845 protein-coding genes, 6 tRNA genes, 2 other RNA genes, 5 pseudogenes and 1 riboswitch (2 of these 859 cut by a window edge) are annotated in these 896,360 nt (G+C 62.2%); of the genes and pseudogenes, 468 read left to right on the top strand and 390 right to left on the bottom strand.

Features of this window, described 5'->3' with window-relative positions:
• The 5 genes from ACU5AY_RS03130 to ACU5AY_RS03150 all read left to right on the top strand — a co-directional run.
• Positions 1-408 carry the final stretch of an ABC transporter substrate-binding protein gene (locus ACU5AY_RS03130; RefSeq protein WP_446827970.1) on the top strand. It extends 678 nt beyond the left edge of the window, so 408 of the gene's 1,086 nt are visible here — the last part of the coding sequence; its start codon lies off the left edge, out of view; it ends in the stop codon at positions 406-408.
• Between the two features lie 93 nt (positions 409-501).
• Positions 502-1,890, top strand: coding sequence for a sigma-54-dependent transcriptional regulator (locus ACU5AY_RS03135; RefSeq protein WP_446827971.1), 1,389 nt, complete (start codon positions 502-504; stop codon positions 1,888-1,890).
• Entirely contained in the window at positions 1,883-3,883 is a 2,001-nt protein-coding gene (locus tag ACU5AY_RS03140; protein ID WP_446827972.1) for a sensor histidine kinase, read from the top strand. The genes ACU5AY_RS03135 and ACU5AY_RS03140 overlap by 8 nt, the downstream gene beginning before the upstream one ends.
• 291 nt (positions 3,884-4,174) lie before the next feature.
• On the top strand, positions 4,175-5,914 hold the full coding sequence (locus ACU5AY_RS03145) for an OFA family MFS transporter (RefSeq protein ID WP_446827973.1): 1,740 nt from the start codon (positions 4,175-4,177) through the stop codon (positions 5,912-5,914).
• Between the two features lie 142 nt (positions 5,915-6,056).
• Positions 6,057-6,956, top strand: a complete 900-nt coding sequence (locus tag ACU5AY_RS03150; protein ID WP_446827974.1) for a PfkB family carbohydrate kinase — start codon at positions 6,057-6,059, stop codon at positions 6,954-6,956.
• Between the two features lie 6 nt (positions 6,957-6,962).
• Here ACU5AY_RS03150 and ACU5AY_RS03155 read toward each other — a convergent pair whose 3' ends face one another.
• On the bottom strand, positions 6,963-7,424 hold the full coding sequence (locus tag ACU5AY_RS03155) for an Lrp/AsnC family transcriptional regulator (RefSeq protein WP_446823337.1): 462 nt from the start codon (positions 7,422-7,424) through the stop codon (positions 6,963-6,965).
• Between the two features lie 163 nt (positions 7,425-7,587).
• Here ACU5AY_RS03155 and ACU5AY_RS03160 point away from each other — a divergent pair, with 163 nt between their 5' ends.
• From ACU5AY_RS03160 to ACU5AY_RS03185, 6 genes are all read left to right on the top strand, one after another.
• Positions 7,588-8,307, top strand: a complete 720-nt coding sequence (locus ACU5AY_RS03160; protein WP_446827975.1) for an aspartate/glutamate racemase family protein — start codon at positions 7,588-7,590, stop codon at positions 8,305-8,307.
• 285 nt (positions 8,308-8,592) lie between these two features.
• Positions 8,593-9,564 carry a galactofuranose ABC transporter, galactofuranose-binding protein YtfQ gene (gene ytfQ / locus ACU5AY_RS03165; protein ID WP_446827976.1) on the top strand — a complete coding sequence of 324 codons (972 nt, stop codon included), beginning with the start codon at positions 8,593-8,595 and terminating at the stop codon, positions 9,562-9,564.
• Between the two features lie 104 nt (positions 9,565-9,668).
• On the top strand, positions 9,669-11,198 hold the full coding sequence (locus tag ACU5AY_RS03170) for a sugar ABC transporter ATP-binding protein (protein ID WP_446827977.1): 1,530 nt from the start codon (positions 9,669-9,671) through the stop codon (positions 11,196-11,198).
• A complete protein-coding gene (locus ACU5AY_RS03175) occupies positions 11,195-12,202 on the top strand; it encodes an ABC transporter permease (RefSeq protein ID WP_446823341.1) in 1,008 nt (335 codons plus the stop codon). The genes ACU5AY_RS03170 and ACU5AY_RS03175 overlap by 4 nt, the downstream gene beginning before the upstream one ends.
• On the top strand, positions 12,199-13,185 hold the full coding sequence (yjfF, locus tag ACU5AY_RS03180) for a galactofuranose ABC transporter, permease protein YjfF (RefSeq protein WP_446823342.1): 987 nt from the start codon (positions 12,199-12,201) through the stop codon (positions 13,183-13,185). The genes ACU5AY_RS03175 and yjfF overlap by 4 nt, the downstream gene beginning before the upstream one ends.
• Entirely contained in the window at positions 13,178-13,924 is a 747-nt protein-coding gene (locus ACU5AY_RS03185) for a FadR/GntR family transcriptional regulator (protein ID WP_446827978.1), read from the top strand. The genes yjfF and ACU5AY_RS03185 overlap by 8 nt, the downstream gene beginning before the upstream one ends.
• 20 nt (positions 13,925-13,944) lie before the next feature.
• Here the strand turns inward: ACU5AY_RS03185 and ACU5AY_RS03190 are convergent, their stop codons facing one another.
• Both ACU5AY_RS03190 and aroQ read right to left on the bottom strand, forming a co-directional pair.
• The gene (locus ACU5AY_RS03190) at positions 13,945-14,994 is read right to left on the bottom strand and encodes a Gfo/Idh/MocA family protein (RefSeq protein ID WP_446827979.1); all 1,050 of its coding nucleotides are present in this window, start codon (positions 14,992-14,994) and stop codon (positions 13,945-13,947) included.
• On the bottom strand, positions 14,991-15,431 hold the full coding sequence (aroQ, locus tag ACU5AY_RS03195; protein WP_446823345.1) for a type II 3-dehydroquinate dehydratase: 441 nt from the start codon (positions 15,429-15,431) through the stop codon (positions 14,991-14,993). The genes ACU5AY_RS03190 and aroQ overlap by 4 nt, the downstream gene beginning before the upstream one ends.
• Before the next feature lie 97 nt (positions 15,432-15,528).
• On the opposite strand from aroQ, the gene ACU5AY_RS03200 reads away from it, so the two are divergent.
• The 4 genes from ACU5AY_RS03200 to ACU5AY_RS03215 all read left to right on the top strand — a co-directional run bounded on the left by ACU5AY_RS03200 (position 15,529) and on the right by ACU5AY_RS03215 (position 19,231).
• Positions 15,529-16,230 carry a GntR family transcriptional regulator gene (locus ACU5AY_RS03200; protein WP_446823346.1) on the top strand — a complete coding sequence of 234 codons (702 nt, stop codon included), beginning with the start codon at positions 15,529-15,531 and terminating at the stop codon, positions 16,228-16,230.
• A gap of 189 nt (positions 16,231-16,419) precedes the next feature.
• On the top strand, positions 16,420-17,421 hold the full coding sequence (locus ACU5AY_RS03205; RefSeq protein WP_446823347.1) for a sialic acid TRAP transporter substrate-binding protein SiaP: 1,002 nt from the start codon (positions 16,420-16,422) through the stop codon (positions 17,419-17,421).
• Positions 17,422-17,441: 20 nt separating this feature from the next.
• Positions 17,442-17,939, top strand: coding sequence for a TRAP transporter small permease (locus tag ACU5AY_RS03210; protein WP_446823348.1), 498 nt, complete (start codon positions 17,442-17,444; stop codon positions 17,937-17,939).
• Positions 17,936-19,231, top strand: a complete 1,296-nt coding sequence (locus ACU5AY_RS03215) for a TRAP transporter large permease (protein WP_446827980.1) — start codon at positions 17,936-17,938, stop codon at positions 19,229-19,231. Before ACU5AY_RS03210 ends, ACU5AY_RS03215 begins: the two co-directional genes overlap by 4 nt.
• Before the next feature lie 9 nt (positions 19,232-19,240).
• Here the strand turns inward: ACU5AY_RS03215 and ACU5AY_RS03220 are convergent, their stop codons facing one another.
• The 9 genes from ACU5AY_RS03220 to ACU5AY_RS03260 all read right to left on the bottom strand — a co-directional run bounded on the left by ACU5AY_RS03220 (position 19,241) and on the right by ACU5AY_RS03260 (position 29,117).
• On the bottom strand, positions 19,241-20,824 hold the full coding sequence (locus tag ACU5AY_RS03220) for an FGGY-family carbohydrate kinase (RefSeq protein WP_446827981.1): 1,584 nt from the start codon (positions 20,822-20,824) through the stop codon (positions 19,241-19,243).
• 18 nt (positions 20,825-20,842) lie between these two features.
• The gene (locus tag ACU5AY_RS03225) at positions 20,843-21,508 is read right to left on the bottom strand and encodes an HAD family hydrolase (protein WP_446827982.1); all 666 of its coding nucleotides are present in this window, start codon (positions 21,506-21,508) and stop codon (positions 20,843-20,845) included.
• Positions 21,509-21,540: 32 nt separating this feature from the next.
• Complete coding sequence (locus ACU5AY_RS03230) at positions 21,541-23,031, bottom strand: mannitol dehydrogenase family protein (protein ID WP_446827983.1); 1,491 nt, start codon at positions 23,029-23,031, stop codon at positions 21,541-21,543.
• 53 nt (positions 23,032-23,084) lie between these two features.
• Positions 23,085-23,861 carry an L-iditol 2-dehydrogenase gene (locus tag ACU5AY_RS03235; RefSeq protein ID WP_446827984.1) on the bottom strand — a complete coding sequence of 259 codons (777 nt, stop codon included), beginning with the start codon at positions 23,859-23,861 and terminating at the stop codon, positions 23,085-23,087.
• On the bottom strand, positions 23,858-24,856 hold the full coding sequence (locus ACU5AY_RS03240) for an ABC transporter ATP-binding protein (RefSeq protein ID WP_446823354.1): 999 nt from the start codon (positions 24,854-24,856) through the stop codon (positions 23,858-23,860). The genes ACU5AY_RS03235 and ACU5AY_RS03240 overlap by 4 nt, the downstream gene beginning before the upstream one ends.
• Before the next feature lie 12 nt (positions 24,857-24,868).
• On the bottom strand, positions 24,869-25,699 hold the full coding sequence (locus tag ACU5AY_RS03245; protein WP_446823355.1) for a carbohydrate ABC transporter permease: 831 nt from the start codon (positions 25,697-25,699) through the stop codon (positions 24,869-24,871).
• A gap of 4 nt (positions 25,700-25,703) precedes the next feature.
• Entirely contained in the window at positions 25,704-26,576 is an 873-nt protein-coding gene (locus ACU5AY_RS03250; RefSeq protein ID WP_446827985.1) for a carbohydrate ABC transporter permease, read from the bottom strand.
• A 133-nt stretch (positions 26,577-26,709) separates the two neighbouring features.
• Positions 26,710-28,020 (bottom strand): ABC transporter substrate-binding protein, encoded by a 1,311-nt coding sequence (locus tag ACU5AY_RS03255; RefSeq protein ID WP_446823357.1) that lies wholly within the window; start codon positions 28,018-28,020, stop codon positions 26,710-26,712.
• Positions 28,021-28,163: 143 nt separating this feature from the next.
• A complete protein-coding gene (locus tag ACU5AY_RS03260) occupies positions 28,164-29,117 on the bottom strand; it encodes a sugar-binding transcriptional regulator (protein WP_446823358.1) in 954 nt (317 codons plus the stop codon).
• Between the two features lie 226 nt (positions 29,118-29,343).
• Between ACU5AY_RS03260 and ACU5AY_RS03265 the strand changes: the two genes are divergently transcribed.
• On the top strand, positions 29,344-29,982 hold the full coding sequence (locus ACU5AY_RS03265) for a TerC family protein (RefSeq protein WP_446827986.1): 639 nt from the start codon (positions 29,344-29,346) through the stop codon (positions 29,980-29,982).
• A gap of 236 nt (positions 29,983-30,218) precedes the next feature.
• Positions 30,219-30,713, top strand: coding sequence for a hypothetical protein (locus ACU5AY_RS03270; RefSeq protein ID WP_446827987.1), 495 nt, complete (start codon positions 30,219-30,221; stop codon positions 30,711-30,713).
• 4 nt (positions 30,714-30,717) lie between these two features.
• Here the strand turns inward: ACU5AY_RS03270 and ACU5AY_RS03275 are convergent, their stop codons facing one another.
• Positions 30,718-31,689: a LysR family transcriptional regulator gene (locus tag ACU5AY_RS03275; RefSeq protein WP_446827988.1), complete on the bottom strand. Its 972-nt coding sequence runs from the start codon at positions 31,687-31,689 to the stop codon at positions 30,718-30,720.
• A 177-nt stretch (positions 31,690-31,866) separates the two neighbouring features.
• Between ACU5AY_RS03275 and chvE the strand changes: the two genes are divergently transcribed.
• From chvE to ACU5AY_RS03360, 17 genes and pseudogenes are all read left to right on the top strand, one after another.
• Positions 31,867-32,937 (top strand): multiple monosaccharide ABC transporter substrate-binding protein, encoded by a 1,071-nt coding sequence (chvE, locus tag ACU5AY_RS03280; RefSeq protein ID WP_446827989.1) that lies wholly within the window; start codon positions 31,867-31,869, stop codon positions 32,935-32,937.
• Positions 32,938-33,127: 190 nt separating this feature from the next.
• Positions 33,128-34,609 (top strand): annotated as a pseudogene (gene mmsA, locus ACU5AY_RS03285) (multiple monosaccharide ABC transporter ATP-binding protein); the annotation flags it as partial.
• A gap of 1 nt (position 34,610) precedes the next feature.
• The gene (mmsB, locus tag ACU5AY_RS03290) at positions 34,611-35,816 is read left to right on the top strand and encodes a multiple monosaccharide ABC transporter permease (RefSeq protein ID WP_446823364.1); all 1,206 of its coding nucleotides are present in this window, start codon (positions 34,611-34,613) and stop codon (positions 35,814-35,816) included.
• Positions 35,817-35,832: 16 nt separating this feature from the next.
• Positions 35,833-36,798: an AraD1 family protein gene (gene araD1 / locus ACU5AY_RS03295; RefSeq protein ID WP_446827990.1), complete on the top strand. Its 966-nt coding sequence runs from the start codon at positions 35,833-35,835 to the stop codon at positions 36,796-36,798.
• 11 nt (positions 36,799-36,809) lie between these two features.
• Positions 36,810-38,555 (top strand): L-arabinonate dehydratase, encoded by a 1,746-nt coding sequence (gene araD / locus ACU5AY_RS03300; protein WP_446827991.1) that lies wholly within the window; start codon positions 36,810-36,812, stop codon positions 38,553-38,555.
• 16 nt (positions 38,556-38,571) lie between these two features.
• Entirely contained in the window at positions 38,572-39,498 is a 927-nt protein-coding gene (locus tag ACU5AY_RS03305) for a Gfo/Idh/MocA family protein (protein WP_446827992.1), read from the top strand.
• Positions 39,499-39,689: 191 nt separating this feature from the next.
• Positions 39,690-42,158, top strand: a complete 2,469-nt coding sequence (locus tag ACU5AY_RS03310; RefSeq protein ID WP_446827993.1) for a PAS domain S-box protein — start codon at positions 39,690-39,692, stop codon at positions 42,156-42,158.
• Complete coding sequence (locus tag ACU5AY_RS03315; protein ID WP_446827994.1) at positions 42,139-42,570, top strand: response regulator; 432 nt, start codon at positions 42,139-42,141, stop codon at positions 42,568-42,570. The genes ACU5AY_RS03310 and ACU5AY_RS03315 overlap by 20 nt, the downstream gene beginning before the upstream one ends.
• The gene (locus ACU5AY_RS03320; protein ID WP_446827995.1) at positions 42,571-44,160 is read left to right on the top strand and encodes a response regulator; all 1,590 of its coding nucleotides are present in this window, start codon (positions 42,571-42,573) and stop codon (positions 44,158-44,160) included.
• A gap of 94 nt (positions 44,161-44,254) precedes the next feature.
• On the top strand, positions 44,255-45,025 hold the full coding sequence (locus tag ACU5AY_RS03325; RefSeq protein ID WP_446827996.1) for an SDR family NAD(P)-dependent oxidoreductase: 771 nt from the start codon (positions 44,255-44,257) through the stop codon (positions 45,023-45,025).
• A 6-nt stretch (positions 45,026-45,031) separates the two neighbouring features.
• Positions 45,032-45,946 carry a 2-dehydro-3-deoxygalactonokinase gene (locus ACU5AY_RS03330; RefSeq protein WP_446827997.1) on the top strand — a complete coding sequence of 305 codons (915 nt, stop codon included), beginning with the start codon at positions 45,032-45,034 and terminating at the stop codon, positions 45,944-45,946.
• Positions 45,943-46,551 (top strand): 2-dehydro-3-deoxy-6-phosphogalactonate aldolase, encoded by a 609-nt coding sequence (locus ACU5AY_RS03335; protein ID WP_446827998.1) that lies wholly within the window; start codon positions 45,943-45,945, stop codon positions 46,549-46,551. Before ACU5AY_RS03330 ends, ACU5AY_RS03335 begins: the two co-directional genes overlap by 4 nt.
• Positions 46,548-47,411, top strand: coding sequence for an SMP-30/gluconolactonase/LRE family protein (locus ACU5AY_RS03340; RefSeq protein ID WP_446827999.1), 864 nt, complete (start codon positions 46,548-46,550; stop codon positions 47,409-47,411). Before ACU5AY_RS03335 ends, ACU5AY_RS03340 begins: the two co-directional genes overlap by 4 nt.
• A gap of 243 nt (positions 47,412-47,654) precedes the next feature.
• Entirely contained in the window at positions 47,655-48,728 is a 1,074-nt protein-coding gene (locus tag ACU5AY_RS03345; protein ID WP_446826025.1) for an ABC transporter ATP-binding protein, read from the top strand.
• Positions 48,729-48,814: 86 nt separating this feature from the next.
• Positions 48,815-49,909: an extracellular solute-binding protein gene (locus ACU5AY_RS03350; RefSeq protein WP_446823375.1), complete on the top strand. Its 1,095-nt coding sequence runs from the start codon at positions 48,815-48,817 to the stop codon at positions 49,907-49,909.
• Positions 49,910-49,978: 69 nt separating this feature from the next.
• Positions 49,979-51,247 carry an ABC transporter permease gene (locus ACU5AY_RS03355; protein ID WP_446828000.1) on the top strand — a complete coding sequence of 423 codons (1,269 nt, stop codon included), beginning with the start codon at positions 49,979-49,981 and terminating at the stop codon, positions 51,245-51,247.
• A 15-nt stretch (positions 51,248-51,262) separates the two neighbouring features.
• Positions 51,263-52,117 (top strand): ABC transporter permease, encoded by an 855-nt coding sequence (locus ACU5AY_RS03360; RefSeq protein WP_446828001.1) that lies wholly within the window; start codon positions 51,263-51,265, stop codon positions 52,115-52,117.
• Positions 52,118-52,178: 61 nt separating this feature from the next.
• On the opposite strand, the gene ACU5AY_RS03365 is transcribed toward ACU5AY_RS03360, so the two are convergent.
• The gene (locus ACU5AY_RS03365; protein WP_446828002.1) at positions 52,179-53,045 is read right to left on the bottom strand and encodes a carbon-nitrogen hydrolase family protein; all 867 of its coding nucleotides are present in this window, start codon (positions 53,043-53,045) and stop codon (positions 52,179-52,181) included.
• 20 nt (positions 53,046-53,065) lie between these two features.
• Positions 53,066-53,668, bottom strand: a complete 603-nt coding sequence (locus ACU5AY_RS03370) for a GNAT family N-acetyltransferase (RefSeq protein ID WP_446828003.1) — start codon at positions 53,666-53,668, stop codon at positions 53,066-53,068.
• A 148-nt stretch (positions 53,669-53,816) separates the two neighbouring features.
• Between ACU5AY_RS03370 and ACU5AY_RS03375 the strand changes: the two genes are divergently transcribed.
• From ACU5AY_RS03375 to ACU5AY_RS03385, 3 genes are all read left to right on the top strand, one after another.
• Positions 53,817-54,218: a ketosteroid isomerase-related protein gene (locus ACU5AY_RS03375; RefSeq protein WP_446828004.1), complete on the top strand. Its 402-nt coding sequence runs from the start codon at positions 53,817-53,819 to the stop codon at positions 54,216-54,218.
• 94 nt (positions 54,219-54,312) lie between these two features.
• Complete coding sequence (gene ung, locus ACU5AY_RS03380; protein ID WP_446828930.1) at positions 54,313-55,017, top strand: uracil-DNA glycosylase; 705 nt, start codon at positions 54,313-54,315, stop codon at positions 55,015-55,017.
• 159 nt (positions 55,018-55,176) lie between these two features.
• On the top strand, positions 55,177-56,109 hold the full coding sequence (locus ACU5AY_RS03385) for a VOC family protein (RefSeq protein WP_446823381.1): 933 nt from the start codon (positions 55,177-55,179) through the stop codon (positions 56,107-56,109).
• A gap of 9 nt (positions 56,110-56,118) precedes the next feature.
• Here ACU5AY_RS03385 and ACU5AY_RS03390 read toward each other — a convergent pair whose 3' ends face one another.
• Positions 56,119-57,012, bottom strand: a complete 894-nt coding sequence (locus tag ACU5AY_RS03390; RefSeq protein ID WP_446828005.1) for a DMT family transporter — start codon at positions 57,010-57,012, stop codon at positions 56,119-56,121.
• Between the two features lie 302 nt (positions 57,013-57,314).
• On the opposite strand from ACU5AY_RS03390, the gene ACU5AY_RS03395 reads away from it, so the two are divergent.
• Positions 57,315-58,613, top strand: a complete 1,299-nt coding sequence (locus ACU5AY_RS03395) for an adenylosuccinate synthase (RefSeq protein ID WP_446823383.1) — start codon at positions 57,315-57,317, stop codon at positions 58,611-58,613.
• A 55-nt stretch (positions 58,614-58,668) separates the two neighbouring features.
• Positions 58,669-60,534 (top strand): hypothetical protein, encoded by a 1,866-nt coding sequence (locus ACU5AY_RS03400; protein ID WP_446828006.1) that lies wholly within the window; start codon positions 58,669-58,671, stop codon positions 60,532-60,534.
• Between the two features lie 80 nt (positions 60,535-60,614).
• On the opposite strand, the gene rpoH is transcribed toward ACU5AY_RS03400, so the two are convergent.
• Together rpoH and ACU5AY_RS03410 are read right to left on the bottom strand one after the other, a co-directional pair.
• A complete protein-coding gene (gene rpoH / locus ACU5AY_RS03405; RefSeq protein ID WP_446828007.1) occupies positions 60,615-61,529 on the bottom strand; it encodes an RNA polymerase sigma factor RpoH in 915 nt (304 codons plus the stop codon).
• Between the two features lie 166 nt (positions 61,530-61,695).
• A complete protein-coding gene (locus tag ACU5AY_RS03410) occupies positions 61,696-62,724 on the bottom strand; it encodes an RluA family pseudouridine synthase (RefSeq protein ID WP_446828008.1) in 1,029 nt (342 codons plus the stop codon).
• Positions 62,725-62,753: 29 nt separating this feature from the next.
• Here ACU5AY_RS03410 and ACU5AY_RS03415 point away from each other — a divergent pair, with 29 nt between their 5' ends.
• Both ACU5AY_RS03415 and ACU5AY_RS03420 read left to right on the top strand, forming a co-directional pair.
• Positions 62,754-63,134 (top strand): hypothetical protein, encoded by a 381-nt coding sequence (locus ACU5AY_RS03415; RefSeq protein ID WP_446823387.1) that lies wholly within the window; start codon positions 62,754-62,756, stop codon positions 63,132-63,134.
• Between the two features lie 10 nt (positions 63,135-63,144).
• Complete coding sequence (locus ACU5AY_RS03420) at positions 63,145-63,975, top strand: TrmH family RNA methyltransferase (RefSeq protein ID WP_446828931.1); 831 nt, start codon at positions 63,145-63,147, stop codon at positions 63,973-63,975.
• Between the two features lie 30 nt (positions 63,976-64,005).
• Here the strand turns inward: ACU5AY_RS03420 and ACU5AY_RS03425 are convergent, their stop codons facing one another.
• Complete coding sequence (locus tag ACU5AY_RS03425; RefSeq protein ID WP_446828009.1) at positions 64,006-65,136, bottom strand: hypothetical protein; 1,131 nt, start codon at positions 65,134-65,136, stop codon at positions 64,006-64,008.
• Between the two features lie 175 nt (positions 65,137-65,311).
• A complete protein-coding gene (locus ACU5AY_RS03430; protein WP_446823390.1) occupies positions 65,312-65,902 on the bottom strand; it encodes a DUF1134 domain-containing protein in 591 nt (196 codons plus the stop codon).
• Between the two features lie 305 nt (positions 65,903-66,207).
• Here ACU5AY_RS03430 and chpT point away from each other — a divergent pair, with 305 nt between their 5' ends.
• Entirely contained in the window at positions 66,208-66,855 is a 648-nt protein-coding gene (gene chpT / locus ACU5AY_RS03435) for a histidine phosphotransferase ChpT (RefSeq protein ID WP_446823391.1), read from the top strand.
• Positions 66,856-67,006: 151 nt separating this feature from the next.
• Positions 67,007-67,369: a response regulator gene (locus ACU5AY_RS03440; RefSeq protein ID WP_446826027.1), complete on the top strand. Its 363-nt coding sequence runs from the start codon at positions 67,007-67,009 to the stop codon at positions 67,367-67,369.
• 168 nt (positions 67,370-67,537) lie between these two features.
• Here ACU5AY_RS03440 and ctrA read toward each other — a convergent pair whose 3' ends face one another.
• Positions 67,538-68,239 carry a response regulator transcription factor CtrA gene (gene ctrA / locus ACU5AY_RS03445; protein ID WP_261929376.1) on the bottom strand — a complete coding sequence of 234 codons (702 nt, stop codon included), beginning with the start codon at positions 68,237-68,239 and terminating at the stop codon, positions 67,538-67,540.
• 444 nt (positions 68,240-68,683) lie between these two features.
• On the opposite strand from ctrA, the gene ACU5AY_RS03450 reads away from it, so the two are divergent.
• Positions 68,684-69,034: a flagellar export protein FliJ gene (locus ACU5AY_RS03450; protein WP_446823392.1), complete on the top strand. Its 351-nt coding sequence runs from the start codon at positions 68,684-68,686 to the stop codon at positions 69,032-69,034.
• 146 nt (positions 69,035-69,180) lie between these two features.
• Entirely contained in the window at positions 69,181-69,690 is a 510-nt protein-coding gene (locus tag ACU5AY_RS03455; protein ID WP_446828010.1) for a paraquat-inducible protein A, read from the top strand.
• 81 nt (positions 69,691-69,771) lie between these two features.
• Here the strand turns inward: ACU5AY_RS03455 and sciP are convergent, their stop codons facing one another.
• The 12 genes and pseudogenes from sciP to ACU5AY_RS03515 all read right to left on the bottom strand — a co-directional run bounded on the left by sciP (position 69,772) and on the right by ACU5AY_RS03515 (position 80,337).
• Positions 69,772-70,047 carry a CtrA inhibitor SciP gene (gene sciP, locus ACU5AY_RS03460; protein ID WP_261929379.1) on the bottom strand — a complete coding sequence of 92 codons (276 nt, stop codon included), beginning with the start codon at positions 70,045-70,047 and terminating at the stop codon, positions 69,772-69,774.
• A 214-nt stretch (positions 70,048-70,261) separates the two neighbouring features.
• On the bottom strand, positions 70,262-71,302 hold the full coding sequence (locus ACU5AY_RS03465; RefSeq protein WP_446828011.1) for a DUF2793 domain-containing protein: 1,041 nt from the start codon (positions 71,300-71,302) through the stop codon (positions 70,262-70,264).
• Positions 71,303-71,436: 134 nt separating this feature from the next.
• Entirely contained in the window at positions 71,437-72,099 is a 663-nt protein-coding gene (locus ACU5AY_RS03470) for a hypothetical protein (RefSeq protein WP_446828012.1), read from the bottom strand.
• Between the two features lie 80 nt (positions 72,100-72,179).
• Positions 72,180-72,497: pseudogene (locus ACU5AY_RS03475) on the bottom strand (response regulator transcription factor); the annotation flags it as partial.
• Positions 72,498-72,565: 68 nt separating this feature from the next.
• Positions 72,566-73,100: pseudogene (locus ACU5AY_RS03480) on the bottom strand (response regulator); the annotation flags it as partial.
• Complete coding sequence (locus ACU5AY_RS03485; protein ID WP_446828013.1) at positions 73,093-76,479, bottom strand: hybrid sensor histidine kinase/response regulator; 3,387 nt, start codon at positions 76,477-76,479, stop codon at positions 73,093-73,095. The gene ACU5AY_RS03485 and the pseudogene ACU5AY_RS03480, both read right to left, overlap by 8 nt.
• A 140-nt stretch (positions 76,480-76,619) precedes the next feature.
• Positions 76,620-76,961 carry a type II toxin-antitoxin system RelE/ParE family toxin gene (locus tag ACU5AY_RS03490; RefSeq protein ID WP_446828014.1) on the bottom strand — a complete coding sequence of 114 codons (342 nt, stop codon included), beginning with the start codon at positions 76,959-76,961 and terminating at the stop codon, positions 76,620-76,622.
• Positions 76,958-77,218: a CopG family ribbon-helix-helix protein gene (locus ACU5AY_RS03495; RefSeq protein ID WP_446828015.1), complete on the bottom strand. Its 261-nt coding sequence runs from the start codon at positions 77,216-77,218 to the stop codon at positions 76,958-76,960. Before ACU5AY_RS03495 ends, ACU5AY_RS03490 begins: the two co-directional genes overlap by 4 nt.
• 105 nt (positions 77,219-77,323) lie before the next feature.
• Complete coding sequence (locus ACU5AY_RS03500) at positions 77,324-77,911, bottom strand: DUF1007 family protein (protein WP_446828016.1); 588 nt, start codon at positions 77,909-77,911, stop codon at positions 77,324-77,326.
• Positions 77,908-78,675, bottom strand: coding sequence for a hypothetical protein (locus ACU5AY_RS03505; RefSeq protein WP_446828017.1), 768 nt, complete (start codon positions 78,673-78,675; stop codon positions 77,908-77,910). Before ACU5AY_RS03505 ends, ACU5AY_RS03500 begins: the two co-directional genes overlap by 4 nt.
• A gap of 4 nt (positions 78,676-78,679) precedes the next feature.
• The gene (locus tag ACU5AY_RS03510; protein WP_446828018.1) at positions 78,680-79,309 is read right to left on the bottom strand and encodes a HupE/UreJ family protein; all 630 of its coding nucleotides are present in this window, start codon (positions 79,307-79,309) and stop codon (positions 78,680-78,682) included.
• Positions 79,310-79,401: 92 nt separating this feature from the next.
• The gene (locus ACU5AY_RS03515; RefSeq protein WP_446828019.1) at positions 79,402-80,337 is read right to left on the bottom strand and encodes a DMT family transporter; all 936 of its coding nucleotides are present in this window, start codon (positions 80,335-80,337) and stop codon (positions 79,402-79,404) included.
• Between the two features lie 428 nt (positions 80,338-80,765).
• Here ACU5AY_RS03515 and ACU5AY_RS03520 point away from each other — a divergent pair, with 428 nt between their 5' ends.
• The 21 genes from ACU5AY_RS03520 (at position 80,766) to ureG (ending at position 97,424) form a co-directional block, all read left to right on the top strand.
• Positions 80,766-80,975: a cold-shock protein gene (locus tag ACU5AY_RS03520; RefSeq protein WP_446823402.1), complete on the top strand. Its 210-nt coding sequence runs from the start codon at positions 80,766-80,768 to the stop codon at positions 80,973-80,975.
• 126 nt (positions 80,976-81,101) lie between these two features.
• The gene (locus tag ACU5AY_RS03525; protein WP_446823403.1) at positions 81,102-81,407 is read left to right on the top strand and encodes a cold-shock protein; all 306 of its coding nucleotides are present in this window, start codon (positions 81,102-81,104) and stop codon (positions 81,405-81,407) included.
• Positions 81,408-81,457: 50 nt separating this feature from the next.
• Positions 81,458-81,694, top strand: coding sequence for a 30S ribosomal protein S21 (gene rpsU, locus ACU5AY_RS03530; protein ID WP_446823404.1), 237 nt, complete (start codon positions 81,458-81,460; stop codon positions 81,692-81,694).
• 146 nt (positions 81,695-81,840) lie between these two features.
• Complete coding sequence (locus ACU5AY_RS03535; protein ID WP_446823405.1) at positions 81,841-82,059, top strand: hypothetical protein; 219 nt, start codon at positions 81,841-81,843, stop codon at positions 82,057-82,059.
• Between the two features lie 307 nt (positions 82,060-82,366).
• Positions 82,367-83,614: an urea ABC transporter substrate-binding protein gene (gene urtA / locus ACU5AY_RS03540; protein ID WP_446828932.1), complete on the top strand. Its 1,248-nt coding sequence runs from the start codon at positions 82,367-82,369 to the stop codon at positions 83,612-83,614.
• A gap of 79 nt (positions 83,615-83,693) precedes the next feature.
• Complete coding sequence (gene urtB, locus ACU5AY_RS03545) at positions 83,694-85,316, top strand: urea ABC transporter permease subunit UrtB (RefSeq protein WP_446828020.1); 1,623 nt, start codon at positions 83,694-83,696, stop codon at positions 85,314-85,316.
• Positions 85,313-86,476: an urea ABC transporter permease subunit UrtC gene (urtC, locus tag ACU5AY_RS03550; RefSeq protein WP_446828021.1), complete on the top strand. Its 1,164-nt coding sequence runs from the start codon at positions 85,313-85,315 to the stop codon at positions 86,474-86,476. Before urtB ends, urtC begins: the two co-directional genes overlap by 4 nt.
• Before the next feature lie 5 nt (positions 86,477-86,481).
• Complete coding sequence (gene urtD / locus ACU5AY_RS03555) at positions 86,482-87,249, top strand: urea ABC transporter ATP-binding protein UrtD (RefSeq protein ID WP_446828022.1); 768 nt, start codon at positions 86,482-86,484, stop codon at positions 87,247-87,249.
• Between the two features lie 171 nt (positions 87,250-87,420).
• Positions 87,421-88,116, top strand: coding sequence for an urea ABC transporter ATP-binding subunit UrtE (urtE, locus tag ACU5AY_RS03560; RefSeq protein WP_446823409.1), 696 nt, complete (start codon positions 87,421-87,423; stop codon positions 88,114-88,116).
• A 185-nt stretch (positions 88,117-88,301) separates the two neighbouring features.
• Positions 88,302-89,120, top strand: a complete 819-nt coding sequence (locus tag ACU5AY_RS03565; RefSeq protein ID WP_446828023.1) for an urease accessory protein UreD — start codon at positions 88,302-88,304, stop codon at positions 89,118-89,120.
• A gap of 22 nt (positions 89,121-89,142) precedes the next feature.
• Positions 89,143-89,445 (top strand): urease subunit gamma, encoded by a 303-nt coding sequence (locus tag ACU5AY_RS03570; protein ID WP_446823411.1) that lies wholly within the window; start codon positions 89,143-89,145, stop codon positions 89,443-89,445.
• 19 nt (positions 89,446-89,464) lie between these two features.
• Entirely contained in the window at positions 89,465-89,770 is a 306-nt protein-coding gene (locus ACU5AY_RS03575) for an urease subunit beta (protein WP_261929399.1), read from the top strand.
• Between the two features lie 13 nt (positions 89,771-89,783).
• On the top strand, positions 89,784-90,236 hold the full coding sequence (locus ACU5AY_RS03580; protein WP_446828933.1) for a lysozyme inhibitor LprI family protein: 453 nt from the start codon (positions 89,784-89,786) through the stop codon (positions 90,234-90,236).
• A 2-nt stretch (positions 90,237-90,238) separates the two neighbouring features.
• The gene (locus ACU5AY_RS03585) at positions 90,239-90,883 is read left to right on the top strand and encodes a DsbA family protein (RefSeq protein WP_446828024.1); all 645 of its coding nucleotides are present in this window, start codon (positions 90,239-90,241) and stop codon (positions 90,881-90,883) included.
• Positions 90,884-90,886: 3 nt separating this feature from the next.
• Positions 90,887-92,599, top strand: coding sequence for an urease subunit alpha (ureC, locus tag ACU5AY_RS03590; RefSeq protein WP_446828025.1), 1,713 nt, complete (start codon positions 90,887-90,889; stop codon positions 92,597-92,599).
• 121 nt (positions 92,600-92,720) lie between these two features.
• Positions 92,721-93,581, top strand: coding sequence for a GNAT family N-acetyltransferase (locus tag ACU5AY_RS03595; protein WP_446828026.1), 861 nt, complete (start codon positions 92,721-92,723; stop codon positions 93,579-93,581).
• 55 nt (positions 93,582-93,636) lie between these two features.
• On the top strand, positions 93,637-94,245 hold the full coding sequence (locus ACU5AY_RS03600) for a LysE family translocator (RefSeq protein WP_446823415.1): 609 nt from the start codon (positions 93,637-93,639) through the stop codon (positions 94,243-94,245).
• A gap of 436 nt (positions 94,246-94,681) precedes the next feature.
• Positions 94,682-95,515, top strand: a complete 834-nt coding sequence (locus tag ACU5AY_RS03605) for a GGDEF domain-containing protein (protein ID WP_446828027.1) — start codon at positions 94,682-94,684, stop codon at positions 95,513-95,515.
• A gap of 111 nt (positions 95,516-95,626) precedes the next feature.
• Entirely contained in the window at positions 95,627-96,103 is a 477-nt protein-coding gene (gene ureE / locus ACU5AY_RS03610) for an urease accessory protein UreE (RefSeq protein WP_446828028.1), read from the top strand.
• 7 nt (positions 96,104-96,110) lie between these two features.
• On the top strand, positions 96,111-96,782 hold the full coding sequence (locus ACU5AY_RS03615; protein WP_446828934.1) for an urease accessory protein UreF: 672 nt from the start codon (positions 96,111-96,113) through the stop codon (positions 96,780-96,782).
• A gap of 30 nt (positions 96,783-96,812) precedes the next feature.
• Positions 96,813-97,424 carry an urease accessory protein UreG gene (gene ureG / locus ACU5AY_RS03620; RefSeq protein WP_446828029.1) on the top strand — a complete coding sequence of 204 codons (612 nt, stop codon included), beginning with the start codon at positions 96,813-96,815 and terminating at the stop codon, positions 97,422-97,424.
• Positions 97,425-97,444: 20 nt separating this feature from the next.
• On the opposite strand, the gene ACU5AY_RS03625 is transcribed toward ureG, so the two are convergent.
• The 7 genes from ACU5AY_RS03625 to ACU5AY_RS03655 all read right to left on the bottom strand — a co-directional run bounded on the left by ACU5AY_RS03625 (position 97,445) and on the right by ACU5AY_RS03655 (position 107,047).
• Positions 97,445-98,176 (bottom strand): Crp/Fnr family transcriptional regulator, encoded by a 732-nt coding sequence (locus ACU5AY_RS03625; protein ID WP_446828030.1) that lies wholly within the window; start codon positions 98,174-98,176, stop codon positions 97,445-97,447.
• A gap of 312 nt (positions 98,177-98,488) precedes the next feature.
• Complete coding sequence (locus ACU5AY_RS03630) at positions 98,489-101,794, bottom strand: efflux RND transporter permease subunit (RefSeq protein WP_446823421.1); 3,306 nt, start codon at positions 101,792-101,794, stop codon at positions 98,489-98,491.
• 13 nt (positions 101,795-101,807) lie between these two features.
• A complete protein-coding gene (locus ACU5AY_RS03635; protein ID WP_446823422.1) occupies positions 101,808-103,001 on the bottom strand; it encodes an efflux RND transporter periplasmic adaptor subunit in 1,194 nt (397 codons plus the stop codon).
• Between the two features lie 340 nt (positions 103,002-103,341).
• Positions 103,342-104,325 (bottom strand): ABC transporter substrate-binding protein, encoded by a 984-nt coding sequence (locus ACU5AY_RS03640; protein WP_446828031.1) that lies wholly within the window; start codon positions 104,323-104,325, stop codon positions 103,342-103,344.
• A 20-nt stretch (positions 104,326-104,345) separates the two neighbouring features.
• Positions 104,346-105,218, bottom strand: a complete 873-nt coding sequence (locus ACU5AY_RS03645) for an ABC transporter permease (RefSeq protein WP_446828032.1) — start codon at positions 105,216-105,218, stop codon at positions 104,346-104,348.
• A complete protein-coding gene (locus tag ACU5AY_RS03650) occupies positions 105,215-106,099 on the bottom strand; it encodes an ABC transporter permease (protein ID WP_446828033.1) in 885 nt (294 codons plus the stop codon). Before ACU5AY_RS03650 ends, ACU5AY_RS03645 begins: the two co-directional genes overlap by 4 nt.
• 156 nt (positions 106,100-106,255) lie before the next feature.
• Positions 106,256-107,047 (bottom strand): ABC transporter ATP-binding protein, encoded by a 792-nt coding sequence (locus ACU5AY_RS03655; RefSeq protein ID WP_446828034.1) that lies wholly within the window; start codon positions 107,045-107,047, stop codon positions 106,256-106,258.
• A gap of 79 nt (positions 107,048-107,126) precedes the next feature.
• On the opposite strand from ACU5AY_RS03655, the gene ACU5AY_RS03660 reads away from it, so the two are divergent.
• Positions 107,127-107,537, top strand: coding sequence for a cupin domain-containing protein (locus ACU5AY_RS03660; RefSeq protein WP_446828035.1), 411 nt, complete (start codon positions 107,127-107,129; stop codon positions 107,535-107,537).
• A 222-nt stretch (positions 107,538-107,759) separates the two neighbouring features.
• On the opposite strand, the gene hydA is transcribed toward ACU5AY_RS03660, so the two are convergent.
• From hydA to ACU5AY_RS03675, 3 genes are all read right to left on the bottom strand, one after another.
• Positions 107,760-109,214 carry a dihydropyrimidinase gene (hydA, locus tag ACU5AY_RS03665; protein ID WP_446828036.1) on the bottom strand — a complete coding sequence of 485 codons (1,455 nt, stop codon included), beginning with the start codon at positions 109,212-109,214 and terminating at the stop codon, positions 107,760-107,762.
• Between the two features lie 324 nt (positions 109,215-109,538).
• Positions 109,539-110,072 (bottom strand): endonuclease domain-containing protein, encoded by a 534-nt coding sequence (locus tag ACU5AY_RS03670; protein WP_446828037.1) that lies wholly within the window; start codon positions 110,070-110,072, stop codon positions 109,539-109,541.
• Entirely contained in the window at positions 110,006-111,259 is a 1,254-nt protein-coding gene (locus ACU5AY_RS03675) for a Zn-dependent hydrolase (RefSeq protein ID WP_446828038.1), read from the bottom strand. Before ACU5AY_RS03675 ends, ACU5AY_RS03670 begins: the two co-directional genes overlap by 67 nt.
• A gap of 285 nt (positions 111,260-111,544) precedes the next feature.
• Between ACU5AY_RS03675 and rutR the strand changes: the two genes are divergently transcribed.
• On the top strand, positions 111,545-112,237 hold the full coding sequence (gene rutR / locus ACU5AY_RS03680; RefSeq protein ID WP_446828039.1) for an HTH-type transcriptional regulator RutR: 693 nt from the start codon (positions 111,545-111,547) through the stop codon (positions 112,235-112,237).
• A gap of 31 nt (positions 112,238-112,268) precedes the next feature.
• Here the strand turns inward: rutR and ACU5AY_RS03685 are convergent, their stop codons facing one another.
• Entirely contained in the window at positions 112,269-113,201 is a 933-nt protein-coding gene (locus tag ACU5AY_RS03685; protein WP_446828040.1) for a DMT family transporter, read from the bottom strand.
• Positions 113,202-113,316: 115 nt separating this feature from the next.
• Here ACU5AY_RS03685 and ACU5AY_RS03690 point away from each other — a divergent pair, with 115 nt between their 5' ends.
• Entirely contained in the window at positions 113,317-114,087 is a 771-nt protein-coding gene (locus ACU5AY_RS03690) for an ion channel (RefSeq protein ID WP_446828041.1), read from the top strand.
• 49 nt (positions 114,088-114,136) lie between these two features.
• On the opposite strand, the gene preA is transcribed toward ACU5AY_RS03690, so the two are convergent.
• Both preA and ACU5AY_RS03700 read right to left on the bottom strand, forming a co-directional pair.
• Positions 114,137-115,450 (bottom strand): NAD-dependent dihydropyrimidine dehydrogenase subunit PreA, encoded by a 1,314-nt coding sequence (preA, locus tag ACU5AY_RS03695; protein ID WP_446828042.1) that lies wholly within the window; start codon positions 115,448-115,450, stop codon positions 114,137-114,139.
• A gap of 18 nt (positions 115,451-115,468) precedes the next feature.
• On the bottom strand, positions 115,469-116,830 hold the full coding sequence (locus ACU5AY_RS03700; RefSeq protein WP_446828043.1) for an NAD(P)-dependent oxidoreductase: 1,362 nt from the start codon (positions 116,828-116,830) through the stop codon (positions 115,469-115,471).
• Positions 116,831-117,210: 380 nt separating this feature from the next.
• On the opposite strand from ACU5AY_RS03700, the gene ACU5AY_RS03705 reads away from it, so the two are divergent.
• Genes ACU5AY_RS03705 through ACU5AY_RS03720 form a run of 4 tightly spaced genes read left to right on the top strand, consistent with a single transcriptional unit; the run spans position 117,211 to position 118,510 of the window.
• On the top strand, positions 117,211-117,552 hold the full coding sequence (locus ACU5AY_RS03705) for a DUF2325 domain-containing protein (RefSeq protein WP_446826030.1): 342 nt from the start codon (positions 117,211-117,213) through the stop codon (positions 117,550-117,552).
• Positions 117,549-117,803, top strand: coding sequence for a hypothetical protein (locus ACU5AY_RS03710; RefSeq protein ID WP_446828044.1), 255 nt, complete (start codon positions 117,549-117,551; stop codon positions 117,801-117,803). Before ACU5AY_RS03705 ends, ACU5AY_RS03710 begins: the two co-directional genes overlap by 4 nt.
• Before the next feature lie 16 nt (positions 117,804-117,819).
• A complete protein-coding gene (locus ACU5AY_RS03715) occupies positions 117,820-118,134 on the top strand; it encodes an antibiotic biosynthesis monooxygenase family protein (RefSeq protein ID WP_446828045.1) in 315 nt (104 codons plus the stop codon).
• Position 118,135: 1 nt separating this feature from the next.
• Positions 118,136-118,510: a glyoxalase superfamily protein gene (locus tag ACU5AY_RS03720; RefSeq protein WP_446828046.1), complete on the top strand. Its 375-nt coding sequence runs from the start codon at positions 118,136-118,138 to the stop codon at positions 118,508-118,510.
• A 29-nt stretch (positions 118,511-118,539) separates the two neighbouring features.
• Here ACU5AY_RS03720 and ACU5AY_RS03725 read toward each other — a convergent pair whose 3' ends face one another.
• Together ACU5AY_RS03725 and ACU5AY_RS03730 are read right to left on the bottom strand one after the other, a co-directional pair.
• Entirely contained in the window at positions 118,540-118,905 is a 366-nt protein-coding gene (locus ACU5AY_RS03725; protein ID WP_446828047.1) for a DUF423 domain-containing protein, read from the bottom strand.
• Positions 118,906-118,909: 4 nt separating this feature from the next.
• Positions 118,910-119,299, bottom strand: coding sequence for a globin domain-containing protein (locus tag ACU5AY_RS03730; RefSeq protein ID WP_446828935.1), 390 nt, complete (start codon positions 119,297-119,299; stop codon positions 118,910-118,912).
• Positions 119,300-119,479: 180 nt separating this feature from the next.
• Here ACU5AY_RS03730 and ACU5AY_RS03735 point away from each other — a divergent pair, with 180 nt between their 5' ends.
• The 3 genes from ACU5AY_RS03735 (at position 119,480) to ACU5AY_RS03745 (ending at position 122,101) form a co-directional block, all read left to right on the top strand.
• Entirely contained in the window at positions 119,480-120,751 is a 1,272-nt protein-coding gene (locus ACU5AY_RS03735; RefSeq protein WP_446828048.1) for an NAD(P)/FAD-dependent oxidoreductase, read from the top strand.
• A 153-nt stretch (positions 120,752-120,904) separates the two neighbouring features.
• Positions 120,905-121,645: a hypothetical protein gene (locus ACU5AY_RS03740; protein WP_446828049.1), complete on the top strand. Its 741-nt coding sequence runs from the start codon at positions 120,905-120,907 to the stop codon at positions 121,643-121,645.
• A gap of 75 nt (positions 121,646-121,720) precedes the next feature.
• On the top strand, positions 121,721-122,101 hold the full coding sequence (locus ACU5AY_RS03745) for a GFA family protein (protein ID WP_446828936.1): 381 nt from the start codon (positions 121,721-121,723) through the stop codon (positions 122,099-122,101).
• 10 nt (positions 122,102-122,111) lie between these two features.
• On the opposite strand, the gene ACU5AY_RS03750 is transcribed toward ACU5AY_RS03745, so the two are convergent.
• Entirely contained in the window at positions 122,112-122,990 is an 879-nt protein-coding gene (locus tag ACU5AY_RS03750; protein ID WP_446828050.1) for a LysR family transcriptional regulator, read from the bottom strand.
• Positions 122,991-123,086: 96 nt separating this feature from the next.
• On the opposite strand from ACU5AY_RS03750, the gene ACU5AY_RS03755 reads away from it, so the two are divergent.
• Positions 123,087-124,403 (top strand): aminotransferase class I/II-fold pyridoxal phosphate-dependent enzyme, encoded by a 1,317-nt coding sequence (locus ACU5AY_RS03755; RefSeq protein ID WP_446828051.1) that lies wholly within the window; start codon positions 123,087-123,089, stop codon positions 124,401-124,403.
• Between the two features lie 48 nt (positions 124,404-124,451).
• Here ACU5AY_RS03755 and ACU5AY_RS03760 read toward each other — a convergent pair whose 3' ends face one another.
• The 10 genes from ACU5AY_RS03760 to ACU5AY_RS03805 form a co-directional block, all read right to left on the bottom strand.
• Positions 124,452-125,735: a D-tagatose-bisphosphate aldolase, class II, non-catalytic subunit gene (locus ACU5AY_RS03760; protein WP_446828052.1), complete on the bottom strand. Its 1,284-nt coding sequence runs from the start codon at positions 125,733-125,735 to the stop codon at positions 124,452-124,454.
• Entirely contained in the window at positions 125,732-126,679 is a 948-nt protein-coding gene (locus tag ACU5AY_RS03765; RefSeq protein WP_446828053.1) for a sugar kinase, read from the bottom strand. The genes ACU5AY_RS03760 and ACU5AY_RS03765 overlap by 4 nt, the downstream gene beginning before the upstream one ends.
• 105 nt (positions 126,680-126,784) lie before the next feature.
• Complete coding sequence (locus ACU5AY_RS03770; protein ID WP_446828054.1) at positions 126,785-127,771, bottom strand: ROK family protein; 987 nt, start codon at positions 127,769-127,771, stop codon at positions 126,785-126,787.
• A 15-nt stretch (positions 127,772-127,786) separates the two neighbouring features.
• Positions 127,787-128,488, bottom strand: coding sequence for a ribulose-phosphate 3-epimerase (locus tag ACU5AY_RS03775; protein WP_446828055.1), 702 nt, complete (start codon positions 128,486-128,488; stop codon positions 127,787-127,789).
• The gene (locus tag ACU5AY_RS03780) at positions 128,481-129,302 is read right to left on the bottom strand and encodes an alpha/beta fold hydrolase (protein WP_446828056.1); all 822 of its coding nucleotides are present in this window, start codon (positions 129,300-129,302) and stop codon (positions 128,481-128,483) included. The genes ACU5AY_RS03775 and ACU5AY_RS03780 overlap by 8 nt, the downstream gene beginning before the upstream one ends.
• Complete coding sequence (locus tag ACU5AY_RS03785) at positions 129,299-130,132, bottom strand: sugar phosphate isomerase/epimerase family protein (protein ID WP_446828057.1); 834 nt, start codon at positions 130,130-130,132, stop codon at positions 129,299-129,301. The genes ACU5AY_RS03780 and ACU5AY_RS03785 overlap by 4 nt, the downstream gene beginning before the upstream one ends.
• Positions 130,132-131,208 carry a Gfo/Idh/MocA family protein gene (locus ACU5AY_RS03790; RefSeq protein ID WP_446828058.1) on the bottom strand — a complete coding sequence of 359 codons (1,077 nt, stop codon included), beginning with the start codon at positions 131,206-131,208 and terminating at the stop codon, positions 130,132-130,134. The genes ACU5AY_RS03785 and ACU5AY_RS03790 overlap by 1 nt, the downstream gene beginning before the upstream one ends.
• A 19-nt stretch (positions 131,209-131,227) precedes the next feature.
• Positions 131,228-132,373, bottom strand: a complete 1,146-nt coding sequence (locus tag ACU5AY_RS03795) for an ABC transporter ATP-binding protein (RefSeq protein WP_446828059.1) — start codon at positions 132,371-132,373, stop codon at positions 131,228-131,230.
• Positions 132,374-132,682: 309 nt separating this feature from the next.
• Positions 132,683-133,612, bottom strand: coding sequence for a PfkB family carbohydrate kinase (locus ACU5AY_RS03800; RefSeq protein WP_446828937.1), 930 nt, complete (start codon positions 133,610-133,612; stop codon positions 132,683-132,685).
• 4 nt (positions 133,613-133,616) lie between these two features.
• Positions 133,617-134,417 carry an aldolase gene (locus ACU5AY_RS03805; RefSeq protein WP_446828060.1) on the bottom strand — a complete coding sequence of 267 codons (801 nt, stop codon included), beginning with the start codon at positions 134,415-134,417 and terminating at the stop codon, positions 133,617-133,619.
• Positions 134,418-134,631: 214 nt separating this feature from the next.
• Here ACU5AY_RS03805 and ACU5AY_RS03810 point away from each other — a divergent pair, with 214 nt between their 5' ends.
• Entirely contained in the window at positions 134,632-135,393 is a 762-nt protein-coding gene (locus ACU5AY_RS03810; RefSeq protein WP_446828061.1) for a DeoR/GlpR family DNA-binding transcription regulator, read from the top strand.
• Between the two features lie 40 nt (positions 135,394-135,433).
• On the opposite strand, the gene ACU5AY_RS03815 is transcribed toward ACU5AY_RS03810, so the two are convergent.
• Entirely contained in the window at positions 135,434-136,252 is an 819-nt protein-coding gene (locus tag ACU5AY_RS03815) for a sugar phosphate isomerase/epimerase family protein (protein ID WP_446828062.1), read from the bottom strand.
• Positions 136,253-136,523: 271 nt separating this feature from the next.
• Here ACU5AY_RS03815 and ACU5AY_RS03820 point away from each other — a divergent pair, with 271 nt between their 5' ends.
• Positions 136,524-137,672 (top strand): Gfo/Idh/MocA family protein, encoded by a 1,149-nt coding sequence (locus tag ACU5AY_RS03820; protein ID WP_446828063.1) that lies wholly within the window; start codon positions 136,524-136,526, stop codon positions 137,670-137,672.
• Positions 137,669-138,607 (top strand): alpha/beta hydrolase, encoded by a 939-nt coding sequence (locus ACU5AY_RS03825; RefSeq protein ID WP_446828064.1) that lies wholly within the window; start codon positions 137,669-137,671, stop codon positions 138,605-138,607. The genes ACU5AY_RS03820 and ACU5AY_RS03825 overlap by 4 nt, the downstream gene beginning before the upstream one ends.
• Positions 138,608-138,625: 18 nt before the next feature.
• Here ACU5AY_RS03825 and ACU5AY_RS03830 read toward each other — a convergent pair whose 3' ends face one another.
• Positions 138,626-139,660: a LacI family DNA-binding transcriptional regulator gene (locus tag ACU5AY_RS03830; protein WP_446828065.1), complete on the bottom strand. Its 1,035-nt coding sequence runs from the start codon at positions 139,658-139,660 to the stop codon at positions 138,626-138,628.
• A gap of 520 nt (positions 139,661-140,180) precedes the next feature.
• Between ACU5AY_RS03830 and ACU5AY_RS03835 the strand changes: the two genes are divergently transcribed.
• The 3 genes from ACU5AY_RS03835 to ACU5AY_RS03845 all read left to right on the top strand — a co-directional run bounded on the left by ACU5AY_RS03835 (position 140,181) and on the right by ACU5AY_RS03845 (position 143,323).
• Complete coding sequence (locus ACU5AY_RS03835) at positions 140,181-141,428, top strand: ABC transporter substrate-binding protein (protein WP_446823462.1); 1,248 nt, start codon at positions 140,181-140,183, stop codon at positions 141,426-141,428.
• A gap of 98 nt (positions 141,429-141,526) precedes the next feature.
• On the top strand, positions 141,527-142,468 hold the full coding sequence (locus tag ACU5AY_RS03840; protein ID WP_446828066.1) for a carbohydrate ABC transporter permease: 942 nt from the start codon (positions 141,527-141,529) through the stop codon (positions 142,466-142,468).
• A gap of 6 nt (positions 142,469-142,474) precedes the next feature.
• A complete protein-coding gene (locus ACU5AY_RS03845) occupies positions 142,475-143,323 on the top strand; it encodes a carbohydrate ABC transporter permease (protein ID WP_446823464.1) in 849 nt (282 codons plus the stop codon).
• 52 nt (positions 143,324-143,375) lie between these two features.
• Here the strand turns inward: ACU5AY_RS03845 and ACU5AY_RS03850 are convergent, their stop codons facing one another.
• Genes ACU5AY_RS03850 through ACU5AY_RS03860 form a run of 3 tightly spaced genes read right to left on the bottom strand, consistent with a single transcriptional unit; the run spans position 143,376 to position 146,416 of the window.
• Positions 143,376-144,059: an HAD family hydrolase gene (locus ACU5AY_RS03850; RefSeq protein ID WP_446828067.1), complete on the bottom strand. Its 684-nt coding sequence runs from the start codon at positions 144,057-144,059 to the stop codon at positions 143,376-143,378.
• The gene (locus tag ACU5AY_RS03855; RefSeq protein ID WP_446828068.1) at positions 144,056-145,480 is read right to left on the bottom strand and encodes an ROK family protein; all 1,425 of its coding nucleotides are present in this window, start codon (positions 145,478-145,480) and stop codon (positions 144,056-144,058) included. Before ACU5AY_RS03855 ends, ACU5AY_RS03850 begins: the two co-directional genes overlap by 4 nt.
• A gap of 18 nt (positions 145,481-145,498) precedes the next feature.
• Positions 145,499-146,416: a tagatose-bisphosphate aldolase gene (locus tag ACU5AY_RS03860; RefSeq protein ID WP_446823467.1), complete on the bottom strand. Its 918-nt coding sequence runs from the start codon at positions 146,414-146,416 to the stop codon at positions 145,499-145,501.
• 246 nt (positions 146,417-146,662) lie between these two features.
• On the opposite strand from ACU5AY_RS03860, the gene ACU5AY_RS03865 reads away from it, so the two are divergent.
• From ACU5AY_RS03865 to ACU5AY_RS03885, 5 genes are all read left to right on the top strand, one after another.
• Positions 146,663-147,574 carry a sugar-binding transcriptional regulator gene (locus tag ACU5AY_RS03865; protein ID WP_446828069.1) on the top strand — a complete coding sequence of 304 codons (912 nt, stop codon included), beginning with the start codon at positions 146,663-146,665 and terminating at the stop codon, positions 147,572-147,574.
• 236 nt (positions 147,575-147,810) lie between these two features.
• Positions 147,811-148,800, top strand: a complete 990-nt coding sequence (locus ACU5AY_RS03870) for an ABC transporter substrate-binding protein (protein WP_446828070.1) — start codon at positions 147,811-147,813, stop codon at positions 148,798-148,800.
• 106 nt (positions 148,801-148,906) lie between these two features.
• A complete protein-coding gene (locus tag ACU5AY_RS03875; RefSeq protein ID WP_446828071.1) occupies positions 148,907-149,971 on the top strand; it encodes an ABC transporter permease subunit in 1,065 nt (354 codons plus the stop codon).
• Complete coding sequence (locus tag ACU5AY_RS03880) at positions 149,964-150,710, top strand: ATP-binding cassette domain-containing protein (RefSeq protein ID WP_446823471.1); 747 nt, start codon at positions 149,964-149,966, stop codon at positions 150,708-150,710. Before ACU5AY_RS03875 ends, ACU5AY_RS03880 begins: the two co-directional genes overlap by 8 nt.
• 439 nt (positions 150,711-151,149) lie before the next feature.
• A complete protein-coding gene (locus ACU5AY_RS03885) occupies positions 151,150-152,403 on the top strand; it encodes an acyl-CoA dehydrogenase family protein (RefSeq protein WP_446828072.1) in 1,254 nt (417 codons plus the stop codon).
• A gap of 94 nt (positions 152,404-152,497) precedes the next feature.
• Here the strand turns inward: ACU5AY_RS03885 and ACU5AY_RS03890 are convergent, their stop codons facing one another.
• Positions 152,498-153,433, bottom strand: coding sequence for a helix-turn-helix domain-containing protein (locus tag ACU5AY_RS03890; protein WP_446828073.1), 936 nt, complete (start codon positions 153,431-153,433; stop codon positions 152,498-152,500).
• A 110-nt stretch (positions 153,434-153,543) separates the two neighbouring features.
• Complete coding sequence (locus ACU5AY_RS03895) at positions 153,544-154,437, bottom strand: helix-turn-helix domain-containing protein (protein WP_446828074.1); 894 nt, start codon at positions 154,435-154,437, stop codon at positions 153,544-153,546.
• A 189-nt stretch (positions 154,438-154,626) separates the two neighbouring features.
• Here ACU5AY_RS03895 and ACU5AY_RS03900 point away from each other — a divergent pair, with 189 nt between their 5' ends.
• From ACU5AY_RS03900 to moaA (ACU5AY_RS03915), 4 genes are all read left to right on the top strand, one after another.
• Complete coding sequence (locus tag ACU5AY_RS03900) at positions 154,627-156,753, top strand: molybdopterin-containing oxidoreductase family protein (RefSeq protein ID WP_446828075.1); 2,127 nt, start codon at positions 154,627-154,629, stop codon at positions 156,751-156,753.
• Between the two features lie 93 nt (positions 156,754-156,846).
• Positions 156,847-157,095, top strand: a complete 249-nt coding sequence (locus ACU5AY_RS03905; RefSeq protein WP_446828076.1) for a 4Fe-4S binding protein — start codon at positions 156,847-156,849, stop codon at positions 157,093-157,095.
• Positions 157,092-158,432, top strand: a complete 1,341-nt coding sequence (locus ACU5AY_RS03910; protein ID WP_446828077.1) for an FAD-dependent oxidoreductase — start codon at positions 157,092-157,094, stop codon at positions 158,430-158,432. Before ACU5AY_RS03905 ends, ACU5AY_RS03910 begins: the two co-directional genes overlap by 4 nt.
• Entirely contained in the window at positions 158,432-159,442 is a 1,011-nt protein-coding gene (gene moaA, locus ACU5AY_RS03915; RefSeq protein WP_446828078.1) for a GTP 3',8-cyclase MoaA, read from the top strand. Before ACU5AY_RS03910 ends, moaA (ACU5AY_RS03915) begins: the two co-directional genes overlap by 1 nt.
• A 309-nt stretch (positions 159,443-159,751) precedes the next feature.
• Here the strand turns inward: moaA (ACU5AY_RS03915) and ACU5AY_RS03920 are convergent, their stop codons facing one another.
• The 3 genes from ACU5AY_RS03920 to ACU5AY_RS03930 form a co-directional block, all read right to left on the bottom strand.
• Positions 159,752-161,647 (bottom strand): ABC transporter ATP-binding protein, encoded by a 1,896-nt coding sequence (locus ACU5AY_RS03920; RefSeq protein ID WP_446828079.1) that lies wholly within the window; start codon positions 161,645-161,647, stop codon positions 159,752-159,754.
• Positions 161,644-163,467, bottom strand: a complete 1,824-nt coding sequence (locus tag ACU5AY_RS03925) for an ABC transporter ATP-binding protein (RefSeq protein WP_446828080.1) — start codon at positions 163,465-163,467, stop codon at positions 161,644-161,646. Before ACU5AY_RS03925 ends, ACU5AY_RS03920 begins: the two co-directional genes overlap by 4 nt.
• A 170-nt stretch (positions 163,468-163,637) precedes the next feature.
• Positions 163,638-164,399: an SDR family NAD(P)-dependent oxidoreductase gene (locus tag ACU5AY_RS03930; RefSeq protein ID WP_446828081.1), complete on the bottom strand. Its 762-nt coding sequence runs from the start codon at positions 164,397-164,399 to the stop codon at positions 163,638-163,640.
• A 101-nt stretch (positions 164,400-164,500) separates the two neighbouring features.
• On the opposite strand from ACU5AY_RS03930, the gene ACU5AY_RS03935 reads away from it, so the two are divergent.
• Positions 164,501-165,406, top strand: a complete 906-nt coding sequence (locus ACU5AY_RS03935; RefSeq protein ID WP_446828082.1) for a LysR family transcriptional regulator — start codon at positions 164,501-164,503, stop codon at positions 165,404-165,406.
• Positions 165,407-165,527: 121 nt separating this feature from the next.
• Here ACU5AY_RS03935 and ACU5AY_RS03940 read toward each other — a convergent pair whose 3' ends face one another.
• Positions 165,528-166,538: a DAPG hydrolase family protein gene (locus ACU5AY_RS03940; protein WP_446828083.1), complete on the bottom strand. Its 1,011-nt coding sequence runs from the start codon at positions 166,536-166,538 to the stop codon at positions 165,528-165,530.
• A gap of 93 nt (positions 166,539-166,631) precedes the next feature.
• On the opposite strand from ACU5AY_RS03940, the gene ACU5AY_RS03945 reads away from it, so the two are divergent.
• Positions 166,632-167,555: a LysR family transcriptional regulator gene (locus ACU5AY_RS03945; protein ID WP_446828084.1), complete on the top strand. Its 924-nt coding sequence runs from the start codon at positions 166,632-166,634 to the stop codon at positions 167,553-167,555.
• A gap of 301 nt (positions 167,556-167,856) precedes the next feature.
• On the opposite strand, the gene ACU5AY_RS03950 is transcribed toward ACU5AY_RS03945, so the two are convergent.
• A complete protein-coding gene (locus tag ACU5AY_RS03950) occupies positions 167,857-168,744 on the bottom strand; it encodes a LysR family transcriptional regulator (RefSeq protein ID WP_446828085.1) in 888 nt (295 codons plus the stop codon).
• 108 nt (positions 168,745-168,852) lie between these two features.
• On the opposite strand from ACU5AY_RS03950, the gene ACU5AY_RS03955 reads away from it, so the two are divergent.
• The gene (locus tag ACU5AY_RS03955) at positions 168,853-169,191 is read left to right on the top strand and encodes an antibiotic biosynthesis monooxygenase (protein WP_446828086.1); all 339 of its coding nucleotides are present in this window, start codon (positions 168,853-168,855) and stop codon (positions 169,189-169,191) included.
• On the top strand, positions 169,188-170,357 hold the full coding sequence (locus ACU5AY_RS03960) for an MFS transporter (RefSeq protein WP_446828087.1): 1,170 nt from the start codon (positions 169,188-169,190) through the stop codon (positions 170,355-170,357). Before ACU5AY_RS03955 ends, ACU5AY_RS03960 begins: the two co-directional genes overlap by 4 nt.
• 427 nt (positions 170,358-170,784) lie before the next feature.
• Here the strand turns inward: ACU5AY_RS03960 and ACU5AY_RS03965 are convergent, their stop codons facing one another.
• The gene (locus ACU5AY_RS03965) at positions 170,785-171,612 is read right to left on the bottom strand and encodes an oxidoreductase (protein ID WP_446828088.1); all 828 of its coding nucleotides are present in this window, start codon (positions 171,610-171,612) and stop codon (positions 170,785-170,787) included.
• Between the two features lie 95 nt (positions 171,613-171,707).
• Here ACU5AY_RS03965 and ACU5AY_RS03970 point away from each other — a divergent pair, with 95 nt between their 5' ends.
• Positions 171,708-172,598, top strand: coding sequence for an AraC family transcriptional regulator N-terminal domain-containing protein (locus ACU5AY_RS03970; RefSeq protein ID WP_446828089.1), 891 nt, complete (start codon positions 171,708-171,710; stop codon positions 172,596-172,598).
• 161 nt (positions 172,599-172,759) lie between these two features.
• Here ACU5AY_RS03970 and ACU5AY_RS03975 read toward each other — a convergent pair.
• The 4 genes from ACU5AY_RS03975 to ACU5AY_RS03990 all read right to left on the bottom strand — a co-directional run bounded on the left by ACU5AY_RS03975 (position 172,760) and on the right by ACU5AY_RS03990 (position 176,368).
• Positions 172,760-172,836, bottom strand: a tRNA-Arg gene (locus tag ACU5AY_RS03975).
• Positions 172,837-173,012: 176 nt separating this feature from the next.
• On the bottom strand, positions 173,013-173,822 hold the full coding sequence (locus tag ACU5AY_RS03980) for an ATP-binding cassette domain-containing protein (protein WP_446828090.1): 810 nt from the start codon (positions 173,820-173,822) through the stop codon (positions 173,013-173,015).
• A gap of 11 nt (positions 173,823-173,833) precedes the next feature.
• Positions 173,834-175,159 carry a sugar ABC transporter permease gene (locus ACU5AY_RS03985; RefSeq protein WP_446828938.1) on the bottom strand — a complete coding sequence of 442 codons (1,326 nt, stop codon included), beginning with the start codon at positions 175,157-175,159 and terminating at the stop codon, positions 173,834-173,836.
• A 210-nt stretch (positions 175,160-175,369) separates the two neighbouring features.
• Complete coding sequence (locus tag ACU5AY_RS03990) at positions 175,370-176,368, bottom strand: substrate-binding domain-containing protein (protein ID WP_446826033.1); 999 nt, start codon at positions 176,366-176,368, stop codon at positions 175,370-175,372.
• Positions 176,369-176,623: 255 nt separating this feature from the next.
• Here ACU5AY_RS03990 and ACU5AY_RS03995 point away from each other — a divergent pair, with 255 nt between their 5' ends.
• From ACU5AY_RS03995 to ACU5AY_RS04005, 3 genes are read left to right on the top strand one after another with little or no spacing between them, the layout of a single operon-like run.
• Entirely contained in the window at positions 176,624-177,826 is a 1,203-nt protein-coding gene (locus ACU5AY_RS03995; RefSeq protein ID WP_446828091.1) for an ROK family transcriptional regulator, read from the top strand.
• Between the two features lie 24 nt (positions 177,827-177,850).
• A complete protein-coding gene (locus ACU5AY_RS04000) occupies positions 177,851-179,260 on the top strand; it encodes a di-heme oxidoredictase family protein (RefSeq protein WP_446828092.1) in 1,410 nt (469 codons plus the stop codon).
• Between the two features lie 11 nt (positions 179,261-179,271).
• The gene (locus ACU5AY_RS04005) at positions 179,272-180,936 is read left to right on the top strand and encodes a CRTAC1 family protein (RefSeq protein WP_446828093.1); all 1,665 of its coding nucleotides are present in this window, start codon (positions 179,272-179,274) and stop codon (positions 180,934-180,936) included.
• 21 nt (positions 180,937-180,957) lie between these two features.
• Here the strand turns inward: ACU5AY_RS04005 and ACU5AY_RS04010 are convergent, their stop codons facing one another.
• From ACU5AY_RS04010 to ACU5AY_RS04045, 8 genes are all read right to left on the bottom strand, one after another.
• Positions 180,958-181,434, bottom strand: a complete 477-nt coding sequence (locus ACU5AY_RS04010; protein ID WP_446823495.1) for a hypothetical protein — start codon at positions 181,432-181,434, stop codon at positions 180,958-180,960.
• An 80-nt stretch (positions 181,435-181,514) separates the two neighbouring features.
• Positions 181,515-182,342 (bottom strand): transglutaminase family protein, encoded by an 828-nt coding sequence (locus ACU5AY_RS04015; RefSeq protein ID WP_446828094.1) that lies wholly within the window; start codon positions 182,340-182,342, stop codon positions 181,515-181,517.
• Between the two features lie 46 nt (positions 182,343-182,388).
• Complete coding sequence (locus ACU5AY_RS04020; RefSeq protein WP_446823497.1) at positions 182,389-183,327, bottom strand: alpha-E domain-containing protein; 939 nt, start codon at positions 183,325-183,327, stop codon at positions 182,389-182,391.
• Between the two features lie 3 nt (positions 183,328-183,330).
• On the bottom strand, positions 183,331-184,725 hold the full coding sequence (locus tag ACU5AY_RS04025) for a circularly permuted type 2 ATP-grasp protein (protein WP_261931878.1): 1,395 nt from the start codon (positions 184,723-184,725) through the stop codon (positions 183,331-183,333).
• Between the two features lie 332 nt (positions 184,726-185,057).
• Positions 185,058-186,440 (bottom strand): DEAD/DEAH box helicase, encoded by a 1,383-nt coding sequence (locus tag ACU5AY_RS04030; protein ID WP_446828095.1) that lies wholly within the window; start codon positions 186,438-186,440, stop codon positions 185,058-185,060.
• A 302-nt stretch (positions 186,441-186,742) separates the two neighbouring features.
• On the bottom strand, positions 186,743-188,095 hold the full coding sequence (locus ACU5AY_RS04035) for an ATP-binding protein (protein ID WP_446828096.1): 1,353 nt from the start codon (positions 188,093-188,095) through the stop codon (positions 186,743-186,745).
• Entirely contained in the window at positions 188,095-188,760 is a 666-nt protein-coding gene (locus tag ACU5AY_RS04040; RefSeq protein ID WP_446828097.1) for a response regulator, read from the bottom strand. Before ACU5AY_RS04040 ends, ACU5AY_RS04035 begins: the two co-directional genes overlap by 1 nt.
• Entirely contained in the window at positions 188,761-189,072 is a 312-nt protein-coding gene (locus ACU5AY_RS04045) for a PepSY domain-containing protein (protein WP_446828098.1), read from the bottom strand.
• A 178-nt stretch (positions 189,073-189,250) separates the two neighbouring features.
• On the opposite strand from ACU5AY_RS04045, the gene ACU5AY_RS04050 reads away from it, so the two are divergent.
• From ACU5AY_RS04050 to ACU5AY_RS04060, 3 genes are all read left to right on the top strand, one after another.
• Positions 189,251-189,523: a PepSY domain-containing protein gene (locus ACU5AY_RS04050; RefSeq protein ID WP_446828099.1), complete on the top strand. Its 273-nt coding sequence runs from the start codon at positions 189,251-189,253 to the stop codon at positions 189,521-189,523.
• Entirely contained in the window at positions 189,513-190,079 is a 567-nt protein-coding gene (locus ACU5AY_RS04055) for a cytochrome b/b6 domain-containing protein (protein ID WP_446828100.1), read from the top strand. The genes ACU5AY_RS04050 and ACU5AY_RS04055 overlap by 11 nt, the downstream gene beginning before the upstream one ends.
• 182 nt (positions 190,080-190,261) lie before the next feature.
• Positions 190,262-193,564: a response regulator gene (locus ACU5AY_RS04060; protein WP_446828101.1), complete on the top strand. Its 3,303-nt coding sequence runs from the start codon at positions 190,262-190,264 to the stop codon at positions 193,562-193,564.
• On the opposite strand, the gene mnmD is transcribed toward ACU5AY_RS04060, so the two are convergent.
• Complete coding sequence (mnmD, locus tag ACU5AY_RS04065; RefSeq protein WP_446828102.1) at positions 193,553-194,281, bottom strand: tRNA (5-methylaminomethyl-2-thiouridine)(34)-methyltransferase MnmD; 729 nt, start codon at positions 194,279-194,281, stop codon at positions 193,553-193,555. The two genes, ACU5AY_RS04060 and mnmD, sit on opposite strands and share 12 nt — an antisense overlap.
• On the opposite strand from mnmD, the gene ACU5AY_RS04070 reads away from it, so the two are divergent.
• From ACU5AY_RS04070 to ACU5AY_RS04105, 8 genes are all read left to right on the top strand, one after another.
• Positions 194,280-195,458, top strand: a complete 1,179-nt coding sequence (locus tag ACU5AY_RS04070; RefSeq protein ID WP_446828103.1) for an NAD(P)/FAD-dependent oxidoreductase — start codon at positions 194,280-194,282, stop codon at positions 195,456-195,458. The two genes, mnmD and ACU5AY_RS04070, sit on opposite strands and share 2 nt — an antisense overlap.
• Positions 195,459-195,574: 116 nt before the next feature.
• Positions 195,575-196,282 (top strand): DUF1045 domain-containing protein, encoded by a 708-nt coding sequence (locus tag ACU5AY_RS04075; protein ID WP_446823507.1) that lies wholly within the window; start codon positions 195,575-195,577, stop codon positions 196,280-196,282.
• Between the two features lie 81 nt (positions 196,283-196,363).
• Positions 196,364-197,287: an allantoinase PuuE gene (puuE, locus tag ACU5AY_RS04080; RefSeq protein WP_446828104.1), complete on the top strand. Its 924-nt coding sequence runs from the start codon at positions 196,364-196,366 to the stop codon at positions 197,285-197,287.
• Between the two features lie 2 nt (positions 197,288-197,289).
• Complete coding sequence (gene uraD, locus ACU5AY_RS04085) at positions 197,290-197,784, top strand: 2-oxo-4-hydroxy-4-carboxy-5-ureidoimidazoline decarboxylase (protein ID WP_446828105.1); 495 nt, start codon at positions 197,290-197,292, stop codon at positions 197,782-197,784.
• A complete protein-coding gene (gene alc / locus ACU5AY_RS04090) occupies positions 197,784-198,806 on the top strand; it encodes an allantoicase (RefSeq protein ID WP_446828106.1) in 1,023 nt (340 codons plus the stop codon). Before uraD ends, alc begins: the two co-directional genes overlap by 1 nt.
• Positions 198,803-199,303 carry an ureidoglycolate lyase gene (locus ACU5AY_RS04095; protein ID WP_446828107.1) on the top strand — a complete coding sequence of 167 codons (501 nt, stop codon included), beginning with the start codon at positions 198,803-198,805 and terminating at the stop codon, positions 199,301-199,303. Before alc ends, ACU5AY_RS04095 begins: the two co-directional genes overlap by 4 nt.
• The gene (gene uraH / locus ACU5AY_RS04100; protein WP_446828108.1) at positions 199,300-199,656 is read left to right on the top strand and encodes a hydroxyisourate hydrolase; all 357 of its coding nucleotides are present in this window, start codon (positions 199,300-199,302) and stop codon (positions 199,654-199,656) included. Before ACU5AY_RS04095 ends, uraH begins: the two co-directional genes overlap by 4 nt.
• Positions 199,657-199,659: 3 nt before the next feature.
• The gene (locus ACU5AY_RS04105) at positions 199,660-200,400 is read left to right on the top strand and encodes a metallophosphoesterase family protein (RefSeq protein WP_446828109.1); all 741 of its coding nucleotides are present in this window, start codon (positions 199,660-199,662) and stop codon (positions 200,398-200,400) included.
• Between the two features lie 201 nt (positions 200,401-200,601).
• Here ACU5AY_RS04105 and ACU5AY_RS04110 read toward each other — a convergent pair whose 3' ends face one another.
• Positions 200,602-201,576: a quinone oxidoreductase family protein gene (locus tag ACU5AY_RS04110; protein WP_446828110.1), complete on the bottom strand. Its 975-nt coding sequence runs from the start codon at positions 201,574-201,576 to the stop codon at positions 200,602-200,604.
• A gap of 95 nt (positions 201,577-201,671) precedes the next feature.
• Between ACU5AY_RS04110 and ACU5AY_RS04115 the strand changes: the two genes are divergently transcribed.
• Positions 201,672-202,508, top strand: coding sequence for a LysR family transcriptional regulator (locus ACU5AY_RS04115; RefSeq protein WP_446828111.1), 837 nt, complete (start codon positions 201,672-201,674; stop codon positions 202,506-202,508).
• A gap of 112 nt (positions 202,509-202,620) precedes the next feature.
• Here the strand turns inward: ACU5AY_RS04115 and guaD are convergent, their stop codons facing one another.
• The 4 genes from guaD to ACU5AY_RS04135 form a co-directional block, all read right to left on the bottom strand.
• Entirely contained in the window at positions 202,621-203,931 is a 1,311-nt protein-coding gene (guaD, locus tag ACU5AY_RS04120) for a guanine deaminase (protein WP_446828112.1), read from the bottom strand.
• The gene (locus tag ACU5AY_RS04125) at positions 203,928-205,172 is read right to left on the bottom strand and encodes a urate hydroxylase PuuD (protein ID WP_446823517.1); all 1,245 of its coding nucleotides are present in this window, start codon (positions 205,170-205,172) and stop codon (positions 203,928-203,930) included. The genes guaD and ACU5AY_RS04125 overlap by 4 nt, the downstream gene beginning before the upstream one ends.
• A gap of 119 nt (positions 205,173-205,291) precedes the next feature.
• Positions 205,292-206,956: a sulfotransferase gene (locus ACU5AY_RS04130; protein ID WP_446828113.1), complete on the bottom strand. Its 1,665-nt coding sequence runs from the start codon at positions 206,954-206,956 to the stop codon at positions 205,292-205,294.
• A gap of 92 nt (positions 206,957-207,048) precedes the next feature.
• Positions 207,049-207,966, bottom strand: coding sequence for a LysR substrate-binding domain-containing protein (locus ACU5AY_RS04135; RefSeq protein WP_446828114.1), 918 nt, complete (start codon positions 207,964-207,966; stop codon positions 207,049-207,051).
• Positions 207,967-208,062: 96 nt separating this feature from the next.
• Here ACU5AY_RS04135 and ACU5AY_RS04140 point away from each other — a divergent pair, with 96 nt between their 5' ends.
• Positions 208,063-208,296: a hypothetical protein gene (locus tag ACU5AY_RS04140; RefSeq protein ID WP_446828115.1), complete on the top strand. Its 234-nt coding sequence runs from the start codon at positions 208,063-208,065 to the stop codon at positions 208,294-208,296.
• A 3-nt stretch (positions 208,297-208,299) separates the two neighbouring features.
• On the opposite strand, the gene xdhC is transcribed toward ACU5AY_RS04140, so the two are convergent.
• From xdhC to ACU5AY_RS04160, 4 genes are all read right to left on the bottom strand, one after another.
• On the bottom strand, positions 208,300-209,100 hold the full coding sequence (gene xdhC, locus ACU5AY_RS04145) for a xanthine dehydrogenase accessory protein XdhC (protein ID WP_446828116.1): 801 nt from the start codon (positions 209,098-209,100) through the stop codon (positions 208,300-208,302).
• Between the two features lie 9 nt (positions 209,101-209,109).
• Positions 209,110-211,449, bottom strand: a complete 2,340-nt coding sequence (gene xdhB, locus ACU5AY_RS04150; protein WP_446828117.1) for a xanthine dehydrogenase molybdopterin binding subunit — start codon at positions 211,447-211,449, stop codon at positions 209,110-209,112.
• A gap of 11 nt (positions 211,450-211,460) precedes the next feature.
• Positions 211,461-212,927 (bottom strand): xanthine dehydrogenase small subunit, encoded by a 1,467-nt coding sequence (xdhA, locus tag ACU5AY_RS04155; protein WP_446828118.1) that lies wholly within the window; start codon positions 212,925-212,927, stop codon positions 211,461-211,463.
• 84 nt (positions 212,928-213,011) lie between these two features.
• Complete coding sequence (locus tag ACU5AY_RS04160; protein ID WP_446828119.1) at positions 213,012-213,788, bottom strand: 3-hydroxybutyrate dehydrogenase; 777 nt, start codon at positions 213,786-213,788, stop codon at positions 213,012-213,014.
• Between the two features lie 207 nt (positions 213,789-213,995).
• On the opposite strand from ACU5AY_RS04160, the gene glpK reads away from it, so the two are divergent.
• From glpK to sbmA, 7 genes are all read left to right on the top strand, one after another.
• The gene (gene glpK / locus ACU5AY_RS04165) at positions 213,996-215,483 is read left to right on the top strand and encodes a glycerol kinase GlpK (protein ID WP_446828120.1); all 1,488 of its coding nucleotides are present in this window, start codon (positions 213,996-213,998) and stop codon (positions 215,481-215,483) included.
• Between the two features lie 70 nt (positions 215,484-215,553).
• A complete protein-coding gene (locus tag ACU5AY_RS04170) occupies positions 215,554-215,799 on the top strand; it encodes a type II toxin-antitoxin system prevent-host-death family antitoxin (protein WP_261931880.1) in 246 nt (81 codons plus the stop codon).
• Positions 215,796-216,227 (top strand): PIN domain-containing protein, encoded by a 432-nt coding sequence (locus ACU5AY_RS04175; protein ID WP_446826034.1) that lies wholly within the window; start codon positions 215,796-215,798, stop codon positions 216,225-216,227. The genes ACU5AY_RS04170 and ACU5AY_RS04175 overlap by 4 nt, the downstream gene beginning before the upstream one ends.
• A gap of 99 nt (positions 216,228-216,326) precedes the next feature.
• On the top strand, positions 216,327-217,385 hold the full coding sequence (locus ACU5AY_RS04180) for an LLM class flavin-dependent oxidoreductase (RefSeq protein ID WP_446828121.1): 1,059 nt from the start codon (positions 216,327-216,329) through the stop codon (positions 217,383-217,385).
• A gap of 43 nt (positions 217,386-217,428) precedes the next feature.
• Positions 217,429-218,181 carry a type I methionyl aminopeptidase gene (map, locus tag ACU5AY_RS04185; protein WP_446823527.1) on the top strand — a complete coding sequence of 251 codons (753 nt, stop codon included), beginning with the start codon at positions 217,429-217,431 and terminating at the stop codon, positions 218,179-218,181.
• 145 nt (positions 218,182-218,326) lie between these two features.
• Positions 218,327-219,433, top strand: coding sequence for a YbfB/YjiJ family MFS transporter (locus ACU5AY_RS04190; RefSeq protein ID WP_446828122.1), 1,107 nt, complete (start codon positions 218,327-218,329; stop codon positions 219,431-219,433).
• A gap of 131 nt (positions 219,434-219,564) precedes the next feature.
• Positions 219,565-220,815 (top strand): peptide antibiotic transporter SbmA, encoded by a 1,251-nt coding sequence (sbmA, locus tag ACU5AY_RS04195; protein WP_446828123.1) that lies wholly within the window; start codon positions 219,565-219,567, stop codon positions 220,813-220,815.
• Between the two features lie 39 nt (positions 220,816-220,854).
• Here the strand turns inward: sbmA and ACU5AY_RS04200 are convergent, their stop codons facing one another.
• Positions 220,855-221,721 (bottom strand): AraC family transcriptional regulator ligand-binding domain-containing protein, encoded by an 867-nt coding sequence (locus tag ACU5AY_RS04200; protein WP_446828124.1) that lies wholly within the window; start codon positions 221,719-221,721, stop codon positions 220,855-220,857.
• 267 nt (positions 221,722-221,988) lie between these two features.
• Between ACU5AY_RS04200 and ACU5AY_RS04205 the strand changes: the two genes are divergently transcribed.
• From ACU5AY_RS04205 to ACU5AY_RS04215, 3 genes are all read left to right on the top strand, one after another.
• Entirely contained in the window at positions 221,989-223,437 is a 1,449-nt protein-coding gene (locus ACU5AY_RS04205; RefSeq protein WP_446828125.1) for an APC family permease, read from the top strand.
• Positions 223,434-223,616 (top strand): hypothetical protein, encoded by a 183-nt coding sequence (locus ACU5AY_RS04210; RefSeq protein WP_446828126.1) that lies wholly within the window; start codon positions 223,434-223,436, stop codon positions 223,614-223,616. The genes ACU5AY_RS04205 and ACU5AY_RS04210 overlap by 4 nt, the downstream gene beginning before the upstream one ends.
• A gap of 66 nt (positions 223,617-223,682) precedes the next feature.
• A complete protein-coding gene (locus ACU5AY_RS04215; RefSeq protein ID WP_446828127.1) occupies positions 223,683-225,677 on the top strand; it encodes a primary-amine oxidase in 1,995 nt (664 codons plus the stop codon).
• 84 nt (positions 225,678-225,761) lie between these two features.
• Here ACU5AY_RS04215 and ACU5AY_RS04220 read toward each other — a convergent pair whose 3' ends face one another.
• Complete coding sequence (locus ACU5AY_RS04220; protein WP_446828128.1) at positions 225,762-226,736, bottom strand: polysaccharide deacetylase; 975 nt, start codon at positions 226,734-226,736, stop codon at positions 225,762-225,764.
• Between the two features lie 127 nt (positions 226,737-226,863).
• Between ACU5AY_RS04220 and ACU5AY_RS04225 the strand changes: the two genes are divergently transcribed.
• The 3 genes from ACU5AY_RS04225 to der all read left to right on the top strand — a co-directional run bounded on the left by ACU5AY_RS04225 (position 226,864) and on the right by der (position 229,662).
• Positions 226,864-227,451, top strand: a complete 588-nt coding sequence (locus tag ACU5AY_RS04225; RefSeq protein ID WP_446828129.1) for an NnrU family protein — start codon at positions 226,864-226,866, stop codon at positions 227,449-227,451.
• Between the two features lie 107 nt (positions 227,452-227,558).
• The gene (locus tag ACU5AY_RS04230; protein WP_446828130.1) at positions 227,559-228,236 is read left to right on the top strand and encodes a tetratricopeptide repeat protein; all 678 of its coding nucleotides are present in this window, start codon (positions 227,559-227,561) and stop codon (positions 228,234-228,236) included.
• 1 nt (position 228,237) lies between these two features.
• Positions 228,238-229,662, top strand: a complete 1,425-nt coding sequence (gene der / locus ACU5AY_RS04235) for a ribosome biogenesis GTPase Der (protein ID WP_446828131.1) — start codon at positions 228,238-228,240, stop codon at positions 229,660-229,662.
• A gap of 22 nt (positions 229,663-229,684) precedes the next feature.
• On the opposite strand, the gene ACU5AY_RS04240 is transcribed toward der, so the two are convergent.
• Positions 229,685-230,779 carry a glycosyltransferase family 4 protein gene (locus ACU5AY_RS04240; RefSeq protein WP_446828132.1) on the bottom strand — a complete coding sequence of 365 codons (1,095 nt, stop codon included), beginning with the start codon at positions 230,777-230,779 and terminating at the stop codon, positions 229,685-229,687.
• Positions 230,780-230,879: 100 nt separating this feature from the next.
• Positions 230,880-231,791, bottom strand: coding sequence for a sugar kinase (locus tag ACU5AY_RS04245; RefSeq protein WP_446828133.1), 912 nt, complete (start codon positions 231,789-231,791; stop codon positions 230,880-230,882).
• Between the two features lie 168 nt (positions 231,792-231,959).
• Between ACU5AY_RS04245 and bglA the strand changes: the two genes are divergently transcribed.
• Together bglA and aac(6') are read left to right on the top strand one after the other, a co-directional pair.
• Entirely contained in the window at positions 231,960-233,615 is a 1,656-nt protein-coding gene (bglA, locus tag ACU5AY_RS04250) for a beta-galactosidase BglA (protein WP_446828134.1), read from the top strand.
• The gene (aac(6'), locus tag ACU5AY_RS04255) at positions 233,615-234,067 is read left to right on the top strand and encodes an aminoglycoside 6'-N-acetyltransferase (RefSeq protein WP_446828135.1); all 453 of its coding nucleotides are present in this window, start codon (positions 233,615-233,617) and stop codon (positions 234,065-234,067) included. Before bglA ends, aac(6') begins: the two co-directional genes overlap by 1 nt.
• Here aac(6') and ACU5AY_RS04260 read toward each other — a convergent pair whose 3' ends face one another.
• From ACU5AY_RS04260 to ACU5AY_RS04275, 4 genes are all read right to left on the bottom strand, one after another.
• Positions 234,068-234,313 (bottom strand): DUF2442 domain-containing protein, encoded by a 246-nt coding sequence (locus ACU5AY_RS04260; protein ID WP_446828136.1) that lies wholly within the window; start codon positions 234,311-234,313, stop codon positions 234,068-234,070. It abuts the gene before it with no gap.
• Positions 234,294-234,539: a DUF4160 domain-containing protein gene (locus ACU5AY_RS04265; protein WP_446823542.1), complete on the bottom strand. Its 246-nt coding sequence runs from the start codon at positions 234,537-234,539 to the stop codon at positions 234,294-234,296. Before ACU5AY_RS04265 ends, ACU5AY_RS04260 begins: the two co-directional genes overlap by 20 nt.
• Before the next feature lie 61 nt (positions 234,540-234,600).
• Complete coding sequence (gene ade / locus ACU5AY_RS04270) at positions 234,601-236,295, bottom strand: adenine deaminase (RefSeq protein ID WP_446828137.1); 1,695 nt, start codon at positions 236,293-236,295, stop codon at positions 234,601-234,603.
• Positions 236,296-236,375: 80 nt separating this feature from the next.
• Positions 236,376-236,777, bottom strand: a complete 402-nt coding sequence (locus tag ACU5AY_RS04275) for a rhodanese-like domain-containing protein (RefSeq protein WP_446828138.1) — start codon at positions 236,775-236,777, stop codon at positions 236,376-236,378.
• A gap of 221 nt (positions 236,778-236,998) precedes the next feature.
• On the opposite strand from ACU5AY_RS04275, the gene ACU5AY_RS04280 reads away from it, so the two are divergent.
• On the top strand, positions 236,999-238,318 hold the full coding sequence (locus ACU5AY_RS04280; RefSeq protein WP_446828139.1) for a sensor domain-containing diguanylate cyclase: 1,320 nt from the start codon (positions 236,999-237,001) through the stop codon (positions 238,316-238,318).
• Between the two features lie 116 nt (positions 238,319-238,434).
• On the opposite strand, the gene ACU5AY_RS04285 is transcribed toward ACU5AY_RS04280, so the two are convergent.
• The 6 genes from ACU5AY_RS04285 to ACU5AY_RS04310 all read right to left on the bottom strand — a co-directional run bounded on the left by ACU5AY_RS04285 (position 238,435) and on the right by ACU5AY_RS04310 (position 244,160).
• Positions 238,435-239,763 carry an aminotransferase class III-fold pyridoxal phosphate-dependent enzyme gene (locus ACU5AY_RS04285; RefSeq protein WP_446828140.1) on the bottom strand — a complete coding sequence of 443 codons (1,329 nt, stop codon included), beginning with the start codon at positions 239,761-239,763 and terminating at the stop codon, positions 238,435-238,437.
• Between the two features lie 268 nt (positions 239,764-240,031).
• Positions 240,032-240,355 (bottom strand): ArsR/SmtB family transcription factor, encoded by a 324-nt coding sequence (locus ACU5AY_RS04290; protein ID WP_446823547.1) that lies wholly within the window; start codon positions 240,353-240,355, stop codon positions 240,032-240,034.
• A gap of 75 nt (positions 240,356-240,430) precedes the next feature.
• On the bottom strand, positions 240,431-241,189 hold the full coding sequence (locus ACU5AY_RS04295) for a HugZ family pyridoxamine 5'-phosphate oxidase (protein WP_446828141.1): 759 nt from the start codon (positions 241,187-241,189) through the stop codon (positions 240,431-240,433).
• A 14-nt stretch (positions 241,190-241,203) separates the two neighbouring features.
• Positions 241,204-242,259: a choline ABC transporter ATP-binding protein gene (gene choV, locus ACU5AY_RS04300; protein ID WP_446828142.1), complete on the bottom strand. Its 1,056-nt coding sequence runs from the start codon at positions 242,257-242,259 to the stop codon at positions 241,204-241,206.
• Positions 242,256-243,149, bottom strand: coding sequence for a choline ABC transporter permease subunit (choW, locus tag ACU5AY_RS04305; RefSeq protein WP_446828143.1), 894 nt, complete (start codon positions 243,147-243,149; stop codon positions 242,256-242,258). Before choW ends, choV begins: the two co-directional genes overlap by 4 nt.
• A gap of 78 nt (positions 243,150-243,227) precedes the next feature.
• A complete protein-coding gene (locus ACU5AY_RS04310) occupies positions 243,228-244,160 on the bottom strand; it encodes a choline ABC transporter substrate-binding protein (protein WP_446823551.1) in 933 nt (310 codons plus the stop codon).
• A gap of 507 nt (positions 244,161-244,667) precedes the next feature.
• On the opposite strand from ACU5AY_RS04310, the gene ACU5AY_RS04315 reads away from it, so the two are divergent.
• The 6 genes from ACU5AY_RS04315 (at position 244,668) to ACU5AY_RS04340 (ending at position 251,902) form a co-directional block, all read left to right on the top strand.
• The gene (locus ACU5AY_RS04315; protein ID WP_446828144.1) at positions 244,668-245,054 is read left to right on the top strand and encodes a c-type cytochrome; all 387 of its coding nucleotides are present in this window, start codon (positions 244,668-244,670) and stop codon (positions 245,052-245,054) included.
• Between the two features lie 226 nt (positions 245,055-245,280).
• Positions 245,281-246,369 carry a hypothetical protein gene (locus tag ACU5AY_RS04320; RefSeq protein ID WP_446828145.1) on the top strand — a complete coding sequence of 363 codons (1,089 nt, stop codon included), beginning with the start codon at positions 245,281-245,283 and terminating at the stop codon, positions 246,367-246,369.
• Between the two features lie 71 nt (positions 246,370-246,440).
• On the top strand, positions 246,441-247,586 hold the full coding sequence (locus tag ACU5AY_RS04325; RefSeq protein ID WP_446828146.1) for a hypothetical protein: 1,146 nt from the start codon (positions 246,441-246,443) through the stop codon (positions 247,584-247,586).
• Between the two features lie 2 nt (positions 247,587-247,588).
• On the top strand, positions 247,589-249,505 hold the full coding sequence (locus ACU5AY_RS04330; RefSeq protein WP_446828147.1) for an AAA family ATPase: 1,917 nt from the start codon (positions 247,589-247,591) through the stop codon (positions 249,503-249,505).
• Positions 249,502-250,800 (top strand): DUF6638 family protein, encoded by a 1,299-nt coding sequence (locus ACU5AY_RS04335; RefSeq protein WP_446828148.1) that lies wholly within the window; start codon positions 249,502-249,504, stop codon positions 250,798-250,800. The genes ACU5AY_RS04330 and ACU5AY_RS04335 overlap by 4 nt, the downstream gene beginning before the upstream one ends.
• Positions 250,793-251,902, top strand: a complete 1,110-nt coding sequence (locus ACU5AY_RS04340; protein WP_446828149.1) for a DUF2333 family protein — start codon at positions 250,793-250,795, stop codon at positions 251,900-251,902. Before ACU5AY_RS04335 ends, ACU5AY_RS04340 begins: the two co-directional genes overlap by 8 nt.
• Before the next feature lie 74 nt (positions 251,903-251,976).
• Here ACU5AY_RS04340 and ACU5AY_RS04345 read toward each other — a convergent pair whose 3' ends face one another.
• On the bottom strand, positions 251,977-252,447 hold the full coding sequence (locus tag ACU5AY_RS04345) for a diguanylate cyclase (protein WP_446823558.1): 471 nt from the start codon (positions 252,445-252,447) through the stop codon (positions 251,977-251,979).
• A gap of 281 nt (positions 252,448-252,728) precedes the next feature.
• Between ACU5AY_RS04345 and ACU5AY_RS04350 the strand changes: the two genes are divergently transcribed.
• Complete coding sequence (locus ACU5AY_RS04350; RefSeq protein WP_446828150.1) at positions 252,729-253,133, top strand: STAS/SEC14 domain-containing protein; 405 nt, start codon at positions 252,729-252,731, stop codon at positions 253,131-253,133.
• Here ACU5AY_RS04350 and ACU5AY_RS04355 read toward each other — a convergent pair.
• Positions 253,096-253,932, bottom strand: a complete 837-nt coding sequence (locus ACU5AY_RS04355; protein WP_446828151.1) for an extensin family protein — start codon at positions 253,930-253,932, stop codon at positions 253,096-253,098. The genes ACU5AY_RS04350 and ACU5AY_RS04355 overlap by 38 nt on opposite strands.
• A gap of 313 nt (positions 253,933-254,245) precedes the next feature.
• On the opposite strand from ACU5AY_RS04355, the gene ACU5AY_RS04360 reads away from it, so the two are divergent.
• From ACU5AY_RS04360 to ACU5AY_RS04380, 5 genes are all read left to right on the top strand, one after another.
• Positions 254,246-256,441, top strand: a complete 2,196-nt coding sequence (locus ACU5AY_RS04360; protein WP_446828152.1) for a TonB-dependent hemoglobin/transferrin/lactoferrin family receptor — start codon at positions 254,246-254,248, stop codon at positions 256,439-256,441.
• Positions 256,442-256,722: 281 nt separating this feature from the next.
• A complete protein-coding gene (locus ACU5AY_RS04365; protein ID WP_446828153.1) occupies positions 256,723-258,912 on the top strand; it encodes an anthranilate synthase in 2,190 nt (729 codons plus the stop codon).
• Between the two features lie 131 nt (positions 258,913-259,043).
• Entirely contained in the window at positions 259,044-259,976 is a 933-nt protein-coding gene (locus tag ACU5AY_RS04370; protein WP_446823563.1) for a cation diffusion facilitator family transporter, read from the top strand.
• A gap of 68 nt (positions 259,977-260,044) precedes the next feature.
• A complete protein-coding gene (gene queF, locus ACU5AY_RS04375) occupies positions 260,045-260,509 on the top strand; it encodes a preQ(1) synthase (RefSeq protein WP_446828154.1) in 465 nt (154 codons plus the stop codon).
• A 37-nt stretch (positions 260,510-260,546) separates the two neighbouring features.
• The gene (locus ACU5AY_RS04380; RefSeq protein ID WP_446828155.1) at positions 260,547-261,266 is read left to right on the top strand and encodes a gamma-glutamylcyclotransferase; all 720 of its coding nucleotides are present in this window, start codon (positions 260,547-260,549) and stop codon (positions 261,264-261,266) included.
• 63 nt (positions 261,267-261,329) lie between these two features.
• Here the strand turns inward: ACU5AY_RS04380 and ACU5AY_RS04385 are convergent, their stop codons facing one another.
• A complete protein-coding gene (locus ACU5AY_RS04385; protein WP_446828156.1) occupies positions 261,330-261,896 on the bottom strand; it encodes a HupE/UreJ family protein in 567 nt (188 codons plus the stop codon).
• Between the two features lie 141 nt (positions 261,897-262,037).
• Complete coding sequence (locus ACU5AY_RS04390; protein WP_446828157.1) at positions 262,038-262,856, bottom strand: isocitrate lyase/PEP mutase family protein; 819 nt, start codon at positions 262,854-262,856, stop codon at positions 262,038-262,040.
• Positions 262,857-263,073: 217 nt separating this feature from the next.
• Between ACU5AY_RS04390 and ACU5AY_RS04395 the strand changes: the two genes are divergently transcribed.
• The 4 genes from ACU5AY_RS04395 to ACU5AY_RS04410 all read left to right on the top strand — a co-directional run bounded on the left by ACU5AY_RS04395 (position 263,074) and on the right by ACU5AY_RS04410 (position 268,824).
• Complete coding sequence (locus ACU5AY_RS04395; RefSeq protein ID WP_446823568.1) at positions 263,074-263,664, top strand: ATP-dependent Clp protease proteolytic subunit; 591 nt, start codon at positions 263,074-263,076, stop codon at positions 263,662-263,664.
• Positions 263,665-263,868: 204 nt separating this feature from the next.
• Complete coding sequence (locus ACU5AY_RS04400) at positions 263,869-265,623, top strand: alpha/beta fold hydrolase (RefSeq protein ID WP_446828158.1); 1,755 nt, start codon at positions 263,869-263,871, stop codon at positions 265,621-265,623.
• A 339-nt stretch (positions 265,624-265,962) separates the two neighbouring features.
• Positions 265,963-267,696 carry a 2-isopropylmalate synthase gene (leuA, locus tag ACU5AY_RS04405; protein WP_446828159.1) on the top strand — a complete coding sequence of 578 codons (1,734 nt, stop codon included), beginning with the start codon at positions 265,963-265,965 and terminating at the stop codon, positions 267,694-267,696.
• 432 nt (positions 267,697-268,128) lie between these two features.
• Positions 268,129-268,824 (top strand): CerR family C-terminal domain-containing protein, encoded by a 696-nt coding sequence (locus ACU5AY_RS04410; RefSeq protein ID WP_446823571.1) that lies wholly within the window; start codon positions 268,129-268,131, stop codon positions 268,822-268,824.
• 29 nt (positions 268,825-268,853) lie between these two features.
• On the opposite strand, the gene ACU5AY_RS04415 is transcribed toward ACU5AY_RS04410, so the two are convergent.
• Positions 268,854-269,756, bottom strand: coding sequence for a metallophosphoesterase family protein (locus tag ACU5AY_RS04415; protein WP_446828939.1), 903 nt, complete (start codon positions 269,754-269,756; stop codon positions 268,854-268,856).
• A gap of 41 nt (positions 269,757-269,797) precedes the next feature.
• On the opposite strand from ACU5AY_RS04415, the gene ACU5AY_RS04420 reads away from it, so the two are divergent.
• Positions 269,798-270,286 (top strand): NUDIX domain-containing protein, encoded by a 489-nt coding sequence (locus ACU5AY_RS04420; RefSeq protein ID WP_446828160.1) that lies wholly within the window; start codon positions 269,798-269,800, stop codon positions 270,284-270,286.
• Positions 270,287-270,298: 12 nt separating this feature from the next.
• Here the strand turns inward: ACU5AY_RS04420 and ACU5AY_RS04425 are convergent, their stop codons facing one another.
• On the bottom strand, positions 270,299-271,285 hold the full coding sequence (locus tag ACU5AY_RS04425) for a glutathione S-transferase family protein (RefSeq protein ID WP_446828161.1): 987 nt from the start codon (positions 271,283-271,285) through the stop codon (positions 270,299-270,301).
• 268 nt (positions 271,286-271,553) lie between these two features.
• Here ACU5AY_RS04425 and ACU5AY_RS04430 point away from each other — a divergent pair, with 268 nt between their 5' ends.
• The gene (locus ACU5AY_RS04430) at positions 271,554-272,078 is read left to right on the top strand and encodes a GNAT family N-acetyltransferase (protein WP_446828162.1); all 525 of its coding nucleotides are present in this window, start codon (positions 271,554-271,556) and stop codon (positions 272,076-272,078) included.
• A 416-nt stretch (positions 272,079-272,494) separates the two neighbouring features.
• Complete coding sequence (gene purU / locus ACU5AY_RS04435) at positions 272,495-273,379, top strand: formyltetrahydrofolate deformylase (RefSeq protein ID WP_446823575.1); 885 nt, start codon at positions 272,495-272,497, stop codon at positions 273,377-273,379.
• A 156-nt stretch (positions 273,380-273,535) separates the two neighbouring features.
• Here purU and ACU5AY_RS04440 read toward each other — a convergent pair whose 3' ends face one another.
• Genes ACU5AY_RS04440 through ACU5AY_RS04460 form a run of 5 tightly spaced genes read right to left on the bottom strand, consistent with a single transcriptional unit; the run spans position 273,536 to position 280,801 of the window.
• Entirely contained in the window at positions 273,536-273,958 is a 423-nt protein-coding gene (locus tag ACU5AY_RS04440) for a GNAT family N-acetyltransferase (RefSeq protein WP_446828163.1), read from the bottom strand.
• A 4-nt stretch (positions 273,959-273,962) separates the two neighbouring features.
• Positions 273,963-276,032, bottom strand: a complete 2,070-nt coding sequence (locus ACU5AY_RS04445; protein WP_446828164.1) for a hypothetical protein — start codon at positions 276,030-276,032, stop codon at positions 273,963-273,965.
• Positions 276,032-278,854 carry a DUF4159 domain-containing protein gene (locus tag ACU5AY_RS04450; RefSeq protein ID WP_446828165.1) on the bottom strand — a complete coding sequence of 941 codons (2,823 nt, stop codon included), beginning with the start codon at positions 278,852-278,854 and terminating at the stop codon, positions 276,032-276,034. Before ACU5AY_RS04450 ends, ACU5AY_RS04445 begins: the two co-directional genes overlap by 1 nt.
• A complete protein-coding gene (locus ACU5AY_RS04455) occupies positions 278,851-279,771 on the bottom strand; it encodes a DUF58 domain-containing protein (RefSeq protein WP_446828166.1) in 921 nt (306 codons plus the stop codon). The genes ACU5AY_RS04450 and ACU5AY_RS04455 overlap by 4 nt, the downstream gene beginning before the upstream one ends.
• Positions 279,772-279,796: 25 nt before the next feature.
• On the bottom strand, positions 279,797-280,801 hold the full coding sequence (locus ACU5AY_RS04460) for an AAA family ATPase (protein ID WP_446826037.1): 1,005 nt from the start codon (positions 280,799-280,801) through the stop codon (positions 279,797-279,799).
• A 175-nt stretch (positions 280,802-280,976) separates the two neighbouring features.
• On the opposite strand from ACU5AY_RS04460, the gene ACU5AY_RS04465 reads away from it, so the two are divergent.
• Genes ACU5AY_RS04465 through ACU5AY_RS04475 form a run of 3 tightly spaced genes read left to right on the top strand, consistent with a single transcriptional unit; the run spans position 280,977 to position 283,479 of the window.
• Positions 280,977-281,600: a DUF1285 domain-containing protein gene (locus ACU5AY_RS04465; RefSeq protein WP_446828940.1), complete on the top strand. Its 624-nt coding sequence runs from the start codon at positions 280,977-280,979 to the stop codon at positions 281,598-281,600.
• Positions 281,597-282,232 (top strand): CoA pyrophosphatase, encoded by a 636-nt coding sequence (locus ACU5AY_RS04470; protein WP_446823580.1) that lies wholly within the window; start codon positions 281,597-281,599, stop codon positions 282,230-282,232. The genes ACU5AY_RS04465 and ACU5AY_RS04470 overlap by 4 nt, the downstream gene beginning before the upstream one ends.
• Positions 282,229-283,479, top strand: a complete 1,251-nt coding sequence (locus ACU5AY_RS04475; RefSeq protein ID WP_446828167.1) for a CCA tRNA nucleotidyltransferase — start codon at positions 282,229-282,231, stop codon at positions 283,477-283,479. The genes ACU5AY_RS04470 and ACU5AY_RS04475 overlap by 4 nt, the downstream gene beginning before the upstream one ends.
• Positions 283,480-283,503: 24 nt before the next feature.
• Here the strand turns inward: ACU5AY_RS04475 and ACU5AY_RS04480 are convergent, their stop codons facing one another.
• The 4 genes from ACU5AY_RS04480 to hemF all read right to left on the bottom strand — a co-directional run bounded on the left by ACU5AY_RS04480 (position 283,504) and on the right by hemF (position 286,750).
• Positions 283,504-283,689: a DUF1059 domain-containing protein gene (locus tag ACU5AY_RS04480; RefSeq protein WP_446823582.1), complete on the bottom strand. Its 186-nt coding sequence runs from the start codon at positions 283,687-283,689 to the stop codon at positions 283,504-283,506.
• A 70-nt stretch (positions 283,690-283,759) separates the two neighbouring features.
• A complete protein-coding gene (locus ACU5AY_RS04485; protein WP_446823583.1) occupies positions 283,760-284,044 on the bottom strand; it encodes a hypothetical protein in 285 nt (94 codons plus the stop codon).
• A 133-nt stretch (positions 284,045-284,177) separates the two neighbouring features.
• Positions 284,178-285,725, bottom strand: coding sequence for a cryptochrome/photolyase family protein (locus ACU5AY_RS04490; protein WP_446828168.1), 1,548 nt, complete (start codon positions 285,723-285,725; stop codon positions 284,178-284,180).
• Between the two features lie 110 nt (positions 285,726-285,835).
• Positions 285,836-286,750 (bottom strand): oxygen-dependent coproporphyrinogen oxidase, encoded by a 915-nt coding sequence (gene hemF / locus ACU5AY_RS04495; RefSeq protein WP_446828169.1) that lies wholly within the window; start codon positions 286,748-286,750, stop codon positions 285,836-285,838.
• Positions 286,751-286,941: 191 nt separating this feature from the next.
• On the opposite strand from hemF, the gene ACU5AY_RS04500 reads away from it, so the two are divergent.
• Positions 286,942-287,202, top strand: a complete 261-nt coding sequence (locus ACU5AY_RS04500; protein WP_446823586.1) for a hypothetical protein — start codon at positions 286,942-286,944, stop codon at positions 287,200-287,202.
• Positions 287,203-287,482: 280 nt separating this feature from the next.
• The gene (locus ACU5AY_RS04505; protein WP_446823587.1) at positions 287,483-288,436 is read left to right on the top strand and encodes a flagellin N-terminal helical domain-containing protein; all 954 of its coding nucleotides are present in this window, start codon (positions 287,483-287,485) and stop codon (positions 288,434-288,436) included.
• A 73-nt stretch (positions 288,437-288,509) separates the two neighbouring features.
• Here the strand turns inward: ACU5AY_RS04505 and ACU5AY_RS04510 are convergent, their stop codons facing one another.
• Positions 288,510-288,965 carry a tRNA (cytidine(34)-2'-O)-methyltransferase gene (locus ACU5AY_RS04510; protein WP_446828170.1) on the bottom strand — a complete coding sequence of 152 codons (456 nt, stop codon included), beginning with the start codon at positions 288,963-288,965 and terminating at the stop codon, positions 288,510-288,512.
• 107 nt (positions 288,966-289,072) lie between these two features.
• A complete protein-coding gene (locus tag ACU5AY_RS04515; protein WP_446823589.1) occupies positions 289,073-289,381 on the bottom strand; it encodes a hypothetical protein in 309 nt (102 codons plus the stop codon).
• Between the two features lie 14 nt (positions 289,382-289,395).
• Here ACU5AY_RS04515 and ACU5AY_RS04520 point away from each other — a divergent pair, with 14 nt between their 5' ends.
• Together ACU5AY_RS04520 and ACU5AY_RS04525 are read left to right on the top strand one after the other, a co-directional pair.
• Positions 289,396-291,243: an ABC transporter ATP-binding protein gene (locus ACU5AY_RS04520; RefSeq protein ID WP_446828171.1), complete on the top strand. Its 1,848-nt coding sequence runs from the start codon at positions 289,396-289,398 to the stop codon at positions 291,241-291,243.
• Positions 291,244-291,303: 60 nt separating this feature from the next.
• Positions 291,304-291,942 (top strand): HAD family hydrolase, encoded by a 639-nt coding sequence (locus ACU5AY_RS04525; protein WP_446828941.1) that lies wholly within the window; start codon positions 291,304-291,306, stop codon positions 291,940-291,942.
• Between the two features lie 39 nt (positions 291,943-291,981).
• On the opposite strand, the gene ACU5AY_RS04530 is transcribed toward ACU5AY_RS04525, so the two are convergent.
• Positions 291,982-293,466 carry a TadE/TadG family type IV pilus assembly protein gene (locus ACU5AY_RS04530; protein WP_446828172.1) on the bottom strand — a complete coding sequence of 495 codons (1,485 nt, stop codon included), beginning with the start codon at positions 293,464-293,466 and terminating at the stop codon, positions 291,982-291,984.
• Positions 293,467-293,889: 423 nt separating this feature from the next.
• Here ACU5AY_RS04530 and ACU5AY_RS04535 point away from each other — a divergent pair, with 423 nt between their 5' ends.
• The 5 genes from ACU5AY_RS04535 to ACU5AY_RS04555 all read left to right on the top strand — a co-directional run bounded on the left by ACU5AY_RS04535 (position 293,890) and on the right by ACU5AY_RS04555 (position 299,548).
• Positions 293,890-295,776, top strand: a complete 1,887-nt coding sequence (locus tag ACU5AY_RS04535; protein WP_446828173.1) for an ABC transporter ATP-binding protein — start codon at positions 293,890-293,892, stop codon at positions 295,774-295,776.
• Between the two features lie 356 nt (positions 295,777-296,132).
• Positions 296,133-296,711, top strand: a complete 579-nt coding sequence (gene petA, locus ACU5AY_RS04540; RefSeq protein ID WP_446823593.1) for a ubiquinol-cytochrome c reductase iron-sulfur subunit — start codon at positions 296,133-296,135, stop codon at positions 296,709-296,711.
• Positions 296,712-296,725: 14 nt separating this feature from the next.
• A complete protein-coding gene (locus tag ACU5AY_RS04545; RefSeq protein WP_446823594.1) occupies positions 296,726-297,982 on the top strand; it encodes a cytochrome b in 1,257 nt (418 codons plus the stop codon).
• Between the two features lie 29 nt (positions 297,983-298,011).
• Positions 298,012-298,911, top strand: a complete 900-nt coding sequence (locus ACU5AY_RS04550) for a cytochrome c1 (protein WP_446828174.1) — start codon at positions 298,012-298,014, stop codon at positions 298,909-298,911.
• A 94-nt stretch (positions 298,912-299,005) separates the two neighbouring features.
• Positions 299,006-299,548 (top strand): adenine phosphoribosyltransferase, encoded by a 543-nt coding sequence (locus ACU5AY_RS04555; protein ID WP_446823596.1) that lies wholly within the window; start codon positions 299,006-299,008, stop codon positions 299,546-299,548.
• A gap of 6 nt (positions 299,549-299,554) precedes the next feature.
• Here ACU5AY_RS04555 and ACU5AY_RS04560 read toward each other — a convergent pair whose 3' ends face one another.
• From ACU5AY_RS04560 to ACU5AY_RS04570, 3 genes are read right to left on the bottom strand one after another with little or no spacing between them, the layout of a single operon-like run.
• Entirely contained in the window at positions 299,555-300,034 is a 480-nt protein-coding gene (locus ACU5AY_RS04560; protein WP_446828175.1) for a glutathione peroxidase, read from the bottom strand.
• 18 nt (positions 300,035-300,052) lie between these two features.
• Positions 300,053-300,520 (bottom strand): MaoC/PaaZ C-terminal domain-containing protein, encoded by a 468-nt coding sequence (locus ACU5AY_RS04565; protein WP_446828176.1) that lies wholly within the window; start codon positions 300,518-300,520, stop codon positions 300,053-300,055.
• The gene (locus ACU5AY_RS04570) at positions 300,517-300,984 is read right to left on the bottom strand and encodes a MaoC family dehydratase (protein ID WP_446828177.1); all 468 of its coding nucleotides are present in this window, start codon (positions 300,982-300,984) and stop codon (positions 300,517-300,519) included. Before ACU5AY_RS04570 ends, ACU5AY_RS04565 begins: the two co-directional genes overlap by 4 nt.
• Before the next feature lie 206 nt (positions 300,985-301,190).
• Here ACU5AY_RS04570 and ACU5AY_RS04575 point away from each other — a divergent pair, with 206 nt between their 5' ends.
• Together ACU5AY_RS04575 and ACU5AY_RS04580 are read left to right on the top strand one after the other, a co-directional pair.
• Positions 301,191-301,397: a YgaP family membrane protein gene (locus ACU5AY_RS04575; RefSeq protein ID WP_446823600.1), complete on the top strand. Its 207-nt coding sequence runs from the start codon at positions 301,191-301,193 to the stop codon at positions 301,395-301,397.
• Between the two features lie 92 nt (positions 301,398-301,489).
• Complete coding sequence (locus ACU5AY_RS04580; RefSeq protein WP_446828178.1) at positions 301,490-302,677, top strand: hypothetical protein; 1,188 nt, start codon at positions 301,490-301,492, stop codon at positions 302,675-302,677.
• A gap of 111 nt (positions 302,678-302,788) precedes the next feature.
• Here ACU5AY_RS04580 and ychF read toward each other — a convergent pair whose 3' ends face one another.
• Together ychF and ACU5AY_RS04590 are read right to left on the bottom strand one after the other, a co-directional pair.
• Positions 302,789-303,892 (bottom strand): redox-regulated ATPase YchF, encoded by a 1,104-nt coding sequence (ychF, locus tag ACU5AY_RS04585; RefSeq protein WP_261929563.1) that lies wholly within the window; start codon positions 303,890-303,892, stop codon positions 302,789-302,791.
• A gap of 103 nt (positions 303,893-303,995) precedes the next feature.
• Entirely contained in the window at positions 303,996-305,033 is a 1,038-nt protein-coding gene (locus tag ACU5AY_RS04590; RefSeq protein ID WP_446823602.1) for a CorA family divalent cation transporter, read from the bottom strand.
• Positions 305,034-305,274: 241 nt separating this feature from the next.
• On the opposite strand from ACU5AY_RS04590, the gene clpS reads away from it, so the two are divergent.
• Together clpS and ACU5AY_RS04600 are read left to right on the top strand one after the other, a co-directional pair.
• A complete protein-coding gene (gene clpS / locus ACU5AY_RS04595) occupies positions 305,275-305,586 on the top strand; it encodes an ATP-dependent Clp protease adapter ClpS (RefSeq protein ID WP_261929565.1) in 312 nt (103 codons plus the stop codon).
• 113 nt (positions 305,587-305,699) lie between these two features.
• On the top strand, positions 305,700-306,413 hold the full coding sequence (locus ACU5AY_RS04600) for a DUF930 domain-containing protein (RefSeq protein ID WP_446828179.1): 714 nt from the start codon (positions 305,700-305,702) through the stop codon (positions 306,411-306,413).
• 18 nt (positions 306,414-306,431) lie between these two features.
• On the opposite strand, the gene ACU5AY_RS04605 is transcribed toward ACU5AY_RS04600, so the two are convergent.
• The 5 genes from ACU5AY_RS04605 to ACU5AY_RS04625 form a co-directional block, all read right to left on the bottom strand.
• The gene (locus ACU5AY_RS04605) at positions 306,432-306,878 is read right to left on the bottom strand and encodes a GNAT family N-acetyltransferase (RefSeq protein WP_446828180.1); all 447 of its coding nucleotides are present in this window, start codon (positions 306,876-306,878) and stop codon (positions 306,432-306,434) included.
• Between the two features lie 24 nt (positions 306,879-306,902).
• Positions 306,903-307,625 (bottom strand): aminoacyl-tRNA hydrolase, encoded by a 723-nt coding sequence (gene pth / locus ACU5AY_RS04610; protein WP_446823605.1) that lies wholly within the window; start codon positions 307,623-307,625, stop codon positions 306,903-306,905.
• Between the two features lie 92 nt (positions 307,626-307,717).
• Complete coding sequence (locus tag ACU5AY_RS04615; RefSeq protein ID WP_446828181.1) at positions 307,718-308,431, bottom strand: substrate-binding periplasmic protein; 714 nt, start codon at positions 308,429-308,431, stop codon at positions 307,718-307,720.
• 17 nt (positions 308,432-308,448) lie between these two features.
• Positions 308,449-310,836, bottom strand: a complete 2,388-nt coding sequence (locus ACU5AY_RS04620) for an EAL domain-containing protein (protein ID WP_446828182.1) — start codon at positions 310,834-310,836, stop codon at positions 308,449-308,451.
• Positions 310,837-311,179: 343 nt separating this feature from the next.
• Positions 311,180-311,794 (bottom strand): 50S ribosomal protein L25/general stress protein Ctc, encoded by a 615-nt coding sequence (locus tag ACU5AY_RS04625; protein ID WP_446823608.1) that lies wholly within the window; start codon positions 311,792-311,794, stop codon positions 311,180-311,182.
• A 344-nt stretch (positions 311,795-312,138) separates the two neighbouring features.
• Here ACU5AY_RS04625 and ACU5AY_RS04630 point away from each other — a divergent pair, with 344 nt between their 5' ends.
• From ACU5AY_RS04630 to ACU5AY_RS04640, 3 genes are all read left to right on the top strand, one after another.
• Complete coding sequence (locus tag ACU5AY_RS04630) at positions 312,139-313,095, top strand: helix-turn-helix domain-containing protein (protein ID WP_446828183.1); 957 nt, start codon at positions 312,139-312,141, stop codon at positions 313,093-313,095.
• A gap of 240 nt (positions 313,096-313,335) precedes the next feature.
• The gene (adh, locus tag ACU5AY_RS04635; RefSeq protein ID WP_446823610.1) at positions 313,336-314,844 is read left to right on the top strand and encodes an aldehyde dehydrogenase; all 1,509 of its coding nucleotides are present in this window, start codon (positions 313,336-313,338) and stop codon (positions 314,842-314,844) included.
• Between the two features lie 83 nt (positions 314,845-314,927).
• Positions 314,928-315,305, top strand: coding sequence for a DUF779 domain-containing protein (locus ACU5AY_RS04640; RefSeq protein ID WP_446828184.1), 378 nt, complete (start codon positions 314,928-314,930; stop codon positions 315,303-315,305).
• Between the two features lie 107 nt (positions 315,306-315,412).
• On the opposite strand, the gene ACU5AY_RS04645 is transcribed toward ACU5AY_RS04640, so the two are convergent.
• The 6 genes from ACU5AY_RS04645 to lgt all read right to left on the bottom strand — a co-directional run bounded on the left by ACU5AY_RS04645 (position 315,413) and on the right by lgt (position 321,360).
• On the bottom strand, positions 315,413-316,345 hold the full coding sequence (locus tag ACU5AY_RS04645; protein WP_446823612.1) for a ribose-phosphate pyrophosphokinase: 933 nt from the start codon (positions 316,343-316,345) through the stop codon (positions 315,413-315,415).
• A gap of 134 nt (positions 316,346-316,479) precedes the next feature.
• Positions 316,480-317,178 (bottom strand): hypothetical protein, encoded by a 699-nt coding sequence (locus ACU5AY_RS04650; protein WP_446828185.1) that lies wholly within the window; start codon positions 317,176-317,178, stop codon positions 316,480-316,482.
• A 147-nt stretch (positions 317,179-317,325) separates the two neighbouring features.
• Entirely contained in the window at positions 317,326-318,477 is a 1,152-nt protein-coding gene (locus tag ACU5AY_RS04655) for a M24 family metallopeptidase (protein ID WP_446828186.1), read from the bottom strand.
• 1 nt (position 318,478) lies between these two features.
• Positions 318,479-319,273: a peptidoglycan editing factor PgeF gene (pgeF, locus tag ACU5AY_RS04660; protein ID WP_446828187.1), complete on the bottom strand. Its 795-nt coding sequence runs from the start codon at positions 319,271-319,273 to the stop codon at positions 318,479-318,481.
• A gap of 121 nt (positions 319,274-319,394) precedes the next feature.
• Positions 319,395-320,501 (bottom strand): class I SAM-dependent methyltransferase, encoded by a 1,107-nt coding sequence (locus ACU5AY_RS04665; protein WP_446828188.1) that lies wholly within the window; start codon positions 320,499-320,501, stop codon positions 319,395-319,397.
• 10 nt (positions 320,502-320,511) lie between these two features.
• Positions 320,512-321,360 carry a prolipoprotein diacylglyceryl transferase gene (gene lgt, locus ACU5AY_RS04670; RefSeq protein ID WP_446828189.1) on the bottom strand — a complete coding sequence of 283 codons (849 nt, stop codon included), beginning with the start codon at positions 321,358-321,360 and terminating at the stop codon, positions 320,512-320,514.
• A gap of 219 nt (positions 321,361-321,579) precedes the next feature.
• Here lgt and ACU5AY_RS04675 point away from each other — a divergent pair, with 219 nt between their 5' ends.
• The 3 genes from ACU5AY_RS04675 to ACU5AY_RS04685 all read left to right on the top strand — a co-directional run bounded on the left by ACU5AY_RS04675 (position 321,580) and on the right by ACU5AY_RS04685 (position 323,288).
• Positions 321,580-321,840 (top strand): accessory factor UbiK family protein, encoded by a 261-nt coding sequence (locus tag ACU5AY_RS04675; RefSeq protein ID WP_446823617.1) that lies wholly within the window; start codon positions 321,580-321,582, stop codon positions 321,838-321,840.
• A gap of 451 nt (positions 321,841-322,291) precedes the next feature.
• Complete coding sequence (locus tag ACU5AY_RS04680) at positions 322,292-322,792, top strand: YbjN domain-containing protein (RefSeq protein ID WP_446823618.1); 501 nt, start codon at positions 322,292-322,294, stop codon at positions 322,790-322,792.
• Positions 322,793-322,946: 154 nt separating this feature from the next.
• Positions 322,947-323,288 carry a tRNA-binding protein gene (locus tag ACU5AY_RS04685; RefSeq protein ID WP_261929580.1) on the top strand — a complete coding sequence of 114 codons (342 nt, stop codon included), beginning with the start codon at positions 322,947-322,949 and terminating at the stop codon, positions 323,286-323,288.
• Positions 323,289-323,300: 12 nt separating this feature from the next.
• Here ACU5AY_RS04685 and ACU5AY_RS04690 read toward each other — a convergent pair whose 3' ends face one another.
• The 3 genes from ACU5AY_RS04690 to ACU5AY_RS04700 are packed head-to-tail and all read right to left on the bottom strand — an operon-like array spanning position 323,301 to position 325,908.
• The gene (locus ACU5AY_RS04690; RefSeq protein ID WP_446823619.1) at positions 323,301-324,677 is read right to left on the bottom strand and encodes an ATP-binding protein; all 1,377 of its coding nucleotides are present in this window, start codon (positions 324,675-324,677) and stop codon (positions 323,301-323,303) included.
• A gap of 30 nt (positions 324,678-324,707) precedes the next feature.
• Positions 324,708-325,388, bottom strand: a complete 681-nt coding sequence (locus ACU5AY_RS04695; protein ID WP_446823620.1) for a response regulator — start codon at positions 325,386-325,388, stop codon at positions 324,708-324,710.
• A gap of 55 nt (positions 325,389-325,443) precedes the next feature.
• Positions 325,444-325,908, bottom strand: coding sequence for a MarR family winged helix-turn-helix transcriptional regulator (locus ACU5AY_RS04700; RefSeq protein WP_446826040.1), 465 nt, complete (start codon positions 325,906-325,908; stop codon positions 325,444-325,446).
• A gap of 189 nt (positions 325,909-326,097) precedes the next feature.
• Here ACU5AY_RS04700 and ACU5AY_RS04705 point away from each other — a divergent pair, with 189 nt between their 5' ends.
• Positions 326,098-326,739: an MBL fold metallo-hydrolase gene (locus ACU5AY_RS04705; RefSeq protein ID WP_446828942.1), complete on the top strand. Its 642-nt coding sequence runs from the start codon at positions 326,098-326,100 to the stop codon at positions 326,737-326,739.
• Positions 326,740-326,809: 70 nt separating this feature from the next.
• Here the strand turns inward: ACU5AY_RS04705 and ACU5AY_RS04710 are convergent, their stop codons facing one another.
• The 6 genes from ACU5AY_RS04710 to ACU5AY_RS04735 form a co-directional block, all read right to left on the bottom strand.
• Positions 326,810-327,247: a BA14K family protein gene (locus tag ACU5AY_RS04710; protein WP_446823621.1), complete on the bottom strand. Its 438-nt coding sequence runs from the start codon at positions 327,245-327,247 to the stop codon at positions 326,810-326,812.
• A gap of 137 nt (positions 327,248-327,384) precedes the next feature.
• Entirely contained in the window at positions 327,385-327,600 is a 216-nt protein-coding gene (locus ACU5AY_RS04715) for a cold-shock protein (RefSeq protein WP_261929584.1), read from the bottom strand.
• A 411-nt stretch (positions 327,601-328,011) separates the two neighbouring features.
• Positions 328,012-328,902 (bottom strand): DMT family transporter, encoded by an 891-nt coding sequence (locus ACU5AY_RS04720; protein WP_446828190.1) that lies wholly within the window; start codon positions 328,900-328,902, stop codon positions 328,012-328,014.
• 162 nt (positions 328,903-329,064) lie between these two features.
• Positions 329,065-330,219 (bottom strand): PQQ-dependent sugar dehydrogenase, encoded by a 1,155-nt coding sequence (locus ACU5AY_RS04725; RefSeq protein WP_446828191.1) that lies wholly within the window; start codon positions 330,217-330,219, stop codon positions 329,065-329,067.
• Positions 330,220-330,280: 61 nt separating this feature from the next.
• Entirely contained in the window at positions 330,281-330,886 is a 606-nt protein-coding gene (locus tag ACU5AY_RS04730) for a class GN sortase (RefSeq protein ID WP_446828192.1), read from the bottom strand.
• Between the two features lie 37 nt (positions 330,887-330,923).
• Positions 330,924-333,302: a marine proteobacterial sortase target protein gene (locus ACU5AY_RS04735; protein ID WP_446828193.1), complete on the bottom strand. Its 2,379-nt coding sequence runs from the start codon at positions 333,300-333,302 to the stop codon at positions 330,924-330,926.
• Positions 333,303-333,698: 396 nt separating this feature from the next.
• On the opposite strand from ACU5AY_RS04735, the gene ACU5AY_RS04740 reads away from it, so the two are divergent.
• The gene (locus ACU5AY_RS04740; protein WP_446823625.1) at positions 333,699-334,901 is read left to right on the top strand and encodes a pyridoxal phosphate-dependent aminotransferase; all 1,203 of its coding nucleotides are present in this window, start codon (positions 333,699-333,701) and stop codon (positions 334,899-334,901) included.
• Between the two features lie 62 nt (positions 334,902-334,963).
• Here the strand turns inward: ACU5AY_RS04740 and ACU5AY_RS04745 are convergent, their stop codons facing one another.
• Positions 334,964-335,860, bottom strand: a complete 897-nt coding sequence (locus ACU5AY_RS04745) for a LysR family transcriptional regulator (protein WP_446828194.1) — start codon at positions 335,858-335,860, stop codon at positions 334,964-334,966.
• Between the two features lie 98 nt (positions 335,861-335,958).
• On the opposite strand from ACU5AY_RS04745, the gene ACU5AY_RS04750 reads away from it, so the two are divergent.
• Entirely contained in the window at positions 335,959-336,966 is a 1,008-nt protein-coding gene (locus ACU5AY_RS04750) for an NAD-dependent epimerase/dehydratase family protein (protein WP_446828195.1), read from the top strand.
• Here ACU5AY_RS04750 and ACU5AY_RS04755 read toward each other — a convergent pair.
• The 6 genes from ACU5AY_RS04755 to ACU5AY_RS04780 all read right to left on the bottom strand — a co-directional run bounded on the left by ACU5AY_RS04755 (position 336,963) and on the right by ACU5AY_RS04780 (position 343,043).
• A complete protein-coding gene (locus ACU5AY_RS04755) occupies positions 336,963-338,069 on the bottom strand; it encodes a calcium:proton antiporter (RefSeq protein WP_446828196.1) in 1,107 nt (368 codons plus the stop codon). The genes ACU5AY_RS04750 and ACU5AY_RS04755 overlap by 4 nt on opposite strands.
• Before the next feature lie 111 nt (positions 338,070-338,180).
• Positions 338,181-339,308: an alkene reductase gene (locus ACU5AY_RS04760; protein WP_446828197.1), complete on the bottom strand. Its 1,128-nt coding sequence runs from the start codon at positions 339,306-339,308 to the stop codon at positions 338,181-338,183.
• Positions 339,309-339,360: 52 nt separating this feature from the next.
• Positions 339,361-339,654, bottom strand: a complete 294-nt coding sequence (locus ACU5AY_RS04765; RefSeq protein WP_446828198.1) for an ArsR/SmtB family transcription factor — start codon at positions 339,652-339,654, stop codon at positions 339,361-339,363.
• 453 nt (positions 339,655-340,107) lie between these two features.
• Positions 340,108-341,010 carry a LysR family transcriptional regulator VtlR gene (locus ACU5AY_RS04770; RefSeq protein WP_446823631.1) on the bottom strand — a complete coding sequence of 301 codons (903 nt, stop codon included), beginning with the start codon at positions 341,008-341,010 and terminating at the stop codon, positions 340,108-340,110.
• 17 nt (positions 341,011-341,027) lie between these two features.
• Positions 341,028-342,002: a thioredoxin-disulfide reductase gene (trxB, locus tag ACU5AY_RS04775; protein WP_446828199.1), complete on the bottom strand. Its 975-nt coding sequence runs from the start codon at positions 342,000-342,002 to the stop codon at positions 341,028-341,030.
• A 264-nt stretch (positions 342,003-342,266) separates the two neighbouring features.
• Positions 342,267-343,043, bottom strand: a complete 777-nt coding sequence (locus tag ACU5AY_RS04780; protein WP_446828200.1) for a glycosyltransferase family 25 protein — start codon at positions 343,041-343,043, stop codon at positions 342,267-342,269.
• A 292-nt stretch (positions 343,044-343,335) separates the two neighbouring features.
• Between ACU5AY_RS04780 and ACU5AY_RS04785 the strand changes: the two genes are divergently transcribed.
• The 4 genes from ACU5AY_RS04785 (at position 343,336) to ACU5AY_RS04800 (ending at position 347,042) form a co-directional block, all read left to right on the top strand.
• Positions 343,336-344,361 (top strand): glycosyltransferase, encoded by a 1,026-nt coding sequence (locus ACU5AY_RS04785; RefSeq protein ID WP_446828201.1) that lies wholly within the window; start codon positions 343,336-343,338, stop codon positions 344,359-344,361.
• A 90-nt stretch (positions 344,362-344,451) separates the two neighbouring features.
• A complete protein-coding gene (locus tag ACU5AY_RS04790) occupies positions 344,452-345,102 on the top strand; it encodes a hypothetical protein (RefSeq protein WP_446828202.1) in 651 nt (216 codons plus the stop codon).
• Positions 345,099-346,097, top strand: coding sequence for a hypothetical protein (locus ACU5AY_RS04795; RefSeq protein ID WP_446828203.1), 999 nt, complete (start codon positions 345,099-345,101; stop codon positions 346,095-346,097). Before ACU5AY_RS04790 ends, ACU5AY_RS04795 begins: the two co-directional genes overlap by 4 nt.
• A gap of 135 nt (positions 346,098-346,232) precedes the next feature.
• A complete protein-coding gene (locus ACU5AY_RS04800) occupies positions 346,233-347,042 on the top strand; it encodes an FkbM family methyltransferase (RefSeq protein WP_446828204.1) in 810 nt (269 codons plus the stop codon).
• Here ACU5AY_RS04800 and ACU5AY_RS04805 read toward each other — a convergent pair.
• Together ACU5AY_RS04805 and greA are read right to left on the bottom strand one after the other, a co-directional pair.
• Complete coding sequence (locus ACU5AY_RS04805) at positions 347,039-348,097, bottom strand: glycosyltransferase family 4 protein (protein WP_446828943.1); 1,059 nt, start codon at positions 348,095-348,097, stop codon at positions 347,039-347,041. The genes ACU5AY_RS04800 and ACU5AY_RS04805 overlap by 4 nt on opposite strands.
• A gap of 44 nt (positions 348,098-348,141) precedes the next feature.
• Entirely contained in the window at positions 348,142-348,618 is a 477-nt protein-coding gene (gene greA / locus ACU5AY_RS04810; RefSeq protein WP_446823641.1) for a transcription elongation factor GreA, read from the bottom strand.
• Positions 348,619-348,882: 264 nt separating this feature from the next.
• On the opposite strand from greA, the gene ACU5AY_RS04815 reads away from it, so the two are divergent.
• From ACU5AY_RS04815 to ACU5AY_RS04830, 4 genes are all read left to right on the top strand, one after another.
• Positions 348,883-350,637 (top strand): alkaline phosphatase, encoded by a 1,755-nt coding sequence (locus ACU5AY_RS04815; protein ID WP_446828205.1) that lies wholly within the window; start codon positions 348,883-348,885, stop codon positions 350,635-350,637.
• Between the two features lie 96 nt (positions 350,638-350,733).
• The gene (locus tag ACU5AY_RS04820) at positions 350,734-351,201 is read left to right on the top strand and encodes a hypothetical protein (RefSeq protein WP_446823643.1); all 468 of its coding nucleotides are present in this window, start codon (positions 350,734-350,736) and stop codon (positions 351,199-351,201) included.
• 9 nt (positions 351,202-351,210) lie between these two features.
• Entirely contained in the window at positions 351,211-351,897 is a 687-nt protein-coding gene (locus ACU5AY_RS04825) for an ABC transporter ATP-binding protein (RefSeq protein WP_446828206.1), read from the top strand.
• 1 nt (position 351,898) lies between these two features.
• The gene (locus ACU5AY_RS04830; RefSeq protein WP_446828207.1) at positions 351,899-353,233 is read left to right on the top strand and encodes an ABC transporter permease; all 1,335 of its coding nucleotides are present in this window, start codon (positions 351,899-351,901) and stop codon (positions 353,231-353,233) included.
• Positions 353,234-353,289: 56 nt separating this feature from the next.
• Here ACU5AY_RS04830 and ACU5AY_RS04835 read toward each other — a convergent pair whose 3' ends face one another.
• The 5 genes from ACU5AY_RS04835 to ACU5AY_RS04855 all read right to left on the bottom strand — a co-directional run bounded on the left by ACU5AY_RS04835 (position 353,290) and on the right by ACU5AY_RS04855 (position 357,878).
• Positions 353,290-353,775 carry an SRPBCC family protein gene (locus ACU5AY_RS04835; RefSeq protein ID WP_446828208.1) on the bottom strand — a complete coding sequence of 162 codons (486 nt, stop codon included), beginning with the start codon at positions 353,773-353,775 and terminating at the stop codon, positions 353,290-353,292.
• Positions 353,776-353,826: 51 nt separating this feature from the next.
• Entirely contained in the window at positions 353,827-354,804 is a 978-nt protein-coding gene (locus tag ACU5AY_RS04840; RefSeq protein ID WP_446828209.1) for an SRPBCC domain-containing protein, read from the bottom strand.
• Entirely contained in the window at positions 354,788-355,138 is a 351-nt protein-coding gene (locus tag ACU5AY_RS04845; RefSeq protein WP_446828210.1) for an ArsR/SmtB family transcription factor, read from the bottom strand. Before ACU5AY_RS04845 ends, ACU5AY_RS04840 begins: the two co-directional genes overlap by 17 nt.
• A 107-nt stretch (positions 355,139-355,245) precedes the next feature.
• Complete coding sequence (locus ACU5AY_RS04850) at positions 355,246-356,430, bottom strand: permease (protein ID WP_446828211.1); 1,185 nt, start codon at positions 356,428-356,430, stop codon at positions 355,246-355,248.
• An 83-nt stretch (positions 356,431-356,513) separates the two neighbouring features.
• On the bottom strand, positions 356,514-357,878 hold the full coding sequence (locus tag ACU5AY_RS04855; protein WP_446828212.1) for a T6SS phospholipase effector Tle1-like catalytic domain-containing protein: 1,365 nt from the start codon (positions 357,876-357,878) through the stop codon (positions 356,514-356,516).
• A 198-nt stretch (positions 357,879-358,076) separates the two neighbouring features.
• Here ACU5AY_RS04855 and ACU5AY_RS04860 point away from each other — a divergent pair, with 198 nt between their 5' ends.
• Positions 358,077-358,928: a DMT family transporter gene (locus tag ACU5AY_RS04860; RefSeq protein ID WP_446828213.1), complete on the top strand. Its 852-nt coding sequence runs from the start codon at positions 358,077-358,079 to the stop codon at positions 358,926-358,928.
• A gap of 12 nt (positions 358,929-358,940) precedes the next feature.
• Here ACU5AY_RS04860 and ACU5AY_RS04865 read toward each other — a convergent pair whose 3' ends face one another.
• Together ACU5AY_RS04865 and carB are read right to left on the bottom strand one after the other, a co-directional pair.
• A complete protein-coding gene (locus ACU5AY_RS04865) occupies positions 358,941-359,681 on the bottom strand; it encodes an acetoacetate decarboxylase (protein WP_446828214.1) in 741 nt (246 codons plus the stop codon).
• 160 nt (positions 359,682-359,841) lie between these two features.
• Complete coding sequence (gene carB / locus ACU5AY_RS04870; RefSeq protein ID WP_446828215.1) at positions 359,842-363,333, bottom strand: carbamoyl-phosphate synthase large subunit; 3,492 nt, start codon at positions 363,331-363,333, stop codon at positions 359,842-359,844.
• 329 nt (positions 363,334-363,662) lie between these two features.
• Here carB and ACU5AY_RS04875 point away from each other — a divergent pair, with 329 nt between their 5' ends.
• From ACU5AY_RS04875 to ACU5AY_RS04890, 4 genes are all read left to right on the top strand, one after another.
• On the top strand, positions 363,663-363,872 hold the full coding sequence (locus ACU5AY_RS04875; RefSeq protein ID WP_446828216.1) for a hypothetical protein: 210 nt from the start codon (positions 363,663-363,665) through the stop codon (positions 363,870-363,872).
• 22 nt (positions 363,873-363,894) lie between these two features.
• Entirely contained in the window at positions 363,895-364,551 is a 657-nt protein-coding gene (locus tag ACU5AY_RS04880) for an imm11 family protein (RefSeq protein WP_446828217.1), read from the top strand.
• A gap of 32 nt (positions 364,552-364,583) precedes the next feature.
• Entirely contained in the window at positions 364,584-365,240 is a 657-nt protein-coding gene (locus ACU5AY_RS04885; RefSeq protein ID WP_446828218.1) for an imm11 family protein, read from the top strand.
• 508 nt (positions 365,241-365,748) lie between these two features.
• The gene (locus ACU5AY_RS04890; protein WP_446828219.1) at positions 365,749-366,015 is read left to right on the top strand and encodes a hypothetical protein; all 267 of its coding nucleotides are present in this window, start codon (positions 365,749-365,751) and stop codon (positions 366,013-366,015) included.
• A 127-nt stretch (positions 366,016-366,142) separates the two neighbouring features.
• Here the strand turns inward: ACU5AY_RS04890 and ACU5AY_RS04895 are convergent, their stop codons facing one another.
• Positions 366,143-367,651: an MDR family MFS transporter gene (locus ACU5AY_RS04895; protein ID WP_446826044.1), complete on the bottom strand. Its 1,509-nt coding sequence runs from the start codon at positions 367,649-367,651 to the stop codon at positions 366,143-366,145.
• A 174-nt stretch (positions 367,652-367,825) separates the two neighbouring features.
• On the opposite strand from ACU5AY_RS04895, the gene ACU5AY_RS04900 reads away from it, so the two are divergent.
• Positions 367,826-368,344, top strand: coding sequence for a MarR family winged helix-turn-helix transcriptional regulator (locus tag ACU5AY_RS04900; protein ID WP_446828220.1), 519 nt, complete (start codon positions 367,826-367,828; stop codon positions 368,342-368,344).
• Between the two features lie 16 nt (positions 368,345-368,360).
• On the opposite strand, the gene ACU5AY_RS04905 is transcribed toward ACU5AY_RS04900, so the two are convergent.
• Positions 368,361-368,651, bottom strand: a complete 291-nt coding sequence (locus ACU5AY_RS04905) for a Dabb family protein (protein WP_446823656.1) — start codon at positions 368,649-368,651, stop codon at positions 368,361-368,363.
• A 74-nt stretch (positions 368,652-368,725) separates the two neighbouring features.
• Complete coding sequence (locus ACU5AY_RS04910; RefSeq protein ID WP_446828221.1) at positions 368,726-369,568, bottom strand: LytTR family DNA-binding domain-containing protein; 843 nt, start codon at positions 369,566-369,568, stop codon at positions 368,726-368,728.
• Positions 369,569-369,633: 65 nt separating this feature from the next.
• Here ACU5AY_RS04910 and ACU5AY_RS04915 point away from each other — a divergent pair, with 65 nt between their 5' ends.
• The 3 genes from ACU5AY_RS04915 (at position 369,634) to ACU5AY_RS04925 (ending at position 372,821) form a co-directional block, all read left to right on the top strand.
• Positions 369,634-370,119: a DUF2306 domain-containing protein gene (locus ACU5AY_RS04915; protein WP_446828222.1), complete on the top strand. Its 486-nt coding sequence runs from the start codon at positions 369,634-369,636 to the stop codon at positions 370,117-370,119.
• A 70-nt stretch (positions 370,120-370,189) separates the two neighbouring features.
• Positions 370,190-371,119 carry a KPN_02809 family neutral zinc metallopeptidase gene (ypfJ, locus tag ACU5AY_RS04920; RefSeq protein WP_446823659.1) on the top strand — a complete coding sequence of 310 codons (930 nt, stop codon included), beginning with the start codon at positions 370,190-370,192 and terminating at the stop codon, positions 371,117-371,119.
• Between the two features lie 283 nt (positions 371,120-371,402).
• A complete protein-coding gene (locus ACU5AY_RS04925) occupies positions 371,403-372,821 on the top strand; it encodes an MATE family efflux transporter (protein WP_446828223.1) in 1,419 nt (472 codons plus the stop codon).
• Here the strand turns inward: ACU5AY_RS04925 and ACU5AY_RS04930 are convergent.
• Both ACU5AY_RS04930 and carA read right to left on the bottom strand, forming a co-directional pair.
• Positions 372,811-373,131: an antibiotic biosynthesis monooxygenase family protein gene (locus tag ACU5AY_RS04930; protein ID WP_446828224.1), complete on the bottom strand. Its 321-nt coding sequence runs from the start codon at positions 373,129-373,131 to the stop codon at positions 372,811-372,813. The genes ACU5AY_RS04925 and ACU5AY_RS04930 overlap by 11 nt on opposite strands.
• 145 nt (positions 373,132-373,276) lie before the next feature.
• Positions 373,277-374,482 carry a glutamine-hydrolyzing carbamoyl-phosphate synthase small subunit gene (gene carA / locus ACU5AY_RS04935; RefSeq protein ID WP_446828225.1) on the bottom strand — a complete coding sequence of 402 codons (1,206 nt, stop codon included), beginning with the start codon at positions 374,480-374,482 and terminating at the stop codon, positions 373,277-373,279.
• A 404-nt stretch (positions 374,483-374,886) separates the two neighbouring features.
• On the opposite strand from carA, the gene ACU5AY_RS04940 reads away from it, so the two are divergent.
• The 5 genes from ACU5AY_RS04940 to ACU5AY_RS04960 all read left to right on the top strand — a co-directional run bounded on the left by ACU5AY_RS04940 (position 374,887) and on the right by ACU5AY_RS04960 (position 383,008).
• Positions 374,887-375,336, top strand: a complete 450-nt coding sequence (locus ACU5AY_RS04940) for a GatB/YqeY domain-containing protein (RefSeq protein WP_446823663.1) — start codon at positions 374,887-374,889, stop codon at positions 375,334-375,336.
• A 367-nt stretch (positions 375,337-375,703) separates the two neighbouring features.
• Positions 375,704-377,677 carry a DNA primase gene (gene dnaG, locus ACU5AY_RS04945; RefSeq protein WP_446828226.1) on the top strand — a complete coding sequence of 658 codons (1,974 nt, stop codon included), beginning with the start codon at positions 375,704-375,706 and terminating at the stop codon, positions 377,675-377,677.
• A 499-nt stretch (positions 377,678-378,176) separates the two neighbouring features.
• The gene (gene rpoD / locus ACU5AY_RS04950; RefSeq protein ID WP_446828227.1) at positions 378,177-380,234 is read left to right on the top strand and encodes an RNA polymerase sigma factor RpoD; all 2,058 of its coding nucleotides are present in this window, start codon (positions 378,177-378,179) and stop codon (positions 380,232-380,234) included.
• Positions 380,235-380,605: 371 nt separating this feature from the next.
• Positions 380,606-382,693, top strand: a complete 2,088-nt coding sequence (glgX, locus tag ACU5AY_RS04955) for a glycogen debranching protein GlgX (RefSeq protein WP_446828228.1) — start codon at positions 380,606-380,608, stop codon at positions 382,691-382,693.
• Positions 382,694-382,765: 72 nt separating this feature from the next.
• Entirely contained in the window at positions 382,766-383,008 is a 243-nt protein-coding gene (locus ACU5AY_RS04960) for a hypothetical protein (RefSeq protein ID WP_446823667.1), read from the top strand.
• Positions 383,009-383,169: 161 nt separating this feature from the next.
• Here the strand turns inward: ACU5AY_RS04960 and ACU5AY_RS04965 are convergent, their stop codons facing one another.
• Positions 383,170-383,997, bottom strand: coding sequence for an N-acyl homoserine lactonase family protein (locus tag ACU5AY_RS04965; protein ID WP_446828229.1), 828 nt, complete (start codon positions 383,995-383,997; stop codon positions 383,170-383,172).
• Between the two features lie 114 nt (positions 383,998-384,111).
• Here ACU5AY_RS04965 and ACU5AY_RS04970 point away from each other — a divergent pair, with 114 nt between their 5' ends.
• From ACU5AY_RS04970 to ACU5AY_RS04980, 3 genes are all read left to right on the top strand, one after another.
• Positions 384,112-385,056 (top strand): helix-turn-helix domain-containing protein, encoded by a 945-nt coding sequence (locus ACU5AY_RS04970; protein ID WP_446828230.1) that lies wholly within the window; start codon positions 384,112-384,114, stop codon positions 385,054-385,056.
• 133 nt (positions 385,057-385,189) lie between these two features.
• A complete protein-coding gene (locus ACU5AY_RS04975; RefSeq protein ID WP_446828231.1) occupies positions 385,190-386,020 on the top strand; it encodes an EamA family transporter in 831 nt (276 codons plus the stop codon).
• A 64-nt stretch (positions 386,021-386,084) separates the two neighbouring features.
• Positions 386,085-387,128: a DUF930 domain-containing protein gene (locus ACU5AY_RS04980; protein WP_446828232.1), complete on the top strand. Its 1,044-nt coding sequence runs from the start codon at positions 386,085-386,087 to the stop codon at positions 387,126-387,128.
• A 19-nt stretch (positions 387,129-387,147) separates the two neighbouring features.
• On the opposite strand, the gene ACU5AY_RS04985 is transcribed toward ACU5AY_RS04980, so the two are convergent.
• Positions 387,148-387,684 carry a cupin domain-containing protein gene (locus tag ACU5AY_RS04985; protein WP_446828233.1) on the bottom strand — a complete coding sequence of 179 codons (537 nt, stop codon included), beginning with the start codon at positions 387,682-387,684 and terminating at the stop codon, positions 387,148-387,150.
• A 40-nt stretch (positions 387,685-387,724) separates the two neighbouring features.
• Here ACU5AY_RS04985 and ACU5AY_RS04990 point away from each other — a divergent pair, with 40 nt between their 5' ends.
• On the top strand, positions 387,725-388,699 hold the full coding sequence (locus tag ACU5AY_RS04990; RefSeq protein ID WP_446828234.1) for a LysR family transcriptional regulator: 975 nt from the start codon (positions 387,725-387,727) through the stop codon (positions 388,697-388,699).
• Between the two features lie 204 nt (positions 388,700-388,903).
• Here ACU5AY_RS04990 and ACU5AY_RS04995 read toward each other — a convergent pair whose 3' ends face one another.
• On the bottom strand, positions 388,904-389,542 hold the full coding sequence (locus ACU5AY_RS04995) for an MliC family protein (protein ID WP_446828235.1): 639 nt from the start codon (positions 389,540-389,542) through the stop codon (positions 388,904-388,906).
• Positions 389,543-389,552: 10 nt separating this feature from the next.
• On the bottom strand, positions 389,553-390,023 hold the full coding sequence (locus ACU5AY_RS05000) for a heme-degrading domain-containing protein (RefSeq protein ID WP_446828236.1): 471 nt from the start codon (positions 390,021-390,023) through the stop codon (positions 389,553-389,555).
• 127 nt (positions 390,024-390,150) lie between these two features.
• Between ACU5AY_RS05000 and ACU5AY_RS05005 the strand changes: the two genes are divergently transcribed.
• The 3 genes from ACU5AY_RS05005 (at position 390,151) to ACU5AY_RS05015 (ending at position 391,723) form a co-directional block, all read left to right on the top strand.
• The gene (locus ACU5AY_RS05005; protein WP_446828237.1) at positions 390,151-390,573 is read left to right on the top strand and encodes a secondary thiamine-phosphate synthase enzyme YjbQ; all 423 of its coding nucleotides are present in this window, start codon (positions 390,151-390,153) and stop codon (positions 390,571-390,573) included.
• 147 nt (positions 390,574-390,720) lie between these two features.
• Complete coding sequence (locus ACU5AY_RS05010; RefSeq protein ID WP_446828238.1) at positions 390,721-391,089, top strand: hypothetical protein; 369 nt, start codon at positions 390,721-390,723, stop codon at positions 391,087-391,089.
• Positions 391,090-391,390: 301 nt separating this feature from the next.
• Entirely contained in the window at positions 391,391-391,723 is a 333-nt protein-coding gene (locus ACU5AY_RS05015) for a hypothetical protein (RefSeq protein ID WP_446828239.1), read from the top strand.
• Between the two features lie 87 nt (positions 391,724-391,810).
• On the opposite strand, the gene ACU5AY_RS05020 is transcribed toward ACU5AY_RS05015, so the two are convergent.
• Positions 391,811-392,542: an SIMPL domain-containing protein gene (locus tag ACU5AY_RS05020; protein ID WP_446828240.1), complete on the bottom strand. Its 732-nt coding sequence runs from the start codon at positions 392,540-392,542 to the stop codon at positions 391,811-391,813.
• 167 nt (positions 392,543-392,709) lie between these two features.
• Here ACU5AY_RS05020 and ACU5AY_RS05025 point away from each other — a divergent pair.
• The 5 genes from ACU5AY_RS05025 (at position 392,710) to ACU5AY_RS05045 (ending at position 395,659) form a co-directional block, all read left to right on the top strand.
• A tRNA-Ile gene (locus tag ACU5AY_RS05025) sits at positions 392,710-392,785 on the top strand.
• Between the two features lie 66 nt (positions 392,786-392,851).
• A complete protein-coding gene (locus ACU5AY_RS05030; protein ID WP_446828241.1) occupies positions 392,852-394,033 on the top strand; it encodes a hypothetical protein in 1,182 nt (393 codons plus the stop codon).
• A 375-nt stretch (positions 394,034-394,408) separates the two neighbouring features.
• Positions 394,409-394,819: a helix-turn-helix domain-containing protein gene (locus tag ACU5AY_RS05035; protein ID WP_446828242.1), complete on the top strand. Its 411-nt coding sequence runs from the start codon at positions 394,409-394,411 to the stop codon at positions 394,817-394,819.
• Entirely contained in the window at positions 394,816-395,169 is a 354-nt protein-coding gene (locus ACU5AY_RS05040; RefSeq protein WP_446828243.1) for a hypothetical protein, read from the top strand. The genes ACU5AY_RS05035 and ACU5AY_RS05040 overlap by 4 nt, the downstream gene beginning before the upstream one ends.
• A gap of 148 nt (positions 395,170-395,317) precedes the next feature.
• Positions 395,318-395,659 (top strand): helix-turn-helix transcriptional regulator, encoded by a 342-nt coding sequence (locus ACU5AY_RS05045; protein ID WP_446828244.1) that lies wholly within the window; start codon positions 395,318-395,320, stop codon positions 395,657-395,659.
• 61 nt (positions 395,660-395,720) lie between these two features.
• Here ACU5AY_RS05045 and ACU5AY_RS05050 read toward each other — a convergent pair whose 3' ends face one another.
• The 11 genes from ACU5AY_RS05050 to ACU5AY_RS05100 form a co-directional block, all read right to left on the bottom strand.
• Positions 395,721-397,838 carry a UvrD-helicase domain-containing protein gene (locus ACU5AY_RS05050; protein ID WP_446828245.1) on the bottom strand — a complete coding sequence of 706 codons (2,118 nt, stop codon included), beginning with the start codon at positions 397,836-397,838 and terminating at the stop codon, positions 395,721-395,723.
• Entirely contained in the window at positions 397,831-398,163 is a 333-nt protein-coding gene (locus ACU5AY_RS05055; protein WP_446828246.1) for a hypothetical protein, read from the bottom strand. Before ACU5AY_RS05055 ends, ACU5AY_RS05050 begins: the two co-directional genes overlap by 8 nt.
• Before the next feature lie 39 nt (positions 398,164-398,202).
• Positions 398,203-398,586 (bottom strand): hypothetical protein, encoded by a 384-nt coding sequence (locus ACU5AY_RS05060; RefSeq protein WP_446828247.1) that lies wholly within the window; start codon positions 398,584-398,586, stop codon positions 398,203-398,205.
• Positions 398,587-398,787: 201 nt separating this feature from the next.
• Entirely contained in the window at positions 398,788-400,056 is a 1,269-nt protein-coding gene (locus tag ACU5AY_RS05065) for a HipA domain-containing protein (RefSeq protein ID WP_446828248.1), read from the bottom strand.
• Positions 400,053-400,283, bottom strand: coding sequence for a helix-turn-helix transcriptional regulator (locus tag ACU5AY_RS05070; protein ID WP_446828944.1), 231 nt, complete (start codon positions 400,281-400,283; stop codon positions 400,053-400,055). The genes ACU5AY_RS05065 and ACU5AY_RS05070 overlap by 4 nt, the downstream gene beginning before the upstream one ends.
• Positions 400,284-400,438: 155 nt before the next feature.
• Positions 400,439-401,290: a hypothetical protein gene (locus ACU5AY_RS05075; protein WP_446828249.1), complete on the bottom strand. Its 852-nt coding sequence runs from the start codon at positions 401,288-401,290 to the stop codon at positions 400,439-400,441.
• A 95-nt stretch (positions 401,291-401,385) separates the two neighbouring features.
• Positions 401,386-403,236, bottom strand: coding sequence for a type IV secretory system conjugative DNA transfer family protein (locus ACU5AY_RS05080; protein ID WP_446828250.1), 1,851 nt, complete (start codon positions 403,234-403,236; stop codon positions 401,386-401,388).
• Between the two features lie 66 nt (positions 403,237-403,302).
• Complete coding sequence (locus tag ACU5AY_RS05085; protein ID WP_446828251.1) at positions 403,303-403,635, bottom strand: hypothetical protein; 333 nt, start codon at positions 403,633-403,635, stop codon at positions 403,303-403,305.
• Between the two features lie 3 nt (positions 403,636-403,638).
• Positions 403,639-404,112, bottom strand: a complete 474-nt coding sequence (locus tag ACU5AY_RS05090; RefSeq protein WP_446828252.1) for a hypothetical protein — start codon at positions 404,110-404,112, stop codon at positions 403,639-403,641.
• Positions 404,113-404,883: 771 nt separating this feature from the next.
• Entirely contained in the window at positions 404,884-405,366 is a 483-nt protein-coding gene (locus ACU5AY_RS05095) for a MobC family plasmid mobilization relaxosome protein (protein ID WP_446828253.1), read from the bottom strand.
• The gene (locus ACU5AY_RS05100) at positions 405,363-406,124 is read right to left on the bottom strand and encodes a helix-turn-helix domain-containing protein (RefSeq protein ID WP_446828254.1); all 762 of its coding nucleotides are present in this window, start codon (positions 406,122-406,124) and stop codon (positions 405,363-405,365) included. Before ACU5AY_RS05100 ends, ACU5AY_RS05095 begins: the two co-directional genes overlap by 4 nt.
• 658 nt (positions 406,125-406,782) lie before the next feature.
• On the opposite strand from ACU5AY_RS05100, the gene iolG reads away from it, so the two are divergent.
• Positions 406,783-407,775 (top strand): inositol 2-dehydrogenase, encoded by a 993-nt coding sequence (iolG, locus tag ACU5AY_RS05105; protein ID WP_446828255.1) that lies wholly within the window; start codon positions 406,783-406,785, stop codon positions 407,773-407,775.
• Positions 407,776-407,852: 77 nt separating this feature from the next.
• Here iolG and ACU5AY_RS05110 read toward each other — a convergent pair whose 3' ends face one another.
• The 7 genes from ACU5AY_RS05110 to ACU5AY_RS05140 all read right to left on the bottom strand — a co-directional run bounded on the left by ACU5AY_RS05110 (position 407,853) and on the right by ACU5AY_RS05140 (position 417,001).
• Complete coding sequence (locus tag ACU5AY_RS05110; protein ID WP_446828256.1) at positions 407,853-409,100, bottom strand: enolase C-terminal domain-like protein; 1,248 nt, start codon at positions 409,098-409,100, stop codon at positions 407,853-407,855.
• Entirely contained in the window at positions 409,093-410,244 is a 1,152-nt protein-coding gene (locus tag ACU5AY_RS05115) for an enolase C-terminal domain-like protein (RefSeq protein WP_446828257.1), read from the bottom strand. Before ACU5AY_RS05115 ends, ACU5AY_RS05110 begins: the two co-directional genes overlap by 8 nt.
• A 14-nt stretch (positions 410,245-410,258) precedes the next feature.
• Positions 410,259-411,170 carry an alpha/beta hydrolase gene (locus ACU5AY_RS05120; protein WP_446828258.1) on the bottom strand — a complete coding sequence of 304 codons (912 nt, stop codon included), beginning with the start codon at positions 411,168-411,170 and terminating at the stop codon, positions 410,259-410,261.
• The gene (locus ACU5AY_RS05125) at positions 411,171-412,859 is read right to left on the bottom strand and encodes an ABC transporter ATP-binding protein (RefSeq protein WP_446828259.1); all 1,689 of its coding nucleotides are present in this window, start codon (positions 412,857-412,859) and stop codon (positions 411,171-411,173) included.
• An 8-nt stretch (positions 412,860-412,867) separates the two neighbouring features.
• Positions 412,868-414,001 carry an ABC transporter permease gene (locus tag ACU5AY_RS05130; RefSeq protein WP_446828260.1) on the bottom strand — a complete coding sequence of 378 codons (1,134 nt, stop codon included), beginning with the start codon at positions 413,999-414,001 and terminating at the stop codon, positions 412,868-412,870.
• Positions 413,994-414,980 (bottom strand): ABC transporter permease, encoded by a 987-nt coding sequence (locus ACU5AY_RS05135; protein WP_446828261.1) that lies wholly within the window; start codon positions 414,978-414,980, stop codon positions 413,994-413,996. Before ACU5AY_RS05135 ends, ACU5AY_RS05130 begins: the two co-directional genes overlap by 8 nt.
• Positions 414,981-415,069: 89 nt before the next feature.
• Positions 415,070-417,001 carry an ABC transporter substrate-binding protein gene (locus ACU5AY_RS05140; RefSeq protein ID WP_446823684.1) on the bottom strand — a complete coding sequence of 644 codons (1,932 nt, stop codon included), beginning with the start codon at positions 416,999-417,001 and terminating at the stop codon, positions 415,070-415,072.
• 180 nt (positions 417,002-417,181) lie between these two features.
• Here ACU5AY_RS05140 and ACU5AY_RS05145 point away from each other — a divergent pair, with 180 nt between their 5' ends.
• The 4 genes from ACU5AY_RS05145 to ACU5AY_RS05160 all read left to right on the top strand — a co-directional run bounded on the left by ACU5AY_RS05145 (position 417,182) and on the right by ACU5AY_RS05160 (position 421,145).
• Positions 417,182-418,072, top strand: coding sequence for an SMP-30/gluconolactonase/LRE family protein (locus ACU5AY_RS05145; RefSeq protein ID WP_446828262.1), 891 nt, complete (start codon positions 417,182-417,184; stop codon positions 418,070-418,072).
• Positions 418,069-419,247, top strand: coding sequence for a mandelate racemase/muconate lactonizing enzyme family protein (locus ACU5AY_RS05150; protein WP_446828263.1), 1,179 nt, complete (start codon positions 418,069-418,071; stop codon positions 419,245-419,247). The genes ACU5AY_RS05145 and ACU5AY_RS05150 overlap by 4 nt, the downstream gene beginning before the upstream one ends.
• 9 nt (positions 419,248-419,256) lie before the next feature.
• Positions 419,257-420,180 (top strand): alpha/beta hydrolase, encoded by a 924-nt coding sequence (locus ACU5AY_RS05155; RefSeq protein WP_446828264.1) that lies wholly within the window; start codon positions 419,257-419,259, stop codon positions 420,178-420,180.
• Positions 420,181-420,365: 185 nt separating this feature from the next.
• Complete coding sequence (locus ACU5AY_RS05160; protein WP_446823688.1) at positions 420,366-421,145, top strand: FadR/GntR family transcriptional regulator; 780 nt, start codon at positions 420,366-420,368, stop codon at positions 421,143-421,145.
• Positions 421,146-421,199: 54 nt separating this feature from the next.
• On the opposite strand, the gene ACU5AY_RS05165 is transcribed toward ACU5AY_RS05160, so the two are convergent.
• A complete protein-coding gene (locus tag ACU5AY_RS05165) occupies positions 421,200-422,453 on the bottom strand; it encodes an AGE family epimerase/isomerase (RefSeq protein ID WP_446828265.1) in 1,254 nt (417 codons plus the stop codon).
• A gap of 176 nt (positions 422,454-422,629) precedes the next feature.
• Between ACU5AY_RS05165 and metH the strand changes: the two genes are divergently transcribed.
• Positions 422,630-426,400 (top strand): methionine synthase, encoded by a 3,771-nt coding sequence (gene metH / locus ACU5AY_RS05170; RefSeq protein WP_446828266.1) that lies wholly within the window; start codon positions 422,630-422,632, stop codon positions 426,398-426,400.
• A gap of 273 nt (positions 426,401-426,673) precedes the next feature.
• On the opposite strand, the gene ACU5AY_RS05175 is transcribed toward metH, so the two are convergent.
• From ACU5AY_RS05175 to ACU5AY_RS05200, 6 genes are all read right to left on the bottom strand, one after another.
• Entirely contained in the window at positions 426,674-427,594 is a 921-nt protein-coding gene (locus ACU5AY_RS05175; RefSeq protein ID WP_446828267.1) for a PHP domain-containing protein, read from the bottom strand.
• Positions 427,595-427,677: 83 nt separating this feature from the next.
• Complete coding sequence (locus tag ACU5AY_RS05180) at positions 427,678-428,736, bottom strand: ABC transporter ATP-binding protein (protein ID WP_446828268.1); 1,059 nt, start codon at positions 428,734-428,736, stop codon at positions 427,678-427,680.
• 15 nt (positions 428,737-428,751) lie between these two features.
• Positions 428,752-429,540, bottom strand: a complete 789-nt coding sequence (locus ACU5AY_RS05185) for an ABC transporter permease (RefSeq protein WP_446828269.1) — start codon at positions 429,538-429,540, stop codon at positions 428,752-428,754.
• Positions 429,537-430,409 (bottom strand): ABC transporter permease, encoded by an 873-nt coding sequence (locus ACU5AY_RS05190; RefSeq protein ID WP_446828270.1) that lies wholly within the window; start codon positions 430,407-430,409, stop codon positions 429,537-429,539. The genes ACU5AY_RS05185 and ACU5AY_RS05190 overlap by 4 nt, the downstream gene beginning before the upstream one ends.
• 80 nt (positions 430,410-430,489) lie before the next feature.
• Positions 430,490-431,572 carry an ABC transporter substrate-binding protein gene (locus ACU5AY_RS05195; RefSeq protein ID WP_446828945.1) on the bottom strand — a complete coding sequence of 361 codons (1,083 nt, stop codon included), beginning with the start codon at positions 431,570-431,572 and terminating at the stop codon, positions 430,490-430,492.
• Positions 431,573-431,771: 199 nt separating this feature from the next.
• Complete coding sequence (locus ACU5AY_RS05200) at positions 431,772-432,647, bottom strand: MurR/RpiR family transcriptional regulator (RefSeq protein WP_446823695.1); 876 nt, start codon at positions 432,645-432,647, stop codon at positions 431,772-431,774.
• 175 nt (positions 432,648-432,822) lie between these two features.
• Here ACU5AY_RS05200 and ACU5AY_RS05205 point away from each other — a divergent pair, with 175 nt between their 5' ends.
• From ACU5AY_RS05205 to ACU5AY_RS05240, 8 genes are all read left to right on the top strand, one after another.
• Positions 432,823-433,599, top strand: a complete 777-nt coding sequence (locus ACU5AY_RS05205; RefSeq protein WP_446828271.1) for an N-formylglutamate amidohydrolase — start codon at positions 432,823-432,825, stop codon at positions 433,597-433,599.
• Between the two features lie 123 nt (positions 433,600-433,722).
• The gene (locus ACU5AY_RS05210; protein ID WP_446828272.1) at positions 433,723-434,238 is read left to right on the top strand and encodes a TRAP transporter small permease subunit; all 516 of its coding nucleotides are present in this window, start codon (positions 433,723-433,725) and stop codon (positions 434,236-434,238) included.
• Entirely contained in the window at positions 434,228-435,553 is a 1,326-nt protein-coding gene (locus tag ACU5AY_RS05215; protein WP_446828273.1) for a TRAP transporter large permease, read from the top strand. The genes ACU5AY_RS05210 and ACU5AY_RS05215 overlap by 11 nt, the downstream gene beginning before the upstream one ends.
• Positions 435,554-435,668: 115 nt before the next feature.
• Positions 435,669-436,715: a TRAP transporter substrate-binding protein gene (locus tag ACU5AY_RS05220; protein ID WP_446823699.1), complete on the top strand. Its 1,047-nt coding sequence runs from the start codon at positions 435,669-435,671 to the stop codon at positions 436,713-436,715.
• A gap of 89 nt (positions 436,716-436,804) precedes the next feature.
• Positions 436,805-438,172 (top strand): glutamine synthetase family protein, encoded by a 1,368-nt coding sequence (locus ACU5AY_RS05225; protein WP_446823700.1) that lies wholly within the window; start codon positions 436,805-436,807, stop codon positions 438,170-438,172.
• A 48-nt stretch (positions 438,173-438,220) separates the two neighbouring features.
• On the top strand, positions 438,221-439,600 hold the full coding sequence (locus tag ACU5AY_RS05230; RefSeq protein WP_446828274.1) for an aldehyde dehydrogenase family protein: 1,380 nt from the start codon (positions 438,221-438,223) through the stop codon (positions 439,598-439,600).
• Positions 439,601-439,605: 5 nt separating this feature from the next.
• Positions 439,606-440,751 (top strand): iron-containing alcohol dehydrogenase, encoded by a 1,146-nt coding sequence (locus tag ACU5AY_RS05235; protein WP_446823702.1) that lies wholly within the window; start codon positions 439,606-439,608, stop codon positions 440,749-440,751.
• A 333-nt stretch (positions 440,752-441,084) separates the two neighbouring features.
• Positions 441,085-441,831, top strand: coding sequence for an AAA family ATPase (locus tag ACU5AY_RS05240; protein ID WP_446828275.1), 747 nt, complete (start codon positions 441,085-441,087; stop codon positions 441,829-441,831).
• An 80-nt stretch (positions 441,832-441,911) separates the two neighbouring features.
• On the opposite strand, the gene ACU5AY_RS05245 is transcribed toward ACU5AY_RS05240, so the two are convergent.
• On the bottom strand, positions 441,912-443,276 hold the full coding sequence (locus ACU5AY_RS05245; RefSeq protein ID WP_446828946.1) for a L,D-transpeptidase family protein: 1,365 nt from the start codon (positions 443,274-443,276) through the stop codon (positions 441,912-441,914).
• Between the two features lie 184 nt (positions 443,277-443,460).
• Here ACU5AY_RS05245 and ACU5AY_RS05250 point away from each other — a divergent pair, with 184 nt between their 5' ends.
• The 3 genes from ACU5AY_RS05250 to ACU5AY_RS05260 all read left to right on the top strand — a co-directional run bounded on the left by ACU5AY_RS05250 (position 443,461) and on the right by ACU5AY_RS05260 (position 445,137).
• Positions 443,461-444,306: a DUF4432 family protein gene (locus ACU5AY_RS05250; protein ID WP_446828276.1), complete on the top strand. Its 846-nt coding sequence runs from the start codon at positions 443,461-443,463 to the stop codon at positions 444,304-444,306.
• 69 nt (positions 444,307-444,375) lie between these two features.
• Positions 444,376-444,714 (top strand): TIGR01244 family sulfur transferase, encoded by a 339-nt coding sequence (locus ACU5AY_RS05255; RefSeq protein WP_446823705.1) that lies wholly within the window; start codon positions 444,376-444,378, stop codon positions 444,712-444,714.
• 81 nt (positions 444,715-444,795) lie between these two features.
• Positions 444,796-445,137, top strand: a complete 342-nt coding sequence (locus ACU5AY_RS05260; RefSeq protein WP_446823706.1) for a RidA family protein — start codon at positions 444,796-444,798, stop codon at positions 445,135-445,137.
• 133 nt (positions 445,138-445,270) lie between these two features.
• On the opposite strand, the gene ACU5AY_RS05265 is transcribed toward ACU5AY_RS05260, so the two are convergent.
• From ACU5AY_RS05265 to ACU5AY_RS05280, 4 genes are all read right to left on the bottom strand, one after another.
• Complete coding sequence (locus ACU5AY_RS05265; protein ID WP_446828277.1) at positions 445,271-446,929, bottom strand: thiamine pyrophosphate-binding protein; 1,659 nt, start codon at positions 446,927-446,929, stop codon at positions 445,271-445,273.
• Positions 446,930-446,989: 60 nt separating this feature from the next.
• Positions 446,990-447,979: a thiamine pyrophosphate-binding protein gene (locus ACU5AY_RS05270; protein WP_446828278.1), complete on the bottom strand. Its 990-nt coding sequence runs from the start codon at positions 447,977-447,979 to the stop codon at positions 446,990-446,992.
• A gap of 60 nt (positions 447,980-448,039) precedes the next feature.
• A complete protein-coding gene (locus ACU5AY_RS05275) occupies positions 448,040-448,993 on the bottom strand; it encodes a DMT family transporter (RefSeq protein ID WP_446828279.1) in 954 nt (317 codons plus the stop codon).
• A gap of 96 nt (positions 448,994-449,089) precedes the next feature.
• Positions 449,090-450,037: an alpha/beta fold hydrolase gene (locus tag ACU5AY_RS05280; protein ID WP_446828280.1), complete on the bottom strand. Its 948-nt coding sequence runs from the start codon at positions 450,035-450,037 to the stop codon at positions 449,090-449,092.
• Between the two features lie 252 nt (positions 450,038-450,289).
• Here ACU5AY_RS05280 and ettA point away from each other — a divergent pair, with 252 nt between their 5' ends.
• From ettA to metF, 3 genes are all read left to right on the top strand, one after another.
• Positions 450,290-451,939, top strand: coding sequence for an energy-dependent translational throttle protein EttA (gene ettA, locus ACU5AY_RS05285; protein ID WP_446828281.1), 1,650 nt, complete (start codon positions 450,290-450,292; stop codon positions 451,937-451,939).
• Positions 451,940-452,095: 156 nt separating this feature from the next.
• On the top strand, positions 452,096-453,103 hold the full coding sequence (locus ACU5AY_RS05290; protein ID WP_446823711.1) for an ArsR/SmtB family transcription factor: 1,008 nt from the start codon (positions 452,096-452,098) through the stop codon (positions 453,101-453,103).
• A 3-nt stretch (positions 453,104-453,106) separates the two neighbouring features.
• Complete coding sequence (gene metF / locus ACU5AY_RS05295; protein WP_446828282.1) at positions 453,107-454,015, top strand: methylenetetrahydrofolate reductase [NAD(P)H]; 909 nt, start codon at positions 453,107-453,109, stop codon at positions 454,013-454,015.
• Between the two features lie 524 nt (positions 454,016-454,539).
• On the opposite strand, the gene ACU5AY_RS05300 is transcribed toward metF, so the two are convergent.
• Positions 454,540-455,457: a DMT family transporter gene (locus ACU5AY_RS05300; RefSeq protein ID WP_446828283.1), complete on the bottom strand. Its 918-nt coding sequence runs from the start codon at positions 455,455-455,457 to the stop codon at positions 454,540-454,542.
• Between the two features lie 152 nt (positions 455,458-455,609).
• Here ACU5AY_RS05300 and ACU5AY_RS05305 point away from each other — a divergent pair, with 152 nt between their 5' ends.
• On the top strand, positions 455,610-457,016 hold the full coding sequence (locus tag ACU5AY_RS05305) for a cation:proton antiporter domain-containing protein (protein ID WP_446828284.1): 1,407 nt from the start codon (positions 455,610-455,612) through the stop codon (positions 457,014-457,016).
• 18 nt (positions 457,017-457,034) lie between these two features.
• Here the strand turns inward: ACU5AY_RS05305 and ACU5AY_RS05310 are convergent, their stop codons facing one another.
• From ACU5AY_RS05310 to ACU5AY_RS05325, 4 genes are all read right to left on the bottom strand, one after another.
• Positions 457,035-458,234 carry a lytic murein transglycosylase gene (locus ACU5AY_RS05310; RefSeq protein WP_446828285.1) on the bottom strand — a complete coding sequence of 400 codons (1,200 nt, stop codon included), beginning with the start codon at positions 458,232-458,234 and terminating at the stop codon, positions 457,035-457,037.
• A gap of 145 nt (positions 458,235-458,379) precedes the next feature.
• Positions 458,380-459,171: a glycoside hydrolase family 25 protein gene (locus ACU5AY_RS05315; protein WP_446828286.1), complete on the bottom strand. Its 792-nt coding sequence runs from the start codon at positions 459,169-459,171 to the stop codon at positions 458,380-458,382.
• Between the two features lie 134 nt (positions 459,172-459,305).
• Entirely contained in the window at positions 459,306-459,962 is a 657-nt protein-coding gene (locus tag ACU5AY_RS05320) for a class I SAM-dependent methyltransferase (protein ID WP_446828947.1), read from the bottom strand.
• A 41-nt stretch (positions 459,963-460,003) separates the two neighbouring features.
• A complete protein-coding gene (locus tag ACU5AY_RS05325) occupies positions 460,004-461,254 on the bottom strand; it encodes a DUF3419 family protein (RefSeq protein ID WP_446828287.1) in 1,251 nt (416 codons plus the stop codon).
• Between the two features lie 198 nt (positions 461,255-461,452).
• Here ACU5AY_RS05325 and ACU5AY_RS05330 point away from each other — a divergent pair, with 198 nt between their 5' ends.
• A complete protein-coding gene (locus ACU5AY_RS05330; protein ID WP_446828288.1) occupies positions 461,453-462,823 on the top strand; it encodes a serine hydrolase domain-containing protein in 1,371 nt (456 codons plus the stop codon).
• 13 nt (positions 462,824-462,836) lie between these two features.
• Here ACU5AY_RS05330 and ACU5AY_RS05335 read toward each other — a convergent pair whose 3' ends face one another.
• The 3 genes from ACU5AY_RS05335 to ACU5AY_RS05345 all read right to left on the bottom strand — a co-directional run bounded on the left by ACU5AY_RS05335 (position 462,837) and on the right by ACU5AY_RS05345 (position 465,715).
• Positions 462,837-463,661 (bottom strand): transglycosylase SLT domain-containing protein, encoded by an 825-nt coding sequence (locus ACU5AY_RS05335; protein WP_446828289.1) that lies wholly within the window; start codon positions 463,659-463,661, stop codon positions 462,837-462,839.
• A gap of 106 nt (positions 463,662-463,767) precedes the next feature.
• Positions 463,768-464,400, bottom strand: a complete 633-nt coding sequence (locus ACU5AY_RS05340; protein ID WP_446828290.1) for a LysE family translocator — start codon at positions 464,398-464,400, stop codon at positions 463,768-463,770.
• 97 nt (positions 464,401-464,497) lie between these two features.
• A complete protein-coding gene (locus ACU5AY_RS05345; RefSeq protein ID WP_446828291.1) occupies positions 464,498-465,715 on the bottom strand; it encodes a pyrophosphate--fructose-6-phosphate 1-phosphotransferase in 1,218 nt (405 codons plus the stop codon).
• 236 nt (positions 465,716-465,951) lie between these two features.
• Between ACU5AY_RS05345 and ACU5AY_RS05350 the strand changes: the two genes are divergently transcribed.
• The 27 genes from ACU5AY_RS05350 to ligA all read left to right on the top strand — a co-directional run bounded on the left by ACU5AY_RS05350 (position 465,952) and on the right by ligA (position 498,247).
• Positions 465,952-466,662: a TerB family tellurite resistance protein gene (locus ACU5AY_RS05350; protein ID WP_446823722.1), complete on the top strand. Its 711-nt coding sequence runs from the start codon at positions 465,952-465,954 to the stop codon at positions 466,660-466,662.
• Complete coding sequence (locus ACU5AY_RS05355) at positions 466,659-467,423, top strand: N-acetylmuramoyl-L-alanine amidase (protein WP_446828292.1); 765 nt, start codon at positions 466,659-466,661, stop codon at positions 467,421-467,423. Before ACU5AY_RS05350 ends, ACU5AY_RS05355 begins: the two co-directional genes overlap by 4 nt.
• Positions 467,424-467,684: 261 nt before the next feature.
• Entirely contained in the window at positions 467,685-468,212 is a 528-nt protein-coding gene (locus tag ACU5AY_RS05360; RefSeq protein ID WP_446823724.1) for a lytic transglycosylase domain-containing protein, read from the top strand.
• Positions 468,213-468,448: 236 nt separating this feature from the next.
• The gene (locus ACU5AY_RS05365; protein WP_446828948.1) at positions 468,449-469,639 is read left to right on the top strand and encodes an NAD(P)/FAD-dependent oxidoreductase; all 1,191 of its coding nucleotides are present in this window, start codon (positions 468,449-468,451) and stop codon (positions 469,637-469,639) included.
• Positions 469,640-469,688: 49 nt separating this feature from the next.
• An RNA gene (gene rnpB, locus ACU5AY_RS05370) (RNase P RNA component class A) lies at positions 469,689-470,086 on the top strand.
• A gap of 408 nt (positions 470,087-470,494) precedes the next feature.
• Positions 470,495-470,932 (top strand): division/cell wall cluster transcriptional repressor MraZ, encoded by a 438-nt coding sequence (gene mraZ, locus ACU5AY_RS05375; protein ID WP_446823725.1) that lies wholly within the window; start codon positions 470,495-470,497, stop codon positions 470,930-470,932.
• A 17-nt stretch (positions 470,933-470,949) separates the two neighbouring features.
• A complete protein-coding gene (gene rsmH, locus ACU5AY_RS05380; protein WP_446828294.1) occupies positions 470,950-471,975 on the top strand; it encodes a 16S rRNA (cytosine(1402)-N(4))-methyltransferase RsmH in 1,026 nt (341 codons plus the stop codon).
• A gap of 3 nt (positions 471,976-471,978) precedes the next feature.
• The gene (gene ftsL, locus ACU5AY_RS05385) at positions 471,979-472,338 is read left to right on the top strand and encodes a cell division protein FtsL (protein WP_446828295.1); all 360 of its coding nucleotides are present in this window, start codon (positions 471,979-471,981) and stop codon (positions 472,336-472,338) included.
• Positions 472,338-474,074 (top strand): peptidoglycan D,D-transpeptidase FtsI family protein, encoded by a 1,737-nt coding sequence (locus ACU5AY_RS05390; protein ID WP_446828296.1) that lies wholly within the window; start codon positions 472,338-472,340, stop codon positions 474,072-474,074. Before ftsL ends, ACU5AY_RS05390 begins: the two co-directional genes overlap by 1 nt.
• Positions 474,075-474,145: 71 nt before the next feature.
• Positions 474,146-475,609: a UDP-N-acetylmuramoyl-L-alanyl-D-glutamate--2,6-diaminopimelate ligase gene (locus ACU5AY_RS05395; RefSeq protein WP_446828297.1), complete on the top strand. Its 1,464-nt coding sequence runs from the start codon at positions 474,146-474,148 to the stop codon at positions 475,607-475,609.
• Positions 475,606-477,039 carry a UDP-N-acetylmuramoylalanyl-D-glutamyl-2,6-diaminopimelate--D-alanyl-D-alanine ligase gene (locus tag ACU5AY_RS05400; protein ID WP_446828298.1) on the top strand — a complete coding sequence of 478 codons (1,434 nt, stop codon included), beginning with the start codon at positions 475,606-475,608 and terminating at the stop codon, positions 477,037-477,039. The genes ACU5AY_RS05395 and ACU5AY_RS05400 overlap by 4 nt, the downstream gene beginning before the upstream one ends.
• Positions 477,040-477,060: 21 nt before the next feature.
• The gene (mraY, locus tag ACU5AY_RS05405; protein ID WP_446823731.1) at positions 477,061-478,161 is read left to right on the top strand and encodes a phospho-N-acetylmuramoyl-pentapeptide-transferase; all 1,101 of its coding nucleotides are present in this window, start codon (positions 477,061-477,063) and stop codon (positions 478,159-478,161) included.
• A gap of 7 nt (positions 478,162-478,168) precedes the next feature.
• Positions 478,169-479,581 (top strand): UDP-N-acetylmuramoyl-L-alanine--D-glutamate ligase, encoded by a 1,413-nt coding sequence (gene murD, locus ACU5AY_RS05410; protein WP_446828299.1) that lies wholly within the window; start codon positions 478,169-478,171, stop codon positions 479,579-479,581.
• 4 nt (positions 479,582-479,585) lie between these two features.
• Positions 479,586-480,740, top strand: a complete 1,155-nt coding sequence (ftsW, locus tag ACU5AY_RS05415) for a putative lipid II flippase FtsW (RefSeq protein ID WP_446826049.1) — start codon at positions 479,586-479,588, stop codon at positions 480,738-480,740.
• A gap of 3 nt (positions 480,741-480,743) precedes the next feature.
• A complete protein-coding gene (gene murG, locus ACU5AY_RS05420; protein WP_446828300.1) occupies positions 480,744-481,874 on the top strand; it encodes an undecaprenyldiphospho-muramoylpentapeptide beta-N-acetylglucosaminyltransferase in 1,131 nt (376 codons plus the stop codon).
• Positions 481,871-483,286: a UDP-N-acetylmuramate--L-alanine ligase gene (murC, locus tag ACU5AY_RS05425; RefSeq protein WP_446828301.1), complete on the top strand. Its 1,416-nt coding sequence runs from the start codon at positions 481,871-481,873 to the stop codon at positions 483,284-483,286. Before murG ends, murC begins: the two co-directional genes overlap by 4 nt.
• Positions 483,283-484,245: a UDP-N-acetylmuramate dehydrogenase gene (gene murB / locus ACU5AY_RS05430; protein WP_446828302.1), complete on the top strand. Its 963-nt coding sequence runs from the start codon at positions 483,283-483,285 to the stop codon at positions 484,243-484,245. The genes murC and murB overlap by 4 nt, the downstream gene beginning before the upstream one ends.
• A 313-nt stretch (positions 484,246-484,558) precedes the next feature.
• Positions 484,559-485,485 (top strand): D-alanine--D-alanine ligase, encoded by a 927-nt coding sequence (locus tag ACU5AY_RS05435; RefSeq protein WP_446828303.1) that lies wholly within the window; start codon positions 484,559-484,561, stop codon positions 485,483-485,485.
• Between the two features lie 65 nt (positions 485,486-485,550).
• Positions 485,551-486,405, top strand: a complete 855-nt coding sequence (locus tag ACU5AY_RS05440; RefSeq protein WP_446828949.1) for a cell division protein FtsQ/DivIB — start codon at positions 485,551-485,553, stop codon at positions 486,403-486,405.
• Entirely contained in the window at positions 486,402-487,733 is a 1,332-nt protein-coding gene (gene ftsA / locus ACU5AY_RS05445; RefSeq protein ID WP_446823738.1) for a cell division protein FtsA, read from the top strand. The genes ACU5AY_RS05440 and ftsA overlap by 4 nt, the downstream gene beginning before the upstream one ends.
• 60 nt (positions 487,734-487,793) lie before the next feature.
• Positions 487,794-489,554 (top strand): cell division protein FtsZ, encoded by a 1,761-nt coding sequence (gene ftsZ, locus ACU5AY_RS05450; RefSeq protein WP_446828304.1) that lies wholly within the window; start codon positions 487,794-487,796, stop codon positions 489,552-489,554.
• Positions 489,555-489,838: 284 nt separating this feature from the next.
• On the top strand, positions 489,839-490,795 hold the full coding sequence (lpxC, locus tag ACU5AY_RS05455; RefSeq protein ID WP_446828305.1) for a UDP-3-O-acyl-N-acetylglucosamine deacetylase: 957 nt from the start codon (positions 489,839-489,841) through the stop codon (positions 490,793-490,795).
• A gap of 256 nt (positions 490,796-491,051) precedes the next feature.
• Complete coding sequence (locus tag ACU5AY_RS05460; RefSeq protein WP_446828306.1) at positions 491,052-491,921, top strand: outer membrane protein assembly factor BamD; 870 nt, start codon at positions 491,052-491,054, stop codon at positions 491,919-491,921.
• Positions 491,922-491,933: 12 nt separating this feature from the next.
• Complete coding sequence (gene recN / locus ACU5AY_RS05465) at positions 491,934-493,604, top strand: DNA repair protein RecN (protein ID WP_446828307.1); 1,671 nt, start codon at positions 491,934-491,936, stop codon at positions 493,602-493,604.
• Positions 493,605-493,694: 90 nt separating this feature from the next.
• Positions 493,695-495,143, top strand: a complete 1,449-nt coding sequence (gene cls, locus ACU5AY_RS05470; protein ID WP_446828308.1) for a cardiolipin synthase — start codon at positions 493,695-493,697, stop codon at positions 495,141-495,143.
• Positions 495,144-495,176: 33 nt separating this feature from the next.
• The gene (locus ACU5AY_RS05475) at positions 495,177-495,989 is read left to right on the top strand and encodes an endonuclease/exonuclease/phosphatase family protein (protein ID WP_446823744.1); all 813 of its coding nucleotides are present in this window, start codon (positions 495,177-495,179) and stop codon (positions 495,987-495,989) included.
• Between the two features lie 95 nt (positions 495,990-496,084).
• Positions 496,085-498,247, top strand: a complete 2,163-nt coding sequence (gene ligA, locus ACU5AY_RS05480) for an NAD-dependent DNA ligase LigA (RefSeq protein ID WP_446828309.1) — start codon at positions 496,085-496,087, stop codon at positions 498,245-498,247.
• Positions 498,248-498,254: 7 nt separating this feature from the next.
• On the opposite strand, the gene ACU5AY_RS05485 is transcribed toward ligA, so the two are convergent.
• The 3 genes from ACU5AY_RS05485 to ACU5AY_RS05495 all read right to left on the bottom strand — a co-directional run bounded on the left by ACU5AY_RS05485 (position 498,255) and on the right by ACU5AY_RS05495 (position 500,991).
• A complete protein-coding gene (locus ACU5AY_RS05485; RefSeq protein ID WP_446828310.1) occupies positions 498,255-498,566 on the bottom strand; it encodes a type II toxin-antitoxin system RelE/ParE family toxin in 312 nt (103 codons plus the stop codon).
• Positions 498,556-498,837, bottom strand: coding sequence for a ribbon-helix-helix domain-containing protein (locus ACU5AY_RS05490; RefSeq protein WP_446828311.1), 282 nt, complete (start codon positions 498,835-498,837; stop codon positions 498,556-498,558). The genes ACU5AY_RS05485 and ACU5AY_RS05490 overlap by 11 nt, the downstream gene beginning before the upstream one ends.
• A 78-nt stretch (positions 498,838-498,915) precedes the next feature.
• Positions 498,916-500,991 (bottom strand): DEAD/DEAH box helicase, encoded by a 2,076-nt coding sequence (locus ACU5AY_RS05495; protein ID WP_446828312.1) that lies wholly within the window; start codon positions 500,989-500,991, stop codon positions 498,916-498,918.
• Positions 500,992-501,207: 216 nt separating this feature from the next.
• Between ACU5AY_RS05495 and ACU5AY_RS05500 the strand changes: the two genes are divergently transcribed.
• Positions 501,208-501,690 (top strand): CreA family protein, encoded by a 483-nt coding sequence (locus ACU5AY_RS05500; protein WP_446828313.1) that lies wholly within the window; start codon positions 501,208-501,210, stop codon positions 501,688-501,690.
• Between the two features lie 302 nt (positions 501,691-501,992).
• Here ACU5AY_RS05500 and ACU5AY_RS05505 read toward each other — a convergent pair whose 3' ends face one another.
• Both ACU5AY_RS05505 and ACU5AY_RS05510 read right to left on the bottom strand, forming a co-directional pair.
• A complete protein-coding gene (locus tag ACU5AY_RS05505) occupies positions 501,993-502,457 on the bottom strand; it encodes a chemotaxis protein CheW (protein ID WP_446823750.1) in 465 nt (154 codons plus the stop codon).
• A 2-nt stretch (positions 502,458-502,459) separates the two neighbouring features.
• Positions 502,460-504,487: a methyl-accepting chemotaxis protein gene (locus ACU5AY_RS05510; RefSeq protein WP_446828314.1), complete on the bottom strand. Its 2,028-nt coding sequence runs from the start codon at positions 504,485-504,487 to the stop codon at positions 502,460-502,462.
• A gap of 245 nt (positions 504,488-504,732) precedes the next feature.
• Between ACU5AY_RS05510 and ACU5AY_RS05515 the strand changes: the two genes are divergently transcribed.
• The 3 genes from ACU5AY_RS05515 (at position 504,733) to ACU5AY_RS05525 (ending at position 506,787) form a co-directional block, all read left to right on the top strand.
• Positions 504,733-505,335: an SCO family protein gene (locus tag ACU5AY_RS05515; RefSeq protein ID WP_446828315.1), complete on the top strand. Its 603-nt coding sequence runs from the start codon at positions 504,733-504,735 to the stop codon at positions 505,333-505,335.
• Positions 505,336-505,356: 21 nt separating this feature from the next.
• A complete protein-coding gene (locus ACU5AY_RS05520) occupies positions 505,357-506,235 on the top strand; it encodes a 50S ribosomal protein L11 methyltransferase (RefSeq protein ID WP_446828316.1) in 879 nt (292 codons plus the stop codon).
• A gap of 99 nt (positions 506,236-506,334) precedes the next feature.
• Entirely contained in the window at positions 506,335-506,787 is a 453-nt protein-coding gene (locus ACU5AY_RS05525) for a hypothetical protein (RefSeq protein WP_446828317.1), read from the top strand.
• 241 nt (positions 506,788-507,028) lie between these two features.
• On the opposite strand, the gene ACU5AY_RS05530 is transcribed toward ACU5AY_RS05525, so the two are convergent.
• Positions 507,029-507,202: a hypothetical protein gene (locus ACU5AY_RS05530; RefSeq protein ID WP_446823754.1), complete on the bottom strand. Its 174-nt coding sequence runs from the start codon at positions 507,200-507,202 to the stop codon at positions 507,029-507,031.
• 329 nt (positions 507,203-507,531) lie between these two features.
• Between ACU5AY_RS05530 and ACU5AY_RS05535 the strand changes: the two genes are divergently transcribed.
• The 3 genes from ACU5AY_RS05535 to ACU5AY_RS05545 all read left to right on the top strand — a co-directional run bounded on the left by ACU5AY_RS05535 (position 507,532) and on the right by ACU5AY_RS05545 (position 510,814).
• Positions 507,532-507,978, top strand: coding sequence for a GNAT family N-acetyltransferase (locus tag ACU5AY_RS05535; protein ID WP_446828318.1), 447 nt, complete (start codon positions 507,532-507,534; stop codon positions 507,976-507,978).
• Positions 507,979-508,016: 38 nt separating this feature from the next.
• Positions 508,017-509,858 carry an aminopeptidase P family protein gene (locus tag ACU5AY_RS05540; RefSeq protein WP_446828319.1) on the top strand — a complete coding sequence of 614 codons (1,842 nt, stop codon included), beginning with the start codon at positions 508,017-508,019 and terminating at the stop codon, positions 509,856-509,858.
• 116 nt (positions 509,859-509,974) lie between these two features.
• Positions 509,975-510,814: a fumarylacetoacetate hydrolase family protein gene (locus ACU5AY_RS05545; RefSeq protein ID WP_446828320.1), complete on the top strand. Its 840-nt coding sequence runs from the start codon at positions 509,975-509,977 to the stop codon at positions 510,812-510,814.
• Between the two features lie 10 nt (positions 510,815-510,824).
• On the opposite strand, the gene ACU5AY_RS05550 is transcribed toward ACU5AY_RS05545, so the two are convergent.
• Together ACU5AY_RS05550 and ACU5AY_RS05555 are read right to left on the bottom strand one after the other, a co-directional pair.
• The gene (locus ACU5AY_RS05550) at positions 510,825-511,139 is read right to left on the bottom strand and encodes an AzlD family protein (RefSeq protein WP_446828321.1); all 315 of its coding nucleotides are present in this window, start codon (positions 511,137-511,139) and stop codon (positions 510,825-510,827) included.
• Entirely contained in the window at positions 511,136-511,855 is a 720-nt protein-coding gene (locus ACU5AY_RS05555) for an AzlC family ABC transporter permease (RefSeq protein WP_446828322.1), read from the bottom strand. Before ACU5AY_RS05555 ends, ACU5AY_RS05550 begins: the two co-directional genes overlap by 4 nt.
• 142 nt (positions 511,856-511,997) lie before the next feature.
• Between ACU5AY_RS05555 and ACU5AY_RS05560 the strand changes: the two genes are divergently transcribed.
• Complete coding sequence (locus ACU5AY_RS05560; protein ID WP_446823759.1) at positions 511,998-512,240, top strand: DUF2164 domain-containing protein; 243 nt, start codon at positions 511,998-512,000, stop codon at positions 512,238-512,240.
• Positions 512,241-512,247: 7 nt separating this feature from the next.
• Here ACU5AY_RS05560 and panB read toward each other — a convergent pair whose 3' ends face one another.
• The 3 genes from panB to pncA form a co-directional block, all read right to left on the bottom strand.
• Positions 512,248-513,078 carry a 3-methyl-2-oxobutanoate hydroxymethyltransferase gene (gene panB, locus ACU5AY_RS05565; RefSeq protein ID WP_446823760.1) on the bottom strand — a complete coding sequence of 277 codons (831 nt, stop codon included), beginning with the start codon at positions 513,076-513,078 and terminating at the stop codon, positions 512,248-512,250.
• 19 nt (positions 513,079-513,097) lie between these two features.
• A complete protein-coding gene (gene panC / locus ACU5AY_RS05570) occupies positions 513,098-513,967 on the bottom strand; it encodes a pantoate--beta-alanine ligase (protein WP_446828323.1) in 870 nt (289 codons plus the stop codon).
• Between the two features lie 104 nt (positions 513,968-514,071).
• Entirely contained in the window at positions 514,072-514,701 is a 630-nt protein-coding gene (gene pncA, locus ACU5AY_RS05575; RefSeq protein WP_446828324.1) for a bifunctional nicotinamidase/pyrazinamidase, read from the bottom strand.
• Between the two features lie 155 nt (positions 514,702-514,856).
• On the opposite strand from pncA, the gene ACU5AY_RS05580 reads away from it, so the two are divergent.
• Complete coding sequence (locus ACU5AY_RS05580; RefSeq protein ID WP_446828325.1) at positions 514,857-515,603, top strand: polysaccharide deacetylase family protein; 747 nt, start codon at positions 514,857-514,859, stop codon at positions 515,601-515,603.
• Positions 515,604-515,706: 103 nt separating this feature from the next.
• Positions 515,707-517,026 (top strand): KAP family P-loop NTPase fold protein, encoded by a 1,320-nt coding sequence (locus tag ACU5AY_RS05585; RefSeq protein WP_446828326.1) that lies wholly within the window; start codon positions 515,707-515,709, stop codon positions 517,024-517,026.
• Positions 517,027-517,032: 6 nt separating this feature from the next.
• Here the strand turns inward: ACU5AY_RS05585 and ACU5AY_RS05590 are convergent, their stop codons facing one another.
• Positions 517,033-519,486, bottom strand: coding sequence for an ATP-dependent helicase (locus ACU5AY_RS05590; protein WP_446828950.1), 2,454 nt, complete (start codon positions 519,484-519,486; stop codon positions 517,033-517,035).
• Positions 519,487-519,740: 254 nt separating this feature from the next.
• On the opposite strand from ACU5AY_RS05590, the gene ACU5AY_RS05595 reads away from it, so the two are divergent.
• The 5 genes from ACU5AY_RS05595 to ACU5AY_RS05615 all read left to right on the top strand — a co-directional run bounded on the left by ACU5AY_RS05595 (position 519,741) and on the right by ACU5AY_RS05615 (position 530,252).
• Positions 519,741-520,955, top strand: coding sequence for an efflux RND transporter periplasmic adaptor subunit (locus ACU5AY_RS05595; protein WP_446828327.1), 1,215 nt, complete (start codon positions 519,741-519,743; stop codon positions 520,953-520,955).
• Positions 520,956-524,075: an efflux RND transporter permease subunit gene (locus tag ACU5AY_RS05600; RefSeq protein WP_446828328.1), complete on the top strand. Its 3,120-nt coding sequence runs from the start codon at positions 520,956-520,958 to the stop codon at positions 524,073-524,075.
• Between the two features lie 101 nt (positions 524,076-524,176).
• Positions 524,177-524,842: an OmpA family protein gene (locus ACU5AY_RS05605; protein ID WP_446828329.1), complete on the top strand. Its 666-nt coding sequence runs from the start codon at positions 524,177-524,179 to the stop codon at positions 524,840-524,842.
• An 89-nt stretch (positions 524,843-524,931) separates the two neighbouring features.
• Entirely contained in the window at positions 524,932-526,359 is a 1,428-nt protein-coding gene (locus ACU5AY_RS05610) for an FAD-binding oxidoreductase (protein ID WP_446828951.1), read from the top strand.
• Positions 526,360-526,436: 77 nt separating this feature from the next.
• Positions 526,437-530,252 carry an AsmA family protein gene (locus ACU5AY_RS05615; RefSeq protein ID WP_446828330.1) on the top strand — a complete coding sequence of 1,272 codons (3,816 nt, stop codon included), beginning with the start codon at positions 526,437-526,439 and terminating at the stop codon, positions 530,250-530,252.
• A gap of 393 nt (positions 530,253-530,645) precedes the next feature.
• On the opposite strand, the gene ACU5AY_RS05620 is transcribed toward ACU5AY_RS05615, so the two are convergent.
• The 4 genes from ACU5AY_RS05620 to ssrA form a co-directional block, all read right to left on the bottom strand.
• Complete coding sequence (locus ACU5AY_RS05620) at positions 530,646-530,876, bottom strand: ribbon-helix-helix domain-containing protein (protein WP_446823769.1); 231 nt, start codon at positions 530,874-530,876, stop codon at positions 530,646-530,648.
• A gap of 120 nt (positions 530,877-530,996) precedes the next feature.
• Positions 530,997-531,194 (bottom strand): DUF4169 family protein, encoded by a 198-nt coding sequence (locus tag ACU5AY_RS05625; protein WP_446823770.1) that lies wholly within the window; start codon positions 531,192-531,194, stop codon positions 530,997-530,999.
• A 72-nt stretch (positions 531,195-531,266) separates the two neighbouring features.
• Positions 531,267-531,794, bottom strand: coding sequence for an SspB family protein (locus tag ACU5AY_RS05630; RefSeq protein ID WP_446823771.1), 528 nt, complete (start codon positions 531,792-531,794; stop codon positions 531,267-531,269).
• Positions 531,795-531,950: 156 nt separating this feature from the next.
• Positions 531,951-532,321: a transfer-messenger RNA gene (gene ssrA / locus ACU5AY_RS05635) on the bottom strand.
• Between the two features lie 121 nt (positions 532,322-532,442).
• On the opposite strand from ssrA, the gene ACU5AY_RS05640 reads away from it, so the two are divergent.
• The 7 genes from ACU5AY_RS05640 (at position 532,443) to ACU5AY_RS05670 (ending at position 538,303) form a co-directional block, all read left to right on the top strand.
• The gene (locus ACU5AY_RS05640; protein WP_446828331.1) at positions 532,443-532,751 is read left to right on the top strand and encodes a DUF2853 family protein; all 309 of its coding nucleotides are present in this window, start codon (positions 532,443-532,445) and stop codon (positions 532,749-532,751) included.
• Between the two features lie 154 nt (positions 532,752-532,905).
• Positions 532,906-533,700 (top strand): thymidylate synthase, encoded by a 795-nt coding sequence (locus ACU5AY_RS05645; RefSeq protein ID WP_446828332.1) that lies wholly within the window; start codon positions 532,906-532,908, stop codon positions 533,698-533,700.
• A gap of 31 nt (positions 533,701-533,731) precedes the next feature.
• Positions 533,732-534,241 (top strand): dihydrofolate reductase, encoded by a 510-nt coding sequence (locus ACU5AY_RS05650; RefSeq protein WP_446828333.1) that lies wholly within the window; start codon positions 533,732-533,734, stop codon positions 534,239-534,241.
• A gap of 155 nt (positions 534,242-534,396) precedes the next feature.
• On the top strand, positions 534,397-535,491 hold the full coding sequence (gene hflK, locus ACU5AY_RS05655) for an FtsH protease activity modulator HflK (protein ID WP_446828334.1): 1,095 nt from the start codon (positions 534,397-534,399) through the stop codon (positions 535,489-535,491).
• On the top strand, positions 535,491-536,462 hold the full coding sequence (hflC, locus tag ACU5AY_RS05660; RefSeq protein WP_446828335.1) for a protease modulator HflC: 972 nt from the start codon (positions 535,491-535,493) through the stop codon (positions 536,460-536,462). The genes hflK and hflC overlap by 1 nt, the downstream gene beginning before the upstream one ends.
• A 9-nt stretch (positions 536,463-536,471) precedes the next feature.
• Entirely contained in the window at positions 536,472-536,657 is a 186-nt protein-coding gene (locus tag ACU5AY_RS05665) for a DUF2065 domain-containing protein (RefSeq protein WP_446823777.1), read from the top strand.
• A gap of 101 nt (positions 536,658-536,758) precedes the next feature.
• Positions 536,759-538,303, top strand: a complete 1,545-nt coding sequence (locus ACU5AY_RS05670; RefSeq protein WP_446828336.1) for a Do family serine endopeptidase — start codon at positions 536,759-536,761, stop codon at positions 538,301-538,303.
• A gap of 10 nt (positions 538,304-538,313) precedes the next feature.
• On the opposite strand, the gene ACU5AY_RS05675 is transcribed toward ACU5AY_RS05670, so the two are convergent.
• Together ACU5AY_RS05675 and serB are read right to left on the bottom strand one after the other, a co-directional pair.
• Positions 538,314-538,877, bottom strand: a complete 564-nt coding sequence (locus ACU5AY_RS05675; RefSeq protein WP_446828337.1) for a GNAT family N-acetyltransferase — start codon at positions 538,875-538,877, stop codon at positions 538,314-538,316.
• A 45-nt stretch (positions 538,878-538,922) separates the two neighbouring features.
• A complete protein-coding gene (serB, locus tag ACU5AY_RS05680) occupies positions 538,923-539,813 on the bottom strand; it encodes a phosphoserine phosphatase SerB (RefSeq protein ID WP_446828338.1) in 891 nt (296 codons plus the stop codon).
• On the opposite strand from serB, the gene miaA reads away from it, so the two are divergent.
• Positions 539,812-540,711: a tRNA (adenosine(37)-N6)-dimethylallyltransferase MiaA gene (gene miaA / locus ACU5AY_RS05685; protein WP_446828339.1), complete on the top strand. Its 900-nt coding sequence runs from the start codon at positions 539,812-539,814 to the stop codon at positions 540,709-540,711. The genes serB and miaA overlap by 2 nt on opposite strands.
• A 24-nt stretch (positions 540,712-540,735) precedes the next feature.
• Here the strand turns inward: miaA and ACU5AY_RS05690 are convergent, their stop codons facing one another.
• From ACU5AY_RS05690 to ACU5AY_RS05700, 3 genes are all read right to left on the bottom strand, one after another.
• Positions 540,736-542,652, bottom strand: a complete 1,917-nt coding sequence (locus ACU5AY_RS05690; RefSeq protein ID WP_446828340.1) for a putative bifunctional diguanylate cyclase/phosphodiesterase — start codon at positions 542,650-542,652, stop codon at positions 540,736-540,738.
• Between the two features lie 222 nt (positions 542,653-542,874).
• Positions 542,875-543,810 carry a bifunctional helix-turn-helix transcriptional regulator/GNAT family N-acetyltransferase gene (locus ACU5AY_RS05695; protein ID WP_446828341.1) on the bottom strand — a complete coding sequence of 312 codons (936 nt, stop codon included), beginning with the start codon at positions 543,808-543,810 and terminating at the stop codon, positions 542,875-542,877.
• Between the two features lie 94 nt (positions 543,811-543,904).
• Entirely contained in the window at positions 543,905-545,926 is a 2,022-nt protein-coding gene (locus ACU5AY_RS05700) for a helicase HerA domain-containing protein (RefSeq protein WP_446828952.1), read from the bottom strand.
• Positions 545,927-546,401: 475 nt separating this feature from the next.
• Between ACU5AY_RS05700 and ACU5AY_RS05705 the strand changes: the two genes are divergently transcribed.
• From ACU5AY_RS05705 to ACU5AY_RS05725, 5 genes are all read left to right on the top strand, one after another.
• Entirely contained in the window at positions 546,402-548,159 is a 1,758-nt protein-coding gene (locus ACU5AY_RS05705) for an acetolactate synthase 3 large subunit (protein WP_446828953.1), read from the top strand.
• A 16-nt stretch (positions 548,160-548,175) separates the two neighbouring features.
• Positions 548,176-548,748, top strand: a complete 573-nt coding sequence (ilvN, locus tag ACU5AY_RS05710) for an acetolactate synthase small subunit (protein ID WP_446823785.1) — start codon at positions 548,176-548,178, stop codon at positions 548,746-548,748.
• A gap of 402 nt (positions 548,749-549,150) precedes the next feature.
• The gene (locus tag ACU5AY_RS05715; protein WP_446823786.1) at positions 549,151-550,929 is read left to right on the top strand and encodes a methyl-accepting chemotaxis protein; all 1,779 of its coding nucleotides are present in this window, start codon (positions 549,151-549,153) and stop codon (positions 550,927-550,929) included.
• A gap of 176 nt (positions 550,930-551,105) precedes the next feature.
• Positions 551,106-551,696: a DJ-1/PfpI family protein gene (locus tag ACU5AY_RS05720; protein ID WP_446828342.1), complete on the top strand. Its 591-nt coding sequence runs from the start codon at positions 551,106-551,108 to the stop codon at positions 551,694-551,696.
• 124 nt (positions 551,697-551,820) lie between these two features.
• Positions 551,821-552,171 carry a ribbon-helix-helix domain-containing protein gene (locus tag ACU5AY_RS05725; protein ID WP_446828343.1) on the top strand — a complete coding sequence of 117 codons (351 nt, stop codon included), beginning with the start codon at positions 551,821-551,823 and terminating at the stop codon, positions 552,169-552,171.
• Positions 552,172-552,194: 23 nt separating this feature from the next.
• Here ACU5AY_RS05725 and ACU5AY_RS05730 read toward each other — a convergent pair whose 3' ends face one another.
• Positions 552,195-552,548, bottom strand: coding sequence for a DUF1428 domain-containing protein (locus ACU5AY_RS05730; protein ID WP_446828344.1), 354 nt, complete (start codon positions 552,546-552,548; stop codon positions 552,195-552,197).
• An 89-nt stretch (positions 552,549-552,637) separates the two neighbouring features.
• Positions 552,638-553,483: an aldo/keto reductase gene (locus tag ACU5AY_RS05735; RefSeq protein WP_446823789.1), complete on the bottom strand. Its 846-nt coding sequence runs from the start codon at positions 553,481-553,483 to the stop codon at positions 552,638-552,640.
• Positions 553,484-553,692: 209 nt separating this feature from the next.
• Between ACU5AY_RS05735 and ACU5AY_RS05740 the strand changes: the two genes are divergently transcribed.
• Positions 553,693-554,295, top strand: a complete 603-nt coding sequence (locus ACU5AY_RS05740) for a LysE family translocator (protein WP_446828345.1) — start codon at positions 553,693-553,695, stop codon at positions 554,293-554,295.
• A gap of 77 nt (positions 554,296-554,372) precedes the next feature.
• Here the strand turns inward: ACU5AY_RS05740 and ACU5AY_RS05745 are convergent, their stop codons facing one another.
• Positions 554,373-556,325, bottom strand: coding sequence for a methyl-accepting chemotaxis protein (locus ACU5AY_RS05745; protein ID WP_446828346.1), 1,953 nt, complete (start codon positions 556,323-556,325; stop codon positions 554,373-554,375).
• A gap of 280 nt (positions 556,326-556,605) precedes the next feature.
• Here ACU5AY_RS05745 and ACU5AY_RS05750 point away from each other — a divergent pair, with 280 nt between their 5' ends.
• Both ACU5AY_RS05750 and ACU5AY_RS05755 read left to right on the top strand, forming a co-directional pair.
• Positions 556,606-557,445, top strand: a complete 840-nt coding sequence (locus ACU5AY_RS05750; protein WP_446828347.1) for a glycosyltransferase family 25 protein — start codon at positions 556,606-556,608, stop codon at positions 557,443-557,445.
• 127 nt (positions 557,446-557,572) lie between these two features.
• Positions 557,573-558,700 carry an ATP-dependent DNA helicase gene (locus tag ACU5AY_RS05755; protein ID WP_446823794.1) on the top strand — a complete coding sequence of 376 codons (1,128 nt, stop codon included), beginning with the start codon at positions 557,573-557,575 and terminating at the stop codon, positions 558,698-558,700.
• Here ACU5AY_RS05755 and ACU5AY_RS05760 read toward each other — a convergent pair.
• Positions 558,697-559,581 carry an SDR family oxidoreductase gene (locus ACU5AY_RS05760; RefSeq protein WP_446828348.1) on the bottom strand — a complete coding sequence of 295 codons (885 nt, stop codon included), beginning with the start codon at positions 559,579-559,581 and terminating at the stop codon, positions 558,697-558,699. The genes ACU5AY_RS05755 and ACU5AY_RS05760 overlap by 4 nt on opposite strands.
• Before the next feature lie 117 nt (positions 559,582-559,698).
• Here ACU5AY_RS05760 and ACU5AY_RS05765 point away from each other — a divergent pair, with 117 nt between their 5' ends.
• On the top strand, positions 559,699-560,679 hold the full coding sequence (locus ACU5AY_RS05765) for an AraC family transcriptional regulator (protein ID WP_446828349.1): 981 nt from the start codon (positions 559,699-559,701) through the stop codon (positions 560,677-560,679).
• 25 nt (positions 560,680-560,704) lie between these two features.
• Here the strand turns inward: ACU5AY_RS05765 and ACU5AY_RS05770 are convergent, their stop codons facing one another.
• From ACU5AY_RS05770 to ACU5AY_RS05780, 3 genes are all read right to left on the bottom strand, one after another.
• Positions 560,705-561,211, bottom strand: a complete 507-nt coding sequence (locus tag ACU5AY_RS05770; RefSeq protein WP_446828350.1) for a DUF4405 domain-containing protein — start codon at positions 561,209-561,211, stop codon at positions 560,705-560,707.
• A 135-nt stretch (positions 561,212-561,346) separates the two neighbouring features.
• Positions 561,347-562,030 carry a MerR family transcriptional regulator gene (locus tag ACU5AY_RS05775; protein WP_446823798.1) on the bottom strand — a complete coding sequence of 228 codons (684 nt, stop codon included), beginning with the start codon at positions 562,028-562,030 and terminating at the stop codon, positions 561,347-561,349.
• 245 nt (positions 562,031-562,275) lie between these two features.
• On the bottom strand, positions 562,276-562,503 hold the full coding sequence (locus ACU5AY_RS05780; protein ID WP_446829071.1) for a hypothetical protein: 228 nt from the start codon (positions 562,501-562,503) through the stop codon (positions 562,276-562,278).
• Here ACU5AY_RS05780 and ACU5AY_RS05785 point away from each other — a divergent pair.
• Positions 562,463-563,215, top strand: a complete 753-nt coding sequence (locus tag ACU5AY_RS05785; protein ID WP_446828351.1) for a pyridoxine 5'-phosphate synthase — start codon at positions 562,463-562,465, stop codon at positions 563,213-563,215. The genes ACU5AY_RS05780 and ACU5AY_RS05785 overlap by 41 nt on opposite strands.
• Before the next feature lie 80 nt (positions 563,216-563,295).
• Here the strand turns inward: ACU5AY_RS05785 and ACU5AY_RS05790 are convergent, their stop codons facing one another.
• Positions 563,296-564,177 (bottom strand): SDR family oxidoreductase, encoded by an 882-nt coding sequence (locus ACU5AY_RS05790; RefSeq protein ID WP_446828352.1) that lies wholly within the window; start codon positions 564,175-564,177, stop codon positions 563,296-563,298.
• A gap of 179 nt (positions 564,178-564,356) precedes the next feature.
• Between ACU5AY_RS05790 and ACU5AY_RS05795 the strand changes: the two genes are divergently transcribed.
• Positions 564,357-564,746 (top strand): winged helix-turn-helix transcriptional regulator, encoded by a 390-nt coding sequence (locus tag ACU5AY_RS05795; protein ID WP_446828954.1) that lies wholly within the window; start codon positions 564,357-564,359, stop codon positions 564,744-564,746.
• Between the two features lie 105 nt (positions 564,747-564,851).
• Here ACU5AY_RS05795 and ACU5AY_RS05800 read toward each other — a convergent pair whose 3' ends face one another.
• From ACU5AY_RS05800 to ACU5AY_RS05820, 5 genes are read right to left on the bottom strand one after another with little or no spacing between them, the layout of a single operon-like run.
• Positions 564,852-565,103 (bottom strand): hypothetical protein, encoded by a 252-nt coding sequence (locus ACU5AY_RS05800; protein ID WP_446823801.1) that lies wholly within the window; start codon positions 565,101-565,103, stop codon positions 564,852-564,854.
• Between the two features lie 51 nt (positions 565,104-565,154).
• A complete protein-coding gene (locus ACU5AY_RS05805; protein WP_446828353.1) occupies positions 565,155-565,403 on the bottom strand; it encodes a hypothetical protein in 249 nt (82 codons plus the stop codon).
• Between the two features lie 51 nt (positions 565,404-565,454).
• Positions 565,455-565,703, bottom strand: coding sequence for a hypothetical protein (locus tag ACU5AY_RS05810; protein ID WP_446828354.1), 249 nt, complete (start codon positions 565,701-565,703; stop codon positions 565,455-565,457).
• 52 nt (positions 565,704-565,755) lie between these two features.
• Complete coding sequence (locus ACU5AY_RS05815; protein ID WP_446823804.1) at positions 565,756-566,004, bottom strand: hypothetical protein; 249 nt, start codon at positions 566,002-566,004, stop codon at positions 565,756-565,758.
• A gap of 29 nt (positions 566,005-566,033) precedes the next feature.
• The gene (locus ACU5AY_RS05820) at positions 566,034-566,282 is read right to left on the bottom strand and encodes a hypothetical protein (RefSeq protein WP_446823805.1); all 249 of its coding nucleotides are present in this window, start codon (positions 566,280-566,282) and stop codon (positions 566,034-566,036) included.
• A gap of 439 nt (positions 566,283-566,721) precedes the next feature.
• Here ACU5AY_RS05820 and ACU5AY_RS05825 point away from each other — a divergent pair, with 439 nt between their 5' ends.
• From ACU5AY_RS05825 to ilvC, 3 genes are read left to right on the top strand one after another with little or no spacing between them, the layout of a single operon-like run.
• Positions 566,722-566,856: a hypothetical protein gene (locus ACU5AY_RS05825; protein WP_446828355.1), complete on the top strand. Its 135-nt coding sequence runs from the start codon at positions 566,722-566,724 to the stop codon at positions 566,854-566,856.
• A 39-nt stretch (positions 566,857-566,895) separates the two neighbouring features.
• The gene (locus ACU5AY_RS05830) at positions 566,896-567,537 is read left to right on the top strand and encodes a TetR/AcrR family transcriptional regulator (RefSeq protein ID WP_446823806.1); all 642 of its coding nucleotides are present in this window, start codon (positions 566,896-566,898) and stop codon (positions 567,535-567,537) included.
• A gap of 52 nt (positions 567,538-567,589) precedes the next feature.
• Positions 567,590-568,609, top strand: coding sequence for a ketol-acid reductoisomerase (ilvC, locus tag ACU5AY_RS05835; protein ID WP_446823807.1), 1,020 nt, complete (start codon positions 567,590-567,592; stop codon positions 568,607-568,609).
• A gap of 86 nt (positions 568,610-568,695) precedes the next feature.
• On the opposite strand, the gene ACU5AY_RS05840 is transcribed toward ilvC, so the two are convergent.
• The 3 genes from ACU5AY_RS05840 to ACU5AY_RS05850 form a co-directional block, all read right to left on the bottom strand.
• Complete coding sequence (locus tag ACU5AY_RS05840) at positions 568,696-569,436, bottom strand: NYN domain-containing protein (RefSeq protein WP_446828356.1); 741 nt, start codon at positions 569,434-569,436, stop codon at positions 568,696-568,698.
• A 151-nt stretch (positions 569,437-569,587) separates the two neighbouring features.
• On the bottom strand, positions 569,588-569,971 hold the full coding sequence (locus tag ACU5AY_RS05845) for a hypothetical protein (protein WP_446828357.1): 384 nt from the start codon (positions 569,969-569,971) through the stop codon (positions 569,588-569,590).
• Positions 569,972-569,997: 26 nt separating this feature from the next.
• Positions 569,998-570,489, bottom strand: coding sequence for a cupin domain-containing protein (locus tag ACU5AY_RS05850; protein WP_446828358.1), 492 nt, complete (start codon positions 570,487-570,489; stop codon positions 569,998-570,000).
• Positions 570,490-570,558: 69 nt separating this feature from the next.
• Between ACU5AY_RS05850 and ACU5AY_RS05855 the strand changes: the two genes are divergently transcribed.
• Entirely contained in the window at positions 570,559-571,164 is a 606-nt protein-coding gene (locus ACU5AY_RS05855) for a TetR/AcrR family transcriptional regulator (protein ID WP_446823810.1), read from the top strand.
• Between the two features lie 140 nt (positions 571,165-571,304).
• Positions 571,305-572,525 (top strand): aminotransferase-like domain-containing protein, encoded by a 1,221-nt coding sequence (locus ACU5AY_RS05860; RefSeq protein WP_446828359.1) that lies wholly within the window; start codon positions 571,305-571,307, stop codon positions 572,523-572,525.
• 32 nt (positions 572,526-572,557) lie between these two features.
• Here ACU5AY_RS05860 and ACU5AY_RS05865 read toward each other — a convergent pair whose 3' ends face one another.
• On the bottom strand, positions 572,558-573,622 hold the full coding sequence (locus ACU5AY_RS05865) for an aldo/keto reductase (RefSeq protein ID WP_446828360.1): 1,065 nt from the start codon (positions 573,620-573,622) through the stop codon (positions 572,558-572,560).
• A 174-nt stretch (positions 573,623-573,796) separates the two neighbouring features.
• Here ACU5AY_RS05865 and ACU5AY_RS05870 point away from each other — a divergent pair, with 174 nt between their 5' ends.
• From ACU5AY_RS05870 to ACU5AY_RS05885, 4 genes are all read left to right on the top strand, one after another.
• Entirely contained in the window at positions 573,797-574,909 is a 1,113-nt protein-coding gene (locus ACU5AY_RS05870; RefSeq protein WP_446823813.1) for an endonuclease/exonuclease/phosphatase family protein, read from the top strand.
• A gap of 8 nt (positions 574,910-574,917) precedes the next feature.
• Positions 574,918-575,637 (top strand): NUDIX hydrolase, encoded by a 720-nt coding sequence (locus ACU5AY_RS05875; RefSeq protein WP_446828361.1) that lies wholly within the window; start codon positions 574,918-574,920, stop codon positions 575,635-575,637.
• A 70-nt stretch (positions 575,638-575,707) separates the two neighbouring features.
• Positions 575,708-576,628, top strand: a complete 921-nt coding sequence (locus ACU5AY_RS05880; RefSeq protein ID WP_446828362.1) for a PhzF family phenazine biosynthesis protein — start codon at positions 575,708-575,710, stop codon at positions 576,626-576,628.
• 149 nt (positions 576,629-576,777) lie between these two features.
• A tRNA-Lys gene (locus ACU5AY_RS05885) sits at positions 576,778-576,853 on the top strand.
• A gap of 89 nt (positions 576,854-576,942) precedes the next feature.
• Here the strand turns inward: ACU5AY_RS05885 and ACU5AY_RS05890 are convergent.
• The 6 genes and pseudogenes from ACU5AY_RS05890 to ACU5AY_RS05915 all read right to left on the bottom strand — a co-directional run bounded on the left by ACU5AY_RS05890 (position 576,943) and on the right by ACU5AY_RS05915 (position 580,206).
• On the bottom strand, positions 576,943-578,151 hold the full coding sequence (locus ACU5AY_RS05890; protein WP_446828363.1) for a hypothetical protein: 1,209 nt from the start codon (positions 578,149-578,151) through the stop codon (positions 576,943-576,945).
• Positions 578,123-578,401, bottom strand: a complete 279-nt coding sequence (locus ACU5AY_RS05895) for a hypothetical protein (protein WP_446828364.1) — start codon at positions 578,399-578,401, stop codon at positions 578,123-578,125. The genes ACU5AY_RS05890 and ACU5AY_RS05895 overlap by 29 nt, the downstream gene beginning before the upstream one ends.
• Positions 578,398-578,628: a hypothetical protein gene (locus ACU5AY_RS05900; RefSeq protein ID WP_446828365.1), complete on the bottom strand. Its 231-nt coding sequence runs from the start codon at positions 578,626-578,628 to the stop codon at positions 578,398-578,400. The genes ACU5AY_RS05895 and ACU5AY_RS05900 overlap by 4 nt, the downstream gene beginning before the upstream one ends.
• Entirely contained in the window at positions 578,625-579,002 is a 378-nt protein-coding gene (locus tag ACU5AY_RS05905; protein WP_446828366.1) for a DUF4326 domain-containing protein, read from the bottom strand. Before ACU5AY_RS05905 ends, ACU5AY_RS05900 begins: the two co-directional genes overlap by 4 nt.
• A pseudogene (locus ACU5AY_RS05910) lies at positions 578,999-579,160 on the bottom strand (hypothetical protein); the annotation flags it as partial. The gene ACU5AY_RS05905 and the pseudogene ACU5AY_RS05910, both read right to left, overlap by 4 nt.
• 650 nt (positions 579,161-579,810) lie before the next feature.
• Positions 579,811-580,206, bottom strand: a complete 396-nt coding sequence (locus ACU5AY_RS05915) for a hypothetical protein (protein WP_446828955.1) — start codon at positions 580,204-580,206, stop codon at positions 579,811-579,813.
• Positions 580,207-580,238: 32 nt separating this feature from the next.
• On the opposite strand from ACU5AY_RS05915, the gene ACU5AY_RS05920 reads away from it, so the two are divergent.
• Genes ACU5AY_RS05920 through ACU5AY_RS05945 form a run of 6 tightly spaced genes read left to right on the top strand, consistent with a single transcriptional unit; the run spans position 580,239 to position 583,798 of the window.
• Complete coding sequence (locus ACU5AY_RS05920) at positions 580,239-580,772, top strand: phage major tail tube protein (protein ID WP_446828367.1); 534 nt, start codon at positions 580,239-580,241, stop codon at positions 580,770-580,772.
• Between the two features lie 14 nt (positions 580,773-580,786).
• Positions 580,787-581,209 (top strand): hypothetical protein, encoded by a 423-nt coding sequence (locus ACU5AY_RS05925; RefSeq protein WP_446828368.1) that lies wholly within the window; start codon positions 580,787-580,789, stop codon positions 581,207-581,209.
• 3 nt (positions 581,210-581,212) lie between these two features.
• A complete protein-coding gene (locus ACU5AY_RS05930) occupies positions 581,213-582,847 on the top strand; it encodes a phage tail tape measure protein (RefSeq protein WP_446828369.1) in 1,635 nt (544 codons plus the stop codon).
• A 17-nt stretch (positions 582,848-582,864) separates the two neighbouring features.
• The gene (locus ACU5AY_RS05935; RefSeq protein ID WP_446828370.1) at positions 582,865-583,203 is read left to right on the top strand and encodes a hypothetical protein; all 339 of its coding nucleotides are present in this window, start codon (positions 582,865-582,867) and stop codon (positions 583,201-583,203) included.
• A complete protein-coding gene (locus ACU5AY_RS05940) occupies positions 583,187-583,399 on the top strand; it encodes a hypothetical protein (RefSeq protein WP_446828371.1) in 213 nt (70 codons plus the stop codon). The genes ACU5AY_RS05935 and ACU5AY_RS05940 overlap by 17 nt, the downstream gene beginning before the upstream one ends.
• Positions 583,400-583,411: 12 nt before the next feature.
• Positions 583,412-583,798 carry a hypothetical protein gene (locus ACU5AY_RS05945; RefSeq protein ID WP_446828372.1) on the top strand — a complete coding sequence of 129 codons (387 nt, stop codon included), beginning with the start codon at positions 583,412-583,414 and terminating at the stop codon, positions 583,796-583,798.
• Between the two features lie 51 nt (positions 583,799-583,849).
• Here the strand turns inward: ACU5AY_RS05945 and ACU5AY_RS05950 are convergent, their stop codons facing one another.
• The 8 genes from ACU5AY_RS05950 to ACU5AY_RS05985 form a co-directional block, all read right to left on the bottom strand.
• Positions 583,850-585,367, bottom strand: coding sequence for a hypothetical protein (locus ACU5AY_RS05950; protein WP_446828373.1), 1,518 nt, complete (start codon positions 585,365-585,367; stop codon positions 583,850-583,852).
• 138 nt (positions 585,368-585,505) lie between these two features.
• Positions 585,506-585,718: a hypothetical protein gene (locus tag ACU5AY_RS05955; RefSeq protein ID WP_446828374.1), complete on the bottom strand. Its 213-nt coding sequence runs from the start codon at positions 585,716-585,718 to the stop codon at positions 585,506-585,508.
• A 101-nt stretch (positions 585,719-585,819) separates the two neighbouring features.
• Positions 585,820-586,008, bottom strand: a complete 189-nt coding sequence (locus ACU5AY_RS05960) for a hypothetical protein (RefSeq protein ID WP_446828375.1) — start codon at positions 586,006-586,008, stop codon at positions 585,820-585,822.
• Between the two features lie 9 nt (positions 586,009-586,017).
• On the bottom strand, positions 586,018-586,740 hold the full coding sequence (locus ACU5AY_RS05965; protein ID WP_446828376.1) for an SOS response-associated peptidase: 723 nt from the start codon (positions 586,738-586,740) through the stop codon (positions 586,018-586,020).
• A gap of 86 nt (positions 586,741-586,826) precedes the next feature.
• Positions 586,827-587,336, bottom strand: coding sequence for a hypothetical protein (locus ACU5AY_RS05970; RefSeq protein WP_446828377.1), 510 nt, complete (start codon positions 587,334-587,336; stop codon positions 586,827-586,829).
• A 5-nt stretch (positions 587,337-587,341) separates the two neighbouring features.
• Positions 587,342-587,671 carry a hypothetical protein gene (locus tag ACU5AY_RS05975; RefSeq protein WP_446828378.1) on the bottom strand — a complete coding sequence of 110 codons (330 nt, stop codon included), beginning with the start codon at positions 587,669-587,671 and terminating at the stop codon, positions 587,342-587,344.
• Positions 587,640-589,049, bottom strand: a complete 1,410-nt coding sequence (locus tag ACU5AY_RS05980; protein ID WP_446828379.1) for a hypothetical protein — start codon at positions 589,047-589,049, stop codon at positions 587,640-587,642. The genes ACU5AY_RS05975 and ACU5AY_RS05980 overlap by 32 nt, the downstream gene beginning before the upstream one ends.
• Positions 589,050-589,503: 454 nt before the next feature.
• Positions 589,504-589,875: a thermonuclease family protein gene (locus tag ACU5AY_RS05985; protein WP_446828380.1), complete on the bottom strand. Its 372-nt coding sequence runs from the start codon at positions 589,873-589,875 to the stop codon at positions 589,504-589,506.
• Positions 589,876-590,210: 335 nt separating this feature from the next.
• On the opposite strand from ACU5AY_RS05985, the gene ACU5AY_RS05990 reads away from it, so the two are divergent.
• From ACU5AY_RS05990 to ACU5AY_RS06015, 6 genes are all read left to right on the top strand, one after another.
• Positions 590,211-591,023, top strand: coding sequence for a hypothetical protein (locus ACU5AY_RS05990; RefSeq protein ID WP_446828381.1), 813 nt, complete (start codon positions 590,211-590,213; stop codon positions 591,021-591,023).
• A gap of 94 nt (positions 591,024-591,117) precedes the next feature.
• Positions 591,118-591,678, top strand: coding sequence for a DUF924 family protein (locus ACU5AY_RS05995; RefSeq protein WP_446823817.1), 561 nt, complete (start codon positions 591,118-591,120; stop codon positions 591,676-591,678).
• Between the two features lie 93 nt (positions 591,679-591,771).
• Positions 591,772-594,369: a mechanosensitive ion channel domain-containing protein gene (locus tag ACU5AY_RS06000; protein WP_446828382.1), complete on the top strand. Its 2,598-nt coding sequence runs from the start codon at positions 591,772-591,774 to the stop codon at positions 594,367-594,369.
• 131 nt (positions 594,370-594,500) lie between these two features.
• On the top strand, positions 594,501-594,764 hold the full coding sequence (locus ACU5AY_RS06005; protein WP_446828383.1) for a hypothetical protein: 264 nt from the start codon (positions 594,501-594,503) through the stop codon (positions 594,762-594,764).
• Positions 594,765-594,924: 160 nt separating this feature from the next.
• Complete coding sequence (locus ACU5AY_RS06010) at positions 594,925-595,782, top strand: response regulator (protein ID WP_446823820.1); 858 nt, start codon at positions 594,925-594,927, stop codon at positions 595,780-595,782.
• A gap of 133 nt (positions 595,783-595,915) precedes the next feature.
• Positions 595,916-597,253 (top strand): GGDEF domain-containing response regulator, encoded by a 1,338-nt coding sequence (locus tag ACU5AY_RS06015; protein ID WP_446828384.1) that lies wholly within the window; start codon positions 595,916-595,918, stop codon positions 597,251-597,253.
• A gap of 48 nt (positions 597,254-597,301) precedes the next feature.
• Here the strand turns inward: ACU5AY_RS06015 and ACU5AY_RS06020 are convergent, their stop codons facing one another.
• Positions 597,302-598,312: a GlxA family transcriptional regulator gene (locus ACU5AY_RS06020; protein ID WP_446828385.1), complete on the bottom strand. Its 1,011-nt coding sequence runs from the start codon at positions 598,310-598,312 to the stop codon at positions 597,302-597,304.
• A 191-nt stretch (positions 598,313-598,503) separates the two neighbouring features.
• Positions 598,504-598,707, bottom strand: a complete 204-nt coding sequence (locus tag ACU5AY_RS06025; protein ID WP_446823823.1) for a hypothetical protein — start codon at positions 598,705-598,707, stop codon at positions 598,504-598,506.
• 122 nt (positions 598,708-598,829) lie between these two features.
• On the opposite strand from ACU5AY_RS06025, the gene ACU5AY_RS06030 reads away from it, so the two are divergent.
• Both ACU5AY_RS06030 and ACU5AY_RS06035 read left to right on the top strand, forming a co-directional pair.
• On the top strand, positions 598,830-599,732 hold the full coding sequence (locus ACU5AY_RS06030; RefSeq protein ID WP_446828386.1) for a LysR substrate-binding domain-containing protein: 903 nt from the start codon (positions 598,830-598,832) through the stop codon (positions 599,730-599,732).
• A 10-nt stretch (positions 599,733-599,742) separates the two neighbouring features.
• Positions 599,743-600,198, top strand: a complete 456-nt coding sequence (locus ACU5AY_RS06035) for an acyl-CoA thioesterase (RefSeq protein ID WP_446828387.1) — start codon at positions 599,743-599,745, stop codon at positions 600,196-600,198.
• On the opposite strand, the gene ACU5AY_RS06040 is transcribed toward ACU5AY_RS06035, so the two are convergent.
• The 10 genes from ACU5AY_RS06040 to ACU5AY_RS06085 form a co-directional block, all read right to left on the bottom strand.
• Positions 600,199-602,226 carry an ASKHA domain-containing protein gene (locus ACU5AY_RS06040; protein ID WP_446828388.1) on the bottom strand — a complete coding sequence of 676 codons (2,028 nt, stop codon included), beginning with the start codon at positions 602,224-602,226 and terminating at the stop codon, positions 600,199-600,201.
• Positions 602,227-602,286: 60 nt separating this feature from the next.
• On the bottom strand, positions 602,287-602,547 hold the full coding sequence (locus ACU5AY_RS06045) for a BrnA antitoxin family protein (RefSeq protein ID WP_446828389.1): 261 nt from the start codon (positions 602,545-602,547) through the stop codon (positions 602,287-602,289).
• Positions 602,534-602,821 carry a BrnT family toxin gene (locus tag ACU5AY_RS06050; protein WP_446828390.1) on the bottom strand — a complete coding sequence of 96 codons (288 nt, stop codon included), beginning with the start codon at positions 602,819-602,821 and terminating at the stop codon, positions 602,534-602,536. The genes ACU5AY_RS06045 and ACU5AY_RS06050 overlap by 14 nt, the downstream gene beginning before the upstream one ends.
• A 55-nt stretch (positions 602,822-602,876) precedes the next feature.
• A complete protein-coding gene (locus tag ACU5AY_RS06055; RefSeq protein WP_446823829.1) occupies positions 602,877-603,845 on the bottom strand; it encodes a methyltetrahydrofolate cobalamin methyltransferase in 969 nt (322 codons plus the stop codon).
• Between the two features lie 58 nt (positions 603,846-603,903).
• Entirely contained in the window at positions 603,904-605,001 is a 1,098-nt protein-coding gene (locus tag ACU5AY_RS06060) for a methylenetetrahydrofolate reductase (protein WP_446828391.1), read from the bottom strand.
• Positions 604,998-605,591 carry a methylenetetrahydrofolate reductase C-terminal domain-containing protein gene (locus ACU5AY_RS06065; protein WP_446828392.1) on the bottom strand — a complete coding sequence of 198 codons (594 nt, stop codon included), beginning with the start codon at positions 605,589-605,591 and terminating at the stop codon, positions 604,998-605,000. Before ACU5AY_RS06065 ends, ACU5AY_RS06060 begins: the two co-directional genes overlap by 4 nt.
• Positions 605,584-605,886: a virulence factor gene (locus ACU5AY_RS06070; protein ID WP_446823832.1), complete on the bottom strand. Its 303-nt coding sequence runs from the start codon at positions 605,884-605,886 to the stop codon at positions 605,584-605,586. The genes ACU5AY_RS06065 and ACU5AY_RS06070 overlap by 8 nt, the downstream gene beginning before the upstream one ends.
• A gap of 136 nt (positions 605,887-606,022) precedes the next feature.
• Positions 606,023-606,802: a formyl transferase gene (locus ACU5AY_RS06075; RefSeq protein WP_446828393.1), complete on the bottom strand. Its 780-nt coding sequence runs from the start codon at positions 606,800-606,802 to the stop codon at positions 606,023-606,025.
• A gap of 4 nt (positions 606,803-606,806) precedes the next feature.
• Entirely contained in the window at positions 606,807-607,454 is a 648-nt protein-coding gene (locus ACU5AY_RS06080) for an exopolysaccharide biosynthesis protein (RefSeq protein ID WP_446823834.1), read from the bottom strand.
• Between the two features lie 100 nt (positions 607,455-607,554).
• On the bottom strand, positions 607,555-608,196 hold the full coding sequence (locus tag ACU5AY_RS06085) for a DUF1638 domain-containing protein (protein ID WP_446828956.1): 642 nt from the start codon (positions 608,194-608,196) through the stop codon (positions 607,555-607,557).
• A 54-nt stretch (positions 608,197-608,250) separates the two neighbouring features.
• On the opposite strand from ACU5AY_RS06085, the gene ACU5AY_RS06090 reads away from it, so the two are divergent.
• The gene (locus tag ACU5AY_RS06090; protein ID WP_446823835.1) at positions 608,251-608,412 is read left to right on the top strand and encodes an entericidin domain-containing protein; all 162 of its coding nucleotides are present in this window, start codon (positions 608,251-608,253) and stop codon (positions 608,410-608,412) included.
• A 114-nt stretch (positions 608,413-608,526) separates the two neighbouring features.
• Complete coding sequence (locus ACU5AY_RS06095; RefSeq protein ID WP_446823836.1) at positions 608,527-608,688, top strand: entericidin domain-containing protein; 162 nt, start codon at positions 608,527-608,529, stop codon at positions 608,686-608,688.
• A gap of 84 nt (positions 608,689-608,772) precedes the next feature.
• On the opposite strand, the gene ACU5AY_RS06100 is transcribed toward ACU5AY_RS06095, so the two are convergent.
• Positions 608,773-609,474 (bottom strand): corrinoid protein, encoded by a 702-nt coding sequence (locus tag ACU5AY_RS06100; RefSeq protein ID WP_446823837.1) that lies wholly within the window; start codon positions 609,472-609,474, stop codon positions 608,773-608,775.
• Between the two features lie 273 nt (positions 609,475-609,747).
• On the opposite strand from ACU5AY_RS06100, the gene ACU5AY_RS06105 reads away from it, so the two are divergent.
• The 3 genes from ACU5AY_RS06105 (at position 609,748) to ACU5AY_RS06115 (ending at position 612,935) form a co-directional block, all read left to right on the top strand.
• Positions 609,748-611,328 (top strand): trimethylamine methyltransferase family protein, encoded by a 1,581-nt coding sequence (locus tag ACU5AY_RS06105; RefSeq protein WP_446823838.1) that lies wholly within the window; start codon positions 609,748-609,750, stop codon positions 611,326-611,328.
• A 98-nt stretch (positions 611,329-611,426) separates the two neighbouring features.
• A complete protein-coding gene (locus ACU5AY_RS06110; RefSeq protein WP_446828394.1) occupies positions 611,427-612,119 on the top strand; it encodes a ferredoxin in 693 nt (230 codons plus the stop codon).
• A gap of 60 nt (positions 612,120-612,179) precedes the next feature.
• Complete coding sequence (locus ACU5AY_RS06115) at positions 612,180-612,935, top strand: phosphodiester glycosidase family protein (protein WP_446823840.1); 756 nt, start codon at positions 612,180-612,182, stop codon at positions 612,933-612,935.
• Positions 612,936-612,940: 5 nt separating this feature from the next.
• On the opposite strand, the gene ACU5AY_RS06120 is transcribed toward ACU5AY_RS06115, so the two are convergent.
• The 3 genes from ACU5AY_RS06120 to ACU5AY_RS06130 form a co-directional block, all read right to left on the bottom strand.
• Entirely contained in the window at positions 612,941-613,288 is a 348-nt protein-coding gene (locus ACU5AY_RS06120) for a hypothetical protein (RefSeq protein WP_446828395.1), read from the bottom strand.
• Between the two features lie 87 nt (positions 613,289-613,375).
• Positions 613,376-615,094, bottom strand: coding sequence for an O-linked N-acetylglucosamine transferase, SPINDLY family protein (locus ACU5AY_RS06125; RefSeq protein WP_446828396.1), 1,719 nt, complete (start codon positions 615,092-615,094; stop codon positions 613,376-613,378).
• Complete coding sequence (locus ACU5AY_RS06130; RefSeq protein ID WP_446828397.1) at positions 615,091-616,803, bottom strand: O-linked N-acetylglucosamine transferase, SPINDLY family protein; 1,713 nt, start codon at positions 616,801-616,803, stop codon at positions 615,091-615,093. Before ACU5AY_RS06130 ends, ACU5AY_RS06125 begins: the two co-directional genes overlap by 4 nt.
• 160 nt (positions 616,804-616,963) lie before the next feature.
• On the opposite strand from ACU5AY_RS06130, the gene ACU5AY_RS06135 reads away from it, so the two are divergent.
• Together ACU5AY_RS06135 and ACU5AY_RS06140 are read left to right on the top strand one after the other, a co-directional pair.
• Positions 616,964-617,983, top strand: a complete 1,020-nt coding sequence (locus ACU5AY_RS06135) for a hypothetical protein (protein ID WP_446828398.1) — start codon at positions 616,964-616,966, stop codon at positions 617,981-617,983.
• Positions 617,984-618,008: 25 nt separating this feature from the next.
• Positions 618,009-618,923: a hypothetical protein gene (locus tag ACU5AY_RS06140; RefSeq protein ID WP_446828399.1), complete on the top strand. Its 915-nt coding sequence runs from the start codon at positions 618,009-618,011 to the stop codon at positions 618,921-618,923.
• A 21-nt stretch (positions 618,924-618,944) separates the two neighbouring features.
• Here ACU5AY_RS06140 and bmt read toward each other — a convergent pair whose 3' ends face one another.
• A complete protein-coding gene (gene bmt / locus ACU5AY_RS06145) occupies positions 618,945-619,952 on the bottom strand; it encodes a betaine--homocysteine S-methyltransferase (protein WP_446828400.1) in 1,008 nt (335 codons plus the stop codon).
• A 218-nt stretch (positions 619,953-620,170) separates the two neighbouring features.
• Here bmt and serA point away from each other — a divergent pair, with 218 nt between their 5' ends.
• A complete protein-coding gene (gene serA / locus ACU5AY_RS06150; RefSeq protein WP_446828401.1) occupies positions 620,171-621,409 on the top strand; it encodes a phosphoglycerate dehydrogenase in 1,239 nt (412 codons plus the stop codon).
• Positions 621,410-621,436: 27 nt separating this feature from the next.
• On the opposite strand, the gene ACU5AY_RS06155 is transcribed toward serA, so the two are convergent.
• From ACU5AY_RS06155 to ACU5AY_RS06165, 3 genes are all read right to left on the bottom strand, one after another.
• Positions 621,437-622,492 (bottom strand): quaternary amine ABC transporter ATP-binding protein, encoded by a 1,056-nt coding sequence (locus tag ACU5AY_RS06155; protein ID WP_446828402.1) that lies wholly within the window; start codon positions 622,490-622,492, stop codon positions 621,437-621,439.
• Positions 622,485-623,396, bottom strand: a complete 912-nt coding sequence (locus ACU5AY_RS06160; protein WP_446828403.1) for an ABC transporter permease — start codon at positions 623,394-623,396, stop codon at positions 622,485-622,487. Before ACU5AY_RS06160 ends, ACU5AY_RS06155 begins: the two co-directional genes overlap by 8 nt.
• 88 nt (positions 623,397-623,484) lie before the next feature.
• The gene (locus ACU5AY_RS06165; RefSeq protein WP_446828957.1) at positions 623,485-624,483 is read right to left on the bottom strand and encodes an ABC transporter substrate-binding protein; all 999 of its coding nucleotides are present in this window, start codon (positions 624,481-624,483) and stop codon (positions 623,485-623,487) included.
• 669 nt (positions 624,484-625,152) lie between these two features.
• Here ACU5AY_RS06165 and ACU5AY_RS06170 point away from each other — a divergent pair.
• Positions 625,153-626,613 carry a cobyric acid synthase gene (locus ACU5AY_RS06170; RefSeq protein WP_446828404.1) on the top strand — a complete coding sequence of 487 codons (1,461 nt, stop codon included), beginning with the start codon at positions 625,153-625,155 and terminating at the stop codon, positions 626,611-626,613.
• A 221-nt stretch (positions 626,614-626,834) separates the two neighbouring features.
• Here the strand turns inward: ACU5AY_RS06170 and speB are convergent, their stop codons facing one another.
• A complete protein-coding gene (speB, locus tag ACU5AY_RS06175) occupies positions 626,835-627,800 on the bottom strand; it encodes an agmatinase (RefSeq protein ID WP_446828405.1) in 966 nt (321 codons plus the stop codon).
• A 154-nt stretch (positions 627,801-627,954) separates the two neighbouring features.
• Positions 627,955-628,325: riboswitch (cobalamin riboswitch) on the top strand.
• Positions 628,326-628,375: 50 nt separating this feature from the next.
• Here speB and ACU5AY_RS06180 point away from each other — a divergent pair.
• The 7 genes from ACU5AY_RS06180 to ACU5AY_RS06210 all read left to right on the top strand — a co-directional run bounded on the left by ACU5AY_RS06180 (position 628,376) and on the right by ACU5AY_RS06210 (position 636,163).
• Positions 628,376-628,549 carry a CbtB domain-containing protein gene (locus ACU5AY_RS06180; RefSeq protein ID WP_446823852.1) on the top strand — a complete coding sequence of 58 codons (174 nt, stop codon included), beginning with the start codon at positions 628,376-628,378 and terminating at the stop codon, positions 628,547-628,549.
• An 18-nt stretch (positions 628,550-628,567) separates the two neighbouring features.
• On the top strand, positions 628,568-629,320 hold the full coding sequence (locus ACU5AY_RS06185; protein WP_446828406.1) for a CbtA family protein: 753 nt from the start codon (positions 628,568-628,570) through the stop codon (positions 629,318-629,320).
• On the top strand, positions 629,317-629,844 hold the full coding sequence (gene cobU / locus ACU5AY_RS06190; RefSeq protein WP_446828407.1) for a bifunctional adenosylcobinamide kinase/adenosylcobinamide-phosphate guanylyltransferase: 528 nt from the start codon (positions 629,317-629,319) through the stop codon (positions 629,842-629,844). The genes ACU5AY_RS06185 and cobU overlap by 4 nt, the downstream gene beginning before the upstream one ends.
• A 4-nt stretch (positions 629,845-629,848) precedes the next feature.
• Positions 629,849-630,922, top strand: coding sequence for a cobalamin biosynthesis protein CobW (gene cobW / locus ACU5AY_RS06195; RefSeq protein ID WP_446828408.1), 1,074 nt, complete (start codon positions 629,849-629,851; stop codon positions 630,920-630,922).
• A 169-nt stretch (positions 630,923-631,091) separates the two neighbouring features.
• Positions 631,092-635,099: a cobaltochelatase subunit CobN gene (gene cobN, locus ACU5AY_RS06200; RefSeq protein WP_446828409.1), complete on the top strand. Its 4,008-nt coding sequence runs from the start codon at positions 631,092-631,094 to the stop codon at positions 635,097-635,099.
• Entirely contained in the window at positions 635,096-635,725 is a 630-nt protein-coding gene (gene cobO, locus ACU5AY_RS06205) for a cob(I)yrinic acid a,c-diamide adenosyltransferase (RefSeq protein WP_446828410.1), read from the top strand. The genes cobN and cobO overlap by 4 nt, the downstream gene beginning before the upstream one ends.
• 12 nt (positions 635,726-635,737) lie before the next feature.
• On the top strand, positions 635,738-636,163 hold the full coding sequence (locus tag ACU5AY_RS06210) for an EamA family transporter (RefSeq protein WP_446828411.1): 426 nt from the start codon (positions 635,738-635,740) through the stop codon (positions 636,161-636,163).
• Here ACU5AY_RS06210 and ACU5AY_RS06215 read toward each other — a convergent pair.
• Positions 636,160-636,945 (bottom strand): TSUP family transporter, encoded by a 786-nt coding sequence (locus ACU5AY_RS06215; RefSeq protein ID WP_446828412.1) that lies wholly within the window; start codon positions 636,943-636,945, stop codon positions 636,160-636,162. The two genes, ACU5AY_RS06210 and ACU5AY_RS06215, sit on opposite strands and share 4 nt — an antisense overlap.
• Positions 636,946-637,259: 314 nt before the next feature.
• Between ACU5AY_RS06215 and ACU5AY_RS06220 the strand changes: the two genes are divergently transcribed.
• The 8 genes from ACU5AY_RS06220 to ACU5AY_RS06255 all read left to right on the top strand — a co-directional run bounded on the left by ACU5AY_RS06220 (position 637,260) and on the right by ACU5AY_RS06255 (position 645,720).
• Positions 637,260-638,555 (top strand): sirohydrochlorin chelatase, encoded by a 1,296-nt coding sequence (locus ACU5AY_RS06220; RefSeq protein WP_446828413.1) that lies wholly within the window; start codon positions 637,260-637,262, stop codon positions 638,553-638,555.
• Positions 638,556-638,775: 220 nt separating this feature from the next.
• The gene (locus tag ACU5AY_RS06225; protein WP_446828414.1) at positions 638,776-639,423 is read left to right on the top strand and encodes a precorrin-8X methylmutase; all 648 of its coding nucleotides are present in this window, start codon (positions 638,776-638,778) and stop codon (positions 639,421-639,423) included.
• Positions 639,416-640,642 carry a precorrin-6y C5,15-methyltransferase (decarboxylating) subunit CbiE gene (gene cbiE / locus ACU5AY_RS06230; RefSeq protein ID WP_446828415.1) on the top strand — a complete coding sequence of 409 codons (1,227 nt, stop codon included), beginning with the start codon at positions 639,416-639,418 and terminating at the stop codon, positions 640,640-640,642. The genes ACU5AY_RS06225 and cbiE overlap by 8 nt, the downstream gene beginning before the upstream one ends.
• A 126-nt stretch (positions 640,643-640,768) precedes the next feature.
• Entirely contained in the window at positions 640,769-641,518 is a 750-nt protein-coding gene (gene cobI, locus ACU5AY_RS06235; RefSeq protein ID WP_446828416.1) for a precorrin-2 C(20)-methyltransferase, read from the top strand.
• Complete coding sequence (gene cobJ, locus ACU5AY_RS06240; protein ID WP_446828417.1) at positions 641,508-643,376, top strand: precorrin-3B C(17)-methyltransferase; 1,869 nt, start codon at positions 641,508-641,510, stop codon at positions 643,374-643,376. The genes cobI and cobJ overlap by 11 nt, the downstream gene beginning before the upstream one ends.
• Positions 643,373-644,164: a precorrin-4 C(11)-methyltransferase gene (gene cobM / locus ACU5AY_RS06245; RefSeq protein WP_446828418.1), complete on the top strand. Its 792-nt coding sequence runs from the start codon at positions 643,373-643,375 to the stop codon at positions 644,162-644,164. The genes cobJ and cobM overlap by 4 nt, the downstream gene beginning before the upstream one ends.
• A gap of 36 nt (positions 644,165-644,200) precedes the next feature.
• Positions 644,201-644,656 carry a GFA family protein gene (locus ACU5AY_RS06250; RefSeq protein ID WP_446828419.1) on the top strand — a complete coding sequence of 152 codons (456 nt, stop codon included), beginning with the start codon at positions 644,201-644,203 and terminating at the stop codon, positions 644,654-644,656.
• A gap of 110 nt (positions 644,657-644,766) precedes the next feature.
• Positions 644,767-645,720 (top strand): nucleoside hydrolase, encoded by a 954-nt coding sequence (locus ACU5AY_RS06255; protein WP_446828420.1) that lies wholly within the window; start codon positions 644,767-644,769, stop codon positions 645,718-645,720.
• 3 nt (positions 645,721-645,723) lie between these two features.
• Here the strand turns inward: ACU5AY_RS06255 and ACU5AY_RS06260 are convergent, their stop codons facing one another.
• Positions 645,724-646,392 (bottom strand): cobalt-precorrin-6A reductase, encoded by a 669-nt coding sequence (locus tag ACU5AY_RS06260; RefSeq protein WP_446828421.1) that lies wholly within the window; start codon positions 646,390-646,392, stop codon positions 645,724-645,726.
• Entirely contained in the window at positions 646,382-647,512 is a 1,131-nt protein-coding gene (locus ACU5AY_RS06265) for a cobalt-precorrin-5B (C(1))-methyltransferase (RefSeq protein ID WP_446828422.1), read from the bottom strand. Before ACU5AY_RS06265 ends, ACU5AY_RS06260 begins: the two co-directional genes overlap by 11 nt.
• A 94-nt stretch (positions 647,513-647,606) precedes the next feature.
• On the opposite strand from ACU5AY_RS06265, the gene cobA reads away from it, so the two are divergent.
• The 5 genes from cobA to ACU5AY_RS06290 all read left to right on the top strand — a co-directional run bounded on the left by cobA (position 647,607) and on the right by ACU5AY_RS06290 (position 652,250).
• On the top strand, positions 647,607-648,413 hold the full coding sequence (gene cobA, locus ACU5AY_RS06270; protein ID WP_446828423.1) for a uroporphyrinogen-III C-methyltransferase: 807 nt from the start codon (positions 647,607-647,609) through the stop codon (positions 648,411-648,413).
• Positions 648,410-649,717 (top strand): cobyrinate a,c-diamide synthase, encoded by a 1,308-nt coding sequence (locus ACU5AY_RS06275; protein WP_446828424.1) that lies wholly within the window; start codon positions 648,410-648,412, stop codon positions 649,715-649,717. The genes cobA and ACU5AY_RS06275 overlap by 4 nt, the downstream gene beginning before the upstream one ends.
• Positions 649,714-650,718, top strand: coding sequence for a threonine-phosphate decarboxylase CobD (gene cobD / locus ACU5AY_RS06280; RefSeq protein ID WP_446828425.1), 1,005 nt, complete (start codon positions 649,714-649,716; stop codon positions 650,716-650,718). The genes ACU5AY_RS06275 and cobD overlap by 4 nt, the downstream gene beginning before the upstream one ends.
• The gene (gene cbiB, locus ACU5AY_RS06285; protein WP_446828426.1) at positions 650,718-651,692 is read left to right on the top strand and encodes an adenosylcobinamide-phosphate synthase CbiB; all 975 of its coding nucleotides are present in this window, start codon (positions 650,718-650,720) and stop codon (positions 651,690-651,692) included. Before cobD ends, cbiB begins: the two co-directional genes overlap by 1 nt.
• Positions 651,693-651,821: 129 nt before the next feature.
• On the top strand, positions 651,822-652,250 hold the full coding sequence (locus ACU5AY_RS06290; RefSeq protein ID WP_446823876.1) for a L,D-transpeptidase: 429 nt from the start codon (positions 651,822-651,824) through the stop codon (positions 652,248-652,250).
• Between the two features lie 81 nt (positions 652,251-652,331).
• On the opposite strand, the gene ACU5AY_RS06295 is transcribed toward ACU5AY_RS06290, so the two are convergent.
• Positions 652,332-653,054, bottom strand: a complete 723-nt coding sequence (locus ACU5AY_RS06295) for a Crp/Fnr family transcriptional regulator (protein WP_446826058.1) — start codon at positions 653,052-653,054, stop codon at positions 652,332-652,334.
• Between the two features lie 231 nt (positions 653,055-653,285).
• On the opposite strand from ACU5AY_RS06295, the gene hemN reads away from it, so the two are divergent.
• The 7 genes from hemN (at position 653,286) to ACU5AY_RS06330 (ending at position 660,210) form a co-directional block, all read left to right on the top strand.
• The gene (gene hemN, locus ACU5AY_RS06300; protein WP_446828427.1) at positions 653,286-654,632 is read left to right on the top strand and encodes an oxygen-independent coproporphyrinogen III oxidase; all 1,347 of its coding nucleotides are present in this window, start codon (positions 653,286-653,288) and stop codon (positions 654,630-654,632) included.
• Between the two features lie 126 nt (positions 654,633-654,758).
• Positions 654,759-655,043 (top strand): acyl carrier protein, encoded by a 285-nt coding sequence (locus ACU5AY_RS06305; protein WP_003495848.1) that lies wholly within the window; start codon positions 654,759-654,761, stop codon positions 655,041-655,043.
• A gap of 100 nt (positions 655,044-655,143) precedes the next feature.
• Positions 655,144-655,626 carry a beta-hydroxyacyl-ACP dehydratase gene (locus ACU5AY_RS06310; RefSeq protein WP_446823878.1) on the top strand — a complete coding sequence of 161 codons (483 nt, stop codon included), beginning with the start codon at positions 655,144-655,146 and terminating at the stop codon, positions 655,624-655,626.
• Between the two features lie 12 nt (positions 655,627-655,638).
• Positions 655,639-656,844, top strand: coding sequence for a beta-ketoacyl-ACP synthase (locus ACU5AY_RS06315; protein WP_446828428.1), 1,206 nt, complete (start codon positions 655,639-655,641; stop codon positions 656,842-656,844).
• A gap of 13 nt (positions 656,845-656,857) precedes the next feature.
• Entirely contained in the window at positions 656,858-658,144 is a 1,287-nt protein-coding gene (locus ACU5AY_RS06320; RefSeq protein WP_446823880.1) for a beta-ketoacyl-ACP synthase, read from the top strand.
• Between the two features lie 58 nt (positions 658,145-658,202).
• Positions 658,203-659,231, top strand: a complete 1,029-nt coding sequence (locus ACU5AY_RS06325; RefSeq protein ID WP_446823881.1) for a zinc-binding dehydrogenase — start codon at positions 658,203-658,205, stop codon at positions 659,229-659,231.
• Between the two features lie 4 nt (positions 659,232-659,235).
• Entirely contained in the window at positions 659,236-660,210 is a 975-nt protein-coding gene (locus tag ACU5AY_RS06330) for a lipid A biosynthesis lauroyl acyltransferase (protein WP_446828429.1), read from the top strand.
• Between the two features lie 33 nt (positions 660,211-660,243).
• Here the strand turns inward: ACU5AY_RS06330 and ACU5AY_RS06335 are convergent, their stop codons facing one another.
• Positions 660,244-660,780, bottom strand: a complete 537-nt coding sequence (locus ACU5AY_RS06335) for a hemerythrin domain-containing protein (protein WP_446823883.1) — start codon at positions 660,778-660,780, stop codon at positions 660,244-660,246.
• Between the two features lie 203 nt (positions 660,781-660,983).
• Between ACU5AY_RS06335 and ccoN the strand changes: the two genes are divergently transcribed.
• The 4 genes from ccoN to ccoP are packed head-to-tail and all read left to right on the top strand — an operon-like array spanning position 660,984 to position 664,389.
• Positions 660,984-662,603, top strand: coding sequence for a cytochrome-c oxidase, cbb3-type subunit I (gene ccoN / locus ACU5AY_RS06340; RefSeq protein ID WP_446828430.1), 1,620 nt, complete (start codon positions 660,984-660,986; stop codon positions 662,601-662,603).
• Between the two features lie 12 nt (positions 662,604-662,615).
• The gene (gene ccoO / locus ACU5AY_RS06345; protein ID WP_446823885.1) at positions 662,616-663,347 is read left to right on the top strand and encodes a cytochrome-c oxidase, cbb3-type subunit II; all 732 of its coding nucleotides are present in this window, start codon (positions 662,616-662,618) and stop codon (positions 663,345-663,347) included.
• A 13-nt stretch (positions 663,348-663,360) separates the two neighbouring features.
• Positions 663,361-663,513 carry a cbb3-type cytochrome c oxidase subunit 3 gene (locus ACU5AY_RS06350; protein WP_261929849.1) on the top strand — a complete coding sequence of 51 codons (153 nt, stop codon included), beginning with the start codon at positions 663,361-663,363 and terminating at the stop codon, positions 663,511-663,513.
• A 3-nt stretch (positions 663,514-663,516) separates the two neighbouring features.
• A complete protein-coding gene (gene ccoP, locus ACU5AY_RS06355; RefSeq protein ID WP_446828431.1) occupies positions 663,517-664,389 on the top strand; it encodes a cytochrome-c oxidase, cbb3-type subunit III in 873 nt (290 codons plus the stop codon).
• 205 nt (positions 664,390-664,594) lie between these two features.
• On the opposite strand, the gene ACU5AY_RS06360 is transcribed toward ccoP, so the two are convergent.
• Together ACU5AY_RS06360 and ACU5AY_RS06365 are read right to left on the bottom strand one after the other, a co-directional pair.
• The gene (locus ACU5AY_RS06360; protein ID WP_446828432.1) at positions 664,595-667,750 is read right to left on the bottom strand and encodes an efflux RND transporter permease subunit; all 3,156 of its coding nucleotides are present in this window, start codon (positions 667,748-667,750) and stop codon (positions 664,595-664,597) included.
• Positions 667,747-668,898: an efflux RND transporter periplasmic adaptor subunit gene (locus ACU5AY_RS06365; RefSeq protein WP_446823888.1), complete on the bottom strand. Its 1,152-nt coding sequence runs from the start codon at positions 668,896-668,898 to the stop codon at positions 667,747-667,749. The genes ACU5AY_RS06360 and ACU5AY_RS06365 overlap by 4 nt, the downstream gene beginning before the upstream one ends.
• A gap of 315 nt (positions 668,899-669,213) precedes the next feature.
• Here ACU5AY_RS06365 and ccoG point away from each other — a divergent pair, with 315 nt between their 5' ends.
• From ccoG to ACU5AY_RS06410, 9 genes are all read left to right on the top strand, one after another.
• Positions 669,214-670,800, top strand: coding sequence for a cytochrome c oxidase accessory protein CcoG (ccoG, locus tag ACU5AY_RS06370; protein WP_446828433.1), 1,587 nt, complete (start codon positions 669,214-669,216; stop codon positions 670,798-670,800).
• Positions 670,797-671,291, top strand: a complete 495-nt coding sequence (locus tag ACU5AY_RS06375; RefSeq protein WP_446828434.1) for a FixH family protein — start codon at positions 670,797-670,799, stop codon at positions 671,289-671,291. The genes ccoG and ACU5AY_RS06375 overlap by 4 nt, the downstream gene beginning before the upstream one ends.
• A gap of 22 nt (positions 671,292-671,313) precedes the next feature.
• A complete protein-coding gene (locus ACU5AY_RS06380; RefSeq protein WP_446828435.1) occupies positions 671,314-673,629 on the top strand; it encodes a cation-translocating P-type ATPase in 2,316 nt (771 codons plus the stop codon).
• On the top strand, positions 673,626-673,784 hold the full coding sequence (ccoS, locus tag ACU5AY_RS06385; protein ID WP_446823892.1) for a cbb3-type cytochrome oxidase assembly protein CcoS: 159 nt from the start codon (positions 673,626-673,628) through the stop codon (positions 673,782-673,784). Before ACU5AY_RS06380 ends, ccoS begins: the two co-directional genes overlap by 4 nt.
• A gap of 94 nt (positions 673,785-673,878) precedes the next feature.
• Positions 673,879-675,312: an NADP-dependent phosphogluconate dehydrogenase gene (gene gndA, locus ACU5AY_RS06390; RefSeq protein ID WP_446828436.1), complete on the top strand. Its 1,434-nt coding sequence runs from the start codon at positions 673,879-673,881 to the stop codon at positions 675,310-675,312.
• Between the two features lie 46 nt (positions 675,313-675,358).
• The gene (locus tag ACU5AY_RS06395) at positions 675,359-677,779 is read left to right on the top strand and encodes a glycosyl hydrolase 2 galactose-binding domain-containing protein (RefSeq protein ID WP_446828437.1); all 2,421 of its coding nucleotides are present in this window, start codon (positions 675,359-675,361) and stop codon (positions 677,777-677,779) included.
• Between the two features lie 281 nt (positions 677,780-678,060).
• Positions 678,061-678,423 (top strand): RcnB family protein, encoded by a 363-nt coding sequence (locus ACU5AY_RS06400; protein ID WP_446828438.1) that lies wholly within the window; start codon positions 678,061-678,063, stop codon positions 678,421-678,423.
• Between the two features lie 137 nt (positions 678,424-678,560).
• Positions 678,561-679,613 carry an L-glyceraldehyde 3-phosphate reductase gene (gene mgrA, locus ACU5AY_RS06405; RefSeq protein ID WP_446828439.1) on the top strand — a complete coding sequence of 351 codons (1,053 nt, stop codon included), beginning with the start codon at positions 678,561-678,563 and terminating at the stop codon, positions 679,611-679,613.
• 30 nt (positions 679,614-679,643) lie between these two features.
• Entirely contained in the window at positions 679,644-681,254 is a 1,611-nt protein-coding gene (locus ACU5AY_RS06410) for a glycoside hydrolase family 43 protein (protein WP_446828440.1), read from the top strand.
• A 3-nt stretch (positions 681,255-681,257) separates the two neighbouring features.
• Here ACU5AY_RS06410 and ACU5AY_RS06415 read toward each other — a convergent pair whose 3' ends face one another.
• Entirely contained in the window at positions 681,258-682,166 is a 909-nt protein-coding gene (locus ACU5AY_RS06415) for a zinc ABC transporter substrate-binding protein (protein ID WP_446828441.1), read from the bottom strand.
• A 95-nt stretch (positions 682,167-682,261) separates the two neighbouring features.
• Between ACU5AY_RS06415 and ACU5AY_RS06420 the strand changes: the two genes are divergently transcribed.
• The 3 genes from ACU5AY_RS06420 to ACU5AY_RS06430 are packed head-to-tail and all read left to right on the top strand — an operon-like array spanning position 682,262 to position 684,397.
• Entirely contained in the window at positions 682,262-683,170 is a 909-nt protein-coding gene (locus ACU5AY_RS06420) for an ATP-binding cassette domain-containing protein (RefSeq protein ID WP_446828442.1), read from the top strand.
• Positions 683,163-683,981, top strand: coding sequence for a zinc ABC transporter permease subunit ZnuB (gene znuB / locus ACU5AY_RS06425; RefSeq protein WP_446828443.1), 819 nt, complete (start codon positions 683,163-683,165; stop codon positions 683,979-683,981). The genes ACU5AY_RS06420 and znuB overlap by 8 nt, the downstream gene beginning before the upstream one ends.
• Positions 683,982-683,986: 5 nt before the next feature.
• On the top strand, positions 683,987-684,397 hold the full coding sequence (locus ACU5AY_RS06430; RefSeq protein WP_446828958.1) for a Fur family transcriptional regulator: 411 nt from the start codon (positions 683,987-683,989) through the stop codon (positions 684,395-684,397).
• 173 nt (positions 684,398-684,570) lie between these two features.
• Here ACU5AY_RS06430 and ACU5AY_RS06435 read toward each other — a convergent pair whose 3' ends face one another.
• Both ACU5AY_RS06435 and ACU5AY_RS06440 read right to left on the bottom strand, forming a co-directional pair.
• Positions 684,571-685,101 (bottom strand): gamma carbonic anhydrase family protein, encoded by a 531-nt coding sequence (locus ACU5AY_RS06435; RefSeq protein WP_446828444.1) that lies wholly within the window; start codon positions 685,099-685,101, stop codon positions 684,571-684,573.
• A 597-nt stretch (positions 685,102-685,698) separates the two neighbouring features.
• Positions 685,699-688,578 carry a trypsin-like peptidase domain-containing protein gene (locus tag ACU5AY_RS06440; protein WP_446828445.1) on the bottom strand — a complete coding sequence of 960 codons (2,880 nt, stop codon included), beginning with the start codon at positions 688,576-688,578 and terminating at the stop codon, positions 685,699-685,701.
• A gap of 133 nt (positions 688,579-688,711) precedes the next feature.
• Between ACU5AY_RS06440 and ACU5AY_RS06445 the strand changes: the two genes are divergently transcribed.
• From ACU5AY_RS06445 to ACU5AY_RS06460, 4 genes are read left to right on the top strand one after another with little or no spacing between them, the layout of a single operon-like run.
• Positions 688,712-695,938: a hypothetical protein gene (locus ACU5AY_RS06445; protein ID WP_446828446.1), complete on the top strand. Its 7,227-nt coding sequence runs from the start codon at positions 688,712-688,714 to the stop codon at positions 695,936-695,938.
• Positions 695,935-697,701, top strand: coding sequence for a hypothetical protein (locus ACU5AY_RS06450; RefSeq protein WP_446828447.1), 1,767 nt, complete (start codon positions 695,935-695,937; stop codon positions 697,699-697,701). The genes ACU5AY_RS06445 and ACU5AY_RS06450 overlap by 4 nt, the downstream gene beginning before the upstream one ends.
• On the top strand, positions 697,698-698,300 hold the full coding sequence (locus ACU5AY_RS06455; RefSeq protein ID WP_446828448.1) for an SCO family protein: 603 nt from the start codon (positions 697,698-697,700) through the stop codon (positions 698,298-698,300). Before ACU5AY_RS06450 ends, ACU5AY_RS06455 begins: the two co-directional genes overlap by 4 nt.
• Complete coding sequence (locus ACU5AY_RS06460) at positions 698,288-699,223, top strand: hypothetical protein (protein ID WP_446828449.1); 936 nt, start codon at positions 698,288-698,290, stop codon at positions 699,221-699,223. The genes ACU5AY_RS06455 and ACU5AY_RS06460 overlap by 13 nt, the downstream gene beginning before the upstream one ends.
• 123 nt (positions 699,224-699,346) lie before the next feature.
• Here the strand turns inward: ACU5AY_RS06460 and ACU5AY_RS06465 are convergent.
• Positions 699,347-699,637, bottom strand: a pseudogene (locus ACU5AY_RS06465) (IS3 family transposase); the annotation flags it as partial.
• A 139-nt stretch (positions 699,638-699,776) separates the two neighbouring features.
• Here ACU5AY_RS06465 and dusA point away from each other — a divergent pair.
• Positions 699,777-700,772, top strand: a complete 996-nt coding sequence (dusA, locus tag ACU5AY_RS06470; RefSeq protein WP_446828450.1) for a tRNA dihydrouridine(20/20a) synthase DusA — start codon at positions 699,777-699,779, stop codon at positions 700,770-700,772.
• A gap of 82 nt (positions 700,773-700,854) precedes the next feature.
• Here the strand turns inward: dusA and ACU5AY_RS06475 are convergent, their stop codons facing one another.
• Positions 700,855-706,224 (bottom strand): apolipoprotein A-IV repeat region-like domain-containing protein, encoded by a 5,370-nt coding sequence (locus ACU5AY_RS06475; RefSeq protein ID WP_446828451.1) that lies wholly within the window; start codon positions 706,222-706,224, stop codon positions 700,855-700,857.
• Between the two features lie 477 nt (positions 706,225-706,701).
• On the opposite strand from ACU5AY_RS06475, the gene ACU5AY_RS06480 reads away from it, so the two are divergent.
• Positions 706,702-707,070, top strand: coding sequence for an Hpt domain-containing protein (locus tag ACU5AY_RS06480; protein WP_446828452.1), 369 nt, complete (start codon positions 706,702-706,704; stop codon positions 707,068-707,070).
• A 288-nt stretch (positions 707,071-707,358) separates the two neighbouring features.
• Positions 707,359-707,679, top strand: coding sequence for a 2Fe-2S iron-sulfur cluster-binding protein (locus ACU5AY_RS06485; protein WP_446823906.1), 321 nt, complete (start codon positions 707,359-707,361; stop codon positions 707,677-707,679).
• A 283-nt stretch (positions 707,680-707,962) separates the two neighbouring features.
• On the opposite strand, the gene ACU5AY_RS06490 is transcribed toward ACU5AY_RS06485, so the two are convergent.
• Positions 707,963-708,601: a DUF922 domain-containing Zn-dependent protease gene (locus ACU5AY_RS06490; RefSeq protein ID WP_446828453.1), complete on the bottom strand. Its 639-nt coding sequence runs from the start codon at positions 708,599-708,601 to the stop codon at positions 707,963-707,965.
• Between the two features lie 94 nt (positions 708,602-708,695).
• Here ACU5AY_RS06490 and folP point away from each other — a divergent pair, with 94 nt between their 5' ends.
• The 3 genes from folP to folK are packed head-to-tail and all read left to right on the top strand — an operon-like array spanning position 708,696 to position 710,456.
• Positions 708,696-709,580 (top strand): dihydropteroate synthase, encoded by an 885-nt coding sequence (gene folP / locus ACU5AY_RS06495; RefSeq protein WP_446828454.1) that lies wholly within the window; start codon positions 708,696-708,698, stop codon positions 709,578-709,580.
• The gene (gene folB / locus ACU5AY_RS06500) at positions 709,577-709,945 is read left to right on the top strand and encodes a dihydroneopterin aldolase (protein ID WP_446823909.1); all 369 of its coding nucleotides are present in this window, start codon (positions 709,577-709,579) and stop codon (positions 709,943-709,945) included. Before folP ends, folB begins: the two co-directional genes overlap by 4 nt.
• Positions 709,938-710,456, top strand: coding sequence for a 2-amino-4-hydroxy-6-hydroxymethyldihydropteridine diphosphokinase (gene folK / locus ACU5AY_RS06505; protein ID WP_446828959.1), 519 nt, complete (start codon positions 709,938-709,940; stop codon positions 710,454-710,456). Before folB ends, folK begins: the two co-directional genes overlap by 8 nt.
• A 51-nt stretch (positions 710,457-710,507) precedes the next feature.
• Here the strand turns inward: folK and ACU5AY_RS06510 are convergent, their stop codons facing one another.
• The 4 genes from ACU5AY_RS06510 to ACU5AY_RS06525 all read right to left on the bottom strand — a co-directional run bounded on the left by ACU5AY_RS06510 (position 710,508) and on the right by ACU5AY_RS06525 (position 714,352).
• Positions 710,508-711,056 (bottom strand): hypothetical protein, encoded by a 549-nt coding sequence (locus tag ACU5AY_RS06510; protein WP_446828455.1) that lies wholly within the window; start codon positions 711,054-711,056, stop codon positions 710,508-710,510.
• 166 nt (positions 711,057-711,222) lie between these two features.
• Positions 711,223-712,296 carry a YcjF family protein gene (locus ACU5AY_RS06515; RefSeq protein WP_446828456.1) on the bottom strand — a complete coding sequence of 358 codons (1,074 nt, stop codon included), beginning with the start codon at positions 712,294-712,296 and terminating at the stop codon, positions 711,223-711,225.
• A complete protein-coding gene (locus tag ACU5AY_RS06520; protein WP_446828960.1) occupies positions 712,293-713,777 on the bottom strand; it encodes a YcjX family protein in 1,485 nt (494 codons plus the stop codon). The genes ACU5AY_RS06515 and ACU5AY_RS06520 overlap by 4 nt, the downstream gene beginning before the upstream one ends.
• Before the next feature lie 74 nt (positions 713,778-713,851).
• Positions 713,852-714,352 carry a SixA phosphatase family protein gene (locus ACU5AY_RS06525; RefSeq protein WP_446828457.1) on the bottom strand — a complete coding sequence of 167 codons (501 nt, stop codon included), beginning with the start codon at positions 714,350-714,352 and terminating at the stop codon, positions 713,852-713,854.
• A 367-nt stretch (positions 714,353-714,719) separates the two neighbouring features.
• Between ACU5AY_RS06525 and dksA the strand changes: the two genes are divergently transcribed.
• Positions 714,720-715,139, top strand: coding sequence for an RNA polymerase-binding protein DksA (gene dksA / locus ACU5AY_RS06530; RefSeq protein WP_446823914.1), 420 nt, complete (start codon positions 714,720-714,722; stop codon positions 715,137-715,139).
• A 184-nt stretch (positions 715,140-715,323) separates the two neighbouring features.
• Here the strand turns inward: dksA and ACU5AY_RS06535 are convergent, their stop codons facing one another.
• A complete protein-coding gene (locus ACU5AY_RS06535) occupies positions 715,324-716,481 on the bottom strand; it encodes a flagellar biosynthetic protein FliO (protein WP_446828458.1) in 1,158 nt (385 codons plus the stop codon).
• A gap of 290 nt (positions 716,482-716,771) precedes the next feature.
• Here ACU5AY_RS06535 and cckA point away from each other — a divergent pair, with 290 nt between their 5' ends.
• Entirely contained in the window at positions 716,772-719,387 is a 2,616-nt protein-coding gene (gene cckA / locus ACU5AY_RS06540) for a cell cycle histidine kinase CckA (protein ID WP_446828459.1), read from the top strand.
• Between the two features lie 94 nt (positions 719,388-719,481).
• Here cckA and ACU5AY_RS06545 read toward each other — a convergent pair whose 3' ends face one another.
• Together ACU5AY_RS06545 and ACU5AY_RS06550 are read right to left on the bottom strand one after the other, a co-directional pair.
• Positions 719,482-720,405, bottom strand: a complete 924-nt coding sequence (locus ACU5AY_RS06545; RefSeq protein ID WP_446828460.1) for a pseudouridine-5'-phosphate glycosidase — start codon at positions 720,403-720,405, stop codon at positions 719,482-719,484.
• A gap of 29 nt (positions 720,406-720,434) precedes the next feature.
• Positions 720,435-721,379, bottom strand: a complete 945-nt coding sequence (locus tag ACU5AY_RS06550) for a carbohydrate kinase family protein (protein ID WP_446828461.1) — start codon at positions 721,377-721,379, stop codon at positions 720,435-720,437.
• Positions 721,380-721,610: 231 nt separating this feature from the next.
• Here ACU5AY_RS06550 and recA point away from each other — a divergent pair, with 231 nt between their 5' ends.
• The 3 genes from recA (at position 721,611) to ACU5AY_RS06565 (ending at position 727,183) form a co-directional block, all read left to right on the top strand.
• A complete protein-coding gene (gene recA, locus ACU5AY_RS06555; protein ID WP_446823919.1) occupies positions 721,611-722,696 on the top strand; it encodes a recombinase RecA in 1,086 nt (361 codons plus the stop codon).
• Between the two features lie 209 nt (positions 722,697-722,905).
• The gene (gene alaS, locus ACU5AY_RS06560; protein WP_446828462.1) at positions 722,906-725,569 is read left to right on the top strand and encodes an alanine--tRNA ligase; all 2,664 of its coding nucleotides are present in this window, start codon (positions 722,906-722,908) and stop codon (positions 725,567-725,569) included.
• 327 nt (positions 725,570-725,896) lie between these two features.
• Positions 725,897-727,183 (top strand): GGDEF domain-containing protein, encoded by a 1,287-nt coding sequence (locus tag ACU5AY_RS06565; protein ID WP_446828463.1) that lies wholly within the window; start codon positions 725,897-725,899, stop codon positions 727,181-727,183.
• On the opposite strand, the gene ACU5AY_RS06570 is transcribed toward ACU5AY_RS06565, so the two are convergent.
• The 4 genes from ACU5AY_RS06570 to ACU5AY_RS06585 all read right to left on the bottom strand — a co-directional run bounded on the left by ACU5AY_RS06570 (position 727,117) and on the right by ACU5AY_RS06585 (position 731,145).
• Positions 727,117-728,796, bottom strand: a complete 1,680-nt coding sequence (locus tag ACU5AY_RS06570; RefSeq protein ID WP_446828464.1) for a SulP family inorganic anion transporter — start codon at positions 728,794-728,796, stop codon at positions 727,117-727,119. The two genes, ACU5AY_RS06565 and ACU5AY_RS06570, sit on opposite strands and share 67 nt — an antisense overlap.
• A gap of 161 nt (positions 728,797-728,957) precedes the next feature.
• Positions 728,958-729,584 (bottom strand): glutathione S-transferase family protein, encoded by a 627-nt coding sequence (locus tag ACU5AY_RS06575; protein WP_446828465.1) that lies wholly within the window; start codon positions 729,582-729,584, stop codon positions 728,958-728,960.
• A 121-nt stretch (positions 729,585-729,705) separates the two neighbouring features.
• Entirely contained in the window at positions 729,706-730,920 is a 1,215-nt protein-coding gene (locus ACU5AY_RS06580; RefSeq protein WP_446823924.1) for an NADP-dependent isocitrate dehydrogenase, read from the bottom strand.
• Between the two features lie 60 nt (positions 730,921-730,980).
• Positions 730,981-731,145, bottom strand: coding sequence for a hypothetical protein (locus tag ACU5AY_RS06585; RefSeq protein ID WP_446823925.1), 165 nt, complete (start codon positions 731,143-731,145; stop codon positions 730,981-730,983).
• A gap of 82 nt (positions 731,146-731,227) precedes the next feature.
• On the opposite strand from ACU5AY_RS06585, the gene ACU5AY_RS06590 reads away from it, so the two are divergent.
• Both ACU5AY_RS06590 and ACU5AY_RS06595 read left to right on the top strand, forming a co-directional pair.
• Entirely contained in the window at positions 731,228-731,875 is a 648-nt protein-coding gene (locus tag ACU5AY_RS06590; RefSeq protein WP_446828466.1) for a hypothetical protein, read from the top strand.
• A complete protein-coding gene (locus ACU5AY_RS06595) occupies positions 731,868-732,635 on the top strand; it encodes a class I SAM-dependent methyltransferase (protein ID WP_446828467.1) in 768 nt (255 codons plus the stop codon). Before ACU5AY_RS06590 ends, ACU5AY_RS06595 begins: the two co-directional genes overlap by 8 nt.
• On the opposite strand, the gene ACU5AY_RS06600 is transcribed toward ACU5AY_RS06595, so the two are convergent.
• Entirely contained in the window at positions 732,632-733,351 is a 720-nt protein-coding gene (locus ACU5AY_RS06600) for an MBL fold metallo-hydrolase (RefSeq protein ID WP_446828468.1), read from the bottom strand. The two genes, ACU5AY_RS06595 and ACU5AY_RS06600, sit on opposite strands and share 4 nt — an antisense overlap.
• A gap of 101 nt (positions 733,352-733,452) precedes the next feature.
• Here ACU5AY_RS06600 and ACU5AY_RS06605 point away from each other — a divergent pair, with 101 nt between their 5' ends.
• The 6 genes from ACU5AY_RS06605 to ACU5AY_RS06630 all read left to right on the top strand — a co-directional run bounded on the left by ACU5AY_RS06605 (position 733,453) and on the right by ACU5AY_RS06630 (position 738,682).
• Positions 733,453-733,785, top strand: a complete 333-nt coding sequence (locus tag ACU5AY_RS06605; RefSeq protein WP_446828469.1) for a winged helix-turn-helix transcriptional regulator — start codon at positions 733,453-733,455, stop codon at positions 733,783-733,785.
• Between the two features lie 101 nt (positions 733,786-733,886).
• Positions 733,887-734,702: an RNA methyltransferase gene (locus ACU5AY_RS06610; protein WP_446828470.1), complete on the top strand. Its 816-nt coding sequence runs from the start codon at positions 733,887-733,889 to the stop codon at positions 734,700-734,702.
• A gap of 61 nt (positions 734,703-734,763) precedes the next feature.
• The gene (locus ACU5AY_RS06615; protein ID WP_446828471.1) at positions 734,764-736,743 is read left to right on the top strand and encodes an FUSC family protein; all 1,980 of its coding nucleotides are present in this window, start codon (positions 734,764-734,766) and stop codon (positions 736,741-736,743) included.
• Between the two features lie 9 nt (positions 736,744-736,752).
• The gene (gene murI, locus ACU5AY_RS06620) at positions 736,753-737,571 is read left to right on the top strand and encodes a glutamate racemase (RefSeq protein ID WP_446828472.1); all 819 of its coding nucleotides are present in this window, start codon (positions 736,753-736,755) and stop codon (positions 737,569-737,571) included.
• Positions 737,568-738,053, top strand: coding sequence for a hypothetical protein (locus ACU5AY_RS06625; RefSeq protein ID WP_446828473.1), 486 nt, complete (start codon positions 737,568-737,570; stop codon positions 738,051-738,053). The genes murI and ACU5AY_RS06625 overlap by 4 nt, the downstream gene beginning before the upstream one ends.
• Positions 738,054-738,430: 377 nt before the next feature.
• On the top strand, positions 738,431-738,682 hold the full coding sequence (locus ACU5AY_RS06630) for a DUF1127 domain-containing protein (RefSeq protein WP_446828474.1): 252 nt from the start codon (positions 738,431-738,433) through the stop codon (positions 738,680-738,682).
• 103 nt (positions 738,683-738,785) lie between these two features.
• Here ACU5AY_RS06630 and ACU5AY_RS06635 read toward each other — a convergent pair whose 3' ends face one another.
• Positions 738,786-739,253 (bottom strand): MarR family winged helix-turn-helix transcriptional regulator, encoded by a 468-nt coding sequence (locus ACU5AY_RS06635; protein ID WP_446823934.1) that lies wholly within the window; start codon positions 739,251-739,253, stop codon positions 738,786-738,788.
• Between the two features lie 48 nt (positions 739,254-739,301).
• Between ACU5AY_RS06635 and ACU5AY_RS06640 the strand changes: the two genes are divergently transcribed.
• Both ACU5AY_RS06640 and ACU5AY_RS06645 read left to right on the top strand, forming a co-directional pair.
• Complete coding sequence (locus ACU5AY_RS06640; protein WP_446828475.1) at positions 739,302-740,204, top strand: alpha/beta hydrolase; 903 nt, start codon at positions 739,302-739,304, stop codon at positions 740,202-740,204.
• Between the two features lie 68 nt (positions 740,205-740,272).
• Positions 740,273-740,896: a pyridoxamine 5'-phosphate oxidase family protein gene (locus ACU5AY_RS06645; protein WP_446828476.1), complete on the top strand. Its 624-nt coding sequence runs from the start codon at positions 740,273-740,275 to the stop codon at positions 740,894-740,896.
• A gap of 93 nt (positions 740,897-740,989) precedes the next feature.
• On the opposite strand, the gene ACU5AY_RS06650 is transcribed toward ACU5AY_RS06645, so the two are convergent.
• Both ACU5AY_RS06650 and ACU5AY_RS06655 read right to left on the bottom strand, forming a co-directional pair.
• Positions 740,990-742,057: a GGDEF domain-containing protein gene (locus ACU5AY_RS06650; protein ID WP_446828477.1), complete on the bottom strand. Its 1,068-nt coding sequence runs from the start codon at positions 742,055-742,057 to the stop codon at positions 740,990-740,992.
• A gap of 232 nt (positions 742,058-742,289) precedes the next feature.
• Complete coding sequence (locus ACU5AY_RS06655; protein ID WP_446828478.1) at positions 742,290-743,897, bottom strand: fumarate hydratase; 1,608 nt, start codon at positions 743,895-743,897, stop codon at positions 742,290-742,292.
• A 187-nt stretch (positions 743,898-744,084) separates the two neighbouring features.
• Between ACU5AY_RS06655 and ACU5AY_RS06660 the strand changes: the two genes are divergently transcribed.
• Positions 744,085-744,348 carry a type II toxin-antitoxin system ParD family antitoxin gene (locus ACU5AY_RS06660; RefSeq protein ID WP_446823939.1) on the top strand — a complete coding sequence of 88 codons (264 nt, stop codon included), beginning with the start codon at positions 744,085-744,087 and terminating at the stop codon, positions 744,346-744,348.
• Positions 744,348-744,641, top strand: a complete 294-nt coding sequence (locus tag ACU5AY_RS06665; RefSeq protein WP_446823940.1) for a type II toxin-antitoxin system RelE/ParE family toxin — start codon at positions 744,348-744,350, stop codon at positions 744,639-744,641. Before ACU5AY_RS06660 ends, ACU5AY_RS06665 begins: the two co-directional genes overlap by 1 nt.
• 9 nt (positions 744,642-744,650) lie before the next feature.
• On the opposite strand, the gene fumC is transcribed toward ACU5AY_RS06665, so the two are convergent.
• A complete protein-coding gene (gene fumC, locus ACU5AY_RS06670) occupies positions 744,651-746,051 on the bottom strand; it encodes a class II fumarate hydratase (protein ID WP_446828479.1) in 1,401 nt (466 codons plus the stop codon).
• Between the two features lie 171 nt (positions 746,052-746,222).
• On the opposite strand from fumC, the gene ACU5AY_RS06675 reads away from it, so the two are divergent.
• From ACU5AY_RS06675 to ACU5AY_RS06690, 4 genes are all read left to right on the top strand, one after another.
• Positions 746,223-746,558, top strand: coding sequence for an ArsR/SmtB family transcription factor (locus ACU5AY_RS06675; protein ID WP_446823942.1), 336 nt, complete (start codon positions 746,223-746,225; stop codon positions 746,556-746,558).
• A 12-nt stretch (positions 746,559-746,570) separates the two neighbouring features.
• The gene (locus ACU5AY_RS06680; protein WP_446823943.1) at positions 746,571-747,074 is read left to right on the top strand and encodes an arsenate reductase ArsC; all 504 of its coding nucleotides are present in this window, start codon (positions 746,571-746,573) and stop codon (positions 747,072-747,074) included.
• A 175-nt stretch (positions 747,075-747,249) separates the two neighbouring features.
• Positions 747,250-747,915: an MIP/aquaporin family protein gene (locus tag ACU5AY_RS06685; RefSeq protein WP_446828480.1), complete on the top strand. Its 666-nt coding sequence runs from the start codon at positions 747,250-747,252 to the stop codon at positions 747,913-747,915.
• A 436-nt stretch (positions 747,916-748,351) separates the two neighbouring features.
• Positions 748,352-750,253: a L,D-transpeptidase family protein gene (locus tag ACU5AY_RS06690; RefSeq protein ID WP_446828481.1), complete on the top strand. Its 1,902-nt coding sequence runs from the start codon at positions 748,352-748,354 to the stop codon at positions 750,251-750,253.
• Positions 750,254-750,331: 78 nt separating this feature from the next.
• Here the strand turns inward: ACU5AY_RS06690 and ACU5AY_RS06695 are convergent, their stop codons facing one another.
• A complete protein-coding gene (locus ACU5AY_RS06695) occupies positions 750,332-751,006 on the bottom strand; it encodes an HAD family hydrolase (RefSeq protein WP_446823946.1) in 675 nt (224 codons plus the stop codon).
• Positions 751,007-751,159: 153 nt separating this feature from the next.
• On the opposite strand from ACU5AY_RS06695, the gene rpiA reads away from it, so the two are divergent.
• From rpiA to ACU5AY_RS06720, 5 genes are all read left to right on the top strand, one after another.
• The gene (gene rpiA / locus ACU5AY_RS06700; RefSeq protein ID WP_446828961.1) at positions 751,160-751,858 is read left to right on the top strand and encodes a ribose-5-phosphate isomerase RpiA; all 699 of its coding nucleotides are present in this window, start codon (positions 751,160-751,162) and stop codon (positions 751,856-751,858) included.
• Positions 751,859-751,878: 20 nt separating this feature from the next.
• Entirely contained in the window at positions 751,879-752,433 is a 555-nt protein-coding gene (locus ACU5AY_RS06705) for a DUF2059 domain-containing protein (protein ID WP_446823947.1), read from the top strand.
• Between the two features lie 120 nt (positions 752,434-752,553).
• Positions 752,554-753,942: a glutathione-disulfide reductase gene (gor, locus tag ACU5AY_RS06710; protein WP_446828482.1), complete on the top strand. Its 1,389-nt coding sequence runs from the start codon at positions 752,554-752,556 to the stop codon at positions 753,940-753,942.
• Positions 753,943-754,150: 208 nt separating this feature from the next.
• Positions 754,151-755,524, top strand: a complete 1,374-nt coding sequence (locus ACU5AY_RS06715) for a class II 3-deoxy-7-phosphoheptulonate synthase (RefSeq protein ID WP_446828483.1) — start codon at positions 754,151-754,153, stop codon at positions 755,522-755,524.
• Positions 755,525-755,620: 96 nt separating this feature from the next.
• Complete coding sequence (locus ACU5AY_RS06720; protein WP_446828484.1) at positions 755,621-756,031, top strand: GFA family protein; 411 nt, start codon at positions 755,621-755,623, stop codon at positions 756,029-756,031.
• Between the two features lie 6 nt (positions 756,032-756,037).
• Here the strand turns inward: ACU5AY_RS06720 and ACU5AY_RS06725 are convergent, their stop codons facing one another.
• Complete coding sequence (locus ACU5AY_RS06725) at positions 756,038-756,583, bottom strand: DUF1003 domain-containing protein (protein WP_446823951.1); 546 nt, start codon at positions 756,581-756,583, stop codon at positions 756,038-756,040.
• Positions 756,584-756,618: 35 nt separating this feature from the next.
• Positions 756,619-758,547, bottom strand: coding sequence for an LTA synthase family protein (locus ACU5AY_RS06730; protein WP_446823952.1), 1,929 nt, complete (start codon positions 758,545-758,547; stop codon positions 756,619-756,621).
• A gap of 210 nt (positions 758,548-758,757) precedes the next feature.
• Here ACU5AY_RS06730 and ACU5AY_RS06735 point away from each other — a divergent pair, with 210 nt between their 5' ends.
• Together ACU5AY_RS06735 and ACU5AY_RS06740 are read left to right on the top strand one after the other, a co-directional pair.
• On the top strand, positions 758,758-760,437 hold the full coding sequence (locus tag ACU5AY_RS06735) for an NAD+ synthase (RefSeq protein WP_446828485.1): 1,680 nt from the start codon (positions 758,758-758,760) through the stop codon (positions 760,435-760,437).
• A gap of 132 nt (positions 760,438-760,569) precedes the next feature.
• Positions 760,570-762,057: a GGDEF domain-containing protein gene (locus ACU5AY_RS06740; RefSeq protein ID WP_446828486.1), complete on the top strand. Its 1,488-nt coding sequence runs from the start codon at positions 760,570-760,572 to the stop codon at positions 762,055-762,057.
• Between the two features lie 22 nt (positions 762,058-762,079).
• Here ACU5AY_RS06740 and ACU5AY_RS06745 read toward each other — a convergent pair whose 3' ends face one another.
• Both ACU5AY_RS06745 and ACU5AY_RS06750 read right to left on the bottom strand, forming a co-directional pair.
• Entirely contained in the window at positions 762,080-763,174 is a 1,095-nt protein-coding gene (locus ACU5AY_RS06745; RefSeq protein WP_446828487.1) for a DUF2865 domain-containing protein, read from the bottom strand.
• A gap of 170 nt (positions 763,175-763,344) precedes the next feature.
• Positions 763,345-765,657 carry an NADP-dependent malic enzyme gene (locus ACU5AY_RS06750; protein WP_446828488.1) on the bottom strand — a complete coding sequence of 771 codons (2,313 nt, stop codon included), beginning with the start codon at positions 765,655-765,657 and terminating at the stop codon, positions 763,345-763,347.
• 209 nt (positions 765,658-765,866) lie between these two features.
• Between ACU5AY_RS06750 and ACU5AY_RS06755 the strand changes: the two genes are divergently transcribed.
• The 6 genes from ACU5AY_RS06755 (at position 765,867) to ACU5AY_RS06780 (ending at position 771,448) form a co-directional block, all read left to right on the top strand.
• A complete protein-coding gene (locus tag ACU5AY_RS06755; protein ID WP_446823957.1) occupies positions 765,867-766,673 on the top strand; it encodes a UDP-2,3-diacylglucosamine diphosphatase in 807 nt (268 codons plus the stop codon).
• 191 nt (positions 766,674-766,864) lie between these two features.
• On the top strand, positions 766,865-768,016 hold the full coding sequence (locus ACU5AY_RS06760) for an ABC transporter permease (RefSeq protein WP_446828489.1): 1,152 nt from the start codon (positions 766,865-766,867) through the stop codon (positions 768,014-768,016).
• A gap of 10 nt (positions 768,017-768,026) precedes the next feature.
• Positions 768,027-768,827, top strand: a complete 801-nt coding sequence (locus ACU5AY_RS06765; protein ID WP_446828490.1) for an ABC transporter ATP-binding protein — start codon at positions 768,027-768,029, stop codon at positions 768,825-768,827.
• Between the two features lie 29 nt (positions 768,828-768,856).
• On the top strand, positions 768,857-770,224 hold the full coding sequence (locus ACU5AY_RS06770; RefSeq protein ID WP_446828491.1) for an MlaD family protein: 1,368 nt from the start codon (positions 768,857-768,859) through the stop codon (positions 770,222-770,224).
• 38 nt (positions 770,225-770,262) lie between these two features.
• The gene (locus ACU5AY_RS06775; protein ID WP_446828492.1) at positions 770,263-770,853 is read left to right on the top strand and encodes an ABC-type transport auxiliary lipoprotein family protein; all 591 of its coding nucleotides are present in this window, start codon (positions 770,263-770,265) and stop codon (positions 770,851-770,853) included.
• 163 nt (positions 770,854-771,016) lie between these two features.
• Positions 771,017-771,448 (top strand): OsmC family protein, encoded by a 432-nt coding sequence (locus ACU5AY_RS06780; RefSeq protein WP_446828493.1) that lies wholly within the window; start codon positions 771,017-771,019, stop codon positions 771,446-771,448.
• A gap of 91 nt (positions 771,449-771,539) precedes the next feature.
• Here ACU5AY_RS06780 and ACU5AY_RS06785 read toward each other — a convergent pair whose 3' ends face one another.
• The 8 genes from ACU5AY_RS06785 to ACU5AY_RS06820 form a co-directional block, all read right to left on the bottom strand.
• Complete coding sequence (locus ACU5AY_RS06785) at positions 771,540-771,830, bottom strand: GIY-YIG nuclease family protein (RefSeq protein ID WP_446828494.1); 291 nt, start codon at positions 771,828-771,830, stop codon at positions 771,540-771,542.
• 770 nt (positions 771,831-772,600) lie between these two features.
• Positions 772,601-773,101 carry a DUF4145 domain-containing protein gene (locus ACU5AY_RS06790; protein WP_446828495.1) on the bottom strand — a complete coding sequence of 167 codons (501 nt, stop codon included), beginning with the start codon at positions 773,099-773,101 and terminating at the stop codon, positions 772,601-772,603.
• 249 nt (positions 773,102-773,350) lie between these two features.
• Complete coding sequence (locus tag ACU5AY_RS06795; protein WP_446828496.1) at positions 773,351-777,160, bottom strand: vitamin B12-dependent ribonucleotide reductase; 3,810 nt, start codon at positions 777,158-777,160, stop codon at positions 773,351-773,353.
• A gap of 694 nt (positions 777,161-777,854) precedes the next feature.
• Entirely contained in the window at positions 777,855-778,427 is a 573-nt protein-coding gene (locus ACU5AY_RS06800; RefSeq protein ID WP_446823965.1) for a hypothetical protein, read from the bottom strand.
• A 52-nt stretch (positions 778,428-778,479) separates the two neighbouring features.
• The gene (locus ACU5AY_RS06805) at positions 778,480-780,372 is read right to left on the bottom strand and encodes a methyl-accepting chemotaxis protein (RefSeq protein WP_446828497.1); all 1,893 of its coding nucleotides are present in this window, start codon (positions 780,370-780,372) and stop codon (positions 778,480-778,482) included.
• A gap of 295 nt (positions 780,373-780,667) precedes the next feature.
• Complete coding sequence (gpt, locus tag ACU5AY_RS06810; RefSeq protein WP_446823967.1) at positions 780,668-781,165, bottom strand: xanthine phosphoribosyltransferase; 498 nt, start codon at positions 781,163-781,165, stop codon at positions 780,668-780,670.
• A 182-nt stretch (positions 781,166-781,347) separates the two neighbouring features.
• Positions 781,348-782,181 carry a universal stress protein gene (locus ACU5AY_RS06815; RefSeq protein ID WP_446828498.1) on the bottom strand — a complete coding sequence of 278 codons (834 nt, stop codon included), beginning with the start codon at positions 782,179-782,181 and terminating at the stop codon, positions 781,348-781,350.
• Positions 782,182-782,283: 102 nt separating this feature from the next.
• Positions 782,284-782,673: an acyl-CoA thioesterase gene (locus ACU5AY_RS06820; RefSeq protein WP_446823969.1), complete on the bottom strand. Its 390-nt coding sequence runs from the start codon at positions 782,671-782,673 to the stop codon at positions 782,284-782,286.
• Between the two features lie 208 nt (positions 782,674-782,881).
• Between ACU5AY_RS06820 and ACU5AY_RS06825 the strand changes: the two genes are divergently transcribed.
• The 4 genes from ACU5AY_RS06825 to ACU5AY_RS06840 all read left to right on the top strand — a co-directional run bounded on the left by ACU5AY_RS06825 (position 782,882) and on the right by ACU5AY_RS06840 (position 787,059).
• On the top strand, positions 782,882-784,129 hold the full coding sequence (locus ACU5AY_RS06825) for an extensin-like domain-containing protein (RefSeq protein WP_446828499.1): 1,248 nt from the start codon (positions 782,882-782,884) through the stop codon (positions 784,127-784,129).
• A 276-nt stretch (positions 784,130-784,405) separates the two neighbouring features.
• Positions 784,406-785,230 (top strand): sulfite exporter TauE/SafE family protein, encoded by an 825-nt coding sequence (locus ACU5AY_RS06830; protein ID WP_446828500.1) that lies wholly within the window; start codon positions 784,406-784,408, stop codon positions 785,228-785,230.
• A 144-nt stretch (positions 785,231-785,374) separates the two neighbouring features.
• The gene (locus ACU5AY_RS06835) at positions 785,375-786,301 is read left to right on the top strand and encodes an ABC transporter ATP-binding protein (protein WP_446828501.1); all 927 of its coding nucleotides are present in this window, start codon (positions 785,375-785,377) and stop codon (positions 786,299-786,301) included.
• A complete protein-coding gene (locus ACU5AY_RS06840; protein WP_446828502.1) occupies positions 786,298-787,059 on the top strand; it encodes an ABC transporter permease in 762 nt (253 codons plus the stop codon). Before ACU5AY_RS06835 ends, ACU5AY_RS06840 begins: the two co-directional genes overlap by 4 nt.
• Positions 787,060-787,074: 15 nt before the next feature.
• Here the strand turns inward: ACU5AY_RS06840 and ACU5AY_RS06845 are convergent, their stop codons facing one another.
• Genes ACU5AY_RS06845 through cobS form a run of 3 tightly spaced genes read right to left on the bottom strand, consistent with a single transcriptional unit; the run spans position 787,075 to position 788,820 of the window.
• The gene (locus ACU5AY_RS06845) at positions 787,075-787,776 is read right to left on the bottom strand and encodes a retropepsin-like aspartic protease family protein (RefSeq protein WP_446823974.1); all 702 of its coding nucleotides are present in this window, start codon (positions 787,774-787,776) and stop codon (positions 787,075-787,077) included.
• Positions 787,773-788,003: a DUF1289 domain-containing protein gene (locus ACU5AY_RS06850; RefSeq protein WP_446828503.1), complete on the bottom strand. Its 231-nt coding sequence runs from the start codon at positions 788,001-788,003 to the stop codon at positions 787,773-787,775. Before ACU5AY_RS06850 ends, ACU5AY_RS06845 begins: the two co-directional genes overlap by 4 nt.
• 37 nt (positions 788,004-788,040) lie before the next feature.
• Positions 788,041-788,820: an adenosylcobinamide-GDP ribazoletransferase gene (gene cobS, locus ACU5AY_RS06855; RefSeq protein ID WP_446828504.1), complete on the bottom strand. Its 780-nt coding sequence runs from the start codon at positions 788,818-788,820 to the stop codon at positions 788,041-788,043.
• Positions 788,821-788,914: 94 nt separating this feature from the next.
• Here cobS and cobT point away from each other — a divergent pair, with 94 nt between their 5' ends.
• Both cobT and ACU5AY_RS06865 read left to right on the top strand, forming a co-directional pair.
• The gene (gene cobT, locus ACU5AY_RS06860; RefSeq protein WP_446828505.1) at positions 788,915-789,931 is read left to right on the top strand and encodes a nicotinate-nucleotide--dimethylbenzimidazole phosphoribosyltransferase; all 1,017 of its coding nucleotides are present in this window, start codon (positions 788,915-788,917) and stop codon (positions 789,929-789,931) included.
• A gap of 85 nt (positions 789,932-790,016) precedes the next feature.
• Positions 790,017-790,397, top strand: a complete 381-nt coding sequence (locus tag ACU5AY_RS06865) for a diacylglycerol kinase (protein ID WP_446828506.1) — start codon at positions 790,017-790,019, stop codon at positions 790,395-790,397.
• Between the two features lie 45 nt (positions 790,398-790,442).
• Here ACU5AY_RS06865 and ACU5AY_RS06870 read toward each other — a convergent pair whose 3' ends face one another.
• A complete protein-coding gene (locus tag ACU5AY_RS06870) occupies positions 790,443-791,981 on the bottom strand; it encodes a sensor histidine kinase (RefSeq protein WP_446828507.1) in 1,539 nt (512 codons plus the stop codon).
• A gap of 194 nt (positions 791,982-792,175) precedes the next feature.
• On the opposite strand from ACU5AY_RS06870, the gene ACU5AY_RS06875 reads away from it, so the two are divergent.
• Both ACU5AY_RS06875 and ACU5AY_RS06880 read left to right on the top strand, forming a co-directional pair.
• The gene (locus tag ACU5AY_RS06875; RefSeq protein ID WP_446828962.1) at positions 792,176-792,808 is read left to right on the top strand and encodes a uracil-DNA glycosylase family protein; all 633 of its coding nucleotides are present in this window, start codon (positions 792,176-792,178) and stop codon (positions 792,806-792,808) included.
• Positions 792,809-792,875: 67 nt separating this feature from the next.
• Entirely contained in the window at positions 792,876-793,364 is a 489-nt protein-coding gene (locus ACU5AY_RS06880; RefSeq protein ID WP_446823980.1) for an Lrp/AsnC family transcriptional regulator, read from the top strand.
• Between the two features lie 36 nt (positions 793,365-793,400).
• On the opposite strand, the gene ACU5AY_RS06885 is transcribed toward ACU5AY_RS06880, so the two are convergent.
• The 7 genes from ACU5AY_RS06885 to ACU5AY_RS06915 all read right to left on the bottom strand — a co-directional run bounded on the left by ACU5AY_RS06885 (position 793,401) and on the right by ACU5AY_RS06915 (position 800,418).
• Entirely contained in the window at positions 793,401-793,805 is a 405-nt protein-coding gene (locus ACU5AY_RS06885) for a DUF1810 domain-containing protein (protein WP_446828508.1), read from the bottom strand.
• 121 nt (positions 793,806-793,926) lie between these two features.
• Positions 793,927-794,796, bottom strand: coding sequence for an NAD(P)-dependent oxidoreductase (locus tag ACU5AY_RS06890; RefSeq protein WP_446828509.1), 870 nt, complete (start codon positions 794,794-794,796; stop codon positions 793,927-793,929).
• A gap of 79 nt (positions 794,797-794,875) precedes the next feature.
• A complete protein-coding gene (locus ACU5AY_RS06895; RefSeq protein WP_446828510.1) occupies positions 794,876-796,918 on the bottom strand; it encodes a TRAP transporter permease in 2,043 nt (680 codons plus the stop codon).
• 78 nt (positions 796,919-796,996) lie between these two features.
• Positions 796,997-798,010 carry a TAXI family TRAP transporter solute-binding subunit gene (locus tag ACU5AY_RS06900; RefSeq protein ID WP_446823983.1) on the bottom strand — a complete coding sequence of 338 codons (1,014 nt, stop codon included), beginning with the start codon at positions 798,008-798,010 and terminating at the stop codon, positions 796,997-796,999.
• Between the two features lie 147 nt (positions 798,011-798,157).
• Complete coding sequence (locus ACU5AY_RS06905) at positions 798,158-799,066, bottom strand: LysR substrate-binding domain-containing protein (RefSeq protein WP_446828511.1); 909 nt, start codon at positions 799,064-799,066, stop codon at positions 798,158-798,160.
• Between the two features lie 179 nt (positions 799,067-799,245).
• Positions 799,246-800,067, bottom strand: coding sequence for a methyltransferase domain-containing protein (locus tag ACU5AY_RS06910; RefSeq protein WP_446828512.1), 822 nt, complete (start codon positions 800,065-800,067; stop codon positions 799,246-799,248).
• An 84-nt stretch (positions 800,068-800,151) separates the two neighbouring features.
• Positions 800,152-800,418: an usg protein gene (locus ACU5AY_RS06915; RefSeq protein ID WP_446823986.1), complete on the bottom strand. Its 267-nt coding sequence runs from the start codon at positions 800,416-800,418 to the stop codon at positions 800,152-800,154.
• A 351-nt stretch (positions 800,419-800,769) separates the two neighbouring features.
• Here ACU5AY_RS06915 and ACU5AY_RS06920 point away from each other — a divergent pair, with 351 nt between their 5' ends.
• On the top strand, positions 800,770-802,221 hold the full coding sequence (locus ACU5AY_RS06920; RefSeq protein WP_446828513.1) for a diguanylate cyclase domain-containing protein: 1,452 nt from the start codon (positions 800,770-800,772) through the stop codon (positions 802,219-802,221).
• A gap of 47 nt (positions 802,222-802,268) precedes the next feature.
• On the opposite strand, the gene ACU5AY_RS06925 is transcribed toward ACU5AY_RS06920, so the two are convergent.
• The 3 genes from ACU5AY_RS06925 to ACU5AY_RS06935 form a co-directional block, all read right to left on the bottom strand.
• Positions 802,269-803,099 (bottom strand): ABC transporter permease, encoded by an 831-nt coding sequence (locus ACU5AY_RS06925; protein WP_446828514.1) that lies wholly within the window; start codon positions 803,097-803,099, stop codon positions 802,269-802,271.
• A complete protein-coding gene (locus ACU5AY_RS06930; RefSeq protein WP_446828515.1) occupies positions 803,096-803,899 on the bottom strand; it encodes an ABC transporter permease in 804 nt (267 codons plus the stop codon). Before ACU5AY_RS06930 ends, ACU5AY_RS06925 begins: the two co-directional genes overlap by 4 nt.
• Before the next feature lie 94 nt (positions 803,900-803,993).
• Positions 803,994-804,764 carry a transporter substrate-binding domain-containing protein gene (locus ACU5AY_RS06935; protein WP_446823990.1) on the bottom strand — a complete coding sequence of 257 codons (771 nt, stop codon included), beginning with the start codon at positions 804,762-804,764 and terminating at the stop codon, positions 803,994-803,996.
• A gap of 324 nt (positions 804,765-805,088) precedes the next feature.
• On the opposite strand from ACU5AY_RS06935, the gene ACU5AY_RS06940 reads away from it, so the two are divergent.
• Positions 805,089-806,945 (top strand): OmpA family protein, encoded by a 1,857-nt coding sequence (locus tag ACU5AY_RS06940; RefSeq protein WP_446828516.1) that lies wholly within the window; start codon positions 805,089-805,091, stop codon positions 806,943-806,945.
• Positions 806,946-807,016: 71 nt separating this feature from the next.
• Here the strand turns inward: ACU5AY_RS06940 and mobB are convergent, their stop codons facing one another.
• The 5 genes from mobB to moaA (ACU5AY_RS06965) form a co-directional block, all read right to left on the bottom strand.
• Positions 807,017-807,547, bottom strand: coding sequence for a molybdopterin-guanine dinucleotide biosynthesis protein B (mobB, locus tag ACU5AY_RS06945; protein WP_446828517.1), 531 nt, complete (start codon positions 807,545-807,547; stop codon positions 807,017-807,019).
• The gene (gene mobA, locus ACU5AY_RS06950) at positions 807,544-808,176 is read right to left on the bottom strand and encodes a molybdenum cofactor guanylyltransferase MobA (RefSeq protein WP_446828518.1); all 633 of its coding nucleotides are present in this window, start codon (positions 808,174-808,176) and stop codon (positions 807,544-807,546) included. The genes mobB and mobA overlap by 4 nt, the downstream gene beginning before the upstream one ends.
• 28 nt (positions 808,177-808,204) lie before the next feature.
• A complete protein-coding gene (locus ACU5AY_RS06955; RefSeq protein WP_446828519.1) occupies positions 808,205-809,131 on the bottom strand; it encodes a DMT family transporter in 927 nt (308 codons plus the stop codon).
• A gap of 79 nt (positions 809,132-809,210) precedes the next feature.
• On the bottom strand, positions 809,211-809,873 hold the full coding sequence (locus tag ACU5AY_RS06960) for a DUF1176 domain-containing protein (RefSeq protein ID WP_446828520.1): 663 nt from the start codon (positions 809,871-809,873) through the stop codon (positions 809,211-809,213).
• Positions 809,874-809,895: 22 nt separating this feature from the next.
• The gene (moaA, locus tag ACU5AY_RS06965) at positions 809,896-810,885 is read right to left on the bottom strand and encodes a GTP 3',8-cyclase MoaA (RefSeq protein WP_446828963.1); all 990 of its coding nucleotides are present in this window, start codon (positions 810,883-810,885) and stop codon (positions 809,896-809,898) included.
• Between the two features lie 173 nt (positions 810,886-811,058).
• Here moaA (ACU5AY_RS06965) and ACU5AY_RS06970 point away from each other — a divergent pair, with 173 nt between their 5' ends.
• Entirely contained in the window at positions 811,059-811,421 is a 363-nt protein-coding gene (locus ACU5AY_RS06970) for a gamma-butyrobetaine hydroxylase-like domain-containing protein (protein ID WP_446828521.1), read from the top strand.
• An 8-nt stretch (positions 811,422-811,429) separates the two neighbouring features.
• Here ACU5AY_RS06970 and ACU5AY_RS06975 read toward each other — a convergent pair whose 3' ends face one another.
• Positions 811,430-811,642: a DUF1127 domain-containing protein gene (locus ACU5AY_RS06975; RefSeq protein WP_446828522.1), complete on the bottom strand. Its 213-nt coding sequence runs from the start codon at positions 811,640-811,642 to the stop codon at positions 811,430-811,432.
• Between the two features lie 122 nt (positions 811,643-811,764).
• Between ACU5AY_RS06975 and ACU5AY_RS06980 the strand changes: the two genes are divergently transcribed.
• Entirely contained in the window at positions 811,765-812,496 is a 732-nt protein-coding gene (locus ACU5AY_RS06980; RefSeq protein ID WP_446828523.1) for an ArsR/SmtB family transcription factor, read from the top strand.
• On the opposite strand, the gene ACU5AY_RS06985 is transcribed toward ACU5AY_RS06980, so the two are convergent.
• The 3 genes from ACU5AY_RS06985 to ACU5AY_RS06995 are packed head-to-tail and all read right to left on the bottom strand — an operon-like array spanning position 812,478 to position 814,106.
• Positions 812,478-812,939 (bottom strand): EVE domain-containing protein, encoded by a 462-nt coding sequence (locus ACU5AY_RS06985; RefSeq protein WP_446828524.1) that lies wholly within the window; start codon positions 812,937-812,939, stop codon positions 812,478-812,480. The genes ACU5AY_RS06980 and ACU5AY_RS06985 overlap by 19 nt on opposite strands.
• 7 nt (positions 812,940-812,946) lie before the next feature.
• The gene (locus ACU5AY_RS06990) at positions 812,947-813,324 is read right to left on the bottom strand and encodes a VOC family protein (protein WP_446828525.1); all 378 of its coding nucleotides are present in this window, start codon (positions 813,322-813,324) and stop codon (positions 812,947-812,949) included.
• A gap of 47 nt (positions 813,325-813,371) precedes the next feature.
• A complete protein-coding gene (locus ACU5AY_RS06995; protein ID WP_446828526.1) occupies positions 813,372-814,106 on the bottom strand; it encodes a helix-turn-helix transcriptional regulator in 735 nt (244 codons plus the stop codon).
• Between the two features lie 209 nt (positions 814,107-814,315).
• Here ACU5AY_RS06995 and ACU5AY_RS07000 point away from each other — a divergent pair, with 209 nt between their 5' ends.
• Both ACU5AY_RS07000 and ACU5AY_RS07005 read left to right on the top strand, forming a co-directional pair.
• Positions 814,316-815,473 carry an MFS transporter gene (locus ACU5AY_RS07000; protein ID WP_446828527.1) on the top strand — a complete coding sequence of 386 codons (1,158 nt, stop codon included), beginning with the start codon at positions 814,316-814,318 and terminating at the stop codon, positions 815,471-815,473.
• A 141-nt stretch (positions 815,474-815,614) separates the two neighbouring features.
• On the top strand, positions 815,615-817,123 hold the full coding sequence (locus ACU5AY_RS07005; protein WP_446828964.1) for a helicase HerA domain-containing protein: 1,509 nt from the start codon (positions 815,615-815,617) through the stop codon (positions 817,121-817,123).
• Positions 817,124-817,126: 3 nt separating this feature from the next.
• Here the strand turns inward: ACU5AY_RS07005 and ACU5AY_RS07010 are convergent, their stop codons facing one another.
• Both ACU5AY_RS07010 and pepT read right to left on the bottom strand, forming a co-directional pair.
• On the bottom strand, positions 817,127-817,984 hold the full coding sequence (locus ACU5AY_RS07010) for a D-alanyl-D-alanine carboxypeptidase family protein (protein ID WP_446828528.1): 858 nt from the start codon (positions 817,982-817,984) through the stop codon (positions 817,127-817,129).
• Between the two features lie 106 nt (positions 817,985-818,090).
• A complete protein-coding gene (gene pepT / locus ACU5AY_RS07015; RefSeq protein ID WP_446828529.1) occupies positions 818,091-819,323 on the bottom strand; it encodes a peptidase T in 1,233 nt (410 codons plus the stop codon).
• 244 nt (positions 819,324-819,567) lie between these two features.
• Here pepT and ACU5AY_RS07020 point away from each other — a divergent pair, with 244 nt between their 5' ends.
• The 7 genes from ACU5AY_RS07020 (at position 819,568) to ACU5AY_RS07050 (ending at position 826,508) form a co-directional block, all read left to right on the top strand.
• Positions 819,568-820,506: an alpha/beta hydrolase gene (locus ACU5AY_RS07020; protein ID WP_446828530.1), complete on the top strand. Its 939-nt coding sequence runs from the start codon at positions 819,568-819,570 to the stop codon at positions 820,504-820,506.
• Positions 820,507-820,646: 140 nt separating this feature from the next.
• Positions 820,647-821,723 (top strand): glycosyltransferase family 2 protein, encoded by a 1,077-nt coding sequence (locus ACU5AY_RS07025; protein ID WP_446828531.1) that lies wholly within the window; start codon positions 820,647-820,649, stop codon positions 821,721-821,723.
• Positions 821,724-821,975: 252 nt separating this feature from the next.
• Positions 821,976-822,593: a 30S ribosomal protein S4 gene (gene rpsD, locus ACU5AY_RS07030; RefSeq protein ID WP_446824007.1), complete on the top strand. Its 618-nt coding sequence runs from the start codon at positions 821,976-821,978 to the stop codon at positions 822,591-822,593.
• Positions 822,594-822,671: 78 nt separating this feature from the next.
• Positions 822,672-823,622 (top strand): glutaminase, encoded by a 951-nt coding sequence (locus ACU5AY_RS07035; RefSeq protein ID WP_446824008.1) that lies wholly within the window; start codon positions 822,672-822,674, stop codon positions 823,620-823,622.
• 52 nt (positions 823,623-823,674) lie between these two features.
• Positions 823,675-824,547, top strand: coding sequence for a tRNA 2-thiocytidine(32) synthetase TtcA (gene ttcA, locus ACU5AY_RS07040; RefSeq protein WP_446828532.1), 873 nt, complete (start codon positions 823,675-823,677; stop codon positions 824,545-824,547).
• Positions 824,548-824,724: 177 nt separating this feature from the next.
• Positions 824,725-825,927, top strand: coding sequence for a lipase (locus ACU5AY_RS07045; RefSeq protein WP_446828533.1), 1,203 nt, complete (start codon positions 824,725-824,727; stop codon positions 825,925-825,927).
• A gap of 35 nt (positions 825,928-825,962) precedes the next feature.
• Positions 825,963-826,508, top strand: a complete 546-nt coding sequence (locus tag ACU5AY_RS07050; protein ID WP_446828534.1) for a protein-S-isoprenylcysteine O-methyltransferase — start codon at positions 825,963-825,965, stop codon at positions 826,506-826,508.
• Positions 826,509-826,554: 46 nt separating this feature from the next.
• On the opposite strand, the gene ACU5AY_RS07055 is transcribed toward ACU5AY_RS07050, so the two are convergent.
• Complete coding sequence (locus tag ACU5AY_RS07055; RefSeq protein ID WP_446828535.1) at positions 826,555-827,205, bottom strand: thioesterase domain-containing protein; 651 nt, start codon at positions 827,203-827,205, stop codon at positions 826,555-826,557.
• Between the two features lie 146 nt (positions 827,206-827,351).
• Between ACU5AY_RS07055 and ACU5AY_RS07060 the strand changes: the two genes are divergently transcribed.
• Positions 827,352-828,170 (top strand): inositol monophosphatase family protein, encoded by an 819-nt coding sequence (locus tag ACU5AY_RS07060; protein WP_446828536.1) that lies wholly within the window; start codon positions 827,352-827,354, stop codon positions 828,168-828,170.
• 15 nt (positions 828,171-828,185) lie between these two features.
• On the opposite strand, the gene ACU5AY_RS07065 is transcribed toward ACU5AY_RS07060, so the two are convergent.
• The 5 genes from ACU5AY_RS07065 to purL form a co-directional block, all read right to left on the bottom strand.
• Positions 828,186-829,442, bottom strand: a complete 1,257-nt coding sequence (locus tag ACU5AY_RS07065; protein WP_446824014.1) for a multidrug effflux MFS transporter — start codon at positions 829,440-829,442, stop codon at positions 828,186-828,188.
• Positions 829,443-829,641: 199 nt separating this feature from the next.
• Positions 829,642-829,977: a Grx4 family monothiol glutaredoxin gene (gene grxD, locus ACU5AY_RS07070; RefSeq protein ID WP_446824015.1), complete on the bottom strand. Its 336-nt coding sequence runs from the start codon at positions 829,975-829,977 to the stop codon at positions 829,642-829,644.
• Positions 829,978-830,099: 122 nt separating this feature from the next.
• Positions 830,100-830,354: a hypothetical protein gene (locus tag ACU5AY_RS07075; protein ID WP_446828537.1), complete on the bottom strand. Its 255-nt coding sequence runs from the start codon at positions 830,352-830,354 to the stop codon at positions 830,100-830,102.
• A gap of 27 nt (positions 830,355-830,381) precedes the next feature.
• The gene (locus ACU5AY_RS07080; protein WP_261929981.1) at positions 830,382-830,615 is read right to left on the bottom strand and encodes a BolA family transcriptional regulator; all 234 of its coding nucleotides are present in this window, start codon (positions 830,613-830,615) and stop codon (positions 830,382-830,384) included.
• Positions 830,616-830,638: 23 nt separating this feature from the next.
• A complete protein-coding gene (purL, locus tag ACU5AY_RS07085; RefSeq protein WP_446828538.1) occupies positions 830,639-832,876 on the bottom strand; it encodes a phosphoribosylformylglycinamidine synthase subunit PurL in 2,238 nt (745 codons plus the stop codon).
• A 224-nt stretch (positions 832,877-833,100) separates the two neighbouring features.
• Between purL and ACU5AY_RS07090 the strand changes: the two genes are divergently transcribed.
• Positions 833,101-833,550: a DUF5680 domain-containing protein gene (locus ACU5AY_RS07090; protein WP_446824018.1), complete on the top strand. Its 450-nt coding sequence runs from the start codon at positions 833,101-833,103 to the stop codon at positions 833,548-833,550.
• 7 nt (positions 833,551-833,557) lie between these two features.
• Here ACU5AY_RS07090 and ACU5AY_RS07095 read toward each other — a convergent pair whose 3' ends face one another.
• On the bottom strand, positions 833,558-834,979 hold the full coding sequence (locus ACU5AY_RS07095; RefSeq protein ID WP_446828539.1) for an aminotransferase-like domain-containing protein: 1,422 nt from the start codon (positions 834,977-834,979) through the stop codon (positions 833,558-833,560).
• A gap of 127 nt (positions 834,980-835,106) precedes the next feature.
• Between ACU5AY_RS07095 and ACU5AY_RS07100 the strand changes: the two genes are divergently transcribed.
• Positions 835,107-835,349, top strand: a complete 243-nt coding sequence (locus tag ACU5AY_RS07100) for a DUF1127 domain-containing protein (protein ID WP_446828540.1) — start codon at positions 835,107-835,109, stop codon at positions 835,347-835,349.
• Between the two features lie 115 nt (positions 835,350-835,464).
• Here the strand turns inward: ACU5AY_RS07100 and ACU5AY_RS07105 are convergent, their stop codons facing one another.
• From ACU5AY_RS07105 to purC, 4 genes are read right to left on the bottom strand one after another with little or no spacing between them, the layout of a single operon-like run.
• On the bottom strand, positions 835,465-835,866 hold the full coding sequence (locus ACU5AY_RS07105) for a hypothetical protein (RefSeq protein WP_446828541.1): 402 nt from the start codon (positions 835,864-835,866) through the stop codon (positions 835,465-835,467).
• A 25-nt stretch (positions 835,867-835,891) separates the two neighbouring features.
• The gene (purQ, locus tag ACU5AY_RS07110) at positions 835,892-836,563 is read right to left on the bottom strand and encodes a phosphoribosylformylglycinamidine synthase subunit PurQ (RefSeq protein ID WP_446828542.1); all 672 of its coding nucleotides are present in this window, start codon (positions 836,561-836,563) and stop codon (positions 835,892-835,894) included.
• Positions 836,564-836,618: 55 nt separating this feature from the next.
• Positions 836,619-836,861 (bottom strand): phosphoribosylformylglycinamidine synthase subunit PurS, encoded by a 243-nt coding sequence (purS, locus tag ACU5AY_RS07115; RefSeq protein ID WP_446824023.1) that lies wholly within the window; start codon positions 836,859-836,861, stop codon positions 836,619-836,621.
• A 17-nt stretch (positions 836,862-836,878) separates the two neighbouring features.
• Positions 836,879-837,643 carry a phosphoribosylaminoimidazolesuccinocarboxamide synthase gene (purC, locus tag ACU5AY_RS07120; protein ID WP_446824024.1) on the bottom strand — a complete coding sequence of 255 codons (765 nt, stop codon included), beginning with the start codon at positions 837,641-837,643 and terminating at the stop codon, positions 836,879-836,881.
• A 281-nt stretch (positions 837,644-837,924) separates the two neighbouring features.
• On the opposite strand from purC, the gene ACU5AY_RS07125 reads away from it, so the two are divergent.
• The 3 genes from ACU5AY_RS07125 to ACU5AY_RS07135 all read left to right on the top strand — a co-directional run bounded on the left by ACU5AY_RS07125 (position 837,925) and on the right by ACU5AY_RS07135 (position 839,453).
• The gene (locus ACU5AY_RS07125) at positions 837,925-838,248 is read left to right on the top strand and encodes a DUF1476 domain-containing protein (protein WP_446828543.1); all 324 of its coding nucleotides are present in this window, start codon (positions 837,925-837,927) and stop codon (positions 838,246-838,248) included.
• 76 nt (positions 838,249-838,324) lie between these two features.
• Positions 838,325-838,921 (top strand): bifunctional transcriptional activator/DNA repair enzyme AdaA, encoded by a 597-nt coding sequence (locus tag ACU5AY_RS07130; RefSeq protein ID WP_446828544.1) that lies wholly within the window; start codon positions 838,325-838,327, stop codon positions 838,919-838,921.
• A complete protein-coding gene (locus ACU5AY_RS07135) occupies positions 838,914-839,453 on the top strand; it encodes a methylated-DNA--[protein]-cysteine S-methyltransferase (protein ID WP_446828545.1) in 540 nt (179 codons plus the stop codon). The genes ACU5AY_RS07130 and ACU5AY_RS07135 overlap by 8 nt, the downstream gene beginning before the upstream one ends.
• Before the next feature lie 4 nt (positions 839,454-839,457).
• Here ACU5AY_RS07135 and ACU5AY_RS07140 read toward each other — a convergent pair whose 3' ends face one another.
• The 5 genes from ACU5AY_RS07140 to rpe form a co-directional block, all read right to left on the bottom strand.
• On the bottom strand, positions 839,458-840,018 hold the full coding sequence (locus tag ACU5AY_RS07140) for an RBBP9/YdeN family alpha/beta hydrolase (RefSeq protein ID WP_446826064.1): 561 nt from the start codon (positions 840,016-840,018) through the stop codon (positions 839,458-839,460).
• Between the two features lie 173 nt (positions 840,019-840,191).
• On the bottom strand, positions 840,192-841,496 hold the full coding sequence (purB, locus tag ACU5AY_RS07145; RefSeq protein WP_446828546.1) for an adenylosuccinate lyase: 1,305 nt from the start codon (positions 841,494-841,496) through the stop codon (positions 840,192-840,194).
• 63 nt (positions 841,497-841,559) lie between these two features.
• Positions 841,560-842,060, bottom strand: a complete 501-nt coding sequence (locus tag ACU5AY_RS07150; protein ID WP_446828547.1) for a hypothetical protein — start codon at positions 842,058-842,060, stop codon at positions 841,560-841,562.
• A complete protein-coding gene (locus ACU5AY_RS07155) occupies positions 842,061-842,795 on the bottom strand; it encodes a DUF2259 domain-containing protein (RefSeq protein WP_446828965.1) in 735 nt (244 codons plus the stop codon).
• Positions 842,795-843,475 (bottom strand): ribulose-phosphate 3-epimerase, encoded by a 681-nt coding sequence (rpe, locus tag ACU5AY_RS07160; RefSeq protein ID WP_446828548.1) that lies wholly within the window; start codon positions 843,473-843,475, stop codon positions 842,795-842,797. Before rpe ends, ACU5AY_RS07155 begins: the two co-directional genes overlap by 1 nt.
• 113 nt (positions 843,476-843,588) lie before the next feature.
• On the opposite strand from rpe, the gene fosX reads away from it, so the two are divergent.
• A complete protein-coding gene (gene fosX, locus ACU5AY_RS07165) occupies positions 843,589-844,020 on the top strand; it encodes a FosX/FosE/FosI family fosfomycin resistance hydrolase (protein ID WP_446828549.1) in 432 nt (143 codons plus the stop codon).
• Positions 844,021-844,032: 12 nt separating this feature from the next.
• Here fosX and ACU5AY_RS07170 read toward each other — a convergent pair whose 3' ends face one another.
• A complete protein-coding gene (locus ACU5AY_RS07170; RefSeq protein ID WP_446828550.1) occupies positions 844,033-844,494 on the bottom strand; it encodes a carboxymuconolactone decarboxylase family protein in 462 nt (153 codons plus the stop codon).
• Positions 844,495-844,574: 80 nt separating this feature from the next.
• Here ACU5AY_RS07170 and ACU5AY_RS07175 point away from each other — a divergent pair, with 80 nt between their 5' ends.
• Positions 844,575-845,024: a MarR family winged helix-turn-helix transcriptional regulator gene (locus ACU5AY_RS07175; protein ID WP_446828551.1), complete on the top strand. Its 450-nt coding sequence runs from the start codon at positions 844,575-844,577 to the stop codon at positions 845,022-845,024.
• Positions 845,025-845,045: 21 nt separating this feature from the next.
• Here the strand turns inward: ACU5AY_RS07175 and ACU5AY_RS07180 are convergent, their stop codons facing one another.
• A complete protein-coding gene (locus tag ACU5AY_RS07180) occupies positions 845,046-846,116 on the bottom strand; it encodes an ABC transporter substrate-binding protein (protein WP_446828552.1) in 1,071 nt (356 codons plus the stop codon).
• A 199-nt stretch (positions 846,117-846,315) separates the two neighbouring features.
• Here ACU5AY_RS07180 and ACU5AY_RS07185 point away from each other — a divergent pair, with 199 nt between their 5' ends.
• From ACU5AY_RS07185 to ACU5AY_RS07205, 5 genes are read left to right on the top strand one after another with little or no spacing between them, the layout of a single operon-like run.
• The gene (locus tag ACU5AY_RS07185) at positions 846,316-846,810 is read left to right on the top strand and encodes a flavin reductase (protein ID WP_446828553.1); all 495 of its coding nucleotides are present in this window, start codon (positions 846,316-846,318) and stop codon (positions 846,808-846,810) included.
• Positions 846,811-846,847: 37 nt separating this feature from the next.
• Entirely contained in the window at positions 846,848-847,174 is a 327-nt protein-coding gene (locus tag ACU5AY_RS07190; RefSeq protein WP_446824036.1) for an XdhC family protein, read from the top strand.
• A 5-nt stretch (positions 847,175-847,179) separates the two neighbouring features.
• A complete protein-coding gene (locus ACU5AY_RS07195; RefSeq protein WP_446828554.1) occupies positions 847,180-847,866 on the top strand; it encodes an XdhC family protein in 687 nt (228 codons plus the stop codon).
• A 2-nt stretch (positions 847,867-847,868) separates the two neighbouring features.
• Positions 847,869-848,486 carry a nucleotidyltransferase family protein gene (locus ACU5AY_RS07200; protein ID WP_446828555.1) on the top strand — a complete coding sequence of 206 codons (618 nt, stop codon included), beginning with the start codon at positions 847,869-847,871 and terminating at the stop codon, positions 848,484-848,486.
• Positions 848,479-848,802, top strand: coding sequence for a TfoX/Sxy family protein (locus tag ACU5AY_RS07205; RefSeq protein ID WP_446828556.1), 324 nt, complete (start codon positions 848,479-848,481; stop codon positions 848,800-848,802). Before ACU5AY_RS07200 ends, ACU5AY_RS07205 begins: the two co-directional genes overlap by 8 nt.
• A 215-nt stretch (positions 848,803-849,017) precedes the next feature.
• On the opposite strand, the gene ACU5AY_RS07210 is transcribed toward ACU5AY_RS07205, so the two are convergent.
• The 5 genes from ACU5AY_RS07210 to ACU5AY_RS07230 all read right to left on the bottom strand — a co-directional run bounded on the left by ACU5AY_RS07210 (position 849,018) and on the right by ACU5AY_RS07230 (position 853,846).
• The gene (locus ACU5AY_RS07210) at positions 849,018-849,434 is read right to left on the bottom strand and encodes an NUDIX domain-containing protein (RefSeq protein ID WP_446828557.1); all 417 of its coding nucleotides are present in this window, start codon (positions 849,432-849,434) and stop codon (positions 849,018-849,020) included.
• A gap of 2 nt (positions 849,435-849,436) precedes the next feature.
• On the bottom strand, positions 849,437-850,897 hold the full coding sequence (locus tag ACU5AY_RS07215) for a DEAD/DEAH box helicase (protein ID WP_446824041.1): 1,461 nt from the start codon (positions 850,895-850,897) through the stop codon (positions 849,437-849,439).
• A 244-nt stretch (positions 850,898-851,141) separates the two neighbouring features.
• A complete protein-coding gene (locus ACU5AY_RS07220; protein WP_446828558.1) occupies positions 851,142-852,425 on the bottom strand; it encodes a M23 family metallopeptidase in 1,284 nt (427 codons plus the stop codon).
• A 115-nt stretch (positions 852,426-852,540) separates the two neighbouring features.
• Complete coding sequence (locus tag ACU5AY_RS07225) at positions 852,541-853,368, bottom strand: ferritin-like domain-containing protein (protein WP_446828559.1); 828 nt, start codon at positions 853,366-853,368, stop codon at positions 852,541-852,543.
• Positions 853,369-853,375: 7 nt separating this feature from the next.
• Positions 853,376-853,846 carry a peroxiredoxin gene (locus tag ACU5AY_RS07230; RefSeq protein WP_446824044.1) on the bottom strand — a complete coding sequence of 157 codons (471 nt, stop codon included), beginning with the start codon at positions 853,844-853,846 and terminating at the stop codon, positions 853,376-853,378.
• 192 nt (positions 853,847-854,038) lie between these two features.
• On the opposite strand from ACU5AY_RS07230, the gene ACU5AY_RS07235 reads away from it, so the two are divergent.
• On the top strand, positions 854,039-857,368 hold the full coding sequence (locus tag ACU5AY_RS07235; RefSeq protein ID WP_446828966.1) for a hypothetical protein: 3,330 nt from the start codon (positions 854,039-854,041) through the stop codon (positions 857,366-857,368).
• A 54-nt stretch (positions 857,369-857,422) separates the two neighbouring features.
• Here ACU5AY_RS07235 and tyrS read toward each other — a convergent pair whose 3' ends face one another.
• Positions 857,423-858,676, bottom strand: coding sequence for a tyrosine--tRNA ligase (tyrS, locus tag ACU5AY_RS07240; protein ID WP_446828560.1), 1,254 nt, complete (start codon positions 858,674-858,676; stop codon positions 857,423-857,425).
• A 174-nt stretch (positions 858,677-858,850) separates the two neighbouring features.
• A complete protein-coding gene (locus ACU5AY_RS07245) occupies positions 858,851-859,528 on the bottom strand; it encodes an alpha/beta hydrolase (protein ID WP_261930013.1) in 678 nt (225 codons plus the stop codon).
• 221 nt (positions 859,529-859,749) lie between these two features.
• Between ACU5AY_RS07245 and ACU5AY_RS07250 the strand changes: the two genes are divergently transcribed.
• From ACU5AY_RS07250 to ACU5AY_RS07295, 10 genes are all read left to right on the top strand, one after another.
• Positions 859,750-860,916, top strand: coding sequence for a cysteine desulfurase family protein (locus tag ACU5AY_RS07250; protein WP_446828561.1), 1,167 nt, complete (start codon positions 859,750-859,752; stop codon positions 860,914-860,916).
• Between the two features lie 159 nt (positions 860,917-861,075).
• Positions 861,076-862,545 (top strand): Fe-S cluster assembly protein SufB, encoded by a 1,470-nt coding sequence (gene sufB, locus ACU5AY_RS07255; protein WP_446824047.1) that lies wholly within the window; start codon positions 861,076-861,078, stop codon positions 862,543-862,545.
• A 209-nt stretch (positions 862,546-862,754) separates the two neighbouring features.
• Positions 862,755-863,507, top strand: a complete 753-nt coding sequence (gene sufC, locus ACU5AY_RS07260; RefSeq protein WP_446828562.1) for a Fe-S cluster assembly ATPase SufC — start codon at positions 862,755-862,757, stop codon at positions 863,505-863,507.
• A 33-nt stretch (positions 863,508-863,540) separates the two neighbouring features.
• A complete protein-coding gene (gene sufD / locus ACU5AY_RS07265; protein WP_446828563.1) occupies positions 863,541-864,818 on the top strand; it encodes a Fe-S cluster assembly protein SufD in 1,278 nt (425 codons plus the stop codon).
• 16 nt (positions 864,819-864,834) lie between these two features.
• Positions 864,835-866,079, top strand: coding sequence for a cysteine desulfurase (locus tag ACU5AY_RS07270; protein WP_446828564.1), 1,245 nt, complete (start codon positions 864,835-864,837; stop codon positions 866,077-866,079).
• 10 nt (positions 866,080-866,089) lie between these two features.
• A complete protein-coding gene (locus ACU5AY_RS07275; protein ID WP_446824051.1) occupies positions 866,090-866,470 on the top strand; it encodes an SUF system Fe-S cluster assembly protein in 381 nt (126 codons plus the stop codon).
• Positions 866,471-866,546: 76 nt separating this feature from the next.
• Complete coding sequence (gene sufA, locus ACU5AY_RS07280) at positions 866,547-866,933, top strand: Fe-S cluster assembly scaffold SufA (RefSeq protein ID WP_446828565.1); 387 nt, start codon at positions 866,547-866,549, stop codon at positions 866,931-866,933.
• A 175-nt stretch (positions 866,934-867,108) separates the two neighbouring features.
• Positions 867,109-867,184: transfer RNA gene (locus ACU5AY_RS07285), tRNA-Lys, on the top strand.
• A 144-nt stretch (positions 867,185-867,328) separates the two neighbouring features.
• The gene (locus ACU5AY_RS07290; RefSeq protein ID WP_446828566.1) at positions 867,329-868,075 is read left to right on the top strand and encodes a cytochrome c biogenesis CcdA family protein; all 747 of its coding nucleotides are present in this window, start codon (positions 867,329-867,331) and stop codon (positions 868,073-868,075) included.
• 44 nt (positions 868,076-868,119) lie between these two features.
• On the top strand, positions 868,120-869,082 hold the full coding sequence (locus ACU5AY_RS07295) for an AEC family transporter (protein WP_446828567.1): 963 nt from the start codon (positions 868,120-868,122) through the stop codon (positions 869,080-869,082).
• Here the strand turns inward: ACU5AY_RS07295 and ACU5AY_RS07300 are convergent.
• Complete coding sequence (locus ACU5AY_RS07300; RefSeq protein WP_446828568.1) at positions 869,059-870,264, bottom strand: UbiH/UbiF family hydroxylase; 1,206 nt, start codon at positions 870,262-870,264, stop codon at positions 869,059-869,061. The genes ACU5AY_RS07295 and ACU5AY_RS07300 overlap by 24 nt on opposite strands.
• 228 nt (positions 870,265-870,492) lie before the next feature.
• Between ACU5AY_RS07300 and pcsA the strand changes: the two genes are divergently transcribed.
• From pcsA to ACU5AY_RS07330, 6 genes are all read left to right on the top strand, one after another.
• Positions 870,493-871,224 carry a phosphatidylcholine synthase gene (pcsA, locus tag ACU5AY_RS07305; protein WP_446824117.1) on the top strand — a complete coding sequence of 244 codons (732 nt, stop codon included), beginning with the start codon at positions 870,493-870,495 and terminating at the stop codon, positions 871,222-871,224.
• Positions 871,225-871,330: 106 nt separating this feature from the next.
• Entirely contained in the window at positions 871,331-872,401 is a 1,071-nt protein-coding gene (locus ACU5AY_RS07310; RefSeq protein WP_446824118.1) for a BMP family ABC transporter substrate-binding protein, read from the top strand.
• 156 nt (positions 872,402-872,557) lie between these two features.
• Entirely contained in the window at positions 872,558-873,934 is a 1,377-nt protein-coding gene (gene glmU, locus ACU5AY_RS07315; protein WP_446828569.1) for a bifunctional UDP-N-acetylglucosamine diphosphorylase/glucosamine-1-phosphate N-acetyltransferase GlmU, read from the top strand.
• Positions 873,935-874,060: 126 nt separating this feature from the next.
• Complete coding sequence (glmS, locus tag ACU5AY_RS07320; protein ID WP_446828570.1) at positions 874,061-875,887, top strand: glutamine--fructose-6-phosphate transaminase (isomerizing); 1,827 nt, start codon at positions 874,061-874,063, stop codon at positions 875,885-875,887.
• Positions 875,884-876,381, top strand: coding sequence for a GNAT family N-acetyltransferase (locus tag ACU5AY_RS07325; protein WP_446828571.1), 498 nt, complete (start codon positions 875,884-875,886; stop codon positions 876,379-876,381). Before glmS ends, ACU5AY_RS07325 begins: the two co-directional genes overlap by 4 nt.
• Before the next feature lie 123 nt (positions 876,382-876,504).
• The gene (locus ACU5AY_RS07330) at positions 876,505-877,179 is read left to right on the top strand and encodes a DUF502 domain-containing protein (protein ID WP_446828572.1); all 675 of its coding nucleotides are present in this window, start codon (positions 876,505-876,507) and stop codon (positions 877,177-877,179) included.
• Here the strand turns inward: ACU5AY_RS07330 and recG are convergent, their stop codons facing one another.
• Positions 877,180-879,285: an ATP-dependent DNA helicase RecG gene (gene recG, locus ACU5AY_RS07335; RefSeq protein WP_446828573.1), complete on the bottom strand. Its 2,106-nt coding sequence runs from the start codon at positions 879,283-879,285 to the stop codon at positions 877,180-877,182.
• Positions 879,286-879,375: 90 nt separating this feature from the next.
• Between recG and ACU5AY_RS07340 the strand changes: the two genes are divergently transcribed.
• Together ACU5AY_RS07340 and mfd are read left to right on the top strand one after the other, a co-directional pair.
• Positions 879,376-879,675, top strand: coding sequence for a succinate dehydrogenase assembly factor 2 (locus tag ACU5AY_RS07340; protein ID WP_446824124.1), 300 nt, complete (start codon positions 879,376-879,378; stop codon positions 879,673-879,675).
• 18 nt (positions 879,676-879,693) lie between these two features.
• Positions 879,694-883,200: a transcription-repair coupling factor gene (mfd, locus tag ACU5AY_RS07345; RefSeq protein WP_446828574.1), complete on the top strand. Its 3,507-nt coding sequence runs from the start codon at positions 879,694-879,696 to the stop codon at positions 883,198-883,200.
• Here mfd and ACU5AY_RS07350 read toward each other — a convergent pair.
• From ACU5AY_RS07350 to ACU5AY_RS07360, 3 genes are all read right to left on the bottom strand, one after another.
• The gene (locus tag ACU5AY_RS07350) at positions 883,169-884,149 is read right to left on the bottom strand and encodes a DMT family transporter (protein ID WP_446828575.1); all 981 of its coding nucleotides are present in this window, start codon (positions 884,147-884,149) and stop codon (positions 883,169-883,171) included. The genes mfd and ACU5AY_RS07350 overlap by 32 nt on opposite strands.
• A gap of 208 nt (positions 884,150-884,357) precedes the next feature.
• Positions 884,358-885,032, bottom strand: coding sequence for a DsbA family oxidoreductase (locus ACU5AY_RS07355; RefSeq protein WP_446828576.1), 675 nt, complete (start codon positions 885,030-885,032; stop codon positions 884,358-884,360).
• A 95-nt stretch (positions 885,033-885,127) separates the two neighbouring features.
• Positions 885,128-886,930 (bottom strand): extracellular solute-binding protein, encoded by a 1,803-nt coding sequence (locus ACU5AY_RS07360; protein ID WP_446828577.1) that lies wholly within the window; start codon positions 886,928-886,930, stop codon positions 885,128-885,130.
• A 283-nt stretch (positions 886,931-887,213) separates the two neighbouring features.
• Here ACU5AY_RS07360 and ACU5AY_RS07365 point away from each other — a divergent pair, with 283 nt between their 5' ends.
• Positions 887,214-887,852 carry an invasion associated locus B family protein gene (locus ACU5AY_RS07365; RefSeq protein ID WP_446824129.1) on the top strand — a complete coding sequence of 213 codons (639 nt, stop codon included), beginning with the start codon at positions 887,214-887,216 and terminating at the stop codon, positions 887,850-887,852.
• A gap of 300 nt (positions 887,853-888,152) precedes the next feature.
• Here the strand turns inward: ACU5AY_RS07365 and ACU5AY_RS07370 are convergent.
• The 3 genes from ACU5AY_RS07370 to ACU5AY_RS07380 all read right to left on the bottom strand — a co-directional run bounded on the left by ACU5AY_RS07370 (position 888,153) and on the right by ACU5AY_RS07380 (position 888,742).
• Positions 888,153-888,229, bottom strand: a tRNA-Arg gene (locus tag ACU5AY_RS07370).
• Positions 888,230-888,275: 46 nt separating this feature from the next.
• Complete coding sequence (locus ACU5AY_RS07375; RefSeq protein WP_446824131.1) at positions 888,276-888,581, bottom strand: ETC complex I subunit; 306 nt, start codon at positions 888,579-888,581, stop codon at positions 888,276-888,278.
• 84 nt (positions 888,582-888,665) lie between these two features.
• A tRNA-Pro gene (locus ACU5AY_RS07380) sits at positions 888,666-888,742 on the bottom strand.
• 181 nt (positions 888,743-888,923) lie between these two features.
• Between ACU5AY_RS07380 and ACU5AY_RS07385 the strand changes: the two genes are divergently transcribed.
• Positions 888,924-890,210 carry an amidohydrolase family protein gene (locus tag ACU5AY_RS07385; protein ID WP_446828578.1) on the top strand — a complete coding sequence of 429 codons (1,287 nt, stop codon included), beginning with the start codon at positions 888,924-888,926 and terminating at the stop codon, positions 890,208-890,210.
• On the opposite strand, the gene ACU5AY_RS07390 is transcribed toward ACU5AY_RS07385, so the two are convergent.
• Both ACU5AY_RS07390 and ACU5AY_RS07395 read right to left on the bottom strand, forming a co-directional pair.
• Positions 890,211-891,434, bottom strand: coding sequence for an MFS transporter (locus ACU5AY_RS07390; RefSeq protein WP_446828579.1), 1,224 nt, complete (start codon positions 891,432-891,434; stop codon positions 890,211-890,213).
• 91 nt (positions 891,435-891,525) lie between these two features.
• Positions 891,526-892,005 carry a nucleoside deaminase gene (locus ACU5AY_RS07395; protein WP_446828580.1) on the bottom strand — a complete coding sequence of 160 codons (480 nt, stop codon included), beginning with the start codon at positions 892,003-892,005 and terminating at the stop codon, positions 891,526-891,528.
• Positions 892,006-892,135: 130 nt separating this feature from the next.
• Between ACU5AY_RS07395 and ACU5AY_RS07400 the strand changes: the two genes are divergently transcribed.
• From ACU5AY_RS07400 to ACU5AY_RS07415, 4 genes are all read left to right on the top strand, one after another.
• Entirely contained in the window at positions 892,136-893,056 is a 921-nt protein-coding gene (locus ACU5AY_RS07400; protein ID WP_446828581.1) for a LysR family transcriptional regulator, read from the top strand.
• Positions 893,057-893,364: 308 nt separating this feature from the next.
• Entirely contained in the window at positions 893,365-894,930 is a 1,566-nt protein-coding gene (locus ACU5AY_RS07405) for an ABC transporter ATP-binding protein (protein ID WP_446828582.1), read from the top strand.
• Positions 894,920-896,014 carry an ABC transporter permease gene (locus ACU5AY_RS07410; protein ID WP_446828583.1) on the top strand — a complete coding sequence of 365 codons (1,095 nt, stop codon included), beginning with the start codon at positions 894,920-894,922 and terminating at the stop codon, positions 896,012-896,014. The genes ACU5AY_RS07405 and ACU5AY_RS07410 overlap by 11 nt, the downstream gene beginning before the upstream one ends.
• 3 nt (positions 896,015-896,017) lie before the next feature.
• Positions 896,018-896,360, top strand: the 5' portion of a protein-coding gene (locus ACU5AY_RS07415; RefSeq protein WP_446828584.1) for an ABC transporter permease. The gene runs 581 nt beyond the window's last position; the window shows 343 of its 924 coding nt (coding positions 1-343); its start codon is at positions 896,018-896,020; its stop codon lies off the right edge, out of view.

Below are 896,360 nucleotides of genomic sequence, written 5' to 3' on the forward strand. Positions count from 1 at the left end.
GAAATCCTCGACCGGGTCGCCGACGGCCGGCTGCTGTTCGGCTACAACGTGCTTGGTTCCTATGCGCTTGCCCGCCAGAAGACCGATGACCGCATCGGCATCATATTTCCCTCCGACTACACGCTGGTTCTGGCGAGGGCGGCCTATATTCCGCGTGAAGCCCGCGCCGCGGGCGTCGCGAGCCTGTTTCTCGACTATCTCGTGTCCAGCGAGGGGCGTGCGCTGCTCGCCGGACCGCCGCAGCTCTTTTCGCCCGTCGATGGTCCCGCCGTCCTCAGCCAGCTCACATCGGACGGCGAACAGACGCTGCGCACGATCGGCCTCAACCCGACACTTCTGGTGGCGCTCGACAAGCAGAAGAAGAAGAGTTTCATCCAGCAATGGCGTCAGTCGCTGGCGCCGCGGTGAGGTCGTCCACAGTCTCTTCCGGCATTTCGGCAATATGCCTTTTTTGACATCGCGAAATTGCATAGTCTGCCGTTGAAGTGGGAGGAGAGGACCATGCCGCAAAGGGAGAGGGCAGCCGCCACGTTGCCCAACGATCCGGAGTTCGGCCCCTGGCTTGCCCAGGCCAGCATCCTGATCATCGACGACGAGCCGGGGATGCGCAATTTCCTGGTCAGAACGCTTGGGCCGCGCTGCAAGCATCTGGAGGAGGCGGCGGACGCTGCCGAAGCGTCGCGCAAGCTCGACGCGACGCATTTCGACGTCGTCATCCTCGACAACATCATGCCCGGCATGAACGGCGTCGACTGGCTGGCAGAGCAACGCCGCATCGGCTTTTTTGCCAATGCCATTCTCATGACGGCTTACGCCGATCTCGACACCGTCATCCAGGCGCTTCGGGCCGGCGCGGTCGATTTCGTGCTGAAGCCGTTCCGTTCGAACCAGATCCTGAATGCCGTGGCCCGGTGTCTCGACCGCATGCGGCTGCAGAGCGAAAACTTCGTGCTGAAATACGAACTCAAGGCGGCATCGGAGGAGAGGCTGCTGCGTGACCGGCTGATCGGCAGTTCGGCGGAGATCGGCGCCATCCGCGATACGATCGCCCGCGTTGCGCCGCTGCCGACCTCCATCCTGATCACCGGCGAATCCGGGACCGGCAAGGAGATCGCCGCCCGCTCCATCCATTCGCTTTCGGATCGTCAGGAGAAGCCCTTCGTGCCGGTCAATTGCGCAGCCATTCCGAGCGAGATGATCGAGGCGGAGCTGTTCGGCCATGTGAAGGGGGCGTTCACCGGAGCGGCAGCGACCCGCGACGGGCTGTTTCTCCATGCCCAGGGCGGCACGCTGTTTCTCGACGAGATCGGCGAACTGCCGCCGGCAACGCAAAGCAAGCTGTTGCGAGCGATCGAAAGCCGGCGCATCCGCCCGGTCGGATCGGAGCGTGAAATCCCGGTCGACCTCAGGTTCGTCTTCGCGACCAATGCCGATCTGGAGCGCAAGGTCGAAGCCGGCAGCTTCCGCGCCGATCTCTACTATCGGATCAACGTGATGCAGATCGCCATGCCGCCGCTGAAGGATCGCGGCGGCGACGTGGTCGAACTCGCCGCACTGTTCATGGAGCGTCTGTCGAAGCAGCTCGGCATGCCGGAGGTGGCGATCACGCCGGAGGTGCGCGAGGGGCTGCTCGCTTACGACTGGCCAGGCAATGTCCGCGAACTGCGCAATATGGTCGAGCGGACGCTTATCCTCGGCCGCTTTCCGCAGGAACTTTTGCGCGGACAGGTGGCGCTTGCCGGCGGGGACGGGGAATCGCTGGAAGCGCTCGAGCGCCGGCACATCCTGAAGGTCCTTGAGGAATGCGACGGCAACCGGGCGGAGGCGGCACGGCGCCTCGGCATTTCGCGCAAGACCATCGACCGCAAATGTGCGTCCTGGGATGTCTGAAGCCCACTCATCCAAGGCCCCGGAACCCGGAGCGCGGTCCGTCCGCTACCGCCTGCTGGCCATTGCGCTCCTGCCGATGCTGTTCATTGCGCCGCTGCTGCTCGGCATCGCCATGGTGCGCTGGAACGGCAAGTTCGACGCGCTGCTGACGGCAAAGGTCAACAGCGACCTGACGATTGCGCATCAGTATTTCACCCGCCTGCTGGACAAGACCGGAACGGCGATGGATGCGCTCGGCCAGTCGGCGGAGTTTCGCGACACGATCGCTGCCGAGCAGACCGGCGGCGCGGCTTTGGCCGCGTTGCTGGAGGCAAGGCGCAAGGATATGGGGCTCGACTTCCTGATTCTGACGGACGCGGGCGGCGGCAATGCCCGCTCGGACCGCTGGCCGGTGGTCGCGTCGGCGCTTGCCGGCAAGGCCTCGACCATGGTCGATATCTTTTCCGAAGACGATCTGGCGGCGATTTCGCCCGAGCTGCAGCGCAAGGCGCATATCGAACTCATTTCCACCGCTAATGCCGTGCCGACGGAGCGCAAGGCGGAAACGCGCGGCATGGTCATCCATTCGGCAAGCCCGGTGATTCTGCCTGATGGCCGTCATGCGGCGCTCGAAGGCGGCATGCTTTTGAACCGCAACCTCGATTTCATCGATACGATCAACGATCTCGTCTACCAGAAGGCAAGCCTTTCGGAAGGCAGTCAGGGGACGGCGACGCTTTTTCTCGACGACGTTCGCATCAGCACCAATGTCCGCCTGTTCGAGGGCGAGCGGGCGCTTGGCACGCGCGTGTCGGCGGCCGTGCGCGACGAGGTGCTCGACCACGGGACGATCTGGCTCGGCAGCGCCTTCGTCGTCAACGACTGGTACATTTCCGCCTACGAGCCGATCGTCGACAGCTTTGGCAAGCGGGTCGGCATGCTCTATGTCGGCTTCCTCGAAGCGCCGTTCCGCCAGACGAAATACATCACCGTCGCCATTCTTGTCGGTGCGTTCCTGTTGGCGGCCGCCATCAGCGTGCCGGTCTTCATGCGCTGGGCGCGCGGCATCTTCCTGCCGCTGGAGCGCATGACTGCGACGATCGCCAAGGTGGAGGAGGGCGATCTCGCCGCCCGCACGGGGCTGGAGCGCGGCGAGGACGAGATTTCGCGGGTGGCGATGCATCTCGACGAACTGCTGGATGACATCCAGTCGCGCGACAGGCAACTGCGCGCCTGGAACGAGGAATTGAACAGCCGGGTCGAGGAGCGCACGCGCGAACTCCGGCTTGCCAACGACCAGCTGGAAGCGGCGACCAAGCAGCTGATCGTCTCGGAAAAGCTGGCGGCGATCGGCGAGATCACGGCGGGCGTCGCGCACGAGATCAACAATCCGGTTGCCGTCATGCAGGGAAACCTCGATGTCATCCGCTCCGTGCTCGGCAGCCAGATCGACGACGTCCGGACGGAGATCAATCTCGTCGACGAGCAGATCCACCGCATCCACCTGATCGTCACCAAGCTTCTGCAGTTCGCGCGGCCGGAGGAATATGCCGGAGCGGTCGAGCGCCATTCGCCGGCCGAAGTGGTCGCCGATTGCCTGCCGCTCGTCCAGCATCTCCTGAACAAGGCCGAAATCGAAGTCCGGCAGGACCACCGCTCGACGAGGCTCATCCTGATGAACCGGACCGAGCTGCAGCAAGTGCTGGTCAACCTGATCGTCAATGCCATCCATGCCATGCCGGATGGAGGTGTGCTGACGCTTCGCGATTTCGACTGCAGCGAGGAAGGGTGGCCGGGCGTGACGATCGAGGTGGAAGATACCGGCATCGGCATGGACGAGGCGACGCAGGCGCGCATCTTCGACCCGTTCTTCTCCACCAAGAAGAGCGAGGGCACCGGCCTCGGCCTCTCCATCAGCCAGACGCTGATCGCGCGTCAGGGCGGTCACCTGTCGCTTGCGAGCGAGCCCGGCAAGGGAACGACCTTCACCATCGTCCTGCCCGAGGCCGACTGAGCGCGCCGGAAGCGGGACATTCTGTCCGGACAAAATGTCCATGCGGCGGGATGGGTTGGACATTTTGTCCAGTTCGGCTTTCAACAGGGTACGCGAAAAGCCCAGAATGCTTAACAAATGGCAACTGGCACGGAATTTGTCTTTTCCAAGGCATGCCGGAGATCCGGTTCATTCGCATCAGCCCGCCGACCGGCATCACCGGCAAGGCGGGCGCTTCGCCCGGGAGGTTGGTTGGGCGGGCATCGAGGCGAAGGGACTTGGCCGGCGGTCAACACATGGGAGGAAATTGACGTGTTTGACAGCCTGAAGAAAGAACACATTGTTGCGGGGGAAGGGTTCAACCGGTGGAAAGTGCCACCGGCGTCGATCGCCATTCACCTCTGTATCGGCTCGGTCTACGCCTGGAGCATCTTCAATCCTCCGCTCACCAAGCAGTTTGGCGTCGTCGCGGCAGCGCCGGAAGACTGGGGGCTGCAGTCGGTCGTCTGGATCTTCTCCGTCGCCATCGTTTTCCTCGGCCTCGCTGCGGCTTTCGCCGGCAAGTGGCTTGAAGAGGTCGGCCCGCGCATGGTCGGCGTCGTTGCGGCCCTCTGCTGGGGCGGCGGCTTTATCATCGGCGGCTTCGGCATCATGACCCACCAGCTCTGGCTGGTCTATCTCGGCTACGGCGTCATCGGCGGCTGTGGTCTCGGTCTCGGCTATGTCTCGCCGGTCTCGACGCTCATCAGATGGTTCCCTGACCGGCGCGGCATGGCGACCGGCATGGCGATCATGGGCTTTGGCGGCGGTGCGATGATCGCCGCACCGATCAAGGAATGGTTGCTTGGCGTGTTCTACAAGGCGCCGCAGTTCCTCGGGGCCGAAGGCGCCGTCAACCTTGTGACCGAAGGCGGCAAGCGCCTGGCGGAAGTCAACGGCCAGATGGTGGAAGTCGTGGTCGCGACGGCCAAGCAGGTGGCTGCGGCTCCCGTTCCGCTGCAGGAAGGCGTCTATGCGGTCGGCACCGGGAACACGGGTGCTGCGGGCACCTTCTTCACCCTCGGCATCGTCTACTTCTTCGTGATGATGATTGCGGCCTTCTCCTACCGCGTACCGCGCGAAGGCTGGCGTCCGGCTGGCTGGACCCCGCCGACGGCGGATTCCGCGAGCCGCAAGATGATCACCCAGAACAACGTCCATATCGACCAGGCGCTGAAGACCCCGCAGTTCTATCTGCTGTGGATCGTCCTCTGCTTCAACGTGACCGCCGGCATCGGCGTGATCGGGGTCGCGAAGACCATGATGACGGAAATCTTCGGCACGACGCTGCCGCTGATCGTCAACTCCGCCTTTGCGGCGACCTACGTCTTGATGATCTCGGTCTTCAACATGTGCGGTCGTTTCTTCTGGGCGTCGATCTCGGATTATATCGGCCGCAAGAACACTTATCACTGCTTCTTCGTACTCGGAATCATCCTCTACCTGTCGATCCCGTTTGCGGCAGAGCAGGTCAGCGCCAACCCGGCGGTTACCTGGCTGATCATGTTCTACGCGGCCACGATGATCATCTTCACGATGTATGGCGGCGGCTTCGCCACCATTCCGGCCTACCTCGCCGACATCTTCGGCACCAAGTATGTCGGCGGCATCCATGGCCGTCTGCTGACGGCGTGGAGCACGGCGGGCGTTCTCGGCCCGCTGGCGATCACGCAGCTGCGTGACATGTCGCTGACCAGCTCCATCAAGGCGCTCGCCGCCAAGGTGGACCCGGCCGCCTTCCAGGCGAAGTTCGGCGCAGGCATCGATCAGCTCGACCAGCTGGTGGCCGCCAAGACCGTGACGGTTGCCGGTCTCATGTCGATTGCGCCTGCCGGCACGATCGACCCGACGCCGAGCCTTTACAACACGACCATGTACGCCATGGCCGCATTGCTGGTCATCGCCCTGATCGCCAACATGATGGTCAAGCCGGTCGCGGCCCACCACCACATGGAAAGCGATACGGTGCCGGCCAAGGATGCTCCTCGTATGGTGAAGCAGGCAGCTGAATAAGCTGCCTCACAATCCTGACTGACACGACCCGGATCGGCGAAAGCCGGTCCGGGTTTTTCGTTGACGAGTGTCCGGCTGCCCTTTCCCGGTAACCGCCGATATGCGAGAGCGGAGCAAGACTTGCATTCGGGGGAGAGTTTTCATGGTCAATGTTCTGTGCGCCGGGCTCGCCAGCATGGATTTCATCTTCCGTGTCGGCGAGATGCCCACCAAACCGGAGAAATACCGGGCAAAGGATGCCGCGCAGAGCACCGGTGGTGGTGCCGCCGGGCAGGCGCTTGCTGCCACCCGGCTTGGCGGCCAGGGGTTTGCGGTCACCCGTCTCGGCGACGATACGATGGGGGCGCATGTCGTCGAGGGCATGACGGCGAACGGCATCGACTGCCGCTTTGCCCGGCGGTTCGAGGGGCGCAGGTCGTCCTACTCCTCGATCCTGATCGATGCGGCAGGCGAGCGGCAGATCGTCAACTACCGCGACTGGGACCTGCCGGCGGACGCCGGATGGTTGCTCGATGCCGATCATCCGCCAATCGGCGCGACCGTGGCCGATACCCGCTGGCCGGAAGGAGCGGCGGCGCTAATGCGGCTTGCCCGAGAACGCGGGGTTCCCGGCATCATGGACGGGGAGGCGCCGGTCCGGGATGCGCTCGAAGCCCTGCGGCTTGCCTCGCATATCGCTTTTTCCATCCAGGGGCTGCGGGATCTAACCGGCGAGGAGGATGCCCGCGCCGGGCTCCTCGCCGCGCGCAAGGAGTTCGACGCCTGGCTCTGCGTCACCGATGGCGAGAATGGTGTGACGGTGCTGGACGGCGTGGACTTCGGTCATGTGCCGGCGGTGGCCGTGGATGTCGTCGACACGCTCGGCGCTGGAGACATCTGGCACGGCGCCTTCGCGCTGGCGCTCGGCGAAGGGCAGGAGACGGAGACGGCGATCCGTTTTGCCAATGCGGCCGCGTCGATCAAATGCAGCCGGTTCGGCGGTCAGAGCGGTTGTCCAGATAGGCAGGAGGTCGAGGCATTCCTGCGGCGGCATGGCGGCTGAGCGGTCTCAGAGATATTTGAGCGGCACCGACGTCGTGAACTTCAGCTCTTCCATGGAGATGAAGGACGAGACGTCGGTGAAGTCGAGCCGCGAGATCAGCTGCTTGTAGACGGCGTCGTAGACGTCGACGCTGGGGACGACGAGGCGCAGGAGATAGTCCATCTCGCCCGTCAGCCGGTAGGCTTCGACGATTTCCGGTATGTCAGCGATCGCCTGACGGAAACTGTCCAGCCATTCGATCGAGTGCCTGGACGTGCGCACGCCGACGAAGACCGTCATCGCCACATTCGCCTTGCGCCGGTCGACCAATGCGACGCGGCGGGCAATCAGGCCGCTTTCCTCCATGTTGCGGATGCGCCGCCAGCAGGCGGAGACCGAAAGCGCCGCCTGATCGGCGAGGTCCGCCACCGGCGTCGAGGCGTCCTGTTGCAGGGCCTGCAATAATTTTCGGTCTCGATCGTCAAGCATGGAATTCGCTCTTGCTGATATTTTCTATGTCGAAAAATAATAGCGTAAATTTCCATTATTGCAAAATTTAAGGTCGTGAATGGGCAGATCATTCTGCAAACATCAAGCGCATTTTCGATTTTACCGGCGTTATGATTCTGGAAGATCGAAACGGAGGCAGAAAATGCAGAAGACCATTGGGCTGATCGGCGGCATGAGCTGGGAAAGCACGGCTGTTTACTACAGGCTGATCAACGAGATCGTACGTGACCGTCTGGGCGGTCTGCACTCGGCCGATGTGGTCATGCGCTCCGTCGATTTCGACCGCATCGTCAAGTGGCAGAAGGCCGGAGAGTGGGGCAAGGCGGCCGACCACCTGGCCGACATCGGCCGCAAGCTGGAAGCGGCGGACGCCGGCTGCGTGCTGATCTGCACCAACACGATGCACCTGGTCGCCGACGCGGTTGCGGACGGTTGCGGCATTCCGCTGATCCATATCGTCGATGTCACCGGCGAGGCGCTGGTCGCCGCCGGGGCGAAGAAGCCGCTGCTGCTCGCCACCCGCTACACGATGGAACAGTCCTTCTACCGCGACCGGTTGAAGGCGCGTTACGGCCTCGATGCGGTGGTGCCGGATGAAGCCGGACGCACGGTCGTGCACGACACCATCTTCAACGAGCTGTGCTGCGGCAAGGTGGTCGAGCGCTCGAAGCAGGCTTATCTCGATGTGATCGAAAAGGGCCGGGCGGCCGGATGCGATTCCGTCATTCTCGGCTGCACAGAAATCGGTCTGCTGATCTCGGCCGACGATATCGATATGCCGGTTTTCGATTCGACCGAACTGCATGCTGCCGCTGCCGTCGAGTTCGCGCTTGGAAGCCTGCCGCAAGCCAAGGTCGCCTGAATTCACCCCGCTTCGGTGGCGTGGTTTCGGTCCGCGGCTGTTCATGAAAAGGTTTAAGGAGGTCGCCCCGCCGGGCGGCCTCTTTTCGTATTTTGATTCCCTTTTCCGTCTCAAGTCTATGAATTTGAATGGTTATTGAAAGTGCCGTCTCCGCCTGCCCGCGGCCGTCAGGTGCCGTCAATTGGCTGTCATGAAGCCTATTTACATATAATAGTACTTTTGCTAGCGTCCCAATCAGCCAAACCCCGCGGGAGGGCGGGACGGCATTCTTTTTGGGAGGAAATCATGAAAATCTTGTCCAAGCTCGCGCTCGCCGCGGGCCTCGCTACCCTTTTGTCTTCCGCCGCCTATGCCAATGGTCTGGAAGGCAAGACGATCGGTTTCTCGCAGATCGGTTCGGAGTCGGGCTGGCGCGCTGCTGAAACCTCGGTGACGAAGATGGAAGCCGAAAAGCTCGGCATCAATCTGAAGTTCGCCGATGCGCAGCAGAAGCAGGAAAACCAGATCAAGGCCATCCGCGGCTTCATCGCCCAGGGTGTTGACGCCATCCTCGTGGCTCCGGTCGTCGCGACCGGCTGGGACGACGTTCTCGGCGAAGCCAAGGACGCCAACATCCCGGTCGTGCTTCTCGACCGCGGCGTCGATGCCTCGCAGGACCTCTACCTGACCTCGGTCGCGTCCGACCAGGTGAAAGAAGGCCGCGTGGCCGGCGAATGGCTGGTCAAGACCGTCGGCGACAAGGATTGCAAGGTCGTCGAATTGCAGGGAACCGTCGGTTCCACGCCGGCGATCAACCGCAAGAAGGGCTTCGAGGAAGCCATTGCCGGTCATGACAACATCAAGATCGTCCGCAGCCAGACCGGCGACTTCACCCGCTCCAAGGGCAAGGAAGTCATGGAAGGCTTCATCAAGGCGGAAGACGGTGGCAAAGACATCTGCGCCATGTACGCCCACAACGACGACATGGCTGTCGGCGGCATCCAGGCCATCAAGGACGCCGGCCTGAAGCCGGGTTCCGATATCCTGGTCGTCTCGATCGATGCCGTTCCGGACATCTTCAAGGCAATGGAATCGGGCGAAGCCAACGCGACCGTCGAGCTGACGCCGAACATGGCCGGCCCGGCCTTCGAAGCACTTGATGCCTATCTGAACGGCGGCAAGGCCCCGGAGAAGTTCATCATCACCGAGTCCAAGCTCTACACGCCTTCCGATGATCCGGCCGGCGAGTACGAGCGCCGCAAGGGCCTCGGCTACTGATCCCAGGCAGCACGAGAGGGGCCGGCGGTCGAGATCCGCCGGCCCCTTCTTGTCAACCTCTCCAGGAGAGGCAACAATCGCTGCAGATGGCAGGGGGGAAAGACATGCTTGCAGGAGGTCCGGGCACACCATTCGTGCTCGAGGCGCGCGGCGTCACAAAGATATTCGGACAGCACCGGGCGCTTGATGGAGTGAATTTCGGTCTCCGGCCGGGCGAGGTGCATGCGCTGCTCGGCGAAAACGGCGCCGGTAAATCGACGCTGATCAAGATTCTCACGGGCGCCTACCATCCGGATGCCGGGCAGGTGGTCCTCGACGGCAAGACGGTCACGTTCCGCGATCCGCTGCAGGCGCAGTCGCATGGCATCGGCACGGTCTACCAGGAAGTCAATCTCCTGCCGAACCGTTCGGTTGCCGAGAACCTGTTTCTCGGTCACCAGCCGACCCGGTTCGGCTTCGTGCGCAAGTCGCTGATCGAGAAGAACGCCCGCCGGCTTCTGGCCGATTATGGCCTCGACATCGATGTGCAGGCCGAACTCGGCACCTATTCCGTCGCCGTCCAGCAGATCGTGGCGATTGCCCGCGCCGTTGAACTCTCCGGCAAGGTGCTTGTGCTCGATGAGCCGACCGCCAGCCTTGACCGGCATGAGGTCGACAAGCTGTTCGAGGTTATCGCCGGCCTCAAGGCGCGCGGCATGGCCATCGTCTTCATCACCCATTTCCTCGACCAGGTCTTCGCCATTTCCGACCGGGTCACGATCCTGCGCAACGGCAAGCTGATCGGCACCGAGCCGCTGAACGACCTGTCGCGCACCGATGTCGTGCGCATGATGCTTGGCAAGGACATCACCTTTGCCCCCGCCGTCAGCGGCGTCGAGGAGCGCGAGGCCGGTCCGGCCATGGTCGAGTTTTCCAATTGCGGCAAGGCCGGCAAGGTTCGCCCCTTCTCGCTGAAGATCCACAAGGGCGAGGTGGTCGGCGTTGCCGGGCTGCTCGGCTCCGGCCGTACCGAAATGGCGCGTATCATGTTCGGCGTCGACCAGACGGACAGCGGCGACATCCGCATCGCCGACAAGAAGGTCGAGCTGAAGCTGCCGGCCCATGCCGTCGCCCATGGCTTCGGCTTCTGCCCGGAAGACCGCAAGGCCGACGGCATTCTCGGCGACCTGTCGGTACGCGAAAACATCGTCATTGCCCTGCAGGGCAAGCTCGGCTGGTTCAAGGCGCTGAACCGCGACGAGCAGATGGAGATAGCCGGCAAGTTCGCCGAAGACCTCGATATCCGCGCGGCCTCGCACGACATGCCGGTCAAGCTTCTCTCCGGCGGCAACCAGCAGAAGGTGATCCTGGCGCGCTGGCTGGCGACCGATCCGGATTTCCTTATCCTCGACGAGCCGACGCGCGGCATCGACGTCGGCGCGCATGCCGAAATCGTCCGCACCATCAACAGGCTGCGGGAAGACGGGCTGGCGCTTCTGGTCATCTCGTCCGAACTCGACGAGATCGTCGCCTATTCCTCGCGCGTCGTGGTTATGCGCGACCGCGAGCTGGTGGCGGAGCTCAGGGGCGACAACATCACCCCTGCCGTCATCGTCCAGGCCATCGCCGCACAGCCGGAGGGAGCCTCGGCATGAAACTCAAACGACTTCAGCGGATCGTCAATCCGCAGACCATCGCGCTTGCCGGCGTCCTTTTGATCAACTGGATCCTGTTCCCCGGCTTCTTCGACATCACTTGGCAGGACGGGCGCCTGTTCGGCAGCCTGATCGACGTCTTGAACCGCGGCGTGCCGGTCGCCATCCTCGCCATCGGCATGACGGCGGTCATCGCCACCAAGGGCGTCGACCTTTCCGTCGGTGCGGTCATGGCGATCGCCGGCGCAGTCTCCGCCACCCTCGTCGTCAATGGCTATCCGGCCTCGGCCGCGGTCGCCGCGGCGCTTGCGACCGGGATCGTCTGCGGCCTGTGGAACGGCATCCTCGTCACCTTCCTGGAAATCCAGCCGATCGTCGCCACCCTGGTGCTGATGGTGGCGGGACGCGGGATCGCGCAGCTGATCACCGAAGGCACGATCGTCACCTTCTCCAATCCGGTGCTGATCTTCATCGGTACAGGCTCGTTCCTCGGCTTTCCCATGCCGGTTGTCATCGCCGCCGTCCTTCTGGCGCTGTCGATCTTCGTCGTGCGGTCTACCGCGATCGGCCTGTTCATCGAGGCGGTCGGCGTCAACCGCTCGGCGGCAAGCCTCGCCGGCATCCGCAGCCGGCTGCTGCTGCTCTGTGTCTACGGATTCTCCGGCCTCTGCGCCGCCATTTCCGGCATCATCGTCGCCGGCGACATTCGTGGTGCCGACGCCAACAATGCCGGCCTGTGGCTTGAACTCGACGCCATTCTCGCCGTCGTGCTCGGCGGCACCTCGCTCCTCGGCGGGCGTTTCTCGATCGGCATGTCGGTGCTCGGTGCCGTCATCATCCAGGCGATGAACACCGGCATTCTCGTGTCGGGTTTCCCGCCGGAGTTCAACCTCGTGGTCAAGGCCGGCGTCATCATCCTGATCCTCATCATGCAGTCGCCTCTGGCCGGTCGCCTTATCGAAATGCGGCGCAACCTCAGCAGCCTATCCGGGAAGACGTCATGAATCGCAGCTTGAGACCCCTGGCGGCAACCGCAATCATCTTCGCGCTCGCCTATGCCGCCGCCATCACCCAGTTTCCCGGCATGTGGTCGACTCGCGTGCTCGGCAACTTCCTGACCGACAATGCCTTCCTCGGGATTACCGCCGTCGGCATGACCTTTGTCATCATTTCCGGCGGGATCGATCTTTCGGTCGGCGCAGTCATCGGATTTACCGGCGTGCTGATTGCCGTGCTGATCAGCTGGTACGGCTTTCATCCGTTGACGGCATTCGCGGTCGTGCTGGTCGTTTCCGCGCTGTTCGGGGCGTCGATGGGTGCGGCGATCCATTATCTGCAGGTGCCGCCCTTCATCGTGACGCTCGCCGGAATGTTCCTGGCGCGTGGCGCGGCTTCGGTCATCACCCAGGATTCGATCCCGGTCAGCCACGAGTTCTATTCCGCCATCAGCGCGCTCTACTACAAGATGCCCGGCGGCGGACGGCTGAGCGTCATCGGCTGCCTGATGGTCGCGATCTTCGTCATCGGCGCGCTGGTGGCTCATCGCACCCGCTTCGGCTCCTATGTTTACGCGCTTGGCGGCAATGCCACCTCGGCCGAACTGATGGGCGTTCCGGTCGCCCGCACGACGATCATGATCTACATGCTGTCGAGCACGCTGGCCGGCCTTTCCGGCATCGTCTTCTCGCTCTACACATCGGCCGGCTATCCGCTTGCCGCGGTCGGTGTCGAACTCGACGCGATCGGCGCCGTGGTGATCGGCGGAACGCTGCTGACGGGCGGCTACGGCTTCGTCTTCGGGACGTTTATCGGCGTCATGCTGCAAGGGCTTGTGCAAACCTACATCATTTTCGACGGTACACTTTCCAGTTGGTGGACCAAGATAGTAATAGGAGGTCTGCTTTTCATCTTCATCGTCCTTCAAAGGCTGGTCTTCTCCGCTTCCGCGCCGCGGTCCAAGGTATTCTGGAAACTGAAACATGAGTGAACCCGGCAGCCTGATCCGCTCCCTTTCCGGGCGGTCGGCTGCACGCAACTTCCATTCCTTCGTGATCAACGAGATCGGAGTCGGCATCGCCTCCGGACGGTTTCCCGTCGGCTCGATCTTGCCGCGCGACGCGGAGCTGATGGACATGTACGGCGTGTCGCGCACGGTGCTGCGCGAAGCGTTGAAGACGCTGGAGGCGAAGGGCCTCGTGGAAGCGCGCCCGAAGGTCGGGACTCGGGTTTCGCCGAAGAGCCGCTGGGCGCTGTTCGACCAGCAGGTGCTGCTCTGGCATTTCGAGGCCGGGCCGGAGGAAAGCTTCATCCGCAGCCTTTTCGACATTCGCCGGCTTCTGGAAATCGAGGCCGTGGCGCTGGCGGCGCGCCATCGGACGGCGGATCACATCCGCCTCATGCATTACTGGGTGCAGCAGATGGAGATTTCCCGGCCGGTGCCGGAATCCTTCGCGATTGCCGCCCTTGAACTGCACCGCGTGACGGCGGATGCCTCGCACAATCCCCTGATGCGCTCGGTGACAGGGATCGTCGAATTCGCGCTGGCGACCACGATGCCGGGCGGTGCGGGCGGCGAGGGGGAGTATGACGAGACGTCCGTTGCCGCCTATCGCGGGCTGGTGCAGCTGATCGAGAGGGCGGACGCCGAAAACGCAGCCGCCGCGATGAGTGACATCATCGCGGCGGAACTTCATAGCGCCATTGCCAACATGCAGGCGCTGGACTGACTTTAGCCTCAGACGCCGGATTACAGCGGCTCGATGGTGATGGTCCGGCCGGTTTCCGCCGACTGCTTCACCGCTTCTATGACCTGCAGGCTTTTCAAGCCTTCCAGCCCCGAGACGAGTGGCTGTTCCTCACCGCGGATGACGGCGGCGAACTGCGCTATCTGCCGATCAAGCGGATCCTGTTGCGGGGCGGACAGGCTTTCAGGTTCGACCGGTTCCAGCCAGCTGCGCTTGCCGGGATTGGTCCACAGCCGGGCATTCGGCAGTTCCAGCGATCCATGCGTTCCGCCGATCAGGTAGCAGAACTGTCCCGTCGGCACATAGGCGGGGTTTTCCGCCGCCGTCAGCTCCCAGCTCCAGGGCCCGACAATGGTGTCGGACACCGAGAAGGTGCCGATGAGGCCGCTGGCAAAGGTGAGCACGATTGCCGCCGTCTCCTCGACCGGATTGCCGCGTACCGCGTTGGAGGTGACGGCATGGACGCTTTCGACTTCGCCGCAGAAATAGCGCATCAGGTCGACGTCGTGGATCAGGTTCAAGAGAACCGGGCCGGCACCGGGCAGGCGCCGCCATTCGGTCTCGAAATAGTCGTCCGGCTTATAGAGCCAGAACATGCCGTGGGCGGCAACCGGCGTGCCGATGACACCTTCGTCGAGCCGTGCCTTGGCGGCGGCGATCAGCGGATTGTGCCGGCGGTGGTGGCCGGTCAGAACCGGCACGCCGGCCTTCTCGCCGGCATCGACCAGCCGCTTGCCGTCCTCGACGGAGGTGGCCAGCGGCTTTTCGACGAGAACCGGCAGGCCGGCGGCGATGCATTCCATCCCACCGTCGACATGCAGCTGGTTCGGGGTCGCCAGGACGACGCCATCCGGCTTGCCGGCAGCGATCATGTCGGCGAGCGTTTTGTAGTGCGGCACGCCGAGCGACGCCGCATAGGCTGCCGCTTCCGCCGACGGGTCGACGATGGACGCCAGCCGGGTGTCCGGGCATGCGACGATGGCCTCGATGTGCCGACGGCCGATCAGGCCGGCGCCGGCAACCGAAAGCGAGACGGGAGCGGGTCCGGTCATTTGCCGACGAGCTTCGATACGCGCCGCAGCGCCAGCTCGTAGCCCTGGATGCCGAAGCCGGCGATCACGCCATCGGCTCTCAGCGAGACGTAGGAGTGATGGCGGAAGGATTCGCGCTTGTGCACGTTGGAGATGTGAACCTCGAAGACCGGAAACTCGCAGGTGTTCAGCGCATCGAGAATGGCGACGGAGGTGTGGGTGTAGGCGCCCGGATTGATGATGATCGCCGCCGCGGTTTCGCGCGCTTCGTGGATCCAGTCGATCAGCTGATGCTCGGCATTGCTCTGCAGGAAGCGGATTTCCAGGCCGCATTCCGCCGCCAGTGCCTTGCAATTGGCTTCCACGTCGGCCAGCGTTTCGTGGCCGTAGATATGGGGCTGGCGTTTGCCGAGAAGATTGAGGTTCGGTCCGTTCAGGACATAAATTAGCTGCGCCACACGCATCTCCCTGAGATTTATCTAGTTTTCTGTGAAATCGATTCCGATGAGGAGCATTTCATCTGACATAATTGCATTAATCTGATATTTTGACCATATGCTGATCATTCCAAAAGACGCCACCGTTGGCGACAATATCTTCCTGCGGTTGCGGACCGATATCATCTTCGGTCAGTTGCGGCCGGGCGAACGTCTGCGCCTCGAGCGTCTGAAAGAGCGCTACGGCGCCGGTATCTCGACCCTGCGGGAAATCCTGAGCCGGCTCGCATCGGAGGGCTTCGTGGTCGCCGAAGGGCAGCGGGGATTCCAGGTCGCGCCGGTCTCCTTCGAGGACCTGCAGGAGATTGCCGATCTTCGCGCCCTGCTCGAATGTCATGCCATGCAGCTCTCGTTTGCCGCCGGCGACATGGACTGGGAGGGCCAAGTGGTTGCGGCCCATTACAAGCTCAAGCAGATGGAAAACCGGATCATCGCTGGCGATCACTCCTTCCTGGAGGCCTGGAAGCAATATGACTGGGGCTTTCATCAGGCCCTCATCAAGGCCTGCAACTCCGAGCAGCTCCTGCATGTTCATGGCATCGTCTTCGACAAGTATCTCCGCTACCAGATGCTGGCGCTGAATTTCCGCGGCGAGGTCGCCGCCCGCGAGCACCAGATGCTTTTGGATGCGGCGCTGGAGAGGGATGCCGCGAAGGCGCAGTCCATTCTCCGGGCGCATATCAATAGTGGTGTCGAGTACAGCCGTGGCGCGGTCGAGCTGCAGGAAAAGATTTCCGCGTCGCAAAATGACGTCGGATAGGACCGTCAAGAAAATCGCGTTTCGCTGTCAATCCAAATGACATGATAAAACGAAAAATATCATATGATTTAGCTATTTCGTGGCATAGTTCTGTTTGTGTGTTGATTTTGTGTTGAAGTTTCGCCCTTTCTGTGCGAAATGACGTGTTCAAGGCCCGCGGGGAGAGCGGGCCACAGAGGAGGATGACCTGTGACTAAACTCATTACCCGTCGTACCGCGCTTGCCGCTCTGGCTGCCACGTCGCTCGCCGCGATCGTGCCGTTCGGAAGCAGCGTTTTCGCCGCCGAAAAGATCACGCTTCGCATGTCGACGCCTGCCAGCCCGTCCGATCAGCGCAGCGTTGCGTTGGAATCGGTCTTCGGTCCGGCTGTCGCCGAATTCGCGACCTATGAGCCGCACTACAATGCGACGCTCTTCAAGCAGGGCACCGAACTGGAAGCGATCGCCCGCGGTAACCTGGAAATGTCGATCACCTCGGCCCAGGAACTCGCAACGATCTTCCCGGAATTTTCGATCTTCACCGCCGGCTACCTGCACAAGGACGCCGAGCACCAGAAGAAGGTTTTCGCTGCCGACTTCATGGAGCCGCTGAAGAAGAAGGTCGAGGACGAACTCGGCGTGAAACTGCTGACGGTCATGTATCTCGGCCGCCGCCAGCTCAACCTGCGCACGGACAGCAAGGTGATGACGCCTGACGACCTTTCCGGCGTCAAGCTGCGCATGCCGGGCACGGACGCCTGGCAGTTCCTCGGCAAGGCGCTCGGCGCCAATCCGGTGCCGATGGCGTTCACGGAAGTCTATACCGCGTTGCAGACCGGCGCGATCGACGGCCAGGACAACCCGCTGCCGACCGACCGTGACTCCAAGTTCTACGAAGTGACCAAGCAGATCGTGCTGACCAGCCACCTCGTCGACCTCAACTACATCGCCTTCTCCAAGAAGGTCTGGGACGGTCTTTCCGCCGACCAGCAGGCCGCCATCCAGAAGGCTGCCGACGACGCTGCCGAGTCCGGCCGCCAGAAACAGCTCGCGCTCGAAACCGAGCTTGAGCAGTTCTTCAAGGATCAGGGCCTGGAGGTTTACACGCCCGACATCGAGGCGTTCCGCACGCACGTCCAGAAGGCCTACCTCGACTCCGAGTTCGCCAAGGACTGGCCGGAAGGCATGGTCGACAAGATCAACGCCCTCTGATTTGAGAAGGTAGCGGACGGGTGCGCGCGACAATTCAATGGCTGAAGGCAAGGGCGGACAATGTGGCGGTGGCAATGCTCACCGTCATGTTCCTGACGTTCATTTTGCAGATTGTCGCGCGCTACCTGCTCAACTACCCGATCGGCTGGACGGTCGAGCTCTGCCTGACGCTCTGGCTCTGGGGTGTCTTCTGGGGCGCGGCCTTCTGCCTTGACGACAGCGACCATGTGAAATTCGACATCCTCTACCATGCCGGCAGCGCCCGGATGCGGCGGATGTTCGCGCTGGTCTCGGCGGTGGCGATCATCGTCGGTTTCGTCGGCGCGATGCCGGCGACGTGGGATTACATCACCTTCTACAAGATCAAGAAGAGCGGGACGCTGCGGATTCGTCTGGACTATGTGTTCAGCATCTATGCGATCTTCGCGGTTGCCGTCATCACCCGCTATGCGCTGAGGGCGTTTGCCCTGGTGCGCGGCAAGACGCTGGATGAAGGCGACAAGGACACCGCCGCATGAGCACTGCATTCTTCGCCTGTCTTCTGGTGCTATTCTTCCTCGCGGCGCTCGGCACACCGATCGCCCTGTCGATGATCGTCGCCGCGATCGCCTATCTTGCCGTCAACGGGCAGGATCTGGCGCTGGCCGCCGAGCAGATCATCCAGGGCCTCTACGACAGCTTCATCCTGCTTGCCGTACCGCTGTTCATCGTCGCCGCCAACATCATGAATGCCGGCACGATCAGCGACCGGCTCTTGAATTTCTGCGTGGCGGCCGTCGGCCGCTTCCGCGGCGGCCTCGGCCATGTGAACATCGTCGCCAGCCTGATCTTCTCCGGCATGTCCGGTTCGGCGGTTGCGGATGCGGCCGGCATCGGCAAGATCATCATCGAGATGATGACGCGCAACGGCCGCTATTCTCCGGGCTACGCCTCGGCGATCACCGCTGCGTCGGCGACCATCGGCCCGATCATTCCGCCGTCGATCCCGATGGTGATGTACGCGCTCGTTTCCGATACCTCCATCGGCTACCTGTTCCTCGGCGGCATCCTGCCGGGCCTGCTGATGGGTCTCGTGCTGATGGTCATGAACAGCTACATCGCCCGCAAGCGCAACTTTGCGCTGGAAGAGCCGGTGCCGCTGAAGGACATGCCGAAGCTCACCGTCAACGCCTTCCCGGCGCTGCTGATGCCGGTGATCCTGCTTTACGGCATTTACGGCGGTGTCACGACGCCGACCGAAGCGGCCGCCGTCGCCGCGGCCTACGCCTTCATTCTGGCTGCCGTCTTCTACCGGGCGCTCAGCTGGAAGTCGATGTACGAGATCATGTCCTACAGCGCCAAGTCGTCGGCATCCGTCGGCCTGGTCATCGGTGGCGCGCTGATCTTCAACTACATCGTTGCCTCGGAGAACGTGCCGGGCAAGGTTGCCGGCCTGCTGTCGGCCATCGAGATCTCGCCGCTCATCTTCCTGTTTGCGGTCAACGCATTGCTGCTGGTCCTCGGCTGCCTGCTGGATGCCTCGACGATTATCCTCGTCATCATTCCGCTGTTCATTCCCGCCTGCCGGGCGCTCGGGATCGACCTCGTGCATTTCGGCGTCGTCGCCGTGGTCAACTGCATGATCGGCCTGATCACGCCGCCCTATGGCATCCTGCTTTTCGTCATCAATGCGACGACCGGCATTCCGCTGCGCGAGATCATCCGCGAGATCTGGAGCTTCCTGATTGCGCTGATCATTGCGCTGGTGCTCATGATCCTGTTCCCGGACATCGTCCTGTGGCTGCCGCGCATGTTCGGCTACAACGGCTGACCCGTCGTCTCAAGCGATCGCGTCGAGCTCGGCGCGATGGCGGATCATGGCAAGATATTTCCTGAAATCGCGGTCATAGGCCTCGCGCCGGCTGGCATCGGGCCGGATGGTCCGGCCGCCGGCATCCATGGCCTTGCCGGCCGAGGCCAGATCCGGGTAGAGCCCGCCGCCGACGGCTGCCGACATCGCCGTGCCGAGCAACACCGCATCGCCGGTCTCGGCCGCGACGACCTCGCAGCCCGTGACGTCGGCATAAAGCTCCATCAGCAGAGGATTGCGGACATGGCCGCCGGTGATGTGCAGCGTGCCGGGCCGGTAGCCGTAGCCGCCCATCGTCTCCAGCACATGGCGTATGCCGAAGGCGATGGCGACGCATGTGCGCCAATAGAGCCGGCACAGGCCATCAAACGAGGTGTCGAGCGTCAGGCCCGAGATCACCCCGACCGCATGTGGATCGGCAAGCGGCGACCGGTTTCCGTGGAAGTCGGGCAGGAGATGCAGGCGCGGCGCGATGTCCCCCTGTTCCATCTGCCGCAGGTCGCCGATGCGGCGGATGATGCGCTGGTGAAGGGCGCTGTTCGGTTCACCGCCGGCGGCATGCATCTCGATCACATGGTCGAGCAGGGCGCCGGTCGCCGACTGGCCGGCTTCGACCAGCCAGTAGCCCGGGAAGACGGCTTCATAATAGGGACCCCAAAGGCCGCGGCTCGGACGCTTTTCGCTGGAAAAGGCGACGATGCAGCTCGACGTGCCGGCGATCATGGCGAAGTGGCTGTCGAGATCGGTGCCGGGATCGGCATAGCCGCCCAGCACGCCGAGCGCGCCGGCATAGGCATCGATCAGCCCCGCCGTCACCATGCAGCCGGTGTCGAGCCCGAGCTCGCCGGCCGCCTTCTCGCTCAGGTGGCCCATAATACCGCCGACGGGGACCGTCTCGTCCGGCAGCCTGGCCTTGACCAGGAGGTCGCCAAGCCCGGTCATGTTGAGGAAATCCGCCTTCCATGACGGGTTCTCGTGGGCGACATAGTTCCATTTGGCCGTCAGCGTGCAGCGTGACCGCTCAACCGAGCCGGTCGCCTTCCAGGTGAGGAAATCGGCGAGGTCGAAAGCGTAGCCCATGCGCTCCCAGGTGGCGGGCAGGTTCTTCTTCAGCCACATCAGCTTCGGAATTTCCATTTCCGGGGACATGAAATGCCCGGCATATTCCAGAATGGGATGCTCGCTTCCGGTCAGGAAGTCGGCTTCGGCAAGGGCGCGATGATCGAGCCAGACAAGGGTGTCGTAGGCGGGGGCGCCGGTTGCCGAGACGCTGAGCTGCCCGCCGTCGCGGTCGCGGATGACGAGCGAGCAGGTGGCGTCGAAGCCGATGGCGGCGACCCGGCCCGGGGGAATGGAGGCGGCGGCGAGAGCCTGGCGGACGCTCTGGCAGACGGCCGCCCAGATGTTCTCCGAGTCGTGCTCGGCGTGATTTTCTTTCGGACGATGGATGAGGATCGGATTGACGGCGCGGGACAGCAGTTCTCCGCCTTTGTCGAAGACGCCGGCGCGGGCGCTGCCGGTTCCCACATCGACTGCGAGCAGTATGTCCCTCATCCCGATCGTTCCTCTCCCTTATTTTTTCGAGAGAAGGTGTATCAAATCGTCCATCCGGTCAAATGTGACGTCGGGCGCGAGTTCTTCGATCTGCTGACGGTAGGATTGGCGTTGGCCGTGGGTCGCGCCGATGAAGGCGAAGACCCGCATCCCGGCGGCCTTGGCGGCCTGAATGCCCGCCGGACTGTCTTCTATGACGATGCAGTCCTTTGGGTCGGCCTGCATTCTTTCGGCGGCGTAAAAGAAGAGATCGGGCGCCGGCTTGCCGTTCCTGACCATGCTGGCGGAGAAGATGTTCGGCTCGAAGAAGTCGATGAGGCCGGTGACTGTGAGCGACAGGCGGATGCGTTCCGGCTGGCTCGACGAGGCGACGCAGTGACGCGTCCCGAGGGCGGCCAGTGCGGCCTTGATGCCGTCCACCGGCTCCAGCTCCTCGCGAAACCGCTCGTAGAGCGCCACCCGCATGCGGTCTAGAAAGGCCGGACCGGCGACGATCTCGAACTGGGTCTTCAGCGTTTCCACCACGCTCGACAGGCTGCGCCCGAGAAAGAGGTCGAAGGCCTCTTCGTTGCTGATCGTGCCGCCGGCCTTGCGGATCGCGTCCACCAGGACATCGACGGAGATCGGCTCGCTGTCGACCAGTACGCCGTCGCAATCGAAGATGATGAGTTCGCCGCTTTCCATGGCCTGGAGCTAACCGTTGCGCGCGGTCGGCGTCAATCGCCGGCGTTCAGCCGGCCGGCGATATAGTCTTCCAGCGTCTTGCGCGTTCCGTTCGTCCACAGGTGATTGAGCGCATTGGCGAAACGCTTGCGGAAGACTTCCGAGCGGCCGACGTCGCCGAAGATGTCGTCGAGCGCCAGAAACGCCATCGGATCGCTTTTCGCGGCGATGGCCGCCTTCTGTAGCCGTTCGGCGCTTTCGTCGTTGAAGGTGATCGTCTTGCCGCTGTCGCTGGTGCCTTCGAAGTAGCGGCACCAGAGGGCCGAGACGAGGGCGAGGCCCGTGACGTCCAGTCCCTGCCGCAGACGGTCGGCGGTCGACGGCAGGATGAACTTCGGCTGTCGGTTGGAGCCGTCCTGGGCCAGGCGCGGAATGGTGTCGCCAATCTTCGGATTGGAGAAGCGGCGGTCGATGAGGTCGTAATAGGCGTTGAGATCGGTATCCGGAACCGGCGGCACGATCGGAATGATCTCTTCCTTCTCGAGCTTCTCTAGGAACTGGCGGATCAGCGGCTCTTCCATCGCCTCATGGACGAAATGGATGTCGAGGAGCGCGCCTGGATAGGCGATCGCCGCATGGCCGCCATTGAGGATGCGGATCTTCATCAGTTCGTAAGGCGCGACGTCATCGACGAAGGTCACGCCGACCGTCTCCAGGGCAGGGCGCCCGGCCGGGAACTTGTCTTCCAGCACCCACTGCTTGAATTCCTCGCAGAAGACCGGCCAGCCGTCCTCGATCCCGAAAGTGTCGCGAAGGTAGGAAATCTCGCGCTCGCCGGTCGCCGGCGTGATGCGGTCGACCATCGAATTCGGGAAGGCGACGTTTTCGTGGATCCAATGGGCGAAATCCGGGTCGGAGAGTTTCGCCAACCCGTGAACGGCCGCTTCCGTCACTTCACCGTTGCCGGGAATGTTGTCACAGGACATTACCGTAAAGGGGGCGATGCCGGCGGCGCGGCGCTTCTTCAGGCCGGCGACGATCAGGCCGAAGACGGTCTTCGGATCGTCCGGGTTGCGGCCGTCCGCGGCGATGGCCGGATGGGCGGGATTGAACTTGCCGGACGCAGGGTCGATGAAATAGCCGCCCTCGGTAATCGTCATCGAGACGATGCGGATTGCCGGGTCGGCGAGCTTGTCGACGATCGCGCCGAGGTCCGGCGCCGTCATGATGTCGATCATCGGTCCCGTTACGCGGGCGGCGGTCACATTGATGTCCTGCTCGACGACGGTCGTCAGGTAATCCTGTGCCGCGAGCTTTTCCTTCATCCTCTGGTCCGACGGCATGATGCCGGCGCCGATGATCGCCCAGTCGTGGTCGCGACCCGAATTGAAGAGGTCATCGAGATAGATGGCCTGATGCGCGCGATGGAAGTTGCCGACGCCGAAATGCAGGATGCCGGCGCTCAAGCCTTCGCGCCCGTAGGCGGGAACGGCTGCTTTGGAGGCAATCTCGTCCAGCGACGAGAGGGAGAGTTTGGTCGTCATGTTCGCGCATCCTTGCTGCGGCTTTGGCTGTCTGTCCGTCTGTGGCACGAACGTCAGCTCATCCAGTTGCCGCCGTCGACGTTGTAGGTCTGGGCGACGATGTAGTCCGCCTCCTTGGAGGCGAGGAAAATGGCCATGCCGGTGAGGTCTTCCGCCCGGCCCATGCGGCCGAACGGCACTTCCGCGCCGACAAGCCGCTTTTTTTCGCCAAGCGGCCGGTTTTCATACTTGGCAAACAGGGCGTCGACCCCGTCCCAGTGCTCGCCGTCGACGACGCCGGGGGCGATGGCGTTGACGTTGATGCTGTGCTTGATCAGGTCCAGCCCGGCGGACTGGGTGAGCGATATGACCGCCGCCTTGGTGGCGCAGTAGACGGCCACCAGCGCTTCACCACGCCGTCCGGCCTGGCTCGCCATGTTGATGATCTTGCCGCCCTTGCCGCGCTTGATCATCGACTTCGCCGCCGCCTGCATGGTGAAGAGCGCGCCGGCGACGTTGATCGAGAACAGCGTGTCATAGCTCTTGCGGGTGATCTCGACGATGGGGGCGAGATCGAAGAGGGCGGCGTTGTTGATCAGGATGTCGATGCCGCCGGTCCTTTCCTCGACCGTGGCGATTGCCGCATCGATCGAGGCCTGCGATGTGACGTCTATCTCGACGGCGTAGGCCTTCGGGCCGATCTCGGATGCCGTCTGCCTTGCCCGCTCGAGATTGATGTCGGCGATGGCGACGGTGGCACCTTCGTTGACATAGGCTTCCGCGAAGGCTCGACCGATGCCGCGCGCCGATCCGGTGATCAGCGCCGATTTTCCTTCCAGGCGTCCGGTCATATGGCCAGTCCCTTGTCGTCGAAACGATGGATGCGGTTTGCGTCCGGTGTCATGAACACCGTGTCGCCGTGCTTGACCGGGAACTCGCCGTCGGCGCGCACGGTGACGAGGCCGATGCCGTCGACCTGGACGTGCAGGAAGGTGTCGGAGCCGAGATGTTCGGAGACCGTCACCTTGCCGCGCCATTCGCCGCTTTCGGTCGACAGCGTGATGTGTTCGGGCCGGGTGCCGATCGTGTGGGCACCCTTGGCCTTGGCATAGTCGCCGGTGACGAAGTTCATCTTCGGCGAGCCGATGAAGCCGGCGACGAACAGGTTCTTCGGGCTGCGGTAAAGGTCGAGCGGCGAGCCGACCTGTTCGATATTGCCCCTGTTGAGGACGACGATCTTGTCGGCCATCGTCATCGCCTCGACCTGGTCGTGGGTCACGTAGACCATGGTCGTGCCGAGCGTCTGGTGCAGTTCGGAGATTTCCAGGCGCATGTTGACGCGCAACGCCGCATCGAGGTTCGACAGAGGTTCGTCGAACAGGAAGGCCGCCGGCTCGCGGACGATGGCACGGCCGATGGCGACGCGCTGGCGCTGGCCGCCGGAGAGCTGGCCGGGCCGGCGCTCCAGATAGTCGGTGAGGTTCAGGACCTTTGCCGCATCGCGCACCTTGCGGTCGATCTCGGCCTTGTCGATGCCGGCCATCTTCAGCGGAAAGGCGATGTTCTTGTAGACGCTCATATGCGGATAGAGCGCGTAGGACTGGAACACCATGGCCAGGCCGCGCTGGGCGGGACCCTTGTCGGTGGCGTCCTGCCCGTCGATGATGATCTTGCCGCCGGAGACGTCCTCCAGCCCGGCGATCAGGCGCAGAAGCGTGGACTTGCCGCAACCCGACGGGCCGACGAAGACGACGAATTCGCCTTCGTTGATGTCGAGATCGATCGAAGGGATGACCTTCAGTTCGCCGAAGACCTTCGAAACTTGTCTGAGTGAAATGCTGCCCATAGTCGTCGTTCCTTATTTCACCGCGCCAAAGGTCAGGCCGCGAACGAGTTGTTTCTGCGAGAACCAGCCAAGGATGAGGATCGGGGCGATCGCCATCGTGGAGGCGGCTGAAAGCTTGGCGTAGAAGAGGCCTTCGGGGCTCGAATAGGAGGCGATGAAGGCGGTGAGCGGGGCGGCCTTGGAGGCCGTCAGGTTCAGGGTCCAGAAGGCTTCGTTCCACGCCAGGATGATGTTGAGGAGAAGCGTGGAGGCGATACCGGGAACGGCCATCGGCGTCAGCACGTAGACGATCTCCTTGGCGAGAGACGCGCCGTCCATGCGGGCCGCCTCGAGGATCTCGCCCGGGATTTCCTTGAAGTAGGTGTAGAGCATCCAGACGATGATCGGCAGGTTGATCAGCGTCAGCACGATCACGAGGCCGGTGCGGGTGTCGAGCAGGCCGGTGTTGCGGAACATCAGGTAGATCGGCACCAGCACGCCGACGGGCGGCAGCATCTTGGTGGAGAGCATCCACATCAGCACGTCCTTGGTCCGCTTGGTCGGCGAAAACGCCATGGCCCAGGCGGCCGGGATCGCGAGGATCAGGCCGAGGATGGTCGAGCCGAAGGAGATCGTCACCGAGTTGTAGAAGTGCCGGAAGTAATCCGAGCGGCTCTGCACTTCGGCGTAATTCTCCGTCGTCCAGTGAAAGAAGAGGAAAGAGGGCGGGGAGGCGATCGCCTCCGCTTCCGTCTTGAAGCTGGTCAGTACCGTCCAGAGGATCGGGAAGAAGATCAAGAGCCCGAGGGTCCAGACGATGACCGTCATGACCAGTTTGCGACGCAGTGTAACCTGTCTTGCCATTGTCTCAGCCCTCCAGGTTCTTGCCGATCATGCGCATCAGGAAGATGGCAACGATGTTGGCGAGGATGACGGCGACGATGCCGCCTGCGGATGCTCCACCGACGTCGAACTGCAGGAGTGCCTGAGCGTAGACGAGGTAGGTGATGTTGGTGCTCTGGTAGCCGGGCCCGCCATTGGTGGTGACGAGGATTTCGGCGAAGACCGAAAGCAGGAAGATGGTCTGAATCAGGATGACCACGGTGATGGCGCGCGACATGTGCGGAAGCACGATGTAGATGAAGCGCGAGATCGGGCCGGCGCCGTCCATTTCGGAGGCTTCCTTCTGCTCCTCGTCCAGCGACTGCAGGGCGGTCAGCAGGATGAGGGTCGCGAAAGGCAGCCACTGCCAGGCAACGATGATGATGATCGAGGTCAGCGGCGCGCTGGCGAGCCAGTCGATCGGCTGCAGCCCGAAGAGCTTGGCGATCCATGCGAACAACCCGTTCACAGGGTTCATGAACATGTTCTTCCAAACCAGCGCGGAGACCGTCGGCATGACGAAGAAGGGCGCGATCACCAGGATGCGCACGATGCCCTGGCCGAAGACCGGCTGGTCGAGCAGGAGGGCGAAGCCGATGCCGCCGAGAATGGTGATCAGGAGGACGCCGACGACCAGCAACAGCGTGTTGGCGAGCGCGGCGAAGAAGGCCGGATCGGTCAGGAAGTACTGATAGTTCAGGAAGCCTGCCCATTCCTCCATTCCCGGCATCAGAAGATTGTAGCGCAGGAAGGAGAAGTAGATGGTCATTGCCAGCGGCACGATCATCCATGCAAGCAGCAGGAGAACGGAAGGTGCCATCATCAGCCGTGCGGCTGAACGTGTCTGTAGCGTCGCCATGGCTCTTGCCCTTTCGACCGACCTTGTTTTTCAAAGAGAAAGGAAAAAGGGCCGCAGAGCGCATGCTGCGTGATCGGCGGCCCAAGTGGCCACCGGGTTCAAGCTTACCCGGTGGCTAGCACTGTGGAGGATCCTACTTGATGTATCCTGCCTTGGTCATTTCGCGCTCGGTAAGCTGCTGGGCGCTCTGCAGGGCCTGGTCGACACTGAGCTGGCCGGCGAGAGCCGCCGAGAACTGCTGGCCGACTGCGGTACCGATACCCTGGAATTCCGGGATCGCCACGAACTGGACGCCCGTATAGGGAACCGGCTTGACCGTCGGATGTTCAGGATCGGCCGCGTTGATCGACTCGAGGGTCATCTTGGCGAACGGTGCGGCTTCCTGGTACTTCGGATTGTCATAGAGAGACTTGCGGGTGCCCGGAGGGACGTTGGCCCAGCCTTCCTTTTCCGCGACCAGTTCGCTGTAGTGCTTGGAGGTAGCCCAGGCGACGAACTTTTCGGCGGCTTCGGCCTTCTTGGTGCCGGCGGGAATGCCGAGCGACCATGCCCAGAGCCAGTTGCCGCGCTTGCCGAGACCCTTGTCCGGAGCGAGCGCGAAGCCGACCTTGTCGGCAACCGTCGAGTCCTTCGGGTTGGTCACGAAGGAAGCGGCCACCGTCGCGTCGATCCACATGCCGCACTTGCCGGTCTGGAAGAGGGCGAGGTTTTCGTTGAAGCCGTTCGAGGATGCACCGGGCGGTCCGGCGTCGTTCATCAGCTTGACGTAGAAGTCGAGCGTGTCCTTCCATTCCGGCTGGTCGAACTGGGGCTTCCAGTTCTCGTCGAACCAGCGGGCGCCGAAGGAGTTCGACATGGCCGTCAGGAACGCCATGTTTTCGCCCCAGCCGGCTTTGCCGCGCAGGCAGATGCCGTACACTTCATTGGCCTTGTCGGTCATCTTGCGGGCCGCATCGGCAACGAAGTCCCAGGTCGGGGCGTCGGGCATGGTGAGCCCGGCCTTTTCCATGAGGTCCTTGCGGTACATGACCATGGAGCTTTCGCCGTAGAACGGCGCGGCGTAGAGCTTGCCGTCAGCCGTCAGGCCGGAGCGAATGGCCGGAAGCAGGTCGTCGACGTCGTAGTCGGCGCCAAGATTCTCAAGCGGCAGAAGCCAGCCCTGCTTGGCCCAGATCGGAACCTCGTAGGTGCCGATCGTCATGATGTCGTACTGGCCGCCCTTGGTGGCAACGTCGGTGGTGACCTTCTGGCGAAGAACGTTTTCTTCCAGCGTGACCCATTCAAGGTCGATGTCCGGATTGTCCTTCTTGAAGTCGTCCGTCAGCTTCTGCATCCGGATCATGTCGCCGTTGTTGACGGTCGCAATGGTGAGGGTTTCTGCGGATGCCATGCCGGCAAACGCAATTGCTGAGCAGCAGCCCAGCAAAATCGTCTTCAATGTCATATCTTCCTCCCAGAAGAGAAATGAGCATTCGCTTTGCTCGTGGGCAATTACTCACTAAAGCGCACGAAGAGTCAATCGACATTCTATGCTGCGTCGCCGAAAGGAACGGTTATCCTGATGAAATCACACTGAAAATTTTTTGCTCACTCTTTGAGCAAAAAATCAGCCGTCTCTTCGTCGGTGATGACGCCGTTGATCTGGCGGCCGAGCAGGGCGGCGCGAATCGCGGCGTTCTTGCGCTTGCCCTTGGCGACGCCGATGACAGTCGCGGTCTCTCTCGACGGGATCGGAAGACTGGCAACGCGATCGTTGATCGGGTGGTCGAGAAGCCGCCCGTCCTGATCGAAGATCCAACCGCAGATTTCGCCGGCGGCACCGGCCTCCTCGAGTTCCCGGATCTCCTCGCGCTTCAGGAAGCCGTCGACGCAGAGCGGAGCCTCGGGGCCCATCTCGCCGATTCCGAGGAAACAGACGTCGGCCTTGGCGCCGAGCGCCATGGTGGTCTGGATCAGCGCCTGATCGTGCAGCAGGTCGCGCTCTTCGCGGGAGTTGACGTGAACGGGCAGGGGCATGGGGAAATGTCGACCCTTGATCGCGTCGGCCATCGAGAAGATGACATTGTAATAGGCCGCCGAACCGTCCGGACCGACATTGCCGGTGATGGAGACGATGCGATGGTCGGGGCATTCCATCGGCGGCAGCTGGTCGACGGCCGCCTTCAGGGTGCGGCCGGTGCCGACGGCCATGATCACCGGGGTCTCGCGCCGCAGCCAGCGTTCGATTTCTGCGGCCGCCGCCTCGGCGATACCGGTGATGGTGGAGGCGGAGCCCGGGTCGCTCGGCACGATCTCGCAATGGTTCAGGTCGAACTTCTTCTTCAGCGCAGCCGCGCGCTCAAGACAGTCGGCGATCGGATGGTCGAGCCGCATCTTGACGAGCCGCTCGGAGACGGCGAGGGAAACGAGACGCTGGGCGGATTGCCGGGAAATGCCCATGATGGAGGCAATCTCGTCCTGGGTGCGGCCCGCGACGTAATAGAGCCAGCCCGCCCTTGCGGCATCGTCCAGCCGCCCCGATGCGCCCGTCCTTCTGGCCATGATGTCTCCTCGATGGATATCTGCTGCTTCGCGGCAATGTCTTGCAAATGGCGGCAAACGTCCAGCCCGGTTTTCCCCTGCATGACGCGTTCGGCGTCGAAGGGCGAGGAAAACGCAATAAGTTTCAGGGGCGTCTACATTTTCCTTGATCTTGCCACGGTGGCCAATTAGCGATTTGCACTCGGCCACCATTTCAATCCCGCGCGGCCAGCCAACCGGTCTTCTCATGGATCTCTCATTTACACATCTCTTCGATGCCGCTGCCTTCGGAACCTTTCTGCAGGTGGTGATGATCGACCTCGTGCTGGCGGGCGACAATGCCGTTGTCGTCGGCATGGCGGCGGCGGGTCTCGAGAAGAGGGACCGCCGCAAGGCGATCGCGATCGGTATCCTGATTGCCACCGCGCTTCGTATCATCTTCGCGGTGGCGGCCACCTGGCTGCTCGCCATCATCGGCCTGTTGCTCGCCGGCGGCATCCTGCTTTTGTGGGTATGCTGGAAGATGTGGCGCGAGCTGCGTCTGGGCGCAGGCGAAGAGGAGCATGGTGACGGCCTGCTGTCCGGCGAAATTTCGCCGCGCCGCAAGACTTTCGCCCAGGCGACATGGCAGATCGTCGTCGCCGACGTCTCGATGTCGCTCGACAACGTGCTGGCCGTCGCCGGTGCGGCGCACGAGCATCCGACCGTCCTCGTCTTCGGCCTCGCGCTCTCCGTCGTCCTCATGGGGATCGCGGCTTCGCTGATCGCGGCCGTGCTCAACCGTCACCGCTGGATTGCCTATATCGGCCTCGCCATCATCCTGTTTGTTGCTGTCGAGATGATCTATCGCGGCGTCATCGACGTGGCGCAGGCCATGCCCATGTGACGACAGTGCGCCGTGTGACGGGCCTTTGGGCGGGCCAGCGGCGTTCCAGATCAGCACGATCGCCCGGCCGATCAGTTCAGGCCGGAGCCCGAATTCCATACAATTTTACGGAATTTCTTTGCGTTCTGTTCGTCGGGATAATTGGCAATTGTCATTTTATGAATTCGAAATGTCTAAAGTAGAATATACTTGAAGATGCTTACGTTTTGATATCACAATCAAAAGGAGGTGCAGTCATGCGTAACATCCTCAGAGCAACACGACTTGCCATTCCGGTCGCGGTGTTTGCCGCATTGGCATCATCCACCGCTTCTGCCGCCGATCTCGGCGTCAGCGTTTCGCTGGGTCGTTCGACGTCAGCCAATGTCGGTGCGTCTATCGGCGGCGGTTCCGGCGTCAGTGCGAATGCCGATGCGAATGTCGGCGGCAGCAGCGCCAATGTCGACGCCTCCGTTGGCGGCGGCAACGGGATCAACGCAAAGGCCGCTGTCCAGAGCGGCGGTCTTGGCCTTGATGCCGATGTCGGTATCGGTGGCGGATCGGGCGGAAATTCCGGCTCCGGCGCCGGTTCCTCCTCGGGCAACCAGGGCTATCGCGTGCTGATTTCGGACATGTCTTCCGGTCAGGCCGCCGTCTATCGCAAGCGGTGCGTTGGCATTCTTGCGCAGCCCGCAGCCTACGACACGGACCTTGTCGGCCTCTGTCGCGCGCTGAAGTCCTTCAAGCGCTAGTCTGTCAGATGAGGCCTGGCATGTTCGGGTCCGAGACAGCCATGGACGAGGCGGCCTTCAACTGCTCCTGGAGGAGGGAGCGGAGCCGGCTCGCCAGCGGCGACAGGCGCCGTGTCTTCAAAGAGATAAGGTGATAGGGCGAGACGTGGATGTGAGGGAGCTTCAGCGTCGTCAAGCCTGATGTCGCGTGGTCGTTGCAGATCAGCTCACTCACTTCGCTCGCCATCGGCGCAATGGCGTTTGATGCCTGCATCACCGCGATCATGACCAGCAGTGACATCGTGTTGGTGACATTCGTCGGCGGCTGCGCACCAGCTGAGATGAAGGCTTCTTCCACCGCCTTGCGGATCGGCGTTCCGGCGCTCTGCATCACCCACTCAAAGCTCCCCAGCCGATCGTAGGTCAGGTGCTTCTCGAATTCGAGCGGATGCCCACGCCGGACGACGAATTCGATGCGCTCGGCGCGGGCAGGCACGATGTTGAAGTCGCGTATGTCCGAGGTTGGCGGCACGCGGCCGAGAATCAGGTCGAAGGTCCCTGACGTCAGGTCGCGGATCAACTGGTCGCTCGATGCCACCTCGACATGGATTTCGGCCTTTGGCGACAATTGCCGCAGCTTCTTGATGGCCGGCACGACATAGCCGACGGCGCCGCCCGTGACCGCGCCGACCCTGACCGTGCCGCCCACGCCGCGGCGGAAATCCTCCACCTCGGCCGAGGTTTCGCCGAGTTCCGTCAGCACGTTGTGGGCGCGGCGCGCCAGCAGTCTGCCGGCGTCGGTCGGGGTCATGCCTTTCGGATGGCGCTCGAACAGCGTCATGCCGACGATCTTCTCGATTTCCGACAGCATGCGCGAGGCGGCAGGCTGTGTCATGGCCAGCAATCTGGCCGCGTGGCTGATCTGGCCGGACTGGGCGACGGCCGCCACCAACTGCAGGTGGACGAGTTTCAGGCGAAGGGTGGCTTTGGTGAACATGAAATTTCAATATACCAATTCTGGCATGTTGTAAGCGGAAATAATTATTTGCTCGGTATGACGAGAGGCAATAGGGTCGCGGCCGGATCGCTGGGATCCTGATATAGAGCTCCGCGGACATGCTTGGCCCGTTCCATGGGTCGACTGGTCTGCGGTTGTTGTCTGGGAGGACATCAAATGAAAAAAATCGCAACTCTCGTTGCGTCGATTGCGCTCGGCGTGTCGATGTTTGCCGTTCCGTCGTTTGCGGGCGAGAAGGGCCTCGTCGGCATCGCAATGCCGACCAAGTCTTCGACCCGCTGGATTTCGGACGGCGAAAGCATGGTCAAGAGCTTCCAGGAGCTCGGCTATGACACCGACCTGCAGTTCGGCGAAGACGATATCCCGAACCAGCTCGCCCAGATCGAGAACATGGTCACCAAGGGCGCCAAGGTGCTCGTCATCGGCGCCATCGACGGCACGACGCTGTCCGACATTCTCGCTCAGGCACATGATCAGGGCGTCAAGGTCTTCGCTTACGACCGTCTGATCCGCAACTCGCCGAACGTCGACTATTATGCGACCTTCGACAACTTCAAGGTCGGCGTTCTGCAGGCCGAATCGCTCGTCAAGGGCCTGAAGGAACGCTTCCCGGACACCAAGCCGTGGAACGTGGAACTGTTCGGCGGCTCGCCGGACGACAACAACGCCTTCTTCTTCTATGACGGCGCGATGAGCGTTCTGCAGCCGATGATCGACTCGGGCGACATCGTCGTTCCGTCGGGCCAGATGGGCATGGACGTCGTCGGTACGCTGCGTTGGGACGGTGCGGTCGCACAGGCTCGCATGGACAACCTGCTGTCGGCCAACTACACCGACAAGAAGGTTCACGCCGTCCTGTCGCCTTACGACGGTCTGTCGCGCGGCATCATCTCCTCGCTCAAGGGCATTGGCTATGATCCGGCCGGCAAGGACTTCCCGATCGTTTCCGGTCAGGACGCCGAGCTTGCTTCCGTCAAGGGCATGATCGCCGGCGAGCAGTACTCGACTGTCTTCAAGGACACCCGCGAGCTGGCTTCGACGACTGCAAAGATGGTTGACGCCGTCATGCAGGGCAAGGAGCCGGAAGTGAACGACACGAAGACCTACGACAACGGTGCCAAGGTCGTTCCGTCGAACCTGCTGACGCCTTATGTCGTCTACAAGGACGACATCAGCAAGATCCTGGTCGGTTCCGGCTACTACACGCAGGACCAGATCGACAACTAAGTCGATTTTCGCATGGAGGGTCCGGTGTTGCCGGGCCCTCTTTCCATGACGTCGTTTGAAATGGCCTGCCTGCGCTTGACGCATGCATGGCCGGCCCGGTTCGCGAAGGACCGGCCGGACAGAAGGCTCCGGGGTTAGATACATGCAGCCCATCCTAGAAATGCGCAACATCACCAAGACGTTTCCCGGCGTGAAAGCGCTGACGGACGTCAACCTGACGGTGATGCCTGCCGAAATTCATGCCGTCGTCGGTGAAAACGGCGCGGGTAAATCGACGCTGATGAAGGTGCTCAGCGGCGTCTATCCGCACGGCGAGTACACCGGCGAGATCCGCTTCGAAGGCAAGCCGGTGGCGTTTTCCGGCATTCCCGACAGCGAAGACCTCGGCATCATCATCATTCACCAGGAACTGGCGCTGGTGCCGCTCCTGTCGATTGCCGAAAACCTGTTCCTCGGTCACGAGACCGCCAGGTTCGGCGTCATCAACTGGCTCGAAGCCTTCAAGCGGACCAAGGAACTTCTCAAGAAGGTCGGCCTCAACGAGAACCCCGATACGCTGATAACCAATATCGGCACCGGCAAGCAGCAGCTTGTCGAGATCGCCAAGGCGCTCAACAAGAAGGTCAAGCTTCTGATCCTCGACGAACCGACGTCGAGCCTCAACGAGCGCGATTCCGACGCGCTGCTGGCGCTCCTGACCGAGTTCAAGTCGCAGGGCATTTCCTCGATCCTGATCACCCACAAGCTCAACGAGGTGACCAAGGTCGCTGACCGTATCACGGTCATCCGCGACGGATCGACCGTCGACATGATGGACTGTTCGGACGGCACGGTCGACGAGGACCGCATCATCAAGGCGATGGTCGGCCGTGAACTGACCGACCGCTATCCGCAGCGTCACGCCACGATCGGCGAACCGCTGCTCGAGGTGAAGAACTGGACGGTCTTCCATCCGCAGCACGCGGAGCGGAAGGTCATCAAGGGCGTCGATCTCAACGTGCGCGCCGGCGAAGTGGTCGGTATCGCAGGCCTGATGGGGGCAGGGCGGACCGAATTCGCCATGTCGCTGTTCGGCCGCTCCTGGGGGCAGAAGATCTCGGGCGAGGTGTCGATCCACGGCAAGCCCGCCGATGTGTCCAGCATCCCGCGCGCCATGAAGGCCGGGCTCGCCTATGTGACCGAGGACCGCAAGACCTACGGGCTGGTGCTCATCGACCACATCAAGCACAACGTCACGCTGGCCAATCTGAAGGACGTCGCCAACCGCGGCGTCATCGACGACATGCGCGAGCTTCAGGTCGCCAACAGCTATCGTCGCGACCTGGCGATCCGCTCCTCGGGCGTCTACCAGAAGACAGTCAACCTGTCGGGCGGCAACCAGCAGAAGGTGGTGCTGTCGAAGTGGCTTTTCTCGGGCCCGGACGTGCTGATCCTGGACGAGCCGACCCGCGGTATCGACGTCGGTGCGAAATACGAAATCTATGGCATCATCAACAAGCTGGCCGAAGCCGGCAAGGCGGTGATCGTCATCTCGTCCGAAATGCCGGAACTGCTCGGCATGTCGGACCGGATCTATGTGATGAACGAAGGCCGCTTCGTCGGCGAAATGCCCGCTGCAGAAGCCTCGCAGGAGGCGATCATGCGCGCGATTATGAAATCATGGGAGAATTGAAATGACCGAGGCTGCCGAGACAACCCGGGAAAAGGTGGACCTTGCCCACTACATCAAGGCGAATATCCGCGACTACGCGCTGCTGATTTCGCTTCTGGTCATCATGGTGTTCTTCCAGTTCAACACCAACGGCACACTGTTCATGCCGGTGAACATGACGAACATCATCCTGCAGAACAGCTATATCGTCATCATGGCGCTTGGCATGCTGCTGGTCATCGTCGCCGGACATATCGACCTTTCGGTCGGCTCCGTGTCGGGCTTCATCGGCGCGCTTGCCGCCGTTCTGATCGTGCAATGGAAGGTCGACGTGTTCGTCGCGGGTGCCATCTGTATCGCCGTCGGCGGCATGATCGGCGCCAGCCAGGGATACCTGACCGCCTATTTCCGCATCCCGGCCTTCATCGTGACTCTGGCGGGCATGCTGATCTACAAGGGCCTGGCGCTGGCCGTGCTCGGCGGCGCGTCCGTCGGTCCGTTCCCGAAGGAATTCCAGCTGCTGTCTTCGGGCTATGTGCCGGACATCTTCTCGCTCACGCTGTTCGGCCAGCCCTTCAACACGCTGGCTCTGCTGCTCGGCGCGATCGTAACGGCAGTTATTATCTGGTCGAACATGAAGGAGCGCAGCGCGCAGATGGCTCACGGCGTTGCCGAGGAGCCACGTGGCATCTTCATCGCCCGCAACATCCTGATCGCTGTCGGCTTCCTGGGCTTCACCTTCCTGATGGCGCGCTACAAGGGTCTCCCGAACGTGCTGATCGTGATGTTCGCGCTGATCGCTCTCTTCACCTTCATCACCACGCGCACCACCTTCGGCCGCCGCATCTACGCGATGGGCGGCAACGAAAAGGCGGCGAAGCTTTCGGGCATCAACACCGAACGCCTGACGCTTCTGACGTTCACGATCATGGGTGCGCTCGCCGCACTCGCCGGCCTGATCTTCGCGGCACGCCTGAACGTGGCGACCCCGAAGGCCGGTCTCGGCTTCGAACTGGACGTGATCGCGGCCTGCTTCATCGGCGGCGCGGCGACCACCGGCGGCGTCGGCAAGGTCGTGGGTGCCGTCATCGGTGCCTTCATCATGGGCGTCATGAACAACGGCATGTCGATCATGGGCATCGGCATCGACTGGCAGCAGGTCATCAAGGGTGCCGTGCTGCTGCTCGCCGTGGTCTTCGACGTCTACAATAAGAACAAAGCTAGCTAGGGTTAGGAACCGAACCATGCATCTGTCGCAACTGAAATCCGGCGGCGTTGTCTGCCGCCGGGGCGAGGATTCTCATATCGTGAACGGGGCCAAGAGCGTCTATCATCTTGCCCAGGCCGCCATCGCTTCCGGCAAGACCCTTGCCGGTCTGGTCGACCAGTATGGGCTCGGCGACAGTGTCGACCTGATGCAGCTGGCCGATCAGGGCGCACTCGACTGCCCGGTCCGTCATCCGGATCCGGCGCACATGTTCCTGACCGGCACCGGCCTGACCCATACGGGGTCCGCGTCTGCCCGCGACGCCATGCATGCCGATACGGCCGGTATGAGCGACTCGATGAAGATGTTCCGCATGGGCATCGAGGGCGGCAAGCCGAAGGCGGGTGAGGAAGGCGTTCAGCCGGAGTGGTTCTACAAGGGCACCGGCGTCAACGCCGTCGGCCCGGGCGAGCCGCTTGTCTCGCCGTCGTTTGCGCTCGACGGCGGCGAAGAGCCGGAAATCGCCGGCTTCTACGTCATCGGCGAGGACGGCACGCCGTTCCGCCTCGGCTTCACGATCTCGAACGAGTTTTCGGATCACGTGACCGAGCGGATCAACTATCTGTTCCTCGCGCACTCCAAGCTGCGTCCGGCCTCCTTCGGTCCGGAACTGCTCGTCGGTCCGCTTCCGGACGATATCCGCGGCTTCTCGCGCATCCGCCGCAACGGCGAGATCATCTGGGAAAAGCCGTTCCTGTCCGGCGAGGCGAACATGTCCCACACGATCGCCAACCTGGAGCATCATCACTTCAAGTACGGCCTGTTCCGCCAGCCGGGCGATCTGCATGTGCACATGTTCGGCACGGCGACGCTGTCCTTTGCCGACGGCATCCGGACGGAAGCCGGCGACGTCTTCGAAATCGGCGCTCCCGATTTCGGCCTGACCCTGAAAAACCCGCTTGCCGGCAGCGACAAGCTGTCGACAGCCGTCACTGCTCTTTGAGGAGAACGACAATGGCTGCTTTCAAACCTGCCCAATGGCCCCGCAAGCTTCGATCCCAGGAATGGTTCGGCGGTTCGGGCCGCGACCAGATCTATCACCGCGGCTGGATGAAGAACCAGGGCCTGCCGCACCATCTGTTCGACGGACGTCCGGTCATCGGTATCCTGAACACGTGGTCTGAACTGACCCCCTGCAACGCGCATCTTCGCGATCTCGCCGAGCGGGTGAAGCACGGCGTTTACGAAGCCGGCGGCTTCCCGGTCGAAGTGCCGGTGTTCTCGGCCTCCGAGAGCGCCTTCCGCCCGACGGCGATGATGTTCCGCAACCTTGCCGCACTCGCGGTCGAGGAGGCGATCCGCGGGCAACCGATGGACGGCGTCGTGCTGCTGGTCGGCTGCGACAAGACCACCCCGTCGCTGCTGATGGGGGCTGCGAGCTGCGACCTGCCGGCGATCATGGTGTCCGGCGGTCCGATGCTGAACGGCTATTTCCGTGGCGAGCGCGTCGGCTCCGGCACGCATCTGTGGAAATTCTCCGAAGCCGTGAAGGCGGGCGAGATGACCGCTGCGGAATTCGCCGAGGCCGAAGCCTCTATGTCGCGTTCTCCGGGTTCGTGCAACACGATGGGCACCGCTTCGACGATGGCCTCGATGATGGAATCGCTCGGCATGGCGCTCTCCGGCAATGCAGCGATCCCGGCCGTCGACAGCCGCCGCCGCGTCATGGCCTTCATGACCGGCCGCCGCATCGTGCAGATGGTCAAGGACGACCTGAAGCCGTCCGACATCCTGAAGAAGGAAAACTTCGAGAACGCCATCCGCACCAACGGTGCGATTGGCGGCTCCACCAATGCGGTGATCCACCTGCTGGCGATCGCCGGCCGGGTCGGCATCGACCTGACGCTGGACGACTGGGACCGCTGCGGCAAGGACGTCTCGACGATCGTCAACCTGATGCCGTCCGGCAAGTACCTCATGGAAGAGTTCTTCTATGCGGGCGGCCTGCCGGTGGTCATCAAGCGCCTCGGTGAGGCCGGCCTCCTGCACAAGGATGCGCTGACCGTTTCCGGCGGTGCGATCTGGGACGAGGTCAAGGACGTCGTCAACTACAATGAAGACGTCATCCTGCCGGCCGACAAGCCGCTGACCGCTCACGGCGGCATCGCCGTCCTGCGTGGCAATCTCGCTCCCAACGGTGCGGTGCTGAAGCCGTCTGCCGCTTCGCCGCATCTCCTGAAGCACCGCGGCCGCGCCGTGGTCTTCGAAGACATCGACGACTACAAGCGCAAGATCAACGACGAAGCGCTCGACATCGACGAGACCTGCGTGATGGTGCTGAAGAACTGTGGCCCGAAGGGTTATCCGGGCATGGCCGAGGTCGGCAACATGGGTCTGCCGCCGAAGGTTCTGAAGAAGGGCATCACCGACATGGTCCGCATTTCGGATGCGCGCATGTCCGGCACCGCCTACGGTACCGTCGTCCTGCACACCTCGCCGGAAGCCGCCGCCGGCGGTCCGCTGGCCGTCGTTCGTGACGGCGACATGATCGAGCTCGACGTCGAAGGCCGCCGCCTGCACCTCGATATCTCCGAGGAAGAACTGGCAGCCCGTCTCGCCGACTGGCGTCCGACCGCCGACATGCCGGCCTCGGGCTATGCCTGGCTGCACCATAACCACGTGCAGGGTGCCGATACCGGGGCCGACCTCGACTTCCTCAAGGGATGCCGCGGCGCGCCGGTCGGCAAGGACTCGCACTAAGGGAAGACGCAAGACAATGAGCAAGACACCGATTGCGGTCGTCGGCATCGGCAAGATCGCCCGCGACCAGCATCTGCCCTCGATCTCCCGCTCGCCATCCTTCGAGATGGCGGCGGCAGTCAGCCGAAATGCGAGCGTCGACGGCGTGCCGAATTACGCCTCGCTGGAAGCGTACCTGCCGGAGAGCGGTGGCATCCCGGCGATCGCCTTCTGCACGCCGCCGAGCGGCCGCTACGACATGGCGTCGGCGGCGATCGCGGCCGGCAAGCACGTGCTGATCGAGAAGCCGCCGGGCGCCACGCTCGGCGAGGTCGAGGCGCTGGCGGCACAGGCTGCCGCCAAGGGCGTCGTCCTGTTTGCCACCTGGCATTCCCGCTACGCAGCTGCCGTCGCGCCGGCCAAGGCATGGCTTAAGGGCAAGACCATCAGGCGGGCGGAAATCATCTGGAAGGAAGATGTCCGCCGCTGGCATCCGGGCCAGGCCTGGATCTGGGAGCCGGGCGGTTTCGGCGTCTTCGATCCGGGCATCAATGCACTGTCGATCCTGACCGAGATCATGCCGGACGAGGTCTATGTCACCGACGCGTCGCTCGACGTGCCGGAGAACTGCCAGACGCCGATTGCCGCCACCGTCAGCATGCGCGGCGAGGCCGGTTATCCGATCAACATGGAACTCGACTGGCTGCAGACCGGGCCGCAGACCTGGGACATCACCGTCGAGACGGAAAGCGGCACGCTGAAGCTTTCGATGGGCGGCAGCGTGATGTCGGTCGACGGCAAGCCGGTCTCGGAAGCGCCGGACACCGAATATGACGCAATCTATCGTCGGTTCGCGGAGTTGATCGCGCGTGGCGAAAGCGATGTGGACGTCCGTCCGCAGCGCCTCGTCGGCGACTGCTTCTTCCTCGGCAAGCGCAACCTCGTCGAGGCGTTTCACGATTGAGGACGACACTGCCCGGTTGCCAACGGGCAGTGCCGGAATAGGATAAAGATATCTGGACGCGAATCGTGTGGCGGGATTCGCGTCTTTTCGACTTGAGACGGTGGGGCGTTTCCAAAGAAGACATGCCCGCTCCTGACGAAAGGGTGTTGATGTATCGGAGGCAGCTAGCCCGGCCCTCTGCGGTTCTCGCCATGATCACGATCCTGCTCGGCGCGGTCGTCATGGCCGGCTGGCTGATGCAGGACGCGGGGCTGGTGACGGTCTATCCCGGACTGCCCTCGATGGGCTTCAACACGGCGCTCTGTTTCATTCTTTTCGGTTTTGCGCTGGTGATGGCCACATTTGAGGCCAACAGGTCGCGCAGCGTCGTGCTTGTCCCGGCGGTGCTGGTGGTGGTGATATCGGGCCTTCGCTTGTCCGAGTTGGTGACCGGCCTGCCAAGCGGGTGGGGACAGCTGCTGGTCTCCCTGTTCGTCCCGCGTGCGTTCATCGATCTGATCGGCGGTGGGATGGGGCCGAATACCTCGCTGTCCTTCCTCATAGGAGGCTGCGCGCTGATCTTCGACGGAATGCCGGTCAGCAACCGTTACCGCCATGTCGTGCTGGAATTTTCCGGCCTCGCCATGCTGGCGCTGGGCTTCGTTTCTTTGTCCGGGTATGTGGCGGCGCTGGAAGCCGCCTACAGCTGGACCCCGCTTGCCGGCATGGCGCTCCATACCTCCCTCGGAATGGTCATTGCCGGCGCCAGCATCGTGCTGCGCGACCAGAGAATGGGCCTGTTCGAATCTGATCGGGTGCCGTTGTGGGTGCCCGGGTTCCTCTGCATCTTCGCGCTGCTTTTCGACCTTTACACGCCGCTCGGCGTCGCCGCCGGCATTCTCTACGTTCCGCTGGTCGCCTGCGCGTTCTGGTTCAGCGACCGCGCCGCGCCGTTCTTCTTCGCGGTCGTGTGCACGTTGCTGATCGGCATCGGCTACTTCGCGTCAGTTGACGAGGGCGTGGCGTTCTGGAAGGTGATGACCAATCGCGCTCTGTCGGTCGGCACGATCTGGATTGTCGCGTTCCTCGTCTACTGGTTCCGGCAAACCTCCCTGAAGCTCATCGAGGAACAGGTGCGCTTCGGCGCGCTGGTGCGCTCGACGCCCGATGGCGTCATCAGCATTGACGAGCGCGGCACCGTCCGCAGTTTCAATCCGGCGGCGGAGGCGATGTTCGGCTTCAAGGCGAGCCATGTGATCGGGCGCAACATCAAGATGCTGATGCCGGAGCCCTACCACAGCGAGCACGACGGCTATCTCAGCCGCCACCGGAGGACCGGCGAGCGGCGGATCATCGGCACGAACCGGGAAGTCTCTGGCTTGCGCAGCGACGGCAGTTCCTTCCCGCTCGACCTGTCGGTCAGCGCGGTGGAAACGGGCGCGGAGAAGACCTTCGTCGGCATCGTGCGCGACATCACCGAGCGCAGGCGGCAGGAAAACGAACTGCGCACCGCGCTCGCCAATCTGAATGAACGCGAGCAGCGTCTGAGCGCGGTTCTGCGCACGGCTGTCGACGGCATCATCGCGATCGACGAGAACTATATCGTCCGCCATTTCAATCCGGCCGCGGAGCGCATCTTCGGATACCAATCCGAGGAAGTGCTCGGCAGGAACGTCAACCTGCTGATGCCGGAGCCCTATCATTCCGCCCATGACGGCTACGTTTCCGCCTACATGCATACGGGCGAGAAGAAGATCATCGGGGTCGGCCGCGAGGTGCAGGGCAAGCGCAAGGATGGCAGCGTCTTTCCGCTCGATCTCGCGGTCAGCGAAGTGCCGGTCGGCGACGGGCACCGGGCGTTCGTCGGCATGGTGCGCGACATATCCGACCGCAAGCACCAGGAACAGCAGCTGAAGAGCACGCTCGGCCAGCTCGAAGTCTATGCCGCCGATCTCGAGCGCTCCAACCAGGAGCTCGACGACTTCGCCTACATCGCTTCTCACGACCTGAAGGAGCCGTTGCGGGGCCTGCACAATCATTCGCGCTTCCTGCAGGAGGATTACGAGGAACTTCTCGACGAGGACGGCAAGCGGCGCATCAAACGGTTGATTTTCCTGTCCCAGCGGATGGAGCGGCTGGTCAACGATCTTCTCTACTTCTCGCGGATCGGCCGGCAGGAGCTTGCTGTGCAGCCCACCGACATGGGCGCGCTGGTGCAGGATGTCGTGACAACACTGGAGGATTTCCTGCAGGAGCGCGGCGTCACGGTCGAGATTTCCGCCGATCTTCCCGTCTACACCTGCGATTCCGTGCGCGTCGCCGAGGCTTTCCGCAACCTGATCACCAATGCGGCCAAATACAACGACAAGCAGGACAAGCGGGTGGAAGTCGGTTTCCTGCCGCGCTACAACGATGCTTCGGGCCGAAGTGCGAAGGCGGTCTTCTACGTCCGCGACAACGGCAAGGGTATCGCGCGGGAGTTTTTCTCCGATGTCTTCCGTATATTCAAGCGGCTCGAAAAGCGTGACGATGGCGACGAGGGTACGGGCTCCGGTCTGACCTTCGTCAAGAAGATCGTCGGTCGCCACCATGGCGACATCTGGCTGACCTCGGAAGTCGGGGTCGGTACGACATTCTATTTTACACTAGGGAGTGATGCGCATGAACAAGCCGCAGCATGACGTTCAGCCGATCCTGATGGTCGAGGACAGCGAAGACGACTTCGAGGCGACCATGCGCGCCTTCCGCAGGGCCAACCTCCGCAACCCCATCATGCGGGCGGCGTCCGGCGACGAGGCGATCGATCTCCTGGACAAGGCGAAGCAGAAGCCGGGACTCATCCTGCTCGATCTCAACATGCCGGGCATGGATGGCCGGCAGTTGCTCACGCACTTGAAGCAGCGCGAGGACACCCGCAAGACGCCGGTGGTGATCCTGACCACGTCCGATGACGAGCGGGATGTGGATGCCTGTTACCAGCTCGGCGCCAACACATACATCCAGAAGCCTGTAAACCTCGACGGACTATTTGCCGCCGTCCAGCGGCTGAAGGAGTACTGGTTCGAGATCGCGATCCTGCCGAGGGAGGACTAGGTGCCCGAGAAAAGCACGATCCTCATCGTCGATGACAGCTACGACGACCGGGACATGTACAAGCGCTTCATCAGCAGGGGCATCGGCTCCGGTGCGGTGATACTAGAGGCGGGCAATGGCGAAGAGGCGCTGCGGCTGCAAGCCGAGAAGAAGCCGACCTGCATCCTGCTCGATTACTCCCTGCCGGGCCGTAACGGTCTGGTGGTGCTGCAGGATATCCTGAAGGCCGACCCGCATGCGGCGGTCATCATGCTGACGGGACAGGGCAATGAGGCCGTCGCCGTCGAAGTCATGAAGGCGGGCGCGAAGGACTATCTCATCAAGGATGCGGTTACGGCGGATTCGCTGCAGCGCTGCATTTCCAGTGCGATCGACCGGGCACGGCTCGAAAGCCTTGTCGAGCAGAAGCGTCAGTCGCTGGAGATCTTCACCCGCGCCATGGCGCACGACCTGAAGGAGCCGGTACGCGTCATCCGCTCGTTTGCGGGCATCGTCGCCGAGTCCCCCGACCTGCCGGAGCAGGAGCGCGACATGATGAACTTCATCATCAAGGCCGGCGAGAATATGGAGAACCTGATCCAGAGCGTGTCGCGCTACACCCAGCTCGACGCCTATGAGCACCGGGACATGAAGATGGTCTCGGTGCAGGAAGTTATCGTGCGCGCCGAGGCGAGCCTCAGCCAGCAGATCCAGTCCTCCAATGCGGTTGTCGAAACCGGCGAGCTATCCCGCGTCTACGGCGACCAGACGTTGCTGGTCCAACTGCTGCAGAACCTCATCCAGAATGCGATCCGCTACAGCGACAAGCCCGAGCCGCATATCCGCATCTGGACGGAGGCGACGGAGACGCACAATCTCATTCACGTCAGCGACAACGGACCGGGCATTGCCCCCGAATTTCACGCACGGATTTTCGAGCCGTTCAAGCGTCTGGTCGGGCGCGATGTCGAAGGCAGCGGCCTGGGCCTCGCCTTCTGCAAGCGGATTGCCGAAATCCACGACGGTACCATCAGTTGCACCTCTGCTCCGGGGCAGGGAACCACCTTTACCATCGCCCTGCCGAATCCAGACCCGGCGGTGCTCGCCGGAGCCCCCCTGATGCGAAGGCCGCTGGCGTCTCTTCCAGCCGCCGGCTCGGATCCGGATGTCCTGCGTCTCGCCAACGTCCTTCTGGTCGAGGACAACCCGGTCGACGTGACGCTGACCAAGATCAAGCTGATGAAGCGCGAGCAGGTGCATTTCAACCTGCATGTCGCGTCCAACGGTCGGGAGGCGATCACGCTTCTTGAAAAGCTGCTGACCGAGCACGAGGTGCCGCCCATGGATCTGGTCTTGCTCGACATCAACATGCCGATCATGGACGGATTCCAGGTGCTGGAAGTGCTGGGCAGCAATGAAAGACTGAGGCCCATTCCGGTTTGCATGCTCAGCACATCGAGCGACGAGCGCGATATGATGCGGGCCAAGGAGCGTGGCGCGCAGGGCTACATGATCAAGCCTGCGACGATATCGCAGCTGCAGCAGGCGGTTCGCAACATTTCCACCCTCAAACTGGTGACACGAGACAACGGCATCCATCTTTGCGCGTGAGCGCGATCCGACCGGCCGGTTCATTCTGTCGGCCGGCAATAACAACAAAACGCATGGACCCGAAGGCCATGGCTGAGAACAGGGAGTGAATCCGGTGACGGAGTTTGCGACATTTCACGATCTGAAGGGCAAGAGCGTCTTCATCACCGGCGGCGGTTCCGGCATTGGCGCGGCGCTGACGGAGGGGTTTCTTGAGCAGGGGGCGAAGGTCGCCTTCGTCCAGCGGTCCGACGCTTCGCGCTTTGTCGCGGAGATGAAAGAGAAATACGGTGCCGCGCCGCTTTTCATCCCCTGCGACATCACCGATATCGATGCGCTGAGGGTGGCGATCGACAAGGCCGTCGACGCTCACGGGCCGGTGCGCGTGCTCGTCAACAATGCGGCGAACGACACGCGGCACGGCTGGGAGGACCTGACGGTCGAGGAATGGGATGCGGCGCTTGCCGTCAATCTGCGGCCGCAGTTCTTCACCATCCAGGCGGTCGCGCCCGGCATGCGGGCGCTCGGCGGCGGCGCCATCATCAACTTTTCCTCGATCACCTACATGATGGGGCATGACGGCATGCCGGGCTACGTCACTGCCAAGGCGGCGATCACCGGCCTGACGCGTACGATGGCGCGCGAACTCGGCCCCGACAATATCCGGGTGAATGCGGTCATGCCGGGATGGGTGCTGACCGATCGGCAGCTCGATCTCTGGGCAACGCCCGAAGGGCTTGCCGCATTTCTGGAAAAACAATGCCTGAAAGAGCATCTCGGTCCGCGCGACATTGTGGACACGACGCTTTTTTTGGCTTCTGAAGCGAGCCGCATGATGACCGGACAGGCTCTGGTGGTCGATGGCGGCGTGGTTGTAACGGGTTGAAATGACATGATGAATGTAGACTGGATTGCGGCCGATTGGGGCACGACGAACCTGCGCGTATGGGCGATCGGCAAGAATGGCGCCGTCCTCGACCAGGCGAGTTCGAACAAGGGCATGGGCTCGCTCAAACGCGACGAATTCGAAGGGGCGCTGCTCGAGGTCGTGGGGCCATGGCTCACGGAGGGCAAGCGCCTGCCGGTGATTGCCTGCGGCATGGTCGGTGCCCGTCAGGGCTGGCTGGAGGCTCCCTATGCCAAGGTGCCGTGCCCGCCGCTGCACGCCGACAGCATGGTGGCGGTGCCGGTCAAGGATCCGCGTATCACCGTCAGCATCATTCCCGGCCTCTGCCAGATGCAGCCTGCCGACGTGATGCGCGGCGAGGAAACGCAGATCGCCGGATACCTGTTCGACAAGCCGGACTTCGACGGCGTGCTCTGCCTTCCCGGCACGCATACCAAGTGGGCGCAGATCAGCGCCGGCGAAGTCGTCAGCTTCCGCACCTTCATGTCGGGCGAACTGTTCTCGCTGATTTCGACGCAATCGGTGCTTCGCCATTCCATTCCCGCCGATGGCTGGCATGAGGACGCCTTTGCCGCAGCCGTCGACGATGCTATGTCGAAGCCGGAAGCGGTCGCCTCGCGTCTCTTTTCACTCAGGGCGGAATCGCTTCTGACCGAGGCCGACCCGGCGGCCGCCCGTGCGCGGCTTTCCGGCCTTCTGATCGGCATGGAACTCGCCGCTTCCAAGCCCTACTGGCTGGGCCAGAACATCGCCATCATCGGCGCCCGCGCTCTCTCCGACCTCTATGCCAGGGCGCTGTCCGCGCAGGGCTGCCGGCCGGTGATCACGGACAATGACACGCTTACTCTCGGCGGGCTGAAGGCGGCCCGCGCTCAAATGGAAAAGGACAAGGCACAATGAGCCGCAAACTGATCGCTATTCTGAGAGGCATACGCCCCGAAGAAGCGAAGGATGTCGCAGCCGCGCTGATCGAGGCCGGCATCGACCGTATCGAAGTACCGCTCAACTCTCCGGAGCCATTCGAAAGCATCCGGATCATGACGGACGCTTTCGCCGACAAGGCGCTGATCGGCGCCGGCACCGTTCTGACGGTGAAGGATGTCGAAGGCGTTGCGGCCGCCGGCGGCAAGCTCGTCGTTTCGCCAAATTGCAACACCGACGTCATCCGCGCGACCAAGGCCGCCGGCCTGCAGTCCTTCCCGGGTGTTCTGACCCCGACCGAGTGCTTCGCCGCGCTTGAGGCCGGTGCTGACGGTCTGAAGATCTTTCCGTCCGTCATGCTCGGGACCGAGGGATTGAAGGCCATCCGTGCCGTGCTTCCGAAGGAGACGGAAGTCTACATCGTCGGTGGCGCGGGACCGGACAATTTCGCGGACTGGTTTGCCGCAGGCGCGGACGGCTTCGGTATCGGAACCGCGCTCTACAAGCCAGGCCGTTCGGTCGAGGATGTCGCTTCGGTGGCGAGGAAGATGGTCGAAGCCTATGATGCAGGGAGCAGCAAATGAGTGCCAGCGTATACGACAACCGCAGTTGCTTCCTCGGCGAAGGACCGCTCTGGCATCCGGAACGCGGCCAGCTCTTCTGGTTCGACATCATCAATTGTACGCTGATGACGGTCGAAAATGGCGAGCAGAAGCAGTGGACCTTTGACGAGAAGGTTTCGGCGGCTGGCTGGGTCGACAGGGATACGCTGTTGATCGCCAGCGAAACGTCGCTTTCCCGCTTCGATCTCACATCCGGGGAGCGTCAGAAACTTTGCGACCTCGAGGCAGACAATCCCGTCACCCGGTCGAATGACGGGCGGGCCGACCCGTGGGGTGGCTTCTGGATCGGCACCATGGGCAAGAGTGCGGAAGCCGGTGCCGGCTCGATCTACCGCTACTACAAGGGCGAGTTGCGCCGCCTCGTCCCGAACGTCACCATCACCAATGCGATCTGCTTTTCGCCGGACCGCCGGTTTGCCTATTATGCCGACACCGATCGACAGATCGTCTGGAAACGGGCGCTTGCCGATTCGGACGGCTGGCCCGTCGGTGAGGCGGAGGTATTCCTCGATTTGAGCGGGGAGGGCCTCTATCCCGATGGCGCGGTCGTCGATTCGCAAGGCAATTTCTGGAGCGCGCAGTGGGGTGCATCGCGGGTTGCCTGCTACGCACCCGACGGCACCTTCCTGCGGGCGATCGATGTCCCGGCCGCCCACACCAGTTGCCCGGCCTTCGGAGGGCCTGATTTCAACCGGATGTTTGTAACGACTGCTCAGCAGGGGCTTTCATCCGAAGAACTCGCGGCGCAGCCATCGGCCGGCATGGTGCATGCGGCGGAGTGTGATGTGACCGGACAGGCGGAACATCGCGTCCTTCTCTGAGGCACAAGGTCTCTCGCGAACAGGCGCTCGACAGTCGCTCACGGCAAACTTTGTCGCAAATTCGACATAAACTGCCGTGAGCGGCGTTTTTCTCCACTTGTGGGAATAAATTTTTATCCTCTTTGACAGTGGCTGTTGCGTCGCCGCAAAGAGTCGTGCTTGTATGCCATCAACTAAGGACAGGATGAACCTGCCAGGGGAAAACAGTAGCTAGACGGGGTAGTTGTGCCAGCCACCGATCTTATGGTGCGCTTTGATAGCGTACAAAAGAGCTATGACGGCGAGACGTTAGTCGTCAAGAATCTTAACTTGGATATTGCTCGTGGCGAATTCCTGACCATGCTCGGACCGTCCGGGTCGGGAAAGACGACAAGCCTCATGATGCTTGCCGGTTTCGAGCCGGCCACGCATGGCGAGATTTATCTCGACGGCAAGCCGATCAACAACGTACCGCCTCACAAGCGCGGCATCGGCATGGTTTTCCAGAACTATGCGCTTTTCCCGCATATGACGGTTGCGGAAAACCTGGCGTTTCCGCTGCAGGTGCGCAAGATGAGCAAGGCCGATACCGAGGCACGCGTCAAGCGCGCCCTCGAAATGGTCGAGTTGCCCAAGTTCGGCTCCCGCCGACCCGCGCAACTGTCCGGCGGTCAGCAGCAGCGCGTCGCCGTGGCACGCGCTCTGGTCTTCGATCCGAAACTGGTGCTGATGGATGAGCCGCTCGGTGCGCTCGACAAGCAGCTGCGTGAGCAGATGCAGTATGAAATCAAGCACATACATGAGAGCCTCGGCGTGACGATCGTCTACGTGACGCACGACCAGACCGAGGCGCTGACCATGTCGGACCGCGTCGCGGTGTTCAACGACGGCGTCATCCAGCAGCTGTCCGCCCCTGATATGCTCTACGAAGAGCCGCAGAACTCCTTCGTCGCCCAGTTCATCGGCGAGAACAACAAGCTCACCGGCGATGTCATCGAAGTGAACGGCGGCGAATGCAGGGTCCGCCTGCCTGACGGCACCGAACTCGTGGCCGACAAGGTCAACGTGAAGGGCATCGGCGACAAGACCACCATCTCGCTCCGTCCGGAGCGCGTCGAGATCGTCCCGACCGACTCCCACCAGAACCAGGTCCAGGGCAAGATCGAAGAGCTCATCTATCTGGGCGACCACATCCGCATTCGCATGAACGTCTGCGGCAACGACGAATTCGTCGTCAAGGTGCGTAACCGCGGCGAGCGCTGGGACCTCAAGGTCGGGGATTCGCGCATGATCGGCTGGTCGCTGAAGGACTGCAAGGCACTCGACGCCGTTGCATGACAATCTGCAGATGGCAGGGCCGCCATCTGCAAGCTATCGCCGGTGAATCCGGCAAAACCTCAAAGAAGGGGAGAATAACAATGAAAATGCTCAAGACTATTCTGACAACCACGGCCGTCGTCGCTCTGGCGTCGTCCGCAATGGCGACGGACCTGACGGTCGTATCCTGGGGGGGCGCCTATCAGGCTTCTCAGAAGAATGCCTATGCTGATCCTTATCATGCAGAGCATCCGGACGTTAACTTCATCTGGGACGAGTCTTCTGCTGAAGCCGTCGCCAAGCTGCGCGCGATGAAGGAAGCCAACAACCTGACCTGGGATCTCGTCGACGTCGACGCGGCCGACTCCTTCCGTCTCTGCGACGAAGGTCTTGCCATGGAAGTCGATCCGGACAAGCTGCTCGCTCCGGCTCCGGACGGCACGCCGGCTTCCGAAGATTTCGGCGCCCAGCTGGTGAACTCCTGCTACATCCCGCAGATCGTCTATTCGACCACGTTCGGCTATCGTTCCGACGTTGCCGAATGGGGTGGCAAGGAGCCGTCCAGCATCTGCGACGTCTTCGACCTGAAGACCTTCCCCGGCAAGCGCGCGCTGGAAAAGCGCCCGATCAACAACGTCGAATGGGCACTGCTCTGCGACGGCGTGCCGAAGGATCAGCTCTATGACGTTCTCGCCACCGACGAAGGCGTCGAGCGCGCTCTGAAGAAGCTCGACACCATCAAGGACCAGACTGTCTGGTGGTCGGCTGCTGCCGAAACGCCCCAGCTGCTGGCCGACAAGGAAGTCGTGATCGGTTCGACCTACAACGGCCGTCTGTTCTCGGCGATTGCCGAACAGAAGCAGCCGATCAAGATGCTCTGGGACGCCCAGGTGTTCTCGTTCGACGGCTGGATCATCCCGGCCGGCCTGCCTGAAGACCGCCTGAAGGCTGTCGAGGACTTCGTGAAGTTCGCGACCGACACGCAGCGCCTTGCCGACCAGTCGAAGTACATCTCGTACGGCCCGGCTCGCGCTTCGTCCGCTCCGCTCGTCGGCAAGCACGCCACGCTCGGCATCGACATGGCTCCGCACATGCCGACCGATCCGGCAAACTCGAAGAACGTCATCTACTATAACTTCGAGTTCTGGGCCGACCATCGCGACGACATCGACGCGAAGTTCCAGGCTTGGCTCGCCAAGTAATCCGACGATGGGGGACGGGGCTTATGCTCCGTCCCTTTTCCTGAATTTCTACGACTGGGCGCGGGGCTAATGAGTGCAACGACGACAACTGACGGACCGGTTCTGACCGTCGACGGAAAGCCGCTGAAGGCGAGCTTGGCCAAGGCGCTGCGGCGCGAGAAACTGCGCTCCTTCATCCTGATCGCACCCTTGCTGGTCTTCATCATCCTGAGCTTCGTTGCTCCGATCGCCGACATGCTGATGCGTTCGATCGACAACAGCATCGTGCCAGAGACGCTGCCAAAGACCGTTGTTGCCCTGAAGGACTGGGATCCGAAGACCGGCGAAGCGCCGGGCGAGCCCGTCTACGCCGCTCTTGCCGACGACCTGAAGGTCGCGGTCAAGGAAAAGGCGCACACCCGTCTCGGTTCACGCCTCAACTACGACATGCCGGGCGCATCGAGTCTCATGCGCCAGACCGGCCGCGAGGTCCGCAAGCTTAAGGACAATGGCGACTACAAGGGCCAGTTCCTGGCGATGGACAAGGAATGGGGCGATGTCCAGTTCTGGAGCATGCTGAAGGTCCTGTCGTCCGAATATACGCCCAACTATTTCCTGGCGGCGCTCGACATGAAGCGTGACGCCAGCGGCATCCACCTGGCGCCGCCCAGCGAACGCATCTATCTTTTCCTGTTCGCCCGCACCATCTTCCTCAGCCTGGCCATCACGTTCAGCTGTCTTCTGCTCGGCTATCCGATCGCCTGGTTGCTCGCCAACCTGCCGGCCCGGAGCTCGAACCTCCTGATGATCCTGGTGCTGCTGCCTTTCTGGACCAGTCTTCTGGTGCGCACCTCGGCATGGAAGATCCTGCTGCAACAGCAGGGCGTCATCAACGATCTGCTCGTCTGGGCGCACATCATCTCGAACGACAACCGCCTTGTGATGATCAACAACCAGACCGGCACGATCATCGCCATGACGCACATCCTGCTGCCGTTCATGATCCTGCCGCTTTACTCGGTGATGAAGACCATTTCCCCGTCCTATGTCCGCGCGGCGAAGAGCCTTGGCGCAAACGACTGGACGGCCTTCTGGCGGGTCTATTTCCCGCAGACGGTTCCGGGCATCGGCGCCGGTTCCATCCTCGTCTTCATCCTGGCCATCGGCTACTACATCACGCCGGAACTGGTCGGCGGCACTTCGGGCGTCTTCATCTCGAACCGAATTGCCTACCACATTTCCAGCTCGCTCAACTGGGGCCTGGCGGCCGCGCTTGGCACGCTGCTTCTGCTGGTCGTGATGGTGCTGTTCGTCCTCTATGACAAGATTGTCGGCATCGACAACGTAAAGCTCGGCTAAGGAGGAGCGTTCAACATGTCAGGTCTTCCTCCCTATGCATCGGTGCCGCAGCGGATCTGGTACTATGCCTTCCGCGTGATCTGCGGGTTGATCTTCTTCTACCTGATCTTCCCGATCATGGTGATCCTGCCGCTGTCCTTCAATGCGGAGAACTTCTTCACCTTCACGCCGGCCATGCTGCATCTCGATCCGGCCGGCTATTCGCTGAAGCATTACGTGGATTTCTTCACCAATCCCGACTGGCAGCAGTCGCTCAAGAACTCCGTGCTGATCGCGCCGATGGCGACGATCCTGGCGACGGCGTTCGGAACGCTGGCCGCCATCGGCCTGTCGCAGAGCCATGTGCCGTTCCGCGGAGCGATCATGGCGGTGCTGATCTCGCCGATGATCGTGCCGCTGATCATTTCGGCCGCCGGCATGTACTTCTTCTATTCGCGCATCGGCCTGCAGGGCACCTATTGGGGCGTCGTGCTGGCGCATGCGGCCCTCGGCACACCCTTCGTCATCATCACGGTGACGGCGACCCTGGTCGGTTTCGACCGGTCGCTGGTGCGCGCATCGCTTTCCATGGGCGCCGATCCGATCACCACCTTCTTCAAGGTGCAGATGCCGCTGATCATCCCGGGCGTCGTCTCCGGCGCGCTGTTCGCCTTCATCACCTCGTTCGACGAAGTGGTCGTGGTGATCTTCCTCGGCTCCGCGGCGCAAAAGACGTTGCCATGGCAGATGTTCACCGGTCTGCGCGAACAGATCTCACCGACCATCCTTGCCGTCGCGTCGATCATGGTCGTCATCTCGATCGCGCTGCTGACGGTGCTCGAAATGCTGCGCCGGCGCTCCGAGCGGCTGCGCGGCCTGACGCCCGGTTGATCGATCCGGATTGCATCAATTGAGAAAAGGCGGCTCTCGGGCCGCCTTTATCATTTCCGCGTCAGTGTTCGCCGAACTGATCCGGCCAGTCACGTCGGGTGAAGACCTGTCCCTCGCGACGCAACCGCCGCACGGTTTCTAGATCGATGTCGAAGAACGACCAGCGACTTTCCTCGGTGAAAACGCTCTCGCTTTCGCCGATGACACCGCTTGGCGGCATGCCGTAGTCGGACGGGACATAGAGCGCCGACTTGCCGAAATTCTCGTCGACCGCCGGCGACCACGGCGCCCGGCCTGCGGTCGGGGACACGAGTACGGCAATCTGGTTTTCCAGCGCCCGGGCCTGCGCGCCGATCCTCACCCGATAGTAGCCGGCCTCGGCATCCGTGCAGCTCGGAGCGAGGATGAGGTCGGCGTCGCGTTCGGCCAGCGTGCGGGCCAGCATCGGGAATTCGTTGTCGTAGCAGATGAGGATGCCGAGCCTGCCGAGGGGAGTATCGAAGGCCGTCAGCCCTTGGCCTGAGGAAATACCCCATTGCTCCTTCTCGAAGCGAGTCATCATGATCTTGTCCTGATGGCCGATCATGCCGTCCGGGCCGAAGAGCCAGGAGCGGTTGCGGTAGTGTCCGTCTGGATCCTTCACCGGCGCCGAGCCGGGGCAGAGGACGATGCCGAGATTGCGGGCAATCTCTTCCGAAAGCTCCAGCCAGCGCGGCAGAAACTGCTGCAGCCCGGCAATCGAGGCATGGAGATCGGACCGGATGTCGGGCGCCAGCAGGCCGGTCATCACCATGGCCGCATATTCGGGCAGAAGCAGAAGCTCGGCGCCGGCGTCCTTCGCCTCCCGGCAATGGTCGATCAGGTTTTCGGCGAAGGCGTCGAAATCCTCAAACAGCGTCATCGCATATTGGCTGGCGGCAAGCTTCATGGGGCGCAGGCTCCTATCCGTCAGATCGTCTTCATCCAGAAGGACATGGGTTTCGGGCTTTCCTGGGGCTCGTCCAGATCCTTCCAACTGAAGGTGGTGGCGAGTTCCGGATGGTGGGTGTAGCCGCGCTTTGCCCAGAAGGCGTTCAGCGGCTGGTAGTCCTTTGGCCGGCGCGCGTGGTCCCCGGGCCGCTCGACGGCGCAGAAGGCGCAGGCGTGAAAACGGCCGAGCCTCTTTGCATAGGCTTCGCGTTCATCAAAGAACCGGACGCCGATGCCGAGGCCGCGATAGCGGTCGAGCAGTACGGATTCCCCGAAATAGAAGATCGTCTCCGGATTGAGGCCTGCTGCGAGGAAGGGCCGTTTCACCTCGTCCGTCTCGTCTGCCATCGGCATGCCGGTCGATGCGCCGATGACTTCATCGCCGTCGAAGGCGAGGACGAACAGGCTTTTCGACGCCTGCGCATAGGTCGAAAGATACTTTGCCTCGTAGTTCTCCGATCCGTCGTAGAGATAGGGAAACGCGCGGAAGACGGTGATCCGCAGCCGTGCGAGATCGGCGATATAGGGCGCGATCGCGTCGCCGTGGAAAGTCTCGATACGGATGCCGTCTGTCTCGTTCATGGCGGCGATATTCCATGGACGAAGGGGCGCGATCAAGCCGTTTGCGGACGTTTTCGGTCTGGCGCGATCTATCCATAGGTTGCTAGTGGAAGATGGACCGGCGGATGATTCCGCCAGACAGAGAGACAGCACGAACCGGGGAAAAGAGATGACAGCTGCCGAAACCATCGCCGCCTATTACGACGCCTTCAACCGGCAGGACATGGAACGTTTCCTGTCGCTGCTTGCCGACGACGTCGTGCACGATATCAACCAGGGCGAACGGCAGGTCGGCAAGCAGGCGTTCGCCGCGTTCATGGAGCACATGAACCGCTGCTACCGCGAAGAGCTCACCGACATGGTGATCATGGCGCATCCGGAAGGCGGCCGGGCTGCCGCCGAGTTCATCGTCAACGGAACGTACCTGGCAACAGACGAAGGCCTGCCGGAAGCGAACGGCCAGACCTACCGTCTGCCGGCCGGCGCCTTCTTCGAACTTGCGGACGGCAAGGTCACGCGGGTGACCAACTACTACAATCTCAACGACTGGATCGCCCAGGTCGGCGCCTGACGCGGTTCCTGTGGAAAGCCCGGGCAAGGGTTGACCTTGCTTCAGCCTACGCCTTCAATCGCCGGACTTTGAGATGGACGGAAGCGAGCAGGACATGGCCGAGGCAGGGATCAAGCTGGAAGAAAGCTGGAAGGCGCGGCTGGCGGGCGAATTCGCCAGCCCGTACATGCAGTCGCTCAAATCCTTCCTGACGGAGGAGAAGGCGGCAGGAAAGCAGATCTTCCCCAGGGGCGCGGAGTATTTCCGTGCGCTGGACCTGACGCCGATCGACAATGTCCGCGTGGTCATCCTCGGCCAGGACCCCTATCATGGGCCGGGGCAGGCGCACGGCCTCTGCTTCAGCGTGCAGCCCGGCGTGCGTATCCCGCCGTCGCTCGTCAACATCTACAAGGAACTGAAGAGCGATCTCGGCATCGAGCCTGTCCGGCACGGCTTCCTCGAAAGCTGGGCGAAGCAGGGCGTACTTCTGCTCAACAGCGTTTTGACCGTCGAACAGGCCCGTGCGGCATCGCATCAGGGCAGGGGATGGGAGAAGTTCACCGATGCGGTCATCCGCATCGTCAATGACGAATGCGAGAACGTCGTCTTCATCCTCTGGGGCTCCTACGCGCAGAAGAAGGCGGCATTCGTCGATACGTCGCGCCATCTCGTGCTGAGATCGCCGCATCCGTCGCCGCTTTCGGCCCATAACGGCTTTTTCGGCTCAAGGCCGTTTTCCAAGGCGAACGCGTATCTCTCTTCGCATGGCCGCCAGCCGATCGACTGGCAGCTTCCGGCGGACGCAAACGCCGCCGCCTGACCGCGCCAATTCGTCTTCCGAAGGTCTGCGGCCCGCCATCATCCGTCCACAAGTTTGCCATTGATGCCGGTTAGCCTCCGCAAATCGGGGTGAGGACGCATTGATTTGGAGTTGGACCCACAGGCCGCTCGGGTCGGCCTGCACGCGGAGGATGGCAGCATGCTGGATCAGATCAGAGGACTGCATCATGTAACGTCGTTGGCGAACGACGCGGCGGTGAACAACCGCTTCTTCACGCGTACGCTCGGACTTCGACGGATCAAGAAGACCGTCAATTTCGACAAGCCGGACATCTATCACCTCTACTACGGTGACGAGACAGGGACGCCCGGCAAGGTGATGACCTATTTTCCCGATCCGGCGCGCAAGCGATGCCGTCACGGCTCGGGCGAGGGCGGCTTCACCCGGTTCTCGGTGCCGCGCGGCTCCATCGAATTCTGGCGGCGGCGCCTGCTGGACGCCAATGTCGCGCTCCATCCCCACACGGACGCCTTCGGCGAGCGGCAGATCAACTTCATCGGCCCCGACGGCGAGGACCTGGCGTTGGTCGAGGCACCGGTCGACGACCGTAGCGCCTGGCTGGCGGGCGGCGTTGCCGCCGACCGGGCCATCCACGGGTTCCATTCCGTCACCCTTCGGCTGGCCGATGGCGGCGCGATGTCGGAGCTCCTGCTTTTCATGGGGTACGATCCGGTCGAGCGGCACGGGAATATCGTCCGCTACGCGCTGGCAAACAGCAATGGCGCCTCGATCGTCGATATCGAAATGGTGCCCGATGCCGCCGAGGCGGAGCAGGGGGCGGGATCCGTCCACCACATCGCCTTTGCCGTGGATGACAGGGATGCGCAGGACGAGGTGCGCGCAGCACTTGCGAATGCCGGCTTCAAGGTGACGCCGGTGTTCGACCGCGACTATTTCTCCGCCATCTACTTCCGCGCGCCGGGCGGCATCCTGTTCGAGGTCGCGACCAGCGAACCGGGCTTCGACAGGGACGAGGATCCGGCCGAGCTTGGCCGCAACCTCATGCTGCCGATCCAGCATCGTCATTTGCGGGCCGTGCTGGAGGCCAGCCTGCAGCCGATCGAGGACTGATCTGCGTCCTTACACCGGCTGCTTGCGTCGCCATTCGGCAATGGCGATGCCGGCCAGCACGAGGATGATCGCGACGATGTGGAAGACTTCGAGCCGCTCCCCGAGGATGGCGATCGACAGGATGGTGGCGAAGGCCGGTATCATGTTGATGAACAGGCCGGCGCGGTTCGGACCGATGCCCTCGACGCCCTTGATGAACAGGATCTGCGAGACCAGCGACGGAAAGATGCCGGCAAAGACGGCGATGCCCCAGCCGCGCGTGTCTGGCCATTGCACGCCGATGCGCGATACTTCCCACGCCGCGACGGGAATGCTGGCGAGCAGCGCGCCGACGGCGGTCGCCGCCATCAGGCTCTTCCAGTGCACCTGTGGCTTCCAGCGCAGCGCGACCGTGTAGCCGGCGTAGATGATGACGCAGACCAGCATCAGCGTGTCGCCGAAGTTGACCGTGAGGTTGACGAGCCGCATCAGGTCGCCGTGCGATGCCGTGACGGCGACGCCGACGAGGGTCAGCGCAAAGCCGATGATCTGGGCGGCGGCGACACGGGTGCGGAACAGGATGTAGTTGAACACGAAGATCAGCATCGGAATGCCGGCCTGCTCGATCGCGGCATTGACCGCGCTGGTATATTGCAACGCCGAGTAGAGAAAGAAGTTGAAGCCGGTGAAGCCGATCGCGCCGTAGCCGAGCAGCAGCAGGCGATGCTGGCGGAGAACGGGCCAGTCGCGCTTGATCTGCGGCACGGAGATCGCGAAGATCAGGGCGACGGCAAGCACCCAGCGCGACAGCGTCAGCATCGACGGCGTGATATGACCGACGGCGAACTTGCCGGCAACCGTGTTGCCGCCCCAGCTGAGCGTCGCGATGATCAGCGCCAGATAGGCCTTCTGTACCGCGCTCATGCCCTTGTCTTCCGGCAATTGGCGGCGAAACGGGACTGGCGAGCCCCTGTCCGGCAGGAACGTGTGGTCACGATGTCCTCTCCCTGAAAACGGCGGCTTCTGTGGAGGCGGAGCCTCATGGCGGGATGATCGGCCGCTGGTTTTTGCTCTAGCCCGGCTCCCTCTTGCTTGTCACGTGAAAAAGCCGGCTGAAGTGTCATATCGGAGTCGCAATATGGGAAACAACTCATTATACATGCGCGGGTTTGTAAAGATTGGCGTCGCAGTGGAATGCAAGCGCCGCCGCAGCTAGGGACATTGAAATGGCGAACGTCGTTGTTGTTGGATCGCAGTGGGGTGACGAAGGAAAGGGCAAGATTGTCGACTGGCTCTCCGAGCGCGCCGATATCGTCGTGCGCTTCCAGGGCGGCCACAATGCGGGCCATACACTCGTCATCGACGGCGTTTCCTACAAGCTGTCGCTGCTGCCGTCGGGCGTCGTGCGCGAAGGCAAGCTTGCCGTCATCGGCAATGGCGTCGTGGTCGATCCGCACGCCTTGATCGCCGAAATCGACCGGCTGGAGAAGCAGGGCGTCAAGATTTCGCCGGAAAATCTCCGTATCGCTGACAATGCGACGCTGATTCTGTCGCTGCACCGCGAGCTGGACGGACTTCGCGAAGATGCGGCCTCGAACAGCGGCACGAAAATTGGAACGACGCGCCGGGGCATCGGCCCTGCATACGAGGACAAGGTCGGCCGCCGCGCAATCCGCGTGATGGACCTGGCCGACAAGGACAGTCTGGCACTGAAGGTGGATCGAATTCTGACGCATCACAATGCGCTGCGTCGCGGTTTCGGCGAGCCGGAAATCGCGCATGCGACGATCATGGAAGAGTTGACTTCGGTCGCCGACCGCATCCTGCCCTACCGCGAAACCGTTTGGCTGCTGCTCGACAAGGCGCGCCGTCGCGGTTCGCGCATCCTGTTTGAAGGCGCGCAGGGCACGCTCCTGGATATCGACCACGGCACCTATCCGTTCGTCACCTCGTCGAACACCGTTGCCGGTCAGGCCGCTGCGGGTTCGGGCATGGGACCAGGCGCCGTCGGCTATATCCTCGGCATCACCAAGGCCTATACGACCCGCGTCGGCGAAGGGCCGTTCCCGACCGAACTCACCGATGAAGTCGGCCAGTTCCTCGGCGAGCGCGGCCGCGAATTCGGCACGGTGACGGGCCGCAAGCGCCGTTGCGGCTGGTTCGACGCGGCGCTGGTGCGCCAGTCGGTCGCCACCAACGGCATTCACGGGATCGCGCTGACGAAGCTCGACGTGCTCGACGGTCTCGACGAGATCAAGATCTGCGTCGGCTACATGCTGGACGGCGAGCAGATCGACCATCTGCCGGCGAGCCAGGGTGCGCAGCAGCGGGTCGAACCGATCTATGTGACGCTCGAAGGCTGGAAGGAATCGACCGTCGGCGCACGCAAATGGGCCGACCTGCCGGCCCAGGCGATCAAATACGTCCGCCAGGTGGAAGAGCTCATCGGTGCGCCGGTGGCATTGCTCTCGACCAGCCCCGAGCGTGACGACACGATACTTGTGACGGACCCCTTTGAAGACTAATCTCTAACGGGGACTGTGTTTTAGCCGGGATTCCGGCGCGAATGAGAAGGTGCTGATGTCGGATTTTGTTGAGGTCATTCGGCGTGCTGTCGACGGGTTGAAGGAGAATACGCCGGAACGACGGGCCAAAGTGTATGAAAAGGCCCGGACGGCGGTCGTCCGTCAGCTCGAGAACATGAAGCCGGCGCCTCCGCCCGCCATGCTGGAGCGGCAGATCGAAAAGCTCGATCAGGCGATCCAGGCGGTCGAGTTGGAACATACCGAGGCGTTGCCGGAGCCGGAGCCCGAACCCATCGTGGCGCCGCCGCCGGTGCAGCCGCGTGCCGCGCCGTCATCCGACGGCTCGCGGGAAGCGTTCGCACGGCAGGCGAGCGAGGCAAAGGCTGCGCTTTCGAAGCGTAGCCCGGAGCCGCATATGCCGCCGGACGAACCCGCCTATGACGAGCAGGTCGCCGCCACACCCAAGCGGACCGACTACAATCTCGATCAGGCCCACAACAATCTCGAAGACATCATCAATGACCTGACGGGCCGCAAGGCGCCGCAGAGCGCGCCTCCGGCCGCGAAGGCTCCGGCGCAGCCGGCGCCGGCGGCAAATGCCGGACCGCGCATGCCGAAGGCGTCCGACGAGCTCGACCTCGATTTCCAGGACGAACCGGCGCACAAGCCGGCGCCGACGGGCAGGTATGCCGCCGGGTCGGCGGAGGACATCTTTGGCGAGGAGGATTATTACTCCGACGAGCTGGATGTCGAACCGGCAACCCAGCGCCGTGGTGGAACAGCCGCCCCGGCGCAATCCCACAGCTATTCGAACGGCCAGTACAACGGCAGCTACAACGGCGATTTCGACAGTGAAGTCGATGAGGCCGACGAGCCCGCATCCATCGATCGCATGGCGTCCCGCCGCAAGAGCAGGGCGTCGGCATCGGAGGAAGCTTCGAGCGGCAATCTCCGCAAGATCATCATTGCCGCCGTCTGTATCGTCGTTCTGGCGGGTGCAGGCGTCGCCGCCTGGATGTCGATGAGCGGGGAGAGCGGCACGAAGACCGCGGAGGCTGTCAACACGAGCGCACCGGCCGAGACGACGCCGGCTGCAACGGAAGAACAGAAGCCGGCTGCGGAAGCCACTCCGGCTGCCGAGGAAGCCAAGCCGGCTGCGACGGCTCCGGCAAGCGATGCTCAGGATGCAGGGCCGCAGAAATTTACCCAGCGCCTGATGGCCGACGGCAGCGAGGTCAATTCCGGACCCGCCAGCGCGGACGGCAGCGATGGCGGCGCGGAGGGGCGCTCGGTCTCCGAGCAGTCTCCCGGCGCACAGGCAAACGCCGATACCGGCTCCAGTGCGACGCCTGCGGCGACGACCAGTGGCGCGCAGAAGATGCTGCTCTACGAGGAAAAGCTCGGCCAGAGTGCACCGACCGCGATCGCCGGCACCGTGACCTGGACGCTGCAACAGGAAGCGAGCGACGACGGACGTCCCGAACCGACGATCCAGGGCCAGCTGTCCGTTCCGGACAAGGGTCTTTCCGCCTTGCTGACCATCAAGAAGAACGACGACGCCTCGCTGCCGGCAAGCCATCTCATCGAGCTGGTCTTCTCGCTGCCGGACAATTTCGAAGGCGGCGGCATCGATTCGGTACAGCGGATCGCCATGAAGAAGTCGGAACAGGATCGCGGCAATGCGCTCGTCGCCGTGCCGGCCAAGATCACTGACGACTTCCACATGATCGCGCTCAACGATTTCGACGAGGCGAAGAAGGCGAACCTGGAGCTTTTGCGCACGCGTGACTGGATCGATATTCCGATCACCTACCGCAACGGCCGCCGCGCGCTGTTGACGCTCGAGAAGGGCCCGACCGGCAAGCAGGTGTTCGACGAGGCGCTCAACAAGTGGGCGGCGATGGGCAACAGCGGCAACTGACGCCTTACGCGAGATGCAAAACAAAACCGCCCGGCGCGATGCACGCCGGGCGGTTTTTTATATCTGCAATTTCGCAGCGATCAGAGGCTGGCGTCGGCATCCACCACGCGAACGGCCTTGGCGCGGTCCCGAGCTTCCTTCTGGACCGCGTCCTGCACCTTCTCGAAGGCGCGGACTTCGATCTGGCGGACGCGCTCGCGGCTGATGTCGAACTCGGCCGACAGCTCTTCCAGCGTCACCGGATCTTCCGACAGGCGGCGGGCCTGGAAGATGCGCTTTTCGCGATCGTTCAGCGATTTCATCGCGTTGACCAGCATGGAGCGGCGGGTTTCCAGCTCGTCCTGCTCGATCAGCACCTGTTCCTGGCTTTCGTGGTCGTCGACCAGCCAATCCTGCCACTGGCCGGATTCACCCTCCGTCGCCCGGATCGGTGCGTTCAGCGATGCATCACCGGACAGCCTCCGGTTCATCGAGACGACTTCTTCCTCGGAGACGTTCAGCTTGGTGGCGATTTCGCTGACCTGATCGGGCTTCAGATCGCCGTCCTCGATGGCTTGCAGCTTGCCCTTCAGGCGGCGCAGGTTGAAGAACAGGCGCTTCTGGTTGGCGGTGGTGCCCATCTTCACGAGGGACCAGGAGCGCAGGATATATTCCTGGATCGAGGCCTTGATCCACCACATGGCGTAGGTCGCCAGGCGGAAGCCGCGTTCCGGGTCGAATTTCTTCACGGCCTGCATGAGGCCGACATTGCCTTCGGAAACGACCTCGCCAATCGGCAGGCCGTAGCCGCGATAGCCCATGGCAATCTTGGCAACGAGACGCAGGTGGCTCGTGACAAGTTCATGGGCGGCGTTGCGGTCGCCATGCTCCTGGTACCGCTTGGCAAGCATGTATTCCTGCTGCGGTTCCAGCATGGGAAATTTGCGGATTTCGTCCAGATACCGGCTGAGGCCGGCTTCGCCCGAGGCGATGACTGGCAATGATGCGCGGGCCATAAGCACCCCTCCTTCTTTCTCGATGACCCCTCGCGCCGCGGCGGCGGCGCTTTTGAGCGGGCCAAAAACGCGTGTGTTCCTATCGAACCCCACACTGATAGATATCACAGATAAGTACGGCAAAACCGTGTTTCAAGCGGTTTTCGCCTTCACGCTTTGGTGAATTTCAGACGGCTCTCAGAACCTCTGCCAGCTCGGCCATGTCGGGGGGCAAGGGGGCTTCGAAATGCATGACTTCGCCGGTCGAGGGATGCTCGAACTGCAGCATGAAGGCGTGTAGCGCCTGACGCGGGAAACGGTTGACGACGGCCTTGGCCTCGTCCGGAAGCAGGTTCGCCTTGGTGCGGTAGCCGCCGCCATATTGTGCGTCGCCGATCAGCGGATGGCCGATATGGGCCATGTGGACGCGGATCTGGTGGGTGCGGCCGGTTTCCAGGTGGCATTCGACAAGCGAGGCGAGCGAGGTGGCGTCCGGCCGCTCCTGAAAGCGCTCCAGCACTTCGAAATGGGTGACGGCGTGGTCTGCGTCGACGGCGCCCTCGCGCTTGACCGCGCGCTTGGTGCGGTCCGAAATCGATCGGCCGAGCGGCAGGTCGATCGTTCCGCGCATCTGCGGCGGACGACCCCAGACGATCGCCTTGTAGGCACGGGCAAGCTCTGTCGTCTGCCCATGGTCGGCGAACTGCGCCGACAACGAGCGGTGCGCGAGGTCGTTCTTGGCGACGATCATGACGCCGGTTGTATCCTTGTCCAGCCGGTGGACGATGCCAGGGCGCTTGACGCCACCGATGCCCGACAGGCTGTCGCCGCAGTGATGGATGAGGGCGTTGACCAGCGTTCCCGTCCAGTTGCCGGCGCCCGGATGGACGACCAGGCCCGCGGGCTTGTTGATGACGATGACATCATCGTCCTCGTAGAGAATGTCGAGCGGGATGTCCTCGCCCTGGGGTTCCGGGTCTTCCGGCTCCGGCAGCGTGATCTCCACGATGTCGCCGGGGCGGATCTTGCGGTGCGCACCGTCGACGACGCTGCCATTGACGGTGAGGTTGCCGCCCTCGATCAGGCTCTTGATGCGGCTTCGCGAGAATTCCCCCTCCAGGCCGGCCGCAAGCCAGGTGTCCAGCCGCCCGGATGCCGTTTCATCCGCCGTGAGGACTTTCTTATTGTCGTGACCTTGTTTAAAGGGGGCTTTCATTTCCAGTTCCCGTGTGAAAGGCGAATTACATGGCTCATATCGAGCAAGACGAAGACGAAAAGCCGCTCGATCCGGCGATGGAAAACGTCCGCCGCAAGATGGTCCGCCTTCAGCTCGTATCGGCCGGCATCATGGGCGTGATGCTTATGGCGGTATTGGCGGCCGTTGTCTACAAGGTGACGCAGACGCCGGGCAAGCCGGCGACCGTCTCCGGCCCGCTTTCCGTGCCGTCCGACCAGCCGCTGACCGCAAGCGTTGCCCTGCCGGAAGGCTTCACGGTTGACGACACGTCGCTTTCGGACGGCCAGGTGCTGTTCTTCGGCCGTATGGCCGATGGCGCGCGCAAGGCCTTCGTGTTCGACATTGCCACCGGTCGCATCATTGCCGACATCAACGTCGGCAGCCGCTGATCCCATGTCCATCGATCGTTCCGTCATCGTCGTCGATGATCCGCAGGATCCTCGGATCGCCTATTTCCGCGACATCCGCGAAAAGGACATGACGCACCGCGAGGGCCGGTTCATCGCCGAGGGTACCGTCGTCCTCAGGATGCTGGCCGATGCGCACCGCCGCGGCGAGGGCATTGTCTGCGAGGCGGTGCTGGTGCTCAGGAACAGGCTCAACGGCATCGAGGACATTCTCGAAACCTTCCCGACGGATGTTCCGGTCTATGTCGCCGAGCAGGCGGTGATCGATGCGATTGCCGGCTTTCACCTGCATCGCGGCATCCTGGCGCTGGGACGGCGGCAGAATGCGCCCGACTTCGAGGCGCAGCTTTCGGTTCTGCCGGAAAATGCGCTGGTGGTCGTCGCCTGCGGCATTTCCAACCACGACAATATCGGCTCAATCTTCAGGAATGCGGCCGCCTTCGGCGTCGATGCCGTCCTCCTGGACCAGACCAGCTGCGATCCGCTCTATCGCAAGGCGCTGCGGGTCTCCGTCGGGGCGGTGCTGTCGGTGCCATACGTGCGCGGCGGCTTGGATACCGACCTCGTCGCGCGCCTTGCAGACGCCGGCTTCGACATATTCTGCCTGTCGCCCTCCGGTCAGCGGCGTATCACCGATGTGGCGCCACAGGGACGAACTGCCCTTGTGCTCGGCACCGAGGGGGACGGGCTTTCGCCCGAAATCCTGTCACGCTTCACCGTGGTCAGCATCGCCCAGGCGCCGGGCCTCGACAGCCTGAACGTCGCGACGGCGGCCGGCATCGCGCTCCACGAAATCGCCTCGGCGGCCGGGCGACTGAGCTAAACGCCTACATTTACGGGAAGCAGGGGTGGCTTATTCGGCGGCTTCGCCGGAGAGCATCTTGCGGGCGCGCTCGGCCAGGCTGCCGGGCACGGGATCACCGTCATCGAATGAAATGTCGGAGAGCAGGCTGCGGATCGGCGAGGCGGCGCCTTCCTCGCTGGCGGTCAGCGCCACCACCTTGGCCGCCATCGTGGCGATCTCCGTGCGCAGGGCGTCGTCCTTGTCGGCGGAGCCGGCCTTCATCAGCCGCTCGGAGAGGGCGGTATTCTGATGATAGAGTTCCTCGCGCAACCGGCTCATTTCGTCTGGCGACAGCATTTTCACGGCAGACTGTTCTCCTGCATGGGGCGATCCGTTGGCATTCGGCGCGGCATTGCTTCCCGGCGTCTGCATTCCGGTGGCGGCATTGCCGTTTCTCGCATCAGCATTGGCGGCCTTCAGCCGCTCCGTCAACTGGCGGATGTCCTGTATGCGCTGTCTGAGTGCCGTCTGCGAATCGGCATTCTTCGCCGCTTCCTCTTCCAGCCGGTTCTCCAGCTTCGCCACCTTGCTTTCCTGGCGGTTGGCCTGGAACTCGGCTTCCTTGGCGCGGTGCGTCATTTCCTTCAGTTCATGACGCAGCGCTTCCCGTTCCTCACGGATGGTTGACAGGCGGTATTTCAGGTTCTCGATTTCGGTATCGCGGCTGGCGATCTCGATCTTCAGCGTGTCGAGGTTGGAGGCAACCAGATCCACGCGCTTCTGTAGCGTCTCGGCGCTGAAGCCCTTGGCGGCCATCGCCCGCTCCGCTTCATTGAGGTGCTGCTTGAGACGCATCACGTAGCCGTCCTCGTCGCGGATCTTCGAGCGCAGGTCGGCGGCCTCGACGCTCATCTCCTCGACCTGCATCTTCAGCTCGCGGTTTTCCGACAGCAGCTTGCGTGCCTCTTCCGACAGGCTGTTGTTGCGCACTTCGAGATGGGTCGCCTTCTCGCGCTGTTTCGTCAGCTCGATGCTGGCCTTGGCGTTCTCGGCGGCATAGGTGGCGCGCGCCATGTCGCGCTGCGCGGATATCTCCTGGGGGGAAAGCGGCATGGTCGCCTGAAGGCGCCTTTCGGTGTAACGGACGATACGGCGGTGGATTGCGGGAGCCAGCAGAAGGAACGCCAATGCGGCGCTCAAGAAGCCCAATCCAAACAAGAGAGCAAATTCAATCACGGTCGGCCGTTTCGTCTGTTCCGTTGCGGTACTTAAAGCACCTTATACTGACAGCGGCAAGTTGTTGACCGCCGGCGGAAATAGAAAGGCGGCCCGCAGGCCGCCTGAATTCTCTGTCGTGGTTAACGCGGGAACCGGATCAGAAGGGGTTCCAGGTCGGCTGGCGGGTCAGCTTCAGGTAGCCGACATTGATGCCCAGCCGCGCGCCGATGCCGGTGCGGATCGGGACCAGCAGCACGTCGCGGTTTCTCAGAACCGTCATGCCGACGCCGGCGACGACGTAGGCCGAGCCGTTGACGCCGCCGAAACGGTTATAGAGGTCGTCGACATTCGGCAGATCATAAACCAGCATCATCGTGCGGTCGCCATTGCCGCCATAGTCGAGGCCGAGGGACGGGCCCTGCCAGAAGACGGTGTGTTCGCCGACATTCTTGGTATAAAGCGCACCTTCGCCGTAGGTCAGGCCGGCAATCAGGGCTCCGGAGCCTTCCTGGCCGAGAATATAGCCATTCGGCAGGCCGTATTTGGAAAACGCCGTCTCGATCACCTTGGCGAGGCCGCCGCTCGTTTCGCCGAAGAAGGAATGACCGGCATCGACGATTTCCTGCATCGAATATTCGGAGTTCGTGGCGGCGTAAGTAGAACTGGAAGGCACGGTCAGGCTCATGAAAGCCAAAAGGGCGGTGACGAGCCGCAAGTGTGCCCAGGTGCGCAATTTTTTCAGAAACATGGCTTCACCCGTTCATCGGTAATTCGGATGTAAGCATTTTCCACCTTTCCCCTTAACAATCGGTTTACCAAATATGGTGTCATTATGGCACCGTCGATTTGCCTTTATTACTTGCGTCTCGGGCGGACTATTTGGGCCGCCGATGTGATATCGGTGAAGCTGATACGGGAAAATGACGCATTGTCGCGAGACAAGCGCCACGCCATTTTCCTGTGCCAGGGACACGGCAACCCATTGACGCGCGCCCGGCGGCAGGCAACACCGTGCCACGCGCGCCGCGACCATTCATCAGGAGACTTTCGACCATGAGCAATCCGAACCTCACCCTTTCCGGCCCGGACCTGGCCGCTCTCCTGTGCAGCCGCGTCTGCCATGACGTGATCTCGCCGGTGGGTGCGATCAACAACGGTCTCGAGCTTCTCGACGAGGGTGGCACCGACGAGGATGCACTCGATCTCATCCGCACCAGCGCTCTGAACGCCTCGGTGCGTCTGAAGTTCGCGCGGCTCGCCTTCGGTGCGTCCGGATCCGTCGGCGCCTCGATCGACACCGGTGAGGCGGAAAAGGCCGCGAAGGACTTCGCCCAGGCGGAGAAGAAGGTCGAAGTCAGCTGGAACGGTCCGCGGGCCATCGTCGCCAAGAACCGCGTCAAGCTGCTCCTCAACCTGTTCCTGGTCAGCTACGCATCGATCCCGCGCGGCGGTTCGATCGACGTGACGCTGGAGAATCCGGAATTCGACGCCAAGTTCTCGCTCGTCTCCAAGGGCCGAATGATGCGCGTTCCGGCGAAAATGGTCGAGCTGCTGAACGGCACGCTGTCGGAAGCCGTCGATGCACATGCGGTGCAGCCCTACTACACGGTGCTGCTCGCCGAGGAAGCCGGCATGAAGATCGAGTACCAGGTCACCGAGGACTCGATCATCTTCACCGCAGAAGTTGTGCCGGCGGCGTAACCATTCCTTAGCGCACTGGTTCTATATCTTGTTGGGAGCGTTACAGGTCCGCGTCAGGCGGGCACGTGGCGCTCCTATTTGCTTGAGCCAGCCCGTGCCGTTCTGAGGCCCGGAATGGTGGACCTGGGACCGCAAGGAGATCGCCATGGCCATGCCGAGACTGATGATCGTCGATGGATCGGACATCGTCCGCAAGGTCGGCAAGCGCATCCTGTCCGAAATAGGCTATCTGGTCATGGAAGCATCGAGCGCCCGCGAGGCGATCGTACGCTGTGAAGCGGACCTTCCGAAGATTCTCGTCGTCGATGCCGCCATGGAAGGCGCTCTCGACCTGATCGCCAATGTCCGCGCTCTGCCCAACGGGCCGGACGTGCGCATCTACTACTGCGTCATCGAGGCCGATCTGAAGACGATGATGCCCGGCAAGCGCGCCGGCGCCGACGATTTCCTGATGAAGCCGTTCGACCGGCGCATCCTGACCGAGAAGTTCGGCCACCTCATCGTCGCGGCCTGATCATCTGAGCACCGAAATTCGAGGCAATGCGCCCGGCTCCTCCGGGAAGCGAGGCTCCATGTCGCTCGTCTTTACCCGTTCTTCCCAATTGCGGACATGGAAAAGCCGCCGGAACGTTTCCGTCCTGGCGGCTGATCGCGGATAAGGGGGCTCTGGCTTGGCCTTGGATCAGGCGGTTTCCATGTACTCGCTGCCGTCGGGCTCGCGCAGCACGTAGCCGCGACCCCATACGGTCTCGATGTAGTTGGCTCCACCGGCCGCATTGGCGAGCTTCTTGCGAAGCTTGCAGATGAAGACGTCGATGATCTTCAGTTCCGGTTCGTCCATGCCGCCATAAAGGTGGTTGAGGAACATTTCCTTGGTGAGCGTGGTACCCTTGCGGAGCGAAAGCAGCTCCAGCATCTGGTATTCCTTGCCGGTCAGGTGAACGCGCTGGCCACCGACTTCGACAGTCTTGGCATCCAGGTTGACGACCAGATCGCCGGTGGTGATCACCGACTGGGCGTGTCCCTTCGAGCGACGAACGATCGCATGAATGCGGGCCACCAGCTCGTCCTTGTGGAACGGCTTGGTCATGTAATCGTCGGCGCCGAAGCCGAGGCCCCGGACCTTGTCTTCAATGCCGGCCATGCCGGAGAGAATCAGGATTGGTGTCTTAACCTTGGACAAGCGAAGCGTACGAAGCACTTCGTAGCCCGACATGTCGGGAAGGTTAAGGTCGAGCAGGATGATGTCATAATCATACAGCTTGCCGAGATCGACGCCTTCTTCACCGAGATCGGTGGTGTAGACGTTGAAATTTTCCGATTTGAGCATCAGTTCGATGCTCTGTGCTGTCGCACTATCGTCTTCGATGAGTAGAACCCGCATATTTATCCCCTTTTCCGCCGCTAAAAGGTTTGACAGCCCCTAGAAGCGCCCGGTCCAGTCGTTGCCTGTTAGGAAAGCTGCCACGTAATGGTTAACAAATTCTAATTCCTTCTGGCAAGGAGTATCGAATTTATTAAATATTTTTAGCAGGCTCCTGTTTTTCCGCGTGAATCTGACATCGCCATTTGTGAATCAGTACGTGAAGAAATCCCGCTAACTGATTCTTTCGACTCATCATTGTCGAGACCTAAAAATCGGCCCTGGCATTTACTGACCCTTAAATGATCACCCCTATGATTAACCATGCCCGTAAACGAAAGGTTACCAGCGGTAGGTTTTTGTTAACGCCGTCGATTTTTTTTCGTTAACCGATTCGTTTCGATTGGGTCGGTAGGGTGTTTTTGTGAATGAGCCGGGGTCTCGGTATCCACGGGAGTATTGCGTATGAAGTCACGTGAGAGCCTTACACGCCTGAAGGAATTTCAGGTCAAGGAAAAGCGCCGTCAGTTGCAGCAGTTGCAGATGATGATGGCCGAGTTCGAGCGGATGGCCGACGAACTTGAAAACCAGATTGCCTTCGAAGAGAAGAAGTCCGGCATCAGCGATCCGTCGCATTTTGCCTATCCAACCTTCGCCAAGGCGGCGCGGCAGCGCGCCGACAATCTTCAGGGATCCATCAAGGAACTGAAGATCCAGCAGGATGCGGCCGAACTGGCGCTGGAAGAGGTCGAGGCGGAATACGCCAAGGCCGCGGCGCTTGAGGAGCGGGACAGCTCGCAGCGCCTGCGCGCCTGACGCGGACCGGCCGTCTAGCCTATTTGCTCCCGGGACCGTTTTTAAACGGGCGTCCGCCGGCTTCTGCCGGCCGGTGCCCGCGCGTCGTTCCACATAACAGATATCCGGCCCGCATATTGCGGAGGGCGCAAGGCGTCGCTACATCGATGGTTGCGCCTTTCTGTAGGGGAGGCGGGAGACCCAGAAGGCGGAGCGGCACAATATTGAAGTTTCTGAGATCACTCTGCCTTTTCGCCGCGCCCTTCATGCTGGCGCTCGGCCTGGTGCTGCCGCTCATCGAACTCAACAAGCTGCACTTCTTTTCCGAAACGCCGTCGCTGATCGGTCTGCTGTTCGAACTCTGGGGGAACGGCGACGCGCTGCTGGCCGTCATCGTCGGCCTGTTTTCCGTCGTCTTCCCGATCGTCAAGCTGATCGTACTGACGGCGGAATTCGTGGACGGCAAGCCGCGGGAGGGCAAGGGGCTTCTGGTCGCGATCTTTCCCTATCTCGCCAAGTGGTCGATGATGGACGTGATGCTGGTTGCAATCGTCATCTTCGCGGCCAAGACGTCGGGTTTCGCGACGGCCTTCACCCAGCCGGGACTGTGGTTCTATGCGGGATCGGCGATCCTGTCGGGTATCCTGCCGCAGATAGCGCCAAAGCCGGGCGCGTGAGAAGCAAGGCCCGGATTTAAAATACCGACAAGGATTGGGGAAGAGAAGGAAAGGCTGTGAAAGGGGCTGATGCCCCTTCCATCAATGGCGGTACTGCTGGATGCGAGTGGTTCTCAGACCAGCAAGGCCATGGCTGTTGATGGAAGACTGCCAGGACAAAAATTCTTCAACTGTAAGGGTATAGCGCTCGCAGGCTTCTTCCAGACTGAGGAGGCCACCGCGAACGGCGGCGACGACTTCGGCCTTGCGGCGGATCACCCAACGACGGGTGTTGGCGGGTGGCAAATCAGCAATAGTAAGCGGGCTGCCATCGGGACCGATGACATATTTTACACGTGGACGCATTAACTCGGTCATTGGACTCTCTACTAAACACAAGACCATATGGGGCAACACTAGCCCGCCACATTTAAAATTTGCCTAAAGGCCAAGTAAGAATTTGATAAGAATTGAAAATACCTTGGCCCGATTTGCGCCATAATCGGCCTGAATCCGCCGTTTGGCGGGGCAAACGGGTGCTTTTGGACGGTCCGCAGAAAGAATCTTTTTCTCAAACATTTTCGTCGGATGTTCACAGCATCACCAATATCGCCTCGGTTTTCGTCACATCGAACTCGTATGTCGCCGTGCCGTAATGCTTCAGGCTGAGCGTATCGCCGGCGGAAAGATAGGTGAGGGCGCCGGCAAACTGGCTGTAGCCGTCGGCAACCGTTGCGAAATCGTTAACGGCCACAAGGCCGGTCGAGCCGTTGGCCGTCAGTACGGCCATGTGGCCGGACGTCGAGACGATGCGGGTGGAGAGGCCGACGAGATAAAAGCCCGATGCCGGGATAACGAGCGTCTTGCCGTAACCGCTGGCAAGCGAGGCTCCGAGCGAGACGCCGCCTTGGTTGATATGCAGCGTGTCGAAGCCGGTCTCCTCGCTATCGGCGGGCGTTGCCGTCAGCGGCGAGAGCGCGGCGCGGGCAAGCGGCCGGTTCGGCAGCCGGACGATGCCGCCGGGCGCGATCGAAAAGCCCGTCGCCCAGTTCGCCCCGTCGGGGCTCACCTTGACGGAGAATTCGTCGTTGCCGGCCAGTCCCATCTCGGCGCGGCCCGACCAACCGGTCTGGAGGAGGAGGGATGCCGTATCGCCGGCCGCCGCCTTGTTGACTTTGATCTGGTGTCCGCTGCCGGCATTGTTGAAGAGGCTCGCCGGAGAGGAGACCGCCAGGCGGTTGCTCGCGTCCGCCGTGGCGTTGACGCCGAGCTTCGAGAAGTTCGTCTCATCCGGCAAGGGCAGTTCGACCCAGTCCGTGCCGGTGCAATAGCGCTGCCGGCCGTCGGCCTTGAACCAGGCGCGCCAGCCTTCGAGCGGTTCGATGAAGATCCAGGCGCCATCCTGCCTGAAGGCGAGGCGGTCCGCCTTGCCTGTCCACGCGCCCGTCGGACTGTCGCCGACGCGATAACATTCCCCTTCCTCCGGCGCCTCTGGCTCATCGTCCAGCGTGTCCGCGATCGTCAACTGCACGACCGCGTCGATCAACTGCAGCGCCTCGTTATGCGTCACATGCTTCTGCGCCTGCGAGGGCAGGATATAGGGCATCTTCAGATTGGCGGTGGTCTCGGACATGGGCATCGTCTCCGGCAAAGCAACAACTGCCGGAGAGTATGGGTGTGATGCCAAGGGGGTGGAGACGCGGGATCAGGTGTCGTTGAAAAAGAACCGAAAACAGCGACGTGCGTCCTCCAGTTTTCCGCTCTCACTCAGTCCGATCGACTTGCCTTGTTTTCAGCGACAAGCAGTTCGAACACCTTCGCGAGCACGGGAGCCGTCGCTGCGCCGCCATCAAGATGGGTGAGCGGAACCGTGACAGTGTGCGTTCCTGATCCTCGGAAGAGCCGTTTGATTCTGATATCAAGCCGAAATGCGCGATAATTTATCTCTTCCGCCTTGATCTTTAGATGGATCCCGTAACAAGCGCCCGTTCGTGCCCAGGCCAATTCACAGGCTTGCACCTTGCTCCAGAAAATCTTCTGTTCGGAGGTTCTCTTTTCGATAAAGCCCTCTTCGTCCAGCAGAAGCATGAGTGGTTCTTCGGCAAAGATCGGGTACAGGCTGAACATTGCGAAGATGGTCATCATCACCGCCGTTGTGACCGTCCATATGAGCGCAATTGTCATTACCAATACGTGGCTGACCTCGCCGGACTGAAGTGCCTCAAACTCTGCGTAAGAGCAGACGGCAATGAGTGTAAGTAGAATAAGATAGGCAGGCGACAGGCGCAGTATTTCCAGACGCGGGTGCTTTACATGGGCTCCGCAAATCAGTGGCAAACTGATGCTTATGGCAACCGGCGGCCAGGTCTTGCGGCCAGAAGCCGGCCCCTGAATTGTTATAATCCTGCGATCTTCGTCTTTCGGTTGCATTTGAAAATTCGATTGCTGACGGGGTTATTGGGTCTGGATTTTGGTATTGGTGTTGCTATCGAAGCAGTATTCGCCCGAGCTCACATTTCCAGCAAGACTTGCGCTGCCTTGACGGCTGCGGAGGCGCGGTTTTCGACGCCGAGCTTGATGTAGATCTGTTCGAGGTGCTTGTTGACCGTACGGGCGCTAAGCCCCAGGATTTCGCCGATGTCGCGGTTGGATTTGCCCTTGGCGATCCATTGCAGGACTTCCGATTCCCGGTTCGTCAGCGGGAAGTGTTGACGCAGGATCTCGTCGTCGCTGCTTTCGTTCGCGGCCGTCAGCCGGAAGAGATATTCGTCGCCGCCGATTGCGCCCAGGAAGGTGAGCTGCAGCGCGGCGCGGCCGTTATGCGAGATGGTCAGGGCGCTGTCGCCGCCATCTGCCTTCTCGCGCGCCTCCAGCCAGCGGCCGACGTTCTCGGTGATGATCTCCAGCCCGTCGTCGCTGCCGGTCGCGGCGTTGACGAGGCGGGTTGCCTGCGGCGTCGACCAGTGGATCTTGCCGTCGTTCTTGACCGCCAGCAGGTGACGGCCGGCGGCATCGAGCGCCACGCGGGCGCTTTGCGCGGAGCGGGCGTTGGAGAGATGCACGCGGATGCGGGCGCGGAGCTCGTCGATGTTGATCGGTTTCGTCAGATAGTCGACGCCGCCCGATTCGAGCGCGTGGACGATATGCTCGGTTTCCGAAAGGCCGGTCATGAAGATGACGGGGATCTGCGCGACCGCCGGATTGGCCTTCAGCCGCCGGCAGGTCTCGAAACCGTCCATGGAGGGCATCACGGCGTCGAGCAGCACGAGATCCGGGGTGATGCGGTCGACGATGTTGAGCGCAGCGGCGCCCGATGTGGCAATCAGCACGGAGAAGCCTGACTGTTCGAGCGCATCCGTCAGGAAGCCCAGAGCGTCCGGGGAATCGTCGACCAGGAGGACAATGTCTCTCGGGAGCCCGCTGCTAACCACTGGCCTTGATGCCTTTCTCTTCGAACTGGCTGAGGAAATCCATGTAGCCGGTCATGTCGAATGCTTGCACATAGGCGCGCAGGGCCTCGACGAAGGGCCGGTGGGTCTCATGCTTCTCCATCTCGGCAAGTTTCGCCTCGATGCCGCGAACATAGCCAATTTCGCCGAGCTGCCGCAATTCCCGCACATGCGAAAGGCCGGGATTGGCGATCGCCGAGTGCCGGTCGGTCTTTTCCTCGACGCGCTCCTCCTCGTAGATCCATTCAAGACCGAGATAGGCGGCCAGCTTGTCGATCATCTGGCGGATGTTGACCGGCTTGGCCAGCGTGTCGTTGTGGGCGTCGGTGCCGCCTTCCAGATAGGAGCCGTCGCCGATATTGGCGGACACCATCAGCATCGGCGCGGTCTGGCCGGCGTCGCGCAGCCTTGTTGCCAGCGTCCAGCCGGTCATGCCGGGCATCAGGATGTCGATCATGAACAGATCGGGCTTCAGCTCCGAGACGAGCTGCAGGCATTCCTCGCCGCTTTCGGCCGTCAGCACGACGAAGTCCATCGGTTCGAGAACTTCACGCATCAGGCTGCGGTGATCCTCGTTGTCGTCGACGATGACGATGGTGCGGCGCGGGCCGGTGTAGGAGATGATGCGCTTTTCCGCCGCCGGCGCGGTGCTCGGCCGGTCGATGGCGGCGAGCATCAGCCGTACCTTGAACGTCGAGCCTTCGTCCTTGACGCTGGAGACCGAGATTTCGCCGCCGAGCGTGTTGGTGAGCAACTGCGTGATCGTCAGGCCCAGGCCCAGGCCGGGGCGGGGCTGCACGGTCTCCGCCTCGCCGCGCTGGAAGGGCTCGTAGATGTGGGCGATGTCCTTCTCGGAAATGCCGCGGCCGGTATCGGCGACAGTAAAGGTGGCCACTTGGCTGCGATAGGCGACCGTGAAGCGGACCTCGTCGCGGTCGGTGAACTTGATGGCGTTGGATAGCAGGTTGACGAGGATTTGGCGCAGCCGCTTGTCGTCGGTGCGGACATATTGCGGCAGGTGGGCGGGCCGTTCATGCACGAAGGACAGGCCCTTTGCCTGCGCCTGCGGGCGGAACATGTCGACGATCTGGTCGAGGAAATCCTGGATGTTGATTTCCTTGGAATAGACCTGCAGCCGGCCGGCCTCGATCTTGGAAATGTCGAGCAGGCCGTCGATCAGGCCGGAGAGATGGTCGGCGCTGCGCTTGATCACCTTGATCGCCGACTGGCGCGGGGCGGGGATGGTGTCGTCGCGCTCGAGGATCTGCGCATAGCCGAGCACCGCGTTGAGCGGCGTCCTGAGTTCATGCGACAGGCCGACGACATAGCGGCTCTTGGCGCGGTTGGCGGCTTCGGCGTCTTCCTTGGCCTTCTGCAGCGCCGCGTCGGTCTTCTGGTGGGCGGCGATTTCCTTCAGCAGCAGCGTGTTCTGGCGCGAGGATTCCTCTTCCGCGACCACGCGGCTGTCATGGGCGAGCACGTAGAACCAGCAGGCGACGCCGGTCAGGATGGCGAAGACGAAGAAGACGACAAGGATCGTCCGGTTGACCACCTCGGCGACTTCCGGCGCGGAAATGCCGACCTGATGGGCGATCATCGCCAGGATCGCGCCGATGGCGGAGACGGCAAGGACGACCGCGATGCCGTAGCGCCCGAGCCGCGTCGTCAGGCGGGTGACGATCTCGTCGGAGAGCAGGCGACGGGCGACCGCGCCGACCTGCGCGTTGAAGCGCGCCTTCGGCTTGCAGAGATCGTGGCAGCGGCTGTCGAGCGAACAGCAGAGCGAGCAGATCGGCGCGGCATAGGCCGGGCACCAGGCCATGTCTTCCGGCTCGAAGGGATGTTCGCAGATCGAGCAGGTGATGGTCGACATCTCCTGCCATTTCCGTCGCGGCTTGCGGGCGAGGTAATATTTGCCGCCGGTCGCAAAGGCCATCAGCGGCGAGACGATGAAGGCGACGATCAGCGCGATATAGGGCGCAAGCGAGGCGGCGGTCGGTCCCATGGCGCCGAAATGGGCGATCAGCGCCAGCGTCGCTGACGAGCCCATCGAGACGAGGCCGACCGGGTTGATGTCGTAGAGATGGGCGCGCTTGAACTCGATGCCGGGCGGCGACAGGCCGAGCGGCTTGTTGACGAAGAGATCGGCCGAGATCGTGCAGAGCCAGGCCATGGCGATGATCGAGAAGATGCCGAGCGTTTCCTCGAGCAGCTTGTAGATGCCGAGCTCCATCAAGAGCAGGGCGATCGCAACGTTGAAGAACAGCCAGATGACGCGGCCGGGATGGCTGTGGGTCAGGCGCGAGAAGAAGTTCGACCAGGCGAGCGAGCCGGCATAGGCGTTCATCACATTGATCTTCAGCTGCGAGACGACGACGAAGGCGGCCATCAGCAGAAGGGCGGCATTGTGCCAGGGGATCATGTAGCCGAAGGCGGTGAGGTACATCTGTGACGGATCGGCGGCGCGATCGGCCGGAACGCCGGAACTCAGCGTCAGCACGACGAGGAAGGAACCGGCGAGCAGCTTCGGCGCGCCGACGATCACCCAGCCGGGGCCGGCGAGGAAGATGGCGATGCGGTGGCGCAGCTTTCGCGTACCTTCCGGCGGCAGGAAGCGCAGGAAGTCGACCTGTTCGCCGATCTGCGCCATCAGTGCCAGGATGACGGCAGACGCGGCGCCGAATTCGACGAGATCGAAGGGGGCGGTGCCGGAGGCCGCCGGCGGATGATGAATGCCGGCAAAGGCGCGCCAGAGGTCGAATTTCTGCCAGTCCGACAGCGCGATGAAGACGAAGGGCAGGACGTTCAGGATGATCCAGAACGGCTGGGTCAGGAGCTGGAAGCGGCTGATCAGCTGCACGCCGTGGGTGACGAGCGGGATCACCACGGCCGCCGAAATAATGTAGGAAATCCAGAGCGGTATGCCGAAAGCCAGCTCCAGCGCCCCCGACATGATCGACGCCTCGATGGCAAACAGCATGAAGGTGAAGCTGGCATAGATCAGCGAGGTGATCGTCGAACCGATATAGCCGAAGCTCGCGCCGCGGGTCAGAAGATCGATGTCGACGCCGTGGCGGATCGCATAACGGCTGATCGGCAGGCCGACCGTCAGCATGGCGATCGAGGCGACGACGATCGCGAAGAAAGCGTTGGTGGTGCCGTAGGACAGCGTAATTGCCCCGCCGATCGCTTCCAGCGCCAGGAAGGAAATGGCGCCGATCGCCGTCTGCGAAATGCGTTCGGAGGAAAAACGGCGCGCGCTCTTGGCGGTAAACCGCAGCGCGTAATCCTCAAGCGTCTGGTTCGCCACCCAGCGGTTATACTCGCGCCGGACGGGTATGATGCGTTGGCGTGCGGCCATAGGGCTCGTCTGCTGTTCCCGTGTGACGGTCGTGGGAGGTCGCCGTCTTCTTTGAAATTGTGGCGAGTGTCTGCGGATTGCGGGTAATTTGCAAGGGGAGTGAGAGAAGGCAGCGTCGGGCTGTTGCCAAGCCAACGCACTTACTTTGCTCGAAGATCGGGGGCATCCGGATGCTCGAAGTCGAAATCCTCTTCCAGCTCGAGCCGTGGTGGCCTTTCCCTTCCGTGGCGGATCGTGAAAATTGAGATTTCGTCTTTCAAGACTTGATAGTCGACAAGGTACTCGCCCATGACGAAGCGCAGGATGCCTGGAACCGGAATATCGGCGTTGAACTTTCCCATTTCCGGGAAGCGTGACAGTTCCTGTCTCAGTCGCTTCAGATCACCGAGGAATTGCTGGGCGGCTCTCGGACTTCTTGATTTCAGATAACTTGCTTCGCTCCTCACATAGTCTCGTGCGCGAGGCGCGACGGTGACTTTCAAGCTGCCGCTCCTTTGACGATGGCATCCACCTCATCAATGAGTTCATCAAGATCATGACCCTGTCCATCATCAATATCCCGCTTTGCCTCTGCAAGTTCGATGATCTCGCGTCCCTCCGCCGCCAGATAGGATTTCAAGGCGCGAACGAAAACCCAACTTCGGCTTCGGTTGCAGATTTCAGCGATCTCTTCGATTTCGGACAGTACGTCCTTTGGCAGACGCATCGTGATCGGATCTGAAAGCTTATGTTCTGACATCGCTTTTTCCTTCATTTGTAATACAAATGATACCTCGACGCAGGATTTGGGTCAAACTCAATTGCCTGTGCCGCTCAATCTCTGGCAGGAAATGGAAGCGCTGCCCTACTGGCAGGTAAGCGTGATCTTCTCCGGGATCACCAGTCCGCCGAAATAGGCATTGTCCGATGCCGGGCTGATGGTTGTCGTGCAGTTGGTTGCGGCGTCGTCGCCGCGGATCATCGCCGGCCGGTCGTCGGCAAGCCGCATGTCGGCGATATAGCCGGTGTCGGCAACGATTGCCGAGAGGGATCTTCCGGCAAGGGGAATGGCCTCAGGCGGCGTCAGCCCCAGCGAGACCGTCACATCGCCGTCGCGGATCTCCGCGTGAAAGGCTGCGAGCGTCAGCGCAAACCGCGTGCCGTCTTCCGCCGAAAGCCGTGTCAGGTAGTCGAGGCCGGAGAGGTCGGCTTTCATCTTCGCCGCGAGAGCCTGGATTTCTTCCTGATCGAAGGTACCGTCCGCATTGGCGTCGAATGCCTTGACCAGATAGGTGCTGTAGGCCTTGTCGAAGGTCCAGGTTTCGGCCAGCGCGGCAAGGTTTCCGCCTTTCACGTCGAAGAGAACGCGAACGGTGACGGCGACGTCGGGATGGGCGAATGCCGGCAGCGCGCCTGCGGCGAGAAGTGCCAGAGCAAGGAGCGACCGTCTCATGGCTTGCCAACTCCGCTGGCGTCCAGTTCTCCCAGCACCGGTCCGAAGCCGGGATAGTCTCCTTCTCCGGCGGGGACGGCGGAAAAGGCCGGCGGATGAAATTCCTGGTCTTTCGAGACAGCGAAGGCTCCGCCATAGAGAAGGCTGATGGCGATCAGCCAGCTTCCCATGATCTGCGTCGCCGTTCCCGCCCAGGCAAAGCGTGCCAGCAGGCCAAGGGCGGCCGCCAATGCGACGGTCCAGAGCGATGCGGCGAGGTTTTGCGGCACGAAGAAGCGATCGTGCAGCGTGAGATCCGAAAGGCTGACGAGAATGGCCAGCAGCATGCCGGTCAGAAAGGAGACCGGCAGGGCCGGCCAGGTCCGCCATCTGACGGGCAGGACGAGACAGAGCCCGACGACAAGCGTCGCCAGCGGCCCGGCATAGAAGAAGTGCGTGCCGGCACCCGGAAGCGGGGCCACCACCTTCAAAAAGATGTCACGCGCGCCAAACCCCGCCGCCATGCCGGCCATGAGCAGGGCGGTAGCGACAAGCCTTGGTCGGGTCGGCAGTTGCGCCAGCAGAAAGCCGAAGCCGATCAGCGGCAGAAGACGGTCGAAGGACAGGGAGGGCTGCAGCGCCCATCGCAACAGGTCGCCCTGGACGTCCGTTTCGCTGATCGCCGAGAGGACGATCAAGCCGGTCCCAGCTATAAAGAGGGCGAGGGTAAGCGCGACATGCCGGCGCCAGCCGCCGGTGCGTGCAACCGATCCGACGGGCTTCACCGGGTCAGCTCATCAGGAAGTAGACGCCGCCCGGCGCAATCATGGCGCCGAGAATGCGGGCGAGTTTTCCATTGTATAGCCGTCCGGCGTAGAGGCCGACGAGAATGCCGAGGATGTGGATCATTCCCGTCGCGACGACGAAACCGATGGCGTAATCAGCCGGATCTGTGGCGATCGGCAGTTCCGCGCCGTGCGCGTAGCCGTGGCAGATGGCGAAGACGGAAATGATGGCGAGCGCCACCCATTCCTGCGGCTTCCAGGAAAAGGCGATCGCCGCGCCAAGCACGAGGATCGAAAGCGCAATGCCGATCTCGACGCCGGGGAGGGGAACGCCGGCAATGCCGAGCACGCCGCCGATGACCATGATCAACGGGAAGGTGATCGGCAGGCTCCAGACCGAGCGGCCGCCCATCTGCGCGCCCCACAGGCCGACGGAAAACATCGCCAGCAGGTGATCGGCACCGGACAGAGGATGCAGGAAGCCGTGGACGAAGCCGCCTGCGCTATCCTGGGTGATGTGGGCTTCGGCAATGGCCGGAAGGCCGGCTACGAACACGGCCGCGAGCGCAAGCGTCAAAAGGCTGCTGCCTGCGCCGCCCGTCGCGGTGCGTTTCCCGTCCGCCTGTCTTGTCATGGATCGCCCTTCCTGATCTCGCCTGCCGGAATCTTTATCCCACCATGACAAGCGGTCAAGTCCGGCAAGATTGTGTCGATTGGCTGCCGATTTCATGCGGCCTGTGGCCGCGATACCAGCCAGACGCCGAAGCCGGCGATCACCATCCCGGCGATCGCGATCAGGGTGAGCTGCTCGTCAAGCAGCACCCAGCCGAAGACCGCGGCCACGGGCGGAATGAGGAAGAACAGCGCCGAGACCTTGGAGGCTTCGGAGCGGCTGAGCATGAAGAGCAGCAGCGAGATCGAGATCAGCGAATTGGCAACGACCAGCCAGCCGAGCGCGACGAAAAGGCCGGCACTCCAGTCGACCGGGCCGCTTTCGAAGGTGAGCGCCATGGGGGCGATGGTGACGAGGCCGACCACATACTGGATCAGGTTGACGGTGACCGGATGGGCTTTGACCGGAAAACGCTTCTGGTAGAGCGTGGCTGCGGCCATGCCGATGGTGGAACCGACGCAGAGGATGAGGCCGATGTCGAGCGCCGCGCCCATTTCCTCCGTCTGGCTGCCGACGATGACGATGATGGCGCCGGCGGCGCCGAGGATGAGGCCGACCCATTTGACGAGGTTGATCCGCTCGCCGGTGACGAAGGGGGAGGCAAGCGCAACGAGTAATGGCTGCATCGAGGCGATTACCGCCGTCACTCCCGCCGAGACGCCGAGGTTCATGCCGCCATAGGCAAGCCCGAAATAGACCGACTGGATGAGGAAACCCACGACGGCAATGTGCAGCCAGCCGATCGCCTTTGCCGGCGCCTGGGCGCGCATGATGAAGAAGAGCGGCAGGAAGACGACCACGATGATGCCGTAGCGTAGCGCCAGGAAGGTCAGCGGTGGCGCGTGCTGCAGGCCGACCTTGGCGAAACCGAAACCGGACGACCAGAAGACGAGAAAGAGCACGGGCGCGATCCTGGCGATCAGGGCGCCGTGGCGGTGCTCATCGGCGGGCGGGGGCGATTGCGTCCCGGTCTGGTTCTGGGTGCTCATTCCGGCCTTCGACAGAGAAGAGGGAGAGGGAAGGATGGGATCATTGGAGTGCTGGCCGAGACGTTTCCGGGACGAGTCGAAAGGAAAACGCGGACCGCATGCTTTTGTGTCACCACGCGGCGCCAGTGGCAAGTCGGCACGGCGCGGGCCGTGGCGTAGATGTCGGCAGGCGAAGAAAATTTATTTTAATATAGGCAATGGTTTCAAGCTGTTGATGAAAAAGTATCGCTCTGATCCGGGGTGGTCGAGGAACTAAATTACCGATTGTGATTGATTGTTTCTCCACAACGGCTATATATGGGGCATCGAACTTTGCTTGTGACTTTTGCTTCCGGAGCTTTTGCTCCTCTTCAGATCTCCTTTCAAAACATCGAGCTTTTCCTGGCGAGCTACAGCCGGGCAACACCAGCGATTGAAAGGTAATCGTTATGAACACAGGCACAGTTAAGTGGTTTAACAGCACCAAGGGTTTTGGTTTCATTCAGCCGGACGACGGATCGACGGACGTTTTCGTTCACATCTCCGCCGTTGAGCGTGCGGGTATCCGTTCGCTGGCCGAAGGCCAGAAGGTTGAGTTCGAAGTTGTTCGCGACCGCAAGTCCGGCAAGAACTCGGCTGACAACCTCAAGGTTGCCTAATTGTCATTCGCGCCTGCTGACCACGGATGTACTGGCAGTGTGGCGCTTGAATGACCTGGAGAGGTCGGGGTAACCCCCGGCCTTTTTATTTATTTCCCCCGGGCTTTGCCCGATGAAGGAGCGACGATGAAGAGCAGAAGCGGAAAAGGCTTTGCCGCTGGCGATGTCGTCATATTGCATTCCGGCCTGGTCAAGACATCGACTGACCTCAGGACATGCACAATTGTCAGCGTCTTGCCGGCAGCCGATCGCGGCGAGCGGCAGTATCGCGTGCAGTTTGAAAACGAAAATTTCGAACGGCGCGTGGTGGAATCGGACATCGAGACGCTGAAGAAGGCTGTGGCTGTAGAGGGCGGTGGCATTGTCGCCGGCAGCGGCAACTCCTGGTTGAAACCACTTCGGTCGAAGGCCAGCAGATCTCTGCCCCGTTGAAATAAAATGCGGTGCCTCGCCGCGCAGACAGACAAAAGGAAGGAATTGTTTTGCAGGTTCTCGTCAGGGACAACAACGTCGATCAGGCACTCCGCGTACTGAAGAAGAAGATGCAGCGCGAAGGCGTGTTTCGGGAAATGAAACAGCGCAGCGCCTATGAGAAGCCTTCTGAGAAGAGAGCCCGCGAAAAAGCAGAAGCCATCCGTCGCCACCGCAAGCTGGCGCGCAAGAAATTGCAGCGTGAAGGCCTGATCCCGGGCCCCAAGAAGGTCGTGCGCGCGCGCTGACCCGATTTGCCCGTCACGCCGGTTTTCCGGCGTGAGGGCTGTCCTCGCCTTCTGGCAGGTCCCGGTCCACAGGGTTGGCTCCGCCGATTGGCGCGGAGCAACGGCCCGACCGACATCTCCATTGCATGTGCCGAAAGGAAGAAGACATGGCTGCCAGCAAAGACAAATTCTTCGATCCCGCCAAGATGAAATCGAAGGACAAGGCGACCGTGACGGACGATACCGCCCGCGCCATCATCGCGGCCGAAGCGACGGCCCGCGACAAGAAGACCGAAAAACTCCGCGCCCTGCGCATGGCCCAGGACGCCGAAGCGCCGGCCGAGCCGGTCAAGGCGAAACGTACCCGCAAGACTGCGGCGCGCTGATCCTTCCAGAACGGCCGCATCTCAATGCCGGCCACAATCCCCCGAACTGACATACTCGCCACCCGACATTATAGATGTCCGCTGCCGGCAATGTTTTGCCGCGGCGTGACGCTGGTGCATCCAGCGTACATTTGCCCCCTCTGCCTACGTCAATTGACGTATATCGCAACGCACAATCCCGTCGGATAGTCGCCTGCAGCAGCGGTTGACGTTTTTCTCCCGCGCCGTTGCGGAGTGAACGAGAAGAGGGGTTCAAACCAAAATGTCTATCACCAGCAAAATTTCTGGTGCGCTTCTGGCTGCGGCCATGTCGGCTTCGGCCTTCACCAGCGCACTTGCCGCCGACGACACGATCAAGGTCGGCATCCTGCACTCGCTGTCGGGCACGATGGCGATTTCCGAAACCACGCTGAAAGACGCCATGCTGATGCTCATCGACGAGCAGAACAAGAAGGGCGGCCTTCTCGGCAAGAAGCTCGAGGCCGTCGTCGTCGACCCGGCTTCCGACTGGCCGCTGTTTGCCGAAAAGGCACGCGAGCTGATCGAAAAGGACAAGGTTGCCGCCGTGTTCGGCTGCTGGACCTCGGTTTCGCGCAAGTCGGTGCTGCCGGTCTTCAAGGAACTCGACAACATCCTGTTCTACCCGGTCCAGTATGAAGGCGAAGAGTCCGAGCGCAACGTGTTTTACACGGGTGCTGCGCCGAACCAGCAGGCCATTCCTGCCGTCGACTACCTGATGAAGGAAGAAGGCGTCGAGCGCTGGGTTCTGGAAGGCACGGACTACGTCTATCCGCGCACGACCAACAAGATCCTCGAAGCCTATCTGAAGGCCAAGGGCGTTCCGGCCGAAGACATCATGGTCAACTACACGCCGTTCGGCTTCTCCGACTGGCAGACCGAAGTCGCCGCGATCAAGAAGTTCGGCTCCGCCGGCAAAAAGACCGCCGTCGTCTCTACCGTCAACGGTGACGCCAACGTTCCATTCTACAAGGAACTCGGCAACCAGGGCATCAAGGCCGAAGACATTCCGGTCGTCGCCTTCTCCGTCGGTGAAGAAGAACTCGCCGGCATCGACACCAAGCCGCTCGTCGGCCACCTCGCTGCCTGGAACTACTTCGAATCCGTCGATACGCCCGAAAACAAGGCCTTCATCGAGGAGTGGAAGAAGTTCACCGGCAACGACAAGCGCGTGACCAACGACCCGATGGAAGCCCACTATATCGGCTTCAACATGTGGGTTAAGGCCGTAGAAGCGGCCGGCACCACCGATCCGGACGCCGTCATCGACGCTCTGCCGGGCATTGCGGTCCCGAACCTCTCGGGCGGCTACTCTGCCATGATGCCGAACCACCACATCACCAAGCCTGTCCTCATCGGCGAAATCCAGGACGACGGCCAGTTTGACATCGTCTCGCAGACCTCCGGTCTCGTTCCGGGCGATGCCTGGTCCGACTACCTGCCGGATAGCAAGGACCTGATCTCCGATTGGCGCAAGCCGATGTCCTGCGGCAACTTCAACGTTGCCACCGGCAAGTGCGGCGGCAAGGGCTCCTAAGCTCCTGCCTCTCGCTTGAACCGAACATGCCGCAGGCGGGATTCCTGCCTGCGGCTTCATGAAAAGGGGCGGGCCGATCATGTTCAAAAGACATTTTCTTCATCTATTCAGAGTTATCGCGGCGGTCTTCGTTCTTGCCGCTGCCAGCGGGCCGCTGCATGCGGAAGACTTGAAGACGCTGATCAATTCCTTCGCGGGCGCCAATTTCAACAAGGTGGAAAAGATCGTTACCGATCTGGCTGCAACGGGAGACACGGCGGTCGTGCCGGCCCTGAATGCGCTGTCGAACGGTGATCTCTATGTCCGTACCTCCGACAATCAGGTGTTCATCACCAAGAAGGCCGGTTCCAATCTGGCGCTGATCGACCCCTTGAGTGGGGAAAAGGTCGGCGAGGAAGCGGAAGGCGCGCTCACCAAGATCAAGGTGAAGAACAGCATCCGCCGGACGATCCGTTCGGCGATCGGCACGCTTACGCTGCAGAGCCCCAAGCGCGAGGTCAGGCTGTCGGCGGCGAAGTCGCTCCTGCAGTCGCCGGACCAGGAAGCGCTCGAGCCCGTCGAGACGGCGCTCGCGGCTGAACAGGATCCGGAAGTCCGTGCCGCGCTTCAGGAGGCGCATGCCTTCCTGATCATGAGTTCCGACCGGCCGCTCGCCGAAAAGCAGGCCGCGGTTGAAATTATTCGCGACATGGGCGGCCAGGATGCGGTCTCCGTCCTGATGGCGGCGCAGGGCGCTGCCGGCGACGAGCTGAAGCCCGACATCGACAAGGCGATCGCCCACATCCAGAACGCCCAGCAGCTCTGGAACGTCGTGCAGAACATCTGGTACGGGCTGTCGCTCGGCTCGGTGCTGCTGCTTGCCGCCATCGGCCTTGCCATCACCTTCGGCGTGATGGGCATCATCAACATGGCGCATGGCGAAATGGTCATGCTCGGCGCCTATTCCACCTTCGTCGTCCAGCAGGCCATCCGCACCTCCGCGCCGTGGCTGTTCGACTGGTCGCTGGCGATCGCCCTGCCGGTGGCCTTCGTCGTCGCCGGGTCCGTCGGGCTCGTCATCGAACGGCTGGTCATCCGCTTCCTCTATGGCCGGCCGCTGGAAACGCTGCTTGCCACCTGGGGCATCTCGCTCATCCTGCAGCAGGCGGTGCGCTCGATCTTCGGGCCGACCAATCAGGAAGTCGGCAATCCGAGCTGGATGTCCGGCGCCTTCCCGCTCGGCGGGCTGACGATCACCTGGAACCGCATGTGGATCATCGTCTTCTCGCTTGCTGTCTTCGTCTCGCTGCTGATGCTTTTGAAGCGCACGCCGTTCGGACTGCAGATGCGGGCGGTCACCCAGAACCGGCGCATGGCCTCCTCGATGGGCATCCGTACCGCCTGGGTCGATGCCTTCACCTTCGCGCTCGGCTCCGGCATTGCCGGCATGGCGGGCGTGGCGCTGTCGCAGATCGATAACGTCTCGCCCAATCTCGGGCAGGGCTACATCATCGACAGCTTCATGGTCGTCGTCTTCGGCGGCGTCGGAAACCTCTGGGGCACGCTGGTCGGGGCCTTCTCGCTCGGCATCCTCAACAAGTTCCTTGAGCCCTATGCGGGTGCGGTGCTCGGCAAGATCATCGTCCTCGTGCTCATCATTCTCTTCATCCAGAAACGTCCGCGCGGCCTGTTCGCGCTGAAGGGAAGGGCGGTGGAAGCATGATCACCTCGTTTGTCCTCCGCGCCCTCGACAGAAAAATCGTCTTTGCCGCAGTCATCCTGCTCGCTCTTGCGGTTCTGGTTCCTGTCCTGAACCTCATGACCGACCCGCAAAGCGCCATGCACATCCCGACCTACATCATGGCGCTTTTCGGGAAATACCTGACCTATGCTCTACTCGCCCTGGCGCTGGATCTGGTCTGGGGTTTCTGCGGTATTCTTTCTCTCGGCCACGGCGCCTTCTTCGCGCTCGGCGGCTATGCCATGGGCATGTACCTGATGCGGCAGATCGGTTCGCGCGGGGTCTATGGCGACCCGATCCTGCCGGACTTCATGGTCTTCCTCAATTGGAAGGAACTGCCCTGGTTCTGGTACGGCTTCGACCAGTTTTGGTTCGCCATGCTGATGGTGCTTTTGGTGCCGGGCCTACTTGCCTTCGTGTTCGGCTGGTTCGCCTTCCGCTCGCGCGTCAACGGCGTCTACCTGTCGATCATCACCCAGGCGATGACCTACGCGCTGCTGCTCGCCTTCTTCCGCAACAATATGGGCTTCGGCGGCAACAACGGCCTGACCGATTTCAAGGACATCCTCGGCTTCGACATCCAGGCCGACGGCACGCGTGCGGTCCTGTTTGCCGCCTCGGCGATCTTCCTCGCGCTGTCGCTGATCCTCGCCTCGGCCATCGTCCGGTCGAAATACGGCAAGATCCTCGTCGGCATCCGCGACGCCGAAAGCCGCACGCGCTTCCTCGGCTTCCGGGTGGAGCACATGAAGCTCTTCATCTTTGTTGTCTCGGCGATGATGGCGGGCATTGCCGGCGCGCTCTACGTGCCGCAGGTCGGCATCATCAATCCCGGCGAGTTCGCGCCGGCCAACTCGATCGAAGTCGTCATCTGGACGGCGATCGGCGGGCGCGGAACGCTGATCGGGCCGATCATCGGCGCGGTCCTCGTCAATGGCGGCAAGACGATCTTCACCGGCCTATTCCCGGAGGTCTGGCTGTTCGCGCTCGGCGGACTGTTCGTCCTCGTCACCCTCTTCCTGCCGAAGGGTATTGTCGGGACGGTGCAGCAGTATTTTGTCACCCGCAAGGAATACCGGGACGCGGCAAAGGCTGAAGACAATCGCGGTGGCGGCGAAGCCGAACCGCAAGCGGCGGAGTGAGACGCATGCAGGTCAGTGATACGTCAGTCGAACGGCCCTCGAGCCTTCTCTATCTCAACGGCGTCTCCGTCTCCTTCGACGGGTTCAAGGCGCTGAACAGCCTCTCTCTCGTCATCGCGCCGGGGGAACTGAGGGCCATCATCGGTCCGAACGGCGCCGGCAAGACGACGATGATGGACATCATCACCGGCAAGACCCGGCCGGATTCGGGCGAGGTTTACTTCCAGGGCGATATCGACCTGACCAAGCGCGACGAGGCCGACATCGCCCAGCTCGGCATCGGCCGCAAGTTCCAGAAGCCGACCGTGTTCGAAAGCCATACGGTCTGGGACAATCTGGAACTGGCGCTCAACCGCGACCGCGGCGTCTTCGCGACGCTTTTCTACACGCTGACGTCGGGCGACAAGGCCCGTATCGAGGAAATCCTCGAAACGGTGCGCCTGACGGATCGCAAGGACGATCTGGCGGCAAACCTGTCGCACGGGCAGAAGCAGTGGCTGGAGATCGGCATGCTGCTCGCCCAGGAGCCGAAGCTTCTCCTGGTCGATGAGCCGGTCGCCGGCATGACGGATGCCGAAACCGTCGAGACGGCGGCACTGCTGCGTGAAATCGCCAAGACCCGCTCGGTCGTGGTCGTCGAGCACGACATGAGCTTCATCCGCGATCTCGGCGTCAAGGTCACCTGCCTTGCGGAAGGCTCGGTGCTCGCCGAAGGCTCCATCGATTTCGTCTCGAATGACCAGAAGGTCATCGAGAACTATCTCGGGAGGTGAGGGGATGATGTTGCTTGGTTTTGCACCCCCCTCTGCCCTGCCGGGCATCTCCCCCACAAGGGGGGAGATCGACGAGAGGCAAGCCGCGGAGACCCAATCTCCCCCCTTGTGGGGGAGATGTCACGAAGTGACAGAGGGGGGTGAAGCCTCCCCGCATGAAGGAGAAACCCCATGCTGACCGTTGAAAACGCCAATCTTCACTACGGCGCGGCGCAGGCGCTGCGGGGGATTTCGATCAAGGCGGAGATGGGCAAGATCACCTGCGTGCTCGGGCGCAACGGGGTCGGCAAGACGTCGCTCTTGCGCGCCGTGACCGGCCAGCATCCGCTGTCGAAGGGCAAGATTACCTTCAACGGCACCCCGCTTGACGGCATGGCGCCCTATGCGCGGGCCAAACAGGGGATCGGTTTCGTGCCGCAGGGCCGCGAGATCTTTCCGCTGCTCACAGTCAAGGAAAACCTCGAAACCGGATTTGCGCCGCTGGCTCGCAAGGACCGCAGCATTCCGGACGACATCTTCAGTCTGTTTCCTGTTCTGGAAACGATGCTATCGCGACGGGGTGGGGACCTCTCCGGTGGCCAGCAACAACAGCTGGCCATCGGACGTGCGATGGTGACCCGGCCGAAAATCCTGGTGCTCGACGAGCCGACCGAAGGCATCCAACCGTCGATCATCAAGGATATCGGCCGGGCTATCCGTTACTTGCGGGATTCGACCGGCATGGCGATCCTGCTGGTCGAGCAGTATCTCGACTTCTGCCGGGAGCTTGCCGATCACGTCTACATCATGGACCGCGGCGAGATCGTTCATGAGGGCGCTGCCGAAACGCTGGATACGCCGGAGGCGCGCCGCCACCTGACCGTTTGATGGGCACGCCTGCCGCCAAAAGCGGCAGGCGTATTTCTGGTGGCGGACGCGATGTGGCAAACACGGCGCTTGAAGGCGGGCATGAAAATTGCTTACCTGCAAAGCGTTGAAAGATAAGAACAACGCCTGAACGGCGTGACAGGCTGCAAGCCGCGTGGATGCGCTGGCGACGAGGGGAGAGACATTTGTCTGCACTGGCGGAGACACTGCCGCAGCGGGCGCGGGGCACGGGCCGGCTGGTCGCCAAGCCGCTGGCCGGGCGCACCCGCATTGCCGAGCTTTATCAGGAGGGTGCTGCCAAGATCCGCCTGCCGACCACCTTCGACGCCAGCATGGAAGCCGTGCTCATCAACACCTCCGGTGGACTGACGGGCGGCGACCGCATGGACTGGACGATTGCCGCCGGTCCCGACACCCATCTCACCGTCACCACGCAGGCCTGCGAGAAGCTCTACAAGGCGTCTTTCGGCACGGCCGAGGTCACGACGCGGATCGAGGCGGGCGAGGGGGCGCGGCTTTCGTGGTTGCCGCAGGAAACCATTCTCTTCGACCGCGCGTCGCTCACGCGCTCGCTCGAGGTCGATTTGGCCGAGACGGCGGAATTCGTCGCCGTTGAAGCCGTGCTTCTCGGCCGCAAGGCGATGGGCGAGACGATGCGCGAGGGCTTCTTTCGTGACCGCTGGCGCATCCGTCGGGCCGGTCGGCTGATCCATGCGGAGGACCAGCGACTGGAGGGCGACATCGCGGCGCTGACGGCGCGGGCGGCATCCCTTTCCGGCGAGGTCGCGTTTGCGACGGCGCTTTATTGCGGCCCGATGGCGGAGGCCTATCTGCCCAAGGTGCGGGCACTGATCGGCGATGCCGCCGGCGGGGCCAGCCACTGGGGCGACAAGCTGATCGTCCGGCTGGTCGCGCCCGACGGCTTCGCTTTGAGAAAAATCCTGATCCCGGTGATTTCGGCCTTGCGCGGCGGCGCGTCCGTGCCGAAAGTCTGGAACCTATAGATCGCAAACGAGTGGAACGACAATGAACCTCAGCCCGAGAGAAAAAGACAAGCTGCTGATTTCCATGGCGGCGATGGTGGCCCGGCGGCGGCTGGAGCGCGGCGTCAAGCTGAACTATCCCGAAGCGATCGCGCTGATCACCGACTACGTCGTGGAAGGGGCGCGTGACGGCCGCACGGTCGCCGATCTCATGGAGGCGGGCGCGCATGTGATTACCCGCGACCAGGTGATGGAAGGCATTGCCGAGATGATCCACGACGTGCAGGTGGAAGCGACATTCCCCGACGGCACCAAGCTCGTCACCGTGCACGAACCGATACGTTAAGTGGTTGGGAGACTGATTCATGATTCCGGGCGAACTGATTGCCGCTGAAGGCGAAATCGAACTGAACACCGGTCTTCCGACCGTCACGCTGGAGGTCTCCAACACCGGCGACCGGCCGATCCAGGTCGGCAGCCATTATCATTTCGGCGAGACCAATCCCGGCCTTTCCTTCGACCGCGACAAGGCACGCGGCATGCGGCTCGATATTCCGTCGGGCACCGCCGTGCGTTTCGAGCCGGGTCAGACGCGGCAGGTGACGCTGGTGCCGATGTCGGGCAAGCGCGAGGTTTACGGCTTCCGCCAGTCCGTCATGGGCAAGCTCTAGGAGAGTGCGCGTGTTGAAGTTTCTTGCCGTTCTCGCCGTCGTCGGCCTGCCGCTCGCGGCCAGTGCTTCCGCTCAGCAGAATCCCGATGTCGACTGCAGCGATCCGACGACGCAGACGGACATGAACATCTGCGCCTATCAGGACTGGCAGGCCGCCGACAAGGAACTAAACGCCGTCTACAAAGAGGCCGTCGCCTATGCGAAGGACGAGGACACCCAGTTTGCCGACATCGACAAGAACCTGGTCGGCGCGCTCGATGCGCTGAAGAAGGCGCAGCGCGCCTGGGTGGAGTATCGCGACGGGCATTGTGACGGCATGGGGTTCCAGGCGCGGGGCGGCTCCATGGAGCCGCTGCTTGTCGGCTCCTGTCTGGCTGTCCTCACGCGCCAGCGCACCAAGGAACTGAAGGAACTGATGACCGGGCTGGAATCGCAGCAGGTCGACGAGGGCGAGGAACAGAAATAGCCATGGCCCGCCGGATCGCCATAGTCGGAAACGGTGACGTGCCGCAAGACGCGGCAGAGCGCGTCGACGCCTGCGACTTTGTCATCCGTTTCAACGACTGCCGCTCCTTGGCAGGCAAGCGCGGTCGGACGGATGTCGTTGCGGTCTGCAATACCGGCCGGCCGGGCAGGGAGATGCTCTACGAGAGCGACTGGCGCGAAATCTCTGCCGTGCGTGCTGCCACATCCATCTGGTGCGTGCGCGACCCGAAGAAGTTCGAGGACATGCGCGCCGCGCTTGCCGAAAGCCATCCCGATCTCGATGATTTCTGCGACGACTATACCGACGGCTTCGCGGCCTTCGCGGCAGAAACCGGCAAGGGTTTCCGGGTCATCGACAGGCGGGTGCACGAGCAGCTCGACGCCGATCTCGCCAGTGCCGGTGCAGGCGCCTATGTGGTGCCGTCGTCCGGCGTGGTAGTGGTCGCCGAGGTGTTGGCCCATCACGCAAAATCCGAAGACTCGATCCTGCTTGCCGGCTTCGGCCATCAGGGCTGGGACGGGCATCCCTTCGCCGCCGAAAAGGGTCTGGTCGACCGTTATGCCGGCGAAGGCCGGCTTATCCGTATTTCCGATATCTCCGTAATCTCCCCGCTTGAAGGAGTGTGAACCATGCCGTTCAAAATGTCCCGCGCCGCCTATGCCAACATGTTCGGTCCGACGACCGGCGACAAACTGCGGCTCGCTGACACCGAACTCTTCATCGAGGTGGAGAAGGACTACACCTCCTATGGCGACGAGGTGAAGTTCGGCGGCGGCAAGGTCATCCGCGACGGCATGGGGCAGAGCCAGGTGACGCGCGCCGACGGCGCTGTCGACACGGTCATCACCAATGCGCTGATCGTCGACCATTGGGGGATCGTCAAAGCCGATATCGGGCTCAAAGACGGGCGGATCGTGGCGATCGGCAAGGCCGGCAATCCGGACACGCAGCCGGGCGTCGACATCATCGTCGGTCCGGGTACGGAAGCGATCGCGGCGGAAGGCAAGATCATCACCGCCGGCGGCATGGACGCGCATATCCACTTCATCTGCCCGCAGCAGATTGAGGATGCGCTGATGTCCGGCCTCACCACCATGCTGGGCGGCGGCACCGGTCCGGCGCACGGGACGCTCGCGACCACCTGCACGCCCGGTCCCTGGCACATCGCCCGGATGATCGAGGCGGCGGACGCCTTCCCGATGAACCTCGCCTTCGCCGGCAAGGGCAATGCCTCGCTGCCGGGCGCGCTCGAGGAAATGGTGCTCGGTGGCGCCTCGTCGCTGAAGCTGCATGAGGACTGGGGCACGACGCCGGCGGCCATCGACTGCTGCCTGTCGGTCGCCGACCAGTATGACGTGCAGGTGATGATCCATACCGACACGCTGAACGAATCCGGCTTCGTGGAAGACACGATTTCGGCGATCAAAGGCCGCACCATCCACGCCTTCCACACGGAAGGGGCGGGCGGTGGTCATGCGCCGGATATCATCAAGGTCTGCGGCAGCCCGAACGTCATTCCATCGTCGACCAACCCGACGCGGCCCTACACGGTCAACACGATCGCCGAGCATCTCGACATGCTGATGGTCTGCCATCACCTGTCGGCGTCGATCCCGGAGGACATTGCCTTTGCCGAAAGCCGCATCCGCAAGGAAACGATCGCTGCGGAAGACATTCTCCACGACATCGGTGCCTTTTCGATTATCTCGTCCGACAGCCAGGCCATGGGCCGTGTCGGCGAAGTGTCGATCCGCACGTGGCAGACGGCCGACAAGATGAAGCGCCAGCGCGGCCGCTTGAAGGAAGAGACGGGCGAGAACGACAATTTCCGCGTCAAGCGCTACGTCGCCAAATACACGATCAACCCGGCCATCGCCCACGGGCTTTCCCATGAGATCGGTTCGGTCGAGATCGGCAAGCGCGCTGACCTCGTCATGTGGTCGCCGGCCTTCTTCGGCGTGAAGCCGGACATGGTGATCCTCGGTGGTGTGATCGCGGCGGCGCCGATGGGCGATCCGAACGCCTCGATCCCGACGCCGCAGCCGGTCCACTACCGGCACATGTTCGGCGCCTACGGCAAGGCGAGGACCAATTCGTCCGTCACCTTCGTTTCGCAGGCCTCGCTCGACGCCGGGCTTGCCGGACGCCTCGGCGTCGCCAAGCAGCTGGTGGCGGTGAAGAACACCCGCGGCGGGATCGGCAAGGCATCGATGATCCACAATGCGGCGACGCCGAAGATCGAGGTCGATCCGGAAACCTACGAAGTGCGTGCCGACGGCGAACTCCTGACCTGCGAGCCGGCAAAGGTGCTGCCGATGGCGCAGCGATATTTCCTGTTCTGAGACCCATCAGAAGTTTTCATCGATAGGATGACCGGAACGGCATGTATCCGGTTGTCTTGTGGTGACAGGATGAGGGCCGTTGATTTCTACGCGAGGCCCCATGTCTGACATACGCCTGCTGGTGCAGACCGATACGCCGTTCCTGTCATCCTTTCTTGCGACGCATGCCGATACGAGCATGTTTCTGCGATCGAATGTTCTGCGATCGGGACTGGATTACAGGGACGCCGCCTATCATGGGCAATATTTCGGGGCCTGTGGTCCGGATGGTGAAATCCTTGGCGTGATCGCGCATTTCTGGAACGGCAACATCATGCTGCAGGTGCCCGACCGGGATATCCGTTCGGCGCTGATCGTCCGTCTGATGGCAGAGATCGAGCGACCGGTCTGCGGCATTCTCGGTGTTCCCGAGCAGGTGGACGACGTTATCGAGGCTTTCGGTCTGCTACGTCAGCAGTTCGCGTTGTATGCGGATGAGGATCTCTATGCGCTTCCGCTTTCCGATCTGATCGTCCCAGCGAATGCCGGTTTTCTCGTGCCGGCATCCGAGTTCGATCAAAACATCCTTATTTCGTGGCTGAGGGCCTACAACATCGAGGCGCTTGGCGCCCAAGATGACGAGGATTTGGACAAGCGGTTGCACCGCGAGTTTGATAGTGGGCAGGCGATTGCGGAGCGTTGGGCGTGGATCGTCGATGGACTGCCGGTCGCGCTCAGTGGCTTCAATGCCCGGCTGCTGGACGTCGTGCAGGTCGGTCCGGTCTGGACGCCGCCGCAATTCCGCAACAGAGGATATGCCCGCCGCGTGGTCGCGGCAACGCTCGAGCGGGCTCGAGCCGAAGGTGTGTCGCGGTCTATCCTCTTTACAAACAACCCGTCTGCGGCGAAAGCATATGAAGCCATCGGCTTCCGCAGGACTGGGAAATATCGTCTGGCCCTGCTGTCGAAGCCTCATCTGGTCGCTCCGGGTCGGGCTAGCTGATCGTCGGTGGTGTCGGGATCCGTTTCGCGACATGATGTTTTGGAGGAATTCTGCGATGATCGCTTGGTCCATTTTCATACCGGCCTGCTTCGCGCTCAATTGTGCGCCGGGGCCGAACAACATGCTGGCGTTTGCCAATGGCGCGCGGCTCGGTTTTGCCCGGGCAATGCTCGGCGGGCTCGGGCGGATGCCGGCCTTCACCTTGCTGATTCTGGTCACCGTGATCGGTCTCGGGACGGTGCTCGCGGCTTCCGCGACGGCCTTTACCGCGATCAAGCTGATCGGTGCGGTCTATCTCGTCTATGTGGGCGTGCAGATCTGGCGGAAGGCGCGGACGCTGGCGCGCATGGAGGCGAAGGACACGTCGGTCCGCGCGTTGATGCGCCGAGATTTCAGCATCGCGATCACCAATCCCAAGGCGATCGCCATCTTCACCGCCTTCTTTCCGCAATTCATCGATGCGACGAATGCGGCCTGGCCGCAGCTCGTCAAGATGGGCGGCGCGTTCCTGATCATGGAAGTGGTGGCCGTCATCCTCTACGTGCTCGCCGGCGTGGTGCTCGGCCGCTTCATCCGCTCGGAGCGCATCTTCGTCTACCTGAACCGGCTGGTGGCGACCGCGCTGGTCGCGTCCGGCGGCACCATGGCGCTGTCGCGGCATTGAAAGGCAGGCCTGGGTGGCCAGCTATTACCCTGATGCATAGCCGCTATGCACGGACAATTTCAAAGCGCTTTGATGGTGCGCTGCAGCAATCTCTCGTGTATACACGATCCAACGGTTGATCGCGGATTTTCCTCCCAAGACTTGCTGCGGTCCCGTTGAAGCGGCGGCAACGGTCGTGGTGTTTGCGAGGTGCAGCATCAATGGCGAGCCACTGGAATTGAAAAGCCCGGCCCCCGTGCCGGGCTTTTCTGTATGTTCGCCGGTCTTGAGCAGGGGCCGCCGCACTGCTTGTCTCCCGGCATTCAAATATCGGAATGTTTCAAACTTTAGCGGACAGCTTAGCGAAGCCGCAAAATGGTTGCTGTAAGGTCTCCGCCAATCGGACTTGCCCATCCCAAGCAGTCGCAAGCCCTCGGTATTCTGGAGACCGCCGTCAATGAATGCAGAAGCCATCGCACAGCCGGAAGACATGTTCGCCTCACCGATCAACACGCTGAGGCAGGTCTGGCTTCACGCCATCAAGCAGGCCTGCCTTGCCGCCATCTTTTCCCCGCTGCTTATCCTGGCCTTTCTGCCGGTGCTCAAGAGCTTCGATCTCATGCCGCACGAGCTCGATGCGCCCTTCGTCTCGCTCTTCGTGACGGCGTGGCTTGCAGGCTCGGCGGTCACCGGCGTCCTCGCCTATGGCTCCGGCTCCACCGTCTATCAACTGTCGAAAGCCAGCAAGCAGATCCAGCGCGTGCACGGCACGGACACGCGCTCCGGCCTTCTGAACCGCCGCGGCTTCCAGGAGGCCATGCGGGACATAACGGGCGAGGCGACCCTTGCGGTTCTCGATATCGATCGGTTCAAGAGCATCAACGAGCGCTATGGCCATGCGGTCGGCGACACCGTCATCGAGCGGGTCGGTACGGCGATTGTTGACGGTCTGGGCGATGCCCGGGCCGTGGCGCGCCTGAACGGCGAGGAATTCGCGGTGATCATTACCTCTGGTGATGCCAGGGAGCGTTTAACGCGACTGGAGGAACTTTGCCGGCATATCGGTGAGACCGTCTTCCATCTCGGACAGTCGAGCATCCGCCTGACTGTGTCTGCAGGCGTGGCCGAGATGGGCGGCGGGCGCGAGCCCGACGCCGCCTACCGGGCCGCCGACAAGGCGCTGTATCTTGCAAAGAGCGCTGGCCGCAACCGGGTCCTGCATGAGCGGGACCTGCTGCAGGATGATGCCGCCGACGGGATGCCGCTGGCATTGCAGCGAGGCGCGGCCTGAGGGCAGGGCGCAGCTCTGCGGGCACCGGCGGGGGTGTCCAAACGACGTATTGTCCTTGCGCCTGCCGCATCTATTTTGCATGGTGAACGTCTACTTCAGTCAGGCATCACCATGCAGCGCATAAACTCCTACAGTCCGGCCGGAAGCGTTGACGCAACGCCCGCCAACACGGTCACCCTTGCCCATGACGCCCGCCATCTGCGGCGCAAGCTCCTTCATCTCGCCGATGGCTCCATGGCCATGCTCGATCTCAAGGAGGCCGTGCTGTTTGCCGACGGCGACATGCTGTTGACGGATGGGGGCAGCTATATCCGCATCGTTGCCGAGCAGGAGGACCTCTACGAGGTGACCGCCCGCAACACTCTGCATCTCATGGAAATCGCATGGCACCTCGGCAACCGGCACCTGCCGGCCCAGATCGACGAGGACCGCATCCTGATCGGCCGCGATCACGTCATCCGGGCGATGCTTGAAGGGCTTGGCGCGAATGTGCGCGAAGTGTGCGAGGCTTTCCAGCCGGTGCGCGGCGCCTATCACGCCCATGGCGGTCACGGTCATGGCGGACATGCGCATCACGCCCATGACTGATGTCACTCTGCCGAATGCAGCCGGCACGCAATCGCTGCTGCGGCTGATGACATGGCTGTCGCCGGCCTTTCCGGTCGGCGCATTCGCCTATTCGGCCGGCCTGGAGAATGCCGCGGGCGAGGGGCGCGTGAAGGATGGAGATGGACTGGCCGACTGGATCAGCCTGTCGATCACCTCCGGCCCCGCCTGGAACGACGCCGTTCTGCTGGCCGAGAGCTTTCGCCGGCTGGACGATCCGGCGAGTCTCGAAGAGCTGGCCGAACTCGCGGCCGCGCTTGCCGGCTCCGCCGAGCGTTACCGGGAGACGCGGCTCGTTGGCGAAGCCTTCCTGGAGGCGGCGGGGGCCTGGCCGCAGCCGGCGCTCGACCATCTGCCGGCCGACGCGCCGTATCCGGTTGCCGTCGGCGTGGTTGCGGCGGCAAACGGGGTCGACCTCACAGCCGCGCTTGCCGCCTATCTGCATGCTGCCGCCTCGCAGGCCGTCTCGGCCGGCATAAGGCTGTCGCTTTGCGGACAGAGACAGGGTGTCGCCATTCTCGCCGCGCTGGAACCCCTGATCGGGGCGACGGCGGAGAAGGCGGCCCATTCCACCATCGATGCGCTCGGCTCGGCGACCTTTTTCGCCGAGATATCGAGCCTCAGACATGAAACACAGATGGCACGCCTCTTCCGGTCGTAAGGGGCGGTGCGACAGATGACGGGGAACAGCATGGCATCGGGAAATGGCCCATTGCGCGTCGGTATCGGCGGACCGGTCGGGTCCGGCAAGACGGCGCTGACGGAAAAGCTCTGCAAGGCGTTGCGCGACGACTATTCGGTCGCCGTCGTGACCAACGATATCTACACAAAGGAAGACGCCGAGGCGCTGGTGCGCATGCAGGCGCTGACCTCCGACCGCATCATGGGCGTTGAGACCGGTGGCTGTCCGCACACCGCGATCCGCGAAGACGCGACGATCAACCTGCAGGCGATCGCATCACTCAACGAACGCTTCCCCGATCTCGATATCGTGTTCATCGAATCGGGCGGCGACAATCTGGCGGCGACCTTCTCGCCGGATCTGGCCGACCTGACGATCTATGTGATTTCCGTCTGCCAGGGTGAGGAGATCCCGCGCAAGGGCGGGCCGGGGATCACCCGTTCGGATCTGCTGGTGATCAACAAGAAGGATCTTGCGCCGCATGTCGGCGCGGATATCGGTGTGATGGACCGCGATGCCGAGCGCATGCGGACGTCGCGTCCCTACGTGTTCACCGACATGAAGCGCGGCGATGGCATAGACAGGGTGGTCGCGTTCCTGAAGGCGCAGGGCGGCCTCTAGCAGCGCCTGTCGCTTGTCCGTCAGATGGTTTCGAGCGCGCCGGTGTTTTCCACATGGATCAGCCGGCCGCGGACGACGACGCCATTGTCTCTCAGCGTTGAAAACGCGCGGGACAGGGCCTCCGGCGCCAGACCAAGCTTGCCAGCCAGCAGGCTTTTCTGGAAGGGCAGGCGCATGGTCGCCGACTTGCCGGCATCGTCCTTCCTGCAATGGGTCAGGATATAATGGGCCACCCGCTGCGGCGCGGTTTGCAGGCGGTCGTTGGCGATGCAGTCGGTGGCGTTCAAGAGATTGGTCGAGAGCGAGCGGATGACCGCGCGGGCCACATCCGGCTCCTCGCCGATCAGCTTGCGGATATGTTCGAGGCTGAAGGCGACGATCATCGCCTTTTCCGCCGCCTGGACGTCGAAATGCTGTTTCAAGCTGTTGAACAGCATGCTGTGGCCGAAGCAGTCGCCCGGACCGTAGAGCATCACATCGGCCGTCCGGCCGTCCCGGTCCGTCCGGTAGGCGCGAAGATGGCCGGAGACGACGCAGAAGAAATGATCGGCGGCCTGGCCTTCGCTGTAGAGGACTTCCTTCGCCTCCAGCCGGCGAACCTCGGCCGTCGCCAGCAGTTTCCTCAGCGCCGGCTGGCTCATGCCAAGGAGGAACGGAAGGCCCGTGACCGCGCTGACCTCACGCGGCTCCAGTTTCAACAGCGGCCCCAGCAGGATGGCTGTTTCGTTGTTCCCGTGCATTTGAAGTCCCATTTTTTCCTTCGGCGGGCAAATCCGGCGTGAACACCGTTATGACAGCCGTCCCAGTTCCAGTGCCTCGACAGGGAGTGGGGACCTTTCCCTCGTCACGTGGCGGGTGCGGAGTTGTCGGCGGATGCAACCCGGTCACGTTTCCATCTGCTTAGCGCGTTCGGTGCTGGAACCATTTGATTTCAGTCAATTCATCCCGGTGGACAGGCAAAAAAGTTTGCATGACCCGGACGCGTCGGCTGGAATGCGGCGGACAACAAAAAGGCGCCGGAAATTCCGGCGCCTTTTTCGTCAGTCTTATGGGATGCGGGCTGCCTATTCGGCGGCGAGTGGAGGCAACTTGATGATGTTGCTGCCGCCGCTGCGTTCCTTTTCCAGCCGGGAGACCTTATCCGCGAGGTTGGAAATGGCGGCCTGGCTGCTTTCCACTGCCTGGGCAATGTCTTCGGCCGATCTCGGCTCGGGCTCTTCCTCCTTCGGTCCGACCAGCCGGCCGAAGATCCAGCCGAAGAAGCGGGACACGTCGTCCATGATCAGGAAGAAGGAGGGCACGACCACAAGGCTCAGCACCGTCGAGACGATAATGCCGCCGATCACCGCGATCGCCATCGGTGCGCGGAAGGTGCCGCCTTCGCCGACGCCCATGGCGGATGGCAGCATGCCGGCGGACATGGCGATCGAGGTCATGATGATCGGCCGGGCGCGCTTGCGGCCCGCCTCGACCACGGCTTGCAATCGGTGCATGCCCTGATGGCGCATCTCGATGGCGAAGTCGACCAGAAGGATGGCGTTCTTCGTCACGATGCCCATCAGCATCAGGATGCCGATCAGCACGGGCATGGAGAGCGGATTGTTGGTCACGATCAGCGCTACCGCCACGCCGCCGATCGCCAGCGGCAGCGAGAACAGGATGGTGAAGGGCTGGATGACGTCCTTGAAGAGCAGGATCAGCACGCCGAGAACCAGAAGCAGGCCCATCAGCATGGCGTTGACGAAGCTCTGCTGCATTTCCGCCTGCACCTTCGCATCGCCGCTTTCGGCAAGCTGTACGCTCTTCGGCAGCTCTGTGTTGGCGAAGATATCCTTGAAGGCCGCCGTTGCTGTATCCAGCGCTACGCCCTTGGGCAGGTCGGCGCCGATGGTGACGACCCGGTTGCGGTTGTTGCGCTTGATGGAGCTTACGCCTTCCGAATAGTCGACGTCGGCGACGCTCGAGAGCGGTACCATGACCCCGGAGGACGTCCGGATCTTCAGCGCCCGGATTTCAGCGAGGTTACGCCGCATGTCGAGCGATTCCTGCACGCGGATCGGGATCTGGCGATCGTCGAGCGACATTTTCGGCAGGGCTGCATCCACGTCGCCGATTGTCGCGATGCGGACGACCTCGGAGATCTGCTGCGGCGTAATGCCGAGGCGTGCCGCCTGGTCCTTGCGCGGGCGGATCTGCAACTCGGGCCGGGGCAGGGAGCCTTCGGCGCTGACATTGGCGAGCGAAGGCTCGTTGCGAAGCTTGGACTCGAGGATTGCTACGGCCTCGTTCAGATCCTTCTCGTTCTTGGAGAGGAAGTTGAACGACAGGTCGCGCTCGCCACGGTCGTTGAGCTTCAGGATGTGAACGTCGGGAATGTCCTTCAGCCGTGCGAAGACTTCCGTTTCCACATCCCATTGCGGCTTGACGCGGCCGTGCACTTCCATCTTCGGCAGGTAGGGGCCGATCAGCGGCAGCCGACCGAAGACATCGTTGACGACCATCTTGAGCAGCGAATGCTCGATCTTGTGCAGGTTGAGCGTCACGGTCGCGCGCCGCAGCTCCAGGTCACCCTTCGGCGATGCGCCGTCGAGGACGAAGACGTTCTCGACCTCGGGGATCGTGTGCAGCCGGTCGTACATCAGGTCGGTGACCTTCTCCGTATCCTCGAGCGAGGCGTTCGGAGGCAGTTCCACCGAGAGCGTGATGCGCGAGGCGTCTTCCGGCGGCAGGAAGCTGCCCGGTACCTGGGCGAGCAGCATCAGCGAACCGACGAGGAAGGCGACGGCGCCGATCAGCGTGCCGAAACGGGTATACCAGCGGCCGGTGGTCGCCTTGATCATCCGCGTGTAGGCGCGCATCAGCCTGCCGTCATTGCCCTCGTGATCGTCCATCGTGTCGGTGGAGCGCATCAGGTAGGCGGCCATCATCGGCGTGATCAGGCGGGCGACGGCCAGCGAGAAGAATACCGCGAAGGCCACCGTCAGGCCGAACTGAATGAAGTACTGGCCCGGAATGCCCGGCATGAAGGACACCGGCACGAAGACGGCGATGATGGTGAACGAGGTGGCGATGACGGCGAGGCCGATTTCGTCGGCGGCCTCGATCGCCGCCCGGTACGGCGTCTTGCCCATCTTGATGTGGCGGGCGATGTTCTCGATTTCCACGATCGCGTCGTCGACGAGAATGCCGGTCGCCAGCGTCATGGCGAGGAAGCTCACCAGGTTGAGCGAGAAGCCGATCATGTCCATGACCCAGAAGGTCGGGATGGCCGAGAGCGGCAGGGCGACCGCGGCAATCAGGGTGGCGCGCCAGTTCTTGAGGAACAGGAAGACCACGATGACGGCCAGCAGCGCGCCTTCGAGCAGCGTGTCGATGGCGGATTCGTAGTTGCCGTAGGTGTAATAGACGGAATCATTGACCAGCGAGATATCGACGCCGGGATTGTCGGCGCGGACCTTGTCCAGCGCTTCGCCAACCGTTTCGGCAACGGAGATCTCACTCGCACCCTTGGAGCGGAAGACGCCGAAGGTGACGACGGGGGTGTCGTTGAACAGCGAGAAGGATTTCGGCTCCTCGTATGTGTCCTTGATGACGCCGAGATCGGAGAGCTTGACGAACAGGCCGTTGCCGACGGAGATCGTCGTGTCGGCGAGCGCTGCGACGCTGCGGGCATCGCCGAGCGTGCGGATCGCCTGTTCGGCACCGCCGACCTGTCCGCGGCCGGAGCCGAGGTCGGTGTTGACGCCCTTCAGCTGCTTGCTGACATCCGCGGCGGTGATGCCGTAGGCGCCAAGCTTGTCGGGGTTGAGTTCGATGCGGACCTCGCGGTCGGCGCCGCCGTAACGGTCGACGCGGCCGACGCCGGGCTGGCCCTGCAGCGCCCGCTTGACCGTATCGTCAACGAACCAGGACAGTTCCTCTAGCGTCATGTTGGGGGCGGAGACCGCGAAGGTCTGGATCGCCTGTCCTTCGACGTCGACCTTCGAGACGATCGGCTCGTCGACGGCGGCGGGCAGCGAGCCGCGAATGCGGTCGATGGCGTCCTTGACGTCCTGTACGGCCTGATCGGTCGGCACTTCCATGCGGAAGACGACGGCAGTCTGCGAGGAGCCGTCGGAGACGGTCGACTGGATTTCATCGACCCCGGAAATGCCGGAGACGGCGTCCTCGATCTCCTTCGTCACCTGCATTTCGAGTTCAGCCGGGGAGGCGCCGCTCTGGGTGACGACGACGGACACGATAGGCACGTCGATGTTCGGGAACCGGGTGATCGGGAGGTTCATGAAGGACTGGTAGCCCAGGAACATGAGCATGCCGAAGGCAAGCAGCGGGGCGACCGGATTGCGGATGGACCAGGCAGAGAAATTCATCGTTCCAGCCTTCTCAGTTCGATGCCGTCGGCATGTCTTCGACCGGCGTGATGCGGTCGCCGTTGCGGACATAGGCACCGGCCTTGGCGACCACCGTATCTCCGGTCGTCAGCCCGCTCAGCACCTGAATGTAGTCGCCGTCCTGGACGCCTGTGTCGATCTTCACCAGTTCGATGCGGTCGTCCTTGACCTTGCGGGCCGTGGAACCGGTCTCGCCGCTGTTGACGGCGGTCAGCGGCAGGGCCATGCCGTTGACTTCCTTGATGATGATCTCGGCGCTGCCGTACATGCCGGCGCGTGCCTTTGCCGGGTCGTCGATGGCGATATGGACCGAGGCAAGCCGGGTGGTCGGATCTATGGTCGGGTCGATCAGGCGGATCGAGCCGTCCAGCACGTCGGAACCGCCAGCAAGCGTGATGCGGGCCTTCAGGCCGGGCTTGAGGCGCAGGACGTCGCCCTCGGCGACGTCGGCGACAAGTTCGACCGCACCGTCGCGGATGACGGTGAAGAGCGGCTGGCCGGCGGCGCTGGCGATCGCGCCGACCTTGGCGTTCTTGGCGGATACGACACCCGACACTGGTGCCTTGACGTCGGTGCGGGCTAGCTTCAGATCAATGTCGGCGATCTGGGCGTCGACGACCTTCATGTCGGCCTTGGCGACGACAATCGCCTGTTCGGCGGCGGTGACACGAGCATTGGCACCGGCCGCGGACGCGGTCAGCTGGTCCACCTGCGAGGTGGAGACCGTGCCGGAGGTCTTCAGCTTGCGCGCCCGCTCCCGCTGGTTGACGGCTTCGTCGGCATTGGCCTTGGCCTCGATCAGCTGCGCCTGCAGCTGGGCGAGGGATGCTTCCGCCTTTGCCTTGTTGGCTTCCAGCTGGCTCTTCTGCAGGAGAAGCGCGTCGGTCGACAGCACGGCCATGACCGCACCCTTTTCGATGCGGTCGCCGATGTCGGCGCCCAGGCTCTGGATTGCGAGGCCATCGACCTGCGGCTGGATGTAGACTTCCTCGACGGCCTTGACCGTACCGGTGGCGATCAGGCGATCCGTGAGGTTCCTGTCTTCAACCTTGGTGACGATGATTGCCGGGAATTGCCGCGTTTCCTTGGTGGCCGCCGGGGCCTCCTCGGCATGGCCGGCGAGCGGGGCTGCAAGGGCAACGGCCGAAATTGCCGCACTCAGGATCAAACGCTTAAATCGGGTCATGTGACGGTTCCGGAAAGGTCGCTCAACAACCACAACGACAGCCGGGGCGGACTGAGGCAGGATTGTTCAAAATGGTTGCTCATTGACGCATTTCATGCAGCCTTTGCGACGTCAGAAAGCCCCCTTCATATCGCAAGCCGCAACAACATGGGATCTGCGAAAGACGCTTACAAGGCAGCGCATCCATTTAATTCCACTGTTTGCTTGATTTTATTCTGTGCGCTGCAAAAGGCGCTGTCAATCGGGGCGTGTACACATCTTGATCGAATCCGCCCAAATGCGAAGCCGCGCGGGAGGTCTCTTCCCGCGCGGCTTCTTTAGAATATCCGAAAAAGCGATTTTATTTCAGTGCTTCGTCGGTGATCTCATGCGTCCAGGCGCCTTCCGGCTTCTTGGTGATGATTTTCTGGTCGAGCACGGCCTTCTCGGTGCGGTCGTAGGCGGCTTCATCGAGAACGCCGGTGGAATCGCCCAGAAGCTTGGCCACTTCGGTCATCATGTAGACCTGGTGTTCCTTGGTCTGCGCACCCGTCGTGTCGTTTTCGAGAACGATGTCGGCTGCTTCTTCCGGGTTGTCCTTGGCATAGGCCCAGCCCTTCATCGAGGCACGGACGAACTTGACCATGTTGGCCTTGAAGGCCGGGTCTTCGAGCTTGTCGCCCAGAACGTAGAGACCGTCTTCGAGAAGGTTGGCGTTCATCTCGGCGTAGTTGAAGACCGTCAGCTTGTCGAGCGTGTAGCCGGCATCGATCGCCTGGCCGAGTTCGTTGTAGGTCATGACGTGGATGCAGTCGGCCTGCTTCTGGATGAGTGGCTGAACGTCGAAGCTCTGCTGCAGGACCTTCACTTCGTCGGCACCTTCACCGGTCTTCAGGCCTTCGCGGTTCATCAGCGCGAAGAAGGGCACTTCATTGCCGTAGAACCAGACGCCGATCGTGTGTCCCTTGAAGTCGGCAATGGTCTTGATCGGGCCGTCCTTCGGGCAGATGATTTCCAGACCGCCATTCTTGTACGGCTGGGCGATGTTGACGAGCGGCACGCCCTTTTCGCGGGCGGCAAGTGCTGCGCCCATCCAGTCGACGATCACGTCGGCGCCACCGCCGGCGATCACCTGTTCCGGCGCGATGTTCGGTCCGCCCGGCTTGATTTCGACGTCGAGGCCTTCCTCGTCGTAGAAGCCCTTGTCCTTGGCGACGAAGTAACCCGCGAACTGCGCCTGGGTGACCCATTTCAGCTGCAGGGTGATCTTGTCGGCGGCCTGAGCCTGGAGGGCCGAGAATGCCAGCGCGGTCGCGGCCAGCAATGTCGCAATCTTCAGTTTCATGTTTCAGTTCCCTCTTTTTGTTACGCCTGTCCACCACGGACAGACGGATGCCAGAACGTGACCTTGCGCTCGATGAGCGCGACGATCCCGTAGAACAATGATCCGGTGACGGCAGCCACCAGGATTTCGGCCCACACCATGGCGGTGTTCATGCGCCCCATCTCGACCGAGATGCGGAAGCCGATGCCGACCGACGGCGAGCCGAAGAATTCGGCGACGATAGCGCCGATCAACGCCAAGGTCGAATTGATCTTCAGCGCGTTGAAGATGAACGGCCAGGCAGCGGGCAGGCGAAGCTTGACCATGGTCTGCCACCAGCTGGCGGCATAGGTGCGCATCAGGTCGCGCTCCATGTGGCCGGCGGCGGATAGGCCGGCGACCGTGTTGATCAACATCGGAAAGACGATCATCAGGACGATGACGGCGGTCTTCGACGGCCATTCGAAGCCGAACCACATGATCATGATCGGCGCGATGCCAATGATCGGCAGCGCCGAGATGAAATTGCCGAGCGGCAGAAGGCCGGCTTTCAGGAAGGGCGACCGATCGATCAGCAGGGCGGCGGCGAAACCGAGGCCGCAGCCGATGACATAGCCGGTCAGGACTTCCTTGAAGACCGTCTGGACGAGATCGAGCCAGAGGGTCGGGAAGGCCGTGACCGCTTCGGCAAGGATGGCGCTTGGAGCCGGCAGCAGGATCTCCGGTACGTTCAGCCCGCGCGTGATGAGTTCCCAGAGCACCAGAAGCGTCAGGCCGAAAATGGCCGGGACGGCGAGGTTGATGCGCCGGGCGCTCGCCTGGTTCGCCGGCGTGATGCTCACGAGCTTCTCGTTGAGGGCCCAGGCGCCGAGCCAGATGACAAGGGCGGCGATAATGGTGATCGTCGTCGTCATGCGAGCGCCTCCGGTTTGGCGCCCATGGACTTCATCACCAGCTTCTCGACGGCGGCGACGATGAAGACCAGGCCGCCGGCGACGATCGCCGAGACGAAGAGGGCGGACCAGATCTGGATCGTCTGGCCGTAATAGGACCCCGACAGGAGCCGCGCGCCGAGCCCGGCAACGGCGCCCGTTGGCAGTTCGCCGACAATCGCGCCAATCAGCGAGATGGCGACCGCCACCTTCAGCGAGGCGAACAGGAACGGGACGGCCGACGGCCAGCGCAGCTTCCAGAAGAGCTGGCTGCGGCTGGCATTATAGGTGTGCATCAGGTCGAGCTGGATCGTTTCCGGCGAGCGCAGGCCCTTCACCATGCCGACGACGACGGGGAAGAAGGAGAGATAGGTCGAGATCAGCGCCTTCGGCAGCAGGCCGGATATGCCGATGGCATTCAGCACCACGATCAGCATCGGCGCGACGGCCAGGATCGGGATCGTCTGGGATGCGATGATCCATGGCATCAGCGACTTGTCCATCGCCCTGTTGTGGACGATGCCGACGGCGAGCAGGACGCCCGTGATCGTGCCGAGCGCGAAGCCGAGCAGAGTGGCCGACAGCGTCACCCAGGCGTGATAGACGAGCGAACGCTTGGACGTCACCTTCATCTCCGCCGTCGTCTTCCAGATTTCGGCGACGATCTGATGCGGCGCGGGCAAGAGCGGTTTGTCCATCGCATAGGACTTCAGCCAGACCTCGCCCGCCGTCAGGTTCTCGTTCTTGCGGATCGCTTCCTCGGCGGCAAGCGTGTGGTTCATGAAGAGCGCGGCGACATACCAGATCGCGACGATGGCGAGGACGACGGTGAGGATGGGGAGGAGTTTGGTGCGGAGGGTCATGGGCGGACCTCCGTCGAAGAAGCGATCTCCCCCCTTGCGGGGGAGATGTCCCGGAGGGACAGAGGGGGGTAATCCATGAGATTGGTGGCCAGCACCCCCCTCTGTCTGCTGCGCAGACATCTCCCCCGCAAGGGGGGAGATTGGAGTTCGATCGCCTTACTCCTCATAGCTATGCCCCGCCTTCAGGCCCTCGCGGACGCGGTGGGCGATTTCGAGGAATTCGGGGGTCTCGCGGATGTCGAGCGGGCGCTCCTTCGGCAGGGTGGATTCGATGATGTCGGTGACGCGGCCGGGGCGGGGGCTCATGACCACGATCTTCGTCGAGAGATAGACGGCTTCCGGGATCGAGTGGGTGACGAAACAGATGGTCTTGTTGGTGCGCTCCCAGAGTTCCAGCAGCTGCTGGTTCAAGTGGTCGCGAACGATCTCGTCGAGCGCGCCGAAGGGCTCGTCCATCAAAAGGAGATCGGCGTCGAAGGCGAGCGCGCGGGCGATCGAGGCGCGCTGCTGCATGCCGCCCGACAGCTGCCAGGGGAATTTCTTGCCGAAGCCCGACAGGTTGACGAGGTCGAGCGTCTGCTCGACGCGCTTCTTCTTCTCGGCATCCGAATAGCCCATGATTTCGAGCGGCAGTGCGACGTTGCGCTCGATGGTGCGCCATGGATAGAGGGCGGCGGCTTGAAAGACATAGCCGTAGGCGCGGTTCCTGCGGGCGTCCTCCGGCGTCGTGCCGTTGACGGTGATCGTGCCGGACGTGTGCTTTTCGAGATCGGCGATGACGCGCAGGAAGGTGGTCTTGCCGCAGCCGGACGGACCGATGAAGGAGACGAAATCGCCCTTCTTCACCTCCAGATTGACATCCGACAGCGCGTGCACCGGCCCGTCATTGGTCTGGAATGTCAGGCCCAGCCCCTTCGCCTCGACGACCGTTTTCGATTGTTCAGCCATGTGATCCCAGTTTGTTGTAAAATCTGTCCCCGTGACGGTATATCCGTCCTTCTTGTCTCATGTCAGGGAATTTCCGCTCATGTCATCGTCGACGTATCCCCAATGCAAGACCATCCGCCCCTCCGAGACCTATGACGGCAAGCAGGGCTTTTCCTATATTGAGGGCATCTCCGCCGAAAGCGTCGGCTCGACGGGCATCGCCATGATGCTCCTGACTATTCCGCCCGGCGCGCGCGCCAAGGCGCATTTCCATGAAAGCCACGAGACGGCGATCTATATCGTGGCTGGCGAGGCGACGACCTATTTCGGCGAGAAGCTTGAGCACGTCCAGGTGCAGCGCGCCGGCGACATGTTCTACATCCCGGCAGGCGTGCCGCATGTGCCGGTCAATACCGGGACAGTGCCCTGCACGGCGGTCATCGCGCGGACAGACCCGAACGAACAGGAAAGCGTTGTCCTTACGCCTGAGCTGGATGGGCTGGTGCCGTGAGGCTATGGGCGAGCTGACACCCCCCTCTGCCCTGCCGGGCATCTCCCCCGCAAGGGGGGAGATCGACTCGATGAGGCGCCTTGCATTGTCGCTGTCGTCTGCAGGAATTTCACCAGAGACGGTGTGTCCCGCAGCGATTGCCACGCGCGTCCAATCTCCCCCCTTGTGGGGGAGATGTCCCGAAGGGACAGAGGGGGGTGCGCGTCGCGTCATTGGTTTGCCTTAAACTCCCGAGGCCGGAATGCCCGTGCGCTGGACCTTGCGCGGGGCGGTGATTTCCTTCCAGGTGGACAGCGCCGTGCTGACGGCCGGGAAGGGCTCGCGCTTGACGAACTGGCCGTGGCCCTCGCGCGTCTTGATGGTCGATTCCTCGATCGCCACGACGCCGCGGGTGAGCGTGTAGCGCGGCAGGCCCTTGACCTTCTTGCCCTCGAAGACGTTGTAGTCGATCGCCGACTGCTGGTTTGAAGCCGAGATCGTCTTCTCGCGTGTCGGATCCCAGACGACGAGGTCGGCGTCGGCGCCGACGAGGATCGCGCCCTTCTTCGGGTACATGTTGAGGATCTTGGCGATGTTGGTGGAGGTCACCGCCACGAACTCGTTCATGGTGATGCGGCCGGTCGCGACACCATAGGTCCACAGCATCGGCATGCGGTCTTCAAGCCCGCCGGTGCCGTTCGGGATCTTGGTGAAATCGCCCACACCGTAGCGCTTCTGGTCGGTGGTAAACGCGCAGTGGTCGGTTGCGACCACCTGCAGTGAGCCGCTTGCAAGGCCTGCCCAGAGGCTGTCCTGATGGCGCTTATCGCGGAAGGGGGGCGACATGACCCGGCGGGCGGCATGATCCCAGTCGGCATTGGCGTACTCGCTCTCATCCAGCGTCAGGTGCTGGATCAACGGTTCGCCATAGACGCGCATGCCGTTCTGGCGGGCACGGCGGATCGCTTCATGCGCCTGTTCGCAGGAGGTGTGCACGACATAGAGCGGGACGCCGGCCATGTCGGCGATGATGATGGCGCGGTTGGTGGCTTCGCCCTCGACGGAGGCCGGACGGGAATAGGCGTGCGCCTCGGGGCCGTTATTACCTTCGGCCAAGAGCTTGGCCTGCATCTGCGCAACGATGTCGCCGTTTTCCGCATGAACCAGCGGCAGGGCGCCGATCGCGGCACAGCGCTGGAAGGAGGAGAACATCTCGTCGTCATCCACCATCAGCGCGCCCTTGTAGGCCATGAAGTGCTTGAAGGTGTTGATGCCCTTGTCCTTGACGACGGTCTCCATCTCGTTGAAGACCTGCTCGCCCCACCAGGTGATTGCCATGTGGAAGGAGTAGTCGCAATTGGCGCGGGTCGACTTGTTGTCCCAGCGGTTGAGCGCGTCGAGCAGCGACTGACCGGGATCGGGCAGGCAGAAGTCGACGACCATGGTGGTGCCGCCGGCAAGGCCCGCGCGCGTGCCGCTCTCGAAATCGTCGGAGGAATAGGTGCCCATGAAGGGCATTTCGAGGTGGACGTGCGGATCGATGCCGCCCGGCATGACATAACAGCCGGTCGCATCCAGCGTCTCGTCGCCGGACAGGTTCGGGCCGATCTCGACGATCTTGCCGCCATCGATCTTGACGTCCGCCTTGTAGGTCAGGTCGGCGGTAACGATGGTGCCGTTCTTGATGACTGTGGACATTTTGAATACTCCCCTTCGGAATCCTGCGCTTTGTTGCTGTGATGCATGGGGTTTAGAGGTGTCGGTGCGGAACTTTGTTCCCGGATCTTTGATGCCGCGACCGGAATGACGGTGTGCTTCCCATGGCGATTGGAACCCCTCATCCGGCGCTTTGCGCCACCTTCTCCCCAAGGGGAGAAGAGGGAGGGCGCGGTTTCTGTCTTCTGCGCCATTTGATGGCGTGCGTTACTGGCTGTCGGGTGCGGCGGTCTCGCCTTCTCCCCCTGGGGAGAAGGTGCCCGAAGGGCGGATGAGGGGTTCCCATGAAGGGGGTGCAAACTGCTCTCATTCTTGCCGTTCCCCTCGAGCAGCCGCTGTCGCGGGATAGAAACGCAAAGTGTCACATCGTTCGAAGATCTTGCCTTCCAGAACGGCCAGTATGGTTTCCAGCACCGTGCGGCGTTCCTTCAAAACCTCGTCATTCCAGAAGCGCAGGACTGAATAACCGTTGGCGTTGAGCCAGTCTGTCCGGATATCGTCAACCTGGCTTTCGGCATGTTGCGCGCCATCAAGCTCGACCACCAGGTTCTTTTCCCGGCAGATGAAGTCCACGATGTAAGGCCCCAGCGGGATCTGCCGTGAAAACTTATGTCCGTTCAATCTCCGGCCCCGAAGATCGCTCCACAGACGATATTCCGGTTCCGTATCGTTTGCGCGCAGTATTCTGGCCCGTGCTGTTGCGCCGGGTTTTCGAAGCCATGCCTCGGACTTCGCTGCCATCCAGATACTCCCACTTTCCCGTGGAGAAAGCATCACTCGACAATCTCCGCAGCTTCGAGCACGGCGTGCAGCAGCACGTCGGCGCCGGCGGTGGCCCATTCCTTGGAGATCTCCTCGGCCTCGTTGTGGCTGAGGCCGCCGACGCAGGGGCACATGACCATGGTGGCGGGCGCCACCTTGGCGGCCCAGCAGGCGTCGTGGCCGGCGCCGGAAATCAGGTTCATGTGGGAGTAGCCTAGCCGCTCGGCAGCGTCGCGGACCATGGTGACCAGCTTGGGGTCGAAGGTGATGGGATCGAAATGGCCGACGGCCTCGACCGAGCATCCGACGCCGAGATCCTCGCAGATCTTCGCCGCCTTCGCCTCGATCCTGGCGCGCATGCGGTCGAGCTTTTCCTGGCTCGGCGTGCGGATGTCGACGGTGAAGACGACCTTGCCGGGCAGGACGTTGCGGGAATTGGGCGAGAAGAACATCTGGCCGACGCCGCCGACGGCGCCCGGCTGTTCGCTCATGGCGACGTCCTGCACCATTTCCAGGATGCGGGACATGGCGAGCCCGGCATTGACGCGCATGTTCATCGGCGTCGAGCCGGTATGGGCTTCCTTGCCGGTCAGGGTGAATTCCAGCCACCAGAGGCCCTGACAGTGGGTGACGACACCGATCTGCTTTTCCTCCGCCTCGAGGATCGGGCCCTGCTCGATATGGTATTCGAAATAGGCGTGCATCTTGCGGGCGCCGACTTCCTCGTCGCCGACCCAGCCGATGCGCTTCAGCTCGTCGCCAAACTTCTTGCCCTCGGGGTCCGTGCGGTTATAGGCGTAGTCTTGGCTGTGGACGCCGGCGAAGACGCCGGAGGCAAGCATGGCGGGCGCGAAGCGGGCGCCTTCCTCGTTCGTCCAGTTGGTGACGACGATCGGGTGCTTGGTCTTGATGTTGAGGTCGTTCATCGAGCGGACGATTTCCAGCGCGCCGAGCACGCCGAGCACGCCGTCGAACTTGCCGCCGGTCGGCTGGGTGTCGAGGTGCGAACCGACGTATACGGGCAGGGCGTCCGGGTCGGTGCCGGGCCGCGTCATGAACATGTTGCCCATCGTGTCGACGCCCATTGTCAGGCCGGCATTTTCGCACCAGGTCTGGAAGAGCTTGCGGCCTTCGGCGTCGGCATCCGTCAGGGTCTGGCGATTGTTGCCGCCGGCAATGCCGGGGCCGATCTTCGCCATCTCCATCAGCATGTCCCACAGGCGGTCGCCGTTGACGCGCATGTTTTCGCCGGGTGCAGCCACCATGATTTCATCCTCGCCATTTTCGCCGGCGGTCTGCCGGTCTCGTTCCCATTGTCGGTGCGGCGCTTATTGTTTTTGTTCGCCGCCGGATATCAGTTGCCTTCACGACATTTCTGTCTGATAATTTGACCGATTGGTAAACATTACAATTTCCGCAGCGCCACTCAAGTCGGAAAAGCCAAAAAAGAAGTGTCGGCGCGAAGATTTTGCATAGGTTTTCCGCATGCGCATTCTTGCGGCACTTTTTGCCGCAGGTCATGAATTTTTGAGGCGAGGAGACAGGCTTACATGGTGAAGGCCAGGGCGGCGAAAACGCAGCGCAGGACCCGCATTCAGGAAGAGAAGGAGGAGGTCATCCTCCAGGCCGCGCTGGATGTCTTTTCCTCCTACGGGTTCAAGGGCGCGACGATCGACCAGATCGCCGAGGTCGCCGAGATGTCGAAGCCGAACCTGCTTTACTATTTCCGTACCAAGGAGGCGATGCACCGGGCCCTGATCGACCGGGTGCTGCAGACCTGGCTCGAGCCGCTGAGGGCCTTCGACGCGGCCGGCAATCCGGAGGCCGAGATCCGCTCCTATATCCGCCGCAAGCTGGAGATGGCGCGCGACTTCCCGCGGGAGAGCCGGCTGTTTGCCAACGAGGTGCTGCAGGGCGCGCCGCATATCGAGGATGAGCTCGCCGGCCCGCTGAAGGAGTTGGTCGACGAGAAGGCGGCGGTGATCCGCGCCTGGGCCAAGGCCGGCAAGATCGCCAAATGCGATCCCTATCACCTGATCTTCTCGATCTGGGCGACGACGCAGCACTATGCCGACTTCGACGTCCAGGTGCGGGCGGTTCTCGGCCAGAAGCTTTCGGGTGATGGCCGGTTCGAGGATGCCGCCCGGTTCCTTGAGCAACTCTTCATCGAAGGGCTCAGGGTGAAATCTTCAGACGCTGCGATCGCGCAGAATCAGGGTGGACTTGCCTCGGGTGCTGTCTGAGCGAGCCGGCGTGCCGGTCGCTTGAGTGACGTCAATCCGGCAGCAGCCCGGTGACGATCAGGCCACAGGCGGTGACCAAGGCGCCGGCGAAGACGGCCGGGCTTGCCCAGCCATGGCCGATCAGTCCTTCGAGAATGATGATGAAGCTCGGCGTCAGGTAATTGTAGGCGAGCACTTTCGGCGCCGGCAGGCGCATGGAGCCGTACTGGATCAGCAGGAAGGTGATGGCCGTGGTGACCACCGACAGATAGGCGAGCGCCGTCCAGACGATCGGCGGCATGGCCGAAAAATCGGTCACAGCGATCTGCGGGGCGGCGGGAAACAGCAGATAGATGCTGACGGCGACGGAGAGCCAGAAGCCGATGACGGTCGGATGCTCACGGCGATCGAGCTTGCGCAAGAGCGGCACGTAGGCGGCATGGCAGAGCACGCCGACGAAATAGATCAGCTCGCCCCTGCCGATGTCGAAGCGCAGGATCGCCTGCACGTCGCCGCGGAAAATCACCCAGATCGCGCCGCTCGCCGCAATCACGAGGCTCAAGAAAACGCCGGGCCGGGTATGCTGCTTCAGGATCACGAAGGCAAAGGCGGCGCTCGCCAGCGGCATGAGCGTGAAGACTGCGCCCGTCTGCACCGGGCTGGTGATTTCCAGCGCCAGGAACATGGTCAGCATATAGGTGCCCATCAACATGCCGTAGATGGCGAAGCGCCAGGGCTGGACCGGAATGGTCAAGCGCTGGCGGAACATGATGAAGGCCATGCCCGCCATCACGACGATGCTGATCATGTAGCGGATGAACTGCAGTTCGGCCGCCGGCATATGCTGCGCCGCCATGCCGCCAAGCGAAAACGATCCGGCCACCAGCAGCGAGAAGGACAGCATCGCCAGGTGCGCGCGAAGCTTCACAGCACCCGTGGCATGGGTGTTGTGGATCGATTTTTGCGGTTGAACATCCTGCTTCAAGGTTCTGCCCCTGGCTGTGAGGTTGAAACGTGCTTTAGCCTTAAAGTGGCGGGTTGTCTTGCCGCAATCGTCCAAAACTGCCAAGCAGGGGGATGAAAACAAACGGAGCGGCATATTGCAGAGGCTGAAAGCGCGGATCTACGAACTGTACGAAGGCGACAGCGATGCCGCACACCGGTTTCGATACACGCTTCTCGGCATCGATGTCCTGACGATCCTGTTTCTCGTCGTCTCGACCTTCTATTACGGTTCGGCGCTGATCGAAGCGCTGGATGTGGTCTTCGGCCTCTACCTCCTGGCCGATTATGTGGCGCGGTTCTGGATCGCGAAGAAGAAGCCGGCCTTTCTCATTCATCCGCTCAATCTTGCCGACCTGGTCGCCATGCTGTCGTTTCTCGCGCCCATTCTCGGCGAGAACTTCGCCTTTCTGCGCGGTCTGCGGGTTTTGAGGCTGCTGCGCTCCTACCGGCTGCAGAACAAGCTCCGGCATGACTTTCCCTATTTCAAGCGCAACGAGGAGGTGATCCTCAGCGCCACCAACATGTTCATCTTCATCTTCGTCATGACCGAAGCGGTGTTCGTGACCCAGGTGGGCGTCAATCCGAACGTCCGGCATTTTCTCGACGCGATGTATTTCACCGTCACGACACTGACGACGACGGGGTTCGGCGACATCACGCTGCAGGGCCAGACGGGACGGCTGCTGTCGATCCTGATCATGGTGTTCGGCGTGTCGCTGTTCCTGCGACTGGTGCAGACGATCTTCCGCCCGTCGAAGGTGAAATATCCCTGTCCGCAATGCGGTCTCTCCCAGCATGAGCGCGATGCGGTGCACTGCAAGCATTGCGGCACCGTGCTGAACATTCCCAACGAGGGCGACGTCTGAACAAAAAAACGCCCGGACGAACCGGGCGCTTGGAGTTTGAGGAGGACACTTATTCCGCGGCCTGACGGGACATCGGGTTGTTGGGATGGGTCGTCCAGTTGGCGTAGTTCGGGTCGACCGGCTTGCCGGTGCGCTCGTCCATCGCTCCGGCTTCGAGCGGCACCATGGTGATGCAGCCCTCGACGGGACAGACGTTGACGCAGAGGTTGCAGCCGACGCATTCGTCTTCCATGACCTCGAACTTGCGGGCGCCGTCAACGAGGGCCGTGATTGCCTGATGCGAGGTGTCCTCGCAGGCGATGTGACAGCGGCCGCACTTGATGCACTGGTCCTGGTCGATGCGGGCCTTGGCGATGTAGTTGAGGTTCAGGTACTGCCAGTCGGTGACGTTGGGCACGGCGCGGCCGACGACGTCGTCGAGCGTCGCATAGCCCTTTTCGTCCATCCATGCGGAAAGGCCGGTGATCATCTCTTCGACGATCTTGAAGCCATAGGTCATGGCGGCGGTGCAGACCTGGACGGTGCCGGAGCCGAGCGCCATGAATTCGGCCGCGTCGCGCCAGGTGGTGATGCCGCCGATGCCGGAGATCGGCAGGCCGTAGGTTTCCGGATCGCGGGCGATCTCGGCGACCATGTTCAGCGCGATCGGCTTGACCGCCGGGCCGCAATAGCCGCCATGGGTGCCCTTACCGCCGACGGTGGGCGATGGGGCCATGTTGTCGAGGTCGACGGAGACGATCGAGTTGATGGTGTTGATCAGCGACACCGCGTCGGTGCCGCCGGCCTTGGCGGCACGGGCCGGCTTGCGGATGTCGGTGATGTTCGGCGTCAGCTTGGTGATGACCGGCATGCGCGTGTACTGCTTGCACCAGCGCACGACCATCTCGATATATTCCGGCACCTGGCCGACCGCAGCACCCATGCCGCGCTCGGACATGCCGTGCGGACAGCCGAAATTGAGTTCGATGCCATCGGCGCCGGTTTCTTCGACCAGCGGCAGGATCGCCTTCCATTCCTCTTCCACGCAGGGGACCATGATCGAGGCGACGAGCGCCCGGTTGGGCCACTTCATCTTCACCTCTTTCATCTCCCGCAGGTTCACGTAGAGGTCGCGGTCGGTGATGAGCTCGATGTTGTTGAGGCCGAGCAGACGGCGGTCGGCCCCCCAGATCGCGCCGTAGCGCGGGCCGTTGACGTTGACGACCGGCGGGCCTTCCGAGCCGAGCGTCTTCCAGACGACGCCGCCCCAGCCGGCCTTGAAGGCGCGCTCGACATTGTAGGCCTTGTCGGTTGGCGGCGCGGAGGCGAGCCAGAAGGGGTTCGGCGATTTGATGCCGACGAAGTTCGTGCGAAGATCAGCCATTGTCCCTCATCCCTTCCTTCAAGCCACGGCGCTGGCGCGGACGGTGCCGGCGGCCAGGGCCTTGTTGATCGATTCTGCGGCATCGCGACCCTGCGCGACCGAAGTCACCGTCAGGTCTTCGCCGAGCTTCACGCAGTCGCCGCCGGCCCATACGCCGGAGACGGAGGTGCGGCCTTCACTGTCGATGGCGATGCGTCCGCCTTCGATCTTGAGGGCGCCGAGCCCGGTCGCCTCGAAGGTCTGGCCGATCGCCTTGAAGATCTGGTCGCAGGCAATGAGGCCAGTCTCGCCGGTGCCCGACAGTCTGCCGTCCTTCAGTTCGGTGTATTCGACTTCGATGCCGGCGACGTTGCCGTCCTTGGCGATCACATTTTTCGGCTGCAGCCAGTGGCGGATCATGACGCCCTTGGAGGCGGCGAGGTCCTGCTCGAATTCCGAGGCGTTCATGTTTTCCTTGCCGCGGCGGTAGCAGATGGTGACTTCCTCGGCGCCGAGCAGCTTTGCCTGAACGGCGGCATCGATGGCGGTCATGCCGCCGCCGATGACGACGACGCGGCGGCCGATGGCAAGGGTCGATAGATCGGTGGACTGGCGCAGTTCGGCGATGAAGTCGACGGCGTCCATGACGCCTGACGTTTCCTCGCCTTCGGCGCCAAGCGCGTTGACGCCGGCCAGCCCCATGCCGAGGAAGACGGCGTCATAGTCCGAGGCGAGGTCGGAGAGCGAGAAGTCCCGGCCGAGCATCTGGCCGTTCTTGACCTCGATGCCGCCGATCGACAGGACGTAGTCGACTTCCTTCTGCGCGAAGCCGCCGGTCGATTTGTAGCTGGCGATGCCGTATTCGTTCAGCCCGCCGGCCTTTTCCTTCGCCTCGTAGACGACGACGGAATGGCCGCGCATGGCGAGGCGATGGGCGCAGGCGAGCCCGGCCGGGCCGGCGCCGACAACGGCCACCGTCTTTCCGGTCGAGGCGGGACGGCTGTAGAACTGCTTGTCTTCGGCCATCGCCGCGTCGGTCGCGTAGCGCTGCAGGCGGCCGATCTCGACCGGCTTCTCCTCGGCCGTGTTGCGCACACAGGCCTCCTCGCAGAGCGTTTCGGTGGGACAGACGCGGGCGCACATGCCGCCTAGGATGTTCTGGTCGAAGATGGTCTTTGCCGCGCCGATCGCATTTCCGGTTCCGATCTGGCGGATGAACATCGGAATGTCGATCGAGGTGGGACAGGCCGTCATGCACGGCGCGTCGTAGCAGAAGTAGCAGCGGTCGGAGGCGACCAGTGCCTCATGCTTGTCGAGCCGCGGGTGCAGGTCGGAGAAATTCGTCTCGTATTCGGCAGGCTGAAGCCTGCCGGCGGCAATGCCGGAATCCAGTCGTCCCATGAACGTTCCCTCTTTTTTGGTATGGCGACTGGGATAACGGTAACTCAGCTTAAAAATTTTATCAAACGGTAAATATTTGACTGTCTGACGGCGTGTCGTCGGTCTTTGCAAGTCAATGATTTGAATCAGTTATTCTGGTTAGCTGATGCTGAGTTGCATGGTCTTCACACTCTGATTCAGGCGTTCTCATCGGCCGTTTTCCGGCGTGAAAAAACATGAGTTATTTGATCATATTTATAGTTGATTATAAAAATCAGGTTTTATATGGTTCCGGCATCAAAGGGGCTTGAAGCCCTTATGCTTGCAAGGAGGGAAATCTGCCAATGGCGAAGAAGATCAAGAAGCGCGACCGGAGCAATCAGCCGCAGGTGCAGAACGAGATGTCTTCGGGAGAGCGCCAGGGACTTGGCGGCCGCAGCTTCCTCTATGTGGGTGGCCGTGACTGTCAGGTTGCGCATCTCAGGGAGCTCGCGGAGAGCTACGGTGCCGAATTGCTCCATCACGACGGCGGCCTGCGCGAGGCGGTGTCCCGTATCGATACGGTCCTGCCGTCTGTCGACTGCGTGTTCTGCCCGGTCAACTGCATCAGCCATGATGCGTGCCTGCGTGTGAAAACCGGCTGCAAGAAGTTCGGCAAGGCCTTCATTCCATTGCGAAACGGCTCGAAATCAAGCCTTGAGCGGGCGCTGGCCGACCTGCATGAGCGGGATGGGCTGCAGTGATCATCGAAGCCGGAGAAAGGTCGACGCTGATCGGCCTTCACAAGCTGATGCAGGCGGAAAACGGCGGTTTTGTCGTCGAACTCCATCAGATTGTCGAGGATGAGCGCGAGCGGCGGGCGGCATTATCGAACGTTTTACCATTGCCTCAGAAAAGGCAGTTTGCCGGGCAGGGGGGCATGCAATCGAATGTGGAGGCCGCAGGACGCGTGATTGCGTTTGTCCGGTCATTTCGGCAGAGTGCCCGCACATGACGAGGGGGACATTCGAGTGTATGTAGCAATGAACCGTTTCAAGGTCGCCTGCGGCGCGGAAACGACATTCGAGAATGTCTGGAAGAACCGCGATTCGAGCCTGGCGAGCGTGCCGGGCTTCGAGGGTTTCAGGCTGTTGCGCGGCAAGACATTCGCGGAAGAGGGATATACCCTCTTTGCATCGCACTCGCTCTGGAAGAGCGAGGCCGATTTTCTGAACTGGACGAAGTCGGAGAATTTCCGGCAGGCCCACAGGCAAGCCGCCGACCACAAGGGAATGTATCTGGGACCGCCGGTGTTCGAAGGATTTACGGACGTCGAAGGAGCATGACGTGACTGCCGAACATGCAACGAGCGACGACTGTCTGGTGGAGGTCCTGCCGGTGCTGCCGTCGCTGGACCTCGACGTGACGCTGGCCTTCTACCGGGACAAGCTTGGATTTGAACAGATTCCTCATGACGAGAAGTCCTATCTCGTCGTTCGCCGTGGCTGCATGGAATTGCATTTCTGGCAGGTCGAGGATCCCAAACTCTGCGAAAACTCCTGCATCTTCCTGCGCGGCAGCGGCATTCGTGGCCTTTACGAGGAGTTCAACGAAGCGGGTCTCGATCATCTGAGCCCTTTATGCGAACGCCAGCCGGACGTGGTGGAGTTCTTCGTTCACGATCCGCACTGGAACCTGCTGCGCTTCAGCAGCACGCCCTGACCGGGCACATCGCCCGAGGCGCAGGCGCGTCAGCGCTCTGATTTCGCCAGGAAGAACGCGCCGAGGCTGATCAGCACCCATCCTGCCATCATCAATACGCCGCCGGATGGTGCTGCCATCGGAAACAGAGCCGCGCCGGTGAAGTGGCGGCTGACGAGATCTCCCGAAAAAAGCAGGATGCCGACGAATAGCACGACGGCTGCTGCCGGGATTGTCCGCGCCTTCGTCCACAGCGCCACGAGGCCGATGAGCACCGGCGCATGGCTGAGGCAGATCAGCGAGGCGTTGCCGAGCAGGTAGCGGTCGCCGAGATGGCTGGCGGCGGCGGCAAGCGCGACGCCGGAAAGGCCCGTCAGCCCGGCAAGAAACAGGATGATATTCTGGAGTCTCGGCAAGGGCTTATTCCCGGTTCTGCATATGATAGGCGAGGCGCTCGATCGGCGGCCAGATGATGGCCCTGAGTTTCTCGTTCTCGATCGTTTCATCCATGGCACGGCGGAAGCACAGGAGCCATTCGTCGCGCTCCTTTGGTCCGATCTCGGCCATGAAATGCCGCCGGCGCAGCATGGGGTGTCCGTGTTTTTCGACATAGACGGGCGGACCGCCGAGATAGCCGGTCAGATAGTCGTAGAGCTTCTGTTCGGAGCCGGACAGATCGGCCGGATGGATGGCGCGGCAGCGGGATGCTTCCGGCAAGGTGTCCATCAGTTCATAGAAGCGGCGGGCGAGGGCCTTGACGGTGGCGTCGCCACCGATGGCCTCGTAAAGCGTGATCGTTTCGTTGCTCATCATTACCAACCCTTGTCCCAATGTCATATTCGCAACCGTGCAAAGACCGCAAGCGCACGGCCCGTCATGCGGCGTTTCGGCGCGCCCGTGTGGCCGGCCTGCATCGCGGGGCTTGATTGCTTCTCCGGCCGGTGATTGGGTGCGGCGGCTAAATCTGGGGACGTGGATTCGGGGGCGGGGATGACGGACGGTATGGAACAGGCGGCAGGGACGGTATCGACCGAAATCGCCATCATCGGCGGCGGCACGATCGGCATGACGATCGCGCTAAGGCTCAGGAGCGAGGGTCATGAGGTCGTGATCATCGAACCCGGCGAGCCGGGCATGGGCGCCTCCTACGGCAATGCCGGGACGATCGCCGACTATGCCATCATGCCGGTCGGAACGCCGGCGGTCTTGAAGAGCCTGCCGTCGCTGCTCTTCGATCGCGACAGCCCGCTCGCCATCCGCAAGGCCTATCTGCCCGCGCTGTTTCCCTGGCTTGTGCGGTTCGCCTGGCAATCGCTGCCGGCCAATGCGGCGCGCAATACCGCGACCATTGCCGGCCTGCTGTCCGGCGCGGCCTCGTCCTGGCGGGAACTCGCGGCGGAAATCGGCGGCGAGGGTCTCATTCGCGAGAACGGCGCGCTTTACCTCTATTCCTCGAAAAAGGATTTTCTGGGCGCGCAGAAAGGGTTCGCTGAGCGGCGCAATTACGGCGTGTCGCAGGCCTTGGTCGGCCCGGACGAGGTGGCGGCGCTGGAACCGGCACTGCCGCCGATCGAGGGTGGCGGCGTTCATTTCCGTGATGCGATCCATCTGGCCGATCCCGGCGGAATGATGCGGCTGCTTGCGGCGAAGCTCGCGGCCGAGGGGGTTCCGTTCCTGAAGGCGAGCGCAAAGACGCTGACACGGGTCAATGGCGGCGTGGAGATTGGGGCGGGGCAACTTCGCGTCAAGGCTCAGCGCGTGGTGATCGCCGCCGGTGCTCATTCGCGCGCGCTTGCCGCCCAGGCGGGCAGCCGCGTGCCGCTGGAGACCGAGCGCGGCTATCATCTCGAATACGACCTGGACGATGTGCCGCTGACCCGGCCGACCTGCCCGACCGAGCGCGGCTTCTACTTCATTCCGATGAACGGACGTCTGCGGGTTGCCGGAACGGTCGAACTCGGCGGAACGACGGCGCCGGCGAGCCCGCATCGCCTGGCGGCGCTGGAGCGCGGTGCGCGCGAGGTCTTTCCGTTCCTGAAAGACAGGACGCCGGACCGGACGTGGTTGGGCTTTCGGCCGTCGATGCCTGATTCCGTGCCAGTGATCGGTCCGTCCGGCGGCGGCGACGATGTCATTCTCGCCTTCGGCCATGGGCATATCGGGCTGACACTCTCTCCGGTCACCGCCCGCATCGTCTCCGGCCTCATCTCACGGCGCGGCAACAGCAATGACATCGCAGCCTATTCGCCGGCACGGTTGTGACGGACGCCTGCCGATCCCATCTCTTATTTTGTTTCGCCTGGCGGCCTGCACGCACAGGTTTTTCAGCGCGTCGTATTTCAATTTATGGTTTATTTATGTAGCCTGCTCCCCTGAAGGTTGTGTGGCCTTCACTACAGAAACCGGGGAACGAATATGAAGCATATCATTGCAATGGCCCTGCTGGGGCTTGGGCTTTCCGGCTGCGCGCGCACGGCGTCGGTCGATTTGGAAAATGCAATTGTCAGCAACGGGAACATCAATTCACGCAGGGTCGCCTTCGGTGATGTGCTCCTGTGGGACAGGCAGTCCGGCACGGTGAACTATCTGCGCAACCTGCTCGATGAACAGGTGCCAAAGGATGGTAAGTTGTTGGGGGTCAACACGATAAGGACAGGCAACTATACCGCATCTTCGTCTCGCGACCTGAAGATCACCTTTAGTGGCGACTTCTCGAAGATCAAGGCGTCCGCCGAGGCCGAGATCGCCTCCTCCCTGAGGTTCGAAATGAAGGATACGCGACAGAAGCGCTTCGCCTATCCGAATGACGTTCTGAATGCGGCTCAGGTTGCGGCATTCAGGGCGGATGTCGCCAACTATGACTCGGATCGCTATCGCTTCCTGTTCGTCTACGAGATCTACTCCGGCCAGGCGATTACCTACAGCTTCAACGGGGCGGAAAATGATGGCGGTCGGTTCACGCTCGACGTAGCGGGCAAGAAAGTCGAGGTGAAGTTCAAAAATGGCGGCTCCGTCCAATGCGAAGGTGAAGACAACGCGTGTATTGTTGCCACCCAGATCTGGCGGCTGAAGCCGAATCCCGATGGCGCTACAGGATATAAGTTCGTCCTCGACACGGCGCAGAGTGCTCAAGTCATCTTCCGAGACAAACTCTGAACCTTCCACATTTTCCGGATGCATTCGATGGCCATCCGTCTACGATGCATCCGGTCCATTGGAACGGAGGGAATGATGCATCGTGGTTCATGTCTGTGCGGAGCCGTCCGCTTCAAGGTGGCGGGTGAGCTCGGGGCGCCGGATGCCTGTCATTGTTCGATCTGCCGCAAGCATTCCGGCCACTATTTCGCCTCGGCCAATGTGCAGAAGGACAGCCTGACGGTTGAAGGTGAAGCGAACGTCACGTGGTATCAGTCGTCGGCGAAGGTGCGCCGCGGCTTCTGCTCGGTCTGCGGCTCCTCGCTGTTCTTCGATCCGCCGCACCGCGACTGGATCGCCATTGCCATGGGCGCTTTCGATGGCCCGACCGGGACGCATCTGGAGATGCATATCTTCGTCGCCGACAAGGGCGACTATTACGAGATCGCCGACGGCCTGCCTCAGAACGCGCAGTAGGCGAGCTGTGTCATTCCCTTAGCAGTCGAACGATCTCGACCACATCGCTGACGGCGCTCTTGCCGGGCAGGGTTTCCAGGACCAGCGCCTTGCCGGTACTGCAGACATGTTCGAACGGGCAGACGAGATCGCCGGCGGCAATGGCCGGAGCGACCAGGCTCTGATGGCCGATCAGGACGCCGGCGCCGGCCTTGGCTTCCTCCAGCGCCAGGCTGTAGAGCGAATAGCGCGGGCCCTGTGGCCCGCCCGGCAGCGTCACGCCGCAGCTTGCGAGCCAGAGCTCCCAGTCCTCCTCCCACGACCGGTCGAACAGCAGCGGCAGGCCGGCGAGATCCTCCGGACTGGAGACGCGGTCGAGGAGGGCGGGCGCGCAGACCGGATAGATCAGGTCCTCCTCCAGCACGGTCTCCGATGGCAGGCCCATGGGCTTGCGGATGAACAGCGACAGGTCGAAGAGTTCGCGCTTCAGGTTCGGGGCGTTTTCCAGCGCCGTGACCGACAGCCTTATGCCGGTCAGATGCCGGCGGATGCCGCTCAGCCGCGGCGACAGCCACAATTGCGCGATGCTGGGCATGGTGGCGATGTGGATGTCGGTGACTGGCCGGATGCCCTGCAGCGCCCTGACGGCTTCGCCGAGGTGATCGAAGGCGGCAACGAATTTCGGCAGCAGCGACTTGCCGACCGCTGTGAGCCGCACGCCTTGTGCGTGGCGGATGAAGAGGTCGGCTCCGGTCCAGTCCTCCAGCGTGCGGATGTGCTGCGACACCGCGCCGGGGGTGACCGACAACTCTTCGGCGGCTTCGGCAAAGCTTTCCAGCCGGGCGGCGGCCTCGAAGGCGCGGAGCGCGTTGAGCGGCGGGCCCTTGGGGCGCGGAGGCGAGACCGGCATTTTCTACCCTCAGTTTTTCTAAACTCAAAAATAGCAAATCTGATTTGCCCGGTCTTGCGGAAAATCGGATGCTCGCGCCAACAAAGGAGATCGGCCATGACATTGTCCCGCAGAAACTGGGTTCCCGAACAGTGTGAAACGCGCGTGCTGGAGATTGCCGGCGAGGTTGCCCGGCAGGCATCCGGCGACGTGCTCGCCCGCGTCGAAGCGCTTGCCGAGCGCAACCGCGAGATCCACGAGAAGGAATGCTTCAATCTCAACCCGGCGACGAACGTCATGAACCCGAAGGCCGAGGCGCTGCTGGCTTCGGGTATCGGCACGCGCCCGTCGCTCGGCTATCCCGGCGACAAGTACGAGATGGGGCTGGAGGCGATCGAGGAGATCGAGGTGATCGCCGCCGAACTGGCGGCGGAAGTGTTCGACGCGAAATATGCCGAAATCCGCGTGCCGTCGGGCGCGCTTGCCAATCTCTTCGGCTTCATGGCGATCTGCAAGCCGGGCGACACGATCATCGCGCCGCCGGCCTCGATCGGCGGCCATGTCACCCACCACATTGCCGGCTGCGCCGGTCTCTACGGCCTGCGCACCGTTCCGGCACCCGTCCGCGCCGACGGCTACACCGTCGATGTCGACGCCTTGCGCGAACTTGCCCGCCGCGAACGGCCGCGGCTGATCACCGTCGGCGGCAGCCTCAATCTCTTCGAACATCCGGTCGCGGAAGTGCGGGCGATTGCCGACGAGGTTGGCGCCAAGGTGATGTTCGATGCCGCGCATCAATGCGGCATCATCGCCGGCAAGGCCTGGACGAACCCGCTTGCCGCCGGCGCGCATTTCATGACGATGAGCACGTACAAGAGCCTCGGCGGTCCGGCCGGCGGGCTGATCGTCACCAACGAGGCCGAGATCGCCAAGGCGCTCGACGCCATCGCCTTCCCCGGCATGACCGCCAATTTCGATGCGGCCAAGTCCGCGGCGCTCGCCGTCACCATGCTCGACTGGCGCGATTTCGGACAGGTCTATGCGGCGGAAATGATCCGCATGTCGATGGCGCTCGCAGAAGCGCTGGCGCAGGAAGGCCTGCCGGTCTTTTCCGGCGCGGACGGCTATACCCGTTCCCACCAGTTCGCCATCGCGGCGGCTGAGTTCGGCGGCGGACAGGCGGCGTCGAAGACGCTGCGTCTCGCCGGCTTCCTCGCCTGCGGCATCGGCCTGCCGATCGCCGAGGTCAAGGGTGACATGAACGGTCTTCGTATCGGCACGCCGGAGCTGGTGCGCTGGGGCATGACGGCGGCCGACGCACCCCGTCTCGCCAAGCTGATCGCCGCCGGCCTGAAACGCAACGACCCGGAAGCGCTCGCCCCCGAGGTCGCCGAATGGCGCCGGACCTTCGACACCGTGCATTTCGTCAACTGACGACCGGCAATGGCTCCAGAAACGTGGCGGATCGATCTCCGCCACGTTTCAGTCGATGGCGTCGGCGTAGACGTCCAGAATGCGTTCGATACTGGCGAGGATGAGGTCGCGCGCCATCGGCCTGACCTTTCCACTCTCGACGAGTGGCTGCAGATGGCCGAGATACTGGCTGATGAGCGGTCGCGGTATACGAACTCCCTCGAGACACGCAAGCAGTGCCGAAACGGCCGCTTGCGCGGCGGGGTCGGGCCAGTAATAGCGGATCCGGTCCGAAAACGAATAGTGCCTCTGCACATACTGTTCCGTGCCGGTGCCGTGATAGTACTTGCGCCAGTTGCCCGGCTTTTCCTGCATCAGGCGTTCCATGCTCGCGGGGAGGGCTTCCCGGTCGCTGTCACGAACAAGAATGCCGGCGATGCTGTCGAGGCCGTAGAGCGCTTCTCGTAGCGCGAAGGTGAGCCATGGGCCGACCTTCAGGATGGCGAAGCCATCGTCGACCAGGCGACGTCGCGCCTCAGCGCTCTGATAGTCCGTCGAATGCGCCTCGAAGACGAATTGCGGCATGTCGTTCAATGCTGCGGACAGGCTGACTGCCTTGTCTGGCGCGTATTCCACGACCTCGGCATTCCCGAATTCGACGCCGGGCTGGACGACGACGCCGGTCACACGTTCGAAGGCGCTCTCCAACCCGAGCTTTGAAAATGCGTCCCGGTGGATTTCGACGGTCCGCAATGCGTCTTCGGGCTTCGTCACCTCCAGATGGTCCAGCGCTTCCGACGCGCCGCCTGGAACGGGCACCTCGGTGCCGATGATATAGGCGGGCAGGGTGCCGCCGATTGCCTGGACCGAACGTTCGGCGGCGGCGGCAAGCGTTGCCGCGCGCTGGGCAATCACTTCGTCCGGCAGCGGCGTGGGGTCGCCGGCGCAGCTCATGCTGGTGTCTAGATGCAGCTTCGTGAAGCCCGCCGCGGCGAAGGCTTCGATCATCGTCACGGCCTTTTCCATGGCCGTTTCCGCATTGAGAGCGGTCCACGGATTGGGGCCGAGATGATCACCGCCCAGCAGCAACCGGTCGAGCGGAAAGCCGACCTTGCCGGCGATGCCCTCGACGAAGCGGCGGAAGTCGGCGGGCGTCATGCCGGTATAGCCGCCGTCCTGGTTCACCTGATTGCAGGTCGCTTCGATCAGCACCGGTCCTTCGCGACGCAGGCCGTGGCGAAAGGCCGCCTCGATCACCATCGGATGGGCCGAGCAGACGGAGACGATGCCCGGCCGCCGGCCAGCGCTGCGCGCTGCGGGCATTTCGGCGAATTGTCTGGTGACGCTGGTCATGCCCGATGCTCCCGGCTTGCAATGAACGCTTCGATCTCGGCCATGGCGTGTATACCTTCCATTGGGCCCTTGCGTGTCACGGCCAGCGCGCCCGCGGCCGAGGCGATGCGCATGGCCTGTTCGGGTTCGGCGCCGCGCAGCCACATCGAGACGAACGCTGCCCCGAAGCAGTCGCCGGCTCCCGTCGGGTCGACTTCCTCGACCGCAAATGCGGTGCTCGCGACAGTTCTGTCCCGATCGAAATAGACTGCACCGGCTGCGCCCTTCTTCAGAACGACCACTGTAGGCCCTCGGGCTAGAATGGACCGGATGGCTTCGGCTTCGGATTTTTCGTCCGTGAACAGGAAGAGTTCGTCGCCGCTCGGCAGGAAGACGTCGGTCAACTGGAAAACTTTCGCCAGCGCCTCGCGCATGCCCGGCAGCGAGAGAATCTCGCGTCGGATATTGGGATCGAATGACACGGTACCGCGCCGTTCCTTGATGGCGGCGATCCCCTGAAGCGCCACGTCGGTCGCTTCCGGCGAAAACAGGGAGGAGCCCATCACATGCATATGTTCGGCGCCCTGAACCAGCGCACGCGCTGCGTCGCCAAAGGCAAGCGCGCCCGCGGCGCTGTGCTTGATGTTGAAGACGAAATGCCGGCTTGCGTCGCTCCGGTAGGTGACGAATGCAGTGCCGGTGGGCAATTCCGGATGGGTCGTGATCGCCGAAACGTCGGCGCCCAGCGCTTCCAGCCGGCGAATGTTCAGCGTTCCGAAATCATCGCTGCCGACACATCCGATCAGCCCGGCCGGTTGGCCGAGGGCCGCCGCCTGACCGATGAAAATGGCGGGCGCGCCGGAGGGAAATGGTCCGACGAGCGGGCCGGCGGTCAGGAAGCTCTGGTCCAGCCTTTCCGCCATGATCTCGACGAGAATCTCTCCCGAAGTGACGATTTTCTTCACTGGCTCTCCCTCGTCCAAGTTTTGTGCGGGCACCGCCCCAAGCAGCTATTCTGGCTCATGCCGGATGTATTACCCCTGTCTCGCGAATACGTCGAACGGCGAGCGTCAAAATTCCAGAACGCCCGGTTTCGCCACGGGATGAAATGCGAGATCTCGTCCCGGCAAGGCAAGAGCCGCGGCGCCGACGAGACCGGAATTCTGGCCAAGCGCGGCCCGTACCACAGGAACTTCGCGAAATGCCGGCATGGCGCGTCGTGCGATATGGTCCGCAATGCCGGCATGAAGCCGGTCGAATTCGTTCGACAGGCCGCCGCCCATGACCACGATCTCCGGACTGAGAATGTGGATGAGGTTGGTGATCCCCCGTCCAAGCGTCTCGGCTTCCTCGTCGATCAATTGATTGGCGAAGGTGTCGCCCTCCCGGGCAGCGCGGAATATCGCCCGGCTGTTGATCGGGCTGCCGTCCCGGCCGAGAACCGTGTCTGTGCGTCCGGCTGCACGCTGGTGCGCGCGGCGGGTGAAGGCCGTTCCGGACGCATAGGCCTCGAAACAACCACGGTTGCCGCAAGGGCAGGGTTCTCCATCCGGCGTGATCGTCATATGGCCGACATGGCCGGCCATGCCCATGCGGCCGCGAACGACGCGTCCGTCGGCAATGATGCCGCCGCCGATGCCGGTGCTGACCGTCACGTAGACGAGGCTGTCATATCCCTTTCCAGCGCCAAACTGCCATTCCCCGATCGCCGCGGCGATGCCGTCGTTTTCCAGCGATACGCTGAGGTCGAACTGCCGTTCCAGTTCGGCGCGCAGGGGAAAGCCGTCAAAGCCCGAAAGGGTCGGAATATCGCTTGCTATGCCCACAATCGTATCGACCGGCCCCGGCGTCGAAACGCCGACGCCTGCCGGCACGAGGTTCGGCCGCGAGGCGATCAGGCCACGGGCCAGGCCGAGTATCTGGGAGAGCACCCGCTCGGGGCCGCCGGTCGCATCGGTTTCGTCCTCGTCCTGCGCAAGGATGTTGCCGCGTTCATCGACAAGCGCCGCGCGAACCGAGGTTCCACCGAGATCGACACCTATGGCGAAATGCTCCATCGGAACTGGGCCTTCTCAAAGGGCGCGGAGCCATGCCATGCGATCGGCGAGCGATGGCGCGTTGAAGGCCAGCGACCCGAGCACGACCGTTTCGGCACCTGCCTCACGCAGCAACGGCACCGTATGTTCGCGGATGCCGCCGTCGGCGGCGAGCACGATGCGGTGGTCGGCACCGCAATCGGCAATGATCTTCTTGGCTTCAGACAGACGGTCACCGGCCTTTTCGTCGAGGCCTTGCCCCTTCACGCCGATCGCGGTGCCGAGCAAGGTGATGAAATCGAGATGGGCGGCATACTTCCGGATCCGCTCCACCGGCGTCTCGACCCTAAGCACCATGCCGGCGGCAATGCGCCGCTGGTCCAGAAGTTTGAGGGCCTTTTCGGCGACGCTTTCGTTTTCGACGTGCAGGCTGATCAGGTCGGCGCCAGCGTCGGCAAACTGTTCAATCTGCGGAAGGATGATCGCGTCGGCGACCATGAGATGGACGTGGATCGGGTGCTTCGACGCCTTGCGAACGCCCGCGACAAGGTCCGGGAAGAACAGCATGGCCGGCGCGAAGTGACCGTCGGCGACATCGACATGCAGGACGTCGACATATTGTTCGACGCGGGCGAGGTCGTCGGCAAGCCGCATGAGATCGGCGGACCAGACGGAGAATTCGGCGATCAACCGGTCCTTCGGCAGCTCAGCGATCCAGGTCTTGTGTTGATCACTCATTGTCTTCGATCTCCTTGAGAAATTGTCCCAGCGCCTCATGGAAGTCCGACACGTAGCGTGTCCGGTCTTCCGCCTTGGGCGTGATCTTGGCGAGGCGTGCGCCCGGAATCGCCGCGGCCAGCGCTTCGGCATGGGAAAAGGGGTGGATGATGTCGCGGTCATGGCCGATGACCAGCGTTGGCACGGTGATGGCGGCGATTTCAGCCTCGCTGACGCCGGGACCGTCATTCGAGATCGCCGTCAGCAAGGCGGCTGTCACGGCGATGGGCTCTCTCGAAAAGAAACCGGTGAGCGAGGCGAGATTGTCGGGGGCTTCCTTGGCGAGCCGCTGTCCGGTCTCGCTGGTGAGGAAGGCGGTCTTGGCCTCTTCCAGCGGCAGGGTTTGCAGCAGATGGCCGACTTCGGCATTCGGCCGCATGTTGTCCGGTGCGGCCGCCGCGATCCAGGCGGGGCGGGCGAGGATCAGGCCGCGGACGAGATCGGGTCTTGTCACGGCAAGCCTCAGGGCGATCGCCGCGCCCATCGATATGCCGCCAACCACCACCGGTGCCGTCAGCCGCGTTTCGATATAGGCGGCGATATCCTCGGAAAAGGTCGCGATCGACAGGCGGGAAAGGTCTCCAGCTCCGGAGCCGCCGTGGCCACGCGCTTCGATCGTGATGCGGCGATAGCCCGGCAGGGGCGGGAAGGCTTCGGCGGTCTGGTTCGCATCGCCACAGAGTCCGTGCTGGAAGACGACCGGGATACCCGCCTCGTCGCCATCGACGTTCAGGACCGTTCCGTCATCGGTTTCGAACGTTGCGAGGCTCGTCATGCGGACTTGGCCTTCAGATGGTCGGTGAGGAAGGTCGCGACGTCCCTTGCCTCTGTGGCCGCAAGGCCATGGGTGACGAGACTGCCGGAAAAGCCGATGTCCTTGAGCTTGCCCAGATAATGTCCGTAGTCGAGGACGCCCTTGCCCGCAGTTGCGAAACGGCCGTCCTGGGTGCGATCCTTGGCATGCGCCATGACGATGCGATCGGCGAGGAGGTCGATGGCGGCGGATACCGTTCGCCTCTGCTCCTCAGGCGTCGCCACCTCGAAAAGGTTCGCCGGGTCGAGCACGATCTTCAGTCGCGGGCTCTGCATTTCGGCGATCAAGCGGCGTGCCTTTTCGGCGGAGTTGATGACGTTGGCCAGTTCCGGCTCGATGCCGAGGTCGACATCGTGGCGATCGGCGATTTCGACGGCGATGGCCATCGCGTCCAGAAGATCGCGCCAGGCCTCCGGCGTGTTGTTGTCGGGATGCTCCTTCCATTGATCGAGCGGATCGCGGGTGCCGGTGCACAGCGTGATGAGCCCGGTCGACATCGCTGCAGAGCTTGCGGCAATTGCCTCAAGCCTCCGGTGTCCGGCCGCCCGTACGGCCGGATCGGGGTGGATCATGTTGTAGGTGCCGGAAACCGCGACGATCTCGACGCCCGTGCGTGCGGCCGCATCGGCCACGCTCCGCGCGTCGGCCTCGTCGATGACGTCGGGCATCGAGGCAAGGCCGGAGCAGGCCATGTTGTACTGAGCCGCGCCGAAGCCGGCCGCGGCAACCGCTTTAAGGACCGTCAGCGGGTCCTTGCCGTCGAAGGTCTTGGCGAAGATCCCGAGCTTCATCAGACACCGCCCGAGGCATCGGCAAGGGCGACCGGCTTGCGGCTTTCCACGGAGCGTGCGATCGCCACCATCGCCTGCACCGAGGCGAGCCCGTCGTCGATATCGGCGCCTTCCATGGCGGCGCCATCGAGAATGGTGCGGGCAAAGCCCTCGAGCTGGCGGCGGTAGAAATGGCCGTCCGCACCCAGCACCCGGTGGGTGGCACCATCCGCCTCGCGGAAGATGTCGACCTCGCTCGACTTGTAGTACCAGGGGTTATAGGTCTTGCCGAGAATGCTGCCGTTCTGACCGTAGATCTGAAAACCCTCGTGCCAGTCCATACGGACCTGAACCGTCAAGTCGAGATGGCCGAGCGTGCCGGAAGCGAATTCCACGTCAACGAACCAGCACCAGATCCCGGCCCGTTCGGAAAGCCTTGCATCGACCGAAACGATGTCGCCGGCAAAATAGCGTGCCGTGTCGATCAGGTGGCTGCCGTGGGCGAGCATGTAGTAGCGACGCAGATCCGCCTTGGGATTGGTCGACGGCTTCCTGGCCTTGGCGCTGGTGACGATCAGCGGCTGCACCGCGTCGGTCATTGGATAGCGGTGCGTGCTGTCGCAATACCAGGCCTTGAGCGCGACCAGTTCCCCCATCTCGTCTCGAATGAAGGATTTGGCGGCCTGAAGGCCAGGATCGAAGCGCTTCATGTGGCCGACCTGAAAGACCTTGCCGGAGCGGTTCACCGCCGCCTTCAGCTCGCGGCATTCCTCGACGGTGAGGCCGACGGGCTTTTCGCACAGCACGTGCTTGCCGGCTTCGAGCGCCCGGATGGAGGCGGGAACGTGGAAGGCATCGGCCGTCGCGATGATCACCGCATCGAGATCCGGATCGGCGAGCATCCTGTCGTAATCGTTGTAGCTCTTCTCTGCGCCATGGGTGATCACCATACGCTCGCGCAGATCGTCGGCGACATCGCAGATTGCATAAAGATCGGCGTTGGCTGCCTTGGTGCAGCTCTCGAAATGCGCTGCCTGGGCGATCTGGCCGGCGCCCAACACACCGACGCGGAGACGTTTTTCCTGCTTTGCGGGCATGATATCCTCAATCGTTCTTTCAGAGCGTCAGGTGGGTCTGGGGATGGAAGAAGTGCATCTTCGACGTGTCGATCCCCAGATCGATCACCTGTCCCGGCCGGATTGTGCTCACCGCCTCGAATTTCGCGACGGCGTTGGCGGCTCCGCTCAAGTCCTCGACCGCGTCGGGATCACCGGAGTCGACGCGGCTCGCGTCAAGTTTCAGATGCACGATCAGTTCGGAGCCGAGTTCCTCGATCGATTTTACCGTGGCGGGAATGGTCGGGAAAGCCGAGCCGGACGGCAGCTTGCTGTCGAACAGATCCTCCGGGCGGATGCCGAAGACGACCGTCTCGCCTTGAAGGTCTGAGAGGCCCGGCGCTCGCTCGAAGACATTTTCGGGCAGAGGAATGGTAAAGCTCGGAAGGCGGATACTGCGGCCCTCGAGCCGGCCTTCGAAGAGGTTCATCGACGGCGAGCCGATGAAGCCCGCGACGAAGGCGTTGGCGGGGTGATGGTAGAGCGCCTTGGGCGTGTCCACCTGCTGCAGCACGCCGCCCTTGAGGACCGCCACGCGGTCGCCCATCGTCATCGCCTCGGTCTGGTCGTGGGTGACGTAGATCGTCGTGACGCCGAGCTGGCGCTGGAGGCTGGCGATTTCCGCCCGCATTTGCACCCGCAGCTTGGCGTCGAGGTTCGACAGGGGTTCGTCCATCAGGAACGCCGCCGGCTCGCGCACCATGGCGCGGCCCATGGCGACGCGCTGGCGCTGGCCGCCGGAAAGCTGCGAGGGCTTGTTCTGCAGCAGCGTTTCGAGCTGGAGGATCTTGGCGATCTCGTTGACGCGCTTCTCGCGCTCGGCCTTGGTCTTGCCGGCGAGCTTCATCGAGAAGGCGATATTGTCGAACACCGTCATGTGCGGGTAGAGCGCGTAGTTCTGGAAGACCATGGCGATGTCGCGATCCTTCGGCGGCAGGTCCTCGACGTCGTGGCCGCCGATCGTCAGCGTTCCGCTGCTGATCTCCTCGAGCCCGGCGATCATGCGCAGCGCCGTCGACTTGCCGCAGCCGGACGGTCCGACGAGGATCAGGAACTCACCGTCGTTGATCGTCAGGCTCAATTCGTTGATCGCGTGAAAATTGTTCCCGTAGGTCTTGCAGATCTTGTCGAGCACTACCACAGCCACGTCGATTTCCTCCCGTCACTCCAGGGCAAAGCCGGCACGCACACCGCTGCCGCTGCCATCTTTTTCTTTCAAATGGCTCAGGAGTGGTGGGTAAAGTCAATAGAAAATTTGGGATGAAGCGGCCTTACGGAGCGCATGAGTATTATTAAGCACATGATTTTAAAATACTAAATTGATTTAGTAAAAATGTCTTTGTGGGATTTTATTTTTTGACGCGCGTAATTTTATAAGCAACGACAGGGTCGTTGATCGAGCCCGTGATGCGCAAGAATCTGTTGGGTATAGCTGCGGTCTGGCGGAGGTTTGGCGTCAAGCCGGCATCGGCGAGGGAACGGGCGCGCTGTCACTCGTCATGAGGGCGCGGCAGGCCGCGTCGTTCGGCAGGCCCTTGCGGCCGCCGTGGTGGGTCACCGAGATTGCCGCGGCGGCGGTCGCGTAGGCGGCGCAGGTAAGGGGCGGTTCGCCTCTGGCAAGGGCCAAGGCGTAGGCGCCGTGGAAGCAATCCCCCGCGCCGGTGGTGTCTACGGCGGTAACCGGGTAAGCGGGCAAATGCCAGAGGGTCGGATCTCCGTTCTGGCGGAGGTAGCAGCCATTGTGTCCGTCGGTCAGGACCACGGCCGCGCGATCCGGTGTCCAGAGGCGGGCAAGGATCGCCGCCGGTTCCGTCTCGCCCGTCGTCAGCTTGCCAAAGGCAAGGGGCAGGACAAGATGGTCGGCGAGCGCCAGGATGCGGTGCGTCTGTTCCCCCACCGCCCATTCGATGTCCGCGACGATCAACAGCCCAAGCTTGCGCGCGCGCGCCACCACGCTTTCCGAATGGATCGAGTATCCGTCGATGATCAGCACCGGCGCGGAGGCGATCGCCTCATCGGCAATCGTCTCCGCTGTACCATGGGGCACGTCGTCGTCATAGGCGATGAAACGGTCGCCGTCCGGTCCGACTGTGATGACGGAACGGATCGGCGAGGCGTCGGGCCGATGCGGGGCAAGCGATATGTCCACGCCTTCCCGCTGCATCTCCCGGCCGCCGACATCGTCTGCCGGTTGGGGGAGCCAGCCGACAAAGGCCGTACGGCCGCCGAGGCGGGCCGCGGCGACGAGGGCCGTCGCGACATTGCCGCCGTGATCGGCTTCGCGCCGGGTCACCTTGCCCTTGCCCGCAGAAAGAGGGCGGTCGACGTAGACGATGTCGTCGATTGCCAATGCACCGAAACCGATGACGTCGAACCGCCGGGACATCCTGTCAGGCGCCAGTCGCCGCAAGCGCATCGGCCGGAGAGACGCCGTCATGGATGACCATCTTGAATGCCTTGGCGGCCTTCGTGGTGTCGCCATGGCCCCAGAGATTGCGGCCGACGACCGCGCCCTTTGCGCCCGCGCGCAGGGCGTCTGCCGTCTGGGTGAGGGCGCCGAGGAGGTTCTCGGTCTTCGGTCCGCCGGCCATCACCACCGGGATCGGGCAGGTCGCCACGGTTTCGCGGAACGAGTCGAAGTCGCCGGTGTAGCCGACCTTCACGACATCGACGCCGGTCTCGTAGCCGATGCGCACCGCATAGGCGATCTCGTCCGGCGTGAAGACGATCTTGGCGCCGTTGGTGAAATCGCGCGGATAGATGTGGGCGATGATCGGCATCTCGTAGCGCGCGGCCGCGTTGACGGTGTCCGTCAGCCAGCGAATGTATTCGCCTTCGGTATTGCCGCGCACGGGAATGGCGACGGCGAGCGCGTCGGCGCCGTAGCGCACGGCATCCTCGGGGGTGGCGATCAGCTGGCGGATGCGGTCGTCGGCCGTGAAGCAACCGGCCTGAATGACGAGCGCCGCCTTGCCGGCATATTGCGGCCAGAGGTGGCGGGCCGCGCCCGGCTGGATGCTGACATAATCGGGGCCGCCTTCCATGACGCGGCCAAGCGCGCCGGGCAGGTCGGCAAGGCCGCCTTCACGCACATTGCCGTAGCCGACGAAGTGATCCACCGCGCCGCCGAAGAGGTTTCCGGACGGATTGGAGAAAAGGCGAGACAGGCGAATCTTGGTTCCGAGACCCATTGCAGTGGTTTCCTTGCGTTCGTTGCAGCTGAGGTGAGTGGACCCTAACTCGGAAATAAAAGAATGTTCAATCTTTCGAAATCTTTCATTTGTGGATTAGCATCCGTATTTTATCGTGCTAAAAGCTATAAAAATGGGATCGAAAGAATTCGAAAGCTGAGTTGGCTTTCGAATTTCGAAAGCAGAAAGATGGCGACGTAGAGCGGAACCGAAGATGCTTGCAGAACAGAGACGGCACCAGATCCTCATCGAGCTCCAGCGCGTCGGGCAGGCGAAAACCAGCCAGCTCGCGGAATTGTTCGGCGTCTCGGAAGTCACCATCCGCTCAGATCTGGAACTGCTCGATGCGAAGAAGAGGCTCATCAAGACGCATGGCGGCGCCATTGCTGCGCCCGCCGATTCACCCGCCGCGGCATTCGAGGAGCGCATGCAGCGCAATTTCGACGCCAAGCGCCGGATCGCGCAACTCGCGGCAAAGCAGATCATCGATAACCAGTCGATCGTCTTCGACAGCGGCTCCACCCTGTTGCAGATCGCGATGCAGATGCCGCCGGTCAACAATGTCGTCGTCGCGACGACGGCGATGAACATCGCCCAGCATCTGATGTATCGTCCGGGTCTTGACGTCCACATGATCGGCGGGCGGGTTTTCCCGAGCACGGTCAGCACGATCGTCGCGGATTCCGACAAGGCGCTCGGCGGCCTCGTCGCCCACCAGGCCTTTGTCGGCGCGCACGCGATCGACCAGTCCTTCGACGTGGTCGATGTTTCGGAAGATGTCGCCCGCACCAAACGCAACCTGGTGCGCATGGCGCGCCGGGTGGTGCTTGTCGCCGATTCCAGCAAATGGGACATAGGCGCCTCCTCCAAGGCCTTCTCCCTCTCGCGTGTCGATCTCATCATCACCGACAGCGGCCTGCCGCTCAGCATCCGCCACCGCCTCGACAAGCTCGGGGTCGAGGTCCGCTACGCCTGATCAGTCCGGCGGCAGGAGCGCTGCCGCCGGACAGGCATGCTCAGTAACCGAAGCCGCGAAGTGTCTCGTAGTTCACGCGAACGGCCTTCGCCGGGTCGCGGCCGGCCTCGTCCGACTCCTCTTCCACGACGATCCAGCCGTTGAACCTGGGGCTGTTCCTTGCGGTCTCGATGACGGCCGGGACATCGCAAGCGCCGGCTCCGAGCATTGCCCAGGTGCCGCCTGCGTCCACGTCCTTCAGGTGCACGTAGCGGATGCGGTCGCGGAAGGCCTGCAGCGTGTCCGCCATCACCTGGCCGCCGCGCAGGATGTGGCCGGTGTCCGGCACCCAGCCGACTTCGGGGTCGAGAAGCGGAAAGAGGGCGTCGTAGTCCGCTCGTGTGAACAGTAGCGTGTTGTGGTGTGAGGAGGGGTGGACGGCGACGGTCACGCCTGCCGCCCTGCCGATTTCGCTCGACCGGTTGTAGCATTCGGCGGCGACGGCGAATTTGTCGCCGCGCGGGCCGTCGTCGACCACGGTCGCCGACCCCATCGAGACCAGCGCGCCCGGAAAATGAGCGGCAAAGTCGACCCAGCGCCGGGTCGCCTCCAGGTCTTCGTCGAGCTTCGAGAGCACGGTAAAGCCACTGTCCGAGCCGAAGGCGAAGGACACGAGAGAGAGGCCGGCGGAGTCAAGTGTCCGCGAGAAGGCCTCGGGCTTGTTGGCGTAGTCGCCGATCATCGTGTCGGTGATCTCGATACCGGAATAGCCGGCAGCGGAAATCGCCTGCACCAGATCGTCCGGGCCGCCGCGAAAGCGGTCGCCGAGCATTTCCCAGGTGAATGTCTGGCAACCGATTTTGAGTTCTGCGGTCTTCATGAATGGGGTCCTGACTTGTCCTAGATTGTCTATCGTGTGAGCTGACGCGGCGGACATGGGCGAATGCGAGGTGACGGCGAGGCGCTCTCCCGATGGAGCGGAACCTGTCGTCGAGCGCTTGAAACTGTCCGGATCGAGACGCCTCCCAACGTCCTATCAATACGTAAGATAAAATATTATCGTGCGTCAACATTTCTCGTGCGCGCAATGTGAAAATGTGTAAGCTGCCCGCCCGAAGCCACTCTCCAACCTGGAAGTTCAGGTGACTGAAATGACGACGAAAAATGAGACAATCTTGAGAATCGGCGTGGTGGGATGCGGCAGCATTTCTCTTGCCTACATGCGCAACGCCGCCCTCTTTCGGGGTGTCAGGATCACGGCTTGCACCGACCTGAACATGGCCGCGGCCAGGGCCCGCGCCGATCAGTTCGGCCTGAAGGCGATGGACGTTGATGACCTCGTGTCCGACAAGGATGTCGACCTCGTCCTCAACCTGACGATCCCGGCGGCGCATTACGAGATTTCCATGCGGGCCCTTTCCGCCGGCAAGCATGTCTTCACCGAAAAGCCGCTCGGCGTGACGGCGGACGAAGGTCGCAGGCTCGTTGCCGAGGCGAAGGGGAAGGGGCTGGCGCTTGGCTCCGCGCCGGACACGTTTCTTGGTGCTGCCGGCCGTCACGCCCGGCGGCTGATGGAAACGGGAGTGATCGGCAAGCCGGTGACCGGAACCGCCTTCATGATGGGGCGCGGCATGGAGCACTGGCATCCGGACCCGGGTTTCTATTATCAGCCTGGTGCCGGGCCGGTGATGGACATGGGCCCCTATTATCTCTCGATGATGGTCAACCTGATGGGACCGGTCAGGCGCGTGCAGGCGGTAGCGACGAGCGGGCAGGACGAGCGTCTGATCACCGCCGACGGACCGAAGAAGAATACCACCTTCAAGGTCGGCACGCCGACCAGCGTTCTTTCCCTTCTGGAATTTGCGAGCGGTGCGACGGTGACCTTCGGGGCTTCATGGGACGTCTTCCGCCATTCCAATTATCCGATCGAACTGCACGGTACCGAAGGGTCGCTGCGCCTTCCCGATCCAGACACGTTCGGCGGCGTCATCGGCCTGTCGAAACAGGGCGCGCCCTGGCAGGAAGCGGATACCGCAGGCGAACTTCTCGGGGCGATCAACTGGCCGATCGACAAGCCCGACCGCGCCAACTACCGCATGGTCGGCCTCGCCGATCTCGCGCGCTCGATCACCGAAGGCCGCGCCCCCCGCGCATCCGGCGACCTCGCCTTGCACGTGCTGGAAATCATGGAGGCGATCCTGCGGGCTGGTGAAACCGGCCAGGCGCAGACCATTTCCGGCTCCGCTACGCAGCCGAAGGAGCTTAGCGAGGACGAGGTCCGGAGCCTGCTCGCATGACCTCGCTCGACCCGTCCGCTGTCAAAGCGCTGAACTGGCCGGGTGAACCGGAAAAGCCGGTGGAGGACTGCACGCCGGAAGAGGCAAGGCGGCAATATCTTGCCGGATTTGCGAGATTTCAGGTGCCGCTCGAACCGGTCCGCGCGGCGTCGGAGGAAGACGTCGGCGGTATCCGGGTTCGGATCTGGCGCGGCTTGAATGCGCCGCAAACGGCCGCACCAGCGCTTCTCTATCTGCATGGCGGCGGCTTCGTGATTGGCGCACCGGAAACCCATGAGGACATCTGCCGCATCCTCGCCAATGCCGCGAACGCGGTCGTGATCTCGCCTGATTACCGTCTCGCCCCGGAACATGCGTTTCCCTCCGGACTGGAGGATTGCGCCGCGACGCTGGCCTGGATGGTGTCGGAGGCGGCCGGCCTCGGACTGGATCCCGCCCGCATCGTGGTCGGCGGTGACAGTGCCGGCGGCAACCTTGCCGCGGTGGTCGCCCTGATGGCGCGGGATGGCGAGGTGCCGCCGGTCATCGGTCAGCTGCTGATCTATCCCGTCACCGACCAGCGCCAGGTTTCCGAAAGCTATCGCCGCTACGCTAGCGGTTACGGTCTGACGGCGGGGGCTATGCGCTGGTTCCGTGATCACTATGTCGGCAAGGAGGATGGAGCGCAGCTTGACTGGCGGGCGTCTCCGCTGCTGGCGTCTTCGCTTTCAGGCGCTGCGCCTGCATTCGTCGTGCTGGCCGGCTGCGATGTGCTGTTCGATGAGGGGCTCGCCTATGCCGAAGCGCTTGAAGGGCAAACGCGTTGCTCCCACCGCATCTGGCCCGGGCAGATCCATGGCTTCGTGTCGATGAGCAAGGCAATCCCAGAGGCGCGCGAGGCGCTTGACGCTATCGTCGATGCCTGGCGCATAATGGACCCCGCCGTCGGGCAATGATCTGCCAATGCGGCTCTGTCAGGCGGATTCGCGCATCATCAGGGTCGATTCAAGGATCACCCGGCTTGGCAGGACCTTTTTGTCATCGCTGTCTTCATCGATGATGGCCAGCAGCATTTCCACCGCTCTCGCCGCAATTTCCGGAGCATTCTGGGCCATGGTGGTGAGCGACGGGCAGGTATAGCGGCTCAGCGGATGGTCGTCGTGGCCGGCGATCCTAATGTCCGAGCTTTCCGTCCTGCCGATCTTCAGGCCCGCGGCAAACGCCGCAGCCATGGCGCCGAAGGCGAAGCGATCATTGGCGCACAGCAGCGTCTTGCCGGGCAGGGCGCCTTTTTGCAGCATCCGGTTCATCTGCTCGTAACCGAGCCGCTCGAATTCCCAGGACGGCGGTGCATCGCAGGGGACAACCAGCGGCGTGTGGCCCTCGCGGATCATCGTCGAGCGGTAGCTTTCGGTTCGCTCGTTGGTGTTTTCCATCATATGCGGAACGTCGAGGAAGATCGGCGGCTCGCCGGACCGGCAGAGATACTGCACGATCGCGGCCACGCTCTGCGCATTGTCGTTGCCGACGAAGGGCAGGTTGAAGCTCGACGGACTGTCGAAGCAGACGACGGGAATGGCATCCTTGAGGCGTTCCAGCGCTCCGCGCTTGGAGCTTGCGCCCATGGGAGCGACGACGGCGCCGGCGACCTTCAGCGACAGGAGGGTGCGCACCGCCTCCTCCTCGAGGTCCGGGCGTGTATGGGAGGAGAACTGAATCGGCCAGAAGCCGCGGTCGCGCAGTTCCAGTTCGATCAGCGAGACGACCTGTACATAGAAGGGGTCGGCCATGCTGGGAACCAGAATGCCGATGTTTTTCGTCCGCTTGCGGTTCAGATGGCGGGCGAAGAGGTTGGGCTCGAAATTCGACTTCTTCAGCGCGGCCTCGATGCGCTTGCGGGTCGACTCCTTGACCTGGGTGGGGTCGTCGAAATACTTTGACAGCGTCGGGCGCGACACGCCGCAGGCGCCGGCAAAGTCGTCCATCGATTTGTACGTTTTCTTCGCCATGCCATTCCCCAAAGGTCGCCGGAATTTTCGTTGCGCGACCACTTCTGTTCCGCGCGTAAATCAAAATTGACTGACGCGTCAACTTCTTCGCTCAGGAAAAGCGCAATTTGCTGCGCGATGCGATCGGCTTGCCATCTTCGTGCGGCGCCCAATGTCGCGGCGTGTGGCCGTATCCGGTCGATACTTCGGGTGACCGACACCTGATTGCATTGCAGCAAGGAACGGTGCGCTGCACTCCTGCAAAGGCGGCAAAACCATCTGCGGCACAAGCAGCTTTCATTTGTTTACGAAAGTAAAGAAAAAAAGCATCATAAGCAATAGATGCGGGTTCAAAAAATTCTCGCGCGCAAATTTTTTTAGATTAATTATTTCAGTTATTTGATCGATTTTTACGCAAAAAAATCCCGCCTTTCGTTTGCTTCCGCGCAGTTCGTGGTTGACATGCGACAAGCGCGGGAACCTACTGCCGGCACGATCTTTGGGAGGATCGATAAGTCATTCGTCTAATGGGAGGTTGGACATGAAATTCAGCAAAATCAGCAGGACTCTGACCATTGCGGCAGCGGCATGGGGCCTTTGGGCCTCGACGTCGCTCGCCGAAACAAATCTAGAGTTCATCCAGTGGTGGGAACCGGAAATGCCCGCCGGTGCCCTTCGCGGCATCATGGACGATTTCGAGAAGGCCAATCCGGACATCAAGGTCACGCTCGTCAGCGGCCCTTATTCCACGACGCATGACCAGATCGTCGTCGGTGCGGCCTCCGGCACGCTCAGCGATGTCGTCGGTCTCGACGGCGCATGGGTGAACGGCCTGACCAAGCAGGGCGCGATCACCGACATGGGCGCGCTGATGGACAAGGCCAACTATGATCGCAGCCAGCTCGCCGACATCGTCAAGGTCGACGGCAAGAGCGTGATGTTCCCGGTCGCTTCCTTCGTCTATCCGGTGTTCGTGAACCTCGATCTCGCCAAGGCGGCCGGGGTCGAGACCATGCCGTCTAACCGCACGGAATTCGAGGACGCCGCCAAGAAGATGACGGATGCCTCGAAGAACCAGTACGGCTGGGTTCTGCCGCTGTCGCTGCAGTCGCCGAGCGGCATCCAGAACGATGTGATGTCCTGGGTCTGGGCGTCCGGCGGATCGATGATGAAGGACGGCAAGCCGGACCTCGAGAATGACGACGTCGTCGGCACGCTCGAGTATCTCGACAAGCTGAACAAGGACGGCGTCATTTCGCCCGGCATCTTCGCCAAGAAGGAGCAGGACAAGGTCGAGGAATTCGTCAACGGCCGCGTCGGCATGATGATCGACTCGCTTGCCCACGTGAACCTGATCCGCGAGCGCAATCCGAATCTCAATTTCGGCCTGTCGGCCCTGCCGGCCAAGGACGGATATGACGGCAAGCGTGGCATGCCCTATGCATCCTGGGGCATCGGCATCAGTGATAGCAGTCAGCACAAGGAAGAAGCCTGGAAGCTGGTCAGCTTCCTGATGAGTCCGGAGATCAACAGCCGGCTCGTCTCGATTGCCAACGCCTTCCCCGGCAACGTCCATGCCAAGCCGGACTTCGTTAAGTCCGACCCGATCTTCGCCGACGCGTTCAAGATCTACCAGAGCGGCTATCCGGCAAACGAATTCGTCGGCCTGCCGGTTGCCGAAGACCTTATGCGTGACATGAATATCGAAGTGCAGAAGCTCTTCGACGGCCAGCAGTCGGCCAAGGATGCTGCGGCGAACACGCAGAAGGCCTGGATGACCAAGTTCTAAGACCTGCAATCCTCTCAAGCTGCCGGCAGCGCCAAAACCGCTGCCGGCATATGCGTCAGTTCCGGGCCTTGCCCGGAGAGATGGGAAAGACACGCTCCATGAACCGATCAGCACCGGCAATGGTTGCCGCCCAGCCAAGGACACTCAAGAAGAGGGGCAGATTCAGCTATCGCTCGCTGAGGAAGCTGGTGCCGTATCTGTACTTGTCGCCGGCGACCCTTCTTCTGACGCTCCTGATGCTTCTGCCGATGATCACGGTCCTGCGCTATTCGCTGATGGACGGCGCCATCATGCGCAAGGACGCAAGCTTCGCGGGCTTCGCCAATTACCAGACGGTCTTTTCAAATCCGGTTTTCTGGCAGTCGGTTGGCCACACGCTCTATTTCACCATCATGAGCGTGGTGTTTCACCTGGTCCTCGGGCTGATCTTCGCGCTGCTGCTGAACACAAATCGCATCGATCCCTTCATCCGCAGCATTCTGCGCGTGCTCTACATTCTTCCCTGGCTGTTCACCGCCGTCATCATCGCCATCATCTGGCGCCTGCTGCTCGATCCGAACGGGGTCGTCAACAGCGTCCTGATGGCGCTGCACATCGTCGACTTCAAGGTCGAATGGTTCTCCTCGCCGAAAACCGCTATCCACGCGCTGACCTTCGCCAACATCTGGGCTGGCTATCCGCTCTACATGGTGAGCCTGCTCGCCGGGCTTCAGGGCATTCCGAAGGAGCTCTACGAGGCGGCCGGCATCGACGGCGCTAACGAGCTCAAGAAATTCTGGTACATCACCATTCCGCAGCTCATGCCGATCACCATCAGCATTGCACTTCTGGACTTCATCTGGACCATGCAGGTTTTCCCGCTCGTGTGGATGACCACAGGCGGTGGCCCGATCTACTCGACCGAGATGCTGTCCACCTTCACCTATAAGCTTGCCTTCGCCGAGTACCAGTTCTCGGTCGCCTCGGCGAGCGCCATCATCGTGCTGCTCCTGTCCATGAGCGTCACCTATTTCTACATCAAGCATCAGCAGCGCAGGTGATCGGTCATGGCCAAGCGTTCTTCCTTCAAGCGAACCGTTCTTCCGACGCTGCTCATCTATCTCGGGCTTGCGATCGGCCTCGTCTTCGCCGCCTTCCCGATCGTCTGGATGTTTTTCACGTCGATCAAGTCGAACACGGAAATCTTCGCGCTGCCACCGGCGATCCTGCCGAAGATTCCGACGCTCGAGGCCTATCGCACGATCTTCAGCGATCCGGTGAAGGTGCGGTTCTTCATCAACAGCTACTTCGTCGCCGGCGTGGTCACCGTGCTGACGGTGCTGATCGCGATCCTGACGGCCTACGGCTTCAGCCGATACAACTTCCGCTTCAAGAACACACTGAACATCTTCATCATCAGCACACAGACCGTGCCGCCGATCACGCTGCTCATTCCCTATTTCGGAATCGTCGTGGCGCTGCGAATCTTCGACAGCTACTACGCGCTCATCCTGACCTATCTGGTCTTCACTCTGCCCTACGCCATTCTTCTGATGACGGGCTATCTGAATACATTGCCCAAGGAGCTAGATGAAGCGGTGTTGGTCGACGGCGGATCGAGCTGGACGGCGCTCTGGCGGGTTATCGTGCCGGTGTCGATCCCCGGTATCGTCGCGACCGCCGTCTACACCTTCCTCCTCTCCTGGAACGAGTTTCTCTTCGCGCTCACGCTGACGAAGTCGACAAGCCTCAGGACGGTGCCGATCGGCATCCAGTTGCTGATGGGCCAGCACGCCTTCGAGTGGAATGAGATGATGGCGATGAGCGTTCTGGGTTCGCTGCCGCTTCTCCTCCTCTACCTCGTCGCCCAGCGCTATTTCCTGGCGGGCATGACGGCAGGCTCGGTCAAGAGCTGACGAAGGCTTTGCAGCTTTTCGGCTGCTCAGAGATCAGCGGGTTCCCGCGATGTCAGGCAATGGCTTGTTGAAGGTCTTCCAGCGTCTGCGGCAGTCGGCGCATGTCGCCGATGGTGGCGCTTGCACCGGCGGATATTAGCTTCGCGGCGTGGCCGGGATAGCTGTGTCCGCCGCCGGTAAAGCCGATGACGGTCATGCCGGCGGCAACGCCGGCTTCGACTCCGTGGACGCTGTCCTCGACCACCGCGGTCCTGGAAGGGGCGACGCCCATTCTGGCTGCGCCATGCAGAAAGATGTCGGGCTTCGGCTTGGAACGGCCCGGACCAAGATCCTTTGCCGAGAAGATGTTCGGGGCAAAGAAGTCTTTCAGGCCGACCTTGCCAAGGAGCAGGTCCACACGGCTGAACTTGGTGTTGGAGCAGACGCAGCGTTTCCGGCCGAGCGCCGCCAGCGTTTCGGCAACGCCGCTGATGGCCTCGACTTCCAGTGGCAAGCGCTGGTCGAGGACTTGCTCCAGTCGGCCCGCGAGTTTGCCGGAAAGGTCCAGGCCGCTTTCCTGCTCGGCGATCTTGAGGATCTGGTCCCAGGGCAGGCCGGAAAAGCGTTCCGCGACTTCCGGCGCCGTGACGGGATAGCCGGAAGCCGTCAGCAGATCTGCTTCGATATGAACGCCGATCGCTTCGGAATCGATCAGGACGCCGTCGCAATCGAAGATGACCAGTTCGAAACCGTTCATTGCGGCGTGCCTTTCAATGCATTTGTCACCCATTCGGCGAGGGCGTCGTCGTCTGGCACTTTCGTTGTATCCAGGTCGAAAATCGGCCCGCGGCCGGCGGGCGTCGCCCGTTCGGCAAGGGCGATCAGCTCGGGAATATAAGCTTCTCCCGGATGGCCCGGGAGGCGAGAAGACAGTCGCGCGCGGTAGCGTTCGGCAAGCACGTCTCCCGGCGCGTGGCACCAGATTTCGGCAAGCGCGGTGATGCCGGCGTGTGAAATACCCGCGTCCAGAAGGTCAAGCGGCTGGAAGCCGAACCACGCGTCGACGATGAAGGTCGAGCCTGCGGGCGCGGCGGCGATGGTGTCCCAGATCGCCTGGTAGCTCGCTTTCCCGAGGCGGCGGTTGAAGAGCCGGTCGACATCGCCGATCTCGGCGAGAAAAGGGTTCTTGATCGTGTCCAGCGCCAGGATCGGCCAGCCGGTGCGGGCCGACAGCGCCGCGGACACCCGGCTCTTGCCCGTTGCCGGAATGCCATTGACCATGACCAGCCGTTTTCCGGCGGAGGGTGCGGACTGCACGAGATCGAGGCCGGCAAGCGCCGCGCCGATCACCCCGGCATCGTCGCCGAGGAGGGCGGGGGCGACCGGAATGTCATACCAGGAGGTCTCGGTGGGCAGTTGCCGCAAGGCCATGACGGCGCTTTCCCCGAGGCCGCCGCCGAGCAGGAGGATGTCCGGATCGAAACTGGCCGAAAGCGAGGAAATTGCCGCGCGCAATGGCCCGGCCCAATTGCGGATCAGCGATCGGGCGTCCTCGCTTTGCGCCGCGTCGGAAAGCGCTTGCTCGCAAGTGTAGCCTGCAGGAAATCCGATTTCTGAGGCGAGCCGGCGGAACGAAGTACCCGACGAATACATCTCGACGCAGCCGGACTGGCCGCAGACGCAGCGAACGCCGCCTTCGCGGACGATCAGGTGGCCCAACTGGCCTGCAGAACGTCGGCCACTGACGATCTTGCCGTCAAGCATTGCCGCCCCGCCAATTCCGGTGCCGATGGTCAGCATGACGATGTTGGACAGGCCGCGACCGGCGCCGACACGAGCCTCGGCGAGGAGTGCCATGGAACAGTCGTTGGCGACAGCCACTGGTCTGGCGAAGCGCTTGCCGAGAATGCCGGCGAGGTCAACGCCGGCAAGATTCAGGAAGCCGCCGGAGAGGACTTCCCCGGTGTGAGCATTCACCCGCCCAGGTATGCCGATGCCGATCGCTTCGAAGGCGCCGTCATCGATCTCGGATATAAGCTCGACGAAGAACTCGACGGCACGTTCCGGGTCGCGCGTGCCATCGATCACCTTCTTGCGGAGGATCGTACCCGCCTCGTCGACGAGCGCCACGCGGATGCGCGTGCCGCCGACATCGAGGCCGACAGAGGTTCTCGCCATGTCTGCTGCTCCCGGAGCTTAGGCCGCCTTGCGGTAAGCTGGACGGTAATGCTTGCGGATGATCGCCTGCAACTCCTTCAGCCGCGGCACGGCGATCGTCGTGAGCTTTTCCTGCGTCACGGCGCGATCGAGAGAGATACAGTCCTTCCAGAGCGAGCGGCCGGCGATCACGCCGGAGGCGCCGTTGCTCATCGCCGCTTCGACCTGGCCGAGGAACGTCGAATGGTCGACGCCGGCCGAAAGGACCGCCCACGGGGTGCTGCCGCAAATGCGGGTCACTTCCGCGCACGCTTCCGGCGAACCCGGATAGGGGATCTTCAGGATTTTCGAGCCGAGATCGAGGCAGGCACGGCAACCGTCCTGAATGAGGGCGGGCAGCTTCGCCTCGTAGTCTTCCTTGCTCTCGCCTTCCAGCCGGTAGGTCAGGAATTCGACGACGAGGAAAAGGTCCTCGCGGGCAAAATCCTCGATGCAGGATTTCAGGATTTCGAGATTGTGGGTATTGGCGGCGGGCGTATCCATCCGCAGGTAGACCATGATCTTGCCGCCGGTGCCGCCAAGCTCGCGCACGCGGCGGGCGTCTACGCCTTCAACCAGCTTCGACAGGCGGTAGCCTTCGGGCGACGTGTCCCAGCCGGACGCGTCGAGCCCGATCAGGAGACCGGTGTTCTTCGGCAGCAGCCATTCGTCGACGATCATCGGCACGGCGCAGATCGGATCGACCAGCACACCGCCAGCCTGGCTTGCGAGATAACGGGCAATGTCTGCCTTGGTCAGGCCCAGCGTCTCGTTGCTGATCTTGGCCTGCTCCTCCGGAGTGGCGGCGAGGACCTGGCGCATGCCACCGCGCTGATCGCAGGCGATCACCATCATCGCGCCCTCGTCGCCGCAGATCTGTTGATAACCCCTGAGTTCGGCTGTCGTCATTGCAGACACTGTCATTCTCCTTCGAAGTCTCTTCGGCTGTTGCTAATTCCGTTGTGCGAGGCCGTGTCCGGCCGCACGAAGACCGCCCGACCGGACATGTGTCCGCGGGAGATGCTTCCATCCCTGTTTCTTATTTCGGTCGTTGCGAAACGACGGCAATTGAGCGATAACTTTCTGGGTGTCGTGTAACACATTTCAGAAAGGAATTGCAAGCTGGCTCTTCAGTCCAATCAGGAAAGTCCTGCGAGCCGTGCCATGCTGCACATGGTGGCGAAGCTTCACTATGTCGAGGAGATGGCGCAGGTGGACATCGCCCGTCGGCTCGGGCTGTCGACTGCAACGGTTTCGCGCATGCTGCAGAAGGCCCGCGCACTCGGCATCGTGAAGATCGAGGTCATGGATCTCGTTGCACCGAACGAAGTGGCGGAAGAGCTTGCTGAACTGCTGGGCTTGAAGGGCGTGGCGGTGGCCGAAACAGTGTCGCCGGGAATGGTTGGCGCCCTTGCTGCACCGCTTGCCGACCTTCTGAAGGAAGCAGGGTTTGCCGACGGTTCCGTCATAGGCATCGGCTGGGGGAGGGCGATCCGGGAAGTGATCTCGGCGGGCTTGCCACGGCTTGGCGCCGTCACGGTCGTTCCGCTCAACGGCGGACTGCAGCAACCGGCAGCGCATTTCCAGATCAACGAGTTCGTTCGGCAGGCGGCCGAGCAGATGGGCGGCGAGCCGCGCTTCCTTCACGCGCCCTACGTTTCGTCGCAGGAGCTTCGGGCGGCGTTCCTGGCCGATTCGGGGGTCAACGACACCGTCTCGCTGTGGGATCGGCTGGACTGCGCGATCGTCGGCGTCGGGCTGCCGCATCCCTTCAATCCGCCGGAGGCGAGTGCGGCGACGGCCAGCGAAAAGGCCTTGACCGAAGCCGCCGGCGACGTGATCCGCCATTATTTCGACCGGGACGGCAAGGTCGTGCCCTGGGAGGGCGAGGAGCGGATGATCGCCGCATCCCGCGAGCAGCTGGCCGGAGCCCGGCTGTCGATTGCGGTCGCCGCATCGCCGGAGAAGGCCGCGGGCCTTATCGGCGCGGTCCGGTCCGGCATGGTCAACGCCATCGTGACGGATACCGCCACGGCGCAGGCGATCATCTCGGTGCTGCTTCCTGCCCGCAACTGAGGCTTTCGGTTGATTTCCCGTTTTTGAAGCGGTCACCGGTCTGCATCGATTTCCGAAATTTCATCAGTGATTTACGGCCCTGCATCGACTGCGGGCGAGAGCGGTTTCCACCAAAGAAATTCATTTCAGGAAGAAATTGCGCTTGACGTGAGTAAAGTTTTGCGTCGAGTATGCGCCGGCATGACGCTCTGGGAGATAGCGCTCTGCAACCAATAAGTGTTCCAAAGGAGGAGACCATGGAACGTCGTTCATTCTTTAAAGCCTCTGCCGCTGCCGCCCTCGTAGGCGCCGCCGCAATGACTGCCGACAAGGCCGGTGCGCAGGACAAGAAATTCAAGATCACGCTTATTCCTGGTCTGACCACGGATGCCTTCTACATCACGATGCGCAAGGGCGCGCAGGCTGCAGCGGACGCGCTTGGCGTCGAGCTGGAGTTCCAGGGCGCGCCCGACTTCAATCCGGTGACTCAGGTTCCGGTTCTCGATGCGGTCATCGCCAAGAAGCCGGATGCGATCCTGATCGCGCCGACCGACAAGGCGCAGCTGGTCCAGCCGCTGAAGAAGGCTGCCGACGCCGGCATCCCGATCGTCACCGTCGATACCTTTATCGGTACCGGCAAGTACCAGACCGGTTCGGGAGATGGTGATTTCCCGATTTCCTATGTCGCCTCCGACAACGTGCTCGGCGGCGCGATGGCTGCCCGCGCACTTGCCAAGGCCGTCGGCGAGAAGGGCAAGGTCTACGTCTCGAACGTCAAGCCCGGCATTTCCACGACCGACCAGCGCGAGGAAGGCTTCAAGACGGCAATGGCCGAATTCCCGGGCATCACCGTTCTCGATACCCAGTTCAACGACAATGATGCAAACAAGGCGGCGTCCCAGTTGCAGGCCGTCTATGCCCGCAACTCGGATCTGGTCGGTGTGTTCGGCGCCAACCTGTTTTCCGCCCTCGGTGCGGCCAACGGCGTTCAGCAGGCGGGCCAGACCGGCAATATCAGGGTCGTTGCCTTCGACGCGCCGACCAGCATCGTCGACAACATCAAGTCCGGCCTCGTCGACCTGGCGATTGCGCAGCATCCTGCGGAAATCGGCTACTACGGCGTCGTCACGGCCTATGCCCACCTGACGGGCAACTCGGTGCCGACCGCGATCGGCACCGGCTTCACCGTCATCGACAAAGCGAATGTCGACGATCCGAACGTAGCGAAGTTCATCTACTCGGATTGAGACTGCTCCTCCCGAGCGCAAGGCGGCACCCGCACTTGGTGCGGGTGCCGTTCTCTCGGAAGCGGACGAGTGCTTCCCTCCATTTGACGACAGTCCGGGATCAGGCATGACAGATCAAAAGACTTTATCCGGCGAACCAGAACAGCACGTGGCACCCCAGGCCGATCACGACGAGATCGCCAAGACCATCGTGCAGCGCGTCGCCCAACTCAGGGCCTGGCTCTTCCTGGCTTTCCTCATATTGACCTTCGAGATCTGGTCGCGGGTTTCCTTCGGCGGAACCTTCGTCGGGTCGCAGTTCAACTGGCAGTCGATTGCCGTGTTCGCAGTGGCTCCGCTGCTGATCGCCGTTGGCCAGACCTTCGTCATCATTTCCGGCGGCATCGATCTTTCGGCCGGCTTCATCATGGGCCTGGCGGCAGTTGTCGCGGCGCATGTGACGAACCTTGCCGGAGGCTTCATGCCGCCCATCCCGGCAATGCTGTGCGGCATCACCGCGGCGATCGTCGTTGCCGGCGTCCCCGGCATGATCAACGGGCTCCTCATTTCACGGCTCAAGGTCCCACCCTTCATCGGCACGCTCGGCATGTTCGGCGTTGCGCGCGGTACGGCATTCCTTCTCGCTGGCGGAACGACGGTCCCCGTCGCGAATGCGGCCTTCGCAGAGCTCGGCAACGGACGCTTCTTCGGCGTCCCCTATCTGGTGATCGTCACAGCGGTGTTCCTGCTGATCATGCACTACATCCTGAGCCAGACACGTTTCGGTCAGCACAATTATGCGATCGGCGCGAATGCGCAGGCCGCAAGACGTTCCGGCATCGACATCAAGGCGCATATCCTGAAGCTCTACATTCTCTCGGCGATGTGCGCGGGCCTCGGCGGAGCGCTCTATGCGGCCCGCTTTACGGCCGGCGCGGCGCAGGCAGGGGAACCGTTGTTGCTCGATTCGGTCGCTGCCGTCGTCATCGGCGGAGCATCGCTCTTCGGCGGATCCGGCTCGGTCATCGGCACGATTGCCGGCGCTCTTGTCATCGCCGTCATCCAGTACGGACTGGTCTTCGTCAATGTAGAGCCGTTCTGGCAGTTTATCGCCGTCGGCACGGTCATCATCATCTCGGTTCTGATCGACCAGGCCCAGCGCCGCTTCAGCGGAGGAAAACAGGATGAATAGTCAGGCTCCGCTTCTGGAAGTCCGCAACCTTTCCCGCCATTTCGGCGCTGTGAAGGCCCTGCAGGAATGCTCGATGATGGTCAGGGCCGGCGAGGTCGTGGCGCTGGCCGGCGACAACGGCGCAGGCAAGACGACGATGATCAAGGCGCTGTCCGGCGTCTATCCCCCGACGTCGGGAGAAATCCTGATCGACGGCAAGCCGGTCGAGTTCTCTTCGCCGCAGGAAGCGCGCATGAAAGGGATCGAGACGATCTACCAGGATCTCGCGCTCGCCGACAACCTGTCGATCGGCGCCAATATCTTCCTCGGTCGCGAGCCGATGACCAAGCGCTTCGGCTTCCTGCCGGTGCTCGACCGCAAGGCGATGGCGGATGCCGCCCGCGAGACCATGGCAAAGCTCGATTTCCATGTGAAGCGCCTCGACGCGCCGGTCTCGAACTTCTCTGGCGGCCAGCGCCAGGCGGTGGCGATCGGCCGGGCGGTCTACTGGAACGCCAAGATCCTGATCATGGACGAGCCGACGGCAGCCCTCGGTGTGCCGGAGCAGCGCAAGGTGATCTCCCTCATCAAAGCGTTGAAGGCGCAGGGCAGGGGCGTGATCTTCATCTCGCACAATCTGCAGGACATCTTCGCCGTGTCCGACCGCATCGTCGTGCTGCGCCGCGGCGTCGTCGCGGGCGAAAGGGCGATTTCGGAGACGGATCACTCGGAAGTGGTCAAGCTGATGATCGGCGGCTGAAAGCCGCTGCTCATGCATTGCGATCAGGCAGGCCGCGTCTGGACGTTCGCGGTCTGACGCCACCGCTCTGGAACTCTTCAGGACGTTCCCAACTTCGTCGTGCGAAGCCGGCCGCTGCGGCGCTTATCGAAGCTCCGACTTCGAAGCATCGGAAACATCCCCGATGCAACGCGCCGGGTGATGATGAGAGCCGTCACTACGCCGGAGCCTTCCCTTAAGCCGCCTGTGCGTGCCGGGCGCTTTCCATCCGATCCATGTCCGGCAAAGTCCTTTCGATGAAAGCCGGCAGTTCCCTTACGGCCAAGTCTTCGGGCGCGGACAGTCAAGCCGGCCGCTTCCTCCGGTTCTATCCTTTCGGACGGTATGAACCGGCGTGAAGGCGCGAGAGACGCTGTGCCGCCATATCGATTGCTCCAATCCACCAGACAAGGGAACGTCAATGAGTATCAATTTCGCCTTGAACGCAGACCAGATCGCACTTCGCGACGGTGCGCGTACGTTTGCCAATGCCGTGTTGAAGGATGTCCGCAAGACGATTGCGCAGTATGCGAGGCCCGACGAACGCTTCTATGCGATCAAGCCGTTTTTCGACCAGGCCGTCGCGGCGGGTTTCGTGAAGACCCTGCTGCCCGAGGTCGCCGGCGGCTCGAATATCGCCACGCTGGATTTCGCGCTGGCGGCCGAAGAACTGACCACTGTCGATGTCAATATTCCAAGCGCCCTGTTCGGCACCGGCCTGTGCGTCAAGCCGGTCGCGATGTTTGGAACCGAGGAGCAGCAAAAGCGCCTTCTGACCGATTTCGCCGAGGATGGCACACGCCTCGGTGCGCTGGCCTTCACGGAAGTCACGGGCGGCGCAAACTTCGATTCCGCCGATCCGCGCTTCGGCGTGAAGACGGTCGCCACGCTGGAGGGTGACGAATGGGTGATCAACGGCGAGAAGCACTACACAACGAACGGCACTGGCTGGGACGGCAAGAATTGCCACCTCTATGCCGTGCTGTGCCGCACCGACCTATCCAAAAGCGCTCAGGATTCGCTTGCCGTCATCATGGTTCCCGGCAACACGCCGGGTATCAAGGTTTCGGGCCTTCTCGACACGATCGGCCACAGGGCGACGATTTCTCCGCGGATGACCTTCGAGAATGTGCGCGTACCAGCGAACAATATTCTCGGAAAGCCGGGTGATGGTATCAAGATCATCTCCACCAATTTTGCCTGGACCGCAGCCCTGATCGGCGCGGCCTGCGTCGGCGTCATGCGCGCGGCCTACGACCATGCACTGCAGTTCGCCCGCTCGGATGCCCGTTCCGGCCCGCATCCGATCATCGACTATCCGACCGTCGGCTATCAGCTCGCCGATATGAAGATGAAGATCGAGGCCTGCCGCTACCTGACGTGGAAAGCGTGCCATCAATACGATCAGTCCAAGGGCGCCGAGCATGAACTGGCGGTGATGACGAAGGTGTTCTGCTCCGAAACCTGCGTCAACGTCGTCTACGATGCCATGCGGGTGGTCGGCGTCGACAGCTACACCGACCTGCATCCCCTGGCCGACATGATGAATGATGCCATGTGCTTCCCGCTTTACGACGGCGGCAACATGGGCGCACGCCGACGCAATCTGCACAGCATCATCAAGGATCCGAGCTACAGTTCGCTGACGGCCCCCTACGCCACTTTCGGCGCCTGACAATCGTCCCGGCATCTACCGCCTCAGGCGATGGTGCCTTGAACTCGAACGGAGCGGGGCAGCGCGACGGCGGTCCCGCTCCAGGCTTGCCGTGTCACGGCCGGTAGTCCCGGGGTGTGACGCCGAAGCGACGGCGAAAAGCCCTGCTGAAGTGGGACATGTCGTTGAAGCCGTAGCGGAAGGCGACCTCCGATATGGTCAGGCACGTCCCCTTGCCAAGTTCGAAGGCGCAGCGCTCCAGCCTTTTGTTGAGAATGATCTGGCCGAAGGTCTCGCCGCTTCCCTGCAATAACTTGTGCAGGTAGCGCGGCGAGATCCCGAAATGCGCGGCGACCTTGGCCGGCGTGATGTGCGGATCGGCGAAATGGAGATCGATATGGCGGAGCACCGCGTGGCGCAGCGGCGACCGGAAGCTCCGCTGCTGTTCCTTTCCCGGATCCGGCGCGGAAGCCCGAAGCGACATGGCGACCAGATCGAGAATGGTCTTCGTCAGGTCGATTGCGCTGTGGCGGAAGCTTTCCGGATTGCTGGCCACGGCTGAGAGAAATTCGACAACGATCCTGCCGACGGGAGTGCCGGCGCCGGCGGTTCGCACGGCCAGGTCCTGGCCGACATGGGCATCGAACATATGCTTGGGGATCTTGAAGGAATGTTGCGTCCAGGCGTCGCTGCCATAGTCCAGGAGAAAGGGCTCGGATGAATCGACGACGGTGAAGGTGCCGGGCGAGGTGACGGCGCTCCGACGGCCCTGACTGGCGCTGCAACTGCCGTCTACCTGCAGGTTGAGAAAGCAATAGGCATCCGTGTCGCGACCAATGTCCCTTCTGGTGCGGGCAATCGTCTGTCGCACCGAGGAAATCGTCGAAATACCGATGTCATCGAACGCATGATCGGTGACGGCACCTTGGAAAGCCAGTTGCGGCGCCTTTTCAGGGGCGAGTGTCACGTAGACCTTGCACAGGACATCCCTCCAGTAGCTGAAGCGCTCTGTGGCCCTGATCTCCGTCAAATCGAAAGACCTCGCGTGCATGACTTACTGCTCCGGTTACGGCTTCCTGTTTCTCTGCTCCGTGACAGGCTTTGGAGAGCTGCCCGGCCCAGCCGACAGCCACGGCAAGGCCACGAATTCGCTGTCGGTCCCTAGTGTCCGCGCATCTCGCTGCGGAATGTGTGCGGTGTCATGCCTGTCGAGTTCTTGAACGCACGGGTGAAGTTGGCGTGGGAAGAAAATCCGGCGGCAATGGCGACGTCGGCGACATTCCAGTTGTCATCGAGCAGTCTCTGCTTGGCGAGCGCCATGCGCTTGCCATTGACATAGGCATGCGGGCTCGTTCCGGTGGCGTGTTTGAATGCCCGGGCGAAATGAGCAACACTCATGCAGGCCACCTCGGCAAGGTCGGCGACCGAAAACTCCTCGTCGAGGTGAAATTCGATATAATCCGTCACGCGTCTCATTCGCCGCGCGTCCAGCGCACCCTCGCTGCTACGCTTGCCCTGCTGGCGGGAGGAGGCCGTCGAATAGGAGCGGACAAGATGGGCGGAAAGGGAGACGGCCAGCGTCTCGATCAACAGGCGGCCGGCCGCGCTTTCCGTCGACATCTCCTGCAGGATCTGTCCCGCGGCAAATTCGATGAAGGGGTCCTGATCGATGCTTTCGTAGCGCAATTCGATCGCCGCCGGATCGAGGTCGAACTCCTGCAGGATCGTCGAGGAGAAGGGCTGTCCCGGCAGGAAGAGATGGAGACAGTCGTCCATCCGCTCCGTCACCGATATGAACTCCTCCTCAATCCCGGCCGGACAGAGCCAGATGGTGCCGCGCCGGGCGACCGTGTGCTGCCGCATGCCGCCGCCGCGGCGATCCACGATGCTGCGTCCGTGCAGGAGGATGGCGATTTCGGTTTCCCGCGGCACGAGTGAGGGCAGTTCACCCGCTTCATGGCACCAGCGCTCGGCCAGAATATTGCGCCAACCGCTTGCGTTCGAGGTCTGGGTCATCGTGCCGGTAATGTACTTGTCGACGGAATGACCGAACATGGCTTCGCTCCGGTTCCATTTTGCCTGAGGTGAGGAGAAGCAATTTCTGGACCAACCCGCCAAACAGCCAGTTTAGCAGGAATTGAATAGACAAACGCAGTTTTTGCTAACGCCAAAGACCGCCCACTCGCTCCACATTGCCTAAAGTTGAAGCAATGCTTTTCAGAAGGCAAACCTTGGGAGTTGAAAATGGCTCGCACTACTGTTGTCGGCGCATGCCCGCATGACTGTCCGGACACCTGCTCCATCCTGACCACGGTCGAGGATGGGAAGGCTGTCGCTGTCCGTGGCAATCCGGATCACCCGTTTACGCGCGGTCGTCTTTGCGTGAAGGTCAACAACTACCAGGACCGCGTCTACAGCGACAAGCGCCTCTTGTATCCGATGCGCCGCACGGGTCCGAAGGGCAGCGGGCAATTCGAGCGCATCAGTTGGGACGATGCGATCGCGGAGATCGCGGCGCGTTTCAAGGACATCATTGCCACCGACGGCGCGCAGGCCATCCTGCCTTACAGCTATCTCGGCACGCAGGGCATTATCAACGGGCTCAATGTCGGCGATCCGCTGTTCAACAAGCTGGGCGCCAGCGTCAGCGAGCGCACCTTCTGCGATTCCGGTTCCTGCACCGCCTATATGATGACGATCGGCCATACACCTGGCGTCGATCCGGAAGCCTTCATCCATTCGAAATACATCATCCTGTGGGCCTGCAACACGCTCAGCACCAATTCGCATCACTGGCCCTTCATCGAACAGGCCCGGAAGAACGGCGCCAAGCTGGTGGTCATCGATCCGGTGCGCACCCGCACCGCGCGCCTGGCGGACTGGCACATTCCCATCCGCCCCGGCACCGATTGCGCACTGGCGCTGGCGATGATCCACATCATCATCAAGGAAGGGCTCATCGATCGTGACTATATCGATGCCCACACCGTCGGCTTTGCCGAGCTGGCGGAGCGGGCCGAGCAATACACGCCCGAATTCGCGTCCGCCGAAACGGGCATTCCCGTGGAGGACATCTACGCGTTGACGCGGGAATATGCCGCGACCGCGCCGGCCGTCGTGCGCATCGGCGTCGCGGTCGAACGCCATGCCGGCGGCGGCCAGACGGTGCGCGCCATCGCCTGTCTGCCGGCCCTGATCGGGGCCTGGAAGCACGTCGGCGGCGGGTTGCTGCAATTGCCGATCTGGGCCTTCCCGGTCAACTGGGGCGGAATGATGCGGCCGGATCTGCAGCCCGAGACCATGCGGGTCATCAATTCGTGGCAGCTCGGGCCAGCCTTGACCGGCGATATGCCGCTTGATCCGCCAATCCGCTCGCTCTTCGTTTACAACGCCAATCCTATGGCGATGGTCAGCCAGCAGGAAAAGCTGGAGCAGGGGCTGGCGCGCGACGATCTCTTCACCGTGGTCAGCGAGCATTTCATCACCGACACCGCCCGCTATGCCGATATCCTTCTGCCGGCAACCACCCAGCTGGAACAGAAGGACATCATGTTCTCCTGGGGGCATCTCTACCTCTCCTACAACAATCCGGCGATCGAGCCCCTGGGGGAGGCGGTGCCGAATACCGAACTGTTCCGCCGGATCGCCCGCGCGCTCGATATCGATGACCCGTTCTTCCACCGCTCGGACGACGAGATGATCGAGCAGTCCATGGACTGGGAAAATCCGGTCATGGAGGGAATCACGCTCGAGGAGTTGAAGGAGAAGGGCTTCCTGCGTCTGAAATTGCCGGCTGCCGGCGACTGGGCACCGCACCGCGACGGTAATTTTCCGACGCCGACAGGGAAATGCGAGTTCAAGTCCACGCTGGCCGACAACGGCAACTTCGTGGTTCCGCTGTTTCGCCAGGGCTACAACGGCGATCAGGCAGGCGAACCCGTCGATCCCTTGCCGCATTACATCAGGCCGAACGAGAGCCCGGCCAGCGCACCAGCGCTTGCGAAGAAATATCCGCTCAGCCTGATCTCGCCCAAGAGCCATGCCTTCCTCAATTCCAACTATGGCAACCTGCCGGCCCAACTGGCCCAGGCGGGCGAGGAGCAGGCGGTCATCCTTCATCCGGACGACGCGAACGCACGCGGGATAGAGGTGGGGGCGCCCATTCGCGTCTTCAACGATCGCGGTGTCTTCGAAGCTTTCGCCACCGTCTCCGAGGACGTGATGCGCGGCGTTGTGGTTGCGCCCGCCGGTTACTGGCAGCGCTCGAACCGCCGGGGACCCACGGTCCATGCCCTGACGCCTCCCGCTTTCGCCGACCTGGGCCGTGCACCGACATTTTCGGATGTGCTGGTCGAGGTCGCCAGATCCTGACCGACAATCTTGCTTCCCTGAAGAGGTTTATTGAGAATGCCCTATGTCGTTACCGACCAATGCACCGGATGCCGTTATACGGAGTGCGTGACGGTGTGCCCCGTCGAATGTTTCCACATCGACGATGACATGACCTATATCGACCCCGACAACTGCATCGATTGCGGCGGCTGTGTCCCGGCCTGTCCGGTTGGCGCGATCCAGCCGTCCTACCTCCTGCCGCCCGACCAGCAGAAATGGATCGAGATCAACAAGCGTCGTTCCGCCGAAACGCCGGTTGTCAACACACGCCTGGCGCCGCTTCCGGGCGCCGACGAGCGCAAGAGGGCGATGGGCCTATGACGGTGCCGCGCTATCGTGTTGCCATTGTCGGCGCCGGTCCGAGCGGGTTCTATGCGGCCGAAGCATTGCTTCGGTCGGACAAGGACATCGCGGTCGATCTGTTCGAGCGACTGCCGGTGCCCTACGGTCTGGTCCGGTTCGGGGTCGCGCCCGATCATCCGAAGCTGAAGCAGGTCACCGCGGTGTTCGAGCGGATCGCGGCGATGCCGGGCTTTCGGTTTGTCGGCGGGGTGGAAATCGGTGTCGATATCGGCATCGAAGACCTGCGCCGATCCTATCACGCGACGATCCTGGCAACGGGCGCTGCGCTGGGCCGGGGCCTCGGCCTGCCGGGTGAAGACCTGCCCGGCACGCATCAGGCGAGCGATTTCGTCGGCTGGTATAACGGTCACCCGGATTATCGGGATCAGACCTTCGACTTCAGTGGCGAGCGTGCGGTCGTCATCGGCCATGGCAACGTCGCCCTCGATGTCGCCCGCATCCTCCTCAAGACGCCGGAGGAGTTGCGCCACACGGATATAGCCGGCCACGCTCTCGAGGCTCTGGCGCAAAGCCGGATTCGGGAAGTGCATCTCGTGGGGCGTGGCGGCCCGGCGGGGACCCGCTTCTCCGCCAAGGAGCTGCAGGAGTTCGGGACGCTGGCCGATTGCGATCCGGGCGTTGCCGAGAGCGATCTTGGCATCGATCCGTTTGCCCTGCCGCAGGCCGCGGACCCGGAACGGAAAATCGCCGTCGGCCTGCTTGAGGCATTCTCCCGCCACCCGGCGACGAAGAGCAAGCGCTGCCTGTTCCGCTTCCATCTCAATCCTGTCCGTTTCGACGGAAATGAGCGGCTCAGCCGTGCGCGTTTCCGTTCGACCGCAGCGGGCGAGGGGATGGCGCAGGACGTGGCGATCGATACCGGCCTCGTCTTCCTGAGCGTGGGCAGGCGCAGTGCGCCGGTCGCCGATGTTCCGTATGACGCGGCCCGCGGCGTCCACGCCAATGCCGGTGGCCGCGTCGGTGTCGAGGGAGAGGGTGTTCCGGGCCTTTACGTGTGCGGCTGGAGCAAGCGCGGTCCGCAGGGAACGATCGGCACAAATCGCGCCTGCGCGCTCGATACGGTGGAGAAGGTTCTGGCCGACATCGAATCTCTGCCCTTGCCACTCGCCGCCTCAGCGGACGATTTCGTTGCCTCAATCTGGGTGCGACAGGGCCAGCGGCTCGATTTTGACGCCTGGCGTGCGATCGACATGGCGGAGGTGGCCCGGGGCCGGGCGCTGGGCAAGCCGCGTGAGAAGTTCGTGTCCGTTGCAGAGATGATGGCCGCGGTCACGGGGAGGGATATCGCGTGCTGATGGAACCCTCATCCGCCTGCGCGCTTGTCGACAGTTTCGGCCGCCGGGTGAGCTATCTGCGGCTGTCGGTGACGGACCGCTGCGACCTGCGCTGCGTCTATTGCATGTCGGAGCGCATGACCTTCATGCCGCGGAAGGACATTCTTTCGCTGGACGAACTGGCGCGTGTCGCCCACGCCTTCATCCGGGTGGGCGTGCGCAAGATACGCATTACCGGTGGCGAGCCGCTTGTCCGCAAGGATGTCATCGAACTCTTCCGCGATCTTTCGGCGAGCCTGCAGGACGGACGCTTGCAGGAACTGACGCTGACCACCAACGGCACCCGCCTTGCCCGCTACGCCAGGGATCTGGCGCTTGCCGGCGTACGGCGGGTCAACATATCCCTCGATACGCTTGATCCGCATCGCTTCGCAGCCTTGACCCGTGGCGGCTCCCTGGCAACCGTGCTCGAGGGGATCGACGCTGCGCAGGATGCCGGGCTGGCAATCAAGATCAATACGGTCGCGCTCAGCGGAAGCACGGAAGAGGAGATCGATGACCTGATCGCCTTCACGCACGGGCGCGGCATGGGCCTGACGCTGATCGAGACCATGCCCCTTGGAGAAACGGGGGAGGACCGGCTCGACCAGTATCTGCCGCTGGATCGCCTGCGCCGGCAGATAGAGGAGCGATGGTCGCTGACGGATATCGGCCTTCGCACCGGCGGACCGGCACGTTATGCAAGGGTCACCGAAACCGGCGGCACCATCGGCTTCATCACGCCGATGACGCATAATTTCTGCGAAAACTGCAATCGCGTGCGCGTGACCGCCGCCGGCGTGCTCCACACCTGTCTCGGCCAGAACGACGCGGCGGATCTGAAGGAAGCCATACGCGCATCCGACGACGACGGACTGCTGCTGGAGACGATCACCCATGCGCTGAAGCATAAACCCAAGGGCCATGACTTCGTGCTGGATCGCGCATCTGTGCCGCAGATCGCCCGTCACATGTCGGCGACCGGGGGCTAACCCCGGCTGCGGCGCAGGGACGTGCCGACGCGCTGCCCGCAGCGTGTGGTTCCGCTGCTGACGTGGAGCGCAGCTAGTTCGCCCCGGCGGTTGCGGCAATCGCGGCGTCAGAGCTGAATTTGTTCTCGAACTTCCGAGGAAATGACGCGCCGCGCCGGGTGAAGACGAGAACTATGTCTACGCTATAGCGCTCATTTAGGCGGTGTCTGGATCCCTCTCTGGTCGCCATTCCCACCCACCGGCCTCCCAAAACCAAGCGGCATGGCGGTTCGATCCTGCGCCAAGGTTCGATGCCTGCTGCTCTCGGCTTTACGATACATGTGACGGCTGTAAATCTGAGTCCGCCGGGCGATCTGCGGCCTCTTGCGGTGGCTGTTGCGTGGCTCCGCCCTGTTGCAGCGACCAGTATCCGCCCCTGAGCGCCATCAATGCGTCGTGGGTGCCCGTTTCACGCACGTTGCCCGCCTCCATATAGACGATCAGGTCCGCGTCGCGGATGGTCGAGAGCCTGTGCGCGATGACGAAGCTGGTCCGGCCCTGACGCAGCTCGGACATGGCTTGCTGGATGAGCATCTCGGTTCTTGTGTCGACGGAGCTGGTGGCCTCGTCGAGAACAAGGATCGGCGCGTCCAGAAGAAAGGCGCGCGCGATGGTCATGAGCTGGCGCTGCCCCTGTGACAGCGAGGCGCCGCCATTCTCCAGCACTGTGTCATATCCCCCTGGAAGGGTTCGGACAAAATCATCGACGTGGCAGCGTTGCGCGGCGGCAACCACCGCCTCGCGGCTGCTTTCGGGGCGGCCAAAGGCGATGTTGTCGTGGACCGTGCCCGTGAAGAGCCATGTGTCCTGAAGCACCATGGCGATCCGGCTGCGCAGTTCGGAGCGCGAAAGTTCCCGGATATCGACCTCGTCGAGACGGATGGCGCCACCGTCGATCTCGTAAAACCGCATCAGCAGATTGACCAGGGTGGTTTTCCCGGCCCCGGTCGGGCCGACAATGGCGATGGTCTGGCCCGCCAGCGCTTCGAAGCTTACATCCTCGAACAAGGGCTGATCGGGCTGATAGCGGAATCGAACGTGATCGAAACACACATGGCCGGTGACGGCAAAGCGTGGCCGCGTCTCGCCGGCTTTGTCTGACGACACTTCCGGTGCATTGAGGAGTTCGAAGACCCGCTCGGCCGATGCCAGCGCGGACTGGACTTGGGCCGCCATGCTACCCAATTGAGAGACCGGCTGCCCGATCTGCCGGATATATTGGATGAACGCCTGCAATTCGCCCAGCGACAGCCCGCCTGCAAGCACGCGGAAGGCGCCGACAACGACGACCGCGACATAGGCGAGGTTGGTGACGAGCATGGTCACAGGCTGGATCAGGCTGGCCAGGATTTGCGCGGTCCTGCTGGCATTGGTCAACCTGGCATTTTGATCGGCGAAGCGCGCCTCGATCCGGCTGCGCGCGCCGAAGACCCGGATCAGGGTCTGGCCGGTGAAGCTCTCTTCCACCGTCGCGTTCAGATTGCCCGTTTCGCGCCATTGGCGGGCGAATTGCGGCCCTGACACCCGCGTGAGAAGCCATGTCAGTACCATGGAGACGGCAATAGCCGCCAGCGCGACAATAGCCAGCGGCGGTGACATGACGATCATGAACGCCAGAACTCCGAGGATCGTCAGCAGCATCAGCAGGAACTGGCTGGCGACCTGCTGCAGGTTCTGGACCATGTTGTCGATATCGTTGGTGAAACGCGACAACAGCTCGCCCCGGGGCTGCGCGTCAAACCAGCTCAATGGCACGCGTGAAAGCTTCGCCTGCGCCTGGCAACGCAAATCGCGGCCCAGCTTTTGTACCAGATTGTTGATCAGCCAGGCCTGCGCCAGATTGAACAGTGAGGCGGCCAGGTAGATCGCCGCGACGATCGCGAGCTGGCGGACGAGCGCCGCGCTACTGAAGCCATCGCCGATCAGAAGATTGGTTGCCTCCCCGAGTTGCCAAGGCCCGGCCGTGCTGGCCGCCACGCTTCCGATCGACAGGAGCACGGTGCCGACGACGACCAGTCGGCTGGCGCCGAGAGCTCGCCAGGTTGCGAGGGCCGCAGTACGGGTATCTTTTGGCTTCTCCCCCCCGATCGCGGCGCCGGGCGCATTTTGCGCAGGCCGTGGGGAGGTCGAGGCGGTGGCCGGGCGGGAATCCTCCACCTTGTTCATGCTGCATCCTCCGACACGCTTTCCTGCGAGCGCACGATATCGGCATAGATCGGGCAATCCTCCACCAGCGCCGCATGGCGCCCCGACCCGACAATCCTTCCGCGATCGAGCACAAGGATGCGGTCCGCATCCTTGATCGATATCACTCGCTGACTGACGATCACCGTCACCGCTTGCGCGGTCGCGCGGCGAAGCTCCCCCCGCAACCGGGCATCGGTGGCCTGATCGAGCGCCGAGAAGCTGTCGTCGAACAGGTAGAGATTGGCGTCGCAGACGAGCGCCCTGGCGATGGCGAGCCGCTGTCGCTGGCCACCGGAAAAATTCGTTCCTCCCTGGGCCACGGGCGCCGCCAGTTTCTCGGGCAGCGCGCGGATGAAGTCTGCGGCCTGGGCGATCTCGAGGGCGCGCCACAGGCTGGCGTCATCGGCCTCAGGATTCCCCAGCCGCAAGGTGTCAGCGACGGTGCCTGAGAAGAGGTAGGTCTTTTGCGGAACGTAGCCGATTCGTCCGCTCAGCGTCTCCGGCGCGATCGCCCGCAGATCGGTCCCGCCGAGCAAGATGCGTCCGGTGCTTGGATCGTCCAGCCGCGCGATGAGATTGACGATCGTGGATTTGCCCGAGCCGGTCGCTCCGATGATGCCGAGGACCTCCCCAGGGTCGACCGCGAAGTCGATGTTTTCGAGCACCATGGCCTCTGCACCAGGGTAGCCGAAGCTCACCGCCTCAAAGCGTACGGACAGTCCGGCGCCCTTTTCGGGCAGAGCGCGCGGATGTGCGGGCGGGGCTACCATGAGCGGGGTTTGCAGGAGTTCGCCGATCCGACGTGCACTGACCAGCGCGCGCGGCAACAACACGACCAGCATTCCCATCATCATCACCGAGATCAGGATCAGCGAGACGTAGGAGAGGAATGAGATCAGCGCGCCTATCTGCAGATCGCCCGACACTATCCGGCTCGCACCGGCCCATACCAGAGCCACCGAGGCCAGTTGCATCACTGCGGTCACCGCCGGGCTGATCGTCGCCATCAGCCACCCTGCGTGAAGCGCGGTGTCCGTCAGTTCGGTGTTGGCCGCGCCAAACCGCCGGCTCTCGCGGCCCTCCTGCAAAAACGCGCGAATGACCCGAATGCCGTCGATCTGTTCGCGCAGGATGGTGTTGACGCCGTCGAGTTGCTTTTGCATCTGCTGGAACAAGGGTGTCGCGCGTAGCGTCAAAAATCCGACGATCAGAGCGAGTATCGGCACCACGATGACCAAAAGCTTGGACAATTGCACATCCTGGCGCAAAGCCATGATGGCGCCGCCGATCCCCATGATCGGTGCGGTCACGATCATGGTCAGTGTCAGGATCAGCATGGTCTGCACCTGCAACACGTCATTCGTGCAGCGGGTGATCAGAGAGCCGATGCTGAAGCTCTGGACCTGCGCGAGGGCGAGGCTATGAACCTTGGCAAAGATGTCTGCGCGCAAGGTCTGGCCAATCTGGTAGGCTATGCGCGCGCCGAGCAGGACTGTCGCGACGTTGAGCAGGAGCTGAGCCAGCGAGGCCGCCACCATCCATCCGCCATAGCCCAGCACCGTGTCGATGGACCCGGTGGAGATGCCTTTGTCGATGACATCGGCGCTATAACCGGGAAGCAGCAGCGATGCCGTAACCTGCCCCAATTGGCACAGCAGTAAGCCCGACAGGGCCCAGCCATGCCCGCGAAGCCGGGCGCTCCAATTTTTCGCAGGTGCAGCAGGAACGGGTTCGATGATCGACACTTCGGTTAAGTTCGCCATGGCCATTTTGCTCCGCTGCTTCGCGTCAGGAACCATACTGGCCTCCTCTTTCGCGCTGCACAAGAATATTGTCGCGGCCTGGCTGGTGGTGCTGTGGATGATGGTGGTTGCCGCCCGTGTATTTTTCGTCGGCGACCGCGGCCGCCGGATCCGGGTCTTAAAGACCACGTCTCAAAGGGCGCTTCGGGGTCTATGGAGTGCGTCGCTCACAGCCGTGGTCCTCCGAGAGTGAAGCCGCCATCAATCAGAATATCCTGACCTGTAATGAACTGGGCATCGTCGGAGAGCAGCCATGCGGCGGTGCCGGCAACGTCGTCGGGAGTTCCGTTTCGCCCCAAGGGCGCGTGGGCGGCAAGCTTGGCGGAGAATGCCGGGTCCAGAACCTCGTCGGCCATCGGCGTCAGGATGATGCCGGGACTGATGCTGTTGACGCGAACGTTGCGGGCTCCTTGCTCTATGGCAAGCGTGTGCATCATGGCGATCAAGGCCCCCTTGGCCGCCGCATAGGCACCCGCGCCGGGCATGACGCTGTTGACGGTCCATGAGGCGTTGATGACGATGGCGCCGCCCTCAAGATGTGGCAGAGAGTGCTTGATCGAGAGGAAGGTTCCCAGGAGGTTCGTGCTGACAAGGTCCTCGAAGTCGGCCGTCTCCGTCTCGGCGAGGGGCTTGAACGCGCCCAGGACGCCAGCATTCGCAAAGAGGCCGTCGATGCGACCGTTGATGCTCTTCGCCAAACGTACCATCGCCTCAACCGCAGCGGCGTTTCCAATATCGCTGGCAATTGCCAAGGCTTTACCGCCTTCAGCAACGATCTCGGCTGCAACCGCCTCAAGGGGTGCCTGACGGCGGCCGACGAGAACGCACTGTGCGCCTTCCTTCGAGAGGCGGATCGCCGCCGCGCGCCCCATGCCTGTTCCTGCACCCGTGATGACAATCGTTTTTCCCGCAAATCGCGTCAGTGTCATATTCAACTCCTTCAAGGACGACTTTCAGGGCTGTTGTAATTGACGGGAAATTTGATGATAATCTGCGTTATGATGCTATCATTATAAAGGAGTATCATTGAATGGACGTCGTGCGCTGTATGCAAGCCTTCGTCACGACGGTTCAGGCGGGTTCGATGAGTGCTGCGGCCTCAGCGCTGGGGCAATCTGCCGCCATGGTTGGTCAGCAGATCGCGGCTTTGGAGGACCGTCTCGGAACGCGCCTTCTCAATCGCACGACACGGCGACAAAGCCTGACGGATTTCGGGGCGAGCTATGTGGAGCAGTGCCGCGATATTCTGGGCCGTATCGCGCTTGCAGAAGAGGCTGCAGAGCTTGAGCAGACGCGGGTGCAAGGTCGATTGTGTATCACCGCGCCCACCACCTTCGGCTCGGAGGCGCTGATGCCGGCACTCGCCGCCTACCGACTGTCCGCGCCCGATGTGGAGCTCGACATCGCCTTGTCCGATCGCACCGTCGATCTGGTGGAGGAAGGCTTCGATATCGCCTTCCGCATCGGCGTGATGCAGGACAGCGCGATGATTGCCAGACCTTTGGCCCCTTACCGCATGGCCGTCTGCGCCGCCCCCGACTATCTCGCCCGCCGAGGAACCCCGATTCACCCCGATGAGCTGACTGGCCATGACACAATCGCCTTCACGCCGTCAGCGAGGTCGCCATGGACGTTCGCCAGGGAGGGCGAAGAGAAGGCGGTTACACCTCCACGGATGATCACCGTCAATAACGGCCAAGCCGTCCGCGCCGCAGCACGCGCAGGTCTTGGTATCATCATGCAGCCGGAAATCCTCGTGAAACGCGACCTTGAGACCGGCTGCCTGGTTCGGCTCTTTGCGGATTGGCGACTGGGTGAAAGACCCATGTGGCTCCTCTACCAACGCGATCGGCGCATGACGCCACGCTTGCGCAGTTTTATTGCTTTTTCCATGACCGCATTTGGATCATCGTCGAGCACGCACAAGAGAAGATAGTTCGCCCAAGAACGCTGCATTTCAAGAATTGGCGCGTCACGCTGGTGGTGATGAGAACTATCTCTACTCTATCGCCTTCCTTTGATCCGGGCGTTTATGGCCGACATTGGCTTCCGCCCCCTCATGACCCGAATGCGTGATGAATGCCGGGCAGGATGCGCGCGAGATGGTTGAACTCGGTCATGTCGTGAACCGACATTTCATAGGCCGTTGATTCCGCAACCTGCTCGTTGAAGCCAATCTTTTGCAGCATTGCCGGAGCCTTTTCCGCATTGGCGAACCGCGCCATGTCCGCATGGGCTCCGATCCAGTATCGGCTTAAGAGTTCCATGCCGGCACTTGTGTCGCGGGCAATATGGACCATCAGCGTGAACGGGATATCGGGCGCCGGCGTCGCATAGCAGACGGCGCTGGCGCTGGCGGTATAACCCTCTCGCGCCAGTGCCTGCGCGTCGAAGCCGAGCGTTGCCGGCTCGGAGAAATGGATGATGGCGTCGAGACGGCTCGGTCCGATCCATTCCTGGATGCGATTGGGATTGTTGAAGAGCCGCTTCTCGTAGCTCAGCGATGCATCCTTCAGGCGGGACGGGTCGGCGACGCTGGTGTCGATATGCGCCTGAGGGAACCAGAGCATATAACGCTCCTTTTCGACCGGATGCCAGGTGAACCACCACTTGAACATGTCGGTGGTCACGCCGGGCATGACGATGCGGCTTTGCGCATAGGCCATCTGGCCATCAAGAACGGCATAGCCGTTGTCTTTCGTCTTGAAGGACGGGTCGATCAGCCGGTTGAGGTTCTGCGCACTCGGCGTGGGTACTTCGCCGGGGTCGAGCGGTCCGAACTGGAGAGCCTTCGCCGACGCCGAGGGGACGGAGAGATCCGTGTCGAGATAGGGCGCATAAGGGGTGGCGCCCACGGCCTGCGCATTGGCGGTGCGCTGCTTCTGGCATTCCAGGGAAAGGTATGTGACGGCGCTCCACTCCCCGTAGGCGTCGCGATGCGCTGCGGGTTCGGCGGCGGATGCCGCCTGCGCCAGATCCGAATGCGAGAGGATAGCGGCAGACGTGGTTCCGACGATTGCGGCTGGAGCGCTTTTGAGAAGGGTGCGGCGGGACAGCGTACGGGTCATGGCGAGCTCCTTGGCGAAAATTCGATGCTTGACCCTGAAACTACGCCATGCTCATCATTAATCAAATCGATCTGATGCATGAGGTAAATCGACATGACTGATATCTCGAACATCGATCTCAACTTGTTGATCTCGATGGAGGCCCTCCTGGAGGAAAAGAACGTGTCGCGCGCGGCGCGGCGCCTTTCTCTCGGCCAGCCCGCCATGAGCCACAATCTGGCGCGCCTTCGACGCTTGCTGGGGGACGAGTTGCTGGTGCGAAGTGCCGGTGGCATGGTGCCGACGGAAAAAGCCGTCAGCCTCGAAGTCGAGCTTCGCGCGACCATGCGGAAGATACGCATGCTGTTTGAGGAGCAATTGCCGTTTGATCCTTCAACAGCGCAAATGTCCTTTCGGCTTGGCGTGACCGACAGCGCCGAAGCAATCCTCATTCCCGCAGTCTCGGCCTTGCTGCTTGAAAAGGCGCCCGGCGTCACGCTCAAGTTGATCCCCATAGGCGGGGCCGATGTCGCCGATGGTCTGGAGATGGGCGTCTTCGATCTCGCCATTGGCACCTTCGCCGGGGGGAAAAGCTACCACAAGCAACGCGTGATCTATCACGAAGGGTATCATACGGTTTTCAATGCCGCCCTGGTCGCCATCGGCGAAGCGATGACGCTTGATGATTACAGGCGTTACCCAATGGTGGTGGTCGACGGACCGGACGGAGACGCAATCCTCGACGCGTTGGGACGTCTGGACGTGTGGCCGCATGTCGCCCTGCGAACGCCCCATCTGCTGACGGTGCCTTCTATCGTTTCCCAGGCGCCGATGATCGCCGCCGTCCACACCCAGGTGGCGGAACGTTTCGCCAGGCATTTCGACCTGTCCGTCAGGCCGCTTCCGGAAGAAATCCGCCTGGCGCCTGCAAAGCTGATGCTGATGTGGCATGCGGCCAGCGACAAGGCTCCCGCACACCGCTTCCTGCGCGATCTTGTCGTCGAAGGGCTCAGATGTCTGCGTGGGAGGAAACCATAGGCTCCCGCTTTCGCGTTTTTTTCCGCGTCCTGCGAAAATGGTGGCGGTATGGCGGCGCTGGTGAAGGAAAATGGCGCACCGTGCCGGGTGATGATGAGAACTATGTCTACGCTGTGGCCCCCCCTTAAGCCGGTTCGAATCCCGCATGTCCCGTCTGTCCCGCCGATTCTACGCTATGACGCGATACCCTGCGCGATAGCTACGCAAACACCGCCGATTTCCGCACCGCGCGTCACGCCGTGGCCGCTCCGCCCGCGACCATGACAGCGGAAACGGGCCGAACCGGCGCGATATGCGACACCTATTGCGGCTGCAGATGCTCGGCCATGAAGTCGACGAACACCCTCAGTTTGGGCGTAATCTGGCGGCTGGCCGGCCAGAGCACGTTGAACTGATCGGTCTCGGCAACCCACTCGTCCAGGATGGACACGAGGCGGCCGTCAGCGATCTCGTCACGGATCGCAAAGGGCGGCAGACACGCAATGCCCAGTCCCTCGATCGCCAACTCGATCAGAGGATCGACCGCCGTCGCGCTCATCCGTTCGGGCAGGACAACCTTCCCTTGCCGTTCCCCGCGAGCAAACGGCCAGGGTCGGAGCTTGCCGGTGCTGGGAGAGCGTTGGTGGAGACACTGATGCTGCGCCAGATCGTCAGGGGTTTCCGGCACGCCACACCTTGCCAGATAGTCGGGTGAGGCGACGATTTTCAGTTTGAATCGGCCGACATTGCGGCTCATCAACCGGCTGTCCGATGGTTGCCCGGTGCGAATGACGGCATCGAACCCTTCCTCCACCACGTCCACCAGCCGATCGCTGAAATCCAGGTCGAGCTGCACCTCTGGCCAGGCGCGCATGAACTTGGCCATCACCGGTGTCAGCAGCATGCCGACCAGCGGCAGGCTGACCCGCAGCCGCCCTCTCGGCGTCCGATTGGATCGGGCAAGCTCGGCTTCCGCTGCCTCGACCTCCTCGAAGATGCGACGGCAGCGTTCGAGGAACAGCCGCCCCTCTTCGGTCAGGGTCATGTTGCGCGTGTTGCGATGGAACAGGCGCACATCCAGCCGTTGTTCCAGTCGGACCACCGCCTTGCCAACCGCAGAGGCGGAAAGGCCGAGCTTGCGGCCAGCCGCCACGAAGCTGCCGGTTTCAGCCGATTGCACGAAGGCGTCGAACGCAGTGAGTTTGTCCATGCACTGACTATTACAGGAACTTTATTCCGCAGTCACCGGAATGACGGCCCATTTTTCCATAGCAGGCCGTCCGCTATCCCTTGGCCTTCCGAAACCAAGGAGACGCACATGATCCCCGCCTTCACGATCCACCCCGCCCCAACGACTTTCATCGTCAACGTGATTCACGTTCACCCCGGCAAGCAGGAGGAGGCGTTTCGGTTAATCCAGGATGTCGTCCACTATGTCGCCGAGCGGAAGCCTGGCTTTCTGTGGAGCAACCTGGCCAAGAGCACCGATGGACTGACGGTCGTGAATATCGAGGCGATCTCCGATCCGGGCGACGTCGAGATTTTCTTTTCCGATCCGGTATTTCTCGAAAAGTTCCGCAAGCTCGACACCGTCTCGTCGAGCGAGTTTCACACCTACACCGTTGGCGACCTGGTGCTGCCGAAGGCCTCAGCGTGACGACGCAGGTCGAACGGCTGCCGGTAGCGGGGCTATGCGCACTGGCGATTGCCGGTTTCGTCACCATCCTGACGGAGGCCCTGCCTGCCGGTCTGCTCCCGCAGATCGGGGCATCGCTGGGGGTGAGCGAGGCCATGGTGGGGCAATGGATCAGTATCTATGCGCTGGGATCGCTGATGGCAGCGATCCCACTGACGGCAGCAACGCGAAGCTGGCGCAGGCGACCGCTCCTGCTCGGCGCCATCATCGGTTTTGCTATCGCCAATCTGATTACGGCCCTGACGGCGAGTTTTATCGTCGCGATGGCGGCACGTTTCGTCGGCGGTGTATCGGCCGGCCTGCTGTGGGCGTTGCTGGCCGGCTATGCTGTTCGCATGGCGCCGCGCAGCCTCGCTGGCCGGGCCATGGCCATTGCGATGGCGGGGACGCCGTTGGCGCTCTCCATCGGCATCCCCGCCGGCACATTTATCGGCAACCTCGCCGGTTGGCGACTGACCTTCGGATTGCTCAGCGTCATTGCGTTGCTGCTCGCTGGCTGGATCATCGCGAAGGTGCCGGATTTCGCCGGCGAGCCTGAAACGCAACGCCCGTCATTGGCCCAGGTCTTTGCGGTGCCGGGCGTGCGCCCGGTGCTGGCGGTGACGCTCTGCTTCGTGCTGGCCCACAACATCCTCTACACGTACATCGCGCCACTTCTGGCCGGCCATCGCATGACGGGCCAGATCGATAGTGTCCTTCTGGTTTTCGGGGTTTCCGCACTTGTCAGTATCGGTCTGACGGGCGTGTTGATCGACAAATGGCTGCGACCATTGACCTTCACCGGCATCGGCCTGTTTCTTGTGGCGGTCTTGATACTTGCGGTGATAACCGGAGCACCGTCGGCGATCTACGGGGCCACACTTATCTGGGGACTGGCTTTTGGCGGGTCGGCGACGCTCTTTCAGACCGCATCGGCGCGTGCTGCCGGTGCTGCGGCCGACGTGGCCCAGGCGATGATCGTCACGGCATGGAACATCGCCATTTTTGGCGGAGCCGTCATGGGCGGGGTCATTCTCGAAACCGCAGGAGCAGGCGGGTTGTCGTGGGCAGGTATCGCTCTGCTTGTCGGCGCCGCTGGATCATCGCTGTGCATGGCCCACCCCGCTGACGCAGGACGCATGTCGTGACAAAGCGCGATGCAGGTTTGCTCCGGATTGTCGCCTTGTGCGGTGTTAGAGTGCTATAGCGTAGACGTAGTGCTCATCTTCGTCGGGCGCGCTCCGCCATCAAGCTGTAGCGTCGTGCTGCGTAGCAAAGGTGGTTGGGGTGTGGAATTGGCGGCCTTTGAGCGCTTGTTGATAGGATGTCTTTGGGCGGCATGGCGCCCCATTGTAGCCGGTCGACGTGTGAGAAGCCCTCGAAAGCGATAGTTCGCCTCATATGGCCCTCGCAAGGCCAGCAGCTTGGCCGGATCTTCGGGGGGGGCGGTCCATCGTCAGCGGGGCCGGTCTGGAAGTTCGTAGGTCAGCTTGAGCGCATCTCGTTTCCGCAAGCCCCAGCCCAAAGCTTATCGGCGTTTGGGCTGGGGCTTGCAGCGGTCTACCTAATTGGTTGTCAGCCGTCCGTAGAACAGGTGAGTTTCTCCCAGTCGTCGATCTCACGGAGCATCGTCTGAAGCCGATGACGAACCAGGCCAAGTGCGTCGCTGCCCAAAAGCAGTTGTGGCGGAGGATTTTCGGACTTCACGAGGGTCAGGACTGCGTCAGCAAGCTTCTCCGGATCGCCGAGCTGTGCGCCGTGCTTTTTTTGCCGCGCCTCGCGGATCGGATCAAAGAGCCTGTCGTAATCGTCGATCGAGCGCTCCGTGCGAACCATGGAGCGCCCCGCCCAGTCGGTGCGGAAAGAGCCTGGGCAAAGCGCGGTAACATGCACCCCAAACGGTGCCATCTCGGCACGCATGACTTCGGATATGCCCTGCAAGGCAAATTTACTGCCGCAGTAATAGGCGATCCCAGGCATTGTGATCAGACCACCCATCGAGGTGACGTTGACGATAAATCCCGAACGCCGCTGGCGGAAGCGTGGCAAGAATGCCTTGGCCACAGCGACGGCGCCAAAAACATTGACGTCGAACTGGCGCTGCATTTCCGACAATGGCGATTCCTCCAGAACCCCCTCGTGCCCGTAGCCGGCATTGTTGATCAGCACGTCGACAGGGCCGAAATCGGTCTCGGCCTGTCGAGCGATCCCCTCGATGTGGTCGAAATCGGTGATGTCGCATAAGACGGCGTGGACTTTTGGAAGTCGCTCGAGCAGGGAGATGCGCGCCTCCTCGGAACGAATAGTGCCGATCACATTGTGTCCCGCCCGCAGCGCTGCCTCGGCGATGGCGAACCCGAAGCCCGAATTGGCACCGGTAATGAAGAAAGTCTTGGTCGTCATGATTGGGCCTTGCTTGTGCGTTTCGATAAATTGCTAAATAGTATGAGGCGGAGCCGACAGACAGCGCGTATCCTCTGATAAAATTGACCAATCCTATGAAACATGACGATCTCGCCTGGCAGGCATCAAAGCTCGCACCGCGCCCTGGATACAATCCCACGGCCTTGGTTGGCATGCGTATCTTGCGGTCTGAAACCGTTCTGGAGGACGTTCCGGTTCTCTATCGACCCGGGGCGGTCTTTGTGCTGCAAGGCGCGAAACAGGGCTTCCTGGACGGGCAAATCTATCGCTACGATGCCGATCACTACCTCGGCGTATCGGTTCCAGTGCCATTCCGGATGGCGTCGCAAGCCAGCCCTGAAATGCCACTGCTTGCACTCTACGTGGAATTCGACCTGCATCTCGCTGCCGAGATCGCTGTCATGCTTGAAGACGGGGGGAATATTGCGCGAGAGCAGGCTCGGAGCCTTGTTTCAAGTCCCTTGTCTTCGAAGTTGCGCGATCTATTGCGCAGAACGATGAGCGCGCTTGCGGACCCGCAGGAATGCGCGATCCTCGGACCCGGCATTCTGCGGGAACTGCATTACCTGGTCCTTGTCGGGCCTCAGGGGGGCGCTCTTCGGGCGGCCCTGCGTCACCGGGGACCTGCCGGCCGGATCGTGGAAAGCCTCGCCCGCATTCGCGCATCGTTCACCGCGGGCATTTCCGTCCCGGAACTGGCGGCAGAGGCCGGTATGAGTGTTCCTTCCTATCACGCCCATTTCAAGGCCCTGACAGGAGCGTCGCCAGTCCGTTATATTAAGGCGATGCGACTTCACGAAGCGCGCGTGATGATCGCATCCAACCAGGGCCCCATCTCCACTGTTGCAGCCCAAGTCGGATATGCAAGTGCGGCCCAGTTCAGCCGCGATTTTCGCAAGCATTTTGGACGAACCGCTACCGAAGAGATCCGCTGGATGCGGGAACATCTGGGAGAGCCGACTTGATGGCGAGCGCAGATCTTCCCTGACCGCTTCTTGACTCCTTCAAGCGACGACGCGTTCCCGCCGTAGCAGACCGCGATGCATTCTTGTGGCAATCACTCGACCGAAAGCGATTCGAACCGTTCTGCGGCTATAGCGTATTATGGAGGGCGATCAGTGGAATTTGGCGCACCCGACAGGATTCGAACCTGTGACCTTTGGAATCGGAATCCAACACTCTATCCAGCTGAGCTACGGGTGCTTGCCGTATGGGCCTTGATTTGAATCAGGCCTCAGCGCTTCGGGTATTACCCTACCTTTCGGCCTGCTTCAATGGTCAAAAAGGGCAGGGCGGGGAATTTGTTCGGGGTGGCGGAGCGGATAAGGAAAAGGCCCGGTCTTGCCGGGCCTTTCGGTGGTTCGGATGTCGTTATACCGTCAGCCGGCTTCGGCCATGGCGCCGGGGCCGGGGATGGCTTTGGGCGGGCATTTGCCGAGGATGATCATGCCGAGGACTTCGTCCTTGGTGACGTCTTCGGTGCGGGCATGGCCGACGACCTGGCCGTTCTTCATCACCGTCACGCGGTCCGCGAGGTCGAAGACGTCGTGGATGTCGTGGCTGATCAGGAAGATGCCGATGCCTTCCTTCTTCAACTGCTTGATGAGCTCGCCGACCTGCGCCGTTTCCTGCGGCCCGAGGGCTGCGGTCGGCTCGTCCATGATCAGGATGCGGGCGTTGAAGAGGATGGCGCGGGCGATCGCCACCGACTGGCGCTGACCGCCGGACAAGGCCTTCACCGGCTCCTTGAAGCGCTTGAAGTTGGGGTTCAGGCGCCCCATCACCTCGCGCGCTTCCGCCTCCATGGCGGCATCGTCGAGCGTGCCCCATTTCGTCAGGATCTCGCGGCCGAGGAACAGGTTGGCGGCAGCATCGACATTGTCGGCGACGGCGAGCGTCTGGTAGATCGTCTCGATGCCGTAGGCCTTGGCGTCACGCGGATTGCGGATCTCGGCCGGTTCACCGTTGATCAGGATTTCGCCGGCGTCGCGCTTGTAGGCGCCCGACAGGATCTTGATCAGGGTCGACTTGCCGGCACCGTTGTGGCCGAGCAGGGCGACGACTTCGCCGGGGAAGAGGTCGACCGATGCGTTCTCCACGGCGTGGATGCCGCCGAATGCGATCGAGATGTTGCGCATTTCGACCAGCGGAACGGCACCGTTTTGAGAAGGGGCTTTGTTCTCGTTCATGTCCGTCCTCCTTACTTGATACGCCGGCGGTAGATCGTGTCGATCCAGACCGCAACGACGAGCACGATGCCGACGACCACCTGCTGCATGGCGCTGTCGAAGCCGATGAGCACCATGCCCGACTGCAGCGACTGCATGACCAGCGCGCCGAGCACGGCGCCCCAGATGGTGCCCGAACCACCGGCCAGCGACGTGCCGCCGATGACGGCCGCGGCGATGACGTAGAGTTCGTCGAGCTTGCCGAGGTCGGCGGTCGCCGAGTTCAGGCGGGCCGAGGCGATGATGGCGGAAATGCCGACCAGCGTGCCCATCAGCGCGAACACCATGACGGTGACGCGGCGGGTGTTGATGCCGGCGAGTTCCGCTGCTTCGGGATTGCCGCCGATGGCAAAGACATAGCGGCCGAAGCGGGTGCGGTTGGACAGGAAGGTCATGCCGACCATGACGGCCGCTGCGATCAGCACCGGAATGGCGAAGCCATGGCCGATGTCGAGCCCTTCCGGCGGCACGGTGATGTTGTGGGCGGCGGCGTATTGTTTGACGATACCGCGCGGCCACGGATAGTTGTTGGCGACATAGGCGGCGCCAAGCAGCATCAGCGAGCCGCAGGTGCCGATGAAGATCTCGGCCCACATGGGACGCAGCGGAAAGCCGAAGCGGGTGCGCTGGCGGCGTGCCGCGTGGATGGAGAAGGCGATGGCGGCGCAGCCGAGTACCGAGACGATCCAGCTCGCGGTCACGCCGATGGAGCCGTAGGGACCGCCGCCGATCAGGGCGAAGTTGGCGTCGACCGGCGAGATCGTCTCACCGCGCGCCACCCACCAGGCTGCGCCGCGCCAGACCATCAGGCCGCCGAGCGTGACGATGAAGGCGGGGATCTGCAGGTATGCGATCAGAATGCCCTGGAAGGCGCCGATCAGCGTGCCGACGACGAGCGCGGTGATGACCGCGAGAATCCAGATGGCCGGATCGCCGAATCCCATGATCGGCGGCAGCAGCCACACCTGGACGACGCCGGTGATCATGGCGGTTACGCCGAGCATCGAGCCGACGGAGAGGTCGATGTGGCGGGTTACGATGATCAGCACCATGCCGGTCGCCATGACGGCGATGGAGGAGGTCTGGACCGACAGGTTCCACAGGTTGCGGAAGGTCAGGAACGCGCCGTAGCCGTTGAAGATCATCCCGTACACATGAAAGCCGACCCAGATGAGAAGGAGGGCGCCGATCATGCCGAGCATGCGTGCGTCGATCTCCGTCGCCCGAAGGAAGGTGGTGACCGGCCCTTCTTTGACTTGCCCCGGACCGGGCGAAGCGGAATGAGGTTTGTTCACGATTTTTCTGCCTTTTTTAATGAATCTCGAAGTCTTCCACCCAGCGATCGTGACTTCGGGCGGGCCGCTTCGTGCGCTTGCCTTAAGCGTCGCAGACCGGCTGCGAGACTGCATGATGGTTCATGACTGCGGACCCCGTATTTGACAGGACCGCGCCGCATGAATGCAGCGCGGTCCCGTTTCAGCCAAAACGAGGCCTTTATCCCGCAGGGATCAGTCGCAGGCTGCGACCTTGCCGGCAGCAACGCCAGCGCAAGCGGTTGCCTTGTCGATCCAGCCGGCATCAATGATAACGTTGATGTTGTCCTTGGTGATCGGCGTCGGCGTCAGCAGAACCGAGTTCATCTCGACGCCCTTGGCGCCCTGGTTGAACTTGGAGACGTTCGGCACGTCGGTCATTTCCTTGCCGTCGGCGAGCATCAGGGCTGCTTCAGCGGCAGCCTTGCCGAGGGCGCGGGAGTCCTTCCAGATCGAAACGGTCTGGGTGCCGAGAGCCACGCGGTTGATGGCGGCGAAGTCGCCGTCCTGACCGGAGACCGGAACGGTACCGGCAAGACCCTGGGCGGCGAGGGCAGCAACCACACCGCCGGCCATGCCGTCGTTTTCAGACAGAACCGCATCGACCTTGTTGTCGGCGGCCGTCAGGATCTGTTCCATGTTCTTCTGGGCGTTTTCCGGCTTCCAGCCGTCCGACGAGGCTTCGCCGACGATCTTGATGTCGCCTGCGTCGATCTTCGGCTTCAGGATTTCCATCATGCCGTTGTAGAGGAAGGTCGCATTCGGATCACCCTGGTCGCCCTTGATGATGGCAAAGTTACCCTTGTCCTTCACCTTCAGCACTTCCTCGGTCATCAGGCGGCCCACGCCGACGTTGTCGAAGGTCATGTAGAGAACGCTCGGATCTTCGATCTGAACGTCATAGGCAATCATCGGAATGCCTTCGTCCTTGGCCTTCTGAACGGCAGGCATGATCGCTTCGGAGTCCCACGGAACGATCAGGAGCACGTCAGCGCCCTGCGAGATCAGCGATTCGATGTCGGTCAGCTGCTTTGCCGCAGAGCCTTGGGCATCAGCGGAAATGTACTTGTCGCCGGCGTCTTCTACGATCTTCTTGATGACGCCTTCGTCGCGCTTCCAGCGCTCTTCCTGGAAGATCTTCCAGGATACGGCGACCGTCTTGCCTTCGGCCAGAACCGGGCCGGCAATCGACATGGTAAATACTGCGCCCAAAAGCGCGGCTGTCAACTTCTTCATGTTGTCCTCCCAAAACAGCGTCCGGCACCCCTCCATCCTCATGGCCAGCCGGACCAGAAATCTGCCGAGACACTTCAAAAAAGTTTTTTCTCGACAGTCGAGAAATTTAATGGCAGAGAATTTTTGGGCTGTCAACACGGCTTCTTTCTGCCTGTGTTGCCTGCCTTCGTGTGCTCTGGGAGGAGCCTCCAAAGGAAGTGTCGAAAGAGACGGATGATGGTCAGCCCGACCAGGTCCAGTACCGAACAGTTGCGCATTGGCAACGTCATCCTTGTGCTGAACGCACTGAGGGAGCACGGGGCTGCCGCGCACACGGTGATCACAGAACGCACCGGCTTGTCCTCGGCGACTGTTTCGGCGATCACCGCAGAACTGGAAGGCCGCGGGGTCATCGAGCGGGTCGAGCAGATGGCCGCCGTCGGACGTGGCCGGCCACGCGTGCTGTTCGCGCCGAAACGCGATTTCGCCTATCTGGCGATCATCATCATTTCGTCTGACACCGTGCAGTTTTCGCTCGCCGACTATCGTGGCACGCTGATCGACCGCTTCAACGAGGCGCGCGAGACCAATCCGCGCGGCACCGCCGGCTTTATCGCGATGCTGCGGCAAGGGCTCGACCGTCTGCTGGAACGCTCGCGTATCGACGACAGCCGCGTGCTGGCAATTTCCGCCAGCAGCAAGGGGCTGGTCGCTGCCGATCGTCCGGAGCTCGTCTGGTCGCCGGTCTTCGGCGGCGAGCGGATCGATTTCCATGCCGTGTTCGGCGATCGTCCGGGCATATGGGTGTCGCTTTCCAATGAAACATTGCTGGTGGCCCAGGCGATCTCACACCGTCTCGATCCGCGTCCGCCATCGCTCGCCGCACTCTCGCTCGGCCATTCGATCGGGCTTGGGATCGTCGCGTCCAACGGCGATCGCGAAAGCGTGTCCGCTCCGAATTTCGGCCATATGCTGCACCAGCCGGAAGGTGCCCTCTGCCGCTGCGGCGCTAAGGGCTGCATCGAGGCCTATTCCGGTTTCTACGCCATATTGAGGACCGCCTTCGAAGTGCCGGCCGATGCGATCCCGGCGAAGTTCGTGCCGCTGTCCGAGCTCGACAAGATTGCCGCGAATGCGCGGCGTGGCGACCGCATGGCCGGCTTCGCCTTCCGCCAGGCCGGGCTGGCGCTCGGCAATGGCCTGTCGCGGCTGATGAGCCTTTATGATTTCATGCCGATCGTCATCACGGGACCCGGCACGCGCTATTATGACCTGATGAAGCCGGGCCTGGAGGAAGGGCTCGCTCAGTCGCACGTTGTCGCCATGCAGGGCATGCCGGCAATATCGATCATCACGGACGAGCAGAACCTGGCATTCAGCGGGCACCTCAGTCAGGCGCTTGCGGCAATGGATGTCGGGATCGTGCAATCCGGATAGAGTGAATTTTGGGAGGAGGGGACTATGAGGAGATGGATAACGGGCGGGGTGGCTTTGGCCGCACTGGCTATGCCGGTGATGGCCGCAGAGCCATGGGAAGAGCGCACCGCGGCACTCGGGACGGCGGGAATCGAGGTTTCCGGCACGCTCGATGCGGCGCAGCTCAAGACGCTCTCGGATATCGGCGAGAAGCTGTTCGAGGCGCGCTACACCACGCTCGACGGCGCTGGCCGTCCTCTGGCCACCCAGGCGATCGTACCGACCAAGCGCCGGCATCCGGTCCCGAACGAGTTTTCCCGCACCGCCGGCATGGACGCCAATTCCTGTTCGTCCTGTCATAACCAGCCGGTCGTCGGCGGCGCGGGCGACTTCTCGATGAACGTGTTCGTCTCGGAAGGCTTCGAAAGCGCCGATTTCGACACGACCGATCCGCAGTTTTCCAACGAGCGCGGATCGACTCATCTGTTCGGTGCCGGGCTTGTCGAACTGCTTGCGCGCGAAATGACGGCCGATCTGCAGCGCCAGCGCCTCGATGCGCTCAAGGCGGCGGAGAAGGCCGGCAAGGAACTGCGCATCAAGCTTGCGAGCAAGGGCATCGATTTCGGCTGGCTGACCGTGCATCCGGACGGCATCGTCGACATGCGTGAGCTAGACGGCGTCGACATGGATCTCGTCATCCGGCCGTTCAGCCAGAAGGGCGTGATGACGTCGATCCGGCAGTTCACCATCAATGCACTGAATGCCCATCACGGCATGGAGGCCGATGAACGCTTCGGGGCGCGCTGGACGGGCGAGGCGGATTTCGACGGCGACGGCATCGCCGACGAGATCAATGCCGCCGACGTGTCGGCGCTGGTCGCCTGGCAGGCGACACGGCCGGCACCGGTCGAAGAGGTGCCCGAAGACGGCCGCTGGCGCGAGATGGCCGCGCTCGGCGCGAAGAATTTCGGTTCGATGGGCTGCGAGACCTGTCACAAGCCGAGCCTGCCGCTGACGTCGCTCAAATTCGCCGATCCCGGCGGTGCGGATGTGGCCGGCACGCTCAGCATTTCGCAGGTCAAGGCACCCGCCGTCTACGATCTGGCGCTGGAAAAGTGGACGGATGCGCTGCCCCGCAACGAAAAGGGCGAGGTTCTGGTGCCGCTGTTCGGCGATCTCAAGCGTCATACGATGACGGACAACAGCATCGACCAGCTCGGCAACGAACTGCTGCCGCAGCGATTCGTCGATCGCAACATCTTCATGACCGCCGAACTCTGGGGCGTGGGCTCGACGGCACCCTACGGCCATCGCAACGATCTCACCACGCTCGACGAGGTGATCCGCGCGCATGGCGGTGATGGGCGGGCGGCACGGGATGCCTATGTCGCCGCATCCGAAGCCGACCGCAACAGCATCATCGCCTACCTGAAGACGTTGGTGATCAAGCCATGAGGAGGGGGATCATGAAGAAAACCGCATTTTACGCAGGTCTCGCCGCGCTCGGGCTGTTCCAGCCTTCGATTGCCGCGGAAGACGCAAAGCCCGAAGCTCCCTTCTACGGGGACATTCCGCAGTTTCACGAGGAGGCGCTCGCCGCCGGCATCGATCACGAATACACCGGCCCGTGGGAATATTTCGTCGGCGGCGGCGTCGCGAGCTTCGATTGCAACGGCGACCGGACGCCGGACCTGGTGCTGGCCGGCGGAACGTCGCCGACAAAGCTCTACGTGAACCGCAGTCCGGTCGGTGGTGCGTTCGCCTTCGAGAAGCGGTCGCTGGGACTTTCCGAGCGGGACGAGAAGTCGGTGCTCGGCGTCTATCCGGTCGATATCGACAATGACCGCCACATTGATCTCGTGCTGCTGCGGCTTGGCGAGAACATCGTCCTGAAGGGCGGGCCGAACTGCAGCTTCGAAAAGGCGAACCGCGCCTTCGCCTTCGATGGCGGGCGGGATTGGTCGACGGCGTTCGCTGCGACGTGGGAAACGGGGAGCCGCTTTCCGACGCTCGCGATCGGCAATTATGTCGACCGCTCCGCGCCCGGTTCGCCGTTCGGCACCTGCTCGGACAACCGGCTGCTGCGGCCGAAGGAGGGCGACAAGCCGGACTATTCGGACGGATTCGCGCTCAGGCCCAGCTACTGCACGCTGTCGATGCTGTTTACCGACTGGAACCGGTCGGGCAAGGCGTCGCTGAGGGTCACCAACGACCGGCAATATTATCGCGGTGGCCAGGAGCAATTGTGGGAACTCCCGGACGGCCATCCACCCCGGCAGTACACAACGGCGCAGGGCTGGCAGGCCCTGAAGATCTGGGGCATGGGGATTGCGGAAGCCGACCTCAACGCCGACGGCCTGCCGGAATATGCGCTGACCTCGATGGGCGACACCATGCTGCAGACGCTGGATGACGAGGCGGAGGAGGATCGTCCGACCTACCGCGACATCGCCTATGAGAAGGGCTCGACCGCCTACCGGCCCTATACCGGCGGCGATCGGCGGCCCTCGACCGGCTGGCATTCCGAATTCGCCGACGTCAACAACGACACCAACCTCGATCTCTTCATCGCCAAGGGCAATGTCGAGGTGATGCCGGACTTCGCCAACTTCGATCCGGACAATCTTCTGCTCGGCGGTTTCGACGGCAAGTTCCACGAGCGCGGCGGCGAGGCGGGAATTGCGCTCAACACCAAGGGCCGCGGCGCGGTGCTGGAGGACTTCAACAATGACGGCATGCTCGATCTGCTGGTCGTCAACCGCAGCCAGAAGGCGAGCCTGTTCCGCAACATGGGCGCCAAGACCGACTGGGGTTACCGGCCGCTTGGCAACTGGACGGAAATCGAGCTCGACAACGGCAAGGTCAATCCCTTCGCCGTCGGCGCCAAGATCAATGTCAGGGCAGGGACGTTGACGCAGGTCCGGACCGTGCAGGTCGGCGGCGGCCATGCGTCGGGCCGTCTCGGCTTCACGCATTTCGGGCTCGGCGTCAACGAACGCGCGGTGATCCGGGTGCAATGGCCGGATGGAGAGTGGAGCGCGCCCTACCGCGTCTTCGCCAACCAGCATGTGGTGATCCGGCGCGGTGCCGCCGGGGCGCAATACTGGTTTCCGGTGAGCAATGCGCACTGATTGAAGCCGAGGGCGGCTGGATCAGCGGGTGTCCTGCTTTTTCAGCCGCCGCAGCGCCTCGTCGATCAGTAGATTGGCGATCATCATGCGGATATTGGCGTTGTCGCGGAATGCGGCGAGGACGCTGTCGGGGTGATTGGCCTTGGCAAACAGCCGGCGCTTTTCGTGAAGGCTTGCGACCGTGTCGGTTTCGCTGAGCGCCAGTTCGTCGGAAACCTCCTGCGGATCGATGCGGGAAAGATGCTCCGGCATCACCGGGGCTTCCTCGACGACCGGCTCTTGTATTGGCTCGGGCTCAGGAGGCGGCGCCTCGCCGGCAAAGTCCATATAGGCGTTCATGACGCCGCGGGCGGTGACATCGTCGGAAGGCGACTGGGCGGCGACGAACGCCGCGCCGAGCCCGCGCACGCGGTATGACGGTTCCTCGTCCTCGATTTCCGGATGTTCTTCCTTCAGCCTTTCCAGCACGGACTGAAAGACCGATTGCCCGAACAGCATGATCACGGCTCCCTTTCGTGCAAGGGTTCTAGCCGCGCAAATTGGCGCGGAGCTTGCCGGTCGCGAGGGCGCGCGATCCTTCAGCCCTGGCTCTGGCTTTGTGACTGACCGGGCTCGGCTTCGACGATCTTCACCGTGACGGTCATCTTCTCCTCGCCGGTGCCTATCCGCATGCCGGAGACCGGCGCGGTGTCGCGGTAGTCGAGACCGCAGGCGACGCGGATGTAGCGCTCGTCCGGGCAGAGGTTGTTCGCCGGGTCGAAGCCGACCCAGCCGAGATCCGGGACATAGGCTTCCGCCCAGGCGTGCGTTGCTTCCTGTTCGAGCTTGTCTTCCATGAACAGGTAGCCGGAGATGTAACGTGCCGGTATCTTCATCGAACGCGCGGCGGCGATGAAGGCATGGGCATGGTCTTGGCAGACGCCCTTCTTGTGCTCCAGCGCATCCTCCGCGGTCGTCGCGGTCGTCGTGTTGCCCGGTTCGTAGACGATGGCCTCGTGGATCGAGAGCATCAGCGCATGCATCTTTTCGAGATCGGTGCCGGTCAGGCCGCGCGTCAGTTCGCGGACCAGCTTTCCGGGCTTGGTCAGCGGCGTTTCGCGCTTGAAGAGCCAGAGCGGCGCATTTGAGACATGCGGACCGGTGACGCCGGCAAGATCGGATGTCACGACTTCGCCCTCGGCGATGATGCGCACGCTGTCGGTCTCCGCCGTGATGCTCAGGAGCTGCACGCGGTTGCTGAAGTGGTCGTCATAGCTCACTTCGAAGTTTGCGCCCTCAATCGACGTCTTCCAGGACACGATCTCCTGGCCCGGGCCGGACTTCGGCGTCAGGCGCAGGCGCTGCAGGAAGAATTCCATCGGGGTCGGATAGCGGTATTCGGTGATGTGGCTGATCTTCAGTCTCATGCCGCAAGGTCCATCCTGTTTGTTCGGGGCTCAATCCGGTTCACGATTAATAGAACCTGTATGCGGATGAAATTTCCATCCCGAGCTGGTTGTTCTGCGTGATGAAGGCGTCGAGAAACTCGTGCAGCCCCTGGTCCATGATCTCGGCGATCGACTTGGTGCGCAACTGGTTGCGCATGGCTTCCGCCGTGGAATGGGCCTGGTGGCGGTCGCCGACCGACAGCGCGAGATAGTTGAGGTTCGAGCAGAGCTTCTCGTAGCAATAGGCGAGCGAGCGCGGCATCTGCACGTTGAGGATCAGGAAGTCGGCGATGTTGGCCGGCGAATAGTCTTCCTGGTAGACCCAGCTGTAGGAGCGCTGCGCCGAGACCGAGCGCAGGATCGATTCCCACTGCACGCTGTCGAGCGAGGAGCCGACCGAGGTGATCGACGGCAGAAGCACGTAGTACTTCACGTCGAGAATGCGGCTGGTGTTGTCGGCGCGTTCGATGAAGGTGCCGAGCTGGGCGAAGTTGTAGTTCTCGTCGCGCAGCATCGTGCCGAAGAACATGCCGCCGATCAGCGAGGTGCGCCGCTTGATCGTCTCGATGACGTCGGGCAGCACGGCCGGGCTGACCCGCTTGGACAGGAGCTGACGTGTCTCCAGCCAGCATTCGTTCAGCGCTTCCCACGTGTCGCGGGTCAATGCGGTGCGCACCATGCGGCCGTTGTTGCGGCCGAATTCCATGCTGTTGAGGACGGAGGAGGTATTGTCCCGGTCGCGCAGCATGAAGTCGATCACGTCGGCAGCGGTCACCTTGTCGTGCTTCTTGAGATAGGCCTCCTTCACGTCGGCCGAATGGAGAATGCCTTCCCATTCGTCGTCCGCGCCGGTGGAACGCGTCAGTGACAGGCGCAGGCCGGCATCGATGAGGCGGGCGGTGTTTTCAGCGCGCTCGAGATAGCGCGACATCCAGTAGAGTCCGTTGGCAGTACGTCCGAGCATGTCTTAGTCCTCCAGCACCCAGGTATCCTTGGTGCCGCCTCCCTGACTGGAATTGACGACGAGCGAACCCTCCTTGAGGGCGACGCGCGTCAGCCCTCCGGGGATGATCCTGACCTTGTCCGATACGAGTGCGAAGGGTCTGAGGTCCACGTGTCTCGGGGCAACGCCTTTCTTGACCATGATGGGAACGGTGGAGAGGGACAGCGTCGGCTGGGCGATGTAGTTGCCCGGCTTGGCCTTCAGTTTCTTGGCGAATTCGGCGACTTCCTTCTTCGTCGCCGTCGGGCCGACCAGCATGCCGTAGCCGCCGGAGCCGTGCACTTCCTTGACGACGAGGTCGGCAAGGTTGTCGAGCACGTAGGCGAGGCTATCGGGTTCCGAACAGCGCCATGTCGGCACGTTTTCCAGCATCGCCTTGCGGCCGGTGTAGAACTCGACGATGTCGGGCATGTAGGAATAGATCGCCTTGTCGTCGGAAATCCCGGTGCCGGGCGCATTGGCGATGGTGATGTTGCCGGCGCGGTAGACATCCATGATGCCGGCGATGCCGAGCGCCGAATCCGGGCGGAAGGTCAGCGGATCGAGGAAGTCGTCATCGACGCGGCGATAGAGCACGTCGATCGGCTCGTAGCCGCGGATGGTACGCATCTGCACCTTGCCGTCGATGACGCGCAGGTCCGAGCCTTCCACCAGCTCCGCACCCATCTGGTCGGCGAGGAAGGCGTGTTCGTAGAAGGCCGAGTTGAAGATGCCGGGGGTCAGCACCGCGACGCGGGGTTTTCCCTTGCAGCCGGGAGGTGCGAGCGTGTCGAGCGACTGGCGGAGCCTGAGTGGATAATCTTCCACCGGGCGCACCCGGATCTTCTGGAAGAGTTCCGGGAACATGTGCATCATGGTTTCCCGGTCTTCCAGCATGTAGCTGACGCCGGAGGGCGTGCGGGCATTGTCTTCCAGGACGTAGAACTGGTCTTCGCCGGTGCGGACGATGTCGGTGCCGATGATGTGGGTGTAGACGCCACCCGGCGGCTTCATGCCGATCATCTGGGGCAGGAAGGCGTCGTTGCGCTCGATCAGCTCTCTTGGAATGCGGCCGGCGCGGACGATCTCCTGCTTGTGGTAGATGTCGTCGAGAAAGGCGTTGAGCGCGATCACGCGCTGCTCGATGCCCTGGGCCAGCTTTCGCCATTCACGGCCGGATATGATGCGGGGAATGAGATCGAAGGGGATGAGGCGCTCGGAGGAGTCTTCGTGTCCGTAGACGGCAAAGGTGATCCCGGTTCGCCGGAAGATATTCTCGGCGTCGCGCGCCTTGGCTTTCAAATGCTCGGTATCCTGTACCGAGAGCCACTCCATATATTTCCTGTAGGGTTCTCGCGGGCTTCCGTCCGCGTTTGTCATTTCATCGAATGCCAAGTGAACTTCCCCTGTGATTTTTTCACATAAGATTACAATGCTATCGGCAATGCAAGAAGCGTGCGCAATCGAGGCGAAAGAAATTTCGCGGGCGCGGAATTCGCTGTCTTGGGCAGCGAAGCTCTGTCCGCAGATGCCGGGCGATGGACTGAACTGACCGGGTTTCCAAAGCGGATGCCGAAAAAGCAGGATGGTGCTGCTGCTTATTTGGTCAGTTGTGCATTTGCTGTTCAGCGGCGGCCACGCATGTCGCGCCGCATGAAAAAGAAATGGCGGGGACGTTGCCCCGCCATCCATTACATTGATGCCGTCAAGGCTTACGCGCGTTCGCGGCGGTCCTGCCGGCCGGCGCTTGGCCGACCGCTGGAGGAACCCTTGCCGCCGCGGAAAGCGGCGCCCTTGCGGTGCGGCTTCTTGCCGGCGCGGTGATGGCCCGCGCCATCGCCATGGTCGCGACGCTCGGCGTCGGCACCCTGGGCGCGGGGTGCGCGCTGGCCGTTGCCACGGCCGGCGCCGGCGTTGCGGCCACCGCTGCCACGGACCGGACGGGCATTGCCCGCATGCGGTTCGCCGGAGGCAACGACGATGTCGATGCCCATCAGGCGCTGGATGTCGCGCAGAAGACCTGCTTCGTCCGGTGCGCAGAAGGCGATGGCAACGCCGTCGCGACCGGCACGGGCCGTACGGCCGATGCGGTGGACGTAAGCGTCCGGCACTTCCGGCAGGTCGTAGTTGTAGACGTGGGTTACGCCGGGAACGTCGATGCCACGGGCGGCAACGTCGGTGGCGACGAGAACCTTGACCGAGCCGTCACGGAAGCCCTTGAGCGCCCGTTCGCGCTGACCCTGGCTCTTGTTGCCATGGATCGACGCGGCGGCAAAGCCGCGCTTGTCGAGGTAGACCATCAGCTTCTCGGCGCCGTGCTTGGTGCGCAGGAAGACGAGAGCCCGGCCGTCCGGATTGTCGTTGAGGGACTTTTCGAGGATGACCGTCTTGTCGTTCTTGCCGGCGACGAAGTGCACGTACTGTTCGACCTTGTCGGCAGCCTTGCCGGGCGGGCTGACTTCGACCTTGACCGGATTGGTCAGGAAGTTGCCGGCGAGATCGGCGATCGCCTTCGGCATGGTGGCCGAGAAGAGCAGCGTCTGGCGCTTGGCAGGCACCATCTTGGAGATCTTGCGCAGGTCGTGGATGAAGCCGAGGTCGAGCATCTGGTCGGCTTCGTCGAGGACGAGATAGCTGACCTTTGAGAGCGACAGGGCGTTGCGGGCGATCAGGTCGAGCAGGCGGCCGGGGGTCGCGACGAGGATGTCGGAACCGGAGGCAAGCTGCATCTGCTGGCGGTTGATCGAAGCGCCGCCGACGACGGTGTTGATCTTCAGCGGCGTCTTGCGGACGAAAGCCTTCAGATTTTCGGCGATCTGGTTCACCAGTTCGCGGGTCGGGGCGAGAATGAGGGTGCGGGTGGTGCGCGGGTCGGGACGGACGCCGTCCTTACCTTCAACCATCAGCATTTCGATGATCGGCAGGCCGAATGCGGCCGTCTTGCCGGTGCCGGTCTGGGCGAGACCGATGAGGTCGCGGCCTTCCAGAACCAGCGGAATGGCCTGTGCCTGGATCGGGGTCGGATTTTCGAAACCGGCGAGGGTGAGGGTCTTCAGGATCTTGGGAGAAAGACCCAGAGATTCAAATGTGGTCAAGTCAATACCTTTCGGATGCCGCAACAGGCAACGCCGGCTCCGCTTTCTGCGGGTCGGGCCTGTGAGACATCAAGAACCCCGCGTGAAGTGGGAACTTGCTTGTTGGAAAAAGCTTTCCAGCGCTGGGATGGCACCGTCTCGGTGCTTTACGTATTGCGCTTTTCCTTCTTGAGCGTCCGTTCAATTCAATCGCAGGGGCCAGCTCACGCGGCGGCCGGAAGGTGAAAGCTGCCCGCTGTTTGATGGATTACGGCCCACAAGTCAAGGTAATTGTTTCGCAGCTGCGAAAAACATACGGCGTATCAGAGCCTTGGAAACAGGAAGGTGGCCCGCAATCCACCCTCCGCACGATTGTCGAAGGCGACATCGATATCGTAGAGCGTTGCGATGTCCGTGACGATGGCGAGACCGAGGCCGCTGCCTGGCTTGCGATGGTCAAGACGCAGGCCGCGCGCGGTGATATCACCGAGCTTGTCGGGCGAGACGCCGGGGCCATCATCCTCGATGGTCAGGCGCCAGCCGTTGCGGGTCATGACCGCCCCGACGGCCACGCTGGCCGCTGCCCACTTGGCGGCGTTTTCGAGAATGTTGCCCAGCATCTCGCGGGCGTCCTGCGGGTCGACGGGCACCACGGCGTGCTCGGGGATGTCCGATCGCCAATCCAGCCTCTCCCCATCCGGAGAGCGATGCAAGGTCCTGATCAGACCGTCGACAACCGCCTTCAGGCTGGCGTCGGAGCGTCTCTGCTCGGCACTCGGCGCCATGCGCGCCCGTGCCAGTTCGTGATCGACATGCGCCCGCATCGTCGCGGCCAGCGCCTCCAGTTCGTCGGCTATCTCTGTCTCCCCCTTCTCGCGCAGAGTCAGTGCGTCATTGGCGAGCACGGTCAACGGGGTCTTGAGACCGTGCGCCAGGTCGGCGGCGCGGGTGCGGGCGGATTCGACCGTCTTTTCCTGGGCTTCGATCAGCTGGTTCAACTGGCTCGACAGGCCTGACAACTCGCTCGGATACTGGCCGTCGAGCCGCAAGGCCCGGCGTTCGCGGATCTTGCGGACGTCTTCGGCAAGCCTCGACAGCGGACGAAGGCCGAAGGACAGCTGCGCCGCCGACATCAGCGAGAGCAGAAGCGCCAGGGCAAGGATGTAGGGCAGGATCGTACGGGCGAAGCGGCGGCTGGCATTGTCGAGGCCGGCAGCGTCGATCGCGACCGCGATGCGGATGTCCCGCTTTCCGCCCGGTGCGGCAAGGACGATGATGCGCTCCTGCACCATCACGTCGTTTCCGTCGGGGCCGGGCAGGCGGTAGCGGTGAATGGTGCCTGGCTCATGGGTATCAGCGGGCAGGGGCAGGGCATAGTCGAACAAAGATGGCGAACGCATGCGGACGCTTTGCACCGCATCCTCGATCTGCCAGTAGAGACCGCCATAGGGCTGGTAGAAGCGGTTGTCGGCCAATTGTTCGGGGCGTTTCAGGGCACCGGCGTCATCGAACTGCAGTGTCGCGGCCAACCGTCCGATATAGCCCGACAGCTCTCCGTCGATCCGGGCCTGCAGGTTGCGGGTAAACAGGATGACGAAGAACCAGGCGGCGAGCGAGAGCGCGATGGTTATGCCGATCAGGGAGACGATGAGAAAGCGGAGCCTGATCGACCGCATCACGCCTCGCTGGTCGTCAGCTGATATCCGAAGCCGCGCTTGGTGAGGATGGTTTCCTTGCCGAGCTTGCGGCGCAACCGTGTGATCAGCACCTCGATCGAATTGCTGTCGCGCTCGAAGTCCTGTTCATAGAGCTGTTCCGTAAGTTCGACCTGGGAAATGGGCCGGCCGGCATTCATGGCGAGAACGGCGATGCATCGGTATTCGAGGGCCGACAGCGGCGCCGGCAGGCCATGCAGGAAGACGGCCTTGTTCCTCGTGTCGATCTCGATCGGACCACAGGCGAGCATCGTTCCCGACTGGCCGGCATAGCGGCGCATTATCGCCCTCAGCCGCGCCAGAAGTTCGAGCATGCGAAAGGGCTTTGGCAGGTAGTCGTCGGCACCCGCGTCGATGCCTTCCACCCGTTCTTCCCAGTTTCCCCTCGCGGTCAGGACGAGGACCGGCATGTCGCGGCCGGAAGTGCGCCAGCGTTTCAGCACCTGCATGCCGTCGAGCGCCGGCAGGCCCAGATCCAGGACGGCGGCGGAGAAATCTTCGGTATCACCGAGGTGCCATGCGGTCTCGCCGTCCGAGACGTGCCGCACCAGATAGCCGGCGCTCGTGAGGTGCGCGGTCACATCGCGGGCGATTAGCGGATCGTCTTCGGCAAGCAGGACGCGCATCTATTCGTTTTCCACCTCGATGACGGCGCCGGAGGCGGCGTCGACCTCGATCTCGATGAGATGGCCGTTCTCGGCGACGACGCGGATGGCATAATAAAGCCGGTGCCGTCTTCGCCGGACTTTCACCCCTACGAGCTCGCCCGGCCATCGCTCCCTTATCGTCGGGAGAATAGCCGAGAGAGGCTTGGTATGCCCGGCGCGCACGGAGCGCAGCGCATCGTCCCGGTCGTCGTCTCCGTCTCCGTCGTCGTCATCGGCTCGGGCCGAAAGCGGCAGGCAGGCCGCAAGGCCGCTGAGCGCGAGGACCAGCATGCGCCTTCTCATGAGGGACGCGGAGTGCAATTTGCCGAGAGTTGCCATGCTCTCCATTAGCGCCGCCAACCTTACAGGAAGCTGACAGGGGCCGTCAGCCAGCCGTCAGTTTGGCTCCGCTAGGGTTCATCTCGTGGCCGGGCAGTCCGGCTGATCCAAGATGATGGAGACGACTTTTATGAAGACCACTATTCTTGCAATCCTTGCTTCCGCAGCCTTTGCCAGTGCCGCCTTCGCGGCGGAAAGCCCGTGTGGCAACGAGCCTCAGTCCAATTGGATGTCGAAGGAGGCCATGCAGCAGAAGGCCGAGGGTATGGGCTACAAGGTGCGTCAGGTGAAGGCCGAGAAGGGCTGCTACGAAGTCTATGCCGTCAGCCCCGAGGGCAAGCGCGTCGAGCAGCTGTTTAACCCGGTGACCGGCGAAGCCGCTGGTGAAGACAATGACGGTTGACGCCGATTTCGACAATGGCGGCGCGCTCGACGAGGGCGCCGCGACCGAGAAGGTCTGGGACCCTTTAGTCCGGCTGTTCCACTGGTCTCTGGTCGGCTTCTTCGCCTTTTCCTACCTGACCGGCGACGAATGGAAGAGCGCCCACATCCTCTCTGGCTACGTGATCGCCGGGCTGATCGCGTTCCGGGTCCTCTGGGGCCTGGTCGGCACCGAGCATGCGCGGTTCTCGACGTTCATCTACCGGCCGTCGACGGTGCTTGGTTTCCTCAGCGATACAGCACGCATGCGGGCGCGGCGTTATCTCGGCCACAATCCGGCCGGCGGCGCGATGGTGATCGCGCTTCTCGTCATGATCGCAACCATTGCGACGACCGGATACATGATGACCACGGACGCTTACTGGGGCGTGGAATGGGTCGGTGAACTCCACGAAGGCGCTGTCAATGTCACGTTGGGGCTCGTCGGGCTTCACATCCTCGGTGTCATACTCGCCAGCTTCGAACATCGGGAAAATCTCGTTCGGGCCATGATCACCGGGCGCAAGCGGCCGCAATAACAAAACAGACCGCTTGATCGATGCCAGGACCGCAACGCTCCCCGCCCGAGCGGCCCTGGCATTCTCATTCCGATAGCCTGCTTTCCAATTTGTGGCTTCCCGGACTTATGGTTAACGAATTGTTCAAGGGAAATCGGGTATTCCTGTTGTCGACCTGACTTAGTGCAACCGGGAGTTTTCATTTGACCGAGGCCGGGGCCGACTTGGTTCTTTTGGCATGTGAGCGTATCCGCGCTCACGAACTTCCCGCCTACGTAAAGGATGGGAAGCTTCGCTTTTCTGCGGTCAATGATGCCTTTGCACGTCTCTTCGGGCTTACTGCCGACAGTTTCGAAGGCCGTCTTGCAAGCGACCTCGGCATAGCCGGCGTGACCGGCGAGCTGGAAGAACGAGAGCGGCGCGCGCTTGTCTTCGGCTCGGAAGAAACCGCCGCCTGGTTCGATGCGTCCGGCAATACGCGTCATTCCGTGCTGATCGAGCGGTTCATTTCAGACAGCGGCCAGTTCCACGTCGTCGGCCTCTTCGAAGAGCAGACGGAGGTGCCTTCCGCAGGGCCTGCAGCCGCCACGGACGCTTCCGGTCCAGGCGCCGGCACTCCCGGGAAGCCGCCTGATCACGGACTGGCGCCTGCCGGCGATCAACATTCCTTCGGGCAGGACCTTTTCAAGGAACTCCTCGACAAGCTGCCGGTCGCCACCTTCGTTCGCGGGCGGGATCATCGGCTGATTGCCGCAAACCGGCATTATGCCCGTATCGTCGGCATGCCCGAAGACAAGCTCATCGGCACGACGCAACCGGATATCTTCGGCCCGGTCGGCCTCGAATACCAGGCTGCCGACGAGGTGGTTCTGGAGACCGGATCGACGGCCGAATTCCAGCAGACGGCGCTCCTGCCGGATGGCGAGGAGCATGTGCTTCTTTGCCGTATTACGAGGGTTTCCACCGCCGGGGCGGGATCATTTCTCGTCGGCACCATCACCGACGTCACCGAACTGAAGCAGCGCGAAGCGCAGCTGATTGCCGAACGGGCAAAAACCGAGTCCCTGCGCGGGGATCTGGAACGGCTGGTGTCAGCGATGCCGGTCGGCGTCGTAATGATGTCGAGCGACTTCGTCGTGGAATACGTCAACCAGGAGGCGCGCAATATCTGGGGCTGGCCCGATGATGCCGTCATAGAAGGCATGGGCTTTTCCGAAGTCGTCGAGCTGACGCGGCAGGGCGGGATGGCGCCCGTGAAGACCGAGGCGCTGGACGAATATGTCGACAGGCGAAGGACCGAGCTTGCCGACAACAGTTTCGACAAGCCGCAGGAAGTGGAATACGAAAACGGCAAGTTCGTCGTCGTTTCCAATCGCCACCTGAGCGACGGACGCCTGCTGATGATCTACACCGACGTGACCACCATCCGGTCGCGGGAGATGGAGATCGATCAGGTGCAGGAACAGCTTTCCCGCCTTGGCCGGTTCATCTCCGATGCGACCCGGGTCATGTCGCAGGGGCTGCTGCTGATCGAGGACGGACGCATTCTGCTGTCGAACGATGCGCTGCCGGCCATGCTGGAACTGCCGCCGGAAGTGCTGATGCCCGGCGCTGCCTGGGCGGACCTCATTTCGCATTGCGCGGCCCGTGGCGACTTTGAGGGCGAACTTGCTGACCCGTCGGCCGAATGGGACAATTTTCTCCTGAATGATCAGGCGTTTTCCGCCGGTTTCCTGGCCGCCGGCAAGACCTGGGTGCATATGGAGGCCTCGCCCAACGGTCTCGGCCAGTGGACCATCGTGCTCACCGACATGACCGAGATGAAGCAGCGCGAGGAAGAGCTGAAGGTCGCGCTCGCCCGCAGCGAAGCCGCCGACCGGGCGAAATCGGACTTTCTCGCTGTCGTCAGCCACGAAATCCGCACCCCGATGAACGGTGTTCTGGGAATGGCCGAACTGCTGGCCAAGACCGATCCCGATCCGCGGCAGAAGACGTTCATCGACGTGATGGTCAAATCGGGCAAGGCGCTGATGACGATCATCAACGATATCCTGGATTTCTCGACGCTCGAAGCCGGTCAGCTGCGGCTTGTCAGCCAGCATTTCGACCCGCTCGAGGCAGTCGAGGACGTCGCGACGCTGATGTCGGCCGCGGCCTTCGAAAAGGACCTCGAGATATTCCTGTCGAGCGACGACAGTCTGCCGAGCACGCTTGTCGGCGATGCGGGCCGCCTGCGGCAGATCCTCACCAATATCGTCAGCAATGCTATCCGCTTTACCGAGGCCGGTCATGTGCTGATCGACCTTGCCTCACGCACTGACAAGGACGATCCGTCGTGCGTCACGCTGGTCCTGACGGTTCGCGACAGCGGCATCGGCATCGAGGCGGACAAGCTTCCGACGATTTTCGACAAGTTCCACCAGCTCGAGGCGGGCAACAGCGCACGCTACGAAGGCATCGGGCTGGGACTGTCGGTGACGGCAACGCTGGTCGAGCTGTTCGGTGGCACGATTTCGGTCGAAAGCGAGCCGGGTGTCGGCAGCGCCTTCACCGTCGAGTTGCCCTTTGCCGTGGCGTCGCATCGCGAGCGGGTCTGGGCGCTCCCTGTCGATCTCGGCGGCAGCAGCGTGCTGGTGATCCATTCGAATCCGATCGGGCGCGAGCTGCTCAGCGCGAAACTCTCCGACTGGGGCTGCGAAGCCGTTGTGGCGGAAGACGCCGGCATGGCGATGCAGATCCTCAAGGCGGCACTCGAAGCAGGTGTGAAGCCGGCGGCAATCATCGTCGACGAACGGCTCGACGACATGAAGGGGACTGCCGCCGTCGGCATCATCCACCGCGAGATCTGCCCGCACATACCGGCCGTTCTGTTGTCTTCGCTGGACGCGGCCGAGCGCGGCCAGCCCAAGACCGGGACGATCGCGGATACCTATGTCGTGAAGCCCGTTCGCTTTGGCATTCTGCGCAGCACGCTGATCGAGGTCTTGCGCACCGCTGCGCGCATGGACGGTCAACGCCGCGACACATTCCTCCCGGTACCACCTGTGGACGGGAGAGCCCGGCCCCGGCCGGCGGTCGGGAAGACGGATGCACAGCGGATCGATGTACTGGTCGCCGAGGACAACGAGGTCAACCGGATATTCTTCTCGCAGATCCTTCTCGAGGCGGGCTTGCGGTTCAAGATGGTCGAGAATGGCGCCGATGCGGTGGCGAGCTGGGAGGCGCTCTCTCCGTCCCTGATCCTGATGGACGTCTCCATGCCGGTGATGGACGGGTTCGAAGCCGCCAGGATGATCCGCGAACTGGAGCAGGAGCGATGCGACGGCGCGCATGTGCCGATCATCGGCGTCACCGCCCATGCGCTCGAACGGGAGCGCGAGGTCTGCCTGCACGCGGGCATGGATGATCACATGGCCAAGCCGATCGTGCCTTCGGTCCTGCTCGACAAGATCCACGCGCTCTTGAGCGATGTGGAAGGGGCGGGGGCGGGGCAGTCACGCCCCTGAGGGCGCGGCCTTCGTTCCAAACAGCATTTCGCGTTTGCCCGCAAATCCCGGCCGACGCATGACCTCGAAGCCGGCGGCTCCGAGATTGCGGCGGACGAAACCTGCCGCTGCATAAGTGGCAAATGTGCCGCCCGGCGCCGTCTTCGCACAGACCGTGGCCATCAGTTCCGGCGACCACATGTCCGGGTTGCGGGAGGGGGCAAAGCCGTCGAGATACCAGGCATCGAAAGGCATGTGCACGGCCGGAACAGTGTCTGCCGCCGGGCCGCAGAAGATCGTCAGCGTCGTGCGGCTGTCGAGTTCGAGCGTGAGGATGCCTTCTGGCGCGTCGGGCCAGAGCGATGTCAGGCCCTGCCGTTCGGCATCGATCTCCGGCCAGTGGGCGAGCGCCCTGTCGATCTCCTCGCGCTGCATGGGATAGAGCTCGAACGAGGTGAAGTGCAGATGACCATCCGCTGTTCGTGACTGTTTCCATTGCCGCCAGGTTTCGCAGAGGTTGAGACCGGTGCCGAACCCCAGTTCGCCGATGCGGAAGTCAGCGCCTGCCTGCCATCTCGCCGGCAGGCCGTTGCCGTCCATGAACACATAAGCGCATTCCAGCCGTCCGTCCGTCTGGCAATAAAAGTGGTCGCCAAAGGCGGTCGAATAGGGCATATCGCCCTCGCGCCATTCTAGCCTGTTGCCGGAGGCGCTGTCGTTCGAAATTGGATCCGTCATGAGCCAAGCCGATAATACCGCGTTTGCAAGCGGTCAATCGTCCGCCGGTCTTTTGATCGTCGGCGGCGGCATCATGGGGCTTTGGGCGGCTCTAAAGGCGATGCAGTCGGGCCTCGATGTCTTGCTCGCCGATGCGGGCCGTTTGGGCGGGGGCACAAGCAACGGCTTTCTCGGCGCACTGATGTCGCATCAACCCGACCGCTGGAACGCCAAGAAGCAGTTTCAGTTCGATGCGCTCGTTGCGCTTGAAGACGAGGTCGCGGCGCTGGAAGAGATGACCGGGCTTTCGACCGGATACCGCCGCTGCGGCCGTCTTCTGCCGCTGACCCACGAGCAGAACCGGGAGCGCGCCTTCGGTCATTCCGAGGATGCGCGGCTGAACTGGCAAGTCCCGGGCGAAGATTATGTCTGGCAGGTGCTGGAGCAGTCGCCATTTGCGGCGTGGCCTCATGCCGAAGCCGCGCCCTTTGGCGTGGTGCTCGACACGTTTGCGGCCCGCGTGTCGCCGCGCGCATTGACGGCGGCGCTGATTGCCGCTCTCCGGCAGTCGGGCCGGGCGCGGCTTATGGAGAACGCGGCGGTCACGTCCATCGATGCGAAGGCGGGGGTCGCCTGCGTCGGCGGGAACGACATCCGTTTCGGGCACTGCCTGATTGCCGCCGGCGTTGGCTCCTTCCCGCTCGCCGAAACCATGGCGCCGACGGCAAAGCCGATCGGCAAGCCGGTCAAGGGGCAGGCCGCACTGTTGAAGGCGGAGATCGATCCGGCGCTGCCGGTCATCTTTCACGACGGCGTCTATGTCGTGCCGCATGAGAATGGGCTGGTTGCTGTCGGCAGCACCAGCGAGGAGGAGTTCGACCAGCCGTTCGCCACCGATGGTCTGCTGGAGGATTTGCTGGAGCGGGCGAGAGCCCTTGCGCCATGCCTTGGCGAAGCGCCGCTTGTCGAACGCTGGGCGGGGCTCAGGCCGAAGGCGATCGGCCGCGATCCGATGGCCGGCCGACACCCGGCATTCGAAAACGTTTCCTTTCTGACCGGTGGCTTCAAGGTCAGTTTCGGGATCGCCCACCGGCTTGCCGAAGCAGTCGTCGGCGAGATCGCCGGCAGGCCGTCCGGCATCGTCCTGCCGGAGAGCTTCGTCGCTGAACGGCACTTTGTCCTGGCCGGCAAGATTTGAGCGCAATTCCGCCTTCTCCCCGTCGTCAATCTGTTACGCAAATCACCTAAACCGGCGCAAACAGCATCGGAATGACCGATGCCGACGGATTTCATCCTTCTTTCGGGATGTGCGACATGCGCTATTCTATCGCCTTCACACCGCCGCCGCGCCATGTGCTTTCTGAGGCGGCGGCCTTGTGGCTCGGCCGCGACGCTTTCGCGGGCCACCTGTACGAACCGCACGGCATCGGTGGCCTCGGCATCCATGAGATTGCCTTTCACACCGCGCTGCCGCGCCGGGCGGGTTTCCATGCCATGCTGCAGGCGCCGTTCCGGCTGAAGGATGACGCCAATCCGGCGTCTCTCCTGAAGCACATGATGACATTTGCCGGCGGTCGCCAGCCGTTCCTGCTGCCACCGCTCGAGGTCGCGCGGGTCGGGCAGGGGCTCGGGCTGATCGCTTCGACCTATCCCTATGAAATGCACGAGCTCGCCTGTTCCGTCATCCACGAGTTCGATGCCTACCGGGCACCGCTCAGCGACGTCGAGATCGAGCGGCGCAATCCGGACGTTCTGAACGCAACCGAGTTCGCCAATCTCCACCGCTGGGGCCATCCGCATGTGATGGACGAATACCGCTTTCACATGATGCTGACGGGCGCGCTCAATGCGTCCGAGCTGGAGCGCTTCGAGCGGGCGTTGAAGCGCTTCTTCGCGCCGGCGCTCGAAATGCCGCTGGAAGTGGCCAATCTGGCGCTGATGATCGAGGAGGAGCAAGGGGCTCCCTTCCATGTGCATTCGCTGCACCCGCTTGGGCCCGTGTCGCAGAAAAAGAGGGCGTAGAACGCGCCGCTTTTTGCCTTGGCGCCCTCGACAATCCAATCGCACCTGATAATTTTTGACCGAATGGAAAAAGGTGCGTCGATGGACATAGACAATTATCCCCGCGATCTTATCGGCTACGGCCGTCAAACCCCCGACCCGAAATGGCCGGGCGATGCGCGGATCGCGGTGCAGTTCGTGGTCAATTACGAAGAAGGGGGCGAAAGCTCCATACTGGACGGTGATCCGGCGTCGGAATCGCTCCTGTCGGAAATCGTCGGCGCGCAACCCTGGCCGGGTCAGCGCAATCTCAACATGGAATCGATCTACGAATACGGATCGCGCGCCGGCTTCTGGCGTCTGCATCGCATGTTCACCAGCCTGAATGTTCCGGTTACCGTCTACGGCGTCACGCTTGCCATGGCGCGCAATCCGGAAGCGGTTGCGGCCATGAAGGAAGCCGGCTGGGAGATCGCCAGCCACGGCTATCGCTGGCTCGAATACAAGGATTTTCCGATCGAGAAGGAGCGCGAGCACATTCTCGAGGCTGTGCGGCTGCACAAGGAACTGACCGGCTCGCACCCGCTCGGCATGTATCAGGGCAAGCCGTCCGACAATACGCTGAAGCTTGTCATGGAGGAGGGTGGCTTCCTCTATTCGAGCGACTCCTATGCCGACGATCTGCCCTACTGGGTGCCGGGTCACGATGGCAAGCCGTTCCTCATCATTCCCTATACGCTTGAGACGAACGACATGCGGTTTGCGACGCCGCAGGGCTTCAACGCCGGCGACCAGTTCTTCAACTACCTGAAGGACGCCTTCGACGTGCTCTACCAGGAGGGCAAGGAGGGGCAGGCGAAGATGATGAATGTCGGCCTGCATTGCCGCCTCGTCGGCCGTCCGGGCCGCGCCGCCGCGCTGAAGCGTTTTGTCGAATACGTGCTTTCCCATGACAAGGTGTGGATCCCGAAGCGGATCGAGATCGCCCGCCACTGGCATGAGCACCACAAGCCGCAGATCATGTGACCATGGACAGACAGGATTTCGTAGCCCGCTTTGGCGGCATATTCGAGCATTCGCCATGGGTCGCGGAGCGGGCCTATGATGCCGGGGTCACCGAACCGCTGTCGGCGAGCAGTGTTCACGCGGCGCTCTGTTCGGCGTTCCGCGCGGCAAGCGGGGAGGAGAGGCTGGAGGTTCTTCGCGCCCATCCCGATCTTGCCGGCAAGCTCGCCATCGCCGGCAAGCTGACCGAAGACAGCCGCAAGGAACAGGCCGGCGCCGGCCTCGATCAGCTGACGGCCGAGGAGCATGCGCGGTTCACCGAACTCAACCTGGCCTATGTGGCAAAGTTCGGATTCCCCTTTATTATTGCCGTGAAAGGCCTATACAAGGACGCCATTCTGGCCGCGTTCGAGACACGCATCCACCATGAGCGCGAGGAGGAGCTGGTGACAGCCTGCGCGCAGGTGGAGAAGATCGCCCGGCTGAGGCTGGACGCTATATTTTCGGAGAATTCCTGATGACTGAAGTAAGTGAGGTCCTGCTGCCCGATTTCGCGGCGGGTGCCGTCAATCTCGCCTCGGCCCGTCTCGGCGCCAAGGGCATTTTCGTGACCGACGATTTCTTCGCACCGGTCGACCGCATGCTGTCCGATGATCCGGCCGTGTGGAAGGCCGATGCCTATGACGACAACGGCAAATGGATGGACGGCTGGGAAAGCCGGCGCAAGCGCACGCCCGGCCATGACTTTGCGATCATCCGGCTTGCCATGCCGGGAAAGATCTTCGGTTTCGATGTCGATACCCGCTACTTCACCGGCAATTACGCGCCCGCGGTCTCGATCGAGGCGGCCTTCGTCGAGAGCGGCGATCCGACGGATGCGACCGCGTGGACCGAAGTGCTCGCCAAGTCGACGCTCGGCGCCAGCGCTCAGTTCTTCTTCGAGAACGGCGATCGCGACAAGGTGTGGACGCATCTGCGGGTCCACATGTATCCCGATGGCGGCATCGCCCGCCTGCGCGTCTACGGTGCCGCGCATTTCGACTGGTCGAAGGTGTCGCCCGAGCAGGAAATCGATCTCGCCTACATCTTCCACGGCGCCAAGGCGCTGACCTGGACGGACGCCCATTACGGCCATCCCGACAAGATGCTGTCGCCCGGGCGCGGCATCAACATGGGCGACGGCTGGGAAACCAAGCGCCGACGCGGCCCCGGTCATGACTGGACCATCATCCGCCTCGGCCATCCGGGCATCATCAAGCGGGTCATCGTCGACACGCATTTCTTCAAGGGTAATTTTCCCGACACCTGCGAGCTGCTCGGCGCCTATCTGCCGGATGCCGGCGAGACGATCAGCGAGGCGGAAATTGCCGCGTCCGAAAGCTGGAAGCCGATCCTTGCCCGCCACAAGCTGGAGATGGACCACGAACATGTCTTCGCTGGGCACACCGTCGCCGATATCGGGCCGGTCACGCATGTCCGCTTCGCCATGCATCCGGATGGCGGCGTGATGCGCCTCAGGCTGATGGGCCACAAGGCGTGAGCCGTACACTTCCGATAAGGCCGCTGACCAAGGCGGCCTTTGCCCCTTTCGGCGATGTTCTGGAGGCAGATCCGCAGACGATGCGGTTGATCAACGGCGGCACGACCGAACGCTTTCACGCGCTTGCCACCGCCGAGGCCGAAGGCGAGGGCGCTTCGGTCATCCTCAACATCTTCCGCGGCCAGGCGCGCAGCTTTCCCTACACGGTCGACATGATGGAACGGCATCCGTTCGGCAGCCAGTCGTTTACGCCGATCTCCGGCCGGCCGTTTCTGGTGGTGGTCTCCATGGACGAGGACGGAAAGCCCGGCGAGCCGCAGGTTTTTCTCGCTGAGCCCCATCAGGGCGTCAACTACCGCCGCAATGTCTGGCACCATCCGCTGATGGCGATCGGCGAAGCGTCCGACTTTCTGGTTGTCGACCGCGCCGGACCGGGTAACAATCTCGAGGAATTCTTCTTCGACACACCCTTCAAGATCACGGAGCCGAAGCCATGACCGGTCTTACCACGCATGTCCTTGACGCCGCCCGCGGCACGCCGGCCGAAGGCCTCGTCATCGATCTTTTCCGGATGGACGGCGCCGAACCTGTGCTGATCAAGACGGTGGTGACCAATGCCGACGGCCGCGTCGATGGCGGCTCTCTGCTGCAGGGTGATGATTTCGCTGTCGGCCGCTACGAACTCCTGTTTCATGCCGGCGATTATCTGAAGGCAAAAAGCGTCGCGCTTCCCGATCCGCCGTTCCTCGACGACATCCCGATCCGCTTCGGCATTGCCGATACGACGGCGCATTATCACGTGCCGCTGCTTCTCTCTCCCTACAGCTATTCCACCTATCGCGGCAGCTGAGCGGTGCGTTTCGCCGCGATCACCGACATTCACGGGAATCTGGAAGCACTGGAGGCGGTGCTCGCCGACATCGCGCGGCTCGGCATCCGCGACATCGTCAATCTCGGCGACTGCGTGTCCGGGCCGCTTTGGCCGGCGGAGGTGGCGGACCGGCTGATGGTGCTCGACCTGCCGACAGTGCGCGGCAATCACGATCGCTATCTCGTCGAGCAGGTGCCGGAAGCCATGGGGCGGACGGATCGTTATGCCCGCGACCGGATGACGCCTGCGCACCTCGCTTGGCTGGCAAGTCTTCCATTCGATCTGGTTTGGCAAGACGAGGCCTATCTCTGTCATGCGACGCCGACGGACGACAACACCTACTGGCTGGAGACGGTCTCTCCGCAGGGCATCATGCACCAGCGCCCGGTAGATGAGATCGAGGCAATGGCCGCAGGCGTGGATTTTTCCCTCATCCTCTGCGGACATACCCACACGCCACGCACCGTCCGGCTTCGCGACGGCCGGCTAATCGTCAATCCGGGCAGTGTCGGCTGTCCGGGTTATGAAGACGACCATCCCTATCCGCATGGCATGCAGACGGGCAATCCACTGGCAAGCTACGCAATTCTGGAGAAGGACAGCGCGGGCTGGTCGGTCACCTTCCGGCAGGTGCCCTATGATTGCGAAGCCGCCGCAAGACTGGCACGCGAGAACGGCCGCGACGAGTGGGCGGCTGCACTGGCCACCGGGTGGCTGCGCTAAAGATCATTGGAAATTCAGGAGAGTTCATATGCGGAAAACCGCGCTGCAGTACATCCGTGCTAGCGCGGTTTCCCTCGACTGCATTCGTAAATGCAGGATCTGTATGTGAAGATACTGCCGAGTGGTTAACGTAAAGTAAAGAAGAAATTTTCTTTCCGGTAAATTTTTCTTCCCCGGCACAATCCCCTGAAATCTGTGCGGTTACGGCACGAGAATGGCGCTGCCGCTGGTGCGTCCGGCTTCGAGATCGCGGTGGGCCTGGGCGACGTCGGCAAGGGCATATTCCTGACCTTCGCCTGGTGCCAGACCGGCGGCGAGATGATGGATGACGCGATCGGCCGCCTTGCGGTAACGCGCCGTGTCGGAGATGTAGAACATCACGCTGGGCCGCGCAAAGGCGATGGCGCGGGGCGCGGCGATGTCGGCGCTAATCGACGCTGGGACGGGGCCGACGACCTGGCCGATGTTGACGGCCATGCCGAAGGGACGGACGCAATCCAGCATCATTATAAGCGGTTCGCCTCCAAGACCATCATAGGCGACATCGACGCCATGGCCTTCCGTCAGCGCCTTCACTTCCTTGCCAAGATCAGCGTTGCGGCCGACGATGACATGGTCGGCACCATGGCGGCGGGCAATCGCCGCCTTCTCGTCCGAACTGACCGCACCGATAACGGTTGCGCCGAAATGCTTGGCCCAGCGGACGATGATTGAGCCGACGCCGCCGGCGGCCGCCTGGACGAAGACGGTGGTGTTCTCGCCGACCGGATAGACTTCCTTCAGAAGCATGTAGGCGGTCAGGCTTTTCAGCATCGAGGCGGCAGCGACCTTGGTCGAAACGCCGTCGGGCAGGCGCATGGCGCGCTCGGCGGGCAGCAACCGGCTTGCGGCATAGGCACCGACCGGCGCGCCGGCATAGGTGACCCGGTCGCCGGGCTTCAGATCCATGACCTCGCTGCCGACAGCCTCGACCACGCCGGCACCTTCGACGCCGAGCACGGCGGGATAGCTTGGCAGCTTGTAGAGGCCGACGCGGTGGTAGATGTCGACGAAGTTGAGGCCGATCGCTTCCTGCCGGATGCGGATCTCCTTGGGACCGGGTTCCGCCGGCGACTGGTCCTCGATGACGAAGTTTTCCGGGCCACCGATCTCTTTGAGTTTTACGACTTTGCTCATGGTGTGTCTCCTGTGTCTGGACAGGAGTTTCGCGCACGCTATGTTGATTGAAAATTCCCGATATATGCGCACTCAATGTGAGGAAATTAACGGATATGGATTGGGAGAACCTGCGCATCTTCGCCCTTCTGGCACGTCAAGGCACGCTGTCCGCCGCCGGACGTGCGGCTGGTGTCGAGCATGCGACCGTGGCGCGGCGCGTGGCGGCGCTGGAGGCTGAGCTTGGCCTCAAGCTTGTCGACCGCCGGGGACGGCACCTGTCGCTGACGGCGGAGGGCCAGCGCATCGCGGCTCTGGCCGAGCGCATGGAAGTGGGTGCAATCGCCATCGAACGCGCGGCTGTCGGCGACCGCTCGGAGATTGCCGGTGAGGTGGTGATCAGCGCGCCGCCAGCCTATGCGGACAGGGTGCTGGCCGAACCGTTTCTCCGACTGCGGCGGGAGCATCCGCAACTGAGCCTCACCATTCTCGGCGACAAGCGCGAGGCATCGCTGGCGCGGCGCGAAGCCGATATCGCCATACGCATGACCCGACCTGTCGAGGGCGAGCTGACGATCATGCGGATCGGGCAGGTGTCCTTCTCCTTCTATGCCGCGCGAGGCTATGTGGGCCAGGTGCCGGAAGCGGAGTGGAGTTTTGTGAGCTACGACCGCGAGATGGAGAATGCTCCCCAGCACCGCAAGCTGCTGGAGTTTGCCGCCGGCCGGTCGATCGGCTTTAGGGCCTCTACGCTGGACCTGCAGGTGAGGGCGGTCTGCGGCGGGGCGGGTATCGCCATCCTGCCGGACTTCATGATCGAACCCGGAATGCCCATCGAGGTGGTGCCTACGTCGCTTTCGCCATTGAACCGCGAGGTCTGGCTCGTCGTCCACCCGGATATCCGGCAGGCCCCGGCGATCCGGGCGGTGATCGATGCGGTGTCGGCGGGGTAGGGGGGGGCTCCTTGAAGATTGCCCCTCACCCTGGCCTTCTCCCCGTGTGCGGGGAGAAGGTGCCCGGCAGGGCGGATGAGGTGCAACTCATAGGAATGGCGAGTTCAAAGACTCACAGAACGCTCTTCGCCGGTCGGCCGGCGATGTAGGTCTCGGCTGTCGTGCGGTCGTCGCCCATCGTCTGCATGAGGAAGAGTTCTTCCGTCAGCGTCCGGTTGGCCTCCTGCTTCAGCGCCATGGCCGGCGTTGCCGAGGCGTCGAGCACGACGAGGTCGGCGATGGTGCCGGGTTCCAGCGTGCCGATCTCGTCGGCAAGCCCAAGCGCTTCGGCATTGCCGAGCGTCATCAGGTAGAAGCTCTCGAGCGGGTTCAGCCGTTCGCCGAGCAATTGCTGGATCTTGTAGGCCTCGTCGAGCGTGCGCAGCATGGAGTAGCTGGAACCGCCGCCGATGTCGGTGGCAATGGCAATGCGGACCGGCTTGTCGCGACGCTGGTAGGTCTTCATCGGGAACAGGCCGGAGCCGAGAAAGAGGTTCGAGGTTGGGCAGTGGACTGCGACCGAGCCGTTTTCGCTCATGGCGTCCGCCTCGCGGTCCGAAAGGTGGATCGCGTGGCCGAACAGGCTCTTCGGACCCAGGAGCCCATAGCGCGCATAGATGTCGGTGTAATCCTTCGCCTCCGGATAGAGCGAGCAGGTGAAGGCGATCTCGTCCTTGTTCTCGGAGAGATGCGTCTGGATGTGCAGCTCGGGATGCTCGGCGGCAAGCGTCTTGGCGACTTCCATCTCCTCCGGCGTCGAGGTGATGGCGAAGCGCGGCGTGATGGCGACGCGGTTGCGGCCCGTGCCGTGCCACTGCGCAATCACCGCCTTGGTGTCGTCATAGGCGGATTGCGGCGTGTCGGTGAGCGCGTCCGGCGCGTTTCGGTCCATCATCGTCTTGCCGGCGATCATCGCCGTGCCGCGTTTCAGGCTCTCGGCAAAGAAGGCATCGGCGGAGGTCTTGTGGACCGAACAATAGGCGACCGCCGTCGTCGTGCCATGACGGACCATCTCGTCGAAGAAGCGCACGGCAATCCGCTCGGCATGTGCCCTGTCGGCGAAACGCTGTTCCTCGAGGAAGGTGTAAGTGTTCAGCCATTCCAGGAGATTGGCGGCATAGGAACCGATGACCTGCATCTGCGGAAAATGCAGATGCGTGTCGATGAAGCCCGGCATGATGAGATGCGGGCGATGATCGACCTCGCGGACGTCCGTCGGCGCATTGCGGCGGATATCCGCATAGCTGCCGCAGGCGATGATGCGACCGCTTCCGATCAGCAGACCGCCGTCCTCCTCGTATTGGTAGCTGCCGGTGTCGGAGATATCGCAAGGCGCGCGGCGGAAGGACAGGATCCGTCCGCGCAAAAGGAGTGTATCGGTCATTCGGTCTTGCTTCCGCCTATTGCGCTTTCATACCAGGCCGCCAGCAGCTTGCGCTCGTCCGGCGTGACATCGGTGACGTTGCCTGGCGGCATGGCGTGGCTGCGGCCAGCCTGGATATAGATTTCCCGGGCGTGGGACGCAATCTCGGCATCGGTTTCGAGCATGACGTTTTTCGGCGGCCGGCTGAGACCTTCGTAGACCGGTTCGGCGGCATGGCACATGGAACAGCGCGACAGGACGACATCGCGGGCGGCGCCGAAATGGGCGTTGGCAGCGAATTCCTGGAAGGCCGGCGCCACGGCCGTGCTTTCATCCTCTGCCGCCTGCTCGGGCCCGGGGCGGGTCGACAGCCACATGATGACGACGAAGATGATGGCGGTCAGCGCCCAGGTCCAGTGCGGCGTGCCCTTGCGCGCATGCGTGGTGTTGAACCAGTGGCGGATCGTGACCCCCATCAGGAAGACGAGAGCCGCGATGATCCAGTTGAAATAGGTCGCGAATGCCAGCGGATAGTGGTTCGACAGCATGAAGAAGATGACGGGGAGCGTCAGGTAGTTGTTGTGCAGCGAGCGCTGCTTGGCCTGAAGCCCGAGCTTGGGGTCGGGCGTGCGGCCAGCCACCAGATCGGCGACGACGATCTTCTGGTTCGGAATGATGATGAAGAAGACGTTGGCCGACATGATCGTCGCCGTGAAGGCGCCGAGATGCAGGAAGGCGGCGCGGCCGGTGAAGAGATGGGTATAGCCCCAGGCCATCAGCACCAGCAGCACATAGAGCAGGATCATCAGGCCCCAGGTGCTCTTGCCGATCGGCGATTTGCAGAGCGTGTCGTAGAACAGCCAGCCGATGGTGAGTGATGCCATGGAAATCAGGATGGCAACCGGCTGGCTGACGTCGAGCACATGCCGATCGATGAGGAATAGGTCGGCGCCGCCGTAATAGACCACGCAGAGCATGGCGAAGCCCGAGAGCCAGGTGGCGTAGCTCTCCCATTTGAACCAGGTGAGGTGCTCGGGCATGGTCGCCGGCGCCACCAGGTATTTCTGCATGTGATAGAAGCCGCCGCCATGGACCTGCCATTCCTCGCCGTAGACGCCGGCGGGCAGGTGGTCGCGCTTGACGAGGCCGAGGTCGAGGGCGACGAAATAGAAGGACGATCCGATCCAGGCAATCGCCGTGATCACGTGCAGCCAGCGAACGGCAAAGGCCAGCCATTCCCAGGCTATGGCGAATTCATACATGCAGTTGCCCCCATCCAAGTCTTTGCCGGTCACTTTGCGCAATTCGTGCCAACAAGAAAAGAACTTTTGTGCGCCGCAACGCATTTGTCGCGTTGCGTTGCGGTTCGGCACTCCGAACGTCACTTTTCGGCTGACAGGCTGTCGATCAGCGGCTGCAGGTGCCGGATATAATTCATGGTCTTGCGATCGGCGCCGCTGTACATGGCCTTTCGCACCTGGTTGTAGCTGGTGGTCCTCACCGTTCGCTTCGTCTTGTGGAATTCGAGGCAGGCCGGATCCCAGGCAAGGCCGCAATAGGCGAGCAGCCTGCGGGTTTCCTCTTCCTGGTTTTCGGTCAGCGCTTCGTAGTCGAGATCGTGGATCCAGCCCGGAAAGCGGTCGTGCCAATGGGCCATCAATCCGCTGTAGGCGCGGTGGTAGCGGCCGATATCTTCAAGGCGGGTCTTGTAGAGCAGGCCGCTGGTTTCAAAATGGTTGGAGAAGATCGAGAAGCCGTTGGCGACCGGATCGCGGCGGCAATGGACGATGCGCGCCAGCGGGAACAGCATGCGGATGACGCCGACCCACAGGAAGTTCGACAGGTATTTGTCGGTCACGCGGCGGGCGCCCGGCGACATGCCCGACAGGCAAGACATGTATTCCATGGCTAGGGCATTCAGCAGCGGAACCGAGCCGTGGTCGAAGGTCTTCAGGGTCGATCGGCCATGATCGAAGAGGTCGCGTTCGACAATGTCCTGAAGCACCGTGACCTCGCCGGCACCGCCGACGTCGGGATGGCTGGCAAGAATCTGCTCTGTGAGCGTCGAACCGGAGCGCGGCAGTCCGACGATGAAAATAGGCGAATCCTTCGAATCGGATACGGGCATCTCTTCAACGAAAGCCGCAGAGAAGTGATCTTGCAGACGCTGAATCAGCGTGAACTCGGAACCCGTTGAATAGCCTTTGGTTTCTCCGAGCAGACGGTTTGCCTCCAGGAGATGCGCGAAGGCGCGATCATAGTCCTTTGCGCCGTCATAGGCACGATAGAGTGCAAAGTGGAATTCGCGTGCATTCGTCTTGTCGTCGGCTATCCGGGTCAGCCCGTCCTCCAGTTCGGCGATATGGGGATGGGACGGGCTGTCATAGGTCGTTGCCAGGCCCGCCATGCGGTGGGCGGTGCCGCAATCCGGGTTCAGCCTGACAATGCGGCGGTAGGTTTCGGCCGCCTGCTTGATTTCGCCGGCATCGTTCAGCGCTCCGGCGAGGTAGAAGAGGTAATCCAGGCATTCCGGTTCCTGTTCCGCAAAGCGCTGCCAGATGGCGGCGGCGTCCTGGGGTCGGCCGGCCGCGGAATAGGCGTTGGCAAGCGTCCTGTGGAAACGGTCGTTCTCGGGCCGCAACGCCACGGCACGCTGCAGGTGAGCTATGGCCTCGTTGAGACGCCAGGTAAGTTGGCAGGCATAGCCGGCAAGATGGAGAGCATCTGCGTCATCCGCGCAGGTTGCCAGCACGGAGGAGAGGTGGGCGAGGGCGGCTCGCGGATCGCCGTTGGCGACGCAGATCGAGGCGCGCTCCCGCTTGAGGGCCGGGTGGTCGGGAAAGAGCGACAATGCGCCATCGATAATCGTTCCGGCGGCTCCTGGCTCGTTCCGGTGAATTTCCTGGCGGGCGGCTGTGATGCAGGCCTCGGCGACCCTGTCGGCAAAGCCGTCCGGCAGCGGCTTGCCGGCGAGTCTAGTCGACTGAATGGCCTGGCCGGCTCTTGCCAGCATGGCCTGGATTTTCTCTACCGTGTCGCTGCTCATTGCCCTGCGGAAGTTGTTCTTTGGTCCAATGGTGGATAGCGGTTGCGGCTTGTCCAGGGCTGAACCGAGCTTACGGCAAACGCTTAGGCGGTTCAGCCTTCCGTCAGTGTTGCGGCTTCGTCCGAAAGCTCGCTCTCCAGCCAGGCGCGGAAGGCCTGGATTTTTGGCGCGCGGCGATGGGCGTGGGCGTAGAGGAGGCTGAGCGGTGCCTTGGCCGGCAAGGCGAAGGGAAATGGCTGGATCAGGCGACCGGAGGCGAGTTCCTCCTGGAACAGGAAGGGGCTCAGGATGGCGATGCCCTGTCCGCTGATGGCTGCCTTGGCCTCCAGGTCCATGATGCCCATGGCGTTGATCGTCGCACGTTTCAGCGGCTGGAATTCCGCGCCGGCCAGTGCCAGCCACTGGCGCCACCATTCTTCGTCGGCGGTTTCGTTCATCACCGGGAGCCGCAGCAGGTCGGCCGGGGTCTTCACGCCGCCGATACTCTCCGCCAACGCCGGGCTGAGCATAGGCGAGAATTCCAGCCGAAGCAGGGGATGCGCGACGAAACCGGCGGGCGCCTCGTTGCAACCTTCGATCGAGACGTCCGCACCCTGACGGTAGACCCGCGTTGCGTGGTCGGAGCGGACGAGCCGCACGGCGATTTCCGGATGGCGCAGCTGGAAGGAGCCGAGATTGCGGGCGAGCCACAGTGTGGCGAAGGTTGGGACCGCATGGATCTCCAGCATCTCGTTCGATGCCTTGCGAGCCGAATCCATGGCCTCGTGCAGCAGCGATATCGCCTCGGTGACCTTCGGCAGCATCCGCTCGGCCACGGGCGTCTGGGTTATCTGCCGCGTCTGGCGAAGGAAGAGTTGTTCGCCGATCGTCTCTTCCAGAAGCTTGATCTGGTAGCTGACCGCCGTCTGGGTCATGCCGAGCTCGTCGCCGGCGCGGGTGAAGGAGCCGTGCCGCGCGACGGCTTCGAATACGCGCAAGGCATTCAGCGGCAACTGCTTCGACAGTTTCATGGATCAGTTCTCTTTATGCGTTCTGGCGATAAATTCGTTGGTGGATAAGTGTTTTTTGAGCGAATTTGACTGTGGATCAATAAAAGGAAACTGGCAATGGCCAGCACGGAAGCAGCCCAAGGCGGCGGCGCGGCGACGCGCTCTGTCATCGACAAACTGCGCCTGATTTTCAGGCGATCATTCCGGCCGGAGCATTTCCGTTGCCGGGTGGACGAGCTTGATGGCCATCTGCGCGCGGACATCGGCATTGGTGATAACGGTGGGGCGGACGGACACGCCGGGCGGGAGCGCTTCTGGCGGGCCGGCAACCGGCTGCGCCACATGCTGTGATGGTCAAAGGAGGTGGTCTAGCAGCTCGGCGGCGACCATGGCGGCGATCACCGCCGGGCGCTTGTCGCGGACGCTGGCGCCGCCGATCGGCAGGACCAGCCGCCGCGCCAGGCTTTCGTCCTCGCCTTCTCGCTGAAGCCAGCTGACGAAGGTCGCGCGCTTGGTCGACGAGCCGATCATGCCGACATAGAGAAGATCGTCGTTCAGGAGCGCCTCCCGGGCGATCAGGAAATCGAGCGCGTGGTCGTGGGTCATCACAAGGACCGCGCCGCCGGGCCGGATGTCCGCCACCAGCGCTTCCGGCATGGCGACATGCTTGACTGAGACGCCTTCCGCTTTCAGACCCTGCAGTTCCTCTGCACGCGTCTCGACCATGGTGACGGCCAGCGGCAGGGGGGCAAGCGCACGGACGAGGGCCTTGCCCACATGGCCTGCGCCGAAGATATGGACGTCCGGCCAGATGGCGCGCTCGTCCTCCAGCCGGCGTTCGATCAGCTGGAGGATGTGCGGATCGGCCTGCAGGAAGCGTAACAGCGTGCGGCCGCCGCAGCACTGACCAATTTCCGGGCCCAGCGGAATGTCGAGCGAGAGCGTGGTTTCCTCGCCGACCATCAGCTTCAGCGCATGGGCGATCGCGCGGTATTCCAGTTGGCCGCCGCCGATCGTGCCCCAGGTCTCGCGCGGGGCGACCAGCATGAAGGCCCCCGCCTCGCGGGGCGTCGACCCCTTGACCGAGGCGACCTCGACGAAGACAAGCTGGCGGTGGCGGGCCGCAAAGGCCCTGAAGGAATCACGGGTGAACATGATACGGCATCATACCGTTTTCATGCGTTCCACGGCCATCAGAATGCGTTCGGGTGTCGCCGGCGCGTCGAGTTTCGGGCAGACCCTGTAGTCGGCGACGCTGGCGACGGCCATCGACAGCGCCTCCAGGACGGAGATCGCCAGCATGAAAGGCGGCTCGCCGACGGCCTTCGAGCGGCCGATGGTCGGCTCGGCGTTTACGGACCATTCCGCCAGTTTGACGTCGAATATCTTCGGCCGGTCGGAGGCGAGCGGGATCTTGTAGGTCGACGGCGCATGCGTGCGCAGCCGTCCCTTGCCGTCCCACCAGAGTTCCTCCGTCGTCAGCCAGCCCATGCCCTGCACGAAGGCGCCTTCCACCTGGCCGATGTCGATCGCCGGATTGAGCGACTTGCCGACATCGTGCAGGATATCGGTGCGCTCCATCATGTATTCGCCGGTCAGCGTGTCGATCGAGACCTCGGAGCAGGCCGCGCCATAGGCGAAGTAGTAGAAGGGCTGGCCCTTGCCGCTGGCGCGGTCCCAGTGGATGTTCGGCGTCTTGTAGAAGCCGGCGGCGGACAGCTGGACGCGGTCGAAATAGGCCTGGCGGATGAGATCGGGGAAGGGGACCTCTTCCTTGTCGCCGATCTTCACCCGGTTTGGCAGGAACTCGACGTCTGCCATCTTCACCTTCCACTTCTTGGCGGCGAAGCGGACCAGGCGGTCCTTGATCTGGTTGGCGGCGTCAAGAGCGGCCATGCCGTTGAGGTCGGTGCCGGAAGACGCGGCCGTCGCCGAGGTGTTCGGCACCTTGCCTGTCGTCGTCGCGGTGATCTTCACCTTGTCGATGTCGACCTGGAAGGCGTCGGCGAGCACCTGGGCAACCTTGGTGTAAAGGCCCTGGCCCATTTCCGTGCCGCCATGGTTCAGGTGGATCGACCCGTCCTGATAGACATGCACCAGCGCGCCGGCCTGGTTGAAGGCCGTCATGGTGAAGGAGATGCCGAACTTGACCGGAGTCAGCGCGATGCCCTTGCGGATGACGCGGCTCGTGCGGTTGAAATCGACGATCGCCTGCCGGCGGGCCTGATAGTCGGAGGAGGCTTCCAGTTCGTCGACGATGCGGTCGATGATGTTGTCCTCGACCGCCTGGTGATAGGGCGTCAGGACCCGGTCGGAGCCCTTCTGGCCATAAAAATTCTTGCGGCGGATCTCGAGCGGGTCCTTGCCGAGCGCATAGGCGATCTCCTCGATGACCCGCTCGCCGCCGACCATGCCCTGCGGACCGCCGAAGCCGCGATAGGCGGTGTTGGAGACCGTGTGGGTCTTGAGCGGTTGCGATTTCAGCAACACATGCGGATAGAAATAGCTGGAATCGGCATGGAAGAGGGCGCGATCGGTGACCGGGCCGGAGAGATCGGCCGAATAGCCGCAGCGGGCGGCGAAGTTCGCCTTGACGGCATGGATGGCGCCGTCGTCGTCGAAGCCGACCTCGTAGTCGACGCGGAAATCGTGGCGCTTGCCGGTCGCGGTCATGTCCTCGTCGCGGTCGGGGCGGAATTTCACGGCGCGCTTCAGCTTCTTGGCCGCAATGGCGGCGAGCGCCGCGAACTGGTTGCCCTGAGTCTCCTTGCCGCCGAAGCCGCCGCCCATGCGCCTCGTGTTGACCGTGATCGCGTGGGACGGAACGTCGAGGACGTGGCCGACGATGTGCTGGATTTCACTCGGATGCTGGGTGGAGGCCCAGATGGTGACCTCGTCGTCCTCGCCGGGGATCGCCATGGAAATATGGCTTTCCAGGTAGAAATGCTCCTGGCCGCCGATCCGCATGGTGCCGGAGAGCGTGCGCGGCGCGTTCTTCATCTCAGTCTCGGCGTCGCCGCGCTTCAGCGTCATGGCGGTGACGACCGTCGGCGCGTTGTTGGCCAGTGCGCCGTCGATGTCGGTCCAGAAGGGCAGGTCCTCGTACTCGATCTTCGCCTTGGTCGCGGCGCGCCGGGCGGCCTCGCGGGTTTCGCCAATGACGGCGAAGATCGGCTGGCCGTGGAACTGGACTTCCGTTTCGGCGAGCAGCGGTTCGTCGTGCAGTCCGGCGGACGAGACGTCGTTGACGCCGGGTACGTCCTTGCCGGTCAGCACGCAGACTACGCCGGGCGACGCTTCCACTTCTGAAAGGTCCATCGACAGGATCTTTGCATGCGCCCGCGTGGAGAGGCCGAGCGCGCCATGCAGGAGGTTTGCCGGTTCCGGCATGTCGTCGATGTAATCGGCGGTGCCGCTGACATGCTTGTGGGCCGAATCGTGCTTCAGGACCTGGTGCATCGGGCCGCTGATCGTGCTCTTGGGTTCGAAGGTTCTCTTGTCCATGTCCGTCTTCCTCACTCAGCAGCCTCGAAACGCACCAGTTCCTGTCGGTCGCCGGTCGTTTCCAGGTAGAAGCGGGTCAAAAGGTTCTTCGCGGTCAGCTGGCGGTATCCGGCGCTGGCGCGCCAGTCTGTCAGCGGCTGGAAATCGCTGTCGAAGGCGTCACGCGCGGCTTCGATTGTCTCCTCGCTCCAGGGCTGGCCGATGAGCGCGGTTTCGACGGCCCGGGCGCGCTTCGGCGTGCCGGCCATGCCGCCGAAGGCGATGCGGATGTCGGCGACCGTGCTCATGTCGTCGAGCGTCAGGCTGAAGGCGCCGCAGAGCGCCGAGATGTCCTCGTCGCGGCGCTTGGAAATCTTGTAGACGGCGAAGCGGCTTGCTGCCGGCGGGCGCGGAATGAAAATGCTGTCGACGATCTCGTCGGCGGCGCGGTCCTGTTTGCCATATTCGATGAAGAAGTCTTCGAGCGGGATCGACCGGCGGCCGCGCACGGAGCGCAGCGTCACGGTCGCGCCGAGCGCGATCAGAGGCGGCGGCGTGTCGCCGATCGGCGAGCCGTTGGCGATGTTGCCGCCGATCGTGCCCATGTTGCGCACCTGCTCGCCGCCGATGCGGTCGAGGAGGGGGGCGAGCGCCGGGATTTCGGCGGCAAGCGTCTTGAAGGCCTGGCTGTAGGTGACGCCGGCGCCGATGAAGACCCCGGTCTCGTCAGCGCGAACGATCTGCAGGTCGGTCAGGTGATTGATGAAGACGACGGGGTTCAGTTCCCGCATCTGCTTGGTGACCCAGAGACCGACATCGGTGGAGCCGGCGACGATGGTCGCTTCCGGATGCGCCGCAAGGATTTCGAGGAGCTTTTCGACCGAGCCCGGAACGAGCAGCCTGCCGTCCTCGGTCGTGATGTCGATCGTTGCATCGCTGCGCATGGACCAGAGCTTGGCGGCAACTTCCGTGCGGAATTTCTCAACCGGGTCGAACAGCGTGCTCGGCCGCGCCACCGATACCTGTTCGGCGGCCTTCACGATCGGCTCATAGCCGGTGCAGCGACAGAGATTGCCCTGCAGCGCCTTCTCGATATCGGCGCGCGACGGCGCGCTGTTCGACAGCCAGAGCCCGTAGAGCGACATGACGATGCCCGGCGTGCAGAAACCGCATTGCGAGCCATGCGTGTCGACCATGGCCTGCTGGACCGGGTGCAACTTGCCGTCTTTCGCAGCCAGATGCTCGACCGTGACGACGTGAGTCGCGTTCAGCGATCCCAGAAAACGGATGCAGGCATTGACGCCTTCATAACGTAACGCGCCGTCGACCAGGCGGCCGACGAGGACCGTGCAGGCGCCGCAATCTCCTTCCGCACATCCCTCCTTCGTCCCGGTCAGCCGGCGTTTCAGCCGAAGATAATCGAGAAGCGTTTCCGTCGGACGGACGGACGAAAGAGAAACGACTTCATCATTCAAGAAGAAGCGGATCGAATCTGCCATGAGTTGCCTTTTGTCCAATTAGTAAACAAAAGGCCACTCTTTGCCTATTTCGGCTTTCCGTCAATGGTTGCAGTGCAACGGAAACTATTTCGCCGTCCAACCGCCATCCATGGAGATGTGCGTGCCGGTGATCTGCTTGGCGTCGTCGCTGGCAAGGTATAGCGCAAGGGCGGCGATCTGCTCGACGGTGACGAATTCCTTCGTCGGCTGGGCTTCGAGGATGACTTCCTTCTTCACCTGTTCTTCCGTCATGTTGCGGGCCTTCGCCGTATCCGGGATCTGCGCTTCGACGAGCGGTGTCAGCACGTAGCCGGGGCAGATGGCATTGACCGTCACGCCGTGTTCGGCAAGTTCCAGCGCGACCGTCTTGGTGAGGCCCAGAATGCCGTGCTTGGCGGCGACATAGGCCGACTTGAAGGGGGAGGCGACGAGGCCGTGGGCAGACGCGATGTTGATGATCCGGCCCTTGCCCTTCTTCTTCATGCCCGGAACCGCGGCGCGGATCGTGTGGAAGGAGGAGGACAGGTTGATGGCGATGATCATGTTCCACTTCTCGATCGGGAATTCCTCGACCGGAGAGACATGCTGGATGCCGGCATTGTTGACCAGGACGTCGATGCCGCCGAAGGTCTTCTCGGCCGTGGCGATCATGTCGGCAATCTCTTCCGGCTTGGTCATGTCGGCGGCGTGATAGAGCACCTTGCCGCTGCCGGCGTCCTCGAGTTCCTTCTTCTTCGCCTCGATGTCTTCCGGCTTGCCGAAGCCGTTCATCACGATGTTGGCGCCCTTTCCGGCAAAGCCCTTGGCGATGCCGAAACCGATACCGCTGGTCGACCCAGTGACGACGACAGTGATTGCCATGATAGAACTCCCTGTGAATGAGTTTGTGTTCTGCTGCAATGCAGTATCTAGGGCAGGTTATTGACATCAGGGAGAGCTGGCAATTGAGATTTCCGGCGGGGGTGACGCGATGCCGCGGCTGCGGTGCATTTGCGTTTTGTTTTCGTTTGACATTCGTTTTGGGCTGATATTGAAGTGAAACAAAAGCATGACTTCTGGGAGGACGGCATGGGCAGCTATATTCTCGCCATCGATCAGGGCACGACATCGAGCCGGGCGATCATCTTCGACGGTGACATGAAGGTCGTGGCGATCGCGCAGGAGGAGTTCACCCAGTTCTTCCCGGATTCCGGATGGGTCGAGCATGATCCGGAAGAGATCTGGCAGTCTGTCGTCTCGACCATCAAGGGCGCCATCAAGAAGGCCGGGATATCGGCCTCCGACATCGCGGCGATCGGGATCACCAACCAGCGCGAAACGACGGTCGTCTGGGAGCGCAAGAGCGGCAAGGCGATCCACAAGGCGATCGTCTGGCAGGACCGCCGCACCGCCTCCTTCTGCGAAACGCTGAAGAAGCAGGAACACGAAAAGACCTTCACGCAGAAGACCGGGTTGCTGCTCGATCCCTATTTCTCCGGAACCAAGGTTGCCTGGCTTCTGGATCACGTCGAAGGCGCGCGAGAGAAGGCGGAGAAGGGCGAGCTCTGCTTCGGCACGATCGACGCCTTCCTGATCTGGCGGCTGACCGGCGGCAAGTCCTTCGTCACCGACGCGACCAACGCGTCGCGCACGCTCATCTACAATATCCGCGAAAACGAGTGGGACGCGGACCTGCTCGACATCCTGAACATTCCGGCGGCAATGCTGCCGGAGGTGAAGGACTGCGCCGCCGACTTCGGGATGACGGAGCCCGATCTGTTCGGCGCGCCGATCCCGATCCTTGGTGTTGCCGGCGACCAGCAGGCGGCCACCATCGGCCAAGCCTGCTTCAAGCCCGGCATGATGAAGTCGACCTATGGCACGGGCTGCTTTGCGCTTTTGAACACCGGCACCGATCTCGTCCATTCGAAGAACCGGCTCTTGACCACGATCGCCTATCGGATGAATGGAGAGACCACCTATGCGCTGGAAGGCTCGATCTTCATCGCCGGGGCTGCGGTGCAATGGCTGCGCGATGGGCTGATGATCATCGACAACGCCGCTGAATCCGGCGTTCTGGCCGCCAATGCCGACCCGTCGCAGGACGTCTATCTCGTGCCGGCCTTTACCGGGCTCGGTGCGCCTTATTGGGACGCGGAAGCGCGGGGCGCGATCTACGGCATGACCCGCAACACCGGGCCGGCCGAATTCTGCAAGGCGGCGCTTGAGGCGGTTTGCTTCCAGACCGGCGACCTGCTCGATGCGATGAAGAAGGACTGGACAAGTGCGGAAGGCGACACGGTGCTGCGCGTCGATGGCGGGATGGTTGCTTCCGACTGGACCATGCAGCGCCTTTCCGACCTGATCGATGCGCCCGTCGATCGTCCGACGATCCTTGAGACGACGGCGCTCGGCGCCGCCTGGCTCGCCGGATCGCGGGTCGGCGTCTGGCCGGATATGGACGGCTTTGCCGCCAGCTGGGCGCGTGACCGCCGTTTCGAACCGCAGATGGATGCTGAAACACGGAAAGCGCGGCTGAAAGGCTGGAAGCGGGCGGTTGAGCGGACGCTGAGCTGATCTTGTTTCGATTTACGGCCGGCACCAAATGTAGTAACGTTGCTACAAAGGAGATGCCGCCGTGACGATCATGACCAGCCGGGAATTCAACCAGAATACCAGCGGCGCCAAGAAGGCAGCCGAAAAGGAACCCGTGTTCATCACCGACCGCGGCCGGCCGGCGCATGTGCTGTTGTCGATCGAGGAGTACGAACGCCTTGCGGGGCTCCGGAAGCAGAATCTGGCGGAGCTTCTTTCCATGCCGGAAGATGACGATATCGATTTCGATCCGCCCAAACTCGGCGATTTGGGAATTCGTCCAGCTGAATTCGACTGATGTATCTTCTCGACACGAACATCGTTTCGGAACTGCGGAAGTTTCGTAGCGGCCGGGCCGACAAGAGTGTCGTGGCATGGATTGGCGGTCGCGACCCACGACAATCTTTCATATCCGCCATAACACTTCTCGAGCTCGAATATGGCGCGCTTTTGATGGAGCGGCGCGACGCCCGTCAAGGCGAGGGACTGAGACGCTGGCTCGAAGAAACCGTCGTCAGCGTGTTCAACGCCAGAATACTTCCCGTAGACGAGCAGGTCGCCCGCATCTGTGCGGGACTGCACATACCCGATCGCAAACCAGAGCGTGATGCCCTGATAGGAGCGACCGCCATTGCTGCGGGCTTCACCTTGGTCACCCGCAATGTCCGCGATTTTGAGGGTATGCCCCTGAATTTGATCAACCCCTGGGAAGTGGCGGCCGAATAGGCGACTGTTTTCGCGTGGAGGACAGTCTGTCTTCGCGGCTGCCCTTGGCCTCGTTTCGTCGCCGGCCTATGTCATTTGTCAAAACCGAAAGGAACGATCATGGAACTTGGCCTTTACACATTTGCCGATGTTGACCCGAATGCGCCGAACAAGGGGGAGGCCGCGGCAAGGCGGGCCGACGAGCTGATCGCCGAAATCGAGCTCGCCGACAAGGTGGGGCTCGACGTCTTCGGTCTCGGTGAGCATCACCGCCCGGACTACATGGCCTCCAGCCCGGCGACATTGCTTGCGGCGGCGGCGGTGAAGACCAAGAACATCCGCCTGACCAGCGCGGTCTCCGTCCTGAGTTCCGACGATCCGGTGCGCGTGTTCCAGCAGTTCGCGACCGTCGATCTCCTGTCGAAGGGCAGGGCGGAAATCATGGCCGGGCGTGGTTCCTTCATCGAATCCTTCCCGCTGTTCGGCTACGATCTCGACGATTACGACAAGCTGTTCGACGAGAAGCTTGGCCTGCTCTTGAAGCTGCGCGAAGGCGAGCGGGTGACGTGGTCGGGCGAGACGCGGGCGCCGATCAGCGACCTGCCGGTCTATCCGCGGCCGCTGCAGGATCCGTTGCCGCTGTGGGTCGCCGTCGGCGGCACGCCGAACTCCGTGGCGCGCGCTGCCTATTTCGGCCTGCCGCTGGCGCTCGCCATCATCGGTGGCGAGCCGCGCCGCTTTGCGCCCCTGTTCCAGCTTTACCGCGAGACGGCGCGCAAGGTCGGGCACGATCCGGACAAGCTGGCGACGTCCATCAACGTCCATGGCTTCGTCTGGGATACGACCGAGGAAGCGGCCGACATCTTCTACGAGCCGCAGGCGGAGGTAATGAACCGGATCGGCCGCGAACGCGGGTTCTCGGCCATGACGCGCAGCCATTTCGACATGCAGCGCGGACCACACGGCGCGATCTTCGTCGGCAGCCCGGAAGAGATGGCGGAGAAGATCGTCGCGCATCACCGCATCTTCCGCAATGACCGCTTCCTGTTGCAGATGGCGATCGGCCTGATGCCGCATGAAAAGCTCATGCACGCCATCGAACTCTTCGGCACAAAGGTCGCGCCTCTGGTCAGAAAAGCATTGACGGATGAGAAAAAGATGGAGAAAGCGGCAGAATAACACCGCCACCTGAACCAGCATTGCAAGCAACCGGACGGAGCCCATGGTCATTTCTTCAGACGACGAACTTCAAAAGCTGAAGGATATCGGCCGGATTTGTGGTATTGCCCTGAAGGACATGGGCGAGGCTCTCGAACCGGGCATCACGACGGCGGAACTCGACGCCATCGGCCGCAAGATCCTGGAGGACAACGGCGCGCAATCGGCCCCGGAGTTCTGCTACAAGTTCCCCGGCGCCACCTGCATTTCCGTCAATGAAGAAGTGGCGCACGGCATTCCGGGCGCGCGCGTCATCCAGGCCGGTGATCTCGTCAACATCGACGTGTCGGCCGTCAAGGATGGTTTCTTCGGCGATACGGGCGCGTCCTATGCGGTGCCGCCGGTCGCCAAGCGGACCGAAAGGCTCTGCCGCGACGGCAAGCGCGCGCTGTTCATCGGCCTGCAGCAGGTGAAAGCCGGTGCGCCGCTCGCCAATATCGGCAATGCCATCGGGCGTTTCGCCAGCAGAAACCGCTATACGCTCATCCGCAATCTCGCCAGCCACGGCGTCGGGCGCTCTCTGCATGAGGAGCCCGCCGAGCTTTCCACCTGGCCGGATGCGTCCGAGCGGCGCGTCGCCGAAGACGGACTGGTCTTTACCGTCGAGCCGTTTCTTTCGCTCGGAGCGCAGTGGGCTGATGACGGTGAGGCGGACGAGTGGACGCTCTATTCCGATCCGCGGGCGCTGACCGTGCAGTACGAGCACACCGTCGTTGCCACCAAGAACGGCCCCTTGATCCTGACGCTGCCGGATTGATCAGCGGGTCACCGATCAAATTTTTTGTCCGATCGTGCAGCATTCTGCGTTTGTGCAGCGCGGGAGGCGATGCCATAACGCTCGCATGCTAATGAAGCCCGCTTCCGAATCCGCCATTTTTGCCGGCTTGTCCGGAGCGATCGTCATGGCCGCGGCGATGGGATTCGGTCGCTTCGTCTACACCCCCATCCTGCCGGGCATGATGGCCGGCGCGGGGCTTTCCGCGGGTGATGCGGGCATCATCGCTTCCGCCAATTTCGTAGGATATCTCGCAGGCGCCATCCTCGCCTCGCTTGGCTGGGCCTCCGGGCGCGAGCGGCAGGTGGCGCTCTGGTCGCTGGCTGCCAACGCCGTCCTGCTCGTTTTGATGGCCTGCATTTCCAATCTCTTCCTTTTCTCCATCGTCCGCTTCGGTGCCGGCATCGCCAGCGCCTTCATCATGATCTTCGCGACATCGCTGATCCTTGCCCGCTTTCCTGGCGACGTGCGCGTGCAAGCGCTGCATTTCGGCGGCGTCGGCTTCGGCATCGCGCTGTCCTCGCTCATGGTTTTCGCCATGAAGCCGATCGATTTCGGCATTGCGCAGTGGCGGGCGGAGTGGGTTGTGGCCGGCGCGCTGTGTGTCGTGGCCTTCGTGGTCGGCGTCATCTTCATCCCGCGGCCGGACCGGCATCGCGGCAAGACGCCAGCCGAGCCGCATCTGAAATGGAACGGCGAGGGGATCCGGATGATCGTCTCCTACGGCCTGTTCGGCTTTGGGTACATCATCACCGCCACCTTCCTCGTCACCATTGCGCGCATGGGCGGCGGCGGGGCGGCGGCCGAATTTCTCTGCTGGTTCGCCACCGGCCTGGCCGTCATGGCGTCGATGTTTCTCTGGCCGTTCTATGCGAAAAGAAACGGTCTTCGGCGGACCTACATCACCGGGATCGCGCTGGAAGCGGTGGGCGTCGTCGCGTCCGTACTGGTGCCGGGACTTGCCGGTCTCATGATCGGCGGCATCTTTCTCGGCGCGACCTTCATCATGATCACCGCCTACGGCCTGCAGCTTAGCCGGACGCTCTGGCATGAAAGTCCGCGCCGGGCGATCGGTCTCATGACGGCGGCCTTTGGACTGGGCCAGATCGTCGGTCCTGTCGTTGCCGGCTATGCGGCGTCGCTGACGGGAAGCTTCACCATGGCGAGCCTCATGGCTGCGGCGATGCTGATGATCGCCTTTTGCGTGATGACGCTAGGTGCCAAGCCCCGGTAACGGCGCAATTTCCCTGATTACAATTGTGTCATCTTGGCTGCCCGCCATTGCCGCGTTTTGCGTTCTGGCCTAGGTTCCCCGCAAATCAATCCTGCTCGCATGCGAGACATACGACAAGGGAGCCGCATAGCTTGTTCCTCTCATTCTTCCCCAAGCCGAAGCCATTCTTCATTTCCGCCGTCGTCTGGTCGCTGCTCTGCATCGGCTTATGGTATGCCGGCGCCGACAGATGGGGGGAATACATTGGACTGGCAAGCACAATGCCCGACAGCGAACTGCCGATCGGGATCTCGCGCTTCTGGGCGCCGTCTTTTCTCTGGTTCTACATCTACTACTTCTTCGTGGTCCTGCTGTTCGGCGCCGCATGGCGGATGATCAGCCCGCATCCGTGGCAGGGCTGGTCGCTCTGGGGCAGCGCACTGATCATCTTCAACACCTATTTCAGCGTCCAGGTCAGCGTCGCCTTCAACGCCTGGTACGGCCCCTACTACGACCTTATCCAGAAGGCGCTTTCGACGCCGGGCGCCGTCACCGCAAGCGAGCTTTATCTCGGCATGCTCGGTGTCGCCGGCATCGCCTTCGTGGCGATCACCATCGGCGTTCTCAATCGCTTCTTCGTCAGCCACTGGATCTTCCGCTGGCGCACCGCGATGAACGGATACTACATGGCCAACTGGGGACGGCTGCGCCATATCGAAGGCGCCTCCCAGCGTGTGCAGGAAGATACGATGCGCTTCTCCTCGACCGTCGAGGGGCTGGGCGTCAGCCTGATCGGCTCCGTCATGACGCTGATCGCCTTCCTTCCCGTTCTCTTCACGCTCAGCAAGGACATCACCGAACTGCCGATCGTCGGGCATATTCCCTATGCGCTCGTCTGGGCGGCGATCTTCTGGTCGGTCTTTGGCACGTTCTTCCTGGCCATCGTCGGCATCAAGCTGCCGGGGCTCGAATTCAAGAACCAGCGTGTGGAAGCGGCCTACCGCAAGGAACTGGTCTATGGTGAGGACGACGGTGCCCGCGCCGAGCCGCTGACGGTCCGCGAACTCTACGACAACGTCCGGAAGAACTATTTCCGGCTTTATTTCCACTACCTGTATTTCAACGTCGCCCGCATCTTCTACCTGCAGGCCGACAACATCTTCTCCCTGCTGGTCCTGGTGCCGTCGATCGTCGCGGGCAAGCTGACGCTGGGCCTGATGACGCAGATCAACAACGTCTTCGACCAGGTGCGCGGATCATTCCAGTATCTCGTCAATTCCTGGACGACGATCGTCGACCTGCTGTCTATCTACAAGCGCCTGCGTTCCTTCGAGGCGGCGATCTACGACGAGCCGCTTCCGCAGATCGATCAGAACTACATGGCCAACCCGGTCGAAGATTGAGGTTAAGGAACGGCCGCGGCCATCGCCGCGGATCGTTCGTCAGTTCCGCGGCTGCGTCCACTTCTTGTGCGCGCGCCAGAAGACGGTGGAATCCGCATAGCCGAGGGTTTCGGCTATGCGGGATTTCTTCACGGAGGCGTCGAGCTGCTTGGCAGTCAAGATGCGCCGATGCTCTTCGATCATTGCGCGAAGTGATGTTCCTTCGTCAGACAGACGGCGCTGCAATGTCCGCTGCGAGATGCCAAGCTCGTCGGCGATCGTCGCCAGCGTTATGCGCTTGTGACCGAGGTATATCTCTATGAGCGACTGCACCTTGTCGTGGACCGATGCCGGTTCCTGATCCCTGTCGAGCAAATCCACGATATGGCGTTCAAGGACGCTGGTGAGTGCCGCGTCTTCTGCCCGGTACAGCCTCTCTCCGTCGCTTCTTTCGAATATGATGCGATTGCTCGATTGGCCGAATTTCAGGGGCGCGCGAAAAATGCGCTCGAGCACGGCGATGCTCCGTGGCTGTCCGTGCTCGAAATGGACTTCGAGCGGCCGCCAGCTGCGGCTGAAGCAGGTGCGGACCATCTGGCACGAGGCGGAGAGCGAAAACTCGCTGTCCTGGCGACGGGGCCAGAGCGTTTCATCGGCGAGCCTGTAACTCCAGACGAGATTGTTGTCATACTCGTAAAGTCCGCTTGTCGTGGCTCCCTGGAGTGAGTGGACGAACCGGGAGATGCGTTGAAAGGCGGCCTTGATGGTCGGCGATATCGAGAAGAGCACACCGGTCGGGCCGATGTCGCCGGCCTTGAACAGAAGGCCCATCCGGGCGCCGAGGCATTCGTCGCCGGTGATCCTCGCGCTATCCTCGAACAGGGCGACATAGCGGGACATGGGAACCGCGGCGTAGGGATCGTTCAACTGCGACCGCAAAATGCCGTGAGTGGCCAGCAGAATGTCACCTTTTCCCGTCGATCTGTCGATTTGTTGAACCAGGGGGATGAGAACGGAGGCGCGGATTGATGCAATTCCAGACACTGGCCTGCCTCCTTTCTGTGCAATTGATGCAAACGCTGTCCTGGTGAGCTGCAATGGCGCGATATATCGAATAATTGGCATGCCTTGCACTATTTGGGCCAGTTGAGCGGCAATAGGCTTCCCCCCATCGCCACAAGAGGGGATCTTCCAATGACTATTGAGACAAGCATGCAGGCGACGCCCCAGGTGCGCCTGGCTCGTAATTCCGTGGGAATCGCCCATATCGTTTTCTTCGTCGTCGCTGCCGCTGCGCCGCTTACCGCAGTGGTCGGCGCCACACCGCCCGCGTTTGCCTTCGGCAATGGCGCCGGTGTCCCGGGTGCATTCGTGCTTGCCGGGTTGCTCTATCTGGTGTTCTCGGTCGGGTTCACGGCGATGAGCCGTCACGTCGGCGGCGCGGGGGCTTTCTATACCTATATCACGCATGGCATCGGCAAGCCGGCCGGCGTTGCCGGGGCCTTCATGGCGCTGCTGACCTACAGCGCCGTGCAGATCGCCGTCTACGGGCTCTTGGGGTTGTTCACGGAGGGAGCCGTCGCCGGTGTCGGCCTTGATCTGCCCTGGTGGGTCTGGTCGTTTGCATTCCTGGTCGTTGTGCACTTTTCAGGGCAGCGCAACATTGCGTTCTCGGGAACCATCCTCGGGGTGTGCATGCTCGCCGAGATTGCCATCCTGCTGTTGCTCGACATCGGCATCGTTGCCGGCGGCGGAGGTCCCGAGGGCATCGGGTTCTCCTCCTTCGCGCCATCTTCGGTATTCGCGCCGGGCCTCGGCGTCTCCCTGGTCTTCGTCATCGGCTCCTTCATCGGCTTCGAAGCGACCGCGATCTTCGGAGAAGAGGCGGAGAAGCCGGAGAAGACCATTCCGCTCGCCACCTATGTTTCCGTGTTGCTGATCGCCGTCTTCTATGCGTTCTCGACCTGGGCGATCACCCAGTATTACGGGCCGTCAAAGGTTCAGGAAGTCGCCGGTAACGCGCTTGAGACCTTCTATTTCGATGCCGCCGGCACGGTGCTTGGCGCATGGGCCGCCCAGACGATGAATATTCTGCTGATCACCAGCCTGTTCGCCTGCGTCCTGTCCTTCCACAATACGCTGAACCGCTACTTCTTCGCTCTCGGACGCGAGGGCATCGCGTTCAGCGTGCTCGGCAAGGTCCACGTCGTCCATGGTTCTCCGTATGTCGCCGGCATGCTTCAGTCCTCCATCGCTGCCATCATTCTGGCGGCGTTCGCGATCGCCGGGCAGGATCCATTCACGGTAGTGTTCTCCTACATGTCAGCGCTTGCGGTCATCGGCATTCTGGCGGTCCAGGCCCTCGTCTGTGTCGCAATCCTGCTGTTCTTCAAGAAGGATAATAAGGGATATGGACGCTGGAAGACGGTGATTGCGCCCGCATTGGCACTGATTGGCCTGGCCGGAGCCCTCGTCCTTGTGATCTCCAATCTGGAATTGCTGGCCGGCACGTCCAATTTGATCGTCAACTCCTTCCCGGTCCTGGTGGTGCTTTGCGGCCTCGCCGGCATCGCCTTCGCGCTCGCCATCAAGAAGTCGAGCCCGGAGCGCTACGCCGCGCTCGGAAAGGTGTTCGAAGCATGAGCTCGCTTCTCGCCTGGGAACCATCCGACCGGCTGATCAGGCTGATGTATGCCGGTTTGTTCATCGCAACGCTTGCCGTGGCTGCCGAGGCGCATGCCTTTTGCCGGATCTACTGCATCCACGGAGACGAGATGATGACGTTCGTCGATGACGTCTGCTCCAGCCGCTCGGCACCCTGACGCAACCAGCACGAGGCGGCGCGCGAGGAACGCGCCGCCACCCCGTTCTCTCAAGAGGAAATTAACATGGACGCGACCGTCAAGTCCCAGCATCCGCTCGACCTCCTGACCGCCGAAGAGATCATTCAGGCCGTCTCAATCCTGAAATCGGAAAAGGCGCTGGCCGCTTCGGTGCGCTTTCCGATCATCCGGCTCGAGGAGCCGGACAAGGCCGACCTTGCCGCCTACCGATCCGGCGCGCGACCGGCGCGCCTGGCCTTCATTCTGAGCCTCGATGTCGCCACCGGCGATACGTGCGAGACGATTATCGACCTCACCGCCGGTCAGATAAAGTCGCACGAACGGCTGCCGCTTGACGAAGCGCCGTACGGCCAGCCGCCAGTCATGCTGTGCGAGTTCGAAACGGTCGAAGGGATCGTCAAGAGCGATCCCCGCTGGATTGCTGCGGTCAAGAAGCGCGGCATCACCGATGAAGACATCCCGCTCGTCCAGATCGATCCCTTCTCGTCCGGTTACTTCGGGCGTGAATTCGAGAAGGGGGCACGAATTGTCCGCGCCGTGTCCTACTGGCGCGGCGATGTCCGCGACAACGGCTACGCGCATCCGATCGAAGGGGTGGTCGCGGTTGTGGACCTTGTAAAGCAGAAGGTGGTCGATCTGGTGGACGACGACAAGATCGTCCCGGTGCCGAAAAAGAAGCGCAACTACGGTCGCGAAAACTTTCCGACGACCCGGCAGGATCTGAAGCCGCTCGACATCGTGCAGCCGCAAGGCGCGAGCTTCTCCGTGGATGGCTGGAAGGTGACCTGGCAGAACTGGTCATTCCGTGTCGGTTTCACGCCCCGTGAGGGCCTCGTCCTTCATGAACTGTCCATCAAGGATGGAGACCGCGTGCGTCCGATCATATTCCGCGCATCGGTGACGGAAATGGTCGTTCCCTATGCGGACCCCACGGCCAATCACTACTGGAAGAGCGCCTTCGACGCCGGCGAGTACGGTCTCGGGCGGCTTGCCAACTGCCTGGAGCTCGGCTGCGACTGCCTCGGCCATATCCATTATTTCGATGTGCCCGCCGCAGACGATTTCGGCCAGCCGTTTGTCATGAAGAATGCCATCTGCATGCATGAGGAGGACTACGGCATCCTCTGGAAGCACTACGAATTCCGCAACGACATCTATGAGGTCCGGCGCTCGCGGCGGCTGGTGATCTCGTTCTTCGCGACAGTCGGCAATTATGACTACGGATTTTACTGGTATCTCTACCAGGACGGGACGATCCAGCTCGAGGCCAAGCTGACCGGCATCATCCAGACGGCGGCCATCGCATCCGGCGAGACCTATCCCTGGGGCGGGATGGTGGATGACAATCTTGGCGGTCCGACGCACCAGCACTTCTTCAATGCGCGCCTGCATATGGACGTCGATGGTGGTGGCAATACGGTCACCGAACACGAATTTGCTCCGCGTCCGTGGGGGGACGACAATCCCTACGGAAACGTCTTCGATACGAAGACGCGGGTCCTGAAGCGCGAGCTGGACAGTCCCTCAAACGCCAATGGCGAGACCGGCCGCTACTGGAAAGTGCAGAACCCCAACGTCTCCAACAGCGTCGGCAAGGCGCCGGGCTACAAGATGATTGTGATGCCTTCTCCGACGATGCTCGCACAGCCGGAGTCCACCGTCTCGCAACGCGGCGGCTTCGCGCGCAAGCATATTTGGGTCACGGCCTACGATCCGAAGGAAAAATATGCCAGCGGCGACTATCCCAACGTCCATGCCGGCGGCGATGGATTGCCGAAATATGTGCAGCGTAACCGTCCGATCGAGAACGAGGACATCGTGCTCTGGCACTCGTTCGGTCACACGCATGTCTGCAAGCCGGAGGATTTTCCGATCATGCCGGTGGAATATGCAGGCTTCACCCTGAAGCCGAACGGCTTCTTCGCGTCCAACATCGGCATGGACCTGCCGCCGGAAAAGAACGCGCACAGCAAGGATAACCGCAACGCTGATTGCTGCTCTGCGCCGGCGGAGCCGTCGGGATGCTGCAAATCTTCCTGAGCGAAGACCGGGCACGCCTGCCGGCTCTGCGGCAGGCGTGTTCACCGATGGTCGCTGCGTCCGGCAACCGTTCCCTGGTTGGCATCAGCCGGCGGCGTGGCCGTCCTTTTCCTTCTTCAGGATATCCATGGCCTCGGGGTAGGTGACGCAGGCGACGTCGTCCTTGTGGCAGACTTCCTTCAGAAGCCGGTCCAGCGCGCGCCAGTAGGCGCCGTCGTTCATTTCGACGAAGTGGAAGCCGAGCTGCAGCGGAACACGGTCGCCGTCATATTGCCGGTCGAACGCGGACTTGAAGGCTTCATAGGCACGCTCCTCGAACTGAGGCGCGTCGCGCTTGTCCTCCTTGGCGTCGGAATGGCGGACATAGAGATTGTAGTCCATGCCGATGATGCGCCGGTCCCTTAGGCCTTCCGGAATGGTCGGCAGGCCGAAACGGGTCAGTTTTCCGTCAACGACAGGCATTGCAGGGCCGCGGGTCACCAGGCTCGCGTCGAACAGGTAGCCCGCTTCCTTCTCTGCCTTCGGGAGTGCGTCGTTGACCGCGAGATAGGGCGCGCGGAAGCCGCGAATGTCCTTGGTCACGAAGTCGTCCCAGCCCTCCGGCGCGGTCTTGCCGATGCCGTCCCAGGCGGACAGCAGCGTCTGGCGGAACGTGCCGAATTCTTCAAGCCAGTCGGCCTTGCTCCATTTCGAACCGTCGAAATGGCCGCAGCCGTGGCTGGCGATCTCGTGGCCTTCCAGGTGGGCGTTCCAGACATTGTCCAGCCGTGCGGCTATGTCGGCATTGTCGGGTGCGAAACCGACATTCGACCGGCCGCGCCTTTCGCCCGGCGCCTGGTAGGCGTGCGCCATCTCCTTCGTCATGTAAAAGGTGCAGGACAGGAAGTAGGTGAAATGCGCGCCGCTGTCCTTCGCCATCTGCCGGCTCTTCTGCCACAGCGCGTTGTCATGCGCACCGTCGAAGGAGATGATGACCAGCTGTTTCTGCGGCTCCTTCGCGATCGCCGTGGAGGCAAGAAGGCAGGTAAACAGCAATGAAAGGCGAACAGAATGACGCATGCATGTCCTTCAATGTTGATTTCGCGGGCCAATCCTGAATAAACCTGTGGCGCGCGGGTTGCCGCTGCTTCATGCAGGCGTTTCGTGGCGAAAAAACGATTAAACACAGGTTTTGGGGATCGGACATATGGCGCTTCTGGCGGTCAGCATCTTGCTTTTTCTCGCGGTCCATCTGGTCCGCGTCGTCGCGCCCGGCCTGCGCCGGTCGGCCATCTCCGCGCTCGGAAGGCCGGTCTGGATCACGTTCCATTCGGTGCTGAGCATTGCGACTCTGGCGCTGCTGGTCTGGACCTTCGCCGAGGCGCGGGCGGTGACCGGCATGCTCTACAATCCGCCGGCCTGGATGTCGCATATCACGCTGACCCTGATGCTGATTGCCTGCGTCTGTCTGGCGGCGTCCGCGCTGCCGGCAGGCTACATCCGCACCAAGACGAAGTTTCCGCTGCTTGTGGCGATCAAGATCTGGGCGTTCTCGCACCTGCTTGCCAATGGCGAGACTTCGTCGGTGATGCTGTTCGGCGCCTTCCTGATCTGGGCCGTGGTGCTGCGCATTTCGCTGAAGAAGCGGGTGGCGTCCGGCGAGGTCGTGGCGCGGCCTTTCGTGTCCAGCCGCTACGACATTTTCGCCGTTGCGCTCGGCATTCTGATCTGGGCGGCGATCGTCTTCGATCTGCATGAGACCCTGATCGGCGTCAGCCCTCTGGTCGCCATGTAAACCTTGGCTGTCAAGAAAACACGGACTGCCCCCTTACAATACTAGCAAAATCGGGTAGAAGGCCCGGATAACAAAGGCTGGCGGAGAACGCGGCCGCGGAGACACGCATGGTACACAACGACGACAGTTTTATCCGTGAGGTAAACGAAGAGCTGCGCTCGGATCAGATGAGAGCCGTCTGGAGACGCTTCGGTCGGATCATTGTTGCGCTCGCCGTTCTGGTCGTTGTGGGAACTGCTGCGTACCGTGGTTACGAATATTGGGCTGACTCCCGGGCTTCCCGGTCGGGCGACCAGTTCCTTGCGGCGCTGCAGTTGGCCGACCAGGACAAGCTGGACGAAGCCAAGAAGGCACTGGCCGATCTCGAAGCCAACGGCTCCGGCTCCTATCCGATCCTGTCGAAGATGCGTGCGGCCTCTCTGATGGCACAGCAGGGCGACAAGAAGGGTGCGATCGACGCGTTTACGGCGATCGGCAACGATGACGCCGTTCCGGAAGCCATCCGTAGCGCGGCAAAGCTGCGCGCCGGCTGGCTGCTCGTCGAAACCGGCACCTATGACCAGGTGTCTGGCGAAGTCGAGGTTCTGGCGGTTGCCGGAAATGCCTTCCGTCATTCCGCTCGCGAACTTCTCGGCCTCGCCGCGTTCAAGGCCGGCGATTACGGCAAGGCCAAGGAATGGTTCGACGCGATCGAAAACGACAACGAAACTCCGGCAAACGTCGCCAACCGGGCAAAGATGCTGCTCGGCGTGATCGCTGCCTCCGGCAAGGTGGCGCAAGGCTGATATGAGCTTCACCGTCGCCATCGTCGGCCGTCCGAACGTCGGCAAGTCCACCCTTTTCAACCGGCTTGTCGGCAAGAAGCTGGCGCTGGTGGACGACACGCCAGGTGTTACCCGCGACCGTCGACCGGGCGAGGCGAAGCTCATCGACCTGCGTTTCCGCATCATCGATACGGCCGGTCTCGAAGAGGCCGGCGCCGACACGCTGCAGGGCCGCATGCGCGCCCAGACCGAGATTGCCATCGATGAGGCCGACCTGACGCTGTTTCTGGTTGACGCGAAGATGGGCCTGACGCCGGTCGACCAGGAGCTCGCCGGCATGCTGAGAAAGCGTGGCCGGCCCGTGGTGCTGGTCGCCAACAAGGCCGAGGCGCGCGGTTCCGACGGCGGCTTCTACGACGCCTTCACGCTCGGCCTTGGGGAACCGTGCCCGATCTCCGCCGAACATGGCGAGGGCATGTGGGACCTGCGCGACGCGATCATCGCCGCGATCGGCGAAGAGAAGGCCTTCCCTAAGGAAGAGGAAGAGGCAGTCACCGATATCGACCTGCCGATCAGCGACGACGTCGATGATGACGACGAAGAGCCGCTCTATGACGACAGCAAACCGCTTCGCGTGGCGATTGTCGGTCGTCCGAATGCCGGCAAGTCGACGCTCATCAATCGCTTCCTCGGCGAGGACCGTCTTTTGACCGGACCCGAGGCCGGCATTACCCGCGACAGCATTTCCGTCGAGTGGGACTGGCGCGGCCGGATGATCAAGATGTTCGACACCGCCGGCATGCGCCGCAAGGCGAGGGTCACCGAGAAGCTGGAAAAGCTTTCCGTCGCCGACACGCTGCGTGCCATCCGCTTTGCCGAGCTGGTCGTCATTTTGTTCGATGCGACGATCCCGTTTGAGAAGCAGGATCTGCACATCGTCGATCTCGTGCTGCGCGAAGGACGTGCCGCCGTGCTCGCCTTCAACAAGTGGGACCTGATCGAGGACCGGCAGGCCGTGCTCGCCGAGCTGCGCGAAAAGACCGACCGGCTGCTGCCTCAGGCGCGCGGTATCCGTGCCGTACCGATTTCCGGCGAGACGGGGCAGGGTCTCGACAAGCTGATGCAGGCGGTGACCGATACCGACCGGGTGTGGAACAAGCGCGTGTCGACGGCCAAGCTCAACCGCTGGCTCGACACCCAGCAGGTCCAGCATCCGCCACCGGCCGTTTCCGGCCGCCGGATCAAGCTGAAATACATGACGCAGGTGAAGACTCGTCCGCCGGCCTTCATGATCTCGTCGACGCGCGCCGACGCGCTGCCGGAATCCTATGTGCGCTACCTGACCAACGGCCTGCGCAAGGATTTCGACATGCCGGGCGTGCCGATCCGCATCCATTTCCGCACTGCCGACAATCCGTTCGAAAAGAAGAAGCGCAAGAACCGCTGATCGATCGGATTTTGTCGGTGCATCAATGGGATGCCGGTATTTCCTGCGTGATTGATTCCGCGCTCTGGCGGCGCCGGAACAGGCCGAAGCGCCGTGATGGCGGGATGCCATTCGCCTTGAAAACATTGTCTAGGAATTGCCGTGTCGCTGCCTCCCAGGTGAAGGTCTCGGAGTGGGCGTGGGCGTCTTCGCCCTTCAACGGCAGGGCTTCGAGGCAGGCCTGACGCAGGTCGTCGTTGAGTGCCCCGGCCTTCGGGTCCCCGCCGATGATATCGATCGGCCCCATGACCGGATAGGCCGCCACGGGCACCCCGCTTGCCAGCGCTTCGAGGATGGTGTTGCCGAACGTATCGGTCTTCGACGGAAAGACGAAGACGTCGGCCTCGGCATAGGCCGCCGCAAGCTCCTCGCCAAACTTCACGCCGGTGAAATGGACGTCCGGATAGTGCGCTTTCAGCTTTTCCAGATCCGGTCCGTCGCCGACGACGACCTTGGAGCCCGGAAGCTCGAGATCCAGGAAGGCCGGCAGGTTCTTCTCGATCGCCACGCGGCCGACGGTCATGAAGATCGGGCGCGGCAGGCCGAAAGGCCGCTCCTGCTTTTCGCGAGGATGGAAGAGGACACCGTCAATACCGCGGCTCCAGCGCATCAGGTTCTTGAAACCATGCGCGGCCAGGTCGTTCTCGAGGCTTTGTGTCGCCACCATGCAGCCCGAGCCGGCATTGTGGAAGCGGCGCATGATGCCGTAGAGCAGCGTCAGGGGGACGGGAAAGCGGGCGGCGACATATTCGGGAAAGCGGGTGTGGTAGCTCGTGGAGAAGGGCATGCCCTTGCGCCGGCACCAGGCGCGGGCGGCATAGCCAAGCGGGCCTTCGGTGGCGATGTGGACGAAGGCGGGCTGGGCTGCCTCGATCTTCTTGCCGACGGAGCGCGCGCTGCAGAGTGACAGGCGGATTTCCGGATAGGACGGGCAGGGGAAGGAGCGGAAGAGCTGCGGCGTGATCATCACCGTCTCGAAGCCCATCTTGTCGAGCTCTTGCGATGTCATCTCGATCGAGCGGACGACGCCGTTGACCTGAGGATGCCAGGCATCGGAGACAATGATGATTCGTGTCATTCCACAGTCACACCCGTGCTTGCCGAGGCCGGGCTGGCTCCAGCACGCCCGGACCATGCCTGCGTCGTGTGACGTGATTATTACAGTGCAGTCGACCGGCTCAGACGCCGAGCTTTTCCGCCGGTATCAAGGCGCCGTGATGGCTGATGACGCGGGATGCGACCTTCCCCGCGAAGGCGGCGGCCTCCTGCGGCGAGGCGCCGTCGAGGTAGCACGCGAGGAAGGCGCCGTTATAGCTGTCGCCGGCGCTGGTGGTATCGACGACCTTGTCGACCGTCTTTGCCGGAACATGGATGCTGCCATTGCCGAAATCGAGGGTCGCGCCCTTGCCGCCGTCCTTGACGACGATGCCGGTGGCGCCGAGCCCCTTGTAGCGGTCGAGGGTGGCGTCGATCGATGCGTCACCGAAATGAGCGGCCTCGTCATCGAAGCCGGGGAGGACGATCGAGGCGGCGCGCGCGCCGAGGCTGATCGTGTCGAGCATGGTCTGCCGGTCCGGCCAGAGGCGCGGACGCAGGTTCGGATCGAAGGCGACCGGCTTGCCGGCGACCTTGGCGCGGCGCAGTTCGGAAAGCAGCGTGTCGAGGCCGTCGGGCTTCAGGATGGCGAGCGTGATGCCGGAGACATAGACGATGTCGGCCGCATCGATGGCGCGGCGGAGGTGGTCGGGGTCGGCGGCGAGATCCTTGGCGGCGGAGGTGTCGCGCCAGTAGCTGAAGGAGCGTTCGCCGTCTTTCAGGTGGATCATGTAGAGGCCGGGCGTGCGGCCCTTGATGCGGCGGATGTCGCCGGTTTCGACATTGGCCTTTGCCATGAAAGCGAGCATCTCGTCGGAAACCGGGTCGTCGCCAAGCGCGCTATAATAGGAGACCGTCCAGTCGGTCGGCAGGCAGATGCGAGCGTACCAGGCGGTGTTGAAGGTGTCGCCGGCATAGCCTTTGCGCAGCAGGCCGCCTTCGGCCTGCGACAGTTCGACCATGCATTCGCCGATGGAAAGAAAACGCTTCGCCAAGTCCGCCTCCAGGATTGCTGCCCGAGCGGTCCTAGCCTTTTGGCGCGGTGCAGACAAGACGCCCATGCTGCATTGCGGTTCGGGATGTTGTGCTTTACCCCTTGTGTCTGGAGACCGCCCGCGGGCACTGGTCTATCCGAATTCAAACCGACAGGATGAGAGGTTCAGATGGCGGCTGGCAGGACGAATACGGGTGCGGACTGGTGGCGCGGCGGCGTCATCTATCAGGTCTATCCGCGATCGTACCAGGACACCAGCGGCGACGGCATCGGCGATTTGAAGGGCATCACCCGACGTCTGGACCACATCGCCTCGCTCGGCGTCGACGCCATCTGGCTGTCGCCCTTCTTCGCCTCGCCGATGGCCGACATGGGCTATGACGTCTCCGACTATTGTGATGTCGATCCGATGTTCGGCACGCTCGCCGATTTCGACGCGCTGGTCGCAAAAGCCCATGATCTGGGCCTGAAGATCATCATCGACCAGGTACTCTCGCACAGCTCAGACCAGCATCCTTGGTTCAAGGAAAGCCGTTCCAGCCGCGACAATCCCAAGGCCGACTGGTATGTCTGGGCCGATCCCAAGCGCGACGGCACGGCCCCGAACAACTGGCTGTCGATCTTCGGCGGACCGGCCTGGGAATGGGACGGCGTGCGCAAGCAGTATTACATGCACAACTTCCTCGCCTCGCAACCCGATCTCAACTTCCACAATCCGGAGGTGCAGGAGGCTCTGCTGAAAGCGGTGAAGTTCTGGCTCGACCGGGACGTAGACGGCTTCCGGCTCGATACCGTGAATTTCTTCGTACACGACAAGCACCTGCGCGATAACCCGCCGCTGGAGCCGGATCCGGATGCCGTCGGTCTCGACGCGCCCGACGTCAATCCCTACGGCATGCAGAACCATCTCTACGACAAGACGCAGCCGGAGAATGTCGACTTCCTGAAGCGCTTCCGCGCATTGCTCGACACCTATGAAGGCCGGACATCAGTCGGCGAGGTGGGCGACGGGGCGCGATCGCTGAAGACGGTCGCCAATTATACGAGCGGCGGCGACAAGCTGCACATGTGTTACACGTTCGACCTGCTGAGCCCGGATTTTACCGCCGATCACATTCGCCGCTGCGTCATCGAGTTCCAGAAGCAGGTGTCGGACGGATGGGTCTGCTGGGCGTTTTCCAATCACGACGTCCATCGCCATGTGAGCCGCTTTGCGCACAGTCCCGCCGAATACGAGACCGTGGCAAAGCTGGCGATCAGCATCCTGGCGTGCCTGCGTGGCTCGATCTGCCTCTATCAGGGCGAGGAACTCGGGCTGCCGGAGGCGGAACTCGCTTTCGAGGAGCTGACCGATCCCTACGGCATCCGCTTCTGGCCGGCCTTCAAGGGCCGCGACGGATGCCGCACGCCGATGGTCTGGGAGCGGCAGCAGCCGAATGGCGGTTTCAGCACGGCCAAGCCCTGGCTGCCGGTGAAGCCGGAGCATCTGACGCTGGCTGTGGATGGGCAGGACGGTGTCGAGGGTTCGGTGATGGAGCACTACCGTGCCGTTCTCGCCTTCCGCCGGTCGCATCCCGCCCTGTTCGACGGCGACATGATGTTCCTCGGCGGCAATGCCGATCTTCTGGCCTTCACGCGGGAGAAGGACGGGGCGCATCTGCTCTTTGTCTTCAACCTGACGCGGCAGCCGCAGGACTACGCGTTGCCGGAGCATTTTGTCGGCTGCCAGCCGCTCACTGCGCCGGCGATGGAGGCGACATTGAAGAACGGCGTCGTCACGCTGCCGCCGATGAGCGGGTTTGCAGGCACTATGGGAGGGGAATGATGTCGGTCGGGATCGTTCGATGTACGACGGATCAGGCAGCGGACTGGGTCCGCTTCCGCCATGTCCTGTGGCATGAGCACACCGAGGAGCACCTGTTCGCCGAGGTGGAGGCGATGCTCACCCGCCCGGACCGGTTTGCCGGCTTCCTGGCGGTCGATGATGTGTCCGGTCCTGTCGGCTTTGCCGAAGTCAGCATCCGTCATGACTCCGTCAGCGGCTGCAAGACGTCCCCGGTCGCCTTCCTCGAGGGTATTTACGTCGCTCCGGAAGCGCGCCGCAAAGGTGTCGCCGGGTTGCTTGTGCAGGCTGTGGAGGGATGGGCCAGGCAAAAAGGCATGACCGAACTCGGCTCGGACGCCTATGCCGACAACACCGTGTCGCACGAGATGCACCGGTCGCTCGGCTTCGAAGACACCGAACGCGTGGTGTTCTTCCGCAAGGCGCTGGAGTGATCAGGCCGCAGGCTTCTTGACAGTCTGGTCGCCACGACCCGCCAGCAGCCCAGCGATCGAGATGTCCTCATCCAGATGATCCCAATGAATTCCCGCTGGACTGAGCTCGAAATTCTGGCGCTGCGGCTGCGTCGCCGTCAGCAGGCGCGGGAACCAGGTCAGCGGTACGCCGATCGTACGGCCGTCATCAAGCGATACCCACATGGTCTCGTCATCGAAGCGGACATCAGTCGGAGAAATGTTCATGCCAAGCCTGCGTTATAAGATGACGGTTATCGATCACCTTGCGGACGATAACAGATAGCTCTTTTCTGTTGAAGCCTCGGCTTTCAGCTACGCCGATCGCCGGCTCCAGCCAGACCTTCGCCTCGCAGCCGGCGCAACGCACATGAATGTGCATCGGCTCGCGCGGATCACCTTCATTGGAATAGAAAAAGAAGGTCAGATTGTTGAAGCGAAAGACGACAGGCACGGGTTTCTCCAAGACTGGATGATGCCTGATATTGCAAAGCGAGCAAGGGAGTGCCCCTCCTTCACCCCATCAGCGTGAAATTGTCGACGTCGACCATGCCCTTGTCGGAGATCTTCAGGTGCGGGATCACCGGCAGCGGCAGGAAGGCGAGCTGCAGGAAGGGTTCTTCCAGCGTGGCGCCGAGGGCGTAGGCAGCCTGTCGCAGGTCGTGCAGCGTGTCGCGGACACTTTCGTAGGGCTCTAGGCTCATCAGTCCGGCGACGGGCAGGGCTATTTCGCCGGTGACCTTGCCGTCCTCGACGACGACGAAGCCGCCGTTGATCTCGGACAGCCGGTTGGCGGCCCGCGCCATGTCGTCCTCGTTAACCCCGACGACGCAGATGTTGTGGCTGTCATGGCCGACGGTCGAGGCGATCGCGCCCTTTTTCAGGCCGAAGCCCTGGACGAAGCCGTTGGCATGGTTGCCGTTCTTGCCGTGACGCTCGATGACGGCGACCTTGATGATGTCGCGGTCGAGATCGACGCCGGTCTGGTTGCCCTTCGACGGCAGCTGAAAGCGGCGGTGCTCGGTGATGATCTTGCCGGGCAGGACGCCGATGACCGATGTTTCCAGCGCGCTGGCCGGCACGCCGAAATCGGCGGCATTGACGGGATTGGCCTTGACGCTTTCGAGCCCGACCGGGGCGACCGGCCGGCGCGAGGCGAACAATCTTTCCGTGACGATCCGCCCGGCGGAGAAGACGAACTCGGCCGTGCAACTCTCCAGGCTGTCGATCACCACCAGATCGGCGCGCCAGCCGGGCGCGATCAGGCCGCGGTCACGCAGGCCGAAGGCCCGGGCGGCGGAAATGGAGGCGGCGCGGTAGACGGCGATCGGCTGCACGCCGGCGCGGATCGCGGTGCGGATCATGTAATCAAGATGGCCCTGCTCGGCGATGTCGAGCGGGTTTCTGTCGTCCGTGCACAGCGCGACAAAGGGCGACAGGCGCTCCGTAAGGATCGACATCAGCGCATGCAGATCCTTGGAAACGGAGCCTTCGCGCACGAGGATGTGCATGCCCTTGCGGATCTTCTCCAGCGCTTCCTCGGCGCTGGTGCATTCGTGGTCGGTGCGGATGCCGGCGGAAAGATAGCCGTTGAGGTCGTTGCCGCGCAGGAGCGGCGCATGGCCATCGATATGCCCGCCCTGGAAGGCTTCAAGCTTTGCCATGCAGATCGGATCCTTGTGGATCACGCCGGGGAAGTTCATGAACTCCGCCAGGCCGATCACTTTCGGATGGTCGCGGAAGGGCAGGAGGCTTTCGATCGGCAGGTCGGCGCCCGCCGTTTCGAGATGGGTCGCCGGCACGCAGGAGGACAGCTGGACACGGATGTCCATGATCGTTTCCGTCGCCGACTCCAGGAAGAAGCTGATGCCTTCCGCGCCCAGCACATTGGCAATCTCGTGCGGGTCGCAGATGGCCGTGGTGACGCCATAGGGCAGCACGCAGCGATCGAACTCATGCGGGGTGACCAGCGAGGATTCGATGTGCAGGTGGGTGTCGATGAAGCCGGGGACGACGATCCGGCCGGAAATGTCGAATTCCTCGTTGCCGCTGTATTCGCCGAGCGTGCCGACGATGGTGTCGCCGCATATGGCGATATCGGAATGCACGAGTTCGCCGGTAACGAGATCGAAGAAGCGCCCGCCCTTCAGCACGATGTCCGCCTTTTCACGGCCCACGCCCTGGTCGATACGGCGGCTTAGGTCACTCATACGAATCTGCTCCATGTTGCTTTGCAGCAAGTGTAGCCCCGGCCGATGCGCAAGGAAATGGCGGGAGGCGGGTTTAGGGTTCAGGCTTTTGGCTTGTGCCCGACGGTTGCGACCGGGCCGCCGGCGTCGCGCCAGGCGGTGAAGCCGCCCGCCACGTGGCTCACCTTCTCAAGCCCCATGTCTTCCGCGGTCTTGGCGGCGAGCGCCGAACGCCAGCCACTGGCGCAGAAGAAGACGAAGCGCTTGTCCTCTGCGAAGACCGGTTTGGCATAAGGGCTTTCCGGATCGATCCAGAATTCGAGCATGCCGCGCGGGCAGGAGAATGCGTCGGGGATGGTGCCTTCGCGTTCCCGCTCGCGCGGATCGCGCAGGTCGACGAAGACGGTGCCGGGATCGCCGTGGAGGGTGGTCGCGTCAACCGCGCTGACCGCCACGACCTGCGCATTCGCCTCATCGAGCAACTGCCTGTATCCCTTTTTCATGCGCTCCTCCATTCGCATCTGCCAAGCGTCCTCAAAGGCAGCCTAGCGTCGGTTGCGCCATGCGAAAACAGCGGCAGGCGAAAAAACATACATGGCAGGATATGTCACCGCGCGCGGGCGGGCGGAGTGCGTGATGTTTTGTTGTGAACTCTCACCAGCTTAACAGTTCGATAATCAACGTGGACTAGAACTCACCTGCGATTTTTCGAGGCCCGCTCCCTATGCAGACACCCGCACCTATGCTCGATCAGAGCCTGCCCGTCGTTTCACCTCCCAATTCCCGTCACTGTCCTGACAATCTGCCGGCGCCGACGCTTTACTGGTGGTCTGAAGACAATATGGAGCTACCGGGCTGGGGCCTGCAAGCCGGCATCAGGTCCATCGCGGAAAGACCCGAAGGTGCCGCCGGCGCCATCTATTTCGTCCGCGTTGATGCGGGCAGGCTCGGACGCGATGTCGCGGCGTTCCGCGAGCGGCTCGGCGACGACGCCTATCTGATTGCCGTCACCGATATCGCCCTGTCGCCGACATGGGCGGCGCGGGTGATCGAACTGGGCGCCGACGACGTGATGGAGATAGCCGGGGCACAGGACGCGGTGATCGCGAGAGCAAGGCGGGTTATGGCGCGGCAGTCGGCCGATGCGGCTCGCCTCGACAAGGTCGCAGCCGATCGCGCCTTCCTGCAGACCTGCATCGACACGCTGCCGTCGCCGATCTTCTACAAGGACCGGCAGGGGCGCTACATCGGATGCAACAAGGCCTTTTCCGCCTTCATCGGCCGCAGCCGCGCCGAAGTGATCGGCAGTTCCGTCTATGACGTCGCGCCGTCCGATCTCGCGAAAACCTATGAAGACGCCGACGAAGCATTGATGCGCGAGCGTGGCGTGCAGATTTACGAAGCCCAGGTGCGTTTCGCGGCGAACGACCGCAGGCACATCGTCAGTTTCCACAAGGCGGCGATGATCGGCGAGAGCGGAGAGGTCATCGGACTTGCGGGCGCCATGCTCGACATTACCGAGCAGAAGGAGCTCGAGACCAAGCTGATCGACGCGGCCGAGCGCGACCCGCTGACGAACTGTTTCAACCGCCGCAAGTTCTTCACCGCCGGTTCGGCGATGATCGACCAGTCGCGGCAGGACGAGGAGCCGCTTTGCGTGCTCGTCCTCGACATCGACCACTTCAAATCGATCAATGACCGGTTCGGCCATGCCGGTGGCGACATCGTCTTGCGGGAGGTTGCCGAGCGTCTCGACGATCGCGTCCGCGGCGATGGCCTGATGGCCCGCGCCGGCGGCGAGGAGTTCTTCTTCGTCATGAAGGGCAAGTCGCTCGACGATGCCGTCGTCTATGCGGAAATGCTGCGCAACCTGGTCGCCCGGCAGGCCGTTTCGGTGGTCGGCGGCAGCGTCACGGTAACGGTCAGCATCGGCGTGGCGGAGCTTCATGCCGAGGACGAGGGGCTGAACGACGTCCTGAAGCGGGCCGACGACGCGCTCTATGCGGCCAAGGTGTCGGGCCGCAACCGGGTTCACAGGTTCTGACTGCGGGGGATGACGCTTGCCGCCGAGCACTGCCGGTCATCCGACCTGTATTTGGCATGAAAAACCTCCCCGGGTGAGCGGGGAGGCGATCGCTTGATATCCTTCGGCTTCTCGCCTCAGACGTTGTTCATCAGGATTTCGCGCAGCTTGCCGAACAGTTCGTCGATGTGGTGCTTCTCGATGATCAGCGGCGGCGACAGCGCGATGATGTCGCCCGTGGTGCGGATCAGCAGGCCCTTCTCATAGGCTTTCAGGAAGGCAGTGAAGGCGCGCTTCGTCGGCTCGCCGGCAATCGGCGAGAGTTCGATCGCGCCGATCAGGCCGATGTTGCGAATGTCGATGACGTTCGGGCAATCCTTCAGCGAATGCAGCGCATCCTCCCAGTAGGAGGCCATCTCGGCGCCGCGCGTCAGAAGCCCTTCTTCCTTGTAGGTGTCGAGCGTGCCGAGAGCAGCGGCGGAAGCGATCGGGTTACCGGAGTAAGTGTAGCCGTGGAAGAACTCGATCAGGTGTTCCGGGCCGTTCATGAAGGCGTCGTGGATTTCCGAGGTCACGAACACGGCGCCCATAGGGATCACGCCGTTGGTCAGGCCCTTCGCCGTGGTGATGATGTCCGGCTTGACGTCGAAATACTGTGCCGCGAACGGCGTGCCGAGGCGGCCGAAACCGGTGATGACTTCGTCGAAGATCAGCAGGATGCCGTGCTTGGTGCAGATGTCGCGGAGCTTCTGCAAGTAGCCCTTCGGCGGGATGAGAACGCCGGTGGAGCCTGCGACCGGCTCGACGATGACGGCGGCGATGGTCGAGGCGTCATGCAGCGTGACGATGCGTTCCAGTTCAGTTGCGATATCGCCGCCGTGTTCCGGCTCGCCGCGGGTGAACGCGTTCTGGCCGGGCAGGTGGGTGTGCGGCATGTGGTCGACGCCGGTCAGGAGCGTGCCGAACATCTTGCGGTTGGCAACGATGCCGCCGACCGAGATGCCGCCGAAGTTGACGCCGTGATAACCGCGCTCGCGGCCGATCAGGCGGAAGCGCGAGCCGTCGCCCTTGGCGCGGTGATAGGCAAGCGCCACCTTCAGCGCCGTTTCCACCGATTCCGAACCTGAATTGGTGTAGAGAACGTGGTTCATGCCCTCCGGCGCGATGTCGACCAGACGGTTGGCCAGTTCGAAGGCCTTGGGATGGCCGAGCTGGAAGGCCGGCGCGTAATCCAGCTCACCGGCCTGCTCGCGGATGGCTTCCGTGATCTTCGGGCGGCAGTGACCGGCATTGACGCACCAGAGGCCTGCGGTGCCGTCGAGGACCTGGCGGCCGTCATGGGTGGTGTAATACATGTCCTTGGCGCCAACGAACAGTCGCGGTTCCTTCTTGAACTGGCGGTTCGCCGTGAACGGCATCCAAAAGGCGCGCAAATCGTTCGGTGTGGCATTCAATCTGTTGGACATTATTTTCTCCAGAGCCCAAGGCCAAACGGCCTCCCGTGCGAAGGCCGTCGTTTTTTAGCGGTTGGCAAATTATCAGCGCTGCGCATTGCGTCAAGGAGCGCGGCAAGGCCTCTTTCCCTCGGCGTTGCGACGGTGTGGAGCCATGTCGGGGGCGGCAGGTTGGGAGGTTTCGTCCGGGCACACATGAGCGCGCATGCCAGGTCGTCACATGCGGCATGCGCCGATGGGGCGGCCTTTCTGGAGAGCTCTCTGCCGGCCGAATTCGACCTCAGGCAGCCGTGTCTCTGTGCATCGCCTTGGCGGCGTGAAGATCATTCAACAGTGCCATCAGTCTGGCGACGGCCTCGCTGTTGCTTGAATAGTAGATGGTCTGGGCTTCCCGGCGGGTGGCCACCAGCTTCTGTGCCCTGAGCTTGGAGAGGTGTTGCGACAGTGCGGACTGACTGAGTTCGACACGTTCGGCCAGATCGCCGACGGCGACTTCGCCCATCAGTAGAAAATTCAGGATCATCAATCGTTTGGGGTTTGCGAATGCAGTCAGCATCCTGGCCGCCTCATCGCAGAAGACGGTAAGGGCCTTTTTCTCGGTCATGGTTTCGGTCTCGGTATTAAAGTGGGGCCTTGGGATTGCCGTGTGGTATATCAGCAATTCATGGATCGTACATTCTTAATTTTGCAACAGTGGAATATTTAGTTCGTTTAATAAGGCTCGCATATTTTCTAAGTCGTCCGCCACCCTTGCGAATTCCTTGCGGACTATAGTGTCGCCGTTCTTGATGTCGATGCCGGCTGCATCGATGCCGACCAGCCTGCAAGACCCCTTTGCCGGGCTGCGGCCCTTGATCGCCGCAAGCTTGGCAATAGCGACCGGCCATTGCGCATTGATGGTGTCCAGAAGGCCCTGTTCGTGCTCCTCCAGACGGCCGGCGACGGACGGGTCGATCAGAAACTCGCTGCCCTCCAGAAGATAGGCCCGACCGAAGCCACCATTGAGGCTGGCACGCTGCGGCACCAGCCTGAAGAAGCTGAAGTCAGGGAAGTCTATATACAGTGCCGCCTTCGGATGACGAGCAAGGAAGCGGCGGCGCAATGTCGCATGTGCCGGGCTGTCGCGTTCGACCGGTTCGGCGATGCACTGAACGGTGACACGGGGGTGGGCGAGCGGGTCTCCCTTTCCCGGTTCGCCGGCGAGAAGGGAGGCGCGGCCATCCGCGCGCAAGGCTTTCGTATGCGTCGAAAGTGCCGAGACAAGTATGGCCGGTGCACAGTCCGGCGCCGTCGCCACCAGTGTGCGGCTGACAAAGGGAAAGCCGGTGCCGGGTTCCAGGACCGAAAGCGCAGCATAGGAGGCCGAACGCAGAAGCGCGCGGGCCAGCCCGCGCGCTTCATCGTCCGTTTCCCGTATGACCGACGGCTTGTCTGCCATGTCCGCCGGCCGACTTACGCCGGTTCGGCGCGCTTGTGGCGCGTCAGGCCGGAGATGACGTCCTGCGGGCCGATCGTGCCGATGACCGAACCGTTCTCGACCACGCCGATGACGCCGGGCTGGCGCGACAGCGCGTCGAGGATGTTGGCGAGCGGCGTCGTCGGCGAGGTCGTGCCGGTCACGCCGCTTCCGGCTTCCGCTCCGCCGGCGCCCGGCCGCATTACGTCGCGGGCAAGCAGCAGGTTGATGGGGTTCAGGTGCTGGACGAAATCGGCGACGTAGTCGTTTTCCGGATTTCTGACGATGTCCTGCGGGGTGCCGCACTGGATGATCCGGCCGCCTTCCATGATGGCGATGCGATTGCCGATCCGGACGGCCTCGTCGAGGTCGTGGCTGACGAAGAGGATGGTCTTCTTCAGCCGACGCTGGAATTCAAGGAGTTCGTCCTGAAGCCGTGTCCTGATCAGCGGGTCGAGCGCCGAGAAGGGTTCGTCCATCAGGAGGATGGGCGCACCGGTCGCAAAGGCGCGGGCGAGCCCGACGCGCTGCTGCATGCCGCCGGAGAGCTCGCCCACCTTGCGGTTCTTCCACTGGGTGAGATTGACGAGTTCGAGCTGTTCGTCGACTTTCGCGTTCAGCTCCTTCTCCGGCATGCCGGCAAGCTCAAGACCGAAGCCGACATTCTCGGCGACGGTCCGCCAGGGCAGCAGCGCAAACTGCTGGAACACCATGGAAACGGTGTGCGTGCGCAGGTCGCGCAGCGTCCGGGCGTTGGCACTGTAGGGATTGACCGGACCGTTCGGGGTGATCACCGAGACTTCGCCGCGGACCACTGGCGCCAGCGCGTTGACGGCGCGCAGCAGCGTCGACTTGCCGGAACCCGACAGGCCCATGAGAACGAGGATCTCGCCCTCCTTGACTGTCAGCGAGGCGTCGGCGACGCCGAGAACGAGGCCGGTCTCGCGGCTGATCTCGTCGCGGGTCTTGCCGGCGTCGATCATCGGGATCGCCGGTGCCGGCTTGTCGCCGAAGACGATGTCGATGTTCTTGAAGATGACAGCGTCACTCATGCGCCTTCTCCTTTATCGGAAATGCGGAACACGCGGTCGAGGATGATCGCCAGGATGACGATGCAGGTTCCTGCCTCGAAGCCCTTGGCGACGTTGACCGTGTTGAGCGCGCGCACGACCGGAACGCCGAGACCGGGCGCACCGACGAGGGCGGCGATGACCACCATCGACAGGGAGAGCATGATGGTCTGCGTGAGGCCGGCCATGATCTGCGGCAGCGCGAACGGCAGTTCCACCTTGGTCAGTACCTGCAGCGGCCTGGCGCCGAACGCTTCTGCGGCTTCCACCAGCGAGCCGGGCGTCGAGATGATGCCGAGGCGGGTGAGGCGGATCGGTGCCGGGATCGCGAAGATCACCGTTGCGATCAGGCCGGGCACCATGCCGAGGCCGAACAGGATGAGGGCCGGGATCAGGTAGACGAAGGTCGGCAGCGTCTGCATGAGGTCGAGAATGGGACGGATGACGGAGTAGAGCCAGGCGCGACGGGCAGCGGCGATCCCGATCGGAACGCCGATGATCATACAGACCGCCGTGGCGACGACGACCAGCGCCAGTGTTTCTGTGGTTTCCTTCCAATAGCCCTGGTTCATGATCAGCAGGAAGCCGATCAGCACGAGCAGCGCATTGGAGAGGCTGCGCCTGAAATACCAGGTCGCGGCCGTGAAGACGAGGATGACGAAGACGCCGTAGTAGTTCTCGTATCCGGTGCCTTTCAACTCGGGCATCTGCAGCACGTAGACGAGCGCATCGATGCAGGATTTCAGGACCTTGGTGACGAAGTTGAAGAACCAGCCGAAATTGTCGGTAAGCCATTCGAAGAAGGTTTCCGACCATCGGCCGATGGCGATCTTGTAGTCCTTGTCGAAAAGGAAGGAGTTGTCTGAAAACATGGCTGAGTGGGGCCCCCGTGTTTAGACTGTCGATGCAATCGGAAACGGGGTGCCAAGGCACCCCGTTTCGTCATGTCATCAGAGGCCGAGAGCCGACTTTACCGCGGCAACCGAGTCGCCGCCGTCGAAGGTCGTGACACCGGCAAGCCATGGCTCGATGGCGTCCGGATTTGCCTTCAGCCATTCCGTTGCGGCGGCTTCCGGCTCTTCGCCGTCGTCCAGGATCTTGCCCATGATCTCGCTTTCCATCGGCAGCGTGAAGGACAGGTTCTTGAGCAGGGCGCCAACGTTCGGGCATTCGCTGGTGTAGCCGGCGCGCACGTTGGTGTAGACGGTCGCTCCGCCGAAGTCGGGGCCGAAAACGTCATCGCCGCCGGCCAGGTAGGTCAGGTCGAAGCGGACGTTCATCGGATGCGGCGCCCAGCCGAGGAAGACGATCGGATCGCCCGACTTCTTCACGCGGGCGACCTGGGCCAGCATGCCCTGTTCGGAGGATTCGACGAGCTCGAAATCCTTCAGGCCGAATTTGTCGTCCTTGATCATGTCGAGGATCAGGCGGTTGCCGTCATTGCCCGGCTCGATACCGTAGATCTTGCCGTCGAGTTCGTCGGCATGCTTGGCGATGTCGGCGAAATCCTTGATGCCGATTTCGGCGCCCTTGCCGTTCGTGGCCAGCGTGTACTTGGCGCCTTCAAGGTTGGCGCGTACGCTTTCGACAGAACCGTCATCGCGGTAGGGCTTCAGGTCGGCTTCCATGGTCGGCATCCAGTTGCCAAGGAAGACGTCGATGTCCTTGTTCTTCAGCGAGGTGTAGGTCACCGGAACGGAGAGAACGGTAACGCTCGGCTCGTAGCCGAGAGCCTTGAGGACCACGGACGTTGTTGCCGTCGTCGCGGTGATGTCGGTCCAGCCGACGTCGGAGAAGCGGACTGCCTTACAGCTGTCAGCTTCCGCTGCCATCGCGCTGCCAAAGCCGACGATGGACATGGCCGAGGCCATAAAGATTCCCATTATGCTTGTTTTCTGCATGTTTGACTCCCAGTCTTAATTTTTGTTCCCAAGCCAAGCACCAATACCCTAACCAATCAAGCGGTTTCGGTTCGTTTGCGCCAGTTTGCCCTATGCGTTTGCGACTTTCAGAAATGGCTAAAATTTAATCGCGCGGGGGGAGTTGGCCTGGAAGTTTGATCATGCCGCATGCGGGCGCACGGCGGCGGTGGAACGGTGAGGCAAGCCCGGAGAGGGCGGGTGTGACCTAACGGCAGCCTCCCCCGAGGGCAACCCCTTGAGGGAATTTTCATTGAAATATCTGTGATTTTTTCCGGCTTTTGCATGTTTTAGCGGTGGCCGGAGGTCCGTGTGGCGGCCTGGGCGCGTTGGCCATGAAAATGCACCGGGCTTGATCCTGATCAAGCCGCACCTCTTGGCCATGCCCTAGAGGATGCTGTTATCGCGTAGCTTTGCTGCCTGTTTGCCGGCGTGGGGCCGGGTCAAGGGATGACGACGAAAGGACATCGGATGAAATTGAGTTTTGTTGCCGTTGCTGCTGCATCGCTTTTGGCCGCGGGGACGGCCTATGCGGACGGGGACGCCACAGCCGGCGCCAAGGTGTTCAAGAAGTGCATGGCCTGTCACACCGCCACCGAGCCGAAGAACAAGGTCGGACCGTCGCTGATGGGCGTGATCGGCCGTCCGGTGGCAACCGTGGAAGGCTACAGCTATTCGGCCGACATGAAGGCCTTAGGGGCAGATGGTAAGGTCTGGGACGATGCCCTGCTCGACCAGTATCTGAAGAAGCCCAAGGTTCTGGTGCCGAAGACCAAGATGGCCTTTGCGGGGCTGACGAAGGAGGAGGACATCCTCGACATCATCGCCTACCTCAAGGATCCGGCTGCGGCGAAGTAACGTCGTTTCGGTTTCTTGGTAGCATTTCCAGCAAGATGGCCCGGCGGAACATTTCGCCGGGCCTCTTGTCATTCGCCTGCCGATTATCTCTTGTACCGATTGCAGCCATAACTACATTTCAGCGGCGGAATCACAACTATCCGTTTGGATTGATTGTCTTCCCGCGATTGACGGAACCGCGTCTGCCGATAATCTGCAGGCGGGCTCATAAGGGGAGACGTTTGCAATGGCCACGCTTCAATCGTTTGACAGCGAGATCGAAAAAACCAGGGGCATCGTGAAGGACATGCGCTCGAAGCTCGAGCAGTCCGGCATCGTCCTCGAGGAATTCGCGAAATCCGATGAAAAGCTCGGCAGCGCCGATTTCGACATCGAGAATGCGCGGCTCCAGGACGTCATCAACCAGCAGAAGGTGATGGAGGCGAACATCGCCGACCTGATCATCGGGCTCGAGGATGCGACCAATGTTTTCGGACAGGAGTTCGAAAGCATGAAGAGCATGACCGGTTTCGAAAAGTTCGTCGGCATCTTCTCCAAGCAGAAGGCGCAGCGCATGCGCACCGACCGCGTGCGCAACATGTCGCTGGCCGGGAACCTGCAGGATCTGCTCGGCAAGTCGGACGCGATCGTCGGCATCCTCAAGGAACAGCGCGCCGTCCTCGACGAGCGCTACAAGACCTCGGAGGCGAGCCTCGTGCAGGTGATCGAGCGCCGCAAGGCGACGATCGGCACGCTCGAAGAGACGCAGAAGCGCATCGACGAGCTCAATCCGATGCTGATGGATCTCGAAAACCGCATCGCTGCCTCGACCGATCAGGGTGAACGCACCCAGATCGAGGGCGAACGCTCGGCGATGGCGACGGAGTACAACCAGCTGCAGGCGCGTGAGCAGGAACTGCTTGCCGAGAGCCAGACGCTGGAACGCTACACGTCGATGTTCCAGACCTTCGTCGACTCGCTCAACAACCAGATCGCCGCCCAGAACACACTGATCAACAAGCTGACGATCGACACCGAGCAGCGCATCGTCCTCTACAAGGCGCTGGAAGATTCGCTGAAGACGGCGGCGCAGCAGGATGTGGCGCACAAGATCAACACGCTCGGCAGCAAGGTCGACACCGCCGCCGAGGAAACCATGGCCGGCATCGGCGCCGCCGCCCAGCGCCATATCGGTGATCTCCTCGAGATGCACGAGAAGAACATGCTGTCGACCCAGGACATCCAGCGCCGCAAGAAGCTCGCCGACGACGCCTTCGCCCGCCGCTTCCAGGCGGTGATGGACAAGCACAATTCGGCAAACTACGTGAAGCAGTAAGGCGTTCACACGGCACTCCGGACCCTCTCTCTGCGTGCAGGGGAGAGGGTTAGGGTGAGGGGCATTTGGAAATGAGCAATGGGTCACCCGCCACCGCGCATTATTTTGCGACGATCAAGGCGGCGCTTTCCGGGTTTGAGGCTTATGTGGAGCAGCGCGGGCCGAAAGGGCCTACCGATGGTTTCGCGGCGGGCGTGCTGGAGCCTTATCTCAAGCGGCTGATGGCATCCTTCTCCTGTTGGGAGACGCATGCGGGATTTGCCGAGCAGTTCCGCATTTCGCGCGCCGACAGCGGCTTTCCGGTATTCCAGAACGTGCTGGAGCTTGAAAACGACCGGGCCAGCGCCGAGAGCCGGCTCGCCTCCATCCCGCCGGCGCAGGCGCTGCGCGAGGAAATGGCGGATTTCATCCTGCGGCAGAAGAGCTTTCCGTCCGCCCTGCAGCAGCAGATGGCCGAGCGGACCTATCTGGAGCGGATCGGCGAGGGCGCCGTCTTCTCGCCGGCCGTCTTGCCGGATACGCTGCATGTCTCGGTCAATCCGAAGACCATGCGGCCAGTCTACCATGTCGCCTGGGGAATTTTCGACGGCAGCCAGACCCTGCCGATGGTCTACCTGGCGGCGATCGAGGATTCGTCGGAGGAAATGGTCAAGCTTCTGGTGACGAAGGACGGCAGGCTCAATCCGGATTCAGAAATCCCGCTGCCGGTCGGCGGGCTGCTCAATCCGCGGCTGGCCGTCCGGTTCGACGATTTCGTCGTTCGCAATGGCGCCTATTCGCTGACGCCGGCGACGATCGCGGTCAATCTCGACCAGGATTTTCCGGAGCTGCATCCGAAGGTGATGCGCCGGCTGGTGCTCGGGCCGCTCTATTCCGCCGGCATCACCGAGAACAACGGCAGGGTCAACGACGTTTTGTCCAAGGTCCGGAACACCGATAATGCCTGGATGTTCACCTGGACGATGCAGGAGATCTTTTCCAAGCGCGAGCGGCCGGAGAAGAAGGGCTTCTTCTCGACGGCGCCGGCGGCGGAGGAATTCCACATCGAGACGAACGACCTGGAGGCGACGCGCATGGGCGTCAGCGCCTATGAGAAACATGCCCTTGTGCCGCACGACGCCTATCAGGCGCTCTATGCTGCCGGAGAAGCCGACAGCATCTTCGGCAATTACAAGGTGCATGTGATTTCATCAAACAAGGTGATCAGCGAGGTTTGACCATGGCGAGCAGTACCGGACTGACCACGATCCACGAAGACGACATCGCCAAACACTTGACGGTCGCCCAAGGCATGGTGACGCGGCTCGTCATGATCGAGACCGGCGGTGCCGCGCCGTCGACGCCGCTTGCCGGCACCGGTCGGCGTTTCGTCTCCACCGTCTCCACCGGCGGCATGCGACGCACGCGCGAGGTCGAGCTGTCGAAGACCATCCAGTCGGTGAAGCCCGATGATCCTCTGATGTCGCCGGCCCAGCATACTCTTCTCTACCGGGCGCGGCGCGGGCTGCAGGTGGCGCTGGCGGTGGCTGAGATCTACGGCCGGCAGACCGCGCTCGAGGGTCTTATGGCGCGCAACATCTCGGCGCCGCTGCAGGGTGAGGAGGCGACCCATTTCAAGGCGCTGCTCGCCGCCCAGGCCTATGTCGCCGCCTTCACCTTCGCCGCCTATCTGGCGCGGACGCTTGCCGGTGAGGGTGAACCGGTCAACGACACGCACGAGCCGGATTACCTTTTCGACACACCGCAAGACGCACTGAAAAGCATGATCTCGGGTCTCGACACGGCGATTGCCGGCGGTGCCGACGAAATGGCGATGACGGCGCGGGCGCGGGCGTTTGCACGCGAGGCGATTGCCGGACTGATCGGCCGCAAGGCGCGCTTCACCGGCCTTTCCGCCTTCGAAGGCAATCACATCCGCATCGACCAGGACGATTTCACGCTCGACGGTTTCGATGTCGCGCCGGGCCAGACGCGCAAGCCGCTGGTCATGACCTTCAAGAAGCCGAACGAGATCATCGGCAACCACATTGCCAAATATCAGGCGATGAAGCTCGCCAAGATGCTGATGGCCTATGATTTCGACCGGCAGATGAACCCGTTCGTCGAGCTTGGCGGCTTTCTCTTCACCTTCATCGGCGACGGCATGCCGGGGACCGGCAAGACGATCCTGATCCAGATGGTGGCGGGTCTCCTCAACGATTACTGCCAGGTCGCAGGCTATGCCTTCCACTACGAGAATTTCGGCGTTGACCAGATTTCGTCCTATCAGGGCAAGTCCGGCCAGAACTGCAAGGAATTCATCAACAACGTGATGAACCCGCGGGCGATCGGTTTCGGCACGATCGACGATATCGACCAGGTCGCTGCGAGGCGCGCAGACGACCGGGCCTCCGCCGGTCAGCAGGAAGTGACCGCCGTCTTGATGGAGAGCTTTGCCGGTGCGTCGACCGTGGTGCGCGGCAATTGCTCCTTCGGCATGTTCTCCAACTATCCGGAAAACGTCGACGACGCGCTGCGCCAGCGCGCCGGCGCCCGCTGGCTGGTCGATGGTCCGCAGACGGAGGACGACTATATCGACATCTTCGCGCTCCTGATCGGCAAGAACCATTCGATCCCGCTCGGACAGCATAAACTTTTTGCCGGGCAGGAGATCAAGAAGGCCGTCTCCGAGGCCTATAAGGGCTACTCGCGTCCGCAGGAGGAGGGGCTCGTGGCCGTGTGGGACCGCTTCACGCGCGATCATGGTGAGCCGAAGTCGCTTGCCGATATCGGCGCCTACCTGCACATGATCAAGGTCGCCGAGCCGCGTTTCACCGGCCGGGCGATCAAGAACATCACTGACGCGATCAAGATGCGGGCAATGGATGTCGACCTGCCGGACGAATGGTTCGCGACGCCGGAAGCCTTCATGCACAAGAGCTACGACGAGAAGAAGGCGATGATCGAGGATCTGCGCGGGCCAATCACCCTCGACATGATCCTGCAGGAGATCAACCGCTACGCCGACAGCGAATTCCGCTACACCGACAAGTCGGACGATGCCGCCGTCTCCGACATTGTGCGCCGCGAGCGGCAGCGAGAGAAGGCCGTTCGCGAGATCGAGGCCATGAAGAAGGAAGGGCGCTGGCAGGAATGAAACGCCTTCTCGAAGCCGAACTGATCTATGGCAGGCTGCTCGACATCGCCGAGCCGCACCTGATCGCGCGCTACAACAAGGCGCTGAAGGGGTTCGGTCTGCCCGAGACGAAGCTCGACCGCTTTTCGATCGACATGACCGGATTTTCGCCGGACGTCGCGGCCGAGCTCGGCGACTGGGATTATCTCGATCCGAACAAGGTCAACCGCCGCTTCATCATCATGACGCCCGACCAGGAGAACCTGCCGGTCGTCCATACGAGCTTTTCCAACACCGCCGGGCTGATGCACGAATTCTACCTCGCCAACCGGCGGGCGATCACGGCAGTGACGATCAAGGATGCGCTTTACGGCGAGATCGAGGATTCGGTCGCCGAGGTCAAAAGCCTCGAAGATCTGCTGTCGATCAACGAGGTCCGCTTTCGTGTGCTCTCGGCGGAGGACCTGCTCGGCAAGGCTGGGGAGTTGCGCGCGCTTGCCGACCGGCTGACGACGGTTCCCGATGCCTGGCGCGACGACGCCATGCTGAACCGCATGGTCGAGCTCGCCAAGTCGACCGGAGACATCCGCCAGAATGCGCTGGTGCCCGACAAGCTGGTCTTCCGCCACGAGAGCTTCTGGGCGGACCATTTCGGCGGTGTCTACATCTTTTCCGACGAGCGCACGATCACGGTGATCTGCGATCCGGATGCGCCGGGCTTCCGTCGCTCGCGGCCCTGGCAGGTCAGCTATATTTCCGTCCACGATCACGCCCGCATCTACGAGTTCCTCGCCCGATCGGGCCGCATCGAGCTGCCACGGGCAAGCTGGGTGGAGGCGTCGGGTCTCTATCGCCACCGCGCCGACATGGCGCTGCAGACGCTGATTGCCAGGCTGGAGCCGCAGGCTGATTTCGAGCGCATCGATCCGATCTGGACGCAGACCTTTTTGCACAGAAACGCCGACGCCGTGATGGCGGAGGGGACCTACCCCTTCCTCGCCGGCATCCAGAAGACGATTGCGCAGACGGGCTCCATCCGGATGGAAGAGGTGGCGCCGGAGCGGCGTTTCGCGCTGTTGCGGGCAGCACCTGCCCATCCGGACATGTGGCTCACCAACCGGCTGATCGCGCAGCTGGTGCCGCAGGATTTCGTGTCCCGCTTCGTCTTCGACAAGCAGGGCTTCTACCGGAACTACGAGGATTTCCCGGAGAATTTCCGCGCGCATGTTGTGTCGGTGCTGACCGGCGCATATCTGAAAGACAAGAAAGCGTTCCGCAAGCGCCTTTACGGCATAGGAGACGACGTCAATGCTTGATCCGATCATCGAATTCTTCGAGCGCGGCTTCCGCGCCATAGGCCGCGGATTTGGCATGCTGGTGGCGTGGATCGTCTGGCCGTTTTTGGCGCTGGCGAGCTGGTACCGCCGCCGCCACTGGCTGGTGAAAGGGCCGGTCGGCCTCATGCTGATCGTGCTTGTCGGTCTTTACGGCTACTTCTTCTGGCAGACGCAGGTCTGGTCGGGCTTCAATCCGGAACTGGTCAAGAGCTACAATTTCGGATCGCGGACGCTGAGCGCAGGCGAGCCGGTTCCGGACAAGCCCGGCACCTGCGAGCCGTCGGCCGTCGTCCAGATTGCCTCCGATCTCACCGACTTCAACGTCAACCAGAATGCCTGGATTTCGTCGATGGTGCTCTACAAGGCCGGCCTGTTCGGCATGGATTGGGACAACACGCCGTTCCTCGACAACAAGGCGTCGTTCCAGCGTGGGGTGAACCAGGTGGTGCGCCGCACGGCCATCGAGCTTGTCGATGCGCTCGGCCGCGTGCGCGGCACGTCGAGCATCAACACCGACCTGCAGCGGGCGCGCGGCAATATCCAGTTTGACGAATACACCTGGTATTTCGGGCTGCATCCGTTCGGCTTCAAGACGCCGACGCCGAGCTTCTACCGCCAGGCGATCAAGGACTTCGACAAGTTCAACACCGACCTGGCGAGCTGCAACGCAACCTTCGACACGCGTGCCGACAACCTGATCCAGCTCTTCGACCGCATGGCGAGCGATCTCGGCAGCACGTCGGACATCCTGCGCAAGCGTTCGGAGGATTACAATGCGGGCTGGTTCGACACCCGCGCCGACGACCGTTTCTGGTTTGCCTATGGCCAGCTCTACGCGCAATATGCGGTGCTGTCGGCGGCCCGTTCCGATTTCGCGGATGTGGTCAAGGAGCGCAATCTCGGCGCGATCTGGTCGCAGATGGATGCGCAGTTCGAAGGTGCGCTGAAGATTCGCCCGGCGATCATTTCCAACGGCAGCGAAGCTGGCTGGATCATGCCGACGCATCTGGCGACGATGGGCTTCTATATTCTGAGGGTGCGGTCGAATCTCGTCGAACTGCGCTCGGTTCTGGACCGCTGAGGCAGGGGCAAGGAACTGCAGTGCTCTGAACATGCGACGGCCCGCTCAGTTTATCGGCGGGCCGAAGATTCTTTTCAGACAGTCGCCATGTTCTCGGCGCCGTCTCCGACGAAGCCGATGGCGCGAAGGCGCTCGAAGAATTCGTAGGTGATGCCGACCATCTCGCCGCGGCCGTCCGGCGTTTCGCGGTAGCGGCCGACGCTACGCAGAAACTTGAAGTTCTGATCGCCGCTCTTCAGGCGAAAGATCACGTGAAAGCTGTTTCTCTGCTCGATGCAGGTTTCGAGTGCCTGGACAACAAGCGTGTAGTCGTCCGGATGGATCTTGCTGTTGGCCTCGACCAGGTTCATCGGGCCCGTGGTGTATTCCATGCCGAACAGCGTGAAGATATCTTTCGTCGCGAAGAAATGACCTGTTTCCAGGTCCATTCGCCAGAAACCATAAAGCCGGTAGGCGGCCACGAGATCCACGATTTCCTTGTCGGAAATGCTGATATGGTCGCGGTCGGCGGTTTTTGAGGTCTCGTCGATATCTGTAAAACGCAATGGCACAGGCTGTTTCCTAGTTTCTATCACTCATACGAGTCGGCCTTGCCTTCGGATCTCATCAGATTGAAATTCCTTCGGTCCAGGCTGAGTTTGCTGATCGTACTTCTCCCACTATATGGAGGATACGCCCTGTCAAGACGCCTGAACATCCTTAAATCTTGCAATTACTATGTATTCCACCATTGCTGATCAGCAGATCAGTTCGGTGCTTTGAGTGGCCGTTCGTGCTATACTGTTTCAACACTTCGTTCTTCGGTCCGCATCCAAGGGAGAAAACGATGCTGAAGCAAATGGACGATCTGCCCGACGGAATTATCGGGTTCGAGGCGCACGGGAAACTCAAGGCGCACGACTATGAGACGGTGCTCATTCCCGCGGTTCTCAATGCGCTTGAAGACGGAAGGATGCGTTTCCTGTTCGTGCTGGCGGATGACTTTGCCGGGTTCGAACTCGGCGCGGTCTGGGACGACGCGGTTTTCGGTTTGAGGCACTATTTCGATTTCGAAAAGATCGCTGTCGTCACCTCCAGTTCGGTGATGGCCGCCATCATCCACTCGGTCGCCTTCATGATCCCGGCGGAAACGCATGTATTCAAGACGGAAAACCTCGAGAAGGCGACGGCTTGGCTTGCCTATGACAAGGATTTCACCAGCAATACCGAAACCCGCCACGCCGCTCTATGACGTCGAGATGAAGGTGTGTCTTGTGGGCTTCGTCGCTTGGCGGCCCCAGGACGGTGGTGAAGTCCAGGCAGGCCGCTTCGCGAACGGCGCGCTGAAACGCGCCGTCAAAGGTCGAATCTTTGCTGCGCGGTTCCACGGTGAGCGCTTTGCCGCCGGAGAACTTGAAAGAGGCGATGTCGATGGCATTGCCTCTGGCGTGTTCCGACAGCTTGCCTGTCGTGGCGCTGTTGCGGTTGCGGCAGATATAGCTTGACGCCTGGCCGAGCGTGGTGAGGCGGCCCGCCTTTGGAAAGGCCTTCTCCGACATGGGGATGACTGTGTCGCGCGTCCAGTGGGCAAGCGCCAAGGCGGCCTCGCAGCGAAGGGTCGCCGCCGGCTCGATCTTGACGCCGGGCAGGACGGCGGTGACCTCGATCGGCTTGTCGATACCGCAACCATCGCCGTCGTCGATCCGTTCCTTCTCGCTGAAGGCCGCGCCGATGGCCTTCAGGTCGCTGATGCAGGCGGCGTATGTGGCGGCATTTTCCTTTTCGACCGGAGGGGACGGGGGCGTCTTGGGAACAGTCTCTTCGGCCGGCTTCTTCTCGTCGTCGGTCTTTTCCCCGTTGTCAGCGCCTTTCTTCTGATCGTCCTTTGTCTCGGCGGGTGCTGCGTCGTCCGGGCTGGCCTTTTCGCCGGATGGCGGCGAGGCCTCCTCACGCATGGGGTTTTCCTTCGGGACAGGACCCGTCTCAGGCAATGCAGCCGAGATCAGCAGAAGTGCGGCTATCGTCAGAAGTCCGGCTTTCAGTGTCCTCATGCGTCGTCTCCATGCCCCGACCATGACCGGCTCCGGAAACGGAGCCATGGTCTCGTGTTTGCAACAAGGCAATGGTCGCCGCTGCTTGAACCACATGGTGGATGCAGGAAGACACTGTTGCATGGCTGCAACGCGCCAACGGCGGAAATGTTCAATTCCGGTACAGCATGGATAATTTGTTGACATAAAAACTCATGTTATTTATGTGGCGGAAATCAGGCGCTTTTCCGGTGCCTCGTCTCCCTGCCCAGCCAGCCCGGCATATGAAGATGCCTCAGCCAGCCCGGTCGATCCCATCGAAAGGACTAGCTCAATGCCGCTTCGCCCTGCGCATTCCTCGATACTTGCGCTGTCTGCCATTCTTCTTGCCTCGTCCGCCTGCATCGCTTCTGCGCAGGATGCACAGAAGACCGAGGATACGACCGAACTCGCCCCGATCGTGCTCAAGGGCAAGCGGGTGAAATCCGCAGTCGCCGAAACGCCGCTGGCCAGCGAGACGACGCGGGAGGAGATCGCCAAGAAGGACGTCGACAATCTCAACGATCTCGGCAACACCACGGAGCCGGGCGTCAGCTTCGTCGGCGCATCCGGCTCGGTCAACATCCGCGGTCTGGAAGAGGACCGTGTCCTGACGCTCATTGACGGTGTTCCCATCCCCTATGTCAGCGATCCGGTGCGCGGCTATGCGCTCGGCGGATCGGACAGCTACGACTTCTCGTCGCTCTCCGCCATCGACATCGTCCGCGGCGCGGATTCGTCGCGCGCCGGGTCCGGTGCGCTCGGCGGCGCCGTCGTGCTGCGTACGCTGGAACCGGAAGACCTGATCAGCGAGTACAAGGACTGGGGTGTCGTCGCCAAGACGACCTACGACAGTTCCGACCGTTCCTTCAGCGCCTCCGTCGCCGGCGCCAAGCGCGTTGGCGACACGTCGGTGCTCTTCCAGGGCAGCTACAAGAAGGGACACGAGACCGAGACGAAGGGCGACGTCGGCGGCTACGGATCGACGCGCACCGAGGCGAACCCCGAGGACTTCGATCGCGAGAACGTGCTCTTCAAGATCCGCCGCAAACTCGAGGGCGGCCATACGATCGGCCTGACCGCAGAGCACTACAACTATGATTCGACCACCGACCTGCGCAATCAGCAGGGCACGACCTATCGCCAGGACGACTACGACGACATCGACGATACGACCCGTACGCGCGTGTCGCTCGACTACCGGTTCGAGTCGGAGAGTACCGACAGCCTTATCGACAGTGCTTCGGCCACTCTTTATTGGCAGAAACTGCAGAAGTACGGCGGGGTGGAAGCGTACCGACTTAGCGCTCCGGCCGGCGACTACTGGCGCAAGAGCGACTATGACGACAAGTCCTTCGGCTTCACCGGCTGGGTGAAGGGTGGCTTCGAGACCGGCAGCCTGAACCACGAGGTTACCGTCGGCGGCAACGCATCGCTGGCGAAGACGACGCAGTACGAGACGGGTTACGACACGTGCGACACCTACGCCACCAAGCCAACCGCCTGCTCGTTCTATCACAACAACCAGGCTGACATGCCGGAAGTCTGGAGCACAAATCTGGGCATCTACGCCGACGACAAGATCAGCTTCGGCAACAGCAATTTCTCGCTCACACCGGGCTTGCGCTTCGACTGGTTCAACTACGACACGAAGGAAACGGCGGGCTACGAGAACAATGACGGCTATGACGGGCTGCCTGACGGAACCAGCGACTATCAGTTCTCGCCCAAGGTGAGAGCGTCCTGGCAGGTTCGACCGGATGTCGAGCTCTATGCGCAATGGGCGGTCGGCTTCAAGGCGCCGAGTGTCACGCAGATGTATCTCAACTACACCAATCCGGGCCGCTATCGGACAATCGGCAATCCCGATCTGGATGCGGAAACCAGCAATGGCTTCGAACTCGGCACCAACTTTGGCAATGAGGGCTTCGGCGGGCGGCTGGCCGGTTTCTACAATCGTTACCGCAACTTCATCGACAGCGAGACGACCATCACCTCCGACTTCCCGATGGGCAGCACGGAGTACTTCAACCGGAACCGTGTCCGCATCTATGGTGCCGAGGCCAATCTCCACAAGAACTTCGACAACGGCATCAATCTGCATGGCGCGCTGAGCTATGCGATCGGTGAGGATCTCGACACTGGCGAGCGCCTGGCTTCCGTGCCGCCGCTCAAGGTGGTCGCCGGCATCGGATATCAGCAGGAGGAATGGGGAACGGATTTCACCGTGATCGGCGTCAGCGGCGTTTCGGACAAGTCCACCGCCAATTTCAAGCCCGCCGGGTACGGCATCGTCAACGTGACCGGATGGTGGGAGCCCGCGAAGCTCAAGGGGCTGAGGGTACAGGCCGGCGTCTACAACCTGTTCGACAAGGAGTATTACGATGCGCTGGAGGTCAAGGATGTGAACGTCACATCGACTTCATCCAACCGTGCTTTCTACTCGGAGCCGGGACGCACGTTCAAAGTTTCGATTACCAAAACCTTTTAAACTTCAATATTTCATCAGTTGCGGGAGCGGCATGCATCATGCCGCTCCCTATTTTTTCAAAGCCGAAAAGCCGGTCTTGCTAAAGCCGGGGACACGCGCTAACAATTCGCCCCATGAACACGTCTTTGAACATCTGGAACTGGTGGTGGGCTCGCTGAGGCGGCCGCGACCAGTCGTGTCTTGAAGACGAAGACTTGTGAAGCCGCCCGGGATCCTTCAGGCGGCTTTTTTGTATTTTAAGCGCCTGATCACCCGGCCAGGGGAATGCTGGAGAGAAGAGAATGGTTACGATACTTCGCGATGACGGCGCGGAAGTCTACGAGACGAAGGGTGGCATCACCATCACCCGGCAGAAGATCGAGAAGCCTTACGCCGACGCGATCTCCGACTATATCGACATGATGGACGAGCGACGCGGTGCGGTGCTGTCGTCGAACTATGAGTATCCGGGCCGCTATACCCGCTGGGACACGGCGATCGTCGATCCGCCGGTCGGCGTTTCCTGCTTCGGCCGCAAGATGTGGCTCGATGCGTATAACGAGCGCGGCGAGGTGCTTCTGGCCTTCATCGGCGAAAAGCTCGCCGCCGTCGAGGACGTGACCATCGACCAGAGCACCGACCGCCGCATCGACCTGACGGTCAAGGAGCCGGATCGGGTCTTCACCGAGGAAGAGCGCTCGAAGATCCCGACCGTGTTCACCGTCCTGCGCGCCATTACGGATCTGTTCTTCTCCAAGGCCGACGACAATCTCGGTCTCTACGGCGCCTTCGGCTACGATCTCGCCTTCCAGTTCGACGCCATCAAGCTGAAGCTGGAGCGGGCAGGGGACCAGCGCGACATGGTGCTCTACCTGCCGGACGAAATTCTCGTCGTCGACAACTATTCGGCCAAGGCCTGGGTGCAGCGCTACGATTTCGAGAAGGACGGCCTGACGACCTTCGGCAAGGGCGGCACGATCGCTCCGGAACCGTTCAAGATGACGGATACGATCCCGCCGCGCGGCGACCATCGTCCGGGCGAGTATTCCGAGCTGGTCGTCAAGGCCAAGGAAAGCTTCCAGAAGGGCGATCTCTTCGAGGTCGTTCCCGGCCAGAAGTTCATGGAGCGCTGCGAGAGCAAGCCGTCGGCCATCTCCCGCCGCCTGAAGGCGATCAATCCGTCGCCCTATTCCTTCTTCATCAATCTCGGCAATCAGGAATACCTGATCGGTGCCTCGCCGGAAATGTTCGTCCGGGTCTCGGGCCGTCGCATCGAGACCTGCCCGATCTCCGGCACGATCAAGCGCGGCGACGATCCGATTGCCGATAGCGAGCAGATCCTGAAGCTCCTGAACTCCAAGAAGGACGAGTCCGAGCTGACCATGTGCTCGGACGTCGACCGCAACGACAAGAGCCGCGTCTGCGAGCCGGGGTCCGTCAAGGTCATCGGCCGCCGGCAGATCGAGATGTATTCGCGCCTGATCCATACGGTCGATCATATCGAGGGCCGTCTGCGTGACGACATGGACGCCTTCGACGGCTTCCTTAGCCACGCCTGGGCGGTCACCGTCACCGGCGCGCCGAAGCTCTGGGCGATGCGCTTCATCGAGAACCACGAGAAGAGCCCGCGCGCCTGGTATGGCGGGGCGATCGGCATGGTCGGCTTCAACGGCGACATGAACACCGGCCTGACGCTGCGCACCATCCGCATCAAGGACGGCATCGCAGAAGTGCGCGCCGGCGCGACGCTGCTATTCGATTCCAATCCGCAGGAAGAAGAAGCCGAAACCGAACTGAAGGCATCCGCCATGCTGTCTGCCATCCGTGAAGCCAAGGTCGGCAGCAATGCCAAGACGCAGCGCGACGTTGCCGCCGTCGGCAAGGGCGTCAACATCCTCCTGATCGACCACGAAGACAGCTTCGTGCATACACTCGCCAACTATTTCCGCCAGACGGGCGCGACGGTGACGACCGTCAGAACGCCGGTGCCGGAAGAGGTGTTCGACCGCATGAAGCCGGACCTCGTCGTGCTGTCGCCCGGACCGGGCAGCCCGCAGGACTTCGACACCAAAGCGACGATCAAGAAGGCGCGAGCCCGCGACCTGCCGATCTTCGGCGTCTGCCTCGGCCTGCAGGCGCTTGCCGAAGCCTATGGCGGGCAGTTGCGCCAACTGGCCATCCCCATGCACGGCAAGCCGTCGCGCATCCGCGTCCTCGATCCGGGCATCGTCTTCTCCGGCCTCGGCAAGGAGATCACGGTCGGCCGCTACCACTCGATCTTCGCAGATCCGGTGGCCCTGCCGGCCGAATTCATGATCACCGCGGAAAGCGAGGACGGAACTGTGATGGGCATCGAGCACACCAAGGAGCCGATCGCCGCCGTCCAGTTCCACCCGGAATCGATCATGACACTCGGTCACGATGCCGGCATGCGGATGATCGAGAACGTGGTGACGCATCTGGCAAAGCGGGCGAAGATCAAGGCCGCCTGAGTGCCTGCGAACAGAGAAGATGAAAAGGCGGCATCAAAGGCCGCCTTTTTCTTTTGATAGTGCAATCTGCCGCTTTGCTCTGCTGCGCTTGAATGCTATGCGGCGCGGGAGATCACGAAGTGGAGCCGGTCATGGCTGTCGAGCGCGAAAACCTGAAGCGGATCGCTTTCTGGGGCATCCCTCTTGCCTTCTTCGTGATGGGGCTGAAGCTGCTCGCCTGGTGGGTGACGGGTTCCGTCGCGCTGCTGTCGGATGCGCTGGAGTCGACGGTCAACGTCATCGCCGCCTTCATCGCCTATTTCGTCGTCGTCTATGCGCAGAAGCCGGCCGACGAGGATCACCAGTTCGGCCACTACAAGGCGGAATATCTCTCGGCGGTTGCCGAAGGCGTGATGATCGTGCTGGCGGCGCTGCTGATCGTCAACGAAGCGCTGCCGCATCTAAGCTCCCCGGAACTGCCTGCTGCACCGGCACTGGGTCTGGTGATCAATACGGCGGCTGCGGTCGTCAACGCCGCCTGGGCCTATCTGCTGATCCGCATCGGCAAGGCGCATCATTCCGCAGCACTGACGGCCGATGGCCAGCATATCCTCTCCGACGTCATCACCTCCGGCGGGGTGCTGGTCGGCCTGGTCGCGGCCATTCTCACAGGCTATGCCATCCTCGATCCGCTGATGGCGATCCTGGTGGCCGTCAACATCCTCTACCAGGGCTGGAAGGTGATTTCCCATTCGGTAAGCGGCCTTATGGACAAGGCCGTGACGGCGGACGAGGAGGCAGCGATCAAGCAGGCGATCTCGGACAATGCGAAGGGCGCGATCGACGTTCACGATCTGCGGACCCGCCGCGCCGGGCCGGCCGTCTTCGTCGACTTTCATCTGGTGGTCTCCGGGCAGATGCCGGTCGGCGAGGCGCATGACATCTGCGACCGGCTGGAAGATGCGATCCACAACGTGATCTCCGGCGCCAGCATCGCGATCCACGTCGAGCCGGAAGGCGAGAAGGCGCATGGTGTTCACGTCAATATCGGCAGGCGTCGCAGCCGCCACGCGGCGGCGGGCTGACCGGGGCTTCCATTCCGCGCCCGGCGGGTCTATGACACCGGCCAATTTCCAGACTTTGAGGCTTACCCATGTCCAAGACCGATGTTTCCGGGCTGACGCAGCTCGGCCAGACCGTATCCGCGCCGCAGACGCCGGAAGAGGCCGTTCTCGAGCGGGTTCCGAACGGCAATGAAGGCACGCAATATGTCGTGCGCTTCACCGCGCCGGAATTCACCTCGCTCTGCCCGATGACCGGCCAGCCCGATTTCGCCCACATCGTCATCGACTACGTTCCCGGCAAATGGCTGGTGGAATCGAAGTCGCTGAAGCTGTTCCTCACCGCGTTCCGCAATCACGGCGCTTTCCATGAGGATTGCTCTGTCTACATCGCCAAGCGTATCATCGACCTGCTCGAGCCGGAGTGGCTGAGGATCGGTGCCTACTGGTATCCGCGCGGCGGCATTCCGATCGACGTGTTCTGGCAGACCGGCGAGGCCCCGAAGGGTGTCTGGATACCGGACCAGGGCGTGCCGACCTATCGCGGGCGCGGCTGAGTTCTGATCAACGGATTGCAACGGGAAAGAGATCGGCATGACGAAGACCGGCAGGCGAATGAGGCTCACCGAGACGCATCTCCGCCATGTAGCCCGCGTCATGGACGATCCCGGTCCGCAGTTGATCGAAGGGTTTCGCACCGCAACCGATGCCGACTACGCCAAAGATGTGGACGCCATTCTGGCCTCGCGTCCGAATGATGGCGTCTGGCTTTTCGGCTATGGATCGCTGATCTGGAATCCCGAGACTGCCTATACTGAAAAGCGGCCGGCGACTGCGCTTGGCTGGCATCGACGCTTCTGCCTCGGATGGGACTATCGCTATCGCGGCTGCCGGGAAACGCCGGGCGTGATGCTGGCGCTCGATCGCGGCGGGCAATGCCGCGGCATGGCCTACCGGCTGCCGGACGACGGGCTCGAGGCCGAACTGCACAAGCTCATCCGCCGCGAGGTCAGCATGGTGCCGTCGGCCTTTCCCTGGCGCTGGATCGACGTCGTCACCGACGAGGGCAGGGTCCGGGCCCTGACATTCGCCATGAACCGCAAGAGCGGGCGTTATATCGTCTGCGAGGACGACGCAGAACTTGCGGCCATTCTCGCCCGGGCCAGCGGCTTTCGCGGGTCGATGGCGGAATATGTGTTCAATACCGTCTCGCACCTTGAGCAATTGGGCATTCGCGACCGGAACCTCTGGCGGCTGCAGGCGCTGATCGCCGACGAGATCGAACGGCAGCCCGATTTTCCGACATCGGTCTGACCGGAAAATGAAAACGGGGGCTCGAAGCCCCCGTTTCGCGTATTTGGATCCGGTTGGTTCGGCTTATGCCATCATCAGGGCAATGCCGCCGATGGCCGTTGCGCCGCCGAGCAGGCGGGCGACGGTCTGGTAGCGGCCGAGCAGCGTGCCGAGGCCGATGCCGGCGGCATGCAGCGCGATCGTCGAGGCGATGAAGCCGGCGGCAAACGGCAGGGCGCCGGCGCCGTGCATTTCGGTGCCATGGGCAAAGCCGTGGAAGAGGGCGAAGACGGCAACGACGGCGGCGGAAGCGGCGGTCGGCATCTTCACCGCCATGGCGACGAGGAGGCCGAGGCCGATGACGGAGGCAAGGATCGCCGGTTCGACGAAGGGCAGGGCGATGCCGGAGATCGACAGCAGGAAGCCGAGCGCCATCGTCGAGACGAAGGCCGCCGGAACGATGAGCCTGGCACGGCCGCCGATCATCGAGGCCCACAGGCCGACGGCGACCATGGCGAGGATGTGGTCGGCACCCGACAGCGGATGCGCAAGGCCGGTCATCGCGGAAAGATGTTCGCTGCTGATATGTGCGAAGGCCGGTGCTGCTGCGGCGGCGAAAATGGCGGCGGTGATGGAAATTCTTTTCAACATGATGTCCCTCGTTTTGGTCGACATGGCGCCCGAGAACCGGTCGCGCCTGACCCCGTCTTAATGAGATTCACAGACTAGGGTAAGTCCCTCGGCGATGTCCATGCGCATTTTGCCGTAGACTATGGCGTTTGCGACGCCGGGTCAGAGGTCGCGGAAGTATCGTTCTATCGCCGCAAACGGTGCGGCCTGACCGGCAAAGGCGAAAGTTTCGCTGCCGCGCATTTCCTCGGCGGCACCGAGAAGCGAACCATAGGCAAGCCGCGCCAAAGCCGACCCGACACTGACGCGGCGGACACCGGCGTCGGAGAGCTCCGCCAGGCTGAAGCGTGTGCCCGGCATGCCCATGACGACATTGACCGGCCTTTGCAGTGAAGAGCAGACGGTCCTGATCGCATCGAGGTCGGGGAGACCGGGCGCATAAAGGACGTCTGCGCCCGCCGTCTCGAATGCCTGCAGCCTGCGGATCGTGTCGTCGAGATCGGGGCGGCCCCAGAGGAAATTCTCGCATCGTGCCGTCAGCACGAAATCCTGCGGCAGGCCGCGCACAGCTTCCGCCGCTGCGGCGATCCGCTCCACGGCGAGTGCAAAATCGTAGATGGGATTGGAAGCGTCGCCGGTATGGTCTTCGATGGAGCCACCCGCAAGCCCGATGCCGGCGGCCGAGACAAGGGTTGCCGCCACAGCCTCGGGATGGTCGCCGAAGCCTCGTTCGAGATCGGCCGAAACGGGCAGGGGCGTCGCCTCCACGATGGTCCTGCAATGGTCGAGTGTCTGTTCGCGGGAGGCCGTCCCTTCGGCGATGCCGAGCGAGAACGCCATTCCCGCGCTCGTGGTTGCAAGGGCCTCGAACCCCATGCCTGCGAGGATGCGGGCCGAGCCCCGATCCCAGGGATTGGGGATGATGAACGCGCGCTCCCTGTCATGCATAAGCCGAAATGCTGCGCCCTTGCTCTTATCCATCTTCCGTCCTCCCAGGTGCGGTCATCGACAATGCGATCCGTTGGTGAACGTAAAGGGAACAAAAGACGGATGTCAATCGCTGCCTGGAGAGCGCCCGTGATCGGGTGGTCATAACCTTTCCTTCACCCCGTGCTTCCCTTGCCTTTTTCCTCCATTGTTTTACGACTGGAGTCGCATTATGTCCGGGAAACTGAAATCAAGCATTGGGAGTTCGCGCATGCGCCTCGAAGACGAAGAAGACGACAAGAAGACCGCGGCGCCGCTTGGCAAGGACGCAGAAGCCAACCTGTTCAAGTCGCGCTCGATCTTCATTTACGGCGGCATCACGCAGGAGCTCGCCAACAAGGTCTGCGCCCAGCTGGTTGCGCTTGCCGCCGCCAGCGACGAAGACATCAAGATTTTCGTCAATTCGCCGGGCGGTCACGTGGAATCGGGCGATTCCATCCATGACATGATCAAGTTCATCAAGCCGAAGGTCTGGATGATCGGGACGGGCTGGGTGGCTTCCGCCGGCGCGCTGATCTATGTCGCCGCTCCGAAGGAGCGCCGCATATGCCTGCCGAACACCCGCTTCCTGCTGCACCAACCGTCCGGCGGCACGCGCGGCATGGCGTCCGACATCGAGATCCAGGCCCGCGAAATCATCAAGATGAACGAGCGCCTGAACAAGATCTTCTCCGAGGCGACCGGTCAGCCGGTCGAAAAGATCGCCAAGGATACAGATCGCGACTACTGGCTGTCGGCCAACGAAGCCCAGGCCTATGGCCTGGTGTCGAAGATCGTCACGTCGCAGGCCGAAATCGGCTGATCGCACACTAGCTGAATCAAGTCCTGGAAGGGCCTCGCAATGCGGGGCCCTTCTTGCATCTGCCCGCGCGACCGGAATTCAGGCCTTTTGACCGGTTGCTTGGGTCGCTCCGGGCGGATCGATGGTATAGGTTGTGGCCAATGATGTCGCGGCACCCTTGGCTTTTGCCAGGGGCGTGACGACCAGTTGGGGTACTGGGGACGCATGGGGACTGAAGACGACAGGGGCCATCTCAGTGACGGTCAGCGGGCGGAAATCGTCACGTCGCTCTATGATGCGGCGCTCGATCCGTCACTGCACTATGAGCGGCTGATCGACGTCTGGGACGAGAAGGTCGGCCCGATCCTGCGGCAGGGCGGGGAGAAGGGCGGCGAGTTCCGCGACTCGTTCCTCGAGGATCACGTCCAGCGGGCGGCGATGGTGCTCGATCGCACGCCGGCAGAGATCGTCGTCAACCCGCTGCATGCGCTCCTGAATTCGCTGCTTCCCTCGGCCGCGCTTGTCGTCGAGCCCGATGGGACGGTCCGCCAGGCGAATGCGGCGGCCATCGCCGTCTTCGGCGTGAAGACCGGCGACGATGCCGGCAAGCTGCCCTTCGCTGCCGCGGAAATCGAAGCCTATCTGAACGAGGTGCGAAGCATCGCCGGACAGGGCACCGGCAACCGGTATCTGCGCTGCCACCTCAACGATGGTGGCCGGGTGGTCGTCTTCCGCCTGAGCCCCATGGACCCGGCGCGGTATGGCGGACGGTTCGTGCTGGCGATCTCGACGGAGCTTGCCTGGCCGGAGGCGCTATCGGCGATGATCAAGGACGCCTTTCAACTGACCAGCGCAGAGGTGGACATTGTGCGCGGGCTGGTCGAGGGCCAGACGATCGGTGCGCTCGCAGCGTCGCGCGCACGTTCGGTGGAGACGATCCGCACGCAGGTCAAATCCATCCTCAACAAGACGCGGACCAAGAGCCAGTCGGAACTGCTGCGCGTCACACTGAACCTGATGGACATGATCGGTGACGGCGAGCGGACGGTCACGCGTGGCCTTGCGGGTGACGGTACGGAGGGGCAGCTCGAGCCCGTGCCGTTCCAGACGCTCTGGCGTCCGGACGGGCGCCGCGCGGATTACGTCGTGCTCGGCGATCCTGCGGGCCGGCCGATCATTTTCATGCCGATGAAGTATGGTCTCATCCGCTGGCCGGCCGTGGCCGAAGCCCTTGCCAAACGCAACGGCTATCGGGTGATCGTGCCGATCCGGCCGGGTTACGGCCACAGTTCGCCGGTGCCGAGGCGGGCCAGCCGGACGGAGATCGTCACGGATGACCTTTTGGCGTTGATGGATCACCTCGGCGTTGACGCGGCACCGGCAATCACCCTTGGGCCGGACAGTTTCTTCGCGTATTCCTTCGCCCGGCGGCATCCGGGGCGGCTGGCGGCGATCGTGATCTGCGGCGGTGGCTTCCCGACGCTCTCGCACATCCAGTTCGAGCGTATGAGCAAGTGGCATCGCTTCGTGCGCGCCAATGCGCGCTATGCGCCGAAAATCCTGCCGTTCATCATCAAGGCCGGGTTTTCCCTTGCAAGGCGAATCGGCAAGGCGGGCTTCGTGCGGCTCATCCACCAGAACTCGCCGAGCGATCTTGCGCTCTGCGACACGCCGGACCTCTTCGAGGCGCTGCTGACCGGCTCGGAGATCACCTTCTCCGACTGGCACAGCGCGCATGAGGCGTTCGCGGAGGAGGTGATACTGCAGCAGCAGGACTGGAGCGAACTGATGGCCGGCTGTGACCTGCCGCAGATCGCCTTCATCGGCCGCGAGGACCCGTCCGCGCCGCCGGAGACGCTGGCGGAGATCAAGAAGGCCTTTCCGAAGATCCATTATGTCGAGGACCAGCAGGCCGGGGAACTGATCTTCTTCAAGCGCTGGCGCGATGTGCTGGCGGAGACCGTGCTGCATCTGCCGTGATGATGGCTGGCGGTTGCGCTTGCCTTTCTTCGCGCCAGACACTATAAGCCGTGCCATGACGACAGAACGCGCACATATCATCAGCGAAGCCGGACGTGGCCGATTTGGCCGTCCGATCTTTTCGCGTGCGCTATCCTCGCTTCTTCTCCTCGGCCTTACTCGCGGTTGCCGGGTCCTTTGAGGGAGCGCCCGGCGGCCGATAAGCCCTGCCGGCAGAAGCTCTCCTCGAAAGCCGAATATCCTGATCAACTGAACGGCAGCACACGCCTTTTTCGTCGCCAAGAGAGCGACAATGCGCTATAGGCCGCGTGACCTGCCGGGAGCGAAGAGAGAAGCAAGATGAACGTGAACGCATCCCCCGCCAAGACCGATGCCCAGCCGGATACCGCCGGCAAGAAGGGTATGCCGTCCGCCAGCGAAAAGTACCGTCCTTATCCGCAGATCGCCATTCCGGACCGCACATGGCCGTCCAAGACGATCACCAAGGCGCCGATCTGGTGTTCGGTCGACTTGCGCGACGGCAACCAGTCGCTGGTCGACCCGATGGGGCACGACCGCAAGGCGCGCATGTTCAAGCTGCTGCTCGACATGGGCTTCAAGGAAATCGAGATCGGTTTCCCGTCGGCCTCGCAGACCGACTTCGATTTTGCCCGTTGGTGCGTCGAGCAAGGCGGCGTGCCGGCCGACGTGTCGCTGCAGGTGCTGGTACAGTGCCGGCCGGAACTGATCACCCGCACTTTCGAGGCGCTGGAAGGCGCGCATCGCCCGATCGTGCACTTCTACAACTCCACCAGTGAGCTGCAGCGCCGCGTGGTGTTCGGCAAGGACGTCGCCGGGATCAAGCAGATCGCCGTCGATGCGGCCAAGATGATCACCGACATGGCCGCCAAGGCCGGCGGCGGCTTCCGTTTCGAATATTCGCCGGAAAGCTTTACTGGCACGGAGCTGGAGGTGGCGCTGGAAATCTCCAACGCGGTCATCGACATCATCCAGCCGACGGCCGACAACAAGCTGATCCTGAACCTGCCTTCGACGGTCGAGATGGCGACACCGAACATCTATGCCGACCAGATCGAATGGATGTGCCGCAACATCAACAATCGCGAAAACGTCATCGTCTCGCTGCATCCGCATAACGACCGTGGCACCGGGATCGCTGCCACCGAACTGGGGCTGATGGCCGGCGCGGACCGTGTCGAGGGCACGCTGTTCGGCAATGGCGAACGCACCGGCAATGTCGACATCGTCACTCTGGCGCTGAACATGTTCACCCAGGGCGTCGATCCGGAGCTGGACTGCACCGACATCGAGCGCATCAAGGAAGTCTACGAATATTCGAACCAGATGACGATCCCGGAGCGGCATCCTTATGTCGGCGAGCTGGTCTATACGGCGTTCTCGGGCTCGCACCAGGATGCGATCAACAAGGGCATGAAGGCGATCAAGGTCGCCAACAAGCCCTTCTGGGAAGTGCCGTACCTGCCGATCGACCCGCAGGACGTCGGCCGCACCTACGAGGCGATCATCCGCATCAACTCGCAGTCGGGCAAGGGCGGTATCGCCTATATCCTGCAACAGGACTACGGCATCAACCTGCCGCGCAACCTGCAGGTCGAGTTCCGCGAGGACATCCAGCGGATCACCGACGAGGAAGGCAAGGAGCTTCCTTCGAAGCGGATCTACGAGCGCTTCATCGAGCGCTATGTCGACCAGCCGGACGCACGGCTGAAATTCGTCGATCACCATACCTATGCCGATACGGCAGTGAAGGGCCGGCGCGTGGTCGCCGCCGAAATCACCGACCGTGGAGAGACCAAGCGGATCGAAGGCCACGGCAACGGTCCGATCGACGGCTTCATCAATGCGCTCTCGGCCTATCTCGGCATCGAGATGACGGTCGAGGACTATTCCGAGCATTCGCTGCAGCACGGCTCGAACGCATCGGCGATCTGCTACATGGAAGTCTCCTATCCGGGCGGCAAGCTCTTCGGCGTCGGCGTCAACACCAACATCGTCGCCGCCTCCATGGAAGCGGTGGTCTCGGCAGCAAACCGGGTGCTGGCGCAGCGCTGACGCAATCGCGCCACCAGAGAGACGAGATAAGGGAAGGCCGCGCTGCCACAGCGTGGCCTTCTCCTATTCAAGGTGCTGCAAGACGAGCCTGGGTCCCGGGGAGCCATCGCCGGAACCCCGACAGCTCCTTGCAATAATACATTCCAATATCCATATGTTCTGCAGGACGCGGCCAGGCGATGCAGCATCGCTTGTCGGGCAAAGCCCGGATATGGCTGCCGGATGTGAATCCATTCCGGCCTATTGGCAGTCTTGCGAGTTTCAAAACCGTCGATGACGTGCTTTTATACAGGGCAGGGGATGGCAATTTGCGGCCAGTCTTGCCGGGCATGCATCGCGACGAACCGTCGCGGTGACGTGCAAGACTTGATATTGGCCGAGATTTGTATATTAATCGAGTGATTAAAAGAAGAAAGAAAAGGTTTGGCAGCTATGAAGAAGACACTCTCGGGGGCAATGGCCACGAGGCAGGCGCTCATCTCCACCTCTCTCAGTCTTTTTGGAGAGCATGGTTACGACGCCGTGTCGACGCGCCAAATCGCCGATCAGGCCGCGGCCAATATCGGCTCGATCGCCTATCACTTCGGCGGCAAGCCGGGGTTGAGGCTAGCCTGCACGGAATACGTGGTCTCGACGATCATCGAGCAGATGGGTGACTCCTTCAGCCAGCCGCTGTCTGCGGACATGACGCCGGACGAGGCAGGTCTTATGCTGGAAGACATTCTGGCAACGTTCGTCCGCACCTCCACCGAGCGTGCGGATGCGCTTGAGATCACCCGCTTCATCATGCGCGAGATGCTTCAGCCCGGCGAGGTTCTGGTCTACCTGGAGCGGGAGCTTACCGGTCCTCTGCATGAGCGGATGTGCCAGTTGCTTTCGATCGCCACCGGAGAGCGCGCCGACAGCTGCGCGATGCGGGCGCTCGTGTTCACCCTGATCGGCCAGACCATGCACTTCAAGAACTGTCAGGCCGTGGTCCTGCACCAGATGGGATGGTGCGAGTTCGGTCCCAAGCAGGCCCAGCTTGTCATCGACACGCTGAAGGACAATCTTCGGGCGATCATCGCCTATCACCGCGCCGGCAAGGCCACGTCCCCGCAGAAGCATCTGGAGCTTCTGGACCGCTGATTATGATATGACGCCGGGCCGTTCCGGCGTCAGAAATGCTTGCGCATGTCGAGCGCAATGCTCTCGCCGTCTTCCGTCAGCGCGTGGCGCTCCATCGACAGCTTCCAGTTGCCCGGCTTCCCGGAAATCGAGAACAGATTATAGGCTGCCGGCGGCTTCTTGCCGCCCGGGCCCTGCGACGCGGAGGCGATGCCGACGACGGGAATGTCGCCCCTCATCGTCTTGATCCAGTTGATCGTGTTGAGATGCGTGTGACCGTGCAGGACGAGTTCCGCGCCGCCGAGAGAGACCGCCGCCCTGAAGCGGCGTATGCCGAACATGCGCTTGTGGCTGGCGGCCGCGCCGCGGATCGGCGGGTGGTGGATCATCACGACGCGGAAAAGGCCTTCCTCGCCTGCCTGTTTCAACAGCCTTGCCGTCTCGCGCGCCTGTCCGGGCCCGAAATAGCCGGTGGCGGAGAATGGCGGAGTGGCGATGGATGTCGAGCAGCCGATAAGGGCGACCGGGCCGCGCCGCCGGATATAGGGGAAGGGCTGGTCCGGCTCGACGCCGGAAATCGATCCGTCGTCACCGGTGAGGTAAGGCCTCCAGGCGGTGATGGCCTTCTTGACCGAGCCGCGCACGTAGGCGTCGTGATTTCCCGGCACGACGGAGACTTCTTTCGGGTCACCGACCGTATCCAGCCACCGCGCGACCGCCCGGACTTCGAAACCGGTGCCGAGATTGACCAGATCGCCGGTTATTGCCAGATGGTCGGGACCCTGCCGTTCGATGTCTTCCAGGATCATGTCGAGGGCGTTGGTGAAGAGGTGCTTGCGCCGGTTCCTGTGCCAGTTGATGAAACCGGTGATGCGTTTGGAAAACAGTTCGCCTATCGTCAGCCGGGGCAGGGGACCAAGATGGACGTCGGAAATATGGGCAAGCTTGAACATGGCAAGAGGCATAAGCATGCATGGCGCATCGGGCAAGTAAAATGAACCCGGAAAGGAAGCCCGGCATGCGGCGGATCGGCGAGAAGGTCCTTTTACGACTGTTCCACGGCTATTATTTCCTGGCGCGTGGCATGACGCTCGGTGTCAGGGGCGCGTGCTTCGACGAGGACGGCCGGATCTTTCTGGTGCGCCATACCTATGTGCGCGGCTGGCACCTGCCGGGTGGCGGTGTGGAGCGAGGAGAGACGGCACATGCGGCGCTGAAGAAGGAACTCGAAGAGGAGGGGAACCTCGAAATGCTCGAAGCTCCTCAGCTGGTGCAGGCCTATTTCAACACCGTGACGACACGGCGCGACCACGTCCTGCTCTACCGGGTACGGGTGCGGCAGACCGCGCCACGGCGGCCGGACCGCGAAATCGCCGAAGCTGGCTTCTTTCCGCTGGATGCATTGCCGGACGGCGTAACGCCGGCAACCCGCCGGCGTCTCGCCGAGCTAGCCGGCGAAGCCATTCCCGCCGACCACTGGTGAGCCCGTAGGGCCTCAGCCTTTACTGAGAGACGCCCGCTCATGCGGAGCGTCGAGATCGAGCACCGGGCCGACGGGCACGACGCCGGTCGGGTTGATCATCGTGTGGCTGCGATAATAGTGCTGCTTGATGTGGTCGAAGTTGACCGTCTCCTTGACGCCCGGCGTCTGGTAGAGATCGCGCAGATAACCCGAGAGGTGCGGATAATCGACGATCCGCCGGATGTTGCACTTGAAGTGGCCGACATAGACCGCGTCGAAGCGCACCAGCGTGGTGAAGAGCCGCCAGTCCGCCTCCGTCAGCCGGTTTCCGACAAGGTAGCGGCTGTCCGCCAGCTTCTGTTCCAGGAAATCGAGCGTTTCGAACAGCTTCTCGACATTTTCCTCATAGGCTTCCTGGGTGGTTGCGAAGCCGGCCTTGTAGACGCCGTTGTTGACGGTGTCGTAGACGCGGTCGTTGATCGCGTCGATCTCGTCCCTCAACTCCTCCGGATAATAGTCGTCCTCGTTGCCTGTCAGGTCGTTGAAGGCGGAGTTGAACATGCGGATGATCTCGGCGGATTCGTTCGAGACGATCGTTTCCTTCTGCTTGTCCCACAGGACCGGCACTGTGACGCGGCCGGAATAGTGCGGATCGGCCTTTGTGTAGACCTGCCAGAGCTTGGAGGAGCCGTGGAGATGATCTTCCGTCGCGCCGTCATGGCCGCCGAACTCCCAGCCGTTGCTCAGCATTAGCGGATTGACGACCGAAAGGCCGATCAGGTTCTCAAGACCCTTGAGCTTGCGGAAGATCAGCGTGCGATGCGCCCAGGGACAGGCATAGGAGACGTAGAGGTGATAGCGACCGGCCTCCGCCTTGAAGCCCGCCTCACCGGAAGGGCCTGCCTCGCCGGTGGCGGTCACGTAGTTGCGAAAGCTCGATGCGGAGCGCTTGAAGTGCCCCTTGGTTTCCTTGGTGTCGTACCAGACGTCGTGCCAGGTGCCGTCGATCAGCTTGCCCATATCCGATGTCTCCCCGTTTGATGTTCGTTTCTTTGATGTCTGGTCTATACTTAGAGACCGCGACGGGAAGATCGAGACAAAAAAGGTGAACAATGCGTTTTGTGTTGGACGCCATGAAAATTTCCTGATATCCGCCTTTCACCTCAATTCGGGACACATGTGACGATGACTGCCATACGGAACCTGCGACGACGCCGATGACCTTCCCGCGCTTCACCTGGCGCGTCCGAACCGCTCATTCGTTTGTCTTTCCGGTTTCCGTATCCACATGAAAAAGCACGATCTCGTCTACCTCACCGAGGATGCGTCGCATGACGACGTCATCGAACTCATCAACGAAGAAGCCTTCGGCCCCGGCCGGTTCACCCGCGCTGCTGCCCGCATCCGCGAGCAGGGGCCGCATGCACGTTCGCTTTCCTATGTCTGCGAGGACAATGGCGAGGTGATCGCATCCGTGCGGATGACGCCAGTCAACGCCGGCATGGTCAAGGGCCACTTGCTCGGGCCGCTTGCAGTCCGCCCGTCTCACAAGAATATCGGCATCGGCCGCGAACTGGTACGAATTGCCGTCGCCGCCGCCAGAAGAGCCGGTTCGGAAGCCGTCATTCTCGTCGGCGATCCGCCCTATTACGGACCGCTGGGGTTCGAGAAGGTCGCCTATGGCGCGCTCGAGTTTCCCGGTCCGGTCGATCCAGGCCGTGTGTTGGTCGTGCCGATCGCCGCCGATACGCATGAGCGGCTGCACGGCGTGATCGGCTGGCGCGGCGACGTCCGGCAGGCCTTGGCAGTCTGATTCAGGCTTTTGCGCCAAGCAGTTTGAAATGTCAGGCATTCTTCGATACGGGCATTTCGGCGGACGCTTCGCGCTCTGAGTCAGCTGGCTCGTCCAAGTGTATGGCGAGGAATCGCTTTTCGTCTCCGGGTGCTCAAAATCGGGCGGTGGGGTTATGCTCGCGAAAAGCCTTGACGGTGATGAGCCTTTCGAAGGCGCAAAGGGAGCAGAGTTTTCTACCATCTCGCCTAATCTCTGCTGCGAGGAAAGGGACATCCGCAACAGACGTTTCTGCCAATGGTGATTGACGGCCAGGGCCGGCATTCGATGTTGCAGGTGGACATGTCCCCAAGACTTTGCCACTAACCCTCACCGCTGCGGCGCAAGCCGCTTCGGACAGGACAGAAGACCAACGACGCCGTTTTTGCGGGGGAACCATGAAGACCTTTATTCTCACCGTTTCGTGCCGGTCGACGCGCGGGATTGTCGCTGCGCTAGCGACCTATCTCGCCGACAAGGGCTGCAACATCACCGATTCATCGCAGTTCGACGATCTGGACACCGGCAACTTCTTCACCCGGGTCACCTTCCTCTCCGAAGAGGGCGCGACGCTCGAGGCCCTGAAGGCCGGTTTTCCGCCGATCGCCGACAAGTTCGACATGGAATGGGAAATCTATGACGCCGAAAGCCGCATGAAGGTGCTGCTGATGGTGTCGCGCTTCGGCCACTGCCTCAACGACCTTCTCTATCGCTGGAAGATCGGCGCGCTGAACATCGACATCGTCGGTGTCGTCTCCAACCATTTCGATTACCAGAAGGTCGTCGTCAATCACGACATTCCCTTCCACCACATCAAGGTGACGAAGGAGAACAAGCCGGAAGCGGAAGCCCGGATCATGGACCTTGCCGAGCAGTCGGGAACGGAACTGATCGTGCTCGCCCGCTACATGCAGGTGTTGTCGGACGACATGTGCCGGAAGATGTCCGGCAAGATCATCAACATCCACCATTCCTTCCTGCCGTCCTTCAAGGGGGCGAACCCCTATAAGCAGGCCTACCAGCGCGGCGTGAAGCTGATCGGTGCGACGGCGCATTACGTGACCTCGGATCTCGACGAAGGTCCGATCATCGAGCAGGACGTCGCCCGCATCACCCATGCGCAGTCGGCAGACGACTATGTCTCGATCGGCCGCGACGTCGAAGCACAGGTCCTGGCGCGCGCCATCCATGCGCACATCCAGCGCCGTACCTTCATCAACGGCAACCGCACGGTCGTCTTCCCGGCCAGCCCCGGCGCCTACAAGTCTGAACGGATGGGGTGAGGCGCGGTCGGGCATAGCCCGATGAAACGCTCCGGTGGAGCGTTTCAAGCGCCGAACGCCCTGAGCCACGCGAAGGGCCGGGTATCGGCCTTTTCATACTGTTATTGATTGAGCCCCTCGGACATTCCCGAGGGGTTTCTTATTTCTGGCGCCACATCAGAACCGCTTGGCCATCCAGGTGATGGAGAAGCCCGGCGGGTAGTCGGCAAGCGTGCCGATGACCTCGTAGCCCTGCCGCTGGTAGGCGCGTCGGGCGTCGGGGTTGGCCGTGTCGATATAGGCACCGACGCAGCCGCGGGCTTTCGCCTCGGTCTCGGCGGCCTCAAGCAGGCGGCCGGCCAGGCGCTTTCCGCGCATGCCTTCCGGAATGAACAGCATTTCCACATGCAGGAAGCCGCGGCCGGTATAGCCGGTCAACCCGCCGATGACGGTGCCGGCCTCATTGCGGATCGGCACGTACAGTCCACGTCGGTCGCTCGGTGCGCCGAACAGCACGTCGTTGTGGGCCTTCAACTCTGCAAGGATTTTCTCTTCCGCACCGTCGTCCAGCGTGTCGGTCACTTCAAGGTGATGCGTCACGGTCTCAGCGTCCTTCGCGCCACCACATGGCGGAGAAGGCGAGCAGCAGCGCGCCGAGCCCGGCAAAGCCCGCAAACAGCGGATAGGTGTTGATGCCCTTCAGGACGCTTTCGTCGGTCAGATGCACCACCATGCGCTGCCTGTCGGCCGAGCGGATGGTGCCGGAAAGCGGAAGTACTGCCGGCACGTCCACGCTGCCGCCGTCCTTTTCGACACGCGTCATCAGCCCCTTGCTCGCCTCGACGACCGGTGCCAGCACCTGTTCGGTCGACACCATGGCCTTGAATTCCGGTGCATCCGGCGCGCCGACATGGGCGAGCGTCGAGAGATCGCCATTGGCAATCTGGAACAGGCCCGTCTCGTCGGTTTTTACTTCGGCGGTATAAAGCCCCGGCTTCGTCTGGCTGAGCGTCACGCTTTCGCTCTTGCCGGAGGGATAGCGGACGGTCGCCGGCCCCGGATCGTCGCCGATGGTCTGGCGGGTGATTTCCAACGTCCGGCCGCTGCTCTTGGCCGTCAGGGCTTCCTCTTCCAGCGCCGGTTCCTTCATCAGCCAGTGGGCGATGCGCCGATAGAGGGCGACATGTGGGCCGCCGCCCTCGAAGCCGCGTGCCCAGAGCCAGCCCTGGTCGGAGAGCAGCATGGCGACGCGGCCTTCGCCGACGCGGTTGAGCACGAGGAGAGGGTGGTTGTCGTCGCCGACCATCACCGTCTCGCCCTTCGGCTGTTCGACATCGACGCTGCGGAACCAGCGGCCCCAGTGCGGCGGTTCCTGGTCGGAGCCTTCGAGCCCCCGGGTGACGGGGTGCTTCTTGCCCTCGTCGGACAGGCGCGGATAGAAGGCCTTCTCGTCGATGCGGCCGGTCGGTTCGGCGGGCAGTACCGTTTCGAGCGGGGTCAGCGCGATCGAATTGTCGCCGGCATGTTCCGGTCCGGCGGCGATCAAGAGCGCGCCGCCGTTCTGCACGTACTGGGCGATGTAGTCGTAATAGAGGATCGGCAGCACGCCGCGATGCTGGTAGCGGTCGAAGATGATCAGGTCGAAATCCTCGATCTTCTCGACGAAGAGTTCGCGGGTCGGAAAGGCGATCAACGACAGCTGGTTGATCGGCGTGCCGTCCTGCTTTTCCGGCGGCCTCAGGATGGTGAAGTGCACCAGGTCGACGGATGCGTCCGACTTCAGAAGATTGCGCCAGGCGCGCTCGCCGGCATGCGGTTCGCCGGAGACCAGCAGCACGCGCAGGTTCTCGCGGATGCCCTCGATCTCGTGGATCGCCTTGTTGTTGGCGGTGGTCACTTCACCGTCAAGCGCTCCGACGTCGAACTCGAGAATGTTGTTGCCGCCGCGCGGCACCTTGAAGGAGAAGGGCGTGTCCTGTCCGGGCCTTGCGCTCAAGGTGGCGATTTCCTCGCCGTTCATGCGCACCGTGACCTCGGCGGCGGAGGAGGGAGCCTTGCCGTCGTCGATGACGCGGAAAGTCAGCTCCTGCTCCTTGTTGACGAGGCCGAAGCGTGGTGCCTTGACGATCTCTATGCGGCGGTCGAACTCGTCGGCCTTGCCGGTGATCAGGCCGTGAACCGGCGCGTTGAAGCCGATCTGGTCGGCCGATTTCGGAAGGTCGTGGATCTGGCCGTCGGTGATGAAGATCGCCGCACCGATGCGGGACGGCGGGACGTCGGCGACGGCCGCCTGCAGGGCGGAGAAGAGCTTTGTGGCGGGCGCCTCGGCATCGGCGTCGTCGCGGGCCTCGACGATGCGCGGTTCCAGTCGCGGAAAGCGCGACAGTCTTTGCTCGACCTCAGCCAGTGCCTCGTCGGTCGCCTTGATGCGCTCCGGCGTCATCTGGCTCTGCGAGCGGTCGACGACCACCGGCACGACGGTCGACAGCTGCTCGCGGTCCTCCTGCAGGAGTTCCGGATTGGTGAGCGCCGCCAGAAGAAGCAGAAGCGCGCCGGCGCGAAGCCATGTGCCGCGCACCGAGCGCCAGATGCCAAGTGCCAGCAGGACCGCTGCGGCAAAGGCCAGAACGGCGATGACGGGCCAGGGCAGGAATGGCGAAAAGGCAACCGTCATTACTGGCCCAACCTTTCAAGCAGCGCCGGGATATGGACCTGGTCGGCCTTGTAGTTGCCGGTCAGCATGTACATCATGATGTTGACGCCGACGCGGTAGGCGTATTCGCGCTGGGTTTCGTCATTGGGCACCGTCGGCAGCAGTGGCTCGCCGCGATCGTTGACGGCCCAGGCGCCGGCGAAATCATTGCCGGTAATCAGGATCGGCGAGACGCCGTCGCCCGACGACGAGGATTTGAGGTTCGCCTTGTCGGGATCCTGCCGCGCTTCGACCCATAGCGGGCCGCCGGCATAGCGGCCGGGGAAGTTCGACAACAGATAGAACGCCTTGGTCAGCACATGATCGGCCGGCACCGGCTCGAGCGGCGGAATGTCGAGATTGGCGAGGATCATCTGCAGGCGTTCGCCATTGGCGGAGACGGAATCGTCGCCGAGCCCGCTGATGTGGTCGCGCGTATCGAACAGGACCGTGCCGCCATTGCGCATATAGGCATCGATGCGGCTGATCGCGGCAGGGCTCGGCATCGGCGCGGAGGCGGAAACGGGCCAGTAGATCATCGGGTAGAAGGCAAGCTCGTCCTGCGAGATATCGACACCGATTGGCTCGCCGGGCTCCAGGGCAGTGCGGTAGGTCATGAACTCGGTGAGACCCTTCAGCCCTGCCTCGGAAATGTCGTCTGTCTGCTTTTCGCCGGTGACGACATAGGCGAGGTGGGTCGTGTCGAGGCTCTTCATCAGGATGTCGTCGCCGGGCTTGCTGTCGTCGGCGCGGGCTTGTGGCGGCACGGCGAAGGCAATCGCTGCGGCAAAGATGAGGACGGCGGCGGCGCTGCCGGCGACCCGCGTCGCCTTCGGCAGGCGGGCAAAGGCGCCGTTGATGAAGAGCACGATCAGGCTGTCGAGCGCCAACAAAAGGAAGGCGAGGATGAAGAGCGGCGGCTTCAGCGACAGCGCCTCGTTGCCGATCAGCTTGCTGCGCGTGACGGGCACGGGGATGCCGGAAAGGTCGAGCGGCTTCAGGACATCGTCCTTTGCAAGCAGATTGAGCGCGGTGAAGCCGTCTTCGGATCCGTAAAGGCCGGGTGGATTGTCGAAGCTCGTCCGCAGACCACCCTTGGCGGCGACGTCGAGCGGCTTGGCCGAGCCGGTGTCGCTCGTCAACGCGCCGGTGGCGGTCAGCAATCTGTAGGGCGGCAGGAGGCTCGCGATCGAATTGGCGGTGGTTTCCGCCGTCGCGCCGCCCGAGCGGGACAGTTGCACAACACGGCGCAGCATTTCCACGAATTCGCCCGAGATCGGCAGGTTCGACCATGTCGCCTCGGCGCTCACATGGAAGAGAACGATGTTGCCGGCGCCGGCCGGTTTGGCGGTCACGAGCGGCGTGCCGTCGGCAAGGCTTGCCCAGGTGCGGGCTGCAAGATCCGGGCTCGGTTCGGCCAGCACCTGCCGTTTGACGAGAATGTCCTTCGGCGTCGGCAGGCCGGCAAAGGGGCCGTCTGGCGGGAAATTGGCAAGCGGCTGCGGCTCGGCCCAGGAGAGCGCGCCGCCGAGCGAACGTTCGCCCTGGCGCAGCGTGACCGGGACAAGCGGATCGTTGGCGGGGGCGGCCGCCAGTCTCGGCCCGGCAAAGCGGATCAGCATGCCGCCGTTCGCCAGCCAGCGCTCGAGCGGCGCATAGGTTTCCGCCGGCAGGCGGCCGACATCGGCCATGATAATGACCGAGGGCTTCTGTTCGAGGAGATTGGGGATGGCGACCGACATGTCGGCATTGTCCGGCGCGATCAGGTCGGCATAGGGCTCCAGCGCCCGGCGTATGTAGTAGAGCGGCGAGAGCAGCGGCTGGAACTCGTTGGCCGCCTCGCCGGAAATCAGCGCCACGCGCCGGCGCTTGAAGCCGTCATCCAGAAGATAGGCCGCGCCGGCGGTGTCCATGTTGCGGATCGCGATCCGGGCGAAGTCGTTGCGCATTTCGAAGGGGGCGTCGATCCGGGCGCTCGCGGTCGCCGCGCCGGCGGCAAAGTCGAGGTCGCCGGTCGCGATCGGCCGGCCCTGCGCATCCTGCGCCACCAGAAGGTGGCGGGCAGGCGAGGCAGTGTCGAGGCGGGTGGCGGTGACCGTCATGCTGCTGGCATCGTTGGACGCCGAGGTGAGCGCCACCGCGCGGCTGTTGTCGCCCTCGATCAGATCGAGCGATTGCGGCTTGAGGTCTGCGAGCATCTGCATCGCCTTGCGGTCGCCGGCCTCGTCGATGCCGTCGGAAATGAAGGCGAGCGTGCCGGGCGTCTGACCCTGCAGTTCGGCGCGCAAGGCTTCGATGGCCTTGGCGCGGTCGGCCTTCAGGGGGCGCGGCTTGGCGGCGGCGAGCTTTTCCAGCGCGGCGCGGGCCGTTCCGGGCGTCGCGTCATGCGTTTGGTCGGCGGTGAAGACGATCGCCACCGGCTTCTCACCGTCGGCCGCGTCGTCGATGATCGATTTTGCCGTTTCGACCCGCTTGTCCCAGTCGGCGGCCGAGGCCCAGCTATTGTCGACGACCAACGCCAGCGGCCCGTCGCCCGCGACCGTGTTGACCTGCGGATTGTAGACCGGACCGGCAATGGCGAGAATGACGGCGGCCGCCATGATCATGCGCAGAAGGGTCAGCCACCACGGACTCTTGGCCGGCGTTTCCTCGCGTTTGAGAACGCCGGCTAGAATGCGCAGCGGCGGAAAGACTTCGGTCCTCGGCGATGGCGGCGTCAGGCGCAGCAGCCACCAGATCAGCGGCAGCGCGATCAGCGCGCCGAGCGCCAGCGGAAAGGTGAAGGCAAAGGGCAGCCCCATCATCGCCGGCCTCCATTGCTGGCCTTGGCCGGCATGCCGGAGAGATACATGTGGACGGCGACGAGCGCCTCGGAGGCGAGGTGATCGGTGCGGTGGCTGATGAAATTCCAGCCGAGATGACGCAGGGTTTCGCCGAGTGCTGCGCGCCGCGCGAGATAGGCGTTGCGGTAATCCTCGCGGACGGTCTCGGCGCGGCCGGAAATCAGCTTGTCACCGGTTTCCGGATCGACGAACTCCGTGCGCCCGGCATAGGGGAAATCCTCCTCCGCCGGATCGGCGATCTCGACCACATGGCCGCGCAGGCCGCGCTTGGCGAGCGGACCCAGCCGGTCAAGAATGGCCTCCGGCGTGTCGAGAAAATCGCCGATCAGCACCAGATCGCTCAGCGAGCGGATCATGCCGGTATCGGGCAGGCCGCCGTCGACCTCGGTGTGCATCAGGGCGGTCGCCAGCCGTTCGGCGGCGTTGCGGGCGGAAACGGGTTCCATGACGCCCGGACAGCCGATGCGTTCGCCGGAACGCGCGAGGATTTCGGCAAGCGCCAGCATCAGCACCATCGCCCGGCTTTCCTTCGAGACCGGCGCCATGCTGGACTTGTACATCATCGACGGCGAAAGATCGGCCCAGAGCCAGACGGTGTGGGCGGCTTCCCATTCGCGATCGCGGACATAGACATGATCGTCTCTCGCCGAGCGGCGCCAATCGATGCGCGACAGGCTTTCGCCCTCGGTGAAGGGACGGAACTGCCAGAAATTCTCGCCGATGCCGCGCTTGCGGCGGCCGTGCCAGCCGGCAATCACCGTATTTGCGATGCGCTTGGCCTCGACCATGCAGTCAGGGATGAGCGCCGCGCGTTGGCGGGCGCGCGCCAGTGTTTCCGTTGCCGGTGTCGGGATGACCTTCTGGCCTATTGCCGCCAAATTCGCCGGCCTCCTATAACCTTGTTCAACCCTTGGCCTTCCGCACCAGATCAGCGATGACGTCGCGCACGCTCATGCCTTCGGCACGTGCGGCGAAGGTCAGCGCCATGCGGTGCTGCAGGATCGGCTCGGCAAGCGCGTAGACGTCGTCCAGCGACGGCGCCAGCCGGCCTTCGTAGAGCGCGCGGGCACGGGCGCAGAGCATCATCGCCTGGCCGGCGCGCGGACCCGGGCCCCAGGCGACATGCTTGTCGGTCGTCGCGTTGCCCTGACCCGGACGAGCCGAGCGGACCAGATCGAGAATGGCGTCGACGACGCTGTCGGGAACCGGCATCTGGCGGATGAGCTTCTGGATGAACTGCAGCCGTTCGGCGTCGATCACGCTTTCCGCCTTGCCTTCGGACACGCCGGTGGTCTCCATCAGGATCTGCCGTTCGGCGGCCAGCTCCGGATAGTTGACGTCGACCTGCAGCAGGAAGCGGTCGAGCTGGGCTTCCGGCAGCGGATAGGTGCCTTCCTGCTCCAGCGGGTTCTGGGTCGCGAGCACATGGAAGGGCGACGGCAGGTCGTAGCGCTGGCCGGTCATGGTGATGTGGTACTCCTGCATGGACTGCAGAAGCGCCGACTGGGTGCGCGGCGAGGCACGGTTGATTTCGTCGGCCATCAGGAGCTGGGCGAAGACCGGTCCCTTGACGAAGCGGAAGGAGCGGCGGCCAGTCTCGTCCTGGTCCATCACTTCTGAGCCGAGGATATCCGACGGCATGAGGTCGGGTGTGAACTGGATGCGGTTGGCCGAAAGGCCGAGAACGGTGCCGAGCGTGGTGACCAACTTCGTCTTGGCAAGACCGGGAACGCCGACCAGCAGCGCATGGCCGCCGGAGAGGACGGCGAGAAGCGTGTTCTCGACGACGCTTTCCTGGCCGAAGATGACCTTGCCCACCTCGGCCTTGACGGTGGCGATGTCGGCGAGCGCCCGTTCGGCGAGCTCGACGATGGCCTTTTCGTCGAGTGTCGTTTCGGAAGCGGACATCAGGCTCATGGGGCATCTCCATTGGCAGGGTGTGGGCGAAATTGGGCTGCCGAATCGCGGTGTTGTGCGCTGCACTTCAACTCATCATAGCTTATTTCCATTGTGGTGGCTGACAAGCTGGGTGCAAATGACTATCTCGTGAAGGGAATGGTAAATGGACAATCGGGACTGAATGATGGCGGCCAATGAGATGAAAGCGCAGGCGGATGCGGCCGGACTGGCGGCACTCGTGCAGCGCGCCGCATCCGAGACCGGCGCCAAGGGCGGCGGCCTGCCGCCGGTGGAGCGCTGGAATCCGCCCTTTTGCGGCGATATCGACATGGAAATCCGGGCCGACGGCACCTGGTTCTACATGGGGACGCCGATTGGCCGGAAGCCGCTGGTCAGGCTCTTCTCGACCGTCCTGCGCCGGGACAAAGACGGCAAGACCTATCTCGTCACGCCTGTGGAAAAGGTCGGCATCCGGGTCGAGGACGCACCCTTCCTGGCCGTCGAGATGCATGTCGGAGAGAAGGACGGCGCGCCGCTGCTGACCTTCCGGACGAATGTCGGCGATGTGGTCGAGGTCGGACCGGAGCATCCGCTGCGCTTCGCGATTGCCGGCGAGGACAAGCAGCTGAAGCCCTATATCCTCGTTCGTGGCCGGCTGGAGGCGCTTGTCACACGGGCTCTGATGTACGACCTCGTGGCGCTCGGCGAGAGCGAGACGGTCGATGGCGTCGAGATGTTCTCGGTTAGCTCCGGTGGCACGGTTTTCCCGATCATGCCGGCGGCGGAACTGGATGCCCTGTCGCAATGAGTGCTGATTTCCCTTTTTCGGCCGCGGAGTTTCGCCGCAGGGCTCTGCATCAGGTCGGCGCGCCGATCGAGCACGCGGTCCTCGATCATGGCGATCATTCCCTGAACGTCGATCTGGTGCGGGCGATCGACACGCCGAAGCTGCGCGATGCCGCCGTTCTGGTGCCGGTCGTCGACGATGGTCCAGACGCCACGGTCATCTTCACCAAGCGGACGGAGAAGCTTCGCAAGCATTCCGGTCAGGTGGCCTTTCCCGGCGGGTCGGTCGATGCCGAGGACGGCAGCCCGGAGCGGGCGGCGATCCGCGAGGCCGAGGAGGAGATCGGGCTCGACCCGTCCTTCGTAGAGCCGGTCGCCCGGATGCCGCAATATCTTGCGGCGACCGGTTTCCGCATCACCCCGGTGCTCGCCGTCGTCAGGCCCGGTTTCAAGTTCACGCTGAACCCGCACGAGGTCGATGACGTGTTCGAGGTGCCGCTGTCCTTTCTGATGCAGCCGGAAAACCACCGGCGCGACAGCGGCATGCTCGGCGGCGCGGTGCGGCACTTCTACCGCATACCCTATGGCGAGCGGATGATATGGGGCGTGACGGCGGGCATCGTCCGCACCATTTATGAAAGGCTTTACGCATGAAGACTGTCGCCGACGAAGCGTGGTTCAAGGAACCGGCGCTGCGAGCGGTCCTGGTACTCCTGAACGCCGATGGCGGGGAGGCGCGGGTCGCCGGTGGCGCGGTGCGCAACGCGCTGATGGGCATTCCCGTCGGCGATATCGACATCGCCACGACGCTTCTTCCGCAGGAAGTCATGCGTCGGGCGACCGAGGCCGGGATCAAGGCGGTGCCAACCGGCATCGATCATGGCACGGTCACGCTGGTGAAGGACCATACGCCGTTTGAAGTCACCACGCTGCGCAAGGACGTCCAGACCTTCGGGCGCCACGCGGAAGTGGCGTTCGGGGCGGACTGGCAGGTCGATGCCGAGCGCCGTGACCTGACGATCAACGCACTCTATGCCGATGCCGACGGCAACATCATCGATCTCGTCGACGGCATGCCGGACATCGAAACGCGCAACGTGCGCTTCATCGGGGATGCCGGCGAGCGGATTGCCGAGGATTACCTGCGCATTCTCCGCTTCTTCCGCTTCTTTGCGCTGTACGGCAGCGGTCGTCCAGATGCGGCGGGACTGCGTGCTTCTGCGGCGGCGCGCTCGAAGCTTGTGACGCTTTCGGCGGAGCGCATTTGGTCGGAAACGAAGAAGCTGCTCGGCGCACCGGATCCGGGTAGGGCGCTTCTCTGGATGCGCCAGACGGGTGTCCTGACCGAAATCCTGCCGGAGACGGAAAAGTGGGGCATCGACACCATACCGGCGCTTGTCGAGGCCGGCGCGGCACTCGGCTGGAAGCCCGATCCCATGCTGCGGCTGATGGCCATGCTGCCGCCGGATGGCGAGCGTCTGGCCGCATTGGCCAAGCGCCTGCGGCTTTCGAACGCCGAGGCTGCCGAGCTTGCCGCGTTTGCGGGCGCTCCCCCGATTGCGGACGATATCAGCGACCGTGCCTTCGACCGTCTGCTGTACCGGTCGGGGCCTGAAGGCATTATCGCCCGGCTGCGCATCGATCTCGCCAATGCGCGGGCGAAGGCCGGCGCGGACATGTTGGCGATGGCGAAGGTGGGGCGGTTGTCGCTTTTGCTGGAGCGGGCGGAACGCTGGAAGAAGCCGGTCTTTCCGCTGTCGGGCGCAGACATGCTGGCTGCAGGCATGCAGCCGGGTCCGAAGGTCGGCGATGTCCTGAAGGGATTGGAAGAAGAATGGGTGAAGTCGAATTTCGTGATGGACCGGGCGAGCCTGCTCGCCCGGCTGGATGATTTCCGCTGACGGCGGCCGAGTGCCTTTCGAGGCCTAGGCCGCCTTGTCTTCCTTGCGGATACGGGCCTTGATGTTTTCGACCATGGTTTCCCGGATCACCGTTTCGCCATGCGCGGTGCGCATGTGCTCGACGGCGCGGCGAACCACTTCGGCGTCCTCGTCCGCCCGGGTATGCCAGTCGCAACCCGGAACGAGTGTTCCACATTCGAATACTTTCATCAGGTTCTCCTTTCTGTCATCGGCCACCTCTTGAGTGATGATGGCCGGTTACACCCGGAGACCGGAAATCTCAGTCCGGCATTGCCCAGGCGTTGAAGCATGCGGGCGACTTGTACTGCCCGTCATGCGTGACCCTGCCTTCGATCGCTTCCTGATGTCCGGTCGCGATTTCGGGATGGCCGCCGAGCTTCAGCGTCGCCTGCTCGACAAAATAGGAATGAGGCAATTTCAGATCGCTTGCCGCGCGCAAGTCTTCGGCAAGGCGTTCTATCTCGATCTTCAGCGTACGCGTCTTACGGGGGGACTCTGTTGCGACATCGATGACCGGTTTGCGGTCGGTCTTTGCATCTGCCATTTCGAACTCCTCCTTCAAAAAGCGAGCTACAATCCCTCCAACGATTGCTCTGGGTCTGAAGGTACCATCTTTTTGCGCGAATGCTAAATTAAAAAGCGGGCAAGGCATTGCCCGTGGAGCACGGTCGCCGGACCTATTCGGTGGCATCATTCCGCAGTTTTTCAAGAAAAACAGACGCTTGATCGCGGGCAGCCTTACGGTCCTCAGGGGCCATTTTGTGCCAGGTCGCGTAGATCTGTCGCATGCGCGGATTAGAGCCCAAGCGCTTTTCATGCCGGGCGATGAAATCCCAGTAAAGGTAATTGAAGGGGCAGGCATTTTCGCCGGTCCGCGCCTTCACATCGAAGGCGCAATCATCGCAGTAGTTGGACATGCGGTTGATGTAGGCGCCGCTCGCCGCATAGGGCTTCGATCCGAGCAGCCCGCCGTCGGCATACTGGCTCATGCCGAGCGTGTTCGGCAGTTCCACCCATTCGAAGGCGTCGATGTAGACGGCGAGATACCATTCGTGGACCGCGTGTGGGTCGATGCCGGCCAGAAGAGCGAAGGTGCCTGTCACCATCAGCCGCTGAATGTGATGGGCATAGGCCTCGTCGCGGGTCTGGCCGATCGCCTGGCGCAGGCAGTTCATGTCGGTCTCGCCGCTCCAGTAGAACCAGGGTAGGGGCGCATGCGCCGACAGGGCATTCCTGTCGCGGTAGTCCGGCATTTTCAGCCAGTAGATGCCCCGGACATATTCGCGCCAGCCGATGATCTGGCGAATAAAGCCCTCGGCGGCGTTCAAGGGCGCCTTGTTCTTGCGACAGGCCTCCTCGACTGCGCGGCAGACTTCCAAAGGGTCGAGCAGCCCCAGATTGATGTAGGGCGAAATCAGGCCATGATAGAGAAAGGGCCGACCGCTCAGCATGGCGTCCTGATAGGTTCCGAAATTGGCGAGCGACGTTTTCAGGAAGTCGTCGAAGGCGCGCTCCGCGTCCTTGGCAGTCACCGCCCAGCCGAAATTCTCCAGCGCGCCGAAATTGTCGGGAAACGCCTTCTCGACGAGAGCGATCACCTCGCGCGTGATGTCGTCCGGCTCGAAGCGCAGGCGTTTTGGCAGGAACAGGTCTTCCTTGGCCGGCTTGCGGTTGTCATGGTCGAAGTTCCACTTGCCGCCCTCCGGCTTGTCGCCGTCCATCAGGAGACCGGTGTCGCGGCGCATTTCCCGATAGAAATGCTCCATGCGGAATTCCTTGCGCCCCTCCGCCCAGTCCGCAAACTTGGCCTTCGAACAGAGAAAGCGTTCGTCGGGCCGGCAGTCGACGTCGATATCAAGGTCGTCCGCCCAGCTATCGATCATCTCCTGGACGCGCCATTCGCCTGCCTCGGTGACGACGACCTTGCCCGGCTTGTGGCGCTTGACGGCGCGGGCGAGCTCCTCGGAAAAACTGTGGGTGTTCTCAGGGTCGATGAGGTTCACATAATCGACGGTCCAGCCCTCTGCCTCAAGCTCGCTTGCGAAATGGCGCATCGCCGAAAGGATCAGCACCAGCTTCTGCTTGTGGTGGCCGACATAGCTTGTCTCGTCGCGCAACTCGCACATCAGCACGACGTCGCGATCCTTGTCGGCCGCCCAGAGGCTGCTGATCTGGCGCGTAAGCTGGTCGCCGAGGATCAGGATGAGGGAAGGGCGGTCGGCCATGGGCTCGAATTCGTCTTTCGTCAGGAGAGGCGGCGCATGTGCGCGCCGTGGCTACTCCGGACACTACGAATTCGGGCGCCGCGCGGATCAGGCACCGCGGCCACTCGACCTTACGGCCAGCGGACCACGGGCGGCAGCGAAGACAGGATGGAATCGATATTGCCGCCGGTCTTCAGGCCGAAGATTGTGCCGCGGTCGTAGAGCAGGTTGAACTCGACATAGCGGCCACGACGGATCAGTTGCTCGTCGCGGTCGGCTTCGGTCCAGCTCTTATTAAAATTGTCGCGGACGATCTTCGGATAGACGAGGCTGAAGGCCCGGCCGACGTCGCGCACGAAGGCGAAGTCGGCATCCCAGCCGCCGCGTGCCTCGTCCGAATGCAGCCAGTCGAAGAAGATGCCGCCGATGCCGCGCGGCTCGTTGCGGTGCTTCAGGAAGAAGTATTCGTCGCACCATTCCTTGAAGCGCGGATAGTCGGCGACCTCGTCGTGCTGGCCGCAGGCGATCTGCATCGACTTGTGGAAGAGCTGCGTGTCGGGATCGTCCTGCGTGCGCCTTCGCGCCAGCACCGGGGTCAAATCCGCGCCGCCGCCGAACCACTGGCTCGACGTCACCACCATGCGGGTGTTCATGTGGACGGCCGGAACATTCGGGTTCACCGGATGGGCGATCAGCGAAATGCCGGATGCCCAGAAGCGTGGGTCTTCCTCGGCGCCGGGGATCTGGCTGCGGAATTCCGGCGAGAACTCGCCGTAGACCGTGGAGGTGTGGACGCCGGCCTTTTCGAAGACGCGACCGGCCAGCATCGACATGCGGCCGCCGCCGCCCGTTCCGCCGTCGCGCTTCCAGTCGCTCTGCTCGAAGCGGCCCGGTTCGTGATCCGACAGGGGGCCGGCAAGCTCGTCCTCGAGCGTTTCGAACGAGGCGCAGATCTGATCGCGAAGCTCTTCGAACCAGGCCTTGGCCCGGGTCTTCTTCTCCTCGATATCGTCCGGCAGGCCCTTCGGCAGTTCCGGTCTCTGCATCGTTTCCTCCGCCTTGCGCGCGATCCTGGCGGCGACTCGCTGGGCCCCGCCTGTAGTTTCTGGCGTGCTCTAACAGTTGATGGCGCAAAATCCAACGGTGGCGGCCCTTGGGTCATGCATTACGCCAGCAAAATGGACTCGCCATAAAGCATTACCCGCACTATTCTTGAACGTGGCGAGAGGTATTGTGCATGGCGAAAGTACCTGCCCGTCCGCCGATGGACGGTTTGAAGCGACGGATCCGACAGCACCGCGACGAGCGCGCGCGGGGCGCCAAGACAGATTTCGTTCGCAAGACCTATTGCCTCGGTCGCGAGGAAGCCCGCGCCAAGGCACGCGAATGGTTCGACGCCTTTCCCAAGGCCGCCTACTGGACGACGGTGGAAAGCTGGCGGCAGCTCGAAGGCGACCGGATCGAGTTCACCATGCGCCGCCTGCCGTCCGCGGACTGATCACCCGACAGTTTATCTCTCATGTTTTATTCTGAAGCATTCAAAGCAAAGCTTCATATTCTATTTGCCAATTCAATGATCGTTTTTGGTTCATCCCGTGAAATGCAGTGATCCATAAAAGTTTAGCGATCCGGAAAAACATTCTCCAACGGTTGTCTTATACATGTGAGGCCTGATCGGTACTTCCCTGCCATCGATATGGATATGGGGAACAGGGCATGACGCCATCCGAGCGCCGTTCTTCGGCATGTCGCCCTAACCCGAGACACATGGGGATCCCATGGTAAGCTTGAACAATTCGACGGCCGCATCCGCCCTTTCGCTGCTCACCGGCTCGAACAAGGCGCTGGCCAACACGATCACCAAGGTCGCCTCCGGCAAGGAGGTCAACAGCGCCTCCGACAACGCCGCCTATTGGGCGATCGCAACGGACATGGAGTCGCAAGGGTCGGCTCTTTCGAGCGCACAGGATGCGACGGCGTTCGCCTCCGCTACCGTCGACACCGCGCGTCTCGGCATGCAGGCGGCAACCGATATCGTCACGCAGATCCAGTCTAAGCTGATCCTGGCGAAGTCGCTCGGCGGATCGGCCAAGGATGCGGTCGGCGCGGAGATCAACCAGCTGAAGGAACAGTTGGGCACGGTCGCCCAGAGCACCTCGTTTGCCGGCCAGAACTGGCTGAGCACGGATGCCGGCAGCGCTCCGCAGACACAGTCGCTCGTCGCTTCGGCAACAACCGACAGCAAGGGCGGCGTCAGGATCGGCACGATCGACTACGATACCGCGCAATCCAATCTCATTGCCGGCGGCGATGCCGAAGATGGTCTGCTGACCCGCAGCTATTCCGGTACGACGGCAAGCGGTACGGCCTACGACTATCACCTGATCGACGCGAACTCGACGGCCGCAACGACCGGATCGGAAATTGCGGTCGATTCTTCGACCACCTCCGACGAACTGGATGGCATGATTGCGGCCACGAACTCCATGCTGAGCGGACTGACCGGTGCCGGCGCATCGCTTGGCGCGACGTCGAACCGGATTTCCAGCTCGTCGGATTTCCTGCAGAACCTGCAGGACACCATCAAGAAAGGCATCGGCCGGCTTGTGGATGCCAATATGGAGGAGCAGGCGGTCAACCTGTCGGCCCAGAAGGTACAGCAGCAATTGCAGACCATTGGCCTCAACATCATGAACAATCAGTCGAAGAACATCCTGTCGTTGTTCGGCTGAACACCCTGACCCCGGAAACAGTGCCTATGTTTCCAACCTGCCCGCGGTTTCTTGAAAAAGGCTGCGGGCTTTTTCATGCCTGCTGGCGAATCGCTTCCCCGGCGATCATGGCGACCGACATGGCGATGTTGAGCGACCGCTGACCCTCGACCATGGGGATGAGCACGCGGGCATCGGCCGCGTCGTGGACATGCTCGGGCACGCCGGCGCTTTCGCGCCCGAAGAGGAGAATGTCGTCGGGCCGGTAGGCAAACGTTGTGTAGGGCAGGGCGGCCTTGGTGGAGGCCAGCACCAGCCGTCGCCCTTCGGCCTTGCGCCATTCCTCGAAGACCTGCCAGTTGACGTGCCTCGTGAGCGCGGCGCGGGCGATGTAGTCCATGCCGGCGCGCTTCAGGTTGCGGTCGGAGAGATCGAATCCGGCCGGCTCGATGATCTCGACGGCAAGGCCGAGGCAGGCAGCAAACCGCAGGATTGTTCCCGTATTGCCGGGAATGTCGGGCTGGTAGAGGGCGATCGATGGTCTCGTCATGATCTGCTGGTTAGCCCGCTTGCCGGACGCGTTCAAGCGTCGATGCGTCGATGCAACTTCAGGCTGTTGCCGATCTGTCACATGCGACAGTCCGTGACGCCGTTGCGTCATTGATGCTTTTCAAATTTCGAAAACGGGGGTAAAAGACGTCCCATCTTTCCACCGCGATACAGGAGGCAGACATGGATAATGTGACCTGGACCGGCCTTCTTGCTGGCGCGCGGCGGAATGCACTGCCACGACCGACCGGCATCTCCTTCGCCGGCTGAGCCCTTAACGCTCTCCCATTTTCCCAAGATTCTAAATAACAGCGCGCGCGGCAGATTTGCCTCGTTTTCCCTGAGGAAGCTTCGGTTTCGACCGGCCTTTTTGATGCTATAGTTCCGTTCGGGATCTGCATCGCGCGTAAAAATCATTCTGGAGACATCCAATGTTCGCCTGGTTTGAACAGCGACTGAACCCCTATCCCTCGGAAGATCCCGAGCTGCCCCCCAAGGGGCTTTTCTCCTTCTGCTGGCACTATACCAAGCCGGCCGCCGGCTGGCTCCTGGCCATGTCGTTCTTCACCGTGCTGATCGCGGTCGGAGAAGTCATGTTGTTCCGGTTCCTCGGCGACATCGTCGACTGGCTGTCGAATGCGGATCGCACGACCTTCCTGCAGACGGAAGCACCCAAGCTGATCGGCATGGGTGCCATGGTGCTGGTCGGCCTGCCTCTGATCGTCGCAGCGCAGTCGGTCATCATGCACCAGGTGCTGCTCGGCAATTTCCCGATGATGGCGCGCTGGCAGATGCACCGCTTCCTGCTGCGTCATTCGATGACGTTCTTCGCCAACGAATTTGCCGGACGCGTGGCCACCAAGGTCATGCAGACGTCGCTTGCCGTGCGCGAAACGGTGATGAAGCTGCTCGACGTGTTCGTCTACGTGATGTCCTACTTCATCACGATGATCGTCGTCGTCGCCACCGCCGACTGGCGGCTGACGGCGCCGCTGATCGTGTGGCTCGCCATCTATGTCTCCATCGTCGCCTACTTCGTCCCTCGGCTGCGCAAGATTTCCGCCGATCAGGCGGATGCGCGCTCGATGATGACCGGCCGGATCGTCGACAGCTATACCAACATCGCGACGGTGAAGTTGTTCTCGCATGCCGGTCGCGAGGAGCGGTACGCCAAGGGCGGCATGGACGAGTTTCTGCAGACCGTCTACCGGCAGATGCGCCGCGTGACGCTCTTCCAGATCTTCGTCTATCTCAACAACTGCGTGGCGCTCTTTGCTATCGGCACGCTGTCGATCTGGTTCTGGCTGAACGGCGTGATCTCCATCGGGGCGATCGCCATTGCCATCGGCCTTGCCATGCGCATCAACGGCATGTCGCAGTGGATCATGTGGGAAGTGTCGGCGCTCTTCGAAAACATCGGCACCGTCTATGACGGCATGGCGATGATGACGAAGCCGCACGACATCGTCGACAGGCCTGCCGCCAACGCGCTGACCGTGCCGAAGGGGGAAATCCTGTTCGACAAGGTCCGCTTCCACTACGGCAAGCAGAAGGGTGTCATCGAGAACCTGACGCTCGGCATCCGTCCCGGCGAAAAGGTCGGCCTTGTCGGCCGTTCGGGTGCCGGCAAGACGACGCTGATGAACCTGCTTCTGCGCTTCTTCGATCTGGAGGCGGGCCGCATCACGATCGATGGCGACGACATCTCTACGGTGTCGCAGGACAGCCTTCGTTCGCTGATCGGCGTGGTCACGCAGGACACCTCGCTCCTGCATCGCTCGATCCGCGACAATATCTCCTATGGCCGTCCGTCGGCCAGCGACGAGGAGATCATCGAGGCTGCCAGGCAGGCGAACGCCTGGGACTTCATCCAGTCGCTTGAGGATCTGCAGGGCCGCAAGGGGCTCGACGCCCATGTCGGCGAACGCGGCGTCAAGCTTTCCGGTGGCCAGCGCCAGCGGATCGCGATCGCCCGCGTGTTCCTCAAGAACGCGCCGATCCTGATCCTCGACGAGGCGACGTCGGCGCTCGATTCCGAAGTGGAGGCGGCGATCCAGGAGAGCCTGTTCTCGCTGATGGAAGGCAAGACGGTGATCGCGATCGCCCACCGCCTGTCGACGTTGACGCAGATGGACCGGCTGATCGTGCTGGACAAGGGCAACATCGTCGAGTCGGGCACGCATGCGGAACTCGCCGCCGGTACCGGCATCTATGCCGACCTCTGGAACCGCCAGTCCGGCGGCTTCATCGCCGACGAACTGGAAGTGGCGGCGGAGTAGGGCGTTTCACGCAAATCCGCCCGCGGCTTTAGTCGCGGGCGGACACGCTACTTGGGTGAAATGATGAAAATATTCTTCGATGTTGATGGCGTATTGATCGACGGGTGGCATGTGCGGCCGGAACTGCGCAGACCATGGGACGCAACCATCGAGGAGGATCTCGGCGTCGATCGCCTAGCATTGCAACGGCAGTTGTTTGCAGGCGAAGGCGGGTCCGCGCCGATGACGGATTGTATAACGGGCCGTCGGGATTTGGCAGACGTGCTGGCCGAGGTCTTGCCCCAAACAGGTTATCGCGGTTCCGTCGGGGATTTCATGCGGTACTGGTTTGAAAAGGACTCGAACCAGAATGCTGCGGTGTTTTCGCTGGTGAAGCGATTGCGGGCCCTCGGGGGGCGTCAGCTTTTTCTCGCCACTGGGCAGGAGCATCACCGAGCCCGATATCTGTGGGACGACCTGAAGTTTTCCGAGCACTTTGATGACTTGTTCTACAGCGCCGAAATAGGCTTCGGCAAAAACGATCCCCGCTTTTTTGAAGCCATCAATGATCGCCTGAGTATTGCCGTGGGCGAGCGGCCGTTATTTTTCGATGATCAGAGAGACATCTGCGACATCGCCATCGCGTGTGGATGGGATGCCACCGAGGTGACTTCCGCAGACGACATCCGCAACCATCCTCGTCTCGCCTCTCTATGGTAACCGGAGGAGGCAGATCGCACTCCTCCGATTGGCCTCCCATTATTGCGTCAGACGGATATTCGAGAGGTAGGTGTCGAACAGCGCCGAGAAGCCGCTGACGATCTCGTCCTTGTCCTCTGCCGCGATGAAGTAGCTGGAGTTCGATGCGCACGCGGACAGCGCCTTGGATATATAGTCGCGCCGGCTCGTGCCGTTGTCGGTCGAGCTCAGGGTGCCTCCCCAGACACTGGTGAAGTAGCTGGAACTCATCGTGGAACCCAGCGTGCTTTGGTAGCGGTATACGTCATCGCCGATCGAGACGGCGAGATACTCGGTGTAGAGAACCGCCATGGTGGCCTTGGCGTTCTTGGCATTGTCGCACCATTTCGGATTGAGCGGCGAGATGTCCGGATAATAGCTCGAACTGGTGATGAAGCCCTTGCTGGACTGCGCGCCGTCGGTGATCAGCATGACCAGTTTCTTGGCGGAATCCTGGGTCAGTCCATCGCCGGCGGTGCCGACAGCTGTCGACAGGCTCTTGAGGGCGCGGAAGTCGGACGAGTCGTAGGTGCTGTCGGAGTTCAGGGCGCTGTTGTTGGTCAGCGACGAGCGCAGCGCGGCGGTGTCGTAGGTCGGCGCCTGGATCGCGTGCAGCCCGTTTGCCGTGTTGTAGCTTGAAGAGAAGAGCGACGAGCCGGTCGTGCTGGTGCCGACGGTGTAGAAACCGACACGAATGTGCTGGGTTTCGGTGTTGGCGGCGTCGACCATGTCGAGCACGGACCTGACGGCGTCGAGCTGGACGTCCGAACGCAACGTCACGTTGTTCAGTCGCGCCATTTCGTATGGGGTGTAGTAGGTGTACGTCTTCTTGCGACCGCTGCCGCTCGCCACTGCGATGCTGCCCGAGTGACAGGCGAAGACACAGCTGGTCTTGTCGACCATCAGTTGCTGGTCGGCCGTGGTGGCGGCCAGCAGCATAGAAGAGGATTTGTCGAGGACGATGTAGACGTCGATAAAGGATGTCGTCGAGCCTGCCGCGGCAGCGGTGATCGAGACGTCAATGTCGTCCACGCCGACGATGCGCAGCAGCGTTGTGCCGATCGTGCCTCTGACGGTGGCTTTGATCTCGTGCGTCGTATGATCGATCGTGATGTCGTCGTCCGTGAGCTGGTAGGTGCCGATATTCGACGAAGCCGTCGCGTTGACATCCGCAGTCGGATCGACCGAGCTGTCAGCGTTGGTCAGCGGCGTTTGGGCGGCAAACCATTTGCGGATCTTGTCCTTGATCTCGGCATCAGTCGCCGTGCCGATGTCGCGCACGCCGGCAAGAAGAGCGGCGTCGAGATCGGCCTGCATCTTCTCGCGGGTGTTGTAGGCTTCGGCGAAGTCGAAGCTCGATCCCACCGTCATGGAGAGCGGCACGGCGATGAGCGCGAAGGTCACCGCGAAATTGCCGGCGCGATCCGAGCTGAAGCGCTTCAGCGCTTGCCGCAAGCGCGGCAAGGCTGCAGAGCACTGTTCTACAAGCTGCCATTCCTTTTGCATGCACTGCTCCGGTTCAAAATGATACAGGCGGTCGATATGCGCCATTACTGATCGGAGACATTACTATTTCTTGCAGTCTGGTAGTAGGTGTCTTGTAAATACCTGGTGTATTCGGCTGTAATTCGAGTATTAAATTTTTAATCGAAATATATACATGTATCGATTTTGTCGAATTGCTCCAGATTTTTCAACTTATCCGCTGTGCTGGGCTGCTGTTCGTGCAATTTCAGGTGTCCTCCGATCGCCGTTTTCCCGCCATCGGCCGTGGGTGGCTGTATCAATTCGAGGCACCTGTCTTGTTTGGTTACGGTTGCCGCGCGGCCCCGTTGCGTTTCTGAATGGTAAATGCGGGACAGGGCCGCGCGGCAATTTGGCGAGGGAGCCTCTATTTGCCGAAATTCGGAATCCGCCTATATCTCGCTCATGCTGATCGCCCGAATCCTCCGCCTCTTCGAAAACTGGATCGATCCCTTCGCCCGCCATGATGACCTGCGGCCGCCACGGGGTACGCTGGCTTTCATCTGGTATTATGTCCGGCAGGCCAAGTGGCCGTTCTTCGCCATGCTCGTGCTTGGCGGGCTGGTGGCGATGCTGGAGGCTGCGCTGTTCTGGTTCGTCGGCCGGCTGGTGGATATCCTCGATCAGACGCCGAAAGGATCGGGATGGGAGGGGCTGACCGGCAATCACGGGGTGGAGCTCGTCGCGATGCTCGCAACCGTGCTCGTCGTCCGCTTCATCGTGACGGCGCTGAGCGCGCTCGTTGAAGAGCAGGTGATCGTCCCCGGTTTCGTGACGCTTGCCCGCTGGCAGGCCTATGTTCATGTCGCGCGCCAGTCGCTGACCTTCTTCCAGAACGATTTCGCCGGGCGCATCGTGACGAAGGTCTGGAGTGCCGGGCAGTCGGTCTCCGACCTGATGGTGTCGATGCTGCAGGTGGTGTGGTTCATCATCATCTACACCGTCTCGACCATGGCGCTGGTTGCGCAGCTCGACTGGCGACTGTCGGCGCTGATCGCGCTCTGGATCGGGGTGTTCGGGTTGCTGGCCCGCTATTTCGTCCCGCGGGTGCGGGCGAGGGCGCGCGAGACGGCGGAGATGGCGTCGATGATCAACGGCCGGCTGGTCGATTCCTACGGCAATATCCAGACGCTGAAGCTCTACGGCCGCGAGGACGAGAACGACCAGTACATGATGAGCGGTTTCCGCAAGGGGCGCGCCGTGGTCATGGAACTGACCCGGCACATTACCGGTATCCGCACGTCGCTGGCGCTTCTGTCCGGGGTGATGATTTCCATGGTCGCCGCGCTTTCGGTCGACCTCTGGCTCAGCGGCGCGATCTCGTCCGGCGGAGTCGCCTTCACGCTTGGTCTCGTCCTGCGCCTCAACATGCTGCTCGGCCGCATGATGACGCAGTTCAACGGCATCGTGCGCAATATCGGCGTCATACAGAATGCGGCCGAGATGATTTCGGAGCCCATCCAGCTGACGGACCGGCCGGGCGCCGGCGCGTTGGTGGTGACCGGACCGGATATCCGCTTCGAGGGCATCCGCTTTCACTACGGCAAGGGCTCGGGTGTCATCGACGATCTCAGCCTGCACATCCGGCCCGGCGAGAAGGTCGGCATTGTCGGACGCTCGGGCGCCGGCAAGTCGACGCTCGTCAATCTGCTGTTGCGTTTCTACGACCTCGAAGGCGGACGGATCCTGATCGACGGGCAGGATATCGCGGCCGTTCGCCAGGAATCGCTGCGCTCCCAGATCGGCATGGTCACCCAGGACACGGCGCTTCTGCATCGCTCGATCCGCGACAATATTCTGTTCGGCAGGCCGAATGCGGGGGAAGGGGATCTGGAGCGGGCGGCGGAACGCGCCGAAGCGCTGCATTTCATCCGCGACCTGCAGGACCAGCGCGGCCGCAAGGGTTTCGACGCGCATGTCGGCGAGCGCGGCGTCAAGCTGTCCGGCGGCCAGCGCCAGCGCATCGCCATCGCCCGTGTGATGCTGAAGGACGCACCGATCCTCGTTCTCGACGAGGCGACGTCGGCGCTCGATTCGGAAGTCGAGGCCGCCATCCAGTCGAACCTCGCCCGGCTGATGGAAGGAAAGACCGTTCTGGCGATCGCGCACCGGCTGTCGACGATCGCCGCGCTTGACCGGCTGATCGTCATGGACAAGGGGCGGATCATCGAAGAGGGGACGCATCACGAGCTCCTCGCATCCGGTGGGCTATACTCAGAACTCTGGGCGCGTCAGTCGGGCGGATTCCTTGCCGCAGAAGACGATGTCGCACAGCCGATTTCGGCGGAATAGTGGCTCCAGACGCCGGAAAAACTGCCCTCCGAAGGCCGTTCTGATCAGTTGGCATGCGGCAGGACGCCGCTGCCGACGAAGCGGCTCGCGGGAGGTCGCGCAATGCTCTACCAAGAACTGCCGGGGCCTATGCTGGGCCATTTGTCTTTCATCAACTCGATCAGTGACATGGCGGGAGCAATTTTCCGGGACATTGTTGGCTCACCCCCTTGCCAAGACTGGACTTATTTTGCGATCAAGCATAGAAGCGCCGGAATGGTGGGGAGTCTGTTACGGGACCGTGTTTTCATGGGGCTCTCCAATCTTAAGGTGTAGATGCGGTTTTTCGCAGAAATACGCGGAGAGGATGGGTAACCGTGAGCGAACACGAAGCGACTAGCGAGAACATGGGCGAGCCGACTCGCCGTGATTTCCTTTATCTGACCACCGGCATGGCTGCTGCTGTAGGCGCAGTCTCCGTTGCGTGGCCCTTTATCGACCAGATGCGTCCGGATGCATCGACTCTGGCGCTCGCCTCGATCGAGGTTGACGTTTCGGCGCTGGAGCCGGGCATGTCGCTGACGGTCAAATGGCGCGGCAAGCCGGTCTTCATCCGCAACCGCACGGACAAGGAAGTCGAAGAGGCTGCCAGCGTTCCGATGGACCAGTTGAAGGACCCGGTCGCGCGCAACGCCAACCTGCCGGCCGATGCACCTGCGAGCGGTGTCGACCGTTCCGCCGGCGACGGCAAGCAGAACTGGATCGTGATGATCGGCTCGTGCACCCATCTCGGCTGCGTGCCGCTCGGTCAGGCCGGCGAATATAACGGTTGGTTCTGTCCCTGCCATGGTTCTGTCTACGATACGGCGGGCCGTATCCGTAAGGGTCCGGCACCCGAGAACCTCCACATGCCGGTTTTCTCGTTCGTCAACGACACAGTCATTAAGATCGGTTGAGGGGGATACTGATTATGAGTGGCCATTCTAGCTACCAGCCGTCGACGGGTCTCGAAAAGTGGATCGATTCCCGCCTGCCGCTGCCCCGGATGATTTACGACAGCTTCGTCGCCTATCCGGTTCCCCGCAACCTGAACTATGCCTACACCTTCGGCGCCATGCTGTCGGTCATGCTGATCGTCCAGATCCTCACCGGCATCGTTCTCGCCATGCATTACACCGCCGAGACGACGATCGCCTTCGACTCTGTCGAAAAGATCATGCGCGACGTCAATCACGGCTGGCTGATCCGTTACCTGCACTCCAACGGCGCGTCGTTCTTCTTCGTCGCCGTCTACCTGCACATCGCCCGCGGTCTTTACTACGGTTCCTACAAGGCGCCGCGTGAAATCCTCTGGATCCTCGGCGTCGTCATCTATCTCCTGATGATGGCGACCGGCTTCATGGGCTACGTTCTGCCCTGGGGTCAGATGTCCTTCTGGGGCGCGACCGTCATCACCGGCTTCTTCTCGGCCTTCCCGTGGGTCGGCGAGTGGATCCAGCAGTTCCTGCTTGGCGGCTTTGCCGTCGGCCAGCCGACGCTGAACCGCTTCTTCTCGCTGCACTACCTGCTGCCCTTCATGATTGCCGGTGTCGTTATCCTGCACATCTGGGCGCTGCACGTGACCGGCCAGACGAACCCGACCGGCGTGGAAGTAAAATCGAAGACCGACACCGTTCCCTTCACGCCCTATGCGACGCTGAAGGATGCGCTCGGCGTGGTGATCTTCCTGATCGCCTATGCCTGGTTCGTCTTCTACCTGCCGAACTACCTTGGCCACCCCGACAACTACATCATGGCCAACGCCCTGAAGACGCCGTCCCACATCGTTCCGGAATGGTACTACCTGCCGTTCTACGCGATGCTGCGTGCGATCACCTTCAACATCGGCCCGATCGACTCCAAGCTCGGCGGCGTCCTGGTGATGTTCGGCTCGATCATCATCCTGTTCTTCCTGCCGTGGCTCGATACCTCGAAGGTCCGTTCGGCCGTGTACCGTCCGTGGTACCGCCTGTTCTTCTGGCTCTTCGTCGTCGACTGCATCATGCTGGGCTGGCTCGGTTCGCGTACGCCGTCCGACCTCTACACCCTCATGGCTCTGTGCGGCACGATCTACTACTTCGGTTTCTTCCTGGTCATCATGCCGGTTCTCGGCCTGATCGAAACGCCGAAGCGCATTCCCAACTCGATCACCGAAGCGGTGCTCGAGAAGAAGAGCGCGAAAGCGTGAACCTGCAGCGGCTGAAAGGAACTGAAACAATGAAAAAGCTTGTATCAAGCATTGTCATCGCCGCCGCTGTCTTCGCGTCGGGATCGGCATTCGCGGCCGAGGAAAGCCACGGCCTTGCCGAGGAGACAACGCATGCGATTGCGGGTGGGCACTTCCCCATCCTCAAGCCGAAGAACCAGGACTGGAGCTTTGCCGGGCCGTTCGGCCATTACGACAAGGCCCAGCTGCAGCGCGGACTTAAGGTCTACACCGAAGTCTGTTCGGCCTGTCATTCGATGGAGCTGGTGTCCTTCCGCACGCTGGAAGACCTCGGCTACTCCGAAGCCCAGGTGAAGGCTTTCGCGGCCAACTACGAAGTGCAGGACGGTCCGAATGGCGATGGTGAGATGTTCACCCGCAAGGCCGTTGCCTCCGACTACTTCCCGTCGCCATTCCCGAACCCGGAAGCAGCAGCCGCCGCCAACAACGGTGCTGCCCCGCCGGACATGTCGCTGCTCGCCAAGGCGCGCGGTGTCGAACGCGGCTTCCCGACCTTCATCTTCGATATCTTCACGCAGTATCAGGAAGGTGGTCCGGACTATATCTACTCGCTTCTGACAGGCTACCAGGAGCCGCCGGAAGGCATCAAGAACACCGACGGTTCGGACTATACGGTTCCGGAAGGCACGCACTTCAACCCGTACTTCGTCGGTTCGCCGTCGCTCGCCATGGCACCGCCGATCTCCGATGGCCAGGTGACCTATGACGACGGCTCGCCGGAAACGCTCGACCAGTATGCGCACGACGTCTCCGCATTCCTGATGTGGGCCGCCGAGCCGCATCTCGAAGACCGCAAGCGCACCGGCTTCATGGTACTGGTGTTCCTGGCGATCTTCACGGCGCTGATCTACCTGACCAAGAAGGCGGTCTACGCCAGCAAGGAACACTAAGGGATCTCCGGTCCCCATACTTGAAAGGCGGCTTTCGGGCCGCCTTTTTTATGGGAGGCTTCGAACCTCCCAGCCAAAACAGAGGAAGTCATCGATGAACGATCTGCGTTCCGAACTTGCCGCCGCCATCCGCAACATTCCGGATTATCCGAAGCCTGGCATCATCTTCCGCGACATCACCACGCTGCTCGGCAATCCGCGCGCCTTCCGCCGCGCCGTCGACGAGCTGGTTCAGCCCTACGTCGGGCTGAAGGTCGACAAGATCGCCGGCATGGAGGCGCGCGGCTTCATTCTCGGAGGCGCGGTGGCCCACCAGCTTTCCGCCGGCTTCATCCCGATCCGCAAGAAGGGCAAGCTGCCGCACGACACCGTGCGCATCGCCTACAGCCTGGAATACGGCGTGGACGAGATGGAGATGCACAAGGATGCCGTTCAGCCGGGCGAGAAGGTGATCCTCGTCGACGACCTGATCGCCACCGGTGGTACGGCGGAAGGGGCGGTGAAGCTTCTCAGGCAGATGGGGGCGGACGTCGTCTCGGCCTGCTTCGTCATCGACCTGCCGGAACTCGGCGGCCGCAAGAAGCTCGAAGCGCTCGGCGTCGAGGTTCGCACGCTCGTCGAATTTTCCGGCCACTGAAAGCCGTCAGGCGGCGATCGCCGCCTTGATGTCGTCCTCGATGTCCTGAGGTTTGTCGTTCGGCGCAAAGCGCTTGAGCGGCGTGCCGTCCCGGCCGATCAGGAACTTGGTGAAGTTCCACTTGATCGCCTCGGTGCCAAGCACGCCGGGCAATGCTTCCTTCAGATACTTGAACAGCGGGTGGGCGTCGCTGCCGTTGACATCGACCTTGGCGAAGAGCGGGAAGGAGATGTTGAAGTTCAGGTCGCAGAAGGTCTTGATCTCCTCGTCGCTGCCCTTCTCCTGCGCGCCGAACTGGTTGCACGGAAAGGCGAGGACGACGAGGTCGTCCTTGTACGCCTTGTAGAGCTCTTCCAGGCCGGCATATTGCGGGGTGAAACCACAGGCGCTTGCCGTGTTGACGATCAGCAGCACTTTGCCGCGGTAGGTGTCGAGGTCGACAGGCTGGCCGGCATTGTTCCTGGCCTGATACTCATAGACGGACATTGATCACTCCACCGTGTTTCACTCGTATTCCAGCACGCTGCTTTCGAAGCGCAACACCGGTAACTTGTCCTGGTTCTCGCCTTCGACAAGGGTGGTGTTGAGAATAAGTCCCGGCCGGGAGGCCAGAGCCCGGCTGCCGGTCAGGGTGACGTAATAGGTGACCTTGTCGCCGGCAAAGACCGGACGCAGCCATTTGAGGCTGGTGAAGCCGGGCGAGGGGCCGAGCTTCGGCGGCTCCTGGCCTGCGCCGGTCAACCGGTCGCTCTCCCTTTGCCAGTAGCCGAGGAAGGTCTGCATCCAGGCGGCGGCCGTGTGCCAGCCGGAGGCGCACAGGCCGCCAAAGACGTAATCCTTGGCCGCTTCCGCATCGACATGGAACGGCTGCGGGTCGAAGGCCTTGGCGAAGCGGATGATCTTTTCGTCGGTAAAGGTGTAGGTGCCGACGTTGACACGCGTATCCGGCTTGTGAAGCTCCGACATTCTCATTGTTGAGCCTCCTCGGCCGGGCGCCGCCGCATCATGATCCAGTTCTCCGATTTCAAGACCAGTTCGCCGCGCTGGTTGAAGAGCTCGTGAAGGACTTTTACGAGGCCGAGCCCGGGTCTGGAGGCCGAGCCGCGGCTTTGCACGACGGTCGTCTGACCAGACAGGGTGTCACCGGCGAGCACCGGCTTCTTCCACTCCATCAGGTCGACGCCGGGGGACCCCTCGGAGGCCGATTGCAGGAGGTAGGCATCGATCATCATCCGCATCATGATGCTGGAGGTGTGCCAGCCGGAGGCGACCAGCGTGCCGAACATCGACTCCTTCGCGGCTTCCTCGTCGGTGTGCATCGGCTGCGGATCGAATTCGCTTGCGAAGGCGATGATCTCTTCCTTGCTGACGGTGACCGGAGCGAACGGAAATGTGCGGCCGGAATGAAAATCCTCGAAATAGTATCTGGCTGTCATGGGGCTCTGGGACCATTGTTCGAGGTTGAACAATGGTCAGTTGCCACCCGCATGGCAAGGGGCGGGAAACCCGGAATTTGATGAAAAAACATTCACACATATAGATGTTTTGATTTTTATCATGTCATTCGATGCCGGACAGGCGCAATATGTGAAGACTGCCGGCGGCGTCCGGCCAATGCATCGCTTCAGGAAAGGTCACTTCCATGTTTGCCAAGAATGTCGGTTCCGTCGATCGTATGCTGCGGATCCTCGTCGGCGTGGTTCTCATCGCGCTGTTCTTCCTCTATCCGGGTGCATGGTGGCGCTACTATGCCCTGATCGGCATAGTGCCGCTGGCCACCGGGCTTTTTTCCACGTGCCCGCTTTATTCGATCCTCGGCGTTTCGACCTGCCCGGCGAAAAAGAACTGAGCGGCATAACGCCCTCCGATCGCCATTTGCGGGTTGCATCTGCGGGTTGAAGCTATATCCCTTGTGCAGAATTTTGCAGCCAGGGGATATGAATGGCCGACAGGACCTTTTCGCTCGACGACTGGGAGGGGCGCAAGCGGGCGCTCCAGCCACTCCTCGCAGAAGCCGCCCAGGCGGGCGTGATCGCCGAGGCGCAAAGCGCGCCGCTTGCCGACTTCCTGCTGCATCGGGGCGTGGGCATCACCGCCGCACCTTCGCCGCAGAATGGTGAAGTGCGTGACACGCTCGACGAGCCGATCGCCACCGACCGGGCGACGGAAGAGGAGGAGAGCGAATCGCCGCGCTTCATCCGCGGCTATCACGACGTGCTGATCACCATCGGCATCCTCATCACGCTGGCCGGTCTCGCCGGGCTGACACCCTATTATGTCATTCTCGCCGCCGTGCTGCTGCTATCGGAAATCTTCATCCGCCGCCAGCGGCTTGCCCTGCCTGCCGTCGTCCTGACGCTCGCCTTCACGGTTTCGGCGTTCTATGCGGTGTCATCGCTCTACGTGACGATGACAGGTACGCCGGACCTCTTCGGCGCCGCTTCCGAAAAAGCGGATGCGCTGATCATCCTCGTCTGCGAGGCCCTGCTGCTTGGCGCCTATTACTGGCGCTACCGCGTGCCGATCGCTTTTGCCATGCTGTGCGTTTCCGCCGTCGCCTTCATTGTCTCCGCTATCGCCACGCCGTTCCTCGGACCGCTGCCGCTGGAGACCGCGGTCGGGCGCGGCATCGGCCCGTTCTTCATCGGCCTGTTCGGACTCACCCTGTTCCTGATCGCGCTCTATTTCGACCTTTCCGATCCGAAGCGGCTGACGCGGCGTTCCGACGTCGCCTTCTGGCTGCATCTGGTTGCCGCGCCCGCGCTCCTGAATGCGGTGTTCGTCACGACCATGAACCACAGCGGCGGGATGGGCATTGCCAATCTGCCGCTCAGCGCATCGCTGACGCTCATTGGTGCCGTCGTGGTGCTGATGCTCGCCGGTGTCCTGCTCGACCGCCGCGCCTTCGTCACCTCCGGCCTGCTGTCGCTTGGCTATGCCGTTGCGGGCATTCTGGAGACGGGTGCGCGGGGCGGTCTGTGGGGCCGGATATCGGACCAGTTCTCGGTCGTCGTGCTGGTCGTCGGCGCCATCGTGCTGATCATCGGTTTCGGCTGGCGGACGCTGCGCTCGGGCCTGTTGGCCATTCTGCCCGCACGGATGCGGGCGATCCTGCCGACGCTGCGATAAATCCATTTCCAGCCTGAGAGACTGATTCAGGCCAGCTACGCAACATGTTGAAAAGAAAAGAGCGAGGCGGTTTCCCGTCTCGCTCTTCGTCTATTGCGGTAAGCGCTTGTCTTACGTGTTGAAGCGGAAGTGGATGACGTCGCCGTCCTGGACGACGTATTCCTTGCCTTCGTCGCGGGCCTTGCCGGCTTCCTTGGCGCCGACTTCGCCGCCAAAGGCGATGTAGTCATCATAGGCGATGGTGTTGGCGCGGATGAAGCCGCGTTCGAAATCCGTATGGATGACGCCTGCGGCGGCGGGTGCCTTGGTGCCGCGCACGATCGTCCAGGCGCGTGTTTCCTTCGGCCCGACGGTGAAATAGGTGATGAGGTCGAGCAGGTGGTAGCCGGCGCGGATCAGCCGGTCGAGGCCTGCTTCCTCGAGGCCAAGGGCGCCCAGGAATTCTTGCGCTTCCTCTTCCGGAAGCTGCGCCACTTCGGATTCGATCGCCGCCGAGATGATCACGCATTCCGCACCCTGTTCCTTCGCCATGGCGGCGACGGCTTCGGTGTGCTTGTTGCCGGTCGCGGCGTCGGCTTCGGCGACGTTGCAGACGTAGAGGACCGGATGCGAGGTCAGCAGGTTGAGGCCCTTCAGCGTCAGCACTTCTTCCGGGCTCAGCGTCTTCAGGAGCAGGCGCGCCGGCTTGCCTTCGTTCAGGAGCTTGACGACGGCTTCCATGACCGGAAGCTGCGCCATGGATTCCTTGTCCTTGCCGGTGGCGCGCTTGCGCGTCTGCTCGACGCGGCGCTCCAGGCTTTCGAGGTCGGCGAGCATCAGCTCGGTCTCGATCGTGTCGGCGTCGCCGACCGGATTGATGCGGCCTTCGACATGGGTGATGTCGTCATCCTCGAAGCAGCGCAGCACGTGCACGACGGCGTCGACTTCGCGGATATTGGCGAGGAACTTGTTGCCGAGGCCTTCACCCTTCGACGCGCCACGCACGAGGCCGGCGATGTCGACGAAGGAGATACGCGTCGGAATGATTTCCTTGGACTTGGCGGCTTCCGCCAGCTTCTTCATGCGCGGATCGGGCACTGCGACTTCGCCGGTGTTCGGCTCGATCGTGCAGAACGGATAGTTGGCTGCCTGCGCGGCGGCCGTTTTCGTCAGCGCGTTGAAGAGGGTCGACTTGCCGACATTCGGCAGACCGACGATACCGCATTTGAAACCCATCGGGAAAACCTGTCTTTTCTTCCGGAAATTCTTTGCCTGCCTATGCGGGACACGGGCTTTCAGGTCAAGGGGAAAGCGGCGCGGCGGGGCCGCTTTGGCGATGTCAGAGCCAGTTGATGCGCCTTAGCAGCCAGAGCGTGGCGGCGGAACTGATCGTGACGAAGGCGACGATCAGGATGAAGGCCCAAGTGTCGTTGACGCCGGGTATGCCGCCGACATTCATGCCGAACAGGCCGGCGATCACGCTTGGCGGCAGGAGGAGGGCGGCGAGTGCTGCCAGCCGGTTGGAATTGCGGGCGATGCGCTCGCTGATGACGGTCGACAGGTCGTCGTGCAGGATCGAGGTGCGGTCGCGGATGGCGTCGAGATACTCGATGAAGCGCATCAGCTTGTCGATGACCTCGCGCATCCTGAGCTTGTCACGTTCGCCGAGCCACGGGGCGTCGTCATGTTCGATGCGGTTGAGGGCGTCGCGTTGCGGCGCGAGATAGCGGCGCAATTGGACGGCGCGGCGGCGAAGTGCCTTCAGGCGACCGCGCACCTCGCTGTCATTGCCGTTGAAGATCATGTCGTCGAGCTGATCGACCTCTTCGTCCATGTCGTCCAGCACGGGTTCGAGATCGCGGACCAGCTTGTCGGAGATGAGGGCGAGCAGTTCGCCGGAACGCTGCGGTCCCTTGCCGTTCTCGAGCGCCAGGCGGATGTCGCGAAGCGCGGTGATGTAATGGCCGCTGTCACGCAGCGAGACGACGCTTTCGCCGTCGACCCAAAGGTGGATCGGAACGAGGTCGATGTCGTCCGGCGCATCGTCGACGTCGTCCGGGGCGGTCGCGCAGACACCGCGCAGGATGATCAGCAACCCGTCGTCGATCGGTTCGACGCGGGGGCGGGTGTCTTCCTCCAGAAGGGCGTCCATGACCACCGGGTCTAGGCCGCTCTTCGTCCGGATCCATTCCGCTGCGGCCGGATGGTCGCGTTCCAGATGCAGCCAGACGACGCCTTCCTCGGGCTTGAGGCTGTCGACCGCCGTCAAATCGAGTTGCGTGCCGCCGCCGGCGCCATCGAGAAGCAAGGCGAAGCGTACTCCGGGCTCGGAGCCGTAGCTGACGGACGATCGACGCGATGACGCTGCTATGCCCAAGATCGTCTCCCCGTGCTGCAAAAGGTCAAGCTTCATCAGCGTCTTGCCCCGTGTGCCGAAAGCTTAGCAGCTTGGCCGACAGTCGCAAGCGGGGCAGGGTGACCTGTTGCTGCCGGCGGGCGGCATTGGATTCGGCGTCACGATGCTGTATGGTAGTGGCATTGGAACTCCATAAATTTTCCGCGCCCCATTCCGCCTGAAAACGGCGGCGCTTGCGCTTTGACGGACACGATTTGCTGCGATGAGCCAGAACGATACTGTTCTCAAACCGAAGACAGTGACCAAGCCGAAGCTGGAGCGGCCGCGGCTGCACAAGGTCATTCTCTTCAACGATGACTACACGCCGCGTGAATTCGTCGTGCTCGTCCTGAAGGCCGTGTTCCGGACCGGCGAAGATGCCGCCAACCACATCATGCTGACGGCCCATCAGAAGGGCTCCTGCGTGGTTGCCGTCTATGCCCGCGACATTGCCGAGACAAAGGCGAAGGAAGCGACGGACCTGGCCAAAGAGGCCGGTTTTCCGCTGATGTTCACGACCGAGCCGGAGGAATAGCGCGCAGCCCCGGGCGGCGCTCACTTCACCGATGCCTCCGGATTGCCATCTTGCTGCCGCTTTGATCGGTGCCAATCCAAAGTTGCTTCGGCATTCGCAACCATCGGACAATCATGCAGGCAGAGAGACTTCTTCCGGGGCCGGAGACCCCGTCCGGCGACCGGTGGTCTGTTGCCGTTTCCGTGGCGTTCCACGGCGTTCTTCTCGTCCTGTTGCTGCTGCTCACACGATTTCCGAGGCCGCAGGTCCGACCGACCGAAGAGAGCATCTCGGTTGCGATCGTGCCTTCCGTGCCACCTCAGGCGACGCGGCCCGCGCCGGCCATCCTGACCGCGCCGAAGGCATCCGCCACCGCTACTGCTCCTAACGTTCCGCCGCCATCCGCCAAGCCCGCTGAGCCGCCGCAGAGCCTGACACCGCCGGACGGAAGCCGGATGGTTCAGGCGAAGACCTTCTTTGCGGCAAGGACGCTCGCCGATCCGCGCAGTGCCAAGGCGGTGGCCGAACTCAACGGCGTGGCGCTCGACGACCGCAAGGAGCAGATCTGCAACCTTGAGGCCATGGAGCAGGTGGAGGCGTGGAAGAAGAGCCTGAAGACCGAACAGGTGATAGCCTATGCGCTGAAGGACACGCAGACCGACGGCGCCACCATTCGGGCCGACGGCGCGGCGATTCGTGCCAACGGTCTCTGGTACCGGCTCAAGTTCGACTGCACGCTTGGCGCCGACGACCGCACCGTGACGGCCTTCGCCTTCCAACTGGGAGACGCCATTCCGAAGGCGGATTGGGAGCAGTATTATCTGCCGGCGGGCGGCGACGAGGATTAGTCAAGACAGTTGGCCGCGCTAATCCTGCCTGATCTGAAAGCCCGTTTTCGATTGCGAGAAGCCGCAACTCTCGTAGAATTCGATCACGCCGGGGTTTCGCGCGCCTGTCAGCAGCATTACCTTGTAGCAATCGGCCTGGAAGGCCATTTCGATGGCTTTCCGGATGACTGCGCGCCCGTATCCCATGCGACGATGGTCTGGATGTGTGACGACATTCTCAATCAGCGCATAGGGTCTGCCGCCGCGTGTCAGGTTCGGGATGACAACAAGGGTGCAGGACGAAGCCATCTCGCTGCCAGCAAATCCCGCCAGTATTGTCATACCCGGGTGACGGTCGATTTCCGTGAACCGTCTGGCTGCCATATCCGAAGGCATGGCTGGCGTGTCGCCTGTCAGGTGGGAATACAACGCGATGAGCGCGGAAATGTCTCCCTCGACAACCGGGCGAACATCGAGAAGTGACATCCTGAGCTCCAAAATGTGCCGCAGCTAATCGTCCTTCTTGCCGAACATGCGCTTCAGCATCTCGGCCATCGGTCCCTTTTCGGGAATCTTCTGCTGCGTGGTCCTTGCCTGATGGATATGCGATTTGCCGGCCGGCTTGGCGGGAGCCTTGGCGGGCTTCGGGGCGGGAGCGTCGCTGCTGCCGCCAACGGCCAGCGCCAGCTTGTTCATCAGTTGCGAATCCTCTGCCTTCACCAGCATCTCGGCATTGTCGGCCAGCGCGTCCATCAACGGATCGAGCCATTCGCGATCGGCCTTGGCAAAGTCGCCGAGGACATAGCCGTGGACGCGGGCCTTGTCGCCCGGGTGGCCGATGCCGAGGCGTAGGCGCCGGTAGTCCTTGCCGCAATGGGCGTCGAGCGACTTGATGCCGTTATGGCCGCCGGAGCCGCCGCCGGTCTTGATGCGGGCTTTGCCGGGCAGCAGGTCGAGTTCGTCGTAGATCGCGACGATGTTCTCCGGTCCGAGCTTGTAGAAGCGCATCGCCTCGCCGACGGATTCACCGGAGAGATTCATGAAGGTCTGCGGTTTCATCAGCAGCACCTTCTCGCCGGCGATCTCGCCTTCGGAGATCTCGGCGCGGAACTTCTTCGACCAGGGCGCGAAAGAGGCGCGGCGCTGGATGGCGTCGACGGCCATGAAGCCGATGTTGTGGCGGTTTCCGGCGTACTTCGCTCCGGGGTTGCCGAGGCCGGCGATTATGAGCATGGCGGGGCCTTTTTCGCTTGAAGCTGTTCCACCGCTTCACCAACCCGAAACGCAGACGATGTCAAGTCTCGCGGCGCTGCTGACGCGTGGCGTCAGTCACCCGCCAACCCGTATTTCTCGAAGAGCTTCGCCTGCGTGCCGTCGGCGATCAGTGCGTCGAGCCCGGTCTGCATCTTCTTGACCGTCTCGTCGGGTACGCCCGGATTGCAGGCGATCGAATAGACGTCCTGAGCGAGGACGAGAGTCGACTCGATCGGCACGCCTTCGCGCTTCAGCTTGTCGTAGTATTTCTCGGAGATCGGCATCAGGTCGATGCGACCGGAGAGCAGTTTCTTCATGGTCAGTTCCAGATCGGTGGCGAGATCGATCCGGGCAAAGCCGTTTTCCTGCAGGATGGTCTGGGTGAAGTCGTCGCGTTGTGTGCCGACGTTGAACATTCTGGCATCGGCCAAGGACTTCGGATCGACGCCAGAGCCCGCCTTGCGAATGAGGACTGTCCGGCTGGTCAGCAGTGGTTCCACCCACTTGAAGGACGGATCGCGTTCCTGGTTGTGAACGGTGGTGAAGACACAGGTATTCGCATCCTTTTCGGCAAGCGCGATGGCGCGGGCCCACGGCATCATCTCCATCGTGTAGTCGATGCCCGCAGCCTTCATCAGAATCTGGACCTGCTCGATCGAGGAGCCCTTGTATTCGCCATTCTCACGGAAGTTGAAGGGCGGATAGGATTCGGTCGTCAGCGTCAGCGGCGCGGCATGCAGGACGGTCGGGATCAGAAAGGCGGCTACCAGGATGGCGTTCTTCAAAGGGGGGCTCCGTTCGGTTAAGACAACAGGCCACCGGCCGCCTTCTCCAGAGCGGCGGGCGAGAACTGGCGGATGATTTCGGCCACGGGCTTCGGGCGGCCGAAGTGGTAGCCCTGGCCGAACTCGATATCGAGGCCAAGCAGGGCTTCTGCCTGCTCCGGCGTTTCGATGCCCTCGGCGACGACCTGGCAGTTCATCTGCTGGGAGATCGCCCGGATGCCTTCGATCAGCTGACGGCTGCGCTTGGCGATCTCCGGATCGGGGCTGGTGAGCGAGCTGGTGAAGGACTGGTCGATCTTGACGATGTTGAAGGGGAAGCGCAGCAGGTAGCTCAGGGACGAGTAGCCGGTGCCGAAATCGTCCATGGCGATCTTGAAGCCGCATTCATGGATGGCGGCCAGAACATTGCTGATTTCCGGATTTCTGTGCATCAGCACGGCTTCCGTGATTTCCAGGATCAGCCGGTGCGGGGAAAGCCCCGCCGCCATCATCAGGTGGGCGAGGCGCGGCGCCAGATCCGGCGTGAACTGCAACGGCGAGACATTGACGGCGAAGCGTGTCTGGGACAGCGCCGGAATGGCCGACAGCTCCACCATCTGGCTGATGGCCTTCTCGAACATCCGGTCACCGACCCTGCGGATCGACCCGTTTTCCTCCGCGACCGCGATGACGCGGCTCGGCGGGATCAGTCCGTGTTCCGGGTGGTTCAGGCGCAGGAGGCATTCGAAGCCGGCCAGGGTGCCTTTTTGCAGGTTCATGACCGGCTGCATGTGCGCTTCGAACCAGTCGTCACGAAGCCCCTGATCGATCCATGCACCGATGTCGGCCTTTTCCCGGGCGGATTTGATCATGTCCAGGTTGAACAGTTCCGCGCCGTTCTTGCCATTGTGCTTGCGCACATACATGGCCATGTCCGAGCGTTGCAGCAGTTCACCGGCGCTGGAGGCCTGGGCCGGGTAAAGCGCGATGCCGACGCTGGCGCTCACCGACAATTCATGGCCGTCCGTCAGGATCGGCGCCTCGCAGGCGGTGACGATGCGCTCGGCGATTGCCGTGGCGGCCTTTTCCGCATTCTGGGCGGGCACGAGCACGGCGAATTCGTCGCCGCCGAGGCGGGCGATCCTGTCCTGGGCTCTCAACTGGTCGCGGATGCGGTTCGAGATGGTGCGCAGCACCTTGTCGCCATAAGCGTGCCCCAGGTTGTCGTTGATGGCCTTGAAGCGGTCGAGGTCGATCAGCAGGCAGGCGAGTTCGCCGCCGTTCTCATTGACCTCGGTCAGCACCTTGTCGAGTTCGTTTTCGAAGCCCTGCCGGTTCAGAAGTCCGGTGAGGTGGTCGGTGATCGCCTGCATCCTGTTGCGCTGCTCGGCGTCCTTCAGTTCGGTGACGTCGGTCATGACGGCGAGATTGACCAGGCCGTTGCCATCGTCCTGCTCCATCGGCACTTCCTTGATCAGGACGTCGATGACCCGTCCGTCCGCGCAGCCGAACTTGACCGTCGGATTGTAGTCGCCCTGCCATTGCGCGGCCTTGATCTTGTATTCGGCATAGGCTTCACGGCTGGCCTCATGCACGAAGGAGCCGAACGTCCGTCCCAGCACGTCTTCGCGGCGGTAGCCGGTCGCCAGCAGCCAGTAATCGCTGACGGCCACCAGTCGGTCCTGTTCGTCGACGGTGTAAAGCTTGGCGGGCGTCAGATTATAGGTGGTGGTGGCGCGGTCGTGCGCCTGCTTCAGTTCCAGCTCTTCCTTGGCGAGACGCGCCTGCATCTCGTTGAAGTTCGCGGCAAGTTCGCCCATTTCGTCCTTCGAGGAGCACTCGACCATGTGGCGTGACCCAGGAATGCGGGTGGCGCGGATCGCCTTTGTGAGTTTCTCCAGCGGCTTCAGGATGATGATCCGGCTGCCGACGATCGCGGCGACGGTGATGATCAGGACAGCAAAGGCGAAGATGCCGATCAAGGACAGTTCTTCGCTCTTGTGATTGGAAAGAAAGCCCGGCTTGGCGACCGAGATCGACAAGATGCCGACCCGGCGGACGCCATCGGGAGACTGATAGTCGATGGGTGCGGACAGATTGACAGTTTCGGTTTGCGGCTTGTTTTGGACGGACGTGAATTCGGTGGACGTATTGTTCGCGCTTTCGGTCACCTTGACGGCGTCGATGCTGGGGTCCGAGACAATCGTGTTGGCAATCTGCTTTACGCTCTCCTCGTCGAAGTCCCAGAGAGGCTTGCCCAGCGCCTGCGCGTTGGCGGCCAGAACGATCTGCGCATGTTCCAAGGCCTCGCGGCTGGCGCGCTCGCCGGACAGGTGGAAGAAGAGCAGGAAAAGCGGGACGACAAGCACGAAGAGCGCTGCGAGAATGATGGCGATAAATCGGCTCTGGACCGAGTTTGTCTTCATATGCTGCTATCCTCAATCGACTTCGCTGGGAGACGCGATATCGTCGGCGTTCCTCCTCCCGCTTTTGATCTGTGGCCGGCTTCGGGGCGCATGGAGCGTGAAGGCCGCAGAACTGCCGACGATCTTCATCGACGAGTTTTAAGCTTTGCTGAATAACCCGGTCGAAACAGCATTGGAGGCGGGGCAGGCGGGCCTCTTTCAGGCGCAAAGCCGAAAGCTGGTAAACATGGCCTTAAGGTGCGTCCGGTATCTGCGATCGCAGCGGCCAAGGATGCGCCGGCATGAAAAAAGCCCGCGCGCCGGATGCCGGTGCGCGGGCCCTGATCGTAACGATCGAAGAGGATTATTCTTCGGTGTCGCCGGATGCTTCTTCTTCGTCCTGGACGCCGCCAGCCGGCGTCGCGATCGTCGCGATCGTGAAGTCGCGGTCGGTGATGACCGGGGTCACCTTTGCCGGCAGCTTGACGTGCGAGATGTGAACGCCTTCGCCGATCTTCCAACCGGTGAGGTCGACCACGATGTGGTCCGGAATGGCATCAGCCGGGCAATGGACTTCGACTTCGTGACGAACGACGTTCAGAACGCCGCCGATCTTGATGCCGGGGCACTTGTCTTCGTTGATGAACTGAACCGGAACGGCAACGGTCACCTGGGTGTTGCCGGAAACCCGAAGGAAGTCGACATGCACGGTGAAGTCGCGGACGGGATCGAGCTGATAGTCCTTCGGCAGAACCTTGATGGACTTGCCGTCGACTTCGATCGTCGCAATGGTGGTCATGAAGCCGCCAGCGTGGATGCGCTTGGTAACTTCGTTCGTCGACAGAGCGACGGCGAGGGGAGCTTGCTTGTCACCGTAGATGACAGCGGGAATCATACCGTTGCGGCGAAGTTCTCGGGCGGACCCCTTACCAACCCGTTCGCGCGCTTCGGCCTTGAGCACGTAAGTTTCCTGGCTCATGGCATTTCCTTTCGCGTATTATTGGAGAGCGAACCGTGGCCGGGATATTCCGGGAGAGGTTCACTTGAAATCGGCAAATTGACCGGCTTCATCCGCCTTGCCTCCAAGGGTGTCTGGGCGGACCGGGGCGCTATAGACCAATAGTACCGGAAACGCAAGGGATCACGGTGCATAGCCTCGCTGCTGTTTGCGCGTTGTCAGCCCTACCGGGCAGCCGCGTCTGTCGCACTTTTGATACAGATCAAGGATACGCCTGAATTGTCTGCCTATATAAGATCCGATACATATTATGCAGGTGTGATATGCTCATGGCGTAATGTGTACGGACGCTTTGGGAGGAGCCGATGTCAGATATCCAGCATATCGAGCGGGTCTATTCGCTCGCCAAGCAGGGCTCCGCGGCGGCCAGCTCGCCGGTGGTGGCCTCCTGGCGACGTTGCATGGTCATGCACTCGATGGCGCCGGAAGAGCGCCGACTGCCCTTCCATCTCGATGATGCGGCCTTCCGCCAGGCGCTGGAACGCTCCGAACTGCTGGTCAATGAGGCCCGCAGCGAACTGGATCGCCTGTTCCAGACGGTCGGCAAGGCCGGCTGCTGCCTGATTCTCAGCGATGAAAACGGCATTGCGCTCGACCGCCGCGGCACCGTCGGAGACGAGAAGGATTTCAAGACCGTCGGCCTCTGGCCCGGCAATGTCTGGACGGAAGCGAGCGTCGGCACGAACGGGATCGGCACGGCCCTTGCGGACGAGCGTTCCGTGACGATCTATCGCGACCAGCATTTTCTCGCGACCAATATCGGCCTCGGCTGCACGACGTCGCCGATCCGCGACCATCAGGGCAGGGTGACGGCCGCGCTCGACATTTCCACCTGCCGCGACGACCTCAACGAGATGACGATGTCGATCCTCTCGCAGGCCGTGCGGGATACGGCGGGGCGGATCGAGACCAACCTGTTCCGCCGGGCTTTCCCGGGTGCGCGCATCATCATGGTGCCGCATGCCGCCAATCCGACGAACGCCCTTCTGGCCGTCGATCAGGACGATCTCGTCGTTGGCGCAACCCGCGCGGCGCGTCTCGCTCTCCAGCTCGATGATGCCCAGATCATGCGCGGTGTTCCGGCTGCCGACGCCTTGCAGGAAGCACGGGCGGACGAGGGCGGCGATCTGTTCGAGGCCGAGCGCGCGGCCCTGCGGCGCATGCTGTCGCGGACCAACGGCAATGTCTCCCAGGCCGCCGAACTGCTCGGCATCAGCCGGGCGACCATGCATCGCAAGATGAAGAAGTTCTCCGTTCACTGATGGGTTGTTTATAGTTTTAATATCTTCTCTGACTGGAGGCGTATTTTTCGGATTCGCCTCCATTTTTATATGTAAAATTTATTATTGATGCATGTGTATTATTGTTTAATTCAGCGCAATTGCGCTGTCGCACAAGTGATACAGTGTGCAGTGCGGCATTGTTCTTGGCATCTATCGCTGATGCCAATTAGCGCTCATCCTTCCTCCATCGGTTGCTCGAACATCGTCAAGGAGGATGACATGCTGCACCAGAAGATTATCGAAACCCCGTTCAAGCTGCGCTACGGGAACTTTATCGGTGGCGAATGGCGCGAGCCGGTTGCCGGCCGCTATTTCGAAAACACCACGCCGGTCAATGGCGGCGTGCTCTGCGAGGTTGCCCGTTCGGATGAGAAGGACGTCGAACTCGCTCTCGATGCGGCGCATGCCGCGAAGGACAAATGGGGCCGGACGTCGACGACGGAACGCGCCAATCTCCTGAACAAGATCGCCGACCGCATGGAGGAAAATCTCGAGGTCCTCGCCAAGGCGGAAACGTGGGATAACGGCAAACCGCTGCGTGAAACCATGGCGGCCGACATTCCGCTCGCCATCGACCACTTCCGTTACTTCGCCGCCTGCATTCGCGCCCAGGAAGGCACGATCGGCGAAGTCGACCACGACACCATCGCCTACCACTTCCACGAGCCGCTTGGCGTCGTCGGCCAGATCATTCCGTGGAACTTCCCCATCCTCATGGCTGCCTGGAAGGTTGCTCCGGCGCTGGCCGCCGGCAACTGCGTGGTGCTGAAGCCTGCCGAACAGACGCCGGCCTCGATCCTCGTGCTCGCCGAACTGATCGGCGACCTGCTGCCGCCGGGCGTGCTCAACATCGTCAACGGCTTCGGCCTTGAAGCCGGCAAGCCGCTGGCCTCCAGCCCGCGCATCGCCAAGATCGCCTTCACGGGCGAAACCTCGACCGGCCGCCTGATCATGCAGTATGCGTCGCAGAACCTCATTCCGGTGACGCTGGAACTTGGCGGCAAGTCGCCGAACATCTTCTTCGCGGACGTGATGCAGGAAGACGATGCCTTCTTCGACAAGGCGCTCGAAGGGTTCGCCATGTTCGCGCTCAACCAGGGTGAAGTGTGCACGTGCCCGAGCCGCGCGCTGGTGCAGGAATCGGTCTATGACCGCTTCATGGAGCGCGCCGTCGCCCGCGTCCAGAAGATCAAGCAGGGCAACCCGCTCGACCTTTCGACGATGATCGGTGCGCAGGCCTCTTCCGAACAGCTGGAGAAGATCCTGTCCTACATCGAAATCGGCAAGGGCGAGGGCGCCGAGGTGCTGACCGGCGGTGGCCGCAATGTTCTCGAAGGCGATCTCGCCGGCGGGTTCTATGTCGAGCCGACCGTCTTCCGCGGCCACAACAAGATGCGGGTCTTCCAGGAGGAAATCTTCGGCCCTGTCGTGTCCGTCACGACCTTCAAGGACGAGGCCGAAGCGCTGGAGATCGCCAACGATACGCTCTACGGTCTTGGTGCCGGTGTCTGGAGCCGCGATGCCAACCGTTGCTACCAGTTCGGCCGCGGTATTCAGGCCGGCCGCGTGTGGGTCAACAACTACCACGCCTATCCGGCGCATGCCGCCTTCGGTGGCTACAAGCAGTCCGGCATCGGTCGCGAGACCCACAAGATGATGCTCGACCACTACCAGCAGACCAAGAACATGCTGGTGAGCTACAGCCCGAACGCTCTCGGCTTCTTCTGAGATTGCCGACAGGCGGTCACCTCAACAGCGGGCTTCCGGCGTTTTGCGCCGGGAGCCCTTCGGTTATTCGGGAGGAAACGAACATGCCGGAAGACAATGGCACCGAACCGCGCGTCATCGCCTCCGACGCGGCTCTCAATCTGATTTCCGAAATCAAGGCGGATCATCCGGACATCCTGTTTCATCAATCCGGCGGCTGTTGCGACGGCTCGTCGCCGATGTGCTATCCGGCCGCCGAGTTTCAGGTCGGCGACCATGACGTGCTGCTCGGCCATATCGGCGGGGTGCCGTTCTACATCGGCGGCAAGCAGTACGAGGTCTGGAAGCACACGCAGCTGATCATTGACGTGGTCCCCGGACGAGGCGGCATGTTCTCGCTCGACAATGGCCGCGAGAAGCGGTTCCTGACGCGCGGCCGTGTCTTCGGCGAGGACGAGGCCTGTCCGCTGCCGGGGCGTTGAGAGCGCTGCCTGCAAGTTGAATGAAATCAGGCCCTTGCGGAGGGTTCCGAAGGGCCTGATTCAATGTCTTGATATTCTGATTCAGCCGGCTGGCGGCCTCGCTGCCATCAGTCGAACAGGCTCGAAACCGATTCTTCCTGGCTGGTGCGGTTGATGGCTTCGCCGATCAGGCTGGCGGTCGAGATGACGCGGATGTTCGGGGCGGACTGGACCGCGGTCGTCGGTTGGATGGAGTCGGTGATCACCAGCTCCTTCAGCTTCGACGAGGTGACGCGGGTGACCGCGCCGCCCGACAGCACGCCGTGGGTGATGTAGGCCGTGACGCTGGTCGCGCCGTTCTTCAGGAGCGCCTCGGCGGCGTTGCAGAGCGTGCCGCCGGAATCGACGATGTCGTCGATCAGGATGCAGTCCTTGCCATCGACGTCGCCGATGATGTTCATGACTTCCGACTCACCTGGACGGTCACGGCGCTTGTCGACGATCGCGATCAGACAGTCGAGGCGCTTGGCGAGCGATCGCGCGCGAACCACGCCGCCGACGTCGGGAGAGACGACCATGACGTTCTTGGTGTCATAGTGTTCCTTGATGTCGCGCGTCAGGATCGGCACGGCATAGAGGTTGTCGGTCGGGATGTCGAAGAAGCCCTGGATCTGACCGGCATGCAGGTCGAGCGTCAGAACCCTGTCGGCGCCTGCCTCTGTAATCAGGTTGGCGACGAGCTTGGCGGAGATCGGCGTGCGGCCCGATGCCCGGCGGTCCTGGCGGGCATAGCCGAAATAGGGAAGAACGGCCGTGATGCGCTTCGCCGAGGATCGGCGGAAGGCATCGATCATAATTAGCAGCTCCATCAGGTTGTCGTTTGCGGGAAACGAGGTCGACTGGACGATGAAGACGTCCTCGCCGCGCACGTTTTCCTGGATTTCAACGAAAATTTCCTGGTCGGCAAATCGCCGGACACTGGCTTTCCCCAAGGGAACATTGAGATATTTGCAGATCGCTTCGGCGAGGTGCCGGTTCGAATTGCCTGCGAAAACCTTCATTTTGGCCGCCTGTGATCATTCTGATGGCCGCTTAATAACGCCACCACCTCTTAATTCAAGGGGGCGCATGGGTTCGCATCCCGTTATTTTCAAGTTTTAGTCACAAATCTGCAGTGCGGCGCATGGAAGCGTGCTCACCCGGCCGTCTGCTTCCAGGAGAGATAGGAGGCGATCGTGTCGGCGGCGATCTTCTGCATGACGCTTGCCGGCACGCTCGCCCAGGCATCGCTCTGGACCGGGCCGGGCACGGTTTCCTGACCCTGGATGCGATGCAGGCGGCTGCCGGCATTGTCGAGCACGTCCCAGACATAGATGACGGTCACGCCGTTGTCGCCCGAGGCGGAAGAAAAATAACCCTTGAGGATATCGCCGCCGCTGGCGTCGGCCGCCGGCTTGATCGTCAGGCCGCGGTTGCGCGCTTCCGTTCCGAGTGCCTGCGACAGCGGCGTGACGGCGCTGACGGGGGCGCCGATGATCGGGAGAAAGCGGATGGCCGGGACGCTTGCCGCCGCGGCGATCTGCGGCGTCAGCATCGTGCCCGTCGGTGCCGGCTGCACGGTAGCTTGCGCCGGCGCCGTCATCGGCTGCTGCTGTTGCATGTCGTCGGTTGCGGCGATCTGCGATCCGGCGGATTGCGGCGGAGGCGGAAACTGGCTGGTGTCTCCCGGATCGCTTTCGATCTGCTGGGCTTCCTCCTGCGCGAGAGGCATGCCGACGGAGGCGGAAGAGGGTTCTCCGACGGGAAGCGGTGGCGTCAGGGCGTCGGTCGAAGTGCAGGCGGTCGTCAGGCCCGTACATGCGACAACAACAAGCGTCGAGACTATCGACTTCATGACGCCTTACCTCTCAGACGCGGCTTGCAGGGCCGCTTATTCCGCCGCTTTCCGTTTCTACTTTAGCGGTTTTCCCCCCGTTTCCTTCACATTTTATGAAAATCCGCGATATGGCGCCTCAAGCTGTGACAGTTCTTGTCACGAGCGTTAACGGTTCATGAAGTCGAGCGGGTGGCGGGAGAGTGAGCGGGGGCGCTCCTCGGTGGTGAGATAGGTCTGGCCAAGCGTCATGGCTGTGCCGGTATCGGAATCGGCGATGATCATGTGGACGAAGAGGCTCATGCCGGGCGCGATTTCCTGCGGGTTGCCCGCATGGAACATCTGCTGCTCCATCCATGAGGGAGCAAAACGGGCGCCGAGCGAATAGCCGCAGGCGTTCAGGCGGTGGCGCGTCAGGCCGCGTTCGTCCATCATCCGGGCATGGGCGTCGAACACGTCGCCGAACGTCTTGCCTGGGACGAGCACGTCCTCGATCGCCCTGATATTGTCGACGCAGGCGCTGTAGAGTTCGTGATGGCGCGGCGAGGGCTCGCCGATGACGACGGTGCGCATCATCGCGGCATGGTAGTGGGCACTTACCCCGGCCCATTCGAGCGTCACCTGGTCGTTGGCCGACAGGGTGCGGCGTCCGGACTTGTAGCGGCAGAGCAGCGCATCCGGGCCGGAGCCGATGACGAAGGCATTGGCGGCATAGTCGCCGCCGCTGGCGAGCACAGCGCCCTGCATGGCCGCAAAAATATCGGCCTCGTCGCCGCCTTCCTTCAGATAGGGCATCGCCGCATCCAGTGCGTCATCGGCAAGCTCGGCGGCCCGCTCGACGAACTCGATCTCTGCGGGGCTCTTGATCAGGCGCAGTTGTCCGACCAGCGCCGAGGCGTCGATCAGTTGCGCAAAAGAAGTGAGCTGGTCGTCGACCAGGCGCGCGGTGTGTCCGGTCATGCCGTGCGTGTCGTATTCGACACCGATGCGGGCTCCGAGCAGGTCCATGTCGCTCAGCAGGTTCTTCAGATCGGAGGAGGGATCGGCCTTCAGCCGGTCGACCCAGACGACGATGTTTTCGATCGTCGAGGTGTGGCGGGCCTGACGCAGGTCCGGGGAGCGGGTCAGCAGGGCCATCTCGCCGTTCGCCTTGACGACCAGCGTCTGGAAGAAGCAGAAGCCCATCGTGTCATAGCCGGTCAGCCAGTACATGCTCTCCTGGGCGAAGAGCAGCATGGCGTCGAGCTTGTCGTCCCGCATCTTTTCGGTCAGCCGAGCAAGCCGCATGGCGTATTCGTGGCGGTCGAAATGCAGTGCCATATCAGGTCTCCATGATTGCGATGGCCGAGATCTGCCGCCCGTAGTCGGGCTCGCCGCGATGCGTCGTGCGGCGGTAGGAGAAATAGCCGTCTTCGTCCTCATATGTGCAGATGCCGAGGCATTCCGCCTCGATGCCCGCCTTTTCAAGCCGCATCAGGGTGAGACCCTGAAGATCGAACATGGCATGGCCCGGTTTCGGGCTTGCGGTAAAGTAGCGCTCATAGGCCGCGTCGTGGCTGGTGAAGCGCTCCACGAATTCCGGTCCCACTTCGTAGTTGCGTCCGCTGATCGACGGCCCGAGAGAAGCCTTGATGTGCGCGCGCTCGGCGCCGAGCGCTTCCATGGCCTCGATGGTGCTTTCGAGAACGCCGTAGAGGGCGCCCTTCCAGCCGGCATGGGCGGCGCCGACGACCCGGTTGACCGGGTCGCAGAACAGCACGGGGCCGCAATCGGCGGTCAGGATGCCGAGGACCAGGCCGGGGACTGCGGTCACCAGCGCATCGGCTTCCGGGCGATGGCCGTTCAGGGGCTCGGAGACCGTTACGGCGATGTTCGAGTGGATCTGGTGCACGGTTTCGAGACGGCCCGGGTCGGCGTCGAACCAGCGGCTGACGCGGGCGCGGTTTTCGACGACGCGCGCACGCTCGTCATTTGAGCCGAGGCCGGTGTTCAGCCCCTGATAGATGCCTTCCGATACGCCGCCCTTGCGGGTGAAGAAGCCATGCCGGATGCCCGCTTTCGTGCTGTCGGCAAGCATGGGGCTGATAACCGGCTCAGGCTGGGTGTCCTTGTGCATGGGGCCATGTTCTTGTTGTTTCAGGAAAAAGTGGTGTTTCGCCCGGACCCGGTTCGTGCCGGGTCTCGCAAATCATCTTGTCGTTCTTGCGCGGGATGTTGGCTTATCGCAAAGGCCCGTGTCAATCCGGGCGGCTGAACGGCCTCAGTCCGGCAATCGGATAGGAAACCGCCAGAACCTTGAAGAGTTCCCCCATGCAGCCTTCGCCTTCGCCGGCAAGACGGGCGACAGCGTTCATGATCTCCTGCTGGATGGCGGGGCTCTTGTCGCGTCCCAATGCCGCAGCCCGCTCGCGCAGGCCGAGGCTCACCAGAAACTCGCCTTGGTGGGCCATGCCGTTGATGTGGACGCCGGCGGCGGCGGCCGTGCGGACCAGATGCTCGAAGTCCACGTGGCTGGTTAGGTCCGCCTCGCCCGGATGAGCGAGCGGCGGATCGAACTCGTGCATGCGCACGGCCTGCAGCGTGTCGCCGAAACCGGAAACCAGGTGGCCGTAGTCGATGATGAGCGCCGTGCCGCCGAAACCCTTCAGCCGCTCGCAGATCGTCATCATCACGGACTGGCGGGCAGGGGAGATCTCGAAAACCGTGCCATAGGGGCGGGCGCGGGCATCATCGGGCAGCAGCGACTTGTCGAGGGTCGCGGCGCCGACGGTAAACGTCAGATTGTCCTCCGCGTCGAGACCGACGAGGCGTTCGCGGAACCCTGTATCCGTCTTGACGAACTGGCGCAGCGGGATCGCATCGAACAGTTCGTTGGCGGCGAGCAGGGTGAAGCCGTCGGGCAGTTCGTCGAAGCTGTCATGCCAGCTGATGCGGCCCTCGTGCTGGGCCAGCGTGGCGGCTTGCATTTCGCGCAGCCTTGGGCTGGTCTCGACCAGGTGGATGGTCAGGCCCGCGTAGAGCTCCGGAGCGGTCCTGGCGATGACGCGCAGCATGTCCGACATCATCGTGCCGCGGCCAGGGCCGATCTCGGCAAGGCGTACGGACTCCGGCCTGTCATGTGTCTGCCAGGCCTGCACCATGAAGATGCCGATGATCTCGCCGAACATCTGGCTGACTTCCGGCGCGGTGATGAAGTCGCCGCTCGTGCCGAACGGTTCCCGCGTCTTGTAGTAGCCATATTGCGGGTCGGCGAGGCAAAGGGCGAAGTAATCAGTGACGCTGATCGGGCCGGACGCCCTGATCAGCGACTTGATTTTCTCTCCAAGCGGGGTGCTCTGCGCCATGGGGTTCGCCTCAGGCCTCGACCGTGCGGGCGGCGCGAAGCGCGCGCACGATCGCCCAGACGCCTGCAAGCACCATCGGCAGCGAGAGCAGCATGCCCATGGTCAGCCAGCCGCCGTAAAGGTAGCCGAGCTGGGCGTCGGGCTCGCGGAAGAATTCAACCGTGATGCGCGAGATGGCGTAGAAGGTGACGAACAGGCCGGCGATTAGTCCCGGCTTCTTCAGCGCGCCGAAGAAGAAGATCGCGATTGCCAGAAGCGTGAAGAGGATGATGCCTTCGAGGCCGGCCTCGTAGAGCTGGCTCGGATGGCGCGGGAAGGGACCACCGGTCGGGAAGATGATCGCCCACGGCACGTCGGCCAGCCGTCCCCAGAGTTCGCCGTTGATGAAATTGGCGATGCGGCCGAAGAAGAGACCGATCGGCACGACGGCCGATACGGTGTCGATCAGGCTCCAGGCGGGAATGGCATTGTTGCGGGCAAACAGCAGCATGGCGATCAACGTGCCGGTCAGCCCGCCATGGAAGGACATTCCGCCGTTCCAGATCTCCAGGGCCCGCAGCGGATTGGCTATGACGGACGGCAGGTCGTAGAACAGGATGTAGCCGATGCGTCCGCCGAGCACGATGCCGAGCGCCACCCACAGGATGAAATCGTCGAGTTGATCCGGCGTCAGCGGCGCTTTGTCGCCGGCCCACAGCCGGTTGTTTTTCGCCAGCAGCCGGGCGTAGTACCAGCCGCCCATGATGCCCGCGACATATGCCAGGCCATACCAATGAATCGGAATCGGACCGAGCCGGATGGCAACCGGATCGATGTTGGGAAAATTGATCAGTGCTAAGGCGTTGGCAATTAACAGCAAATTTGTGATCCGTCCGATTTTTGCGGAACATGCCGCTCAATGTCTGCCTGGTCAAGGCGAATCTTTACGCAGCCAAAGATGTCCGAAGCTTGGCGGATGGCGGGTTTGCCGGATTTGTCTTGCAACCTTCATGGCGGCGTCTTACCTGATAGGAAGAGCATTATCTGACGGCCACCGCAGACGGGTGGCCTTTCGCGGCACGCCGAGAGGAGCACGAAGATGTCGACCGGACCGAACCGTTTCATGGATGAATTCGCCAAGCTGATGACCGATGCGGCGGGCGCCGCGCAGGGACTCGGCAAAGAGGTCGAAACGATGTTTCATACCCAGGCCGAGCGTTGGGCAAACAGCATGAATCTCGTCAAGCGCGAGGAGTTCGAGGCGGTGAAGGAAATGGCGGTGAAGGCGCGTGAGGAAAACGACGCGCTTGCCGCCCGGATCGAAGCCCTCGAAAAGAGACTCGAGGCGTCGGGCAAGTAAGCCGACCGTCTTTATGTTGCGACTATGCTGGATGGTCGGGAGTAAAATCCCGGCCATTTTTCGTTTCCGCAACGTTCGTCCACAGGACGAAGGTCGTTGCCGCCCGATTCCCAAGCCTTTTCAAGGATTTTATTTACACCCTGTGGACAGGCCCAAAAAACGCAATTGCCTGAATCCCTTATGAGTCAGGTTTGAAACCTCGCCCAAAGCTCAAAAACGGGGTTTGGGTGTAAAAGCCCGGTGAAGGGGCTGTTCCACTGACTCCGCCATTATATGCTGATTTTAAATGATGATTCGAAACGGTGTTGGTCAGTTCCGGGCATGCTCTGCCGCCTAGGCTCGATTCCGTCGGACAATCATCGCGGGAGAGTTTCCGGTCAGTTGTATGAGCGTCCTTCAGTTTGTTCGCAAACCCGAAGAGCCACAATCATTCCGGTCAAAAAGGTGCTGCATGAGCCTTGTGGATTTTGAAATTGAACGCCAGTCAAATCCGGTCGACATGATCGAATTTGTCGCCTCGAACAACGACTGGTCGTTCGAGCGTTCCGGAGAGGACGAGATCGCCATGACCGTCGAAGGTCGCTGGGCGGATTATCACGTCTCCTTCTCCTGGATGGAAGAGTTCGAAGCCCTGCATATCGCCAGTGCCTTTGACATCAAGGTCCCGGAAAGCCGGGTCAATGAAGTCATCCGGCTCCTGTCGCACATCAACGGCCAGGTGCTGATGGGGCACTTCGACCTGTGGCGCAACGAGGATGTGGTGATTTTTCGGCAATCGCTGCTGCTGTCGGGCGGCGCGGAGCCGACCAACCAGCAGGTCGAGGTTCTGCTCTCCAACGCGCTCGAGACCTGCGAAGCCTATTTCCAGGCCTTCCAGTTCGTCGTCTGGTCCGGCATGGATGCTGCGAGCGCCATGGCCGCCGTGCTTTTCGAGACCGTCGGCGAAGCCTGATCGGCGGCGCGGTTTTCATCCGGCCCTCATGGGCCGACACAATTCTGCGGAGCCGCCGTCCCTGCGACAGCGGCTCCGTCTGCTTTTCCGGGCACCCTTTGCCGCCGATGTTTCCGTTGCTATGACGGTCTTTTCCATCAAGGAGACGATTTTCATGAGCGAACAGATTTCATATGCGGATTTCGAGCGCGTCGACATTCGGGTTGGCACCGTTCTGGAGGCGTCGGATTTCCCCGAGGCGCGCAAGCCCGCCATCAAGCTGAAGATCGATTTCGGGCCGGAGATCGGCGTTAAGCGTTCGTCCGCACAGATCACGGTGCATTACAAGCCGGAAGACCTCGTCGGACGCCAGGTGCTCGGCGTTGTCAACTTTCCGCCACGCCAGATCGGTCCCTTCATGTCGGAAGTCCTCACACTGGGCTTTGCCGACGACAAGGGCGCGATCGTTCTCGCGGCCTCCGACAAGCCGGTGCCGAACGGCGAAAAGCTGATGTAGCCTGGGGCTGCCTTACAGCGGGATCTTTATGATAGCGCGCAGGCCGCCCATCGGGCTGTCGTCCAGCGTGACGTTGCCGCCATGGGCGCGGGCGATGTCGCGGGCAATGGTGAGGCCGAGGCCCGTGCCGGATGCATCGAGGTTGCGAGCTTCGTCCATGCGGAAGAAGGGCTTGAAGACGTCTTCACGGGTTTCTGCCGGAATGCCGGGGCCATCGTCATCGAAGGTGACCGTCAGCCATTTGTCGCTGTGCACGGCCGTGACCTTGAGATGGTTGGCATAGCGGCGGGCATTGGAGGTGAGGTTGGCGACAAGCCGGCTGAAGGCGTTCGGTTTGACGACGATCCTGCCGCCGCCCTCGATTTCATATTCGAGGCTGCGGCCATGCAGTTCCGCCTCGTCCTGCAATCGTGCAAACATCTCGTCCAGATCCACTTCCGCGGCATCCTCGGAAACCTCGCCGCGGGCGAAGTCAAGGTAGCCCTCCAGCATGGCCTGCATGTCCTCGATGTCCTGATGCAGCGGCTTGAGATCAGGATTGTCGCCGGCTAGCGCCAGTTGCAGCTTGAAACGGGTGAGGATCGTGCGAAGGTCGTGGCTGACGCCCGACAACATGGCGGTCCGCTGCTCCAACTGGCGCTCGATGCGCTCACGCATCAAGATGAAAGCCAGGCCGGCGCGTCGGATCTCGTCGGCTCCGCGCGGGACGTAGCCGGCGATCTTCTGGCCCTTGCCGAAGCTTTCGGCGGCCTTGGCCAAGGTCAGGATCGGGCGGATCTGTCCGCGCAGGAACAGGATGGCGATGGTGATCAGTACCAGCGAGGTCGAAACCATCCAGACCAGGAAGATGTGGCTGTTGGAGGCATAGGTCCGGTAGCGGTCGACACTGATCTTCAGGATGCGCTCGCCGAGCTTGATGCGGATATCCACCCGTTTCGGATCACTGAACGTGTCGATCCAGAAGGGTCTCTTCACCTTATTGCTGATGTTCTGGCTGAGGACCTCGTCGAGAAGCGAAAAGAACGGCTTGCGCTGCAGTGGCGGCAGCTTGCCGCCTTCTTCGATGGAGATCGTCAGGCTGAGATCGTTCCTGGCAATACCGACAAGCTTCGAGTAATCGCTGCCCGGCGGCATGTCTTCGAGCAATTCGACGACTGCGGCAATGTCGCCAGTCACGGCATCGGAAAGCCGGGAGGTCACGAGTTGCCAGTGGCGCTCGAAGAAGACGGCAGCCACGACCGTCTGCAGCAGCACCATCGGCAGGATGATGATCAGCAGCGAACGTCCGTAAAGGCCTGTCGGCAGTCGTCGGCGCAGCCAGATGGATATGGCTTTCAGCCCGGAGTGGCGACTGCCGAATTCGCTTCTGAGGAAATCAAAGTTTGCCATGGTTTGTCGCGCGGTCGTTCTGTCGGAGGCCTAGTCGATGGTCAGTCTATAGCCAATGCCGCGTACCGTCTGCAGCCATGTGGGATTGGCAGGGTCGTCCTCGATCTTGCGCCGAAGCCGGTTGATCTGAACGTCGATCGTCCGCTCTCCGACCGAGACGTCTTCTCCGATCAACTCGTGGCGCGGAACCGTTTCGCCGGCGCGGCTTGCAAATGTCACCATGATGTCCTGCTCGCGATCGGTGAGCCGGATGGTTTCACCGCCCTTCTTCAATTCGCGGCGGACCAGGGAAAACGTGTAGGGACCAAAGATCACCTGTTCGATCTTCGGGCCACCGGAAGGCATGTGGCGCTTGAGGATATTGCGGATGCGCAAGACCAGTTCGCGCGGATCGAAGGGCTTGGACAGATAGTCGTCGGCACCCGCCTGCAATCCGGCGACGCGCGCTTCTGCCTCGGCAAGCGCAGTCAGCATCAGGATCGGCACCTGGCCATGGTCTTTGAGGGATTCGGTCAGGCTGAGCCCCGTTTCGCCCGGCATCATGATGTCCATCACGATGAGGTCGAATTCGAGGCCTTCCAGCTTGCGGCGTGCCTCGGCGGCGCTGCCGGCCACGGTGACCCGGAAGCCGTTTTCCGAGAGATAGCGGCTTAGAAGGTCGCGGATGCGCGTATCGTCGTCCACGACCAGAAGATGAGGGGCGTCGTCCATGATGTCGGCTTTCACTTTCGCATTCAATTCACGGGGCTCCTCTCGCCGAATTGCCTCAGTCCCGGAGGCCTTTCAGAAAGCCGACCACATGCTTGCGGCTGTCGGCCGGCAGGGCGTCCAGCGCCTTCGCGATGCGTGCGGATTGGGGCGCGGCGAGGGCGATGGCGAGCTCCTTGCCCGCGAGCGTCGTGTACAGACGGCGCTGGCGGCGGTCCTCGGGGCCGTTCAACTGGCGGACATAGCCGCCATCGAGCAATTGCTTGAGAACGCGAGCAAGGCTCTGCTTGGTGATCTTCAGCGTATCGAGGAGATCGGCGACCGTCATGCCCGGATTGCGGTTGACGAAGTGGATGACGCGGTGATGCGCCCGGCCGAAGCCCTTCTGTTCGAGGATGGCATCCGGATCGGACGTGAAGTCGCGATAGGCGAAAAACAGAAGTTCGATGATCTCGAAGTCGATGCCGCCACCATCCGCGGACGGCGCGGGGGTGGTCTCATCGGCGGGTGTCTTCTTGGTCAGTGCTGCTGGCACCTGGTTTTCCTTTTTCTTTTTGCCGTGCGGTCGCGAATATAGCCTATTCACCATCGGATTGCCGGTGCCAAGTCTGTGTTCTTGACACATTTTTTTAAAGCCTGTTACAGCCTCGGGCTCAACGCGGCCGCGCCGTTCCCGTCAATGCCGACACATCTGGAAGGAATTTCCATGGGCATGCTTCAGGCAGGCATCATCCCCGTTACACCGTTTCAGCAGAACTGCACCATCCTTTTCGACACGGAGACCAAGCATGGCGTCGTGGTCGACCCGGGGGGCGATGTGGAGGTGATCCTGCAGACCGTGCAGGAAAACGGCATTACGCTGGAAGCGATCTGGCTGACGCATGGCCATATCGACCATGCCGGCGGGGCTGAGGAGCTGAAGGAAGCATTGGGCATCGACATCATCGGCCCGCACAAGGACGACCTGCCGCTGCTCAGCCGCCTTGAAGACCAGGCGAAGATGTTCAACGTGCCGATGGCGGTCAGGAACGTGATGCCGGACCGTTGGCTCGACGACGGCGACACGGTGTCGTTCGGCGACCATTCCTTCGAGGTCTTTCACTGCCCCGGTCATGCGCCGGGCCATGTAATCTTCTTCAACCGCGCGCAGAATTTTGCCCATCTCGGCGACGTGCTGTTTTCAGGCTCGATCGGTCGGACCGATCTGCCGGGCGGCAACCACCAGCAATTGCTCGATTCGATCCGCGACAAGGTGCTGCCGCTCGGCGATGATGTCGGTTTCATCTGCGGCCACGGACCCGGTGGGCGGATCGGCGAGGAGCGGCGGACCAATCCGTTCCTGAAGGGGATCTGATCTCGCCCTTCCACAAACAAAAATGCGCTCCCGGAGGAGCGCATTCGTGATCGGCACTGTGCCTATGTGATCAGCCGCCTGCTTCGCAGAAATGGCTGCGGCCGTCATAACCCATATAGGTGCCGGTGCGGGCATCGAACGACCGGTAGCGATCGGAGCAATACTCGTACCAGGCGGTCGTCCAAGGCTCCAGGTCTGCTTCCGGCGGACCGTAGGCGCGCGGGGAGGCCGGGTAGTAGTCCGGCTGGTAAACCGGCGGCGGCGGCGGTGCGCCGACCGGGCCTTCCAGATAGTCGCGGTTGACGTAGCGCGGCTGGTTCAGCGCATTCGACAGGATCACGCCTGCGGCAAGTCCCGCGACGCCGGCTGCAACGGCTCGGCCGCCATCGTCGTGGTGACGATTATGGCGATGGCGCCAGTAATCGTCGGCATAGGACGGCGCGAAGGAGGAAAGGGTCGCAGCGATGGCTGTCGCGCTGATGATTGTGATTTTTGCAAGCTTGTTCATTTTCAGCTTCCTCTTCATGTGCGGACCAATCGGTGCCGCCGATGATTGGAGACTAGCGATTTGAAGCTGAATGTAACCTGAACGAAAAACCCGGCAGGTGAATGCCGGGTTCTGAAGCGTTCAAACCGATCGGCTGATCAAGCCTCGATCTGCAGGTTTACTGCCTTCGGGCCTTTGCCGCGGCGGTCCGGCTCGGTCTCGAAGCTGACCTTCTGGTTTTCGGTAAGTCCCGTCAGGCCCGATGCCTGGACAGCGGAAATGTGAACAAAGATGTCGGCGCCACCCTTGTCCGGCTTGATGAAGCCGAAGCCTTTTTCAGTATTGAAGAATTTTACGGTGCCAGTCTCGGCCATGCGTCAGGTCCTTTTCTCTCCGCCAGTCCAGAAATAGGCGGCATTGCATCATTGCATTTGACCCCTTTTATCAAAGGGGCGCGGGCAGGCAGTTCTTGATTACGGAGTGGAAAGGGCCTGTGTTTTTACCGCGGACAGTGACTGGCGTTGACATCATCAAAGCGTTTCGTCTTTCATCCGCCCGGAGATTTTGCGTTTCCGGTGCGCGTGATTATAGGTCTTCCCGTGTTCGCAAAATGCCCGAACCGCGACAGATTGTCGTGTTTATCCGCCTTTGGCAAGTGAAACTTTTCTTAAATAGTGCAGTTGAAACCCTTGGAATACAGGGGTTTGAAGCAACGGAACCGAAAATAGTCCTTCCGTTGTGTCGAAACGGTTCCCACGCCGCCGGGTTCACTTGTCAAATCGGATTCAGGCGGGCGCGGTTCGCCGCCGCGTCAGCTCCGGCACGATCTCCACGATCAGCATCGCCGCGAAAATGATCGCGCAGCCGAAATAGCCTATGGCGGTCAGTTTCTCGCCAAGGAAAATCGCGCCCGCGGCGGCCGCGAACAGGGATTCCGAGGACAGGAAAATCGCGGCCTGGGGTGCGGTCGTGTAGCGCTGGCCGATGACCTGAAGAACAAATGCAAGACCCGACGAGAAAAGGCCAGAATAGATGACCTCGGGCAGGGCTTCGGTCAGGCCCTTGAGGTCGATCGGTTCCGTGACGAAGGCGATCGCCAGGCCCAGCACGGCGCAGACGGTGAACTGGATGCAGGACAGCAGCAGCGGGCGGGGGTATTTTTCCAGGAACAGGCCGATCAGGGTGACCTGGATCGCCCAGAAGACACCGCAGATGATGGTGAGGATATCGCCGCTGTTCAGCGCGCCGAGGTCGCCGCCGCTCAGGAGATAGATGCCGGAAACCGCCATTACCGCCGCCGGCCAGATGATCCAGTGCGGCTTGCGGCGCAGGAACACGACGAAGAGCACGGGGACGATGATGACATAGAGCCCCGTCAGGAAACCGGAATTGGTGACCGAGGTCGTCAGAAGGCCGAACTGCTGCGTGGCCGCGCCGCCAAACAGGGCGAGACCGATCAGGATGAAGGCGCGGATCGCCTTCGGGCCGGCCGGCGCCTTGGCCTTGCGGGCCTCGTGGATGACGAAGGGGACAGTGGCAAGCGCCGCGATCGCAAACCGCAGGCCGATGAACCACATGGCGCCCAGCGTTTCCATCGCCGTCGCCTGCGCGACGAACCCTCCGCCCCACACAGCGGCGGCTATCAACAGGACGATGTTGGCCTGGACACGGGACATCTGCGACCTCCAAAAAGCAAATAGCGATCCGTTCCGCAGAAAGGGACGGCTCCGAATGTCATTCCGTTTTCGAACAGGAAGAAACCGAGCGATATCAGTTGGGAAAACCGGCGGCAAGAACCGGGCCTGCCGCCCAACGCATAATTCTGGAGGGATCTAAGTCTATTGCTGGACGTCGTTGGAACGGGTGATGCGCATCAGCGCGCCGTTCTCGTCATCGGTGATGAAGACGATCGAACCGTCGGGCGCCACCTTGACGTCGCGGATGCGGCCGTAGTCGCCCTGCAGCATGCGTTCCTCGGACAGGATCGTGCCGTTTTCCTCGCGCTCCAGCCTGGCGATCAGCTGGTACTTGAGTGCCGCGACGAGGAAGTCGCCCTCCCATTCGGGGAACATCGCCCCGTGATAGACTGCGATCGCGCCGGGCGCGATGGAGGGGTCCCAATAGTAAAGCGGCTGCTCGTAGCCTTCCGCTTCCGTACCGATGCCGATATCGGCGCCGGAATAATCCTTGCCATAGGTGATGACGGGCCAACCGTAATTCTTGCCGGGTTCCGGCATGTTGATCTCGTCGCCGCCACGTGCGCCGTGTTCGACGGTATAAAGCCGGTCATCCTTCGGATCGATGACGGTGCCCTGCGGATTGCGGTGGCCGAGCGACCAGATTTCCGGCCTGCCCATCTTGCCGCCGGCAAAGGGATTGTCGGCGGGGATGGTGCCGTCGGTATTGATGTGCAGGATCTTGCCGGCATCGTCCATCGGGTCCTGTGCGCGGTCGCGCTCGCCGCAATCGCCGATGCCGAAGAACAGGCTGCCGTCCGGCGCCTGCGCAATGCGGCTGCCGAACTGGATGTCGGTGGTGCAGGCGGGATGCATGAGGAAGATCTGCTTCAGGTCGTCAAGCCGGCTTTCGTCAGGCGACAGCGTGGCGCTGTAGACGGCTGTGCCATGGCCTTCGGCATCGGTAACGACGGCTGTGAAGTAGAGACGGCGGTTTTGCGCGAAGTCGGCGTCGAGGGCGATGTCGAGGAGACCTGCCTGACCGGCGTCGTAGACGGCTGGAACACCGGCGATGGGCTTCGAAACCTTGCCGTCGCGGACGATGCGCATGGAGCTGGCCTTCTCGCTGACGATGTAAGCGCCGTCCGGCAGGATCTCGACGGACCAGGGGGAGGCCAGGCCGTCGGCGATCTTGACGACGTCAAGAATGGCCGACTGGGTTTCCGCGACGTCGTCTTCCGCATGCGCAAGGGAGGCGGTGGTGATCAAGGCGGCGGCAGCCGCAAAGGCGAGACTTTTATACTTCCGCCGGGCCATGCGGATATCCTAACGCTGGATTTCAATCTTCTTGCGAATGTGGGGGATTCTCTTCCAGGTTTCAACGCGCGGCGACGATGTTTTCCGTGCCGTCGGTAATTCGCTCCGCATCAAGGATGTAGCGCAATGGACCGCGTTCAACCGCGTCGAAGGGCCAGCAGGTGGCCAGCGCCAGGTGTTGGCCGGTCGCGGCGGCGTCGATGCCGCTGTCGTTCCAGCGCGCTATCCGGCCGACGCCCGCCCGGTAGCGCAGGACGTTGCCGTTTGCGGTCGTGACCTCGAGAATGTCGCCTGGGCGCACATCCTTCAGCCAGCGGAAATGCGTGTCGCGATGGGCGGCGAACACCGTCGTGCCGCTCTCGCCTGGCGGCGGGGTGGTGGTCAGCCACGCCGGGCCGAAAGCGAGCGCCTCGCCGCTCGCGCCCTTCAGCACGATTGCCGAACGGTGAAGCCGCGGCACCCGGATTTCCGCTTCCGTTACAAAATCGGCCCAGGGCCAGGGTTTGCTGTTTGCATCGCCTGCCAGGCGCTCGGCGAAGCTGCGCTCCAGCAGGACCTGGGAGAGGGCGGCCTTTGCCTTCATGTACAGGCCGTCGCCGATCAGCATCAGGCCCGTCACGCCGACCACCGCGATGCCGCCGGCCAGCAGTCGTTCTGCCGTGGACATGCGACGTATGAAGTCGAGGTGGTACCATCTGGCCCGGTCAGTCAAGGCGCGTGCCTCCCATGGCGGCCAGGCGCTTGAAGCCCTTGCGCCAGATGGCGAGGCAGATGCCGGCCATCACCGCGAAGGCCAGCATCAATAGGCCGAGCAGGATGTTGCGGTCGGCAAGCGTCGCCGTCTGCGGAAGATCGACGCTTGCCGTCTGGTTGGAGGCGATCAGCGCGGCGCTTTCGGCGCTGGGGGCGGCGAGCATCTGGTTCGCCGTCATGGAGGCCAGCTGCACGCGCTTCAAGGCCGGTTCATCCATCTCCGCCTTGTCGGGCTGCTGGCCGGGCACGCCATTGTCCTGCGGACGGTCGGATCCGAACACCTTGTCGTAGTCCCATCCGGCCGGCAGGTTCAGCGGCAGTTTGGTTTCCGCCAGCCATTCGCCGCTCGGGCGGCTCGCCGTGACATCGACGGCAACAAGGCTGGTGACGCGGGAGACGAGGTGATGAGCCATGGCCACGCCCTCGATCTGCTTGTCGAGCGCCTGCTGGTCGCCGATGCGGAAGGCATTCGATTCCAGATCCTCGATCTTGCGCTTGGCCCAGAGCTTGGCGATGCCGCTGCCCTTGGCCGCCTTGGCGATGTCCATATCGACGCGCCAAGGCTGATCGCCGGTTTTCCCGGCGATCAGCAAAGTGCCGGAGGGGTCCGCTTCCTGCAGTTCCGCCGTCAGCACGACAGGCTCTCCGGCATAGAGATCGGGCATCGGATCAGGTGTGATTTCCTGCGCACCGACACCTTCGAACCTGGCGGAGATATCGGTCATTGCCGGATGTTCGAGCTTCTGGAAAAGCTCGCCCATGCGGGCGGCGACCTGGTCCTCCGAGCCGATATGGGTGTAGGTGCCGCGGCCGAGTTCGGCGGCCTTGGTCATGAAGTAGGAATTCGGGGCGGAGCCGATGCCGACGGTGAAGACGCGGGCATCGCCGCGGTTGCGGGTGATCTCGTCGAAGAGCTCGGCCTCGTTGCCGATCGCGCCATCGGTCAGGAACACGATCTGGCGGAGCGCACCGTCCTCATGCTTGCCCTGGGTGGTCAGCGCCGCATGCAGTGCCGGCAGCATCTCGGTGCCGCCATCGGCCGTCAGGCTGCGCACATAGGCGATCGCCTTTTCGCGATTGTCGGGGGAGGCGGGCACGAGGCCGCCGAAGAAGTCCGTCATCGTGTCGTCGAAGCGGATGACGTTGAACCGGTCGCCGGCCTTCAGCCGGCTGATCGCCAGCGCCAGGCTCGCTTGCGCCTGTTCGATAGACGGGCCGGACATGGAACCGGAATTGTCGAGGATGAAGACGACCTCGCGCTTGTCGACGGCCTTCTCGGCTGCCGGGTCGGCCGGCGGGGTGACGAAGGCCATGACGTAGGTCTTGCCGTCGACGCTTTCCTTGAACAGGCCTGCATTCGGCGCCTTGCCGGCAGCGGCGCGCCAGTCGATCTCGAAATCCTTGTCGGCCGGCACGCTGCCGTTCTTCAGGGTCAGAGTTTCGGCGCCGTCGCCATCCTTGACGGTGTCCATCTCGTGGAACGGCGTCTTGACCTCGCCGAGCGGGAAGCCGGCATCGAGATGAACGGTGAGCGTCACCGGATTGATCTTGGCGTTTTCGCGCGGGTCGAGCACGGGGGCGGTGATCTTGTCGCGGTCGGGCACCGGATCGCTGCCCGTCGCATAGCCGGAGCCGCTGTTGTCGAAATCGACGGTCTGGACCATCGGTTGCGGATTGTAGCGGGGGGCAACGACCATGGGGAAGCGCAGGGAGAATTCGCCGTTCGACTGGTGGACTTCCTGCTGGTATTCGATCTGCACGGCCACCATTTCGCCGGGGCCGATATTAGCGACCTGGTTGGTGAAGAGGTTGGGACGCTGCTGTTCCAGAAGAGCGGCCTTCTTGCCTTCCTTCTTGGCCTGTTCGTAGATCTCGCGCGCCTGCTGGCGCGGCTTGATCTCGCCTTCGATGAAGCGGTCGCCGATCTTCATCTTCAGCGTGTCGACGGCGGCGTTTTCGGGCAGCGGGAAGACGTAGGTGCCTTCCACCCATCCCTTGGACGGATTGACGAACTGCTGGGTGACCTTGACGCGGGCGATCGGTCCGGAGACATCGATCTTCACGTCGGTCGCAAGCTTCGGCGCCTCGACGTAGAGGCCGGGATCGCGTGCCGGAAAGAGCAGGGCGCCGCTCATCATTTCGGAGGGCCGCACCAGTGCGATCTTCTGCGGCGCGGTAGGCTTTGCGGCGGTGTCCTGCGCCTTCAGGCCGGACACGAGGCCGACGAGCATGACCGTGCAGGCGGCCAGGGCAAAGAAGGCCAGGCGAAACGCCGTGGCAGTCACTCTTTCACGCTCTCGCATTTCGTGGTCATCACGCTCGAATGACATGGTCTTTCCCCCTCGGTGCGTTCGCCCCGTCTTTGTCCCCGATATTAACCCTTATCGCCTGGCCCGTCTCGTCCCTTTGAATGCGGGAACACGGATAGCGATAATTCCGCAGAACTAGGCCACCAGAAGATGGCCCGAGATGGACCAAATTGCGGCGCGGTGTGGTCGTCAACATGGAAAGATTCGTGACGCCGCCTGTGGTGTCGGGGGGCGGTGCTGCGGAGATGCCCGCCGGCGTCGCCGGAATTTGAGCCGAAACGTCAGAAAATATGTCACCGAGACACGGTTTGGCTTGAAACCGGCGGTCACATTCGACATAGAGCGTGGGGCGGAAATTCGGGATTTCCCGCAGGTTTTCCGCCGACCGTCTGAAAACCACATCAGGACCCAATCATTATGGCCTTTCTTGCTGATGCACTTGCCCGCGTAAAGCCCTCCGCCACCATTGCCATGGCCCAGAAAGCCCGCGAGCTGAAAGCCAAGGGCATGAATGTCATCAGCCTTTCGGCCGGTGAGCCCGATTTCGATACGCCGGACAACATCAAGAAAGCCGCCATCGAGGCGATGAACCGCGGCGAGACGAAGTATTCACCGGTTTCCGGCATTCCGGAACTGCGCGAAGCGATCGCCAAGAAGTACAAGCGCGAAAACGGTCTCGACTACACGGCCGCACAGGTCATCGTCGGCACCGGCGGAAAGCAGATTCTTTTCAACGCGCTGATGGCGACCCTTAACCCGGGCGATGAAGTCATCATTCCGGCGCCCTACTGGGTGTCCTATCCGGAAATGGTGGCGATCTGCGGCGGCACCTCGGTGTTCGTCAACGCGACCATCGACAACGGCTTCAAGCTGCAGCCGGAAGACCTGGAAAAGGCGATCACGCCGAAGACGAAGTGGTTGATCTTCAACTCGCCGTCCAACCCGTCGGGCGCCGCCTATACGCATGACGAGCTGAAGAAGCTGACGGACGTGCTTCTCAAGTATCCGCATGTCTGGGTGCTGACCGACGACATGTACGAGCACCTGACCTTCGACGACTTCAAGTTCGCCACTCCGGCCGAAGTCGAGCCGAAGCTCTATGACCGCACGCTAACCATGAACGGCGTGTCCAAGGCCTATGCGATGACCGGCTGGCGTATCGGTTACGCCGCCGGCCCGATCGAGCTCATCAAGGCGATGGACATGATCCAGGGCCAGCAGACGTCGGGCACCAACACGATCGCCCAGTGGGCGGCCGTCGAGGCGCTCAATGGTCCGCAGGACTTCATCGAGAAGAACAAGAAGATCTTCCAGGGCCGCCGCGACCTGGTCGTTTCGATGCTGAACCAGGCGACCGGCATTTCGTGCCCGACGCCCGAAGGCGCATTCTACGTCTACCCGTCCTGCGCCGGCCTGATCGGCAAGACCGCGCCGTCGGGCAAGGTCATCGAGACGGACGAGGACTTCGTCATGGAACTGCTGCAGTCGGAAGGCGTCGCCGTCGTTCACGGAACGGCCTTCGGCATGGGCCCGAACTTCCGCATCTCCTATGCGACGTCGGAAGCCCAGCTCGAAGACGCCTGTGAGCGCATCCAGCGTTTCTGCGCTGCCTGCAGGTAAGCATTGGCGCAAGCCGAATTTCGAAGGCCCGCCGGAGACGCTCCGGCGGGCTTTTTGCTGCGCTAAAGGCTGCGGATGTAATGCAGCATGCCGTCGACCAGCGCGTCGAAAGCGGCCCGGCATCGTGGCGTGTTGCGAAGGTTCTCGTGCATGGCGGCCCAGATGGGCAGGCGGATCGGCAGAGAGCCTTCGAGGATCTCGACGAGATTGTGATCCCTAAGGCCCAATTGCCTCTGACACAGCCCTATGCCGCAACCGGCTCTGAGCATCGCCAGTTGTGCGGTGTTGCTGTCGGCGCGGAAGTGGAAGCGGGGCAGGGCGACGTCGGGAAAATTGCGCATCACGTCGCGGACATAGGCAAGGTTTCTGTCGTAGCCGATGACGTCATGATCGGTGAGATCGGCAAGGCTTTGCGGCGTGCCGCGCCTGGCAAGATAGGCGCGATGGGCGAAGAAGCCGATCGGGATGTCGCCGAGATGGCGGACGACGAGGGCTGCCTGCACCGGTTCCGTCATGCGGAGGGCAATGTCGGCCTGCCGGTGCAGCAGGTCTTCCACGGCGTCGGAGGCCGACAGCTCGATCTCGAGCTTCGGGTGGGCTTGGCCGAGCTTCGCGAGGATCGGCGGCAACACTTCGACGGCGACGATCTCGCTGGCGCTGATCCTCACCGTGCCTTCGACCGCGCCGGGCGAGGCGGAGGTGGCGCGGGCCAGCGCGGCGGCGGTGGCCGCCATGCTTTCGGCATAGGGTTGGAGGGTGAGGGCCGCTTCGGTCGGCTGCAGGCCGCTCTGCGAGCGGGTGAAGAGCGGAAAACCTGCGGCCTGTTCGAGCGCCTCGATATGCCGCCCGACCGTCGGCTGGCTGAGGTTCAACTGTCGCGCGGCAGCCGAGAGCGAGCCGGTCTGCAGAACGGCGAGAAAGGTGCGGTAGAGATCCCAGTCGACATCATGTGTTGCCATACAAAAACGTATAACAGGGTAAGTAATTTATACAATTCCGCATTTTTATGAAATCGCCGATGGTTGCTCCAGACAAATCCCAACACTGGAGACTACCAATGTCGAATGAAGTGAAACTGCCGGTCGCCCTGGTTCTGGGCGCGACTGGAGGAATTGGCGGCGCGGTCGCCCGTACGCTCAAGGCAAGAGGATGGACGGTCCGGGCTTTGAACCGGAATGCGGCGGCTATGCGGGGCAGTAACCCGGAATTCGAATGGCGGCAGGGCGACGCCTTGGCGGCGGCGGACGTTTCGGCGGCCGCAAGCGGCGTCGATCTCATCGTGCATGCCGTCAATCCGCCCGGTTACCGGGATTGGGAAAAGCTCGTCCTGCCTATGCTAGACAATTCGATCGCGGCAGCTACTCGCCACGGTGCGCGGCTGCTGGTGCCCGGCACCGTCTATAATTTCGGTCCGGACGCCCGGCCGAACCCGGTCGAGGACAGCCCGCAAAATCCCGTCACGCGAAAGGGCCGCATCCGCGTCGCTTTCGAGCAGCGTTTGCGCAAGGCCTCCATGGCGGGCACACAGGTCGTCCTGGTGCGGGCCGGGGACTTCTTCGGTGCCGGAGCCGCCAACAACTGGTTCTCGCAGTTGGTGACACCCGGCAAGCCGGTGAAGGCCGTCGTCAATCCGGGCCGGAAGGGTGTCGGCCACCAATGGGCCTATCTGCCGGATCTGGCCGAAACCATGGTGCGGTTCGTCGAACGCTCTTCAAGCCTGCCGGCCTATGCCGACTATCATTTCGAAGGGTTCTGGGACCATGACGGCATGCAGATGGCAAGGGCGATAGGTCGCGTCGTCGGTAAACCGGATATCCGCGTGCGGCGCTTTCCGTGGCCGCTCGTTTACTTGGCATCGCCTTTCGTCAGGTTGTTTCGCGAGCTCCTTGAGATGCGTTATCTCTGGCAGGAGCCTTTGCACATGACCAATGGCAAACTCAGAGCGGCGCTCGGTGAGGAGCCGCGCACGCCGATCGAGGAGGCGGTCCGCGCTACGCTTGTCTCATTCGGCTGCCTGGCTTCGGCGACAAATGCCGGCGGGAGGTCTGAGCTTGTTGCCGCCTAAAGGCCGATTGCTGAGAGCATGAGGAAGGTGGCGAACAGGACGAAGTGGGTCATGCCCTCGATCGCGTTGGTCTCGCCGTCGGATAGGTTGATGGCCGAGGCGATCAGCGTGATCGTCACCATGACCGTCTGCGTCGGCGTCATCGCCATGACGATCGGCTGGCCCTGGAAGAGGGCCAGTGCCTCCATTACCGGGACGGTGAGGATGACCGTCGACAGCGAGGCGCCGAGCGCGATGTTGATGACCGACTGCATGCGGTTCGCCAGCGCCGCGCGCAGGGCGGTGAGGATTTCCGGCGCCGCCGATATACCGGCAACGACGATGGCGGCGACGGCCGGCGGCGTGCCAGTCCCCTTTAGCCCTTCGGTCATGAACCCGGACATCAGTTCCGCCAGCAGGCCGATGACGCAGACGCCTGCGATCAGGAAGGCAATCGACACACCCATGGAGGTCTCATCGGAGTGATCCTCCTCCTGGACCTCGGTGCCCGCCTTCGCCTTGGCGGCATTGCGTGGGTAGTGGTAGCTGAAGAAATAGCTGTGCTGGTCGACCTGCATGCGCAGGAACAGCGCATAGAGCGACAGCATGGCGATGATCGTGAAACCGGAATAGAGATGCCACTTGGCCTGCGGCACGAATTCCGGCACCACCATGGAGATACCCATGGCCGTCAGGATCATCACCGAATAGGTCTTGCCGGAATCGTCGTTGTAGGCCTGTTCGCCGTGTTTCAGGCCGCCGAGCAGGGCGGCGAGCCCGAGTATGCCATTGATGTCGAGCATGACCGCCGAATAGATTGTGTCGCGGGCAAGCGTCGGAGAGCTTTCCGAACTCATCATGATGGCCAGGATCACCACTTCGACGACGACTGCCGACAGCGTCAGGATCATCGTGCCGTAAGGATCGCCGACCTTCGCGGCGATCGCCTCGGCATGGTGTGCGACGCGGATGGAGACCCCGACAATGGCGGCGATCAGCACCGCCGCGGCCGCAAGTTCGATGGTCTGGGAGAGGTGGGCGCCGGAATGTTCCAGAAGATAGGCGGCGAGCGCTGCGATGAGCGCGACTGCAAACGCCAGTTCCTGCTTGAGTGTACCGGCCATGCATGCCCCTTCTCGAATGGAAATGTACCTGTCCCTTGAGAAGCTTAGGGCATCGTGCCGGCAATTTGGAGGGGCAGAGCGCGAATTCACAGCTCTGCCCCCGGCTTTTGGTCAGGCCGCGTCGCTTTCGCCAAGCGACGGATAGTCGATGTAGCCCTTGGCGCCGCCACCGTAGAAGGTCTGCTGGTCGGGCGTGTTGAGCAGCGCGTTCTGCTCGAGCCGCTCGGCCAGATCCGGATTGGCGATGTAGAGCTTGCCGAAGGCGACGAGATCGGCGCGGTCGCTCTCGACGGCATCGATGGCCAGGTCGCGGGTATAGCCATTGTTGACCATCCAGGCTGCCTTGCCGCCGGCTTGGCGGTAGGCGGACTTGAACGCCGCATAGTCGAACGGCTTCGGACCCTGGCTGTAGGCCCGGTCGCCGCCGGTGGCGCCTTCGATGATGTGGACATAGGCCAGCGGATAGGCGGCGATCGCCTTGGCGACATAATCGTAAAGCGCCTGCGGATCGTCATCGGAAATGTCGTTGGCCGGGGTCACCGGCGAGAGGCGCAGACCGGTGCGCTCACCGCCGACGGCAGCCACCACGGCTTCGACCACCTCGACGAGGAAGCGGGCGCGGTTTTCGATCGGGCCGCCATATTCATCGATGCGCTTGTTGGCGCCGCTCTTCAGGAACTGGCCGATCAGGTAGCCGTTGGCGCCGTGGATTTCGACGCCGTCGAAGCCTGCCTCGATCGCCGCCTTGGCGGCGTGGGCGTAATCCTGCACCGTGGTCTTGATTTCCTCAAGCGTCAGGGCGCGGGGTTCGGACGTTTCGGCGAATGCGCCCGAGCCATCGGCGTTGATGATGTAGGTCTTCGACTTGGCGGTGACCGCCGAAGGGGCGACCGGGGCATCCCCGTTCGGCTGCAGCGAGGTGTGCGATACGCGTCCGACATGCCAGATCTGGGTGAAGATGTGGCCGCCGGCCTTGTGCACGGCGTCCGTCACCTTCTTCCAGGCGTCGATCGCTTCGCTCTTGTAGAGGCCAGGCACGTCGGCATAGCCCTGGCCCTGATGGGTGATGGCGGTGCCTTCCGTGATCAGCAGGCCGGCGCCCGCCCGCTGGCGGTAGTATTCGACGGCGAAGGGGCCGGGGATGGCGTTCGGCGAGCGGTTGCGGGTCAGCGGCGCCATGACGACGCGGTTCTTCAGCGTGATGTCGCCGAGCTTGAAGGGTTCGAACAGCTTGGTCATTTGAAGTCCTTATGGGTTGAGATGTCTTAGGAGGGAACAGTATGCCGTCCGGCTACAGGCTGGAGGCAATGTCCGCCCGGAACGCTTCGATCGTGGTTTCGTTCCGGCTGTAGTAGATCCATTGACCGACTTTTTCCGCGTGAACGAGACCGGCGCGTTGCAGGCTTGCCAGATGGGCGGAGACGGTGGATTGCGACAGGCCGCAGCATTCGAAGCCGCCCGCGCAGACGCCATAATCGGATACATGGCCCTTGCCGCCGAAATGCGCCTGCGGATCCTTCAGCCATTCGAGGATCTGCCGGCGAACCGGGCTGGAAAGCGCCTTGAATATTTCGTCCCTGTCCATCGTGTCCGTTTCTGTATATCGCGATACATCGATATACGTATCGTCACGGATCGATGTTTCAAGAGTGGTCGCGAAAAAATGGAGAGGCTGCCGACAAGACAAAAAAAGAGGGCCACCGGAAAACCAGGGCCCTTTATAAGTTAGAAGGTCAAAAAACCTCCAGAGGGGAACAGCTGGTGCGGCGGTACTGGGAGGAAAAAGACCGCCGTGTGCATCAGCTATGTGCGATATGGTGCTTTTTTGTGCAGTCTTCAATCAATATTTGTGCATGTCAGCCATGCGTTCGTTGCATCGCTAACAATTTCTAGCCCTTGAAACATTCGCTAACGTGCATAGGCGCGTATGCGCTGTTGTGCGAAAGCGTCGTGAAAACAGATATTTGCCTGTTTCGTGGTGACAAGGGTGTTTGGCGGCGCCCACAAGATTGCCGCATTTCGACCGATCGAAAAAAGATCAGAAATTCCAGTTTCGCGCCTTGGCGACGATGAAATCGCGAAAAGCCTTCAGCTTGGCGGCGTTCTTCATCTCGTCCGGATAGCAGAAATAGGTATCGAAGGAGGGGACGTCGGCACTCGTGACCAGCTGAATGAGTCCCGGATCGCGGCCGGCTATGTAGTCCGGCAGCATGGCAATGCCGATGCCGAGCAGGCAGGCGCGCTTGATCGACGTCAGGCTGTTGATCTGCAGATGCGGCAGGCGCGGATTGTCCGGCGAGCGGCCGGCGATTTCCAGCCAGTTGACGTTCAGGAGATAGTTTGGCGCCGGTTCGCCGAAGGTGATGACACGGTGATTGTCGAGCTCTTCGATACTGCGCGGTTCGCCGTGCTTGTTGATGTAGGACGGCGCGGCGTAGACGTGCATGTGCACGGTAAACAGCTTGCGCTGGATGAGGTCCGACTGCTGCGGCTGGCGCAGGCGAATGGCGCAGTCGGCCTGGCGCATGTTCACGTCCAGCTCCTCATTGTCGAGGATCAGCTGGATCTGCATGTCCGGATAGAGCTGCAGGAACTCCTGGATCTTGTCGGTGAGCCAGCCCTGGCCGAGGCCGACGGTCGTCGTCACCCGGAGCTTGCCGCTCGGCTTCTCGTTCGTCTCGGTCAGCTGGGCGCGGGCGGTCTCGAGCTTCAGCAATACCTCGTTGGCAGTGCGGTAGAGCAGTTCGCCCTGTTCGGTCAGGATCAGGCCGCGCGCATGGCGGTGGAAGAGCTTGACGCCGACTTCCATTTCGAGCGCGCTGACCTGACGGCTGATGGCCGATTGCGACAGATGCAGCTTGTCGGCCGCATGGGTGAACGATCCGGCTTCGGCGGCTGCGTGGAATATTCGCAGCTTGTCCCAATCGAGAGGTACACCCACCTGGCTCTACGCCTCCGTTATTCTGCTGCGATCGCGACCGGCTGATGGCCGGCGAGATAGCGTTCAGCTTCGAGGGCCGCCATGCAGCCCATGCCCGCCGCGGTGACTGCCTGGCGGTAGATATCGTCCGTCACGTCGCCGGCGGCAAAGACGCCGTCAATGTCGGTGGCCGTCGAATCCGGGGCGGTCCAAAGATAGCCGTTCGGCTTCAATTTCAGCTTGCCCTTGAAGAGCTCGGTCGCCGGCGCGTGGCCGATGGCGACGAAGACGCCGTCGGTGGCGACTTCTGTGATCTCGCCGGTCTTGACGTTCTTCAGCCTTGCGCCGGTCACGGTGGGCGGCAGCGGCCCTTTGTTCTTCACGCCGGTGATTTCTTCCAGCGTGGAGTCCCAGACGACCTTGACGTTTTCCTTGGCGAACAGGCGCTCCTGCAGGATCTTTTCCGAGCGGAAGGCATCGCGGCGGTGCACGACTGTGACCGACTTGGCGATGTTCGACAGGTAGAGCGCCTCTTCGACGGCGGAGTTGCCGCCGCCGACGACGATCACGTCACGGTTCCTGTAGAAGAAGCCATCGCAGGTGGCGCAGGCCGATACGCCGCCGCCCTGAAAGGTCTGCTCGCTCTCGATACCGAGCCACTTGGCCTTGGCGCCGGTGGCGATGATCAGCGTGTCAGCGGTCCAGACCGCGCCGGAATCGGTTCTTGCCGTGAACGGACGGTGGGTGAGGTCGACCTCTGTGACGATGTCGGAGACGAGTTCGGCGCCGACATGCGCGGCCTGCAGCCGCATCTGATCCATCAGCCACGGGCCCTGAACGGGCTCGGCGAAGCCGGGATAGTTTTCCACGTCCGTGGTGATCATGAGCTGGCCGCCCTGTTCCATGCCGGCGATCAGCACCGGCGACAGCATGGCGCGCGCGGCATAGATCGCCGCCGTATAGCCGGCCGGGCCGGAACCGATAATCAGGACCTTCGTATGACGCACGGTCATGGCACTTCCTTTCAACACCCTTCAACGGAGCGGCGCATCATAACCGACACGCGCCAGCGCCCGGAGGCAAAACCGACTAAATATCCAGCTTCATTTATGAATGCTTGCCGTGTTTATTCAAGGGCGGGGTATGGGTTACCAACAGGGAAGGGGTATTGGTTCAATCAGCGAAGGCTATTGGGTCCATGCGTCCGCCTGCCAGTCGATTTGTTTCGGGCCATGAGATTGTGGCTCTCGATGTGGGCATATCCAGTGCTGCGTGGGTCACATGTCGCGACGCTGGAAGTGTTTCTTATGAACGAAGGCAATCAACTTGTCTTCCATCAGGCGTCGCTGCTTGGATAGTCCGTAGAACCATCGTCTCTTGTTCGTCTGACGTTTTTGGCCCGAGCTTGCGAGGATCTGGCTTGCTGCCTCGGTCGTTGTGACGGGCGCCGGACGGAAGCTGTAGCCGTGTCCCGAGCGTGTCAGCCAGTAGCGGAAATAGTTGTCGACGGGAGCGAAGATCGTTTTGTGCCCCTCGACGAAGAGCCTCGCGCCCAGGCGAGACCATACGATCGCGCTGGTTGTCATGGGAAAGTAATGGGCTGCAACGAGCTCGCACTGATAGTCGCCAACCGTGTAATGCTCAAGCGACGTCGTTATCTTCAACTTGTTGTTGCCGATGTTGATCAGGCGCCAATCGGGGTCAATCCTGTCGAGATCCGGCAGTGCCTTGGCCAGAAGTTCGACCGGATTACACAGCGGCAAGGCATCATCCTCAAGGATCAGCAGATAGCGCGCGTTCGATTTGAGGAAGCGCTCTGCCGCCTGGAGGTGACTGCGGTAGCAGCCGATCTCGCCGCCGACGAGGCCGCGTCCCATGTAGCGTTCGGAGCCGTTTGCGTCATAATCTTCAACCCGGGACAGGTCGAGCTTGCGACCATCGAAGGCCAAAACGCGCTGAAATGTTACGCCGTAAGCGGCAAGCCGGCTGCTGATGGCGTCGAGACGATCGTTGCTTCCGTCAAGATTGATCACATAAACGTCGAGTGATTGCATATACCCAATTCCAGCGGCATGAACTTGGCTCCTTGTGATGGATCGCGCCGGTCTTTGCAACATCAGTGTGGTGTCAGCGTGTCCTGGCAGGAGGGCGAGCCGAGCTCAGTCGCGGCAACATCGACACTTTGGCGCCTATTTGCTGCCCTCCGCGGTGGACATTTTCCTGGCAAAGGAACATCGCCGCTTGTCCGGTCCCTCTTCAATCTGTAGATGAGGCCATACCTCTCAGGGCTTGTTGCGATGGCTCCTGATACCAAAAACATGGACTGAAGAAAGATCGAGGCGGGCGATGCGCGTACATCAATATATTTTCGGCAAGGATGGTGGCGCAGAGCGGTTCTTTGTTCATCTCGTTGCAGCACTTGATAAACGCGGTGTCGAGCAGACAGCCGTTATGCGCTGGAATCGCAGGTGGCGCAGTGATGTCGAAGCGCATGCAAAGGTGGTGCAGAGCAACTTCAGGAATCTTTCCATCGACCGCCTGCTGCTGCCGATCCGGGTCAGGATGATGGCCGAGATGCAGAAGCCGGACGCAATCATCTCCTGGTCGACGCGTGGTGCGCGTCTGATGCCTGCCTACAAGGGCGGCATCAGGCTTTCGCGTCTCGGCGATTATCCTACCCATCTTGGTTACTTCAAGAATTCCGATGTTCTGGTCTGCAACACGCCTGGCATCGGCGACCACGTGCGCCAGCTTGGTTGGGATCGCGGCGTGGAGGTGATTTCCAATTTCACCGATACGGCTATCGTCGAACCGGCTTCGCGGGCGGAGGCGGACACGCCCGAGGGCGTGCCTCTGGTCATGACCATGGGCCGTTTCGTCAAGCGAAAGCGCTTTCATCTGCTGATCAAGGCCATGAAGGAAGTGCCGGACGCTTATCTCTGGATCGCAGGCGACGGAGAGGAGCGACAGGCGCTGGAAGCCGATGTTCGCGAAAACGGGCTGGAGAACCGCGTTCGCTTCCTCGGCTGGCACAAGGATACGCGCCGCTACGTTGCCGCTTGCGATGTCTTCGTGATGCCTTCGAGCCACGAACCGCTGGGCAATGTCATTCTGGAAGCATGGGCACAGAAGAAGGCGGTGGTTTCTTCGCGTTCGGAGGGGCCCATGTGGTTTGTACGCGACGGCGAAAATGGCCTTCTCGTCGATATCGACGACGTGTCCGGCTTCGCCCGCGCCATCAACAGCCTGATCGCCGATCCGCAATTTGCCGCCACACTTGGCGAAAACGGCCGTGCTACGCTGGTCAGCCAGTTTTCCGAGGACGCGATCTGCGATGCCTATATCGAGCTGTTCAAGAACGGGCGTAGATAGTCGCGAGTGCTGTGCTGATGCAGGTTCACAGATTAATTTCGTATTGTTTGCCGAGCATCAGTTCGATCAATTTTGAGGAGGAGCAATCTGGTGCAGATCTTTGTGGTTGGCTCAAAGCCTGATCCACATTGGCCTTCGGTCAAACCGGATGTGGTAATACTGGCAAATGGTGCCATTGCCTATGCAAAGAGCCGATTCAAAGACGTGCATACAATCGGATTTGCGTCCCTCAATTTCTGTCGGAAGGACAGGGGGGAGCAAAATAAAGGAGATCGCGAGGCTGTCGAAGGGGTAGAGCTTGCAGAATTGGTCTACTGGCAGCCGACAGGCATGGAGTGGTTGAGAGACGTCAACTTCCGTTATCAAACTGGGGTAAATCTGAGCAACGGCCATCTCTGGCGGCTCAGTTATCGCCACTATTCATTTCTCGATTGGCTTCGGGTTCTGTCCAATCCTCGAAACTGGTGGCATGCTTTCAAGAAGCGCAGACGTGGGCAGCCGCCATACTTCCGTGGCAGCCGGCCCTCCACAGGTATGATGGCGGTACAATATGCTCTTGAACGCTATCCAAACGCCGCATGTATCCATGTCTGTGGGATTGGAGTGGCTTGGAGCGGCGGGCATTTCTACGATAACAACCACCTGCATGACAATTTTCACGAGATGGCGGACACAAAGTTGTACAGGTCTCTCGTCCGCAACAATCGCCGTGTTGTGTTTTGTGAGGTTGAGGAAGCGTGACCAGCCCAAGCACAGTCTGCTTCGTGCAGGTCAATAATGTTCTCCCATACATGTCGCTCTTCTTGGCGCATCATGAGCGCCTTTTCGACAAGATAGTTATTGTTGTTCACAATTCAGGGAAGGATATTCCGAACAATTCCGACGAGGTCCGCTGGTTCAGTTTGGCAGAGTATGGATTTTATCAGCCAATCGCCTGGAATTTTTTGTATGAGCGCGAAGGCAAAGGCTTTGACTTCGCTTTTTTTCTGGATGCCGACGAATTACTGAGCGTGACGACCGCTGGCGCTTTACAGTCTGCGCTCGCGGCGCACAAATATCATTGTGGGTTGTATTTGTATTGGCGTCCGGTGATCCCGCCAAAGAAATTCAGCGGAAGACTGGACGCTGCCGGAGTCCAACAGTTTACGGTGTCGTCTGAGCTCGCCCATACCCGGAAAATGGTCTATAATACAAAGAAGACTGTTCATTTTTCTGCCGCACACGGAAACCATGTCTATAATGGCAAGAAAAGCCTGCTGTCCTTGTTCCGGGCTGAAGAACGACGTCTATGTCTGCTTCACATTCCATTTCTGAGCCTGACTTCTTTTCAGGAGAAGGTGGCCAACAATCCGAAAGACGAATTTCTTGATAAGTTCATTCGGACATCTCGTACCCTCAGAGAAAAATACGGAGATGACTGGTATCAGAGTGAGCTAACGGATACCGACTTTATTTACTTCTGCTTGAATTATCGTGAGAGAGATGAACGCAAGCACATGCGTCTGGAGGACGTTGACTTCATGCCATTTCCAGACTTGGGGATACCCGAGGACCGGGTTTCGTACTGGTTCGGAATCTTGAACAGCCTGCCGTCATGGGAAAGGCGCACTGCTCCGAGAACCGGCGAGATGGAATGGATCGAAAAAATAAAGCGACAGGCGCATAGCAACTCTTCTGATTTCAGGAATTATATGCGAGAGACCGATCGCGAACTACGATTTGTTATATCGTACTAGAAGAAAGTGACGTTCCGGCGATTGAGGTCAATTTTTATTTTTGCTTTCAATCGCTTGGGTGAAAATTTATACCATTGAGTGCCATGCGGCGATGAAGACCGCATGTTTTGTTGTGCGATCTGTGGGAGACGGGTATTGGGGCTAATTAAGCGTGTGTCGCAGCGGTTCAATGAATGTCTTCCTGCTGGACCTTTCGAAATCTACACAAATCTTGTCAATCGCGCTAAAGGTCATCCTCTTCGCATTTCCATGAAAGGGAATGATGGCCCTATCGGGGTGGTGCACGGCCACGGCGCTCTCAATATTGTTCATCGTGATCGGCTGTGGAACTATAAGAAGGGCGTTGATCACAGGATAGACGCTCTGGCAAAAAGTTACCTGCTGCATCGGATTTCGCAAGACACGACAGGTGCCTTTATTGATTGTGGTGCCAATATCGGTGAGTTGGGGCTTTTCGCAAAGAAATGGAAGTTCGATTACTTCGCATTCGAGCCGGAGGACGCTGAAGCGGATTGTTGCGATCTGAACAATTTTGACGGCATGCAAATGACCAACCGAGTAGCGCTCTGGAAGAATGAAGATACTCTGTCATTCTATTCGAAGTCTGATACGGCAGATAGTTCTCTAATTGAAATCAACCAGTTTTCGGCCGTGAAGACCGTAAAGGCAATTCCTCTCGACAAGTTCGTCGTCGACAAGGGAATTGAGAAGATTGCGGTGATGAAAATTGAGGCGGAAGGTGCGGAGCCCGAGATTTTGGAGGGAGCGCAACTGGCGTTGTCGCGAACGCGATACCTCACCGTCGATTGCGGTTTCGAGCGCGGCGTGAGCAAGGAAAGTACACTCGTCCCCGTTGTCAATATTGCGACCAAGGCGGGTTTCAAACTTGTCGACTGGAACCCGTCGAGGGTGACGGTCCTTTTCGAAAATAGTAAATACGCCTAACCGCCCATCAGCCCCGCATAAACCTCCCCCAGCCTCATCGCCTCGCTTTCGATCGCGAAGTTCTGCCGTGAGTGGCGGAGCGCGTGTTCGGCTGCCTGCTGGCGTCTCACTTCGTCATCCATGAACTGCCGGGCGGCGTCCGTCATGGCGTCGAGGTTGTCGCGGGGGATGAGGGTGCCGGTTTCGGCTTCATCGGTGACAATCAGTTCCGGGAAGGCGCCGACGTCGGTGGCGATGACGGGGACGGCGGTGGCCATGGCTTCGAGCGGGGTCAGGCCGAAGCCTTCCCAGCGCTGTGGCGCGATGAAGAGGTCGAGGCCGCGGTACCAGTCGTTGATGTTGGTATGCTCGCCGACGAACAGGATGCGATCGGCGAGGCCCGCCGTCTTCACCTTTTCCTTCAAGCCGTTCTCGAATTCCACATGCTGCGGCGTGGCGCGGCCGGCGATGATCGCGGACCAGTCCGGACGTTCCGGCAGCAGGCGGATCATGGTGTCGACGAAAAGGTCGGTGCCCTTCTGGTGGCGCACGCGGCCGAAGCAGCCGGCAATCTTCTGCGCCGGGTCAAGGCCGAGCGCGCGCTTCGCCTCGGCCTTGTCGGCGGGCGGCGAGAAGCGGGCGGTGTCGATGCCGTGCAGGCTGACGGTGCTTTCGACCTCGAGATAGGCCGCCGTCTTGGCGCTGGTGGCGATCACCGCGTCCATGCGCGAAATCAGGAATTTCGTCCAGCCGGTATGGCGGCGCTGCGAGGCGGAGGTGAAGACGATCTTCAGCGGCATGCGCAGAAGATCGCGCAGGATGATCGCCGGCAGCATCTCGATGTTGCGCCGCGCATGCCAGACGCGAAAGCGCTCGCCCTTCGGCGGCGTCCAGAGGCGCCAGAGGTCGCGGTAGCGGATATGAGGCAGGGTAGGCGGCAGGCCGGGTCCGAGCACGGCAATGCGTTGTCCGAGGCCGCGCTGGACGGGCACGAGCTGGATGATCGTCGAGGTGACCCCGGACAGCCGCTGCTTGAAGTTGGGGGCGATGATGTCGATGTCGCGGAGATCGGCCACCGCTGCTTTCGCGGTGGCCTTGTTTCCGTCCGTCACGGGCGTTCTCAGCCCCAGCTGACGGCGAGAATTTCGTAGGCCTTGGAGCCTCCCGGCGCATTCACTTCGATGGAATCGCCTTCTTCCTTGCCGATCAGCGCACGGGCGATTGGCGAGGAAATGGAGATGCGGCCTGCCTTCACGTCGGCTTCCTGGTCGCCAACGATCTGGTAGGTCTTTTCTTCTTCGGTGTCCTCGTCGATGAGCTTGACGGTCGCACCGAACTTGACGGTGGAGCCGGACATTTTCGTCAGGTCGATGACTTCGGCGCGCGCGATCAGGTCTTCTAGCTCGCCGACGCGGCCCTCATTGTGGCTCTGCGCTTCCTTGGCGGCGTGGTATTCGGCGTTTTCCGAAAGGTCGCCATGGGCGCGCGCCTCGGCGATCGCCTCGATGATTCTCGGGCGTTCCTCCTGCTGGCGCCAGCGAAGCTCTTCGTTGAGCTTGGTGAAACCACCCGGGGTCATCGGAACTTTTTCTACCATTTCCTTTTCCTTACTGCGCGTCCCGCTCGTTCTGCATAGGGACAAAAGAAAACAGGTTCCGAAGAGGAACTTCGGAACCATGTCAAACTGTCAATTTGAGCGTTTATAGCAGACTCGCCCGGGGAAATGCGAGTTTTTTTTAGCCGGCTTCTCCTGCCGTGCTGCCTCTCGCCCGATCCACCAGGGGCTCGCGGCCTTCATCCAAGTGTCACGGACAGGGACTATCGGACGGGTGTCGCAATTCCCTGCCTAAGGAGAAAGACCATGATGAAATATTTTTCGGCGCTCGCCGCCGCGACCATGCTGGCCGGCGCCGCGCATGCCGCCACCGTCTATCCGCTCGACCGTGCAACGATCCTCGTCAACTCGCCCTTCGACTTCAAGGTCGAGCTCGACAAGGTCTATGGCGAGGGTGATGTCGCTGTCACCGTCAACGGCAAGCCCTATGCCGACGTCTTCGGCAAGCCGGCCGAATTCGTCGCCGAAGAGAAGGGCAAGGACGATGCCGTCCTCGGCTCCGCGCTGATCCTGCGCGATCTGGCGCTCGCTTCGGCCGGCGACTACACCGTCGAAGTCAAGGCTGGCGACGAAACGAAGTCGGTCACCTGGAACGTCTACGGCACGCCGGCTGCGCCGAAGGCCAAGAATATCATCTTCTTCCTCGGCGACGGCCTGTCTGTCGCGCACCGCACCGCCGCCCGCATCATGTCGAAGGGCATGACCGAGGGTAAGGCCGATGGCCGCCTCAACATGGATGATCTCGACCGCATGGCCTTCATCGGCACGTCGTCGACCCATTCGATCGCCACCGATTCCGCCAATACCATGTCGGCCTACATGACCGGCCACAAGTCGCGCGTGAATGCCCTTGGCGTCTATGCCGACCGTACGCCGGCAAGCCTTGACGATCCGAAGGTCGAGACGATAGCAGAAGCACTGCGCCGCACCACGAAGAAGTCGATCGGCGTCGTTTCCACGGCTGAAATCGAAGATGCGACCCCGGCCGCCGTTATCGCCCACACCCGTAAGCGCGCCGACAAGGCCGAGATCGTCGGCATGTTCATGCAGACCCAGCCCGACGTCATCCTCGGCGGCGGCTCGGCCTACTTCCTGTCTAAGGACGTTCCCGGCTCGAAGCGCAAGGACGACAACGACTACATCGCCCAGTTCAAGGACGCCGGCTATACGCTCGCAACTTCGAAGACCGAACTGGACGCCGCTTCCGGCACCAACACCGGCAAGCTGCTCGGCCTGTTCCACACCGGCAACATGGACACCGCGCTCGACCGCATGTTCCTGAAGAAGGGGACTGTCGACAAGTTCCCCGATCAGCCGGGCCTCGTCGACATGACGAAGACCGCCATCGACCAGCTGTCGAAGAACCCGGAAGGCTTCTTCCTGATGGTTGAAGCCGCTTCGGTCGACAAGATGTCCCACCCGATGGACTGGGAACGCTCCGAATTCGACGTCATCGAGATGGACAAGGCCGTCGGCGTTGCCATGGAGTTCGCCAAGACCCATCCGGACACGCTGATCGTCGTCACCGGCGACCATACCCATGGCGTCTCCATCGTCGGCACCGTCGATGACGAAAAGCCGGGCGACGTGATGAGCGAGAAGGTCGGCACCTATGACGACGCCGGCTTCCCGAACTACACGGACGAGAATGGCGACGGCTATCCGGACAAGGTGGATGTTTCCCGCCGCATCCAGATGTATGCCGGCAACCATCCGGAATACTACGAAACCTTCCGCCCGAAGATGGACGGTCCGTTCGAGCCGTCGATCAAGAATGCCGACGGCAAGTATGTCGCCAACCCGGCCTACAAGGATATCCCCGGCGCCGTGCTGATGCCGGCCAACATCCCGTCTGACGGCGACACCGCTGCCCATACCGTTGATGACGTCGTGCTGCAGGCCGCCGGCCCCGGCTCGGAAGAATTCAAGGGCTACATGGAGCAGAGCGACGTCTACAAGGTGTTGATGGACACCTTCGCGCTCGGCTCGCAGTCGATGTAATTCGACGCTTCGCACAAGTTGGTTCCGGGCGGCGGGTTCGCCCGGAACCGCGTTCGAACCGAACAACGACCGCAAATCAAAGATCAGGAGGCGGAGATGAACCGTCAACCCTCTCCATTCCAGATGTCCCGCAGACGCCTGATGACGCTTGCCGCCGGCATGCCCTTGGCTGCCCTGGCGCGACCGGCATTCGCGGCAACCGATCTGACGTTTGACGAGCTTTACAGCAAGGTCACCGTGCTCGGGCTGGAGTTCTCCGACAAGGTGAAATCGCTCGACGGCAAGCCGGTGACGATGGGCGGCTTCATGGCGCCGCCGCTCAAAGCTGAAGCCAATTTCTTCGTGCTCACCGAAATTCCGATGGCACTCTGCCCGTTCTGCTCGTCGGATGCCGACTGGCCGGACAATATCGTCGTCATCTATCTCGGCGACAAACAGACCTTCCTGCCGGGCGGCACCCGGATCGCCGTTGAGGGGCGCATGGAAGTCGGCTCGTGGGTCGATCCGGATACGGGGTTCCTAAGCCGGCTTCGGCTGCGCGACGCACGTTTCTGGGAAAGCTGAAGGTACCCCATGATCGACCTGAAAGTGAGTTCTCTGGAGGTCGGCTATCCGGGCCTGCCTGCACCCGTGCTCGCCATCGACGCTTTCGACCTGCCGGCCGGCGGGCGGCTTGCGGTGACCGGCGCGTCCGGTTCCGGCAAGAGCACTTTCGTCAACGTCATCTGCGGCTTGCAGGCGCTTAAACGCGGCTCGGTCCGCTGGGCGGGGACCGAACTTGCCGGCCTGTCCGAAAGCCGGCGCGATCGCTGGCGCGGTACCCATGTCGGGCTGGTGATGCAAGATTTCCATCTGTTCGAGGGCCTGTCGGCGCTCGATAACATTCTTCTGCCGGCGCGCCTTTCCGGTGCGGCCGGACACGGGACGATCGAGCGGGCGCGGCAGCTTATCGAGACGGTTGGGCTCTCGCGTCCGGACCAGAAGGTCGAGACCATGTCGCGCGGCGAAATGCAGCGTGTGGCGGTCGCGCGCGCAGTGCTGCGCAAGCCGGGCGTCGTCGTCGCGGACGAACCGACCGCCAGCCTCGACGTCGAGAGCGGCGCTCAGGTTGCCGACCTGCTCCTGTCGATCGCCGACCAGGAAAAATGCACGCTGATCGTCGTCTCGCATGACGAGCGGCTGATCTCGCGGTTCGACAGGCGCATGCGACTTTCTGCCGGCCGGATTCAGTCTGCCCAGCCCGTCACCGAGGAGGCCTGACATGTTTCGCTTCATTCTCGCCGATCTCAACCGCTTTCGACTTGGCGCCGTCGTGGTCGTTCTGATCGTGGCACTTGCCGTCGCGCTCGGCGTTGCGGTGACGCTGCAGGAGAGGGCGCTTCGCCTCGGCTCGGCGCGGGCCGCTGAAAAATTCGATCTCGTCATCGGCGCGGCGGGCAGCGAGACGCAGCTCGTGCTGTCGTCTGTCTTTCTGCAGGCCTCACCGCTGCCGCTGATGGACGGCAATATCCTCAAGGACCTGGACAAGGATCCGCGCGTCGCCTGGGCGGCGCCGATCGGCTTCGGCGATTTCTACGGCCATTATCCGATCGTGGGGACGACGACGAAGCTCGTCGCCAATCTGGCGCCGGGCTTTGCCGACGGGCAGGTCTTTGCGCATGAGGGCGAGGCGGTGATCGGCGCCGATGTCGACCTGTCAATCGGTGCGACGGTCAAACCGCTTCACGGTACGGAAGCGGAGGGCGGGCACACACATACCGAGCTCGCCTACACGGTCGTCGGACGCCTGCAGCCGTCCGGTAGCGCCTGGGACAAGGCGATCATGGTGCCGATCCAGGCGGTGTGGGACATCCATGGCCTCGGCCATCACGATGGCGAGGAGCACGATGAGCATGACGAGCATGCGGAACCTGCCGGCAATGTCGAGGCGGGTGCTTCGCCGGCCGTGACGCGGGTGGCGGCAGAAGCCGCGCATGACGCAGGTGGCGACGAACACGAAGAGCATGACGACCACCATATCGATGCGGATGCCGCTATCGATGAAGACTGGGATCATGCGCTGCCGGGGCTGCCGGCGGTCGTCGTCAAGCCGAAGTCGATCGGCGACGCCTACAAGCTGCGCCAGCAGTACCGGCATGAAACGACGCTCGCCGTCTTCCCGGCAGAAGTGCTGACGCGGCTTTATGCGACGCTCGGTGATGTCCGGCAGGTGCTTTCCGCCGTCGCCATCGGGGCGCAGATCCTCGTTGCCTGCGCGTTGATGCTGGTCACCGTCATGCATGTGACGCAGCGGCGCAAGCAGATCGGTGCGCTGAGGGCCTTCGGTGCGCCGCGCGAGGCGGTGTTCGGCATCGTCTGGCTGGAGCTGTTCGGGCTGATCGCGATTGGTGTCGCGGCCGGGCTCGGCGTTGGCTTTGCCGCTGCACGGCTGATCGCCGGGCGGCTGATGGCCGACAGCGGCATTCAGCTGCCGGTCCTCTTCGCGCGCTCCGACCTTGGCCCGATCGGTGCGCTGTTTCTCGCTGCAGCCCTATTTTCGCTGCTGCCGGCGCTGATGGCCTATCGCCAGTCGCCGGTGCAGGCGTTGAGGGCGTAAAACGAACTGAGGCAACAGCGGGCGGTGACCCGCTGTTGCGAGCGTCAGGCGCCGGTCTACAGAGTGGCGAGATACTCTTCCAGCTTGTCGAAGGTGCCGCCGAAACCACCTTCCATGGACTTGAAGTTGTTGGTGTAGGTGCGGACTTCTTCCGGGCTGGCATTGTGAGCGTTGCCGGTGAGTGTGACCAGTGTGCCGGCCGCCGTTTCCTCGAAGGTGACGACGTTCATCATCTCCACCGGCCACGGATCGGGGAAGGGCGGTCGGATGGCGTTTGCCTCAGCATCCGCAAAGCTGACGATGTAGGCGAGCTTGCGCGGCGCATCCACTTCCTGAAAGATGAAGCGGCCGTACATCTTCTGGCCTCCAGGCGGCACCATGGCGTAGTGGAACATGCCGCCCGGCCTGACATCGAGAGCGAGAATTTCGAGGCCGAGACCTTTCGGTCCCCACCATTGTCCGAGGTGTTCCGCCTTCGTCCAGGCTTCGAAGACGAGCGTGCGCGGGGCCTTCAGTGTGCGGGAATAAATGAATTTTTCCATGATGTTATCTCTGTCCGCTTAGACGTTGATTCTGATGGTTGAGGTTTTGATTCAAGCGCTCATCACGAAGGCGTCCAGCTTGCCGAGCGTCTGGTAACCGAGCTCGATCGCGCCGAAGCCTGCCACGTGGGCGCGCTGGGCTGCGGTGTCGAACACTGTGTGCAGCGTGACCTCGGTGCCACCCTCGACCGCCCTGAAGCTGACCGTGGTGTGGAAGATGTTGGTGTCACCGGGTTCGCCGGTGCCGAGATCATAGGCGATGCGCTCATGCTCGACGATGTCTGTGAAGACCGCCCGGTTCGGGTAATCCGTGCCGTCCGGTCCGTGCATGGTGTGCAGCCATTCGCCGCCGATGCGGAAGTCGAACTTGATCGGCGTGTCGGTGAAACCTTCCGGTCCCCACCAGGCGGAAATGGCGTCGACGTCGCTCCATGCCTTCCAGACGAGTGCCACGGGTGCGGCGATGAAGCGGGTGATGACGATCTCCCGGTGGTCCTTGCCGCTGAAGTCGGTGGAGGCGAGTTCGGCGAGCTTGTCGAGGCTGTGGCTCCAGCCGGCGCGCATCTGCATCTTCGTGAAGGCGTCGCGGTCGGCTACCGTCAGGAAGGACGTGGTGATCGTCACCAGCGTGCCGTCGGCCTTGTCGGCGAATTCGATGGTGGTCACGGGCGGGGTGACTGGCGTTCCCTTGGGCGTGCCGCGCATCTCGTTGACCATGTCGTGCCAGGCTTGCGGGTGTCCCTCGAGGCCGTTGGTGTAGCTGATCAGGCGGTTCTCCGAGACGGCATGGTAGGTGCCGTCGATCGGGAATCGGGTACCGTCCGGCCCCCGCATGACGATCAGCATACGGCCGCCCGGGCGAAGGTCGGTTTCGCATTCGGGAACGTCGAAACCGCGCGGGCCGAACCAGAGCGCAAGCATCTTCGGGTCGGTGAAGGCGCGGTAGACGAGGGGGCGTGGCGCATCGATCAGGCGGGTGAAGACGGTGTCGAAACCCTCCGCCTGTTCCGCATTATTTGCCGGGGTCATTGGTTTCTCCTCCCTGTTGCAGTGTCTTGAGATAGTCTTCCAGCCGGTCGAGGCGGTCCTCCCACATGCGCCGGTAGTCTTCGAGCCAGCCGTCCAGCGCCTTCAGCGGCGCGGGCTCCAGTTTGCAGGGCCGCCACTGCGCTTCGCGTCCGCGCGAGATCAGCCCGGCCTTCTCCAGCACCTTCAGATGCTTCGAGATGGCAGGCATGGACATGTCGAAGGGTTCTGCCAGTTCGGAGACGGATTTCTCGCCGCGCGAAAGCTTCGCAAGGATCGCCCGTCGGGTCGGATCGGCGAGGGCGTGCAGCGTGCTCGAAAGGGGGTCGGTCTGCATTTTTGTAATGAACCATATAGTTAAATAACTGAATGGTTAAATATGTGCCTTCAATTTGGGAGTCAATCCGGTCGCGCCGCGAAAGAGGCGCTGGCCGTCAGGCGATCTCAATGATGGTGGTGGTGGTGCATCGCCGCGTGATGGTCATGGCTGCCGTGATCATGCTCACTGTGATCATGATGGTGGCTGTGATCCATCGGGTGCTTGTGGTTCAGCCAGAACAGCCAGACGGCAAGCGCGCCGAACAGGAGGTTGAGCCAGAAGGTGTAGTCGAGGCTGAACTCAGTCAGCCGGCTGCGGATGTCGATCGTGCCTTCGGGAATGAGGCCGAGCGCGGAGAAGGCGACGTCCATCACCAGCGCGGCGGCGACCATGGTCACGAACAGGATGCCGGCCATGTAAGCCGCCATCTTCCAGCCGAAATAGCGCCGATAGGTGTTGAGCAACGGCAGGATGATGAGGTCGGCATAGAGGAAAGCCAGCACGCCGCCAAACGAGATGCCGCCGGAAAACAGGATGGCGGCGAAGGGCACGTTGCCGATCGAGCAGACGAAGGTCAGCACCGCGATCACCGGGCCAAGGACGGCATTGACCGGCACCTTGATCCATTCGGAGGCGTCGGTGAGGAACAGCGCCTTCCAGAAGCTGTCCGGCACGAAGGCGGCCAGAAATCCGGCAATGACGAAGCCGGCGAGCATGTCCTTCCACAGCATCGACCATTCCATGGCGAAGTTCTGCGCGACACTGACCTGCATCTTCGGGTTCTTCACCCGCTCGCGCCAGGTTTCGCCCTCGACCGCCATCGACATGTGCTCGTGACCCTTGCTGGTCTCCTCGTGGTTGCGGGCTTCCTCCACCAGCTTCTTTGGATAGGTGAGCTTGATCAGGACCGCCATGATGGCGATCAGCACGATACCGCCGATCCATTCGCCGAGCATGAACTGCCAGCCCATGAGCAGGAGCAGGATGACGCCGAGCTCGATGACGAGATTGGTGGAGGCGAACAGGAAGGCGAGCGCATTGACCAGCGCCGCGCCCTTCTTGAACAGGGTGCGCATGATGGCGGCGGAGGCATAGGAGCAGGAGGAGCTTGCGGCACCGGCGGCCGAGGCGAGCACGATTTCCTTCGCCGTTCCCTTGCCGAGATAATCCTTCATCTTGGACGAGGGCACCAGCGACTGCATGACGGAAGAAATGGTGAAGCCGAGGACGAGCGACCAGCCCGTCTTCCACGCCATGCCCAGCGCCATCAACAGCGCCATGCCGGTTTTCGTCCAGATATCATGCATCATCGTTCCCCTGCGTCTTAGAGGCGAACGGCTTTTGAGGAAGATTGTTCCGATCGATTTTGCGACGAATTCCGGGCGCCAGGTCCCTATGTCTGGCCGGGCGACTTCTGCGTCTTTTGGGTGGTGCTCCTCTTCGCCGTCTTCGCCTTGGCTGCGCTTCCGTCAAGCAGCGGCGCGGACGCGGGCTTCCTCGGCAGGGCCGGCGGTGCGGTGCGATATGTCTCCGGCAGGTTCGGTGGCATGTATGGGCCGTCGACGGGGACGCCGTTCATCCTTTCGATGACGGATGTGTGCAGCGTCGCGCCGTCCTCGACCCGGCGGCGGTCGAACCACGGGACATACCAACCGAGCAGGGAAGGGCCGCCGCGCCACGAGGTTTTCGGCATGCGGCGCGGGATGAACTCGACCAGCGGCCAGAGGCCACGCATGGAATTGTGCCGGGCGGCCAGCGGATTGGGCTCGATATATTTGCCGCGCTTGCCGCGGACGATTTCGTTGACGGTGCGGGTTGCATAATCGAGGCCGAGCGGTTTCGTTTCCTCGATCATCCAGAGGAGCGGCAGTTTGGCGAGGCCACTTTCGTCTTCCGGATAGCCGCCGCCGATATCGGCGTGCACGCCGGCAAACCAGACTTCCTCGACGTTTTGCAGGTGGACTTTCTTGTCGTCGCGCGGCTTGAAGGGACCGCCCCAATAGGGCTCGCCCGCCGGCCATGGCTGCGGATTGAACATCGTCCGGCGCTCGTCGATCGCCAGCGCATGGCGAACGAATTCAACGCTGCGGTTCCTGTCGGTAAAGGGATGCGTCTTCAGCCGCGGGAAATATTTGCCCATTTCGATGACGGAGGCGACCGTGTCGAACAGGCCGAGGCACTTGATCGCCGGCCGGTAGGGCTTCAGCGTCCGCTCGTAGAGCCGCATGGTCAGGAAGGCGGACGGAGGAGGCGCCTCGCCGCCCTTTTCCTCTTCGGCGGAGATTTCGGTCACCGCCGTCGTCTCGGTGTCGCTGATCGCCTTGTAGGTGCGGTAGGCGTAGTCGACGAGGTTCAACTGGTACGGCTTGACGATGCCGAGCGCGTGGATGAAGCCGGCCAGCACACGGGCGGTGTATGCGCCCCGGGAAAAGCCGAAGATGAAGATCTGGTCGTCTTCCTCCAGTCGCTTGCCGCTCCTATCGCGGGCACCGGGCTGATAGTTCTCGACGAGGAAGCGGTAGGCCTCCTTGACGTTCTGGTCGAGCCCCCAGCCGGTCGCCAGCCCCCAGACCTCGACCGTCTTGCGCCACAGCTTCGACCAGGCATTGTCCGCGCCGAAGGTGCCGACGCCGGGATCGTAATAGACGAGTTGGTTCTCCGTCCGCCGCAGGCAGCCATAGAGCCGCAATATGTTGGATCGATCGGCGGAGATCTCGTTCGAGGTGCCGTCGAACAGGATGACGATGGTCTTGGCCATGGCATGCGGCTCCCCTCAAGCGTGTGCAGCGGGAATATTAGCGGATTGCGATGGGCGGGGCAAACTGAACCCGGGATTGAAGCAAGGGCCGCTCGCCCTCTGACGGCTTTGTGCCGATTGACGGTGAACGGGGGTAGGCGGATACTGTATCGGCAGAGGGGAGCCGGGGGGACGCGTCTAACCGGCCGGGAGGGCAATATGAATCCGGTGGCGGGGCTGACAGTCGCGGCGATGATCGCTTTCGCCGCAAATTCGCTTCTGGCGCGGCTGGCGCTTGGGGACGGATCCATTGATGCCGCGAGCTACACCGCGCTTCGCATCTTCTCCGGTGCTGTCTTCCTATTCTTCTTCATCTGCCGACGGCCGGGGGAGGCGAAGATGCCCGCCATTCCCGGCAACTGGATTGCGGCCGGTGCGCTCTTTGCCTATGCGATCGCCTTTTCTCTCGCTTACCTGATGCTCGGGGCGGCGACCGGCGCGCTGATCCTGTTTACCTCCGTGCAGGCGACCATGGTCGGTTTCAGCCTGATCCGGGGCGAGCGCATGAGCCTGTCCGAACTGGCCGGCTTCACCGTCGCCTTTCTCGCCTTCGTCTATCTGATCCTGCCCGGCGTCGGCACGCCGGATCCGCTCGGCAGCCTGCTGATGGTGCTTTCCGGTATCTCCTGGGGCATCTACACGCTGCGTGGCCATGGTTCGAAGGAACCGCTGAAGGAGACGTCCGGCAATTTCCTGCGGGCATCCGCCTTCTGCGTACCGCTGGCGATCTACGCTCTGGCCGCCGGCAGCGCCACCTCGCGCGGCGCGGGCCTTGCCATCGTCTCCGGCGTCGTTGCCTCCGGACTTGGCTATTCGCTTTGGTACCGGGCGCTCGGCGGCCTTTCGACCTTCCAGGCGGCGCTGGTACAACTTTCCGTTCCGGTCATCGCCGCGCTAGGCGCGATCCTCTTCCTCACCGAGACCATGACACTTCGCTTCGTCATCGCCTGCCTTTTCGTCCTCGGCGGCATCGCATTCGCGATCGTCGCCAAGCGCAAGCGGCGGGCGTGAGGCCGGCGAGCCTTAACCGGCAAGATAGTCATGGGCGACGCTGCCGAGGCCGAGGGTCAGGTCGGCGACGAAATGCACCGCGCTTTTCACCTCCAGAACCGGCAGTTCGGCGACGGGCGCCAGCGCATGCGGGTGAAGTTCCAGCGCGGCGGGTCCGGTCCACGCGCCCTTCAGTTTGACGTCGGTGATCGGATATTCGACCAGTTCGCAGATGCGCGGGGTTCCGTCGACATGCGGGATGATCTTCAGGAGAAAGTTCGGTTCGGCGAGCCCTTCAAGGATCGCGTTCTCGTCTGCCGGTCGATGCTTGAACCCCATCGTGCCGGTGGCGATGCGGACCGGTCCGTAATCCAGCGTTCCGACCAGCGTGTCGCGATGGACGGCGAGTTGCGGTTCGGCGAATTTCTTCGGGAAACCCCAGAGTTCACGGCCACCCATGATCGGCGGGCCGTCGTTCAGGAACATTGCCAGCGAGTAGCTGCCCTTGCGGCCCCGATAGCTGACCGGCGTCACCTGGCCGCTTTCGGTGTAGTCCCCGAAGCCGGTGGAATCCGGCATGCGGATGAATTCGAATTTGACGAGCGGTTCGGGGATTTCCAGAGGCTCCGGCACCAGCGCACGCAGCTTGTCCGGATCCGTGCGGTAGGTGATCACCAGAAACTCGCGATTGGTGAAGCGATACGGCCCCGGCGGATAGGCCGGCGAACCGAGCGGCATGGAAAAGGCATTCCTGACAACGTCTTCGCGCTTCATGGTGATCTCCTTTGATCTCCCCCATGAAACTGGAGCGGCATTTTCCATTTCGCATGTGCGAAATCGTCGCGGAGGATGATCGCGGCCGCCAATCACGTAGCACAAAGAGAAAAGGCAGGCGCGAAGCCTGCCTTTTGGATGATCAAAGCACTCGGAGCACTCAGAAATAGCTCTGCAGCGATCTCACCTCGAGGTTGCCGGCCTTGAGTGCCCGGATAGCCTCGGCGGCGGCCTGGGCACCCGAGAGCGTGGTGTAGTAGGGGACCTTCTGCATCAGCGCGGCGCGGCGCAGCGATTTCGAATCCGAGATCGCCTTGTTGCCGTCGGTCGTGTTGATGACCAGCTGGACCTGCCGGTTGCGGATGGCGTCCTCGATGTGCGGGCGGCCTTCCAGAACCTTGTTGATCTTCACCGCCTCGATGCCCTTTTCGGCGAGGTAGCGCTGGGTGCCGCCAGTCGCCAGCACCTTGAAGCCGATTTCGGACAGAATCTTCGCTGCCGGCAGCATGCGGTCCTTGTCCTCGTCGCGCACCGAGATGAAGACCGCACCGTCGCGCGGCAGGTCGACGCCGGCACCGAGCTGCGACTTGGCAAAGGCGAGCGCGAAATCGGTGTCGAGGCCGATGACTTCACCGGTCGAGCGCATTTCGGGCCCGAGCAGCGTGTCGACGCCGGGGAAGCGGGCGAACGGGAAGACGGCTTCCTTGACCGCGATGTGCTTCAGGTTCTTCACGTCCGGCTTCTCGCCGTAAGCGGCGATGGCCGTGTCCAGCGTCTCGCCGGCCATGACGCGGGCGGCAATCTTGGCGATCGGCGCGCCAATGGTCTTGGCGACGAAGGGTACGGTGCGCGAGGCGCGCGGGTTGACTTCGAGCACGTAGATCACGCCGTCCTTGATGGCGTACTGCACGTTCATCAGGCCGCCGACGTTCAGCGCCTTGGCCATCTCGGTCGTCTGGCGCTCCAGTTCGGCAATCATTTCCGGAGCCAGCGTGCGCGGCGGCAGCGAGCAAGCCGAGTCGCCGGAATGGATGCCGGCCTCTTCGATGTGCTCCATGATGCCGGCAATGAACACGTCCTTGCCGTCGCACAGGCAGTCGACGTCGATTTCGGTCGCGTTCGTCAGATAGCTGTCGAACAGCAGCGGGTTCTTGCCGAGCAGCGTGTTGATCTGGCCGGTCTTGTCGTTCGGGTAGCGCTGCTTGATGTCTTCCGGCACCAGGCCCGGAACGGTATCGAGCAGGTAGCTCTGCAGCTGGCCTTCCGAATGGATGATCTGCATGGCGCGGCCGCCGAGCACGTAGGATGGGCGGACGACCAACGGGAAGCCGATCTCTGCCGCCACCAGGCGTGCCTGCTCGACCGAGTAGGCGATGCCGTTGTTCGGCTGGTTCAAATCGAGCTTCATCAGAAGCTTCTGGAAGCGGTCGCGGTCTTCGGCGAGGTCGATCATGTCCGGCGCGGTGCCGAGGATCGGGATGCCGTTCTTTTCGAGCGCTTCGGCGAGCTTCAGCGGCGTCTGGCCGCCGAACTGGACGATGACGCCGACGAGTTCGCCCTTCTCCTGCTCGGCGCGCAGGATTTCGATCACGTCTTCTGCCGTCAGCGGCTCGAAATAGAGGCGGTCGGAGGTGTCGTAGTCGGTCGAGACCGTTTCCGGGTTGCAGTTGACCATGATCGCCTCGAAGCCGGCATCCTTCAGCGCGAAGGCGGCGTGGCAGCAGCAATAGTCGAACTCGATGCCCTGGCCGATGCGGTTCGGGCCGCCGCCGAGGATAACGACCTTCTTGCGGTCGGAGACCTGCGCTTCGGAGCGCGCGGCGCCGACGAAGGGTGTCTCGTAGGTCGAATACATGTAGGCGGTCGGCGAGGCGAACTCGGCCGCGCAGGTGTCGATGCGCTTGAAGACCGGGCGCACGCCGAGCGAATTGCGCAGCATGGCGACGTCCTTCGGCTTGCCGCCGGTCAGCGAGGCAAGGCGGGCGTCGGAGAAGCCCATGGCTTTCAGCATGCGCAGGTTGTCGGCATCCTTCGGCAGGCCGTGCTCGCGGATGCGGGCTTCCATGTCGACGATCGCCTTCAGCTGGGCGATGAACCACGGGTCGATCTTGCAGCCGGCATGGACTTCCTCAGGCGACATGCCGAGGCGCAGGGCCTGGGCGACCATGCGCAGGCGATCCGGGGTCGGCGTGCCGATCGCGGCGCGGATGGCGTTCTTGTCGTCGCCACTGTCGCTTTCGCCAAGGCCGGGGATTTCGATCTCGTCGAGGCCGGTGAGGCCCGTTTCGAGACCGCGCAGAGCCTTCTGCAGCGATTCGGCAAAGGTTCGGCCGATCGCCATGACTTCGCCGACCGACTTCATCGCCGTCGTCAGCGTCGGCGAGGCGCCTGGGAATTTTTCGAAGGCGAAGCGCGGGATCTTGGTGACGACATAGTCGATCGACGGTTCGAACGAGGCCGGCGTCGCGCCACCGGTGATGTCGTTTTCAAGTTCATCGAGCGTGTAGCCGATGGCGAGCTTCGCGGCGATCTTGGCGATCGGGAAGCCGGTCGCCTTGGAGGCAAGCGCCGACGAGCGCGACACGCGCGGGTTCATTTCGATGACCGTCAGGCGGCCGTTTGCCGGGTTGACGGCGAACTGCACGTTCGAGCCGCCGGTTTCGACGCCAATCTCGCGCAGCACCGCAATCGAGGCGTTACGCATGATCTGGTATTCCTTGTCGGTCAGCGTCAGGGCCGGCGCGACCGTAATCGAGTCGCCCGTGTGGACGCCCATCGGATCGATGTTCTCGATCGAGCAGATGATGATGCAGTTGTCCGCCTTGTCGCGGACGACTTCCATCTCGTATTCCTTCCAGCCGAGAACGCTTTCCTCGATCAGCACTTCGGTGGTCGGCGAGGCGTCGAGGCCGCCCGAGACGATGTCGAAGAATTCCGAGCGGTTGTAGGCGATGCCGCCGCCGGTGCCGCCGAGCGTGAAGGACGGGCGGATGATGGCCGGCAGGCCGATCTCGTCAAGCGCCTGGGCGGCGATCGCCATGGCATGGCTCATGTAGCGCTGCTTGCGGTCGCTCTCGCCGAGATTCCACTGGTTTTCCAGCTCGTCGAGCGCCTTGTCGAGTGCGTCGCCGGAAAGCTTGCCGCGCAGTTCGGCGCGCTGCGCCTCATGCGTCTTGCGGTCGGTATCCTTGATGTCGGTGGCGTTCGCCAGCATCGACTTCGGGGTTTCGAGCCCGATCTTGGCCATCGCCTCGCGGAACAGCGCGCGGTCTTCGGCCTTGTCGATTGCTTCCGGCTTGGCGCCGATCATCTCGACATTGTAGCGCTCCAGCACGCCCATGCGCTTCAGGGACAGTGCGGTGTTGAGCGCGGTCTGGCCGCCCATGGTCGGCAGCAGCGCGTCCGGGCGTTCCTTGGCGATGATCTTGGCGACGACTTCCGGGGTGATCGGCTCGACATAGGTCGCATCCGCGAGGCCCGGATCGGTCATGATGGTCGCCGGGTTGGAGTTGACCAGGATGACCCGATAACCTTCCTCCTTCAGCGCCTTGCAGGCCTGCGTGCCGGAGTAGTCGAACTCGCAAGCCTGGCCGATGACGATTGGCCCAGCGCCGATGATGAGGATGGACTTGATATCTTGGCGCTTCGGCATGGGCGTTTTCCGTCTTTTATGTGTCCAGCCTGCATGAAAAGCCGGCGCGGTTGGAACCGGCCGGGTGCAGGGCGTATCTGTCTAAAGGCTAGGTGGGCCTTATAGGCAAATGTTTTGGCGAACGGAACCCCGAAAATGGGGTGTGACGCAGGAAAGTTGGGGAGGGGAGGCGTGGAGCTTGTTTTCCATGCTGGCGCTCCAAGCGAGCGTTGAGTTTGTCATTTCGCTATCTTGGTTTCTAATTTTGTGATTGGCTTTTTAAACGGTGGGCAAATGTGGCGTTTGCACTGATTTAGCCGGAGCGATTTCCAGGGGTGCGGGTGTACCGGATGAACGAAGAATTGCTCGGGGTCGCAGCATATCTCATCGACAATGGCCCTGTCCTGAAAGATGGCGATTCTGTCGGCGAGGACGTGACAGGCAAAGCGACTGTTCGTCACCAGCCGTCCCGCAAGAGCACACGACAGACGGTCCACGCCCTGCATTACGAACAGTCCACCGGCAAAGCCAAAGGCTTCAAGGGCTTGTTTCGCCGCTGACCTATTGAAGGAGAGTTTTCAGATGGCGCCGCGCAAAGAAAAGCCGATGGCCTATTATGAGTTTGCGGAAAATTTCCGTCTGGGAGGCCCGGTGGGTTGGGAGCTTGTCAACCGCGAGCGCCTGCAGGTTGGAAAGATTGGAACGGGCTTGAACAATTGGCAGCCCTGGCCGGATGGTCATCTCGTTTTGCCCCGGGGGCCGTGGCTATTTCCGCATTATGAAGAGACCCCACGTTTTCTCATCGACAAGAAACTGGGGCGGCCGCCGCGTGATGTTGAAAAACTGAGCGACTATTTGTTGATCTCAAAGGCGGTCAAGGATGTGATCGATACCGTTGCGCCGGGGTCTTGCGAATTTATCCAATGTGAGACGGTCACCAAGAGCGGAGAACCTGCCCGCGAGACTTGGCTTTGCAGCGCGACGACAGTCTTCTTGTCCGCTGTCGATCGGGAGGCGTCGACGGGCATAGATTGGTACCGAGGTCCCACCGGCAAGCCATATTTCTCGCCGAGTCCAGGTGCGGACAAAAACCTCAAATTTCGTCACGAAATCATCGGTTCATCGCACCTCTTCAGGTTGGCTGAGTCGTCGTCACAATTTTTTTGTGACGACCTTTTCAAGGATGCCTGCAAGCAGGCGGGCATCAAAGGCGCACTTTTCCTGCCCTACGGACATTGAATACCTGGTGCAAATTTCAGGAGAGTTTTCACATGGCGCCGCGCAAAGAAAAGCCGATGGCCTATTACGAGTTTGTGCACAACTTCCGTCTTGGAGGTCCGGCGGGCTGGGAGCTTGTCAACCGCGAGCGCCTTCAGGTCGGCAAGATCGGCTCCGGCTTGAACAATTGGGAGCCCTGGCCTGATGGGTATCTCGTTTTGCCCCGGGGGCCGTGGCTATTTCCGCATTATGAAGAGGTCCCACGCTTTCTCATCGACAAGAAACTGGGGCGGCCGCCGCGTGACGTTGAAAAAATGGGTGCCTATTTGTTGATCTCAAAGGCGGTCAAGGATGTGATCGATACCGTTGCGCCGGGGTCTTGCGAATTTATCCAATGTGAGACGGTCACCAAGAGCGGAGAACCTGCCCGCGAGACTTGGCTTTGCAGCGCGACGACAGTCTTCTTGTCCGCTGTCGATCGGGAGGCGTCGACGGGCCTATCCTGGTCTGTCGGGCCCGGAGGCAAACCCGCCTTTTCACCTAGAGCCGGGACTGACCAAGACGTCAAAATCCATCACGAGGTCATCGGTTTGTCGCATCTCTTCAGGCTGGCCGAAATGGCGTCGGCCTTTATCTGCGACGATGTCTTCAAGGATGCCTGCAAGCAGGCTGGCATCAAAGGCGCGCTTTTTCTGCCCTTCGGGCATTGAATCGCTAATGTGGATTGGGGGCAAAGAAGTCTGGAATTCAGGAGCATCACGACATTTGGAGGGATTTTTCCATTCTCGACATTGAATGCGGAGCTCCGGACGTTCCGAGATCACCCTCATCCTCGGGCTTGTCCCGGGGATCCAGCGGGCGAGCGTCGGCGAGCCAGAAGACTCTTCTCCCATAAAGCGAGTCTCCTGCGCGAAGGACTTCGCGCAGCTGGATTCCTGTGACAAGCACAGGAATGAGGGAGGAGGAGCATCCGCTTTCGATGTCGCTCACCTCGGTATTCGGAGCGTACGAAGGACACTTCAAAAGCACTGTATTCCTGCCTCATTGCGAGCGTTCGCAAAACGCCCGCGGTATCGCACCGCGAAAAAAAAGCCACCGGACAGTGAAACTTTTCCAGGGGGTTATGAGTATCTGTATCAGACGTCCGATTGGCGGACGCCGGACCGGCCAGCCCCCTCGTGGCCGTGTTCGCAAAACTGACACTGAAAGGAAAATACGATGAAAAAGATTATTGCTCTCACGCTTGCCGTTTCCGCTATCGGTGCTTCTTCGGCTTTCGCCATCGAGCCGATCAAGGGCAGCATCACCTACACCAATCCCAGCGAAGTGCGTCTGACCAAGGCCCCGGTCGGCAGCATCTTCAACCATCAGTTCGTGAATGACGGCCAGCGCTACAAGGAAATCTACAAGGTCCAGGCCGACGGCTCGGTCATGATTGTCGATCGCCAGCGCGTCGACAGCTACAGCACGGACAGCATGAACTGATTTCCAGGCTTTCAGGCCACTGACGAATGAAAAGCGGCGTCTGCATCGGTTGCAGGCGCCGCTTCCTTTTTGGGGCCGGATTGGCGGTATGCGATGGAACGGAGGTGCGGCTGCCCGCTGTCGTCGTTCAGTCCCCGCCGCCGTGTTTCACCGGCAGCTTGATGTTCTTCAGGCACAGCGCCGCTATCAGGCCCGTCAGGCTGATGAAGGCGGCGGACAGGAACAGTGGCTGGCAGGCGGCAAGATAGATCTGGGCGATCGCGTGCTGGGCCGCCTCGGGCAGGGCGGTGACTGCGGCAGGCGTCAGTTTCTCGATATCGTCCACGCCGGCAATCGGCACCGTGTGGCCGGCGACGCCCGCCGACAGGATGGCGCCATAGATGGAGATGCCGATCGACGCGCCGCCCATGCGGGTCAGCGTCACCGTGGAGGTGGCGGCCCCGGTATCGGAGCGGCGGGCGGCGTTCTGGACGCCGAGGACAGGAACCTGCTGGCCGCAGCCTATGCCCAACCCCTGAACGAGCAGCAGGACGACAAGGGCCCAAAGCGGCACGGTCGCGCCGAAGAATGCGACGGCCGTCAGGGTCGCGACGCCGGTCGCGGTCGAGAGGATCGAAAACACCTTGTAGTCGCCCGTGCGGGAAATGATGCGCCCCGCCGACAGTGAGCCGATCGCAATCCCTCCGGTCAACGGAATGAAGAAGAGGCCGGCGACCGTCGGCGACATGCCGAGGCCCGATTGCAGGTAAAGTGCGTAGTAGTTCGACATGCCGATGCCGATCGCCCCGGAGATCAGGGAAATGTAGAGCAGGAGGCTGACCGTGGAGTCGGAAAACAGGGTGAGTGGCACCACCGGTTCCTGCGCCCGCTTTTCCACCATGATCCAGCCGCCGAGGCAGGCCAGGCCGAAGGCGATGACTGCGAGGCTTTTTGGCGCAAGCAGACCGCCGAACAATTCCGAACTGTCGGCCCACAGCACGACGCTGGCGATCGCTCCGGCCAGCAGGGCGGCGCCGGCATAGTCGATCTTCGGCTTGCGGACCGGTTTCTTGTAGGGCAGCAGGATGGCCAGCCCGATAAGGACGGCGATGCCGATCGGCAGGTTGACGAGAAAGATCGAGCGCCAGCCGAAGAGGTCGCTCATGGTGCCGCCGAGGGTCGGGCCGATGGCGCCGGAGATCATCAGCACGAGGCTGGCATAACTCTGGTAGCGGGCCCGCTCGCGCGGCTCGAACAGGTCGGCGTTGATCGAGAAGATCGACACCATAATGCCGCCGCCGCCGAGCGCCTGGAGGACGCGGGCGGCAATCAGCGTGTTCATCGATACGGCCAGTCCGCAGGTCAGCGATCCGACGGTGAAGATGAGGATCGCCGCCATCATCACATATTTGCGGCCGAACAGGTCGCCGAGCTTGCCGTAGATCGGCATGACGGCGCTGGAGGCCAGAAGGTAGGCCGAGCCGACCCAGCCGAAGCGCTCCAGTTCGCCGAATTCGCCGACGATCGTCGGCAGGGCGGTGGAGACGATCTGGTTGTCGAGCGTCGCCATGAACATGCCGGTCAGCAGGATCAGGAAAACGACGATGCGCTGGCGCGGGTCGCTGACCAGCGGCTGATGCTGCGCCGGCATGGTCATGGTCGCGGAAATGGTCGTGGTGGTCATTGAAAAGGGTCTTTATGGCAACGGTGAAATGAGGACGGCAATTTATGTGACTTTAACATATAATTGTCAATGTACAATTTAGTGACTTTTGCACGTAATCTTGCTATTGTCGGCAAGGTGACCGCCCGCGGCGGTAATTCTGGAGCAATGATGACCGATACCGCCGATCTCGTGACGCCCTTGGAAACGCAGGAGCTGGCCGGCCAGATCGAGGCCATTTCGGAAGCGATGACGCGCATGCGCCTGATGATCGGCCGACGCATGCTCGGGCGGCTTATGATCAGCCGCACCGCGCCGGATCTTGACCTCTCGCATCTCGACGTCATCGAAGCGGTCCGGCGCAGCAGTGCGGAAAGCGAGGCGACCGTCGGTGCCGTCGCGGAACTGATGCGGGTGGATCATTCACGGGCGAGCCGGCTGATTGCCGATCTCGTGCAGCGCGGCGTTTTCCGCCGCACGGTGTCCCAGGCGGATGCCCGCCGGACGGTCGTTGAACTGACAGAGGAGGGCATCGCCTTCAAGAGGGAGATGAACGCGGTCAAGCTTCAGGTTCTGGAGACGATCGTCGCCGACTGGACGCAAGAAGATATCGAGCGTTTCGCCGCGCTCTTCCCGCGCTTCGTCGACGGGCTGGACGAGACGGTGCGCAACGCGTCGCAGGAATAGCGAGGCGGCGACCCCGTCAGCCGGACAGGAAATCCGCCGCGATCCGCATGTCGCGCAACGGCCGGACGATCTCGATCGAGGTCTGGTAGAGCGGATGCGCCTTGTAGCGGGCCAGCTGCTCCTCATCCGCAAATTCGCCGTAGACGATGAAATCCGGACCGCCGGGGCTGATCGGGTCGTTGCGGAAGTTGCGGCCGATTTCCAGATGCAGCTTGTCCGGAATGCCGGTGAGCAAAGCCAGCCCCTCATAGACGGCGTCACGGTCCTGCGGGTTCCTGGCGGTGAAGAAGACGATGTGGCGTATCATGCGAAACAGGTCATCGGATGTGAGCGGAAGCCGTCATTCGCAGCTGAGCGGGAGCCGGTCAAGTTCCGGCGCGCTCACGGACGGAATGCCGCACGCACCGCCGCGCCATAGGTGCGGCTGACGGGAACTTCGTCGCCGTCCTTGAGCCTCAATGTCAGCCGGCCATCGTCGCGCAGCAGTTCCGCAACATGGGTGTGCGCCACCCAATGCGAGCGGTGGACCTGCATTCCCGCGGTCTCGCCGAGCTCTTTCATGGCATCGGCAAAGCGGATCAGTACCAGCGCCCGACCGCGGCTGGTGGTCACGGCCGTATAATGATCCTCGACGGTGAGCCGCAGGATCGCGCCGCGTTGCTCCGGCTTCAACCGGTCCAGCAGCGGCACGGCGTCGCTGCCGGTCGGTGCGGCAGACTGCTGTGGCATCTCGGTTGCGGCCGACGGTGCGGCGCTGCCGCTCATGGCGAGATAAGACAAGAGGCAGAAAAGGAGCGAAAGCGGTAGGCTCAGCGCGGCATTGTGAAGGAATCCCCCAAGGCTCGGCGGTGTTCTCTCCCATGACCAGAGGATCAGCTCCAGTGCGATGCCGATCGGAATTGCCGCAACGATGGCGCCGATGCACATGCGGATCAGGCTGCTCTCGATATGCTCGGCCAAAAGAACCTTCGCACTGACGACGCAGATGACGGCCAGCGACCAGGCGATGCCGTGCAGCATGAGCCAGAAGGCGAAGCGCGGCAGGACCCCCATGCTCTGCGAAGTCCCGAAAGGACCGGAAATCGCGAAGATCAGCACGACGGCCGCGAAGGTCAGCCAGAAGCGTGGGGAGGAGGCGAAGACCTGCAGTTCGCGAAGCGCCAATTGCAGGCGCCCGCCGTCTGCGAAGTTTTCCGGTTCGTTGGCGTTCTTTCCTTTGAGCATGCCCGAGAGATGGATGAAAAACCGCGGGACTTCAACTCGCCACGTCCATGGCAAGGGAAAAATCCATGACGCTCGAACCACTTCTCCATGCCGGCCTCGCCATAAAGCTCCATGTCGCCACCGTGGTGCCTGCCGCTGTGCTCGGCGCCTATCTCCTGCTTCGTCCGAAAGGGACGGCGCTGCACAGACTGCTCGGCAAGATCTGGCTTGGGCTCATGGTGGCAACGGCGGTTTCGTCCTTCTTCATTCATACGATCCGTCTCGTCGGCCCGTTCAGTCCGATCCATCTCCTCTCGTTCTACGTGATCTTTGCCGCCCTGCGGGCGATCCAGGCGGCGCGCCGCCATGATATCCGCGGCCACCGCAGACATGTGCTGGGCATGTATGTCGGCGGGATCGTGGTGGCGGGCGGTTTCACTCTCATTCCCGGCCGGCTGATGAACACGGTCATGTTCAGCGGCAGTCTCGCCGCATGGCCGCTCGGCCTTGCCATCCTGCTGGCGGCAGTTCTCCTCCTTTGGCCGGTCTGGCAAAAACAGCTCTCCCGGTGACGTTTCGGCTCTACCAAAGCAACGAGCAAAGCCTATAATCTCTCCCACAGCACATTCGGGAGAGAACAGCATGGAATGGAAGGGACGCCGTCAGTCCGACAACGTCGAGGATGTTCGCGGCAGTTCGCGCCAGGGCGGATTCGGCCGCAGCCCGTTCGGACGGGGCGGCATCAATTTTCCCTCCACCGGCGGCGGTGGGCGGCGTGGCGGCATAGGGTCCATCGTGGTGCTCGTCATCATCTTCTTCGTGCTGAAGGCCATGGGCATCGACGTGCTGCAGCTTCTCAACCAGGGGGGCGGCAGCGTTGGCGGCTCAGGCTCCGGCTATGAGCAAAGCACGTCGCCTTCCGGCAGCACGGCGGACAGCCAGACTAAGGCGTTCGTCGCCACCGTGCTTGCCGATACGGAAGACGCCTGGACGAAAATCCTCGACCAGAGCGGTGAGACCTATGTGGCGCCCAAGCTGGTGCTGTTTTCCGGCGCCTATCCGTCTGCCTGCGGGCAGGCGTCGTCGGCGATGGGACCGTTCTACTGCCCGACCGACAGCAAGGTCTATCTCGACATGGACTTCTTCGACGAACTGTCGCAGCGCTTCGGCGCCGCCGGCGATTTCGCCGATGCCTATGTGATCGCTCACGAGGTCGGCCATCACGTGCAGAACCTGCTCGGCATCCTGCCGGAATATCACCGCATGCGCCAGAAGATGGGCCAAGACGAGGCCAACCGGCTCTCCGTGCGCGTCGAGCTTCAGGCCGACTGCTTTGCCGGCATCTTCGGGCGCGCCGAGAAGGACAAGGGCTACATGGACCCGGGCGATCTGGAAGAAGCGCTCAAGGCCGCCAACCAGATCGGCGACGACGCCCTGCAGAAAAGCACGCAGGGCTATGCGGTGCCGGACAGCTTCACCCATGGAACTTCGGCCCAGCGGGTGAAATGGTTCAAGCGCGGCTTCGACACCGGCAATCTCGAGTCCTGCGATACCTTTTCCAATCCGGTCTGATGGTCGCCCTGGATACCAGGCAGCGAGACAGCTTGCGACGATGAACTCGCGATTCCGGCTTCCGCGGTGCTGAAGGCCAGGAAAACGAGCTGGACAAGGTCGCATGTTGCCCGTCCGTTCGGGCTTCGTATTGCCTTCCATCAGAGCGGCTGAATTGCGGATCAATTGTTTTGACCTGTTCCCGTTTTTGCTGGTCGGGCCGGCGGGGATATATTAAGGGCAGATGCGCGCCGCATTCCGGATCATTCCCGGGATCGGCGTTTTCGCATTTGGAGGAACAGCAATGTCCATGGCCGGTTCTCAGGCGGTCGCGACGGCGGAAGACAACCGCTGGTCCGCGCATCTGAAAGCGACGCTTCTGCTCGGGCTGCCGCTGATCGGCGCGCAGCTGGCGCAGGTCGGCATCAACACGACGGATGTCATCATCGTCGGCCAGCTCGGCGCTGAAAAGCTTGCCGCGATCGTGCTCGGCAGCCAGTTCTTCTTCACGCTGCTGATCTTCGGCTCCGGCTTCTCCTATGCGGTCGTGCCGATGGTGGCGCAGGCCTACGGGCGCAATGACGCCGTCTCGATCCGGCGGTCGGTACGCATGGGCCTGTGGGCGTCGATCGCCTACTCGCTGCTGTCGCTGCTGCTGTTCTTCAACGCCGAGACAATCCTGCTGGAGCTGGGGCAGGTGCCCGAGGTTGCGCGCCTTGCCGGCGAATTCCTGAAGATCGCCGGCATCGGCATTTTCCCGGCGCTCGGCTTCAACGTGCTGCGCTCGCTGGTCAGCGCCATCGGCCGGGCCGGCATCATCCTCTATGTGACGCTGGTCATGCTCATCTCGAATGCGGTGCTCGCCTATGCGCTCGTGCTCGGCCATTTCGGCCTGCCGCGCCTGGAACTGCAGGGTGCCGCGATCGTTGCCACATGCGTCCATACGCTTGGCTTCCTGGTTCTTGTGTTCTACGTGCAGACGCGTGCCGAAACGCGTGCCTACGACCTATTCGTCCGCTTCTGGCGGCCGGACTGGCCGGGCCTGATCGAGGTCGTCCGGCTCGGAATGCCGATCGCGATTACCATTCTCGCCGAAGTCAGCCTGTTTACCGCCGCGTCCCTGCTGATGGGCTGGATCGGCACGATCGAGCTTGCCGCGCACGGCATCGCGCTGCAGCTTGCCTCGATCGCCTTCATGATTCCGCTTGGGATGTCGCAGGCCGCGACCGTCAGGGTTGGCGTGGCGCATGGGCGCGGCGACTTCGAAGCGCTGGTGCGGGCGTCGCTGACCATTCTCGGCCTGACCGTCGTCACGCAATGCGCCGGGGCGGCGCTGTTTGCCACCATCCCGAGGTTCCTCGGAAGCCTCTATCTCGACACCTCGCTGCCGGAAGCGCCCGCAGTGCTGGACTACGCGACGACGCTGATCATGATCGCCGCGATCTTCCAGCTGATGGACGGCATGCAGGCGGTCGGCGCGGGCCTGTTGCGCGGCATGAAGGATGCCCGCATTCCGATGATCCTGGCACTGATCTCCTACTGGCCGATCGGGCTTCTGCTCGCCTATGTGCTGGCCTTCAAGCTCGGCTTTGGCGGCGCCGGCATCTGGTACGGCTTCATGGTCGGGCTCGGCACGGCGGCGACCGCGCTGCTGGTGCGCTTCTACCTGCTGGTAAAGCGCGAGAAGCGGTGGATGACCGAGATGGCGCCCGTCAGCCACTGACCTCGGCATAGTTGGCGATGTCGGCGCGAATGCTGAGCCGGGCGATCAGCTCCTTCGGATCGAAGTTCATGGCCGCCTGGGCCTCCGCCATAGTTTCGCGGGCTTTGCTGAGAGCAGCCTCGCTTTCCCATTCGGCAATCGTCACGATGTTGAATTCGCCGGGGCCGCTCACCTGTTCCAGTATCCGGTGCCCGAGACAGCCTTCCATCTGATTGAGAATGCGATCCATGCGCTGCACGTTGACGAGGAATTCGTCGCGGGCGGCGGCCGGGACTGAAAACTTGTCGATCCTGTAGAGGTTTCCGCTCATCTCTTTGCCTTTCGATTTAGGAGGCGATGACTGCGGACAGCGTTCTACGGCCTCAAGTAAAGTTGAGGTCAAGCGGGGCGCGCAAAAAAAAAGCCCGGAGCGATGCGATCGCTCCGGGCTTTGGGTTTCACAATGCCTTAGAGGCTCAACGTTCGGCCAGCGCCGGCTCGCCCTTCTGCTCGCGGATCAGGTTGACGAAGCGGCGGAAGAGATAATGGCTGTCCTGGGGGCCGGGGGAGGCCTCCGGGTGATGCTGGACCGAGAAGATCGGCTTGCCGGTGATGCGCAGGCCGCAATTGGTGCCGTCGAACAGCGATATGTGAGTCTCCTCAATGCCTTGCGGCAGGGACTTCGAATCGACCGCGAAGCCGTGGTTCATCGAGACGATCTCAACCTTGCCGGTCGTGTGATCCTTCACCGGATGATTGGCGCCGTGGTGACCCTGGTGCATCTTCATCGTCTTACCGCCGGCGGCCAGACCCAGCATCTGGTGGCCGAGGCAGATGCCGAAGATCGGGATGCCGCTGTCGATCAGTCCCTTGATCGCCGGAACGGCGTATTCGCCGGTCGCAGCCGGATCGCCCGGGCCGTTCGAGAGGAAGACGCCGTCCGGCTTGTGGGCAAGGACGTCCTCGGCGGTCGCCGTTGCCGGCAGCACCGTCACCTTGCAGTTCAGGCCGGCAAACAGACGCAGGATGTTACGCTTGACGCCAAAATCCATGCAGACGACGTGATAGGCGGCCTTGTCGGCATCGAGTTCGCCATAGCCTTCGTTCCAGACCCAGGGCGTCTCCGTCCAGGTGGAGGACTGGCCGGTGGTGGCTTCCTTTGCGAGGTCGAGGCCTTCTAGGCCGCTCCAGGCCTTGGCTTCAGCCTTCAGGGTGTCGATGTCGAAGACGCCGGACGGGTCGTTCGCGATGACGGCGTTCGGCGAGCCGTTCTCGCGGATCCAGGCGGTCAGGGCGCGCGTGTCGATGCCGCACATGCCGATGATGCCGCGGGCCTTCAGCCAGGCGTCGAGGTGCTTGGCGGCGCGATAGTTGGACGGTTCGGTGATGTCGGCCTTGAAGATGACGCCGACCGCGCCGCGGCGGGCTGCCGGCGTCAGGTCTTCGATGTCTTCGTCATTGGTGCCGATGTTGCCGATGTGCGGGAAGGTGAAGGTAACGATCTGGCCAAGATAGGAGGGATCCGTGAGGATTTCCTCGTAGCCGGTCAGAGCCGTGTTGAAGCAGACTTCCGCCTGCACCTTGCCGGTTGCACCGATGCCGGTGCCTTCGATCACTGTTCCGTCCGCAAGGACGAGGAGGGCGGTAGGCTTCTTGGGAGTCCATGCTGGGGTCGCGGTCATCACTATCCGTTTCCGGCCCGCCGGCGGGTGATCTTGAAAGATCGGACCGCCCGGGCCATTTATAGCTGCAGCAAAGGGCCCCGAGGGAACTCCCGCGGGACAAAGCCGTTTTTGAATTCTGTGCAGGTGACGGTAAATAATGAAAGCCCGGCGGGCGGTCAATCGGCACTTGCAAATCTTTGAAGGAAATTTCATCGGACCGGTGTCCAGTGCAACGGAAGCGACAAGTTTGCGATTGACGAGATTCAATCGATTCAATGGCTTGTGCTTTTAATTTGATTGTTGCTTGGGCTCTGGTCTATGAGACGGCGAAATAGGGCGAAAAGACAGCAGAAACGCAGAATGTCTGGCGGGCAGCTCCACGAGGGCGCCAGCCGATCCGTTCCTGCAGGAGTGAACCAAAAATGCGTGAAGAACTATCGACTCAACTCAAGGACGCCTTGAAGGCGAAGGACGCGCCGCGGATTTCGACGATCCGCCTCGTCCAGGCCGCGATCAAGGACCGCGATATCGCCAACCGAGGCGTCGGCAAGGACCCCGTCTCCGACGACGAGATCCTGCAGATCCTCGCCAAGATGATCAAGCAGCGCGAGGAATCCGCCAAGATCTACCAGGAAGCCGGCCGCCAGGAGCTTGCCGATCAGGAACTGGCCGAAATAAAGGTCATCCGTTCGTTCATGCCGCAGCAGCTGTCCGAAGACCGTATCCGTGAAGTGTGTGCGTCCGTGGTCGCGGAAACCGGCGCGCAGGGCCTGCGCGACATGGGCAAGTGCATCAGCGCGCTCAAGGAGCGTTATGCCGGCCAGATGGATTTCGGCAAGGCCTCCGGTGTCGTCAAGGATATGCTGAAGTAGGCGGCTGCGACAGAAGCTCAGGGCTCCGGCCCTGGAAAAAACAAGGGGCAGGAACCGGGAAGTTCCTGCCCTTTTGTCTTTCCGAGCGCTGCCAGGTTGGCGGGGATGTGCAGCGGCATCGGCAACACCGGACTGGGTTCTGCGTGTGGGGGTGGGGTAGACCCTGTCCGGTGATTAAGAACTTACGACCCGGCCCCCGCCGGTTCAAATTAAATATCGGTAATTAGATTACAAATTGGTAAGCCGGAGCGGCAGGGTATATGGAGGTTTGGGCCGGTTTTCAAATTGCTGTTGACTGCCGGCGAATATCGGATGATGGCACTGCCGAGTTCATGTAAATTGTCTGTCTGCGAAATCCGGAGCCGCGATGCGCTTTTCCCCTTCCTTCCTTGACGAGATCAGAGATCGGGTGCCGATTTCGAGCGTCATCGGACGTCGGGTGACGTGGGACCGCAAGAAGACGAACCCGTCGCGTGGCGACTACTGGGCCTGCTGCCCGTTCCACGGAGAGAAGTCGCCGAGCTTTCACTGCGAGGACAGGAAGGGCCGTTACCACTGCTTCGGCTGTGGTGTGTCGGGCGACCATTTCCGCTTCCTGACCGAGCTCGACGGACTGCCGTTTCCCGAAGCCGTCGAGCAGATCGCCGACATGGCCGGCGTGCCGATGCCCAAGCCCGACATCCAGGCAGAGCGGCGCGAACGCCAGCGCGCCACGCTCGAGGACGTCATGGAAATGGCGACACAGTTCTTCCAGGATCAGCTGCAGTCGGCCTCCGGTGCGCGGGCGCGTGCCTATCTGCGTGAACGCGGCCTATCGGGGCGGACGATCGAGACCTTCCGTCTCGGCTTTGCCCCGGAAAGCCGCAATGCGCTGAAGGAGTATCTCGCCGGCAAGGACGTTGCCAAGGAACAGATCGAGGCTTGCGGCCTTGTCGTCCATGGACCGGACATTCCGGTTTCCTACGACCGGTTCCGCGACCGGATCATGTTTCCGATCTTGTCGTCGCGCGAAAAGGTGATCGCCTTCGGCGGCCGTGCCATGTCGCCGGACGCGCCGGCAAAATACCTCAACTCGAATGAGACCGAGCTCTTTCACAAGGGCAACGTGCTGTTCAACTTTGCCCGCGCCCGCCGCGCGCTCGGCGGCAGCGAAGGCGCTTCGACGGTCATCGCCGTCGAAGGCTACATGGACGTCATCGCCCTCCATCAGGCCGGCATCGAGAATGCGGTCGCGCCGCTCGGCACAGCCTTGACCGAGAACCAGCTGGAACTCCTGTGGCGGATGACGCCGGAGCCGATGCTCTGCTTCGACGGTGACGGCGCCGGCATACGCGCCGCCAACCGTGCCGCCGATCTGGCGCTGCCGCACATCAAGCCGGGCCGCTCCGTGCGCTTCATCCTGCTGCCGGACGGCAAGGACCCGGACGATCTCGTGCGTGACGACGGACGGGCGGCCTTCGACCGGATGGCCGCGCAATCGCAGCCGCTCTCCGAAATGCTCTGGAACCGGGAGGTGCAGGCGGGTCAGTACGATACACCGGAAAAGCGGGCAGAGCTTGAGGCGCGGCTTCGCCAGATCACCTCGGTGATTGCCGACGAGAATGTCCGCCGACATTATCAGCAGGACATGCGCGACCGGCTGAACGCCTTCTTCCGTCCGCAATTCGCATCGTCCGGCGGTGGCGGCGATCGGCGCAATGCCGGCCCGCGCCGGGGCGGCGGCGGCAGGGGACAGCCGCCGGCGAAATCCACGCTCGCTTCGCAGAGCCTTTCGGGCTCGGGCATGGTCAAGGGCCACCATTCGCAGCCGCCGCTGCGCGAAAGCGTGCTGGCCTTGACGATCGCCAATCATCCCGGCCTGCTTCTGTCGGAATATGACGAGGTGTCGACCATCCTCTACGAGAACCGCGAGCTGCAGCGGCTCTGGCCCGTGCTGCTCGGTTCGGCCGCGGCGCTCGGTCCGAAGCTTTCACGCGAGCTGCTGATGGAAGAACTCGAACGGCAGGGTTTCGCGCCGCTGATCGCCAGCCTCGAGCAGCAGGTACGCAATGCGCGGCTGTGGACGGCGACGGCGGAGGCTGCGGAGGAGGATGCCCGGGACGGCTACCTGCAGACGATCGCCCTGCACAAGCGGACGAAAGCGCTGTCGCGACAGAAGGCCGAGCTGCAGCGCGAAATCGCCGAGGCGACGGAGGCGGGCGACGAGACCCGCATGATGCAGCTGATGCTGGCGCTTCAGGAGGTGCACCAGGAGGGGGTGCGCCTGGAAAACCAGGAGGCGATCATCGAAGGGTTCGGGGTGATGTCCGGCCGCGTCAAGGGCGTTGCGGGCAAGAAATAGAGCCGGAGCGCGCTGCCGAAATTTGCAGCGCCTCGCAATCGCTGCTATTGATCCGGAAACGGGGGCATTGACGCACGATTTCAGGGGTGAAGATTGCGTGATCGTGCCTGCACTTGTCTTTGAACCGGGCGCTCCTACATTATGGTCCAGATGGATGGTGAAGGTCCGGACCCCGGTTGTTAAAGGTTTTTTCCGCAAATTCGGCGCTTTTTCGCGTATGAAGCTTGACGGACGAAAAAATTGTGGGAATCACCATCTCTAAAAGTTTGGTGAACGGTATCGGGCGGATCAGGGAAACCATGACTGGCAACAAGCGGTCGCAAATGCCGACCGGCGAGCAGGCGTCCGTGAGTGTGGTTAATCTGGCATTAAACGTCGTTCCATTAGCTGACGAAAGGCGATTCGTTCGCAGGACCTCCGTATCGTGACTGATCCGGCAGGCGCGGGCGACGTTTACCGTCTGGGCAATTGAAAGCGTCAACGAAAGCGACAAGGCAATATGGCAACCAAGGTCAAAGAAAACGAAGAAGCCGAATCGGAACGCGATAGCTCGCAGGATGGTCCGCTTCTCGATCTTTCCGCCGACGCGGTCAAGAAGATGATCAAGGCCGCCAAGAAGCGCGGCTATGTGACGATGGATGAGCTCAACGCCGTCCTGCCGTCCGAGGAAGTCACGTCCGAGCAGATCGAAGACACCATGGCGATGCTCTCCGACATGGGCATCAACGTCATCGAAGACGAGGACGAGGTCGACGAGAACGCCAATGCGAACTCCGACGACAGCGACGACGACGACAGCGAAGGCGGTGCGCTGGCCGCGCCGTCGAGCAGTGCGCTGACCACGGCGAAGAAGAAGGAACCGACGGACCGTACCGACGATCCGGTGCGCATGTATCTGCGCGAAATGGGATCGGTCGAGCTTCTGTCGCGCGAAGGCGAAATCGCGATCGCGAAGCGCATCGAGGCTGGCCGCGAAACCATGATCGGCGGCCTCTGTGAGAGCCCGCTGACCTTTCAGGCGCTGATCATCTGGCGCGACGAGCTCAATGAAGGCACGACGCTGCTGCGCGAAATCATCGACCTCGAGACAACCTACTCCGGTCCCGAGGCGAAGGCCGCTCCGCAGTTCCAGAGCCCTGAAAAGATCGAAGCCGACCGCAAGGCGGCCGAAGAGAAAGAAAACACGCGCCGGGCGCGGGCCTCTTCGTCCGGTGAGGACGACATTACCAATGTCGGCGGCGAGATGGGCCTGCCGGAAGAGGAAGAAGAAGACGAGGACGAGAGCAACCTGTCGCTGGCGGCCATGGAAGCCGAACTGCGGCCGCAGGTGATGATGACGCTCGACCACATCGCCGACACCTACAAGAAGCTGCGCAAGCTGCAGGACCAGCAGGTGGAAGCCCGCCTGGCGGCAACCGGTACGCTGTCGTCCGCACAGGAGCGCCGCTACAAGGAGCTGAAGGACGAGCTGATCACGGCGGTGAAGTCGCTGTCGCTCAACCAGAACCGCATCGACCTTCTGGTCGAGCAGCTCTACGACATCAACAAGCGCCTCGTGCAGAACGAGGGCCGTCTGCTGCGTCTCGCCGAAAGCTACGGCGTCAAGCGTGACTCGTTCCTCGAACAGTACCAGGGCGCCGAGCTCGATCCGAACTGGATGAAGTCGATCGCCAATCTGGCCGCCAAGGGCTGGAAGGATTTCGCCCGCGAGGAAAACCAGACGATCCGCGATATCCGCTCGGAGATCCAGAGCCTTGCGACCGAGACCGGCATTTCGGTCACGGAATTCCGCCGCATCGTGCACATGGTGCAGAAGGGCGAGCGCGAAGCCCGCATCGCCAAGAAGGAAATGGTCGAGGCCAACCTGCGTCTCGTCATCTCGATCGCCAAGAAGTACACGAACCGCGGCCTGCAGTTCCTCGACCTCATTCAGGAAGGCAATATCGGCCTGATGAAGGCGGTCGACAAGTTCGAGTACCGCCGCGGCTACAAGTTCTCGACCTATGCGACGTGGTGGATCCGTCAGGCGATCACCCGCTCGATCGCCGACCAGGCCCGCACGATCCGTATTCCGGTGCACATGATCGAGACGATCAACAAGATCGTCCGCACGTCGCGCCAGATGCTGCACGAGATCGGCCGCGAGCCAACGCCGGAAGAACTGGCCGAGAAGCTCGCCATGCCGCTCGAAAAGGTCCGCAAGGTCCTGAAGATCGCCAAGGAGCCGATCTCGCTGGAAACGCCGGTCGGCGACGAAGAGGATTCGCATCTCGGCGATTTCATCGAGGACAAGAATGCGCTTCTGCCGATCGACGCCGCCATCCAGGCGAACCTGCGCGAGACGACGACCCGCGTTCTCGCCTCGCTCACGCCGCGTGAAGAGCGCGTGCTGCGCATGCGCTTCGGCATCGGCATGAACACCGACCACACGCTCGAAGAAGTCGGCCAGCAGTTCTCGGTCACCCGCGAACGTATCCGCCAGATCGAGGCGAAGGCGCTGCGCAAGCTCAAGCACCCGAGCCGTTCGCGCAAGCTGCGCTCGTTCCTGGATAGCTAAGCTCTCCGCACTGCTATTGATAAGAAGCCCGGCGTGTTCTTCACGTCGGGTTTTTTGTTGTTGAGACACTTCGGGCGTGCTCAAAGCCGCTGAACTGTCTCGCATGCTTCCGGCCACCCAAATTTCCGGCCCCCACGGAACAAGTATTCATCCACGGAGTTATGCCAGAGAAGAGCCAGTCCCACTGTCTCTTTCGCCGACGGCACAAAGCGGCGCATCTTTTCAATAGAGAGAACCGCGATGAAGCCTCAGTTGCTGCAGGGCAAGCCATCGGGTGAGGCGGGTCGATCCCGGCGCCCCTCCGGCATGAGACATTTTCCTGAAAATCATATCTTCCCATTCCTCGTCGCAATTTCGGGCGGTCACCACTCATGAATGCTGAAGCTGGAAAATATGTCGTCGAATCCGGTCGCTGGACCGAACTGGGTGCGGTGTGGGACGGGGAAGGGGTCAACTTTGCGCTCTTTTCCGCGCATGCGGAACGTGTCGAACTCTGTCTGTTCGACACCAGCGGCGAGGTGGAGGTCGCGCGGCTGACGCTTCCCGAATACACCAACGAGATCTGGCACGGCTATGTGCCGGGGCTGGCGCCGGGGACGCTCTACGGGTTCCGGGTGCATGGTCCCTTCGACCCGATGGCCGGCCATCGCTTCAATCCGAACAAGCTGCTCCTCGACCCGTATGCCCGCGAGATCGTCGGCGACGTCAAATGGTCGGAGGCGGTCTTCGGCTATCGCTTCGAGGACGAGGCGGGCGATCTTTCCTTCAACGACCTCGACAGCGCTGCGTTCATGCCCAAGGCGCGGGTCTGTGCGCCGTTGTCGGAGGAGGGTGAGAGTCGCCCGCATCACCGGCCGGTGCCGTGGCCGTTGACGATCATCTACGAGGCGCATGTGAAAGGGTTCACGGCCTTGAAAGGCGACGTGCCCGAGCGGGAGCGCGGCAAGTTCCTAGGAATGGGGCATCCGAACGTCGTCAATTACATCAAGAGCCTGGGTGTGACGGCGGTCGAGCTGTTGCCCGTCCATGCCTTCACCGACGACGGCCATCTGATCGATCGCGGCCTCAGCAATTACTGGGGTTACAGCACGATGGGCTTCTTTGCGCCCGCCAACCGCTATGTCCTCGAGAACGGCCGGCGCGAATTTCGCGACATGGTCCGCTCCTTCCATGACGCCGGCATCGAGGTCATCCTCGACGTGGTCTACAACCACACCAACGAGGGCAACGAAATGGGCCCGACGCTGTCGTTCAAGGGGATCGACAATTTCTCCTACTATCGGACGATGCCGGACGAGGCGCGCTACTACATCAACGACACGGGTACCGGCAACACGGTCAACACCTCCCATCCGCGCGTCATCCGGATGATCACGGATTCGATGCGCTACTGGGCGACCGAGATGGAAGTCGACGGCTTCCGCTTCGATCTGGGGTCGATTCTCGGGCGGGAGCCCGAGGGCTTCGACCGTCGCGGCGGATTCTTCGATGCCGTCATGCAGGATCCGGTCCTGTCGGCGGTCAAGCTGATCGGCGAGCCCTGGGACCTCGGCCCCGGCGGCTATCAGCTCGGCGGTTTTCCGCCCGGCTGGGCGGAGTGGAACGACCAGTACCGCGACGGTGTGCGGCAGTTCTGGCGCAACGATCAGGGCGCTGCCTCGGATGTCGCCGCGCGCATTCTGGGCTCTGCGGACATCTACGACCATAGCGGCCGGCGCCCCTGGTCGAGCGTCAATTTCGTCACCGCGCATGACGGCTACACGCTTCGCGACCTGGTGAGCTACGAGGGCAAGCACAACGAGGCGAATGGCGAGGACAATCGCGACGGCCACGACAACAATCACAGCTGCAATTATGGCGCCGAGGGACCGACCGACGATCCGCGGATCAATGACATCCGTCTGCGCCAGGCAAAGAACCTGATGGCGACGCTGCTGTTCTCGCATGGCACGCCGATGATCCTTGCCGGCGACGAGTTCGGCCACACGCAGCGGGGCAACAATAACGGGTTCTGCCAGGACAATGACATCACCTGGTTCGATTGGGATAACATCGACGAAGCCGGCCACGATCTCAGCCGGTTCACCCGTCGCCTCATCGCGCTCAGGAAGCAGCAGCCGCTTCTCCACCGCCGCAACTGGCGGGACGGAATGGCCATCAACTGGTTCGACGCGGACGGGGCTGAGAAGTCGGCGGACTCCTGGGCGAATTCCAACTGCTTCCAGCTGCATCTGGCGAGCGGGAAGAAGTATCGCAGCCGCAGTGCCTGGAACGAAGCGCTGATCTTCTGCAATCCATCCGAGGAGGATGTGACGTTCCGCATGCCTTCACAGCTTGAAGATCGCAGCTGGACGCTGGCGCTGTCGACCGATGCGACGGACCCGGAGCCTTCAAGCCACGAACCCGGCAGTGAATTCCAGATGAAATCCCGTTCGATCGCGATCTTTTCCAGAGCCTAGGAAAGATCAATCGATGCGGCAGGCGCGAACGGCTGGAGGTGGCCGGGCGCAGAGTTTTACGGAGGAGAAGCCATGAAAGACATACTGTGTGACATTGTGCCGGATTGCGACGGCTGGACCTATGAACTCGCCGGGCGCACCTCGCCACGGTTTCATACCTACGACCTTGCGTTCGCCGCCGCCGTGAAGGATGCGCGCGACCGGGCGGCGCGCGTGAAGTTCAAGGGGATCGTCATCCGCCGCCAGGATCTTCAGGGCCAAATGCGCGAGGTCCTGAAAGAGGTTCGCGCCGCCTCACTCGTCCGCCACCATTGATGCCGGCCGTAATCGGACCATTCGCCTGAGCCGAAGCATCGGGTGACGACCGCATTTCCGGCGTTGATTGGTTTCGGTACCGATCAATACGTGGCGAAGGTCCAAAAAGCCCCGACATGTCTTGCGGGCCGGGGCTTCTGTTTCATCGAAGGCGTATGCCTTTATCGGGCGCTCTTCGGGAAGGCGGGCAGCGTCTTCACGTCGTTCGCATCGTGCTGGATCACCAGCGTGGCCTTCAGGTCCTTCGCAATCCCTTCCACCCGATCCATCGAGGCAAGCGTTTCGGCGCGGTTGGTGTTGAATGGTGGCACGCCGTGATTGGCGAACTGTTCCTCGAAGTGGACGATGTCGCCGCTGAGCAGCACCGGTCCCATCTCCTGCAGCCGGACGAGCAGGGCCTGGCTTCCCGGCGTATGGCCCGGCGCAGCAAGGATCGTCACGCTACCGTCGCCGAAGACATCCCGGTCACCTGAAACCGGATCGGCCTTCGCTCCGCCCGAAATCCAGGGGGAAAGCATTTTCGGATCAGCGCCAAACGGCAACGGCGTTTCCTTCAGCGCGTCGAGATCGGCCTTGCCGATCATGAGCGTCGCACCGGGAAAATCGGCCGCCTGGCCGACATGGTCGAAGTGATAGTGGCTGATGCCGACGATCGAGATTTCTTCCGGCTTCACGCCGATCGCCTTTAGCTGATCCGGTATCGTCGCCTTCAGCGTCGGGGACATGACGCTTGCATCCTGCGGGGCGCCGAGAAGGGCGGCGGGCAGGCCGGTATCCCAGAGCATGTAGCTCTTGCCGTGCCGGATCAGGTAGCAGCTGTCGGTCAGGTCCCGCGACATGCCGGTATAGGCGAAGGTGTCGGAAAAGGCGTTGAGGTCGTTCACCTTGATGCTGCCGCAGTCGAGACGCCATAGCTCGAGGTCGGCGGACTGCGCCGCTCCGGCTGCAAAAAGCGCAGCAAATGCGCCTGAAAGGATAAGTCGTTTCATGGTCATTCTCCGGTTTTTGTCTCCCGCCGCCGGCACTGCTGATGCGTGCCTCTGTCGGGAATGGGCTGAACCTAGTGCGCGGATGGTGGTGTCCTGCGCCGGAAAAAGCTCGCGATGTGCCGGAAACGCTCGACTGGCTGTTGCCTGCCGATTCTGGCGGACTATCATGCCGGCATGCTCACCATCCCGGATAAAGCCGACCATCTCCTGTCCCGCCGTCTCCTCGGCATGCTGCGGCCGCTTGCAAGCACCGTCGGCAAGCCGGGCGTTTCGGCGGGGTTCAACACCCACGGACCGCAGCTTTTCAGCTATTGCTGCTTTTCCACCGAGCGGCTGGCGAGCGTCGTCTCCGACAAGCCGCGGATCGGCATATTGCTGAGCGGCGCTAAGGAGTTCTGGTTCGGCGACACCGGCCAGCGCTATATCGCCGGAGAGATATTCTGCCTGCCTGCCAAGACCGCATTCGATGTCGTCAACATTCCCTCCGAGAGCACCGGTATCTACGAATCCCTGCTGGTCGAGATCGACGAGGTGCCGGAAGCCGTCCGCAACCTGCCGGGTGCGCGGCAACGCGCCGACGGCTTCGATCTCAAGGTGCCGCTCACGGAAGATCTGGTCGATGCGCTCGGACATGCGGCGATCTCGCTCGACGCCTCCGACCACGCCGGCGCGCTGGCGCAGCACAGGCTGGCCGAGGTGCTGATCCTGCTGCGCGCGGTTCCGCAGGCGGCCTGCCTGTTCGAGCAGTCGCTTGCCGACCGGGTGATGTGGACCGTGCGATGCGATCCCGCCCGGCGCTGGACGGCGGCGAGCATCGGCCGTGAGCTGGGGATCGGGGCCTCCACTCTGCGCCGCCACCTGAGCGAAGCCGGCATGCCCCTGCGGCGGGCGCTTGCGACCGTGCGACTGCAGCTGGCGCATGACATGCTGTCGCGCGGCGAGGGCAGCGTCACCGATGCGGTGAGCGTCGCCGGCTATGCCTCGCGCTCACACTTCGTTCGCCAGTTCCGCGAGGCATATGGTGTGACGCCGAGCAAGGTTTCGCGCTCCGGCGGCTAGGCGCCGGGGTGGCGGAAGAGGGCACTGGATCACCGGCCTCGACAGCCCGCATGGCCTGCGATAACGTCGGCCGACCGTCCATTCCGCCGATGGCGCAACCCTGTCGTCACCATCCAGAGACATCGCCCGCGCAATGCCCCTCAGCGTCTTCGCCGTCGTCCTCTTCGCCGCCCTTCTGCACGCCTCCTGGAACGCGATCGTCAAGGGTGGCGGCAACAAGGTGCTGACCGCCGTCCTCGTTGCCGCGTTCTCTTCGGTTCTGGCGATGGTCTTGCTGCCGTTCCTGCCGCAGCCGGCGCGGGAAAGCTGGCCGTTCATCGCCGCCTCCACCTGCTGCCAGGTGGTCTACTACATGATGGTGGCGCGCACCTATCATGTGGCCGACATGAGCCAGGCCTATCCGCTGATGCGCGGCACGGCGCCGCTGATCGTGGCGCTGATCTCGGCCTTCTTCGTGGCGGAAAAACTGGTGCCGCTGGAATGGGCCGGCATCGCCGTCATCTGCTTCGGTATCCTGACGATGGCGCTGAATTCGCGTGGCAATGCGCAAGGGGCGGTGCTGGCGCTGATGAATGCTTGCGTGATCGCCACCTACACTCTGATCGACGGCATGGGGGTGCGGCTTTCCGGCGCGCCGGCGGCCTATACGCTCTGGGTCTTCCTGCTGACCGGCATTCCGCTCACGCTCTGGGCGGTTCTCGCCTACAAGGCGGTGTTCTTCGATTATCTGAAACGCAACTGGCTCGGCGGCCTCGTCGGCGGCATCGGAACATCGGCATCCTATGGCCTGGCGCTCTGGGCGATGACGATCGCGCCGGTCGCCGTCGTTGCCGCGCTGCGTGAAACCTCCATTCTCTTCGGGGCGCTGATCTCCTATTTCGTGCTGCACGAAAAGGTCGGCCGCGCCCGCATCGCCGCCGCCTGCGTCATCGCCGCCGGCGTGATGGTGCTGAAAGCGGCGTGAGGGGCGGCTCTTTCTTCCGCCATTGCCTTGATTGGGCCTCATTGCGACCCACATCAATCTGACCATGAGCGAATTGACGGCGGACATTGAGGATCACCAGTTGCAACGCCGCCGGCGTCGGCAGGTGACTGCCGGTGCCGTCGTGTCGGTGGGGTTGCATCTGCTCCTGCTGGCGATCTTCCTCTTCGGCCTGCCGGAGTTCCCCGAAAAGCAGGAGGAGCAACAACAGGCCGTGCAGGTTGCCCTGGTGCCCCCGCCGGAGGAGACGCCGCCGCCCAAAGCCGAGGAAAAGCCCGAGGAGCAGGCGGCACCGCCGAAGCCGCCGCCCAAGCCGCAGACGCCGCCACCCGGCCAGCCGGACCAGGCGATGCGCATTCCGATCCCCGTGCTCAATCCCGCCTACCGCTTCGGAGACAAGGATGCCGGTCCGAAGAAGGCGCTCGACGGCGATGCGGCTCGCAAGCTCGAAACGGATGAGGCCAAGCCGGAGGTCAAGCCGCAGGAGGCCGCAGGCGGCAAGCCAGCGCCATCGGAGGCCGACAAGAAGGCCGAGGACCCCAAGCCCAAGCCATTGCCGCAAACCTTGACGGCAGCAAAGTCCGGCGCCGATGCAATGTCGGAGGAAGAAGCCGCCGCGGCGCTTGCGCTGCCGGTTGAAGACGATAAGGAAGCGGACAAGACCAAGGCCGAGACGGATGAGGCCAAAAAGGAGGCGGAGGATGCCGCCAAGCCGGAGGACGTGCCCGATCTGAAGCGGGCGGGCAAGCTGTACTCGAATTCGGACAGTACCTCCGAGGAGGCGATGATTGCCGAGAACGGCATTCCGCCTTCGGAGCGCGCGAGCCGGCTCTGCGTGACCGAACTGCGCGAGCAGCTGCGCCATGGCAAGCCTTCCTACCAGCCTGAGCTGCTGCCGGCCTACAACCTGCCCAGCGGAACCGTGCTGGCGGTTCGCAAGGCTGCCTTCCGCGCCCAGGGGCAATGGTTCGACCTGTCCTTCCGCTGCGAGGTCGACAAGGGCGCCACCCGCGTCGTCTCCTTCGCCTACGCCGTCGGCGCCCCCGTGCCGCGCGCCAAGTGGAAGGAGAGGGGGTTCCCGGCGTTTTGATGCGCCCCCTCCCGCTCCATCATTGGATTGGCGGCCCGGTGAATTCGCAGCCATAGTCGACGCCCAGCGCCTTCACCTGTGGGAAGTTCTGCGGAATTTGCAGGCCACGGTTGGCAGCGCTTGCAAAGAAGCTTTCGAAGCCGCCGGGTGTCATGCATGTGACAAAATGAGCAGGCGTCGAGCTCAATATGTGAAAGGCATGTTCCTTGCCGCGCGGAATGAAGACCGTATCTCCGCTATGCCTGACGAAGGTTTCCCCTTCGAGCCAGAAGCGCACTTCGCCATCGACGATGTGAATCACTTCATCTTCATGATGATGGATATGGCGCGGCGGCCCCGAGTTCGGTTTGCCGATGGCGGAAAACATGCCGAGGAGACCATTGGTTTCGTTTGGCGTGATGAGGATCTTGTAGACGGAGTGCAGCCAGGACACGGTTGTTCCTGCCGGCAGAATTTCAGCGTTCGCGTTCATCGATTTTTTCCTTGGTTTCAAAGTTGTCGCGCTGCCGTTCGCTATCCTGCGTTCCGCAGCGCCGTGACTTCTCCCGGAATCCATGGAATAAATGAAATCAATGTTCAGAATAGAGGATATTCACATGATGAATTTCCGGACTCTTGATCTCAATCTTCTTCGAGTTCTCGATGCCATGCTGGAGGAACGCAATACGACCCGCGTCGGGGAGGCGATCGGGCTCAGTCAACCCGCCGTCAGCTCGGCATTGAAACGACTACGGGACCATCTCGGCGACCCATTGCTTGTTCGTGAGGGAAACAGCCTCGTTCCCACGGCATTTGCAATGTCACTGAGGGAACCGGTCAGGATGGCGCTCGTCAGTCTCGAGACTGCACTTTCCGGTGCTGGTTCCTTCGACCCATCGGCGATCAGCCGGTCCTTCCTTATCGGCGCCTCGGACTTCTATCATGAAGCACTGATGCCGAATCTCGTGGCAAAGGTCGCGGATGCCGCTCCGAATGCTCGGCTGAAGATGCTGCCGGCCATTACGGATACGTTTCCCGATATGCTGACGGGCGGACGCTTCGACATGGTGCTTTCGATCGCGACAGATATTCCGGCGTGGATCGAAAGCCGCCGCGTTTTCAGGGCGACGAATGTGGTGACTGCCCGAAAGGGGCATCCCTTGTTATCGGGCATCAAGCCCGGCGAAAGGCTGCCGCTCGATCTGTTCTGCGGACTTCCCCATGTGATCTTTTCGATCAACGAAGCCTTCACGCATTTCGAGGACCTTGCGCTATCGGAAATCGGGCGCAAGCGGCATGTGCGCATGTCGGTCGCCGGATATTACGGCGTTGGCCGAATTGTGGCGCAGAGTGATCTGCTCGGCGTTCTGCCGTCCCGTTTCGCTCTGTCGATTGCGGATCAGATTGGCATCGAGGCCTATCTGCTGCCTTTCGACATGCCGATGATCGAGCTGTTTCTCTACTGGCCGAGGCGGGACATGTCCAACCGCGAACATGCCTGGATCAGAGGTCTTGTCTTCGATCTTCTCGCCCCGCTGGACGAGGTGAATTTTCCCCTGACGGACGATAGCTTCCGACTTGGCAGAGGCTAACGACCAGCAACGGGTTTGATGGCCGTCAACAGCCATTGCTCGGGAAACGTGATATGGTTGCCGTCTTCTCTGTTCGACGGTCGCACCAGATCACAGGTGGCGATTTTTCGGATCGTTTCCCCGCCAGCACCAACTTTGCGTAGAGCGACAGAAGGGGGCGGGGGGAAGAGCTCGGTGACGCCGCAGTTTTGACCAGCGCAATTGTTACCGCTGCCTCACCTTGCAGGTGAAGTCGTTGCCTTGCGGCCATGTCACCATCGCTTCGTCGCCCTTGACCCAGAACTCAAGGCCGAAGTTGCCTTCGTAGCGGGCGCCGGAGGCGGAGATGGCCTGGAGGGCGATTTTCGTCGTGTCGCCGCGCTCAAGCCTAACGGACTGCGGATCCGTGTCGAAGAAGGTGGCGACGACCTCGTCGGACGGGTTGCCGTTGCAGGTGTAGAACACCGGCGCGTGGCCTTTGATCAGCACATAGCGCGCCTGCAGTTCGGCGATCCGGTTGCGGTAGGCGGTCTCGGTGCACTGGCGCTTGTCTTCCGCCTTCCAACAGTCGTCGCGGCCCTTGATCCAGCCGCGCTGATAGGCCTTCATGTCGCTCAGCGCCGCCCCGTGGTTCGGCATTTTTTCCACCACGTTGACCGCCTCTTTGAATGTATCCTGCAGCTTGCGGTCGAGCGCCGCCAAGCCATTGTCGCCGCAGATGAGCGTCTCGATCTCGTGGCTCGCCTTGGCGCAGTCGAAGCTCGGCGAGGCAGCCTCAGCCGCCGGTGCCGGCATCAGCCACAGGCAAGTTGCCGCCAGAAGCCCCGTGCCGATCGCGCTTGCAGTCTTCATCCGGCTGGTCATGATTACCTCCCTATTGCGCCAGGTATGTCTCGAGCGCGTCAACGATCATCTGGTGGTCTTCGGCCTGTGCGAGACCGGAAACGGTGATGGCCGCCACCACGCCGACGCCTTCGACGCGGACCGGGAAGCTGCCGCCATGGGTGGCATATTCCATCAGGTCGATGCCGATATCCGGCCCGGGCGTGCGTCCCTTCTGGCGCATGCCTTCGCCGACGGCGAAGGAGGCGCGGTGGAAGCGCAACGTCGTGTTCGACTTGCGGCGCGCCCACTCGTCATTGTCGGGAGCCGAACCTGGAAGTGCCGCGTGGAAGAGGGTGCGGTTCGGCGTGCGGATGTCGATGACGACGGGCGCATATTGCGCCTGTGCCGCCTGCACCAGCGCCAGCCCCACCTGCAGTGCGGTCGATTCGTTGAAGGTGGAAAAGACCAGCGCCTTTTCCTGCGCGGCGAGCGTTTCCAACAGGTCCCGGGTGTCGGTCATGAATGTCTCCTCGTTTTTCGCCGGATGTTACCTGCAGGCGTGCCAACGGGGAAGGGGCACGGCGCGCGACCTTGCAATCGGGACCGCTTCGCGCCAAGTCTCCGTCAGGTGACGACAGGAGACCGCCATGCCGCAGACCATGCTTTCGCTTTCCACCCGTGGCGCCGGGCTCTACGAGTTCACGCGCGAGGCCGAGGCCTTCGTGCGTGCCAATGCGGCGGGCGAGGGGCTCTTGACCGTGTTCGTCCGCCACACCTCCTGTTCGCTCGTCATCCAGGAAAACGCGGATCCGGACGTCCGGCGCGACCTCGATGAATTCTTCCGCCGGCTGGTGCCGGACTCCGACGACCCGTCGATGCGCTGGATCGTCCACACCATGGAAGGCCCGGATGACATGCCTGCGCATATCAAGGCGGCGCTGACCCAGACCTCGATCGGCATTCCGGTCACCGACGGCCGGTTGGCGCTTGGTACCTGGCAGGGCCTCTATCTCTTCGAGCATCGCGCCCGCCCGCACAGCCGCCAGATCGTGTTGCATCTTTCGGCCTGAGATCTTTTTCGCTTCGTGAACGGCAGATGAATATCCGGTTCCGGATCGGTTCAGATTGGCTGGACTAAATTCCACTCAATCCCTTGGAGAGGGGGAGTGCAACAAGATCAGCCAACGTCACGAACGGACGTTTTTCGGAGAGAGACCATGACCAACTTCATCGCAAAGGCAGGCATTGCAGCTTTGGTTTCCATCGCCGCCATTACCGGCATAACCTCCACCGCTTCCGCCCGTGACCCGCGCTTCGGCTTTGGCATCTACATCGACAGCCCCGGCTATCACGATGGATATCGGGACGGCTACCGTGGCGACCGCGGTCGCGATTTCGGCCGCGACTTTGGCCGCCGGCCCGCTTGCAGCCCGTGGCAGGCTGTCGACAAGGCCGAACGCTTCGGTGTTCGCCGCGCCCATGTCGTCGACATGAACCGTCGCACCGTGGTCGTCGATGGCCGCCAGCATCACCGCCCGGTCCGGCTGGTGTTCGCCAACGTTCCCGGCTGCCCGGTCATCCGCTAGTAGCCTGAAACAAGCCTTCTCCGGCCACCTACTTCCCCGTCCAGGAGCCGGAGCTCTGAAGCCGCCCTTTGTCTTCCCGCAAAGGGCGGCTCTCTGCGTTTGGAGGTCGGGTCGTTTGCCTCGCACCATGCGAAAACCGGGCGTTTACGCGGCGGAAATCATGGCTTTTTCATGAATGGCGGATGAACGGCCGGTTCCGTTTGGGTTCAGGCGGCAGGCGATATCGTCAGGTCAATCACTTGGGACGAGTGATTGAGGAGAGCAGTCTTCGAAACCCAACGTCAACTCAAGGAGAGAGACCATGACCAACTTCATCGCCAAGGCAGGTATTGCCCTTCTGATCTCGCTCGGCACCATCGCCGGCACCACGTCTACCGCCGCCGCTCGCGGCCCGGATGTCGGCTTCGGCATCTATTTCGGTACGCCGGGCCATCACTACTACAGCGGCCATCGCGAACATCGCCGCGGTTGCGTCCCCGGCCAGGCCCTGCGCAAGGCTGAACGTCACGGCGTTCGCCACGCCCGCGTCGTGCGCGCCGATCACCGCCGCGTCGTGGTCAAGGGTCGCCATCACCGCCACCAGGTGCGGATGGTGTTCGCGAACGCCCGCGGTTGCCCGCTGATCGGACGCTAAACCCGAACCGCCCCGACGGGCGGACACAAAAAACCGCCCTTCGCAGACCTGCGGAGGGCGGTTTTCATTTGTGGTCTCTTCTTGCGCCTACTGTTCCAGCGCGAATGTCACATTGACGGTGACCGAGTAGCTGTTTTCGCCGGCGGCGACCGGCACGCTGGCATCGGCCATTTCCTTGGCCATCGACATGCGGACCATCGGCTGCGGCATGGGCGCCGCGGAGGCCTCGCTCATCTCGACGATGCGGCCAAGCTTGACGCCGGCGGCTTGCGACAGGGTCTTGGCCTTGGCGATCGCGTTCTTGACGGCATCCGTGCGGGCCGCTTCGAGCAGCGCATCCGGCTTGTCGTTGGCAAAGCGGATGCCGCCGCCCTGATTGACCCCGAGGGTCACCGACTTGTCGAGCACTGCGCCGAGCTTGGAGAGATCGCGGATGCGGACCGTCAGGCTGTTGGTGACCGAGTATCCGGTCAGCTTCGGCGCCGAGCCGTCATTCTTGGAATAGTCGTATTTCGGCTGAATCGACAGGCCGGAGGTCTGCAGGTCCTTGTCGGCGATGCCGTCCTTCTTCAGCGCGGCCAGCACGTCGCTCATCGCCTTGTTGTTGGCGTCGAGCGCCTCGCGGGCCGTATCGGCTTCGCGCAGGACGGCAAGGTCGATGATCGCCATGTCGGGTGCGGTCGAAGCCTCGCCGGTGCCGCTGACGGAGAGCACCGCCTCCTTCGGCGCGGTATCTTCGGCGAAGGCGGAGGACGATAGGGCAAGGCTTGCGACACCGAGGGCGGCGAAGAAGGTGCGGCGGGCAAGAATGGAACTCAAGATCAATCCTCCTGTTGTATATGCGGTTTTCAGCAACCGCTCATAAGCTTGTGCATGGCGATTGTGAAGCGATTGCGGCAACTCTTGCCCGGCGCGGCTTTATCGGCTAGAGCGGAACCCGCGCGGGCGGAACCATTGCTTCCCGCGCATCGCGCGCCAGCCGCGCCGGGCCTGTAGCTCAATGGTTAGAGCCGGCGGCTCATAACCGCTTGGTTGGGGGTTCGAGTCCCTCCGGGCCCACCATTTCTTTTAAAATCAAAGCCTTAGTCCTTGGATTTTCTTGGTGGGACATCCAAGGGGGACATAGGATTGTTCAATCCTACCTATCTCGTGAAGTCTCGGAACGGCGTTTATCATTTGCGCTGGCCGATACCGAAGCAACTGCATCCGAAACAGAAGCAATCTAGTCTGAAGCTGTCATTAGGGCTTCGGGACCCACGTCAGGCGTTGCGTTTGTCTAGGTATCTAAGCCACATAGGCGACCAGATAAACGAATACGGAATCGCCGTCAGGATGAGCTACCAAGAAGTTCGCGCCTTGCTGAAGAACCATTTCAGCACATTGCTGGAGCAACGGAGGAAGGCTTTGGACGAAAACGGTCCTATGTTGCCGTCGGAGAGACAGGTAACTGAAACCAGCGTTGCAACCGCTGAACAAGCTATCGCTGACAATGTGCCCTTGAATTTCCTGACCGGTGACAATGACACCGCGACGCTTGCCGGGATCATAAAAAAGTACGGAGCCGGTATCGCTGAGGGCACAAAGGAATATGGTTTGCTGAGAAGTGATTTGCGCATTGCTTATCGCGACTATCTGAGTTCCCTGCTGACCCACGATGACGAATTGCGTAAGTACGACTTTTCATCGCCTGTGAAGTCAGGTTCGGACAAGTCGCCAAGTGGTGACGCCTCGACAATGACCATCGCAAAGCTCGCGGAGGCGTACAGTGAGGAGAAGAAGCTTTCCGACAGTTGGGTAGCTAAGACGATTTTGGAAAAAGAAGATCACATTGCATTATTGAAAGAGGTGCTGGGAGCAGAGACCGACGTCGCGTCGATAACGCCTATGTTCGCCAAACAGGTAAAGGATACCCTGATCCGTTACCCAAAGAACCGTTCAAAGTCCCCAGAGACAAGAGGCAAACCTCTGGAGGAGGTGCTGAAACTTAGAGGCGTACCAACGATCAAAATTCCAACCATCAATAAGTATCTGCAAACTTACAATGACATGTTTGAATGGGGTAGGCGAAACGGCTTTTTCCATTCCAACTGTTTTTCGGGTCTGACAATTCGACAGAAGAACAAGAAAGATGAAGGCCGCCAGCCGTTTTCGGCGCAGCAAATGGCCAGCATTTTAGAGGCTGTATTTCCTCGGCATCCCAACGGCGCAACGCGCCGATCTTCACACCTTTCGGCATCAGGCCACGGCGAACCCAGTCGTCAAAGGTGCCCGTCGAGACGTCGAGAAGTTCCGCCGCACGGACGCGGCTGACCGCGACCTTGTAAATGGGCCGTGGCGCCAGCGCTTCAGCTTGCTGCTTCATGTGCCGCTCCTCACGCTCTGGAGGTGTTGTCAGCAAGTGCCAAAGCCTTCTGCTTGGGCTCACCATATTCGCAGTAAGATACTCATCCACGGCGTTTTCCGGCAGGAATAGACTTCCGCCGATCCGGACATGCCGGATTTCCTGCTTGGCGATCAGGCTCCGGATGCGTGCGACCGGCCATCCGGATCGGTCTGCGAGCTGTTTGGGTGATAAAAGCTGAGATTGCATAACTGCCCAACTCCCTAGAGATAATTCGACACAAGACAGAACGAATCATATAATCGCGCTAACCGCAACAGTTTTATCGCATTCGAGATATTTTGATGCAAGACGGATTTATGGAGGCAATGGGGCAAAGACTGGGCAAAGTTCGAAAGGATTCCGGGCTCAAGCAAGTGCCCTTTGCCGAGGCGCTTGAGGTGTCGCAAAGCGCTTACAACACTTATGAGCGCGGAAATCGCGAGATGCCCGCGAAGCTTCTCCGCCTTCTGCATTTAAAATTCAATGTGAATCCCGCATGGATGCTCACGGGAGAAGGAAGCCCCTACAATCGGGACAAGGTGGACTTGTATCACCGTGTCACGGAGGCGGTTGACGTTTTCATTGCAAGGGAAAACTGTCAGGTGGAACCGGACAAGCGCTTGAAGCTCATCCGGTTCCTGATCGACTACGCCGAACAGCACGGCGAATTCACAGAGGAAATCGCAGAAAAATATTTGAGGTCAGCGATATGAGTAAATCGAGCTTCGAAGAGCAGATAATGCAGGGAGTTTACGTGCTTGGACGCCAGCGCGATCAGTTGGCATCCGAAAAACGCAGGCTAGCAAGGCAGTTGCGCTATGCCCAGCATTCGGCCCGGCTTGCCAGCCTTTCAAAGCAATACGATTTCGGGATGGTCTTTTTCGCAGCAATGGGAGCTGTCTCGCTCATCCTGTTTGATGCAAGGAGCGGCTCCGCTGCTTGGTTGACGCCCTTGCTTAGTTTTTCAATGTTGCTGTTCGCGTCTGGAATTGCGTTGAGAGGCCGAAAGATGGTGAACCGGATCAGATGCTTCCATAGCCGCTTCGGTAGCTGGCAATTCTGACGGACGCTATTGACCCACTTTGATGGGTTGAATAAATTCAAAAAATGCATCAGTTGAGCCATTAAAAGGGTCAATTGATGTGACTTTCGCTTAAGGCAGTTCCTGCTTGCACTAGGGGACATGTTGGCGCCCCGAAGGTATCTGCTAGATGGCTCGTTGGAAAAAGCCCTCAAAAGACGAGATTTTGGAGAATCGGCGAACGCTGGCGGAGCGGGCGCGGCGAGGAGACTTGCGTTTACCTGGCGCCGTGGCGGAAATCCGCAAAGGTATCGGGATGACGCAACACGAGTTCGCGAAGATACTCGGTCTCACGCGCAGGCAAATTACCGAGATCGAAGCTGGATCAGCGAATCCTACGCTCGAAACATTGACAAAGATAGCTCGGTTGTTCGGATTTGCGGTGGGCTTCGTCACGAATCTGGAAGCGTCGCAACGATCCCGGGTCATCGATCCAAATGAGCCTGCACAAATTTCCCGAGCGCGAAGATAGTGCGCTCGGTATTGCGTTCCCACTGTAGCGAATTAAAGAAATCCATCCGCCAAAACTAGCGCTAAGCTCGTTCCACTAACCCGTTTTCTGTCGCCTCCACAATAATTTGCGGTATATATCCATTGCAAATCAAGCTTAGAGTTTCAGCAGCGCGACTAGAAGCCAAGTATATAGATATCATCTCTCGTAGTCTACTAAATTGAGAGCTTGGCGCATTGATACCCAAGGCAATTACAACAACGTGGGAAAACTGCGTTCCACCGATAAATTCCCATGGGGAAACCACAATCGACTTTTTGCTATAGGAAAGTTGCTCAACATCATCAAAGCTGGAAAGGCGAGTAATCTGTAGCCGCTGCGCTTCTAACTTTGTGATGATTTGAGCATCAACATCACCTAGCGTCACAACGCATATCCGCTCATTGCTGCCGGCAGATTTAGATAGGGTGGCCACCAAATCTACTGCTTTCGCGACCGCTGCAACGTCATCGCTCAACGAATACAGGGTTGGGCGTTGGTTTCCCGGTACCTTGGTGTCGTGGATCTTCAGCGGAAGAGCATTTAGCGGAAACTTTTGATAGATAAACGCAATAAATTCGAAAATTTCTCGGTTAAATCGATGAACTGTGTCGAGGTAAACGGGTACGTTATCAACACTGGCGCGCCTCGCGTTCAAAGTGGAAAAAACACCCTGCGAGGGGTCTTCGGCAGTTATGAACGGCACCCCTTTCTTTTGTCGACCGAGTAATTCAAGCGCCGCCCTCTCCTGCGGGTCAAATAGCTGTAGCTCGTCGACGAATATGTAGTCGTATCCGTCTGTTTCTTTTCTCATTCTCCATGTAAATGTTTCAAGCACTCGAATGGAATCAATAATAAATTGATCCGTAGTGATGGCTGATCTGTCAATCAGATTTTGCATAAAGAGCTTATATACAGATATGACCATACCTCTGTCTGTAACGAGAGGAAATGGGGGCATCCAGTCTTCACGTTTCGCATTGATGTATTCTCTGATCGACTCATTGTCATCTGAGGATACGCCCGAAGCAGTTAGTACACCTGAGAGCTCCTCATAGAGATTGACGACAAGCTCAAGTCTCGCTCTGCTGTCTGCGGAGGACGTCATCGCATCGGCTATCCATTTGGACGTGCCCGGATGCTTTGTTACGTCGATAGATGAAAGAACCTCCGATATTATCTCCAACGATTTTAATCTACCATCCGTGGAGTCATCGCCGATTACATCGGTTCGGCGTTGACCAATGTGTCCGGCGTGAAGCTCCAGTAGCGAAAGCAGTGGGAAAACAGTGATCCCTTCCGGTGGGAGCCCGCCGTTCAGCGCATTCAACACTCCGTCTATTCGCTCGGACATAGCCCAGCTGTGGGTCGCGACAAGTAATCTCTTGCCCTGGGAAATTACATTCTGGTCTCGCGAGACCTGAAGCGCGCGCATGCATAGCGACAACGTCTTGCCTGAGCCGGCTGGCCCGACGATGCGCAGCGAAGTGTCGATGGGTTGCGTTAGTAGGTCTCGCTGCGGGTCTGTAAGATACCGCTCCCATTCCTCATAAGCTCGACCGTGAACAATTGATGCGCTGCCAATCGTTTCTAGGTCAACTTCGCGAGACAGCGTATTGTGGTGCGCCGTGCTGGTGGCCTGGGACGGGGTGCAATTGAGCAAGGTAGTTGCCGCATCCGAATAGCCCACTGGCCAATCAGTCGGCGCGAACCTGGCAAGATCGACTTCGGATGCCTCAGATGTTAGAAAGTCAAATCTCGCAAACTTTGATCCTGCCCCAAAATCCACGACCCATCTGACGTTCGAGGCTTCGCGAGGCAGAGCAAAGAAAGCTAAGAGATTTTTATAATGGTACTCAAACCATTGCCGCGGAAGGTGAACTGGGGGCGACTTGACACCCTTTAGTACTCGGGCAATTCGGCGGAATGCCTCGCTTGGGCGCCCACCTTCAAGTTTAAGCAACTCGAGACAATCAATGCCTACAAGAGCAAAGATGGGCATTTCAGTCTCATTGGCGACCCTGTAGCCAATAAAAGGCTCGGGCAAATCTATCCTATGTACTGCCCCTTGTTCAATCGGCAGCATAGTTTCATCTGAAAATCCTCCTCCGATTAAGGCAGCATCCAAAGCTAATTCGGTAATAAGTATGTATTTATACATGGCTGTACGCATCCTCTACGCTTTGATCAACCATATCGGGTATGTTGGGCAGCCCAATATCTGAAAAGACTTGAGCCATTAACTGAGTGAGCCGGTATCGATACGGAGAATCAAGTCGCGCCATCCGCTCCCCCGATCTGTCACCAACTTCAGAAGTTCGAATTGCGACTTCTGAAATTGGCACTTGCCAGATATGGCGCATCCACGCCACTCCAGCCTTAACAGCAAAATCACTCGTATCGGGTAGTATCAAGAGATCGCCCCGGCTCCGCAATTGTTGCTTTAATGCTTCTAACTTCTTGGGCGCGCTTTTTATTTTTTCCATTAAGTTTTTATAGTCCAGGACGCTGACTGACGAGAGCTGTCAAAGTATAAACTCTGCTCCTAATCTAGTGTAAGTGTCTAGATTCGTTCCATGATCGCTATATAACTGTTTCAGAAGTGCAGCTTTTGTTTCTGCGTCCTGACTTTCTTCGATCGATAACTGTTTGAAAACATACCGCTCGATCATTGATCGTTTCTTTTCGCAGTCTTCAGGGAAGAGGTAGTATTCAAGAATTGTTGAGGAAGGCACAACGGGAACTAATGTGAGAGACCGCGCGTGCTTACGTTGCTCTAAATCACAATCTGCGGTCACAACGATACCAAATTTTCGTAGTGGGCTGTCCTCGCCGTCGAATCTTATGAAATCTCCTTGGCGGAGCCTCGCATCGGGAGCAATGTAATCATCAAAAATCCAGCCCGTCATAATCTACTCACCTGATAGGCTGTAATAGCCCTCTTCCACCAGTCGGATTTCCTGACGATCGTATCGTCGCGCAACCCAAACTGGCATTGTTAGTGGATGGAATACTGATTCTCAATACGACAACAACCAACTGTTCAAGGCTTGACCATCGGATTTCAAGCAATCTTTGCTAAACCTATGGATATCAATCCAGTGGGTGCATCAATTTCTCGATGTAAGATTTGCAATTTGCGTTCTGTTGCGTATCAACTCTGCGATATCGAGCAACTTTTCCTCGTCGGCGAGGTTATTAGCTAGTTGCTCGAAAACCGATGCAATTGCCGACGAGATGGCGCCGCAAATTTCATTCAGACGGCGCCGGAGAAGCGGAAGACCAACACTGGTCTCCTTTGCAAAAGCCTGCCAACCGTGCGCGTCCATTTCGGCAAGTGTTGCGCGTTTTCCTATCCGCATAGCCATTTTCGGTGAAAGGTCTGGATAGGCCACCGTGGAAAGCAGGTCGTACAATGGAGCCATCCTCGGCCTCTGACCGTCATAAAGAACAGAAAAATTCTTGCCGTGGGCGTCTGCATTTCCGACAATGAGATTGAAGATTGCTGCGTCCAGCAACTTTGCGATATCCGTACCCGGTCGTTCAGAAACACGCCGCAATAACTCGAAACAATCTTTGAAGGTCGGCCCGCCCTCGCTCGCATATTTCGTTTCGGGCGGCACGCCCAGCGCCTGGCAAAAGTCCTCCTGGTGAATGCGGTGAACCACGCCGCCGGCATCGCGATAGCGATCGTATCGTTCGACCAAAAGAAAAGGGCGTCCATTCGCGGACCTCGGCTCGACGGGGGCAACGTCGAGGCCGATTGCGGCAGCAAGCCTCATCACGAAGGCTTCATTCTGGGTTGTCCCTGGAAAGCGTGCAATTGGCGGCTTTAGAATATGCGTAGTCGCCTGACCTGGAAGCGGAAGCGCGATCTGGCCATCGATTAGAACAACTGGAACTTTTGATTGGGCGCCCGCAAGCGATAGCCTCAAGCCTTCCTGGCCGGCCAATAGCGGCCGTGTCGGAAGTGCGTCCAGTATCCGAACGATTCCGGCCTCATCGAGAGGTGTCGTTTGCTGCTCTGCAATCAGTCCTGTGCCTATCGGTTCCTCGTCTGGAGGCAAAAGCTGAAGAGCGCCGGCGACGTCGCCGCCTAAGCGATCGAGAAGCGCGAAGTCGTTCGCAGGTGAAACCCCCAATGCTTGCGCCGCAACAAGGCGTTGGCTTTCCTCGGGCAACAAGCCGCCGAAAAAAGGTCGGCATTCACGGCGAGAAAAACGCTCCGGACGCTTTGGGAGGGAGACAGACAGCGGAAGCGCCTTTTCGTCATCAAGCCATGCTTCCGTGTAGGCAAAGCCGGTATCTCCATGCCTGTCTTGGGTGAATTGCCCGACAATCCGACCATCCCACCAGACATTGAGAACCCTTACCGTCATTTTCTACGTTCCCCAGGAGCCAAAATATCGATCGAACAACCTAGCGTTTGCAGAACCTGCAAAACCTTTCCGATCTGTGCCGTCGGCTTGCCTGCTTCGAGATCGACGATGAACCGGAGGCCGACGCCCGAAACGCCGGCAAGCTCGTCCTGCCGCAAGTTTTGCTCCTTGCGTGTACTGCGGACCAGGGCGCCGATATCGGCTGGATTTCTGACTTGTTTTGCCATTTTATTTCCTGATCGGGAAAATATCACCATATCAGCCGTCTTGTCGAGAGAAATTACCCGATCGGTAAATTTTTGGTTTTGACTGACGTCAGGTGCCATGAAATTTCCCGAACGGGAACATCGACTTGAGCTTTCATTCTAGTGATACGCGCTGGCTACACCTGATCCGCTCCATTTTGCGCCGCTCTCGCCCGTCTTCTTTCATCATCCTCTGCAGCAGCAATCACAAGCTCCTCGACAGCTGATACATGCCAAACCTTCCCCAAATCTGATTCCGGATTTAGCCGCCCAGAATATATGCCGAGAAACTCCCAAACCGGGTGTGGAGAAAGAACCGATGCAATTCGTCCATCTGCCCCAAGGATACGATGGTTACCTACTCGGTAGGCAATGACAGCTGAACCGGATTGCCCTTGCCTTGTTCTGCAATCGATCAAAAAGGTTGGGTCGTCTGGCGAAATCAATTCCAGTTCTTGAGCAAGGAAACCAGTTGCCCAAATCGGAAATCGTTGTATCGACGACAGGCCGAATGGAAACCCTATTACACTGACGGCTTCTGCGGGGCCGACTTGAATCGATTTTCTATCGAGAGCCGTATTGAGGTAGTAAGGGTATTTTAGGACATCACCACCCCAGCTCAAATTGAGTGCAACAATATCAGCAACCGCGCCTAACCTCGGGTGCTCGATCCAGTAGGGTGTTCCATCTTGACGATACAGGGGAAGTCGAATTGGTAGCCACTCGCCAGAGCGTTCTCCCGATCCGTGAAAATGGATAACTACGCTGTCGGGAATAGCGGCGTTCTTGCTAAGACATTTTCCGGTCACTTGATCCCGACCGGTGACATTGTGGCGGTTCGTAACGAGAGCGCAGTGACTTTCGCGATCAAAGGCGACCAGAGTTCCCGTGCCGCTCGCTAACCGCAGGTCTTGAAAGTACATTTCGATGAACAGAGATTTCACGGTCGGTACCGAAACCTCGTATTTGCCAACGGAAATTGTAGACATTCACGCTCCCATATCCTGAGGAAAACTGGATACCCGCCAACATCATTCCGGGCAAGGCTCGAATAGACAACAACTAAATGGCGAGAGCGAACCCACTAAACCATGGGATTTCGGTCCAGCTTCCCCCGATATGCCGGATGCCGGTGCGAAACGATCGCGTCAACGAGCGCTGGCGGTTTCGAGCCCGTCAGCAGCAGCATTTTGCCCGTCTTCATTTCCAGGATCTGATCGGCGGTCATGAGCTTCTGCCTCTGCTCGGCAGTCGAGGTCTTGCGGCTCTCGCCGAACTTCGCGGATGATTGCTTCGTGCGGGTCAATACTGTCTGATCGCCGAGCGCGTTCGCGGCCCAGTTGGCGGTTTCAAATTCGGCGCGGCCCAGACCGAAAATGCGGGTGGTGACGCAGGAGCCGAGAATGCTGGCGGTGTCGCCCTTGCCATAGACACTTTCAATCTGGCCCTTGTCCTGGGTGATGAACAGCGCCTCGATGCCGCAGCCGGCGGCGACGTTGGCGATGTTGGACAGCTTTTCCATCCGGCCGAGACGGACAAACTCGTCCAGCACCAAAAGCACGTTCTTTTTTGGCTTCTTGGCACCCTCCAGGCGCACGGCCATGCCGAGAATGATGTTCGTCAGCAGCCGGAGAAAGACGGCCTGGGCGTCCACCTGGTCGAGCGGCACGACCATGTAGAGGTCGGCGCGACCGTCGAACAGGTTTTCGAGTGAGCATGTGGAGGTGCTGAGGAAACTGCGCAGTTCGTCGGAACGCGCCCAATCGAAGGCCTTCTTGATCGTCGTTTTGGTCGCGCCGCGCTCGTTCTCGCCGGCTGCAAGGAAGGTGGCAGCGGCGGCCGCCGGGCGGGTGCCGAATGTCTCCGGCGCACCGGCCCATTCCGTCAGTGTCTTTTCAAAGCCTGCGGAAAACAATAGGTCCATGACGGTGATCAGGCTGCGATCGGCCTCGGCGCGCCTGGTCATGACGACCTCGATCACAGCGGCGATCATTGATTTCGCCATTTCGGCAAAGTGCGCGCCGTTTCCGCCTTCCGGTCGAACAAGCCCCTCGGCAATGACTTCGATGTCGCGGACCAGGTGCGCTTGCCGGATATAGTCGAGCGGATTGAAACGGTCCTTGGGTGGCTCGATCACGCCGAAGGGATTGAGAACCACGACCTGGCGGCCGAGCGACTGCCGAAAGCGGCGCGTCACGGCGAAGTTTTCACCCTTGATATCGAGGACGGCGACCGGGCCGTCATGGTCGATGATGGCGGGAATGACGACGGACACGCCTTTTCCGGCGCGTGTGCCGGCGATGGCGACGTGATGGCCGGCACGCCATCCGGTTTTCGGGTTGGGGCGGTAGCGCAGCATTGCGCCGCCGGAGAGACCGAGCGGCAAGCCTGTGTCGTTGTGGCGGAGCTGGCGCAACTCCTGGCGATTCATCCACCGGGCGCGCCATGGCCCTTGTTTGGAAATCCGGCTGGATGATGCTGGGGCGGCGATCGAAACTGCTCGCAGAATGAGGAACAGCGGCACAGGCAGGCCGATGGCGAGGCTGGTTTGCACGCCAAGCTTTTGTGCCTCGGTGAAGCGATCCCATATCGAAACCATGCCTCGGATGCTCTCGATTCCGGAATGGCCGGCATTTCGCCAAGCCTTGAAGCTGTCGAGCAGGACGCCTGCCGCAATGGTGGGATCGGTAAGGGCGAGAGCAGACGCGGCAAGGAGGGCAGCCTCCACAGCTAAGCCCGACGCGCTGCGGATGCGGCCCTGGGTGTCTCCCGCCAACGTCAACAGCGCAAACCCGCAAAACATGACCAGGATCGCGGCGCGCGCGTTTTGGTAGATCGGTGGCCAGAACAACGGTGCGGTTTCCATTAGCAGGAAACCGGCGGCCACGACGGCGATGGAAAGGGCATAGCGATAGGGCTGAATAATCAAATTCACGGATCGAAACTCCAAAAGGAAATGAGGATCAGTTACGGCCGCGACTTGGCGCAGGCGGTCGGGCTGTCACGTCGGCGGCGCGACCGCTTCCAGCATCGCTTCGGCTTGCTCCAGAAGGGCGAACGCTTCCGTCAACTCGGTCGCGGCCGTGCCGTTGGAATGACTGTTTGAGGCGAGCCAGGCGTTCATGAAGGTAGCCTGTGACGCGATGAGCGATTTCAGCGATCCTTCCAAAGCCGCTTGCCGATTTTCGATCATGTCGGTCGAGCGTTTCTCCAGCGCCTCGAATTGCGCGGTCCCGCTGCTCAATACGTTCATCAACGTCTCGACGTAACCCAGTAATTCGCGCTCCAGCGGCGAAAGGCTCTCGGGCATCGGTGGTTTGGCGGTCTCGGTCATCGGTCAATCTCCCTGGGCGATCTTCAGGCATGGGGTTTTGGCGGTCCCGGCCTGACAGGTGATCAGCTGAAGGCGGTTGACGTCCCAGGTCAGGACTTTGCCGTTGCCGGTCTGGTTGATCTGCAAGCCCATCTGCCAAAGGCTGGCGTTCTGGGCGCGCTCGATCATCAGTCCCGCCCAAAACCAGCTCGCGGTGAAGCTCAACAGGACGATTAGCAACGTCACCGCGCCCATGGTCAGGAAGAACGGCTGCACCATCGACCGGAGCCGGTTCACGTCCGCCTCGGTCGTCGCCAGCGCCTCGTTCAAGTGCTGGCGGTTCGCGTCCGTGAAGCTGCGGATATCGGTCTCGATTGTAGCTTGCGCGCGCTTCAAGGCTTCGCTCCAATCGGTCTCGAAGTTCGTCGAGATCGATGGCGTCGATCCGGCTTCCGGAGCGGCTGGGCTCGCCAGCCGATCTTTCAAGCGCTCGCTCAAGGGTATTCTCTCGGGTCCAGTCTTCACGGAACAGGTCTCCTTTCAGGCGCCAGCGCTGGTCCGTCTCCGGATCGCGCACGGTGATGTAGTTTTTGCCGGCGCGCGGCAGGTCGAACCCCGCCGCCGTCAAGGCTTCGGTCATGCTCGGACGGTCATGGATTTCGCCGGTCTCGATGCGCTGGACGATCCAGTCATGGATCAGCTCGCGGGCATCGCCGCGCCTGACGCTTTCGATGAGGCTGACGGTCTCGCGGGCGCGCTCCGGCGCCATCGGGTCGTTCCAGCCGTGTTCCTTGTTCAGAACATCGCGAAGGGCGTCGTAGTGCTTCTGGTAGCCAGGCGGCGCGATATTGAGGCTGCGCCCGCTCGCAAGCTCCATGCGTGGCGTCACGAAATGCAGCTCGACGCGGCCCTCGTGGGTATGGCGGACCCAAAGCATATCGTGCTGGTCGGCTTCGAGGCCGGCAAAGGCAACGCTCTCGAAGGCGTCCATCACCTGCCGTTGCTGGACAGGGCTCGGCGCGTCTTCAGCCGTGAAGGCGATGACGCCGGCGCGATAGGTCCACTGGTGCGGGCAGGCGTCGATCAGCGCGCGCATGCGGTCTGCGTCGCCGCGCAGGACCTCCGGCAGGGGCTCGCGGGTGAACAGCATGACGTCACCGCGCTCATCGCGGATCGCGTTGCGGTTCTGGTCGTAAGCGACGACGTTGCGCTCGACCAGATAGCCAACCGGTCCCGATCCGCCGCCCTGGCCGTTTCGGAAAAACTTGATCAGCACGACCCGCCATCCTTGGCCGTGAACTGCTCAATGGTTTCCGATAGCGCCCGCTCAATCGCGACCAGGCGCGCGGCAACCGTGATTGCGTCGATGGCGGATACCTGGCCCTGCGCCTGGGCCGTGTTCAGCCATCGCGCAATCTGGTTGAGGTTGCCGCCGATCCGGGCGACGGCCCGCACCAACTCCGGGTCCACCTTGGGAACCGGACGGCGACGGCGTGCCTCGGTGAGGCCAAGCGCTTCCCGCATCAGCGTGGCGAAGGGTAGACCGGCCCGCGCCGCGCGGGCGGTCAGCGCCTGCTTTTCCGATGCGGTGCAGCGGAAAACCACGACGGCATTGAGCTCGCCTTTGGGCGTTCGCCGCGTGCTCTTGGTGGGGTTTGAAGGGGAGGCTTGCCTCCCCTCACAAGGCTCCCTGTCGGACGGCTCGCCGTATGACAGGGGTCGCCTTGCTCCCTTCAAATCGCCGGCCGTCATGACGCCCTCCGGACTGTCGTCTGCCGGGCGGTTTCGGCGGCGATGTGGTCACGGCGGCGGCTGAAGAACGCGATCCAATCCAGCGCGCTCGGGCTCGTCTCGTCCGGCGGCCAATAGCTGGGTAAGGCATAGCCCGGCTTTCCGGTTTTCACCGTCCGCATGCCCAAGGCGTCGATAGACGGAAAGCCGTGACGACGCAGCCAATCGCGCCACTGCTCGACCTGATCCGCCTTGGTCTCGGCCACGAAGACGAGCGGGACGGCTCGCCGCGTCTCGACGGGTGGTGGGGCGTCCTCGCGCGGGTTAGGTTTATATATTTTTTCTTTCTCTAAGTTTGGTGGACATATTTGTCCCCCTTCGCCGGACACATCTGACCGCCTTTGCGGACGAATTTGACCGCCTTTGTCAGGGTAAAGGGTGACAACTTTGTCCGTCTTTTCGCGGGCCTCCGATGCGCGTAAAATCGATGCTGCTGAGGGACGATATTCCGTGTTGTGCCCGACGCCATTTCCGCGCTGGACCTCGAACCATCCTTTGACCTCAAGTTCACGGACGGCGCGCTGAATGGTCTTGACGCTCTTGCCGGTCGCGTCGGCAATCGTTTGATAGGACGGCCACGCCTTCTCGGTGTGGCCGTTCAAATGCGTGGTGACGATATAGAGCGCCACGGATCGAGCGCTGTCGCTCAAGTCCTTGTCGCAGCTCAACTGCTGAAGCCATTGCAGCTTCACGTCCCGAAACGGTCGCGCCCCGCTCATCCGCGCCTCCCTGGCCGCAATACGACCGGGAAAGAAGGGCCGAAAACGGCCGGAAAAAGTGGGACGGCGGCTTTACTAAGCCATTGATTTTTATGAAGCGGTGTTTTCGTCCCACATGGTGTTAAGAGGCTGATTTTGCTCGAATTCGGCAGGCCCTCCGGGCCCACCATTTCTCTTTGAGATCAATAATTTACGCCCTGGTTAGCCAGCTCGCCTTCCGCGAGGCGGTCGGTCGTGAACTTGTTTGTCCCGACACATATCATGCGAGAACTTCAGCCTCTCGCGTCTCGTCGTTTGAAACAAAAATTCCATTTCTGTTTTTCGTGGAATGGATGCTTGATTTTTTGTGGCGAGGTCGTAGTGTACGCGGCGTTCGCGGTTTGGTGCGGGCGTTCTGGGAGGAGACGGGTCGCCGGTGGGCGGCGCAATCGGCGGCTTTCGGCCGCAGGGAATTTTCATCGACTTCAGTCATCCGGTGATTGCCTTCGGCCCCTGTTGGCGGGTAGGGCAATTGTGAGCCCGTAGCAGTTCTGGCGAGGCGAGGGCGCTATGTCACTGCGCCATGCGATGCCGCGGACATGCCTGAAGGCGACGCCATCATCTGACAGGTTACGACCGGGGGCGAGACGTGCCCTTCAATCTTATGGAGAATAAAGACATGATCAGGTTCGGAGTGCTCGGCGCGGGCCGTATCGGCAAGGTGCATGCCGCCACGATCGCGGCAAACCCGAAGGCAAAGCTCGCCTATATCGCCGACGCCTTTCCGGCGTCTGCCGAGGCGCTGGCGGCCCAGACGGGTGCGCAGGTGAAGAGCGTCGAGGAGATCATTGCGGCGAACGACGTTGACGCGATCCTGATCGCGACGCCGACGCCGAGCCACGCGGATCTCATCGAGGCGGGTGCCAAGGCCGGCAAGGCCGTGCTCTGCGAAAAGCCGGTGTCGATGTCGGTCGAGCGCATCGACCAGTGCCTCGAAGTGGTCGCCAAGACCGACACGACGCTGATGATCGGCTTCAACCGCCGCTTCGACCCGAACTTCGCCAGCGTCGAGGCCCGCCTTCGCCGCGGCGATGTCGGCGCGATCGAGATCGTCACCATCACCAGCCGCGATCCGTCGCCGCCGCCGGCCGAATATGTCAAGTCGTCGGGCGGCCTGTTCCGTGACATGATGATCCACGACTTCGACATGGCCCGCTTCCTGATGGGCGAGGAATTCGTCGTGGTCAACGCACTCGGCTCGGCGCTCGTCGACAAGGCGATCGGCGCTGAAGGCGATGTCGATACCGCCGCCGTGCAGATGCAGACGGCGTCCGGCCGCATCGCGGTCATCACCAATTCGCGCCGCGCCACCTATGGCTACGACCAGCGCATCGAAGTGCACGGCGCCGGCGGCATGCTGGCCGCGAAGAACATCCAGAACACCAGCGTCGAGATGTCGAACGCCGACGGTGTGAAGGGCGATCCGGTGCAGCACTTCTTCCTGGAGCGCTACGCCCAGGCCTATGCCAACGAGATCAACACCTTCATCGAGGCGATCGACGCCGGCAACAAGAGCCCGCGCCCGTCCGGCTTCGACGGGTTGCAGGCGCAGAAGCTGGCGGAAGCCGCAACGCTCTCCTGGCAGACCGGAAAGCCGGTCGAACTGGCCTGATACGGCCGAAGTCTGATTGACGGAAAAGGGCGGCCCCGGAGAGATCCGGGGCCGCCCTTTTCATTTGCATGGAATGCTTAGAACTTTGGACGACCGAACTTCCAGTCGGGCAGGTGACGCTGCATTTCGGCCGCGTCGTTGCGCTCGCCATAGCCGTTGTCGAGATAGTTCTGGTGCAGGCGCTTCAGCTCGCTGCGGTCGAGCGTGACGCCGAGGCCGGGGCCGTCGGGTATGGCGAGCGAGCCCTTCTCGAACTTCAGCTTGCCGCCCTCGATCACCTCGTCGATCGCCCAGGGGTAATGGGTGTCGCAGTCATAGGTGAGGTTCGGCGTGGCGGCCGCCAGATGCGTCATGGCGGCGAGCGAAATGCCGAGATGCGAGTTGGAATGCATCGACAGGCCGATGCCCCAGACGTCGCAGATGTTTGCGAGATGACGGCTGGCCATCAAGCCGCCCCAGTAATGGTGGTCGGAGAGGATGACGCGCACCGCATCCTTGGCGATCGCCGGCGGAATGTGGGCGGTCTCGACGACGCACATGTTGGTGGCGAGCGGAATGTCGGTCGCCGCCTGGACGACGGACATGGCCGGGATGCCAAGCGTCGGGTCTTCCAGATACTCGATCAGTCCGGTCAGCCGCGGCAATAGCTTCAGCGTCGTGTGGACGTGCCAGCCGCCGTTCGGATCGATCCGGAGCGGCGCCTTGGGGAAGGCTTCGCGCAGCGCTTCGAGAGCCGCCACCTCTTCTTCCGCTTCAAACACGCCGGCCTTCAGCTTGATCGCCTCGAAGCCGTATTCGCCGATCATCTTGCGGGCCTGTTCGACCATGCCTTGCGGATCCAGCGCCGCGCCCCATTCGTCGTCTTCGGTCTCGTCGATGTGGTGACCGAACTTGTAGAACAGGTAGGCGGAGAAGGGGACGCGTTCGCGCACCGGGCCACCGAGCAGGTCGCAGACGCGCCGGCCGGTGGATTTGCCGAGCGCATCCCAGAGGGCGACCTCGACCGCGCCGACGACACGCGGCAGCACGGCTTCCTTCTCGACATAGCCGCGCATGGAGGTGGTGACGGCCTTGCGGGCGCGCGCCCACAGGCCGTTGATGTTGGTGATGTCCATGCCGACCAGCATGGGGGCGAGCTCCTTCAGTCCGTCGAGGACGGGCTTGGTGCCATAGGATTCGCCAAGGCCGATGACGCCGTCCTCGGTCTCCACCTCGATGATCGAGCGGAGCGCGAAGGGCTGGTGGCAGCCGGCATTGTTCAAGAGCGGCGGATCGTAGAACGCGATGGGAGTGACGCGCAGTTCGGCAATACGGGTATCAGACACGGTTGGCCTCAATGTAGTCCAGGTTGTAATCATGCCCCAGTCCGGGCGTGTTGCGGCAATGGACGTAACCGTCTTGGTCCATCTCATCGTCGATGCGATTCTGATAGGCCGACGGTTTGTCGTAATCGAGGAACGGGTGCAACAATCCGCGTTCATAGTAGCTGGTGTTCGGGATCGCCGCGGCGACGGCGAGATTGCCGGCACCGGTGCCGTGAACCTCGCAGGACATGTGGAAGCTTTCGGCGAGATGGGCGGTCTTCATGGCCGGGCCGATGCCGCCGACATCCCACACTCCGGTGCGCAGCATGTCGCAGGCGCCCTTGGCGGCCCATTCCGCGCGGGTCCAGTGCTTGCCGGTCATGGACTCGGGGCCGAGGATGTTTAGCTTCGGCGTACGTGCCGTCAGCCACTGGTAGGAGGACAGCGAGGCTTCCTCCATCATCTCCTCGATCCAGTAGAAGTCCAGCTCCTCGAGCTTGCGGCAGAGCCAGAGAGCGTCGGCGCGCGAATACCAGTGGTTCGGGTCGAGCATCAGCGGAATGTCCGGGCCGACGGCCTCGCGCACGGCGGCGCAGGCGGCATAGTCCATCCGTACATTCGGCGCGCCGGGGATCGGCGGCATCCAGGTATGCAGCTTGACGGCCTTGTAGCCGCGCACATTGACCAGCCATTCGGCGAAGCGGCCGTAATCTTCCGGCGTGGCCAGCCCGTTTTCCAGATCGTCGCCGCACATGGTCGAACCATAGGCGAGGATCTTGTCGCGGTAGCCGCCGATGAGTTTCCAGACCGGCTGGCCGCTGGCCTTGCCGGCGAGGTCCCACAGCGCCAGTTCCACAGCGCAGAGCGTACGGTCCGTCAGCTTCATCGACGAGCCGCGCTGCCATTTGTAGAGCGCCTGCCACAGTTTCTCGATGCGCAGGGGATCTTCGCCAACGAGGACAGGCCGGACGAATTTCTCGATCAACTGCTCCTCGATGTCGCCGTAGCTGGTGACGATGTGGCCCGTCGTGCCGTCATCGGCGGTAATCGTCAGAAGCGCCGACTGCGCCTCGCGCTCGGGGCCGGGATGGGTGTGGCCGTCGGTGTCCTTCACCTTGTTGGTGATGTAGCGGAACTTCGTCGTCGTGATGGTCTCGATCTTCATGATCCGTCCCTGTGTCATGAGCGGCCGGCAAGAAAGCCGGCGGCGCGGTGGAGTGCGGCGGTGGCTGCCGGCAGCAGTCTTCCGCGGTTGATGAAGCCGTGCGTCACGCCCGGCTCGATGTGAAGGCTGGTTTCGACGCCGGCCCGCAGAAGCGCGTCGGCCATCCGTTCGCTGTCCGAGCGGAGAACGTCGCATTCGGCGGCGATCAGCATGGTGGGCGGCAGGCCGGCAAGGTCGGCGAGGAGAGGCGTGATCAAAGGCTCGCGGTCACGCTGGCCTTGCGGATCGTAGAGCGAATAGAGATGCTGCATGCGCTCGCGCGTCAGGCCCGGGCCATTGGCGAAATGCGTATAGCTCGGTGTCGAGAAATCGGCGCCGAACACACCGTAGAACAGCAGCAGGGCGGAAAGGCCCTGACCCTTCTCCGCAAGCGCGGCCGCCATTGCCAGATTGGCGCCGGCGGAGGCTCCGCCAATGGCGATCCTGTTGGTGTCGAGATCAAGGGCAGGGCCTTCGCTCCTTAGCCACGCCAGCGCCGCCCGGCAGTCGTCCAGCCCGGCGGGATAGGGATGCGCCGGGGCCAGCCGATAGGAGACGCTGAGGACGCTCCAGCCGCTTTCCGCCGACAGTTCGCGGGCGGCGCGCTCGTTGAGGGCGATGGAGCCGCCTGACCAGCCGCCGCCATGGATATAGAGGAGCACCGGTGTCCGGCCGGTCCGGCTGCGGTAGAGACGTGCGCTCTGCAACTGGCCCGCAGCGCCTTCGAAGGTCAGGTCGCGGATGTCGGCCACATCGCGCGCACCTTCGGCCCAGAAGGCGGCTGTTGCCGCGTCACCGAGCGGAGACAGGCGCGCGTCTTCTGCCAGAACCTCTGCCATGCCTGGCGCGAAGTCCATCGCCTCCGCGCGCCGCCGCCCTATGATCACCTATGCCTCCTCGCGGTAACGATGCCGCTGGCGGGTGCCGCGCAGCGCCGGGTCCGCAATCGGCACGGAGGAGAGCAGGGCCTTGGTGTAGGGGTGCTGCGGATCGGTGATGATCTGCTCGGTTTCGCCGATCTCGACGATGCGGCCGTGATACATCACCGCGACGCGGTCGCAGAAATAGCGGATCACCGCCATGTCGTGACTGATGAAGATGAAGCTCAGGCCCATTTCCGCCTGCAACCGCAGAAGCAGGTCGAGAACCTGGGTGCGGATTGAGACGTCGAGCGCCGATGTCGGCTCGTCGGCGATCACCAGCTTCGGTTCCAGCGCGATGGCGCGGGCGACCACGATGCGCTGGCGCTGGCCACCCGAGAAGGCGTGCGGATAGCGCTCCATCATGTCCGGTGACAGGCCGACCTCCCGCAGGAGCTTGGCGACGCGGTCCTCGAGTTCGGAGCTGTTTGTCACGCCGTTGATGATCAGCGGTTCGGCGATGATCTGCTTGACCGTCATGCGCGGATTGAGCGAGGCGAACGGGTCCTGGAAGATCATCCGGACCTGCTGGCGATATTCCTTCAGCGCCTTCGTCGGCCGCTTGGCGATGTCGGCGCCCTGGTAATCGATGACGCCGTCCGTCGGGTCGTAGACGCGGGCGATGCAGCGCCCGACAGTCGTCTTGCCGGAACCGCTCTCGCCGACGATGCCGAGCGCTTCGCCCTGCTTCAGCTCGAAGGAGATGCCATCGACCGCCTTGGTGACTTCGGTGACGCGCTGGAGAAAGCCCTCGCGCTTCTCGAAATGCAGCTTCAGCTGGTCGACCTTGAGGATCGGCTGCGCGTTCGGGGCAGGGCGGACCTTCTCGGTCGCCGGCTCCTCCAGCCGCTTGACCGCGCCGAGTAGCTTCTGCGTGTAAGGATGGCGCGGCGCGCTGAAGATCTGGTGGACGTCGCCGCGCTCGACGACATAGCCCTTTTCCATGACCACCACCTCGTCGGCGATCTCGGCCACCACACCCATGTCGTGGGTGATGAACATGATGGCCATGCCGAGCTCGCGCTGGAGGTTGCGCATCAGGTCGAGAATTTCCGCCTGCGTCGTCACGTCGAGCGCCGTTGTCGGCTCGTCGGCGATCAGCACGTCCGGGCGGCAGGAGAGTGCCATGGCGATCATGGCGCGCTGGCGCATGCCGCCGGAATATTCGAAGGCGTACTTGTCGAGCGCCTTGTCCGGATTGGGGATTTCCACCTGCGCCAGAAGCTCGGCCGCCATCTTGCGGGCTTCCTGCTTGGAAACGTCGCGGTGCAGGCGGATCGCTTCGATGATCTGGTTGCCGATCGTATGGACCGGCGAGAGAGAGCTCATCGGTTCCTGGAAGATCATGCCTATGCGGCCGCCGCGGATCGCCCGGATTTCCTTGCCGCGCGGATCGAGCGCCGAGATATCCCGCTCGTTGTCGCCGTCCGGATTGAACAGGATGCGGCCGCCATTGATGACGCCGGGGCGGGGAACCATGTTGAGGATCGTTCGGGCGGTCACGGACTTGCCGGAGCCGCTCTCGCCGACGATGCAGGTGGTCTTGCCGCGATGGAGCTCGAAGCTGACGCCGTGAAGGACGTCATAGAGCCCTTTGCGGGTGTTGAAGCCGACGGTCAGGTTGTCGACGGTGATAACGGGTTTCGTCATGTCCATTCCTCGTCTCAATGGCCGTAGGGGTCGGCGGCATCGCGCATGCCATCGCCGAGGAAGTTGAATGCCAGAACCGCGAGCACGACGAAGCCGCCGGGGATGAACAGCCATGGCGCCTGTGTCACCGAGCGGAGATTTTGCGCTTCCTTCAAAAGAACGCCCCAGCTGATGGCCGGCGGCTGCAGGCCGAGGCCCAAGAAGGAGAGACTGGTTTCCGCAAGGATCATCAGGGGGATTGCCAGCGTCATCGAGGCGATGATGTGCGAGGTCAGCGACGGCAGCATGTGGCGATAGATGATGCGGGCTTCCGACGCACCGTCGAGACGGGCGGCGATGACGAAATCATCGTTCTTCATGGCAAGAAACCGGCCGCGCACCACGCGCCCGAGTTCGGTCCAGCCGACGAGGCTGACGATCAGGGTGATGACGAAATACTGCTGGTAGATCGGCCAGGAGGCCGGCAGCGCCGCGGCGAGGGCCAGCCAGATCGGAATGGTCGGCAGGCTGAGCACGAATTCGATTAGCCGCTGGATGACGGCATCCACGCGGCCGCCGTAATAGCCCGAAATGCCGCCGAGCGTGATGCCGAGGAACAGGCTGATGGCGACGCCGATGAGGCCGATCGACATGGAAATGCGCGTGCCGTAGACGACGCGGCTGAACATGTCGCGCCCGAGCCGGTCGGCCCCGAAGAAGTAGAAGCGATCCTTCGGGTCCTGGCTGGCGAAGAGATGCGTGTTCATCGGGATGATGCCCCATAATTCGTAGGCGGGACCTTCGCCGAACAGGCGCAGATAGATCTTGCGGTCAGAACGCTCGTAGGTCACCTGCAGCGAGACCGGGTCGCGATTGCGCTTCATCTCATAGACATAAGGCCGGATGTGCATGCCGTCCTCGGCATGGTCGATGAAGTGGATCGCCTGCGGCGGCTGGAAGACGGCGCGCCGGTTCTGGTCGGACGGATCGTCGGGGGCGATGACCTCGGCAAAAAGGGCGACCATATAGAACAGGACGATGACCCAGAAGCCGACGACGGCCAGCTTGTGCCGCTTGAAGGCCCAATAGGTCAGCTGCCATTGCGAGGCGATCGCGACCTTGTCATTGCCACTGCCGCTCTCGAGGCTTGCATTCACGGTATCACTCATATTTCACCCTCGGGTCGAGCAGCACGAGCAGGATGTCGGAGATCAGCATGCCGACGACCGTCAGCGAGGAGAGCAGCAGCACGAAGGCGCCGGCGAGATACATGTCCTGCGACAGGAGCGCCTGCAGCATGAGGGGACCGGCGGTCGGCAGGCTCAAGACGATGGCGGTGACGACGGCACCCGACACCAGGTTGGGAAGCACCCAGCCGATCGTCGAGACGAACGGGTTCAATGCCACGCGCACCGGATATTTCATGATCAGCCAGAATTCGGACATGCCCTTGGCGCGCGCGGTGTCGACATAGGGCCGGTTCAGCTCGTCCAGGAGATTGGCGCGCATGATGCGGATCAGGCTGGCGGTGGCGCCGGTGCCGAGCACGACGACGGGCAGCCACAGATGCTTCAACAGGTCGATGAAGCGACCCCACGACCAGGGGGCGTTGACATATTCGTTGGAGAACAGACCGCCGACATCGGAGCCGAAATAGACGACGCCGATATACATGAGGACCAGTGCCAGCAGGAAGTTCGGCGTCGCCAGCCCCAGAAAGCCGAGCGTCGAGGCGACATAGTCACCGATCGAATATTTGCGGACGGCGGAGTAGATGCCGATCGGCAGGGAGATGGCCCAGGAAAACAGCAGGGTTGCGAGCGACAGGATCAGCGTCAGCGCCATGCGCTCCCAGATGAGCTCCGAGACCGGCTGGCGCCATTCGAACGACATGCCGAAGTCGCCGTGCAGGAGATTGCCGATCCATTTGAAGTACTGGACGTAGATCGGCTGGTCGAGGCTGAAGCGCTGGCGCAGATTGTCGATCGCCGACTGGTCGAGCACTTCGTTGGATTCGGCGAGCTTGGCGATATAGGTGGTCAGATAGTCGCCGGGCGGTGCCTGGATCAGCAGGAAGGATACCACGGAGACCGCGAAGAGAAACGGGATCATCCAGAGAAGCCGTTTGAGAATATAGCGCCAGAGCATGGCTGAAAGCCGTCCGTTCTGTTGTTTCAGGGCATTTGACGTAAATGCCGGCCCCGGTTGGGCGAGGCCGGCATTCAGGCAGCGTGCGGTTACTTCTTGAAGAAGTAGGTCTGCGGCAAGGTCGGAGCCGGATCCGGATACATCCACGAGGACGGGATCTTTTCCGGAACGTTCATGAGCTTGTTGTTGACCACGCCGAAGGTGCTGGTCGCCGAGGAGATCGAGAACATTTCGAACTGGTCGGCCGAGATCTGCAGGATCTTCTTGAAGATCTCTTCCTGCTTGGCCGGGTCGGCGGCACCCTTGAACTCGTCATAGAGTTTCAGGCGTTCCTTGTTCGATTCGTTCGGCTCCTCGCCTTCCTTGCCGCCGGTCAGATACCAGCGCACCCACGGGATCGCCTGCCAGGAGCCCTGCGGATGGATCGGGAAGTAGTCGCGCGGATCGAAATAGGCATCGAGGCCGCCCGGCGACTGCCAGACCATGAAGTCGTAGTCGTTGGCTTCGCCGCGCGAATAGTAGATCGAGCGCTCGACCGAAGTGGCGTTCAGTTCGATGCCGATCTTCTGCCACTGCTCCTTCATGATTTCGAGCGCATCGCCCCAGTCGGGCTGCTCGATGCCGGTGTAGTTGACGTTGAAGGTGAAGCGCTTGCCGTCCGGACGCAGCCGGTAGCCCTGGGCGTCACGCTTGTCGAGGCCGGCGGCGTCGAGCAGTTCGTTGGCCTTGTCGGGGTCGTATTCGGTGAACTGGTGCGACAGCTGCTCGTTGTAGAGCGGGCTCTGCTCCAGCGGACCGATCTGCCAAGGCTTGCCGACACCCTGGTAGACGATGTCGATGATTTCCTCACGATCGATGCCGAGCGACAGGGCAACGCGGACGTTCTTGTCGTTCAGCAGCTTGCGCATCACCGGATCCTTGTGTGTCAGGTTCAGGTGAACGGTCATGGTGCTCGAACTGGACGGGGTCGCTTCGTAGAAGTGGAAGCCACCCTTTTCCATGGCCTGCGCGAGCACCGGCTTGTTGGCGAGCGTATCGATCTTGCGGCGCTGCATGTCGATGTTGCCGGCGACCGCTTCGAGCAGGAGCGCCTGGTTGTCGGGAGCGACGCCCATGGTGACTTCGTCGGTGTAGGGCAGCTGGTTGCCCTTGTCGTCGACCTGCCAGAAATAGGGGTTGCGGGTCATGACAACGCGGGTCGTGCCGGCGGTGTAGGCCTGGTCCGTCATGATCCAGGGATCAAGGGTCGGACGGGCGGGATTGCCCCAGCGGGCCGGCGATTCCAGTTCACCGCACTTCAGCTTGAAGAGCGACGGCCAGTCCTCGACGCCGGGAGTGTCCTTGACCATCTTGTCGACATCCGGATTGTACTTCGGCACGAACTGCTTGCAGTAGTGCTTGGCCCAGAAGACCGGTTCCTGGGCGAGCGGGGTCGCCAGGAGCTGCAGGAACAGGCCGTAGGGGCCGGCAAACTTGAACTTGACAGTGTAGTCGTCGATCTTTTCGGCCTTCATCCGCTGGTTGTCGACCGCGTAGTTCGACGGTGCGGAGGGATAGAATTCCTCGTTGTTCAGGAGATCGTCGACGAAGAACATCACGTCGTCAGCGGTGAAGGGTTCCCCGTCCGACCACTTCATGCCCTTGCGCAGGTGGAACGTGAACTCGGTTGCGTCGGCATTGGCCTCCCAGCTCTCTGCGACGTTCGGTTCAATCCCGGACCAGTCGGCCTTCCAGCGCGTCAGGCCCTGGGGGCCGACGATGCGCAGAATGGAGTTGTGGTCGTTCGAACCGCCGAGCATGCGGCGCAGCGTGCCGCCATAGGTACCGGTCTCGTTGAGCGGCGTGATGACGTCCGGCTTTTCCGGCAGTCGCTGGTCGACGGGAGGCAGTTTGCCTGCCTTCACCTGTTCCTCGAGCATGGGGGCGTCCTGGAATGCCCAGGCGCTTAGCGGGGTAAGCATCAGCGCGGCAGCGGCTGACGCCATCAGCGGCCGGCGCATCCTGCACCAAATGTTGTTCATGATTCCTCCTCCAAGGTGCGGCGATTGAACGTGCCGCATCTGGCAAGCTGGCATCATAAGGACCATGTTGTCAAACAAATTTCAAATGATGTATGACATGTTGCGTCGCATCGTAACCAATGCGAGTATCCGCCTGCCTGACGATCTGGGTGGACCGAGTGCAGAACGGGAGAATTGCGAATGCGGATTGAGTGCGTCCTCGAGCCATGCAGTACGGTGGGCGAGGGGCCTTTCTGGGATGTCGGACAGCAGTGCCTGTGGTGGGTCGACATCCCCGCCGGCAAGGTACATCGCTTCGATCCGGCCCTTGGGGAAAACCGCTCGCGGGACTTTGGCGAAGCTGCCGGATGCCTTGCCGCGACAGCTGACGGAAAGCTTGTGGTCGCCGGGCGGAACGGCATTTTCCGCTTCGATTTCGAGAGCGGCGAGAAGACGCTGATCGTCGATCCGGAGCCCGACATGCCGAAGAATCGCTTCAACGACGGGGCGACGGACGGCACGGGGCGGTTCTGGGCCGGAACCATGCGCGAAGGCGGCGGCCCGGTGCCGGAAGGCTCCATCTATCGGCTCGATCCGGACGGCACATGCACGCGCTGGTTTTCCGAGATATTCACGCCCAACGGGCTAGCATTTTCCGCAGACGGGAAGCGCATGTACTTCTCCGATTCCAACCCTGCCGTGCGGACCATCTGGGTCTGCGATTATGACGAGGAAACCGGAACGCCTTCCAATCGGCGGGTGTTCTTCGATACGCGCGCTGTCGACGGACGACCGGACGGCGGCACCGTCGATGCCGAGGGCTGCTACTGGATGGCCGGTGTGGGCGGCTGGCAACTGGTGCGCTACACGCCCGAAGGCGCAATCGACCGGATCATCGACATGCCGGCGGAACGGCCGACCAAGATCATGTTTGGCGGGCCGGATCTCGACACCCTTTACGTGACCAGCTTCGGCACTGAAAAGACACCGGGCACCGAGGACCGGCAACCTTGCGCCGGCGGCCTGTTCGCCATTACCGGGCTTGGTGTACGGGGCTTGGCTCAAACGCCGTTTGGAGGAGAACGACTATGAAAATTACGGGTTTGCGATCATTCATGAGTTGCGACCGGGATCGGCCGCGAGTGCTGGTCGCGATCGACACCGACGAGGGCATTACCGGCTGGGGGGAGTGCTACAATCATGGACCGGACCGGGCCTTGCCGCCGCTTCTCGACTATCTCTATCTTCAGATCGAGGGCGCGGACCCGAGGCGGATCGAAGCCCTTGTACTGAAGCTCCTGCAGCAGAGCCGCTTTCCTCCCGGGGCTCTCGGCCTTGCGGCGATCTCGGCCATCGACCATGCGCTGTGGGACATTTCCGCAAAGGCGCTCAACGTGCCGGTCTACATGCTGCTCGGCGGCAATGTGCGCGAGCGGGTGCGGGTCTATCAGGGCGTCTATACGGCGCCGGAGCCGGAGCGCATCCGCGATCACTGCATCGAAATGCGCGAGAGCTACGGGCTGACCGCCTTCAAGCTGTCTCCCTACCGGATCGATATCCATGCCAACCCGTGGGGCAAGGTTCTCAGGACGACCGGCGAATGGGTGGAGAAGGTGATGGAGGCATGCGGCGAGGATGTCGAATTCGCCTTCGACGCCCACGCCAAGATTTACGAGCCCTGGCAGGCTGTGCAGCTCGGCAATCTTCTCGCCGAATTCAATCCGCTGTTTTACGAGGAGCCGATCCGGCCGGAGAATTTCGAGGCCTGGGGCCGGCTGAAATCGCAGCTCAAGGTGCCGCTGGCGACCGGCGAAAGCCTGTTTTCGAAGTTCGAGTTCCTGCGCCTGATGCAGGTCTCCGGCGCCGATATCATCCAGCCGGATATCTGCGTGATCGGCGGGCTCCTCGAAATGCGCAAGATCGCCGCGATGGCCGAGGCGCATTATGTCAGTGTCGCGCCACACAACCCGATGGGACCGCTTGCGACCGCGGTGAACCTGCACTTCGCTGCCTCGCAGCCGAACTTCAAGATCCTCGAATACCGCCTGCCGGTCGGAGCGGCCTATCACAGCGACGGCATGAGCGGCGACGAGCGGGTCGGCTATGTCGTCGATCCGTACGTGCCGAAGGACGGGTATCTGGAGCTCAGGCCCGACCGGCCCGGCTGGGGCGTCGAGATTGACGAGGAATACCTGAAGACCGACCGCTACGTGCATTGGGAGCGCAAGCTGCCGATCCGCCCGGACGGCTCGACGGCGCATTGCTGAGGGGGCGACATGTCTCAGACGGCAGAGATGTTGCGCAGCCGGATCGCGGCGCTGGTCGGCTGGCAGAGCGATCTGGCTGCCAACGGCCGGACGACCGAGACGGTACCGATGGCGGATGGCGGCAGCCGGGAAACGGTAACATTGTCGACCGATGGTCGCGACGTTTCCGGGATTCTGCTGTTGCCGGCGCGCCTGCCGTGTCCGGCGATCCTCTATTGCCATGCGCATGGCGGCAACTACGAACAGGGGGCGGACGAACTCCTGACCGGCGCGCCCTACCTTACCGGTCCCTATGCCGAAGATCTTCTGAAGCTCGGCTTCGCCGTCCTGTCGGTCGATATGCCCGGCTTCGGTTCGCGCCAGGGTGAGGGGAGCGAAAGCGCGATGGCCAAGGCGGCGCTCTGGCGGGGCGATTGCCTGTTCGGCGAGATGCTGAAGTGCCAGGCCGCCGCGCTCGGCTATCTCGCGTCAAGGCCGGAGGTGGACGGGGGACGGATCGCGGCGCTCGGCATTTCGATGGGGGGCGCGCTGGCGTCCTGGCTCGGTGCGCTGGACGGCCGGGTCGCGGCGGTTGCGGATCTCTGCATGCTGGCCGATATCAAGGAACTGATCGCGCTCGGCGTTCATGATCGCCACGGCATCTATCTGACGGTGCCGGGCCTGCTCGCGGTGGCCGACATGGGCGATATCGCGGGTCAGGTCGCGCCGCGTCCGCAGTTCGTCGGGCACGAGCGGGGCGATCATCTGACGCCGGCCGCTGCGCAGGATTCAGCGCTGGCGACTGTGGCGGCGGCCTATCGAAAGGCCGGAGTGGAAGACAAGCTCGACCGCTTTCTTGGCGATGGCGATGGCCACAGGGAAAGCCCTGCGATGCGGCAGGCGACGCTTGCCTTCCTGCGGCGCTGGGCGGACGGTCCGGCGGCGGAGCTGTGAATGGTGGGTCGTCGTTTGTACGGCTCTTGCCTGGGTGACGGCACGACCTGTTTGCTTAATTTATCATACAAGTATAGCGTATATGTATGAATATAAACTGGAGTCGGTGAGGCACCAGGTCTCGGCAAAAGGAATGTCTTGACAAAGCCTTGCTGAGGGCCTTCGGAGAAGGGGCAGTTGAAGAGATGCCGGGGAGAAAGAAAACCGTGGAAGGGTTTGCGAAGTTCGCCAACAAGGGCAAGGGTACGCTTGTCTCCAAAATTGGCGAAGAACTGAGGCGCGCCATACAGTCCGGAAAATTCTCGCCCGGCGAAAAACTGCCGAGCGAAGTGCAGCTGACCGAGACCTACGGCGTCAGCCGAACCGTGGTGCGCGAGGCGATTGCCGCCTTGCGGGCGGACGGGCTGGTCGTGGCGCGGCAAGGGGCGGGCGTCTTCGTTCTCGACTCGCCTTCAGTGCCGTTCTTCCCGCAGCAGCGGATCGACCAGGCGCGCGTCTCATCGATGATCGAGCTTCTGGAATTGCGCACGGCCGTCGAGGTCGAGGCGGCCGGACTTGCCGCCCAGCGTCGCTCGCCGGCGCAAGAAGACCGCATCTTCAGCTGTCACGCCGCCGTCGTCGCCTGCATCGAAGCGCAGCGGCCGACGTCGGAAGAGGATTTCGCCTTTCACCTCGCCATCGCCAGTGCCACCAACAATCCGCGCTTTGCGGAGTTCCTGTCGCGGCTCGGCACGCAGATCATTCCGCGTGCGGCCCTGCAGACCGAGAGCGGCGACGAGCGCGACATGAGCTATGCCAAGCGGATCTGCGCCGAGCACGAGGCGATCGTGGTGGCGATTTCCAACGGTGACGAGGAGGGCGCGCGCGAGGCGATGCGCCGGCATCTGAAGGGCAGTCAGGCCCGCTACCGCGCCCTGCTGCGCTCCGATGCGCTTTCGGGCGCGGCGCGGACGCTGTCGTCCTGACGGTCTGATATCCTGGAGATGGTGCAGGGCGGCTCGCAGGCCGCCCTTTTTCGTTCAGAGCGCGGCGCCGTGCTCGGCAATCATCTTCGTCAGGCTGCCGTCGGCCGGGAAGAGCGGGATCAGGCAGGCCTGCAGCGCGTGATAGATGTCGTCACGGGTCGGGAAGAGTTCGGCTTCCGGCTTCATGTCTTCCGACAACTGCTGGTGCCAGCCGCCATTCTCGCGGTCGACGAAGTGGCGGGCGATCGTGTCCCAGATCTTGCGGTAGCTTTCCTCGTGGAAGTCGCCGAACGAATGCTCGTTGAGGAAATGCGCAGCACCTGCGCCTTCCGCCATCGGCCACCAGAGCTTGAAGCCACGGGAAACCGCATTGTCCCAGCCGATCGTGTAGACGAAGCCGCCGCGATCGCGGTCCCAGCCGAGCGCCATCGACTGGAAGAACAGCGCCTTGGCTGCTTCCGGCATCCAGTCGTGCTTGCGGCCGCCGAGCGTCCAGAGCTGCAGGACGAGGCGGGCCCATTCCAGCCAGTGGCCGGGCGTCGAGCCGGACGGGCGGAACATCTGGTCGCCGTCATAGGCCTGGTCGACCGCCCAGTCGGTGTCGAAATGTTCGGGGACCCGGTAGTTGAGCTCGGCGGCCTTGCGATTGATGATGAGGTCGGCGATGCGCTCGGCCTTGTCGAGATAATCGCGTTCGCCGGTCACCTCGAAGGCCGCCATCAGCGCTTCCGTCAGGTGCATGTTGCAGTTCTGACCGCGATAGGTGCCGCCGTCCTTTAGCAACCAGTCGCGTTCGAACTCCTCAGCGATGGCGCCGTGCTCGTCTTCCCAGAAGCGGGTGTTGATGACGGTGGTGATATCAGCCAGCAACTCGTCGGCCAGCGGATGCCCGACGGTCTTGGCGGAGGAGGCGGCCAGCAGCACGAAGGCGTGGCCATAGCCCTGCTTGGAGGCGTCCACCGGACCATTGTCGTCGACGCGCCAGAAATAGCCGCCGTGCTCGGCGTCGCGGTGGCGGTTCCAGAGAAAGTTCATGCCGTGGTCGACGATCTCCCAGGCGCCGGGGCGGCCAAGCAGATGTGCGATGGCGAAGCAATGGATCATCCGGCAGGTGACGTGAATGCCGCGCACCGGGTTTTCGCCTTCCGGCAGGCTGCCGTCGAGGTTGAGCTCGAAGAAGCCGCCCTTCGGATTGATGATAGAGCCTTCGAAGAAATTGAAGAGGTTGTCGGCCTGGCTCATCAGCCAGCGGCGGTGATAGGTGCGGTCTTTCCACTTTTCCGGATTGGTTCCCGCAATTTGACCCATCGTCTTCTCCCGTTATGCTGGCGTCATCAAATCGGATCACTCATCTATCGCTTTTGCCTGCGGATGTCACCGCCGAGGCCACTTTGCCGTTGATCAAGTTTTGCGATGGACATGTTGACATAAAGATATCTTTATGTGATCTGCAATACTCATGCATGCACACGAGGAGAATGCCCATGTTCGATGATCTTTTTGGCCCCGAGGGAGAAAAGCGCGACGGCAGGGAGATTGCGGCGGCTCTGAAAAAGGCTGCCAGCGAGCGCATCCTGATCCTCGATGGCGCCATGGGCACGCAGATCCAGGGCCTCGGCTTCGACGAGGATCATTTCCGCGGCGATCGTTTCATCGGCTGCGAGTGCCATCAGCAGGGCAACAACGACCTTCTGATCCTCAGCCAGCCGAAGGCGATCGAGGAGGTGCATTATCGCTATGCGATGGCGGGCGCGGACATCCTGGAAACCAACACCTTCTCCTCGACGGTCATCGCCCAGGCCGACTATGCGATGGAAGACATCGTCTACGACCTCAACCGCGATGGCGCACGGCTTGCCCGCCGGGCCGCGCTCCGGGCCGAAAAGCAGGACGGCAAGCGCCGTTTCGTCGCCGGTGCCGTCGGCCCGACGAACCGTACCGCATCGATTTCACCGGACGTCAACAATCCCGGTTACCGCGCCGTCACCTTCGACGGATTGCGTGAGGCCTATGGCCAGCAGATCGTCGGCCTGATCGACGGTGGCGCCGACATCATCCTTATCGAAACCATCTTCGATACGCTGAACGCCAAGGCGGCGATCTTCGCGGCCGAAGAGGCTTTTGCCGAGAAGGGCATCCGCCTGCCGGTAATGATTTCCGGCACGATCACCGACCTTTCCGGCCGGACGCTCTCCGGCCAGACGCCGTCTGCCTTCTGGAATTCCGTGCGCCACGCCAACCCGTTTACGATCGGCCTCAACTGTGCGCTCGGCGCGGACGCCATGCGGCCGCATCTGCAGGAACTGTCGGGCGTCGCCGATACCTTCATCTGCGCCTATCCGAATGCCGGCCTGCCGAACGCCTTCGGCCAGTATGACGAGACGCCGGACGACATGGCCCGCCAGATCCGCGGCTTTGCAGACGAAGGCCTCGTCAACGTCGTCGGCGGCTGCTGCGGTTCGACGCCCGAGCATATCGCCGCGATCCGCGACGCCGTCTCGGACTTCAGCCCGCGCGTCGTGCCGGAGCACAGGCCGTTCATGTCGCTTTCCGGCCTCGAGCCCTTCGTGCTGACCCCGGAAATCCCCTTCGTCAATGTCGGCGAGCGCACCAATGTCACCGGGTCCGCCAAGTTCCGCAAGCTGATCACCGCCGGCGACTACAACGCCGCGCTGGATGTCGCCCGCGACCAGGTGGAAAACGGCGCCCAGATCATCGACATCAACATGGACGAGGGCCTGATCGACTCGGAGAAGGCGATGGTCGAGTTCCTCAACCTGATCGCCGCCGAGCCGGACATCGCCCGGGTGCCGGTGATGATCGACAGTTCGAAATGGTCGATCATCGAGGCGGGCCTGAAATGCGTGCAGGGCAAGGCGCTGGTCAATTCGATCTCGATGAAGGAAGGCGAGGAAGCCTTCCTCAAGCAGGCCGAACTCGTGCGCCGTTACGGTGCCGCCGTCGTCGTCATGGCCTTCGATGAACAGGGGCAGGCGGATACCTACGAGCGCAAGGTGGAAATCTGCACGCGCGCCTACAAGCTTCTGACCGAAAAGGTCGGGATCGCGCCGGAAGACATCATCTTTGACCCGAACGTGTTTGCGATCGCGACCGGTATCGAAGAACACAACGACTATGGCGTGGCCTTCATCGAGGCGACGCGGACGATCCGGAAGACGCTGCCGCATGTGCATATTTCCGGCGGCGTGTCGAACCTCTCCTTCTCCTTCCGCGGCAACGAGCCCGTGCGCCAGGCCATGCATGCCGTGTTCCTCTACCACGCTATCCAGGCGGGCATGGACATGGGCATAGTCAATGCCGGCCAGCTGTCGGTCTACGAGACGATCGAACCGGAACTGAAGGAGGCCTGCGAGGACGTGGTCCTCAACCGCAGCCCGAACGCCACCGAGCGGATGCTGGAGATCGCCGAGCGCTATCGTGGCACCGGCACCAAGGGCCCCCGCGAGCAGGATCTTTCCTGGCGCGAATGGCCGGTCGAAAAGCGGCTGGAGCATGCGCTCGTCAATGGCATCACCGAATATATCGACGCCGACACGGAAGAGGCGCGACTTGCCGCCGAGCGGCCGCTGCATGTCATCGAAGGCCCGCTGATGGCCGGCATGAATGTCGTCGGCGACCTGTTCGGCGCCGGCAAGATGTTCTTGCCGCAGGTGGTCAAGTCCGCTCGCGTGATGAAGCAGGCGGTCGCAGTGCTCTTGCCTTACATGGAGGCGGAGAAGCTCGCCAATGGCGGCAGCGGCCGCGAGACCGCCGGCAAGGTGCTGATGGCGACCGTCAAGGGTGACGTCCACGACATCGGAAAGAACATCGTCGGCGTCGTGCTCGCCTGCAACAATTACGAGATCATCGATCTCGGCGTCATGGTGCCGGCGACGAAGATCCTCGAAACGGCCGTGAAGGAAAAGGTCGACATCATCGGCCTGTCGGGCCTCATTACCCCGTCGCTTGACGAGATGGTGCATGTGGCTTCCGAAATGGAGAAGCAGGGTTTTGACATTCCGCTGCTGATCGGCGGCGCAACGACATCGCGTGTCCACACCGCCGTCAAGATCCATCCGCGCTACCAGCGCAACCAGGCGGTCTACGTCACCGATGCGAGCCGCGCGGTCAACGTCGTCTCGACGCTGCTCTCCAAGACGGCGCGCGACGGCTATGTGGAGCAGATCCGTGCCGAATACCGGAAGGTCGCCGAAGCCCACGAGCGCGCCGAGCGGGAGAAGCAGCGCCTGCCGATCGCGGCCGCCCGTGCCAATGCCGTCAAGCTCGACTGGGATGCCTACCAGCCGGTGAAGCCGAGCTTTACCGGCACCAAGGTGTTCGAGGATTATGATCTTGAAGAGCTTGCCCGCTACATCGACTGGACGCCCTTCTTCCAGACCTGGGAGTTGAAGGGCCGCTATCCGGCGATCCTTGAAGACGAAAAGCAGGGCGAGGCGGCGCGCCAGCTGTTTGCCGACGCGCAAAGCATGCTCGAAAAGATCATCGCCGAAAAATGGTTCCGGCCGCGCGCGGTCATCGGCTTCTGGCCGGCCAATGCCGTCGGTGACGACATCCGTCTCTACAAGGACGATGCCCGCAAGGAGGAACTGGCCATGCTGCATACGCTGCGCCAGCAGCTCTCCAAGCGCGGCGACCGGCCGAATGTGGCGCTATCGGACTTCGTCGCGCCGGAAGTCTACGGCAAGCCGGACTATGTCGGCGGCTTCGTGGTGACGGCGGGCATCGAGGAAGTGGCGATCGCCGAGCGCTTCGAACGCTCGAACGACGATTATTCCTCGATCCTGGTCAAGGCGCTTGCCGACCGTTTCGCCGAAGCCTTTGCCGAACGCATGCACGAGCGGGTGCGGCGCGAATTCTGGGGCTATGCGACCGAGGAGAACCTGACGAGCGACGAGTTGATCTCGGAAACCTATGCCGGCATTCGTCCCGCGCCGGGCTATCCGGCGCAGCCGGACCACACCGAGAAGACGACGCTCTTCAACCTGCTCGACGCGACGGCTGCGACCGGCGTGGAGCTGACGGAAAGCTTCGCCATGTGGCCCGGCTCATCCGTCTCCGGCATCTATATCGGCCATCCCGACAGCTACTATTTCGGCGTCGCAAAGGTCGAGCGCGACCAGGTCGAGGACTATGCCCAGCGCAAGGGCATGAGTATGGAAGAGGCCGAACGCTGGCTGGGACCGGTCCTGAACTACGTGCCGAGGCAGGCGGGGGCGGTCGACGACGCGGCGTAATCTCTGTCGTTTGGATATGCCCCTCCCCAACCCCTCCCCACAAGGGGGAGGGGCTTTGCTGCCACGCGCTTGTTCTCCCCTACAGACCTTGAAAGCAGCTCGAGGTTGGTAGTGCGGGAATGCGTTGCCAGAGGTTAGCCCCTCCCCCTTGTGGGGAGGGGTTGGGGAGGGGAAACTCGCGCTGGTGAGTATTCTTCGCAAACCGATTCAAGTGATTGAGCATCCGATTCCGCTTTCTCCTCCAAGATGCTGTTTTTGGAATCGTTTCCGGGATCAGAGCCAGATCGGATTGGTCCACGCGCGCTTGCCGGCGGCGTCGATGACGGTGATGCGGATCCAGGGGGATTTTGCGAAGCGTTGCAGCGGGACGCTGGCTTCGCTCATCGAATGTCCATGTGTGGCGACGGCGGCAGTGCCGTGGCCCTGGACGATGACGGAGGCGACGGCTGTCGACTGGACCGTGACGGCGGTGGCGGATAGCGAGACGCCACGGATTTCCGGTCCCTGGCTCGAATAGAAATCGCCGCGCTTCAGCGCTTCCAGGAGAAGCTCCGGCGTGTTGGCCTCGGACTTGACCATCACCCAGCCGCCGAAATGGTCCGGTTCGTTGAAGTGGGCGTCGTCGGTGGCGATCAGCGTCAGCCGGCGGCCTTCGGAGAGCAGGAGGTCGGCGGTGTGGAAGCCGTCCGGCCGGTCGCAGCCCATGGCGCAGCCGTGATTGTAGACTTCCACGGCATGGGCGGCGTCGATCGAGCGGGCGTCGTCGAGCGTCATGCCCGACCATTGCGGGTGGGCGACGGCGACGAAGGCGCCGGCGTCGCGGGCGCGCCTGGCGATCTCCGGCCCTGTTTCCTGGCCTTCGACGGGAAAGAATTCCGGCGTATGCGAGGGCGCGAAATCTTCCGGCAGGCCGACCGCGAGAATGTGCCAGAGCTCGCCGTTCTGCATGGCGCCGGAATGGAGTTCGGCGCCGAGAATGGTGGTGAAGCTGTTATCGCGGAAGGGCTTCGTGTCGGCGATCGGATAGTTGAAGCGGCCGACGAAGTGGTCGGTCAGCGCGATGAAGTCATAGCCCTCCGCCTTGTAGCGCCGGCAGACTTCCTCAGGCGCGAGGATACCGTCCGAGAGGGTCGAATGGGTATGCAGGTTTCCCCGATGGAAGCGGCCGGGGGCGGAAAAGGCGGAAAGCGGCATGGCGAAGGCTCCGGAGGCGAGGCTTGAATGAAGCCGGGCCCGCCGGCCGGCAGACACTGTTCTACGCGCCTTTCGGGCTCAGTTCACTCCCGAATGACGAGAAGGTCCGCGGCGGCGAAGTGCAGCGTCGTCACATCGCCGATCGCCGGCGGCTTCAGACCGGGATTGTTGAACATATCGAAGGAGATCGCATTGCCGCCGACATCGATCTTGGTGCGGATGACGGAGCCGAGGAAGTTGGTCGAAACCACCGTGCCGGTCAGCGCCGTGTCGCCTTCGGACGAATTCAGCGAACCCGCCTCCGGGCGCAGCGCCAGGGATACCTTGTCGCCGCCCTTCATGCCGCCAAGGGATTCGGCCAGCGCGATCGTCTGGTCGCCGATGGTGATGGTGTTGGCATCGGGATTGGCGACCTTCGCCTCGATGATGTTGAGCGTACCGACGAAACTCGCGACGAACCGTGTGGCCGGCTTGTTGTAGACCTCCGAGGGCGAGCCGATCTGGTCGGCGCGGCCGGCGTTCATGACGACGATGCGGTCGGAGATCGACAGGGCCTCTTCCTGGTCATGCGTAACGAAGATGGTGGTGATGCCGAGTTTTCGCTGGATCGCACGGATTTCCTCGCGGAGCGAAACGCGGATCTTGGCGTCGAGTGCCGAAAGCGGTTCGTCGAGCAGCAGCACCTTGGGGCTTGGTGCCAGCGCGCGGGCCAGCGCCACGCGCTGCTGCTGGCCGCCGGACATCTGGTAGGGAAAGCGGTCGGAGAGATGCTCGAGATGGATGAGGCCGAGCATTTCCTTCACCCGCTTCTGGATGTCGGCCTTGCTCATGCCGGCGATCTTCAGGCCGAAGGCGACGTTGTCGAACACGGTCATGTTGGGAAACAGCGCATAGGCCTGGAACACCATGCCGATATTGCGCTGGTTGGGCTTAAGCCGCGACTGGTCGACGCCGTTGATGTTGATCATGCCGCCCGTCGGGATTTCAAAGCCGGCGACCATGCGCAGGATGGTCGTCTTGCCGCAGCCCGACGGCCCGAGGAAGGAAATGAACTCGCCTTCGTCGATCGCCATGTTGAAGTCGTGCACGACTTTGACCGGGCCGAAGCTTTTCTGGATGTTCGTCAGTTCGAGAAAAGACATTGGTTTTCAGTTCCTTCAGGCGAGGCGTGCGCTGGAGCGGGAGAGGCGCGAAACGAGCTGGATCAGGCCCATGGAGAGCCAGGTGATGGCGAATGCGATGATGGCAAGTGCCGGCGGCTCATAGGCCCGGTTGGCGCCGATCAGCTGCAGGTAGGGGCCGAAGGCCGGCCGGTTGAGCAGCGAGGGCAGGGTGAATTCGCCGATGACGATCGCGAATGTGATGAACGAGCCCGAGAGCACGCCGCTCATGACGTTCGGAAAGATGCAGCGGAACATGATCATCGGCCAGGAGGCGCCGAGGCTCTGGGCGGCTTCCGTCAGCGTGTTGACGTCGATCGCCCGCATCGCGGTGTCGACGGCGCGGTACATGTAGGGCAGAGACAGCGTCATGAAGGCGAACATCAGCAGCGCGTCGGTGCCGCGCGTCGTGCCGGTGAAGGGGATCAGCGACGAAGAGTTGTAGAGCCGCAGATAGCCGAAGACGATGACGATCGCCGGAATGACGAGCGGCATGAGGCTCAAGAACTCGACGACGGGGCGGATCTGCGGCAGGCGCAGCCGCACCCAGTAGGCGGTCGGCACGACCAGCAGCATGCCGAAGAGGATGGTCAGCAGCGCCATCACGATCGAATAGCTGAAGGACTGGTGGAAATCGACGTCGGAAAAGACCGACCGGTAGGCGTCGAAGGAATATTCGCCGCGACGCATGCGCAAGGAGAATTCGAACGTGCCGATCAGCGGGACGATGAAGTAGAGTGAGCCGATGAAGACGGCAAACCAGGCGCCGATTTTCTTCGCGTTCATTTCTGCCACCTTTCGGCGCGCACCCGCAGCCAGATGTAGATCAGGTTCGAAATGCCGGTGATGACCACCATGCCGAAGGCGAGTGCATAGCCGAGATTGGGGTTGTGCAGCACGTCGCCGCGGATCTGGGCGTAGAGCTGGATCGGCACGATGTTGAAGGTCGAGCCGGTCAGCGAATAGGCGGTGGCGATCGCGCCGAAGGCGTTGGCGAACATCAGGAGGAGCGTGCCGAGGATGCTCGGGAACAGGATCGGCAGGGCCACACGGGTCCAGTACTGGAAGGTGGTGGCGCCGAGGCTCTGGGCGGCTTCCTGCCATTCCTTCTTCATGCCGTCGAGCGCCGGGGTGATGATTAGCACCATCAGCGGGATCTGGAAGTACATGTAGGTGATCGTCAGGCCGGTAAAGCTCAGCAGGTTGAAGCCGTGGGTGTAGATGTTGAACCCGAATGCTTCCTTGAGGATCAGCGTCAGGAGGCCGGTGCGGCCGAGCGTGGCGAGGAAGGCGAAGGCCAGCGGTACGCCAGCGAAATTGGAAGCCACACCGCAGAAGGTCATGATCGGCGAGCGGATGAATTTCGGCAGGTCGCCGAGCACGACGGCCCAGGCGAGGAAGAAACCGACGAGCCCGCCGCCGAGCGCCGAGGCCACCGATATCTTCAGCGAGATCACGTAGGAGGCGAGGATCTTGTCGGTGAACAGGCCGCGGATGTTATCCAGCGTGAACTGTCCGTCCGCGTTGAGAAATGCGCCGACCAGCAAATAGAGCGTTGGGGCGATCAGGAACATCACCGCGAAGATCATGAACGGCGCGATACCGAGCCAATCGACGACCTTCTTCTGCACGGCGGCGGACCGGTTAGCTTGCATGGGGCGGCGCTTTCGAAAAAGTCTTCAAACAATGACGTGCCGCGGGGAGATTGCTCCCCGCGGCATTGTCGATTTCAGGATTACTGAACGCTGGCGCCGACGACCGAATCCCAGTTCTCTGTGATCGTCTTCTTGTAGGCGTCCTGCTCTTCGAGCGTCGGGAAGATAGCCTTTTCATAGGCTGCTGCCGGCGGCAGCTTGTCGAGCATTTCCTGCGGGATCTTGCCAGCCTTCGCCATCGCGTTGAAGCGGATCGGGTGGCAGTAGCCCTTCAGCCAGCCGAGCTGACCTTCGTCGGAATAGAGATACTCCATCCACAGTTTGGCAGCGTTCGGATGCGGGGCATATGCCGAGATCGCCTGAACGTAGACGCCGGCGATGACGCCGGTTTCTGGGATAACGACGTCGATCGGAGGGTTGCCGTTCAGGGTGTCACGGTCGGCGAGGGCGTTGTAGTCCCAGCGCAGGATGATCGGGGTCGTGCCCTGTGCGAGCGGAGCCGACTTGCCGATGACCGGAACGAAGTTGCCCTTGGCGTTCAGTTCCTTGAAGAACTCGAGACCGGCTTCGCCAGCCTTGGCGACGTCGCCGCCGGCAGCCGACAGGCCAGCCGCGAAGACAGCCGAGATAGCCTGGCTCGAGGTGCGCGGATCACCGGCAAGTGCCACCATGTTGGCATATTCCGGCTTCAGCAGGTCGGCCCAGTCCTTCGGGCTTTCCGTGGCAATGTCCTTGTTCACTTCGAAGGCCATGACGCCGTAGTAGTCGCCGTACCAGTAGCCGTCGGCATCCTTGGCGGAATCCGGGATTTCGTCCCATGTCGAGACCTTGTACGGCTGAACAAGGCCGTCGGCCTTGGCGGACGGACCGAAGGACAGGCCGACGTCGATGACGTCCGGAGCCTGGTCGCCGGTGTTGCCCTTGTTGGCCTTGATGGCCTCGATTTCGTCGCCGGAGCCGGCGTCGGGGTTCAGTTCGTTGACTTCGATGCCGTACTTCGCCTTGAAGCCGTCGATCAGAGCGCCATAACCGCACCAGTCATGCGGCAGGGCGATGGTGGTCAGCTTGCCTTCCTTCTTGGCGGCGGCAACGAGGTCGTCCATGGAATCCGCATATGCGAAGGGTGCGGATGCCACCATGATCGCTGTCGTCAGCGACAGCATGCGGTGCAGGGTGTTGGTCACTTCTGTTTCTCCTCTTGTGAGTTGCGGCCGAACGGCTTGCTCGGCGTTATTGAACTTGTGTGAATCCTGTGTGACGGTTTCCGTAGCGTCAGTTTCCGGCGTGTGGGAAACCGTCATTTCCTGTATTTCGGCATTCATCCTGCGGCCTGCGGCCATTTTGCTGCAACCTTCGTCCCCCCTATCTTGCCTTCCTGAAAAGCCGGGACTGTTCGAACAGGCTTTCCAGGGTGTTGATGCGTTCGCGGGTTTCATCCCAGCTGTCGTTCTGCACAGCTTCGATCAGCGCCTCGACGACGAACAGGATGACGACGGAAGAGTCCCATGCGGAGGGCGCTTCGATCTGGATGCGGAAGACATGACTTGCATGCTTGGCGGCAGGAGACGCCCACTGGTCGGTGAAGACGACGATCTCGATGCCGCTTTCGGCCGCCGCCTTGGCGAGCCGGACGAGTTCTTCCTCGTAGCGGCGGATGTCGAAGATCACCAGGACATCGCCCTTCGCCATGTTCAAGACGTATTGCGGCCATGACGAGGAGTTGGAGGTCATGAGCGTCGCGCGCGGGCGGATGACCTGCATGTGGGTGAAGAGATACTCGGCGATGGCGCCGGTGATGCGCCCGCCGACGAAATAGAGGGAGCGGTTCCGGTCGGCAAAAAGTGCCGCGACCTTGTCGAACGTCGCCGTATCGAGCCCGGTCAGCGACTGGCGCAGGTTCGACATGATGGCATCGGCGAAGCGGTTGAGAATGTGCGTGTCCGGTGCGTTCGCTGCCCAGCGATCATGCTTGGCGATCGGATTGGACAGCGTTTCCTCAAGCTCGTGATGCAGATGCGCCTGGAATTCCGGATAGCCCTTGTAGCCGAGCTTCTGCACCATGCGCGCGACCGTCGGCGTCGACACCCCGGCCTGTTCGGCGATGGCCGTGATGCTCCCGAGCCCGGAGACCGGGTAGTTCTCCAGAATGCGGTCCGCAAGCATGCGCTCGGCGCGCGTCAACCCGCCGAAATTGGCATGAATCACGTCCGCGACTGTTCTTGGCGACGTATCCGACACTGATGTTTTGTTCCCCGCCCGGCTTTTGCCGGTGCCTTCTTTTTATCACTAAAAACGCAGTTGATCAGCGAGTCAATAAAAATGTAAAGAAATTTTCTATCGGCATTGACAGTGACAGGATTGTGAAGAATTCTCTTCATAAATTCGAAAGTCAGTGCGGAAAGGCCCCGGTTCCATGCTTCATCATGCCGGATTGTTGGCGCGGTCGGAAGGCGATCCTGTCGGGGTGGTCAATCCCGACGGCGCGGGCGATATCCTGATCGTCTGCGAGCATGCGTCCAGTCGTCTGCCGGCCAGCGTCGGCGATCTCGGCCTGACGGACGAGGTACTGAAAAGCCATGTCGCCTGGGATCCGGGCGCGCTCGCCGTCGCCGAACGCCTGTCGGCCGCCTTTGATGCGCCGCTGGTCTATCAGCAGTTTTCGAGGCTCGTATACGACTGCAATCGCCCGCCGGAATCGCCGGGCGCCATGCCGGAGGTCAGCGAGATCTACGACATCCCCGGCAATCGCAACCTGTCCGAACAGGAGCGCAACGCGCGGGTCGAGGCGCTCTACCTGCCGTTCCACAGCAGGGTCGAGGATGTGATTGCAGCACGGGAAGCGGCGGGGCGCGGCACGGTGCTGGTCACCATGCACAGCTTCACGCCCGTCTATTTCGGCAAGCAGCGGGAGGTCGAGATCGGCATCCTGCATGATGACGACGCCCGCCTTGCCGACCGGATGCTGTCCGCGTGCACGGACGCCGACAGTCCGTACCGGGTCCGGCGCAACGAACCCTATGGTCCGGCCGACGGCGTGACGCATACACTGAACCTGCACGCCAAGGCGCGCGGCATGCTGAACGTGATGATTGAGGTCCGCAACGACCTGATCGCCGATGCGGCTGGCCAGGACAAGGCGGCGGGCTTTCTCGAAGATCTTTTGAAACAGGCCCTGCAGGCAAGAAGCTGAAACGACAATAAGACTGCAGGAAACGGGGAACAGTCAGGACGAGGTAGGCCGGGTCACTATCCGAACTGGAGAGGGAAATGACGAATTTGAGGGATGCAGGCGGACTGCGGCGCGGGGGCGTCGATGCCTGATTTTCTGAAAACCTATGTGCGCCGCGTCGACCGGTTCAACCGGCGGCTTGGGCGCATTGTGATGTATCTCGTTTTCGTCCTGATGGGCGTATTGCTGTATTCATCCATTTCCAAGGTATTCTTCCTGCCGGCCAACTGGACGCTGGAGATGGCGGAGTTCATCATGATCGCCTATTTCCTGCTTGGCGGCCCCTATTCCATGCAGCTCGACAGCCATGTGCGCATGGACCTGATCTATGGCCGCTGGTCACCGCGTACCAAGGCGATCGTCGACTGCTTCACCGTCTTCCTGCTGCTGACCTATCTCGGCTTCATGCTCTATGGCGGCATTTCCTCGACCATGTATGCGCTGGAATACGGCGAGACGAGCTATTCATCCTGGTCGCCCTACATGGCGCCGATCAAGATCGCCATGACGGTCGGCATCTTCCTGATGATCCTGCAGTCGATTTCCATCTTGATCAAGGATGTCGCGATCTGGAGAGGGGAGCCGATCGATGAATTATGAGTTGATCGCCTTCTTCATGTTCCTGTCGATGATGCTGACCATGTTTACCGGTCAGCGGGTGTTTGCCGCGATCGGCGTCGTCGGCGTAGTTGCTGCCGCGCTCCTCTGGGGCCCCGGTGGCATGGAGCTCGGCTTTTCCGCCGGCATGAAACTGATGAAATGGTATGCGCTCGTCACGCTGCCGCTGTTCATCTACATGGGCTACCTGCTGTCTGAATCCGGGCTTGCCGAAGACCTCTACAAGATGTTCCACGTCTGGATTGGCGGTCTGCCCGGCGGTCTCGCCGTCGGCACGATCGGACTGATGGTCATCATCTCGGCGATGAACGGCCTTTCGGTCGCGGGCATGGCGATCGGCGCAACGATCGCGCTTCCGGAGCTCCTGAGGCGTGGCTACGACAAGATCATGGTCTCCGGCGTGATCCAGGCGGGCTCCTCGCTCGGCATCCTCGTTCCGCCGTCCGTCGTGCTGGTTCTCTATGGCATGATCGCTCGCCAGCCGGTCGGCAAGCTGTGGCTCGCCGGCGCGCTCCCGGGCCTGCTTCTGGCGACGCTGTTCATCATCTACATCATCATTCGCTGCAAGTTGCAGCCGGAGCTGGCGCCGATGCTGTCGCCGGAGGAACGCAACGTTCCGATGAAGGAAAAGCTCAAGCTTCTGAGAGCCGGCATCATTCCGTTCCTGATTTTCTTCCTGATGATGGGCCTGTTCGTCATGGGCGTGACGAGCCTTGTCGAAAGCTCGGCGATCGGCGCGGCCTCCGCGCTTCTCGCGGCCTGGTACAAGGGCCGCCTGACCAAGGAGGTCTGGAACCGTACGCTCGAACAGACGCTCGGCATTTCGGCGATGTTCATGTGGATCATCATGGCGGCGCTCTGCTTCGGCTCGGTGTTCGACGGGCTCGGCGCAGTCAAGACGATCTCGTCGATCTTCCAGGACAAGCTGGGCCTCGGTCCCTGGGAAATCCTTATCCTGATGCAGATCTCCTTCATCATCATGGGGACGTTTCTGGACGACACCGCCATGCTGGTGATCGTTGCGCCGCTCTACATTCCGCTGGTCAGGGCGCTGGGCTTCGATCTCGTCTGGTACGGCGTGCTCTACACCATCACCTGCCAGATCGCCTACATGACGCCGCCGTTCGGCTACAACCTGTTCCTGATGCGCGCCATGGCGCCGCCGGAAATCGCGCTGAAGGACATCTACAAGTCTGTCTGGCCCTTTGTCGGATTGATGATCATCGGCCTGGTCCTGGTCATGCTGTTTCCGCAGATCGCGCTCTGGCTGCCGGAGCAGGTTTCGGTCAGGGGCTAGGGCCGCGCATGGAGTTTTTGAAGGCCCCCGACAGAAGGGGCCGGAATGTGAGACCGGTGGCGGGGGATTTCGCCGCCGATAAGACAAACCAGAGAAACAATAGAGGGATACCAACATGAAAAGCAGACGCGAATTCCTGAAAAAGGCCGGGGTTGCCGTTGCCGCCGCCGGTCCTGCTACGCTTGCCGCTCCCTATGTGAAGGCGCAGGCGCCGATCAAGTGGCGTCTCCAGACCTATGCCGGCGCGGCGCTCGCCGAAGAAGTGGTCAAGCCCTGCGTCGAGAAGTTCAACAAGGTCGCCAATGGCGAAATGGAAATCGAGCTCTATACGGCCGACCAGCTTGTGCCGACGGGCGAGCTTTTCCGCGCCATGCAGCAGGGCACGATCGACGCCGTCCAGTCCGACGACGACTCGATGAACTCGCCGGTCGACATCAAGGTGTTCGGCGGCTATTTCCCGTTCGCCTCGAAGTTCGCACTCGACGTGCCGACGCTGTTCTACAAGTATGGTCTGGCCGAGATCTGGGACGAGGCCTATGCCGAAGTCGGCGTGAAGTGGCTGTCCGCCGGCGCCTGGGACCCGTGCAACTTCTCGACCAACAAGCCGATCAAGTCGCTGGCCGACCTGAAGGGCCTGCGCGTGTTCACATTCCCGACGGCCGGCAAGTTCCTGGAACAGTTCGGCGTCATTCCGGTGACGATCCCCTACGAAGACACGCCGGTTGCCATGCAGACCGGTGAAATCGACGCGGTTGCGTGGTCCGGGATCACCGAAGTGCATACCGTCGGCTGGGAGGACACGGTGAAGTACTTCCTGACCAACAACATCTCCGGCGGCTGGTGCGGATCGTTCTTCGCCAATGCCGACCGCTGGAAGGAAGTGCCGGAGCACCTGAAAACTCTGTGGGGCGTCTGCATGGACTCCTCGCATTACCACCGCCTGCACTGGTACTGGGGGGGCGAGGCAGCGCTTCGCGCCGGCGGCTCGCCGCTGGAGCTCACCAGCATTCCGGCGGAAGAGTGGAAGACGGTCGAAGACAAGGCCATGGAGTTTTGGGACGAGATCGCCACCCAGAGCGAACGCAACGCCAAGGTCGTCAAGATCCTCAAGGATTATCAGGCGGTCATGGCCAAGGCAGGCTCGCCTTACCGCGAAGGCTGATTGCGTCTATATAGGAAATCGCGGTCCGGGGCGCCTGAGCTCCGGGCCGTTTGCAGTTGATGGATGAAACGCTCGAGGCAGGAACTCAGATGACCGCCACCTACACGTTCGATGAATTGAAGAAGGATGTCGCCGAAGGGCGCATCGACACCGTCCTTTCCGTACAGGTGGACATGCAGGGTCGTCTGATGGGCAAGCGCTTCCACGCTGAGCACTTCATCAACAGCGCCTATGAGGAAACCCATTGCTGCAACTACCTGCTGGCAACCGACATCGAGATGGAAACGGTCCCGGGCTACACCTCGGCCAGCTGGTCGGCCGGCTACGGCGACTACACGGTCAAGCCGGACCTCTCGACGCTCCGCAAGATCCCGTGGCTCGAAGGCACGGCGATGGTGTTGTCCGATTTCTACGATCACCACACCCATGCGGAAGTGCCGCTGTCGCCGCGCTCGATCCTGAAGAAGCAGATCAAGAGGCTCGAAGCAATGGGCATGAAGGCCTTCATGGCGACCGAGCTGGAATGCTTCCTGTTCGACGAGAGCTATGAGAGCGCCAATGCCGCCGGCTACCGCAACCTGAAGCTTTCGAGCGCCTATAACGAGGACTACCATATCCTCCAGACGACCAAGATCGAGAATGTCATGCGGGCGATCCGCAACGGCCTCTACGGTGCCGGCATTCCGGTCGAAAACACCAAGGGCGAGGCGTCCGCCGGCCAGGAAGAAATCAACGTCCGCTACGCCGAGGCGATGCTGGCTGCCGACAATCATTCGATCGCCAAGCACGGCGCCAAGGAAATCGCCTGGCAGAAGGGCAAGGCGATCACCTTCCTTGCCAAGTGGCATGCCCAGGCCGCCGGCAACTCGTCGCATGTCCACCAGTCGCTGTGGAGCCTCGATGGCAAGCCGCTGTTCTACGATCCGGCGCGCGAATCCGGCATGTCTGAGCTGATGGAGCACTATATCGCCGGCCTGCTCGCGCATGCCGAGGAGATGACCTATTTCCTCGCGCCCTACATCAATTCCTACAAGCGCTTCATCGCCGGTACGTTCGCCCCGACGAAGATCGTCTGGTCGAAGGACAACCGCACGGCCGGCTTCCGCCTGTGTGGCGAAGACACCAAGGGTGTGCGGGTGGAATGCCGCATTGGCGGCGCCGACCTCAATCCCTATCTTGCGTTTGCGGCGTTGCTTGCCGCCGGCATCGACGGCATCGAGAAGAAGATGAAGCTCGAAGCGCCCTATACCGGCGACGCCTATGGCGCGGCCAATGTCCGCGAGGTGCCGAAGACGCTCCGCCAGGCAATCGAGACCCTGAAGGGATCCAAGATGCTGCGCGAGGCGCTCGGCAGCGACGTCATCGACCATTACGTCCGGGCGGCGGAATGGGAGCAGGAAGAATTCGACCGCCGCGTCACCGACTGGGAAGTCGCGCGCGGCTTCGAGAGAGCCTAACGAAAGAAACGGGTTCGCAGCAGAACCCAGCAAAAGGTAGTGAAGATCATGACCATGATCCGATGCATTTCGCCGGTGAACGGCGAAGTATATGCCGAGCGTCCGGCTTTGGCGCTGGATGATGCCCGCGCGGCGGTGGCACGTGCGAAGAAGGCGCAGAAGGCATGGGCGGCCCGTCCGCTCGAAGACCGCGTTCAGCTTGTCTTGAAGGGCGTCGCCCGTCTGAACGAGATGGCCGACGAGGTCGTCACCGAGCTTGCCTGGCAGATGGGCCGGCCGGTGCGTTACGGCGGCGAGTTCAGGGGCTTCAACGAGCGCTCCAACTACGTCGCCGAGATCGCCGCGTCGTCTCTGGCGCCGCTGGTCATCGAAGACAGCGCCTCCTTCGAGCGCCGCATCGAGCGCGAGCCGCATGGCGTCGTCTTCGTCATCGCGCCGTGGAACTATCCCTACATGACCGCGATCAACACGGTCGCTCCGGCGCTGATGGCCGGCAACACCGTCATCCTCAAGCATGCCAGCCAGACGATCCTCGTCGGCGAGCGCATGGTGCGCGCCTTCAACGAGGCCGGCGTGCCGGAAGACGTTTTCCAGAACATCTTCCTCGACCATGACACGACCTCGGCGCTGATCGGCGAGAAGAGCTTCGGCTTCGTCAACTTCACCGGTTCCGTCGAAGGCGGCCGTTCGATCGAACGTGCTGCGGCCGGCACCTTCACGAATGTCGGTCTCGAGCTTGGCGGCAAGGATCCGGGCTACGTCATGGAAGACGCCGATCTCGATGCGGCCGTCGATACGCTGATGGATGGCGCAATGTTCAATTCCGGGCAGTGCTGCTGCGGCATCGAGCGCATCTATGTGAATGAGAACCTCTACGACGCCTTTGTCGAAAAGGCCGTCGCCTTTGCCTCGTCCTACAAGCTCGGCAATCCGCTGGAGCAGGAAACCACGCTCGGCCCGATGGCGCACAAGCGCTTTGCCGCGACCGTCCGCGACCAGGTATCGAAGGCCGTTGCGAAGGGCGCCAAGGCACTGGTCGATCCGAAACTGTTCCCGCAAGATGACGGTGGCGGCTATCTCGCGCCGCAGGTGCTCGTCGATGTCGACCACACGATGGACGTGATGACCGAGGAAAGCTTCGGTCCTGTCGTCGGCATCATGAAGGTCAAGAACGACGCGGAAGCGCTCGAACTGATGAACGACTGCAAATACGGCCTCACGGCATCGCTGTGGACCAAGGACGCGGAGCGCGCCGCCCGCATCGGCCGCGAGATCGAGACCGGGACCGTGTTCATGAACCGCGCCGACTACCTCGACCCCGCACTCTGCTGGACCGGCTGCAAGGAAACCGGCAAGGGCGGCTCGCTCTCCGTCATCGGCTTCCACAACCTGACCCGCCCGAAATCCTATCATCTCAAGAAGGCATGACTGACATGACCATTACCGCCAACTGGAGCTACCCGACCGCGATCAAGTTCGGGGCAGGGCGCATCAAGGAACTCGCCGATCATTGCAAGGCGACCGGCATCAAGAAGCCGCTGCTGGTCACCGACCGCGGCCTTGCCAGCCTGCCGATCACGGCGCAGGCGCTCGACATTCTCGACGCCGGCGGCCTTGGCCGGGCGATCTTCGCAGACGTTGATCCGAACCCGAACGACAAGAACCTCGACGCCGGCGTGAAAGCCTTCAAGGACGGCGGCCATGACGGCGTCATCGCCTTTGGCGGCGGCTCGGGCCTCGACCTCGGCAAGTGCGTCGCCTTCATGGTCGGCCAGAGCCGTCCGGTCTGGGATTTCGAGGACGTCGGCGACTGGTGGACGCGCGCCAACTCCGACGGCATCGCGCCGATCATCGCCGTGCCGACGACCGCCGGCACCGGCTCGGAAGTCGGCCGCGCATCGGTCATCACCAATTCGGCGACGCATACGAAGAAGGTGATCTTCCACCCGAAGTTCCTGCCGTCGATCACGATCTGCGATCCGGAACTGACCGTCGGCATGCCGAAGGTGATCACCGCCGGCACCGGCATGGACGCGTTTGCCCATTGCCTGGAAGCCTATTCCTCGCCCTTCTACCATCCGATGAGCCAGGGCATCGCGCTCGAGGGCATGCGCCTCGTCAAGGAATACCTGCCGCGCGCCTATGCCGACGGCACGGATATCGAGGCGCGCGCGCACATGATGTCGGCCGCCGCCATGGGCGCCGTCGCCTTCCAGAAGGGGCTCGGCGCCATCCACTCGCTGTCGCATCCGGTCGGCGCGATCTACAACACCCATCACGGCATGACGAATGCCGTCGTGATGCCGCCGGTGCTGCGCTTCAACCGTCCGGCAATCGAGGACAAGATTGCCGCAGCGGCCGCCTATCTCGGCATTTCCGGCGGCTTCAACGGCTTCTACGACTACGTGCTGCAGCTTCGCGAAGAACTCGGCGTGCCGGATCGCCTGTCGGCGCTCGGCGTCGACACCAGCCGCATCGACGAGATGTCGGAAATGGCGATCGTCGACCCGACGGCCGGCGGCAACCCGGTCGAACTGACGCTGGATGCGGCCAAGAAGCTTTTCGCCGAGTGCATCTGACGCTCTGACATGTGCAAGCCGGGCGCGTCGCAACCAGCCGCGCCCGGCTTTTTGCTGTCATGTACGGAGACGGAACTTGCCGCGAGGGACGCGTGGAAACCCTGAGAAACAACGGATTTCAACCCTGTCTTCATTTCAGGGGGCGCTAATAAGAAATTTTTTCCGGATTTTCCGATGGTTATCCCTCATTTCTCATGAGTGCAAAGGCAGCGCCTCGGGTTAACGCCTCGTTAACCATACTCCGCAACAGTTGATTAACCTCGCACCATGTCCTTCGGTGCACGTGCAAGAGGGCGAGATGGGGCTCGCGGTTCAGCAGGCGGAGAATTCAGAATGCAAGTGATTACCCTCGCAAACGCAAAAGGCGGTGCCGGCAAGACCACCGCTTCCCTTCTTCTTTCGACCGAACTGGCACGGGCAGGGCACAAGGTCGTCGTCCTCGACGCCGACCCGCAGCGCTGGATCTCGTCGTGGCACGAGGCGGGCGGCGTCATCGCCAATCTCTCGGTCATTTCCGAAGTCAGCACGGCCTCGCTTCCCTGTCATATCCAGGATGCCCGGATGGCGGGCGTCGACTACTTCATCATCGATCTGGCCGGTGCGCGTGACGCGCTGGTGACGACCGCCCTCGGCGTTTCCAACCATGTGCTGATCCCCGTCCAGGGCTGTGCCATGGATGCGCGCGGCGCGGCGCAGATCCTCGATCTTCTGAAGCTCCTGCGCGAGAAGGCCAATATTCACATTCCACATTCGGTGGTGCTGACGCGGGTCACGTCGATGGTGACGACGCGGGCGCTCGCCGCGATCAAGGAACTGCTGTCGGCCCGGGGCGTCAACGTGCTCGACACGTCGATTGCCGAACGCACCGCCTTCCGCGAGGTGTTCGATTGCGGCGGCACGCTCTACACGATGGATGCCGCCAAGGTTAGCAATCTCGACAAGGCACAGGAAAACGCCAGGGCCTTCGCGCGGGAAGTTCTCACGCTCCTGCCGGCCGAAGTCCGGGCACGTCCTTCGACGCGCGCCGCCGTCACGGCAAATCGAAGCCGTTTCGGCTTCTGGAACAAATCAGCGGCCTGATCTCCTCCCAAGCTCGGCCGAAATGAAAACCGCCCGGTCGATGACCGGGCGGTTTTCATGTCTTCAGGCGTTGATGGCGATCAGTCGACGAATTCGACGGTGACGCCGGGCTTGACCATCTTGGCGAGTTCGTTGGCGTCCCAGTTGGTCAGGCGCACGCAGCCGTGGCTCGCCGTCTTGCCGATCTGCGACGGCTCGGGCGTGCCGTGAATGCCGTAGGTCGGCTTCGAGAGTGCGATCCACACATTGCCGACGGGGCCGTTCGGGCCCGGATTGATCTGCAGGATCTGGTTGTTCTCGCCCTGCTTGAAGTTGATCTTGGGATTGTAGGTGTAGCCCGGGTTCAGCGCGACGCGCTCTACCGTCACGGTGCCGGACGGCGAGGGCGTGTCGGAGGAGCCGATCGTGGCCGGATAGGCGGCGATCAGACCGCCATCCTCGCCATAGGCGAGAACCTGTTTCTTCGCCTTGTCTGCGAGAATGCGGGTGACGGTGCCCTTCTTCGGGTTGCCCGGATTGACCACCTTGATGATGGTGCCGGGAATGGAGAAGTCGACGCCCGGATTGAGTTCCTTCAGGTAGTCCTCATCCATGTGGAACCTCTCGGCCAGCATTTCCGAGGTCGAGGTAAAGGACATCGCCGGCAGCTTGGCCTTCTGGCTGTAGTCGCTCGGGATTTCGGCGACGTAGGGGCCGGCGGCATCGGCGGCGGTGATCGTATAGTTGACGATCGGCAGGCCGCCGGAGAGCCGGAGGTTCTGCATCACCGTCTCGTCGTCATTCAGGTCGTTGATGTTCAGCTTCTCACCGGTGGTCTGCTCATAGGCGGCGACGGCCTTCTGGACGTTGGAACCCATGCGTCCGTCGATGACGCCCGGCGAAAAGCCCTCGCGGTCGAGGAAAACCTGGAGGGCCACCACTTCCGGCTTCGAACGCTTGCTCAGCGTCAGGTTCGGATCGTCGCGCTGCAAGGCCGGCTCGACAGACTTCGGCGGCGTGTAGGGCTTGGGCAGCGTGTTGGCGTATTGAGGAACATCGTTGTTCGACTGATCGGCCTGCTGATCCGGCTCGGGCGCATCCGGATAGGTGGGCGCCAGCGGTTCGCGGTCGACCGTGCCCTGATTGGGCACCGTGCCGGTGATGATCTCCTGCTGGCCGTAGGAATCGGAGGGGGTCTCGCGAACGGTGACGCGCGAGTTGCGACGGCCCTGTTCCTCGAGCCAGCTATAATACTGGTCGGCCGGTACCTCTGTTGCGATGAGCACGCCATAGCGGTCGATCAGGACGCGGCGGCCATAGGTGTCGAAGCGCGTCGTCACTTCGCCTTCTTCGGGCATGTAGTCGAGAATATCGCCCTGGGGGGTGACGAGCACGACCTGGCTGCCGCCGCCACGCCAGAGGTCGCGGGCATCCGCGGTCGCGGTTCCGGCCAGGGTTCCGATCAGCAACAAGGCAGGCAGAAATGTTTTGGCGTTTTTGATCACTGCAGCAGCACCATTCTTTCAAAGACTATTTTCTGTAGCGCCCGAATTTGGCCCGAATATGGATTTTCGTTTCCCGAAGGCAAGGATAAGCCCTAAGAATCCAACGGCAAACGGGAATCGCCTTCCCTAACGGACAGGATAACCGATGATTGAATTTCATGTAGGCCGGGGCCCACACCTTTTTCTTGACGAATCCTCCGCGCTGGATGTGCAGGGATGCGTGGTCGGCGGCGTCGATATCGCGCCCGGCAAAGCCGTTCCGGACGATGGTGACGCGCGTATTCTCCACTCGGTCGGCGGGTTTCTCTTCACCTGCGGTCCGGATCATATCCGTCATCCGGAGCCGATCGAGGGGCGGACGGACGGCAAGAGGTTTCCTTTGCATGGTTCGCTTGCCGGCAGTCCCGCGGTGGTGATTTCCAATGAGCAGTCCAGCAATCATGCCGAAATCAGCGCCAGTGTCGTCGTCGATCTCGCCCAGGGCGGAACCGCCCGGCTTGAGCGTCGGTGGATGATGGACGGCGTCACCGGCAAGACTACGCTCAGCGACCGGGTGGTCAATGCCGGCGATACGCCGTTTCCGCCGGTCTTCATGTATCATATGAATATCGGCGCGCATCTGTTCGACGATCGCACGCGGCTGGACGGTGCCATGTTCGAAAGCGGTTCCATCGGCTGGAAATTCGGCGATACGGACATGAAGGTCTTCTGCGTGCCCGCGACCGCCAAGGCCGGGGATGACGAAGCAGCCGTCGCGCTCGGACCGATCGCCGGAATTGCCGGGCGTACGCTGAAGGTTGCTTTCTCCGTCGCGACGCTCCCGCATCTGCAGATGTGGCGCAACCAGGAGCCTCCGGCGCATGTGCTCGGCATCGAGCCGGTCTCGCATCGCTGGGTCTCGCGCGCCGATCTTGCGGCAGCCGGCGAACTCGATCTCCTGCAGCCCGGCGAGAGCAGGGACTATTCGATCAGCTTCGTATTCGAAGATTGATGCGGGGAAGATTGACGCGAGCGGGCGCTTGCGCGTAGACAAACGCCAAACGAAATCGAGGAGAGGCGCATGGATATCCGCGAAGTCAACGGTGAATACTCGGTGAGCGGCCAGATCACGGTCGAGGAACTGGACGCCATCAAGGACATGGGCTTCAAGTCGATCGTCTGCCACCGGCCGGACCATGAAGACGGCGGTCAGCCGACGTTTGCCGATATCTCCGCCCGTGCGGCCGAACTCGGCATCGAGACCCGGCATATTCCAGTCGGGCCGATGGGTGTGACCGCAGAGGCGGTCGAAGGCATGGTCGACGCGCTCGACGAACTGCCGCGGCCGATGCTCGGCTATTGCCGGTCCGGCGCGCGCTCGACCCGCATCTACGAGCAGACCGTCCATATGCGCGGATAATATCCCGCCCATCTGTTTTTTCGGGGCAGTGCAGGCGCTGCCCCGCTTCCATTTGCACATCCATTTATCAAGGAGACCATGATGAGCATCAAGCGTATCGAAGCCGGCGCCCGTATGAGCCAGGCCGTCATTCACGGCAACACCGTTTACCTCGCAGGCCAGGTCGGCGAAGGCGAGACCGTTGCCGAGCAGTCCAAGGACGCACTGGCGGAAGTCGATCGCCTGCTGGCGGCTGCCGGCACCGACAAGTCGAAGATCCTGCAGACGATCATCTACCTCTCCGACATGTCGACGTTCGCTGAAATGAACGCAGCCTGGGAAGCCTGGGTCGATCCGGCCAACACGCCGGCCCGCGCGACCAGCCAGGGCGCGCTTGCCGCGCCGAAGTACAAGGTCGAATTCATCGTGACGGCGGCGCTGTAAGCGCATCTGTCCCGCAGATCAGAGAAAAGCCCCGGTGCTGTCGCGCCGGGGCTTTTTGTTTGCGAGAGACTGATTCAGGTGCTTGCGAGATTGAGTCCGGAATTGCCTCCAAGCACCTGAAGGCGATTGATTTTTAGCGCTTTGACGAAGCCGAGATCTCGGACAGCGTCCGCGTCGGCGTGATCGCTTCCGGATCGAGCTTGATTTCGATGATCGCCGGCTTGCCGCTGGCTCGCGCACGTTCGAAGGCCGGTGCGAAGTCTGCCGTCGTCTCCACCGTTTCGCCGTGGCCGCCATAGGCGCGGGCGAGTGCGGCAAAATCCGGATTGACGAGATCCGTGCCGGAGACGCGGCCGGGATATTCCCGTTCCTGATGCATGCGGATCGTGCCGTAGGTGTTGTTGTTGATGACGAGGGTGATCAGCGGCAGGCCGTAGCGCACGGCGGTGACGAATTCCTGGCCATGCATCATGAAGCAGCCGTCGCCGGCAAAGCAGATGACTTCGCGCTCGGGAAACAGCGCCTTGGCAGCGACTGCCGCCGGCAGGCCGTAGCCCATGGAGCCGGAGCAGGGGGCTGCCTGCGTGTTGTATGCCCGGAAGCGGTGGAAGCGATGCAGCCAGGTGGCGTAGTTGCCGGCGCCGTTGGTGAAGATGGCATCGGCGGACGTGTTGTTCTCGATCCACTCCATGATCGGTCCCATCTGGACCGCCCCCGGGCCGGTCTTCGGCGGGGTCGACCAGGAGAGATAGGCGTCGTGCATGGCGCGGGTGCGCGCGGCAAAGCGCGCGCTGTCGGCAAGCTCGAGCCCGGTAAGGGCCGCGACGAAATCCGACGGCGCGGCGCAGATCGCCAGATCCGGCCGGTAGACGCGCCCGAGTTCCTCCGGATCGGGGAAGACGTGAACGAGCGTCTGCCTGGGGTAGGGGATGTCGATCAGCGTGTAGCTGGAGGACGGCATTTCCGACATGCGGGCGCCGATCAGGATCAGGAGGTCGGCCTCCTTGATCTCTTTTGCCAGCGCCGGATTGATGCCTATGCCGACATCGCCGGCATAGGACGGGCTCAGGTGATCGAACAGCATCTGGCGGCGGAAGGAGCAGCCGACGGGCAGGTTGCAGCGTTCGGCAAAGGCGCGGATGCCGGCGACCGCTTCCTCGTTCCAGCGCGTGCCGCCGAGGATGATCATCGGACGCTCCGCCTTCAGCAACCGGTTGCGGAGTTCGGCAATCTGGGACGGCCCCGGATGCGCGGGAACCGGCGTGCAGGCCTTTGCCGCAGGCGCTTCCACCTCGTCGCGCAGCATGTCTTCGGGCAGCGTCAGGACGACAGGGCCGGGGCGGCCGGATGTGGCGACCGCGAAGGCGCGGGTGACGAATTCGGGAATGCGCGCGGCGTCATCGATCTCGCCCACCCATTTGGCGAATTCGGTGAAGGCGCGGCGGAATTCGACTTCCTGGAAGGCCTCGCGCTCGCGTGCCTCTCGTTGGACCTGGCCGATGAAGAGGATCATCGGGACCGAATCCTGCATGGCGATGTGCAGGCCGGCGGAGGCGTTGGTGGCGCCGGGACCGCGGGTCACCAAGCAGATGCCCGGTTTGCCGGTCAGTCGCCCCCAGCAGTCCGCCATCATCGCCGCGCCGCCTTCCTGGCGGCAGACGATCATCTCGATTGCACTGTCGTGGAGCGCATCGAGAACGGCGAGGAAGCTTTCGCCCGGAACGCTGGCAATGCGCTCGACGCCATTGGCTTCGAGGGCTTCGACAATGAGCTGGCCGCCCGTCTTCTTCATGTGTTCATCTCTCTTTCAGTCAGTCTTGCGCCCTGATTGGGGAATGTCTCCGATTGCCGGTCAGGGCGGAACGGGTTTGGTTTCCGACACCACGCCGCGTTGCAGCTGGCGCTCGCGGAAGACGATGTAGAGGCCGGAGCCGATGATGATGGCGATGCCGAGCCATTTGACGGCATCCGGGAAATTGCCGAACACCAGCCAGCCGAACACCGTCGCCGAGACGATTTCGATATACTGCAACGGCGCCAGCACGGAGGCCGGCGCCAGTCGATAGGCACTGACGCTCAGGAATCCGGATACAGCGGCGACAACGCCGACGCCCAGCAACCAGAGCAGGGCCGTGCCGGTGGGCCAGGACGGTTCCAGCACGGCAATGCCGGCGGCATCGCCCGCCCACAACAGGAGTGCCGCCATCAGGACGCCCCAGATCGCCATCTGCAACTGCATCGACCAGGTGTCTTCATGCTGCGACACGGTGCGGGTGATCAGGCCGAAAATGGCGAAGCAGAATGCGGTGACGATCGGCAGCAGGGCGACATAGCCGACATCGGCAAAGCTCGGGCGAATGACGATGACGGCACCCAGGAAGCCGACGGCGCAGGCCGTGTAACGGCGCCAGCCGATCGTCTCGCCGAGGAAGATGCTGGCAAGCACCGTATCGATCTCGCCCACCCATTTGGCGAATTCGGTGAAGGCGCGGCGGAATTCGACTTCCTGGAAGGCCTCGCGCTCGCGTGCCTCTCGTTGGACCTGGCCGATGAAGAGGATCATCGGGACCGAATCCTGCATGGCGATGTGCAGGCCGGCGGAGGCGTTGGTGGCGCCGGGACCGCGGGTCACCAAGCAGATGCCCGGTTTGCCGGTCAGTCGCCCCCAGCAGTCCGCCATCATCGCCGCGCCGCCTTCCTGGCGGCAGACGATCATCTCGATTGCACTGTCGTGGAGCGCATCGAGAACGGCGAGGAAGCTTTCGCCCGGAACGCTGGCAATGCGCTCGACGCCATTGGCTTCGAGGGCTTCGACAATGAGCTGGCCGCCCGTCTTCTTCATGTGTTCATCTCTCTTTCAGTCAGTCTTGCGCCCTGATTGGGGAATGTCTCCGATTGCCGGTCAGGGCGGAACGGGTTTGGTTTCCGACACCACGCCGCGTTGCAGCTGGCGCTCGCGGAAGACGATGTAGAGGCCGGAGCCGATGATGATGGCGATGCCGAGCCATTTGACGGCATCCGGGAAATTGCCGAACACCAGCCAGCCGAACACCGTCGCCGAGACGATTTCGATATACTGCAACGGCGCCAGCACGGAGGCCGGCGCCAGTCGATAGGCACTGACGCTCAGGAATCCGGATACAGCGGCGACAACGCCGACGCCCAGCAACCAGAGCAGGGCCGTGCCGGTGGGCCAGGACGGTTCCAGCACGGCAATGCCGGCGGCATCGCCCGCCCACAACAGGAGTGCCGCCATCAGGACGCCCCAGATCGCCATCTGCAACTGCATCGACCAGGTGTCTTCATGCTGCGACACGGTGCGGGTGATCAGGCCGAAAATGGCGAAGCAGAATGCGGTGACGATCGGCAGCAGGGCGACATAGCCGACATCGGCAAAGCTCGGGCGAATGACGATGACGGCACCCAGGAAGCCGACGGCGCAGGCCGTGTAACGGCGCCAGCCGATCGTCTCGCCGAGGAAGATGCTGGCAAGCACCGTGAGGATGATCGGCAAGACGAAGAAGATCGCGACCGCATCGGCGACTGCCATCTCGGCCAATGTGGTGACGAAGCAGACCATGGCGATGACGATCATAGCGGCTCGGACCGCGTGGATCAGGCTGCGGCGGAAGGAGAAGCGCCGCCAGCTGCCGTTGACGATCACGAGCGGCAGCATGAAAACGGCCTGGAAGACGAAACGCGCGAGCGTGATGACACCCGGAGAAACGCTGTCGGTGGCGAGTTTGGAAAAGATATCGATGCCCGGCGCCAGCAGCGTCGAAATCACCATCAGTCCCATGCCCTGCAGGATGGGAGATGTAACGGCCGGCACTTTCTCAGCGGATTGCGAACTCATGGTCTTCCTATAGCCTCGCGGCCCGGCAACGGCATGTGATTTTCTGTCATCGGTTCATGCTGTTTGCGCGGTTGGGGGTGATGGATCGAGAGGTTTCTAGGCTGCTGCGCCCGGGGTTCTTTTGCAAACGTTGACGCACCAGACGGCAAAGTCGGCAGCGGCCTTTTCGCGGCCGATGTCATTCAGCGTCTCGTGGCGCGCCTCCGAATTGATGATGGTGGTGACGTCGCGGTAGCCGAGACGTTTCAGGTGATCGGAAAGCCAGCGGATCGCCTTGCCCTTGTTGGTCGCCGGGTCCTCGCCACCGCCGACAAGGTAAATGGGGAAATCATTCGGGAGCCGGGAGAGCTGGTCCGGGCGCAGCGGTCGGGCGGAAAGCTCCATCACGTCGAGCCACATGGAAATGCTGGCATCGAAGCCGCAGAGCGGATCGGCGTCGTATTTGTCGACTTCCTCGGGGATGCGCGAAAGCCAGGCGGAGGCAGGATGATTGCCGGGAATGGACCGACCCCAGGCATCGAACGTCGCCTTCGGCATCACGAAGCTCGGCACGTCGGAGCCCATCAGCATGCGCTCTGTCTTGAGAACGCCAAGCGCCAGATAGCGACCCGCGCCGAGGTGGAAGTTGGAATTCCAGACGGTGACCGCCGAAAACTTCTCGGGATGCGCGACTGCCGTATTGAAGCTGATGAGCCCGCCCATGGAATGGCCGAAGAGGATGACAGGCAGGCCGGGGTGGCGTGCTGCGGCCAGGTCGCGCATGGCGATCACGTCCGCAATCACCTTGTCGACGCCATCCCTCACGGCAAAACGCCCGATCGGTGCATCCGGCGCCCGCGTCTCGCCGTGACCGCGATGATCATGGGCATAGACATGAAAGCCGCTATCGGAAAGCACGTCCGCAAACGATGCGTATCGCCCGGAATGCTCCGCCAGGCCATGGCAGATCAGCACCACGCCAAGGGGCGCTCCCGCCGCAGCCTTGTGGCGCCAGGCGATCCGGGCGCCGGACGGCGCATCAAGAAATTCGAGCTGGCTGAACATGTCTCCTCCGCCTCCTCAAGCCGACGCGAGCATTGGCGATTTTCGCGGACGGGGCAATGGGCTTGCATGATAATTCCTGCAACCCGATGGCCGGGACGGCGGCGCCGCCACAATGACGGATATTGGCTTGGAGCCCGGTATTCCGCCGAGGCAATTCCCGCCGGATCAACACTCGGCCATTGCCTGTGGACCCTAAATCGCCTACATGGGCGGCAGATTTCCCTGAATTTCAAATGGAGCGCGCGGACCAGCATGGCACGTCAGTTCATCTACCACATGGCCGGGCTCAACAAGTCCTACGGCAACAAGAAGATCCTCGAGAACATCCACCTGTCCTTCTATCCGGATGCGAAGATCGGTATCCTCGGCCCGAACGGCGCCGGCAAGTCGACGGTGCTGCGCATCATCGCGGGTCAGGACAAGGAATATACGGGCGAAGCCTGGCTGGCCGAGGGCGCGACCGTTGGCTACCTGGAGCAGGAACCGCGTCTCGATCCGGCGAAGACCGCCTTCGAAAACGTGATGGAAGGTGTGGCCGACAAGCAGGCCGTGCTCGACCGTTACAACGAGCTGATGATGAACTATTCCGACGAGACGGCGGAAGAGGGCGCCAAGCTGCAGGACATCATCGACAGCCAGAACCTCTGGGACCTGGAACAGCAGGTCGAAATGGCGATGGAAGCACTGCGCTGCCCGCCGAAGGATGCCGACGTCACGGTGCTGTCGGGTGGTGAACGCCGCCGCATCGCGCTCTGCCGGCTGCTCTTGTCGCAGCCGGATCTGCTGCTGCTCGACGAACCGACCAACCATCTCGACGCCGAGACGATTGCCTGGCTCGAAAAGCATCTGCGCGACTATCCGGGTGCCGTGATGATGATCACCCACGATCGCTACTTCCTCGACAACGTCACCGGCTGGATCCTCGAACTCGACCGCGGCCGTGGCATTCCTTACGAAGGCAACTACTCTGCCTACCTTCAGGCGAAGGCGAAGCGCATGCAGCAGGAAAACCGCGAAGAGGCCGGCCGCCAGAAGGCATTGTCACGGGAACAGGAATGGATTGCATCCAGCCCGAAGGCCCGTCAGGCCAAGTCCAAGGCGCGTATCAAGGCGTATGAGCAGCTGGTCGACGCGGCCGAGGGCATTCGCCCCGGCGATGCGCAGATCATCATCCCCGTCTCGGAACGTCTCGGCCAGGTGGTCATCGAGCTTGACGGCATCACCAAGGGTTTTGAAGGGCGCACGCTGATCAACGATCTGTCGATCAAGCTGCCGCCGGGCGGCATCGTTGGCATCATCGGTCCGAACGGCGCCGGCAAGTCCACGCTGTTCAAGATGATCACGGGTCAGGAAAAGCCCGATGCCGGTTCGATCCGCATCGGCGATACCGTCCATCTCGGTTATGTCGATCAGAGCCGCGACGCGCTGGATGGCTCCAAGACCGTATGGGAAGAGATTTCCGGCGGCGCCGAAGTGATCAAGCTCGGCAAGTTCGACATGAACTCCAGAGCCTATTGCGGCGCCTTCAACTTCAAGGGTGGTGACCAGCAGCAGAAGGTCGGCAATCTCTCCGGTGGTCAGCGCAACCGCGTGCATCTGGCCAAGATGCTGAAGTCCGGCGGCAATGTTCTGCTTCTCGACGAACCGACCAACGACCTTGACACGGAAACGCTCGGCGCACTTGAAACGGCACTAGAGAACTTTGCCGGCTGCGCCATCATCATCAGCCACGACCGCATGTTCCTCGACCGTCTGGCAACCCATATCCTCGCCTTTGAAGGTGACGGCCATGTCGAATGGTTCGAAGGCAACTTCGAAGACTACGAACAGGATAAGATCCGTCGTCTGGGGCCGGATGCGCTCAATCCGGGCAGCCAATCCTACAAGCGCCTGACGCGGTAAGTCGGTTTCGTCGGAAACATGAATTGTCGAGGGCTCCGGTACGCTGGGGCCCTTTTTCCATTCATTCGGGCTACCTTCTCAGCCAATTCCCCCTTGCACACCGATCTCAAATCACATAAAGATATCTTTATATCTTGATTGCGATGAGGGCGGCCGATGGCGCTGGGACTGGAACCTTTGGTGGAGACGCTGAAAGCGGCGGGGGAAACGACCCGGCTGCGGCTTCTGGCGCTTCTGTCCAAGGGCGACCTGACGGTTACCGATCTTACCGAAATTCTCGGTCAATCCCAACCGCGCATTTCCCGGCACCTGAAACTGCTGTCCGAAGCCGAACTCATCGAGCGCTATCAGGAAGGCGCCTGGGCCTATTTCCGCCTGCGCCAGGAAGGCGAAGCCGTCAGGCTCGCCTCGGCGCTATTGTCGGCGGTCAATGACGGCGATCCGGTGCTTGCACGCGACGGCGAGCGGCTCGGCGCGGTCAAGGCGCAGAGGGCGGAGCGGGCGCAATCCTATTTCAGCCGCCATGCCGGGGAATGGGATGAGATGCGCCGCCTGCAGGTCAACGAGGAAGAGATTGACCGGCAGCTGATCAAGATCATCGGCGCCAATCCGATCGATTCGCTGCTCGACCTCGGCACCGGCACCGGCCGCATCCTGACGCTTCTCAAAGACCGCTACCGTCGCGCGATCGGCATCGATGCCAGCCGCGAGATGCTGGCGGTCGCCCGCGCCAATCTCGACAAGGCCGGGATCACCCGCGCCTCCGTGCGCCACGGCGATATCCTCAACCTGCCGGTCGACGGCCAGGACTTCGATTTCGTCATCATCCACCAGGTGCTGCACTTCCTGCCGCAGCCGGAACTGGCGATCGCGGAAGCGGCGCGAATGCTTCGGCCCGGCGGACGCCTCGTGGTCATCGACCTGGCGCCGCACGGGCACGAATATCTTCGTGATGAGCATGCGCATCAGCGCCTCGGCTTTTCTCACCAGGTCATGAACGACTGGCTGAAGAAGGCGGGACTGAATGCCGAGCAGGCCATCGATATCCATCCGGGGGAGGGCGCCGATGCGGCGCTGACGGTCTCGATCTGGCTGGCGCGCGATCCGCGTCTTCTGATGGCCGGTGAGACCGACGCACTCCCCGAAATGTCCGGGAGTATTTGATCAATGGCGTTTCAGCCCCTTATCGCCACAGAACGGGAAAATGTCCGCTTCTCCTTCGAGTTCTTTCCGCCGAAGTCGGAAGAAATGGAAGGCCAGTTGTGGGAAACGGTCGACCAGCTTGCCCAGTGGGGCCCGGAGTTCGTCTCCGTGACCTATGGCGCCGGCGGCACCACCCAGGCGCCGACGCTTGCCACCGTGTCGCGCCTGATTGCCAAGACACCGCTTGCCACCGCCTCGCATCTGACCTGCGTCGGCGCGACGCGTGAAGAGGTGCATGCCGTCGTCGACCAGTTCCGGGCAGCCGGCGTTCGCCATTTCGTGGCGCTGCGCGGCGATCCGGCCGGCGGGATCGGTCATGCCTACAAGCCGCATCCGGGCGGCTATGCGAACGCCGCCGAGCTGGTGACCGGGCTGCGCGCGCTCGGCGATTTCGAGATCTCCGTCTCGGCCTATCCGGAGAAGCATCCGGAAAGCACCGACGCGGCCGCCGACATCGACATGCTGAAGCGCAAGGCCGACAACGGCGCCGACCGGGCGCTCACCCAGTTCTTCTTCGACAATGACCGCTTCTCGGCCTATCTCGACAAGGTGCGCGATGCCGGCGTGAAGATCCCGGTCGTGCCGGGCATCATGCCGATCCAGAACCTGACGCAGCTGAAGCGTTTCGCCTCCATGTGCGGCGCGACCGTTCCGGCGAGACTCGACGCGCGATTCGAAGGCCGCCACGACGATCCCGCCACAAGGCTTGAGGTCGCGGCCGATGTCGCAGCCGAACAGATCGCCGATCTCGTGCGCCGTGGCGTTACCGAGTTCCACATCTATTCGATGAACCGGGCGACGCTGTCCTCGATGGTGCTCGAACGACTCGGCTTCTCGCGCAAGAGCGAGCTGAAGTCCGGCGCCGCCGCCTGAGCGGCAAAAACCCGACCGCAGATATGAAGCAAGCGCATCCGGAGGTCATGGGATGCGCTTGCTATAAATTTCTAAGCAGAACTGATTTTTGTTAGGGTTCGTCTTTGCGACTGAATTTCAAGACTGCAATCTGATCAGATGAAGAGCATGCTTGCGATGAACACGAAGGCTGCACTGATCAGAAGGACGTTCAGAGAAGTTGTAAGTCCCATAGCTGTCTCCCTGAGTTGACAATCAGATGATAGGCAGAATTCCTTAAAATTGGAAAGCGGATTTTGTGCTGCGCTGCAAAAAGTCGCACCAACTTCCCCTTGGTTAGCCTATCTAACGCTCTGTTTTTCCTTCTGAAAATAATTCACAAGGTTTATGAGAATGGCTAACGTTTCGTGAATGGCGCGGACCGGTTGGTTTACGCCATTCCCGCCTTGGAGCAACAAGCCTGACCGACACAATACCCGCGTCATGATTTCGACATAATTTATTTCAACCTGAGCGGGAATTTGCCGCTGAAATTGCCGGTGGTCTCATGCCATCCGCGGGCGCCGTTTCAGCACGCGACCGTCGAGAACCACCAGTCCCGCACCGATCAAGAGCATGCCGATCCAGTCTGCGCTGCTCAGCACCTCGCCGAGGAAAAGGGCGCCGAGAAGAATGGCGCTCGGCGGCACCAGCAGGGTGACGAGCGACGTGTTCGTCGCGCCGGCAAGGCCGATCAGCCGGAAGAACAGGATGTAGCCGAAGGCGGTCGAGGCGAGCGCCAGCGCCAGGATCGAGGCGATTGCCGCGCCTGAAGGCATGGCGATCGTCCAGGGGTGATCAATCAGGAGTGCTGCCGGCAGCATGATCAGGCTCGATGCCGTCAGCTGTCCCGTTGCCGTCACCGACGAATTGAGGTCCCTGAAAGACCGGCTGTAGATGCTGGCAAAGCCATAGGATATCGCCGCCGCCAAAGGCAGGGCGAGCGCCCAGAGCGGGATATCCGTGTGCTCGAAGGCGGTCGGGCCGATCAGCGCCACGGTGCCGGCAAGGCCGAGCGCGCATCCCGCGAGCTTCGCGCCTGTCAGCTTTTCGTCGGTCGTCAGAAACTGTGCGATTATCACCGTCCAGATCGGCGTCGTGGCGTTCAGGATCGAGGCGAGGCCGGCGCCGATCTCAGTCTGCCCCATGAAGATGAAGGTGTGCGGGACCGCGTTGTTGATGAGGCCAAGCAGCAGGAACTGCCGCCAGCGGCCGGCGAGCGACGGATAGAGCCCGTGCCGGCCGTGGAGATAGACATGCAGCGCCACGGCTGCAATCGAGAGACGCAGGAAGACCAGCGTGAAGGGTGGCACTTCGGCAACCGCGATTCGGGCGAAGAAGAAGGAGCCGCCCCAGAGCAGGCCGAGGACGAACAGCAGGGTCCAGGCGGCAAGGGTGAGCTTCTGTGCGGGGGCGGTAGCCATTGCGGGAATCCTCGGGTGTGACGGTTTGGCGAGACGGTAGAAAACGCAATTGGCGATTGCCACCCGAATCCTGCTGTGCATCATAAACATGCGCTTCGCAATCGGGGGCCTGAACGAAACTTCGAGGGAAGGACGGACCGCTGGATCCGACAGTGACAGACACCATTTCGCAATCGGCGGGCCATGGCGCCGATCTCGTCTCCATCGCGGCGGTTGTCGCCGTCGCGGCCATTCTCGGTCTCGGTTTTCTCTGGCTGCGCCAGCCGCCGCTCGTCGGCTTCATCATCGCCGGCGTGGCGCTCGGGCCGACCGGCGCGGGTCTGATCGAGAATTCGGACAACGTCCAGTTGCTCGCTGAAATGGGCGTTATCGTCCTCCTGTTCTTCATCGGCATGGAACTGTCGATCAAGGCCTTCATCATGTCGATCCGGCAAGCGTTGAAGGTCGCCGGCGGACAGCTGCTCGCCGCGATGTTTCTGGGACTGGTGACGGCCTTCTTCACCGGTGCATCGCTGTCGGAGGCCGTCATTCTCGGCTTCATCATCGGCCTGTCGTCGACGGTGGTGGCGATGAAGATGCTCGACGAGATGGGCATGCTGCGCGGCGAGGCGGGCAGGGTGGCGGTCGGCGTGCTGATCGCGCAGGACCTCGCCGTCGTGCCGATGCTGATCTTCGTCTCCAGCCTCGGCGGCGGAAACATGGATGTCTGGTCGATCATCGGCAAGATGGCGGTCGCCGTCGGCGCCATGGCGTGGCTGATGTGGTGGCTCGCCACCCACGGCAAGATCCGCATTCCGTTTGCCGAGAAGATCGAGGACAAGACGGAAATCCTGGCGCTCGGGGCGCTTGCTGCCTGCTTTGCCGCTGCGGCGATTTCCGGTTCGCAGGGGTTATCGCCGGTCTACGGCGCCTTCCTGGCCGGCATCGTCGTCGGCAATTCGACGCTTCGAAGCCGTGTCATTCCCGTCATCGAACCGATCCAGAGCATCCTGCTGGTCGTTTTCTTCCTGTCGATCGGCCTGCTGATCGACCTCAATTTCATCTGGGAGAATATCTGGACCGTCATCTTCATCTCGCTGCTGGTGGTCGCGGTGAAGACGGTGCTGAACATCGTGCTTCTGCGCAAGACCGGGTCGAGCCCGCAGACGGCGCTGGTCGCGGGCCTGTCGATGGCGCAGATCGGGGAGTTTTCCTTCGTGCTGGCAGCCGCCGGTTTCTCGGTCGGCGCGCTCGGCATCGATCTCTACCGGATCGCCATCGCGGTGACCGCCGTGTCGCTGCTCGTCTCACCGCTCTGGGTCAGCGTCATGCACCGTCTGGAGAACATCGCGACCGAAGGGCTTCAGGATTATCGCAAGGCGCTGGCGACTGCCTATTCGCACGAACTGCACGAGGTCAGCCGGTCGCGCGATGCGGTCGCACATGTTCTCCATGAGGGGCATGTGCGCTACCGCGCGGTGCGCCTGGCGGTCTTTCACCGGCGGACGATTGCGCGCAAGGCGAAGCTCGAAAAGGAAAACGCCGCCCGCCAGAAGGAAAAGGCGGACGGCGCAGAGTGATCCGTGTCAGGTTGACACTTACTTGAGAGCGGCGAGGAAAGCCGGCGTCGGCCAGCCGTCGGCCGGCAGGCCGAGGCGGATCTGCTCCTTGCGCACCGCGTCGCGGGTGCCCGAGCCCAGGATGCCGTCAACCTCGCCGACGTCGTAGCCCATGCTGTCGAGCTTTTCCTGCAGCTGCTTCATCGCCGCGCCGTCGAGACCGGGCTCGGGATTGCCGACGTCATACTTCGGCGCGCCCTCGAAGCGGGTGGCGAAGTAGGCGGCAGACGTAGTGTAGATGAAGGACTTGTTCCATTCCAGATAGATCGCGAAGTTCGGGTAGGCGATGAAGGCCGGACCCTTGCGGCCCTGCGGGAGCAGGAGATCGCCCTTGAGGTTGCCGAAGGACGTGTTGCCGTCGCGCGGCTTGACGCCGAGCTTGAACCAGTCACCCGCCGTCATCGAACTGTCGAGGCCGGATTTCTCCAGAGGAAGGTTCTCGGGCAGACTGACTTCCTGCAGCCATGGCTCGCCCGCCTTCCAGCCGAGATGCGCGATGAAGCGGGCGGCGGTCATGATGGCGTCGGGGCCGCTTTCCTTCAGGCGGACATGGCCGTCGCCATCGCCATCCTCGCCGAAGGCGACGATATCCTTCGGCAGCATCTGCACCTGTCCGACTTCGCCGGCCCAGGCGCCCGTGTTGGTCTGCGGGTCGAGGTCGCCGTGCTGGACCATCTTGATCAGCGCGATCAGCTGCGGGCGGAAGAGTTCTGGGCGGCGGCAGTCATGGGCGAGCGTGACCAGCGCATTGCGGGTGTTGAAAGAGCCCTGGACAGCGCCGAAATCGGTTTCCATCGCCCAGAATGCGGTGACGACGCCGGCAGGAACGCCGTATTCCTGCTTGGCGCGGGCGAAGACGTCGGAAAACTGCTTCATCTTCTGCAGGCCGATATTGAGGCGCGCCTGGCTGACGGTGCGCTGGGAGAATTCCAGGAAGGTCTGGCGGAAGACGCCCTGGGCGCGGTCCATCTTCAATACCTTCGGGTCGATCTGCGCGCCGGCCAGCGCCCGGTCGGCGGCATCAGCCGGAATGCCGTCGGCGACAGCCTCAGCCTTCACGCCGGCCAGAAACGTGCCGAGGTCGCCGCCACACTGCGCCTGCTGGGCTGCCGCCGGTGAGGCTGCGACCGCCAGAGACAGGGCCGCGACTGCGAGCGGAATGCTGAGGGTATGACGCATGCGAGGGGATCCTTCCTGATGTTTCTTCCGATTTTGTGACGTGTTCTTGCCAATGAGTGTGACCGAAGCAAGACACGACTGCGTTATTGGGCAGCAATAGGGGCGATGGGCGACAGGCGCCGGTCAGCCCGTGACACGGCTTCCGTTACTGGATGGACGCAACCCAGTTGCGCCAGTTGTCGGGCGTGCCGGCAAAGGCGTTGATGTCGATCGGGCCGTCGATGCCCGGCACGACGCCGGTGGACGTATACTGCCAGAAGGCCCAGCGGCGTTCAGGGTAGACTTCGCCCGGATGGCCGGCCACCGAGCGCAGCCAGAAGTGATGATCCTGGAAGGCGCCGACGAGATTGTCGCGGTGGAAGTCGACGGAGGTGTAGATGATCGGGCGCTTGCCGTAAAAAGCCTCGAGCCGGTCCATGAAGCGCTTCAGTTCGGACCGTACGGTGGCCGGATCCGGCCGTCGCTTGCAGGTCTTCGATGTCGGGTTCCATTCGGCGTCGAGCACGGGCGGCAGGCCGACTGCGGCTGCGGGCACGTTCCTGATGAACCAGTCTGCCTGTTCATCCGGCGTCGAGCAGAAATAGTAGAAATGGTACGGGGCATAGGCGAGGCCGGCGGCGCGCGCCTCGCGCCAGTATTCGTTGAAGCGCGGGTCGACGATGTCCTTGCCTTCGGTCGCCTTTATGAAGACGAAGGAGACGCCGGACGCCTTCACCTTGCGCCATTCGATATCGCCCTGCCATTTCGACACGTCGATGCCGTGGACCTTCAGACGGTCGGGATAGTTGGAGCCGAAATCATGCGGATCGGTGTCGGCGAAACGGCTGGGATGGGAAATGGTCTTGATGGATTTGGTGTCCATCAAGTCGTAGGTCGTGGAAGAGCAGCCGCCAAGCAGAGCAAGTATCGGCAGAAGAACGGTGATAAGCCGCAGCATGAATGTCCCGTTTGGCAACAATGAAACCGGATTTTCCCTCACGACCGATCCACTTCGGTGCAGAGGGACTATACACGGTCCATCCTGCTCCCGGTATCCTAAAGAAACGGTGAGATTTCTTGGTTAACCGGTGTTTAACGGACGAGGCTTTCGTCGGGCTGGTCGGCTTCGACGACCGATGTGGCGCGATAGACCGCGTGCCAGGCATAACCGCCGTTCAGCGTCTTGAAGACGAGCGTCGCACAGTGTGCTGTGGCCCGGTCTTGCAGCACGTCGCGAAGCTCCTTGCGCGGCGTGACATGAAAGCGTGCGAGCCATCCCTTGAGCAGGCCAGCAAACCATGTCGGCAGCCGTTCCTGCTGGCCGAAATCGACGATGTGCAGTTCGCCGCCGGGCGCGAGCGCTGCAATGGCGGTGTCGATCGCCTTCTGCCAATCGGGGATCATGGAAAGCGCATAGGAGATCATGATCCGGTCGAAGCCGGTCTCGCCGAACTGGGCGGGCGAAAAGGCGGTCGCATCGGCTAGCCGCAGTGCCGGACGATGACGGCAGCCCGCGAGTTTCTTTTCGGCGCTCGCCAGCATCTCGGCGGAAATGTCGAGGCCGGAAAGGCGGGAATTGGGAAAGCGCCGGGCGGACAGCAGCAGGTTGCGGCCTGTGCCGCAGCCGACTTCCAGAAGCGAGCCGCCGACGGGCACGTTGAGGCCGGCGATCGTGCTGTCGCGTCCGAGCAGGTAGTATTTGCGCGTCAGGTCGTAGATGTGCCGCTGGTAGCGGTACATGCGGTCCATGAGGCCGGCATGGCCGCGGTCGAGCGTGTCGGTGCCGGTGGTCACTGGACGATCCGCTCGTAGATATGGAAGCCGCCATAGATCGCTGAGCGGTCGCGGCTGGCGAGTTCGCGCGAGCGCTCCTCGTCATAGCGCCACTGGCTGCGGATCGCCGGATCGAGGCGGCCCTCAATGATGCTCTTCTCAGCCGCCGTGCGGAAGATAACGCGGGCATCGCCGCCGGCGGTGCGGGTGATCTCACTCCACAGCGCGTTCAGCTGCTCGTCGTTCATCCAGTCCTGGGCGTCGAGCAGGACGTAGCGGTGCAGCGAATGATCGGACTTGGTGTTGAGGAGTTCGGTGAAATTGGCGTGATGGACCGAGACGCGGGCGGTGTTGGCGCGGATCGCATCGTAGCGCTCGGGCTTCAGGTAATCGGGCAGTGTGCCTTCACCGTCGCCGGGATAGCGGCGGGCAAAGGCCTGCCAGGCGAAGTAGTTGTCCTGCAGCGGGAAATGGCAGGCGAGCTTTTCGAGGCGGTGGCGAAGGACCGGGGCGACGGTGCCGTCCGACGAGAGGCTTGCCAGCTCGTCATATTGCTGCGGCGGAATGCCGAGGCCGAACAGCGAGCTCTTGCGCTTCGTCATGGAGCGGATGACCGGCTTTTCAAACAATGGCGCGATGCGACTTTCGAAGAAGACGCGCTGTTCGTCGATCGACTTGCAGCGGGTAAATTCCTCGAGCTTCACGCCGTGCGCGCGGGCGATGAAGTGACCGGCGCCGATGAAGCGTCCGAGCAGGCCGGTGCGGTAGATGTTGCGGTCGAAGACGCGGATGCGGCGCTTGCCGGTGAGATGCCTGCCGCTCCAGTATTTGCGCGTCGCGCCATCCAGATGCTGTTCGATATGGCGGTGATAATTGGCGCTGTTTTCGGCCTCGTTGGCCGAGCCGAGGAATCTGACGACCGAGCGATGGTCGGGGAGCAGGCGGAAGGCGGCGAGCTTGAGGCGGTTCAGGTTGACGTGATGGGGGTTCAGGTCAACGACGTCGATCGATGCGGGCGAGGCGGAGAGGTAGGCGAGCATGTTGCAGCCGCCCGAGCCGATGGTGACGATGCGATGATGTGGCTGAAGCTCCATGGCCGCCATGTCGACTTCAGGGTCTTCCCAGATCTGCGGATAGACCATGCCGGAAAAGAGGAGGCCGAAGAGACGTTCCGAGAAGCCGGCCTTGCTGAAGGTCTTATGACGCAGCAGCGCGGCCTTCAGCTTGCGATTGCGGTCTATTCCGATGTCCGTCGCGATATCGCTCATCGTCAGATCGTCCCTGTTTCCAGCCGGTTTGTCCGGTTGAGCGGCGTTTAAAGGGAGTCTGCTACAGTTTGATGACGTGGACGGCGTGGGTGACCCGCCCGGGGCCGACGCCGCGGTTGATAACGGCATATTTGACACTTCCCCTGAGGACGCATTCCTGATTGCATACTGGCATATGCGTCGCGTACGGAGGATTTGGTGTTCCGCTGGTTGAAAAGATTGGTCAGGCGTCTCGTTTTCGTTCTGGTGGTTGCTCTCGTCGGCGCGTATTTCTGGCTTCTCTATTTTCCGCCGACCCTGCTCATGGTGGCCACCGGCTATGCAGCGAAGATGGGGTGCTCGGGGATATTCGTGTCCGGCCGTGATCCGGCCGATGTCTTCCGCCGCGATATCCGCCCGCAGGGCCATCCGATCTTCCACATCACGACGCTTGGCGTGAACCAGTCGCAGAAGAGCGTCACGGCGCGGCTCTTCGCCGTCTTTGCGCCGAGCACGGCGGTCTACCGCGAAGGGCTCGGCTGCACGTCGGTGCCGGACGGTCAGATCGCGGCGGCACGCGCCGTCGCCATGCCCGACCGGCCGCCCATGCCAGAGCTTGCCGCCGACATCCCGTGGCCCAAGGGCAGCTACGTTCCGGCCGAGAAGGATCCGTCGATCTCGATCCTGCTGTCCGACGAGGCGCTGACAGGCCCCGGCATGCGCGCCGTCGTCGTCGTCAAGGACGGGCAGATCGTCGGCGAGATCTACGGGCAGGGATTTACTGCCGACACGCCGCAGCTCGGCTGGTCGATGACGAAGACGGTCAATGCCGCCGTCATCGGCACGATGGTCCAGAACCGGATGATGGCGCTCAATGAAGCCGGCCTCTTCCCGGAATGGACCGACGGGCGACAGGCGATCACGCTCGCCAACCTGCTCGCCATGGAGAGCGGGCTGGCGTTCAACGAGGATTACGGCGCGGTCACGGATGTGACGCGCATGCTCTACCTCGAGCCGGACATGGCCGATTTCGCGCTGGGCAAGCCGCTGGGCGCTGATCCGGGTGTCAAGTTCAGCTATTCGAGCGGTACCGCCGTTCTGCTGTCGCATCTGTGGATGAACCGGCTGACCTCGCCGGAGCAGGCGTTGATCTATCCCTGGCGCCGTCTCTTCAATCCGCTCGGCATGACGAGCGCCGTCTTCGAGGCGGATGAGAAGGGCACCTATGTCGGCAGTTCCTATCTCCACGCAACCCCGCGCGACTGGGCGCGCTTCGGCCTGTTGCTCGCCCAGGACGGTGTGTGGAACGGCGAGCGGCGGCTGCCGGAAGGGTTCGTTGCGGCGATGGGAACGCCGACGGAGGCGTCCGGAGGGCAATATACCGAACTGCAGGCGTGGAAGAAGACCGGCGACGAGGCGAAGGGCCTGCCGTCAGACATGTTCTGGCTCGAGGGTCACGACGGACAGTCGGTCGCGGTTTCGCCGGCGAATGGTCTGGTGGTCGTCAGGATGGGCATGACGCCGAGCCGGCTAGGCTACGATCCCGCGCGGCTGGTGCGGGCGATCTCGAACGTGCTCGGGAAACGCTAAGCGGGGGGAGGGACTATTCGGCGAGAACGTAGAGCATGTTCTTGCGCTTGGCGTCGTAATAATAGCCACGCGCATACAGGCTGACGGCCTTGTCCTCGTCCTTGTCGGCAACGAGCCAGGCGCCCTTGAGATACTTCACCGCGTATTTGAGATTGGTCTCGGCGTCGAGAAGACCGTTCGGCTCGCCGTTGTAGCCCAAGCCCCTGGCAGTGTTGTAACGGATCTGCATCAATCCGTAGTTGCCCCTGTTATAGGCGGTCGGATTGTAGCGGCTTTCGCGATGAACGACACGACGAACGAGGTTCAGCGGCACCTTGTAGAGGTCGGCATACTGCTTGATCAGGCCTTCGAGCGTGTTCGAGCTCGGCTGATCGGGAACGCTGTCGTCGTCATTGCCGGTGTCGACATAGGTCGCTTCCTCGGCGGCAAGCGCCTGGGCGACCGGAATGGATGCGGTGAGAAGCTCGATGTCACGGTCCGGCGTGGCATAGGCCAGTGCACTGACCGCCCCGCTTGCCGAAGACGTATCGGTGCCGGCATAGGCGAGCTGACCTTGAGCGGGAGCGGTGCTGTCGGGCGCAAGACCGGCGACGCCGGCGGCCTCGACGGCGCTTTCGTCGTCGGCCGTCACGACTTTGCGGGGCGCCGTCGGATCGATCGGTGCAGCGGCGGACGCTGTTTGCGCAGTTGTCGCGGACGTATCAGCGGACGCAGGTGCAGGCGAGGCGGCGATTGCCGACATCTCCTGTGTGGTGCTCGTGCAACCTGAAGCCGCCATGCCGGCTGCCATGATCAGGCCGATTGCGCCGAACTGCGCTGGTGTTAAGCGTGCCGCCATTACGCCGTGCTTGTTCCTAATTTCCCCGAAATGCGATAGCAGCCGAATCCCCGAATGCCAAGGCATATTAACCATACGACGCATTGGGGCGCATTGATGGCCGAATTTAGGCCGCGTTCCGATATCCCGCGGTAATTATGCCGGCGCCGACCAGAAGCGTGCCGCCTGTGCGGTTGACGGCCTTCTGCACGGACGCCTTGCGGATGAAGCCGCGGGCCGCATCGGCAAGCAGCGCGTAGAGGAAGGCGTTGAGCGCGGCAAGCACAAGGAAGGTGGCTTCCATGATCGCCATCTGCTCGAAATAGGGTCGGTCGGGGCTCAGGAACTGCGGCACGAAGGCGATGAAGAAGACGATGCTCTTCGGATTTAACGCAGTCACCACATAGGTGTGGGCGAGAATGTGCAGCGGCCGCTGGTCGGGCAGGTTGTCGTTTTCCGCGATCGGCCCCTTGATGACCGGCGCGCGCCAGAGCTTGATGCCGAGATAGACGAGATAGGCGCCGCCGATCCACTTGAAGACCGTGAAAAGCGAGGCCGAGGCGGCCAACACGGCGCCCATGCCCAGCATGGAGGCGGTCATGGCGGTGAAATCGCCAAGCGCGACGCCGGCGACGGTCGCTGCCGCCACCTTGCGGCCATGGCCGAGCGCGTAGGAGATCACCAGCAATATCGTCGGGCCGGGAATCGCCAGCATCACGGCGGATGCCACGACAAATGCCAGCCAGGTTTCGATCTGCATTGCTTCTCTCCGGACGCGCTTTGGGTGTTTGGGAAGAGCAAGCCATCAAAGCGCCGCCCCGTCAAGCGGGGCGGGCCGCCTCATTCTGTCTCAGCCGTCAGTGCTTCGCGGGTGTGATGTTCTGGCCGATATAGTCCATCACATCCTTGAACCAGGGTGTCGTCACGTCGAACGGCTTGCCGCCCTTGATGCGCGGGAATTCGATCGCCCTGAGCTTGCCGCCCTGGCCTTCGTCGTGACCGGTCACGCCCGAAACCTTGTTGAGGCCGCATTCGACAGCGAGGTCGACCATGCTCTGGATCAGGCGCAGGTCCTGCGCATTCGCCGGTGCCGAGCGGGCGTAGTAGCCGGACTTCTGGACCATGGAGCGTTCGGCCTGCAGGAGCTTGGCGAAATGCTTCTGGAACCAGTTGCCGACATTGATCGTGTCGATCTTCACATGGCCAAAGGCGTCGCGCTTGATCTCCTCGCCGGCCGCCTCGCGGTCCGCGACGATCTGGTCGAGGCACGCGCCTTCCGAGACGAACAACGTGACGAAACCGGTGCGATCCATCAGTTCCTTCAGCCGGTCGGCTTCCGCGTCGAGATCGAAGTGCATCTCTGGCAGGTAGAGGCCGTCGATGTTCTTCAGCTCGGTGTTCATCATCATGCCCTCGATGTACTCGTTGTCACGGGTACGGTCGATGTAGGCCTTGGCGGTCGCCGCCGTCAGCCAGCCGCAGTGGCGGCCCATGACTTCGTGGATGACGAGGGAGCGAGGGGCCGCGCTCTGCTCGTTCGACACATGGTCGAAGAAGCGGGCGCCGACTTCGGCCGCCGTCCAGGCGCCGAGAGACTGCCGGATCGGCACGACGTCGTTGTCGACCGTCTTCGGCAGGCCGACGACGGTCAGCCGGTAGCCGTTGGCATCGAGATAGGCGGCGAGATCGGCCGCCGTCGTGTTGGTGTCGTCTCCGCCGATCGTGTGAAGGATGGTGATGCCGTCCTTGGCGAGTCGCTCGGCTGCGACGTGCAGCGGGTTCTCGCCTTCCTTGATCAGGCCGTTCTTAAGGCAGTCGGCGACATTTGTCAGCTTGACGCGGCTGTTGCCGATCGGCGAGCCGCCGTAGCGGTGGAGGACATGCGCCTTCTCGCGCATCTCGTTGGTGATCTGGATCTTGTAGTCCATCAGCAGGCCGCGATAGCCCGACTTGTAGGCAACGATCTCGGCATCGGGCGCGACGTCGGTATATCGTTCGATCAAGCCGCCGACCGCGGAGGAAAGGCAGGGCGCAAGCCCGCCTGCCGTCAAAATTCCCACCTTCTGCTTTGCCATGAAAACTCCCTTTCGTCCGGCGTCGCTAACCCCAGCCGCCGACGGTGGCATGGATGCTGCACTGCGCAAGCGCTGTAAAGTGAAGTTTTGAAGAAATTCAGACCAAATTTCAAAGGGCGATAGCAAATATGTGATCGTAATAGCGCGATCGTTGAAACCGTTCAGCCTTGCAAATCCGACGCGAATTTGGTCAATCTGGGTGCATGGAAAACAATGTTGCGCCGCAAGAGGCCGGAATGTCATTGTGGGAGAAGCTTCTGAATTCGGTGACGCTCACCGCATCATCGGCGCTGTCTGCGCTGATCGAAGCCGTGCGCACCAAGTTCGAGGGTGATCCCGAGACCCGCCGCAAGGTGGCCTTTTCGGTGGCCGTCATCGCGCTTTCGGCCAAGATGGCCAAGGCCGATGGAATCGTCACCATGGACGAGGTCGACGCGTTCCGGCGGATCTTCGATTTCCCGGAGAGCGAGGCAAAGAACGTCGCGCGCCTCTACAATCTCGCCCGACAGGATATCGCCGGCTTCGAATCCTATGCCGAGCGGCTTGCCACCATGTGCACGTCCTGCGATACGAATTGCGCCATCCTGGAGGATGTCATCGACGGGCTTTTCCATATCGCCAAGGCCGACGGTCTCCTGCACGAGAAGGAATTGGCCTTCCTTGAACGGGTGGCGGAGATCTTCAATATCGATGAGCTGCGCTTCGAGCAGATCCTGGCGCGCCACATCTATGTCGAGGGCAGGGACCCCTATATCGTGCTTGGCGTTTCGCCGAACGACGATTTTTCCAAGATCAAGGCGCGCTACCGCGTTCTGGTTTCGGAAAACCATCCCGACAAGTTGACCGCCCGCGGCATTCCCGAGGAGTTTCATGCGCTCGCCAATGACAAGATGGCGGCGCTGAATGCCGCCTATGCGGCGATCGAGAAGGAACGCCGGGCAGCATGACGGCCTTCGAAGCCGATTTCCCGGGCGCGACGGTTCTGCCGTCGCCCAATCATGGCGAACGCCGCGACGGGCAGACGCCGGACATGATTATTCTCCATTATACCGGCATGCCGACGGCCGAAGCGGCCCTTGGCTGGCTCAGGAATGTCGAGAGCGAGGTTTCCAGCCACTATTTCGTCGATGAGGCGGGCGCAGTGTCGCAACTCGTGCCGGAAGAACGCCGTGCCTGGCATGCGGGCAAAAGTGTATGGGCCGGCCGCACGGACATCAATTCCTGTTCGATCGGGATCGAAATTGCCAATCCGGGGCACCCCGGCGGACTGCCGGCCTATCCGGAAAGCCAGATCGCGGCGGTCGTCGAATTGTGCAGGAATTGTGTCGAACGGTGGCAAATCGCCCCGGAGAGGGTGCTCGGGCACTCCGACATCGCCCCCGTTCGCAAGGTCGATCCGGGCGAAAATTTCCCATGGAACAAATTGCATGATTCGGGCGTTGGCCACTGGGTCGAGCCCTCTTCCATCACCGGTGGACGCTTCTTTCAGCGCGGTGACGAGGGGCAGCCGGTCGAAGCCTTGCAGTCGATGCTGTCCTTCTATGGTTACGGCATTGAAATAACTGGTCGATTCTGTGAGAAAACCGAAGGCGTCGTAGCCGCTTTCCAGCGTCATTTCCGGCCCGCTCTGGTTGACGGCATCGCGGACTTTTCAACGATCGATACGCTTCATCGTCTTCTGACTTCTCTGCCGCGCTATACCTCCTGAAACCGTGAAAATCCGGAGTTTCGTGTCGGTTGGATTTCGGCCGTCATTGGCAAAATATTGCGTTGCCACATATTTTTCTCATTGCATTGTTCTAAGGAAGCCACTGAACCGCACCCGTCAAGCAAAGCGATGCTAACGGGATGCACGTTTAACCGATAGGGTCAGGCTTACGGGGGACATCCCAAAGAAAGCGTCCCGTCGCTCGCGTCTTTTTACATGGCGCGGGCTTGGTGATCCTTTGTCTGGAGTAGAATAAAGTTCATGAATAAACTGATGATTGCTGTAACGGCGACGGCTATGCTGTTTGCTGCCGGCGGAGTTGTGCGCGCTCAGGACGGCGGTGAGACGCTGGTCGACATGATTTCGACGGGGTCGATCTCGGACGGCAACCTTGCGAATGCGGACGCACCGGAGTTCTCCGACAGTCCCTACACGTCGCTGATCACCCGCTACGCCAAGAAGTACGGCGTTCCGGTCTCGCTCGCCCATGCCGTGGTCCGGGTCGAGAGCAATTTCAATCCGAAGGCGCGGGGCAGCGCCGGGGAAATCGGGCTCATGCAGATCAAGCCGGCGACGGCGCGGATGATGGGATACAAGGGCAGCTCGAAGGGCCTCTACAATCCGGAGACCAATCTCAACTTTGGCATGAAATACCTGGCGATGGCCCAGGATCTGGGCGACGGCAAGACCTGTTCGACGATCCTCAAGTACAATGCCGGCCATGCCGCCAAGCGGATGAACCCGGTCTCCAAGCGCTATTGCGGCAAGGTCCTGGCCCTGCTCGACTGACGCCGGGGGCGTTCGTCACTTCCACCGGATAGCCGGAACCTTATCGGTTTCGGCGTGCCGGCCTATCTTAAAAAGTTGATTCCGGCGCTTGTGCCCTTGCGGACGACCATCAGTCGCGGCACTTGTGGAAAGCGCTGGTCAAAGAGTCGCTTGCACCCGTCTTCTCAGGGACCGATTCAGCCGCCGGCTGATTTTCAATGATCCCTTTCAACGGTCACTGGCAGGTCTCGCAAATCATGGTCACGGATTACAAGACGATTATCATCGGCGCCGGAATGATGGGGTCGGCTGCGGCCCGCCACCTTGCGTCGATGGATAGCGGCGTGGCGTTGATCGGTCCCGGCGAGCCGGAGGTCAAGTCCGCCCATAACGGGGTTTTCGCCAGCCACTATGATGAGGCCCGGATCACCCGAACGATCGATTCCAATCCGAACTGGGCGACCTTCGCCAACAGGTCGATTGCCCGCTACGACGAGATCGCCCGCGAGAGTGGCATCGACTTCTATTCGGAGGTCGGCTGCCTGATCTGGGGCGCGGAAAGCGGCGCGGGCGCCGGCTACGTCGGCGGCGCGCTCGAATCCGCGCGGCGTCTCGGCGCCGCCGTGGAGCACCTTGACCACGAGGGGCTCGAGAGCCGCTTCCCGTATTTCCATTTGCCGAAGGATGCGCAGGCCGTCTGGGAACCGAAGGGCGCCGGCCATATCAATCCGCGACGGCTGGTCGCAGCCCAGTGCCGTCTTGCCGAAAGGAACGGCGCCGCGGTACTCCGCGAGGAGGTGTCCGAGGTCAAGGACGAGGGCGGCGCGGTGCGTGTCGTGACGTCCAAGGGCAAGTCCTATACCGCCGAAAAGGCTCTCGTCGCTGCCGGCGGCTTCCAGAACGCCAACCGATTGATGCCACGACCGCTCGACCTCAAGGTCTATGGTCGCACCGTGCAGTTTTTCGAGCTGGGGCCGGAGGAGGCGGAGCGCCTGTCCGGCATGCCGTCCGTCATCGGCAAGCCGTATTCCGAGCACGAATTCTACTACCTTCTGCCGCCGGTGCGTTATCCCGACGGACGCGTCTACCTGAAGATCGGCGGCGAGCCGGACGACCTGCTGCTGTCCGACGAGAAGGCCCTGAAGGCCTGGTTCAAGGGCGACGGCCGCGAGGCCGCGCGCCAGCATCTGACCCGCATCATGTGCAATCTGGTCCCCAGCCTGAAGGCGGAAAGCAGCCATTCGGCCGCCTGCGTCACATCGTTCACGCCGACCGGATATCCCGCTATCGCGTTCACCTCGTCACCGCGCATTGCGGTGCTGACCGGCGGGGCGGGATCTGCGGCCAAGAGTTCGGACGAAATCGGTCGTCTCGGCGCCGAACTGATCTTCACGGGTCGAATCCAGGACGACGCCTACACCACTGATTTCCGGGCAGATTTCATCTGAGCCGATATTTCGGTGGCATTCCTTTCCTGCCTCGGCTATGGACGCCCTGCCAGTTGGCTGGGCAGCCGCGCTTCACCAATGCCGAAAGGCGGTGAGGTGAGGAAAGTCCGGGCTCCACGGAAACACGGTGCCGGATAACGTCCGGCGGGGGCGACCCCAGGGAAAGTGCCACAGAAAGCAAACCGCCCGGCTTGTCCGGGTAAGGGTGAAAGGGTGGGGTAAGAGCCCACCGCGCGACCGGTAACGGAAGCGGCACGGTAAACCCCACCGGGAGCAAAACCGAATAGGAACGACGTGGCCGTCGCAAGACGGTACAGCCCGTTTCCGGGCCTGTCGTTCGGGTGGGTTGCGCGAGGCAGTGCGCAAGCATTGTCCCAGATGAATGGCTGCCACGTCCCGGAGAAATCCGGGGCCATACAGAACCCGGCTTACAGGCCAACTGGCGTAATTTTTCCTGCGGTTCGGGAAAATGACAAGTCTATGAAAAGAAAAAGATAAAACTGCATTTCTCCCTTCATTTCATCATCTCAGTTCTGACGGAATCGCGCTTGCACAAAGGCGGTTAAGTCCCGGCATTCCCTAATCTTTCGTTAAGCTTAATGGCTTATAAATGGTCGGACGCGCAGCCGCTCGGTGGCGGTTGTTCCCATTGACGCCCATATGTACCCATGGTATCCCAAAAGCACATTTTCACAGGGCGAGTTTTGGCCCGCAAATCGCGAGAATCCTGGGCGTCCCGAAACGGGATGGTCTGGAACTCGGCTGGCGGAAAAGCCGGCGATTCGAGCATTTTTGTGTTGATTGTCCGGGATGCCTCTAGGGGGGTCTCGTTCGAGGGGGCGGCAGTCTCGCGTCATGAACCGCTTTCTTTCGAATATTACCAATCGTATCGACGCCAAGGGCCGTGTTTCGGTTCCCGCGCCGTTCCGTTCGGTTCTCGCCGAGCGGCAGATAGGGGAGCTGTTCTGCTTCCAGGATTTTGTATTTCCGGCGATCAGTGCCGGCGGTCCGGAGCTTCTGGATCGTTTCGAGCGGCAGATCGTGGCGGACGATCCGTTCTCGCCGGAAGCCAACCAGATGTCGCTGCTCATTCACGGTGGCGGCGTCTACATGAAGCTCGATGCCGAAGGGCGGTTGATGGTCACGGATTTCATCCGGGATTTCACCGGCATCACGACGGATGTCACGTTCGTCGGCAGGGCGGATCATTTTCAGCTTTGGGAGCCGAACACCTTTCAGGCGGCCCAGGCAGAGGCGAGGCGGGTGCGCGGGCTTGGCGGCGGACGCACCTGAATGCACGAGGGACAGAAATGGCGGCGAATCAAGGCACGGATCAATCTGGCGCCGACGGCGGACCGGTTCGTCACGTACCCGTGATGCTGGCTGAGGTGCTCGAGGCGCTTCAGCCAGCGCCGGGCAAGCTCATCATCGACGGTACATTCGGGGCAGGCGGCTACACCTCCGCCATTCTGGAGGCCGGCGCCGATGTCATCGCTCTCGACCGCGATCCCACCGCGATTGCCGCCGGGCAGTCTCTCGTCGAAAAGAGCGCCGGTCATCTGCGGCTGGAGCAGACGGAATTCTCGAAACTCTCCGATTTTGCACCGGACGAGGGCGTCGACGGCGTCGTGCTCGACATCGGTGTTTCCTCCATGCAGATCGACGAGGCGGGTCGGGGCTTTTCCTTCCAGAAGGACGGCCCGCTCGACATGCGCATGGCCGTTTCCGGTGTTTCGGCTGCCGACGTCGTCAATCGCGCCAAGGTCAACGACCTCATCCGCATCTTCTCCTTCCTCGGCGAGGAAAAACAGGCGGGCCGCATCGCCCGGGCCATCGAGAAGAAGCGGCTGGAGCAGCCGTTCCGCACCACATTCGACCTTGCCCACCTGATCGAGAAGGTCACGCCGCGCAAGGCGCAGGACAAGATCCATCCGGCCACGCGTGTCTTCCAGGCGCTGCGCATCTTCGTCAACGACGAACTCGGTGAGTTGGCGCAGGCGCTGTTTGCGGCCGAGCGGTCGCTGAAGCCCGGCGGACGCCTGGTCGTTGTGACCTTTCATTCGCTGGAGGATCGCATCGTCAAGACGTTCTTCGGCGACCGGTCCGGCAAGGCGTCGGGTTCCCGTCACATGCCGATGGTTGCCGAAAAGGCTGCCGTCTTCGAAATTGCCGGCAAGCCGATGGTGGCCGCCGGAGAGGCCGAGGCGGCCCGCAATCCGCGGGCGCGCTCAGCCAAGCTCAGGGCAGGGGTTCGCACGGCCGCATCGGCCGGCAAGCCTGACACGTCCCTGTTCAAACTTCCTTCCCTCGCAAGTCTTTCAAAGATCGGAGCTTGAGGCATGTTGCGCAGCCTTGACTTTATGTTGATCGCGATCATGGCCGGGATGGCGGCGGTGACCTATTCCGTACGCCACCAGACGGACCAGAAAGTCGACAAGGTCCACGAACTCGAGACGAAGATAAAACAGGAGAAGGACACCATCGACCTCCTGAAGGCCGACTGGGCGCTGCTGACACAGCCGACCCGTCTGGAGGCGCTGGCCAACACCTATGTGGATCAGCTGCACCTGCAGGAGACGAAGCCGGAACAGATCGTCCAACCGAACGAGCTGCCGCGCATTCGCGAAGATGCACCCCAGACCGCTGAGGGTGAAAAGAGCCCCGTCGATGCCATTGCAACCGGATCGGTGAAACGCTGATGTCCTTCCTCTCGCGCGTCATGACCCTCAAGAGCCGTGCCCATGTTTCCACCGGCCAGCGCGGCCGTTCCTTCGACAGCAGTTTCGATGGGGCCGTCAAAATGCGAAGCCAGCTGGCGCGCAACCGGCTGATCATCATCGTCGCCGGCTTCGTGGCCGTGTACGGCGTCGTCGGTGCACGGCTCGTGCAATACGGGATGACGCCGTCGGAAACCGTTTCCTCGATCGGCCCGGCCGACCAGTTGATGGCATCGCGCCCCGACATCCTCGACCGCAACGGCGAAGTGCTGGCGACCGACATCCGCACCGTTTCGCTCTATGCCGAGCCGAACAAGATCGTCGACCCGGACGAAGCCGTCGAACTGCTTTCGACCGTTCTGCCGGACCTAGACATCAAGCGCACCTACGAGAAGCTCTCGTCGAAGACCTATTTCCAGTGGCTGCGCCGTCAGCTGACGCCGAAGCAGCAGAGCCAGATCCTGTCGCTCGGCATTCCCGGCATCGGTTTCCGTCCCGAAAAGCGCCGCTTCTATCCCGGCGGTCCGGTCGCCTCGCACATCCTCGGCCTCGTCAACATCGACAACCGCGGCATTGCCGGGATGGAGAAGTACATCGACGGGCAGGGGCTCGGAGCGCTCGCCGCAGCCGGTCTCACCTCCAACGCTCCGCTGGAGCCGGTGCGCCTGTCGATCGACCTGCGCGTCCAGTCGATCCTGCATGACGTGCTGGTCGACGCCAAGGAGAAATACCAGGCGATCGCGTCCGGCGGCGTGGTGCTCAATGCCAAGACCGGCGAAGTGCTCGCCATGGCGTCGATCCCGGACTTCGACCCGAACAACCCCTACAACGCCCTCGAAAAAGACCGTCTGAACCGCATGTCTGCGGGCACCTTCGAAATGGGCTCGACCTTCAAGACCTTCACGATCGCCATGGGGCTTGATTCCGGCCTGGTGCACATGGGTGACACGTTCGATGCCACCAAGCCCATGCATATCGGCGGCTTCACCATCCACGACTTCCATGCCACCCGACGCATCCTGACGGTCAAGGAAGTCTTCACCCATTCGTCGAACGTCGGTTCGGCACGCATGGCCGATCTCGTCGGCATCGACGGTCACCGGGAATTCCTGACGCGTCTCGGCCTTCTGACCCGCATGCAGACCGAGCTGCCGGAAGTCGCGACGCCCTCGCAGCCGAAGGTCTGGAAAAAGATCAACTCGATGACCATCGCCTTCGGCCACGGCGTGTCCACTACACCGCTGCAGACGGCCGTCGCCGGCGCGGCGCTGATGAACGGCGGCAAGCTGATCGAGCCGACCTTCCTGCCGCGCACCGAGGAAGAGGCGGACAAGGTCGCCGTACAGGTCGTCAACCCGTCGACGGTCGCCAATATGCGCTATCTCTTCCGCGCCAATGCCGTCGAAGGTTCCGGCAAGGCGGCCAACATCATGGGCTTCGATGTCGGTGGCAAGACGGGTACGGCCGACAAGGTCATCAACGGCCGATATTCCAGCCAGCACAACTTCAACGCCTTCTTGGCAGCCTTCCCGGTCGACGATCCGCAATACGTGGTCCTGACCATCATCGACGACCCGAAGCCTTTCGGCGGTGCGGGCAATACGGCCGGTTCGAATGCCGCCCCGATGGTCGGCGAAATCATCCGCCGCGCGGCGCCTCTCCTTGGAGTTCAGCCGAAATTCGGCCCGGATGGCGAAGCCTTGCTTGTGTCTTATTGATTATGGATGAATGAGCCCGGCGGGCGAGTCGCGGGGACGCAGCCCGAACAAAGCGTGGGACAAGACGTCATATGAAACTGCGGGACCTGGCCGGAAACGGCTTTCCGGAAATCGATGCGAAACTGCGTGGCGCGGAGGGTGACCTTGCCGTCACCGGCCTTTCTTCCGACAGCCGCAAGATCTCGCCCGGCATGCTGTTCGTGGCGCTCGCCGGCAGCAAGGCTGACGGCGCGACCTTCGCAGCCGATGCCGAGAAGAACGGCGCCGTCGCCATCGTTTCCGGCGTGGATGTCCCGGGTCTTTCCGTTCCTATCCTCGTCGTCTCCGAACCACGCCGCTTTCTGGCACTCGCCGCGGCTAATTTCTATGGCGCGCAGCCCGAGACCATGGTCGCAGTGACGGGTACGGCCGGCAAGACGTCGGTTGCCTCCTTCACGCGGCAGATCTGGGCAGCGGCCGGACTGGCCTCGGCGTCGATCGGGACCACCGGCATCGTGGCGCCCGGCCGCAACGAATACGGCTCGCTGACGACGCCCGATCCTGTCGCGCTACACCAGATACTTGCGGAACTCGCGGAGGCCGGCGTCACCCATGCGGCGATGGAGGCGTCCAGCCACGGCCTCGACCAGTGCCGCCTCGACGGCGTCAAACTGGCCGCTGCCGCTTTCACCAATCTCGGCCGCGACCATATGGATTACCATCCGACCGTCGAAGACTACATGGACGCCAAGATGCGGCTCTTCCGCGTCTTGCTGCCGAAGGGCTCGCCGGCGGTCATCTATGCCGACGACGCCTGGTCGCAAAAGGCGATCGCGGCGGCGAGCGAAGCGGGACACGAGGTTCTCACCGTCGGGCGCAAGGGCAATTTCCTGTCCTTGAAGCGGGTCGAGCACTTCCGCCACAAGCAGGTCGCCGAGATCCATCATGGCGACGACATCTACGAAGTCGACATCCCGCTGGCGGGCGATTTCCAGGTGGCCAATGCGCTCGTTTCGGCCGGACTGGCGATCGCGACGGGCGTCGCGCCGAAGATCGCGATGCGGGCGCTCGAAAAACTTGAAGGTGCTTCGGGACGGCTGGAGCTGGTCGGTCACACGAAGGACGGTGCGCTCGCCTATGTGGATTATGCCCACAAGCCGGATGCGCTGGAAAACGTGCTTTCCTCCGTCCGCCCGTTTACGACCGGCAAGGTCGTCGTGGTGTTCGGCTGCGGTGGCGATCGTGACAAGGGCAAGCGTCCGATCATGGGCGAGATCGCCGGACGGTTGGCTGACCTCGTCATCGTCACCGACGACAATCCGCGCTCCGAAGTGCCGCAGACGATCCGCAGCGAGATCATGGCCGCCGTGCCCTCGGCAACGGAGATCGCCGACCGCGGCGAGGCAATCCGCCATGCCGTCGGTCTGCTTGGCCCCGGCGACACGCTGATCGTGGCCGGCAAGGGGCATGAAGAGGGGCAGACGGCAAACGGCGTCACCGTTCCGTTCTCCGACCACAAGGAAATTCTGAAGGCATTGGAAGGTTTGAAGTCTTGAGCCATCTCTGGACCATCTCCGACATGATCAAGGCCATGACCGGGCGCCCGATCGGGCACTTGCCCGAGGGCATTTCCGGCATTTCGATCGACAGTCGTTCGATCGGGCCGGGCGAGGCATTCTTCGCCATCAAGGGCGACCGCGTCGATGGGCACGACTATGCGACGAAGGCGGTTGCCGGCGGCGCGGCGCTGCTGGTGGTCGCCGAGGGCAAGCTTCCGGCGCTCGGGCGACTGACCGCGCCTATGATCGTCGTCGACGACGTTCTCGCGGCGCTCTGCCGTCTCGCTTTGGCGGCGCGCAGCCGTACCGAGGCAAAGATCATCGGCGTCACCGGTTCCGTCGGCAAGACGACCACCAAGGAAATGCTGCGCCACACACTCGCGCCGTCCGGCCGGGTGCATGCCGCCGTCGCCTCCTTCAACAATCACTGGGGCGTGCCGCTGACGCTCGCCCGCATGCCGGCCGACACCGAATACGGCGTATTTGAGATCGGCATGAACCACCCGAACGAGATCCGCCCGCTTGTGAAGATGGTGCGCCCGCATGTGGCGATCATCACGACGATCGCCGCCGCGCATCTCGGCAATTTCTCCGGCCTGGAAGAGATCGCGGCCGCCAAGGCGGAGATCTTCGAAGGCGTCGAGCCTGACGGCCACGCGATCCTCAATCGCGACAACGCCCAGTTCGAATTTCTGGAAGGCGCCGCGATTGCCGCGGGCGTCTCCAATATCCATACCTTCGGCCAGCATTCCAAGGCTGACTATCGCCTTGTCGAATATGAAGGCGATGGTGAGACCGGCCTCGTGGTGGCCGAGATCGACGGAGAGACGCGCGACGTCGCCATCGGGGCCGCCGGCCGGCATATCGCCGAAAATGCCATGGCGGTCCTCGGTGCGGTCAAACTTGCCGGCGCGGACCTCGACGCGGCCGTCGCCGCGCTCGGCGCGCTGTCGGCCGTCAAGGGTCGCGGTGAGCGCCACACTCTGACGATTGACGGCAGCACCTTCACGCTGATCGACGAAAGCTACAATGCCAATCCGGCCTCCATGCGCGCGGCCATCGCGCTGCTGGCATCGGCCAAGCCGAAGGGCGAGGGCAGGCGGATCGCCGTGCTGGGCGACATGCGCGAAATGGGCGAGTTCTCCCAGGACGTCCATGCAGAGCTGGCAACGCCGCTTCTCGCTGCGGGAATTTCCGACGTCTGGCTCGCAGGGCCGGACATGGCGGCGCTGAAAGACGCCCTGCCGCCCAACGTTCAAGTAGAATACCGGGAAAAAACTGAGGATTTGGCGACTTTCGTCGTCGGATCCGTCAGGCCTGGCGATGTGCTTATGGTAAAATCGTCGCTTGGCACCGGATTCGGCAAGATTGTATCCGCGCTCCTTGACAATTACTCCGCGTTTTCCGACACGGGCGGCAACGCATGACCTCTTTTTGAAAGGTTTCTTATGCTCATCTGGCTCGTGGATTTCGCGGATCACCTACAGTTCTTCAATCTCTTCCGCTACATTACCTTCCGCACCGGCGCCGCGGTCTTCACCTCGGCGATGATTGTCTTCCTGTTCGGGCCGAGCATCATTTCCTCCCTGCGTATCCGGCAGGGCAAGGGGCAGCCGATCCGTGCCGACGGGCCGCAGACCCATTTCAAGAAGGCCGGCACGCCGACCATGGGCGGCCTGATGATCCTCGCCGGCATCATCGGGTCGTCGATGCTGTGGGCGGACCTCTCCAACATCTACGTGGTCGCGACGCTGCTCGTTACGCTCGGCTTCGGCGCCATCGGCTTCTATGACGACTACCTCAAGGTGACGAAGCAGACGGAAAAGGGCTTTTCGGCGCGCGCGCGGCTCGGCATCGAGTTCGTGATCGCTGCCATTGCCGTCGTTGCGATGATGATGATGTCGGAGCATAGCGAGCCGAACGGCGCCAAGCTTGCCACCTCGATCGCGTTTCCCTTCGTCAAGGACTTCGTTCTCGATATCGGCTGGTTCTTCATCCTGTTCGGCGGTTTCGTCGTCGTCGGTGCCGGCAATGCCGTCAACTTCACCGACGGCCTCGACGGCCTGGCAATCGTGCCGGTGATCATCGCCGCAGCGTCCTTCGGCGCGATCTCCTATCTCGCCGGCAACGCCGTCTTCGCCAATTACCTGCAGATCAATTTCGTGCCCGGCACCGGCGAACTGGCCGTTGTGCTCGGCGCGGTGATCGGCGCGGGCATGGGCTTCCTCTGGTTCAACGCGCCTCCGGCGGCCATCTTCATGGGCGATACCGGTTCGCTGGCGCTGGGCGGTCTCATCGGCACGGTTGCCGTAGCCACCAAGCACGAGATCGTCATGGCGATCATCGGCGGCCTGTTCGTCATGGAAACGCTGTCGGTGATCATCCAGGTCGGCTACTTCAAGATGACCGGCAAGCGCGTCTTCCTGATGGCGCCGATCCATCACCACTTCGAAAAGCTGGGCTGGACCGAGAGCCAGGTGGTCATCCGCTTCTGGATCATCGCCATGGCGCTTGCTATGCTCGGCCTTTCCACCCTCAAGATCCGTTGAGGGCGCGATGATCCCGGTCACTTCCTTCAAGGGCAGGACGGTTGCTCTTTTCGGGCTCGGCGGTTCCGGCCTTGCGACGGCGAAAGCGCTGGTCGACGGCGGTGCCGATGTCGTCGCCTGGGACGACAATCCGGCAAGCGTGGAGAAGGCCGGCGAGGCCGGTGTTCCGACCGCCGACCTGCATGGGATCGACTGGACGTCCGTCGCGTCCTTCGTGCTTTCTCCCGGCGTGCCTTTGACCCATCCGAAGCCGCACTGGACGGTCGATCTGGCACGGGCGGCGGGCGTCGAGATCATCGGCGACGTCGAACTCTTCGTCCGCGAACGCCGCGCTCATGCGCCCGATTGCCCGCTGATCGCCATTACCGGCACCAACGGCAAGTCGACGACGACGGCGCTGATTGCCCATATCCTGAAGTCGAGCGGCCGCGACACGCAACTCGGCGGCAATATCGGCACGGCCGTGCTGACCCTCGATCCGCCGAAGGACGGCCGGTTCTTCGTCGTTGAATGCTCGTCCTACCAGATCGACCTCGCACCGACGCTCGATCCGACCGCCGGCGTGCTCCTGAACCTGACGCCGGACCATCTCGACCGGCACGGCACGATGCAGCACTACGCGGACATCAAGGAACGGCTGGTGGCCGGCAGCAAGACGGCCATCGTCGGCGTCGACGACAGCTACTGCGTGATGATCGCCGACCGCATCGAGCGCGCCGGCGTGACCGTCAGGCGCATTTCCAGCCGGCAGGTGCTGGCGGACGGCTACTACCTCGAAAAGGGCTGCATCGTCGAAGCCGATAGCGGCGCGACGCACAAGGTGGCAGACCTCTCCGCCATCCAGACGTTGCGCGGCGCTCACAATGCGCAGAACGCAGCCGCAGCGATTGCCGCCTGCCGCGCGGTCGGCGTCTCCGAAGCGGAGATCGTCGCCGGTCTCAATTCCTTCCCGGGCCTCAAACACCGCATGCAGCCGGTCGGACGGCGCGGCAACGTCGTCTTCGTCAACGATTCCAAGGCGACCAATGCGGATGCGGCGGCGCCGGCGCTGTCGAGCTACGACCGCATCTACTGGATCGCCGGCGGCTTGCCGAAGGAGGGCGGGATCACCAGCCTCACGGGCTTCTTCCCGAAGATCGCGCGGGCCTACCTGATCGGCGAGGCGGCACCCGCATTCGCCGCGACGCTCGGCGAGGCGGTGCCCTATGAAATTTCCGGAACACTGGAAAAGGCGGTCGCCCATGCGGCCAATGACGCCGAAAAAGACGAAAACGGGCCGGTTGCGGTCATTTTATCCCCGGCTTGCGCAAGCTTCGACCAGTATAAGAACTTCGAAGTGCGCGGTGACGCCTTTGTCGGGCATGTGCGTGCACTCGATGGCATGGCGATGCTGATCGATCAGGAAACGGGAGCGAATTGACATGGTGATGAGCCGAGCGAAGCGCGGGCCGGTCGCCGACTGGTTCTGGACCATAGATCGCTATCTCCTCGCGGTGTTCGTGCTGCTGATGGGGATCGGCATGATGATGTCGTTTGCGGCGTCGCCGGCGGTCGCCGAGCGGCTGCGCTACGACAGCTTCCATTTCGTCATCCGCCACGCGGTCTTTCTGATTCCGTCGCTCGCGGTTATGATCGGGCTGTCGTTCCTGACGCCGCGGCAGGTTCGCCGCACCGCGCTGATCATGCTGGTGGCAGCCATAGCGCTGATGCTCATTGCCCTGTTCTTCGGCATAGAGGTCAAGGGATCGCGGCGCTGGATCAATATCGGCTCGTTCTCGCTGCAGCCTTCGGAATTCATGAAGCCGGCCTTCATCGTCATTTGCGCCTGGCTGTTCTCCGAGCACGCCCGCCAGCCGGAAATTCCGGGCAATTTCTTCGCGATGATCCTTTTCGTCATCGTCGCGGCGCTGCTGGTCGCGCAGCCGGACCTGGGCCAGACGATCCTGACCAGTCTCGTCTGGAGCGGCATGTTTTTCATGGCCGGCGTGCCATGGTTGTGGATCTTCGTTCTCGGCGGCCTTGGCGTCGCCGGTTTCATGACCGCCTATTACATGTTGCCGCACGTGACAGGACGCGTCGACCGGTTCCTGACCGGCGAGGGGGACACGTTCCAGGTGGATGCGGCGCGCGACGCGATCATGCGCGGCGGCTTTCTCGGACAGGGTCCGGGCGAGGGCACCGTCAAGCGGATCATCCCCGACAGCCATACCGACTTCATCTTCGCGGTGATGGCGGAAGAGTTCGGCATCATCTTCTGCATGTTCATCGTGCTGATCTTCGCCTTCATCGTCATGCGCGGCCTGTCGCACGCGCTGAAGGAAAAGAACGACTTCCAGCGTTTCGCCATCGCCGGCCTGGTGCTGCAGCTCGGCATCCAGTCTATGATCAACATCGGCGTCAATCTCGAACTGCTGCCGGCCAAGGGCATGACGCTGCCCTTTATTTCCTACGGCGGTTCGTCGATGGTGGCGATCGCGGTGACGGCCGGCTTCATCCTGGCGCTGACCCGGTTCCGACCCGAACGGCGGGCGCAGGAGCGCAGCATGTTCCGCGTCCAGGAAAGCGTAGCAGCGGAGTAATCGATGACGGCTTCTAAGGGTATTGTCATGCTGGCCGCCGGCGGAACCGGCGGTCATCTGTTTCCGGCCGAAGCGCTGGCGCACACGCTGAAGGCTCGCGGCTACAGCGTGCATCTCGTCACCGACAGCCGCGCCGAGCGCTATGCCGGCAAGTTCCCGGCCGACGAGGTGCATGTGGTGCCGTCGGCGACGATCGCCTCGAAGAACCCGGCTTCGGTCGCAAAGTCCCTGCTGACGCTGTGGACCGGATACCGCACGGCCAAGCGGATGATCCTTACGGTCAAGCCGAAGGTCGTGGTCGGCTTCGGCGGCTATCCGACGGTCCCGCCGCTTCTGGCAGCGACTGCGCTGCATGTGCCGTCGATGATCCATGAGCAGAACGCCGTTATGGGCCGCGCCAACAAGGCGCTCGCCGCGCGTGTGCAGGCGATCGCCGGCGGCTTCCTGCCCGAACAGGGCGGCACGTTTTCGGAAAAGACCGTGACCACCGGAAATCCGGTGAGGCCGGCTGTCATTGCCGCATCCGAGGCCGGGTATACTGCGTCCGGTGAAGGTCAGCCCTTCCATCTCGTCGTCTTCGGCGGCAGCCAGGGCGCCCAGTATTTCTCGCAGGCGCTGCCCGCCGCGATCGGCCAGCTGCCGGAACCCTTAAGGGCACGGCTGAAGATCACGCAGCAGGCCCGGCCCGAGGACAAGGATGCGGTCATCGCCGCCTATGCCGGCCTTGGCGTGCCGGCCGACGTCTCGCCCTTCTTCACCGACATGGCGGAGCGTATCGGCTCGGCGCAGATGCTGATCTGCCGATCCGGCGCGTCGACCGTATCGGAAATCTCGGTCATCGGCCGTCCGGCTATCCTCGTGCCTTATCCGCATGCGCTCGACCACGACCAGTCGGCCAACGCCGCGGCGCTCGCGGCCAAGGGTGGTGCGGAAGTCATCCAGCAGCGGGATCTGTCGCCGGAGAGGCTGTCGGGCATCATCGCTGACTGGATGAACGACCCCGAACGGCTCGCCGAAATGGCGCTGGCCGCGAAAGGGACGGGGAAGCCGAATGCTGCGGACTTGCTTGCCGATATGGTTGAAGCTATTGCCGACAGACAGGGCGTACAGAAATTCAAGGGAGCAGTCGCATGAAAATGCCGCAGGCCATCGGCCTCGTACACTTCGTCGGCATCGGTGGCATCGGCATGAGCGGCATTGCCGAAGTGTTGCACAATCTCGGCCACAAGGTTCAGGGGTCCGACCAGAACGACAGCGCCAACGTGCAGCGTCTGCGTGACAAGGGCATCGAGGTGTTCATCGGCCACAAGGCGGAAAACCTTGGCGACGCCGAAGTCGTCGTTGTTTCGACCGCGATCAAGAAGAACAATCCGGAGCTCGTGGCCGCGCGCGAGAAATCGCTGCCGATCGTGCGACGGGCGGAAATGCTGGCCGAGCTGATGCGCTTCCGCAATGCGATCGCCATCGGTGGCACGCATGGCAAGACGACGACGACCTCCATGGTGGCCGCGCTACTTGAGGCCGGTAATCTCGATCCGACCGTCATCAATGGCGGCATCATCAATGCCTACGGCACCAATGCGCGCATGGGCGAGGGCGAGTGGATGGTGGTCGAAGCGGACGAATCCGACGGCACCTTCCTGAAACTGCCCGCCGATGTCGCCGTCGTCACCAATATCGATCCGGAACATCTCGATCACTACGGCTCGTTCGATGCGGTGCGCGCCGCCTTCCGGCAGTTCGTCGAGAACGTGCCGTTCTACGGCTTCGGCGTCATGTGCCTCGACCATCCGGAAGTGCAGGCGCTGGTCACCCGTATCGAGGACCGCAAGGTCATCACCTATGGCGAGAACCCGCAGGCCGACGTGCGCTTCATGAATGTGCGCACGGAAGGCGCCCGCGCGATCTTCGACGTTGTCATTCGCCGCCGTCGCACCGGCCGTGTGTTCGAGTTCAAGGATCTCGTCCTGCCGATGCCTGGCCGGCACAACGTCTCGAACGCCACGGCCGCGATTGCCGTTGCCAACCGGCTCGGCATTTCGGAAGAGGACATCAAGAAGGGGCTCGCCTCCTTCGGCGGCGTCAAGCGGCGCTTCACCCCGGTCGGTGAATGGAACGGCGTTCACATCTTCGACGACTACGGCCATCATCCGGTCGAGATCAAGGCGGTCCTGCGCGCCGCGCGCGATGCATGCCCCAACCGGATCATCGCCATCCACCAGCCGCACCGCTACTCGCGTCTGTCGAGCCTGTTCGATGATTTCTCCGCCTGCTTCAACGATGCCGACAGCATCCTGATCGCGCCGGTCTATGCCGCCGGCGAAGACCCGATCGAGGGCGCAGACGCCGAAGGCCTGGTTTCGGCGATCCGCGCCGGCGGTCACCGCGATGCGCGCTATGTGGCGACACCGGCGGAAATCGCCCCGATCGTCGCCGAGCTTGCCCGGCCGGGTGACTACGTCGTATTTTTGGGGGCAGGTAGCATTACATACTGGGCGGCCGCGCTTGCAGGCGAACTGGCCGCTCTTCCCGGAGCTCGTGCATGAAGACTGTAGATGGTGAAAAGCTGCTCGCCTCGCTTGGCGACAGCGTGAGTGGATTGAAGGGCAGGCTGACGCCGAATGCGCCCATGGACCGCGTGACCTGGTTCCGCGCCGGCGGTTTTGCCGAACTGATGTTCCAACCGCATGACGTCGAGGATCTCTCGACATTTCTGAAGAACCTGTCGGACGATGTGCCGGTGACGATCATCGGCGTAGGCTCCAACCTCCTCGTGCGCGACGGCGGGATTCCGGGTGTCGTCATCCGGCTGTCGGCCAAGGGGTTCGGTTCGGTTGATCTGGCAGGAGAGAATCGCATCCGCGCGGGCGCGATCTGCCCGGACAAGAACATCTCCGCCATGGCGCTCGACAACGGCATCGGCGGCTTTGCCTTCTACTACGGCATTCCCGGCGCCATCGGCGGCGCGGTGCGCATGAATGCGGGCGCCAACGGATCGGAAACGCGCGAGCGCCTGGTCGAGGTCGAAGCCGTCGACCGCAAGGGCAATCCGGTCCGGCTTTCCAATTCCGACATGGGCTACAGCTACCGTCATTCGGAAGCGCCGGCCGACCTGATCTTCACCTTCGCCACCTTCGAAGGCTATCCGGAAGACAAGGCGAAGATTCGCGCCGACATGGATGCCGTGCGCGAGCACCGCGAAACCGTGCAGCCGGTTCGCGAGAAGACCGGCGGCTCGACCTTCAAGAATCCGCCCGGCCATTCCGCCTGGAAGCTGATCGACGAAGCGGGCTGCCGCGGTCTCGTCTATGGCGGTGCGCAGATGTCGTCGCTGCATTGCAATTTCATGATCAATACGGGGCAGGCGACAGCCTATGATCTCGAAAGTCTCGGCGAAACCGTACGCCGCCGGGTCTACGAGAATTCCGGCGTTCTGCTGGAGTGGGAGATCAAGCGGATCGGCAATTTCATGCCTGGTCGCGAGGTCGAAATCTTTACGCCGTAGGCCTCAAAACCGTTAACCTGATTCTTAACGCCCCTGTCCGAAAGCCGGATCAGGGGCGTTTCTTTTTGTGCTCATGTCTTGAGTCTTGTTCGCCATGCAAGTGTCTGATTTGCATGGCAGAAGGGAACCCGTCGTGACCTGTGGCAGAGGATGAATTTCCTCAATCGCGACGTCAGTTAACGAAAGTAAACGCAATATTAACCATAATGGTTTTGAAGTGGGTTTCAGGCGATTGCCGTTAACCGATTCACGAACCCGCCAGTCTGACGCAAGCGTCGGCACATAGGTTGAGAAGTCTAGTTTGGGGGTATTTATGAGTGCCAAGCATGTGGCTGTCCTGATGGGAGGATTTTCCTCCGAAAGGCCCGTTAGCCTTTCTTCGGGCAACGCCTGCGCTGATGCGCTGGAATCGGTGGGCTACCGCGTGACGCGCGTCGATGTCGGTCGCGACGTCTCCTCCGTTCTTGCCGAACTCAAGCCCGATGTCGCCTTCAACGCGCTGCATGGCCCGTTCGGGGAGGATGGCACGATCCAGGGCGTGCTCGAATATCTGCAGATTCCCTATACGCATTCCGGTGTGCTGGCCTCGGCGCTCGCCATGGACAAGCAGCAGGCGAAGTGCGTTGCGATGGCGCACGGCATCCCGGTCGCGCCGGCACGCGTCATGAATCGCTTCGAGATCGGCGGCAAGCATCCGATCGAGCCGCCCTATGTGGTGAAGCCGGTCACGGAAGGCTCGTCCTTCGGTGTCGTCATCGTCAAGGAAGATCAGTCGCATCCGCCGCAGTTCCTGACTTCGTCGGAATGGAAATACGGCGACCGCGTCATGGTCGAGCGCTACATTCCCGGCCGCGAACTGACCTGTGGCGTGATGGGTGACGAGGCGCTGTGCGTGACGGAAGTATTGCCGCAGGGCAACACATTTTACGATTACGAATCGAAGTATGCCCCGGGTGGATCAAAACATGTCCTTCCGGCGGAAATTTCACCGATTATTTACCAAAAAATACAAACACTGTCTCTCCAGGCGCATCGTGCGATCGGGTGTCGCGGCGTCAGCCGCTCGGACTTCCGGTTCGACGACAGCGCTGGTGGGGATGGTGAGATTATCTGGCTGGAAGTGAACACGCAGCCCGGCATGACCGCGACCTCGCTCGTGCCGGAAATGGCCCAGCACAAGGGTCTTTCCTTTGGTGAATTTCTCCGTTGGATGGTGGAGGACGCGTCGTGCCAGCGTTGAAGCTGCAAAGTCTGAAGAGACATACGGGGCGGGAGGCTGTCGCTCCTTCGTCGCAGCAGAAGGTGATGGTTCTGCCGCGTCCGGTTCGTCGCGTGGTTCGCTTCATGTCGAGCCTTGCCGGTGGCCGGGTTCATATCCCCGAGCATGTCGGCACCGTTTCCGCGATCGCCTTCCTGGCCTCCGTCGGCATCTACGGCATGGTCCTTGGCGGTCATGCGGATGCCGTCGCCCAGGCGACGACGACCGCGGCCGGCTTTGCCATCGAAGACGTCAAGGTTTCCGGCAATATCCAAACCTCCGAGATCGAAATCCTGCAGGTGCTTGGCCTTGATGGCGCGACTTCGCTGATGGCGCTGAACGCCGAGCACGCGAAGACCAATCTCGAAAAGCTGCCCTGGGTCGAGAAGGCCGAGGTCCGCAAGATTTACCCGAAGACCGTCGATGTCCGTCTGGTCGAACGTCAGGCCTATGCCATCTGGCAGCACGGTTCCGATCTCTCGCTGATCGAGAAGAGCGGCTCCGTGATCGCACCGCTCAAGGACGGCAAGTTCGTCAACCTGCCGCTGCTCGTTGGTCGTGACGCCGAAGTGGCCGCCCGCGAATTCGATGCCGATTTCGCCGCGTGGCCCGACGTGAAGGCGCGGGTGAGGGCCTATGTTCGTGTCGGCGGCCGTCGCTGGGATCTCTATCTCAACAACGGCGTGATCGTGAAGTTGCCGGAAGAGGGCATAGATCAGGCGCTGGCGGAGCTTTCCGACATGGAACGCTCGCAGCAGCTGCTCGAGCGCGAGATCGCCTCGGTCGACTTCCGGCTTGCTGACCGGACCACCATCGAACTCACCCCCGATGCCGCCAAGCGCCGTGATGCGGCTGTTGCCGTGCGCATGAAGGAACTGAAGAAAGCGGAGCGGCAAATATGAGCCTTTTCGGGTCACAGAGTTTCGGCCTGCCACGCATGAAGCCGCTTTCGCTGAAGCGCTCGCATGTCGTGTCCGTGCTCGACATCGGCTCGACCAAGGTCGTCTGCATGATCGGCCGGCTGACGCCGCGCCAGGAAAGCGAGATCCTTCCGGGCCGCACGCACAGCATCGAGATCATCGGCATCGGCCACCAGCGCTCGCGCGGTGTGAAGACCGGCGTCATCGTCGATCTGGACGCTCTGGAAAACGTCGTCCGCCTGGCCGTCGATTCGGCCGAGCGCATGGCGGGCCTGACTGTCGACAGCCTGATCGTCAATGTTTCAGCCGGCCGTCTTGCCAGCGAGATCTACACCGCGACCGTTGACCTCGGCGGTCAGGAAGTCGTCGAGACCGACCTGCGCAAGGTCCTGTCGCTCGCAGCCCAGCAGTCCATGCGCCAGGAGCGCACCGTTCTGCACTCGATCCCGGCCGGTTTCACGCTCGACGGCGAGCGCGGCATCCGCGATCCGCTGGCCATGTACGGCGACCTGCTCGGCGTCGACATGCATGTGGTGACCGCCGAAGTGCCGTCGCTGAAGAATCTCGAGCTCGCCGTCAATCGCGCTCACCTCTCGGTCGAAGCGATGGTCGCGACGCCTTACGCCAGCGGTCTTGCCTCTCTCGTCGAGGACGAGATCGAGCTTGGCTGCGCCTCTATCGACATGGGCGGCGGCACGACGACGATTTCCGTCTTTGCCGAAGGCAAGCTGGTGCACACCGACGCCATCAGCCTCGGCGGCCACCATGTGACGACCGATCTTGCGCGCGGGCTGTCCTGCCGCATCGACGATGCCGAACGCCTGAAGGCGGTGCATGCGACGGCTCTGCCGGCAGGCGCCGACGATGGCGACGTCATAACCATTCCGCCGTTTGGCGACGATGACCGTGATCTTCCCACCCACGTGCCGCGTGCGCTGGTGTCCCGCATTGTCCGGGCCCGCGTCGAGGAAACGCTGGAGCTGATCCGGGACCGCATCCAGCGCTCGGGTTTCTCCCCGATCGTCGGCAAGCGGGTCGTGCTGACCGGCGGCGCAAGCCAGCTGACCGGCCTGCCGGAAGTTGCACGGCGCATCCTCGCCCGCAACGTCCGCGTCGGTCGTCCGATGGGTGTCTCCGGGCTGCCGACGGCAGCCAAGGGACCGGCCTTCTCCACTGCGGTCGGATTGATGATCTATCCGCAGGCAGCCGGTCAGGAAGCCCACGCGTCAGGTGGCGGCCTTCTGTCTTCCCTGTCCGGCGGCAGCGGCCGTCTGGCGCGGATGGGACAGTGGCTGAAAGAGAGCTTTTAACGGAACACAAGGAATTGGCCGGCGTGGCGATGCGGCCATAATCGAGAAGGAACTGGGTACATGACTATCAAGCTGCAGAAGCCAGACATTACGGAGCTGAAGCCCCGCATCACCGTATTCGGTGTCGGTGGCGGTGGCGGAAACGCCGTCAACAACATGATCACCGCCGGCCTCCAGGGTGTCGACTTCGTCGTCGCCAACACGGACGCCCAGGCGCTGATGATGTCCAAGGCCGAACGCATCATCCAGCTCGGCGTGCAGGTTACCGAAGGTCTCGGTGCAGGTTCGCAGCCGGAAGTCGGCCGTGCAGCCGCTGAAGAATGCATCGACGAGATCGTCGATCACCTGAACGGCACCCACATGTGCTTCGTCACCGCCGGCATGGGCGGCGGCACCGGCACGGGCGCAGCTCCGGTTGTGGCCCAGGCAGCCCGCAACAAGGGCATCCTGACGGTCGGCGTCGTCACCAAGCCATTCCACTTCGAAGGCGCGCGCCGCATGCGTCTCGCCGAGATGGGCATCGAGGAACTTCAGAAGTCGGTCGACACCCTGATCGTCATTCCGAACCAGAACCTCTTCCGTATCGCCAATGACAAGACCACGTTCGCCGACGCCTTCGCGATGGCCGACCAGGTTCTGTACTCCGGCGTCGCCTGCATCACCGACCTGATGGTCAAGGAAGGCCTGATCAACCTCGACTTCGCCGACGTCCGCTCGGTCATGCGCGAGATGGGCCGTGCGATGATGGGCACCGGCGAGGCATCCGGCGAAGGCCGCGCAATGGCTGCAGCCGAAGCTGCAATCGCCAACCCGCTGCTCGATGAAACCTCGATGAAGGGCGCGCAGGGCCTGCTGATCTCCATCACCGGCGGTCGCGACATGACCCTCTTCGAAGTCGACGAGGCTGCGACCCGCATTCGCGAGGAAGTCGATCCGGATGCGAACATCATCCTCGGCGCGACCTTTGACGAATCGCTGGAAGGCATCATCCGCGTGTCGGTCGTTGCCACCGGTATCGATCGCGAGATCAACCAGGCCTATCAGCAGGAAATCGCTTCCCGCCCGATCGTCCGCCCGGCTGCCAAGCCGCAGATGATGCAGCAGCCGGCTCCGGTGGCTCCGGTTCAGCAGAAGGCTGCCGATCCGATCGCCGACACGATCCGCTCTGCCGAAGCCGAAATGGAACGCGAACTCGAGATCGCCAACCGTCATCAGGCGTCTCAGGAGGAAAGGCAGGTCGTCCAGCAGGACGAGACCTTTCGCCCCCAGAGCAAGCTATTCGTAGGTTCGGCACCGGTCGCTGAAGCTCCGCAGCCGGCTCCGGTTCGTCCGATGCCGCAGCCCCAGCCGCAGCCGATGGCTGCAGCTCCGGCACCTGTGATGCAGCGTGCTCCGGCTCCGGCCCCTGTCGCTCCGCAGCCGACGCTGCGCAGCGAGCCGTCCATGAACCAGATGGTCGAGCCGGTCCGCATGCCGAAGGTCGAGGATTTCCCGCCGGTCCTGAAGGCAGAGATCGAACATCGTGCGCATACCATCCATGCGCCCGACACCGACGAACGCGGTCCGATGGGTCTTCTGAAGAAGATCACCAACTCGCTGTCGCGTCGTGACGAAGACGACGATGCACGGGCAGAGGCTCCGGCTCCGGCCGCACAGCCTTCCGTCCAGCAGCGCCGCGCCGCCCTGTCGCCTGAGGCCAGCCTCTATGCGCCGCGTCGTGGCCAGCTCGACGATCACGGCCGTGCTGCACCGCAGTCCAGCGCGGCGCGCGACGACGATCACCTGGAAATCCCGGCCTTCCTTCGCCGGCAGTCGAACTAACGGCGAGTGATTCCAGATTGTCATCGATGGCCCGGGCAGAAATGCCCGGGCCATTGTGTTTCAAGGTCGTTTTCAAAGGCGAAATTGCTTATTTGATTCAATGTGTTGTGTTCGTAACAATTGGAAAGAAACAGTGATTTGGAATTCCCTTCGGGCGCTCGTAAACATGCACTGGGACGTGTGGGTAACGTAACGGCCGTTTGCTGGTCGGAACTCATACTTGATTTATTTCGGGGCAATAGGCGCGGGTGCCAGCTGGTCTCGGCGCTAAAAAGGTAGAAACGATGGCAATTGGCTTGCTGAGTTTTCAAACGACTGTTGCAGAGCCGGTGACGATTTCCGGAGCCGGTGTTCATTCCGGCAAGCCGGTCAGCATCACTTTCAACCCGGCCGAGGCCGGAACCGGCGTGATTTTCCAGCGCGTGCACGCCGATGGCAGCTCGACGGAATTGAAGGCTGTTTCCTCGCAGGTCGGCAATACCGATTTCTGCACGGTTCTCGGCTTCTCGCCGGCCCATTCGGTCGCGACCGTCGAACATGTGATGGCGGCCATCTACGCGCTCGGCCTCGACAACGTCGTGATCGAATGCGACGGCGCCGAAATGCCGATCATGGACGGCTCTTCGCGGATGTTCATCGAGGCGATCGAGGAAGTCGGCATCGTCAATCTCGGCGTCAAGCGCCGCTATATTCGCGTGCTGAAGCCGGTGCGCTACGAGGAAGGCCAGAGCTGGAGCGAGTTTCTGCCCTATGACGGCACCCGGTTCGAGGTCGAGATCGAGTTCGACACGCCGCTGATCGGCCGCCAGAAGTGGGAAGGCAACCTGACGGCGCAGACCTTCAAGGACGAGCTGTGCGCCGCCCGTACCTTTGGTTTCATGCGGGACGTGGAACGCCTCTGGGCCGCCGGTCTGGCGCTTGGTTCCTCGCTTGAAAATTCGGTCGTCATTTCCGACGATCATACGGTCATCAACCCGGAAGGTCTGCGCTACCCGGTCGACGAGTTCGTGCGTCACAAGACGCTGGACGCCGTCGGCGACCTGGCGCTTGCCGGCGCGCAGTTCATCGGCTGCTACCGGTCCTATCGCGGCGGCCACAAGATGAACGCGAAGGCGCTGAAGGCGCTGCTCAGCGATCCGACGGCCTATGAAGTCGTCGAAACGCAGGTGCCGGCACCGACCGTCAGGGCCCGCGAAATGGTCGCGATCAACGCGCCGGAATTTGCGCCCTGGTCGGCTTGAACCGGACAGGAATCACTTGAAAATGGATAAAGGCCGCTTCCCCGGAAGCGGCCTTTTGATTGCGGTGGACGGGGCAGGGGGATGCGTGAAGACGGAAATAAATCAATTCCATGGGGAAATCGGCGCTGACGCTGCCGCGTGCCTTAAAATTGCATTATTGCTTTCATTTAAGCGCATCTCAGTCTAGAAACGCCATCGGTCTCATGCGCCAGACAAGACGCCGCTAGTTTCGATGCGGCACAAACGGGATTGTTCGATGAAGTATGTAGTGTCATCTGCCAGAAAGAATACCGTTCGGCTGGCATTGGTTTCCGCCTTGATGTTCGGGACGGGCGCCCTTGTGGCCGGCTGCCAGTCCGACAAGGATATCGACATTACCAAGCTCGGCGTGCAGACCGATCCGCCGGAACAGCTCTACAATCAGGGTCTGGCCAACATCCAGGCCGGCAACATGACCGAGGCCGGCCGCAAGTTCGACGCGATCGACCGTGAGCATCCCTTCACCGACTGGGCCCGCAAGGCGCTCGTCATGTCGACCTTCATCAAGTACCGTCAAGGCGACTACGAGACCGCGATCCAGAACGGCAAGCGGTACATGAAGCAGTACAGCAATTCCGACGACAGCGATTACGTGCTTTACCTGATGTGCCAGTCGTCGGCACGCACGATCGTCGATGTGACGCAGGACCAGCGTAACGCCCAGCGTACCGTCGACATCTGCCAGGAACTGCTCGACAGCTATCCGCAGTCCCAGTACGCGGACGAATCGCAGAAGCAGATCCGCTACGCGCGCAACAACCTTGCGGGCAAGGAAATGCAGATCGGCCGCTACTATCTGGAGCGCAAGGATTATCTCGCCTCCATCAACCGATTCCGGATCGTCGTCGAGAAATATTCGAACACGAACCAGATCGAGGAGGCGCTGGCCCGTCTCGTCGAGGCCTATTATGCGATGGGCATCACCAGCGAAGCGCAGACGGCAGCCGCCGTTCTCGGACGCAATTATCCGGATAGCCAGTGGTATGCCGACTCCTATAAGCTCTTGCAGTCTGGCGGTCTCGAACCGCGGGAGAGCACCGGATCGTGGATTTCGCGGGCCGGCAAGAAGCTGCTTCTCGGAACCTAAGGCATAAGGTGAATGCTTACACAGCTCTCGATCCGCGATATCGTACTGATCGAACGGCTGGACCTTGCCTTTGAAAATGGTCTCTCGGTTCTGACGGGCGAGACGGGTGCCGGCAAATCCATTCTTCTCGACAGTCTCTCCCTGGCGCTTGGCGGCCGGGGCGATGGCGGTCTCGTGCGCCATGGCGAGGATAAGGGGCAGGTCACGGCCGTCTTTGATGTCGGTATGGATCATCCGGCCCGCGCCCTGGTGCGCGACAACGACATCGATGACGACGGCGACCTGATCTTCCGGCGCGTTCAATCCGCCGACGGCCGCACGCGCGCCTTCATCAACGACCAGCCCGTCAGCGTGCAACTGATGCGGCAATGCGGCCAGCTGCTCGTCGAAATCCACGGACAGCACGACGACCGCGCCCTTGTCGACACGGACGCACACCGGGCCCTGCTCGACGCCTTCGCCGGATTGACCGGAGAGGCGGAAGAGGTGGCCCATGCCTACGCGGCGATGCGTGAGGCGGAGAGGGCAGTCAAGAAGCAGCGCCAGCGGGTCGAGGATGCCGCGCGGGAGGCCGATTATCTCCGGGCCTCCGTCGAGGAGCTCGAATCGCTCGGTCCCGCCGATGGCGAGGAAGAAGAACTTGCGGAGCGCCGCGCCGACATGATGAAGGCGGAGCGGATCGCCGGCGACATTTCCGAGGCGAGCGAAATCCTCAATGGCAACGCGTCGCCCGTGCCGCTGATCGCCTCTCTGGTCCGCCGTCTGGAACGCAAGTCGCATGAGGCTCCGGGCCTTCTCGAGGAGACCGTCGAACAGCTGGACGCGGCGCTCAACAGCCTTTCCGAGGCGCAGATGTCGGTCGAGGCGGCGCTGCGCAGGACGGAGTTCGATCCGCGCGAACTGGAGCGGGTGGAGGAACGGCTGTTCGCGCTGAGGGCCGCCTCGCGCAAATTCTCCGTGCCGGTCAGCGAACTGCCGGCGCTTGCCGTGCGGATGATCGCGGAAGTCGCCGAAGTCGATGCGGGCGCGGAAAAGCTTGCGGCGCTGGAAGGGGCCGAGGCGCTCGCCCGCGAAGCATTCGCGGCGAAGGCGAAGGCGCTTTCGACAAAGCGCCACAATGCGGCGGATGCGCTTGCCGGCGCCGTCATGGCCGAACTGCCGGCGCTGAAGCTGGAGCGGGCGCGCTTTACCGTCGAGGTCGAGACGGATGCCGGCAAGGCTTCCGCCGATGGCATCGACACGATCGAGTTTCATGTGCAGACCAATCCCGGCACCCGGCCCGGGCCGATCATGAAGGTCGCATCGGGCGGTGAACTGTCGCGCTTCCTGCTGGCGCTCAAGGTCGCGCTTGCCGATCGCGGATCGGCGCCGACGCTGGTCTTCGACGAAATCGACACGGGCGTCGGGGGGGCGGTCGCCGACGCCATCGGCCAGCGGCTGAAGCGACTTTCCGAGCGGGTGCAGGTTTTGTCCGTGACGCATGCGCCACAGGTGGCAGCGCGGGCTTCGACGCACTATCTCATCTCCAAGGCCCCGACGAGCGGCAAGGAGGACCGTATCGCCACCCGTGTCGCCAGCATGGCGCGCGAGGCGCGGATGGAGGAAATTGCCCGAATGCTCGCTGGCGCTACCGTGACCGACGAGGCGAGGGCCGCGGCGGCCAAGCTCCTGTCCGGCGGCTAGAGCCTCCGCCGCTTGTCCGGGGCGGCTTGCGGCTCGACCCGGACCTGACATTCTGCCCGCGGCCGTTCCGGCGGCGGGAAAGGGAGTTTGATGATCGACATCATTGCGCATTACTGGCCGCACATCCTTGCCGTCCTTTCCATCCTTCTCGGCGCTCCGGCTGCAATCCATGCGACCCTGACCAAGGATGACGTGCGCTCCGCGGTCGGCTGGGTCGGCATCATCCTGCTTTCGCCGGTGGTCGGCGCGCTCCTCTACTACATCGCAGGCATCAACCGCATCCGCCGCCAGCAGATGCGCTACCGCCGCCATCTCCTCACCGAGGTTCTGGATGTCGACGCCGACCAGTTCGAGGTGACGGACCAGGAACTGGAGCCGATCTTCGGCGAACGCACGGCTGCCATGGTGCGGCTCGGCGACCGCGTCACGCGCTGGCCGGTGACGTCCGGCAACAGCGTGGAGCTGCTGTCGTCCGGCGACGAGACCTATGCGTCCATGCTGGAGGCGGTCGGCAATGCCCAGCGGAGCATTTTCCTCGAGACCTATATCTTCGACCGCGACGGGATCGGCAAGGCGCTTGCCGATCGGCTGGGCGAGGCCGTCAGCCGCGGGGTCGAGGTGAGGGTGCTGGTCGATGCCGTCGGCGCACGCTACTCGACGCCAAGCATCCTCGGCTATCTTCGTGACAAGGGGGTAAGGGCGGATGTCTTCAACGGCAACGTCATCGTCGGCCTGAGGCTGCCCTATGCCAATCTGCGCGTTCACCGGAAAATCCTGACCGTGGACGGATCTGTCGCCTTTGTCGGGGGCATGAATATCCGCGACGCTTTCCGGGGCCCAGATTCCGCCCGCGACACGCATTTTCGGGTGCGCGGGCCCATCGTCGGCAGTCTGTTCACCTGTGCGGCCGAGGACTGGCATTTCGCCACCCGCGAGACCCTGGACGGTCCGGCCTGGAAGGTCGCGGCAGGCGCCGCTGCGCCGAAGTCACCGGTGTTCATGCGCGCTGTGCAGTCCGGCCCCGACCGGCATCTGGAAGCCAACCAGAAAATGCTGCTCGGCGCCTTCTCGGTCGCAAAGCATTCGATCCGCATCATGTCGCCCTATTTCCTGCCGGACAAGGAGCTGATCAGCGCGTTGGCGACGGCGTCAAGGCGCGGCGTCGACGTCGAGATCATCGTGCCGTCGCTCAACAACCTGATGCTGGTGGATCGTGCCATGACGGCGCAGTTCGACCAGCTGATCAAGGAGGGCTGCCGGATCTACCGGGGTGCCGGCGTCTTCAATCACTCCAAGCTTCTCTGCGTCGACAGCGCCTGGTCCTTTGTCGGCTCCTCCAATCTTGATTCGCGCTCGCTGCGGCTCAATTTCGAGATCGACCTCGAAGTGTTCGACGCCGACTTCGCGACGATGATCTCCAACCGGATCGGTGCGGCGATCGACCGGGGCGAGCCGGTCACGCTGAGGAGCTTGCGCGAACGGCCTTTCCTCTTGCGGCTTTTTGACCGTATCCTCTGGCTGGGTTCGCCCTATCTATAGGGGAAGACGCAACAAACCCGTCGAAGGATGGATATGCGAAGGCAGCGCAAGGACAACCTGACCTCAACAATCATCACCTCGCTGCGCACCCGGCGGGCGAGCCGGCCGGCGGAGAGGGTGGCCGTCGAGACCGGCCAGCTGCGCGTTGCCTCCTACAATGTCCATAAATGCGTCGGTACCGATGGACGTTTCGATCCCGAACGCATCCTCAAGGTCATCGGAGAGATCGATCCCGACGTCATTGCCCTGCAGGAGGCGGACACGCGCTTCGGCGAGCGGACCGGCCTCCTCGATCTCAAGCGGCTGCAGATGGAGACGGGGTTGACCGCCGTGCCGATCACGGGGCTTGCGCGGGCCCATGGCTGGCACGGCAACGCGCTCTTCGTGCGCCGGGCGATCATTCGCGACATCCACCAGATGAACCTGCCGGGGATCGAGCCGCGCGGCGCGCTGGTCACCGAGATCGAACTGGAGACCGGTTCGGCGCTGCGCTTCATCGCCGCCCATTTCGGCCTGTTGCGCTGGGCGCGGCTCAGGCAGGTGGATGCGATCGCCTCGTTGATGCGCAACGGCCCGGACATCGCCACCGTGCTGATGGGTGATTTCAACGAATGGCGGCTCGGGGAGCGTTCGGCGCTATCGGCGCTGCAGGCGGATTTCGGGCCGCTGCCGCAGCCTGTGCCGAGCTTCCCGTCGCGCCTGCCGATGCTGTCGCTCGACCGCATTCTCGGCAACCGGCAGGGGCTGGTGCAGGCGCTTGCCGTGCATGACAGCGCGCTGGCGCGCACCGCCTCCGACCATCTGCCGCTGACCGGCATCGTCAATCTCGACCGGGTGGATGCTTAAACCTGTCAGCATTCGGCTTGAGCCGGCTCGTGAGTGGTTTTCTTCCGCCGACTTCACGGCTAAACACAATGCGGAAATCTGCATGAGGCGACCCGATGTCCGACACCCCTGAGCCCCGTCCCGTCGAAACCTTGAGCCGCGAAGAGGCGGAGAGCGAGCTTGCCTTCCTCGCTGCCGAGCTCGCCCGTCATGACGCGCTTTATCACGGCAAGGACGCGCCGGAGATCAGCGATGCCGACTACGACGCGCTGAAGCGGCGCAATGATGCGATCGAGGAGCGGTTTCCGGACCTGATCCGCGCCGACAGCCCGTCGAAGAAGGTCGGCTCTGCGCCGTCGGACACCTTTGCGCCGGTCACGCATGCCCGTCCCATGCTGTCGCTCGGCAACGTGTTTTCCGACGAGGACGTGCAGGACTTTGTCGCATCGGTCTATCGTTTCCTTGGACAATTGCCGGACAATTCGATCGCCTTTACCGCCGAGCCGAAGATCGACGGACTTTCCATGTCGCTGCGCTACGAGAACGGCCGGCTGGTGACGGGGGCGACACGCGGCGACGGCACGACGGGCGAGAACGTGACCGCCAATATCCGGACAATCTCGCAGATCCCCGAAAGGCTGCCCGCAGGCGTTCCCGCGGTCGTCGAGGTGCGCGGCGAGGTCTACATGGCCAAGTCCGATTTCCTGGCCCTCAACAAGCTGATGGAGGAAGAGGGCAAGCCGACCTATGTCAATCCGCGCAATACCGCTTCCGGCTCGCTGCGCCAGCTCGATGCGAAGGTGACGGCCAGCCGCAAGCTCAAATTCTTCGCCTATGCCTGGGGCGAAATGTCGGAAATGCCGGCCCGAAGCCAATATGACATGGTCATGGTGCTGAAGGACTGGGGTTTTCCGGTCAATCCGCTGATGGCGCGGCTGTCCTCGCTCGACGATCTTCTGGCCCATTACCGCGACATCGGCCTCAAGCGTGGCGACCTCGACTACGACATCGACGGCGTCGTCTACAAGGTCGACCGGCTGGACCTGCAGGAACGCCTCGGCTTCCGCTCGCGCTCGCCGCGCTGGGCGACGGCGCACAAGTTCCCGGCCGAACAGGCCTTCACGAAGCTGACCGGCATCGACATCCAGGTCGGCCGCACCGGAGCGCTGACGCCAGTGGCGCGCCTCGAGCCCGTCACCGTCGGCGGGGTCGTCGTCACCAATGCGACGCTGCACAACGAGGACTATATCAAGGGCATCGGCAATTCCGGCGAGCCGATCCGCGAGGGTCGCGACATCCGCGTCGGCGACACGGTGATCGTGCAGCGGGCCGGCGACGTCATCCCGCAGATTGTCGACATCGTGGAAGAGAAGCGGCCGGAGGGGGCGGAGGCCTACAGGTTTCCGACGACTTGCCCGGTCTGCGGTAGCCATGCGGTCCGGGAAGTCAACGAGAAGACCGGCAAGATTGACGCTGTGCGGCGCTGCACCGGCGGCTTCGTCTGCCGGGCGCAGGCTGTCGAGCACCTGAAGCACTTCGTCTCGCGCAACGCCTTCGACATCGAGGGTTTCGGCTCGAAGCAGGTCGATTTCTTCTTCGAAAGCGAGGATCCGTCTCTGCAGATCCGTACCGCACCTGATATCTTCACGCTGGAGAAGCGTCAGGCGCAGTCGGAACTGACCAAGCTCGAAAACATCGACGGTTTCGGCAAGGTGAGCGTGGCGAAGCTCTACGCCGCGATCAACGACCGTCGCTCCATCGCGCTGCATCGCTTCATCTACGCGCTCGGTATCCGCCACGCGGGCGAGACGACGGCCAAGCTCCTGGCGCGCTCTTACGGCACCTACGAGGCCTTTGCGGCGGCGATGAAGGAGGCCGGCAGTCTTTCCGGCGACGCCTGGACCGACCTCAACAATATCGACGGGATCGGCGAGGTGGTCGCGCGATCGATCGTCGAATTCTACAAGGAGCCGCGCAATCTCGAGGTTCTGGAACGTCTTCTCGCCGAGGTGACGCCTGAGACCGCCGAAGCGCCGACCACGACCGATAGCCCGGTCGCCGGCAAGACGGTTGTCTTTACCGGCTCACTGGAAAAGTTCACCCGCGACGAAGCCAAGGCGCGGGCCGAAAGCCTCGGCGCCAAGGTGGCGGGATCGGTGTCAAAGAAGACCGACATCCTCGTCGCCGGCCCCGGTGCCGGCTCAAAGCTCACCAAGGCCCAGGAACTCGGCATCCAGACAATGGACGAGGACGAATGGCTTGCGCTGATCGGCGGGTGAGGGGAGTTCAGAAGAGGTTCGTCAGGTCTCTGCGACCATCAATGACCCGTACTATCTCGACGGTGTGGACTTCGCCTTCTTCCGTATCCGGAATTGTCTCGTAGAGGATGACATAAGGCGCTTCGACGAGCATTCTTGCTGAGTGATGGATTTCGGGATGCCGTGAGCCCAGGCGCGGATGTTCGGAAAGCAAGGCAGTCTTTGATTTGAAGCGTGCGAAATAGCGCTCTGCGCTTAGCGGGCTGACAAGGCCCAGGTCGACATAAATCCGCTTGACGTCTTCCCTGGCTCGTGGAGACCATACGAGCTTAGCGATCATCAGTCCTGGCCGCGGCAAGCGCCTCACGGGCTTCGTCAAGAAGCTGTTCCATGTCGATTTCTGCTGCTGCGCCGCTGGCTTTTCCTTCCGCCCAAAGCGCCTTCAGCCTTGCAATGTCGTCACGCCGCTGCAGCCATTTTGCCGACCATTCACGCATGGCTTCGCGCACGACCTCGCTGCTGCTGGCATAGGCGCCGCTATCCACCGCGTCACGCAGCAGTTCCGCCTGCTGTGGTGTCATGGAGATGCTGATTTTCTCTACGTTGGCCATAATACACCTCGTTGGTGGTAAACTTTACCACCAACGGCGATGGTGTCCAAGCCCTCTGGCTCACAACAGCGTTGAAAGCTAGCCCTTCTTTTTCCCCTTGAAAGGCTTTCCGCCGAACGGCTTGCCGCCGGGTTTGCCCTTGCCGCCGGGGCCGCCCTTGGGCTTGCCGGCATAGGCGGGCTTGTCGCCTCTTCTGTCGCCGTTGTCGCGCCCGGCGAAGGCGGATTTGCCGCCGGCGGGCTTGGCCTTCTTCCACGGCGCATTGTCGTCGCTCTTGCGGAAGGGCTTTTCAGCGGCGGGCTTGGCATCGCCCCAGACTTCGTCGTCGGCCTTGCGCATGTCGTCGTCGCGGCGCTTGCCCGCGTAGGGCTTCTTTGCGGCAAAGCCGTCGCCGGAAGGCTTGTCCTTCTTCCAGTCCTTGCGCGGCGCCTTCTCGTAGGCGTCATCGCGATCGCGGCGGGGGCGATCGGCGTTGTCGCGCGGCGGACGTGGAGCGCGCTCCTTCTGCGGAGCGGCGAAATCCGGCATGCCGTCGACGGGGCGGACATTGATGCCGCGGTCGATGGTCTTGTTCGGTCCGAGCGAGGCGAGGAAGCTTTCCGCGGAATTCTCGGCGATCTCGACGAAGGTTTCTTCCTGCATCAGCTTGATGCGGCCGATCTCGCGCTTCGTCAGGTTGCCGTGACGGCAGAGCATCGGGATGAGCCAGCGCGGCTCGGCGCGCTGGTTGCGGCCGACGGCGAGCGAGAACCAGCGGCTCGGGCCGAATTCGGCATCGCGGCCCCTGGTCGTCTGAACCGGGAAATCCTCGCCTTCGCGGCGCTTCCTCTGCGGCTCCAGCGTGACCGGGATCAGGTCTTCGGGCGCGGAGCGATGGCCGCTCTGCAGGCGCAGGAAGGCGGCGGCGAGCTTTTCGGCGCCATGGGCCTCCAGCAGGCGGGCGACCAGCGGTGCCTCGTCGTCGGTGACCGCCTCGTTCAGGGACGGATCGACCAGCAGGCGCTCGTTGTCGCGCTCGATCACCTCGTCGGCGGTCGGCGGCAGCGCCCAGGTCGGCTGGACGCTGGCGCCCATCAGCAGCCGTTCGGCCTTGCGGCGGGCGCTCATCGGCACGATCAGGGCCGAGACGCCCTTGTTGCCGGCACGTCCGGTACGGCCGGAGCGGTGTAGCAGCGTTTCGGAATTGGTCGGCAGGTCGGCGTGGATGACGAGTTCCAGGCCGGGCAGGTCGATGCCGCGGGCGGCGACGTCGGTGGCGATGCAGACGCGGGCGCGGCCGTCGCGCATGGCCTGCAGCGCGTGGGTGCGTTCATTCTGCGTCAGTTCGCCGGAGAGTGCGACGACCGAGAAGCCGCGATTGTGCAGCCTTGCGGTCAGATGGTTGACCGCGGCGCGCGTCGAGCAGAAGACGATGGCGTTCTTCGCCTCGTAATAGCGCAGAACGTTGATGATGGCGTTCTCGCGGTCGGGATTGGCGACGACGAGGGCACGATACTCGATATCGACGTGCTGCTTCTTCTCCGACACGGTTTCGACACGGCGGGCGTCGCGCTGGTAGGTCTTGGCGAGATCGGCGATCGAGCGCGGAACCGTTGCCGAGAACATCAGCGTGCGGCGGCTCTCGGGAGAGGCTTCGAGGATGAATTCGAGGTCTTCGCGGAAGCCGAGGTCGAGCATTTCGTCGGCTTCGTCGAGAACGACGGCGCGCAGGTCGGAAAGATCGAGAGCGCCGCGGGTGATGTGGTCGCGCAGGCGGCCCGGAGTGCCGACGACGATATGCGCGCCGCGTTCCAGCGCCCGGCGCTCGGTGCGGACATCCATGCCGCCAACGCAGGTCGCGAGGCTTGCGCCGGTCATCTCGTACAGCCATTCGAGTTCGCGCTTGACCTGCATGGCCAGTTCGCGCGTCGGCGCGATCGCGAGTGCGAGCGGCGTTGCCGCGCGGTCGAAGCGGCCGTCTTCCTCAAGCAGGTTCGGCGCGAGCGCCAGGCCGAAGGCGACCGTCTTGCCGGAGCCGGTCTGGGCCGAGACGAGCACGTCGCGCTCGATGAGATCGGGATCGATCATCGCCGTCTGGACCGGGGTGAGGGTGTCGTAGCCGCGCTTGCGCAGGGCCTCGGCGATCGTCGAAACGATGCCGTCAATATCAGTCATGGATCAGTCTTTCGAATAAAGGGGTTTGGTGGACCCTTGCACGCAGTCTCGCGTGGTGGACAGCACTTTGCCATCCGCCGGCCTAGTTGCCGCGTTCCTAGCCGCCAAAGGCCAGAATGTACAGCGGATATTTCGCAAACGCCTGCAAAGCCGGGCAATCTTGCAAATCTTGGCCGCAGCCTTACCTATGAAACATCGTTTCCCAAGGAGATCAGGATGCGCCTCAAAATAGCTGCCATGGCCCTCATCGCCAGTCTCGCCTCCCTGTCCGCGTCCGCGCAAGCCGAGGTGGTCGGCAAGGTCGGCGTCGATTGGGTCGGCAACGACATCATCGTCGACGCGCTGACCGATCCGAAGATCACGGGCGTGACCTGCCATGTGACCTATTTCGACCGCTCGATCATCGATCGCTTAAGCAAGGGCAACTGGTTCGAGGATCCCTCCAACAGCTCGATCGCATGCCGGCAGACCGGCCCGATCAAGATTGGCGACATCGACATGGGTGAGGGCGGCGAGGAGGTCTTCAAGGAAGGGCGCTCACTGATCTGGAAGAAGCTGGTCGTCAACCGGATCTACGACAAGCCGAACAACACGCTGATCTACCTCGTTCACTCGCGCCAGGTTACGGACGGTTCGGCCAAGATGGCGATCTCGACGGTTCCGTTGTTCAACCAGGATGTCCAGTGGGAGAAGAAGTGATCCCGAACGGTCGTTTTCGCTATCCTCACCCATATGGTGTAGGAGGGCGGTTGCTTCGATCAAATATCCTTGATCAACCGGGAATTGGTTCGTTTGTCATTTTCACGTGACAGTCGTTGTGGCAATTCTGGCACTGATACGGAATTGACTCACGGGTGAAAGCCCGGGAACTGTCTGTATCTCGCTCATGCGGCAGGCTGGATCACCTCTCCACCTGCCGCATTTTTATTTCCGTCGCCTGCAAACGCCAAAAGCCGGAGGCGCGAAGCCCCCGGTTTGCAAGCGATCGGTGCTGACCGGCCTCAGGCGGCCTGTTGCAGCTGTTCGGCGATGACCGTGTCGAGGTTGAGGAAGCAGACCATGCTCTTTTCCAGCGCGACGATGCCGCGGCAGAAATCGCGCTGGACTTCCGGAATGATCTCCGGCGCCGGCTGCAGGGCTTCGGACTTGATGGTCATCATGTCGGAGACTTGCTCGACCAGCAGGCCGACCAGCTTGCCGTTGATGTCGGTCACGATGATGGCCGAGCGCTCGGAGGGCTCGGTCATCGGCATGCCGAGGCGGCAGGCCATGTCGATGACGGGGATCACGGCGCCGCGCAGGTTGATGAGACCCAGCACGTAGTCGGGCGTATGCGGCATCGGGGTCACCGGGGCCCAGCCGCGGATTTCGCGGATGGCCATGATGTCGATGCAGAATTCCTGCTCGCCGAGATGGAAAGAGACGATTTCCAGGTAGGAACCGGTTTGCTTGATGGCATTGCTCATGATCAGAACTCTTCCCAATTATCAGTTGAGCTTGAGGTTTTGGCTGGTGCGTTGAAGGCGGAGGCGACCTTGCCCATCAACGAATGTGCGGGTGAATTGCGCGGTCTGTTGGCGGCCGGATCGGCAGCCTTGACCGGAGTGCGGAAGGGAGCCGGCTTCGGCTGAGCGGCGACCGGGCGAGGGGCGGCTGCGGGCGCGGCGGAGTGCGGCGCGGCCGACGGACGGGCGAAGGCTTCGTTGCGATCGCCAAGCCGGAACTGGCCGATGACCTCCTCCAGCCTGACGGTGTCCTGATGCAGCGTATGGCTTGCCGCATTGGTCTCCTCGACCATGGCGGCGTTCTGCTGGGTCACATGGTCCATCTGGCCGACGGCCGTGTTGATTTCGTTCAAGCCGGCGCTCTGCTCGCGGGCGGCGACAACGATCGACTGCATGTGGTCGTTGATCTGGACGACGTCGCCGCTGATTTCGCGCAAGGCGGTGCCGGTGGCGGTGACCAGTTCGACGCCGGTCTGCACCTCGGCGCCGGAGCGGGCGACAAGATGCTTGATGTCCTTGGCGGCACCTGCGGCGCGGCCGGCCAGTTCGCGGACTTCCTGGGCGACGACGGCAAAGCCCTTGCCGGCTTCACCTGCGCGGGCTGCCTCGACGCCGGCATTCAGCGCCAGAAGGTTGGTCTGGAAGGCGATTTCATCGATGACGTTGATGATCTTGCCGATTTCGGCCGAGGCGGTCTCGATCCGGCCCATCGCTTCCATCGCCTCGGTGACGACGGTGGAGGAATGTTCGGCGCGCGACTTGGTATGGCCGACGAGGCGGGTCGCTTCCTCGGCGCGCGCGGTGGCGTTGCGCATGGTCGCCGTGATCTGGTCGAGCGCGGATGACGTTTCCTCGAGCGAGGCCGCCTGCTGTTCTGTCCGCCGGGCGAGATCGTCTGCGGCGGTCCGCATCTGGCTGCCATTGGCGTGGATGGCGCTCGACTGTTCGCGGATCACCTGCATGACGCCACGCAGCTTGACGAGCGCGCTGTTGTAGTCGGTCCGAAGGCGCTCGAGATCGGCGCGGAACGGGTCCGCCAGGTCGTGGCTCAGGTCGCCGTCGGCGAGCTTGGTGAGGCCGGTTGCGAGCGCATCGACCGCATGCCGGATTTCGGCTTCCTCGCGCTCATGGGTGGCGGCACGCTGGCTCTGTTCCGTTTCGCGCTGATTGCGGGCGAGTGCGGCATCGGCTTCGACCTTGCGTTTCTCGAGCGCTGCCACGCGCAAGATATTGGCGGAACGAGCCATGTCGCCGATCTCGTCGCCGCGTTCGATGCCGCCGACGGCGCTGTCATAATCGCCGCTGGCGATTTGCTGCAGGCTGTCTCGCAGGTTGCGAATGCCACTCAGAATGTTTCGCGACTGCCAGGAGACGATGAGCGAGACCGCTGCAAGTGCGGCAAGGCCTGCCAGAAGCTGGACGTAGAATGTGCTGCTGACCGACTGGCTGGCGTTCTGAATGTGCTGGAACTGGAGTTTGCCCGCCGCCTCGGAAAGGGTCGCCAGGGATTGTGTGACGCGTTCGCCGGCACCATCGATGACGTCGTCGATCTTCGCATACTCGCTGGCGTCGGCGCCCGTCTCTATCATCTTGACGAGATCTGTCTGAATGGCCGCAGTCAGGGCAGTGATGTTGTCGGCGAGGGTGTTGGCAATCTCCGTCAGGCCCTGCGACTTCGCGAGCCCGACGAGCTCGGATGTGCCGTTCTTCAGCAATTCGGAGTTCTGCGTGATGATGTTCATGCGGTCGGCAGGAATGGTCTTTGCGTCGGCGTCGATGATCGAATCCATCGCCGCGAGGACGAGCTCTGTATTGGCAAGCCGCATGCCTGTGATCTGCTGGTTGAACTGTTCGGCTGTCACGGATCCCCTGAGGGCCTCGTTGACGGACATATTGCCATACGCCGAGATTGCGATGGTCGCGCCGAGGCCGGCGAATGCGCCGAAGCCGGCCATCCAGAGACGGCGGCTGACCGTAATGTTCTTGCTCACATTGCTGTTCACGCTGGTTCCCACGTCAAAACTGTTCCCACCCGTGGCTCCCCGAAGAGAGCCCCCTGGAGTCCAATTATCGCCGCAATCATTTAACGAAGCGCTAACCACGCGGAAGGCGGGTTTCAGGACCTGTTGCACCGCAGGGGCTTTATGACGCGCTCGCGGCTGTTGCCTCGGTTGCCGTGTCCAAGTATGACGGCCAAAACCGTAGGGCTGGGCTCCCGGAATATGGAAGGCATGTCATGAAACCAAGACTTGTTGCGGTCATCGCGTTCGCTGTCGTCCTTGCAGGGCTCGCCGGCTGGTTTGCCATGGAGTACACCCGGTCCAACAACAAGCTTGCCGAAGGCCCCTATGGCGGCCCGTTCGATCTCGTCACCCAGGATGGCTCGAAGATCACCGAGGCAGCGCTGCGCGACGGCAAGCCGACGGCGTTGTTCTTTGGCTACACCCATTGCCCGGATGTCTGCCCGACGACGCTGTTCGAACTCGATGGCTGGCTGAAACAGGTCGATCCGGATGGCGACAAGCTGCAGGCCTACTTCGTCTCCGTCGACCCGGAGCGCGATACGCCGGCGATCATGAACCAGTACGTTTCCAACGTCTCCAAGCGGATCACCGGCATTTCCGGACCGACCGACAAGGTCGCCGACATGGTCCGCGGCTTTCACATCTATGCCAAGAAGGTGCCGATCGATCCGAATGCGCCCGACGGCGACTACACGATGGATCACTCGGCTTCCGTCTTCCTGCTTGACGGCAGCGGCCGGTTTTCGGGTACGATAGCCTATGGCGAGGATACCGATGTCGCCATCAAGAAACTCCAGAACCTGATTGCCGGCTAAATCCGGGAAAGACCTTACACAGTGAGCCAGATCCGCCTCTACGTGACCACTACCGAGCGCAATGCCGATGTCATTCTCGGACTGATGACCGATGTCTTCGAGGATCGCGGCTACGCGATTGCGACGATGGAGATCGACGAGAAGCGCGATGTCTGGGAGGCGAGCGTCTATCTGCAGGAAGAGGAGGAGGCCGAAATCCGCGCGGAGTTCGAGGCCTTGCTCAAGCCGGGCTTTGCCAAGCTTGTCGTCGAGTCGGAGGTGCTTCCGGAAATCGACTGGATCGCCAAGTCGCTGGAGGGGTTGAAGCCGGTCAGGGCAGGGCGCTTCATCGTCCATGGCTCACATGACCGCGACAAGGTCTTGCCCGGCGACCTGCCGATCGAGATCGACGCCGGCCAGGCTTTCGGCACGGGACATCACGGCACGACCGCCGGCTGCCTTGAGATGATCGATTCGGTCATCCGTGCGCGGCGGGTGCACAATGCGCTCGATCTCGGCACCGGCAGCGGCGTGCTCGCCATTGCCGTCAGGCGTTTGAAACGCGTTCCGGTTCTGGCGACCGACATCGATCCGGTGGCGGTCGCCGTCGCGAAGGAGAACTGCCGGCTGAACGGGATCCGTTCGGGCATCGATCTGGTGACGGCTCCGGGCTTTCATTCGCGCGCCTTTGCCGATCACGGGCCGTTCGACCTGATCATCGCCAACATCCTGGCGCGCCCGCTGATGAAGATGGCGCCGCAACTCACGGGTTATCTGGCGCCCGGCGGCTCGGTCATTCTCTCCGGCATTCTGGCCAGCCAGCGCTGGAAGGTGCTCTCCGCCTATAACGGCGCCGGCCTGCGCCACGTGCGCACCATCTGGCGCAATGGCTGGGTGACGATCCATCTGGATCGGTGCTGAGGCGCCACACCGAGATGGCTCGTTCGGGATGCGAGCTGTTTTTGGCTATGCGACTTCTGAAACACGTCTGATTCTTAAAGTGCCATAACTCGGGGGCTTATGTTGCGACGTATTTTGTTGTTGGTGGCATTACTTGCGGTGCCGCTCGGCAATGTTGACAAGGCCAAGGCTGCGGGGGAAAGTCTTTCGGGTAACACTCATTTGCCGCTGAAGATGAACGAGTTCGCCTCATTCGTCCGATCACTTTCTCACGCTGCGGGTGGTCGCGAGGCCGAAATGGCGCGGAAGCTGGAGGCGCTCGGTTTCACATGCTCGTCCTCAACTCCCAATCGGATATTTCAGTGCGTGAAGTTTGGTTGCCGGAGACGTGGCGGCTTCTTGTTTGCCGGTTCACTTCTGCAATGGTCTGTGCAGAAGGAAAAGCTCTCGACAACCGCTCCTGAGTACTCTGGTACTGTCGTTAATTATTCCTATTCCGCAAGGTGCATCCCGGAGGATCGGTTGTCAGAAGAACAGTCACGTTTTCTCGCTGGCCACGGTTCAACCGACTGACGCCAACGCGCGGCTTCGACTTCGGCTTTTTATTATGGCCGATGTCTCCGTGATCTTAGCTCAGTCGAGGGTGAGTCGTAGTTGTTTGAAAGCGGAAAAAGGAAAAGGCGGCACCGGGAGGAGGTGCCGCCTTTTCTGTTGTTGCCCGCGAGCTGGGAGGAGGAGGATGCTCAAGCGGGCTCTAGCGTATTCCTTTAACCGTCCCGGTTTGGGAGGAGGAGGAGAGCCGAGACGGCGTTAATCAGAATACGTAGGTCGTTGCGCCTTTGCGGCGGAGTTCTTCGCGGGACGTGCCCATGGCCTTCAGCGACTCGTCGTCGAGGTTGAGAAGCGCGCCGTTGACATAGCGGCGGACCTGACGTTCGCGTGCCGAAACCAGATTGTTGTAAGCTGCACGGAAGAAGGAGTTGCTCATTTTGAATTCCTTTCATACCGGGTGTTTGTTGCCCCGTTTGATGATTGGAAGATAGTGAATCGTTTCGGCTTTAGGCAGGGGGTTTAGGTCATGGGTGCTATGCAGCAAACGCATAGTGCAGCGCAGCATTCGATGGCGGAGCCGGTGATTCTGCAGGGCCGTCGGCCATTTAGCTTGTCATGACCGGCCAGGGCGATCAGTCTGATTGACAGTCAATTACCGAGAGTTGGCACCGATCCATGTCGCATCAAGCATCCGATTTTCAGAAGCGATCAGTCCCGACCAGGAGGCTGGTGCTGCGGCCGCCAGACGATCGCGACCTGGCATTCATGACGGCACTTTTTTCAAAGGCCGAACTGGTTGCGCATCGACCTGATCCGACGCCCGACAGTTCCGTGGTCACGGAAGCAAGGTTGGCGCGTGAGATTGCGCATTGGCGAAAGTTTGATTTCGGAAGATGGGCAGTTGAGGTCGATGGCCAACTGATCGGGTTCGGCGGCGTGACACAGTCTCAGCAGTATGATGCGCTTAACATATCTTACCATCTGGATCCTGCGTTTTGGGGCAACGGATATGCCGTTGAGCTTGCAGGAGCCGCGGTAGCTTTCGGCACTGAGGTCTTGCGCCGGAACTGGATCGTTGGGCTTGTGCGTCCGGTCAATGTGGCTTCGCGTCGTGTCCTTGAGAAATGCGGTTTCGTTCATGAGGGGAGCATCGAGCTGCATGGCGCTCCTACCATGCTCTTTTCCCTGCGGACGGATGTGCTAGGTAGATAGTCCGCACAGACATCCCACTGCCGCCGAAAGGCCCGCCCATGTTTCAATCCTTTGACGTCACCTCCACACCGCAGTTCGGCCGCGCCCGGGTCGAGGCGTTGCGCGCCCGTTTCGACGGGCTCTGCATCGATGCCTTTCTGGTGCCGAGAGCCGACGAGTATCAGGGCGAATATGTGCCGGCCTCGGCCGAGCGGCTTTCCTGGCTGACGGGATTTACCGGTTCGGCCGGCATTGCACTGATCGGCCGCCGCGAGGCCGTGGTCTTCGTCGACGGCCGTTATACGACGCAGCTTGCGAGCCAGGTGGATGGCGACGTCTTTTCCGGAGGCGATCTCGTCAATGCGCCGCCGCATGTCTGGCTGAAGACGCATGCGGCGCCGGGCTTGAGGCTCGGCATCGATCCCAAGCTCCATACGGGCGCAGACGTCCGCCGGCTTGAAAAGGCGCTGGAGAAGTGCGGCGGATCGCTTGTCATTCTCGAGGAGAACCCGGTTGATGCGATCTGGGACGATCGGCCGGCCGAGCCCTGCGAGCCGATCGCGGTGCAGCCGGAGCACATCGCCGGCAAGCCGGCGGCGGCGAAGATCGCCACAATCGCCGAGGGCTTGGCCGAAGAAAACTGCTCGGCGGTGCTGCTGTCCGATCCGTCCTCTGTCGCATGGACTTTCAACATCCGTGGCAACGACGTGCCGCATACGCCGCATCCGCTGGCGCGTGCCATCATTCATGCCGACGGGCGGGTCGAGCTTTTCTGCGATGCCGGCAAGATCAAGGGCGCGGCGATGGAGCATCTTTCGGCGCTCGCCACGCTTTTCCCGCCGGATACGCTGTCGAAACGGCTGGCTGCGATTGCCGTCGACGGCGGCCGTATTCTGGTCGACAGCGGCTCGGCCTCCTATTTCCTGACGCAGGCGATCCGCGATGCCGGCGGCGAGGCGGTCGAGGGCACCGATCCGGCGCAGCTGCCGCGCGCCTGCAAGAATGCCGCCGAGCTCAACGGCTCTCGCGCCGCCCATCTGCAGGACGGAGCGGCCATGTGCGCCTTTCTCCACTGGCTCGATACGTCCGAACCGGGCAGCGTGACGGAGATTTCGGCGGCGAAGGCGCTGGAGGCGGCGCGCGCAAAGGTCGGCGAGCGCATGCAGAACGCGCTGAAGGACGTCTCCTTCGAGACGATTTCCGGCGCCGGTCCGGATGCGGCTATCATCCACTACCGGGTGACGACGGCGACCGACCGGCCGCTGAAGGCAGGCGAGATGTATCTCGTCGATTCCGGCGCACAATATGTCAACGGCACGACGGACATCACCCGCACGGTGGCGATCGGTGAGGTGCCGGAGGAGCAAAAGACCTTCTTCACGCTGGTGCTGACGGGCATGATCGCCATTTCTCTTGCGCGCTTTCCAAAGGGCACGCGCGGCTGCGACCTCGATCCGCTGGCGCGTATCGCGCTGTGGAAGGCAGGGGCGGACTACGGCCACGGCACCGGTCACGGCGTCGGCGCCTACTTGTCGGTGCACGAGGGGCCGCAACGCATTTCGCGACTTTCGACGCAGGAACTGCTGCCCGGCATGATCCTCTCCAACGAGCCGGGCTACTACCGCCCGGGCGCCTTCGGCATCCGCATCGAAAATCTGATCGTGGTTGAGGAAGAGACGGAGATTGCCGGCGGCGACAAGCCGATGCTCGGCTTCGAGACGATCACTTTCTGCCCGATCGACAAGCGGCTGATCGTCACCGATCTGCTGACCCGCGAGGAGCTGCAGTGGATCGATGCCTATCACGCCGAGGTGCGCGAGAAACTGATGCCGTTCATTGAAGAGCTGGCCGTGAAGGCCTGGCTGGACGCTGCGACGACGCCGTTTTCCGTTCATTCCTGAAAAGGTGTTTTCGCGCCTGATCGGACAATTTTGCCCGATTCCGGCCTTGTCATCATGCAGGCAAGCGGTAGAGATCGCACAAGTGAATTTCAGAACCCATCGAAGGAGGAGACAAGATGAAACTGATGCGTATTGGCGCGCCGGGTGCCGAGAAGCCGGCCATTCTGGATGGCGAAGGCAAGATCCGTGACCTGTCCGGCCATGTGGCCGATATCGGCGGCGATGCGATTTCGCCGGAAGGACTGGCCAAGATTGCCAAGATCGATCTCTCGAGCCTGCCGGTCATCGACGGCCGCGTCGGTCCCTGCGTCGCCGGCACCGGCAAGTTCATCTGCATCGGCCTGAACTTCTCCGACCACGCCGCCGAATCCGGCATGGCCGTTCCGCCGGAGCCGGTCATCTTCATGAAGGCGACGTCGGCGATCTGCGGTCCATATGACAACGTACTGATCCCGCGCGGCTCGGAAAAGACCGACTGGGAAGTCGAACTCGGCGTCGTCATCGGCAAGACCGCGAAATATGTCAGCGAAGCCGATGCGCTCGACTATGTCGCCGGCTACTGCGTCAGCCACGACGTATCCGAACGCGCCTTCCAGGCGGAGCGGGCCGGACAGTGGACCAAGGGCAAGTCCTGCGACACCTTCGGTCCGGTCGGTCCCTGGCTGGTGACCAAGGACGAGGTCGCCGACCCGCAGGCGCTGAACATGTGGCTGAAGGTCAATGGCCAGACGATGCAGAACGGCTCGTCTGCGACCATGGTCTATGGCGTGAAGTTCCTGGTGTCCTATCTCAGCCAGTTCATGAGCCTGCAGCCGGGCGACATCATCTCCACCGGCACGCCTCCGGGCGTCGGCATGGGCATGAAGCCGCCGCGTTACCTGAAGCCGGGCGAAGTGGTCGAGCTCGGCATCGATGGCCTCGGCAGCCAGAAGCAGACCTTCGTCGCCGACGCTTAAGGCGCGGCGGTCAGAGGCCGAAGCCGTGCCGCAGGAGGAGGATGATCGCCAAAGCGGCGATGATCGTCACGATCTGCGAGTAGCGCAAACCAATGACAACTGCGGCGGCTATGGTGATCTTCACATCATAGCCGCCGTAGACGAATGCCGGCGCCCAGAGCGTCGTCAGAACCGCCGCCGGCACGGCGTTCAGCGCCGCCTCCAAACGCGGCGGCATGGTCTTCAGCCGGGTGATCAGGACATAGCCGCCAATGCGGGTGAGGTAGGTCACGGCAGCGGATGCCAGGATGACGAGAACCATGTCGAGGTGAAACTGATCGCTCATTCGATCACCGCCTTCGGTTGGCCGTCATGTTGATTTGGCGTGGCTTTGATGGGCAGCAAGGCGGCGACTGCGACGCCCGCAATAGCTCCGATGCTCACATGCCAGGGTGAGCCCACCAGCTTGAAGGCGAGTGTGGAAGCGATCGCGCTGGTGCCGACGATCGGCAGGAAGCGGCTGCGCTTTCGAAAGCCGATGACCAGGCACAGAAAATAGACCGGCAGCAGCACGTCGAGACCAAGGGCGTGCGGATCGCCGATCAACTGGCCGAAATAGGCGCCGATCATCGTCATGATCAGCCATTGTCCGTAGATCAGCGTGCCGCAGCCCATATACCAGGTGAAGGTCAGCGACTTCGTCTTCTCGTAGTGGCGCAGCGATTCGGCGAATTGCGGATCGGTGAGCAGGAAGAAGGTGAGGGCGCGCTGGAGGACGCCGAAGTCGCGGACGAAGGGGGCGAGGGCGGCGGAATAGAGGATGTGGCGGAAGTTGACGGCAAAGACCGACAGGACCACCAGCCATGCGGGGACATGCTGGCCGAACAGTTCGATGCCGACAATCTGGCTGGCGCCGGCATAGATCGTCGCGCTCATCAGCGACGCCTCGCCGAAGGTCACGCCGTTGGCAGTCGCGAGCGCCCCGAACAGGATGCCGAACGGTGCCGAGGCCAGCACCGGCAGGCCGCCGCGCATCCCCAGTATAAACTCTCTTGAGTTCATTTTTGTCCCCTTTGGCCAAGCCTTAGGGCGCTAAGGCTTCCAAAGCAATTCAGTTCTCTTATGATCGCTTTCAAACAATTGAACCATCATCCGGCTATGCCGGTTCCCGCGCGGGTTGCGCCCAATAAATGTGAAGGCGGCCATGAAACCGATCGAATTTCCGAAAGAGGAGAAGCTGGCGCTCGCCAGACGCCTGCAGGATTACCTGCAGGAGGAGGTCGATGTCGAAATCGGCCAGCTGGGAGCGGAATTCATGCTGGACTTCATCGCCAAGGAGATCGGCGTTCATTTCTACAATCGCGGCCTGAGGGACGCGCAGGCGGTCGTGACCGCGAAGATGGAAGACGTGGTCGAGGCGATCTATCTTCTGGAGCGGGAGGCCTGACGGCGCCCTAGATTTTCTGCTTCTTCATCTGGAAGGTGTGCTCCGGACCGGGGAAGGTCCGGGCCTTCACTTCGTCGGCATAGTCTTCCACCGCCTTGGAAATCTGCGGCGCCAGCTCGGCGAAGTGCTTGACGAAGCGCGGCTTGAAATCGTTGAAGACGCCGAGCATGTCGTCGACGACGAGGATCTGGCCGTCGCAGGCCGGTGACGCGCCGATTCCGATCGTCGGCGTGGCATTGCCGTCGGAGAGTTCGCGGGCGACCGGCTCGATCGTGCCTTCGACGACCATGGCGAAGGCGCCGGCCAGCGAGACGGCGCGCGCGTCGCGGCGGATCTTGTCCGCCTCTGCCTCGGTGCGGCCGAGCGATCGGTAGCCGCCGGTCGCATTGACGAGCTGCGGCATCAGGCCGATATGGCCGAGCACCGGAATGCCGCGCGTCGTCAGGAAGTGGATGGTTTCGGCCATTTCCTCGCCGCCCTCCAGCTTGATGCCGTCGCAGCCGGTTTCCTTCATGATGCGGGCGGCGTTGCGGAAGGCCTGCTCCTTCGATTCCTGGTAGGAGCCGAACGGCATGTCGACGATGACGCAGGCATGGCTGACGCCGCGCATGACAGCCTGGCCGTGGGCGATCATCATTTCCATCGTCACGCCGACCGTGGTCGGCAGGCCGTAGAGCACCATGCCGAGCGAATCACCGACCAGCAGAAAATCGCAATGCGGATCGAGCAGCTTGGCGATCGGCGTCGTGTAGGCGGTCAGCGAGACGATCGGGCGCTCGCCCTTGAGGGCGGTGATGGCGGCGGGCGTGAGTCGCTTTTCGCGGACGGTTACACTCATGGCATATACTCGCTTGCTGTCAGGCAGCTTTGGCGCCGGCGTTCAGGCCGAGCACGCGGTTGTCGAGGAGCTTGGTCGTGCCGATGCGCACGTAAAGCAGGAGCAGGACCGGCCTGTCCTTGAGGTTATCCGGCTGCTGAAGGGTTGCCGCGTCGCGGATGGCGACGACTTCCGGATTGGCCAGCGGCTCGGCTCGGATGAAGTCGCGGATGGCACCTTCAAGCGCTGCGACGTCCTCAAGGCCCGAAGCGACCAGCCGTTCGGCCTCGGCAAGTGCGCGCGGCACGATGACGGCGGCTTGGCGCTCTTCCGGCGTGAGATAGACGTTGCGCGAGGAGCAGGCGAGGCCGTCGGCTTCCCTCACCGTCGGCACGGGCACGATGCGGACGGGGATCGCCAGATCGTCCACCATGCGGCGGATGATGGTGACCTGCTGGTAGTCCTTCTCGCCGAAATAGGCGCTGTCCGGCTGGACGATGTTGAAGAGCTTGGAGACGACGGTGGCGACGCCGGCGAAATGGCCGGGGCGGGCCTCGCCCTCCAGCTCGCTTCCGAGCTTCGGTACATCGACGACGGTCTCCATCGGACGCGGATACATGTCCTCTACGCCCGGCGCGAACAGGAAATCGACATCCGCGTCCGACAGCATGGCGCTGTCGCGGGCGAGGTCGCGCGGATATTTCGCCAGATCCTCGTTGGCGCCGAACTGCAGCGGATTGACGAAGATCGAGGCGACGACGACGTCGTTCTCGGCCCGCGCCCGGCGCACCAGTTCCATGTGGCCGACATGCAGAAAGCCCATGGTCGGCACGAAGCCGATCCTGCGGCCGGCGGCGCGGTGCGGCGCCAGGCTTTCCCTCAGATCCGCGATGGTCTTGAGTGTCTTCACGTCCGTCCTCCCATGCCGACGGATGCACAAAAAAGATGCGGCGATTCCCTAACCTGTGCGCTGCAAAAAGGCAATTGCACCAAGGCTGATATGGGTACGCCGAGCTATTCGGCCAACAGGGAGCGGCTGGAGACGATTTCGACGCCTTTTGCCCGCATCTCCTCGATCGCCTGCCGGACGCCTTCCGGATCGATGCCGCGCGAGCCGTCCTCGACAAAGCGGATGGTGACGCCCGGCAGCATGTCGACGGCATCGAGCGCGGAAAACTTGACGCAGTAGTCGGTCGCCAGCCCCAGGAGATCGATCTCGGTCACCGCCATCGCCTTCATGTAGTCGGCAAGGCCGGTCAGCGCCGTCTGGTCGTTGTCGCGGAAGGCGGAGTAGCTGTCGACGTCGGGGTTCTGGCCCTTCTGCTGGATGAAGTCGATCCTTTCGGCATGCAGGTCGGGATGCAATTCGGCGTCCGCGGTGCCCTGGACGCAATGGTCCGGCCACATCATCTGCGGCTTGCCGGAGAGTTCGCCCATTTCGAACGGCGCCTTGCCCGGATGGGCGGAGGCGAACGAGCCATGGCCGGCCGGATGCCAGTCCTGCGAGGCGACAATGAGTTCGTAGCGGCCGCTGTCTATCAGGGCGTTGGCGACTGGCACGATCTTGTCGCCGTCGGGGACGGGCAGGTTGCCGCCGGGGCAGAAACCGTTCTGGATGTCGATCAGCAGCAGGGCCTTGGTCACGGGGCACGTCCTTCTCGTTTCATGAGGTGCCGCACGATGCCAAGGGTCGGAGCCGGGATCAAGGCATGGATCGGCCAAAAATGCCGCATCAGCCTGCCGCAATTTGGCCGCGATGGAAGCGATGGAGTGGCGCCTCACGCCATCCCGGATTTCCCATGCGCCTCCTTCTCGCTCTCGCCTTCCTCTCCGCCGTCACCGTGCCCGCTCTTGCCGACAGCTATACCCGCGAAGGGCTGGTCGAACCGGTGCTGCATCTTTCCGGCCCGCACCAGACGCCGACCGTGGCGCTCACCTTCGACGCCTGCATGGGCCGCACCGATCCGCGCATCCTCGGTGAACTCGTCGAGAAGAAGATCCCGGCGACGATCTTCGTCACCGCCCGCTGGCTGAAACACAACCGGGCGTCCTTTGACGTCCTGCGCGCCCATCCGGACCTCTTCGAGATCGAGGACCACGGCGAGAACCACATTCCGGCCGTCGACCGGCCGATCTCCATCTACGGCATCAAGGCCGCGGGCTCGGCCGAGGCGATCGGCCGCGAAGTGGAGGGCGGAGCTGCGGCCATCACCGCTGCCGGCGCGCCGCGACCCAAATGGTACCGCGACGCCACCGCCGTCTACAGCCCCTCGGCAATCGCCGAGATCAAGGCGCTCGGCTATCGCGTCGCCGGCTTTTCCGTCAACGGCGACGGCGGCTCGCTGCTCGGCGCATCGGAGTCTGCCCGCCGCATCGGCGCGGCCAAGGACGGCGACATCGTCATCGCCCACATCAACCAGCCGACGCATGCCGCCGGCGAGGGCGTGGTCACGGGCATCGAGACGCTCCGGGCGAAGGGTTATCGGTTTGTGCGGCTGGCGGACGTGCCGGAGGATGACGAGGGGGCGGTGAAGGCAGGAGGGTGAAGTGCTTGGCCCTATAAGTGTGCGCGGTCACTTGTGAATTGCGGATATTGCACCTTTTCCATCGGAGCTAGTAGGTATTTTATTCAGCTTCGGAGGTGTCGGTATGAAATTACTCGGGCCAGGCATTGAAAGCGCCATCGACGCTGAAAAGGACATGTTCAACCGCGATGCTTTTGCTAGGCGGCTACTAACATTGTTTCGGGAATCCTTGGACCCGTTGGTCGTTTCTCTCGATGAGAACTGGGGTACTGGTAAGACTGTTTTTGCAAGGCGACTGGAAAAGCAGGCGGCTGAAAATTTTACTGTTGTCTACTTCGACGCTTTTGCCAACGATTTTGCGTCAGACGTGTTTGTCAGCTTCGTATCTGAAGTAATGGGGAAATTTCCAATTCAGGAAAAAAGGAGACGCTCCCTTAAACAATCCGCAAAGGCCGTCGCGAAGGCTGGTGGTCGAGTTTTGGCTAAGGGGGCTGTGCGCTTTGGCACAGCGGGGCTTCTGGACGGTGCAGAACTGGAGGGGATCGCCAATCATGCTGCGACGGCTGTAGCTGAAATTGCACAGAAAGAGCTGGATCAAATAATTGATCTGAGATTGGAGGAAGCTCGAAAAGACAAAGACATTGTCGAAAAATTCAGATTCGAACTTCAAAGGCTTACTGTAGCTGATAGCGACTGCCGGCGGCCAATTTTGTTCATTGTTGATGAGCTGGATCGGTGCCGCCCTGATTATGCACTCACTGTTCTGGAAACCATCAAGCATTTCTTCTCAGTTGATTCAGTTCATTTTCTTCTCCTTTGTCAAATGGACTTGCTGTCTGCATCAATTCGTCAGAGATATGGCTCAGAAGTTGACGCTCAAAAGTACCTAGAGAAATTTATCCATTTACATGTGAGCTTTCCGACTGCGGATGAAGATCGGAGAAAAAGACAGCTTACACAATATATATCAGGAATTTTTGAAGCGTTTCCCGATGATGGAGAGGAGGGGCAGTGGGCGGGAAATATGGCCGAATTTGTAGTAAATATTTCTGTGAAACGAAATTACTCTCTGCGACGAATAGAAAGGATATTGGCGCAATTTTCGGTATGTTTGAAGTTCACCAGCAAGAAGCAGTTGAGGTTGGGCGCTATCATCTATGTTTTGTGCGACCTGAAGATTAGTGCGCCAGAGTTATTCAAGAAGGCAAAAAGCGGACAGTTGACATTTTCCGAGATTAAGGATCACTACAGCTTTGATGGCGATGAGGATGAGCACTGGTATCTGGAGTGGCTCGAGTATTTTTACGATTCCACTGTCAATACAAGCGACTCAAGGTGGAATGATTTCAATATATTCCTAAGGGGTTATGCGATTACCAATCCCAGAAGAACAGCAATGCTTCTTGCTAATGAGATCGTTGATTGCATTTCCATATCTGGTTAGGTACCATCACACCCGCGCCACAAACCCGTCCAGCACGCGTTTCTGCCCTGCCTTGTCGAAATCCACCGTGAGTTTGTTGCCCTCGATGGCGGAGACGTTGCCGTTGCCGAATTTCTGGTGGAAGACGCGGTCGCCGACGGTGAAGGCCGACGGGGTGTCGCTGGTCGACTTGGCGACCAGTTCGCCGTCGATGGTGCGGCCGCGCGGGCCGGATTCGCCGTAGCCGATGCGTTCGACGGCGTGGCCGGAGCGGTTGCCCCAGTTCGAGCGGGTCGCCTCGGTGCGGTTGGCCTGCGCGCGCTTCCAGCCGGGCGTCGAATAGGAATTGTTGAACGGGTCGGCCGTGTCGAAGCGCGACTGGCCGTAGCTGCCGCGACCATAGCCGCCATAGGAGGTTTCCACCTCGGCGACCTCGACATGGGTGGTCGGCAGTTCATCGAGGAAGCGTGACGGGATGGTCGACTGCCAGAGGCCGTGAATGCGGCGGTTGTTGACGAACCAGATATGGCAGCGGCGCTTTGCCCTAGTGATGCCGACATAGGCGAGGCGGCGCTCTTCCTCAAGGCCGGCGCGGCCGCTTTCGTCGAGCGAGCGCTGGTGCGGAAACAGGCCTTCCTCCCAGCCGGGCAGGAAGACGGTCTCGAATTCCAGTCCCTTGGCCGAGTGCAGCGTCATGATGGAGACGGCGTCGAGGTTTTCGTTCTGCTCGACATCCATGACCAGCGAGACGTGTTCGAGGAAGCCGCGCAGCGACTCGAACCCCTCCATCGAGCGGACCAGTTCCTTCAGGTTTTCCAGTCGCCCCGGCGCTTCCGCCGATTTGTCGGCCTGCCACATGGCGGTATAGCCGCTTTCGTCGAGGATCTGTTCGGCGAGCTCGGTGTGCGGCGTGTTTTCCAGCAGCGACTGCCAGCGGCGGAAATCGGTCACGACGTCGAACAGCGCCTTGCGCGGCTTCGGCTTGAACTCGTCGGTCTCGATCACTTCCGCCGCGGCGGCGAGCATCGGAATGTCGCGGGCGCGGGCGTAGTCGTGCAGTTGGCGGACGCTCGCGTCGCCAAGGCCGCGCTTCGGCGTGTTGATGATACGCTCGAAGGCGAGGTCGTCGGCCGGCTGGCAGACGAGGCGGAAATAGGCCATGGCGTCGCGGATCTCAAGGCGCTCGTAGAAGCGTGGGCCGCCGATGACGCGGTAGTTGAGGCCGAGCGTGACGAAGCGGTCTTCGAATTCGCGCATCTGGAAGGAGGCGCGCACCAGGATCGCCATGTCGTTGAGATTGTGTTTCTCGCGCTGAAGCTGCTCGATTTCCTCGCCGATGGCGCGGGCCTCTTCCTCCGAATCCCAGGCATTGTGAACCTGCACCTTGTCGTCATCCGGGTCGGTGCGGTCGGTAAACAGCGTCTTGCCGAGACGGCCCTCATTGTGCGCGATCAGGTGGCCGGCGGCGCCGAGGATGTGCTCGGTCGAGCGGTAGTTGCGCTCCAGCCGGATGACCTTGGCGCCCGGAAAGTCCTTCTCGAAGCGCAGGATGTTGTCGACCTCCGCGCCGCGCCAGCCGTAGATCGACTGGTCGTCGTCGCCCACGCAGCAGACATTGATCGGCTCGCCCTTCGGCCGCTGGGCGAGCAGCCGCAGCCACATGTACTGGGCAGTGTTGGTGTCCTGATACTCGTCGACGAGGATGTATTTGAAGCGGCGGTGGTAATCCTTGAGGATGCCGGGCTCGCTGCGGAAGATATGGATCGGATGCAGAAGGAGATCGCCGAAATCGCAGGCGTTGAGCGTCTTTAGCCGAGCCTGATAGGCCCTGTAGAGTTCGCGGCCCTTGCCGTTCGCAAAGGCGCGGGCGTCGCCTTCCGGAATCTGCTCCGGCGTCAGGCCCTTGTTCTTCCAGTTGTCGATCATGCCGGCGAACTGCTTGGCCGGCCAGCGCTTGTCGTCCAGCTCTTCGGCCTGGATGATCTGCTTGATCAGCCGGATGACGTCGTCGGTGTCGAGAATTGTGAAGTCAGACCTCAGCCCCACGACCTCGGCATGGCGGCGCAACAGCTTGACGCCGATCGAGTGGAAGGTGCCGAGCCATGGCATGCCTTCGACAGCGTCGCCGAGCAAGAGGCCGATGCGCTCCTTCATCTCGCGCGCTGCCTTGTTGGTAAACGTCACGGCAAGGATCTGCGAGGGGAAGGCGTGTCCGGTCGAGAGAATATGAGCGATGCGGGTGGTGAGCACGCGGGTCTTGCCCGTGCCGGCGCCGGCCAGCACCAGCACCGGACCTTCCGTCGTCTCCACCGCTTCGCGTTGTTCCGGGTTCAGGCCCGAGAGATAATCCGGGGCGCGCTTCTGGCCGCGGGCGGCCATGGCGCGGGCGGCGATGCCTCCGGCCGACGGCGCGGGGGCGGCGGGCGTCCTGGGTTCGGGTTCCTCGTCGAAAAAGGGAATGTCGTCATAACCACCGATCATGCGGCTCAATGTAGTGATTCGGTTCCAAAAGGCAAAAGAAAGAGAACAAAAGGCGCACTTACCCCATGAATTGATGGGGTTTGCCGCTAAATCAAACGCAACTGTGATCGAACATGACCAAATTGTAATCTTGTTTCGCTTGTCGCATTTTAGGATTAAATCATAATGCAGCCTGACGAACCGTGAGCAGAGCGGGCGACCAGGGGCGGAACCAAAGGTCGCATGCAGAACTCTGCCACCCCCCGGAGAAATTGATGCGTCTGTGGAAACAGCTGGTTTTGAGCCTGATCGTTCTGTGTGCCGGTCTTTATGTGTGGGTGACGTTTGTACCCGGAGCCGGTGCCCTGTTGCAGAAGATGGGCCTGTCGCAGGAGGTGGTTGCCGCCATCGCCCCGAAGAGTGAAAGCGCGCCCGGAGCGGGCGAAGGTCGTGGCCGCGGCGGGTTTCGCAGCGGTCCTACCGTCGTCGTCACCGCGCCGGCCGGAGAGGGCGTCGTCAACGATCAGCTGACGGCCATCGGCAATGGCGAGGCGATCGAGTCCGTCGTCATCGCGCCGCAGGCCTCCGGCAATATCGCCGCGGTCAATATTCGCTCGGGCGACCGGGTGAAGAAGGGCGAGGTGATCGCCAGCCTTGACCGCGAGGAACAGGTGATCGCCCGCGACCAGGCGCAGGTGGCGCTGGAAAGCGCGGAAGAGAAGCTGTCGATCTACAAGAATGCGAAGTCGACCGTCTCGCGTGTCAGCCTGGTGGAATCAGAGATCGACGCCAAGTCGGCGAAGCTCGCCCTCGACAATGCCGAGCTGACGCTGAAGCGGCGGGATATCGTCTCGCCGATCGATGGCGTCGCCGGCATCATTCCGGTCAGCGTCGGCGACTACGTGACGACCTCGACCGCCATCGTGACCGTCGACAACCGGTCCGAGTTGCTGGTCGATTTCTGGGCGCCTGAGCGTTTCGCCGCCGGGATGGCGACCGGACAGCCGGTTCAGGCGACGGCGGTGGCGCGGCCCGGCGAGGTGTTTTCCGGCGAGATTGAAGCCGTCGACAACCGTATCGATGAGGCGAGCCGCACCTTCAAGGTTCGGGCCCGCATTCCCAACACGGACGACAAGCTGCGCGCCGGCATGGCATTCACGGTGTTGATGAAATTCGGCGGCGACAATTATCCGTCCGTCGATCCGCTCGCCGTGCAGTGGGATTCTGACGGGTCTTATGTCTGGCGGGTGACGGACGGCAAGGTCGAGAAGGTTCGCGTCGCCATCATCCAGCGCAACCCGGACGTGGTGCTGGTCAAGGGCGATATCGCCAAGGGTGACAGCATCGTTACCGCCGGCCTGCAGCGGCTGCGCGAAGGTGCCGAGGTGCAGGTCGCCGGTGCTGCGGAGGTCGAAAAGCCGAAAGACGAGGGCGGCAAGGCTGTGCCCGAGGCCGAGGTGAAGGCATCCGGCAGCGAGCGGGGTGCGTAAATGGCGGCAGAGGAAATTCCGACAACCGAACATGGTTCTACCGCGCTCTTCGTGCGCCGGCCTATCCTGGCGCTGGTCTTCAATGCGCTGATCGTCGTTGCGGGTCTTGCCGCCTATTTCGGCGTCGAAGTGCGCGAACTGCCGGACGTCGATCAGCCGGTCATCACCGTGCGCACCAGCTTCACCGGCGCATCGCCGGAGACGGTCGACCGCGAGATTACCCAGGTCATCGAAGGCGCGGTCGCGCGCGTTTCGGGCTTGAAGTCGATGTCCTCGACTTCGTCCTTCGGCTCCAGTCGAGTTACGCTGGAATTCACCGACGCGACCGATCTCAACGTCGCCTCGATGGATGTGCGCGATGCGATCAGCCGGGTCACCAACCAGTTGCCGGATGATGTCGACGATCCCCGCATCGTCAAGGCGGACGCCGATTCGCAGCCGATCATGCGGCTGGCCCTGACCTCCGACACGCTGTCGATCGAAGACCTGACGCTCCTGGTCAACGACCAGATCGCCGACCGGCTGGCCTCCGTCGAGGGTGTTGCAGACGTCGAGGTCTACGGCGACCAGGACAAGGTGTTCAAGGTCGATGTCAGCCAGTCCGAACTTGCGAGCCGCGGGCTGACGATCGCCGACATCAGCACGGCGCTCGCCTCGATGGCGCTCGACGTGCCGGCGGGATCGCTGACCAGCCTGAAGCAGGATATCGTCGTGCGCGCCACCGCGTCGCTGACGAAGCCGGAGGATTTTGCCAATATCCTGATCAACGACCGGGTGCGCCTCGGCGATGTGGCGACGGTCACCTTTGGGCCGGATACGGGATCGACGACGCTGCGGGCCAACGGCAAGCCCGGCGTCGGCATGGGCATCATCCGCCAGGCGCAGTCTAACACGCTGTCGATTTCGGCAGGCGTTCACAAGGCGGTCGAGGACATCCAGAAGACGCTGCCGGAGGGGACGTCGATCCGCATCAGCAGCGACGACGCGGTCTTCATCCAGGGGTCGATCGAGGAGGTCATCCGCTCGCTGATCCTGGCAGCCGTTATCGTGGTTGCGATCATCTATCTCTTCCTGCGCGACTGGCGGGCGACCATCATTCCCGCCGTCACCATGCCGGTGGCGCTGATCGGCACGCTGGCGGCGATCTACCTCGTCGGCTTCTCCGTCAATATCCTGACGCTGCTTGCGATCGTGCTGGCGACCGGGATGGTGGTGGACGACGCCATCGTCGTGCTTGAAAACATCGTGCGCCGGCGCGGCGAGGGCATGGGGCCGCGTGCCGCCGCCGTCCTTGGCACGCGTGAGGTCTTCTTCGCCGTGGTCGCCACCACCGCGACGCTCGCCGCCGTGTTCGTGCCGCTCTCCTTCCTGCCGGGCCAGATCGGCGGGCTTTTCCGCGAGTTCGGCTTCGTGCTGGCCTTCTCGGTTCTCATCTCCTCGGTCGTGGCGCTCACGCTCTGTCCGATGCTTGCCTCGCGCATCCTGACCTCGCATTCCGTCAGCCATGGCGGCATGCTCGCCGACCTTGGTAACAGGCTCGGCGGGCTCTATCGTCTGCTGCTGAAAGCGGCGCTCGACGCGCCGATGGTGATCCTGATCGCCGGCGCGCTGTTCGCACTCGCCGCGCTCGGCACGTTCGGTCTCCTGACGAGCGAGCTGACGCCGAGGGAAGACCGTTCGCTCCTGTTGATGCGGGTGTCCGCGCCGCAGGGCGTCAGCCTCGACTACACCCGTGACCAGATGCAGCAGGTGGAGGAACGGCTGAAGCCGCTGACTGACAACGGCGAGATCCGGAACATCTTCTCGATTTCCGGCTTCGGTTCCAATACGAACTCCGGTTTCATGGTCATGCAGCTCGCGCCATGGAGCGAGCGTACACGCACGCAGGACGAGATCGCCTCCGACGTCAACAAGGCGACGGCATCAATCCCCGCCGTCAATGCCTTCGCGATGCAGCCCAACAGCCTGCACATCCGTGGCGCCGGCAACGGTCTTTCCTTTGCGATCGTCGGTGCCACGCACGAGACCCTGTCGGAGGCGTCCATCAGGCTTGTCGAGGCGATGCAGGACGACAGGGCATTCTTCTCAAATCCGCGCCTGTCGAATGACGCGCGTCAGGGGCAGCTTTCCGTCGTCCTTGACCGCGAACGGGCCTCGGATCTGGGCATCAACATTGCCGGCCTTTCGGCGGCGCTTCAGTCGCTGCTCGACGGCCGCTCTGTCGGCGACGTCTACGTCGACGGCCACTCTTACGACGTGATGCTGACCTCCGACACGCATCCGATCGATGATCCGACCGATCTCGAGAACGTCTTCCTGAAGACTGGCGACGGCAAGTACGTGCCAATGTCGACGATCGCGACTCTGGAAGAGCGGTCGGTCGCGCCCAGCCTGTCGCGCGAAAACCAGCTCGCGTCGGTCGGCCTGCAGTCCAATCTCGCCGATGGCGTTTCGCTGGGCGCGGCGCTCATCGAGCTCAACCGGATCGCGGCCCCCATCCTGCCACCGGGCGCGCGCATCCTGCCGCTCGCCGAGGCGGCCAGCCTCGGCGAAAACTCGAGCGGCATGGCGGTGACCTTCGGATTTGCGATTATCATCATCTTCCTGGTGCTGGCCGCCCAGTTCGAAAGCGTGCTGTCGGCTGTCATCATCATGGCCACCGTGCCGCTCGGACTTGCCTGCGCGGTCTTCGCCATGCTGATGACCGGCTCGTCGCTGAACGTCTACAGCCAGATCGGGCTGGTGCTGCTCGTCGGCGTCATGGCCAAGAACGGCATTCTCGTCGTCGAATTCGCCAACCAGTTGCGCGACCGGGGCCACGACGTGCGCCGGGCGATCGAGGAGGCCGCCAACCTCCGCCTGAGGCCGGTGATGATGACGATGATCTCCACCGTGCTTGGCGGCGTGCCGCTGGTGCTGGCGCACGGGGCAGGGGCGGAAGCGCGCATCGCGCTCGGCTGGGTCATGGTCGGCGGACTGGGCATGGCGACGGTGATCACACTGTTCGTCACGCCGGTCGCCTACCTGCTTCTGGCGCGATTCGCCAAACCGCATGCGGACGAGGAAAAGCGCCTGCATCGCGAAATGAGCGCGGCGCAAGAATTGCAGGCTGGGGAATAAAGCGGTTGCTTTGCCGCAAAGCGCCAATCGTGGTCAACCAATTGCCGTATTTCATGGTAAGAGGCAGATGACAGCATAAGGATCTCGGAGACTTCACTTCCATGCTCAAGCGTATTGCCGTACTTGCCCTGGCAGGCACCTTTCTCAGCGCCTGCACCACCACCGACCCGTATACCGGTCAACAGAAGGTTTCCAACACGGCGGGCGGCGCGGCGATCGGTGCTGCAGCTGGCGCCGTCGGCGGCCTTCTGCTCGGCAACGGCCCGACAAGCCGCCGCAACGGGGCATTGATCGGTGCCGGCATCGGCGCACTCGCCGGCGGCGCGATCGGCAACTACATGGACCGCCAGGAAGCCGAGCTTCGCGCCCAGCTGCAGGGCACCGGCATCTCGGTCACCCGCAATGGCGACAACATCATTCTCAACATGCCCTCGAACATCACCTTCCCGACCGACCAGTACGCGGTGATGCCGGCCTTCTATCCGACGTTGAATTCGGTCGCGATCGTGCTGAACAAGTTCAACAAGACGCTGGTCGACATCAACGGTCACACCGATTCGACCGGCTCGCTTCAGCACAACATGGAACTGTCGCAGCAGCGCGCCGCCTCCGTCGCCAATTACCTGGCCGGTCAGGGCGTCGACGCCCGCCGCATGTCGGCCATGGGCTTCGGCCCGAACCAGCCGGTCGCGACCAATGCGACGCCTGAGGGCCGTGCCCAGAACCGCCGCGTCGAAGTGCAGATTTCGCCGCTGCGCGAAGGCTGAGCGCGCATATCATGACGAACTGTCCGGCGGGCGTTTTGCCCGCTGGACAAGCCGCGCCGGCTGTCCCATACCTGCACTCCAAAATGGAAATGGAGGAAGACCCATTGGCGCGTGAACATGCAAGACCGGGCATTCGCAACGAGGAAGGTATCGCTGCGGTTCTCGGCATTTTGAAGCAGAGCTTTGGCGAGCGCTTCCAGACCGGTGAAGCATTCCGCGCCCAGCATACCCACACCACCACCTATCTGCCTGCGCAATTGCCTGACGGCGTCGCCTTCGTCGAAAGCTCCGACGATGTGAAGGCGATCGTGCGGGCCTGCGCCGAGCACAAGGTGCCGGTCATTCCCTTCGGCGCCGGCACCTCGCTGGAGGGCCAGGTGAATGCGCCGAGCGGCGGCATTTCCATCGATTTCTCGCGCATGAACAAGGTGTTGTCGGTCAATGCCGAGGATCTCGACTGCACGGTGGAGCCGGGTATCACCCGCGAGGACCTGAACACCTATCTGCGCGACACCGGGCTCTTCTTCCCGATCGACCCTGGCGCGAACGCCTCGATCGGCGGCATGGCCTCGACACGCGCGTCCGGCACCAACGCGGTCCGCTACGGCACGATGAAGGACAATGTCCTTTCGGTGACCGCGGTGACTGCGAACGGCGAGGAGATCCGGACCGCGCAGCGGGCACGCAAGTCCTCGACCGGCTATGACCTGACGCGTCTGTTCGTCGGAGCAGAAGGAACGCTCGGCGTGCTGACCTCGGTGACGCTGCGCCTGCAGGGCATTCCGGAGAAGATCGCCGGCGGCGTCTGCGCCTTTCCGGATATCGAATCGGCCTGCAATGCGGTCATCATGACCATCCAGCTCGGCATTCCGGTTGCTCGCATCGAGCTTCTGGATGCGCTGCAGGTAAGGGCCTGCAATGCCTATTCCGGCCTCAGCAACGAGGAGAAGCCGACGCTGTTCCTCGAATTCCACGGCAACGAGCAGACGGTTGCGATCCAGTCGGAACAGTTTGCCGAGATCGCCGCCGAGTTCGGTGGCGGCGAGTTTCGCTGGACGGTGAACGCAGAGGAGCGCGCGAAGCTCTGGAAGGCACGCCACGACGTCTACTGGTCGGTCAAGGCGACGGCGCCCGACAAGGCAATCCTTGCGACCGACGTCTGCGTGCCGATCTCGCGCTACGCCGATTGCGTCACCGAAACGCATCGGGATATTCTCGAGCACGGATTGTATGCGCCGATCGTCGGCCATGCCGGAGACGGCAACTTTCATACCTCCGTCGTGTTTGACGACAAGGATGAGGCCGACGTCGCCAAGGTCGAGGCGTTTGTCGCGCGGCTGGCACAGAGGGCTCTGTCGATGGACGGGACCTGCACTGGCGAGCACGGCATCGGGCAGGGCAAGAAGGGTTTCCTCGCCGAAGAGCTCGGCGGCGCCGTGGATTTGATGCGGCAGATCAAGCAGGCGCTCGATCCCGACACTATCTTCAACCCCGGGAAGATCTTCGATCCGGCTTGATCGCGGCGCCGGAAAATTTCATGCTGAGAGGGCTCCGGATTTCCGGGCCGAAGAGGCGGACAAGGGAGTAAGGCGGTTTGCTCGGACGGATTATCCTGTTTTTTGCGGGACTTCTCGTCGTCGTACTGTTTACGGCGCTGATCGCACCGATGTTCATCACCTGGAATGATTTCCGGACCGAGTTCGAGGATCAGGCGAGCCGTATTCTCGGCAAGAAGGTGGTGGTCAACGGCGACGTTGAGGTGCGCATCCTGCCGTTCCCGACCGTCACGCTTCACGATGTCCAGGTGGGCCGCGACGAGGACGGCAATCCGCTGGTGCAGGTCGCCGACTTCTCCATGGACATGGAACTGGCTCCGTTCCTGTCCGGCGAAGCGCGCATCGTCGAGATGCGCATCGACCAGCCGCGCGCCCGCATCGAGCTTTTGAAGGACGGCACGCTCGACTGGATGCGCGGCAGCCATTCCTCCATTCCGGCCAAGACCGTCGTCTTGGAAAAGGTCTTCATCACCGATGGCGAAGTCGCCTTCGTCGACGAGCAGACAGGCCGCGACCGGGTGATTTCGAACATCAATACGGAAATGTCGGCGCGCTCGCTGGCCGGTCCGTGGCGCGCCGAAGGCGACGCGGTGTTCGACGGTCATCCGTCGCATTTCTCCTTCTCCTCCAGCGCACCCGACGAGAAGAACGGCACGATCCGGGTCCACACGACGATCAAGCCGGAAGCGGTGCCGGTGACGGTTGAGACTGACGGCGATCTGGCGATCGTCGACGCCCGGCCGCGCTATGACGGACAGTTCTCCGCCATGATGATGGCGGAGGCCGAGGACAAGACGGAGGATGGCGAGAAATCCCGCAGCCTGCCGCCACGCGTCAAGGGCAAGTTCGAACTCACCAATGAGCGCATCCGCATTCCCGAATACCGCCTGGAAGTGGGGTCTCTGAGGGATCCCTATGTGGTGACGGGGGAGGCGACCTATGACACGGGGACCAAGGGCGACTTCTTCCTGAAGGCCGATGGCCAGCAGATCGATGTGGCGCGGCTCGATACCGGCCCGGCCAAGAAAACCGCGCGGCCCGGCACGCAGCGCCTGAGCGCCGCCGAACGGCTGGACACGCTGATCGGGCTGGCGCGGCGCATTCCGGTGCCCGGCGTGCCGGGGCGGGCGGAGGTCAAGCTGCCGGCAATCGTTGCCGGCGACACGACGATCCGCGACGTGCTCCTAAAGGTCGAGCCGAACGGCAAGGGCTGGACGATCGACAATGCCGAGGCGACGCTGCCGGGCCGCACGAAGATCGAAGGCTCCGGCAAGCTGACCCTCGTTGGCAGCGCCGTCTTCGAAGGCCGTCTGACCGTGGCCTCCCGCCAGCCTTCCGGCGTCGCCGACTGGCTGACCGGCAGCGTTGCGCCGGAGATTCGCAACCTGCGCACCGCTGGCTTCTCCGCCGATGTCAGCCTGTCGCCGGAAGTGCAGAATTTCGACAATCTGGAGGTCGTCACCGGCGGGGCGGCGATGAAGGGCCGGATCGGCCGCGTCTCGCTGAGCGGCCAGGTGCCGGCCCTGACGGTTGACCTTGCCGGCGACCGCATCGATCTCGACGTGCTGCGGGCGTTGACCAGCCTGATGATGGGCGAGGATACGGGCAGCGGGCTGCTCGGACATGATATCGACGCGCATCTGGCCGCCGACCGGCTGACGGCGTTCGGCGTGGAGGCCCAGCAGGTCGACGCCGCCTTCTCGCTGTCGAATGGTGCGCTGTCGGTCAAGACGCTCGATATCGGCGACATCGGCGGCGCCAAGGTCAGCACCTCGGGCGAAGCCGAAGGGTCGGTTGCCGGTATGTCGGGGAGCGGCGACGTGCATTTCGATGTAGCCGACGCCGGCCAGTTCCTGCAACTCCTGCAGAAGAGCATGCCCGCGCATCCGGTGCTCGGCCGTCTGGCGGAGAACAGTTCCTGGTTCGACGACACCGCTCTCGACGTGGCGCTGTCAGTGGGCGGCGGCGACAGGGGCGGGATTTCCGCCGATATTCGCGGGACCTCGAACGGCAGCAAGGTCACCGCCCGTGTCGGCCTCAAGAGCATGGCGGCACTTGCCGACCACAAGGGGCTCTCGCTCGACCTGACGCTCACCAATCCCCGGTCCTCGATCCTGTTCGGCCAACTCGGCTTCATGCCGCTGCCGGTCGGCGGACTTGAGGACGGGCGCGTGCGTCTCGTCTTCAATGGCGATGACGGCGACAGGGGCCGCACGCAGCTTTCCTTCGATGCCGGCAGCACGCATCTGTCCGCCGACGGCAATGTCAGCCTGGCGGCTGATGATTTCCTTGCTGGCGATCTGGCGCTCACCCTGAAGAGCGGCGACGTCGAGCCCTATCTCATTCTCAACGGTATCGCTCTGCCGGGCATCGGCGATGGCCTGCCGCTAGACATGACGTCGAAGGTTTCCGTTGCCAATGACGCCGTCACCTTCGACCAGCTTGCAGGCAATGTCGGCGGCGATGCCTTCAGCGGCATGCTCCGGGTGCAGCGTGGGCGGCCGGTGCTGACCGTTGGCGGCAATCTCGCATTCGACAGCCTCGATCCCTATTGGCTGGCCGAAACGGTCTATGGACCGCTCTACGACGTCTCGACCGGCGATTTCACCAATGCGCCGTTCGAGCCGCCGATGAACTCCGGTGCCGATATCGACGTGTCGCTGAAGGCCACCGAAGTGCCGGTCGGGCTTGGCGAACCGGTTCGTGGCGTCACGGGAACGCTGACCAGTCGCAACGGTGCACTCAATTTCGAGGACATGACGGGCGAATTGTTCGGCGGCAAGCTAAGCGGGCATGTGCGGCTGGCCAACAGCGGCGGCACAGGATCGTTGCAGGCGGGGCTTGAACTGGCTGGCGGCGATGCCACGCGGTTGTTCTGGAGCCGTGGCGGCAAGCCGGTCGTCGAGGGCGGGCTCTCCGGCAACGTCACGGTGGAAACCAGCGGGGCAACCCTCTCGGCTCTGGCGAGAACGCTCGGCGGTTCCGGCGAAATCGATGTCGCCGGCGCGACGATTAACGGGCTCGATCTCTCCATCCTGCCGACCCTGCTTGCGGCCAACGAACAATCTACCGGCGATGACATTTCCAACGAAAGCGTGGCGGGCGAGGTTCTGCCGCTGTTGCTCAATGGCAGCAGCGCCGTTGGCGATCTCAAAATCCCGTTCAGCATTACCAATGGCCGCTGGCGGGCCAATAATCTGTCGGCGACGACGGCTTCGGCGCAACTGTCCGGGGCGGCCGATTTCGACGTTCAGGACCGCGACATGTCCGGGTCCCTGCAGATCGCCTTCGCCACGGGCAAGGAAGACGTCGCCGGCGCCAATGCCAACCTGACTCTGCAGTATTCCGGCCAACTCGATCAGCCGCAGATGAAGGCCGATGTCACCGGGATGACCAACTACCTGTCGCTGAGGGCGTTCGACCGCGAGCGCCGGCGGGTCGAGCATCTGCAGGCCAATGTGCTGGAGAAGCAGCGCTTGCGGCGCGAGGCGTCGCTCTACCAGGCAATGGACCAGCGCCGGGCCGAAGAGGCGAAGAAGCTGGACGCGATCCGGCTTGAGGTGGAGCAGCACCTGAAGGAGCTTGCCGACCAGGAAAGGAAGGCGCTGGAGAAGCGAAACGCCGAGCTGGAGGCCGCCAAACGGGCGGCGGAAGCTGCGGCGCAGAACCCGCAGGACAACGTGCCGGTGTTCGATGTCGTGCCCCTGCAGCGGGCCGAGCCGATCATTGTGCCGCCGGCCGCAACCCAGGCACCGGCACAGCCTGCGCCCAAGACTGAGGCGCCCGCTCAGAAAGAAGAACCGGCCGGTGACGCAGGTAACCTTAAGTTCGATTCCTGGTTGAATTTGCGCTAATTCATGTCATGATGAAATAAGGTCGTGGGGCGGCCCGCTAAAATACATAAATCGGGGAATATTGGTGCCGGGTTTCAAGGTCCGGATGCCAGGCGGGTTTGCGCATCGTACTGAGTTTGTCGCATCCAGGGGGCTTGTGATGTCGTGGCGTGGTGTAATGCGTATAGTGGGCGCAGGTTTTATATTCCTGGCGACCGCCGGATTTCTTCAAACGAGTCAGAAATTTCCAACGGGCGGATCCTCGCCAACGCTGCCGGTTGTCGTATCCAGTGCCGCCGCGCGACAATCATCCGATCCCCAGAGCTATCTGATGCGTTGGGTTTCGGCCTGCGAGCAGGAGTTCGGCGCGCACGGGCACAATCCGAACGAAGCGCTGCTGCGCAGCTGCACAAGCTATTGAGGGGCAGGCGGTTCGCCGCCGCGCCGGTACCATTCCAGAACATGGACGCGTAGCGCCGAGGACAGGTTCGCATCCTCCGGGCGGTGGTCGTCGACTTCGGCGATCAGCGCCGCCAGCGACATTGTCCGCCTGGCCGCGATCGCCTTGAGCTCTTCCCAGAAGGCGTCCTCCAGCGTGAAGCTGGTGCGGTGGCCGTGAAGGGTGGCGGAATGTTTGCGGATCATCGGTGTGCCTGCTGCCGTCTGCCGAATGGATGCTGGCCGGGTGGGCGGCGGATTGGGAAAGTGATTCAAGTCTCAGCCGCAAGTTCTTGACGGCGATGCCCTTTCGGGTCGCGCTGACCGTCAGTCGTCGGAATGATCGTCCTTTTCGCGGCGACCTTCGTCGAGGCGTTTGCGTTCCAGCGTGTTGCGGGCCGTGGTCAGCTCTTTCTCGGCCTTGGTCCGGCCGAAGGAAATGCGGTTCTGCTCGGCCGTCTTTTCCTTTTCCTGTCGCGCTTTCTGCTTGCGCGCCATGCGCAGATTGACGATTTCCGCGGCCATGTCCGATCGATCTCCTGCCTTGGGCGGCCATGTGCGGCCCATGAAAAAGGGGAGCCGCGCTCCCCTGGTTTCCTACTGCTTCTTGCGGAACGCGTCGAGCGAGACGACGGAGCCCGACGGCTTGCCGCCGCCATCGTCGTCCGGGCTCGGATCTTCGCCGGGCGTCTCGGATTCGTTCTCTGCCTTCGGTGCTGCGGGGGCAGGGTAGGCCGTTACCTCGCCGCCAGCTTCTTCCTCGACCACCGGTACGTCGAACTCGACCTCGAAATTGACGGACGGATCGTAGAAGCCGCGGATGGCCGCGAAGGGGACGACCAGCTTCTCAGGCGTGTCGGAGAAGGACAGGCCGATCTCGAACTGGGTGTCGGTCACCTTGAGGTCCCAGAACTGGTGCTGGATGACGATGGTCATCTGCTCGGCATATTTGGCCTTGAGGTGCTGCGAGATGCGCACGCCCGGAGCCCCGGTGAGGAAGGTGATGAAAAAATGGTGTTCACCCGGCAGGCGGCCCGTTGCGGCGACTTCGGACAAGACCTTGCGGATCACTCCACGCAGCGCGTCCTGTGTCAGAATATCGTAACGGATATGGTCATGGCCCATCGTGCATTCATTCCTTCATCATCACGAGCGCGACCGTACCAAGGCGCGCAGTTGCCGGCTAGAGCATTGCATTCAGCGAGGAATCTTACCTCAGCCGGTTCTTCGAATCCTCTTACACCATATAGAGCGAGAATGGGAGTAGGTCACGGGGGAGTAGGTGAAGGCTTCTGTTGCCAGGTGCCTTCGGACCCCGCCTTAAAGTGCTACCCCTAAGGACTTAGGTTGGGTTTCCCGCACCGCCATTAGGCAGCGAGAGCGTAACCCTGAGCGTTGTTGTCGTTTGCAACTACTCTAATGACCCGATAACGGTGGTATCATGCCGGGTAAAAAGTCGATCTTTACGCCCTTGTCGATCCTATTTCGCCCCCATCACAAACCGGCCATCTCGTCAGCCGTTCCGCCGGTTTGTGGTGGAGGCGCCGGGTACCGCCCCCGGGTCCAATAGGTTTATTACATCGCTGTTTATCACCATAGCCGGGCAAGCCGGCAGACCTGATATAGGTGTTTCCGGCGCCCGTGAAAAGGGGGCCGATCGACAAGCTGCGACAAAATCCCCGGCCAGCTTGACGAAGTCATGTGTGCGGACCATTCTGCCGGTGCAGTTTAATCGATCCTCTGCAAAGATTATTTCTTGGGAAGGAGCAGGACATGACTGATTACCTTGCAGATGTGAAGAAGTACGACAGCGGTGCGGATGCCGATCTTGTCAAGAAGATCGAGCGTCACCTCGGCATCGCTCTTCGCAATCGTGACTCCTCGCTTGTTTCCTGTTCCGATCCGAAGGAGCTCGATCGCGTCAAGGCAAGCTGGTGCGGCAAGAAGCTCGGCGTGGAGGGCGCTGATGCCGACAAGGCTCTGGAAGCCGTCTGCGCCGCCATGTCCGCCGACCGCACCAAGTCGCGCGTCACCTTCTACTATCTCGTCGCCAAGGAGCTCGGGAAGCTCGGCGATCTCTGATCCGTCCTGAAGCAGCGTCATGTGACGAGGGGCCGCTCTGCGGGCGGCCTTTCCATACACCGTCATCAAAACCGCTGGACAATCCCGCTTGTCTGTTGGCCGGGCCGCGGCCGTGACTTACAATGCGAGCCGAACGAATCTACAGGCAGCGTCCATGAAGCAATATCTCGATCTCCTCGATCACGTCCTTTCGACGGGTACCGACCGTGGCGACCGCACCGGCACGGGCACGCGTTCGGTTTTTGGCCACCAGATGCGGTTCGACCTCGCTGAGGGCTTTCCGGCCCTGACGACGAAGAAGCTGCATCTGCGTTCGATCATCCACGAACTGCTGTGGTTCCTGAAGGGCGACACCAACGTCCGTTATCTGCACGAACATGGTGTGAGCATCTGGGACGAGTGGGCCGACAAGGACGGCAATCTCGGGCCCGTCTATGGTGCGCAATGGCGGTCCTGGCCAGACTACGAGGGCGGGCATGTCGACCAGATTGCCGCGGTCGTCGAGAGCATCCGAAAGAACCCGAATTCGCGCCGGCACATCGTTTCGGCCTGGAACCCGGCTCTGGTCGATGAAATGGCGCTGCCGCCCTGCCACTGCCTGTTCCAGTTCTATGTCTCCGACGGCAAGCTCTCTTGCCAGCTCTACCAGCGCTCGGCCGATATCTTTTTGGGCGTGCCGTTCAACATCGCCTCCTATGCGCTGCTGACCATGATGGTGGCGCAGGTCACAGGGCTCAAGCTGGGCGACTTCGTCCATACGCTTGGCGATGCACATATCTATCACAATCACTTCGAGCAGGCCCGGCTGCAGCTGCAGCGCTCGCCGAAGCCTTTGCCGACGATGCGCATCAATCCGGACGTGAAGGATCTGTTTGCCTTCAAGTTTGAAGACTTTACGCTCGAAAACTACGAGGCTGATTCAAGCATCAAGGCGCCGATTGCAGTCTGAATCCGGTCTTCAAGCCAAGGTATTCGAATAGATGGACATTTCCCTGGTCGTGGCGGTTTCCTCCAACGGCATCATTGGTCGCGACGGCGACATGCCGTGGAGGCTTTCGACCGACCTGAAGCGCTTCAAGGCCCTGACGCTCGGAAAACCGGTGATCATGGGACGCAAGACCTTCCAGTCGATCGGCAAGCCCTTGCCGGGGCGCCTCAACATCATCGTCACGCGGGACGCAGCCTTCAAGGTCGAGGGCTGCGTGACGGCAACCTCGCTTGAGGAGGCTGTCATGCTTGGCGAGGCAGAGGCGCGGCAAAAGGGTCTCGATGAGATCTGCATCATCGGCGGCGGTGAGATCTACTGGCAGGCGCTCGAGACCGGTCTGGCGACGGTTGTCCATCTGACGCATGTGGACGCCGAACTCGACGGCGACACGCGGTTCCCGCCGCTTGATCCGGCAGTGTGGGTCAAGGAGAGCGAGGCGGACTTCCCCGCAGGGGAAAAGGACAATTTCCCGACCCGCTACGCCGTCTACAGGCGTCTTTGACGCAAGGCGGAAACTATTTTTCCAATAAAACCGGTCTTCCTTGACGCGTTACATTGAAAGCGCCTTCCCGCATACCTATAAACGGGCAGTGGCTGTGCCAGGACGATCGCTGATCGGCGTGGGCATGGGGAGTTGTTTCTAGACAAGAGGTATGAATGCCCTGGAGCAATCAGAATGGCGGCGGCGGCGGTCCTTGGGGCGGCGGCGGCGGCAATAATCAAGGCCCCTGGGGTCAAGGTCCGAACCGTCCGCGCAACAATGGCGGCAATAACGGCGCTCCGCCGGATCTGGAAGATCTGATCCGTCGCGGGCAGGACCGGCTCAAGACCATCGTGCCCGGTGGCGCGAACGGCGGCGTCGTCCTCATCGTCGTCGCAATCCTGGCGGTCTTCTGGATTTTCCAGTCGGTCTATACCGTCCAACCGGACGAGCGCGGCGTTGAACTGCGCTTCGGCCAGCCGAAAAAAGAAATTTCGATGCCCGGCCTGCATTTCCATATGTGGCCGATCGAGACCGTCGAGATCGTCAAGGTCACCGAGCAGCAGCTCAATATCGGCGCTGGCAGCTCGTCCACTTCGGCCGTCGGCCTGATGCTTTCGGGCGACCAGAACATCGTCAACGTCCAGTTCTCGGTGCTCTTCACGGTCACCGATCCGAGCGCCTTCCTCTTCAATCTTGAAGCGCCGCCGCAGACGCTGCAGCAGGTTGCCGAAAGCGCCATGCGCGAAGTGGTCGGCCGCCGTCCGGCGCAGGATATCTTCCGTGATGCCCGTCAGGGGATCGCCGCCGACGTGAAGTCGATCATCCAGTCGACGATGGACAGCTACGGCGCCGGCATTTCCATCAATGCCGTGGCGATCGAAGATGCGGCTCCGCCGCGCGAGGTTGCCGATGCCTTCGACGAAGTTCAGCGCGCCGAACAGGACGAGGACCGTCTCGTCGAGGAAGCCAACCAGTATGCCAACAAGGTACTCGGTGGTGCCCGCGGTCAGGCCGCCCAGATCCGTGAAGAGGCAGCCGCCTACAAGGATCGTATCGTCAAGGAAGCCGAAGGTGAGGCCCTGCGCTTCATCTCCATCTATGACGAGTACAAGGAAGCGCCGGACGTGACCCGCAAGCGCCTCTATCTCGAAACCATGGAGAAGGTTCTGGAAAACTCCAAGAAGGTCATCATCGACGAGAAGCAGGGCGTCCTGCCTTATCTGCCGCTCAATGAACTTGGTTCGACCAAGCAGCAGGGAGGCAAGTGATGAACTCCAATCGTCTTCCCGCAATCCTCGTCGCCATCGGCGTCATCCTGTTCCTCGGCTATTCCTCGATCTTTGTCGTGAATGCCCGCCAGCAGGCCGTCGTCATCCGCTTTGGTGAAATCCGGGCGGTCAAGACCGAGCCGGGCATCTACTTCAAGCTGCCCTTCGCCTTCGCAAATGCCGACCGGGTCCAGTATGTCCCGAAGCAGGAGCTTCGCTTCGACCTCGACGACATCCGCGTCCAGGTTTCCGGCGGCAAGTTCTACGAAGTCGACGCGTTCGTGGTCTACAAGATCACCGATGCGGCCCGCTTCCGCGAAACGGTGTCCGGCGACCGCATCTCGGCTGAATCGCGCATGCGCACCCGTCTCGATGCTTCGCTGCGTCGGGTCTACGGTCTGCGCGGCTTCGAATCGGCTCTTTCCGACGCCCGTGCGTCGATGATGCAGGAGGTCCGTGACGACCTGCGTCCCGACTCCGAGTCGCTCGGCATCAGCATCGAGGATGTCCGCATCCGCCGCACCGACCTGACCCAGGAAGTCTCGCAGCAGACATACGCCCGCATGAAGGCGGAACGTCTCGCTGAGGCCGAGCTGATCCGCGCCCGCGGTTCGGAAGAAGGCCAGCGCCGCCGTGCCGTCGCCGACCGTAAGGTCGTCGAAATCCAGGCAGAAGCGCAGAGGGATGCCGAAATCATCCGGGGTGAAGGCGACGCGGCCCGAATCAAGGCCTTTGCCGAAGCCTTCAAGCGCGATCCGGCCTTCTTCGACTTCTACCGGTCGATGGATGCCTATTCGAAGTCGCTGGGTTCCGACTCGACCACGCTGGTGCTGTCGCCGAACTCGGAATTCTTCCGCTACTTCAACCAGGCCGATGGCTCCACGCCTTCCGATCGCGTTCCGCCTGCGATCCCGCCGGCTGGCGCTCCGGAAGCTGCGGCACCTGCGCCTGCGACCGGCAGCGGGAACTGATTTCCGGCAATGTCCGACTTTCTAACCGGTCTGGCATTCTTTTTGATCATCGAGGGGCTGGTGTACGCACTGGCCCCTCGATTTCTTGTTGAAATGGCAAAGGTTTTGCCGTCAATTCCCGAACAGCAGCTGCGATATTTCGGCCTTGGCGCCGTCGGCGCCGGTGTCGCCCTTGTCTGGTTCATTCGCGGCTGAGCGGCTTCTCCGGCTGCTCGCGAAAGATTGTTTTTTCCTGTCGTGATTCCGCCCTATGCTCGGGATTGAATGACCGGAACGTCCATTTAAGAGGAAGCCCCATGGTGCGGATTTCGCCTTCACCCTTTGCCAAGAGCCTTGCCGTGCTGTCGATCGCGGCGGTGACGTGGTCGGCGAGCGTCTCGGGTCTTCAGGCGGCTCCGCCGCCGGCCGGGCCGGCTTCGGTTTCGAACCTTGCCGAAGGCCTGCTTGGCGCCGTGGTCAACATCTCGATCTCGCAGAATGTGAAGTCGGAAGGCGAGGGGCCGTTGCCGAACGTGCCGGACGGCGCGCCGTTCGAGGAGTTCTTCAACGACTTCTTCAAGAACAAGGACAATCAGGGTAACCGTACGGTCAATTCGCTCGGCTCCGGCTTCGTAATCGACCCGGACGGCTACATCGTCACCAACAACCACGTCATCGAGGGCGCCGACGATATCGAGGTGAACTTCGCCGATGGCACGACGCTGAAGGCGAAACTGATCGGCACGGACACCAAGACCGACCTGTCGCTCCTGAAAGTCGAGCCGAAGAAGAAGCTGGTGGCAGTTCACTTCGGCGATTCCCGCGTCATGCGCATCGGCGACTGGGTGATGGCGATCGGCAATCCCTTCGGCCTTGGCGGCACGGTGACGCTCGGCATCATCTCGGCGCGCGGCCGCAACATCAATGCCGGGCCCTATGACAATTTCATCCAGACGGATGCGGCGATCAACAAGGGCAATTCCGGCGGTCCGCTGTTCAACATGAACGGCGAGGTGATTGGCATCAACACTGCGATCATTTCGCCGAGCGGCGGTTCGATCGGCATCGGCTTCGCAGTGCCGTCGGAAATCGCGGAGAACGTCATCCAGCAGATCCGCGAGTTCGGCGACGTGCATCGCGGCTGGCTCGGTGTTCGCATCCTGCCGGTGACCGCCGATATCGCCGAGACCAACGGTCTGCCGGAACCGCAGGGCGCGATGATCGCCGGCGTGATCAAGGGCGGCCCGGTCGATGACGGCACCATCAAGGCCGGCGACATCATCCTGAATTTCGACGGCAAGCCGATCCACGAGATGCGGGATCTGCCGCGCATCGTTGCCGAAAGCCCGGTCGGCAAGGAAGTGGACGTCGAGATCGTCCGCGAAGGCAAGAAGCAGACCGTCAAGGTCAAGCTCGGCCAGTTGACCGCCGCCCAGGAAGCCGCCGCCAATGCCGATGATGCGCAGGAGCAGACGGATGAGGGCGCAGAGACGGGCGAGGACAAGGGCGGCGACAAGGGTGGCGACAAGGCCCAGAACGACGGTTCGGGCGACGAGGAGGACGCAACCGGCATTCTTGGCATTTCGCTCGCCGAGCTCGATGACGATGCCCGCGAAGTCTACAAGATCGCGCCGAGCGTCGAGGGCGTGGTGATCAGCGATGTCGATCCGGCGTCGGCCGCGGCGGAGAAAGGCCTGAAGACCGGCGACGTCATCGTCGAGATCGCCCAGGACTTCGTCTCCAACCCGCAGGCGGTTGCCGACAAGCTGCAGGAGTTGATCGACGAAGGCCGTCGCAACGCCTACATGATGATTGCGTCGCCGAACGGCGACCTGCGTCTGGTGGCCGTGCCGCTCGAATAGGGCGCGGAGCCTAGCGCTTGAGGAAGGCCTCGCGCGTGATTGCGTAGAGCACGTGACGCCTGAGGTGGGGGTGGCTATCCGGAATTTTCGGATGGTCGAAATCGCGCTTCGGATCGTGTGTCATGCCGATGCGCTTCATCACCGCCGTCGAGCGGTGATTGTCGGCGACGGCGAAGGAGACGACTTCCGGCAGGTCCCTGTCGAGAAACGCGTGACGCAGGAGCGCTTCGGCGGCCTCGGTGACGTAGCCCTTGCCCCAATAGCGCTCGGCCAGCCGCCAGCCGATTTCCACGGTTCCGGCCGGCAGGATCGGCAGAAGGTCCGGCTGCCAGAGGCCGCAGAAGCCGATGACCGCGCCGGATGCCTTTTCTTCCAGTGCGTAGAAACCGTAGCCGGTCTCCCGGGTGCGGGCGGCGATGAAGTCCATCATCTCGTCCGATTGCGCGCGGCTGCGGCGCCAGGCGAAGAATTCCATGACGCGCTCGTCGGAATTGATCTCGTGGAAAAGGTCGCGGTCAGCCTCTTGCCAGTTGCGCACGATCAGGCGCGGCGTTTCCAATATAACGAGCGGCATAGCGTCCTCCTGGGACTGGTCGGCCGATGACCGGATCAAGGATCGTCAGGCGGTGACGAATTCGTGGCGGCGGTAGCCCTGCAGATAGAGAAGTGACGTCAAGTCGCCGTGGTCGATGCGGATCTTCGCCTGGGCGGCGACCGACGGCTTGGCGTGCAGGGCGACGCCCGTGCCGGCAAGCTCGATCATGCCGAGGTCGTTGGCCCCGTCGCCCACCGCGATCGCGTCTTGCGGAGAGATGCCGAGCCTTGCAGTGATGTCGACGAGGGCATCGACCTTCGCCTGCTTGCCGAGGATCGGTTCGGCGACCTCACCGATCAGCAGTCCGCCTTCCTCGATCAGCAGGTTGGCGCGGTTCTCGTCAAAGCCGATCATCGCCGCAATGCGGCTGGTGAAGACGGTGAAGCCACCGGAGACGAGCGCCGTGTAGCCGCCCTTCGCCTTCATGGTGCCCACCAGTTCCTTGCCGCCGGGGGTCAGCGTAATGCGCTTGGCGATGACTTCATCCACCACTGTCGCGGCAAGGCCCTTCAGCAGCGCCACGCGTTCGCGCAGTGCCGGCTCGAACTCGATCTCGCCGTTCATCGCCCGCGCGGTGATGGACGCCACCTTTTCCTTCAGCCCGACCTCGGCAGCCAGCTCGTCGATGCATTCCTGGCCGATCATGGTCGAATCCATGTCGGCGATCAGCAGGCGCTTGCGCCGGGTTTCGATATCCTGGACGGCAACGTCGATTTTTTCGGATCCGATGGCGGCGCGTATCACAGCTTCGGCGTCGGCGGCATCGATGCCTTCGCGCAGCGGCAGATCGCACGCTATTCCGTCGGCAAGCCAGTAGAGGCCGGCGGCCGGGACGGCCTTTTCGATCGCCTCGGCGAGGGCTGGCGTCAGAACCGGATTTGACGGATTGGCGATAAGCGTGGCAACGAGAGCCATGAGCAAGAGTCCTATTGGTGAAATCGACGCGATCCTGATAGCTGGGCCGACCGCCAGCGGCAAGTCCGCATTGGCGGTGAAGCTGGCGCGCGAAGCCGGCGGTGTGGTGATCAATGCCGACAGCATGCAGGTCTATGACACGCTGTCGGTACTGACAGCGCGCCCGTCGACGGCGGACATGGAGGGTGTTGAGCACTGTCTTTACGGCCATGTGCCGGCGGGTGCTGCCTATTCGACCGGAGCATGGCTGCGCGAGGCGGAGGCGCTGCTGTCGCGGCTGAAGGCGGAGGGGCGACTGCCGGTCTTCGCCGGCGGTACCGGGCTTTATTTCAAGGCGCTGACCGGCGGGCTTTCGGACATGCCGGAGATCCCCGAGGCTGTCCGCGTCCTTTGGCGCGGCAGGCTTGCGGCTGAAGGGCCGGAGGCACTTTATGGAGAACTGGGGCGGCGCGATGCGGAAGGGGCGGCGGCGCTCAATCCGCAGGACGGCCAGCGCATCGTGCGCGCCCTGGAGGTGCTGGAGGCGACCGGCCGGCCGATCCGCGAATTTCAAGGACGAACCGGCCCGATGGTCGTCGATCCGGCGCGGGCGCTGAAGATCGTCATCGATCCTGACCGCAAGGTGCTGCATGAACGCATCAACCGGCGTTTCGAAGCGATGCTGGAGCAGGGCGCGGCCGACGAGGTGAGGGCGCTGATGAAGCTCAACCTTTCGCCGCAGATGCCGGTGATGAAGGCGATCGGCGTGCGCGAGCTTGCTGCCATGCTGGCCGGTGACCTCACCCGCGAGCAGGCCGCAGAACAGGCGAGTGCCGCCACAAGACAATATGCCAAGCGGCAGATGACGTGGTTTCGCAACCAGATGGATGACAGCTGGGAGCGGCGCGGCACGACCTGAGGTTCTGCCGCTTGGCGCGTCTTGTCAGACGATGCGGGCCGTCTCTGCGACCGGACGGGCAAGGAAGGTTTCCGCGTCGGCTTCCGGCAGCGGACGGGAATAGAGATAGCCCTGGATGAGTGTTGCGCCGAGCTGGATCAGCGCCGACCGTTCCTCTTCGGTCTCCACGCCTTCGATGACGCAGTCGAGCTGCATGTCGCGGCTCAGCGCCAGCAGCGACTTGACGATCTTGTAGCTCGACGGATTGCGGTCGAGGTCGGTGACGAAGCTGCGGTCGATCTTCATCTTGGTCAGCGGCAGCGCGTGAAGGCGCGTGAAGCTCGAATAGCCGATGCCGACATCGTCGAGCGAGATGCCGCAGCCGATGCCGCGCAGCATTTCGACGGAATCGAGCACCTGGTCGAAATCATGGGTGAAGGCGGTCTCGGTGATCTCCAGGTCGAGGCGCGAAGCATCGATCTTCGAATTCTCGATGATGGCGAGGATGGTGAGCGCGCTTTCGCGAGTGTTGAGATCGTGAGGTGAGAGATTGAAGGAGAGGCGCACGTCGGCTGGCCATTCGACGGCTGCCGCCAGCGCCTTCTTCAGCAGGATGCGGGTGAGCGGTGCGATCAGACCGGTGCGCTCGGCGATGGCGATGAACTCCATCGGTGGAACCGATCCGAGCACGGGGCTCTGCCAGCGCGCGAGCGCTTCGAAAGCGGCGGTGCGGTTCGAGCGGATGTCGATGATCGGCTGGAAAAGCACGGACATTTCCGCCGCGAGGTCGGCCTGCTTCAATGCCTGCTCAATGCGGGTTTCGCGCACGATCTGCGCATCCAGCGCCTCTGTAAACAGCGAGACGCGGCCGCGCCGGCTGCGCTTGCCGTTGTAGAGCGCATAGTCGGCGCGGGTGAAAAGGTCGTCGCGCGTACCGGCATTTTCCGGATAGACGGCAATGCCGGCGGAGCCGGAAATCATGACGCGTCCTTCCGGCAGGATGAAGGGTCGCTGGAGGCCGGCGCAGATTTGCTCGCCGAAGGCCATCAACGCGGCGTCATCTCCCGCCGACGGAATGAGGAAGGCGAACTCGTCGCCGCCGATGCGGAAAAAGGTGGCGCCGCCATTCGACTGCAGGTCCGTCAGTCGTGCGCCGACCTCGAAGAGCAGCCGGTCGCCGGTCGAGTGGCCGTAGACGTCGTTGACCGGCTTGAAACCGTCGAGATCGACGATGCCGACCCCAAGCCGCGTGCCGGCTTCCGAAGCGGCTGCGAATTCGTTTTGCAGACTTGCGAAGAAGGCGCGACGGTTCGGCAGGCTGGTAAGGCTGTCGATATTGGCGAGGCGCATGTTCTCGCTGCTCAGCGCCTCGCTCTTCTGGCGCGACAGCACCATCTGGTTGAAGTTGGCGTAATTGACGAACAGGATGAACAGCATGCAGATGCTGACGAGCGCGATGTTGATGGCGATGGCGACAAAGGTCGACTCGCCGCTCATGGCGAAATAGGCCACGAACGAACCGTTGACGATGACCGTGACGGTGATGGCCGCCGAGCGCAGGTGGGTCAGACAGAAGATGCAGCTGATAACGGTGATCGCCATGTAGAATGCGACATGCGAGCGGGTGTAGGCGTCGCCATAGGGCAGCAGCATGTAGGACCAGCCGGCGAAGGCCGCGGCAATCAGGAAGGCAAGCCTGTTGGTGCGGGTCAGCGCCTGGAGCGCCAGTTCGGGCGTTGGTTTGCGGCCGATAGACTTCCACCAGTGGATTATGCGCAGGGCAGTGCCGATGGTGAAAATGACCGGAACGATGATCGTCAGCCAGTAAGGCGCGATCTTCATGTGGGTCGCGGCCAGCGCCCAGGTGCTGGTCATCAGGATCAGGTACATCACCGGCAATTGCCGGGAGAACGACTGGTATTGCGCCTTCAGAAGCTCCGGATTGCCGGCGGGGACCGACATCAATGTCCTGACTTTTCGCAATATCGTCTTCAACAGTCGAACCCTTTTTGCTGCCGAAACCCATTCTCGACAGAACATGTCCTCAAACGGGACTAGGACAGTCTGTGGACGCTCGCACGGCGAACTTAAAAATTGGTGTGTTGCTTTGCCATTGAACTTCCGTTGCGCGAGCGTGGTTAATACTTGGCAAGCGTCCCGGGCGGGCCGGCTTCGGCACCTGGCTCAAATGCCCTGGGGCAAGGTTCTCACGAAACGCTGTTCGAGCACTTCGCTTCCCCATTGTGAGCCGGGGCGTTCTTCAGCGAGCCTGAAGCCTCGCGTTTCGTAGAGATGCCGGGCCGCATGCAGGCCGGAGAAGGTCCAGAGATGCGTTTCTGCAAAGCCCAGTCGGTCGACGAAGGCCAGGGCCGTATCCAGAAGCTTCCTGCCAGTGCCGCTGCCACACACCGCATCATCGACGATGAACCATCTGAGATGAGCCATGCCGGGACCGATATCCTCTCCGTCGATGGCGATGGAGCCGACGACATCATCGCCGTGCATTGCTGCCCATATCTCGTTTCGAGGGTTGCCGAGCCGACATGCGAACTCCGCAACTCCACCGGCGACAACGGACTCAAATGCCAGTCCGAAGCCCGATGTTCTGGCGTAGTAGGACGCGTGCATTTCGGTGATGCGGGCGATGATGCCCGGCCGGTAGCCGGCCTTGATAGCGACGTCAGGAGCCGCCGGCGTTCCGTTGAGCGCCGTGCTATAGAGGCGCAGCCCGTCCGAGACGGTCCGTGTTTGCTCGGCGGTCAGCTTTCCAAGCGCTGCCGTCACCTGCTTGCGGGCGAAGTCATGAATGTCGGCTACCCGGTGCTTCCCGGCCGCGGTCAGGGACAAGAGCTTCACGCGGCCATCGTCCTCGCCGGTCTCTTCCACCACATCGCCCGATTGAATGAGCTTGCGAAGCATCCGGCTGACGCTTGATTTCTCCAGATGCAGCAGCATTCCAAGCTCGCGGGCGGTCACCCCGCCTTTCTCGATCTCCATGAGGGCGTGGACGGCCGAAGGAGATAGATCGGTGCCGGCAAATGTGCTGCCGGTAAAGCCCAACTCGCGGACGAGCTGGCGTGACGAGGTTCGGATGGCATCAATGGTTTGCTGCCGGGGCACGACGAAATCCAGGATATAGTTGCATCATGCAACCAAATAAGACCGGAAGGCCCAGCCGTCAACTGTGTTCCTTCTATCGGGCAATCCGCCCGCCTCAATCCTTCTTGTACAGACTGCTGAGAGGCTTCTTCAGGATGCTGTCGCGCAAGGATGTGGTGCCGGGTTCGCGGCGAAGGCTGGATTGGTCGCTGGTCTGCGGACGGGCGAGGGCGGGGTCGCGGGGGGCAATACCGTTGGCGCCGGCACCATTGAGGGCGGGCGTGCGTTCCAGGTTCTGCCTTTCGGCAGGCGGGCGTTCATAGGATGGCCGCTCGTAGGCGGGGCGCTCGAAGGACGGTCGCGGTGCCGGCTGGCGGATGGGTGCGGGTTCGGCGGCAAACGGCGGCTCGTCGCCCGGCAGCATGCCCGGATGATAGGATTCCGGCTCGTCGCCGTCGCGGTCGGAATAGGCGTCGCTCTGCGGGCGATCGCCTGGCTGCGGCATGAAACCTTCCGGGAAGGAGGCGAGATCGGGGCCGGTGATGTTGCGCAGCTTGTTGACGATCTGGCGCAGGTCGATCGTGTCCGGCGAGCTCTCGGAGTTCTTGACGTCGATGCCGTTTGCCTTTGGCAGCAGGTCGTCGGAGACGCGTTCGAAGCGCATGCGCATCGGCACCGCGATCGCCTCGCCGAAGGCGATGGCTTCGCCGTTGCCGATCGAGGAGATGAAGTTGGTCGTCGAGATCGACGAATTGGGAATGGCCGAGCGGATGATCTCCTGGTCGCGGTCGTTGGAAAGCCGCATGGCAAACAGCGTCGAGCACTGCGAGAGGATCGTCTGGTCGAGTTCGCCGGGGCGCTGGGTGACGACGCCGAGCGACACGCCGTATTTGCGGCCTTCCTTGGCGATGCGGGAGATCGCCTGGCGGGTCGGGAAAAAGCCGAGGCTCGGATCCGACGGCACGTAGCGGTGGGCCTCTTCGCAGACGACCAGCATGTGGATCGCGCCGTTCGACCAGAGCGCCAGCTCAAACGCCATGCGGCAGAGCACCGAGGCGACCGAATTGACGACTTCGGAGGGAATGCCGGCCAGCTGGAAGGTCGAGATCGGACGGTCGTCGCCTGGAATGCGGAAGATGCGTGAGATCGTCTCCAGGATCGTGTCGTTGATCGTGTTGTTGGAGAACATGAAATGGTAGCGCGGATCGTTGATGGCGCCGAGGATGCGCATCTTGAGCGAGCGCAGGAACGGCTTTTCCTCGCGGCCTTCCAGCTTGCCTATGCGTTCGTCGATCAGGGCCAGCAGGTCGGCCATGCGGTAGGGGACGGGCGTGTCGGCGGTGATCGAGTTCTTTTCCGTATGCTTGCGCATCAGTGTGTTGTCAGTGCCGCGGAAGGCCTTGCGGGCCTCGGGCATCAGGTCACGCAGGATGTCCATCTCCTCGGGGATCGGCGGACGGCCGCGGAAGACGACCTCGGCGAATTCCTCGAGGCGGAAGAGCCAGAAGGGCAGGTCGAGCGTTTCGGTGTCGATGACCACCGCGTGCTTCGGGAAGGCGGCGGCGAATTCGTTGTGCGGGTCTAGGATCAGGACACGCAGCTTCTCGTCCGACTGGATCGCCTTGTGGAGGAGGAGGGAGACGGCGGTCGACTTGCCGACGCCGGTCGAGCCGACGACGGCGAAATGCTTCGACAGCATGGAGGGGATGTGGATCGCAGCGTCGAGGCTTTCGTCCTGGGTCAGTCGACCGATGGTGCACACGTCCTTGTGGCCGCTGTCATAGATGCGCACGAGGTCCGCGGCGCGGATGCGGTGGGCGATCGCGCCGAGATAGGGATAGCGGGAGATGCCGGTGGTGAAGACTTCCTTGCCTTCCGGGTTCCGGTAGACCTGACCAAGCAGTTCAACTTCGATCAGGAATGTGTTGTCGATCCCCTCGGCCCAGGCGCCGCTTTCGGTGTTCATGGCATAGGCGAGCGCGACCACGCGGTTTTCACCGACGGAAATGGAGATGAGGCGGCCGACGGACCAGAGTTCTGTCAGATCGGTTTCGCCGGACTGGGCGATGGCGGCGATCGTCGCGCGTGCGCCGTTGCAGGCCACGACGCGGCCGAGAAAGCGGTTGCCGGGATGCATTGTATCCCGCCGTTCCTGCGCGTTGTCTTCGGCCGCAGGCTGAAAGTCTTCGTTACGCAATACGTCTCTCCCGAAGGAATCCCAACCTGTTCAATAACAAGGGGGGATTAACATGGGGTGTAAATTACCGGCACATGGGTGGCGGACGAGTGTGCCGAAACATGACGGGACTTACGGCGCAGATGGGCGGATGCACCGTTTTCAGGCGCATCGCCGTTTTTTTGGTCAGGGCGCGTTGACGGCCATGCGGTTTGTGTCTATCAATCCGTCCCATGAAAAATTCGGCAGTTATTCTCGTGGTGGGACGGCGCATGGGCAGGATGGTGTAACCATCCGGCGATAGCCACCCATGCGCGGTAAACCAGGCTCCCAGAGGAGCCTTTTTTTATGTCCGCAAACAGGCTAACAGGGCCGGGAATTACCGGCGAGCAAGAAGACGAACGGAACGGAACTGATGACGGGTACAGAGAACAGGATGACGGGAGCGGAAATCGTTCTGCAGGCTTTGAAGGATAACGGCGTCGAGCACATCTTCGGTTATCCCGGCGGTGCGGTGCTGCCGATCTATGACGAGATTTTCCAGCAGGACGACATTCAGCACATTCTCGTGCGCCACGAGCAGGGTGCCGGCCATGCGGCGGAAGGCTATGCCCGCTCGACCGGCAAGGTCGGCGTCATGCTGGTCACCTCCGGGCCGGGTGCTACCAATGCGGTCACGCCGCTGCAGGATGCGCTGATGGATTCCATCCCGCTTGTCTGTCTGACGGGTCAGGTGCCGACGACGCTGATCGGTTCGGACGCCTTCCAGGAATGCGACACGGTCGGCATCACGCGGCCCTGCACCAAGCACAACTGGCTGGTCAAGGACGTCAACAAGCTCGCCGAGACGATCCACGAAGCCTTCCGGATCGCCCAGACGGGCCGCCCGGGTCCGGTCGTTGTCGACATTCCGAAGGACGTCCAGTTCGCGACCGGCACCTATGTCGCCCCGTCGGCGCATGTCGCCGAGCCGAGCTACAAGCCGAAGAAGCAGGGCGACATCAAGGCGATCGAGGCGGCGATCGAGCTGATGGCGAAGGCCCGTCGTCCGGTCATCTATTCCGGCGGCGGTGTCGTCAATTCCGGGCCGGAAGCCTCGACGCTGCTGCGCGAGCTGGTATCGCTCACCAATTTCCCGATCACCTCGACCCTGATGGGCCTCGGCTGCTATCCGGCATCGGGCGACAACTGGCTCGGCATGCTGGGCATGCACGGCTCCTACGAGGCCAACATGGCGATGCATGATTGCGACGTCATGGTCTGCATCGGCGCCCGCTTCGACGACCGCATCACCGGCCGCCTGGATGCCTTCTCGCCGAACTCGAAGAAGATCCACATCGATATCGATCCGTCCTCGATCAACAAGAACGTCCGCGTCGACATTCCGATCCTCGGCGATGTCGGCACCGTTCTGGAAGACATGGTCCGTCTGTGGCGGGCGTTGGACAAGAAGCCGGAGAAGGCCCAGACGGAAGACTGGTGGATGTCGATCCAGCGCTGGCGGGCCCGCAACTCGTTTGCCTATGCGCCGAGCAACGACGTCATCATGCCGCAATATGCCATCGAGCGGCTTTACGAGATGACCAAGGATCGCGATGTCTACATCACGACCGAAGTCGGCCAGCACCAGATGTGGGCGGCGCAGTTCTTCGGCTTCGAGCAGCCGAACCGCTGGATGACGTCCGGCGGCCTCGGCACCATGGGTTACGGCCTGCCGGCGGCGCTTGGTGTGCAGATCGCCCATCCGGAAGCGCTCGTTATCGACATTGCCGGCGACGCATCGGTTCAGATGTGCATCCAGGAAATGTCGGCGGCGATCCAGCACAACGCGCCGATCAAGATCTTCATCCTCAACAACCAGTACATGGGCATGGTGCGCCAGTGGCAGCAGCTCCTGCACGGCAATCGGCTGTCGAACTCCTACACGGAAGCGATGCCCGACTTCGTCAAGCTCGCCGAAGCCTACGGCGGCGTCGGCATTGCCTGCGACGATCCGAAGGAGCTCGATGCGGCCATCCAGAAGATGATCGACTGCGACAAGCCGGTGATCTTCGACTGCCGCGTCGCCAATCTCGCCAATTGCTTCCCGATGATCCCTTCGGGCAAGGCGCACAACGAAATGCTGCTGCCGGACGAAGCCACCGACGAGGCTGTCGCCAATGCAATCGACGCCAAGGGCCGTCAGCTCGTCTGAGGAAGGAACAAGAGACATGAACGCACATCTTCAACCGACGGGTTCGGCCTATTTCATCGCCAAGGAAACCGAGGTCGCCGAGAGCCATACGCTCTCCGTTCTCGTCGCCAACGAACCGGGTGTTCTCGCTCGCGTCATCGGCCTTTTCTCCGGCCGGGGCTACAACATCGAGAGCCTCACCGTGTCGGAGACCGAGCACGAAGCCCATCTGTCGCGCATCACCATCGTCACGCGCGGTACCCCGCATGTCCTGGAACAGATCAAGGCGCAGCTGGAGCGCATCGTGCCGGTGCACCGCGTCGTCGACCTCTCCGTCCGCGCCCGTGAACTTGGCCATGACCGGCCGATCGAGCGTGAACTGGCGCTGATCAAGGTGTCGGGGCAGGGTGAGGATCGCCTGGAGGCCTTGCGCCTTGCCGACGCCTTCCACGCCAAGGTGATCGACGCCACGACCGAACACTTCATCTTCGAGCTGACCGGCAAGGTCTCCAAGATTGACCAGTTCATCGCGATCATGAAGCCGCTCGGCCTGATCGAGATCTGCCGCACCGGCGTTGCCGCCATGAACCGTGGTCCGAAGGGCATGTGATATCGGGCACCGCCCGGATCACGGACAGTGATGTGAAGGCCGGCGGCAAGCGATTGCCGCCGGCCTTCTTGTCTCTGATCATGGCAGGATGCGGGCTTGCCCGGGTCGTCGTGATCGCTTCATGGTGCCATCTGCGCAACTTAACATCTGTCAATTCTATCCATGTCCTGTAAATCTGAAGTATATATTTGACGCACAGAGCTTTCTTTCTTGGGTCTTGATTATGTTTTGCTCGGCGTCGCTTATAATTAATTTTTCTTAAATGCTTTCCCTATATTTCTTGCACTCAAGCTGTCTTTCTCAGAAAGGCGCAAGTGTCCCGATCAATTCGGGCCGGAGCGCCTGTCCCCATCTGTGTCGAGCAGCGGCATAGGAATTGTCACAGACAAGGAGACGATACGCATGTTTGGAATGGCCAGTGCCGACAAGGCTAAGTTGACCGCGCTCAACACGATCAGCGCGAATGTGATGATCGCCGACGCCAAGCTCAACATTACCTATATGAATGATGCCGTGCGTAGCCTGCTGCAAGAGGCCGAAAGCGATCTCAAGAAGGAGCTGCCGCGTTTCGACATGGCGACGCTGATCGGCGCCAACATCGACATCTTTCACAAGAACCCGGCCCATCAGCGCGGCATGCTGGCTGCGCTCCGGTCCCAGCACAGGGCGACGATCTATGTGGGGAACCGCGCCTTCGATCTGCTGGTGACACCGATCAAGGACGGCGAAACGGTCAAGGGTTTCGTGGTCGAATGGGCAAACGCCAAGGAGCGCCTGCTCAATCTCGACTACCAGAACCAGATGGAGGCGATCAGCCGTGTCCAGGCGATCATCGCCTTCACGCCGGAAGGCGAGGTGATCACCGCCAACCAGAATTTCTGTGACGTGCTCGGCTACCGGCTCGACGAGATCAAGGGCCGCCATCACAGCATGTTCGTCGACAAGGCCTATGTCGCTTCGGAAGACTACAAGCACTTCTGGGAAAATCTACGGGCCGGCAAGTTCCAGGCTGCGGAATTCGTTCGTTACGGCAAGAACGGCAAGCGCGCCGTCATCAACGCTTCCTACAACCCGATCTTCGATGAAAAGGGCCGTGTGGTGAAGGTGGTCAAGTATGCCATGGACGTGACCGAGCGCGTCTATGCCGTCGACACCATCGGCGAGGCTCTGAACCGGGTTGCCGGCGGTGACCTGACTGTGTCGATCGACAAGGCGTTTGCAGCCGATTTCGAACCGCTGCGCAAGAACTTCAACGAGGCGGTCAACCAGCTCAACAACACGCTGTCCTCCGTTGCCCGGTCTGCGGAAATGATCGACAGCGGTTCGCGCGAGATCAGCCACAGCGCCAGCGACCTTTCCAAGCGTACCGAACAGCAGGCGGCTTCGCTCGAGGAAACGGCGGCGGCGCTCGACGAAATCACCGTCAACGTCAAGAGCGCCTCGCAGCGGGCCGAAGATGCGCGGACGGCAACGCAGGAGGCTGACAAGAGCGCCTCGCATTCCGGCAAGATCGTCGCCGATGCGGTGGGCGCCATGGATCGGATCGAGCAGTCGTCCGGGCAGATCTCCAACATCATCGGCGTGATCGACGACATCGCCTTCCAGACCAACCTGCTTGCGCTCAACGCGGGCGTCGAAGCCGCCCGTGCAGGCGAGGCCGGCAAGGGCTTTGCCGTCGTTGCCCAGGAAGTCCGCGAACTGGCGCAGCGCTCCGCGCAGGCGGCCAAGGAGATCAAGGACCTGATCCGCAACTCGTCGAACGAGGTGACGACCGGCGTCAAGCTGGTGCGTGAAACCGGCGAGGCGCTGAAGACCATCCAGGACCGGATCGTCGCGATCAACGAGCATATGCAGGCGATCGCAAGCTCCGCCCGCGAGCAGTCGACCGGCCTGTCCGAGGTCAACTCGGCCGTCAACCAGATGGACCAGATGACGCAGCAGAACGCCTCCATGGTCGAGGAATCGACGGCGGCCAGCGCGACGCTGGCCCAGGAGGCGGAAATGCTGCGCCAGATGATCAACCGCTTCCGCCTGTCGGACGCCTCCGGCCGCGGCAACGAGGCTATGGCGCCGCGTACGCCCGCCGCAAGCGCACCGGCACGGCCGGCGGTCAGCCGCCCGCGTCCGGCTGCGACCGCAGGCAACACGGCGCTGAAGACCGACGACTGGCAGGAGTTCTGAGCCTCGGCACCTATTCAGACCTATCGGGGAGGGCGGCCTTGCCAGTGAGGCCGCCCTCTTTGTCGTTTGCGGGACCATGACCGGGCGGCCTTATGCGATGTAGTAACCGCGTAATACCCGTGCCGGGCGGCTTTTTGCTACACTCTCTTCATCGTTGTGACCAAGGGAGGAAAACGATGGCCCAGGCGAAAATTCTGATGATTACCGGCGATTTCACCGAAGACTACGAGACCATGGTGCCGTTCCAAACACTGCTGGCCTGCGGCTACGAGGTGCATGCGGTCTGCCCCGGCAAGAATGCCGGCCAGACGGTGGCGACCTCCATCCATGACTTCGAGGGTGACCAGACCTATTCGGAAAAGCGCGGTCACAACTTCACGCTCAACGCGACGTTTTCCAGCATCCGCGCCGAGGACTACGATGCGCTGGTGATACCGGGCGGCCGCGCGCCGGAATATCTGCGGCTCAATGCCGATGTGATCAAGATGGTGCAGCACTTCTTCAAGTCGGACAAGCCGGTCGCCGCCATCTGCCATGGCGCACAGTTGCTGGCCGCTGCCGGCGTTCTGAAGGGCAGGACCTGCTCGGCCTATCCGGCCTGCCGACCCGAGGTGGAGCTTGCCGGCGGAACCTATGCCGACATTGCCATCGACGATGCGGTGGCCGACGGCAAGCTGGTGACGGCGCCTGCATGGCCGGCGCATCCGGCATGGCTGCGCCAGTTCATGGCCGTACTGGATGCGGGGGCGCTTTCCGACGCGGCCTGACACTTTTGCAAGGCATGACAGGGCTCCTCCGGTTTGGCGGAGGGGCTCAGCCGGCGCCTGCTTTCTGCCTGTGACGGCGAGGCGGGTCTGTGCTAAAATCGCTGGAGGCCATGGGAGGCAGGAGATGTGCGAACTTTTCATCAAGGCCGATACGGCTCTCTGGGAAAGCACCACGCGGTCGCTGAGGATCGACGGCATGGTCACCAGCGTGCGGCTGGAGAATTTCTTCTGGTCGAAGCTCGAGGAGATCGGCCGGCGGGACGGCATGAACGTGGTGCAACTGATCACCAAGCTGCATCATGAATCGATCGATGCCGGACACGACCTCGGCAACTTCACATCGTTTCTGCGTGTCTGCTGCGCGCGCTACCTCGACCTGCAGCTTTCGGGCGACATTTCCACCGATCTCGGCCAGCGGATCGCGGGGCTGGATGCCCCGGCCATCCTCGGACGCGAGCGTCTGAAATATCATTGAGCGGCCGATGGCCGCTCTGCGTGTCAGCGATCCAGGAAGGGGACGAAGCCGCCATAGATCATGCGGCGGCCGTCGAAGGGCATCTCGTCGAACATTTCCGACATGCGCGGGTCGTTCATGATTTTCTGGTTGGCGGAGTCGCGTATTTCTTTCGACGGGTATTCGATCCAGCTGAAGACGAGGATTTCGTCAGGCTGCAGGTCTACGGATCGGCGGAAGTCCGTCACCTTGCCGTCCGGAACATCCTCTTCCCAGCATTCGACATGGCGAATGGCGCCGAATTCCTTGAAGAGTGCGGAAGCGCCTTCCGACAGCTTTCGATATTCCTCCATGCGTGCGCGCGGCACCGGCAATACGAACCCGTCGACATAGGTCATGGCAGTTTCCTCCCTGCGTGGTCATCTTGAACATATATGTTGATATAAACGTATATTGACAGTGTCAATGTCGGGGAGCGTTGGCTTTCTCAGATCATCGCCAGCGGCTGCTTTTTCCACGGTGGCGGGAAAGCGGAGTCCAGGCTCTTCAGGTCGGCGTCGGTCAATTCCAGCGACAGGGCCTCTATGTTCTCGTCGACGCGGGCCGCATGGCCGGTCTTGGGAATGGCGATGACGCCATCCTGGCGCAGGACGAAGGCGAGGGCGATTTGCGCCGGCGTTGCCTGGTAGGCTTTCGCCATGTGGATCAGGTCGGGATCTTCGAGGAATTCGCCCTGACCGAGCGGAGAATAGGCCATGACCGGGATCGACCGCTCGCGGCAGAAGGGCAGGAGGTCGTATTCGATGCCGCGATTGTTGAGATTGTAGAGCACCTGATTGGCGGCGATCTGATCGCCGGCCGGTACCGACAGCAGTTCCTCCATGTCGGAGACGTCGAAGTTGGAAACGCCCCAGGCGCCGATCTTGCCCTGTGACTTCAGCAGTTCGAAGGCTTCGACCGTTTCGGCGAGCGGATGGCTGCCGCGCCAGTGGAGCAGGTAGAGATCGATGAAATCGACCTGCAGGCGCTTGAGGCTGCGCTCGCAGGCTTCCGGGATGCCGTGGGCGCTCGCGTTCCACGGATACACCTTGGACACCAGGAAGGCATGGCTGCGACGACCGGCTATCGCTTCGGCGACCAGCCGCTCGGAACCGCCGTCGGCGTACATTTCCGCCGTGTCGATCAGCGTCAGTCCGCAATCGAGCCCATGCCGTAGGCTGTCGATCTCCTGGGGTTTGGGCGCCTTGCCCTCGGCCATCTGCCATGTACCCTGGCCAAGCGCCGGGACCGATCTGCCGTTCGGGAATGTCACCAACGGATACTTGCGAGACATCTGGACCTCTTTCACGCGTCACAGTTCAAAGGCGCCAACTTCAACAGGAGCTTACCATGAAATCGTGACTGTTTCATTCGGACACAAGGGCTGTCCGGTACTTTTCGCTGTCTTTTCCAAATCTGGGTAAACTTGTTGCGGTGACAAGGTTTGCATGGAAGGTGCGTCGCACTTCCATTACCTCGTCCGGGCGTTTCTGGAGAAGGTCCATGGCCGTCGACACTTTGCTTGCCCTGTTTCTGTTTGCCCTCACAACATCCATTACGCCGGGGCCCAACAACATGATGCTGTTTGCCTCGGGTCTCAATTTCGGCTTCCGCCGAACTCTGCCGCATCTTGTCGGCATCGAGGCAGGCTTCTTCGCCCTTCTGGTCGCTGTCGGTCTCGGCCTCGGCGCCCTGCTGCAAGCCGTGCCGGTGCTCTACTGGATCCTCAAGGCGGCCGGGGCTGCCTACCTGCTATTCATCGCCTGGAAGATCGCGACGACGCGGCGGCTTGCCGAGGGCAGGGTATCCGGCACGCCGATGACCTTCCTGCAGGCTGCCGCCTTTCAGTGGGTCAACCCCAAGGCCTGGGTCATGGCCGTGGGCGCGATGTCGACCTATGCCGTCGCCGAAGGCGGGACGTCAGCGATCGTTCCCGTCTTCATCGTCGGTGCTGCCTTCATCGCGGTCGGCGTCTTCACCGCCTCGACCTGGGCAGGCTTCGGCACGCTTCTCAAGGAGTGGCTTGCCGATCCGGTACGGTTGAAATGGTTCAACATCACCATGGCGGTGCTGCTGGTCATCAGCCTCTGGCCGATGCTGGAATAGGACCGGGCCAAAAACGGAAAAGGCCGCGCAGCATTCCGCGCGGCTCTTGGCTCTTTCTGCCGTATTATGCGGAACTCCTAGAACTCTTCCCAGCTGTCGGTCGCCACTGCCGCATTGCCTCTGGCGGCAGCGACGGGTCGAGGCGCCGGCGCCCTGGCCGGAGCGGGGGGCGCACTGCGGGTGGCCATGGTTGCCGCGGTCTGGCGGAGTGCGCCGGCCTGTGCGGATGCGCCGTCCTCCAGCCGGAATTGCTGGACGAGAGAGCGCAGGCGCTGGGCGTCACCGGCCAGTGATGCCGAGGCGGCGTTGGACTGTTCGACCATCGCCGCGTTCTGCTGCGTCGCCTGGTCCATGGCGTTGATTGCGGCGTTGACTTCGACAATGCCGGTCGCCTGTTCCTTGGCGGATACGGCGATAGCCTCGACATGGCTGTTGATCTCGACGATGAAGCCGCCGATCGTGGTCAGCGCCTGACCGGCATCGCGGACGAGCTTGACCCCGCCCTGGACGTCGCCGGCCGAACGACCGATCAGGTCCTTGATCTCCTTGGCGGCCTGGGCCGAACGCTGCGCCAGTTCGCGGACTTCCTGGGCAACGACGGCAAAGCCCTTGCCGGCATCGCCGGCGCGCGCGGCTTCAACACCGGCATTCAGCGCCAGCAGGTTGGTCTGGAAGGCGATCTGGTCGATGACGCCGATGATGTTGGATATCTGCTGCGAGCCTTCCTCGATACGGCGCATGGCGTCTTCCGCATGGGAGACGACTTCCGCCGACTGGACCGCCGACCGGTTGGCCTCTGCGGCAATGCCGCGCGCTTCTTCCGTCCGCTGGGCGGAATTGTTGACGTTTGCGGTGATCTCGTCGAGCGCGGCGGAGGTCTCCTCCAGCGAGGCGGCCTGATGCTCTGTGCGCTTCGACAGGTCGTCGATGCCCGAGGCGATCTCATGCGTGCCGTTTTCCAGCGACGAGATCGACAGGGTGATGTCGGTGAGCGTGCGGCCAAGCTGCTGGACCGACTGGTTGAAATCACGGCGCAGCGGCTCGAATTCGGGCGCGAAGGGTTCGGTGATCTGGAAGGCGAGGTCGCCGGCGGCCAGCCGTTTCAACGCCTCGGCAAGGCCGGACGTGGCGATCTTCAGACGCTCGGCGGCGGCGGCTTCGGCCTGCTGCTCGGCTTCGATGCGTTCGGCCTCCGCCTTGGCGCGGCTGTCCGCTGCTTCCTGTTCCAGTCGGCGGTTGGCAATCGCCGCCTCGCGGAAGACGCCGACGGCGCCGGCCATCGCGCCGATCTCGTCCGAGCGTCCGGCGAAGGGAATTTCGCTTGCCGTGTCGCCATTGGCGAGATCACGCATGGAGCGGGTGATGCGGCGGATCGGGGCCGCGATGCTCTTGACCACGAAAATGACGGCCAGAAGCGCGCCGACAAGCGCGATGGCCGCCAGGATGTAATTCAGCTCCGTCGCCGTGCGCATCAGCTCCTGGTTCTTCGTCGCGGTGGCTGCGGCGCCGTTTTCGCTGTCGGCGACCAGTTGGCCGACGATCTTCTCGATCGTGTTGCCGATATTGCTCATGGTGCCAAGATACATCTTGGCTTCCTTGTCACGGCCGGCGCCGGAATAGTAGAGGACCGTCTTGCCCATCTTGTTGTAGGAGGCGATCTGGCTCTTCAGCTGGTCGATCGACTTGGCGGTCTTGTCGTCATTGGCTCTCGTCGCGTAGGCCTTGAGAAGCCCGTCCAGCTCCGCATTGGCGGCGGCGACCTTCTTTTCGGCTGCGGCCTTGGCGTTCTTGTCGGCGGCGAGCACGTGAGCCGCGTAGGTCTCGCGCAGCTTGCCGGCGGCAATCACGAGATCCTTGGAAACCGAGACGCTCGGCAGCCAGGTCTGGGTGATCGCGCTGCTGTTGGTGTTGATCGTTTCCATGGACTGGGTCGATGCCCAGGAAATGACGGCCGACAGGGCCGCCAGACCGCCAATGGTGCCGATCAATGTGGCACGTATACCTGGACGCCGGAATTTCAGTCGCTTCATGTCTCCACCCGATGCAATAATTATTACGCTCTCGAAAGTTACTCGTCAGGATTGAAGACTAGGGAGAATTGGTTAAAAAAGGCCGTTCCATTCTGAGGCACTCTTCGCCGACTTTGTGCCTCTCCGATGTTGGTTTATTGCTCACGGTCAAAGTGACAGGAAAATGCAGCGCCGGTGACTTCTCCGCGTCCATTTGTCAAAAATGGGCGTATGACTAAAATTGAGTTTACGTTAGGTAACGCCAGCGTCAATTTCATGTATGGACGCCGGTTGTATTCAGATGAAGATTTTTTACATCAATCTTGACAGTCGCCCTGACCGGCGGACCTTCATGGAAGGTGAACTCGCGAAATACGGTTTGACCGCTGAGCGGATAGAAGCTGTCTCTGCGGGCGAGGTGACATCTTCCGACGATGCGTTTCATCGAGCGATCTTCAACTTCGACCTTCTCGCCCCGGCCGAAATCGGCTGCATACTCAGCCATCAGAAGGCCTGGCAGGCCATGCTGGACCAGGGCTTGAAACAGGCCCTTTTTCTCGAGGACGACATGCGGTTGTCGCCGCTGCTGCCTGCCTTCCTGAGGGAGGTCGACGCTTCAACGACCGCATTCGACATTGTTCGGGTTGAGACCCGATGCGAGCGTGTTCGCCTTAGCCGTCACTCCACCACATTATCCTGCGGGGTCGACCTCCGGCGCTTTTTCACACTTCAGCTGGGGTTGGGCGGCTATATAATGACAGCCGAATGCGCCAGGCGTTTCCTGCAGGACAGGCGGCTCTTCAATGTACCGATTGACCACACGTTCTTCGATCCGCTGAGCCCGATCTTTCATGAGGTGGACACGCTGCAGGTCGTTCCCGGGCTATGCGCTCCGGGCGGCTCAACCCGTGAGAAGGAAGGTCTCTGGCGCAGCGATATCCAGACCGACCGCCGCTCCCGGCAGGAGAGAATGCTCACAGGCCAGAGGCTTGCTGCCGTCCAGGGGTGGGGCACGAAGTCTTTCAGGGAAGTGCTGCGAGTCGCAAGGCAAGTGGTCTCATTGGGCGCTGCTGCCCGTGACTTCCTGAGGCGCCCGTTTGTCTCGACGAAAATCCCGTTCTGGGATGGCGGACTGTCGTAACGCGCCTGCGTCTTAGACCCTTCGGTTCGACCGCATTCTCCGTCGCATCTCAAGGTAGCGTGCAGAACCGGGTGCGTGTCGCTCTTCCGGACTTGCTTTGTTCCACCGAATCCTGCCAAGTCGCGCCATGCAATTTGCTCCGCAACAGGATGAGGCGCTGAAGGCCGTATCGCGCTGGTTGAAGGAAGGCCGGCAGCCGGTGTTTCGGTTGTTCGGCTATGCCGGCACCGGCAAGACGACGCTTGCCCGGCATTTCGCCGAACATGTCGATGGCGACGTGCTGTTTGCCGCCTTCACCGGCAAGGCGGCTCAGGTCCTGCGCTCGCGCGGGGCTTCGAACGCCAAGACCATTCATTCGCTGATCTACCGCCCGCGCGGCGAGGAGACGGTGGAGGACGAGGAGACGGGCAAAACTTCGGTCTCGCCGATGTTTTCCATCAACCGCCAGAGCCCGCTTGCCAAGGCGGCGCTGATCATCATTGACGAATGCTCGATGGTCGACGAGCAACTCGGGCAGGACCTGATGAGCTTCGGTACGCCGATCCTGGTGCTCGGCGATCCGGGGCAGTTGCCGCCGGTCTCGGGCGGCGGTTTCTTCACGAACCAGGAGCCGGACTACCTGCTGACCGATATCCACCGGCAGGCGCGCGACAATCCGATCATCCATCTTGCCATGCAGGTGCGCGAAGGCAAGGAGATCATGTATGGCGACTACGGCACCGCGCAGGTGATCTCCAAGAACGAGGTGACGCAGGATCTGGTGCTGGAGGCAGACCAGGTGCTCGTCGGCACGAACCGCACGCGGCGGCGCTACAACATGCGCCTGCGCGAGCTCAAAGGCTTTACCGCATCCTATCCGCAGGCCGGCGACAAGCTCGTCTGCCTTCGCAACGATCAGGTCAAGGGCCTGCTCAACGGCTCGCTCTGGCAGGTGATGACATCATCGCGCGAAACGGTGAAGCCCGGCATCAACCTGTTGATCAAGCCCGAAGACGACGACATGGATCGCGGCGCGGCGAAGATCAAGCTCCTGAAGGCAGCCTTTGAGGACGTCGAGACGGAAATCCCCTGGTCGACGCGCAAGCGCTATGACGAGTTTGACTACGGCTATGCGCTGACCGTTCACAAGGCGCAGGGCTCGCAGTGGAACAATGTCGTGCTCTTCGACGAGAGCTTTGCCTTCCGTGACACGCGCGAGCGCTGGCTTTACACTGCCGTCACCCGCGCCGCCGAGACGCTGACGATCGTTCGCTAGCCTTCGAAGTAAGCCGGCTGGTCCAAGTCCGCGAGAAGATCCGGTCCGGTCGGTTGCCAGCCGAGCGTTTGGCGTGTCCATTCGCTCGAGGATGGATTGTCGAGTTCGGCAAAATGGGCAAACCAGCCGAAATGATCGACGGCGTCCTGGCCGGATTTCGAGACGACCGGCAGGCCGAGCCGGCGGCCGATGACCTCGGCGATCTTGCGGAACGGAACACCGGGTTCGGCTGTGGCATGATAGACGACACCGGACGTGCCTTTTTCAAGCGCCAGACGATAAAGGCGCGCGGCGTCCAGACGATGGACACCCGGCCAGACATTGTCGCCCTGATCGATATAGGCGGCTGCGCCTTTTTCACGGGCCAGATTGACGAGCAGCGGTACGAAGCCGTGATCTCCGACGCCGTGCACCGATGGTGCAAGCCGGACTGCGGAAGCCCGTACGCCCGCTTCCAGCATGGCGAAGGCCGTCTGCTCCGACATGCGCGGGATTGCGCTAGATGCAACCGTCTTTTCCGTCGCCTGCGCTCCTGACGGCAGGATGCCCGTTGCTGAAGTCACCAGCATGAGGCGCTCGGAGCCGGCAAGCACCGAGCCCATCGTCTCGATGGCCCGCACGTCGATTTCGCAGCACTCCTTGAACCGGGAGAAGTCGTGGACAAAACCGGTGTGGATGATGCCGTCAGCATTCTGCGCGCCGTGCTTCAAGCTGGCGAGATCGGTCAGATCGCCACGGATGACCTCCGCGCCCATGGCCGAGATGGCCTTGGCGGATTCCTCGGAGCGGGCAAGGCCCGCAACCTTATGACCTGCTGCAATCAATTCTCCGACAACCGCAGATCCGACAAAACCGGAAGCGCCCGTAACAAAGACCCGCATTGAAAATCTCCTTCGATACCTGGGGGATCGGATGTCTCCGGTTGGTGATAGAAAATTGCAGTGGTACGATCCATGTTCTAAAATTCGTATTTTTCTTGTGATCGTCCGGAGATGATGATGGATCCGCTGTCTGATGTCCTGTCCCTGTTGAAGCCGAAGAACCACATGTCGGCCGGTTTCGATGTGAAGGGGGATTGGGCGATACAGTTTCCCGATCCGCGGAGGTCGATCAAATGCGGCTCCGTGATCCGTGGCCGTTGCTGGCTGGCCGTCGAAGACCAGGAACCGGTGTTGCTCGAGGAGGGGGATTCATTTCTGCTGGCCGGCGGCCGGCCATTCCTCATGGCAAGCGACATGAGTGTTCCGGCGGTCCCGGCGATGGAGGTCTTCTCGCCGGCGCGCCGTGGGGGCGTGGTCACGGTGAACGGTGGTGGCGACTTTCTGCTCGTCAGCAGCCGCTTCGGGCTTGCCGGAGACCATGCCCACATATTGCTGAGCATGCTGCCGCCGGTCGTTCACATCCGCCGACAGGAAGACAGTGGCGTGTTGCGCTGGTCGGTGGAGCGGATGATGCAGGAATTGCGCGCGGCGCAGCCGGGCGGCTTCCTCGTCACGCAGCATCTCGCCCACATGATCCTGATCGAAGCCCTCCGCCTGCACATGAACAAGGGTGCGGAAGACGGTGTCGGCTGGCTGTTTGCCCTGACCGACAAGCGGCTCGGAGCGGCGATTGCCGCCATGCACGCCGATCCCGCCCGCCGCTGGACGCTGCAGTCGCTTGCGGCTCTGGCGGGAATGTCGCGCACCGTTTTTGCGGAGAGGTTCAAGCAGGCGGCCGGCAAGTCGCCGATGGACTATCTTGCGCATTGGCGCATGCGCCTGGCGGCCGACCGGCTGGTTCATTCGGGTGCTTCCGTCGCCTTGATCGCGCTTGGGCTCGGCTATGAGTCGGAGAGCGCCTTCGGTGTCGCCTTCAAGCGGGTCATGGGCTGCGCGCCCCGCCAATATGCCCGAAACTTCGCTGATCGTCCGGATGTGGAAAGCAGCGAAGGGCCTGCATCCGGCGACGCTTACCGCTCGTCCATCGCCGCAGAGTGACATCACACTTGGGCTTTGCCGGAGGTCATTTCCGGCTGGATGCCAGGTAGGACATCATTTCCCGATCCGCGACGCCTGAAGCCTTTGCGACATCGGCGATCGTGCTGTCGGCCGAAGTGACTGTGAGGCCCTTTTCCTGAAGCGCCGTGGCCAGGCTTTCCGGCGTGTGGCCGAAGAGGGGGGCGACGTCGGCAACCGTGCCGCCGGTGATCGCCTGCGAGATGGCCACCATCGGATTGCCGCCGGCCCCTGCGGTTTCCGTCATCGCCGGAACGGCAAAGGCAATGGCGGCGGCCAGGGACAGGCCGGAGGCGATCGCCATCGGCGGACGCTTGAGATAGTTCACGAAGGGACGCCAGTTCTTCCAGATATGCAGGAGGAATGGCGCGATCAGCACCATGCTGAGCCACTCGTGCATGCCGTGAAAATAGGCCGATCCATAGTGGAAGAAAAGCGCGATGCCAGAGATCAGCGAGACGAGGAAGAGGCCGGTGGTGAAGGGGGTCGCGTACCGTTGAAACAGGGTGGGCATCTTGGTGCTCCTTAGGCGATGAAGATCACATGTCAGACGACACCGATGTAGATCGCGATAGGGCGGAGAACCAGTTAAAACCCTGTAATGAATGGCAATTATCAAGTGCTGCGGTTGCGTGCTGCGCCAGGCGGATCAGGTCTTGACGATTCCCAGAAGCACGGCCTTGGCGACGGCCTGGAAGCGGTTGTTGGCATCGAACTTGCGGATGATCGACAGTTCGAGTTCCTGGACCTTCTCCGTCGGGACCTGCATCGCCCTTGACAGCCGCGTGAGCGTGTAGCCCTCGGCCATCAGCTCGAGGCACTCCCGTTCGGCGTCGGAAAGGTCGTGTTCGGTGCGGTTGTCGTTGTTGGGTCCTGCGCCGGTTTCGCCCTCCAGATAATCGGTGATCTGCTGCATCTGCCGGTGAAGCGCCGACATGTTTGCGGTCAGTTCGCGCCGGCGGGCCTCCAGTGCCTCCTGGAAGATCTGCTCGACGTCTTCCTGGGTTTCCGCCTCCCGGATGCGCTCGAGCAGGTCCTGAATGTCGGCGACTGGCATGCCGACTTCGCGGCAGAGGTTGACGACTGCCATCTGATGGGCGTCGGACGCGTGGTAGACGCGCATGAGCCCGGCCCGGTCAGAGGCAAGCAGGCCCTTCTCCTCGTAGAAATGCAATGTGCGATGGGTGACGCCAAAGGCGTTGGCCATGTCGGCGATTGCGATGGTTTCGCGGTCGAGTTCAGGCGGAACCGGGACGGACGGCATGTACCGAAACGTCTTGCGGGCTCTTTTCGCAGAGCCGTTCTTCTGCAAGCGTTTGCTCAGATCCGGCATGTCGATCCCCACAATCTTTGCCGCCAAACTGGTCCATTCCGCACGCATCAATGCCGGATCACCGGCGTTCCATTCCTATCGCTCCCGATCAGACCCTTGAAGTAAGGCGAGTGGATGCAGTGTATGCGTGGGAGAGGGGGATTGTCACCCCTTTAGTTCGGCATTCTTTCCGGTTTCAGTTCTGATCGTTAGAATTGTCGCTATAGGAACAAGGCCCCCCTTTCGAGCCGCAACTTGCGTCAGTGTCAACGAACCGTTGCCGGCATCGGAAACTGCCGCTCAAACTGTGCCATGCCGGGACCGTGAGTGGCAGCGATCAAACTTTTCCACAGGTGCATCTGTGTTTTTTGTTGGTTCGCGGTAGCGGGAAGTCCTAGAAGTTGATCGGCCGCCTGAAATCGCCCTGGTTCAATTTCTGCAAGTGAGATGCCGATGACCGCAAAACTCTCCGTCAATGTGAATGCCGTTGCCATGCTGAGAAATCGCCGCGACCTGCCATGGCCGAGCGTGCGGGAGCTGGGGCGCATCGCGCTTGCCGCGGGGGCCTACGGACTGACGGTGCATCCGCGGCCGGACGAGCGGCATATCCGCTTTTCCGACCTGCCGGTGCTGCGGGCGTTGATCGATGACGAGTTTCCGAACGCCGAGTTCAACATCGAGGGCTATCCGAGCGAGGACTTCCTGGCGCTCTGCGAGAAAACCCAGCCGGAGCAGGTGACGCTGGTTCCTGACGATCCGGCGCAGGCGACCTCCGACCATGGCTGGGATGTGATCGCCAACATGGCATTTCTGAAAACCGTCGTATCGCGGCTGAAGGCGGGCGGGATGCGCGTCTCGCTGTTTGCGGATGGAGACAGCAGCCGTGAGCAGATGGAGGCCGCAAAGGCGACCGGTGCCGATCGTGTCGAGTTCTACACCGGACCGTATGGCGGCTGCTACGACAACCCCGACAAGGCGCTGCAATGGGCCGAAACTCTGGGGCGGACGGCGGGTTACGCCCGCGAATTCGGACTTGGCGTCAATGCCGGACACGACCTGACCATTGAGAACCTGCCGCTTCTGATAAAGCACATTCCGGACCTTGCCGAAGTCTCGATCGGCCATGCGCTGACGGCGGATGCGCTGGAATACGGCATGGCGGAAACGGTGCGCCGCTATCGCCGGGCCTGCGGCGAGACCGTCTGAAGCGCCTGCATCTTGCCATTCAACATGAAAACGGCCGCCCGATGAAAGGCGGCCGTTTTCATGTGTGGGTCTTCAGGCGTTCAGAACTGGCTCTTTACCTGTTCGAAGAATGCCTTGAGCGGACGCGGCTTCTCACCGGTCAGCATCTCGAAGTCATCGGTCAGGATGTCGAAGCCGCCCTGGCGGGTGTTGGTGTCAAACGACGCAAAGATTTTGGCCACCGGCTCGGGCAGGCCATGGGCGACCATGCCGCCGATCAGCTGCTCGTCGGTCAGGTTGACGACGGAGAGCGGCTTGCCGACGACCGAGGTGGCCAGCGCAGCGATTTCAGCGGTCGTGAAAAGCTCCGGACCTGTCAACGTCAGGATGCGGTTTTCACTCGTTGTCGGGGCGAGGGCTGCCGCAGCCGCCTTGGCGCAATCGGCATGTGCGATGTGGGAAATCCTGCCATCTCCCGCCGACGTGTAGAGCGTGCCGGACTTGAATGCGTCGGGCAGAACCAGGAACAGGTTCTCCTGATACCAGGTGTTGCGCAGGATGGTGTAGCCCATGCCGCTGGCGATGATGGCCTGTTCCGTGCCGTAGTGGTCGGGCGCGAAGAGAACGGGATTGCCGGGTTCCGGTTTCGGCATGGACGTGTAGACGATGTGCTTCAGGCCTGCTGCGGTTGCCGCCTCGACGGCATTCTTGTGCTGGGCAAGACGCTTGCCCGGCGCGATGAGCTCGTCGGTGGAGATGAGCAGAAGCCGGTCGGCTCCGGCAAAGGCTGCCCGCAGCGAGGTCGGCTCGTCGAACGTTGCCGCGCGGACGACAACGCCTCTCTCGGCGAAGTCCGAGAGCTTTGTGATGTCGCGCGTGGTGGCGATGATCTTGCCGGCTGGATGACCTGCTTCCAGCAGATTGTTCAATACGGCCTTGCCGAGTTTGCCGGAGGCGCCTGTTACGAGCAATGTCTCAGTCATATGCATCCTTCTCCCCGACGCTGCGGGGGCGGTTATTCCATGTGGCCATGGTCTCATTTGTAGACCAGCTCTAGATATCGCTTCCGTATCCGGTGTAAAGAAGGCATCTTTGAGTAAGAAGGTTACATTCAGGGAACCATGGCATGAACAAAACGGCACTCGCGGCAAAGCCGGGCACAATGATCGACGCTGACGGATTCATGCGCGGCAAGACATTTGACGGCGGGCAGTGCCCCGTACGCGACGTGATGGACAAGATCAGCGGGAAGTGGAACTCGCTCTTGCTGCTCGCGCTGGATGACGGTCCGATGCGCTTCGGCCAGCTGCGCCGGCTGGTGCCTGATATCTCGCAGCGAATGCTGACGCAGACATTGAGGGACTTGCAGCGGGACGGCTATATCTCGCGGACGGTCTATCCGACGCAGCCGCCGAGCGTGGAATACGCGCTGACGGATCTGGGACTGTCATTCATGAAGCCGCTGAAGCAACTGGTCGTCTGGGCGGAGAGCAACCACGGCCGCATCAAGCAGCTGCGTTCCCATTATGACGACATGAAACAGGCGGAGTAGGTCGGCTCGACAGGTTCCCAAGAGGGCCTGAAGGAGGAGGGGAGCCGGACACATTAAACCCCGGGCACAGGCCCGGGGCTTTAAGGTCGACCAAGCGATCAGTGCTTAGTTGTTGTTCTGCGTCGTGCGGTTGACGAGTTCGACGGAGCCGCCCGGCTGAACCTTGTAGAGTTCTTCCACCTGGTTGCCCTTGTCGTCGTAGAAGTCGTGCGTGAAGACGCTTCCGGCCGGAGCCTTCGTCAGATGTACTTCAGACGAGTTGCCATAGGTCAGGCTGCCCTTGATGGGTTCCAGAGCGAAGGCGGAGGATGCGCCGGCTGCGGCGATGAGTACGGTTGCTGCAATAAGCTTTTTCATTGTTTTATTCCTTTTGGTCAGAATGGTTGGATTTTCTGTTTCAGGTCCGACTTAGTCGTTGGTGACCTGACGGTTGACGAGATCGACGGAGCCGCCCTGCTGAACCTTGTAGAGTTCGTTCACCTGGTTGCCCTGTTCGTCGTAGAACTCGTGGGTGAAGACGCTGCCGGCCGGGGCCTTGGTCAGGCGAACTTCAGACGAGCTGCCGTAGTTGAGGCTGCCCTTGATCGGCTCCAGAGCGAAGGCGGAAGAGGCGCCGGCTGCGGCGATGAGTACGGTTGCTGCAATAAGCTTGTTCATTGTCTTTGTCCTTTTGGTCAGTATGTTTGGTTGTGCGGTTGAGGGTTCGGCTTAGTCGTTGGAGACCTGGCGGTTGACGAGGTCGACGGAGCCACCCTGCTGAACCTTGTAGAGTTCGTTCACCTTGTTGCCCTGTTCATCGAAGAACTCGTGGGTGAACACGCTGCCGGCCGGAGCCTTGGTCAGGCGGACTTCAGACGCGCCGTCGTAGTTCAGGCTGCCCTTGATGGGCTCCAGAGCGAAGGCGGAAGAGGCGCCGGCTGCGGCGATGATGATGGTTGCTGCAATAAGCTTGTTCATTGTCGTATTCCTTTTTGATTTCAATGTTTGTCTTTGAAGGGTGGGGACCGACTTAGTTGTCGGTCACCTGCCGATTGACGAGGTCGACGGAGCCGCCCTGCTGTACCTTGTAGAGTTCCTGAACCTGGTTGCCCTGTTCATTGTAGAACTCGTGGGTGAAGACGCTGCCGGCCGGAGCCTTGGTCAGGTGGACTTCAGACGCGCCGTCGTAGTTCAGGCTGCCCTTGATGGGTTCCAGAGCGAAAGCGGAGGATGCGCCAGCGACGGCTGCAACCATGGAGAGTGCAATAAGCTTTTTCATGATCTTGTCCTTTCGGAAATGCGGACTAATTAGTCGTTGGTGATCTGACGGTTGACGAGGTCGACGGAGCCGCCCTGCTGAACCTTGTAGAGTTCGTTCACCTGGTTGCCCTGTTCGTCGTAGAACTCGTGGGTGAAGACGCTGCCGGCCGGAGCCTTGGTCAGGCGGACTTCAGAAGAGGTGCCGTAGTTCAGGCTGCCCTTGATGGGCTCGAGAGCGAAGGCCGAAGAAGCGCCAGCGGCTGCGATGACGAGGGTTGCTGCAATAAGCGTTTTCATTTTTCTATTCCTTTCAGTATCTTGGGGCCTGTGTGGCCAGTCGTTTTAATCAAGCGACTGAATAAGAAATATGCCCATTTTCGAAAATTTCAATCGCCTCCCTTATTAATTTTTTGTCAGATCTGGCGTTCTGGACCGACTTTTGTGACAGTCAGATGAAGGGAAGTGTTTGAAAAATATGCAAAATTAACTCAATCGTATGATTGAAAAATAATGTTGTTCCGATCTTTTGAACGCTGTGTTCAGTGTTAAACAATCCCTATTTCCGGTCCGTCCGGCGCCCCGAAATGCGCCATTGGCCACGGGATTCCGCACTATGAGAGATTCTTCCGCGGGTTGAATCGGCTGATTTGGCTGACGAAGCTGCCGGAGTGCCATCCGTTCGAATCCGGTGGTGGCCCGGGGGCTCACTTCAAAGGGGGCTTCTTCTTGTCCATCGATGCTCGATGAATTTCTGTCGAGCGAGAGCGGCACCATCCGCCAACGCAGGGTCATCAAATGGCCGACGGTTGCCCGGGCCCGGCTGCCGGCCATGCAGGAGGGGCTTGACGAATGGTGGTTTGATGGCGCATAAACGACAGAACCGTACCGTACGGTACCTAGAGGAATTGCAGTGCTCGACGGATCCGCAAATACAGGGGAGTTCTCTCCCAGGCAGAATGAAGTGCTGGAAGCGGCGCTGCATCTGCTTGTCGCCGGTGGCGAAAAGGCGTTGACCACGTCCGGCCTGGCGCGGGCGGCGAACTGCTCGAAGGAAAGCCTTTATAAATGGTTCGGCGACCGCGACGGCCTCCTGTCCGCCATGATCACCCATCAGGCTGCCAAGGTCAGGGCCTATGAGCCCGCCGGAGAGCGGCTGTCGACGGACGACCTGCGCAAGCATCTCCTGCGATTTGCCAGCGACCTGCTTGACGTTCTTGCCGGAGACGTGTCACTGGCGCTCAACCGGCTGGCGATCGGCCAGACGAGCCGTGACGGCGCCAAGCTCGGCGACCTGCTTCTGGAGCGCGGCCGCCGGCAGATCGATCGCCGGGCGCGGGCGCTGCTCGACCATGGCCGCCGCGACGGACTGCTGCAGTTCGAAAGCGGCGCAGAAGCCTATGAGGCGCTTTACGGCCTGATCGTCGCCGACCTGCATGTGCGCATGCTGCTTGGCGAGCGGATCGACGGAAAGACCTATGCCGCGAGGGCGGAGAAGGCGGTCACCGCCTTCCTCAAGCTCTACGGCACCGAGAAGACAATTGCCGCGATGTGACGTCGCGTGCGGGAATAAAGAGATAACGGACAGCAAAGGGAAGGAAAATTCAATGCGCGTCTATTACGATCAGGATGCAGATCTCAATCTCATCAAGGCAAAGAAGGTCGCCATCATCGGTTACGGTTCGCAGGGCCGCGCACACGCGCTGAACCTGAAGGATTCCGGCGCCCAGAACGTGGCGATCGCACTCAAGGCAGGCTCCGCCACCGCCAAGAAGGCCGAAGCCGACGGCTTCAAGGTCATGACGGTTGCCGAAGCTGCCGGCTGGGCAGACCTGATGATGATGGCGACGCCTGACGAACTGCAGGCCGGCATCTACAAGTCGGAAATCGCTCCGAACATCCGCGACGGCGCTGCCATCGCATTCGCCCACGGTCTCAACGTCCATTTCGGCCTGATCGAGCCGAAGGCTTCGGTCGACGTCGTCATGATCGCGCCGAAGGGTCCGGGCCATACCGTTCGCGGCGAATACCAGAAGGGCGGCGGCGTGCCGTGCCTGGTCGCAGTACACCAGAACGCTTCCGGCAATGCGCTTGAAGTTGCCCTGTCCTACGCCTGCGGCGTCGGCGGCGGCCGTTCGGGCATCATCGAAACCACCTTCCAGGAAGAGTGCGAAACCGATCTGTTCGGCGAGCAGGTCGTCCTGTGCGGCGGTCTGGTCGAGCTGATCCGCGCCGGCTTCGAGACGCTGGTCGAAGGTGGCTACGCTCCGGAAATGGCCTATTTCGAGTGCCTGCACGAAGTGAAGCTGATCGTCGACCTGATCTATGAAGGCGGCATCGCCAACATGAACTACTCGATCTCCAACACTGCCGAGTGGGGCGAATACGTCACCGGCCCGCGCATCATCACGGCTGAGACGAAGGCCGAAATGAAGCGCGTCCTGAAGGACATCCAGACCGGCAAGTTCACCTCCGACTGGATGCAGGAATGGCATTCGGGTGCTGCCCGCTTCAAGGGCATCCGCCGCATGAACGACAAGCACCAGATCGAAGAAGTCGGCGAAAAGCTGCGCGGCATGATGCCGTGGATCAAGAAGGGCGCGCTGGTCGACAAGGCCCGCAACTAAGTCATTCGGCAATCGCAACTGAAAAAGGCCGGGGAGGGCGACTTCCCCGGCCTTTTATATGGTCGCGTGAAATTCAGCCGGAAAAGCTATTTCGATTTCGCCTTTGCCGCCACGTTCTTGATCCGGATTTTCAGGTTGCCGCCCTGCGGATGGTCGATGTCGAACGCCTGGGTCTTTCTCACGAGATCGCTGAGCTTGCTGAAGCCGTAGGTGCGTGGATCGAAATCGGACGACACATTGGCGAGTTGCTGGCCGACCGTGCCGAGTGGCACCCAGCCATCGTCGGTGTCGATCTGCTCGAGGACCTTCCGGATGATCGGCGTTGCCTCTTTCGGTCGCTTGAGCGGCTCCTTGTCGTTGTTTTCTCCACCGGGCGCCCGATCCGGCAACAGGTTCTCCGTATATATGAAGCGCTTGCAGGCCTGGCGGAAGCTTTCGGGCGTCTTCTGCTCGCCGAAGCCGAAGACGTCGACGCCGTGTTCGCGGATGCGCGAGGCAAGACGCGTAAAGTCGCTGTCGGATGACACAAGACAGAATCCGTCGAACCTGCCGCTGTGCAGGAGGTCCATCGCATCAATGACTAATGTTATGTCCGAGGCGTTCTTGCCGGTCGTATATGCGAATTGTTGCTGGGGAATAATGGCGTGCCGTGACAGGACGTCCGCCCAGGACTTCAATCTCGTGCTGGAAAAATCGCCGTAGATCCTGCGCACACTGGCTTCGCCGATCTTGGCGATTTCCTCAAACAGCGCATCGACGATCTTTGCCGACGTGTTGTCGGCGTCGATCAGAACGGCGAGGCGTTGGGAGCGGCGCTCGGCGGCCATTGGAAGGTCCTTCCTACTTGTTATTCGCCAAGGCTAGCCCACAAATCGGCAATGCGGAATTGATTTCGGCCCGAGATGGACAAGGCAGACATATAAAAAGCCGGAGATGGTGGACCTCCGGCTTTCATTCGCAGTTCTTTCGAAACGTCTATCACCTTGCGGTGACTCCCGGCGAACCGGCCATCAGGGCAATCGCCACGAATAGGCCCATCGACAGGATGGTGGCGAGCGAGCCGATGATGGCGAGGCCCTCCGTCATGCCGAGATTGGCAAGCGCGATGCCCGGGATGAGCAGCCAGATCGACAGCGTTGCGAAGGCGACGTGGATGCGGGCGATCCTGCGGCGGGCCATGTGCGGGGCAGCCTGATAGAACAGTCCGAAAATCGCCATCGATACCCAGCCGAGCAGGTTGAGATGCGCATGGACCGGCATCAGGGCATGGTCGTGCGACGCGGCCATGGTGATGCCGAGCGCCATGCCGAGGAAGGCATAGACGGCGGCCGAAACGAAGCAGAAATGCGCGAGCTTTTGCATGGTAGTCCCTCTCCGGTGACACGCCGTCAGGCTGCCTGCGGTGGCATGATCTCGATGCCGTAGCGTGCTGCCGTCTGGGCAAGGAGACCGAAATCGGGCGGTCCCATTTCCTGATAGGCGGTGTCGCCGGGCGTCACCGGGTCGCCGACGGTCATGAAGAAGCCTTCGTGCATGCCGCCCGGCAGGTTCACGATCAGCATCTTGGCCGGCTTTTCATCCGGGTTGCGGAAGGCGTGGACTGCCTTCGGCGGCACATAGGCGAAATCGCCTGCCTCATAGATGCGGCTTTCGCCATTGATGGAAATCTCGTAGCGCCCGCAGAGAACGAGGAAGGCTTCCTCGTCGTCCTGCCGATGCAGGGGAGCGCCTGCTCCGGGCGCCGTCAGGCACTCGGTCAGCGTGAAGGAACCATCGGTTTCCCGCGTCATGGCGCGGAAGGTGAGAAGATTGCCGAGGAAATGAACGATCTTCGGTTCTCTCTTCTCTGCGGAAGGAAATGCGGATGCGGCGTTTTGCATGTTTGTGTCTCTCGATGTTTGTGATACGTTGAACTCGTAATGAGATAAATGTCTCATAAAGAGGATTGCATGAAGAGTCAAGACAAGAGCCATGAACGGGTGAACCAGAAGCGACGGACGCGTGCGGAATTGCTGCGGGCGGCGCAGGAAATGACGGAGCAGGGGCTTCAGCCGTCTGTCGCGGAGGTGGCGGATCATGCTGGCATTTCCCGTGCGACCGCCTATCGCTATTTCTCGACGCCGGAGGAGTTGATCCGGGAAGCCGCACTCGATGCGGTCGCGCGCAACATCACCGTCGAGCTGCCGAATGCCGTCGACGTGCGCAAGGCGCCGGAGGACCGGCTCGCGGATGTGGTCGGCCAGATATATGCGATGGTGGAAGACAACGAGCCAATGTTTCGCGCCCTTCTCGCGAGTTCCGCGACCGGAAAGAGTGCCACCAAGCGTGGTGGCCGTCGCTTGACCTGGCTTCGCGAGGCGCTGGACCCCTTGAAGCAGGAGCTGCCGGCAAAGGATTATGAGCGCCTGATTCACGGTCTGTCGCTGATGACGGGCATCGAGACGCAGGTGGTGCTGAAGGACATATGCGAGCTTTCTCCCGCAAGAGCCCGAGAGGTGTCGATCTGGGCGGCGCGGATGCTGCTTGCCGGCGTCCTCGCGAGCGCCAGGAGATGAGGCGCAGCCTGCTCGGACGCCAATGAATCGGCATTATCCCATTCCAAAATAACGACAAATCCACATAGGTCAGCATTGTTGACATATATGGATTTGCGTGCTGAAATCGTGTGATAAAAGATAAACAGGAAACACACGCCATGGACTGGGAAAGCGTCTTCGCTTCGCGCGCGTCGCGCATGAAGGCATCGGAAATCCGCGAGCTTTTGAAGCTTCAGGAGCAGCCGGACATCATTTCTTTCGCGGGCGGAATTCCGGACGCCAAGCTGTTTCCGAAGGAAGCGGTGAACGCCGCCTTCGCCAAGATCCTCGGCGGCGAACAGGCGAGTGCCGCCCTGCAATACTCCGTCAGTGAAGGCTACCGTCCGCTCAGAGACTGGATCGTCTCGCGGATGCGGGCGCTCGGCATCGACTGTTCGGCGGAAAACGTGCTGATCACATCCGGCTCGCAGCAGGTGCTGGATTATGTCGGCAAGCTCTTCCTGTCGCCAAAGGACACTGCGCTCGTCTCATGGCCGACCTATCTCGGGGCGCTTGGCGCGTTCAACGCCTACGAGCCGAGCTATGACCGGCTGGACGTTCTCGCCAACCGCGAGCCGTCTTCCTACGTCGAGGCCGCGGCCAAGGCGGGCGGTCGGGTGAAGTTCGCCTATTGCGTGCCGGAGTTTTCCAATCCCACCGGCGAGACCATTCCGGTAGCGGCGCGGGAGAAGATCCTCGATCTTGCCGAATCGCTCGACATTCCGGTCATCGAGGACGCCGCCTACCAGCAGCTGCGCTACGAGGGCGAAGGCGTGTCGCCGATCCTGGCGCTCGACATCGCCCGCAATGGCGGCGACATCGAGAAGACCCGAACGCTCTATTGCGGCACGTTTTCCAAGACCCTGGCGCCGGGGCTTCGTGTCGGCTGGGTGGTTGCTTCCAGGCAGGTCATCGCCAAGATGGTGCTGATCAAGCAGGCCTCGGACCTGCATTCCTCGACGATCAACCAGATGGTCGTCGCCGAAGTCGCCAATGCCATATTCGATGAACAGGTCGCGACGTTGAGAGAGACCTATGGTCACCGCCGCACACACATGCTGCAGGCCATGGAGCGGCACATGCCGAAGGGCGTCTCATGGACGAGGCCGGAGGGCGGCATGTTTCTTTGGGTGACGCTGCCGGACGGTATGGACGGCGCCGAGTTGCTGGCCAAGGCGATCCGGGACCACCGGATCGCCTTCGTTCCGGGCCGGGCGTTCCACGCGGACGGATCGGGCGCCAACACGTTGCGGCTCAGCTTCTCCTGTGCCGACGACCAGATGATCGATACCGGCATAGAGCGTCTGGGCCGTCTTCTGGCGGCGGAATTGCCGGCTTAGCCTCCGGCCGGCGAGGGCCGGAGGCGAGGGGATCAGCCTTCCTTGAGGAACGGTCCCAGCAATGCGAGGTCGGCGGGGCCGAGCCTGTCGCTCGCCGTCCTGGCTTGGTGCCAGTAGGGATAGAGGAGTGGCGGGCGGCTGACCTTTTCCAGTCGAGCGATTTCCTCGTGCGACAGCGTCAGTTCCGCCGCCGCCACATTGTCCTTGAACTGTGCCTCGGTGCGGCCGCCGATGACCAGCGAAGTGACCCAGGGCCGCGACAGCATCCAGGCGAGCGTCACCTGCGCGGCGGAAACGCCGTGCGCATCGCCGATCTCGACCAGCGTATCGACGATGTCCCACAGCCGGTTCTCGTCACGGATCGGCGGTTCCGTCCAGCCGGCGAACTGGCGGCTGTCTTCCGGCGTCTCCTTGTTGCGGCGGTGCTTGCCTGACAGAAGGCCGCCGGCAAGCGGGCTCCAGACGAGAATGCCGAGGCCCTGATCGACGGAGAGCGGCACCAGCTCATATTCGGCCTCGCGGGCTTCCAGCGTGTAGTGGATCTGCTGGCTGACAAAGCGCGACAGCCCCTTGCGCTCGCTGACGCCAAGGCCCTTCATGATGTGCCAGGCGGCGAAATTGGAGCAGCCGATATAGCGCACCTTGCCGTGCTTCACGAGAATGTCGAGGGCTTCCATGGTTTCCTCGACCGGCGTCAGCCCGTCCCATTCATGGACCTGGTAGAGATCGATCGTGTCGGTCTTCAGGCGCTTCAGGCTCGCCTCGCAGCCTGAAATGATGTGATGGCGGGAAAGGCCGCGATCGTTCGGGCCGTCGCCCATTGGAAAGCGGACCTTGGTGGCGATCAGCGACTTCTGGCGGCGGCCGTTTCGCGACAGGATGTCACCGATCACCTCTTCCGACGTGCCGGCCGAATAGGCGTCCGCCGTGTCGATCAGGTTGATGCCGGCATCGAGGCAGATGTCGACCTGGCGCTCGGCTTCATTGCTGCCGGTATTGCCGGTCGCCTTGAAGGCGCCCTGGCCGCCGATCGTCATCGTGCCCATGGTGAGCACCGAGACCTTGAGCCCCGAATTTCCTAGCTGGCGATACTGCATGTGGTTCCTCCTTCACTGTTGAGGGTAGAAGTAGCAAGCGGGACGCGTTTGCCAAGGGCGGCGGGCCGAGAAACGGGCCGGCTTGCGGAAACCGTTGTCGGGCTCTGGATCGGTTCGCCTTTTCCGCCTAGGGTCCGGTCGTGTTTTTCGAGTCCCAGCCGGAGAAAGGCCTTCATGTCGCTGCGCCTTGCCACGTTCAATGTCGAGAACCTGATGGAACGCTTCGATTTCTCGGGCTTTCGCAATGAACTCAATCGCGACCGGGCGCTGCGTCTCTTCAACGTCGACAACGAAGCGCAGTACCGGCGGCTGGAGGAGGCGCGGATGGTGGCGTCTGCCGATGATACGCGGCAGCTCACCGCGCTGGCGATCGCCGATACCCGGGCGGACATCATCTGCCTGCAGGAGGTCGACAACATCGACGCCCTGAAGGCCTTCGAATACGGCTATCTGTTTCGCATGGTCGGCGCCGGCTACCGGCAGAAATACCTGATCGAGGGCAATGACAGCCGCGGCATCGATGTCGCCGTGATGATGCGCGAGGAGACCGCGGACGGCGAGCCGATCGAGGTTTCCGACATCAAGAGCCATGCGGCGCTCACCTATCGCGACCTCGATCTCTATACGCCGGAGATTGCCGAGACCAACCGGCCGGACGACCGGATCTTCCGTCGCGACTGCCTGGAGATGGATCTCAAGATCGGCGGCAAGCCGTTCACGCTCTATGTCGTGCATCTGAAATCGATGAGCGGCGGCGGGCGGCAGGGCATGGACAGCCGCATCGCCACCATGGCGATCCGCGAGGCGGAAACGAAGGCGGTGCGCCACATCATAGAGCAACGATTCGGGCGCGGTGGCAGCGCCAGCAAGCGGTTCGCGATCTGCGGCGACATGAACGACTATCAGGAAAAGATCGTCATCAGCGGCGACCGGCTGAACGGCTATGCCTTCGACCCTGTGGAGGAAGCGGAAAGCGCGCTGAATGTGTTTTCGCGCGACGGTTTCACCGAGAACGCGCTCCTGCGCCGCGACGTGATGGACCGCTGGACGCTCTATCATTCGCGCGGGCCGCAGGAGCGCCATCTCTGCCAGCTCGACTATATATGGCTGTCGCCCAAGCTTGCCGCAGACAATGCCCGGCGCGTTCCGGAGATCATTCGCAACGGCCAGCCCTATCGCACGATCTTTCCGCCGGGCCAGGAGGTGGAGCGCTATCCGCGCACCGGTTGGGATCGCCCGAAGGCGTCCGACCATTGCCCGGTCGCCATCACGCTGGACATCCTATGAGCGGCATTATGAGTGACCTGCCGGGCGAGGGCGAGGTGATCGACATCGACGCCTTCGATCTGCGCGTTCACGACGGGGTTCATCCCATCGAACGAGAGAACTGTTCGGCGATTGCCGCAAACTGGGACAAGGAGAAGGCCGCCAAGCCGGCGCTCTTCAATGGCCGGGTGGTGTTTCAGGATCGAGTCGCGATCGAGGACCGGGTTCTGCGCGCTGAAGGTTTTGTCGTCGATTATGCGACCTTTCTCTGGTGGCGGCGTCATGCCGAACCGAAGGCCGGGTTTCATCTCTTCGGCTTTCCCGTGCCGGTCTCCAGCGACGGGGCTCTGATTGCCGTGAAAATGTCGGAGCACACCTTGAACGGCGGCTTCGTCTATTGCCCGGCTGGCGGCATCGACGACAGCGACGTCGTCGACGGGCGCTGCGATCTCGCCGGCAACATGGCGCGCGAAGTAATGGAGGAGACGGGCCTGACGCTCAAGGATGCGCGAGCGGCGGATGCCTTGCATGTCTTCCGCGTCGGGCGGCATTTCACCGTCTTCCGATATTTCCATTTCGACCGTACGGCCGATTCGCTGATTGCCGACATTCGCGCCCATATCGCCAACGGGCACGAGGACGAGATCGCCGATGCGGTGGCGATTACCTCCGGCCGGCCGGATGCGCATCGCTATTCACGGGCGATGTTGCCAATTCTTCACCATTATTTCGGGTCAGACCGGGGGTGAAGCGCAAGGGGTTGCGCGGCGGTGGCCTGTAAGGCACGGTGCAGCCGGTTCATGATTCAGGAGGTAAGGTGTGCCGCGGGCTTACAGTATCTATGACGTGTTCACGGACAAGAAACTTGCTGGCAACCCGCTTGCCGTCATATTCGATGCAGAAGGTCTTTCCACGGAAGCCATGCAGGCGATCGCCCGGGAAATGAACCTGTCGGAAACCGTCTTCGTGCTGACGGCGGAAAACCCGGCCCATACCGCAAAGATCCGGATCTTCACGCCCGGCCGCGAACTGCCGTTCGCCGGCCACCCGACGGTCGGCACCGCGGTGGCGCTGGCGGAGGAAAAGCACGAGCGCAACGGCACCACCGACATCGACGTCGTCTCGGTTCTGGAAGAGGAGGTCGGACCGGTGCGCTGCGCCGTCAAGCTCCGCTCGGATGGCGCGGGCTTTGCCGAATTCGACCTGCCGCGCAAGTCGAACAGCATCGCCTTGCCGCTGGAGAAGGAAGGCATCGCCGAGGCGCTCAGCCTCAATCCGGCGCAGCTCGGCTTCGAAAACCACCAGATCAGTATCTGGAGCGCCGGCGTGCCGTTTCTTCTCGTGCCCGTCCATGATGTCGCGACGGCCTCGCAGATCGAATTCGATCCGACGCTCTGGGAGCGCGCCGTTCCCTTCGTGGAGGGGAGGCTTGCCTCGGCCTATGTCTATACGCGCGGGGGTATCCATCACCACGCCAATTTCCATGCGCGGATGTTTTCGCCGGATATGGGGATTGCCGAAGACCCGGCGACGGGTGCTGCCGTGGCGGCGCTGTCGGGAGCGATCCGCTTCTATGACGATCTCAATGACGGCCATCACAGTCTCGTGGTGGAGCAGGGGGTGGAAATGGGCCGTCCGTCCTTCATCCATCTGCACATGAGCGTCGCGGGCGGGGTCATCGCGACGGCAAGAATCGGCGGGCAGGCGGTTCGTATCGCGTCCGGCACGCTCGACGTTTGATCGGTCGCGGGTGTGGCCGACAGCAAGACTGTCGTTTTTCACCGCGTTTCCGGGCCTTTTGCGCACCTGCGAAAAAAAGATGATTTTGTCTCTGGACATTAAAAAAGAACCTGTCTATATCGCCCACACACTGCAGCAACGCAGGGTGTGGGTGATTAGCTCAGTTGGTAGAGCAGCTGACTCTTAATCAGCGGGTCCACGGTTCGAGCCCGTGATCACCCACCAAATATCCTCCTGTTTTCGTTGTTCTTTTCTCGGTTTCGCTGATTGACGAGAGGGTTGCGGTTTCCAGAAAATTGGAAACGGTTTCCAATTCATGTTCCGTTCCTGTTCCTGAAAGCGGCCGGTTCGATCTCGGACCAGCGGGCCTCCATCAGTTTCATCGCGTCACGCGCCAGAGAGCGCAGTGAGACCTCGCGGCCGTAGTGCTGGACCATCTGCGCCGACATGTTGCAGATGGCGCCGACCTGGTTCTCCGTGCAGCCCACTTCCAACAGATTGATGACGGCGTTCTTGCGCAATCCGTGGAAGACGATCCGCTCGTCGCGGAAGCGTTTGAACTCCGGACGGTTCATCATCTTCTGCCATTCGGTGCGGAAACCGTCGGCCGACTTGTAGGAGGCGTAGCGCTCGCTTGCGTGCAGCATCAGGCTGTCTGAGGCCGGAATACGGTCCATCCATTGCCGGTACGCCGAGTGGATCGGAATCCATACCGTCCGCTTGGTTTTTTGCGCGCGCACGGCGATCAGGTTCTCGCCGGCCTTCGGCCTGACCATGGCGATGACATCGCCCTGGCGCTGTCCGGTGAAGAAGGCGGACATGGCGATCATCTGCATATGGAAGGGCGCGTGCCTGAAGAGTGTTTCAAAAGCCCAGTTCGGCCAGGGCGACCACGGTTCGCCGCCGGGGATCTTCTCGGTATGGCTGACCGGATTGGTGGTGCAAAAGCCGCGCGGCACGCCCCAGGCCATCAGGCGGGACAGGAAGGCGCGGAACTGATTGGCGCTTGCCGGCGTCTCGCCGAGCGCGTCGATCGCTTCCTGCGCGTCGACTGTCGTCATCTCCGCAGGCAGGTCGTTGCCCCAGATCTCGACGATCAGTTTTCCCGACGCCTTGTAGCCGCGGCGCGTGGAATCGGACAGCGACGTCCAGAACGGGTTCTTCTCGTCCTGGAAGGCTTCCACCAGCGCGCGAAAATCCTTGATGCCGCGCCGTCCCTTCTCGGCGAAGGCTGCGAAGGCGCGCTCGGCTTCGGGCCAGAACTCGCGCGACCGGTGATCGGGCAGGCGCTTGCCGTCCAGCAGAAAGCCTTTCTCGTCGCGCGCAAGATGCTCGCAGATCGCCAGATGCTCGTTGAACTCGCGCGAGAAGGGCGGCGACAGGTTGACCGATGGCCATGCAGCCTTGGTATTGCGGAACTTGGTGAAGAAGAAATACTCGGTCTTCGACCCGTCCTTACGGGTCTTGGTGACCTTGTGAACGTGTTTCGGCAGTTCAACCGTGCCGCTTCTTCCCGATCTCATTGCGGAACTTCGCTCCCAGTCCTGATCCTGTGGCAGTGTCACCGATATTCATCGCGCGGTCCAGATCGTCCCGATACCAGAACTTGCGCCGGCTGGTGTCGACAACCCGTGGCTCGGGATAGAGCGTGCCGACCCGGTCAAGGAAATCCTCGACATGCTTCTCGCCGCAATAGCCGGCCGCCATGTCCGCCGGCATGCGCGGCGGCCAGCTGCCGGCCGGTATGGTGGCGGGGCGGCGGGGCCTGGTCATGTCACTTCCGCCTGGTGGTTCATCAGCATCGCCGCAGTGCGCGACGGGCCGGGGCAGGGCTTCGAGACGATGATCTGGTCGTTTGCGGTGGCGAAGCTCGCGGTGCATTCGAACTGCACCATTGCGATTGCCGGGGCGAAGGCCTCGTTGGTCTGTTCCCGCTTTGCCGCGCCGCAGGCCGGGCAGTTTGTCTGCTCGAGCAGGATCTTCGCGTGGGCGGCGGTCATGGTTTCACCTCGTCGCATCTCGGCCGGTTGGCAAATGCGATAAGAACGTCGGCATGGCAGGGGTTGCCGTCCTTCGGGCACCAGCAGGCGAGGTTGCGGCCGCGCAGCTCGTCGAGGCGATCGGCGATGACGTTGCAGATCTTCGCCTGTTCGTGGACAGAGACGGTTTTCCCAAGGGGAAAGCCGCCCTGCAGCATGTAGGAGAAGAGTGTCACGCAATAGGCGCGGTCGCCATCCTTGCCGACGATGAAGGGATTGCCGAAGGCGGACGGGCGGGCGACGTTGACGGCCGGCAGACCGTTGGTGGCGATCGACAGCGCTTGCAGGTCGAAGCCCCTGGCGCGCGACAGGCGGAGGCGGACGGGGGCGGTCATTCGATCAACTCCAGAGCGCTTTGAGGATATATCTGCACGGATCCGAGTTCGCGATCGCTCTCGACGGCGTAGCCGATCGGTGTCATCTCAGTCTGGTAAAATCCAACGACGCGGCCGTTCCACGAACTGCCCTTGATCTTGCGGACGCGGGTGCCCAATGGCCACCAGTCGCGTGCCGGGATCGTGTGAATGAAGTCGATCGCCGGCGTTTCATGCAGCATGATTGGTCCGGCCGGGAATTTTCCCATTGTGTCCCGAAGGCGGTCAAACTCCTCTTCCGACATCCTTCCGATCCTGGCGACGAATGCGTATTGGGTCATGATCTGACCCAGCAGCGCCTTCACTTCTTCGTTGAAGATGACCTTACTGCCCCGCTGGTGGAGCATCATGGCGAAGTTGGCGATGTCGACCGGATCGCCCTTTTGGACGTGCCGAACAAGCTCGTAGGACAGGAATTCCAGCGAGCAGTCGTCGGAATTGTCCCATCCGCCGCGACCTTCCGCCCGCTTCTTCGCCAGCTTGGCCTTCATGGCGGTCGAGAACGTGTCGACGGCAATGTCGTCGGTGTGGACTGCCTGTCCCCGCTCGAGCCCATCTGTGACGATGCCCGCCGCCTCAAACCGACCGTCAAAAAACTCGCTGTGAGGACGGACCCAATAGTTCCCATCCATGCCACGGTAAATGCAGACGTGTTCGTTGTCTCCGACAGGACTGTCGGTCTGCAGGGTCGCATTCTCGGCAATCATGTCGTATGTCGATTGCCGCTTCCTGTGTCTGTAAATCACGCGATCCATGACCATCTCCTCCCTCACACGCGCATCGGCATCAGCACGGCGACGTCGGCCGGGCGGGCGGGGACGGTGATGCGGGCGGGGGCGCCGGGGTCCGTCATGGCGATGATGAAGCTGTCGGCGCCGAGGCTCGTCAGCATCTCGAGCGCGTATTTGCCGTTGAAACCGATTGCCATCTCGCCGTCGCCTTCGGCGTCGATATCCTCGGTCGCGTCGCCGGCGTCCGGGTTCTTGGCCGTCAGCTGCAGGCGGCCATCGGCAAAGGCGAAGAGGCAGGCGCGGCCGCGCTCGCCGCTGATGGTGGTGACGCGGTCCAGCGCCTTTTCCAGAGGCTCGCGCTGCAGGGTATGCCGTGGCGCTGGAGCAGACCATCGCCGAAATCGTCGCGCAGCAGCAGCTCGTCTGACCGCAATTTCCGCAACACATTTGACGAAAGGGCCAGATCATGGCTGAACAGCTTCTTCTCCTCGAACAGGCGAACATCTTTCTCGGCGACGCCGATCCGAGCGCGTCCAATCATGTGAAACTGCAGAGCGTGGCGCTGCCGACGCTGGAGCGGGTGACGACCGCGCATCTCGGCGGCGGCGCGGTGGCCGAGGTCAACTTCTCGATGAGCGCCTTCCGGGCGCTCGACCCGTCCTTCAAGTTCGCGGGCATTTCGGAAGACTCCTACCGGCTGCTCGGGATCGGCGACAACGAGCCGCAGAACTTCACCATCTACGGCGCGCTGCGCAACAAGCAGACCGGCGCGATGAGCCAGGCGAAGGCGATCGTCACCGGCATGATCGGCCGGCTGGCGCCAGATGCCTTCGACCGGTCGAGCACGTTCGGCCATGACCACGGCATTACCGAGGTCACGCATTATGAACTCTTCGTCGGCGGCAAGGAATGGTTCTATCTGGACTATTTCACCTCGCGGGTGCGCGAATTCGGCAATGACGTGACGCAGAGCGTGCGCACGATCCTGGGCATCGAATGATGGCGGGCAACAGGGTGGATGACATCGATCCGCTTTCGGCGCATCTTGCCGAGGTGGACGAGACCGGGGCCGCTTCGATCGATCTCGATCAGTTCGTGACCCGTGTCGGCGCTTCCTCCCCGGCGGATATCCCCGCCGGTCGCGGACCGGAGGAAGCGCCCGTCGTCTCCTATGACGATGGCGACGTGCTGCCGATCGTGCTGCCGTTGTATTTCCGTCCCTCCGTCGATGGCGTGCGCCTGGCTTCGCTTTCGGTCTATCCGCCGGAGCAGGCGGATATCGACGCCTGGGGGGCGGGCGAGATCAGCAATCGCGACCTGCTGGCGCGCATGGCGCGGGTGCATCCCGCCGTGATCGCGCATCTCAAATGGCCGGACGCCGAGCGCCTGCACCAGGTGTTTTCGATCCTTGCCCCGCATTTCGTCACCGGAGAGTAAGCCATGAGCGGACGCCGCCTGACGGCCACGATGGTGGTCGACCTCAAGGACCGTACCGGACAGTCGACGCGGGCGATCATCGGCAACATGGACCGGCTGAAGCGGGCCGAGCGGGATCTATCGCTCGCCAATGCCGGCGTGACGCTGGGGCGGCGCGACCGGGCAATGGAACGGCTGCTGATCGAGCAAGACGCGGAAATGGAGCGCCGGCGCGCGCTCTACCGCAAATGGGCGGGCGTGGCCGCGGCAGGCGCCGTGGTGGCCGGGACGGTGGCGGCGAAGGCCTATACCGATTTTGCCGAGCTGGAACGGCGCGTCAACCGGATCGTGATCAATGCCGACAAGGGCGCGGATGCAATCCGGCCGACGATCACCAAGCTGCAGGCGATCGCCTCGGCGACGAAGATGAGTTTCGAGGATGTGGTTTCTGGTCTCGAGACGCTGGTCGCCTCCGGTCGGTCGCTCGACGAATCTCTTGCCTTCCTGCCGTCGGTGACGCTGACGGCGCAGGCATCGGGGGCGGCGATCTCCGACATCGCGCTGTCGGCGGATGCGCTGGCGGGCTCGATGAAGATTGCCGGCGGCGACATGCAGAAGGCCTTCGACATCCTGGTCGCGGGCGGCAAGGCCGGCAAGTTCGAACTGAAGGACATGGCGCAATACCTGCCGTCGCTGCTGCCGGCGTTCTCGGCGCTCGGCTATGAAGGAACCGAGGGGCTGCAGAAGATCGTCGCCATGCTCCAGGTGGTGCGCAACCAGGCGGGCGCCAGCTCGGACGCCGCGACCTATCTCTCGAACGTCTTCCAGAAGATGTATTCGGATGCGACGGCGAAGAAGTTCCATGATTTCGGGATCGACATCACCGAGGCGCTGGACAAGGCCAAGCGCGAGGGGCGCGACGTCGTCGACGTCTTCCTCGACATGACGATGATCGCCACCAAGGGCGACCTGTCGAAGCTGACGAAACTGTTCACCGATGCGGAAATGCAGAAGGGCGTGCGGGCGCTGATCATGCAGCGCGATGTGCTTCGACAGCTGACGACAGAATTGGGACATGTGGACGGCTCGGCGTTCAAGGACTTCAATCAGATCGTCACCGACAGCCAGGCGGGTCTGCAGGAGCTTTCGAACCTCTGGGACAAGTTCATGACCCAGGTTGGGTCTGGTGTGGCGACGGTCGTCAATCCGGCGCTGAGATCGACGACAAGCGCGATCGAGGATGCGGTCGACAGCGCCCGGGCCGAAAAGGGCATGACGGAGGCTCAGCGCAACAAGCAGCGCAACGCCTTTGGCGAGGCCTATCGCAAGGCGCATCCGGACGCCTGGTTCTGGGAGGTGAACGATGCCTACAGCCAGGCCAAGGCGAAGGTCGGGCGCGGCGAGGCAAAGACCGTCTTCGAGGGACTGACGGCATCACGGGGACGGCAGAACCGGCCGGTCGTGCTGCCGCAGGCGGGGGGCAAGGGGCGGGACATCGACCCCTACCATCTGCCGGAGAGCGACGTGCCGACGCCGTTCGGTCGCCCGGGTCCGACGAAGACGGGTCGCGGCTACGAGGCCGGCATGACCGGCCGTGGCCTGTCCTGCTGCTCGGGCTACTCGTCTTCTATGAGGGCATTCCCGGCGCAAGTTATCTGACGCCCTATCTGCGCTTCGTGCCGGTGGTGGGGCCGCTGGTCGACGATCTGGCGCAGGGCCGGGTGGGCCGCGCCCGCGCGGCCGGTGCGGCCGGGGAACGGGCGGCCTGGCAGGAAGCCATGGCGAAGCTGAAGGACAAGATCGAGGCTGACCGTAAGGCGGCGCAGGCGAAGATCGATGCCGCCGACCGGGCGCTTTACGACGCGAATGCCGAACTGGCCGTGATGAAGGCCGAAGGCGATGCCGCGCTGGCGGCGGAAGGGACGGACGATGCGAACAAGGCTGATGATCGTGGGGGTGCTCCTTACCATCCCATGTCTGACCGGCTGTGGAACGTCTTTGGCAAGACGCGTTGAGGCGCCGTCGGCGGCCGTCAGCGTTTCGGCGGCCGTGATGGGGCCTTGCCCCGAGGCATCGATCGGCGACAAGCCGAGGACGCTTGCCGAGGAGCGCCGGCGCTGGCTTGCCGACCGGCAGGGGTTTGCGGCGTGCCGGCGGCTGAACGACGCCAAGGGCGAGGCAATCCGCGCGCTGCAGGCGCAGCGGCGGTAGGCAGGTGATGACATGACTGAAGGGGGAGAACAGTTGATCGCGGGGCAGCTGGCACAAATTCACACCGATATGGGTCGGCTGATGGAATGGCGGGAGGTGGACCGCAAGGAATCGGCCGAGAGCCGTCGGCTGATGCACGAGACGCAGAACGAGCATTCGAAGCTGCTTCTGACACTGACGCACCGGGTGCAGACGATGGAAGCGTCGTTTGCCCGCGAGCAGGAAACATGGAACGAATATCGCATCATGCGTGAGCAGGCGAAGGGCGCCGGCAAGCTCGGCGCCTTTCTCTGGCGGCGCGGCATCTGGCTGATGGGCGCCGCCTCCGGTTTCATGCTGTGGGTCTACACCATCCGCCACGAGCTTGCGGCATGGTGGCACTGGCTGGTCAGCCGGTAAGGTAAGCACTCCGATCGACAATTTGAGAGCGCCTAGAACGTTGGGCGCAAGTCAAAGAGTGCAGCCGTTAATCAAGCCGCGTAATTCCGCTGTCATACGGCTGGTAGCTACGATCTTCGTCAGCATATTGTCTTCGAAAAACAGGCGAAGGCCAATTGTCTGCTTCTTCTCGCTGTCGTCCTCCTTCCCTGCAAGCAGCATCGCAGACGCGCCGTCGAAGCCCTCGATGGTCGGTGCAGAACGCGTGAGATGGTAGCAGCCGTATCGGGTGTATCCGTTCTCGACGAACCTTGAGAAGGACGGCACGAAGCTTCCCTGTGTTACGGTTTGTATGTCTGAAGCGTTTTCAGTGCGTTTGGAGATCCACGCCCGGTCAGTCCTGTCATCGATGGTCATCGCGGGTGCGACTCGACTCTGAACGTCCTCGGCGTCTGAGGCGGGCAGTCCTCTCAACGCTCCATATCGGCTGAAAATGTCCACCAGGCGATCAACCGCGCCCCGGATTTTGAGGTCTCTTGCTTCAACGAGTTTCGGTTGTTTTGCCTTGTTTACGTAGGCCAGGACATCCTCCTTGGTAATCAGAAGACTTTCCGGGACCGCGCTTGTGTAAAGGTGTCGCGTTTCGAGCACGACTGGCACCAGATCTTCCGGATCAAGGCATTCGATATACTGGTCCTTGCTTGCAAGATCAGTGGAGCGATAGATGGTATAGGCTCTGTCTGCAGCCGACGAGAAGCCCTTTTCCAAAAGGTCCCGATTGAATTGCTGACAATCCTGCCTAATCTTATTTACATCGATTTTGCCGGTCACCGGAATTAGGGTATCGAAATTGGCTTTGAATGGAATGCCAGCGTCACGTAGAAGGCTCTTAGCAGGTCTGACCTTTATCGACACTGTCGAGACGCTGGTCGTCAGCCGGTTTGTTCCCGTCTTCAGGTCGACTACTCGCGATGTGGAGTTCTGCTCCTTCTCGAATAACTTCAGGTATCCAGTGTAGGTTGTCATAATTGTCGAAACGGCTTTCTGCCGCTCAACGGTTTCTCCGTTAAGCTCCTGTCCCCTCGCCAGCTTGTAGGTGGGCAAAACCAAGTCGTTCACCAGAGCAAGTGTCTTCACAACGCCTGATGGCACCGACTGCGACTCATAGCGCAGGAAATACGCCAGCTTTGGCCCGCTGCCACCATAGGTGACGAATTTTCGTCCGCATGAACTGCCTTCCTGCGATGTGACGTTGCCATCAACAACGGTAAAGACATGTTGCGGTATCAGAAAGGTGGATGTGCTTGTGTTGAAAGATTCCGCGGAAAGGTTTAGTTCTTTCGAAGATATCGCGAATATATGTGTTGCCGATTTTGGTCTATTGAAGGGAACCCAACTGCGTTCGGAAGTCAGATACTTTTTCAGGGCCTTTTCGTTTACGCTGCATGTGTATTCGATGTAGTAAAGTTGGTCGGGATCCAGGCTTTTTCCATTCTGTGTCAGTTTAGGCTCTTCTGCCCAAGCTTGACTGTTCCCGAATACTGCAGCTGCGAACGCAAACATTATGCCTAGAAAAGCACGCATTTTCATTCCCCCTTCTTGCCCTTGTCACATGAAAAAGCAACTTCTGATGGAATGCAAGCGAGAATTGATTTGAATTGCAGGTACGCGCACTAACTGAAATTGAGGGATGCCAATCTCGATGGCTTGTCCTGGCGATGACAATAATCAAGCCGGCGGCTGCGACAGATTAGCCCTTTCGATGATCCTGCCCCGGTGGCGCAGGATGAACGGCCGGTCGCCATATTGGACGACGAGGGCATTGAACGCCGCTCTGGCGGCGATGATGTTGTCTGCGCCGGCCAGGCGTTCGACGGCCTTGCCGTTGCGGTCCAGCTCTTCCACCATGAAAGTGAAGGGATCGTCAAACAGTCTCGCCATCGGAATTCGTTCCTATTTCGTTCGCGATTATTAGGACCGAATTCATAAGGTGTCCAGCACGCAACGGCTGTTATTCCGGGTGGCTTCTACCGGTCGTTTGCCTAGCCGCCAAGCCAGCCCATGGTACGAGCCACGCCGGCGATCGAGCTGGCGACGGAGACAATCAGCACCAACCCGGCCACGACGAGCGGCCATAGCGGTTTGCGTTCCGTCTCGGCCTTTTCAAGCTCGCGGTCGAATTCGTCGTCGTCGAAATCATCTCGTGAATCAGGCCTGTTCGCCGAGTCCATTGTCATGTCCTATGTCTTGCTGGCCGGCAGAAGTGTCAGGCGATCATCCGGCAGGGGCCGGTGCAGTTCCTTTGCTTCTTCCCAAGGTGCCGAGAGCCAGGCCGTTATCTCCTCCTTCGTCGTCAGGATTGCTGGCATGGCCTTCGGATGGATTGGGCCAACAATGCCATTCGGCTCGCAGGTGAGGAAGCCGAAGAGGTCGGTGGTGATCAGGCCTTCCTTGACCTTCCGCACGCTCTCCCACTGAGGCACCCATATCCCGGCGAAGAAGGCCAGCGGCTCGCTCTCGTCGATCGCAAACCAGGCATTCGGCGTGCGGCCGCCCTCCGGTTTGTTGGCGGGATCCGGTTCGGCGAAGCGGGTGAAGGGCACGAGGCAACGGTGCTCGACGCCGAGCCAGCGTGTCCAGTGGCGGCTCTTGGTGTTGCGGACATTGGTGGTGCCGCCGTCCGGCTCCATTTTCAGGAGCTCGTCGAAGTCGACATCCTTGCCCTTGGCGCGCAGCTTGTCGGCGCGCTTCGTGGCGGCGTCGTAGAGCGCCTTGGATGAGCTCGGCAGGCCCCAGCGCACCAGGGCGATCTCGTGGGCGTCACCGTTGTTGCGGATGATCGGGGCAGGGCGGTCCGGGTAAATGTCCTCTGACGGATCGAGCCGGTTGGTGAGATCGTCGACCGCGCCGGCGAACTGGCGCATCATCTCGTGGGTGGTGGAGATATTGTAGAGGTTGCACATGGTTGGTGAATGATCCCTACTGCAAAGCCAAAGGCCCGAAAGACCTCAAGAGCAACCTACTGTCATGGCCGGATCAACGAAACTTCCTAGCCTGCCTCTAGTTGCTTCTTGGTCTCCCTCTCCACTTCTTTCGAAACTAGCTCAATAAGTTTGCCAAGCTTCTCAGATGCTGGTCCAATTAGTGCTTTTTTATCAGTTAATGACATCGGCGCATATATTCTCTGCACTGCGCCGACGGCATCGTCCCATGACCTCTCGGTCATGCTCACCCAATTCGTCTTTTCATTGAAATCACTTGAATCAAGAGCTTCAAGAGCGGTTGTCAGTGAAACGTAAAGATTAGATAGCTTATGATTAAATGCTTCGAGATTTTCCCTGAAGTCGTCATCTGACCCACCAAAAGCTGCGAGGCTAGTTAGCTCCGACTTGGCTTCCCGCATAGAGGCCAGCGTGGTCTCCACCGGACCTTTAAGGCCCTTAAATTCGGCGAACAGCTGTCCACGCCGCCAAAGAGCGCTCGTTCTATACGAATTGACGAGGTTCCAGAGCAGGCTGGCCGCTATACCAACCCAAGGGGCCCAATCTTTTGCGTCCATTGATGCTAGTTCGCAAAAATCGGCTTGCGCTCCATCAATGACGACCTGATGCCGCTTTCTACCTGCTGCAGAACGACCGGTTCGGCGTCGAATGAATAATGAGCCAAGAATTTGTCTCGATCGCCGAGCCTCTTTACGCTTTCGGCAAACATACCCTGGAAGAACGACGGCGTGATTGTGTACACGAACCGAGGAACGAGCACCACTACAGGACCGGCTTCCTGATCCATTTCCTCAAGCTTAAAATGTTGACGAGCGGCTAAGCCCCTCTCGTGTCCCGAAAGGTTCCTTACCTCGCCGTTCTTAGTCAACTCGCTCAGTTGGATCTGTTTCATTTAATACTCGCTTCAGATCGTCGCCGCTGAGTACAAACGTTAGGCCTATAATAGTCCCTGGAAATGTTGTGTTAAGATCATACACGAATTCAGGGTCCGGAGCTATACGCGGCGAATTTTCTTCATTGAACCACAATCGGCGCGGCTCATTTACACCATTACGTGTACCCTGTACATATGGCTGACGGGCCATAATGCAAGAGCGTCCAGACACAATGGTCATCTTTGGCGCCTTTCCAGGCATGCTATTGAAGCCAAGGACATTTATAAGATCAAGCACTTCCTGCAATCCAATGCCTCCGCGCTGATTTGTCGCTGCAACGGGATCGCGGGTTACGCCGTCTTGCAAAGCCACCAAAGTTGCGAGTGTTTCTCGACTTCGGCCGGTCCCCTCGTGGAGATCACAGTATTCCTCGATTTGCTGTCGGATTGCTGGCTGGGCGGTTTTTAGGCCCTCCGCAATGGTGGAGCCCACACTAAGGAAGCCCATGTAGCAACGGTACACGTCGACACCCGACTCCGGTCGCTTGGCCATGAATGCCGCAGTTGACCAAGTTCCATCAGAACCCGGAGGATTGCTGTGCCGTTCCGCATTATCTAGCAGCTCAAGTATGATATTCGCCAGTCGAGCCTTGCCTCCTCTGGAAAGCTCGATCTCGAAAGCTGCTTCCTCTAACCATTCATCTACGGCATCGCAGAATTCATCGGCTACGTGCTCGCGGCGTTGAGGTTCCAACTCTCTTTTTGCGCTGCGTGAGCTTCCTGCGGGTCTTCTTGTCCGCCGGGGAAACGCCCACACGTTATCCGTTGAATGTCCCCAGTTTAACCTCATGCCTAGATCTCGGCTCAGTTGAACTGAGTCTAACACTTTTTGGATAGCGGTCGACATTCTACCGCCTTTGAATACCTTGGCGAGTTGTGGCCACATTTCCGCGAGAACTAAGTAGGATGCTATGTCTATGCAGTATTTATCGTCAAAATGCAAGAACGCATCAACGGCGAAACATTCAAATTTAATAATAGATACTAATTGTGTTAATGTTTCATCAGGGTGATCAATAAATGTGAAGTCATTTAGTACGAGTTCGCTATATTTTGCAGCGTGTCGACGCTGAGTAATTGGAACCCAGAGGCTTTTTCGGTCTGGTCGCAATCCCAATATTATTTTGTTTTCACTATATCTATGAGTTAGCAGCAGGCGCTTAGGGATTGGCAAGCGCTTACCCTTTTTCCCCTTTTTGAGCAGTGCACGCGATTTGGATTCTGCGTTTCTTCTGATGGCAAGCCTAGCAAGAGGTGAAGCAGCCGAATTGAAACGACCTTTTGAGAGCCTACGACGGTAATCACGGAGATAAAGCCTAAGGTCAGCGTCATCCAATTTTCTATCTGAGGTGGGTTTGACTCTCTGTTGCCAAATGCGTCGCCGAAGACTGTCAATGTAGCTCTTAGTAAATCGAGGCATGTGCGTATTCCGATGGATTTTTGCAAATCTTAGGAAATAGCTCCTCCAAATCAACCTATGACTTTCGTTCTTGGCAGTTTTCCACCCAGAACTGTAATTATGCTATACTCCTAAGCCTGCGTGACGAAGATGAGGACGTGGAGCCCGCTTTGGAAAAATAGGATACTTGTTCACGGCTTGCTCAGCCGCGTGAGTTATTGCAGCTTTCCGTCTCTCATAAGCCATATGAACGCAGGTAATAACTGACGGCTGCCGCTTTGCGCTGACTTGTGATCCGTCAACCGGTCATGAAACAACCGATAGCATCCTCTGCTACTGGGGCCTATATCAGGCAGACGGGGACGGAAGATACGTGTTTGCCCAGCGCTCGTTAGCACCACGGCCGACGCTTGCCATTCCACTTCCGCGCCAGGCCCTCGTTGAACAGGGTGTCCCCGATATCGCTGCCATTGACGCTGACGACGGCCAGCGTCCTGCCGTAGCGGTCCTTCATTCTGCCATGGTCGCCGCGGGTGATCACCGGCTTTCCGCTTGCCAGCAATTCTTTCATCCTCGCCTTTGCAACAAGCCCCAGCCGTCGCTCGGCGTCGCATTTCGCCTGGTGAATTTCCGGCGTGTCGATGTTGGCGATCCGGATCGTCTCGCCGGCAATGACGATCGTGTCGCCGTCGATGGTGCGATTTGGTGCCAGAGTTGTGCCGAGCGATACGGCGAGAATCAGTGCAGCCGTTGTGAGTTTCATGGCGCGGATATATACCTCCCAGAAGCGAAAATGTGCAGTTACCAATTCATCTTATGTTCCGGTGATTTTCATGGACCTAATGGCGGCGTATTGAAAACCGTTCTTGATAGAAGTCGCGCCGTTATCGGCATCAGACTTTACTCTTAATCAGCGGGTCCACGGTTCGAGCCCGTGATCACCCACCAAATTCTTTCTTGAAAACCAAATTCTTCCGCTGATTAATTAAAGTAGTTTCTGCGCCGCTCACAGGCGCCGAAAATGGCTTCGGTGTTTCATGGCTTGCCTGTCTGCGGCAAGGTGGGCAGGATGACGGCTCCACCGCAGAGGGAGGGCCGATGCTGCCAAGACTCATTCCCATTATGCTGGTTGCTATTGGTTCCGCACTGCCTGCCAGGGCCGCGGAGATCGATCGGCTGTTCGGGCATCAGATCACCGTCGAAGGCGAAAACCCGGAGCGGGTGCTGGCCGTTGACGGGCGCCGTATGCTGACGGATGCGATCATTTTTCTCGATGAGGTAGCCGTTGTCGACGGAGTGCCGGTCCTCATCGGCAGCCGCTCGGCGGGCGGCAACGCCTGCGAGGGAACGCCGTTCGTCATGTCCTTCCCAAAGGATGGCGCCGTCCGGCTGGATGGGCCGATCGAGGAATGTGCAGCCATTGTTTCGAACGTCGAGTTCCAGCGCATCCTGTTCTCGACCGGGGAGGTGCCGGGCCGGGCGACGCGACAGTGGCAATGGACGCCTAAAGGCGGTCTTACCGAGCTTGCCGCCGTCGAGTTCTCCCCCGACAGTACCAAGGGTTGGGAGACGTTGCGCGAGCGGCAGATCGAGCATCCCTCCGATGTATTGCGCTATGGCGGTATCGCCGATCACATGGCGAACCTTCTCGGACAGGATCTTCCGGCTTTCGAGGCGATCATCACCGGTGTCGGCGGCGGTGCGTTCAAGGGTGACGATTACGTCGGCTCGGCCTGTACGCGGCATATGTGCGGGGATGAGGAGGCACTTGTCTTCCTGTCGGCTGCCGAGCGACAGGCCTATATCGCCTGGAAGCCGTCCGGACAGAAGATCCTGGTTCGCCCTCCGGTCGGGCAGTGGCCCGAGAAGGCCAAGGTGGAGTTGCGCAACTGGGCGTCAAAGTGGAAATGAGGCACATCCACGTCGCGGGTTGACCCCACATCGCAATCCAAGGCTAATGTCGGTGGTGCCGCCGACGGCATGGGCTAGCACGGAGGAGACTGGCATGTCCGACTATGTGGCGATCGCATCGCCGGCGGAAATCCTGCATTTCTGGTTCGAGGAACTGACGCGAGAGGACTGGTTCAAATCCTCGCCAGAGCTCGATATTAGCATCCGCAAGCGGTTTGCCGAGACGCATCTGAGCCTTGCCAATCATATCGGCGACGAGTGGCATGAAACGCCGGAGGCGTTTCTAGCGGCCATCATCGTTCTCGACCAACTGCCGCGCAACATGTACCGCGCTACGCCTCTGGCCTTTGCGACGGACGGTCTGGCGCTGCGTCAGGCCAAGCTCGCGGTGCAGACCGGCGTGGACAGGAAGATCGACCTCGAACGGCGTGTCTTCGTCTACATGCCGTACGAGCATTCGGAGAATATCGAAGACCAGACGCGCTGCGTGGAGCTGATGGAAACACTCGGCAACGAGGAGTTCCTCGACTATGCTAGGCGGCACCATGAGGTGATCGCCAAATATGGGCGGTTTCCCCATCGAAATGCCATACTTGGGCGCGAGTCCACCGACGCGGAGAAATCCTATCTGGCGCAACCCGGTGCCGGCTTCTAGTCTGCCCGGGATCGCGCGTCGGCAAGGGTTTCCTCGCGGTCGAAAATGTGCCAACCAGCGCATGACCGTTTCCACGACGGATGAGGTATTCGTTTGCGCAGCATTTCCGGTATCGCCGGCCGCTTTCCGGCCCTGATCGCTCTTCTTGTTCTGCTTGCCGTTGGGCCAGGGCTGTCTGCGTCCGCAGCGCTCGCGCAGGATGCGGCCGCGACCACGGAACAGGCCGCGAAAGCGGCGGTGAACCCGGTTGATGACGCGCGCCGGCAACTGGAACAGGCCAAGCAGCAGCTCGATGCGATCGAGAAGCAGCTGACGCCGGCGATTGGCGACGACGACAAGCTCGTCGACATGATGGACCAGGTGGAAAAGGTCAGTCGCGCTGTCATCCAGATCTCCGTCGATCTGCGCCCGAGCTTCGATCAGCTCAAGAGCCGCCTCGAGCAACTCGGCGATCCGCCGGCAGAAGGGCAGCCGGCGGAAGCGCAGATCGTCACCGATGAGCGCAACCGGCTGAAATCGGAGCGCGCGGAAATCAATGCGCTGACCGGCCAGGCCGAATCTCTGTCGACCGAGGCGAGCCAGCTTGGCACCGCCATCACGATCGCGCGCCGGGACATGTTCTCGAAGAAGCTCCTGGCCCGGCGCGATATCACGCTGGATCTGTTTGCGACCGCCTGGACCATGGCCGGCCAGGAAGGCGCCACACTCGAACGGACGTTCGGCAGCTGGACCTCGTTCATCTGGCGCTTCAAGGCGGTCTATTTCGGCGGCGCGCTGATGGGTTCTCTGGCGTTCGCCATTGTGCTGATGATGACGATCAGGCGACTGTTCGGTTCGCTTGTACGTCGCGACAGGACACAGGAGGCGCCGAGCTATCTCAGCCGGCTTTCGGTCGCCTTCTGGTCGACCACCATCTCGACGCTGTCGTTCACAACGTTCCTCACCGTCTCCTACACGCTTTTCGATCGCTTCAACGTATTGAGGCAGGACGTCGCGCCGATCATTGCCGCCTGCTTCGGCATGACCGGGATGGTCTTCTTCGTCTGGCGGCTCAGCAAGGCGACGCTTGCGCCTGGCGACGTCCAGTGGCGACTGGTGAACGTCTCGAATGGCGGCGCCAAGTCGCTTGTCCGCGTCTTCACGCTGATGGCGGCCGTCAATGGCTTCGACTACGTGCTGGAAGCGATCAGCACCACCGCAGGCTCGGATCTGATCCTGACGGTGGTCAAAAGCCTCATCGCGTCGGTGATCATCGGCCTGCTGCTGATCGCGCTGTCATTTTCCCGACCCATCCTCAACAGCAGCGGCGACCCCAAGGATCCCGGCCGGCCGCTCCCGCATTTCGCGGCGATCCTGCTGCGCATCTGCGGTGCCGCGATCATCCTGCTCTGCCTTGCCGGCTATGTCAGCCTCGCGCGCTTCCTGTCCACGCAGCTGATCGTCACCGGCGCGGTGGTGATCACCGTCTATATCGGCATCCTGTCCGGCCGGGCCGTCTCCGAGCAGAACGGATTTCCGCGCACGGCCGTCGGGCGCTATATCGGCGAGCGGTTCAAGATCGAGGCCAAGACCCTCGACCAGCTCGGTCTCGCCGTCGGCTTCTTCATCTACATCTTTGCGCTGCTGGCAGGCTTTCCGCTCATTCTCCTGTCCTGGGGCTTCCAGTTCGCGGATATCGAGCGTTGGGTCTACCGGATCTTTACCAATATCACGATCGGCAGCTTCTCGATTTCCATCGTCGGAATTCTCGGCGGGTTGATCATTTTCGCCATCGCGCTCGTCGTTTCGCGCCTCTTCGAGAACTGGCTTGACCGCAACGTTCTCGGCCGCACCTACATGGACACGGGCGTGCGCAACTCGGTCAAGACGGGCGTCGGCTATCTCGGTATCGGCATCGCCATCATGTTCGGCCTGTCGGCGGCCGGCATCAGCCTGTCGAACCTCGCTCTCGTCGCCGGTGCTCTTTCGCTGGGTATCGGCTTTGGTCTGCAGAACATCGTCTCCAACTTCGTATCGGGACTGATCCTGCTTGCCGAACGGCCGTTCAAGGTGGGCGACTGGGTGGTGACCGGAACGACGGAAGGCTTCGTCCGGCGCATCTCCGTGCGCGCCACGGAAATCGAGACGTTCCAGCGGCAGACGATCATCGTGCCGAATTCCGAGTTCATCAACAGCTCGGTCGGCAACTGGACGCACCGCAACAAGATCGGCCGGATCGAGATCATGGTCGGCGTCTCTTATGATTCGGATCCGCGCCGGGTGCTGGAGATCCTGAAGGAGATTGCCGACGGGCATCCCAAGCTCCTGCATTTCCCTGAACCGATGGTGGTCTTTGCGAATTTCGGCGATTCCTCGCTCGATTTCGAATTGCGTGCCTATCTTGCCGACATTCTCGACGGGCTCGGTGTTCGCACCGAAATCCGCCTGCAGATCTACGAGCGCTTCAAGGCCGAAGGCATCGAAATTCCGTTCCCCCAGCGCGATCTCAATATCAACATGAAGTCCGAAAAGATCGCCGAAGCAGTTCGGGCGGCGCGCGACGTCGGCCGCTGGCCGGAGGAGCTTTCCGGCCGCAAGCGCGGCAAGCGGCCGGCTGCCGACATTTCCGAGCTGGAGAACGAGGGACATCCGGATATTCCGGAAGGGGATGGCAATGTCGAGGATGGGGCGGACGGCCCGAACCAGCCATAGACACGGTCATGCCATCATTCAGGCAACATTCATCATCGATCGACTATGGATAAGGCCATGACGTGTGTGGCATGCTCTGTGCCAGACACAGGAACGACAACAGAGGGCGGCGCCCCGTGTGCCGGAAGAACATGAAAAGATTTCTTGTTGCACTGCTGATTGCCGGAGCCGGATCAACCTTTGCGCATGCCGCGACCGTGACCAATAAGGATGGCGAAACTGTGGTTCTGGTGGTCGTGGAAGGCGGAAACCGCATGGACGTCGCGATCGACGCGGGCGCGACCGAAACCATCTGCCCCGCAGGCTGTTTCGTTACCCTGCCGAACGGCGATCGCGTGGGCCTGAGCGGCGGCGAGACCGTCGAGATCGTCAAGGGGTCGGCCCAGGTCAAGTAACTCTGCCCGGCGGTGCCGCGTGCGCACCGCCACCAATCCCATCGTGAGCCACGTTGCGAGTATCCGCCAAACACCGATGCCGATCCGCTCACGGGGATTAAACATTTTTAAAAACGTCAAAGCTATAACATCCTGAAATGACTTGAGGGGATGGGTTCGTATGGCGTTTTTGGGAATTTCCGGGATGCATTACTCCGGCGCTTCTTTGAAGGGACACAGAGTGCTCCTGGCGGAAGATTCCAATGTTTACATTTCGATGATCAGCAAGCGGCTCAAGGAGCTTTTCGACATTGACGTCGAGGTCTGCCGCAATTTCGAACAGCTGCAGTATGTCTACGAGCGTTCCAGCGAGCCGGTCGCCATCGCCATCACCAACATGAACCTGCCAGGTGCCGAGAGCGGGGAGGCCCTGAGCTATCTCGTCGATCTCAGCGTTCCGACCATCGTGTTCACCGGTGCCTTCCACGAGAAGATCCGCGAGGAGATCCTGGCGAAGGAAATCGTCGACTACGTCATCAAGGACAACATGTTCGCCGTCGACATGCTGGCGGAGTCGGTCTGCCGCTATCTGACCAACCAGCGCCACCACGTGCTGATCGTCGATGACAGCCCGACGGCGCGTGCGCTCCTGTCGACGCGGCTGAGGCGCTACAATTTCCGCGTCAGCCAGGCTGATAGCGGCATGAAGGCTCTGGAACTCCTGAAGCAGAATCCGGACATCGGCCTCATGATCACGGACTACAACATGCCGGACATCGACGGCTTCGAACTGACGAGGCGCATCCGCGCGAGCATCGGTTCGCATCAGTTGCGGATCATCGGCGTTTCCTCGTCCACCAACCGGCTGATGTCGGCGCGTTTCCTGAAGGCCGGCGGCAACGATTTCATCCTGCGTCCCTTCGTGGACGAGGAGTTCTACTGCCGGGTCAACCAGAATCTCGATACGCTGACGCAGATTCGCGCCAACTTCGATGCGGGTTCCGTAACCACTTCTCAATTGTCTGCTGCTATAGGTTGAAAATTCTGGCGCGTTAAGATAAAGCGCTCTCGATTTTCCTGCAAAGATATCGAAGAATATCGCAGGAGGGCGGAGCGCCATCTGGCGCAAGCTGTCTGAGTTTTCAACTTTTCGGTGAAGGCTTGAGGGGAAAATGTCATTTAACGGCGACATGACGGCAGTTGGGCAGGGTGGCAATAGCGGTGTCAGGGGTACCGTCGTCCTGGTCGAGGACACCCGGCTTTTTTCAAAGGTTCTCAGTCACCGGTTCTGCGACGAACTTGGCCTTTCCGTGGTGCATGTCGCTTCCCTGACAGCGCTCAAAGACCTGGTCGAGCGCGGGGAGCGCTTCGAACTCGCGGTGGTCGATCTGACGCTGCCGGATTCGTCCGACGGCGAGGTCGTTGACTACACCTCCGACATGGGCATTCCGACCGTGGTCTTCACCGGCCGCTTCGATCGCGACATCCGAAATGTGCTGATGCAGCGCAGGGTTGTCGATTACGTGATCAAGGACAGCGAGCGGGCGATCAATTCGGTCGTCAATACGGTGAAGCGCTTCTTCAACAATCAGTCGAACACGATCCTTGTGGTCGACGACATGAGCTCCGTGCGCAGCAATCTGGTCGAACTGCTGAAGCTGCAGCGCTACAACGTCATTGGCGTTGGAACCGGGCTGGAGGCGCTCGACGTGCTGAACCGCTTCCCGGAAGTCGAGCTCATGATCACCGATTACGTGATGCCGGACATGGACGGCTACGAACTCACGCAGCGGGTGAGACGGATGTTCGAGACTGATGAGCTCGGCATCATCGGCATATCGTCTTCCTCGGACCGGCTGCTGTCGGCAAATTTCCTGAAGGCCGGGGCGAATGATTTTATCTATCGGCCCTTCGTCGAGGAAGAGCTTCTCTGCCGCGTCGCCAACAGCCTCGACATGCTGCAGCAGATCCGCAATCTCAAGCGCGCGGCCGCCTGCGACTATCTGACCGGCCTCTTCAACCGGCGCTATTTCTTCGACCGGGGGCCGCGGCAGATCGGCATCGGCCAGCGCGAATCCATTCCTTGCAGTATCGCCATCCTCGACATCGACCACTTCAAGAAGCTGAACGACACCTACGGACACGAGATCGGCGACCGGGTGCTGATTGCGGTCGCGCACAAGCTCGAAAACCTTCTCGACGGCTCGCCGCATCTTCTGTCGCGACTTGGCGGCGAGGAGTTCGGCATCCTGATGACCGGGCTCGATTCTGCCGCCGGGACCGATTATTGCGACTGGCTGCGGCACGAATTGTCGCGGGTTCGCATCGTTGCCGACGACGAGGACCTGACGATCACCGTGTCGATCGGCGTCAGCGGCATCGAGGGCGGCGAAACCTTCGACAACCACCTCAACGCCGCCGACCAGTTCCTCTACATGGCCAAGCATCAGGGGCGCAACCGCGTCTATTCGGACGCGCTGATGGCCGCTTCCGTGTCCGCCGCCGAATAGGGTCGGGCAGGGCGGCGATTCTGCTCGCCACCGTCGCAATTTTCGTCGTCAGGATGCTCTGGATGTGGCGAGCGTCATCTTCCGGTCTGCGCGCTCCTGCTGCGGGGACCGATTGTAGACTTCGCGATAACACTTCGAGAAGTGCGAGGCCGAGACGAAGCCGCAGGCGACCGCCACCTCGACGATCGGCATGTTGGACTGGACCAGCAGGTGCCGGGCGCGGTCCAGGCGGATTTCGAGATAGTACCGGGCTGGCGAGCGGCCCATCTCCTGGCGGAACAGTCGTTCGATCTGCCGGCGGGAGAGGCCGGCGCTGTCGGCGATGTCGAGCAGCGACACCGGCTCGGCCAGATGGTTTTCCATGAGTTCGATGATCGACAGGACTTTGGCGTTCTGGACGCCGAGGCGGGCGCGCAATGGCAGGCGCTGCCTGTCATGGGGATTGCGCACGCGGTCGGTCAGGGCCTGCTCGCAGATGCGGTTGACAAGGCTTTCGCCAAAGTCCCGGCCGATGATGTCGAGCATCATGTCGAGTGACGCGGTGCCGCCGGCGCAGGTGTAGAGATTGCCGTCGATTTCGTAGAGGTCTGCATAGACTTCGGCCTGCGGGAATTTTTCCGAGAAGCCGGGCAGGTTCTCCCAGTGGATGGCGCAGCGCTTGCCCTTCAACAGGCCGGCCTGGGCCAGCACATAGGCGCCCGTACAGAGCGAGCCGACGGCGACGCCGCGATTGTAGATCTCGCGCAGCCAGGCGAACACCGACTTGTTCTGGAATTCCTCGACATTGATGCCCGAACAGAGGAGCACCATGTCGGGTCGCGTGTCGCTCGACAGAAACCGTCGCTCCTCGACAAGCGGCAGGTCGGCTTCGATCGCTATACCGGAGGACGAGAAGACCGGCTTTCCGTCGGTCGACACCATGCGCCACTTGTAGGCGTTGTAGCCGAGCATGCGATTGGCGATCCGGAGGGCTTCGATGGCGGCGGTAAACGGCAGCATCGAGAAGTTGGGGACGAGGAAGAATACGATAGAGCGCTTTGTTTCCGGCGTTTTGCTCATCAGAGAGGCTTTTCCATGCTCACGGTTTCCAGGTTGAATGTCTCACCGCGAAAACAGTGACCTGGATGTCTCAAATGCGACACTGACATGGAAGAACCCGCCATGGAAGAGGGTGCGGGGCAGGCAATGTGAAAATTCTCCGGCTCCCGCATGCTGCGCTTTGCCTGCGTGCGGGAGCAATGCTCCTGTCATCAGCGGACGAACGCCCGAAAATGCCGGGCCCAGTCGGCAAGCTTCCTGCGCTCTTCCCTGATTGCGGTTTCGTCCGCCTCCAGGCCGACGTCATCGCGCAGCCAGTAGGGCAGGCCTTCGATGTCATGGCGCGAGGATGTCGGAGCTCGGTTCCAGCCGTTCCATGCCTTTGTGAAACTTACGAATACACTTCCCAGAAACATCGTCGTTCTCCTGTGCTTGATGGCAGCAGGTTCGCTGCTTCGATCAATATCGGGGAGAGTTGACATTCAATCAAACGAAATGATATCCATCTTAAGGTCAAAAAAATTGAAAGGATGCCGCTGTGAACGTCGTATTCCGCCAGCCCCTGCCGCTGCTTGAGACCGATATCCTCAGGACGTTCGTCTCGATTGCCGAAACCAACAGTTTTTCCGCCGCGGCGGATATGGTGCTCAGAACGCCGTCTGCGGTTTCCATGCAGATCAAGAAGCTGGAGGAACAGCTCGGCGCGACGCTGTTTCGCCGCGATGCGCGCTCGGTGTCGCTGACGGAGAATGGCGAGATGCTTCTGGCCTATGCCCGGCAGATCCTGTCGCTCTCCAACGAGGCGGTATCCCGCTTCCGCTTTCCGGAAATGAGCGGCGTCGTCCGGCTTGGGGCGACGGATGATTCCGGCGAACGCATCCTGCCCAACATTCTCAAGCGCTTTGCCGAAGCTTGCCCGGGCATTCTCGTGGACGTGACGATCGACTCCTCCTCCAATCTGCGCAAGCGGCTTCAGGAAGGGCGGCTCGATCTTGCGCTGGTGAACTCCTACCCGGGCACCGGTGGCGACGGCGAGGAAGTCGTGCTGCGCGAGAAGCTCGTCTGGGCCGGCGCCAAGTGCGGCAATGCCTTCCGCAAGGATCCGTTGCCGATTTCCATCTGGGAGGAGGGCTGCTGCTGGCGCGCCGATGCTCTGGCACGGCTCGACAAGTCCAAGCGTTCCTACCGGATTGCCTATCTCAGCGCGCATACGATGGCGCAGCGTGCGGCGGTGGTCGCCGATCTTGCGATCGCCCCCATTCCGCGCAGCTATCTCGGCGATCAGATGGAGGCGCTTGGCGATGCCGATGGTCTGCCGGAGCTCGGCTATTTCGAGGTACGGCTGCTGGCGTCGGCCGAGATGAACAGCGCCGGTGAAGCCGTGGCGGAAAGCATCCGCTATGCCTTTGCCGGGCTCACGCATGCCGCTGCTGCTGCCTGAGGCCGCGTTCATGGATGTCTCAGCAGACAAGAGTGCGGCGCCGGCCCATGCCGACATCCGGCTGGAGGACTTTCCGTTCCGCGCCTATGACAAGCTTCGCTTCGGCGACACCGACCGGCAGGGACACGTCAACAATGCCGTGTTCGCCACCTTCATGGAGACCGGCCGCGTCGAGGCGATCTTCAATCCGCAAGACCCGATGACGGACGCCGCATGCAGTTTCGTTCTGGCCAAGCTCGACCTCGATTACAGGGCCGAGGTGCATTGGCCCGGCACGGTCGACATCGGCACGCGGATCGTGGCAGTGGGACGCTCGTCGGTGCGCATGGAGCAGGCTGTGTTCCAGAATGGACGTTGTGCCGCCTTTGCCACGACGGTCGTCGTGCAGATGAACCACGAGACGCGCCGTTCGCAGGCCTTTTCCGATCGCACCAGGGCGCGGTTGACGGAAATTGCCGCGCCGTGATCAGCGGGCGCGGCGCCTCCGGCGTCCGCCGCCCTCTCCACCGTCCGTCGACTGGCTTTTCTCCGGCAATGTGACGGTCTTTGCCAGTTCGGGAAACAGGTCCGTCTTGTTCGGCAGGGCCATGGCGTCGACGAAGTAGGCTTGAAACTTTGATTCAAGCGCCGTCTCTATCTTGATGATTTTGCTGACGGTCTCCTCGATCTCGCGGCGGAAGGCACGGTTGAGGAGGCACATGCGGGCACCGGCGCCGGCGGCGTTGCCGACCGCCTTTACCTTGTCGAGGTCGCAATCGGGAATGAGGCCCAGAACCATCGCGTATTTGGGATCGATGAAGGTGCCGAACGCGCCGGCCAGGCTGATGCGGTCGACCTTTTCCACCGCCTGCTTGTCCATCAAGAGCTTCACGCCGGCGTAGAGCGCCGCCTTGGCGAGCTGGATGGCGCGGACGTCGTTCTGGGTGATGGCGATCCGGGGCGCGCCATCGTGCAGGACGTAGGAGAAGGTACGGCCGTTGGCTTCGATGCGGGTCGAGCGCGCGGCGAGCGATCCGTCGACCACGCCGTCTTCGGAAATAATGCCGGCCAGGAACATTTCGGCGATCACCTCGATGATGCCGGAGCCGCAGATGCCGGTGACCTTGGTCGTGGCGGCGGCTTCCTCGAAGCCCGGCTCGTCCGACCAGGGTTCGATGCCGATGACGCGGAAGCGTGGCTCAAGCGTTACCGGGTCGATGCGCACCCGCTCGATCGCGCCGGGTGCTGCACGCTGGCCGCAGGAGATTTCGGCGCCCTCGAAGGCGGGGCCGGTGGGCGAGGAGGCGGCGACCGTGCGGGCACTATTGCCGAGAACGATTTCGGCATTGGTGCCGATATCGACCATCAGCATCATGTCTTCCTGGCGATGCACGCCTTCCGATAGAGTCGCGCCGGCGGCATCAGCGCCGACATGGCCGGCGATGCAGGGCAGCGTGTAGACGCGCGTGCCGGCATTCATGATGAGGTCGATCTCGCTCGCCTTCAGGTGGACGGCGCCGGAGACGGCGAGCGCGAAGGGCGCACCGCCGAGTTCCGTCGGATCGATGCCAAGGAAGAGGTGGTGCATGATCGGATTGCCGACGAAGACGCAGTCGAGAATGTCGGCGCGGTCGACGCCGCCGTCGGCGCAGACCTTGGCGATCAGTTCGTTGATCGCCTCGCGCACCGCCTTCGTCATGCCCTCACGACCGTCCGGGTTCATCATCACGTAGGAGACGCGGCTCATCAGGTCTTCGCCGAAGCGGATCTGCGGATTGGAGGAACCGGCCGAGGCGACGGTTCGGTTGGAGAGCAGTGAGGATAGGTGCATGGCGATCGTCGTCGAGCCGATGTCGCAGGCAATGCCATAGGCCTCGTTCTTCAATCCCGGATAGAGGGCGATCAGGTGCGGCCTGCCGGCCTCGTCGTCGCGCCAGATGGCGGCGGTCACCTTCCACTCGCCCTTGCGCAGGATCGACTGGACGCGGGGAAGCAGATGCGCGTCGACCTCAAGGTTTTCGTAGCCCCAGTCCTGCTGCAGCATGGCTTTCAGGCGATCGAGATCGCCGAGCGGCTTTTCCATGTCCGGTTCGTCGACTTCGACATAGCACATGTGGACGGCGGGGTTGCGCTCGATGATCCGCTCGTCGGCGGCCTTGCGCACGACCTGCGCATTGACGGCGACGTCCTGCGGTACGTCGATGACGAGATCGCCCTCGATCATCGCCGAACAGGACAGGCGGCGTCCGTCCTTCAGGTCACGCAGCTGCTTGTAGCGCGCCTCCTTCGGGCTGAAGGGGGAAATATGGTCGTTGGAAGAGGTGATGCCGTGCTTGGCGAACTGGCCTTCCTGCACGTCGATCTGGCAGCGCCCGCAAATGCCGCGGCCGCCGCACACGCTCTCGACATAGACACCGAGCTCGCGGGCGGCCTCGAGGACGGCGGTACCCTTCGGGAACCGGCCACGCTTGCCGGAGGGCATGAAGAGAACGAGGGGATCTTGGGTATCGGTCATTCTGGTCTCTCGGTCCACCGGGTATCGCCCGCAGCAATTTCTGTCCGGCCTTGGCCGTCTCTATTTGGCAACCGTCTTTTCCAGCGCTTCGCGGATCAGACGTGTATAGGGAATGCCTCTTTCCCGCGCCTTCGCCTTGATCGCCGAAAGCAGGGTTTCCGGAAGCCTCATGTTCAGTTGCGCCGACTTCTTTTCAAACTCGAACTGGACCGGTTTGAAGCCGGACAGGTCGTATTCGGAAAGGTCCGCGTTATCGACGAAGGCTTCCGCCTCTTCATCTGAACGCAGGGCCGGCATTTGCTTGCCCTTACCGCTGTTCATATCGCCTGATCTCCCGTTCATGCATATATCGCGCGCTAATCGGTCGGATGAGTGTTCCGATATCCATTTCGCGCAAGGTGAAAACCACGAAGACATAACGGCCTTCCTCAGTTGTCCCGATCGCCCGCTTTCGCTCTTCTCCAACCTCTGGGTCGGGGTAGATCGAAGGCGTCCTCATGAACACCTGTTCGATTTCCGCTTTCGATAGGCCGTGCTTGGCACATTTGGGCCAGTTGCCGCTATCCCAATCGAAACCGGAGACCGCTTGCTTCATGGCTCCATACTACACGTTTGTATATGCAAATGTAAAACGGGACGCATAGCGAATCTTACTCCGTCGCGCCGCCTTCGCCGACGCGGCCGGCGCGGCCGCCGCGGCGGGCCGGGCGTCCGCCGGCAGCGGGGGCCGGGGAGGCGGCTGCTTCGCCGGGGGCCGCCGGCTTGTAGTCGCGGTAGGTCATGATCCAGTTGGCGCAGTTGGCGTCGGTGCCGTTCAGCACGTTGGCAGCGCGCACGGCCTCCATTTCCTGCGGACGGCAGGGGTTCATGATCGCCGAGGTCATGCCGGCGCCGATCACCATCGGAATGAAGCCGGCGTTGATGCCGTGGCGGTGCGGCAGGCCGAAGGAGATGTTCGACAGGCCGCAGGTCGTGTTGACCTTCAGCTCCTCGCGCAGGCGGCGCAGCAGCGCGAAGACCTGGCGGCCGGCGTCGCCGAGCGCGCCGATCGGCATGACGAGCGGGTCGACGACGATGTCTTCCGGCTTGATGCCGTAGTCCATGGCGCGCTCGACGATCTTCTTGGCGACGGCGAAGCGGACGTCGGGGTCCATCGAAATGCCCGTCTCGTCATTGGAGATGGCGACGACCGGGACGTTGTACTTCTTGATGAGCGGCAGGATGGCCTCGAGCTTTTCCTCTTCGCCGGTCACCGAATTGACCAACGGGCGGCCCTTGGCGACCTTGAGCGCGGCCTCGATGGCGGCGGTCACCGAGCTGTCGATCGACAGCGGCACGTCGACCAGTTCCTGAACGATCTCCATCGTCTTGACGAGGAGCGCCGGCTCGGTGGCGTTCGGATCGACGGCGGTGACGCCTGCGTTGACGTCCAGCATGGTGGCGCCGGCGGCGACCTGCTCGATCGCGTCCTTCCGGACGGTGTCGAAATTGCCCTCGACCATTTCGGCCGCCAGCTTCTTGCGGCCGGTCGGGTTGATGCGCTCGCCGATTACGCAGAACGGCTGGTCGAAGCCGATGACGATCTCGCGGGTTGCAGATGCGACGATGGTACGGGTCATGTTATGTATTCCTCTCCTCGGCGCAGCGCGCCTTCTTCAACTGCAGGCGCCCAGGCTCTCAGTGGTCCGGCGCGATATGGGCGGCGACCTCGGCGAGCTCCTGCTGGTGCTCGACGGGCCGATCCTGAATTTCCTCCAGGCGTCCGGCGATCAGTGCGGCATCCGGTGCCGGTTCGCGCTTCCAGGGCTTGCGACCCTTCAGCACGCCGGAATCATGCACGATTTCCGCGACATATTCCTCCTGACGGTAGGCCATCACATGGATGCCGGAAACCCCTTCGATCTCCTTCACCTCGTTGATGATGTCGATGGCCAGGCGCTTGCCTTCTTCCTTCTGGTTCTGGGCCCCCTCCAGCCGCTTGATGACGGCGTCGGGAATGTGGATGCCCGGCACGTTGGAGCGGATCCAGCGGGCCGTCTTGGCGGACGCCAGCGGGCCGACGCCGACCAGGATGAAGCATTTTTCGTGCAGGCCGAGGTCGCGCACCTTGTTCATGTAGTCGCGAAACATCGGCACGTCGAAGCAGTACTGGCTCTGGACGAACTGCGCGCCGGCGGCGATCTTCTTCGCCAGGCGATAGGGACGGAAATCATAGGGCGGCGCAAAGGGATTGATCGCCGCGCCGAGGAAGACGCCCGGCGGCGTCGAGAGCTTGCGGCCCGACAGGAACTTGCCTTCGTCGCGCATGGTGCGGACGGTTTCCAGAAGCGACATGCAGTCGAGGTCGAAGACGGGCTTGGCGCCCGGCTGGTCGCCGGCCTGCACGCCGTCGCCGGTCAGGCACATGATGTTCTGCACGCCCATGGCGGCGGCGCCCAGCACGTCGCCCTGGATGGCGATGCGGTTCTTGTCGCGGCAGGCGATCTGCATGACCGGCGCATAGCCCATGCGGGTCAGGAGCGCGCAGATGCCGACGGACGACATGTGGCAGTTGGCGCCCGAGGCGTCGACTGCGTTGATGCCGTCGACCCAGCCGTCAAAGATCGCGGCGCGTTCGTAGACGTCCTGCGGGTCGGCGCTGTCAGGTGGATTGAGTTCGGTGGTGACAGCGAATTCGCCACGGCGCAGGACGCGCTCGAGGCGTCCGCGCGACGAGTGGCCGGGCAGGGGATCGAGCGGCAGGCTCGGATCGGCGGGATGGATGTCGTTGATCATGCCGCGTCTCCCTTGCCAGCTTGATTTGCTGCTTCCTTGGCGGCGGCTTTCTCGGCTGTCACGCGCAGCCAGGCGGATGTTTCGCGCAGCGCCTGGTTGACCGGCTTTTGGACCGTCATGATGGCGTCGCCCTTGGCCATGTTCTGAGATCCCTTCCAGGCCTGCACCCAGACACAAGGCATGTCCGGCTCGACTTCGCAGTTGCCATTCTCACGTACGCCGCCGCAGGGTCCGTTCCTCAACTGCTTCGGGCAGTTCATCGGGCAGGACATGCCGGTCGACGACAGCGCACACTGGCCGCACATGCGACAGTCGAAGAGCAGTCCCTTGACGTTGCGCTCCAGGAAGGTGACGGGCCGTTCGACGCGCTGGTAGCCGAGCTTTTTCCAGACCGGGTGAAGCATCAGGAAGAGATCGGCGAAATGGGCGTAGAGCCATTCCAGCGCGCGGGAATGGCGCACCGACCACAGCCGGATCGTGTAGCGGCGGCGCTGGCGTCGGCTCGGCGACACGCCGGCCGGCGTGAAGGCGCCGGCGGCCTGCTTCTTTTCGGGGGCGGCGTTGCCCTTGGCGGGTTTTGCGTCAGCCATTTGCGCGGCCCCCGGCCTTGACGAGAGCGACGATCCGCTCCTTGTCATAGGCGGCCTCAAGTGCTGCGGCGGCCTTGTCGGCTTCCGCTTCCAGGTCGTCCGAAACGGCGACCGGATCGGCCTTGCGCCACTCTGCGAGATAATCGTCGGTCTCGGATGCGCCGGAGCGCATGGCGGCCATGTCGATGGCCTCGGCGAAGCGCTGCGACAGCTCGCGCTTGGCGTTGGTCCGGCCCTTCTTGACGATGATTTGGGCAGGTATGTCCCGCCAGTAGACGACGATCAGGTCCGCCATGTCCTTGCTCTCCCAATTGGAGGCAGAATGCACGGTTGCCGGTCGGCTGACTACGCTTTTGACGACGTCGCAATCGCTGAAAAGCGACGTCGATGAAAAATGCGGCTCTTTAGACGCGACAGGGAAGTGAGCTGGACTACCAGACGCCCCTGGTAACCCCGTTCCAGAGCCAGGTCCAGATCGGCGGATTGTAGTGCATGCTGGATGGACCCGACGGCTTGTATGGGGCCGCGCGGCTGGCGAGCACGTCCTCGATGGCCTTTATCGCGATGTCCGAGCAGCTTGCCGTCAGCAGGAGAGGATAGGTTAGCATCGTGTCGGATTTCGACGGCGTCACGCGCTTCTCGTAAAGTGTGTCACCGGTGTCGATGCCTGTGTCGACCAGATGCACCGTCGCGCCGAAATTGCCGGCATCGCCCGAGACCAGCGACCAGTAGCCGCCCATCTGGCCGCGATAGGCCGGGTTGATCCCGGCATGGAAATTGACGACCGGGCAGGTGAGGGCTGCAAGTGTCCTGGCGCTGAGAATCCGGCAGCTCACCGTAAAGATCACCGCCGGCGAGACCTTGTGTACCGCATCCAGGAAATCCGGGGTGTTGACCGACGTGACTTGGATCACCGGCACATGCGGGTTCTGGTCGGCCGAGACGGCGAATTCCTTCAGGATCTCCGCCTGACGTTTCGCGGCAAACTTCTTGCCGAGGCGCGAGACGATCATCGTGGCGAGCTGTCCGCTGGCATTGATCCAGCCGAGCTTCCTCGCCCGTCGCTTGAGGATGACCGATTTCGACTCGGGTTGTTCCTCGATCACGGTGACATTCGGGAAGTGCGCGGAAAGCGCGTTGATCAGGATCTGCGGGTTCATGCCGCCTGCCGTCACCACGGCGACGGGCCGATGGAATGACGTCTCGGTCATCTGATCAGAGGATCGCCATGAAGATCGCCTTGGCGGCCAGAGCCACGGCGGTGGCGATGATGGTGGAAATGACGCCGATGATCGCGCCGGCAATGACGCCGACGCCGTCACGTTCCGTCATGGCGAGCCCGATGACGGCGAGCGCCAGCGCCGGCAGCCAGTTGCCGAAGGGGATCGGCAGGAAAACGACGACGGCGAAGACGAGGGTGAAAATGCCGAGCAGGCGTTCCGACCAGCGGGTTTCCAGGAACCAGAAACGCGGCTTGATCCAGGTCTCGATCCAGCGCAGCCAGGGAACAACGCGGGCGACGATACGATTGAACGTCTCTTTTTCCATCGTGTAGTCGGCAATGCGCCGCGGCAGCCAGATGCGCGTCTGGTTGGACGACAGGATCTGCCAGGCGACGAAGATCAGCGGCAGGCCGAGGAGCAGTGTGGCGCCTGGCGGCATCGGAACGAGGTTCGGCAGTGCGAAGACGACGAGGAAGGCGCCGAAGGAACGGTCTTCGAGTGCGACGGCAAGGTCGCGCAGGCTGATTTTCGGCCCGGCATTCAGGGCTATATGCTGCAGCAGATCGGAAAGGCTCGGCGGATGCTCTTCGGCTTTTGATTTTGCCGTCATACCGGAAAACGATGCTGTACTGTCGGTCACTCTTGCTACGCCTTCTCGACCTTCTGGTGGGCTTTCATGTACTGATTGTCTTACAGGCCGATTATTAAGCTATTAAGGCAGCTCTGTGGGCGTCGAAAAATCAGTTGCTTCGTGCCTCTTCGGCAACATGTAGGAGTTCGACTGCGAGATCACCATAGCCGGTGAAGCGATATTCGTAAGTCAGGCCAAGAAATTCCGCCGCCTTGCGCGCTTTCGCCTGAAGTTCGGCGTCTTCCTCCTGCGACAGGTAGACGAGCTTGGTGTAGTGGCCGAAATAGGCGTCGCGCAATTCCGGATGACGGTCGAGGCCGAGCGGTTCGACGACGAATGCCTCGAACTGTCGGGCGAGGAAATCGGTCAGGAAGAAGGCGGAGATGTCGTCGTCCCACTGCCGGGCGAAGGCCTCGTTGCCGACGAAGAAGGAATAGCAGTGCGGTCCGGCAAGGCGGCCCACACCCTCCCTTTCGCAGAGCCTGTCGATGTCGCCGCCGGTGCCGCAATCGGCATAGGCGATGAAGATGCGGTCGAAGGCCTCGGCGCGCGCCTCGGCGATTGCCTTTTCCAGACCGGGAACGATTTTCTCCGGATGATTGTGCAGGATTGCCGGCAGACAGATGAGGTCGACATGGGACAATCCGTTCGTCTTGCAAACCGCCAGAATCTCTCGCGCCAATGCCCCGCAGGCAATTACACGTATCGATGGAACCAACATCGACTTTCTCCGTTTAACGTTATGAGGCATCATGATCGGGGCGGTTGCCGTCGGTCTGTTCTCAAGGCAACATAGGAGGCTAACATGTCGAAAGCTCAACGCATAATCATTGCCGGTGTCGCTGCTGCTGGCGTGCTGTCGCTCGCATCCTGCGCAAATACGATCCGTGGCGTCGGTCGGGATGCCGCCAATACGGTCAACGCGACGCAGGCGGCCGGCAACGACGTGGCCAGGTCGGCGAACTGACCAATCGGCGTTGAGCAGCTGGCTGAAAGCTGCGGATGCTCTATAAATTGGGCTCGCTTTTCGTCTGATTTCGCTGTCATATCTCGGTCGTTCACCGTGATTCAGGGAGATCAAATGCTCAGGCTCGGCCATTCATTCAAAGCTCTGCTTGTTTTCTTCGCCCTTGCGGCGGCGTTGTCGTCATGCGGCAACACGATCCGCGGCCTCGGCCGGGATACCGCCAACATGGTCGATGCGACCAAGGATGCCGGCGAGGACGTCGCGCATTCGATGTGACGAGCGACGTGACAGGCAAAGGCCTTCGGGACATGAAAAAGGCGCGGTCGTTGACCGCGCCTTTTTCATGATATTTGCCTGCCTTCAGGCGCGGGATGCCAGGGTGTTGTGCTTGCGGGCAATCAGATCCTTGGCCGTTTCCACAGCGACGGCGGCATCGCGGCAGTAGGCGTCGGCGCCGACGGCCTTGCCGAATTCCTCGTTCAGCGGCGCGCCGCCGACCAGCACGATATACTCGTCGCGAATGCCCTTTTCCTGCATGGTGTCGATGACCACCTTCATATAGGGCATGGTCGTCGTCAGCAGGGCGGACATGCCGAGGATGTCGGGCTTTTCCGTTTCCAGCGCTTCGAGATACTTCTCGACCGGATTGTTGATGCCGAGGTCGACGACGTCGAAGCCGGCGCCTTCCATCATCATGCCGACCAGGTTCTTGCCGATGTCGTGGATATCGCCCTTGACGGTGCCGATCACCATCTTGCCGAGCTTCGGCGCGCCGGTTTCGGCGAGCAGGGGCCGCAGGATGAACATGCCGGCCTTCATGGCGTTGGCGGAGAGCAGCACTTCGGGAACGAAGAGGATGCCGTCGCGGAAGTCGATGCCGACGATCCGCATGCCTTCGACGAGCGCCTTGGTCAGGATGTCGTAGGGCGTCCAGCCGCGATCGAGAAGGATGCGTGTCGCTTCCTCGATCTCTTCCTTCATGCCGTCGTAGAGATCGTCATGCATCTGCAGGACAAGATCGTCGTCCGACAGCTCCGAAAGAATGATTTCATCGTCAGACATGCATGCCTCCCATTGCGACAAAACCTATGGAAACCAGTGATTTCCATGACAGATAACGGCAGTCTAAACGTGTTCGCGGAAAAACGCATTTCGAAAACGACGTGCGGCTTGCAAAAATACGACGGAGCGAAATGTCGTTTTCGGTCGCCGAATGTCCGCCTTGCGGCAGTCCTTGGCGCATTGAGAAATGTTTCCTCTTTCAAAACGGATAGCATTGGTGGAAGAGAGGACGCGCCGATAAACATGTTTCGGACGCTGGATTGAGGAAACACCATGAACGATACACCGGTTGAACTGGAAGGCAGCTCGGACGGCCGCGCACGGCGGTCCCGCAGCGAAGGACGCGGAGCGGCAGCACGGCGCGCATCGCGCTCGGGCGGCGGTCCGGGAGTGTCGCTTCCCTACATCCAGCGCAAGATCAAGGAATACGAGGTCCTCGACGAGGAAGGTCTGGCGCTGATCGAGAAGAACGCCGACACGGTGCTCGAGGAGGTCGGCATCGAATTCCGCGACGACGCCGAGGCGCTGGCGCTGTGGAAGGACGCCGGAGCGGACGTGAAGGGCCAGCGCGTGCATTTCCCGAAGGGCCTCTGCCGCGAACTTTTGAAGACGGCGCCGAGCACGTTTACCTGGAACGCCCGCAATCCTGAGCGCAATTGCCAGGTCGGCGGCAAGGCGACGATCTTCGCCCCGGTCTACGGCCCGCCCTTCGTGCGCGACCTCGACGGCAACCGCCGCTATGCGACGATCGAGGATTTCCGCAACTTCGTGAAGCTCGCCTACATGGCGCCGTCCGTGCATTCTTCGGGTGGTACCGTCTGCGAGCCTGTCGATGTGCCGGTGAACAAGCGTCACCTGGACATGATCTACAGCCACATCAAATATTCCGACAAGCCGTTCATGGGCTCGGTGACCGCGCCCGAGCGGGCCGAGGACACGATCGCCATGGCGAAGATCGTCTTCGGTGACGACTACGTCGACAACAATACCGTAACGCTGAACCTCATCAATGCGAACTCGCCGATGGTGTTCGACGAGACCATGGTCGGCGCACTGAAGGTCTATGCAAGGCACAACCAGGCCTGCGTGCTGTCGCCGTTCATCCTGTCGGGCGCCATGAGCCCGGTGACGGTCGCCGGCACGCTGACGCAGATCCTGGCCGAAGTGCTGGCCGGCGCCTCGTTCACGCAGCTCATCCGCAAGGGCGCGCCGGTGCTGTTTGGCACGTTTGCCGCCTCGATCTCGATGCAGTCGGGCGCGCCGACCTTCGGCACGCCGGAACCGTCGCTGGTCTCTTACGGCGCGGCGCAGCTCGCCCGTCGTCTGGGCCTGCCGTTCCGTACCGGCGGTGGTCTCTGCGGCTCCAAGGTTCCGGATGCGCAGGCGGCCTATGAAAGTGCCAATACGCTGAACACGACGCTGCTTGCCGGCACCAACTTCGTGCTTCACGCCGCAGGCTGGCTCGAAGGCGGCCTGGTCTCGTCCTATGAAAAGTTCATGATGGACCAGGACCAGCTCGGTATGCTGCAGAAGATGGCGGAAGGTGTCGACCTGTCGGAGAACGGTCAGGCGATGGACGCGATCCGCGAAGTCGGCCCCGGCAGCCACTATCTCGGCTGCGACCATACCCGCGCCAACTTCCAGTCGGCCTTCTACCGGTCGCCGCTGATGGACAACAACTCCTTCGAACAGTGGGAACTGGAAGGCCAGAAGCGCATGGAAGAGCGTGCCAACGCACTGTGCCGCTCGTGGCTAGACAGCTACGAGGCGCCTTACCTCGATCCGGCGATCGACGAGGCCCTGATCGAGTTCGTCACCAAGCGTAAGGATTCGATGCCGGACGCCTTCACTTGAAAGGAGCCCGACGCCGCCAGGGAGCAAGGCGGCGCCGCGCTGGTTGCCGACTTCGTCCAGAAGGGCATATGGCAACCCTGGCGTAACGAGAGCGGAAAATGACGGGCGAAAAAAGCCTGATCGACAGCGTCCGTGCGGCCTTGCAGCCGCACGGCGTTTTTGTTCGCGGCGTTGTCAATTTTTCTCCAGACCAGGCTGCGCCAAGTCTTGCTGACGGCAGTCCTGCAGGCTCGGTCGTCCTCCTCGGCAATATCGGCGGGTCGGTCTGGCCGCATTTTTCCGGCTGGCGGGACAGGCAGGTGGATAGTGGCGGCGACGATCCACTGGACACCTGGTCGAAGGCAGTGATTGCGCCGGTGGCGGGCGCGCTTGGCGGCACCGCCTATTTCCCCTCCGATCCGCCCTGGCAGCCGTTCCAGCAATGGGCGACGCGGGCGGAAGGGTTGAGGGCTTCGCCGCTCGGTATCCTCATCCATCCGCAATACGGGCTTTGGCACGGCTATCGCGGCGCGATCGGCTTCGTCGGGCATCTGCCGGACTGGGACGAGCCCGAGGGCGGGCATCCTTGCGACGCCTGCGCGTCCAAGCTGTGCCTTTCGCACTGTCCGGCCGGGGCGGTCCTGGCAGACGGCTTCGCCGTGGCTCCATGCCGGGACTGGCTGCGGACTGCCGAAGGGCAGGCGGCTTGTATGGCGCAGGGCTGTCTGGCGCGTGCCGCCTGTCCGGTCGGCAACGCCTATCGCTATCCCGTGGAACAGTTGCGATTTCACATGTGCGCGCTGAAAATCTGATGCGGTTTCCAGCCTTTGACGCAATTGCCGGCTTATAGTCGTCAGGCGATTCTCGGGGGTGTGCCTATGGTCCGGCGTTTCTTGGCGCTTGCAATCTTCATGCTGCTGTCTTCAACCGGCCTGGCTCTGGCCGATGGCGAGGCCTGCCGGACGATCAGGCATATGGACGCGGACTATACCGTCTGCACTTACGATCCCGCCAAGGCGGATATCCGCATCTTCAACACCGACGAGAGCGGCGAGCCCTATGGCAGCTTCGCGGCGCTCGGCAAGGCATTGTGGCGCGATCGCGAGATCATGCGCTTTGCCGTCAATGGTGGCATGTACCACTACGACATGTCGCCGGTCGGGCTCTTCATAGAGAAGGGCGTCGAGCGCTCGGCGCTCAGCACCCGCGGCGGCTGGGGCAATTTCCATCTGCTGCCGAACGGCGTCTTCTATGTTGGCGACGGCAAGGCCGGGGTGATGGAAACGCAGGCCTATGCGGCAAGCGGCCTGAAGCCCGACTATGCGACGCAATCGGGGCCGATGCTGGTGATCGACGGAAAGCTGCATCCGCGCTTTCTCGCCGACAGCGACAGTTTCAAGGTACGCAACGGCGTCGGCGTCGACAGCAAGGGCAGGGTGGTGTTCGCCACCTCGGAAAATCCGGTCCGCTTCTATGATTTCGGGCTGCTCTACCGCGACGTGCTCGACTGCGACAATGCGCTGTTTTTAGACGGGACCATATCCAGCCAGTTCATTCCCGAGATGAAGCGGCAGGATACGCTGTTTCCGCTCGGCACGATCATCGCGGTTGTCGGCAGCCTGCCGTAGAGCCATCACACCTTCGGGAAGGCATTCTCCAGGCCACCGGAACTCGTCAGTCCCTTTCTGAATGCCTCATAGGCCGGATGCTGGCTGGAGCGCGCGAGTTCCATCAGCCGGATCTGCAGGCGGGCGGGTGCGTGCGTTCCCAGCCATTCCCCGCATTTTTCCAGCTTGAGCGAGTTGAGGAACGGGGCGTGCGCGGCCTTGTTCAGATAGAGGTCCAGGCCGTCGAGCAGGTTCTCGTCCTGCTGGAAGTTCTCAAACAGCAGATTGAGATAGGCTTCGTCATCCTCGCCGAGCGCCGACAGCTTTGCCGCCACCGTTTCGCGGTCGGGAAAAGGGAGGGATTTTCCGGGCATGGCGGCCTCTCATTTCATTCATTGGAATCAGTTTAGATAGCGACAGGATACCCGACCCGCTGCGGCAACCAAACGCCGAGGCCTCCTTTACAGGAAGGGTTCCTGTCGAGCCGGCCGGGCCGGCACGTCGATGTGATCCGGCTCCCGTCCTGTCTTGGCGCGCTCGACCATCAGGCGATAGGCATCCTCCAGATGACGGGTGAAGCGTTCCGTGTCGAAGAGCGATGCGCGATTTCGGTTTGCCGCAAGCTTGATCCTGAGGTTCCGGAGGCGCTGCGGCTCCGCGGCAAGCGACACGCAGAGGTCGACATAGGCGTCCGGGCTGTCGGCCACCAGTTCGGGCATGTCGAGCGCGCGCAGAAGGCTTTCCGAGACGCGGGAGGCGAAGTGCGAGCCCTTCATGGTGACGACCGGCACGCCGGCCCAGAGCATGTCGGAGGTGGTGGTGTGGCCGTTGCAGGGGAAGGGGTCGAGATGCAGGTCGGCCGCCTGTGCTCGGGCAAGATGGCGTTCGTAGGATTCCGGTCCGGCAAACAGGATCCGGGCCGGATCGACGCCGGCTTGCGCCATCGCGTTCCGCAGGTTCTCCTGCGCCAGCGGTTCTGTGACCATCGCCCAGAACAGGCTGTCGCCCGTCCTTCTCAGAATGTCGCTCCACATCGCGAAAGCTTCCGGCGAGATCTTCCAGGAGGCGTTGAACGACGAGAAGATGACGCGGTCTTCCGGCAAGCCGAGCGAACGCCGTTCCACGGCCGGTGGCAGCGGCCGGTCGATGTTGTTGTTCGGCTGGTAGCTCTCCGGCAGGCGGCAGAGCTTCTCGTGGTAGAAGGGCGCCGAACTTTGCGGCGTGACCACCGGGTCGCCGATCAGATAGTCGCAGTCGATGCCCGGGCCTGATCCGGGGAAGCCGAGCCAGGAGACCTGTATTGGTGCTGCGCCAGCATTGATGATGTCGATGCGCGCGCCCTTTGTGTGGCCCTTGAGGTCGACGAGGATGTCGATCTCGCGCTCACGGATCAGCCGTGCGGCCTCGTCCGGGCCAAGATGGCCGACCGGCACGATCTCTCCCAGGGACTGGCGCAGGCCGTCGTCCTTGGCGATGAGGTCCGGCGGCGTGTGGCAGAACAGGGTGACGTCGAAGCGGTCGCGGTCATGCAGGCGCAGGACGCCGGACAAGAGCATCATCGTCGCATGGGCGCTGAAAAAATCATTCGAGAGATAGCCCACACGGATCCTGTCGCCGTAGCGATGCGGCATGGCGCGTCTGGCCGCACGGCTCTCCGGCGTGAAGGCGGTCGGACGATGCGCGGCGCCGACGCGGGCATTGATTGCCTCGTCTGGGCACCAGCAGACATGAAAATGTGGTGTTTCGAGCAGGAGGGCCGCCGGTTCGCCGGTCTGCAGCCGGGCGAGTAGCGTCCGGTTGCTCTCTGCCATGTCCGCGAATGCCAGCGCGTTGCGAAGGCATTTTCGGTGGATCGCGAGCGCTGCCCCGTTCTGCGGCGCAAAGGCGACCGCCTGTCTTGCGGCCGCGAGGGCGGGTTTCAGATGGCCGGCGCCGCGGAAGAGATTGGCAGCCAGCACGAAGAGCGCCGCGCCTTTCGCACCGAGCGGCAACGCGGCGCGGATATACCATTGCGCGGCGGAAAGGCTTGCATCCTGCTTGGCGAAAGCCTGGGCGATGATCAGGCAGAGCTGGCTGTCCGGCTGGGTCGCGCGTTCCGCCGCCGGTGCGATTTCTGCGGTGATCCGGGCCAGATCGCCGGCGCGGTAGGCGGCAAGCGCCTGTTCCAGCAAAGCGCTCATGATGCGGCGGGCCGATCGATCGGCGGGACGTCGATATGATCGGGTTCGAGGCCGGCTCGCGCCCGCTCGGCCATCATCGTGTAGGCGCGCTCCAGATGGCGGGTGAAGCGTTCTGTGTCGAAGAGCGGCGCGCTCGTCCGGTTCGATGCCAGTGTCCGGCGGATGCCGGTGAGGCGTTCCGGGTTCTTGCAGAGACCGACGCAGAGTTCCACGAAGCCGTCATCGTCCCCGGCCACGAGGTCGTCGGCGAGGCCTGCGGCCGAGAGCAGGCTTTCCGAAACTCGCGAGGCGAAATGCGTTCCCCTGCGGGTGGCGACCGGCAGACCGGCCCAGAGCGCGTCCGACGTGGTCGTGTGGCCGTTATAGGGGAAGGTGTCGAGGCAGAGGTCTGCTGCCTGCAGACGGGCGAGATGATCGCCATAGGCGGCCCAGCCCGTGAAGACGATCCGACTTTCGTCGATCCCGGCCTTCTGCGCTGCGTCGAGGATGTTCTGCCTGACGAACGGGTCCTCGATCTTAAGCCACAGGAGGCTGTCGCCGGTCGCCCGCAGGATGTGCATCCAGAGGCCGAAGGTATCCGGCGTGATCTTCCGCTGCTCGCTGAAAGAGGCGAAGATGAAGCGGTCGGGCGGCAGGCCGAGCGCGGCACGGTCGGCGGCTGCGGGCAGGGGACGGTAGCGATTGTCGTTCGGTTGGTAGCTATCCGGCAGTCGGCAGAGCTTTTCCAGGTAATGCGGCTTGGACGTATCCGGGGTGACGATCCGGTCCGAGATCACGTAATCGCAGTCGATGCCGGTGCCGGAGCCCGGAAAGCCGAGCCAGGCGGCCTGGATCGGCGCCAGGCCCGAATTGACGAGGCCGAGTCGGGCATCCTTGGTGTGGCCCTTGAGGTCGACCAGGATATCGATTTCCGTTGCACGGATCAGCCGGGCCGCGTCCTCGTCGGACAGATGGCCGATCGGCACGATGCGGCCGTAGGTGGTCCGCAGGCCGCTGTCGCGGGCAATCAGCGCCTCAGGCGTATGGCAGAACAGCGTGACGTCGAATGCGGCGCGGTCATGCGCGGCGAGCACGCCCTGCATGAGGATCATCGTGGCGTGGGCGCTGGAAAAGTCGTTGGAGAGATAGCCGATGCGGATCCTGTCGCCCCAGCGATGCGGCCGGGCGCGGCGCGCGGCGCGGATGGCGGGATCGAACGGAAGGCCATCCATCCGGGTGATCCGCGCATTGATCGCCTCGTCGGCACACCAGGAAATGTGGTCGAGCGGCTTTTCCAGTGCCAGTGCGGCCGGATCGCCGGCTTGCAGGCGCCGAAAGAGATCGGCATTGCTTGCGGCGCATTCCTCGAACAGCAGGTCTTCGCGCAGGCACTTTCGGTAGATTTCCAACGTCTTCGGGTCGTTTGGCGTCAGCCGCATCGCCGCGCGCGCTGCCTCAATGGCGAGCGCCGGTTTGCGGCAGCGGGCATAGAGGTCGGCGGCGAGCGTCAGCAGTTGCGCGCCTTTCTCGCCCATCGGTCCGGCGGCGCGGCAGTACCAGTCGGCGGCTTCGGCCTTCAGGTCCTGCTTGATGAAGGATTGCGCCAGGACGAGCGACAGCTGCGGCTCAGGCTTCGTCAGGCCGACGGCGTCCGGTGCGATCTCGCCGGTGACGCGGGCGAAATCCCCTGCCTTGTAGAAGATCAGCGCTTGCTGCAAGAGAGCCGACATTCCGGCGAATCCTTTCCGTTTGCGCGCGATCATAGCATTCAAGCTGGCTCAGGGCTTTTGTCCCTTCCGAGTTGACAGGACCAGCGGCACGGGGAAGGCTTCGGCGATCAGGCTGTCAATGAGTCGACGCCATGCTGGACAAGAGATCGAAGGGCCGGGGATGTCGCTGCTGACCATTTGCATGCCGAGCAAGAGGAACCTTGAGGGCAGCCGTCCGTCGATCGACAGCGCCTTCGCCTTCTGCAAGGCGTGGGGCGCGGTGGCGATCGTCGCCGACAATTCCGGAGATCCGGAAAAGGCTGCCTATCTCGCGACGCTGGCGCCCCTCGTCATCCGGGTGGAATCCGTCGCGCCGGACGCCGTCGCCAATTTCACCTTTGCCATCGGGCAGGCGAAGACGCCGTTTGTGATGCTGATGGGAGATGATGATTTCCTGCATCATCTTCCCGGCAGACCGTCGATTGATCTTTCCACACTTCCTGCCGATCATGTGGGCGTCCGGCCCATGACGGAGGTGTTCATACCCGACAAGGGTACGATCCGGCGCAAGGAGTTTGCGATCGCCAACTCCGACCCGGCCGGTCGCATACACGAATATCTGGGTGTCGCCGGCGGCGATAATTCCGCCTTCTACAGCATCTTCCGGCGCGAGCCGTATCTCTCCCTGTTGGACCTTTTCAATGCCGCTCACCCAACGCGGGGCGCCTATTGCGACTGGTCGCAGGTCGAGGCCATGTTTTCCTGCGGAAAGATGGCCTATGACGGGTCCATCCTGTTCCGGTACAATTTCCACCAATGGAGCACGCCGGAGCTGATCGCCGAATCCGACAGGAAGCTCTACACCAGCGCCGGTCTCTCGGAAGACAGTAACCGGTACATGGTGCTGCTGCGTTATCTGGATACCTTCATCATGGTCGCGCGCGCGGGCTCACCGCTTGGGCGTAGCCGGGCGCTCGATGCCGCGCAGAGGGGCGTCACTCCGTTCATGGAAGGATTCGTGCGCACGGTGCGGCAGAAACCGGAGAACTACGATGCCGAATTCCGCTACCTCGTGGACATGGCGGCGGCCTCCGGGGATCATATGGAAAAGCTGCAGATCGCGTTTCTGATGGCCGATCGTGTCAAACCCGGCCTGAAGGATGGCTATGTTTCCTTTTTCCGGGCGGCGATGGGGGGATAGACGATTGCAGCGGCGAAGCCATCCCTTGAGAGCGGCAGGTCTCCTGGCCTCGATCTGCCATTGCGCAATGCTCTTTCCCACCGGTGCTCTCGCCGGACCCTCAGACTTCGAGGAGCCCGAGCCGGTGGTAATTTCCGGTTATAGCGGGCAGGCGATGCAGCCGTTCATCTCGCGCGACGGCAAGTACCTGTTCTTCAACGACCGCAACCGGCCGGGCGACGGGACGGATATCTATCTTGCAACGAAAGTGGACGACACGCATTTCACTTTTGTCAGCGCGTTGAAGGGCATCAATTCCGATGCCGTCGATGATTCCGCGTCGATGGACAAGGACGGCAACATCTACTTCATCTCGCCCCGCGACTATCAGCGCTCCGAGGACACGCTCTGGCAGGGAAAGTTCGCTGACGAGGCGGTGACCGACGTTACCCATGTAGAGGGCAACGCCCAGAAGCGACGGCCGCAGTGGATCAATATCGACGACGAGATCAGTGCCGACGGCGAAACCCTCTATTTTGTCGAGAACCATCTGAGCCTGATCGACCGCAAGCTTGAAAGCTCCGAAATCCTGCTCGCCTACCGCCAGTCGGACGGCAGTTTCAAGCGGCCCAAACGGGTCGAGGATATCTTCAAGAACGTCAACACCGGCCGGCTGGAATATGCGCCGAGCACGTCCAAGGATGAGCTGACGCTCTATTTCACCCGCGCCGATCGCAAGGCGCGCGAAACGGGGATCGGGCAGGAATTCGCGATCTATGTCGCCACGCGCGCATCCAAGTCGGAGCGCTTCGGCGAGCCGGAGCGGATTTCGGCGATCGAGGGTTACGTGGAAGCGCCGAGCGTCGCGCCGGACGGTTGCGCGCTCTATTTCCACAAGCAGGTGGCCGGCGTGTTCCGGATTTTTCGGGCGAAGGCCACCGACTGCAAGTCCTCAGACTGAGCCGATGGCTTTCTGTCGGGCTCAGCCCCGGCGGCGCTTGCGCTCGCGGGCCGGCGCGCTGTCGTCTGCCGTCTTGTTGCGCAGCGGGCCGATCTTCTCGACGATGGTTTCCAGCGTCGGGCGCGGACCGGGGGTATGGGCGTCAAGCGCCTGGCGCATGGCGGCCAGATGGTTGCAGGTCGTGCCGCAGCAGCCGCCGATGATCTTGGCGCCGGCATCTACGGCCAGATGGGCATATTCGGCCATCAGCGGCGGGGTGCCGGAATAGTGGATCTCGGTGCCGCGGAATTCCGGAATGCCGCAATTGCCCTTGACGACGACGACCGCGTTCGGATCGGCGTCCGTCATGTCGAGAAGGCTTGCGAGAATGTCGGATGCGCCGACGCCGCAATTGGCGCCGACCGCAGTCGGGCCTTCGCCGATGTCGGCGGCAACGCCGTGGATGTCGCGCGGCGCAAGGCCCATCATCGTCTTGCCGGCGGTATCGAAGGAGCCGGTGTAGACATAGGGCATCCCGGTCTTGACCGCCGCTTCAGCCGCGGCACGGATTTCGTCGGGCGAGGACATGGTCTCGATCCAGAGAATGTCGACGCCGCCTTCCTTCAAGCCCGCCATCTGTTCGGCAAACGACGTGACGGCCTCGTCGAAGGTCAGCGCGCCGAGCGGCTGCAGGAGTTCGCCGGTCGGGCCGACGGAGCCGGCAACGATCACCTTGCGCGGCGCCTTGTCGGCCACAGTGCGGGCGATTTCGGCGGCCTTCTTGTTCAGTTCATGAACGCGATCCTGGGCGTGGTGAAGCTTAAGACGCTGTCGCGTGCCGCCGAAGGAGTTGGTCAGGATGATGTCAGCGCCGGCGTCGACGAAATCCTGGTGCAGCTTGGTGATCTTTTCCGGCTGCGCCTCGTTCCAGAGTTCGGGCGCTTCACCCGATTCCAGACCCATGGCGAACAGGCTGGTGCCGGTCGCGCCGTCGGCGAGCAGAATGCCCTTTTCGGCCAGAAGGTCCTGAAGCGGATTGTGTACGGTCATGATCGTTCCTCGACTATCGTTTGCAACAGGATATAAAGATTCCTTTATATGATTGCAACAATGAACAGGTATAACGGTTGCGGCATAGGCTCCCATGCCGGCGTTTGGGCCGAGTTTGCCCTTGCAGGAGTGGGGGCAGGGCCGCTAAACACGCGGCAAAACCCTTTCGGCCCCATGCGACCCCAGCGTCGCCCCATTGAAAAACTGAAAGCACCCTGATGACCCGGCCTCTCTCACTTCCGCGCGATCGCATTTCCGTCCTGCTGCTCGAAGGCATCAGCCAGAGCGCCGTCGATTACTTCCGCTCCTCCGGCTACACCAATCTGACGCATCTGCCGAAGGCGCTCGACGACAGCGAGCTCAAGGAGCTGATTTCCGAAGCCCACATGATCGGTATCCGATCGCGCACCCAGCTGACCGAAGACGTCTTCAGCGCCGCCCGGAAGCTGATCGCGGTCGGCTGTTTCTCGGTCGGGACGAACCAGGTGGATCTGGAAGCGGCCCGCCGCCGCGGCATTCCGGTGTTCAATGCGCCTTATTCAAACACCCGGTCGGTTGCCGAACTGGTGATCGGCGAGATCATCATGCTTGCCAGGCGCATCTTCTCGCGCTCGGTTTCCGCCCATGACGGCGGCTGGGACAAGTCCGCGGTCGGCAGCCACGAGGTGCGGGGCAAGACGCTCGGCATCGTCGGCTACGGCAACATCGGGTCGCAGCTCAGCGTGCTTGCCGAAAGCATGGGCATGAACGTGCGCTACTTCGACCTTTCCGACAAGCTGCGCCACGGCAACACGGAATCGATGGCTTCGCTCGGCGAGCTTATGGAAATCTCCGACTTCGTGACGATGCACGTGCCGGAAACGCCCTCGACGCAGAACATGATCGGCGAGGCCGAACTGCGACGGATGAAGAAGGGCGGCATCTTCATCAACAATTCACGCGGCACGGTGGTCGATCTCGACGCGCTGGCAAGGGCGCTGAAGGACGGACATCTGGCCGGCGCCGCCGTCGACGTCTTCCCGAAGGAACCGGCGTCCAACAAGGAGCGCTTCGAAACGCCGCTGCAGGGGCTGGAGAATGTCATCCTCACGCCGCATATCGGTGGCTCGACGGAAGAGGCGCAGGAGCGCATCGGCGGCGAGGTGTCGCGCAAGCTGGTCGAATATTCCGACGTCGGCTCGACGCTTGGTGCGGTCAATTTCCCGCAGGTGCAGCTGGCGCCGCATCCGAACGGAACGCGTTTCATCCACGTTCACCAGAACCGGCCTGGCATCCTCAACAGCCTCAACACCATCTTCTCGTCGCGCGGCGTCAACATCTCGGGCGAGTTCCTGCAGACCCACGGCGATACCGGCTATGTGGTCATCGAGGCCGATGATGTCGGTAGCCAGGCGGACGAGATCCTCGATGCGCTACGCGAGATCCCCGGCACCATCCGCACGCGTCTGCTCTACTGACGAACCGATGACGGGTGGCCCGGCCTTCTACCGGGCGGCCTGCGTCTGCCGCCTTTCGAGCTCGACCGGCGTCACCATGGCGCTGATGATGGCGGAGAGATCGGTCATCCCGATGGTATTGCCGCTTTCGTCGCGCACATGGGTGGAGAAGACGCCTGCCTCGGTCATCCGGCGGGCGGCGTCCTCGAGCACGGTGCGGCTGTCGAGCGGGATGCCTAGCGGCTCATCCGCCGGCGGCGACATGATGGTCTTCAGCTGAATGACGCGCCCGCGGTTCACCTCCTTGACGAAGGAGGCGATGTAGTCGTCGGCGGGCGAGAGCACGATCTCCTGGCCGCTGCCCTGCTGGACGATCTCGCCGTCTCGGAGAACCGCCACCTTGTCGCCGAGCCGCAGGGCCTCGTCGAGGTCGTGGGTGATGAAGACGACCGTCTTGTTGAGCTCGGCCTGCAATTCCAGAAGCACGCCCTGCATGTCGACGCGGATCAGCGGGTCGAGCGCCGAGAAGGCCTCGTCCATCAAGAGGATGTCGGCATCGTTGGCGAGCGCCCGGGCAAGCCCCACCCGCTGCTGCATGCCGCCCGAAAGCTGGTTGGGGTAGTGGTTCTCATAGCCGCCGAGGCCGACGCGGTCGATCCAGTGGCGGCCCTTGCGGCGCCGTTCGGCGGCGGGAACCCCCTGTATCTCAAGCCCGTAGACCGTGTTTTCGATGACCGTGCGATGCGGCAGCAGGGCAAATTTCTGGAACACCATCGCCGTCTTGTGGCGGCGGAAATCGCGCAGTTCGCGTTCGTTCATGACGCAGATGTCGCGGCCTTCGTAGAAGACCTCGCCGGCCGTCGGCTCGATCAGCCGGTTGATGTGGCGGATCAGCGTCGACTTGCCGGAACCGGAGAGGCCCATGACGACGGTGATCTTGCCCGCCGGCATGGTGATGTTGATGTCCTTGAGCCCGAGCACATGGTCGTGCTTTTCGTTGAGGTCGGCCTTGCTCATGCCGCGCTTGACGTCGTCGATATACCGGCCGCCATGGGGGCCGAAGATCTTGAAGAGGTTGCGGATCTCGATGTCCTGACTAGCCATGGACCACCTCCGAATGCTTCTGCAGGCGCTTGCCATAGGCCTGGCTGGCGCGGTCGAAGATGATGGCGATGGCGACGAGGGCGAAGCCGTTCATGAAGCCGACTGTGAAATACTGGTTGGTGATCGCCTGCAACACGTTGCGGCCAAGGCCGCCGACGCCGATCATCGAGGCGATGACGACCATTGCGAGCGACATCATGATGGTCTGGTTGATGCCGGCCATGATGGTCGGAAGTGCGAGCGGGATCTGGACGTTGAAGAGCTTCTGGCGGGCCGACGAGCCGAAGGCGTTTGCCGCTTCCAGCACTTCCCTGTCGACGAGGCGGATGCCGAGATTGGTAAGCCGAATGATCGGCGGAATGGCGTAGATGACGACTGCGATCAGGCCCGGCACCTTGCCGATGCCGAAGATCATCACCACCGGGATCAGGTAGACGAAGCTCGGCATGGTCTGCATGACGTCGAGAACGGGGGTCGCGATCGCCTGGAAGCGATCGGAGCGAGCCATCAGTATGCCGATCGGAATTCCGATGACGATCGAGAGCAGGGTGCAGACGGTGACCATGGCGAGCGTGATCATCGTGTCTTCCCAGAGCCCGACTGCGCCGATCGCCAGCATGGAGAGTGCTGTGCCGAGCGTGATCTTCCAGCTGCGCGAGGCGATGAAGACGATTGCCAGCACGACCGCGATGATGACGATCCAGGGCGTGTCGACGAGCAGCTTCTGGAACCAGTTTAGAAACCATTGCAGCGGCTGCACGGCGTTGTCGATCGCGTCACCATACTGGCGCACCAGCGCCTTGAAGCCGGTGTCGATGGTGCGCTTGACCGTGCGCATGGTGCTGCCGTCGATTTCGGGGAAATTGCAGAACAGGTCCGGCAACAAGGTGCATTGCAGTGCCAATGTCGTGCCCTCTTGTCTTCTTCATTGCCAACGGGCCGGAGAAGGGTCTCCGGCCCGCAGGATATGGTGACTGTCGTTCGTCAGGGCCTCACAGGGCCGCCTTCACCTTTTCGGCGACTTCGGGCTCCACCCAGGCCTTCCACACATCCGGATAGGTTTCCAGGAAGTGGTAAGCAGCATCCTCGTTGGAGGCCTGCTTGTCGGCCTGCCAGGCGAGCACCTTGTTGACCGTCTCGTTGGCCCACTTGCGCTTCTTCATGTACTCCATGGCGACGCCGGCCTTTTCAGCGAAGGCCTTGGTGACGAGCGTATAGACGTCGGAGACGGGATAGGTGTTGGGCTGCGGATCGGCGCAATCGACGACGGTGATGCAATTGTCCCAGGCCTGCTTGTCGAAGTCGACGTCGAAGCTCAGGCGAACCATGTCGTACTTGCCGAGGATGGCGGTCGGCGCCCAGTAGTAGCCGAACCAGGGCTTCTGGTTTTCGAACGCATTGGCGATCGAGCCGTCAAGGCCGGCCGCCGAGCCGGTATCGACCAGGTCGAAGCCGTGTTCCTCGCCCTTGAAGGCCTTGAAGAGGTTTACATTGTTGATCTGGCAACCCCAGCCCGACGGACAATTGAAGACGGCGCCGCGCGACGGGTCTTCGGGAGCCGGGAAGAGTTCCGGGTGGTTCAGCGCGTCCTTGACAGTCTTGATGTCCGGATGGGCATCGGCAAAGTATTTCGGCACCCACCAGCCTTCGACACCGCCGTCCGACAGGATCTGCGACAGCTGGATCAGCCTGCCTTCCTTGGCGGCTTCGGCGAGCGGAATGCGGACGGAGTTCACCCACATTTCCGGCGCGACGTCCGGTTCGGCCTTTTCGTTCATCGAGGTGAATGTCGGGATGGTGTCGCCGGTGACCAGCGTGACGTTGCAGCCATAGCCCTTGTCGAGGATGATCTTGTCGATATTGGCGGCGACGCCCGCCGACGCCCAGTTCATTTCGGCAATCGAGACATCGCCGCATTCGGCAGCCTTCGCCGTTCCTGACAGGGCGCATGCCGCGCCGGCAAATGCGGCGGCGGTGATGATTGTCTTCATCGTCATTGGGGGCCTCCAACCTCCTGCAGTTCGTCTTTATCGGTCATGGGGGCCACTGCATGCCTCCCGACCCTTGGGGCAAATTCTTACGTTCACGTGCCCGCGTCCGATCGGTCGGCGAAGACGGTGAAAGATGGCGAAAAGGACGCCGGAAAATGGTCGCGCGCCCGTTCCCTAGGCGCATTTTCGACCTGCTCAATACGTAGGGTAGGTCATGTGGGCGATAAATCAACCGCGATGGCCTGCCTTGACTGACCACGGGCCGGGTCCGTCGCATGTCGGTTTGCTGCTGAAAAATAAAATTCATTTAAAAACATATACTTGTATCAATTCTGGTGCGAATGGGACCTTTAAATTGTCATATGGGGTTTTTGGCAATTCGCCGCTAACGCTCCGGTAACGAACTGCCGATATAACTCCATTTCAGCGGCTCAAACCGCTCCAAGTCTCCGGATCGGGTATTGCGTACCGGAGATTGAACGGCTTTAGTTTTGAAGTACGTGCCGTCACTGTTGCCGAAGAGCCGCGCGTCCCCTTTGGGGATTGCGCGGCCTTGGCTTTTCTGGCCCGGCCATGTCGCTCCTCCCTTCATCTTTTACGCATTGGGCAATTGCAATTGCCCGCGATCGCTTTATCCCTTTCTGCCTTTGACGGAGGGATGAAGCGACCATGGCGAAAGCGATCATGCTGCAGGGAACGGGATCGGACGTCGGCAAGACGGTCCTTGTCGCGGGCCTCTGCCGGATTGCCGCCAACCGGGGCCTGAAGGTCCGCCCGTTCAAGCCGCAGAACATGTCGAACAATGCCGCCGTTTCCGACGACGGCGGCGAAATCGGTCGGGCGCAATGGCTGCAGGCGATGGCGGCGAGGGTGCCGTCGTCCGTCCACATGAACCCGGTGCTGCTGAAGCCGCAATCGGATGTCGGCAGCCAGATCATCCTGCAGGGCCGGGTGTTCGGCCAGGCGAAAGGGCGCGATTACCAGCGGCTGAAGCCGCAGCTTCTCGACGCGGTTCTGGAGAGCTTCCGGATTACCGGCGAGGGCGCCGACCTCGTCATCGTCGAGGGGGCTGGTTCGCCTGCGGAAATCAACCTCAGGGCCGGCGACATCGCCAATATGGGTTTTGCGACGCGGGCGAATGTGCCGGTGGTGCTGGTCGGCGATATCGACCGGGGCGGGGTGATCGCCTCGCTGGTCGGCTCGCATGCCATCTTGCCGGAAGAAGACCGGGCGATGATCGCTGGCTACATAATCAACAAGTTTCGCGGCGACGTATCACTCTTCGGTGACGGCATTACCGCGATCGGGGAATTTACAGGCTGGCCGTGCTTCGGCGTGGTGCCGTGGCTGAAGTCGGCGGCGCGCCTGCCGGCGGAAGATTCCGTCGTGCTGGAGCGGCTGGCGCGGCATGGGACGGGCGCGTTGAAAGTGGCCGTGCCGGTCCTGTCGCGCATCGCCAATTTCGACGATCTGGACCCGCTGGCCGCGGAAGACGATGTCGAGTTGGTCTTCGTCAGGTCGGGCGAACGCATTCCCGACGACGCGGGCCTGGTCGTGATTCCCGGTTCGAAGTCCACGATCGGTGACCTTGCGGATTTTCGCGCGCAAGGCTGGGACGCAGACATCGTCCGCCACCATCGACGTGGCGGACGGGTGATCGGCATTTGCGGCGGCTACCAGATGCTGGGGACAATGGTTTTCGATCCGGACGGGATCGAGGGAGACGTGCGCGCGGCGCCGGGCCTCGGTCTTCTCGACGTCGAAACGGTGATGGCGCCGGAGAAGACCGTGCGCAATTCGTCGGCCTGGTCGACGGAGTATGATGCGCCACTCGCAGGTTACGAAATCCACCTCGGGGAAACGAAGGGACCGGACTGCGCCCGGGTGCCGGTGACAATCGACGGCCGGCCGGACGGGGCCATGTCGGCGGACGGCAAGGTGATGGGGACCTATCTGCATGGCCTCTTTTCCAGCGACGCCTACCGCGCCGGCCTGCTGTCGAGCTTCGGGCTTTCGGGCGAACGCACGAACTATGCCGCCAGCGTCGACGCGGCGCTCGACGAGGTGGCGGCGGAGCTGGAGGCGGTCCTGGACAAGGACTGGCTCGATGGGGTGATGCGGGTTGGGTGACGCGGGCGAGTGACATCGCGAACCCCCACTCTTGGAATTTCTAACACTTAGCTGGCGCTAAGATGTTGAAGTTCCATTCTCCCCCGCCAAGGGGGAGATGGGGGCGTTCCGCATACGCTGTGCCCAACCTCTACCCTTGCGGGAGAGGAAGAAAAATCAGCGTCTTAGCATTAGCTAAGTGCTAGATTTTTCAGGTGAGGGGATCGCTATTGGGCGCAACGTCACTCACCAGCCCTCAACTTCCGGAAATGAAAGATCCGGCCGATGGTGTTCAACAACACCTGCGCCGCCAGGATCGCCGTGGTGCCGGTGTGGTCGTAGTCGGGTGCGACCTCGACGAGGTCGATGCCGACGACGTTGCCGCGCTCGGCGAGGCCGGCGATGATGTCGAGCACCTCGTAGTAGAGGAAGCCGCCGTGACTTGGCGTGCCGGTGCCGGGCGCGATCGACGGGTCGAAACCGTCGATGTCGATCGTCAGATAATAGTTCACGCCCGCCGGAATGCGCTCAAGCAGGGCCTCGGTTCCGAGCCTGCGCGCGCCGCGCACGGTGATGATGTCCGAGCCCATCGAGATCGCCGTCTCGTATCCTTCCTTCGCGGTCGAGGACACGTTGCGGATGCCGATCTGGGAGAGGCCGGTGACATAGTCCTTTTCAGCCGCGCGGCGCATCGGGTTGCCGTGACCGTTGCGCACGCCATGCCGCTCGTCGACGAAGTCGAGATGGGCGTCGATCTGCACGAGATGGATCGGCCCCTGATCGGAAAAGGCATTGATGCAGGGGATGTTGATCGAATGATCGCCACCCAGCACCATGGGCAGCGCGCCGGCGGCGAGGATGGCGCGCACGCCCTTCTCGATGTTGGCGTGGCTCATCTCGGTATTGGTATGGATGATGTCCGCGTCACCGATGTCGACGATCGTCACGTCGTCGAGATAGGTGACGCCGTCGTCGTGATCGTATGCGCCGGCATGACCAAAGGAAAACAGCGTCGAAGCCTCGCGGATCGCCCGCGGTCCGAACCGCGCGCCGGCCCGCCATTGCGTGCCGAAGTCGAAGGGGGCGCCCATGACGGCGACATCGGCGGCAATCTTCGACCAGTCCGGCTCGTAGGGACGCTTGCCGAAGGTGGAAATGCCGACGAAGGGCAGGTTCAACCGTCCGGTCTCATAGCTGTTTTCCGTCATGCGCGGTCCTTTGCGGTCTTGGGGTCTTCCCACAGGGAAGGTTGCACCGGATTGGCGGTCGGGCAAGCGGGATTTGAGGCTTTCCTTCAATCCGCGGTCAGAGAACAGTCTCTGTCGCTTCCACGCAATTGACAGGCGGCAAGGGAATCCATAATCATCTGCAATTACGGATGGTTCCCGAACGGCAATCGCCAATCGGGATCAAAAGGGAATGTGACGGGACGGACCCAAGCAGGGCGTTCCAATCGCAGCCGACCCCGCGACTGTAGAGTGGCGAGGGTCTTCCGTTCCACCGAAGGGCCGCACTGCCGGCTGTCTGCGCTATCGGCAGACGGGCAGGAAAGATCTTCGGCGGAAAAAGCCACTGGAGTGGCAGTCGCGTGAACCGGGGTTGGACGCCTCTATTGTCTACGAATCGTCCGCCTTTCGCGATCTGCCATCAAACTCCGGGAAGGCGAGGGAGACCTGCTGGCAGAAATGCCTGAAACCGCGAGCCAGGAGACCTGCCATATCGTGCCGGGCATTCGCCCAAACCTCGGAGGAGGCTCCTCCAGTATGCCAGCACGGAGGTTGTCATGGCTACGATCGCATCTTCTTCTACCCTCTCGGTTTCCGACCGCCAGAAGGCCGGTTTCATCGCGCTGCTTCTCGGCGCGTTCCTGGTGTTCGGCGTCGGTCTCGCGCATTCGGCGGTTCTGCACGATACCGCCCATGACGTGCGCCACTCCTATGGCTTTCCCTGCCACTAAGGACGAAGGTCACCTGTCATGATTGTCAAATATCTCCTGGCCGCTCTGGTGGCCGGGCTTGTTGCCGGTGGTGTGATGACCGTCGCGCAGCAGGTCAAAGTCGTGCCTCTTATTCTTCACGCAGAGGAATATGAAGGCGGAGCGTCCGAGCACGAGCATTCCGCAAAGGCTGAGAACTCGACATTCGGCGAACTCGCCGGATCGCTTTTCCTGCCGTCTGCAGCTTTCGCGCATGGCGCGGAAGACGATGGCCACGACGAGAGCGGCATGCTCTTCGGCGTCAGCCGTTTTGGCGGCACTCTGATGGCCAACCTTGTGGCCGGTGCCGGTTTTGCCTTGCTGCTTGCCGGCATCAGTCTTGTCTCCGGCCGCGACATCACGCTTGCGAACGGCATCTTCTGGGGCGCCTGCGCCTGGCTGGCCGTTCACCTGCTGCCGTCCCTCGGCCTGCCGCCGGAACTGCCGGGGTTCCCTGCCGCCGATCTCGACGCCCGCCAGATCTGGTGGCTGAGCGCGGTGGTGCTTTCGGGTGCCGGCATCTGGCTTCTGGCCCTGCGTGAAGAGGCCTGGGCCAAGGTTCTCGGCCTCGTGCTGATCGCCGCGCCGCATCTCTGGGGCGCGCCGCAACCCGAAAGCATCGACAGCAACGTCCCGGCGATCCTCGCCGCCGAGTTCGCTGTCGCGGCACTGGCGACGACGCTGGTCTTCTGGCTGGTGCTTGGCCTGCTGATGGGCCTTGCCAACCGCAAGATCGCCGGAGCTGCCGCATGACGACGACACCGCCCGGCGCCGTCCTGGTGCTGGGCGGCGCCCGTTCGGGCAAGTCGCGGTTCGCCGAGGGGCTTGCCCGACAGTCCGGCCTCGACCGGCATTATCTGGCGACGGGCCAAGCCTATGACGACGAGATGCGTGACCGCATCGCGCGCCACAAGCAGGAGCGAGCCGGTGACGGCTGGACGACGCATGAGGAGCCGGTCGATCTCATCGGTAGCCTGCGCTCGGTCGATGATCCGGGGCGTGTTATTCTCGTCGATTGCCTGACGCTCTGGGTCTCGAACCTGATGATGGCGGCGGCCGATATCGATGCCGCCTCGCGCGCGCTGGCCGACTACCTGCCGCAGGCGAGGAGCCGGATCATCCTGGTGTCGAACGAGGTCGGCCTCGGCATCGTGCCGGAGAACGCCATGGCGCGGGCCTTTCGCGATCACGCCGGCAGGCTCCACCAGATGGCCGCGGAGACAGCGGCCGAAGTCTATTTTATCGCGGCGGGATTGCCGCTGAAAATGAAGGGTTAGGATCATGATGAAGGAAAAAATCCCGGCAACGGTGATCACCGGCTTTCTCGGCGCCGGCAAGACGACGATGATCCGCAACATGCTGATGAATGCCAATGGCCGAAAGATCGCGCTGATCATCAACGAATTCGGCGATCTCGGCGTCGATGGCGAGGTGCTGAAGGGCTGCGGGGCGGAAAACTGCACCGAGGACGACATCGTCGAGCTCAACAATGGTTGCATCTGCTGCACCGTCGCAGACGATTTCATTCCGGCGATGACGAAGCTTCTGGAGCGCAAGAACCGCCCCGATCACATCGTCATCGAGACCTCCGGCCTGGCGCTGCCGCAGCCGCTGGTCGCCGCCTTCAACTGGCCGGACATCAAGACGCAGGTCACGGTCGACGGCGTCGTGACCGTGGTCGACAGCGCCGCGGTCGCCGCCGGCCGCTTCGCCGACGATCACGACAAGGTTGACGCACTGCGCGTGCAGGACGACAACCTGGATCACGAGAGCCCGCTGGAAGAACTGTTCGAGGACCAGCTGACCGCCGCCGACCTGATCATCCTCAACAAGGCAGATCTGCTCGACGCTGCCGGTATCGCCATGGTGCGCGAGACGGTGACCAACGCGATTTCGCGCAAGCCGAAAATGGTGGAGGCGCGCGGCGGCGAGGTGCCGTCTGCCGTGCTGCTCGGCATCGGCGCGGGCACGGAGGACGACATCGTCAACCGCAAGTCCCACCATGAACTGGAGCATGAGGCGCTGCATGCTTCCGGCGAGGAACACGATCATCATCACGATCATGACGAGTTCGAAAGCTTCGTCGTCGAGCTGGGCGCGCTTGCCGATCCGGCCGCCTTCGTCGAGAAGCTGAAAGACGTCATCGATGCGCATGACGTGCTGCGGCTGAAGGGCTTCGTCGAAGTGCCCGGCAAGGCCATGCGCCTCGTCATCCAGGCCGTCGGAAGCCGGATCGAGCATTATTTCGACCGGCCGTGGAAGCCGGGCGAGACCAAGGGCTCGCGCCTCGTGGTGATCGGTCTTCACGAAATCGACGAGGATGCCGTGCGTGCTGCCATCGCCGCCGCGGCATAAGAGAATGGCAAAGCCGTTGAGCGCGCCTGACACTTGCCCCTCACCCCAGCCCTCTCCCCGCAAACGGGGAGAGGGGGCCTGGGCGGCGCCGAGTTTGCCCTTCTCCCCGTTCGAACGGGGAGAAGGTGCCGGCAGGCGGATGAGGGGCAGGAGCCTGAAGGACTGAAACATGCACCTGCTGCTCGCCCAGAAAGGCTCGATTGCCGATAGCGAAGAGGCAATCGATCTCGGCCAGTCGCCGGGCGATATCCTCTTCCTGTCCGCCGCCGACACGGAACTGGCCGCGATCGCCGGCGCGCATCGGCGCGGCAGCGGCGGGCCAAGCCTGAGGCTTGCCAGCCTCATGAGCCTCAAGCACCCGATGTCGGTCGACACCTATGTCGAGCGCACGGCGCGGCATGCCAGGCTGATCGTGGTGAGGGCGCTCGGCGGGGCGAGCTATTTCCAATATGCGATCGAGGCGCTGCATGCCGCGGCAGGCAGCAATGGTGCGCTGATCGCCGTACTGCCTGGGGACGACAAGCCTGACGACGGCTTGCTGCCCTATTCCAATCTTGGTGCCGACGACCACGCGGCGCTCTGGTCCTACCTGATCGAGGGCGGCGAGGAGAATGCACGCGGATTTCTCGCCTATTGTGCGGCGCTGCTCAACGGTGGGGAAAGGCCGGAGCCGGCCAAGCCGCTGTTGAAGGCTGGGCTCTGGTGGCCGGGCAGGGGCGTGGTTTCGGTGGAGGAGTGGAAGCAGCTTTCACCCCCCTCTGCCCTGCCGGGCATCTCCCCCACAAGGGGGGAGATCGAGGAAACGCTGGCGCCGAAGCCCCAATCTCCCCCCTTGTGGGGGAGATGTCACGAAGTGACAGAGGGGGGGGGCGACCTCCCTGAGCGCATTAGCTCAGTACCAACCGCCGCCATCTGCTTCTACCGCGCGCTGGTACAGAGCGGCGAGACAAAGCCGGTGGAGGCGCTTGTCGAGGCGCTGGCGGCCGAAGGCGTTCGGGCACTGCCGGTCTTCGTGTCCAGCCTCAAGGATCCGGTTTCGGCCGGAACGGTGGAAGCCGTCTTTTCCGATGTCGCACCGGATGTGGTGATCAACGCCACAGGCTTTGCGGTGTCGGCACCCGGCGCGGAGACGAAGGGCACGGTCCTCGAAGCCTCCGGCGCGGTCGTGCTGCAGGCAATTTTCTCGGCCTCGTCGAAAGATGCCTGGGAGAATTCGGCGCAGGGGCTTTCCGCCCGCGATCTGGCGATGAACGTCGCATTGCCGGAAGTGGACGGCCGGGTGCTGTCGCGCGCCGTCTCCTTCAAGTCGGCGGCATCATTCGACGAAAATGTCGAGGCCAATATCGTCACGCATGAGCCGGAACCGGGCAGGGCTGCCTTCGTGGCGAAGCTTGCGGCCAACTGGTCGCGGCTGAGACGCAAGACGGTTGCCGAGCGCAATGTGGCGATCATCCTCGCCAATTATCCGAACCGTGACGGACGTCTGGGCAACGGCGTCGGGCTGGACACGCCGGCCGGGACGGTCGAGGTTCTAAACGCGATGGCGGCGGCCGGTTACCCAGTGGCCGACATGCCAGCCGACGGCGATGCGCTCATGGCGCACCTGATGGCCGGGCCGACGAATGCCGGCAATGACGGACGGGACATCCGCGAGACGCTTTCCTTGAGTCGATACAAGGTCTTCTTCGAAAGTCTTCCCAATCGGATTCAGGACGAAGTCCTGTCACGCTGGGGGGCGCCGGAACGCGATCCCTACGTGGTCGGAGACGTCTTCGCGCTGCCGCTATGCCGGCTCGGCGGCGTCATGGTCGGCATCCAGCCGGCGCGCGGCTACAATATCGATCCGAAGGATACCTACCATTCGCCGGACCTCGTGCCGCCGCATGGCTATATCGCCTTCTACGCTCATCTGCGCGAGGAATTCGGCGCGGACGCCATTGTCCACATGGGCAAGCACGGTAATCTCGAATGGCTGCCGGGCAAGGCGCTGGCGCTCTCCGAGACCTGCTATCCGGAAGCGGTGTTCGGTCCGCTGCCGCATCTCTACCCGTTCATCGTCAACGATCCGGGCGAGGGGACGCAGGCCAAGCGACGGACCTCCGCCGTCATCATCGACCATCTGACGCCGCCATTGACGCGGGCGGAAAGCTACGGGCCGCTGAAGGATCTCGAGGCGCTGGTCGACGAGTATTACGAGGCGGCGGGCGGCGATCCGCGTCGGCTGAAGCTCCTGAAGAAGCAGATCCTCGAGCTCATCGCCGATATCGGCCTCGACCAGGATGCCGGCATTGCAAAGGGTGACAGCGACGATACGGCGCTCGAAAAGCTCGACGCCTGGCTCTGCGACCTCAAGGAAATGCAGATCCGCGACGGGTTGCATATCTTCGGCCTGGCGCCGGAGGGACGGCTGCTGACAGACCTGACGGTGGCGCTCGCACGGGTACCACGTGGCATAGGCGAGGGTGGCGATGCGAGCCTGCAGCGGGCGATCGCGGGGGATGCGGGATTGTCCGAAGTGGGGCCAAGTTTACCCCCCTCTGCCCTGCCGGGCATCTCCCCCACACGGGGGGAGATCGAAGGAGCGCCAGCGGCGGAGACCCAATCTCCCCCCTTGTGGGGGAGATGTCACGAAGTGACAGAGGGGGGTGAGCGCAACGCCATATTCGACCCGCTCGACTGCAACATGGCGGCCCCCTGGACCGGCGCAAAGCCGGACATCCTCGCCGACCTTTCCGATGATCCATGGCGCACGAACGGCGATACCGTCGAGCGGATCGAGCTTCTGGCCGCGGCGCTGGTTTCCGGCGACATCATCTGCCCCGATGACTGGGCGGCGACGCGGGCGGTGCTTTATGAGATCGAAACACGGCTGAAGCCGTCGATCGTCCGGTCGGGCGCGGCGGAGATTGCCGGTCTGCTCACTGGTCTTTCAGGCTGCTTCGTCGCGCCTGGCCCATCCGGTGCGCCGACGCGGGGGCGTCCGGATGTGCTGCCGACGGGCAGGAATTTCTATTCCGTCGACAGCCGCGCCGTGCCGACGCCGGCTGCCTATGAACTCGGCCGGAAGTCTGCGGAAATGCTGATTACCCGCTACGTTCAGGATCACGGCGACTGGCCGACATCCTTCGGCCTGACGGCCTGGGGCACGTCGAACATGCGCACCGGCGGCGACGATATTGCCCAGGCGCTGGCGCTGATCGGCGTCAAGCCGGCCTGGGATATGGCGTCGCGTCGGGTGACCGGCTACGAGATCATTCCGATGGCGAAGCTCGGGCGGCCGCGTGTCGACGTGACGCTGCGCATTTCCGGCTTCTTCCGCGATGCCTTTCCCGAGCAGATTGCGCTGTTCGACCGTGCCGTCCGCGCCGTCGGCGCGCTGGAGGAGGATGAGGCGGACAATCCCGTCACCACGCGGATGCGCAAGGAACGAGCTGCGTTGATGGCCCAAGGGCTTGGCGACGCGGATGCCGAGCGCCGGGCCGGATACCGCGTCTTCGGGTCGAAACCGGGGGCTTACGGCGCCGGCCTGCAGGCGCTGATCGACGAGAAGGGGTGGGACCGGCGGGAAGATCTCGCCGAAAGCTATCTCGTCTGGGGTGGCTACGCCTATGGCGCCGGCGAGGAAGGCAAGGCCGAGCGCGGGCTTTTCGAAGAACGGCTGCGCAGCGTCCAGGCCGTCGTCCAGAATCAGGACAACCGCGAACACGATCTTCTCGACAGCGACGATTATTATCAGTTCGAAGGCGGCATGACGGCCGCCGTCGAGCATCTGAAGGGCGACCGCCCGGCGATCTACCACAACGATCATTCCCGGCCAGAGAAGCCGGTGATACGGTCGCTGGAAGAGGAAATCGGACGGGTGGTACGCGGCCGCGTCGTCAATCCGAAGTGGATCGCCGGCGTCATGCGCCACGGCTACAAGGGCGCCTTCGAGATCACCGCGACGGTCGACTACATGTTCGCCTTCGCGGCGACGACGGGGGCCGTCAAGGACCATCACTTCGAAGCCGCCTACCAGGCCTTCATCATGAACGAGGCCGTCCGCGACTTCATGGCCGACAAGAACGCGCCGGCGCTCAAGGAGCTGGCGGAGCGTTTTCTGGAAGCAATCGAGCGCGGATTGTGGAATCCTAGGAGCAATTCGGCGCAATATGGACTTCGGGAGATTTTGGAATGAGCAATGAGACTGATGGTGTCGTCGATCCGGACGCCCGCCACGCCGAGAAGATGGCCAAGAAGAAGGCCGCGCGGGACAAGATCATGGCCACCAAGACCGACGAGAAGGGGCTGATCGTTGTCCATACCGGCAAGGGCAAGGGCAAGTCGACGGCCGCCTTCGGCATGATCTTCCGCCACATCGCCCATGGCATGCCGTCCGCCGTCGTGCAGTTCATCAAGGGCGGCATGTCGACCGGCGAGCGTGACCTGATCCTCGAGCGCTTTTCCGATCTCTGCGAGTTCCACACGATGGGCGAGGGCTTCACCTGGGAAACGCAGGACCGTGCCCGCGACGTCGCCATGGCGCAGGCCGCCTGGGCGAAGGCCAAGGAACTGATTGCCGGCGGCGAGAAGTCCATGGTTCTGCTCGACGAGATCAATATCGCCATCCGCTACGACTACATCGATATCGGCGAGGTCGTCGAATTCCTGGCGACCCAGAAGCCCCATATGACGCATGTCGTGCTGACCGGCCGCAATGCCAAGGACGAACTGATCGAGATTGCTGACCTGGTGACCGAGATGGAGCTGATCAAGCATCCGTTCCGCTCCGGCATCAAGGCGCAGCAGGGCATCGAATTCTAGGGGAGCGTGGCGATGGCTGGCAGCTGGCAGGTCTGGGCTCTGGTCTCGGCCGTCTTTGCGGCGCTGACGGCAATCTTCGCCAAGGTCGGCATCTCGGCGATCAATTCGGATCTGGCGACCTTCATCCGCACCTGCATCATTCTGTGTGTCACCGCCGGCATTGTGTTTGCCACTGGGCAATGGCAGCCGCTGTCGTCCATTCCGCAGAAGACCTGGGTCTTCTTGACGCTTTCCGGTCTTGCGACCGGAGCCTCATGGCTTGCCTATTTCCGGGCGTTGAAGCTTGGCGAGGCCTCCCGCGTCGCGCCGATCGACAAGCTGTCGATCGTGCTGGTCGCTGTTTTCGGCGTCGTTTTCCTTGGCGAGAAGCTGAGCCTCCTCCATTGGTTCGGCGTAGCGTTGATCGCTGTCGGAGCGGTCGTGCTGGCGGTCTTCTAGAGGCCGAGCCACGCCCTGACCGGATTGGCGGGGTCGCTGATCAGCTTGATCGCGAGAATGAGGCAGGTGGTCACCAGAAGCGGCTTGATGACCTTCGCGCCGTTCCTCATGGCGAGGCGCGAGCCGGCCTGTGCGCCGAGGAACTGCGCCAGACCCAAAAGCAGGCCAAGCTTCCACATGATCACGCCGTTTACGGCGAAGACGGCGAAAGCGCCGAGGTTCGAGCCGAAGTTCAGAAGCTTGGTGTGGGCGGTCGCCTTCAGCATCCCGAAGCCGAGTAGCGACACGAAGGCGAGCATGAAGAAGGAGCCGGTGCCGGGGCCGAACAGGCCGTCATAGAAGCCGATCGCCGGCACCAGCGTCAGGCCGAAGAGGAAGGGACGCATGCGCTGGTGGCGGTCGATGTCTCCGACATTGGGCTTCAGACCGAAGTAGAGCGCGATGGCGATCAGCAGGAAGGGCAGGCCGCCCTTGAGGATATCGGCCGGAATAATGGTCGCGAGCGCGGCACCGACCGCTGATCCGAGGAAGGAGAGCAGCGCCATCGGCAATTGCGCACGCAGATGCACATGTCCCTTGGCGGCATAGGCGATGGTTGCCGAGCCCGAGCCGAACAGTCCCTGCAGCTTGTTGGTGCCGAGCGTTTCGAGTGGCGGGATTCCGGCGATCAGCATGGCCGGAATGGTCACGAGCCCACCGCCGCCGGCGATCGAATCGATGAAGCCGGCAGCAAAGGCGGCGACAAACAGGAAGGCGATCAGATGCGGCGCTAGGTCGTGCAAGAGAGGACTCGAATTGGAGGAACGCGCGATACGAATTGCCTTTAATCATCTCTGCGGGCGGGCCGCAATTTGCATTTCCTTGAAACGCCGCAGCTTTTCATCTGAGCGTCGCATTCTGGTTTGACCCCATATGCTGCTTCGGCTAAGCATCGGGCCATGTGCGACGGCGCCTCTCTCAAGAGGCTGAGCGTGTCCGGTGCGGCTGACCCAAGCAGGGGGCCAATTCCGGAGCTGTCCGAATTGGCCTTGGTCCCGCCCACAGGGTGGTGCCGGCGCTTCGTACAGGCAATGAAAACGAAGCAGGGAGGCCGGATATGGCGGAAAAACTCGGAATCATGGTGTGCGGACATGGCAGCCGCAATCAGAACGCGGCGCGTGAATTCGCCGTCATCGCCGAGGGCCTACGTGCCCGCAATCCCGACCTGCCGGTCGAGTACGGCTATCTCGAATTCTGCAATCCGGTGATCGCCGAAGGGCTCGACAAGCTGCGCGAGAAGGGTGTGACCCGCGTGCTGGCGGTGCCCGGCATGCTGTTTGCCGCCGGCCACGCCAAGAACGACATTCCGTCGGTGCTGAACACCTATCAGGCGCGCCATCCCGGCTTCGTCATCAATTATGGGCGCGAACTCGGCATTGACCTGAAGATGATCCGGGCCGCCGGCGACCGCATCCAGGAAGCCGTCGACGCCGCCAATGCCGAGCACGGCGTCGTCGACAAGCACGGGACGCTGCTGATGGTGGTCGGACGCGGTTCCTCCGATCCCGACGCCAATTCGAATGCGACGAAGGTCATGCGCATGCTCTGGGAAGGGATGGGCTTCGGCTGGGGCGAGACCTGCTATTCCGGCGTCACTTTTCCGCTGGTCGAGCCGGGCCTGACGCACGCCGCCAAGCTCGGCTGCAAGCGCATCATCGTCTTCCCGTATTTCCTGTTCACCGGCGTGCTGGTCAAGCGCATCTACAGCTACACCGACGAGGTGGCGGCGAAGTATCCGGACATCCAGTTCGTCAAGGCCGGTTATCTCAACGACCATCCATTGGTGCTGGACGCCTTCCAGGACCGTGTCGGCGAAATTCTCGAAGGTGCGGCGGTGATGAACTGCCAGATGTGCAAGTACCGCGAACAGGTGCTTGGCTTCGAGGCCGATATCGGCCAGCCGCAGGAAAGCCATCACCATCACGTGGAAGGGATCGGCGGCGGTCTGGAAGACTGTCCCTGCGGCGGCGATTGCGACGCCTCCTGCCGCGACGAGGAATTCTGCAAGAAGCACGGTTTGCCCTGGACGCCGGTCCATTCGCATGCCGAGCCGAACGATCTGGCGCCGGCATTCGACTACACCGTTTCGATCACGCTCGGCGGCCGCTATGCGGGTCTCGAAACGGCGGCGGTCGGAGACGACATCGACGCCATCCTTTCCGCGGAGAGCCCGAAGAAATCTGCCCACGGACATCATGCGCACGACCATGATCATCATCATGACCACGGGCATGACCACGCACATGATCACCACCATCATGGCCATGATCACGGGCATAGTCATGACCATCACCATGCGCCATATCCGCATGCGGATCATCCGCTCGGGCCGAAGTCCATGAAGAAGCCCTGATGCCGGTGTTTATGCGGATACCCCCCTCTGTCGCCTTTGGCGACATCTCCCCCACACGGGGGGAGATCGGCAAGACGAGATACCGAGCCTCCACTGAGGCATCGTATATCGGTTGTGGCATCCGGGCAGAAAGTTTGTGTTTTATGAAGAGCAAGGGTCGTCACCATTCTATCTCCCCCCTTGTGGGGGAGATGCCCGGCAGGGCAGAGGGGAGTGCGCTATGACCTTGGCCGAACTCGACTACATCCGCGATCCCGACGAGATCTACCGCCGGTCGTTCGAGACGATCCGGGCGGAGGCCGATCTCTCGCGGTTTTCCAATGGCATGGAGAAACTTGCTGTCAGATTGATTCATGCCTGCGGCATGGTCGATCTCGCCGCCGACATCGCCTTTTCCGATGGTGCTGCGGAAGCCGGCGACGCGGCGTTGAAGGCAGGCGCGCAGATCTTCTGCGATGCGGAGATGGTTGATCGCGGCATCATCCGCAAGCTGCTGCCGGCCGAAAACGAGGTTGTCTGCCTATTGAACGACATGCGGGTGAAGCCGCTCGCCGCTTGGAACCGGACGACGCGGTCGGCTGCCCAGCTCGATCTCTGGAAACCGGGCCTGGAGGGCTCGGTGGTCGCCATCGGCAATGCGCCGACTGCCTTGTTCCGTCTGCTGGAACTGATCCGCGACGGCGCGCCGAAGCCGGCGCTGATCCTCGGGTTTCCGGTCGGCTTCGTCGGCGCGGCGGAATCCAAGGATGCGCTGATCGACGGCGGGTTCGGCGTGCCTTACATCGCGGTGCGCGGCCGGCGTGGCGGTTCCGCCATGGCCTCGGCTGCGGTCAACGCGCTTGCCGGAGGGCTTGGCGGCAATGGCTGAGATCGAAGACGGCCCCTGGCTGACCATTATCGGCATGGGCGACAATGGGCTTTCCAGCCTGACGCCCGAGGCGCTGTCGCTGGTCTGGGAAGCCGAGACGATCGTCGTCGCCGAACGGCTCGACGCGATCCTGGAAGGTCTTCCGCCAAAGGCGATCCTGTCCTGGGCGGAGGGCTACAAGACCGTGCTCGACAAGATTATCGACCTGCGCGGTCACCCCGTCACCATCCTTGCGACGGGCGACCCCATGCATTTCGGCATCGGCGCGACGCTCAGGCGGAACTTTCCGCCGGAGGAGATGCGGATCATTCCGTCTCCCTCGGCTTTCTCGCTGGCAGCCGCGCGGCTCGGCTGGGCACTGCAGGACGTCGACCAGATCTCGCTGCACGGCCGGCCGGTGGAGGCCATTTCCCGCTACCTGCAGCCGGCGGCGCGCGTTCTGGCGCTGACCTCCGACAGCGAGACGATCCGCAATGTCGCGACGATCATGCAGGCCCAGGGCTTCGGCGGCTCGTTCATCCATGTGCTGGAACATATGGGCGGCACTGGCGAGCGGGTGCGGCGCTTCACGGTGGAGGAGGTGCTCGACAGCCAGGAAGAATTCGCCGACTTCAACACGATCGGCATCCACTGTGTACGCGAGGCGCCGTTCCACGCGCTGACCGGCGGCATCGAGGATTCCGCTTTCGTCCATGACGGGCAGCTGACGAAGCGTGAGGTGAGGGCGGTCACCATGGCCTATCTCAAGCCCTACCAGCGCGCGCTCCTCTGGGATGTCGGAGCTGGCTGCGGCTCCATCTCGATCGAATGGATGCGGGCCGGGGGGCGCGCCGTCGCCGTCGAGGCGAATGCCGATCGCTGCGCCATGATCACCCAGAATGCCGCCAATCTCGGCGTTCCCGGCATCACCGTTGTCGAAGGCAGCGCGCCGGATGTGCTGGCCGAGCTCAAGACCCCGGATGCGATCTTCATCGGTGGCGGAATGACGGCCGAGGGCGTGTTCGAAGCCTGCTGGGAGGCGCTGAGGCCTGGCGGGCGTCTGGTTGCCAATGCGGTGACGCTGGAGGGCGAAATGGCGCTCACGTCGCTGCATGCCCAGCTTGGCGGCGAGATGGTGCGGCTCTCCGTCGCCCGCGCCGAGCCCGTCGGTCGCTTTTCCGGCTGGAAGCCGCTGATGCCGGTGACGATCTGGGCGGTGGAGAAGGCGTGGTCGGCATGAGCAATCTCTGCAACTTGCCCCTCCCCAACCCCTCCCCACAAGGGGGAGGGGCTAGCCGCGCGCTTTCTCCTCCCTTGTGGGGGATATGGCCGGCAGGCCAGAGGGGGATTTTCTCGGGAGAACGTCATGACCGGTAAACTCTACGGCCTCGGGCTTGGTCCCGGCGATCCTGAACTCCTGACGCTGAAGGCGCATCGGATCCTGACGAGCGTGCCGGTGATTGCCTATCCGGCGCCCGATACCGGTCCGAGCTTCGCCCGGCAGATCGCCGCGCACTGGATCCGGGCCGACCAGTTGGAAATTCCTATGGTGATGCCGATGCGGGTCGAGCGCTATCCGGCGCAGGAAATCTACGACAAGGCCTGCGAGGAACTTGCCCATCATCTCTTCGCCGGCAGCGATGTCGCCGTCCTGTGCGAGGGCGATCCCTTCTTCTACGGTTCCTTCATGTATGTCTTCGAGCGGCTGTCCGCGCGCTTCGAGACGGAGATCGTGCCGGGCGTTTCCTCCATCATGGCCGGCGCCGCCGCTCTCGGCCGGCCTCTGGCGGCGCGCAACGACGTGCTGTTGGTCGTTCCCGGGCCCTTGCCTGACGACGAGATGGCAGCCCGGATCGAGAGCGCCGATGCCGTGGCGATCATCAAGGTCGGCCGCCATTTCAACCGCATACGCACTCTTCTTCAGAAAATGAATCTGGTCGGCAAGGCCGGCTATCTCGAACGCATCAGCCTCGCCGAGCAGCGCATCCTGCCGCTCGAAGCCGTGGATGCGGCGAGTGCGCCATACTTCTCGATCATCCTGATCTACAAGGGGCAGGAGGGCTGGATTTCTAATCTGGACCTGCCCGGTGCCAAGGAAAATTCCGATGGTGAATGATACAAGACCGGCTGTCCTCATCCTGTCCGACGCGGCGAAGGAGCTCGCGGAGCGCCTTGCCCCAATTGCGGGCGGCGAGCTGCATGGCCTGCGGCCGCGCTGCACGGGCGTGGCGGTGCCGTTCGATGACACGAAAGCGCATGTGCAGGGGCTGTTTCGCGCCGGCCGGCCGATCGTCGCAGTCATGGCGTCTGGCGCGCTGATCCGCCTTCTGGCGCCGGCGCTTGCCGACAAGACGAGCGAACCGCCGGTGATCGCTGTCGCTGAAGACGGCACGTCCGTCGTGCCGCTTCTCGGCGGCCATCATGGCGCGAACGACCTGGCACGGCAGATCGCCGGCGCTCTCGACAGCCATGCTGCAATCACGACGGCCGGCGACCTACGCTTCGGCATCGCGCTCGACCAGCCGCCGGCTGGCTTGAGGCTGGGCAATGCGGAGAATGCCAAGGCTGTGATGGCGGAACTGGTGGCGGGTGCGAGCGCGCGACTGAGGCTTTCGATCTCCCCCCCAAGGGGGGAGATTGGTGCGCCAGCCTCCTGGCTCCAATCCTCCCGCATCCCCTTGGCAGACGACGGTAGCGTCACCTTGACCGTCACCGATCAGGCACATCACGCCGCCCCGCTCGAACTCGTCTACCACCCCGCAACATTGGTGCTCGGCATGGGTTGCGAACGTGGCTGCGATGCTGCGGAAGCGATCACGCTGGCGGAAGAGGCCTTGGCGAAGGGCGGTTTCGCGCGGGAAAGCCTCGCCTGCGTCGCCTCGCTCGACCTGAAAGCCGACGAGGCCGCTATCCATGCGGTGGCTGCGCATTTCGGCGTGCCGGCGCGCTTCTTCGATGCAGCAACGCTGGAAGCGGAAACGCCGCGGCTGAAAACCCCGTCGGACGTCGTTTTCGCCGAGGTTGGCTGCCACGGCGTCGCCGAGGGTGCGGCATTGGCGATGGCCGGTGACAATGCCGAACTGGCGGTCGCAAAGATCAAGTCGAAGGGCGCGACGGCGGCGGTCGCCCGTGCTGCGACGATCGTTGATGTTTCGGCGAGGGGCAGGGCCCGTGGCATGCTGTATGTGGTCGGCATCGGCCCCGGCGCCGATCAGTGGCGTTCGCCGGAGGTCTCGGCCATGGTCTCGGCCTCGACCGATCTCGTCGGCTATTCGCTCTATCTCGACCTGCTCGGACCGCTGGCTGATGGCAAGGTGCGCCATGATTTCGATCTCGGCAAGGAAGAGGCGCGCGTCGTGCATGCGATGGAGCTTGCCGGTCAGGGCAAGTCGGTCGCGCTGGTCTGCTCGGGCGATGCCGGCATCTATGCCATGGCGACGCTGGTGTTCGAGCTTCTGGACAAGGGCGGCATTTCGGATGCGGCCTCCCGGATCGGCATTCAGGTTTCGCCTGGGATCTCTGCCCTGCAGGCCGCCGCCGCACGCATCGGCGCGCCGCTCGGCCATGACTTCTGCACGATCTCGCTCTCCGACCTGCTGACGCCGTGGGAGCATATCCAGCGCCGCGTGAAGGCCGCCGGCGAGGGCGACTTCGTCATCGCCTTCTACAATCCCGTGTCGATGAAGCGGCGCACGCAGCTCGCCTATGCCCGCGACGAACTGTTGAAATACCGACCGGACGACACACCGGTGATCCTCGCCACCAATCTCGGCCGCGAAGGCGAACGCGTGCGGGTCGTGCCGCTCGGCGGTCTCGACGTCGACGAGGTCGACATGCTGACGGTCGTCGTCGTCGGCTCCTCTGAAAGCCGGACGGTGAAGACCGGCGAGGGCAGGACCTGGGTCTACACGCCGCGCGGCTATTCCGGAAAGGCCGGCACTGGGATGACAACGAACAAGGATGCAGCGGAATGACCGTTTATTTCATCGGAGCGGGCCCCGGCGCGCCGGACCTCATCACCGTGCGCGGGCTGAAGCTGATCGAGCGCTGCCCGGTCTGCCTCTATGCCGGCTCGCTGGTGCCCGAGGAAATCGTCAAGGCCGCGCCGGACGGCGCGCTGGTGCGCGATACGGCGCCGATGCATCTCGACGAGATCGTCGAGGAGATGAAGGCGGCCCATGAGCGCGGCGAGGACGTGGCGCGCGTCCATTCCGGCGATCCGTCGATCTACGGCGCAATTGCCGAGCAGATGCGCCGGCTCGATGCACTCGGCATTGACTATGACGTTGTGCCGGGCGTGCCGGCATTCGCGGCGACGGCGGCACGGCTCAAGACAGAGCTGACGCTGCCGGAGATCGCCCAGACGGTGATCATCACCCGCACCGAGATGAAGGCGTCGTCGATGCCGGAATTCGAGACGCTGGAGATCCTCGGCAAATCGCGCGCAACGCTCGCCATCCACCTGTCGATCCGCAACCTGCCGCATATCCGCGACACGCTGACGCCTTATTACGGCGAGGACTGCCCGGTCATTGTCGCTTACCGCTCCACCTGGCCGGACGAGCTCTTCATCCGCACGACGCTCAAAGACATGGCCGAAGAGGTGCGCAAGGCGAAGATCACCCGCACGGCGCTGATCATGGTCGGCAAGGTGTTCGGCGAGGCCGAATTCCGCGATAGCGACCTCTATAATTCCGACTTCAGCCACGTGCTGCGCAACCGCGGCAAGAAAAAGCCCGCCAAGGTTGAAAGCCAGAGCTGACGGGATAGTGTGCGTCCGAACAACAGGGAGATTGCCATGAGTGAGTCGGATGCTGTGCATGAAGGTGGTTGCCGCTGCGGGGCCTTGCGGTTCAAGGTGCATGGCCGGCCGATGATCACGATGGCCTGCCACTGCACAGGCTGCCAGCGGATGACGGCAAGCGCCTTCTCCCTGAGTTCCCTTTATCCGGAGGAAGGCTTCGAACTGTTGAGCGGCGAGCCTGTTCTCGGCGGGCTTCGCGGCGACCTCAAGCATTCCTTCTGCCCGAGTTGCATGAGCTGGGTCTATACCCGTTGGGAAGGTATGGGGCCGTTCATCAATATTCGTTCGACGATGCTCGATAATTGCCAGTCGTACCGTCCCTTCATCGAATCCTACACCTGCGAGAAGCTCGCATGGGCCGAGACGCGGGCAAAACACAGCTTCGAGAAGTTTCCCGAGCGGGAGGACTTTCCGCGGCTGCTGGCGGAATTCGCGGAATCGGACTTCTAGGCGCGCCGCAACACCGGTTTCGCACACCGGTCGATGTCACTTGAATTTTTTCGAGCGCCGTGGCTAATCCTCGCCTTCAACAACAAGAAAAGAGATAAGGATTATCCGCCATGCACAAGGTGATTTTCGATACGGATCCGGGCGTCGACGATGCCATGGCCCTGCTGTTCCTGCATCGCCATCCCGAGATTGATCTCGTCGGTGTCACCACCGTCTTCGGCAATGCCTCGATCGAGACGACGACGCGCAATGCGCTGTTCCTCAAGCGCGAATGGGGGATCGACTGCCCTGTCGCCAGGGGCGCTGACCGGACCTTCAATCCCGACCGCAAGAGCAGTGGCGATTTTCCCTATCACATCCATGGCGATGACGGGCTCGGCAATATCGGCGTACCGGCCGAGATCGACCTAGAGCCGGATCCGCGCCCGGCGCACCAGTTCATCATCGATACGGTCAAGGCGCATCCAGGCGAAGTGACGCTGGTCGCCGTTGGTCGCATGACGAACCTTGCCAATGCGCTGATGAGCGAGCCGGAGATCGCCAAGCTCGTCAAGCAGGTGGTGATCATGGGTGGCGCCTTCGACGTCAACGGCAACATCACGCCGGCCGGCGAGGCCAATATCCACGGCGACCCGGAAGCCGCAGATTTCATCCTGACCGCCGAATGGCCGGTCGTGGTCGTCGGTCTCGACGTCACGATGAAGACGCTGATGTCGCGCGCCGATCTGGCGGAGATGGTGGAGAAGGGCGGCAAGGACGTGAAGCTCTTGTCCGACATTTCGCAGTTCTACATCGACTTCTACAAGCACTGGGTCAAGGACACGATGGCGGTCCACGACGGCTGCGCCTGCGTCTACGTCGTCGCTCCTGAGTTCTTCAAGACGCGTTCGGGCCCGATCCGGGTCGTCTGCGGCTCGGTTGCCGACGGCCAGACGATCCAGAAGCCGGACGGCCAGTCCTTCGGCCCCAGCGAATGGGACGGCCATCCGAGCCAGAAGGCCTGCATCGACATCCAGCAGGACCGCGTGCTCGACCTCATCAAGACGACACTTGTCGGCGGTTGACGTTCAGTCGCGGGCAATCATGATCACCGGCAATCCGAGTTCCCTTGCTGCGATGATCTTGGCATAGGCGCCGTCGCCGCCGGAATTGCGGGCAACAACATGGCTGATGCGGTGATGCTGCATCAGCCTTTTTTCGTCTTCAGGGGTGTTCGAAGGCTTGCCAAGCACGAGGTCGTGCCGGGTGAAGGCGAGAGGCGTTTCCGGCGGGTCGACCATGCGGATGATGAAGTGGCAGTCGGTGCGGGCTGCGAAGGGGGCTATATGCTGCCGGCCGAGCGCCAGAAAGGCGCGTGCGGCGCCGGGCAGTGCGGCCGCTGCCTCCTCGACGGAGGTGACCTCTGTCCAGTTGTCGCCCGGCCGCTTTTGCCATTGCGGACGGGTGAGGACCTCCAGTGGCACGCCGGCGAGCCGGCAGGCCTCCACCGCATTGGCCGACATTCTCGTCGCAAACGGATGCGTGGCGTCGATGACCCTGGTGATGGCGTTTTCAGAGAGGTAACGGGCCAGACCCTCGGCGCCGCCGAAACCGCCGCTGCGCACCTGGCCGGCGAGCGGGGCGGGCTCTCTGGTCCGTCCGGCAAGCGAGGTGATCACGTCCGCGGTCATCGATAGCGTCTCGGCCAAAGCGGCTGCTTCCCGCGTGCCGCCGAGAATGAGGATTTTATCCGGCACGGGCGATAATCTTTCCCTGCCTGTCCGTAATCACGATGTCGACCGAGACGGGCGCGTCGCGCAGCGTTTCGCGCGCCGTTTGAAGCGCTTTCTCGGCTATGCAAGCCGGGAGGTCGATGCCGGTTCCCTGAGTCGCTTCAAGGACTTCGAGCGCGGTGTTGGCAGATTGAATCCGGTCCTTCAGAGATTGATTCAACTCGTCGCCTTCCATCAGCGATTCGAAAAAGCCCATGTCCACCTGGCTGCGGCCGGAATGGAGGTCGAGCGCCCCCTGGGCGAGCTTGGTCATCTTGGCGAAGCCGCCGGCGATCGTCAGGCGCTGCACAGGGTGCTGGCGCAGATATTTCAGCAGGCCGCCGGCGAAATCGCCCATGTCGAGGAGCGCGCCGTCCGGCAGTCCGTAGAGCTCCTGCGCGGCCTTCTCCGACGTCGATCCGGTCGCGCCAAGCACATGGGTCAGTCCTTCGGCGCGGGCGACATCAATGCCGCGGTGGATCGAGTGGATCCAGGCCGAACAGGAAAACGGATGAACGATGCCGGTGGTGCCGAGAATGGAGAGGCCGCCCAGAATGCCGAGCCGCGGGTTCCAGGTCTTTTCCGCGATCTCCTCGCCGCCGGGAACGGAGATGGTGATGAGGAGATCGGCGGGCAGCCCGAATTCGGCGCAGACTTCCTCCGCCATCTCCGTCATCATCTTCCTCGGCACGGGATTGATCGCCGGCTCACCGACGCCGATCGGCAGACCGGGTTTGGTCACCGTGCCGACACCGTCGCCGGCGGCAAAGCGGATACCGCTTCCGGGCGGGAGCGGACGGACCATGGCGATTATCGTTGCGCCATGGGTGACGTCCGGATCGTCACCGGCATCCTTGACGATGCCGGTGACAGCGTAGCCGTCACCGAGGCTCTCGAAGGCGAGCGGAAACGCGGGTTCTTCGCCCTTCGGCAGGCGGATTGCGACCGGATCGGGAAAGTCGCCGGTGATCAGGGCCAGAAGTGCCGCCTTGCTGGCCGCAGTGGCACAGGCCCCCGTCGTCCAACCACGCCGAAGCTCGCCTTCTGGCTTGGGGTCGCGCGCAGGTTCCTCGGGGGACGCGGTTAGGTCGGGTTCGCTGGTCATGTCATGTTTATAGGCGAGGCTTGGGCGGAGAGAAAGATGAAGATGGGAGCGAGCCAGATTGCATTTTTGCCTGGTTCTTCATAGAGCTTGAATGATGAACGACATTCTTCTTTCCGGGCTTGCATCGATGGAGCCGGGGCATGTGTGGTTGGCCGGGGCAGGGCCTGGCGATCCGGGGCTTTTGACGCTTCTGGCGGCGAAGGCGCTCGGGGAGGCGGATGCGATCGTCTATGATGCGCTGGTCAATGAAAGCTGCCTGAAACTCGCCCGCGCCGACGCCATCCTGGAATATGCCGGCAAGCGTGGCGGCAAGCCTTCGGCCAAGCAGGCCGATATCTCGCTGCGGCTCGTCGAACTCGCCAAGGAGGGCAAGCGCGTGCTGCGGCTGAAGGGCGGCGATCCCTTCGTGTTCGGCCGGGGCGGCGAAGAGGCCCTGACGCTTCTTGCCCACAAGGTACCGTTCCGAATCGTTCCCGGTATCACGGCCGGGATCGGCGGCCTTGCCTATGCCGGCATTCCGGTCACGCACCGCGAGGTCAATCATGCCGTTACCTTCCTGACCGGCCACGATTCGTCCGGTGTCGTGCCAGACCAGATCGACTGGGAGGCAATCGGCCGTGGCTCGCCGGTCATCGTCATGTATATGGCGATGAAGCACATGGGGCACATCGCCGAGAAGCTGATGCGGGCGGGGCGCCGAGCCGACGAGGCGGTGGCCTTCGTCTGCAATGCGGCCACCGATGACCAGCATGTGCTGGTGACGACGCTTGGACGGGCGGCTGCGGATCTTGTCGCCGCTGGACTTGAGCCGCCGGCGATCGTGGTCGTCGGCGACGTGGTGAAGCTCCGGCCATCGCTGTCCTGGTTCGAGCCCGTATTGCCGCGAAAGGCCGCCGAATGAGCGGTTTCCTGATTGCCGCCCCGTCTTCCGGCGCCGGCAAGACGACGGTGACGCTCGGACTACTCCGCGCCTTGAGGCGACGGGGCGTGGCGGTGAAGCCGGGAAAAGCGGGACCGGACTATATTGATCCGGCCTTCCATGCGGCTGCCTGCAGCGAGGCCTGCTTCAATTTCGACCCCTGGGCGATGCGCCCCGCGTTGCTTCGCGCTCAGGCCGCGCGGCTGCGTGCGGGTGGCGCACTTCTCGTCGTCGAGGCGATGATGGGGCTTTACGACGGGGCGGCCGACGGCAGCGGCTCGCCCGCCGATCTGGCGGCACTCCTCGGCCTCCCGGTGCTGCTGGTCGTCGATTGCGCCAGGATGTCCCATTCGGTGGCGGCGCTGGTGCGCGGGTTTTCGTCCCATCGCGGCGATATCCATGTCGCCGGGCTGATCCTCAACCGGGTTGGAAGCGACCGGCACGAGGCGATGCTGAGGGACGCGCTGAGCGCCAGCGGCCTGCCTATCCTCGCCGTCATTCGGCAGGATGCCGGCCTGGCGCTGCCCGAACGGCACCTGGGACTGGTGCAGGCCGGCGAACATGCCGGGCTTGAGGCGTTCATCGAGCGTGCGGCGGACGCGGTGGAATCCGCTTTCGATTTCGAGGCGCTCGACGGTCTAGCAACCGCCGGACCGAATTCGACGACCGCCGTCGCGGCAGAGCCTCTTGCTCCTCTCGGCCAGATCATTGCGGTAGCCCGCGACATGGCCTTTGCCTTCTCCTACGAACACATGCTGGCGGGCTGGCGCGATGCCGGGGCGGAAATTCGTTTCTTCTCGCCGCTCGCCGACGAAGCGCCTTCAGCGGAGGCGGATGCCGTCTATCTGCCGGGCGGGTATCCGGAGTTACATGCAAGCACGCTCACATCGGCCTCCGTGTTCCGGCAGGGCATGCTGGCGACTGCGGCGCGCGGCGCAGGGATCTATGGCGAGTGCGGCGGCTACATGGTGCTTGGCGAGGGGCTGATCGACGCGGCCGGCAGCCGGCATGCCATGCTCGGCCTCTTACCGCTGGTTACCAGCTTTGCCGAGCGTAAACGGCATCTAGGATATCGGCGCGCTACTCCGCTCGCTGGTGCGCCCTTCGATCGGCCGATGACGGCGCATGAGTTTCATTATTCGACCGTGGTCAGCGAAGGCGATGCCGGGCGGCTTTTTCGCGTCAGCGACGCACTCGGTGCGGATCTCGGCGAGGCAGGGCTGGTGCGCGGCAATGTCTGCGGGTCCTACATCCATCTGATCGATCTTGCGGGAGAAAGCCGGTGACGGGCGGCATTGTCCATGGCGGTGGGCTTGCGGCGGCAGCGCGGCAGTTCGGCGGCAGCCCGGCCGACTGGCTGGACCTTTCGACCGGGATCAACCCCAACCCTTGCGCGACGTCCGCGCTTCCTTCGGACGTCTGGCACCGGCTGCCCGACAGCGATCTGTACGATTCGGCCCGTGAGGCGGCATCGGTCTATTACGGAAGCGGGTCCATCCTGCCGCTTCCCACACCCGGTACGCAAGCCGTCATTCAGTTGCTGCCGCGTCTTGCCGGAGGCGAGGGTCGCGTCGCCATCGTGTCGCCGACCTTCGGGGAATATGCGCGGGTCTTCGCCGCCAACGGCTTTGCCGTCGATACTGTCGGCACCGTCGGCGAGATCGGCGGGAGCTATGCAGCGGCTGTGGTCGTCAATCCGAACAATCCGGATGGCCGGACCTGGGGCCGCGACGAACTCGTCGGACTTCATGACCGGCTGCACGCGGAAGGCGGGCTGCTGATCGTCGACGAAGCCTTCGGCGACGTCCTGCCGGAATTGAGCCTTGCGGGGCAGGTCGCGGCGATGCCGGGTCTCGTCGTGCTGCGCTCCTTCGGCAAGTTCTTCGGGCTTGCCGGGCTGCGGCTCGGTTTCGTGATTGCATGGGACGATCTGCTTGACAGGTTGGGGGATTGGCTCGGTCCCTGGGCCGTGTCCGGGCCGGCGCTGGCGATTGCCGCAAATCTCTTCAAGCGGGATACGGACACGGTGCGGAACAGAATTTTCGAACGCAAGGCGGCGCTCGACGCGGTTCTGACCGACGCCCGTCTTTTGCCGGTCGGCGGCACGCCGCTCTTTTCCCTTGTCGAGACGGCAGATGCGCAGGCGCTTTGGCGGCATCTGGCGCAAGACCATATCCTCGTGCGACGCTTCGACTACCGCGACACCTGGCTCCGGATCGGGCTTGCTCCGGACGCGGCCGGCGACCAGCGTCTCGCCGCAGCGCTGGCGGATTTCCGGGGCAAGTGATGGGCACGCATTTCCTGACGCTTCTCCTGGCGCTTGTCATCGACCTCATCGTCGGCGACCCCGATCGGCTGTGGCGGCGCTATCCGCATCCGGTCGTCTGGTTTGGCAAGGCGATCTCCAGCCTTGAAAAAGCGTTGAATGGTGAACGGCTTTCCGCAGAGACGCGCCGGCAGAATGGCTTCGTCGCACTGGCGATCCTCCTGCTCGGCGCTTGCCTCGTCGGCATCCTGCTGCATGCCTTTTTCCTCCGTCTTGGCTGTATCGGTCTCGTTCTCGAAGCCGTTGTCGCGTCGGTCTTCCTGGCGCAGAAGAGCCTGTCGGATCACGTCCGCGCCGTTGCCGACGGATTGCGGACCGGTGGGCTTGAAGGCGGGCGGCGGGCGGTCGCGATGATCGTCGGGCGCGATCCGAATTCGCTCGATGAGCCGGGCATCTGCCGCGCGGCGATCGAGAGCCTGGCGGAGAACTTTTCCGATGGAACCGTGGCGCCGGCGCTCTGGTTTGCGATCGGCGGGCTGCCGGGACTGTTTGCCTACAAGATGCTGAACACGGCGGATTCGATGATCGGCCACAAGACGGAGCGCTACCGCGATTTCGGCTTTGCCGCCGCGCGTGCCGACGATCTCGCCAACTGGCCGGCCGCACGCCTCTCCGTCTTGCTGATAGCACTCGGCGCGCTGGTGGCGAAGGGCCGGGATGCGGCCGTCAACACTGTCCGTGTGGCCCTGCGTGACAACAATCTGCACCGTTCGCCGAATTCCGGTTGGCCGGAGGCGGCCATGGCGGGGGCGCTCGATCTGCAGCTTGCCGGACCGCGTCGCTATCATGGCGAAGTCGTCATGGAGCCGATGCTGAACGGTGCCGGAAGAACCCATGCATCGGCCAAGGATATCGAGACGGCATTGCGGATGTACTTCCTCGCCTGTTGTGCCTTGGCAGTAATTGTCCTGATCGTCTTTACTTTTAGCTTATGATATTTCAAAGTTTGGCGGGGCTGCTGGGGCGGTCTTCATCATTTCTTGATGCTGGGCGGGATATACGGTCCATTCGTGCGTGACCGTGCGGATAACCGGATATTCCGATAACAGGCCGAGGGGGCTTTCATGCGTAAACTTCTTGCTGCTGCGGCGACGCTTTTATGCGCGCAGTTTTTCACGATCGACGCCAGTGCGGCGAACCTCATTGCAAAGATCAATCTGTCCACCCAGACGATGACCGTCATCCAGGACGGCCGGACCATGTATCGCTGGAAGGTGTCGACTGCGCGCAGCGGTTATCGCACGCCGACCGGATCGTATTCGGCCAAGTGGCTTTCCAAGAACCACCGGTCGCGCAAGTACAACAATGCGCCGATGCCGTTTTCGATCTTCTTCAACGGCGGCTATGCGGTCCACGGCACCACCGACATCCGCCGGCTCGGCACGCCGGCATCGCACGGCTGTGTGCGCCTGCATCCGCAGAATGCCGCAGTCCTTTATTCGCTGACCCAGGCCAACGGCCTCGGCAATACGCGCATCGTCATTCAGCGCTGACAGTCGCGCACCGGCGCAAATGGAAAAGCCGCGGCATCGGGCCGCGGCTTTTTCGTCTGTAGCAGCTTCTGCTCTTCGCCGTCAGTCGTTGCCGGCCGCCCAGGCCAGGCGATCGAGGCGGGGCACCGTGACATGGCGGTTGTTCTCGATATTGATGATGCCGTCCTTCCGCAGCTTGGTCATCTGGCGGCTGACGGTTTCGATGGTCAGGCCGAGGAAATCGGCGATATCGGCGCGTGACAGCGGCAGTTCGAAGGCGTTCTGCTTGCCGTGCTCCGGATCGATATGCGTGGCGATCAGGTAGAGGAAGCTCGCAACCTTCTCATGCGCGCTCTTGCGGCCGAGGGTGAGCATCCATTCGCGGGCCTCGTCCAGTTCCTTCAGCGACTGCGTGTGGAGGCGATGCTCCATCTTCGGCGTACCGTTCAGCATGCGGTCGATGACCGCCTTCGGGAAGGTACAGATTTCCGTCTCGGTGGCCGATTCGGCGGTGAGTGCGCTTTCCTCCAGGAACGGGCGGCCCATGAAGTCCGGCGCAAACTGCAGCCCGACGATCTGCTGGCGGCCGTCTGCCATCATCTTCGACAGCTTGACCACGCCCTTCAGGATGTTCGAGTAGGAGGTGATTTCCTCGCCCTGGGCGATGATCTCCCGCCCGGCCTCGATGGCCTTGCGGCTCGAATGCCTGTTCAATTCCTGCAGCTGCTCGGGCGAAAGAACACCGCAGAGACCGCCATGGCGCGCCTCGCAGGCGCGGCAAACAACCGGAATTGCAGAGTTGTGAATGTCTTCCCGTTCACGCATGACCATTGCAGAACCCATCATCATCCTCGCCTTCCTTAGTCCGGTTGTATTAGCAAAACCAGCACTATCGTAATCCCCTATGGTTTTTTGACCATGGTCAAATCTAGGGATGGGTATGTTCGGCACCCGAGATTCTGATTCAGACTATGGAATTGATCGATATCAATCGCACCGTCAGAGCAATCGCCTATCTACTGTTCCTGTCTTTACACGGGAACGAGTGTCGCAATTGTGAGCCAGATTCTGCTTCAAAAATTTTCCGGCGCCGTACCGCGCTATACCAGCTACCCAACGGCGCCACATTTCCATGAAGGTATCGGCAGTAATGTCTACCGCCAGTGGCTTCGGGCGCTCGGCGGTGGTGAGACGCTGTCGCTTTACCTGCATATTCCCTATTGCGACCGGCTTTGCTGGTTCTGCGCCTGCCATACGAAGCATACATTGAAGTACGAGCCGATCCGCGCCTATCTCCATTCGCTGAAGCGCGAGATCGCCGAAGTCGGCCGGGAAGTGTCGAAGAAGGCGATCGTGACCGCCGTGCACTTCGGCGGCGGCTCCCCGACCATGCTGCTTCCGGAGGACATCACGGCGCTGATGGCGGATCTGCGAGCGGCGTTCACCTTCTCCGACGAGGTCGAGATCAGCGTCGAGATGGATCCGAACGATCTGGATGAGTCGCGCTACGACGCGCTGGCCGCGATCGGCATGACGCGGGCAAGCCTCGGTGTTCAGGACTTCAACCCCAGGGTGCAGGAAACGATCAACCGGATCCAGACCTTCGAGCAGACGAAGGCCGTTGTCGAGGCTGTCCGGGCGAGGGGCGTTCGTTCGGTCAACTGCGACGTTCTCTATGGCCTGCCGTACCAGACCCTGGAGACTTTGCGGGAGACAATCGCCGACATCGTCAGCCTCAGCCCGGACCGGATCGCGCTGTTCGGCTACGCGCATGTGCCGTGGATGAAGAAGCATCAGAAGATGATCCCCGAAGCGGCGCTGCCGGACACGGCCGAGCGGTTCCGGCAGATGCAGGAGGCGGCGCGCATGCTGGTCCAGGCCGGCTATCAGCCGATCGGCATCGACCACTTCGCCAGGCCCGACGACAGCCTGGCCGTTGCCGAGCGCAATGGCGGACTGCGGCGCAATTTCCAGGGCTATACCGATGATCCGGCGAGCGCGCTGATCGGGCTTGGTGCGTCTTCGATCGGCCAGATGCCGCAGGGCTATGTCCAGAACATGCATGCGACAGCCGAATATCAGCGTATGGTCGACGAGACTGGTCTTGCCGCCGTCCGCGGAATTGCGCTGACCGATGGCGACCGGATGCGGGCACGGGTCATCGAGCGGCTGATGTGCGACTTCGGCTTTTCCTTCGCCGAACTGCGATCGCTCTATCCGAGAATCGCCGAGACCGTGATTGCCGAGGCGAAGGGGGCGGCGCGCGATCTGCCGGAGGTCTGCCGGCTCGACGGCGACGCCTTTTTGCTGACGGATGACGGCCGGCCATTCGCCCGCAGCGTGGCAGCCGTGTTCGATGCCTATCTCGCCAATGGCAAGGGCAGGCACTCGCTTGCCGTCTGAGGGCGGACGGGCAACCTTGCGTCGGAGCAACACTGCCTCAGCAAATTTCCGGCAAGCCGGCAGAAAGCATTGGCAATCCCGCCATATTTCCCTATGAGGGGGCAGAATCTATAATGATCAAGAGGTATGGGCGTGACTGCTACATTCGACAAGGTCGCTGACATTATCGCCGAAACGAGCGAAATCGATCGCGAGACCATCACTCCGGAAAGCCACACGATTGACGATCTGGGGATCGACAGTCTCGACTTCCTTGATATCGTCTTCGCCATCGACAAGGAATTCGGTATCAAGATTCCGCTCGAGCAGTGGACGCAGGAAGTCAACGAAGGCAAGGTTTCCACGGAAGAGTACTTCGTTCTGAAGAACCTCTGTGCGAAGATCGACGAGTTGCGCGCAGCCAAGGGCTGACAGGGCGACAACCAGCCTGTAATGCAAGTAAAACCGGGGCCTCGAAAAGTCGGATATGTACTTTTCGGGGTTTTTGGTAATTGTGATGCCGGAGGCGTGAATGCTGCTGGAATACTTCCAGATGATCGATGAGGTGGAGGCGCTCAGCCTTCGCGAGGGTGAGGCGCGGATCAAGGTCCGCTCGGTGGTACCCGCAAAGAGCCCCGTATTCGAGGGACATTTTCCCGGAATGCCGCTCGTACCGGGCGTGCTCCTGATCGAGACCATGGCCCAGGCTTCGGGCTTTCTTGTGCTCGCCCATTCCAATTTCGCCGCCATGCCCTTCCTGATGTCGGTCGACGGCGCCAAGATGCGCACCTTCGTCGAACCGGAGACGGTGCTCGACATCGAGGCGTTTCTGGAGCATGACGGTTCCGGGTTCGCGGTGACGAAAGCCAAGATCACCGCCTCGGGCAAGAAGGTCTGCGATGCGCAGCTGAAGCTCAGAACCATGCCCTTCGACGAGGTGCCGCTTGCCGGCATCGTGCGCAAGCGTGCCGAAGAGGTGGGGCTCATGAAGGCGATCGAAGCCGCACGCGCTTGAAGAGGATAATGCATGACTAAAGCGGACAATGATGTCGTCATCACCGGTGTCGGTATCGTCACCAGCCTCGGCGTCGGCAAGGCGCCGCATGTCGCGGTGCTGACGGCCAAGGATACGCCTGTTCCCGTCGTCGATGCCGAGCGGCTGAAGCCGTATCCGGTGCATCCGCTGCCGGAAATCGACTGGTCCGAACAGATCCCGAAGCGCGGCGACCAGCGGCAGATGGAAAACTGGCAGCGCACCGGCGTCTTCGCCGCCGGCCTGGCGCTGGCCGATGCCGGCCTCAAGGACGACGCGGACGCCTGCGGCACCATGGACATGATCGTTTCGGCCGGCGGCGGCGAGCGCGACATCAACGTCGACACGCTGATTGCCGACGAGGCGCTGAAGCGCAACGACCGCGAAGTCCTGCTCAATGAAAAGCTGACGACGGAACTGCGTCCGACGCTGTTCCTCGCCCAGCTGTCCAATCTTCTCGCCGGCAATATCTCCATCGTCCACAAGGTGACGGGTTCGTCCCGAACCTTCATGGGCGAGGAGGGCGCCGGCATTTCCGCCGTCGAGACCGCGTTCGCGCGCATCAAGGCCGGACAGTCGACCCATTCGCTCGTCGGCGGCGCATTCGTTGCCGAACGTGCCGACGCGCTGCTGCTGGTCGAATCGATCCGCGGCCTCGTTGCCGGCGAATGGACGCCGCTCTGGTCGCGTAAGGGTGAAGACGGCGGCATGATCTACGGCTCCGTCGGCGCTTTCCTCGTTCTGGAATCGCGCGCCCATGCGGAAGCGCGCGGCGCGCATGTCTATGCCTCGATCGACAGCATCGAAGGCGACCGCGGCAGCCGCGACGAGGGCAAGTTCGAGGCCCGCTTCGGCCGTCTGCTCGATGATACGGTATCCGGTGTTTCCGCCTCGAATGGTGTCGTCTTCAGCGGCGCGACGGGCTTCCCGTCGCTGTCTTCGCGAGAGTTGGCCGTGCTCGGTGACAAGCTTCCCGATGTGCCGGTGCGCGGCTATGGCGGGCTGTTCGGCCATTCCATCGAAGTGCAGTTCCCGCTCGGGTTGGCGCTCGCCGCACTTGCGATCGACGAAAAGGCCGCAGTGCCGGCGTTCGATCCCAAGCATGAAGCCACGATGAGCGCGCCGGCGACCAAGGCCGTCGTCACCACCGTCGGGCATGCGCGCGGCGAGGGTGCCGCCCTCTTGTCTGCAAACGCTTGAAAGGACCGGTAGCATGAGCCAATCCGCTTATCTCGATCATCTCGGCCGGCCGATCGTCGCTGTCACCGGCATGGGCGTCATCACATCGCTCGGCCAGGGGCTTGCCGACAACTGGACGGCGCTGACATCCGGCGTGTCCGGCATCCACACCATCACCCGCTTCCCGACCGACCTGCTGTCGACCCGCATCTGCGGTTCGGTGGACTTCATCGACATTCCCGTGCCGAACGCCGTGGAGCGGTCCTACGCCATGGCGCGCGACACGACCGTCGAGGCTTTGGCACAGGCCGGACTTGCCGGCGATTTCGGCGGGCCGCTGTTCCTTGCCGCGCCGCCGATCGAGCCCGAATGGAGCGCCCGCTTCGAACTGGCCGACCGTTCCGCCCCGCCGACCGAGGCTGGCGACGTCTACGCCCGCTTTCTCGCAGCCATGCATGAACGCCCGGACCCGGCCTTCCATGAGGCAGCGCTTTTCGGCGCGATCTCCGAACGGCTTGCCGACCGGTTCGGCACGCGCGGCCTGCCGGTCACGCTGTCGACGGCCTGCGCCTCCGGCGCTACCGCCATTCAGCTCGGCGTCGAGGCGATCCGCCAGGGCCGTGCGACCCGCGCGTTGACGGTTGCCACCGACGGCTCGATCAGCGCCGAGGCGGTTATCCGCTTCTCGCTTCTGTCGGCGCTTTCGACCCAGAACGATCCGCCGCAGCAGGCGTCCAAGCCGTTCAGCAAGGACCGCGACGGTTTCGTCATCGCCGAGGGATCGGCGACGCTGGTGCTGGAATCGCTCGAGTCGGCCGTTGCCCGTGGCGCCAAGGTGCTGGGCATCATGAAGGGCTGCGGCGAGAAGGCAGATCATTTCCACCGCACTCGCTCGTCTCCGGACGGCGGTCCGGCGATCGCGACGATCCGCGCCGCGCTGGAGGATGCCGGCCTGTCCGAAGAGCAGATCGGCTACATCAACGCCCATGGCACGTCGACGCCGGAAAACGACAAGATGGAATACGGTGCCATGCTGGCCGTCTTCGGCGATCGGCTGGCCGGCATTCCGGTCTCGTCGAACAAGTCGATGATCGGTCACACGCTGACGGCTGCCGGTGCGGTCGAGGCGGTCTTCTCGTTCCAGTCCATGCTGACGGGCACGTTGCCGCCGACCATCAACTACAACAATCCGGATCCGACGATCGCCCTGGACGTGGTTCCCAACGTCAAGCGGGATACGCAGGTCAACGCCGTGCTGTCGAACTCCTTCGGCTTCGGCGGACAGAATGCCAGCCTTGTCATGGCGCTGGAACCGGCGTAAGCGGACAACCACGAAACGAACGGAAAACATCACGCCCAGTGTGGCGGGGGATTTGTCTATGCGTGCATTGCAACTGGTCGACGACCGCAAACTCGAAATCACCGATCTTCCCGAGCCTGATGCTCCGGCTGTCGGCGAGGTGACGCTGAGGGTCAAGGCGGTCGCACTCAATCACATCGACGTCTGGGGCTGGCGCGGCATGGCGTTTGCCAAGCGCAAGATGCCGCTCGTCATCGGCGCCGAGGCTGCGGGCGTGGTCGAATCGATCGGGCCGGGCGTGTCGAACGTCCTGCCTGGGCAGCTGGTCTCGATCTACGGCGCGCGCACCTGTGGCCTCTGCCGTCCGTGCCGCGAGGGCCGCGACAATCTCTGCGAACATGTCGGCGGCGTGCATGGCTTCCATCTCGACGGCTTTGCCCAGGAGAAGGTCAACCTTCCGGCCCGTCTCCTGGTGCCGGCACCGCCCGGCGTCGACGCAATCGGTGCCGCGCTTGCGCCCGTGACCTTCGGTACGGTCGAGCACATGCTGTTTGACAATGCCAAGCTCGAGCCCGGTGAGACGATCCTCATCCATGCGGGCGGTTCGGGCATCGGCACGGCGGCGATCCAGCTTGCCAAGAAGATCGGCTGTACGGTGATCACGACCGTCGGCTCCGACGACAAGATCGAGCGCGCCAAGGCACTTGGCGCCGATCATGTCATCAATTACCGCACCGACCGCTTCGAAGGCGTGGTGCGCAAGCTGACGAAGAAGAAGGGCGTTGACGTCGTCTTCGAACACGTCGGCAAGGACACCTGGGCGGGATCGATGTTCTCGCTGAAGCGCGGCGGCCGTCTGGTCACCTGCGGCTCGACGTCCGGTGTCTCCACCGACATCAACCTGATGATGCTGTTCCAGCAGCAGCTGAAGCTCCTGGGTTCCTTCGGCTGCCGGATGGAAAACATGGCGAACGCCATGCAGAAGATGGCGCGCGGCCTCGTGCATCCCGTGATCGACACCGAAGTCGGGTTCGACGATATCGACAAGGCGCTGGAGCGGATGGAAACCCGTCAGGTATTCGGAAAGATCGTCCTGAAGATCGATTGAGCCGATGAAGGTCCTGAAATCGCTTCTCTACCGATGGGCGGTCGCGCTCTATCGCTTCCGCCAATGGGCGGCGGCGCAGGCGCTGTTCGGGTTTCTGACGATCCTGAAGATCTTTCCGGCCGATGCGGCGATCAACTTCGCCGACGCCGTCGGCCGCAAGTTCGGTCCCAAGTTGCAGCGCCACCGGTTGATGATCCATAATCTCACCGCGGCATTTCCGGAGAAGAGTGAAGACGAGATCGAGGCGATTGCCGTCGGCAGCTGGGGGCACATGGCCCGCATGGCCGCCGAATATGTCTATCTCGACCGGCTGTTCGATTTCGATCCCGAGCGCCCGGGCGAGGGCAGGGTGGAAGTCGCCGGCGTGCCCATCTTCCTCGACCTTGTGGAACACCGTCGGCCCTTTATCGTCTTTACCGCCCATACCGGATGCTTCGAGATGCTGCCGGTCGCGAGTGCGGCCTATGGCCTGCACGTCTCGGTGCTGTTTCGCCCGCCGAACAATCCTTATGTGGCGGACAAGATCTTCCAGTTCCGCGCCGCCCGCATGGGTAATCTCGTGCCCTCGCATGCCGGGTCCTCCTTCGCGCTAGCCGCGGAACTCGATCGCGGCGGTGGGGTGGGCGTGCTGGTCGACCAGAAGTTCCGCAAGGGCCTCGTAACCCAGTTCTTCGATCGCGACGTGAAGACCAATCCGCTGCTGGCCAAGCTCGTGCGTCAGTTCAACTGCGACGTCTATCCGGCGCGCTGCATCCGCCTGCCGGACAACCGCTACCGGCTGGAGATCGAGGAGAAGGTGGAGATCCCGCGCACGGCGGCGGGGTCCGTCGACGTGACGGCGACCGCTCAGATGTTGAACGACAAGGTCGAAAGCTGGGTTCGGGAATATCCGGAGCAGTGGCTCTGGTATCACGACCGCTGGCAGGGCAAGGGAAAGCTCGGCCTTAAAAGAAAAAGCAAGCCGAAGAAGAAGCGCTAGAAAGGCCGGAGATTCGTCCCCCGGCCTTAGTGTTCAGTGGCTTTCTGTCTGGTCCGGCCGTTGCGGCGGGGAGACCAGCGTGTCCGCCGAATATTTCTTCAGCAGATGCTCGCGTTCGAAGGCGATGTGGCGGCGCATGGTTTCGAAGAAGCCGCGCAGCATGTAGCCGGTCGCCTCGATGTTGACCGGATTGCCTGATCCCAACCGCAACAGTGCGTCTGTCAGCTCCTCGGCGAAGCACTCGTCTTCGCAGTGTTCGAACTTCAGCCGGGATACCGTCTCCCGAAGGGAATCATCGCCCGGCGAAGATTGCTGGAGCCACGGAAACAGGACATGTTCCTCGTAGTGGTGCGCGCCCTTGATCAGCGGCCCAAGCGCCTTTGCCGCGTAGATGCACTTTTGCCGATTGACGCTCGACGGCAGGGAATCGGCGATCTCCTCGAGCTGGTCGCATAACGCCAGCTGCTCGCGATGGATGCCCAGAAGCCAGGCCAGAGGCCGCGTCTGCGGTGAAAGCAGGCTGCCGATAGGCGGTGCTCCACCTTCGTTTCCTTCACCCGTGTTTATCATTTTCACCCTCCGGTCGTGATGATGCATGCAAATCAGTTCCCCCAGGGCTCCTGTATCGATTGAAAAGCGGCTCCCAACATTGATTTGGATCAAGGTGGCGGCGGTCCCGGAATGAGAAGTGTTCGCTGGACGAAGGGGGCGAGTCCGGCATTCGGCGGAATCGGTCCCGACGCGAATTTCTTAAGCCGTTGGGGGTACCAACAATGAATTATACTTTGGAAACAGTGGCATTGGCCTTGGGGGCATTTCTTGCACTCCTCGGGGTGGCCTTTGCCCATGATAGCCTGTTTGCCGCCCATATGTGGGTGGCGTTCTTCTGTTTGCTTGCCGCGACGATCGTCATGCTGCGGCGGGTGACGTTCGCGCCGGCCGGCGCCGGTTCCGCTGCCGCGAAATCTGAATATTTCGACGACGTGGTGCGCTACGGTGTCATCGCCACGGTCTTCTGGGGTGTCGTCGGCTTTCTTGTCGGCGTCGTGGTGGCGCTGCAACTTGCCTTCCCGGATCTCAACATCGAGCCGTGGTTCAACTTCGGCCGCATGCGTCCGCTGCACACCTCGGCGGTGATCTTCGCCTTCGGGGGCAACGCGCTGATCGCATCGTCCTTCTACGTCGTGCAGCGCACATCTCGCGCGCGCCTTTTCGGCGGCTCGCTTCCCTGGTTTGTCTTCTGGGGCTACCAGCTGTTCATCGTCATGGCTGCGACCGGCTATCTTCTGGGCATTACCCAGGGCCGCGAATATGCCGAGCCGGAATGGTATGTCGACATCTGGCTGACGCTCGTCTGGGTCGCCTATCTCGTCGTCTTCCTCGGAACGATCCTGACGCGCAAGGAAAGCCATATCTATGTGGCCAACTGGTTCTACCTGTCCTTCATCGTCACCATCGCCATGCTGCACCTGGTCAACAACATGGCCATGCCGGTCTCCTTCCTCGGCGTGAAGAGCTATTCGGCCTTCTCGGGCGTGCAGGATGCTCTGACGCAGTGGTGGTACGGCCATAACGCGGTGGGCTTCTTCCTGACCGCCGGCTTCCTCGGGATGATGTACTACTTCGTTCCCAAGCAGGCCAACCGTCCGGTCTATTCCTACCGCCTGTCGATCGTGCACTTCTGGGCGCTGATCTTCCTCTACATCTGGGCCGGTCCGCACCATCTGCACTACACGGCTCTGCCGGATTGGGCACAAACGCTGGGCATGGTGTTCTCGATCATGCTGTGGATGCCCTCCTGGGGTGGCATGATCAACGGCCTGATGACGCTCTCGGGCGCCTGGGACAAGATCCGCACCGACCCGATCATCCGCATGATGGTCATGGCCATCGCCTTCTACGGCATGTCGACCTTCGAAGGTCCGATGATGTCGATCAAGGCCGTCAACTCGCTCAGCCACTACACGGACTGGACCATCGGTCACGTTCACTCAGGCGCGCTCGGCTGGGTCGGCATGATCTCGTTCGGCATGATCTACTTCCTGGTGCCGAAGCTGTGGAACCGTGAACGGCTCTACAGCCTGCGCCTGGTCAACTGGCACTTCTGGCTCGCTACCCTCGGCATCGTGGTCTACGCCGCCGTCATGTGGGTCGCAGGCATCCAGCAGGGCCTGATGTGGCGCGAATACGACAGCCAGGGCTTCCTGGTCTACTCGTTCGCCGAGTCGGTCGCCGCCATGTTCCCCTACTACGTGCTGCGTGCCGTCGGTGGCGCCATGTACCTGGCCGGGGCACTGATCATGGCCTTCAACGTCACCATGACCATTCTTGGCCATCAGCGGAACGAAGCACCCATTCCCGGTGCGGAGCCCGCGATGCAGGCCGCAGAATAAGGAGCCGGACCCATGTCCATACTTGAAAAACACGGCGTCATCGAACGCAACGCGACCCTGCTCTTGGTCTCGTCCCTGCTGGTGGTCACGATCGGCGGTATCGTGGAAATCGCTCCGCTGTTCTACCTCCAGAACACCATCGAAAAGGTGGAAGGCATGCGGCCCTATTCGCCGCTGGAGCTTGCCGGCCGTGACATCTACATTCGCGAAGGGTGCTATGTCTGCCACAGCCAGATGATCCGTCCGTTCCGCGACGAGGTCGAACGCTATGGTCACTACAGCCTGGCGGCGGAGTCCATGTACGACCATCCCTTCCAGTGGGGATCGAAGCGTACCGGTCCGGATCTCGCCCGGGTCGGCGGCCGCTACTCGAACGAGTGGCACGTCCAGCACCTGACGGAACCGCGTGACGTGGTGCCGGAATCGGTGATGCCGAGCTATTCGTTCCTGAAGACCACGCCGCTGAAGTTCGATGATGTCTCAGGACATCTGAAGGCAAACGCGACGGTCGGCGTTCCCTATAGCCAGGAAATGATCGACAACGCCCAGGCAGACCTGGAGGCGCAGGCCAATCCGGACGCCGATACGTCCGGTATCGAGACCCGCTACCCGAAGGCCGTCCTCGGCGACTTCGACGGCAACCCCAAGGAGCTGACCGAGATGGACGCTCTGGTTGCCTATCTGCAGATGCTCGGCACGCTGGTCGATTTCTCGACCTACGACGATGCCTCGGGCTACCGGTAAGGAGGTCTGATCCATGGAAACCTACACCGCCATGCGTCACTTCGCCGACAGTTGGGGGCTGCTTGCCATGCTCCTCTTCTTCACCGGCGTGATCCTTTTCACCCTACGCCCCGGCGGCAAGAAAGCCGCCGACGAGGCCGCATCCATCCCTCTGAAGGAGGACTAAGAGATGTCGGACAAACATGACAAGCATGTCGACGACCTGAGCGGCGTCGAGACCACCGGCCACGTGTGGGACGGGATCCGAGAGCTCAACAACCCGCTGCCGCGCTGGTGGGTCTGGACGTTCTACGCAACCATCCTGTGGGCGATCGTCTACACGATCTTCTATCCGGCATGGCCGCTTCTGACCTCCAACACCAAGGGCGTGCTGAACCAGACCAACCGGTCCGATTTCGCCGCCCAGATGGCGGACGCCAAGGCTGAGCAGGCGGTGTATCTCGACAAGATCGCCGCCACTCCGGTCGATCAGATCGCCGCCAATCCCGAACTGTCGCAGTTTGCGATTGCCGGCGGTGCGGCTGCGTTCAAGGTCAACTGCGCGCCGTGCCACGGCTCGGGTGCTGCCGGCGGCATGGGCTATCCGAACCTCAACGACGACGACTGGCTGTGGGGCGGTGACGTCAATGCGATCTACACCACGATCGCGCACGGCATCCGCTACGAACAGGATCCGGATACCCGGGTCTCCGAAATGCCGGCCTTCGCCGACATTCTGGAACCGCAGCAGGTCAAGGAAGTCGCGGCCTACGTCTGGAGCCTGACCAGTACGCCGTCCGATCCGGCTCTCGTCGAGCCCGGCAAGCAGGTCTTCGCCGAAAACTGTGCATCCTGCCACGGCGAGGATGCCAAGGGCGGACGCGACTTCGGTGCGCCGAACCTCGCCGATGCCATCTGGCTGAAGGCGGACGGCGAGGCGGGTATCGCGGCACAGGTCGCTGCTCCCAAGCATGGCGTCATGCCGGCCTGGACGGCACGCCTCGGCGACACCACGGTCAAGGAACTGGCCGTCTTCGTCCACTCGCTGGGTGGCGGCGAATAAGCCGAAGCTCGCAACGCGCAGTATCGAAATACAAGAAGCCGCCCGGTATCGCCGGGCGGCTTTTTCGTGGGCGTAGGCGAGGCAGCAGAGTCGGTGATGACCAGTGCAGGAGATTTGGCGTGGTAACCAGCCCGCCAGCAGGCAAGACAAAAGGCCGCCCGGAGTTGAAGCCGGGCGGCCTTGCTGGTTCTGATCGATCCGCTGGTTAGTGCTGCGGATCGGCCTTTGCCCCATGCGGGACATGGGCGGTGTCGTGCTCGTCGACCTTCTTCGGGTCCTTCCAGGCGATCAGCCGGTAGAACATCGGGATGAAGAAAGTGGCGATGAAGGTCGCTGCCAGCATGCCGCCGATGACGCCGGTGCCGATCGCGTGCCGGCTTGCCGAACCGGCACCGGTGGAGATCGCCAGCGGCACGACGCCGAGGATGAAGGCGAGCGAGGTCATGACGATCGGCCGGAAGCGCAGCCGGGCTGCCTCCAGGGCTGCATCGACCGCGCTCTTGCCCTCCTGTCGCTTCAAGACGGCGAATTCCACGATCAGGATCGCGTTCTTCGCCGCCAGGCCGATCAGAGTGACCATGCCAATCTGGAAGTAGACGTCGTTCGTCAGCCCGCGCAGCATTGTCGCCGCCAGTGCGCCGAAGAGGGCGAACGGGATCGCGGTGATGACGGCGAGCGGCAGGCTCCACTTTTCGTACTGCGCCGCCAGGATCAGGAAGACCATGATGACGCCAAAGATCATCGCCTGGTTGCCGGAGCCGCTGGTTTCGAGCTCCTGGTAGGCGGAGCCCGTCCAGGCAATGCTGTAGCCGGTCGGAAGCGTTTCCTTCGCAACCGCCTGCATGGCCTTGATCGCGTCGCCGGAGGTGTAGCCGGGTGCCGGCTCGCCGGTGATCTTCGCCGCGATGAAGGCGTTGAAGCGTTCGAGCTGGTCCGGCCCGACGATGCGCTCGACGGAAACGAGCGAGTCGAGCGGGATCATCTTGCCGCTGTCTGAGCGTACGAAGACCTGCCGGAGATCGCTCGGCGATTCACGGAAGAGGGCTTCGGACTGCAGGTTGACCTGATAATTGCGGCCGTAAAGCGTGAAGTCGTTCACGTAGAGGCTGCCGAAGGTCGCCTGCATGGCTTCGAACACCGAGTTGATCGGCACCCCAAGCGCCTTGGCCTTGGCACGATCGAGATCGGCCCGGAACTGCGGCACGTTGGCGTCGAAGGTGGTGCGAACATTCGTCAGCTCCGGACGCTTTGCCGCGGCGGCGACGAGCTTCTGGGTCTGGTCGGCAAGACCGGCGACGCCCTGGCCGGTGCGGTCCTGCAGGTAGGTTTCGAAGCCACCCGTGGTCGACAGGCCGAGGATCGGCGGCGGGTTGAATGTGAGGATCAGGGCGTCCTTGATTCCCATGTTCATGCCGATCAGCGGGCCGGCGAGGTTGCGGGCGTCAAGATTGGGCGTCTTGCGCTCGTCCCAGTCCTTCAGCGTCACGAATGCCGTTCCGGCATTGGTCTTCAGGCCACCGGAAATGAGATCGTAGCCGGCGACCGAGAAGACGTCCTTGACGGCCGGATGCTGGCGGGTGATCTGGCTCGACTGTTCCATGGCCGCTTCGGAGCGGGTCAGCGATGCTGCCGGCGGCAGAATGCCGATCTGGAACAGCACGCCCTGGTCCTCGGAAGGGACCAGCGATCCGGGCAGGGTGGTGAACATGTAGGCCGTCGCGCCGAGCAGGCCGCAGACGAGAACGAGGCCGACCACGAAGCGCTTGAGGAGGAAGCGTACCCCGGCCGTGTAGCCCGCCGTGACGCTGTCGAAGAACCGGTTGAAGATGCGGAACGGCAGAAGCGGTTCCTGATGGCCGGGCTTCAGGATGAGCGCGCAGAGCGCCGGCGTCAGTGTCAGGGCGACGATGCCGGACAGGACGACGGAGATGGCGATCGTCACGGCGAACTGCTTGTACATGGCGCCGGCGAGGCCGCCCATGAAGGAGACCGGGATGAACACCGCGCACAACACGAGCACGATCGCGATGACCGGACCGGTCACTTCGCTCATCGCCTTGATCGCAGCCTGCCGTGGCGGCAGCTTTTCCTGCGACATCAGACGTTCGACGTTTTCCAGCACCACGATCGCGTCGTCGACCACGATACCGATCGCCAGCACAAGTCCGAAGAGGGTCAGAAGGTTGATCGAGAAGCCGAGGATGTAAATACCGGCGAAGGTGCCGATGATCGAGATCGGCACGGCGATGACCGGGATCAGGGTCGCCCGCCAGTTCTGCAGGAAGATGAAGACGACGGCGACAACCAGGATGATCGCCTCGATGAAGGTATGGATGACTTCCTCGATGGAGACCTGGATGAACTTCGTCGTGTCATAGGGGATCTGGTAGGTAATGCCCTCGGGGAAGGCGGTCTTCAGCTCTTCGAGCCGGGCCCTGACGCCGCTCATGGTGTCGAGCGCATTGGCGCCGGACTGCAGGTAGATCAGGATCGGGATCGCCGGCGTGCCGTTGAGGGTGCTCGAAACCGCGTAGCTCTTGGTTCCGAGTTCGATGCGGGCGACGTCCTTCAGGCGAAGGGTCGCGGCGTTCGAATCCGACTTCAGGATGATATTGCCGAAGGCGGCGACGTCCGGAAGACGGCCTTGCGTGGTGACGGAGTAGGTGAAGGCCAGATTGTTGGGATCGGGCTGGTCGCCGAAACGACCGGCGGCGAATTGGGCATTCTGTTCGCGGATCGCATTGGAGACATCGCTTGGCGTCAGGTTGAACTGCGCCAGCTTGTCCGGCCTCAGCCAGATGCGCATCGAGTAGTCGATGTCACCGAGAAGCTGCGCGTCACCGACGCCGGGCACGCGCTTGAGATCGTCGATGACGTTCAGGAGCGCATAGTTGCCGATGTAGGTCCGGTCGTACTTGTTGTCCGGGGAGTACATGGCGACGAGGCCGAGGATCGACGTGGAGCGCTTTGCGACCACGACGCCCAATCGCGTCACATCCTGGGGCAGGGTGGACGTCGCGCGCTGGACGCGGTTGTTGACATCGATCGCCGCCTGGTCGGCGTCGGTGCCGAGGGCGAAGGTGACGGTCAACTGCATCGTACCGGCATTGGTGCTGGACGATTGCATATAGAGCATGTTCTCGACGCCGTTGATCTGCTGCTCCAAGGGGGCGGCGACGGTCTGGGCGACGGTTTCGGCGCTGGCGCCCGGATAATTGGCAGAGACCACCACCTGCGGCGGCGTCAGTTCCGGATACTGGGCGATCGGCAGCAGCCGAAGCGTGACGAAGCCGGCGAGAACGATGACGATGGAGATGACGGCGGCAAAGACTGGCCGGTCGATGAAGAAGCGGTAATTCATTTGCTTTCCGCCACCTTCTCGGCGTCGGCGGCCGGTGTCGCCTGAACCGGTCCACCCGGACGCACCTTGATGATGCCCTCGACGATCAGCTTGTCGCCCGCCTTGAGGCCGCTGTCGACGATCCAGCCCTCGGTGACCTTGCGGTCGAGCGTGACGGGAGAAATCTTGGCGTTGCCGTCGTCACCGACGGTGTAGACGAACTGTCCCTTGGCGCCCTGCATGAGGGCGACGTCTGGGATGAGGATGGCGTCGTCGAGCGAGACGCCGGTCACCGTGGCGCGCACGAACTGGCCGGGAAGGAGACGCTTTTCCGGGTTTGCGACGATGGCGCGCGCCTGCAGCGTGCCGGTCTCGACGTCAATCGACGAGGAGGTGAAGTCGACGGCTGCCTTCTTGTCATATTTGGTGCCGTCGCCGAAGGAAATGTCGACGGTCAGCTTGGGCTCCTCGCCCTTGGCCTTGCGCATGTCGAGCAGGTGGCGGACTTCCGCGGCCTCGCTGTCGGAAAAGGAGAAGTTGACGTAGACCGGATCGAGCTGCGTGATGCTGGTCAGGAACTCGCTGGCGCTCAAGAGGCTGCCTTCCGGCACTTGCTGAAGGCTGGTGATGCCCCCGATCGGCGCGGTCACCGACGTGTAACCGAGGTTCAATTCCGCGGTCTGCACCGTCGCGCGGCCGGCGGCGACCGTCGCCTCGGCCAGTTCGCGGGATGAAATGGCGTCGTCACGGGACTTTTCGCTGCCGACCTTCTGGTCGAACAGGCTGGTGGCGCGTGCCTCTTCGCGCTTGGCCTGGTCGAGCTGGGCCTGTGCCTGCTGCAATTGCGCCTTCGCCTGCGCCAGCGCGGCCTCGTAGGGAGCCGGATCGATGTTGAAGAGGATATCGCCCTTCTTGACCTCGGAGCCCTCGATGAAATTGCGCTTCAGCAGGATGCCGCCGACGCGGGCGCGGACCTCCACCTTGCTGTAGGCAGAGATGCGGGCGGCATACTGGAATGTCAGCGGAACCGTTTGCGGCTTGATCTCGAGCACCGTGACGGCGGGAGGCGGCGGCGCCTGCTGGGACATCGCCGGAAGGGCTGTCAGCACGCCCGTGAGCATGGCGAGACCCGCGGTCAGACCGGTCTTCTTCGTCAAATTTCGAAACATCAATGATCACCTTGACTGAATATGTGAGGCTGAAAAATCGCTTTGAAGCGGGGCATGTTGCGGCGCACTTTATAAGGGCGGCATTTTGGATGTAAATAATCATTTGATTAAACGTGGAGAAAATGGGGCAAAAGCCGAGCCCGGTTGTGGCAAGTTGGCATCACCTCCGTTCGCTTCGACACGATCCGAAAGCATCATCGGCATTTGTATTCACAATTTCATATGTTTGTGACGCTTTGCCGCAGCTTGACATAAGTCAAGGCGGCAAGCCGGTGCCGATGGGAGAAAGGCGACAGATTCACGAGGTCTGTTTCCATGAACATTTACACGTCGGACAAGCCGGAAACCCAGGCGGAAGACGTCGAGCGGCTCGAAGCACAGCCGGTCAACTCCGCCAAGGTCCGCAAGCCGCTCTACGAGGCGCGCAAGAAGATCTTTCCGAAGCGCGCGGAAGGGCGATTCCGCCGGTTCAAATGGATCGTGATGCTGATCACGCTCGGCATCTACTATCTGACGCCGTGGCTGCGCTTCGATCGTGGTCCCTATGCGCCGGATCAGGCGGTGCTGATCGATCTCGCCAACCGGCGTTTCTACTTCTTCTTCATCGAAATCTGGCCGCAGGAGTTCTTCTTCGTCGCCGGCCTGCTGGTGATGGCCGGGTTCGGCCTGTTCCTGATCACGTCTGCCGTTGGCCGCGCCTGGTGCGGCTATACCTGTCCGCAGACCGTCTGGGTCGACCTCTTCCTCGTCGTCGAGCGAGCGATCGAGGGAGATCGCAATGCGCGCATGCGCCTCGACAAGGCGCCGTGGAGCTTCGACAAGCTCTGGCGGCGGGTGAGCAAGCACGCGATCTGGATCCTGATCGGCATTGCCACGGGCGGTGCCTGGATCTTCTATTTCGCCGATGCGCCGTCGCTTGCCCTGAGCTTTGTCGAGGGCAACGCCCCGGCCGTCGCCTACATGACCGTCGCCATCCTGACGGCGACCACCTATGTGTTCGGCGGGCTGATGCGCGAGCAGGTCTGCACCTACATGTGTCCCTGGCCGCGCATCCAGGCGGCGATGCTGGACGAGAACTCGCTGGTCGTCACCTATAACGACTGGCGCGGCGAGCCTCGTTCGCGCCATGCCAAGAAGATGGCGGCTGCCGGCCAGCCGGTCGGCGACTGCGTCGATTGCAATGCCTGCGTGGCGGTCTGTCCGATGGGCATCGACATTCGCGACGGCCAGCAGCTCGAATGCATCACCTGCGCGCTTTGCATCGACGCCTGCGACGGCGTCATGGACAAGATCGGCAAGGAGCGCGGCCTGATCGCCTATGCGACGCTGGACGAGTACCAGTCCAACATGGCACTTGCTACCAGCAACGGCGCCCTGCCGATCACGCCGTCGAACATCCGCGCGGAGGACGGCACGTTCAACGACAAGATCCGTCATTTCAACTGGCGGGTGATCTTCCGCGCCCGCACGCTGCTCTACATGGGCGTCTGGTCCGCCGTCGGCATCGGGCTTCTGGTGGCGCTCCTGTCGCGCGACCGGCTGGGGCTCAACGTCCTGCACGACCGAAACCCGCAATATGTGATGGAGTCGGACGGTTCGATCCGCAACGGCTACACGCTGAAGATCCTCAACATGATCCCCGAGCCACGGGTGATCTTCCTGTCGATCGAAGGGCTGCCGGGCGCGACTATGAAGGTCAACGGCATCGACCAGCCGGAAGGCGTCAGCTTCGCCATCCCGGTCCAGCCGGACAGGGCCGACCCGTTGAAGGTGTTCGTGACCGTGCCGAAGGAGCGCATCTCGGGTGCCGTATCCGAATTCCACTTCATCGCCGAAGACAAGTCGAGCTTCGAGAAGGACAGCTACGAAGCCGTCTTCAACGCCCCGGAGGGTACGAAATGAGCACCGCCATCAATTCCAAACGGGAATCCCGCTTCACCGGCTGGCATATGCTGGCAATCATGGTCAGCTTCTTCGGCGTGATCATCGCGGTCAACTTCACCATGGCCTATTTCGCCAGTTCCAGCTGGAGCGGTCTGGTGGACAAGGACACCTACGTCGCCAGCCAGAAGTTCAATGCTCGTGCGGCCGCCATGCGGGCGATCACGGAGACCGGGGTGAAAGGTGTTCTCACCGTCAACAGCCCCGATGTCCATTATGCGCTGGCGATCCCCGGCGAAGGGCCGGTGGTGGCCGATGACGTGACGGCGAACTTCCGCCGTCCGGTCGGCGAGCACCAGGACTTCTCGATGGCTCTGACGCCGATCGGCCCGGGCGAGTTTACCGCCACGCATGACATTCCCGCTGGACAGTGGATTGTCGAGATCATTGCGAAGCGCGGCGAGGACGTGGTGATGCACGAAGCCCGCCGTTTCTACGTGAAACCCAACTGAAACCCCAAGGGAGCATGACCCGATGAGCTGCTGCGCGCCGGGAACCGAAGCCGCACTGGAAGCCGAACAGGCCAGCCACAGCCTGCCTTCGCGCGAGGAACTGTGGCTCGCCTCCCGTGATCTGGGGCAGGGCGAGCGCCAGACCGATCTCAGCGTGCCCGGCGTCTATTGCGGCGCCTGCATCTCGACGGTCGAAAACGCGCTGCGGAAGCAGAAGGGCATCGTGCGCGCCCGCGTGAACCTGTCTTCCAAGCGGGTCTCGTTCGTCTGGCGCGAGGAGGTCGATGGACGACGGACCGATCCGCTGACCTTTGCCACGGCAATCGCCAATACCGGCTATGAGGCGCATCTCTTCGTGCCGGGCGAGGACGAAAGCCGCGGCATGCTGAACCAGCTGCTGCGCGCCGTCGCGGTTGCCGGCTTTGCGGCGGCGAACATCATGCTGCTGTCGGTCTCCGTCTGGTCCGGGGCCGAAGCCGCGACGCGCGACATGTTCCACTGGATCTCGGCGATGATTGCCGGGCCGGCGCTCATCTATTCCGGCCGCTTCTTCTTCATCTCCGCCTGGGGCGCGCTGAAGCATGGCCGCGCCAACATGGACGTGCCGATCTCGCTCGCCGTCATTCTCGCCTATGGCATGTCGCTGTGGGAAACCATGCATCACGGCGCGCATGCCTGGTTCGACGCATCCGTCACGCTGCTCTTCTTCCTGCTGATCGGCCGCACGCTCGACCACATGATGCGCGACAGGGCGCGTTCGGCGATCACCGGACTGGCGAAACTGTCGCCGCGTGGGGCGATGATCATCACGGATGAGGGCGGCCGCGAATACCGTCCGATCGAGGATGTACGGCCGGGCGACAGGATCGCCATTGCCGCCGGCGAGCGCGTGCCGGTCGATGGCGTGATCGAAAGCGGCGTCAGCGATCTCGACAAGTCGATCGTCACCGGCGAGAGCGTGCCGGTGAGGGCCGCGGCGGGAGACGCGCTGCAGGCCGGCGTCGTCAACCTGACCGGCCCCATCGTCCTGAAGGCGACCGCGACGGCGCGCGACTCGTTCCTGGCTGAAATCATCGGCCTGATGGAATCGGCCGAGGGGGGCAGGGCGCGCTATCGTCGCATTGCCGACCGGGCTGCGGAAATCTATGCGCCTGCCGTTCATCTGCTGGCCTTTGGTGCCTTCCTGTTCTGGGGGCTTTATGGTGGCGACTGGAAGCAGGCGCTTTTGGTGGCGATCGCCGTGCTGATCATCACCTGCCCCTGCGCGCTCGGGCTGGCGGTTCCTGTGGTCCAGGTCGTTGCTGCCGGCCGTCTGTTCAAGAACGGCATCATGGTCAAGGACGGCTCGGCGATGGAACGGCTTGCCGAGATCGACACCGTCCTCTTCGACAAGACAGGCACGCTGACCGCCGGACGGCCGGAACTGGTCGGCAAGGACGAGATCAATGCCGGCTATCTCGATATCGCCGCGGAGCTCGCCAGACATTCCAATCATCCTCTGTCGGCTGCGCTGGCACGGCACGGCCGGGCGAGCGGACAGCGCTTCGATGCCATTCGGGAGGTTCCCGGCGCCGGCCTCCAAGCCGAAACGGCCGAGGGCGTCTACCGGCTCGGCAGCCGTCTCTTCGCCTGCGGTGCGGGTGCCCATGCGGACACGTCGGCGGAGGCCTATTCGGAGGTCGTCCTGTCGCTCGATGGTGGCGAATTGCAGGTGTTCCGTTTCCGCGACCACATGCGCGCCGATGCCGGCCGGGCTCTCGCGGAGCTTGCCGGAAAGGGCATTCGCACCGCGATGATCTCGGGCGACCGCGAGCCGGTGGTGAAAGCGTTTGCCGCGCGTCTCGGCATTTCCGACTGGAGAGCCGGCATGTCGCCGAAGGACAAGGCGGAGCATTGCGCGCGGCTGAAGGAAGAGGGACGCAGCGTGCTGATGGTCGGCGACGGCATCAACGATGCGCCGGCGCTGTCGGCGGCGCATGTCTCGATGGCCCCGGCGACGGCCGCCGATATCGGCCGGCAGGCCGCGGACTTCGTCTTCATGCATGAAAGCCTCGAAGCCGTGCCGCTGGCGATCGCCGTGTCTCGGCGTGCCGGGCGGCTGATCCGCGAGAATTTCGGTCTCGCGATCGTCTATAACGTCATCGCAGTGCCCATCGCGCTGATGGGGCTGGCGACGCCGCTGATCGCCGCCATCGCCATGTCGTCTTCGTCCATCATCGTCGTCCTGAACGCGCTGCGGTTGAACCGGCTCGGCCGTGCGAGGGCGCAGGAAGACGCAAAGCCCAAGGCCGGTTCGACGGCAGCGCCGAGGGTGGATGCCAAGGCGGCTTTGTCATGAGCAATCTCGTCCTTCTGATCCCGATTGCGCTGTTTCTCGGCGGTCTCGGTCTCTTTGCCTTCCTCTGGTCGCTGAAGAGCGGCCAGTACGAGGACCTCGACGGGGCTGCCTGGCGCGTGCTCGACGACGATGACGACAGGCCGGCGGCCGGTTGAGATCACAAGTTATTCAATCGATTATTTTGACACTTGTCGTCTCGGACCCTAAGTGCCACAACTCCCCCCGCAAGACTCTAGGGAGATTGAAGACGTGGAACAGGCAGAAATCGGTTTGATCGGTCTCGGTGTCATGGGTGCGAATCTCGCGCTCAATATCGCCGAAAAGGGCAACAAGATCGCGGTGTTCAACCGGACCGTCGAGAAGACGCACGAGTTTTTCAAGGACGCGGGCGCGCTTAAAGACAAGATCATTCCTTGCGAGACCATCGAGGATTTCGTCGCCGCCATCCGCCCGCCACGGCCGATCATCATCATGATCAAGGCCGGCGAGGCCGTCGATCAGCAGATCGAGCACCTGAAGCCGTATCTCTCCTCCGGCGACATCATGATCGACGCCGGCAATGCCAATTTCCGCGACACGATGGCCCGTTTCGACCGGCTGAAGGACACCGGGCTGACCTTCATCGGCATGGGCGTTTCCGGTGGCGAAGAGGGTGCACGCCACGGCCCGTCGATCATGGTCGGCGGCACGGAGGCCTCCTACAAGCGCGTCGAGAAGGTGCTGACGTCGATTGCCGCCAAGTATGACGGCGATCCCTGCTGCGCCTGGCTTGGCGAAAACGGTGCCGGCCACTTCGTCAAGACGATCCACAACGGCATCGAATATGCCGACATGCAGATGATCGCCGAAATCTACGGCGTCCTGCGCGACGGCTTCGGCAAGACGGCTGGCGAGATGGCCGACGTCTTCGGCGAATGGAACAAGGGTCGCCTCAATTCCTACCTCATCGAAATCACCGAAAAGGTGCTGTCCGCCGCCGATCCGATTTCCGGCAAGCCGATGGTCGACATGATCCTCGACAAGGCCGGCCAGAAGGGCACCGGCAAGTGGTCGGTGATCGAAAGCCAGCAGATGGGCATTCCGGCGACCGCGATCGAGGCAGCGGTGGCTGCACGATCGTTGTCATCGATGAAGGGCGAGCGCGAAGCGGCCGAGAAGATCTTCGGCCTCGAATCCGCGTCCTATCCGGCGAGCTACGGCCCGGACCTGCTCAAGGACCTCGAACTGGCGCTGTTTGCCGGCAAGATCGGCGCCTATGCGCAAGGCTTCGCCGTCATGTCGGCTGCGTCAAAGGAATTCGACTGGTCGCTGCCGATGCCGGTGATCGCCAAGATCTGGCGCGCCGGTTGCATCATCCGTTCGCAGTTCCTCGATGAGATCACCAAGGCGTTCACCGAGACGCCGGATGCGGCGAACCTCGTCGTCACGCCGGCCTTCTCGGCCATGCTGAAGGAATCGCTGCCGAGCCTGCGCCGCGTTGTCACCGCCGCGCTTGCCGCCGGCCTGCCGGTTCCGGCGCTTGCGTCGGCGCTCACTTATTTCGACAGCTACCGCCGCAGCCGTGGCACGGCGAACATGATCCAGGCGCAACGCGATTTCTTCGGCGCGCATGGTTTCGACCGCGTCGACGGCGCCGACAGCCACCATGGTCCGTGGGGCAGCGGGGCAGGAGCGGGGGCGTAAGGCCCCGGTTCCGACGATACTACACTGACAACCTTGGGAGGGGATCATGACGGTCGATCTGGCTGGAGAATGGCGGCTGAGCGATGGCGAGCATGCCGTCGCCATATCACTTCCCGGTGACGTCCACTCGGCGCTGCAGGCGGCGGGCGTGATCCCAGACCCCTATGCCGGCCGCAACGAGGAGGTCGTGCAATGGGTGGCGCATCGCGACTGGACGCTGGAGCGCAGCTTCACGCTCGATGACGTCGACGGCGACTGGTATCTCGACGTCGACTATCTCGATACGGTCGCGACTGTTACGGTCAACGGTGTCGTCGTGCTCGAGGCCGACAACTGCTTCCGCCGCTATCGTCCCGACGTGACGAAGGCGCTGAAGGCCGGTGAGAACACCATCCGCATCGTCATCCATTCCAGCATTGCCGTTGGTGCGGAGCGGCAGGCGGCGCAGCCCTTCTACATTCCCTACCAGCAAGCCAATTCGCCGATCCCCAACGGTAACATGCTGCGCAAGCCGCAATGCCATTTCGGCTGGGACTGGAACATCGCGATCGCGCCGCTCGGTGTCTACGGCACCATTGCGCTGAAGAAGCTGGAGACCGCCCGCATCGAGCATGTCGAGACGCGGCAGGTCTGGGACGAAGACGGCGTCGACCTGCATGTGTTAGTGACGGTCTTCGCTGCCGAACCGGGCATCCTGCCGGTGCATTTGGATCTCGACGGCGAACGGGTACGACTCGATTGTGGGATCGCGGCCGGCGAGACTGTCATCCGCCACGTCTTCCGCGTCGACAATCCGAAGCGCTGGTGGCCGGCGGGAAGCGGCGAGCAGGCGCTGTCGACGCTGATGGTCGGCACGGCTGCCGAAAGCGTGACGCGGCTTATCGGCTTCCGCGAAGTGGAGCTGGCGACGGACAAGGACGAGGCCGGCAGCCGCTTCGTCCTCAAGGTCAACGGACGCGAGATCTTCTGCCGTGGCGCCAACTGGATCCCGGCGGATGCACTGTTCTCGCGCACTAGCCCGGAAAAGACGGAGGCGCTGCTGCAGGCTGCTGCCGACGCCAATATGAACATGGTCCGTGTGTGGGGCGGCGGTTTCTACGAGCATGACTGGTTCTACGACATGTGCGACCGGCTGGGGCTGATGGTCTGGCAGGACTTCATGTTTGCCTGCAATCTCTATCCGTCGACAGACGACTTCCTCGACAATGTTTCCGCCGAGGTCGACTACCAGGTCCGCCGGTTGATATCGCATCCGTCGATCGTCCTTTGGTGCGGCGACAACGAACTCGTTGGCGCGCTCACATGGTTCAAGGAATCGTTGGCAGATCGCGACCGCTATCTCGTTTCCTACGATCGGCTCAACCGGACGGTGGAGCGCGCGTTGAAGGCTGCCTCGAAGGCTGCCATCTGGTGGCCGTCGAGCCCGGCGTCCGGCTATCTCGACTTCAACGACGCCTGGCACGCCGACGGCTCCGGCGACATGCACTACTGGTCGGTCTGGCACGAGAACAAGTCGTTCGACAATTACCGCACCGTTCGCCCGCGCTTCTGCTCGGAGTTCGGCTTCCAGTCCTATACGTCGATGCCGGTAATCCGTGACTTCGCGGCGGAAAAGGACATGAACATCGCCTCGCCGGTGATCGAGCTTCACCAGAAGAATGCCGGCGGCAACGAGCGGATTGCCGGAACGATGTTCCGCTATTTCCGCTTTCCGAAGGATTTTGAGAATTTCGTCTATCTGAGCCAGGTCCAGCAGGCGCTGGCGATCAGGACCGCCGTCGATTTCTGGCGGTCGCTCAAACCGCACTGCATGGGCACGCTTTACTGGCAGCTAAACGATACCTGGCCCGTCGCATCCTGGTCCAGCCTCGATTATGGCGGCAGCTGGAAGGCGCTGCATTATTTCGCCCGCCGCTTCTTCCAGCCGCTAAACGTCGCGGCCATCCCCTCCGAGGATGGCGCCGAGATCGTGCTTTCGGCCGTCAATGACACGGGCGATGCGCTGACCATGGACCTGTCCCTCGATGCCGTATCGCTGGATGGGCGCCGGCGGTCCTTGCGCTCCGTGACTGTGGACGTGCCGGCCGACAGGGCAGTTGCAGCCTGCACCTTGCCGGTTGACGCGCTTGCGTCGGGAGAGCTCCTGTTCTGGCGTTTCAGCGGGGCGAACGGGATGACCGGCGAGGGGCACTACTGCCACGGCACCTACAAGGCGCTGGAGCTTGAACCGGCGGGGCTTGTGGTCGAGCAGAAGGTGCTGCAAGACGGTGTTGTCGAGGTGATCGTCCGTGCCGAAGGTCTCGCGCTGTTCGTGTCGCTCGAAGCCGATGTTGCCGGCGCGTTCAGCGACAATGTCTTCGACCTGACTGCCGGCGAAGCAAGGACGGTTCTGTTCACGCCGGCAGTTGCCGGGACGCGGGCGACGGTTTTGCTGCGCGATCTCCAGTCCTGCTATTCCGCGACGTAAACTTGTCTTCGTAAGGGAACCTTACGACGATTCGGGCGTTCTTTGTCCTGCAGGCCGCAATGCAGCACGTGCTGCCGCAAAGCGGTCTGCGAGATATCTTGATTTTCATCCCGAGAGCTCCTCCATCGGGCAGCCGCGATGTTTTGCGGTGGCTTGGGGACTCGCGTAATTTTTAGAGATTCCAGATAGTTGCATTACCTATTTGTAATCTTCCCGTTCAGTTACGGTTCATCATTTAGCCGCTAGCCTCGGCTCATCAACAAAGGGAAAGGAAACACCCCATGAAAGCGATATTTGCAGCCCTTATCTCCGCTTCGGTCCTTGGCGCTCCGATGGCTTTCGCCGCTCAGCCGCACATGCAGACGACGACGAAGACCACGTGCCGCGAAAACCCGCGCATGACCGTCTGCAAGGAAACGACCGTCAAGCACAAGAAGAATGGCGAGACGAAGAAGGTCGTCAAGAAGTCCTATAAGCGCGGCCACCGCCTCGACCGCCACGACTACCGCGTCGCTTCCCGTGACGAGTGGCGCCGCCATCACCTGAACGCCCCGCCGCGTGGTCAGGAATGGGTGGTCGTCGACGGCCGTTACATGCTGATCAACAGCAGCACGCGCCTGATCATCAGCATCTTCGGCAACTAAGGCCGACCTCACGGAGGCGGATTTCGGTCCGCCTCCAGATCCTCTGAAATCGTTTTCAAAAATTTCTTCGGCAGTGGTTCCCAATCGGATGCGCGCGCACTAGTTTAGCCGCCAAACCGACGAGGGAGGAAACACTCATGGCGTGGCACCCGGCCGAAGACCGATACGAGAAGATGAAGTACAACCGCTGCGGAAATTCCGGCCTGAAGCTGCCGGCGATTTCTCTCGGTCTCTGGCACAATTTCGGCAACGACACGCCCCATTCGACCAAGCAGGACATCTGCCACAAGGCGTTCGATCTCGGGATCACCCATTTCGACCTCGCCAACAATTACGGCCCGCCGGCCGGTTCCGCCGAGACCGCCTTCGGCGAAATCCTGCGCAGCGACTTCCGTGGCTATCGCGACGAGATGATCATCTCGTCGAAGGCCGGCTACCTGATGTGGCCGGGACCCTACGGCGAGTGGGGTAGCCGCAAGTACCTGATCGCCTCCTGCGACCAGAGCCTGAAGCGGATGGGCCTCGACTATGTCGACATCTTCTATTCCCACCGCTTCGATCCGGACACCCCGCTGGAAGAGACCTGTGCTGCGCTCGATCATATCGTGCGATCGGGCAGGGCGCTCTACGTCGGCATCTCGTCCTACAATTCGCGCCGGACGCAGGAAGCCGCGGAAATCCTGAAAAGCCTCGGCACGCCGTGCCTCATCCATCAGCCGAGCTATTCGATGATCAATCGCTGGATCGAGGAGGACGGCCTGATCGACACGCTGAAGTCGCTCGGCATGGGCTCGATCGTCTTCTCGCCGCTTGCCCAGGGCATGCTGACGTCGAAATACCTGAACGGGATTCCCGAGGGTAGCCGGGCGGCCCAGGACAAGTCGCTTAATCCCGACTTCCTGAACGAGAAAAACCTTGAAAACATCCGCGCGCTCAACCGCATCGCCGAGCGGCGCGGCCAGACGCTGGCGCAGATGGCGATTGCCTGGGTACTGCGCGAAGGCCGCATCACCACTGCGCTGATCGGTGCGAGCCGGGCCTCGCAGGTCGAGGATTGCGTCAAGTCGCTCGACAATCCCGATTTCACTGCAGAAGAACTGGCCGAGATCGATCGCCATGCACGCGAGGCGGACATCAACCTGTGGGCCGCGTCGGCCGAACGGAAGGGACCGCAGCGCAAGAAGAAGTAAGATCCAAGGGGCCTTTGGGAGGAGACCTTCATGATACGCAATCCGATCCTGCCGGGGTTCAATCCGGATCCGTCGATCTGCCGGGTTGGCGATGACTACTACATTGCCACCTCGACCTTCGAATGGTTTCCGGGTGTGCAAATCCACCACTCTCGCGATCTGGTGAACTGGCGATTGGTGCGGCGGCCGCTGGAGCGGGCAAGCCAGCTCGACATGCGCGGCAATCCCGACAGCTGCGGTATCTGGGCGCCGTGCCTTTCCTATGCCGATGGGCAGTTCTGGCTCGTCTACACCGACGTCAAGCGGCTCGACGGTTCCTTCAAGGATGCGCACAACTATATCGTCACCTCGCCATCGATCGAGGGCGAGTGGTCCGACCCGGTCTACGTCAATTCGTCCGGCTTCGATCCGTCGCTGTTTCACGATGACGACGGCCGCAAGTGGTTCATGAACATGCACTGGAACCATCTGCCGGTGGCGCACGGCACAATCGGTGGTAACACCGCCTTTGACGGCATTCTGCTGCAGGAGTGGGACGCCGAAACGAAGAGCCTCAAGGGTCCCATCCACAACATCTATGCCGGCACGGATCGCGGGCTCGTCGAGGGGCCGCACGTCTTCAAGAAGAACGGCTGGTATTATCTGACTACTGCCGAGGGCGGCACGGGTTACGATCACGCGATCACCATGGCGCGGTCGCGGTCGATCACCGGCCCCTACGAGACCCACCCGGACAAGCATCTGTTGAGCGCCAAGGGCCATGGCGACGCGCCCTTGCAGCGGACCGGGCACGGACAATATTTCGAAACGCCGGACGGACGTCCGGGAACGACCTTTCTCTGCGGCCGGCCGCTGTCGCCGCTTCGCCGCTGCACGCTCGGCCGCGAGACCGGGCTGGAGGCCTGTGTGTGGAAGGAGGACGGCTGGCTCTATCCGCTGAGCGGTTCACCGGTCGCGCGGCTGGAAGTGCCGGAACTTTCCGGCGCAGCACAGGTGGAAAAACCCACGGTGATCGAACATGTCTTCGATACGCCCGACCTGCCCGACGATTTCCAGTGGCTGCGAACACCGGCGCCGGAGCGCATCTTCAGCCTGAGCGACCGTCCCGGACGGCTTCGGCTCTACGGGCGCGAGAGCATCGGTTCCTGGTTCGAGCAGGCGCTGGTTGCGCGGCGGCAGGAGCATCATTGCTTCAGGGCCGAGACGACCCTGGAATTTTCGCCGGACACCTACCAGCAGATGGCGGGGCTCACGCATTACTATAACCGCAACAAGCTCTTCGCGCTGGCCGCGACGGTGGATGCGGAACTCGGGCCTTGCCTGACGGTGCTCGCCTGCGCCGGCGATCCGTCGATGAAGCTTTCCTATCCCGTCGGCATGGGTATTTCGGTGCCGGACGGGCCGTTGCATCTGGCGATGGAGGTACGGGACAACGATCTGCGCTTCTTCTGGAAGCTGGACGGTTCCGACGACTGGAACGCGATCGGCCCGGTGCTCGACGCAAGCGTCGTCTCGGACGAGGGTGGGCTTGGCGAACACTGCTCGTTTACCGGCGCCTTTGTCGGCATGTTCGCCTTCGACATGACGGGCAGAGGGAAACCGGCCGATTTCAGCCGGTTCCTGTATCAGATCCTCGAGTGAGGTTTACGATTGGCTGCCAAGGCAGTCGTTGAGCGATGTCGCGAGGTTGTGCAGCAGGGTGAAGTAGAGGTCCGGACCGTCGGGAATGGCGGCGCCGAGCGGATCTAGGGTCGAAGCCTTGGCGTTCGTGCCCTCCATGACGACGCTGACGAGCTTCGGCTCGAATTCCGGTTCGGCGAAGACGCAAGTGGCGTTGAGACTGGCGATCTTGTCCTGGATTTCCTTGATGCGGGCGGCACCCGGGGCAGTCTCGGGGCTCACCGTGATCGAGCCGGCCTCGTTCACGCCGTAGCGCTTCTCGAAATAGTGATAGGCATCGTGGAAGACGATGAAGGGCTTGTCCTTGATGGGCGCCACGATCGTGGTGATCTGCGCGTCCAGTTCGCCGAGCCGCTTTTCAAGCTTGGCCTCGTTGGCGCGGTACTTCGCTGCGTTTTCGGGATCGGCCTTTTCCAGCGTGGCGGCCATGTCGCGGGCAATCGCCTTGGCATTTTCCGGGTCCAGCCACAGATGCGGATCATAGGCGCCGTCGTCGTCGCCGTCATCATCCGCTTCGAACGTGCCGCCTTCGCGCGGCTGAAGCTTGATCAGGCCCTTGGCCTCGTCGAGCTGGGTCACGGTCGCGTTGCCGGCGAGAGAGGAGAGCGGCTTTTGGAGGAATGCCTCCAGCGTCGGCCCGACCCAGAAAATGACATCCGCCTTCTGCAGCTTCTCGGCGTCCGACGGCTTCAGCGAGAATGCGTGCGGCGAGGAGGCGCCGTCGACGATGATGCCGGGCTTGCCAATGCCTTCCATGAGGGCGGCTGCCAGCGAGTGGATCGGCTTGATCGAGACCACGACATTCGGCGCGGCTGCGGCCTGGCCGGCGGCAAACAGAATGGCTGCAGAGGCGAAGAGGGAGGTGAATTTCATGGGAGGCTCCTTGATGAATATGTTATAAAGTTACATATCTTGTGTAATGCTATAACGTATGCGATATGAGCCTGCAAGATTGAATGAGAGCGAATATGCTGAAAAAAATGAAAGGCGATGGCGGGCCGCTTGTCTCGCTCGACAATGCCGGCGTCAGCCGCAACGGCCGCTGGCTGGTGCGCGGCGTCGAGTTCAGTGTCGCGCCGGGTGAAATCGTCACGCTCATCGGACCGAACGGCTCCGGCAAGTCGACGAGCGCCAAAATGGCGATCGGGGTGATGAAGCCGGACGAGGGCAGGGTGACGCGCCGGGCGGGCCTGAAGGTTGGCTACGTGCCGCAGAAGCTCGCCATCGACTGGACGCTGCCCTTGAGCGTGCGCCGGCTGATGACGCTCACCGGGCCGCTGCCGGCCGCTGACATCGATGAGGCGATGAAGGCGACCGGTATCGACCATATGGCCGATGCGGCCGTGCAGGGGCTCTCCGGCGGCGAATTCCAGCGGGCGCTGATTGCCCGCGCGATCGCCCGCAAGCCCGACCTCCTGGTGCTCGACGAACCGGTGCAGGGCGTCGACTATTCCGGCGAGATCGCCATCTATGATCTGATCCGCGAGATCCGCAACCAGACCGGCTGCGGCATCCTGATGATCTCGCACGATCTGCACATCGTCATGGCGGCGACCGATACGGTCATCTGCCTCAACGGCCATGTCTGCTGCCGCGGCACGCCGCAGAGCGTCAGCCAGAGCGCCGAATATGCGAGCCTGTTCGGCATGCGCGGGGCGCAGACGCTGGCGGTCTATTCCCACGAGCACGACCACACGCACCTGCCGGACGGGCGCGTGCGCCATGCCGACGGCAGCGTGACCGAACACTGCCATCCGGACGACGGCCATCATCACGATCACGATCATGCTCATGACCACGCCGGCCATGCGGATGGTGATGGCCACAGCCACGATCATGATGGCCACAATCACGGAGAGGGCGCTCGCCATGCTTGACGATTTCTTCGTTCGCGCGCTGATCGCCGGCATTGCCGTGGCGCTGATGGCCGGGCCGCTCGGCTGCTTCATCGTCTGGCGGCGGATGGCCTATTTCGGCGACACGATGGCGCATTCGGCGCTGCTCGGCGTTGCGCTGCATCTGATGTTCCAGCTCAACATGGTGGCGGCGGTCTTCGCGGTTGCCGTCGCGATCTCCGTCATCCTCATCCTGCTGCAACGCCGGCAGGCGCTGTCGGCGGATGCGCTGCTCGGCATCCTGTCACATGCGACGCTGGCGATCGGCCTCGTGCTCGTCGCCTTCATGACCTGGGTGCGCATCGATCTTCTCGCCTATCTGTTCGGCGACATCCTGGCCGTCAACAAGAGCGACATCGCCATGGTCTGGGGCGGCGGAGCTATCGTCATCGGCTGCATCGTGGCGCTGTGGCGGCCGCTGCTGGCGGCAACCGTCAATGCGGAACTGGCCGAAGCCGAAGGACTGAAGCCGGAACGGGCGCGCTTCCTGTTCATGGTGCTGATGGCGCTCGTCATTGCCATCGCCATGAAGATCGTCGGCATCATGCTGATCACCTCGCTGCTGATCATTCCGGCCGCGACGGCGCGGCGCTTTTCCGCTACGCCCGAGATGATGGCGGTCATGGCCTCGATCATCGGCGTGCTGGCAGTCACCGGCGGCCTTTACGGCTCGCTGACCTATGACACGCCGTCCGGCCCGTCGATTGTCGTCGCGGCGCTGATCCTCTTCCTCTTGTCACTGCTGCCGGTCTCACGCAAACTGTCCCGCAGCCGCTCCGGAGCACGACCATGAACGAGATGATCAAGCTGACGAAGAACCAGGAACTGGTGCTGGGTGCGCTATCCGATACGGATGGCGCGCTGTCGGCCTACCAGATCCTCGACCTTCTTCGCGATGACGGCTTTCGCGCGCCGCTGCAGGTCTACCGGGCGCTGGAGAAACTGACCGAATCGGGGCTGGTGCATCGGCTCGAAAGCATCAACGCCTTCATCGCCTGCGCCCATCGCCACAAGGACTGCTGCGGTGGTCATGGCGCCGGCATCGCCGCCTTCGCCATCTGTGAGAAGTGCGGCCATGTCAGCGAGTTTCACGACCACGGCCTTGAGGATCGCCTGACGGCACTGACGCAGGCGAAAAAGTTTGTACCGACCAAGACGACGGTGGAAATCCGCGGCCTGTGCGAGGCCTGCGCGGCGGCAGCGGCCTGATCCTCGTTTTCTGATTTGACCTCACCCTGACCCTCTCCCCGCACGCGGGGAGAGGGAACATGACCGGCTTTCGGTGATGCAAGGGGCCAGCGTCTCGCGTCCTTCTCCCCGCACGCGGGGAGAAGGTGCCGGCAGGCGGATGAGGGGCGCTTCTGCGGATGCGTCCTTCCCGATCAATCCAGACGCCGCAGGTCCTTTGCAAACCGCTGCCAGTTGGCGACGTAGTGTGCGGCAGACTTCTTCAAGCCTTTGACAGCGTCCGCGTCCAGCGTGCGGACCACCCGTGCCGGGCTGCCGACGATCAGGGAATTGTCCGGGAACTCCTTGCCTTCGGTCACCAGCGCGTTGGCGCCGACGATGCAGTTGTTGCCGATTCTGGCCCGGTTGAGGATGGTGGCGCCCATGCCGACCAGCGAATTGTCGCCGATGATGCAGCCGTGGACGATGGCACGGTGACCGATCGTGCAGCCTTCGCCGATCGTCGCCGGCGCGCCGGGATCGGAATGGATCACCACGCCGTCCTGGATATTGGTGCGCGCGCCGATCGTCATCGGCTCGTTGTCGCCGCGAAGGACCGCTCCAAACCAGATGCCGACGTCTTCACCGAGGATGACATTGCCGATGACCTGCGCATCAGGAGCGATCCAGTATTTGCCGTCTTCCGGCGTTTTCGGCTGAGTGTTTGCGAGCGCGTAAAGCGGCATGCGATTCCTCCGGCTGCTTTTTCTGTTTATGCGTCGCGGATGCTAGCATCAAAGCGGACAGCGATGAAAACTGGTTTTTTGCCCCGACATGCGCTATCTGGCCGGCCAAAGGATGAACGAATGTACGCTGAAACCCTGAAAACCGGCCACAAGATCTTCGCCGTTGCGCCGATGATCGATTGGACGGACAATGGAGAAAATACTATAAAATCAATATGTTGAGACTTTTGATTTTTAAGTGTTGTACTTTTGGTTGTATTTTCCTCGCCATCCTTGGATGGATATGGACTGCGAATGGCATCCAATAACGTCTACAGCGTTTTGCATATGCCGTGTTTTGGCGATTGGGCTTTCATGCGAACAGTCACAGACGGTCAGGGATCCGTATTTGGCGCAACTGCGGAGGCATTCACCAAACAAGAAACGATGTTGTTATCTGCCGCGCGCCGGAAGGGGAATCCGTTGTAATCCGTGGAATTCGGGCGTTGTCTGGCAAGCGCAGATCCACGGCTTCTTGACTGTTCCAGCAAGTGAACCGGCGTATTGCAACAAGGCCGATTTCCGTGGAAAGCGGTTATCTCAAGGGTTTGAAGTGGGTCAGAACGACACCCAGTCGGACAGTCTTTTCTTATCGCTCACCATCTTCATCATATCGTTCAAGGTGTCCCGATCGGTCAGTAACTCCGCCATGGTTGCTGGCTGCCGAGAGCGGCCGTCCTCTATTCGCGAGGCGTCTTCGATATAACCGGTGAAGGATGCGATCAGATCTGTCCATTCGCCGCTATAGCCATCGAGAACCGAACCGCGGACACGATCGGGGCCCAGGCATGCAATCATCATTTTCGGCTCGAAAGCATCCGGGTCGGGCCGCCACGCTTCGGGCGATGCGATATCGCTGCCGCGTCGGGCAACGGGAGCGAACAGGCTGACCGATATCGGATTAATGAAGCACTCGTTCATTTCGTTCATCACCCAGGCGGAACTGTTCTTGCCCATGCAGGCATGAGCGGCAAGAACACCGATACCGAATGCCACGACGTGCACGTGTCTCGGCTTCTTCTCTACGTCTGCCGGTGGAAAGATCGATTCGACGCCGAAATTTGCCAAGACCGACCAGAGCGCATTGCCCTTAGCCGCCGAATCCTCAATGCCATCCAGAAACGCTTTGACCAACGACGTAGTGACGCGGCCTGCGCGGCGCTCCAGATAGGCCGTGATGTCATCCGGCGCTCCCGATCGAAGTGCGGAGGCGAACTGCGCTTCATCAACCATTCGCGCTGTAAGAGAACGAATCTCGTCGGCGCCGAAAAGAATGTTCATCGGGTAAATTCTGGCCGCCTTGAAACGTGGAATGAGGGCGGCTGAAAGCCGCGCGGCGCTCTCGGGGCCAAGGGCGGGGTCATGAAAGATGAAGGCCAGTGCTTTGTAGTGCTTTTCGCGATCGAGCCAGCTTTTTGGCGTCGCGAGGTGCAGCGCCGTTTCCCTGAGGGACCGCAATCCGACGCCTATGCGACCATCCTCAACCAAACCGAGACGCTCGGCATGGGCGATGTGACCGATAATCGCCAAGCGGCGCGGGTCGGGCAAGGCGGCAATGGGATTGGGCATCTCACTGCGTTGTGGTTTCTTGTGTTGTTGGTAGGCGCGAAGGGGCAGGTTATGGGCAGTCGGAGCGGGCGGGGCTATCTGCAAAACCCACGCATCCATGACTGTGTCGGCCCAGTCGGCGTAGGACCAGTGTGCGACGCCCGGCAGCTCGGCACCGGTCTCGGGATGTTGCCAGCATCCCCATCCTGCGCCCCAGGAGTTCTGCACCAGGAAGCCGGTTTCGTCGTATCCAACCAGCACGAAGGCGTGAGGCGCGCGGCGATCGCGCCGGTGCGGAATAATTCCCTTCTTAGGTGAGTGCCAGCCGCTGTGTGTCCACGCCGAAACCACCACGGCGCCGGCCTCCTGTATGGCCATCTGGAAATCGGGCAGGCTCGGTCGGAGACGGTAATAGGCCCCGAGCGTGTTTTGTCGAGCCTCCTTCGCGCGGTTGACGGAGAGAAACCAGTCGCGCGCGTCGTCATCCTCGGCAGCGAATGAAACTCCGCTGTGATAAAGGCCCTTGATCGCGCCGCGCAACGAGGTGCCTTCAGGCAGGTCGTCCACGAACTCGTCATAAAGCCTGCCCATCTCATAGATCATTCGAGCGCTTACCCGCTCTTCGCGACCCTGGGCGGCGAGGCCGCGATCGATAGTTGTGGCGATGGCGCATCCACAGCAGTCGGCCAGCAGCCATTGTTCGCGGAGGCTTGCGGGGTCCATTGGGGCCGGCAGGCAATTCGGCTTCGCCACGCATAGCGCGGGCTGGTAGTACCGGTCGCGAATGTCGTGGCGGTCGGCGACGGTGCGGGGCGAATTGGCATAGGCTCCGGGTGCGGATGATGGCAGGTCGTTCGGTCCGCCGGGCACCGCTTCGAACATCTCGTCCGCATTGGTGTGCATGTCGATGGCCCTGCCTACTTCTACAGAAGGCCGTGGGGTCTCCGGCGGTATTGTTGCAAAATCCGTCACAGCGTCTTCCTGCACGTCCGGGTCGAAGCGGTCGCGCAGCGCAGGATCGCTAAGCGCTCCAGGCAGGTAGACCAGTGTATTCGAACTTGTGCCCGTGTCTCCTTGATAATGCAGACCGATCAAGCCGCCCGTAGTTGCGTCGATGACGGGAGATCCTGAACTCCCGGGCAGGGTGGTCGCGTCGTGCCTGGCAGTCTTCGAGATCGGGCCTGGCGGTTCCGAAACCGCTTTCAGCCGGCCTGGTGAGGCTCGCTTGATCCCGGTCTTCACCTCGTCTCCGACACCGAACACCGCCTCGAACTTGCTTTGACCGGATGCGGAAGGCGGCGTGACCGGGTAGCCAACTACGCAAATCGGCGCGTTGGTCGTGGCTGTGCCGGTCAGTGCTGCCGCTAGAGGTATTGGCAGCCGGCTCGAAGGCTTCTTGAGTCTCAGCAGGGCGATGTCCAGCGATGAATGGATGAACTCGAATGCCTCTATCCCGATCGTTTCTCGGGCAAACTCATCTGTTGCCTCGAACTCCACCTCGAGATCACGCAGGGCGCTCAGATTTGCCGGTTCAACTTCGGGGGACGGGCCGGCCGAAATGCCGGCTCCCTCCTGAAGGATTACCCGGGCTACGTGTCGGGCGGTTGCGACAAGCAGCGGATTGGCGCCAACCCTGACGCAGGTTGCCAGGACTTGTTCGGGCGCGGCGCTGATATGGATCTTTCCGGTTGCGGCGGCGGCACGTTGGATGTGTGGCTTCATGATGTCGAACTCCTGGGTGAAACCCGGAGGAGGTGAGGCATTGTCCGGCAATCCGTCATTAATCAAGATAAAAGCTGGCCGGTATTTGTGGATGATGGATCCGACACGGCCTGTAAACCGGCTGGATCGATCGCCACAGAGTTCTTGATACAAGAAAAAATTCCGCATAACGATTCATTCCATCGCACAATCGGAGTGCAAAATCGATTTGTCTGTATTAACATATTTCTTGTGAATATTGAATTCATAGAATACTATCTTGGGATATCGTTTTTCTGATCTAAAAAAGGGAGGCGTTAATATGTTCAAGTTCTTTCTTGGATGTGTAGCCTTATGTTTTCAAACCTTTTTTATGTCGGTCTGCTTCGCGTTCTCGGCAGATGAGCCAAGAGATTTTGAAGTTGCGTGCGCTGAAGTGAAGAAGCCCGCCTCAGGCCGGGTCGTCTGCGCCGATCTGGTCGCGATTGAGCAAGTTCTCGTTTACAACCGCTTCGGCTCCTTCAATCCGTTCGGCACGATCTTCGCGCTGCGCAGAGACGTGGTGCCAGCTTTGCCTGGCCAGGCGAAAGTCGATGCCGAGTATTGCGACAGCCTGCTTGGAACTGAGGCTCCTGAAGGCGATCTGTCGCCTGGGGCCGTGCGATTGAAAGACTGCAAGCGGCCCCGTCCGGTGACCTTGAGGGTCAATGTGGGCGACACCCTTGTGCTGCAGGTCGAGAACCTGCTGAGGGGTCCCGAGGCTCCGGACTTCTCGAAGGACTTTTGCGGCGATACCACTCTGGCTGATGAGGGGCAACGCCGGGTCAGGGTCGGCGTTCGGATAAGCGGAGTGGAAGAGCCCGGCGAGCGCAACGACCTACTTGTCCGTCACGGTGAGGCCGATTGCCGCGAGAAAGCGCAGGATGGCGCGCAAGTCGCCGAGCCCGGTGCGCCGGACTGGCCGAGTACCCGCCTGGTCAACCTCGTCGCACAAGGCCTGCATCCTCTGGTCGACCCGGAGACGGGTAAGGTCCCGGGCGCCTGTCGCGGTCTCGACGCCGTTGCGCCGGGCGAGAGCTTTACCTGCCGCTATAGCGTCGATCAGGAAGGCACCTATTTCTTCGCCTCGATGGCCGCGCCGGCAGGCGGCGAAGGCGACGGGGGCTCAATCGTGCACGGGCTCTTCGGGGCCGTTGTAGCCGAACGGCAGGGCTCGCGCTGGTATCGCAGCCAGGTCAGCCGAGCGGCGCTGGATGCGGCCTGGTCGCGTTCTGAGCAAGCGGTCGCGACGGTCTGTAAGGACGGTAGCGCGGGCGGGCTAGGGCAGGCTGCCGGTGGCGACCATGTCCGGCTGGGACAGTTGTCGTACGAGGCCACGGACCCCTGCAACGACGACGCTCCGATCCTGAATATGGCCCGGACCATCGGGAGATCACAAGCCGACTTCGATGCCGCGAGCCATCTGGAGATCGTGCACACCGATCTTAACGCGATAATATGGTGCAACGATGCGCTGCCCCAGGACCGGCAGGACTGCCGCGCGCCGAACGATTCAGCCATACCCACGACGGAGCCGGGTTATAAGGCGTTTCGGGAATTCTCGGTCTTTTTCCATGACGAGTTGAAGACCTTCTATACGCGCAATTTTCACGAATTGGGCCAGCTCGGCCAACTCGCCGGGGTAAAGGACGGCTTTGCCATCAACTATGGCGCCTCGGGAATGGGTTCGCTGCTCCTGGCCAATCGGAAGGGCATCGGACCCTCGGCGGATTGCATGGAATGTCTTTACGAGGAGTTCTTCCTAACATCCTGGGCCAATGGCGACCCGGCGCTGCTGGAATGGTATGCCGACGACCCGTCTAATGTGCATCACAGCTACCTCAACGACCCGGTGGTTTTCCGCAACTTCCACGCCGGCCCGAAGGAGACCCATGTCTTTCACCTGCATGCGCATCAGTGGTTCGCCGGCAACGACCCGAACCGCGGCAGCTATCTGGACAGCCAGACAGTCGGCCCGCAGCAGGGCTTCACCTACAACATCTACCATGGTGGGTTGCGTGGGGAAAACGGGGACGGCAAGGGCTGGTGGGATACCCAGGGTTCGGGCAATCGCAATCGTACGGTGGGAGATTCGATTTTCCACTGTCACCTCTATCCGCATTTCGCCCAGGGCATGTGGGCGCTCTGGCGGGTGCATGACGTGTTCGAGGACGGCACACGGAAACTGCCCGACGGGCAGGCCGACGCCGGGCTTTCTATCGACTTTGCTCCGCGTGAGAATGACGACCCGGTGATGAAGCGCGCGGGCAGTGTAAATGCTGCCACCGGGGCCTGGCAGGATGCCGGCGGGACGCCGGTGCCGGCGCTGGTGCCGCTGCCGGGCGAACCGCTGCCGCTGCTGCCCTCCTACGGGGAAGGCGGCGAAGTGGCCGCGGCGGACCCCGAGGTGGCGCCAATGCCGGGCTACCCATTCTATATCGGCGGCAAACCTGGTCATCGCCCGCCACAAGCCCCACTCGACATCGCCCGCAACTTCGGCCCCAACCCGGACTTCGACAAAAAACCTGACGAGCAGATTGGCGATGGCCCCGACTCGCGCATGCCGGTCGTTGACGATGTCTGGCTCGCGGCCGGGCTGAACCGTCACGTGGTGGGCGACCGCTCGGTGCGCGTGACCGGCGAGAAATCGCCGAAAGTGCTCGACGACGGTACGCCGGTAAAGAGCCTCACCGGCGAGCGCAAGTCGCGCTTCTATGCGCAGGCGGTCGCCAAGGCTTTCGCCCTCGGCGATCTCAGCGGACACCTCGAGAAGGCTGAAATCGAGCCGCTGAGCCCGTGGGGAACGTTGCTGGAACGGGCGGCGATGGGTTTTCACTTCGACGGGCGGCTTTCGGTCGATGGTCAATCGAGCGCCACGCCGCTAAAACTGGAGGCCATCGATGGTTCCCTGATTGACGGGCAGGCCCAGCGTGGCACCTATGCGACGGCAAGGGCGCCGCGCCCTGACAGCGACCAGCCCGGCTTTGACGGCGGTTTCTACGTCAATGGCAGTGCGCCAAAGCCCGGCGCACCTTTCGCCGACCCCTGCGGGACGGCAATGGCCCACGAACGCGTGCCGCCCAAGGCGGATCCGTTCGGACGGGGTTGGCTGGAAGCCGAAGATTTCCTGCACGATCCCAAGCTCAAAGGTTACCGTCGTTACGAGGTTTCGGCGGTGCAGCTCGACATGATCGTCAACTCCGCCGGATGGCACGACCCGCAGGCGCGAATCAACGTGCTGACGGCCGAGTCCGATGACTACAAGGACGGTGAGAAGGACTGGCGCATCTCGCCGGTGATCTCCGACAGCGAGGAGCCGTTCTTCTTCCGCGCGCTTTCCGGAGAATGTATCGAATTCCGCCACACCAACGAGTTGCCCAAAAAACTGGAACTCGACGACTTTCAAGTGAAGACGCCGACCGACACGATCGGCCAGCATATCCACCTGGTGAAGTTCGACGTCACCGCGTCCGACGGTTCTGGCAATGGCTGGAACTACGAGGACGGAACCTTCGCCCCTGACGAGATCGCCGGCCGCCTCTGCGCTTGGGCCGAGGGGAATGAAGCCGTTCGAGAAAATCTCACCGCCGTCGCGCAGCGCATCCGTGATGTGATCGCTAAGGAAAAACTCGACCTAGAGCCGCCGACGGATTTCTGCACCTGGAACGTGACCGAAGCCCACAACCTCTGGCGGCTCGAGCGCAACCGCTTCCCGTTCCTGTTTCAGACCACCACCCAGCGCTGGTTCGCCGACCCGATCCTCTCGGCCGACGACGACGGCGAGGTGGACCGGACCATGCGCACCGTCTTCACCCATGATCACTTCGGCCCCTCCTCAATCCAGCAGCATGGTTTCTACTCCGCGCTGGTCGTGGAGCCACCCGCGCGTCTGGAGGGGGAAGTGGACGGTGAACCGTTGGTTCTCGCCTCCGATGCAAGCAGCTGGTATCCGCGAATCCAGCCCCCCGGCGAGGATGGAGAGGAGGGCAGGCCTCTGCCCGATCCTGTTCGTGAAGCCTCCGTTGCCTGGGGCGGCAAGGCGTGGGAGGGCGCGCGCAAGCGGGTCGTCACCCAGCCCAATGGCAAGGCGGCGGCGAAAGACCCGACCTATTTCCAGCATCCGAACTATCGCGAATTCATGCTTTCGATCGCCGATTTCGCCCTGCTCTATGACCCGCGCGATCGTGAGTCGCCCCGTCTTGACAAGATAGAGGCGCAATCCGATGAGATTGCCGGGGGGCTGGAGGGCATGGAAAAACTTTACTGCGAAGCCTTCTGGCGCAATTCCCCGGCCTTGCTCGAAACGGTCTGCGGCACGGTGCCGGAGCGCGATACCGGCACCACCAGCTATTATTTTCCAAACGATCCGCCGCCGGCCTTCTTCGCCGCGGGCGCATATCGGGACGACGTGCACCGCACCCTCTATGCGGGTGACCTGTTCGAGGGCACCCATCTGCAGACCGACGCGCCCGAAGTGGTCGAGCTTGGCGAGCATCTCACGCGCTATCGTCAGAAGGCTGCCGGAACCTGGCGCCCTGAGCTTGGAACGGAGCAGAATCGTGGGATGGCAAAGCCGGTGGCCGGGCCGCTGAGGCCGGAGTCCATATCGGTCGACCATCACGACCCATATCTCGTCAACTACCGAGGCGCGCCTATCCCTCTTAGGATCGGAACAAAGAACAAAGACGGCAGCCTTTCCAACGACTGCGCGCCCAGGCAGATGAACCGTCCCGGAGAGAACGGGCCGAGCGAAGTTGTGTCTTCGCTGGAGGCCGGGAGTTTCGGGCAATGTTCTGTTGCCTATCAGCGCAGCGACGATGAAGGCGGCGACATCGGCATGGCTTTTTCTTCGCGTCTGCATGGTGACCCCGAAACCCCCGTGCTCGAAGCCTTCGAAGGTGAGCGGCTGGTGTTACGCATGATACAGGGCGCGCAGGAAGTGCAGCACATGTTCGGCATCGCCGGGCAGCCGCTACGCCGCAATATTGACCAACACTGGATGCGCGGCGCTCAGCCGCTCGGTCATTCGGCCGCATGGGACGGTGCGCCGACGCTGCAGGCTGCCTGTTTGGAGCGTGAGGTGATCCGCCTGAGCGATCCTCGCGACTATGCCAAGTGGCGCGATACCGCACCCGACCGCTGGGCAGAAGTGGGATTGGACGAGGATTGGTGGAAAGTCTACGAAAACGCGCTGGAGACCTGCGACAATATCGAGGGTTTCACCTACGCCCAGGAAATCGGCATCTCGGAGCATTTTGAAATGCAAGGCTCCCTACGGTCGGATGTAAACCTCAGTATTGAGGTCGCCCCGCCGATGCCACAGCCCGGTCCGGAACTCCCCTTCGATGAAGTGCCGAGAGATTCCTCGGATTACTTCTACAGCTATGGCGCCGCCGACGCGCTCTGGAACGGGGCTTGGGGACTGGTGCGGATATTCAAGAACGAAGACGCGCTCGACCCCAGGACCGTTGACTACGCACCTGGCGGAACCGGCAACGCGAACGGCGACAAAATCGGGCTGCGTTTGTCCAAAGTTCCGACTTTCCGCGAAGGCGGCGAGGAATTTCGAGCCAAAGACAAATTCGCCTCGCGCAACGGTCTCGCCTGCCCGGTGCCCAAGGCGGATGATCCCCAGCGCGTGGTCGATGCCGTGGTGGCCGCAGTTGAAATGCGCCGTGTCTTTCCAGCACAGCCGGGCACCGTTTACGGCGAGCATCTCTACGATCCTGACGGTCTCTTTCTCGCGCTTGTCGCTCCGGGTGCATTGGGACTGGCAGGCATCGAGGACACGGGCTTCTCCGATCTCGAAGCGGATCAGGTGATCGCGGCGATCCGGATGGCCTATCCCGTGCAACCCGAACCCTTCGTGCTGCGCGTCGCGGCCGGAGACTGCCTGCGGATCCGGGTGTTGAACCTGCTGGGAGAGAGCGGCGGTATGCGCGATCTGCTGGGCGACGCGATCATGCCCAGGATCGTGCCGCTCAACACGGATCCCACGCCCTCTGTCGAGGAACGCCCGGTCGCAGAAGGCTCCTCCACGCTGCAGACGGTCGGGTTGCTCGACCGGCCGGCGGGCCCGGCCGGCGGCGTGCGGCCTTCGGCGCGGCTTGCGCTGAACTTCGGCCTGCCAGGCCTGGACCTTATCCGAGACACGCCCCATGGCTTCGGCTACAACGCCGATGCTCTTGCCGGCGGCAACGGGGGAGTTACAGCCTCCGAGGTATTGGTGGCCTATGCCGGGCGGGTCCGCCTCGACCTTCCAAAGGAGGACGGGATTAACCGTCTGATTGCCCGCAAGCTTTATGAGCAACTCCTCGGGCCGGATTATCTGTTGGACGGAACGCTGCTGGGTTGGCTCAGCGACAAGATGCGAGAGATCAAGGCCGAAAACCTCGACGGCGCTAAGCTGGACTCGGCGATCAGAAATACTCTCAATGTCGTTGACGCAAACGAAGCCGACAGCCTTGGCAGCATTCTTGGAAAGCCCAAAACCATTGAACTCCGGGCATCCGTCTCCGAGAGTGTGAGCGCATCCTTTAGCGCCGCTGTGACCTTCTCGCCCTGCGGACAGGATCCGTGCCTCGACGACCCGGACGAACTGAATACGGTCCTGCGCGAACTGATGCGCTTGGCGATCCGCCAGGCACTCGATGAAAGCACCCATTGGATTCCCTACGCATTTGGCCCCGCCCCGGTTCGGCCACTGGCGGATCCGGTGGGGCAGGTGCCGCATGGTCTGTTCGGGGTGGTTGACGTGGTGCCGACCAATTGGCGCCCGCTGGGTGATGACGGATTGCGGTGTGATCCTGTTCGGCCCGATGGCTTCAGGCGTTGCACGGCGACCTACGTGGCGCAGACGGGTGACGGGCAGCCGATGCTCTGGGCCGCCGAGAACAAAGACGGCGGAGACGTCCGCCTGCGGGAATTCGTACTCTTCTGGCGTGACGGAATGAACCTTTGGGACGACGCCAATGCGCCCATATGGCGCTGGAGCGACGATGATGAAACGGTGGTCGGCGGAAACATGGTGCCCGACTGCATCGTGTGCGACGACAGCTATGACCGAGGGGAGGCGGGCGTGTCTCACACTGCACCGAGCTTCTCTCGTGTTCTGGCCGCCATTCCGCCGCATGACGATCTCGGCTCTGATAACAAGATCCTGCGTAGCGACGATCTGAACGCCTTCCACTTCCCCGCCGACTATCTCGTTCAGGCGCCGGGCAAATTGGAACTCAAGGCGGAGGATGGCGAGCAGATTGTCATCCGTGTGATCCACCCCGGCGGGCGGGCGCGGCAGCGGGCCTTCGCGATGAACGGCTACAGTTATGACGACCTCTTCCCCGGCTTCGGCTTCCCGCGCTCAGCGCTGCTTGGGCCGGGCAAGGCGGTCACGGCCTGGCTACGACCCTCCGCTGACACCAATACAGGAACCGTCGTCTGGCATGACGGCCCTACCTTCCTCAGGGCCTCGGGCACATGGGGGCTTCTCTCGGTGGGGCCGGTAAAATGAACCACGCCGCCATCCTGCTTGCCGTCTGGCTCGGGCTCGGCGGTACCGCGATGGCCCAGGAAGGCGCGGAGTTGAAGCCACCCCATTCGGCACGGGTCGCCTTCGAGCCGCTGGAAGGGAAAACGGGCAAGATCGCGCCCGGCGCGGCGTTCCGCATCTCCGTCGATGTGATCAACTCAGCCGGCGCCGACGCGCCGGCCGGGCTGACGCTTTTCGGGTGGCTGCGTCGCACTGACCCCTCCAATCTGCCATGCGGCGAAGCCGCCGAGTCTTTTTTTCGTACGGGCCACTTGCCGGTTGGTGCGGTGTTCCTCAACGACCCGCTGGTTGCGATGCTGACCGAAGATGACGCGCTGCACCTCGTCGATCCTGACTTCTCTCTTGCAAGCGCCAACATTCTCGGTGCCGTGCGGTTTGGCTCGAGACCCGGTGGCATCACAGCCGACCCGGACCGCCGCCGCCTGCTGGTAACATTGCCGGAGGAGGGCAGGGTGGTCGCAGTCGATACCGCCGCGCGCCAGTCCGAGCTGGCCACGGGCCTCACCCGGCCCGAAACGGCATTGCCCGTAGCGGATGGTGGAGCGATCGTGCTCGATGACGGGCGTCTTCGCCGTGTACCCAAGGGGCCGGTGCCCGATTTTGCGGCGCGCACGCTGTTGCCGGTGCCGGGCTTCCCCGAGGCGCTCGCCATCGGCCTTGACACGCTGACCCTGTTCGACCGCTCCAAAGGCAGGGTGCTGATGAACTGGGACATCCGCGCCGCCGCCGCTGTACCGCTTTACGGCCCCGAGGGCGCCTTCGGTCTCGCCGCGCTCTCGGCGCGCGATCTTCTTATCCGCTACCTCGACGCTCCCGACGCCGCGCCGCTGCGCATCGAACTCGTCGGTCCGGCCCGGGCAATAGTGCAATCCCGCGACGGGCGCTTCCTCTTCGCGTATGATCCGCGCGGAGGACCGGTTTCGATAATCGACCTGGCTCTTACGCGGCTGGTGCAGAGCACCCGCGCTGCCGACACTGCGGTGTCGGAGATCGTGTCGGGCAATAGCGCCGCCTACCTCATGCTGGCGGACCAGAGCCGCATCGGCGTGCTCGACCTGGTGTCGCTGGCGCGCTCTGGCCAGGCAGAGTTTCGCGAAGTGCCGCTAGGCGCCGCGCGCGCTGTGCCGATCGCCACTGCGGGCTACCTCGCCTCGCTTTGGCCCGACAGCGGTGTGATCGCGATGCACCAGGAGAGTCGGCAGGGCTACCGGCTGCAGGACTTTGCGGCCATGGGCAATGCTCCGGCGATGTCGGCCATACCGCTGCGGGGCGGGGTGCCGCGCGCAATCCATGTGCTCGATCGCAGCTTTCGTGAGGGGCCGAGAGGCAGTTTTCGAACAGTTACCGCCCTTCCTGGCCCGGGACGCTGGGAACTGGTTGCCACCACCGGCATCGGCCAGCTCTCGTTCTGTGCCGAGGTGCCAGTGGCCGAACCGGGCGATCCCGCGCCGGAAGTGGGCCGCCTGCTGGCGGTTCCGGCCGGGGAATCAGGCGCAATTCAGATTCGTGCTGTCAATGGCGTGGGCCGTCCGCTTAAGCTTCGCGGCGTGATCACCTTCGCCGCGTTCTCCGGCGCCTGGCGTGATCATGCACCGCTGGAAACCGATGATGCAGGCCTGAGCCTCGCGATTTACGAGTTGCCGCCGGGCGATCCAGTGGTGCTGACCCTGGAGACCGACAATATCTCGCGTTTCGACCCACTTTTGATGGAGATTGAGAAATGACTTGGAACCCCGGCCTGTCTGCGCTTTGCCTTATCGCTGCCCTAACGGCCTATCCGGCGGACGCGCACGATGGCTCTCAAGGGCATCATTCTGTGCAGGACGTAATTTTCGCTGAGGAAGAGCTCGCATTGCCAAATTTGCCGGTTACTGACCGCAGCGGCGGCAGGGGCGGGTTTCGCGACAAGGTTGGCACTGATCACAGTATTATCATGAGCTTCAGCTACACGGAGTGCGAGAGCCTCTGCAATATGACCAACGCCTATTTGGCGGTGGTCGACGATTACCTGTCAAAAACGTCCGATGATGACGTGCGGATTGTAACAGTTGCCATCGATGCTGTGCGTGACACACCGGAATCGTTGAACGCGGAGGCCGAAGCATTCAACGCGAGCGCAAAGTGGCTCTGGCTCACCGGCGGCGAGAAAGGGACGCGCCCGCTTCTTGAAACCCTGCGCTTTCCGCCCGGTGCACTGGAAGACCACGATCCGATTTTTCTCGTGGGCCGGCCTTGCCGCGGATTGTTCACCCGTATCGTCGGTATCCCTGATCCCGACAGGCTGTTCGAACTGGCCCGGAGCCAGCCTGCATGCGCCGACTGATTGCGTCACTCCTCATTTACTTGCTGCCAGCACAGACTTACGGCGAGGACAATTCGGGCCGTGACCTTTATATCCATGGCCGCGGTGCGGCCGTGCTCATCGCCGGCGGTATTGTCGAGGTGCCGGCAACGCAATTTGCCTGCGCCGGGTGTCACGGAGAGGATGCTCTCGGCGGTCGTGAAGGGGCGACGGAGTTTCCTGCGCTGATCGACGGGCTCAATCCACGATTTGACCGTGCCGCTTTTGGCGCGCTCCTCCGAAGCGGGATTGGGGCGGACGGGCGAACGCTTTCCAGTTCCATGCCACGCTACAGCGTCGACCCTCTCGTCGTCGATTCGCTCTATGAATATCTTTCCGCGCTTGCGGCGGCAGGCCGGGTTGGCGTGGAACCCGGTTCGCTCCTGATCGCCGCGCCGTCCGATGCATCGCTGCGCCCTTTGTTTGCAGAGGCTCTCGACAGGGCAAATCGTGACGGAGGCGCATGGGGCCGCCTGTTTCAAATCGTCGAAGCCCCCGCAGAAGCCTTGGTCGCTGGAGACGAGGTACTTGGCAAGATTAATCAGAAACTCGTCAGGGAACTGGCTCTGCTCACCGTTCGGGAATTGGAGCGACGCGGTGTTACTGACATCGCTGTCGGAAGCGAAGATGAGGAGTTTGTTTCGGCGCTGCGGCAAATGGGAATACAACTGGAACCGAATGCCGTATGGCAAGTCGATCGTGAGCCATTCGGGGTAACGATTACAGAGCGCGACAAGTTGGCCGGGGCTGGTCGCACGGAACTTGTCCGTGGAATTCATGCTGATCCGTCGGTATTGGCAAAAAACGCAGTGGACGAAATATTACTCGCTGCGATTGCGTGCGGACGCGGTGTGACCCGGCGTTGCGTTTTGGAACGGCTGGGAACGGCTTACTGGGCGCGCTGAAAGCAAAACATCGGTCGATGCGAGTGGACCGCTCTGGGCTTGCCGGAGGCCTGGTGAGGTAAGGCGCGCGGGTGTGTCTGCGGTATCGGGAGTTGCGCAGAACGTCGTTGGGCTGCTGCCGGTTTATCGGATAGGAGATTGATCTAATGTGGCTTTATCTTCAAATTCGACAGGGCTCAAATTGCCCAGTGTCGAGTGCCTTCTCCTAGGGTTGCAGAAGCGCTCGGTACAATCGAAAAGGTCCGCCCTTGCTTGCCGTCCCCTCGGTGTTGAGCGACGAGAAGAAGTTTTCCAAGGCTGCAATGTCCCACACTTTGCCCGACCGTATCATCGGCAGGTGATGGCGTGATCGGCCATCAGTCGCTGGAGCTGCTCACTCGGGTAGTCGTTGTCTTTATCGCTGTGATGGAGCAGCTGTCGGGCCAAAGCAGAAAGTGGTATCGACCGACATCGGACGCTACAATTCGACGAACTGTGTTATGCAAGTCAGATAGCAAATTCGTCGGTAATGTCAGTTTGTCCAATCTCACGATGATCTGAAAACAATATCGAAATGATTGAAAAACATAATATATTTGCCGTTGCGCCGATGATCGATTGGACTGACCGTCACTGCCGGTTCCTGCACCGGCTGGTGTCGCGTCATGCGCTGCTTTACACCGAGATGGTGGTGGCGGATGCGGTGCTGCATGGTGATCGCGAGAGGCTGCTCAGGTTCGACGAATGCGAACATCCGGTGGCGCTGCAGCTTGGCGGTTCGGATGCCGGCAAGCTCGCCGAGGCGACGCGGATCGGCAGCGACTATGGCTATGACGAGATCAATCTCAATGTCGGCTGTCCGTCCGACCGGGTGCAGTCGGGGACCTTCGGCGCCTGCCTGATGAAGGAACCAGAGACGGTTGCCGCCGGCGTGCGGGCGATGAAGGCGGCGACCGGCCTGCCGGTGACGGTCAAGTGCCGGATCGGCGTCGACGACCAGGATCCCGAAGTCGTCCTGCCGGATTTTCTCGAGCGCGTGATCGAAGCCGGTGCCTCCGCCGTCTGGATCCATGCCCGCAAGGCCTGGTTGCAGGGTCTGAGCCCCAAGGAAAACCGAGATATTCCGCCGCTCGACTATGATCTCGTATACCGGATGAAGCAGCGCTATCCCGACGTCTTCATCGGCATCAATGGCGGCATCCTCTCGCTCGACGAGGCGGAGGCGCATCTTGAGCACATGGACGGCGTGATGCTGGGCCGCGCAGTCTATCATCATGCGGCGATGCTTGCGGATGTCGATCACCGCTTCTACGGCACCGAAGCGCGCGAAGCGGACTGGACCTTGGTGCGCGACCGGATGATGGCCTATGCGGAAGAGCATATCGGCAGGGGCGGTCGGGTGTCCCACATCACCCGCCACATGGTCGGACTGTTCCAGGGCGTTCCGGGCGCGCGGCGCTACCGGCAGATCCTGTCGACCGACGCCACCAGGCCGGGTGCCGGTCCGGAAGTGATCGCCAATGCCTTTGCCGCGCTCGATCTTGCGCCGGCGGATGCCGTCAGCGCCTGAAGCGTTTCTCCGTTTCGATGAACCCAAATGAAAACGGCGCGTCTTTCGACGCGCCGTTTCGCATTCTGGCCTGTCTGCCGGATCAGCCGAAGCGGCCGGCGGCGTGAGCGAGCATCGTGTAGACCTTGCCGGTGTCGGAGGTCAGGTAGCTCTGCGTGATCGACTTGTCCGGATCGCTGCGGGCAACGTCGCCGAGCAGCTTCTCGAAATCGCCGATGTAGCGGTCGACGGCCTTGCGGAATTCCGGCTCGGTCTCGTACTTGCGCTTGATGTTGTCGAAGGTCTGCTGGCCCTTCAGCGTGTAGAGCCGGCGGGTGAAGACGTCCTGCTCGCCGCGCTGGTAGCGGCGCCACAGCTCGACCGAGGCGTCATGATCGATGGCGCGGGCGATATCGACCGACAGCGAGTTCAGCGATTCGACGACATGCTGCGGGTTGCGCTTGTCGCCGGCCGGACGGGCCGGGGCTTCGGCGGCGGTCGGACGGGCCGGCTGCTGCTGGGCCGGAGCCTGTGCGTCACGCGAGGCGCCGCGCAGGAGGTCGGAGATCCAGCCACCCTGCTGGCCCTGGGCTGCGGCGGGCCCCGGTGCCGGGGTCTGCGCCGGTGTCGGCATGCGCGCCGTTGCCGGTGCTTCTGCCGTCAGGGTGCCGCGCAGGGTCGCCGCGGTGCGGTCGATCTGCGGTGCGGCCGCGACGGCCGGAGCCGGCGCGGGGGCAGCCTGCGGTGCTGCTGCTGTTGCATAGGCACGCGGCTTCGGCTGGCTGACGGTCGGGCCGGAGACTTCCATCTGCTGGCCCGAGCGGCCGACGAGCGAGGCGATGTCCTGCAGCGCGCGGATCTGCTCGGAAACGGCGCGGCGCATGGCGGCAGCGCTTTCCTTGGCTTCTTCCGGCAGGTCGAAGGCGCCACGCTTGAGTTCGCCACGGGTGATGTCGAGCTCGTTGCGGATTTCCTGCGCAGAGCGACGGATGTCGTCGGTGGCGCCGGCGAAGCGGGATGCGGCTTCTTCGACGGCCTCGCGCATGGTCTCGCGCAGCCGGTTTGCTGTGTCGGCGGACTTGCGGTCGGCGTCGTCGAGCATCGAGCCGATGCCGGTCAGCGATTCCTGCACGCCGCCACGCAGGCGGTTGGCAAAGCCGCTCGCCATGTCTTCCGCGCCGGCAAAGGCGTTTTCGATCATGGAGGCGAGACCCTGCATGTTGCGTTCGATCTCTTCGGAGCGCTGAACCAGGCCGGTGGACAGGCTGCGCAGGGCTTCCTGGCGTTCTTCCAGCGTGTTGGCGAGGTTCGACTGGGCGGCACCGAGAAGCTCGGAGGCGCGGCCGAGAACCTTGGAGTGGTCATCGAAGCGGCCGACGATCTCGCCGATCTGGGTGAGCGTGTCGCCGGACAGCTGCGCCAGCTTGTCGACCTTGCCTTCGAGCAGGCGGGTCGAGGCGGAGACCATGTCGGTGGCGCGAGCGGCCGTCTCGGTGAAGCGGTTGGACACGCCGTCGAGATGTTCGCTGGAGGACAGGAACTCGGCGCTGGCGCGCTGCATGCTGTCGACGACGCCCGAATTGCTCTGGTCGATGCGGTCGACGAGGGCGTCGACGCTTTCGCGCAGGCTGCCTTCCAGTTCGTTGATCGCCTGGGCGGTGCTGTTCGAACGGGAAGATATCGCCTCGATGAGAGCGGCGTTTTCGCTGCGCAGGCGGTCGGCGCTCATCTGTGCGGCCGACGAGATCTGTTCCGCCGCGGTCTGGCCGATCGTCGCATATTCGTCGACGACCGGGCGGGCCTTCTCGTCGATGATGCGGGCAAGCTCGGTGGAGTGCTCGGACAGCAGCGAGTTCAGTTCGCGGCTGCGCTCGTCGATCGAGGAGCGGATTGCCGCGCCGCGGGCTTCGAGCGCCTTGTCGACGTCGGCCAGCGAGGCGTCGATCGTGCGGGCATTCTCTTCGAGGCTCGTGCGGATGCGGTTGGAGCGCTCTTCGAGGGCGCGGTTGACGTTGGAGAGCGTCGAGGACAGTTCCTCGGTGCTCGACAGCAGGCTGGAGCGGATCGAATGGCTGCGATCCTCAAGCGACTGCTCGGCGTCGACCAGCGTCTGGCTGATGCTGGCGATGTGGCCGGTGACGACCGTTTCGGCCTCGGCGACCTTGCCGATGATCGAGTTGCCGGCCTCGGCGAAGGTCTGGGCGACAGCGGCTGCCTGGGCGGACAGGCGGTTCTGCGAGTCCGCGACGTTTTCCAGGATCTGGCGGCTGCGGGCCTCGACGTTCTCGGCAAATGCCTCGCTGCGGCCGTGGACCGTTTCGGAGAACTCGGCGCCGGTCGACGAGAGCAGGGCGGCGGTGCGCTCCGCTTCGCTGCCGATCGACTGCGTGGTGTCGAGCACCGTGCGACGCAGGTCTTCCGACAGCGCCAGGGTCTTGGCGTCGATCGTTTCGGCGGCTTCCTGCAGGTTCGACCGCAGGACATTGTTGAGGTGCTGTGTCTTGGCGTCGATCGTGTCCGCGGTTTCCTGAAGGTTGGTCCGCAAGACATTGTTCAGATCGCCGGTCTTCTGGTCGATGGTCTCCGTTGCTTCCTGCAGGTTGGCGCGCAGGACATCGTTCAGATGGCTGGTCTTCTGATCGATCGTTTCCGAGGTTTCCTGAAGGTTGGAACGTACGACGTTGTTGAGACGCGTTGTCTTGTCGTCAAACGTGGCGGCGACTTCGATCAGGCTCGAGCGCAGGGTTTCGGCAAGGGCGGCTGTGCGCTCGTCCATGGCCTGGGTCGTCTCGATGACGGACGAACGCAGCGTGTTGGCGAGACCGGCGGCCTTGCCGTCGATCATCTGATGGACGCTGTTGAGCCCCATTTCGAGCGCGCGGTCCATGGTGCTCAGGCGTTCGTCGATCTTCGACGCGCCGTCTTCCAGGTGGCCGGCAACGCTTGCGACGCTCTGCTCGATGCGGTTCTCGAGGGAGCCGAACCGGGTGCCGACTTCCGCTACCGACTGCTCGACGCGGGTCGCTGCCTTGTCCGCGCTCTGGTCGATGAACTTCGCGGCGCTGTCGATACGGGTGTCGATGGCCTTGACGGTGCTGTTGAGCTGTTCGTCGAAGTCCTTGTTGGCGCTGTGGAGGGTTTCGCGCAGCGAAGCCTCGTGGTCGCCGAGCGTGATGTGCAGGGCGGAATTGCCGTCCTTGAGCGCGACAGAGATCGCCTCGCTGCGGTCCTGCAGGGTCGCTTCGATGCGGTCATGTGCGCTCTCGAGCGAATGGTCGAGATGGGAGAGGCCGCTGTTGAGGCTGCCTTCCATGCGCGACAGGTTGTTGGCGAGCGACTGTTCGATGTGTTCGGACGAGGAGCCGAGAACGGTCTCGATGCGGTCGGTGGATGCGCCGATGGTCGTTTCGATCCGCTTGGAGCCGGAGGCGAGCATGTCGGAGACGTTTTCGCCGTAAGCGGAAAGCGACTTGTCGAGGCGGTCCTGGCCATCCGAGTAGGCGCTGCGGATGCCGTCGGCCTTTTCGGCGAAGCTTGAGGAAATGCGCGTTTCCGCCTCGTTGACGGTTTCCAGGAGCGTGCTGGTCTGGACTTCCAGCGACAGGTCGATGTTCTGCTGACCGTCGGCAAGCGCCTGTGCGATTGCGCTGGTGCGGCTCTCCATCGACCGCGACAGCTGGGCTGCTGCTTCGTCGATCGTTTCGCCGATCACGTGCGCCTTGCTCGTCAAGGTTTCGCCAAGGCGTGCATGGCGGTCGTCGAAGCGCTTGAGCAGCGAGTCGCTGCGGTCGGACAGGATCTCCTCGATGCGCTGCTGCGAGCCGGAGAGGACGGATGCGAGCTCCTCGGTGCGGTTTTCCATCGCGGTGTCGAGCGCGGCGGCACTGTTCTCCATGGCCGCTGCGGCGCGGCTGGAGGTGCTTTCGATCGTGCGGGTGATGTTATCCGTCTGACTCTGCATGGCGGCGTCGAACAGCGACTGGCCGTTCTGCAGGGCGGACGAGAGGGCGGCCGACTGGTCGGAGAAGGACTGCGTCAGTTCCGACATGCGGTCGTCGAAGATGGTGGCGAGCTGGCTGATGGTGCCCTGCAGACGGCCCTCGATCATGCCCGAGCGGATGTCGAAGTCGGTGAAGGCGTCTTCGGCGCTGGCCTGCAGGTTCTGGCGGAAGCTCTGCGACTTGTCTTCGAGCTGGGTGTTGAGGCTGTTGAGAACGCTCTCCAACGTGCCGGAAATCGTGCGGCCGCCATCGGTCAGCGTGTCGTTGATTTCCTTGGTACGGGCCATCAGCGATTCATTGAACTGCTGGGCGCGTTCCATCAGGGCGGCGTTCAGCTTCTCGGTGTTGGCGTCGAGCGTCGAGGCGCGGGTCTCGAACTGGGTCAGCAGTTCCGATCCGCGCGTGGAGAGCTTCTCCGCGAGCGAATCCAGGCGGTTGTCGAACTCGTTGGTGAGCGCGTAGCCGGAGTTGTTGATGACGTCGAGCAGCGCGTCGGCGCGCTCGGAGAGCAGCGAACCGATGTCCTGCGTGATCGCGTCGGACTTTTCCATGAGCGTGGCGACGCGGGTGTCGATCAGCGAGGCGAAAGCTTCGCCGGAGGTTGCCAGACGGACCGAGATTTCCTCGGTTGCCAGCGACAGGTCTTCCTTGAGCTGCTCGTGGGAATGAACGATCGACGAGCGGATGCGTTCGGCGTGGTTGACGATCGCTTCGCGCTCGGAGCCGAGCTCGTGGACGAGGCCGCGTACGCGCATCTCATTGTCCGAGAAGGAGCGTTCCAGTGCGGAGACTTCGGAATGAACCATGGATTCCAGCTCGGTGGCGCGGGCGATCGTGCGCTCGATGCTTTCGTTCATGGCGGAAACTTCGCGGCGTACGGCCTGGCCGACGGTCATGATGCGGTCGGCGGACGAGGTTTCCGGTTCGGCGAGGCGGATGGCGATCTCGGCCATCGAACGCGCCGTGTTGCGCAGATCCTGGGCGCGCGCCATCATCAGCGCAAACGCGAAGAACATGATGACGGGAATGACGGTGATCAGCACGATGGCGATCGCGCCGGGCAGGGCCATGAAGCCGGCGGCGGAACCGACCTTCCACATGTCCGAACCATAGACCAGCTGTGCGAGGCCGACGCAGGCGACGACCCAGACGAGCGAAACGATGACGGCATTCAGAATTGCCGAACCTGCCGCCGTTCCTTCCAGCGAGCGCATGATGGCCGCCGGGTTGCGGCGGCTGCGGTCGTTAGCGGGTGCAAGCGACGGGGACTTGGGTTGGGTCGCGGCACGGCGTGGCGCCTCGGCGGCCGGGGCCGGCGAAGGTTGCGGCCGCGGCTGGGCGCGCTGCGCTGTCGACTTGTTGCCCGCGGCGGCTACCGCGTCGTCTTCGTCATCGAAATCGATCTTCAAGGCGTCATCGAGAGCCTTGAACGCTGCATCATCAAGGGAGCCGCTGGATTTCTTGTTCGCCATTCGATTACGCCTCACTCCAAATCGGTCGGCATCATGCACCGGCCAGGCATCTCTGTACTTTCACATTCCGTCCGGCGGCTGATGCGGCCGGACCCCATATGGAAGTGACAAAAGAGAAGCTTCTGCTTCATATGTCACAGCCGTCAAGCAACATTCTGGCACCGATATGACCGAAGCTCGTGTTTCCCAAGCTTTTTTCACTGGTCGGTGCGGCGTGCCAATCCGGTTGATCCAAACAGTATCGTACTGACACATTCATATCGAAGACACAATCAACCCCCCGGTCGCGCGGCAGGGTCACTGCTGGTCGTTAACACTTTATAAACAATCCTTAAGCCCAAAAACACTAGGAAATACGGGCACTCACACTTTGTTAACCATATCGCCAAAAACATTGTCCCGAATTCAGCCAGTTCAGCTTTAAGCCACATATTCGGCGCCACACTCGATCATCCAAACAGGAGACGAGGTTAAGTCATGGCGGCATACAATATCGCCTTCGCGGCACCGGACAACGCTGCGGGCGCCCTTTCATCCAAGGCGCGGCCGGTCGATATGGTCCACCTTTCCCGGCAGACCATGGGCGACAAGGCCCTTGAAATAGACGTGCTGAGGGCATTTGCCCGGCAGGTCCGGATCTACATGACCGAGTTGTCCGGCCCGGAGCCTGAGAAGACCTCGGCAACGGCCCATCGGCTGAAAGGATCGGCGGCATCGATCGGCGCGTTCCAACTCGCTGAGGCGGCCGGTCTTCTGGAGGCCAAGCCCACCGATCCGGCGCAGCTTGCCGCCGTCAGCGCCGCCGTCATCGACGTTCACAATTTCATATTGGCACTCGACCGCTGACCGTCCCCGCGGTGCACGTGCCGAATTGGTGCTGATTGCCGCGTTGGTGTCACCGATTTCCGACCCTCGTGCTCCGGCGGCCGCTTTTGCGCGACCAGCCATAATTCTGGTTAATGAAGTGTTGTATCGCGCCTTGCCGGCCGGGATCTCGGCGACAAAGGAGAGGGGCCGCTGGGTCCGATGCGGGCCCTGAGATTGCCGTCGCCAATGGTTGACTGACTGGTGTTTTTGTCGGAAGAAACCGTTCGGATAATAACATCCTCCCAATTTCGTCGGACAAGGGTAGCAATGACCAAACTGACTATTGTCGCTTTCGACGGCAGCCGGGTCGATCTCGACGTGGCAGACGGCTCGACCGTCATGGAAAACGCCGTTCGCAATTCCGTTCAGGGCATCGAGGCAGAATGTGGCGGCGCCTGTGCCTGTGCCACCTGTCATGTCTATGTGGACGACGCCTGGACCGACAAGGTCGGACCGCCGGAGCCCATGGAAGAAGACATGCTGGATTTCGCCTACGATGTGCGCCCGACGTCCAGGCTTTCCTGTCAGATCAAGATGACGCCGGATCTCGACGGCCTCATCGTCTATACTCCGGAAAAGCAGGCCTGATCAGCAGACGCTGGCAAAAAAAAGCCTCGCTCTGTTGTGGGAGCGAGGCAAGTCGGGCACGTCGCCAGTCAGGCGAGGGAGGAAACACCTGCGGCATAGGACGCGCCAGGAGAACATTGAAAACTCTTGTGAATTTCTGCCTTTGTTGATTTGATTTCTAAACGAACCCGCTGGCAATATCCATCGCCAGATTTGACCAGTTATTCACAGTATTGTCCGCAAGTTTCAGATAAGTTTTAACTTGAAACTAGAAGAACTTGCGGGTGTAGTTTCATAGACGCGTCTATTGAGACTGGTTTTTGCGGTCGAGTTTCATCCGTAGCATGCGAATCATACGACGATCGAATGTGGCGGCCTGCAGCCGGTCGAAGCGGCTCTGGTCGGCATCGTGGGCGATCAGCATCTCGGCGGACACGACATCCACCTTCTCCTTCATCCGGTCGCAATCGCGCTGGGGCGGCAATGCCAGGAGTGCGCGTTCGGTTTCGAAGGCGTGCGTGCGTGCGATCTCCGCATGGCGCTCCTCGTGCCGGCGAATGTCGGTCGACAGTGTGTCCCAGACGAGGGCGAGGCCGCGGTCTGCATGGCGACGGTTGACCCATTTGGGCAGGAAGATCGTTATGTCGAGGATGACAAGCGCCTTCGACACGCGGCATCTGCCGGCGGACTGCTCGTAGGTCACCTTGCCATCGAAACGGATGCGCGTCAGTCCCGGATGATGAAGGCCGCTCGTCCGGCTCTTCGGCCCGCGGCGGGTCAGTTCCCGGTCGAGATCCTCGGCGGTTTTGCCGTGGATCGAGAAGTAGCGATAGGACTTGTGAATGACCGGCTGCGCCTGCGACCGGTCCGGGATTGCGACCGCTGCAATCAATGCTGCGGCGAGTATGATCGAGGCTCTGGTCCGGCGGCGGATGTGGCGCATGTGTCAGTTCCGTATGCTTGCACTTGGCGCGAGCTTGCTGCATAGCCGGGGACAGCGCAACATGGCGCGGCGATAATTTCACGAGGCGGGTCAAGTGACGAATTTCGCATCAGCGGTGCTACGGGAAACAGAGTGGCGGCTGGCGCATGGTCGTACGGCGACGCTTGGCGCGAAGGGCCATATCATGGCCGTCGTCAATGTGACGCCGGACTCGTTTTCCGACGGCGGTCTCTACCAGGCGACCGATGCGGCCATCGCGCATGCGCTTTCCTGCGTGGAGCAGGGCGCGCTGATCGTCGACGTCGGCGGGGAATCGACCCGTCCGGGGGCGGCTCCGGTCACTGCAAGCGAGGAGCAGGAGCGCGTCCTTCCCGTGATCGCCGCTCTGGCCGCGCATGAGGGCGTGCTGATCTCGGTCGACACCTACCGGGCGGAGACGGCCCGGCTGGCCATCGAGGCGGGCGCGCACATCATCAATGACGTGCATGGCGCGCAGCGCGAGCCCGACATCGCCGCGGTCGCGGCTGCGACCGGCGCCGGCCTGGTGCTGATGCATACCGGGCGCGGACGCGCGGTGCTTCCAGACGTGATCGACGATCAGAGAGCCTTCTTCGCGACGTCGCTTGAGATTGCCGACAAGGCGGGCGTTTCGCGCGATCAGGTCGTTCTCGATCCGGGCTTCGGTTTTGCCAAGGAGACCGTCGAATTGAACATGGACCTGATGGCCCGCTTCGACGAATTGCATGCGCTCGGGCTGCCGCTTCTGGCCGGAACCTCGCGAAAGCGCTTCATCGGCGCGCTGACCGGACGGGAGGCGGCGGATCGCGATGCCGGCACCGCTGCGACCACCGTGATGCTGCGGTTGATGGGGGCGGCGATTTTCCGGGTGCATAATGTCGCAATGAACCGGGATGCACTCGCGGTTGCGGATGCTATGCTGGTCACCAAACAACGCATGGCCTGGAGGCCGCAGCAATGACCAAGACCTATACGATCACCCTGAAGAACTGTGCGTTCTTCGCCCGCCACGGGCTGCACACGGAGGAGGAAGTGCTGGGCCAGCGCTTCTTCGTCGACGCGGAACTCGACGTCGAACCGGGCGATGCGCTGGAGACGGACGACATTACGTCGACGGTCGACTATGGCGTCGCCTTTCAGGTCATCGAGCGTATCGTCACTGGCGAGCGGCGCTACCTGATCGAGGCGCTGGCGCTTGAGATCGCCAAGGCGCTGTGCGACCGGTTCTCGCAGATTCGGCGCGCCCACATCACGGTGCGCAAGCCGAGCGCGCCTGTGCCCGGCGTTCTGGACTACGTACAGGTGAGCATTGAGCACTTTGTCTGAGGGCGCACGCATTGCCGCCACCCTCGGGCTTGGCGGCAATGTCGGCGATCCACCGCATGCTATGGGCGAGGCGTTGCGCATGATCGACGGTCGTGGCGACACGTCCGTCGTCGCCGTCTCGAAGCTTTATCGCACGCCGCCCTGGGGCAAGACCGATCAGCCGGACTTCTTCAACGCTTGCGCGCTGATCGAAACCAGCCTCGAAGCCGACAAGCTTCTGGAGTTCTGTCTTTCGACCGAACTCGACATGAAGCGGGTGAGGGTGGAGCGCTGGGGGCCGAGGACGATCGACATCGATATTCTCACCTATGGCGATCTCGAGATCTCCAGCAAGCCGCTGGAAATTCCGCATCCGCGCATGACGGAGCGCGGTTTCGTGCTGTTGCCGCTCGCCGATATCGCCGCCGAGCTGACGGTCGCAGGCAAATCGGTCGCTGACTGGCTGGCAGGCGTGGATCGCACGGGAATAGCGGTTGCCGACGCCGACAGTGACTGGTGGCGAACGGCATGAAAAAGGCCGCATACGCGGCCTTGAGCACTGTCTGTTGGGCTTTCGTCCTGCCTACTTGATGGCGCCGACCTGGATCGAATCCGGATCGCGCTGCAGGGTGAGGCCGATGACCGGCACCAGAGTTTCGCCGACCTTGACCGAAATCGTGATGTTCATGGTGTTGTCGCCGGCCATGCGGGCGATCATCGCGCCATTCAGCTTCTGGCGGTTGATGCCCATGACGACGCTGTTGCCGCGCACGGTGCCGGACACGATGTCGAGACCCTTGCCGGCTGCGCCGTCGAGGAACTTGCCCTTGTAGCCGCCGCCGGCCTGCGCGACGACTGCCTTCATCGGCTGGCTGAACACGCCGACCCGGCAGGATCCGTCAAGCGACATGCCGACGCTGCTGTCGGGTGTCTCGCCGGTCAGGTTGCAGGTGAACTTCGTGCCCTTGTACTTGCCGGCGACGATTTCTCCCGGACCCTTCCACTGTCCGGAGACGGACGAGAAGAAGGCCTTGTCGCGAGAAGAGGCCAGCGCGGTGCCGGCGTTCGCCAAGGGCAGTGTAAGTGTGAGCGCAAAGATCGCGGTTGCACTGACGAAGCGGTGCGAAAACATGGAAATTCCCCGAATGAAACAGCTTTGCAAGTACCCCGATACTTGCACGATAATGGTTAATGCTTTGTTTCAATCGATGCAAGCGAAGGCTTTCGATGCCGCTTCCGTGGATAACGCTGAACGGCGCGAAATCCTCGCATAAGCCATTGACGGAGATGGCGTATCTCTATTCTTTCGTCGTCTTGCTGGAACGGAATTCCGGAGCGAGCTTGGTTAAGAATTCGCCAATTCCGGGCCTTTTCAGCGCCTTGAACTCGAGCGGACGGCAAAGGTCCATGGCGGCGATGCCGATGCGCGCGGTCATCAACCCGTTGATGACGCCTTCGCCGAGCCGGGCGGAAAGACGGGACGCCAGGCCGTGGCCGAGCACCTGCTGGACGAGGCTGTCGCCGACGGCAATCGAGCCGGTGACGGCGAGATGGGCCAAGACGTCGCGCATCAGCCGCAGCATTCCGAGCGAGCCGGGCCTGCCGCCATAGAGATCGGCGATGGTGCGGATCAGCCTGGCCGCCTCGTAGAGCACATAGGCGAGATCAACGATTGCGCGCGGGCTGACGGCGGTGACGACCGAGACACGCTTGGCGGACGAGAGGACGGCGGCGGCGGCGATGCGGTCTAGCGGCCCCATCAGTTCCCGCTCGGCAAGACGTATGAGGTCGGCGCCGTCGACGACCTCGCCTTCGGTCGCGGCCAGCGTGGCGCGGCCCTTCGCCGTTTCCGGGCGGCTGTCGGAGAGGGACACGAGGTGCGCGACCGCCTTGCGCGCCGGCGCGGCGCTGGTGTGTGCCGCGGCTTCGGTGGCCTCCTGCTTGATCTTCTGGACGGCATTCAGGCGCGCAATGCCGATGGTTTCGCGCAATACGATGCCGAGAAGGCCGAGGACACCGAGGCAGACGAGCGCGATCGCGGTATAGCCCAGCCAGTCGGCCCGGCTGAAAAGGTCTCGGATGAGCTGGTCGATCCAGAGCCAGGCGGCGAGCGACAATACCGCGCCGAACGCGCCTGCCGCGAGCTTGGCGAAGGAGAAGCGCTTGCGCGGCTTCGGCACGGCGACCGGCAGCTTCTCTTCGGCAATGCTTTCCGACAGGAAGGGGTCTTCATGGTCGGGCGTTGGGACGACCTCGACCGAAAAGCTCTCCGGCTGGCGCGGCTTGGCGCCCTGCGGCTTTGACGGCGTGGGATCCTCCATCATTGGAAAGGATGCCGGCGCGCGGCGCTGTCTATTCTCGTCGGCGGTCATTCCAGGCGGTCTCCGAACAGAAATTGCATGGCGCGGTCAAGGCGGATGTGGGGCACCGAAAGCGTGACGCCTTCGCCGGTTTTCTCCAGATGCGGCGGGCGGAAGCGGACGACATTGACCTCCGGCTTCTGCCAGTTGCCGAAGCCGGCGGCATCGGCATCCATATGTTGAAAGAATGATTCAGGATTCTCCGGCAAGTCACCGGGAAATATGGCGGTTTTCTCGTTGCCGTCGAAGGTCTTGCCGGCGATCGTCTCGCCGGCGATCGGCGTGCCGGTGATGACCGGCAGTTCCTGTCCGTCATGCTTGACCGTGCCTTCGCGGGTGGCGCGCACGGCGGCCATGGCGATGACGTCGATGCCGGCGCCGGACATGCCGATGCGCTTGACGGCGCGATCGACGAGGCGGGCGGTCAGAACCTCCAGCCGCCGGTGGCTTTCATGGTGCAGGTGGTCGGCCTTGGTCGCGGCGATCAGCACCTTTTCGACGCGCCGCGTCACCAGCGAAGAGAGGAAGGTGTTGCGGCCGGCGCGGAAGCAGGCGAGCACGTCGGTCAGGGCGCGTTCGAGATCGGCAACGGCCTCCGGCCCGCGGTTGATCGCCTGCAACGCGTCGACCAGCACGATCTGGCGATCGAGCCTTGCGAAATGCTCGCGGAAGAAGGGTTTTACGACGGACGTCTTGTAGGCCTCGTAGCGGCGCTCCATCATCGCCCGAAGCGAGCCGCGGATGGCGCTCTTTTCCTCAAGATCCGGCAGCGGCGCGAATGTCAGCGCCGGCGAACCCTCAAGATCGCCGGGCATCAGGAACCGCCCGGGGGGAAGGGTCGAAAGTGAGCGCTCGTCCGTCTTGCAGGCCCTCAGATAGCGGGTGAAGGCTTCGGCAAGCGCCCGCGCCTGCATCTCGTCCGCCGGAGCATCGGCATCAGCCTTCTCTGCAAGTTCTAGCCACTCGCGCGACAGCTCGGCGCGAACGCCGGTGCGGGCCAGCTCCGTCGTGCGCTGGCTGAAGGTGTCGTAGTCCTGATCGAGAAGCGGCAGGTCAAGAAGCCATTCGCCGGGATAGTCGACGATGTCGATCGATAGCCGACCGGGACCGGTCAGGCGGTTCCAGGTGCTGGCGCTTTCATAGGCAATCGTCAGACGCAGTTCCGAGATGGCGCGGGTGGAATCCGGCCATATGCGGTCCTCGACCAGCGCCTTGATGTGATCCTCGTACTGAAAGCGCGGAACGGTGTCGTCGGGCTGCGGCTCCAGACGGATCGCGGAAATACGGCCGGACTGCAGCGGCTCGAACATCGGCAGGCGGCCGCCATGCAACAGATTGTGGACGAGGGAGGAGATGAAGACCGTCTTGCCGGCGCGCGACAGGCCGGTCACGCCCAGGCGAACGGACGGGTTGACCAGATTGGAGGCGCGATCGGCCAGATTGTCGAGGGCGATCAGCGCGGCGTCGGAGAATGAGGTCATGGATGGCGGCAGGTCAGCGTTTCAGGTTGCGGTTACGACTGAACATATAGGGAAGGTCGCCAGCCGCCGAAAGGCCCGTACCGGTTTCAGTGGTCCATGTCGGTGATGAAGCGGATGATCGACCAGACGGATGCGGAGGCATCGAGGACGGCAAGGCCCGCCGTCGGATAACCGGAGCCGGCGTATTTCGCCACGGCTTCCGCGCCGGCGAGATCCCCGAACAGCTCTTCGATGGACGGATTGTGGCCGATCAGCAAAACGGACTGGCAGTCGCTCTGGGCGGATATGATCTCGGCGTAGACGCTCGCCGAGCCGTGATAGAGCGAGTCGGAAAAGCGGATGTCCAGCTCTTCATCGAAGACGCGCTTGAGCGGTTCGGCTGTTTCCCGGCAACGGCGGGCGGTCGACACGATCACCCGGTCCGGTCGGTATCCGAGGTCCGCCGCCCTTTCGGCGACCAGTTCTGCTTCCGCAAAACCCCGCGCGTCGAGCGGGCGGTCGAAGTCGCTCTGCCCAGGCCCCGGCCAGGCGGCGTTCGCATGGCGCATGAGGTAGAGGCGGAAGGGAGGCGGTGTCAGCAGATCCATGGAACGGTCCCGGTGTGCAACTCTCTTTGCCTTAGCGTATCGGCGGCCAAACCGGAACGCGTTTTCAGCGGCCTCACGGAAATTTTAGGCCGGGAAGGGCAGGCGCAAGCGACCGGGCACTTTCGCGCGGTGAAAGACTCACGAGTCTCCTCCACATTTTGCCTCGGAAAGTCTCAAAGCCGCCGATTGTCCTAAATTTGATCAGAACCAACCTCAGGCTTCAGACGATTTTTGCCTGATATACCGTCTATCCTACTGATTTTCATATTATTTTCAAAAATGTTGATGATAGTGGCATTTGGCTTGAATAATGCATGTTGCTTGGGATATACACCCGCCATGTGAGATGTTCTGCTGGAGAAACGCGTTGAGTGAGAATATCGATCTTAGCACTTATGAGCTCTCGGAAGACGAGGAGTTCATGAATGCAAATCAGAGGGCATACTTCCGGGCCAAGCTGGTTGCGTGGAAGAATGACATCCTCCGTGAAGCCCGCGAAACCCTCGACCATCTGGCCGAGGAAAGCGCGAACCATCCCGATCTTGCGGACCGGGCATCCTCCGAAACAGACCGAGCGATCGAACTGAGAGCCCGCGACAGGCAGCGCAAGCTGATCTCCAAGATCGACGCCGCCCTGCAGCGGATCGATGACGGGACTTACGGTTATTGCGAAGAGACGGGTGAGCCGATCGGGCTGCGCCGTCTGGATGCAAGGCCGATCGCGACGCTGTCGATTGAGGCGCAGGAGCGCCACGAGCGGCGCGAGAAGGTCTACCGCGACGAGTGATCCGTCCCGCGACGGGTCTGCTGAAGTCGATTTCGCTTGACCGAGCGGGTCTCGCCGGCACGAGGCCGCGCGCTCGATTTTGAATTCGCCTCAAGGGCAGGTTACATTAATGAAGGCCGCGCTCCGGTTGGGAGGCGCGGCCTTTATGATTCCGTATGGCTTTGTCGGCAGAGACTGGTCGCGCCTAGTTCTTCTTGCGGTCGAAGGTCATCTCGCCGAAGATTTTCGCGATCTCGTTCTGGAGAATCTGTTCGTCACGGCTGACGCCGGTGATCGGCGGCGCGGCGCTCGTGCGGGCCGGCCGGCCTTCCGATGGTGACGAGGGGGCGGCAGACATCGGGATGCGATCCATTTCCGCCTGCAGGATGCTCTCGAAGTCCGTTGTGGACAGCGGTACCTCATGCGTGGCCGCCTCAACGCTCCGAGCGGTCGCAGTCCATGACTGTTGTTGGGCCTTGATCTCCGGCGAGCCGTCAATGGCAGGGCCAGCCTTGGCTGCCGCGGGGAGTGCGTCGTCATTGTGGTTCGCGCCGCTCTGCGGGCGGGGAGAGGGCTTCATGATGCGCTGGCGGGCGCGCTCCAACACATCCTCTGCTTCATCCGTGAAAATGCTTCCCGTGCCGGTAAGAATGGTCTTGGCCGGCTGCATCGGCGGCGTGGAAAAGCCCATCGGTTCGACGGAAACGGGATTGCCTCGCGACACATCCGTCTGCGGCGTGACGGTGGCGGACATCGTCTGGTCACCGGGCCTTGTGACGGGATTTGCAGGCTGTGCCGGCTGGTCGGGCGCCGAAACCGGCGGGGCGGCATCATCGGGCTTGACGCGGGTCAGTTCCGCTTCGCTGCGCAACATGCTGACCGCCTCGTCGAGGCCGCGCTCCATGTCCTCGACCTTGCGCAAGGTCGGTTCGTTATCGGTCTGGCGCGCCGCCAGCGGAAACCTGGGCGAAGGTTTCGTGGGGGGCGGGCTGACAGGCTGCGCGGCACCGACATCAAAGGTGTCGGCAGCGCTCGGGTTCTCGAAGGTGCCGGCATTCTGGCCGTCGGCCGCCGAATACCGGTTGGGGATGTTGCTTTCGATGACGATGTCGCTCGATCCGCCAATCATCAACAGATGTTCGACGTCGTCGCGGCGGATCAGCACGATCTGGCGGCGGGTGTCGATGGCGGCGTGGTCGAGAACCTGAAGGCGGCTCTTCTTGTTCCTCTTCACGCGGACGAAGGAGGTGGGCGCACGCCGCTTCAGGACCCAAAGCATGCCTACAAATACGATCAGGGCGACCGAGACGATCGCCGTCGCAAGAAGGAACCGTCCGCCATAGCCCGCCAGCACGTCGTCCATCTTCGTCAGTCACTCCTGTGTCGCCCGGTTCGATTGAACCTTTTTTGGGTGTAACGCGCAATCATTCTTCGAAACTTGTCCAGAGATAAATTGGCACCAAAGAGGCACCGTTGTGACTTTTGTCCGAACAACATCGGCAAAAGGTCATGAATGTCTGTGAATGTGTGCGTTAATGATGCATTGGAAGCTTTTGGCGCTTCTGACAAATTGCTAAACAGGGTTGCTGCGCCGATTCCATCACATGCCACCTTTTTCGCTGGGACGAACAGGGCGCCAGACACGAGGAGTCGATGACGAGACTGCAAGCAGGCGACATAAGACGCGCACCGTTGATTGACCGGAGCGCTCAATCGGGACTTGGCCTTCGCATCGTTCTCCTGGCGCTGACACTGATCGTGGCAGCGGCGGCGATCGTGTATTTCCAGGCATCTCTCGACAGCGAACTGGTGCTCGGCCTGCTGGGCATTCTCGCCATGGTCGGCATCTTCTTCCTGGTCTCCACCGTGATCGGCTTCGTTTCGGTGATGCCGCCGGCCTCGGCCGACACGCTGGCGCGCGGGTATCTCGACAGCCATCCCGACGGCATGCTGATCACCGACATTCGCGGCCGGGTGATCTATGCCAATGCCGCCTACGGGCAACTGACGGGGGCGACCAAGGCGACAGAGGTGCAGACTCTGGAAACGCTTCTGTCGCGCAGCGACGAGTCGAACGAGGCGCTCTACAAGCTGACCAATGCGCTGAGGGAAAAGACGGAGGGGCAGGAGGAATTCCGCCTGCTGCGCCCATTCGGCGGAGCTGTGACCGGCTCGGGATCCGGCGCGCACTGGTACCGGCTGAAGGCGCGGGCGCTTCCGGCGCAGGGAACGCAGAAGCCGGAACTCTTCATCTGGCAGATCACCGATATTACCGCCGAGCGGGAAGACCAGGAGCGCTTCTTCAAGGAGTTGCAGAACGCGATCGACTATCTCGACCATGCGCCGGTCGGCTTCTTTTCGGCCGGCCGCAAGGGCGAAATCTTCTACATCAACGCGACGCTTGCCGAATGGCTGGGGCTGGATCTCGCCACCTTCTCTCCCGGTTCGATGGCGATTGCCGATCTGGTGGCGGGCGAGGGGCTGTCGCTCATCAACTCGGTCCAGGCTGAGCCCGGAACAAAGAAGACGGAGGCCCTCGACCTCGACATGCGCCGCTCGGACGGACGCAGCCTGCCGGTGCATCTGGTCCACCAGGTGCGCTCGACGCGTGACGGTGCGCCAGGCGAGAGCCGCACGGTGATCCTGACGCGGCAGGCATCCGCCAGCGGCGACGGAACGGCGACGGCCGCCTCGATGCGCTTTACCCGCTTCTTCAACAACACGCCGATGGCGATCGCCTCGGTCGACGGCGAAGGCCGGATTCTCAGGACCAATGCGCCGTTCCTCAAGCTGTTTTCCGATATCGTCAGCCGCGACGATGTCGGGCAGGGCGCGCTGATCGAGACGGTTCTGGCGCAGGTGGAACGTCCGAAGATGGAGGCGGCGCTGGCCGCCGCGCGCGACCGTCAGGGTGACATTGCCCCGATCGACAGCCGCCATCCGGGCGACGAGACGCGGCACTTCCGCTTCTACGTCAATGCCGTCATCGACCAGAGCGACGAGGCGCCGGAGGAAGCGGCGATCGTCTATGCGGTGGAGGTGACCGAGCAGAAGGCGCTCGAAACGCAGATGGCGCAGACGCAGAAGATGAACGCCGTGGGCACGCTCGCCGGCGGCATCGCGCACGACTTCAACAATGTGCTGACCGCGATCCTGCTTTCGTCCGACCACCTGCTTCTGCAGGCGCGTCCGTCGGACGCCAGCTTCTCCGACCTTATGGAGATCAAGCGCAACGCCAATCGCGCCGCCGTGCTCGTCCGCCAGTTGCTTGCCTTCTCGCGCAAGCAGACGCTCAGGCCGGCGATCCTGAACCTGACCGACGTCATCGGCGACCTGCGCATGCTGGTCGAACGGCTGATTTCCGGCACCAACGTAAAGCTGACGGTCGAATACGGGCGCGATCTCTGGCCGGTGAAGACCGACCTGTCGCAGTTCGAGCAGGTGCTGATCAATCTCTGTGTCAACGCCCGCGATGCCATGCCGGAGGGTGGGGCCCTGACGATCAGGACGCGCAATCTGTCCGCCGCCGAGGTTGGCGCTTTCAATTACCCCGGCATGCCGGCGGAGGAAATGGTCGCCGTCGAGGTCGCCGATACGGGTACGGGCATTCCGAAGGAGATCATGGACAAGATCTTCGAGCCCTTCTTCACGACGAAGGAAGTGGGCAAGGGCACGGGTCTCGGCCTCGCCATGGTCTACGGCATCGTCAAGCAGTCCGGTGGCTTCATTTATCCGGAGTCTGAAGTCGGAAAGGGCACCATCTTCCGCATCTTCCTGCCGCGCCACATTCCGGAGGTCCAGCCGACGGTCGTCGAAGTCGACGGAGCGCAGGCGTCCGCCGGGGCCACACCGCTGGCGCCGGCAAAGGCACCGGAGCAGGTGGACCTCACCGGCAAGTCGGCCGTCGTTCTCCTGGTCGAGGACGAGGAGGCGGTTCGCCGTGGCGGCAAGCGCATGCTGGAAACCCGTGGCTACACCGTGCATGAGGCGGGCTCCGGCGTCGAGGCGCTGGAGATCATCGAGGAGCTGAACGGCGAAGTCGATATCGTCGTCTCCGACGTTGTCATGCCGGAAATGGACGGGCCGAGCCTCTTGAAGGAAATCCGCAAGATCTATCCGGACATGAAGTTCATATTCGTTTCCGGTTATGCGGAAGACGCCTTTGCCAGGAACCTGCCGGAAGATGCGAAATTCGGCTTCCTGCCGAAGCCGTTCTCGCTGAAGCAGCTGGCGGAAGCCGTCTGGGACATGCTCGGCCAGAAGGACTGATCGCGTCGCGGTGCAAACAGCACTGCCTTCTACAGACATGAAAATGCCGGCCACGAGGGCCGGCATTTTTGTTTGCATCGGTGATGGGTGGCCGTCAGCCTGCCATGGCGACGGCGATTCCGGCGGCGAGGCGGGCATTGTTTTCGACCAGCGCAATGTTCGTCTTCAGGCTGCGGCCGTCGGTCAGCCGGTAGATGTCGGAGAGCAGGAAGGGTGTGACTTCCTTGCCCTTGATGTCGGCGTCCTCGGCATTGGCGAGCGCACGGGTGATGTAGATTTCCATTTCCTTGCGCGGGATTTCATCTTCTTCCGGCACCGGATTGGCAATCAGCATGCCGCCGCCGAGAACCATGGCTTCACGGGTCTTCTGGAAATGGGCGATCGCCTCGGGGCTGTTCAGCATCAGCGGGCTCGGCAGGCCGGATGAGCGCGACCAGAAGGCCGGGAATTCATGCGAGCCGTAGGTGACGACCGGCACGCCGCGGGTTTCGAGGACTTCGAGCGTCTTCGGAATGTCGAGGATCGCCTTGGCGCCGGCGCAGACGACGATGACCGCCGTGCGGGCCAGTTCCTCGAGGTCGGCGGAGATGTCGAAGTTGAGCTCCGCGCCGCGATGCACGCCGCCGATGCCACCGGTCGCAAAGACGCGGATACCGGCCCGGGCTGCAGCGATCATGGTGGCCGCGACCGTGGTGGCGCCGGTGCGCCGTTCCGACATGGCAAACGCGATGTCGGCGCGCGAGACCTTCATGGCGCCGCTCGTCTGCGACAGCGCTTCGAGTTCCGTGTCTTCCAGGCCGACATGCAGCTTGCCGGCGACGACCGCGATCGTTGCCGGAACCGCGCCCTCGGCGCGGATGATCGCCTCGACGCTGCGCGCCATCTGCAGGTTGCCCGGATAGGGCATGCCATGGGTGATGATGGTCGATTCGAGCGCGACGATCGGCAGGCCCTGCGCCTTGGCGTCGGCGACTTCCTTCGAGTAGGTGATCGGGAAATTGTGGGCGGGTGTGGTCATAATCGGATCCATCAGACTTGTTTTCTTGTTCATGCCAGAAGGCGGGGTTCGGGTACAAGCGCCAAGGTGGCGTCGAGCGTGGCACGGCCGAGATTTTCGGCTGCGGCCAGAGGCGATTGCAGGGTGATCGTGGCCGCGGCCGCACCGGCGCGCAATGCCTGAGGCAATCTCTCGCCGTCGAGGGTCGCCGCGATCACGCCGGAGGCGAAGGCGTCGCCGGCGCCGGTGACATCGGCTATTTCCGCGAGCACCGGAGGCGTGAGCAATGCGACTGTCTCGTCCTGGAAGGCGACGACATCGCCCCTGCCGCGGGTGACGACTGCGCCGCGCAATCCCTGCCGGCGCAGCAGCTCCGGCCAACCGGCCGGCTCTTGCGGCCTTGATCCCGCGACGGCTTCCGCCTCGGCCTCATTCATGAAGAGGAGGTGGAGGTGCGGCAGCGCGGAACGGAAGCGGACGACCTTGGCCGGCGAGATGGCGATCGCGGCAAGCGGGATGCCGCGTTTCGCCGCCACGTCCGCGAGCGCGGTGATCGTCTCGGCGGGCATGTTGCCGTCGGTCAGGATGAGGTCGGCCGTTTCGATCGCGTCCCGGATCTGGCGCATGGCAAGGCGGCGCGGCGAGAAGAGGGCATAGAGCTCCATGTCGGCGATGCCGATCACCAGATTGCCGTCCTTCTCCAGGATCGCGGTGTAGCTCGGCGTCTGCCTGTCAAGAAAGGTCAAGGGGCGGTCGTCGATGCCGGCCCGCTCGGCTGCGTCCGCGACCATGTCGCCGGCCTGATCGCCGCCACGCGGCGAGACGAGCGTGACGGCGTGGCCCAGCCGGGCGAGATTCTGCGCGGCATTGAAGCCGCCACCGCCGGGTTCGGTGAACCACCGGCCGGGATTGGACGCGCCGGGCACCGTCGCAGTCGAAATGCGCGCCCGCCGGTCGATATGGGCGCCGCCGATAACGAGGATTTTCTTGGTCATGGGAGCCTGCCTGATGAGCGCGATTCGGACAAAACAGGGCTTTGGGAGGCGCGGAGCCTCATGCGGCAAGCTCTTGTTTCCACACCCGAAAACGAAAAGAGAACAAATGTCATATTGTTATTTTCTTTCATCGGCTTGCAAGGGTCTTGCGAAACGAGAACAAAATGTGTACATATTCGTTATCGACGGCTTCATTGCCTGTGCGGCTTCAATAACCTAAAGGTGGATCAAATGGCACAAAATTCTTTGCGGCTCGTAGAGGACAAATCCGTGGATAAAAGCAAGGCACTGGAAGCTGCACTTTCCCAGATCGAACGGTCGTTCGGCAAGGGATCGATCATGAAGCTCGGTTCCAATGAAAACGTCGTCGAAATCGAAACCATTCCGACCGGCTCGCTCGGGCTCGACATCGCGCTCGGCGTCGGTGGTCTGCCGAAGGGACGCATCATCGAGATTTTCGGACCGGAAAGCTCCGGCAAGACGACCTTGGCGCTGCAGACGATCGCGGAAGCCCAGAAGAAGGGCGGCATTTGCGGCTTCATCGACGCCGAGCATGCGCTCGATCCCATCTATGCCCGCAAGCTTGGCGTCGATCTTCAGAACCTTCTGATCTCACAGCCGGACACCGGCGAACAGGCGCTGGAAATCACCGATACGCTGGTGCGTTCCGGCGCGCTTGACGTTCTCGTCATCGACTCGGTCGCCGCGCTGACGCCGCGCGCCGAAATCGAAGGCGAAATGGGCGATAGCCTGCCGGGCCTGCAGGCCCGCCTGATGAGCCAGGCGCTGCGCAAGCTGACCGCCTCGATCTCGCGTTCGAACTGCATGGTCATCTTCATCAACCAGATCCGCATGAAGATCGGCGTCATGTTCGGCTCGCCGGAAACAACGACCGGCGGCAACGCGCTCAAGTTTTATGCGTCGGTTCGACTCGACATCCGCCGGATCGGTTCCGTCAAGGACCGCGACGAAGTTGTCGGCAACCAGACGCGCGTCAAGGTCGTCAAGAACAAGATGGCGCCGCCCTTCAAGCAGGTCGAGTTCGACATCATGTATGGCGAAGGCGTTTCGAAGACCGGCGAACTGGTCGATCTCGGCGTCAAGGCGGGCATCGTCGAGAAGTCCGGCGCCTGGTTCTCCTATAACAGCCAGCGTCTCGGTCAGGGGCGTGAGAATGCCAAGCAGTTCTTGCGCGACAATCCCGATACGATGGCCGAAATCGAAATGGCGCTGCGCCAGAATGCCGGCCTGATCGCCGAGCAGTTCCTGGACAAGGGCGGTGACGAGGACGACGGCGACGCCGCCGCCGAGGGCTGAGATAGATACGCGACCTGGCTGGCAATCGTTCGCCGGTCCGCTGACGATCCGGACGGGGTGAGCCCCGGGATCGATGGCTTTAACGGCTGCACATCAAGGGGATGTGCAGCCGTTTCCGTTTGTTCTGGACAGTCATGGGGGCGTTGGATAAAAGCCAGTGGTTTTGTTGAATAATCCGCCGGACGGCGGGCGGCAGTGAAGGGTCAAGCATGAGCGGCGTGAACGACATCCGGTCGACATTCCTCGACTATTTCAAGACGAACGGACACGAGGTGGTTGCCTCCAGCCCGCTCGTGCCGCGCAACGATCCGACGCTGATGTTCACCAATGCAGGCATGGTGCAGTTCAAGAACGTCTTCACGGGGCTGGAAAGCCGTCCCTATTCGACGGCCGTGACCGCGCAGAAATGCGTGCGCGCCGGCGGAAAGCACAACGACCTCGACAATGTCGGCTACACTGCGCGCCACCATACGTTCTTCGAGATGCTCGGCAACTTCTCCTTTGGCGACTATTTCAAGGATCGCGCTATCGAGCTTGCCTGGAACCTGATCACCAAGGAATTCGGCATCGACCGCAACCGGCTGATGGTGACCGTCTACCATACCGATGACGAGGCCTTCGATCTGTGGAAGAAGATCGCCGGCCTGCCGGACGAAAAGATCATCCGCATCCCGACCAGCGACAATTTCTGGGCGATGGGCGATACCGGCCCGTGCGGCCCCTGTTCGGAAATCTTCTACGATCACGGCGATCACATCTGGGGCGGGCCGCCCGGTTCCCCGGAAGAGGACGGTGATCGCTTCATCGAGATCTGGAACCTCGTCTTCATGCAGTACGAGCAGGTGACGAAGGAAGAGCGCCTCGAACTGCCGCGCCCGTCGATCGACACCGGCATGGGGCTTGAGCGTATCGCCGCACTCCTGCAGGGCAAGCACGACAATTATGACATCGATCTGTTCCGGGCCCTGATTGCGGCGTCCGAAGAAGCGACCGGCGTCAAGGCCGAGGGCGACAAGCGGGCGAGCCACCGGGTCATTGCCGATCACCTGCGTTCGGCCGCCTTCCTGATCGCCGACGGCGTACTGCCGTCGAACGAAGGCCGTGGCTACGTGCTGCGCCGCATCATGCGTCGCGCCATGCGCCATGCCGAACTGCTCGGTTCGCGTGATCCGCTGATGTGGCGGCTGCTGCCGACGCTGGTTCAGGAGATGGGCCGCGCCTATCCGGAACTGGTGCGCGCCGAAGCGCTGATTTCGGAGACGCTGAAGCTCGAGGAGACGCGCTTCCGCAAGACGCTCGAGCGCGGCCTTGTGCTGCTCAACGACGCGACGACCGACCTTTCCAAGGGCGGCATGCTGGACGGCGAAACCGCATTCAAGCTCTACGACACCTACGGTTTCCCGCTGGACCTGACGCAGGACGCGTTGCGCGCCCGCGGCATCGGCGTCGATCTCGCCGGCTTTACCGACGCCATGGAGCGCCAGAAGGCCGAGGCTCGCGCCAGCTGGTCCGGCTCCGGCGACAAGGCAACCGAGACCATCTGGTTCGAGCTTAAGGAAAAGTTCGGTGCGACCGAATTCCTCGGTTATGACACCGAGACTGCCGAAGGCGTAATCCAGGCGATCGTCCGCGATGGCGCTGCCGTCAATGAGGCGAAGTCGGGCGAGGAAATCCAGGTCGTCGTCAACCAGACGCCGTTCTACGGTGAATCCGGCGGCCAGATGGGCGACACGGGCGTCATCGCAGGCGAAGATTTTGCAATCACGGTGACCGATACGCAGAAGAAGGGCGAGGGTGTCTTCGTCCATTACGGCACGGTCAGCGAAGGCGTGGTCAAGAGCGGCGAGGAAGTCGTTCTGACCGTCGATCACGCCCGCCGGTCGCGGCTGCGGGCCAACCACTCGGCAACCCATCTGCTGCATGAGGCGCTGCGCGAAGTGCTTGGCACCCACGTGGCCCAGAAGGGCTCGCTGGTCGCGCCCGAGCGGCTTCGCTTCGACGTCTCGCATCCCAAGCCCATGTCGGCCGAGGAGCTGAAGGTCGTCGAGGATATGGCCAACGAGATCATACTGCAGAACTCGCCAGTCACGACGCGCCTGATGAGCGTCGACGATGCGATTGCCGAGGGCGCCATGGCGCTGTTTGGTGAAAAATACGGTGACGAGGTGCGCGTCGTGTCGATGGGCACCGGCGTGCGCGGCGCCAAGGCCAATCGGCCTTATTCTGTCGAACTGTGCGGTGGCACGCATGTCGGCTCGACCGGCGAGATCGGTCTCGTGCGGGTTCTCTCCGAAAGCGCGGTCGGCGCCGGCGTTCGCCGCATCGAGGCGGTGACGGGCGAGGGTGCGCGCGCCTATCTGGCCGAGCAGGACGAGCGGGTCAAGACGCTCGCGGCGACGCTGAAGGTGCAGCCTGCGGACGTCCTGTCGCGCGTCGGCGCGATGATGGACGAGCGCCGCAAGCTCGAGAAGGAACTGGCCGAGGCCAAGCGGCAGCTGGCGCTTGGCGGCGGAACGTCGAGCGACGGCGCAAACGATGTTCGCGAAGTCGGCGGCATCAAGTATCTCGGCAAGGTTCTGAACGGCGTCGCACCGCGCGACCTCAAGGGCCTGGCGGATGACGGCAAGGCCGGGCTCGGTTCGGGCGTTGTCACCTTCATCGGTATTTCCGAAGACGGTAAAGCAAGCGCCGTCGTCGCGGTCACGCCGGATCTGACCGCGCGTTTCAGCGCTGTCGATCTGGTGCGCGTGGCGTCTGCCGCACTCGGCGGTCAGGGGGGCGGCGGCCGTCCCGACATGGCACAGGCCGGCGGTCCGGATGCGACGAAGGCGGATGCGGCGATCGAGGCCGTGGCCGAAGCGCTGGCCGGCTGACGCTGCCACCGCTGGAGTGAATATCCTGCAAAGGGCCGCCGGCAAGGGCGGCCCTTTCTTTCTGAAGTCGATCGCGGCTGCCGCGCCAGGACGGGCAGGTCATTCCGTCTTGTTTCGAGGCTGGTCGTCGGCTTGACTTGTGACCAGTCCAAGCGCTGCGCGTCCCAGATTTCAGGCTGCCACGCCCTCGATCGGTTCAATTTGTCATTGCAGATTAGCCAAAGATTTATCTCTTTTGGCTATGGTTTTAGGATCAATTTTGGTGACGGTTGCGGCGGATTGGACGCCTCAATTCTGAGTATGCCGTAGCGGCTCGAAGGCGACGCGTTGGAAAATCTGCTCAATATCGCGACGATGATGATCTGTACGTCGATCATCACGGTCTTCGTCGCCATCGGCTTTTCCATGCATGCCATTTTTCGTCCGCAGGAGCCGGCAGTGCGCTGGTGGGCCGCGACGATGTGGCTTGGAACGGGCGCGATGATCCTTCTGGCCTCCCGGTCCTTCTGGCCGTTCTGGCTGGCTGTCGGTTTCGGCAACGCTCTGACTGTCGCGGCGTACGGATTTCTCTTGTCAGGGTTCCGGGTGTTTTTCGGCAAGAAGCCGAAATGGCCGCTCGCCCTCATCGGTATGCTGATCTGGCTCGGCAGTCTTGCCGGGTTCGACTGGATCAGAACGGACGTCAACAACCGGATCATGCTGATGGCCCTGCTTATGTCGGGGTACACGCTCCCGATCGCTTTCGAATGCTGGAAGGGATGGAAGAGGGAAGGGCTGCCGACTGCGCTCGTCTGCAGCCTGTTTTTCTTGACGCACGCCGTCACCTACCTGGTCCGCATACCGCTCGCCTATATCCGCCCCGCAGACGAATATCTCGGCACGGCCTGGTCGCCCTGGTTCGCATTCCTGACCCTGGAAGCCTTCATACACGTGTTGTTTACGACCATTGCGATCATCGTCCTGGTGAAGGAAAGGGCAGAGGCGAAATATCGGCGGGCCGCCGAAACCGACAGCCTGACGGGCGCGCCCAACCGCGGCTATTTTGTCCGCCGCGTGGAGCGGCATCTGGCGGGCAAGCCTCAACCCTTCGTCTTCGCTCTGATGGACCTCGACAATTTCAAGGCGATCAATGACCAGTACGGCCATCTGGCCGGCGATGCGGTTCTGAAGGGGTTTGCCGAGCTCCTGATGGCCCACTTGCCGCCGTCGTCCATGTTTGGCCGGATCGGTGGCGAGGAATTCGCAATGCTCATCGGTGGGCTGACGGAACAGGGTGCGCTCGAAGTCCTGGAAACCATCCGGCGGGAAACCGAGCGGCTTGATCAGTCGTGCATGGCCGGCGTTCCCGCTGTGACGGTCAGCATAGGCGCGGTCGCCAGCACCAGCGGTCTTATGGCTTTTGACGGTCTTGCCGCGGCGGCCGACCTGGCGCTCTATTCGGCAAAGGGGCAGGGCCGCAACCGGCTTTGCGTCTATCAACCCGCCTTGATGCTTCGTGCCGCAGGTGAGGTGGACGGGTGCTTCCGTAAAGCCGGGTCGCACGCCCGCTATTCGCCCGGATCGCCTGGTCGAGACGTCCTGATCGCGCTCAGGGCATCCTCCACCGTGTTGTAGAACGCCACGCGCGGCTCCGCGACCCCGTGGGCACGCAGCATTTTCGCCGTATCATAGCTTGCCCCGGAGATCATGTAGGTCACGTTGTGGCGCGCGGCCTTGCGCAGGGAGCTTTCAATCACATTGGCGGCGGTGGAATCGATGAACGGCACCGACGAGCAGTCGAGCACGAAGTTGCGACGCTGGTCGGCGATACGGTCCAGCACCGAGCCGACCGTGGCCGCCGCGCCGAAGAAGAAGACGCCGTTGATGTGGTAGACGACGGTATCCGGATCGTCAGCGGCGACCGGCCGTTCCTTCTCGCTGTCCTCTTCCCTCATCTCCACCGCAAAATTGCGCCGTGCCGCCTCGCTGACGACGATCGCCTTGCTCATGCGATTGATGAACAGCATGGCACCGAGCGCGAAGCCGCCGATGATGCCCTCCGTCAGATCGCGGAAGATGACGAGCGCCAGCGTGACGACCAGCACCATGGCGTCGCCGCGGGAGGAGCGGATGAGCGCGGCAAAGGCGTGCTTCTCGATCATGTTGTAGGAAACGACCGCCAGCAGGCCGGCGAGCGCGGCCAGCGGAATGTAGGCGGCGAGCGGGGCTGCTACGAGCATGAAGACAAGCAGGAAAAGCGAGTGCATCATGCCGGAAAACGGGCTGGTGGCGCCGGCGCGCACATTCGTCGCCGTGCGGGCGATGGTGCCGGTCACGCAGATGCCGCCGAAGAGCGGCGAGGCGATGTTGGCGACGCCTTGGGCGACCAGTTCCATGTTCGAGCGGTGGCGGCGCCCGGTCATGCCGTCGGCGACGACGGCGGAGAGCAGCGACTCGATCGAGCCGAGAAGCGTGAAGGAGAAGGCGCTCGGCAGGACGGCCAGCACCCTGTTGAGGCTGATTTCCGGCAGGCTCGGTGCGGGCAGCGTGCGGGGAATGCCACCGAAGCGGCTGCCTATGGTCTCGACTGGTAGCGACAGGAGGGCGGCGGCGAACGATGCGAGCGCCACGGCGATCAGCATGTTCGGCCAGTTGGGACGAAGCCGCTTGACGGCGAGGATCAGCAGGATCGTTGCGGCGGAGATGGCGAGCGCCGACGGGTTCAATGTCGGAAGCGATGCGATGAGCTGCTGGTATTTGGGGATGATGGGACCGGGCTCGGGCGCGGTGAGCGTCAGCCCGAGCAGATCCTTGATCTGGCTGGAAAAGATGATGACGCCGATGCCGGCGGTAAAGCCGACGGTGACCGGATAGGGGATGAACTTGATGTAGTTGCCGAGCCTGAGCCAGCCGGCAGCCATCATCATCAGGCCGGAAAGCGCTGTGGCCAGCAACAAGCCGTCAATGCCGAACTGGTTGACCGTCGCCGCGACCAGGACGATGAAGGCGCCGGCCGGTCCACCAATCTGGTGACGGCTGCCGCCGAGTGCCGAGACGAAGAAGCCGCCGATGATCGCCGTGAACAGGCCCCGATCCGGGGTGACGCCGGAGGCGATCGCGATCGCCATCGACAAGGGCAGGGCAACGATCGCCACCGTCAGGCCCGACAGCGCATCCTGCTTCAATCGCGCGGAGGAATATCCTTCCTGCAGTACAGTGACGAGTTTTGGAACCAGGCGGTCGGTCATGGCTAAACTTCGGTCCTGAAGGATTGGCCGGGACATCGGCCAACGAAAGATGACCGATGATGCACCAGAGTCTGGCGAATAAGAAGGGGGCTCCTTCCGGGCAGGTTGCGGGACCTCGTATGGTTGTACTCTTTCTCTGAGACCCGGCGGGACGCGGCGCCTCAGGCGTTCTTCTGAAGCGTGGCAGCCGCTTCGTTGTCCAGCGCCTCGGCGCGCTGGTATGCCGGCCGCGCGGAGAGCCGTGCATGATAGTCGCGGAAGGCGGGCCGGTCGTCCATCGAGCCGAATTTCAGCCCCCAGCTGATATGCGAGCCGACATAGACGTCGGCCGCGGTGAAGCGATCTCCCGCGATGAAGGGATGTGCGGAGACGGCCGCTTCCAGCGTGTCCATCACCGTTTCATAGCTGCCGTAGCCAACCATGCCGCGGCGTTCGGAAGGGATTTCGACGGCCAGCGACCGATTGGTGACAGCGGCTTCCAGCGGCCCGGCCGCGAAGAACAGCCAACGGTAGTAGGCGGCGCGCTCGTGCGGGCGGGGTGCGAGGTCTGCCTCCGGATAGGCATCGGCGAGGTAGGCGCAAATTGCCGCGCATTCGGTGACGACGGCGTCGCCGTGCAGTATGGACGGCACCTTGCCCATCGGATTGACGGCCCTGTAGGCGTCCGTCTTCATCGGCGGTCCGAAGGGGATGATCCGGGCTTCGTAAGGAACGCCGGCTTCCTCCAGCATCCAGCGCGCGATTCGGCCGCGCGACATCGGGTTCGTGTAGAAGATGATCTGTGACATGTCGGCCTCCCGTCCGTTTTCGGGAGACTTTGCCGTCTTTGCCCGTGGATGAAAAGCCGGTGGCGAAAAAAGAAAACCCGGCGCGAGGCCGGGTTTCCGTCAAAGTCGATGGTCAGCCGGATCAGGCTGCCATGGCCTTCTTGAGGTTCTCGTCGATCTTGTCGAGGAAGGCGGTGGTCGAGAGCCAAGGCTGATCGGGGCCGATCAACAGCGCCAGGTCCTTGGTCATGAAGCCGGACTCGACGGTTTCGATGCAGACCTTTTCCAGCGTGTCGGAGAACTTGGCAAGCGCCGCGTTGTCGTCGAGCTTGGCGCGGTGCGCGAGGCCACGGGTCCAGGCAAAGATCGAGGCGATCGAGTTGGTCGAGGTTTCCTGGCCCTTCTGGTGCTGGCGGTAGTGACGGGTCACCGTGCCGTGGGCGGCTTCGGCTTCGACCGTCTGGCCATCCGGCGTCATCAGGACAGAGGTCATCAGGCCGAGCGAGCCGAAGCCCTGTGCGACGATATCGGACTGCACGTCGCCGTCGTAGTTCTTGCAGGCCCAGACATAGCCGCCGGACCACTTCAGCGCGGAAGCGACCATGTCGTCGATCAGGCGGTGTTCGTACCACAGCTTGGCGGCCTCGAACTTGTCCTTGAACTCGGCGTCGAAGACTTCCTGGAAGAGGTCCTTGAAGCGACCGTCATAGGCCTTGAGGATGGTGTTCTTGGTCGACAGGTAGCAGGGAACGCCGCGCTGCAGGGCGTAGTTGAAGGATGCGCGGGCGAAATCCTTGATCGAGTCGTCGAGGTTGTACATGGCCATGGCAACGCCGGAGGAGGGGGCGTCGAAGACGTCATGCTCGATCGTCTGGCCGTCGTCGCCGACGAACTTGATCGACAGCTTGCCCTTGCCCGGGAACTTGAAATCGGTGGCGCGGTACTGGTCGCCGAAGGCGTGACGGCCGACGATGATCGGCTTGGTCCAGCCCGGAACCAAGCGCGGAACGTTCTTCATGATGATCGGTTCGCGGAAGATGACGCCCCCAAGAATGTTGCGGATGGTGCCGTTCGGCGACTTCCACATCTTCTTCAGGCCGAATTCCTCGACGCGGGCCTCGTCCGGCGTGATGGTCGCGCACTTGACGCCGACGCCGTGCTTCTTGATGGCGTTGGCGGCATCAACGGTCACCTGGTCGTCGGTGGCGTCGCGGTTTTCGACCGAGAGGTCGTAGTATTCGATCTCGAGATCAAGGTAGGGGAGGATCAGCTTGTCCTTGATGAACTGCCAGATGATGCGGGTCATCTCGTCGCCGTCGAGATCGACGACAGGGTTTGCTACCTTGATCTTTTCCATGAATGCCTCTTCTTGTTCGCTCAATGGGGCGCAACGCCCGGAAGAATGAAATCCGGTCGCCTATAGCATTGTGACGCGGCAAGGCAAAGATAAGGAGCGGCGAAAGTGCGAGAAAATCACGCTGTCGACGGCAATTTTCGCGCCGGCCGCCGGGGCCGCGTGCAGTGCTGCAACGGCCGGTGATTTTTTGCCGTCCGCGGCTTTCTGGCCGATAGGGATCGTCATGAAAAACTGCTAATCGACGGTCGATCGCGCCGCGTCGCCGGATATGTCGTCCGGCACGGCCTTTTTCCGGAAGGTCAGACTGATGAAAACCAGATCCCTTTGCGCTCTTTTTCTTGCTTCGCTGCTCTCCTCGACCGTCGCGCAGGCCGACGTCGATCCGCTCGTGCCGGTCAAGGAAGTCATGCAGGCGGTCGTCACCAATGCCGGCCCGGATGGCGCCACCGGCGAAGACGGCGACACCGGAACCGACGATCAGTCCGCACAGGGCTCCAGCGGCGAAACGCAGGCGACCGACGGCGGCGATGAGGATTCCGACATTCCCTATATCGACTACCTCTCCGACGAATGGCTCGACCGCGATTTCAGTGCCGGGATCGCCAAGCTCTATCGCGAGGGTTCGCAGAAGGCGGCGGAGAAGGATGAGCCCTTCATCGACTACGAGCCGGTGATCGGCGCCCAGGATTTCTGCCCGCTGAAGGATGTGGACGTGAAGCTCGCCGGCGAAAAGGACGGCGTCTACGATGTCGTCGCCAGCTTCAAGGCGGAAAGCTGCTTTGGAGACGACGGCGATTCGAAATCGGTGACACAGACGCATTTCCGGGTGATCGAGGAAAACGGCAAGCCGGTGATCGACGACATCGTCGTCAAGCGCGGCGACGAAGAGCAGGATTCGTTGAAGAAGATCATGCAGGACTATCTCGCGCAGCAGCACTGGGTCACCGATGAGTGACGCACGGCGCGACGGGGCAGGCGACATGGCCGAGGTGGACAGGCACTACAGCGATCCGGCGCTCGCCGCGCTTTACGATCTCGACAGCGGCTGGGGCGCGGATCGCCAGTATTTCCTCGACCTTGCCGGCGTGACGCCGATCCGGGTTCTCGATCTCGGTTGCGGCACAGGTCTCTTGAGCCGTGCCTATGCGTCGCGCGGGCATCGTGTCACGGCGGTTGACCCGGCGCGGCCGATGATCGAGATCGGCCGGCGGGAACCGCATGGCGAGGCGATCGAATGGGTCTGTTCGAACGCCGAGACGTTTCGCTCGGAGGAGCGCTTCGATCTCATCGTCATGACCGGCAACGCGTTTCAGGTGTTTCTCACCGAAGAGGCGGTGCGGGCGCTGTTTGCGACGATGCGTCTGCATCTTGCCGATGGGGGCCGGGTGGTCTTCGAGACCCGCAATCCGGCGATCGACTGGCCGTCCCGCTGGAACCAGGATTACCGGCTGGAGACGAAGGCGGGGCCGATCACCGTTTCGAGGCGCATCCTGTCGTCCGGCAACGGGTTCGTCGATTTCGAGACCCGCTACATCTTTTCGGATCGTGAGACGGTGTCGACGAGCCGCCTGCGCTTCTTCTTGCCGGAAGTGATACAGGCGGAGATGGCATCTTGCGGTCTTATGATGAAGTCACTGCAGGGTGACTTTTCGGGCGAGGCCTTCGATGCCACGCGCCATGAGGAGATGGTGTTCGTCGCGGCAAGCGCGCTCTAGCGGCTCAGCCTTTCAAGGGTATGAATGTGGCGCGCGATTTGCGGGCGCCCGAGCGTCGCGCCATGACCGATATGAAAATGTTGACCGCCTGCATCAAGCAGCGATTGGAGTTGTATCGCCACAAGGGCCGGGTCGTCCTCGAAGGGCGGCCGCTTCGGCGTTCTGAGGCGAATGATGCCGCCGAGCAGGATTCCGGAGGAGATCAGGTCGCTGACCAGCATGTTGCGATCATCCAGTTCGACTGAGAGCGACCCGCCGGTATGGCCGGGCGTATGGCGCACGCTGCCGGCGATGCCGAAGGGAAGCAGGGAAAACGCCTCCGCGCCGGCAAGTTCGATGTCCGTGTCAAAACCATCATAGGAGGCGTTGGCGATGCCGGATGCCTTGAACAGGCGCCCGAAGGGGCCTGTCGGGCAATAGTGCACCGGCCTTTCCTGCGTGTAGTAACAACGATCGTCGCGGTGGGCGAGGATCGGCGCGCCGGTTAGCTCGCGCAGTCGGGCCGCGCCGCCGGCATGATCGACATGCGCATGCGTGACGACGATCAGCTTGACATCGTTCGGTCGCAGCCCTTCGCGTTTCAGAGCCGTCAGGAAGCGGGGCGCCGAGCCTGGAAGTCCGGTATCGACGATGATCGCGCCGGCATCGGAGATGACGAGGTAGGCGTTGATCATGTAGAAGGGGGCGATGGGAATGCGGATGATCTTGTTCTGCACCGATGGATGTCTCCTGTGTGACTGTCCGCAGCAGAGATAATGGCTTGGTTACCCGTTGAAAAGAATGCACTTTTTTGTGCGAAACGCACCCGGAGGTAACGATGGACATCAGCGAATGGCACAAGCTCGATCCCCTCAACTGTCCTGCGGTCCGCGCACTTGAAACGATCAGCGGCAAATGGAAGCCGGCGATCCTGTTTTCGCTCGGTGGCGGGGTTCGGCGTTTCGGTGAGCTGCAGAGGGCCATTCCAACCATCAGTCACAAGACCCTTACGCAGCAGCTGCGCGAGCTGGAGGATGCGGGGGTTGTCGACCGCCGGGTCTATGCGACGGTTCCGCCGAAGACTGAATATTCTCTGACGGCTTCCGGCGAGGCGCTGGGGCCGATCTTCCTGCAGCTTTACGCGTGGGGCGAGCAGCACGCGGCGCATTGAAGGTATAAGCGGCAACCTCGGCTTTGCTTCTTGGAACCTTTGATTTCCCGGCCGTTTTATGCCAGTGAGACGCCGGATTTTGCAAAGACCGAAGGCATCCCATGGCAGGCACCAACAGCGAACGCGAACTTCTGGCCGAAGGCCCGGCGATCATTCTCGTCGAGCCGCAGCTTGGCGAAAACATCGGCATGGTGGCGCGCGCCATGGCGAATTTCGGGCTGGCGGAGCTGCGTCTGGTCAATCCGCGGGATGGCTGGCCATCGGAAAAGGCACGATCGGCAGCATCCAAGGCCGATCACGTGATCGAAGCCACCACGGTGTTCGACACGCTGGAGGATGCGATCGCCGACCTCAATTTCGTCTACGCGACGACGGCGCGCGAGCGCGACGGGTTCAAGCCCGTGCGTTCGCCGGTGACGGCCGCCACGACCTTGCGGGGGCGCTTTTCAGCGGGCGAACGCACCGGCATCCTCTTTGGACGCGAGCGCTGGGGCCTGACGAACGAGGAGGTGGCGCTGGCCGATGAAATCGTCACGTTTCCGGTCAATCCGGCGTTTGCATCGCTCAACATCGCCCAGGCGGTGCTGCTGATGTCCTATGAATGGATGAAATCCGGCATGGACGACCTGGGAGACACGCCCTTTGGCGCCGTGGCGCAGCGCCCGGCGACGAAGGAGGAGCTGTTCGGGCTCTTCGGACAGGTGGAGGAGGCACTAGATGCGCGTGGCTATTTCCGTCCGGAACCCAAGAAGCCGCGGATGATCGAGAACCTGCGCGCCGTGCTGTCGCGTCGGGCCTTCACCGGCCAGGAGATAAGCGTGATGCGCGGTGTATTTGCCACATTCGACCGCTACAGCCGTAAAAACCCCCGGGGAAAAGCCCCACCCGAAACCTTCGACGACGACAACGAGGGTTGAGCGGCCTTGACGGACCTCAGCCGGGTCTATTCCATCCCAGGGTAAAACGGAGCCGCCACTGATGCTCGAACGCCTGCGTTTGAGAAACATGCTTCTTGCCGGGGACCCCACGCTGATGCGGCTTCGCCTTGGCAGCCGCGTGGTCGTCAGTGTTTGCCTGTCGCTCGGGCTCATCTACCTGTTCTCCGCTCATCTGCACCCCTTGCCGGTCGCCGCCTACGGACTCGGCGTTATCCTCTCGGTGCAGGGCATCCTGACGGTGCGTGAGACGTCCGGCCGTGCGCAGTTCCTGACCCGCGCCGCCGGCGTCCTCGCGGCCGGGCTTTCGGTGACGCTTGCCACGCTGCTGGAGGCCGATCGCCTGATGTCCGATCTTGCCTTTCTTGCCGTCATCTTCGTCGCCTGCGTCGCGCGTGCCTTCGGGCCGCGCTGGAACGCCGTCGGCATGTACGCCTTCATGGCCTATTTCATGGCCGCCTATTTCCATCCGTCCATTGCCGACGTCCCCTGGGCGATCGTCGGCATCGCGATTTCTGCAGGCGTTTCCCAGACGGTGCGCTTCGCCGTCATCCGTGAAAATCCGGTGGCCAGCATGCGCGGGGCGGTGAGGGCGACGCTGCATCGCTGCGAGGAAATTCTCGTCACGCTGGAAGAGGCCTCGGCACGCGGTGGAGAGTTGACCAAGTCCGACAGCGATACGCTGCGCATGCAGGCGCAGCGGCTGAAGGGCACAGTGCTGTCCGCCATAGGCGCGCTTGGCCCGGACGAGGGTGGAGAGAACGGCGATGTCGTCGATCTGCGGGTCGGATTGATCGAGCTGCAGCTCGCAGCCGAAAGCGCGATCGTCGCGGCGCAGAAGGCGCTGCCGCCACGCGGCATACTGCGGGCTGCACTCAACAGGGACGGCGTCGAAACCGGCGACGGCAAGACGGAGCCTTCCGGCACCGAGGCGGAGCAGAGTGCGGCAACCATCGCATGGCTGGCGGATGCGCGCTCGAACGTGTTGCAGCAGGCGGCCAGGATCACCGCCCTTGCACCGGCGTCGCCGGTCACCGGCGGTTCCGGCCCGGTGCGGCTCAACCTGAAGCATCCGGCTGTCCGGACGGCCATCCAGATCACGCTTGCGGCAGCCATCGCCATGGCGGCGGGACTGGCCCTGTCGCGCGAACGCTGGTTCTGGGCGGTGCTCTCCGCCTTTCTCGTGTTCATCAACACGCAGTCGCGTGGCGATACGGCGATGAAGGCGGTGCAGCGCGCAGTCGGCACACCGGTCGGCATCGTCGCCGGGCTCGTTCTCGCCTATGCCTTCGGCGGACACCCGCTGATCATCGCCTTGCTGGCGCTCGCCAGCATCTTCCTCGCATTCTACAATCTGCCGGTTTCCTACGGTCGGATGACCTTCTTCATCTCGATCGTGATCGCGCTTGCCTATGCGCTGATGGGCGTTCTGACCCTCGACCTGATGTGGCTGCGCGTCGAGGAGACGCTGATCGGCTCAATCGCGGGCATCCTGGTGTCGGCGACGGTCTTTCCGACGCGCACACGGGCGACGCTCAACCAGGCGGAAGCGCGCTGGTATTCGGCATTGAAGTCCTTGCTGGAGGCGACGCGGCATGAGGAGCGCGGTGGCGAACTGATCGACCTGTCGCACCGGCTGGACGAGGCCTATGGCAACCTGGTGACGGCGGCCCGTCCGCTTGGCGCGCCGTGGCAGCTGGTGGTCCGGCCCGGCCATGTGCGCCAGACGCTCGGACTGCACCGCGCGGCGACCTATTGGGCACGGCTGTTCGCGCGCAACGTCTCGGTCGGCCATGTGGAGAAGGGCGAACCGCTTCTGGCGCTGATCGACGATCTGTTGCAGGAGATCGAAGGTTTGGCGGAGCGAAAGGCGGATTGTTTCTATCTTGAACGCCTTCGCACCGCCGCGCGCCTTGATGCTGCCAATTTCGACAGGCGGAAGATAAGTGACAGTCTCGGCATGCTGGAGGCGACGCTCACGCGCTTCTATCCCGATGCTGATGCTCCTTCCATGGCGGGGTGACGGGCGGCAATGGTTTTGAATGCGCAGAGTGATGGGGGCGACCGGCCGGTTCTGGTGTTCGATTCGGGGATCGGCGGGCTGACGGTCCTGCGCGAGGCGCGCGTGCTGATCCCGGAGCGCCGATTCGTCTATGTCGCCGACGATGCCGGATTCCCATACGGAAACTGGGAAGAAGCGGCGCTGACGGAGCGCATTCTGACCCTGTTTGCCGATCTGATCGCGACCTATGATCCGGTTGCCTGCGTGATTGCCTGCAATACAGCCTTCACGCTGGCGGGTGCGGCGCTCCGGGCAGCATTTCCGGCCATGACCTTCGTCGGCACGGTGCCGGCGATCAAGCCTGCGGCCGAGCGGACGCGCTCCGGCCTCGTCTCCGTGCTGGCGACGCCGGGCACCGTGAAGCGCGCCTATACGCGCGACCTCATCCAGTCCTTCGCCAGCCAGTGCCATGTCCGCCTCGTCGGCTCGGTCAACCTGGCCGCCATGGCGGAGGCCTATATCCGACGTGAACCCGTCGATAACGACGCCGTGATGGCCGAGATCAGCCAGTGCTTCCTCGACAAGGATGGTCGCCGGACCGATATCGTCGTGCTCGCCTGCACCCATTATCCCTTCATGGCGAACGTGTTTCGCAAGCTCGCGCCCTGGCCGGTGGACTGGCTCGACCCGGCGGAGGCGATCGCGCGCCAGGTGCGCCGCGTGGTCCCGGAACTGGCGGCCGGTGGGGCAGGGGAAGCCAGGGACAGCGCCTATTTTACCTCCGGCAACCCGGATTTTTCGACCGTTCGGCTGATGCAGGGCTTTGGCCTGAAAGTGGCGCCGGCTTGAGCGGCGCGCCACAGATCGCCACCGTTCCCGCGGATCTGGCGCTCGATCTGTCCCGGCTGGTCGAGGCGATGTCGGGTTTTGAAGGGCGCTGGTGGATCATCGGCAGTGCCGCCATGGCGTTGCATGGGGTAGAGGGCATCGATCCGAACGATATCGATATCCTTGTCAGCGCCGACGATGCGCGCCGTCTTTCGACGCGTTGGAAGATCGAGCCTTTCGCGATGCCGCCGCATCCTCGGTTTCGTTCGGAGGTGTTCCTGCGAAAGCCGCTCGCTGCACGCGAAGCCGAAGTCATGGGCGGTTTCGAGGTGATGACCGTGGGTGGATGGACGCCTGTGGAGCCGCGCGACAGGATTGTCGTGTCCCACGCGGGCGGCATGCTTTACGTCCCCTCGATTGCCGAGATCATCGACATGTGCCGACAGTTCGGCCGTGAGAAAGATCTGGCCCGGCTGGTTCTTCTGGCCAGGCTGCCGCAATAGATCATGTGGCAGAAAAACCACAGGTTGAGATCCTGCGCGTGATGCGGGAAAAAGTGGCTTGTGCAACGGCGGTCCTCATGTATCCTGCCACCATCCAACACCAACCTCAAAAGGAGGCGTAAGATGTTTCATGCTTTTTCTACGACACGCCTCGGTGTTGGCGCCTCGCGACGTGGCTTCTTCCCAGCCGGAATCGTCGTGGGCATTGTGGGTTATCTCACCCGCATGTGATCGCCTTACGGGGCACCCTCCTAAAACCTGAATGACGTTTCGCCACAGGGGACAATTGCGTTCTCATTTCTGGCGATCCGTCCAAAACTCCAACCTCAACAAGGGATCGGTCCGTCTAAAGTCGGGCCGGTGCAAAAGGTAACGTTATGGAACAGCAAACTGTTCGTGCGGATAGCCTCGCTTTCGCACTGGATGACATGTTCAACAAGCACGGCGTGTGGCAGATGCTCGCTGCATTCGCCAAGGCGCTGCATCGGCGTCGCCAGACCGTCGTCAAGCTGAGGGAGGCGCATCTGGACGATCGTCTCCGGCGCGACATCGGCCTGCCCGCCGAACCGCGCGGACCCACTCGTCTCAAGGGGCACGTTCCGTTGAGCGTGTGGGATGTCAGGTGGTAACACCCATGCCCCGGGCCGCAGACGCGGTCCGGGGCTTTGTGTTCTGGCGGAGGAAGGCCTTCGGGCGCGCAAGTGCTGTGACGGCCGGCCGCCCGGCCATGGTTCAGTCGAACTGGTCTTCCATCTTCTGAAGCCTGTGGAAGGTTTCTTCCATCACTTCGGCCAGTTGCAGGCATTGCTCGATGGGCGTCGGCGACAACGTCCTGTCGATGACCTCCGTTTGAATCTTCAGCGCTTTCTCCGCTGTCTCGCGGCCGTGCTCTGTCAGGCTGAGGCGTAGCACCCGCTTGTCGCGCGGATCGCCCTTGCGCGCGATCAGGCCGCGCTTTTCCATCTGCGGCAGCAGCATGCTCATGTTGGAACGGCCGACGAGAAGCTTGCGGGCAAGTTCTTGCTGGGTCAGTCCGTCGTGCCGGTAGAGATTGGCGAGAATGTCGAGATGCGGCGGCTTGATGTCTAGGTCCGCCAGGGCGCGGGTGAGAACCTGTTGCATGAGCTGGCAGGCCCTTCCGACGGCGATCCAGCTGCGAAACCGTGGATGATCCCAGGGTAGGGATTGATTTTCGTTCATCGTTGTACTTTATTGTTCATAATTGAACATTAATTGGATATCTCAACTATGGCATCGTTTTCGCTGAAGGTCACCCGCCTGGCGCTGCATGTGACCGAAAAGGTTTCGCCGAGGCTGGCCGGACGGCTGGCCTTCGAGCTCTTCAGCCGGACCCCGGCGCGGCAGCCGAAGGGCGACCGTGCGAGGCGCGTATTCCAGGCGGGCGAGGCCCTGTTTTCGCCGGCGGAGAAGATCAGCTTCGTGGCCGGCCCGGACAGGGTGGCAGGCTACCGGTTCCGCGCACATGCCGCGGACGCCCCGCGCGTGCTGGTCGTTCATGGCTGGGGATCGCGGGCGGAGTACATGGCGCCGCTGTCTGCTGCCATCGCAAAGCTAGGCTTCGAGGTGATCGTCCTCGACTTCCCCGGTCACGGCCGGTCTTCGGGCAAGCGCTTCAACATGATGAAGGCGGTGCAGGCGATCGCCGCAGCGGCGGATCAATACGGTTCGTTCGACAGTGCCGTCGGTCATTCCTTCGGCGGCGCGGCGCTGATGGTGGCTGCCGGCGGCATCATTCCGTCCATCCCGCCGGTGATACCCGGCCGGATCGTGACGATCGCCTCGCCGAGCGAGATGGCGGGCGTCTTTCGGCGGTTTGCCGGGATGACCGGCCTTTCCCGCAGGGGGCTTGGCCATATGATGGATCATGTGCGGCATGTGGTCGGCGTCGGCATCGAGGCTTTCGACATCGCCGCCGGCATGGACCGGCTGTCGATCCCGGTGCTGACGGTGCATGCCGAGGACGACAAGGAGGTCGCGGCTTCTCATGCGGTGCGCTATGCCAATAGCGGCGGCGACGTGCGGCTCTACTGGGCGAATGGCCTCGGGCATCGCCGGATCATCAGCGATGCTGGCGTCATTGCCGAGGTGACGGCCTTCCTCAGCCATGCGCAAGACAGTGCTGTGGCGTAGCAGCGCATTTGCCTTGGCGAATCATTGTGATAGCAACGGATATCGCTCTGCAACCCGTCGGAGGCTCCATGACCGTTTCCACCATTACGTCGATCGAAGCGCTTGAGGCCATCTACGGCGGATTGTCGGGGCTTGCGGAGGCGTCCGTGGCGAAGGTCACATCGCATCTGACCACGGAATACCGCCAACTGATCGAAGCCTCTCCCTTCATGGCACTGGCGACCGTCGGCCCGGAGGGGCTCGACTGTTCGCCGCGCGGCGAGCCGGATGGCGTGGTCACCATCGAAGACGACCGTACGCTTCTTCTGCCGGACTGGCGCGGCAACAACCGCATCGATTCGCTGCGCAACATCGTGCGCGATCCGCGCGTGTCGCTGATGTTCCTGATCCCCGGTTCGGCAACCGTCATGCGGGTCAACGGCCATGCCGTCATCACGACCGAACCTGCGGTCGTCGAACGGTTCGAGATCGATGGAAAGCGGCCACGGACGGTGGTGGTGGTAACGATCGATGAGGTCTATTTCCAGTGTGCCCGCGCCGTCATGCGGGCGGATCTGTGGAACCCGGAGCGGTTCCATGACGTGAACGCTTTGCCAAGCGCCGGGGCGATGATCAAGGCGGCAAAGGCCGCTTTCGACAAGGATAGCTACGACCGCGAATGGCCGGAGCGCGCCCGCAAGACCATGTGGTAACGCGGCCGCTCTCAAGCGCAGCCGGATACTGGGGCTCCAAACGCAAAAAGCGCCCACGAGGGGCGCTTCCAATCTCGGTGTTCTGTGCTGCTGCTACCGCTTGTAGATCAGCCAGCCCTTCTGGAATTCCTTCTTCATGCCGTCCTCGAAGTGAGCCGACTTGTTGCGGCCGGCGTTCTTGGCGCAGTAAAGCGCGATATCGCACTTGTTGTAGAGGTCGCCCGGATCATCCGCCTGGGCGGCAAGGCAGGAGCCCAGCGACATGGTGATCGGGCCATAATTCACACCCGTCTTGGAATTCTTGAACGGTGTGCGTTCGAGCGACATGCGGATGCGCTCGCAGATGTTGACCAGCTCTTCTTCGCTCGTCCCGTCGATGATCAGGGCGAATTCCTCGCCGCCGGTGCGGGCGACGAAGACGTCGCGGCGGAGGTTCGCCTTGATGACGTTGGCGACGGTCGCCAGGATCTTGTCGCCGACCGGATGGCCATAGGTGTCGTTGACACGCTTGAAATGATCGATGTCGGCGATGACGAGGCCGACATTGCTGTGGCCGAGCGGGCTGTTGTAGATCGAGGCCAGCTTTTCGTCGAAGGCTCGCCGGTTGCTCAGGCGGGTCAGCGAATCGGTGTTGGCGATGCGCTTGTATTCGTCGAGTTCCTGGCGGACCTGATCCATCTCCTGGGACTTTACAGCGACGCTCTCCACCGTCTTGGCGCCGTGGGCCATCGTGTTGCCGGTTGCGTCGCTCAGAAGCTGTATGGCGTTGCGCAGCAGGTCGGCGCTCGAGGTGTTCTTGGTCGAGATGCGGCTGTAGGTCTCGCCGAGCAGCTTGCTGTAGCTTTCGAGCGAGGTCTGCTCCTGCTTCAGGAGGCGCATTACCGAATCCAGCTCTCCGAGAATGCGGTTGTGGGCACTGTCGACGACACGCGGCTGATGGGCGGCGAAGTAGCGCTCGCCGATGGAATCGAGTTCCGCCTGGGTCGCCTTGCCGCCCAGGCTCGCAAGTTCCTTCGTCAGAGTCGGATTGGAACCGATATAGGCTTCGTAGAAGAGTTCGTAGTTCCTGGGAATGGGCGCGACGCCCATTGTCCGCATGGCGTAGGTGACTTGCCCCGCGATATCAGGCACTTGCGCCTTAGAGGCTGGTAGGCCACTCATGACAGGCTCCGAAGAAAGAATTCAGCTATGCAATTATTGGTGCAGCATAGGCAGGAATTCTTTGGAAAGGATTAAATCAGCAATATGTGATCTATTGCTTATAGACGTTCCTGTGCGTCAACCGATTATATGCTTAAAAATAAACAATTGATCTGAAACGATTTTATTCCTTGTTCCGAAAAGGGCGCGGCGACCGCATCTTCGGTCGCCGCGATCATTTTTGGGTTTTATACTAACCGAGGTTCAGTTCCTGGAAGAAGTCGTTGCCCTTGTCGTCGATGACGATGAAGGCGGGGAAGTCTTCCACTTCGATCTTCCAGACCGCTTCCATGCCGAGTTCCGGATACTCCAGAACGTCCACCTTCCTGATGCAGTCCTGGGCAAGGCGCGCGGCCGGTCCGCCGATGGAGCCCAGGTAGAAGCCGCCATGCGTCTTGCAGGCTTCGCGCACTTGGCGCGAGCGATTGCCCTTGGCCAGCATGACCATGGAGCCGCCAAACGACTGGAACTGGTCGACGTAAGAGTCCATGCGGCCTGCCGTTGTCGGCCCGAACGAGCCGGACGGCATGCCTTCCGGCGTCTTGGCCGGGCCGGCATAGTAGACCGGGTGGTTCTTCATGTACTCCGGCATGCCTTCGCCCTTTTCGAGGCGTTCGCGGATCTTCGAATGGGCCAGGTCGCGGGCGACGATGATCGTGCCGGACAGCGACAGGCGCGTCTTGACCGGATGCTTTGACAGCTCGGCAAGGATGGCGCTCATCGGCTGGTTCAGGTCGATCTTCACCACCGAGGAGGAGAGGGCGGCTTCGTCTACCTCCGGCATGTATTTCGACGGATCGGTTTCCAGCGCCTCGAGGAAGATACCGTCCCGGGTGATCTTGCCTTTGGCCTGGCGGTCGGCGGAACAGGATACACCAAGTCCGATCGGCAGCGATGCGCCGTGACGTGGCAGGCGGATGACGCGGACGTCATGACAGAAGTACTTGCCGCCGAACTGGGCGCCAACACCCATCTGCTGGGTGAGCTTGTGGATTTCCTTCTCCATCTCGACGTCGCGGAAGGCGTGGCCGCTCTCCGAACCTTCCGTCGGCAGATTGTCGAGATACTTGGTGGAGGCGAGCTTCACCGTCTTCAGGTTCATCTCGGCAGATGTCCCGCCAATGACGATCGCCAGATGGTAGGGGGGACAGGCTGCCGTCCCTAGCGTGAGGATCTTCTCCTTAAGGAAGTCGATCATCCGGTCATGGGTGAGCAGCGAGGGCGTTCCCTGGTAGAGAAAGGTCTTGTTGGCCGAGCCGCCGCCCTTGGCGACAAAGAGAAAGTCGTAAGCGTCGGTGCCTTCCTCGTAGATGTCGATCTGAGCCGGCAGATTGTTCTTGGTGTTCTTCTCCTCGAACATCTTGATTGGCGCGAGCTGGGAGTAGCGCAGGTTCTTGTGCTCGTAGGCGTCGAGCACACCCTTTGCCAGCGCTGAATAGTCGCCGCCTTCGGTCCACACGCGACGGCCTTTCTTGCCCATGATGATGGCGGTGCCGGTATCCTGGCACATCGGCAGCACGCCGCCGGCGGCGATATTGGCGTTCTTCAGCAGGTCGTAGGCGACGAAACGGTCATTGTCGGTGGCTTCCGGATCCTCGAGGATCGAGGCAAGCTGCTTGAGATGCGCCGGGCGCAGCAGGTGGTTGATGTCGGCGAAAGCGGCCTCGGCGAGCAGCCGCATGCCCTCGGGTTCGACCGTCAGGATCTCCTGACCCTTGAAGGTGTCGACCGAAACATAGTCGGAGGAGAGCTTGCGGTAAGGGGTTTCGTCCTTGCCAAGCGGAAAAAGGTCGTCAGCCATATGCAATGCCTTTCAAGCCGAGAAAGCGGAAAAAATCCCGCTTTCTCTATGCGCTGCATCGCGCAAATGCAATTGTTTCGAACGCGGGCTCGTCCGAGCGTGGGGTGGGCGAGAGGAAGACGGGCGCCAACAAATATTGTTAGTTCTTGTTAGCTCGATTATCATCATCCTCATGAAGAACGAACCGATGAAAACCCTCACCATCTCTCTTTCGGCGCAGCAGATACTGCGGCTGCAGGGCGCGGTGAAATCCGGCGCCTATGCCTCCAATAGTGAGGTCGTCCGCGATGCCCTCAGGCTTTGGGAGGAGCGGGAGGAGCGGCGTCAAGCAAGCCTGGAAGCGTTGCGCGCCGAAATTCGGACTGGGATCGAAAGCGGGCCTGCCATTCCTGCCGATGAGGTGTTCGCAAGGCTTGAGGCCAAATACGGCGGAAGCGGCGGCGACCGGTAATGCTGGTCTCCTTTGCTCCGGCGGCCGTCCAGGATGTCGAGGAGGTTGGCGACTACATTTACGCGGAAAACCCAACTGCGGCGATACGATTCATCACGGAGCTGCGAATGCGATGTGAGCGTATTGCCGACGCACCGGAGGCAGGCAGACCGCGTCCCGAACTGTCGTCGGAATTGCGGTCTGTTCCTTTTCGCCGATACCTCATTTTCTATTCTTTGACGAAAGATGCCGTTCGCATCGAGCGTGTTCTCCACGGTTCTCGCGACATCTATGCTATTTTCGACGATGTCTGAACCCGTCCCTCACTTCGGCCCGATCATCAGCTCCGGCCGGACGATGGCGTCGTAGTCTTCCGCCGAGACCAGTCCGCTTGCCAGCGCCTCCTCCTTCAGCGTCGTGCCGTTCTTGTGCGCCGTCTTGGCGATCTTGGCGGCGTTGTCGTAGCCGATCTTCGGGGCGAGTGCGGTGACCAGCATCAGCGAGCGTTCGAGCCCGGCCTTGATGTTGTCCTCGCGCGCCTCGATGCCGACGACGCAATTGTCGGTGAACGAGACGGCGGCATCGGCTAGAAGCTGGACCGACTGCAGGAAGTTGTAGGCCATCATCGGATTGAAGACGTTCAGCTCGAAATGGCCCTGGCTGCCGGCGAAGGTGAGGGCGGCGTTGTTGCCGAAGATGTGGGCGCAGACCTGCGTCATTGCCTCGCACTGGGTCGGGTTGACCTTGCCCGGCATGATCGAGGAACCTGGCTCGTTTTCCGGCAATGCCAGCTCGCCGAGGCCGGAACGCGGGCCGGAGCCGAGGAAGCGGATGTCGTTGGCGATCTTGAAGCAGGCGGCCGCCGCCGCGTTGATCGCCCCGTGCGCGAAGACCATCGCATCATGGGCTGCCAGCGCTTCGAATTTGTTGGGGGCAGTGACAAAGGGCAGGCCGGTGATCTTGGCAATGTGCTCGGCGACCTTCTCGGCAAAGCCGACCGGCGCATTGAGACCGGTGCCGACCGCGGTGCCGCCCTGCGCCAGCTCATAGAGGCCGGGCAGGGTGGCCTCGATCCGCCTGATGGCGGAGGCGACCTGCGCCGCGTAGCCTGAGAATTCCTGGCCAAGGGTGAGCGGGGTTGCATCCTGCGTGTGGGTGCGACCGATCTTGATGATGTCGGCGAAGGCCTTGGCTTTCGCGTCGAGCGCATCGTGCAGGTGCTGCAGCGCCGGGATGAGATGGCGGACCGTTTCCTCGGCGCAGGCGATATGCATGGCCGTCGGATAGGTGTCGTTCGACGACTGGCTCATATTGACATGGTCGTTCGGGTGGATCGGCTTCTTCGAACCCATCTCGCCGCCCAGCATTTCGATCGCCCGGTTGGAGATGACCTCGTTGGCGTTCATGTTGGATTGCGTGCCCGATCCCGTCTGCCAGACGACGAGCGGAAAGTGGTCATCGAGCTTGCCGTCGATCACTTCCTGTGCCGCCGTGACAATCACCTTGCCCAGATCCTTGTCGAGCTGGCCCAGTTCCATGTTGGTGAGTGCCGCCGCCTGCTTGACCACGCCGAGCGCCCGGACGATGGCCGGCGGCTGCTTCTCCCAGCCGATCCTGAAATTGCCGCGCGAGCGCTCGGCCTGGGCACCCCAGTAGCGGCTCGCGTCAACCTCGATCGGTCCAAAGGTGTCGGTTTCCGTCCTGGTGGTCTTGTCCGTGCTCATAGCTGACTCTCCGTGTCATGTTTTGTGGGAACATATAGGGCAGGCTGCCGAATATTGGAATTGCCACATTGGAAATCGTCGGGCGTTTTGTCTGGGTAGGGTCGGCGTACGAAGTCGTCCTGTCATCAAAACTTCATTTGAAGTTCTCATAATTTCGTGATTTCTGGAAATATGGAAATAAACAAGGCGCTCGTCGCGCTATCGGCGCTCGGTCATGAACAAAGGCTCGGAATCTTCCGTCTGTTGGTCACAGTCGGCGGTAGCGGGCTGGTCGCGGGCGATATTGCGAAGCGGCTGCAGGTGTTGCCGAATACGTTGTCGGCCAACTTGTCGGTGCTGATGCAGGCCGGGCTGATCGCTAGCGAGCGGCAAGGGCGGTATATTCGCTATCGGGCGGACATGGAGACGATGGCAGGCCTGGTTTCATTTCTGCTCGAGGATTGCTGCGGCGGGGACAGCAATCTTTGCGCACCAGTGTTCGATCAGTTGAAAGCATGCGGTTGCTGAGGAGAGAGGCCCATGGGGAAGATCTACAATGTCCTGTTTCTGTGCACCGGAAATTCGGCGCGCTCGATTATCGCTGAGGCCTGCATGAACCGCGCAGGGGCGGGCAAGTTCATCGGCTATTCGGCCGGTTCCTACCCCAAGGGCGAAGTCAATCCCCATGCCGTCGAGCTTTTGAGGTCGCTGCACTACGATGTCTCCGGTCTCCGGTCCAAGAGCTGGGACGAGTTTGCCGGACCGGATGCGCCCCAGATGGATTTCGTCTTCACGGTTTGCGATAATGCGAAGGGAGAAAGTTGTCCGGTCTGGCCCGGACAGCCGATGACCGCGCACTGGGGCGTACCCGACCCCGCTGCAGTCGAGGGCAACGACAGTCAGAAGGGGCTGGCATTCGCGGAGACATACCGCATGCTGAACAATCGAATTTCGATTTTCGTCAATCTGCCCCTTGCGGATCTGGACCGTCTGTCCCTGCAGAAGCACATAGATTCTATTGGCAGTCAGGAAGCCGTACATTGAGCGTCGGTATTCTCCACACGGATAATTCGGTACGGGATCGCCGCGCCGCGTTCAGGGAGGCATATGGGTTTCGTGTGCTGTCGGCCGTTAGCGTGAACGTGACTTTGCTGAAGGCCGAACGCGTCATGATTGGCGGTATGTCTGACGCGAATGGAAATGTGTGGACATTCGGTTGATGATTTCTCGTAACTTCGTCGCCGAGTTTCTTGGTACCGCATTTCTGCTGGCGACCGTCGTCGGGTCGGGGATCATGGCGGAGGCGCTGGCCGGCGGTAACGTTGCCGTCGCGCTTCTCGGCAACACGATCCCGACGGGCGCAATCCTGTTCGTGCTGATCACGGTGTTCGGTCCGGTCTCGGGCGCGCATTTCAATCCCGCGGTTACTCTGGTCTTCTGTCTTCGAAGGGAGATCCGCCTCGATCTGGCGCTCGGCTATGTCGTGATGCAGGTGCTTGGCGCCATCGCCGGCGTCTGGGCGGCGCACATGATGTTCGGGCTCGATCTACTGCAGCATTCGGACAAGATCAGAAGCGGGCCGGGCCAATGGCTGGCCGAGGGGGTTGCCACCTTCGGGCTGGTCACCGTCATCCTCGGAGCGCTGAAATCCAGACCCCAGGCGGTGCCGGCCTGCGTCGGGCTCTATATAACGGCCGCCTACTGGTTCACCGCGTCGACGTCCTTCGCCAATCCGGCGGTGACCATTGCGCGTGCCTTCTCGCACACATTCGCGGGCATTCGGCCCGCCGACGCGCCAGCCTTCATCGCCGCGCAGCTTGCTTCGGCGGTCCTGGCATTCCTGTTCTGCCGGTGGTTTTTGGCCGAGCCGAAGTCGGAAATCTGAGCGGCTCAACGCGTCTGCCCCCAATTGTTCGCTTTATGATCGTGCCATTTTTGACACGGCGTTTCGCTTTGCAGGCCCGCGGCCGACAGCAGCGTGAAATGGGCCGGGCAGGGGCTTGAGGTATTCATAAAAAATTAAGATGTATTTTCATAAAATTAACTAAGAAATCGGGATGGAGTGCAGACATTTCACGGAATTGTGACAGGTCAAACAACGGTCACGGTTTTGCCAATTTCTTTTCAATTTAAGTCTTATCGGCTAAACAGGACAAAGGGAGTCCTGGCTGATTTGCGGCCGATGGGCGTTACGGTCTGCTTGGGCAGCGGTAGACCGGGAAATCATCGCAGAATGCCAATGAAACGGTGCCGCTCCGCTTTCGACGAAGGCTAGAGGCCGGCACCAAAACTGGACTGAATTACGGGAACTGGAAACACGTATGACCCTTTCTAAACATGCATCCGCGTCAATGTTGGCAATCATGCTCGGCTGCGCGGCGGCGGCAGGCGTAGCGGCGCCGGCACATGCTCTCACGCTGATGGACATCATCCGCGGTCGGACGAGCGAACGTGACCGCAGTGTTCTCACTCCCCCTCCCGGCCAGTCCCAGTCCCGCAACCTGATCAGCGCCGATGATTACGATCCGACGCCGACGGTATCCTCGCCGCGCTACTACACCTACAAGCCGGAAGCGATGCGGCTGGTGAAGATCGCGATCAAGGCCGAGAACGCCACCGACGAAATCACCACCGGTTCGGTCAACGAGGACGGTTCCAGCGTCGTCAAGGTGTCGACCGATGCGGGGGCGAACCAGCGCCAGTCGCTGGCCGATGCGCGCGTGCGGGCCACCAACGATATCGCTGCCGCCGTTGAAGCCTACTACAGCGGCGGCCAGCCGTTGATCTGGGTCTCCGGCATGACGGTGACGGACAAGGCAAAGGCCGCCGTTGCCAAGCTCGAGGAAGCAGCATCCGTTGGCCTCGACCCGTCCGATTATTCGGTCAAGGTGCCGTCCGACAGCTATGACGCCGCCGATCCGGTCGCGCGCAACCATGAGCTCATGCAGTTCGAACTGGAGCTGTCGACGAAGGTGCTTGCCTATGTGCAGGACGACATTCGCGGTCGCGTCGATCCCAACAAGATTTCCGGCTATCACGACTTCAAGCTGAAGACCGTCAACCTGAAGGCCATCCTGCCGATTCTGTCGCTGTCGACCGATGTTGCGAGCTATCTCGACAAGCGCCAGCCGACCGAAAAGCATTTCCAGGCACTGAAGGCTGAACTGGCGCGTCTGCAGGCGGAAGCCAAGGACCAGGACCAGATCGTGATCGCGCCCGGCACCTTCATCAAGCCCGGCATGAGCGATCCGGAACTCGCCAACGTCGTTGCCGCGATCCGCAAGCACGGTACCGAGGAGCTGAAGACCAGCTTTGCGCCGGTACTGGCAAGCTACCAGGGGACCCCGGACTACACGCCGGAACTGGTCGACCTCGTCAAGGGCTTCCAGAAGGAAGCGGGCCTTGGCCCTGACGGCATCATCGGCAAGAACACGATCAACGCGATGGTCGGCGAAACCAACCAGGCGAAGATCAACAAGATCGTTGCCGCCATGGAGCGCTCCCGCTGGCTGCCGAACAATCTCGGTCCTCGCTACGTCTTCATCAACCAGCCCGCCTACAAGGCCTATTACATCAATGGCGGCCAGGAGCAGCTGTCGATGAAGGTCGTGGTCGGCCAGCCGAACCACCAGACCTACTTCTTCCAGGACGAGATCCAGACGGTCGAGTTCAATCCGTACTGGGGCGTGCCGCAGTCGATCATCATCAACGAGATGCTGCCGAAGCTGCGCCGCGATCCGAGCTATCTCGACCGCAACGGCTACGAAGTCAGCTATAACGGCCGCAAGGTGTCGTCCTCGGCAATCGACTGGAGCCGCGCGCCGCGCGTCGACGTGCGTCAGCTGCCGGGCAGCAGCAATGCGCTGGGCGACCTGAAGATCCTGTTTCCGAACGCGCATGCGATCTACATGCACGACACGCCGGCCAAGAGCTTCTTCCAGCGCGACGTGCGCGCCCTCAGCCATGGTTGCGTGCGCCTCGCCGAACCCCGCCAGATGGCGGCTGCCGTGCTTGGTGAGAATGTCGATTACGTGAACCAGGAAATTGCCAGCGGCCAGAACCGCGCCGTGCCGTTGCCGCAGAAGTTCCCGGTCTACGTTTCCTATTTCACCGCCTGGCCGAACAAGGACGGCGTCGTGGAATATTTCGACGATGTCTACAGCCGCGACATGTATCTCGATCGCGCCTTCAAGGCGACGAGCGACGTCCGCGCAAACAGCTGAGCGGGAAGCGGAAATTTTCGCACAAAAAAGGCGGCTCTCGGGCCGCCTTTTTCATTGGACGATCAGGCGCTCAGGCGCTCAGGCGCGCGTCAGCTCGCGGACGAGGCCGGGCGTCAGTTCGTCGTAATGGGCGATGATCCGTCCCGGAGAGAGCTCGGCGACGGGTACGTCCGAATAGCCGAACGGTACGGCGATCGACGCAACGTTGGCGTTGCGGGCGGCCATGATGTCGTTGACACTGTCACCGATCATGACACTGCCGTTCAGCGTGCCGCCGGCGCGCGCGATCGTTTCCGTCAGGTGACGGGCATCGGGCTTGCGCACGGGAAAGGTATCGCCGCCGGTGACAGCGGCAAAATGCTTGGACAGGTCGAGGCCGTCCAGCAGCCGGACCGCGAGCGATTCCATCTTGTTGGTGCAGACGGCCAGCTTGTAGCCGGCATCCGTCAGCCGCTCCATGGCCGAGACGACGCCGGGGTAGGGCGCGCTCTCGCCCGGCATGCCGGCGCGGTAGTGCTCGACGAAGACGCCCATCAATTCGGTCAATCGCGCCTCGTCGAGGCTTTCACCGCGCATGGAAAAGGCGCGTTCGATCATCGTGCGTGCGCCCTGGCCGACGAGAAAGGTCAGATCGTCATAGGTGACGGGCGCCAGACCGGCCGTGCCGATCGTGTAATTGATGGTCGTCACGAGGTCAGTGGCGGTGTCGATGAGCGTGCCATCGAGGTCGAAGACGACTACGGGCGAGGTCATGGGTGGCCTTTCTTTGAAGCGGGAGCGATTGAGGTTCGGTAAGCGAAGGCGGGACGGAATGCAATGTCCGGTTTCGATCGCGCTTGGGGCTTTCGTTTGGCGCTTCAGCCGTGTAAACAGCACTCCGGTGCAATAAAGGGAGGAACGTGGCGCATGGACGCCCGTCAAATGAAGATCAAGGCTGCCGCGGCGGCGCTTGCTCACGTCGAGAATGGAATGCGTCTCGGCATCGGTACAGGATCGACGGCCGAGGAATTTGTCCGGCTGCTGGCCGAGAAGGTCGCCGACGGCATGTCGGTCGAGGGCGTGCCGACATCCGAACGGACCGCCAGGCTCTGCCTCGAACTCGGGGTCCCATTGAAATCCCTGGACGAACTTCCCCATCTCGATTTGACGATCGACGGCGCGGACGAACTGGACAGCCGGTTGCGGCTGATCAAGGGCGGCGGCGGTGCGCTGTTGCGCGAAAAGATCGTCGCGACGGCTTCCGACCGGATGATCGTCATTGCCGACGAGAGCAAGGTGGTCGAGACCCTCGGCGCCTATCCGTTACCGATCGAGATCAACCCGTTCGGCAGTGCCTCGACGCTTCTCGCGGTCGAGAAAGCGGCCTCCCGGCTCGGTCTTTCCGGTGCCCTCACGTGGCGGCATACACGGGACGACGAGCTGTTTACGACCGACGGCGGGCACTACATTCTGGATGCATCATTTGGCCGTATTCCTGATGCAGAGGCCTTGTCGGCAGAACTTTTTTCAATAGCCGGTGTGGTGGAACACGGGCTGTTTATCAACATCGCTTCGCTTGCAATCATAGCCGGCGCCGACGGCGTGCGGTCCCTGCAGGCAGAATAGAAAACAGGAGCTTGAAGCGCATGATGAAATTCGCTGGTCTTGGCCGGGCGGCAATCGTGACCCTTATTTTTTCCGGTCTGGCTTTCGGATCCGTGGCAAGGGCGGACGACCCGAGCGAAGCGCAGGTCAAGGCGGCTTACACCGTTCTTGACGCACTTGGCGCCACCACTCCGTTCGACAACATCCTTCCGCAGATCGCTTCCAGCCTGAAGGCGCAGCTCATCCAGGCTTCTCCGAACCTGGAGAAGGAAATCAACGAAACCGTTGACGAGCAGGCGCTTGAAATTGCCAAGCGTCGCGGCGACCTCGAGCATGAAGCCGCGATCATCTACGCCAAGGAATTCACGCTCGAGGAACTCAACCAGATCTCGACCTTCTATTCCTCGGATCTCGGCAAGAAGTTCCTGAAGTACAACCCGATCGCCGCCCGCGAACTCAACAAGGCGGCTCAGATCTGGGCGTCCGGTGTGTCGCGCGACCTGTCGGCAGCCGTGGCCAAGGAGATGGACGCCAAGATCAAGGCTCAGCAGCCGGCACCGGCCGCAACCGACGCAGCGCCGGCTCCCAAGCCCTGATTGCCGTTACGTCATATCCCATGAAAAGCCCGGTCCGCCGGGCTTTTCTTTTTTGCCTGACATGCCCATATGGCTTAGGCATTTCACATTCAAAGTTCCTGCTGCACTCCGGAGTCGCCCATGCCTTCCTTCGATTATGATCTGTTTGTCATTGGTGGAGGCTCCGGCGGCGTGCGCAGCGCCCGGCTTGCGGCGTCCATGGGAAAGAAGGTGGCGATTGCCGAGGAGTACCGCTTCGGCGGCACCTGCGTCATCCGCGGCTGCGTTCCCAAGAAGCTCTTCGTCTATGCCTCGCAGTTCAGTGAGCATTTCGAGGATGCCGCCGGCTTCGGCTGGACCGTCGGCGAGAGCCGCTTCGACTGGAAGGCCCTGATTGCCGCGAAGGACAAGGAAATCGAACGGCTGGAAGGCCTCTATCGCAAGGGCGTCACCAATGCCGGCGCCGAGGTATTCGAGACGCGGGCGCTGATCGAGGGGCCGAACGCGGTGCGGCTGGTCAGCACGGGGCAGGTGGTCACCGCCGAGCGCATCCTGATCGCCGTGGGCGGCGCTCCGAACCCGCATGACTCCCTGCCGGGCCACGAACTCTGCATTTCGTCGAATGAGGCATTCCACCTGGAGGCCTTGCCGAAATCCATCCTGGTCGCCGGTGGCGGCTATATCGCGGTCGAGTTCGCGAACATCTTTCACGGCCTCGGCGTGGAAACGACGCTCGTCTACCGCGGCAAGGAAATCCTGTCGCGCTTCGATTTGGATTTGCGCCGCAAGCTGCATGAGGCGATGGAAGCCAAGGGGATCCGCATCATCTGCCAAGACGTCATCGAGGACGTGCGCGAGACGTCGAGCGGTGGCCGGGCCGCACGGCTGAAGGGCGGCGAGGTGCTGAATGTCGACCAGGTGATGCTGGCGCTCGGCCGCGATCCCTATACCAAGACGCTCGGGCTGGAGAATGCTGGCGTCGAGACGAATTCGAAGGGTGCGATCGTCGTCGACGAATATTCCCGCACGAACGTTTCATCCATTTTCGCGCTTGGCGATGTCACCGATCGGGTACAGCTGACCCCGGTCGCCATTCACGAGGCGATGTGCTTCATCGAGACGGAGTTCAAGGGCAACCCGACGTCGCCGGATCATGATCTAATCGCGACTGCCGTGTTCTCCCAGCCGGAGATCGGCACCGTCGGCTTCAGCGAGGAGGATGCCTCGAAGGCCTTTGAAGAGATCGAGGTCTACAGGGCGGAATTCCGGCCGCTGAAGGCGACGCTCTCCGGGCGGCAGGAGAAGACGCTGATGAAGCTGATCGTCAATGCCGCGGACCGGAAGGTCGTCGGCGCGCATATTCTCGGCCACGACGCAGGCGAAATGGCGCAGCTCCTCGGCATCACGCTCAAGGCGGGCTGCACGAAGGACGACTTCGACCGCACCATGGCCGTGCATCCGACGGCGTCGGAGGAACTGGTGACGATGTATTCGCCGACATACCGGATCCGGAACGGCGAGCGGGTCTGAAGACCTTTTCAATACAGTCGGAGACGCCGACGGAAGTGCCGGCGTCCCGCGTCCTGATCGATCGCAGTTGCCACCGGTTGTTGTCGCAGGAGCAGCAGGTATTGCCGGCGATTGGCGCTATACATGCGGCCGTTCAGACGCTATAAGCCGCCAACTTGAAGAAGACGTACGTCCGGACGATCGGCCGGAACATGAGTAGGTGATTGACATGGCACAGACTTGGACACCCGACAGCTGGCGCAACAAGCCCATCCAGCAGGTGCCGGACTATCCGGATCAGGCGGTTCTCAAGGCGACCGAGGAGCGGCTCGCCACGTACCCGCCGCTGGTATTCGCAGGCGAGGCGCGTCGCCTGAAGTCCGCGCTCGCAAGCGTCGCCAATGGCGACAGCTTCCTGCTGCAGGGCGGCGATTGCGCCGAAAGCTTTGCCGAACACGGCGCCGACAACATCCGCGACTTTTTCCGCGCCTTCCTGCAGATGGCCGTCGTGCTGACCTTCGGCGCGCAGCTGCCGGTCGTCAAGGTCGGCCGCATTGCCGGCCAGTTCGCCAAGCCGCGCTCCTCGAACATCGAGAAGCAGGGTGACGTGGAACTGCCGAGCTACCGCGGCGACATCATCAACGGCATCGAGTTCACGCCGGAAGCCCGTATTCCGAGCCCGGAACGCCAGATCATGGCCTACCGTCAGTCGGCCGCGACGCTCAACCTGCTGCGCGCCTTCGCGATGGGCGGCTACGCCAATCTGGAAAACGTTCACCAGTGGATGCTCGGTTTCGTCAAGGACAGCCCGCAGGCGGAACGTTACCGCAAGCTCGCCGACCGCATTTCCGAGACCATGGAATTCATGCGGGCGATCGGCATCACGTCCGAGAACAACCATTCTCTGCGCGAGACGGATTTCTTCACCAGCCATGAGGCGCTGCTGCTCGGCTACGAACAGGCGCTGACCCGCGTCGATTCCACGTCTGGCGACTGGTACGCGACCTCCGGCCATATGATCTGGATCGGCGACCGTACCCGTCAGCCCGACCATGCGCATGTCGAGTTCTGCCGCGGCATCAAGAACCCGATCGGCCTGAAGTGCGGCCCGTCGATGACCGCCGACGGACTGATCGAGCTGATCGACATCCTGAACCCGGCCAACGAGGCCGGCCGCCTGACGCTGATCTGCCGCTTCGGCCACGACAAGGTTGCCGACAATCTGCCGCGCCTGATCCGTGCCGTCGAAAAGGAAGGCCGCAAGGTCGTCTGGTCCTGCGATCCGATGCACGGCAACACGATCACGCTCAACGGCTACAAGACCCGTCCGTTCGAACGCGTCCTGTCGGAAGTCGAAAGCTTCTTCCAGATCCATCGTTCGGAAGGCACCCATCCGGGCGGCGTCCATTTCGAAATGACCGGCAAGAACGTGACGGAATGCACCGGCGGGGCGCGCGCGCTGACCGGCGACGATCTTGCCGACCGTTACCACACGCATTGCGACCCGCGTCTCAACGCCGACCAGGCTCTCGAGCTCGCCTTCCTTCTCGCCGAGCGCATGAAGGAAGCCCATGACGAGAAGCGCATGGTCGTCAACGGCTGATCAGCGGCGCTGATCGATCGTTTCAGTCGATTGAACTTGCATTCGAAGGGCCGGCAGCGATGCTGGCCCTTCATCATTTGCGGGGAGACTACGGCAATGTCGACAGACTTTCAGATCCATTCGGGCGGATGCCTTTGCGGCGCGGTGCGGTTTCGCGCGCACGGCGAACTCAGCAAGGTCGTCGCCTGCCACTGCAGCCAGTGCCGCCGTCAGTCGGGCCACTTCTGGGCATCGATCAATGTGTCTGACGAGGAACTGGAGATTGATGGCGCGGATGGCGTGACGTGGTATTCGGCGACACCCGGTATTCTCCGCGGCTTCTGCCGGGTGTGCGGCTCGTTCCTGTTCTGGAAAAGGGAAGGTCGGGATTACACGTCGGTCGGCGCCGGCGTATTCGACTTGCCGACGACGCTTGTTCTGACGCGGCACATCTATTGCGCCGACAAGGGCGACTATTACGAGATCAAGGACGGCCTGCCGCAGTTTCCCGGCTCGAGCGCCGGGTGATATTCCTTACTGCAAGGTCGCGTCGTCAGATCGTCGGTCGAGCGCCTGGGTGAGGCGGGCGACGTCCTCGCGCAGCCTTGCGATCTCGCCGAGCACCTGCATGTCGATCTTCTGGTGCAGGGCGAGCACTTCCAGCTCGGCCTTCAGGTTGACCTCGTAGTCCTTTGCGGCCTCGAAACGGTCGCGGGCCGCCTGCCGGTTCTGCGACATCATGATGATCGGCGCCTGGAGGGCCGCCAGCATGGAGAGCACCAGATTGAGGAAGACGAAGGGATAGGGGTCGAAGACGTCACGGGTGAGCAGGATGGTGTTGGCGATGACCCAGAAGGCCATGAAGACGCCGAAGCTGATGATGAAGCTCCAGGAGCCGCCGAAGGTGGCAATGTTGTCGGCAAGCCGCTCGCCGAAGGTCTTGTCGGCGTCGAACGCTTCGTTCGTGTCGGTCGAAAGCGTGCGACGCTCGCTGATGTGCTTGAGCACCCGTCGTTCGGTTTCGCCGAGTTGCTCATGCGATTTGCCGAACAGTTTCTGGGCAAGGTCGATCGGTTTCATGGTGTCAACCGTCTATGGCCGATGGGCGCGGTGGATCAGGTGCCGATATCTATAGCACCGCCCCTTTCGGGGAAGAACCGCTTCAAACCGTATTCCTTGCCAAACATTATGTCATGCTGGAGGAAGCGGTAATCGCGGATCAACGGCGCCACGCCCTTCTTCTGCTGCCAGCCGGAGACATCCTTGCCGGAGGCCTGTTCCAGCATGTAGCGGTCGAGGATGTCGTAGTGCTTGGACACGTCGCCAAGGAAGCCGGTGTAGTAGGGATGTTCCATGCCGGCGAGCTTGAGGATGCGATAGGGCAGCAGTGCGGGGCTGATCGTGCCGATGTCCTTGACCGGCCCGGTCTTGCTCGACCAGATCAGCAGCGGCGTTTCGTGCTCCCGTTTCATCTGGTCGGCGGGGGCGCGGCGCAGGGCTGTCTGCTGCTCCATGTAGCCACCGCTGACATAGGCGGTTCCGAGCGGCGGCAGATGGTCGCCGAAGAGGACGATGATCGTCTCGCGATCGCGCGTCTTTGCCCATTCGGTCAGACGCTTGAGGCTGTCGTCCGCTTCCTTGACTCCCTGGGCATAGGTGGCGATGCGCTCGCGGTCGTCTTCCGGAATGTTGCCATCGACGGAGATCGTGTTGACCTTGTAGCGGTGCGGCTCATACGGGCCATGGCCCTGCAGGGTGACGGCGAAGAAGAAGAAGGGTTCTTCGACCTCGTCGGCTTCGCGCATGATTTCCTTCATCAGCGACTCGTCGGAGGCGAAGATCCCGCGCTTTTCCATCGGCGGCATCTTGTCCTCGGACATGAACTCGTCGAAGCCGAAGTCCTTGTAGACGTTCGAGCGGTTCCAGAACCATTCCTGGAAGGGATGGATGGCGCGCGTTGTGTAGCCTTCGCTCTTGAAGAAGGTCGCGAGCGAGGGCAGGGGGCGGCGGACATATTGCTGGTAGGGAATGCTGCCCCACGGCAGGAAGGCATTGGAGAAGCCGGTCAGCGCCTCGAACTCGATGTTCGGCGTCATGCCGCCGAATTCCGGCGAGAAGACGTGTCCTCCCTGGATCGAACGGATGAAGGGCATCGGATCGGGCGAGAGCTTCACATTCGGGAGCCGGGTCGGATCCCAGAAGGATTCACTCATCAGCACGATGACGTCAGGCTTCTGACGGTAGTTGGCCGGCACGGCGAGGCCCACAGGCTCCTTCTGGATCGCACCGATCGCATCCGGGCCGTAGCCGGCGGGCGCGGCGACGTGGGCCATCGGCACGTTGAAGAGGAAGGCGAGGATGAAACCGTTGTGCTTGTAGTTCTCCTTCTGGTCCCACATCATCGGCACGGCCTGCAGGCGGTCGCGCAGCCAGAAGAACTTCGAGTAGTCCATCATGTGGGCAAAGCCCGCGATCAGCGGCAGGGCGACGGCAAGCCGCAGGATGCGCTGGCGAGCCGAAAGCCGCGGAAAGGTGCGCCAGGCGAAAATCCAGGAGCCGATGACCGCTGCGGCAACGACGATCGTGCCCACGGCAAGCAGGATTGCGGTGAGCGGCCGGTCGCTGACGAGTGCAGGCATCAGTTCCATGATCTGCCGGCCGAACAGCATGTCGGACGGGTAGAAGGGATCGGACAGATAGAGCTGCTTCTGCGAGTTGACGACCGCCATGCCGACCAGCAGAGGCGCGAAGATCAGGATAGCCTTGTGCTCGCGGCCGAGCAGCGCGTCACCGGCCAGATAGGCAAGAAAGACGACGCCAACGGTGGTCCAGGACGGCTGGGCGAAGGTTGCGAAATAGGAGAGTGCTTCCGGCAGCGATCCGCGCGAGATCCATTCGACGACGAAGACCGTCAGGAAAGACAGGAACAGTGTCGCGAGCAGGGCCGATGCAAAAACAGTTGCCTGATGACCGCGGCGGGTAGCGGTGCCGCCTGCGTCAAGATAAGCATTCTGGGCAGGCGCACCGGATATGAAATAGGCCAAGGAAATCTCCAGATTTCACAAAAGTTTCATGCAAGCGTCATACGACTGTCACGATACTTACAGAAGGGCGCCTGAACCGAGCATGAATGAAATATTTCGTGCGTGGCAATTCTGTTGCGCTGCCGCTCGGACAGCAGGCAAAACCGGCAAATGCGAAGCGCCCGGTGATCTCGCGTTGCAGGCCGGCGCAAGTCGCGCTAAACGTCGCTCATGACGACAGAAACGCCCGATCCAAAGCTCATTCGAATTGCGATTGCGCAAGGCAATCCCACGCTTGGCGACATTGCCGGCAACCTGCAAAAAGCCCGTGCCGCCCGTGCCGACGCGGCGGCGCAGGGCGCGGACCTTCTGCTGTTGACGGAGCTTTTCATCTCCGGCTATCCGCCCGAGGATCTGGTGCTGAAGCCGGCGTTCCTGAAGGTCTGCCTGAAGGCGGTTGAGGAGCTGGCGGCCGACACGGCCGATGGCGGTCCGGGCGTCGTCATCGGCTTCCCGCGCCAAGGTGAAAAGGGCCGGCACAATTCGGTAGCCCTTCTTGACGGTGGCAGGATCGTTGCCGTGCGCGACAAGATCGACCTGCCGAACTACGGCGAGTTCGACGAGAAGCGCGTCTTCACCGAAGGCAGCATCACCGGGCCCTACAATTTCCGGGGCGTGCGCATCGGCATTCCGATCTGCGAGGAAATCTGGAACGATGCGGGCGTCTGCGAAACGCTGGCCGAGGCTGGCGCCGACATTCTGCTCGTGCCCAACGGCTCGCCCTATTACCGCGAGAAGCTGGACGTCCGCCACCAGGTGGCGCTGCGTCAGGTGATCGAAAGCGGCTTGCCGCTTGTCTACGCGAACCAGGTTGGCGGCCAGGACGAGCTCGTATTCGACGGCGCTTCCTTCGCCTTCAACGCCGACAACACGCTCGCCTTCCAGATGAGCCAGTTCGAGGAAACGCTCGCCGTCACCACCTGGCGACTTGGCGAGGACGGCTGGCGCTGCGATGGCGGGCCGATGTCCAAGATACCGGAGCCGGAGGAGGCGGATTACCGTGCCTGTATGCTGGGTTTCCGCGACTACGTGAACAAGAACGGTTTCCGCAACGTCGTCCTCGGCCTGTCCGGCGGCATCGATTCGGCTATCTGTGCGGCAATCGCCGTCGATGCGCTCGGCGAAGAGCGGGTGCGCTGCGTGATGATGCCATATCGATACACCTCGCAGGACTCGCTGAAAGACGCGGCTGCCTGCGCGCTGGCGCTCGGCTGCCGCTATGATACGGTGCCGATCGAGGAGCCGGTGACAGGTTTCACCTCCGCGCTCTCCGAACTCTTCGAGGACACAGAAGCCGGAATCACCGAGGAGAACCTGCAGAGTCGCACGCGCGGCACGATCCTGATGGCGATCTCCAACAAGTTCGGCTCGATGGTCGTGACGACCGGCAACAAGTCGGAAATGTCGGTCGGCTACTGCACGCTCTACGGCGACATGAACGGCGGGTTCAATCCGATCAAGGACCTCTACAAGATGCAGGTCTATGCGCTGTCGCGCTGGCGCAACGCGCACGTGCCGCCGGGTGCCCTCGGACCGTCCGGCGAGGTCATTCCGCAGAACATCATCGACAAGGCGCCGTCCGCCGAGCTTCGGCCGGACCAGACGGACCAGGACTCGTTGCCGCCTTATCCGGTGCTCGACGACATTCTCGAATGCCTCGTCGAGGGCGAGATGTCGGTCGAGGATATCGTCGCGCGTGGCCATGATGCGGCGACCGTGCATCGGGTCGAGCATCTGCTCTACATTGCCGAATACAAGCGCCGGCAGTCCGCCCCTGGTGTCAAGATCACCAAGAAGAACTTCGGCCGCGACCGCCGCTATCCGATCACCAACCGGTTCCGCGACCGCTGATTTCGTGGTGCTTTTAGCGTTTGTTTACTCTGCAGTTTAAGCGTTCGTTGCTGCTTGCATGCTAACGTTTGGTCCACAATCAGGTGGTTGGGCATGATGTTCCCTCCGCCGGACGTGGCCTAGGGGGCAAGTATGCAGTATCGAAGTGCCAGCGTGATGGGCAGCCGGATGGTGCCGGTCATCTATCTCGCCTGTGCCGTCATCGCGGGTGTCTTTGCGGCTGCGGGCTTCATGGTCCTCGATTATTCGGTCAAGCAGGCGGAGGTCTTCGCGATCGCCAGCGAGCGCAAGCTGGTGCAGCAGGAATTCCAGCATCAGATCGATCAGGTCGCCAAGCTGCAGGCCGAACTCTCCTATTCCGACCGGACCGTCGACTATTTGCGCGCGCCCAACAGCGCTGACCTTCTTGCCGCCGATCCTACCGTTCGTTCGATATGGAGTGATCTCGGCTTTGCCTGGGTCGTCTTCACCTCCGCCGGTAACACGCCGCTGCTGGCCATCAAGGACGGCAAGCGCGTGGAAGACAGCAGCGCCGGCGACCTGATGTTCTGGATCGACGATCTGATCTTCGAAGCGAAGCAGAAGTTTCGCGCTGCCCTGAAGGATGATGGCGGCCGTCTGTCGATCACACGCTCGGCGCCGAATCCGGATTCGCTCGAGCTTCCGATGCCCGACATCTATGCGTCAGACATGCGGATGCTTTTCGGTGAGATGAGCATCGTGGTCGTCCAGGGCGTCGTGCCGCGCAGCCCGGACGGCGTCTTGCCATTCAACGGGCCGAGGCTCCTGATCACCGTGAAGCCGATTTCCAAGGCGATGCTTGCCGGGATGGACGCGCGCCTGCATATCCGCAACCTGCATGTGGTCAGCGAAGCGGGCAAGGATCCGGCCGATGCGTCGACGCCTGTCGGCAACGGCTTTACGGATGGGCCTTATCTCGTCGCCTGGACGCCGAACACGCCAGACGCCTATATCTGGTCGAAGGCCGGCCCCAAGGTGGTCGTCGCCGTCCTGATCGCGCTTCTGGTTCTCGGCTATATCGCCGTGCGTTTCGGTTCGGTGGTGCACGCCTTGCAGCGCAGCGAGGCGAGAAACAGCTTTCTCGCCAATCATGACGCGCTGACCGGTCTTGCCAACCGGGCAGGCTTCGATGCGGTGCTTGGCAAGGCGGCGGACGAACGGCGGCCGTTCTCCCTGATCGCCATGGACCTTGACCTCTTCAAGGCGGTAAACGACCGCTACGGACATACCGCCGGAGATGCGGTGCTGAAGGACATTGCCAACAGACTGCGCGACCGTATCGGCAAGCAGGGACTTGTCGGGCGTCTGGGCGGTGACGAGTTCATGGCGTTCCTCGATGGCGTTATCGACCGCGACGAGGTCATGGCGATCGCCACCGGCCTCGTGCGCGACGCGCAGGTTCCGGTGCTCCATGACGGCGTGATCCTTCAGGTGGGCGGCAGTGCCGGGGCGGCGATCTTCCCCAAGCAGGCGCAGTCCGTGCGCGAGCTCGTGCTGCTGGCCGACGAGGCGCTCTATGCCGCCAAGGACGCCGGACGCAACTGCGCCGTCATGTCGGGCGAGCATCCGGTGGCGGGTATCGTCAAGCAGTTCGCCTGAAAAGCCACGCCTGTCTTTCCGCTCAGTTTTCCTGATTTTCCGGCGCTTCAGTCATGTCGTCGCCGACGATGAAGGACGGGCCGACCTGACGGATATTCCGCTTTTCCGGATCATAGTCGCGTTCGTCTGCAGCCGGTAGCGGCGACGATGGGGTGACCGCCTCTGCGACCGGCTTCTTTGCGGGTGACGGGACAGTGGTTATCGTCGAGTAGCCATCGCCGGCAGGTGTCTGCTGCAGCTTCTCGCGCCGCATGATGTCCTTGTAGTAGGCTTCCATGTCGCAGCCGCATTGGGGATCCGCGCCCGGCTTGCGCTGCTTGTAGAGGTTGACCGTCGACATTTGCGAATATGGCTCACCGGTGGCGGCGGAAATCATGTCGCCGGTCTCGGTGTCATAAAGCGAGGAATAGAACAGTTCGGTCTGCGTTCCGGGACACATGGCCGCGCAGGTCTCTGCGTCCCGCTGAAAGGATGCGGGACTGGCATTGGACGAGATCGGGAAGAAGCCGCCGTCACAGGTCCTGACACACATGGTCTTCAATGGACTGCCAACTTCGAAACCGAGCGTGGGGCGGATCGCCGACGGCCAGAAGTGTTTCTTGTCCTCGCGTGGCGGGATGAAGGTCTCGACGGGCCGGCGTATGTCGGTGTCGCTGTCCGGGTCGGTGGAGGCGAGCGTTGGAAACGTGTCGCTCTGGCATCCGTTGGCGGCGATGGCGTCGAGGATTTTCTGTCGCTGCTCGCGCGTCGCTCCGCTTCGGTTGGAGATCGGCAAGCGGCCGGAGGCCATTTCATCACGTGCCTTTCGCATGCCGTCGATGGCCGACTGTTGGGCATTGCAGGCATCCTGGTTGGCGCCGCCGATGACGACGACGCTGCCCGACGAGCAGCCCATGTCCCTCAGCCGCTGGCGGGCGGCGCGGATTTCCTGGTCCTTGTCCAGCAAGGCGCGGCGAAGGGCTCGGGTCTGGATAGTGGTGCCGATGACTTCGGTGCCGGAGGTCAACTGCTGATACAGCGTCGTGCAAACCTCGTCCGACTGCGCCAGCGCCCGATCCGCCGTCGGCAAAGCCAGGCAGATTGACAGGATCATCAGGCCGAACTGGTTGGCTGCCACGTCGGAGGCCTCCGGTTTTTCAGGCGGGCGCCTATCTCACGCAGCCCATCCCATGCGCCCGCCGCAAGCAGAGGCGGACCTGATCTTTGCTGGCCATCATAATACAGGCGTGCGTTGCGGCAAGCTGACCAAAACGGGACAGCTTGCCCGCAGCAGTGTCATGGGTGCCCTCAGATCGGCTGCGATGCCTCGACGACGGAGAGGGCCGCCATGTTGACGACGCCGCGCGACGTCACCGAAGGCGACAGGATGTGCACGGGCAGGGCGGCGCCGAGCAGGATGGGGCCGACATGCAGGCCGTCCATCATTGTCTTGACCACGCCGAGCGTGATGTTGGCGGCGTCGAGGTTCGGGAACACGAGGAGATTGGCCTCTCCGGTCAACCGGCTTTGCGGCATGACGCGCTTGCGCAATGCTTCGGAAATGGCAGAATCGCCATGCATTTCGCCGTCGACTTCCAGGTCCGGCGCCTTTTCCTCCACCAGCGCCAGGGCGCGGCGCATCTTCGCCGAACTTTCCGAATCGCGCGAGCCGAAGTTGGAATGCGAGACAAGGGCGGCCTTCGGCGTAATGCCGAAGCGGCGGATTTCCTGGGCGGCCATGATGGTCATTTCCGCGATCTCTTCGGCCGACGGATTGTAGGTGACGTAGGTGTCGGTGAAGAAGGTGGCGCCGCGCTGCGAGATCAGCAGGCTGAGGCCGGAGAAGTCGAGCACGCCTTCCTTCTTGCCGATGATCTGGCGGATATCGCGCAGATGCCGGTCGTAGCGGCCTTCGAGACCGCAGATCTGCGCATCGGCTTCGCCGCGCTTGACCGCTAGCGCACCGATGACCGTCGGGTTGGTACGCACGATCGTGCGGGCGGCTTCCGGGGTGACGCCGCGTCGGCCGACCAGCGCGAAATAATCGTCGACATATTCGCGGAAGCGCGGATCGTCTTCCGGGTTGACCACGTCGAAATCGGTATGGGGCCTGATCTTCAGGCCGTAGCGCTTCAGGCGCATTTCGAGGATCTGCGGACGACCGATCAGGATCGGCCGGGCAATGCCTTCCTCGAGCAGGATCTGGGCGGCGCGCAGTACGCGCTCGTCTTCGCCTTCGGAGAAGATCACACGCTTGCGTTCGGCGCTCTTGGCGGCCGCGAAGATCGGCTTCATCAGGAAGCCGGAGCGGAACACGAAACGGTTCAACTGGTCGAGATAGGCGTCGAAATCGGTGATGGGCCGGCTCGCGACGCCGCTTTCTTCGGCCGCCTTCGCGACAGCCGGCGCGATGCGCAGGATCAGCCGCGGGTCGAAGGGCGACGGGATGAGGTATGTCGGGCCGAAGACCGGTGTCTCGCCGGAATAGGCGCGAGCCGCCACGTCGGACACTTCCTCGCGGGCAAGCGCCGCGATCGCCCGCACGGCGGCGAGCTTCATCTCTTCGTTGATGGTCGTTGCGCCGCAATCGAGCGCACCACGGAAGATGTAAGGGAAACAGAGGACGTTGTTGACCTGGTTCGGGAAGTCCGATCGCCCGGTGCAGATCATCGCGTCGGGACGCGCCTCGCGGGCGAGGTCCGGCATGATTTCCGGCGTCGGATTGGCGAGCGCCATGATCAGCGGCTTTTCGGCCATCTGGGCCAGGAGTTCGGGATTCAGGACGCCCGCGGCGGACAGACCGAGGAAGACATCGGCGTCGGCAATGGAATCGGCCAGCACGCGCTTGTCGCTCTTCTGCGCATAGATCGACTTCCAGCGGTCCATCAGGACCTCGCGGCCTTCGTAGACCAGCCCCTCGATGTCGTGGACCCAGATGTTCTCGCGCTTGGCGCCGAGGCTGACGAGCAGGTTGAGGCAGGCGAGCGCCGCCGCACCCGCGCCGGATGCGACGATCTTGACCTTGTCGATTTCCTTGCCGGCAAGTTCAAGACCGTTCAGCACTGCCGCGGCGACGATGATCGCGGTGCCGTGCTGGTCGTCGTGGAACACCGGAATGTTCATGCGTTGGCGCAGCTGCTGCTCGACCTCGAAGCATTCGGGCGCCTTGATGTCTTCAAGGTTGATGCCGCCGAATGTCGGTTCGAGTGCGGAAATCGTGCTCACCATGCCGTCGACGGTCGGTTCATCCACTTCGATGTCGAAGACATCGATGTCGGCGAATTTCTTGAAAAGCACGGCCTTGCCTTCCATGACCGGCTTGGAGGCCAGTGGGCCGATATTGCCGAGGCCAAGGACGGCGGTGCCGTTGGAAATCACGCCGACGAGGTTGGCGCGCGAGGTGTAGTCGGCAGCCATCTCCGGATTGTCGCGGATGGCAAGGCAGGGTGCGGCGACGCCGGGTGAATAGGCGAGCGCCAGGTCGCGCTGGTTGCCGAGCGGCTTGGTCGCCTGGATCTCGAGTTTCCCGGGCGAAGGATAGCGGTGATAGAAGAGGGCCTGTTCGTCCAGATCGCCGCTGCGCGGGCCAGTGGTGTTGTTCGGCTTTTCTGGAGCGTTCATCCCATGCTTCTCCGTCTTTTGTGGCGCTTTGCCGATGGCTGTTACATCAAACCGTCAACCGGCGGTATCCAAAATATCGTCCCAGCGGCAATATTGCGCGCATTTTCGGTCTGCATGACGCCTGCCGGGGCCGTTGTCATCTTCCTGAAACAAGACTCTGTTTTTGACAGTCATAATTGGAGTGAACCAGTCGAACGGTGGATGACAAGATGGAAACCAGACGTTTCAGGACCCTTTTCATTTCGGACGTGCACCTCGGCTCGAAGGCTGCCAAGGCGGACTACCTCCTCGATTTCCTGCGCTATCACGAGGCCGAGACGATCGTGCTGGTCGGCGACATCGTCGACGGTTGGCGGCTGAAGCGCAGCTGGTTCTGGCCGCAGAACTGCAACGACGTGGTCCAGAAGCTGTTGCGCAAGGCGCGCAAGGGCACGCGCATCATCTACATCCCCGGCAATCACGACGAATTCCTGCGCGATTTCCCCGGCATGCATTTCGGCGGTATCGAGGTCATGGAACGCGCCATCCACGAGGCCGCCGATGGCCGCAAATACCTGATCCTGCACGGTGACGAATTCGACGTCGTCGTCCGCAACATCCGCCTTCTCGCCTATCTCGGCGACTGGGCCTATGACGCGGCCATCCGGCTCAACATCGTGATCGCCGCCGTCCGCCGCCGCATCGGCCTGCCTTACTGGTCGTTTTCGGCCTGGGCCAAGCTGCAGGTCAAGCACGCCGTCAACTTCATCGGCGAGTTCCAGAAGTGCGTCGTCGATGAGGCCCGCCGCCACAATGTTGACGGCGTCATCTGCGGCCACATCCACCACGCGGTCATGGAAGACCTGGATGGCATCCGCTACATCAATACCGGTGACTGGGTGGAAAGCTGCACGGCCGTTGCCGAGCATGCCGACGGCACCTTTGAGCTGATCACCTGGCAACAGGTGACCGCCGAAGAACCTTCGCCGATCCAGCTTGCTCCGCCGCTGAAGCTGCGTTCCGACAAGGCGGCCTGAGGCCGGAGGCAGACTTCCGCTGCAGGAGGGGCCCGGGCCCTGTCCTGTCGGTGGCAACCACAGTGGCACGTTTGCAATGCGAGCGTTAAATTCCCGCGACATGGGGGACTGTCTCGACCGGCAGCCGTGACACTGGGCCTGCCGGAGGGTAAATAGGCAAGACTCAGTAATTCAATGAAGATTGGCGCATATTGTCAGCCGAAACGAGTACTCCTGCAGCCTTCGAATTCGAGACGCCCGGGGCGTCGGGCACCAGTCGGCTCGTGCTGACTGGTGACTGGCGCAATACGACGATCACCCCGGTCATCGACCCGTTGCGCGAACTTGCCGCCAAGGGGCTTCCCGAGGCTCTGGAGATCGATGTCGCCGGCCTCGGCAGCATCGATACGGCCGGAGCATGGCTTATCCGCCGGATCGAGATGAAGGCGCGCGAATCCGGTGCGCGCGTCAGTCTGACGGGGGAACGCGCCGGCCTGAAGGAACTGCTTGACGCGATCCCCGAGAAGGTTTCGGACGGAAAGGTGGCGCCGCGGCAGATGGCGCTTGCCGAGCGCATCTTTGCGCCCGTCGGCCGGTTGACCATCGCCTTCTGGAACGACTTCGAAGCGTCGATGTACATTCTCGGCTCCGCCGTACGCGGGGCGCAGATGAAGCTCGGGCGCGGCAGTGGCGTTTCGCCGGCGGCGATTGCCAACCAGGTCGACCGCATGGGCGTTCGGGCCATTCCGATCATCCTGCTGATGTCGTTCCTGATCGGTGCGATCATCGCCCAGCAGGGCGCTTTCCAGCTGCGCTATTTCGGCGCCGAGGTCTTCGTGGTCGATCTGGTCGGCATCCTGCAGCTGCGCGAAATCGGCGTACTGTTGACCGCGATCATGATCGCCGGCCGCTCGGGCAGCGCCATCACCGCGGAAATCGGCTCGATGAAGATGCGCGAGGAGATCGACGCGCTGAAGGTCATCGGGCTCAATCCGGTCGGCGTGCTGATCTTTCCGCGGCTGGTGGCGCTGACCATCGCCCTGCCGCTGCTGACCATCGTCGCCAATTTCGCGGCGCTCGGGGGGGCGGCGATCATCGCCTGGGTCTATTCCGGCATCACCTTCGAGGTGTTCCTGACGCGCCTGCGCGACGCCATCGACTATTCGACGATCATTTCCGGCATGGTGAAGGCACCGTTCATGGCGCTGATCGTCGGTGTGGTCGCCGCACTCGAGGGCATGAAGGTCGGCGGCAGCGCGGAATCGCTCGGCCAGCATGTGACCGCTTCCGTGGTCAAATCCATCTTCGTCGTCATTCTCGTGGACGGGCTTTTTGCCATGTTCTACGCAGCCATCGATTTCTGAGGGCGCGGGCATGGATCAGACCACACGAGATAAGGCGGGCGAGGGCGAGCGGGAGGTCATTCTTTCCGTGCGCGACCTGACCGTCGGATTCGGCGAAAAGCTGGTGCTCGACAACCTGAACCTCGATGTCTATCGCGGCGAGATCCTCGGTTTCGTCGGCGGCTCGGGTACCGGCAAGTCGGTGCTGATGCGCACGGTGCTGCGTCTCCTGCCGCGCCAGTCTGGAACGATCAGCATTCTCGGCAAGAACTACGACGAGCTGAACGAGAAGGAGCACTTCCAGCTCGACATGCGCCTCGGCGTCCTTTTCCAGCATGGCGCCCTGTTTTCGTCGCTGACGGTGAAGGAAAACATCCAGGTGCCGATGCGCGAATATCTGGATCTGCCGAAGGAGCTGATGGACGAACTCGCCTATCTGAAGATCCAGATGGTGGGCCTCGCGCCGGACGCCGCCGACAAGTATCCTTCGGAACTGTCGGGCGGCATGATCAAGCGCGCGGCGCTGGCGCGGGCCCTGGCGCTCGATCCGGACCTCGTCTTTCTCGACGAGCCGACCTCCGGTCTCGACCCGATCGGCGCTGCGGAATTCGACGAACTCATCGCCCGGCTGCGCGATACGCTGGGTTTGACCGTTTATATGGTAACACACGACCTCGATAGCCTGTTTTCCGTCTGCGACCGTATTGCGGTGCTTGGACAGAAGCGGGTATTGGTCGAGGGAACATTGGAAGACATGCTCTCGTTCGAGGACGACTGGGTGCAATCCTATTTCCGCGGCAAGCGGGCCCGCTCGATCGTCGGCCGGACATGAGCGCCATGTCGGTACAGTGGAAGGACTGAATGGAAACGAAAGCCAACTACACCATCGTCGGCATATTCACGCTGCTCATCATCGCGGCGGCGTTCGGCTTCGTCTACTGGATGTCCGGCTTCGGCGGCAAGGGGCCGACCGTGGAGCTGCTCGTGCGCATTCCCGGATCCGCCAACGGGCTGAGCGTCGGATCGCCGGTGCGCTTCAACGGGATTGCCATCGGCTCCGTGCGCGACCTCAGGATCGACAGCGACCCGCGCTTCACCGTCGCCTACACGGAAGTGCGCGCCGATGCGCCGGTCTATTCCAGCACCAAGGCGGTCCTGGAAATCCAGGGTCTGACGGGCGCTGCCTATATCGAGCTTTCGGGCGGCGACAAGTCGAACGATAACATCCTGCAGGAGGCGATGCGGACCGGCAAGCGCGCGGTCATCGTCGCCGACCAGTCGTCGGTGACCAACCTGCTGGCGACCGCCGACAAGATCCTCGATCGCGCCGACGATGCGATCGGCCAGTTGCAGGGCTTCATCAGCGATGCGCGCGCGCCGCTGACGCAGACGGTCAACAACGCCAAGACGTTTTCCGATGCGCTCGCCCGCAATGCCGACGGCATCGACAAGTTCCTGAAGAGCGTCTCGGCGCTCTCCGACAGCGTCACCGGGCTTTCCGGCCGGTTGGATTCGACGCTCGATGCGATCGAGAAGCTGGTCAAGGCGGTGGACGCCGAGCGGATCAACAACATTCTCGCCAATGCCGAAAAGGTCAGCAAGGACGTGGCCGATTCCTCCGGCGAGCTGAAATCCACCGTCCAGAGCTTCAAGACCACGGCGGAATCGATCAGCAAGGCCGGCGACAAGGCGGCCAACTTGCTCGACAATGCCGACAAGCTGATCGTCAAGATCGACCCGGCGAAGCTCGGCATGGCCGTCGACAACATCGCCGCCGCCGCCGCCGATGCGCGCGTGGCGATCGCCTCGTTCAAGAATGTCGGCGACACGGTCGACAAGCACCAGCAGGATATCGACGACACGATCCAGAACGTCACTGAAATGGCGAAGAAGCTGAATGCGGCCTCCAACCGCGTGGATGGCATTCTCGCTAAGGTCGACGGCATGGTCAGTTCGGACGACTCGCAGGGCATGTTCGCCCAGGCGAGCGAGACGCTGAAGTCGATCAAGACGCTGGCCGACAACCTGAATGCGCAGGTCGGGCCGATCGCCGCCAATCTCAACAAGTTCTCGTCCAGCGGTCTGCGTGACGTCGAGGGCCTGGTGGACGATGCGCGGCGCACGGTGAAGTCCCTTGAGGACACGATCAACAATCTTGACGACAATCCGCAGCGGCTCCTGTTCGGCGGCGGTGGTGTCAAGGAATATGACGGGCGTACCCGTCGCTGAGGAGTGGCTTAATGAGTGGAGTGGCAAGGTTGGCTATCATGCGCAAGGGAATGCCCGCACTGGCTGCCGGGGTGCTGGCAACGGTGCTGATGAGCGGCTGTTCCACGACGCCGCCAAGCGACACGTTCGATCTGGCCGCTCCCGTCGTTTCCACCGATCGCTCCGCCCAGCGCCGGCAGATTCTCGTGCCTGTGCCGTCCGCCATCAAGGCGATCAACAGCGAGAAGATCATGGTCCGCGTCTCGCCGTCGGAGGTGCAGTATCTCTCCGGCTCGCAATGGAGCGACACGCTGCCGCGCATGGTGCAGGCCAAGCTCGTGCAGGCCTTCGAGGCGACCGGCAAGCTTGCCGGCGTCGGCGTGCCGGGGCAGGGGCTGGCGATCGACGAGCAGGTGGTCACCGAGATCCGCGCCTTCGAGGTGCAGGCCTATGGCGGCGTCAAGCAGGCCAATATCGCCATTTCGGTGAAGATCCTCAACGACCGCAATGGCAGCGTGAAGGCGACGAAGCTCTTCACCGCGACGGCGCCGGTTTCCGGTTCCGAACCGCCGGCTTTCGTCGATGGTCTCGACCGCGCCTTCGCCGACATCGCCAACCAGATCGTCAGCTGGTCGCTCGGCGTCATCTGACCGGCCTTTCCGTCGGTCTCTCCCCTGTCACGATCTGCGGGTAGCATCGGCCTGGCCGGTTCGCTGCGCATGTTTTGCCGTGTTTCGCACGCGTTTCGGAACCGAATGCGCTGCCGGCCATTGATAGGATGTACCCATTCGACAACGACAACAGGAGGAAGCGATGGCTATCGTCAAAAAAGGCTCGGCTCACTGGAGCGGCGGACTGAAGGACGGCAAGGGGCAGGTGTCTACCGAAAGCGGCGCGCTCGACAAGCAACCCTACGGATTTCGCACCCGCTTCGAGGGCCAGCCCGGCACCAATCCGGAAGAACTGATCGGCGCGGCTCATGCCGCCTGCTTCACCATGGCCCTGTCGCTGATGCTGGAAGAGGCCGGCTTCAAGGCCGACAGCCTGGAAACCACCGCCAGCGTCTCGCTCGACAAGAAGGACGACGGCTTTGCCATCACCGGCATCGAACTCTCGCTTGCCGGCACGGTTTCCGGCATGGACGAGGCCAAGTTCAAGGAAATCGCCGACAAGGCCAAGGCCGGCTGCCCGGTTTCCAAGGCGCTTGCGGCGGTGCCGATCAGCCTGAAGACGACGTTCGGGTGAGTGTTGTAACGACCCCCGTCATCTGAGGCGGATAATGATGCCCGTCATCTTGGAATAGCCGAGGTGGCGGGCAAATAGTATCGGGTGGAACTCAAAGCCCGTGCAGATAATGCGCGATATCGTCCCATTCGGGGTTCATCGCCTCAATCAGGTCCAGCTTCCACTTTCGCGGCCAGTTCTTGATCGCCTTTTCACGGGCGATGGCATCGACCACGAGGTCGTGCTCCTCGAACCACACCAGTGTCTTGACGCCATACTTCGTCGTGAAGCCCGGTGTGAGATCGTTCTGGTGTTCGTACAGACGCCGGGGCAAGTCGCTCGTCACGCCGGTGTAGAGCGTGCCGTTGCGCTTCGAGGCAAGGATGTAGACATAGCCCTTCATGCCGCGATGGTGCGAGAGGTCTTGGCTTTGCGCAAGAGGTTTGGCTTTCGCGCCGACGCGGGCGGCTTCCCTTTAGGCTCTCTTCGTATTCCGTCATGCCGGACTTGATCCGGCATCCAGCGGCGCGATGTCGATCGCGCGGGAGACTCTGCATTAGGCGAAGGGGCGCTTGGGAATGACGTACTCTGAGTCTTTTCGCTCGCGGACGCTCGCTGGCTGGATCCCGGATCAAGTCCGGGATGACGGAGGGGTGGGGAGCCGTCGGGGAATTCAGCAACTGCTGCTGATTGGAAAACCGCATGGTGGTCGATGCAAACGCTGCAGCTTGTCCATGGAGCACCAATACTGATCGCGGCAAATGCCGGCTTCTTGGCATTGCGTCCAAATAATACCGTCATGCCGGACTTGATCCGGCATCCAGCGGCGCGATGTCGATCGCGCGGGAGACTCTGCATCAGGCGAATGGGGTGTTTGGAAATGACGCGCTCAGAGTCTTTCCGCTCGCGGACGCTCGCTGGCTGGATCCCGGATCGAGTCCGGGATGACGGAGGAGTGGGGAACCGCATCGACCCCCTCTCTTGGAATTTCTAACACTTAGCTTCGCTAAGATGTTGAAATTCGATTCTCCCCCGCCAAGGGTGAGATGGGAGAGCGCGGCACCCTCTGCAGCTCACCTCTCCCGTTGCGGAAGAGGGCGTGATTTCAACATCTTAGCCGAAGGCTAAGTGTTAGAAATCACTGGTGAAGAGATCATATTTGGTATCCAAGTTTTATTTTGCAGGAGGCTTCCCAGCGGCAGCGAGCTTGGCATTTAGTGCAGCCTTTTTTGCTGCTGCAACTGCTGGGCGCTCGTAAAAATGTTCGAACAGTTCTTCAAGGATTTCGAGACACCACTTTGCCTCTTCTGGTTCCACGTCGATGATTTGAAGAGTTGTCTTTTCATCGATTGGATGGGCGGAGAAGTTGCCAAAATTGCGGATGGCATCGACAGTTTCATGAAGGCCTAGAGGCAACACCTTTCTTGGATCTGCTTCCCCTAAAATTGCGTCAATTTGCTTTGCAAGATCTTTCGCCTTGTAGCCTTGGGCGTTCAGGACGTTTTGGAGGCATCGCCTTGCCAGAGCGGCAGATGCCTTGGCGCTGATCAATAAGACACTGCAGGCTTCGAAATAGTCTTGTGCTATGTGTTTGGGAACATGTTGGGAGACAGGCGCGCGCAAGGCGTTTTGTGGTTCGATCATACGTTCATCGCCATCGGGGTCTTCAATCACGATTGTCAGCTTGTGACATTCCGGACAAAGGGCAGTTCGATAACTCCACTCGGTCGCTGATCTGCCTCGGTTGATAGAATATGTTGTATCCCAGTTGTCGTGGAAGCTAATCCCACAGTGAGGACATTTCATTTTATCTTCCCCCAAGAAAACAAATCCCCGCGGCGAACCCAATCACCGCGGGGAGAAGTTTAGGCTAATTCAACTGGAAGATAAGCGGTCAGTGCCGCTTATCCCCGGCGATTGCGATCAAGAGCACCCGCTCGTCGCACCGCACGTGTCGCATTTCTCGCAGGTCCCGTTGCGGACCATCGTGAAGTTCTGGCACTCGGAGCACATGTTGCCGGTGTAGCCTTGCGCGATCGAGCGCATGCGGCGTTCGGTCTCGAGCTTCTTGGCGTCGGCCTTGGCGGAGGCGGCGTCGGCGGCGGCCTTGTCGGAGAACAGGGCGGTTGCCTCCTGGGCCGACTCATCGGCGATCTCTTCCGCCAGTTCCGCGGCGCGTTCCTCGTAGTCACGCTTGAAGGCGACGACTTCCGAGGTGGAGGTGACCGTCTCGGTCACGGCGACGGCATCGATCTTGCGCGCGGTGGCGCCGATCGCGGTGACGTTGCCGCCGGAGACGCGCGCCGTTGCCGGGGCACCTGCCGCCGAACCCTTGGGCTCGGAGGAGGGGCCGTGGCCGGAGGAGACCAGCGTCGGCTTGTGGCCGCGGGTCCAGCCGGTCGAGATCAGGTTGGTCTTGCCTTCCTGGATGCCCTTGCCGAGCGCGGTGTTGCCGAAGTCGGAGGTGTCGACATGGGCGAGATCGTGGCGGTTCAGGTAGGAGACGGCCAGTTCGCGGAACACGTAGTCGAGGATCGAGGTCGCGTTCTTGATGGCGTCGTTGCCCTGCACCATGCCGGCCGGCTCGAACTTGGTGAAGGTGAAGGCCTCCACGTATTCTTCCAGCGGCACGCCGTATTGCAGGCCGAGCGAGATGGCGATGGCGAAGTTGTTCATCATCGCACGGAAGGCAGCGCCTTCCTTGTGCATGTCGATGAAGATCTCGCCGAGGCGGCCGTCACCGAATTCGCCGGTGCGCAGATACACCTTGTGTCCGCCAACGACGGCCTTCTGGGTGTAGCCCTGGCGGCGGTTCGGCAGCTTTTCGCGGTCGCGGACGATCTTCTCGACGATGCGCTCGACGATCTTCTCGGTGACGGTGACGGCCTGGGCGGCAGCCGGAGCGGCCACCAGCGCCTCGACGGCATCGTCCTCGTCGTCCTCGTCCTCGATCAGCGAGGCATTGAGCGGCTGCGACAGCTTGGAGCCGTCACGGTAGAGGGCGTTCGCCTTCAGGCCGAGCTTCCAGGACAGCATGTAGGCCGCGCCGCAATCCTCGACGGTTGCCTCGTTCGGCATGTTGATCGTCTTGGAGATGGCGCCCGAGATGAACGGCTGGGCAGCCGCCATCATGCGGATGTGGCTTTCGACCGACAGGTAGCGCTTGCCGATCTTGCCGCACGGGTTGGCGCAATCGAAGACGGCGAGGTGCTCTTCCTTGAGGAAGGGCGCGCCTTCGAGCGTCATCGCACCGCAGACGTGGATGTTGGCGGCCTCGATGTCCTTCTTCGAGAAGCCCATGTGGTCGAGCAGGTTGAAGCTCATGTCGGCGAGCTGCTCGTCGGAGACCTTCAGCGTGTCCTTCAGGAAGTCGGCGCCAAGCGTCCACTGGTTGAAGACGAACTTGATGTCGAAGGCGGCCTTCAGCGCGCCGTTGACGGCTTCGATCTTCTCGTCGGTGAAGCCCTTGGCCTTTAGCGTCGAGGGGTTGATGCCCGGCGCCTGGTTGAGGTTGCCGTGGCCGACGGCGTAGGCCTCGATCTCGGCGATCTGGCTTTCCGTGTAGCCGAGCGTGCGGAGCGCTTCCGGCACGGCGCCGTTGATGATCTTGAAGTAGCCGCCGCCGGCGAGCTTCTTGAACTTCACCAGGGCGAAGTCGGGCTCGATGCCGGTGGTGTCGCAATCCATGACGAGGCCGATCGTGCCGGTCGGCGCGATCACGGTCGACTGGGCGTTGCGGTAGCCGTGCTGTTCGCCGAGCTCCAGCGCCTTGTCCCAGGCAGCCTTGGCGTGGGTGATCAGGTCGGCATCCGGGCAATCGTCGTGGATGAGGGCGACCGGGTTGACGGCGACGCCTTCATAGCCCTGCTTTTCGCCATAGGCGGCGCGGCGATGGTTGCGCATCACCCGCAGCATGTTCTTGGCGTTCGGCGCGTATTCCGGGAACGGGCCGAGCTCGGAAGCGATTTCCGCCGAGGTCGCATAGGCGACGCCGGTCATGATCGCGGTCAGGGCGCCGGCAATCGCGCGGCCTTCGTCTGAGTCATAAGGAATGCCGGACGACATCAGCAGGCCGCCGATATTGGCATAGCCGAGGCCGAGCGTGCGGTACTTGTAGGAGAGTTCCGCGATCTGACGCGACGGGAACTGCGCCATCATCACCGAGATTTCGAGAACGACGGTCCACAGGCGGACGGCATGCTCGTAGTCGGCGATGTGGATGTTCTTCGTTGCCTGGTCCTTGAACTGAAGGAGGTTCAGAGACGCCAGGTTGCAGGCCGTGTCGTCGAGGAACATGTATTCCGAGCACGGGTTGGAGGCGCGGATCGGGCCGGCCGCCGGGCATGTGTGCCAGTCGTTCATCGTCGTGTTGAAGTGCAGGCCCGGATCGGCCGATGCCCAGGCGGCGTAGGAGACCTTGTCCCACAGGTCGCGGGCCTTCAGGGTCTTCATCACGCGGCCGTCGCGGCGGGCGGTCAGGTTCCAGTCGCCGTCATTTTCGACAGCGCGCAGGAACTCGTCCTTGATCGAGACGGAGTTGTTGGAGTTCTGGCCCGAAACCGTGAGGTAGGCTTCCGAATCCCAGTCGGTATCGTAGGTCTTGAACTCGATGTCCTTGTAGCCCTGACGTGCGAACTGGATGACGCGCTTGATGTAGTTTTCCGGAACCAGCGACTTCTTGGCGGCGCGGACTTCGCGCTTGAGCGCCGGGTTCTCGTTCGGGTCGAAGCAGGCGTCGTTGTCGGCCTCGCAGTTGACGCAGGCCTTCATGATCGCCTTCAGGTGCTTGGCGACGATCTTCGAGCCGGTCACGAGGGCCGCGACCTTCTGCTCTTCCTTGACCTTCCAGTTGATGTATTCCTCGATATCCGGGTGGTCGATATCGACGACGACCATCTTGGCGGCGCGGCGCGTCGTGCCGCCCGACTTGATGGCGCCGGCAGCGCGGTCGCCGATCTTCAGGAAGCTCATCAGGCCGGAGGACTTGCCGCCGCCCGAAAGCTTTTCGCCTTCGCCGCGCAGATAGGAGAAGTTGGAGCCGGTGCCGGAGCCGTACTTGAAGAGACGGGCTTCGCGAACCCACAGGTCCATGATGCCGCCCTCGTTGACGAGGTCGTCGCCGACGGACTGGATGAAGCAGGCATGCGGCTGGGGATGCTCGTAGGCCGATTCGGACTGCTTGAGTTCACCGGTGAAGGGGTCGACGTAGAAATGGCCCTGGCCGGGGCCGTCGATGCCATAGGCCCAGTGCAGGCCGGTGTTGAACCACTGCGGCGAGTTCGGGGCAACGCGCTGGGTGGCAAGCATGTAGGCGAGTTCGTCGCGGAAGGCGAGGGCGTCTTCTTCGGTGGAGAAGTACTTGCCCTTCCAGCCCCAATAGGTCCAGGTGCCGGCGAGGCGGTCGAAGACCTGGCGGGCGTCGACTTCGGAGCCGTAGCGCTCGTCTTCCGGCAGGGCTTCGAGGGCCGCGGTATCGGGGACCGAGCGCCACAGCCACGACGGAACGTCGTTTTCCTCGACCTTCTTCAGGACCTTCGGAACGCCGGCCTTGCGGAAATACTTCTGCGCCAGAACGTCGGTCGCGACCTGGCTGAACTGCGCCGGCACGTCGATGTCGGCCAGCCGGAAGACGATCGAGCCATCCGGGTTCTTGATTTCACTGACCGCCTTGCGGAATTCGATCTCCGCATAGCGTGACTGGCCGTCTTTGGTGAATCGCCGTTCGATCCGCATCGTAATCATCCCCTTAAAAAGTCTGGCGTCGCCGGGCCTAAATTCCGGGCGCAAATGTCATCTCCGGCAGCCCGGTTTCATCCGCGCAGCCAGTGCTCAGTCCGTGTCACATTGGGTTCAACTCGGTGAGATGTGAACCCTGTATCTTGTGTGGATGGTGGCCGCAAACACTAAATATAGTATTAACAGATTATTGCGCCAGTCCCCAAGCCCCGAAGTTGCGACGTTTTTTCAAAGCGCACTAAACCGCATCGGCTGTCTTGCCCGTCATGGGCCAAAAAGCCGCTGAACACCCAGCGATTTGAGGAAGAACCGGCCTCGTTCATGCCGATCCAGTCGCCGCCGCAACATGACGCCCATTAAGTTTGACTCGGCCTGCTTCGTCAAGGGCTGGTTTGTGTCAGATTTTTATACACTATATGTTGTGGTCTGAGGCTGTGGAAAACGGGGACAGCGCGACAGGCCTTTAGAATCAACCGCTTGCGGGCAGTTCCTTGGCGGGCGTTAACCCTGAATATGAACCGCAGAGGAAAATCAGGCGAAATATTCGCCGCTCCCGCTTTCCCGGTATTGGCGTCGGCGGCCGACTGTGAGCGGCTACCGAATCAGATTGGGGCGCCTTGGCCTTAAAACGGAAACGGGCGGCAAAAATGCCGCCCGCACAGGATGTTGTGCCTCTATATTGAACGAGCGCTCAAAGCGCGTCGAGGTTGACGCCGACGGTGATGGCGCCGATCGGTGCGCCGGTTTCGTCCACAATCGTCATCGAGGCCTGCGACTGCAGCATCTGGGTTGATTCGTCCTTCTCGGCTTCGTCGACGAAGAGGGCATCGGCACCGACGCCGTAGGTCTTCTGGAACTTCGCTTCGTCACCCTGCCAGTAGTCGGAGGTCGGGTCGCTCTGGCCCACATTGAGACCGTGACTGTCCATCACGAAAACCTCGGTGACGACTCCCTCGGAGCCTGCCTTTTTTTCCGCCAGGAATTTCGAAAGGGCATTGGCGAGCACGCCATCGACCGTCGGGTGGTCGCTGCCTTCGACTTCGGCGCGCCATTTCTGGTCGAGGGCGTCGATGTCGGACTGCTGCAGATTGGCGTTGGCCGCATTCTGCGCCTTGATGGCGTCGATGACCGTCGGATCGGACAGCCAGGGCTTGATGTCGCTGTTCACATATTCTGTGACGGCGGCGACATAGGGCTCTTCGGCATGGGCGAGCACGGGTAGTGCGATTAGGGCGGCGGATGCGAGAATGGCATGCAGTTTCATGGTGTGTCTCCTCTCAGAAGCTTCAAATGGTATTGCCGGTCGGAATGGGGTCTCAGAATTCTTCCCAGTCGGATGCCGCCGCCAGCGCGTTGGCACCACGATAGGCGGCTGCCGGCGTGCGGGGCCGCGGGGTCGGGGCATGGGATGCCGGACGGGACTGGGTTGCCGGCAGCTGGCTGGCCGTCGGCGCCATGCGGGCACCGGACGAGGGGATCGAGAACCGTCCGACTGCCGATTTCAGGCTGTTGCCGAGCGTTCTGAGCTCCTGGCAGGCCGCGTTGGTTTCCTCGACCATCGCCGCATTCTGCTGGGTGGTCGCATCCATGTTCTTAAGCGCGCCGTTGATCTCGTCGAGACCGGCGGACTGTTCGCGGGCTGAAACCACGATGGCGTCGATGCTTTCGTTGATCTCGGCGATCTGAACCTCGATGTGGCGCAGCGCTTCACCCGTGCGGTTGACGAGCTCGACGCCGGAGGCGACTTCGGTTCCGGACGCAGAGATCAGCGTCTTGATCTGCTTGGCCGCCTCGGCGGTCCGTTGCGCGAGTTCGCGGACTTCCTGCGCGACGACGGCAAAACCCTTGCCGGCATCACCGGCGCGGGCGGCTTCGACACCTGCGTTCAGAGCAAGCAGGTTGGTCTGGAAGGCGATATCGTCGATGACGCCGATGATCTCGCCGATTTCATGCGAGGACGTCTGGATCTTGTCCATGGCGCCGATCGCCTGGCCGACGACGTCCGCCGACTTGCGGGCGCTTTCGCGGGAGGTCGAGACCTGTGAGCCGGCGGCGTTCGCCATGTTCATCGTGTTGCGGACGGTGACGGTGATCTCGTCGACGGCGGCAACGGTCTTCTCAAGGGATGCTGCCTGGGTTTCGGTGCGCTGGGCGAGTTGGTCGGCGGCCTTGGCAAGCTCGGCCGAACCCGATTCGATCAGGGCCGTGGCGCCGGCAATCTCCTGCAGGGAAGCGGAGACGGCCTGGACCATGCGCTGGAAATCGCGGCGCAGCTTTTCGAATTCCTGACCCTGTTCCGACAGTTCGACGGTGAAGTCACCGGTCGCAAGGGCGGCGAGGGCTGCGCCGATATTGTTGACGATGGTGACCTGGTGAGCGGCGGTTTCCTGCACCTTCTCGGTGAAACGGCTGCGCTCTTCGTCTATGGCGCGGCGTTCGCCTTCAGCTTGGAGCTCCTGCTGGTGCTTGGCCCGGCTGGTCTCGATGGCATCGCGGATCGCCTTGGCGATGATGCCGACATGGTCGGTTCGGTCGGCATACTGGACCGGCGTTTCCCAGTCACCTTCCTGGAAGGCGCGGATGCGGCTCGACAGCGCCGTCATCGGCTTGCTGACATAAATCCGCATGGCGATGAGGAACACGATGAGAACGGCGGCGATGACGGCTGCCTGCTTGGCGGCAAACAGCATGGCCTTGGTATTGGCCGCCTGAACGATCGGCTGCGTGGACCAGGACGTGGCGACATAGCCGGCCTGTTCGCCCTTCTTGTTCTTGCCGAGCGGCACGACGACATCGATGCGTCCCGGCTGGCGATTGACGACGACGTCCTGCGGATCGCCAGCGATGACGGCTGTGATGCCGGCATCAAAGTCCGGCTTGGCATTGTCGGCGGCCTTCCATCTGTCTACGACGTCACTTGCGCCGCTGATCGCAACGAAATCGGTCATGCCGAGGTTCGGATCATTGCGGTAAAGCGAATAGGCGTCCTGGACGACTTCGGCCTTTTTCCACTTGATGCCGCCTTGCGCGACGTCCGCAATCTGCCTTGTGCTCTTGGTCCAATCGTCGCTGGCACGCTCGATGGCGGTTCCGACATCGGACGACCAGGAAAAATAGGCGCTGATCGCAAGGCCCACGACGTTGACGGCGATGATGATACTGGCGATGCGGGCAGTCAGGGAAAGGCGGGAGAACGGAGTATGGCGCATTAACACCCTCATTGGCATCATAACATGGCATGGCTCCCGTCTGCGGAGGGCGCATGCTGCTTGAGTTCGTCATGAGGTCAGTGCTGGGGCGAACATGCCCGGCGTCATGCCGAACAAGGTCTGACTTTGTCTCGAGTGCAACAATGGACCATGAATATTTAAGCACTCATTAATTTATTGGACATTTTCGTGAGTGTTCGCGAATCCCGCAAATGCACAACAAATGACGGCGCTCCCTGTGGAGCGCCGTCATATCAGACTGTCTGGATTTCTGCCGGATAGGCTGCGGAGCCGCTCAGCCCTTGTGGCCCTTGGCGATCGGTTCCTGATAGGTGAAGCCCATGTCCCAGGGGAAATAGATCCATGTGTCCTGGCTCACCTCGGTGACGAAGGTATCGATCACCGGCACGCCCTTGGGCTTGGCGTAGACGCAGGCGAAATGGGCGTCGGGCAGCATGGCGCGCACTTCTGCGGCCGTCTTGCCGGTATCGGTCAGGTCGTCGACGACGAGTACGCCCTTGCCGCCATCGGTCAGGAGGTCCGGAGTAATGCCCTTCAGCAGCACCATTTCGCCCTGATTGACATAGTCATGATAGGAGGCGATGCAGACCGTTTCGATCAGGCGGATATTCAGTTCGCGCGAGATGATCGCCGCCGGCACGAGGCCGCCGCGGGTGATGCAGACGATGGCCCTGAATTCCGTTCCGGTGCCCGCCAGGCGCCAGGCGAGCGCCCGGGCGTCGCGGTGAAATTGATCCCAGGAAACCGGAAAGGCCTTGTCGGGAAGGGACATGTCGTTGCTCCGTCGAAAATCGTCCATCATTGCCCGGTCCTCAACATCTTGGACGGGCTGTCGTTGGAAAGAGCATTAGCGACAATTGCGGGCGAAAGGCAAGATCGCGGATGTTGCTAAAAGACCCGGTCCAAGGGGGCCGGGCCTTTTCGTCAGCTTAGGCAGGTAAGGCGCTGATGCGCTCAGCGCGACATCAGGGTCATGACCGGCATCGATGTCAGCAATTCCTTGGTCACGCCGCCAAACAGTACTTCCCACAGGGGCGAATGCGTGTAGGCACCCATGACCAGAAGGTCGATATTGCCGTCGGCAAGCCGGTTCTCGATCATCACGGCCGGCTTGGTGCCGTCGCTCTTCTGGCTCTCCAGCGTCACCTTGACGCCGTGACGCGACAGCGTCGAGGCGATCTCGGCACCGATGGTTTCCGCCGACTGGCTGGCGCTGTCCTTGGCGTCCACGGTGTAGATCTCGACGTCTTCTGCCATCTTGAGAAGCGGGATGGCGTCGAAGGTCGAGCGGGCGGCTTCACGCGAGCCGTTCCAGGCGATCAGCGCCTTCTTGACGGGTTTTGGCGTCTTGAGGATGTAGGGAACGAAGAGTGTCGGGCGCCCGGCTTCGTGCAGCAACTGGTCGTAGTCGCTGCGCATGCTGTTCTTGTCGAGCTGCGGGGCGATGATCAGGTCGGCGCAACGGGCGCTGTCGATCGCCTGTGCGGCGCTGTAGCCGCCCATGGTGACGAATGTCCGCCATTCGTGGGAAATGCCTTCCCGGCGCGCCTTTTCCTTGAAGATCTTCTCGACCTCGCTGGTGACGGAGTGCTCCTGCTCCTGAAGGGCGAGGGTGGCCGCCGGGTCCGGAATTTCCATCGGCGCCGCCACCGGCATGGTCGCGTAGGATTCCACATGCAGACCGATGACATGGGCGTCGAACTGCCGGGCGAGCGCCACGGCGAAGTCGGTCGTCTGTGCTGCATCTGCAGCCGAGTCGAGGATTGCCAGGATGGTGCGGTAGGACATGTCGGTTTCCTCCTTGGGAAGGCCGTTTCGGTTCGTCTATGAGAATATAGTGCAAACCTGCGGCTTTTTCTGCCTTGACAAAGATCAACCCTGAAAAAGCGTCTATTCGACAGGCACGGCCTGCGGCTTTCCGTTGCTGTCCAGGGCGACCATGACGAATGTGGCGTCCGTCACCTTCTCCATCGTGTGGGTCAGGTAGCGTTGCGCCCAGGCCTCGACCCACAGGGTGATCGAGGTGCGGCCGACGCGCACGACATCCGTATAGATGCAGAGCGTGTCGCCGATCTTGACCGGCAGTTCGAAGGCCATCTCCTTGACGGCGGCGGTCACCACGCGGCCGCGGGCGCGTTCTGCGGCGCGGATGCCGCAGGCCAGGTCCATCTGCGCCATGACCCAGCCGCCGAAGATATCGCCTGCCGCATTGGCGTCAGCCGGCATGGCGAGCGTCCGCAATGTCAGTTCACCCGCCGGACCACCCGTCTTTTCCGCCATCAGCAGCCTCCTGAAACAGTATCGGTTTTCGATCGTCTGTCGCGAGCGTAAGCGGGCCGTTTTGCGGATGCAAGGAGGCGGTTGCCGGTAACCGTCCTTTGTCCGTCGGCGCGGCAACGGTTCGTTTACCGCTTCTTTCTAAAATTCGGGGGATTTTCCTGAAAAAGCGGGCCGCCGATCCGGTCTGCCGAAGAAGTGGTAAAACTGTATGGCGTATTCCACCCTTCTTAGACGGCGGTCGATCGTCCTTCTTCTATCCTGCGGCCTGACGGCCTGCTCGGCGGCATCGCTTGTGCCGCCAGCACCGATCGATGGCGGGCAGGTGAGTGCGATCCGTCCGGTGCCTGCCGCACAGATGCAGCCGACGGCGATGCGCGACGCCGGCCTGGTCGACGAGATCGGCTATTCCTCCGGTCCGGCTCCGGTGAGCCGCGCCAATGGTACGCTCGGCTATCTCGACAGCCCCAATCTGGCGACGTCCCCCGCCGTGGATGCCCAGCCGCAAATGCAGGCGGCACCGCGCCGTTCGTCGGGCCTGCCGATGATCGACAGCGACGAGGCGCTGGCGCTGAACAGCGGCCAGGGACAGGCCATGCCGGCACCGGTGCAGCAGGCCGGTGCAAACGGCCTTGTCGTGACGTCGGAAGGCATCAATATCGACAATGCGGTCGGGGTCAGCGGCAGGGGCGCACCGGCTCAGCCGCTCGGCACGCTGCAGATCGCCGAAGGAACGACGACCGAGCCGGTTGTCGATGGCATCGGCACGGACAGCCCGCAGCTTCTGAACGGTCAGGTATCGATTGCGCCACAGCCGGCTCAGGGCGAGCGGCAGGTGGCCATGCTGTCGCGTCCGGACAATCCGATGCTGCTCGGAACACAGGCTCAGCCGCAATTCGAACCGATGCCCGCATCCGAGCTTCAGTGCCGGCGCGAACTCGACCGCCTTGGTGTCAAGTATCACGAGATCGACCCGATCTCGAAGGGAGGCAGTTGCGGTATCGCACATCCGATCAAGCTGGAGGGGCTCGGCGGTGGCATCGACGTGACGCCGGACACCACGCTCAACTGCCAGATGGCGCTGACGCTGACCAAGTGGGTCCGCAAGGAAGTGGTCCCTGCGGCCCGCACGCGCTATCTGTCGGGCGTGAAGAAGATCGTCTCGATGGGCGGCTATTCCTGCCGGCGGATGAACAGTCGTTCCTCCAACCCCTGGTCCGAGCACGCGCATGGCAACGCCATCGATATCGGCAGCATCGTGCTCAACAACGGCAAGGAGATCGATGTCAGCAAGAAGGGCTTCTTCGCGTTTCGCGAAAAGGGCCTGCTGAAGGCCGTGCGCACAGACAGCTGCAAATACTTCAACACCGTTCTCGGCCCCGGCAGCGATCCCAATCACAAGGATCATTTCCACCTCGACCTCAGAGCCCGCAAGTCCGGCTACCGGCATTGCAGCTGACGGCCATATAAAGAAACCGGCTGCGAGAGCCGGTTGAATATGAGCCCGGTCGGGGCGGGGGGCAGCGGCGGTCCGGGCGCGACGGTCTTCATCGGCGGTCGTTTCGAGGCCATGCCGTATGACACAATGCTTCAGCAGCCGGAGATCGGGGCGGCGTACCGAAATCGCCTCTGCCTGCATTGCCGTCGCCCGATGAACATGTCCTAAGAAGATTGCAGCGTGATGACGGTTATTCGTTAGGCGCTGTCGGATCTGTTCGAACGGAAGCGGAGTGGGATGACGGCCTCTTTCTCGGAAATTGCGCCCTTCGTCGTGGCGCTGCTCGCGGCCGGCGTCGTCGCGGGCCTGCTTGCCGGCGTCTTCGGCATCGGCGGCGGCGCCATCCTCGTGCCGGTCTTCTACCAGATCTTCGCGCTCGCCGGTGTCGACGACAGCGTGCGGATGCATCTCTGCGTCGGCACCTCGCTTGCCATCATCGTTCCGACGTCGCTGCGATCGTTCCAGTCGCATTACCGCCGCGGACTCGCCGACATGGCGCTCTTGAAGGGCTGGGTGATCGCCGTTCCGCTCGGTGTCGTTGCCGCATCGGCCATCGCTGCCTATGCGTCCAGCGAAGTGCTGCGGCTGACGTTTGCGGTGATTGCGCTGTTGCTCGCCTTCCGCATGCTGGCAAACCGCAGCCACTGGAAGCTTGGCGACGACCTGCCGCCCAATCCCTTCCGCTTTCTCGCCGGCAGCATCATCGGGCTGCTGTCCGGGCTGATGGGCATTGGCGGCGGCGTGCTCAACAATACCTTCATGACGACCTATGGCCGGCCGATCCACCAGGCGATCGCGACCTCGGCGGGCGTCGGCGTTCTGATCTCGCTGCCGGGACTTGTCGGCTACATCGTCGCCGGCTGGGGCGATCCCGGCCTGCCGCCGCTTTCGACCGGCTTCGTCAACTGGGTCGCCGTGGCGCTCGTCATTCCGGTGACGATGGTGGCGGCACCGGTCGGCGCCCGTATCGCGCACGCCCTCAGCCGCCGGCAGCTGGAGATCGGCTTCGGCATCTTTCTGCTGATCGTCGCACTGCGCTTCTTCTATTCGGTCATCGACTGAATTCCAGCGTTTGTTTGATTTTATTCCTGCTTTGGGTGGCAAACCGTCACAGGCGTTCTATATGTGTGTCCGCGCGTTCTTTCGGGGGAGAGGGCGAGCCGTCCAATTCCATGCGTCCGGCGCATGAAACATCTGTGAGACATCATGACATCCATCATCACCGTCAAAGACCTGACGAAGCGATACGGCAATGGATTCGAGGCCTTGAAGGGCGTCAATCTGGACATTCGCGAGGGCGAGATCCTGGCGCTGCTCGGTCCCAACGGGGCGGGCAAGACGACTCTGATCTCGATCATCTGTGGCCTGGTCAATCCGTCGTCCGGGCAGGTTCTGGTCGACGGCCACGACGTGGTCAAGGAATTCCGCAAGAGCCGGGCGCTGATTGGCCTGGTCCCGCAGGAGCTGACGACCGACCAGTTCGAGACAGTCATCAACACGGTCAGCTTCTCGCGCGGTCTGTTCGGCAAGAAGCCGGATGCGGGCTATATCGAAAAGGTGCTGCGGGACCTGTCGCTGTGGGACAAGAAGGACAACATGCTGCGCGAGCTTTCCGGCGGGATGAAGCGGCGCGTGCTGATCGCCAAGGCCCTGTCGCACGAACCGCGCATCCTGTTCTTGGACGAGCCGACGGCAGGCGTCGACGTCGGCCTTCGCAAGGACATGTGGCGGGTCGTCGAACGCCTGAGGGAAACCGGCGTGACGATCATCCTGACGACGCACTACATCGAGGAAGCCGAAGAGATCGCGGATCGCGTGGGTGTCGTGCGTAGTGGCGAACTGCTGCTGGTCGAAGACAAGACGACGCTGATGAAGCGACTGGGGCGCAAGCAGCTCATTCTCGAGCTCAGCGAACCTCTGGCCCACATTCCGCCCGCGCTTCAGCCCTACGGCATGAGCCTCTCGGAGGACGGTCATCAGCTGACCTATGACTATGTCGAAAACGGCGAACAGGCCGAAATGAATGCGCTGCTCGGGCATGTCTCCAGCGAAGGGCTGCATCTGAAGGATCTGAAGACCCGGCAGAGCTCGCTCGAAGACATTTTCGTATCGCTGGTGGGAGAAGCGTCATGAATTTCCAGGCCATCAAATCCATTTATTTCTTCGAAATGGCCCGCACGCGGCGCACCATCCTGCAAAGCGTCATTTCGCCGGTCATCACCACCTCGCTCTATTTCATCGTCTTCGGCACGGCGATCGGGTCGCGCATCCAGCAGATCGACGGCGTATCCTACGGATCCTTCATCACGCCGGGGCTGATCATGCTGACGCTGCTCGGCCAGTGCGTGTCGAACGGCTCTTTCGGCATCTATTTCCCGCGCTTCACCGGCACGGTCTACGAAGTGCTGTCGGCGCCGGTGGCGATGACGGAGATCGTCATCGGCTATGTCGGGGCCGCGGCGACGAAGGGCATGATGATCGGCGCGATCATCCTCCTGACGGCGACGCTGTTCGTCGACATCTCGATCGCGCATCCGCTGCTGATGGTGCTGTTCTTCGCGCTGACGGCGATTTCCTTCAGCCTGCTCGGCTTCATCATCGGCATCTGGGCGACGAATTTCGAGCAGCTAAACCTCATTCCCATGCTGGTCATTCCGCCGCTGACCTTCCTCGGCGGCAGCTTCTATTCGATCAATATGCTGCCGCCGTTCTGGCAGTGGGTGAGCCACCTCAATCCGGTGCTCTACCTCGTCAGCGGCTTTCGCTGGAGTTTTTACGAGGTCTCTGACGTCAATCCGCTGATCAGCCTCGGCATGATCTCGCTGTTCCTTCTCGTCTGCCTGTCGATCGTCTTCTGGATGTTCAAGACGGGATACCGGCTGAAGAACTGACCGCGACGGTAAGCCTCAGTCCCTGAGCCGCAATTCGTCCGGCTGCATCTGCATCGACGAAAGCGTCGACAGGAAGCTCATGCCGAGCAGGCTCTTGTCGAGCTTGCCCGGCTCGGTGACGATCGCCGGAACGTTGGTCCGGGTGATCGGGCCGACGGAGATGCTGTCTAGGCGCACGGCGGCGGCGTGGGCCTCGCCATTTGCGGTCGAGACGAGCATGGTGAAGCTCAGCGTATCGACCGGCAGTCCGATGCGCCTGGCGTCGTCATAGGTGAGCACGACCGAGCTTGCTCCGGTGTCGACCATCATGTCGACAAACGTCTTGTCGACCGTCGTCTCGATCTGGAAATGACCGCTCAGCCCCTTGTGGACGATGACCTCGCTGCCGCCGTCGACGGCCGTCGCGATCACCGGGCGGCCGGGCATCAGGCCGGCCAGCACCCGTTCCGCGATCGGGCGCAACTGGTCGCGGTAGAGGTAGCCGGTCACCAGCGCCATGACGATGACCACCCAGACCATGAACTGCTGCAGCGTCTGGTTCAGCGATCGCCGGCTGCGCAGGACGGCGACAGCCACCATCGCGGTAATTGGCAGCAGGTACAGAAGGCTTGCAAAGCGGTCGTTGTCCATGCCGAAGGTCTGGCCGGCGGAGTTGTTGAACATCAGGACCGCCAGCCCGATGCCGAGAATGGCAAGGATGATCGTGAGCATGTTCATTGGCCGGCATCCTTGCCGGTCATCTGCCGACGCCGGGTCATGCGGCGCGGCCGGCGCGGTGTTTCGGCGATCTCGACAAGGCGTTCGGGCAGGCGGTCCATGAGCGCCCGGCGTTCTCCGTCCGACATGGCCGTCCAGGCGCCGATTTCCGCCTGCGTGCGGCCGCAGCCCATGCAATAGCCGGTCAGGTTGTCGATCATGCAGAGTTTGATGCAGGGTGTTTCCAAGGGGCTTTCGTTTCTTTCCGGGCCTTTTTGACCGTTGCTAGGCGACGATGGCGAGCGTGGCAAGCAGCGCCATCTCGGAAATCTGCTCCGCGGCGCCGATCGTGTCACCCGTATGGCCGCCGATCTTCCTGTCAGAAAAGATGGTGAACAGGCCGGCCAATACAAGAGCCATCACGATGGCCGTCGTCCAGGAATAGACCGGCATGACCGGTCCAAAGCAGCAGATGGCGATGACCGTTCCGGCAACGAGAGCGGTGAGCAGCGCCGTGCGATCCGGCAGACCGGACCTCGCCGCGACACCGTCGATGCGGGCGGCGGGCAGGGCGTACCAGTGGCAGAGCATCAGCGTGCGCGATACAGCGGCGACGCCGAGGAAAACAAGCGCTACTCCGACCGGTGACATGACGGCGATGAGGCTCGAGAGGGCGGTCGCGCGGATCGCCAGCGTCAGGATGAGGGCCAGACCGCCATAGGTGCCGATGCGGCTGTCGCGCATGATGTCGAGGATGCGGTCTTTCTTCTGGCCACCGCCGAAGCCGTCGGCGACGTCCGCCAGCCCATCCTCATGCAGCGCGCCGGTGACGAGCAGGTTGACAGCAAGTGCGATCAGAGCGGCGAGCAGAGGCGGGGCGTGGGCTGCGGAAAGGACGAAAAGGACAAGGGCCGCGGGCAGGGCGACGATGAAGCCGGCCGCCGGAAAGGCGCGGATCATCACCGAAAGGCTGTGGTCCTGGCCGTCAAAGAGTCGCCCCGGGACGGGTAACCGGCTCAAAAAGGCGATCGATCGCAAAATGTCCTTGCCATAGTCGCTGAACATCTGTGGCTCATTGTTCTCTTGTGGGGCGGTTCGCCTCTCGGTAAGACGGGCCACCAGAGCCCATTTGAAATGGAATTACAAGGATAGTCGTTCGATGAGTGTTACCGGCCTGCCATTCGATGATTTTCGCGCCCTGCTAAAGGAATTGCCGGGTCCGGACACGGCGGCGCTCGCCGCAGCCAGAGCCCGCGATTCGCAACTGACGAAGCCGCCGGGCGCGCTGGGGCGCATGGAAGAAATCGCCATGTGGCTTGCCGCCTGGACAGGTCGGACGCCGTCGGTCAACCGTCCGCTGGTCGCCATTTTTGCCGGTAACCACGGGGTTACCAAGCATGGTATCACGCCGTTCCCGCCGGAAGTCACCAAGCAGATGGTGGCGAATTTTTCGGCCGGTGGTGCGGCGATCAACCAGATCTGCGTCACCCATGACCTCGGTCTGAAGGTGTTCGACCTGGCGCTCGACTATCCGACCGGCGACATCACCTGCGAGGCTGCCCTGTCCGAGCGCGACTGCGCCGCCACCATGGCCTTCGGCATGGAGGCAATCGCCGGCGGAACGGACCTGCTTTGCATCGGCGAAATGGGCATCGGCAACACGACGATCGCCGCCGCCATCAATCTGGCGCTCTACGGCGGCACGGCGGAGGAATGGGTCGGCCCCGGCACCGGCTCGCATGGCGAACTCCTGCAGAAGAAGATCCATGCCGTTGAGACGGCGGTGGCGTTCCACAAGGATCACCTCGACGATCCGCTGGAAGTGCTGCGTCGTCTCGGCGGACGTGAAATCGCAGCGATGGCCGGGGCGATCCTGGCGGCCCGCATGGAAAAGATCCCCGTCCTGATCGACGGCTATGTCGCAACGTCGGCCGCGGCGATCCTGAAGGCGGCCAATCCGTCCGCGCTCGATCATTGCCTGATCGGCCATGTCTCGGCGGAGCCTGGTCACCTGCGGGCAATCGAGAAGCTCGGCAAGACGCCGCTTCTGGCGCTCGGCATGCGGCTTGGCGAAGGCACGGGTGCCGCACTTGCGGCAGGTATTGTCAAAGCCGCTGCGGCATGCCATTCGGGCATGGCAACGTTCGAAAGCGCCGGCGTCAGCAACCAGGACTGACATCTTAGCGCCGATCGCCACTTTTTCGGCTCAATGCCGGGGCAAGGGCTCCGGCATCGCCACCATCGACGTCAGGGACACCGCCATGGACTCCGGTCCGATCAAGAAGCAAACCGGCCTGCGCCACCTCTTTGCCGCCGCTCAATATTCCAGACAGGGTTTCGTCAGACTGCTGAAGGAATCGGCCTTTCGGCACGAGTTGCTCGCCTTCGTCGTCGGTCTCCTCCTGTTCGCGCTCATTGGCGCGACCATCATCGATTTCCTGATCTATGTGGTGCTGATGATGGTGCTGTTTGCGACGGAAGCGCTGAACACGGCGATCGAGGAACTGGTCGATCGGGTTTCGCCCGAGATCTCGTCGGTCGGCAAGCATGCCAAGGACCTCGGCTCGTTTGCCGTTTTCTGCATGCTGATCGCCAACGGCCTGTTTGCGGCCTATGTGGTGATTTCCAGCTTCCTGTCCTGAATATCCGTTCCGGCTTGATGGGGCCGATTGAGCCCGAATCCTTGGTCACGCAAAGCTCTTCTTGCGCGGCTGCTGGATGACGGCTGCCTCTTCGGCAGCCGGAAGGCCCTGCATGACGCGGCTTGCGGGCAGGATGGCGATGACTTCCGTGCCTTCGCGCAGCTTCGACTTCAGGACGAACTTGCCCTCGTGCTTGGCGAGGATCGCCTGAACGATCGGCAGGCCGAGGCCGGTTCCCTGTTCGGCGCTCTTGATGGCGATCGAGCCCTGTCCGAAGGCGGAGAGGACGACCGGAATTTCCTCTTCCGGAATGCCTGGTCCGTTGTCTTTGATAGAGACGTACTGGCCACCGGAGGCCGTCCAGCCCGCCTTGACGGTGACCGTGCCGTTCTGCGGCGTGAACTTCACTGCGTTCGACAGAAGATTGAGGATCACCTGGCGCATCGACTTTTCGTCTGCCCAGATGTCCGGCATGTCCGGCTCGAACTGCTCGTTGATGGTGATGTTCTTCGACCGCGCCCTGAGCTGCACCATGCCGATGCAGTCTTCCGCGACCTCGGTCAGCGACAGGGCTGCCTCGTTCAGCTCGTAGCGTCCGGCCTCGATGCGCGAGAGGTCGAGAATTTCGTTGATGAGGTTCAGGAGATGCTGGCCGGAGCGGTGGATGTCGCCGACATATTCCTTGTAGGAGGGGTTGTTGAGCGGTCCCATCACCTCGGCCGACATGACTTCCGAGAAACCGAGGATGGCGTTCAGCGGCGTCCGCAGTTCATGCGACATGGAGGCGAGGAAGCGCGACTTGGCGAGGTTGGCTTCCTCGGCGCGGCGGCGGGCTTCGTCCGACATCGACTTGGCCACTTCGAGCTCGGCGATCAGATCGTCCTTCTCCGACTGGATGGCGATCAGGCGCATGTTCGACTTGTAGAGCTTGTCGGTGATGTAGAGGAAGAAGATGACGGCGGTTGCAAAGCCGGAGGTCAGGACGATCTCGTGCACGTCCCGGCTGGCGGCGGCGCGCACGGCAAGAACGATGACAACAGGCGAGAAGCAGAACAGTGTCGCCTGACGCAGCATGAAGCCGGACATGGAGTTGGCCGACAGTGCGATCAACAGGGCGACGCCCTTGAAGAACTGGTAGTTCTGCCCCAGTTCCGGATGGTCGATGATGACGAGGCCGGCCCAGCCGATGCCGATCAGGACCTGTCCGGTCAGCATCAGCCTGCGGGTCTTGCCGATATTGGCGGCGGTGATCTCCGATTGGCTGATGCGGCGCATCATCAGGATATTCACGGCATTGGCCGTCAGGGCGAAGGCGGCCCAAGCGACGAAGCTGACGTCGCTGGTCAACTGGAGGCCGGCAATGGTGACGAGGACAATGAGGAGAGGTGCGATGGCCGCGCCCTGCAGGCAGGCCTCGGCATACATCTTCATGGCGTCGCGGTCGAAGACGCCGGCACCGGAGTGATTGGCTTGCAGGCGCTCACGGGTCGCGCGCACAGCCTTGGACACCGGCTTGTTGCGGTGGCTGCGCGATTTGTCGACAATGATCTTGTCGGTACTGGTACTGACTACGCCCTTACTCATCGTTCCAAACAAGCTACAATCCGGATGAAGAGACGCTATCGGACAAATCTTAAGAAGATGCTGCCAGCTAAGATTTTGTTTGCCATCTTTCTCAAGGTTTCATTTCGACCTGTGGCGTGGAGAAGGCGGCGGTCGCGGCCGGGTGGACTGAAAGCCGGCGCAGCACACCAACTTTCTTTAGGGCATTACGTTACGTGAGAAAAACTGTGGATACCGGGAGGCTGTCGGCTGATATTGCGGCTTGCCGTCTCTGTCGTGACAACCCCGCCAGGGGACCGCAAGACCGTCTGCCGCATGAGCCGCGTCCGGTCGCGGTGCTCTCGTCGACGGCGCGGATCCTGATCGCCGGCCAGGCGCCCGGCATCCGGGTGCATGACAGCGGTATCCCGTTCAACGATCCGTCCGGCGACCGTCTGCGGCAGTGGCTCGGGGTCGATCGTGACGTGTTTTACGATCCGGGGAAGTTTTCCATCGTGCCGATGGGATTCTGCTTTCCGGGCTATGACGCCAAGGGCGGCGACAAGCCGCCGCGCAGGGAATGCGCGCCGCAATGGCGGGCAGCCGCGATGGCCGCGATGCCGCAGATCGAGCTGGTGCTGGCGATCGGCCAGTATGCCCAGGCGTGGCATATGCCGTCGGAACGCAGGGCCAATCTGACCGAGACGGTGCGGGACTGGAAGGCGATCTTTGCCGGTTCGAAGCATCCGCAGGTTCTGCCTCTGCCGCATCCAAGCTGGCGCAATTCCGGATGGCTGAAGAAAAATTCCTGGTTCGAGTCCGAACTTCTGCCGGTATTGCGCGAGAAGGTATTTTTGCTCACGCATTGAAAAAGCATTCCTCATCCGCGCCGGAATCGCGGTATAGGGAGGAAAATATTCGAAAGGCTCTTTCCCCATGGATAGACTTGACCGGAAAATCCTGCGCCTGCTGCAGGAAGACACCACCCTTGCCGTTGCCGATCTCGCCAAGAAGGTAGGCCTGTCGACGACGCCCTGCTGGCGGCGCATCCAGAAGATGGAAGAGGATGGCGTCATCCGCCGCCGCGTGGCGCTGCTCAATCCGGAAAAGGTCAACACGAAGGTCACCGTCTTCGTGTCGATCCGCACCAGCAGCCATTCGGTGGAGTGGTTGAAGCGCTTCTCCGAAGTTGTGCGGGAGTTTCCCGAGGTCGTGGAGTTTTACCGCATGAGCGGCGACGTCGATTACCTGCTTCGGGTCGTGGTGCCGGACATTGCCGCCTATGACGCCTTCTACAAACGGATGATCGCCAAAATCGAGATCCGCGACGTGTCGTCGGCCTTTGCCATGGAGCAGATCAAGTACACGACCGAACTGCCGCTCGATTACATGGTGCTCGACGCGTCGAAATCGAACGACGACTGAAGCCGTAGCGAAGTCTTTGGATAGACCGGCCCGAGTCTATATTCGCGTCAGTGTGGCCGCATCCTCCATGCCGTCAAAGAAGGCCGCAAGAGCATCCGCGAAAAGCGGCTCGTTCTGCGCTGCGCAGTGGAAGAGCGTCATGGAGGAATGAAACTTCATGTCGTCGGGACTGCCGAGGATCTGGCGTGCGGACCGGTCGGCATGCTTCAGCATGGCGCGGGTACATTCGCGCAGCCGTTCGCCAAGCACCGGGTGGGCGAGGTAGGCGCGGGCTTCGTCGAGGGAGTGCAGGGCGTAACGTCGGCTCATCTCGCTGGTGCCGAGGCCTTCGATCTGCGGGAAGATAAACCACATCCAGTGGCTGCGCTTGCGGCCGGCCTCAAGTTCGGCAAGCGCCGTCTCGTAGACTGTCGCCTGGGCCGCGAGAAAATGATCGAGCATTGGCTTGCCGTCCTTCAGTTCGAGGCTGGACCTGCAAGGTTTGGCCGGCACCACGCAATCATGTGGTGATGCCGACCATGATGTCGTGCGCGGTTCTGTGAGGAAGCCGCGGCGGCAGTCGTTATTTCTCCAGCCGGGCGAGCAGCGAGGACGTGTCCCAGCGCTTGCCGCCCATGGCCTGAACGTCGCCGTAGAACTGGTCGACGAGGGCGGTGACCGGAACCTTGGCGCCGTTGTTGCGGGCTTCGTTGAGGACGATCGACAGGTCCTTGCGCATCCAGTCGACGGCAAAGCCGAAGTCGTACTTGCCCTCGTTCATGCTCTTGTAGCGGTTTTCCATCTGCCAGGAACCGGCCGCACCCTTGGAGATCACCTCGATCACCTTTTCGATGTCGAGGCCGGCGCGCTTGCCGAAGTGGACGCCTTCCGCAAGGCCCTGGACGAGGCCGGCGATGCAGATCTGGTTGACCATCTTGGTCAGCTGGCCGGATCCCGCCGGGCCCATGAGGCCGACCATGCGTGCATAGGCGGAAATCACCGGCTCGGCCTTCTTGAAGGTGTCTTCGTCACCGCCGCACATGACGGTCAGCACGCCGTTTTGCGCGCCGGCCTGTCCGCCGGAGACCGGCGCATCGATGAAGCCGACGCCCTTCGCCTTGCAGGCCTCCGCGAGTTCGCGGGCGACTTCGGCCGAGGCGGTGGTGTTGTCGATCAGGATGGCACCGGCCTTCATGCCGGCGATGGCACCGGTCTCAGTCAGCGAAACCGAACGCAGGTCGTCGTCATTGCCGACGCACATGAAGACGAAGTCGCAGTCCTTCGCCGCCTCTGCGGGCGTCGCGGCAGAGGTGCCGCCGAATTCCTCGGCCCATTTCTCGGCCTTGGCGGCAGTGCGGTTGTAGACCGTGACGTCGTGTCCGCCCTTGGTCTTCAGGTGACCGGCCATGGGATATCCCATGACGCCGAGACCGATGAAAGCAACCTTTGCCATATGCGCATACTCCCTTGGATATTTGCCTTGCCGACCGGTTTAGAGGAAAGGCCGGGGGCGGCCAAGCCTTTCCCGGCCGCTATCCGTTCGCTCCGGCCGGATCGCGTGCCTTCATCTGCCAGATCAGCACCGGTGCGAACAGAAGCGCACCGATCGCCATGGTCGTCAGGCCGGGGGCGATGAAGAAGAAGGACACGAGACCCGTCCACAGTCTTTGCCAGCGGCCGATACGGCCGAAGAGATAGCCGGAAAAGGCGATCCCGATCAGCGCGATACCGGCGGCTGCCCCGATCACGGTGATGACGAAGGCGGTCCAGGTGAAGCCGTCGGCGACGAGCAGAAGCGAGGGCGAATAGACGAAGACGAACGGCACCAGCGCCTTGGCGATGCCGAGGCGGAAGGCGGTGTTGCCCGTGGTGAACGGATTGGAGCCGGCGATCCCCGCCGCCGCATAAGCCGCCAGCGCCACGGGTGGCGTGATGTCGGCCAGCACCCCGTAGTAGAAGACGAAGAAGTGGGCCACGAGCTGCTGGACCTGCAATTGCTGCAGGGCCGGGCCGGCGACCGCGACGAGGATGATATAGGTCGCCGTCGTCGGAATGCCGGCGCCCATGATGATGCAGGCACAGGCGATCAGCACCAGCGAGAAGAACAGCGTCCATTCGTTGAGCGGAATGTAGCTCAGCGGCCAGATGGCGGAGAACATCGAACCCATGTCGGAAGCCGTCTGCACGACCATGAAGCCGAGGCGGAAGCCGACGCCGGTCAGAGTGACGATGCCGACGATGATGCCGACGCAGGCAGCGGCCGCGCCAACTGCGATCGTGTTGCGGGCGCCGTCGGCGAGCGCGTTCCACAGGTCCTTGATGGTCAGCCGGTTGGTGGGCTTCAGGAAGCCGACGACGACGCAGGCGATGATGCCGTAGACGGCGGCAAAGTCGGGCGTGCGGCCGGAGAGGATGAAGTAGACGAGCATGATCAGCGGCACGACCGCCAGCCAGTTTTCCTTCAGCACCAGAAGCGCATTCGGCAGTTCGTCCTTGGTGAGGCCGCGGAGGCCGAGTTTCTTGGCCTCCAGATGCACCATGACGAAGATGCCGAAGTAGTGGAGCAGGGCAGGGACGAGGGCAGCGGCGAGGATGTCGCGCAGTGGCACCTGCAGGTATTCGACCATGATGAAGGCGGCGGCGCCCAGCACCGGCGGGGTGATCTGGCCGCCGGTCGAGGACGTTGCCTCGACCGCGCCCGCAAAGTGTGCCGGATAGCCGATGCGCTTCATGGCGGGAATGGTCAGCGCGCCGGTCGTCACCGTATTGGCGATCGAGGAGCCGGAGATCGAGCCCATGAAGGCGGAGGCGCAGATCGCCACCTTGGCGGGACCGCCGGAATAGCGGCCGGCAAGCACCATGGCGAGGTCGATGAACAGCTGGCCGAGACCGATGCGGGTCGCCAGCACGCCGAACAGGATGAACAGGAAGACGTATTGGGCCATGACGCCGATGGCGACGCCGTAAATGCCCTGGTTGGTCATGTAGATGTGGTTGATGAAGCCGAGCCAGCTGGCGCCGCCGTGTTTCAGCGCGCCGGGCATCCACGGTCCGAAGATCGCGAAGCCGATGAAGAGGATGGCGATCGCCGGCAGCGTCGGTCCGACCGAGCGTCTGGCCGCTTCGAGCGTCACCAGAAGCAGGATAGTGCCGAGGTAAATGTCGGAGGTCGATGGATTGCCGACCCGCTCGGCGACGATCTGCGGCGGCAGAAGCGGCAGGTAGATGGCGGCGGCGACGGCGAGGATGCTGAAAAGGATGTCGGCAAGCGCCACGCCCTGGAAACGGTACCAGGCGGCCGGCGGCATCTCGTTGCTGTCTGCCTTTTTCCACGGGAACAGCAGGAAGGTGAGGCCGAGGACGAAGGACAGGTGAATGCCGCGGTGCAGGAGTTCCGGTATGTTACCGAACCCCGAGGCATAGAAATGATAGACGGACATGGCGACGAGCGCCGACGCGATGAAAAATCCGATCTGCGGTCCGGTTGGCCGGTAGGCTGTTTCCGGATCGTAGCGGCGCTCGAGTTCTTCCAGCTCCTGGGCTGTCAGGGTGTGGCCGGTCGCGTCGTGTGTCATGTTCTTGTCCCCGCAATTATCAAGACAGAAAGAGCCCGGGGCGGTGACGCTCCGGGCTCGCTGTCGTCGCAATCGGCCTTACTTGATCAGGCCGGCTTCCTTGTAGAACTTCTCTGCGCCCGGATGCAGCGGAACGCCGAGGCCGTCCAGCGCGGTGTCGAGCGTGATCACCTTGCCCTTGGCGTGGCCGGTGTCGAGCAGCTTGCGGGTGTTGTCGTTCCACAGCGCCTTGGTGATGTTGTAGATCAGCGTGTCGTCGGCCTTGGCGCTGGTCAGCCACTGGGCGCCGACGGCGACCGTGGAGGTGTCGGTGTCGACGCCTTCATAGGTGCCGGCCGGGATGTCGGAGACCGAGAAGAAGCTGTATTCGCTGGTCAGAGCGTCGGAGGCGGCTCCGTCGATCGGAACGAGCTTGATCGGCGCGGAGGCGGCGAGTTCGACGATGGCGCCGGTCGGATAACCGCCGACGAAGAAGAAGGCGTCCAGCTTGCCGTTGCGCAGCGCGTCAGACGATGCGTCGGGCTTCAGTGCTTCGGCTTCGATGTCGTCGGTCGACAGGCCGTTGGCTTCCAGGATCAGCTTGGCGTCGACATAGGTGCCGGAGCCCGGCTCGTCGAGCGAGACGCGCTTGCCCTTGAGGTCGGCGACCGAGTTGATGCCGCTGTCCTTGCTGGCGACCAGGTGGATGTGTTCGGGGAACAGGGCGGCGATGGAGCGCAGGTCCGTTGCCGGCTCCTTGCCTTCCATTGTGCCGGTGCCAGAATAGGCCCAGTAGGCGACGTCGGACTGGGCGAAGCCGGAATTGCGCAGGCCGGAGACGATGGCGTTGATGTTGTCGACCGAGCCGCGCGACGAAACGGCGGAGGCGATCAGGCCTTCGACGCCGCAGCTGCCGCCTTCTGCGCAAGGGCGCGAACCCGGCGGGTTGGAAATGGCGTTGGCGATGACGCCGCCGACCGGATAATAGGTGGCGGCGGTGCCGCCCGTGCCGATCGTGAAGAAGTTGAGATCCTGAGCGGATGCCGTGAGCGATAGCGACGCAAGGGCGAATGCGCCTGCGGCGACAGTCTTCGCGAAGTTCACGATAGTCATTAGTGCCTCTCCTTTATGATGATCTCCGGCCTTGGGCAGGTCCCCTCCCGCGGTCGTCGATCAAATTATATTAACGGCGCCAGTAAACGCGTTGAGCGCGCCGCTGGCAACCGAAACTGTCCTTGCATGACGTTTCGTGATGAGTCCTCAGACGGCATTGATGGTTTCGTCGCGCCTCATTTGCGCCTCGATCCATGCGGCGAAAATGGCGGCGGCCGGCGATAAGCGTGAGAAATTGCGGGCGACGAGGTGGTAGGCGCCATAGGCGATGGCGAGGTCGAAGGGCCGAACCAGCCTGCCGGCTGCAATGTCGTCGGCTGCGTGGCGCGCGTCTGCGAGCGCCACGCCGCTGCCGCGCAGCGCGCTTTGCTGAACCAGCGCCGAATCGGTGAAGTACGGACCCGACGGTATTGGCAGCGAGCCGAGGCCGGCGGCGGCAAACCATGCGCCCCACAGCGCGCGGTCGTCTTCGTGCAGCAGCGGAAAGTTCAGAAGGTCCTCTGGTGTCCTGATCGGTGGCCCCTTGTGCAGGAGGTCCGGGGAGAGGACGGGGCTCATTTCGACGCCGGTCAGGCGATGGGCCTGTGTCCGTGGCCAGGATTCGTCGGACCTGCCGAATCGAACCGCGAGCTCGGCCTCGTTTGCGCGGAACTCGATGATCCGCATGTCGGATTCGACAAGCACGTCGATATCGGGGTGGCGATGATGGAAATCCGGCAGGTGCGGGCCGAGCCAGTTCGAGGCGAAGGCGGGCTCGCAGCTGACCTTGACGCGTCCGCGGGCAGGCGTCGCAGCAATCCCGTCGATCACGCCGCCGATCATGTCGAAGGAGGTGGTCAGCACGTCGAGCAGGTTCTGCCCGGTGTCGGTCAGCGTCACCGAGCGGTGATGTCGTTCGAAGAGCGGTTTGCCGAGCAAGGTCTCCAGCTGGCGGATCTGCCGGCTGATGGCCGCCTGCGAGACGAAAAGCTCCTCCGAGGCCGCGGTGAAGCTCAGCAGCCGGCCGGCTGCTTCGAAGCTTCTGAGTGCCGTCAGCGGCAGACGTCCGCGCTTCATCTCTTCATCCTCGCATAACCTCAAGTCAATCGACGTTGACGATAAGCTCGTTTGAACGGAAAGCGCAAGCGGATGCATAAGCTCCTGAAAAGGAGCCCATGCAATGTCCGCCATTTTCCAGATACTCGCCGCCGCCGTTCGGCTGTTGACCTTTCAGGCGCCCCCGCGCTCCGCTTCACTCAGGCCAGGCGGGCAATCACCAGATGACCGGGCGAGGGATGACCGTCCTGCATGCGGACGTTGATGTCGGTGATTTCCACGACTTCGAAACCGGTCGCGGCAAGGCGCTCGCGGACATAGGCCTCGGTGTGCAGAAAGCGCTGATGCGGTCCGACCGCATAGGGGCGGCCGGCCATCAGCTCGTCGCTTCCGGTCTCCGACGAGAAGACGAACAGGCCGCCGGAGTTCATGTTTTCGGCGGCGCCGAAGAACAGGGGCTCCAGCGCACCGAGATAGGGCAGCACGTCGGTCGCGGTGACAAGATCGAAGGGTTCCTCATCGTTGTCTTCGAGAAAGTCCTCGGCCTCTGCGACGTAGAGCGTCTCGTAGAGATCCTTTTCGTGGGCGATCTCGACCATGTTTTCGGAAATGTCGATGCCGGTGATGTCGCCGGCCATGTCGCGCATCGCGCCGCCGGCAAGGCCGGTGCCGCAGCCAAGGTCGAGCATACGGGCATAGGGGCCGGTCAGCTCAAGCGCCTGCAGGCGCTGGCGCATCAGCAGCGGGACGCAATAGCCAAGCTGCTCGACGAGGATATCCTCGAAGGCTTCCGCGTGCTGGTCGAACAGTGTCTCGACATAGGCATCGGGTGCCTTTGGCGGTGTTTCGCCACGGCCCATGGAGGCGATGCGCACGGCCGCGCCGCCATGGTCTTCGGGATCGAGGGCAAGCACCTCTTCATAGGCCTTGACGGCGGCGTCGATGTTGCCGGCCTTTTCGAGCGCCAGCGCTCGGTTGTAGGCCTCGGCCAATGCTTCTTCGTCGATCTTTTTCGCAGTCATGGTCCCAATTTCCGGTGCCGTCTTCAAGTCGGCCTGATCTACGCGGCCAGGGTGGGCAGCGCAACCGAAATCGGGGACCAGAGGCTAGTGGAGGATGAATTCCCCTTTCAGCGCCCGCCATTCGCTGGCCGATATCAGCCGTCGATGGACGTAGCGGACGGAATGCAACGGACCGTCGAGCTTTTCCTGCCAGAACTTGAGAAAGTTCTTCATCTCGGGGAAATCCGGCGCCAGATCATAATGCTGCCAGATATAGCTTTGCAGAAGGGTCTGGTGATCGGGCATGCGGTAGAGAATCTCGGCCGTGGTCACACCATAGCCCTTGAGTTGCATTTCCATGTCCTGATTCATGCAATGACCTCGCAGTTCATCAATGGTTCCCGCTCTCATCGCCGGGTGGTCCCGGTCTTCAGCGATTTGAGCATGCCATCATTAACCGAGGCTTTACAATTCTGTCTTATTCGGATTTTTCTCTTTTTAAAATAATATGTTAGCATCCGCGTGGCGCGAGTGCTGCTAGGCTCGATGGTGGCGAGCCTGGATGCAGGCCGCGGGCTTATTTACCAAAATTGATTGAGGATTGCCGCATTTCAGGCTTCGGGACAGCGTGAGGTTTAACAAATATTTAGCTTTCGCGGTAACGTTTAGTGCAGCATTTGTATTGGACCATTTTTGACACCCCACTTTCTGAAGAGACTGACCATGCCTGTTTTCGATGCGGCGGAATCCACGTTTGACCTTGCTCCCATTGCGATGTGGGTGGAGGATTTCAGCGGTGTGAAGGCGCTGTTCGACCGGTGGAAGGCCGAAGGCGTCATCGACATCAAGGCGTTCCTGCGGGAGGATCCGTCCCGTGTCATGGCGTGTTCGCAGGCGATCAAGGTGTTGAAGGTCAACCGCGCGACCCTGGAACTGTTCGAAGCCCGTGACCTCGACCATCTTGTCGGCAATCTCGGACTGGTGTTCCGCGACGAGATGCTGGAAAGCCATGTCAACGAGCTGTCGCAGTTGTGGGAGGGCAGACAGCAGTTTTCGGGCACCGCCATCAACTACACGCTTTCGGGCCGCCGGCTGGACATCCAGTTGCGCGGCGCCGTGCTGCCGGGCTCCGAAAATTCGCTCGATCGCGTATTGCTGACGACGGAGGACGTGACCGAACGCGAGACGGCGCGCCGGCAGGAGCTCGCCAGCCGGCAATATGCCGAGGGTATTTTCGAGCATTCGCCGGTGTCGCTGTGGGTCGAAGACTTCAGCCGCATCAGAACACTGCTGGAAGAGGTGAGGGCGCGCGGTATCGTCGACTTCCGCGTCTTTACCGATGTTCATCCGGAATTCGTTCGCCAGTGCATGAGTGAAATCCGGCTGATCGACGTCAACAAGGCGACCCTGAGCCTCTTTGTGGCCTCCGACAAGCACACGATCATGCACCGGTTGGGCGATGTCTTCCGGGACGAAATGGAGCATCACTTCCGCGAGCAGCTGATCGAGCTTTGGAACAACAACCTGTTCCATTCCCGTGAGGTGGTGAACTACGCCCTCGACGGCACCGAACGGCATGTGCTTCTTCAGTTCTCCGTGCTGCCTGGCCATGAGATGGACTGGTCGCTGGTGCAGGTGGCGCTGACCGACATCACCGCCCGCAAGAAGGCGGAGGCCTATCTCGAATATCTCGGCAAGCACGACGTGCTGACGAAGCTCCACAACCGCGCCTTCTACATGGACGAGATGAACCGGCTGGAGCGCAAGTCGCTGAGGCCGGTATCCGCCATCCTGCTCGATCTCAACGGGCTGAAGGAAGCCAACGACACGCTGGGTCACGATGCCGGCGACTCGCTTCTGCGGCGCATCGGCGAAGTGCTGAACGGCGTCGTCACGCCGCCGAACCATTGCGCCCGCATCGGCGGCGACGAGTTCGCCATCCTCTTACCCGGCTATGATCGCCCGGCGACGCTGGCGCTGATCGACAACATCAACAAGCTCCTGGAAATCAACAACAGGTTCTATTCGGACCTGACGCTCAGCGTTTCCATGGGGGCGGCCACCAGCGAGCCCAACGAGAAGATAGAATCGGTGGTCAAACGGGCCGATGCGGAAATGTATCTCGAGAAGCAGCGCTACTACGAAGCAATCGAGAAGAACCGCAGGCGGGCGTGATCCTGAACATAATGGAAAAAAGCCGGCGATTTGCCGGCTTTTTCATATCAGCGCTTGAGGTGGCGGGTGAGCCTTGCCTCGATGAAATCGACGCCGTTGCTGAGCGTCTGGACGATTGCCAGATAGAAGATCGCCGCCCAGAGATAGGTCTGGTAGTCGAAGGTGCGCGAGAAGGCGTAGCGCGTTTCGCCCATCAGATCGAAGACGGTGATGATGGCGACTACGGCCGAGCCCTTGATCAACAGGATCAACTCGTTGTTGTAGGGGCGGAGCGCCACGATCATCGCCTGCGGCATGATGATCTTCCAGAACGTGACCGCCTTCGAAATGGCCAGCGAAGACGCCCCCTCGCGCTGCCCTTTTGGAACGCTCTGAATGGCGCCGCGCAGGATTTCCGTCTGATAGGCTGCGGTATTGAGCGACATGGCGAAAAGTCCGCAATACCAGGCATCGCGGAAGAACCACCAGAGATGGGCAGCTTCCAGCTCGTGGCGGAAATTGCCTAGGCCGTAATAGATCAGATAGAGCTGCGCGAGCAGCGGCGTGCCGCGGAAGACGTAGACATATCCATAGGCAAGGCCGTTGAGAAACGGATTGCTGGACATGCGCGCGAAGGTTAGCGGCAGCGACAGGATCGCACCGCCGGCCATCGAGATGCTGACGAGGATGAGCGTCGTCATCAGCCCGTGCAGATAGCGCGGTCCATACTTGGCGAATTTTTCCGGATCGAAGCCGTTGACGACCATCATGACGAGACTGATGGCAAGGAGCCCCCAGAGGAGCAGCAGAGTGTAGCCCGTGAGGCGAGCGCCCGACATTTTCTGCGGCGGGAGAGGGGGGGCCGGCTGGGCTGGGATGAGTTTTTCCGCGACGCTCATCGGCTGATCTCCGAACGTTTGGCCCAGTTTTCGATATAGCGCAGTGCGAACGAGGACAGGACGGCGAGGACGAGGTAGATGAGGCAGGCTATCGAGTAGAAGAAGAAGGCCTGCTTGGTGACGCGGACGGCGACGGATGTCTGGCGCAGGAGTTCCGCCAGCCCGACGATCGAGACGTAGGAGGTGTCCTTGAGAAGGATCATCCAGAGGTTCGTCGCGCCGGGAAGTGCGATGCGGACCAGCTGCGGGATGATCACCAGGCCGTAGGTCCGGCGGCGGCTGAGCCCGAGCGAGGCGGAGGCCTCGAACTGGCCGTTCGGGATCGCCTGCATGGCGGCGTAGATAACCTCGGAAAAGTAGGACGAGCTGACCACGCCCAGCGCCACCATGCCGGCGACGAAGGCGTTGATCTCGACGCCCTGTTCGTAGCCGAGGCTCGCCAGCAGCGATTGCACCAGGATCTGCGCTCCGTAATAGATGATGAAGAGCGTCAGCAGTTCGGGAAGGCCGCGGAAGATGGTCGTGTAGATGCCGGCGGCCAGGCGGAGGGATTTCTCCTGGGAGCGCATGGCAAGCGCGATCAGGAAGCCGAGAATGACGCCGACCGGTAGCGTGGCGATCGCCAGCATCACGGTGATCAGCACGCCGCTTGCCAGTTCGTCGCCCCAGCCGGTGTCGCCGCAGGAGAGGAGGTGTCCCTCTCCGAGCCATGTGAAGAGGCCGATCTTTCCGCAGAGCGGATCAAGCCAGTAAAGAACGCTGTCCCACCAGGACATGCCCGCGGACGGGATGTCGTTCATGCCAATTCCCCTTGCGGTCGTTGCCGCTCATCGTCTGCCCTTTGGCATTTTAAAAGGGCGGGACTTTGCGTCCCGCCCCTTAGACTTTCCCGGCTTAGTCGCCGTAGACGTCGAAATCGAAGTACTTGTCCTGGATTTCCTTGTACTTGCCGTTGGCGCGAATGGCGGCGATGGCCGCATTCAGCTTTTCACGAAGGGCGTCGTCACCCTTGCGCACGGCAATACCGGCGCCCGCGCCGTTGATCTTCGGATCAACCGGCATGGTCGTCAGGATCTTGCAGCAAGCGCCGTCTTCCGACTTGACCCATTCGGTCAGCACGACGACGTCGTCCATGACGGCGTCAACGCGACCATCCGACAGGTCGAGCTTGAATTCGTCGGAGCTCGGGTAAAGCTTGAGCTCGGAATCCTTCAGGTGCGCCTCGACATAGTTGGCGTGGGTGGTGGAAGTCTGCGCGCCGATGGTCTTGCCTGCGAGGTCTTCGACGCTCTTGACGTCGCTATCCTTCGGAATGGCGATGGCCGGTGGTGTGTTGTAGATCTTGTCGGTGAAGTCGACGAGCTGCTTGCGTTCGTCGGTGATCGACATGGACGACAGGATCATGTCGAATTTCTTGGCCTGCAGGGCCGGGATGATGCCATCCCAGTCGTTGGAAACGAAGGTGCATTCCGCCTTCATCTCTTCGCAGAGCGCCCGGCCGATATCCATGTCGAAGCCGAGGAAGTTACCGGCGGAGTCGACATATTCGAAGGGCGGATAGGTCGAGTCGGTGCCAATCACATATTTCTCCCCTTCGGCGAGAGCCGAGCCGGCGAAGAGGCTGGCCGCAATAAGGGAGGCGACCGCGATCAGACGTTTGGACATGTTCAATAGTTCCTCTCTGTTGACGTCCGTTTGCTTGTTTTTCGATGCGGACGTAGCTGCTGGCTGAGAAAAAGCAACCAACTTTGGTGATAATCAAACCTTTTTTGGGGAAATTGCAATGGCGATTACTGGGAACCGGACGGCCAGGCCCCGCGTTCTTGCGGATGAATTGTCATTGGTCAAAGCGCGGATCGCATGAACTTCGCCTGTATCGTTCGTTCATGCAGGGTTCACGGCCATCCACATAGTCTAACGAAAATTGGATCGAACTGTTCTTGCAGTGCGCAGCCAATGTGCCCGATCATAAAGAGAGGAAACCCCCGAATGACGAATAAGAAATTTCTGCTTACACACGTGTTCATGCCGATCGTCGGCTTGCCGCTGATGCTGTCGCCGGCTGCCGCGATGCCTGCTGTCAAGCCGGCCGTCGGCATCTCGCAAGGCGCCGTCGTCACGGTAGCGATGAGCGTCAAGGAGGCGCGTCAGGCCGTGCGCAGGGCTCGCAAGGACCTTGAAGACGCCATGGCCAACGGCGGAGACGTGGGGGCTGCGCAGGCTGCCTTGCAGCAGGCGGAGGCTGAACTCGAGGCGGCTCAGGCTGCCGGCGGCGGAGACCGGAATGCCGATCAGGCCGCTCCCGAGCCTGCACCCGAAGCCGCTCCGGATCAGGGCGAAGCACCGCGCAAGAAGCGCGACCGCAAGCCGGAAGTGAACGAACAGGCGCCGGCCGAAGCGCCTGCACCGGCTGAAGCTGCTCCGGAGCCCGCACCGGCGCCGCCGCCGCCGAAACCGAAGGCTGAAGCGCCCGCTCCTGAACCCGAACAGGCTCCGAAGCCTGAAGAGGTCAAGCCGCAGCCGGAAGCTGCCGCGCCTGCACCCGAGGCAGCTCCAAAGCCGGATGACAAGCCGGTCATGAAGAAGAGAAAGCCTGCCGAAGAGCAGCCCGCGCCTGCGGAAGCCGCTCCCGCACCGGAACAGAAGCCGGCTGAGGCGATCGTTCCGCAGACGCAGGACGCTGTCCCGGCCCCGGCACCCGATCAGACCCAGGACGCCACGCCGCGGAAGGACCGCAAGCGCGACAAGACTGCCGAAGGCAAGCGTCGTCCGGTGCTCGACAGCGCCAAGGACGGCGATGCATCGGCCACGCAGCAGGCTGCTCCGGCACCCGATCCTTCGGCGCCGCCACCGCCGCCGGCTCCGAAGTCTGACGCCGACGCCCAGCGTACCGGCGCCGAACAGGCAAAGCCGATCATTATCGAGAAGGCGACAGAAGAAGAAGGCAAGCGTATTCGCCGCGCGCCGGAATTCGACGAGCCGCAGGGCTCTAGCGTCGAGAAGCGTGTTCGTGGTCGTGACGTATTGCGTCTTGACGGGCGGATCATCGTCCGCAGCGACGATACCAGCCGCTTCGGTGATGATCGCGAGACGACCTATGATCAGCTGTCCCATGGCCGTGTCCGCGAAACGGTGACGCGTCCGAACGGTGTGCAGATCGTGACGATCCGCAACCGCTACGGCGACATCATCCAGCGTTCGCGTGTCGATCGCCGCGGCCGCGAGACCGTGCTGTTCTATTCGCCGGAGCTCAACGATCGTCCGAACGAGCAGCGTGTCTATCGCGACCCGGGTCTCGACCTGCCGCCGATGCGCCTGCGCATCCCGGTCGACCAGTACATCATCGATGCCGGCGAAGATCCGGATCGCGACTACTACGACTTCCTGCGTGAACCGCCGGTCGAGAATGTTGAACGCGTCTACTCGCTCGACGAAGTCCGCTATTCGGCCCGTGTCCGTGACAAGATGCGTCGCATCGACCTCGACACGATTCACTTCGCCACCGGCAGTGCCGATGTGTCGATGAACCAGGCCGACTCGCTGGAAAACGTCGCCGAGGCGATGAAGCGGATCATCGACAATGATCCGGGCGAGACCTTCCTGATCGAAGGTCATACCGATGCCGTCGGCTCCGACGAATCGAACCTGGTGCTTTCGGATGAACGCGCCGAGTCGGTCGCGGAAGTGCTGAGCCGCTTCTACAAGATCCCGCCGGAAAACCTGGTGACCCAGGGCTATGGCGAGCGCTACCTGAAGATCCAGACGGAAGGCGCGTCGCAGGAAAACCGCCGCGTCACGATCCGCCGGATCACCGCGCTGGTCCGTCCGGTCGCTTCCAACCAGTAAGTGACTGACAGCAAGGACAACAGGAAGGCCGCCGGACGCAAGTCCGGCGGCCTTCGCCGTTCAAGGCGCAATCATTCCGTGGTGGATGTCTGCGGCAGCTGCAAAGTTGCAGCGATGAAATCGGCGATCGCTGCCGTATCGTCCAGATCGAACACCGGCAGGTCCGTATCGGTTACGGGGTGGTCGGCGGCGATGGCCATGATGTGCGGATCAGTGGGAGCGAGCGGCTCGTTGCGCCGCGATTCGCTGCGCCTGGCCTCAATCTTCGGCACAGGCTCGCGCTTGTAGCCTTCGATCAGCACGAGATCGCAGGGGGCGAGGCGGGCAAGGATCTCTTCGAAAGTGGGTTCGGGCGCTCCGCGCAGCTCGTGCATGATGGCGTAGCGCGTGCCGGAGACGAGGGCCACCTCGTGTGCGCCGGCCTCGCGGTGGCGGTAGCTGTCGGCGCCGACCTTGTCGATGTCGAAGTCGTGGTGGGCATGCTTGATGGTCGAGACCTTCAAGCCCCGGGCGGTGAATTCGGAGACAAGGCGGACCATCAGCCCGGTCTTGCCGGAGTTCTTCCATCCGGCAATGCCGAAGATCTTGGGTCGTGTGCTCATCTGATCGCGTCCAGCAGAGAAACCGCCTCGGCCATGTCGGCGGGCGTGTTGATGTTGAAGAAGGGATCGACGGGCCGGGCGGGCGTGTCGATCAGGGCAAAGGCGACCTCGCGATGCGGATGGCGGGCGAGGAAGCTGGTCAGCCGCCGGTTCTGGGGGTCGGAAAGCCATGCCTCCAGGTCGTCGGCGAGCGAGAAGGGCCAGGCCGCGAAGACCGGATGGCTGCGACCCGCCGAACTGGCGATGGCAATGCCGTCGGTATCGGCAAGCTCCATCAGGCGTGCGCCAAGGTCGGCCGGGAAGAACGGGCCGTCGACCGGAACGGTGATCATGTGCGTTGCGGCGGGGCAAAGGCTGGAAAAATGGCGAAGGCCGGCAAGTACGCCGCTCAAGGGACCGGCATGGTCTGGGATGATGTCGGGCACGACGGGGAGCGCGAGCTCCGTCGCCGAGGCGCTGTCTGAATTGATGGCGAGGTCGGAGACCTGGGCGGCCAGCCGGCGGGACACGAAGGCCAGAAGCGAAGATCCGTCGAAGGAAAGGTCGGCCTTACTCTCGCCCATCCGCCGCGACAGTCCGCCGGCGAGGACCAGTCCGGGTCGTGTTCCGTGGGGCAGGGCGCATTGCATCGCTTCGTCTCCTTGCTGGGCGTCGACCTTACGGACGAACCTTCCAGGGATTGGGGCCTACCGAGGAACGCTGGCTGACGGCGCTCTTCGACCGGGTCTTGTTCTCGCGGTAGAAGGTGTAAAGACCCGAACCGATGACGATGGTCGCCCCGACCAGCATCCACCTGTCCGGGACATCCGCGAAAAGAAGATACCCCATCAGGATCGCCCAGAGGAGGCTTGTGTAGCGGAAAGGGGCGATGAAGGAGATTTCGCCGGTGCGCATGGCCATGACGATGCCCTGATAGCCGCCGAGCACGAGGACGGAGGTCACCGCGAGAACGGCCCACGAATGGCCGGTGACCGGCTGCCACGCACCGAGCGGCTCGATCAGTGCCGCGCCGACGACGGTGATGATGGCGCAGCTGTAGGCGCTGACCGTGGTCGACGGCGTGTCGGCGTGAACCAGCTTGGTGGTCAGATCACGCCCGGCGGCAAAAAGCACGGTCAGGACCACGAAAATGGCCGAGAGCCCGTAGCCCTCCGGTCCCGGCCGCAGGATGACCAGAACGCCGAGGAAGCCGACCAGGATCGCCGACCAGCGCCGCCAGCCGACCGGCTCGTGCAGAAAGATGGCGGCGCCGAAGGTGACGGCAAGCGGCAGAGACTGGAGGATCGACGAAGTGTTGGCGATCGGCATGTCGCGCAGCGCCAGAAGGTAGGCGACCGTTGCCAGCGCGTCGAAGATCGTGCGGCCGATCAGGGCCGGCTGCAGCATCACGCGCGGATGCCTGAGCGCCTTCAGCCGCCACGCCAGAAGCAGCAGGAGCACGGTAGTCAACAGCCCGCGCAGGAAGATGATCTGGCCGGTGTTCATCACCGGCGTCAGCGATTTCACCAGAGCGTCATTGCAGGTGAACGTCGCCATCGCCATCATCATATAGAGGGCGCCTTTGACGTTGTTGGAAAGTGCCATGAATCATGTCCGGTGAGTTTCGGACCAAGTCATAGCCCTGCGATACTGTGGATGCCAAGGCGACATCCTGCGAATGGTCTTATTTTGTTTCCGGATAAAGCTGGAAATGCTTGTCTATCTCTTCATCGGACGGATTGTCGAGGTTGCCCTCGTAGATCGGGTCGATGGAGAAGCCGGTAAGGACGAACTGACCGTCGCGCAGCTGCCATTCGCCCTGCGTCCAGGCATCGCCGATGCCACGCCATTTCGAATAGCTCGATATGGTGTTGTTTTCGGGCGTGAAATCGGCATTCACCAGGAGATAGGTGGTCCCGAATCCCGTCGCGGCCGGATCCGCCTTGAGTTTCGTGTAGGTCTCGTCACCTTCGACATAGTCGACCTTGAACGTCGGTTCGGCAAAGGCGACGAGGGTAAAATCGCCGTCGGCGGGTCGGATGGCGAAGACGCTGGCGATGTTGTAGGCGCCGGCGTAGCAGAAGATTCGGTAAAGCGTCGCCTTCTGGTCGTCGCCGCTATCGTCGTAGCTGCTTTTCCAGCTCATCTTGTATGACTGGTCGTCCTCGATCAGCCCGGATGCATCGCTGTCGTCGCGCTCGTCGCATTGGCCGGGAAGAGCCTGGAAAACGAAAGCGGCGGCGGCCTTCAGATCATCGTCGGGCGCGGCTTCTTCAGCGTGACCCACGCCTGCCAACAGAAAGAATGCCGCCGAAACGGCGAGCGGTGCGGTCCGCGATAGCCTCATGTGTGCCCCCCATAGGCCTTTGTCACCCGCCGGTGACGCTCATATGCCTCGATACGGCCGGGCGGCGGTGATCGCGGTCGATAATGAAGTCGTGACCCTTCGGCTTGCGGGTGATCGCCTCGTCGATCGCCTGGAACAGAAGCGCATCGTCCTCGCTGGCGCGCAGCGGTGCGCGCAGGTCGGCGGCATCTTCCTGGCCGAGGCACATGTATAGCGTGCCGGTGCAGGTCAGCCGTACCCGGTTGCAGCTTTCGCAGAAATTATGGGTGAGCGGCGTGATGAAGCCGAGCGTTCCGCCGGTCTCGGCGACCGAGACGTAGCGGGCGGGGCCGCCGGTGCGCTTGGCGATATCGGTCAGCGTGAACTGACGTTCGAGATCGGCGCGCACCTTGGAGAGCGGCAGATACTGTTCCGTGCGATCCTCGCCGGTTTCGCCGAGCGGCATGGTTTCGATCAGCGTCAGCTCCATGTCGCGCTGATGGGCAAAGCGCAGCATGTCGGGGATTTCATGTTCGTTGAAATCCTTCAGCGCAACGGCATTGAGCTTGATCTTCAGCCCGGCCTTCTGCGCCGCCTCGATGCCTTCCATGACCTTAGAGAAATCGCCCCAGCGCGTGATAGCCCTGAACTTTTCCGGGTCGAGCGTATCGAGCGAGACGTTGATGCGGCGGACACCGCAATCATAGAGTTCTTCGGCGTGGCGGGCGAGCTGCGAGCCGTTGGTGGTCAGCGTCAGCTCGTCGAGCGTCCCGGTTTCCAGATGGCGGCCGAGCTCACGGATCAGGAACATGATGTTCTTGCGCACCAGCGGCTCGCCGCCGGTCAGCCGCAGCTTGCGCACACCCTTGGCAATGAAGGCGGAACAGAGCCGGTTCAATTCCTCCAGCGTCAGCAGGTCCTTCTTCGGCAGGAAGGTCATGTTTTCCGCCATGCAGTAGGTACAGCGGAAATCGCACCGGTCGGTGACCGACACGCGCAGATAGCTGACATGACGGCCGAACGGGTCGACCATCGGTCCGTCAGCACGCGGAAGTTTTGCTGCCTTGTCGAATGTTCCGGGAACGCTGTTCACGTCTTCTCCGATCGGTTTCTTTCGGTCTCTCGGGCCCATATATAGCAGACTGCGCTTGCGCCTCCAGTGGCGGAGGCATAGTTGGAGCCCGGATAACAGGGAATTGAGTGCTCATGAGTGATATGTGGCCGACCGAACTGCGCGTCAACCGGGAGAAGACCTGCCTGACCGTCACCTTCAACGACGGAAAGACATTTGCGCTGCCGGCGGAGATGCTGCGCGTTCTATCGCCCTCGGCGGAGGTGCAGGGGCATGGTCCGGGGCAGAAGGTCACGGTGCCGGGCAAGCGCAACATCACCATTGTCGCGGTGCAGCCGGTTGGCAATTATGCCGTAAGGATCGTCTTCAACGACCGGCACGACAGCGGCATCTTCACCTGGACCTATCTGCGCGAGCTCGGCGAAAAGGGTGACGCGCTGTTTGCCGAATACGAGCGCGAACTGGCGGAAAAGCGGCTGAGCCGCGATCCGCGCTAAAGCACCGCCTACTGCCAGAACCATTTCAGCGTTTCCTTCTCGGCCTGCTTTCGTGTCAGCCCGACGTCGCGCAGCAGATGATCGTCGAGATCGCGCAGGTGCGAACGGCTCCAGCAGTTCCGCCACCAAAGCCGCAAGTGGCGATAAAGGACGCTCCGGATTGTCGAAGTCTGGATGGTCAGCCAGACGAGGCGGGCGGATTTCAAGTCGGACGGGAACATCGGTGGCAGTCTCCTCGTGATCGGGAGGCCGAGGCATAGCGGTTCCGGCGTGGTCCATGCTTCGGCGAGGGCCGAAGTGAAAGCGCGTGACCGGGACCGGCGCTTTCCGGTAATCTTCCTCCATGAACAATTTCGCTTCCGCCAATTCGATTGCCGAGATTGCCGCCATGATGGGCGATGCGGCGCGCGCCAACATGCTGTGCGAACTGATGGGGGGCCGGGCGCTGACCGCAGGTGAGCTCGCCCATTGCGCCGGCATCACGGCACAGACGGCCAGCGGTCATCTGGCAAAACTGTCGGACGCCGGCTTCGTCCTGCCGGAAAAGCAGGGACGCCACCGCTATTTCCGCCTCGCATCGGCGGAGATCGCCAGCGCCATCGAGGCCTTGTCGGCGCTCGCGGCGGCCGGCCCCAGGCGACATCGGCCGACGGGGCCACGTGACGAGGCGATGCGGCGCATCCGCACCTGCTACGACCATATGGCGGGCGGACTGGCGGTGGCGTTGACCGACCGACTGGTGGAAAAGGGCTTGCTGCGGCTCGGCGAGGGGGCGGGCATGGTGACGGAGGAGGGGCAGCGCTTCTTCTGCGATTTCGGCATCGACACCGCCGATGACGGGAAAATCCGCCGCCCGCTCTGCCGGACATGTCTCGACTGGAGCGAGCGGCGGTATCATATCGGCGGGCGGCTGGGCGCCGATATGCTGCGCCGGGCAAACGAACTCGACTGGCTGAAGCGGAAGCCGGACAGCCGGGCGCTTGCCCTGACGCGGAAGGGGCAGGCGGGTTTCGCCGAAGTCTTCGGCGTTTCACGGGACCTGCTGGACCTCGGCCCTCACGCCGAGCGGCGATAGTCGCTTGCGTCCGTTGTGCGGACTTCGAGCGCATTCATGGCGCTTCGGATCAGCACAAAATCCCGCTCGCTGATCGAGAACAGCCCATATCGGAACTGCGCGCCCCAGTTCGCCTTGCCGGCGGCAAACTCCAGATGCGGAAGCAGCGGAACGATCCAGGCTTCCGTCGCCTGCATCCAGTCGATGTCTCGGCGGAACGGGTGAAATCCGCCGCCCATGTTCGCCTGATATGGTGCGCCCGCCTTCAGCCGGCCGATGGCGGTGAAGGCCCGCAGCCGGTCCTTTCCGGCGAAGCTTGCGGTCGGCGAGTAGTAGGCCACCCCGTCGCCGGGGTGAAGCCTTGCAAGTGGCGATGCCTTGCCATGACAGACCTGCATGAACCCTCCGGTCAGTCCGGTGCGGACATGATCGGCGGAGGCGACGGCGATCCAGAAGCGCGTCATCGTCGCCTCACATCGGATTTTCCGAGACGCAGTAGACGCGCAGGCGGTGACCGTCGGGGTCGGCGGCCGTAAAGGTGTAGCCGAATTCCATCGTCTCGGGCGCCTGCAGGATGGCGATGGCCTTCGACTTCCAGGCCTCATGGACCTGATCGACTTCGGCTTCGCTGTCGCAGGCGAGGATCATCTCGCTGCCGCCGGCTTCGGCGGAGACCGGCGGGCGGACCGCATTCTTCAGCCAGAGGCCGAGCTTGAAGCCGTCATCGAGGACGAACATGGCGAAACCGGGAGACGATTCGACCGGCTTGCGGCCGAGGATATCCCCGTAGAAGGCGGCGCTTTCGGTCGGGTTGGCGACATAGAGAAGGTTGAAGTTGGGAGTATGCATCGGTGGGCTCCTTGTTGGTGACGAGGAGACCATACGTTCACATGCTGTCAGATTTTGTCAGTATCCGCTCCGGTTGGCCGTTTGCGTCGGAGCCTGCCGTGTTCAGTGAACTCCCTGTCCCGCCAATTCTTCAACAGAACCGCCCGCCGCTGGGGGTAACGCGTTTCAGTGACGGTCAGATCGGCAATCCTGTCGACGCGGAAGTTGCGAAAATCCTGGCGCAACTCGCACCATGCGACGGCAACGCGCACCTTCTCGAAGAAGCCGAGTGCAAACGGCCAGATGATCCGTTGTGTATCGGTGCCGCGTTCGTCTCGATAGGTGATCTCCAGTTTCCGCTCCGCGCGAATGGCCTTTCTGATCGGCGCCAGATCGACGGGGCCCGCGGCAACCGGTTCGCCGGGAATGACCATCAGGTTGTTGGCGTCGAGATTGTCTCTCAGGTCCTGCGGCAGGACATTGGCAATCTTGGCGAGCGCGTTGCGGGCGGCGAAGGCGAGTTCGTTGTCCGTACGGCCCGCCACCCATTTCGAGCCGAGCACAAGCGCTTCCAGCTCGTCTTCGGTGAACATCAGCGGCGGCAGCATGAATCCCGGCTTCAATATGTAGCCGAGGCCCGCTTCGCCCTCGATGTCGGCGCCCTGCGCCTGCAGGGTGGCGATGTCGCGGTAGAGGGTTCTGAGCGAAATATGCAGTTCGTCGGCAAGGGTCTGTCCCGCCACCGGGTTGCGGTGGCGCCGGAGGATTTGCAGGAGATCCAGCAGGCGTTCGGAGCGTGACATCTTGGAGAGATAGTTATCACTGATGACATATATTGTCAGCAGCCGATGAACTGGCTCCTGTTTTGCGCTCCTATTGTCAGTATTTGCACTAGGCGAAGGCCGTCTTTTGCTGGAAAATCTATCGCAGCGATTCCCCGTCCGGCATCCCGCCCGACCGTGACCCCATTTTAGATCCGGACGTTTACACCATGTCTCCACAAAGACTGATCATGGCCGTGTTTTTTCTGCAGGCGCTTGCCTTCGGCAGCTGGATCCCGCGGATTCCCGATATCCAGGAAAAGCTCGGTCTGAGCCCGGCGGAACTGGCGCTGACATTGCTCGGCACCGCCACCGGCACGCTGACGACGCTGCCCTTCGCCGGGCGGCTGGCATCCGCGATCGGCGGGCGAGCCACGATCATCTACGGATTTCCTGCCTATCTCGCTGCCGTCTGCCTGCCGGGTTTCGCCTGGAACGGCCCGATGCTCTATCTGGCGCTAGTCGTGCTGGGCGCGACGCTGTCGATCATCGAACTCGGCATGAATGTCGAGGCCGATCTCATCGAAAAGGAGACCGGGTCGGCAATCATGAGCCGCTGCCACGGCTTCTGGAGCCTCGGCATGATGGCCGGCAGCCTGATCGGCGCGGGATTTGCCGGGCTCATGCTGGAACCGCGCTGGTCGCTGCTGATTGCGGCCATCCTGTCGCTGCCCGTATGCCTTTATGTCTCGATGCGGTTGCCCGTCCCGCAAGCGGCGGAGGCGAGGGAAGATGAATCCTCCGTCAGGCGGTTCCAGCTTCCCGGTAAGCCGCTCGTTGCGATCTGCTTTTTCCTCTTCGGTGTGACGATGGCGGAGGGCGCGATCGCCGACTGGTCCGGTGTCTATCTGCGCGACATCTTCTCGACGAGCGGTGTCTCCACGGGCCTCGGCTATGCGCTGTTTTCGATGACGGCCGCAGGCGGCAGGTTCATCGGAGACTGGATGCGCGGACGCTTCGGACCAGTCATGACGGCGCGGCTCTGTGGCGTGACCTTGCTGTTCGGCCTCGTCATCGTTCTCCTGGCGCCCGTCACAGCGATTGCCTTTGCGGGCTTCGCCCTGATCGGCTTCGGCGTTTCCGTCGGCTTCCCGCTCGGCGTCACTGCTGCCGCCAGCCTCACCGACCGGCCGCCGGCGGCGAGCGTTGCCATTCTCACCTTTGTAGCGATCTCCGGTTTCATGGTTGGGCCGCCGATGATCGGCTTCGTTGCCGAATATTCGGGTCTCAGGGAAGGGCTCGCCATGCTTCTGCCGCCACTCGTCCTGTCGCTGTTCCTCACCGGCTCCTTGCGGCCGAGAGGCCGTCCGCCGAAACACGAGCCGGTTGTGGCCGGGGAAATCCTGTGAGAAAGATGCGGACCGCCGCTTGCGAATCGGCTGTGGGTTTCTGAAATTTGCCCTGCCGCCGCGCTATGTCTCGATGATAGAGAGGTGGCACTTCGGTTGGCGGACCGATCCTGTTTCAATTCGAGCGAGGTTATCAAGGCGTTGAAAGTCGGCATCGACATGGGCACGGTTTCGGGCGGTCAGCCTGCGACGCTTGATATCGAGGAGCTGCTGGCAACCCGTCTTCTGGTGCAGGGCAATTCCGGCTCAGGCAAGTCGCACCTCCTGCGCCGCCTTCTCGAACAGTCCGCACCCTGGGTGCAGCAGGTCATCATCGATCCGGAAGGCGATTTCGTCACGCTGGCCGACAAGTACGGCCATGTGGTCGTCGATGGCGAGCGGACGGAAGCGGAACTGGTCGGGATTGCCACGCGCATCCGCCAGCACCGCGTTTCCTGTGTGCTGACGCTCGAAGGTCTTGAGATCGACGATCAGATGCGGGCGGCTTCGCACTTCCTGAACGGCCTTTTCGACGCCGACCGCGAATACTGGTATCCGGTTCTGGTCGTGGTCGACGAGGCGCAGATGTTTGCACCCGCTGCAGCCGGCGAAGTCTCCGACGACGCACGCAAGATTTCGCTGGGCGCGATGACCAACCTGATGTGTCGCGGACGCAAGCGCGGGCTTGCCGGGGTGATCGCCACGCAGCGTCTGGCGAAGCTTGCCAAGAACGTGGCGGCGGAAGCGTCAAACTTCCTGATGGGCCGCACCTTCCTCGATATCGACATGGCACGCGCCGCCGACCTTCTCGGTATGGACCGGCGGCAGGCGGAGATGTTCCGCGACCTGAAGCGCGGCAATTTCGTCGCGCTCGGCCCGGCGCTGTCCCGCCGTCCGCTGCCGATCTCGATCGGTACGGTGGAAACATCGGCGCGCTCTTCGAGCCCGAAGCTGATGCCGCTGCCGGATGCGCCGCAGGATGTCGAGGACCTGATCTTCACGCCGGACCCGGAAGAATTCACCCGGCCAATCGTCCGGCGTGCCGCACCGCAGCCACGTCCGACGACGGACATTCTCGCCGAGCTGGCGCGCGCCGAACCGGCAGCGCAGGCCGAGCCGACGCCGCGTCAGGCGACTCTCGACCTCAATCCGGAGGAACGGGCGGAGAAGATCGAGGGCGTGCTCGCCGAAATCCTCGGCAATCCGGATGCCGGTTTCCGCTCCGATGCCGAGCTCTATCAGGATTTCCTGGTCAGGGCGCGCATACGCCGCATTTCCGGACCGCCGATGACGCTGGCGGAATTCCGCCACCGGCTTGCCGTTTCGCGCTCCGGCGTGGACGAGGAGACGGCGGCGACCGAGACATGGGCCAAGGCGCTGGAACTGGCCCGTTCCGTCACAGACGACCTGCAGGGCGTGTTCCTGATGATGGCGAAGGCGGCGATCCGCCGCGAACCTTGCCCGCCGGATGCGGCCATTGCCCGCGTCTACGGCACCCATTCGGCCCGTCGCGCCCGCCGGTTCCTGAGCTATTTCGAGGAACAGGGGCTGATCGTCCTGCACACGGATTTTGCCGGCAAGCGGATTGCCGCGTTTCCCGATCTCGATGCCGAAAGCGCGCCGGGCAGTCCGGACGCGCCGGACCTGCCGGGGCAGCAGGCGGCCGAGTAAGGCCTACTGGTCCGTTGTGGGCGTGCCTGCCTCGTCGGCAGGCGGCGGGGGGACATTCGTGCTGATGTCGAAATACTTGTCCAGCAGCGCGGTCATTTCCTTGTCCCGTTCGGCGGCACTCTTGGCGCCGAGAACCACGCCGATCAGGCGCTTGCCGTCATGGGTTGCGGACGTCACCAGATTGTAGCCTGCGGCCTCCGTATAGCCCGTCTTGATGCCGTCGGCGCCAGGGTAATGCGCGAGCATGTTGTTGTGGCCGCGCAGCTTCATGCCGCGAAACTCGAAGCGTTGCGTGGAGAACAGCTTGTAATCCTCCGGATAGTCGCGGATCAGCGCCTGCGCGAGCTTTGCGAGGTCCGCGGCGGTGGTGACCTGGTTCGGGTCCGGCAGCCCGGCGGGATTGGTGAAGACGGTATCCTTCATCCCAAGCTCCTGCGCCTTGGCGGTCATCATCTGCCCGAATGCCGCCTCGGAGCCGGTCATTTTTTCAGCGATCGCCACGGCGGCATCGTTTGCCGACAGCACGATCATGCCGAGGACCGCCTCCTCGACCGTAATCGATCGACCGACGCCGACCGCATATTTGTACGGATCCTTGCTTTCGGCATTCTCCGTCATCACCAGCTTGCCGCCCCAGGCGAGGTGTCCCTCCTGCAGCGCCTCGAAGGTGAGGTAGAGCGTCATCATCTTGGTGAGAGACGCCGGATAGTTGCGGACGTCCGCGTTCTCGGCCTCCAGCACCGCGCCCGTGTCGGCGTCGAGCACCAGATGCGCCCGGCTCGCATGGGCTATCCCGGCATTCGCGGTCAGCGCGGCGGCGAGGGCGATGCCCATCAGCAGGCGGCTTGGCAAGAAGGTCATCGTCTCGTTCCGTGCGTTGCGGCTGGTCGAAGAGCCATGTCGCAGTTCTTTCTGAAGGTCAGCATGCCGTTCGGCCGCATGAAAGTCATCCCGGAGAGACGGGCCGCTAGGCCCGCTCCTCCCAGATCTTGACCAGTTCCACGATCGTCTTCACGGCTTTTTCCATGTCCTGCACGCTGACCCATTCGAGTGGCGAGTGATAGGCGTGGCCGCCGGTGAAGATGTTGGGGCAGGGCAGCCCCATGTAGGAGAGGCGCGAGCCGTCCGTGCCGCCGCGAATGGAGCCGAGCTTCGGTTCCATGCCGGCGCGGCGAACCGCTTCGACGGCGTAGTCGACGATCTCCGGATCGCGATCGAGGACGGCCTTCATGTTGCGGTACTGCTCGCGGACCTTGAAGGTGTAGGTCGAGCCCGGATAGTCGGCCATCACCGTGCGGACGACCGCCTCCAAAAGCTCTTCCTTCTCCTTGAGCTTCTCGTCGACGAAGTCGCGGATGATGAAGGTGAGGCTCGCCTTCTCCATGGCGCCATGCATGGCGACCGGGTGAATGAAGCCGTCCTTGCCGTCGGTGCGCTCCGGCGTGATCGATTTCGGCAGGCGCGCGACGATCTCTGCGGCGATCTTGATGGCGTTTTCCATCCGGTTCTTCGCATAGCCCGGATGCATGGCGACGCCGGTGATCTCGATTTCGACGCCGTCCGCCGAGAAGGTTTCGTTCTCGATCCCGCCGGCCGTGCCGCCATCCATGGTGTAGGCAAACTTGGCGCCGAGCTTGTCGAGATCAACCTTGTCGGCGCCGCGTCCGATTTCCTCGTCCGTGGTGAAGAGGATTTTCACGGTGCCGTGCTTCACATCGGGATTGTCGAGGAAGAACCTCGCCGCAGTCATGATCTCGGCGATGCCGGCCTTGTCGTCTGCACCGAGCAGCGTGGTGCCGTCGGTAGTGATGATGTCATTGCCGATCTGGTTCTTCAACTCTGTCTGGCTCGCGACACGGATGACCTGAGAAGGATCGCCGGCAAGCGGAATGTCGCCGCCGGCATAGTTCCGGATGATCTGCGGCTTGACGTTCGTCCCGGTGAAATCTGGCGCAGTGTCCATATGCGAGCAGAAACAGATGACCGGCACGTCCTTGTCGGTGTTGGCAGGAAGCGTCGCATAGACATTGCCGTGATTGTCGATATGCGCGTCCTCAAGGCCCATCGCGTTCAGTTCGTCGACCAGGACCCGGCCGAGGTTCTTCTGCTTTTCCGTCGATGGCTGGGCTGTGGAGAGCGGATCGGACTGCGTATCGATGACGACATAGCGGAGGAAGCGGTCAAGGACGGTATCGGTCATGCAAAAATCCATTGGCGGGAAGAGGTCTTGATAAAAGGATATAGCGTCGTCTGGCAGGCGTGGGAAACGCCTTGAAAGCAAGGAACTGTCACAATGCGGCAACATTGTGGGAAAACCCGCGTTCCGGCGTGCGTCGCCAACCCTGCATTAACAAAATGATATTCGCCAAGTTTGAGGAAATGTTAGTAAATGACTGGTGAAGATTGCCGCTGGTTTTGTCCCTGTCCGACTGGAGAAACGTCTGATGTTGACGCGCAGGCATTTCATCGCCGCGACCGGCCTTGCTGCGCTGGGTGTCGCCGGCGGTGTATCGGCAGCCGAGAGCGGCGCCATGGAAATCGTTAGGTTGTGGCCGGGTGAACCGCCCGGCGGCGGCGGGCCGCGCGGTCCGCTGAAGGAAACGCCCTGGGGCGTGGTCAGCAATATCAGCACGCCTGATGTGCATGTGTTCCGGCCGGAAAAGCCGAATGGCGCGGCAATGCTGGTGATCGCCGGCGGCGGCTACAGGCTGATCTCACGCAAGGCGGAAGGATATTCCGCCGCAAGGTGGCTGAATGCGCTCGGCTATACGGCCTTCGTGCTGACGTACCGGCTGCCGGGCGAGGGCTGGCATGCGGGGCCGAAGGCGCCGCTGGCCGATGCGCAACGCGCCATCCGGCTGATCCGGGCCCGTGCTTCGGAATTCGGAATCGAGAAGGAACGGGTGGGCGTCCTCGGGTTTTCGGCGGGCGGGTATCTCGCCGGGCTGGCGTCTGTGCGGTCCGACTTTCAAAGCTATTCCCCCGTCGACAATATTGACAGCGAGCCTGACCGCCCGGACTGGACGGCGCTCGTCTATCCGGTGATCACGTTGAAGACGCCCTATGACCACACGTCGACCAGACGGCAGATGCTGGGGTCGCACCCGACGCCGGAACAGGTGTCTGAATGGTCGGTCGAGACCTATGTGAATGCCGATACGCCGCCGCTGCTGCTCGTCCACGCCGCCGACGATCCGATCGCCAATGTGCACCACAGCCTGATCATGGAGCAGTGCTGCGAGCAGGCCAAGGTGCCGGTCGAGTTTGTCGAGCTCCCGAAGGGAGGTCACGGCTTCGGAATGAGCAAGCCGGGCAAGCCCAGCTACGGCTGGAGCGATCACCTGCAGAGCTGGCTGAGGAAGGTGGATGCCGCTGGAACGTGACGTCTTTCGCGTTGCGGAATGACGTATCAGGTAGAACTTCCATGTGAATGGAAATCTGGCGATGTCAAAAATGGTCCATTGCCAGGCGAAAAATTTGTGCATTGAGTGCCACAAATTTCCGGACATGGTGACCCTTGGCGATGAATGCCAGAATCGACATTCTTGTGCCTGTATTCAATGGCGAGAGATATCTTCATCAGTCGCTGGAAAGTTTGAGCACGCAGTCGTTTACGGATTTTCGGGTTTTGGTGCTGGATGACGGCTCGACCGACCATAGCCTAGATATCGCCCGGGAGTTTGCCAGCCGGGATGCCCGCTTCCTCGTGATCGACCTGCCGCATGCGGGCATCGTTTCGACGTTGAACCACGGAATTTCGCTTGTGACGGCGCCTTACGTCGCCCGGCACGATGCCGACGACGTCTCGGCAGAAGGGCGATTGCAGATCCAGTACGATTACCTCGAGAGCAATTCCGAAGTGATCGCGGTCTCCGGCTGTTATTTTGCCATGAACGATATGGGAGTGCCTCACGGCAGATCGAGCCCCTTGAGAGATCCGGACGTGGCCGATCCCTTCTTCATCCCGGCCAAGGAACCCTATCTCAAGCATCCGTTCCTGATGGTGCGAACGGACGCCTTGCGCGCGATCGGCGGCTATCGTCACGTCGTCTATGCGGAGGATGCCGATCTGTGCTGGCGATTGTGGCTGAGAGGCCGGCTCGTCAACCTGCCATGCATCTTCGGCGCCTACCGGGTCCATGCGGAAAGCGTCAGCGGGCGCTACAGGGAAGTCCAGAGTTTCTATTCGCAGCTCTCGGCGCTATCTGTCCGGCGACTGGTGGCTGGCCTTGAGGACATCCCGCTTACGGTCGATCTTGCCAACGCCATCTGCGATTGCCGCACCTTCGAGGAGATGGCAAAGCTGGTCCCCGGCCTCAGTCGGGAAGAAGAGGCGTTTCTCGTCTGCTCCAGTTATGTGAAGGTGATCAACCTCAGCCGGGGTCGTGGTGTTCCGCTGAAGTTCGAGACGGTGTCGGGCGCTATTGCTGCCTATGCCCGGTTTCGGCAGTTGCTGGGGGCGCCAGGCCGGGAAATGCGTCTTGCGATCCGGCTTGGTGTCCGTCGCTGCGTTCGCCGGGAGCGGACCTCCTTGAAATCCATGCGGTTGCTTGGCAGTTATCTCAGGAATGTCGAGCTGGCGAAACTGTTGAAACGGTGACGACGCTCGCTCTGAAGGCCATATTTCATTGCTTCGTCGGCCTGTCCCGCTTGACTTGCCTAGTGTTTCCGCCTAAAGACCGCGCCAACGCCGGGTCGAAAGCCCGGTGTTTTCATTGACATGTCCCGTGGTCTCTCCGGTCGCGTAATCGTGCAGAGACCTGTCAGAGCTCGAAAAAGGGGTTCAGAGGAGGGCGTGTTTCCTTGATCCGGTTTGGCAACAGACCGGTGTAACTGATTGAAAGGAAATGCGATGAGCAAGCGCGAATCGTCCAAGTACAAAATTGACCGCCGCATGGGCGAAAACATCTGGGGCCGTCCGAAGTCCCCGGTTAACCGTCGCGAATACGGCCCCGGCCAGCACGGCCAGCGCCGCAAGGGCAAGCTGTCCGACTTCGGTGTTCAGCTGCGCGCCAAGCAGAAGCTCAAGGGCTACTACGGCGACATCCGCGAAAAGCAGTTCCGCGCAACCTACGACGAAGCCAACCGTCGCAAGGGTGACACCGGTGAAAACCTGATCGGCCTGCTCGAGTCGCGTCTGGACGCCATCGTCTACCGCGCCAAGTTCGTTCCGACCGTTTTCGCTGCCCGCCAGTTCGTCAACCACGGTCACGTGACGGTCAACGGCGTACGCGTCAACATCGGTTCCTACCGCTGCAAGGCTGGTGACGTGATCGAAGTTCGCGAGAAGTCCAAGCAGATGGTCACGGTTCTCGAATCGGTCCAGCTCGCCGAGCGCGACGTTCCGGACTACATCGAAGCCGACCACAACAAGATGGTCGCCACCTTCGCTCGCGTTCCGGTTCTCGCCGACGTTCCGTATCCGGTCGTCATGGAACCGAACCTGGTCGTCGAATTCTATTCGCGTTAATCCGGGCGGATATCCGTTCTTTGGAAAAGCCGCTCCTTTCGGGGCGGCTTTTTCGCATTCCGGGGAAGGAAGACGCAGATGGCAGACCTGCAATCCATCGTAGATGGTATCTATTCCGACCTGACGCCGCGTCTCGGCGAGGGGAAGGTTGCCGATTATATTCCGGAACTCGCCAAGGTCGATCCGAAGCAGTTCGGCATGGCGATCGCGACGGTCGACGGACAGCTCTTTACCGTCGGCGATGCGGCGACGCCGTTTTCAATCCAGTCGATCTCCAAGGTGTTCATGCTGACGCTGGCGCTCGGCAAGGTCGGCGAGGCGGTCTGGAACCGGGTCGGACGCGAGCCGTCGGGCTCGGCCTTCAATTCGATTGTCCAGCTCGAGCATGAGCACGGCATTCCGCGCAATCCCTTCATCAATGCCGGCGCAATCGCCGTGACAGACATCGTGCTTGCCGGCTATCAGCCGAAGGAGGCGATCGGCGAATATCTGCGCTTCATGCGGATGCTTGCCGATGACGAATCGATCACCATCGACGGCAAGGTGGCGCGATCCGAAAACGAGACCGGCTACCGCAATTTTGCGCTTGCCAATTTCATGCGCGGATTCGGCAATCTGCATCATCCGGTCGAGCATGTCCTCGGCGTCTATTTCCATCAATGCGCGCTGTCGATCACCTGCGCCCAGCTTGCCCGGGCCGGACTTTTCCTGGCGGCTGAGGGCAAGAACCCTTTGACGGGGCATTCGGTGGTTTCCGCCAAGCGGGCACGACGCATCAACGCCCTGATGCTGACCTGCGGCCACTATGACGGCTCGGGCGACTTTGCCTTCCGCGTCGGCCTGCCCGGCAAGAGCGGCGTCGGCGGCGGCATTCTGGCGGTGGCTCCGGGCAAGGCCTCGATCGCCGTCTGGTCGCCGGGCCTCAACAAGGTCGGCAACTCGCTGCTCGGCTCCGTGGCGCTGGAAATGCTGGCCGCGCGCACCGGCTGGTCGGTCTTTGCCGGGCATGGCAGCGAAAGCAGGGCTTGATCTTGGGCCCGTCAAAGGGCATGCCGGTGGAAGACGCTTGGGAGCGATGCGAATGCTGAACAGGATCGAGACGGACGAACCGGAGCAGGCGGAAGAGCAGGGTGCCCATCCGCTTTTCGCCGACGCCCCGCGATCGGTATCCTTCAACAAGTTGCGCAAGCGCCTGCTGCGACAGGTGCGCCAGGCGATTGCCGACTTCGACATGCTGAAGGGCCAGAAGCGCTGGCTTGTCGGCGTTTCCGGCGGCAAGGATTCCTACGGGCTGCTGGCGCTGCTTCTCGATCTCAAATGGCGCGGCCTGCTTCCGGTGGAGCTCGTTGCCTGCAATCTCGACCAGGGGCAGCCGAATTTTCCGAAGCATATTCTCCCGGAATACCTTACCTCGATTGGCGTTGAGCATCGGATCGAATACCGGGATACGTATTCGGTGGTGACGGAGAAGGTGCCTGCAGGGGCGACCTATTGTTCGCTCTGTTCGCGGCTGCGGCGCGGTCACCTCTACCGGATCGCCCGCGAGGAAGGCTGTAACGCGCTCGTCCTCGGCCATCACCGGGAAGACATCCTCGAGACCTTCTTCATGAACTTCTTCCACGGCGGTCGGCTTGCGACCATGCCGGCGAAGCTTCTGAACGATGAGGGCGATCTCTTCGTCATGCGGCCGCTTGCCTACGCGGCCGAGGACGATCTCGAAAAATTCGCTGCCGCCATGCAGTTTCCGATCATTCCCTGCGACCTCTGCGGATCCCAGGATGGCCTGCAGCGCAATGCGATGAAGGCGATGCTTGCCGATATCGAGACGCGCATGCCGGGCCGTAAGGACACGATGCTCAGGGCATTGTCGCATGTGAACCCGTCGCATCTTCTCGACCCGGCGCTTTTCGATTTTTCGGGTCTGACCGCAATATCAACGGGTTCTTCCACATAGGGTCTTTCCCATCCACGCGGTTCCTTTTATTGAGGACGATAGGGATGGGGGCTTCGCCAGTCTTGAGGCGGCCGCCGGTTTGAAACGAGAGATTCGCAGACAGTTTTCCGTCAAGGGCCGACGGCAGACTGGGGCGGGTTGTTTTGCAACAGAGACGGATTGCAGGGAAGCATCGACTTGACCGCGGAATTGAACACTTCGGTTACGACAAGGGCGGTCTTTCTGATCGGCGGTTATGAGCGTAATGACGCGCGCCGTTTCTTTGTCCGCATTGCCAAGGAGCTGCAGCGCTTCGCCGCGTGCTGGTCCGTGCGTACCGAAATGGCTGAACCGGCTTTCGACGATGCCGGCCATATGGCGACCGCACGTATTTCCTATGGCGACGACAAAGCCTCGTGCCAGACCGATTTCACCTTTCTGAGCTTCGACGACATCGTCAAGACGGATGGCGCGCGGCCCTTCATCGTGCGGCTGGCCGTCTATCTCGCCGGCTTTTTCGACTATGTCCTCAGCGGCACGATGTTCCGCTTCTTTGCAGCGAACTGGCGTTTTGCCCTCTATTTCCTCTACCCGTTCGTATCCCTTTGCTTCTTCGCCTTCGCGGGCTGGATGGTCTATCGGCTTGCCCTGATCGTCGGGCTCCCCGGGGGACCGGTCATTCCGGCTGTTCTCGGCATTGCGGCGGCATTCGGCGTCGGGCGCTATCTCGGCACGCGGTACTTCGTCTTCCACCTGATGGACCTCTGGTCGTTCAGCCGGGAGCATTTGCGCGGGCGGCGACAGGACATCGAAACCCACTATGTGCTGTGGGCGGAGCGTATCGCCGAACGCATTGGCGAAAAGCAATACGACGAGGTCCTGCTGGTCGGCCATTCCACGGGCGGCGCACTGATTCTCGATCTCGCGGCGATCCTTGCCGAAAAGCTTCGGCGGGAGGGGCGTCCGGTCGACTTCTCGCTGGTGACGGTCGGCTCGACCTCACTGAAGGTCGCGCTGCATCCGGCTGCGAAAAAGGCGCGGCAGCGGCTGGCAAGTCTTGCCGAATACCCGAATATCCGCTGGACCGAGTTCCAGGCGCTGACCGACATCATCAATTTCTACAAGTGTGATCCGTACCGCATGGCCGGACTGCAGCATAAACGAAGCGACGCCTTTCCAAGGATGTTCCAGGTCCGCTTCAAAGGCATGCTGGACGCCAAGCAATACAAGCGGATCAAGAGGAATTTCTTTCGCGTGCACTACCAGTTCATTTCCGCCAACAACCGACCCTACTTCTTCGATTTCTTCATGGTGACCTGCGGTCCCCGGTCGCTCGCGGCGGTTTCGGAAAAGGGACTGCCACTGATCGCGACAGATGGCCTCAAGCGGGAGACTGTGTAATGCACGGGCTATCGTTCTGGATCTGGGTGGTTTTCATGGTTGCATTTGGAGCCATGCGGTATCCGGCGATGCGGCGGGCTCGTCGGCAGAAGACGACGCGGGACAATCGCACTCCGCTCGATATTTCCCTGCTTGGGCTTTGCGTCGTCGGGCTTCTGGTCATGCCGGTCCTCTGGCGTGTCGGCATTTTTCATCACATGGCCGACCATAGGCAGAGCGTCTGGTCAATCGCGGCCGGTATCGTGACCGGCATCACGTTTCTCTGGCTCTTTCGCCGCAGCCACAAGGATCTCGGCCGCAACTGGTCGGTGACGCTTGAAATCCGCGAAGGCCACCGGTTGGTTACGAACGGCGTCTATGCCTATCTGCGCCACCCGATGTATGCGTCCTTTTTCCTGTGGGGGATCACGCAGGCGTTGCTGATTCCGAACTGGATTGCCGGGCTCTCGGGCCTTGCCGCCATCCTATGCCTCTATGCGGAACGGCAAGGGCGGGAAGAGGCCATGATGCGGGCGACCTTTGGCGCTGAATATGACGCCTACTGTGCCCGCACGCGGCGGATCGTGCCGGGTATTTTCTAGGCCGAACATGATGCCCGAGGGCGAGGTCCTAGCGCTTTCGTAGCGGTCAACGGATGCGCAGCACGGCCTTGATTTCCTTGACCGTCCGGGCGTGTAGCTGCTCGTTATTGTCGACGTTGAAATGACCGATGCCCTTGATGGCGTCGTTGCCTTTGCGAAGATTGATGTTGGAAAGTTTGCCGCGGAAATCGGGGGCCGCCTTGACGGGGGCCCAGAGGGCGTCGCTGCCGGTGTAGAAGTTGAGGACGCGGCGGACGTTCGATGGAACGGGGCCCTGTCCAGTTGGATCGAAGGTGACGATCAGGGCAACCGGAACATTGCGCTTCTTCAGTGCGGCTGCGACGGCATAGGCTTCATCAGCGCCGAAGGAGTGACCAATGAGGATGACCGGGCGAGCTGCTTTCGACTTCTGATACCTGCTGGCGATCTGGCTGGCAAAAGTGTTGCTGTCCTGAAGCGATACCACGTGCGAGGGGATGCCCTGCTTGGTCAGTTCCCGTCCCAGGGCGTCAAGTCCGGTGGAGAAGATATTGGCAAGGCCGCGGATCAGGTAGATTTGTCCGTTGACCGCCTTGGCGTCTGCGATGCCTGGCAAAATTGCCGTCGCGGCAAGAGCTGCACCGTAAGACAGGATAGCGCGTCGGGAATACATGCTGGCGAGGGCTCCTCTGGTTTGAAATCGATCAAGATCATGCATCTTTTGTGAATGCAGACAATAGTTTCGGGCTGAAGCGGCCGGACATTCAGAAAGATTGCGCCGGATGGTTACCGGCGCGGCTTCTTTGCGCTATTTGCGGTGGCGCACATTGCTTTGCCGCACAATCGAACCGGAAGAGGTATTTTATGAATTTGGACGTGAAAGCCATCGCGGACCTGCTGCGTCGCGCCGCCAAGGCGGAGATATTGCCCCGGTTTCGCCGGCTGGGCGGCGACGACGTTCGCATCAAGAGCGAGCTGACCGATCTGGTGACCGAAGCCGATGAAGCGGCCGAGCGGATGATTCGGGCGGAGTTCGAAGCGATTGCACCCGGCTACCTGTTCGTCGGCGAGGAGAGCGTTGCAGCCGATCCCGACCTTCTTGGAAAACTGGGAACTGCCGACAAGGCGGTGGTTGTCGATCCGATCGACGGGACCTTCAACTTCACCTCCGGCCTGCCGCTCTTCGGTGTGATGGCCTCCGTCATTTCCGGTGGCGAGACGGTTGCGGGCATCATCTACGATCCGATGGGCGACGACTGGATGATTGCCGAGAAGGGCGCGGGCACTTACTTCGTCCGTCCGGACGGGCACAGCGAGCGGGCGAGAATAGCCGAACCACTTCCGCTCGAGGAGATGATGGGCATCGCTTCGGTCGGCTTCCTGCCGAAGGAGAAGCGGCCTGAAATCATGGCCAACCTCGCCAAGGCTCGGTACGCTACGAGCTACCGTTGCGCCGCCCATGAATATCGCGCCTTCTGCGGCGGGCACATCCAGTTCCTGATGTACAACAAGCTGATGCCGTGGGATCACCTGGCGGGCACGCTGATGTCGCAGGAGGCCGGTGCCTATGCTGCGCGCTTCGACGGTTCCGCCTATCGCCCGCAACACGTGGATGGCGGCCTGTTGATTGCGCCTGACAAGGACACCTGGGAGATGCTGCGCCGCGAGGTCTTCACCGTTTGAGGCTGGCGAGGCCGGTCAGTGACCGGCCTCCACCACATCCGTGTGGGCATACTTGTCTCCGACACCGAACAGCTTGCCGTTTTCGGCGATCAGCACGCAGACAAGGCCTATCAGGCCGAGGAAGAAGAAACCGGCGGCGACCGGAAGGACGCTGCCGTTGAAGGCATGGCCGATCAGTCCGCCGATGATCGCGCCGCCGGCTGTCTGCAGGAAGCCGAAGACGGAAGACGCCGTGCCGGCCAGTTCGCCGAGCGGTTCCAGCGACAGCGAGTTCATGTTGGACGAGCACCAGCCGAACATGAACATGATCGAGGCGAACAGCCCGAAGAACGCCCAGAACGGTAGCGCTTCGAGCCAGGCCAGCACGAACCAGATGCCGCTGAGCGCGATGAAGGCGAGCAGCGCGCCATGCGAAAGGCGTCGCATGCCGAACCGTCCGACGGCCCGCGAATTGAGGAAGGACGAGACGGACATCAGCCCGGCCACCGCGGCAAAGGCGAGCGGGAAGAGATCGCCGAGGCCGTAGACGTCGACATAGATCTGCTGGGCCGTGTTGATGAAGCTCAACAGTGCGCCGATCATGCAGGTGCCGGCGATGCCATAGGCGAGCGCAAGCCGGTTCTTGAGGACAGTCATGTATCCGGACGAGATGGCCGCAACGCTGATCGGCCGGCGATATTCCGGATGCAGCGTCTCGTCGAAGCGCAGGAAGCTCCAGACGCCGATGGCAAGGGCGAAAAGCCCCATGAACAGGAAGACCGCCTGCCAGTGGCCGGTGAGATAGAGAAGCTGGCCGACAGTCGGCGCGATGACCGGCACCACGAGGAACACCATGAAGACGAGCGACATGACCTGGGCCATGTCGCGGCCGTCATAGCGGTCACGGATGGCGGCCTGCAGCGCGATGCGGGTGGATGCGGCCCCCAGACCCTGCAGGAGGCGGACGGCGAGCAGGCTGGTGAATGTCGGCATGAAGATCGCCGCGAGCGCCGCCACGACATAGACGCCGACGCCGATGATCGTCGGCCAGCGGCGGCCGAAGCGATCGCAGATCGGGCCGAAGAATAGCTGCGCAATACCGAAGCCGAACAGGTAGGCGGAAATCACCAGCTGGCGATCGTTCTCGACCATTACGTTCAGTGCTTCGCCGATATGCGGCAGGATCGGCAGGGTGATGTCGATTGCCAGCGCATTGATGCCCATCAGGCCGGCGCAGAGCGCGATGAATTCCGTTTTCGATGTGCGGTAGGTCTGGGGCGCGAGGGCAGTCATGATCTGGCTTTCTCGGTCGGCAAACCATCGCGCAGGCAGGCGTTCGCGTCTGCGGCGGATGGTCGGTGTTTCGTCCTGGTGCGCCCATTCCGGGAGGTGGTACGGGGCGGGGCGGCGGGTCGGAAGTCTTCCGGGTGTCCAAAATGCATGCAGGCCGGATGTGGTCCGGCCTGCATGCTTGCCTATTGGACCGATTGTGTCAGGCGGCGCCGCGCACCGCGATACCGTTTTCCTGCATGTGGGTCTGCAGTTCGCCGGCCTGGAACATTTCGCGCACGATGTCGCAACCGCCGAGGAACTCGCCCTTCACGTAGAGCTGCGGGATCGTCGGCCAGTTGGAATAGTCCTTGATGCCCTGGCGGATTTCCATGTCCTCGAGCACGTTGATGCCCTTGTAGTCGACGCCGAGGTAATCGAGAATCTGGACGACCTGGCCGGAAAACCCACACTGCGGGAACTGCGGCGTTCCCTTCATGAAGACGACGACGTCGTTCGACTTCACTTCATTGTCGATAAAATCGTGAATGGCGCTCATTGCAAAATCCTCTGACATGCGGGGTCAAGGCCCGATGTTGATTGTCTAGCCGCTAAATAACATGCTCCGGACGGAATTCCAGCAGGGCAACCCAAAAAAGATACGTGAGCCTGAGCGCCCGGCTAGCGGGACCTCTGGCGGGGCTTGCTTCTCGCCTTCACCGTCCGCCGGCGGCTGACCTGCTTCCTGGCGGGCGCGCGCGTCGTCTTCTTGCGGGCGCCGGAGGCGCGGCTGGCGGTCGTCCGGGTGGCAGGCTTGCGTTTCGTCGTCGTGCGCTTCTTGCGCCGCGTCGTGCCCGACAGGCCCGTCTTCTTCAGGATTTCGCTGACGACGCTCTTGACGACGCCGTCGACCAGTTCCTTCATCAAATCCGCCATTGTCGCTCCCCCTTGCCGCCGCGCCGCTTACTTCGGCGCGGAGGTCTGCAGGGCGAGCGCATGCAGCGCTTCGCCCATGTTTCCCTTCAGGGCGTCGTAGACCATCTGGTGCTGCTGGACGCGCGTCTTGCCCCGAAAGGCCTCCGCCACGACTTCAGCCGCATAGTGGTCGCCGTCGCCTGCCAGATCCCGGATCTTGACCACGGCACCGGGAATGCCGGAGCGGATCATGTCTTCGATGTCACCTGGTTTCATGGCCATGACGGTTTTTTCCCTTGTTGTTGTTATTCGGCGGCTGCGGGCAGTTCGCCCTTGCCGTCCATGTAGGAAGGAAACCACGATTCATGCGCTTCATGCAATCGGCTGACGGGCAGCGAAATCAGATCGTCAACAACGAGGCTCGTCCCTTCGACCGTGCCGATGCGCCGGAAGAAGATGCCGGAGCCTTCCGCGCTGGCGCAGACGAAGTTGGCGAGATCGGCCGGGACCGCGATAACGTAGCGACCCTGGTCTTCGCCGAACAGCAGGGCATGCGCGGGGCCACGGCTTTCCTCGAGGCTGACCTTGGCGCCCTTGCCGGACTTGATCGCCATTTCGGCGAGCGCGATGGCGAGGCCGCCGGAGGAAATGTCGTGGCAGGCGGTGATCTGGCCGTTGCGGATCGCCGAGCGGATGAAGTCGCCGTTGCGCTTCTCGGCGACCAGGTCGACTTCCGGCGCCGGTCCGTCGATCAGGCCGAGCACGTCGCGCATATAGACGGATGCGCCGAGATGGCTGCCGTCGCCGCCGATCAGGATCAGGTGGTCGCCTTTATTGGCGCCGCCGATCTTCGCCATCTTCGACCAGTCGGGCAGGAGGCCGACGCCGGCAATGGTGGGGGTCGGCAGGATCGCCTCGCCGTGGGTCTCGTTGTAGAGCGAGACGTTGCCCGAGACGATCGGGAAATCGAGCGCGCGGCAGGCTTCGCCGATGCCTTCGATCGCCTTGACCAGCTGGCCCATGATTTCCGGCTTTTCGGGATTGCCGAAGTTGAGGTTGTCGGTCGCAGCCAGCGGCTCGGCGCCAGTGGCGGTGATGTTGCGCCAGCACTCGGCGACGGCCTGCTTGCCGCCTTCATACGGGTTGGCCTCGACATAGCGCGGGGTCACGTCCGAGGAGAAGGCGAGTGCCTTGGTCGGATGGCCGTCGACGCGGATGACGCCGGCGTCGCCGCCCGGCAGCTGCAGCGAGTTGCCCTGGATCAGCGTGTCGTACTGTTCGTAGACCCAGCGTCGGCTCGACTGGTTGGGCGAGCCCACCAGCGTCAGCAGTGCTTGGTTGTAATCTTCGGGTTCGGCAACGAGATTGGCCGGGAGGACCGCCGGAACGGTCGGCTCGCGCCACGGGCGGTCGTATTCGGGTGCTTCGTCGCCCAGTTCCTTGATCGGCAGGTTGGCGACTTCCTCGCCCTGGTGCAGCACACGGAAGCGCAGGTCGTCCGTGGTCTTGCCGACGATGGCGAAGTCGAGGCCCCATTTGACGAAGATCGCCTTGGCTTCCTCTTCCTTCTCGGGGCTCAGCACCATGAGCATGCGCTCCTGGCTTTCCGACAGCATCATTTCATAAGCCGTCATCTGCTCTTCGCGGACCGGCACCTGGTCGAGGTTGAGTTCGATGCCAAGGTCGCCCTTGGCGCCCATTTCGACGGCGGAACAGGTGAGGCCCGCAGCCCCCATGTCCTGGATGGCGATGACGGCGCCGGTCTGCATCAGTTCGAGGCAGGCTTCCAGCAGGCACTTCTCGGTGAAGGGGTCGCCGACCTGAACGGTGGGACGCTTCTCCTCGATCGTCTCGTCGAATTCGGCCGAGGCCATGGTGGCGCCGCCGACGCCGTCGCGGCCGGTCTTGGCGCCAAGATAGACGACGGGCAGGCCGACGCCTTCGGCCTTCGAGTAGAAGATTGCGTCGGACTTTGCGAGGCCGGCGGCAAAGGCGTTGACGAGGATGTTGCCGTTGTAGCGGGCGTCGAATTCGACCTCGCCGCCAACCGTCGGAACGCCGAAGGAATTGCCATAGCCGCCGACGCCGGAAACGACGCCGGAAACCAGATGGCGGGTCTTCGGATGATCCGGTTCGCCGAAGCGCAGTGCGTTCATCGCCGCGACCGGACGGGCGCCCATCGTGAAGACGTCACGCAGGATGCCGCCAACGCCGGTCGCCGCGCCCTGATAGGGTTCGATGTAGGACGGGTGGTTGTGGCTTTCCATCTTGAAGACGACGCAATCGCCGTCATCGATATCGACCACGCCGGCGTTTTCGCCGGGGCCCTGGATGACGCGCGGGCCGGTGGTCGGCAGCGTGCGCAGCCACTTCTTGGAAGACTTGTACGAGCAGTGCTCGTTCCACATGGCCGAGAAGATGCCGAGTTCGGTGAAGGTCGGTTCGCGGCCGATCAGTTCCAGAATGCGATCGTATTCATCCGGCTTCAGGCCATGGGCGGCGATGAGCTCCGGGGTGATGGCGATGGTATTCGAGATGGTCATGTGTCCAGACGTGTCCGTGCGCGATGGGAGAGGTTTGCCGTCTCTTTATCCCATGTCACGGGCGAGTGCGACAGGAAAATGCCGAGAATAACAGGCGAATCCCGTGTTTTTCCGGAGATACGCAAGAAACGTGGCTATCGGGATGTGGACGCATTCCTTCATCGCTTGACGACATCAATTTACGATGAAATGTTCGCTTTATGTTCTTATTTGGAGATTCAAGCATGCTGGAAGAATTCATTGTCGAGGCGAAGGCCGCTGCCTATGTCGGGGGCGGAAAGCCTGGAGCTTCATCGCGAGCGGCGTCGCATGACATAGGCTATCGGAGGGGACACTGGAGCTATCTCGACAGCTACTTCGGCGGCACGGACTTTTTGGGCCAGGAAACCGTCTGGACCGACGGCGTGCCGGTTTGGGCGATGAACTACTACGGCCGCATATCCGACGATGATGCGATCAACGCCGAGAAGGCCGGGTCAATCGTGAAGCAGGCGCGGGCGGCTCTTTACAACGAGGGCCGGTTCCTCGGTGAATTCAAGAGCGAATATCTTGGATATCGCTACGAACATGGGAGCGCGGGTACGCCGCGGAGTTTCCAGGGCGTCGAGAGGATCTACCGCGCGGACCGGGAGGTTTATCGGCTGGATTTCCACGGCGGACTGATCCGTCCTTGAGGACGGATCACGAATAGCTATCGTAGCTGCTCGTGCCGTTCTCCAGGATCTGGCGAAGAAGCTTGCAACCGCGGTCGACCTCTCTGTCCTCCTTAACCGAGGAGAAGCCGATGCGGATGCGGTGCCAGACGCGTTCTGAGCGGCCGGGTTTGAATTCGTCCTCGTCGTCGACGAGGATGCCCTCGTTGAAGGCGGCATTCTTGAACGTGCCGGAAAGCCAGGGCTCCGGCAGCTTCAGCCAGATGAAGGGCAGGCCGGGCAGGGCGGTGTATTCGAAGCCGGCGAAGTTGGTTTCGAGGATTTTCTGGCGATCCATGATCTTGGCGATGCTGGTCGCCTTGAGATCTGTTGCCTCGCCCGAGAGCACCAGGCGGGCGCAGAGTTCGGCGAACAGATACGGCATGCCGCCGGTGATCATCTTGTGGGCGATGCGGACGCGGTGGGCGTAATGCGGCGGGCAGGCGACCCAGCCGCCGCGCACGCCGGCGGCGACCGATTTCGACAGACCGCCGACCAGAAAGGTGCGCTCCGGCGCGAATTCCACGAGCCGCGGCGTCTCGTCCCGGCAGAGCGAGCCGTACAGGTCGTCCTCGATCAGCCAGACATTGTACTTGCGGGCGATCTCGGCAATCTGCCTGCGACGTTCGGCCGGCATGACGACGGCGGTCGGATTGTGGGCGGCCGGCATCAGGAAGGCGATCTTCGGGTGCTGCTGGGCGCAGACGCTTTCGAAATCCTCCGGGATCATCCCGTGTTCGTCGATATTGGCGAGCACCGTGCGGCGGCCGATCAGCGTGGCGCTGCGGGCAATCTGCGAATAGGTCAGGTGCTCGAAGACGATCTTGTCGCCCGGCGAGGTGGCGACCGTCAGCAGGGCCATGATGGCGGCATGGGCGCCGAGCGTCGGCACGACGTTTTCCGCTTCCGGCGCAAAGGCGCCGCGTGTCAGCCATTGCGCACCGGCTTCGAACCAGTGGCGCGGGAAGGTTCGGGTGTAGCTGGCAATCTCGGCCGGATGATCGCGGATGATGTCGCCTGTCAGGCGCCCGATCGTTGCGGCCTGGCCGCTGTCGGGTGCAGCGGTCGTGTCGAACCGCAAGGCACCGCTGGGCGCGACGTCCGGTCGGGTGCCCTGCAATGTCATCGCCGGCGGGGTCGCCTGCTGGATTTCCTCACCGCTTTCCGTCTGATCCAGAACATAGGTGCCACGGCCGACCTCGCCGCTGACCAGTCCGCGTTCGTGGATCAGCGAGTAGGCGCGACCGATTGTACCTATTGTCACCCCTATGTCGAATGCCAGGTTCCGCTGGGGCGGAAGCTTCGTCCCCGGCGGCAAGGTGCCGTCGACGATCGCGTCTTCGATCCGGTCCGCGAGGCGGACATAGAGCGGGCCTGAGCCCTTGGAAATATCGGGAAGCCAAGTTGTCATGGTGACAATTCTATACATTGTCACCCAATGTGAGTCAATTGTATACGACAGTCATGCAAGGGCATTTTTTAACAGAGAAAGGCAGACAGGTGCAATCATGAGACGGGTACAATTCCTTGACGGTGCAATGAATACAATCGGTGCTTCCGCGAAGACGGACAATGCCGTGCGAAAGCCGTCGGGTGTTGAACTGTTGATGGATGTGCTCGCCGGTCGTGCCGTCGCTGTCTCGGCAAGCTTCAAGGAATGGCTGCAGCTGCGCCGGACGCGGCAGAGCCTCATGGAGCTGACCGACGAGCAGCTGCGCGACGTCGGCATCACCCGCCGGATGGCCGATCACGAGGCTGCGAAGTCGCGTTTCATCGCCTGACCGCATGTTATTTCCCCCGGGGCCACGTCCATGGCCCCGTTTCAGGCCCGCATCCGCTATCCCAACGGCGGTGTGCGGGCTTTTTTTACGCGGTGATTTCGGAGAAGCGGTGCTTTCAGCAGCTCGTCTGGCCGCTGGCCCAGCGGTTGACGTCGGCATTGATCCGGCTGCCTGAGGATTCCGCCAGGAGCGGTCCGAAGGCGCTGAGCTTCGCCGGTGATCCCTCCGCCTGAACGACGAGCAGCGGCAGGGATTCGGGCTTGTGCTTGTGGACGACCAGAATGCGCGGGCGGCCCGAGAAGGAATTGAGTTCCGGCGCCAGACGGTAGGGGGTGAATGCCGGATCGCCGGACTTGAACCAGCAGGTATTGGCGGCAATCGCCACCCGCTCCATCATCGACAGCGCCGAGGAACCGCCAACCGGGGCCGGCGGCTTGCTCTGGCACGCGGCCAACGCCAGCGCCATCAGGAGGGAGGTGGCGGCGGGCGCGGCGAGACGCATTGTCCGGTTTTCCATGTGTGCCTTCTGGCGGTTCTGTCGATCAGGCTGCGATGACGTCGAGGGCGGAGGCGAAGATGCCACGCCCGTCATTGCCGCCATGGGCCGCTTCGATCAGGTTTTCCGGATGCGGCATCATTCCCAAGACATTGCCCTTGGAATTGACGATGCCGGCGATGTCGTTGACCGAACCGTTCGGGTTGGTGCCGTCGGCATAGCGGAACAGAACCTGGCCGTTGCCTTCGATCGCCTTCAGCGTCTCGGCGTCGGCGAAATAGTTGCCGTCATGATGGGCGACCGGGCAGCGGATGATCTGGCCCTTGTCGTAAGCGCGGGTGAAGTCGCTATCGGCATTGGCGACCTCGAGCTTGATTTCGCGGCAGACGAACTTCAGCGAGGCGTTGCGCATCAGCGCGCCGGGCAGAAGGCCGGCTTCGACCAGGATCTGGAAGCCGTTGCACACGCCGATCACCTTCACGCCTTCTTCGGCTTTCTTCATGATCGCCTGCATGACCGGCATGCGGGCGGCAATGGCGCCGCAACGCAGGTAGTCGCCATAGGAGAAACCGCCGGGGATGACGATCAGATCGACGTCCGGAATATCCGTTTCCGTCTGCCAGACGGTGACCGGTGCCTGGCCGGAGATCTTGGTCAGGGCGGCGATCATGTCACGGTCGCGATTGAGGCCGGGAAGCTGGACGACGGCGGATTTCATCGGTCTTGCACCTTTTGGCAATGCCTGCGCACCAAGCCGCAGGCAGATCTATGGATCAGTCGATAGCGATCGAGTAGTTCTCGATGACCGTGTTGGCGAGGAGCTTTTCGCACATCGCCTTCAGGTCGGCCTCGGCCTCTTCCCTTGAAGAGTTGTCGATTTCCAGATCGAACACCTTGCCCTGGCGGACATGGCCGATGCCATCGAAACCGAGTGCGCCGAGCGCGCCTTCGATGGCCTTGCCCTGCGGGTCGAGAACGCCGTTCTTCAGCGTTACGGTTACGCGTGCCTTGATCACTTTCCCTCTTTCCTTGCTTACTTGACGAGCACCGGACCCGTACCGCGCACGGGCTCGTTTTCATTCATGATGCCGAGGCGGCGGGCGACTTCCTGATAGGCTTCCAGAAGTCCGCCCAGGTCGCGGCGGAAACGGTCCTTGTCCATCCGCTCCTTGGTCTCGATATCCCACAGACGGCAGCTGTCCGGCGAAATCTCGTCGGCCAGGATGATGCGCATCATGTCGCCTTCGTAGAGGCGGCCGCATTCGATCTTGAAGTCGACGAGCTGGATGCCGACGCCGAGGAACAGGCCGCTCAGGAAGTCGTTGATACGGATGGCAAGCGCCATGATGTCATCGAGCTCGGCGGGATTGGCCCAGCCGAATGCGGTGATGTGTTCTTCGGAGACGATCGGATCGGCGAGCGCGTCGGACTTGTAGTAGAACTCGATGATCGAGCGCGGCAGGACCACGCCTTCCTCGATGCCCAGGCGTTCGGACAGCGAACCGGCGGCAACATTGCGCACGACGATTTCGAGCGGAATGATTTCCACTTCCTTGATCAGCTGCTCGCGCATGTTGAGGCGGCGGATGAAGTGGGTCGGAATGCCGATCTTGTTCAGATGCGAGTAGATGTACTCGGAAATGCGGTTGTTGAGCACACCCTTGCCATCGATGACTTCATGCTTCTTCTTGTTGAAAGCAGTGGCGTCATCCTTGAAGAACTGGACCAGCGTGCCCGGCTCCGGTCCTTCATAGAGGATCTTTGCCTTGCCTTCGTAGATACGGCGGCGACGGTTCATATGATATACTCTTTTCTAGTGCGCATCCTGGGAGCGGGCGCACGATTGAAATCTCAAGCGGTCCATATCCGAAAAGATTCGATTTCACAATCCGGCTGACATTCCTTCCCTGGTTTTCATAGACTCGGGGGCCTTTGCGGAAGGCGGCGGACTCATCGCATCAAGATAACTGCGAATCTAGCACTTTCGAAGGCGTTAGGGAAATGGACCGTTCCGCTTTCCACCGCAGCCCGAATGTGAGACCCTTGGGGTTGGCGTCTGCGATCACGGGAGGATCACCGATGGATGAGATGGACGGGCGGGAGCGGGCATACGAGAGCAAGTTTGCCCATGATGAGGAGATGAAGTTCAGGGCCATGGCGCGGCGTAACCGGCTGGTCGGGCTGTGGGCCGCCGGGCTCCTCGGCAAGTCAGGGGAAGAAGCGGTGGCCTATGCGCTGGAGGTCGTCGAGGCCGGCTTTTCGCAGGGGCCGGATGGAGGCGCATTGCTCTTCGTCGACCGCGATTTGAGAGCTGCGGGGGTGCATCCCGGCGATGACGAGCTACGGACAAAGTTCGATGCGCTGCTGATCGCGGCGACGGCGGATGTCCAGGCGGGGGCGTGACGGCAGTTGGCCGTTTCCGGACCTCATCATGGACTATGCCCTCGACGTGGTTCCGGCTCCGGGCTAGCATTTCGGCATGCTTGATTTTGACGAATGCAATGCCGCGCGACTGCGTCGCGACCCTGACTATGACGGGCGGTTCTTCATCGGCGTGAAGACGACCGGCATCTACTGCCGGCCCGTTTGCCCGGTGCGCCAGCCGCTGACGAAGAATGTCACCTTTCATCCGAGCGCTGCAGCGGCGGAGAAGGCCGGTTTTCGCCCATGCCTCAGGTGCCGCCCGGAGACGGCGCCGTTCTGCCCGGCCTGGAACGGCACGCGTACCACGGTGGAGCGGGCGATGAAGCTGATTGCCGAAGGCGCGCTCGATGGCGAAGGCACTGTGGAGGCGCTTTCGGACAAACTCGGCATCGGTCCGCGCCAGCTGACGCGCCTGTTTGCCCGGCATCTCGGAGCGAGCCCGGTGCAGTTTGCCCGCTCGAACCGGATCCAGCGTGCGAAGCGGCTCATCGACGAGACGGCCATGCCAATGGCCGCGGTCGCCAAGGCATCCGGGTTCGGCAGTCTCAGGCGCTTCAACGCGGCATTTTCCGAGATTTACCGCCGTCCGCCGACCGCGTTGCGCCGGCGGATGCCGGAAAGCCCTTCTGCGATCGAGGCTGCACATGCTTGACTTCAAGCCGGTGCGGCGGCGCGATCTGAGCTACCGGTATGTCGATAGCCCCGTCGGGTCGCTGCTTCTCGCCGGCAGGGACGAGGAGGTTCACCTGATCGCCTTTCCCTCCGGCAGCCGGGCAGTGGCACCGCTCGACGGCTGGACGGAAGATGAATCATGTCTCCGTGAGGTGACATCGCAGCTTGCCGCCTATTTCTCGGGAACGTTGCGACGGTTCGAGCTCGACCTGCATTTCGACGGGACGCCGTTCCAGAACCGGGTCTGGCAAGAACTGCAGGCCATCCCGTTCGGCGAGACGATTTCCTATGGCGAACTGGCCGAACGGATCGGCGAGACCAAGCTCGCCAGCCGGGCGGTGGGCGCGGCCAACGGCGCTAATCCGCTGCCGATCGTCATTCCGTGCCACAGGGTGATCGGCGCCGACCGTTCGCTCACCGGATTTGGCGGCGGCCTGCCACGCAAGACCTTCCTGCTCAAACATGAGGGCGTCCGGCTCAAGGAGCCCGACGCGCAAATGACACTGTTCTGAAAACTCAGTTCGGGGCTTTTAGCCGGCTGAGGAACTGGGCGAAGACCATGGTGCCTTCGGGCCAGGGACCGTGGCCGGATTCGGCGTTGATGTGGCCGGCTTCACCGGCATCGATCAGCAGCGATCCCCAGGCGGCGGTGATGTCGTCGGCGTGCTCGTAGGAGCCGAAGGGATCGTTGCGGCTGGCGACCGTGATGGCCGGGAAGGGCAAGGGATCGCGCGGATAGGGGCCGAAGGTCATCAGGTGCTTTGGCCGGATCTCCGGATTGGTGACATCCGGCGGCGCCACGAAGAAGGCGCCGACGACCGGTTTGCGCAACTGCGGGATCGCGTGGATGGCGGCGGCGACGCCAAGGGAATGAGCCACCAGCACGACCGGCTTGTTCGCCTCGTTGACGGAATCGACGACCGACTGCACCCAGTCCTCGCGGACGGGCTTGTGCCATTCGACCTCACGGATGCGGCGCGCCGTGCTGAGCTTTTCTTCCCAGCGGCTCTGCCAGTGATCCGGTCCGGAGTTCTTGAACCCGGGAACGATGAGAATGTCTGCTTCTGATGCTTTCATGATGGCGGGATGTGAAATCGGCATGCCCGATTGTCAAGAGGAGAGGCCGGAAAACAGGGCAATTTCAGGCCTGATCCGGGTTGTTGTGTCCCGCAAGCGGGCCCTTGCGCAATGAGGGATAGGAAAAGGGCGCCCGTTCGGGGCGCCCTTGACCATTCAACTTGGTTGGCAGCTTATTCGCCGAAGACGCGCTTGAAGATCGTGTCGACATGCTTTGTGTGATAGCCGAGGTCGAATTTCTCGCGGATCTCCTCTTCGGAAAGGGCTGCCCGGACCTCTTCGTCGGCGAGCAGTTCCTCGAGGAAGTCGGCGCCCTTTTCCCAGACCTTCATGGCATTGCGCTGGACCAGGCGGTAGCTGTCCTCGCGTGACACGCCCGCCTGCGTCAGCGCCAGAAGCACGCGCTGGCTCATCACGAGGCCCTTGAACTTGTTCATGTTGGCCAGCATGTTCTCGGGGTAGATAACCAGCTTTTCGATGACGCCGGCCAGACGGTTCAGCGCGAAATCGAGCGTGATCGTGGTATCCGGACCGATGGCGCGCTCGACGCTCGAATGGCTGATGTCGCGCTCGTGCCAGAGGGCCACATTTTCGAGTGCCGGCGTGACCGACATGCGCACGAGGCGGGCAAGGCCGGTCAGGTTCTCGGTCAGCACCGGATTGCGCTTGTGCGGCATGGCCGACGAGCCCTTCTGGCCCGGCGAGAAGAACTCTTCGGCTTCCAGAACCTCGGTGCGCTGCATGTGGCGGATTTCGATCGCAACGTTCTCGATCGACGAGGCGATCACGCCGAGAGTGGCGAAGAACATGGCGTGACGGTCGCGCGGGATGACCTGGGTGGAGACCGGTTCCGGCTTCAGGCCGAGCTTTTCGCAGACATGTTCCTCGACGCGGGGATCGATGTTGGCGAAGGTGCCGACGGCACCGGAAATGGCGCCGGTGGCGATTTCCGCGCGGGCGGCTTCCAGGCGGGCCTTGTTGCGGTCCATTTCGGCGTAGAAGCGGGCAAACGTGATGCCCATCGTCGTCGGCTCGGCGTGGATGCCGTGGCTGCGGCCGATGCGGACCGTATCCTTGTGCTCGTAGGCGCGCTTCTTCAGCGCAGCCAGGAGCTTGTCCATGTCGGCGAGCAGGATGTCGGCGGCGCGGGTCAGCTGGATGTTGAGCGTGGTGTCGAGCACGTCGGACGAGGTCATGCCCTGGTGGACGAAGCGGCTGTCCGGGCCGATGAATTCGGCGAGGTGCGTTAGGAAAGCGATGACGTCGTGCTTGGTGACGGCCTCGATCTCGTCGATGCGGGCGACGTCGAATTCCGCCGCGCCACCCTTTTCCCAGATCGTCTTGGCGGACTCTTTCGGAATGACGCCGAGTTCGGCCAGAGCTTCACAGGCATGCGCCTCGATCTCGAACCAGATGCGGAATTTCGTTTCCGGCGACCAGATGGCGACCATGTCGGGACGGGAGTAACGCGGGATCATTGGACTTCGGCTTTCTGTTCTAACGTCAATTGAGTGCCGCTTTAGCAAAGGCTCCCGGATTTCTCAACGCTTGCGACGCGCGATCAGCAAGCTGGCGGCGGCAAGGCACAGGATTCCGGCAGGCAGGTAGAGCGGCGTGCCGAGGACCAGGAACTGGTAGACGGCGGCCACCGTCGTGAAGCTGAACTGATAGAGGCCGCGTAGGGTGGTCAGCGGGTCGTGCCAATGCGCGTAGAAGAGGCGATATTGCATGGCGAAGGCAAAGGCCGTCCATGCGATCGTCGAACCGCACAATACCACGAATGCGGCAGCCAATCCTGCCATCCTTCCCAGTCTGGCCAATGCCGGCTGACAGAGAATGATCGCCGTGATCCAGCCGGGCAGGGCACCGAGGAAGAAGATCAGCAGAATGGTCGACAGATGCGGTGTTTCCAGCCGGTTGCGCAGATAGACGCCGAGGAGCGAGGACGCGTCCATGGCGATGGCCCACAGCAATGCACCAGCAATCAGGCCAGCCAGATAACGTGAAGGCGACTTTGCCGGCCGGATGTCTCCATCATCCATTCAGGGCCGAACCGGGACGGCGATCCAGCGGCCGTCGCGGCCCTCGAAGCCGTAGCTCAGAACCTGGACGAGTGCGATGTTCAACAGATCGCGGGACGGAGGATAATAGGTGACGACACCGCCGAGCCTGTAGCCGACCGGACATTTGCGGCTTTCTGGAATACGATCGTCTTCGTGGATGACTTCGGATGCCGGCTTGCCGGCGCGTTCGGTCAACGTGAGACGGAAACCGGCCGCGTTGTCCGGCGTGATGTCCTTGCAGCTCGAATAGGGCGGCAGGCCGACGTCCTCGATCTTCATCGCATAGGTCATGTCGATCGGCGGATCGGACGAGAAGGGCCGGTAGCGGATCTCCTTGCCGTCGGTGCCGAGCTCGCTTTGCGGATTGAAGGCGACGATTGCGCCAGTATGGCCGGTCATGCCGTGTTCGACGATCAGCGCGGAGGCTTGCGCATAGGCCTGGCTCCGCGCGCTGGCGAGGCTGGTGTCGTCGCCTTCCTTCATCTGCACCCGGTAAGGCGTTTCCGGCAGATACTGGTCCTTGGCGGTGTCGATGAAGAAGATGTTGGAATAGGGCAGGCCGGAGCCGTCCTGTACACCGTATTCCTCGAAGGCGAAGATGCCGCCGTCCTCGGAAAAGCCGATCAGCTGGAAATGCGAGAAATCACCGCCGAATGCCGGCGCCGACAGGAAAGCCAGCGCGGCAGACAGAATGGCGGTGGTTAGCTTTCTCATCACCGTGTGACCGCCTCCTCCGCGGCTTTACGCAGAGTGTCGACTGTTTTGCGATAATCGTCAACCGAAGTGCCCTTGAAGATCGCCGAGCCGGCCACGAGCACGTCTGCGCCGGCCGCGGTCGCGAGCGGTGCCGTCTCGGCGGTGATACCGCCGTCGACTTCGAGATGGATCGACCGGTCACCGATCAGTGACTTCGCCATGCGGATCTTGTCGGTCATCGCCGGAATGTATTTCTGGCCGCCAAAGCCCGGATTGACGCTCATGATCAGGATCAGGTCGAGATCGTCCATCACATGCTCGATGGCCGAAAGCGGCGTCGCCGGGTTGAGCGAGACGCCGGCCTTCTTGCCGAGCGCGCGGATCGTCTGCAGCGAGCGGTGCAGGTGCGGCCCGGCTTCGGCGTGAACCGTGATGTAGTCGCAGCCGGCCTTGGCGAAGGCTTCGAGATAGGGATCGGCCGGGGCGATCATCAGGTGGCAGTCGAACACCTTGTCGGTGTAGCGGCGGAGCGACTGGATGACGGCGGGGCCGAAGGAGATGTTCGGCACGAAATGGCCATCCATGACGTCGAGATGGACCCAGTCGGCGCCCGCATCGCAGACATTCTTGACTTCCTCGCCCAGACGCGAAAAGTCGGCGGCGAGAATGGACGGTGCAAGGCGAACCTGGGTGCTCATCGGCGCGAAATTCCTCCGTAACGCATGTGCCGGTGCCATATCACCGCCTGAAACGGCGGGCAATGCCGGGCAGCCGCTTGTCCGGCGTCTTCCCCACATGGAAAGGTGCAGGGATGGAACGGAATACGCCCGCTATCGAAGGCCTCAGCCACATGACTTTTATCGTCGCCGATCTCGACCGGATGGAGGAGGTGCTGGTGACCGTGCTCGGCGCTCGACGGGTCTATGACAGTGGCGAGAAGACCTTCTCGCTGTCGAGGGAGCGGTTCTTCCTGGTCGGCGAAGGCGAAGCGGCGCTGTGGATCGCCATCATGGAAGGCGAGCCGCTGCCGTCGCGCAGCTACAATCACATCGCCTTCAAGATCGCCGAGGCGGATTACGATCAGTGCCTGGAGCGGATCAGGGTGCTCGGTCTGGAATTACGCGAAAGCCGGCCGCGCGTCGCAGGCGAAGGCCGGTCCATCTATTTCCACGACCATGACAATCATCTGTTCGAGCTGCACACCGGCACCCTGCAGGAGCGGTTGCAGCGCTATCTGGGGTGACGCCCGACGGCGTCAGAGAGCTGGCGGGGCGAAGGCGAGGCCGGCGCCGATACGGTTCCAGGCGTTGATGGTGGCAATCGAAACCGTCAGGAAGATGCCTTCCTCTTCTGAAAACTCCTGCCGCATGGCGTCATAGGCGTCCGAAGGGACCGGGTCGTTTGCGATCGTGGTCAGTTGCTCGGCCCAGGCAAGCGCTGCCATCTCGCGCGCCGAGAAGATGCCCGCTTCCTTCCAGACGGCGACAAGGTCGAGCTTGCGCTGTTCGACGCCAAGCTTGCGGGCCAGCGTGATGTGGAACTGCAGGCAGAAGGCGCAACCGTTGATCTGCGAGACCCTGATCTTGACCAGTTCCGTCAGTGCCTTGTCCATGCCGGCGTCGTTGACTGCCTTGGAGAGGGCCGAGAGGCCGGCATAGGCGTCCTTCGCGGTGGTGGTGAAGGTCTTGTAGGAGACGTGTTCGGCATGGTGCGACATTGGATCGTCCTTGGCAGTTTGCAATGATATCAGAGTTCGAATAACATATCAGTGTACTGATAACATTCAAGGGGGCGAGGGTGGCGAAACTTCCCAAACCGGGTGAAGACAAGCGGGGTGAGGACGGGCATCCGGGCTATCTGCTGCGGCAGGCCGCGCACGCCCACCGCAACCGTGTCGAGGCGGCGCTGTCGGACCTCGACATCACCATGCCGCAGTTCGTGTTGATGACCATGCTCGAAGCCTATCCCGGCCACTACAATGCCGATCTGGCCCGTCTTGCGCTCCTCACGCCACAGACCGTCAGCGTCACGATCGGCAACCTGGAAAAATCCGGCGCGATCGAGAAGAAGTCGCACGCGGTGCACGGCAGGATCCGTGTTCTGGAACTGACGTCTGCGGGGCGCAAGCTTCTCGCCGAGGCCAAGAAGCGGGTCTATGCGGTCGAGGCGGATCTGTTCGACGGCTTCGGCCCGGAGGATGAAGCGATTATCCGGCGCTGGCTGGTGAGCGTGGCGGCCAAGGGGTGAGACGCGGCGATCCGGGTCCTGTCAGGGCGTCAGATCGCGAAATGCGCCGTCCTTCCAGACCTGCAGGCGGAAAGGATTTTCCGCCAGATTGTGGTCTTCGGCAAAGCCGATCTTACCGATCGCGGTGCTGAAGGTCGTGCCGACGAGAACGTCTGCAATCGGCCGCTTGCTGCCGGCCGCATCGGAAAGGGCGACGGAGGCGATCTCGGCGGCGGCATAGGCGGGAAGGGCATATCCTTCCGGCTCGCTGCCATTGTCACGCAATGCGGCCGCCGCTTTGGAAGCTTCCGGCAGGTTAGAATAAAGCGGCAGGACGACGCCCATGACGCCGTCCGGAAGCGACACCTGGCCATCGGCCGCCCTCAGCGCATCGCCGCCGAAGAAGGTCATGGCGATGTTGTCGCTCTTGGCGTCGTTGGCGATGATCGCGATATCCGAGCGGTCGCCGGCGACGAAGACGTGCGTGGCGCCAACCTTTTTCAGCCGACGCACCAGGGCGACCTGCTTTTCCTCGCCCGGGCGATAGGTGTCGGTGAAGATCGGATCGAGGCCGTTCTTTTCGAGCGCGGCGCGCACGGCGGCCGTCAGTTCGCGGCTGCGGATGGTGCCGTCGTCGACCAGCGCAATCGCCTCATCCGCCCAGCGATCGAGAATGACATTGGTAATCGCGTCCGCTTCCTGCCTGTCGGATGGCGCCAGACGAAACAACGGCCAGCCGTCGCGCGCTGCGTCTTCCATGGCGATTTCGGAGCGCACGGAGACGGTGATGCCGGGAATGCCCTTGTCCTTCATGCCCGGCATGGCGACGGTGATCGTCTCGCCGCAGAGAAAACCGATGGCGATTTCGGCCTTGGCGGCGGCGAGCTTTTCGGCGATCTGTGGGCGGGCATTGGTGTCGCAGGGCTCATCGATCACGATGATGCTGTTGCCGGCAAGGGTGGCTGCCACCTTTGCGCCATCGGTGATCTGCTTGCCCAGGACGGCAAACGTTCCCGACTGCGGCGCGACCACGCCGATAACGGCGGCCGATGCATCAACGGTGCCGCAAACGGTGAGCAGCAACGCGGCAGGAATGTGCAACAATCGGCCCATTGGCAGGCAATTCCCGAGATTGGATAGAGGGTTTTGTCCGAGGGCAGGGAACCCGGCTTGCATGTGCAAGACATAGCGGCTCAACCCTTGCCCGGCAATGCGTTATCGGCATGCTGTGTTGTGGAAAATGTAACCCTTTGACCTCATACTTTCGGGGCTTATGTAAGGGAGTGGCGATTTGACAGCCAAGGAGAGGCGCGTGTTGGACAGACAGAAACTGGATCCGGTTCTCTATCGGGACGCGATGAGCCAGTATGCCGGCCACGTGCAGATCGTGACCACCGCTCACGAAGGTAGTCGACGCGGCGTGACCGTCACGGCAGCCTGCTCGGTCTCCGACAATCCGGCAAGCGTGCTGGTCTGCCTCAACAACGGCAACCCCAGCAATCGCATCTTCTTCGAAAGCGGCGTTTTCGCGCTGAACACGCTTGCCGCGCGTCACCAGAGCCTGGCGGACGCCTTTTCCGGACGGGAAAAGCTTGAAAGCGAGGAGCGCTTCGCACGAGCCGAATGGATTGTCGGCGCGACCGGCGCGCCGGTGCTCAAGGACCCGCTGGTCGCCTTCGATTGCCGCCTGACCGACATGAAGTCATTTGCGACCCATACGGTGCTGTTCGGCGAGGTTCTCGGCGTCCATTTCGGCGAGAAGGACAAGGCGCTGATCTATCTGGACCGGGGGTATCGCTCGCTGTAGGCTGTCTCTTTCAGACGACAGTTTGCGGGGCCGGGTTATGCAGGGCGTGGACAGCGACGATCCCTTGATGATTGCCGAGGAATGGATGGGACAGGGCCGCGAGGTGGCGATTGCCACCGTCGTCGAGACCTGGGGGTCGGCACCGCGGCCGGCCGGCAGCCATCTCGTCATCGATTCGGCCGGAGAGTTTCACGGCTCCGTTTCGGGCGGATGCGTCGAGGGTGATGTCATCGCCGAAGCGCTGGACGTCATTCGCCATGGCGAACCCAAGATTCTCGAATTCGGCGTGGCCGACGAAACGGCATGGCGCGCGGGCCTTTCCTGCGGCGGCCGCATCCGCGTTTATCTCGAAAGGCTCGGCTGAGGCATATGGATCCCGTCAACCTGAAGAAATTGAACGCGGCCCGGCGCGGGCGCGTTGCGGCCGTCCTTGTCACCGACCTTGAAGACGGTCGGGATCGCGTCGTCGCTCACGGCGACGAAGTGACGGGTGACCTCGGCCGAGCCATCGGCGAGGCGTTCCGGTCCGGTAATTCGAAGGCCGTCGAGATCGATGGCCGACCGTTCTTTCTGAACGTCCACTTCCCGCCGATCCGGCTGGTCGCGATCGGCGCCGTCCATATCAGCCAGAGGCTGGCTCCCATTGCGGCCGCCGCGGGATTTTCGCTGACGGTCATCGATCCGCGCACCGCATTCGCGACGCCGGAGCGCTTCTCGGGCGTAGATCTCTTCGCCGAGTGGCCGGACGAGGTGCTGTCCAGACAGCCACTGGACCGCTATACCGCGCTGATCGCGCTTTGCCATGACCCGCGGATCGATGACGAGCCGATACGCCAGGCGCTGAACATCGGATGTTTCTATGTCGGTGCGCTCGGCAGCCGCAAGACACATGCGAAGCGGCTCGAACGCCTTGCCGGCCTTGGGCTGTCGCCCGAGCAGACGGGCCGCATTCATGCGCCGGTCGGCCTCGACATCGGCGCGGCCAATCCGGGTGAGATCGCCGTCTCGATCATGGCGGAGATCATCGCCTGCCTGCGCAAGCGCCAGGAGACCTGATCTTGGAGACGGGCATCCTGATCCTCGCGGCCGGCGAGGGGCGCCGCATGGGGCCGGGCGCTCCCTACAAGCTGCTCTGCGGCTTCTCGGGCGTGCCTCTGGTTCGGCATGTCTGTGCGGAAGCGGTTGCGAGCGGGGTGGGGCCGGTGGTCGTTGTGACGGGATTTCGGGCCCAAGAGGTGGAAGCGGCGCTTCGGGACCTGCCGGTGTCGATCGTCTTTAATCCGGGCCATGCGGAGGGCATGGCCGGATCGCTGCAGATGGGCCTCGCGCATCCGGCCCTTCGGGACGTTAATGGCGTGATCGTCATGCTGGCGGACATGCCGAATGTCGGCGCAGTGGCACTCGGGAAATTGCGCGACCGATTTGTCGATCACGGTGGTCGTGCGATCATTCGTGCCGCCGATGGCGACAGGCCGGGCAATCCTGTGGTGCTGCCGCGGTCCTTGTTTGGGGTGATCATGTCACTTGGTGGTGATGAGGGTGCGAGACGCGTGATTGCCGCCGGCGGCCTGCCGGTACATCTTGTCGATATCGGGCCGGCGGCGTTGCAGGACGTCGACACGCCGGAGGCTCTTCTCGCAGCAGGCGGAGAATTGAGGGAAATCATCCATGGATAATACCGACATCGAGGACATGTTCGTCTCCCTTGCGCCAATCACCATCAAGCGCATGTTCGGCGGGAAGGGCATTTATCACGCCGGCGAGATCTTCGCGATCGAACTCGACGGTGCGATCCTGTTGAAGGCGGACGCCGAGACGAAACACGAATTCGAGGCCGCCGGCGCCGTGCAATGGGTCTACGAGTCGAACAGAAGCCGGAAGCCTGTCGCCATGCCCTACTGGTCGATACCGGAAGATGCCTATGACGATCCCGACATCATGGCGAAGTGGGTGCGGCTGGCCTACGAGGCGGCGCTGCGGGCGCGCAAGTAGCCATTGTCATCGGCGCTAGAAGGCGTCTGAATTCACTGATGGGAATGTTATTTTTCCGAAGGTGATTATTCGTTGACCTGTTGGCCATGCCGCGTTATAAAGTTTGTGCATCGCAGCAATTTTAAGCGATTGCTAATTTCTCCCGAGACGACATTCCATTTTCATGACGAAACAAGCCGCATCGGTCCAACCGGTGCGGCTTTTCATTCATTTCGTCAGGATTTGCGGAGTTCGGCGATGGCAGCGATTGCAAAGGCGGACAGGGGCGTCGGTGTGGCATCAAGCTCGAACCAGCCGAAATCACTCAGTTTGTCCGGTTCGGTCAGTCGTGCTTCGCCCTGGCTGTCGCGGCTGACATAGATCAGCGACACCCAATGCTGCCGGTCGTCTTCGAGGATCTGTTCCGTGGTCAGCAGGTGCTCGACGCTGCCGATCCGCATGCCTGTCTCTTCTTCGGCCTCGCGGACTGCCGCGATGTCGGCCGGCTCCATATGCTCGATCTTGCCGCCGACGATGTTCCAGTAACCGGCCTCCGGCGCCTTGAGGCGCCGGTAGAGCAGGATCTTGTTGTCGCGCAAAATGGCCAAGCCGGTTCCCAATCCGGGAAAATCAATACCGGGCTTGCCGAGCATGATCAGGCCTTGGCGGCGACCAGCATGAAGGCGGGGATGTCGTCGCCGAAACCAACGGGGGTCGGGCCGTCGTCGTTGTCGCGATTGCGGCTACGGCGTGCACGGTGATCGTCGTTTGCGGGCCTTGGCCGCGAATTGCGGGCTGCGGATTCCGTCGTATTTTCGGTGTTGCGAGCCTGTTTCACGTTTTCAGCCTTCTTGCCGGTGGTCGTCTCGGTGGTGGTAGTGGTGGCCTCAGCCGCCGGACGGCGGCCCTTGCTGCGGCGGTCACGATCGCGTTCACGACCGCGGCCCTTTCCTTCGTCAGCGTCGTCCGAAGACGGAGTGACGGTGGTCAGGTCGCCATCGAGCCATTCGATCTTCTGGGTGATCAGCTTTTCAATGGCATCGAGATACTTGGTGTCGGCCTTGGTGACCAGCGTGAAGGCGCTGCCGCTTCTGCCGGCACGGCCGGTGCGGCCGATGCGGTGAACGTAGTCTTCGGCATGAATCGGCACGTCGAAATTGAAGACGTGGCTAACGTCGGGAATATCGAGACCGCGTGCGGCAACGTCCGAGGCAACCAGCAGCTTGATGCGGTTATCCTTGAAATTGGCCAGCATGGTCGTGCGCGAGCGCTGGTCCATGTCGCCGTGCAGGGCACCAACGTCAAAGCCGTGCCGCTCGAGCGAACGGAACAGGTCGGCAACGCTCTTCTTGCGATTGCAGAAGATGATGCCGTTTTTCAGTTCGTCCTGGGCGCGGATCAGATCGCGCAGGCGGGCGCGCTTGTCGTAGTCCTTCGAACCGGTGGCGACGAGACGCTGGGTCACCGTCTTGGCGGTCGAAGATGGCGGAGCCACCTCGATGCGGACCGGGTTCTGCAGGAAGGTGTCGGCGAGCTTCTGGATTTCCGGCGGCATGGTGGCCGAGAAGAACAGCGTCTGACGGGTGAAGGGGATCATCTTGGCGATGCGCTCGATGTCCGGGATGAAGCCCATATCGAGCATGCGGTCGGCTTCGTCGATCACCAGGATTTCGACGCCGGTCATCAGCAGCTTGCCGCGCTCGGCGTGGTCCAGCAGGCGGCCGGGCGTGCAGATCAGCACGTCGGCGCCGCGTTCCAGCTTGCGGTCCTGTTCGTCGAACGACACGCCGCCGATCAGAAGCGCGATGTTGAGCTTGTGATTCTTGCCGTACTTCTCGAAGTTCTCCGCCACCTGCGCGGCGAGCTCGCGGGTCGGCTCCAGAATCATTGTGCGCGGCATGCGCGCCCGAGCCCGGCCTTTTTCCAGAAGCGTCAGCATCGGCAGGACGAAGGATGCCGTCTTACCCGTGCCGGTCTGGGCGATACCACAGATATCCCGCCGCTGCAGCGCATGCGGGATGGCACCTTCCTGGATCGGAGTGGGAGTGGAATATCCTGCGTCGGCGACCGCGCCGAGTACTTTTTGGCTGAGGCCAAGATCGTCAAATGAGGTCAATGGAAGCTTTTTCCGTTCGGTTGTTAAGAACACGAATGTGTCTTTATCAGGCGTCTATGCCAGATATGTGTCGGCGGAATAGTCCGAAAATGCCCGGAAGTCAAGGAAATCGGCCAGTTTCGGGCCGTCAATGCCGGATTTGGTTGATATAACACTTCACGTAACGGAAATTTACGTTGCGCAGCCACCGACGGCGGACATTACCGCAATCCCATGCCCCTGTGTGGCCGGGATGACTTGGGAATCAGTCGAGGTAGCTCTTGAGCTCCCGCCCTGCGACGATGAAGGGCATCGGATCGACGGCCTGACCGCCCTTGCGGATCTCGTAGTGCAGGTGCGATCCGGTCGAGCGCCCTGTCGACCCGACCTGGCCGATCACGTCGTTTACGTCGACCATCTGGCCGACATGGGCGAGAATCTTCGACATGTGACCGTAGCGGGTGGTGATTCCGTTTCCGTGGTCGATCTCCACGCGCTGTCCGTAGCCGCCGGCCCACCCGGCGGCGATGACGCGACCCGGCGCGGTCGGGCGGATCGGAGTTCCGGTCGGTGCCTGGAAGTCGACGCCGGCATGCAGCGCCATCGTGCCGAGGAAGGGGTCCTTGCGCGTGCCGAACCGGCTGGTTATCGGCCGTCCAGGTTCCGGGCTGGCGAACGGGATTTCACGCGCCTTGTCGCGCATCGTTTCAAGGCGGGCAAGGGCGCCGTCGAGCGCGCTGATGGAGCTTTCGAAGTTCATCTGGGCACTAGTGGGAATGTATGGTCCGCCGATCGCGGCGTCAGAGCCGTTGGCATAAGTACCCTTCACCCTTATCCCGGTCTTCTGCAGGATGCCGGCAATGGCATTGGCCGTCTCAGATGCGCCGGCGGTCAGTGTCCGGATGCTTTCAATCTGTTCGCTTTCGATGGTCTTCAGCGACAGCGATACGTTCGAGAAGGCCTGGTCGGCCTTTTCAGCCATGCTTTCCCGCAAGGGGGCATAGCCGAGCGCCTTCTGTGTCGGAGGCTGATCCCCGGTTCTCAGGCCCAGCAGCGTATCGATGGCCTCTGCGCCGGTTGCGTTCGCCTGCTTTTCGGGCAGGCGGGGATTGGCGGCGGGGACGGGGACGTTGCTGGACGGCAGATCGGCGGAGGCACGCTCCAGAAGCAGGTCGAGCTTGCCGTGGCGGCTGGTCAGCGCCTGCTGGCGTTTCAACAGCTTGTCCACCTTCTCCTCGACAACCTGCTGGTCGAGGAGCTGTCGGGAGGTGATGCGGTCCACCTGGGCGCGCAGGGCGGCAATCCGGTCTTCATAGGCGTGCTGTATGCGGGCCTGGCGGGCCGTCGACGCACCGATCAGATCGTCCCGGAACACGAGGTAGGATGTCGCGGCGAGGTAGCCGATGGCCATCACGCCGGCGAAGGATGCGCCAAGGGCCAGCATCCAGGGCCTGATCGTCATGTGACGAATGTCGTTGCCGCTTGCCAGGATCAGCACATGCTGCTTGCTTCGCTTGCCGAAGACCTGGTCTTTTGCGCCGTTTGCCACTGACTGTTACTCCCGCACGGACTGCTGATTCCTCATCTCGAGCTTGGTGTGATTACACACCGTTAAGGTTAACAAAGCTTTGCCGGGCGGGTTTCGCGCTTGCTTTGCGGTGCGATCAGGCGTGGCTGGTGGATGTCAGCGAGCGGTAGAAAGAGGGCGTCAGGCCGGCTTCTGCACGAGCAATATCGTTGAACGGCGCCTTCAGCGGGCCGCGGAAATTGGCCCTGACAAGCTCGTGGAAGGTTCTGGCCGGATCCTTCGACTGGCGGGCGCAGAGAAAACGGAACCATTTGGCGCCGATGGCGACGTGTCCTTTCTCGTCGTTGTAGATGACATCCAGCACCGCTGCGCTCTCCATGTCCCCGGTCTCGCGCATCTTCTCCTGCAGCGAGGGCGTCACGTCGAGCCCGCGCGCCTCCAGAATCAGCGGCACGACGGCGAGGCGGGCGGTCAGGTCGTTCTTCGTCGCATGCGCGGCCTGCCACAGCCCGTCATGGGCCGGCAGATCGCCGTAGTCGCCGCCAAGCGCCCGCAGCCGCTCGCGTACCAAGCTAAAATGCTTGGCCTCCTCGAACGCCACCTGCATCCAGCCGTCGAAAAAGGAATAGGGTACCTTCTCGGTGGCGAAGCGGGCGACGATGTCCAACGCCAGGTCGACGGCGTTGAGCTCGATATGGGCAATCGCATGCAGCAGGGCGATGCGGCCGTGCAGGCTGTGGAGCGACCGCTTCTTCATCTGCGTCGGCGGTACGAGATCCGGCTTGGACGGCCGGCCGGGGCGCTCGGGAATGGAAGGATCAAGCGGCGACCGCAGCGACAGCCGGCGCTGTTGCCAGAGCGTGGCGGTCCGTTGGGCCAGCTCCGTCTTCACGTCCAGGTCCGTCGCCATGATGGCGGCCGTCGCGCCCTGTCGGAGCGAGGAAATCTTCGGGATTTCAGTCATCAGGCAGTCAGGCGCGCAATTCGCGCACGGCGGCGAGAACGTCCTTGGCATGTCCGGCGACCTTCACCTTCGGCCAGATCCTGGCCACCGTGCCGTCCGGTGCCACCAGAACCGTGGTACGTACCACGCCCATGTATTTGCGGCCGTACATGCTTTTTTCCTGCCAAACGCCATAGGCTTCGAGCACGGCCTGATCCTCGTCTGCGGCGAGCGTCACCGAAAGGTCGTGTTTGTTGGCGAACTTCTCATGGCTTTTGAGCGAATCGGGCGAAATGCCGATGACCGTGACGCCAAGCGCCTTGAAGTCGGGAAGCAGGCTGGAGAAGTCCTTCGATTCGGTGGTGCAGCCGGAGGTGTCGTCCTTGGGATAGAAAAAGATGACGACTGGTTTTCCACGGAAACTTGACAGTGTGACGGGATTTCCTCCGGTCGCAGGAAGTGTGAAATTGGGGGCGGTATTTCCTGTTTCGAGGGTCACTGACGCCAACCTTTCTTCGAGCCGCTATTGTGATGGGAGTTCTTTCCGGTGATATAGGCATGCTATGGTATTCGTCCATACGAACGAGTGACACTGAAGCATAAAATTGGGAGGTGCTCGGTCGGTATGGGCCAGCTCCATGACCAGAACGCTTTTCGCAAAGAGCACCATCGGGAGTCAGACATCTTGGACGTGCTTCCCGAGAGCGGTGACAGGCGGGCCGACGGCCTGCCGCCGAAGAGAAAACCCCGACACCGGTCCTCCTGGGTGGTGCGCGGGTTTCTGATCGTGATTACCCTGGTCTGCATCGGGCTGACCGGCATTTTTCTGGCACTCGAAAACGGCGTCCTCGACAAGAGCCTGAATGACCGCGTTCAGAAACTGCTGCAGCAGGCGGTCGGCACGTCTGATGCGGTATCGATCGGCAGCACCGCCTTGCGTTTTACCTCCGACGGGCGCCTGGCGCTGGAGGCGCGGGACGTCACTCTCGCCAAGGGCGATGGTGCCGCGTCGAAGATCAGCGCGGTCCGGCTGGTTCTCGACCCTCTGCGGCTTGCCCGCGGCCAGCTCAGTGTCTCCTCGATCGATGCCAGCGGTATCGTCGTCGGGAACTCCATCTGGCAAAGCGATGGAAAGCTCGACTGGGCAAAGATCAGGGTCGACGGCATTCCGAAGCTGACGGAGGAACTGTTCAACAAGCTTGACGAGCTTCTGGCGATCAAGCGCCGGGGCGGACTTTCGGTGCTGCGCATCTCCGATGTGACCATGATGATGAAGGCGCTTGGTGGCCGGCCGCAGGCGGTCATCATGTCCGAGCTCAGTCTCAAGGAGCCGGAACCGGGCGACGTGGAACTCAATGGCACGTTCGACATCGGCGGGTACGAGGCGTCGCTGTCCATTCTGGCCGACACCACGAAGGGCCGGGCCGAAAGTCTCAAGGCGAGCCTCGAAGGCGCCGCGCTCGGGCCACTCCTGACACTGCTCGACGCTCAGGGCGAGATCATCAAGGGAGCGACGGGCAAGCTGAGCGTGGAGCTGACGGCGGAGCGTGGCCAGAGCGGCGGCGAGGCGACAGTGAATGCGTCCGCCAAGGTCGATGATGGCCGCTTCTATATGCGCTGGACACCCGTCGACGTGCCGGAACTGACAATCAATGCCGCCTATGACAACGAGAAGCATTCTCTCGAGGTGAAATCCTCGAAGGGCGTGTTCGGCGATACGTCCCTGCCGTTCAGCGGCGCGGTGATCGATCTCGACCGGCTGAGCGATGATGGCCGCAGCGGCTTCGGGTTCGATTTTCTCTTCTCTGGCGCGAGTGCGGATACGGAAACGGCGGGTGAGGCGGCCGTGCCGTTCGATGCGAAATTCTCCGGCCAGTTCCTGACGCAGACCATGGAACTTGCCGCCGATCAGATCGTGATTTCCAGCGCCCGCGGTGCGGCGGCGGGTTCGCTGCGGATGGTCTTCGGCGAGGGATCTCCGCAGGTTTCCTTCGGCATGCGCGCGGCGCGGCTGCATTCGTCCGTCGTCAAGCAGCTCTGGCCGTTCTGGATGGCGTCCAAGGCGCGTGAATGGGTGCACAAGAACCTGTTCGGCGGCAATGTGACCAACGCGTCCCTGGCCGTCTTCATTCCCGCGGGGCGGATGTCGATCTATCCGGAGCCGCTGGATCTCGATGAGAACGAACTGAGGATCAGTTTCGACGTGGACAATGTCCGGATGAACGTCGCCGGCAATATCCCGCCAATCCGGGACACGGCCGGTCACTTCAGCCTGAACGGTCCGAAATTGACGGTCGATATCGATCACGGCACGTCCTATTTCCCGTCCGGGCGGTCGGTCTCCCTCGACGGTGGCCAGTTCAATATCGCCAACACCTACGAAAAGCCGCTGATGGCGGACATGCATATCAACGTGTCCGGTGCCGCAGACGGGGTGGCGGAACTTGCCACCTACAAGCCCATCGGGGCGCTGGAGCGGACCGGTTTCGTGCCGTCGGATTTCTCCGGCAAGATCAGCGCCAAGGTGGACGCGACCTTCGGCCTCATTCCGGAACAGGATCCGCCGCCGCCACAATGGCATACCGTCATGACCTTGAACGGCGTCGATCTGGAGAAGGAGTTCAGCGGTCACTGGCTGACGAATCTGGACGGAACGCTGGACATTACGCCCGAGGTGGCCAAGGTGGATGCCAAGGGCAATCTCGACGGCGCGCCGATGCAATTGACGGCGATCGAGCCGGTTGAGTCGACGTCGAAGGTCCAGCGAAGCCGGAAGATCGAGCTGACGCTCAACAATGACGACCGCAACCGGATTCTGCCGGGACTTGGTGAGCTGATCGACGGGCCGCTGACGATCGACGTCGACCAGAGCACCGAAGGCCGGCAGTCGGTTTCCGTCGACATAACGAAGGCGGCGCTGATCTTGCCCTGGATCGACTGGATCAAGGGCCGAGGCATCAAGGCGATCGCGACCTTCGACCTGAAGCAGGATGGTGCGCGCAGCGAGATCGGCGATTTCGACCTGAACGGCGACGGTTTCCGCATCACCGGCGATCTGACCATCGGCAAGTCGGGCCTCATTTCAGCCGACTTCGACAATGTTCGGCTTTCCCAGGACGATCGCTATGCGCTGAAGGTCAAGCGGGTCAGTGGCGGTTACGACGTGCGGGTGGATGGCCAGAGCGCCGACATGCGCTCCGTGCTCCAGAAGCTGAAGACGGGCGAGGAGACGGCTGCGCAGGGTGAACTCGGCCTGAGCATCACCGCCAATCTCAGCAAGCTCATCGGCTTCAACGGCGAAGTGCTGAGCGCCGCAAACTTCAAGTATTCCGCCGAGGGAACGACGATCAAGTCCGTGTCGGCATCGGCCGTCACCGATACCGGGGCGGCCTTCGTCATCCAGACCGCTTCGGATGCCAGCGGGCCCTTCGTGCAGATCACCAGTGGCGATGCGGGCGCCATGGCACGCTTCGCCGATCTCTACCGGCAAATGCAGGAAGGTCTGCTCAACATCAAGATCAGGGGCATGCGGACGGACAACTGGAGCGGAGCGGTCGACATCCGCAAGTTCCGGATCGTGGACGAGAAACGCCTGCAGAAACTCGTCTCAACGCCGACCGGCAAGGATGGCCAGAGCCTCAACAGCGCTGTCAAGCGCAACATCGACGTCAGCAGCGAGCGCTTCCAGCGTGCTTTCGCCCGGATCAATTCGAACAAGGGCGTTCTGACGATCGAGAACGGCGTCGTGCGGGGAGACCAGATCGGCGCCACCTTCCAGGGTGTCCTGCGCGACAAGAAGGGGCAGATGTCGATGACCGGCACCTTCATGCCGGCCTACGGTCTCAACCGGCTGTTCACCGGCCTGCCGATCATCGGGCTCATTCTCGGCAACGGCAACGATCAGGGCGTGATTGGCATCACCTTCAAGCTGACCGGCAGCTTCGATCACCCGGACCTCCTGATCAATCCGCTGTCGGTCATCGCTCCGGGCATTTTCCGGCAGATCTTCGAGTTCCAATAAAAACCCCGCCTCAAGGGGCGGGGTTGAAATGTTCGGGCGTCCGGGTCGGCCTGATCAGGCCGGACGGACGAGAATGTGCTTCTTCTTTCCGAGCGACACCTTGATCACGCCGTCCGCGGTGACGTCCGGCGAGCCGACAGTCATCCGGTCGTCGTTGACCGGATTGTCGTTGATGCGGACCGCGCCGCCCTGGATGTGGCGGCGGGCTTCCCCGTTGGAGCCGGCGAGACCTGCGCGCACCAGCAGCGTCAGGATGCCGAGACCGCCGTCAAGTTCCGCCGACGGAACCTCGACCGATGGGAGGTTTTCGGCGAGCGCGCCTTCCTCGAAGGTCTTGCGGGCCGTTTCGGCGGCTTCCTCGGCGGCGGCGCGGCCGTGCAGCACGGCAGTGACTTCAGTGGCAAGGATCTTCTTGACGTCGTTCAGTTCCGATCCGCCCAGCTTGGACAGGCGGCCGATTTCGTCCATCGGCAGTTTCGTGAAGAGCTTCAGGAACTTGATGACGTCCGCATCTTCCGTATTGCGCCAGTATTGCCAGAAATCGTAGACCGGCAGCAGGTCGGCGTTCAGCCATACCGCGCCGGAAGCCGACTTGCCCATCTTCGCGCCAGAGGCCGTCGTCAGCAACGGGGCCGTCAAGGCGTAAAGCTGCGGCGTGCCGAGGCGGTGTCCGAGATCGATACCATTGACGATGTTGCCCCACTGATCCGAACCGCCCATCTGCAGCCGGCATTCGTAGCGCTTGTTCAGCTCGACGAAGTCGTAGGCCTGCAGGATCATGTAGTTGAATTCCAGGAAGGACAGCGACTGCTCGCGGTCGAGGCGCGTCTTGACGCTGTCGAAGGACAGCATGCGGTTGACCGAGAAATGGCGACCGACATCGCGCAGGAATTCAAGGTAGTTCAGCGGACGCAACCATTCGGCGTTGTTGATCATCAGCGCCGCATTGCCGGCCTTGTCGTAGTCGAGGTAGTTGGCGAAGACGCGCTTGATCGAGGCAATATTGTTCTCGATCGTTTCAAGCGTCATCAGCTGGCGGGCCTCATCCTTGAAGGAGGGATCGCCGACCATGCCGGTACCGCCGCCCATCAGGGAGACGGGGCGATGGCCGGTTTCCTGGAACCAGTGCAGCATCATGATCTGCATCAGATGGCCGACATGAAGGCTCGATGCCGTCGGATCATAGCCGATATAGGCCGTCACGCTTTCCTTGCAGAGCAACTCGTCGAGACCGCTTTCATCGGAAATCTGATGAATGAAGCCGCGTTCGGAGAGAGTGCGGAGGAAATCGGACTTGAACTCGGACATGACGTGGTTCTTTCGTGACTGGTGTCGCGCTTCTGGCTGAAAACGAGCGCGGCTTTAGCATTGTTTTTTGAAAAGTGCACCTGTCTCGGTGGCAAGGCAGGTTGCCTGGCTGAAAATGCATGCGGCCGGCGCGGGCTTAAATGAACCCGGCCGGCCGCGTGTCTTGCAATCCGCTCAGCGAATGCGCTTGGCAGCCGGCTCCGGAACCAGTTCGCCGTCGAGGCGGCGATCCAGATAGTCCTCGCATTCGGCCATCAGCTGATCGACCCGGTCCTTGAAGAAGTGGTTGGCGCCTTCGACCGTGCGGTGGGTGATGAGGATGCCCTTCTGCGCCTTCAGCTTCTCAACGAGGCCGATGACGTCCTTTTCCGGCGCAACCTTGTCAGCCGTGCCGTTGATGATCAGGCCGGACGAGGGGCAGGGCGCCAGGAACGAGAAGTCGTAGCTGTTGGGCTGCGGTGCGATCGACATGAAGCCTTCGATTTCCGGCCGGCGCATCAGAAGCTGCATGCCGATCCACGAGCCGAAGGAGTAGCCGGCGACCCAGCAGCTCTTCGAGTCCGGATGCAGGCTCTGAACCCAGTCGAGCGCCGAGGCGGCGTCCGAGAGTTCGCCGGCGCCATGGTCGAATTCGCCCTGGCTGCGTCCGATGCCACGGAAGTTGAAGCGGAGCGTGGTGAAGCCCCGCTTCTGGAACATGTAGAACAGCTGGTATACGATCTGGTTGTTCATCGTGCCGCCGAACTGGGGGTGCGGGTGCAGGATGATTGCGATCGGGGCGTTCTTTTCCTTGGAGGGTTGATAGCGGCCTTCAAGACGGCCGGCAGGGCCGTTGAAAATTACTTCAGGCATTTGTACTCCGGCTTCATATTCACGATCCAAAAACCGGCGTCTCGGACGAAAGTTGACTTGACGAGATCAGTCAACTTTTCTAGAAGCTAGTTTAGAACCATTCGAAACTTGTTCTGCCGCCGCAAGGACGGGTTTCGAGGTGTCATAAGGCAAGCGTTGCAGAAAATTCAAGAAAAATGCGCTGTCTTGCCTGTTAATGTCTAAACCCTGGAAGTGTAGCCATGGCCGCCGCGCGTCATTATTTCGACTGGAATGCCACCGCGCCGATGTTGCCGGCCGCGCGTGACGCCGTCGTTGCGGCGCTTTCCCAGTTCGCCAATCCGTCGTCGGTACACGGCGAAGGCCGGGCCGTCCGGGCGGCGATCGAGGCGGCCCGACGGGACGTGGCGGCGCTTGTCGGGGCATTAGCGGCGCATGTGACCTTTACCAGCGGCGCGACCGAAGCCGCCAATCTCGTTCTGACGCCGGACTTCCGGATGGGGCGCACGCCTCTGAAAGCCGGGCGGCTCTATTTTTCGGCAATCGAGCATCCGGCGATCCGCGAGGGTGGCCGTTTTGCCAGGGCCGCGATGACGGAAATTCCGGTGACGGCAGGTGGCGTGGTCGATCTGGACGCGCTTGCGGCGCTGCTTGCCGATCACGACAAGGCGGAAGGCTTGCCACTCGTCGCCCTGATGCTGGTCAACAATGAAACAGGGATCGTCCAGCCGGTTGCGAAGGCGAGCGAGATCGTCAAGGCCTATGGCGGCGTGCTTGTCGTCGATGCGGTACAGGCCGTTGGTCGCATTCCGGTCGACATTGCAGCGCTCGGCGCCGATTTCCTGATCTTGTCGTCTCACAAGATCGGCGGTCCCAAGGGGGCGGGCGCATTGGTGTCGCGTGGCGAAATCCTGATGCCGGCGCCACTGATCCGCGGCGGCGGCCAGGAAAAGGGTCACCGCTCGGGGACTGAGAATTCCACAGCGATCATCGGCTTCGGTATTGCTGCGCGGGAAAATGCGATCGATCTTCGCGCCCGCAACGAACGTATTGCGGCCATGCGCGATCGCCTCGAGGCCGGCATGCGGGACGCGGCAAATGATGTGCTCATTCACGGCCAGGACGAGACAAGGGTTGCCAATACCAGCTTCTTTACTTTACCGGGACTGAAGTCGGAGACGGGGCAGATTGCATTCGACCTTGAGGGCATTGCGCTTTCGGCCGGATCGGCCTGCTCGTCGGGAAAAGTCGGCGAGAGCCACGTGCTCGTGGCGATGGGAAAGGATGCGCGCCTCGGCGCCCTGCGCCTTTCCATCGGTCCGACGACCACCGGCGAGGACGTCGACGCGGCGCTCGCCGCCTTTCGCAAAATCGCCGGGCGGCGCAAGCCGGCCGGACAAGCGGCCTGACGATGGTGCGCGGAAAAAATTGAGAATTGCCAGATTTCTTCCACCCAAGAGGGTGAAATCTCGGTATCGGAACAATAGATAAGGGGGCAGATCACCACATCTGCCGTCAAACGTTGACAAGCTGCCGGACCTTGGACCCGGCGAGATTGGAGAACGAGAATGGTAGCCGTTCAGGAAACGATCGATCAGGTGCGCCGGATCGATGTCGACCAGTACAAATACGGTTTTGAGACATTTATCGAAGTCGACAAGGCCCCGAAGGGCCTTTCGGAAGACGTCATCCGCTTCATTTCCGCCAAGAAGCAGGAGCCGGAGTGGATGCTGGAATGGCGTCTTGCCGCCTATCAGCGCTGGCTGACGATGGAAGAGCCCAGCTGGGCGCGCGTCAATTATCCGAAGATCGATTTCAACGACATCTACTACTACTCCGCGCCGAAATCGGCCTCCGGCCCGAAGACGCTCGACGAAGTCGACCCGGAGCTGCTGGCGACCTACGAAAAGCTTGGCATTCCGCTTAGAGAGCAGGAAATCCTTGCCGGCGTCCAGAAGTCGAAGATCGCCGTCGATGCCGTGTTCGATTCGGTCTCGGTCGTGACCACCTTCAAGGAAGAGCTGAAGAAGGCCGGCGTGATCTTCATGTCGATCTCGGAAGCCATGCGCGAGCATCCGGAACTGGTGAAGAAGTATCTCGGCACGGTCGTGCCGGTCTCCGACAACTACTATGCGACGCTGAACTCGGCGGTCTTCACCGACGGTTCCTTCGTGTACGTTCCGAAGGGCGTTCGCTGCCCGATGGAGCTTTCCACCTATTTCCGCATCAACGAGAAGAACACCGGCCAGTTCGAGCGCACGCTGATCATCGCCGAAGAGGGAGCCTACGTCTCCTATCTCGAGGGCTGCACGGCGCCGCAGCGCGACGAAAACCAGCTGCATGCGGCCGTCGTCGAGCTCGTCGCGTTGGATGACGCCGAAATCAAGTACTCCACCGTCCAGAACTGGTTCCCGGGCGACAAGGACGGCAAGGGCGGCATCTACAACTTCGTCACCAAGCGTGGCGATTGCCGCGGCAAGAACTCGAAGATCTCCTGGACGCAGGTGGAAACCGGTTCGGCGATCACCTGGAAGTATCCGTCGTGCATCCTGCGCGGCGACGGTTCGCGCGGCGAGTTCTATTCGATCGCGGTGTCGAACGGTCACCAGCAGGTCGACAGCGGCACCAAGATGATCCACCTCGGCAAGAACACGTCGAGCCGCATCATCTCCAAGGGGATTTCCGCCGGTGTCTCGCAGAACACCTATCGCGGCCAGGTCTCGGCCCACCGCAAGGCGGAGAACGCCCGCAACTTCACCCAGTGCGACTCGCTTCTGATCGGCGACAAGTGCGGCGCCCATACGGTGCCCTACATCGAGGCGAAGAACTCGACGGCACAGTTCGAGCACGAGGCGACCACGTCGAAGATCTCCGAGGACCAGCTGTTCTACTGCCTGCAGCGTGGCATCCCGGAAGAAGCGGCGATCGCGCTGATCGTCAACGGCTTCGTGCGCGAAGTCATCCAGGAACTGCCGATGGAGTTTGCCGTCGAAGCACAGAAGCTGATCGGCATCTCGCTGGAGGGGAGCGTGGGCTGATGGATCCGGTCGGCCTGACATACTATGCGATTGTCTGCGGCGGTCTCGCCGTGCTCCTGGAGAGAATTCCGGGAAGGATGATGCGCCTGGTTGTCGGGCTGGCGGTCGGAGCCATCTCCGCCTCGATACTCCCTTTCATTCGAACCGCTTTGTGAATTTGACCTTAAGATCGCGCTGAGCCTGCTCGCGCATGAAGACAGGAAACAATCATGCTTGAAATCAAGAACCTGCACGCACGGATCGCCGAGGACGGCACCGAAATCATCCGCGGCCTGAACCTGACGGTAAAGGCCGGTGAAGTGGCTGCCATCATGGGCCCGAACGGCTCCGGCAAGTCGACGCTCTCCTACATCCTGTCGGGTCGCGAAGACTATGAAGTCACCGATGGCGACATTCTCTACAACGGCGAGAGCATTCTCGAACTCGATCCGGCCGAGCGTGCCTCCAAGGGCATCTTCCTCGCCTTCCAGTATCCGGTCGAAATTCCCGGTGTCGCCACCATGCAGTTCCTCAAAGTGGCGATGAACGAGCAGCGCAAGGCGCGCGGCGAAGACGAGCTTTCGACGCCGGAGTTCATGCGCCGCGTCAAGGAAGCCTCGGCTGAACTCAAGATCGCGCCGGAGATGCTGCGCCGCCCGCTCAACGTCGGTTTCTCCGGCGGTGAGAAGAAGCGCGCGGAAATCCTGCAGATGGCACTTCTGGAGCCGAAGCTCTGCGTGCTCGATGAAACCGATTCGGGTCTCGACATCGACGCCCTGAAGATCGTTGCCGACGGCGTGAACGCGCTGCGTTCGCCGGACCGCGCCGTGATCGTCATCACCCACTACCAGCGCCTGCTCGACTACATCGTGCCGGACACCGTTCACGTCCTCTACAAGGGCCAGATCATCAAGTCCGGCGACAAGACGCTGGCACATGAGCTGGAAGCCAACGGCTATGCCGACATCATCGAGGCGGCGTGAGGCCTGAGCGGAAACGGTACAAGGATTGAGATTATGAACATGCAAGCTCAGACCAGGCTGACGACCGCCGAGACGGCGCTGATCGAGGCCTATGCCGGTCTGTTCGGCCAGCTTCCGGGCGATGGGGCAGTGACCTCGACGCGCGACCGGCTGATGCACGAGCTGAAGGTCGCCGGTCTGCCGACCCGCCGTATCGAGGCATGGCACTACACGGACCTGAAGACGCTGCTGAAGACGATCCCGGCCAACGTCCGTGACGTCCATGCCGATGTCTTGGCACCGCTTGTCGCAGGTGCCTCGGTGCAGGCGATCGTCCAGGGCAAGGCAAGCCTGGACGGCGCGATCGACGGCGTGTCGATCAAGGCCTATTCCACGGCTCTGGCAAGCGGCACGGCCGCCGAAGGCCTGTCCGTTTCTGATGCTGACGATGCCATCGGCCGCATCAACGGCGCCTTCGTCCGCGACGGGCTCATCGTCGAGGTCTCCGGCGGTGCGGATATCGGCGAGCCGATCGAGCTGCAATCGGTGCATGCCGGCGGCCAGGTTCACGGAAGGATCGTTGCGACGTTCGGTGCCGGCGCGAAGGCGACCGTCATCGAGCGCCATATGCCGATGGACGAAGCGGCTGCGGCCCTCGTGTCATCGGTCAGTGACATCAAGCTCGAAGACGGCGCCGAGGTCACCTGGATCATCCAGCAGGCGCAAGGTGCGGACGACACTCATCTTGGCCAGATCAACATCGATCTCGGCAAGGATTCCAAGCTGTTCCTTTTCGTGCTGAATGTCGGTGGCAAGCTTGTGCGCCAGGAAATCCACGGCGTGACCACGGGCGAGGGTGCCGACCTCAAGCTGCGCGGCGTCAATCTGCTGGGCGATGCGACCCATACGGACGTCACGCTGACGCTCGGCCACGATCTGCCGAACACCACCTCGACGGAAGTGATCCGCAATGTCGTGTTCGACAATGCCAAGGGCATCTTCCAGGGCCAGATCCGCGTTGCGCCGGACGCGCAGAAGACCGATGCGCGCATGGCCTGCAACACGCTGCTGATGTCGGACGAGGGCGAGTTCTCGGTCAAGCCCGAGCTCGAGATCTTTGCCGATGACGTGCAGTGCGCTCATGGCGCGACGGTTGCCGACATCGACCACACGCATCTCTTCTACCTCATGGCCCGCGGTATTTCCGAAGCCAAGGCGCGCGGTCTGCTGATCAAGGCCTTCGTCGCCGAGATCGTCGAGGAACTGGAAGACGAAGCCATCGTCGAGGCACTGGAAGGCGTCATCGACAACTGGCTGGAACAGCGAGCCTGAGGAAGCGACAAGCAGGATGGACCAGATGGCACCCATGAGCGGACCCTATGACGTCGAGGCGATCCGGAAGGATTTTCCGATCCTGTCGAAGACGGTCTATGGCAAGCCGCTGGTCTATCTCGACAGCGGCGCGTCGGCGCAGAAGCCGAAGGTCGTGATCGATGCGGTGTCCCACGCCTATTCGGAAGAATATGCGAATGTGCACCGCGGATTGCATTTCCTGTCCAATGCCGCGACGGATGCCTATGAGGCGGCGCGTGAGAAGGTGCGGCGCTTCCTGAATGCGTCCTCGGTCGACGAGATCGTCTTCACCAAGTCCTCGACGGAAGCGATCAATACGGTCGCCTACGGCCATGGCATGCCGAATATCGGCGAAGGCGACGAGATCGTCATCTCGATCATGGAGCACCATTCCAACATCGTGCCCTGGCATTTCATCCGCGAGCGACAGGGCGCCAGGCTTGTCTGGGTGCCGGTGGACGACGAGGGTGCCTTCCATATCGAGGACTTCGAGAAGTCGCTGACGGAAAAGACGAAGCTCGTCGCGATCACGCATATGTCGAATGCGCTCGGAACCATCGTCCCGGTCAAGGAGATCTGCCGCATCGCCCATGAGCGCGGCATTCCCGTGCTGATCGACGGTTCGCAGGGTGCGGTCCACATGCCGGTCGACGTCCGCGACATCGACTGCGACTGGTATGTGATGACCGGCCACAAGCTTTACGGTCCGTCGGGCATCGGCGTGCTCTACGGCAAGAAGGAGCGGCTTGCGGCCATGCGGCCGTTCCAGGGCGGCGGCGAGATGATCCTCGACGTTTCCGAGGATGCCGTGAGCTACAATGATCCGCCGCACCGGTTCGAGGCCGGCACGCCGCCGATCGTGCAGGCGATCGGTCTCGGCTATGCGCTCGATTACATGGAAACGATCGGCCGTTCGGCGATTGCCGCGCATGAGGCCGATCTTGCCGCCTATGCGCAGAGCCAGCTGTCGGCGATCAATTCCCTGAAAATATTTGGCACAGCGCCGGGCAAGGGGGGAATATTCTCCTTTGAGCTTGAAGGCATTCACGCGCATGATGTGTCGATGGTGATCGACCGGCGCGGTGTTGCCGTTCGGGCAGGCACCCATTGCGCGCAGCCATTGCTGAAGCGCTTCGGCGTGACATCCACTTGCCGGGCCTCGTTTGGCCTCTACAATACAAGGGCGGAGGTCGACGCGCTGGCGGAGGCGCTCGAATATGCCCGCAATTTCTTCGCCTGAGGTGATTTTGATGAGTGAGACCGGAACGGAAGAAAAATGGGATGCCCGCGACGGCATCGTGACCTCGGCGATCCCCTCCGAGGAGATCGCCCGCCTTTCCGATGACATCATCGCGGCGCTGAAGACGGTCTATGACCCGGAAATCCCGGCCGACATCTTCGAACTCGGCCTGATCTACAAGGTCGACATCGAGGACGATCGGATGGTCAAGATCGTCATGACTTTGACCGCCCCCGGCTGCCCGGTCGCCGGCGAGATGCCGGGCTGGGTGGAAAACGCCGTCAGCGCCGTGGAAGGCGTTTCGGGCGTCGAAGTGGAAATGACGTTCGATCCGCCATGGTCGCCGGACCGCATGTCGGAAGAGGCGCAGGTCGCGCTCGGCTGGTATTGATCCGCCGGCGGCCGACGCCTACATCTTGAAACGGAAGCACCGGGCCTTGAACCCGGTCGTGGAAGGAGCAGCCATCATGGCATTCGAAGTCATCACCCTGACCGATGCGGCCGCCGACCGTGTGAACGCGATCGTCGGGAACAGCGGCCCTGACGCCATGGGCATCCGCGTCTCCATCAAGAAGGGCGGTTGCGCCGGGATGGAGTATTCGGTCGACCTCGTGCGCGATCCGGACCCGAAGGACGACAAGGTCAGCCGCAACGGTGCCAGCGTCTGGATCGACCCGTCCGCCGTCCTCTACCTTCTCGGCACCGAGATGGACTACGAGGTGACGACACTGCGCTCCGGCTTCACCTTCCGCAATCCCAACCAGACGTCCGCCTGCGGCTGCGGCGAGTCCGTCGAGCTGAAGGCTGCCGATCTCGCCGACCTGGCCCGTCAGCGTGAAGGGGCGGGGGCATAAGATTCGGCACTTTGCTAGTCGGATCAGTATTCTGGGATGCCCATTTGCGGGTGTTTTTCAGTCGCATTGTCGGCGCGAAATTCTTGCCGGAAATCACATTTTTATGGGTTGACCATCGGGGGGCGCGTCAATATGTTCCGCGCCATTCCAGCGGGGGCTGAAACCTCTGTATTGGGAGCGCGTAGCTCAGCCGGTAGAGCAACTGACTTTTAATCAGTAGGTCCAGGGTTCGAACCCCTGCGCGCTCACCACTTTTCACAAACATTTCGTTCGCTTCTTGCCTGTGGCAATAAGTTGACTGGCATGTGATCGCCCGACGCTTTATTGAGGCCTTTGCCGTGGCCCGTTTTGTGCGGGCCGGACCATGGAAGCCTGAACTGCCGGAGCCGAATACCGTGTCGATTGCTGAAATTTCGCTCCTGAGTGCGCTCTTTGCCGGCGCTCTGTCCTTTCTGTCGCCCTGCGTCCTGCCGCTGGTGCCGCCCTATCTCTGCTATATGGCCGGCGTTTCGGTGGAGGACTTCCGGGGCGGTACGAACGGGACTGCGTCGGCCACGCGGCGCACCGTCATGCTGTCGGCGCTGTTCTTCACGCTCGGTTTTGCCACCGTCTTCGTGGCGCTCGGGGCAGGGGCGTCCACCATCGGACAGCTTTTGCGCCAGCATCTCGACGTTCTCGCCAAGATCGGCGGCCTGATCATCGTCGTCATGGGCCTGAATTTTCTCGGCGTCTTCCGGCTGGGTTTCCTGGCGCGCGAAGCGCGTTTCCAGGGCGGCGGCAAGCCTGCGACGCTGTCGGGCGCCTATGTCATGGGACTGGCCTTCGCCTTCGGCTGGACGCCCTGCATCGGACCGGTTCTCGGTGCGATCCTCGGTGTGGCCGCTTCGCGCGAGACCGTCGGCGACGGCGCATTCCTCCTTGCCGTCTATTCTCTCGGCCTTGCCGTGCCGTTCTGGATTGCCGCCAGCTTTTCCGGCGCCTTCATGCGCTTCCTGTCGCGCTTCCGCAAGCACCTGGGTCTGGTCGAGAAGGCCATGGGGGCGCTCCTGGTGCTGACGGGCCTGGCCTTCATGCTCGGATATATCAGCGATCTGGCAATCTGGTTTCAATCGACCTTTCCAATCCTGTCGCAAATCGGCTAACTGCATACCGTTGATCGCGGAATGATTGCAGGCAAGACGAACGCATGGGAAATATTGTCGGACTACTGGCGCCGTTTTTCGGGCTGATCATCGTCGGTTTCGTCGCAGCGCGGATCACCAGGCAGGATCAGGCGGCGCTCGGCTGGATGAACACGTTCATCATCTATGCCGCCCTGCCGGCGCTGTTCTTCAAGCTGGTTTCCGGAACGCCGATCGAGGAACTGACGCGCTTCGACTTCATCCTCACCGATCTCGGCGCGACCTACCTGATTTTCATTCTCGTATTCGCCGTCGGCTATCTCGTTCGGCGCAATTCGTTTGCCGACAGCACCATCCAGTCCTTTGCCGGAGCTTACGGCAACATCGGTTACATGGGACCGGGGATCGCGCTGCTTGCCTTCGGCGAAAAGGCCGCCGTTCCGGTGGCGCTGATCGTCTGCTTCGAGAACGCGCTGCATTTCGTCGTGGCGCCGGCGATGATGGCGCTTGCCGGCGACGACAAGCGCAGCCCTTTGCAACTGGTCGCGGCGATCGCGCAGAAGGTTTTCCTGCACCCCTTCATCCTGTCGGCGGCCGCAGGCTTCGTGGTCGCTGCCTCCGGTCTGGAGGTGCCGAGCGCATTCCAGAACTTCGTCAATTATCTCGCCCAGGCGGCTGCACCCTGCGCGCTGTTTGCCATGGGCGTGACGCTGGCGCTGCGGCCGGTCAAGCGCGTGCCAGCGGAGATTTATTATATCGTCCCGGTCAAGTTGATCCTGCATCCGATCGTCGTCTATCTGGCGCTGGCGAGCGTCGGCGGCTTCGATCCGGCGTGGGTCTATTCGGCTGTCCTGCTCGCCGCCCTGCCGACGGCGACCAATGTCTTCGTCATCGGCCAGCAGTACGGTGTGTGGCAGGAGCGGGCGTCGGCGACAGTGCTGATCACCACGACGCTGTCGATCGTCAGCGTCACGGCGCTGCTCTATGTGATCGACAGCGGCCTGCTACCGCCCGAGCTTTTCCCGTAGCGCCTTCGGCAGCGAGAATATCCCGCCACCCGGCTGCACGCCTTCGCGCATCACGAGATGGCGCAGCGGCGAAACCGTGTCGAGCACGTGCAGTCCGGCGGCGCGCAGCATCTGCACTGGCAGGAAACCGGAGAGCAGGGTGCGATTGAGGAGATCGACGCTGGCGGTCCGGCTCATGATGTCGGCTCGGCGCTTCCAGTCGAATCGGGTGCCGGCATCGGCTGCAATCGGCTTGTTACCGGTGGCAGCCAGGACATCGGTCAGGGCGATCACATCGCGAAGGCTGAGGTTGAGGCCCTGCGCGCCGATTGGCGGAAAGACGTGGGAGGCCTCGCCGACGAGCGCGATGCGGCCCTTGCCGAATCGGTTGGCCATCAGGCCGGAGAGCGGCCATGCCTGGACGCCGTCTTCGACGGTGACGCGCCCGAGCAACGACTGCATGCGGTCTTCGACCTTCCGGCTCAGCGCCTCCAGTGGCAGCGCCAAGAGATCGTTTGCCTGTTCGGGCTTGACGACCCAGACGAGGCTCGATCGCTTGCCGCCCGGCAGGGGAACCTGGGTGAACGGTCCCGTCTCCGTGTGGAACTCGGTAGAGATGTTTTGGTGCGGCAGGTCGTGGGCGAAGTTCAACACCAAGGCTGATTGCGGGTAGGACCATGTGCGGGTGCCGATGCCGGCGCTCGTGCGGACCAGCGAGTTGCGGCCGTCGGCGCCGATGACGAAGTCCGCGGCAAATGTGGCGCCGTCGTCGAGACCGACCGTCACGGCAGCGTCCGTGATGTCTATGCTTTGCGCCTTGGCGGTCAGCCGGGTGATGTTGGGTTCGGCGGCGATCGCCTTTTCCAGAATGCCATTCAGGGCGCTGTTCGGGAAGTTGTAGCCGAAGGCCTCGAGGCCGATGTCGCCGGCGCGGAAGGAGACGATGGGCGCACGCAGAAGACGGTCGGTGCCATCGATGATCCGCATATGCTTGAGGCCTGCGGACTGTTCCTTCAGGTCCTGCCAGATGCCGAGGCGGTCGATGAAGGCAATCGACTGGTCCATCAGCGCCGTGGTGCGCCGGTCGTCCCGGTTGGCCGGCGGCGCCACGAATGCAACCTTGCGGCCTGCTCTCGCCAGCGCCAGCGCTGCCAGCGATCCCGCCGGTCCCGCTCCGACAACACCGATTTCATAATCGCTCATGACCGTCACCCCGTCATTCTCATCACGTCCGCTTCTCACCCTTATCTAGCGTCGACCGGCAAGCAAATCCATGGGGCGGAACGGCGCAGCCGTCATAATGCATCCTCTTGGCCCGAGTCATTTTTGTGCTGTACGTTACAGGCAAATACAGTATCAGGACTCACATGTGTGGGCTGCCGGGATCTCGATCCTGGTAGTGCCGGCCGAAAAGGGGTGGAAACGGCGAACATGAAGATCTTCAATTACAGGCGGGTGCCCTATGCGGAAATCCGGGCATTCTCCGTCCATATCCTGACGGCGTCCGGTTCGTTCCTGGCATTCCTCGGTGTCGTGGCGGCGGCGGAGTCGCGCTTCATCGACATGTTCTGGTGGCTTGGGCTGGCACTCGCCGTCGATGGCATCGACGGGCCGATCGCCCGCAAGCTGAAGGTGAAGGAAGTCCTGCCGAACTGGTCCGGCACGATGCTCGACAATGTCATCGACTACGTGACCTACGTGCTGCTGCCGGCCTTCGCGCTCTACCAGAAGCACATGATCGGCGAGCCCTGGTCCTTCGTGGCGGCCGGTGCGATCGTCATGTCCAGCGCGATCTATTACGCCGACATGGGCATGAAGACGGAGGAGAATTTTTTCTCCGGCTTCCCGGTCGTGTGGAACATGATCATCTTTTCGCTATTCGTGGTGGATGCCAGCGAGAATGCCGCCATGGTGGTGATCTTCGTGTCGGTCATCCTGACCTTCCTGCCGATCAACTTCCTGCATCCCGTGCGGGTGGAGCGGCTGCGGCCGCTCAATCTCGGCATCTTCCTGCTGTGGTGTCTGCTCGGCGGCATTTCTTTGCTCCGGCACTTCGAGATGGCATCATGGATGGTGTGGTTGTTCATCGCCTGTGGTATCTACCTTTACGTGATCGGGGCGGTACTGCAATTCTTTCCGAATCTTGGAAAAAAAATCGCCTAGGCCAAGCAAAACCACTTCTCGCCACAGTGATATTGCTTACTTTGCTGCGAGATTCCGATTGTATGGCGGGAAATCCCGCCGACCGCAGACGCTAGCGGGAGAGGGTATGAGGAAAACAATTGTCACGCTGCTGATCCTTGCTTGCGGAAGCTTGGGGATAACGGCGGCACGGGCGGACGAAAAGCCGAAGATCTGTTTCATCTATGCCGGGTCGAAGACCGACGGAGCGTGGAGTCAGGCCCACGAACAGGGCCGTCAGGCCCTGCAGGAGAAGTTCGGCGACAAAATCCAGACGAGCTATCTGGAAAACATTCTCGAGGGTCCGGAGGCCGAAGGGGTAATCCAGAAGCAGGCTGCTTCCGGTTGCCAGATGATCTTCGCGACCTCGTTCGGCTTCATGGAGCCGGTGCTGAAGGTGGCGGCCGATTTTCCCGACGTGAAGTTCGAATATGCCAGCGGCTACAAGGTCTCCGGCAATGTCGCCACCTATACGTCGCGCTTCTATGAGGGGCGCTATATCGCCGGGCAGATCGCGGCCAAAGTATCGAAGACCGGCGTTGCGGGCTATGTCGCCTCGTTTCCGATCCCGGAGGTTATCCGCGGGATCGACGCCTTCCTGCTTGGCGGACGCTCCGTCGACCCCGCGTTCAAGCTGAAGGTCGGCTGGGCGAACGCCTGGTTCGATCCCGGCGTCGAGGCCGACGTGACCAAGAAGCTGATCGGCGAAGGCGCCGACGTGATCACCCAGCACACCGACAGCGCCGCGCCGATGCAGGTCGCCGAGGAAATGGGCGTCAAGGCGTTCGGCCAGGCGTCCGACATGATATCCGTCGGTCCGCATGCACAGCTGTCGGCGATCATGGACACCTGGGGCGCCTATTACATTCGCCGGGTCCAGGCGTTCCTCGATGGCAAGTGGGAGGCGCAGCGGAGTTGGGAAGGACTGGCCGATGGCATTCTGACGATGGCGCCTTACACCAACATGCCGGACGACGTTAAGGCGATGGCGGAGGCGACCGAGAAGAAGATCAAGTCCGGGGAGTTGAAGCCTTTCAGTGGGCCCATCCACAAGCAGGACGGCAGCCTCTGGCTTCCGGATGGCGAGACGGCAGACGACCGCACGCTTCTGGGGCTGAATTTTCTGGTCCAGGGCGTGGAAGGCGAGATGCCGCACTGACGCGCGGCAATCGCCTCAGCGGTCCTGTCGTCACCTTAGAATTCCCTTAGCGACAACCTGATTCTGTTGCTATCAATCCCGGCGGCCTGTCGACTGACTGCCGGGCTTCATCCCGCCCACGGGCGTGTGGCGAACGATCAATTCGGAGAAGAGAGAATGAACGACCGTACCTGTCTCGCGATCGTCCTTGCCGCCGGCGACAGCACGCGGATGAAATCGAACAAATCCAAGGTCCTGCATCCGATCGCGGGGCGTCCGATGATCGCCCATGTGATGGCCGCTGTGGCCGCCACCGGGATCGCGGATGCGGCGCTGGTGGTCGGTCGCAATGCCGACGAGGTGGCCAAGGCCGCCTCCGTCGATGGTCTGGCCGTCGAGGCGTTCCTGCAGACCGAGCGCCTTGGAACCGGACATGCCGTACTCACGGCGCGTGAGGCGATCGAGCGTGGTTATGACGACATCCTCGTCACCTATGGCGACGTGCCGCTGGTGACCGCCGCGCCGTTTCTCGCCGCCCGTGAAGGCCTTGCCGCCGGAAACGACGTGGTCGTCATCGGATTCGAGACGGCCAAGCCGACCGGCTATGGCCGGCTGATCGTCGAGAACGGCGAGCTTCTGGCGATCCGCGAGGAAAAGGACGCGACCGACGAGGAGCGCAAGATCACCCGCTGCAACAGCGGCCTGATGGCGATCAACGGCCGGAAGGCAATCGACCTTCTGAGCCAGATCGGCAACCAGAACGCCAAGGGTGAGTATTACCTGACCGATCTGGTCGAAATTGCCCGCTCGCTCGGTGGACGGACGACGGTCGTCGACGCCCCGGAGGCCGAGCTCGCCGGCTGCAACAACCGTGCCGAACTGGCGATGATCGAACGCTTCTGGCAGGAGCGCCGTCGCCATGAACTGATGGTCTCCGGCGTGACGATGATTGCCCCGGAAACGGTGTTTCTCGCCTATGATACCGAGATTGGCCAGGACGCGTTTATCGAGCCCAATGTCGTGTTCGGCCCGGGTGTGACGATCGACGGCGGCGCGGTGATCCATGCCTTTTCGCATATCGAGGGCGCGCATGTTTCTGCCGGCGCGTCGGTCGGCCCGTTTGCACGGCTGAGGCCGGGCGCCGATCTGGCGGAAGGATCGAAGGTCGGCAACTTCTGCGAGGTGAAGAATGCCGACATCGGCAAGGGCGCCAAGGTCAACCACCTCAGCTATATCGGTGACGCTTCCGTGGGGGCCGACGCGAACATCGGCGCCGGCACGATCACCTGCAACTACGACGGGGTGAACAAGCACCATACGGACATCGGGGCAGGGGCTTTCATCGGATCGAACTCCGCGCTTGTCGCCCCGGTCAGCATCGGCGTGAACGCGCTCGTCGCGTCCGGCAGCGTGATCACCGAGAACGTGCCGGAGGAAGCGCTTGCGCTCGGCCGGGCACGCCAGGAGATGAAGCCGGGCCGGGCAACCGTCATCCGCGAGCGCAACCTCGCCATCAAGGCCGCCAAGAAAGCAGCGAAGGATGCCGGCCGCTGACGTCGGTCGCGACAGAGGCAATTTGTCCATTAACCTGCCGAAATTCAATGTGAATCGGCAAGGATTGCGTATTGCGCCGGAATGGTTAGGAGTGCTGCAACCGAGTGATAAGCGCAGGGTTGTTGCATGTGTGGAATTGTTGGAATTGTCGGCAAGGCGCCGGTTGCGGAACGTCTGGTCGATGCGCTGAAGCGTCTGGAATATCGCGGTTATGATTCAGCCGGCGTGGCGACCGTCCATGACGGCGTCATGGAGCGGCGTCGCGCCCCCGGCAAGCTCTTCAATCTCGAAAAGAAACTCGACGGCGAGCCGCTGGCCGGCTTCACGGGCATTGCGCACACACGCTGGGCGACGCATGGCGTGCCGAACGAGACTAATGCCCATCCGCATTTCGTGGACGGCGTTGCCGTCGTCCACAACGGCATCATCGAGAACTTTTCCGAATTGCGGGACGAGCTGACCGTCGCCGGGGCCGTGTTTTCAACACAGACCGATACGGAAGTCGTCGCCCATCTGATCGCGCATTACCTGAAAGCCGGCATGTCTAACCGCGAGGCGGTTCTGGCGACGCTGGGGCGGGTCACCGGCGCGTTCGCACTCGCCGTCATGTTTCGCAACGATCCCGGCACGATCATCGGCGCGCGCTCCGGTCCGCCGCTTGCCATCGGCTACGGCCGCGGCGAGATGTTCCTCGGCTCCGACGCGATCGCGCTCTCGCCGTTTACCAGCGAGATCACCTATCTCGCCGACGGCGATTGCGCGGTGATTACCGCCGAGGATGCGGAAATCATCGACTTTTCCGGCAAGCCCGTCAGCCGTCCCCGGCAGATCTCGCAGGCGACCGCCTATGTGGTCGACAAGGGCAACCACAAGCACTTCATGGAGAAGGAAATCTACGAGCAGCCCGAGGTAATTTCGCACGCGCTCGGACATTATGTCGACTTTTCCACCAATCGTGTCTCGAAGGTCGCCGACGGGATCGATTTCGCCTCCGCGACGGGTCTGGCGATCTCCGCCTGCGGCACGGCCTATCTGGCCGGACTGGTCGGAAAGTACTGGTTCGAGCGCTATGCGCGCCTGCCGGTGGAGATCGACGTCGCATCGGAGTTCCGCTACCGTGAGATGCCGCTGGCGCCGACGCAGGCAGCGCTCTTCATTTCGCAGTCCGGCGAGACGGCCGACACACTGGCATCGCTGCGCTATTGCCGCGGGCAGGGGCTGAAGATCGGCGCGGTCGTCAATGTGACCGAATCGACGATTGCGCGCGAGGCGGATGCAATCTTCCCGACACTGGCCGGTCCGGAGATCGGGGTCGCCTCCACCAAGGCATTCACCTGCCAGCTCGGCGTTCTGGCGTCGCTGGCGATCGCTGCGGCCAAGGCGCGCGGGACGATCGATGCGGCCGACGAACAGGCGATGGTCAAGCACCTCGCCGAAATGCCGCGCATCATGTCGCGGGTTCTGAACCTCATCCAGCCGCAGATGGAATCGCTGGCGCGCGAACTGTCACGCTGCCGGGACGTGCTCTATCTCGGTCGCGGCACCAGCTATCCGCTCGCCATGGAAGGCGCGCTGAAGCTCAAGGAGATTTCCTACATCCACGCCGAGGGCTATGCCGCGGGCGAACTGAAGCATGGCCCGATCGCGCTGATCGACGAAAACATGCCGGTGATCGTGATTGCGCCGCATGACAGGTTCTTCGAGAAGACCGTTTCCAACATGCAGGAGGTTGCGGCGCGCGGCGGCAGGATCATCTTCATCACGGACGAAAAGGGCGCTGCGGCCTCGAACCTGCCGACCATGGCGACGATCGTTCTGCCGAATGTCGACGAGATCATCGCGCCGATGGTCTTCTCGCTGCCCATCCAGCTGATTGCCTATCACACGGCCGTCTTCATGGGCACGGACGTCGACCAGCCGCGCAACCTTGCCAAGTCGGTGACGGTGGAATGATCTCCATCAGGCCGGAAAAGGAAGAGGATTACTCGGCGATCGAGCAGGTGACGCGGGCGGGCTTCCTCGACATGCCTTTTGCCGCCGGGTACGAACATCTCATTCCTGCGCGGCTGCGTGACAAAGGGGCTCTTTCGCTATCCCTCGTGGCGGAGGCGGAAGGCCGGATCATCGGTCATGCGGCTTATTCGGCCGTGAGTTTGAGCGACGGCACTGCCGGGTGGTACGGACTCGGTCCGATCTCGGTCATACCCGCCCATCAGCGAACCGGGGTGGGCAGCCGGCTGATCGAAACTGGTCTCAATGAGCTTAAGGAGCGCGGCGCGGCCGGCTGCGTCGTCCTCGGCGATCCGAATTATTACATGCGCCACGGATTCGTTCAGCACACGGGACTGATTTACGCCGGTGCGCCGGCGGCCTATTTCATGGCCATCGGCTTTGCCGGGCCGTTTCCGAAGACTGCAGTCCACTTCGACCCGGCCTTCAATCCCTGACGCTCGCGGGAATTTTATCGTCTCTGGCGCTTGCCTCTTGCTGCGGGCTTGGGCATTGTCAGCCTGTCAGGGGACGGCGATCCCCGAAGGCCCACTCCAATCCCGATAGCGATCATAGAGTCTATGCCCGAAGAGCTGAAGCGCGATTCCTTTGCCTCCCGTCTGCGGAACAATTTTCTCGCCGGGCTGGTCATCTGCGCGCCGATCGCCATCACGATCTGGCTGACGCTTACCTTCATCCGCTGGGCCGACAGCTGGGTGACACCGTATATCCCACCGTACTACAATCCGGAAAAATATCTGCCGATCGCCATTCCCGGTCTCGGTCTGCTGATCGCCATGATCATCATCACGCTGATCGGCTTTCTCGGCAAGAACCTGATCGGTCGGTCGATCTTCAGTTTCGGCGATTCCATCCTGCACCGCATGCCGCTGGTGCGAACGCTGTATAAAAGCCTGAAGCAGATTTTCGAGACCGTTCTCAAGGAACAGTCGACGTCGTTCCGCAAGGTCGGCTTGGTCGAATTCCCGACGCCCGGAACCTGGGTGGTCGCGTTCATCTCGTCCGAGCCGCAGGGGGAACTGGCCGAGAAATTCGACGAACTCGGGCAGGAGATGATCGCCGTCTTCGTGCCGCCGACACCGGTTCCGACCGCGGGCTTCCTGCTCTACGTGCCGAAGAACAAGGTCGTGCCACTCGACATGTCGCCGGAAGATGCGACCAAGCTCTTGATTTCCGGCGGCATCATCACGCCCGAGTACAAGTCGAAGCTCGTCAAGACACCCGAAGAGGCGTGATCAGCCCGCGCTCAGGAAGCGCACGGCCTCATCGCGGCGGTGGAAATAGAGGAGCGTTCGGAGCGCGTCACCACGTGGTGACAGCAGGTCGGGATCCTTCTCGATCATGTAGGACGCATCGCGGCGCGCAGTCTCCAGTAGATCTCCATGGGCTTCTAGGCTCGCGAAGCGGAAACCCGGCGTGCCCGACTGGCGGGTGCCGAGCAGCTCGCCTTCGCCGCGCAGGCGCAGGTCTTCCTCGGCGATGACGAAACCGTCCTCGGTGTCGCGCATGATCGACAGGCGGGCGTGGCCGGTGTCGCCGAGCGGGCCCTTGTAGAGCAGGATGCAGCTGGAGGCCTCCGCGCCGCGACCGACGCGGCCGCGCAGCTGGTGGAGCTGGGCAAGCCCGAAGCGTTCGGCATGCTCGATGACCATGATCGTGGCATCCGGCACGTCGACGCCAACCTCGACGACGGTCGTCGCCACCAGAAGCCGCAGGTCTCCCGACTTGAAGCGGCCCATCACCTCGTCCTTCTCGATGCCGGACATGCGGCCGTGGACAAGGCCAACGCCGGGGCCGAGTTCCCGGGTCAGGACGGCGTGGCGTTCCTCGGCCGACATCAGGTCGGAGACATCGGATTCCTCGACCAGCGGGCAGATCCAGTAGGCCTTCTTGCCCTCGGCGATCGCCGTCTTTAGTCGGCCAATGATATCGGCGATGCGTTCCATCGGTACGGTGACGGTCTGCACCGGCTTACGCCCGGCGGGCTTTTCGGTCAGCTTGGAGACGTCCATGTCGCCGAAGGCGGCGAGCACCAGGGTTCGCGGAATCGGGGTGGCGGTCATGACCAGCATGTGGGGCGAGATGCCCTTGGCGGTCAGCCGCAGCCGCTGGTGCACACCGAAGCGGTGCTGCTCGTCGACGACGGCGAGCAACAGGTCGTGATAGGCGACGCTGTCCTGGAAGAGCGCGTGCGTGCCGAGAATGATCTGTGCCTCGCCGCTGGCGATACGCTCCAGCGCTTCGCGGCGCTCGGCGGCCTTCATCTTGCCGGTCAGGATTTCGACGGTGATCCCTGCCGCGGCGGCAAGCGGGGTGATCGTCGCCAGATGCTGGCGGGCAAGGATTTCCGTCGGCGCCATGAGAACGGCCTGGCCGCCGCTTTCGACCGCCGCCGCCATGGCCATCAGCGCCACAAGCGTCTTGCCGGCCCCGACGTCGCCCTGCAGCAGGCGCAGCATCCGATCCGTGCCCGCCATGTCCTTCAGGATGTCGGCGATTGCCATCGTCTGGCTGTTGGTCAGCGAAAAGGGCAGGGAGGAGGCGATCTTCTCGCGCAGCACGCCCTTGTCCTGAACCGGTCGCCCCGCGACCTTGCGGATGCGCTGGCGGACGAGCGCCAGTGACAGCTGTCCGGCCAGGAACTCGTCATAGGCAAGCCTGCGACGGGACGGCGATTGTGGATCGATGTCGGCATCGTCGCTTGGATTGTGGAGGCAGTCGAAGGCTTCCTTCAAAGAGGGAAAGCGCTGCTTGCCGGTGAACGCCGCATCCAGCCATTCCGGCAGGTCGGGCAGGCGTTCCAGGCTCTGCTCGACCGCCCGTCGCAGCACCTTGGGCGAGAGACCCGCCGTCAGCGGATAGACCGGCTCGACGAGCGGCAGCTCGCCGGCGCGATCCTCGGTGACCATGTGGTCGGGATGGACCATGGAGGCGCGGCCGTTGAACCAGTCGATCTTGCCGGAAACGATGACCGTTTCGCCCTCGGGCAGAGACTTTTCCAGCCATGAGGACTTGGCATGGAAGAAGACCAGCGTCAGTTCGCCTGTGTCGTCGTGCAGATACACGCGGTAAGGCACGTTGGAACGGCTGTTCGGCGGCGGCTGGTGGCGGTCGACGCGGCCGGTGACGGTGACGATCGCGCCTTGCGGCGCCAGCGCGATTCCCGGCTGCTTGCGCCGGTCGATGAGCGCGTAGGGAGCATGAAACAGCACGTCGATTACGCGGCAGTCGTCGGCGTCTTCGCGGCCGAACAGCCGCGCCAGCGTGTCGGCGAGTTTCGGGCCGACGCCGGCAAGCGACGAAACGGAAGCAAACAGGGGATCGAGGAGGGCCGGGCGCATGGCACGAAAAGAGACGACATTCGCGCCATTTGCAAGGCTGACATTTGCGAAATCACCGTCTATAGAAGCGTCAAACGAAAGGTTCCGCTCATGACCGGTCTCTCCCGCACCAGCGCCGATCTCGATCCCCGCCGCCGCCGCATCCTTTTCCGCTGCTGGCACCGCGGCATTCGCGAAATGGATCTGGTGCTCGGCCAGTTCGCCGAGGAGAATATCTCCGACCTCTCTGACGATCAGCTCGACGAGCTCGAGTTGATCATGAAGGAGGAGGACAATGATCTGGTGAAATGGGTGACCGGCGCGGAGGCGACGCCCGAACGGATGCTGACGCCCTTGTTTTCCAAAATCTGTTCCTATGTTCCGGATTTCGATCCGAAGACAGCTTCCTGACAATTCCCGTAAGGTCCCATGATACCCGGTTTTGATGCCAAGAGACTGGCGGAAGACGCCTCCGCCCTGACTGTCGGCAATGTGCCTTCCGGCATGGAGCCGTTGCTGATCGCCGAACTGGCGCGCACCGGCAAGCCTGTGGCCTATGTCGTCTCCGACGGACAGGTGGTGAGCGACCTCGAACAGATGCTCGGCTTCTTCGCTCCGGAAATTCCGGTCTTGAGCCTGCCTGCCTGGGACTGTCTGCCCTACGACCGGGTGTCACCGAGCGCAGATACGTCCGCCCGCCGTCTGTCGGCGCTCGCCGGCCTCGTAGCGCATCAGAAGAAGCCGCATGCGGCAATCGTCCTCGTCACCGTCAATGCGATGCTGCAGCGGCTGACGCCGGCTCCGGTGATCGAGAGCCTGACCTTTTCGGCAAGGCCCGGCAACCAGATCCGCATGGAGGATATCGCGGACCGCTTGGCCGCCAACGGGTTCGAGCGCGTTTCGACGGTGCGCGAGGTCGGCGAATTCGCCGTGCGTGGCGGCATCCTCGACGTCTATGTTCCCGGCGCCGATGAGCCGGTGCGGCTCGATTTCTTCGGCGATACGCTGGAATCGATCCGCTCCTTCGATCCGGCCAGCCAGCGGACCACCGGCCAGGCGAGAACGCTCGACCTCAACCCGATGAGCGAGGTCAGCCTGACGCCGGAAACGATCAGCCGCTTCCGCAAGAATTATCTCAGCCTGTTCGGCGCGGCGACCCGCGACGATGCGCTTTATGCGGCGATTTCCGAGGGCCGGCGCTATGCCGGCATGGAGCATTGGCTGCCGCTGTTCCACGATGAGCTTTCGACAGTCTTCGATTACCTTTCCGGCTTCCGCATCGTCACCGACCATACGGCGCTGCAGGCGGCGGAGGAACGCTTCAAGCTGATCGAGGACTATTACGACGCGCGGCGGACGACCGGCGATTCCGGCAAGGCCGGCTTTTCGCAAGGCACGCCTTACAAGCCGGTTCCGCCCGGCATGCTCTATCTCGGCGCCGATCAGTTCAAGGCCGGGCTGGAAGCCTTTGGCGCGATCCGCCTTTCGCCCTTCAACGAGCACGAGGGTGAAACCCGGCCCGTCATCAATCTCGACGCCCATGCCGGACCGCGCTGGGCGACTTCTACACTCGAGGCCAAAGCCGAGACCGACCGCGTCAACGTTTTCGACATTGCTGTCAAGCATATCGCCGACAAGCGCGCCAAGGGTTCGAAGGTGCTGATCGCCGGCTGGTCCGAAGGCTCTCTCGACCGTCTGCTGCAGGTGCTCGACGAGCACGGGCTGGAAAAGATCAAGCCGGTCTCAAGCTTCAAGGAACTGGCAAGCCTCAAAAAGGGCGAGGCGGCCTCGACGGTTCTCAGCGTCGAATCCGGTTTCGAGCTGGGTGACGTCGCCGTCATCGGCGAACAGGATATTCTCGGCGACCGCATGGTGCGCCGGTCGAAGCGGCGCAAGCGCGGTTCGGACTTCATCTCCGAGGTGGCGGGGCTGGAGGAGGGCGCGCTCGTCGTTCACGCCCAGCACGGCATCGGCCGGTTCGTGGGGCTGGAAACCATCCAGGCCGCCGGTGCGCCGCATGCCTGCCTGCTCCTGCACTATGCCGACGAGGCCAAGCTCTACCTGCCGGTCGAAAACATCGAGCTTCTGTCGCGTTACGGCTCGGCGGATGGCTCCGACTCGCAGCTCGACAAGCTGGGCGGCGTCGCCTGGCAGGCACGCAAGGCGAAGCTGAAGAAGCGGCTGCTCGACATGGCCGGCGCGCTGATCCGCATCGCCGCGGAGCGCGTCACGCGTCATGCCCCGGCGCTTGCAGCACCTGAGGGGATCTACGACGAATTTGCGGCCCGCTTCCCCTACGACGAGACGGAAGACCAGATGAATGCCATCGAGGCGGTGCGCGAGGATCTCGCCGCCGGCAAGCCGATGGACCGCTTAATCTGCGGTGATGTTGGTTTCGGCAAGACGGAAGTGGCGCTGCGGGCCGCCTTTATCGCCGCAATGAACGGCGTGCAGGTGGCGGTCGTCGTGCCGACGACGCTTCTCGCCCGCCAGCATTTCAAGACCTTCTCCGAGCGCTTCCGCGGCCTGCCGATCCGCGTGCAGCAGGCGTCCCGCCTCGTTGGCGCCAAGGAACTGGCGCTGACCAAGAAGGAAGTATCCGAAGGGAAGACCGACATCGTCGTCGGAACCCATGCGCTGCTCGGCTCCGGCATCAAGTTCGCCAATCTTGGCCTCCTGATCATCGACGAGGAGCAGCATTTCGGGGTGAAGCACAAGGAACGGCTGAAGGAGCTGAAATCGGATGTTCACGTCGTGACGTTGTCGGCGACGCCGATCCCGCGGACGCTGCAGCTGGCCATGACGGGTGTGCGCGAACTGTCGCTGATCACCACGCCACCGGTCGACCGCATGGCGGTGCGCACCTTCATCTCGCCGTTCGATCCGCTGGTGATCCGCGAGACGCTGATGCGCGAGCACTATCGCGGTGGCCAGAGCTTCTATGTCTGCCCGCGGCTTGCCGACCTTGCAGACATTCACGCCTTCCTGCAGTCGGACTGCCCGGAACTGAAGGTGGCGGTCGCCCATGGCCAGATGGCGGCGGGTGAGCTCGAAGACATCATGAACGCCTTCTATGACGGGCGCTACGACGTGCTGCTGTCGACGACGATCGTCGAATCCGGCCTCGACGTGCCAACCGCCAACACGCTGATCGTCCACCGGGCCGACATGTTCGGCCTTGCCCAGCTCTACCAGCTGCGCGGCCGCGTCGGCCGTTCCAAGGTCCGCGCCTTTGCGCTGTTCACGCTGCCGGCCAACAAGACGCTGACGGCGACCGCCGAACGGCGCCTGAAGGTGCTGCAGTCGCTCGACACGCTGGGCGCGGGCTTCCAGCTCGCATCGCACGACCTCGACATCCGCGGCGCCGGCAATTTGCTGGGCGAGGAACAGTCCGGCCACATCAAGGAAGTCGGTTTCGAACTCTACCAGCAGATGCTGGAAGAGGCCGTTGCCGAGGTGAAGGGCGAGGAAGAGATCCACGACAGCGGCTGGTCGCCGCAGATTTCCGTCGGCACGCCGGTGATGATCCCGGATGAATACGTGCCGGACCTGCATCTGCGGCTTGGCCTCTATCGTCGTCTCGGCGAAATCCGGGACCTGCAGGAGATCGACGCGTTCGGCGCGGAGATGATCGACCGCTTCGGCCCGCTGCCGATCGAGGTCCAGCATCTCCTCAAGATCGTCTACATCAAGGCGCTCTGCCGCAAGGCGAATGTCGAGAAGCTGGAAGCCGGTCCGAAGGGCATCGTCGTGCAGTTCCGCAACAAGGAATTCCCGGATCCGGCAAGCCTTGTCGGCTTCATCGCCAGGCAGGGCTCGATGGCGAAGATCCGTCCGGATCAGAGCGTGTTCTTCCTGCGCGACCTGCCGACCCCGGAAAAGCGCCTGGCCGGTGCCGGCGTCATCATGACCCAGCTGGCGGGACTGCTGAAGTAGCGTTCGCGTCGTCGGGATTGGTGAGCGCGTCGTCGCTGATCGCGACGGCGGCCTGGGTGTTGGGCGCGACCGGCGGCGGCATGGCGACGCCGCGCTTGCGTTCGCGCACCAGCGTGATCAGGCCGGAGCCGATGATGAGACCGATCCCGAGCAGCATGGGCGCGTCGACGCCGTCTCCGAAAATCAGGTAGCCGAGGATGATCGCCCAGATCATCTGGCTGTACTGGATAGGACTGACGACCGCGGCGGGCGCATAGAAGGTCGCATACATCAAGAGCACGTTTCCGAGCGCTCCGAGGATGCCGTAGCCGAGCAGCAGCAGCCATTCATGCCCTTCCGGCATGGTGAAGGTCGGCGCCATGACACCGGCGCAGATGATCAGTGCGCCGAGCGAACCGGCGCCGAACAATGAGATGCTTTTTTCAGACGGGCCGATGCCGCGCATGATGACGATGTTGATCGCCGCAGCCAGACCGGCAGCGAGGGCGGCGGCGTGACCGATTCCGAGCTCGCGAAAGCCGGGGCGCAGGACGACCAGAACGCCGATGAAGCCGAGGATGACGGCGCTCCAGCGACGAATGCCGACCTCTTCCTTGAGGAAGATCACCGACATGATGGTGACGAAACACGGCAGCAGGAAGATCAGCGAGAAGGCTTCTGCCATCGACAGATGCGTGAAGGCCGTGACGCTGGTGATCGCCCCGATCGCCGAACAGACGAATCGCAACATCCAGAGTGGCCGGTTGACACTGCGGACAGTGTCGAGCCAGCGGTCCGAGCGCTTCTTCAGAAAGGGCAGGGCGAGCAGCGAGAGAAGCGCACCGAAAAAGGCCGATTCGTAAGGTGGGATGCGGCCTTCGATCATCTTCACCGACGCGTCGCTGAAGGAAAACGCGGCAAACGAGCCGAAAGCGATCAGGACGCCCTTGAGGGCAAAATCATTGCGCATGGGTCGCGGTCTCTTGGATACGGGAGAGTGAGACGTTCAATCGATCGGGCGCATCCGTCATTCGTCGGCCGGCGGTCTTCAACGCTGACCGGCTCCTCCCTGCGGCAATTGCCACATCCTGCTCCGGTCGCATTTCAACCCTGTCGCCGCATCGTGTCTTGCGAATGCGCTCAGATCGAACCTGCTCTAAGACTGTGGCCCTTTGCCGTCAATTCAGATTCGCGCTGCCCCGTTCCTTCTCTGCGGCAATCTGACGGAAGGCATTGGCGAGCACCTGTGCGGGCTGGGCGCCGCTGACCGCATATTTCTGATCGATGATGATGAAGGGCACGCCGCTGACGCCCATTTTCTGTGCCTGCTGGATCTCGTCCTTCACGGTGTCCTTGTCCGCATCCGAATAGAGGAGGCGTTCGACAACGGCGCGGTCGAGGCCGGCCTTTTGGCCGATGTCGAGCAGAACGCCGGCGTCGCCGATGTTGAGTCCCTCTTCGAAATTGGCCTTGAACAGCAGATCGACGACCTTCTGGTGGACATCGTTGCCTTCCTGCATGGCCCAATGGATCAGGCGGTGCGCATCGAGCGTGTTCGGACCGACCTTGATCTTGTCGAAGTGGTAGTCGATCCCGTCTTCCTTGCCGAGTTCCGTCAGCTGGGCATGGGCACGGTCGAGGGCTTCCTCGCCGCCGAACTTGGCGGCAAGGTGCGCGCGCTGATCGACGCCTTCTGGCGGGAAGTCCGGATTGAGCTGGAAGGGACGAAACGTCACCTCGGCCTCGATGCCTTGCGGGGCCACTTCGGCGAGCGCCTTTTCCAGCCGGGCCTTGCCGAGATAGCACCAGGGGCAGACAACGTCGGAGACGACATCGATGACGAGCTTTTCCATGAACGGGGTCCTTCCGGCTTTGGCTTTTTGCCAGACCTAGGCCGGAAGGCTTCGAACTTCAAGGCGTTACGCGGAGGTAACTACCCACGTCGTGGTTATTGAGCCCTGGCATCCCACCAGGTTTCGAGCTGGTAGCCATAGAGCGGCGCCTTTTCGACATGCTCGATCTGCTTCCAGCGAGCGACCCATTGTTCGCCGACATAGTAGAGGGGGATGACGTAGTGGCCGGCGACCAGCAGCCGGTCGTAGGCGCGCACCGCGGCCGTGAAATCCTCCTGGCTGCGGGCGGCCAGCAGCGCCTCGATCATCCGGTCGATATCCGGGTCGGCGACACCGGCATAATTGTACGTGCCTTCCAGGTCCTTCGAAATGGAGCCCCAGCGATAGAGCTGCTCGGCGCCGGGCGAGAGGGAGGATGGATAGGCCTTGATGATCACATCGTAGTCGTAGCTGTTCGAGCGGCTCTGGTATTGCGCGTCGTCAACGGTGCGGATCGCCATGTTGACGCCGATCAGCTTCAGCGTGCGCTGATAGGCCAGCGCCATCTTCTCCTGGTCGGCGTTCTGGGTCATGACCTCGAAGGCGAGCGGCTTGCCGTCGGGACCCACCATCTGACGCCCCTGGATCGTGTAGCCTGCCTCCTTGAAGAGATCGACGGCCTTGCGCAGCACCTTGCGGTCGCTGCCCGAACCGTCGGTCACCGGGAACTCGTAGGTGCCGGCGAGAATGGCCGGATCGAGCTTGTCCTTCGCCGGGCCGAGCAGTTTCAGCTCCCGCTCGTCGGCGGCGTGGCCATAGGCGCCAAGGTCGGAATTCTGCCAGAAGCTTTCGGTGCGATGGAACTGGTTGCCGTAGAGGTTCCTGTTCATCCACTCGAAATCGAGCGACCAGGTGAGGGCTTCACGCAGCTTCTCGTTCTGAAAGACGGGCCGGCGCATGTTGAAGACGAAACCGAGCATGCCGGACGGCAGACCAGGCTTGACCGTCTCCTTGATCACGTCGCCGTTCTGGACCGCCGGGAAGTCGTAGGCGCGGGCCCAATGCGTTGCATCGCCCTCCGGATAGACGTTGACGTTGCCCTTCTTGAAGGCCTCGAACAGCGTCGACTGCTGGAGGAAATACTTGACCGTGATCTTGTCGTAATTGTCGAAGCCGACCTTGGCGGGAATATCCTTGCCCCAGTAGTTCGGATCCCGCTCGTAGACGATCTGCTCGCCGGGCGTGATAGACTTAATCTTGTAGGGTCCGGATCCGACCGGAATGTCGAGCGACGTCTGCTCGAATGTGTCGGGATTGATCGCGTGCTTCGGCAGGATCGGCGACATGGCGATGATCATCGGCGTTTCCCGGTTCGCCTTGTCGTTGAAGGTGAAGCGCACGCTGTTCTCGCCCACCTTCTCCATCTTCTCGACTGTCTTCAGCCGGTTGTTGTAAGGCGGGCGGCCCTTGTCGGCGAGCAGGTTGAAGGAGAAGATCACATCATCGGCGGTGACCGGCTTTCCGTCCTGCCAGTGCGCCTTGGGATTGAGATTGAACTGGATATAGGTGCGGTCGTCGTCCCACTCGACGCTTTCGGCGAGCAGCCCGTAGAGGCTGAAGGGCTCGTCGGAGGACCGCGTCATCAGCGACTCGTAGAAGAGATTGCCATATTCCGGATCCCAGATGCCGCGGGCGGTGGTGCGCATGCCCTTCAGCACGAAGGAATTGAGGCTGTCGAAGGTGCCGACGACGCCATAGGTGATCTCGCCGCCCTTCTTCACATCCGGATTGACGTAAGGGAAGTTCTTGTAGTCGGACGGCAGTGCCGGATCTCCGTGCATGGCGATGCCGTGGACGGGCTCGGCGCAAGCCAGAGCGGGAGCCAGAAGCATGGAAAGGCAAAGGAGAAGGCGGCGCATTTCGCTGTATCCCATAGAGTGCGGACGATTCCCCTGGACGTTACCATGGGCGGCGGCATTTCCAACCTTTGACCTTCCGGAAGCGGCCTTTGTTGGGCCGGGTGTCAAAAAATGCGAAAGAAATACTGGATATCCCGATTGTGGCAATGTAACAGGATGGGCGGAAATGCCGGGGTCATCCAATTGCCTTATTTGGGAGACAGGTGATCACCACATGTGACCCGTGACGCGGAAGGTCGGCAGGAAGCCGCCACCGTTTCAATTTCAGGAGATGGAATTCGTTATGATCTCAATCGCGCGTAAAATTCTTCCGGCCTTTGCAGCAACGCTTGCGCTGGGCATTGGCTACGGCGCGCAGCCGGTTGCCGCTCAGGACGCGCCTGCGGCCGGGCAGCCGCCGCTTGGCTGGTTCAAGACCTGCAACAAGCAGGAAGACAACGACATCTGCCTCGTCCAGAACATCGTTCGCGCCAACAACGGCCAGATGCTGACCGCCGTCGCGCTGATCAGCATCGAAGGCAAGGTCAACCGCAAGCTCTTGCAGGTGTCGGTTCCGACCGCCCGCCTGATCCAGCCGGGCGTACAGATGCAGATCGACGGTGGCCAGGGCCAGAAGATCGATTACGCCGTCTGCCTGCCGGACCGCTGCACGGCCGAAGTCCCGCTGACCGACGCGATGATCGCATCGCTGAAGAAGGGCGGCGAGGTCGTGTTCACCTCGATCAACTTCCGTCGCGCCCCGAACCCGATCAAGGTCAGCCTCGGCGGCTTCACGGCAGCCTATGACGGCGAGCCGATGTCGGAATCGAAGCTTGCCGAAACCCAGCGCAGCCTGGAAGAAAGCATGCAGAAGAAGGCCGAAGAGGCCCGCAAGAAACTCGAAGACGCCCAGAACGCCGCCAAGCAGTCCGAAAACAACTGATCGGATCGCCGCGCATGCGCGTCTGCATAACAGAACCCGGCTTTCGAGCCGGGTTTTTTGTTGTATGAAAGAAGCTGCTTACGGCGCCGCCATCATCGCCGAACTGGAATTGCCATGAACAACAACGTCATCAAATTTGAGCGCCCGAAAAAGCCGAAGGAAAAGCGGCCGATGTCGCCCAGGACGCAGAAGCTCCTGATCATCGCCGGCGTCATCCTCGGGATCGCCGCTGTCTACACCTATTATGCTCTGACCCTGCCGGGGCAGGCGGGCGTCTGATTTTTTCAACGGAAATGCAAATGGCGACCCCTGCAGGATTCGAACCTGCGACCATCGGCTTAGAAGGCCGGTGCTCTATCCAGCTGAGCTAAGGGGCCGTTTGCCGGGAAAAGCGGTCAAATGGCGATATGCGCCTTTGGGACCTCAGTGGGTCCAGGGCTGCGTGCGGCTGTAGCGGAAGTTATCCGTGTAGGACAGCGCCTTGCGGGTCGCTTCCTTGGGCTGGATCACCCGGTACTCGATACCCTTGCGCTGGGCGTAGGCTTCGGCTTCTTCCTGCGTTTCGAAGGTCAGCTTGACCTGCTGCAGCATGTCCGACGAGGAGGTGTAACCCATGATCGGATCGATCTTGCGGGCAACGCTTTGATCGAATTCGAGTACCCAGAGATGCGTCTTTGCCTTTCCGGACTGCATGGCGGTCTTGGCGGGACGGTAGATCTTGGCAGACATGGTTCGAACACGCTCCGAATGAAGGTTCCGATGATATTGTTCCACAGTTTGAACCGAATGTCTTTCCATTCCGTTCAAGGCGGCTGGTCGGAGTGGAGAGATTCGAACTCCCGACCCTCTGGTCCCAAACCAGATGCGCTACCAGGCTGCGCTACACTCCGTTTGACCAACGAAGCGGGGATACACGTTTCGTTTCCGCGCTGCAATAGCAATTTGTCCTTGTACCGGCAGTGTCCATCGCCCGGGTGCTGCCACGCTTGACGGGCCCGGAAGAATTGGAAAGGATCGCCTGCGGATGATCTCCTCCGCTTGCCTTCCGTCTTCCTGCTTCCGGGACCTCCCATGATCGACCTGATTATCAAGAACGCCAACCTTCCCGACGGCCGCGCTGGTGTGGACATTGGCATCGCCGGCGGCAGGATTGCAGCCGTCGAACCCGGCATTTCCGTCGAGGGCGCGGAGGTGATCGATGCGACCGGGCGGCTGGTGACGCCGCCTTTCGTCGACCCGCATTTTCACATGGACGCGACGCTGTCTCTCGGACTGCCGCGGATGAACGTGTCCGGCACGCTGCTGGAGGGAATCGCGCTCTGGGGCGAGTTGAGGCCGATCCTGACGCGCGAGGCGCTGGTCGAGCGCGCGCTTCGCTATTGCGACCTTGCCGTCTCGCAGGGGCTCCTGTTCATCCGCAGCCATGTCGATACCTCCGATCCGCGGCTGGTGACGGTCGAAGCGATGCTGGAAGTCAAAGAGAAGGTCTGTCCGTATATCGACCTGCAGCTCGTTGCCTTTCCGCAGGACGGCTACTACCGGGCGAAAGACGGGGTCGCTTCGCTCGTCCGGGCGCTCGACATGGGCGTCGACATCGTCGGCGGCATTCCGCATTTCGAGCGGACGATGGATGAGGGTCGCCAATCGGTCGAGGCGCTCTGCCGGATCGCCGCGGAGCGCGGTCTGCCGGTCGACATGCACTGCGACGAGACCGACGATCCGATGTCGCGTCACATCGAGACGCTGGCGGCGGAGACGGTGCGGTTCGGGCTGCAGGGCAGGGTGGCGGGATCGCACCTGACCTCCATGCACTCGATGGACAACTACTACGTATCCAAGCTGATCCCGCTGATGGCGGAGGCTCAGATCAACGTCATCCCCAATCCGCTGATCAACATCATGCTGCAGGGGCGCCACGACACCTATCCGAAGCGGCGCGGCATGACACGGGTGAAGGAACTGATGGAGGCCGGGCTCAACGTCTCCTTCGGCCATGACTGCGTGATGGACCCCTGGTATTCCATGGGCTCCGGCGACATGCTGGAGGTCGGGCACATGGCGATCCATGTGGCGCAGATGGCCGGCATCGAGGACAAGCGGAAGATATTCGACGCGATCACCGTCAATTCGGCGAAGACGATGGGGCTGGAAGGCTATGGTCTTACAAACGGCTGCAACGCCGACCTCGTGATTCTGCAGGCGCGCGATCAGCAGGAGGCGCTGCGGCTGAAGGCCAACCGGCTGGCCGTGATCAAGGGTGGCAAGGTGATCGCGCGCTCTGCGCCGCGCGTCAGCGACATTTTCCTGCCGGGCAGGCCAGGCTCGGTCGATGCCTCCACCTACGCCCCGAACGTCTGATCAGACCGGCTGCGGCGACGCTGCCTGTGGCCTCGGGAACGGGCGGAAGGTCATGGCGATCGCGAAGGCGCCGAGCCCAAGCACCGAGCAGGTGATGTACATCAGGCCGTAGCTGCCGGTCGTGTCGTAGATCCAGCCGCCGAGCACGGGACCCGTCGCCATGCCAAGCCCGCCGGCCATGCCGGTGCCGCCCATGATCGTGCCCATCATCTTCATCGGGAAATTTTCGCGCACCAGCACCGCGTAGAGCGGCATGATGCCTGCATAGATGAAGCCGAAGATCGCGGCGACCAGATAGAACTGGAAGAGTTCGCGGGTGAAATAGTAGCCCATGGCGCCGACGGACTGGGCCAGCAGGCCGGCGACGAGAATGCGCTTGGCGCCGAAACGGTCGCCCATCAGGCCGAAGCCGATGCGTCCGCCCATGCCGGCAATGCCCTCGACGGAATAGATGGAAACGGCGGCGATCGCCGAAATGCCGCAGATTTCCGCGTAGCTGACGGTATGGAAGATCGGGCCGGAATGGGTGGCGCAACAGAAGAAGTTGGTCAGCACCAGACAGATGAACTGCAGCGAGGTCACGGCTTCGCGCACCGTCATGGCCGGGTTCGGGTCATCGAAAGATGCTCCACCGGTTCCGCCCATCGGAGCGGTTATGACAGGCGGACGGCGGAGCAGCAGCGCCGTCGGGATGGTGGTGAGCGCGACGACGGCGGCGAGGATGGTCAGCACCTGCTGCCAGTCGCGCGTTTCGGCAAGCCTTGCGGCGAGCGGCGACATGGTGACGGGGGCCAGCCCCATGCCGGCGGAGACGAGGGAGACCGCAAGGCCGCGCCCGGTCTGGAACCAGCCGACGACGGTTGCCATCATCGGCGCGAAGAAGGCCGCCACCGTGCCACCCATCAGGATGCCGAATGTCAGCTGGAAGGCGAGGAGCGATGTCGCATGTGCCGTAAGCCAGACGCTTGCCGCAAACATGGCGGCGCCGGCAAGCACGACCGGACGCGCGCCGAACCGGTCGGACAATGCACCCCAGATCATCGAGCTGAAGGCCATGGCGAGAAAGGCGATCGTCATCGCCCCGGAAATGCCTGTCCGCGACCAGCCGGTGGCGACCGTCATCGGGTTGAGAAGCACCGGCAGGGAGAACAGCGTCCCCATTGCCACGCAGCCCATCAAGCCGCCGGCGGCGACCATGATCCAACGATAAGGCGACTGCTGCATTGTCCCCTCCGGACGAAACCGTAGACTTGTTATTTATGTTGATATCAACATTAAGTCTATATCGCAAGAGGCGACGAAAATCGGGGTGAAATCAGCCCCAGACGCCCTCGTGAATGATGGCGGCCTCGTCTTCCAGCATTGGTCCAATGACTTCCACTTCCCTCTGTCCGGCGGCAAAGACCGTGCGGCAGGGGAGGTCCAACGTCGGGTTTTCCGGGTGATTTCCGGTGATCGTCTTCAGCTTGGATTCCGATAGGCCGTAGACGACGCGCTTCAAACCGGTCCAATAGATGGCGCCAGCGCACATGGCGCAGGGTTCGGCGGATGTGTAGATGGTGCATTCCTTCAGAAGCTCCATCGGCAGCGTCGTCGAGGCGCGCGTCATCAAAACGCGTTCGGCGTGGCCCGTCATGTCGTGATCCGGCATGAAGGCGTTGTGCTGGGTCATCAGCACCTTCCCGTCCGGTCCGACCAGGATGGAGGCGAAGGGGTGCACACCTGCAGCCTTCGCCTTGGCCGATTCGTCGATGGCCTGGCGCAGCAGCGCCTCGTGGTCGAGTTCTTCGCACATTATCGCCAAGGTCCTTGCTCCTCTACTGGCATCTCTATTGGAGCTGAAACTCGCCTTGATCGATGTTCTTTTCAAGTGCATCTATTGATTTGTATCGTGCGAATTGTTCGCACGTTCGGAGGTGCGCCCGGTGTCCCTGATTTCTCCCGCCGCCATGCTTTTCGACGAAGTGGCCCGCATCGGCTCCATTCGGCGGGCCGCGGAGCATCTGAACGTGTCGCCGTCGGCGCTCAACCGACGCATTCTCAATCTCGAGGCCGAATATGGCGTGAAGCTCTTCGAGCGGCTGCCGCGCGGTGTTCGCCTGACGTCGGCGGGAGAAGTGCTGATCGCCGACATTCGCCGCTGGCGGGCAGAGCAGGATCGCTCCCGCGTCCGGCTTCAGGAGATGCAGGGCCTGCGTCGTGGCCATCTGGCGGTCGGATTGATGGAATGCCTCGCCGGCGACTTCGCCCGCGACATGTTCGAGACCGTGCAGCAGAAGTTCTCTCGCTTCACGCTCGACGTCTTCATCGGCGGCACGTCGCATATCATCGAGAAGCTGCAGGCGAGCGAACTCGATATCGCCATATGTTTCAACGTCGCGGACCTTCCTTATATCCGCAAACTCGTGACCTTCCAGGTGCCGGCCGGGATCGTCGTGTCGCCGGAGCATCCGCTGGCGGCACGGTCCAGCGTGCATCTGAGCGACTGCATGGATTTTCCCTACATCCTGCCGGATGCGACACTGGCATCCCGCAAGCTGATCGACCGGGCGCTCGAAGCGGCCAATTTTCGGGCGATCCCCAGCCTCGTCACCAATTCCAGCAGTCTCCTCAAGCTGCTCGTCGGCGATCACCGGCACATTGCCTTCCTCGGGCCGGTCAACATCATGCAGGAGCTCAAGGACAATCGGCTGCGCTTTCTCGCGGTTTCCGGACGGCAGATGCCATACGAGGAATTGTCGCTCGTCACCCGCAGCACGCATGCGCCGAGCGCGGCCGTTCAGGCCATCATTCAACTCTTGAAGGAGCGCATGGAAGCCTTGCCTTACCACACGAAAGCGGTCTAACGTCAGTGTTGCGTTTTTTGCAACGCACCGCTCGAAACAATATGCTTGTGTGCGCTGCAAAAGCGGCACCAACTACCGGTTATAAGAATGCAAGGGGACATGAGTGGAACTGGGTGATTTGGCAGTAGGTCGGCATGCGTCGGTAGCGCATCCGAATACGGCCGGTGACAGTGTGGCACCGGCACATATCCGTTTGGTCATTTCCTGCAATTCAGCACATCGAAAAGAGCCGGGCGCCGGTGCGGTCAGTCGCATGAGCGCGCAGTCGAGATATGCTTCGACGGCTTGGGGTTGAGCAGGGGACAGCGATGGAAAACAAGCCTTTACCTCGCCTTGAACTGACGGGAATTACCAAGCGGTTCCCCGGCGTTCTCGCGAATGATCACGTGAGCTTTTCGGTGCTGCCCGGCGAAATTCACGCCCTTCTCGGCGAGAACGGCGCCGGCAAGTCGACGCTGGTCAAAATGATCTATGGCATCATGCAGCCGGACGAGGGTCAGATCCGCTGGAACGGCCAGGCGATGACGATTTCCAATCCGAAGGCCGCGCGCAAGCTCGGCATCGGCATGGTGTTCCAGCACTTCTCGCTGTTCGACGCGATGACCGTTCTGGAAAACATCGCGCTCGGCATGGATGCGAAGATCCCGGCCCGCGATCTGGAAGCGCGCATCCTCGAGGTGATGAAGCAGTATGGGCTGAAGCTGGAGCCGCATCGCATCGTGTCGACGCTCTCCGTCGGCGAGCGTCAGCGCATCGAGATCGTGCGGGCGCTGCTCCTCAATCCGAGCCTGCTGATCATGGACGAACCCACCTCGGTGCTGACGCCGCAGGAAGTCGAGCAATTGTTCGTGGTCCTGCGCCAGCTCGCCAAGGAAGGCTGTTCGATCCTCTACATTTCCCACAAGCTGCACGAGATCAAGGCGCTCTGCGACACCGCGACCATCCTGCGCGGCGGCAAGCTGGTCGACACCTGCGACCCGAAGGTCGAGACGTCGCGCTCGATGGCGGAAAAGATGATCGGCGGCGGGCTGAAGGATATCCAGAAGGCGGCTGACCGCTCTTTCGGTCAGGACATGCTGATCGTCAACAAGATGGACGTGCCGACGACCGAGGCCTTCGGTACGTCTCTGAAGGACGTGACCTTCACGGTCAAGGCCGGCGAGATATTCGGCATTGCCGGTGTGGCGGGCAACGGCCAGAACGAGTTGTTGCTGGCGCTTTCCGGTGAGATCCCGTCGCTCGGAGCCGACCACGTGACTGTCGACGGCGCGCCGATCGGGAAGATGACGGCAAAGCAGCGCCGCCTGTCCGGCATGGCCACGGTTCCCGAAGAACGCAACGGTCATGCCGCGGTGCCGGATTTCTCGCTCTCCGACAATGCGGTGCTGACGGCCCGCGACCGGCTCGGCATGGTCCGGATGGGCCTCATCGATTCCGGTGTCGCGCGGACCTATGCCGGCGAGGTCATCACATCCTTTTCGGTCAAGGCGCTCGGTCCCGGTTCCATGGCCGGTTCGCTTTCGGGCGGTAACCTGCAGAAATACATCATGGGCCGCGAGATCATGCAGAAGCCGACCGTGCTGGTGGTCAGCCAGCCGACATGGGGCGTCGATGCGGGTGCGGCTGCGGCCATCCACCAGGCTCTGGTCGATCTTGCCGCCGCTGGCTCCGCAATCGTCGTCATCAGCCAGGACCTCGACGAACTCCTGTCGCTCTGCGATACGCTCGCCGTCATCAATGAAGGACGGCTGTCGAAATCGATGCGGGTCGTCGATGCGGACATCGAGGAGATCGGATTGCTGATGGGCGGCATTCACGGCGAGAGCCACGCATCCGCAACCCAGACCAAGGCGGAGCCCGCCCATGCGCATTAAACTGGAAAAACGCCCCGAGCCCAGCCGGCTGATGCTGGTGGTGACACCGATCGCCTCCGTTCTGGCCACCATGATCATCGGCGTCATCGTTTTCGACGCCATCGGCGTCAACGGCCTGCAGGCGGTCATCGACATCTTCCTGACGCCGCTGCTCGCCTCCTACAAGTGGCAGGACGTCGCCGTGAAGGCCGCGCCGCTGATCATCATCGCGCTCGGCCTGTCGCTCGGCAACCGGGCCCAGGTGTGGAACATCGGGGCTGAAGGTCAGTATATTATCGGCGCGCTCTGCGCCGCCGGTATGGGCATTGCTGCTGGTACCGCCGGCGGGGCGCCCGTGATGATCGCCATGATCATTGCCGGTATCGTTGGCGGCACGCTGTGGGCGGCGGTACCGGCCTTCCTGCGCACCCGGTTCAACGTCAACGAGATCCTGTCGACGCTGATGTTCACCTATGTGGCGCTGCAGGTGCTGGGCTATCTCGTCGGTGGCCCGTGGAAGGATCCGAACGGGCGAAACTTTCCGGCCACCGCACCGCTGCAGCCCGACCAGACCCTGCCGATCCTGTTTCCCGGCACGACGATCCATCTCGGCGTTGCGATCGCGGTCATCCTGCCGTTTGTCTTCTGGCTGATCATGTCCCGGTCGGTCTTCGGCTTCCAGATCCGCGTCGTCGGCAGTGCGCCGCAGGCGGCTCGCCACGGCGGGTTCGATGCCAAGCAGACGATCTGGGTGACGCTGCTGATCGGCGGCGGCATGGCGGGGCTTGCCGGCGCGCTGGAATTTGCCGGCCTGTTGAAGGCAATCAATCTCGGCTTCCCGTCCGGTTACGGCTTCACCGCCATTATCGTCTCCTTCCTCGGCCGGCTGCATCCGATCGGCTGCCTCCTGGCCGGCATCGTGCTTGCCGTCACCTATGTCGGTGGGCAGGTGGCACAGACAACCGTTCACATCCCCAATTCGACGGCGGGCATCTTCCAGGCGATGATGCTGTTCTTCATCCTGGCGAGTGATATCCTGGTGCGCTACCGTGTGCGCATCGTGCCAAGCCACAAGGCCGCCCCAGTGCCGGCAGCGGGAGAGTAACGCATGAGCCTCGATTTCATCATCGCTGCGATCATCACCGTCGTCGGTCTGACGACACCCATCCTGCTCGCCGGGCTTGGCGAACTGGTCGTCGAAAAATCCGGCGTTCTCAATCTCGGCGTCGAAGGCATGATGCTGATGGGGGCGATCTCTGGCTTCGGCGTCACGGTCATGACCTTCAATCCATGGATCGGCATGCTCGGTGCCGCCGCCGGCGGCGCGCTGTCTTCCATGCTGTTTGCCGTGCTGGTGCTGCAACTGAATTCCAACCAGGTTGCGACCGGCCTTGCGCTGACGATTTTCGGCACTGGCCTGTCATCGTTGCTCGGACTTTCCTTCGTCGGCC

It is taken from the genome of Rhizobium sp. PAMB 3174, assembly GCF_052908375.1.

Excerpts from the sequence above, each read along its gene's own strand:
- ACU5AY_RS04335 (WP_446828148.1), top strand. The coding sequence starts at position 249,502 with ATGAAACGCCTTCTCGAAGCCGAACTGATCTATGGCAGGCTGCTCGAC.
- ACU5AY_RS06100 (WP_446823837.1), bottom strand. The coding sequence starts at position 609,474 with ATGTCTGACGATGAAATCATTCTTTCGGAGCTGTCGGACGACGATCTT.
- ACU5AY_RS04260 (WP_446828136.1), bottom strand. The coding sequence starts at position 234,313 with ATGAACATTTCTCCGACTGATGTCCGCTTCGATGACGAGACCATGTGG.
- ACU5AY_RS06515 (WP_446828456.1), bottom strand. The coding sequence starts at position 712,296 with ATGACCGCCGACGAGAATAGACAGCGCCGCGCGCCGGCATCCTTTCCA.
- mraZ (WP_446823725.1), top strand. The coding sequence starts at position 470,495 with ATGAACCGCTTTCTTTCGAATATTACCAATCGTATCGACGCCAAGGGC.
- ACU5AY_RS03925 (WP_446828080.1), bottom strand. The coding sequence starts at position 163,467 with ATGGTTCCTGACGCGAAGCAGCGGAGCAAAATGGCCATGGCGAACTTA.
- ACU5AY_RS03995 (WP_446828091.1), top strand. The coding sequence starts at position 176,624 with ATGATGGTCAGCCCGACCAGGTCCAGTACCGAACAGTTGCGCATTGGC.
- ACU5AY_RS05145 (WP_446828262.1), top strand. The coding sequence starts at position 417,182 with ATGCGGATTGAGTGCGTCCTCGAGCCATGCAGTACGGTGGGCGAGGGG.
- xdhA (WP_446828118.1), bottom strand. The coding sequence starts at position 212,927 with ATGGCAGATTCGATCCGCTTCTTCTTGAATGATGAAGTCGTTTCTCTT.
- ACU5AY_RS06060 (WP_446828391.1), bottom strand. The coding sequence starts at position 605,001 with ATGATCAACGACATCCATCCCGCCGATCCGAGCCTGCCGCTCGATCCC.
- ACU5AY_RS06820 (WP_446823969.1), bottom strand. The coding sequence starts at position 782,673 with ATGGCGGAAAAGACGGGTGGTCCGGCGGGTGAACTGACATTGCGGACG.
- mobB (WP_446828517.1), bottom strand. The coding sequence starts at position 807,547 with ATGAGCACACGACCCAAGATCTTCGGCATTGCCGGATGGAAGAACTCC.
- mnmD (WP_446828102.1), bottom strand. The coding sequence starts at position 194,281 with ATGACGGATCCAATTTCGAACGACAGCGCCTCCGGCAACAGGCTAGAA.
- ACU5AY_RS05345 (WP_446828291.1), bottom strand. The coding sequence starts at position 465,715 with ATGGCAAAGCAGAAGGTGGGAATTTTGACGGCAGGCGGGCTTGCGCCC.
- ACU5AY_RS06870 (WP_446828507.1), bottom strand. The coding sequence starts at position 791,981 with ATGAGTAAGGGCGTAGTCAGTACCAGTACCGACAAGATCATTGTCGAC.
- ACU5AY_RS05045 (WP_446828244.1), top strand. The coding sequence starts at position 395,318 with ATGGCTCGTTGGAAAAAGCCCTCAAAAGACGAGATTTTGGAGAATCGG.
- pcsA (WP_446824117.1), top strand. The coding sequence starts at position 870,493 with ATGAAGATCTTCAATTACAGGCGGGTGCCCTATGCGGAAATCCGGGCA.
- ACU5AY_RS05070 (WP_446828944.1), bottom strand. The coding sequence starts at position 400,283 with ATGGCAAAACAAGTCAGAAATCCAGCCGATATCGGCGCCCTGGTCCGC.
- ACU5AY_RS04110 (WP_446828110.1), bottom strand. The coding sequence starts at position 201,576 with ATGAGCAAAGTCGTAAAACTCAAAGAGATCGGTGGCCCGGAAAACTTC.
- ACU5AY_RS05085 (WP_446828251.1), bottom strand. The coding sequence starts at position 403,635 with ATGACCGAGACCGCCAAACCACCGATGCCCGAGAGCCTTTCGCCGCTG.
- ACU5AY_RS06360 (WP_446828432.1), bottom strand. The coding sequence starts at position 667,750 with ATGAATTACCGCTTCTTCATCGACCGGCCAGTCTTTGCCGCCGTCATC.
- ACU5AY_RS06690 (WP_446828481.1), top strand. The coding sequence starts at position 748,352 with ATGACCCTTTCTAAACATGCATCCGCGTCAATGTTGGCAATCATGCTC.
- ACU5AY_RS05740 (WP_446828345.1), top strand. The coding sequence starts at position 553,693 with ATGGCCGTCGACACTTTGCTTGCCCTGTTTCTGTTTGCCCTCACAACA.
- ACU5AY_RS04785 (WP_446828201.1), top strand. The coding sequence starts at position 343,336 with ATGCGCGTACATCAATATATTTTCGGCAAGGATGGTGGCGCAGAGCGG.
- ACU5AY_RS06660 (WP_446823939.1), top strand. The coding sequence starts at position 744,085 with ATGAAAACCCTCACCATCTCTCTTTCGGCGCAGCAGATACTGCGGCTG.
- ACU5AY_RS04620 (WP_446828182.1), bottom strand. The coding sequence starts at position 310,836 with ATGAAGACAAACTCGGTCCAGAGCCGATTTATCGCCATCATTCTCGCA.
- ACU5AY_RS04135 (WP_446828114.1), bottom strand. The coding sequence starts at position 207,966 with ATGAAACTGTCGAAGCAGTTGCCGCTGAATGCCTTGCGCGTATTCGAA.
- ACU5AY_RS04380 (WP_446828155.1), top strand. The coding sequence starts at position 260,547 with ATGACGAAGACCGGCAGGCGAATGAGGCTCACCGAGACGCATCTCCGC.
- ACU5AY_RS04475 (WP_446828167.1), top strand. The coding sequence starts at position 282,229 with ATGAAGACTGTCGCCGACGAAGCGTGGTTCAAGGAACCGGCGCTGCGA.
- ACU5AY_RS05100 (WP_446828254.1), bottom strand. The coding sequence starts at position 406,124 with ATGAGCGGGGCGCGACCGTTTCGGGACGTGAAGCTGCAATGGCTTCAG.
- ACU5AY_RS06250 (WP_446828419.1), top strand. The coding sequence starts at position 644,201 with ATGAGTGAGTCGGATGCTGTGCATGAAGGTGGTTGCCGCTGCGGGGCC.
- ACU5AY_RS05175 (WP_446828267.1), bottom strand. The coding sequence starts at position 427,594 with ATGCCGCTTTCCGCCTTTTCCGCCCCCGGCCGCTTCCATCGGGGAAAC.
- ACU5AY_RS04990 (WP_446828234.1), top strand. The coding sequence starts at position 387,725 with ATGATGAATTTCCGGACTCTTGATCTCAATCTTCTTCGAGTTCTCGAT.
- ACU5AY_RS03230 (WP_446827983.1), bottom strand. The coding sequence starts at position 23,031 with ATGACGACCAAACTCTCCCTCTCGTCGCTGGACGAGATTGCCTCCAAA.
- araD1 (WP_446827990.1), top strand. The coding sequence starts at position 35,833 with ATGCATCTGTCGCAACTGAAATCCGGCGGCGTTGTCTGCCGCCGGGGC.
- serA (WP_446828401.1), top strand. The coding sequence starts at position 620,171 with ATGACCCGGCCTCTCTCACTTCCGCGCGATCGCATTTCCGTCCTGCTG.
- cobT (WP_446828505.1), top strand. The coding sequence starts at position 788,915 with ATGAGTGTTACCGGCCTGCCATTCGATGATTTTCGCGCCCTGCTAAAG.
- ACU5AY_RS04580 (WP_446828178.1), top strand. The coding sequence starts at position 301,490 with ATGGCCGACAGGACCTTTTCGCTCGACGACTGGGAGGGGCGCAAGCGG.
- ACU5AY_RS04025 (WP_261931878.1), bottom strand. The coding sequence starts at position 184,725 with ATGACAAACGCGGACGGAAGCCCGCGAGAACCCTACAGGAAATATATG.
- ACU5AY_RS05275 (WP_446828279.1), bottom strand. The coding sequence starts at position 448,993 with ATGAGTTCGCAATCCGCTGAGAAAGTGCCGGCCGTTACATCTCCCATC.
- ACU5AY_RS06645 (WP_446828476.1), top strand. The coding sequence starts at position 740,273 with ATGACCGTTTCCACCATTACGTCGATCGAAGCGCTTGAGGCCATCTAC.
- clpS (WP_261929565.1), top strand. The coding sequence starts at position 305,275 with ATGAGCCAGAACGATACTGTTCTCAAACCGAAGACAGTGACCAAGCCG.
- hflK (WP_446828334.1), top strand. The coding sequence starts at position 534,397 with ATGCCCTGGAGCAATCAGAATGGCGGCGGCGGCGGTCCTTGGGGCGGC.
- ACU5AY_RS04605 (WP_446828180.1), bottom strand. The coding sequence starts at position 306,878 with ATGTCACTTCTCGATGTTCGCCCGGTTGTCGAGGGAGACATTTCCGCG.
- ACU5AY_RS04600 (WP_446828179.1), top strand. The coding sequence starts at position 305,700 with ATGCAGGCAGAGAGACTTCTTCCGGGGCCGGAGACCCCGTCCGGCGAC.
- ACU5AY_RS06905 (WP_446828511.1), bottom strand. The coding sequence starts at position 799,066 with ATGAAGCGCGGACGTCTGCCGCTGACGGCACTCAGAAGCTTCGAAGCA.
- ACU5AY_RS03775 (WP_446828055.1), bottom strand. The coding sequence starts at position 128,488 with ATGAGTGATCAACACAAGACCTGGATCGCTGAGCTGCCGAAGGACCGG.
- ACU5AY_RS04010 (WP_446823495.1), bottom strand. The coding sequence starts at position 181,434 with ATGCTGTTCGGGCAATCGGTCTTTCAGTCCGTGCTGGAAAGGCTGAAG.
- ACU5AY_RS03510 (WP_446828018.1), bottom strand. The coding sequence starts at position 79,309 with ATGACAAGACAGGCGGACGGGAAACGCACCGCGACGGGCGGCGCAGGC.
- ACU5AY_RS03175 (WP_446823341.1), top strand. The coding sequence starts at position 11,195 with ATGAAACTCAAACGACTTCAGCGGATCGTCAATCCGCAGACCATCGCG.
- ACU5AY_RS03930 (WP_446828081.1), bottom strand. The coding sequence starts at position 164,399 with ATGACACTGACGCGATTTGCGGGAAAAACGATTGTCATCACGGGTGCA.
- ACU5AY_RS04280 (WP_446828139.1), top strand. The coding sequence starts at position 236,999 with ATGCAGACACCCGCACCTATGCTCGATCAGAGCCTGCCCGTCGTTTCA.
- sciP (WP_261929379.1), bottom strand. The coding sequence starts at position 70,047 with ATGACCGAGTTAATGCGTCCACGTGTAAAATATGTCATCGGTCCCGAT.
- ACU5AY_RS06925 (WP_446828514.1), bottom strand. The coding sequence starts at position 803,099 with ATGAGCGTCGCGGAAAAACTCATCCCAGCCCAGCCGGCCCCCCCTCTC.
- ccoP (WP_446828431.1), top strand. The coding sequence starts at position 663,517 with ATGTCGGACAAACATGACAAGCATGTCGACGACCTGAGCGGCGTCGAG.
- recA (WP_446823919.1), top strand. The coding sequence starts at position 721,611 with ATGGCACAAAATTCTTTGCGGCTCGTAGAGGACAAATCCGTGGATAAA.
- ACU5AY_RS03745 (WP_446828936.1), top strand. The coding sequence starts at position 121,721 with ATGCATCGTGGTTCATGTCTGTGCGGAGCCGTCCGCTTCAAGGTGGCG.
- ACU5AY_RS06025 (WP_446823823.1), bottom strand. The coding sequence starts at position 598,707 with ATGTTTCTGGGAAGTGTATTCGTAAGTTTCACAAAGGCATGGAACGGC.
- ACU5AY_RS05995 (WP_446823817.1), top strand. The coding sequence starts at position 591,118 with ATGTCCGACTATGTGGCGATCGCATCGCCGGCGGAAATCCTGCATTTC.
- ACU5AY_RS03810 (WP_446828061.1), top strand. The coding sequence starts at position 134,632 with ATGCTTGCAGAACAGAGACGGCACCAGATCCTCATCGAGCTCCAGCGC.
- ACU5AY_RS06545 (WP_446828460.1), bottom strand. The coding sequence starts at position 720,405 with ATGACCACACCCGCCCACAATTTCCCGATCACCTACTCGAAGGAAGTC.
- urtD (WP_446828022.1), top strand. The coding sequence starts at position 86,482 with ATGCAGGTCAGTGATACGTCAGTCGAACGGCCCTCGAGCCTTCTCTAT.
- ACU5AY_RS04655 (WP_446828186.1), bottom strand. The coding sequence starts at position 318,477 with ATGGCACTGCATTTCGACCGCCACGAATACGCCATGCGGCTTGCTCGG.
- rpoH (WP_446828007.1), bottom strand. The coding sequence starts at position 61,529 with ATGGCCCGCGCATCATTGCCAGTCATCGCCTCGGGCGAAGCCGGCCTC.
- cobN (WP_446828409.1), top strand. The coding sequence starts at position 631,092 with ATGCACCTGCTGCTCGCCCAGAAAGGCTCGATTGCCGATAGCGAAGAG.
- ACU5AY_RS03345 (WP_446826025.1), top strand. The coding sequence starts at position 47,655 with ATGGTGCGCTTTGATAGCGTACAAAAGAGCTATGACGGCGAGACGTTA.
- ACU5AY_RS06725 (WP_446823951.1), bottom strand. The coding sequence starts at position 756,583 with ATGAAACCGATCGACCTTGCCCAGAAACTGTTCGGCAAATCGCATGAG.
- ACU5AY_RS06510 (WP_446828455.1), bottom strand. The coding sequence starts at position 711,056 with ATGTTTTCGCACCGCTTCGTCAGTGCAACCGCGATCTTTGCGCTCACA.
- ACU5AY_RS06985 (WP_446828524.1), bottom strand. The coding sequence starts at position 812,939 with ATGACGCGCTTCTGGATCGCCGTCGCCTCCGCCGATCATGTCCGCACC.
- ACU5AY_RS06575 (WP_446828465.1), bottom strand. The coding sequence starts at position 729,584 with ATGTCACAGATCATCTTCTACACGAACCCGATGTCGCGCGGCCGAATC.
- ACU5AY_RS04730 (WP_446828192.1), bottom strand. The coding sequence starts at position 330,886 with ATGTCCACGGCAGAACGACTGCTGGCCGGCGGCATCGCGGTGGTCGGC.
- ACU5AY_RS04385 (WP_446828156.1), bottom strand. The coding sequence starts at position 261,896 with ATGTTGAAAAGAATTTCCATCACCGCCGCCATTTTCGCCGCCGCAGCA.
- ACU5AY_RS04015 (WP_446828094.1), bottom strand. The coding sequence starts at position 182,342 with ATGAGACTGAAGATCAGCCACATCACCGAATACCGCTATCCGACCCCG.
- ACU5AY_RS05890 (WP_446828363.1), bottom strand. The coding sequence starts at position 578,151 with ATGAGATCGGGAAGAAGCGGCACGGTTGAACTGCCGAAACACGTTCAC.
- ACU5AY_RS04510 (WP_446828170.1), bottom strand. The coding sequence starts at position 288,965 with ATGACGAGACCATCGATCGCCCTCTACCAGCCCGACATTCCCGGCAAT.
- carB (WP_446828215.1), bottom strand. The coding sequence starts at position 363,333 with ATGCCGAAGCGCCAAGATATCAAGTCCATCCTCATCATCGGCGCTGGG.
- fosX (WP_446828549.1), top strand. The coding sequence starts at position 843,589 with ATGGAACGGAATACGCCCGCTATCGAAGGCCTCAGCCACATGACTTTT.
- ACU5AY_RS07035 (WP_446824008.1), top strand. The coding sequence starts at position 822,672 with ATGGCAGACCTGCAATCCATCGTAGATGGTATCTATTCCGACCTGACG.
- ACU5AY_RS04515 (WP_446823589.1), bottom strand. The coding sequence starts at position 289,381 with ATGATTTTTACGCGCGATGCAGATCCCGAACGGAACTATAGCATCAAA.
- ACU5AY_RS04820 (WP_446823643.1), top strand. The coding sequence starts at position 350,734 with ATGAACCGTCAACCCTCTCCATTCCAGATGTCCCGCAGACGCCTGATG.
- ACU5AY_RS03450 (WP_446823392.1), top strand. The coding sequence starts at position 68,684 with ATGAAGTCACGTGAGAGCCTTACACGCCTGAAGGAATTTCAGGTCAAG.
- rpoD (WP_446828227.1), top strand. The coding sequence starts at position 378,177 with ATGGCAACCAAGGTCAAAGAAAACGAAGAAGCCGAATCGGAACGCGAT.
- ACU5AY_RS06915 (WP_446823986.1), bottom strand. The coding sequence starts at position 800,418 with ATGAATCAGGACATGGAAATGCAACTCAAGGGCTATGGTGTGACCACG.
- ACU5AY_RS06085 (WP_446828956.1), bottom strand. The coding sequence starts at position 608,196 with ATGCCTCATAACGTTAAACGGAGAAAGTCGATGTTGGTTCCATCGATA.
- ACU5AY_RS06765 (WP_446828490.1), top strand. The coding sequence starts at position 768,027 with ATGGATCAGACCACACGAGATAAGGCGGGCGAGGGCGAGCGGGAGGTC.
- ACU5AY_RS04885 (WP_446828218.1), top strand. The coding sequence starts at position 364,584 with ATGGCGCCGCGCAAAGAAAAGCCGATGGCCTATTACGAGTTTGTGCAC.
- ACU5AY_RS05770 (WP_446828350.1), bottom strand. The coding sequence starts at position 561,211 with ATGCCCACCCTGTTTCAACGGTACGCGACCCCCTTCACCACCGGCCTC.
- ACU5AY_RS03815 (WP_446828062.1), bottom strand. The coding sequence starts at position 136,252 with ATGAAGACCGCAGAACTCAAAATCGGTTGCCAGACATTCACCTGGGAA.
- ACU5AY_RS04430 (WP_446828162.1), top strand. The coding sequence starts at position 271,554 with ATGAAAAAGCACGATCTCGTCTACCTCACCGAGGATGCGTCGCATGAC.
- ACU5AY_RS06070 (WP_446823832.1), bottom strand. The coding sequence starts at position 605,886 with ATGGCGGACCTGATCGTCGTCTACTGGCGGGACATACCTGCCCAAATC.
- ACU5AY_RS03390 (WP_446828005.1), bottom strand. The coding sequence starts at position 57,012 with ATGAGCGCGGTACAGAAGGCCTATCTGGCGCTGATCATCGCGACGCTC.
- ACU5AY_RS07000 (WP_446828527.1), top strand. The coding sequence starts at position 814,316 with ATGGCCGTGTTTTTTCTGCAGGCGCTTGCCTTCGGCAGCTGGATCCCG.
- ACU5AY_RS04490 (WP_446828168.1), bottom strand. The coding sequence starts at position 285,725 with ATGGCCGACCGCCCTTCCCTCATCCTGATCCTCGGCGACCAGCTTACG.
- ACU5AY_RS05840 (WP_446828356.1), bottom strand. The coding sequence starts at position 569,436 with ATGGCCGCCGAGCGCCGCTCCCAACGCCTCGCCGTTCTGATCGACGCC.
- ACU5AY_RS06155 (WP_446828402.1), bottom strand. The coding sequence starts at position 622,492 with ATGGCTAGTCAGGACATCGAGATCCGCAACCTCTTCAAGATCTTCGGC.
- ACU5AY_RS03335 (WP_446827998.1), top strand. The coding sequence starts at position 45,943 with ATGAGCCGCAAACTGATCGCTATTCTGAGAGGCATACGCCCCGAAGAA.
- ACU5AY_RS07375 (WP_446824131.1), bottom strand. The coding sequence starts at position 888,581 with ATGTCTGCCAAGATCTACCGTCCCGCCAAGACCGCCATGCAGTCCGGA.
- ACU5AY_RS05820 (WP_446823805.1), bottom strand. The coding sequence starts at position 566,282 with ATGAAAACGCTTATTGCAGCAACCCTCGTCATCGCAGCCGCTGGCGCT.
- ACU5AY_RS05050 (WP_446828245.1), bottom strand. The coding sequence starts at position 397,838 with ATGTATAAATACATACTTATTACCGAATTAGCTTTGGATGCTGCCTTA.
- ACU5AY_RS06375 (WP_446828434.1), top strand. The coding sequence starts at position 670,797 with ATGAGCACCGCCATCAATTCCAAACGGGAATCCCGCTTCACCGGCTGG.
- ACU5AY_RS03940 (WP_446828083.1), bottom strand. The coding sequence starts at position 166,538 with ATGACCCGTACGCTGTCCCGCCGCACCCTTCTCAAAAGCGCTCCAGCC.
- ACU5AY_RS06960 (WP_446828520.1), bottom strand. The coding sequence starts at position 809,873 with ATGAGGCTATCGCGGACCGCACCGCTCGCCGTTTCGGCGGCATTCTTT.
- ACU5AY_RS03495 (WP_446828015.1), bottom strand. The coding sequence starts at position 77,218 with ATGTCAGAACATAAGCTTTCAGATCCGATCACGATGCGTCTGCCAAAG.
- ACU5AY_RS03840 (WP_446828066.1), top strand. The coding sequence starts at position 141,527 with ATGAACCGATCAGCACCGGCAATGGTTGCCGCCCAGCCAAGGACACTC.
- ACU5AY_RS05920 (WP_446828367.1), top strand. The coding sequence starts at position 580,239 with ATGGCTGAACAGCTTCTTCTCCTCGAACAGGCGAACATCTTTCTCGGC.
- ACU5AY_RS04765 (WP_446828198.1), bottom strand. The coding sequence starts at position 339,654 with ATGGACAGGGACGAAATATTCAAGGCGCTTTCCAGCCCGGTTCGCCGG.
- grxD (WP_446824015.1), bottom strand. The coding sequence starts at position 829,977 with ATGAGCGCCATTCACGATTTTATCGACAATGAAGTGAAGTCGAACGAC.
- recN (WP_446828307.1), top strand. The coding sequence starts at position 491,934 with ATGCTTACACAGCTCTCGATCCGCGATATCGTACTGATCGAACGGCTG.
- ACU5AY_RS05205 (WP_446828271.1), top strand. The coding sequence starts at position 432,823 with ATGCTTCATCATGCCGGATTGTTGGCGCGGTCGGAAGGCGATCCTGTC.
- ACU5AY_RS05000 (WP_446828236.1), bottom strand. The coding sequence starts at position 390,023 with ATGACCGACACCCGGGACCTGTTGGAAACGCTCGCCGCGCAGGAAAAG.
- purL (WP_446828538.1), bottom strand. The coding sequence starts at position 832,876 with ATGACCATCTCGAATACCATCGCCATCACCCCGGAGCTCATCGCCGCC.
- ACU5AY_RS04535 (WP_446828173.1), top strand. The coding sequence starts at position 293,890 with ATGCTGATCGCCCGAATCCTCCGCCTCTTCGAAAACTGGATCGATCCC.
- ACU5AY_RS04140 (WP_446828115.1), top strand. The coding sequence starts at position 208,063 with ATGGCCAGCACGGAAGCAGCCCAAGGCGGCGGCGCGGCGACGCGCTCT.
- ACU5AY_RS03575 (WP_261929399.1), top strand. The coding sequence starts at position 89,465 with ATGATTCCGGGCGAACTGATTGCCGCTGAAGGCGAAATCGAACTGAAC.
- ACU5AY_RS03910 (WP_446828077.1), top strand. The coding sequence starts at position 157,092 with ATGACGGTGCCGCGCTATCGTGTTGCCATTGTCGGCGCCGGTCCGAGC.
- ACU5AY_RS05650 (WP_446828333.1), top strand. The coding sequence starts at position 533,732 with ATGGACATTTCCCTGGTCGTGGCGGTTTCCTCCAACGGCATCATTGGT.
- ACU5AY_RS04750 (WP_446828195.1), top strand. The coding sequence starts at position 335,959 with ATGTCGAATGAAGTGAAACTGCCGGTCGCCCTGGTTCTGGGCGCGACT.
- ttcA (WP_446828532.1), top strand. The coding sequence starts at position 823,675 with ATGCTGAACAGGATCGAGACGGACGAACCGGAGCAGGCGGAAGAGCAG.
- speB (WP_446828405.1), bottom strand. The coding sequence starts at position 627,800 with ATGACGGAAAACAGCTATGAGACCGGACGGTTGAACCTGCCCTTCGTC.
- ACU5AY_RS06800 (WP_446823965.1), bottom strand. The coding sequence starts at position 778,427 with ATGAAACTGCATGCCATTCTCGCATCCGCCGCCCTAATCGCACTACCC.
- ACU5AY_RS04275 (WP_446828138.1), bottom strand. The coding sequence starts at position 236,777 with ATGAAAAAGGGATACAGGCAGTTGCTCGATGAGGCGAATGCGCAGGTC.
- serB (WP_446828338.1), bottom strand. The coding sequence starts at position 539,813 with ATGGCTCTCGTTGCCACGCTTATCGCCAATCCGTCAAATCCGGTTCTG.
- ACU5AY_RS04525 (WP_446828941.1), top strand. The coding sequence starts at position 291,304 with ATGATGAAAATATTCTTCGATGTTGATGGCGTATTGATCGACGGGTGG.
- ACU5AY_RS05850 (WP_446828358.1), bottom strand. The coding sequence starts at position 570,489 with ATGCAAAACGCCGCATCCGCATTTCCTTCCGCAGAGAAGAGAGAACCG.
- ACU5AY_RS04545 (WP_446823594.1), top strand. The coding sequence starts at position 296,726 with ATGAGTGGCCATTCTAGCTACCAGCCGTCGACGGGTCTCGAAAAGTGG.
- gor (WP_446828482.1), top strand. The coding sequence starts at position 752,554 with ATGCCTTCCTTCGATTATGATCTGTTTGTCATTGGTGGAGGCTCCGGC.
- ACU5AY_RS05950 (WP_446828373.1), bottom strand. The coding sequence starts at position 585,367 with ATGAAAATGCGTGCTTTTCTAGGCATAATGTTTGCGTTCGCAGCTGCA.
- ACU5AY_RS06525 (WP_446828457.1), bottom strand. The coding sequence starts at position 714,352 with ATGGATCTGCTGACACCGCCTCCCTTCCGCCTCTACCTCATGCGCCAT.
- ACU5AY_RS05185 (WP_446828269.1), bottom strand. The coding sequence starts at position 429,540 with ATGAACGCGAAGAAAATCGGCGCCTGGTTTGCCGTCTTCATCGGCTCA.
- ACU5AY_RS07310 (WP_446824118.1), top strand. The coding sequence starts at position 871,331 with ATGAGGAAAACAATTGTCACGCTGCTGATCCTTGCTTGCGGAAGCTTG.
- ACU5AY_RS03640 (WP_446828031.1), bottom strand. The coding sequence starts at position 104,325 with ATGAAACTGAAGATTGCGACATTGCTGGCCGCGACCGCGCTGGCATTC.
- ACU5AY_RS03585 (WP_446828024.1), top strand. The coding sequence starts at position 90,239 with ATGGCCCGCCGGATCGCCATAGTCGGAAACGGTGACGTGCCGCAAGAC.
- ACU5AY_RS06580 (WP_446823924.1), bottom strand. The coding sequence starts at position 730,920 with ATGGAAAAGATCAAGGTAGCAAACCCTGTCGTCGATCTCGACGGCGAC.
- ACU5AY_RS05715 (WP_446823786.1), top strand. The coding sequence starts at position 549,151 with ATGTTTGGAATGGCCAGTGCCGACAAGGCTAAGTTGACCGCGCTCAAC.
- ACU5AY_RS06005 (WP_446828383.1), top strand. The coding sequence starts at position 594,501 with ATGAAAAGATTTCTTGTTGCACTGCTGATTGCCGGAGCCGGATCAACC.
- ACU5AY_RS06900 (WP_446823983.1), bottom strand. The coding sequence starts at position 798,010 with ATGACTATCGTGAACTTCGCGAAGACTGTCGCCGCAGGCGCATTCGCC.
- ACU5AY_RS06335 (WP_446823883.1), bottom strand. The coding sequence starts at position 660,780 with ATGATAAACACGGGTGAAGGAAACGAAGGTGGAGCACCGCCTATCGGC.
- ftsZ (WP_446828304.1), top strand. The coding sequence starts at position 487,794 with ATGACTATCAAGCTGCAGAAGCCAGACATTACGGAGCTGAAGCCCCGC.
- miaA (WP_446828339.1), top strand. The coding sequence starts at position 539,812 with ATGAGCAAGAGTCCTATTGGTGAAATCGACGCGATCCTGATAGCTGGG.
- ACU5AY_RS05300 (WP_446828283.1), bottom strand. The coding sequence starts at position 455,457 with ATGGCTACCGCCCCCGCACAGAAGCTCACCCTTGCCGCCTGGACCCTG.
- ACU5AY_RS04460 (WP_446826037.1), bottom strand. The coding sequence starts at position 280,801 with ATGTCCGCTTCCGAAACGACACTCGACGAAAAGGCCATCGTCGAGCTC.
- ACU5AY_RS05505 (WP_446823750.1), bottom strand. The coding sequence starts at position 502,457 with ATGAGCAATGCCATCAAGCAAACCGGTTCCTACCTGGAAATCGTCTCT.
- ACU5AY_RS04410 (WP_446823571.1), top strand. The coding sequence starts at position 268,129 with ATGAAGAAGACACTCTCGGGGGCAATGGCCACGAGGCAGGCGCTCATC.
- ACU5AY_RS04900 (WP_446828220.1), top strand. The coding sequence starts at position 367,826 with ATGATGACCGATACCGCCGATCTCGTGACGCCCTTGGAAACGCAGGAG.
- cobI (WP_446828416.1), top strand. The coding sequence starts at position 640,769 with ATGACCGGTAAACTCTACGGCCTCGGGCTTGGTCCCGGCGATCCTGAA.
- ACU5AY_RS04725 (WP_446828191.1), bottom strand. The coding sequence starts at position 330,219 with ATGGCCCGGCGGAAGTATAAAAGTCTCGCCTTTGCGGCTGCCGCCGCC.
- ACU5AY_RS06975 (WP_446828522.1), bottom strand. The coding sequence starts at position 811,642 with ATGTTCCCGTCCGACTTGAAATCCGCCCGCCTCGTCTGGCTGACCATC.
- dusA (WP_446828450.1), top strand. The coding sequence starts at position 699,777 with ATGATTGAAAAACATAATATATTTGCCGTTGCGCCGATGATCGATTGG.
- ACU5AY_RS07060 (WP_446828536.1), top strand. The coding sequence starts at position 827,352 with ATGAATTTGGACGTGAAAGCCATCGCGGACCTGCTGCGTCGCGCCGCC.
- ACU5AY_RS05210 (WP_446828272.1), top strand. The coding sequence starts at position 433,723 with ATGCCTGATTTTCTGAAAACCTATGTGCGCCGCGTCGACCGGTTCAAC.
- ACU5AY_RS05475 (WP_446823744.1), top strand. The coding sequence starts at position 495,177 with ATGCGAAGGCAGCGCAAGGACAACCTGACCTCAACAATCATCACCTCG.
- ACU5AY_RS06680 (WP_446823943.1), top strand. The coding sequence starts at position 746,571 with ATGGGGAAGATCTACAATGTCCTGTTTCTGTGCACCGGAAATTCGGCG.
- ACU5AY_RS03355 (WP_446828000.1), top strand. The coding sequence starts at position 49,979 with ATGAGTGCAACGACGACAACTGACGGACCGGTTCTGACCGTCGACGGA.
- ACU5AY_RS04320 (WP_446828145.1), top strand. The coding sequence starts at position 245,281 with ATGGCCACGCTTCAATCGTTTGACAGCGAGATCGAAAAAACCAGGGGC.
- ACU5AY_RS06650 (WP_446828477.1), bottom strand. The coding sequence starts at position 742,057 with ATGAGTGGCCTACCAGCCTCTAAGGCGCAAGTGCCTGATATCGCGGGG.
- ACU5AY_RS04045 (WP_446828098.1), bottom strand. The coding sequence starts at position 189,072 with ATGCTGGTCCTCGCGCTCAGCGGCCTTGCGGCCTGCCTGCCGCTTTCG.
- ACU5AY_RS06210 (WP_446828411.1), top strand. The coding sequence starts at position 635,738 with ATGGCTGGCAGCTGGCAGGTCTGGGCTCTGGTCTCGGCCGTCTTTGCG.
- ACU5AY_RS04840 (WP_446828209.1), bottom strand. The coding sequence starts at position 354,804 with ATGACCCCGGCAAATAATGCGGAACAGGCGGAGGGTTTCGACACCGTC.
- ACU5AY_RS05040 (WP_446828243.1), top strand. The coding sequence starts at position 394,816 with ATGAGTAAATCGAGCTTCGAAGAGCAGATAATGCAGGGAGTTTACGTG.
- ACU5AY_RS06640 (WP_446828475.1), top strand. The coding sequence starts at position 739,302 with ATGGCATCGTTTTCGCTGAAGGTCACCCGCCTGGCGCTGCATGTGACC.
- ACU5AY_RS06315 (WP_446828428.1), top strand. The coding sequence starts at position 655,639 with ATGACTAAAGCGGACAATGATGTCGTCATCACCGGTGTCGGTATCGTC.
- ACU5AY_RS04835 (WP_446828208.1), bottom strand. The coding sequence starts at position 353,775 with ATGGAAAAATTCATTTATTCCCGCACACTGAAGGCCCCGCGCACGCTC.
- ACU5AY_RS05870 (WP_446823813.1), top strand. The coding sequence starts at position 573,797 with ATGTCGCTGCGCCTTGCCACGTTCAATGTCGAGAACCTGATGGAACGC.
- ACU5AY_RS05970 (WP_446828377.1), bottom strand. The coding sequence starts at position 587,336 with ATGGACGCAAAAGATTGGGCCCCTTGGGTTGGTATAGCGGCCAGCCTG.
- ade (WP_446828137.1), bottom strand. The coding sequence starts at position 236,295 with ATGAGTGACCTAAGCCGCCGTATCGACCAGGGCGTGGGCCGTGAAAAG.
- ACU5AY_RS04780 (WP_446828200.1), bottom strand. The coding sequence starts at position 343,043 with ATGCAATCACTCGACGTTTATGTGATCAATCTTGACGGAAGCAACGAT.
- ACU5AY_RS05860 (WP_446828359.1), top strand. The coding sequence starts at position 571,305 with ATGGACTGGGAAAGCGTCTTCGCTTCGCGCGCGTCGCGCATGAAGGCA.
- ACU5AY_RS06755 (WP_446823957.1), top strand. The coding sequence starts at position 765,867 with ATGGAAACCAGACGTTTCAGGACCCTTTTCATTTCGGACGTGCACCTC.
- ACU5AY_RS03630 (WP_446823421.1), bottom strand. The coding sequence starts at position 101,794 with ATGAATTTCTCTGCCTGGTCCATCCGCAATCCGGTCGCCCCGCTGCTT.
- ACU5AY_RS05320 (WP_446828947.1), bottom strand. The coding sequence starts at position 459,962 with ATGGACCGCATGTACCGCTACCAGCGGCACATCTACGACCTGACGCGC.
- ACU5AY_RS04170 (WP_261931880.1), top strand. The coding sequence starts at position 215,554 with ATGACCAGCCGGGAATTCAACCAGAATACCAGCGGCGCCAAGAAGGCA.
- ACU5AY_RS07325 (WP_446828571.1), top strand. The coding sequence starts at position 875,884 with ATGATCTCCATCAGGCCGGAAAAGGAAGAGGATTACTCGGCGATCGAG.
- mraY (WP_446823731.1), top strand. The coding sequence starts at position 477,061 with ATGCTCATCTGGCTCGTGGATTTCGCGGATCACCTACAGTTCTTCAAT.
- ACU5AY_RS04965 (WP_446828229.1), bottom strand. The coding sequence starts at position 383,997 with ATGAAACGACTTATCCTTTCAGGCGCATTTGCTGCGCTTTTTGCAGCC.
- ACU5AY_RS04290 (WP_446823547.1), bottom strand. The coding sequence starts at position 240,355 with ATGACCGAGAAAAAGGCCCTTACCGTCTTCTGCGATGAGGCGGCCAGG.
- ACU5AY_RS05550 (WP_446828321.1), bottom strand. The coding sequence starts at position 511,139 with ATGAGCGATCAGTTTCACCTCGACATGGTTCTCGTCATCCTGGCATCC.
- ACU5AY_RS03365 (WP_446828002.1), bottom strand. The coding sequence starts at position 53,045 with ATGAAGCTTGCCGCCAGCCAATATGCGATGACGCTGTTTGAGGATTTC.
- cbiB (WP_446828426.1), top strand. The coding sequence starts at position 650,718 with ATGGGCACGCATTTCCTGACGCTTCTCCTGGCGCTTGTCATCGACCTC.
- ccoN (WP_446828430.1), top strand. The coding sequence starts at position 660,984 with ATGAATTATACTTTGGAAACAGTGGCATTGGCCTTGGGGGCATTTCTT.
- pepT (WP_446828529.1), bottom strand. The coding sequence starts at position 819,323 with ATGACCGATACCGTCCTTGACCGCTTCCTCCGCTATGTCGTCATCGAT.
- ACU5AY_RS05500 (WP_446828313.1), top strand. The coding sequence starts at position 501,208 with ATGCGCCTCAAAATAGCTGCCATGGCCCTCATCGCCAGTCTCGCCTCC.
- ACU5AY_RS05810 (WP_446828354.1), bottom strand. The coding sequence starts at position 565,703 with ATGAACAAGCTTATTGCAGCAACCATCATCATCGCCGCAGCCGGCGCC.
- alc (WP_446828106.1), top strand. The coding sequence starts at position 197,784 with ATGACTGAAGTAAGTGAGGTCCTGCTGCCCGATTTCGCGGCGGGTGCC.
- sufD (WP_446828563.1), top strand. The coding sequence starts at position 863,541 with ATGAACATGCAAGCTCAGACCAGGCTGACGACCGCCGAGACGGCGCTG.
- ACU5AY_RS04745 (WP_446828194.1), bottom strand. The coding sequence starts at position 335,860 with ATGGCAACACATGATGTCGACTGGGATCTCTACCGCACCTTTCTCGCC.
- ACU5AY_RS03760 (WP_446828052.1), bottom strand. The coding sequence starts at position 125,735 with ATGACCAGCGTCACCAGACAATTCGCCGAAATGCCCGCAGCGCGCAGC.
- ACU5AY_RS05060 (WP_446828247.1), bottom strand. The coding sequence starts at position 398,586 with ATGACGGGCTGGATTTTTGATGATTACATTGCTCCCGATGCGAGGCTC.
- ACU5AY_RS03160 (WP_446827975.1), top strand. The coding sequence starts at position 7,588 with ATGCAGAAGACCATTGGGCTGATCGGCGGCATGAGCTGGGAAAGCACG.
- ACU5AY_RS05700 (WP_446828952.1), bottom strand. The coding sequence starts at position 545,926 with ATGCATCCCGGCAACCGCTTTCTCGGCCGCGTCGTGGCCTGCAACGGC.
- ACU5AY_RS05075 (WP_446828249.1), bottom strand. The coding sequence starts at position 401,290 with ATGTCTACAATTTCCGTTGGCAAATACGAGGTTTCGGTACCGACCGTG.
- ACU5AY_RS05160 (WP_446823688.1), top strand. The coding sequence starts at position 420,366 with ATGCCGGGGAGAAAGAAAACCGTGGAAGGGTTTGCGAAGTTCGCCAAC.
- ACU5AY_RS04970 (WP_446828230.1), top strand. The coding sequence starts at position 384,112 with ATGTGCCGGAAACGCTCGACTGGCTGTTGCCTGCCGATTCTGGCGGAC.
- ACU5AY_RS04125 (WP_446823517.1), bottom strand. The coding sequence starts at position 205,172 with ATGTATGAATTCGCCATAGCCTGGGAATGGCTGGCCTTTGCCGTTCGC.
- ACU5AY_RS06480 (WP_446828452.1), top strand. The coding sequence starts at position 706,702 with ATGGCGGCATACAATATCGCCTTCGCGGCACCGGACAACGCTGCGGGC.
- ACU5AY_RS04340 (WP_446828149.1), top strand. The coding sequence starts at position 250,793 with ATGCTTGATCCGATCATCGAATTCTTCGAGCGCGGCTTCCGCGCCATA.
- ypfJ (WP_446823659.1), top strand. The coding sequence starts at position 370,190 with ATGGAATGGAAGGGACGCCGTCAGTCCGACAACGTCGAGGATGTTCGC.
- ACU5AY_RS04930 (WP_446828224.1), bottom strand. The coding sequence starts at position 373,131 with ATGAGCGGAAACCTCTACAGGATCGACAAGTTTTCAGTCCCGGCCGCC.
- ACU5AY_RS07410 (WP_446828583.1), top strand. The coding sequence starts at position 894,920 with ATGCGCATTAAACTGGAAAAACGCCCCGAGCCCAGCCGGCTGATGCTG.
- ACU5AY_RS06310 (WP_446823878.1), top strand. The coding sequence starts at position 655,144 with ATGCTGCTGGAATACTTCCAGATGATCGATGAGGTGGAGGCGCTCAGC.
- ACU5AY_RS03200 (WP_446823346.1), top strand. The coding sequence starts at position 15,529 with ATGCTGATCATTCCAAAAGACGCCACCGTTGGCGACAATATCTTCCTG.
- ACU5AY_RS06655 (WP_446828478.1), bottom strand. The coding sequence starts at position 743,897 with ATGGCTGACGACCTTTTTCCGCTTGGCAAGGACGAAACCCCTTACCGC.
- adh (WP_446823610.1), top strand. The coding sequence starts at position 313,336 with ATGCTGCACCAGAAGATTATCGAAACCCCGTTCAAGCTGCGCTACGGG.
- ACU5AY_RS03135 (WP_446827971.1), top strand. The coding sequence starts at position 502 with ATGCCGCAAAGGGAGAGGGCAGCCGCCACGTTGCCCAACGATCCGGAG.
- ettA (WP_446828281.1), top strand. The coding sequence starts at position 450,290 with ATGGCACGTCAGTTCATCTACCACATGGCCGGGCTCAACAAGTCCTAC.
- ACU5AY_RS04740 (WP_446823625.1), top strand. The coding sequence starts at position 333,699 with ATGGCCTTTCTTGCTGATGCACTTGCCCGCGTAAAGCCCTCCGCCACC.
- tyrS (WP_446828560.1), bottom strand. The coding sequence starts at position 858,676 with ATGTCCGAGTTCAAGTCCGATTTCCTCCGCACTCTCTCCGAACGCGGC.
- ACU5AY_RS04445 (WP_446828164.1), bottom strand. The coding sequence starts at position 276,032 with ATGACGGTTGCCTTTTCGCCATTCCTGCCCTGGCCCGTCATCGCCGTT.
- ACU5AY_RS07300 (WP_446828568.1), bottom strand. The coding sequence starts at position 870,264 with ATGAGCGATTATGAAATCGGTGTTGTCGGAGCGGGACCGGCGGGATCG.
- ACU5AY_RS06940 (WP_446828516.1), top strand. The coding sequence starts at position 805,089 with ATGACGAATAAGAAATTTCTGCTTACACACGTGTTCATGCCGATCGTC.
- ACU5AY_RS06010 (WP_446823820.1), top strand. The coding sequence starts at position 594,925 with ATGGCGTTTTTGGGAATTTCCGGGATGCATTACTCCGGCGCTTCTTTG.
- ACU5AY_RS06170 (WP_446828404.1), top strand. The coding sequence starts at position 625,153 with ATGGCGAAAGCGATCATGCTGCAGGGAACGGGATCGGACGTCGGCAAG.
- ACU5AY_RS05260 (WP_446823706.1), top strand. The coding sequence starts at position 444,796 with ATGAGCATCAAGCGTATCGAAGCCGGCGCCCGTATGAGCCAGGCCGTC.
- ACU5AY_RS06910 (WP_446828512.1), bottom strand. The coding sequence starts at position 800,067 with ATGACTGCGAAAAAGATCGACGAAGAAGCATTGGCCGAGGCCTACAAC.
- ACU5AY_RS06845 (WP_446823974.1), bottom strand. The coding sequence starts at position 787,776 with ATGAACATGCTCACGATCATCCTTGCCATTCTCGGCATCGGGCTGGCG.
- ACU5AY_RS03265 (WP_446827986.1), top strand. The coding sequence starts at position 29,344 with ATGGATCTCTCATTTACACATCTCTTCGATGCCGCTGCCTTCGGAACC.
- ACU5AY_RS06255 (WP_446828420.1), top strand. The coding sequence starts at position 644,767 with ATGCACAAGGTGATTTTCGATACGGATCCGGGCGTCGACGATGCCATG.
- ACU5AY_RS04960 (WP_446823667.1), top strand. The coding sequence starts at position 382,766 with ATGAAAGACATACTGTGTGACATTGTGCCGGATTGCGACGGCTGGACC.
- ACU5AY_RS06185 (WP_446828406.1), top strand. The coding sequence starts at position 628,568 with ATGATTGTCAAATATCTCCTGGCCGCTCTGGTGGCCGGGCTTGTTGCC.
- ACU5AY_RS07075 (WP_446828537.1), bottom strand. The coding sequence starts at position 830,354 with ATGGCGGATTTGATGAAGGAACTGGTCGACGGCGTCGTCAAGAGCGTC.
- ACU5AY_RS05795 (WP_446828954.1), top strand. The coding sequence starts at position 564,357 with ATGATCGACGCTGACGGATTCATGCGCGGCAAGACATTTGACGGCGGG.
- ACU5AY_RS04565 (WP_446828176.1), bottom strand. The coding sequence starts at position 300,520 with ATGAGAATGTCGGAGCTTCACAAGCCGGATACGCGTGTCAACGTCGGC.
- ACU5AY_RS07170 (WP_446828550.1), bottom strand. The coding sequence starts at position 844,494 with ATGTCGCACCATGCCGAACACGTCTCCTACAAGACCTTCACCACCACC.
- ACU5AY_RS04210 (WP_446828126.1), top strand. The coding sequence starts at position 223,434 with ATGAGCTCGCTTCTCGCCTGGGAACCATCCGACCGGCTGATCAGGCTG.
- ACU5AY_RS04755 (WP_446828196.1), bottom strand. The coding sequence starts at position 338,069 with ATGGCCGGTACACTCAAGCAGGAACTGGCGTTTGCAGTCGCGCTCATC.
- ACU5AY_RS06395 (WP_446828437.1), top strand. The coding sequence starts at position 675,359 with ATGACGGTCGATCTGGCTGGAGAATGGCGGCTGAGCGATGGCGAGCAT.
- ung (WP_446828930.1), top strand. The coding sequence starts at position 54,313 with ATGGCCGAGGCAGGGATCAAGCTGGAAGAAAGCTGGAAGGCGCGGCTG.
- ACU5AY_RS07245 (WP_261930013.1), bottom strand. The coding sequence starts at position 859,528 with ATGCCTGAAGTAATTTTCAACGGCCCTGCCGGCCGTCTTGAAGGCCGC.
- ACU5AY_RS06770 (WP_446828491.1), top strand. The coding sequence starts at position 768,857 with ATGGAAACGAAAGCCAACTACACCATCGTCGGCATATTCACGCTGCTC.
- ACU5AY_RS06830 (WP_446828500.1), top strand. The coding sequence starts at position 784,406 with ATGACGGCCTCTTTCTCGGAAATTGCGCCCTTCGTCGTGGCGCTGCTC.
- ligA (WP_446828309.1), top strand. The coding sequence starts at position 496,085 with ATGTCCGACACCCCTGAGCCCCGTCCCGTCGAAACCTTGAGCCGCGAA.
- ACU5AY_RS06605 (WP_446828469.1), top strand. The coding sequence starts at position 733,453 with ATGGACATCAGCGAATGGCACAAGCTCGATCCCCTCAACTGTCCTGCG.
- ACU5AY_RS03890 (WP_446828073.1), bottom strand. The coding sequence starts at position 153,433 with ATGCACGCGAGGTCTTTCGATTTGACGGAGATCAGGGCCACAGAGCGC.
- ACU5AY_RS04650 (WP_446828185.1), bottom strand. The coding sequence starts at position 317,178 with ATGAAGTCGATAGTCTCGACGCTTGTTGTTGTCGCATGTACGGGCCTG.
- ACU5AY_RS03235 (WP_446827984.1), bottom strand. The coding sequence starts at position 23,861 with ATGACCGGACGCCTGGAAGGAAAATCGGCGCTGATCACCGGATCGGCG.
- ACU5AY_RS05625 (WP_446823770.1), bottom strand. The coding sequence starts at position 531,194 with ATGGCCGCGGAAATCGTCAATCTGCGCATGGCGCGCAAGCAGAAAGCG.
- ACU5AY_RS05340 (WP_446828290.1), bottom strand. The coding sequence starts at position 464,400 with ATGCAGATCGAAACCTGGCTGGCATTTGTCGTGGCATCCGCCGTGATG.
- ACU5AY_RS04465 (WP_446828940.1), top strand. The coding sequence starts at position 280,977 with ATGGCGGCCAATGAGATGAAAGCGCAGGCGGATGCGGCCGGACTGGCG.
- ACU5AY_RS03470 (WP_446828012.1), bottom strand. The coding sequence starts at position 72,099 with ATGCAACCGAAAGACGAAGATCGCAGGATTATAACAATTCAGGGGCCG.
- mfd (WP_446828574.1), top strand. The coding sequence starts at position 879,694 with ATGATACCCGGTTTTGATGCCAAGAGACTGGCGGAAGACGCCTCCGCC.
- ACU5AY_RS03375 (WP_446828004.1), top strand. The coding sequence starts at position 53,817 with ATGACAGCTGCCGAAACCATCGCCGCCTATTACGACGCCTTCAACCGG.
- map (WP_446823527.1), top strand. The coding sequence starts at position 217,429 with ATGGTCATTTCTTCAGACGACGAACTTCAAAAGCTGAAGGATATCGGC.
- ACU5AY_RS05965 (WP_446828376.1), bottom strand. The coding sequence starts at position 586,740 with ATGTGCAACCTCTACAATATCTCCACCACCCACGAGATGATGCGCCAG.
- ACU5AY_RS05705 (WP_446828953.1), top strand. The coding sequence starts at position 546,402 with ATGACGGGAGCGGAAATCGTTCTGCAGGCTTTGAAGGATAACGGCGTC.
- ACU5AY_RS04985 (WP_446828233.1), bottom strand. The coding sequence starts at position 387,684 with ATGGATTCCGGGAGAAGTCACGGCGCTGCGGAACGCAGGATAGCGAAC.
- ACU5AY_RS03990 (WP_446826033.1), bottom strand. The coding sequence starts at position 176,368 with ATGTCGATTGCCGGCCCGGTTCTGGCCGAAGGCAAGACGGTCGCCGTA.
- ACU5AY_RS05515 (WP_446828315.1), top strand. The coding sequence starts at position 504,733 with ATGAAACCAAGACTTGTTGCGGTCATCGCGTTCGCTGTCGTCCTTGCA.
- ACU5AY_RS06920 (WP_446828513.1), top strand. The coding sequence starts at position 800,770 with ATGCCTGTTTTCGATGCGGCGGAATCCACGTTTGACCTTGCTCCCATT.
- ACU5AY_RS03455 (WP_446828010.1), top strand. The coding sequence starts at position 69,181 with ATGGTTGCGCCTTTCTGTAGGGGAGGCGGGAGACCCAGAAGGCGGAGC.
- ACU5AY_RS05955 (WP_446828374.1), bottom strand. The coding sequence starts at position 585,718 with ATGGCGAGACTGTTTGACGATCCCTTCACTTTCATGGTGGAAGAGCTG.
- ACU5AY_RS05665 (WP_446823777.1), top strand. The coding sequence starts at position 536,472 with ATGTCCGACTTTCTAACCGGTCTGGCATTCTTTTTGATCATCGAGGGG.
- ACU5AY_RS06535 (WP_446828458.1), bottom strand. The coding sequence starts at position 716,481 with ATGGACGACGTGCTGGCGGGCTATGGCGGACGGTTCCTTCTTGCGACG.
- ACU5AY_RS06615 (WP_446828471.1), top strand. The coding sequence starts at position 734,764 with ATGCTCGAACGCCTGCGTTTGAGAAACATGCTTCTTGCCGGGGACCCC.
- ACU5AY_RS04355 (WP_446828151.1), bottom strand. The coding sequence starts at position 253,932 with ATGAGGACACTGAAAGCCGGACTTCTGACGATAGCCGCACTTCTGCTG.
- hflC (WP_446828335.1), top strand. The coding sequence starts at position 535,491 with ATGAACTCCAATCGTCTTCCCGCAATCCTCGTCGCCATCGGCGTCATC.
- der (WP_446828131.1), top strand. The coding sequence starts at position 228,238 with ATGAGCTTCACCGTCGCCATCGTCGGCCGTCCGAACGTCGGCAAGTCC.
- ACU5AY_RS07010 (WP_446828528.1), bottom strand. The coding sequence starts at position 817,984 with ATGACCTTCTTGCCAAGCCGCCTGCTGATGGGCATCGCCCTCGCCGCC.
- ACU5AY_RS04040 (WP_446828097.1), bottom strand. The coding sequence starts at position 188,760 with ATGCGCGTCCTGCTTGCCGAAGACGATCCGCTAATCGCCCGCGATGTG.
- ACU5AY_RS06490 (WP_446828453.1), bottom strand. The coding sequence starts at position 708,601 with ATGCGCCACATCCGCCGCCGGACCAGAGCCTCGATCATACTCGCCGCA.
- ACU5AY_RS04980 (WP_446828232.1), top strand. The coding sequence starts at position 386,085 with ATGAGCGAATTGACGGCGGACATTGAGGATCACCAGTTGCAACGCCGC.
- xdhC (WP_446828116.1), bottom strand. The coding sequence starts at position 209,100 with ATGTTCACCCGTGATTCCTTCAGGGCCTTTGCGGCCCGCCACCGCCAG.
- ACU5AY_RS06475 (WP_446828451.1), bottom strand. The coding sequence starts at position 706,224 with ATGGCGAACAAGAAATCCAGCGGCTCCCTTGATGATGCAGCGTTCAAG.
- iolG (WP_446828255.1), top strand. The coding sequence starts at position 406,783 with ATGATCAGGTTCGGAGTGCTCGGCGCGGGCCGTATCGGCAAGGTGCAT.
- ACU5AY_RS05230 (WP_446828274.1), top strand. The coding sequence starts at position 438,221 with ATGACCATGATCCGATGCATTTCGCCGGTGAACGGCGAAGTATATGCC.
- ACU5AY_RS04225 (WP_446828129.1), top strand. The coding sequence starts at position 226,864 with ATGGCGCTTCTGGCGGTCAGCATCTTGCTTTTTCTCGCGGTCCATCTG.
- ACU5AY_RS03350 (WP_446823375.1), top strand. The coding sequence starts at position 48,815 with ATGCTCAAGACTATTCTGACAACCACGGCCGTCGTCGCTCTGGCGTCG.
- panB (WP_446823760.1), bottom strand. The coding sequence starts at position 513,078 with ATGAGTGTAACCGTCCGCGAAAAGCGACTCACGCCCGCCGCCATCACC.
- ACU5AY_RS03770 (WP_446828054.1), bottom strand. The coding sequence starts at position 127,771 with ATGGAGCATTTCGCCATAGGTGTCGATCTCGGTGGAACCTCGGTTCGC.
- ACU5AY_RS06780 (WP_446828493.1), top strand. The coding sequence starts at position 771,017 with ATGGCTATCGTCAAAAAAGGCTCGGCTCACTGGAGCGGCGGACTGAAG.
- ACU5AY_RS03705 (WP_446826030.1), top strand. The coding sequence starts at position 117,211 with ATGTCTTCGGGAGAGCGCCAGGGACTTGGCGGCCGCAGCTTCCTCTAT.
- ACU5AY_RS05365 (WP_446828948.1), top strand. The coding sequence starts at position 468,449 with ATGGTCACGGATTACAAGACGATTATCATCGGCGCCGGAATGATGGGG.
- ACU5AY_RS05735 (WP_446823789.1), bottom strand. The coding sequence starts at position 553,483 with ATGTCTCGCAAGTATCCGTTGGTGACATTCCCGAACGGCAGATCGGTC.
- ytfQ (WP_446827976.1), top strand. The coding sequence starts at position 8,593 with ATGAAAATCTTGTCCAAGCTCGCGCTCGCCGCGGGCCTCGCTACCCTT.
- ACU5AY_RS05140 (WP_446823684.1), bottom strand. The coding sequence starts at position 417,001 with ATGAACAACATTTGGTGCAGGATGCGCCGGCCGCTGATGGCGTCAGCC.
- ccoO (WP_446823885.1), top strand. The coding sequence starts at position 662,616 with ATGTCCATACTTGAAAAACACGGCGTCATCGAACGCAACGCGACCCTG.
- cobO (WP_446828410.1), top strand. The coding sequence starts at position 635,096 with ATGAGCAATGAGACTGATGGTGTCGTCGATCCGGACGCCCGCCACGCC.
- ACU5AY_RS03790 (WP_446828058.1), bottom strand. The coding sequence starts at position 131,208 with ATGCCCGCAAAGCAGGAAAAACGTCTCCGCGTCGGTGTGTTGGGCGCC.
- carA (WP_446828225.1), bottom strand. The coding sequence starts at position 374,482 with ATGACCGCGACCCCAGCATGGACTCCCAAGAAGCCTACCGCCCTCCTC.
- ACU5AY_RS05150 (WP_446828263.1), top strand. The coding sequence starts at position 418,069 with ATGAAAATTACGGGTTTGCGATCATTCATGAGTTGCGACCGGGATCGG.
- ACU5AY_RS04115 (WP_446828111.1), top strand. The coding sequence starts at position 201,672 with ATGGATTGGGAGAACCTGCGCATCTTCGCCCTTCTGGCACGTCAAGGC.
- ACU5AY_RS03855 (WP_446828068.1), bottom strand. The coding sequence starts at position 145,480 with ATGGCGAGAACCTCTGTCGGCCTCGATGTCGGCGGCACGCGCATCCGC.
- ACU5AY_RS03215 (WP_446827980.1), top strand. The coding sequence starts at position 17,936 with ATGAGCACTGCATTCTTCGCCTGTCTTCTGGTGCTATTCTTCCTCGCG.
- bglA (WP_446828134.1), top strand. The coding sequence starts at position 231,960 with ATGGCGGCTGGCAGGACGAATACGGGTGCGGACTGGTGGCGCGGCGGC.
- ACU5AY_RS04000 (WP_446828092.1), top strand. The coding sequence starts at position 177,851 with ATGAGGAGATGGATAACGGGCGGGGTGGCTTTGGCCGCACTGGCTATG.
- ACU5AY_RS03410 (WP_446828008.1), bottom strand. The coding sequence starts at position 62,724 with ATGAAAGCCCCCTTTAAACAAGGTCACGACAATAAGAAAGTCCTCACG.
- purU (WP_446823575.1), top strand. The coding sequence starts at position 272,495 with ATGAAGACCTTTATTCTCACCGTTTCGTGCCGGTCGACGCGCGGGATT.
- ACU5AY_RS05670 (WP_446828336.1), top strand. The coding sequence starts at position 536,759 with ATGGTGCGGATTTCGCCTTCACCCTTTGCCAAGAGCCTTGCCGTGCTG.
- ACU5AY_RS03415 (WP_446823387.1), top strand. The coding sequence starts at position 62,754 with ATGGCTCATATCGAGCAAGACGAAGACGAAAAGCCGCTCGATCCGGCG.
- ccoS (WP_446823892.1), top strand. The coding sequence starts at position 673,626 with ATGAGCAATCTCGTCCTTCTGATCCCGATTGCGCTGTTTCTCGGCGGT.
- ACU5AY_RS05035 (WP_446828242.1), top strand. The coding sequence starts at position 394,409 with ATGCAAGACGGATTTATGGAGGCAATGGGGCAAAGACTGGGCAAAGTT.
- cls (WP_446828308.1), top strand. The coding sequence starts at position 493,695 with ATGATCGACATCATTGCGCATTACTGGCCGCACATCCTTGCCGTCCTT.
- rpsD (WP_446824007.1), top strand. The coding sequence starts at position 821,976 with ATGAGCAAGCGCGAATCGTCCAAGTACAAAATTGACCGCCGCATGGGC.
- ACU5AY_RS07055 (WP_446828535.1), bottom strand. The coding sequence starts at position 827,205 with ATGCATGATCTTGATCGATTTCAAACCAGAGGAGCCCTCGCCAGCATG.
- ACU5AY_RS06775 (WP_446828492.1), top strand. The coding sequence starts at position 770,263 with ATGCGCAAGGGAATGCCCGCACTGGCTGCCGGGGTGCTGGCAACGGTG.
- ACU5AY_RS04365 (WP_446828153.1), top strand. The coding sequence starts at position 256,723 with ATGGTTACGATACTTCGCGATGACGGCGCGGAAGTCTACGAGACGAAG.
- ACU5AY_RS04050 (WP_446828099.1), top strand. The coding sequence starts at position 189,251 with ATGAAGACCACTATTCTTGCAATCCTTGCTTCCGCAGCCTTTGCCAGT.
- urtE (WP_446823409.1), top strand. The coding sequence starts at position 87,421 with ATGCTGACCGTTGAAAACGCCAATCTTCACTACGGCGCGGCGCAGGCG.
- ACU5AY_RS03170 (WP_446827977.1), top strand. The coding sequence starts at position 9,669 with ATGCTTGCAGGAGGTCCGGGCACACCATTCGTGCTCGAGGCGCGCGGC.
- ACU5AY_RS06630 (WP_446828474.1), top strand. The coding sequence starts at position 738,431 with ATGGAACAGCAAACTGTTCGTGCGGATAGCCTCGCTTTCGCACTGGAT.
- ACU5AY_RS03785 (WP_446828057.1), bottom strand. The coding sequence starts at position 130,132 with ATGAAGCTCGGGATCTTCGCCAAGACCTTCGACGGCAAGGACCCGCTG.
- ACU5AY_RS04310 (WP_446823551.1), bottom strand. The coding sequence starts at position 244,160 with ATGGGAATCTTTATGGCCTCGGCCATGTCCATCGTCGGCTTTGGCAGC.
- ACU5AY_RS03965 (WP_446828088.1), bottom strand. The coding sequence starts at position 171,612 with ATGACGACCAAGACTTTCTTCATTACCGGTGCCAATTCGGGCTTCGGG.
- ACU5AY_RS07225 (WP_446828559.1), bottom strand. The coding sequence starts at position 853,368 with ATGACTGAAATCCCGAAGATTTCCTCGCTCCGACAGGGCGCGACGGCC.
- ACU5AY_RS03750 (WP_446828050.1), bottom strand. The coding sequence starts at position 122,990 with ATGCCGGTCTCGCCTCCGCGCCCCAAGGGCCCGCCGCTCAACGCGCTC.
- urtC (WP_446828021.1), top strand. The coding sequence starts at position 85,313 with ATGATCACCTCGTTTGTCCTCCGCGCCCTCGACAGAAAAATCGTCTTT.
- ACU5AY_RS04830 (WP_446828207.1), top strand. The coding sequence starts at position 351,899 with ATGTTTCGCTTCATTCTCGCCGATCTCAACCGCTTTCGACTTGGCGCC.
- ACU5AY_RS03970 (WP_446828089.1), top strand. The coding sequence starts at position 171,708 with ATGAAACATGACGATCTCGCCTGGCAGGCATCAAAGCTCGCACCGCGC.
- ACU5AY_RS03670 (WP_446828037.1), bottom strand. The coding sequence starts at position 110,072 with ATGGGCCACCGCCGGCGCCGACGTGCTGCTGCACGCCGTGCTCGAAGC.
- ACU5AY_RS04680 (WP_446823618.1), top strand. The coding sequence starts at position 322,292 with ATGAGCCTTGTGGATTTTGAAATTGAACGCCAGTCAAATCCGGTCGAC.
- ACU5AY_RS03570 (WP_446823411.1), top strand. The coding sequence starts at position 89,143 with ATGAACCTCAGCCCGAGAGAAAAAGACAAGCTGCTGATTTCCATGGCG.
- ACU5AY_RS06020 (WP_446828385.1), bottom strand. The coding sequence starts at position 598,312 with ATGAGCAAAACGCCGGAAACAAAGCGCTCTATCGTATTCTTCCTCGTC.
- ACU5AY_RS03870 (WP_446828070.1), top strand. The coding sequence starts at position 147,811 with ATGGAACGTCGTTCATTCTTTAAAGCCTCTGCCGCTGCCGCCCTCGTA.
- ACU5AY_RS06295 (WP_446826058.1), bottom strand. The coding sequence starts at position 653,054 with ATGCGTGAACGGGAAGACATTCACAACTCTGCAATTCCGGTTGTTTGC.
- ACU5AY_RS06410 (WP_446828440.1), top strand. The coding sequence starts at position 679,644 with ATGATACGCAATCCGATCCTGCCGGGGTTCAATCCGGATCCGTCGATC.
- ACU5AY_RS07025 (WP_446828531.1), top strand. The coding sequence starts at position 820,647 with ATGAATGCCAGAATCGACATTCTTGTGCCTGTATTCAATGGCGAGAGA.
- ACU5AY_RS05675 (WP_446828337.1), bottom strand. The coding sequence starts at position 538,877 with ATGCCGCTCGTTATATTGGAAACGCCGCGCCTGATCGTGCGCAACTGG.
- ACU5AY_RS03645 (WP_446828032.1), bottom strand. The coding sequence starts at position 105,218 with ATGACGACGACGATCACCATTATCGCCGCCCTTGTCATCTGGCTCGGC.
- ACU5AY_RS07190 (WP_446824036.1), top strand. The coding sequence starts at position 846,848 with ATGCAGGGCGTGGACAGCGACGATCCCTTGATGATTGCCGAGGAATGG.
- ACU5AY_RS04035 (WP_446828096.1), bottom strand. The coding sequence starts at position 188,095 with ATGCGGTCGATCAGGCTCCGCTTTCTCATCGTCTCCCTGATCGGCATA.
- ACU5AY_RS06930 (WP_446828515.1), bottom strand. The coding sequence starts at position 803,899 with ATGAACGACATCCCGTCCGCGGGCATGTCCTGGTGGGACAGCGTTCTT.
- ACU5AY_RS04360 (WP_446828152.1), top strand. The coding sequence starts at position 254,246 with ATGCCGCTTCGCCCTGCGCATTCCTCGATACTTGCGCTGTCTGCCATT.
- mobA (WP_446828518.1), bottom strand. The coding sequence starts at position 808,176 with ATGCAATGCGCCCTGCCCCACGGAACACGACCCGGACTGGTCCTCGCC.
- ACU5AY_RS05800 (WP_446823801.1), bottom strand. The coding sequence starts at position 565,103 with ATGAAAAAGCTTATTGCAGCAACCGTACTCATCGCCGCAGCCGGCGCA.
- ACU5AY_RS05255 (WP_446823705.1), top strand. The coding sequence starts at position 444,376 with ATGGATATCCGCGAAGTCAACGGTGAATACTCGGTGAGCGGCCAGATC.
- ACU5AY_RS03370 (WP_446828003.1), bottom strand. The coding sequence starts at position 53,668 with ATGAACGAGACAGACGGCATCCGTATCGAGACTTTCCACGGCGACGCG.
- ACU5AY_RS05235 (WP_446823702.1), top strand. The coding sequence starts at position 439,606 with ATGACCATTACCGCCAACTGGAGCTACCCGACCGCGATCAAGTTCGGG.
- ACU5AY_RS06440 (WP_446828445.1), bottom strand. The coding sequence starts at position 688,578 with ATGCGGAATTTTTTCTTGTATCAAGAACTCTGTGGCGATCGATCCAGC.
- ACU5AY_RS07340 (WP_446824124.1), top strand. The coding sequence starts at position 879,376 with ATGACCGGTCTCTCCCGCACCAGCGCCGATCTCGATCCCCGCCGCCGC.
- ACU5AY_RS05765 (WP_446828349.1), top strand. The coding sequence starts at position 559,699 with ATGGATCCGCTGTCTGATGTCCTGTCCCTGTTGAAGCCGAAGAACCAC.
- ACU5AY_RS05155 (WP_446828264.1), top strand. The coding sequence starts at position 419,257 with ATGTCTCAGACGGCAGAGATGTTGCGCAGCCGGATCGCGGCGCTGGTC.
- ACU5AY_RS03305 (WP_446827992.1), top strand. The coding sequence starts at position 38,572 with ATGAGCAAGACACCGATTGCGGTCGTCGGCATCGGCAAGATCGCCCGC.
- ACU5AY_RS06075 (WP_446828393.1), bottom strand. The coding sequence starts at position 606,802 with ATGACCGAGACGTCATTCCATCGGCCCGTCGCCGTGGTGACGGCAGGC.
- ACU5AY_RS05905 (WP_446828366.1), bottom strand. The coding sequence starts at position 579,002 with ATGACCGCCCCCGTCCGCCTCCGCCTGTCGCGCGCCAGGGGCTTCGAC.
- ACU5AY_RS06890 (WP_446828509.1), bottom strand. The coding sequence starts at position 794,796 with ATGGCAAAGGTTGCTTTCATCGGTCTCGGCGTCATGGGATATCCCATG.
- ilvC (WP_446823807.1), top strand. The coding sequence starts at position 567,590 with ATGCGCGTCTATTACGATCAGGATGCAGATCTCAATCTCATCAAGGCA.
- ACU5AY_RS05580 (WP_446828325.1), top strand. The coding sequence starts at position 514,857 with ATGCGCCTCCTTCTCGCTCTCGCCTTCCTCTCCGCCGTCACCGTGCCC.
- ACU5AY_RS05900 (WP_446828365.1), bottom strand. The coding sequence starts at position 578,628 with ATGACCGCCGCCCACGCGAAGATCCTGCTCGAGCAGACAAACTGCCCG.
- ACU5AY_RS06715 (WP_446828483.1), top strand. The coding sequence starts at position 754,151 with ATGGCACAGACTTGGACACCCGACAGCTGGCGCAACAAGCCCATCCAG.
- ACU5AY_RS03140 (WP_446827972.1), top strand. The coding sequence starts at position 1,883 with ATGTCTGAAGCCCACTCATCCAAGGCCCCGGAACCCGGAGCGCGGTCC.
- hemF (WP_446828169.1), bottom strand. The coding sequence starts at position 286,750 with ATGCAGAGACCGGAACTGCCGAAGGGCCTGCCGGACGATATCGAGGAG.
- ccoG (WP_446828433.1), top strand. The coding sequence starts at position 669,214 with ATGAACATTTACACGTCGGACAAGCCGGAAACCCAGGCGGAAGACGTC.
- ACU5AY_RS04020 (WP_446823497.1), bottom strand. The coding sequence starts at position 183,327 with ATGCTCGGACGTACTGCCAACGGACTCTACTGGATGTCGCGCTATCTC.
- ACU5AY_RS05115 (WP_446828257.1), bottom strand. The coding sequence starts at position 410,244 with ATGAAGATCGAGACCATCACGACGACGAAGTTCCGCTACATCACCAAC.
- ACU5AY_RS06110 (WP_446828394.1), top strand. The coding sequence starts at position 611,427 with ATGACGGGCGAAAAAAGCCTGATCGACAGCGTCCGTGCGGCCTTGCAG.
- ACU5AY_RS03600 (WP_446823415.1), top strand. The coding sequence starts at position 93,637 with ATGATCGCTTGGTCCATTTTCATACCGGCCTGCTTCGCGCTCAATTGT.
- ilvN (WP_446823785.1), top strand. The coding sequence starts at position 548,176 with ATGAACGCACATCTTCAACCGACGGGTTCGGCCTATTTCATCGCCAAG.
- ACU5AY_RS03800 (WP_446828937.1), bottom strand. The coding sequence starts at position 133,612 with ATGTCCCGGCGGTTCGACGTCATCGGTTTCGGTGCATTGGCAATCGAC.
- alaS (WP_446828462.1), top strand. The coding sequence starts at position 722,906 with ATGAGCGGCGTGAACGACATCCGGTCGACATTCCTCGACTATTTCAAG.
- gpt (WP_446823967.1), bottom strand. The coding sequence starts at position 781,165 with ATGTCCCTTCCCGACAAGGCCTTTCCGGTTTCCTGGGATCAATTTCAC.
- ACU5AY_RS04715 (WP_261929584.1), bottom strand. The coding sequence starts at position 327,600 with ATGGCCGAGACTGGCACCGTAAAATTCTTCAATACTGAAAAAGGCTTC.
- ACU5AY_RS05610 (WP_446828951.1), top strand. The coding sequence starts at position 524,932 with ATGGAGGAAGACCCATTGGCGCGTGAACATGCAAGACCGGGCATTCGC.
- ACU5AY_RS07080 (WP_261929981.1), bottom strand. The coding sequence starts at position 830,615 with ATGGCCATGAAACCAGGTGACATCGAAGACATGATCCGCTCCGGCATT.
- ACU5AY_RS07360 (WP_446828577.1), bottom strand. The coding sequence starts at position 886,930 with ATGCGCCGCCTTCTCCTTTGCCTTTCCATGCTTCTGGCTCCCGCTCTG.
- ACU5AY_RS04675 (WP_446823617.1), top strand. The coding sequence starts at position 321,580 with ATGTCGACCGGACCGAACCGTTTCATGGATGAATTCGCCAAGCTGATG.
- ACU5AY_RS05355 (WP_446828292.1), top strand. The coding sequence starts at position 466,659 with ATGACGGCCTTCGAAGCCGATTTCCCGGGCGCGACGGTTCTGCCGTCG.
- rpiA (WP_446828961.1), top strand. The coding sequence starts at position 751,160 with ATGGACGCCCGTCAAATGAAGATCAAGGCTGCCGCGGCGGCGCTTGCT.
- rsmH (WP_446828294.1), top strand. The coding sequence starts at position 470,950 with ATGGCGGCGAATCAAGGCACGGATCAATCTGGCGCCGACGGCGGACCG.
- ACU5AY_RS04390 (WP_446828157.1), bottom strand. The coding sequence starts at position 262,856 with ATGGATAAGAGCAAGGGCGCAGCATTTCGGCTTATGCATGACAGGGAG.
- ACU5AY_RS05745 (WP_446828346.1), bottom strand. The coding sequence starts at position 556,325 with ATGAAGCGACTGAAATTCCGGCGTCCAGGTATACGTGCCACATTGATC.
- ACU5AY_RS04285 (WP_446828140.1), bottom strand. The coding sequence starts at position 239,763 with ATGTCCAACAGATTGAATGCCACACCGAACGATTTGCGCGCCTTTTGG.
- ACU5AY_RS04685 (WP_261929580.1), top strand. The coding sequence starts at position 322,947 with ATGAGCGAACAGATTTCATATGCGGATTTCGAGCGCGTCGACATTCGG.
- ACU5AY_RS06135 (WP_446828398.1), top strand. The coding sequence starts at position 616,964 with ATGTCGCTGCTGACCATTTGCATGCCGAGCAAGAGGAACCTTGAGGGC.
- ACU5AY_RS04630 (WP_446828183.1), top strand. The coding sequence starts at position 312,139 with ATGTCAGATATCCAGCATATCGAGCGGGTCTATTCGCTCGCCAAGCAG.
- ACU5AY_RS06735 (WP_446828485.1), top strand. The coding sequence starts at position 758,758 with ATGACGACAGAAACGCCCGATCCAAAGCTCATTCGAATTGCGATTGCG.
- ACU5AY_RS05335 (WP_446828289.1), bottom strand. The coding sequence starts at position 463,661 with ATGGCGGCACGCTTAACACCAGCGCAGTTCGGCGCAATCGGCCTGATC.
- moaA (WP_446828078.1), top strand. The coding sequence starts at position 158,432 with ATGGAACCCTCATCCGCCTGCGCGCTTGTCGACAGTTTCGGCCGCCGG.
- ACU5AY_RS03240 (WP_446823354.1), bottom strand. The coding sequence starts at position 24,856 with ATGGGCAGCATTTCACTCAGACAAGTTTCGAAGGTCTTCGGCGAACTG.
- ACU5AY_RS05640 (WP_446828331.1), top strand. The coding sequence starts at position 532,443 with ATGACTGATTACCTTGCAGATGTGAAGAAGTACGACAGCGGTGCGGAT.
- purC (WP_446824024.1), bottom strand. The coding sequence starts at position 837,643 with ATGAACCGTCGCCGCCGTATCTACGAAGGCAAGGCAAAGATCCTCTAT.
- ACU5AY_RS06455 (WP_446828448.1), top strand. The coding sequence starts at position 697,698 with ATGACTTGGAACCCCGGCCTGTCTGCGCTTTGCCTTATCGCTGCCCTA.
- fumC (WP_446828479.1), bottom strand. The coding sequence starts at position 746,051 with ATGAGCACGGACAAGACCACCAGGACGGAAACCGACACCTTTGGACCG.
- ACU5AY_RS06675 (WP_446823942.1), top strand. The coding sequence starts at position 746,223 with ATGGAAATAAACAAGGCGCTCGTCGCGCTATCGGCGCTCGGTCATGAA.
- trxB (WP_446828199.1), bottom strand. The coding sequence starts at position 342,002 with ATGACCGTGCGTCATACGAAGGTCCTGATTATCGGTTCCGGCCCGGCC.
- ACU5AY_RS05225 (WP_446823700.1), top strand. The coding sequence starts at position 436,805 with ATGACCGCCACCTACACGTTCGATGAATTGAAGAAGGATGTCGCCGAA.
- ACU5AY_RS03635 (WP_446823422.1), bottom strand. The coding sequence starts at position 103,001 with ATGACCCGATTTAAGCGTTTGATCCTGAGTGCGGCAATTTCGGCCGTT.
- ACU5AY_RS04550 (WP_446828174.1), top strand. The coding sequence starts at position 298,012 with ATGAAAAAGCTTGTATCAAGCATTGTCATCGCCGCCGCTGTCTTCGCG.
- ACU5AY_RS03400 (WP_446828006.1), top strand. The coding sequence starts at position 58,669 with ATGTCGGATTTTGTTGAGGTCATTCGGCGTGCTGTCGACGGGTTGAAG.
- ureC (WP_446828025.1), top strand. The coding sequence starts at position 90,887 with ATGCCGTTCAAAATGTCCCGCGCCGCCTATGCCAACATGTTCGGTCCG.
- ACU5AY_RS04075 (WP_446823507.1), top strand. The coding sequence starts at position 195,575 with ATGCGCTATTCTATCGCCTTCACACCGCCGCCGCGCCATGTGCTTTCT.
- ACU5AY_RS04220 (WP_446828128.1), bottom strand. The coding sequence starts at position 226,736 with ATGCGTCATTCTGTTCGCCTTTCATTGCTGTTTACCTGCCTTCTTGCC.
- ACU5AY_RS04470 (WP_446823580.1), top strand. The coding sequence starts at position 281,597 with ATGAGTGCTGATTTCCCTTTTTCGGCCGCGGAGTTTCGCCGCAGGGCT.
- ACU5AY_RS03830 (WP_446828065.1), bottom strand. The coding sequence starts at position 139,660 with ATGGCGAAGAAAACGTACAAATCGATGGACGACTTTGCCGGCGCCTGC.
- ACU5AY_RS05490 (WP_446828311.1), bottom strand. The coding sequence starts at position 498,837 with ATGGCCAACGTAGAGAAAATCAGCATCTCCATGACACCACAGCAGGCG.
- ACU5AY_RS05250 (WP_446828276.1), top strand. The coding sequence starts at position 443,461 with ATGATTGAATTTCATGTAGGCCGGGGCCCACACCTTTTTCTTGACGAA.
- ACU5AY_RS06990 (WP_446828525.1), bottom strand. The coding sequence starts at position 813,324 with ATGCATACTCCCAACTTCAACCTTCTCTATGTCGCCAACCCGACCGAA.
- ACU5AY_RS03850 (WP_446828067.1), bottom strand. The coding sequence starts at position 144,059 with ATGAACGGTTTCGAACTGGTCATCTTCGATTGCGACGGCGTCCTGATC.
- folB (WP_446823909.1), top strand. The coding sequence starts at position 709,577 with ATGACCAAGACCTATACGATCACCCTGAAGAACTGTGCGTTCTTCGCC.
- ACU5AY_RS07130 (WP_446828544.1), top strand. The coding sequence starts at position 838,325 with ATGCTTGATTTTGACGAATGCAATGCCGCGCGACTGCGTCGCGACCCT.
- ACU5AY_RS06785 (WP_446828494.1), bottom strand. The coding sequence starts at position 771,830 with ATGAAGGGCTATGTCTACATCCTTGCCTCGAAGCGCAACGGCACGCTC.
- ACU5AY_RS06895 (WP_446828510.1), bottom strand. The coding sequence starts at position 796,918 with ATGACACACGACGCGACCGGCCACACCCTGACAGCCCAGGAGCTGGAA.
- ACU5AY_RS05350 (WP_446823722.1), top strand. The coding sequence starts at position 465,952 with ATGTCATTGTGGGAGAAGCTTCTGAATTCGGTGACGCTCACCGCATCA.
- ACU5AY_RS04395 (WP_446823568.1), top strand. The coding sequence starts at position 263,074 with ATGCGCCTCGAAGACGAAGAAGACGACAAGAAGACCGCGGCGCCGCTT.
- ACU5AY_RS06840 (WP_446828502.1), top strand. The coding sequence starts at position 786,298 with ATGAATTTCCAGGCCATCAAATCCATTTATTTCTTCGAAATGGCCCGC.
- ACU5AY_RS05605 (WP_446828329.1), top strand. The coding sequence starts at position 524,177 with ATGCTCAAGCGTATTGCCGTACTTGCCCTGGCAGGCACCTTTCTCAGC.
- ACU5AY_RS04570 (WP_446828177.1), bottom strand. The coding sequence starts at position 300,984 with ATGACAGCCAGATACTATTTCGAGGATTTTCATTCCGGCCGCACATTT.
- ACU5AY_RS06430 (WP_446828958.1), top strand. The coding sequence starts at position 683,987 with ATGATCAAGCTGACGAAGAACCAGGAACTGGTGCTGGGTGCGCTATCC.
- ACU5AY_RS06445 (WP_446828446.1), top strand. The coding sequence starts at position 688,712 with ATGTTCAAGTTCTTTCTTGGATGTGTAGCCTTATGTTTTCAAACCTTT.
- ACU5AY_RS06105 (WP_446823838.1), top strand. The coding sequence starts at position 609,748 with ATGAACGATACACCGGTTGAACTGGAAGGCAGCTCGGACGGCCGCGCA.
- ACU5AY_RS07330 (WP_446828572.1), top strand. The coding sequence starts at position 876,505 with ATGCCCGAAGAGCTGAAGCGCGATTCCTTTGCCTCCCGTCTGCGGAAC.
- murG (WP_446828300.1), top strand. The coding sequence starts at position 480,744 with ATGACGGCTTCTAAGGGTATTGTCATGCTGGCCGCCGGCGGAACCGGC.
- ACU5AY_RS06550 (WP_446828461.1), bottom strand. The coding sequence starts at position 721,379 with ATGACCAAGAAAATCCTCGTTATCGGCGGCGCCCATATCGACCGGCGG.
- ACU5AY_RS04995 (WP_446828235.1), bottom strand. The coding sequence starts at position 389,542 with ATGACCAGCCGGATGAAGACTGCAAGCGCGATCGGCACGGGGCTTCTG.
- ACU5AY_RS05775 (WP_446823798.1), bottom strand. The coding sequence starts at position 562,030 with ATGCCGGATCTGAGCAAACGCTTGCAGAAGAACGGCTCTGCGAAAAGA.
- ACU5AY_RS03515 (WP_446828019.1), bottom strand. The coding sequence starts at position 80,337 with ATGAGCACCCAGAACCAGACCGGGACGCAATCGCCCCCGCCCGCCGAT.
- ACU5AY_RS04850 (WP_446828211.1), bottom strand. The coding sequence starts at position 356,430 with ATGATGCATGATATCTGGACGAAAACCGGCATGGCGCTGTTGATGGCG.
- pth (WP_446823605.1), bottom strand. The coding sequence starts at position 307,625 with ATGCTCATAATCGCCGGCCTCGGCAACCCCGGAGCGAAGTACGCCGGA.
- ACU5AY_RS05590 (WP_446828950.1), bottom strand. The coding sequence starts at position 519,486 with ATGATCGGTGGTTATGACGACATTCCCTTTTTCGACGAGGAACCCGAA.
- ACU5AY_RS04645 (WP_446823612.1), bottom strand. The coding sequence starts at position 316,345 with ATGAAGGTTTTCGCAGGCAATTCGAACCGGCACCTCGCCGAAGCGATC.
- ACU5AY_RS03250 (WP_446827985.1), bottom strand. The coding sequence starts at position 26,576 with ATGGCGACGCTACAGACACGTTCAGCCGCACGGCTGATGATGGCACCT.
- ACU5AY_RS06120 (WP_446828395.1), bottom strand. The coding sequence starts at position 613,288 with ATGCCCGGAAAATCCCTCCCTTTTCCCGACCGCGAAACGGTGGCGGCA.
- ACU5AY_RS03660 (WP_446828035.1), top strand. The coding sequence starts at position 107,127 with ATGTCATCGTCGACGTATCCCCAATGCAAGACCATCCGCCCCTCCGAG.
- ACU5AY_RS05730 (WP_446828344.1), bottom strand. The coding sequence starts at position 552,548 with ATGACCTATGTCGACGGGTTCGTATTGCCGGTGCCGCGCGCACGCATG.
- ACU5AY_RS03340 (WP_446827999.1), top strand. The coding sequence starts at position 46,548 with ATGAGTGCCAGCGTATACGACAACCGCAGTTGCTTCCTCGGCGAAGGA.
- ACU5AY_RS05545 (WP_446828320.1), top strand. The coding sequence starts at position 509,975 with ATGAAACTGATGCGTATTGGCGCGCCGGGTGCCGAGAAGCCGGCCATT.
- ACU5AY_RS04070 (WP_446828103.1), top strand. The coding sequence starts at position 194,280 with ATGAGCCAAGCCGATAATACCGCGTTTGCAAGCGGTCAATCGTCCGCC.
- ACU5AY_RS05630 (WP_446823771.1), bottom strand. The coding sequence starts at position 531,794 with ATGGGCCATGACCATATCCGTTACGATATTCTGACACAGGACGCGCTG.
- ACU5AY_RS05555 (WP_446828322.1), bottom strand. The coding sequence starts at position 511,855 with ATGAACTCAAGAGAGTTTATACTGGGGATGCGCGGCGGCCTGCCGGTG.
- ACU5AY_RS06400 (WP_446828438.1), top strand. The coding sequence starts at position 678,061 with ATGAAAGCGATATTTGCAGCCCTTATCTCCGCTTCGGTCCTTGGCGCT.
- ACU5AY_RS03740 (WP_446828049.1), top strand. The coding sequence starts at position 120,905 with ATGAAGCATATCATTGCAATGGCCCTGCTGGGGCTTGGGCTTTCCGGC.
- ACU5AY_RS04940 (WP_446823663.1), top strand. The coding sequence starts at position 374,887 with ATGCGTGAAGAACTATCGACTCAACTCAAGGACGCCTTGAAGGCGAAG.
- ACU5AY_RS05495 (WP_446828312.1), bottom strand. The coding sequence starts at position 500,991 with ATGACTGATATTGACGGCATCGTTTCGACGATCGCCGAGGCCCTGCGC.
- ACU5AY_RS05195 (WP_446828945.1), bottom strand. The coding sequence starts at position 431,572 with ATGCTGTCGCTGACGACAGCGATCATGGTGGCATCCGCACCCTTCGCA.
- urtB (WP_446828020.1), top strand. The coding sequence starts at position 83,694 with ATGTTCAAAAGACATTTTCTTCATCTATTCAGAGTTATCGCGGCGGTC.
- ACU5AY_RS04450 (WP_446828165.1), bottom strand. The coding sequence starts at position 278,854 with ATGATGGGGCTGCCCTTTGCCTTCACCTTTCCGCTGGCGCTCGGCGCG.
- murC (WP_446828301.1), top strand. The coding sequence starts at position 481,871 with ATGAAAATGCCGCAGGCCATCGGCCTCGTACACTTCGTCGGCATCGGT.
- ACU5AY_RS04130 (WP_446828113.1), bottom strand. The coding sequence starts at position 206,956 with ATGAGCAGCGACACGGTAGAGAAAATCCAGGCCATGCTGGCAAGAGCC.
- ACU5AY_RS06275 (WP_446828424.1), top strand. The coding sequence starts at position 648,410 with ATGAGCGGTTTCCTGATTGCCGCCCCGTCTTCCGGCGCCGGCAAGACG.
- greA (WP_446823641.1), bottom strand. The coding sequence starts at position 348,618 with ATGGTAGAAAAAGTTCCGATGACCCCGGGTGGTTTCACCAAGCTCAAC.
- ACU5AY_RS03185 (WP_446827978.1), top strand. The coding sequence starts at position 13,178 with ATGAGTGAACCCGGCAGCCTGATCCGCTCCCTTTCCGGGCGGTCGGCT.
- cobA (WP_446828423.1), top strand. The coding sequence starts at position 647,607 with ATGAACGACATTCTTCTTTCCGGGCTTGCATCGATGGAGCCGGGGCAT.
- ACU5AY_RS03945 (WP_446828084.1), top strand. The coding sequence starts at position 166,632 with ATGACTGATATCTCGAACATCGATCTCAACTTGTTGATCTCGATGGAG.
- ACU5AY_RS03275 (WP_446827988.1), bottom strand. The coding sequence starts at position 31,689 with ATGTTCACCAAAGCCACCCTTCGCCTGAAACTCGTCCACCTGCAGTTG.
- purB (WP_446828546.1), bottom strand. The coding sequence starts at position 841,496 with ATGATCCCGCGTTACTCCCGTCCCGACATGGTCGCCATCTGGTCGCCG.
- uraD (WP_446828105.1), top strand. The coding sequence starts at position 197,290 with ATGGACAGACAGGATTTCGTAGCCCGCTTTGGCGGCATATTCGAGCAT.
- ACU5AY_RS03845 (WP_446823464.1), top strand. The coding sequence starts at position 142,475 with ATGGCCAAGCGTTCTTCCTTCAAGCGAACCGTTCTTCCGACGCTGCTC.
- ACU5AY_RS05135 (WP_446828261.1), bottom strand. The coding sequence starts at position 414,980 with ATGCTCTGGCGCTATATTCTCAAACGGCTTCTCTGGATGATCCCGTTT.
- ACU5AY_RS05895 (WP_446828364.1), bottom strand. The coding sequence starts at position 578,401 with ATGACCAGGCCCCGCCGCCCCGCCACCATACCGGCCGGCAGCTGGCCG.
- preA (WP_446828042.1), bottom strand. The coding sequence starts at position 115,450 with ATGGCTGATCTTCGCACGAACTTCGTCGGCATCAAATCGCCGAACCCC.
- ACU5AY_RS06180 (WP_446823852.1), top strand. The coding sequence starts at position 628,376 with ATGGCTACGATCGCATCTTCTTCTACCCTCTCGGTTTCCGACCGCCAG.
- ACU5AY_RS06325 (WP_446823881.1), top strand. The coding sequence starts at position 658,203 with ATGCGTGCATTGCAACTGGTCGACGACCGCAAACTCGAAATCACCGAT.
- ACU5AY_RS03900 (WP_446828075.1), top strand. The coding sequence starts at position 154,627 with ATGGCTCGCACTACTGTTGTCGGCGCATGCCCGCATGACTGTCCGGAC.
- ACU5AY_RS05435 (WP_446828303.1), top strand. The coding sequence starts at position 484,559 with ATGAGTGCCAAGCATGTGGCTGTCCTGATGGGAGGATTTTCCTCCGAA.
- ACU5AY_RS06590 (WP_446828466.1), top strand. The coding sequence starts at position 731,228 with ATGAAAACCAGATCCCTTTGCGCTCTTTTTCTTGCTTCGCTGCTCTCC.
- ACU5AY_RS06665 (WP_446823940.1), top strand. The coding sequence starts at position 744,348 with ATGCTGGTCTCCTTTGCTCCGGCGGCCGTCCAGGATGTCGAGGAGGTT.
- ACU5AY_RS03520 (WP_446823402.1), top strand. The coding sequence starts at position 80,766 with ATGAACACAGGCACAGTTAAGTGGTTTAACAGCACCAAGGGTTTTGGT.
- ACU5AY_RS04875 (WP_446828216.1), top strand. The coding sequence starts at position 363,663 with ATGAACGAAGAATTGCTCGGGGTCGCAGCATATCTCATCGACAATGGC.
- ACU5AY_RS03315 (WP_446827994.1), top strand. The coding sequence starts at position 42,139 with ATGAACAAGCCGCAGCATGACGTTCAGCCGATCCTGATGGTCGAGGAC.
- ACU5AY_RS06815 (WP_446828498.1), bottom strand. The coding sequence starts at position 782,181 with ATGTCCTACCGCACCATCCTGGCAATCCTCGACTCGGCTGCAGATGCA.
- ACU5AY_RS07100 (WP_446828540.1), top strand. The coding sequence starts at position 835,107 with ATGAATACAATCGGTGCTTCCGCGAAGACGGACAATGCCGTGCGAAAG.
- ACU5AY_RS06460 (WP_446828449.1), top strand. The coding sequence starts at position 698,288 with ATGCGCCGACTGATTGCGTCACTCCTCATTTACTTGCTGCCAGCACAG.
- ACU5AY_RS03310 (WP_446827993.1), top strand. The coding sequence starts at position 39,690 with ATGATCACGATCCTGCTCGGCGCGGTCGTCATGGCCGGCTGGCTGATG.
- ACU5AY_RS04905 (WP_446823656.1), bottom strand. The coding sequence starts at position 368,651 with ATGATACGCCACATCGTCTTCTTCACCGCCAGGAACCCGCAGGACCGT.
- ACU5AY_RS03360 (WP_446828001.1), top strand. The coding sequence starts at position 51,263 with ATGTCAGGTCTTCCTCCCTATGCATCGGTGCCGCAGCGGATCTGGTAC.
- ACU5AY_RS04555 (WP_446823596.1), top strand. The coding sequence starts at position 299,006 with ATGAACGATCTGCGTTCCGAACTTGCCGCCGCCATCCGCAACATTCCG.
- ACU5AY_RS07395 (WP_446828580.1), bottom strand. The coding sequence starts at position 892,005 with ATGTGCGAAGAACTCGACCACGAGGCGCTGCTGCGCCAGGCCATCGAC.
- ACU5AY_RS07125 (WP_446828543.1), top strand. The coding sequence starts at position 837,925 with ATGGATGAGATGGACGGGCGGGAGCGGGCATACGAGAGCAAGTTTGCC.
- ACU5AY_RS07095 (WP_446828539.1), bottom strand. The coding sequence starts at position 834,979 with ATGACAACTTGGCTTCCCGATATTTCCAAGGGCTCAGGCCCGCTCTAT.
- ACU5AY_RS06350 (WP_261929849.1), top strand. The coding sequence starts at position 663,361 with ATGGAAACCTACACCGCCATGCGTCACTTCGCCGACAGTTGGGGGCTG.
- cobJ (WP_446828417.1), top strand. The coding sequence starts at position 641,508 with ATGGTGAATGATACAAGACCGGCTGTCCTCATCCTGTCCGACGCGGCG.
- ACU5AY_RS06865 (WP_446828506.1), top strand. The coding sequence starts at position 790,017 with ATGGACTCCGGTCCGATCAAGAAGCAAACCGGCCTGCGCCACCTCTTT.
- glpK (WP_446828120.1), top strand. The coding sequence starts at position 213,996 with ATGGGCAGCTATATTCTCGCCATCGATCAGGGCACGACATCGAGCCGG.
- ACU5AY_RS04845 (WP_446828210.1), bottom strand. The coding sequence starts at position 355,138 with ATGCAGACCGACCCCCTTTCGAGCACGCTGCACGCCCTCGCCGATCCG.
- ACU5AY_RS03485 (WP_446828013.1), bottom strand. The coding sequence starts at position 76,479 with ATGGCCGCACGCCAACGCATCATACCCGTCCGGCGCGAGTATAACCGC.
- ACU5AY_RS03655 (WP_446828034.1), bottom strand. The coding sequence starts at position 107,047 with ATGGCTGAACAATCGAAAACGGTCGTCGAGGCGAAGGGGCTGGGCCTG.
- ACU5AY_RS05780 (WP_446829071.1), bottom strand. The coding sequence starts at position 562,503 with ATGGCAACGGCATTCACATTGACGGAGAGTTTTGCGGTCATCGGCATC.
- ureG (WP_446828029.1), top strand. The coding sequence starts at position 96,813 with ATGGCATCGGGAAATGGCCCATTGCGCGTCGGTATCGGCGGACCGGTC.
- ACU5AY_RS04925 (WP_446828223.1), top strand. The coding sequence starts at position 371,403 with ATGTCCATGGCCGGTTCTCAGGCGGTCGCGACGGCGGAAGACAACCGC.
- hydA (WP_446828036.1), bottom strand. The coding sequence starts at position 109,214 with ATGTCCACAGTCATCAAGAACGGCACCATCGTTACCGCCGACCTGACC.
- ACU5AY_RS06040 (WP_446828388.1), bottom strand. The coding sequence starts at position 602,226 with ATGACCGATACCCAAGATCCCCTCGTTCTCTTCATGCCCTCCGGCAAG.
- ACU5AY_RS05690 (WP_446828340.1), bottom strand. The coding sequence starts at position 542,652 with ATGTCGGTCCCCGCCGGCAATCCGGAGCTTCTGAAGGCGCAATACCAG.
- ACU5AY_RS03780 (WP_446828056.1), bottom strand. The coding sequence starts at position 129,302 with ATGACGAGCCTCGCAACGTTCGAAACCGATGACGGAACGGTCCTGAAC.
- ACU5AY_RS03700 (WP_446828043.1), bottom strand. The coding sequence starts at position 116,830 with ATGGGACGACTGGATTCCGGCATTGCCGCCGGCAGGCTTCAGCCTGCC.
- ACU5AY_RS05540 (WP_446828319.1), top strand. The coding sequence starts at position 508,017 with ATGTTTCAATCCTTTGACGTCACCTCCACACCGCAGTTCGGCCGCGCC.
- ACU5AY_RS03605 (WP_446828027.1), top strand. The coding sequence starts at position 94,682 with ATGAATGCAGAAGCCATCGCACAGCCGGAAGACATGTTCGCCTCACCG.
- ACU5AY_RS03650 (WP_446828033.1), bottom strand. The coding sequence starts at position 106,099 with ATGACCCTCCGCACCAAACTCCTCCCCATCCTCACCGTCGTCCTCGCC.
- ACU5AY_RS07020 (WP_446828530.1), top strand. The coding sequence starts at position 819,568 with ATGTTGACGCGCAGGCATTTCATCGCCGCGACCGGCCTTGCTGCGCTG.
- ACU5AY_RS05985 (WP_446828380.1), bottom strand. The coding sequence starts at position 589,875 with ATGAAACTCACAACGGCTGCACTGATTCTCGCCGTATCGCTCGGCACA.
- ACU5AY_RS07150 (WP_446828547.1), bottom strand. The coding sequence starts at position 842,060 with ATGGATGATGGAGACATCCGGCCGGCAAAGTCGCCTTCACGTTATCTG.
- ACU5AY_RS03950 (WP_446828085.1), bottom strand. The coding sequence starts at position 168,744 with ATGGACAAACTCACTGCGTTCGACGCCTTCGTGCAATCGGCTGAAACC.
- ACU5AY_RS07135 (WP_446828545.1), top strand. The coding sequence starts at position 838,914 with ATGCTTGACTTCAAGCCGGTGCGGCGGCGCGATCTGAGCTACCGGTAT.
- ACU5AY_RS06320 (WP_446823880.1), top strand. The coding sequence starts at position 656,858 with ATGAGCCAATCCGCTTATCTCGATCATCTCGGCCGGCCGATCGTCGCT.
- ACU5AY_RS06935 (WP_446823990.1), bottom strand. The coding sequence starts at position 804,764 with ATGTCCAAACGTCTGATCGCGGTCGCCTCCCTTATTGCGGCCAGCCTC.
- ACU5AY_RS03270 (WP_446827987.1), top strand. The coding sequence starts at position 30,219 with ATGCGTAACATCCTCAGAGCAACACGACTTGCCATTCCGGTCGCGGTG.
- ACU5AY_RS04350 (WP_446828150.1), top strand. The coding sequence starts at position 252,729 with ATGCTGAAGCAAATGGACGATCTGCCCGACGGAATTATCGGGTTCGAG.
- ureE (WP_446828028.1), top strand. The coding sequence starts at position 95,627 with ATGCAGCGCATAAACTCCTACAGTCCGGCCGGAAGCGTTGACGCAACG.
- ACU5AY_RS06045 (WP_446828389.1), bottom strand. The coding sequence starts at position 602,547 with ATGAACAGCGGTAAGGGCAAGCAAATGCCGGCCCTGCGTTCAGATGAA.
- ACU5AY_RS04425 (WP_446828161.1), bottom strand. The coding sequence starts at position 271,285 with ATGGGCAAGCTGATCGACGGCACCTGGCACGACGTCTGGTACGACACC.
- urtA (WP_446828932.1), top strand. The coding sequence starts at position 82,367 with ATGTCGGCTTCGGCCTTCACCAGCGCACTTGCCGCCGACGACACGATC.
- ACU5AY_RS05460 (WP_446828306.1), top strand. The coding sequence starts at position 491,052 with ATGAAGTATGTAGTGTCATCTGCCAGAAAGAATACCGTTCGGCTGGCA.
- ACU5AY_RS03825 (WP_446828064.1), top strand. The coding sequence starts at position 137,669 with ATGACCTCGCTCGACCCGTCCGCTGTCAAAGCGCTGAACTGGCCGGGT.
- ACU5AY_RS05215 (WP_446828273.1), top strand. The coding sequence starts at position 434,228 with ATGAATTATGAGTTGATCGCCTTCTTCATGTTCCTGTCGATGATGCTG.
- ACU5AY_RS05010 (WP_446828238.1), top strand. The coding sequence starts at position 390,721 with ATGACCAACTTCATCGCAAAGGCAGGCATTGCAGCTTTGGTTTCCATC.
- ACU5AY_RS07405 (WP_446828582.1), top strand. The coding sequence starts at position 893,365 with ATGGAAAACAAGCCTTTACCTCGCCTTGAACTGACGGGAATTACCAAG.
- ACU5AY_RS04710 (WP_446823621.1), bottom strand. The coding sequence starts at position 327,247 with ATGAACAAGCTTGCAAAAATCACAATCATCAGCGCGACAGCCATCGCT.
- ACU5AY_RS05165 (WP_446828265.1), bottom strand. The coding sequence starts at position 422,453 with ATGGGTCAAATTGCGGGAACCAATCCGGAAAAGTGGAAAGACCGCACC.
- lpxC (WP_446828305.1), top strand. The coding sequence starts at position 489,839 with ATGGCAATTGGCTTGCTGAGTTTTCAAACGACTGTTGCAGAGCCGGTG.
- ACU5AY_RS05325 (WP_446828287.1), bottom strand. The coding sequence starts at position 461,254 with ATGAGCGATATCGCGACGGACATCGGAATAGACCGCAATCGCAAGCTG.
- ACU5AY_RS06450 (WP_446828447.1), top strand. The coding sequence starts at position 695,935 with ATGAACCACGCCGCCATCCTGCTTGCCGTCTGGCTCGGGCTCGGCGGT.
- ACU5AY_RS04055 (WP_446828100.1), top strand. The coding sequence starts at position 189,513 with ATGACGGTTGACGCCGATTTCGACAATGGCGGCGCGCTCGACGAGGGC.
- cobS (WP_446828504.1), bottom strand. The coding sequence starts at position 788,820 with ATGTTCAGCGACTATGGCAAGGACATTTTGCGATCGATCGCCTTTTTG.
- ACU5AY_RS07390 (WP_446828579.1), bottom strand. The coding sequence starts at position 891,434 with ATGCAGCAGTCGCCTTATCGTTGGATCATGGTCGCCGCCGGCGGCTTG.
- mmsB (WP_446823364.1), top strand. The coding sequence starts at position 34,611 with ATGACCGAGGCTGCCGAGACAACCCGGGAAAAGGTGGACCTTGCCCAC.
- ACU5AY_RS07270 (WP_446828564.1), top strand. The coding sequence starts at position 864,835 with ATGGACCAGATGGCACCCATGAGCGGACCCTATGACGTCGAGGCGATC.
- ACU5AY_RS04705 (WP_446828942.1), top strand. The coding sequence starts at position 326,098 with ATGCTTCAGGCAGGCATCATCCCCGTTACACCGTTTCAGCAGAACTGC.
- ACU5AY_RS07355 (WP_446828576.1), bottom strand. The coding sequence starts at position 885,032 with ATGGAAAAGCTCGTCATCGATGTCGTCTCCGACGTTGTCTGCCCCTGG.
- leuA (WP_446828159.1), top strand. The coding sequence starts at position 265,963 with ATGAACGTGAACGCATCCCCCGCCAAGACCGATGCCCAGCCGGATACC.
- metF (WP_446828282.1), top strand. The coding sequence starts at position 453,107 with ATGGCGTTTCAGCCCCTTATCGCCACAGAACGGGAAAATGTCCGCTTC.
- ACU5AY_RS06420 (WP_446828442.1), top strand. The coding sequence starts at position 682,262 with ATGCTGAAAAAAATGAAAGGCGATGGCGGGCCGCTTGTCTCGCTCGAC.
- ACU5AY_RS04415 (WP_446828939.1), bottom strand. The coding sequence starts at position 269,756 with ATGTTCAAGCTTGCCCATATTTCCGACGTCCATCTTGGTCCCCTGCCC.
- ACU5AY_RS04890 (WP_446828219.1), top strand. The coding sequence starts at position 365,749 with ATGAAAAAGATTATTGCTCTCACGCTTGCCGTTTCCGCTATCGGTGCT.
- ACU5AY_RS05315 (WP_446828286.1), bottom strand. The coding sequence starts at position 459,171 with ATGCTGCGGCTTATCACCGTTCTTCTGCCGATACTTGCTCTGCTTGGC.
- purQ (WP_446828542.1), bottom strand. The coding sequence starts at position 836,563 with ATGAAATCCGCCGTCGTCCAGCTTCCCGGCCTCAATCGCGACCGTGAC.
- ACU5AY_RS05560 (WP_446823759.1), top strand. The coding sequence starts at position 511,998 with ATGAAACCGATCGAATTTCCGAAAGAGGAGAAGCTGGCGCTCGCCAGA.
- ACU5AY_RS05280 (WP_446828280.1), bottom strand. The coding sequence starts at position 450,037 with ATGTTCAGCCAGCTCGAATTTCTTGATGCGCCGTCCGGCGCCCGGATC.
- ACU5AY_RS04330 (WP_446828147.1), top strand. The coding sequence starts at position 247,589 with ATGGCGAGCAGTACCGGACTGACCACGATCCACGAAGACGACATCGCC.
- ACU5AY_RS06880 (WP_446823980.1), top strand. The coding sequence starts at position 792,876 with ATGGATAGACTTGACCGGAAAATCCTGCGCCTGCTGCAGGAAGACACC.
- ACU5AY_RS04915 (WP_446828222.1), top strand. The coding sequence starts at position 369,634 with ATGACGCTCGAACCACTTCTCCATGCCGGCCTCGCCATAAAGCTCCAT.
- ACU5AY_RS05975 (WP_446828378.1), bottom strand. The coding sequence starts at position 587,671 with ATGAAACAGATCCAACTGAGCGAGTTGACTAAGAACGGCGAGGTAAGG.
- ACU5AY_RS04530 (WP_446828172.1), bottom strand. The coding sequence starts at position 293,466 with ATGCAAAAGGAATGGCAGCTTGTAGAACAGTGCTCTGCAGCCTTGCCG.
- ACU5AY_RS03245 (WP_446823355.1), bottom strand. The coding sequence starts at position 25,699 with ATGGCAAGACAGGTTACACTGCGTCGCAAACTGGTCATGACGGTCATC.
- ACU5AY_RS04855 (WP_446828212.1), bottom strand. The coding sequence starts at position 357,878 with ATGGCCAAGACCATCGTCATCCTGTTCGACGGCACCTCGAACGAGATC.
- ACU5AY_RS06485 (WP_446823906.1), top strand. The coding sequence starts at position 707,359 with ATGACCAAACTGACTATTGTCGCTTTCGACGGCAGCCGGGTCGATCTC.
- ACU5AY_RS05960 (WP_446828375.1), bottom strand. The coding sequence starts at position 586,008 with ATGGACTCGGCGAACAGGCCTGATTCACGAGATGATTTCGACGACGAC.
- ACU5AY_RS06955 (WP_446828519.1), bottom strand. The coding sequence starts at position 809,131 with ATGGCACTTTCCAACAACGTCAAAGGCGCCCTCTATATGATGATGGCG.
- ACU5AY_RS05750 (WP_446828347.1), top strand. The coding sequence starts at position 556,606 with ATGAAGATTTTTTACATCAATCTTGACAGTCGCCCTGACCGGCGGACC.
- ACU5AY_RS03500 (WP_446828016.1), bottom strand. The coding sequence starts at position 77,911 with ATGAGACGGTCGCTCCTTGCTCTGGCACTTCTCGCCGCAGGCGCGCTG.
- ACU5AY_RS07365 (WP_446824129.1), top strand. The coding sequence starts at position 887,214 with ATGATCTCAATCGCGCGTAAAATTCTTCCGGCCTTTGCAGCAACGCTT.
- ACU5AY_RS05815 (WP_446823804.1), bottom strand. The coding sequence starts at position 566,004 with ATGAAAAAGCTTATTGCACTCTCCATGGTTGCAGCCGTCGCTGGCGCA.
- ACU5AY_RS03220 (WP_446827981.1), bottom strand. The coding sequence starts at position 20,824 with ATGAGGGACATACTGCTCGCAGTCGATGTGGGAACCGGCAGCGCCCGC.
- ACU5AY_RS04325 (WP_446828146.1), top strand. The coding sequence starts at position 246,441 with ATGAGCAATGGGTCACCCGCCACCGCGCATTATTTTGCGACGATCAAG.
- ACU5AY_RS04695 (WP_446823620.1), bottom strand. The coding sequence starts at position 325,388 with ATGGACGACGCCCCTCATCTTCTGGTCGTGGACGACGATACGCGCATC.
- ACU5AY_RS07275 (WP_446824051.1), top strand. The coding sequence starts at position 866,090 with ATGAGTGAGACCGGAACGGAAGAAAAATGGGATGCCCGCGACGGCATC.
- ACU5AY_RS06290 (WP_446823876.1), top strand. The coding sequence starts at position 651,822 with ATGCGTAAACTTCTTGCTGCTGCGGCGACGCTTTTATGCGCGCAGTTT.
- ACU5AY_RS04665 (WP_446828188.1), bottom strand. The coding sequence starts at position 320,501 with ATGGCGCAGAGCACCCCGCTTGGAGAGAAAATCAAGTCGCTGATCAGG.
- sufB (WP_446824047.1), top strand. The coding sequence starts at position 861,076 with ATGGTAGCCGTTCAGGAAACGATCGATCAGGTGCGCCGGATCGATGTC.
- dnaG (WP_446828226.1), top strand. The coding sequence starts at position 375,704 with ATGCGCTTTTCCCCTTCCTTCCTTGACGAGATCAGAGATCGGGTGCCG.
- ACU5AY_RS03150 (WP_446827974.1), top strand. The coding sequence starts at position 6,057 with ATGGTCAATGTTCTGTGCGCCGGGCTCGCCAGCATGGATTTCATCTTC.
- bmt (WP_446828400.1), bottom strand. The coding sequence starts at position 619,952 with ATGACCGTACACAATCCGCTTCAGGACCTTCTGGCCGAAAAGGGCATT.
- ACU5AY_RS07385 (WP_446828578.1), top strand. The coding sequence starts at position 888,924 with ATGATCGACCTGATTATCAAGAACGCCAACCTTCCCGACGGCCGCGCT.
- ACU5AY_RS03155 (WP_446823337.1), bottom strand. The coding sequence starts at position 7,424 with ATGCTTGACGATCGAGACCGAAAATTATTGCAGGCCCTGCAACAGGAC.
- ACU5AY_RS05645 (WP_446828332.1), top strand. The coding sequence starts at position 532,906 with ATGAAGCAATATCTCGATCTCCTCGATCACGTCCTTTCGACGGGTACC.
- ACU5AY_RS05805 (WP_446828353.1), bottom strand. The coding sequence starts at position 565,403 with ATGAACAAGCTTATTGCAGCAACCGTACTCATCGCCGCAGCCGGCGCC.
- ACU5AY_RS07350 (WP_446828575.1), bottom strand. The coding sequence starts at position 884,149 with ATGCGCAATGATTTTGCCCTCAAGGGCGTCCTGATCGCTTTCGGCTCG.
- ACU5AY_RS03255 (WP_446823357.1), bottom strand. The coding sequence starts at position 28,020 with ATGACATTGAAGACGATTTTGCTGGGCTGCTGCTCAGCAATTGCGTTT.
- ACU5AY_RS03920 (WP_446828079.1), bottom strand. The coding sequence starts at position 161,647 with ATGAACAAGGTGGAGGATTCCCGCCCGGCCACCGCCTCGACCTCCCCA.
- ACU5AY_RS06805 (WP_446828497.1), bottom strand. The coding sequence starts at position 780,372 with ATGCGCCATACTCCGTTCTCCCGCCTTTCCCTGACTGCCCGCATCGCC.
- cbiE (WP_446828415.1), top strand. The coding sequence starts at position 639,416 with ATGGCTGAGATCGAAGACGGCCCCTGGCTGACCATTATCGGCATGGGC.
- ACU5AY_RS03895 (WP_446828074.1), bottom strand. The coding sequence starts at position 154,437 with ATGTTCGGTCATTCCGTCGACAAGTACATTACCGGCACGATGACCCAG.
- ACU5AY_RS03675 (WP_446828038.1), bottom strand. The coding sequence starts at position 111,259 with ATGGTGGCTGCACCCGGCGAAAACATGCGCGTCAACGGCGACCGCCTG.
- ACU5AY_RS06720 (WP_446828484.1), top strand. The coding sequence starts at position 755,621 with ATGTCGACAGACTTTCAGATCCATTCGGGCGGATGCCTTTGCGGCGCG.
- ACU5AY_RS07065 (WP_446824014.1), bottom strand. The coding sequence starts at position 829,442 with ATGACTGCCCTCGCGCCCCAGACCTACCGCACATCGAAAACGGAATTC.
- metH (WP_446828266.1), top strand. The coding sequence starts at position 422,630 with ATGTTCGATGATCTTTTTGGCCCCGAGGGAGAAAAGCGCGACGGCAGG.
- ftsA (WP_446823738.1), top strand. The coding sequence starts at position 486,402 with ATGAGCCTTTTCGGGTCACAGAGTTTCGGCCTGCCACGCATGAAGCCG.
- ACU5AY_RS03955 (WP_446828086.1), top strand. The coding sequence starts at position 168,853 with ATGATCCCCGCCTTCACGATCCACCCCGCCCCAACGACTTTCATCGTC.
- ACU5AY_RS04860 (WP_446828213.1), top strand. The coding sequence starts at position 358,077 with ATGAATCCGGTGGCGGGGCTGACAGTCGCGGCGATGATCGCTTTCGCC.
- ACU5AY_RS06065 (WP_446828392.1), bottom strand. The coding sequence starts at position 605,591 with ATGGCTGACGCAAAACCCGCCAAGGGCAACGCCGCCCCCGAAAAGAAG.
- ACU5AY_RS05535 (WP_446828318.1), top strand. The coding sequence starts at position 507,532 with ATGACGGCACTTTTTTCAAAGGCCGAACTGGTTGCGCATCGACCTGAT.
- ACU5AY_RS06750 (WP_446828488.1), bottom strand. The coding sequence starts at position 765,657 with ATGAACGCTCCAGAAAAGCCGAACAACACCACTGGCCCGCGCAGCGGC.
- ACU5AY_RS05720 (WP_446828342.1), top strand. The coding sequence starts at position 551,106 with ATGGCCCAGGCGAAAATTCTGATGATTACCGGCGATTTCACCGAAGAC.
- ACU5AY_RS04560 (WP_446828175.1), bottom strand. The coding sequence starts at position 300,034 with ATGTCCGTCTATGAGTATCAGGCCAGGAACAATGCCGGCCAGCCTGTC.
- ACU5AY_RS06970 (WP_446828521.1), top strand. The coding sequence starts at position 811,059 with ATGAGTGATATGTGGCCGACCGAACTGCGCGTCAACCGGGAGAAGACC.
- ACU5AY_RS05825 (WP_446828355.1), top strand. The coding sequence starts at position 566,722 with ATGCTCGATGAATTTCTGTCGAGCGAGAGCGGCACCATCCGCCAACGC.
- ACU5AY_RS06825 (WP_446828499.1), top strand. The coding sequence starts at position 782,882 with ATGGCGTATTCCACCCTTCTTAGACGGCGGTCGATCGTCCTTCTTCTA.
- ACU5AY_RS03535 (WP_446823405.1), top strand. The coding sequence starts at position 81,841 with ATGGCTGCCAGCAAAGACAAATTCTTCGATCCCGCCAAGATGAAATCG.
- ACU5AY_RS07295 (WP_446828567.1), top strand. The coding sequence starts at position 868,120 with ATGGGAAATATTGTCGGACTACTGGCGCCGTTTTTCGGGCTGATCATC.
- ACU5AY_RS05130 (WP_446828260.1), bottom strand. The coding sequence starts at position 414,001 with ATGAGTGATACCGTGAATGCAAGCCTCGAGAGCGGCAGTGGCAATGAC.
- ACU5AY_RS05760 (WP_446828348.1), bottom strand. The coding sequence starts at position 559,581 with ATGCGGGTCTTTGTTACGGGCGCTTCCGGTTTTGTCGGATCTGCGGTT.
- ACU5AY_RS04910 (WP_446828221.1), bottom strand. The coding sequence starts at position 369,568 with ATGCTCAAAGGAAAGAACGCCAACGAACCGGAAAACTTCGCAGACGGC.
- ACU5AY_RS04420 (WP_446828160.1), top strand. The coding sequence starts at position 269,798 with ATGAACCCGGAAAGGAAGCCCGGCATGCGGCGGATCGGCGAGAAGGTC.
- ACU5AY_RS05945 (WP_446828372.1), top strand. The coding sequence starts at position 583,412 with ATGACTGAAGGGGGAGAACAGTTGATCGCGGGGCAGCTGGCACAAATT.
- ACU5AY_RS04760 (WP_446828197.1), bottom strand. The coding sequence starts at position 339,308 with ATGACCAAGCTGTTCGAACCCTTCAAGCTCGGCGACATCACGCTGAAG.
- ACU5AY_RS05755 (WP_446823794.1), top strand. The coding sequence starts at position 557,573 with ATGCAATTTGCTCCGCAACAGGATGAGGCGCTGAAGGCCGTATCGCGC.
- araD (WP_446827991.1), top strand. The coding sequence starts at position 36,810 with ATGGCTGCTTTCAAACCTGCCCAATGGCCCCGCAAGCTTCGATCCCAG.
- ACU5AY_RS05595 (WP_446828327.1), top strand. The coding sequence starts at position 519,741 with ATGCGTCTGTGGAAACAGCTGGTTTTGAGCCTGATCGTTCTGTGTGCC.
- ACU5AY_RS04815 (WP_446828205.1), top strand. The coding sequence starts at position 348,883 with ATGATGAAATATTTTTCGGCGCTCGCCGCCGCGACCATGCTGGCCGGC.
- ACU5AY_RS04295 (WP_446828141.1), bottom strand. The coding sequence starts at position 241,189 with ATGGCAGACAAGCCGTCGGTCATACGGGAAACGGACGATGAAGCGCGC.
- ychF (WP_261929563.1), bottom strand. The coding sequence starts at position 303,892 with ATGGGTTTCAAATGCGGTATCGTCGGTCTGCCGAATGTCGGCAAGTCG.
- ACU5AY_RS05310 (WP_446828285.1), bottom strand. The coding sequence starts at position 458,234 with ATGCGTCATACCCTCAGCATTCCGCTCGCAGTCGCGGCCCTGTCTCTG.
- ACU5AY_RS03755 (WP_446828051.1), top strand. The coding sequence starts at position 123,087 with ATGACATTGTCCCGCAGAAACTGGGTTCCCGAACAGTGTGAAACGCGC.
- ACU5AY_RS06885 (WP_446828508.1), bottom strand. The coding sequence starts at position 793,805 with ATGCTCGATCATTTTCTCGCGGCCCAGGCGACAGTCTACGAGACGGCG.
- ACU5AY_RS05005 (WP_446828237.1), top strand. The coding sequence starts at position 390,151 with ATGCCGCAGACCATGCTTTCGCTTTCCACCCGTGGCGCCGGGCTCTAC.
- ACU5AY_RS04720 (WP_446828190.1), bottom strand. The coding sequence starts at position 328,902 with ATGTCCCGTGTCCAGGCCAACATCGTCCTGTTGATAGCCGCCGCTGTG.
- yjfF (WP_446823342.1), top strand. The coding sequence starts at position 12,199 with ATGAATCGCAGCTTGAGACCCCTGGCGGCAACCGCAATCATCTTCGCG.
- murI (WP_446828472.1), top strand. The coding sequence starts at position 736,753 with ATGGTTTTGAATGCGCAGAGTGATGGGGGCGACCGGCCGGTTCTGGTG.
- ACU5AY_RS03190 (WP_446827979.1), bottom strand. The coding sequence starts at position 14,994 with ATGACCGGACCCGCTCCCGTCTCGCTTTCGGTTGCCGGCGCCGGCCTG.
- ACU5AY_RS06220 (WP_446828413.1), top strand. The coding sequence starts at position 637,260 with ATGGCGGAAAAACTCGGAATCATGGTGTGCGGACATGGCAGCCGCAAT.
- ACU5AY_RS04500 (WP_446823586.1), top strand. The coding sequence starts at position 286,942 with ATGGCGAAAGTACCTGCCCGTCCGCCGATGGACGGTTTGAAGCGACGG.
- ACU5AY_RS03835 (WP_446823462.1), top strand. The coding sequence starts at position 140,181 with ATGAAATTCAGCAAAATCAGCAGGACTCTGACCATTGCGGCAGCGGCA.
- ACU5AY_RS03385 (WP_446823381.1), top strand. The coding sequence starts at position 55,177 with ATGCTGGATCAGATCAGAGGACTGCATCATGTAACGTCGTTGGCGAAC.
- ACU5AY_RS05240 (WP_446828275.1), top strand. The coding sequence starts at position 441,085 with ATGCAAGTGATTACCCTCGCAAACGCAAAAGGCGGTGCCGGCAAGACC.
- ACU5AY_RS05855 (WP_446823810.1), top strand. The coding sequence starts at position 570,559 with ATGAAGAGTCAAGACAAGAGCCATGAACGGGTGAACCAGAAGCGACGG.
- ACU5AY_RS05785 (WP_446828351.1), top strand. The coding sequence starts at position 562,463 with ATGACCGCAAAACTCTCCGTCAATGTGAATGCCGTTGCCATGCTGAGA.
- ACU5AY_RS03880 (WP_446823471.1), top strand. The coding sequence starts at position 149,964 with ATGAATAGTCAGGCTCCGCTTCTGGAAGTCCGCAACCTTTCCCGCCAT.
- ACU5AY_RS06980 (WP_446828523.1), top strand. The coding sequence starts at position 811,765 with ATGAACAATTTCGCTTCCGCCAATTCGATTGCCGAGATTGCCGCCATG.
- ACU5AY_RS05790 (WP_446828352.1), bottom strand. The coding sequence starts at position 564,177 with ATGACTGAGACATTGCTCGTAACAGGCGCCTCCGGCAAACTCGGCAAG.
- ACU5AY_RS03805 (WP_446828060.1), bottom strand. The coding sequence starts at position 134,417 with ATGGGTCTCGGAACCAAGATTCGCCTGTCTCGCCTTTTCTCCAATCCG.
- ACU5AY_RS03885 (WP_446828072.1), top strand. The coding sequence starts at position 151,150 with ATGAGTATCAATTTCGCCTTGAACGCAGACCAGATCGCACTTCGCGAC.
- cobM (WP_446828418.1), top strand. The coding sequence starts at position 643,373 with ATGACCGTTTATTTCATCGGAGCGGGCCCCGGCGCGCCGGACCTCATC.
- ACU5AY_RS04825 (WP_446828206.1), top strand. The coding sequence starts at position 351,211 with ATGATCGACCTGAAAGTGAGTTCTCTGGAGGTCGGCTATCCGGGCCTG.
- ACU5AY_RS06415 (WP_446828441.1), bottom strand. The coding sequence starts at position 682,166 with ATGAAATTCACCTCCCTCTTCGCCTCTGCAGCCATTCTGTTTGCCGCC.
- ACU5AY_RS05015 (WP_446828239.1), top strand. The coding sequence starts at position 391,391 with ATGACCAACTTCATCGCCAAGGCAGGTATTGCCCTTCTGATCTCGCTC.
- ACU5AY_RS06380 (WP_446828435.1), top strand. The coding sequence starts at position 671,314 with ATGAGCTGCTGCGCGCCGGGAACCGAAGCCGCACTGGAAGCCGAACAG.
- cckA (WP_446828459.1), top strand. The coding sequence starts at position 716,772 with ATGACGAGACTGCAAGCAGGCGACATAAGACGCGCACCGTTGATTGAC.
- ACU5AY_RS04215 (WP_446828127.1), top strand. The coding sequence starts at position 223,683 with ATGGACGCGACCGTCAAGTCCCAGCATCCGCTCGACCTCCTGACCGCC.
- ACU5AY_RS05390 (WP_446828296.1), top strand. The coding sequence starts at position 472,338 with ATGTCCTTCCTCTCGCGCGTCATGACCCTCAAGAGCCGTGCCCATGTT.
- ACU5AY_RS05725 (WP_446828343.1), top strand. The coding sequence starts at position 551,821 with ATGTGCGAACTTTTCATCAAGGCCGATACGGCTCTCTGGGAAAGCACC.
- ACU5AY_RS04230 (WP_446828130.1), top strand. The coding sequence starts at position 227,559 with ATGGTACACAACGACGACAGTTTTATCCGTGAGGTAAACGAAGAGCTG.
- ACU5AY_RS04190 (WP_446828122.1), top strand. The coding sequence starts at position 218,327 with ATGGCCGCGGCGATGGGATTCGGTCGCTTCGTCTACACCCCCATCCTG.
- ACU5AY_RS04865 (WP_446828214.1), bottom strand. The coding sequence starts at position 359,681 with ATGAAGCGCGAAGACGTTGTCAGGAATGCCTTTTCCATGCCGCTCGGT.
- ftsL (WP_446828295.1), top strand. The coding sequence starts at position 471,979 with ATGTTGCGCAGCCTTGACTTTATGTTGATCGCGATCATGGCCGGGATG.
- ACU5AY_RS04485 (WP_446823583.1), bottom strand. The coding sequence starts at position 284,044 with ATGGCAGATGCAAAGACCGACCGCAAACCGGTCATCGATGTCGCAACA.
- ACU5AY_RS03260 (WP_446823358.1), bottom strand. The coding sequence starts at position 29,117 with ATGGCCAGAAGGACGGGCGCATCGGGGCGGCTGGACGATGCCGCAAGG.
- sufC (WP_446828562.1), top strand. The coding sequence starts at position 862,755 with ATGCTTGAAATCAAGAACCTGCACGCACGGATCGCCGAGGACGGCACC.
- ACU5AY_RS03820 (WP_446828063.1), top strand. The coding sequence starts at position 136,524 with ATGACGACGAAAAATGAGACAATCTTGAGAATCGGCGTGGTGGGATGC.
- ACU5AY_RS03465 (WP_446828011.1), bottom strand. The coding sequence starts at position 71,302 with ATGTCCGAGACCACCGCCAATCTGAAGATGCCCTATATCCTGCCCTCG.
- ACU5AY_RS05990 (WP_446828381.1), top strand. The coding sequence starts at position 590,211 with ATGCTGCCAAGACTCATTCCCATTATGCTGGTTGCTATTGGTTCCGCA.
- ACU5AY_RS07250 (WP_446828561.1), top strand. The coding sequence starts at position 859,750 with ATGGCCGCCGCGCGTCATTATTTCGACTGGAATGCCACCGCGCCGATG.
- ACU5AY_RS06225 (WP_446828414.1), top strand. The coding sequence starts at position 638,776 with ATGACCTTGGCCGAACTCGACTACATCCGCGATCCCGACGAGATCTAC.
- ACU5AY_RS04400 (WP_446828158.1), top strand. The coding sequence starts at position 263,869 with ATGGGGACTGAAGACGACAGGGGCCATCTCAGTGACGGTCAGCGGGCG.
- ACU5AY_RS03395 (WP_446823383.1), top strand. The coding sequence starts at position 57,315 with ATGGCGAACGTCGTTGTTGTTGGATCGCAGTGGGGTGACGAAGGAAAG.
- ACU5AY_RS06570 (WP_446828464.1), bottom strand. The coding sequence starts at position 728,796 with ATGACCGACCGCCTGGTTCCAAAACTCGTCACTGTACTGCAGGAAGGA.
- ACU5AY_RS07210 (WP_446828557.1), bottom strand. The coding sequence starts at position 849,434 with ATGCTCGGCAAGCCCGGTATTGATTTTCCCGGATTGGGAACCGGCTTG.
- ACU5AY_RS05290 (WP_446823711.1), top strand. The coding sequence starts at position 452,096 with ATGGCGCTGGGACTGGAACCTTTGGTGGAGACGCTGAAAGCGGCGGGG.
- choW (WP_446828143.1), bottom strand. The coding sequence starts at position 243,149 with ATGTTTTCAGACAACTCCTTCCTTTTCGACAAGGACTACAAGATCGCC.
- ACU5AY_RS06095 (WP_446823836.1), top strand. The coding sequence starts at position 608,527 with ATGCTCAGGCTCGGCCATTCATTCAAAGCTCTGCTTGTTTTCTTCGCC.
- ACU5AY_RS03935 (WP_446828082.1), top strand. The coding sequence starts at position 164,501 with ATGGACGTCGTGCGCTGTATGCAAGCCTTCGTCACGACGGTTCAGGCG.
- ACU5AY_RS06265 (WP_446828422.1), bottom strand. The coding sequence starts at position 647,512 with ATGACCAGCGAACCCGACCTAACCGCGTCCCCCGAGGAACCTGCGCGC.
- ACU5AY_RS06585 (WP_446823925.1), bottom strand. The coding sequence starts at position 731,145 with ATGACGATCCCTATCGGCCAGAAAGCCGCGGACGGCAAAAAATCACCG.
- chvE (WP_446827989.1), top strand. The coding sequence starts at position 31,867 with ATGAAAAAAATCGCAACTCTCGTTGCGTCGATTGCGCTCGGCGTGTCG.
- ACU5AY_RS07090 (WP_446824018.1), top strand. The coding sequence starts at position 833,101 with ATGCTGGAAGAATTCATTGTCGAGGCGAAGGCCGCTGCCTATGTCGGG.
- ACU5AY_RS06595 (WP_446828467.1), top strand. The coding sequence starts at position 731,868 with ATGAGTGACGCACGGCGCGACGGGGCAGGCGACATGGCCGAGGTGGAC.
- ACU5AY_RS04520 (WP_446828171.1), top strand. The coding sequence starts at position 289,396 with ATGTTCGCCTGGTTTGAACAGCGACTGAACCCCTATCCCTCGGAAGAT.
- ACU5AY_RS06365 (WP_446823888.1), bottom strand. The coding sequence starts at position 668,898 with ATGTTTCGAAATTTGACGAAGAAGACCGGTCTGACCGCGGGTCTCGCC.
- ACU5AY_RS05190 (WP_446828270.1), bottom strand. The coding sequence starts at position 430,409 with ATGCAAGCTAACCGGTCCGCCGCCGTGCAGAAGAAGGTCGTCGATTGG.
- ACU5AY_RS06035 (WP_446828387.1), top strand. The coding sequence starts at position 599,743 with ATGGATGTCTCAGCAGACAAGAGTGCGGCGCCGGCCCATGCCGACATC.
- ACU5AY_RS06705 (WP_446823947.1), top strand. The coding sequence starts at position 751,879 with ATGATGAAATTCGCTGGTCTTGGCCGGGCGGCAATCGTGACCCTTATT.
- ACU5AY_RS06050 (WP_446828390.1), bottom strand. The coding sequence starts at position 602,821 with ATGAAGCAAGCGGTCTCCGGTTTCGATTGGGATAGCGGCAACTGGCCC.
- ACU5AY_RS07050 (WP_446828534.1), top strand. The coding sequence starts at position 825,963 with ATGGTTGCATTTGGAGCCATGCGGTATCCGGCGATGCGGCGGGCTCGT.
- glmS (WP_446828570.1), top strand. The coding sequence starts at position 874,061 with ATGTGTGGAATTGTTGGAATTGTCGGCAAGGCGCCGGTTGCGGAACGT.
- ACU5AY_RS07195 (WP_446828554.1), top strand. The coding sequence starts at position 847,180 with ATGGATCCCGTCAACCTGAAGAAATTGAACGCGGCCCGGCGCGGGCGC.
- ACU5AY_RS06635 (WP_446823934.1), bottom strand. The coding sequence starts at position 739,253 with ATGAACGAAAATCAATCCCTACCCTGGGATCATCCACGGTTTCGCAGC.
- ACU5AY_RS07180 (WP_446828552.1), bottom strand. The coding sequence starts at position 846,116 with ATGGGCCGATTGTTGCACATTCCTGCCGCGTTGCTGCTCACCGTTTGC.
- ACU5AY_RS03430 (WP_446823390.1), bottom strand. The coding sequence starts at position 65,902 with ATGTTTCTGAAAAAATTGCGCACCTGGGCACACTTGCGGCTCGTCACC.
- ACU5AY_RS04625 (WP_446823608.1), bottom strand. The coding sequence starts at position 311,794 with ATGAGCCAGGAAACTTACGTGCTCAAGGCCGAAGCGCGCGAACGGGTT.
- ACU5AY_RS03525 (WP_446823403.1), top strand. The coding sequence starts at position 81,102 with ATGAAGAGCAGAAGCGGAAAAGGCTTTGCCGCTGGCGATGTCGTCATA.
- ACU5AY_RS06165 (WP_446828957.1), bottom strand. The coding sequence starts at position 624,483 with ATGAAGACAATCATCACCGCCGCCGCATTTGCCGGCGCGGCATGCGCC.
- ACU5AY_RS06835 (WP_446828501.1), top strand. The coding sequence starts at position 785,375 with ATGACATCCATCATCACCGTCAAAGACCTGACGAAGCGATACGGCAAT.
- mgrA (WP_446828439.1), top strand. The coding sequence starts at position 678,561 with ATGGCGTGGCACCCGGCCGAAGACCGATACGAGAAGATGAAGTACAAC.
- choV (WP_446828142.1), bottom strand. The coding sequence starts at position 242,259 with ATGAGTGACGCTGTCATCTTCAAGAACATCGACATCGTCTTCGGCGAC.
- ACU5AY_RS04180 (WP_446828121.1), top strand. The coding sequence starts at position 216,327 with ATGGAACTTGGCCTTTACACATTTGCCGATGTTGACCCGAATGCGCCG.
- ACU5AY_RS04005 (WP_446828093.1), top strand. The coding sequence starts at position 179,272 with ATGAAGAAAACCGCATTTTACGCAGGTCTCGCCGCGCTCGGGCTGTTC.
- murB (WP_446828302.1), top strand. The coding sequence starts at position 483,283 with ATGAAGACTGTAGATGGTGAAAAGCTGCTCGCCTCGCTTGGCGACAGC.
- ACU5AY_RS05095 (WP_446828253.1), bottom strand. The coding sequence starts at position 405,366 with ATGACGGCCGGCGATTTGAAGGGAGCAAGGCGACCCCTGTCATACGGC.
- ACU5AY_RS06305 (WP_003495848.1), top strand. The coding sequence starts at position 654,759 with ATGGGCGTGACTGCTACATTCGACAAGGTCGCTGACATTATCGCCGAA.
- znuB (WP_446828443.1), top strand. The coding sequence starts at position 683,163 with ATGCTTGACGATTTCTTCGTTCGCGCGCTGATCGCCGGCATTGCCGTG.
- ACU5AY_RS05125 (WP_446828259.1), bottom strand. The coding sequence starts at position 412,859 with ATGGACATGACGAAACCCGTTATCACCGTCGACAACCTGACCGTCGGC.
- chpT (WP_446823391.1), top strand. The coding sequence starts at position 66,208 with ATGAGCAATCCGAACCTCACCCTTTCCGGCCCGGACCTGGCCGCTCTC.
- ACU5AY_RS06795 (WP_446828496.1), bottom strand. The coding sequence starts at position 777,160 with ATGCGGATCGAACGGCGATTCACCAAAGACGGCCAGTCACGCTATGCG.
- ACU5AY_RS04240 (WP_446828132.1), bottom strand. The coding sequence starts at position 230,779 with ATGACACGAATCATCATTGTCTCCGATGCCTGGCATCCTCAGGTCAAC.
- ACU5AY_RS03440 (WP_446826027.1), top strand. The coding sequence starts at position 67,007 with ATGCCGAGACTGATGATCGTCGATGGATCGGACATCGTCCGCAAGGTC.
- ACU5AY_RS06435 (WP_446828444.1), bottom strand. The coding sequence starts at position 685,101 with ATGCCGCTTTACGCGCTCGCAAACACTCAGCCGAAAACGCCGGAAGAC.
- ACU5AY_RS04370 (WP_446823563.1), top strand. The coding sequence starts at position 259,044 with ATGGCTGTCGAGCGCGAAAACCTGAAGCGGATCGCTTTCTGGGGCATC.
- ACU5AY_RS05360 (WP_446823724.1), top strand. The coding sequence starts at position 467,685 with ATGAATAAACTGATGATTGCTGTAACGGCGACGGCTATGCTGTTTGCT.
- glmU (WP_446828569.1), top strand. The coding sequence starts at position 872,558 with ATGAACGACCGTACCTGTCTCGCGATCGTCCTTGCCGCCGGCGACAGC.
- ACU5AY_RS05065 (WP_446828248.1), bottom strand. The coding sequence starts at position 400,056 with ATGACGGTAAGGGTTCTCAATGTCTGGTGGGATGGTCGGATTGTCGGG.
- ACU5AY_RS05585 (WP_446828326.1), top strand. The coding sequence starts at position 515,707 with ATGAAATTACTCGGGCCAGGCATTGAAAGCGCCATCGACGCTGAAAAG.
- ACU5AY_RS04690 (WP_446823619.1), bottom strand. The coding sequence starts at position 324,677 with ATGGCAAACTTTGATTTCCTCAGAAGCGAATTCGGCAGTCGCCACTCC.
- ACU5AY_RS04205 (WP_446828125.1), top strand. The coding sequence starts at position 221,989 with ATGACTATTGAGACAAGCATGCAGGCGACGCCCCAGGTGCGCCTGGCT.
- ACU5AY_RS04735 (WP_446828193.1), bottom strand. The coding sequence starts at position 333,302 with ATGTCATTCGAGCGTGATGACCACGAAATGCGAGAGCGTGAAAGAGTG.
- ACU5AY_RS04575 (WP_446823600.1), top strand. The coding sequence starts at position 301,191 with ATGTTTGCCAAGAATGTCGGTTCCGTCGATCGTATGCTGCGGATCCTC.
- ACU5AY_RS03225 (WP_446827982.1), bottom strand. The coding sequence starts at position 21,508 with ATGGAAAGCGGCGAACTCATCATCTTCGATTGCGACGGCGTACTGGTC.
- ctrA (WP_261929376.1), bottom strand. The coding sequence starts at position 68,239 with ATGCGGGTTCTACTCATCGAAGACGATAGTGCGACAGCACAGAGCATC.
- queF (WP_446828154.1), top strand. The coding sequence starts at position 260,045 with ATGTCCAAGACCGATGTTTCCGGGCTGACGCAGCTCGGCCAGACCGTA.
- ACU5AY_RS05440 (WP_446828949.1), top strand. The coding sequence starts at position 485,551 with ATGGTTCTGCCGCGTCCGGTTCGTCGCGTGGTTCGCTTCATGTCGAGC.
- ACU5AY_RS03980 (WP_446828090.1), bottom strand. The coding sequence starts at position 173,822 with ATGAACGAGAACAAAGCCCCTTCTCAAAACGGTGCCGTTCCGCTGGTC.
- ACU5AY_RS03330 (WP_446827997.1), top strand. The coding sequence starts at position 45,032 with ATGATGAATGTAGACTGGATTGCGGCCGATTGGGGCACGACGAACCTG.
- ACU5AY_RS06695 (WP_446823946.1), bottom strand. The coding sequence starts at position 751,006 with ATGACCTCGCCCGTAGTCGTCTTCGACCTCGATGGCACGCTCATCGAC.
- ACU5AY_RS07205 (WP_446828556.1), top strand. The coding sequence starts at position 848,479 with ATGGATAATACCGACATCGAGGACATGTTCGTCTCCCTTGCGCCAATC.
- ACU5AY_RS04640 (WP_446828184.1), top strand. The coding sequence starts at position 314,928 with ATGCCGGAAGACAATGGCACCGAACCGCGCGTCATCGCCTCCGACGCG.
- rpe (WP_446828548.1), bottom strand. The coding sequence starts at position 843,475 with ATGAGCACCCAGGTTCGCCTTGCACCGTCCATTCTCGCCGCCGACTTT.
- ACU5AY_RS05845 (WP_446828357.1), bottom strand. The coding sequence starts at position 569,971 with ATGCAAAAGCTCGCGCATTTCTGCTTCGTTTCGGCCGCCGTCTATGCC.
- ACU5AY_RS05530 (WP_446823754.1), bottom strand. The coding sequence starts at position 507,202 with ATGAGCAACTCCTTCTTCCGTGCAGCTTACAACAATCTGGTTTCGGCA.
- ACU5AY_RS06610 (WP_446828470.1), top strand. The coding sequence starts at position 733,887 with ATGGCAGGCACCAACAGCGAACGCGAACTTCTGGCCGAAGGCCCGGCG.
- ACU5AY_RS04975 (WP_446828231.1), top strand. The coding sequence starts at position 385,190 with ATGCCCCTCAGCGTCTTCGCCGTCGTCCTCTTCGCCGCCCTTCTGCAC.
- ACU5AY_RS07155 (WP_446828965.1), bottom strand. The coding sequence starts at position 842,795 with ATGAGAAAGCTAACCACCGCCATTCTGTCTGCCGCGCTGGCTTTCCTG.
- puuE (WP_446828104.1), top strand. The coding sequence starts at position 196,364 with ATGGACATAGACAATTATCCCCGCGATCTTATCGGCTACGGCCGTCAA.
- guaD (WP_446828112.1), bottom strand. The coding sequence starts at position 203,931 with ATGACCGATACACTCCTTTTGCGCGGACGGATCCTGTCCTTCCGCCGC.
- ACU5AY_RS05525 (WP_446828317.1), top strand. The coding sequence starts at position 506,335 with ATGTTGCGACGTATTTTGTTGTTGGTGGCATTACTTGCGGTGCCGCTC.
- ACU5AY_RS05270 (WP_446828278.1), bottom strand. The coding sequence starts at position 447,979 with ATGAAGAAGACGGGCGGCCAGCTCATTGTCGAAGCCCTCGAAGCCAAT.
- sufA (WP_446828565.1), top strand. The coding sequence starts at position 866,547 with ATGGCATTCGAAGTCATCACCCTGACCGATGCGGCCGCCGACCGTGTG.
- ACU5AY_RS05265 (WP_446828277.1), bottom strand. The coding sequence starts at position 446,929 with ATGAAGAAGACGGGCGGCCAGCTCATTGTCGAAGCCCTCGAAGCCAAT.
- ACU5AY_RS06015 (WP_446828384.1), top strand. The coding sequence starts at position 595,916 with ATGTCATTTAACGGCGACATGACGGCAGTTGGGCAGGGTGGCAATAGC.
- ACU5AY_RS03865 (WP_446828069.1), top strand. The coding sequence starts at position 146,663 with ATGCTGCACATGGTGGCGAAGCTTCACTATGTCGAGGAGATGGCGCAG.
- ACU5AY_RS05875 (WP_446828361.1), top strand. The coding sequence starts at position 574,918 with ATGAGTGACCTGCCGGGCGAGGGCGAGGTGATCGACATCGACGCCTTC.
- pgeF (WP_446828187.1), bottom strand. The coding sequence starts at position 319,273 with ATGCACAAGGACACCCAGCCTGAGCCGGTTATCAGCCCCATGCTTGCC.
- ACU5AY_RS03625 (WP_446828030.1), bottom strand. The coding sequence starts at position 98,176 with ATGGGACTTCAAATGCACGGGAACAACGAAACAGCCATCCTGCTGGGG.
- ACU5AY_RS06330 (WP_446828429.1), top strand. The coding sequence starts at position 659,236 with ATGAAGGTCCTGAAATCGCTTCTCTACCGATGGGCGGTCGCGCTCTAT.
- moaA (WP_446828963.1), bottom strand. The coding sequence starts at position 810,885 with ATGGTCGACCCGTTCGGCCGTCATGTCAGCTATCTGCGCGTGTCGGTC.
- ACU5AY_RS06090 (WP_446823835.1), top strand. The coding sequence starts at position 608,251 with ATGTCGAAAGCTCAACGCATAATCATTGCCGGTGTCGCTGCTGCTGGC.
- ACU5AY_RS05485 (WP_446828310.1), bottom strand. The coding sequence starts at position 498,566 with ATGATCGCTAAGCTCGTATGGTCTCCACGAGCCAGGGAAGACGTCAAG.
- ACU5AY_RS06685 (WP_446828480.1), top strand. The coding sequence starts at position 747,250 with ATGATTTCTCGTAACTTCGTCGCCGAGTTTCTTGGTACCGCATTTCTG.
- glgX (WP_446828228.1), top strand. The coding sequence starts at position 380,606 with ATGAATGCTGAAGCTGGAAAATATGTCGTCGAATCCGGTCGCTGGACC.
- ACU5AY_RS06740 (WP_446828486.1), top strand. The coding sequence starts at position 760,570 with ATGCAGTATCGAAGTGCCAGCGTGATGGGCAGCCGGATGGTGCCGGTC.
- ACU5AY_RS05395 (WP_446828297.1), top strand. The coding sequence starts at position 474,146 with ATGAAACTGCGGGACCTGGCCGGAAACGGCTTTCCGGAAATCGATGCG.
- recG (WP_446828573.1), bottom strand. The coding sequence starts at position 879,285 with ATGCGCCCGGCCCTCCTCGATCCCCTGTTTGCTTCCGTTTCGTCGCTT.
- ACU5AY_RS04160 (WP_446828119.1), bottom strand. The coding sequence starts at position 213,788 with ATGGCAATCACTGTCGTCGTCACTGGGTCGACCAGCGGTATCGGTTTC.
- ACU5AY_RS06130 (WP_446828397.1), bottom strand. The coding sequence starts at position 616,803 with ATGTCGGCTCTCTTGCAGCAAGCGCTGATCTTCTACAAGGCAGGGGAT.
- cobU (WP_446828407.1), top strand. The coding sequence starts at position 629,317 with ATGACGACGACACCGCCCGGCGCCGTCCTGGTGCTGGGCGGCGCCCGT.
- ACU5AY_RS07140 (WP_446826064.1), bottom strand. The coding sequence starts at position 840,018 with ATGAAAGCATCAGAAGCAGACATTCTCATCGTTCCCGGGTTCAAGAAC.
- ACU5AY_RS03735 (WP_446828048.1), top strand. The coding sequence starts at position 119,480 with ATGACGGACGGTATGGAACAGGCGGCAGGGACGGTATCGACCGAAATC.
- cobW (WP_446828408.1), top strand. The coding sequence starts at position 629,849 with ATGATGAAGGAAAAAATCCCGGCAACGGTGATCACCGGCTTTCTCGGC.
- ACU5AY_RS05180 (WP_446828268.1), bottom strand. The coding sequence starts at position 428,736 with ATGTCTTTTCTCGAACTGACGAACATCCAGAAAAGCTTCGGCCCGGTC.
- ACU5AY_RS04880 (WP_446828217.1), top strand. The coding sequence starts at position 363,895 with ATGGCGCCGCGCAAAGAAAAGCCGATGGCCTATTATGAGTTTGCGGAA.
- ACU5AY_RS03730 (WP_446828935.1), bottom strand. The coding sequence starts at position 119,299 with ATGAGCAACGAAACGATCACGCTTTACGAGGCCATCGGTGGCGACGCC.
- ACU5AY_RS04895 (WP_446826044.1), bottom strand. The coding sequence starts at position 367,651 with ATGACCATGCCGGCGCAGCATCAGCCGCTGGTCAGCGACCCGCGCCAG.
- ACU5AY_RS05055 (WP_446828246.1), bottom strand. The coding sequence starts at position 398,163 with ATGGAAAAAATAAAAAGCGCGCCCAAGAAGTTAGAAGCATTAAAGCAA.
- ACU5AY_RS05220 (WP_446823699.1), top strand. The coding sequence starts at position 435,669 with ATGAAAAGCAGACGCGAATTCCTGAAAAAGGCCGGGGTTGCCGTTGCC.
- ACU5AY_RS05930 (WP_446828369.1), top strand. The coding sequence starts at position 581,213 with ATGAGCGGACGCCGCCTGACGGCCACGATGGTGGTCGACCTCAAGGAC.
- uraH (WP_446828108.1), top strand. The coding sequence starts at position 199,300 with ATGACCGGTCTTACCACGCATGTCCTTGACGCCGCCCGCGGCACGCCG.
- murD (WP_446828299.1), top strand. The coding sequence starts at position 478,169 with ATGATCCCGGTCACTTCCTTCAAGGGCAGGACGGTTGCTCTTTTCGGG.
- xdhB (WP_446828117.1), bottom strand. The coding sequence starts at position 211,449 with ATGGACAAGAGAACCTTCGAACCCAAGAGCACGATCAGCGGCCCGATG.
- ACU5AY_RS04315 (WP_446828144.1), top strand. The coding sequence starts at position 244,668 with ATGAAATTGAGTTTTGTTGCCGTTGCTGCTGCATCGCTTTTGGCCGCG.
- ACU5AY_RS05620 (WP_446823769.1), bottom strand. The coding sequence starts at position 530,876 with ATGATCCGCAAACATTCCGCCACCCTTCACGGCCACCGCACCAGCTTC.
- ACU5AY_RS03875 (WP_446828071.1), top strand. The coding sequence starts at position 148,907 with ATGACAGATCAAAAGACTTTATCCGGCGAACCAGAACAGCACGTGGCA.
- rutR (WP_446828039.1), top strand. The coding sequence starts at position 111,545 with ATGGTGAAGGCCAGGGCGGCGAAAACGCAGCGCAGGACCCGCATTCAG.
- ACU5AY_RS05600 (WP_446828328.1), top strand. The coding sequence starts at position 520,956 with ATGGCGGCAGAGGAAATTCCGACAACCGAACATGGTTCTACCGCGCTC.
- ACU5AY_RS04505 (WP_446823587.1), top strand. The coding sequence starts at position 287,483 with ATGGTAAGCTTGAACAATTCGACGGCCGCATCCGCCCTTTCGCTGCTC.
- ACU5AY_RS06055 (WP_446823829.1), bottom strand. The coding sequence starts at position 603,845 with ATGACCCGTACCATCGTCGCATCTGCAACCCGCGAGATCGTCATCGGC.
- ACU5AY_RS06995 (WP_446828526.1), bottom strand. The coding sequence starts at position 814,106 with ATGTCACGCTCCGAACGCCTGCTGGATCTCCTGCAAATCCTCCGGCGC.
- ACU5AY_RS04480 (WP_446823582.1), bottom strand. The coding sequence starts at position 283,689 with ATGAAAGTATTCGAATGTGGAACACTCGTTCCGGGTTGCGACTGGCAT.
- ACU5AY_RS06125 (WP_446828396.1), bottom strand. The coding sequence starts at position 615,094 with ATGAGCGCTTTGCTGGAACAGGCGCTTGCCGCCTACCGCGCCGGCGAT.
- ACU5AY_RS05865 (WP_446828360.1), bottom strand. The coding sequence starts at position 573,622 with ATGCAGTATCGCCAGCTAGGAAATTCGGGGCTCAAGGTCTCGGTGCTC.
- ACU5AY_RS07105 (WP_446828541.1), bottom strand. The coding sequence starts at position 835,866 with ATGGAAAACCGGACAATGCGTCTCGCCGCGCCCGCCGCCACCTCCCTC.